The sequence below is a fragment of the Pedobacter sp. B4419 genome (assembly GCF_059693725.1).
Genome location: NZ_JCASSL010000001.1, coordinates 1,038,088 through 1,960,833, shown reverse-complemented (window position 1 = coordinate 1,960,833; position 922,746 = coordinate 1,038,088). Strand labels below are relative to the sequence as shown.

The window sequence follows — 922,746 nt, the reverse complement described above, 5'->3', positions numbered from 1 at the left end:
TTCGAAGGTTTCATCGCCATACCAAGCCACTTTGCGTTTGGTTAAAATGTGTTTGCCATAAATGACCGCCTCATCGTTTTTCCATTCGATGCTTTGCAGCAAAGTTTGGAAATACTCATTCGCTTTTTGTGGAGATAAAATCCGGCCGTAGTAGTTTACGGTACCATCTTTCGGCAGCAGGTTTTTGATTGTATCGGTTGCTGTGCTAAACAAGTCCATTTTTCCAGTTTTTATAGGCCAGAGAGAGGCAGTGCCCACAAGGGCGATAACCCAAATTTACGGCTTCTTCTGTAGATTTAAAGAAAATACGGTTTTGGTTTTCTTGAAAAGAACGTCATCCCAGACTTGATCCGGGATCTATTGAGCAGGTTTCTATATTCCTCCCCCTGCCCCTTTAAAGGGGGACAAATTTTAACATTGACTAACTCAAGGCATCATGAAAAATAATACCCAAAGTATGTCTTTCTCCATCATGCACTTCGCTTACGCCATGGCGCATTGCAGTGCGGTAATAGCCTTTTGTGCCTTTGGTTGGTCTGAAATTGGTAGTGAAAGCTAAAATATCACCTTTTTTTGGTTTGAGTACAATGGCTTTAGACTGCGCTCTTAAATTTTGCTGGGTCAATACAAATTCTCCACCAGTATAATCTTGTTCAGGTTCGTTTAGAAACAGTAGGATCTGGATAGGAAAAAACGTATCTCCGTAAAGGTCTTGATGTAAAGTATTGAAGCCGCCTTTTACATATTTTAAAATCAGTACTGTAGCTTTATCCTGCTCGTTTTCATGACAGAGCTTTAGGAAATCCTCATGTTGAGCCGGATAATTAACGGCAATATTCAGGGCTCGCATCCAATTATTGGCGGTAGGGGCTAGCAACTGATAGAAATGTGTCCTGAGGATTTGGATAGGTTCTGGCAAGGGATAGTCAAAGTATTTGTATTCGCCCAAGCCAAAACGGTAACGCTCCATAACCACGGTTTTTCGGTAGTGCTCTTTTTTGGGGTATAAAGCAATTAAATCTTCACACATTTTAGCCGATAAAAGCGCTGGCATCAGGGCATAGCCCCGTTCGTTCATATCTTCGTTCAGCTTTGCGGTGTTGATATGAGCCAGTTTTTCTTGTAAATCTCGCATGTTAAATTGCCGGATCGATTTGAGCAGCTTCCCAGCCCAACATGGCTGTTTTTCTAACCTGTCCCCAGTGATATTGTCCGAAATTGCCCGATGACTGGATCACCCTGTGGCAAGGGATGAGGAAGGCAATCGGGTTGTCGCCAACTGCAGAGCCAACAGCCCTTGAGGCATTCGGATTGCCCAATGCTTTTGCAATGTTGCCATAAGTAGTAAACTGGCCCATTGGTACCTTGAGTAAGGTTTCCCATACTTTTAGCTGAAAGGGCGTTCCCTTTAAATGGAGCTTAATAGTGGCGGGCTCGTTCCAGTTTTGATCGAAAATGGCCAAAGCTTCTTCTTGGAGCTGATCTTTTTTCAGCTGGTAACTGGCCAGTGGAAATTGTTTTTTCAATTCGTTAAAAGCTACGTCCTCCTCATCGGCAAATGCCATATAACAAACGCCTTTTGCTGTAGAGGCAATAAGCAACTGGCCAAAAGGGGTTTGAGAAAAGCTGTAATTGATCGTCAGGTTTTCGCCGCCGTTTTTAAATTCGCCCGGTGTCATACCTTCAACATTTACAAATAGGTCATGAAGCCTTCCTGTACCCGATAAGCCAGTTTGAAAGGCAGCATCGAATAAAGTAGATTGCTGGTCTTTCAGCATATTTTTGGCATAATTAAGGCTGAGGTATTGCAAGAATTTTTTCGGACTTACACCAGCCCACTCGCTAAACAAACGCTGAAAGTGGAAAGGACTGAGGTTTACCTTCTCAGCCACTTCATCTAAGTCTGGTTGCGATTTAAAATTTTCTTTCAGGTAGCTGATCGCTTCGGCAATGCGGTAATAATTGATGTTGTTTTGCGTATTCATCTCTCTCATTTTTTTGATAATCAAAGATACCTCGACCGCCCCTGCGATAAAACCCGAAACTTGCGGACTTGCTCAAAGCGTACCGTAAAAATACCCAGAAAAATTGTGTTTTATACGTTTGCCCTGCCACAATTTATGGCATACCTTTATCATTAAACCTATTAATTATTTTTTTAAATAGTTTTATCTTAGCTATTACTATTAATGCTCAGTTATGGAAACCTTGTTCCAATCTAATTTCATCACCATTGATTACAGCCAACAATTAAACGCACTGGTTTCTACTTGGTACCATACCGCAAATGCCGAAGATTATGTTGCCGGAATAAAGGCGTTTAAAAATGAGTTCGACAAGTTGATAGACGTAAACACTTTATGGAATAACATTGATTTTAAGTATGATATTCCCGACGAACTGAAATTATGGACAGATCGTTTTATCAATGCGGCGGCGGTTGACCAAGGCTTTAACAAAAAAATGGCCCTGATTGTTGGCAATGACGTGCTCCCTGCACTAAGTGTGATAGATATCATTCAAAACAGCGAAGTTGTATTTCAGAACAGGTTTTTTTCCAATGAGAACCAAGCCATAGATTGGATCAGTAAAAAGGAAGAAAGGGTTCAGGTTGCTGCAACCGAACCTGAGTGGAAAGTAAATTTGCTCGATAATCAAAAAGCATTGATCAGTTTGGAAGTAGATTCGAATGATTTGGCCATCTACCTGAAACAGATCAACCAACTGATTAAGGATAGAAGATTTATCGTTGAACAACGAAACCGGTTTCAGCGGCTAACCGCAAGAGAACGGCATATACTTTCGCTGATTTTAAAGGGAAACAGTAACGAAGAGATTGCCGAAATGCTCTATCTATCATGCTATACGGTGAAAACCCATCGTAAAAATATCAATCAAAAGCTACAGTGCAAGGCCATGGCCGATCTTTTACTGTACCGGCTTTTCTTATAAAATACAAACTAGTTTGTATTTTATTTTGCGCTCATGCAGCATAGTTTTGATTAAGTATTTATAATGCTTAGCACCCATGAAAAAGATAATTTTTCTAGTATTGGCTTTATTGGCCACAGCTTTTGCCTATGCCCAAAACTGCCCTCAAGGAACAGTTCAATTTGCGTTTACACCAGCACAAAATGTGCAGGTAGTGGCTTGTAAGCAAAACGAAGTTAGCCTAGGCAAGCAAAGCGTGTTTTGGGGTGTAAAAAACCTGACTAACGATAAGCTTTATGTAAAGTTTGTTAAAGTGGTAACCACTACCTGTGGCAAAGTGATGCGTTCTAATGGCGATACTTATCTCAAACCGGGCGAATTTGTTGGCGGAACTACCTTTTCAGGCGAAATTACCTTCGAAACGCAGGTGTGGAAAGAAGATTGCAACGAAGCTAAAAACCGTATCCAATCTATTGCTTATGAAGGTTTAACGGTCCGAAATATTACCGAAGAAGAGCGCAAGAAAGAACAGCAACGCGTGGCTGCTAGTCCTAAGGTTAGTCAGCCTACTACAACTACGGTTCCGAAAACAACCAGCAATCAGCCTGTGCCTACAAGCAATGCACCTAGGCCACAAGAACCTCTACGCCAACAACAACCGTCGCCACAGCAAATTCAGCAGCAGCAACAACGCCAACAATTGGTACAGCAGCAGTTGAATTTATTGAACCAAAAAAGTCAGGCACAAGCAAATGTGGCAAATGCCTTGCTGGGTGGTCTTGCTTCAATCTTAAATGGCAGTCAGATTAGAAATGCCAAAAGAAATATAGCAGATGACAATGACAAGCGAGATCAACAATTTGAGCGGCTCAAAAGTCAATTGGAAGAAGGAAACGGGCATTTGATTGCCTGTAGCAGCTGTGATGGCGAAGGCTACACCGAATGTGGCAGCTGTGGAGGCGAGGGAGAAAAAAAATGTTCAAGCTGTTATGGCAAAGGAGGAGAAACCTGTACGGTTTGCAAGGGTTCTGGGAAAGGCGCATTTAACATGGCTTGTACCTATTGTTTTGGCAAAGGAACCAAAGACTGCCTGATCTGTAGCAATAGCGGCAAAGAATTATGTACTGCCTGCAACGGACTGGGCAAAAGGTTTTGCACTTCCTGCAGGGGAACTGGACAGGTATTTGAACGCGAATATGGCCAGCCTAGCGAACCTGCGCCAGCTTATCAACCTTCGCCTGCTGCACCCACAGTTAATTACAGTGCCCCTGTTGCAAGAGTAGTGCCTTTTGAAACACAGACTTTTAGCCTAGACTATAAACAAGATTGGCTCAAAAAGAAATGGAACGAAGAAAACCATTACATCACCAACATCATCGTGAAAGATGGAAATTATTCTTTGGTGATGTCTACCAATACCACTTACAATGGACAGATCTATAGAACCAAGAAACCTTTTCCGGCAGATACCCTTAAAAAATATTGGGCCCAAGGTTATCAGGTCACGGATATTGCCGGCGATTTAACCAATGGCTGGCGGATAGTGATGTCTAAAGGTGCTGTTTACACCGCACAGTCGTATAAATTGGCAACCGAGATACCAGAAGCTTATATCAAAGCCGAGTGGGACAAAAACTATAGGATTACTACGGTCTCGTCGAATAAAAACGGTACTTGGGCTGTTATCATGTCTGCAGGATCGACTTTAACCGCACAATCCTACAAATATGAGCCTTCCTTGCCAACCGCTTACATCAAGGAGTATTGGGACAAGAACTATTACATTACCGGCACTGCCGTAAATAAAGGGATATGGTTAATGGTGATGTCGCAAACCCCGCTATACAAAAGCCAGACTTATCATATTAGTGATGCTTTCCCGACGGCTTGGGTTAAGGAATATTGGGACAAAGGTTACCGGATTACCACGTTGTCTGAATCGGGGAAATGGTTTGTGGTGATGTCGTTATTTAATTAAGCTAAATTTTAAGATGATGAATAGGAAAAAGATTTTATTGTTGTTATTGGTAATCATTGCCATTTCCTGCAAAAAAGATGGCAACACGGAAGAAGAGCAGGCTGAAGCCACGGATCCGATGATCTCATTTTATAATACCGATGCCGCGGTGGCCTTGCCGGTTAAGGTATATATAGACAACGAATACGTCGGCAACAGCAATTCGGTTTACATGCCGCAACATATTCCGGAATGTGGCAAAATGGACATCAATTTTAAAACCGCTGCAGGCAACCATACTTTTGCCTTGGTAGCCAACGATGGCTATTTTACCACGGGCACTTTTAAGGCTGCAGCGAATAACTGCTTAAAGATCGAATATCGTGGCAGCAATTTTACCAGCATCAATTATGGAACGAAAAATGGGACACTGACCATTATGAGCGGTATTTTGAATGCCAATCCGATTGATGTGTGGATCGATAATAGCTTGGTGGGGAGGCTGCAGACTGCCACAATTACCTATCGCTGTGGGGAAAACAGATCGGGATCGCTGATCAGCATTCAATTGGCGCCGGGTACGCATACCTATAAAGCAGTAGAGAGTGGTACAAATAGAACATGGTCTGGTAGCCGCAACATTATAGCCAACGCCTGCCAGCCCTTGTCTTTTGGTTTATAAATCCAATAGGCTGGTCGCAGCTTTGTCTACAAACCAGTCTAAATTTCCACTTAGGGGATTAATCAACTGCGAAGGGTAAAGCTCATAGTTTTTTTCGCCATTCCCTAATACATGGCTCAAAGCGTTAGCCTTATTCTCTCCAAAGGTGAGGAAGGCTACATGTTTAGCCTGGTTAATTAACGGAGCGGTTAAGCTTACACGATAGGTATCTAATTTTTCAACAAAGACAGCAGCTACGGTTTGCTCTTGGTTATTTACCAAATCGGTATGCGGAAAGATGGATGCGGTATGTGCATCATCGCCCATGCCCAACAAAATCAGGTCGAAAACAATTTCCTGACCTCCAAAATGCTCCTCTAAAGCTTTTTTATAAGCTTGAGCGGCTTCGGCTGGTGCTAGGGTAGTATCTACATAAAAAATATGCGATGCAGGCGTTTGCAGGTTGTCGAACAGATTTTCTTTGGCCATTAAACCATTGTAATCTTTGTGAGTGGGCAATACCGTTCTTTCGTCGCCGAAAAAGAAATAAACCTTGGTCCAGTCAATCTGCGCTTTGTAAGTGGTAGAAAGTGCCTGATATAAGGCTTTAGGCGAATTGCCACCGGTAAGCACAAAATCAAACCTGCCTTTTGCTGCAATGGCTTCATTGGCAATTTTGATGATATAGCTGGCCAGCTTTTCGGTGATCTCGGCAGTGGTATCGTAAATGTGTAGGTTCATTTTATGCGAGTTTAACGTCATGCTGAACTAGGTTCAGCAACTCATTCTAAATGAGATCCCGGATCAAGTCCGGGATGACGCGTAAATTTTATGGCAATGACTTTATGTTTTTATTCTTTTTCTTTGATCGGTAGGGTAAACCAATGGAAGCCATCTCTGGCGATTAGCGCTTCTGCTTCTTCCGGACCCCAGCTGTCGGCAGCGTAGTTAGGGAAGTTTAACGAAGTTTTGTTTTCCCACGTATGGATAATTGGCATTACCAATTCCCAAGCGGCTTCTACCTGGTCGCCACGCATGAACAAAGTCTGATCGCCTTCCATGGCATCTAACAATAAGGTTTCGTAGGCTTCTGGGGTATCGGTATCATAAGTTCCTTTGTAATCGAACACCATATCAACCGGGTTCAATACCATATCAACTCCTGGTCTCTTGGCCTGTACCTGTAAACGGATGCTCATTTCTGGCTGCAAGCTGATGATCAAGCGGTTTTGTTGCCAAATTTCGGCTACGTTTGATGAAAAGATATGGTGAGGCACATCTTTAAACTGAATGGTAATGAGCGAAGAAGTTTGGTTAAGGCGTTTTCCGGTTCTTAAGTAGAAAGGAACACCTTGCCAGCGCCAATTGTCGATGTGGAATTTTATAGCGGCAAAAGTTTCGGTATTCGAATGTGGATCAACTCCATTTTCGTGACGATAGCTAGGTACTTCTTTACCAGCTACCCAGCCCTTGCCATATTGGCCGCGAACCGAGTTATAGCTCACTTCTTCAGGCTTAAATGGACGCATTGCCCTTAGCACTTCAACCTTTCTATCCCTAATCTCGTCTGCATCGAAAGAAATAGGCGCTTCCATGCCCACCAAGCACAATAATTGCAACAAGTGGTTTTGGATCATATCCCTCAACGCACCAGAGCCTTCATAATAGCCACCGCGATCGCCCACACCCAATTGCTCGGTTACCGAGATCTGCACATGATCGATGTAGTTTCTGTTCCACAAAGGCTCGAAAAGTGAATTGGCAAAACGGAAAGCCATCATGTTCTGTACGGTTTCCTTGCCCAGGTAATGGTCAATCCTGTAGATCTGTTTTTCGGTAAAGATGCCGTCTAACAATAAATTAAGCTCTTTCGCAGTTTCTAAATCGTGTCCAAAAGGCTTCTCAATTACGATACGGCTGTTGTTTTCGTCGCCGGTTAATTTGTATTTCTTTAAACATTCGGCAATTAGCGGGAAGAAATTTGGCGCTACAGCCAAGTAATAAATCACCTGGGTATCTTCACCAAATTCTGCTTTGTATTTTTCGATGTTTTCTTTCAGGTCTTCAAAAGTTTTTTGCGAAGTGATATCAATTGGGCAATAATGGATATTTACACCAAATTTCTCCCATTTATCGGCTTTTACCTTGCCGTTTCTCGAAAACTCGTTGATGCTCTCGAGCAATTCCTGCTGATATTTCTCATCAGTAAATTCCGTTCTTCCAGTTCCAATGATGGAGAACTTTTCTGGCATATAACCCTCTGTATACAAGTTGTATAGGGCAGGAGCCAGTTTGCGTTTGTTTAAGTCGCCAGTACCACCAAATATGATAAAAATGGTTGGTCTGAGATTACTTGCTTTTTTCATCGCTTTAAATATGTCTTCAGTGGTGATGAATCTGCCATGATTTTACGTATTTCGTTGTTTATGGTAAATCTTGGCGATTTCATCGTATTATTGTTGTATGAAGCCTGAGGGATGTATCTTCAATGCTCCATTGGCTGTTCTGTTATGCGTTTTTTTGGTTCCAGTCTGCGTGAAAAATACCATCGCTGTCAATTCTTTCGAAAGTATGTGCACCAAAGAAATCACGTTGCGCCTGCGTTAGATTTGAAGGCATCCTTCCGGTTTTCAAGGTGTCGAAATAAGTCAATGCCGAAGCAAATGCCGGAATAGCCACGCCAGCCTCAATAGCCGAACTTACTACCGTTCTGGTTCCTTTCAGGCTTTGTTTCAGTTTCTGTTGGATGGCCAAATCGGCATACAAATGAGAAAGTTCAGGATTTTTGCTGTAGGCTTGATAGATGTCTTCCAAAAACTCGGCCCTAATGATACAGCCACCGCGCCATATTTTGGCAATCTCGGCTAGGTTCAGCTCATATTTGTATTCTACAGAAGCCTGGGTCAGCAAATGCATGCCTTGTGCATAAGCCGCTACCATGGCAAAATAAAAAGCTTCTTCCAAATCGGCAATAAAATCTTTGGCTGCTTTCATTGGCGTAGATGTACCAAAAGCCTCGCCTAATTCTACACGCAGTTTTTTCAATTTAGAAAGGTTCCTGGTCGAAACAGCTGCATCAATGGTAGGGATGGGTACTTCCACATCCATGGCCACTTGCGAAGTCCATTTGCCGGTTCCTTTAGATTTGGCTTCGTCTTTGATTTCATCAACCAATAAATTGCCTGTTTTTACGTCTTTAAACAAGAACACATCTTTGGTAATCTCCATCAAAAACGATTGCAGACGGCCCTTGTTCCAATCATCAAATACCTTTTGGATTTGTTGATTGTCATAGTTCAAGCCGTTTTTCAATATTTCATAAGTCTCAGCCAATAGCTCCATAATGGCATATTCGATACCATTATGTGTCATTTTAACGAAGTGGCCCGATGCACCTGGGCCAATGTAGGTTACGCAAGGATCACCGTTTACTTTTGCCGAAACGGCTTCCAGCATTTTCTTCACAACGGCATAGGCTTGCTTATCGCCACCTGGCATTAAGCTAGGTCCGAATCTCGCACCTTCTTCGCCACCAGAAATTCCCATTCCAAAAAAGTGGATGCCTTTATCCTTTAACTCCAACGATCTTCTGCTAGTATCCGTAAAGTGTGAGTTACCGCTGTCTATAATGATATCGCCTTTATCCAAAAGGGGCTCTAACTCTAAAATCACACTGTCTACAATGGCGCCAGCTGGTACCAAAAGAATTACTGTACGTGGACTTTGCAGGCTTTGTACGAATTCCTTAATGTCTGAAAAGCCTTTAAGCTGGTGGTCTTTGCCTTCTTCCTCAAAGATCTGAAGCATTTTTTCGCTTTTGTCATATCCGGTTACTGCAAAGCCGTTATCGGCCATATTCAAGAGCAAATTACGTCCCATGGTGCCTAAGCCAACCATACCGAAAGCGTAGGGTGCTTTATTGTCGTTATTCATGTGTGGATTGATTTATACTTTCTAAAATTGTTTTACTTTGTTCGAAGCCTTCGTGTACAAAGGCGTTGATGCCCATTTGCTTGGCAATGGCTACGTGAATGGCCCTGTCGTCGAAATAAAGGCAGTGTTCTGGTGCCACATGGGCGATGCCCAAGGCCAGTCTAAATATGCATGGATCAGGTTTAGAAACACCTACTTCGCAGGAGGAAATAAAGGCATCAAAACATTGGTCTAATCCAAATTGGTCAATGCGGTAGTCGTTAAATTCCTTGCCTTCGTTGTTCACGGCAAAGATCCTGATCTGTGTTTTTTTCTTCCATTCAATTAACCAAGGGAGGAAATGGGGCAGTTGGGTAGATTTAGAGAACATAAACTCCCTAAAATCAGCCTTTTCAAAAGAACGGGGCTTGTTAAAAATAACCGATTCTAAATATTGGTCCAGGCTTAGCTTTCCGTTTTCGAACAGCGGGAAAGCTACGGCATGGTCTTTTTCAAATTGGATGGGTTCTAAACCGAAACGATCAGCCGCTTCCATTCTGGCTTTATGGTTCCAGCCATCGCTCAACAGCACGCCTCCGATATCCAAGAAGAGCAGCTTAATATCCTTCATTATTTTTCTTCTGGGTAAGTAGTATACACATGGTATTTTTCTTTGGCCTGCCATAATTTGGCGCCACCTTTGATACCATCTTTGTTAGAAACGAGTTTAATGTTATTGTCTAAATCGAAATTAATCTCATTAGAATTGCCACCGCCAATGTAGAGCATGTCGTAATTGAATACGGTTTTATAGGTTTCGATGATGTATTGCAGGCGCTTGTTCCATTTCTTTTTGCCTACTTTTTCAAATCCACGGTCGCCGATGTAATCATCATAATCCTCTTTTTTGTTAATTGGCAGATGCGAAAGCTCCAAATGGGGCAAAAGTTCTCCATCAAACAGCAATGAGGTGCCAAAACCAGTGCCCAAAGTAAATACGATTTCAAATCCTTTGCCACTTACAATACCCAATCCCTGCTGGTCGGCATCGTTGATCAGGCGTACGGGCTTGTTGAACTGGTTGCTTACTCTTTGGGCCAAATCTACATTGGTCCATTGGTTGGGAGCCAAATTTGGTGCTGTTTGTACAACGCCACATTTTACATAGCCCGGAAAACCAATAGATATTTTTGCGAAATCCGACAGGTCTTTGGTTAAAGCTGCAATCGCTTCCAAAACCGCATCTGGCGTAGATTTTTTGGGAGTGGGTTTTTTTTTAAAATCGGTGAGCAATTTTCCCTGTGGACTAAGGATACAAGCCTTAATGTTGGTACCACCTATATCAATAGATAAAATATTGCCTTGAGGTACTTTGTTTTGTAGAGGCATAAGCGCTGCTGATTGATGCGTTTTGATAAAAATTAATTCTTTTATCAGACAAACAAAAATACAACCATTAAGTTAGCTATACCATAATATTTGTGTAATAAGTTGTGGTTAATTATTAACAAAAACTCACAATTGTGGATTAAAGGTAACTTAGCCACCACTGCTTATGGCTCGCCTTGTATTTTCTGAACCAAATGCAGGGTCGATAGAGCGAAGCCACTACCACCAGCCAAATGAGATAGACGATAGGCAGGCTATAGCCAAAATCGAACGGCCTGAACAAAAATGGTATTTGGGGCGTCACGATATCTTTGGTGCCGTAGCCGTTTGCAAAAAAGAAAATGACCAATAAGCCATGGATCACGTAAAAATGCAGTACATAATAGAAAAACGGCACATTGCCGTAAACCATCGTAACGCGGGCAAACCAGTTTTTAAGGTTTTCAATGCCAGACAAGAGCATCAATGCCGGACCTAAAGTCATTCCATAATATTGAAGCGATGGCGGATACTTGCTTACGTTAAGGAATGAAAATACGGTTTGCAACAGGTTGTCGTATTCTTTTCTTGGCGTGGGATTGCCATACCAATTGAAATAGCGAAGCACCAAGAAGGATGCGAAAAGCCCAAGTCCGGTATAAAATAGCAGTCGTTTTCTTCTCTGTGCATCAAATTGCGCATTGTACCATTGGCCAATCGAAAAACCCAAAAACATGGCGCCTGTCCAAGGCAATACAGCATACAATACACCCAAAGTATAGTTTGCACTGATCGGTAAAAACATGCCGTTTGTAGTAAAGAAAGCGGCAAATATGCCTCCGCCCAATGTATTGGTGTTTGGGGTAGCGATATAGTTGAAGATGTTGAGGCCAAAGAAGAGCAATAAGCCAATAACCAGCACTAAGCGATGGGAAATTCGGCTCACAATGCCCAATAAAATCATGCTCCAACCAATGGCCCAAATCACCTGTAAAATAATGACGTTGTACAGCGGGTTAAAGGTCAATCCCAATGTAATGATCACCACCTCTACGATAAGGAGCCAAATGCCTCTTTTGATTAAAAAACTACTGGCTTGTTTAGGATCTTTGTTTTTTGCTGACAGGTAAGCCGATACGCCCGACAGAAAAACAAAGGTAGGGGCGCAGAAATGCGTAATCCAACGGGTGAAAAAAAGAAACAGGTTGGTGGTATCTGGATTCATCGGATCAGTGGTAATACCGCCGATATGAAAAAAATCACGGGTGTGGTCTAATGCCATGATGATCATGACCAAGCCTCTTAAAATATCAATAGATAGGATGCGTTTGGCTGAGTTATCCATTTGATGCAGGGTTAATTTAAATAAAGATAAATTAACCCTGCAATTATCGGATAAATTATCGCGAAAAATTATAAGAACTTACGTCCTTCCCGCTCGAGTTTACATCTTCGTAAGAAATATGCAATTCGTTTTTGTTAATGCTTTTGATTTCAAACTCAATTTCGTTGGGGATCGATAAAATGGTTTTATCGTTGCTTTTGTAAACAGTGTATTGGTAAGTATCCTCGTTGTCTCCCTGTTTTGTAATGAGTTGTGTATCGGTAAAAGTCCAGGTAGCGTCATAAGTATCTTTGTCGCTGCTCAAGAGCTTGCCCTTATCGTCATAACTTTCATTAACGATCTCTTTGATGGTCCATGTTCCTACGATCAGTTTTTCGGGTTTGTTGTTTGATTCTTTCTTGCAGGCAGTAAACAGCACCAGCAATGCCAACAAGGCAAAGTAAAATTTTTTCATTGCTACAGATTTTGAGTTAATTCTGTGTTTGCCTTACCAATATCGATGCCAAAAAGTTGAATTAACTAAAAATTAATATTTAACCTGTAGGAAAGTCGAGCAGTACTTTAGGCGATTTTTTAATCATATTGCCGATCAGCTCGCGGGTTTCTATGTTTTTGAAATAAAGCGGGTTTCCATCTTTGATTTTCTTTTTGATGCAGCAATAGAGGTAAAGGCATTTGATCCAGTTGAGCGCGCTGGCTTTGTCTTTCCAGATTTGTGGGTAGAGCAATACTTCGTTGTTTTCGATACGAACTAGGTTTTTGCCTTCCAGCTCCTTCACATTGGCGATAATTTGAGCAGTTTGCTGGGCAACATTGGTTTTTAAGGCTACTTTTTTATTGGCGTAGAACATGAGGCAATTTAACTAATCGTTAACGGGATTAAAAAGGCAGGCCGCTACGGTTAAGGCAAAGCTGGCTACTACACCTACGGTACGCACACTATTCCACATGTTCCATTTGGCCTCGAACAAGGCTCTTTGGGAGGCCAATTCTTCGGCATTGGCGCTGGCGAGGTTAAATTTGTCCAAGGCATCGTTCAAGGGTACATTGCCAAACATGGTTACGCCAAAAACAGCAACGATATAAAGTAGGCTTGCACTCAGCAGCAACCAAAAGCGGGCAGATAGGGCAGGCGTATAGCTGAAATAGGTACTCAAAGGCAACAAGATAAGCGTGCCCATAAAACTGAAAAAGAAGACGGGGTTGAGGATAGCCCTATTGATGGACTGCATAGCCGATAAATAGCCAAAATCATTTAAAGCGTGTAGGCCTGGATTTACAGAACAAGCGTAGCTGTAAAAAAGTCCGGAAATTAAGCCACAGGCTAGGGTGGTTAATGCCAAAATAAAAATGCTCATGGTCTTTCTCCTCATGTCTGGATCAAACTTATGGAATTTGGAGTAATATTAAAAGTTATCCCTGGCACTGTTGCCTTGTCAATAAGTTTTCCTGCATGGACTCGAACCACAATCTTCTGAACCAAAATCAGACGTGCTGCCATTGCACCACAGGAAAATAAAGTGGAAATAAAAGGACTCGAACCTTTAACCGGTACCGTATAAGAGTACTGCTCTAACCATTGAGCTATATTTCCATGGTTAGCTAAGGAGAGTTCGGGATAGTCCCAAAACAAAAAATCCCCTTAGCGTTATCTAAGAGGATTCTATTGTTTAAATATTTTTATTCAATGCATAGCTATCCCCTCCGATCAATCGGTTGTGGTATCAAGCTTTGTATTGATGTCATTTTCATGGTGCAATGATACGAAAATTCTTTTTGAATAGGAAATATTTTTTGCTGATACGGTTTCATCTTGGGCAAATTCTCTTTGTACCGCAAGAAGCAGTATCGCCCAGGGCGGATTAGGAGCGTGCTGGATGTTCATAATTTTTACATTTGATTTGGAGAGCCTAATTAGAAATATATTTGCGAAACAGCACAGGAAACCAAAATTAAATAGAGTTTTATGAAAGATGGCGTTAAATATACAGTTAGCCTAAGTTTTGGGGAGATTAAGCTACCCCCGTTTCAGGATATTTTGATTTTGGGCAGGGATGGTGCACAAGGACGAATTGGCCTCTCTAGGTCTTTTGAACTGCTCATTCCCAATGGCTTTGAAACCATCACCATAGACGAGGAAAACATAGAAGCCATTTTCGTGAATAGAAAAATCCTGAAGAAATTGCCTGCCGATCGTTTGATCGCCATATTAAAAGAAAAGGTATTTCCATTCGTATCAAAAGAAGAATTGGTAAGGGTCGACTGTAAAATCAACATTTCCCTGAGTAATATTGAGCTAGAATATCGGTCATGACCAGTCAGCTGTTCAGGAAAGAATACAAGACGATCGATGCATATGACGCAACTACAAAGGCGAGGAAGATCGTACAGGAAAGCGGAGCTGTCATTGTAATGGAAGATGGTGAGCCGATAGGTTTACTCTCGGCCGAAGACCTGGCTGCAAAGCGCTACAACCTGGTTATTGATTGTTTATCCGAGAAACCAAAGGTTGAAGTGGAGCAACTGCTTGATGAGGTAATTGACCTCATGAAAAAATCAAAGGTCGATGTATTGCCTGTTTATGATTCCGGAAAATTGATAGGGATCATTCATAAGCACGATATCCTTGAGCATTTTATGGAATCTATTCAAGTCCAAAAAGCTGCTGTGCAGCAAATCGTCCACGATCTGAAAAATCCTATTTCCAATATCAACGGTTTGCACGAATTGCTGGGGCAAAATATTATCAAAGAAGAAAACAAGGCTTTGTTGGCATATTCTCAACAGGCTTGTGATCAAGCTACCGAAATCTTAAATCATATCCTGCTTGCCGAGCGGAACGAGAATAGCAAAAGCAAAATTGAACTCAGCAGTTTTTTGCGCAATTGTTTGGCAGAGATCAAAGGCAATGCTGCATTGAAAAGATTACCTTGGAAGATCATATCCCTCCAGAGCCTTATTTGCTGCTTACCGATCGAAGAAAGCTGGCGCGGGTCATCCATAATCTGTTGTCGAATGCCTTGAAATTTACCGAACAGGGAGGGAATATCCTTTTGTCTTTAGGTATTGCCGACAACCAGTATCAAATTACCATCCAGGATTCGGGCATGGGCATTCCCTTAGCCATTCAGCCCCTAATTTTTAATAAGTTTACCGATGCCAACAGGTTGGGCACCAATGGAGAAAACTCTACGGGCTTGGGTTTGTCCATCACCAAAGAACTCGTTGCCCAATTGGGCGGAAGCATTGCATTTGAGAGTACGGAAAATGTAGGAACTGCTTTTTATTTGAGGTTTGATTTGTAGTTAAAAATAGCTTAAAGAATGGATTGATTTTAACTGCAAGGTTAAGATTATCAACCTTAATAGGATTAAAATTTTGCATTAAAATAGTTTTAAATCATTGTTTTTAACGATTTAAATATTATCTTAGGTTTAGCTCTTGGTTAGATCCCCCTAACAGCAGATTTTGTTAAATCCCCTTAACAAATAGATTGTTCCTTTTCGTTTTCTCAGTATTAACAGCTAAATAATAGTCGCATGAAAAATGTAAAAAGATGCCTGTTTTTTTTATTTTTTGCATTGGCGGTAACAAGAGTTGCTTCCCAAGGCAGAGATAGTCTCAAAGCTTATGACCAATGGAGAAATATGCGGTTAGGCTTGTTCATACACTGGGCCACTTCCAGTGGAAAAGGGTTGAACCCCTCACATTCACATGCGCGTAAAAGCGCGCTAAATGCTCATGGAACAGTACCGGCAGACGAGTATGATGCCTATTATAAAACCTTTAATCCGGTTAAGTACAATCCTGATGAATGGCTGAAACTGGCTTATGCCGCTGGCATGCGTTATACCGTATTTGTAGCTAAACACCATGATGGATTTTGTATGTTTAATACTACAGCCACCGATTACAACATTATGGCCACCCCTTATGCTAAAGATGTATCAAAGCAATTTGCAGAAGCTTGTAGACGCCAGGGCTTGGCCTTGGGCTGGCAGTTTTCAGCCAAGGACTGGAAAAATCCGGATTTCAATACCCGACAGGACAAATACAATCAATACTATATCCACCTCATTGATGAGCTGACCAAAAACTACGGACCAGTGTCTGTGCTTTGGTTTGATGGCATTGAACCCGTACCCTCAGAAAAATGGAAAGAAGCCACCCAAACCATTCCTGGTCTTGTTTATGCCCGAAATCCCAATACCATGTTAGGTATTCATGGTGCTGTAAAAGAAGATTTTTTAAGTTTTGAGTACATGGTTGGCGGATTTGATAGGGTAAAACCTTGGGAAACCTGTGAGGCCATTAATCCCAGTGGATGGGTTTATAACAAACCGATGGAGCCTTTTCCATTCCAAAACATGTTGCGAACCTTGGTATATACCATATCAAGAGACGGAAATTATTTGTTAGATGTCGGCCCCATGGAAACAGGAGAACTTTATCCTCCGGATGCAAAAAGATTGCAAGAATTTGCCGATTGGATGAAAATTAATGGAGAAGCCGTACATGGTACAAGGGGAGGGCCTTATCGCGATGGAGAATGGGGTGGTGCTACCTGTAAAGACAATAATGTTTACCTGTTTGTTTCCGATAAAGTGCAGGGAGAATATTCGTTGCCCTTGCTAAATGCAAAGATCAAGGAAGTAAAACGATTGGACAATGGCAGTATAAAGTGGAAAATAAAGAACAATAAGTTGGTAATTCAGCTCCCTGATTATACTAAAAAAGAACCGACTAATTTTACAGTGGTGAAGTTGATACTCGATAGAGCTGCCTATCCTTTGGCCATTGTTGATGGTCAGCCAAATTTGGCTGAAGAAGCAAAAATTACGCCTTCAAGTATTAGGGATAATGATCTTAAAAAGTATGGAACCCAGCTGTTTTTTGATAACAATGGTCAATCTGCTTGGCAAGACCGCAAAGAAGATATTTTATCTACCTTGTCTTTTGAATGGACTAAACCAGTAACGCTTGGTAGCCTTTCTCTTTCAGAAGCACTTTCTCCTTCAGAAACAACGGGGCTGGTTGAGAGTTGGTGCGATTGGTATGGACTAAAATTAGAGGTTTCGGAAAACAAAAATGGACCTTGGAAAACAATATTAACCCATAACGGCATGCTAGGGTCGCCACCGATAATGACTTTTCCTAAAACAACGACCAGCTACGCACGGATCGAAATTCGCAAAAATCCGGGTAGGCAGTTGAAGATTTCAGAATTAAGGTTTTTTGCACCACTCAAATAGATTTATAGCGTTTTATCTTTCCGAAAGAAAAAGACAGTATAGGCAAATTATAGCATCACAAACATATAAAACTCATATAATTTGCTAAGCGATCCTCCATTCATCGCTATCTGGGCAATTACGGCATCAGTAGTCGAATTAAAATCCTCTGAATGCGAAGCAATTGTAAACTTAAATCCTTTGTCGATGTAAATATGATACAATAAGGCATTGAGCCTCTCTATTTGAGTTGCAGGATTTGCACTAGGCATAGGCAATTGATTTAAATAAGACAACGCTCTTTTCTTCCAATAACTATGCTTGTGCTTTACGCCAGCTATGTAATAAGCCAAGGAAAGAAGGGTATGATGAAAAATAGCTTCATCGGTATTCGGCACTTGCCTGGCTAAATAATGGTCTGTGAAATCTATTGCCGCATACAATATTTTTTCGGCAGCATCCTGGTTTACCCGTTCTTCATAAAAATCGGCAAAGAAATACAGACAATGTGCTATCGCTATCAAATCCTCCTTTGTGGGTTGCTCTTTTTTCAGCAGGCCGTTTTCGCCGTTTAATTGGCGCTCAATCTCATCAATAACAAAAGAAAAACATTCCTCATTAATGATGGCCCGGTAATGATGCAGGCTTCCATTGGCATGTTTCCTCGCCAAGAAGTATAAAAAAATGCCTAACATTCCATCCTTTACAGAAAGGTTGCTTGTTTTTTCGGCAAAAACATATTGGTAAATCTGGTCGTCGAGTTCTTCTAACACCTCATTGGTATCAATCTCCATGAGCTTGTGTTGGGCAATCATTTCAATGCCCCAGCCAATGCCGGCAATGCCCGTGTAAAAGCGCATATCTCGTAAGGTGATCACCTCGTCGCTCATTCGGTCTAACAGAAAATCGATGGTGTTTAAATAATCCTTGTAGCCTGTAACCTCTTGGAGTGCAAATAATTTCAGCACCTCATTAAGGCAGCCATCTAAACCTAATCCTTTAGATTTGAAATTGCTGAGTATCACATCGTTGAGGTGTTGATTATGTATGGTGATTTTCAATGCCTATCGATTAATTGGTGAGGTGAAAACAATTGCCTTCAACTTCTGCATGCGAGTTCGCAAAAGACTCGAGCTGATAAATATGCGTACGGCAAAAAATATCATCCTTTAGCTGTTTGGCCTCATTTGTTGATTTGATCAATTCCTGCTTGTGTAAAAAGAAGGGAAGGGAGTTCATGTTTGGAGCCAACTGGCCTTTTCCTTTGTTCATTTCTAGAAAGTCCGAGTCCAATATCCTTGTAAAACATTCCCTTAATAGCATATCGATTTTTGTCACTTCGCTAAAAGGGCTGATAAAAGCATAGCCCTGCCTGAGGAGCTGGATAGAATCGATGATTTGGTTAAGGGGCACCACGAGATTCAAATCATAAAATGCAACGAACCTGGTTTTTATTTTCAGCATCAGGTAATCTTGCACAATTTTTCGTTCCTGGTCATTATAGCCATCTTCTATAAAAATATAATCACAGTTATTATCTTTTAAGGTAACATAATTCAACGTCTCTTTTGTGCCTGTTTCAACAATCAGTAGGTTGGTATTTAGGTTTTTAAATAGATACCTCACCGCCACCATCAAATTATGCGGCAGCTCTTGTTTTTCGGCATTGTATTCTAAAATAAACGTGACATCATCACAGTTGAATTTTGGTTTGAGGGCCACAATTTGATCAATGGCATCTTTAACCGGATAGCCACAATAGTCTTTGGATAGCAGCTTTAACGATGGATCGTAAAATGGACTGGCTTTAGTGTACCTGTTTTTCTGAAAGTTGCTGAGGTCGTCTTTGGCAACGCCACCCGTATAATGCAATATCTTTTTGTCGAACCATCGGTGTATATTGTTTACGGCCCAGGCAAAATCCAGTTCTTCAGCTATCTCAACCTGATGGCCATCAAGCCAGGCATTCCACAACACAGCCCACATGTCTGCACACCAAGCCTGTATCTTTGGTTTTTTAGACCGCATTTGCTTCGTATCGATATAGTCTTTTTCAGCCATGCTGTAATTGTAGTCCCGCAATACTTGGTACAGGTCTTCCGAATCGTTTTCTATCTTTTCCCAAAACGCTTCTGTAGTATTTTTTAACAGGTATTGTGCGCCTCCAACCTGCTTGTCGTTTGCAATTACTGTCTTGCTATCGATGCCAACCACTTGGCACATTTTAGTTAAAAGCCTTTTAGATGCATTTCTGAGGATGTATTTGCTGTCGAGGTAATTTCTGGTATCAGAAACATACCAGGTGTCAGTTGCGCAAAGCGCATCGAAATTAGGAAGCTCCCTAAAAATGATATCCGAATCGTGATAAAATATAGGCTCTTGACCTAGTTCAGGATATTTCCTTAAATGCTGCCTGATGATATTTGGGCGAAGAGAGGGAATATAGCCCTTTCTGGCCCTCTCGTCGGGGTAAACAAAAAACGAGGCTTCGCTATGTTTTTCGTTAATAAAGTCGACAAAATGCTTGGCAAGGCCATTCTGGCTCTTGTAACCGATAAGAATATGGATCTCACTCGGCTTGATGCCTAAATTTTTAAAATTATGGATTTGCAATTCCAGTTGCCATAAAAAATAAAAATCGTCTGGCTGGGCAGATAAAAAAATCATGAGCTCAAATTTAGATTAATGATGATCAAAGACTATGTAAGCAATTACATAGTCTTTGTTGGGTTTATATACAGCCAACGTCTATTCCGCCTATACACCAAGGGGCACAGGTCTGTATATAAGCTCCAGCGCCCCAGTCAGGCAAGCCCTGACATTGGCAGCCATTGCTGGTGTCTGCACAGTAGCCGGTTTGGAATTCCATGGAGGTGCTGTCTGGGAAGCCGGTGTGACGCGATATCCCACAGGTAGTCCAACAGCCCCAGGCGTCGTTAGTGGTTGTATCGCCACAGCCACCTAAAACATTTCTCAATTGCGCCCTGGTCAAGACTTGCTTCTTGGCAAAATCTTGTGTGGCTAATTTTAGTTTTTTCATACATTAAGGTTTTTTGGTTATTTTTTGCTTGGGCTAAACGCCCAGGTACCTGCATTTTGCAAGTACGAATGTGCTATCGATGATATCTTTTTTTGGCCTCCTTTCCTTAAATAAATAGTTTAGCATTAAATGTTTGATGGGTTTATCTTAAGTTAATAAAGAATAGCCGATAAGAGGCCTGTTCTGCTGGCTAAAGCAAGCGCAAACGTTTGATGGTTCTGTTCTTGTTTAGCTTTAAAAGGATAGGAAATAATCCTATTGCGGGTATAATGAATAAGGATGATAATCAAGCGTTTAAGAAACGAAACGCAAACGATTGCGTGCGTTATTTTAACGTGAAGGCCATTAATTGTAACTAATTGTTAAAACATTTTCGGCTAAACTTTGGTATAGAAAGTCTACAACATTTTTATCGGGTCCGCTTCTTTTCAAATTGCCATGGAAAACATCATCATCCTCAATGCCAGACAAAATAACCTAAAGAATATTTCCTTAAATATTCCTAAAAATAAAATCACCGTATTTACCGGGGTATCGGGTTCCGGAAAATCATCATTGGTATTCGAGACCATAGGCGCAGAAGCACAGCGCCAAATCAACGAAACCCAAAATAGCTTTGTCAGAAATCGTTTGCAACATTATGGCGTACCCGATGTTGATCAGATCAAAAACCTCAACGTACCCATTATCATCAACCAGAAAAGACTGGGCGGCAATGCCCGATCGACGGTTGGAACGGCAACTGATATCTATGCCTCCCTGCGTTTGCTCTACTCTCGGCTAGGCAAACCATTTGTGGGTTATTCCAATGTGTTTTCGTTCAATCATCCACAGGGGATGTGCCCCGAATGCGAGGGGCTGGGTTTTATACAAACCGTAAACCTCGATTTTTTAATAGACAAGGATAAATCGCTGCTGGAAGGCGCCATCAGGTTTCCCACTTTTCAGCCGGGAGGTTGGCGGTTAACGCGATATACCGAATCCGGCTATTTCGACAACGATAAAAAACTCAGGGATTATAGCCAAAAGGATTTGGAAATGCTCTTAAATGCAGAAGAACACAAACCAAAGCATCCCAATAAAGGCTGGGGCAAGACCGTAAAATATGAAGGTATCATCCCAAGAATAGAAAAAGCCTTTCTGAAAAAGGATTCACAAGAAAACCTGAACCGAAAAGATGCTTTAAAAAAAGTAATTACCACCAAAATCTGCCCTTCGTGTCACGGAAAACGATTAAACGATCACATATTGTCATGTAAAATCGAAGGCAAAAACATCGCCGATTGCACCGCGCTGTCTATCGACGAGTTGCTCGAATTTATCCGGTCGATTTCCTCAAACACCTATGAAGTCATCTTAAATGAGCTGACCAAGAAACTGCACAATGTAATTGGCATCGGCCTGCAATACCTAACGCTCGACAGAAGAACAGATACGCTTTCTGGAGGCGAATCGCAACGGATAAAAATGGTAAAGAACTTGGGGAATAGTTTAGTCGACCTGCTTTATATCTTCGACGAACCCAGCATTGGCCTTCACCCAAAGGACTTAGAAAACATTGCATCCATCATTAAACAGATCAGAGACAAGGGAAATACTGTACTGATTGTGGAACATGATCCTGATCTCATCAAAATTGCCGATTGGATAGTAGATATGGGACCGGGTTCAGGAAGAAATGGCGGCGAAATCATTTACGAGGGAAATTGGCAGGGCCTCAAAAAATCGAAGGGAAAGACAGGCCTGTATTTTGCCGAACAACCGAAAATAAAACCAACGCCAAGAAAGGCGGAGGGCTATTTGGAGATCAAGAATGCAACGCTGTTCAACCTGAAGGATATCGATGTTAAAGTGCCGAAAGAGGTCATGACGGTGGTTACCGGTGTTGCCGGATCGGGCAAAAGTACGCTCATCAATAAGGTGCTGCCCAAAATCTATCCAGGTGTGACGGTAATAGACCAATCGTTGTTTGCAGCAAGCGTGCGTTCTAATTTGCTGACTTACCTGCATTTGTCAGATCCGTTAAGAAAGCTCTTTGCCAACAGCAACCGTGTTTCAGAAAAGCTGTTCAGCAGCAATAGCGAAGGAGCCTGCAAAAATTGCAAGGGCCTGGGAGTTCAAAAAATAGACCTGGCTTTTATGGACGACATTGAACAGCCTTGTGAAGTATGCGGCGGGACAGGTTTTGACCCTAAGGTGCTCCGATACACCTACAAGGATAAAAACATTGTAGAAGTGCTGCACATGACCATTGTAGAGGCCGTTGACTTTCTTCCAAAGGAGGTATTTTTCAAAGGTTTTGATCTATTGCTCAAATTGGGCTTGGATTACCTGACTTTAGGGCAACGCTTAGACAGTTTTTCGGGAGGGGAGCGGCAACGCTTAAAACTAACCAAGGAATTAAAAGAAAGCGATCAAATCATCATCCTCGATGAACCCAGTACAGGTTTGCATCCCAGCGATACACAAAAACTGCTCTCTTTCTTAGAAGGTTTGGTAGAGAGAAAAAACACCTTGATTGTGATTGAACATAACTTGGATATCATTGCACAAGCCGATTGGATCATCGATATAGGTCCGGGTGCAGGCAAGTTCGGTGGAAGCGTGATGTTTGAAGGAACCGTACAGGAATTGCTTAAAAGTAAAAAATCATATACTGCGTCATTTCTGAATAAACACCTGGCGCATTAGCCTTGTAGCGAAAAGAGCAAGGCCATTTTGTATTGTACATATTTGTAGCTATTTTAATAAAAAAATACCTATCTAAAATATGCACGAATTATTACCATTTATGCTAGCGCTCGTGGTGGCTATTGTATTGATCGAAATGCTGGCCGATAAATTGCGAGTTGCCTATCCCGTACTCTTAGTCATAGCTGGCCTGCTGATCAGCTTCATTCCCGGACTACCCAGCATTCAGGTCGATCCGGATATGATTTTTTTCATTTTCTTGCCACCATTGCTGTTTGAGGCCTCATGGAGCATTTCTTTTAAGGAAATGAAAAAATGGTGGCGCATCATCGGCAGTTTTGCATTTTTGGTTGTGTTTTTTTCTGCACTTACCGTTGCGCTTTTCGCCAGTTACTATATTCCGGGTATTACCCTAGCCTTGGGTTTTTTGTTGGGTGGCATTGTATCTCCTCCCGATGCGGTGAGCACTGGGGCTATCATGAAATTCGTGAAAATTCCTAAGTCTACATCAGCCGTTTTAGAAGGAGAAAGCCTGCTTAATGATGCCTCTTCGCTGATCATTGTGAGGTTTGCCCTGGTGGCTGTAGGTACGGGACAATTTGTTTTTCAAACGGCCATCATCGATTTTTCTTGGATGATCATTGGGGGTATTGCCATTGGACTTTTGGGTGGCTGGCTATTCGTACAGGCACACAAAAGATTGCCTACCGATGCACCTTCGGATATTGTGTTTACGCTGGTGGAGCCTTACCTGCTTTACTGGATAGCAGAACAAGTGCACAGTTCGGGTGTATTGGCGGTGGTAGCTGGTGGACTGTTTTTATCAACCAGAAGGTTTTCTTTTTTAAGCAGTGCCAGTCGGATAAAGGGTTTCAGTTTTTGGGAAGCATTGATCTTTATTCTCAATGGTATTGTGTTTATGATCATTGGTTTGGCGCTTCCCGAAATTGTAAAGGGATTGCGTGCAGACGGTATACCTTTAAGAAACGCCATTATTTATGGTGGTTTGGTTACGGCTATCCTCATCGCCACCAGGATGATTTCTTCTTATGGAGCATTAATAGCAACATTGATCTTCAGGCCTAGCGTTGCTCCGGGGCAGGGACTTTCCAGACGCAGAAGGTTAGGCATGCCCTTATTGCTGGGTTGGACGGGGATGAGGGGCGTAGTATCGCTCGCTGCTGCACTTTCTATTCCAGTTAGCCTGCCTCATCGTAACCTGATCTTATTTATTACATTTATGGTTATTTTGCTTACGCTTTTAATCCAAGGCCTCACGCTTCCATATTTGATTAAGCGCACCAATCTTTTTAATTACGCCAGGGAATTACCTGAGGAAGAAGCGAAGATAAAGGTGAAAAACCACCTCGTTGTAGAAACCGTACGCCTGTTAAGAGAGAAGCATCAAGAAGGATTGTATCAAGATCCCCATTTGCAGAAAATGATCACGCTTTGGGAAGATAAGATCAACCAACCAGAAAAAATGAAGATGACAGCGGCTGCCAAGCAAAATTATTTGGAACTGTTGGAAAACCAGCGCCAGTTTTTAGCAGGCTTAAAAGTAGACCCAGAATTACATGAGGAATATATCCACTGGCAGATTTACCAGATCGATTTAGAGGAAGAAAGGATCAAGCTTTTATAGAGACTAGCTTGCCAAGTTGATGCTGGCCGTGCTGTTTTTAATATAATTTTTTATCGGAAAATTTGAAATCCTGTATTTTCGGTAAAGGTTTGATCGAAATTTTCTTTTTTCTTTTCTTTAGCGCTTTCTTTGAACCTGATATTCCATCAGTTTCGGTTTTGATTCCCGTAATTAAGTTATATTTAGTTTCCGTAAATATGGTATTCTCATCAATATATCCTTTGGTTGCATTATTCGTTAGCTTAGTTACGTGAATTAATTCAAAATTCCCATTGCGATATTTGAAATCGTAGGTAATATTTCCTCCTTTAATTTCACTCCACATTCTTAATATCCCTTTTTCAATAAAAAAACTTGGAATTTGGTATCCATTAAATTTTCCTTGGTTTTCAATAGGGTACTGCGGCTCGATTATTTTGGTTGAAGATACAGCTAAAGTTAATTTCCCATTTGGTTGGGATAGGAAAATTTGTAATTTGAATGGCCTTGTTTCGTTCACTGTATCCATTTTTACAGTTATTCTATCCATTTTGCCATCATTATTGAGGTCGCCCTTTTCTTCCCTCACCTGATAACTGTAATTGTCTTTATTCTTAATATTTTGAGCGAATAAATTCAGTTGGATCGAAATCAAAATAAAGCATAGGTAGCTAATTCTCATGGTTTTAAATTTTTATTGCTGTTCGTTATAAAATGATCGGTTGATACGCAAGGGCTTTGTCTACAATTTCTTCGGCACTTAAGTGCTCATATTCCAATTCGAATATATAATCGGATGCATTGGGATCGGGAACGTTGGCTAAAAATATGTCCAGCATCTCATCGTTCGCTGCTTCAGTGCTACCTTCGGCATTCATGATCTTTTTTACCAATTCAACCAGCTGTGTCTTATCGAGGTTTGTTTTCATCTTCCTGATCCATTATCAATCAAATATAAGGAAACAGATAAGCATTTGGCTACATCGAATCAGAAAGCAGCTGATTTGCAGGTTATAAAATTGAGCAGCTCCACCAGGTTTTTTGGCTTATTTCAATCATTGCCCTGTACGAATATTAGATTGTTTTTATATCTTCGGTTGCGTACACGTTAACGAATAGACCCCTATATGGAAAGCGAATCAGAACAAGAATTAGTTGGTGTAAAAGAAATTGCCAGAAGGGCTAAAGTTTCAATTGGCACCGTTGATCGGGTAATTCACAATAGGAAAGGTGTTTCCCTGAAGACGAAGGCAAGAATCTTAGCAATCATCGAAGAACTGAACTATCAGCCCAATATCCTTGCCCGAAGACTAGCCTCCAAAAAGATCCTCCACATCGCTGTACTTATTCCAGCCATTTCGCCAGAAACAGGCTACTGGAAAGCACCCTTAAATGGTATTGAAGATGCCGAAGCAGAAATAAGGGCCTATGGTATTGTTATTGACAAGTATTTCTTTGATCAGGATGATAAGCAGACATTTTTAGCCCAGGCAAAGCTGGTGCTAAAAAACAAGATTGATGGAATTTTGATTGCTCCCATGTTTATTGAAGAATCAAAGATTTTGATCGACAAGTGTATCGAGCAACAGATTCCCTATGTTTTTATCAATTCAGACCTTCCGGGTTATAAGAGTTTGTGCTACATTGGACCTGAACTGTTCCATAGTGGAAAATTGGGGGCGCATTTGGTAAACTACCTCTTAAAAGAAGAAGAAAAAGTTTTGATCGTAAACATTGCCAAAGAGGTAGACGGCCTACACCATTTGCTCAGAAAAGAGGAGGGATTTCGCGCTTATTTTAAAGAAAACAGCAAAAGCAATGAGATCATTAAGCTTGATATTAGAGACATCGCCTACGACGCCTTAAAAACGGAGATTGCTGCTGTTTTAAAACAGCATGAAGTAAAAGTTATCTTTGTAACCAATTCAAGGGTATCTTACATTGCCAAATACATTCAGGAATCAAAGATGACTAACATTAAATTGGTAGGTTACGATTTCCTCGAAGAGAACATCAGTTATTTAGAACACAACATCATCGAATTCCTGATCGGCCAAAAGCCAAAGGAGCAAGGCTATAGGGGAGTAATGACTCTGTACAATTACCTGGTGCACGAACAGCTAATAGCTAGTGCATATTATATGCCCATTGATATCATTACCAAAGAAAATTATAGCTTTTACAAGAATTAGAAGGGTTTATTTATTGGAAAATGAAAAAAAATGAAAAAAAACGTGTACGTTAACAATTTATTATTTACATTAGCTTTCAGTAAGTTACAACAACCAAATTATCAACCAACCAAAACCAAACCTGTTATGTCAAAAATCAATTTCTACATCAAGGCCTTAGCGCTGTCGATTGCTTCAAAAAGGTCGATGCTTTTTTTTAGACCAAATTACGTGTACGTAAACGTTTAGCTGTATTCTTTAGCAATACATTTTTATTTGACTTATTCTTCCTCCATTTTAATTTGCGCCACAGGGTGCAGAGGGTAGATTGGTATGGCAATTAAGTCTGGTTTAATTAATAATCGATAACTCATCAAATATGAATAAGAGCACCACAAATTATAAATGGCTGTCCAAATTTATAATCCTCATGTTTACGGTTGTGGCTAATGTTTCGTTCGCTTTGGCGCAAGAAAAAACGGTAACGGGAAAGGTATACGACGAGCAAACCAACGAACCACTGGCGGGCGTAAACGTGAAAATAAAGAATAGCAATGTTGCCGCCATCACAAATACGGAAGGTGTTTACAGCATTAAATGCAAAGAAACAGACGTGCTGACATTTAGCTATGTGGGCTATCAGCCTTTTGAAATTGCGGTAGCCAATAGAACAAGCCTAAACGCCGCATTAAAAAATGATTCGAAAACCTTGAACGATGTGGTGGTGGTAGGCTATGGCCAGGTTAAAAAGGGTGATTTAACGGGTGCTGTTGGCGTTGTAAATGTTGCAGAAACGATAGAAAAAGCACCAGTGATGTCATTAGATCAGGCCTTAGCCGGCCGCATAGCAGGCGTGCAGGTGTCAACAAGCCAAGGACAGCCAGGTAAAGAAGGAATTAACATTGTAATAAGGGGAGCAGGTTCGCTAACACAAAACAACGCTCCCTTATATGTAGTAGACGGTTTTCCCAACGAGTATTTTGATCCTGGAACATTAAACATCAATGACATCGAATCCATTAACGTTTTAAAAGATGCCTCGGCAATAGCTATTTACGGGGCGAGGGGTGCAAATGGCGTCATCATTGTAGAAACCAAAAAAGGCAAGGCCGAAGCTCCGGTAATTACCTACAACGGATCGCAAGGCTACCAGCAGCTGTGGCAACGCATGGAAATGATGAATGCCTACGAATTTGTAAAGTATGAAATTGAACGAGGCTACGGAGCCAATTACCTCACCAACGGCCGTACCTTAGAAAGCTACCGCGATATTCAGGGTGTTGACTGGCAAGATCAGTTGTTTAGAACTGGTAAAGTTGGCATTCACAACATTGCCGTTAGGGGCGGTACCCCACAAACAAAATATTCCATCTCGGCATCCTTATTCAACAACGATGCGGTAATTATCAATACCGGTAGCAAAAGGTATCAGGGCAGGCTTTCCATAGATCAGACCCTAGGTAAAAAATTCAAAACGGGCGTAAGTTTAAACTACAGTTCCAACAGTTTTTACGGTACTGATGCCTCTGTTACCAATAGAGATCAGGCTTCGGTAACGAGTTATTTGCTGTACAATGCCCTAGGCTATAGGCCGGTTACCGGAAGAACCGATTTTACAGAAGATGATTTGTTGAATAACCTTATTGATAGCGATATCAATACCAATAACGATTATCGGGTTAATCCGATTTTATCTACCAATAACGAATACAATAAAACCTGGAACAATACGCTGTTTGGCAATACTTACCTCACTTTCGATGTGCTTAAAGGTTTGACTTTTAAATCAACCGGGAGCATAAGTGTTAACGACGCCAACCGGGAATATTTTTATAACTCAAATACGGCACAGGGAAATCCAGCAAATCCGGGCAATACAAGGGGGCAATGGGGTGGCAAGCAGGCTACCGACAGGTATATCTGGTCTAATGAGAATACGTTAACTTACAGGAAAAGGATCAATGCCGATCACAATTTCGATGCAATGGTGGGTTTTTCGGCCCAAAAAACAAGGATGAAAACCAATGGATTTGCGGCCATAAACGTTGGCAATGAGCTGTTGGGCATTGATGGCTTAGCTTCAGGTACTCCATTTTCACTGGTTAATGTTGCTGCAGAAAACACCTTGCTTTCTTATTTGGGACGTATTAACTACGATTATAAATCGAGGTATCTACTCACTTTTTCTGCAAGGGCAGACGGATCCTCTAAGTTTTCGGCCAATAATAAATGGGGCTATTTTCCTTCTGGAGCATTTGCCTGGAAGCTGGGCAACGAACCTTTTATGAAGAATGTAAAGGTGATCAGCGATGCAAAATTAAGGGTAAGCTATGGCTTGGTTGGCAATAACAGGGTTGATGATTATCCTTATCAAGACCAGCTTACGCAAGCAGTAGAAGCATCTTATTCGTGGAACAATGCCTCGCCAACCTTAGGTACCTATGTGTCTAGGCTAGGGAATGAAGACCTCACCTGGGAAACATCCAAACAGTTAGACCTAGGCTTAGATGTATCCCTATTCAAAAGAAGGGTAGACCTGACTGTTGATGTATACAGAAAAGATACCCGCGATTTATTGCTGAATGCAGCCTTGCCAAAATTCACTGGCTTTTCAACTGCCTTCAAAAATATAGGCGCCATCCGCAACCAGGGTTTGGAGCTGACCATCAATACGGTGAACATCAAAAAAACCGACTTTTCGTGGGAAAGCAATTTCAACATCGCCTTTAATCAAAACAAGGTATTGGCTTTAAGTGGCGAAACCAATCGATTAGAAACCATTCAATGGAACCAGGCTTATGTCAATTCACCACTGTATATCACCGAGGTAGGACAGCCAGCAGGGCAGTTCCTGGGTTACATATGGGAAGGAAACTATCAGTACGCTGATTTTGACCAAACCGCTCCCGGTGTTTATTTGCTTAAATCGGCTGTGCCAACCAATGGCAATACAAGGGCTTCGATACAGCCTGGCGATATCAAATACAAGGATTTGAATGGTGATGGTACTGTAGATGACAAGGATAAAACCATTATTGGCAGGGGCACGCCCATTCATACAGGTGGTTTCTCTAATATCTTTAAATACAAAGGCTTTGATTTGAACGTGTTTTTGCAATGGAGCTATGGCAATGATTTAATCAATGCCAATAGGCTGATGTTTGAGGGAACCAGTTTGAATCTTTTAAACCAATTTGCCACCTATAATAACCGCTGGAGCCCAGAGAACCAGAATAACGAGCAATACAGAACCAATGGCTATGGGCCAACTGGGCGCTACTCGACAAAAGTGATTGAGGATGGATCTTACCTGAGGCTAAAGACGGTAAGCTTAGGCTATAGAATCCCTGCAAAGTACCTTTCAAAATATAAAATAAAAGGCATTGGCTTAACGGTGGCTGCACAAAATCTACTCACTTGGACAAATTACACGGGTTTTGATCCAGAGGTTTCTACCCGAAATGCTGTACTTAGTCCGGGTTTTGATTATTCGGCCTATCCAAATGCAAGGACAGTTGTTTTCGGTATTAATGTAACGCTATAATTTTTTGAAGATGAAATATAAATTAATAGGCTTGTTGATTACCGTAACGGTGTTTGCAAGCTCTTGTAAGAAATTTTTAGAAACTACGCCACTTTCCAATAATACACCAGCAACTTTTTATGGTACGGAAAAGCAGATCATGTCGGCATTGGCGGGAGTTTACGATCGGTTGTCGCGTTCTCAAACCTACGGCGATCAGATGCTCGGAAGGATGGGTTTAGATGCAGACGAGGCCTTTTTTAACAATGGAGCGGTAGAAGGTGTAGCGGTTTATAACGTATCGGCCAGTGATGTAAATATTGCCAACAATTTTACCTTTTGGTATGATGGGATTAACCGTGCCAACGCACTTTTAGAAAACCTGGACAGGGCAACCATGAGCGCAGAGAACAAAAAAGCCGTAAGGGGCGAGGCGCTTTTCTTAAGGGCCTATTACCATTTTATGCTGGTGCTGTATTGGGGCGATGTGCCTTTAATGACCAAAACTGTGAAATCGGCAAATGAAACCTTTGCAGCCAGAACCCCCGCTAAACAAGTTTACGAACAGATTATCGCAGACATGACAGAGGCCGAAACTTTAGTAAAAACCGCTAAAGAAGTAGGTTTTGGTGGTCGGATCAATAAATCGGCAGTGAGAGGCATCTTGGCCAGGGTATGTCTGCAAATGGCAGGCGCCCCGATAAACGATGTAAGCAAGTATAAAGCCGCCCGCGACTGGGCACTTAAAGTAATGATGCCCGATCCTAAAGATGGTTTTCAGCATACCTTAAATCCCTCTTACCAAAACGTTTTCATCAACTATTGCCAAGATAGGTATGACATTGGCGAATCGATCTGGGAAGCCGAATTTCAGGGAAATGCCACCGATGGTTTTCAGGAAACTGGCCGCGTGGGCAGCAACAACGGCATTCTTTATTCTGGTACTGATCCAAATTACGGCTTTAGCTATGGCTATTTAAATGCGACTGCACGCTTATGGTATCTTTTTGAAAATCCTACGTCGCTACTCTCCACTGATGAGCGTAGAGACTGGTCTATAGCACCCTACACTACCACTGGTACACCAGTTATTGAAACCCCGTTTACCGTAGACCAGCTTTACCAACGCACAAGTGGCAAATGGCGCAGGGAATTGGAAGTGGTGAGCCCTAAAGTAAACAACTGGGGGCCAATCAACTTTCCTTTGCTCAGGTTTTCTGATGTATTGCTCATGTTTGCCGAAGCCGATAATAAAGTTAATGGAAGTCCAACAGCGGCTGCCATCGATGCAGTAAACAAGGTAAGGCGGAGGGCTTACGGAAAAGACCTGACCCCAGAAGCCGTGCGAATGGTACAGGTAACCAATGGCGGTACAACAAATTATACTTCGGCACCTGCCGTTGTCATTACCGGCGTAGGTACTGGTGCAACAGCCAAGGCCTTTATTTCGGCCGGAAAAGTAATCAGGGTTAAAATGTTAACCGAAGGCACAGGTTACACTACGGCGCCTACCATCACATTTACGGGTGGCGGTGGCGCAGGTGCATTGGCAACAGCACTGATCAGTAAGCGTGCCAGCAGCAATTACGAACTCACTGCCTCGCAAACAGGCTCGCCCGAAGCATTTCAACAGGCTATTGAAGATGAGCGCTCGAGAGAGTTGAGTTTTGAATGCTTACGAAAAGCAGATTTGATTCGCTGGGGCAAATTTTTAACCAACATGAAACGCATCGAAACCGATATCACTATAGGCAATGCGCCAATTCCTGCTGCGCCATCAAATTTACAGGTTCGTGCGCTTGCTTTTAGAAATGCATCCCAAAGAGACCTGCTCTGGCCTTTTTCACCTACCGAAATGTCGTTGAATTTAGGCTTGAGGCCACAAAACCCTGGTTTTTAATACTAAACAAGATGAAAAAGATATTATGTATAGCAATAATTGCCCTGGTGGCCAGTTCTTGTAAGAAGTTTGCAGATGCTCCCGAACTGAAATTTGATGTAACCCTGCCCAAAACAACGTATAAGGTTGGCGAAAAGTTGGATTTTCAGTTTACTGGAGGCGATGCCTTTCAGATTTCCTTTTACTCGGGGAAAGTAGGAAACGCTTATGATTTTAGAGAGACCAAGCGTGTTGATGCCTTGAAGGAGTTGTATTTTTCTTTTGAAACCCATAATGCGCCAACTGCTAATGCGGCCATTCCGAAGGTGCTCATCTCTACCGATTTCAATGGAGTTTATGATTATGAAAACCTATCAAAAGCCACTTGGAAAGACATGACAAGTAAATTCGTTTTTGGGGCTCCAGCGGTGTTTGATACCGGTTGGACCAATTCAACTACCCAAGAGATTTTTTCGCTTACAGAAAAAGGAAAGCCCTTTTATATCGCTTATCAGTACATTGCCCCGGCAGTATCAACTGGCACGGTGCCAAGCGCCAATTGGCGAACACGCGCACATGTATTGAGAGGCGTTACTACTTATGGCACAAGCATGTCGCTGGCAAACTATACCACTATGGCTTGGAAACAGGTTAAAAAGAACCCTTTGGCCACAACTGGCAGTGTAGTGTCTTCATCCATCATGCTCTTTGGTGCGCCAACATCAGCTTCGCCTTATTTTAGGCAAGAATATGAAGAATGGGGTATCTCTAAAAAATTTCAGGTAGATGATATTAACTTAGGCGTAGATTACGGTACGGCAATTAAACAATATGTTGATTTGCCACTGTCAAGCTATTCGTTTACTTACGATGCCCCGGGCACTTATAAGGTAACTTTTGTGGCCTCTAATACCACGGCCAAAAGCGAGCGCAAAGTGGTGAAGGAACTAGTAGTTACGGTAACTCCATAGTTTTTGAGGATATGATAACGAATCAAAAAATAAGAAAGCATTTCAAAAGAGCTATTGCCCTTGTTCTTTTTCTAATCCCGATTGTGGCAAATGCACAGTTTAAGGTGGTGGGTTACCTGAGGTCGAAATCTAATATGGTGAGCGATCTTAAAATGATCGATTTGAAAAAGCTTACCCATCTGAATATCGCTTTTATCAATCCAGATACGGCTGGCAATTTCAAAGAAATGCCCGAATTGGATAGCGTGGTTTTGTTGGCACATCGCGCAAATGTAAAAGTATTAATGTCATGCGGTGGCGGAAGCAGGCAAGCTTATTATGCCAAGTTACTTACAGATGAAAGAAGAGACCGGGTGGTGAAAAATTTTATCGCCCTTGTTAAAAAATACAAGCTAGATGGCATTGATGTAGACCTAGAGGGCGATGACATTGATGAGAACTATGAAAAATTTATCGTAGCGCTTAAACAGCCTTTAGTAGAACGTAAAAAATTGCTCACAGCGGCATTGGCTTATTACACCAGGAAAAAAATCACAGATGTGGCTTTGTCGCAGTTTGATTTTATCAACGTCATGGCCTATGATAAAACAGGGCCTTGGCGACCAAAAGACCCGGGACAGCATTCGCCGCTTTCTTATGCAACCGATCATTTGAATTATTGGACCAAAGAACGCCTAAATGCCAACGTACCAAAGGATAAATTGGTTATTGGACTGCCGTTTTACGGTTATGGCTTTGGTATTGTTCCAGATGCCGATCGCAAGTACAGGGAAATGTCGTGGAAAAGCATTGTGCAGCAATTTCCCGAATCAAAAGATACCGATGAAATTGTATTGCCCAATAGCGGAGGCACTGTTTACTACAACGGAAAAGCAACCATCAAGGCAAAAACAGAATTGGCTTTGAAAGAAGCCGGTGGCGTAATGATTTGGCAGCTGATGCACGATAGTTTTGATGACAATTCATTACTGAAACTCATTGATGATACCATAAAAGGAACAAAATAGCATGATGAAAAAGAAATTATATCTGGTACTGGCTTTTTTTCTGGGCCTTTGTTTAAGTGTAAATGCACAGTTTAAGGTGGTCGTTTACCTCACCAACAATGTTTCCCTAGAACAGCACGTCAACGCTTTCGATTTTACAAAGGTTACGCACATCAATATCGCTTTTTTTAACCCCGATACCTTGGGTAATTTTCCACTGTCAAAAGGCAAAGGCTTGGACCAGATTGTAAAGAAAGCACATCAAAACAAGGTAAAGGTATTGCTTTCCTTGGCCGGAGGTTCAGATCAGGCACAATACCATAAATTGCTAAAACCTGAAAACATCAAGGGCTTTATCGATAAGGTAGTTGCGCTGGTAGACCAATATCAGGTTGATGGCATTGATGTGGATTTGGAAGGAAAAAACATTGATGAAAATTACGAGCCTTTTGTATTGGGTTTGGCAGCTAAATTAAAACCAAAGGGTAAGTTGCTCACGGGCGCTGTGGGTTGGTGGACCAGAGGCAAAATATCTGATGCCAGTTTAAAAGCCTACGATTTTGTAAACATTATGGCCTATGGAGCTTCGGCAAAGCTTCATGCCTCTTTCGAATACGCCAAAGGACGCCTCAATTACTGGAAAGTAGATAGGGGGCTGCCTAAAGAGAAATTGGTTTTGGGTACCGCATTTTATGCCCGATACGATACCGCCAAAACCTTTGTAACCATCAAATACAAAGATTTATTGGTAAAATACCCGGGTGCAGAGCTAAAAGATTCGATAATACGGAGCGAGGATGGTTTAGTGATCAGCTATAATGGTATCAGAAAAACCAGGGAAAGAACTGCCTATGCACTTGAGGAAGCAGGAGGGATCATGGTTTGGCAAATCTTACAGGATACAACCGATCCAGCCTCTTTATTAAAAGCCATTGACGACGAAATCAAGGCAACCAAACCCAAAAAGAACAAGAAACCTTAAGCCTGAAACATGAGGATAGATAAATTTAAAAAGACAAGAATGGATTGGACTGCTGCTATGAGCTTGATACTGCTACTTGCTTTAGGTGGCGTCAAGGCCAAGGCCCAATCTGCTGCTGATTCTTTTAAAATCAAAGGATTTCATTTGGATCTCCGGATCCAGGTGATGAAAATGCCTGAACTCAAAAACTTTGCCCTCAAACTGAGTAAAAACGGCATCAATACCCTCATTATGGAATGGGAAGCTACCTATCCCTATGAAAAGCATCGGACAATTTCGAACAGGTACGCCTATACCCGCGATGAAGTGAAGTCTTTTGTGGCCTACTGTAATTCGTTAAATATTGATGTCATTCCTTTGCAGCAGAGCTTTGGCCATGTGGAGTACATCCTTAAAAACTATCGCTATAAAAACCTGCGCGAGGATGCCAAAGAACATTCTCAGGTAAACCCCTTAATGGAGGATTCCTGCAAAGCACTTTTTCGAGATCTATATAAAGACATGATCTCTACCCATACATCGCAGTATATCCACATTGGAGGCGATGAAACTTATCTTTTGGGCAGTTCAGAAGCCTCCAAGAAAAAAGTCGCACTGGTGGGCAAAGGCAAGCTTTACGGCGATTATGTAAAGATGCTCTGCGAACTGGTGATCAGTTTGGGGAAACGACCGATTGTTTGGGCAGATATTGCACTGAAATATCCAGATGCGCTGAAAGAGCTTCCCAAAGAAACCATTTTCATAGATTGGAATTATGGCTGGGACCTAAATAGGTTTGGCGACCATAAAAAACTGATGGAAACCGGATTTGAAATCTGGGGTGCACCGGCCCTAAGAAGCTCGCCCGATAACTATAACTTAACCCTATGGAATAAGCATTTTGAGAACATTAAAACCTTTATTCCACAGGCAAGGGCATTGGGCTATAAAGGCATCGTGATGACGTCTTGGTCAACCTCAGGGATTTATTCGCCAGTGTATGAATCCTCAACTGATATCGTTGATTTGCCTCCAATAAGAAGGGTATATCCCTTAACGGGTTTTAACATGTTGGTTGATGCTTTTTTTCAGGGAATTAAAACCAAAGAGCCTTTAGCGATTGAGGCATTCGTGAAAGACTATAGCCAAAAAACCTATGGATTTAATGATCAACAAGCCGGTTTGTTTTGGCAGGCCTTGAAAATAGCTCCATATGAGGTAAGCCAGGGGCTGGTTAAAAAGCCAGGCCTTTCTGTTAAGCAATTGCTGGACAGCGCAGTTATGGCATCGAAGATTTTGCAGGAGCTGAAGCCTAAAACAAACAGTGCTGAGTTTGCACACTATGTTTTAATGGCCAATATCAGGGATTTTTACCTCACCTGTATGTGGGTTGAAGGCGAAGTCAATAGCGAAAACTACAATGAAGCCAGTGCCAATGAGCTTTTACGGGTATTAAAGCAACTTAAGCCTGCAGACCTCGACAAAAGGTTTATCGATTTAAATAAACATGCCTTTTACCTGTCTGAATTGCAGGAAGAAAACAATCTCCGAAATGCTAGGCTCAAAACCCTGTTAGCTAAACTAGAAAATAAGCACTGACCTAATGAAAACGAATACACCTGTGGAAGTTGGCGCGATCAGCAAATCGGATGCAAGAAAATCAATTGTCATCATTGCCGTGCTGTTCTTTGTTTTTGGTTTTGTAACCTGGATCAATGCCATCCTCATTCCGTACTTTAAATTTGCCTGCGAGCTCAATAATTTTGAGTCGTACCTGGTTGCCTTTGCCTTTTACATTTCTTACCTGGTGATGTCGCTCCCCGCATCGTATCTGTTAAAAAGGGGCGGATTTAAAAAGGGCATGATGATCGGTTTCTTCATTATGGCAGTAGGGGCATTTGTATTTGTACCCGCTGCATATTTCAGGTCGTACACTGCCTTTTTATTGGGTCTGTTTACCCTCGGAACCGGTCTGGCCATTTTGCAAACTGCCGCAAATCCTTACGTAACCATATTGGGGCCTAAAGAATTGGCCGCCAAGCGCTTCAGTATTATGGGGATCTGCAACAAACTGGCAGGGATTATAGCCCCAACCTTGTTGGCTGCGGTTATTTTAAAGAAAACAGATAAGGCGCTCTTTACACAGATCATGGCGATGGATGTTGTTAGTAAGGAACGGGCTTTGGATCAATTGATTTTGAGGGTAGTAGAGCCTTATATTGTAGTGGGCATCGTATTGGTACTGCTCGGATTTTTGGTCAAGCTTTCTCCATTGCCCGAAATCGATACCGATACCGAACCTGAAGAGGTGGCACTTTCTAACGCTGGCAAGAACCACATTTTGCACTTTCCGCATTTGATATTGGGTGCTTTTGCCATATTTTTTCATGTCGGTTCGCAGGTGATTGCCGTAGATACGATCATCAATTATGCAAGTTCGATGAACATTGCCATGGTAGATGCCAAATTATTTCCTTCGTACACCTTAACGGCAACCATCGTTGGCTATTTATTGGGTATTTCTTTAATTCCCAAATACATCAGTCAGCTTAAGGCATTGAGGATCTGTACCTTTTTGGGAGTTGTTTTAACCTTTTTAATTGTGTATAGCGATGCTCAGGTTAGCTTTTTTGGCCATCAGGCCAATTTAAGCATTTGGTTTGTAGTGTTGCTTGGTTTTGCCAATTCAATGATTTGGGCAGGGATTTGGCCACTGGCACTCGATGGCTTGGGCAGGTTTATCAAAGTTGGTGCTTCCTTGCTCATCATGGGTTTATGCGGCAATGCCATCCTGCCTCTTTTTTATGGTCATTTTGCCGATTTGTACAGCATGCGAACGGCTTATTGGGTATTGTTGCCTTGTTATGTGTACCTCTCGTTTTATGCTTGGTATGGTTTTAAAATGAAGAAGTGGTTTGTTAAGAAATAGGTTTGGTTATGAATATTAACAATAGAATAAAAATTTTTAATGGTACGGCTATCAAACCAAATGCTTTGCTAAAAAATGCCAGCATACTGATAGAGGATGGAAAAATCGTTGAAGTAACCGATAAAAATATCGAGTTTGAAGGTGCCGAACTGATCGATGCCAAGAATAACTACATTGCTCCAGGTTTTATAGATATCCATGTTCATGGCGGTGGTGGCCACGATTTTATGGACAATACGCTAACCGCTTTTTTAGAAATTGCAAATACCCATGCCAAATTTGGAACCACTGCCTTGATGCCCACCACGCTCAGCTGTGAAAAAGACGACCTGTTAAAAACACTGGACTTGTACGCCTTGGCGAAAAAGGAAAATTCTTCGGGCGCCAGTTTTGTTGGCTTACATATCGAAGGTCCTTATTTTTCGATGGAGCAACGTGGTGCCCAAGATCCTCGATATATCCGAAACCCGATAGTAGCCGAATACCAAGAAGTATTGGCCTACTCGAAAGACATTAAGAGATGGAGCGCGGCGCCAGAATTAGAAGGAGCCTTGGCTTTTGGCAAATACATGCAACAAAACGGGGTGATGCCCGCAATTGCGCATACCAATGCGATTTATGAAGATGTGCTAAAGGCATTAGATTGTGGCTTTACGCATGCTACGCATTTTTATTCGTGTATGACTGGGGTTACCCGCAGAAATGCTTTCCGCTATGCTGGCGTAGTGGAGGCCGCTTATTTGATTGATCAAATGACTGTCGAAATTATTGCAGACGGTGTGCATTTGCCGGCCCCCTTGCTGCAACTTGTCTATAAAATTAAAGGTCCCGAAAAAACAGCCTTGATTACCGATGCGATGCGGGCTGCAGGTATGCCTCCTGGAGAAAGCATTTTAGGGAGCCTGAGCGACGGGATCAGGGTGATTGTGGAAGACAATGTAGCCAAATTGCCCGATCGCAGCTCATTTGCCGGGAGTGTGGCCACGGCCGATCTGTTGGTCAAGAATATGATCGAACTGGCCAATGTGCCACTTGTAGAAGCCATTAGGATGGCCTCTTTAACACCCGCAGAAATTATCGGGATCGATCAGTCTAAAGGATCTATTGCGGTTGGGAAAGATGCAGACATCCTCATTTTTGATCAGCAAATAAAAATCAGTTCAACCTTTGTAAATGGCAAGCTTGTTTATTCAAATAGGCCTTAGCTCTTATATTTTAATCATTAATCTACCATTATTTCATATGTCAACAAAACTGAATACACCTGTTCCCGAAACAAAAATATTTGAAACACGAGCGCTAATGGGAGCGCAGGCTGCGGCAGCAGTTGCAAACCAAATCCTTTTGCTGTTAGCCAATAAGGCAGAAATTAACATGGTTTTTGCCGCTGCGCCTTCGCAAAACGAATTTTTAAAGGCCTTGAACCAATACGATTTGCCATGGGAAAGAATCAATGCTTTTCACATGGACGAATATGTGGGATTGGATGCCAACGCCCCGCAAACTTTTGGAAATTTTTTAAAGGATAGGATTTTTGGCCTGCATCAATTTAAATCCGTCAATTACCTCAGTGGAAATGAAGTCAACCCTTCGATAGCTACCGAGAGCTACGCCAAACTGCTTAAAAAGCACCCTATTGATATCGTTTGCCTGGGCATTGGAGAAAATGGGCACTTGGCATTTAATGATCCGCCAGTTGCCGATTTTGAAGATCCGGAATTGGTTAAATTGGTTGAATTAGACGAGGCCTGCAGGATGCAACAGGTGAATGATGGGTGTTTTGACCAGATCGATCAGGTACCCACACATGCCTTAACGTTAACCATTCCGGCATTGTTAAGCGCTCCTTATCTTTTTTGCATCGTACCAGGCCAGCGAAAGGCAAATGCAGTTTACGATACCTTAAATCAACCAATCAGCCACGCTTATCCATCAACGGCCTTGAGAACCCATGCTGGAACTGTTATTTTTTTAGATCGCGAAAGTAGCAGTCTGCTGTAAAAGGGGAGAAGGATATGTTTTTGCCATCAGTTGCGCAACAAATTGCGAAGGTTAAGTATTTGCAGGTAGAAAATCAAAAAGAGCATACAGCTTTTGCCGAATTGGACAGGCTGCCACGTTATGAAATTTCCAATAAACCTTGGCCACAATTTGATACGGCCTGTTCTGCCAGCTTTGCTATCGCACATACGGGCTCATCCATCTTGTTGAAATATTTCATTAAAGATGATTTTTTTATATCGAAGGAGCGCGCCATTAATTCAGCTGTTAATAAAGACAATTGTGTAGAATTTTTCATCGGTTTTACCCCTGAAGCGTATTACAATATCGAATTTAATTGTTTAGGCGTAGGCAAAATAGGCTATGGCCGATCGAGATCCGACAGAAAATTACTGCCTGTAAAAGTGGTTAAGGAAGTTTTGGTCAATAAAAAATTAACTCCTAAAGCGCATGGTTTCGATTGGGAAATTGAGTTGACCATTCCAAAGCAGGTTTTTTTATACCATCAGCTCAATTCTTTTTCGAAATTGAAAGGCAGGGCAAACTTTTATAAATGTGGCGACAATTTACCAGAAAAAGACTTTCTGGTCTGGAACCCCATTGTAAGTGATAAGCCTGATTTTCATCAGCCGGAATTTTTTGGTGAGATTATATTTGAATAAACAAGGTTTGTTTTCATCTCCATCATCCAGTATCAACTTAAAGAATTAATTAAAATTTAGCCCTCGTAATTTGGGTCAAATTCTACAATCCATTCAATGCCATATTTATCTCTGAACATGCCGGCGTAAGTACCCCATGGGCTGTCGCCGATAGGTCCTTCCACTTCACCACCTGCTGATAGACCATTGAATATGCTATCGGCTTCTTCACGACTTTCCGCACTGATTGATATTTTAGACCTGTTTTCATTTTCGTTTACGCGCCCCATAAATTCGGGAACGTCATTGGCAATTAACACGTTATGCTTACCAATTGGCAAGGCAATGTGCATGATTTTGTTCGCCTCACTGGCTGCTATCGGTAATTCTTCGCTCGCGATGTCGCTGAAACGAACAATTTTTGTAAACTCGCCACCAAAAACCGATTTGTAAAAAGTAAATGCTTCCTCAGCGTTGCCGTTAAAGTTGATCCATGGGTTAATTGTTCTCATGATGTTTAGGGTTAAATGTGCTAGTCATTTTCTTTATAATCTTCGCGATAATTGCTCAACAGCTCTTCCATGTTTTAATTCATGCTAAAGCCGATCCTGAAGCCCTCCAATTTATCCATTCGCTCAAACGACTCATTAAAAATGATGACTTTAAGTTCCGTAAATATATTTGCATTTTTTTTGTCGAGGCATAATAATAGGAAATTTCATGGCATTCGTTACAATACTAACCAAACCCTGTCTTATGTAAGAATAAGGAGATCGAAAGATTGACAGCGAAATTCATTGTCAGGACGTATAGATTAGCATGGACTTTAGACAGCGTTAAAACGGACTTGATTCGGGCTTGTGACAAATAAAACCGAATAAACCCCCTTTTAAGCCCGTGTTAAATTTGATAAAATGATAAATTTATTATCTTCCTTTCTTATCTTAGGGTTGATCATCCCATAATCTTGAAAATTATGGCAACGTTTAAACAAGGAATCAATGGTGGTTTCACAGGGAAAGTAGGTGGGGTAATTGGCTATCAGCTCAACGGACAATGGGTAATGAGAAGCTTACCCAAACCCAGTTTAAAAAACAAAAAAGGAACGGCCCAACAAAAGGCTTGCAGGTCTGGTTTTACCAAGATGCAGCATTTTCTTAAACCCCTAATTCCCTTCATCAGAGTAGGGTACAACCTCGAATCTAAACTGCGGCTGATGACTGCACACAATGCAGCCAAATCATACAACATGCTTAATGCATTGGATGCCAATGGCGATATCGATTGCGCTAAGGTTTGCCTAACATTTGGAAGCTTGATGGGTGCAGAAAATGCAAGTGTGGCTAAAGATGATGTGGGCCTTCATTTCAGTTGGGTTAACCATCCTGGCAACAGCTGGGTTAGGGAAACAGATCAGGTAATGGTGATCGCTTACAACGTAAAAGCACAGCAGACTTATTTTAAATTGAGTGGCGCAAGGAGAAGCGAGGGCATGGAGACGATTGAAATACCAGCAGCTGAAAAGGGCAATGAACTGCATACCTGGATTTCATTTATTTCAGATGACAGGCAACATATTGCAATGAGTACCTATACAGGAACTGTTGTGATTTAGCGCATAAAAATTGACCAAAACTTCAGACGCCGATACGATGGAAGATAGCGCGTCATTTTGCAGCGGAATAGTAGTTCATCCTTTTGCGGAATCGGTGAACATTTCTCCCGAGGTATCCAATGCAGACCTAAAAACTATTCACCTTTAATGAAAAGAGTTTAGGTATTAAAAAAAGTACATAAATATGAAAACGTATCGTTTGCCTCAAGCAAATGCATTGAACATTCTTCTTACGTGCTGATTACTAGCTGTTAAGCAAACGAAAGTAATTTTTTTAAAGCGTATCATTTGTTGTGTAACTTGTTAATAATCAGTTTTTTGTGATTGTTAAAATTTGTTTTTATGCTTCTGGCCGCAATATATTTGGAGATTATAAACCAAATGTAAACTGCATGAAAAAATGTATTGCCTTCTTTTTGCTGACCGTATTTTCTATCCCCACCGTTTTTTGCCAGCAAAAGGTAGTTCGCCCAAACGTGATCATTATCTATTTTGATGACATGGGTTATGGAGACATCGAGCCTTATGGAATGACGGGAATTCCGACACCGAACTTTAACAAACTTGCTAAAGAAAGCACCAGGTTTACGCACTTTAATGCCGGACAGCCGATATGTACGGCTTCGCGTGCCGCATTGCTAACCGGGTGCTACCCTAACAGGATAGGCATATCGGGAGCTATTTTGCCTGGATCGGATATGGCGCTTAATCCTAACGAAGAAACCATTGCTTCCCTGTTAAAGAAAGTTGGTTATAAAACAGCCATGTTCGGCAAATGGCACTTGGGCAACCAGGCTCCTTTTTTTCCGATACACTATGGCTTCGACAGCTTTTTGGGTTTGCCTTATTCGCATGATATCTGGCCTAGAGACCATGATGGCAAAAAGGTTACCAATCCTAAAGACACCCGATTTACGTGGCCGGAACTTGTTTTGTTAAAAGGCGATGTGGCTGTAGATACGATAAAGACGCATGAGCAACAGACTAAATTTACCGAACTTTTTACCAGCAATGCGATATCTTTCATCAAGCAGAACAAAAACAATCCATTTTTTCTCTATCTGGCGCAGCCTATGCCACATGTGCCACTGGCGCCGTCGGCAAGGTTTAAAGGCAAGAGCGAAATGGGACCGTTCGGCGATGTCATCATGGAAATCGACTGGTCTGTAGGCGAAATCATGAAAGCATTGTCTGATTTGAAGCTTGATAAAAATACCTTGCTGATCGTGGCGAGCGATAACGGACCGTGGCTCAATTTTGGCGACCATGCCGGTTCTGCGGCCGGTTTCAAAGAAGGCAAATCGACTACAGGCGAAGGTGGTACCCGCGTGCCACTGTTTATGAGGTGGCCTGGGAAGATCGAAGCCGGAGGTATTTATAGCCAGCTAATGGTGAATATGGACCTTTTGCCCACTATTGCGGCTGCTACGGGAGCTCCTTTGCCAAAAAACAGAATAGATGGCCTTAACTTCCTTCCTTCGCTTACCTCGCCAACTACGTTAAAGGGACCAAGAGACGTTTTTTACTACTATTTTGGCAAGAATAACCTGGAGGGTGTCAGGTACAAAAACTGGAAACTGGTATTGCCGCACCAAGGCGGAACCTATACCGCTTTGCACGGAAAGAACGGCAATGGCGGAAAAATTCCAAGGGCAGAGGTACCTTTGGGCTTGTACGACCTTGCACATGATCCGGGAGAACGCTATGACGTACAGACGCTTTATCCGGAGATCATGCAAAAAATAATGGGAATTGCGGAAGAGGCGCGCAAAGATCTTGGCGACGACCTTACCGGACGTACCGGAGAAAATAGGCGCAAGGCTGCAGTTGTTCCAAAAAAATGAAGTTAGGGCTAAACATATCAAAAACAGGTTGTTTCATACCAGCTATCAGCTTGGTATTGATGCTTGCGCTATGCCTCGGTTCTCTTGGTGCCTGGGCGCAAAAGGCCATCAAAATTACCGATACTGCCAAGGAGCACCTGTTTATCAATGATGAGATCTATTATTTGAAAGATCCCTCGGGCAAACTGGGCATTGGCGATATGAAAAAGCCTGAAACAGCAGATAGGTTTGTTCCCGGCAAGATTTTTCCACTCAAGTACCGCGACCTTAACCAGCCCGTATGGTACAGGATACGAATTTCCCCGAACGAAAACATCAACAGCAACTGGGTCATCGAATTTTATGACCAGACCATCGACGAGCTGTCAGTCTACAGTCCATTGCCATCTGGTAAATATGCCGAATATCGCATGGGTGATAAAATTGCTTTTGGCAAACGCAACTATAGCCATAAAAATTTTAGCATAGACATTAATCATGAATTAACAACGCCTCAATATTATTACCTCAAGGTAAAATCATCCCAGCCTGCCAATGTATTGGTCATCCTCAAATCGGTACATTGGTATATGGCTTATGCCTTAGACGAATATCTTGTTTTTGGAATTTTCTATGGGATGATCATTTTCTTTAGCATGTACAACCTGCTGATGTTCGCTTCGCTGAGGCAGATGCGCTATATCTATTATGTGGTTTTCAATTGCAGCATCGGCCTGTACGAAATGTGTACAGACGGCATCGCTTTCCAGTATTTTTGGCAAAACTATCCTGACTGGAACCAATATGCCTATGGGGTGTTCCTGTTCTTTGCCAGTGCGTTTTCCATGTATTTTGCCAAAAGCTTTCTGCAGCTGCGTAAAGAAGCACCAAAGCTCGACAGGCTGTTTAACGTTGTTATCGGTTTGCGCGCCTTGTTTTTTCTGTGTTGCCTGATGATTGACAAAAGCTGGTTTATCTACAAATTCATAGAAATTGTGCCGTTGCTGCTCATTTTGGGAACCGGCATCTATCGTTTGTACAGTGGTTACAAGCCTGCCCGTTTCTTTGTAATTGGCTATGGTTTTTTGATGTTGGGCTATTTGGTTAAGGCCAGTATTGCCATGAATATTTCCATTATCCCATTGGGCTGGGCTACCCACTACAGCTTGGGTTTTTGTTTCATTATGGAAATGCTTTTTGTTTCCTTTTCAATCAGCGATAACGTGAGGATCATGAAAAGGGAGCGCGACGAGGCGCAAAACAAGCTGATCGAACAGCTGAGGTACGACGAGAAACTGAAGGACGAACTGAACCAGGAGCTCGAGGTACAGGTTAAGAACCGTACCCGCGAACTGATGGACCGATCGGCAACCATTGTAGAACAGATGGGGCAGCTCACCGAAGCCAACGAAATGCTCAAGCAACAAGCCGAAGAAATATCGCGGATGAATACCTTGCTGGAAAAAGACAAACAGGAACTGGAAACCAATATCAAAGCGGTGACCAAGGCGCATGCGCTTGATGAAGAAGTGGGCTATGAAGAATTTAGCAAGCTTTATCCAGATGACGAAAGCTGTTACCAATACCTGGGCAACCTGAAATGGGGCGGCGGCTTTACCTGTATCAAATGCGGAAGCGATGCCTACCTAAACGGCAATGCGCCCTACAGCCGCCGGTGCCAACGTTGCAATTACCAGGAATCGCTCACGGTAAACACCATTTTTCATAAATCGCATGTGCCCATTCACAAGGCTTTTTACCTGCTGTTTCTGATCTATGCCAGCAAAGGGAAAATTTCGTCGCACAAGCTTGCGCGCCTGCTCGAAATTAGGCAGAGCACCTGCTGGTCGTACAGCAACAGGATCAGAAAGATTATGGAAGAACGCAAAAAAGAATTCCGTTTTTCTGGCGAGCATGGCTGGAACAAGCTCATCCTAGGCAAATACACCAAAACTGAGCGTGGCAAGGCAATGGCCGTAACAGACGAAGACTAACAGCAAAACAAATAAATTAACCAACCAAACGTAATATGAACAAAAATTTACCCAACATCCAAACGTGAGCCATCGGCCACAATGCCACGGCAAGTCTTTGCAGGTGGTCTTAAAATAAACAGGCAATTGAGCTGATCACCTTTTTAGGTGTTGCCGAACTGCGGTTTTAACCGTGGTATAGACTTTCTATTGCCTTTTTGAACCAATTTTTTAACAATGAAAAAATGAGAAGAAGATTAATTTACAGCTGTTGCCTTGTTGCCTTTCTGCTTGGCGGTTCGCTCATGGCAAGGGCAGCGAATGCATTGCTTTTTCAGGTGCAGCAGCAGGAAAACATCAAAATTACCGGCACGGTGAAAGACGAAACCGGCGAAACGATGGTCAGTGCTTCGGTAAGGGAAAAAGGAACAGCCAATGTGGTGCTTACCGATATCAAGGGGCAGTTTAGCTTATCGGTAAAAAAGGGAGCAGTATTGGTATTTAGCACCGTTGGCTATACCGCGCAGGAAATTACCGTTACAGAAGCCCGTAACCTAACGGTAAGCCTCAAGCCCGAATCAAAGGGGTTAACCGAAGTGGTGATTGTAGGATACGGCGTACAGAAAAAAGAAAGCGTGGTGGGCGCCATCAGTATGGTGAACGGAAGTGACTTGTTGAAAGCAGGAGGCGTTAACTCGATCTCCGAGTCGCTGCAAGGCGTTATGCCAGGCATAACGGCCATCAATTCTAACGGCAAGCCGGGTTCTGATGCGGCAGATATTTTTATCCGGGGCAGGTCGTCATGGAACGGTTCTGCGCCACTGACTCTGGTAGACGGGGTAGAACGCGATATCAATCAGGTAGACCCCAACGAGGTTGAAAATGTTTCGATCTTGAAAGATGCATCGGCAACTGCGGTATACGGTGTGAGGGGTGCCAATGGGGTTATCCTCATTACCACCAAAAGGGGCAAGATTGGAAAGCCAGTCTTCAACTTCACCAGCAATTTTGGCATGAAAACACCTACGGCTAAACCGGAGTTTGCAGATTATGCCACTGCCCAGCAAATGTACAACGAGGCGGCCGTTAACAGCTTACTTTGGGATAACGTTATTCCGCAGTCTGTAATTTCGGCCTGGCAGAAGAACATGGGCAATGCGGGTCCCTACAACCAATACTTTCCAGATGTAAACTGGTGGGATGAGCTGGTGGGAACGGGCATACAAAAAGAGTACAACATCAACGCCAGCGGGGGCATCAATGCCATGAAATATTTCGTGTCTTTGGGGTATCTGGATGATGGCGATATCTATAAAACGAAAGAAAATGCACAGTTCGACCCCGAATTCAGATTCCAGCGCTACAACTGGCGATCGAATTTTGACTTCAACATCACCAAATCAACTGTTTTTACCGTTAATTTTTCGGGCAATTTCCGTTACCGGAACCAGCCTGGTTATCGGATAGACGGCGCTGGCGAAAGTGGCTTTGGACAAGACGAATTTTTTAACCGGATTTTTCAGGCTCCTCGAAATGTTTTTCCGATCAGGTATCCCGATGGCACTTATGGCGATTCGGCCTCTGGCGAGCACAACATGCTGATGAACCTGAACGAAGGCGGGCAACGGATCTATAAATACTATCAGGGATTTTATGATGCCATCCTCGACCAAAAGCTCGATTTCATTACCCAGGGACTGGCTTTCAAGGGCAGGGTTTCTTATACTTCGTACTCCAATTACCAATCGTCTATTCTGCGCTCGGGTATTGGCGGCGGTTTTTCCGGTATCAACGTACTCCGGTATTACAGAGCCTATGATTTGTCAAATCCGACCCAAAATGGAGATGGAAGCATCAGCTATCCGGTAACTTTCGAAAAACGCTTTCCCAGCGACGATGCGCAGTTTGGGCCGGTGCAGGCTTCTTACGATAATATTTATGGTTATGGCCGTAGGCTATACTACGAATTTTCGGGCAGGTACCAGCGGAAATTCGGCAACCACGACGTGAGCGGCCTGGTATTGTTGAACCGCCAGATAGAAGTCAATGCCGATGCAGGTTCGATTATTCCCTATGACTTCCGCAGGCAGGATCTGGTGGGTCGCGCTACTTATTCGTACGCAGGCAGGTACCTTGCCGAATTTAATGCCGCCTACAGTGGAACCGAAAAATTCGCTCCCGGAAAACGCTATGGCATTTTTCCATCCTATTCGTTGGGATGGGTTATTTCGGAAGAGCCTTACCTAAAAAAACTCTTGGGCAACAGCAAATGGCTTAACCTGTTAAAAGTAAGGTATTCGAGAGGTGAGGTGGGTAGCGATGCCTCTGCAGCCCGTTTCAATTACGTGGCACTTTATGGCTCGGGCGGCAACATTAACCTGGGTACTACAAGCACTACTTCTTATGGCCCGCTTTACCAGGAAGGCGCCATTGCCAATCCCGAAGCGACTTGGGAAACCAGTATCAAGCAAAACCTTGGATTTGATTTCAGCATGTTTTCGTCGAGGCTAAAAGGAAATGTCGACCTTTTTAAGGAAGACCGTTCTGGCATTTTGATGCAATTGGTAACTCCGGTAGTATGGCTGGGCAATGGGGTCTATCCAACCAATATAGGCCGTACCAAAAACCATGGTTTGGAAGCGGAGCTGGCTTACGATGGCAAGATTGGTAGTACGACCAAATACTTTATCAAAGCAGGTTTTTCTACCTCAGAAAACAGGGTGGTTTTTAGAGACGATCCTAGCGGAAGGGCCGAATACCAGCGCGAAGCAGGCAAGCCCATCGGCTGGCAGGCAAGGCTGGTTGACAATGGCTACTACGGTTCTTTGGATGATATCTATAACTACGCAGGCGCTAATTTGGGTGTGCCGCAAGGTCAGCTTATTCCAGGAGATTTGATGTTTGCAGATTTCAATGCCGATGGCAGGGTAGACGGACAGGACGTGGTAGCCATGGAAAATACCACCATCCCTATGAAGACTTATAGCCTGTCGCTTGGGTTGACGTTAAAAAACTGGAGCTTCAATGCACTGATTTATGGGGCAACCGACGTCAGCCGTGAAATGCCTTCGTTGTTGCTTTGGGATTTTACCAATGGTTTTGTGAATGCACAACAGGATGTAAGCGGCCGTTGGACACCAGAGACTGCCTCCACGGCTACCAAGCCGGCTTTAAAGCTATTGGGTACGGCGCACAGCAATTCGCAAAGCACCTATACCTATGTAAATGCGGCTTATGTACGCTTAAAAAGTGCAGAAGTAGCTTATCGCTTCAATCCAGATTTTACCAAACGCTTTGGTATCAACAGCCTTCAGGTTTATGCAAACGGAAACAACTTGTTAACGTTTACCAACCTCGACAAAAGGATAGACCCTGAGTCGGCAGGCACCAACGTATACCCAATTGTGAGAAGATATAACCTTGGATGCAGGGTTTCATTTTAATGGATGTGTTATGAAAAAAATAACTTTACTGATGATCATTGTACTTTTTGGAGCAAGCAGCTGCAAAAAGTTCCTGGATAAATCTCCAGATATTGGCTTGGACGAAAACGATGTTTTTACCAATTACCAGGCTACAAGGGGCTATTTAGACAATTGCTACAGGGCTTTGTTGGATATTCACGATTGGCAGTCGCAAGGCTATCAGCGTTCCAACCCCAATGCCATGTCTGACGAGGCTGGTACCTTGTTTACCAACAACTTTACCATTTACCTCAATACCGGCGATTGGCTCAACAAGCCTACTATGGGCGAAATTGGCTGGGCAGGAGGGCCCGGGGGCAACGGTGGCGTGAATACGCCCGTTATACAAAACGCCTTCTATTGCCTGCGTATCGCGAACATGATTCTTCAAAAAGCACCGAATGTACCCGGAATTACTGAAGCCCAAAAGAACGAGCTGCTTGGACAGGCCTATTTTTTCAGGGCATGGTATTATTTTCAGATCATTATTCGCTGGGGCGGCATGCCTATCTTCGATAGGGTGTACGATCCAAACGATAACCTGGATTTTCCTAGGCTCACCTACCACGAATCGTCAAAGTGGCTGATTACGGATCTCAACAAGGCGATTGGTCTCCTGCCGGATAAATGGCAGGATGCCGAGCGTGGCCGCGCGACCAAAATGGCGGCCATGGCGCTCAAATCGATGGCACAATTGTATGATGCCAGCCCATTGATGCAGAATGATCTGAGTTCTATCCAAAAGAAAGACTACGGTATTGAGAGCTGCAAATTGGCAGCCGAGTATGCCAACGACGTCATCAAATATGCCAATGCAGGCACGGGTGGAACCACTTTCCGTTTGTTGGGCACCAGCGAGTACAAGAACATTTTCTACCATGAAAACTATGCCAGCGACGAGGAGCTTTGGTACAGGATGGATGCCGGAACCAGAGACCAGTACAGGAGCCTGCGGGTATGTTACATCCCTCAACACTTTTCTGTAGGTACCGGGGAAGATGCGGCCAGTTTTACCGCACCTACCCAAAACCTGGTAGACATGTTTGAGGTGATCAAAGACGGCAATGCCTATCCCATTAGCGATCCGCGCTCTGGCTACGATGCCCAGAAGCCTTTTGTTAACCGCGACCCGCGGCTTTACAACGACGTTATCATTCCTGGAGAGCCTTGGGGCGTAGACGGGAGCAACAAACAGCTGTACATGGAAATGTATGTTGGTGGCCGGGATTTCGGATTGACGCAAAGCAGTAACTATACCCGCAATCGTATGGCTACCGGCTATGTATGTAAAAAGTTTATCTGGCCGGAAGCCAACGGTTTTACCAGCCAATGGACCAAGTATAAGGTCAATAGCACTTTTATCCGCCTGGCGCAGGTATACCTTGACTATGCCGAGGCAATGAACGAAGCCTATGGTCCAAATGCCGATCCTTCGGGCTACGGAATGACAGCCGCTCAGGCCATCAATGTGATTAGGAACAGGGCTGGCATGCCAAACGTGCTTGTGGATTTTACTTTAGACAAAACTGTTTTCAGGGAGCGGATAAGAAACGAACGGGCGGTAGAACTCATGTTCGAAAACCAGCGCTGGCACGACCTGCGCCGATGGATGATTGCAGAAGACGTTTTCAAGCTTCCGATCAGGGGCATCAGGGCCACGCCGCCGGCAAACCATGCCAGTGTAGCCAACAAGAGCACGCTTGCCTTCAGCTATCAACAGGTTAACCTTACCACAGAGCAGAGGGGCTTCGGCTTGCGCAATTATTGGTATCCAGTAGCCTTGAACCACGTACAGAGCTTGTACAATTTTAAACAGAATCCGGGATGGTAAATGGTCAAACTTTTAAAGAACTGATAATGAAAAAATATAACTATGTATGGCTGTTGGCCGGACTTTCCTGTTTGCCGTTTTATGGTGTCTATGCTCAGGAGCCAATCACACTGAAAAAGCCAGATACCATAGCCAAAAACGATGTACTGGTTTTACCGATGGGCCTAACCGTTACGCAAAGGGCAGCGGTAGGGGCGATCAGCAAAATATCAGGCAGGGAACTGGAAAGCTATCCAGACCTTTCCTTTTCCAATACGCTGCAGGGCCGATTGATGGGCCTTACGGTTAGGCAGACCTCCAACGGCCTGGGCAATAACGATGCCTCGCTTTATGTAAGAGGGCTGGCCCGCGGCAGTGCAGATAATCCGCTGGTAGTAGTTGACGGGATTGAAAGAAACCTCGATTTTTTAAATGCGGAGGAAATAGAAAGTGTAGAGGTGCTGAAAGACGCGAGTTCAAAGATCTTGTATGGTCCAAGGGCGGCCAATGGCATTATCCTCATCACCACCAAAAGGGGCAAGCCTAATTCTCGCTTGCTGAACGTAAGTACAAGCTACGGCGTAAGCATGACCCAGCGCATGCCCACTTATTTAAACAGCTACGATTATGCTACGCTTTACAATGAAGCAAGGCAGAACGATGGCTTGCCGGCTTTTTATTCGGCCAAAGACCTGAACGGTTATCGCAACAGCAGCGGCGCAAATGATCAGCGTTACCCCAATGTCGATTTTAACGAGACCTTTTTAAACAATGCGGCGCCTTTTCGTAAGGCGAACATCGAATATGCCGGAGGTGGCGATGGCAGCAGGTATGCTTTTATGTTAGGTTACACTGGTGCCGACGGTTTCGAGAAAGTGGGCAAGACACCTTCGCAGGATCGGATCAATTTGCGTGGCAACCTCGATTTCAACGTAAGCGAAAGCCTTAAGGCCTTTATTGATGCCAGTGCCATCGTAGAAACCAGGAATTGGAGCAAACTGGGGCAGAGCAATGTTTTTTCGGCGCTGAGCACGCACAGGCCAAACGAATATCCCCTGCTCATTACCGATCCGACGCTACAAGGCATAGGCAACGTGTTGGGCCAATCGTATGTTCCGGCAATGGGCGGCAGCCTGCTCCATCCGAACAATCTTTACGGAGACCTGGTTTATGGCGGCTATAGCAAGCACAACTATTTTTACGGACAGACGAATTTCGGCCTGGACTGGAGCTTGGATAAATTGGTTAAGGGCCTTTCGCTTAAATCGGTCTTTACCTTCGACAATTACCAGTTCTTTCAATCGGGCAAAAGCGAAACGCCGAGAACCTATGCGCGCATTTATACCCCAGACCTTTCGGGTGGCGAAAGCGTAAGCTATATGCTGGTGCAGCGCCAGGTAGTACAATCGACCTTAACGGGAGAGGAAACCAGACAGGGAGAGAGCATCGTCAGAAATACAGGCTGGATCACCAACCTGAACTACGACACCCAATTTGGAAAGAGTGAATTTGCGGCCAATCTTTCTTACTTCTACTACAAAAACGAAGACAGGTCGAGTACGCAGGATATCGAAAATTCGAATACCGTGTTGCGCCTTAACTACAACTTCGGCAAAAAGATCTATGCCGAAGGAAGCATGGCCTTAATGGGAACCAACAAATTTGCCAAAGGCAACCGATTTGGCCTTTTTCCTGCCATTGGTGCTTCGTGGATCTTAAGCGAAGAGCACTTTTTGAAGAACAGCAAGACGATCAATTTTCTGAAGCTGAAATCGAGCTTCGGCATTTTGGGCTACGACCGCGCAACAGATTTTTACCTCTTCCAAAACCGTTGGTACGACAATGGAAGTGCAGGTTTCGGACAGCCAAATGCAGTAAGCAATGTATTGCGTACCACGCTCGATATTTTGGGCAACAAAGACCTGGGCTGGGAAAAATCAAGAGAACTTAACATTGGCCTGGAAGCAATAGCTTTCGCCAATAAGGTAGAGGCCGAATTCAATTATTTCAACACCTATCGTTACGATATGATCATTAGTCCGGATAACCTTTACTCTTCTTTTACCGCAGGTTTGTATCCCCGTTTAAATTTGGGCGAAACCAGCAATAGCGGTGTAGAAGGAGGCGTGAAATGGCATACCAGATTGGGCCAGGTAAAAACAGACCTCGGATTTAATTTTGTGTACGCCAAAAACAAGGTAGTGGTAACCAACGAAATCAAGTATCCAGACCACAACCTGAGTATCACCGGCCAGTCATCCGACTCGATGTTCGGCTTGGTCTCAAACGGATTATTTACCAGTCCGGCTGCCGTAGCAAGCGCTCCGGCCCAATATTTTGGCCCTTATGGCCAAGGCGATTTGGCCTACAGCGACATCAATGGCGATGGTATTGTTGATGGAAGGGATGTAATGCCTATCGGGAACAGCTATCCGCGGGTTACCTTGGGTATCGATTTTAACTTCAGCTACAAAGGTTTTGGCCTGTACTTGTTGGGCACCTCCGAATTGGGCGTTAATGCCATGGCCAACAGCAGCTACTATCGCAACAACGGCGAAGGAAAATATTCTGTAGTGGCGCTAGACCGCTATCATCCGATCAACAACCCAAGTGGCACCTATCCAAAGCTCAGCACTACTGCGGATGTGAACAATACGCAAGGCTCTACGTTTTGGCTCAAAAACACCGATTTCCTGCGCCTTAAAAATGTAGAACTGAGCTATGCGGCTTCGGCGTCGACCAATTGGCTTAAGGGCTACAGGTTCTTTTTGAGGGGTACCAACCTCTTGGTGCTTTCATCGGTAAAAGCGCTCGATCCTGAGGTGCTGACGGCAGGTGTAACCAATTATCCAATCTACAGGACCGTAACATTGGGTGTTTCGGCCAAGTTCTAACCTAAACGATGATAAAGATGAAGAACAAACTTATCAAATATACCTTGTTGCTTTCGATGACGGCAACATTGGGTTGCGAGAAGGCACTCGATCCCAAAATAGACAATACCTACGGCGACGAATATACCTGGACTTTGCCAGATAAGGCCCAAGGAGTGCTGATGAATGCCTACGCCAATATTCCGAATACCTTTTTGAGTTATGGTGGAAGCAATTTTTTGGATGTAGCCACAGACAATGCCGTAACCAACGATTATCCTTCGGCCATGTACGCCTTGGGTGGTGGCGCTTTGAGCCCACAAAACAATCCGGTAGGCAACTGGACAACTGCTTACAACCAGTTTAGAAATATCCACCTCTTTTTGGAAAACGGCCTCACCGACAAAGTAAAATACAGCCTGACCAGTGCTGCGACAGACCTGGCCATCAAAAACCGGCTAAAAGGCGAGGCCCTTTACCTGCGGGCCTGGTGGGGTTTTCAGCTGCTGCAACAGTATGGAGGCAAAACGGCAACCGGCGAAGCGCTTGGCTATCCGATTACTTTAAAGACGGTAACAGATGGGGCCAATTTAGACATCAAAAGAAACAGTTACGAGGAATGCGTGCTACAGATTTTGGCCGATTGCGACGCTGCGATTGCCTTGTTGCCACAGGTTTATACCGGCAATGATGCCATTGTAGGTGCACCAGGTGTAGGCAGGGCCGATAAACAAGTGGCCATGGCGCTTAAATCAAGGGTGAGCTTGTATGCAGCCAGTCCGGCTTATCAGCCAGATCATATCGTAAAGCTAAACGGTATGGCCCAATTTAACGTGGTTGATGCAGGAGCGTATCTGGAAAAATGGAAACGGGCAGCAAGCATGGCACAGGCAGCTATAACCATGGTGGGCAACTTCAGCACCTTGACGCAAACCAACTTCACGGCGGCTACTACGCCTGCAGAATTTATCTGGCGCAAGTTTACCAACAGCAACCAAATGGAGCAGTTCAATTTCGTGCCCAGGTTTTATGGCATGGGCTTTACCGGGCCGTCGCAGAACCTGGTGGATGCCTTTCCGATGAAAAACGGTTATCCGATCAAGGATAGTCGGTCTACCTATAGTGCCTCTAACCCTTATGCCAACCGCGACCCCCGCTTAGACCTGAATGTTTATTACAACGGCGCGGCCTTTCAATCTTCGCAAATCGAGGTATTTACCGGAGGCATGGATTCGAGAGAAGCCTATCCACAGGCCTCTAGAACGGGTTATTACCTTAAGAAATGGCTGGCACCATCGGCAGGAACGCTGGAAAATCCGGTAAGTTCTTTTCACTACAATGTGTTGTTCAGAAAAACAGAACTGTTTTTGAACCTCGCCGAAGCTGCTAACGAGGCTTATGGACCAACGGCTATTGCGCCGGGTGCTAGTCTTTCGCCCGTACAAATTATGAAGAACATCAGAACAGCTGCGGGTTTAACGGCCGCTACTGCCAACGCCTATGTTGATGAGCAGGCCGCTTTGGGCAAGGATGCCTTTAGGGCGCTGATCCAAAACGAAAGACGCCTCGAATTGGCTTTTGAGAACCAGCGCTTTTTTGACATGAGAAGGTGCCTGTTGCCACTCAACGAAACCGTTACTGGCGTAGAAGTGCAAAAAAACGGAACCAACCAATATACCTATACCGTGGTTGATGTAGAAAAACGAAAGTTCGATGCCGTTAAATTCTACTACTTGCCGCTTCCATATAATGAAATAGTGAAGAGCCCTGGCATTAAACAAAACTTGGGTTGGTAATTAAAATAAACAGAACATTATGAAAGCAAAATATAATTATCTGATGATGCTCTTGTTGGGCAGCCTGTTGTTATCTTGCAAAAAGTACGACGACTATATCACAGACAACAGTTTTAGCGCGGTGTATTTCGCGTCGCAAAGACCCTTGAGAACCATTGTGGCCTATGATAACATGAGCTTTAAGATGGGGGTGGTGCTGGCTGGAAAAAGAGAAAACAAGGAACTGGAAACAGCTAATTTTGTGATAGATCCAAGCTTGCTCACTACGGTTGATGGCGCTGCTAACCTTAAGCTGTTGCCTGCTAATTATTATACATTAAGCAACAGCAACACCTTTGAAATCCCGGCGGGAAAGCTTCTGGGCGAAATTATCGTAACGTTGAATAAAGCGGCGTTTACCGCCGATCCACTGTCGCTTACCAATACCTATGCCATTCCGTTGCGCCTGACCAAAACCACGGCCGATTCGATTTTGAACGGCAAGATAGAAGGAGGTGTACAAACCGTAGCAGCCAAAAACTATACCATATTAGTGGTGAAATACATCAGCCCTTATCATGGCACCTATTACCATAAGGGGGTAGAAAATACCTTGGGCCCAGGAGGTGTAGTTACCGGCACAACAACCTATAGCATGGCCGATCTTTCTAAAAATGCTGTTTGGACCTTGGGTACTACGGCTTTAAATGCCGTAAAAACCAGCGGTATAGGCACCAAAATCAATGCAGGCCTGCAACTGACCGTAGCGCCAGACAACAGCGTGGCCTTGTCGCCGTTAAATGGCATCACGCTTGGTGCATCGCAAGGCACATACAACCTTGCAAAGCGTGAATTTTACCTGAAATACAACTATACGCAAGGCACGTCAAATTATGCCGTAACCGATACGCTGATTTTAAGGCAGGCGCCAGAGCTTGACCTGAGGTATGAAGAATGGTAGCTACATCCAGCCAGCAGATTGATGGTCTGCAGGTTCCGTTGCCGGCGTTTGCCGAGGTCCAATGTCTAAAGGATAATGAATTTTAGGCAATGGCAAAAGGGCGATATATTCATATCGCCCTTTCCATGACTACGGTTTTTTATGATATAGGAATTAAACCTGTACTGCGCACGTTTTATTTTTGCAGAGGCAATCTTCATCTCGCCGATGTGTTTTGGAACATGTAGCCAATTCAGTGTTTGTTTTGGCACAAATGCCCCATCAAATGTCCCTTCTGCACCGTAAATATCTTTCCGCTAAGCAATAACTTTGGTCAATCACTTTAAATAATATAGCCATGAATATGAAACAAAAAATCTGGGCCAATTTCAGCGTAAAGGATGCGCAGCTTACCAACCGGTTTTACACAGAACTTGGATTTACCCCGAACGGATCGTTTAAGGATTACCCTAAGCTGGCCAGCTTTCTTTTTGGCGCCGACGGCTTTGTGATCCATTTTTTTGAAGAAGGCTCCAAAATCGACCAGTTCCTGCAGCCGGGCCCTACGGATAAAAGCGAAATTATATTTACGCTCTCTGCCGAGACGGAACAGGAGGTGAATGAATTTGCGGTCAAGGTGAAGAATGCAGGAGGCCATATCTTCCAGAAGGTAGAAAGGGATGAGGCCAACTATTATGGTTTTGCCTTTGCCGATCCCGACGGCCATAAATTCAATGTGCTGTTGATGGACAATATGTGATGCAGCCCTGAGGGTGGGTGAAAGGAGGATGGAGTGACGGGATTGTTGTTGCAGGTCTTATATAGGGCTTACAAGGCAAATACTGAGCTATCAGCCGACCTGCCACAGCTGCTCTTTGATTACCTTGCCGATGAGATTGGCCGAATTTGGATCCAGGTGTTCGGAATTCCAGGAAACCCCGCTTTCGGTGAGAATGGGAGTAAGGGTAGCGATTTGCCAAGGGCATCAATTGGCACAAAAAATCAATGGGCAATGGGAGCGGTGTATTCAGCAGCTGTAACTGCCTCTAGCCAAACCGTTTCACCTTTTTCCCTTCCGGTAATAGCTACTTGCACAAAAGCGGTATCGGCACTTGCCCCATGCCAGTGGGGGATATTAGGCGGACATTTTATGGCATCGCCCTTGCGAAGTATCTTTTTGGCTTGTCCCTTTTCCTGGTAGTAGCCAACGCCATCAATCACCAACAAGATCTGCCCCGCAGGATGGCTATGCCACTTGCTTCTGGCTCCCGGTTCAAAAGTTACGTTGCCAACAGCTATAGCATTAAGGCTATCGGCATCCATCAGCATCTGTAGATAGGCTGTTCCCGTAAAGTTATCATTTGTTATTTTTTTGCCTTGCGGAAATACAAACGCATTTTTTTGTTGAATATGCTTTGGTTTTTGTTCGTTGCTGCACGCGGCAAAAAGGAGGATTAACAAGGGCAACATATAATTGCGGCTGGTTTTCATAATGCTATTTTAAAGGTTTGAATGATAAAAATCCACCAGCTTGTTTACGGCCTGCGATACGTATTCCGGCTTCCAATAAGTCTGGATATGCGTAGCACCGTCAATGAGATACAGCGCTTTGTTTTTTGCATTGATGGCCTTCGGAAAAGCTTCGTCTGTCATGTATTTTGTATCTGCCTTGCTGCCGGCCATCATCAAAAGAGGCTGGTTGATTAGGTCCATATCCGTAGTGGCATCCCAGGTCATGAGATCGAGCAGGCTGCTCATGGTGTAAAGAAAGGTTGAATTTGGGTGCGCATAAGTTCTATAGTAATAAACAAACCCTTCACGGTAAAGGTCTGTCGGTATTTTGGCTATTTCTTCGTCTTTTATACTGGCTAGGCCCGCATAGACTATTTTGCCTCCGGCAGTTTCCTGCGCACGGGCATCTGAAGCCTGTTTCAGGCGATCCTGAATGGTGTTTAATTGGGAGTGCTGAAAGCCGTTACGCCTTACCTCGCCAGAGTTGAACATGCTCAGGGTAGCAACTGCCCTGAACCTTTTGTCTGATTGGGCTGCTTTTAAGGTATAACCTCCGCCTCCGCAGATACCCAGCACACCCAAACGGTTGGCATCAACACCAGCATAACGGCTAATAAAATCGGCCATGCCATGGATATCTTCAACGCGGTTTGCAGGCTTATCAGTATGGCGGGGCTCACCACCGCTTGCACCTTGATAGGCCGCATCTGCTACAATGGTTATATAACCCGCTTCTGCAAGGTGCTGCGCATACAATCCGGCAGTTTGCTCTTTAACCCCACCGTTGGGGTGGGCAACCACTATTGCCGGGTATTTCTTTGCAGGATCATAGTTTGCAGGCGTATAAATATTGGCCGCAATGGCAATCCCATTGAGCTTATAAGTTACCGGGTGGATATTTACTTTTCCCTTTTCGTTGCTGGTTATCGCTCCATCATACACCAGCGTAAATGGATTTTGCTGCTCATGTGTTTGTTGCCTGTTTTGTGCATCTGCCAGATCTGCAGCTGCTATTGAGCTTGCAATGGCAATAATTGATGTCAGTTTCTTCATCTTTCTTAACTCACTTGTTTTTTAATACTTCATTTAGTACGGCCTGTGTTGCCCTTGCTTCCTTCTTGCCGATGGTTTGCCTGATAGTCCCAACAAATTGTTGCAGCTGGCTTGGAGACAATCCAACATTCAGGCATATATTTAAATGCGACCTCAACATGGGCTCCACGCCGCCAATGCCCGCAAGTACCGATACGGTTACCAATTCTCTTTCTGCATGGGTCAAAACATCGCGTTCAAAAAGATCAGCGAAAAGATGCTCTTTGAGGAATACTTCGATTTCGGGGGCAAAAGCCGCATAACCGGTTTTGGTATCGGCTTCGCGAAGACCTGTCAGTTTCTCCAAGATCGCTTTGCCGCGCTGATACCTGCTGCCGCTGTTGTTGATTGGCGAGGCTCCTGCACCCAATTGATCGGTAATGCCTTTGGCTTTGCGTTCGTCCAAAACAGCCATAAAAGTCTGTAATCCACGGAGGCTTCGGGGAAATCCTGCATAGGCATAAAGATGAACCATGGCTTCCTTGATCTGGTTGATGGTTAGGCCCGCTTCAAGCCCGGCGCTTATTTCGTTCTTCAGTTTGGGCAGATCGCCTTTTGCCGTAAGTGCTGCAATTCCAACAATGCATTGTTCTTTGGTACTTAGCGCCATATTTTTATTGTCTTGGGCATTTAGCACAAACGAAAGGGTGCTAAATGCCACTATCATGCAAATGATTGTCCTGATCTTTTCAGTCTTTGTCATCTGCCAGAAGGTGTTGTCAGTTTTGTGAACGAAAGGGAGCCGAGTTTCCATGCGCCATTCTGTTTGATGTAAACTTCTGTTACCATAAACGGATTGGTTACTTCGTTGCCGCCAACAACTGCCAGCAGATCGATCCTGTTAAGAAGAATCGCGGTCTTGTCGATGATTTTTACGGATACATCATGTACGTCTGCCTTCTTGTACCAGATGCCGCCACTTTTGATTACATTCAGCTCCTGTTGTTTTCCCCACGAACCGCCCATGTGTACAAACACGGATTTTTCTTGAAAGAGGCTATCTAGCAAGGCAACATTCTTATCAGCCATCCATTGCCATTTATCGGCAGAAAGTTTGACGACCTCTTTTTCTGCAACAGTATTTTGCGCATGCGACAATTTGAAGCACATTATGGCGAAGAACAGTAAAAAACTTAATTTTTTCATTTCGATAATCGTTTATAGGTTTATGGTCGGGTTATGCTATACTTATTTCTACAATGCAAAATTGCAGAGAAGGGAAAGGCTTTTTGGTAGACGGATTACTGGAATTGCAACCAATATTACTTGTCCAGTCCTTTTTCCTTCAGCCATTTAGACAAAATGCCGGCTATTTCCTTGTTGTTCAGGTCTGACATAATGAAATGGGTATTGCCTTTTATTCCTGTTTCGGGCAGGTGCACAACGGTTGCATCGCCGCCATGGGCGTTTACCACCTTGGCCCATTGCCTAGCCGTGGCCAGTACATTACGCCAAAAATTGAGCGAGGCGGCATTGGTTTCTTCTTTGGGGATGTAGTCGCCATAATAAATCACGATTGGAATCTTGGTCAGTTTCATGAAGTCGCTAAGGGGAATGCCTCTTCCTCCACGGTTGCCCTGTGGTGCTTCGCCTTCAGGAAAGGCAAATCCGCCTGGTTCAATGGCTACAACAGCTTTTACGTGATGGTTTCTGATGGCTGTTTTCCAGCCTGGAGCACCTCCTGCAGAATGGGTGAAGAGAATACCGTCGCCAGATTTATCAAACACGGCCGACATGGCGCTTACAAGGGTTTCTTCATCGATATTACCGGTGTTGGGCGTCATCATGCGGAAGAAGTTATCAAGCGATTTTTCGTCATTGGGAAACTGTACTCCTTCGTTAAATTTTGGATAAAGTCCGATTCGGAACTGGGTGTACCAGGTTTGGTCATCTGGAACTGCCGAAATCTGCACAGGCTTTGTGGTCTGCCCCGCATCGCCACGACCAGGCTGGTCGACGAGATAAATGCCATAGCCAGATCTTAAGAACAGATCGGCAAAGCCCTCGCGGCCATCGGCAGTGGTCTGCCAGCTGCGGCGAGATTGGCCATACCCATGTAAAAACACCATCGAGTTTTGTTTTTTGTTCGCAGGGATCTGGTAAAACACATCGGCATGGTCGCCATGGCGCGTCTGTCCACCCTGTTGCTCGTTCCATGGCTTTAAAGGATCAAATGTACCTTCGCTTTTGATCACTTTGCCACCTGCCGAGAATGCTCCCTGTTCTTTGAGGATTATATTTCCGCTCTGGTTTGTCTTTGTTGCAGCGCAGGATGAAATGGCGAGGGCTGCGACACATAACATGGCATTCAGCCCGAGTTGTGCTCTGATTTTTTGCATGATAGTTTTCTGTTTTCCGATTATTTGGTTGCTTATATATCCAGTTTTCTTTCGCTTAGCCATTTGACCATGGCTGGATCGCGGTGGTCGAAGAAAAGGCTTTCCTTAGTGTCGAGCTTTGCGATGGCCTGCATATCGGCTTTCGAAAGCTCAAAATCGAATATGTCGAAGTTCTCCGCCATCCTTTCCCTGCGTACAGATTTGGGAATAGCTATGATGTTTCGTTGCGCAAGCCAGCGAAGGATGACCTGAGCTACGGTTTTGCCGTACCTGTTTCCAATGCCTGCGAGCACTTCGTTCTTAAAAATATTGTTTTTGCCTTCGGCAAACGGCCCCCAAGATTGAGTCTGAACCTTATTTTGCTCTAAAAACTCTTGGGTTGTTAGCTGCTGATGGAAAGGGTGGGTTTCTATCTGGTTTATGGCGGGGGCAAGACCGCTGTTGATGGAAAGATCCATTATCCTATCCGGCTGGAAGTTGGCCACGCCTATGGCCCTGATCTTTCCCTGTTTGTACAGCTCTTGCATTGCTTTCCACGATCCGAAAACATCGCCATAGGGCTGATGGATCAAGTAGAGGTCGAGGTAATCTAGTTGCAGGCGTTCCAGCGATCTTTGAAAGGCCGATTTTGTATTTTCATAGCCTGCATCCTGTACCCAAAGCTTAGTGGTAACGAAAAGCTCTTCCCTGGCGATGCCGCTTTTTTTGATGCCATTGCCCACGGCACCTTCGTTAAGATAGGAGGCAGCGGTATCGATCAGCCTGTATCCGGTTTCTATGGCCTCTATAACTGCTTTTTCGCATTCGGCTGCATCGGCAATCTGAAAAACTCCAAAGCCCAGTATGGGCATTTCAACGCCGTTGTTCAATCTGACTTTTTGCATATGCTTGAATTTTTGTTCTTTCTCGTTCTACAACAAGTAAGGCGATGTAAAGTTCAGCACTATACCTGAGGCAAACGGTATACGGATTACGGGTTGTGCTACCATTATTACTGATTGGTGCTTTTGTCTTGCTGCAACTGTACCTGAATGTTTAGATTTGTAGAGGAAACAAGAACGAAAGCCATGGAAGAGACGATCAATTTTAACACCATCAGTGAATACAATACCTTTAACAATCACGAAACGCTCCATCCGCTGGTTAGCGTGATCGACTTCTCAAAGGCGAAGATGAGAAAAGGCTCGCGCATGAACTTTGGGCTCTATTGCATCTTTCTGAAAGATGTTGTTTGTGGCGACCTTAAGTATGGGCGTAACACCTACGACTATCAGGAAGGAACACTTGTTTTCGTTTCACCAGGTCAGGTATTGGACGTTGCGAACAAAATCGACTACTATCAGCCGGTAGGGCATGGCCTGGTCTTTCATCCCGATCTGGTACATGGCACTTCTCTAGGAAAAAGTATTGGAGATTACAGTTTCTTCAGCTATAAAACGAATGAGGCGCTACATCTATCCGCGCGGGAAAGGCAGCTGGTGTTCGACTGCTTTGCCAAAATACAGGCAGAGCTGAACCAATCGATAGATAAGCACAGCAAGAGGCTGATCGCTTCGAATATTGAACTTTTTCTCAACTATTGCGAACGTTTCTACGATCGTCAGTTTATCACCAGGGAAAACGCCAACAGAGGAATTTTGGAACGTTTTGAGGAACTGCTGAACGGCTATTTTTCTTCGGATAGGCCAGTTGAAATAGGATTGCCTTCTGTTGCCTATTGCGCCGAAGAGCTGCACCTTTCTCCTAACTATTTCGGCGACCTGATCAAGAAAGAAACCGGAAAATCGGCACAGGAATATATCCAAAACAAGATTATCGATGTTGCCAAGGATAGAATTTTCGATGCCAACAAAACCATCAACGAGATCGCCTACGAACTGGGGTTCAAATATCCTCAGCATTTCAGCAGGCTGTTCAAACAACGGGTAGGACATACCCCAAATCAATATAGAAGTACAAATTTGAATTAAGGTTCCGTATTTCTATATGCTGATGGAGGAAAGATAAAAGCTGCTTTTTGCAACTTTTCAATACCTTCCTGTCTGTTGCCCCGATTTACACGAAATCTTGATACAATACAACCCAGGTAAAACGGATTGTTCGTTAGCGAACGGTAAATGTTCAGTTTCGAACATTGTTGGATGAATTTTGGCCCCTGCTTCTTGTTTTGCGCCAAATTAGGGCATTATATTATTTTGGTACGCACTTGGTGTAGAGGGGATCAAGGATTATTTTTGAACGACCAAACAATTTAAATTTTAATGAAAACACTTGTTACCTGGGCACTTTCTTTTCTGATTTTTTTAAGTTCCTGTAATCGGAACTTTACTTTTGAACAAAAGCTTGACCGGTTAAAAGACAGTGTAAATGTTGGCAAAATCACTATTTATGCCCTTTACAAAAGTCAGCTACTTGCGCACCGTAGCGGTGACTATGATACCAACATGATTGTTAACAAGGTATTTGGCCTGCACAGGGAAATCTGGGAGGGATGTTATGCAGAATCAATGGGTGCTGCCAATGCCAAAATGTTCAATACAACGGCCGGAATGATCGCCTGGAACAAAAGCCTGTATGCTAAAGAAAAAGAACTTTGGGAGAAAAAAGCCGCAGAACTTATTGCCCTTCAACCGGAAAAAACATTCCGGAATACGTTGCACCGGTTTAATAGGTTGGTACCCGTGCAGCCAAGCGCGAGGATCAGCTTGCTTTTTACCCCATTGCAGGGCTTGGGCTTTGGTGGATGTTCCAATACCCAGTTCTGCTTCGAACTGAACAATAGTGAATACGATATACCGTTCACTGTTCAAAAAGGATTGCCCCACGAAATGTACCATTTGGTTTATAACCAGCTACATAAAGATGATCCCATGGCTGCGGGCACACTGTCAAGGGTGATCAGGGAAGGGGCTGCCTGTTATTTCACCTATGTGTTTTTTGAGGGCAAAGTGCCAAAACGGGAGCTTGTTGAGCAGATGACCGAAAAAGAGTGGCAGTGGTACATGGATCACGAACAGGAGCTGTTCCGGAAGACAGAACAGTACCTGAAAGATAAAGGAACGGATAATGCCTTACTGCGTAACGGACGTTACGGCCTGTTTAAGGATGCCCCAAAGTCTTTATATTATTGGCTGGGGTTCCGTATTGTTGAAAGTTACGTAGAAAAGAACGGGAGGGACTCATGGAAAGATCTTTACACGATGCCTGTTCAGCAAGTATTGGATAAAAGCGGATATGCAGCTAAATGGAAGCCTCAATAAAATTACAATAATTTTGTCTTTCAAACCCGATTTTGGGCAAGCTTACTGCTGATCATTTCCGAATAACCACTTGGGAATATCGGCAGTTAACAGGTAAGGCACCATAATATTATTGTGGCTGAGATTTTTATACGAGGTAAATTTCAACTGTTTATTGCCGGCCAACTTGTTGTAAAGCTGTTCGCTTCCAATATAGGGATTCTCGGTGTCCTGCTTTCCATGGATCAACCAGATTCTTTTTTTCTTAAGCGCGGCAAGATTGGAAAAGTCGGGAACACCGGCAATCGACACTAATGCCGCAAACTTTTCAGGCTTCATGCTAAATAAATTTTGGGCGGTCGAAGCACCCATGGAATAACCTACAAGATAAATCCTGTGCCTATCAACCGGGTAGTTTTTTTCGGTCTCTTCCACCAGCTTAAGAATCTGCCTTACATCAGGCGAAGGTACCGAGCTCAGTGTACTGTCCTTATCCAGGATATAATCTGCTGACCGCCTGCTAAATTGTGGTGCCATCACAAAACAGTTGAAATCCCTGTAGATATCGTCCCTGATCCATATTCTGGCCAGCGGCTCCAACTGGCCTTGATTATCGTTGCCGATCCGTGAGGAATTATGGAAAGTAATCACTAAAGGGTATTTTTTCCCTGGAGCAACTTCTTTTGGCGCCAAAAGTCTGTAAGGGATTTCGCTTACAGCCCCTTGGTATGATTTTCTTTCAAATTTATCGGAGTTCAGGTCGTTCAGCACTTTCTTGATCCGTAAAACCTCTAGCGAATCGATGGTCCTGTTATCCTGTTTGTGTACCTGAGCATTTGAACTCAACGGGATCAAAAGAATAAGGATTAATGCCAGTTGTATTATCGTGTTTTTTTTCATTGCTTAAATCATATTGTTATGGCCACAGGTAAGGGAGTATTTAATGTTAACTGCAACACTTATATCCAATGTTAATCATGTGGCCGTGTATAAGCCCGTGATTTCTACACAAGTTCCTTAAATCAACTGTTGCCAACGGCTACCTAAATGGAAGTTTATTTTTATGGAATGAGATTAGTCTTCTAGTTTCTTGATCTCACTGTCCAGCCTTTGGGAAAGATTGGTCATATACGCTGTCCAGCCGGGAGTCTCCTTATACAGATCAGCATATTCTCTTTCTCCATCATCATCTGGTTCTTCATTAATGATATCATCCAGGTATTTTTGTAAGAATTGTAGCTCCTTTTTTCCAGCCGTAAATGATAGGATATTTAGCGGTTCGCCATCAGCTATAAACTGGCCATTGTCTTTATATTCAAAATATATTTCCGTTAATCCAACCGCTGCAGTGTCGTATAGGTAATCTATCTCGGTTTGATCAGTTGGCAAAAAGCCTTTTGCTTTATAAAGAGCAATCAACTTTTTTAAATCTACATTTGGATGTTTTTCTACAAATATTGCAAACAGGTCAATAACATCAAGACCCTCATCGCTTTCCAGAGCTTTTATTCCCCAGCTACCCATAATATTGTATCGCTATTAAAATTATTGAGCTAATTATTTCTTTTTACCCCTGTGATGATCCATGTAATTGCATACTTTCACCCATGGCATTTTTCTTTGTTGATCCGCGTTGCAAAGAAATGAAAATATCGGAAAATAAATATTCATCAAATAAAATTTTACAGACCAGGTCTGTGCATTTCAATATAAATAACACAACTCCCTAGTCTACTCCCAATAAGTGAGCTTCCAACCTCCTCAATTTTGCCCAATCAAAATTATTGAGCCGTGAATTCAATGGAAACATTATCCAATGTTTAGCATGTTATTGACTAGCTTTGTTAGGGTTAGATGATGGTAATTACACATTAAGAACTGCAGGCAATTATGGAAAATAAAATTATTGAAGCAAGTATCGAAATAAACGCTCCGGTACACAGTGTCTGGAGCGTGTTCACAAATCCAGAGGTGACCAAACAAATGGGAGGATATTACGACACAGATTGGAAACCCGGTAGTCCGTTTGGTTTTAGGAACGTGGACGGGAAAAGACTGACAAACGGCACTTTGCTTGAAATCAAACCGGAACGGCTCATCAGACATAACCTGTTCGAGCCAGAAAGCGAAACCCTAATCTCTGAAATCAGCTATGATTTTCAGGAAAAGCACGGAGTTACAGTGCTGAAGGGCAGGGAAGTACTTTTCCGTCCTTTAAACAAAGCTTCATTTGATGAGGCCTTAGCTGGTTGGATATCGGCATTAGACCTGGTAAAACAGATTGCTGAAGTAGGAATCAGGTGAAATTAATTGTGTGATGGGTTTTGGTGGTACGTTTTTTAAAATCATTTTTCATTTTTAAAAACAACAACAGACAGTGCAGCACCTAGGGCAGCCACCAGTCCAAATAGCTTAAAGCTTTCATTTAGCCCAATATTTACAATTAGGCTGAATACGAGGCTGCCAAAACCATATCCCATAAACATTACAAAGGCAAACAACCCGATTGCGACACCTTTTTGTTGCGAAAGAGTGGTAATAATTGCCGCAAAAAGCGGATGCGTCATATCAAAACCGAGCGATAAAATAGCTATCAAGATGCAGGAGAAAAACAGCGTGTAGTTCATGCCCAGCAAAAAAGCCGAAAGCGCACCTATACAAATACCGATCGGGATAATCCTGTTACGGCCATATTTATCGGCAAGCTTACCTAAAAATGGTCCCAAAAGCAATCCCGGGATGCCATAGCCCAGCAATGCCAATCCAACCCCTTTTTCGCTCAAATGGTAGTTCTTGAAAAAGAAATAACCCGTCCAGGCAAATACCCCGCTGTGGAACATGGAATTAAAAAATACAAACATATAAGTTCGCCATCCCCTTGGTAAAACAAGGATATCCCTATAGGCACTAATCGTGTTTTTAAGGCCGGATGGTTTTTCTGTTTGCTCCTGCACAAAGTTTTTGTGGTTGATCAATAGAACCATCAAAATCAACAACGCTATTAATGCGACAATCCAAAACAACATTTGCCATCCCACAAAAGCCGTCAACAATGCGCCCGAGCTGGAACCAAAAGCGGTGCCAGCGGCCATTAATCCAAAAAACACGCCCAAGGCATGCCCACGTTTTTCGTAGGGAAACCGGTCGCCGATCCAGCCTATCGTTGTAGGTGCCACGCCCCCCGCTATCAGCCCTGTCAACAATCTAAGCACAATCATCTGATTAATTGTGCCTGCAAAACCGGTACAGGCCGTCATCAATATAAAGCCGCTTATGGAAAATATGATGATGGGAAACCGTCCATATTTATCTGATAAAGGAGCGTATATCAAAGTAGAAAAGCCATAGCTTAACAAATAGGCCGGCTCAATGAAACTCACCTGCTGGACAGATACCCGGAAAAGCGAAGAAAGCTGGGGTAAAATGGGGGCAACCATAAATCCCTGAAAGAAAACTATAAAAGTACCCAGCGATAAAATCACCACCAAAGACAATGAAGGGGTCGGATTTATCAATGGAGAAACCGTATTTTCAATTATTTTATCTGCATTCATTTGATTATGTAATTTAACCCGGCAAAGAAAGCAAGGAATTTTATGGCTCTGCCAGTACAGAACCTGACTATTTAACTGATACAGTTATGGGTATAGCTCATTACCATTTATGGATATCATGAATTAATTCCATTTCATTAATTTTGTAGTACAGGTGTGGTTTTAATAAAAACAACCAATACAGATGAAAGCATATAAATTCGAGGTATTCACTACTGTTATTGAAAAGAACATCAGGGAGGGGCTTTTCAAGCCGGGACATAAATTGCCTTCGGTTCGAGAAATCAAAGAACAGTACCATATCAGTAGCAGCACTGTACAGGATGGCTATGAACATCTAATGATAAGCAGGTTGGTAGAGAGTGTGCCAAAATCGGGCTATTATGTTAGCAACATGCCGGAAACAGAACCTGGACTTGTGAAAACCAGACATCGTCCGATAGTTAGGGATGCCATTTTTAAAAATCATCTTGCCCTCACTACCTCGCTGAGGATAGGAAGAAAAATATCCGAGTTTAATGTGGCGGCTCCTGGCGATTTGTTGATCCCGCAAAAATTATTGTTGCGTACAATGCAACAGGTAATCAGAGAAAAGGGGCTTGGATTGCTACACTATTATCCTTCGAACGGGTTACCTGCACTGAAAGACAATATCGTTATGCGCGCTGCCGCTTATCAAACCATCATCAATCCAGACGAGCTGATGGTTACGGATGGTGCGCTGCAGGCTTTGTATATTGCATTGGCGGCGGTTTGCAATACTGGAGATGTAATAGCAGTAGAAAGCCCTTGCGTGTTTTCGGTATTGGAGGTAATAAGGGTTTTAAAACTAAAAGTAATCGAGATTCCTACCGATGCCAAGAATGGATTTGACACAGACTTCTTTAGAAAAGCCTGTCAAAAAAATACAATTAAGGCAGTTATTGTAACGCCCAATTTCCATAACCCTACAGGAATAATACTCACCGACGATCAAAAGATAATGTTGTTGGCCATTGCTCGACAATACAACGTAGCAATCATTGAAAATGATATTTATGGCGATCTGCATTTTCATGGGCACAGGCCAAGTACGATTAAAAGATTCGATGACAGCGGACTGGTATTGACCTATTCATCGTATGCAAAAACATTGGCACCAGGCATAAGGCTTGGCTGGCTTAGCGCCGGCAAATTTATGGAGCGTGCAGAACAAATAAAGTTTGCTTTGGGAAGTACGGTATCGCCGCTGTACCAGGAAACGGTCAACCGCCTGCTAAGTAGTAGTACGTATGATCGGCATGTGAGGGCATTTAGAATACAGTTGGCAAAAAACGCTTATTTCGCCGTTAACTTAATTGCAACACATTTCCCTGAAAGCACCTGTATTGCAACACCCTCTGGAGGGTATAATGTATGGGTAAAAATGCCGGATGAAACCAATATGGATTATTTTTATGATCAGTGTGAAAAAATCGGAATACGGTTTACCCCCGGATACACTTTTTCTTTTTCAGATGCTTTTGACAAATATTTCAGGATAGTTATTGCCGATACCTTTTCTCCAAAGCGGATTGAGGCCATTAGGCGCTTAGGGCAACTGGTACGATAAGAGCTTCGACTGTTGTTGCACTTTATTTCAGAATTATCTGTACTGGTTCTAATTGTATGATCTGTACCCTGTATTCTTTTTAAAGCTCTTTATTTTTGCCTGCAAATAGGATAACAGGTATGAATATAATTACAAAGTTTACAATAGCGACAGATGAAGGAACGGCTATGATTTGGTCATTAACAAGAGAACTGGCCAAAGAAAAATTCGCTGCAGTTCTTGATCAAAAGACATTAGAAGAATATATCGATAAAAATTTCAACAGAAGGCAAATTATAGCTGAAATGAACGACTTATCAAATCAATGGTTAGTGGTGTATGTTGATAATTATCCTGCCGGATATGCAAAAATTACCTCCAACGGAAAAAGACCTCCATCATTGGAAAATAAGCGTGCGCTCAGAATAGCTGATTTGGCAATACTTTCAAAGTATCCTGATTTGGAAGTTAAAAATTCACTTTTTGAAAAGTGTCTGTCTGTTTGCAAGCACCTTGATGGCGTATGGATCAATGAATATCTATCTAATCCATTTATTGATTTTTTTGAAAGTAAGGGATTTGTAAGGCAACCTGACATTTGCCAACTTGATGAACTGGCTTTAGCATCGGTTGGTCTGGTGTATTTGAATGATGCAGGAAAAAAATAACCCTCAAGTGATTCCAGTTACTTAGCCATAATATGAAAAGACTTGCCTTAATATCGACAATATGGTTTTTCTGATTGTGTGCTATTTTGAACCAGGTGTTCAAACAAGACCTCACCTTTAAAGATGGTGCTTTTAGAATACCTTCAATCAATCCTGAATTTGAACAAAGCATTGATACCTTAAAGTTCAGCGTAAAAGAAAATTCAAAAAATGGAGAGACATTCCTACCAAAATTGCAATCGCATTAACCAATTATAACAAGCAAGGTATTTGGCATTGGGTTCTTTTTGTAAGAGATATGATGGATGTTTTATCTATGATCCAGGTAAAAGAAAATTAGGGATTTAAGGGGTAAAATGAGTGGTTGGTTTCTAGAAATACTAATTTAAAAGATGGTTATGAACTTTAGGATAAAAAAGTAGGTCTTTGGAGATTTCTAATCCTTGCTTGACCTTGCCTATGTAAATTTTTAAAGCAGTTAGATCATTTAAATAAAAAGAGCTCCTATTACTTCTCAGGCAAAAAGAAATATCAACATCAGCTTCATTATTTACACTTCTATCTGGCTTGAAAAAATTAATACTGTCTGTTGAAGTTATTCGGAGATAATTCGTTAGAATAAATCTTGAATGCAAACCCTCAAAATTCCTAGGGTAAATACCTTTGTCATGAATTATTATATTTAACTCTATATTGTTTACCCTCTCCTTTTTTAGTAAATTATCTAATAAATCATACTTTTTTACCAAATCTTTAACAGCGATTTCTGTAACTACAGTTAGGGTTATTATACCTTTATATTTATTGTTGATCAACAAATTCTTTAAAAGTGGTAGCAAGTTATCAGAAATTTTTTGCTGTGTAGAATCCTTTAAGGCGAACCTGTCAAAAATAATGATACTATTAAATGAATGACTAAACTTATTCAATTTACTCCAACAATCTAATCTTTGAGAGTCTGGCATAATTTTACTTTTTGTGACCTTCAACTTTTGTTCATTATTACATTCTTTAAAAATAGGCCAGTATGTAGTAATATTCTCTGAACAGAGAAATATAAACCCTCTTTTATTTATTAATTTATCACAATCATTTTTTTTTGCATTCAATAAAAATAGCCCATGCCATCCTAAATTTTTGTAGAAATCATCTTCTTCTAAAGATTTAGATATAGTTTGATTGAATGCTACATTATCGATTTTATCAACCATCATTTCCCATAATGGGTTATCTTCCGAGGCTTTCTGATATTCCTCCACACTCTTAAAGTCGCATATTAAATTATAACCTCTGAAGTCTTTTGATAGAAAATTGAATAGGTCTTTAGTAATTTTGCATGTATTATCTTCGGAAACGAATAAATCTGTAATAAATTCATTTTGAGCAACAAGTGTTTTCATGAATTAAGAAGTCTTTAATTTTAGTAATTCAAATTTCATTCTAGTTGCTTCGTCAAAAAAGCCTTCTCCAAAATCATCAGATAATGACCCATTATCCTTTATTGATATTTTGGTTATTTGTTTCTCACTCCCTGTGGCTTTGTCAGGATTTATGAAATAGTATATCGCTAGTTCTTTACTATTTATGAATTTTTCCGCAACAAGTATTTGCATTCTACGAATAATATATTCACTATGTGTTTCGATTATGAATCTGATTTCAAAAGTTTCTATTGCATCCACTAATAAGTCTGCGAGCATTGACTGCAGTTTAGGATGCAAATTTGTTTCAGGTTCCTCTAACAATATCAATTTTTTAACTATTCGAGTTGAGACATTACCTTGTTTAATCGGTTGCTCCATAGCTATCTTGAGTAGGATGGGGATAATTTGGGTAACCCCGTAACCCAAATCTGCAAGAGCTATCCGTTCTTTACCATTTAAAAGATATATTGAAGTTGCAACTCCCTCTACACTCTCGAAAACAATCTTATCAGCAATTTCAAGTTTTTTTAGCCATTTATTAAGGAAGATATTTGCTTGAGGATTGATATCACGTGAGGTAAAATCCAGAATTAAATCGTTAAAGGATGTTCCTTGCGAATCATTAGTGTAGAGCCTTTTCGTGTTTGCACGAACTGCCTCAAGATATTCTGTATTATCCAACAAATCAGAAAAATCTTTTAATATGCGTTGTAATGGGGATTTAAACAAGAACTCGTGGCGATTAATTCTTAATTCACTGAATGTTTTTCCTCCCATTAATTCCTTGATAAATAATTCAAACAATTTTCCGAAAATTAATATAGGTTCATCATAAAATTGTGCGCCTGCGCTGTCTAATATTTTAAATTTAGAAGGGATTGTGTATGTTTTTACTCTCTCAAGTTTATTGATTTTAAAATCGTCGGGTAGTATTCTCCGAAGGAAAATACTGTGTATCAGTTTGTTTTTTCTAATTTTTTCATAATTGAATCTCATTGAATGTGATGAGTTTTCATCTTTAGCAATGTTTAACTGTAAAAATGCATCTGGATCGTCGTATTGATAAATATTTATAGATGATATCTTACCACTAGTATCAACCTTCCGGTAACCCAATCTAACCTTTATTTTTTCATATTCTTTTGAATCAAATTCGTGAAGGATATGAAAAACGCTCCGTCTAGTGGTAATGGGTTCCTTCATAAATGTTGAAGACATAAAACTTGTGTTACCTGAAACGTTTGCTTCCAAAGTAAAATGAATTTCATTTCTTTCATCTTGTACTTTGTTTTTTGTGGCATCAAAATTACCTAAGTTGTGATCTCTTCCAGAAAAGTCTAATACTTGCAGATTGCTATTATGATTACTTTTCAGTAATAGAAGAGATTTAAAGACTGAGCTTTTGCCGGAGGAGTTTGGCCCTGTTAAAAATGTTAGGGGATGTATGTCTAGGGAAAAGGCCTCATTAAACACCCTAAATTTTTCTAAACTTATACTTTCTAAATGAGCCATTGAGAGTTATTATTTCTGCAATTTAAATATTTTTGTCGTAGTTTTTTAAAATTAATTATTCAAGGTGCGATAGTACTAATTACAGGAAATTGAAGTTAAATAAAAGTATGTCTATCCAACCTCTTTGAATTAGATATTTATTTTCAAATACTACACAATCTGTAAACTGTATTTGTTACCTTTTTTTGATAGAATGATAACTGATGATTTGTTTTTGTTAACAAAGTGCCTTTGTTGATTTGTGCTAATAGATCCTTTAAATAAATATCCTTTACTCAGCGCACTTAATATATTATCATATACAGTCGCTGATAAACCATCTATTCGCAGTGCTGAGATATTTTATAACGTTCATAAGTTCCTTCTGAATAATCTTTGTTAAGCAAAGGTTTAATATGTTTTTCATTGTAATAACTATGAATACCAATAAGGGTGAATTCTGTTCCATTCTTTCCCAAATGCGTATTAATTACTATTGTTGGCATTATTAATTTGGCCTGCTCTTGTAAGGTTGCTCTTATATTGAATAGACTTGTTTTAATGATATCTAGAGTATAGTTGGCAGATTTTGATGCTTCATTATTGCCAATTACTCTCGAAGCGTCTACGTTCCATTTTTTATCTTCAATCCATAGTTGGGTTGAAAACTCTTTAGATTTTCCTTGAATAGTTAATCGGCAATAAATAGGATGTTGCTCATGTTTATTTTTCTTACCTCTATGAATAAAGATTAAGATCGAGAAAGTGTTTTGTTTATTATTTGTCTAATTTTCAATTAGTTATGTACTTAACATAGTGAATGACTAATTAAAAAGCAAATTTTAGCCGTAAATCGTTGGACAAATTTTTAAATAAAAAGAGACAATGATTTAGACAAATGAAGTCGCAGAAATATGGTGAATTTGACTTACTGTTAAAAACAAAAACCCATTTAAAAATTAATTTAAATAGGTTTACTTGTTTTTGCTCGTTAAAGATGCGGAGAGTGAGGGATTCGAACCCCCGGACCTGTAACAGTCAACAGTTTTCAAGACTGCCGCAATCGACCACTCTGCCAACTCTCCGGCGCAAAAGTACAAACTCTAATTAAATCTGCAAACTCCGATGTCATCTTTTTTGCATTATAGGGCTAAGCGCCTAGAAATGAAGCAGAAAATTTTAAACTAATTTTAACCTCGGCTTAACAAAGGAGGTTTTTCATGGAAAATGGCTTTTATAGATAATTTTCTGAATGTGGGTTTTCTTAGAACAAAGGATAAAAATAGGAGGCATGCTGATCGAAATATTAATAGCAACTCGAGCGTACGATTTTGAACATCAAATGTCCGATATTGTACAACAGCTATTAAATTAATGTTCTCCCATTGGCATTGTAACGCATTTAAAGAATTTGGCATGTGCTTCGCCTTGAATTTGTTATGGAAGAACTGAGTTTAAAAATTGCATGGAGACACCTTTGGAAAGCCAAAAGCTTTTCGCTGATTAACTTGGGCGGATTGGCCATTGGCCTTTGTGCGGCCATCTTGCTTTTGCTTTATGTGGCTAGCGAATGGCAATTCAATAAACAGTTTACCAATGCGGCAAACATTTACGAAGTAAAGGTAAACGTGCTGGAGAACGGAAACCGCGTGGTAAGCACTGGAGAGCAGACGCCACATCCTTTAGCCGATGCAATGAAAGCAAAGCTGCCGGAAGTTAAACATATTGCGGCGATCACCTGGCCAGCTCAGGCTTTATTGGTAAATGGCCAACAAAGCATAAAAGTACAGAATAGGCTGGCCGATCCATCCATTTTAAAGGTATTAAGCTATAATTTTATTGAGGGAGACGCAGGTTCGGCCTTTGCAAAACCCAACTCCATTATTCTTACCCAAAGTACGGCCAATCGTTTGTTTGGCGAGAAGAAGCCTCTAGGCAAAAGCCTAAAATTTATGAATTTCGCAAACCTAACGGTAACAGGCGTTATCGAAGACCTGCCAGAGAATATGAGTTATCGTTTTGAAAGCTTGGTATCGCTGAACGAGAATCAGGGAATTTTCGATAAAAATCCACAATGGGGCAACTATTCTTTTTACACCGTGTTGCAATTGAATCAAGGTGTAAATGTGGATGAATTTAATTCCAAGTTTCAAAATTTCTTAAAACAGCACGATCCACAAGCCCTTGCCTCCCCCTTTATTTATCCCTTGCTTAAAACCCACCTATATGGGGAATTCGAAAACGGAAAACCATCAGGGGGGCGTATCCAGCAGGTATGGATTTTCATTGGTCTCGCCATTGGCATTTTGCTAATTGCCTGTATTAATTTTATGAATTTGGCTACCGCGAGGGCTGCCAAAAGAGCAAAGGAGGTGGGGGTACGCAAAACAATAGGCGCGTCTAGAACTTCATTGATTTTACAGTTTTTGTTGGAAGCAGTGCTGATGGTGGTGCTGAGTCTTTTCCTGGCTGTGATATTAGCCGAAGTAAGCCTGCCCTTATTTAATAAATTGTTGCATACCAAGCTAACCATGGCCATGTTGGGGTTTTGGCACTGGGCGGCAATCTTAACGCTTATATTGGCAACTGGTATCCTATCGGGCAGCTACCCTGCATTTTACCTGTCGTCTTTTGCACCTGCCAGCACACTTAAAGGGGCTACAAAAGTCCATCCCGCATCGGTTAACCTCAGAAAGGTATTGGTTGTGGTACAGTTTAGCTGTGCCGTATTTTTAATTACAGGCACCCTGGTTATTTACAGACAATTGCAGTTTATTAAGGATAGGCCCATAGGCTATAACAGCAATCAATTGGTCGAAATGCCAATAGAAGGCCAGCTCTTTCAAAAATACGAACTCTTAAAAAGCCGTTTGCTAAACTCGGGAGCAGTAAACGCGATGTGTAAAACTTCGGGCAGTATTTCTACCCAAAACTCGAGTACCAATGGGCTCGAGTGGCAAGGCATGTCTGAAACCGACAAAAGCATCAATTTTAACCAGTTGATTACCACCAGCGATTTTACTAAAACTACTGGCGTAAAAATGGTATTGGGTCGAGATTTTAGTCGAGAAATTGCATCAGACAGCGCCGCTTTGCTGCTCAATTCAACCGCAGTAAAGGCCATGAACCTTCAAGATCCTATCGGCAAGCAGGTACTGTTCGGTGGCATGCAGCGAACCATAATTGGGGTGTTTGAAGACATTATTTGGGCAGATCCGAGCAAAAAGGAAATGCCTATGGTTATTGCCTGGGTTTCCTTCATCCCGGATGTAATTACCATGCGACTTAATCCGGAAAAGAAAACAAGCGAAGCACTTGCCACGATCAGCAAGATCACTAAAGAGCTGAACCCGGTTTATCCCGTAGATGTTAAGTTTGTAGACAGTTTGTATCAGCAGAAATTTGAAAAGGAACGGACACTTTCTATTCTTTCCAACGTGTTTGGGGGCCTGTCTATCTTTATTTCTTGCTTAGGCTTATTGGGTCTATCAGCCTATAGCGCCGAATTACGTACCAAAGAAATTGGAATCCGCAAAGTATTAGGTGCAAGCAATTTCAATATTGTGGGTTTGCTGAGCTGGAGTTTTGTAAAAATGGTACTGATTGCCATAGCGATTGCAATTCCGGTTACATGGTATGCCATGGATAGCTGGCTGATGAAGTTTGACTTTCATATCGAGCTCAGTTGGTGGATGATGGGCCTATCTTCGCTGGCGATTATTTTGATTGCATTTCTTACGGTGAGCTATCAAGCCATTTCGGCAGCCCAATCAGATCCCATCAAAGCGATCAGATACGAGTAGCTTTTTGTTTAAACATCCAAAACAAAAGTCCGTAGCCTATTGAAGTGAGGAGAAAAAAGAGGAGGATCTGTTGATCTAGAAAAATCTCTTCGTAGCTAATCGATTGGATATCGCGATCGCTAGACACAGTGAGGATAGCAAAAATAACGAATGAGATAGCAAGAAAAGTAAGCAGGGCATAGGAAACCATATTATCCAACCACTTGCGTTTTTGGGCAAGCCATTGCAGAAGGAGGCCCCATAACCAAAAAGCAACCCACACGATGGGGCTGATCATCAGAAAGAACAAGCCACCATAGCCACTGTCTGCACCAGGACCGGCAACCAAGGCGATGGTCAGTATAAGTGCAGCAACAAGGGAAAGGAGAACATGTTTTTTGAGTTTCATCTGCCCGGCATTTTAAGACTTTTCTAATTTGTCTTCAACCGGCATGGTCTTTTTAAACAGATTGAAGTTAGGCCTGATGATTTTAACGCTGCGCTTAGAAAGATCAACGCTGGCATTGAGTTCAAAGCCAATGAGCAATATCAACGAATTGAGGTAAAGCCAGATCATCACCACGATTAAGGTACCTATAGAGCCATATACCTTGTTGTAGGTGCCGAAATTGTTAATGTAGAAGGAAAAGCCCCAGATGGTTAAAAAGGCTAAAATGGTGGCCAGCCAAGAGCCCGCACTAAAAAACTTCCATTTCTTGGCATGGGCAGGTCCATAGCGATATAAGATAGAAACGGTAAGGAAATAAAGCGTGCCCAACAAGGTCCACTGCGTTAACTGTATGGCATAAGTGGTAAGGTTGCCTTTGTAATGGATCTCGTCCTTTAAATACGTCAAAAGAATTTCTCCAAGTGCCATGGCTATAATGCATACAATAACCGAAAAGGCGATGATCAATGTGAGGAGTACGGCTACCAATCTTCTTTTCAGCCAGCTTCGGGTCTCTACAATGAGCGATGATTTGTTAAAAGCCTTCATCAGGTTGTGCACGCCGTTGGTGGCAAAAAAGAGCGATAAGATCACACCAATCGATAACAAACGTCCGTTTTGGATATTTACGATCTCATTGAGCGTGGTCTCGAAAGCCAAAAAGGCATTATTAGGCAAAACCAGCGCGATGAGCGACATTAATTGTTCCTGGAAGCCAATTCGCTTCGGAATGTAGGGAATGAGCGTAAAAAGGAAAATAATGGCCGGAAAAATAGCCAACAAAAAGTTATAGGCTAAGGATGAGGCTTTGTTAACCAAGGTGTCTTTGCCAATCTCCCTAAAAAAGAAAGTGGCTACGGTATAAATAGGCAAAGGACTAAAACCAGGCAATACACAGACTTTTGTCCATTCTATGAATACAGAATAGAGCTTAAGCCTTAACAATTGTCTGTGTATCCAGTTCATGGCTAACTAAAATATTGCCTCACATTTTTCATGAAGTTTTCAGGTGGCGGGCATGGTCTTCGCGTTTGCTTGTTCACAAAAACCAATAAAGAGCTGCCTGTATTGATCAATTCGTTGGCCTCATTGTAAATCTCATATTCAACTTCCAGCCTTACCGTAGGCAGTTTTTTTACGATAGATTTGATGGTGAGCACTTGGTTGTAAAGTGCAGGCTTGATGAATTTTGAATGCAGCTCTAAAATTGGCAACATCACTCCATCGGCTTCCATCGATTCGTAGCTCATGCCCGAACAAGCCTCAAAACATTCGGTTCTGGCCAACTCGTAATATTGGGCATAGTTTCCATGGTGTACTACACCCATTTGATCGGTTTCTGCGTAGCGAACCCTTACTTTACTTTCGTATACAAACATTATTTGAAGATGTTGCGTTTGTTTAATGCTTCTCTGTATTTTTTGGCGTTGATGTCATGCTGGGCCTGTGTTTCGGCAAAGTTATGGTAGCCTGAAAAATCCTCTTTGGCGCACATGTAGATGTAATTGTTCTTTTCTGGACTCAACACGGCGTCGATGGCCTTAATGCTCGGCATTGTAATTGGCCCCGGAGGCAAACCGGCATATTTGTAGGTATTGTATTTAGAATTTACGGCTAACAAGGCGTTGGTTACCCTTTTTACCGTAAAATCGTCGTTCGCAAAGATTACGGTTGGATCTGCCTGCAATAAAATGCCCCTGTTTAAGCGGTTCAGGTATAAGCCTGCAATGGTAGGCATTTCTTTGTCGTAAAGCGCTTCCGAATCGACGATAGATGCCAAAATAGTAACCTGGATAGGGTTGAGGTTCAAGGATGCCGCTTTGCGCTTGCGATCGTCGTTCCAGAATTTAACATATTCTTTCTGCATCTTTTCAAAGAAATCCATCGGACTGATGTTCCAATACAATTCGTAGGTATTGGGAATGAACATGGTATAGATATTATCCGAATTGAAGCCATATTTCTCAATCAGGGCTGCCGAATCGATTACATTGATAAAGGCCAAAGAATCCGACTCCATGTTTTTGGCCAAATAAGCCGCAAAGTTTTCTTTTTTTCTGATGTTCTGGAATTTCAATTTAACCGCATCTTGATTGCCCGCTTTGATTTTGTTGATCAAAGTACGGTTGTTCATGCCTTCTTTTACGGCATAACGGCCCGGTTTAAGGTTGTTGGGCAAGTTCATTTTTCCGGCGGCGGCCTTAAAAGAACCGATATTGCTCAATACCTCTTTTTCTTCCAGCTCTTTGATAAAGTCATCATAAGAAGCTTCGGTTTTAATAAATACATAACTGGCTTTGCCACTTATGTTTGGCGCAAAATAAGTGGAGTAAAGTTTAATGCCATAAAATCCGGCAATGAGCAATACAACTATGGTAATGCCTAGTACAATTTTGGTGCTCTTTTTCAATGGTTTTTTATTTTCGGTGCTCATTTAGCTTATTGTTTCGGTTTGTTAGAGAGGATGATGTTAATTGGCGTACCAATCTTTACTTTGGTCAAAGTATCGGCAACTGCTGGATATTGGCTTACGATTACTGCATTTGCCGAATCGGTAATGGCGCCCTCGTAAGTAATCGTTCCTAGGCTCAACATCAGGCCTTTAAGTGAGAATCGGGCTTCGTCTACTGTAAATCCGGTGAGGTTAGGCAATTCGATGTCTTCGTTGCCACGGCCATCGCCCAATACCAGGCTTACCCTCGATCCGGTAGGCAATATTTCTCCTGCTTTGATGGGTTGTCCGCCAAATAGGGCTTCCAATACTACGTCTTTGGCCACATCTGGCTTATAGGTGGTATCGCCCAGTTTTAAGCGGTAGCTTTCGAGAATGGCTTGTGCCTCTCTTAAAGATTTAGCTTCGATATCTGGGAATTTTACATTTGGTGCCTGTGCCGTATTGATGGTGAGGTAAATGGTTCGGTTCGCCTTTACAAAAGTATTGGCATCTGGATCTTGGTCTGTTACAATGCCCGGAGGCTTGTCCATCATGTAAACCGAATCCAGTTCATAGCGAAGGCCAAGCTCTTCCAATTTGCTTACTGCCTGTGCAACGGTAAGTCCCTTAACCTCAGGCACGTCTAAACCTTCTCCATGTTTGGTGTAATAACGCAAACTGAAAAAAGCGATGAACAAGAGGCCTATAACCGTACCTATTGCCGCCAATAAATTATTTCTGAAAGATCTTGTTTTAAGGTACGCAGTAAAATTGCCCATTTATTTGTTGAGTGATGGATGTATAATGCCCAAATTTAGTTTAAAAAAATATTTTATCTCAATTAAAATCAAATCAGCCTTAACTGAACGGACAAACCCTAAAATTAATTGTTCCTTTACTAAACTCTTTTATATTTTTGGAACAAATTCTAAGCCTATTTTTAAATATAACAATGAACCCATCATGGTTTAATGATAAATAAAAATCATGATGGGTTCATTACCATTGAAATACAAATCATAAACTAATGAAAAAAATTATTGCATTATTAGCAGGAGGCACCACTGGCGAGTGGGTTGTTTCTGTAAAAAGCGCTATTACAATTGCGCAAAACCTTGATCCCCAAAAATTTGAGGTCTACAAAATAATGCTCTCCGAAAATGGGTGGTTTTATGAACCTGCCGACTCGGTAAAAATCGAAATCGACAAAAACGATTTTTCATTGACCTTAAATGGCAGAAAAATAAAATTTGATGGCGTTTTTATCGCCATCCATGGTTCGCCGGGCGAAGATGGAAAATTGCAGGGCTATTTTGATATGATTGGTTTGCCTTATACCACCTGTAATGCGCTTACTTCGGCCATTACCATGAATAAAGGCTATACCAAGGCGGTGGTTAAGGGTATTAAGCACCTGAATGTAGCCAAATCTGTACAGATTTTTAAAGATGGCGATTACAGCATCGACGATATCAAGAAACAATTGAAACTCCCTTATTTCGTGAAGCCCAATAACGGGGGCAGCAGCATTGGCATGAGCAAGGTAAAACATGCCGATGATTTGGAAGAAGCGCTAAACAAAGCTTTTAAGGAAGATACGCAGCTCTTGATCGAGGAGTTTGTAGAAGGCAGGGAATTTTCGGTAGGCGTTTTCCGCTCAAAAGGAAAGATAACCGTATTGCCGGCAACAGAAGTTATTCCGGCCAATGAGTTTTTCGATTTTGAAGCCAAATACACCCCAGGCGCTACCGAAGAAATTACCCCGGGCAGAATGACGGATGAAGAGAAAAATAGGGTAGAAGAAGTAGTTGCATCGGTTTACCAGCTATTGAATTGCAATGGGGTGGTGCGTGTAGACTATTTTCTAGAACACCAAACCGGTAATTTCTATTTTATCGAAATCAATACCATTCCTGGGCAAACAGCAACCAGTTTTATTCCGCAACAGGTAGCCGCCATGGGCATGCCACTTAAGGATTTCTACACCCAGATTATCGAGGAGACTATTTAAGAGTAGGTTGAAAATCTACAGTTAAGCCGGTCGGGAATTCAATTCCCGACTGGCTAGTATAGCGTACTGCGTCTTGAGTATAGCGTATTGAGTATTGCGTCTTGAGTATTGCGAATTGCGTACTGCGTATAGCGTATTGCGTTGATTGATCAAACAAACGCCTTACGCCAAACCCTGAACGCTTAGCCAAACTTTTAACTTTCAACTTTCAACTTTTAACTTTCAACTTTTCAACCCTCAACCTTCAACCCTCAACCTTCAACTTTTCAACCCTCAACCTTCTAAACCATCGTTTTCTTCCATTTGCCCCGCTTAAACAGAATATAAGCAGCAATGGTAATGCCTACTTCGGCAACAGGTATGGCAATAAATACGCCCGTTGGCCCCATTTCCAAGTATTTGGCCAAGAAAAAGGCAAAAGGAATTTGAAACAGCCAAAATGCGATCACGTTGATTTTTGTTGGGGTCCAGGTATCGCCGGCACCGTTAAATGCACTGGTTAATACCATCCCCACACCATAGAGTACAAAACCATAGCTTAAAATCCTTAAGGCTTCGGTTGTAACGGCTTTAACCTGTTCATCTATGGTAAAGAATGAGGCGAATATGGGGCCGCAGGTTAAGAAAAGTACCATGACTACGGCCATAAAAACCACTATGTATTTCATGGTGACGAATACCGATTTTTCGGCCCTATCTAGGTGTCCGGCACCCATGTTTTGGCCCACCAATGTGGCTGCTGCATTGCTCAGTCCCCATGCGGGCAACATAAAGAACATCATGAGCCTCAATGCGGTTTGATAGCCTGCAGAGCCATGATCGCCACCTGTAGTGGCCACCAATTCGGCCAAGAAAATCCAGCTGCAAGAAGCAATTACAAATTGCAATATCCCCGGTGCTGCAATTTTTACAATGGCGCGGATCTGTTCCCAATCTGGTGCAAAATAGGCCAATTTGATTTTTAGGGCGCTATTGCCTCTTACCAGATGGAAAATCTGATAGCCCACGCCCAAGCCACGTCCAATGGCCGTAGCCATGGCAGCTCCGGTTAATCCGAAGGCAGGGATAGGGCCCCAGCCTCTAATTAAAAGCGGACATAAAATGATGTTGGCTATATTGGCAATCATCAAGCTTTGCATAGCGATTGAAGCATTGCCGGCACCCCTAAAAATACCATTGATCAAAAACAACAGCATAATTACGGTACTGCTGCCCATCATAATGCGTACGAAAGTTATACCTTGTTCGGCAGTAGCATCGCTAGCACCCATAATGAGCAAAATTTCTTTGGCAAAAATGAAGCCCACCACACTGATGATCACGTTCACAAACATGGCGATAATGATGGTCTGCATCCCTGCTTTGGCAGCAGCGGCCGGGTTTTTCTCGCCAATACGCCTGGCTACTACGGCCGTAGCGGCCATGCTCATTCCAATGGCTAACGAATAGATAATGGTCAATACCGATTCGGTTAAGCCTACCGTTTGAATGGCGTTGCTGCTGTTTGGCAAGTGGCCTACAAAATAAAGGTCGACCAAGGCAAACACCGATTCCATCATCATTTCGAGCATCATTGGGATGGCCAACAATATAATGGCCTTGCGTATGCTGATCGAAGTATAATCGGTTTCCTTGCCGATAATGGCCTGCCATAAGACAGTAAAGAAATTAGAAAAACCACTAGTCTTAGTAGATTCTGACATAAAATATAAATAAAAATGTAAGTAGTAAACCAAAGGGCACAAAAGATGCGCCTGTTAATAATAGATTGCCGGAATTGGAGTCCTGGTTGTTGGAAAACTAACGTAAACGGACTACTGAAACTATCATGGTTCTGTAGATTTGTTAAACAAAAATAGAAAAAAAACAGAACTTGCAAATAAATTTAGCAAAATCAAATCATAAAGTTTTTGTAAGCTGCTCCAAAAACGGGAAGTTTAGGTTTTTAAGCGTGAAATAGTAACAACTTTTATTTTTTAGCATCAAAATCGAAAAAAAACTTGACTCAGCTCATACTTCAGCATATTCATAAACAATATGGGAGCCATGTAGTGCTCCAATTTAACCATTGGGAAATTAGCAAAGGCATTTATTGGCTCAAAGGAGGAAATGGAACCGGCAAAACGACTTTGTTCAGGATCATTACCGGTCAGACGCCTTTTAACGGAGAGGTAAAGCTGAACAACAAGAGTTTAAGAAAGGATCCAATTGCTTTTCGCTCGCAACTCAGCTATGCCGAAGCAGAACCTCAATATCCTTTGTTTATTACTGGAAAAGAATTGCTCGATTTTTATCGCGAAACCAGAAAAGGAACCCAAGCCGAAGTAGACGAACTGGCCAAGCTGTTTGAAATCTATGCTTTCTTGACTCAGAAAATAGGGGGCTATTCGAGTGGCATGCTCAAAAAGCTTTCCTTGATTTGCGCATTTATCGGCGATGTTGATTTTTATATCCTAGACGAGCCGCTCATTACCATAGATGTGGCATCGGCCACTAAGCTTTACGAGCTGATTTCGGCTAAAGCTGCTCAGGGAAAAAGCTTTTTGCTTTCTTCGCATCAAGAAATTGATCCAGAAAAACTGAGTATCAACGGTGTTTTCGAAATTCGAAACCAAGAGATTACGTCATGCTAAGACTACTGTATCGAACTATGGGTCTTACTTTTTACCAGCAGCATGCAGGTTTGTTTTTGGTGATCTTTTACCTGTTGTTTGGTGCGGTTGAAGGATCACAACTTATTAGCTATCATACGGCCTTGCTTCTGGCAATTTGTTCTTCGCCTTTGGTGTTGTTGCTGTTGTTTGGCATCTGGACTTTGTACGCGGTCAAATGCGCCTTTTTTGTAAGGCAACAGCTCAAACATGATAATTATGGTTTTACAAGGAACCTAACTGTGCTCCCTCAAAACAATCAGCTATTGGCTTGGACAAAAATTTATGCCTTGCTGTTATTGCCAATTTTAGTTTATGCTGGCTTTTTGCTAATGGTTGCCCTCAAGCATGGCTTCTATTTAACATTTGTAGCCGTGCTATTGCAATTGTTGTGCATGCTTTTCTTACTGTCGTTTTATACCTTTCGAATTCATAATTATACGTTTAACGTAGCCAAGGCATGGATCAAATTGCCAGCGGTAAAAATTAAAAGGCCTTTTTGGACATGGCCTTTGTTTTACCTGTTAAATGAGCAATGGGTGATGCTGCTATTGTGCAAAGTGGTTTCATTTGTGTTTTTAAAAGGCATGTTGTGGATGTTTGCCGATGTAGGTCCTGATATTCGCGTTTACCTTACGGCCGCGATGACCGTAGTATTGAGCCATGCGGTATTGCTGCTTAACCTGGTTAAGTTTGAAGCCAATTACTTGGAATTTGCCAAAGGTCTGCCGATCGGAGTTTTGAAAAAACTGGTGCAATGGTTAGGAGTGTTAATCTTACTGCTGTTGCCAGAAATGGCGATGTTTGTACAATTGCTCCACTTTGATTTGTTAAAATCCATTGCTGTTTTTCTTTACCTGACGAGTGGAATGCTTTGCCTGCTAATATTGGTGTATTGGCTCAAAGCCAACATGGACAACTACCTGAAATACCTGTTGTTTTTCTTTTTTGTAAACATGTGGGCCATATTGGCCGGGCAATACTTGTTGTTGAGCCTGTTGATGTTCGCTTTTGCCTTCGGGGGATTTTTGTGGAAATATCAGCGGATCGATTTGCGGGAAATGGCCTAGATACTGTAAGCCGCAATCATTTCTGCATTTACCTTGCAAGAACGCTGGGTAGCCAAATCAATCATCACATATTCAAATACACCATCTGAAGCTACTTTTCCGGTTTTTTGGTTCACGATTTCAAACTGCACGCTGCAACCTTTTTCATTGATTTCTAAAATTCCTGTTCTGATCAGCATTTTATCGCCCATTACCAGTGCGCGCTTAAAGGCGATGTTCACTTTGCTCACTACCCAGCCAAAGCCTTGTTCGGCAAATTTTTCCCAGCTCATGCCATAAAAACGGTCCATTTGCTCATAGCGGGCCGCTAGTACATAATCGAGGTATTTGCTGTTATGTACGTGGTTAAACATGTCTATGTCGTCTGGACGAACATTGAGCTCGCTTTCGAATATGCTGTACTGATTTTTCTCCATCGCTACAAAAATAAGTAAAGGTTTAGCTTTAAAGCTAATGTTCATCAAATTCTTGTCATCTAATCAGGTTAAATAGGAATATCGGGAAAACCCGATATATATTTGCCCACATGGATCAGGTAGAGATATTCAAGGCACTTTCCAACAAAGCACGATTGCAGATACTGAATTGGCTAAAGGAACCCGAAAAGCATTTTCCAGACTACCAAGCTTCTTGTGGCGATAACAGTGTTGGAGTTTGTGTGGGCCATATCCAGCGCAAAAGCGGCTTAACGCAATCTACCGTTTCAGAGTATTTAGCGGTACTGCAAAGGGCAGGGCTGGTCAATGCCACCCGAATTGGGCAGTGGACTTATTATCAAAGAAACGAAACAGCCATTAAGGCTTTGGGCGAATTGATTGCGACAACGCTTTAGCAACCTTTTCGATACCGTAAATAAACAAATATGAGTACAAGAGAATTAGCAACGCTTCCTTATTCGGTTTTAGATTTAGCTACCGTAGTGGAAGGCAAATCGATAGCCGACACCTTTAAAAATAGTGCTACACTGGCACAGCATACCGAAAAACTGGGTTATTTACGCTATTGGCTTGCCGAACACCATAACATGATCAGTGTGGCCAGCTCGGCAACTTCAGTACTGATTGGACATATTGCCGGCCAGACCAATACCATTAGGGTAGGTTCGGGAGGCATCATGTTGCCCAACCATTCACCTTTAATTGTAGCCGAGCAGTTTGGTACTTTGGCTACGCTTTATCCCGATAGGATAGACTTAGGCCTCGGCCGGGCACCTGGTACCGATCAGTTGACATCGATGGAGATTAGGGGAGAGCGTTTTGCCTCGCCACATAATTTTCCGCAGGATGTGCTGAAGCTGCAGCGGTATTTGTCAAATGCCAACAACAGCAGCAGCAAAGTACGCGCAATACCTGGAGAAGGAACAGAGGTGCCGATTTGGATTTTAGGCTCAAGTACGGAAAGTGCGCATTTGGCGGCATCCTATGGTTTGCCTTATGCTTTTGCCAGTCATTTTGCGCCCACTTATTTTTTAGAGGCATTAAAGATTTATAAGCAGAATTTCCGCCCATCAGCTGTGCTCAAAGAACCTTATGTCATTTCTTGTGTTAATGTAATTGCCGCGCCTACCGATGAGGAGGCCGAATATTTGGCCACTTCCTTAAAGCAATTGTTTATGGGCATTGTAACCGGAAAACGCAAATTGTTGCAGCCACCGGTGGATAACATGGACGAGATTTGGGATGTGATGGAAGAGGAGGCCGTAAACCAGATGCTGGCTGTTGCCTTTATTGGCGGACCAGAAACATTGGCTACTCAGATGCGTTCTTTCTTGGCACAAACCCAGGTAGATGAGGTAATGGTTACTTCGCATATTTACGATCATGAAGCGCGTTTGCTTTCTTATCAAATATTTGCTGAGGTTTTGAAGAAGGGGTAAAGGTGGAAGGTAAGATGGGAAATGGAAGATGGAAGAGGTGAGATGGAAAATGTAGCCTATCGCGGAGAATAAAAGATATCGTCATTGCGAGGAACGAAGCAATCTCTTTCGATAAAGCTTGCTCAGTTGCCAATTATCAGTTTACAGTTGACCAATCAAACAGTTCTAACAATATAACAATACATAACAATTTAACGCTTCACATTCAATAACTCATTCATTCAAAATTAAATATGGAATATAGAAAATTAGGTGCATCGGGTTTAACGGTGCCTGTTTTAAGTTTTGGTACGGCTACTTTCGGTGGCGGAAACGAATTTTTCAAAGCTTGGGGCAATACCCAAATTGATGAGGCCAAAAGGCTGATCGATCTCTGCTTGGCTGCTGGTGTCAATTTCTTTGATACGGCCAATGTGTACTCAAGAGGTGCTTCAGAAGAGATTTTGGGCAAAGCCTTGAGCGGTATCCGTAACCAGGTATTGATTTCTACCAAGGCCACTTTCCCGATGGGCGATGGTCCGAATGATTTTGGCTCTGGCCGTTTACACCTGACCCAACAAGTAGAGCAAAGCCTGAAACGGTTGCAAACCGATTATATCGATATCTACCACATGCATGGCTTTGATGCCACTACACCAGTTGAAGAAACTTTAAAAGCCTTAGACGGCCTCATCCAAAGTGGCAAGATCAGGTACATTGCCTGTTCTAATTTTTCTGGTTGGCACTTGATGAAGTCGCTATCTGTATCAGAACGATATGGCTGGGCCAAGTACATTGCGCATCAGGCTTATTATTCTTTGTACGATAGGGAATTTGAGTGGGAGTTAATGCCTTTGGGCCTTGATCAAAACGTTGGCACCATTGTTTGGAGTCCATTATCATCTGGACGTTTATCGGGCAAATTCCAAAGAGGGAAAGCCTTGCCTGCAGATAACCGCACCCAGCAGGGTGGTGAGCATGGCCCTGCCTTAAACGAAGAGCGCTTGTACAACATTGTTGATGTATTGAAGGTTATTGCCGAAGAAACCGAAAAAAGCATTCCTCAGGTAGCTTTAAACTGGTTGTTGCAAAGACCTACTGTGGCCAACATTGTAATTGGTGCCAGAAACGAAGAACAATTGCAGCAAAACCTATTGGCTGTGGGATGGAACTTAAGTACCGATCAGGTAAAGAGGTTAGACGAAGCCAGTCAAATCGAACCGATCTATCCTTATTGGCATCAGCAACAGAATCAAAAACTGGTTCCTTTGCCTAAATTTTATTAGGCCTAAATGATGAATAGCGCTTGTTGATGATCTTTTTAACGGGATGATTTACAAGCGCTGTTCTTTTATAAGATGGGGATAAGCAAATCTACAATGGCCTTCTTTTCGGGATGTTCGTTAAAGTTGTTGTGGAAGATCTCAAATGGGTTTCGGTCTGCTTTTTGGTAGCCGTTTTCGTTCATCCAAATAAACAGGGAGCTCCATGATTTTTCGAAATCTTTTGGCTCGATTTCAAAACGGCCGACAATAAATTTGCCTTGATCGATGCTGGTCAATCCAACTTCGCCACTTGTTGCAATAGGTTCTTTTAAAATGATGCAGGCACTCATCCTTACTTTATCAGGCTCGGTAATCTTAAAACTGTCGTGATAGATTCTAACGGCCTTAAAACCGGGATCATCAAGCAAACCTTTCGGCCTTGCCCATTTCATGAGGCGGCTAAAGGCATCGTCTAAGCCATCTGGTCCAATTTGCGTAATAAAAGCCAAATCCAGTTTTGGCATTTCCTTAATTTCAATTTTTGCATTCATAGTCATCCAATTTTTGAGGTGATTAATGTTGCAAATGTATGCCTCGAAAACCTGGGGCATTTGTCCATTCTTGCTTTCCGTTTTGCGAATCTTGCTATAATGGCTCGGGCTCGATTTTCGAAACTCGGAAGGACTGAGGCCATAAAATTTTTTAAAGGTCCTGGTAAAGGAAGAATTGCTGTTGAAACCATATCGCAAAGCGATTTCGCTAACCGTTATCGCTTTGTGGTGCAAGAGCAGGGCCGCTGTTTTTTCTATTCGTTTTCTGGTAATGTAGCCGTTAAGGGTTTCGTTGGTGATGGCCTTAAAGAGCCTGTGCAAATGAAAAGGAGAGTAGAAGCCCACGGCCGAGACGGTTTCTAGCGACAGCTCTTCATCTAAATTCTCCTCGATATAGATTAAAATCCTATTGATTCTTTCTATATAATCCGCATTGGTATGCTGCATGTGGATTACCCGATTTTAATTGGTTAAGATACGGATCGGATTGCTCAACAATTTATGGATTGGACATTTGTCTGCAATCTGCAGGAGGCGTTCTCTTTGTTCTTGGCTCAGCTCGCCAACAAATTCAATTTTACGGCTAATGGTTGTTTCTTTGCTCATCTCGTCTTCTTTGCAAATGGCCAAGTCGATTTTAATGGATTCGAGGGGCAGTTCTTTCCGGTCGGCATACATCCTGATGGTAATCGCCGTACAGCTTCCCAAGCTAGCCAAGAGCAAGGCTCCTGGCGACATTCCCTCATCGGTACCGCCCAATTCGGCAGGTTCATCTGCATAAATCAAATGTCCGTTAGAAAATACCTTGGTTTTATAGGTTGATCGGTCTAATTCTGTAATGGCTGTGATTTGGTTATTGCTCATATTTCTGGTTTAATGCCTAAATTTACCGTAAACATAGCATAAAATGGAAAAACAAAGCGAAGCACAACAGCGATTATTGATATTTCAATCGTTTACCGGAAAAGAAATCAGCCAATCTCCTTCCCATTTTATGAACTGGCTCAGGCCAACCCTGATCAATGCCGAAAGAGGCAGCCTGCATTGCAGCTATGTGGTACGTAAAAAGATGACCAATCCCTATGGCATTTTGCATGGAGGCATTACTGCAGGCATTATCGACGATTTAATTGGGGCAACGGTATACATTTTGGGACTGAACGATCGTTATACTACAGTAAACAACAATATCGATTATTTTGCCCCAGCCAGCGAAGGCGATACCATCAGCGCCAAAACAGCAATCGTAAAACAGGGCAGGGCCATTATCAATCTGCAGTGCGAAATATTTTTGCCTGCTAAGAACCGCCTCATTGCCAAAGGTTATTCCAATATGCTGAATATCGGATAATCGAATGTAAATCAGTTTTTTAGCATAGATTTAACTTTGGCTAAACATTTGGATATTAAGTTTGTTATGTAGTTATCCCTAAACTAAATATAGCCATGTTGAACGATTATTTAAACCTCCAGTTTGATGTTAAAGGCAAGACCTTTAAAGGTTTTTGCATGAGGATCCACGATGATTTTCATTTAACCTACGCCGTTATTCTAGAAGACTGCCATTCGTTCTGCGTATGGCTAGATAATAAAACTTCCAAGTGGTACTCTTCCAAGTTTACAAACCTCGACCAAAGCGTGCTCGACCAAATCATTGATAAAATAGATGTGCGGGAAGAAGCAGGTTTGTTGCGTATGGGTTAATTGTTGCTTTTTAATTTATATTTAATTTTATTCTTAATAGTCTGATTTATTAAGGTTTAATCGTTGGAATTTCTTAAATTTCAAAACAACTTAAACTTTAATTCACAGATTATGAACGGAAAATCTATTCTCTTTTTATGCGGGTTTTTGCTGTTTTCCATGGTTACCTATGCTCAAAAAAGCATCAAGGGTAAAGTAACCGATGGCGCAAACGGCACTCCGATTCCCGGTGTAAGCGTACTTGTAAAAGGGACAAGTACGGGTGTAACCACACAGCCTGACGGGAGTTACCTGATTAATGTGCCAGCCAATGGCACTACCCTAGTTTTTAAATACCTCGGTTTCGAAACTCAGGAAATGGCTATCGGCGAACGTTCGGAAATTAATGTAGCATTAAATTCGAGTGCCGAAACATTGGAAGGTGTTGTGATAACCGCATTAGGTATCAAACGCAGCGAAAAATCTGTTGGTTATGCTACACAGCAAGTAAAAGGCGATAACCTGACGATGACTAAGGAACAAAATGTGATTGGCTCGTTGGCAGGTAAGGTGGCCGGTGTTCAAGTTACAGGTTCTTCTGGAGCAAGTTTGGGTGGTACACAAAAAATTAAGATCAGAAGTGTAAATTCGGTTACTGGTGGTGGTTCTCCATTAATGGTAGTAGATGGTACACCCATTTCACAGAACAATTTTGGGGGTAGCGAAAACGGTGTCGATTATGGCAATACTTCTCAAGATATTAATCCAGACGACATCGAATCCATCAATATTTTAAAAGGTCCGGCCGCATCTGCTCTTTATGGCATCCGCGGTCAATATGGTGTACTTCTCATTACTACAAAAAAGGGAAGTAAGGGAGCAAAAAAGATAGATATCGCAATTAATTCAGCCTACTCATTTGATAAAATAGGAAACTTCTTGCCTTTGCAAAATATCTATGGTGTTGGCAATAGCCAAGTTTTTTCTAAATTAACCAATGGCCAAAACTATGTAAATGGCAATGATGAGAGCTGGGGTCCAAAAATGGATGGTACACCCATTAGAAAAATCAATAGTTTTTACCCACAAGATCCAGAATTTGGCCAGTTAAGCCCATTTCTTCCACAGCCAAATAACATAAAGGATTATTTTGAAACCGGACAAAATATCAATAATGGCATAGTGGTAACGGGTGGCTCAGAAAATTCTAATTACAAGATGAGTTATACTAATGCCTACACTAAGGGAACTTATCCAAATACCTGGTTAAAACGCAATAACCTCAGTTTGAGCTCGTCGTTAGATATCACTAGCAAACTTACCATTGGTGCAAACGTAAATTTTGCGAATAATTCGGGCCAGCGTCCTACGCAAGGTTACCAAGGTTCATTTACAGGTGCAGTACAGTGGTTTCAGCGCAACTTAGATGTGAATACGCTCAGAAATTATCGTTATGCCGATGGTACGATTTTAAATTGGAACGTAAATCCAAATACTGCTGGAGTAATTACAAGTAACAAACCAAGCGATTGGAACAATCCATTTTTTGATGCTTACGAAGTGTTGAACAATGATGATCGTAATCGTTTGTTCGGTGATGTAAACGCAAGTTATCAGGTTTTGCCAGAACTGAAATTAAGTGGTTTTGTACGTTCTGATATGTTTACACAAAATGTAACTCACAAAGAACCCTTAGGTGGAAGAAATTTAGATAATTACAATATAACTAAAGCACAGGGCATAGACAATAACTATGAGTTTTTGGCGCAGTACACAAAAAATATAAAAGATTTTTCAATTTATATCAATGCTGGAGCTAATCTTTTTACCACAAAATATACCCAAACTTATCAGGCAACTTCTGGAGGCTTATCTAGTCCTAGTGCATTTACCATAGCGGCCTCGGTTGACAGGCCAATCAGTACTTCGTATTTGCGCAGAAAACAGGTTCGAAGTGTATATGCCATGGGTTCTTTTGGCTATAAAGACACTTATTTCTTTGATGCATCAATTCGTAATGATATTTCATCGGCATTGCCAGCAAAAAACAATTCATATTGGTACCCATCTTTTTCTGGAAGTTTCTTGTTTAGCAACCTGCTCAAATCAAAAGTCTTGAATTATGGCAAACTAAGGGCAAGTTATGCTGTTGCAGGCTCTGATTTGGATCCTTTCCAAACGGTAAATACTTACGGCTTTGGCACTCCATACCCTGGAGCTGGCGGAACCATAAGTTCTATGGTTGTTCCTGATGTATTAAAAAATCCAGATCTTAAGCCTTCTTTCGCAAATTCTTATGAGGCTGGTATCGACCTTAGGTTTTTGAATAACCGCGTAGGGGCTGAATTTACCTTGTACAAACAGAAAAATGAAGACCAGGTAATTAACTTATCGGTTTCGGGAGCAAGTGGCTACGACAGTTATGTGGTAAATGCAGGCTTGATAGAAAACAAGGGTATGGAACTGACATTATATGGCCAGCCCATTAAATCGAACTTTTTTACTTGGGATATTAGCGTTAACTATGCCAGGAATAAGAACTCGGTTAAAGCATTATACCCCGGCATAGGCGATGTTTATCAGCTTGACCAGAATGTTTATTCAAATCAGACTATTTTTCTTAATTCAACTATTAACCAATCGTTTGGTAACCTTGTTGGACCAGGCTATAAACGCGATCCGGCTACAGGTTTAATTCTGTTGGGAGCTGATAATATGCCTATTTCGGTAAATGGTGTGAATTTTGGAAGCGTTGTACCTAGGTATACTGGTGGTATCACTAACAACTTTAAAATATGGAAGTTTGATTTGGCAGCAGCTTTAAGCTTTCAAAGTGGAGGTAAGTTCTTCAGCTGGAGCCAGATGCTAGCGGCCAAATCAGGTCAATCGGCGATCACTGCCGCTTTAAACGATAAAGGTATTAATGTTCGCGAACCAATTGCAAATGGTGGCGGTGTAAAAGTATCTGGCATATCTGCTGTTACTGGCCAACCAGTTACTGCCTATGTAGATGCTCGTACCTATTATAGAACAAATTTGGGTACTAAATTTTATGATGAATGGGTTTATGATGCCTCGTACATTAAAATAAGAGAGCTAAGCCTGGGCTATAATTTTGATGCTTCAATTTTAAGCAAAACGCCATTTAAGGCTGCAAAAATCTCAGTCATTGCCCGTAACCCATTAATGATTTGGCAGAAAGCTCCGAAAGGTGTGGATCCTTCAGAGCTGTCATCGGGAAGTTCGGCTATTAGCTGGATTGAAAAAGGAGAGTTGCAAACTGTTCGTTCTTATGGTTTAACGCTAAATCTTAAATTTTAAATCTCTTAATGATGAAAAATATATATCAATCAATAGGGTGCTTTTTAACGGTCATAGCCTTATTAGGCAGCTGCAAGAAATTCGACGCCTCGATCAATACTGATCCAAATAATCCAACAAAAGCTTCAGGAACACAGTTGATAGCTAATGCCGAACAATTTTTGCCTGGCTTGAGTTCTTCGCCGTACGGTGTTCATTATCCGCAATACCTGTCTAATACGTCATTCCCAGATAATTCGAGGTATGTAACAACAAATTTTAACTTTTATGGCTTGTACCAAGGGCCGATGATGAACCTGCAAAATGTAATAGACAATACAGCTTTAGATGCAAGCGAAGGTCCAATTGCTAATCAGATTGCCGTAGCAAAAGTTTTAAAGGCCTATTTTATGTGGCATGCAACAGATAGGTGGGGCCCCTTGCCTTACACAGAAGCTTTAAAAGGAAAGGACAACTTTACACCCAAGTACGATACGCAACAAAGTATCTATAACAGTCTTTTTGCTTTGTTGGATGATGCAAATGCATCTTTTGTAAGCGGTGCATTAAAGAATGATATTGTTTATGGAGGCGATGTTGGCAAATGGAAAAGATTAGGCAATACCATCCATATGCTCATGGCTCTACGCTTATCTAAAGTTGATGCCACAAAAGGAAGTACAGAATTCAATAAAGCCTTAACCAATGGCATAATGGCAGCTAACACCGATAATTTGGCTTACCCGCATTTAGCAGTTGCTGCCCAAGAAAACTATTGGTATAATTCATTTACAACGCTAAGCAGAAACTGGTTTGCGGTAAGTAAGCCAATAGTCGATTTTATGCAGGCTCTAAACGATCCACGTTTGCCAATTTTCGCTAACAAAAATAGTGCTGGCAACTATGTTGGTTTAGATTATGGTTTAGCGAGTACGGTAACTCCTGGCAATTATTCTTTATTGGGTAATGCCATCCGCCAGCAAAACTCGCCTGTTTATTTGGTAACCTATGCTCAGGCCTTGTTTGCCAAAGCTGAAGCGGCCAAGTTGGGATGGATCACTGGTAGCGATGCCGTTGCAAAAACAAACTATGATTTAGCTATTGAACAATCTATCCGCCAATGGAACAACAACGATATTGCCGGATTAAGTACTTATATGTTAAATAGCTCAGTAATCTATAATCCTACAACTGCATTGCAACAAATTGGAAATCAGCGCTGGGTGCATTTATTTATGCATGGATATGAAGGCTGGGCCGAATGGCGCAGAACGGGTTTTCCTAATTTATCACCTCCTCCCAATAATAATGGTATTCAGATTCCTCGCAGAGAGGGGTATCCTACGCAAGAACAAGCAAATAATACAGCCAATTACAAGGCAGCTATAGCAGCTTTTCCTTATGGCGGAGCCGATGACCTTAATGCAAGGGTATGGTGGGATAAGCCTTAGGTGAGTCCAAAGTCTGAAGTCCTTAGTCTTTGGGCTAATTAAAAAATAAAAAATCCTGTTCTATTTAATGGAACGGGATTTTTTTATAAGATGGGTTTTATTAATTAACGTTTCCAAAGAAAAGGTAGGCTAGCCCAATTGCAGTACAAACCCCAATTAAATCGGCCAATAACATGGCGCCTACGGCATAGCGGGTATTTTTGATGCTTACCGATCCAAAGTATACAGCAATTACATAGAAGGTCGTATCTGAAGCGCCCTGAAAAACACCAGAGAGCTTGCTGGCAAACGAATCAGCACCGTAAGCAGTCATCGTATCAACCATCATGCCTCTGGCCGCGCCACCGCTCAATGGTCTGATTAGCGCAGTTGGCAAAGCATTTACAAACCTGGTATCGGCGCCTACCCAAACAAAGAACTGCTTAATGCCGTTCATTACCACATCAAAAGTTCCACTGGTTCTGAGCATGCTCACGGCCACCAAAATACCAACCAAATAAGGTACAATTTTGATGGCGGTATCGAATCCGTTTTTTGCACCTTCGATAAAGGCATCGAAGATGTCTATTTTCTTATAAACACCACCCAAAACAATAAGCAGGAAGATCAACAAGATCATTCCATTGCTCAATATGCCCGAAAATGATTTAATGCCATTCGAATCTAAGGAGGCTACATAAAGTACCAATGCTGCAATGATTACCGATAGCCCCAATACCCAAGCAATAATGGCGGGTTGCAATAGGTTGATTTTTTGCTTGAAGGAAACGATCAGCATGGCTGCCATGGTGCCAATAAAAGTCACAATGAGGCAGGGAATAAAGATATCGGTTGGATCGCTGGCATTTTGAGATGCCCGTATGGCAATTACGCTTACCGGAATAAGGTTTAAGCCAGCGGCATGCAAACACAAAAACATAATCTGCGGATTGCTGGCCACGTCTTTATTTGGATTAAGTTCCTGCAGGCTTGCCATCGCCTTTAGGCCAAAAGGAGTTGCTGCATTATCCAAGCCTAATAAATTGGCCGAAAAATTCATGATCATATGCCCCATAGAAGGGTGATCTTTTGGAATTTCTGGAAAAAGCTTCGAAAAGAAGGGAGCTACAATTCTCGACAGCAATCTAATACCGCCTGCTTTTTCGGCAATGCTCATAAAGCCAATAAATAAGGCCAACACACCAATGAGCTTCAAACAAAGTTCTACTGCAGTCCAACAGGTTGGAATAATGCCGTCAACCTTGGTCAAATTGGCCGGATCATCGGCCTTACCGGTTACCATCCAGCTAAAAATTTCGGTTTGCCCAAAAAAGAAACACTTGATGCAAGCTACCACGATGGCAACAATGATAAATCCCGACCAAATTCTGCTTAATGCCATTGATTTGTTTGTTTAGTTTGTTGAAGGTTTGGCTGTTTTGATAAACGGCGTTGTTAAATTTAGATACTTTGCGGAAATATCTGAAATAAATAAGCAAATAGCACAAAAGCGGTACATAAAACCAAGTAAGCCACCTTAAAATTGTAAAGGATTTTATGCTTGTTCTTTTTTAATGTGGCCAAGCTGTATACAAACAATGCAATCAGCAATAAAACGATTGGCCAGAGAAAGATCATCAGCAATGGCCAGTCTTTAAAGTTGGCCAAGTCATATTTAAAATCGTACCAACGCGTCCATAGCCAAGGATTGAGATTGTTATCGAGAAGATATTCTTCAAACTCGTGCTTACTTTTGAATTTAATAATTGCAGGCTTGGCTTCATTTACTACAAAAAATACAGTATCGGCTTTACCGATTACATGGCCTTTATAAAAATAGAATTCCTTAAAATAGGCATTACCCAGTTTTTGCTGCAAGGTATCATTTGGATATCCGTCTTTGCCTACAAATTCGAAATATACCAAATAGGTGCCAGAACCATCGTAAGAGAGGTTATTTTGATGAGGTGTTTTTTCTTCAAATGCAGAAAGTCCGCCCGCTTTTGCCATCGGGTTTGCCAGGCACCATACAATGATGATCAATAAGATCCTGTTAAAGCATTTTTCCATCTGCAAAAGCTAAAAGCAAAGTTGAACCATCAAATAATTGAAAAGAGGCATTTCCATACAAGCGAATATCGCCTTTTACCTGCAGTTTGTTTTGGTAAAATACGGTATAGCCATCGCAAAAACTTAAATCGCCGATGTCTTGGATGCTATAGGTTTTAATTGTGCTAGTGCCATCGTTGGTAGGACATTCCTCGTAATTAAGGCCAATACTCACTTCAACGCCATCTAAAACTAATCCATGGATCAGGATATGAAAGAGCTGCTTGTTGTTTTGGGGGATGGCGAAATAGTTCTTTAGTTCCTGCATTTTGTAGCTCTCACTGGCTATCGCAAGCAAACCCGATAGGATGGCCCCAAAATAGAATTTCCTGATCTCCTGTTTCTCAAAGTCTTGCGCATAGCCTCCAGCTTCGATCAATATGGTGGAAGTTCCCAGTTTTTGAAAATTATCGCCAAAGGCACGTGGTTCGAATTCATCATCAAACAAGCCGATGTGCTGGGGAACGATTTCGCTTAGGTCTTTAAACATTTCGGCAATCACCAACATTGCATTTTTACGAGTTTCGTCGATGCTTAATTCGGCATCAAACGCTGGTGCCAAAAAAGAGAGGGTTGCCGGTTTTAAGCTGCCGCTCACGCTCCATAAGGTCAGTTGATCGTGTAGGTTAAAACCAAAATGAGGCTGGATATTGGCCCTAGTAGCTTTAAGTAATTGTGCTTCTGAAGTTGCTTCTTTTAAAAAATCGCGGTTAATATCTATCTGTTGTGCATTTCTCCTGGTAAAAGCTTCGGCACCATCTGGATTAACCATGGGGATGATGCTGAGTTGGCAGTTTTCAGTTAGCAGTTTGACGAGTGGATCATCGCTTTGCAAGAAATTAAATAAATCAAAAAGCGCCATAGTGCCGGTTGCTTCATCGCCATGCATTTGGCTCCATAACATGACCTTGATCGGTCCATTGCCCCAAACAACCTGATGAATGCTTTTTCCCTTCGCCGATTGGCCTATTTCGCTTGTTGCAAATTGTGCAGGTAGTTGAGCAAGCAGCTTCACAATGGCTTCATGTTTGAAAAAGCGGTTATGGAGCTGTGTTTCCTTAAACTGTTCGAAACTTTGGAGGATAGTTGAAATCATGGTCATTTAAACCAAAAATAAGATTAAGGATTAAAAAAAGAGGCAATCTTTGTTTAAAAAGATTGCCTCTGCTTATGAGTTTATTGGTTCATTAGTTCATTAGCTCATTAGTTTATTGGAACTGCTAACTGCTTAAGGTTTCTCGTCGGTTAATTCAAAACCCCATGTTTTTCCTTTTTCTGTTGCAGGAACGCCGCTCACCATCCAAACCGGTGCTTTGGCACCTTTTAAATAGTAATCGAAGAATTGCTGCTCACGAATTTGGATGTCTTTTCTGTTTTGGCGCTGTACCAGGTTGTGTGCCTCGTTATTGTAGTTCAGCAACCAAACCGGCTTGCCTAAACGCTTAAGGCCCGTAAACATCTCGATACCTTGGTACCATGGCACTGCTCCATCTGCATCGTTTGACATGATCACTACCGGAGTAGTAACTTTTGGCAAGTTGAATAATGGAGAGTTCTCAATGTATAGCTCTGGCTTTTCCCAAAGTGTAGCACCGATACGGCTTTGTGTTTTTTCGTATTGGAACTGTCTGTTCATGCCGCTTTCCCAACGGATACCACCATAGGCAGAAGTCATGTTTACTACCGGCGCACCTGCCCAGGCCGCTGCATACATGTTGGTAGCCGTAATGAGGTGGGCTACTTGGTAACCGCCCCAACTTTGGCCTTGGATACCAATTTTAGTACCATCAACCCATGCGTTTTTCTTAAGGCTCTCTACGCCTGAGTTGATAAACTCTTCGGCAGATTTGCCTGGGTGACCAGTTTCATAGCTGATATCTGGTGCAAATACCAAATAGCCATTGCTCACAAAGAAAGGAATGTTTAAGCGCGATGGGGTAGGCGAAGGCGCATTGTAAGTGTATAAGCCGTCAGATAGTTTTTCGTAGAAATAAACAATCATCGGGTATTTTTTATTCGGATCGAAGTTCTCTGGTTTGTACAGGATACCTTCAGATTTATAACCTTTTGGTGTAGTCCATTTCACCAACTCGGCAGTTCCCCAGTTGTAGTTGCCTTGCTGCGGATTGGTACTGCTTAATTTAGTGGCTGTTTTAAGGTCTTTCGAAATGTACACATCAGGAGAGTTTACGTAGCTTCCCTTATCGTAGATGTAGATATCGGCATCTTTGGCTTTTACCAGGTTAGAGTATTTGGCAGGAGCCATAATTACCAGTTCTGGGGCTTTATCATTACTGATTGCCTTGCGGTAAAAACCGTTTTCTTTGGTGGCATTGTTCAAGGCGTCTAACCAAAGCACATCTTTTTTGGTGAAGAACCTGGCATCTGGATCCACTCTTTCGGCACGGAAGGTCAGGTTGTTTTGGCGACCAAAACCAGCTGTAATGTTTTTAGGTGCGCTTTTTCCATCTGGAGAAAATGCCCAAATGTCATAACGGTCATATAGGTATACCAATTTGTCTTCTTCCAACCATCCGGCTGAGCCGTAGCTGTTTGGCAGATCTGGAACGTCGTTATCTTCGTCATAAAATTTAACCGCCATTCCAGTATTTAGTGGCGTTACTTTGCCTGTAGCAATCTGGTAGGTATTCCAAATGCCTGTTTTCTTATCGAAATAAAGCACATAGTTGCCACCGGGCGAAGGAGCAGCAATCCCATTCAAACCTTCGATTATTTTCTTGCGTGCACCTGTTTTTACATCTACCAGGTAATAATCGCGTTGTGAACCACCAGTCCATTGCGAGGCAATGCGATTGCCATAATCGGTAGAGGCCAATACAAAGTTCGCATCGCCTTCGTTGATCATGCTGGCATCAGGTAGTTTTACGTCGGTTAGGGGAACGATTTTAGCATCAGGGCTATAGATGTCGATTACAGTTAGAAAGCTTCTCTTAAGGTCTCTATCTAAGTTTTTCAGCTGCATTGGCTGCAGGTAGTCATCTTTATAGCCCCAAATATCGAGCTTCGCATTTTCGAAGTCAACCAAAGTGGTATCTTTTGCCTTTTTGATTGGCGCAATTCCGAAGAACAACTTGTTGCCGTCTTTGCTAAAGTTCAATCGGCCATCGCCACTTACTGCATATTTAGCAGGCATGCCTGGCATATCGCCATCAACCAAAATCTGTGCAGTATCTAAAGTAGGTGAGTTGTAGTAAACATTGAAATCCTTAATTTCTGCCTTTTCTGGACTGGTTTCTCCTAAAAATGCCAAATGTTCGCTTTCATCGTCGAAGGTAAAGCCTTTGAAATTTCCCTTGCCTTTAACCAAGGTTTTTAAAGTGCCTTTTTCAGTATTCAACAAGAATACACCTTGTTGCGCATCTTTGTCTTTTTTTGAACCTGTGCAGGCGAAAACCAATGATTTACCGTCTTTGCTAAAGCTAAAATCGCTTACAAACTTGAACACACGTTCCTGTCCGGTAGTTAGGTTTTTAAGAATGAGGTCTGTACCTTCTTTTGCTGCGCCACCTGCTGGTTCGTCATCGGCGAAATATAAATCTTCGCCGTCGTTTTTAGGTTCGCTGCCCTGAGCGGCAGGTTTTGCTTTTTTGCTGGTATCAGGTGCTTTTTCTAGGTTATAAGCTAATAAGGCAGCTCCATTTTCAGGAAACTTGAACGATTTAACGCGAGGAATTTTGGTAACTGCCAAAGTGGTTAGGTTGGCAATGCCCAATGTATCCTTGGTCATGTCGTCTGGTTTCTTTTTTTTGATTTTTGCCAATCGGGTATCCTTAAAAAAAGGCTTGATAGAAAAGGCCGCAAACTTAGAGTCGGCGCTAAACTGCGCAAAACTGGCTCTTGGCACTTTTATTTTTTGTGCGGTTACGGTTTCTTGCAGGTAAAGACTGGCATCGCCTTCTTGCTGGTTAATGCTATAGGCAGCCCATAGGCCGTTTTTGGTCAGCTGCTTGGCGCCTACATTTTCCCAAGTGTCGTAAACCGAATGGTCTAGTGGTCTTTTTTGAGCGTAAGCAACACTGGCAAACAATAAAAAAAGTAAGGTTAGTTTTTTTTGCATAATTTAAATTAGTTATAGGGTGTTTGGCCTTATCGAAACTTAAAAATTGTAAATTTTATGCACATTATTGAATCTGTACGTCAAATTTTACAAATTAATTAAGGCCCTACCCACTAATTTTAATTAGCTTTTAACCATTTGATGGCAGTTTGATTGTCTGTCTTATCTGTTTTTAAAGGTGCAATAGGGGTTAAATCAAATTTCTTATTGTCTAAATTATAAGCTACAATGCCGTTTTTGCTTACGTAGATCAAGTTTTGACCGCTAGCGGCAATGATATTGGAAATGGGTTTTTCGGTCGGATTTACCTTTAGGATTTCTTTTCCAGTTTTGCTTTCCAAGATAAAGAGCTGGTCTTTAAGATAGCCAATAATTTTTCCATCGATGAGGTTCAGGGTTTCTATTTCCTCTACCGGTAGATCTGCTTTCCAGATTACTTTTCCTTCAGCAGCATCGAGGGCATATACAGAAGAAGCCTTAGAGCCCGGATTTCCTTTTCCGGCCAAATAAATGATGCCATTATCTAACATAATGTTTTCATCAACGCCATATTGGTTATCTAGCAGATTAAACTCCCAGTTGATGGTCGATTTGTCTCGTGGATCTATGGCAAATAATGTACGGCTCTCATTCGTTGCATACACGCGTTGTCCATCGGTGATCATTTTGGCATACATGGCCTTCCCGAAATTTCTTTGCCAAATGGCTTTGCCGGTTTGTGCATCAAACTTGTAAATATATGGGGCATTGTTGATGAATACTTCATTATTGGCCACAACTGGCGGATAAATATTGTACTCGTACTGCAACCTGTAGTTCCACTTTAGTTCGCCATTTATCTTGTTTATTGCATAGAAATTTGTGTTTCTAGATGCTATATAAAGCAGATTGCCACTTGTTAAGGCCGTTTGTCGCCTCAGCAACATTCTTTCGTCGCCTTTTAAGCCAATTTTGGATTTCCAATAGGTTTTACCGGTATTGAGGTTTAAAGCGGTAATGGTACCGTCAACAAAAGGTACATAAGCCACCGCATTTTCTATGGTGAACTTGTTGGCACTGCTGTTATCGATATTGGGTTCCTTATAAGTCCAGTTTGTTTTTTTCGTTGCCAAATTGTAAGAAAGCACCGTGCCGTTGCTGCCATAAATGAGCAAGGCATCCTGTTGAAGCTTATCGGCTGTATTTACATTGCCCGAAACCTTTGTAAACACCATATCGCCCTCAGTAAGGATTTTATTGTTGGAATTGGGGTTGTCGAGGTTGTCTCTAACCACGGGAACAGCCATTGGCGGGGCAGGCGAAGGGGCGGCTACCGTTGGCTCCGAATCAACCCTTTTTTCTATTGGAGGAGCAGGAACGATGAGTTTTGGTGGTGGAAGTGGCGGAGCAGGCCTTTTCGGCTTTTTAATGACTGGTTTCTTAGGGTTGGCGCTCGATTTTTGTTGCGCCTGTGTATAAAGGCCCACTAAAAGGATAATGCTCAAGATAAGGGATAGTTTTTTCATGCATGCTCAAATTGTAATTTGATGAAGCACAAATTTGAAGCCATTGTTTTTTGAAAGCGCCAGAAATAAAAAATGTAACAGTTATTTTGTGAACTCAAACCGTCAATTCAAACTGCAGGCTGAAAATCATAAGCTGAAAAAGCCTATTTGTTTTTGATTTGAAAATGAGAGTTGGTACGGCTATGTCAGAACAGCCCTGCTTTTTGCTTTACTCCGCCTCCTGCTTCGGCTCCGTGTTCGCGCCAATCAGGTTTATGTTGTTTATCCAGTGCACTGCCCCATTTGAATAGCCCCGATTGAAGCGGCATCCTTTTTTGCAGCCAAGGCAAAAAAAATACAGCGGAAAGCGGGACTGCCTTTAACAATGGCAAAAGTATTGCGCTCCAAAACAGTCGAATGGTTCTCAATGAGCTGTTAAGGGTTCATGTTTCTCGCTAAAATTGAACACAACAAAAAAAAGCATCCCGAAGGATGCCTTTCAAATGCTATTTAGCGCTTATTTTTTCTTTTTTTGTTGAGTTTGTGCTTGTTGTTGCGCTCTCATGTAATCGTCTAAGCGGGTTTGGAACTTAGATTTTTTCTTCTCTGTTTGAGGCTTTGTTTTGTTTTCTTGCAAAATTGCATGGATTTTATCGTCGTTAACCATTTTCCTGATCAAGAACTGTTGCAAGAAGGTGAGCATGTTAGCCAAGAAATAGTAATAGTTCAAACCTGATGGATAACTGTTCAATACACCCAAGAAGATGATTGGCATAATGTAGCCGATGTATTTCATTTGACCGGTTGCTCCAGAAATCTGGTTGTTGAAATAGGTATAGATCAACGTAGAGATGGTCATCAAAATACACATTAAGCTCAAGTGGTCGCCAATAAATGGTATGTTAAAGCCAAATTTGATGAAATCATCATAAGTAGACAGATCGCGCATCCATAAAAAGCTTTCGCCCCTCAGCTCGAACAAGTTCGGAAAGAAGAAGAAGAAAGCCATTACAAAAGGCAATTGCAATAACATCGGCAAACAGCCACCCAATGGATTTACGCCTACTTTTTTATACAGCTTGAGGTATTCTTGTTGCAAAAGGGTAGCATTGTCTTCGCCTACTTTAGCTTTGATCTCATCCATTTCTGGTTTCAAAATTCGCATTTTGGCCATCGAGATGTACGATTTGTAGGTTAGTGGCGACATGGCTAATTTAAGCAAAATGGTTAATACCAAAATGATCAGGCCATAACCCCAGCCAAAGCTCTCTAGCAAGTTAAATACTGGCAATACCACAAACCTGTTGATGTATTTCAAAGGCCAGTAACCCATATCTACTTGTTTCTCCAATTCGTGTCCCTGTTCTTTTAGGGTAGAGAACTTGTTGGTTCCGAAATAGAAAGTCATTGGATAGCTTTGGGTGGCCAATTGGCTGAACGGCAACTGCATATTGGCACCATACCATTTGATTTTTCCAGGTTCAGTAAGCACCTTAACTTCCAGGTCTCCTTTTTCAAAAGGGGCTTGAGGAATTAATACCGCCGAGAAGAAGTGCTCTTTGAAAGAAAACCATTCGATTTTGCCTTCTTTCAGTTCTACTTTTTCGTCTTTGTGCAAGCTCACGTGGTCTGGTGTTTTCTCTATATATTTATAGTAAGGGCCAGAGTGTTCTTGCTCTTTTTTGGCAGATTTCTCTTGCTCTAGCAAAGTGGCTTCCCAGTTTAAGCTTACATTGTTGCCTTGTATCACTTGGTTTAAGCCGTTTAAGCTGATGTTGAAATCTACATTGTTGCTTTTTGGCTTTAAACCGTAGCTAAACTCGATATACTTATCGCCACTATAATTGGCACGCATGGTAATGTTGCCTGCATTTTGTGTAGCGGTAAAATATAAGGTGTTGGTATTGACAATTTTGCCGCCGATATTCAGGTTAAGGCCAAATTTATTGTCGTTCCCTTCAAATAGAATCAATGGTTTGCCACCATAAGTATGTTCTCCTTTAACTTCGGCCGAGAGGATTTTACCACCCAGATTGGTTAAAGTCAGTTTCAGGTTTTCGTTTTCTAAAACCGAAGTCTGAACCGTACCGTTAATGTTGCCACCAAATGGGCCTTTTAATGCAGCCGAATCTGGCTGAGCAGGAGTTACAACTTTATTTTGGGTTGCTGCAGCTTTCGCCCCAACTTTTTTGAGCGAATCTGCTGTTATTTTTTCTCTTTCCTTTTTGATTTCGGCCTCGCTAGGCTTCATGAAAAAAACAGCTGCTCCTAAAATTACCATGATCAGGAACAGACCTGTAAATGTATTTCTATCCATTATGTTGTTTTAAACGTATTAATTTGCTTTTTTCTTAGCATGCTCCATTGCAGCGGCGACAAATTTAACAAAAAGTGGGTGAGGATTTGCAACTGTTGACTTTAATTCTGGGTGAAACTGTCCGCCAACAAAGAAAGGATGGTTTTTAAGCTCGATAATTTCTACCAAATTACTGGCTGGATTGATGCCTGAAGCAATCATTCCCGCTTCTTCATATTGCTCAAGGTACGCGTTGTTAAATTCGTAGCGATGCCTGTGTCTTTCGGTAATATGTTGTTTACCATAGGCATGGAAAGCTTTGGTGCCTTTTTTAATATCGCAAGGATAAGCGCCCAAACGCATGGTGCCTCCCTTGGTTGTGATATTTTTTTGATCTTCCATCATGTTGATTACCGGATTTTCAGTATGCTCGTCTATCTCGGTGGTGTTGGCATTTTTTAAGCCCAATACATGACGGCCATATTCAATAACCGCACATTGCATACCCAAGCAGATGCCAAAGAAAGGAATTTCGTGTTCGCGTACATATTTAATGGCTTCTATTTTGCCTTCAATGCCGCGGCTGCCAAAACCTGGTGCCACTAAAACACCTTGCAAATGACCCAATTTCTCTTTTACGTTTTCTGGGTAAATGCTTTCTGAAGGAATAAACTCAACACGAACCTTGCATTCGTTTTTCGCACCTGCGTGAATAAAAGCTTCGCTAATTGATTTATAGGCATCAGGTAGTTCTACATACTTGCCTACTAGTCCGATTCTTACTTCGGCGGTAGGGTTTTTCAAGCGGCCCAAGAAATCTTTCCAGCTTTCCATGTCTGGCTCGTGTTTTTGAGGCAGCTTTAGTTTGGTCAGCACCGTTTTGTCCAGTTGTTCTTTCATCATCAACAGAGGCACGCTGTAAATAGAGGATGCATCTATTGATTCGATTACTGCATTGATGTTAACGTTACAGAAAAGTGCAATTTTTTTTCTGATATCGGCACTGATGTGGTGTTCGGTACGGCAAACCAAGATATCTGGCTGGATACCATATTCTAAAAGTGCCTTAACCGAGTGCTGTGTAGGTTTGGTTTTCAACTCGCCTGCAGCCGCCAAGAACGGAATTAAGGTCAAATGAATTACGATTGCATTTGAAGAACCTTCTTCCCATTTAAATTGACGTACGGCTTCAATAAACGGCAGTGATTCGATATCGCCTACGGTACCACCTAATTCGGTAATTACGATGTCGTAGTTGCCGCTTTCGCCCAAGATGCGCATGTTACGCTTGATCTCGTCGGTGATGTGAGGCACCACCTGCACGGTTTTGCCCAAATAATCGCCCTGGCGTTCTTTGTTGATTACATTTTGATAGATGCGGCCAGTTGTAATGTTGTTGGCCTGTGAGGTTGGCGTATTTAAAAAACGCTCATAGTGACCTAAGTCTAAGTCTGTTTCTGCACCATCTTCGGTCACATAACATTCGCCATGCTCATAAGGGTTCAATGTACCCGGATCAATGTTGATGTAAGGGTCGAATTTTTGGATGGTTACGTTGTAACCTCTTGCTTGTAAAAGTTTGGCTAATGAAGCGGAAATGATGCCCTTGCCTAATGAGGAAGTAACACCGCCCGTAACAAAAATATACTTAGTCATGTTTGAGAATTTGTGAAATTAATCGGGCTTTATAGCCTTTTTAATTGTTTTTGTACGGGATACAAAGGTACATAAAATTCTGATTTTGGAATGCTTTTTTGTTAAATAAATTATTTGCTTGTCTGAAAAGGTCTATGGTCAATGGTCCATAGTTGATGGTTGAGATTTGATACAGGACATTGATTTAGTAGTTAAATATTGTGCGTTAACAGAAAATATGATATCGTAAGATTTAGTGCTTATTAGCTGGTAGTTAATTGTTTAAAAATCTTCGAAAAAAAGTTTTTTTGACGCTATTTTTAATGAAAACCAGATGATATGCCTTTCAAATTCGAGACTTTAAAAGTGTGGGAAATTTCTTTAGACTTGAGTAATGAGATTGATTTGTTAGCCAAACAATTTCCAAAAATTGAATGGTTTAGTTTAAGCAATCAAATTAAAAAAGCTGCAGATTCTGTCAATCTGAATATTGCAGAAGGATGTATCGGTCAGTCGAGTGCCGAATTTAAACGATTTCTTACTTATTCGCTTCGCTCGGCGCTTGAGGTAGTCAGCTGTTTGTTCATGGCTTTGAAGAGGAATTATATTTCTGATCTTGAATTCAAAAGACTTTATAAAGAGTATGATGAACTCTGCAAAATGATTTCTAAACTAAGGTCATCATTAATTTAATTGCTGGAAAAGAAACCTAAGCAACCAAACCATCAACTATTGGCCATGAACTATTGACTATCACATCTCATCACACTTACCGAAGTTAGCTTGTTGTCCTTATCATAAGAATAGGTTTTGATAGCCCCATCTTTTTCGGTATAGGTAATTGACTTAAATGTCTGTTTCTGATCGCCATCCCTGCCTATAAAAGTCTGCTTGCTCGGCGTTCTGATCATTTCATTGTTGATCATGAGTTTCCTCGGATTTAAACTGTAGGAACTAAAAGACGAAAAGAGCTCATCCTTATCGCTGTTATAGTTGTAAATCATTTCGCTGTCTGATTGGCTTTCTCTTACAATACGCCCTAAATGGTCGTAAATGTAATAGATGTCCCATACGATGCTTTGATCTGCTCTTTTCGAAAACCTGCGTACGCATTGCTTGTAATCGTTAAGAAAAAAGGTTTCAAAGCTGTAGGGAACGCCATTTGTACTGCTGATGGTGTGGTATTTGTCGGCCTCGTAAATAAATTGGGTGGTGTCTGTCGAAGTAGAAAAGTCCGTAATCAAGAATTCGATCAGCCCATATTTGTTGCGAACATATTTTGACGAGCCACTTGGTTTGCCATTGGTCAGGTTTTCCATTTTAACCAGCTCGTTTTTATCGTTGTACAGATAGGATGCACCGTAAGGCGATTTGACGGTCATTGAACTATCGGTGAACATTTCATATATCCTGGTATTGCATTTCAACTGGGGACCATTGTTTTTAAATGGCTTCATGTAGTGAACGGTATTTGCATTGCCGAGCAGCTTTTGGGCATAAGCCTGATCGGGAACAAAAGTGCTTTTCCTGATTTGGGCAATCTCTTCCTGCATGCTGCGTTCGTTTTTGGCATTTAAGGTTTTGGGAACCAAATAATCGGCATTTGCAATGTTGAGGTAGGTTTTGATTGTTTTGAGGTACTGATCTGGGTTGTACACTACAATCGGCTGGTCTTTGCCGTTCGAAAGCACCATGCCAAAGGCTTTTTTGGTATTGGGCCTGTAAAAATAGAAGCGGCCTGCACTGTTTTGGTATTCGATCAGTTTGGAATCGCCTATATTAAATATCGGGAAATTATCATAAACAGCTCCAAAGTAGGCATTGATCTCTTTGCCTTTTAGCTGATGCTTTTTAAAGGCAGGGCTAAGGTCATCCTTTCCAAAAAAAGCGACACTTATGGTCGGCTCGGTAAAACTGACGGCCGCTTTTTCATTAGCTGGCTTCTTTTTAAGGAAAACCTGTGCCGCTGCAGCTTGAGAAATGATAAGGAAGGCGAAAAGGAGTAGTTTTTTCATGGCAAAGCTTTCTTGTGCGATCAAAACTAAGCAATTATGAGTCCATAGTTTTAGTCTATGGCCTATAGTTAATGGTCAATAGTTATGATCTTTATCGGTCTTAGCTATGGCCATCGGCTACAGAAACAAGCTATAGATATTCTTTTTGATGTCTTCTATTTTACGCGGGTTCTTTTTATCGTCGTATCTGGTATAGAGTTCTATCATTTTCTTGAAATCCTTCTCGTTGTCTGCTCTTTTGCCCTTGCTCGGTTCTGTAATGCTCACTACAGGTACGTTAACGGCTTCAACCTTGGTCGCAAACCAAGTGGTGTTGTATCTTGGGATGGCCATGCCCAAAATCATGCCTGGCAAGCCTGTAAATCCCTCTGGACCTCCTTTAAACAAAATGTCATCGGTATAAAAGGCGACTACATAAACCGTGTCGTTAATTACGCCAATCGCCTTGCGACAATCATAACCTGCAATTTTGCGTACGTCGTGGATAATTTTCCAGTCTACGTGAGGCACGGTATCGGTAAGGATATAATCTTCGCCCATCACCGGTTTTTTGATGATCCTCGAGCCTTTGCTCAGATCGGTATACATCTGGGCCGTGCTTTCGCCAGAAGAGAACATAAACATATTGTTGTCGCTTACCTGGCTTTCTTTCTTTTGGGCCTTGTAAAGCGAAGTGGTTTCGTTAAAACTGTATTCCCAAAAGGTGCTTACATATTTTTTCATTTTATCCTTGGCATCGTCTGATAGCCAAGTGTTATCGGCCATCTGTCTTTGCAGGTTTACTTTTTTCTCGAAGGTAATTTTCGCACTGCTTACAAAAACCTGTTGCGCCTTTGCAACGAATAAACCAAATGTAAGTAGGGTAGTTATGATTGCTGTCTTCATGTGATTCTTATTTGCTTGCTTTAACAAAGTTGCCGCTTAGGTTATAGGTTAGGCCTATCAACACATATCTTGGGATATAGCTGAAGGTGGTTTCGTTGATGTAGTTGCCACCTACATAACGGTTGTAGCCAATTTTTTGGTTCAGAATATCAGAAACCGATAGTTTCATTTCGAGCGCATCTGTTGGCAGCATCTTCTTAGAAATGTAGCAGTTCCACAAAGCTACGTTCAATGGTGTATTAAACGACTGGTTGGCAGGACGGTAAGATAATGAAATGCTGGTATTGAACTCTGTTTTGTATGGCAATTCGATGGTGCCGCTAATTTCGTGGTTGTGGGTATAACTTTTACCGTTATTAATTGATCCTAACGACGAATTGCTGTTTAAAAAAGTAATAGAAGGATTGTAATTGAACTGAACCTTATCCGTATAATAGCTAATGCCAGGCCTTAAATTCCACTGACCATTAAAGTTTTTGTTAAGCTTGCTGTTGAGGATGGAAACATAGTTTGAGCTGTTATAGCTTACGCTGAAACTGGTTCTTAGGTGCAGTTTGCTGAAGCCTTTTTGATAAGAGGCACTTGCATAAATGCTGTTGTTGCCATTGAGGTTGGTATAACTGCTTATCGTTTTGTTAAACTCGTCAATTGTTTGTGTGTTAACGATGGCATTTTTGGTAAAATTATAACTGATATAACCATACATAAACTGCTCTGATTTAAATTGATAGCTATTGAAATTGATGCTGATACTGTTGTTGAACGATGGCCTTAAATTGGCATTACCCACCACTTGGTACAAAGGGTTGTTGATTTGTCTGATCGGTTGCAACTGGTCAAGGCTTGGCTGACTGGTATTGCCACTATAGTTGACAGAAAAGCTGGTGCTTTTATTTATTTTGTAATTGAAATTGCCTCTTGGTGCCCAGTTTAAATAGTTTCTGTTGAACTTGTTGTTTCTGTCGATGTCATCCAATTCGAAGCTGGTTTGAGTAGCTTCTACACCACCAGAAATAGAGAACTTTTGTGCGCGGTATTGCAATACCACCTTGCCGATATTGGAGAAGTTATTAAAATCGAAATTGTTGCTCAGCGAATCGACGCGTTTTCTGTTTTGCAGGTTGTCGAAAACCATTCTGTTGCTGCTCGAAACCACGGTTTTAAAGCTATAGGCTGTTTGCAGCTGCCAATTTTTGCCCAATGGCTCGGTATATGAAATACGGGTGCCCAAAGAAGTTTGCTTGCTGGCATTGTCTTTAAACAAATCGAGATTTTCGGTGCGGTTAACCACGCCTTGGTCATCATAATAATTGGTTAAGTTTTTACTGTTTTCAAAGCCGTCGCTGTTTTGTGTTTCAGGTTGCAAATCAATTGATAATGTCCTGCCTTTTTTCTTCGATTTTCTGGTGTAGTTGATGTTGCCATTAAACAACTCGCTGTCGGTATCGGTACTGTTGAGCTGGTTGTTCTTGCTTACAAATAAGCCTTGGTCATTGAGGGATTGATTGTTGTTGGTCGCATTGTTTTTGTTGTAGCTGGTCTTTCCCGAAAAGGAGATTTTCATGGTAGAAAGCGAATCCAAGGTGATGTCTACATTTCCTTTAAGCGATTGGCCACCTTTGTTGCTGTTCTCTGTCGAATTGCCCGAACTAAAGAAGTTGGTGCCGTTGGGCAGCAAACGCTGTCCGTTAGAAGTTCTGTTGTCTAAAACTTCGGTATCATTGTTTTTATAATTGAGCTTTAAAGCCAGTTTATTTTCATTCCATTTATCCGAGAAATGTGCGCCATAAGCCCTGTAATCAGGCAGGCCATTGGTGGGAGAGAAGTAATCGTCGTTATCGCCACCATAAGAGATCATCATGGTGCTGCCGTCATCGCCCACTTCAATTACATCATAATCGTTGCCTTTGAGCTTTGACATGGCCGATGTGACTTTCGAATCCTGGTTGAGATTGGTGGTATTGCCGAAAACAGCGGCTTTGAGCTTGCCCTTATAAACTCCAAACATGCCTCCCAGGTTTTTATAATGGTCGAGGTCGCTGTTGGCATCGAGGGTAGAGAGATAGCCGTTTTTGGCGTTTTCTTTTAGCTTGATGTTAATGATTTTGTCTTTTTTGCCGTCTTCTATACCCGTAAGCTCAGCTTCCTTGCTTTTCTTGTCGTAAACCTGTACTTCAGATACCGAACTCGCCTTAAGGTATTTGGTGGCTAACAAAGGATCGTCGCCAAAAAACTCTTCGCCTTCTACCAAAACGGTATTCACGTCTTCACCAGCAGCCTTAATGGCTCCATTTTTATCTACTTCGATACCTGGTAGCCTTCGCAACAGGTCCTGCACATTGGCATTCGGCTTTACGGCAAAGCTGTCTGCCTGGTAAACAATGGTATCGCCTTTCATCCTGATGGCTTCTTTTTGTGCCCTTACAATTACTTCGTTCAGCAAAAATGTTTTGGTTTCCATGTGGATAGGACCAAGGTTAAATTTGGAACTGTCGGTTAAACGGATGTCACGTACAAAATCAGCCATTTTAGGATAGGAAATCAATAAGCTGTAATCTCCTTTTTTGAGATTGCCCAATTCGAATTCGCCTTCGGCATTTGCCCTAACCGATTTCACAAGGATGGAGTCTTTGCTTCTGATGAGGAGGATGGAGCTGTTTTTGAGCTTCTTTTTTTCGATGGTATCTACCACTAAGCCTTTGATACTTGCCTTTTGGGCAAAAACAGCATGGGCAGAAAGGAACAGCAAAACTAACAGGAGTAGTTTTTTAAGCATAGGAAAGCGTTTTAATAGGTAATAGTTGGTTCGGTTAAGCGAAAATAACTTAATTAAGAGACGTTTAAGTGTTAAATTCTGTTAATAAATGTTAATTCTTAAATTTTTAGTTTTAATGAGGCCTAATATATAACTATTTATTTAGTTTTACCAAATGACAATTCAATAATTGGCAGTTTTCAGTTTTCGATGGCGCTTAGAATAGATGCTTTGCGTTGCGCTGTACGACAGTTTTGCAAAAAAAAAATGCCCAGACAAAGCTGGGCATTAGATAGGGGATGATTTAAATGAATTTATTTCTCTATCATTTTGTAATAGCGCACATAATCTACTTCCATTTTTTGAGGAAAGATGGTATCGTCGATGCCTTGTGCACCGCCCCAATCGCCACCAATGGCCAGGTTCATGAGCAAATGGAAACGTTTATCGAAAGGCCAAACCTTATAACCAGTACCTTCATTTACAAATTCAAACACCAAGGCGTTGTCATAATAGCCCCTAACTGCATAAGGCGTCCAATCTACACGGTAAATGTGGAATGCCGTACTGGCGTCAGGTATCATTTTGGTACTTGTTTTTTGGGTATTGATTTTAAAGTAATAAGCCTCGGTATGCGTTGTAAAATGAACATTGTTTTGGTCGTAGCCTACATGCTCCATAATATCTATTTCGCCCGATTTTGGCCAATCGCCATAAGCACGGTCTGTGGGCAGCATCCAAATGGCAGGCCAGGTTCCTCTGCCGGTTGGCAATTTGGCTTTTACTTCAATACGGCCATAAAGCACATCGAGTTTGTTTCGGCTTACCAATCGGGTAGAAGTATAGGACATGCCGCCCATGTTTTCTTTTTTGGCCGTAATGCTGAGCAGGCCATTGTCTACGCTCACATTTGATAACGAATTGGTATAATACTGCTTTTCATTGTTTCCCCAGCCGCTGCCACCAAGGTCGTAATCCCATTTGGTAGAAGTTGGCAAACCCGAATAATCGAACTCATCGGCCCAGGTTGGACTGCTTTCGAAAACCCAATTCTTGTCTTCAACCGTTACAGGTTTTGGCGGAATGATAATGGCGCCTTCAACATCCTTTCCTGATGAACAGGATTGGCAGGACATGATCGAACCTACGGAGAGCGCGATTAAGAAATATCCTTTTTTTATTCTTTTGATTATCATATGGGTTAGATTTTTATGGTCTGGCTTAAATGTTCAAGCCAGACCATGGTGTATTATTTAAATTCGAAATCGTCGATGTAGAATTGACCTGGATTTGGATGGCCTTCGCCACCTAGCTGCACCACAATCTTATCGTACAGGGTTTGACTTGCTCCGCTTGAGAAATCAAATTCTAGCTGCACCCAATTGTTGTATTGTGCAGGTGTAATGGTTTTAACTACTTCTAACTGTGTTTGCCAAGCATTGCCGCCCAATAAGGAGTTTTGCAATTTGATAGAAACCGTTGGAGCAACTTTAGTAAAATCGTTGCCGCCAGGGAAGAATACTTTTAACCTAATCTTGTTTTTAGAACTGAGGTCAAAACGATAAGGTAAGGTTACATTCAAGTTGCCATATTGGCCAGCAGTGCCAGTCCTCTTTTCATAATAACCCACTTTTGTAGAAGTGTTCACTGGGAATTTGGCTGGATTATCATAAGACCTGGTATAGTCCATTTCTTCAGCTATCCAAGTAATACCACCACTTGCGCTTTGAAAATCGTCTGTTAGATTAGCAGGTTGCATTGGTTTTTGTACTGGCGGAACTACTGGTCTCACAAAACCTTTTCTGATGAGTTTTAAGTACCAGGCATTTCCTGCATTGGCTTTATCCAAGCACCTTAACCACATTTCATCATTGTTGATAGAAAGGATCTGGTATTGCGATACCCCTAGGTAATAAGAAATAAAGCCATTGTTGCTGATGTTGATGAATTTGGTAGTTCCAGTTGTGCTTAATGCCCAGCCAAGATTAGTTGGAGGGGTATAGTTTACCATTGGATCATTAGGGCCTGTAGGCCCCCCAATGCCAGGCGCATTTGAGGCATTGGCAAAAGTAGCTCCCTTGTTGTCGTAAACGTAGCTTAAGCCAGTTGCGCTCATTTTAAAAGTCATCTCGTCATCGTAGAAGCCAAGACCAACTTTTTCGTTTGGTCCGGCCTGATACCAATCTGGTGTTTGTGTAGTGATGGGGCCAACACCTAAATGACCAGCCTCGGTCTGATCAATTACCCAAGTTTTACCTGCTGGGTTTGTTAAACCGCCTGATAAAAAGGTATATTCAGGATCGCTCAACATCGAGGTGTTGGTATTGGCTATGGTTATTGTTTTGGTGGTCGATACCGAATAACCACCCGCTGCTGTAACGGTTAATTTTACAGTATAGGTATTGGCCAGTGGAAAGGAGCCTTGAGCTTCTTTGCCGGTTGCCGTAGTGCCATTGCCAAAATCCCAATAGGCATTTATGCCATTATAGGAACTTTTAAAACTAACAATGTTTGGATTGGCAGCTGTTGGCGTTGCCGTAAACTGGATTTCACTAGCACTTGGCATGTTGCCAAGTTCACCGCTTACTTCGCTCTTTTTACAAGAAGCGATTACGGTTAGCATCAAGGCTAAACCTAGGTATAGTGATGCTTTTATGTTTTTTAATAATTTCATTTTCATTGATATTATTTGTTTTTAAAGGCTATGAAGCTATCATGAGCATATTTATTACTGTTTAGAGTGGTATGCTCATGATGTTTTCGTAGCGATTAATTAATAGCCTGGATTTTGTTTGATCACTCCTTTGGTTACATCAATTTCTGTTTGAGGAATTGGCAAATATTCGCTTTTTCCTGGTTTAAAGCCCAATGGACCTAATACAGTAACTGCTTTCCCTGTACGTACCAAATCAAAGAAACGATGGCCTTCTGTGGCCAACTCTAGCCTGCGCTCGTTGTAAATGTTATCTAAGGTAACTGCTACAGAGCCTAGGCCAACTCTTGCCCTAACTGCGTCTAACAGTTCTTTTGCGCGGGTAGGGTTGCTGCCTGCTTTGGTCAGGGCTTCGGCTTCCATCAAATAAGTATCGGCCAAACGAATTTCGATTTCGTTGATTGGCCAGTTCTGCTCGGCTACACCGGTAGTTGAACGATAGGCTTTTAATGGCGCATATTTTTTGATGAAATAACCGGTGTTTTGGTAACGCTCGTTGTATTTTGCCCCTGTTGCTTTTAGTGCGGCACCGTCAATAATGGTGGCATCAAAACGAGGATCGGTTTTCAAGGCATTTACCAAATCTAAGGTAACCGGACAAAAGCCCCAGCCACTTGAATAGATATCGCCAACATAACTGTCCATGCCGATAAACTGAGTGGCTACATTGCCTTCGCCACCATTGATCCAACCCCAATCTGTCCATGCCGCATTGTTTGAATGCGGAATTTCTAAAATAGATTCTACATTAAATTTGTTGGCCGGATTGAAAATGTCGGCATAATTAGGCATCAATGAATAGCCGTATGGGTTTCCAACTCTATTAATGTCTTCGAAAAGCGTAATGGCTTCGGCCAATTTGCCGTTGTCGTTTTGGTATAGTAATACTTTTCCCAGTTGGGCTTTGGCCGCACCTTGCGAAATACGTCCTTTGTCTGCAGCCGAAATGGTAGGAGGAAGGCCTGGTATAGCTTCTCTAAGGTCTTTTTCTATCTGCGCATATATTTGGGCAGGAGTAGATTGAACCTGTGAATAGAGTTCGCTGGTTTCTAACACTTTTGTAATTAAAGGCACTTTTCCAAACCACCTTACCAGATCGAAGTAAAAATAAGCTCTTAAAAACTTGGCTTCAGCAATTGCCCTGGTCTTGAAGGCTGCGCTCAAAGTAGTCGATTTGTCGATTTTGCTCAAGATCAAGTTGGCACGGTTGATGCCTGTAAAGTTCTTATTCCATAGTCCTCCTTGAGGCCCTACAAAAGAAGTAAGCGTAAAGTTGTCATAGGCAACCCAGCCCGGCTGGTCTGATGCACTACTGCCACCTGCCCAGGTATCGTCTGAAGCGGCGCTTAGCAAAGGCATTTTCATGGTGTAGCCTCCGGTGGTGCCCCATTGCATTACATCGTAAGTGGCCAGTACGCCCTGCATCATTTCTGTTTCGTTTTTATAGAAATTGTCTTCGAGTGTTGTTCCTCTTGGCGTGAGTTCTAAAAAGTCTTTTTTACATGATACTAGAATCTGCATCAGGGCAACTATTGCCAGCGTGCATTTGATATATTTATTTCTCATTATCATTTAATTAAAATCCAATATTGATACCTGCAAAATATGTTCTTGCTTGTGGGTAAAAACCACGATCGATGCCTAAGCTGCCACCTCCGATTTCAGGATCGAAGCCGGTGTATTTGGTCAGCGTAAGCAAGTTGTTGGCCATTACATAAAACCTAACTTTGTTTAAACCTGCCTTTAAAGTCAGCTTTTGAGGCAGCGTATAGCCAACCTGTACGGTTTTGATCCTGAAATAAGAACCATCTTCCAAGAAAAGGCTAGAAACGGTGCTGTAGTTTTTGTTGGGATCTTCAATGGTTGCCCTCGGAACGCTGTTGCTGGTTCCTTCTCCAGTCCATCTGGCTAAAATAGAGCGCTGGAAATTGGAAGTTGGCAAATCAAAACGTCTGGTTGCATTAAAAATCTGATTGCCACTTACACCTGTACCCAAGAGCACAAAATCAAAGCTTTTATAAGCGGCATTAATGGTAATGCCATAGGTGAAGTCTGGTGTTGGGTCGCCGATAACTTCTCTATCGTTTGCATCTATCGAACCATTGCCATTTAAATCGATGAACTTGATGTCGCCAGGTTTGGCAGCTGGCTGTATTTTATTGCCTGCACTGTTTTTATAATTGTCTATTTCTGCTTGCGTTTGGAACAAACCATCGCTTCTATAGCCATAAAAAGAGCCGATAGGGTAGCCAATTTTAGTACGGGTAATCTCTAAGCCTTGAGGCGTAACTTTTTGGCCTTCTAAAAACTCTTTCTCATCACCTAAGTAAACAATCTTGTTTTTAATGAAGGAAGCATTACCTGCAACCCTGAAAGAAAAATCGCCGAAGCTTTTATTATAGCCCAATTCCAGCTCGAAGCCCTTGTTGGTTAAATCGGCAATGTTTCCAATCGGACCATTGTTGCCCACATAACCCGGTACCGCAATTTGCAATAGCATACCAGAGGTTTTTTTATTAAACCAGTTGGCAGTTAACGAGATGTTTCCGAATAAGGTGGCATCTAAGCCTATATCCGTTGAAGTGGTTTCTTCCCATCTCAAATCAGGATTGGATAAAGCATCAGGACTTACACCAATGTTTAAGCCGGCAGAAGTACCCAAAGTATAGTTACGGCCACCACTCACGGTTGATAAATACCTGAAATCGCCGATGTTGTCATTACCAGTAACCCCATAAGAACCTCTTAGCTTTAAGAAAGTAACTACATTGTTTTTAGGGAAGAAATCTTCTTTGGTAGCTACCCAACCAGCAGAGGCTGATGGAAAGTAACCGTATTTGTTATTCGGACCGAAGCGTGAAGAACCGTCTCTACGAATAATACCAGTAAAGAGGTATTTCTCGTCGAAGTCATAAGTTAACCTCGCAAAAGCCGAATTCAAGGTGTTGAGGTACTCGCCACCACCAAAGTTCCTGTTCTCTCTCGGAACAGCGAATTGAAGCGAAGCGTCTTTGAGGTTGTCAACCGGTAAGCCTTGAAGGGTTCCATTTTGCGATTCGCCTCTGTTTTTTTGTGCCGAATAGCCCAATAACACAGTGAAATTATGTTTGTCGATAGCTTTGTTATAGCTGATGGTGTTTTCTAACGACCAAAATAAACCCCTGTTAGAATTTCTGTTGTAAGAATTAACTGATGCACTAAAGGTTGGATTTAAGTAATGTACAGGAGTAAAGCTCTCGCCACCCCAGAAGGCCAAGTCAACACCGCCTTGCGATCTTACTTTTAAACCTTTGATAATTTCTGCCTCTACAAAAACATTGGCTACCACCTTATCAGACCAATTTTTGCCTTGGGCAACTGCCAACGCAGCAATTGGGTTTAATATTTCTGATTGGGCGATGCTCGAAATGCCATAAGGAAGGCCATTGGCCGCTCTAACCACCGGCTGGTTGCTATAAGGCGGCGCATTGTATTTTGCCGGATCGGTTTCGATGATAGGAGTCAATGGGTCGATGTTAATCGCTCTGCCTAGTGGTGATCCATATTCTGTATTGGTGCCTACGCCTACAGAGTTGATGCGTGTGTAGCCTATAGTTTGCCCAAATTTAATGGCTTTGGTAATTTGGTGCTCCGAATTAAACCTGGCCGTAAACCTTTTGAAATTAGAATTGCTGGTAGCCACGATACCATCTTGATCGAAATAGCCAAAAGAGCTATAATAAGTTGATTTTTCGGTACCACCAGAAATGCTTAACTCGTGGTTTTGGATCTTGGCGCTATTGTTAAATACGGCAGCCTGCCAATCGGTGCCTACGCCATATTGGCTTGGATTAGGGAAACGTACGGTAGCCAATGGATTATCTGACAATTGGCCTTCGTTGTAAAAAGCCGCAAACTCGGTAGCGTTTAAAAGCTCTAATTTTCTGGCTGGCTCTTGCGTGCCTAGGTAAGTGTTGTAGTTTACACTCATTTTTCCGTTTCTCGTTCCTTTTTTGGTGGTAACGATAATTACACCATTTGCAGCCCTCGCTCCATAAATGGCCGCAGAAGCTGCATCTTTCAGCACTTCAATAGATTCGATGTCTGCCTGGTTTAAAAACTCGATACCTCCGCCGATTTGTACACCGTCTACAATATACAAGGCTTCACTATTGTTGATAGAAGTAGTACCCCTCACACGTAGGGTAGCGCCTTCACCTGGCTGGCCAGAGCTTGATACAATGGTTAAACCCGATGTTCTACCTTGTAGCGACTGTTCGATACGCGTTACAGGCATGTTTTCGAGGTCTTTGCCTTTTACCTGGGAAATAGCTCCCGTAATCACACTTTTCTTTTGTGTGCCGTAACCTACAACAACTACCTGTTCGAGGTCGCTTTGCGATTCAGACAAAGCAACAGCAATAGGTTCGCTGCTGTTCACAGCAATGGTTTGGGTAGTCATGCCGATTTGGGAAAACTCGAGAATGGTACCGGCCTTAGGCACCTTGATTCTGAAATTTCCGTTTTGATCTGTGGCAACGCCAGTGTTTGTACCTTGGATTTTTACAGATACACCTGGAATAGGAGTTCCGTCACTTTTGGAAGTTACTTTTCCCGATACGTCAATTTCTTGCGCACGAACGCTCAAAGAAAAGAGCAGGGAAAACAGCAAAAGAATGAACGTAGATTTTCCTTTCATAACAAATAAATTAAGTTTACATTTTGGTTAGTTGATGACCGTCTTTTTCTAGGGATGGTTGAGGCCTATAAATGCGACGAGCATTGTAACAAATATATAGTACGCCCTAAGCTTTGCTGAAAAAAACGCCCACTACAATACCCATACAAGAGCAACTTTTTTCTTGAAAAGAAGCAAGAATGAGCAATATGTAACCACAACAACAAGATTTTTCTTATCTTGAATAACATAGTTAACCAAATATTTTGCTTCAGCCGATTTTGAAAGAAATGAGAAAGTCCTTTTTTGTCTTTTTATTTATTTTGTCATCAACTTTTTGTTTAAAAGCACAAGATCGGATAGGTTTGCCACAGGTAGTAAGCTACAGTAACCTGACCTATAAAGGCGGTACGCAAAACTGGGATATCGCCCAAGACAAACAGGGCATTTTATATTTTGCAAACAACGAGGGTCTCATCTCTTTTAATGGGGCTTATTGGAAACATTATCCTTTGCCTAACCAAACCATTGTACGTTCGGTAAAAATTAGCGGTGATGGAAAAATTTATGTTGGCGGACAAGATGAGATTGGCTATTTCTTTCCCAATGCCAATGGCGCATTGGTCTATCATTCGCTCAAAAAGCTGATCCCAATCGGTGAAAAGCAATTTGCCGATGTTTGGAACATCGTCATTTCCAACCAGGAAGTGTATTTCCGTACAGTGAATAAGATTTTTCGCTTAAAGGACAATAAAATCGATGTTTTTACCAGTTATACCACTTGGGTATATATGGGTTTAGCCAATAATGAGGTAATGGCGCACGATGTAAAAATCGGTTTGAAGGTATTAAAAAACGGGCAATGGATTATCAAGTGCAAAGACAAACGGATTTTGAATGCCAGCATTACCTCCATACTTCCTTACCAAGGCGATACGCTTTTGCTCACCACGCTAAAAGACGGTCTTTTCCTGTTGAAGGATTCCATCTTGATGCCCAAAAAGACGCCACTTGACAAGACCTTTTACAATGACAGGATCAATGGGGCCATTCAGATCAATAAGGATCTGTATGCTTTGGGAACTACCTCATCGGCGCTGATGATCATCAATAAAAAAGGCGAACTGAATCAGCAGTTTTCTTATGCCGAGGGCCTCAACAATAATAACATCAGGAGTATTCTCTTAGACCAGCACCAGAATTTGTGGCTCGGATTGGATGATGGCATTGCATTTATCGCATTTAACAGTGCCATCAAACATATTTATCCTGATAAAAACAAACAGGTGGCCAGTTATGCCAGTAGGATTTTTGACCGTAAGCTCTACATTGGTACTTCCAACGGATTATTTGCGGCACCAATAGATGCCAAACAGGAAGATTTAAGCGAATCGCATGCACAATTTAAAGAAGTAAACAATACCAAAGGACAGACCTGGGGCTTAAGCGAGGTTTATAACCACTTGCTGTTGGCCAATGAAGACGGAGCTTCGGTAATTGAAGGCTATAATGCGAAATCGCTTTACCGTGAAATGGGTACATGGCTATATGCACCCTTAACAAATGGTACTGATCAATCGTTGGCGGTTGCGGGTACTTATACAGGTTTGCAGCTGTTGGGCTATCAAAACAAGGAATTTAGCTTTCTGAGTACCTTATCGGCCATTAACGAGCCACTGAGGTTTATCAGCGTAGATCAAAAACTCAACTGTGTATGGGCATCGCATCCTTACAGAGGTATTTTTAAGCTGGATCTATCACCAGATAAACGCAAAATCATTAAAACGACCTTGTTTACCCAGCAGGAGGGTTTGCCGCTTACCCTCTACAATTATATCTTTTGGTTCAGGGGGCGACCGATTGCCACGACCATAGATGGAGTTTACGAGTTTGATGCCAAAAAGAACAGGTTTTACCCAAGCCAGTTTTTTAGGCCAATTTTTAAACATGTGTCCATCCAGTATTTAAATGAAGATCGCGATGGCAATCTCTGGTATGTGACCTTAAAAAAGGTAGGCGTGGTTGATTTTAAAAAGAAAACTGGCAAAAACAACTTTAGCATTGTCGAATTTCCAGAGCTGACTACCAAAATCGTTGCAGGTTTTGAGAACATCTATCCTTATAACGAACGAAATATATTTATGGGTGGCAATAAAGGGCTTATCCATCTCGATTATAAGAAATATGCGGCCAATATTTATCGTCCCAATGCATTGCTTGGCCAAATCAGCTTCCCGGGCAAAGCCGATAGCATTCTATTTGGCGGTTATTTTGCCAACAGTACCCGAAGTAAAAAGGAAAGAAAGCGATTGGATTACGATTATAACTCGCTGCATTTTGAATATGCTTCCACTTTGTACGAGCAAAAGGAAAACATAGAATTTAGCTACCAGTTAAAAGGCTATGATGAGCAATGGTCGGCCTGGAGCAGCAAAAGCGAGAAGGATTATACCAATTTAAGCCATGGAAACTATGTTTTTATGGTGAAGGCCAGAAATAATTTGGGCAACGAATCTGAAGTGGTGAGCTATAATTTTACCATTGCGCCAGCATGGTACAGGAGCAATGTAGCCTATTTGTTTTATTTTATCCTGTTTGTATTCCTCATTTATCGTTTGGTCAAATACCAGGAAAAAGAGCATCAGAAGCAACAAGATAAACTGAGGCAGAAGCATCAGTTGGAAATCGAACGCAACGAACAGCAGATTACCAAGCTGCAGAAAAAACAGTTAGAGGCAGAGGTAGAATTTAAGAACAAGGAATTGGCATCGGCTACCATGCATTTGGTACAGCGTGGTAAATTATTGTCTAAAATAGGAGATGAGCTGTTGCCTTTGGTACAGCAAACCGGCAATAAAGATAGTGCAGACGATATTAAAAAAGTAATCAGGCTGTTAAACGAAGCCAAGAAACTCGACCACGACTGGGAACAGTTTGCCATTCACTTTGACCATGTACACGCCAATTTCTTGAGCAACCTGAAAGATAAATATCCAAACTTAAGTCCAAGCGATTTGAAGCTTTGTGCCTATCTCAAATTGAATTTGTCTTCTAAGGAAATAGCTCAGTTGCTCAACATTACGCCGAGGGCGGTAGAGGTGAGTCGCTATCGTTTGCGTAAAAAACTAGGACTTACGCCAGATGTGAACCTGTTCGACTTTTTATTTAAGTAGATAATCTTAACTAGCTTATTGTTATTTCTTTATTTGGCAACAGTTATAGTAAACTTTTACCTTTTTATCTTTGGGCGACCAGGCAATGTAAACCTTGTCGTCTTTGCCTGTGCTGTAATCGAAGCCATTTAAGCCACTTTGTTTAAGTTCTTCGTAAAAGGCTTTGTCAGGCACATTCTCATCTGGTTTTTCATCGGGCATTACGGCCGGTACGAGGAAATGTTCTTCCTCAAAGAAATCGTTCACCTCATCTTGCAGGAACTTCACCTTATCATCTTCTTTTTTAAGTTCGGCACTGGCCAAGAAATTTTTAAGCAACGATTCGGCTTTGATTTCTTTTTCGTAGATCTTCTCGCCATTAAAATTCACAATGCTAAAAAAGAGGCTCATGTCTTTAGAGGTTTTGCCTTTTAGCGCAATTTTGAAGGTATCTTGTTTTAAGGTATCTGTGAAAGGCTGGAGCGAAGTTTTTTCGAGATTGCCGGCTACGCGTTTAGAAGAATTTGAAGTGCAGCTGGCAAAAGCCACTACAAGCACCAAGAGAGAAAGCGATGCAAATTTCATAGTCAAAAGGTTTTAAGTCGAAGATAAAAAAATAGCTTTAAAAAACTATTTTTTGGAGGTCTTCTGGCGTATCGATGGCAATAGTTTCCAAATGGGTTACCTTGGTTTGGATCTGATAGCCATTTTCAACCCAGCGCAACTGTTCCAGGCTTTCGGCAAGCTCTAAGCTCGAGGCTGGCAATTTGGTAATTGCCAAAAGCGTAGGCCTGCGGTAGCCATATATACCAATATGCTTGTAAAACTGATGTGCTTTGATCCAGTTTTCCTTTTCCGAATTACGGATGTATGGAATGGGATTGCGGCTGAAATAAATGGCCTTGCCTTCGGCATTAAGCACCACCTTTGGTAAATTGGCGTTAAAAAGCTCTTCCTGGGTATGTATCTCTTTAATTAGCGTGGCCAGTTCTACCTGTTCATCGTCAAAGCAAGCCGCTACCAAGGCAATCTGGGCAGGATCTATAAAAGGTTCATCGCCTTGGATATTGATCACCACATCGAATTCTGGCAGTTGCTGGGCAACTTCTGCACAACGGTCTGTACCGCTTTGGTGGTTTTCGCTGGTAAAAATATATTCGCCACCGAAACCTGTTACGGCTTGAGCAATTCGCTCATCATCAGTTGCTACTACTACTTTTGCTAAATTGGCTTTCGACGCTTGTTCATAAACCCTTTGAATCATCGTTTTACCACCAATATCAACCAATGGCTTTCCAGGAAAGCGGGTAGAGGCGTAGCGTGCAGGGATGATGCCTAAGATTTTCATGGAAAATTAGAATAAGCCGTTGATTTCTGCTTCGATAGATTGGATCACCGTGCCTAAATCTTCAGGGTTATTGGTGAAATCGAGTTTGTCTTTGTCTAAAATCAACAATTTACCCAAATTATAGCCTTTGATCCAGGCTTCATATTTTTCGTTCAGCTTAGATAAATAATCGATACGGATACTGGCTTCATATTCGCGCCCACGGCGTTGGATATTGTTAACCAAGGTGGGTACCGAAGCTCTCAAATACACCAAAAGATCGGGTGGCTTGATAAAAGAAGTGATATTTTCGAAAATAGCCCTATAGTTTTCGTGATCCCTGGTGGTCATCAGGCCCATTTCGTGTAGGTTTTCGGCAAAAATATGCGCATCCTCGTAAATGGTACGGTCTTGGATTACGTTTCTTTTATTGCTTTCTATCTCTACAATTTGTTGAAAACGGCTGTTCAGGAAATAGATCTGCAGGTTGAAGCTCCAACGCTTCATGTCGCTATAAAAATCTTCTAGGTACGGATTGTTATCTACTGCTTCGTACAGTGCCTCCCATCCATAATTCTTGGCCAAAAGACCCGTTAACGTAGTTTTTCCGGCACCGATATTTCCAACTATTGCTATATGCATATATTATTTTGATTTGAGCGTAGCGTTTTGCGTTGAGCGTTTTTGTCGCCAACCACTATTGCATTACACAATACTACTATTAAAAACTTTTAAAGCCAATTATTTCTCTTACTTCGCGAATGGTTTTTTGTGCACTTTCTCTCGCCTTTAAAGCACCATGTTTAGCCACTTGACGTAGATAAGAAGTATCGGCAGCAATTTCGTTGATGCGTTCGCGCATTGGAGCCGTAGTAATGATCATGTCTTCGGCCAATTGCTTCTTGAAATCGCCGTAACGGATGGCCATTTTGTTGTACTGCTCTTCAAAGTGGGTCAGCGTATCTGCCGATGAAACGATTTTCATCAAATCGAACAAGTTTTGAATAGCTTCTGGTTTTTCCTGATTTTCGGCAGTAGGACCGCTATCGGTAACTGCTCTTGAAACCTTTTTGCGGATAATTTCAGGGCTGTCTGACAAATAAACTGCATTGCCTTCGCCCTCAGATTTGCCCATTTTGCCTTTGCCGTCTAATCCGGGTACTTTAACCAAGCCTTTAGAGTAGCTGAATGCATAAGGCTCGGGAAAATATTCATTATCGTAGAGCCTGTTAAACCTATTCCCGAAGGTACGGGCCATTTCCAAGTGCTGTTCTTGGTCTTTGCCAACCGGAACCTTGGTGGCGCGATGGATCAGGATATCGGCTGCCATTAAAACAGGATAGGTCAATAAACCGGCGTTTACATTATCTGGATTGGCACGAACCTTATCTTTAAATGATGTAGCACGCTCTAATTCGCCCAAATAGGCATTCATATTCAGGTACAAATAAAGTTCCGAAACTTCAGGCACATCAGATTGAATATATATAGTAGTTGTTTCCGGATCGATTCCGCAAGCCAAATATTCTACCAAAACCTGCTTGATATTGCCATGCAGGTCTTGTGGCGTAGGGTGCGTGGTTAAAGAGTGCAAATCGGCAATAAAGAAAAAACAATTGTACTCGTGTTGCATTTGTACAAAGTTTTTTACCGCGCCGTAATAATTTCCTATATGTAATTTTCCTGTAGAGCGGATACCGCTTACAACCGTTTCTTTGATCATGGGCCGAAATTAAGAAAAAACCTAGAAAATTCATTGGTTCATTTGTGTAATTGGTTCCCTTATAGAATCGTTGTGCCGGAGCCCGATCCCGGTATCTATCTCATGACGCGTCGAAGAAAAACTAATTTTCACAACTATAAGGCAAAATTGTATTTTTGGTTTCCATGATTAAATTGCTCAAAAGGATACATCAGCTTTATTTCGTTTGTACGTTACTCTTTTTCTTTTTTATTTTTTGGCCGGTTTACTATTTCGCCAGTCGAAAACCCAAGTATTATGGTATCCTTAATAAATTTAGAACTGCCCACGGTTTTTTATGTGCGGCCTTGGCGGGTGTTTTCTTCAGCTTTGAGCTGGAAAAAAAGCTGGATAAGAAACAGACTTATATTTTCTGTGCAAACCATAGCTCTAATCTAGATATTATTGTTTTTTGTATCCTGGCCAAAGGCCGATACCATTTTATGGGCAAGGAAGAACTGTTGAAGAACCCGATCCTAGGTATCTTTTTTCGGACCATAGATATTGCGGTAAATAGAGAAAGCAAGATTTCTTCGTTCCGGGCTTTTAAAAGGGCAGGAGATAACCTCGAAAACGGTATGAGCCTCATCATTTTTCCAGAGGGAAGGATTGACGACAGCTATCCGCCACGCCTACAGGAATTTAAAAATGGCCCATTCAGATTGGCTATCGAGAAAAATATTCCCATTGTTCCCGTAAGCATTACCAATGTATGGAAAATCCTATGGGACGACGGCATGAAGTATGGAACTAGGCCGGGCATTGCAAATATTTATGTGCACGAACCTATATTAACCAGTATCTTAGCTGCCGATGGGGCCGATGCGCTGAAAGAAGAAGTCTATCAAAAAATAGAGAGCAAGCTTGTCAACAGATGAAACCATCATGGCGATGTACCTGTTGAAAATTAAATAAACAAAGAGATGAAAATAGATCAGCAGACCGTTTATAAAGTAGCCGATTTAGCTAGGATCGAAATTGCGGCTAACGAAGTTGATACATTAACGGTAGAGATGAATAAGATCCTTACTTTTATGGAAAAGCTCAATGAATTGGATACAACAGGTGTAAAGCCTTTGGTTTACATGAATGAGCAGGCCAATGTTTGGAGAGAAGATGTGGCGAAGCATGAAATCAGCACCGCCGATGGATTGAAAAACGCGGCAAAGCACAATGAAAACTACTTCTTTGTGCCTAAAATCATAGAAAAATAAACAGGGCTGTAACATTGCCTAGGCAAAACTGGTCTAAAAAGAAAAAACGATGCAGAAACCACTCATTATCATTGAAGATATAGGCCGTAAATACGTTATCGGTACAGAAGTTATTCACGCGTTAAAATCAGTAAGCCTTAACATAGAAAAAGGAGAATTTGTTGCTTTGATGGGCCCTTCGGGTTCTGGCAAATCTACGCTGATGAATATTCTGGGCTGCTTAGATACGCCGAGTAAAGGCAATTATATCCTCAATGGCATTAATGTGAGCCACATGACCGATAATGAATTGGCAGAAGTGCGCAACAAAGAGATCGGTTTCGTTTTCCAGACTTTTAATCTTTTGCCGCGTTCTACCTCTTTAGATAATGTGGCCTTGCCGCTCATCTATGCAGGTGCCAGCAAAAAAGAACGTGATGCACGTGCTACCAAAGCCTTAGAAAATGTAGGCTTGGGCAATCGTGTTACCCACAAGCCAAACGAGCTTTCAGGCGGACAGCGCCAACGTGTGGCCGTAGCCAGGGCGCTGATCAATAATCCTTCTATTATCCTGGCCGATGAGCCTACGGGTAACTTGGATACCAAAACTTCTATCGAAATTATGGGTCTTTTAGAGGAAATCCATAGCAAGGGCAATACTATTATTTTGGTAACGCACGAAGAAGACATTGCACAACACGCCCATAGAATTGTACGTATGCGCGATGGCTTGATCGAAAAAGACTACATCAACGACGATATCAAAACAGTATCGCCGCGCTTGAGCAATTTAAAAGCCAAGGGCGATGATTTCGAAAGCATCCAGTAGTTTTGCCAGCTGTTTTTTTTGTCTTCAATTATTAAAGCATACTATTTCATAAAATAGAAATGGCGAGCAGGGTTGCGCTATAGGCAATTGTGTCTATTGCTTTCAGTTACGTAATACCGTTTTTAGCTTAAATTCAATAGTTTTTGATCCAAAAGATAATTATTAGGTTTAATATTTACTTTTGCGGTACATCTATTTAATTTATTTATGAAAAACTATATTAAGCCTACTTTCCTAGCGTTTGTGCTTTTTTTTGCGACTTGTAAAAAGAAAGACAAGATAAGCGACTTACCACCATTAACAACACCCACTGTTTATTCGTTTGATTCCGATACCAACTCTGAGCTGATGTTTCAGGATGGCGAAGCTTTGTCAGCTTTTACATCAGAAGCAAGACGATTTGAAATTGGAAAAGTTTTGCGGGTGCGCGCAGTTGACGAAACCACTATCGAAGTTGCTAATTTTACACCTATAGTCATTGAAGATGCCACTATTCTACTTACTGTACAGGGCATGGCCAAGCCAATTAAACTGTTTAAAATCAAAAAAATACGGGCACATGGTGTACAGACCATTAAGTATCCTTTTGTAAAGGGTACAAACAAGTTTTTGGATGCCGATAACGCCGAGGTAGACCTGTCGAAATATCAAACAGGCATACCGGTTAATCAAGTAAGCTTTGATTTTACCGGAGAAACAGAATTGATCAAGAAACTTAAAAAACTGGCCAAGCTCAAATGGAAGATCAAGTACCATGATTTTGATTCAAATGACAATCCATCAGATAATTGGAAAGAAAATATAGATCCAAAAGATGTACGCAGATTTAGTGGCTTTATCATTAACCTGGCTTATTTGTTTCAGGATGATAGAACCAAAGAGGCGTTGGTAAACGAGCCAATTACCAAAAATGATGGAACAACCTTTTTAAGTTTGGCAGAAAAGCAAACCGTCTATCAACAGTTGCTTGATATCCCTCAATTTAATTGTGGAGTGGTGGTAAATGTATCAGGTCTTGGGGGCGGTGCTACATTTGGAGTGGCAGATCATATACTTAAAGACTATTTAACCAAAGATATTTGTTATGTTTCGGTGCATGAGCTTGGCCATATGATCGGTTACGGCCATTCATCTAGCATGACCTATCCACAAGATAACCGGGGCGCTGTTGTAGCAACTGGTCGCATCTATACTGCAATGCTAACCAATAAGGAGCTGCCCATCAGCACAACAAACTATTATAAACAAACAGATTTATAGTAGCCCCGACCTTTGAAATTACGTTCGTCATTCCCTTTGAGGGGCTTAGTCATAGACCGAGATGTTAAATAGTAGAAATAGTGATCAACTCTAGATTATTATAAATTGGATTTATGCATTTAATTTATATTTGTTAAAATTTGACGAAAGATGAAGCCAACATTAGCTCTTCATCGCTATAGAAAACAAGCTGTAAACAAATGAAAATCTATACCAAGACTGGAGATAAAGGCCAAACCTCATTAATTGGCGGTACCCGTGTGCCAAAATACCATGTCCGTATCGAAAGTTACGGAACGGTTGATGAACTGAATTCTTATATCGGTTTGATCATGTGCCAGGCCATTGATGCACACCATCAGCAAATTTTAAAAGAGATTCAGGATAGGTTATTCACAATTGGTTCTTCGCTGGCCTCCGACCCAGAACGTTCAAAAATGAAAATCCCCGATCTTTTAGAAAGCGACATTACACTTTTGGAGAAAGAAATGGATGCCATGAACGAAGTGTTGCCAGAATTGAAACATTTCATTCTTCCTGGAGGAAATACAGTTGTATCTTATTGTCATTTAGCTCGTTGCGTATGCAGGAGAGCAGAGAGGCTGGCCGTTCAGTTGGCGGCCGACAGTTTTGTTGACAGCAATATTACAATTTATTTGAACAGATTGAGCGATTATTTATTTGTTTTGGCCAGAAAACTGAATGCCGATGCTAAAACAGAAGAAAACATCTGGATACCACGGATTTAAATTGGTGGAAAAAAATATTTGTTTTGCTCATTTTTTTTAGCATACTTTTGCCACTCAGAATATGAATTATAAATATTAAGTAATATGTATTGGACATTAGAACTCGCATCGCACTTGGAAGACGCTCCTTGGCCTGCAACAAAAGACGAATTAATTGATTATGCTATTCGTTCAGGTGCACCTGTTGAGGTGATTGAAAATTTACAAGCCTTAGAAGATGATGGTGAGCCTTACGAAACGATTGAAGAGATTTGGCCAGACTATCCCACAAAAGACGACTTCTTTTTTAACGAAGACGAATATTAAAGAGCTTATCAAACAGATGAAAAAGCCCTCAGAATTTCTGGGGGCTTTTTATTTTTCAGAACAATTTTAGTTTAGTCTTTGTTAATGCTATAAATCAAGAGAAATTAACTATCACTTAAAAACTAAAACAATGGGAAATCTACTTTATGTTATAGCAGTTATTTTGGTCATCATTTGGGCCATTAGCTTTTTGGGCGGTTATTACACCGGCGGCATCATCCATGCCTTATTGGTAATCGCCATTATCGCCATTATCTTAAGAGTTATTAAAGGCGCAGCCTAATAATCAACTACTGCTTTGGCAATGCTCAGGGGTATTGTCAAAGCATTTTATTACTTGAGCAGGTAATGCGCCAATTCCAGGTCTTCTGGAAAGGTAATTTTTAGATTGTTCCGTTCTCCTTCAATCAGGTTGATCTTAAATCCAGCCTTCTCTACAACAGAAGCATCATCGGTAAATTTAGCCCGGTAATGTTGCTGATAAGCTTTTCTCAACTGGCTTATTTCAAATGTCTGCGGTGTTTGTACCAGCACCAGTTCATCACGGTTAATCACCTTGCTTTGGTCTGATTTTAGCCTCCTTACCGAATCGCTAGGCTTGATGCAGCAAACGGCATTTCCTTCTTCTCCAGCTTTTTCATAGGCACTGGCAATCAGCTTTTGGCTTACCAAGGGCCTTACGGCATCGTGTATGGCTATAATTCCGTCGCCTTTAATGGCCATTAAGCCATTGCGTACCGAGTGGAAGCGTTGTTCGCCACCTCTAATCAATAAATGGGGGATATCGAAATTGTATTTGCTGCAGAGCTCTTCCCATTGCTGGTGCAAGTCTTGATGAAGTACGAGGATGAGTTCGGGCTTGAAATTTGAATTGTGGAAAGCCGATAGGGTGTGCATGAGCACAGGCTTGTTTCCTAGCAATAAGAACTGCTTAGCAATGGGGTTCTGCATTCTTTTGCCAGAACCGCCTCCAACAATTATTGCATAATATTTCATGATAAGAGTAGAGCATATTGAGCAATACATTAACGCATCACTCAATACGCTTTACGCAATACTAAATAATCAACATGGCATCACCGTAGCTGTAGAAACGATATTTCTCTTTTACGGCAACGTTATAGGCATTCATTACATTTTCATAGCCACCAAATGCACTTACCATCATCAACAAAGTAGATTCTGGTGTGTGGAAGTTGGTGATCATACAATTGGCAATGCTAAAATCATATGGAGGGAAAATGAACTTGCTGGTCCAGTCGTTGGCTTCTTTTAATCTTTTGTTAGCCGAAACCGCCGATTCGATGGCACGCATCGAAGTGGTACCTACTGCACAAACTCTTCTTTTCTCGTCGAGCGCTTTGTTTACGGTGTTTACAGCCGAAGATTCGATAATGAACTGCTCAGAGTCCATTTTGTGTTTAGTCAAATCTTCTACCTCAACTGGCCTGAAAGTTCCCAAACCTACGTGCAAGGTTACTTCTGCAAAGTTTACGCCTTTTAATTCCAAACGTTTCATTAACTCCCTGCTAAAGTGTAAACCTGCAGTAGGCGCTGCCACCGCACCTTCGTGTTTAGCGAAAATGGTTTGGTAACGCTCTTTGTCTTGAGCCGTTGCTTTACGTTTGATATATTTTGGAAGTGGGGTTTCGCCCAAAATTTCCACGTTCTTTCTGAACTCTTCATCGGTACCATCAAAAAGGAAACGAATGGTACGGCCACGAGAAGTGGTATTGTCAACTACCTCGGCTACCAAAAGGTCGTCATCGCCAAAGTAAAGTTTGTTGCCTACACGGATTTTACGGGCAGGATCAACCAATACATCCCAAAGGCGCAGCTCTTTGTTCAGTTCACGCAATAGAAAAACCTCGATGGTTGCACCTGTTTTCTCCTTGTTGCCATATAAACGAGCAGGAAATACTTTGGTGTTGTTCAAGATCATTACGTCCTTGTCATCAAAATAGCCTAAAATATCTTTGAAAATTTTGTGCTCAATCTTGCCAGTATCCTTGTGTAAAACCATTAATCTGGCTTCGTCTCTTTGTTCAGCAGGGGTGTTAGCTAAAAGTGAATCTGGTAAATTGAACTTAAATTGAGATAACTTCATATTTTATTGGATGTAAATTAGGGCGCAAATTTACGAAATATAATTTGGCTTTTACAATATAATAATTATAGGTTAATTCAACGACTCTTATCGCGGATTAAATAAATGTGAAGCGATAGGTGTTTGGCGTTTAGTGTCCGATGTGCCTGTTCAATTTATAGCGTGATATTGGCCTGTCTCGAGATAAGATGCCGGATCGGTGTCCGGCATGACGATAAGAAGGAGGGATGTCAAATGCCCACTCTAATTTCTGAATGTATTTTTTATATTATAGTAGATGAACTGTAACCTTTTTGGGTATTTTTGGTCTAAACTGCATGATGATGATTTTTAGACTAATAGGCGAGAGCTTCAGGTTTGCTTGGGACGCACTCCGCCAGAATAAACTGAGAACCGCACTTTCCCTTTTGGGAATCACTATTGGTATATTTCTCATTATTGCCGTACTCACCGGAGTAGATACCATGCGCAACAAAATACAGGCCAGCGTAGACAAGCTGGGTTCGAATACCTTGTTTGTGCAGAAATGGCCTTGGGTTTTCAGCGATAGCTTCCCTTGGTGGAAATATGTAAATCGTCCGGAACCTTCTCTTAGGGATTATAATGCACTAAAAGATCGCATGGAAATGGCTAAAGGTGTTTGTTTCGAAACATCGGCCAGCAACCGTACCATTAAATATCGCAGCAGTTCTGTAGAAGGCGTTAACCTCAATGCGGCAAGTCAGGAATATGATCAAACCTGGAATTTGGAATTCCAAGATGGCCGTTATTTTACCGACAATGAAGGCAAAACGGGTGCACCGGTTTGTGTTTTGGGCGCAGATATTGCCGATGGTTTGTTTAATGGCGAAGAGCCTCTTGGCAAACAGATCAAAGTAATGGGCAGGCGTATTACCGTGGTAGGCGTATTTAAAAAAGAAGGTGAAGACATGCTGGGCATGTCGCAAGATAAAAACGTGCTTATTCCGCTTAACCTGGCTAAGGGCATGTTCGATGTACAAGATGATCGCTACAATCCACAGGTGACTGTAAGGGGCAAGGAAAATATTAGTTTAGATGAAGTAGAGGCCGAATTAAAAGGTCAAATGCGCTCCATCCACCGCTTAAAACCGGGCGAAGAAGATGATTTTTCTTTAAACAAAACCACCATGCTTTCTAATCAGTTAGACATTATGTTTGGCGTGGTAAAAGTTGCAGGCTGGGTAATTGGGGGCTTTTCTATTTTGGTAGGCGGTTTTGGTATTGCCAATATCATGTTTGTTTCGGTAAAAGAACGTACCAATATCATCGGCATCCAAAAATCATTAGGCGCCAAGAATTATTTTATTCTCTTACAATTTATCTTCGAATCCGTTGTGCTGTGCCTTTTGGGCGGAGCCTTTGGTCTCGGGCTCGTTTACCTGCTCACGCTGGTGTTTACTTATGGGGCAGGAGTAGAAGTGATCCTATATGTAAGCAATATTGTACTGGGAATTGGGGTTTCGGTCATTATTGGATTGATTTCAGGATTTTGGCCAGCCTATTCGGCATCTAGGTTAGATCCGGTAGAGGCCATCAGGTCATAAACAACAATTTGTAAAGACATAAAAAAATAGGATTGCAATTTGCAATCCTATTTTTGTTTTATAGAAATCTCTGGCTTAAACTAATTGAGCCAAAGCTTCGGCAATTCTTTTTACCGCTAATCTCAATTGATCTTCAGATGCGGCATAAGAAATACGGATACAATCTTCATTTCCAAAAGCCTCTCCAGTTACCAATGAAACGTGCGCCTCGTTTAACAGATAAAGGCATAATTCTTCTGCATTGTTAATAGGAGTTCCATTAAAGCTCTTGCCAAAATAGCTTTTCACTTCTGGAAAGAAATAAAAAGCACCATCAGGAAGGTTTACCTTAACGTTTGGAATGGCTTTTAGCAAATCGTAAACGATATCCCTGCGTTTCCTGAATTCTTCTCTCATGCTCAACACGGTTTCTAAACCGCCTTCGTAAGCGGCAAGGGCAGCGCGTTGACTGATAGATGAAGTTCCAGAGGTGATTTGTCCCTGCATTTTGTCGCAAGCCGCTGCAATTTCCTTATTGGCAGCCATGTAGCCAACTCTCCATCCGGTCATGGCGTAAGATTTAGAAAAGCCGTTGATCACTACCACGCGGTCTTTAATCGAATCAAAAGCCGCTATAGAAGCGTGCTCATTTACAAAATTGATATGCTCATAAATCTCATCAGAAATGATGTAGATATTCGGATGTTTTTCAAAAACGGCAACCAAAGCTGCTAATTCTTCTTTACTGTAAACAGAACCTGTAGGGTTGCAGGGCGAAGAAAACATGAACAATTTGGTTTTTGGCGTAATGGCTTCTTCCAATTGTTGTGCGGTGATTTTGAAGTTTTGTTCTACTGTAGCGTTGATGAAAACCGTTTTGCCTTCGGCCAGTTTGATCATCTCAGAATAAGATACCCAATAAGGCGTAGGAACGATTACCTCGTCATCCGGATCGATCAGGCACATTACCGCATTGGCCAAACTTTGCTTGGCGCCGGTTGAAACTACGATTTGATCGATGCCATAAGTTAAGCCATTTTCTCTTTGAAGCTTTTCTGTAATTGCCTTTCGCAAATCTGGATAGCCAGAAACTGGAGTGTAATAAGAATAATTTTCGTCGATTGCTTTTTTAGCGGCAGCTTTTACATTGTCCGGGGTAAAAAAATCAGGTTCTCCAAAGCTTAGATTGATTACATCGATCCCTTTGGCCGCTAATTCTCTACCTAACTTTGCCATTTTAATGGTCTGAGATTCGGATAGGTTACGGATTCTTCTAGATAAAAATGTCATAATGATTTGAGTGAAAGCGCAAATATAAAAACCTGTGGGAATTTTGGGTCAAAAAATCACAATTTTCATAAAAACTCCTGTTTAAACTGTAATTTTGATCTAAAATTCTATCCATTGCAACCAAAAAAGAAAGCCATTCTCATTTCGTTATGCGTAAGCATTGTTTTGATGCTGGCCAAATTCGTAGCCTATTTTCTAACCGGCTCCAATGCCATTTTAACTGATGCCGCAGAGAGTATCGTAAATGTACTGGCCAGTGCCTTTGCTTTTTATAGCATTTACCTGGCTACTTTGCCAAAAGACGAAAACCATCCTTATGGGCATGGAAAGGTAGAGTTTTTCTCTGCTTTTGTGGAGGGGATTTTGATCGGCATCGCAGGTGTTGTGATCATATTTAAATCGGCTTACGACCTGATTTACCCCACCGAGATTACGCAATTGTACGATGGTGCCATTATCATCGGAATAACGGGCGTAATCAATACCATTGTTGGCTATTACCTCATCAATACCGGTAAAAAGCATAATTCCATTACTTTGGAGGCCGATGGCAAGCATTTGTTGACTGATTCGGTGAGCAGTGGCGGATTGGTGGTAGGCATTATCCTGATCCAGCTAACGGGGTTCTTTTGGCTCGATGGGGTGATTTCGATCGGTTTGGGTTTGTACATCATTTTTAATGGCTACAAGCTAACCCGAAGATCTGTAGGTGGCTTAATGGACGAAAGCAATATAGAATTGGTGAAAGATATCGTGGTGATTTTGCAGAACAACAGGGCAGATAGCTGGATAGACGTCCATAATTTGAGGGCCCAGCAATATGGAGCCGATCTGCATATCGATTGCCACGTTACTTTACCTTATTATTTTGATTTAACCGCTGTGCATCAAGAAATTTCAAATATTGATAAGCTGATCAATGTAGCTGGCTCTCACCAAACCGAACTGTTTATCCATGCCGATCCTTGTTTGCCAGAATGCTGCAATTATTGCAAAATGCAGAACTGTGGAGTTAGACAAGAGGCTTTTAGGGCAGAAATTGCCTGGAATATGGAAAATGTGACTAAAAACAAAAAGCACTTTAATCAATGAGTTATTTTAACGTAAGGGTATATGGTTTGCTCATTAATGATCAAAATCAGGTTCTGCTAAGCGATGAATTCGAATACGGACAGTATTTTACCAAGTTTCCGGGTGGTGGCGTTGAGTTGGGCGAAGGTTTGATCGAAGCGCTAAAAAGAGAGTTTGTAGAAGAATGCAATGCTGAAATAGAAGTAATCAGCCATTTTTATACCACCGATTTTTACGAAAAATCATCCTTTAACGAGAGCCAATTGATTAGTGTATATTACCTCGTAAAAGCAATAAATCCCTTAGCATTAGACATCAAAACAAGTATTTTCGATTTCTCGGCTGACAGTACACAATCCTTTAGGTGGGCAAATATCAATGAACTGAGCGTAGATGAAATCACCTTTAAAACAGATAAAACGGTAGCTTCTTTATTGAAGAATTCGCAGGCAAAGTATGAATAGAACTGGCTTTTATTACCTTGTGCCAATCTTAAAGATAGCCCTCTTTATCTTCCTCATCATCATGTGGATGGTACCTGTTCTTATGGTGTTGCATTTTGATTTTATTCCTTTAAAGGAAGATTCTTTCGAGTTTGAGTTTTTTGCAGAATCTGGGACAGTAATAGCAGCATCAGGTGCATTGCTCATGGTTTTTGCAATCTTTCCTAGAATTGATTTTTGGACTGTTTTTTTGAGAAAAGCAGGTATGTTGTCAGGCTTTTTTAAAGGAAGTTTAATCGGATTTTTACTAATCGCAATTTGCGGAGGCATTTTATGGGCTAATGGCAATGTAAAGTTTAGTATGGGCAACATCAGTTTGGTTTTATTGCTTATTTACTTGCTTTATTTTATTCTGGTGGCCGTTTTTGAAGAACTGATGTTTCGTACTTATCCCTTGTTTGTGATGGCCGAAAGGTATCCGTTGCTTATCGCGGTGCTGATCAATAGTATCGGTTTTGGATTGGTTCACTTGGGTAATCCGGGTTATACGCCTTTGGCATTCTTGAATATCGTGTTGGCGGGAGCCTTATTTTCTGTTTTCACCTTAACAAAGCGAAACGTAAGTTGGGCCATTGGTATCCATTTTGGATGGAATTTCGCCCAAGGCGTACTTTTGGGCTATAAAGTAAGTGGTTTAGAAACAGAACGGGCTTTAATAGCACAACCTGTTGGGGAGGCCTATCTCTCTGGAGGTTCTTTTGGCATAGAAGGTTCCGTCTTTTGTACCGTAATATTGTCGATTTTAATTGGCTGGATGCTTTATCGTTACCGAATTGCACCAGTAACCTTAGCTTTATCCGAAGCTATTGAAGAAAAAGAATTAATAGAATGAATTTAGTAGAAAGAGATCAAAAAGTAATATGGCACCCTTATACCCAAATGAAGAATGCCTTAACCCCGATATCCATTACACATGGCGAGGGCGTTTATTTGTACGCCGAAGACGGTAAAAAATATATCGATGCCGTTTCTTCCTGGTGGGTAAACATTCATGGACACGCCCATCCGCATATTGCGCAAAAGGTTTCTACGCAGCTGCAAACTTTAGAGCACGTCATTTTTGCTGGCTTTACACACGAGCCTGCGGTTCAATTGGCCGAACGCTTATTGCCTTTGTTGCCTGGTGCCCAAGAAAAGGCTTTTTATAGCGACAATGGTTCTACAGCCGTTGAAGTAGCCCTAAAAATGTGTCTCCAGTATTGGAACAACAAAGGAAATACCACAAAGAAAAAGGTGTTGGCTTTTAAAGAAGCTTACCACGGCGATACTTTCGGCGCCATGTCTGTAAGTGGCAGAAGTATTTTTACCCATCCCTTTGCCGAACTGCTTTTTGATGTAGAATTTATCGATTTACCTACAGCTGATAATATTTCAACGCTGCAATCTACAATCGAGAACCTCAAATCAGAATTGGCCTGCTTTATCTTTGAGCCCTTGATTTTAGGCGCTGGCGGCATGTTGATGTACGAAGCCCAATATTTAGATCAATTGCTTGCTATCTGCATTGAAAATGAGGTATTGACCATTGCCGATGAAGTAATGACCGGCTTTGGCAGAACAGGGACCTTTTTTGCCACCGAACAATTGAGCAACAGACCTGATATTTTCTGTTTGAGCAAGGGTTTAACTGGGGGGACAATGCCTTTGGGCCTAACTACCTGTAATGCCAAGATCTTTGAAGCCTTTTTAAGTGAGGATAAACTGAAAACGCTTTATCACGGGCATTCGTTTACGGCCAACCCGGTGGCTTGCGCTGCTTCTTTGGCTAGTTTAGATATTTTATTGGATCCTGTAACCTTGGCCAATATCAAAAGGGTAGAAGCTCAGCACAGCCAGTTTTTAGCACAGGTAAAAGATCATCCCAAATTGCGCAACGTTCGCCAAACCGGAACGATCATCGCATTAGAGTGGGAAACCGGAAACAACACTTCTTATTTAAGCGGTTTAAGAGACCAACTGTACAACTACTTTTTAGGCAAGGGAATTATCCTGAGACCTTTGGGTAATATTATTTATATCTTACCTCCGTATGTCATTTCTAATGACGATTTGATGTACATTTACCGTACTATTCAACAAGCTTTAGACGAAATATAACATGCAACTTTCTTCAATTTTAGAAAATATAGTTAACGATAATCAATTGCATTCCAAATGGTTAAATACCTTGTCTTATATGGAAAATGCAGGTGCGAAAAAGATTTCGGCCTCTGAACATAAGGAAGAGGTAACACTGTTGATTTTAAAGCATGCGGCTGAAGAACATCGCCATGCCTATTACCTGAAAAAGCAATTGGCTAAGCTAGACGAAAACTTATGCAAAACCTACACCAATACAGAATTATTGGTGCCAGACCATACGCGTTTTTACCTGAATACACTTGATGTACAGGTGTGCAGGTATCTGAAAAAACATTTCAGCCTAAGCGGTTTTGAATTGAAGTTTGCCGCCTATCTTTTCGTAACGTATGCCATTGAGGTGAGGGCGGATGAGCTTTACCCAATCTACCAGCAGATTTTAACCGAAAAGGAAAGCAAGGTAACCGTAAAATCTATTATTTTAGAAGAAGAGGGGCATTTGGAAGAAATGCTGAACCAGTTGCGCGAGTTTTCGCCAGATTGGGAAAAACATGCCGAAGCCATTATTCAAATTGAGCAAAAAATGTTTGCCGATTGGATGCAGAGCCTAGAAAAGGTTGTTAAAAACTAGCAATTCATCCTTCACCTTGGATATCGATCCAGGATTTCTCTTAAACAGATATGCCGGATCGGGGTCCAGCATGATGATATGCTATTGATGATCAATCAAATCCCTTAATCCTTTGTTGAGGTCTTTGAGGTCAAGCTTAAATTCTTTTTCATAGACATCGTTCATATTGGTATAGCTCATTAATCGCTTTAGGCCTTTTATGCCCTCTTTTTCATAAGTTAGGCTACACAATAAGCCCAAAATTGTACTTGCAGGATTGGTATAGTTATCCATAAAATAAAACTCTTCTGGCTTGTTCAGGTTAATTTCTGGATGATTCTTCAGGTAGATCTTAACCCGTTTTACATGCCATGAAAGATTTTGTCCCATGGAGCCTCCGTAAAATACAGCCAAGCCTTCATTTAGCGGTGATTTTGTATGTATCGGGTTAAGGTAGATGTGAACAATTTCATGGAAGTAATTTTCGCCATTGCCAGCACAATACACAATATTGTCCGTTTGATTGGAGATGCCTGAAGGCTTGTCTCTGTTTCCCAAACCCAAACTAAAGTCGTAACCTCTTAGCTGCTGGATTTCATCATAGGTAGGTGCAAAGAAATATTCGATTTCGATTGGTTTCAGGTTCCATTCTTTTTCTAGACTTTCAATCTGCGAAATCAGGCTATCTGCTTTTTTCTTGTTAAAAACATGTTTTTTGGGGAAAATATAATGAATGTTTCTTAAGCTTTTGTTTTGCCAATTTTGCTCATCGAAGGTAACAGGCTTCACAAAATGAAATTGCTGGTTTTTGTCCTTTTGGATTACATGATTTGATAGGTACATTACGTTGAAGATTTTCAGGGTATCTATCCAACCACCTACTGACTTTAGGATAATCATGTCGTTGGCTAAAGGCTTAACGTAGGTGATGGTCTTAATTGGAGCCATGGAATAGGTTGGATAATCACCACCTATGCCGTAAACCGAAGGATCGGGAATTTTATATCTTTTGCAATCTTCTGCACTCCAGAATTTGTTAAAATCAGGTAGCTGCTTGCCTTTAAATCCACTCATGTAATCGGTGTAGAATTTAATGGCTGATTTGATGGTAACGTCTGTTGTATCTACTCCAGGATTGATATTGATTTGTGCGCTTGCTTTCGAAACAATGATAGTTGAAAGGAACAGGATGGTTAAGAATTTGGTCATTAGTCCAAATATACAAAAAACTATACTTTTACCACTTTTAAAGGGGTAATGGCAAACACTTGATCGTTTGCTTTGAGTCTGAGCATACTTAAGCCCGTAAAGGCACTAAAGGCCGGTAATACCGCATAATCGCTTCCGAAATAAAAGCAGGGAAAGCGTAAGCTTTGCTTGGCCTTGCCCAAGAGTGTTATGCCCGGGTGGATGTGCCCGCTAATTGGATAGAGTTCTTCTTCCTTGCAGTGCACAGAATCGTGGATAAAGCAGAATTTGCTGGTGCAGTAGCTTGGATCATAGATTTTAATGCCTAATTGTCGGTAGTTTTTTTCGTCGAGCTTATCGTGGTTTCCCTTTACCAATACGAATTCAAGTTCAGTGTATTGCTGTTTCCATCGTTCAAAATCATCTACATCTGTATTGTGCTCATGATGGAACATATCACCGTTAATCAGTAAAGTTTTTGGCTGGAATTTTTCGAGCAAGCTACTCAATCTTTGCAAATCGCTTTGCGCAAGTGTTGATGGAACCTGTATGCCTGCCTTTCTAAAATGTGCCGATTTGCCCAAATGAAGGTCGCTAATGGCCAATAGTTTTTCTTTGGGCAGGAAAATAGCTCGTTCTTTTGCTAAAATCAATTCTTCGTCTCTAAGGTTAATGGTCATGCTTTTATTTGAAAACTTCACCCTTCATTCGCGCTATCCGCTGTTCCAATTCTTCCGAACTCATATTGGCTCTTAAACTATCTACCTTGATAGGAAAAGACAGTGGAGTAAACCTTTTGGGATAGGTAATTACAATTAAGCTCTGCTGAATGCGATGCAGGGCGGCTGCCAGCCGGGGTTCTTCCAGCTGTTGGTAGAAAACTTCGTCGTAGGCTTGGCGCAAAAGTAGGTTATGTTTATCAAAATCGCTAAAAACGTTGAAAAAGAGTCCGGCTGATGATTGCAGGTGCTTGTTGGCAATGTACTTGCCAGGATAACCCTGAAAAACGAGTCCGGCAATACAGGCAATATCCCTAAACTTTCTGCGTGCCATTTCTGTGGAGTTAATGCTTAATGCAATGTCTTCAGTTAGGTTGTTTGGCGAGAATACTTCGTAGGCAATGGCATCATCCATTGGGATTTCAATATCGCTCAACAGCTCAAAACCATAATCGTTCATGGCAATGGAGAAAGTGATAGGCACCAATTTGCTCAAACGGTAAGCCACTAAAGCCGCCAATACCTCATGTACCAATCGGCCTTCGAAGGGATAGGCAAAAAGATGAAAGCCTTCTTTGTTGTTGATCATTTCGATGAGCAGTTCGTTGTTTTGTGGTACATGCGAACGTTCTTGCTGTACCAAAAACAAGGGATACACTACATCCAATTCTTCTTCTTGATGGGTTTGATTGAGTACTTCATTGTATTTTTTACGCAATACCATGCCCAAGTTTGAAGAAAGGGGCAAGCGGCCACCCAACCAGCTCGGAGAGATGGCTTTGTTTTTCTTGCTTTTGCGTACCATTACCGTCATGTCTTTCAATTGGATGAACTCCAAAATCCTGCCGGCCAATGTAAAGCTGTCTCCAGCTTTCAGCTTCGACACGAAATATTCTTCCACCATGCCGATGTAGCCTCCGCTTAGGAACTTGACTTTGAGCATGGCTTCGCTTACAATGGTGCCGATGTGCAACCTGTGCCTCATGGCAACCTGACGGCTCTTCACTTTCCAAAGTCCGTCAGTTTCGTCTTTGACTACCTTTTTAAACTCCTGATAGGCGCTCAGGCTATCGCCACCCGAAGTGATAAATTGCATCATCCAAGCCCATTCTTCGGGCAAAAGGAGCTTGAAGGCATTGGTCTGCTTAATTTCTTCGTAAACAATTTTATCGTCAAAGCCATCGCCTATAGCCAAGGTAACCAGGTATTGGATCAAGGTATCAAAAACCATGATTACGGGTTCGCGACTTTCGATATTGTTGTATTTGGCTGCTTCTTTAATAGCGGCAGCTTCTACCAGCTCTAAGGCATGGGTAGGCATAAAATAGATTTTTGAGGTTTCTCCAGGCGAATGGCCCGATCGGCCAGCTCTTTGCAAGAACCGAGCAACGCCTTTAGGCGATCCTACCTGAACTACAGTGTCTACAGGCTTAAAATCGACCCCTAAATCTAAGGATGAAGTGGCGATAACGGCTTTAAGCAAGCCTGTGTGCAAGGAATCCTCAATCCAGTTGCGCAGTTCGAAATCTATCGAGCCATGATGTATGGCTATTCTTCCGGCCAATTCAGGTTCGATGTTGAGCAAGTGCTGGTACCACATTTCTGCCTGCCCGCGCGTATTAATGAAAATGAGTGTGGTTTTGCTTTTCGCTATAATGGGCAAGAGCTTATAGGCCAGTTTAAGTCCCAAATGCCCGGCCCATGGCAAGGTTTCAATATCATCAGGCAAAATAGATTTGATGGTAATCTTTTTCTCCAACTTGGCCCTTACAATAATTTTCTTGGTATTCGGATCAGGTGCGATTACCTCTAATGCTTCTTCAATATTGCCAATGGTTGCAGATATGCCCCAAACCCGCAATTTTTCGTCGTTATTGGCTTTTTGCAGGCCTTTAATCCTTGATATAGCCAATTCTACCAAAACGCCTCTCTTGCTGCCTAAGAGCTCGTGCCATTCGTCGGCCACAATACATTTGAGGTTCTTGAATAGGGACGTAGCACCTTTTTGGGCGAGCAGGAGGTGTAGGCTCTCTGGCGTAATCAATAAAATTTCTGGAAGGTTTTTCTTCTGCTGGAGTTTTTCTGCCTGTGTGGTATCTCCATTTCTTACGCCAACCTGCCAGTCGAGTTCTATTGCTTCCAATACTTCTCGCATGGCCCTGGCAATATCTTTGGCCAGTGAGCGCAAAGGTGTAATCCAGATCAGCTGTAAACCATTGTGCTGTTTTTTGTGTTGAGGTTTTGCCTGTTCGTTGATCCCTTCGATTACTACAGCTAAGAACAGGGAAAAGGTTTTGCCGAAACCCGTAGGGGCATTCACCAAACCGCTATAGCCCTGCAGGTAATAATCCCAAGCCTCTTTTTGAAAATCGAAAGGTTTTTTCTTGCTGGCTTTGAGCCAAGCGGTGATTTTTTTGTAACCTGCGGATTTTTGCATCGCACTACTCATATGGCTAAGGCTTTAGGGACTCGGCTGCAGCCAGTAATTGCTTCAGGTCATCTAAGGTATTGATTTCTGAGGCTTTTTTGTCTTTCCGCCAACGGGCTATACGAGGAAAACGCAGGGCCAAACCGGCTTTATGTCGTTTGCTTTCGGCAATGCCTTCAAAAGCGATCTCAAAAACAAGCTCAGGTTTAACGGTACGTACCGGACCAAACTTTTCGATTGCGTTTTTATTCACAAAACTGTTTACCTCTTTAATTTCGTTATCTGTAAGTCCAGAGTAGGCCTTGGCTACAGTTATCAGCTGTTCGCCATCTCGAACGGCAAAAGTATAGTCGGTATAGAAATTGGCTCGGCGTCCGCTCCCTTTTTGCGCATAGATCATTACTGTATCTACCGTATAGGGATTGATTTTCCATTTCCACCAATCGCCACGTTTGCGACCTGTATGAAAAACGGAATCGAGTTTTTTAAGCATGATGCCTTCGCTATTGATGGCTCTCGAGCCTGATCTCAGCTCCGCCAGTTCCTCCCAGTTCTTAAATTCAACGATGGGAGACAGCAATACCACTTGCGCTGTTTTTAGTTTGTCGATTACTTTCACTAATAAAGCGCGTCTTTCGGCCAAGGGATATTGCCTAATGTCTTTTCCTTTATGTTCGAGGATATCGTAAGTAAAAAAACCGATTGGCGCATCCTGCAATTGGGCTTTATTAATGGTTTTACGATTTAATCGCTGTTGCAAGGTGCTAAAAGACTGTATTTTGCCTTCTTTTACCGAAAGTATTTCTCCATCTAACACGGTGCCATCTTCCAGCTCGTCTTTTAAGAAATGAAGTTCTGGAAATTGATCGGTAACCAATTCTTCGCCTCTCGACCAAATGAACAGTTCCCCATTGCGTTTGACGATTTGCCCTCGAATGCCATCCCATTTCCACTCGGCCTGCCAAGCGCTGGGTTCGCCAAGGTTTTCGGGTTCTGTATCTAGGGCATAGGCCAAGCAAAAAGGATAGGGCCAAGAATTGTCGGTATTTACATGGCTACCAGAAGTCAGTTCCTGATAAGTGATCTGATCGGCCTGCCATTTGCCCATAATGCTATGCATGATCTTGCTGCTGTCTTGTTCAGCCTGTTTGGCAATGGCATTGACCAGCATTTTGTTGGAAACACCGATGCGAAAGTTTCCAGAAATCAGTTTGTTGAAGATGAAACGTTCTTGGGTATTGAGGTTATTCCAGGCATTAAGGATATAGGCCTTTTTGGTTTCTTCGTCTTGGCTGCCTAATTCGGCCAGCTCGGCAATCCATTGGTGCAAGGGTTTTTCCAGGTTATGCGTTGCTGGAGGCAGTACAAGGGCTATGGTTTCACTCAGGTCGCCCACGCTATGGTAGCTTTCTGTAAAAAGCCATTCGGGCAATTCGCTCAATTCAATTGCCCATTGCTTAATTAACGAAGTATTTACCGGCCTTTTTGGTTTCTTTCCGGTAAACATAGCAATTACATAGGGCTTCTCCCTGTCATCAGCTTCGTTAAAATAAGCAACCAAGGCTTCTATTTTATCGTTGGTTTTATTGCTGAGCTCGAGTTCTTGTATCAGTTGGGCAAAACGCTTCAATTTTTGTTTTCTATAAGGTTGATTAAGCTTTCATCGTCATCGCTGCCGTATCTGGTGGTTACCTCTTCGGCTTGGATGCCAATTTCGTTTAGGTATTTAGAAAAAACAGCTGTTGATCCATGGGTAACAAATACTTTTTCGGCTTGGGTTGCTTTTATTGCCGTTAATAGGCCTGGCCAATCGGCATGGTCGCTCAGGGCGAAGCCAGCATCGGCACTTCGCCATCTCCTGCCTGCGCGTACCATCATCCAGCCAGAACAGATGCCTATAGCTGGTTGTTGTAGGCTTTTTACCCATTTTCCATCTGCCAGTGCCGGTGGAATAATTACAACACCTTTTTGCAATTCGTCTTTTTTGGTTTCTGGGCTGATGCGAATCGTATCAGGCAGCTGAACACCTGCGCTTTTAAAACCCTCATTTAAATTGGCTATAGATTGATGCACATAGATAGGATAGTTTCCGGCTAGATTTTTTATTAGTCGCTGTGCCTTCCCTAAACTGTAGGCTACCAAAATGCTGGTTTTGTTTTTAAGGTGGTTGATTGCTATCCAATCTCTGATCTGTTCGAAGATCAACTCTTGGGGTTGCCAATGGTAAATAGGCAAACCAAATGTGCTTTCGGAAACAAAAGTGTGGCATTTTACAGGTTCGAAAGCAGTGCTGATTCCATCATATTCTACTTTATAATCGCCAGAAATTACGCAGATTTCACCTTTATAGGCTAACCTGATCTGCGATGAACCAATCACGTGCCCTGCGGGATGTAAACTTAGTTTTACGCCATTAATGTCTATTTCCTCGTAGTAGGGCAATGTTTGCACATTATCGCTTAGGTCATAACGCTGCTGTAGTATGGGTTTGGTCAGTTCATGGCAGAGGTAATTTTTGTTTCCCCATTTTACGTGGTCGGCATGTCCGTGTGTAGTTACGGCAAAATCGACAGGATGCCAAGGATCGATATAGAAATTTCCTTGTGGGCAAAAAATACCTTTGTTTGTGAATTTAATCAATGCCATAGCTATAAAAACATATAATTATGCCATAAAGTTTGTTTTCGTAGGCATTGATATAAAATTTTATTATCGGGTATTTAGCCGATAATCGTTAATATCGGGTGTTTAGCCGATAAATTAAAATATCGGGTAATTAGCCGATAATTGGAAATATCGGGTATTTAGCCGATATTAGTAAAATGATAGCAGTAATTACAGGAGACATAGTGAATTCGAGGGCATTGCCTGAGGAATGGATCGATACCTTAAAATCGGCTTTGAACAAACTATTAGGCAAAAAAGCAAAATGGGAAATTTTTAGGGGCGATAGTTTTCAGGTAGAACTCAGCCCGGAAGATGCCTTGCTCAATGCCATTTACATCAAAGCCTGCATCAAAACCTTGAAGAAGGCAGATGTACGCATTGGTATTGGCATTGGAAAGAAAAGCATTGACTCGGCTAAGGTAACGGAGGCGAACGGAGAAGCTTTCATCAGTTCGGGGATTGCTTTTGATACTCTGAAGCTTAACAAAACAAATATGGCGGTTAAATCGCCATGGCCAGCTTTTGACGAGGACACTAATTTTTCGATCCGATTGGCCTTGATTGCCATGGATAATTGGGGGCAAATAGGGGCCGAAATGGTAAAGCTTGCCCTCGAAAACCAGGAAACCAAGCAAGACCAGATTGCTAAGCTGTCTGGCAGAAGCCAATCATCGGTAAGTGAAGCCTTAAAGAGAGCCTACTATACAGAGATAATGGAGCTCGAAAACAGATATAGAGACCGAGTTGTTCAACTAATTAAAAGATAATGGAAATAGCCTTGCTTAAACTTTTATTGGCGCATATATTGGGCGATTTTTTGCTGCAGCCGGATGCCTGGGTAGCAGAAAAAGAAAGAATCAAGCTCAGATCGCCTAAGCTATACTTGCATGTTGCGATACATGTAGCGCTGATTTTCCTGGTTTTTATGTCGTTTAGCGTTTGGCCCTTGGCTTTGCTGATTGGCTTATTGCACGGAATAATAGATGCCGTTAAATTGCTTTTTCAGCGGGCAAATACCAAAAGAACATGGTTTTTTGTAGACCAAGCCTTGCATATTGCCGCAATTGTGCTTTGTTGGCAGTATTTCTATGAACCCAACATCAGCCTTGCTTTTTTGCAAAACAACCAGTTTTGGCTCTTTTTATTGGGTGCCTTGCTTTTAACCACGCCTGCAGCCATATTTATCAGGGTTATCATTGCCAAATGGATCCCAACTGGAGGAGGAACGGCTTCGCTGCAAAATGCGGGCAAATTTATTGGTATTTTAGAGCGATTGCTCATTTACCTTTTTGTATGCACCAACCATTTTGAGGCAGTTGGCTTTTTGCTGGCGGCTAAATCTATTTTTAGGTTTGGCGATCTGAAAGAAGCCCACGATATCAAACTGACCGAGTACGTGCTGATTGGCACCTTGCTGAGTTTCGGAACCGCATTGCTCGTCGCCATGTCTGTACTTCAAATCAGAATTTGATATAAAAAAAAGGCCTCTCAAATCGAGAGGCCTTTTTTATGATAGAATTATCTTCCTCCCGGAGGACAGTTGTCTTTTAAGAATTTGGTATAGGTTAACGATAAGTGCTCGCTGGTACCTGCACCTTCAGAAATACTGTGGGTACGGTTAGGATAGCTCATCATTTGGAATACTTTTTTGTTCTTGATCAATTCGTTGATCAACATCTCTGCATTTTGATAATGTACGTTATCATCGCCAGTGCCATGGATGTACAATAAATTTCCCTGCAGGTTTTTGGCGTAAGTAATTGGCGAACCTTTTACATAAGCTTCTGTGCTTGGAAATGGAGTACCCATATAGCGCTCTTGATAAATGTTATCGTAAGTTAACTGGTTGCCTACCGCAGCAATGGCAATACCTGTTTTGTAGATATCTGGATATTGGAACATTAGGTTCAACGTAGAAGAACCACCGCCGCTCCAGCCCCAAACAGCTACACGATCTTTATCCATAAACGAATTGGTAGCCAATAGCTTTTTGGCGGCCATTGCCTGATCACGAATATTGATTACCCCAATGTTTTTATAAATGCTTTTGCGCCAATTAGCGCCTTTTGGCACCGGTGCGCCACGGTTATCCATCGAAATGTAGATGTAGCCATCTTTGGCCATATCGCCGGCATAAAGGAAGTTTCTGCCAGCACCGTATACATCGGCTGCGGTTTGAGAAGCAGGCTCGCCATATACATAAAATACAACCGGATATTTTTTGGTAACATCGAAGTTGTCTGGTTTTTTCATCCAGCCATCCATTTCAATTCCATCTTCGGTAGTTACCTTAAAGAATTCTACTTTGTTTTTTGAAGGCTGCTGTTTGGCCAATTGGTTGGTAATGCTGCCTTCCATGGTTAATGGATTGTTGGTTTTAAAGTTCATCCATTCGGTAACAGGTGTTACAATAGCACTGTTATAGCTATGGCGTGCAAATAAACCGTTGGGCGAGATAGAATAGCTATGCGTGCCCGGTAAAACCGATGGCGTAACCATTTCTAATTTGCCATTTCCATCTAATTTGGTTTTGTAAAGGTATTTTTGAGTAGCATTGGTAGGAGAGGCCATAAAATAAACCGTATTGTTTTTTTCGTCGATCAAACTTACACTGGCTACATCATAATTGCCTTTGGTAATCAGCGATTCTTTTTTGCCGTCTTTGCTTACACGGTAAAGATGCGTCCAACCGTCTTTTTCGCTTTGCCAAACAAATTCCTTGTTGCCGTTTAGCCAAACCCAGCCATCGGTAGCATCGATCCATGCCTTGTCGTTTTCTTTATAGATTTGGCTTACTTTACCAGTTCCGGCATCAGCTACAAACAGAATGCTTTCGTTTTGCTGACGGTTCAATTGCTGCAAAATTACTTCATTACTGTTTGGGATCCATTCCATGCGCGGAATGTAATGCTGTACATTGTCGCCAGGAACTGCTAGCCAATTAGTTTTTGCAGTAGCGATATCCACAATTCCTATTTTGCAGGCCGAAGGATCTTGGCCAACTTTTGGATATTCAACAGGAATGGTAAAAGAATAAATAGAATCGGTATTGTTGATCATCAGGAAGTTTTTGATCTTGGTGGCATCTATCTGCCAATAAGCAATAGATTTGCCATCAGGGCTCCACCTGAAACCATCTAGGCAAGCAAATTCTTCTTCATAAACCCAGTCGAACGTACCATTGATCATTCTAGAAGTGCCATCAGTGGTTAAAGCTTTTGCAGTACCGGTAGCCAAATCTTCTACATAAAGGTTGTGGCCACTCACGTAAGCTACTTTGGAGCCATCTGGCGAAAATTTGGCAAACATAAGCGAAGAAGCAGGTTTGCCTTTGCCAATTTGGGTCAGTTTGTTGTTGGCAATATCAGCCACCCAATAATCACCTCTACTATCTTGTCGCCAAACTTTTTTCGTGTTGGTGTAGATTAAGGCCTTGGTGCCATCGTCGCTCAATTGGAAACTGCGTACAGGAAGTGCTCTGCCTTCGCTGGTTGTAAGCAATTCTCTGCTGATTACTGTTTTTCGTTCACTCTTAGGCAAAGTAATCATTACAATTTCTCCGCTAACGTTTTGGTAGTAGCCACTGCCGTCTTTGGTCCAGTTAACACCACCTCTGCCTTGAGCCTTTGCCTGGTAATTGCCTAAAAGAGCAACCACTACAATGGCCATTAGATACTTGGTTATTTTCATATAATTATTGTTGAATGCGCTTTAGAGTTTGATAAATTGTTGATAAACAGCTTGTAAATAGGACTGGCCTAATTTAAGATTTTTATCGGTTTGTACAGTGTTTTTTGGATCGTCATTGTACAAAATGCTTCTGCCAATGTTATCGAAGGTCACACAGTGGCCATCTTTCACAAAGCCAAGCCCATTATCCCAGGTAAAGAATGCGAAATGTGGCGCATATGGGTTAAGCAGGTTTTTGCTCCAAACAAAATCCTTTGCATCGATATTTAACTGAGCCAATAGGGTAGCCGCAATATCCTGCTGACTTCCAGTTTGGTTATAGGCTTTTCCCTTAAATTCATCTTTAATCACATCGCCATAAAAAAGCAATGGGATATGGTAGCGTTGGGGCTGAAAAATCTCGAACTTGTTTTTCGGAAGCAGATGTCCATGATCGGCCACAAAAATAAACAAGGTGTTTTTGTACCAGGCCTGCTTTTTAGCATTCGTTAAATAGGCATTGATGCACGAATCTGTATAGTAGGCAGTGCTTTTGAACTTGAGCACATTATCTGTGTTTCCGAATTTCTGCTTAACTGGCAATTCGAAAGGCTCGTGATTGGTTAAGGATAAAATGGTAGAGAAAAAAGGCTGTTTTTCCTGTCGCATAGCTTGCAATTGCTTATTGAAAACCAGGCCATCATAAGCACCCCATTTGGAATTCATGTCCTTTTTATCAAAGTTCCTTTTGTCGATTAGCTTTTGATAATTATGGCTTAGGATAAAGGCTTTGTAGTTATCGAACTCAGATTCGCCACCATAGAAAAATGAAGTGCTGTAACCATTTTGAAAAAGCTTTTGGCTAATGGCGGGGATCTTCTGCATTTTTTCGGGCCATTTGACGATGCTACCAGTACCGAGGGTAGGAAAGCCAGTTAAATTAGCAATCAGCCCTTTGTCTGTCCGGTTTCCGGCTGCATAAATTTGGCTAAACAAAACCCCATCTTTAATCATGTTGTCAAAATTGGGTGTAATGCCATCTTCATTGCCTAGGGTTTTGGTGAGGTCGGCCGTAAAACTTTCCAATATGAACAGTACGATGTTTGGCTTAGCGGTTTTTAAGATAGAGACCGTCGTATCTTTTTCGGTCTTATACAATTCAGCCACTGTTTGTACGGCTTGTGCATCACTGAAATAACGGTATGGATTTTTGTTTGTTTTGGTAGAAGCCAGTGCGCTTGAAATCAAGTTCCATTCGGTATTCAAAGCGGCATGGTTTAAAATCTCTGTTTTTGAAAAATAAGCCATGCTTTGATTGTTTGGAGCTACATCAACGCCCCCTCTAATCAATAGAAAATTAATGCCGAACAACAGGATCGCCACAATCGCTTTTAGCCAAACCGGCGTTTTTACAAAATCAACTTTTTTTCTAATGATCAACCTATGTAAAGACAGACCCACCAATAGCAGAATGATGAATATAGCCGCGCTCAACAATAATGGGGAAGAGGCGCTTGAGGCCAGTGCTTCGTTGGGTGTATCAATTACAAAAGACAAGACCTTGGCATTAATTTTACTGCCCCATTCGCGATAAACATTAAAATTAATGGTGGCAATTAAGCTGAACAGCGCAATCAGCACAATATGGTACACCCTAACCCATTTAAAGTTAACCTGGCGCTTATTGCTCAGGTACCAGAAAATAAAAACAAGCAGGGGAACTATTGCGATATAGCCTGCCATCGAGATGTCGAGGCGTAGAGCATGGTAAAAGGTGGCCAGCTTTTCGCCAAGTGGAATGGCGCGCAGTTTTTTGTGAAAGATAAACATGAAAATGAATCTATCAAAGGCAAAAAACAAGAGCCAAAAGATATAGAAACGAACAAAAAAAATCAGGCTTTTAAACATTGGCCACTAATTTAGTAAAAAAGCCAATATTAAAAGCCTGATTTAAGGAAATCTGCTTGTTAGCGATTACTCGCCACCGCCATTTTGCATGGCCATAATTTCTTCCATGGTTTTTACTTCGTAGCCACTAGGAACATCTAAAGTAAATGGACCAGCTTTCTCTTCCGAAACGTTTTTAACGGTCAAAGTAGTTTTAACACCGTTTTGGAAACGGGTAAACTTTAACAAAGTACCTTTAACGTCTTTAAACTCCTCGCTAGCCAAACCTTCTGGCAATTGAACGTCTGAAGTAGCCCAAAGCTCATAAGCACCGCCTTTGTCATCCTTGTAGGTATATTTTTCTGCATTATAGGCACCGATCATTTTTTTCTCGCCAGTTGCTTTGAAATCGCTGAATTTTGGAGAACCTGCTTTTGCTTTTTCATATTCTTCTTTGCCTTGTTTAACGGCAAATTGCATTTGGGCAACAGGTACATCAATTAAGATCAATCCAGTATTGGTAGCGCCATTGCGCAATACGGTAATGGTAGCTGGACCTTGTTCCAACTCCATTTTAGAAATGTTGCCATTAAATTTCACTTTTGTCTCGGTAGGCAGTTGGGCAGCCATCGGCTCTTGTTCTGCTGTAAGGCTATACTCTAAAGTATAAGTGATCGCGCCTTCGTTTATTTTTTTCTGAGCGTGGGCAACAATTGTAGCGCCGATTAAGATTGCGGCTAAAACGCCCGTTTTGATAGATTTAAACATAATATTAGTTTTAGAATTTAATTTACCATTTAATTTTTTCTTTGTTCAGGAAAGAAGCAACTCCTTTTTTAAAATCATCGCTTTCTCTCACCTTTGCATTTAGCTGTACCGCTTCATTTAAGCTTTGGTCTAACCAAGGATTTGTGGTTTTATTAATCAGCTCCTTAGTAACCATTAAGGAATTTGCCGAGGCGTTGTTACACAAATCTAATGCAAAATCATTTACCTTTTGAGCAATATCTTCCTTTTTTGTTACAAAAGTTATCAAATTGTAAGCGAGTGCTTCTTCGGCAGTAAACAGCTCTCCGCTAAGTAATATTCTTTTGGTAATGGTTTCGCTTGTTTTCCGCATCAGAAAGCAGGCTACGATTGCAGGTACAAAACCTAGCTTTACTTCGGTATAGCCAAAGCTGGCTTCTGGAACAGAGAAAATAATGTCGCAAACGGTAGCCAAGCCACAGCCACCGGCTATGGCATGGCCCTCAACCTGGGCAATTACAACTTTTGGCAAGTAGTAAATGGTTGTAAACAGCTTTTTCAGGTGATCAGAATCGGCCAAATTTTCTTCATAGCTGTTTTGCTGAAGCTGCTGCAAATAGGCCAAATCAGCCCCTGCGCTAAATACGGCTCCATTGGCTTTCAGTACCACCACTTTTACGCTTTCATCCGCGGCTGCACGAACGAAACAAGAAGTTAATTCGGTTACCAAAGCTGGGTTTAGCGCATTTCGCTTTTCGGTTCGATTTAAGGTGATAGTGGCAATCCTATCGGCTATTTCGTATAAAACAATTGCTTCGCTCATATTCGGTTTATTTATTGCTTTTAGCTATCATGATTTGTGTGTCATTCTTATGTGGGTTTGACCAAATCATCATGTTTACGTTGACTAAAAGTCGATCAAATATGAATTATTTTTCTTTAAAATATGGATGTCGGCTTTAATTTTATTTGCCTCAGCTTCATAGCGCCTCAGCTGGTAATCTTTGAGACTTGCATCCAATACCAAGTGGTCGAATACAACTTCTTGCCTGAGTGCTGTTAAGCTTTTTTGATAACCTCGGTGAATCCAAACCAAATCGAAATTGGGCAATTGCCTGATTTTTTTGAAGTTAAACGACGAATCGAGTAAAAGCATTTTATACCGTCCAAAAACAAGTTGATGTTCTTTTTTAGAGAGATAGTTTGTAGTAGTATCTTTGTTCCATTTTAATAGCTCAATTTTTTTAAGCTGAAGCTGATCAAGCGCAGGCTGTATGAAAAACTTGAAATTTCGATCGTTCTTGGACAGATCTGTGATCACAATTGCGTCTTTACCTTTAATAAAAGCGATCGCATAATTCTTTCGAAGACTAAAACCTATGATTTTTCTTTGTTGCTGTGCTTTTAGGCTACGGTAAACAATACTGCATTGCAAGGCGATAAACAGGGTCAACGCAAGGAATAGCCACTTCTTTTTATAATGAACCAATGCAACAATCAAAACCGTTAGTGCTATACTTAGCCATAGCAATTGCCATTGATTGATCCAAATGCCATTAATACCTGCAAAGGGCAGATTAGCGATCCACTTCAAGCCGTTATTGGTAAAAGTGATGAGCCATTCGAACAGTGGCACCAAAAAATACAAGCGCAACATGAGCAACGCAATACCCAAATACATGAGCAAGGTAATAGGGATAAGGATAAACAAATTGCTAATGATGAAATACAAAGGGAATTGATGGAAATAGTAGATGCTGAGCGGGAAGGTGGCTAGTTGCGCTGCCAAGCTCATCGCTGTAATAGACCAGAGCTTATCCAACCATTTGTTTTTGCAATTCATCCAGCCATAAATTTTGGGCTGTAGATAAACCAATCCAAATACGGCCAAAAAAGAAAGTTCGAAACCCACGTCCCAAAGCAAAAATGGATCATAAACCAGCAGGCAAAATGCCGTAAAGGCCAATATGTTGTAAGCATTGGTGCTTCGGTTGAAAGATTTGGCAATGATATAAATACTTAGCATTACCGCGGATCTTAATACCGATGGCGATAAACCCGTTAACAGCGAATAGTACCAAATCAGCGTACAGATGAGCAGGAGCTTTAAAATTTTCAGCCACCACTTGCCATCTAAAAAGAACAAAGCCCAATTGAGGAAGATATAGATAATGCCAACATGCATGCCAGATACCGACAGGGCATGAATGGTTCCGGTTTTACTGTAGGCATCCAAAGTTTCCTGACTCAAATCGGCACGGTAGCCCAGAATGAGGGTAGAAGCCACCGCATAAGCTTCGTCATTACGGATCAACTTTCTGTAAATAGCTACCTGTCGCTGCCTTAAGGCAATTGCAAACTTGATAATGGGGTTTCCTGCATCACTGTTGAGTTTGATCAGTTGGTTTTGCCTTAGAAATGTTTGATGGTATATGTTTTTGCTGGCTAACCAAGCCTTAAAATCGAATTCTGCAGGATTATAAGGAGGTTCTATCGGCTGATTTTTAGCAAACAACAAAACTTCATCACCATATTTAAGCTGAACAGGGTTTTTGGTATCCAATGCCAAACCCACTGATAACTTTCCGCTTTGCACAAGCCAAGCTCCATTTTGGAATCCGTGGGTAATCTTAACCTGAAAGTTCATGATTTGGTTATTTACTTGAGGCTCGTTGTTGATGTATCCTTTTAAATAGCCATTGGTAGCATTGCCGAAATAATGTTTTCCAAGTGATTGATTGTGTAATAAGCAAATCAATACGCCAAAACAGCAACAAAACAAATAAAACAATAAGCCAGCGATGCCCTTATGGTTGTAGAGCTTCAATTTTTTGTAAAAGGAATTTGCAAGCAATAAGACGAAGAACAAGAACCCAGTGAGCGAAGTAATGAAATAGATGGGAATCTGGCTGGAAAGCGAATAACCCAATATAATTCCAAAAATGAATGGAACTAGAATCCTTACAAAGACGATTTCAGCTTTAAAAGTCAAAATATTTTAGAATTGATAGCGTAATTGAAATTTGAGATCGCTTTTTCTGTTGCCATTAATTTCGTCTAAGCCAGATCCGACGATAGCCGTACCTGGGTAAAAAGAAATCGAATACCTGGCCCACAGCTCTAACTGTTTGAAAGCCTTATATTTTAGGTTGATGTAGTTTCTCAAGCCCTTGCCATTGTATACGCCAAAACTAAAACTGTACAACACATCATCTTCATAGGCATATATCCTGCTATTGAAGGAGGAAGTGTTGAAATAAGCTATCCTCACATTGCCAGAGAGTTTGGAACGAAGGGGTTTATAGTTGACATCTTGGTAAACGAGGTAACCAAACTCCGCTTTTTCGGGTCCTTTTTGGTATTGCGATACTTCAACCCGGTTTTGAAAACCAATTGACCTGTTCAATTGCCAGTTGACATCTGCCCGATAAGATTCCTTTTTAACCTGATCCAGATAATTGATAGGTACATCCAGCGAAGTATTTTGCTGTTTTCGCTCTAGTTTGTAGCGCAATTGAACCTTGAAAACCTTAGTTGGGGTATAGCTCAGCTGTCCTAAAACCTCATAGCCGTCAGATGGCGCATCTATTCTGAATTTGAGCCATGGAAATTTAAAATAGTCTGCATAAATAGCTATTGCCCATGATTTTACGGGATATAGATTCAACCCTAAATAAAAGCCTTTTTCATTGGCGGCAGTGGTGGCTTCGGCGGTTGCCTGATTAAAAAAACTATGGTAATTGCTGTCGTAATTTCGGTAGAGCAATACAGCAGATGCCTTGGCAGATAAACTGATCAAAATACCATTTACATAAGCCAATCCACTATTCAGGCTTTTGGCAAGCTCTCCGAATACATAAATATTACGATAAGAATAATCGTAATGCACGCCAACATTGGTTAAGGTTTTTCCGGTAAAATCATAATAATTGTAAGGGGAGGTGCCCTTTACAAAAGCGTGGTTATATTGTGTACGATAGGCAACTGTACCAATATTTAAGTTGTTTCGATGGTATTGCAGTACGCCACCAAAAACCAGTTGCGACAAGCTATTGTTGTTCTCTACTTCAGTAGCTGTACGGTGGTAACCCGTTTCGTTGATGGTGCTCAGCACCTGTTCTCCGGCAATATTGGTGCTCAAACTGGCATCAAGTTTCCTATAAGAAGCAAACGATGTAAAATCTAAATTTTTAAATAAGGTAGCGGTGCTGGCCAAACCTCTAAAAAAAGCATATTCATTGGTGGAGTTATAGGGCCTTAAGCCAAGGTCTTTTTTGGCCACACTGGTTACGTCAGGTGCTTTGCCAAATGCAAATCCAGACCAAAGCGCCAATCCCTGACCAAATTGCAGGCTATAATCGCCCAAAACAATTTTCTTGAATGGACCGGTATTAAATACGGCGAGGTGTGCAGATTGAAAATCAAGCACGGGCAACTGTTTGCCACTCCACTTTTCCCCGGCATCCTTTTCCAAAATAAGCGAAGCAGAAACCCGTTTTGCAAAATCATATTTATAACGTAGCATTAGGCGTTCAGGACTGCCTAGGTAATGGCTTCCTGTTGAGTTAGAAAAACCCCTTGCTTTTTCAAGTGTGCGACCGGCCCTCATAAACAAGTCGTTTTCTCCAAATTTGAGAAGATTTTTAAAGCTTGGCTTTTCGCTAGGGCTATTGATGGAAAGGCTGACGAATGGCAATAAACGCTGAATTGTAGTTTCATCAAAATTGGGGATGCTTTGCAGTTCTAAAACATCCAGCAATAAACCATTTGTTTGAATATGCGCGAAGAAACTGCTGATTTGCAATGGAGAAAGGAACACCAGGCTCTTCAATTCTTCCGGCGTAGTTTGGTTTAGGTTAATCGGATGTTTGCTGAAATAGATCAATCGCTCTTCCAATTCAGAGAGATCATAGTCTTCCGGTACATTTTCGGCAATGCTTTCCATCAAATCCCTAATAAAGCTATCTGTCGTCTGCGATTTGGCTGCGCTGCCTAGCAACATTAAAGCCAACAAAAGCTTAAAACGCATAAGCAATAGTAACTTGAGGTGAATAACCCAAATAGGGATCGCTTTCTACGGCCATATCCAGCACGAACTTTTTGTAGTTGAGCCCAAATCCGGCATATTGCTTAAAGGGTTTTAACGTTAAGCCACCTCTCAAACTCAGTAGCTGCAAAAGCTGATAATCGAGGCCAAACGATACATCAACAGGCGTTTTTAAGGTTTTGGTTACATTGGTGGCCATTAAAACCTTATCGCTAACAGCATAAGAAAGACCAAGCTGAAAAGCAGTTGGTATCAGCAGATTTACAGCCTTGCTCTTATATTTTTGTTGGGCGGGATTGCTGACGTAAAACCCAAAAGCAAGCTGCTTATTCCAGTTGTAGCTTAGGCCAACATCCAGAGAAAGTGCCGTAGTTGCGCCATAATTGCTGATCTTCAGCTGATGATAGTTTGCCTTAAGTGCTACGGCCAATTGCTTGCCAAATTTCCTGACCAAGGCTCCACTCACCTTGATCTCGCTATAATCGGCAATGCCATAACGATCAAAACCGAAACCAAAATAGTTGTTGCTAAAGGGAATGGCTAGGGCAAAGGCTTGCCTGCTCAGTTCTGATGCAAATAGGTATTTGGTATAATCTAAAGCTGCAGTAATTGTGCCGAGCTCAGAAATGCCTGTTGGATTTCCCTGTACGCTCCAAAGATCTTTAATGGCGTTTCCATTATTGCCCATGGCGGTGAGCCTGGCGCCGAAATGTGCTTGCCCAAAGCAAGTCCCCATGCCACCTTGTAGCACGAGTAGGCAGATCAATACTTTATTCATAGATAGGTGAAATGAATATAAGAATATAATTCTATAATATTTAAAATTATAAGAATATAATTTTATAAAAATTACAAATATGAAATTTAATATCGATTTGTATTTAGATGTGTTATCACTATGATCGTTGATCCTTAATTTGGATGTAATTAAATAAATCGATTTAGTTTGTTATTTAATCATTTCCTATTTACTTTAGTATTTCAACCCCTAACCAATATCATTGCTGCTATGAACATCAAAAATCACCTCCTCGTGGCCTCGCTGGCACTGTTTGTTTTCGCTGCCTGCCAAAGCTCTACCAAACAAAGCACCGAAAAGGAGACCGACGCAAAAACAAGTCTGGTTCCTGATTCATTTAAAACCGTAATCGACAATAAAGCAGTAGAGCTCTACACTTTGACCAATGCCAAACATGCCGAAGCAAAATTTACCAATTACGGAGGTCGCTTGGTGAGCTTGCTTATCCCTGATCAAAAAGGAAAACTCATTGATGTAGTAGTGGGAATGAACAGCGTAAAGGGCTATCAGGATGCAACAGAACCTTATTTCGGGGCAACCATTGGCCGTTATGGAAACCGCATTGCCAAAGGGAAGTTTAAAATTGACGATCAGACTTACACCTTATTTAACAATAATGGACCAAATACCTTACATGGCGGCAAAAAAGGTTTTCAATATGTAGTTTGGGATGCTCAACAGCCCAATAAGAATACCTTGGAGCTAACTTACATTTCGAAAGACATGGAAGAAGGTTTTCCAGGCAATTTGAAAGTTAAGGTAACCTACACCTTAACAGACGATAACGAGTTGAAAATGGATTATGAGGCAACCACAGATAAAAATACGGTAGTAAACCTAACCAATCATGCTTTTTTTAACCTTAACGGAGAGGGTAGCGGCGATATTTTGAAACACAGCTTGCAGGTTTATGGTGACAATTACCTGCCCGTTGATTCGACTTTGATCCCAACAGGAAAAATTGAGCAGGTTGCTGGTACGCCATTCGATTTTACAAAGCCTTATGAAATCGGGGGCAGAATTAACGATAAAAATGAGCAACTGACCTTTGGCAAAGGCTACGACCATAACTTTGTGCTTAATAAAACAAAAGCCTTGGGCATGTACCACGCGGCCCAGATTAAAGGCGATAAAACAGGGATTGTGATGGATATTTATACCCAAGAACCTGGACTTCAGTTTTACAGTGGCAATTTCATGCAAAGCAAAAATACCTTTAAATCTGGTGCCAAAGATGATTTTAGAACCGCATTTTGCCTAGAGACGCAACATTTTCCAGATTCGCCAAACCAGCCTAATTTTCCAAGTACCTTGCTTAAGCCTGGACAGGTTTATAAAACCACTTCGGTTTATAAATTTTCTACTAATTGATTTTTGGCTGACAGTCTAAACGATAGAGAAGCATACATTTGCCGTTTTAAAAGCAAAGATGAACAAACATATTGAGCGGATACAAATCGCCATCGAGCCGTTGAGGCAACAAATCATTAATCACAAGGTTTATGGCGTAATAGAAAGCGTAGAGGATTTGCGTATTTTTATGCAGTACCATGTTTTTGCCGTTTGGGATTTTATGTCGCTCCTCAAAGCCCTACAGAACAATTTAACCTGTACCTCGGTTCCTTGGTTTCCTACCGGTGATGCAACCGCAAGGCATTTGATTAATGAAATTGTGCTGGGCGAGGAATCAGATGTGGATGAACAAGGAGAACGCAAAAGCCATTTCGAACTTTATTTAGAGGCGATGCAACAATGTGGAGCCAATACGAGCAGCATCGATCAATTTATTGCTTCGCTAAGAGAAAACGGAAATTTTGAAACAGCCTATTCGGTATCGGCAACACCAAAAGCGGCACGCCAGTTTGTTGATTTCACTTTTGAGGTCATCAATAGCGGAAAAGCTTATTTACAGGCGGGGATTTTTACTTTTGGTAGGGAAGACCTCATTCCAGCTATGTTTTTGGCCATTATTAAAGATATGGCTTTAGATTTTCCAGAACAGATTAGCATTTTTAAATATTACCTCGAAAGGCATATAGAGGTGGATGGGGACCACCATAGCCATTTGGCATTGGAAATGACCGCTTTGCTTTGTGGCGACGATGAACAGCAATGGGCAACGGTAGAAACTGCCATTAGCAAATCATTGCAGCAACGTATCCAACTTTGGGACGAAGTATACAATGAAGTTTGTAAAACGAAAGCCATTGCGTAAATTGCAACAGAATAGCTTCGCAAGGTTGTATGAAATATATGATTTTTAGGGCGATTGGCTTAATATTTGATACATAAAATTGCTTATTAATTAAAGAATTATGAAAACGTTTATCAATAAAACATCATCAGGTTTGCTAGCTGCGATCTGTATGGTGGCGGTTTTGGCTTCGTCTTGTAAAAAGAGCGACGATCCGGTAGTAGTAACCGGAGATGCAAAAATTAAAGTGGTTAATGCCGTTGCTGGTTCAAATGATCAGGATTTCTTTCAAGGCAGTACCAAATTAACTACAACAGCTGTAGCTTATGGTCAGGCAAGCGATTACATTACGCTTAAAGCAGGATCAAGTACAGTTTCTTTTAAAGATGCGGCTTCGGGTACTTCAAGGGCATCAGCTAATGTGGGGCTGAATACCAATTATTCTTACACGGCATTTTATTTTACCGATGCTTCTGGAGCCGGGCAAATTACAGGTTTTGCAGATGACAATACTGCCCCTGCCGCTGGCAAAGCCAAAGTAAGGTTCATGAATTTGGGTGCAACTTTTACCAATTCATTAAACATCATTTTAACTGGAGGCGCGGCCTTAACCAATGGTTTGCAATATGGTTATGTTTCGGCTTATAGTGTAATCGATGCCAACACAAGTAGTTTAACCGTATCTGTAGTAGGTTCAGCAACTACCACTATTATCCCGGCAGAATCTTTTCAATCAGGCAAGGTATATACTGTTTGGTTCGATGCCGCAAGTACAACTTCTGCCAACTATCACGTAATTGTGCATAACTAACATTTCATAAAAGGAATTAAAAGCATTGCATTTTTTGCAATGCTTTTTTTATGCCTTGGCCATTTAAAATTTGTTATTTTTGGGCTGGATCATTCCATATGGATCAATTACAAACCCTACAATTGAGAACGGTAAACGTTACCCGCTATGTTACGCCATTGCGGGAAGGTGGTTCTATGCCGGCTATTGCCGAAGCAGATGATGGTTTCCTTTATGTGCTCAAATTTAGAGGCGCAGGTCAGGGCCATAAAGCCTTGATTTCTGAGATTATTGGTGGAGAATTAGCCAGAGCACTGGGTTTAAAAGTGCCCGAACTGGTATTTGCCAAACTTGATGAAGCTTTCGGAAGGACCGAACCCGATGAAGAAATACAAGACCTTTTAAAAGCCAGTGTAGGCTTAAATTTGGCTTTGCACTATCTTTCTGGCGCTATTACCTATGATCCTACAGTTGCGATAATAGATCCCTTACTGGCATCGAAAATTGTTTGGCTCGATTGCCTGTTGACCAATATGGATAGAACGGCACGCAATACCAACATGCTTTTTTGGCACAAAGAGCTTTGGTTGATTGATCATGGCGCATCTCTTTATTTTCACCACTCGTGGCAAAATTGGGAAGAGCAGGCCAAACGTCCTTTTGTATTGGTTAAAGACCATGTACTGTTGCCGCAGGCCAGTTTACTAGAAGAAGTGGATGCCGATTTTCGTGCAAAGCTCAAACCAGAACTGATTACCGAAGTTTTGAATTTAATACCTGATGAATGGCTAGACGAAAGGTCTTTTGAAAGCAGCCAGGCACAGAGGGAAGCCTATGCCTTGTTTTTAAATACTCGAATTGAACATTCATCCATCTTTGTAAAAGAAGCACAACATGCAAGAGCAGCACTTATTTGAATATGCCGTCATTCGTGTGGTGCCTAAGGTAGAACGCGAAGAATTCCTCAATGTTGGGGTGATTCTATATTGTGCGAAAGAAAAATTTCTCAAATGCCTTTTTCAGCTTAATGAAAACCGCTTGAAAGCCTTTGCCTGCGAAACAGAACCTGCGTTTATTTGTAGCAACCTGCAGGCCATTCAAAAGATATGCGAGGGAGGGCAAGAAGCTGGACCCATTGGCCAATTGGATATGGCTTCACGGTTCAGGTGGTTAACCGCTACCCGAAGTACCGTAGTTCAGGCTTCGAAAGTGCATCCGGGTTTTTGTAGCAATGCTCAAGAAACATTGGAACGATTGCAGGAGCAACTGGTTTTGTAAAATGGTGATGTCTCCCAAAAAATATACCCAAGTTATTTTATATGGTGTTGCTTTCGCGGCATTGTTGCTATTGGTAAGATGGCTCGAAATTCGCTTTATCATTATGCACCATGCTTTCGAAATCTATGCGGGAGCCATTGCCTTGGTATTTACTTGTCTGGGTATTTGGTTGGCTCTCAAACTGAGCAAGCCTAAAATCCAGACCCAAGTAATAGAGAAGGAAGTATACAAGGTTTCGGATGATTTTATCTTCAATGAACAAGCTTTTGAAGCACACGGCCTGAGCAAACGTGAATTGGAAGTGTTGCAATTAATGGCCAAAGGGGCAAGTAATCAGGAAATTGCCGACCAGCTTTTCGTATCGCTCAATACCGTCAAAACCCATATCAGTCGTTTATTCGAAAAACTGGAAGTGAAGCGCCGCACACAAGCGATAGAAGTGGCGAAAAAGCTTGCTCTAATTCCTTAATCATTTCATACTTTAGAGTGAACAGTTCTACTTTCTGAAAAATCACCCAAAAGTATGAAGGCTATTTCACGTCCATCAACTTACTTTGACATCAAAATTTATTTAACAAAATTAGTGTGATGAAAAAAAACATTCTCATTTTCGGCCTGATCGCAGGAGCAATTGTAAGCTTAAATCTGGCTATTAGTACATTGATTTGCTACAAAAGCAACAATTATGAAGGCAACATGGTGCTGGGCTTTACCGTGATGATTTTGGCCTTTGCTTTTATTTTTGTGGGCATTAAAAACTACAGGGATAAATTTAACGGAGGCCTGATCAGTTTCGGCAAAGCATTTAAAATAGGAGCTTTAATTGCGCTAATCGCTTCTACTTTGTATGTAATTACTTGGCTAGTGGTTTATTATAATTACATACCTGATTTTATGGAGAAATATTCAGCCCATATCATCGACCAAGCTAAAGCAACCAAGGTTTCGAAAGTTGAGCTCGACAAACAGATCGCCGAAATGAATTCCTACAAAGATATTTACAAAAGTCCCCTAGGCGTAATTTTGCTAACCTATATGGAAATCCTGCCCTTAGGATTAATCGTTGCTTTAATCAGCTCCCTTATTCTTAAAAGAAGAGCAATAAAAGTATCACCTTTAGCTTAGCAGATTATAGCTCAAAGACTTCGCCTCGTTCGGGTATGGCCACTTCATAGCCTTCTTGTTGCAAGGCATCGGCAAAGGCCTGCATGCTTTTGGTTTCACCATGCACCAGAAAAACCTTTTGCAATTGGTTGGTTGGTTGTTGCCTAACGGTTTCCATTAAATCGTTATGGTCGCCATGGCCACTTAATAGGTCAGTTTGTTTAATCGTAGCATAAACCATCAGATCGCGGTTGCGCAACCTGACAATAGGATCGCCACGCAATAACCTGTCGCCAAGTGTTCCTTTTGCGCAAAAACCAATAAAAAGGATGGTGCAATAATAGTTCTGGATGTTGTAATACAGGTGGTCTTGAATACGGCCACCTTCCAACATTCCAGCCGAAGAAATGATGATGCAAGGCTCCAAATAATTGCTAATCGCCTTGCTTTCCTTTTGATCGTGGGTATAGCTGAGGTTTTCGAATTCAAACTCGTCACCCTTCAATTGATAAAACTCCTTGGCCTCATCGCTTACCAGTTCATGGTACTTGCGGTAAACATCAGTGGCATAATTGGCCAGCGGACTATCTACAAAGATCTGCACCGGCGGTAATAGGCCTTTGCTAAAAATCTGGTTCAATGTAAACACCAAAGATTGTGTTCGGCCAATGCTAAAAGCTGGAATAATCAATCGTCCAGGGTTTTTGATGCAGGTCTCGGAAATGGTTTCGATCAGTTTTTGCTCGATGGTAGTTCCGGTAGAGTGCAAACGGCCTCCGTAAGTAGATTCGCAAACCAGGAAATCAACAGCCGGCAAAGGCTGTGGATCGGTTAAAACTGGATAGTTTTTTCGCCCGATATCGCCAGTAAAGGCGATTTTTTTCGTAATCCCGTGTTCGGTAATGCCCAATACAACAGAAGCTGCACCCAACAAATGGCCAACAGGAACAAAAGTGAGCTCGATATTGCCATTGATTTTAAATGTTTTGTTAAAGCCGATGGTCACAAAGCGATCGACTGTTTCCATTACATGTTTTTGCAGGTAAAGCGGCTGTGGGCCTGAGCGCTTTTTTCTGCCATGCGATTTTTTCTTTTGCTTGCTTAAAAAGATGTTCACCGAATCAAGCAACAATAGTTCGCTTAGATCGGCGGTAGGCGGGGTGCATAGAATTTGGCCTTCAAAGCCCATCCTGATCAGGGTTGGCAAATTGCCCGAATGGTCTATGTGTGCATGGGTTAAAATAACAACATCAATATCGCTTGGATCAAATGGAAATTGGAGATTTTCCTCTAAATAAGTTCCTTTTTCATAATCTAGTCCACAATCTATCAGTATATTGTAATTCTCGGTTTGCAACAAACTCATGCTGCCCGTTACTTGTTGGGCAGCGCCCCATACGCTTAATTTCATCTAAAATATGTTCTCCGCTAAAGTGGACAAGATATTCATTTTTGCCGTTGAAACAAAACCCATAACAGTCAATCTGTTTAATTATAAGTAAAAAATTTATAGCGAAACAAAATGCTGTTTATACTGTTGTTTAGGCAGAATTATGATGATAATTTAAATGATTTTATGAGTTCTGTTTAATTTTTGGCATCATTTTTTCACTACAGTACACAATACACAAAAAATTAAATCTAATAGTTATGAAAAGGATAATCGCGATAGTTGCTTTGGCAACAATCTTAACTTCATGTGGCAACAGAGCCAAAGAAGAAGCATTAGCAAAACAACAAGCTGTAGCTGCCGTTAAGGATAGCTTAAAATTAGATAGTTTTAAAAGGGCAGAAGTGGCCAATAAACAGCGCGAAATCGAAGCAAAACATCAGGCCGAATTGGCTGCTGCCAGAAGAAGCGCATCAACAAGTTATTCATCAAGTGGTACCACCAGTAGCTCATCGGCAGGTACAACTACCGCAGCTAAGAAAAAAGGCTGGAGCGATGCAGCTAAAGGAACAGCAATTGGCGCTGGTGTAGGTGCATTGGGCGGTATTTTGATTGATAAAAAAGATGGTAGGGGCGCTATTATTGGTGGTTTGGCAGGTGCAGGTGCCGGTTATGCCATTGGTAGGGCACAAGATAGAAAAAGTGGCCGAGTGCAAAAAAACTAATTGGCTTATACCTTATATAGAGCCCAGTTCTGCAAAGAGCTGGGCTTTTTTGTTTAAAAAGACAATAGTATAACAAAAGGAACATTGTGCACTAATGAAATTGTATCTATCATTGTATGTTAATTTGATGTTATGTACCTTTTCATTGCTGCTCTTCTTCTCGTAATATTTACCTATATCGTGCTTCATCTTCCTGTTTTCGGGCAATTACCCAAAGGCGACAGGTTAGAAAAGCTCAAACAGCTGCCGAATTACGGAAATGGAGCTATCGAAAATCTTTCTCCAACACCTACTAAGCCCGATGATGTTTCCTGGTTTCAAATGTTTGCTGCCATCATTAAAGGTAATGTAAAGGGAACACCACCAAAGGCAATTCCGCATGCCATTCCAGATTTCAGCCCTGTTCAGGAGTTGAAAATGACCTGGTTTGGCCATTCTTCATACCTCATACAGGTTGATGGCCTTAACCTGTTGGTTGATCCTGTATTCAGTACCAGAACCTCGCCATTCCAGTTTCTCGGAACGAAAAACTTTGAAGGCACCGATTTCATGAAAGTAGAAGAATTGCCACCGCTGGATATTGTGCTCATTACGCATGATCATTATGACCATTTAGATTATGGAAGCATTTTAAAGCTAAAGGCAAAAACCAAGCATTTTGTAGCTTCTTTGGGAGTAGGCAGCCATTTGGAACGCTGGGGTATTCAAACCAGCCAGCTTACCGAATTGGCTTGGGGCGAAGAGGCCGATGTATTGGGACTTCATTTCAGGGCCGCACCCGCGAGACATTTTACAGGCAGGAAGTTTAAAAGGAACCAAACTTTATGGTCATCGTTTATTTTGCAGACCAAAGCACATCGACTTTACTTGGGGGGCGATTCTGGCTACGATACGCATTTTAAAAACATTGGACAGGCTTACGGACCATTTGATTTGGCTATTCTCGAATGTGGCCAGTACAATGACATGTGGCCATACATCCATATGCTTCCAGAAGAAGTGGTACAAGCCAGTATCGACTTGGGTGCACAGTGTTTATTACCGGTACATTGGGGTAAATTTAAATTAGCGGTACACGATTGGGACGACCCGATTAAAAGAGTAACGCAAAAAGCCAATGAACTAGGTGTCGAGATCATTACGCCACAATTGGGACAGACTTTTGATCTTGTCAACAAACCACAAACGGCCTGGTGGGAACAATTATGAATTGTTTAAATGAACAATTGGTACTAAATTTTGTTGTAAAGAAGCTAACCGATCACAATTTATCGAAAAGCTCATTGATACAATTGATACAGATAAAAATTGATACACTACATCAATAATCATACGCCATGAAAACCGATTTTGTAGAAATATTTCAAACCATAAGGGCTTCGCTACAGCCCTATGCCGCCAAAGGCTTTGCAGTTCGAAACAATACCGACACTGTTTATGAACTTTGGAGCGAGAAAGAAGTAGAAATAGAAGGCAATAAGCGTGATGAAGTATTCTTTGCCAGCGTTTGTATCCTTGAAGACCATGTTGGTTTTTATTTGGAACCTATAGCTGTTGAACCAGAAGCGAAAACGCTTTTTCATCCAGAATTGCTACAGCTGCTAAAAGACAAATCATGCTTTCGCATCACCAAATTGAGCGATGAGCTGTTAGAGCAGATCGTAAAAGCCTTGGCAACAGGTTTTACACTTTATAAGCAAAAAGGGTGGGTCTAAATCCGTTTTGGCAAGAAGATGTTTTTTTAGCGATACAGGCCTTTCATCACGACATACAGTGGCTGAGCACGGCCGAATATTGCATTATTGAATGCAATCCGAAGTTTTTGATCCATTTGGTGCCTCTCGATAACCAATTTACTCCAGAAGTTCTCATCGCCTTGCAGTTGCAACACCAAAATGAAGACAGACAACTGGTTCATTTATGGGAAGATGTATGGCTAGCTAAAAGACCACAGGTGCTCAACAGGATGAGGTCATTTTTAGGATTGAACCAAACTTTTCACGGACGGCAAATGAAGGTAAATACAGTCGACCTGAAAACAGCCCAGCATTTTTTAGATAAACACCATTTACAGGGTTTTATCAATGCTAAATTTCATTTCGGCCTTATTTATAAAGATGAACTATTAGCTGTGGCCAGCTTTAGCAATGCCCTAAAAATGAAGACAAAGGGAGCAGATTACCAATCGGCAGAGTTGGTGCGTTTTGCTTCTGCCGATGGCTTAACCATTGTTGGGGGCTTGAGCAAGCTGATCAAGCATTTTGTCAAACAAATCAGGTTGAACGATCTCATGACTTATGCAGACAGAGACTGGTCGCTAGGCAAGGGTTATGATAAATTGGGCTTTAGCTGTGCTGCCGAAACTGAACCTGCTTATCTATATGTAAATCGAGAAAGCCTAGTCAGGTATTTTCCGCACCGATTGCCCAAAAAAATATATTTGGATTTTGAGGCTCAAAATGAGTTAAATTTGGATGATTTTTTAGCCTCAAACGGCTATGTGAAACTATTCAATACCGGCAACCTCAAATATTACCTATACCTCTAAATGCTTCCCCATCCATTATTGATCGTTCTTGGCCCAACCGCTTCGGGAAAAACGAAATTGGCCGTGGCTTTGGCCGATAAGCTGAATGGCGAAATTATCAGTGCAGATAGTAGGCAGGTCTTTAGGGGCATGGATATAGGTACGGGTAAAGACTTGGACGAGTATCAGGTTAAGGGAAAAAGTATTCCTTATCACTTAATCAACATCAAGGACGCGGGAGAAAAATACCAAGTGAATGCCTTTAAGGAAGATTTTTATCAGGTATTTGAAGAAATTAACCAACGGGGCAAATTGCCCATTTTATGTGGGGGTACGGGAATGTACATCCATAGCCTGTTGCAAAACCATGAGTTAACAGCCATCCCGGTTAATGAGGAACTGCGTATCCAATTACAGGAATATGCTAAAGAAGAGCTGCAGAAAAGAATAAAAGCCTATCCAGAAGCTTTAAGGGCACAGGTAGATTATTCATCGGCCAAAAGATTGATCAGAGCCATTGAAATTGCCGAATATTTAACAGACAATCCATTGCCACAGGTAAGCAGACCAGCAATCAATCCATTGGTAGTCGGTTTAGAAAGCGAAGTAGAAATCCGCAGGAAAAGAATTCTCGATCGTTTACAGCTCAGGTTAGACAATGGACTGATTGAAGAAGTAGAAGCCTTGATGAACAGTGGCGTACCTGCAGAGATGCTCGTTTTTTATGGTCTCGAATATAAGTTTGTGGTTTCTTATTTAAGTGGCGAGCTTAACTTGGCTACACTAAAAGAAAGGCTGGGTACTGCAATTTGCCAGTTTGCCAAAAGGCAAATGACTTTCTTTAGGAAGATGGAAAAAGACGGGGTAGTAATCCATTGGTTTAATGCCGAACAGGGAACCGATTTGCTCCAAGCAGAAGTTGTGGATTTATTTCTGAAGTTTAAATTAAAATAATCGCATATTCGCTCCATGAACAAAAAAATGCGGCCGCTGATCAAATGGACGGGAGGGAAGTACAAGGAATTCGCCTTGTTTGCTCACCATATTCCTACATTTGAACGGTATATAGAACCGTTTTTTGGAGGCGGGGGTGTCTTTTTCGCCCTGCAGCCACAAGTTCAGTCTTTGATTAACGATAAGAGCAAAGACCTCATCAATTTCTATAGGCAGCTGGGACAGGAAGCTTTTCAAACCGAACTGCTCAAATATGCCCAAGCTTGGGAAATGTTAGGTGAACTGAGCAAACAGCTGTGGGCCAAATGTGCGGAAGCGTTTACTGCATTTATCTATTCGGATGCCGACATCAGCATATTTATCGAATTGCTTACGAACAATCTGGCTTTATCACTCAAAAAGCATCCTTTGTTCAACGATGCTGCTTTTTTAAAAGAACCAACAATATTCCATCAAGCACTATTGACAAGCCTAGCCGATAAGGCTAAACGCATCAAACGGATAGCACAAAGAGAGCAACGCCGGTTTAATGAAAAAGAATTATCCATTCATTTTGAAACTGGTTTGAGAAGCGGTACCTATTTGTTTTTTAGAGGAATTTTAAACCAATATTACAAGCAAACTTTAAGTTTATCTGCGCCTAAAGCTGTAGCCAATTGGTATTTTGTACGCGAGTTTTGCTATGGTTCTATGTTCAGGTTCAATGCCAAGGGAGAGTTTAATATTCCTTATGGTGGCATTGCCTATAACAAAAAGAATCTGCAACAAAAGATCCAGCATATGTTTAGCGGTGAAATTAAGCAGTTGTTTGAGCATACTGAATTGGCGAATGAAGATTTTGGGGTCTTTTTGGGCAGGATAGATTTGAAGCCTACTGATTTTATTTTTCTGGATCCTCCATATGACAGCGAATTCTCCGAATACGACCAGAATGCCTTTACGAGACAGGACCAGCAGCGCTTGGCCGATTTGCTGTTGCAATGTCCGGCTAAATGGATGGTGGTAATTAAGGAAACGGATTTCGTTCATGAAATCTATAACCACCCTCAGGTGAAAAAGGCCATTTTTAATAAAAGCTACACCTATAATGTGAGAGGCAGAAACAAAAGAGCCGTAACGCATTTGATCCTTACCAATTACTAGAATTTTCTGTTCACTAAATTAACCACTGATGAAGCAAGACAGTGGTAATATCCATCAGCAATTATACGAAAACAAAGAAAATGTATAATTTACATCAAGTTAACAAAGCGTTTTTTGATGGATATTCCTGTTTTGTTTTGGAAAAATGGATGTGTTGTGGTTTAGCTTATTTTGTTAATTTTCAATTGATTAGGTTGTGATTGCCTTCAATGAAAAGCCTTAATATAGCTCAAATCTCTATCCAAATGCACATTATGGGAACAAAGCGGCTGGTTGAATGTTAATATGTTATTAACTAATCGAAATTTGGTTTTGTCTTGTGGCATGTAATTTGTTTAAATTTGGATAAGTGGTTAATAAAGACCATTTAACAACAACAAAACTTAACCAAAGTACTTATTAACAATGAAAAATTCTACAAAATTTTTAGCTTCTGCAGTAGCTGCACTGGCTTTATTCTTCACTACGACTAGCGTTCAAGCACAAGCGCCTAAATTCGGCATCGGCTTAAACGTTGGTATTCCGACTACAACTGGTTATAGCTTTGCTATTGGTGGCGATTTGCGTTATCAATTTGACATCGACAAACAATTATCAGTTCCAATTACTGCAGGTTACACCAGCTTTTCTTTAAAAGACACTTATGGTGGTGGCAGCTTCGGATTGATCCCAGTTAAAGCTGGTCTTAAATATTTCTTCAACGATACTGGTGCTGGTGCTTATGGCTTAGCTGAGGCAGGTGCTGCTTTTAGCACTGAATCAGGCGGTGGTACTGCATTTGTTTATTCTCCTGCTGTTGGTTATGCCTGGAGCAATGGTTTAGACTTGGCTGCCAAATACGAAGGTTATTCAGACAATGGAAGCATTGGCTACGTAGGTTTACGATTGGCTTATGGCTTCAAATTGTAGTAAGCAGTAATTTAAAAAACTGGCCCTCGACAATTAATTTGTCGAGGGCTTTTTTGTTTAATGGAATTTTGAAGTCGAGGCTTTATCGAAAAATACCGGAAAACCATTATTTGAGGAACAACACCCATTTCATAGCTTTGGCCATCATCTATCTATTATGAAAAACAAGATCACCATTATCGTGGCATTTGTTTTATGTTGGCAAACAAATGTAAGAGCGCAACAGCAACAATTAAGCATAGGCATAAACGCGGGAAGTGGAATAGGTACTGGATACAGTGCTGTTTTATCTCCTGATGTACGTTATCAATTTCAACTCAATAATCGAGTTGCTATACTCGCAACGGTAGGATATATTAAGTTTAAACCAGGTTTCGTGAATCATGAAAGAGGTTTTTCAAGCTATGAACTCATCCCCGTTAAAGCTGGAGCTAAATACTTTTTTAACAACGCTGGTGCTGGTATATATGGATTGGTAGAAGCCGGAGCTGCGTTTAGTACAGGAATAAAACCCACCATCATGTTTGATGATGCGCCTAAAACCAAAGCTGTTGTTTTCGTGTTTGCTCCAGCCGTGGGTTATGCTTGGCGCAATCGCTTAGATTTAGCCCTTAAATACGAAGGTTATGCCAAAGATGTAGAACTTGGGTATTTAGGCGTACGCTTAGCCTATGGGATTAAATTGTAGTTGCAGAATCTGTTTACCAACGGCTTAAGTTGCCATGGGCCTTATTTATTTGTAATTATTGGCAATTCATTCGGACTGCCTAAAACCGCCTGTTGTTTTTCTACGTAAATAGTTAAAATCAACTATTCGATCAACCTTAAAGAAAACGACATGAAAACAATTACAAAACTATTTGTACTCACGGCAATGGCTTTATTTGCATCCGCAACTCAATTAAAAGCCCAAGAAACTACCACAACAAGCAATGGCATGGCCTTTAAAGTAGGTGTTGGCGCATTTGGTGGTCTATTTCCAGACAAATCTGAAATGGATTATGGATTTGGTGGAAATTTGCGCTTACAATATGATTTAAGCAAGAACGTGGCGCTAACGGCTTCAGGTGGCTATACCAAACTCAAATGGAAAAACAGTCCGTTAGATTTTTCTTTTATACCGGTAATGGGTGGCGTTAAGGTATTTGCTATCGAAAGGATGTATTTAAGCACTGCGCTTGGTACAGGCTTGGCCATTAAAGATGGCGCAACAATGAACTTTATTTATAGCGGAGGCCTAGGTTATGAGTTTGGCAAAGGCTTCGATATCGGCCTGAGGTATGAAGGCTATGTAAACGATAGCTCTTCAGAGCTGTACTTTATGAAAACCGGCCAATACACCTTAAATTTAGGCTATAATTTCAAATTGTAACCGCTTTCTAATTCCAATTTAATCATAATCTAATTTAAAAGTCAAGCCTTCAAAATTTTGAAGGCTTTTTTGTTATTTTAAAATTATAAATGCTATTTTGAGCAAAAAACAAAATCTATACGATTACGCTTTCATTTTAGACAAAACAAGCGTAAAAGTTAACCAAATAGAAACACACCAGAATGAAAAATTATTTCGGGATTGCGGCCTTGGTAGTATTGGCGGCCTGTAATACTAATTCCAATCAATCAACCACTACAAAAGATAGTACCGCAAAAACAGCGCCTGCTGCTACTGTGGCTACCATCAGTTTTAAGGAGCCTAAACTCCAAGACATCTACAATGATTACATTGTTTTGAAAGATGCACTGGTTGCTACTAAGATGCCAGAGGCCAAAACTGCGGCACAAAAACTGGCGGGTTCGTTGAAAGCCTTTACTGGTTGCGAAAATACAGCCGTAACCGCTCAAAAAATAGAAAATGCCAAAGATATTGTAAGTCAACGCAAAGAATTTACAGCCTTGAGCTCAGATGTAATTGCCTTGTTTAAGCATGCAGAATTGGCTAAGGGAACTATTTTTGTGCAGCATTGTCCGATGGCCAACAAAGGCGATGGCGGCGATTGGCTTTCTTCAGAAAAGAAAATCCAAAATCCATACTATGGAAGCGAAATGATGGAGTGCGGCGCTGTTACCGAAGAAATCAAAGCGAAATAATTCCATTGTAAAAGCCTTGGGTTTTGGCCTATATTTAACAATAACTTAACAGTTTTGTTAGGTTCAAAACCCTCAATTTAAATTCAGATTAACTATTTTTGTTATTTATAAATTATAAGATATATGTCAGCTATTGCAGAAATTAAGATAGACGGTAAGACCTACGAATTTCCGGTTATTACTGGAACCGAGGGTGAGAAGGCCATCGATATTTCAAAATTAAGAGATCTTACAGGTCACATTACTTTAGATTTAGGTTATAAGAACACAGGTTCTACCAAAAGTGCCATCACTTTTTTAGATGGTGAAGAGGGTATTTTAAAATATCGCGGTTACCCGATTGAGCAATTGGCAGAGAAATCTACTTTTCTTGAAGTAGCTTACCTGTTGATTTATGGTGTCTTGCCTAAACAAGAAGAGCTTGACGATTTCCAAAAACAGATCAGCAGACATACTTTGATCCATGAGGATATGAAGAAATTTTTAGATGGCTATCCGTCTAAATCGCATCCTATGGCTCAGTTGGCATCATTGGTATGTTCATTGTCTACATTCTATCCAGAGTCGCTTAATGCCAACTCTTCAAAAGAGGAAATGAACCTGACCATGATTAAATTGTTGGCTAAATTTCCAACCATTGTATCTTTTATTTATAAAAAATCATTGGGCCATCCACTAATCTACCCTAAAAACAAGTTCGATTATGTAACCAACTTCCTACACATGATTTTTGGTCAGCGCACCGAAGATGTAGAAATCGATCCTGTTGTAGTAAGTGCGATGAACACCTTATTGATTTTGCACGCAGACCACGAACAAAACTGTTCGGCTTCCACGGTAAGAATGGTAGGTTCGTCTGACTGTAACCTTTACGCTTCTATATCAGCTGGTATTTCGGCACTTTGGGGACCATTGCATGGCGGTGCGAACCAGGCGGTAATCGAAATGTTGGAGCTGATTAAAGAAGATGGTGGCGATACCGAAAAATGGATCAACAAAGCAAAAGATAAAAACGACTCTTTCCGTATGATGGGCTTCGGTCACCGCGTTTACAAAAACTTTGACCCAAGAGCTAAAATCATTAAAAAAGCTTGTGATGATATTTTGGAAAAATTGGGCATCGACGATCCTGTATTAGAAATAGCCAAAAAATTGGAAGAAGCAGCCTTGAGCGATCCATATTTCATCGATCGTAAATTATATCCAAACGTAGATTTCTATTCAGGCATTATTTATAGAGCCTTAGGCTTCCCAACCGATATGTTTACCGTATTGTTTGCTTTGGGCCGCTTACCGGGATGGATTGCACAATGGAAAGAAATGCACGAAAACAAAGAGCCAATCGGCCGCCCTCGTCAGGTATATGTGGGCGATGTGAATATGGATTTCGTAGCCATAGACAAGAGATAAGCTAAGCAACTAAATATAGAAAAGTCCCGATAGTTTATATCGGGACTTTTTATTTACAATGGTTTTTCTATAGCTTAAACGGCCATATAGAATATAATATTGATGACAATCATCTCGCTGATCTTGAAGGCAATGCCATAAAGTACAAAGATCCAGATCATGCGCCAAATGGTGGTAGAACGTTTACGTTGATAAAATAATTTCAGAGCCTTGTACATATACCATAATATGGCGATCAACATGCCCAAGTTGATGATGCTGCTGACTATTGAATCTTGGCCGAAGATATGCTTGGTAAACGTTTGGGTCACGATAGAAATCAAAAAGAAAGCAGTCATTCCATGGATGGTAAAGATGAGATGATCCATGTAATAAATGTGGTTCTTCCTGAAGTTGAGCATAATAAAAAAGGCCATCAAAGGCATGAGCAAGAAATACTGCTTTGGTCTGTTGTGCTCTAATTGTTCTGTAATGAGCTCAGAGTTTTCGCCAATTCCTATGCTTCTCTTTTTGATAAACTTTTCAAACCAATTATCGCGCTTGAGCAGGGGCAGTTTTTCTTGCCTCGCCAAATAAGCCTCGTAGGTACTATCGTTCCTCAATTCGTGTATAGCGCTTAGCTTATCGATTACCTTGTTCAGCGAATCGGATGGATGAGCTTTATATTGCGTCTGAAGCGATTTCAATAGGCTATCTTGAGTTTTAAAGCTAGATTCCCTAAAATGTTCCCTATCTACACTTACCTTGATAGCCGTATTGGTTTTATTGAGGATCGTTTCGTTTTTGATCCCTGCTTCTTTCAATACATTGGTAATGCTGTCGGCAGTTGCTTCCTTTGTTTTAATCTCTTGTTCAGTTTGTGCAGTCTTTTCTTCGTCTTTGTCTTTTTGATGCTTTTTGGGTGCAGAAACTACCAAGAAATAAACAATAGACACAAAAATGTACATGTTTACCGGATTGATGTAACGAGCTCTTTTGCCTGCTATATAATCGAGGGTTACTTGCCCTGGCTTTGTAATAAGCGGCTTAAGCGTTTTAAAAAACTTATTGTCGAAATGAAAATAATGCGCTATGCTATGGGTAATAAACTGCCAAATATTTTCCTTAAGCTCTAAGTTCGGCTGTCCGCATCTGCTGCAGTAATGCTCTTCCACATGGGCGCCACAATTTAAACAGTTATGGTCTTTTCTATATTTTCCGGCTGACATTCAGGTAATGTTAATAGTTTGAAAAATTAAGCCATTGCAAAGCTAAAGGCAATAATAATCAAGAAGCAAATGGTAAACACAAAAGTATAACAGAAAGTTAAGAAGCCAATCTTAAGTAGAGTGATCCATCTGGTACTGTTATAAAAAGTTCTTAATGATCGGTAAACGTACCAAATGATATAAACTGTACAGAAGAACTCAAGCCAACCACTGATATCGATCACCAGTCCAAAAAGCCATTTGAAAAACATAGTGATCAAGACGCTTAAGAAAATGGCAGAATGCAAGTGGAAAGAATAGATCAAATGCTCATAATAGAATTTGTTCTTGTTGATGTAAACCAATTTGAGGATCAGCGCAAATAGGGGAAGGAGCAAGAACATCATTTTTGGGATGTTGTGCATCAGATCCTCTGTGAATTTCTTCTGTGGATCTTCATATTGGTTCAGTTCCAAGGTTCTCTTCACAAAATAATGCTTGATAAACCCGTCTCTTTTTTGTTTAGGCAATGCCTCTTGTCGCTTTTCGTATTGGGTTACGGTACTATCTTTGCCTGCCAGTTTGGAAAAGCCCCATTTTACGTTCTTTTTGCCATCGTCGAGATCAATGTCTTCGTTGTCTGTTGTATCGGCTTCAATGTTTCTCTTGGCTTCTTTAATCGCACTATCCCTCAAGCCCCCCTTAAGCGGGATATATTTCATTGCATTTTCAACTTCCTTTAAACTGGCCTTTTTAATGCTGTCTTTTTGGTTGAGGTTATACGCAACAGGCTCTTCTTTTTTGGCATTGGTTTCTTTTTTTTCTGCTTCCTTACCACCTAAAATAAACAGGAAGAAAACAATGCTCACAAAAATATATAAACGGATAGGATGGATGAAAGAAACCCTTTTTCCGGCTACATACTCTTTGGTGAGCTGCCCGGGTTTGAGCAGGAGCGGTTTTAAGGTTTTAAAAAACTTATGCTCGAAATGAAAATAATCGGCTATGGCATGAGATACCATATGAAAGGCATCTTCTTTTACTACAATGTTTTCTTGGCCACAATGCGGACAGAAGTGTTCTTCTACAACATGACCACAATTTAAACAGTCTTTTTCTTTTCTAAGTTTAGCGGATGACATCTGGTTACGGGAGAAATTAATGAGTAATGGCTTCGATTACTTTGGCTTCGGCTTGACTATGTTTATGTTTAAAGAAGATGACAAACAGCACGGTAATAACTAAGGCATAAATGGTAAACGAAAGCCAGATGTTATGCCAGTCTTTTACATCTATCGCCCTGCTAAGGTTGCCATTTTCCAATACATTAATGCCTTGGTCGCTCAAAAATTTAAGCAGGTGCGAATCTTTGACATCAGAGCCTACTAAGTTGGCTAAGGGCTGCACATTGGTAAAGGTATCAGTAAAATATTTTTGGATCATCCAGCCCGAAACCAAACTGCCTAATATGGCACCAAATCCGTTGGTCATCATCATGAACAAACCTTGCGCAGACGAACGCGTTTTGGCCGTGGTAGAGCTTTCAACAAATAAGGAGCCTGAAATATTAAAGAAGTCGAAGGCCATACCATATACAATGCACGACATGATGATCATCCAAAGTCCGCCGGTTGGGTTACCGTAGGCAAACAGGCCAAACCTGAACACCCAAGCCACCATAGAAATAACCATTACCTTTTTTATGCCATAACGTTTTAAAAAGAATGGAATAGCCAAAATAAACAGGGTTTCAGAAATCTGTGATATCGATAAAATGATAGTCGAATACTTAATTACAAAAGATTCGGCATAGGAAGGAAACATCTTAAATTCGTCCAAAAACACATCTCCATACGCATTGGTTAGCTGCAATGCGCCACCCAAGAACATGGAAAAGATAAAGAAAACGGCCATTTTGTAAGTTCCAAACAGCTTAAAGGCTTCGAGCCCCATTTTTTGTACAAAAGACTTTTTCTCGCTGATATTTGATGGAGGACATTTTGGCAAAGAAAAAGAATAAAAACCCAATGCCAATGCACTGATGCCGGCAATGTAAAACTGGTATGCACTGGCCTTGTTTCCTGTTAAATTGGTAATCCACATGGCCACAATAAAGCCAATGGTGCCCCAAACGCGGATAGGAGGAAAGTCTTTTACTACATCGAGGTTGCTCGATTTTAAGGTGGTGTACGAAATAGAATTACTTAATGCGATGGTTGGCATGTAAAAGCACATGGCTAACAACATGATCCAAAAGAAAGTATGTGGATTATCTACCTGTGGCAGGTAGAACATGGCTCCAGCATATAGAATATGTAACAGGGCATAAAGTTTCTCGGCGTTGAGCCATTTATCGGCGATAATGCCTGTTAAGGTTGGCATAAACAACGACGAAATGCCCATGGTAGAAAAGATGATCCCAAAATCGGCACCTGCCCATTGCTTAGTGCCAAACCAATAATTTGCGATAGTCATGAGCCAGGCCGCCCACACAAAAAATTGGAAAAAACTCATTATTGTCAAACGAATTTTAATATTCATAAATGAAGTTTAGTTGCTTAGTTTTAAATTAGCTGTAAGTTATAATTATTTTAAAACATTAACTACAATGCAGCTAAAATTTGTCGAAATAGAGAAGTTGCGCTAGTTAAAATAGATGGATTGATAACTGAATAATATAAAATTTTGTGAACTTGATTTGAATGCTACATTTTAACAGGCTTAACCTCATAGCCCAAGTTGCGTAATTGCTCAATGAGACCGTTTTTTTGTATCAAATGTCTAAAGCCAACGGCAATAAAGCATGGATCTTTGGCTAAAAAATCTGGTATGGCCTTCATCCAGTTGTTATTTCTTCCTGTTACAAAGAAGTCATTCGACTTTGAAGCTTCGTTAAACTGGTAATCGATATCAAACTTTTTATAATCGAACAGTACTTTTGATATATCGGTCTTTGTATTACTTTCGGTTATATAATCCATTAAATTTAAAATCATCTTCAAGCTGTTGCTATCAGCAAAAGCAACATCTGTTTTCGAAGTTCCGTTAATAATACCAATTTGATCCTTCTCTAAACCTATCACCTTCAGCTTGTTTTTTAGGCCGATGTTAATGATCCTGGTATCCATCAATTCAAAAGATTTTCTGTTTAGGGTATCACAAATTCCCTGGATATAGTTTCGCAGCAATATCAGCGTTAATAATTGAGGAGATGATTTATACATTTCTTCGTCGCCATACATGCTTTTTGTGTAGGCTGCAAATTTTTCCTTTTGTGTGGCATTAAGCAAAGAATCCCATTTGGCTTTGGTCCAACTCGACATTTGGGCTTTGGCTTTTTCGGCTTGTATTTTTGAGCTATCCGCGTCTGGCGAATCATAAGCTTCTACCAATAAGATTTTGCTTTGCTTCAAATATTGGTTTGCAACTTTAATCGAATCGAAAAAATCAGGATTAACCTCATGAAAAGTTCCAAATAAGTATGATTTATGGCTGGAACCATTTTTAGAGATTTCCCATAATAAGGTATGTGGCTTATTTTGCGAGAAGGATTGGAATGAAAAAGAAAAAAGAATTAATGCAACGACAACAACAATATTTTTCATCTGATACAGCTTAAGAGCCGGTATTTCTTTTGTTGATCTCGTCTCTAATGCGGGCCGCTTTTTCATAAGCCTCTTCGGCCAATGCCTCTTCCAGCTTTTGCTGCAATTCTTCCAAGCTCAGCGAGTGGTAGCTGCCTGCATTTGGAATTGACGTAGGCACATCTTCAGAGCTGTGCTCTTTGGCAATAGAATCCATGTTTTCGAGGAAAAGAAAATCATTGCCTTCAATTACAATCCCTGCCGAAGACAGAATGAATTCGTAGGTATAAATAACGGCGTTGAACCTTACTGCAAGGGCAATGGCGTCAGAAGTACGCGCATCTATTTCTTGAGTGGTGGTGCCATCTGTACAGATCAGTTTGGCAAAGAAAACACCATCAACCAGGTTGTAAATGATGATTTCTGTAATTTCTACTTGGTAAGCCTGGGCAAAAGACTTGAACAAATCATGCGTCAATGGGCGGGTAGGGGTCATCTTCTCGATTTCGATGGCAATTGCCTGTGCCTCGAATGCACCGATAATAATGGGTAATCGCCTACGTCCATTTACTTCGCCAAGCACTAATGCATAAGCCCCAGATTGGGTTTGGCTATAAGACAAGCCAACAATATCAAGTTTAACTTTTTTCATATGTAAACAAACCTAACAGCCCTTTTGATCAGGCCATTAGGTTCTTTATTTAATATTATCCTTTATGGGCTTTAAGTGCGGCAATAATTTTTGGTACTACTTCAAAGGCATCGCCAACAATACCATAATCGGCTACCTTAAAGAACGGTGCTTCTGGATCTTTATTGATCACAACAATTACCTTTGACGAGCTTACGCCTGCCAAGTGCTGGATAGCCCCAGAAATACCAATGGCAATATATAAATTAGGGCTGATGGCAATACCGGTTTGGCCTACGTGCTCAGAATGTGGTCTCCAATCGGCATCAGAAACTGGTTTAGAACAAGCTGTAGCCGCACCCAATAGGTCAGCCAGCTCTTCGATCATTCCCCAGTTTTCAGGACCTTTTAAGCCCCTGCCGCCAGATACTACCAATTCGGCATCTGGTAACGATACTTTATCTGTAGCTCTTACAATTTCCTTAACAATTGCAGTAAGGTCTGTTGCTTTGATTTCTGGACTAAATGCCTCGATCGCTGCATCAACAGGGTTTTCTTTTACACCAAAGGCATTTGGATTTAAAGCAATCACCTTATTGGCCGAAGTTAAAGTAGTAATAGCAAAAGCCTTTCCTGAGAAAGCTGTTTTTTTAACCGAAAAGCCACCATCAAAATTTGGCAGTTCTACAGCACCATCGATTAATCCAGCTTTCAATTTTACTGCAATTCGAGGAGCTAAGCCTTTGCCAGAAAATGAATTAGACAATACAACAATGTCTGCACCTTCTTTTTTGGCAGCTTCGGCAATTACCGAACCATAGGCCTGGTTTACAAAGTTCTTCAATTGGTCGGCCGCCACATTCAAAACTTTAGCTGCGCCGTATTTGCCAAGCTCTTTAAGCTCGCTTTCAGCTACATTGCCAATGGAGATGGCAGTTAAGCTGGTATTTTGTTGGGCTGCAATGGCCTTTGCATAAGAAACAGCTTCGTAAACTGATTTTTTGAATTTGCCATCGGCCTGTTCTACATATACTAATACTGACATATGATATAGGTGAAATCTCTGGTGAGATTAATTTTAAGTTTTATAATTCGATTAATTGAGCGTGGCTTAGATTACTTTAGCTTCGGTATGCAATAAAGAAATCAACTCTTCGGCACTTTCGGCAGGGATGAGTTTTACGGCGCCGCGAGGGGCAGGCGTTTCAAACTTGCTTACCTTGCCCAGCTCTTCAATTGCAGTAGCTTCAACTACCTGCAATGGTTTGGTCCTGGCCGACATGATACCTCTCATATTAGGGATTTTGGCTTCGGCAGTACCTTCTGCGCAACTGGCTACAAATTTGCCATTTACAGTAAGCACTTCTTTTCCGCCTTCAATCTCGCGCTCGATAGTTGCCGTGCTTCCATCATAATCTAGTTTTTTAATGATAGAAATAGAAGGGATATCTAAAAACTCGCCGATCATGGCCGCTACTTGAGAACCATTGTAATCGATAGACTCTCTTCCGCACAAAATCATATCAAATTCGTTGTTCTTGGCATATTCGGCAATTTGGAAAGCCGTAAAGTAAGCATCTCTTGGGGCTGCATTTACCCTAACGGCATCATCTGCACCAATAGCCAGTGCCTTTCTGATGGTTGGTTCAGTTGTGCTCTCGCCCACATTGATTACCGTTACCGTACCTTTTCCACCTTCACAAAGCTCAATTGCTCTCGAAAGCGCAATCTCATCGTAAGGATTTACGATAAACTGTACGCCTGCAGTATTGAATTGTGTATTATCGTTGGTAAAAGTTATTTTTGTAGTGGTGTCGGGCACGTTACTGATACAAACTAATATTTTCATACGTTTACATTTGTTTTAAAGGTAATGAACCTCTATTTAGCCGAATTTTTACAATTAACTAAGTATAGATTCTTTAAATTGTCTTTTTGCAAATCTAATTAAAAAAGCAGGGATTTAAAATGCAAAACGCGCGTTTGACCAAGTTATTAGAATTTTTAGAGCAGGAACCCAACGACAGCTTTATATTATATGCATTGGCCACGGAGTATAACTCACAAAATGACACAGAAAATGCTTTTTTCTATTATCTGAAGCTGATAAACGAGCACCCAACTTATGTGGGTACCTATTATCACTTGGGCAAGCTATACGAAAAAGAGGGACAAAAGGATAAGGCGATTGAAATCTACCAGCAGGGCATGCAAACGGCAAGAAGCAAACGCGATATGCATGCGCTTTCTGAGTTGCAGGGGGCTTATAACAGTGCCGCAGGCCTCGACTATGAAGACGACTAACTAAACATACATTGGCAAAAAGGCAACTTTTATTCTTAAGAAATGTAGTTATTTTTACACTCACCGCTTTTGGTGGTGCACAGGCGCACATTTCTCTTTTGTTACGCTATTTTGTCAAAAACAACCAATTTGTTACCGAGGAAGAGCTTTTAGAACTCAACGCTTTGGCTCAGGTACTACCAGGGCCGGCTTCTACACAGACTTTGGTAGGGATAGCCTATAAAGTTGGCGGCCTCAAGTTGGCTATTATTACCTTCCTGATCTGGATTTTGCCCTCTGCCGCGATCATGACCCTAGCCGCCATCAGCTATGGTTTTTTAGACCAGAAGCAAAAATTTATAGAGATACTCAAATACATTCATCCCATAGCTTTGGGAATTGTAGCCTATGGCGCTTTCAACTTGGCCAAAAAAGTATTGACCACAGAACTTACCGTCTTCCTGGCCTTTTCTGCCGTAGTGGCCACTTTGGTGCTGAGGAATGCCTATGTATTCCCAATTGCCATTTTGATAGGCGGGATGGTTTCATCGGCCATTGGTACGCCAACCGAAGAAACACAGATTCGGGTTCGATTATTGTCAAACATCAATCCGCGTAAGCTGACCTATTTTATTGGTTTTATGGTGTTTATGGCTTTGTTGGGCGCGATTATTAACCGAACTTCTCCATTCAGTTTACCCATCAGGTTATTTGAGAACTTTTACCGTAACGGTATTTTCGTGTTTGGTGGTGGCCAGGTTTTGGTACCCTTGATGTTTACCGAGTTTGTGCAGGCCAAACATTACCTCTTGCAGTCTGATTTCATCTCAGGCTATGCCCTGCAACAGGTTTTACCGGGGCCAACGTTTTCCTTTACGAGCTATTTAGGTGCCTTGAGCATGAAGCATGGGCATTATGGCGTAGCTGGACAAGCCTTAGGCGGAGTTTTGGCAGTGTTGGGCATCAACTTGCCAGGATTGATCCTAGTCCTCTTTATCGTTCCGTTTTGGGATGATTTAAAGAAGATCGGTCGAATTAAGCATTCGCTTTCAGGGATTAATGCCGTAAGCGTGGGTTTTATTATTGCGGCCTTTATGTTGCTGGTTCAGCCAATCGGTTTTAGCGTATTGCCTATTTCTATTTTGATAGGCACCTTTTTGATCCTTAACTTCACTAAAATCAGTCCGCCAATTATTGTGTTAGTTGGAATTGTGCTGGGGTATTTTATTTAGCATACTTCTCTAAACGACTCGTCATGCTGGACTTGATCCAGCATCCATTTCGAGTGAGATCCCGGATCAAGTCCGGGATGACGTATCAAAGAAAAAATACTTACAAATTACAGAATTAGATTGTTTCGTTCCCCGCTATGTCGAATCAATTAGAAAGGAGGTTCATCATCGTGCATATCGTTCATGCTCGATGGCCTGATAATTACGTTCCCGGCTGGTTTATCAAAGTTTTGAGAAGGGGCCATGCTGTCAGAAGAAAAACTGTTTTGAGGTGCAAAATTATCTTCCAAATCGGCAAACTTAACGTACTTGCCGATAAAGCGAAGCGGTACGATACCGGTTTCACCATTCCTGTGTTTCGCAATGATTACCTCGCCCACACCAGCCTGCGATCTTCCGTTTTCATCCTCGGTAATACCGTAATATTCTGGTCTGTACAAGAAAAGCACCATATCGGCATCCTGCTCAATAGATCCAGATTCACGCAAATCGGATAACATTGGTCGTTTACCGTTTGGTCCGGGCCTGCTCTCAACCGCACGGCTCAACTGCGAAAGTGCCAACACCGGTACATCTAATTCTTTGGCTACCGATTTAAGTGCCCTCGAGATGCTACCAATTTCCTGCTCACGGTTACCGCCGCCACCTTCGCCTTTACCATGCATCAACTGTAAGTAATCGATGATGATCATTTGGATATCGTATTGCGATTTAAGCCTACGACATTTGGCACGGAATTCGAAAATATTTAGTGCTGGGGTATCGTCAATCAGGAGTGGGGCTTCACTTAAGCTGCCGATCTTGCTGTGCAATTGTTGCCATTCCCATTCAGCCAGGTTTCCTTTTCTGATTTTCTCTTGCTCTATTTCGGTTTCACCTGAAATCAGACGATTAACCAACTGTACCGACGACATCTCAAGCGAGAAAACAACTACCGGTCTTTTAAATTCTACGGAAGCATTACGGGCACAGGTTAGTACGAAGGCAGTTTTACCCATCGCTGGCCTCGCCGCAATAATTACCAAATCGGATTTTTGCCAGCCACCGGTAATCCTATCCAAATCGGTAAATCCAGAAGGTACACCAGTTAAGCCATCGGTTTTGGTACGAAGCTCTTCCAAAGTAGCCAAAGACTGCTTGATGATCTCGTCCATTTTTTGTGTATCCCTACGCAAGTTGTTTTGGGCAATATCAAAAAGACCTTTTTCGGCTTGGTCTAGCAAATCGAAGATATCGGTGGTGTCTTCGTAGGCATTGGTGATGATATCGGTAGAAATCCTGATCAGTTCGCGTTGAATGTATTTTTGAGAAATGATACGGGCATGGAACTCGATATTAGCCGAAGAAGCTACACGATTGGTTAAATTGGTGATGTAAAATGCGCCACCAACGATTTCTAAGGTTCCATTTTGGCGCATCTCTGTCGTAACCGTTAAAATATCAACTGGTTTCGATTTTTGGAAAAGCGTTTGAATGGCTTCAAATATCTTTTTATGTGCCTCATGATAAAACACTTCAGGTTTAAGGATGTCAATTACGGTGGAAAGTGCATCTTTTTCGAGCATTAGTGCCCCTAAAACAGCTTCCTCCAAATCGGTTGCCTGTGGCGGTATTTTGCCCATGCTGCTAACTGTACTGGTTAATCTGTTTTTTCTTGCCGAAGTTGAAAATTTCCCCTGACCTTGTGATTCGTTATCGAGACTCATAGCAACAAAAATAGTCAAAACTTTGCCTTTTTGTTTGTACAAGTTTTCAGTTGTTTGTTAACAAGTTGAAGCTAAATATGTTGATTTTTTTGCTTAAATTATTTTTGAACAATTTATTGTGGATAAGCCCGGCACTGATTCATTTATTTAACTTACTTTTGTGGCATATTAATCACTATGGACAATTTTAGAAGACCGCAAAGAGCAAAAGAGAACAACGAATTTGTATTTGGCATAAGAGCCGTTATCGAAGCCATTAAAGCTGGTAGGGATATTGAGACGATTTATGTACAAAGAAGCTTGAGCGGACCTCTATTTTTAGAATTGAAGTCGTTATTGATTAGTTCACTCATTCCCTTAAGCTCAGTTCCGATTGAGAAACTGAATAGGATGACCACTAAAAACCACCAGGGAGTGATTGCAGTGATTTCGCCAATTACCTACCAAAACATAGAAGACCTGATTCCTGCCATTTTTGAAAAAGGGGAAACCCCGTTGATTTTGGTTTTAGATAGCGTTACGGATGTGCGTAACATGGGTGCCATTGCACGTACGGCTGCCTGCGTAGGCGTTCATGCCATCGTGGTACCTTTAAAAAATGCCGCTCAGATTAATGCAGATGCCATTAAAACCTCGGCAGGAGCATTGTTCAGCATCCCGATCTGTAGGCATTCGAACCTTCATAAAACCTGTCTGTTTTTGCAAGAAAGTGGTCTGCAACTGGTAGCCTGCACAGAAAAAACCAGTGATTTGATTTATGTGCCCGATTATACCTTGCCAACCGCAATTATCATGGGTTCTGAAGATGAGGGTATTTCTAACGAGTTATTAAGGGTGGCTAATCATTTGGCTAAAATACCAATGGCGGGTAAAATCGAATCGTTAAATGTATCGGTGGCTGCTGGTGTGATTTTGTACGAAGCGATTAGGCAACGAAGCATTTAAGGGTGTAAGAGGTAAGATGGAAAAGGTAAGATGTGTAATCTATACTTCAGGTTGCTAGCTGTTCATTGGCTCATTAGTCATTAGTCATTGCCGAGTTGTTAACCGAGGATTGCTTTCCATTTTCCGTTTTACATCTTCCATTACTGAAATCCCGTCTTTTCTTTGTGGGTACTTTGTCCTTTTTGTAGTTAAGGTCCCTCTAACATCTTCCATTCCTAAATGTCCATCATCATCTCAATCATATGGTTGTTAAAGCCAAATTTTTTGTAGGCATTAATGGCGTTCTGATTTTCGGCATAAACATCTAGCTTAAGCTTAGAAATGCCTTTGCCTTTAGCCCAGCTTTTTAAATGGTTCAAAATCTGGCTGTTTAAGCCCTGGCCACGATGAGATTGGTCTACATACATAAAACCTAAATAGCCATACTTATCGGGCTGGTGTTGAGGCTTCGATTTTTCAATCCTGATGTAGCCACTGGCTACGGCAATATTGTTGAGGTAGCCGATTACCAAATGGCTGTTTTCACTCTCGATTAAGGTCTTTAGATCGTAATAATTTACTTTCTCAGGCCTGATGTTATTGGTAAATGGTCTTTCGGCAGTGATAACCTGTTGTTCAAACTTTTGTAAAGTTACCATATCTGCCAAGCTAGCAGGTTTAATGATCAAAGCGTTTTCCATTTTATAAAATTAATGTAAAATGTAATAGGGAAATGAAAAGGGAATCGTCATGCTCGACCGAGATCCAGCAGCTCACTCAAGATAGATCCCGGGTCAGGTACGGGATGGTGAACGGGCATATTTCTAAATAAACTTGTTGCCGAATTTAGCTTTCACGTCGGCAACGATATGTTTCACATTTTGTTCTTCAGAACGAGGGCAAATCAATAAGGTATTGTTTGATTCGACCACGATGTAATTGTGCAATCCCTGTAAAATCACCAATTTTTCATCGGGTACGTTTACCATGCAGTTTGACGAATCGAACATCATCACCTGCTTAGAAGGGATTACGGCATTGCCTACATAATCTTTTTCGGCCATTTCGTAAATAGAGGCCCAGGTACCCAAGTCAGACCAGCCAAAATCGGCAGGCAAAACATATACATTATCTGCCTTTTCCATAATGCCAAAATCGATCGAAATATTGGTACATTGCAGATAGGCATTCGCTATAAAAGTAATCTCGTTGGCCGTATTGTAAAAGGGAGTACCTTGTTTAAAGATATCATGCATATCAGGCAAGTGTTTTTCAAAAGCATGGCTAATGGCTTTGGCCGACCAAATGAAGATACCTGCATTCCACAAGAAATCGCCACTTTGGATAAACGATTGAGCGAGTTCTAAATTGGGCTTTTCTGTAAAGGTCTTTACCTTGTGGATGTTGGCATCGCTTGCTAATACCTCATCTACATATTGGATGTAACCATAACCTGTATCAGGCCTATTTGGTTTAATACCCAAGGTAATGAGGCATTTATTTTGGGCTGCAGCCTCCATCGACTCTTCAATCGCTCGTACAAACTCTTTCTGGTTGGCAATGGTATGGTCTGAAGGGGCTACCACGATTACCGCATCAGGATTAAGCTCGGCAATTTTCATCGAACCATAGGCGATACAGGGAGCGGTATTGCGCATGATAGGCTCTGCCAAGATCTGGTTATCGCTTAGGGTAGGAAGTTGTTCCTTGATAAGGTCTACATAAATCTCATTGGTTACAATGAAGATGTTCTCTGGAGGGCATATCTGCAAAAATCTATCGTATGTGCTCTGAATAAGTGTTTTTCCTACACCAAAAAAATCAATGAACTGTTTAGGGAATTCGGTTCTGCTCACCGGCCAAAAGCGACTGCCAACGCCACCAGCCATGATTAATGCGTAGTTATTTTTATTCATGTAGCTAAGATAGATTTTAATTAAATAATTCCTTCTTGCAAAAGGTCATGTAAATGTATCATTCCGTAATAGGTGTCATTTTCAGTCACTAACAATTGCGTAATGTTGTTTTTCTTGATCACTTCCAAGGCAAGCAGGGCTAATTCATTTTTGTCGATCTTTTTCGGATTCACGTTCATGAGGTCGGTTGCAGTGATTTCCGCAATATTTGTATGCTTTTCAAGCATTCTTCTAATATCGCCATCGGTAATCACGCCAAGTATGTTTTCATCGGCAATAACAACGACAGCTCCCAAACGGTTTTTGCTAATTTCAATAATGACATCTTTTACAGATGCAGTAGGGGCTATACTCGGTTTTTCGTTCTTTAGGGCTAAATCTCCAGCTTTTAAATATAATCGTTTGCCTAATGAGCCTCCAGGGTGGTAGCGCGCAAAATCTTCGGTGTTGAATTCCCTGGCTTCCAATAAGCAGATCGCCAAGGCATCGCCCATGGCTAATTGTGCAGTTGTACTGGTAGTTGGCGCCAAATTATGCGGACAAGCCTCTTTTTCTACGCTGGTATTGAGGATAAGGTCTGCCTGTTTGGCCAAATCAGAATCTACCGAACCCAACATACCGATCAGCACATTGCCAGATTGCTTTAAAAGTGGGGCCAATAACTTAATCTCTGGGGTATTGCCACTTTTGGAAAGGCACATCACGATATCGTCTTTTTGGATCATGCCCAGGTCGCCATGTACGGCATCAGCTGCATGCATGAAAATGGCTGGGGTACCTGTAGAATTAAAAGTTGCAACAATCTTTTGCGCAATAATGGCACTTTTGCCTATTCCTGTAACAATAACCCTTCCTTTGCTCTCTAAAATTAGCTCAACGATTTTTATAAAATCATCGTTAATATGTTGTAAAAGGTTTAAAATGGCATCTGATTCTAACTTAAGTGTTGAAACAGCTATTTCGATTATTGATTTTTTACTTTTCAAAGAGAATTTATTAGTATATTAATGCTTTCAATTACTGCAAAATTATGTTATTTTGAACAATAATAGCACAGAATATTTGACACAAAAAATGGACGTGAAAAAGTCGTTGTTTGATAACCTGCAAACTTTTTTCGGTTTCGACAATTTTAAGGGAGATCAGGAACCCATTATTACCAATATCTTAGAAGGGAATAATACATTTGTAATTATGCCTACAGGCGGTGGCAAGTCAATTTGCTATCAATTGCCTGCACTAATGAGCGAGGGCACTGCCATCGTTATTTCGCCCTTGATTGCCTTGATGAAAAACCAGGTTGACCAATTGAGGGCTTTTGGTGGTAGCGATAGTATTGCACATTTCTTAAACTCGTCGCTCAACAAAACAGAAATTACACAGGTAAAAAGCGATTTGTTGAATGGACAGACCAAATTACTATATGTAGCTCCAGAATCATTGGCCAAGCAAGAAAACGTTGAGTTTTTGCGTTTGCTGAAGATTTCTTTTGTGGCAGTAGACGAAGCACACTGTATTTCGGAGTGGGGCCATGATTTTAGGCCTGAATACCGTAAAATTAGGCAGGTGATTACTGGATTGGGAGAAGAAATCCCAATTATTGCCTTAACCGCTACGGCAACGCCGAAAGTACAGCAAGATATTATAAAAAACTTACAGATGACGGATGCGACCTTGTTCAAATCCTCATTTAATAGGCCTAACCTTTTTTACGAAATCCGCCCCAAGCGTGATGTAATCAAGGAAATGATCCGATACATTAAATACAATACCGGAAAATCAGGGATCATCTATTGCTTAAGCCGTAAAAAGGTTGAAGAAGTAGCAGAAAGCCTGAACCTTAACGGGATAAAGGCATTGCCTTACCACGCAGGTTTGGAGCCTAAAGTACGCGCAGAAACACAAGACAAGTTCTTGATGGAAGACGTAGAGGTGATTGTAGCTACCATCGCCTTTGGTATGGGCATCGATAAACCAGATGTACGTTTTGTGATCCACCACGATATTCCGAAAAGCATGGAAGGCTATTACCAAGAAACAGGTAGAGCCGGCCGAGACGGAGGCGAAGGGGTGTGTATTGCTTTTTATGCGCAGAAAGACGTAGATAAACTGGCTAAGTTTATGAAAGACAAGCCGGTATCTGAACGCGAAATCGGTACACAGATTTTAAAGGAAGTAATTGATTATGCCGAATCTGGCGTTTGCCGCAGAAAACAGATCCTGCATTACTTTGGCGAAAACTTTAACGAAACCGGCTGTAACTGCATGTGCGACAATTGCAAAAAGCCAAAACAACAATTCGAAGCCGAAACACATCTGCTTACGTTGCTTAAACTGGTAGAAAGTACAGGCCAAAAGTTTGACGATACACACTTGCTCAACATCTTTATGGGCAATGAAACGGCCCAAACCATAGCTTACGAGCAAGGTAAACTGCCAGAATTCGGACAAGGCAAGGAAGATGGCGAGTTGTTATGGAAATCGCTGATCAGGCAAGCAGTACTCAATAATTTTGTAGCGAAGGATATCGACAACTATGGTTTGCTGCATTTGACCAAGATTGGCAAAGACTTTATAGAAAACCCCTATAGCCTCAAGTTCATTCTGAATGAGCAAATCGATAACGTGAGCGAGGAAGATGAAGAAGAGGTAAAACAGGGAACAGGTGCATTGGATACACAATTATTGCAGCTGTTAAAAGACCTGCGCAAGAAAATTGCCAAGCAGAAAAACGTCCCGCCGTTTGTGGTTTTTCAAGATCCGTCATTGGAAGAAATGTGTACGCATTATCCGATTGCGATGGATGAATTGAAACAGATTTCTGGTGTTGGAAATGGCAAGGCACTTAAATTTGGCAGTCCATTTATCGAACTGATCAAGAAATACGTAGAAGACAACGACATTGAAAGACCGATTGACCTGGTGATCAAAACCCAAGCCAACAAATCGGCCTTAAAAGTTTCGATCATTCAAAACATTGACCGCCAGATCGGTTTAGAGGATATCGCCCGTTCTAAAGGCTTAACTTATTTTGATGTGTTAAAAGAGGTAGAAGCCATTGTGAACTCTGGAACCAAACTAAATCTTTCCTATTTTGTTGATGAAGTAATTGACGAAGACAGGCAAGACGAAGTGTTTGATTACTTCCGCGCTGCCGATAACGATTCGATTGACGATGCCCTGAGCGATTTAGGCGAAAACGATTATACACGTGAAGAGATACAATTGATGCGTATCAAATTCATGTCTGAACTAGGAAACTAAAGAAAATGTAATAGGTGATAGGGAAAATGTAAGATGGATTAACCCATTCTTGCATTCCAGCTTTCATGTTCCATTTTCAATTTAACTAACAGGTGGTAGAAGGTAAACTGGAAGAGGATATATGATTGATCTTACATTTTCCATCTTACATCTTCCATCCCCATTTTACATCATACAAAATGTTGCAAATAGAAAAACTCAAACACCAAGATTCAAATAACTTTTTTTTAATGGCTGGCCCTTGTGCCATAGAAGGCGAGGATATTGCCCTTCGCATTGCAGAGAAGATCGTAAACCTAACCGATAAGCTGAATATTCCTTATATCTTTAAAGGATCGTATCGTAAGGCCAACAGGAGTAAAGGCAGTTCATTTACTGGAATTGGTGATGAAAAAGCACTTAAAATTCTGGAAAAAGTTGGCAAAACCTTCGATGTTCCTACTGTAACCGATATCCACGAAAGTGCTGAGGCCGCTATGGCTGCTGCTTATGTAGATGTATTGCAGATTCCCGCCTTTTTGTGCAGACAAACAGATTTGCTGATCGCTGCTGCTGAAACCGGCAAAGTGGTAAACGTAAAGAAAGGCCAGTTCCTTTCGGCAGGTTCCATGAAGTTTGCAGTAGAGAAAATCAATGATTCGGGCAATAACAGAGTGATTTTAACCGATCGTGGCAACACTTTTGGCTATCAAGACCTGATTGTAGATTATCGTGGCTTGCCAGAAATGCAAGGTTTTGGCGTACCAGTGGTGATGGATTGTACGCACTCCTTGCAACAGCCGAACCAAAGCAGCGGCGTAACCGGAGGAAAACCTGAACTGATTACCACCATTGCCAAAGCAGCTATTGCGGTAGGCGCAGATGGTTTGTTCATCGAAACCCACCCTGATCCGGCCAATGCCAAATCTGATGGCGCCAACATGCTCAACTTGGCTCTTTTAGAAGAATTGTTGGTTAAACTGATCAGAATTAGACAAGCTGTAATTTAAGGTGCTTGGAAACAGGGTCTTTTTAACTGCCGAATGGCGCAAGTTGGTATTGGCCAATTATGCGGTCGACAAAGAAATCCTGCTCCAGTATTTGCCTCCATTTACCGAATTAGACGATTGGCAGGGCAAATATTATGTAAGCTTGGTAGGTTTCATGTTTATCAACACCAAGCTTAGAGGCCTGAGCATTCCATTTCATGAGAATTTTGAAGAGATCAACCTTAGGTTTTATGTGAAATATAAGGATGGCGATTTGATCAAAAGGGGAGTGGTATTCGTCAAGGAGATTGTGCCAAAGCCTGCGCTGACTTTTGTTGCCAATACCATTTACAAAGAAAATTACCAGACCTTGCCCACCAAACACCTGTGGAAAATTGAACAAGATGAGCTTACGGTTGAATATGCATGGAAAAACAAGGTGTGGAATAGCTTTTCTGTACTCGCTTCATCGCAACCGCAAGCCATAGAAGCCGGGAGCAAAGAAGAATTCATTACCGAGCATTATTGGGGCTACACCAAATTGAAGCCTCAGGTGACCTCTGAATATGGCGTTGAACATCCCCGCTGGGAAGTTTACCCGCTCAAAAGTTACCATATTGATGTAGATTTTGCCGTCAATTACGGAGCTGATTTCTCTTTTCTGTCTCACACGCAGCCAGATTCTGTAATGCTGGCCGAAGGTTCCCCAATTAGGGTTCTCAAAGGCAAAAGGTTAACCTATTAACGAAACTTGTCATCCAGAGCGAAGTGAAAGATTTGGGAAGAGATTGTTTAAAATAGATTCCTCGTGCCTCGGAATGACAAGTAATTATTGAAATGACGAATATCAGATTCGATGGTAATCCCCACGCCAATCTTTAATGGCTTTTTTAATCTCGATAGTAGAAAGCTGTTCGTTTACCGCTCTATCAACCAAAGCAACCAATTCTTCATCACTGGCAAACCTTAGCGCCATAATTTGGCCCATCTGCAATGTAGTAGGAAGCATTTTGCCACTAAGGATATAATAACGTAGTCTTTCGTCAGCTCTTGCGGCGCGGTCTTGTGCGCGCAGTGCGAAGAACCTGGCAAAAAGTGTGGCCAAGCCAATCAGCATAAAAGCTAACACGATTAAACCATGGGTTAAATCTGGCGCTTCTACAAAAGCATAAATGGCAAACCCCAATCCGGTAAGGATTAGAGGGACAGTGAAGAAATGGTAGGGAGGAAAGAAGCGTCTGTGGTTGTTGAAGTTTTGTTCCATGGCTTATGCTTTGGTAATGGTAAACTCTGTTCTTCTGTTTTGTTGTCGGCCTTCTTCTGTAGTATTGTCAAATCGGGGTTTGGTTTCTCCATAACCCTTATAGCTTAGGCGTTTGGCCGAAATACCGCTTTTAACCAAGAAATCATACACGGCTTTTGCCCTGTTTTCAGCCAATTTTTGGTTCATTTTTTCATCGCCAACATTATCGGTATGTCCTTGTATTTCGATGGCTACGTTTTCATTGTTTTTGAGCAGCTCAATGAGCAGATTAAGCTCAACCATAGAAGCGGGTAGGAGCTCGTACTTATTGGTGTCGAAAAAGATGTTGTGCATGGTTACTTCGCCACCCACCTTGATCTTGTCCATTAATATTTCTACTTCGTAAGGCTTATTGGCATTGGACGGTTTGAGCTCAAAATGCTGCGAATAAAACAAATAGCCATTTGCTTCTACGTTAAAGGAATAATCGCTTCCGATAGGCATAACGGCTAAAAAATCACCGGTTTCGCTGGAAGTGAAATCGTTAAATACGGCATTGCTGGTTTTAAGATCGATGACCATTACATTGGCCTCGAGCAATTGCTTGGTTTCTTTGTCTTTTACAATTCCCTTAACATAGGTAACGGGCAGGGGTTTAGATTTTTCAGGGATTGAGAAATGATAAATATCCAAATCGCCAAAGCCACCATTCACCATATTTGATGAAAATAGGCCTTCAGTACCATCTGCAGTAACAATTAGGCCAATTTCCTCATTAAAAGTATTGATGGGGTAGCCCAAGTTGCTTGGTTTGGTAAATTCGCCACTGTCATTTAGCCTGCTGTAAAAAATGTCTTTATTGCCGAATCCTGGCCAGCCATCAGATGAAAAGTAGAGCGTTTTGCCATCGGCATGGATAAATGGTGTATTTTCATCATATGGGGTGTTGATGTTAGGTCCCAAATTTACTGGAGGCGTCCACTCGCCTTCGTCGGTTAAGTTGCTTTTCCAAATATCGTAGCTGCCGACGCCACCAGGCCTGTTGCTCACAAAATAAAGCGTGCTTCCGTCTGGACTAATGGAAGGTTGCGATTCCCAATACTCCGAATTAATTGTTTTGCCCAAATTAATGGCTTTGCCCCAGTCGTTTCCTTCTTTTCTCGAAACATAAATATCGCATCGGCCCATGCCATCAGGGCGATTGCAACCCGTAAAAAACAGGTATTTTCCATCTGGCGAAATAGATTGGGCGCCTTCGTTGTAATTGGGGGTGTTGATCTTATTGCTCAACGGCTGTGCTTTTTGCCATTCGTTGGCTTTTTTGTTCGATACGTAAAAATCCTCGTTACCTTCTACTACGCGAGTAAAGATAATCGTCTGTCCATCGGCAGTTAACGCCGGAAAATAGTCTCTGTTTGGACTGTTAATATAAAAACCCATGTTGATGGGCTCATATTTTTCTGGCGATTTAATGGCCACTATGGCAAAATCACAATCTAAAATATATTTCTTTGCTTTGTTGGGCAATTCTTGGTCGGTACCCGAATATTGTTGCCTAAAAAGCTCGAGGTGTTTTTTGGCATTGGCGTAGTCGCCTGTTAAAAGTTCGCTCTCCCCCAACACATAATAAATTCGGGCTTCTACGGTAGGCGCCGCATTTACCGCCTTAACATAGTTTTCTTTAGCTTTGACATGGTTTTTCATGCGCCGATACACATCGCCTAACTGGATATAGGCGAGCTGAAATTTGGGATCGGCTTTTACTGCTTCTTCCAAATACTTGATGCCTTCGTCATAGATATTCTGCCTCAGGTATTGTTGCGCATCTTCGAAACTGTTTTGGGCTTTTTTAACGACAGAATTTTGGGCATTTGTGCTCAAAGCCATTAAAAAGCATAAAAATAAGATCAAATATTTGTTCATTAGCCCATCACCATTTGGTAATAGACTAATGTAAATAAAATCTAGAATTAATTAAGGAATGTTGAGGAATTTGTGCGTTTGCAAGGAAATTTCCCACTTTGGATTGGCCATTACATAGTCAACTATCAATGGAGTCATTTCTTTGGCCTTTGACCATTCTGGTTGCAGGTAAAGTTTGCAACTTGGCGAAACGGTCGCCGCATATTTTTCTGCCCAATCGAAATCGCTTTTGTTAAATACGATTACTTTTAATTCGTTGGCAAAAGGAGTAATATCTGGCCTTGGGGCCTTAAACTTTTTGGGAGAAAGACAGATCCAGTCCCACGAACCCGAAAGCGGATAGGCGCCAGACGTTTCGATAAAGGTTAAGATGCCTTGTTCCTGTAGCTTTTTGGTGAGGTAATCTAAATTATAGATCAAAGGTTCGCCACCGGTAACCACTACGGCTTTGCCCGGATAGATAAGGGCCTTGGCTGCAATTTCATCTGCCGAAGTCAAGGCATGCAGTTCGGCATCCCAGCTTTCTTTCACATCGCACCAATGGCAACCTACGTCGCAACCCCCCAAACGGATAAAATAAGCCGCTTTTCCCGTGTTAAATCCCTCGCCCTGTATGGTATAGAACTCTTCCATTAATGGAAGCAATGTGCCGTCTTCTGGTATTTGATGTGCCATAAATTTCGGCAAATTTACTAAAATTATGTGCGTTATGCGAATATGTGTATCTTGCCAAAGCAATATTTAACGATCATGAAAATTAAACTCCTTTCTGTTTTAGCCGTATTATGTCTATTCTTAAGCTCTTGCTTTGAAATAGAGGAAACCTATAACCTTAATGCCGATGGTTCCTATACCGCGAATTATGGCCTTAACATGGGTCAATTGCTCAAAATGGTATCAGCCATGACACCCGATTCGGTAAAGCAAACAAAGGATTTCAAAACTGCCAAAGATACCTTGGTGAATTTGGGTACGATACCTGATAGCTTAAAGAAAAATTTTACCACAGAAGAATTGGCCTTAATGAAACAAAGCGATGTGCGCATGCAAATGAACATGGCTGAAGGTATTTTTAAGATTGATTTTTCAAACAAAGGGAAATCTACTGCCGAACTCGACTATTTTGTGCGAAACTTTGGCACTTTGTTAGAGAAAGGCAAAATAGGAAACATGATGAATCCCAAAGGAGTTCCTGCAGAAGCTGGCGGACAACCAGATGTGCCGTTTAAAAATAAGGAGTACGAATATGTCATTACGCCGAATACTTTTGGACGAATGATCAAACCTGAGGTTTATGCAGCCATTAGGGATAAGGACAAGCAGACTGTGGAAATGCTGAAAGGGATGAACATGAAAATGACCAGTACGGTTGTTATCAATCTTCCTCGCCCTGCCAAAAGCACAGGAAACCCAAATGCTACCTTATCAGCCGATAAAAAGCAGGTTACCCTAAAGCTGGATATGATAGAGGCAATGGATAAGCCAGAAATGCTAAATTTCAAAATAGAATATTAACATGGAATGGTTTAAGGTAGATTTTCAAATACCTGACCATGATCTGGTAGAGCAGATTAAAGTTAATGGTAAGAAGCTCTGCCTCATTAAACATGAAGAAAAAATCTATGTGATTCAGAACACCTGCCCACATGCGGGTGGGATTTTAAGTGGTGGCTGGTGTAAGGAGGGAAACATCGTTTGCCCCATCCATCGTTACGAATACAGCTTAACAACAGGTAAGGGTGCTCCAGGCCAAGGCGATTACATTGATATCTATCCCACAGAACAACGCGAAGATGGCTTATATGTAGGCTTTAAGGAAAGCTGGTGGAAGCGGTTATTTTAGCTAGAAGAGCGTTAGCCTCTTTCAATAGTTGATGATTAATAGCTCAACTATCGGTTAAAATTGCTTGTTGGTGAAGAACAACAACAAATGCTTAAAAGGAATAGTTATGCCGGACCGCGATCCGGCATTTCAATCAAGATAGATCCTGAATCAAGTTCAGGATGACGTATCTAGGAATAAATTTCTTTCTTTGCCGAAGCTAAGGTATTTTTAAGCAAGCCTACAATGGTCATCAAGCCCACGCCGCCCGGTACAGGAGTAATCCACGAAGCTTTAGGGGCAACATTTTCAAAATCTACATCTCCGTAAAGCTTATAGCCCGATTTGGTAGTTTCAGAAGTTTCGCGGTTAATGCCTACGTCGATGATAATAGCTCCCGGTTTCACCATATCAGCCGTTACAAAATTCTTTTTGCCAATGGCGGCTACAATGATATCGCCCTGCAAAACCATTTCCTTTAGGTTTTGGGTTCTGCTGTGGGTTAAGGTTACGGTACAGTTGCCTGGGTTGGCATTACGGGCCATTAAAATGCTCATCGGACTTCCCACAATATTGCTTCGGCCTACTACAACACAATGTTTGCCGGCTGTATCGATATCATAAGCCTGTAGCATCAATAAAATGCCATAAGGCGTAGCTGGAATGAAACAAGGCAAGTTGCGCATCATCCTGCCCAGGTTAATAGGGTGGAAGCCGTCAACGTCTTTGCGATGGTCAATAGCCGCGGTTACTTTTTCTGGATCGATATGTTTGGGCAAAGGCAATTGAACAATTAGGCCATCCACACCGGCATCCTCGTTTATTTCCTGGACCTTTTGTAAAAGCTCCGCCTCGGTAACGGTGTCTTCATATCTCACCAAAGATGATTGGAAACCAACCTTTTCGCAGTTTTTCATCTTGCTGACTACATAGGTTTCGCTACCACCATCGTGGCCAACCAATATGGCTACCAGGTGAGGCTTACGTCCGCTTTCTGCTAAAAATGAAGCTGCTTCTTCAGCTATTTCGGTTTTGATCTTTTCTGAGGCAAATTTTCCGTCGAGTAATTTCATTCTATATTAAGTATCGGGTAGCAAGTATCGAGTATCAAGAGTGTAGCTGGTTCAATATTTCTCTTGCTACTTGATACTCAAATCTTGATTCTAATTAATCTAATTTTAACACCGCCATAAACGCCGTTTGCGGAATTTCTACGTTACCCACTTGGCGCATGCGTTTTTTACCTTTTTTCTGTTTTTCCAAGAGCTTGCGTTTACGCGAAATATCACCACCATAACATTTCGCCGTTACGTCTTTACGCAAGGCGCTCAACGTTTCGCGGGCAATAACCTTGGCACCAATAGAAGCTTGGATCTTGATCTCAAACTGTTGGCGGGGGATGAGTTCCCTTAATTTTTCGCAGATCTTCTTGCCAAAATCGTAGGCATTGCTACGGTGGATCAATGAAGACAGTGCATCAACAGGTTCGTCGTTCAGCAACATATCCAATCTTACCAAGTCAGACTTACGATAGCCTATTTGATGGTAATCGAACGAGGCATAACCTTTAGAAATGGTTTTTAGCTTATCGTAAAAATCGAATACGATTTCGCCCATTGGCATCTCGAAAATCAGCTCTACGCGATCTGAAGTGAGGTACGATTGGTTAACGATAGTCCCTCTTTTTTGGATACACAATGACATTACCGGACCCACAAACTCGGCTTTGGTAATGATATTGGCTTTAATATAAGGTTCTTCTACAGAATCAAGTTTGCTTGGATCAGGCAAATCAGATGGGTTGTTCACCACAATTTCGGCCCCTTTTGTGGTGTGTGCCACATAAGATACGTTGGGAACGGTGGTAATTACCGTCATATCGAACTCGCGCTCTAAACGTTCCTGGATAATCTCCATGTGCAGCATACCCAAGAAACCGCAACGGAAACCAAAGCCCAATGCCGCAGAGCTTTCTGGCTCGAAAACAATCGAAGCATCGTTTAGCTGCAGTTTGTGCATGGCCTCTCTCAGTTCTTCAAACTCGTCGGTATCAACTGGGTAAATTCCTGCAAATACCATCGGTTTTACCTCTTCAAAACCTTGAATGGCATCAGCAGAGCCGTTTTCTACGGTAGTAATGGTATCACCAACCTTTACTTCTCGTGCTTCTTTAATCCCCGAAATGATATAGCCTACATCTCCGGTCTTCACGCTGTTTCTCGGCGACATGTCCAGTTTCAAAATCCCCACCTCATCGGCCAGGTATTGTTTGCCGGTATTGATGAACTTTACTTTGTCGCCTTTTTTGATTTCGCCGTTTACTACTTTGTAATAGGCAATAATTCCTCTAAAAGAGTTAAACACGCTATCGAAGATCAATGCCTGCAATGGTCCGGTCGGATCGCCAACAGGAGCAGGAACACGGTCAACAATTGCCTGTAAAATATCTGGAATTCCCATTCCGGTTTTGCCAGAAGCTGGGATGATTTCTTCGCGTTTACAACCAATCAGGTCAATAATCTGGTCTTTTACTTCTTCCGGCATGGCGCCAGGCAAGTCCATTTTATTTAAAATTGGAATAATTTCCAAGTCATGTTCCAAAGCCAAATACAAGTTAGAAATGGTTTGGGCCTGTATGCCTTGAGAAGCATCAACAATTAATAAAGCACCTTCGCAGGCCGCAATAGAGCGCGAAACTTCGTAAGAAAAGTCAACGTGGCCGGGCGTGTCGATCAGGTTAAATACATATTCCTCGCCATTCACTTTATAGTTCATTTGGATGGCGTGGCTTTTAATGGTAATACCACGTTCGCGCTCCAAATCCATATTATCGAGCAGTTGGGCTTGTGCCTCGCGCTGGCTAATGGTATTGGTGTATTCTAATAAACGGTCGGCCAAAGTGCTCTTTCCGTGGTCAATATGTGCAATTATGCAGAAATTACGTATGTGCTTCATTTTGTGCAAAGATAGCTTTTTGAAATGGAAGATGAAACAGGGGGAAACACTAAAGGTAAAATGGAAGAGGTGAGATGGAAAATGGAAGCAGAAGGTTAAACATCTTGGGCTATTGACCATTTACTATCGACCATGGACTAAAGAAAAGATTACAATTCCCGACCGGTGGTTTTTTATTTCAAATGCAACTATTGTTTGATATTTTCGTCTTTAATTAAAAGATGCTGATGAAAAATGCTTTGCTGTTTGTATTTGTGCTATTTACTACCCGTTTAGTGGCACAGGATTGTAATTGTGCCATCAATTTCAACTATACCGTAGAAAAAGTGAGCAAGAATTATGCTGGTTATAACGACAAAGTCAATCCTTCAAACCAAAAAGAGTTCGACGGCTTTACCAAGGAATTAGCCGAAAAAGCTAAAAACACCAATAATATAGACACTTGCTACGTTTTGCTACGTAAATGGACCAACTATTTTAAAGACCAGCATTTAAGGGTACAACTCGATTGGCGTTACCGAGAAAAATATCCAGAGAAACTCGGCCAATTAAATAAGCAGTTTGCAAAGTTCAAAGTGCTTCCGCCAGCTGCCACAGATACTTTGGCCAACAAAACCAGTATCAAACAATTGAGTAGTCAAACCTTGCTCATTAGCTTGCCGTCTTTTGAATATGCAGAAAAGAAAAACGTAGATAGCCTAATGAAAAAATACGAAGCCGAATTGCAGGCAACTCCAAATTGGATCATCGATATTAGAGGGAATATGGGAGGAACCGATTTTACTTATAGCCCCTTTTTACCTTACCTTTATACCAATGCTATGGCCACTTTGGCTTCAGAATATTGGGCTACAGCAGATAATATTGCCATTTATGAACAAGAGTTAACCAATAAAAACTTAAATAAAGAAACTGCCAGTTACATAGGTAATATTGTTTCGTTAATGAAAAGCAACATTGGCAAATTTGTAAATCCAGCCGGTAAAGATACTGCTCTAATTACCTTAAGCAAGGTTTACGACTATCCCAAAAAAGTAGCTGTTTTAATCGACCGTAATTCGGCAAGCTCTGCCGAATCCTTTCTGCTGATGGCTAAACAGAGTAAGAAAGTAACCGTTTTTGGCGAAAACTCTTACGGCATGTTAGATTATGCCAATTTTCAATATTTTGATATCCCTTGCGAGGCTTATAACCTAACCATACCCATATCACGTTCTAAACGTCTCCCTAAAAACCCCATAGATAACATCGGTATTGCACCAGATGTAAGAATTGATAATGCCCAAAAAAATAAAATAGGACTGATCAAAGACAGGTTAGAGGCTGCAGATAAATAATTGAGGCGAGAAAATTTAAAGGTAGAAGGTAGAGGGTTTGAAGGTGGAAGGCTAGAGTTTAGTCAGGTCGGACACTGATTAGATAGCTACCTAGAAAAAGCTTTTAAGTTTCCTTGCTAGATTTTTTGAAAAGCAAATTCAGTAGTTCTTCTGTGGCTTCAGTCCCGCTTTTCGCTCTATCTTTTTAGCCTTAGGGCCAAAAAAGGATGTCGCTTCAATCTGGTTTAGTATTGGTGGGCTTGTGGTTTTTTTGCAATTTGAAACCAACTTATTCAAACTTCGTCCGTTTGCAAATTTCTATAAGAAGGGTTTCCTTTATTTTATCGATTTTTTCGTTTTCCTGAATGATATCAACTGCCCAAGCATATTTGGATTCATCGAAGTATGCTTTCCAGTTTGTTTGGTTCAGCAGCTCAGGTAAGGAGTGTAAAGTTTTATCGTCCCACGTGGCATCTCCATGTCCTTTTGTAATGTTTAGCGTAAAGCTTTGGTCTGCATCAAATGGGCGTAATGATAAGCTGTATTTTCTATCTAAACCTTTGAAAGTATTCAGCAAACCTGAAGATTCTTCATACCTGTAACCAATTTCTACTTCAGTATTTAAAAAATCACTAACAGGCTTTTGCTCAGTATGTTCGTAAATGAATTTTTTATTAAGCGAAACGCCATTGTTCCATTTGATTTGAGTTTGATCAAATACAAATGATTTTAATCGATTTGGATAGGCTAAAAAGGGATAACGAGAATAAAGCTTGCTTTTTTCAGGTGAAAATACACGGTATTCGTCATTATCGAACTCAAAAATAAGTTCATAATAAAACGGAACTATCCTTCTAATATTTGGTACTTCCATCTCCTCAATATGCTATGTTGTTAAATTTAATAAATCTTGCGCCTACCTCGCGAAAGTGCTTATTTAACGGTTATTTCATCAAAAAAGGTATGCGCCAAGCCACCGGCACCTTCGTGCCAGCTAGGCAGGGTTCCGTAGTTTTTGGCTACGATTTTAATGTACCTGCAAGCACTGTTTACCTTGGTGCCTAATTCCTTGATTTGGATATTGTAGTCTTTTGCTTCAACAGGCGCTTTTACGGTGCCAATCGATTTAAAGTTCATATCGTCGCCGGCAATAAAGAATTCGGTTTCTGGCGGAAAAATGATCCAAGCCTGCGTATCTTGCAAAGCACCAATGCTTACCGAATTTACCTGCTGGCTTTTGCCCAGGTCTAAAATAGCGTCAAAGTCTTTGCCCCAAACACCCTGCCAGCGGTTGCCAACTCGCCAGTTGATCGCACCTCTAACCCCATCAATCAAGGCATCGTTGCCTCCGCCAGTAAAGCTTTTGTTAATTTCGCTGTTAATTTTAACGCTGTAGCTATTATTGATTTTCTTGTAAACGGCAGTGCTTACATAACTGGTTTTATAGCCTTTTTGGTAGGCAATGGCTTTGATGGTGATGTCGTTGCCGATTTCGAAGGGCGCGGTATATTTTTTCGAATTGGAATTAGGCTCGGTTCCGTCTGTAGTATAATAAATTACAGCGGTAGCCAATGCATCGCTTAATGTTACGGTTGCTTTGTTCTTAAAAGTTTCTTGCGGACCTTCTATAATCGGATTTGGAACAATTAAAGTACCACCGATTTTCATGATTGGTTTTTTCAGGCTGTTCAGATAATTTATATCTGGCTCTGCGCTCATATTGAAATTAAGGCTTGCGCCATTGGCCAGGTTGGCAAAATCCAGGTAAAGCTGGTTGTGGGCCTTGCTATTAATAGAGATGCCTTTGATGTAATAATTGCTTTCATCGCGCTTGGGCGCATTGATAACGATCTTTTTGCCGTTTTCTAAACTGATGCTCATCTTTTTGAACCAAGGCGTACCCACCACATACATGTTGTTGCCAGGCGAAACAGGGTAGAAGCCCATAGCACTCATCACCAGCCAGGCACTCATTTGTCCGCAATCTTCATTGCCCGAAAGGCCATCAGGCTGATCATGGTACTGTTCGTTCATGATTTTGTTGATGTAATATTGTGTTTTCTCAGGATGCGAGGTGAAATTGAACAGGTAAGCCATATGGTGACTAGGTTCATTGCCATGGGCATATTGGCCAATCAATCCGGTAATATCGCTTTGGTCACGGCCAGTAAGGCCTTGTTTGGTGGTAAAAAGCTCATCTAGTTTCTCTTGGTAAGCCTTTTCGCCACCCATCATTTGCATATGGCCGTTTACATCTTGCTGGGTGCTAAAGCTATAATGCCATGAGTTACCTTCGGTATAGTTGTTATTGACTTCTGTTGGATTAAAGGGCTTCCACCAGCCACCATTGTTACGTGCCCTGATATGTCCGGTAGAAGGATCGTATACGTTTTTCCAGTTTTGTGCCCTAGCCATATAAGTTTGGTAATCGGCAATGGCTCCAATCATTTTTGCAAATTGGGCAACACACCAATCGTCATAAGCATATTCTACGGTTTTAGAGGCGCTTTCATGTTCTACATCAGCTAAAACAGCCCCATTTTTGGCATAGACATCAATGCCAAACTGTTTCCGGTTTACGGCATGTTTCATGGCTTCCAAGGCCAATTTAATATCAAAACCACGAATTCCTTTGGCATAGGCATCAGTAATGACTGGGATAGCGTGATTGCCAATCATACAATAAGTCTCGTAATTAGCCAATGGCCAAACAGGCAACAAACCGCTTTGCTGGTGCATGGCCAAAAAGGTTTTGATGAAATCCAATGTACGTTTGCGATCAATTAAGGTCAACAGCGGATTTTCGGTACGGTAAGTATCCCATGAAGAGAAAACTGTGTAATATTCAAAGCCCTTAGCCGTATGGATTTTATTGTCTAAACCACGGTAGCGGTTATCTACATCCATGTATAAATTCGGATTAAGCAGGCTGTGGTAAAGCGCAGTATAAAAAGTAGTTAAGTTTTTGGTATTGGTGCTTTCCACTTCAATCTTGGCTAATTCTTTATTCCAGCTTTGCTGTGCTTTTTCCAGTGTTTTGTCGAAATTAAAACTATCTGTTGATGCATTGAGGTTTTTTAAGGCCCCGGCTTCATCTACCGCAGAAATGGCAATTTGTGCCAGAACGGCTTCTTGGCTATCGGTTTCAAACTGGATGTACAATTTAAGGTTGGTGCCTCTGGCTTTTTTCAGGTTGGGCTGCAGTTCGTCGTTAACGGCAATGCCATAGGTTTTAAAGGGCTTGTTGTAGCGCACATGGAAATAGAGCTCCTGTGCCTTGGCCCATGCGCTTGATTTGCGGTAGCCTCTAATTTCTCGGTCGTTGATGATTTCTACCCAGCTATCCAGCACCTTGTCGCGATGTTTTAAATCAATGATAATGTTCGATTCTTTGGACTTTGGATAAGTAAATTTATACAATCCGGTTCTGCGTGTTGCGGTTACTTCTGCCTTCACCTGGTATTTGTCTAAGAAAGTAGCATAATAACCAGGACTGGCTTTCTCGTTTTTCTTTTGGAAAGGAGATGCGTATTGCTTGTTGATGAATTGAGGCTTTCCGACGGTTGGCATCAGCAGGAAATCGCAATAATCTTCCACGCCTGTACCGCTTAAATGCGTTTGAGAAAAGCCATAAATCAACGAATCGGAATAGTGATAGCCCGAACAGCCGTCCCAACCTTCTAAGCGGGTATCGGGCCCAGGTTGGATCATTCCAAAAGGCAAGGCCGGACCAGGATAGGTATGCCCATGACCACCTGTACCAATAAAAGGGTTGACGTATTGGTTATAGTTCTTTTTGCTTTGGGCCAATGCCACTGTACTGGTGAGTAAAAAGGCAACCAGGAGTTTGGAGAATTTCATCAAGCTATTTTTCAGGTTTAGGTTCTGTCTTTTTCATGCGCGAAAAGGGATAGCCGTTACATCCTTTTTTAGGATTTTGGCGATCTACATAAGCGATTTGTTCTGCCTGCTGATCGGTTTCGGCATCATAAACGGTTAAGCAAAACCCCCAATGCCAAGGTTCCATTCCGCTAAAAGTCATGTAATCTATCCGTGTATATTTGTTGCCATCGGTTTTATTTTTTGCATCGTTTTTGGCAATCAGGTACTGTTTTTCTGGATTCCACTTAACAATATGGTATTTGAGGTTCGGATTTTGAACCCACAAAGTATCGTTAATGGTATAGCTGATGCCATAATCGTCGGTAAAAGTGCCTAGCGCAAAAGCTGGAGCTTTGCTTTCCTTGTTTTGGCTAAACGCCAATAGGGGCCATAACAGGATAAAAGCTAAGGTATATTTCATTTGTTTAATTTGCTGCGAGTTAGTTTATGGATACTGAATAAGATGATTGCTACAAACAAGAATAGAAATGAAGCCAATCTTAACAGCAAGGCGTGATCAAAAATAAAATAGGTATCATGAAAATTGATGTCAAGTGTATCTAGCCTTAAAACAAAAGACAAAACCAGCAATACCGTTGCGAGCAAGAGAAATAAATAGATGGCAAATTTCATTAGGTTGCGTTTAAGGCATTTACAAGGGCTTTTACCTTGGCAAGATCAGTTTGTTCAAATTGATATTCATCTTCCATATCGCCCATTTTGGTTATAGGGTTCCGGTACTCCATCTTACTTTTGACAATTGCCCTTGCCGAAGAATGAAAAGTAGTTGCGCCGGTTTCTTCCTTAATTTGAAGGATATTACTGGCATTTATGCCAGCGCCTGGCATAATTTCAATCCTTCCATTTGCCTGTTTAACCAATTGGGCAATCTGTGGAGCACCTTCTTGTGCACTTGCCGTTCCGCCAGAAGTGAGTACACGAACAATGCCCAGTTCGATCAGGTCTTCTAGTGCCTGCTCCAAATCGTTGCACATGTCAAATGCGCGATGAAAAGCAATGGGCAGGGGAGCGGCAAGCGTGATGAGTTCGGCACAACGTTCCTTGTCTATCGCGCCGTCGGCAGTTAAAATGCCAATAACCACACCAGCACAATCCAGTTCCTTGCAAAGCTGGATGTCTGTCTTCATCAGTTCAAATTCATCGTCGCTGTAAAGGAAATCGCCACCTCGTGGACGGATAATTGGCCAAACTTGAATGTCGAGCTGTTCTTTAGAAAGCTTGATCTGTGCATAGCTTGGCGTAGTGCCACCTTCGGCCATATTTTCGCAGAGCTCTACCCGTTTGGCACCACCAATAGCAGCGGCTTTGGCCGAGGCAAAAGAATTGGCGCAGATCTCTAGCGTAAGTTCAGGCGAATTGTTATTCGTCATCGCTAACCGGATTTAACACTTTCCAACCATTCGCAGTGTTGGCTACGTTGATTTGTTGAACAGATTTTCCGCCATCCGAATACCAGCAAACTTCGGTAATGATCCAATGTTCATCCGTAATTTTCTCCCTGCTTGGAAAAGCACTCGTAATCCCATTAAAGTTCGGAAAACCATATTCGTTGGTGCTTTTGATGAAAGATAATTCCAATACTTCGGCTAGACCTTTTACGGTTTCGTCATCTGGTTCTATGTTCATTTTGGCCATAGTGGTTTTCGCTTCAGCCGTAAAATCCTTGCAGGCCAATACGGCGTCGAGGTCTTCTTTTCTATAAGCGTCTTCTATGGCTAGAATAGCACCTTCGGGGGTGTCGAAATTCGGTTTGAAGTAGTCTACGCCTTCATCTATATACAAGCCAATGCTTTGGTCAAAGTTCTGGCGTTCACTCTCTGGCACGTTGTCTCGAATGGCCCGAATGGTATAGCCTCCAATCAGGCGACCGTGTTCTATGATCATCCAATCTGATACATGATCCCGATCAACGCCTATTTTTTGGTCGATTTTTACCGTTTTTACGTCAACAGGTTCATTGCCAACTGTTCCAAAAAGATTGCCATCTTCATCAAAATGAGGCTCTGTAAGCCAAATATGCTCTCCAAGGTCGCCATCTATAATTTTAACCTTTACCGAAAAGTAAGATTGAAAAGGCTGTGGATTTTGGAGGCTCTCTTCAAAATACCAAAGCGTAAGATTAGCTTTTTCTATGGCCCACTTCATGCCTTCGTCTTCATTGGGCACATAAACCATATCTGGTTCGCCTTTTCGCTCGGCAACGTTCTTTTTTCCGAAAATTTTTGATAGCAATCCCATTGTGTTTTCGTTTAATAATTAATAATAGCTTTTTCCTTTGATGACGAGGTCTTGTTTTTTGGCATCGCAAACCGAATAAGTAAAGCCCTGCTGGATGGCATAAGCTCCATATTCGCCTTTTTTGTTCATGGCCAAAAAGCCTACCTGAATATTTTTAGCCGTTTCTGGCTTCTTTTTAATGATGCGCATCACAGCTTCTTTGCAGGCATCTTCTGGCGAATAGCCTTGACGCATCAGCTCTACCACCAAAAACGAACCAACGTTTCTTACCACTTCTTCGCCAACGCCGGTTGAGGTAGCACCGCCAATTTCGTTGTCAATGTACAATCCGGCGCCGATAATCGGGCTATCGCCTACCCGGCCATGTAGCTTATAGGCCATGCCGCTTGTAGTACAGGCTCCAGAAAGATTGCCGTTTGCATCCAGTGCGATCATGCCGATGGTATCGTGGTTGTATTTGTTTCCAGGCAGTTTTTGAGGAGCAACTTTATCATAGAGTTTGTTCTCGATATTCATTACCGGTTCATATTTGGCTGTTTTGAGCCATTCTTTCCAGTCTTTTTCGCTTTTTGCCGTAAGGAGGTTTTCTTTCTTGAAGCCTTGTTCTAAGGCGAATTGCAAGGCACCGTCGCCAGCCAACATCACGTGTGGGGTTTTTTCCATCACCTTGCGGGCCACCGAAATAGGGTGCATGATATGCTCTAGTGCCAATACTGCGCCACAATTGCCGGCTTCGTCCATGATACAGGCATCCAAGGTTACTTTGCCATCGCGATCGGGTAAGCCACCATAGCCTATAGATTGATTGCTCTCATCCGCTTCTGGTACCCAAACGCCTTGTTCAACCGCATCCAAAGCCCTTCCGTTACCGCTTAATACTTTCCACGCCGCGGCATTGGCTGCTACGCCAAAATCCCAGGTAGAAATTACGATGGGTTTGGTAGCACTTGTATGGCTAGTAGGAATAACATTGGCCATGCTTTTTTTATCGATGGCCAAAAGTGCAGTAGAAAAGGCACCTGCCTTAATAAATTTTCTTCGGTTAAACATATTTGGTTTAGTATAGTAGTTTGGTTTGTTTAGGGATTAAGAGTGAAATTATCGGCATCTTTTAAGAAAGGGAACTGCCTGCGTATTTTTTCCAAATCGGGATAGTTGATGCTGAACGTATAAAGATCTTCGTCTTCCGGCTTGTAATAAACAGTATTGCCATAAGGATCTATGCACATCGAGTGGCCGCTATGGTAAACCTGGTTTCCATCATGACCTACACGGTTAACTGCAATTACATAGCTTTGGTTCTCTACGGCGCGGGCATGGATCAATGTGCGCCAATGCGATGATCTTTTATCTGGCCAGCTGGCTACCAGCAAGAGGATGTCGTATTCGGCATTTTTGTTGCGCAGCCATACCGGAAAACGAAGGTCGTAGCAAACCGCCAGACGTATTTTCCATCCTTTTAGCTCTACAATCAATTGTTTTTCACCTGCAGTATAATTTTCGTCTTCATCGCCCATGCCAAAAAGATGGTGCTTATCGTAATACTGAAAATCGCCATTGGGCAACATCCAGATCATTCGGTTATAGTATTTGCCGTTTTCTTTGATGATCAAGCTTCCAGTTACTGCGCAATCGTAATTGGCAGCGGTTTTGGTAAGCCATTGCATGGTTTTGCCACCCATCTCTTCGGCCATTTCTTCGGCTTTCATGGTAAAACCTGTATTGAACATCTCAGGAAGTACGATGAGGTCGGTTTTTTCGCGAACACCACCGGATAGCCTCAGCGAGATATTCTGAAGGTTCTTGTCAATATTCTCCCAGAACAAATAGGCCTGAAAGACCGTGACTTTAAGGTTTGGGATGTTTAAATATTGTGGACTTTCCATTTTTATAATTTTTTAGGGATGAAAATTATAGTTTTACTAGTCTTTCAACGGCTTTTTCTAATGTATCTTGTTCTTTGGCGAAGCAAAATCTCAATATCTTGTTATCTGTTCCCTTGGTGTAAAATGCCGAAACGGGAATACTGGCCACTCCAAAATCCTTAGTGAGCCTAATGGCCATTTCGGTATCTTTTTCTTCGCTGATTTGATCAAAGCTTACGCACTGAAAATAAGAGCCTTTACAAGGTAATAATTTAAATTTTGTCTCCTTTAACAGGTCGCGGAAGAAATCTCTTTTTTGCTGAAAAAATAAGGACAGTTCTTCGTAAACGTTTTCGCTTTTGAGGTAATTGGTAATGGCTACCTGCATAGGCAGGTTTACACTAAATACGTTAAATTGATGGACCTTTCTAAATTCATTCATTAATTTAGCAGGAGACATACAATAGCCTAATTTCCAGCCTGTAGTGTGTAATAACTTACCAAAAGATGCAACTACAAAACTACGTTCCCTCAGTTCTGGATAGAGTGCTACGCTCTGATGTTGCTCTCCATCAAAAATAAGATGTTCGTACACCTCATCGCTCAAGATCATTACATCTGTGTTTTTCGTGAGCTTAATCAGCGCTTCGATATCAGCCTTGTCCAATATGCTTCCAGTTGGATTTTGAGGACTGTTGAGGATAATCATTTTGGTATTTGCGGTGAAGAGCTTTTTCACCATTTCCCAATCTATTTTATAGTCGGGCGCATGCAGTTCGAATGGCTTAACTAGGCCGCCAAACAGTTTTACGGTGGGCGAATAGCAATCGTAGGCAGGTTCGAAAATAATCACCTCGTCGCCAGGATTGATCACGGCCGCCAAAGCGGTAAAAATGGCCTGTGTGCCACCAGCGGTGATGGTAATTTCTGTATCTGGGTTATAATCTGCCTGATAAAATCTGGCTGCTTTGGCCGCAATTGCTTCCCGCAGGGCCATTAAGCCGGGCATAGGAGCATATTGGTTATGGCCATCCTTCATGGCATCGGCCACGAATTTGATCAGTTTTGGGTCTGCAGGATAGTCTGGAAAACCTTGCGAAAGGTTTATGGCATTGTGTTCTTGGGCTAATTTAGACATCACCGAAAAAATAGTGGTGCCCACAGTAGGTAGTTTAGAATTTATAAGCATCATGTATGACGAAAATAGCAATAATCTCTTTCAATATTGCCAATAACGTTAAAATGATGGTCAAATTATTGGTTAGTAGCCGTATTGGGTTTGATTTTATTATTTCCGATCAACAAACAAAACAAACCGATAACCGCTGCCATAGTCATTACGGCAGGCATAGGCCAAACGGCATCAGCAGCAAATACACTGATCATAGCCGATGCCAAAGCACCCAGACCCATTTGCAGGGCACCCATTAAGGCCGAAGCACTTCCGGCATTTTTGCTAAATGGCGCCAAGGCCAGAGCAGAAGCATTTGGATTGATGAAACCTAAGCAAGATAAAAACAGTGCAATAAAAGCAATCGTAGTATACAAATTGAGTAGGTTATTGACAGCAGCCAGCAAAAACAACAGGCTAAATACACATTGCGCAATCAAAGCCCAGTTCACGATCTGCCTACTGGTAAACCATTTTAAGATATAACTATTTACTTGACTAAATCCGATAAAAAATACTGATAATAAGGCAAATATCCATCCATATCCAGTTTCGCTTACTTTGTAGATGCTCATAAATACGATGGGCGAAGAAGAGACATAAGCGAACAAGCCACTGAAAGTAATGGCGCTGACCAAAGCATAGGTATAGAAAGAAGGCTCTTTAAGCACAATCGCAAAGTTGGTGAGGATGGGTTTAGGCTTAAGTGAATAATTGGGGTTGGGAATAAAGCTTTCGGGCAGTTTCCAGATAGAAAGCAAAAGCATCAGCACAGCCATGCCACTTAAAAATACAAAGATGGAAGGCCAGCCCATAGAAGCGATAAAATAGCTGCCCACAGTAGGAGCCAGCATAGGTGAGGCTGCAATAACCAACATGAGCGAGGCAAATACCTTAGGGCTTTCTTTTACCGTAAACAAATCTCTTACCATGGCTACCGAAGCTACCGCCGTGGCACAGCTCCCAATGGCTTGTACAAACCTTAAAATGATCAGCTGATCTATCGTAGTCACAAATAAACAGCCTAAAGAAGAAGCAATGTATAAGGCTAAACCGAAATAAAGTGGTTTCTTCCTTCCAAACTTATCTAAAAGCGGGCCGTAGAGCAGCTGCCCGGCAGAAATACCGATAAAAAAACTCGACAGCGACAAGGAAACATTAGGTACATCGGTATGCAGGTCTTTGGCAATAGCCGTAAAGCCAGGCAGGTACATATCGATAGAAAAAGGACCGAGTGCAGCCAACAGACCTAATATAAAAATAAGAAGGGTTTTCGATTTCGCCATGAGGTAATTTTAAGAGCAGGCAAAGATGGGCATTTGAAAAATGGGCGCCGTCTAAATCTTGTCAAAATTAGGTTAATATTTTTAGCCGGTTTGTCATCCAGAACGCAATGAAGAATCTATCTCGAGTTGAGATGCCAGATCGTTGTAAGGTATGACGCGTTTGATAGGAACTTGAGTTAAATTGTGACAAAGCGCAAGGGCTTAAAATTTCGTTTATCTTAAAATAGTTGTATTTTAGCTTTTATGACTTTTAAAACCAAGGAAAGCCGTTTGCTACTCGTTCTGGGTGCATTTTTTGTGGCCAATGCCATCTTATCAGAGTTTATTGGAGTAAAGATTTTTTCGGTAGAGGGTACTTTGGGCATCAAGAAATTCGACATCAATTTATTTGGTGTGCCCAACCTCTCTTTCAACATGTCGGCAGGGGTGTTAACCTGGCCAATCATCTTTATCATGACGGATATCATCAATGAGTATTTTGGGGTGAAGCAGGTTCGCTTTCTTTCTATTCTCACTTGTATTCTCATTGCCTTTGCCTTTTTTGTGGCCTGGGGTTCGATGCAGCTTAGTCCTTCGGATTTTTGGGTCAACCAAGATGTAAATGGACATAACCTGAACATGGTTGATGCCTTCGACAATATCTTTGGTCAGGGAATGTGGATCATTGTAGGTTCGCTTATTGCTTTTTTGATTGGACAAATGGCCGATGTAATTATTTTTCACCGCATTAAAAAAGTAACCGGTGAAAGGGCTTTATGGTTGCGCGCTACCGGATCTACTGTAATTTCACAACTGATAGACAGTTTCGTCGTAATCTTTATCGCTTTTTACCTTAATCCGAAATACCACTGGAGCTGGCAAATGGTGGCAGCCATTGGCTTGGTTGGCTACATCTATAAATTTGTGGTGGCACTGCTCATGACTCCGATCTTATACCTCGTACATGGAATTATAGATCGTTATTTAGGCAAGGATTTGGCCCATAGAATGATTAAGATGGCCGGAAGGGGATAATATGCAAGACAATACATTGCTGGCATTAACGTTTATTAGGAATACCGTAATGGGTTTCCCCGGCGTTACCGAACAGCTTTGTTTTGAAACCCCAGCCTTCTATGTAAACAAGCATATTTTTGCCCGGTTAAAAGAAGATGGCGAAAATTTAGTGGTGCATACCTTAGCGCGGGAACAATGGATGCAGAAAGATCCATCAACCTTCTTTATTACAGCCCACTATGTGAAATACAAATACATGTTGGTGAATTTGGATAGGGTTGATCCGGCAGATCTCGAAGCCTTGCTGCTACAGGCTTGAAAAAACAGGGCACCCAAAAAATTGTTGAACGTTTATAATTAAGCATGTATTTCTACCTATTATACTTTGGCGTAGCCAGAAAAGAATTTACCGAACGGGATTTTGAAGAACTATTGGCGCAAGCCAGGTCAAGAAATGCCTCTTTAGATATTACCGGAAAGCTTTTGCATTGCGAGGATACTTTTATACAATTGCTGGAAGGCACAGCAGCGGCTGTAATGGAAGTTTATCAGTCTATTGAAAAAGACAATCGCCTGGTAGCCATCAAAACCATTACTACTGGACATGCCGAGGAGCGATATTATAAAGATTGGAGCATGGATTTTAAGGAAGTAAGCCTAGCAGAAATCAACAAAATAGAAAACTGTGCGCACGAAGATGTCGCGGCCTACATCAAAACCGCCTCAGCCGTAAAACTGCTCAAGCTGTTGGCCAAAGCCTAAATTTCCTGATGTACATTTTCTTGCCAGAATTTGCTTGTTCAAAGTAAATGAGGTATATTTTGTCTTAAAATGGAGCAATCATGAAAGTTGACTATATCGCTTTATCTGTACCTGTCTTTTTCCTGCTGATTGGTATAGAATTGGCCTATTCTTTCTATAAAAAGCTAGGCTATTATCGCCTTAACGATTCTATTGCCAACCTTAGCCAGGGCATTGGCCAACAAGTAACCGGACTTTTCATGAAAACCGCCCTGTTTTTTGGCTACAAATACATTTTCGACCATTGGCGACTGTTTGATTTGCCCAATACCATTTGGGTTTGGATCATTCTTTTTGTTGGGGTCGATTTCTTTTATTACTGGTTTCATCGCATGAGCCATCAGGTTAATGCTTTGTGGGCGGCACATATTGTTCATCACCAATCTGAAGAGTACAACCTTACCGTGGCTTTGCGCCAATCGTGGTTTCAGGGCTGGTTTTCTTGGGTATTTTACTTGCCTTTGGCCTTTATAGGTTTTGATCCGCTCATGTTTTTAACCCTCAGCGCATTCAATACCTTGTATCAGTTTTGGATCCATACCCGAGCCATTAAAAGCATGGGCTTTTTAGAATACATCCTGAATACACCCTCGCATCATCGGGTACACCATGGCTCCAATCCGAAGTACATCGATAAAAACCATGCAGGCTCGCTTATTATCTGGGACAAGATGTTTGGTACTTTTCAAAAGGAGGAAGAGGAGGTGTATTATGGCATTACCAAGCCATTGGCCAGTTGGAATCCGGTTTGGGCTAATGTGCATTATTGGGCCGAATTGGTGAGTACCGCTCGCCAAACGGATGGTTTTGCAGATAAAATAAGGGTTTTTATCAAGCCACCGGGATGGTTTCCTGCTTCTTTGGGTGGATTTAAGCCAGCACCCGAAATAGATGTGCTGAATTACAGAAAGTTCGATTCAAGCTATAGCAAAGGCTTGGTAGGCTATGTGCTGTTTCAGTTTGTGGTGGCCTTGGCCGTAGGTTCGGCTTTGTTGTTTCTCTATCCAAAAATGACTGGCGAAGCCGTGATTGGCTCCGCTGTTTTTACCATTTTGACCTTGCTGAGCTGTGGCGCACTGTTAGAAAACAAAACATGGCTCAGGTATTTCGAATTTATTCGTCTGATTGCCAGTTTGCTTGCACTCTACTTATTTAAGGATATCGCGATTTTTAATACTTTAGCCATCGTTTTTACCATCATTCAGGTCGGCTCGCTCATCTGGTTCTATTTTTTACAACATACAATCATCCATGTTAAAGAAACATCTACAGTTTAACTTTGCATTCGCACTTATTTTTATTGTTCAGCTTTTGGTCGAATCAGACCCTGATACTTCTAAACTAGTGCTATTGGATTTTCACTATGTTGTTAAACCTTTAATTACGATATCACTGATGCTGTTTTTGGGTTATCAAACCCAGCTGAAGGGCCGTTTTGCCAAGCGTATATTTGGAGGCCTGCTGTTTGGCCTTTTTGGCGATTGTTTCTTGATGTTTCAAGCCGTTAACCCTTCATTTTTTCTTTTTGGCCTGGCTTCTTTCCTAATCGGACATCTGTTTTACGTTACTGCTTTTTATCTTGATTACATTTGGAATCCAAGGATAGAAAAGAGCTATACGCGTTGGGCACTGGTTATTTTTGGACTGTTCTGCTTCGGCTTTTATATCTATTTGCGTCCTTATCTGGCCGATATGAAAATACCGGTTATGGTTTATGCCTTTGTCATCTCGCTAATGGGCATTATGGCAGCCAACAGAAAGGGCAGGGTAAACACTCTGAGCTTTAAATTAGCAATGTGGGGCGCCGTGTTGTTTATCGTTTCTGATTCGGCATTAGCCTATAACCGTTTTGTATTTGCTTTTGATTATGCCGGCTTGGTAGTGATGGCTACTTATATGTTGGCCCAATACCTGATTACCATGGGCGCGGTAGAGCGCAAGATGAAGAAGAAATCCGCTATGGAAGCGTAATTGATTAGCGTTTTTCCCGATCCAGGACCGTAAATGTCTGTATCAGGCGTTCTCCTTTTTCATCAACTAAGGTAAGCGTATGTTTGCCTGGCGCAGGGTTTACAGCCATTTGATGGAATGATTGGGTAGTGCCAATATAATTTTGGTCAATATGCCAATAGATTTTCAGCCTTGGGTTGCGGTGTGCCACGTTGAATATCACTTTGCCTCTGGTTCCATCTAATTCAACCGGAATATAAACCACTGCATTGTTTTTTGGGTAGATCATATCCATGGCCAGTTGGCCGGTTACATCTTCGCAACCAGGTTTGTAAGGGGGCAGGGGCTTATAATCGCTGTTTTTGATTTTGTAATAATATTCCATTGCCGGAGGCAGGATAAACCATTTGGCATGTTGCATTTGTGCCGGGCTTTCGCATTTATCCGTTACGCGATATTGCCCACTTGCATCCAAATGAACCAATTGATGATAGGGGCACACCCTGGTTTTTTCTCCTGCAAAAGGTACCATTTCGCTTATTTTTTCTGGACAGTTTTCTCCTGCCTTAAAACCGCTTTGCTTGCAAACCAGTATTTTCTTGAGTTTTGTTTTTGGAGTTTGAAACCATTTGGAATTAGGCAATAACCTAAAAATATCAAAAAGGACAGGAGCGGCCGCTTCTATGCCCATTAATCCTGGCCGGCCTTCGCCATCGGCATTGCCCACCCATACGCAGATCACATAATCTGGACTTAAGCCAATGGCCCAGGCATCCCTAAAGCCAAAACTGGTTCCTGTTTTCCAGGCTACGCGCTGCGAGGAAGAAAACTGTTCCCACAAACCCTCATCACCGGGACGCATTACCTCTTCCATGGCATTAAATGTTGCCCAAATGGAGCCATGATCGAGTACAGAATTGGGTTCAATGTCGCTTTTATTTAGGCTTGAAGGCTTGATATTCTTGACATAAGATGGCACATCATAATCATGTGGATTATATTTGCCTTGGTAATCGTTAAAATGGTTCAAGGTTCGGGCCATGCCCATATAGCCTTTAGCCAAATCCCACATGGTAACTTCGCTGCCACCCAAAATAAGCGATAACCCATAATGATCTGCAGGCTGATTAAGCGTACCAAAGTGCAGTTTTTTCAGCTGATCATAAAAACGCTCGTACTTGTATTGCTGCAGCATTTTAACCGCTGGTATATTCAGCGACCTGCTCAAGGCTTTATCGGCAGCAATAGCACCATCGTAACCCAAGTCATAATTCTGTGGCGTATAACCGGCAATCTGTGTAGGTACATCGGCAACTAGGCTATGTGGCAACAGCATGCCATCGCTTAGCATACTGGCGTAGAGCAGGGGTTTTAGCGTACTCCCTGGACTGCGGGGTGCCTTGATCATATCGACATGGCTTTCGAGCTCTTTGTTGGCTGGCTGATAATTATTGCCCACGTAGCTCACCACGGTTGCTGTTTTTACATCGAGCACCAAAGCGGCTATGTTATTGATCCCGTTAGCTTTGTATCGGTTATTGTATCTTTTAAGTAGTTCGTTTACTTTTAGTTGTAAATCGTAATCTAAAGTTGAACTTAATTTAGTGGAAGGAAGTTTTAAGGCCTTTCTTTCTTCTTTAAAACGGTTAAGCAGGTGCGGTGCGTTTTGTGGCAAAGGCAAAGGCTGGGCAGGTATAGGTTCAGATTTGGAAAGATCGGCTGTAGTTTGGTCTATGTATTGAAGCTTGGCCAGCTTATCCAACAGATCATTGCGCTTTTTGATGAGCTTATGAGAGTTTTTACCCGGATGAACCAAAGAGGGACTGTTGGGCAATACTGCTAAAGTAGCCATTTCTCCCCAGGATAAATCTTTCGCCTTGCGGCCATAATATCGCCAGCTGGCGGCTTCCAGGCCCACAACATTGCTTCCAAAAGGTGCATTTGCTGCATACAGCCCCATGATTTCATCTTTTGAATAGCTGAGCTCCAATCGCATGGCCAAATACATTTCAATCAGTTTTTGCCAAACACTCCGGTTTTGCTTGCGCGAAAGGCGGATAACCTGCATGCTGATGGTACTGCCGCCACTCACTACGCTGCCCGATTTTAGGTTCTGTTTCATTGCCCGGCTCATGGCTACCGGATCTACTCCAAAATGCAGGAAGAACCGTTGGTCTTCAAAGCTGATAAGGCATTTTACAAATTTATCAGGAACGGAATCGGCTACCGGAAAACGCCACTGCCCATCAGATGCAATGGCTGCACTGAGGAGTTCGCCATTGCCGGCTTCTACCACATAGGAGGTTGGGGTTTTAAACAGTTGCTTGGGCAAAGAAAACAAGAAAAACAAAACCAATAGCAAGCAAATACTATCGCTAATTAAGATTGCTTTTGGTAGTTTGTTCATTTTTAGGCGCAAAGGGGTAACATTTTACGTCCCTACTTGATTTATATAAAAAATCAATGTTATGGAAAAGATTGTTACTTTTTTGAGATTTACAGCAGGGTTTATTCGTTTTTTGATGATTAATATTTGGCCGAGACTTTAGGTGCTAGTCCGCAGTCCTAAGTCGATAGTCCATAGTCAGGGATAAGTTGACTACGGACTACAGACTCAGGACTAAAAGACTATTTAATCACCTGCACCCATTTTCCTGCTACTGTTGCGCTAATGTTGTTGTTGTACATCGCTTCGCATTGTACGGCAGACAGGTAATATTTGCCCAGGTATGATGCATTGAGCAATACTTTATAGGTCAGTGATTCATTCTCTCGGATATTGAAATAGGTGAACACACGGTCATCCCTGATATCCCTATAAGTGTAAGGAGATGAGGCCAGCATGCTTTCGTTGTCGTTTAGGCGGGTATTGATAATCTCCCAGCCCGATGGGAAAATCTGCGTCAAGGCCATCTGCTCATAATAACCCATTTTCCCTGGGTTTTTAACGGTTACTTCGGCATAAAAATCGGTTCCCTGTTTCAATGTACTTGGATCCAATATTTGGCCTCTTAGCGTTTTGTAAGTTACCGAAAGGTCTAACGCATCAGGATTGTTTGGCAAGAAGTTGTTCTGGCCTGCCATTGGCTGTCCCTGTAGCACCAAACGAACAAACAGCACATTGTTGCCTGTATTGGTAATGCTTACCGTATTGTTTTTAAAGCTTAGCGCACTGCTGTTCAAGTATTGTTCGCTGTTTACATCTCCTTTTTGACCATCTATCACATAATTGTACTGCAGCTTATTCGAACTGCTGTTTTGTCCGCAGAACTTGGCAATAGCCAATAAGCTGTAGGCTGTAGTTTGTGTACTGTACCAAGTATCCTTGCCTAATCGTGAGGCCACACTTTGGAGCAATTGCGCCGCTTTTGCTTTTTGGCCCATTAAGGTCAAGGTTTCCATGATCATGGCTTCATCTCTGAGTTCTGAACCATAAGTACCGCCTAATTGGTTATAAGGCTCTACTGTTAAGGCTAATCCCCTAATCAATCCATTAGCTGCCGCGGCTTGTCCGGCCAGTTGATAGGCGGCTGCCAATCGCCATTTGGCACTTACCGATAAGTATTCAAAAGCCCTCAACCTATTCATGGCAGCCATTTCTGGTTTTTTGGCCAAGGCCAATACGTATAAGCGATAAGCTTGACTTAAATCGCCTCCATAGAAGTTGTTGCTGTTTGGCGCCCAGTTGTTGGCCTTGCTTTTTTGGTAACGGATCAGTTCATCTAACATGCCTACAGGTAGGGTATAGCCTGCATTTTGTGCTTCTACCAAGAAATGTCCGGCATAATTGCTTCCCCATTCGTCTGCTGATCCTTCACCCGGCCAATAGCTTAAGCCGCCTTCTGTAGTTTGGAAGCCTTTTAATCGGTTAATGCCCGACTTGATATTCCGCTCCACCTCGGTTTTCTTTTGATTGCTCAATGGTGTTAATTTATCCAGCATCAATTGTGGGAAAATACTCGAAGTAGTTTGTTCAACACAGCCGTGAGGATATTGGATCAAATAACTTAGGCGTTTATTGAGGTTCATAGGCGGAATGGACGACACCTCTACAGTTCCAGAGTTGGTTCCTGCCATCCCGATAGGGCTATAGGCTGTTTTCCAAGTCTGCTTAGGCTGCAGGGTCGCAGCGATTACGTTGGTTACATACGGATTTGGATTGCGTACATCCATTTCCACGTCATATACCGTTTTCTCGGCACCGCTTTGCGCTACTATTCTCACTTTGGCCACGCCAATAGCATTTGGTGCGGTTACTTGGAAATAGGTCATTTGCTCGCCAGCCTGCTTAAAGCTCAACTGTTGTGTTTTAGCCCCACTAACTGCCAATTGGCCGCTTTGCAATTGTACACTTACGTTTTTAAGGCTGTTGTTGGTTGCAAAAATGTTCACTGGTAGGGTAAAGCTCTCGCCAGGACCGATTACCCTTGGGAGGGTAGCCAATACCATTAAAGGCTTTTTAACCTCTACGCTCTTCTCTGTATAGCCGTAAGCGCCATCTTGTGCGGCTACTACCATCGCCCTCACCGCGCCAATGTACTGTGGCAAAGTAAACTTATGGGTTTTGCTTTCGCCTTTGCCCAGCTGATATGGTCCCATGAATTTAACCACAGGTTTGAAGCGGTTGGCTTTTGCCGGATTGAGGTTTTTGTTCACGCTTCCGTCACCACCAATACTCAGGATGCGTTCCAGGTTACCGCCCCATGCACCCAGTACCTGGTCAAATAGATCCCAGGTTTTAACACCTAAACCTTCTCTGGCATAGAAAATACTGTGCGGGTCTGGTGTTTTAAAGCGGGTAAGGTCTAATAATCCTTCATCCACCAAAGCAATGGTATAAGTCATTGCCTTTCCTTTTTCTTCGGCAACCGTAATGCTGCTTTCTATTTCAGGTTTCAAGACTGATGGCATTTTGATCAGCGGCTTCAATATTGTTTCCGGATCTTCGATGCTCAACGGAATGGCACCATACATCCTGATCGGCAAATCGTTTAAGGTTTGTGCATGTGGCTGCAAGAGGGTGACATTGGCAAATATATTTGGCGCCATGTTTTTCTCGGCCTTGAACTTAAATTGGGTTTGGCCTTTTTCGGTGTCTATCCAATAGGTTTTAAGCACACGGCTACCGTTTTCAATAGAAATCAAGGCACGGCCATTTTCTCCTGTCGGAATGGTTAACACCACATCTTCGCCTACATTAAATTTTTCTTTGTTAGCGGTAAACGAAAGCATCGATGCTTCTGTCGGGTTATTAGCCTGTTCGCGTTGTGCCCATCCTGGCCAATCTACATAAACCGATTTTCCAGTGGTATGGCCACCGAAACCATCGCGTACCAAGATCAAATAACGGCCCCATTCAGGTTCGTTGAGGCGTAAGGTCCAAGAGCCTTTGCCATTGTACAGCGTTACCGATTGCTTCTGTACCAATTTGTTGTATTGGTTCTGCGTAAAATTGGCATAGCTTTCCTGACCATCTTGTTCCCACCACCAGCGCCATTGTACTTTATAAAGTTCTACTTCAACAGTTTTGCTGCCAGCCAATAAACGTCCGTTCCTGTCAACATTTACCAATTCTACCTTATGGTCTTGTCCGGTAACCAACATGCCACTTAAACGGTCGCCTTTTGGTGTTTTTACGCCCAGGTAATTGTCATAAACATGGTAAGGAATGCTAAAATTATCAATGCTGAAATTGCCGCCTGGTTCGAATACCTTGGTGGTGAAGTTGGCTTTTAACATGCCTGGAGCGGTATTGCTTTCGCTTAAATTGGTATTCACCGTAGCCGTTCCGCTGGCATTAAGCGTGCCTTCGAAAATGGTTTTTACCTGCGATTCGAAATTAACGGTCGGATTGTCAAAGCTATATTCGTCAAAGCCCTTGAACTTGGTTTGCATGGTATTCAAGTTCACATCTACCTTGGCTTTCAGGTTTTGTGCCGGCGTACCGAACAACCATTTTGCCGAAAGGGTAGTGGCCGATGAAGCACCATTGCCCAAATAGGTTTTGCCACCCAAATCAAAATTGATTTTTAGGCGGTTAGGCATAATGGTTTCGATTTTGATGGTTTTAGAGAAAGAAGCACCACCAACTTTCACTTTTGCCAGCCAGTTGCCGGTAGGAGCAGTACTTTCAGTAGCGGTTTTAAAAGTGTAGAAACCATTTAAGGCTTGCGCACTCACCATCTTTTTCGCCAATTGGCCCTTCGGATTATAGAATTCGAAAGTAACCGGATAATTTACTGGCAGTTTCTTTAGTTTGTCTTCCAAGATAAACGATAGGTAAACGCTATCGCCCGGACGCCAAACGCCACGCTCACCGTAAATAAAGCCCTTGATTCCTTCCTGCACTACATCGCCACCTACATCAAAACGGCTCAATGGCAAAGAATTGCCGTCATCGAGTTTCAAATAGCCTCTTTCTTTGCCGTTCTTGGCAATCAAAAGAAAAGGTTTGCGCTTGAGGTCGAAAGCTGCCCAGCCATTGCCGTCGGTTTTTACGGTAGTTAATACCTGTCTTTGGTAGTCGAGCAATTCCACATCAACACCACTCAATGGTTTTGCGGTAAGCAGGTCGGTTGCCACCACTAACATGCTATTGTCATTGCCTCGCTTGGCAATTAAGCCAATGTTTGAGGCCAACAAGTTTCTGCTAGCCCAGCGTTCGTTGGTATAATAGGATGAAGTACAAGGATTATCGCGGTCGTCCCAACGGTAATGTTCCGGATAGTAGCTGTTGTAGCGCTCCCAAAATTCATCGTCCTCATCAATTTTTTCTCCATAGCTGTTGTAGCCTCCTTCATCGTATTCGTCGCCACCATCATTTCCATCCGTATTGGCTTCTTCAGCTTTGCAGTCGTAAACGTTATATGCTTGTCTAAAGCCTATGGTTACGCGGTACATGGCCCCAGGTTCGGTTCTGATCAGTTTATCCAGGTCGAGGGTAAAACGTGTTTTCTTGTGCAGGTTAATCGCTTTGTCTTCATCTAATCGGATGGTTTTCTGCACTACAGGTTTTGCTACGCGACGCAATTCATTTCCTTCTTTGTAATTGTTGACCTGAAAAAACTGCGGAATGTTGTCTTCATAGATTTTGATGATGGTTACATCTACCGCTTTCAGGTTTACCGCCTCAAAAGGCAAAACCAACTTGCCCGAATTTGGCAATATCGTTCCTGTTCCGGCTATGGTAACCGATGGCTGTTTGTTTTCGAAAATGATATTGGCAGTTTGGGCACCTTGCAAGGTTTTGCCTTCAATATTGGCAATGCCTGCATTTACCGTTACATTGTAGTTGCCCTGCAATTCGTTGGGTGCATAAACTTTTATCTGGCTGCCATCAATGGTATAACGGAGGTCCTGCAGGTCGCCCAAAGTGATTAAGCCGTTTAAATCTTGGCCTACGTTGACAGGCTCTGAACATTGGATCAAAGCAAAATCTTCAGCTCCTTGCATGGCTTTGATATCCAGTACTTTGAAGATAGCCTTGGCAGGAACCAATACCTTCTCTTCGCCTTTGTTATCTGAAGCACCAATGGCATCGCCATTCCACTTAAGGAGGAGGGACTGTTCACCGCCTGCTTTTTTGATGCTGTCTATCGTAAAGGTCGATTTGTGCTTTTCCGGATCGTGCTGCCATTTGATTTTCAGTTTTTGTCCAAAATCTACATGCAGCGATTTTTCAATGCTCTGTTGCTCCTCAACATCTGCAGTATTCACTTCCCCACTTAATTTCATGTAGGTTAAAGAAGTATTGTTTTGCGAAATCAATCCATTCTGAGCCAAACTAAGCCCCGGTTTGATGACTTTAAAATCGAAATCAAATTCCTCTAAACCCTTTTCTGTGGTGGTAATCTTGTCGAGATACAAGGTTGCCTCATATTTTTGATCGGGTTTAAGCGCTTCTTCTGGCCTAAATTCGATGGTTTGTGCATCAATCCAAAATGTTTTGCCTTTAATGCTTGGCGAGAAATCAACCAGTTCCCTCTCATCGGGTTTGCCCAAATCAGTCAGGTTTTTTACGGCGCTAGCCAGGTGGATGCGAATGAAGCTCTTTTTAGAAATCGTGCCCGAAGTGTAGGATTCGATATACTTGGCATATGCCTGGTTATCTTGATGCTTTTTCTTCTTGAAAATAAAGAAAGCCGCGCCAGCAATGATTATGGCTAAAACGCCAATAAGAATGTATTTTTTGCTATTTGAAGGGGTTTTTCCGGTGTTTTCCATACAATGAATTGGTGATGTATGAAAATTAAGGAAAAAGATTGCTGAGAAAGAATTTATTTATCAACGATTCTATTCCCCTCCGTTGGAGGGGTGCCCAAAGGGTGGGGTGGTCGAAATGACAAATAAGATTTAAGAGCGCTTAATTGTTGTTGCTATGAAAGCCAGTCCTGCTATTCGCTATAGCCCTCGTTCCTCAGGGCTGTCGCTGCTATCAGGGCTATGCGGATTGGGCAGTTCGCAGGCTCAATGACTAATCAGCCAATGAACTAATGAACCAATAAGCTAATCAGCTATTTAATCATCACCCCAGGTTTGTTCAGTATCGGAATACGAATAAGGTTGTTATCGATGATACTTTCTGGGAGGAAGATGAATTTTTTGTCGTAAATGTCTTTTCCGATGTAATAGCTCAACCAATATTCGTTGGTCAAACCAAATACGGCAGGGTCGATGGCTTCCACGGCTGCGTAGGATTGAGCAGCAAGATCGCCTACAAAATGCCTGAGCAAAGATGTTTTAACCTGTTTGCCATCCTTTTCGCCATAACCCTTTGAGGTAATGAGCACATTGGTAATGGCTTCGTTTTTGAAGTTTACCAGATATACATTCCAGTTTTTTGCTTCTGGTGTTTCGCCCACTAACGCTACGGCAATGGCTATATCTTCAACAATATTTTCTGGCAGGTCCTTTTTCAAAGTTGTAATGTTTTAAAGTTGAAATGTTGTAAGGCCAACTGTGCAAACCAAAAACTGTCAATTGCTTACTGATTACTTCTTCTTCGCTACAGCCTTCTTTTTAGGCGCAGCTTTTTTCTTAGGCTCAAAAGCATCTGGAACTTGGGCTACAATCAGCTTTTTAACATCTTCCAATGGAAGAACGGCCAATTCCTCGGCAGTATATTTTTGTTTGGTAGCCGGATTGTTCCCTAATTTCAGCATTTCTTTGCCAAAACGGATGAACGGTCCCCAACGGCCATTTTCAATGGCAATTTTCTCTGCTGCCCATTGCTGGATAAAGCGATTGTTCTCTTTTTCTATCTTCTTGGTAATTAGTTCTTCGATGTCTTTTTGAGAAAGTTGTTCAAAATTATAGGCGCGAGGAACATTGATAAACAGGTCGTTCCATTTAATGAATGGTCCAAAACGCCCTGCACCTTTAGTAACCGGCATGTTTTGGTATTGGGCAACAGGTGCATCGGCACTCACTTTCTCCTGGATAATTTCAATAGCCCTCTCTATGTTAACCGTTAATGGATCTTCGTTTTTAGGGATTGAAATAAAGGCATCGCCCCACTTTACATAAGGTCCGAATCTGCCCACACCAACCGAAACTTCCTTACCTTGGTAATCCTCCAACTGGAAAGGCAATTTGAATTGGTCTAACGCTTCCTCCAAACTTACTGTTCCTACAGATTGCGATTTTAATAAACTGGCATAACGCGGTTTATCATTCTCATCGTCCGTTAAGTCGCCAATCTGTACCAATGGTCCATAACGGCCAACTTTGGCGTATACGTTTTTGCCCGTAACCGGATCAACACCCAACAAACGCTCGCCATTTGCACGATCGGCAGTTTCTAAGGTTGTTTCTACCTCACTGTGGAAAGGCCCATAAAAAGAATGCAACATTTTGGTCCATTCCTGCAGGCCTTGTGCAATCTCGTCAAACTGCTTTTCTACCTTGGCGGTAAAGTTAAAGTCGACAATTCCTTTAAAATGCTCTACCAAAAAGTCGTTCACCACCTCGCCGATATCGGTAGGGAAAAGTTTTGACTTTTCAGCTCCCGTTACTTCGGTTTTGGTTTGTTTGCTGATGTTTCCATCGGCAAGCACCATGCTCACAAAATTACGTTTCTTGCCATCGCGGTCTTCCTTCACCACATAGCCACGGTTTTGGATGGTGGAGATGGTAGGAGCATAGGTAGAAGGTCGGCCAATGCCTAACTCTTCCAATTTTTTTACTAAACTGGCCTCAGTGTATCTTGCTGGAGGCCTTGAAAAGCGTTCAACAGCTGCCATTTCCTTGAGCAAGAGCGCTTGGCCCTTAGTTAACGGTGGCAACAAGTTGCTGTCTTCGTTTTCCTCTTCTTCCTCATCGGTCGATTCGAGGTATACTTTTAAAAAGCCATCAAATTTCAATACTTCGCCTTCGGCAATCAGTTCTTCTTTTCGGGTATTAATATGGATATTGGCTGTTGTTTTTTCGAATATGGCTTCGCTCATTTGCGAGGCAATTGCACGTTTCCAAATCAGTTCGTACAAACGTTTTTCGGCATTGTCGCCACCAACGGTATGCTGGTTGAAATAAGTAGGGCGAATGGCCTCGTGTGCTTCTTGGGCACCAGCGGTTTTGGTTTTATAAACCCTTGGCTGGTGATATTGCTTTCCATAAGCTGCATTGATTTCGGCGGCTGCTGCTGCAATTGCGGTTTCAGAAAGATTAACTGAATCTGTACGCATATAGGTAATCTTACCGCTTTCGTACAGTTTCTGCGCAATTTGCATGGTTCTGGCAACCGAATAGCCTAGTTTTCTAGAAGCTTCCTGTTGTAGTGTAGAGGTGGTAAAAGGCGCTGCCGGATTTCTCTTGGCTGGCCTTACTTCCAAATTGCTCACCGAAAAGTTGGCGTTTACGCAATCTTGAAGGAATTTCTCGGCATCTGCTGCTTTCTCAAAACGTTGCGGCAATTCAGCTTTTACAATTTCCCGACCTTTACCCGTACTAAACTGGGCTGTAATTTTAAAGGCAGCTGTTGCATTAAATTGGTTAACCTCGCGTTCACGGTCGACAATTAAGCGTACCGCTACTGATTGTACACGACCGGCGGACAAAGAAGGCTTTACTTTTTTCCATAATACGGGAGAAAGTTCGAAGCCCACCAAGCGATCTAATACCCTGCGCGCCTGTTGGGCATGTACAAGGTTATAATCGATGGTACGAGGTGTTTCTATGGCCTTTAAAATAGCTGGCTTGGTAATCTCATGAAATACAATACGTCTGGTATTGGCTTCCTTCAGGCCCAAGGTTTCGAACAAGTGCCAGGAAATGGCTTCTCCTTCGCGGTCCTCATCGGATGCGAGCCATACCATTTCGGCCTCCTTCGCTAGTTTTTTAAGTTCGGTAACTACCTGCCTCTTGTCGGCAGGAACCTCGTAGGTCTGAGAAAAATCATTGCTGATGTCTATTCCCATATCACCTTTTACTAGATCACGGATATGACCATAACTAGACTTCACTAAAAAATCTTTTCCTAAATACCCCTCTATGGTTTTAGCTTTTGCAGGTGACTCGACGATCAGTAAATTTTTTGCCATTCAGAACGTTTTGCTGCAAATAAAACTATAAATTAGGCTAAATTCAAAATTGGTATAGTAAATATTTTAAAACCTCCCTCGCTGAACAGCTGCTTAACTGCCTCTTTTTGATAAGGTATAGCCAATTTAAACGGGTTATTTCACCACTAAAAAATAATTTTATTTACTTAATAATTATGATTTATTAAGTTCCTAAAGAACAACAACGCCTGAAAAAGTGTTTTGATTTGTCCTTAATTTTTAGTATATTAAGAATAGACCTGCAAATAAGCGCAGGATATTTATTAATTATTAACCCAAAATAGTGTTTAGTGTGCGGGAGATTGGACATTATGATTAAGACACAAAAAAATGAAAACAACAGATCAAATTCTGATCATTGATTTAGAAGCTACCTGCTGGGAAGCAGATGGCAATTACCAAAAACAGCACAGCGAAATTATAGAAATCGGTGCCTGTATTTTAAACCGGGAAACTGGTAAAATAACTCAAAACAAAGGCATTTTAGTTAAGCCTAAATATTCGGAGGTGAGCGATTTCTGTACGCAACTGACCTCCATTACTCCTCAAATGCTCGATAAAGATGGGATTTCGTTAGCCGAAGCCTGTGAGCAATTAATGGATTATTTTAATTCGGAAGATTATACTTGGGCCAGTTATGGTGCCTATGATAAAAATATGCTTCAAGAACAGTGTAGACGCTTTGGCATTTTATATCCCATGTCTCAGCATCACATCAACGTGAAAGTGCTTTTCTCTGAACTGAAAGGACTTAGAAAAGGAATTGGAATGGCCGGTGCCTTAAAAATGCTGAACAAACCATTGTTGGGCACGCACCACAGGGGAGTAGATGATGCCAAAAACATCGCCATTATCCTTAATGAGTTGCTGAAATAATGAAGCGTAGATCGTTTCGTTCTAACGATAATTGGAAACTGAAAACCAATAACTGTCAACTGAAATATAGGTTTCGTCATACCGGACCCCGATCCGGTATCTTGTTCAAAAAGATTGCTTTGTCGCTATGCTCCTCGCAATGACGAATACTTTTATTCTTTGTTAGATTTACGCTTGGATACTGAAAACTGCCTACTGAAAACTAACATTCAATTTCTTGACGTTTTGATTATTTAATAGCAACCAATTTGTTGTTATCTTCGTACATACTCAAAAAACCAAAAGCATGATCAACACCTTATTACTCCTAATCAGTTTGTGGACAGCACCAAAGCCGCCTCAAACCATTTACGATTTTTCTTTCAAAACACTTGATGGAAAGACCGTTAACCTATCTAAATTTAAAGGCAAAAAGATTTTAATCGTAAATACGGCTTCAAAATGTGGTTATACCCCACAATATGAAGACCTGGAAAAACTACACAAGCAATATGGAAAAGACGTAGTGCTGATTGGTTTTCCGGCAGGTAATTTTGGCGGACAAGAACTGGACAACAATGCAGCCATTAAGGAATTTTGTACAGGAACCTACAAAACTACTTTCTTGTTAGCCGAAAAGAGCAGTGTAAAGGGCGATGACATTACGCCATTGTTCAAGTATTTGACCACACAGGAAAACCCAGATTTTACAGGCGATATTAAATGGAATTTCGAAAAATTCCTGATCAACGAAAAGGGACAATTGGTACATCGCTACCGTTCGGCTGTGAAGCCATTAGATGCAAGCATTACCAAAAACCTTTAAAAAGGTAAAAGGTAAGATGGAAAAAGGAAGATGGACTTAACCATCTTCCTTTTTTTTATGTTAATTTTTTTCGAGTATAAACCTCCAGAAGGCCGCACTTAAAATCGCGCCTAAAATAGGAGCGGCAATGAACAGCCACAGCTGGTTAATGGCTTGCCCGCCTATTAATAAGCCAGGACCAATACTCCTTGCCGGGTTTACAGAAACGCCGGTTACCGGAATACCTACAATGTGGATGAGCACCAGACTTAAGCCGATAGCCAGGCCTGCAAAGCCTCCATTAATGTTTTTGGTTGAAGTTGCCCCGAATATCACCAATAGAAAAATAAAGGTGAACACGGTTTCGGCAATAAAGCCAGACACTACGTCGTAATGCTGTGGAGATAATTCAGCATAGCCATTTTGCCCTAGTCCTGCGGCTAGCGTGTATTCCGCTTTGCCAGAAGCGATGAAAAATAGGATGCCTGCGCCAGCTATTGCGCCCAGTACTTGTGCAATGATGTAGTAGACTGCTTCAGAGGCTTTCATGCGTCCTGCAACTACCATTCCGATAGAAATTGCCGGATTGATGTGGCAGCCTGAAATGTGTCCGATGGCATAGGCCATAGCTACCACCGATAGGCCAAAAGCAAAGGAAATGCCCAGCAAGCCTACGCCTGTTGTTCCATTAGCCCCCGCAATAACCGCGCTTCCACACCCCATTAGCACTAAAACCAAGGTGCCCACGAATTCGGCACCAAATTTTGAGAATTTACTTGTTTCCATATAATTGAGTTTAATTTTGTGCTTAAAAAAAAATTATATAGGGACGACAGGATATTAATTTAAATATAAACAAATAATTAATATTCAAATATTGATTTGCCTAAAAGAAAATCTGCCCTAAATCAATTAGTTCTGGTTATGAATTTATATCCTGTGCTCTTTATTGCCCTTGTGGTATTAATTGCCTTTTATTTGATCTTCCGTAAAAAGAATCTCGACAGCGTAAAGTTGGCAGATTCTGATCTTCAGCTTTTAGAAGAACATGTGCTGTACTACCAGCAGCTCGATCAGGGGAAGAAAAAACTATTTGCCCAAAAAATAACCGATTTTTTGGCTGCCATTAAAATAGAGGGGATTGGTGTTGAAATTGAACCTCTTGATAAGCTTTTAGTGGCCAGTAGTGCCGTTATTCCTATTTTCGGCTTCGATAACTGGAGGTACACTAATTTGGGTAGCGTTGTGCTTTATCCCGATACCTTTAACGAAAACTTTCAGTTCGAAGGTGGCGAACGCAATATCCTGGGTATGGTGGGCACGGGTTACATGAACGGACAAATGATTCTTTCAAAGAGTGCCTTGAGGCATGGATTTTCTACCAATGCGGGCAAATCTAACACAGGCATCCACGAATTTGTGCACCTGCTCGATAAATCTGATGGCGCCACAGATGGCGTTCCTCAAAACCTGATAGCTCATGAATATGCAGTTCCATGGCTTAAAATGATGCATGAAGAAATCAATCGCATCGACAAAGATCAATCAGACATCAATCCTTATGCCATGACCAATGAAGCTGAGTTCTTAGCCGTAGCCTCTGAATATTTCTTTGAACAACCTGCCCAGTTTAAGGAAAAGCATCCTCAATTATATGAACAACTGAGCAGGATGTTTGCGCAGCAATTAGCCTGATTATAACAGGTTGATAGGTCCAAAAGTGAGCATATGATTTCCCGTACTATCCGAGTACCTGATTTTTAAGCCTTCTACTGTGTATACGCCTACTGTAGGAGTGTCGGGAGTTAAAGTTCTATATAAGAATGCGGTAACATAGATGCTAGGATCGCTAGAGGTAATGTCGACTATTTCGTTGGTTACGTTATCAATATGGAAAACGAAGTCGCCATAATACCTCAATTCGATCGATTTTTTTTGGATAGGGGCGCTAGCTGCTGTAGCAAAACTGTTGTTGGCTGTTACGAAAGCGGCTGTGCATAACAGCAAGATCAAAACTAATTTTTTCATGGAATTTTAGGTTAGTTAAGTAAATAATTTAAGTTTTAATTAAACTTACCTTAAAAACTAGTTAAAAGCTGAAATGTAAAAAAATAGAGCATAAATGTCCATGGTCCTGAGTAGTTGGCTTCAAGACAAATAATAACTAGCTAAGTTGATTTGAAATCTATAAAGCTACGCTGCCAAAAACCTTGGCATATGTTGTAGCGCCAACTTGATACCTTACTTTGAAGAATACAATTTCATAGGCATCTGCTGTGGCGTTGTAAGTGATGCTGTCATTATAAAAACTCAGTACCGTAGCTCCATCGATGGTTACATTGTCTAGTTTATTGCTGGCCGAATCGAAATAAAAGGTAAAAAGATAGCCATCGAGATAAGCGTTTCTGATCACCTGTGTTTTCTTTTGGATAGAGATGGCAGGCTCTGCATAAGCAAAATTAAGGTTGGTTATCGTAAGCGAAAAAAGAACGCAGGCTAAGAATAATTTTTTACTGTTTTTCATGGTGTCAGGTTTTAGGTTAAATAATTAAATAAACTTAATCAATAAGATCCTAATAACATTAAAAGACAAAAAATTGATCTTCGGTCCATAGTTATCCAACAAAAAAGCCACAGATCAATAAATCTATGGCTTTCCTTATTTTCGATTGGTTAGTTAGATCAAAAATCCACCGCCCAATAAATCATTTCCTTCGTAGAATACAGCTGATTGTCCAGGTGCAATTGCAGATACGGCGTGGTCAAACACTACGCGCATGTTGTCTTTTTCCTGAACAATGGTACTCAACATACCTGCATCTTTATAACGGATCTTAGTCACTACATTTTCCAAAGGCTCATGGATGCTCTCGTATTTAATCAAGTTTACATTTCTCACTAAAGCTTCTCTGCGTTCCAATTCTTCTGCACGACCTAATACTACGGTATTGCTTTCTGGCAGGATTTGGGTCACAAACATCGGCTCGCCGAAGGCAACACCCAAGCCTTTTCTCTGGCCAATGGTATAAAAGGGATAGCCTTTGTGCTGGCCAATCACCATGCCTTGACTATTAATGAAGTTGCCACCGGCTACGCGATCTTCCAGGTCTTCCACTTTGTGTTTTAAGAAAGCCCTATAATCGTTATCAGGTACAAAACAGATTTCGTAACTCTCGCTTTTTTTAGCCAGTTCTTCTTGGCCCATATCCATTGCCATTTGGCGAATGTCGGCCTTAGAGAAACTGCCCAAAGGGAATTTGGTACGTGCCAAGTTTGCTTGAGAAACGCCCCAAAGTACGTAAGACTGGTCTTTGTTCTCGTCTTTGCCCTTAGAAATTACATACCTGCCACTGTCTTGCTGGCGGATGTTGGCATAATGTCCGGTTGCAATGAATTCGCAATCCAATTTATTGGCACGTTTCAATAGTGCTTCCCACTTGATGTGCGTATTGCACAACACGCAAGGATTTGGCGTACGGCCAGCCAGGTATTCGTCAACAAAGTTGTCGATTACGAAATCGCCAAACTCATCACGGATATCTAATATGTAATGGGGAAAACCATAATTTACAGCTAGGGTACGGGCGTCGTTGATGCTGTCTAAGCTGCAACAGCCAGTTTCCTTACTCGAACCGCCAGAAGTAGCATAATCCCAGGTCTTCATGGTTAGGCCGATTACCTCATAACCCTGCTCGTGCAACATAACAGCTGCTACCGAACTATCAACCCCGCCACTCATGGCTACCAAAATTCTACCGTGTTTGCTCATTACTTAAAATAAAGATGCAAAAATACAGGTTTTTAGTTAATTATAGGAGAGGAGCAGTCTGAACAATGTAAAAAGGCTAAGGTTTTGCCTGGCTCGACTCCCTAACTTGCAGTTGGGTAGGCAACAAAATGGTTTCGAAAGGCGCTGTTTCTCTATCAGAAATAAGTGAAAGCAGCTGCTGGGCCGCTACGCTTCCAATCTCAAAAGAAGGCTGGCGAATGGTGCTTAGCGAAGGATTAAGTACTTCGGCCAGATCGGTATTGCTAAAGCCAACCAAGGCAATGTCTTGAGGAATGCGGTGGCCAGATTTATGTAAGAGCGCCAAACATTTGGTGCTCAGCAGATCGGTGGCGGTAAATATAGCCTGTGGTGCCTGTTTAAGTACCATTAATTCTTGTACGGCTGTTTCCAGTTCCTGGTCTAGGGTTGCTGCATTGGTGGTGTCGCAAAACTTTACCCAATCTTTGTTAAATGTAATTCCGGCATCTTCCAAGGCTTTTTTATACCCTTCGAAACGCTCTGTAGCTACGCTCAATTGGGTATTCCAGTTCAAATGGGCAATGGCGCGGTAGCCATTGTTGATCAGGTGCTGCGTAGCCTCATAGGCGCCTTTAAAATTATCAACCGCTACTTTGTGTGTGTCGATGTGATCGCTTAAGCGGTCGAACAGCACCACTGGTACGCCTACTTCCTGCAAATGGGTAAGGTGGCTAAAGTCGGTAGTCTGATAAGAAGGGGAGATGAGCAAGCCATCGATGCCACCTGCATAGAGCAGGTTCACATTGGCCTTTTCTTGCTCGTACAGCTCCTTGCTTTGCATAATGATGATCTGGTAATCCTGCTCTGAGCAGTAATGATCGATTCCATCCAGCATTTGGGCCATGAAATTATTATCGATAGAACAAACCACTACGCCAATCGACCTGCTTTTGCCTTCTTTGAGGCCACGGGCCATGCGGTTGGGTATGTACTGGTGTTCTTTGGCATAGGCCAACACCTTTTGCTTGGTTTCATCGCCAATTTGATAGCTGTCTGTTAATGCCCTCGAAACGGTAGAAACAGATAGGTTCAAAGCTTTGGCAATATCGCGTAAGGTAATATTATTGTTCATTTTCAATGGACTTCATATAAGGCTTGCAGGGCTAAAGATACAGATTTTTGCTGTTTTTACAGCGATTGGGCAATTTGGCCACTAAGTTTTTACTAAAACCATTTAGTTGTGTGTTAAGATAGTTTTTGAGGTTAATTAAAAATTAATACCTTAGGCTTTATATTCGTTAACACACTAAAATAAACTGAACGAAAAAACAAAATTAAACAAATGAAAAAAACACTGCTCTGCTGCCTTTTCCTTTCTGCGATGGTAGCGCATGCGCAACAAAACCTGGTTAAATATGTAAAGCCGCTCATTGGAACCGAAAAAATGGGACATACCTATCCGGGTGCTACCGTTCCTTTCGGAGCTGTACAGTTAAGTCCAGAAACAGATACCATTCCCTATGAAATGAATGGCAAATACAATGGCGATGTCTATAAGTATTGTGCAGGCTATAAATATGAAGATAAAACCATAGTAGGCTTTAGTCACACGCATTTTAGCGGAACAGGCCATTCAGATTTAGGCGATTTTCTGATCATGCCTACACAAGGCAAGCTGCAAATGAACCCAGGAACAGCCAGCAATACCAAAAGTGGCTATCGTTCGGCCTTTTCTCATGCCAACGAGGTTGCCGAAGCTGGTTATTACAAGGTAAAGCTTGATGATGATAACATATTGGCCGAAATGACTGCTACCAGTCGCGTGGGCATGCATCAATATACTTTTCCAAAATCAGACCAGAGCCATATCATTTTGGACCTGATGGCCGGAATTTATAACTATGACGAAAAAACAGTATGGACCTATGTAAGGGTAGTAAATGATACCTTGATTACAGGTTACCGTCAAACTTATGGCTGGGCACGTACCCGTACGGTTTATTTTGCGATGAGCTTTTCTAAGCCTTTTAAAAACTATGGCCAAAAGAACTACGATGCACGCCAAGCCTACAGAGGCTTTTGGGGCAAATTCGACCAAAGCAAAAACTTCCCAGAAATTGCCGGCAAAAAAGTAAGGATGTTCTTCGATTTCGATACCCAAGAAGGAGAAAAGATCAAGATCAAGTTTGCCTTATCGCCGGTAAGTCAGGAAAATGCCCTGCAAAACATGCGTGCAGAGATTACCGGTTGGGATTTTGAAAAGGTAAAGGCACAGGCACAGGCCACCTGGAACAAAGAATTGTCTAAGATCAATATCGCGGCTTCTGAAGATGATAAAACCAATTTCTATACGGCCATGTACCATGCTTTTATCAATCCAACAACCTATGCAGACGTAAATGGACAATATAAAGGCCTAGACCAAGGCGTACATACAGCAAATGGTTTTACCAATTACACCACTTTCTCTTTATGGGATACCTACAGGGCATTACATCCGTTTTTTAACATTGTGCAGCCTACCCGCAACAACGATATGGTGAAATCCATGCTGGCCCATTATGAGCAAAGCAGCTTGCAGATGTTGCCGATTTGGTCGCATTATGCCAACGACAATTGGTGCATGAGCGGTTACCACAGCGTTTCGGTAATTGCCGATGCAGTGATTAAAGGCGTATTTAATGGCGATGCCAACAAAGCTTTGGATGCCTGTGTAACCACGGCAAAACATCGTAATTACGAAGGAATTGGCTATTACATGGATTTGGGCTTTATTCCGGCAGAACGTAGCGGAGTATCGGTTTCCAATACCTTAGAGTATGCCTATGATGACTGGGCAATTGCACAGATGGCCAAAAAGCTAAACCGCATGGATGTTTATGAGGAGTTTATCAAGCGTTCGGCCAATTGGAAGAACAATTTCGATAAAAGCACAGGCTTTATGCGTCCGAAGTTGGCAGATGGAACCTTCAAAAAAGATTTTGACGTTTTAAGTACCCATGGACAAGGTTTTATTGAAGGCAATAGCTGGAACTACAGTTTCTTTGTACCACAAGATCCGGCTGGCTTGATGGAAATGATGGGTGGCAAAAAGAAATTCGCTGCCAGACTGGATACTTTGTTTACCATGCACCTGCCTGACGAGTTTTTTGCAGATACCGAAGACATTACCCGCGAAGGAATTATTGGTGGCTACGTACATGGCAATGAACCGGCGCACCACGTAGCTTATTTTTACAACTGGGCCGATCAGGCTTACAAAACACAGGCCCAAGTTCGCCACATCCTGAAAATGCAATACAAGCCTACGCCAGATGGCTTGGGTGGCAACGATGACTGTGGGCAAATGAGTGCCTGGTATATGTTTTCGTCATTAGGTTTCTATCCGGTTTCGCCGGGTGGCGATGAATACGCCTTAGGTTCGCCTGCGGTAAACAACGCCACCTTAACCCTAGAAAATGGCAAGACATTTACGGTAGAAGCCATTAACCAAAGCGATAAAAACGTGTACGTTCAAAAAGTGTTGTTAAATGGCAAGGAATTGAGCAAGCCTTTTATCAAACATGGCGATATTACCAATGGTGGCAAACTCACTTTTTATATGAGCGCCAAGCCAAAGAAATCATAATCATGCTGGTTATCTCTTGTTAGTTACCAATTGCTGGTACCTTATCAGGAGTAGGTCAGCATAAAACTAAAAGCCATTAGGATTAAATTTCTAGTGGCTTTTTTGTTGGATGTCCATGGTGCTCTTGTTGGTGTTCTTCACCAACAAGCTTGTTTCTTAGCCCATATTTACATTTTTCGCAGCACAATAGCTCTATCTTTTTGTCGCTACAGTAAATTTAAATTCCCCCCCTTTGGAGGGGTGCCCAAAGGGCGGGGTGGTTAATGCAATCAAATTGGTCGAATAACTGCTGCCCCATAAACCTGATGGAAGCGAGCACGAAGTAAAGTGTACAGCAGGGCTGTATTTGCCTAAGAACTGCAGGCTCTGCTTTTCTAAAACTGAACCTCAATTTTATGCAAAGAAATGATGATCTTATATTGCTTGCGCCCAACGAGATATGTTAAATACAGACCAATGAGGAAAACTTTTCGCTAGCCAGTTCTAATATTTTTTAGATATTTAAGCTCCGAAAACTGAATATTGAAAGATGAAGATTGTAATTGCCGAAAAGCCTTCCGTTGGTCGTGAGTTAGCAAAAGTGTTTGGTGCAACCACCAGAAAAGACGGCTATATTGAAGGCAAGGGCTATTCTTTTACATGGGCATTCGGACACCTGTTGCAGTTGGCACCGCCACAGGACTATGGTTTTATCGGTTGGCGCAAACAGCACCTGCCCATGTTGCCGGCCAAGTTTAAATTGGCCATTCGCAAAATCAAAACCAAAGACGGTTTTGTGGAAGATCCCGGGGTAAGGAAACAATTGGATATCATTAAAAAGCTGTTCGACGAAGCTACAGAGATCATCGTGGCAACGGATGCCGGGCGCGAAGGAGAACTGATCTTTCGCTACATCTACTACTTCCTCAAATGCAAGAAGCCTTTTAAGCGTTTATGGATTTCTTCGCAAACCGATGAAGCCATCAAAGACGGTTTCAGGAATTTAAAACCAGGCACGGAGTACGATACCTTGTTCAACTCGGCGCATTGCCGCTCGGAATCAGATTGGCTGGTGGGCATGAATGCTACGCAGGCCTTGAGTATTTCGGCCGGAAACAAAAGTGTGCTTTCTTTGGGCAGGGTACAAACGCCAACTTTGGCCATGGTTTGTGCCCGTTATTTGGAAAACAAAAATTTTGTGCCTCAAACCTATTTCCAGATCGGCATCCAATTGGATAAAGACGGACAGCTTTTTAAGGCCATATCGATAGCCAATTATAAAGCCCAGGAAGAAGCCCAAGAAATATTCGATAAGGTGGAGGATGTGGAATCGGGTATTGCGCAGGGCGGTAACATTACTTCGGTAGAAGCCAAACCCAGGAAAGAACCGCCACCGCTTTTGCACGATTTGAGCAGCTTGCAACAAGAAGCCAATAAGAAGAACGGCTTTACGGCAGACCAAACCCTAAACCTCTTGCAGAACTTGTACGAGAGCAAACTGGTTTCTTATCCGCGTACGGGCAGCCGTTACATTGGTGATGATGTATTTGCCACTATCCCAAGTCTGATTACCAACCTTACGGTACACCCAGAATTTGCAAAAGCAGCGGTGTTTTTGCAAACAGCTACTCTAAATAAGCGCAGCGTTAATGCCAAAAAAGTAACGGATCACCATGCCATATTGCCAACAGGCATCCAGCCTCAACATTTAAGCAAAGACCATCAGGCCATATACGATTTGGTGGTAGGGCGCATGCTGGAAGCTTTTCATCAGGAATGCGTAAAGGAGGTGACCAAAATCACCATCGAATCGGGCACTACCTTTCAGGCCAATGGTACAGTTATCCGCTCTGCGGGCTGGCGTTCGGTTTTTAACGAGGTAGAAGACGATAAAAAAGACGAAGACAATCCGGCTTTGCCAAAGGTGAAAAAAGGAGAGTTGCTGCCGATTGTGAACAAAGCCCTGCTTGAGAAACAAACCAAGCCTAAGCCTTTGTACAATGAGGCGTCCTTGTTAAAGGCGCTGGAAACATCGGGCAAGGAAATTGAAGACGAAGAGCTGCGTTATGCCATGAAAGACAGTGGTTTGGGTACGCCGGCAACCCGTGCGGCAATTATCGAAACCCTGCTGACCAGGGAATACATTATTCGCGAGAAGCGAAACCTGGTACCCACCAACAAAGGATTGGCCGTTTATGAAATTGTTAAAGACAAAAAGATAGCACAGGCAGAACTGACGGGGCAATGGGAAAAGCGACTCGAGGAAATCAGGGCGGGAGCTTCGGTTACAGAATTCAAGTCTGAGATAGCAGAATACACTAAAAACATTACGCAAGAACTTTTGGTGGCTGGCGCCAGCCTTTCAGAGAAATTGGTAGAAACACCGGCAACGGTTTAGTTACGGTTCTGATTTGGGCTAATTCACAGAGTTTGCTACCTTGCTTTTCAAATGAACCGCAAATATTTTCTATCGTCCATTATTCCTGCATCCCTGCTTTTGCATTCGCTAAAAAGCGGCGCAACTGTATTCCCTGCTGAAGAATCTCCAAAAAGGTTAAAAATCCCACCATACTTAAAGCCGGGAGATACCATTGGCATTACTTGTCCGGCAGGTTACATTACGCAGGCAGAAATTGAACCATCTGTTATACAAATGAAGAGCTGGGGTTTTAATGTACAAATTGGCAAAACGGTAGGTGCACGCGATTTTACTTTTGGGGGCACAGACCAGGAGCGGTTAGACGACCTCCAGCAAATGCTAAACGATCCGCAAATCAAGGCTATCATGTGCGCACGTGGCGGTTATGGTGCAGTGCGGATTATAGATCAGCTTGATTTCAGTGCTTATCGCTCTTCGCCCAAATGGCTGATCGGATTTAGCGACATCACCATTTTGCATTGCCACATCAACAGCAATTACAGGGTGGCGACTATCCATTCGAAAATGTGCAATAGTTTTCCATCAGATTGGGCAAAGGCCGAACCTATTCAGGTAGATACCATCAACTCGATAGCGCAGGCACTTAAAGGCGAAAAGATGAAATATACCTCGCCCTATAACAATAACAATAGGATGGGAAGCGCACAAGGCGAATTGGTTGGTGGCAACCTGCGTTGCATTGAAAACCTAGCAGGTAGCGATTCTGAAATCGAAACCGATGGAAAAATACTATTTGTAGAAGATACAGGCGAATATTTATACAGTATAGACCGCATGTTCTTTAACCTGAAACGGAGTGGCAAATTGGCCAAATTGAGGGGGCTGATTATCGGAGGCTTTAAAGTAAAACCTGATGATGAAGGGGAGGGCTTTGGCAAAACACTAACTGATATCGTGCTCGAAAAGGTAAAGGGCTATGATTACCCGGTAAGCTTTGATTTCCCGGTAGGACACCAGCGGGCTAATTTTGCCCTCAAATGCGGCGTACAGCACTGGCTTGATGTAAGGGCTAGTGGAACAAGATTGGAAGAGGTTTAATTAAATAAAATAAAGTTTAAATAACCACATAGAAACATAGGGCAGATAGCATTTAAAGAATGTTTGATCGTTCTTTGCAAACTAGTCAGGTAATAGGTCAAAGAGTTCGTTTACATAAGTTTTTTGTCCTTCTTTAAAAAGATTAATACAATTAAAATTAATTATTATGCCTTTTGGAACATCGAGTAGTTTCATGTAGGTAAGTAGCTGCGCAGTGAAAATTGGGGTTATAACATCAACGGCTTTCAATTCGATTACTATTTTGTTTTCTACCAATAAATCACACCTTAAAAAAGCTTCCAATTCTATGTTTTTATAATAGACAGGAACTACTGGCTGAGCCAAATAATAAATATTTCTTAAGTTAAATTCATATTCTAGACAATGTTGATAAACACTTTCTAATAATCCTGGCCCCAGTTCTTTATGTACTGCTATGGCTGCGCCTATAATTTCATAGGTCAAATCATTCAAATCCTTCTTTGTCATCTCTAATCGAATACTCTTGTAAAAGGGATGACTACAATAAATTTACCTAAATAAATTAAATCTCTATGTGCCTATGTGGTTTATTTTATTCTGAAGCTATTGCATGAAAATATGATTTGTTTTTACAAAATATTAAGCTGAGATACAATAAACCGGGGTTTCCTGCAGCCTAGAAGCTACTACGATTTCGGTTCCGTTAGCATGTTGCTGGAATAGTTCCTGCACCAATTGAGGGCAATTGTTGTCTTGGCTCAAATGCGAAAGAAACAAATGGCTCATGTAGGCTGGTCGGTGATTGAGGAAAAGATCGAGGGCCTTTTTGTTAGACAAGTGTCCGTAGCCACTTCTGATGCGATTTTTCAAAAAATAAGGATACCTGCCTTTATCCAGCAATTCATCATCATAGTTCGCCTCTAAAAAGGCAGCATGGCATTGCTTAAAATGATGGATCACATGTTCGCAATGATCCCCAATATCGGTAAACACCCCAACCGTTATCCCTTGGCAAGCCACTATAAAGCTATGTGGTTCTGCAGCATCATGTTTTTTGGGAAAAGCCGTAACTTCTAAACTTCCAAATGAAATAGGTGCATAGGTACCAAAAGGCCTGATTAATTCTAAAGGCAATTGCTGTCTCCCACCAATTAGGGTTCGTTGGGTGATGTAAACCGGCAACTGGTACTTCTTGGCTAAAACGGGCAGTCCACGGATATGATCGCTATGCTCATGCGAAATAAATATGGCCTTAACCTTATCCATGCTCAAGGCTAGGCGTTGCATCCTTGTTTCGGTTTCCTTGCAGCTTAAGCCAGCATCAACCAGTATAGCTTCGCTATCATTGCCAATATAAAAGCAGTTACCGTTGCTACCCGTATTTAAGGAACTAATAAACAAAGCCATTTTACAAAAATACAGGAAATATTGAGTTTAGATCTGCAATTTTATAAACATTCCCACTTTCAAAACAACTGGCGCCGAATGCTGTTTTTAGTTAAACCGAATTCAAATGGAAGAGAAACACAACAATGCCACGCCGCAGAGGCCAGCTGGTGCACGCATGCTCGATGCAGGTATTATTCCCATTAATCTCCCAAAATATATAGCACTCGTCAAAACAGAAGAGGCCTATCAAAAAAACAGGAAGAATGCCATTACCGTATTCAAGTCTGATCAGGTTACCATTACTTTAATCGCTTTGCAAGAAGGAGAACTGATTAGGCCGGGCAGCGAAGAGGGCGAAGCAATCATGAGCTTGCAGCTTATTGATGGAAATTTAGCCTTCGAAAGTCTGGGTACTGATGTGGAGCTCAACACCGGCGAACTGCTCACTTTGCACCAACAATTATCGTTCAAGGCAAAGGCTTTGACCGACTGTATATGCCTCTTAACCATGATTAAATAGGCATTTAGACACTTTTTTAATTTTTTTTTAATTTTTGTCGAATAAGCTAACCGATTGCCACTCAGTAGTTTTGTAAATAAAAGTGCCCTCTAGCTACTCTGAACGCCATATTTTTAAATTGAAGGATGCTTGTTTCTTTGGTTTAAATGATATATTTGAAATCAAATTAAAAATATTACAATGGAAAAATTCTCAAAAGTAAAAGAAGTAATTGCTGCTATCGAAGCAGACGCAGAAAAATTTTATAACGCAGGTAATGCAGCAGCTGGTACAAGAGTACGTAAAGCTATGCAAGACCTAAAAGTATTGGCTCAAGAGATCCGTACTGAAGTAACTGAGAAAAAAAACGCGAAATAAGCCTCAGTGCTCTAATCTTATAAAGACCTTGCTTTGGCAAGGTCTTTTTTTTGACATCACCTTAAATTAAAGTTAAATAGATTTGCTTATTTCAACAATTTTGTATTTTAGTTGTAACCAATACACACTACAATGATTTCCGTAGAAGTAAGCTATACTGTAAAACCAGATTTCGTAGCGCAAAACAAACGAAATATTAGTTTGTTCTTGGCCGATTTTAGACAATTGATCCACCTCAATTTTCTTTATCAGGTTTATCTCAAGGAGGATGGGGTTACTTTTATGCATCTTTCCATGTATGAGAATGAGGAAGTGCAGCAACAGATCCTACAGGTACCCTCATTTTTGCAATTCCAGAAAGAACGCGACGAAAGCAGCCTCGATCAAACTCCCCAATTCAATACGCTTTCGCTAATCGGATCGTCCTTAAGGCTGATTTGATCAAACAAACCTGACAATTTTGAGTTAGACTAATGCTCAGTTTTTAGTGTAGTCCGACTTAATTATACCGAAATAAGCTTTAAAAATACTAGGTTTCGAAGGCGGGCCAGCCCTAAATTTGTGGCAGTTAATCATTATAAAATAGAAAAAATGAAAGCAATCATATTAACCCAGCCAGGAGGTGTAGAAAACCTGCAATTGACTGATATCGAAAAGCCTGCACCCGCAAAAGGCGAGGTACTGATCAAAGTAAAAGCCATTAGTATTAATCCGGTTGATTGGAAAACACGCAAGGGTACCGGCGTTTATGGCCGTTTAAAAGAACAAAACCCATTAATTATTGGTTGGGATGTAAGTGGCGTGGTTGAAAGTGTTGGCGATGACATTGTGGAGTTTAAAGCTGGTGATGAAGTATTCGGCATGGTCAATTTTCCAGGTCATGGCAAGGCTTATGCCGAATATGTAGCTGCTCCGGCTACGCATATCGCCCTAAAACCAGCTAACATTAGTCACGAAGAGGCTGCCGCGGCAACATTGGCTGCCTTAACCGCCTGGCAGGTATTGGTTACCTATGCCAATGTACAGCCTGGCCAAAAAGTATTGGTACATGCGGCTGCAGGTGGTGTTGGTCATTATGGCGTACAAATAGCCAAACACCTCGGCGCTTATGTTATTGGTACATCTTCGGCTGCCAAAAAAGAAATCGTAATGGATCTGGGTGCCGATGAACATATCGATTATACCTCACAACGATTTGAAGAGGTGGTTAAAGATGCCGATTTGGTGTTTGATACCATTGGTGGAGAAAACTTTGTACGTTCATTGGATGCGGTTAAAAAGAACGGTTGGGTAATTTCTATCCCATCAGGAATGTCTGGCGATGTAGAATCGCAGGCCAAGGCCAAAGGTGTAAATGCCAGGGCCATGTTGGTAGAAAGCAATGCCAAAGATATGCGCGAATTGGCAGCACTGCTCAGCAATGGAAAGCTGAAATCCCTGATCGATTCTGTTTATCCTTTTGAACAAATGGGTGAAGCACATACCGAACTGGAAAAGGGCAAGGCAACCGGCAAAATTATCGTCACGATATAACTATAATGGGGAGATGTAAGAGGTGAAATGGAAGATGGGAAGGTTATGATATCCTCCAATATTTTATTTGACAAAAGAATTTGATAATACTTAAATAAAAAGGGCTTTAGTTTAAACTAAAGCCCTTTTGTATGTCTGCTAATTAGGATCAATTCCTGGGTAATGGTAAGTATAGCCATCATAATAGTGGAAGGCATCATTATAGTAATAGCTCATGTTATAGATCACGGTAAAGCCATAATAATCGTAAGACCACATGCCAGAAATACCTGTTCCGTTACCGGCAGCGGCTATTTGCACATCATCCTGTAAAAACATATTTACTGTCCATACCTCAGTAATGGTGCCGAGGCCTAAATCTCCATAAACATGGTACTCTTGTGCGCCAACCTTATAATAGCCTACGCTTATCCGCGAATAGTTCTTTTTGGATTTAACGCTGGTTGATTTTTCTTGGAGCCTTTCTGGCGTAAAAGAAGCGCATAAAATCAGCATGCACAAGCTTAAACTCATGAGAAATAATTTTTTCATTGTCTTAGATTTAAGTTAATTAATTAAACGGTTACTATCTAAGATAAAAAATTTAGGGCATAAAGAATTTTATTCGCTTTATTCAATTGCGATAGCAACTTTTTACATATCTGCTTTGCTTGTCTAAAAGCATTGGCAAAGCTATATGTAGATTATCTGAAAGAATTAGAAATTTGACTGCAAAGTATAAAACACTTGAAAATTCACCTATATTTAATTGCAATGACAGTGATAAGACCTATATATCCAGATTTTCTTTACCAATTGGGTTTTAAAGAGCAAGCGCTTATCGAACTCTTTAACGATTTACGGCAGTTTATACTCGATTGCTATCCAGCTGGAAACGAATTGTTGTACCATACGCATGCTTTAACGGCTGTTTTTTCGATCTCTGATAAATTGGGAGATGCCTATTGTATGATCCCAATCTATACCAATCACCTTAATTTGGGCTTTAACAAGGGAACTCTGATCAACGATCCAGATCAGCTGTTAGAAGGAACAGGCAATTTGATCAGACATATTCCGGTGCGGAAACCAAGCGATTACCGAAATGAACAAGTTGAGCTATTGGTTAAATCAGCTATTGATTTTGCCTTAAAAGACCTAGAAAAACCCAGCAAGGCAACCGGCCAAACCATCTCCAAAATAAAGACCAAATAGAATTAATAGCGTTTTCTATATGCTGCTGGCGAACAGCCTGCATAACGCCTAAAATACTTTCCAAATAGGGAAGCGTCGGCAAAATTTAAAGATTCTGCAATGGTAGCCACGCTTAACGAGGTTTGCTTCAACCTCACTTTTGCCTCTAAGATCAGGATATCCTGTATCCACTCGCGCGCAGTTTTGCCTGTAGCCTCCTTTATGGTTTCGCTCAGGTGTTTAGCTGTTACATTCAACAAATCTGCGTAGCCATTTACGGTACGCAGCTGCAGGTGTTTTTCGATGAGCAGTTTTTTAAACTCGCTTACCATTTTAATCTGCGAATTGGTGTTCATCAAATCGGGCGGAGCATATTTGTCGTACAAATCGGCCACATGGTTGAGCATAATGTTGATATAACTTCTTAGCAGCTCATCCTTGCGCTGGCTTGTTGTATGAATTGTCTTTTTAAGGGTTTGCAAAAGCTCAAGGATCAACTCTTCATCTGATTTATCGAGCATGATGACTTGAGTTGCATTGCCCTGAAGGAAATTAAAAGCCTCAAGTGGATTGATCCGATCACCATGAGAAAAGAGAGCTTCGGTAAAAAACAGCGTTTCTTCGGCATAGTCGGCAGATTGATCTTTCCATGAACGGATGGTGCTTGGGCCCATCACTATTAAAGAACCTGGCAAAAGGGTATAGGTTTCTAAATCAGCCATTAGCTTCGCACTTCCTTTAGTACAAACCGCGATTCCAAAATAAGAGGCACGATGAGGGAAAATGCTCAGTTGCATTGGCGAAGCAAAGGAAGCTACAAAATAATCTATTGTGTTTGCTTGATCTTCAAGTATGGGTTTTACTATCTCTAGCAGACTTAGCGCCGGAATGGATGCTTTCATTGCTATAAAACTTATAAAAAAGGCTATTTATTGCATTTAAATATATTTAATTTATTAATAATTCCGTGATTTCGACCATAATTGCCGAGGTATCACTCTTTTATGGCTTTAAAGATTTAACGAATTTTGTGGCAAAGATTGGGGACAACAAATGATGGCAAAGCAAGAAATCAAATGTCCACATTGTGGGCAATGGACAATATGGAATGGGGCAATGGAAGACCGTTGCTACCAATGCAATGGCTTATTGGAAGAAGAAAAAATCAATAAAATAAAAGCGGCTGAAAAGAAGAAGCAGGTGGCTGAAGAATTGGAGCGTGCTGGCTTGGCCAGGCAAAATCCATTTTTCAGGAAGATTTTTAACTATGCTTCTACACTTTTTATCGGTTTTATCCTGGTGATTATTGCAGTGATTGTACTCATGGCGGGTTAACAGCATGAAAATAAGAACTGCTATCTGGTTTTGGCCCTTTTTGATAACGTATTTATTCCTCTATAGCTCGAATAAATTAGGATATCGGTTTTCCGATCCAATTCAGTTTTACTTGAGCGATTTGTTGGCAGTTCCAATTGTGGCTACGCTGGGCTTATGGCTGATGAAGTTTGTAAGTCAACAAAAAGACTATGTTTTGCTGAAATGGCATATTGCTTATGTGGTTATCATATTTTCTATTGTATTTGAACTTTTGTTGCCCTTGTTAATGAAAAGGTATACAGGAGATGTTTTAGACATACTGATGTACCTGCTGGGCGGTCTGTTTTTTTGGAAGCTAATGAACAAATGAAAAAGCCTCAGTTTTCGCTGAGGCTTGATAGAAGAATATCGTGTGGTTTCAAAATCAACCGTTGTAAAAGAAGGTCTGGAGCTCTCTCGCAAATACATTAGGCACTTCTAGGGCTGCGAAATGTCCGCCTTCTTCCATTTTCTTAAAGCTGGTTACGTTTACAAAACGTTCGGCCCATTCTTTAGGAAACTGTGCTTCTCTTGGAAATAGGGCTATGCCCGCTGGCACATCGCTTTTTTGCAATGGGGCTGCACCGCTCCACTGTGCCATCGCATCTGCTTTGTACATCCTCGCCGAGGTAGCTATGGTTCCGCTTAGCCAATAGATCATGATGTTAGTGAGCAATTCATCCCTTCCGCCAAAAGCACTTTCTAAAATTTCGGCTGGCGCTCCCGCGTTAATGAAACTCAGTATCCATGCGGCAAGGCCTGTAGGCGAATCGTTTAAACCATAAGCTAGCGATTGTGGCTTGGTGGCCTGTATCATGGCATAGGCACCTTCGCTGTACCACCACTGTTGTACAAATTGTCCAAATTGCTGTTCTGCTTCTGTCATGGTGTTGGGATCTTCTTGGCCCATCGGGTAACCAATATCTGTAAAATGTACACCCGCAACTACACCTGGATATTTAGAGGCAAGCGCTTTGGTAACGCTCATGCCAATATCGCCACCGGCTGCATAAAACTTGTCATAACCTAAATTATCGGTCATTAATATTTTCCATAAATCAGCCACGCCTTCACTGCTAATCGCCGTTTTTTCAGAAAACCCAAATCCTGGAAGAGATGGAATAACCAGGTCGAAACTTTCATCGCCTTCGGTTAACAGGGGGATGATTTTATGAAAGCGGTAATAGCTATCGGGCCAGCCATGGGTAAGCAACAATGGTTTAGGGTTTTTGCCTTTGCCCTTAATGTATTGAAAATGGATTTTTACGCCGTTTACATCAGCTATATATTGTGGGTATTTGTTAAGCTCGGCTTCCTGTTTGCGCCAATCGTACTTGTCGGTCCAGTAAGCAACCAATTCCTTGAGATAGGTTTCGCTGGTGCCAAAGTGCCAGCCCGAACCTTCGGCTTCTCCTGGCCAACGGGTGTTTTTCAAACGGTTTTTGAGGTCATCCAGCTGTTGCTGAGGAATTGATAAATTAAATGCTGTTGCGTTTTTCATTGCTTTGTTTTTTAGTTTTGCGATTGACTAATTGATAAAACAAATATAGGCGTGCAGGAGGCTTTTGAATTAGGCAGGATGTCGGGAAAAATGGTAAAAAATTCCGTTGAGCTTATATTTTTCGATATTCGGTAGGCGTTAGGTTGGTTGCCTTTTTAAACGATTTTGTAAAATGCGACGCATCTTCAAAGCCCAGCCAGTAACAGATCTCTTGGATGCTGAGCGTGGTTTGCTTCAACAAGCTTTTGGCTTCCATCATTACATATTCATCTATAAAGGCTTTCGCCGATTTGCCCAACTCGGTCTGCAAGATCTCGCTGAGGTATTTTGGAGTAATATTTAGCTGAGCGGCATAATAAGCTACTTCTTTATGCCCGGGGAAATGTTCTGCCACCAGCTTTCTGAATGCATAAGCTATTTTTTCCTTATTGGAGGCATTGGTGTTTTTTGATTTTCCAGTTGGAGAGGAATGGAAAGAATCCGCAAGCATCAATAGCGAATGTACAATGCCGGGAATGGCATCTTTTTCAGTTTTGAGTTCCTTAAGCAAATCAAACAGCGAGGTCATTTTTTTGAGCTGTTCATCCGTTAGCTTCATCACATGATTGCCTCCATGGAAGAAAAACGAAAGCGATTGCAGAAAAGAATTGCTCTGCATATCCTTAAATAGCTCTTCTGTAAAATAAACCGTGTCGTGTGCTGCAGTATAGTTACCCATCCACTGGCAAACCATCCCTGGCCCAATAGTGGTGAGGCAGCCGGCACCTACTTGATAATCTGTACTGCCGATCTTGAAAGTATCGCCTTCTCCAGAATAGGTAATGCCCAAACCATAGGCAAATGTCCTGAAGGGAAAATTGACATGGGCATTTTTATAGGTCTGGCTGTTCGCCAAAAAATAAGGAAAGTTGAAGCTATGGGCATTTTGATGCTTTAAGAAGTCATAAAGGTTAAAAGAGTTGAGGTTGGATTTTTTCAATATGCTCATAAACCGATGCTGTATTTTTTGTCTTTTCTGCTTATCGCAAAATACATTTTAATGTTTAGAATTTACTGGAATTAGTAGTGGCAAAATTCAAGTTTGGCGCCTTGTGGCTGAGTGCTATTCGTAGGTATGCTCAGTTATGCTGATGAGGATCTGGGGTCCTTCCCGCCATTTTGTCCAGCCATTATAGTTTTTTACGCTATCAAAGCTCGACTCCCTGCCGGTACCCATTTTGAGCTTTATCCATTCGCCCTTTACCGCTGCTACTCCAAATGGCAAAAAATCATTGCTTTTGTTTTCAAAGATTATCTTCCCCTCAGGCGTATCGTAAATGGTTATGTTTTCTTTGGTGATAAATTCTACCCTTTTTAAATAGCGCTCCCAAGTTTCGTAGATATACCAGCGTGGATTATAGTTTGAACCGGGACAATTGCTGCAACTATTGTCGTAAAGTTGCTTTTCAGCACTATAGTAAGCGCTTTTGCTGTCTCTTTTAACGACATAGGTTTCCTGGGTTTCTTCATTGGTAATGATCCTAAAGAACAAAACAGTGGTATCAACAACCCGGAACTTTAATTCAGCGGGGAACCTTACCAAGCCCATATTGATGTGTTCTTCGCCCTCTTTATAGCTATCTCCCTTGTTTAAAAGGTAGGGCGTCAGCCTTAATTTGGTTACAAACTTTGTATGGCCTGATTTTGTCGTTTCAAATTTTAAGATGTCATAAGGTTCCTTGTCTGTTTCGTTTTTATACAAGGGAATTGGATACTGTGTATTTACGGTAAGCAGGCCTATACCGATGGTTTTTGGAATAGCTTTTTTTCTTCCTTGACAATTACAGAGGCAAAGGAAAACGGGCGCTAATATCGCAATGTATCTATAACTCTTCTTGAGCAGGTTTTTTGCTTGTCTCTGCATTTTACTTTTCATAATAGATGCAAGTATTTTGATTCTGGAGGTTTAGCAAATGTATTTTGTTGTCTGCAAAAAGGCGGTACTCTCTTTTTATGATCTTTGCCATCGGGATGTTTGCCCTAAAAACAGTGTCGTTTCTAAGCGTGGTGCCATTTGCCTGATCAAAACTCAGCACATCTGTTAAACCGCAAGGCGAGCCACATTTCCAAAACTTGCTTTCAATATGCGAGTTGGAGAGGGTACAGCCTTGCAGTAAGATTGTTCCCAATAATAACTTGATCCAGTGGTTTTTCATGGCAAATAATGGTCAGCAATTGATTTAATCTCGTTTAAAATAAAGTATTGTAGCTCCTGATTTAAAGGTTTTTGTCCTTAAAAGTTTAATAGTCGTCCTGTCGTCTATTTTTTCAAATAATGGCAAGCCCTTTCCAGCTATAACCGGATGGATACAGAGTTGGTATTCGTCAATTAAATTAAGGTTCAACAGGCTTAAAATTAAGCTTCTGCTTCCAATTAAAATGTCCCTGCCTGTTTGTTGCTTCAGTTCTAAAACCACATCCTCCAAAGGCTGATCTGATAATTTTGCGCTGTCCCATCCTGTATTTTTCAGCGTATGCGAAAAAACGATTTTCGGAATTCTGTCTATAGCCATAGCAAAGCTGTCCATTGATTCTTCGCCCGAAGAATTGGTCACAAAATCTTGCCAGTATTGCATCAGTCCGTAGGTGATGCGCCCATAAAGAATCGCATCTGCATCATTTAACAGGTCCTTATAATGGTCATGTATTTCTTCATCTGGCGATAATCCGGTATGATCGCAAAAGCCGTCGAGTGTCATGTTAATTGCAGCAACTATCTTTCTCATGTATCGTTTTTTAATTGGTATTCGGTTGGAATATTGTATTAAAGCCAGGGTTCATAGGTATAGTGAAGTTAACTGACAAGTGTTAGATTTCCAATAAATTTCCTCGTTTTGCTTGTCAGGCGATGTTCATCGACCTTAAAATAAGGATAAGATCAAACTATAATCTATTTAAGGCAGAAAAATATTTCAGAACAAATTCGAGAGGAGAATTGTCTTTTTAAAGGAGAAATTTAAATGGTATGTCAAGGCAAATCTATAACAGGACCCTCAAAATTGATGGAATTGATCTTTTTTACAGAGAAGCTGGAGATGAAAAGAACCCATCTCTGCTGCTTTTACATGGATTTCCGACCTCATCGATAGCTTTCAAGAATTTGATGATTGCAATGTCTGATCAGTATCACCTCATTGCTCCAGATTATCCGGGTTTTGGTTTTAGTCAATTTCCCGTGCCCGATAACTTTAATTATACGTTTGGAAACATCGCTGCTTTGATCAACAAATTCACCGAAGCCATCAATTTAGATCAGTTCTTTATTTATCTACATGATTATGGTGCACCGATTGGGCTTCAGTTATGCATCAATCATCCTGAAAAAATTTCTGGTCTCATTGTTCAGAGTGGAAACGCACATCGCGAGGGGATGGGGTCGGAATGGGATGAGTATATCGAATACTGGTACAATCCTACAAGCGAAAAAAAGAAAAAGCTGATTAAGTTCTTAAGCGCCGAGGGCATCAAAAATCAATACTTTGGTGGACTTCCAGAAGAAATATTGTTAAGGGTGAGTCCAGAATTGTGGATGCTTGATTGGGAATTTTTGAAAAGGCCAGGCAATATCGAAAAGCAGTTTGAATTAAATTGTGACTTCAAAACACACCTGGAAATGTTTCCTGTTTACCAGCAGTATTTTCGTGATCACCAGCCACCAGCCCTTGTGATATGGGGAAAATATGAAATCTTTTTTTCAGTGAAAGAAGTTGCTTGTTACCAACGCGACTTGCCCGATGCCCAAATCCATATTCTGGATGGGGGACACGATGTGCTGGACACTCATTTTGATGAGGTATTGACTTTGATAAGGAATTTTGTAGGTAAATAAAAAGCGCGTCTAAATGCGTTTTTCAATTTTAGGCCAAATCCCTGAAAAGGATGTAGAATGAGCAATAAAGAATCTACGATTTAAGTATAATAGAAAGAAATGAAGATAGCAAGCTATAACATCAATGGCATAAACGGCCGTTTACCGGTACTGCTGAAATGGCTCAAAGAAGCTAAGCCTGATGTAGTATGTTTGCAGGAGCTGAAGGCTCCCGAAGACCGCTTTCCTGAAGCTGCGCTAAAGAACGCCGGCTACAATGCTATTTGGCATGGTCAAAAAGCCTGGAACGGTGTTGCCATCCTTTCAAAAGATGAAATTAAAGAAGTTAGGCGAGGGCTACCCGGCGATCCGGAAGACCTGCACAGTCGGTATATCGAAGCGATTACCTTTCAAAAAGTAATCGGTTGTATTTACCTTCCCAATGGAAATCCTTACCCAGGACCGAAATTCGAGTACAAAATAAAGTGGTTTAAAAGACTGGCCGCACACGCGAAAAAGCTAATGGCGATGGAACTACCCATACTCCTGATCGGTGACTATAACGTAATGCCAACCGAACTGGATGTTTATAAACCGGAAAAGTATCTGGAAAATGCCTTGTTCCGCAAAGAAATACGGACGGCTTACCAAAACCTTTTAAAACAGGGGTGGACCGATGCAATAAGGACGCTATATCCCAATGAAACCGTTTACACCTTTTGGGATTACCTGCGAAAGGCCTATGAGCGCAATGCCGGGCTAAGGCTTGACCATTTCCTGCTCAGCCCTATGGTGGCAGAAACACTGCAAAAAGGCGACGTAGACAAACACGTAAGAGGCTGGGAAAAGTCAAGCGATCATGCGCCGGTATGGATTGAGATTGTTTAGCTTTAGCTCTTCATCAGATATCCAGCCGAGTCAGCAGATGTAGATCGGATTGTTTGAAACGCCTGTAACTTTTTGCTTCTGAAAAAATACTGAAAATCAGTCATATAAACAGAAAAAGCGCACTATTGTGCGCTTTTTGAATTATTCTGTGATCCCGCTGGGATTCGAACCCAGGACCACTACATTAAAAGTGTAATGCTCTACCAGCTGAGCTACGGAATCATTCCTTTTGTTTAAGGAGGGGCAAATATAGAAATTAAAATAAAACCTTCCAACTATTTCTGTTAAAAATATGAAAGACATTGATTATTAATTAAATAAACTGCGGATGATCGGTACTTGTCTTTTAAGAAGCGGTAAACGTAACAACCAATGTGCTAAAAGAAACTATCAAAATCTACCCGTAAATAGTCAACAAAATGACGAACGGTTTGCTTTTTTATCAAATATGCTGTTCTTTAGGTCGTAATTTTTAAAAAATCAAAAACTCCCTAAAACCTATAAAAATGAACTTTAAACACAATTATCCAATCCACCTTTTAAAAAGCTTTGTGGCAATTTTGCTAGGGCTTAGCATTGTTTCTTGCCAATCAAAAAACAAAGACGGTGAAACAGCCGATTTGACTAAACAAACTGCAGATACCGCCCAAGCAGTAAAGGCTAGCGGAGCAAAAACCTTTGACATCAATGCCATTCCGATCTCCGACAAGCCACTTGGTGCATTTCCTTACTTTACTTTGCCAACGGGTTACAAGAACTTCTCTGAACATGCCGTAGTAGATTTCGATCGGGCTTATTATTGGGTTGGCGATCATTTTGAAAAACCAGAAGGAAAGATTTTCTACAATAGAATTAAGGCCAACGAAGGCAAATCGTATAGCGATCTAGAGCTTTCCAAAAACCTGGAAGAATTGATAAGCAGCGTAGGCGGCGTAAAAGTTTTTGAAGGCAAAGTACCTGCAGATTCTGTGAAGGCTATTCCGGATAATAACCAATTAAAATACATGGATGGTTATGGTTTTATATCGAATGCCCCAGGTACGGTCTATCTTATTCGCAGAGCAGATAAAAACATTTGGGTCCAGTTAACGCCAACCGACGATGGAGCTTCTGCCTGCTGGATGATTTTAGAGACCAAACCCTTAAAAATCACTGCTGCTCTGATCAAGGCAGATGAAATTAAAAAAGAATTAGATGCCAATGGCCATATTGCCTTGTACATTAATTTTGATACGGATAAATCGGTTATTCAATCTGCATCGTTGCCTATTATCGACGAATTGAACAAGTTGCTGAGCCAAAATGCCAGTTTAAAGGTTAAAATAGAAGGCCATACCGACAATGCAGGTACTGCCGACCACAACTTAAAGCTTTCGAACGAAAGGGCTTTGGCGGTAAAAGACGCATTAGTTAAAGCGGGTATCAAGGCAGATCGCTTGCAGGCCAATGGTCTTGGCCAAACCAAACCTATTGCCGATAACGGTACCGAAGAAGGAAAAGCCAAAAACAGAAGAGTAGAAATCGTAAAGATTTAAAAGAAAAGCCCCGTTTTAGACGGGGCTTTTTGGTTATTTTTGGAGTGTTTCGAATAAGGCTTTGTAAAAAGGCCCTTCCTGCTCAAACATGGCAAAGTGGCCGGCCCTCGCTATCCAATGTAACTTGGCAGTGGGTTTGAGCAATTGATATTCATAGGCCATAAAAGCCAAAGGATCTTGTTTGCCACAAATAATGGTAATTGGCTTTTTAAACTTTTTTATAGCGTCGGTCAAATCTAGTTTGCTAAAGGAAGTGCTCATCAGAACCATGGTTTTGGTATTGATTTTCCCTGTAGCCACTCGGGCAAAAACGGGGTCGAATTTCATTTTATCGTACAAAATGGTGCTGTTGTTCAGCTTCCTAAAAAGAACTGAATCTTCTTTGGTCAGAATGCCTTTTCCGGCTTTTTCATCAAGTTCATTCAAGGCTTTCATGTCCATCAGGCCAAACCTGGCTTCTTTATTGTCGCCATAGGTTGCCATTTGATCGCTAAGGTAATTAAAAGGAGCAGGGCCGGTTAAAATCAACTGGCTAACGCGATGGGGATATTTAGTGCCATAATACATGGCCAAGAAACTGCCGTAACTATGTCCGTAAATGGCAGCTTCTTTCAGGTGAAGATGGTCTAGGATGAGATTAAGGTCATTGGCAGCCTGTTCCATGTTGATGCTTTCCTTATCCAGCGTTTTGGGCATCGATCGGCCGGTACCGCGTTGCTCTACCAAAATGGCCTGGTATGATTGTCCAACATGTACAGCCACTTCTTCCTGTTGCTGATAGGAGATGCCAGGTCCGCCAGTTAAAATGATCACCGGTTTTCCTTTTCCATAAAGATGATAAAATAAATAGCCACCATTAAAAGCAACAGAGTCCAATTGTTGCGCTTGACTGGCCAGCATAAAAAATAAACTGCAAATGATTAGAAAATAACGTTTCATGAGGAAGGTTTGGTTTTAATTCTGAACAAAGTACTGGCTTATTAAAACTCCAAGCAATAGGCTATCGATGTAATCATGGCTGTTTTCGACGTAATTTAAGCATAGTAAATTTCGTCGATCAAAAAGCGAATTCGTCGATGAGTCTAACAGAAACTAGTATTTATTTAGATAAACTTGTAACATGAAAAATCGCTTTGCCCTTGTTTACGAGCTACTCCTTTGGTTGTTGTACGTTTGCCTCTATAAGTACAGCTATTTTCTTGACCAAACTGTTGTGAGCCATCATTCGGCCAATCCTTTTCCGCACCTGCAACTAATGTTTTTTGCCTTGCTGATGACTGTTTACATTGTGCCGTTTTACCGGTGGATAGCTCCAGCCTTATTAAAGAAGAAGAGATATGCCTGGTTTTTGTTGGCTTTGATTGCCTATTTTGCCCTAGTAGGCAAGTTCAGCAATTTCGTGGTTACGTTTATTAGCTATCAGCTTAATCTGGATGCTGCTTTAAATCCATTTTATCAAAAAATGTACGAAATTGCTTCGGCGCGCATGCATAGCATAGGTGGCTGGGATCCAAACACCTTATTTACCGATATTTTGGCTTGTCTTTCTTTGTTTTTTACACGTTTTGCCTTTGATAGCATCGCCAACCAATACCAAATAGAAAATCATAACCTTAAATTGCAAATGGAAGCACTTAAGGTACAGTTGCAACCACATTTCTTGTTCAATACCCTCAATAGCATTTATGGCATGAGCATGATGAAAAGAAAGGAAGCGCCAGATATGATTTTGCGTTTGTCTGATATGATGCGTTATGTACTTTACGATTGCAAACACGATAAGGTAGAGTTGCAAAAGGATGTAGAATTCCTTCAAAACTATTTGGAAATGGAGAAAATGAGGTACCCGAATGCGAGTATCGATTTTGAATTTAGGGATTTGGATAGCAACCTTAAAATTGCCCCCATGCTTTTTATCCAGTTTTTAGAAAATAGCTTTAAACATGGCGCTGCCAGGGTACAGGATAAGGGGTTTATCAAAGGCTATCTTCGTGCCAATGGCAACGAACTTGTGTTTAACCTTAGCAACGATGTAATGAAACAGTTTACTAGCGAAGACAAATATGGTGGTGTAGGCTTGTCTAATGCCAAACAGCGATTAGAACTCTATTATCCGAATAAGCACCTGCTTGAAATTGCCCACAACAGTAATATATTTACGGTAAATCTTACCCTAAAAACCAATTGAAATGATCCGATGCCTTATTGTTGACGATGAACTGATTGCCCAACAGATTTTAGAAGAATACATCACCTCAACGCCTGGGCTGATGCTGGTAGCCACTTGTCGCAACGCATTAGAGGCTTTTGCCAAGCTGGAACAACAGGCAATCGATCTTATCTTCTTAGACATAGAAATGCCGTTGGTTAATGGGCTTACTTTTTTAAAAACCTTGTCGAAGCCACCAAAGGTGATTTTTACCACGGCTTATAGCGAACATGCCTTAGAAGGGTTTGAATTGGGAGTGATGGATTATCTGTTAAAGCCATTCTCGTTGGCTAGGTTCAGGCAGGCTATTCAAAAAGTACAGGAAGTGCTCAATCCTGCTCGTCCAGAATCTAATCATGCAATAAATCAACAGCTCATAATTAGGGAAAAGAACAAGGGTAATTGCAAAATAGAGCTTTCTGCCATTATTTACATCAAAGCCAGTAAGGATTATATGAAAATAGTGACCAAAGACGAACAATTTACCGCATTGATCACCTTGGCTAAATTAGAGGCGCTTTTGCCAGAGGGACAATTTGTGCGAACCCATAAATCGTATATCGTAGCGGTATCGCAGATTAAGTTTTTAAGAAACGATAACCTTTTGCTGCCCGATCAGTCTTACATCCCCATCAGTTCGAGCTATAAGGAAAGGGTAGACGCCATATTTCATAAGAACATTTTATAGCTAGCTCTATTTTTTGAATTCGGTTTGATTGTGTAAATTTGATTTTTACAAAAAGCAAAATGGATTCGCTAGCAGATTTTTATCAACAGATAGGCCGTGGAAGCAATAAAGACCTGATGGCCCTATTGCCGGAAGGGATCAATAAGGAAATTGGCCATTTCAATGTGTTTAACACCAACGAACTCTTTAAAAAGCGACAGGAAAAAGCATTTATGCCTTATAACAGGCGGGCATATTATAAAATCAGCTTAATTAACGGACGCAACAGGGCTGAGTACGCCGATAAGGTGATTGATGTGGAACAGAATGCTTTGTTGTTTGCTACGCCTAAAATTCCTTACCATTGGTTGCCACAGGATGATAACCAAGCGGGCCATTTCTGCATTTTTACTTCCGAATTTTTGGCGCCTAGTAAAAGTGGTGTTCAATTGGATGAACTTCCTATTTTTAAAGTGGGCGGTTATCCGGTATTTGAAGTGAGTGATGAAAGTGCGCTGGAGATCAAAGCTATATTTGAAAAGATGCATAAGGAGTTGTCGTCAGATTATGCCTTTAAATACGACCTGTTGCGCAACTACGTCATCGAATTGATCCACTACGGACAAAAATTGCAACCTGCTACCGCACTTTATCCGGCACACAGCGCTTCGGCAAGGGTTTCGTCGTTGTTTGTTGAATTGTTGGAGCGTCAATTTCCCATCGAATCTCCCCAGCAAATGCTCAAGTTGCGTACACCAAAAGATTATGCCGATCGCCTGGCTATCCATGTAAACCACCTCAATAAAGTACTCAAAGAGCATACAGGTCAAACCACTTCCGAACTGATCGGCAGGCGCTTGGTGCAGGAAGCCAAAATACTGCTCAAACAAACAGAATGGAACGTTTCTGAGATTTCCTATAGCTTGGGATTTGAAGAAGTAGCCCATTTTTCCAACTTCTTTAAAAAACAAACAGACATGTCTCCGTTAAAGTTCAGGTCTTAAGTAGATTTGATTTTTGCAAACAATGGATTGATGTTCGCAAACAAGGGCAGCTAATTTGGTCCTAATTTTGGATCATTAAATAATTAAAAAGAAATGGAACAAAACAAAATTGCACTAGTAACTGGCGGTAGCCGCGGACTAGGAAAAAATATGGTGCTTAACCTAGCCAAAAAAGGAATAAATGTAATTCTTACCTACAATAGCAAGCAAGAAGAAGCACAAGAAGTAGTAAAAGAAATTGAAGGATTAGGCCAAAAGGCAGTAGCGCTAAAGCTGAACGTAGGAGATTCGAAGAGCTTTAACGAATTTTATGCACAGGTTAAAGTGGCACTGAAAGAAAAATTCAACACTGACAAATTTGATTTTTTAGTAAACAATGCCGGTATCGGCGCAGACCAGTCTTTCGAAACTACTACAGAAGAAGTTTTTGATGAATTGATGAACATTCACTTTAAAGGCGTTTTCTTTTTGAGCCAAAAAGCCCTGCCTTTGTTAAACGACGGTGGGCGGATCATTAATATTTCTAGCGGATTGGCTCGTTTCAGCTTCCCTGGCAAAGCCGCCTATGGTTCAATGAAAGGCGCTATCGAAACTTTGAGCAGGTATATGGCGAAAGAATTGGGTAGTCGTGGTATTGCTGTAAACGTAGTGGCTCCGGGTGCCATCGCAACTGATTTTGGTGGCGGTGCAGTGAGAGATAACGCAGTGGTAAATAAAGGCGTGGCCAGTGTAACTGCATTGGGCAGGGTAGGCCAACCTGAGGATATCGGTGGCGTGGTTGCTTTCCTTTGTACTGAAGAAGGCAGGTGGATCAATGGACAGCGTATTGAAGTATCTGGAGGAATGATGCTCTAGGGGGGAGTTGTCAATTACTAGTTATCAGTTGTTAGTTGCTAGTTGTCAGTTAATAATGGTAATCCCGCCGGCTAGGAGGCGAACAAAGGATGGATTGCAAATCAAAAGCTACTAAGATCAGGATAGCATATAAGCCTTCAATTAATTTTGAAGGCTTTTTTTATTCGTTATACGGCCTCCAAAGCTTTGAAGGCAAAGGCAAACCAAAGCGTAGCACCTCCTTACATTTGCTAAAACCAAGCAAGGGCGCAGAAGTGCTGTAGCATCACTAAATAAGCATTACCGATCACACGGCTTGGCCTTGCGCTGTAAATGCGGAGGTTTAGGATTTGCGACAAAGCTTTGAAGCCTTGATTCTTTGGTCACTTTCTCATCAAGGAGAAAGGACTAGCCCCGCCGGCTAGGAGGCGAACAAAGAATGGATTGCAAATCAAAAACTACTAAGATCAGATAACACATAAGCCTTCAATTAATTTTGAAGGCTTTTCTTTTTTAGGTAAATTGATTGCTTTAACAAGCACTTATGAAAGTAATGCATCTCCTTTTTCTCCTGGCACTGGGCTTAACCTCTTGCAAGCAAAAAAGCCAGTCTCAAACCTCGTCGGCCAAGCCTGCAGCAGAAAGTGCTTGCATCAACAAAGTCACCGCCGAAAAAATAATAGGGCAAAGTGCTAAGCTTACGCAAACCAGTGCCGAGAAAAAGCCAGCGCTGATGAGTTACAAATGTACTTATACAGCCTTGCAGCCTGATGCAAAAACCAACAGGCAAATCGGTCTCTACTATCAATTTGATGCTTATGATAACGAAGCCGATGCCACCAAAATCTATCGGGGCATATTGGAAAGCAACCGACAAATGGCCGGATTAAAAATACTGGATGATTTTGGCGATGAAGCCTACTTTCACAGCGATAATGAAAACTTCTGTATGGTGATTGCCAGAAAAGGCAACAAACTATTACGGATCAAACTGAACAAACTCACCGAAAAATCATCGGTAGCCGAACTAGAGCGGACGGCTAAGCTCATTATTAACAATTCTTAAACCAGCGCTGTAACAGATTCGAGGTATGTGTACCCAATAATTATAAAATGATGAATAGCATGCGTAGAAATTATATTTTTTTGTTTCTTTGCTATCCAGATAAATCAAATTTTAACCTTAAAATGCGCTAAGCGCTCCTATGGATTTTTTACACACCATCTTAGGCGACGATATTCAAGCCGGCCTCCTTATCATCCTCAACCTTATTGTAATCGAAAGTTTGTTGTCTGTTGACAATGCCGCCGTATTGGCCACCATGGTAATGGACCTTCCGAAGAACCAAAGAGAAAAAGCCTTAAAATATGGTATCATAGGCGCTTATGTGTTTAGGGGCATCTGTTTGTTTCTGGCCGCTTGGCTGGTTACCATCTGGTGGTTAAAACCTTTGGGCGGACTTTACCTTTTGTGGTTGGCTATTGATTATTTCAGAAAGAAAAGTGCCAAGAACAAAGAAGACGAAGAAGAGCAAGTAGACAAAAACAAAAGCTGGATTTACCGATCTACAGTAGGTTTAATGGGTAATTTCTGGGCTACCGTGGCTTTGGTAGAAGTAATGGATTTGGCCTTTTCTATCGATAATGTATTCGCTGCTGTAGCTTTTACAGACCATATTTGGCTCATTTATATTGGTGTATTTATCGGCATATTGGCCATGCGCTTTGTAGCGCAGGCTTTTGTAAAGCTGATGGAGAAGTTTACCTTTTTAGAGTCGATCGCCTTTATTGTTATCGCTGTATTAGGCATTAAACTTACTTCGTCTATTTTTACGCATTTCGTGCCCGATTCGCCGATCTCCCATATAATAGAAGGAGAAAAGACCGATCTTTTTGTGTCGATCTTTACTGTAGCCATATTTATATTGCCCGTACTTTCTTCGCTCTTGTTCAACTACCCGAAAAAGAGAAAAGCCGATATCCAGGTAGCTGATAAGGCAGAAGACGTGCTCGACAAATCCTAAGGACAGGCGCTTATTGTAAATTATCCCTTGCACTATTGCAATTTTTACGGCTAAAATTGTAATATTAGGGGATCGTTTGCATCAAATACTGGAAAAACATATCTACGATGGCTTTTTACAAACATTATTCGTTCGACTTGTGGTTAACGTTGATTAAATCCAATCCAATGTTTAAGCAAGAAAGGACCCGGTATTTTTATGAGAAATACAATCCTTTGAACAAGAGCATCGAAGAAGTGGGCATTGTTTTTAGGCAGGTTGATCTAATGGTCAACGCCATTAACGAGAAGGCCGGCAAAAATGTAGATGCCGATGAGATGTACCTCATGGCCATCAGCATGCTCAACAACTATAGCTTTAATTTCAATGAAATAGACCTCGAACAGCTTTACACAGAGATGGAAGAACTGGTGTTTACGCATATGCCCATCATCTATTGCGAAGACTGTTTGGACGTATTATCCACATTGAAAAATAAACAGCAAAGTTCTGCAAACATCCTGAGCAATACGGGGTTTATTAAAGGAAAAACATTAAGAAAAGTATTGAACCAATTGGGCATAGACGAGTTTATGGATTTTCAGTTGTATTCAGACGAAGTACGGATGTCTAAACCAAACAGCGGTTTTTTTGAACTTATGCTCAATCAAATAGATCGAAACAAACATCCAGAATTTGCATTGGCCGATGTGATCCATGTTGGCGATAATCCATTGGCAGATGCACATGGTGCCCAAAAAGTAGGTATCCATAGCCTGATCATCAATTCAAATCACCTATCTATTTCACATTTACTTTCATGATCCCTTACAATTTTTCGCTACATCAAATAGACAATGCCAAGCATTTTGGCTTTGACCCGGATGATTACAGCCGCTTTAAGTTTGGCGATGACCTGGTGGCACAGGCTTTTGGCCGGGATTTGGCCCATGGCTTTATCAAGTATTACCTAACGGATAACCTGATCGCCGATCAGATTGTGGTGATATCGAGCCCTTATAGCTTTATCCCTACGGCAACCTATGCCATGAAAAACCATTTTGTAAGCCACCTTAACCGTTGGCTGGTTGATAATGGTGGCATGCCTGTACAAGAGACAAAGGTGCACAGGACCATTACCTATAAGGAAGATTATGGCGAACTGAGTGCCGAAGAACGGCTCAACTTGATCGGCAATGATTCCTTTCATATCGATAAGGCATTTTTGGCTGGCAAAACCTTGTTGTTTTTGGACGACATCAGGATTACGGGCAGCCACGAAAGAATGATTTTAAAAATGGCGAAGGAATATGGTTTGGATAACGAAATCCACATGTTGTATTTTGCCGAGCTCATCAACAAGAATATTCACCCCAGTATCGAAAATTTCTTAAACTATCACAAGGTAAAATCTATCTTTGATTTGGGCGAAATTATAGAGAATGGCAACTTTTGCTTCAATACCAGGATTGTAAAGTATATCCTTAATGCCGATCACGACAGCTTTTCTATCTTTTTAGAGCAGCGATCGCATGATTTTATCCATAAACTTTACGATCTTTCGCTCGGCAACGGCTACCATACCATCGAAGCCTATGCCCAAAACTTGGATTTGATAAAGAATTACATTAAAAACAACAATTATAAATTGATTTAACATATGGCTATTAATTTGCAAAAAGGGCAAAGAGAAAATATCGACGCCCCTAAATTTACCGTAGGCTTAGGCTGGGATACCAACAACTCATCTACTGGTTCTGCTTTTGACTTGGATGCTTCTATATTTATAATGAACGATCAGAAAAAGCTGATCTCAGACGAAAACTTCGTTTTTTACAACAACCTGGTTTCTCCAGATGGGGCAGTAGAACATACCGGCGATAACCTGACTGGCGATGGTGCCGGCGACGATGAGCAGGTTAAGGTTGATTTAACAAAAATCGATTCCAAAGTGAACGAAATCTGTATCGTAGTAACCATTCATGATGCCGAAAACAGAAGACAGAACTTTGGTCAGGTGAGAAATTCTTTTGTGCGTATTTTTGATACGGTAACCAACGAAGTATTGCTAAAATATGAATTGGAAGAAGATTTTTCAATCGAAACTGCAGTAGAGTTTGGCCGCATCTACAAACGCGAAGGCAAATGGAAATTTGAAGCCGTTGGCGTAGGTATGAAAGGTGGCTTACAAGATTATTTAAACAAATATCAATAAGCCAGAGGTAGGCGAAAGCACGAATTCAATTTAAAAACAAAAAAACGAGTAATTATGGCAATAAATCTTCAAAAAGGCCAACGTATCAGTCTTGAAAAAAGCAACGGAAGCAAACTACAGAATATTTGTGTAGGCATTAACTGGGGCGCAATTGAGAAAAAAGGCATGTTTGGCTTTGGCAAAACCAAAGAAGCAGTAGATTTGGATGGCAGCTGTGCCCTTTACAATGAAGGCAAACAATTAACCGAAGTGGTTTATTTTGGAAACCTCAGGTCTAAAGATGGTTCTATCAAACACAGCGGCGATGATTTAACTGGAGATATGGGTGGCGATGACGGCTTGGATAATGAGGTAATCACTTTGGATTTCTCGCAGCTTGATCCAAAAGTTGATTATGTAGCTTTTGTATTGAACAGTTTTAGGGGCCACGATTTTGGTACCATTCCTTTTGCTTCTATCCGCATTTACGAAGGAACCCCAAAAAGAGTAAACGAGGTGTTTGCAAAATACGATATTGCCAATGATGCCAGCTTTGCAGGCCATGTTTCTATGGTGATGGGCGTTTTCTACAAAAAGAACGGCGAATGGAAATTTAATGCCATCGGCGAGCCTACAAAAGACAGGAAACTGGAAGATACCGTTAAAACCGTTACCCAAAATTATTTATAGACCTTTGTCTTAATCAACCCAACCATGGAAACCAACCCAAGCGTTACCGTTACCGAAACCCTTCCCGCAGTTAAGCTGGATAAAGAGGGCAATGTTAACCTAGAAAATATCTCGACCGAAGACGCCGCCAAGTACAAGGAGATAGGCAAGGCTATTGAGCCTTCTGATGTCAACTCCATCCTGAACTATGGCAGCGAGGCTCAAAACTCGATGGAGAAATACAGTAATGAATTTCTAACCTCGGTAAGAACCTATAACAGTGGCGAAGTTGGCGGCTTGATCAACGAGCTGTTAACCGAATTGAACTACATCGATGTTTCTGAATTGGAACAAGGCGGTTTCAAAAGCTTCTTGTCTAAAATACCTTTCCTGAAAAAACTGGTAGTTGATGTGAAGAAGATGTTCCAGAAATACGATGTAGTGGTGAACAATATCGATAAAATCACCAATAAGATCAAAGCGGGAAGATTGAACTCCATTAAGGACAATACGGCGCTACAAACCATGTTCGACAGCAATGTGGGTTACATCCACCAAATGGAAGAGCTCATTATTTCAGGGCAACTGAAATACAACGAACTGAGCGTGAAACTGGCCGAAATGGAAGGTCGTCCGGCAGATTACCAAGATTATGAGATTGCCGATTTACGCGATTTCATCAGCAGATTGGATAAACGCTTGGCCGATATGAAAATCGTGCGTTTCATTATGCTACAGTCTCTGGCACAAATCCGCGTAGTGCAAAACAACAATACTTCTATTGCCGAAAAAGCACAGTCGATCATTTCTACGACCATTCCGGTTTGGAAAAACCAGCTGACCATTGCCGTTGCCCTACAAAGGCAGAAAGCAAACGTAGAAATGCAGAAAAAGATTTCTGATACCACCAATACCATTTTGCAGAAAAACGCAGAAATGCTAAAACAGAACAGTATCGATGTGGCCAAAGAAAACGAAAAAACCGTTGTTTCTTTGGAAACGCTAAAGGCAACTACCTCATCATTGATTGATACCTTAAACGAAGTAAAACAGATCCACGAAGCTGGTGCAGCCAGCAGAAGGGTATTGGATACTGAATTGAAAACCTTGGAAGAAGAGCTGAAAAAGAACGTGACGAGGGTGAGTTAATTGAACCATGGATGAATACCGCTTAAATATTTTAAAGCAATCAAATGCAGAGATCAGCCGTTTACAGTTGCTCTCTGCATTTTTTGATGAAGAAATTATCTATAAAATATATTTAAGGACCCAGGTTATCCATCAGTTGTTTGCTGGAAACGAAGACCTGGAGCTAGAAAAACTCGATCTTTTCCATTTACAGTTTACGGCGAGCGTGATCGAACTGCTCAAAAAAATCAAAAAGAGCAACGAAAAAAACGTTTCGCTTATTTATGATGAGATCCACCTCAACGAAGAACTCATCAGCCGGATGGCCAATGCTGCGATCAACAAAGCCAATTTTAATATTGATAAGCAAAGACAGGCTCTGAAGGTAAACAATGCTTTAAGGAAGCTTTACGAGGTGCTTTCGGGTTTAACAAGCGATTTCCCCTTTCCTAAAAACATCAATGCCTTTAGCTCAAAATATGCCAACGATTTCTATTTCGATCTGAGCACCGAACAATTGGCCAAACTGATCGATTACCAGAACAAGCAAGTATATACCAATATGAGCGCAACCATTGAGAAAAAACTCATGGGCAGCTTGTGCAAATATGAATTTAGGAGCGAGTTCTTTATGGGGCTAAAATCTGGCGAAATGGTAATCGAGATCTATAAAATATCAGCCATTGACAAACATTTTATCTTTTTCCCAAGCAGGAACCTCTTCCTTTTCTGCGATTTGAGCATTTTAGATGGCCTAGATCAATCTAATAACCTTTCTGAGAAGGAACGTATTGTGCAAGAACTGGAATATAGGAACGATAAGCTAGCCAGCAACGCGGCCATTCTCAAACAAGCCATTCCGGCCGAAGTGATTCACTTGCTGGAAGACAGCTATCTTAAAATATCCGACATCAATTTTCTCAACCACCTCAATAATTTTGATGTGCAATCGAATATTTTAAAAACGATGCTTAAAACCGATCTTTTTTAATCGCAAATCAACTTCGTTTTTCTATTTTTGATTCATTACAGCTTAATCAAAAATATATGTCGTATTGTACTGCCATCGAAACCATGGTTGCCGATAGAAAGGCGCTCCACAAGAATTACCACGATAACCATTATGGCTTTCCCATACATGACGACAATGAATTGTTTGCCCGTTTGGTACTCGAAATCAATCAGGCAGGCTTAAGTTGGGAAACCATTCTCAAAAAAGAAGCAAGCTTTAAAAAAGCCTACAGCAATTTCGATATCAAAAAAGTGGCAGCCTATACCGAAGCCGATAGGGAAAGGCTGTTGGCCGATCCTGGCATTATCCGTAACCGCTTAAAGGTAAATGCCGCGATAGAGAATGCCAAAACTATCCTGTCTTTACAAAAAGAGTATGGTTCATTTGAAAAATGGCTCGAACACCATCATCCCAAAACCAAGGAAGAATGGGTAAAGCTCTTTAAAAAGACCTTCAAATTTACCGGTGGCGAAATTGTAAACGAATTTTTGATGAGTATTGGCTACCTGGCTGGCGCCCACGATCAAAACTGCAAAATACAACAGGAAATATTGAAGAGCAAGCCCAAATGGCTGCAGGGAAGCTAAATTGATCAATGGCATTACATATCAAAACCAAAAGCCCGATGGAGAATTGGCACATTGGGTGGAAAGTTTTTGGCTGTTGTGCAATGATACCAACGAAGAACAGACAATCACCATTGTGCCCGATGGCAGGGTTGATCTTTTCTTTTCCAAATCTGAACCAGAACCCTTTCATGTGGTGTTGTTGGGCTTAGAAACCGAACCTTCAAATACCACCATTCTGCCACGGACAAAGCTATTTTCGGTAAGTTTTAAATTGCTTGCCGTCGAATACTTGTTGCAATATTCGGTAGCACCCTTTTTGAATAGCGGCAGCTTGTTGCCTAATGATTTCTTGGGTATAATTCCCGACGAGATCAGGGATTTTGACGATTTTTGCCATCGGGTTTCAGTAAGGCTTAAAGAGTTGGTTCCGAAAGAACTCGATCAGCGGAAACTACAATTGTTCGATTTGATTTATAGCCACAACGGAGCGCTGAGCGTGAATGAAATGGCCGATAGGGTACATTGGACCAGCAGGCAGATTAACCGCTATTTTAACCAATGGTTTGGAATTTCCTTAAAAAGTTATTGCAATATTTTGAGGTTTCGTGCCTCGTTTCCACAGATTAAGGAGGGAAAGTTTTTCCCGGAGCAGAATTTTTCCGATCAGGCGCATTTCATTAGAGAGGTGAAAAAATATGCCGGTGTAGCACCCAAAGCACTCAACAAAAACAAAAACGACCGATTTATTCAATTTTCGACCTTGCCAAAGAAATAATTTTGTCTAACAAATTTCAAAAGCAATGTTAGATACTCAAAAAAATATAGCCATTGTTGGGGGCGGTCCGGCAGGACTAACCTTAGCTAGGCTGCTGCAACTACAGGGCGCAAATGTAAAAGTGTATGAAAGAGACATCAATAAAGATGTCCGCGTACAAGGCGCTACGCTCGACCTGCACGAAGATTCGGGCTTAAAGGCACTGGAAAAGGCAGGGCTGATGGAGGCCTTTAAAGCCAACTACAGACCTGGCGCAGGTAAAATGCGTATTGTAGACCATACTGCAAAAATTCTGCACGACGAAGGTGATGATGATAGCGAAGAAACCAGACCTGAGATTGATCGTGGACCTCTAAGAAAAATCCTATTGGAATCCTTAAAACCTGATACCGTGGTATGGGATAGCCAATTTAAAGCTTTAACCCCTCATGGCAATTCATGGATCATCGAATTTGCGAACGGTACTTCGGCAACTGCAGCTATCGTGGTTGCGGCAGATGGTGCCAATTCTAAAATCAGGCCGTTCATTACACCAATCAAGGCTTTTTATTCTGGCATTACCATGCTGGAAGGAGTGGTGTACAATTCGGTGGTAAATGCACCCAATATGCATCAATTGCTTAATGGGGGAAAGATTTTTGCGCTTGAAGGCGGCAAAACGTTAATCGTAAGCTCAAAAGGCGATGGCAGCTTGGTTTTTTATACCGGGAGCAAAACTGATGAAAGTTGGTCTGCCGGCGGAATTGATTTTTCAGACAAGGCACAACTAATCCAATGGTTTAAAAGTACTTTTTCTGGCTGGGACGAAGCATGGCTGGAGCTTTTCGAAAATGCGAGCCTGCCTTTTATGGCCCGACCACAGTACTGTATGCCTTTAGATCAAACTTGGGAAGCCTTGCCTAATTTGACCATGATGGGTGATGCGGCACATGTGATGCCTCCCTTTGCTGGTGAAGGCGTAAATATGGCCATGCTCGATGCACTCGAGCTCAGCGAATGCTTTGCCAAATACGCCACAATTGAAGAGGCAATCGCCAATTACGAAAAAGAAATGCGCCAAAGAGCAAGCATTACCGCTAAAGATACTTTAGAGCAAACCGAATCAATGCACTCTGTTGATGGACTAAAAAATATGATGGAAATGTTTGCAGGGCATTAACGATGATGCAATTCGTCATCCTAGATTTGATCCGTGATGACGAATTTTATTTATGAATAAATTTTTTCCCCTTTTGAAGGGGGCAGGGGGAGGAAACGAGGAACAACTGCTTATACTGCTATGTTAATTTGCACCGCCTCAACTTAAATAGCCCGGATTGAAGCGACATCTTTTTTTGCTTCTGCCTGCAAAAAAGATATGGCGGAAAGCCGGACAGTCTTTAATTGCAGCACCAGCACTACGCTTCATAACAAGCTAACGTGTTTTAAGTATCTAAGTTTAAATTAAGACCGTGATGACGAATTTTTTTTATGAATAAATTTGTCCCCCTTTGGAGGGGGCAGGGGGAGGAAATTTTAAGGCTTGGTGCTTCCCATATTTTTACTTCGTGTTACTTTTCCATTGGGACCAAACCATTGCCAGATGCCGCAAGCAATGGGGCTGGCCTCATAATACGATTTGTAATAGCCAATGCTTTGTATTTTTCCATTTGGATAATAGCTCACGTGCTTGGCTAGCGTAAAAGTGCCATGGCAGCCTTTTGGCTCAGTTTGTTGGTGCTGGTAACTGATGGTTTTTGTGATTTGCCCAGTTTGGACGTACAAAGTATCAATGCCTACAGCTATGCCACAGCCATTAAAATTTCCAAAATGCTCTACAGCTTTGATCTTTTTGTGCTGTTCGAAAAAAGAAACTACACGCGTAACTTCCTGATGCTTGGATACAATACTTTTTAAGCTCCCATTTTTGAAATAAAGGCTATCGCTTTGCGCACTGGCAAATAAGGTATACAGGCAAAACACAAAAAGCAGGCTCGTCTTTAGGCTCATCTTATTTCTCATTTGGTACATAAAACCTGCCGATAGCTATAATTTCCTTTTGGGCGTTGAGCTTCAACTCAAAATAAACAGCGTCCTTGTTTTTAATACTGTTGTAAAATAATTCTTTAGGCTCCTTTTTAGGCTGATCTAAGGCAATATTGCTATTGTAAACCGCTTTTTTACTTAGTTTGTAAGGTCGGGTAGCTTTAGAAATACAGTCGAGCTTTGTGCTTTCGTCTTCGTTTTTACCTTCAGTATCGCTCACAGACATGATGGCAAAAGAAGCACATTGCACCAGCACTACCGTATCAGTTGCACTTGCCTTAATAGCGCTTATTTTGCCAATAAAGCTGTCTTGATCATAAGATTGCTCTTCAAAGCAATTGCAGTCGCTCTGTTTATGATCTTCTTTATTACGTTGCTTTTGCCATTGGGCTAGCGGTATCAGGCCTAATAAAGGATCATCAACCTGAATGTTGCAGTCTTTTTTATTGACGCGAAAGGTGAAGTAATTCTCGAACCTTATCTCTGAAGAATAGCCTACATGTATTTCATAATAGGAAAGGCCTGGCGTTTTGCCTTGGTCGTAATCAATAAAGCTTACACCGTGTTGGTGGCGGGTTAGCGAATCAAGGAAACGATCTTGCTTCTTCACTTCAGGCAATTCCATTAGTCGATCTAAGGCATGCTCATACTTGCTGCAATCCTCAACCTTAGCCTGTTTTGCTACAGTATCGATCTTTGAACGATCTTTCTGTGCCGATTGGCAAGCTACTAAGGTCAAGATAACAAAATAAACAAAAAAGGGTTTCTTCATTTGATGTTAAGGCCTGTCTTTTCTAAAGGCAACAATTCCGCCAATAACCAAACCGATGGCCAAAACTAGAATTGCGGTACCAATCTGGCCTATATATTCTACAATCCAAGCAATACCAATGGCTACGATATTGATTTTTCCGTTGGCATCTGGTTCAAATAATTTGCCCGAATAAATGTAATAGGCCAAAACTCCAAAAAGAGCTACCCAGATAATGCCATAAATGATGTTTAATGTTTTCTTTTCCATTGTTTGTTGAGTTTATAGTTTACTAAGATCCATGTAATCTCTATCGCTTATCTGTGCCAATGGACGTGTTGATTTGCTTTTAATGGTGCTCCAGGTAGTTTTAGGCTTATCTGCCTCTGGCTTAAACATATTGCCTCCGCTGGTATCGCTGCGCTTGCCTGTAGAGAAATTGATACTGGTATCAAACATCTCGCCGGTAGATCGGCTAAAAGTTGAATGGTCAAGGCCTATCAGTTCAAACTGGCCATTTTGATAACGGAAAGTATAATTGTGATCGTTTACTTCATAGCTGCCACAGCTGAGCCAATAATGGAAGGACAATTTTAATAAACCCTTTTCAATCAGCCGTTTTTCTGTTTCCTCCAGCGGATCGGCCAAACAGGTAGATACAGAATCTCCTTCGCTCGGCACCAGCGTTTTATTGAGCCCAGCCAGTTGGTAGCCATTTGCGTTTTTAAAAAGGACTAACAGCCAACGCGGATTGGTGTTGAGCTTTTGCGTACCAAAGCTGTCGTTTTTAATGAAATTTTTTGGGTCTGTGTTTTCGATGATGAGCGCTACATCGGTTAGGCCGTCTTTATTGAGATCGCCTTTGTCTTGCACAATTATTTTCCAGTTTTTAGGACAAAAACTGGCCACATTTAAGGCAGTTGAGGGAATGGTTTGTCCTATACAATTCAATGCAAACAAAAGCAAAACTGCCAAGAGCGTGGTTCTCATTATCCTAGTTTAATCTGGTTACAATAGGACTAACTAAAACTATTCCAAAATGTTTCGTTAAGAGAAATAATTTACTTTCTGCGAAGCGGAAATATCTTTTAAAAATTTGTCATTTATGCACATCCTAAACAAATTCAAAAGTTCACATTGTATACATGAAATATCTTGTATTCTTTTTATTACTATGCCCAGGATTTTTAAAAGCCCAAAAACCTAAAGAATTCCTCATGCAATCACTCGTTGCAAATGGCAATTGGTCGGCAATAAATACCTTCCATTACCGTGCAAATAGACATAATTACAACCCTTGGCAAAGCTATTCTTTTGACCATCCAAAAGAAGAAAAAGAAAGCATTGAATTCTATTTTGATAGGAGTAAGGGCCGTTTTCATGACCATGGCATTCGGAATTACCCTGGGGGCTATGTCTTCGATTTTATTGGAATAGGTATTGATTCCAATTATTATGAATACGATGTAAATAGGGCAAGAACAGGCAAAATACTTTTTGATTTTGGAAAGGATCAGTACCAACCAAATGAGCAGGCCTTACTTTCTTATTTTCCATATTACCTCATCAAAGAGATGCTGGAACATGAAGATAAGCTAAGAATAAAGTTTGTTAAGCAAAACGTTGTTGTTTACGCCAAGCTAAAATCCGGCTATCAAGAACTGTGGCTAAATGCAAAAACAAAGTTGCTTAGCAAGTATGTTGATGCGGAAGGAAGCAATATCAACACCTTGTATTTTGATCAATATGAAAATATGGAGGGTTGTTTTATTCCTAAAAGAGTAAAGCAGGTTTTAAGTAATGGCCAGGTTATTTCTGATGAATTAGCTGGTTTTTCGGTAAATATACTACTGGCGGACTCCATTTTTGCCTTGCCCAAAACCTACAAACCACAAGCGTTAGCCAAGAAAAAAATTGAAGTAAAAGAGATTGCAAAAGATGTGTTCTTAATCGAAAAAGTAGATGATGATAGAAACATCCTTTTCATCAACATGGAAGACTATATTGTACTTACAGAAGCGCCCGTTTCAGAAGAAATTGCCGATTCCATTTTAGCCGTGGTTCATCAAATGCTGCCAGGAAAGCCAATTAAATACCTGCATGTTTCTCATTTCCATAAAGATCATATTGCAGGGATCAAGAAAATGGTAGAAGCAGGGGCAACTATTGTCTGTACAAAACCCATGGAAAAACCCATTAATGCATTTTTAAATGGTGTTAAGGCCCAATTTCTATTTTTTAATGGACAAAAAACAATTAGTGACCAACATCATAAGATTGAGTTATTCGAAGTAAAAAACAGTCATGTAGCAGGTTTGTCTTTTTTATTCCTGCCACAGCATTCGATTATTTATGAATCGGATCTTTTGGCCATACCAGAAGATGCAACACTAACACCTGCAATACAGGTATCGCGAGAGTTTAACGATTTTCTGACTAAAAAGAAGCTAAGCTACAAAAGGATAATCGGACATCATGGTTTATCGAACATTACCAAAGATTTGTTTGATCAAATGCTGCATTAAAACCCGTTCTCGGTCAACCAGCTTTTGCATAGGTCGAACCACTTTTCTTTGCTATTAAGGTCGCTTAATCCAAAACCGTGACCACCAGATTGCAGCACGTGCATTTCGGCTTTTACTTTGGCGCTGAGCAAAGCGTTAAAGAAAGCTAAACTGTTCTTCACAGGGATCACATCATCATCAACCGCATGCACCAAAAACGTAGGGGGTGTATTTGCGGTTACAGATTGATCGGTACTGTAAAGCTTGAGCAGTTCTTGACTAGGCGTTTTGCCAATCAGGTTTTCGCGTGTCCTTGGGATGTTCGGATCAAAAATAATTACCGGATAAAGCAAAACCATAAAATCTGGACGAAGGCTGGTTTGTTCCTTGTTTTCGATCACCACTCGATCCAGCTGCGTTCCCTCGGTTGACATTAAATGGCCACCAGCCGAAAGTCCTACCAAGCCAATTTTGCTCGGATTGATGTTCCATTTCTTTGCCCGTTCCCTTAGCAATTTAACGGCAGACTGCGCATCTTGTAAAGGACCAATCGATCTGTTCACCATAATTTCATCGCTTGGCAAACGATATTTAAGAACGAAGGCCGTAATGCCAATGGCGTTAAATGCCTTAGCTACTTCTACTGCAGTTTCGGGAGCCAAAACAAAATAGCCACCACCAGGTGCAATAATTACTGCAGTTCCTGTGGCTTTTCCTTTTGGAAAATAGGCTGTTAAGGTAGGGATGCTCACCTTTCTGATCAAACCAGAGGTATCGGTTTCTTCTACATAGTTCGCAGGCGTCTTTTTCGAATTGGGTATTGCTTTTTCATAAAGCGGTATGATCTTGTCCTGCGCCATTGCACAAGTAAAAGAATAGAATAAGACACAACAGAAAATAAGCTTTTTCAAGGGCAAGGAGTTTAATGAACAAATAGAATTCGCCCAAAAGTAGCAGATGGCAAAACAATAAAATGTGCAAAAATGCCTAATTTTTCAGGTTCCTGAAGTAGAGTGGCTGGATGCCGTATCTGGTTTTAAAAGCCCTGCAAAAAGCACTGGTGTTTTCGAAACCGCAGCTCCAGGTAATTTCGTTAACGCTCAATTGGCTATGACGAAGCAGTTCTGTTGCTTTTTCGAGTTTGATTTGGATCAGGTATTGATGGGGAGTGAGCTGAAAAACAGTTTTAAACTGTCGTACTAATTGAGAAACAGACAAGCAAGAAGCCGTACTAATCGTGTTGAGATCAGGATTGTCCATATACAAAGAATGGAGCAGGTCTTTTGCTGTACACAGGCGTTTGTAAAGCTCAGCCTTTGTACTTGCTTTTACAGCATCGATTTTTTTGGATCGTCTTACTTCTGTTTGATGATTTTTGATGAGATTTAACAATATAAAAACAAGCCTTTCATCAACCATTGTGGCTTGATAGCCCGTTTGATCTAATGCTTGTATCAGGCCCGACAATTGGAGCTGTAGCTTTGGATTGATGTTATTTAAGGTCTGAAAGAATTCTAATGACTTTTCTTCAAATGGGTTATCCAATAAATTATCTTCTTTGTTCAATGCATCGTAAAAGACTGTTGCGGCAAACTCCTTTTTAAAAAAGATAGATTGGCATTTTACTTTTTCAGGATGATCGATCCTGCACGAATAGTTCTGATCGTTGTTTAAAAGCAGGAATTGACCTGGCCTAACAGCTATTTGATTACGGTTAATTCCATACCATTCTTCACCGTTGAGTACGGTTTTAAGCGAAAGGCAACCCACATGATCATCGCAGGCGCTATTGCTGCTCAAGGCATTGAAAATGATGTTGCGCTTTTTAAACTGGCTAAAATGCAGCTCTTCATCAAATCCAGGTTGACTATGATCGGGCAGGCTGGTAAAATACATGCCTGCAATTTAAGGCAAAAGCCTCATAAATTAATAAGGCTTTCAACGGTTGACCATAAATTCTAAATGAAATGCTTATGCAGCAGGTATTCTTGTTTGCCTAACGATGGCTGTTGCCCGGTCTTCAAAAACATTTTGCGCTACAGGAGAAACAATAGCTTCGAACAAGGTCATCAATTCAGGTGAGTGTCTAGCCATTTTCTTTTCTTGGGCGTTAAAATGAATGAATTTGATCCAAAGTATAGCCTTTAGCTCGGTCTCGGCTTCGTTCCACATCGTAAGTTCTACCAAGAGGATTTTATCTGTATACTGGATCAATTGAGATGCAATTACTACGGTTTCCATGGTATATGCTGGTCTGATGTAATTGATTTGGTTGGACAATACCACCCAGCTGAGCCCAGTAGTTTTTAGGTGTTCGAATACATCCAAACCATAATTTTCGGCAATTTGATCTTCACGGGCATTGATGAAGTATTCCAGGTACTTCGAATTGTTCAAGTGGTTAAAGGGATCGCAGTCTTGAAACCTCACCTTTGTTTTCGTTTTTAATAGCTTTTTCATGTTTGAAATTTGAGTACATACCGATCGGTATGTGAGGGTTAAAAAAAATTTAATTCTTTATTCTGGCGATTATTTCTGAGTCTATAAAGTCCATGGCATGTGTAATGTAAGTTTCGTCATTATGCGTAAAGGAGAGGAGCGAACTGCCTTCTATTAAGGAGAAGGTGGTTTTGGCATAGGCCAAGGCGTCAATATCCGATTTGATCTCTTGTGCTGATTGTCCGTCTGAAAAGATTTTGATCAAGCCATCCAACATTTGTTTAGACAAGGCCTGAGCCGTATTAAAAAGCAAAGGATTGATATACTTGGTATCAACGCCCACCCTTAGCATGGGGCAACCACCTATGGGTTTTACCAAACTGTAATAATTACGCTGGTAAGACGTGATTGCATAAAGCTTATTGATATTGCCCGTTGTTTTGGCAATCAGCCTAAAAAGCGGAACAATTGCTGTTTTGATATTGAGTTCAAATGCCTTTAAGGCCAGGTCCTCTTTATTTTCAAAATTACAATAAATGGCACCTTTAGTAAGTCCTGTAGCTTTGGTAATAGCCGCCAAACTGGTGCCGATGTAACCTTGCTTATTAAAAACAGGGGCAACTTTGTCCAGTATAAAATCGGCTGTATTCATCTTTAGCTATGGATTAACGAAACAAATATAACTCAAATACCAATCGGTATCTGCTCATCAGTAAAATATTTTACGTTTTCTTGAAGATTGACGTTTTAAACAAAGTGATTTGACGTTTTAAACAAAACGTGTTCCTTCATTTGCCCGCTACATTTGTCTAGATCAAAATTTAAGGAAATGAAAACAACAGATAATTACAATGGTGCTTTACAACAGCCCATCAATTCAGGTTTCAATGCCACATCTACAGTTAACGACGTGATGAAAGGAATTGACCTTAGCGGTAAAACGGCTATCGTTACCGGTGGCTATGCGGGTATCGGCCTAGCAACAGTTAAAGCTTTTGTAAGTGCAGGAGCGAAGGTGATTGTTCCCGCTCGTGATATTCAGAAAGCCTCAAACAACCTGCAAGACTTAAGCAACGTGAGCATCGAAAAAATGGATTTGATGGATACCGAATCGATCAATGCCTTTGCCGAAAAGTTTTTGGCCAATCATGACGAGCTACACTTATTGATCAACAATGCCGGCATTATGTGGGTGCCATTGCAACGCGATGCGAGAGGCTACGAATCGCAATTGGCCACCAACCATTTGGGACATTTTCAATTAACCGCAAAGCTTTGGCCTGCCTTAAAAAAAGCGAATGGTGCACGCGTGGTTAACGTATCTTCTTACGGGCATCAAATGGCGCCTTTTAACTTTGATGATCCTAATTTCATCAACCGTGAATATGAGACCTTGCAGGGATACGGCCAGTCGAAAACAGCTAATAACCTCTTTGCAGTCGAATTGGACCATCGAGCGAAAGCATTTGGCGTAAGGGCTTTTTCACTTCATCCAGGTTCTGTAAACGGGACCGATTTGGGCAGGGTAGCACCGATGGAACTATTTCAGCAAATGGGCACGCACGATGAAAACGGAAACCTGAAACCAGAAGTAGAGGCTACGCTCAAAAATGTATCACAAGGTGCCGCAACATCGGTTTGGTGTGCTACCAGTACACAGCTGAATGGGCTGGGCGGCGTGTACTGTGAAAATGCAGACATAGCTGAGTTGGACGAGGGAAATATTGACCATAACTATGGCGATCCTTCCTCTTTGAGAGGAGTGAAGCCCTATGCCGTTGACGCCACAAATGCCCAAAAACTATGGACATCGAGCGAGGAAATGACGGGAATCTCCTTTCCGGTTAACTAAACTATTCACAATTGCTCCAATAGTTACAGGCCGAAGGAAGAATTCGGCTTGTTTTATTTTTGTAGCTTTAGACATTGATCAATGGAATTCGAAACCAAATACATAACGCCCCATATCAAGCTAGCCGAATTTAATGGCAAGCTTTTTAAAACAGAGGTGATGTTTGAGCACCATATCCTGGTATGGCTGATTACAGGCGAGACGAAAATTATTCAGGCCAACACTACTGATATTTTCAGTGCCGGTACCATCTTTTTAATTCCGCGCAACCTACTGGCCACCGTAATCAATTATCCAAAAGATGGCAAGCCTCATCAATCGGTAGCCATGCACCTTACGAAAGAAAGTTTAAAGGATTTCTATGCCAAAAACAAAGCGATTAAACATTTTCAGGCTTCGCAAAAGGTGTATAGGTTTAAAAAACATCCCTTGTTGGCAAGCTGTATGGCTTCATTGATCCCGTATTTCGATTTAACGGATGGTTTACCTGCAAACATTGCAGCGATTAAAATAGAAGAAGCCATTAGCATTTTGCGTTCTATAGATAAAGATATTGATGCTTTGCTGGCCGATTTTGATGAACCAGGCAAAATTAACCTCAGTGATTTTATGGAACGGAATTACATGTTCAACCTGACGTTAGATCGCTTTGGCCAGCTCACCGGACGAAGTTTGGCTACATTTAGGAGGGATTTTCAGAAGACCTATCAAACCACGCCACAAAAATGGCTCACGGAAAAAAGACTTCAGTTGGCTCATTATCAAATTGCCGAGAAACACCGTAAACCCAATGATGTTTATTTGGAAGTAGGCTTTGAGAATTTTTCTCATTTCTCTTATGCCTTTAAAAAACAGTTTGGTTATCCGCCTACCTTTGTTAATTAGTTACTAGTTAATGGTTAATAGTCAATAGTTAATAGTCCATGGTTTATAGGCCATAGTAGGTGATTAACTGTAAACCATAAACTGTTAATTGCCCTTGAGTCTAGCTTGCTGAAAGCGTTCGATTTCGGCAGCGGTCGCAGCATAGATTTCGGCAATTTCTTGAGGATTGTCTTTAAACACCTTTGCACGTACCGGAATAGTTAATTTGTTGGCTTTTTTGATCACTTCGATGTTTTGGGCACTTTGCTTTAGGCCAAGATCAATAAAATAATACTGGGCACTGGGGCCTAGCGTAATGCTCACCGTATCATTTCGAGTTTGGCCAATATCGGGCAATACTGCTCCAATTTCGATAGTTGGGCCGTCTTTAGTTCTCTTCTCTTTCTGATCGGTTATTTTGTTTGTACAGTTAGCTAATAACATAACTAAGCCAATAGCCAACAGGCAAATGGGCATGGTTCTTTTCATAATGATTGGTTTCCTTATTCTGATGTGTTGCTTAAATATAAGAAAAAATCAATTCAATTATTCTTTCCGATACTGGACTTAAATGCGGGCAAAATATACTTGCCTAAAATTTCGAAAGCCTGTTTGGCTCTGAAAGATCCATAATTGCCTTGGGTGAAAACTACTGTTAGGTTCAAGCTTTCTACCACAAAAATATATTGTCCGCCATTGCCTGAGGCGAAGAGCAGTTTTTCATTTATATTTTTTGTTTTGATCGTTTCCTTGTACCAATAATAGCCATAATAAGCTGGTTGTGGCTGGGCTATGTTGCTTCTGCTCGATTCCATAAACGAAAAATCAGGAATGGGAATGTCACATGCTGTAGATTGGGTTATCCAATTTTTTGAAATTAGCTGCTTGCCTTGCCAAAGGCCTTTGTCTTTGACCAGCTGCCCCAGTTTGAGCATGTCTAAAGGCCTGAAATAGAACGAACCTGCCGTCATGCCATTGCCACTTGGATCTACTGTCCATTTGTATTTAGAAATGCCAAGTGGCCCAAACAGGTTTTTGCGTGCGAAATCCATTACAGACATTCCTGTCGCTTTGCGGATTATGCCACTTAAAATCATTGGATCTATAGAGGTATATGCCCATACTTCTCCAGGTTTGTCTTTCATGGGTAGGGCTAAGGCATATTTCACCCAGTTTTTGCTTAGGCTCATCCCGTCTTCGCAATCTTTGGTATCATTAAATTCTTCACAGTCGAAGCCTGCTTTCATCTCGAGCAGGTTTTTAATCGTAATGAGTTTTTTGAGCGGATCCGTTTTCAGGAAGGGGTATCCTGGGAAAAACTCATAGATTTTTTGATTTACACTTTTGATGAAGCCCTTGTCTATGGCTATTCCAACCAACAAACTCGTAACCGACTTGAACGAAGAACGGGAATCATGCAAGGAATCTGGTTTAAAGCCATTAAAGTACTGTTCATATACCAATTGCTTGTCTTTGGCAATCAGTATGCTGTGGATATTGGGATAAGTTTTTTTTGAAATGGCATCTTTAAGCTGGACCAATAAAGAATCTTGCTGTCTTGCATAGCTATTTAAGCAACAGAACAGGCATAAAACACAAGAAAAGAGATTTTTTTTCATAACTTGAGTTAAAGATAAAGTATTTTCCAAAAGCTAAAAAGACAATAAGGTTGCTAGTATGGTAAGCAGGAACGAAGAACAAATGATGCGATTAATTATGGATGTGGCGATGGGAGATACCCGTATTCGTGCAGTACTTCAAGATGGCTCGCGGTCTAACCCAAATGTAGCGAAAGACATTTTTCAGGATTATGACATCATTTATGTAGTGAACAGCCTTTCGCCTTTCCTCAGTGATGCTAGTTGGATAGATGTTTTTGGAGAACGGATGATCCTGCAGTTGCCTGAAGATATGGAGCTTTATCCGCCTTCGCCAGAATTGAATGGTGCATTTTCTTACCTGATGCAGTTTAAGGATGGCAATAGGATTGATTTGTTATTGGTTCCCATTGAAAAACTAGCTTATTTCCTTGATGACAGTCTTTGCAAATTGCTGCTTGATAAGGATGGGGTGGCTAGCCTTGCAAATTTGCCACCAGCCAGCGATCAATCTTATTGGGTAAGCCAACCTTCAAATAGGGCCTTTAACGATTGTTGCAATGAATTTTTGTATACCAATGCAGGCTTGGCCAAAAGCATTTGGCGCGAACAGATTTCACACGCCAAACAGTTGTTCTATACGGTTATTCAACCGGCATTAATGCAATTGCTCGATTGGCATATCGGTTGCCGATTCAATTTTGCTGTAAATCCTGGTAAGCATGGAAAGTTTTATCAGCAGTATTTGGAGCCTGAAATTTATGATGAGTTTCTTTCAACTTACCGATCAGCCAATATTGATGAAACCTGGGAAGCAATCTTCATCAGTCTCAATCTTTTTCGTAAAACCGGAGAAGCAATTGCCAAGCAGCTCCAATTTAGCTATCCCTTAGCCGAACATCAACGGGTGGAAGCCTATTTGCAACATGTTCAACAGCTGCCTAAGGACGCTAAACGGATTTATTAGGTAACTCATCAATTGGTCTTTTCAGGGAGCTCTGCGCTGATCAAAATCCCTCTTTTTCCCTTATCGAATTGTGAGTGATGAAGGGCCACAATATCGCCCAGCTCAATTGGGCAATTGACTTTTACATAGCTCAATTCAAACCTTTCTTGTCCTAAATAAATAAAGGTTCCATCTCCTGGCGGTTCTTTTTTAGTGATTTCACCTGTCAGTATAATTTTAGGATGATTTAAGGAACGTTCGTTCTTTTGAATGCTGGAGAAGGCAGAGATATTATACAAAATCATCAGGACTAAGGCAACTACAAAATACCATATTCCAAAAAAGAAGATCAAAACCAAAAGTGGGAGGAGCAAGGCATTGATCTGGTAAAGATTCTTTGAATCCTTTTTGATCACCTCTTTGTCTGCTGCCGTTAACGGCTGAATAAAGGTGGTATAAGAACTGTTTATATTTTCGTCAGGCTGATGAGGCATAATGCAATTTACAAATTGTATTTCTGATTAATAGCTTCTTTATTGCCTTGTAAATTTATGTGCTGCAAATTGTTGCTTTATTTTATATTTAGCGCTTAATTAGTCCATTGCTTATGCTGCATATCATAGGGATCATCATTGCCTTGTTTCTTTCCATATTGCTTTTTACAAAAAAAGGCAAATCAAAGGCAGATTTGATATTGGCACTTTGGCTGTTCTTGATTTCCTTCCACCTGTTCAGTTATTATTTATTGGCTTCGGCAAAATTTCTCGAATTTCCTTATTTATTGGGTTTAGAGATTGCCATGCCCTTTATTCATGGTCCTTTTCTGCTTTTATATACCGCTTTGCTCACCGGGAAGCGATTAAAATTATGGTTTTTGCATTTTATGCCTGTAATTGTCATATATGCAGTCTTATCAAAGTTCTTTTTATTGCCAATAGCTGAAAAAGTATGGGTTTATACGCATCATGGCGCTGGCTATACCACTATGCTAAAAATTATTCATTCAGCAGTTTTGCCTTGGGGTGTTGCCTATATTATTGCATCGCTTTTGCTGTTGAAGCAGCACCGAAACAACATTGCTAACCAGGTTTCGTCTTTAGAAAAGATCAACCTGAACTGGCTGAGGAATCTCATTATCGGCATGTGCCTGATCTGGCTGTCTATACTCTTTGGCAATGACATTACAACGTTTGCAGCTGTTGATTTATTTATCTTGTTTATCGGTTATTTTGGGATCAAACAGGTAGGCATTTTTACCAATTTCCAACCGCAGGTAGAGCTAGGGGATCGTTCTGCCGAAGGAAAGAACATTTTACCTGAACCAGAAAGGTTAAAATACGAAAAATCTACCCTAACAGTCGGTGTGGCCAAGAAAATACATGCAGACCTTGTGGCGCTGATGCACAGCGAAAAACTGTTTAAAGATGCCGAGCTTAGCATAGGGATACTTGCCAAATCACTTGCTGTTCACCCCAGTGTATTATCTGAGGTGATTAATACCCTTGAGCAAAAGAATTTCTACGATTACATCAATGCGCTTCGGATAGCAGAGTTTAAACTTGTTGTAGCCTTGCCAGAAAACCGGAAATTTACCTTGCTTTCTTTGGCTTATGATGTTGGCTTTAATTCGAAAACTTCCTTTAACAGGAATTTTAAAAAGATAACCGGACTGTCGCCTACGGCCTATTTAAAACTGCAGGAAATACAGCTGCAAGCAGAGCCCAGCTCATAAAATAAATAAGTGCCATCTTATAAAGTGGAACTGTTTTTTGCTCAATAACGCACATTTTTGTTGAAATCTGTTTGGTCATGGCATAGACCATCGATTTAATAACTTAATGAAATGAACCCACATGCTAATCATTAAAAACAACAAAATAAATAGATGAAAAAGAAAATCTTTTGGCTGTTATTTGCCGTGTTGTCTATCGCTATTGGACTTTATCCGTTAAAGTATTTCCTAATGGATGGAAAAGTTGGCATATTAAATGGCAAGCCGGCTTTGCTTTTGAGCAGTACGCTTTGGAATGTTGCATTTTACACCCACATTGTGATGGGAGGTCTTTCCTTGCTGATTGGCTGGGTTCAGTTTAGTGCAAAGCTAAGGGCCAGAAATGTGATGATCCATCGGCAAATTGGAAAGGTTTACGTTCTTGCAGCGCTATTAAGTTCTTTTGCGGGCTTCTACATTGCATTATTTGCTGATGGTGGCATTTGGGCCTCGCTTGGCTTTAGCAGCCTGGGCGTCATTTGGTTTTGTACAACTTTATGTGCTTACCTTACCATCAGAAATAAACAGCTCATCAATCATCAAGTGCTCATGGTTTATAGTTATGCAGCTTGCTTTGCTGCTGTAACCTTAAGAATTTGGCTCCCTGTTTTAATTATGGCCATTGGCGATTTTAGAATAGCTTATATTATTGTAGCCTGGTGGTCGTGGATACCTAATTTGTTTGTTGCCTATTTAATCACGAGAAGGTTGCTGCGAAAAAACAATCAGGAACCTCCACAGCTTTCAATGGGCTAATTATTTGAACGATAAACGCTAAAATAATACATCCAATAACTATGTTTGCTATCGATCAAAATGCTTATGAAATTTAATTTAGAAGTTACAGGTAACTTGAAACAGCATAAGGTTGAGTTAGATGACCTGCATGCTTATACATTTAAAAACGGAAATACATTTCCTAAATCCTATATCAAGTTTGTTGAACAATATGGTTATGGACTTTCCTTGGGTTTATTCATTATTTATGTGCCAATGGGAACTTACGGAGATTCGTTTAGGATAAGAAGCGCCGAAATTAGGGCTACCTATCAGGATGTACTTGATGATAAAGAGGAACTGTGGTTTGAACTTGGGCCTGATGCTTCCTATGAAATGCTTGAACACCTGATTCCTTTTGCCTCAAGCGAAAACGGCCATTATTTATTCTGGGATACCAGCAAAAAGAATGGTGATGAGTACAGTATTTACATCACCGATTTTAGAGGATTGGGATTTACTAAAATAGCCGATAACCTTTATGAGTTTTTTGAGGTGATGACCGATCAAAAGGAGGGACGTGAAAAAATAATTGATTATGTTTTATCTGCTACTTTTAAGTCGCTATTTATTTTATAAATATGAATCCTATTGAAAAAAACAGGCCGCGGGCCAAGATTTATTTATTGTTTTTTCCGCCAAAAAGTGTCTCTCGATAATCAATTCCCCATTGTGCTACGGCATCAATAATTGGTTCCAAGGTTTTTCCAAAATCTGTCAATTTGTATTCAACAGTAATGGGTTTAGTATTTAAAACCGTTCTGATAACCAAATGGTTCATTTCTAGATCCTGCAATTCCTTAGATAACATCTTTGCCCCAATACCCTCAATCTCACGCTGTAAATCCATAAAACGCATTTTATTGCCATATAATAATGTGCCTAGAATATGGATTTTCCACTTTCCGGTTAAAATTTCCATACTATCCTTTACAGCGTTTATTCTATATCTACAAAATCCTACAGCCTGTACTTGCTCTTCCATTATTTAAGTTTTATATAGCTAATATACCTAAGTTATTTCATGATACTTACTTCCTTATATGAAACTACTTTCCTTAAGGAAATCAATAGTTTTTGTAAAGTTGCTTGTCCGTAGGTTTGTGTAAGATTTCAAAGAAATTGAAATTATAACTAGAATTTATAAGCATAATGGCAACAGCAGCAAGACAAATAGTCGACAAAATGTTTGAAGCATTTGGATCTCAAAATGTAGACGCAGTAGTAGAAACTTTTACAGATGATGCAGTTTTAATCTATCATGGCACACAAGTAATGCCAGCCGCAAAATTTAAAGGAAAAGATGGTGCAAAAATGTTTTTCGAATTTAATATTAACGCATTGGAAGTCGTTTTCTTTCATACAAATCAATTTGTAGAAGAAGAGAATACAGTTATAGTATTAGGGAACGAACATTTCATTTCCAAACAAGATGGTAAACACTTAAAAAACTCTTGGGTGCAAGTATATACAGTTACAAATGGATTAATTTCTAAAATGGAAGAATTTGCCACTTCAGCTTCGCCAGACCAATATGGTGGCAATGGCAATGCATAAAAACACAAATCAATGACACGCTGTCTAATCAACCGCATTATGAGCGGCGTGTCGTTTGAAAAAATAATTTAAAAATATAAAAATGATTTTAGTGACGGGGGCTACAGGGAACTTAGGATCTAGTGTAATCAATCAATTGCAGCAACATATTTCAAAGAAAGAGTTTGTTGTTACATCAAGTTCATCTGAAGGAATTGAAAAATTAATCGGTCATGGATTTAATGCACGATATGTCAATTTTAATGACTTATCCTCGTTAAATAATGCTTTTCAAGGTATAAATAAACTATTGTTGATTTCAACAATGGATCAAACTCGTTTCGAGCAACATAAAAATGTAATTGATGCAGCTAAAGTTCAAGGCGTAAAACACATTGTTTACACAAGCTTATCTATCAAAGACATTCATACCTCTGCTGTAAAAGATTTAATGATTAGCCATTTTCAGACAGAAAATCATTTAATAGCAAGCGGTTTAACATATACCATTTTGCGGAATACAATGTATGCAGACGCACTAATTCAAATTCTAGGCACTAAGGCTTTGGCTCAAGATATTAATTTGCCTGGAGGGATGGGGAGAGTTCCATATTTGTTACGAAGAGAAATTGGAGAAGCTACAGCAAATCTTTTGGTTCAAAAAGGGCATGAAAATATCATGTACGATCTGGTAGGCTCTAATGCTTACTCGTTCGCAACTATAGCAAAGGAATTACAAAGAATAGGTGGTATTCGTATAAAATATAATGATATTTCAGAAAAGGAATATATCAAATGCCTGACAGAATTTGGATTACCTGAATTTGCTGTGTATCTATATGCCGGTACCATTAAAGACATCAAGGATACGCAATACGAGGTAAAAAGCAATATTTTAGAAAGCTTGTTAGGTCGACCTGAAGCCTCCTTAGCAAATTTTATAAAAGAATTATTTACTTAAAGTCCCCCATATCCAAGTTCCAAAAAATCGTTTGTTCAACATATACCCATATTTAAGGCTTAATAATAGGAGAGTTTACGAGTAATCGTGCTTTTTAAGTGTCTTGGCAACTTAGCTGTAGTTTCATACCTCTCTTTTTTGATCCAAACATTGTCCTCATACTGATAACTATAATCAATTAACAGCCAATCATCTTCTGATGCCTTATTTATGATTTTCTCCTCTTCAGTATCATGATGACTATTGTATTTAAAGCTGCGCTTTTGTCCTTTGGTATCGATTTCGACCAATCGCATGCTTTTATCATAAACATAAGTATCCTCGTAGGAGTTTTTGATAACTAAAGTATCTTGCCCCTTAATCGAAATGCTTTCGCGCATCATTAGGCTTTTACTCCCATACATGCCACTGTAGGTGTAGTTTAGCTTTTGCTGAGGCAACCACTGGCCATTTCCTTTGTCTAGATAGGCAGCTATGCACAGCAACCTGTTCTTTTCTCCATAGGTGAAAATCTTTTTCAGTCTCAGCTCTTTTTGATCTTGTGGGCTTTTAATTTCTGTAATGGAATGGCTTTGCGTATCTACCTGTACGCTGACATTAAAGGTTGCCTTGGTCAAATGGTCGGTTATAACAGACTCAATTGTTCTGGTATTTACAGGTGCATCAAAAAACTCTAGGAGCACAGGCTCGAAGACGAGTTTGGCGGGAAGACGTTTTCCGTTTTCTTTTGGTGGCAAAACCTGTTGTGCAGAAGATGCAATGTGCATGCAGCTCAAAGCGATCAGTAAACAAATTGCAAGAAGGAGGGAAGCATGGCAATTTCTGTCTTTCATAGGTAAATGCTTCATAGTTTACTTCAGGGGATCTATTCTGAGCTGTTCATATTTCCAAACGTATTCTCCGGTTCGTGGGTCTTGTTCTGGCCTTACTTCTGTTACCCTTTTCATTGTAAAAGAGAGCTGAACAAATTCGTTATAGGCGTGTTCTTTACCGGCATTGTCATATAATACCAAGTCTTGAGGCGTGAAACTTGCTGGTAGGTAAAACTCATTTTTCCCTTTTCCATGGTTAATATCAAAGAAATCGATCAGTTTTTCATCTTCACCGTCAACTGTCATACTCGTCGGACTTCCGATTTTTAGGCTTAGGTTCGAGTTGGCCACTGTTACTTTTCCAATAACAGCAACACGCTTTCCATCGCTTGAGGTTTGCTTTTTCAGTTCCTTAAATTGGGCTGTTGTAATTACATTTCCCTTTTCGCCGGGAGTTGAAGAGGAACTGCATCCTGTTTGCCAACAAATTAAAATTGTAATGCCTATTAAAGAGAGCCTATGCCTTAATTTCGTTTTCATTGTTTCTTAAAATTTATGTAGTGATTTTGCGAATTAAAATAAGGCATTCGTTTTAAAACGATTCGATTGATTTAATATCCGTATTGACCTAATCAATATTCGTAATAAAGAGGCCCTGGTCATTTATAAATTTATCAATCGGTTAACCTCGCCTGAAATAGTATAAAATTGAAAATGTACTTTTGCAACTAGGCAATTGGGCAACGGCTTATCCATCCAATTATGATCAGGAAGATTTACGGCACTTTAATTCTTTTGTTATTATTTACTGCATTGTTTTCTTGCAATAAGAAAAACAATAAGGTTGATAACAGGCCGCTCAGGGATAAACTGCCAAAAGAACTTGACTTGCTTTTTGATAAGCTCAGCAAAGAAAAAATAACGATTTCTACCTGCAAAAAAGCAATCCAATTGTTAGATAGCGCCGAAAAAAGATATGAAAAAGAACCACTTCCCATTGCGTTTATTAATTATTACAAGCGTAACAACTATCTATGGCTTGAACAGTTAGACAAAGCTCTTTTATGCAGTAATATTGCCTACGCTTTCTTTAAAGAAAACAAGAAACTTGCTAGAGATGAATACATTACAGTACTCACAGACCTTTCTTACCTCTATGTTACCTTGGCCGACAACCAGAAAGCAATCAATTATATCAAGGAGGCCGAATATGAAGCCATGAGCATCCCGCCCAGCCAAAGATCCGATGATGCCCTGATTCACCTGACCAATAAAATATATGACAATTACGCTTATATCTTAACACTAGATAAAGAATATAAAAAGGCAAGATTTTTTTTGCTTAAAATACTGCAACTGCCCATTCCGGCCAAAGAAAACAGGAACACCTCTTTTAAAACTACTTGCTATAAGATTGCAGATCTCTATGAAAAAACAGACCAGATAGATAGCGCCCTGTTTTATATTGCCAAGTCTAAACAGTATAGTTTGGCAGGAGAGCGCATAGACGATGGCATAAAGAAAATGATGAACGCTAACTTTGATATGGCGTACCTCAGGTTGCAAAGCAAAATTTTTAGGAGAAAAGATCAATTAGATCGTGCCATATTCTCAGCCGAGAAGAGTTTTGCAATGCTCAAACACGAAGGCTGGTTGATAGAAAACAATGACATTGCCACTCAATTGGCTTTGGATTATGAGCAATTAGGCAATGCAGAAAAAGCCGATAAATACTATCGACATGCCAAGCATTACTTTTTGATAGAAACCGTTACCAACTATCAAAATAAAGAAAAGGTAATCGCAGATTTGCTCAGCTTTGCCGTCAAAACGAAAAAATACAAAGACATCGATCTATTAACCAATGCTTATCAAAAGTTTCTTAAAGAAAACTATGACAGTCAAAAAGCAGTGGCCATCAAAAATGCCGAAGTTAAGTATAAGGTAAAAGAGCAGAATGATAAGATCGAAAAACTGGCTTTGGCAAATGAGTTAAAATCGACAGTAATTAAACAAAGAACACTATTCCTTTCCGCACTGTTTCTTTTGACGATAGCTGGAATCTATTTTTATTATTACCAATTAAGGCTTAAGGAAAAATATGCCGCAGTAGATTTAGAAGAGCGTTTACGGCTTGCCCAAATGAGCCCTCATTTTGTATCGAACGCATTGAGCGCCATCCAAAGACAGATTTATGAGGGAGAGACCAAATTGGCTGTTTCTTATCTCAATAAATACGCTGTGCTGAATAGATTGATCCTTGAAAATTCAAGTAATAAGTTTATTTATTTGAATGATGAACTGAACATTCTACAAATGTATATGGATTTGCAGCAGATAAGGGTTCCAGATAAATTCGAATATAGATTTGAGCTTGCTGAAGCTGTTACAGCAATGGCCGAAGAAGCGAAAATACCGAATATGCTGTTGCAGCCTTTAATTGAAAACGCCATTGAGCATGCCTTTAAGAATATTTCCTACAAGGGCATGTTAGAGATTAAAATGGCTTTAGCTCAAGGCTACCTGGTTTGCGAAATTATAGACAATGGCATTGGTAAACAGGATAACATTCAGCATAAATTTAAAAAATCCTTTTCCATTGAGATCATCAAAGAACGTCTGGCTTTTCTGAACAAACAAAAGTATTATGCCAGATCTTCATTCGAAATGAACCCTCGTAGCGATGGACAGTCAGGTTTGGTAGTAAAGTTGATAATTCCGTTGATAACAGCTTATGATTAAGATTATATTGGTTGATGACGAACGCCATGTATGCGCGGTCTGTCGCATTTTGCTCGAAAAAAACAAGGATATAGCAATAGTTGCCGAGTGCCATAGCATTAGCACTGCCTATGATGCCATCATCAAGCATAAGCCAGATGTGATTTTGCTCGATATAGAATTAACGGATGGTACGGGATTTGATTTGCTGGAGAAATTTGAGAATCCTGATTTCTCTGTAATTATTATTACCAGCTTTAACGAATACGCCATAAGGGCATTAAAGGCAGGGGCAATCGATTACCTGCTAAAGCCTATTATTGACGATGAATTTTACTTGGCCATAGAAAAAGCAATGAAAAGGAAGGCGCTCAATGCCTTGCAAATAAAAGGGGCTGTAAATAATTTTACAGGCGATTTTAGCAAGATAACCCTGAGTACATTAAATAACATTCACTTGGTAGATTATAAAGATTTAATCTATTGCAAGTCTGATGGGGGCTACACCACCTTTTACCTGGCAGATGGCCAAGAAATCATCGTGTCAAAAATACTGAAACATTATGAGGCCATATTACCCGATTCGCTGTTTATCCGATGTCATCAATCTTATATTGTTAACCTCCGACACATCCAAAGCCTAACTAAGGGCAATACCATTATTTTAGCCAATGGAACAAAAATTCCGGTATCCTTCAGGAAAATGAAAGATATCCGCGAACAGCTTAAGAGCTACTCAAAACCTTTGTGATGAGATTCTATGTTAATTTCTACTACCTAGAAATGCTTGCCTAACGCATATTAGTCCAAATTATACGAATATTAATTCATCCGTTTATTTTAAAAGTAAGTGCCTTACTTTTATGGCTTAACAAGCTATAAAACATTGTATGAAAAAGACTTTTTTAACCCTCCTTGCCTTTTTGCTCTTATTTAAAATAAGCGCACAGCAGGTTGCCCCAATTGATAATTCTAAAAAAGCGGCTTTGGATAAAGAGTTTATAGCGGGTTCTACGGTAAATATAGGTGCATTAACCCAAATGCAAACAAGCAACTTGGCTTTGCTAGGTAAAATCTGGGGATTTTTAAAGTACCATCATCCGGCAATTGTCAAAGGCAATTACAATTGGGATTTCGAACTATTTAGAATTACGCCTAAAATACTGACAGTTAAAACAGATGCCGAAAGAAATGAAATATTAAATAAATGGATAGCGGATCTAGGTCCAGTTAAAACTGTAGTACCAAAAGCGATAGATGCAAAACAAATTAAATACAAACCTAATTTCGATTGGTTTAACGCTTTGGGCCTGAGTAAGGCCATCATCAGTCAGCTAAACTCAATTAAGGTTGCCGAGAGGCCAGAAGATGGTTATTATGCAAAGCTCTACGATGCCGAAACCCCAGTTGCAATCTTTAAAAATGAGGCACCTTATGCTAATTTTAAGTATCCAGATGCTGGTTACAGGTTGTTGGCTTTGTTTAAGTTTTGGAATATATTTGAATATTTCGCGCCCTACAAAAACCTGACGGAGAAGCCCTGGGGCAACGTGTTAAAAGAATATGTTCCTAAGTTTGTAGGCGCAAAAGACGAACTGAGCTACAAGCTGGCCATAGTTGAGTTTGTTGCCGAGATTAAAGATACCCATGCTGAAGTATCTCCCTATGATAATACCCTTAAAGGCTTTTATGGTGCGCTAAAACCTAATGTCGAAATTGTTTTTATTGACAACAACCCTGTGGTGAATTACAGTAACGATGAGGTGGCTGGCATTAATTCATTAAAAAGGGGAGATGTGATTAAAAGCATCAACAATGTGCCTGTTGAACAGCTTATTAAAGAAAAAATGCCTTATGTTATCGCTTCAAACTACCCAACTCAATTGAGAAAACTAACAACTCAGTTTTTAAGGACGAATGACACCATCATGCAGGTAACTTATCTTCGCGATAACAAAACCGAAAAAACAACCTTAAAGTGTTTTCCTTATTATAAAACCAATTACAAAAAGCCGTTGCCTGCAGATACAGGCTTTAAAATTATCAACAACAACATTGCTTATTTCCATCCTGGTCGGTTGGACTTGAAGCACTTGGCCGGAGTAATGCCTTTGGCTATGAAAACCCAGGCAATGATTATCGATTTGCGTACCTATCCGAAGCAAACATCATTTGTATGGGAAATTGGAAAATACCTTTTCGCCAAGCCAATGGACATTGCCAGGTATACAGCTGGAAGTACAGAAAAACCAGGCCTATTTACCTATATGTCTGACGATTATATGAAAAACCTTAGAATCGGAGAGACCAAAACAGATCATTACAAAGGCAAATTAATTGTATTGGTTAACGAAGAAACCCAGAGTTTGGCCGAATTATCTGCCATGGCTTTAAGTACAAGACCGAATACCGTTGTAATCGGTAGCCAAACCGCAGGTGCCGACGGAAGTGTAGGCATGCCGATTACATTTCCAGGCGGGTTGACTACAAATTTCACTCAAATCGGTGTTTATTATCCCAATGGGAAAGAAACACAAAGGATTGGTATTGTTCCTAACCTCGTTATCAAACCAAGCGTAGATGGTGTAAAGAAGGGAAAAGACGAAGTATTGGAAAAAGCAATTTCAATGCTTCCATAATCCATTGTTAGGCGAGATTAAAAAATAATGAATAAAGATGTACTTAATGTAGCTGAATATCCTTTGTTGATTTATCAATTAAGTTGTTCGCTCAAGCCTACGATAATACCCTCAGGACCTCTTAAATAGGCCAGTTTATAGGTTTCTCCATATTGCATCACTTCGCCAACCAGTTTGGCGCCATGTACCAGCATACGTGCAACCATTTCATCGAGATCATCTACGGCGAGCATAATGCGCCTGTAGCCCAATTCGTTCACTGCAGGTTGTGCCGACCCGGTCCTAACCGCATCCGGCGTATGGTACTTATCCAACTCTAGCTGACTATGTCCATCTGGTGTGCGCAGAAACACAAGCGTGGCCCGAACATTTTCCAAATCAATGAGTCGATCTACGGTAGGGCCTTCTACAACCGTTTCGCCAACAAACTCAAATCCGAGTTCTAAAAAGAAGGCTTTCACCGCTTCAAGGTCGTTCACAACGATGAGGATGTTATCCATCCGGAGTAATTTGCTTTTTGCCATAGCTTATATTTTATTTGTCCGCAATAAATTGGAATTGCTTTAAAACAGATTTAGGTGATCAAAAGTTTCGGTTGCTAGCCGAAAGATAACTCAAAGATTCAAAAATAGTTGTAAGAAAAAATGAAAAGCCCTGACATAGGGTTGTCATTGCTGGCAGATACCTTCGCTCCATAATCAAATTAATAAGCAATGAATTTAATATCTATTCGAATCATTACCTCAGAGGTAGAAGAACTCATCAATTTTTATGAACGCGTAGTGGGAGTAAGTGCCATTAGGTACACTCCAGATTTTGCCGAGCTAAAAACCAAGACAGCAACCCTGGCCATTGGAAGTACAAAAACATTACAGTTTTTTGGTGGCGATAATATAGCGCAAGCTGCTTGCAACCGCAGTGTTATTATCGAATTTCTGGTTGATGACGTACAGCAGCGTTTTGAAGAATTAACCCCTTTTTTAAAAGACAGCATTGTACAGGAACCAACAATTATGCCTTGGGGAAATCAGTCCTTGTTGTTAAGAGATCCCGATGGTAACCTGGTGAACCTTTTCACACCGGTTACTCCTGAAGCAATTGCGAAGTTTAAGAATAGTTAAGCACAAATCAAGGCAATCTTATTTAGAGACTGCCTTGATTTAAAAACCAATTGATAATCGATAACTGGGCGATGGCTTATTTTTTCAAGGAGCCGAGGTGTTTATAAGTGTTGATCAATAAACCAGTAGGCGTAGCCTTCGAATCTACAAAAACCAGTTCCCGAGCATCAATACTATCTGCCAATAAGCGTTTACCTTTACCGAGCAAAACGGGGTAGGTGATGAGCACAACTTCGTCGGCCAGCCCCTTGTCAAGCAATAGGGAAGTGAGTGTAGAACTTCCTACTACGATCAGGTCGGGACCATCTGTCGATTTGAGTTCTTGAATTGTACTGATCACATCATCACCCAAATCTTTTACCGGGCCCCATTCCAAGCTCTCTGGTCTGTGGGTTGCGATGTATTTCGTTGCGGCATTTATGGCATTAGCCATTGGGAAATCTCCGGCATTAGGCCAGAAGCCACTAAATATATCATAGGTTTTGCGGGCAAGTAGCAGGTCAAAGTTTGGCCCGTATGCTTCAAAAAGCATAGTTGCACCTGCAGGGCTTCTATAAGGTGTAGTCCATGCGCCATAGGTATAGTCTCCGTCATGCTCTATCACGCCATCTAGCGAAATATGTTCGAAAATTCTGATCTTTCTCATGTTGCTTTCAATTAATTAGTTATACAAATCTAAAGGAGATAAGGTATATGGGTGACGTGCAATCACGACAATATGAGGGTGTTTTAGACCAAGGCAAAAGATAGGCAACGATTTTATAGCGCGTTTGGAGTTCCTTAATAATCCTCCTCATTTAGTCACGGATTTGTTAATTTTAAAAAGACTACTAATTCTATAGACTTTATAAAATATTAATTGTATGTTTGCAGTGTTTTACAAAACGTACTGATTTATACTTATCCAGAAAGACGGAGGGAAGGACCCAATGAAGTCTTAGCAACCTCTACCAAAGGTGAAAGGTGCTAATTCCAGCTTCTTATGAAGAAGAACGATAAGATGGCATTTGCTGCTTGTTGCCTTCCTGGCTTAACCCATGTCTGTTTGAATAAGCGTTTTCAGTTTTTTTACCGAAAAATTAATTCTAATAAGTGATGAAACTCAACAGATCCAAATTGTTTTTTAGCGCAATCCTGATGGCAGGCTTGAGCGCTAGCCTAACTGCCGCTGCACAAACTAAAGATTCGAACCAAATAACTGCTGTCGACAATGATAGAGGCTACCTGGTTAAGGTTGGCGATCAGGCGCCAACAGATTTTGAATTGCTACTCGACAACGGAAAAAAAACTTCTTTAACCCAGCTCAAGGGCAAAGTAGTGGTCCTGCAATTTACCGCCAGCTGGTGTAGCGTATGCCGCAAAGAGATGCCACATTTAGAACAAGATGTTTGGAAAGCTTACAAGGATAAAAACCTGGTACTAATTGGCGTAGATCGTGACGAACCTTTGGAAACCGTAAAGAAGTTCCGCCAAGATATACAGGTGAGCTATCCTTTGGCATTAGATCCAGGTGCAGAGATATTCGGTCACTTTGCGCAGAAAAAAGCAGGTGTTACCCGTAATGTAGTGATTGACCAGAACGGTAAAATAGTTTTCCTTACCCGCTTATACGATGCAAATGAATTTAAGGAGATGGTAAAAGTAATCGACTCATTGACTGCTAAACCTGCTTTAAAAGCATCACTTTAACTAAAATAACCTAATCGATCAGGCAATTGCCGGAAGTTGTCTGATCGATAATTAATCATAAATTAAATCAGGTTTACCTATCGAAAATTCTTACTCCATCATCAGCTCGTTAAGAGACGCTGTTAGCTAAATTCCAAGGTTACATTTTAATTCAAAAACACACAATCTTTATGAAAAAAATAGGGATACTGGCCGCGCTATGCCTTGCCGGTTATCAATTTACTTATGCACAAACTCCAACGCTAAAAGGGTTTACTGCTCATGCGACTAATCAGCAGCTACAGACAGAAAAGGATTTTGATCAGCGGTTGAGCAATGTCAGAATTGGCCAAAACATCAAAGAACTGGCTGCGCGTCCGCATCACTTGGGTTCGGCTGGAGGCAAAGCCGTAGCACAGGCGGTGCTTCAAAAATTTAAGGATTATGGCTGGGATGCCCGCATCGAAACATATCAGGTATTATTTCCAACGCCCAAAACACGCCTGCTAGAATTAACCTATCCAAATAAATACACTGCTCAACTTCAAGAACCTGCTTTTGCCGAAGATTCTACCTCAGAACAGGAAGGGCAGTTGCCAACCTACAATGCCTGGGGTGCTGATGGCGATGTAACAGGCGAGTTGGTATTTGTAAACTATGGACTTCCAGATGATTATGCGCAACTGGCTAAGCTAGGCATCGATGTAAAAGGAAAAATCGTAATTGCCAAATACGGCCGTTCTTGGCGTGGCATTAAGCCAAAGGTTGCCTATGAGCACGGTGCCATTGGCTGTATCATTTATTCTGATCCTAAGGATGATGGTTTTTATCAGGGCGAAGTTTATCCAAAGGGTCCTTTTAAAAACGACCAGACGGTTCAACGTGGATCGGTAATGGATATGGTGATCTATCCTGGCGATCCATTGACACCAGATGTAGGTGCCACCGCAAAAGCCAAGCGCTTAGCAAGAGCAGAGGCAACAACCATTTTAAAAATTCCCGTATTGCCTATCAGTTATGGTGATGCACAGCCACTTTTAGCGGCGTTGGAGGGTCCAGTTGCACCAGCCGAATGGAGGGGAGCATTGCCCATTACGTATCATATTGGTCCCGGAAAGGCTAAAGTCCATCTTAAAATTGAGCATAACTGGGATATGGTTCCAGCTTATAATGTCATCGCCAAGATCAAAGGCAGTCAATACCCAGATCAGTGGGTGATCAGGGGCAACCACCACGATGCCTGGGTAAACGGGGCAGATGATCCGATCAGTGGACTAGCAGCCGAACTGGAAGAGGCCCGTGCCATAGGCGAATTGGTAAAAGCAGGCTATCGGCCTAAACGTACCTTGGTTTATTGTGCCTGGGATGGAGAAGAACCTTCGCTTTTGGGCTCGACTGAATGGGTAGAAGACCATGCCAAAGAACTCCAGCAAAAAGCAATTGCCTATATCAATTCTGATGGAAACAGTCGTGGATTTTTAGGTGCAGGCGGTTCTCATGCCTTGGAAGTATTGGTCAGTGAAATTGCCAAATCGGTGATCGATCCACAGAAAGGGGTAAGTGTTTTTGAACGTAAAAGAGCAAACGACGCTGTAAAAGCGACAAGTGCCAAGGCCCAGCAAACGGTTTTAAAACAAGATACCTTATCAATTTCAGCATTGGGCACAGGCTCAGATTATTCTGCTTTTCTGCAGCATTTAGGCATACCTACACTCAATTTAGGCTATGGTGGCGAAGATGAAGGTGGAGACTACCACTCGATTTATGATTCTTACGATGACTATGTGCGCTTTAAGGACAGCAGTTTTGTTTACGGAGTAGCCCTGGCTAAAACAGCGGGAAGAGCAGTATTGCGTTTGGCCGATGCTAATGTGCTGCCTTTTGATTTTGTGAGCTTAGGTAAGGCCGTGGCACAGTATGGTACGGAAGTAAAGCAATTGGCCACACAGCTTCGCGAGAAATACAGCACAGAAAACCTGCTGATCAATAGCAATAGTTATCAACTGGCGGCAGATCCAAAGGAGAAATTTATTGCGCCAACACAAAAGCCATTGGTACCAGAATTTGATTTCGCTGCATTTGATCAAGCTATACTGCATTTGAAACAATCGGCATTGGTACTGAGCCAATTCAGCAGTAAAGCAACTGATGATAATCAATTGGCAAAAAAACTAAATGAAGCGCTTTATCAGGCCGAAAAAGAACTGCTTATTGATCAAGGCTTGCCTAAACGCCCATGGTATCGCCACAGTATTTATGCGCCAGGGTTTTATACCGGCTATGGCGTGAAAACACTGCCGGGAATCAGAGAGGCGATAGAACAAAATAACTGGGACGAAGCCAAAGAACAAATCTCGGTAGCAACGCTAGCCATCGAAAAACTCAGTACAACATTAGAGAAAATAACACAGGAAAAATAGACTTAGCAATTATTATGAAACTTAGAATTTTACTATTCCTGCTTTTGACGGGCTGGCTAGCTGTTGGCTATGCCCAGGAACGCAGGGTAAACGGAACGGTAACACAAGAAGGCAGTTCGCAGCCATTACCGGGTGTAAATGTGAACATTAAAGGACAGAAAAAAAGCACACAGACCGATCAAGATGGTCGATTCAGCATCGTTTTACAAGCTGGAGAAAATGATTTGATATTCTCTTATATTGGATTCGAAACCAAAGAAGTGGCGGCAAGTTCTACACCGCTTTCGGTGCAGCTTAAAACTGCAGATAATCACCTCAATGAAGTATTGGTGGTGGCTTACGGAAGTGCAAATCGCGCAACTTATACAGGTTCGGTATCGGTTGTCAATGCAGCAGATTTAGAAAAACGCCAAGTATCTAACATCAGTCGCACGCTACAGGGAGCAGTTCCAGGTGTGCAGGCAGTTGCCTCAGCCGGACAGCCAGGTAGCGAAGCGACCATCCGCTTGAGGGGCGTGGGTTCGGTAAATGCATCTAGTGATCCGCTTTATGTGGTAGATGGCGTGCCTTTTTCTGGAAATATCAATGCGATCAATACTGCGGATGTAGAATCGATTTCAGTACTTAAAGATGCCTCGGCGAGTGCACTTTATGGATCGCGTGGAGCCAATGGCGTCATCATCATTACCACCAAGCGCGGCAAATACAATTCAAAGCCGGTGGTAACGCTCAACGTCAATACAGGAATCTCCTCACGTGCCGTTAAAGATTACGAATTTGTAAATACCGACGAGTACTTTCAGTTGCAATGGGAAGCCTTGCGCAATAATCAGCTTGATCAGGGAAAAACTGCCCAACAAGCGGCACAGTATGCCAGTACAGAATTGGTGAGCAACCTGAAGGTTAATCCTTATGGCCCATCTTTTCCCAACCCTGTAGGTTTAGATGGCAAATTGCTGGCAGGTGCCGTACCACTTTGGAATGATAGCTGGAGCAACTCTTTGAGTCGTACCGGCGTTCGCCAGCAAATAGATTTGGGCATAAGCGGGGGCAGTGCCGAATCGCGTTATTTTGTGTCTGGAGGATATTTGGATGATAAAGGATTTATTGTTGGTTCTGGCTTTAAGCGGATCAATACCCGGGTTAACTACAATACCAAGGTTAATAAGTGGTTTGAAGCAGGATTAAATGTGGCTGCATCGAGTACTACACAAGATGCGCCTCCTCAATCGGATAGTGATCAAGGAAATTTTGCCAATTTTGGACGCCTTGTTGCCGATATCTATCCCGTATACGAACGCAATCCCGATGGAAGCTATAAATATGATATGGCTGGAAAGAGAATCTACGACTTTGGAAACTATAGGCCAAGTGCGGCTGCTACAGGAAATAACTTGTTGGGTATTGCCGATCTGAATACTTACAAGAGCAAGACCGATGCCCTAACTGTTCGTGGAAACGTACAATTCAATATTCTTGAAGGGCTTAAGCTCAAAAGCAGCGTAAATACCGATTACAACAATCGGAGTGGCCTTTCTTACACTAACCCAATTTATGGCTCGGGTGTAACAGGTGGTGGTTCTGTAAGCAAAAACAGCACCCGCACTGTAGGTTATACCATTAATAACCTGTTAGATTATACATTCAATGTGGCCGATGCACACCACTTTAATGTGTTGGCGGGGCAGGAGGTTTATGTACTCGATATTTCTGGCCTTTCGGGAAGCAGGAGTAATTTTGGCTTTGCCGATAAAGAAGAACCGGTTGCCGCTTCGCTGTTAAACAGCTTTACCGGAAGTTCCGATCGTTATAAATTGTCCAGTTTCTTAGGGAAAATCGATTACAACTTCAATCAGCGTTATTACTTCTCGGCCAGTTTTAGGCGCGACGGTTCTTCTCGCTTCAGTCCCGAATCAAGGTGGGGTAATTTTTGGTCTTTAGGTGCTTCGTGGAATGCCAAGTCTGAGAAATTCCTTAGCAATGTAGCTTGGTTAAATACCTTGACCGTGCGTACCAGCTATGGTGCCCAGGGAAACGACAATCTTGGCAGTTATTATGCTTATCAGGATCTGTATTCTATTTACAACAGTTTAGGGCAGGCCGGATTGGTTACGTCTAGGTTGCCTACGCCAGGTTTGAAATGGGAAACCAATCTCAACTTTAATGCAGGTATAGATTTTGGCCTATTGGATAACCGCATCAGTGGTACTTTTGAGGTTTACCAACGCCGTTCTAAAGACCTGTTGTTTAGTAGGCCGTTGGCGCCTTCGCTGGGTTATACGGCCATTGATGATAACATCGGATCGTTGCGCAACAATGGCTTTGAGGGACAGATCAATGTGGTTCCGGTAGTTACCAAAGATGTGAAATGGACTCTCGGCTTCAATTTCGGGCACTACAATAACGTAATTACCAAGCTGCCACAAAAAGAAATCATTGCTGGAAACATTGGCCAACTAGGGTCAACTAAAAAACTCACGGTAGGAAGTTCGGTCTATGATTTTTACATCCGTGAATGGGCAGGAGTAGACCCCGCCAATGGTAAACCGCTTTGGTACAAAAACACTTACAGCACAGATGCAGCGGGTAACCGCACTATTACAGGTCGCGCTACCACCAGTGTGTATGCAGAAGCCGATCAGTATTTCTCTGGCAGTGCCTTGCCTAAGCTGTATGGCGGTATCAATACCACTTTGCGCTACAAACAATTTGAATTGTATGCTTTGGTATCATACAATATCGGAGGAAAAATACTTGATTTAGACGAAGTAATGATCCTGCATACTGGAGAAAATACCGGCCGTACCTGGAGTAAGGAAATCCTTAACAGATGGACCCCTCAAAATACAGTTACCGATGTACCAAGACTAACCACAACCGCAACCAATTGGAACAGTATATCTACCCGCTTCCTGCATGATGCCAGCTACGCGCGCTTAAAAAATGTGAGCCTGAGCTACAGTGTACCTACAAAATGGTCTTCGCGGATCGGGCTGGCCAGTGTAAGGCTATATGCCAGGGGCGAGAATTTGTTAACGGTTTATAAACACAAGGGATTGGATCCAGAACAGGCAGTAGATGGCGTTACTTTTTACCGCTATCCAGCTCAAAAAACCTACACGTTTGGATTAGACCTATCATTTTAATCAGCAAGTCATGAAATTACAACACAATACCATAAAAGCCTTTTTCCTTGTAGCCGTTTTATTGTTATCGTCATGCAAAGATGATTTTTTCGAAACTTCGCCAGCTGGCAATTTAACGGGAAGCGAAACTTATGCTTCCACCAAAAATATCGATGCGCTCCTAAACGGTACGTTGCGGTATATCATGGAAACCAGTACTTCACAAGACAATCCTGGTCTGTCGGCCATTACCCTTACGCAAGAAGTGATGGGAGAGGATGCCATTGCCCGCGATGGAGTTTACGGTTTCCGTGATTCTTACCCTTACCGCGATCCATTTGACAATACCACACGCAGGGCGCTATTTTTCTGGAGCTTTCAGTACAAAGTGATTGATAATTGCAATAATATTTTGGCAAACGTAGACAATGCAAGTGGCACCGATGCCGAGCGCCGTTACCTCAAAGGCCAGGCATTGGCCTTGCGCGGCTTTGTTTACCTCAACCTGGTAAGGCAATATCAGTTTACTTATGCAAAAGACAAGAATGCCAAAGCCGTGCCTATTTATACTACACCAACCAATCCGGCTACAACGCCTCAGCCAAGAGCTACGGTAGAGCAGGTGTACAATCAGGTCATTGGGGATTTGACACAGGCTGAACAATTGCTAACGGGTTTTGTGCGCAAGGTAAAAAATCGTCCAGATGCCAATGTAGTGAAGGGATTGTTAGCCAGAGCTTACCTTACCCAAGAAAACTGGGCTTTGGCAGCTACAAAAGCAAAGGAAGCACGTACTGGATACAACATTATGGAAGCCTCACAATACACGCAAGGTTTCAATGATGTAAGCAATGTAGAATGGATTTGGGGGCATCCGCAACAGGCTGACCAAAACCTTGGCGGAGCATCGTATTTTGCCTACATTGACGTAACACCCGCTGCTGGTTACCGTAGTATCATGCCCGATCCTTATTTCAGGCAATTGTTTGCCGATGGCGATATACGTAAAACCTTGTTCGAAACGGTAACTGTAGCTTCAGATCCGATGTACCGCTGGATCAAATACAAGAAGTTTGTAGATAAGCCAGATCGTTCAGGACATATCGTGCTGATGCGCTCTTCGGAAATGGTTTTGATTGAAGCAGAAAGCAAAGCCCGTTTGAATGATTTGTCGGGTGCGGCAACTGCTCTTAACGAACTAAGGGTAAAACGTAACTTAACCGGAATTGACCCCGCAAACTTTAGCCAAGACCAGCTGATCGAAGAGATTTTGACCGAAAGGCGTCGCGAATTGTGGGGAGAGGGCTTTAGGTTGTACGATCTGTTGCGTTTACAACGCGCTCCGTTAAGAAAAGAATCGACAGAGACGGTACGCATAGGAACTACAGACGTGTTGATCAAAGGACATTATGTGCTGAAGTTTCCAAATAACACCAACCTGGTTCCAAACAGCCCATATTATCTGTTCGCTATCCCAATCAACGAACTCAATACAAATCCTAATCTTTAGTATTTTAAAAAGTTTTTATATCAATCCCTGTTGGCTTTAGGCTGGCAGGGATTTTTTATACGCCTAACCTGCACTAATGTTTTTAAAATTGAGTGGGAACATCTAGGTATAGATGTGTTTATTTATTCAGCTTATCTACTTGTATAGCTATTAATTTGGGCAAATAATTAGGTGTACAATTTTTGGCAACAATTTCATCTTTGTACAACCCTGTATGTTCTCCAAGCGCAATGCATCTCGAGCGGTATTTCTCTTCAAAAATTCCGATTTGAGCCGTAGTATAATTCATTGCCCATTGCACTTCCTGCACTTCTTTTTCAATGCGTGTTTCAATTTTGGAAAGTAATTCTTCAGTATTTGGTGGTGGCGCTTGCCCAACCCAGCGTAAACGCGCTTGATAATACCAGAAAACTCGTCTTAGTAATGCTGATTGGCTGTTTTCCCAAGTTTCCATTAATGAAATAGTCTTTTTGTCTTTAGAAAGCTGGTTTGCCATTAACCAATCTATTAATTGAAGTTTTTCATCTTCATGATGTTGCTTAATGTCGTTATCTAAACTGTCAATGAGTTCTTGCGAAAGTTGTTTCTTGTCCATAATCAAAATTGCCAACTGTCGAGGTAAAAATTGTCCAGTTGACCAAAGTTCCAAAGCCAGTTCATGGTCTTTTTTGATCTCATTCGCAATCTTTCGTAGGTCTCCTAACTTAGTTTCATCATTGATTTGAGCCAAGATGTTTGCTGCTTTTGAAGAGAGTTTCATATCAATCTTTTGTTTTTCTAGATAAGTAAATTCTGAAATTAAACAATCGTCCGCTTACTTTGTTGTTGTCGGTTCAGGAAAATAGGTGTTAAAGCGAAAAAGCTAAGATACCAATTGTAGTTTTTAAGTATCTTAACTAAAAAATCATTGATTTCGGGGATAGATAATAAGTTGCGATCTTATATTTTTGGATTTAATTACGCCAATATTTCAAAAGATGCATTTTTAATTACTACAGACGCGAGTACAGGCGTTTCAATACACCACTTATAATGATTAGTAGTACTAAAGAATTTTATGGATTTTCATTTTTCTCCTTTTGGAACCCATTTGATAGTGGTTGCATTGTGTTGGCCCCTCACATTACCACTGACGTTATTGTTGGCCTGGCTCAGCCGTCGCAAGCAGATCAAGTATGGTTTCAGATGGCTTTGGGGCATTTGCGCCTTAATATTACTGTTTCCATTGGTAGTGGGCGGATGGGAATTTTTGAGCGGAATGATTGAAAACAGGTTTGGCAAAAGCGAATATCAAAAGGAACTCAAAGCGCATACAGTTATCCTGGCTCAACCCGAAACAGTAGCGGGCATCGCCCTTTCGGCAGGCGATACGGTTTATTACGATACCCATTTTGATATGGAAAGCAGAAAACAGGCGCAACTAAGTGATATTGATTCGGCTCATCTATCCAAACCTGCCCGCTTTTATAACCTACAGGTGAAATCGATAGGGGTTGGCTTCAACCTATATGATAAATGGGAGCTTTTATTGGCACAGGACCAAATAGTGTTTGGCTGGCCCTGCACCGGTAAAGTGCGAATCACGACAGATAGTACGTTTGCTTCCGGAAAATTATCCCAAGATTATGTAGTATTGGGTTATCGCTTGCCCAAAGGATCGGAGGTAGACAATGACATAGAGGGGTACGGTCAACTACATATCACCTTACCTCATTCGAAATCTATCTATATTGATATAAAAACGAAACAACCGCTATATGACGATGAGCATCTGGCAAAAAAGCTCCGCGTAAAAGATACGATTGATAGGAGATTAAAATAGAAGTATATAGGCTTTGCGCACCACTGAGCCTTTTGCAAATCGAACCAGGGTTCGAACCCTGGCGTTAAATACAAATAAAAAAACCTTTCATTTCTGAAAGGCTTAAAGGTGACCGACATGGTACACATGACGAGTGCCTTTATTGATGATGTAAAGAAAATAATCAAGCTTAGAGATTCAAACGAGAAGGATTTTTAGAAATTTGGAAGAGTTCGGCAAAATAGGGCTGAAGTTTTAACACTGTGTTATTTGGGAAGAATTTACCCTGTATTAAAGGCGTACCTTTCCTGTGCAATCAATAGTGATTTCAATAATTATATAAGTTGCTTTTTTCATAGTCAGCTTTATAAGTCTATCTTTGTAATCATCTAGTAATTAACCTCATCAAATATGACAACGAAAGAAAAATGGACACTTCTGCTAACGGAAAAGAGATTTAGAACTAAGTCACAATCTAACGATTCTGATGGAAGAAATACTTTTGAAAACGATTATGGCCGACTCATTTCCAGTTCACCAATTCGTAGGCTACAAGATAAGACACAAGTCTTTCCTCTTGAACAAAGCGATTTCATTAGAACAAGGTTAACACATTCTCTTGAGGTTTCTTATATAGGGAGCTCAATTGGTCAGAGTATTGAAAATTATCTGATAAAAAAACATGAGCTTGATAGTGAACTAAAAGGAAATTTAAGTTCACTTTTACGAGTGGCTGGATTGGTGCACGATTTAGGGAATCCCCCTTTTGGTCACTTTGGAGAAGAAGCTATCAAGAAATTTTTCAAAGATTATTTTCTTAAGAACGAAACTACACTTTCTGAGCTTGAGCAGGAAGATTTTAAAAATTTCGACGGTAATGTTCAGACATTAAGGATTTTATCTAAACTATATTATTTCGGTGATCAATATGGCTACAATTTAAACTACTCTAGTTTAGCCACTGTTGTAAAATATCCTTCAAACTCGTTAGAGGGCAATAAAAAACCCACCTTAGAAATTGCGAAGAAAAAATTTGGCTATTTCGTAACAGAGACGGAGACATATAAGGTAATAAACGACTACTTAAAACTAGAAGGGCGACGCCATCCAGTTGTTTATTTATTGGAAGCTGCCGATGACATCGCATACAGCGCTGCCGACATTGAAGATGGTGTAAAGTTGGGCATCGTAGGTATTGATGATATAAGAAAAATTTTTGAGGGTAATTTGGAAGAAAATAAAAAGGTTGTTTTAGATTATTTGGATGATCTTATAAAAAAATATCCTGGACCTTTTCATAAAACGCTGATCATTCAAAAGTTTAGAATTTTTACTCAAAAACTTATGATAGAAAGCATTGTTGGTGGCTTTGACGATCATTATGACGAGATCATGCAAGGTAAATTGCAAAATGAAATTATAGAGATTTCCACCGCAAAGGATATACGAAAGGCATACAAAAAGCTTCAATCTTATGTTTTTGATGCCAAATCTATATTAAAAAAAGAAATTGCTGGTTGGGAAGCACTATATGGTCTATTGGAAATATTCACTTCTGCTGCAAAAAGTGATAATTTTGCGGGAAGTGGTAACAACCATGAGGCAAGACTGTACAAGATTATATCTTCCAGTCATAAAAAAGTATATGAGGATATTGAAAAATACCCAAACAAAGAGTATCGAAAAATCCAACTAATCGTTGATTTCATTAGTGGAATGACCGATACCTACGCCATATCTCTATTTCAAGAGTTAAAGGGCATAAAGATTTAATGGAACTAGACTACAATAAAATAAAAAGAGATTTTAGAGTAAGCTTTAGCAAAATTTTAGATGAAAATATTTTGCTAAAGCATTTACTCTATGAAATATTTGTTATTGGTTCAGCATATATTGTGGGCGGTTTCTTACGTGACTTAATTAACAAAAAGCAATCTCGTGATATAGATATTATCGTCGACATCAGTCATCAACATTTGGTAGATTTTGTCAGTTCTTCAGGTATAGTCCATGATATAAATAGGCACAAGGGCATTAAATTACAGTTCGAGAGTTTGCAGGTCGATATTTGGAGCATGGAAAATAACTGGGCTTTTAAGAATGAACTGGTCAGGCCAAATGATGATAATCTATTAGAAAGTATAGCAAAAGGTTGCTTTTATAACTATGATGCTTTGGTCATAAATTTGCATACTAATAATTTGAATATCAAGTACTACAACGATTTCATAGAAAAAAAGCAACTTGATATCCTTCAACAAAATCCTAAATATAAGATACTCAACCCAACGGTTGAAGCAAACATTTTACGGGCATTCTTTTTAAGGAAGTTTTTTAATATCAGTTACTCGTCGAATACTAAAATGTATTTGAACAAGAAAATTGGTCAAATTCGTGATGCAAAAGGAGCTCCCCTTGATATATTGAAAGAAACGAGGATAAAATATCCGAAATACCAGATACTTTCTGATCAGGAAATTTCAGATTACATTGACGAAATAATTCTAGACTCTCAAATTGATAATCAAATGCTTTTTAATTTTTAGTCTAGGTAATTAATCTGGCATCAATTACATGTAAAAGAAATACTTGTTAGGTGGACTAGTAATATCATCATCAAAATATTGAATTATTTCTCCAACCTTTTGCGCAAACCTTATTGTAATCGGAAGACCGTCATAATAATTACAGTTATTGAAATTTAGCTTAGTAAGCGCCAATATCTCCTGAGAAAGTTTTGTGATACTCGTATCGCCTTCAAATTTAATCACGTCTAATGGTCTTGGTATATGCATACCTGGAAATGTTTCGTAATATGGTATATAACCCGTTGTGTACAAAACACCATAGTTACGTTCAATTTCTAAAAATGTTCCCCTAATCACTGGGTATTCACCTTCTGATCTTAACAATTTTATTTTGGAACTTTTGATGGTAACGAGATCTAATGCAATATCACTTCCTAAGGTATCCTTAATTCCTTTTTTTAAACCCTCTGTTTCTGCGAATTTCTCGTTTATGGCACCAGTCCAAAAATCTGTTGTTTTATGAATTACAACCCTAGTAGGTCTAACTCCATTAAATCTCTCATATTCCTTTAAAATCATTGAAATAAGATCACTAGCGTATTCATAAGTTAAATGAGGTGAAGGTGTATTAAATTGATTCGGGTCCCATTCAAATTGCTTCCCGATAAACACTAATCCCTTTCCCTCATAATTAAATGCCTGAGCAATGCTTGCTCTTACATTATTGTCCTCAGCATTAATAACTTTGTTAAAACTGATTCCAATAAAACAGGTGTTTTTATCTTGAATATCAAGCGTCCATGGAGTACCTTCATTTTTGTAATAACAAGCATTCACAAAATTCCATGCAATCATAGATTTATCTTGTAGACTTCTTCTACCTTCTCGTGTAAGAGTATTTTCTAGTATTAATTGAACAGGAATTGAATTTGGTTGTGCGACCAGTTGTGCTTTAATATACCTCCGCAGGTTGAAATATTTTTTCCCTAAAGCTAAGCTTCCGAAGTTCTTGAAAATTTTATCGGGTACAACAATAAAACAGATGCTTGGTTTTGTACTGATATAGTTAGTAAGAATGTCATTAAAATTCTGAATTAACACTTCACAATACTTAACGACCTTATCTAAATTTGCATTTTCCAAATCCTTTTTACTCTCATCCTGATCTGTCTTTTTTACTTTTTTCCCAAGTTCGTCAACTAAGCTGTTTTTAATAATCCTATTGTTTGACTTATCGTTAGAAAATTGACACTTAAAAACTGATTCTTCATTAAAACCGGGAAAGTCGGGATTTACCCTTTTGTTTATTTCATAAGTTTCTTCATTTAACTCACTGTCTTCATCTTCACTAAAAAGTGAAGAATTTTCATCCTCCTCTTCGTCGTCCAGATCCATAACCACCCCATCTTCAATCGAGTAATCATTGGTAAATTTTTTAGAAACCTTAGGCATCGCCTTAATTCCATTGGAAAGTTCATCAATCCAATTCAACAAATCTTCCTGATTTTCCTCAGTGCTGATAACAGCATAATGTATTTGCGAACGATGTGTGTTGGACGTTGACGAATAGAATCCCCCAATGCTAAGTCCCATTTTGGGATCATCACAAATAAATTGATCTCCAAATTCAACAAACGGCTCATCAAGTAATTTTATCTTCATATTTAAAATAATGAGGTCTGTTTATCTTCAGTTGTTTGTGGTTTTTTCACTTTGGCAGGTTCAATATTTTTGCTCTTATATATGCCAAAATCTGTTTTTAAAGTTTCAGCAGCTTTAATTCTAATTTTAAAATTATCATTACTTTCTACATCAATTAAGTAAGCCCCATCACTTAAATATTCAAACCAAAAATAATGGTGGTTAAGTACATGATTATTAAACTCACGTAGAGTTAGTTTATTAGTGAATGAAGTGGTCTTTAAGGGGGGCAGACTCTTTTGTCCATCACTTGTGAAGTGATATTTATAATTAAGCAGTAAGATAGGTATTCCTCCAATGAAATCGATATAGTATATAAAACCTAAATGTCTATAAAACGCATCTTTGCCATACTCATAGTAATTTACAACCAACCTTTCTCCCTGTACTTCTCGCTTTCTGGTTTTGTATTTAATTTTAAGCTCATTGGCATCAACTGGTTTAGCAAAAAAATAGTTGTTCTTTTGATCCCTATTTAACCATAATTTCCTACTGCGAGTAAAATAATCTCTCAAATATAGATTTATCAACTCTACATAATGATTTAATGTTGCCTTATCCTCATAAAAATCACTATAAAATATTTCATCAGGTTTTTCATTTTCATCAGACATGATTTGTTCTCTAAAAACTCGATGATTAAAAGCAATATTCACAAAGCTGTAAATCTTCTTATTATAGACAACAAACTTTGCCAAGCTCATGCCATGATCAAGTTTACTATAAATATCTTTCTTTGTTTTTAGATCAGTATTGAAAATGTATATCTTTTTTGGAAAAGCAGAAAAACTATAGATGTTAGAAATTATGTTTTCTTCAATTGTATTATCTACACGGGGCTTAAAAAACTCAACATTTATCTTGTCAAAGAAATTTCCCTCGCCAACAAATAGTTCATTTTCTGAAAATAGAAATTGAATTGGATAAGTATTATTCTTGCTAAACTTCTTATTAAAGGCATACTCTTCCTTTGAAATCTTTTTCGCAAAAATCCGATCTTCCGATGCATTGTAAATTACCAGAATTACCCCTAAATTATGTTCAGTCCAATATTCAAAATCATCTTTAGAAGCATAATATGAAAATCCTGTGTCACTAACGGATTTGATATAGGAATTTATTGAAGCTGTACTTTTTAACTGAACTTTTATAACTTTCCCACTAACCGTCAACTTATTATCTACAAATTTTACCAGTTCTATTTCTCCATCAACTCCGTAGTCATGTTCTTTAATTTCTCTAAAAATGATAAATGGGTTATGTTTATTACAATATTCTTTAAACTTTATAACACCACTTTCGCCAGTTATATGAGATTGTTGAACGTATTTAGCCATATATTTTTAATATATAAGATATAAAGATAGATGATAACAGGGAAATATCATTTCTATAGTTGTTAACATCTGGTTTGCTACAACAAAGTGAACCAATGTTTTACAATATTAATTTCCAACTCCGACCTACTCGGGTACCTTTCTTTCCATATCCCACCATATTTGCTGCATCAAATTTTACAGTTATGACAGCAATAAAAGAAACACCATTACGGCCAGCGGTGCAACGTGACCAACTGTTGACCATCGGTGACCTGATTGAGTTCAAGGCACACTTGTTACAGGATATTGACATCTCGCCATGCACGGCAACTAGATGAAAAAAACAACTATATTCGAGTATGATAGTATCTTCAATGTCTTTAAGTGAAATTCATAATGAATTGAAAAGTGATTACCGTAACGTAGTTACAAAAAAGGATTTGTTTTTTAAGGAATTTCGGAGATTGGTTTTAAAAGCCAGTAAATTCCCTTTTACAAGAACTTACGAATGCACCACTCCAATTAAAAAGAATACATTTATAATAATGTTTTCTGCATCAAGTAGAAGGGATGAAAATAAACCAGACTTTTCTGTGTATGTTGTTTATAACACACCAAAAGGTAAATATCTAACGTCATTAATTTTTCAACAGGAAATAGTAACTATTTATGCACCACATTTTTTTAAACGATACAGGGAAAGAATACTTAAAGATAACTCTATCAGCAATGATGAAATCATTAGAAGTTACATTAAAAAAGATAGAGGATTTACAGGAGGATTTGTTACTAGACAAGTAGAAGCTTGTTTTAAAAGTTTTGAAGAACAGCATCAGGATGAACCTGTTAATTTCGCAGCTGCAACTTTAGATGGTTATTGTTTTGGATTTAAAGAAGGTAATAATATTATGATCAAAACAATAATTTCTCCAGAAATGGTAAAAGATGATCAAAGAGATTTATTTACCATTATGAAAAAACAATTTGAAGAAGAAAACTTGTGAGAAAAAACAATTTCAAACCAAACTGTATATTTCTGTAAAAATGGGGAAGAACCAAATAGTAGCCCATTCTTTCCGTTCCAAACTGTGCAACCCAATTAAACAGGATTTCCTTTTCCAGAACTAGGACCTTCCTTCCAGATCCTCGATCATATTCCTCCCAAGATCTTTTCCTGCCTCTCCCTTCATTGCCCCAAATAGTTCTTTTGCTCCGCAAAAGTTTTTTAGAGAGCCAATCATCTCCATATACTATTATATATACATGGCTACTGCAGACCTGTTGAAAATCATAATCGCTTTTGTATCAGACTGCTTTCTTCTAACGTTTTGTTAGGTAAAAGCATAAGATTATGAAATCAGCTTATTTATACGTTCGTGTCAGTACTGACGAACAGAAAAGAAAGGGATATTCGCTTCCAGAGCAGGAAGAGCGCCTGTCCAAGTACTGTGAATCCAATGATATCTTAATCAGAGGTGTCTACAGAGAAGATTTTTCGGCAAAAAACTTTAACAGGCCAGAATGGAAGAAACTAATTTCGGTCATCAAAAAGGATCCTACCAAAGATGAAAAAAATATCCTCTTTCTAAAATAGGACAGGTTCAACAGAAAATGGTATTATCAAAGGCGAGAAGACTTTTCGTGGAAGGCATATTAAAAATTGATGATTTGGAGGGGTCAAGGAAGAATATGTACTCAATTTAGAGAATCTTGGAAATGAGCTTAATGATAATGAAAGTAAGCTCGGTCACATTGAGGTGCAGCGCAAACGAAACTACAGATCATCAGTAGATATATTCGGGGTTTATTCGGATCTGGATGCGATCGATAAAAAACATCTGGTTTGTCTTCTTTCTCCCGAAAAGGTAAACTTTCAAACAGGAGAAATATCTCTAAGGCTAAATAATCCCTAGCAAAAATATTGATATCCAACAGCCCAAAATTTTCAAATAATGAATTTTATAGATAAAAAGGTTTCTCCAGCAAAAGCAGTTCAGCTTCTTGTTAAAAAAGGAATGGGTGTAAAGGAATCTGAAGCGGCTGAGATACTCGATTTTCTTTACCAGCCAAGAATTATCATCGTACTGATGAAGAAATGATAAACATGAATAACCCAAAAGGGATATCGAACACCAAGAAATAACATTTTATGTGGCCATAACCCCATTTTTTAGACCAAATTAAAAACTGTCTTCCAAATAGAATGTCAATTGCCAAGCTTCAATGGTGTGGAATACAGATTTTTATGGTCGTAAAAAAAGGAACAACTCTAATTTGTTGTTCCCTCTTGTGATCCCGCTGGGATTGGCTCAGACTCACAAAAGCTCCCGCGCTTTGCCCTAAGCCTTTTGCAAATCGAACCAAGGTTCGAACCCTAGCGTTAAATACAAATAAAAAAACCTTTCATTTCTGAAAGGTTTAAAGGTGATCCCGCTGGGATTCGAACCCAGGACCACTACATTAAAAGTGTAATGCTCTACCAGCTGAGCTACGGAATCTACTTTGAAAATGAAGCGAGTTGCTTTGTTTTAAAGTGCTGCAAATATAGGTTTATGATTGTTTTTCTGCAAGATTTTTTTTCTTTAAAGGCGTACTTTGTTGATTTATAAGCAAATTAATTGTAAAGTGGCCATTAACTTAAGATGAAATCGCTTGCTGAACATCGCCATCAACAAAGCTTTTCTGGTATTGCAAAGGACTTTTTCCGGTAATAGACTTAAAATATTGGTGAAAACTGACGAAGTTGTTAAAGCCGCTTTCAAAACAGATTTCCTTGATGTTGAGCTTTCCATCCATCAGGAGCTTACAGGCATGGCTCACCCTAATTTCGTTAATGAACCGCGAATAGGGTTTCTTGCTTCTCGACTTAAAGTACTTGCAAAAAGAGTTAGGGCTTATTTTGGCAATGCCTGCTATGGTTTCGAGGCTTATTTTTTCCTTAAAGTTGGAAATCGTATACTCATAAATGGCATGCATCCGGTCTTTTTCCGATTCCTGGAAATGATATTTAAAGCCCACAGAAACCAAGGTTTTCAATTGCTTGCAGTCTGAAATGGCCAACAGGGATTCCATCAGGTTAATTACCTTTCTACCTCCTTTGGCCTCAACAGTCTGCATAATCAACGAGGCAATTTGTTTTTTTTCCTTGCCCACTACCTGTATGCCCAGCTGAGCTTGCTGTAATAGCTTTTTAATGTCGTTAAGCTCGGGCAACTCTAAAAATGCCGTTCCCCAAAAATCTTCGTTAAAATGGATTACGCTCACATCAACACTATCTTGTCCATCAGCCGCATCATATCGCCAGTAATGGGGTACGTTGCTGCCCACCAGCAAAACATCTCCGGCAGAAAAGGATTGGATGCTATCGCCAATAAACTGCATGCCCTTGCCCTTGGCAAAATAAATCAATTCGATTTCCGGGTGATAGTGCCAATGGCTGTTCACATCGGCAACAGTGTCCTTTCTTGCGCTAAAAGAATGGATCAGATCGGTTGTAACTTTTAATAACTGAGGCTTCATTTATTAAATAAATTGGCAATTTTAATCTAAATTTAATATTTATATGCCAAAATCATTTAATATTTAGACAATATTTTTAAATGAACTGCACTGCGCATTGTCTTTATTTGTAAATGCAGTATGGCTATTTGCCATTAATGCTTGATCTAACCAAATAAATTAAACCTATGAACAAAACATCCGGCAATAAATATCTATTTGCCCTCATCCTTGTTACGAGCCTATTTTTCTTCTGGGGCTTTGTACATAACCTCGATCCGGTACTTATTCCACATTTGCGAAAGGCATTCCTTTTGAACGATCTCGAATCTTCATTGGTAGATTCATCGGTATTCATTGCTTATTTTTTAATGGCATTGCCAGCGGGCTATATTATGCGCAAGTATGGCTACAAATCAGGGATCTTGATCGGACTGCTTTTGTTCGGCATTGGTTCTATACTATTTGTACCCGCGGCGAATACCTTGCTCTATGGTTTCTTTTTGGGCGCTTTGTTTATCATCGCTTGTGGATTGACCTTTTTGGAAACGGCAGCCAATCCTTATGTTACGGTTTTAGGCCCGCCAGAAACGGCAACCCAGCGAATCAACTTCTCACAGTCTTTTAATGGTTTAGCAGCTTTTGTAGCCCCAACTTATATCGGGAAAATGATCTTATCGGGCAAAGAATTAACCAAAGCCCAGCAAGACGCCATGTCGCCAGAACAGCTGCACGCTTATTTAAGCAATGAGGCGGCCAGCGTAAAGGCACCTTATCTAATTTTGGGAATTATCATTTTATTGGTTGCGGTTGTTTTTTATTTTACCAAACTGCCAGACATCAAACACGAAGAAGAAGGAGACAAAGGCGTATCGAGCTTTTCGAGTGCCTTAAAATCAATTAAGTTAAAATGGGGCATTTTAGCACAGTTTTTTTATGTGGGCGCGCAGGTTTGTGTAGGCAGTTTCTTTATTAAAATGAGTGCCCATGCTGCAGGACTGAATGAAGACTCGGCCACCACTTACCTGGGTTATTATGGATTGGCATTTATGCTGGGCCGTTTCTTTGGTACTTTCCTGATGAAATTTGTCAATCCGCGAAAACTATTGATCCTCTATGCAATTATCTGTATGGCGCTATCGGCCTTCGCTATTTTTGGCAGTGGCATGGCTGTGGTTTATGCATTGATCGGAATCCCTTTCTTTATGAGCATTATGTTTCCTACCATATTTTCTATCGGAATTGAAGGCTTGGGCCATGATACCAAAATCGGTTCCTCATTGATTGTAATGTCTATAGTTGGCGGTGCCATATTGCCTCCGGTTTTAGGTGTCATTTCCGATAAAACCTCGAACATTCAAAATGGCTACATCGTGCCTTTGGTGTGTTTCCTGGTCATATTGATTTTTGCACTGGCTAATCGCGTATCGCAAACAAAAGTTGAAACCGTTAAGCTTACCATCGACTAAAAATGAAGCACAAGGTTTTAAGAATAAATAAGAAAGATAACGTTTTAGTAGCCTTAAGCGATCTTTCTGAGGGAGAATTGATTGAGTTTGAAGACCAATATTATACATTGCAAGAGCCTATTCCTGCTAAGCATAAGTTTTTTATGCAGCACATGAAACAAGGCGATGAGGTGATCATGTACGGTGTTTTGGTAGGCAAAACACAATATGATGTGCCTCAGGGAAGCAGAATGACCATTGACAATACCAAGCATGCCACTGAACCCTACATCTACCGAAAAACAAACTATCAGTGGCAGAAGCCTAATATTGACAAATATGCAGGCCGTACCTTTAAAGGTTATCATCGCAGCGATGGAACAGTAGGTACGGCCAATTATTGGCTTTTTATCCCAACGGTTTTCTGTGAGAACAGGAATCTGGATATGATCCGTGAAGCCTTGCACAATGAGTTGGGTTATGCAGTTGGTGGCAAATACAAAAACTATGCACACGATTTGATCGCTGCTTACCAAAATGGTAGCGATTTGGATACAGTGCTTTCTGCTCCAAATCCACAACGGCATCGGGTTTTTAAAAATGTTGATGGCATTAAGTTTCTCAACCATCAGGGCGGCTGTGGTGGCACAAGACAAGATAGCCATACATTGGGCAAGCTTTTGGCTGCCTATGCAACTCACCCCAACGTGGCTGGGATTACCGTGCTGAGCTTAGGCTGCCAGCACCTGCAGGTAGCCGATTTCAAAGCAGAAGTATTACAAAGAAATCCGTCATTTGATAAGCCCTTGCTTGTTTTCGAACAGCAAAAGGCACAAAGCGAAGAAGAACTGATCAAAGATGCCATTAAACAAACCATTAAAGGCTTGGTGCAGATTAACCAGATTGAGCGGGAGGAAGCCCCATTAAATCAGCTTTGCGTGGGTGTTAAATGTGGTGGGAGCGATGGCTTCAGTGGCATTTCTGCCAATCCAGCTGTAGGGCATTGCGCCGATATATTGGTTACCCTGGGTGCCAAAGTGCTCTTGGCCGAATTTCCGGAGCTCTGCGGAGCAGAACAGGAGATGATAGACCGTTGCGAAACCGAAGCATCAGCGCGCAAGTTTATGCGCCTGATGCAAGAATATGACGATCTGGCCCATCAGGTAGGCTCTGGCTTTTACATGAACCCTTCGCCAGGCAATATCAAGGATGGCTTGATTACCGATGCCATCAAATCGATGGGCGCAGCCCGTAAAGCCGGCAGTGCCAGTATTGTTGATGTATTGGATTATACAGAACCAGCCACTAAGCCCGGACTGAGCTTGGTTTGTACGCCAGGCAACGATGTAGAAGCCACTACTGGAAAAGCCGCTGCAGGAGCCACTTTAATCCTTTTTACTACAGGTTTAGGTACCCCAACCGGCAATCCGGTTTGTCCAACCATTAAAGTAGCTACCAATTCCAGTTTGGTTAAGCGCATGGGCGATATCATCGACATCGATGCAGGACCAGTGATTACTGGTGAAAAAACGATAGCAGAAATGGGCGAGGATATCTTAGAATATTGCATTAAAGTAGCCAGTGGCGAAGAAATTCCAAAGGCTGTACAATTAAACCAAGATGATTTTATCCCTTGGAAAAGAGGGGTAAGTTTATAACTTTATCAAAAGAATATGTTTTCATTTCAAGATCAAAAAGCAATAGTTACAGGTGGTGGAAGCGGCATAGGCAAGGCGATAGCCTTTGCATTGGCCAAAAACGGGGCTAGCGTACACATCCTCGAAATGGATGTGGCTGGTGCAACGCAAACCGTAAACGAAATTGTTGCACAAGGCTTTAAGGCAACCGTTCACCAGTGCAATGTAGCCGAGCAGGCAGCTGTAGATGCGGTGTTCGAACAAATTGGTCCAATCCATATTTTGGTTAATAATGCAGGAATTGCACACATTGGCAAAGCTGATAGTACTGCCGAAGAGGATTTTGACCGCGTGATGAACGTGAACGTAAAAGGCGTTTACAACTGCATCAGGGCAGCTATTCCGCAACTACGCAAGAGCGGTGGCGGTGTAATTCTAAATATGGCTTCCATTGCGGCACTGGTTGGGCTGGCAGATCGTTTTGCCTACAGCACGGCCAAAGGAGCCGTAAAAGCCATGACCATGAGCGTAGCCAAAGATTACCTGAACGAAAACATCCGTTGTGTATCTATATCTCCGGCACGTGTGCATACGCCATTTGTGGATGGCTTTTTGGAGAAAAATTATGCCGATAACAAAGCGGAAATGTTCGATAAGCTTTCTAAATCGCAACCTATAGGTCGTATGGCCAAACCTGAAGAAATTGGAAATTTGGCCCTTTATTTATGCAGCAGCGAAGCTTCGTTTATCACAGGGGTAGATTATCCAATTGATGGCGGATTTACCACCTTAAATACCTAACTAAATCACCTAGCTATGAAAAAAATCACAGCCATTTGCCTATTGCTTTTTGCGACTTTCGGTCTAAAAGCGCAATACACGCCAAGCAAAGAAAACCTTGAAGCCAGAAAGGCTTTCGAAGCCATGCGTTTTGGATTATTCATCCATTGGGGACCGTTTAGCATTCCAGGCAGCGGAGAGTGGGTAATGAACAACCGAAATATCAAGGTAAAAGATTATACCCGCTTAAAAGATTTTTTCAATCCGACCGAGTTTGATGCGAAGGCCTATGTAAGCTTGGCCAAAAGGGCAGGCATGAAATACATTACGCTCATTACGCGTCACCACGATGGGTTTAGCCTATGGGATACCAAATATTCGGATTTTAACATCATGAATACGCCCTACAAAAAAGATATCGTAAAGCTGTTGGCAGATGAGTGCCATAAACAAGATGTAAAGCTGTTTTTGTATTATTCGTTGCTGGATTGGCGTAGGGAAGATTACCCGCACGAAACAGGTAAAACCGGACAAAAAACTGGTCGCGTAGGCAAAAAAGGCGATTACGCTTCTTACCTGAAGTTTATGAAAAACCAATTGACCGAATTGTTGACCAACTACGGGAAAATTTCAGGGATTTGGTTCGATGGCCATTGGGATCAAACTGCACCAGAGGGAGAAAAAGACAGGTCATCGAGAATAGATTGGAAGTACGACGAGATTTACGGTCTCATCCATAAACTGCAGCCATGGGCATTGATTGGCAATAACCACCACCTGAGTCCTTTTGCTGGCGAAGATTTTCAGATGTTTGAAAAAGACCTTCCGGGAGAAAACAAAGCTGGATTGAGTTTTCAGGAAGCATCAGACCAATTGCCGGTAGAAACCTGCGAAACCATGAACGATTCTTGGGGCTTCAACCTTACCGACAATAAATACAAATCAGAGAAGCAAGTAGTTCAATATTTAGTGGGGGCTGCAGGCAGAAATGCCAATTTGTTGCTGAATGTTGGTCCAATGCCAAATGGTAAGATTCAGGAAGAATTTGTAGATACCTTAGAAGCTACGGGCAAATGGATGGCCAAATACGGAGAAACCATTTATGGCACTACAGGTAACGTAATCAAGCCTCAAAAATGGGGATTGGCTACTCGTAAAGGCAAAACCATCTATATCCATATTTTAAATGATAGCGAAAGCGATCAAGTGATCGTTCCTAACTTTGATCAAAAACTGAAAAGTGCATCGCTTTTTGATGGAGGAAAAAAAGTAGAGTATAAATTAGAAGCCGATGGCCTGCATCTTTGGGCCAAAAAAGACCCAGCAACAATAGACACGATTATCAAACTAGAACTACAATAAATAAAGCATGAAACTGATCAGATTTGGAGCCATTGGCGAAGAAAAACCAGGGGTAATTATCAATGGAGAATATTTTGACGTATCGACCATCGTGGCCGATTATGACGAAACTTTCTTTGCCAAAAACGGCCTTGAGAAATTAGAAACCGCCATCAAGGAAACAGAACTTAAAAAAATAGATTCTGATGTGCGTTTAGGATCGCCTGTGGCCAGACCCTCAAAATTGGTTTGCGTTGGCTTAAATTACTTAGACCATGCCCGAGAAACCAATGCGCCAATTCCGAAAGAACCTATTTTGTTCTTTAAATCTACTACGGCAATTGTAGGTCCTTATGACGATTTGACCATTCCTAAAAACAGTGTAAAAACTGATTGGGAAGTAGAATTAGCCATTGTAATTGGCAAAAAAGCCACTTATGTGGAAGAAGAAGAAGCAGAAGATTACATTGCCGGCTATTGCCTGCACAACGATTACAGCGAAAGAGAATTCCAGTTAGAACGCAATGGGCAATGGGCAAAAGGCAAGGGTTGCGATACTTTTGCGCCACTAGGTCCGTTTATGGCAACTAAAGATGAAATTGCCGATGTACATCAGCTTCGCTTATGGCTAACGGTAAATGGCAAAACTTTGCAAGATGGCAATACTTCAAACCTGATTTTTAACGTACCATTTTTAGTGTCTTACATTAGTCAATTCATGACTTTATTGCCTGGCGATGTAATTACCACCGGAACCCCGGCAGGAGTAGGCCTAGGTCAAAAGCCAGAGCCTTGGTACCTTAAACCTGGAGATGTGGTCGAGCTGGGTATCGATGGTTTAGGTTCGAGCAAGCAAACCGCAAAAGCTTATAATAAATAAATGAGAGAATGATTGAGTGATTGAATGAACGAAAGCCATTTTCTCATTCAAAATTCAATCATTCAAAATTAAAAAACATGAAGAGATATTGTTTAGCCTTAGACCTCATCAATGATCAGGATTTGATCGCAGCTTACGAACGTTACCATCAAGAAGTTTGGCCGGAAATACTAGCCAGCATCAAAGAAGCTGGTATTACTGATATGGAAATTTATCGCATTGAAAATAGGTTGTTTATGATCATGGAGGTAAATGAAAACTTTAGTTTTGAAGCCAAAGGAAAAGCCGATGCCGAGAATACAAAAGTCCAGGAGTGGGAAACCTTGATGTGGAACTATCAACAGGCTTTGCCTTTTGCCAAACCTGGAGAGAAATGGTTATTAATGGATAAAATTTTCAGTTTGTAATGATTGATTCGCACGTTCACTTTTGGCAATACAATCCCATCAAAGATGCATGGATCAATAAAGAAATGGCTGTTTTGCAACGCGATTTTTTCCCTGTTGACTACTGTAAACTGCAAACCGACAACTATATAACTGGCTGTGTAGCAGTACAGGCAGATCAAAGTGAGCAGGAAACGGCTTTCTTGGTCAATCTGGCAAAAAAACATCCCATCATTAAAGGAGTTGTAGGTTGGATTGATCTGCAATCGAAAGTAATAGAAGAGAAGTTGTCGTTTTACGCACAAGAGCCCATCATTAAAGGCTGGCGCCATATTGTGCAAGCAGAGGCTGAAGGTTTTTTGCTGAAACCTGAATTCATAAACGGTGTTCGCGCATTAAAAAGTTTCGATTATACTTATGATATTTTGGTGAAGCATCAGCAATTGCCTGAGGTGATCCAATTTATAAATCAGCTTGGCGAACAAGCATTAATCATCGACCATTGTGCCAAACCCGACCTTAACAGCAAAGAAATTGGGGCCTGGACCGAGCATATGAAGACTATTGCCCAACAACCCCACGTGTACTGCAAACTTTCTGGTCTATTAACAGAGGGCGATTGGAAAAATATAGATAAACAATTAATATTTAAATATTTAGATGTTGTTTTTGAAAGTTTTGGTGCAGATAGGTTAGTGTTTGGTAGCGATTGGCCTGTACTATTGCTGAGCGAAAATTACAGCTATTGGTTGCAGCTGCTTAAAGAATACATGCAGCAATTTACTGCAAAAGAACAACAGTTGGTGTTTAACGATAATGCCATCAAATTTTACAAATTAAACTGAACAAATGGATTTAAATCTTCACAATAAAATATTCGTCGTTTCTGGTGGTGCCAAGGGAATTGGAGCAGCCATTTCTGTTGCTTTGGCCGAAGAAGGTGCCATTGCGGTATTGATTGGCAGAAACGAGGCCGATAATGTTAAGTTGGTTAAGGAAATAGAGGCTAAAGGCCATAAAGCAAGTCATATCATAGCAGAATTAACCCAGCCCCACGAATGCCAACGTGCAATTGAGTTGGTATTGCAACAGTATGGCCGAATAGATGGTTTGGTTAATAATGCGGGTGTGAACGATGGTGTAGGCCTCGAAAACGGCAATTACGATGCGTTTATGGCTTCTTTGCATAAAAACTTGGTCCATTATTACCTTTTGGCTCATCATGCCTTACCAGCTTTAAAACAAAGCAAGGGAGCCATTGTAAACATTGGCAGCAAAACTGCAGAAACAGGGCAGGGCGGTACTTCTGCTTATGCGGCGTCTAACGGTGGCAGAAATGCCTTAACCCGCGAGTGGGCAGTAGAGCTGTTGCCTTATGGCATTCGTGTGAATGCGGTTATTGTAGCAGAAGCTTGGACGCCTTTGTACGAAACTTGGATCAATACTTTCGAAAACAAAGAAGAAAAACTACAATCCATTACCCAAAAAATCCCTTTAGAGCAACGCATGACCAAAACGGATGAAATTGCGAATATGGTAGCTTTTCTGCTTTCCGATAAATCGAGCCACACTACCGGACAACTGATCCATGTGGATGGGGGCTACGTTCACTTGGATAGGGCTTTGTAGTTTAAAATTGTTTTCAAAAAAACACGTCACTCAAGACTTGATCTAGGATCTCAGTTCGAAATAGATTCCTCGTACCTCGGAATGACAATTCTGTTTGGTTATATTCTAAACAAGTTTGTCATCCAGAGCGTAGCGAAGGATCTATAAAAAGAGCAGCTCCAAATAGATTCCTCCTGTTGTCGGAATAACAAAAACATTATAATATTGTTTTCAATCATCCCGTTATAAGTTTAACCAACCTTTAAAATTATATGGAAAACATCAACGGCGTATCATTTGAAGAATATGCTTCGGCCAGTGGCAATATGGCACAAGGAATGTCTGAAGAACAAGTAATGAATATTTTGGGCCTCGAAACCCATGTTTGGAAAGAAACCCTCGACCAATGGAATGTCAAATTGGGCGAGCTGATGACAAGCAACATGGATTATGCAATGAAGTTCGGAGATATTTTTGCCAATCCAAAAGCTGGGCGTTTTGCTGCTGCTGACAGTCCCGCATTAAGTTTAGAAGAAATTTTGCCATTGGCACCGGATTATGATAGCTATCAAAAAATATTCTGGCATCAGGCTGTAGCCGCAGAACATGGCGAAGATCCTGTAGCAATCCTGAAAAGTTATCAATTGGATTTGGGCAAATGGGGCACTTTAAACATGCATTACCTCAATCATCAGAACGATCTGCTTGACCACACAGCACCTGATTATGCGGAAAAGTTCGAATATTTTAGGCAACTGCAAGACAAGTGGCGCTCGCATTTTGAAGAGCAGTACGGTTAACATACAAAAGGCCCCGATTTAACATCAGGGCCTTTTATTTTAAATCATCACCTTGAACTTGATTCAGGGTCTCTCATTCGAGATAGATCCTTCGCTTCGCTCTGGATGACAAATTATAGGAATTAGTCAATCTTATCTTGTTTCTTGATTCCGATATTGTAAAGCACAAATCCCATAAACAAGAAAAACAATACGCCTAAAATCTCATAGCCACCTTGTCCGAACCAGTTCACAAAAATTGGCTCTATATTTACCTTACTTAAATTATCCCGTACTGCCGGAATAACCATTAAAATAGCCACGATTACACCTGCAATAGCCCCTCCGGCCACTAAACCGGTGGCAAACAGATTGCCTGGTGCAATTTCTTCTTCTTCGGCAGTTTTTATTTTTTGTTTTTCACGCCAATTTACGATGCCTTTAATCGCACCACCAGCAAAAATCGGAAGAGTCGTAGAGAGAGGCAAATAAGCTCCAACTGCGAAAGAAAGTGCATTAATGCCACACAGTTCGATAGTGATAGCGATAAATGCACCAATCATTATGAATTGCCAATCTGGTTGGTTGCCGAGTATGCCTTTAATCAAAGTTGCCATTAAAGTAGCCTGTGGTGCTGCATAGGTTTCGGTACCAATCGCATGATGAATGCCTTGTTTTAGCATTTCAGCCGTGGGCGTGTCTAAGATACGAACAGTTATACCAATCATAATAGAAGAAACGATAGCACCAATAAACAAGGCAATCTGCTGGTATTTTGGTGTTGCGCCAATCAAGTAGCCTGTTTTTAAATCCTGAGAAGTGGCCCCAGCATTGGCCGCCGCAATACAAATCATACCACCAACCACCAAAGCCATCGGCTCGTAAACCTTGCCTGTCCAGCCCACCGCAATAAATACCAAGCAGGTACCCATAATGGTGGCAATCGTCATCCCTGAAATAGGATTGTTGCTTGATCCAATCAAACCTACAATCCGGCTCGATACGGTTACAAAGAATGCTCCAAATACAATTACCAATACCCCAATTAATAGCTTGTTAACAATGCTATCACCTGGGATTTGAGGCAAAATGGCCATCAGTAAAATCAATACCAAACTGCCTATGCCCACCAATTTAATTGATAAATCTTGATCAGTACGTTTGACTTCGCCACCGGCATTTCCCGCTTTGATTGCGCCTACACTTTCTCTAAAAGAAGATATGATCGTCGGGATAGTTTTTATCAATGTAATAAAACCACCTGCAGCAACTGCCCCGGCACCAATCTGTTTCACAAAAGCTTGGTAAATTGCCCTTGGGTAATCGGCAAAAGTATGGGTAACAGGATCCCAGCCACCCATGCCTCCCGCCTTATTCAAATCGGCCATCAGCCCAAGCTTCACCAATTGTTTGGCTGCAACCAAAGGATCTATTAAAGTAGACAGTAAAGGAATTAAAGCCAACCAGGCCAGTACACCACCAGCAACCAAAATACCAGAAATCTTTGGCCCGATAATGTAGCCTACACCCATATACTCGGGTGTAATTTCGCCACTTATTTGTGCCGATGGCAGAAATTTATTAGCTTGTCTAGAAGCCCAAGTAGGTGCTTCGGCCACGACGTGAAATATTTTTTGCAATAAGGCATAAGCCAAAGAAAAACCTAATCCCCAGAAAGCGGTGCGGGCAAAACTGCCGCCTTTTTCTCCGGCCTGTAGCACAGAGGCGCAGGCAGTACCTTCTGGATAAGGCAAATTATCATGTTCTTTTACAATGAGCGACCTACGTAGGGGAATCATCATCAATGTCCCTAAAATACCGCCCAAAATGGCCAAGATCAAAATGGTCATGTAATTGAAAAAGGCCTCCCCAGAGCTTTGGCCACCGATACCGGTACTTAAGAACAAAAAACCCGGCAAGGTAAAAACCACACCTGCTGCGATCGATTCGCCGGCAGAGCCTGTAGTTTGGATAATGTTGTTTTCTAAAATGGTAGTCTTGAAGAATCTTTTGCCTAAAGTAATGGCTAAAACAGCAATGGGAATGGAGGCTGAAACGGTCAGGCCTGCTTTTAAGGCCAGATAAACGGTAGCCGCTCCAAAAATGATCCCCGCAATGCAACCCAGTAAAATGGATTTAATGGTAAACTCTGCCACATTACTTTCTGCAGGCACAAAAGGCTTAAATTCTTCTTTACTCATTTGATTAAGGTTTAAGGATTAAAGTTAATTTTTTTTGATGAGTTGACAAGTCTGAAAAGAACCCAATATTTTTAGATATTTGCGCCATGAAGAACAAAGCGATTTTTTTGGACCGTGATGGCGTGCTTAACCACGAAATGAACGATTATATCTGTAGGGTAGCCGATTTTGAAGTATTAACTTATCAAATTCCGCCACTGAAGCGTTTTTATGAAGAAGGTTATTTGCTTATCGTCATCACCAACCAAGGTGGTATTGCCCTTAATCGTTACACAGAAGAAACTTTAGCCGAAATGCACCAGCTGTTATTTGAAGCTTTCGAAGCTCAAGGCGCAAAAATCACCAAGGCTTACCATTGTCCGCACCACCCAACAGTTTCAGGACCATGCGCTTGCAGAAAACCATTATCAGGTATGCTGCTGGAAGCGATTGCTGCTTTTGATATCGACCCGGCTCTATCGGTAATGATTGGCGACAAGCCCCGCGACGTAGAAGCGGCGAATGGAGCAGGAGTGAAGGGAATTTTAATCGAACCCGATGAGCAGATTGATTACGATAAAGTGAAAGCCGTTTTAGCTGACCAGCACAACTAGTTTGCAAAAGGATCTGGAGCTTTTTTAGCTGTGCATAGTTTTTTCAAATGCAGAAAGGCTTTCCTCATCCGTTCTTGATTTAGCGGATCAACATTTAAGTAAGGTATTTTCATATACCAGTCTGTAGTCTCTTTAAAACTGCCGTTGTTGCGTTTTTTAACAATAATGGTATTACCCTCCGTCTGTACGGCAATATAATTGACAGGATCTTCCTTTAAACCAAGGTAATGGGCAAAACCTTTGATGTGGGTCGGATTAAAAATGTATTGAATTTCTTCTATCGATCCACTATCATAGGTTAACGTTAAGTTTGCTACTATTTTGTTTTTATCTTCTGCAAGATATCCAAATTCTAAATTGCTAAATTTTAACCTCGATGGATTGTAATAGGTGAATTTGAGCTGGTCGCATTCTTTCATCTTCTCACTGATATAATTGAGCGTTTGGTCTATATTGAGACTGCTTTGAGCCAAAGATGCAGTAGATAATAGTGCTAAAAATACAAGAAGTCTAAATTTCATAGTTTCTGTGTTGACAAATTTAATTTACAAAAGGGTCTGGGCCTTTTTTAGCTTTATATAGATCTTTTAATAGTAAAAATGCTTTGATTAACCTTTCGGCATTCAATTTATCCGTTTTTAAGTAGGGAAATGTGAAACTATTTGTCGTTGTTTCGGTGAGTTTGCTCGCTTTTTGCCTATCAATTACAGTTTGTCCAATGAATTTTAAAACAAGCATGCCTACAGCATCTGTATTTGCGTCGCTTTTTATAGTAATTTCCGAAATATGGGTGGGATCAAAAATATACTGAAGTTCATCTTTGGTATTGTCGCTAAAAGCCCTGCTAAAGCTTAATGACACCTTGTTTTATTTGCGGCATAAGTGCTAAATTTCAAACCGCTTAAAATATAAGTGTACTGTGCATTGTAGGTCCGTTTTAAATCAGAGGTTTCCTTTAGCTTATTATCTATATAGTTTATGGTTTCGCTTAGGTTAAGCTGTCCAAAACTTTTAAAAGCAAAAAACGGTAAAATTAAAAAGGTGAGGAGTGTTATTTTCATCTTCCGATATTAATCATCTAAAGTATAAAATCTAATGCAGCGTAAAATACCTAACCCTAGGTATTTTTGCAAAAAAAGCCCCGAGAAATCGGGGCCTATATTTTGAGTAGAGCTGTCAAATCAATCTTCGAAAAGCTCAGCATGACAATAAATGAATTATTTTCCACTCGCCTTGGCATGATCTGCCAAGAAAGTAGCCAAACCTGAATCGGTTAATGGGTGTTTCAATAAAGCGGTAATCGCAGCCAAAGGAGCAGTAATTACATCGGCACCTAATTTGGCACAAGCTACAATGTGCAATGGTCCGCGGATAGAAGCAGCCAAGATCTGAGTAGGGTAGCCATAGTTGTCGAAAATCAACCTGATATCTTCGATCAATTGCAAACCATCGGTAGAAATATCATCCAAACGGCCCAAAAACGGAGAAACATAAGTTGCACCAGCTTTAGCGGCCAATAAGGCCTGGCCTGGAGAGAAAATCAAGGTACAGTTGGTTCTGATGCCTTTGCCAGAGAAATATTTAATGGCTTTGATCCCGTCTTTGATCATCGGTACCTTCACCACAATTTTAGGATTAAGCTTAGCCAAAGCTTCGCCTTCTTTAACAATGCCATCAAAATCGGTAGCAATTACCTCAGCGCTCACATTGTCGTCAACAATATCACAAATGGTTTTATAGTGTGCAATTACATTGGCATCACCAGAAATGCCTTCTTTGGCCATTAAACTCGGATTGGTGGTTACGCCGTCTAAAATGCCTAAATCTTGTGCTTCTTTAATTTGATCTAAATTGGCGGTATCGATAAAAAATTTCATAGTACCTAAAATCCTGAAAAGGAAAGTTTATTGTGAGAAGAACCCTGATTTGTGTCGCCCCTTCAGGGGGTTAGGGGTAAAAAAACGGGCAAGCAACTTTTATCGCACCGCTACAACCTTCTACCCTTGCTTTGTTCCCAACCTGGGGGAGTTCAAAGGGAGCTGATCGTAAAAGACTTGCCCGGCACAAAGGTAGCAAATAGAGTGGTTTTTCAAAAAGGAAATGTGTTTATTTTTAAGAAAGCAGTTATCTGATTGATTAGTAGTAATTTGAATTTTACGAATATTTTTTAGCAGCCATAAATTGCCCAGCAATAGCCTATTCCAATTTTATTATGCATAAATATTAAATTATATATTATGAATTTTGCAAATGGAAACGATTTCAGTAATCAATTTGATAATTAAAACCCTATAAATTGAATAATATATATATAATTTCTAAAAATATTGCTGATAATTTAATTTGACATTTGTTTTTAGTATCTTAGTGTTTCATATACACTAACCCAAACCAGATGAAAAACTTGAATGAACAACAAGGATTGTATCGAAAAAGCTTTGAGCACGACGCCTGCGGTATAGGCTTTGTTGCTCATGTGAAGGGGCGTAAATCTCATCAGATTATTTCAGATGCGATTACCATTCTTGAGAACCTAGACCACAGGGGTGCTTGCGGTGCCGAACCTAACACAGGAGACGGTGCTGGAATCATGATTCAAGTTCCGCACGAATTCCTATTTGACGAATGTTTGAAAACCGGCTTCAGCTTGCCGGCCTACGGCGATTATGGCGTAGGGATGCTCTTCTTGCCTAAAGAAATTAGGGCCCGCGAAGAATGCAGAGAAATTATCTATCGTACTGCCGAAAAACTGGGCCTAGAAATATTAGGCTTTAGAAAAGTACAGGTAGACACTACCGGTATTGGCAATATGGCCCTTTCGGTTGAACCTGAAATCGAACAGGTATTTGTAGCCCGTCCGTATGAAATTGCTGAAGGCGCCGCTTTCGAACGTAAGCTTTTCGTACTCAAAACCTATTTAACCAAGACTATTTACAGTACCGTAGCAGGCAGCAAGCAGGATTTTTATATTGCTTCGTTTTCTTCGCGTACCATTATATATAAAGGTCAGCTGACTTCTTTGCAGGTAAGGACCTATTTTACCGAACTGAGCGACAAACGCATGGTATCGGCCTTTGGCTTGGTGCACTCGCGCTTTGCTACCAATACCTTTCCGTCGTGGAGATTGGCGCAGCCGTTCAGGTTTATTGCCCACAATGGTGAAATCAATACATTACAAGGCAACTTGAACTGGTTCAGGTCGAGCGTAAAATCTTTTACTTCGCCTTATTTTACGACAGAAGAACTGAACATGATTTTGCCGGTAATCGACGAAACCCAATCAGATTCAGGCTGTTTAGACAACGTGGTTGAGCTTTTATTGCATGCAGGTCGTTCACTGCCACACGTATTAATGATGCTGATACCAGAAGCCTGGGACGGAAACGAAGATATGGATCCGATTAAAAAGGCCTTCTACCAATTCCATGCTTCGTTAATGGAGCCATGGGATGGTCCGGCAGCCATTGCCTTTACCGACGGCAATTTAATTGGGGCTACTTTAGACCGCAATGGTTTGCGTCCATCGCGTTATGCGCTAACCAGCGATGACCGTGTAATTATGGCTTCAGAATCTGGCGCATTGGCTATCGATCAAAGTACCATCATCGAAAAAGGCCGTTTAACACCGGGCAAAATGTTCGTGGTAGATATGGAACAGGGGCGCATCATCAGCGACGAAGAGATCAAACAACAGGTGTGTGGCCGTAGGCCTTATGCCGATTGGATCAACCAATACCAGATCAAATTAGAGGAATTGCCAGAGCCAAGATTGATGTTCACCAATTTAGCTGAGGATTCTATTTTCAAATACCAGCAGGTTTTTGGCTATACCAGAGAAGATATCGATCTTTTGCTTAAGCCAATGGCCATCGAAGGCAAAGAAGCGATAGGCTCGATGGGTACAGATACGCCTTTGGCCATCTTGTCTAAACAGCCACAGCACCTTTCTTCTTATTTCAAACAGCTGTTTGCACAGGTAACCAATCCGCCAATTGATCCGATCCGCGAAAAAGTGGTGATGAGCTTGGCAGGATTTATGGGCAACAACGGCAACTTGCTGGAAGAAAACCAGATGCAGTGCCACTGTGTAGGCATCAAACATCCCATATTAACCAATTTAGAACTCGAAAAACTAAGAAGTATCGATACCGGATTGTTCCAGTCGAAAACGCTTCAAACCTATTTTAGGGCTAACGATAAACCTGGATCGATGGCCAAGGCCTTGGATCGTTTGTGCCGTTATGCGGTTGATGCCGTAGAAGATGGATTCCAGGTAATCGTGCTTTCAGATAGGGCAATCGACTCAGAGCATGCGGCTATTCCTTCTTTATTAGCAGTTTCTGCAGTTCATCACCATTTGATCAGAAAAGGTTATCGTGGCGCCGTAGGCATTGTGGTGGAGGCTGGCGATGTTTGGGAAGTACACCATTTCGCTACCTTGATCGGTTTTGGCGCTACTGCAGTCAATCCGTACTTGGCCTTAGAAACCGTTAGCCATTTTGATAAAGAAAGCGGTTTGAAACCTGAAAAACTGATTTCAAACTATATTTATGCGGTAAATAACGGTTTATTGAAGATTTTCTCTAAAATGGGAATTTCTACTTTGCAATCGTATCACGGGGCACAGATTTTCGAAATCTTGGGAATCAACGAGCAAGTGGTAAATACGCATTTTACAGGCGCTGTATCGCGTATTGGCGGTTTAGGCTTGGATGAAATTGCTTACGAGACCTTGATCAAACACCGCCGCAGCTTTGGGCCTCAAACCCAATCAGAACATTTGCTTTCTGCGGGTGGTACCTATAAATGGAGAAGAAGAGGCGAAAAACACTTGTTTAATCCGGAAACCATCCATTTGCTGCAGAATTCAACGCGCAGAAAAGATTACGAGACTTTTAAAAAATATTCTAAACTCATCAACGATCAAATGGCACAGGCTTACACCATCCGTGGTTTGTTAGAGTTCAACTATAACCGTTCGCCGGTTCCATTGGAAGAAGTAGAGCCGATCGAATCTATTTTGAAGCGTTTTGCTACTGGGGCGATGTCATTCGGGTCTATTTCGCACGAAGCGCACTCTACCTTGGCCATCGCTATGAACCGCATCGGCGGGAAGAGCAATACAGGCGAGGGTGGCGAAGACGAAATCCGCTACCAAAAGCTAGAAAATGGCGATTCGATGCGATCAGCTATTAAACAAATCGCTTCTGCACGTTTCGGCGTTACCAGTTATTATTTAACCAATGCCGATGAATTGCAGATTAAAATGGCCCAAGGTGCTAAACCTGGAGAAGGTGGACAATTGCCTGGCCATAAAGTAGATGACTGGATTGCAAAAGTTCGCCACGCTACACCTGGTGTAGGTCTGATTTCGCCACCACCACACCATGACATCTATTCGATTGAAGATTTGGCCCAGCTGATCTTCGACCTGAAAAATGCGAACAGAGCTGCGAGAATTAACGTAAAATTGGTATCAAAAGCTGGTGTGGGCACCATTGCCGCTGGTGTGGCTAAGGCACATGCCGATGTAATTTTGGTATCTGGCTATGATGGCGGTACAGGAGCTTCTCCTTTAACTTCCATCCAGCATGCGGGTTTGCCGTGGGAGCTTGGCCTGGCCGAAGCGCATCAAACCTTGGTTAAAAACCGCTTGAGAAGCAGGGTAGTGGTACAAACTGATGGCCAGCTAAAAACTGGTCGCGATATCGCCATTGCCGCTTTACTAGGTGCTGAAGAATGGGGTGTGGCTACGGCTGCCTTGGTTACTTCGGGCTGTATCATGATGCGTAAATGCCATTTAAATACTTGTCCGGTGGGTGTTGCTACGCAAGATCCAGACTTGAGAAAATTGTTTACCGGCGATCCAGACCATGTGGTAAATCTATTTTACTTTTTGGCTGAAGAGCTTCGTGAAATCATGGCTGAATTAGGCTTCAGAACCGTAAACGAGATGATTGGCCAATCTGATATGCTCCGCATGAGGAATATTGATGGCGCAGATTGGAAGTTGAAATATGTAAATCTGGCTCCAATTCTTTACAAAGAGCCAAACGATGGTGTTTCTTTGTTCCAAACAGAGTTTCAAGATCACGGCTTAGCTCATGTGCTTGATCACCAATTGATCGAAAAAGCACAGCCAGCAATTTTGAACAATGAACCTGTGTTCGCCAATTTCGAAGTAAAAAATACGGATCGTGCCATCGGTACTATGCTTTCGAACGAGATTTCTAAAGTGCATAAAAGCGCTGGACTGGCTCCAGATACCATTAACTTTAAGTGCGTAGGTTCTGCCGGACAAAGTTTCGGTGCTTTTGCTACTAAAGGTTTAACCTTATCATTAGAAGGAGAAGGCAATGACTACGTGGGCAAAGGTTTATCAGGCGCTAAATTGGTGATCTATCCATTTGGCAATATCAACTATGTTCCAGAACAGAACATCATTATTGGTAACGTAGCATTATACGGTGCAACCTCAGGCGAATTGTATATCCGTGGTAAAGCGGGCGAGCGCTTCGCCGTACGTAACTCAGGTGCTACTGCTGTTGTTGAGGGCATCGGCGATCACGGTTGCGAATACATGACCGGTGGAGAAGTGCTTGTAATCGGCGATACTGGAAGCAATTTTGCGGCAGGTATGAGCGGTGGCATCGCATGGATTTATGATACCAGCGGAACTTTTGCTAAGAAATGTAATCCGGAAATGGTCGATTTAGATCCTTTGCAAGAAGAAGATGAAGCCCGAATAATCACTTTACTTAAAAATCATATTCGATTAACCAACAGTAGGGTTGCAGAATTTATATTAAGCGATTGGGAAGCACAATCGGCACACTTTGTTAAAGTATTCCCTAAAGAGTACAAAGCAGTTTTATTACAACGTCAACAAGTTAAAATCAACTAAGATGGGAAAAGTGACAGGATTTCTTGAATTCGAAAGAGTTTCGCCTTCAAGACAGGAACCAGCAGAACGTTTAAAGCATTATGATGAATTCTTACACGCTTTGCCTAGCGACCAGTTGAATAAACAAGCCGCCCGTTGTATGGATTGTGGCGTGCCTTTTTGCCAATCGGGTTGTCCTTTGGGCAATGTGATACCAGAATTTAACGATGCCGTTTACCGTGGCGATTGGTTAAATGCAACCGAAATTTTGCTCAGTACCAATAATTTCCCTGAATTTACAGGAAGGATTTGTCCCGCACCATGCGAAAGTGCCTGTGTATTGGGCATTAATAAACCTCCAGTAGCTATCGAGGAAATCGAAAAACATATTATCGAAATTGCTTTCGAAAAGGGTTACATCAAAGCCAATACGCCGTTAATCAGAACCGGAAAGAAAATAGCGGTAATTGGTTCAGGTCCGGCTGGCTTAGCCGCTGCTGCCCAACTAAATAAGGTTGGACATGAAGTAGTGGTTTTTGAACGCGATGACGTTCCGGGAGGACTGCTTCGTTATGGTATTCCTGATTTCAAACTGCAAAAAGATGTAGTAGAAAGAAGGATCAAATTAATGGAAGAAGAAGGCATCGTTTTTAAATGCAATGCCAATGTTGGCGAAAATGTAGAGCTGAGCACTTTGTTAAGAGATTACCAGGCTATTGTATTGGCTGGTGGCTCTACCATTCCACGCGATTTGAATTTGCCTGGCCGAGAATTAGACGGAATCCATTTCGCTATGGACTTCTTAAAACAACAAAATAAACGTGTAGGTGGTCGTGAATTTACCGAAACGCCATTGACGGCTACTGGTAAAAATGTAATTGTAATTGGTGGTGGCGATACCGGATCAGATTGTATCGGGACTTCTAACCGTCACGGTGCTAAATCTGTTACCCAGTTCGAAATCATGCCAATGCCTCCACAAAGCAGAACAGAGCATATGCCTTGGCCACAGTATCCGGTGTTGTTAAAAGTTACTTCTTCGCACGAGGAAGGCGCCAGCAGGAATTGGGCGGTAAACACCAAAGAATTCATCGCCGACGAGCAAGGCAAGCTAAAGGCATTAAAAGTGGTAGAAGTGGAGTGGGAGATTGATGCATTCGGCCGTGCCTTAGGCTTTAAAGAAATACCTGGAACAGAAAAAGAGTATCCTTGCGAACTGGTTTTATTGGCCATGGGTTTCTTACATCCCCAAAAACAGGGCTTGTTAGAAAAACTCGGTGTAGAATTAGATGCACGTGGCAATGTAAAAGCAATTGAAGGACAATACCAAACCAATATTCCAAAGGTTTTTGCCGCAGGCGATATGCGCAGGGGGCAATCTTTAGTGGTTTGGGCCATTTCTGAAGGCAGGGAAACCGCCCGTAAGGTTGACGAATACCTGATGGGCTATAGCAAACTGCCATCAAAAGATGCCATTGCCTACGCATAAATAGTATAGTTTTTCCCAAATTATAATGATACCACAGCCAAGCAAGTACTGCTAGCTGTGGTTTTTTGTTTTCCAACAGTCCGTCATCCCGGACTTGATCCGGGATCGCTCTCGAGTTAGATGCTGGATCAGGTCCAGCATGACGATTGATTATTAGCCACAGATGAACAGATTTAAGCCATTTAATTTTAACCTTTTTGTCATTCCGAACGCGTGAGGAATCTATAGCATAGATCCTTTGCTTCGCTCTGGATGACAAAAAACACGTCATTGCGAGGAACGAAGCAATCTCTTTTGTATAATTGCAAGTAGCGGAATAGATCAACTAATGAAAAACTATAAGAAAGAGCTCGTTTGGATTTTGGGTACAATAATTTTAGGCTTGATTATTTATTTTTTGCTCAGACAATTAAGCGCTAACGACGATATTCATATATACACTACCTTTATTGCGATAGAATCTCAATATGTCCTAGTGGCAATATTGGTAGCTCTTTTTTTCCTTATTTACTTAGGAAGAATAATTGCAGGTAGGTTTAATAATCTCTTCACTAACAGTATTTTCCTAGGTGCAAATCTCATCTTGATTATTTGTTTGTACTATTTAGCCTTGCTTTTCAAAGAATTATCTGGAAACACTTTATATCCGCCACTTTCGGCAATGGCAAAAAAAGTTGATGAAGCTAATTCGCCACTTTATTATGATACAATAATCATCATTGTATTATTAGTAGTAATTGAAATTTTTGTATGCTTTAAAACTTGGAGAAAATTTAAGTGAAACCAGTAATCTGTAGTCTCTTATTTTCATAAATGGGATATTTATTCGCAAATTTCTTATGGAATTAAGTATTTCAATTCATCATGCCTTAAACATTGTAAAATGCATCTAAGAAAACTAATCACACTCTTTCTCTTCATCAGTTCAGGGCCATTATTGGCTCAAACCAATTGGAAAGCGATTGAAGCATCTCTTTATAAACAAGTGGAAGAACGTAAGATATCCAGTGAAGAATGGTATTCAAAATTAAAAAGCGAAGCCGGATATCTTGATGATTTGAAATTATGGGTAAAATCAGAAGAGGCAATAACAGATAAAAAAGAATCCAAAAATCTAAGTTTAAAGTTTCCCAAGGAATTTCAAACTACAATAGCCAATGGAAATAAGTATGCCATCGTTTACTTAAAAAATAATGCTGCCGATTCCATTAATATATCTAGGATAGACGCTACCATTGATCATGTTGGAGAATATTTTTTCATCAATAACAAATGGGTGAGGTTTAGAACAAACGGGAAATCGACTTGTGGAAATAGTTATTTCAACAATAAATTGGCACCGAAACACCAACTTTCCTTAGAATTAGAAAATGGGAGTATTACAGAGGGAAAGAATAAAATCAAGTATAAAATTCAAATTAAGCTTGACAGTCAAATTGTTGAATCAAATGTTATTAATGTTTACTTATATGATAGTCAACTTAAACGCATTAAAGATAGCTTATTAAAAACTGAGTAGATCATCTATAATCGTTATCCGGAATAATGTATTGGAGGGAAACAAACGACAAAGCCACCAAGCACTCCAAGAATTGAAAATCTGTTGACCTGTGGCTTGCTCATGTGGTTAAAAACCAAAGTAGACTCCTTCTAAATTAGGTCCACCCATTTTAAACCAACTTTCTTATTCCGATATTAGGTAATTATCCCTTAAACGCTGTTATCTTATGTCTGAAGTAGATCAAAATCAAGCAGGCGATACCCGTCGCGATTTCTTGAAGAAGACTTCCCTGGCTGCCGCTTTATCGTTAACGCCAATTACCATTTTAAAGGCGGCCGACCAAAAAGTCGATGAACGTTTTGCCGAGCTTTTCGAAAAAATCCCATTGAACCTAAAGATCAACAATAAAGCCTACAACCTCAAAGTTGAGCCCAGGGTTACTTTGCTAGACCTGCTGAGAGAACAACTGCACCTAACAGGCACTAAAAAAGGCTGTGATCATGGCCAATGTGGGGCTTGTACGGTACATGTGGATGAGCAAAGGGTAAATTCATGCCTAAGTTTAGCGGTAATGAACGAAGGCAAAAGCATAACCACCATCGAAGGCTTAGCCGTTGGCGATGAATTGCATCCTATGCAGGCCGCTTTTATCAAACATGATGGCTTTCAATGTGGCTATTGCACACCCGGACAGATCATGAGTGCAGTAGCCTGCATACGGGAGGATCATGCAAATTCGCGAGAGGAGATCAGGGAATACATGAGCGGTAATATCTGCCGTTGTGGTGCCTATCCGAATATTGTAGATGCCATACAGGAAGTTAAAGAGAAAGGAGCCAAGGTATGATCAATTTCCAATACCTCAGAACTTCGGTGGTTAAAACGGCTTTAACGCTAATCGGAAAAGATCCAAAAGCTGCCTTCATCGCGGGAGGCACCAATCTGGTCGATTTGATGAAAAGGGGAGTAAGCGCTCCAGAAAAACTGATAGACATCAACCATTTGCCTTTAAAGGAAATCAGTTTTGCCAATAATACATTACAAGTTGGTGCATTAACCAGCAATACGGCATTGGCTGAAGCCCCAATTGTAAAAGAGAAATTTCCTTTGTTAAGTTTGGCTATCCAAGCTGGAGCCTCGGCACAGCTGCGCAATGTGGCTACTGTTGGTGGCAATATGATGCAACGTACCCGTTGTGGCTATTTTTACGACACTACTATGCCTTGCAACAAACGTCAGCCTGGTAGTGGTTGCGGAGCCATAGGCGGCTATAACAGGATGCATGCGATATTCGGCACCTCCGAGAGCTGTATTGCCGTACATCCAAGCGATATGTGCATAGGCTTGGTTGCTTTAGATGCCCAAGTGATCATTGCTAGTGCCAAAGGAGAACGTAAGATCCGTTTTGCCGAATTCCATAAATTGGCAGGCAGCACACCTGAAAAAGACAATAACCTGCAAAAAGGAGAACTGATTAAAGGCATAGAAATCCCGGCTAATAATTTCAATAAGAATTTCCATTACCTCAAAGTGCGCGATCGTTCGTCCTATGCTTTTGCATTGGTATCTGTAGCTGCCGCGTTGGATATTAAAAACGGCGTTGTTAACGATGTGCGCTTGGCCATGGGCGGTGTGGCTCATAAACCTTGGCGATTGATAGAGGCAGAACTTTTCCTTAAGGGTGAAGCGCCTTCAAAAGCCAATTTTGAGCAGGCCGCTAAAATAGCGATGAATGGGGCCAAAAGTTTTGGAGAAAATGATTTCAAGCTTACCCTAGCCCCCAATACAATTGTTGAAGCATTAACCATAGCCCTAGCCAAAAAAGCCTAACATGGAAGATTTATATTTTTTCGACGAAAACGATCGCGTTGATGGCGTAGAAAAGGTAACTGGAAAAGCAAAATATTTTGCCGAATTCCAATTGCCAGGCCTTGTTTATGGGGTTTTGGTAACAAGTACCATTACCAAAGGAAAAATTACGGGCATTGATGTAAAACCAGCCAATGCTGCACCTGGCGTTTTAGCGGTTTTATCGCATTTGAATAAACCATCTGTGCTTGCGTACGAACAGGAAGGTGGTTCGCCAATGAAGATATTTTATACTGATCAGGTATTTTTTAACGGACAACCCATTGCTTTAGTCGTGGCCGATACCTTTGAAAGGGCTACTTACGCTGCTTCATTGGTTAAGGTAACTTACGAAAAAGCAAGTTTCAATACCGATTTTGAAGGAAGCATTAAAGATACCAAAGCTAAAAAGCTGCAAGGTCAGGCTCCTTACAAACGAGGAGTTGAAGATGCCTACAAAACTGCGGAAGTACAGGTAGAAGCCACGTATACCTTACCAGTAGAAACCCATAATCCAATGGAACTACACGGCATCATTGCCGATTGGGGCGTAAATGATAAAGTAACTGTATATGCCAAAACACAAGGTGTGAAATCTACCCAAAGCACCATTGCAAATACTTTTAAGATCCCAGCGGAAAATATACAGGTCAATTCTCAATTTGTTGGCGGTGGTTTTGGCATGGCCCTAAGAACATGGCCATTGGAAATCGCAGCTGTGATGGCTTCCAAACAATTGAAAAAGCCCGTAAAATTGGTGATTACCCGCGATCAAATGTTTACCATGGTGGGTAATAGACCTGCGGCTCACCAAAAAATTGGATTAGGCGCCAGTAAAGACGGAAAAATTACAGGAATCACCCATACCGCCTTTGGTCAAGGCGCTACGTATGAAAATTTTACCGAAGGTGTAGTCAACATGACCAAGTTCATGTATGCCTCAGAAAATGTGAATACCAATTATTATGTGGTGCCATTAGATATGGGTGTACCTATCTGGATGCGTGGCCCAGGCGAGGCTACGGGTGCTTTTGCACTCGAAAGTGCCATAGACGAAATGGCGCATGCCTTAGATATGGATCCTTTGGATTTCAGGACCAAGAACGATCCAGAAACAGATCCAGCGCAAAATAGACCTTTCTCTAGCAAATATGTAAAAGAGGCTTACAGGTTAGGTGCCGCTAAAATTGGCTGGGGTAACAGAAAGAACAAACCTGGAAGCCTAATTGACGGCCCTTGGCAAATAGGCTATGGCGTTAGTGTGGGGGTGTTTAATGCTTCGAGGGGGCGTGCAAGTGTAAAAGGCATCCTCAAAGCCGATGGAACTTTGGTATTGCAAAGTGCAACCAGTGATATTGGTCCGGGTACCGGAACAGGGATGACCTTAATTGCCAGCAGACTGATGAACCTTCCGGTAGATAAAATTACTTTTGAACTGGGCGATTCGTCCTTGCCACCTGCGCCAAGCCAAGGTGGTTCGGCTACGCTTTCTACCGTGGGTTCTGCTGTAAACGATGTTTGCGTCTCCCTAAAATCGACCATTGCCGAATTAGCGGCAAACTCGAACATGGATGCCACTTCAAATTTTGTGGATGTCCTAAAAAAGAACAACCTACCGATGATTGAGGTGACCAAACAATCGCAGGGAAGTCCGGAGGCGAAAAATTATTCGATGTATTCTTTCTCTATTCACTTTGTACAGGTCAAAGTACATCAAGCTACAGGCGTGGTTAAAGTAAGTAAAATTGTTTCGGTAGGAGATTCTGGAAAAATCGTGAGTCCTAAAACCGCGAGAAGCCAAATGGTAGGAGGCGCAGTAGGAGGTATTGGCATGGCCTTAACCGAGGAAGCCATCCTAGATAACCGTTATGGACGCTATGTAAATAACAACTTTGCCGATTACCATGTACCTGTGCATGCCGATGTACCAGATATCGACGTGATTTTTATCGATAAGCCAGATCCAATCATCAACCCGATGGGCGCAAAAGGTATGGGCGAAATCGCCTTGATCGGTTTTTCTGCCGCTGTAGCCAACGCAGTATTTAATGCAACCGGTAAAAGGATCAGAAGTTTGCCAATTACACCTGATAAAGTTCTCGCAACTTAATTTGTATCCCTTTGGAAAGGGAAGAAAAATATATGCATAAAAAAATCCCGCTAGCATTAACTAGCAGGATTTTCTTTTTTCTAATCGTCATCCTGAATTTAGTTCAGGGTCTAATCTCGAGATGAGATCCCGGATCATGTCCAGCATGACGTACTCTACTAGTACAACGTAAACTCTACACGACGGTTAGCTTGACGACCAGATGCAGTTTTGTTGGTTGCAATTGGTTGGTCAGGACCGTAACCTGTAGCTTCGATACGTGAAGCATTGGCACCTTGACCTACTAAGTAAGCTTTTACCGATTCTGCTCTGTCTTTAGACAAACGCAAGTTTAATGCTCTTGAACCCGTGTTATCTGTGTGACCAGCTAATTTCAAGCTGAAATCTTTAGTCATTAACAATGAAGCTACATTGTTTAAACTTGCATATGATTTTTGACGGATAGTTGATTTACCCAAATCAAATTCTAAGTTTTTAATCGCATCAGCAACTACTTTACGATCGGCTTCAGTTACCACAACTTTGGTTTCTTTAATGATCTGTGGTTTTGGAGTTGTTAATGGACAACCTGAACCATCAACTACAGTACCTGCAGGAGTTCCAGCACATTTGTCAAATTTGTTAGCTACACCATCACCATCATCATCGCCCATATCTTTGGCATATTGCTCTCTGTCTCTTTGTGCATTTTGCTCAGCAGTAGATAATGCTCTTCTCAACTCTTCGCTTTCTGCTGCACTTTTCTTGCGCAAATCAGCTATAGCACTGTAATTTTGCAATTGAGATTTTTCTTTGCTTCCCAAGGCAAACTCAATACCTGCGTGACCATAAGCAAATCTGCTTTCATTGTATGCAGATTTAACAGTTGCAGATGATTTAACAAAATTCACATCATAACCAAAATCTAAGTTAATGCCTTTGGCAACACCTAATTTAAAACCAACACCTACTGGTATGAACCAGCCTTCTCTGTCTTTATAAACATTGGTAGTTGTAGATCCAGCAGTTACGTCTGAGCTTGATGACATGTAACCAGCACCAGATTTTACATAAGGAATTAAAAATGCATTTTGATCGTTGAAGCTAAAGTTAGCCACATTTAAAGTAGCTGTTAAAGCACCCGACCATTGGATTTCGTTTTCTTGGTAAGCACCCCCAACACCATAAGTTTTAGTTTTGCCACGCAAAAAATCGGCTTGTAAACCTAAGGCAGGTAAAATCTGTTTTTTGATGAAAGCACCATATCCAATGCTTTTAAATTCATCTGCTTTTACGCTATTGCCACCAAAAATTGTATTTTGGCTTAAAATACCACCGTGTGCACCAACGCTCCAAGTACGGAACGATTGCTTTTCAAAGCGGCTTGTAGCTGTAGGTGTTTCTTGGGCAAACACCGAAGCTGATAGACCTAATAAGGCCGTTAACATTGTCGATTTAATAATTTTTGTGTTCATGTTTTTCTTTTTTGAAAGTGTTTTTAAAGTAACTCAACAAGTTTGTTACATACACCACAAAGAAAAAACCCTGCCAAAAAGAAGAGATACACGTTCAACCTGCATGATTTCAACAGGTTAGGATAGGTATTGTGAAAGTTAAGCTAAACTAAATTTAACGTTAAAAGTGCTAATATTTGTATACAATACTATACAAATTAAGCTTTGGCACTTGGATTCTTTAAGCCAGTTTCTAATTTTTCAACTGCCTTTTCAATACGTTCGATTCTTGTTTTTTCCTGCTTGGCCGTTAAGATCCAAAGCACATATTCTTTTCGGTTTGAATAGGAGAGTTGTTCATAAAATCCCAAAGCTTTGCCGTTTTTTTCTAATGCCATTTTAAGATCTTCGGGTAGCTTAACTGTTTTATTGGCTACATCTACATATTCGCCAAAGGCATTGCTTGCAATCTCCTGATTGCCAACCCCAGATTTCTTTTGCGCATCGGCAGGTTTGAGTCGCAAGGCAGTCCAGGTTTCGTTGATCGCCGCAGACGCACAGGGAACTAAGTTAAAGGTCTTCAAATCATCCCACGATTGCATTAAATTCAAATCGGTAGTTAATGCCGATTTGGCTTTTGGGTACAAAATCCAGCAAATGGTTTTGGCATCGATAGATTTTGCGTTTTCATGTAGCGCATCCATCATTGCCGACTTGGTTTGTGCAAAAATCAGGATTGCATCAAAAGTGGCTAATGGCGCAAAGGAAACGGCAATGTTGGTAGGGATGGGATCAAAAATCACACTTACATTTTCAGGTGCATTGATGATGCTCAAGTTAAATCCTGGTTTTACCTGTAGTTTTTTAAAAAGCGGATTTTCCATTGTCTATAATTTAAGTTTGGCAAAGAAGTCCCAAAGCACTATTCCTGCAGAAATTACAATGTTAAAAGAATGTTTGGTCCCAAATTGTGGAATTTCTATGCAGCCATCTATCTTTTGCATGGCCTCATCGCTTACGCCATTTACTTCGTTACCAAAAATCAGGGCATATTTTTTAGTTGGATCTGGTACAAAAACATTGAGCATGGTACTGTTTTCGGCTTGCTCTATAGCAATGATCTCATAGCCATGCCGCCTTAAACTGTCAATAGCGGTTAAAGTATCTGCAAAATGAATCCAATCAACAGATTCGGTGGCACCTAATGCAGTTTTTTCAATTTCGCGATGCGGAGGCTGTGCCGTAATGCCACAAAGCACTACTTTTTCTATAGCAAAACCATCTGCAGTCCTGAATACCGAACCTACATTGTGCATGCTGCGCACATTATCCAACACCACTACTACAGGCAATTTCTCTTGTTCTTTAAATTCGGCTAGCCCTACACGGTTCAATTCGTCAAGTTTAAGTTTTCGCATGTTGCAAACTTAGAAAAAGCTGTTCATTTGAACGGCGCCAAAAAGAAATTAATTCACCGGAACTTCCAAGCCTTTTACACCATCGCCAATGGCATGTACATAAATTGCAGCAGGGTAGCCAATTTTATCTACGTAACTAGTGGTCAAATGTTTGGCAAAATCTTCTTCAAAGCCTTTTCTAAGTAGGGCTATGGCACAGCCGCCAAAACCCGCACCCGTCATCCGTGCACCAATTACATGCTCGTAGTCCTTGCAAAAATCGACCACGGCATCCAGTTCCTTGCCTGTAACCTCGTAAAGCTCTTTTAATGATTGGTGCGAAGCATACATTAATCGGCCAAATTCTTCCAGCTCGCCGGCATTTAATGCCTTGGCGGCCAAATGAACCCGATCATTCTCTTTCACTACATGCGTAGCTCGTTTTAAAACGGTTTCATCGGTAATCAAATGGCTATGCAAAGCGAATTTCTCTGCATTGAGCTCACACAGATGATTGATGTTGATCTCTTGCTGCAAAGCCTGCAGAGCCTGCTGGCACTCGGCTACACGCTCGTTATATTTTGATTCAGAAAGTTCGCGGGTTTTGTTGGTGTTGATAATGGCCAGGATATAATCGCCCAATTGGCAATCAACCACTTTATATTTTAAGGTGTCACAGTTCAATACCAAAGCTTTGTCGGCTTCGCCAAAGGCAATGGCAAACTGGTCCATAATGCCCGAATTTACGCCAATAAACTCATTTTCTACTTTTTTAGAAAGCTTTACCAGTTCGAGTTTATCATGGCCCAACTGAAAATAATCGTTTAGGGCAAAGGCGGTGAGCACTTCAATAGAAGCTGATGAAGAAAGCCCTGAACCAATCGGGATATTTCCATCATACAACAAGTCGAGGCCAGTACTTAGGTTCCATTCATCGCTTTGCAGTTCGTTAAAAACGCCCAAAGGGTAATTGTACCATTCGCCACCGGTTTTTTGATAGCTCTTTTGCAAAGCAAAACTGCCTTCATGCTCAAAATTTGTACTCTTGAAACGGATAACACCATCGTTGTTAGGGGCCATGAGCAACCTGGTGCCTGCAGTAATGGCGCAAGGCATAACCAAACCGCCATTATAATCTATATGTTCGCCTATTAAATTCACCCTGCCAGGGGCAAAATAAGTAGCGGTGGGATGTTGCTGATATTGTTGAAAAAATACTTCGGTTAATTGGTTATTCATGGTTAGGTTTCTTTGGTAGAGTTATATTTTAAATTGTATTTTAGCTGAGCATCTAAGATACAACTTATGAAAATAAAGCAAATACACACAGGCAAATTTATTAATGAAAAAGAGGTTATTGCAGTCGAACTTATCAATGATAAAGGCACATTAGTCAATATTTTTAACTACGGCACCATTATCAGCAAGTTTATAGTGAAAAATGCAAAGGGCGAACTACAGGATATTGTGCTCGGCTTCGACAATTTCGAGCAATACCTAAGCGAAGAATACCTAGCTAATTATCCTTATTTAGGCGCGATCATCGGGCGTTATGCCAACAGGATCAAAAATGGAGAATTTAGTATTGATGGCACCGCCTATCAATTGGCCAAAACCAATGGCGAAGATTGCCTGCATGGAGGCAAGGAAGGATTTGATAAAAAGATATGGGATATTGTGGCTGTGAGCGAAGAACCAAACGCCAGCGTAACCTTTCAATATTTTAGTTTAGATGGCGAAGAGAATTTTCCTGGAGATTTGGCCGTGCAGCTCACTTTTGAACTCACCAATAACGATGAGCTTATTTTGACCTATCAGGCCGATACCGACGAAGCTACACCGATTAACCTGACGCATCATAGTTATTTTAACCTTTCTCCAAGTCTGGAACCCATTATGAAGCACAAACACCAGATGAATGCTTCGCACTACCTGGAACAAGACAGCAATTATGTGGTTACCGGGAAATTGATCCCGGTTGAAGGTACTTATCACGATTTTAGAAAAGGGAAAATAATAGGAGAGAACTGGAACACGGAAGAAGGTTATGACCAAACCTACGTACTTGATAAGAACTATGGCGAATTGACTTTGGCCAGCATCACCAGCGAAGCCAATAGCGGCCTTACCTTAAGTATTTATACCACCGAACCGGTAGCGCACCTGTATACGGCTAAATACCTGAATGTTAAAAACGGGAAGGGAAGCCGTAATTATAATGAATTTGACGCCTTTTGCGTGGAAACACAACACCATCCGAACGGCATTAACATTCCTCAATTTCCAACAACGGTATTAAGGCCAGATGAGGTTTATAGCCAGGTTACCATATATAAAGTGAGCACCTGATAGCTCTTTTATAAAACTATTCATTCATTATAACGTTTGCATACTAACGAACAGCTGAAATCTTTTGATGTTGGCTGTTTATTAATCAGTTAAACCAAACCTAAAAACCATGTTTACAATAGAAGCTATCGAAAAAGCGGGAGAAAAGATCCAAACGGGTGCCGATTTCCCCCAATTTGCAAGATACTTAAAAGAATTGGGTGTAGTAAGAAGCGATACCTATGTGATGAATGGCATGGCCATCTATTTTGGCAAGGAAGATCATACCGTTGAAAGTGGCCCGGTTTATGAAAACCTGTTGATTGAGGAAGAATCTGATCCAACAGCACTCAAAGAAGCTTTAAAGGAGCATCAGCAAGGCAAAACCGATTACCAAACCTTTTGCAGACAGGCTGCAGGTGCGGGTGTAGAAAAATGGATCATCGACTTTAAAGCGATGACCGTTACCTATTTGGATATAGCTGGAACAGAATTGGTGGTCGAAGAGATTCCTTGAGAACCTAAACCAACCGCTCTAATACGGTTTTGATGGCTTTTTCTACGATTTTTTCTGGATTGTTGCTAAACTCAAATTTTACACGACTGGCCAAAATAGCATTCACGGATAAAGCTTTATGCCCCAGAGTTTTGGCTAGAGCATAAATTCCGGCAGTTTCCATCTCTAGATTGGTGATGCGATGTTTTCCCTGCGTAAAGCTGTTTAGCTGGCTGATAAAATCTGGTACCGCGTTCTTGGCTCGCACTTGTCGGCCCTGGGGTGCATAAAAGCCCGGAGCGGTAATGGTAATGCCCTGAGCCATATCTTTACCAATGGTGTTTAACAACTTGTCGTCGGCTGCAGTTAGATAGGGGTGAATGCCTCTGATATGCGAAAAATGCGACTTGATACTTTCTAGCAAACTGTGTTCTTCGCCAGAAACCTGATGGATGTAATAATTCATCAAGGCATCGAAGCCCAAGCCATAAGAGGATGCCAGAATAGTTCCCATCGGAATATCGGGTTGTATCGCGCCAGAAGTACCAATACGAATAATATCCAATGATTTAAGCTCGCTTTTGATGCTTCTGCTTTCAAAATCTATATTCACCAAGGCATCCAATTCATTAAAAACGATATCGATGTTATCGGTACCAATGCCTGTAGAAATTACCGTGATGCGCTTTTTGCCCAAGTAACCGGTATGCGTTACAAATTCGCGTTTGCCTTTTTTAACCTCAATCGAATCAAAATGCTTGCTGATTTCGGGCACACGATCCAAATCGCCCACCGTAATTACCGTGTCGGCGATATCTTCAGGCAATAAATTTAAATGATAGATGCTCCCATCAGGATTAATGATCAAATCCGCTTCTGATAATTTTTGCATGTTCAATAAGTCTTCTATTTGTTTGATTGCTAATGATTGTCGATTAATCAGACAATTGTTGGTATTGCTGGACTTTCTTTAACAATAATAGCAATATAACAATTTAGCAATAATGAGGTATTAAATCGTATAAAGATATTTTAACGAGAGGCCATTTATCTTTTCCAGTTTGCCCAGCACTACATTTAAATTGGTTTTTCTTACTTCAAAACGCAGTACACATTTGGTATCAAAGTCTTGGGCTAAAATTTGGAGCTCTTCGTCTTTCATGATCCGCATCACTTGGTTCATTTCCAAATAATCAAATTCGGCTTCATACACATCATTTACAGTTTTGCTGATTATTTCACTGGACTGAAGTGCTTCAACGGTTGCTGTTTTGTAGGCATTGATGAGCCCGGGTACGCCTAGCAAGGTACCACCAAAATAACGGACCACCACCACCAAAATATTAGTTAAGTCGGCAGAGAGCAAAGCGTTTAAAATTGGTCTTCCGGCAGTGCCCGAAGGTTCGCCATCATCGTTCAGCTTAAAAACACTGCGGTCTTGCCCCAATCGAAAGGCCCAGCAAAAATGTCTGGCCTTGCCATGTGCTGCTCTTAATTTGCCGAGTATGGACTTAAGTTCGGTTTCGTTGGTAAAAGGGTAGGCATAGGCAATAAATTTGCTGCCCTTGTCTCTAAAAATCCCCTCAGCAGTATCCTTTATGGTTTGATAGGTATCATCGAACAGCATGCAATTTTGATAAAGTGATCAAAATAATGGCAGCTAGCGCTAAAACCAATCCCAAGTAATTCAGTTTGCTTAGTCTTTCCTTAAACAATACGATGCCAATAAAGCTTCCCAATATAACTACGCCCATATTCATGGTAGCAAACACGGTTGATGGGTTTGTTGACATAGCCTGATGTGCTTTAAGGTAAAACAGGATATTGCCAAAATTAAAAAAGCCGAGTACGCAGCCACATACAAAATTGATCAGCTGCAGTTTGGTCTTTTTAATAGAAGCCAAATAAAGGATATAGGCGAGCGACAGCACGAAGCAAATGCAAAAAATGACAAAAAGAGAAGTGGTAAAAGGCATCACCGTGATTTGGCTTACCAATTTCAGCAACACGTCTATCACTCCAAAACCTACGAAAACAAGCAACAAATACAGCCACGACTGTTTAGAAGAAGCGCCCTCAGATTTACGGTACATGGTGAAAATGATCGCTGCAAAGCCGAAAATCAGTCCAACATATTTTAAGCGGTCAAAGCTATCGTTAAATAAGAAATAGGCTGCGCAAAGCGAAATGAACAATGATAAGCGTTGCGCAATGTCTGTGCGGGCCAATCCGGCTTGCCTCACCGCAATACCCTGAAACAAAAATATAGCAGGCAATAAGATACCCAAAGCTGGAAACACCCACGATAGATTGGCAAAGCTCAAGGCGCTTACATCAGGTTTAAAAAATATGGCACTTAACACAATGGCAAACAGATAGTTCCAGGTTACGGCCTGCATCACATTAATTTCGTAACGTTTGGCCATTTTGAGCAATACGCCCACGGTAACACTGCATATAATGCTTAGCGCTAAATAGATCATTTTTTAAGGTAAGGTGTATAAATTTTTATTACGTCGGTTCCCAATTCCATTTCTGAACTCAGTTGTCCATCAATAGAAGGCGCTAATATACCATTTGGCCACGTAGTTTGTGCAGTAATAATTCGGGCTTCGTCCCAGAGACCCGCTTCGATAAACTGTTTCAGGATCTGTGCGCCCCCTTCGATAATAACCGATTGGATATCCATCAGGTATAACTGGAAAGCTATTTTCTGGGCCAGGTAAAACGACATGTCTTCCATTTGCACAAAGTGGATATTCGTTGCTACATCGGTTTTTACCTCGTTGAAGATGATGGTCTTGGCTTCGTCGTTATAGAGATTTGCAGTGGATGGAACGGCTAATTTGCGATCAATTAAAATGCGTATGGGATTTTTTCCGGCTACGTTTCTGGCTGTTAATCGCGGATTGTCGTTCAATGCGGTTTGCTTGCCCACTAAGATGGCATCTTCTTCAGTGCGCCATACATGGTTCAGCTGATTGGCCAATGGACCAGAGATCCAGGCTTGCCTACCATCGCCAGGCGCGAAATAACCATTAGCGGTTTGGGCCCATTTCAGGATAATAAATGGCCGCTGTTCTTTTATTCTTGTAAAAAACCTACGGTTAAGCTGATTACATTCTGTTTCTAAAACGCCGACTTCAACCTCTACGCCGCCAGCTTTCAGTTTCTCAATTCCTTTACCATTTACACCTGCAAATGGATCTGTACTACCGATAACCACTTTTTTCAATTGGTGTTTGACCAGTAAATCGGCACAAGGAGGTGTTTTGCCAAAATGCGCACAAGGTTCCAAACTCACATAAGCAATTGCATTTTTGAGCAGGAGCGGAGCTTGATCGCCATAACGGTCGAACACTGCATTTACGGCATTCACTTCTGCATGGGCTTCGCCAAATTTTTGGTGGTAGCCTTCGCCAATGATTTCATTTTCATGAACGATGACACAGCCAACCATGGGATTTGGACTTACTTTGCCCATGCCCATAATGGCCAGCTCTAAACAACGCTGCATGTAAAACTCATGGTTCATTAGGCAAAAGTAGTCGATTGGATGATAATTTGCTCATCTATCTATAATTTCTTGACATTGCGATTTTATAATTGCCATTGGCTATTTTTGTGGCCATGAAGTTAAAAGAGCTGGCCGCCAAATTCAATTCGGAATTAAATGCATTGTATGGAGAAGAGGAGAGTCAGGCGCTGTTCTTTATGGCCCTGCAACAATTGCTTGCCCTGAAATATAGCGGTTACCTGCTCAAAAAAGAAGAAACATTGGGCACAGCCGATTTAGCCAAATTTGAAGCCCTGCTCATCGAACTCGCTACAGGAAAACCCATCCAGTATATTTTTGGAGAAGCGCACTTTTATGGATTGCTGTTTAAGGTAAACGAAGAAGTACTTATTCCGAGGCCAGAAACCGAAGAATTGGTAGATTGGATCATTGAGCGCGTTAACGGTTTGCAGTTGCCTGTTAGCAGCAAAAGCTTACTTGATATTGGCACTGGTAGTGGATGCATTGCCATTGCTTTAAAAAAACATTTGCCTCAGTTTGAGGTTGTCGCTTTAGATATCGCCGAGGCCAGCTTGACTATCGCCCAAGAAAATGCTGTGCTTAATCAGGTTGATGTTGAATTTGTAGAGCAAGACATTCTTCAAACACAACATACAAAGCTCGAAACCCCTTATTCGATTATCGTTAGCAACCCGCCCTATATTACGCAAACTGAAAAGGAGCAGATGCATCAAAATGTGCTAGACAATGAACCCCATCGGGCTTTGTTTGTAAGCAATGAACAGCCTTTGGTTTTTTATGAAGCCATTGCCAATTTCGCTCAGCAAAATTTAGAAAAAGGCGGCTTGTTGTTTTTCGAAATCAACGAACATTTAGGTAAAGAAACAGTTAACTTATTAAATAGTAAAGGATTTAATAAGATCGAGTTAAGAAAAGATATGCAAGGTAAGGATCGAATGATTTGTTGCAAGAAAAGCTAACTATGGCAAGTATAATTGATAAAATGTTGTCTAACTACGGGCTAAAAGAATCAAACAGTATCTTGCCTCTGTTAGCTGATTTCGCTAGCGAAAATGAAATCAGGGAGTATTGCTACGATGTGTTAAGGAGTTATCCTGACCTTAAAAAAGAAGATTGGTTGGTTGGATTGGAAGGAGGAGACTACATTTACAGTTTTGCTGGGAACTATGTTTTTATTACTGATGATATCTGGAGTTTTAATGTAGTTGCCAGGCAAGCAGTTTTAGAACTTCTCGCCAATCAAATGAGGGTGCTTAAAATGTCCAAAATCTAGATTTTTTAGATAAAGTCAAACCAATTCTGCCATCAGGGTTCTATCAAACTAGATTCCTCCTGTAGTCAGAATGACAAGATAAACTATGATCTCGGATGGAACTGCGTAATCACTGTTTTAAGGTAATCGCGGTCTAAATGGGTATAGATTTCGGTTGTGGTAATGCTGGCATGGCCCAACATCTCTTGTACGGCTCTTAAATCGGCCCCGCCTTCAATTAAATGTGTTGCAAAAGAGTGTCTTAATGTATGTGGACTGATGCTTTTATTGATATTGGCGGCAATCGCCAATGTTTTGAGTAATTTAAAGACAGAAATTCGAGACAATCGGCTACCTAAGCGGTTCAGGAAAACAAAGTCATCGTTTCCTTTTTTGATATCCAAATGCACCCTTACCTCGTTGATGTAAATTTCCAAAAGCTTCAAGGCCGTTGCTCCAATAGGAACCAAACGTTCTTTATTTCCTTTTCCTATTACCTTTATAAACTCTGTTTGTGGATAGATATTAGAAATTCTTAATTCAGTTAACTCACTTACCCTTAATCCACAACCATATAACATTTCAATAATCGCTTTATTTCGCATGCCTTCGGGCTTGGAAGCGTCAACACAATCGATCAACTTATTAATTTCATGAATATTCAGGGTATCTGGCAATTTTCTGCTCAGCTTTGGGGCTTCGATTAGCACCGATGGATCTTCGGTAATGATTTCTTCCTGCATCAGGTAAGAGAAGAAGGCCTTAATGCCCGAAATTACCCTTGCTTGGGTACTGGCCTGCATGCCCACTTCGTTTATCCAGGTGATAAAACCCCTCAAATCATCCAGCTCTACTTTATTGGGGATCAACTCTTGACCTGTGGCTTCATAATACTGCAACAGTTTTTGTACATCATCTAAATAGGCTTCGATGGAATTGGCAGCCAAGGCGCGTTCTAACCTTAAGTAATCTTTAAAACCTTTGAGATAGGGCTGAATGCTCATTTAGATTATGGAGTTTTTTTTATAACATTGCAATGTTACATAATATAGGCATGAAGATACAAATTATAAATGGCCCCAACCTTAACCTGCTTGGCCTGCGCGAACCTGGAATTTACGGCAGCCAAAGCTTTGAAGATTACCTTTTGCAATTGCGCGAGCAATACAGTATTATCGAAATAGACTATTACCAAAGCAATGTTGAAGGAGAACTGATCAATAAACTGCACGAAGTTGGGTTTTCTTATGATGGGATTATCATTAACGGCGGTGCCTATACGCATACTTCTGTGGCCATTGCCGATGCCATTGCAGGCATCAAAACACCTGTTGTAGAGGTTCATATTTCGAATATTTACGCCCGCGAAGAGTTTCGCCATGTTTCGTTAACTGGAAAAAACTGCAAAGGCGTGTTAACAGGTTTTGGCTTAGATGGTTATCGTTTGGCCTTAGAAAGCTTTTTAAAGTAACTATTATGAAAAGATATTTATTGATTTTGCTTTTATGCCTGACAGTAAAGAGCTATGGACAAGCCGTAACTAGCAGAACCATTACCAAACTCGACGAGAAAACAGTAGTTAAAGATGGAACTGGTGCAGTAATCCCTTATGTGATCTGGAAGAAACTATAGCAAAGTGGCGAATACTCGATAAAACCTGTTGAACCTGGCAGTCCGGAATTTGTGATCTACCAGATGACTGAGGAAGAAAAAGCCCGTGATGCAGCACGCAAGAAAACGATGGCGGCTACTATGGGTAAACCTAGGGTGGCCGATGCTCTTAAAGAAGGTGAGAAATTTAGGGGCGAAAAAATAACCGATATCAACGGCAATAAATTTGACCTGAAAACAATTGGCGATAAGATTTATGTAATCAATTTTTGGTTCGTCAACTGTCCGCCATGCAAGCAGGAAATTCCCGAATTAAATGAAGTTGTAAAACAGTATAAGGATAATAAAGAGGTTGTTTTCTTGGCGATTGCCTTAGATGACAAGTACAGCCTTAAGCAATTTCTTAAAACATCGCCCTTTAATTATAACGTGGTTCAAGATGGCCGTTACTATGCAGAAAAATATGGCGTAACTGCTTATCCAACGCATGTAATTATCGGCAAAGATGGATTGATTAAATTCAGTACCGTTGGCTTGGCCGGCAATACGGTTTATTGGATCGAAAAAACCATCAAAGAACAACTCAGCCTTTAATTCAGCTCACTAAATTTTTTGATCTTTTTGGCGAAATAAGCCCAAACGATACTGCCCTTGTAAACACCATTATGCTGTTTCAGGGGCTTTTGTTTTTGGCCACGTTTGCGGGCAGTCTTCATTACTTGTTTAAAAAAATGAAAATGGGCCTTGCTAATAGCCAAAGTAAATTTAGGCTTGCCCTTGAGCAAGAACTGAAACCAAGCCATCAGGTCTAGCCAAAGCCTGATAAAGATGCGAAAGTAAGCTTCGCCTTTTGGCAAATTCTTTTGCATTATGATCAGGTTATTCCTAAAGTTAAGGTAGGTTTTAAAAGGATTGTTGGCATTGAGCGTGCCACCGCCTAAATGATACACCTCCGCATCGGTACAGCAAACGACTCGATAGCCCAGGTTCTTCAGTCGCCAGCAAAGGTCTATCTCTTCCATGTGCGCAAACAGGTCGCCATCTAAGCCTCCAACTTCTTCCCAAACGCTACGTTTGATAAAAAGTGCAGCACCACTGGCCCAAAAAATATCTGCATTTTGATCGTATTGACCATGATCGGTTTCCACTTCGTCGAAAATCCGGCCACGGCAAAAAGGGAAGACGTTTAAATCTACAAAGCCACCCGCGGCACCGGCATATTCAAACTGCTCCTTTTGCGAAGCCCATTTCAATTTGGGTTGGGCAGCACCTATGGTTTCGTCGCTTTGCATCAGTTCGATAACAGGCCTGATCCAATTTTGAGGCACTTCGACATCAGAATTCAAAAGAACAAAATAATCGGCATCTACACGGGAAAGGATTTGATTGTAGCCTTCGGCAAAGCCATAATTCTGGCTGTTGGTTAAAATATCGAGTTGTGGATACTGGTTCCGTACAAATTGGAGCGAATCATCTGTAGAAGCGTTATCGCCAATAACGAGTTGCAGGTTCGGATAATCGCTTTGAACTACACTCGGTAAAAAACGCTCTAAAAGTGCCTTGCCATTCCAGTTTAGAATGACTACAGCTACGCTAGGTTCCATATGGCTATCTCTGTTGTTTTGTCCCAAAAAGTTTTACCGGTATACAAAAAGCCTTTTATAATTGTAAATTTGGGGATTCTAGAATGCAAACATAAATTATCAGATGCAAAGTTCAGCTATATTTCCGCTATTTTATCTTCCGCCAATCAGTTATTTTACTGCCTTAAAAGCACATGATTTTAATTTTCTGGTCGAAAAACAGGAACATTTCCCCAAGCAGACCTACCGCAACAGAACAAGCATTGCCTCGCCAAACGGCACTTTAGACCTTATTGTGCCTGTTGTTAAAGGCGCAAAGGTACATACGGCAATCAAAGAGGTAAAAATCAGCTACGATACCCGTTGGCAACGCCTACATTGGCTTAGTTTGCAAAACTGTTACCGCAGCTCTGCCTATTTCGAATTTTACGAAGATGGCCTGCGTGAGTTTTACGAGAAAAAATTTGATTTCTTATACGACTATAATTTAGAGCTGCTCCAATGGGCATTTAAGCAACTGAAGGTAACAGCCATCGTTAATGAAACCGAAAGCTATGAAAAGGAATGGCCTTCGTTGGTAGATTATAGGGACCAGATGACTAAAAAAGAGGTGCCCACCCAGGAAACAAAAAGTTATTTTCAGGTGTTTAGCGACAGGAATGAATTTATTCCTAACTTAAGTATTGTCGATTTGCTGTTTAGCCAAGGGCCACAAAGCAAAACCTATTTTTAACCGATGCGAAAAAATACGAAGCACAAACACAAAAAACGGAACTATGCCTTGCCATTGCCAGGTTCTAGTCCGGGTTTGATTTACATTGACGAACACTCGCTAAAGCCCAAGATCAAGCTTTATACCTACAATGAACAAGAATATAAGGTAGAAGAGCTGCAAAACCTCAATGGCATAAAGTCGCGGACAAGCAATGAAAAATTCAACTTCTGGATAGAGGTAAAGGGCTTTAACTCAGTTGAGATGTTTGAGACTTTGGCAAAGGAACTGAATATCAACAAACTGATCCTCGAAGACATTACCCGAACCTACCAAAGGCCTAAATTCGAAGAATACAACGATTATGTTTTTTCGATCAGCAGAATGTTGCGTATTGACGAGGAAGGTGCATTAGAAAACGAACAGGTTTCCTTCATCTTGGCCAAAAATATGCTCTTTACTTTCCAGGATCGTTATGAAGATTGTTTAGATCCTGTACGTAAGCGTTTAGATTTGGGCAAAGGCAATATCAGGATTGGAGGCAGCAGCTATTTGATGTATGCCCTGATGGATATGATCGTAGATAATTATTTCTCGGTACTTGGAGCCTGGAGCGAAGAACTGGACAATATTGAAGACCGCTTGTTCGAGAAGCCCGATAAAACCATCATGTACGATACGCAGGTGATCAAACGTAACCTGATTACCTTAAGAAGGGTGGCTTGGCCAGAGCGCGACAAGATGAACGATATTTTACGCACAGACAGCCGATTTATAGACGAGCAGACCAAATTGTATTTCCGCGATGCCTATGATCACTGTATCCAGATTATAGATATGGTTGAATCATTAAAAGAGATTGCGGCCAGCAACATAGACATGTACCTCTCTATCATCAGCAACAGGATGAATGAGATCATGAAGGTGCTGACTATCATTTCTTCTATTTTTATTCCGCTGACCTTTATTGCGGGTATTTATGGGATGAATTTCTCTCGTGAGGATCCGGTAACCGGAAAGGTGATGCCTTTGAACATGCCTGAACTCTACGCCGAGCATGGCTACGTGGCTGCACTTGTCGTGATGGCTGTAATTGCTATACTGCAGGTCATCTACTTCTGGCGAAAAGGATGGTTTAAATAGCTAGAGGTTAGTCTTTAGTCCATAGTCCATAGTCCAAATACTGTTATTGCGAACGCAGCGAAGCCATCTCTTTCGATAAATTTAAAGTTTTGTAATTAGCCCTTTTCTATGAACCTTTCCCTAAACAACCTCGATTTCTGCATCACCTTGTTGTTAGACTTTCCCTTTGCGTCAGACGAGGAAACAGAAACAATGCTGGATGAGTTCTTGGCAGCTCATTACGAAATGCCAACAAATGCTTGGCATAAAGAATTGAGCGGAGATGAAGACGATTTAGACCCAAGTGCTTGGAATGGTACTGTGCTAGAAGTCGGCGTTAATGAAACGGTTACTTTATTTGTCGAGTTTCACCCAAACGAAACCATCTATTTTTTCAATGAAACCTTTTTAGGGAATAGTGGCGGGCATTTCCACCTATCATTGTTAAGCTGGGAAGAATTTACGGCCATAGTTGAAAATAGGGAAAATTCGGATTTATTATTTTTCCTCTTATTGCCTTTGGTAGTAGGATCGATGGCAAAGAAAAAAGAAATATTGACTACCATAGAAAATCGATTAGCAGCATTGCCTTTTGAGAAAGCGCATTCCCCAATTCTTGCAAGATATTTGTTTAACCATACCACTTTTTCAACAGATGAAGCCGAAATGTTTATTGATGATCCTCAACTAGGGATCAGCTGCAAGCGTAACCATTCCGAAAGAAATATCAAAAACGACGAAGAGGATAGGACCAGGGTTAATCAAGTCATTAAGCAGGCAATGCAATTGTAGAAGTACGTACATTGTCTTCGCTACCTAAATGACAAGACAAACCTTTCAATCTTACAAATTCCAACGTTTAACAATCATCAGCCAGATGTTAAAAATCTCTCTATACCCATTCTAAATGCGTTAAGTTAATTTTGTAGCCGTAAATTATTTCTATCTTTAGCCAACGTATGCAATCATTTGAGCTGGACAAAACCGACGTTTCCAAACTAAAGCAGGCGATAAGTGGTGATAACGAACTACTTAAAGCTACGCTAGGGGAATATCATGCGTCTGAAATCGCCATTTTATTTGAGAGCATCGGCAAGGAAGACCGTCAACGGATCATCAATTTGCTCGACGTCGAAACCGCTTCTGAGGTTATTGCAGAGATGCATGAGGAGTCGCACCCGGAAGAGCTTTTATTACAGCTGCATCCCGAAAAAAGGACCGAAATTGTTGAAGAGCTCGACTATGACGATGCGACCGATATCATTTCGCAGTTAGAGGAACATGAGCAAAAGGAGATCCTCGGAGACCTCAGCGAACACGATGCTTCCAGCATCAGAACCTTATTAAGCTACGACGAGGAAACTGCGGGTGGTTTGATGAACACCCAGGTGATCCGCATCAACCTCAATCTGACCAAGAAAGACGCCATTGACGAGATTATTCGCCAGAGCGAAGAAATGGAAGAATTCTACACCGTAAACGTAGTCGACGACGATAATACCTTTAAAGGCATCGTTTCTTTAAAAGACATCATTAAGGCTAAGGGCAATGCCAAAGTTACCGAAATGATCAATGTCAACGCCGTTTACGTAAAGGCAGAAACCGATCAGGAAGAAGTAGCCAGGCTCATTTCGCAGTATAACCTAACGAGTGTTCCAGTGGTCGACGACAACATGAAGCTTCTGGGCCGCGTAACCTTCGATGACGTGATCGATGTTTTGGAAGATGAAAATACAGAAGACATCTTAAAGATTTCTGGTGTATCTGAAGACGAGGAACTGAGCGGTAACTGGATCGAAGCGGTAAAATCGCGTTTGCCATGGCTCATTATCAATTTGGGTACGGCATTTTTGGCTTCTGCGGTGGTTCGCAATTATGAAAATGTAACCGCCCATTTAACCATATTAGCAGCCTACATGACCATTATTGCAGGGATGGGCGGCAACGCGGCTACGCAAGCACTTGCGGTAACGGTTCGTCGTATTTCACTGTACGACCTTACAGATAATCAGGCTTACAGAACTGTTCTAAAAGAATTTACCGTTGGTTTGATCAATGGTGCCGTCAATGGATTGATTGTATTGGCTTTTGCCTATTTCTTTGATTCCAATTTGATGTTGGGTCTCGTTATTTTCTTGGCCATGACGGGTAACCTGGTCATTGCAGGCATTACAGGCTCAAGTATTCCCTTAATTTTAAAGCGCGTTGGCATCGACCCGGCCATTGCCTCTTCAATAATTATTACCACTTTTACCGATGTTTTCGGATTTTTACTTTTATTAGGATTAGCAAGCAAATTATTACTCTAAATATTACCAATATATGCAAGGATTAAGACACGACTGGACGAAAGAAGAAATAGCTGAAATTTATAACAAACCTTTTTTAGACTTGGTTTTCGAAGCGGCAAGCGTTCATCGTCAGAATAAAGACTATTCAGAAGTGCAGATCAGTTCGCTCATTTCTATCAAAACCGGAGGCTGTGCAGAAGATTGTTCCTATTGTCCCCAGGCAGCCAGATACAATACCGGCGTAGATGTACACGCCTTGATGAAATTAACCGATGTGGTTACAGCGGCAGTAAAGGCAAAAGAAGGAGGGGCCTCGCGCTTATGTATGGGTGCAGCTTGGCGCGAAGTAAGAGACAACCGCGATTTCGACCGCGTAATTGAAATGGTGAAAGCCGTAAACGACATGGATATGGAGGTTTGCTGTACCTTGGGTATGCTCACCGAAAACCAGGCACAGCGCTTGGCTGATGCTGGTCTTTATGCCTATAACCATAACCTCGATACCTCTGAAGAAGATTATAAACGCATTATCTCTACCAGAACATATGATGATCGTTTAAATACGATTAAAAACGTTCGTAAAGCCAAATTAACCGTGTGTAGCGGTGGTATTATTGGTTTAGGTGAAACTACTGGCGATCGCATTGCCATGTTGCAAACTTTGGCCAATATGGAGAAGCACCCAGAATCGGTGCCGGTTAATGCCTTGGTTCCGGTAAAAGGAACACCATTGGAAGATCAGCCACGTGTTCCGATTTGGGATATGGTGAGGATGATTGCCACTGCGCGTATCGTGATGCCTAAGTCTGTAGTACGCCTATCTGCCGGAAGAAATGAAATGAGCACATTGGAGCAGGCTTTCTGCTTTATGGCTGGTGCAAACTCGATTTTCGCTGGAGATAAATTATTAACTACGCCGAACCCTGCCTTTGTTGACGACATGGCCATGTTCGAGTTGTTGGGACTAAAAACGCGCGAAGCCTTTAAAAACGGCCGACCAGACAATACCCAAAAGCAAGAAGTATTTGCTTAAACCTATAAGAAGTTCAATAACTTTACAAATCAAGTTAAAAAGGGCCAGTTTCGTACTGGCTTTTTTTGTATAATATTGATTTTGAGCCAATTCGAGATCGCCTATTTTTCTTGTAATATTCTTGTTGATTTTAGTTAATATTGCGTTAACTAACCAAACTCGATGGATAACAAATTAGCGCATCATCTTTTATGGGAACGGCTACGTTCTGGTGATAGAGATGCCTTTTTCGATTTATACAAAGAACTTTATTATCCTTTGGTTAATTTCGGAATTCGGGTATGTGCCGATGCAGATATGTCTGGCGAGGCCACCGATTTGGTTTTTACGACCATTTGGGAAAAACATGAGACCCTTAACCGTGTAGATAACGTAGAAGCTTACCTGCGTACTTTCTTGAAACGAAAATTGTTGCGCATTATGGAGCGCAAACGCAAAATCAATGATGCGCTTTTCAATGCCGGCGAAGATGGAGATTGGATGGAAATGAGTTATGAGGAATTTATTGTAAAGGTGCAGGCCGACGAACTCGTTCGATATCAGCTTAAAAATGCACTGGCCAAATTAACCTTTAAGCAAAAACAGCTCATCCATCTCAAATTTTTTGATGGTTTAAGCTATGAAGACATCGCGCAACAAAGCAACCAAACCGTTAAAACCGCCTACAATACCATTTACGACGCCCTTAAAATCTTAAGGAAAGAGCTCAAAGCTTAGAAAAAATCGCGTTTTTCCCTCAATTTTTTCCAATGTTAAAAAAAAGTTAATTTTTTCTTAGGAAAAAAAGCAACTTCTTGGCACTGTTAGGTAAAGACGATAACGATGATTGATAGAAGTCAATTCGATGCAGAAGATTTTTTGGTAGACAGTACATTCCAGCAATATTGTGCCGGAACCGACCAGCTTTGCATCGAATATTGGGAGAAGTATATCGACGCCCATCCAGCGCAAGCCCAAACTATTGCAGAAGCCAAAAGGCTTTATGTAATTCTGAGCGGCAACAAGCGCCCATTAAACCTGCAGGCCGAGGCATTGGCAACAAGCATTGCTTCTGAAATAAAAACAGTTAAGCTTAAAAACCTGCTTTGGTTAAAGGTAGCTGCTGCCATTATATTGATTGTAGGAGCCACGTATTTCTATGTCAAGCCCACTGCGAGTTCTTTCAAAAAGGAAGCTGCAACAGCCAAGGTTTTTACCACATGCAGTGGCGAACGAAAAAAAATAACCCTGCCAGATGGTACTACGGTATTGCTCAATGCCAAAAGCTCATTGGCTATAAAAGCTGATTTTAATGACAAAAACCGCGAAGTTGTATTAAAGGGTGAAGCCTATTTTGATGTGGTGCACAATAAAAACAAGCCCTTTAAGGTATATACCACAGATTTTAACATCAATGTACTAGGTACCGCATTCAATGTAAAAGCCTATCCTGATGAGATCAGTTCTGAAGCTACCTTAATTCGTGGTTTGATTAATATGGAAGCGCTCAATGGTCAAGGTGGCATCATTACTTTAAAGCCTAGCCAAAAGGTAACCGTGTACAAAACGCTTCCTGCGCAAGACAAAGCCAAACCTTTAAAACCTGTAGCACCAAGGCCAGAAATCACCATTAACCACTACACCTTAATTAAAGACAGTACCATAGTAGAAACGGCCTGGACCCAAAATCGGATCGAAATTTATGATCAGGATTTTGATGAAATCAAGGCGGTACTTGAAAAATGGTACAATATAGAGATCAAATTTAAAAGTCCTGAGGTAGAAAAATACCGCTTTACGGCAACGTTTAGTCAAGAAACGCTAGATCAGGCTTTAGAGGCTTTACAAAAAGTAGAATATTTTAAATATGAAATAAAAGGACACCAGGTAATCATCTCTAAATAAGAATAGAAAAAGGACGGTGTTGGAGCACCGCCCTTTAATATTCTTTTTGATCAAATCGATGGCAGTTTATGCGGAAACAGATCGCTGCCAAAAACTTATGCAACCAAAAAAAACAAAAATATGATTATTTATTACTTACCGCAAGAGCGTTCTCGTTACAAAACGCTCCTAAAATTCATTATGCTAATGAAATTAACCTGTATATTGGTTTTCATTACTTGCCTTAATGTTTCTGCATCGGTGTTCTCGCAAGAGAAAATAACACTCGATGTAAAGAAAACAAAATTGGCCAAGGTCTTACAGATCATCGAGCAGCAAAGCAATTATCACTTTGTGTACAGCTCGTCTTATGTTCCCGTGAACAGGATGATCAGTATTACGGTAACCAACACTCCGGTAACGGATGTATTGGCTACGGTATTAGGCAAAACGAATTTGAAGTATTCTATTTCTGCCGGAGGCTTGATTATCATCAGCAGAAGTAAAGACCAGCCCATCACCGGGACGGTAAAAGATGCCAATGGCGGGGCCTTGCCCGGGGCTTCGGTAAGAGTAAAGGGCACATCAACAGGTGTTTCTACAGACGTGAATGGAAAATTCACTTTAAACGTACCTGAAAATGCAACGCTGGTTATTTCCTATGCCGGATTTCAAACCAAGGAAGTTGCCGTGGGTACACAAACCGTGGTTGATGTAGTTTTGGCTGAAGACACCAAACAGTTGGCCGAGGTGGTAGTTACCGCATTGGGTATTAAAAAAGAACGTAGGGCATTGGGTTATTCGGTAACTCAAATAGGGGGAGAAACCTTAACACAAGCCAGAGAAAACAATGTGGTTAACTCATTGGTTGGCAAAGTAGCCGGTCTCAATGTCAGCTCTACCTCTGGCGGTGCCGGATCGGCCTCAAGTGTAATTATCAGAGGTGTTTCGAGTATAGGCCAGGCTACGCAGCCATTGTACGTGATTAATGGCGTACCCATGGAAAGTGCCCCAGTTGGCTTGAACAACTTGAATTCAGTGGGTAATTCTGGCGGACAATACGATAATGCTCCAGATTTAGGTGATGCAATCAGCAATTTAAATCCTGACGATATTGAAAGTATTTCGGTACTGAAGGGTGCGGCCGCATCGGCATTGTACGGATCTCGTGCAAAAGCAGGTGTTATTTTGATTACCACCAAAACCGGTAAAGGAAATAATATCGAATTCAGCAGCAACTATGTAGCCGAGCAGGTAATGGATCGTACCGACTGGCAGTATGTATACGGTCAGGGAGCCAACGGCGTTAAACCTGGTACGCAATTAGATGCTGGAACTACTGGCGGATCGAGCTGGGGTGCCAAATTAGACGGTTCTAGTGTAATCCAGTTTGATGGTGTAAGCAGACCTTATTCTGCGCAGAAAAACAATGTAGAGAATTTTTACAGAACCGGAGGAAGCTGGACAAACAACATTGCTTTCAACAAATCTTTTGAAGGTGGCGTAATGCGTGTATCGGCCAGTAGTCTCGACAATAATTCTGTGGTACCAAACTCGGGTTTAAACAGACAGAACTTTACGCTTGCAGGTACGGTAGATGCCATTAAAAACCTAACCATTGATGCGCGTTTCAACTATATTTTAGAACAGGCCAAAAATAGGCCCATGGTGTCAGACGGTGCCGGTAATGCCAACTATAATGCCACGTTTTTACCAACCAGTGTTGATATTAGAAGCTTGAAACCAGGCACTAAGGCCGATGGGAGAGAGCTGTCTTACAACACCAGCAATACCTATGCAACCAATCCTTGGTTCGCAGCCTACAACTTTGTACACAATACCAAAAGAGAAAGACTGATCAGCTCTTTCAATGCCCGCTATACTTTTGAAAATGGCTTGTTTTTACAGGCTAGGGCAGGAAGAGATGCTTATAACGACGTCTATACTTCGGTAACTCCATCTGGAACAGCTTATAACGATGCCGGAGGGATTACTGAGCAAAACACCAAATTTACCGACTTGAATATAGACGGTTTGGTGGGCAAGAGCTTTAAAATTGATGAAATATCGATTACACCAAATATAGGTGCCAGCTTAAGACGTACCAAAGCTACCCAAATTACCAACCAAGGCGGCGAGTTTGCCGTTTTTGGAGTACATACATTAACCAACACCAAAACAAAAGCCTTAGGCCTTACCGCATCAGACCAAGAAGTGCAATCTATTTATGGCACCTTGGAACTTGCCTATAAAGATGTATTATACTTAACAGGAAGTGGCCGTACCGATTGGTTCTCTACGTTGGCTGCTCCAGGCAAAGACAATAAACTGAGCGTATTTTACCCTTCGGTAAGTGGATCTTTTGTATTTTCTGAATTGTGGAAACCATCATTCTTAAGCTTTGGTAAATTAAGAGCTGGTTATGCCGTTGTGGGTCAGGCTACCAATCCGTTCCAAACCCAGCTTTACTATAATTTACGTAGCGAAACCATCAATGGCAAACCTATAGGTAATATTGTTAATCCATCTATTCCGAATTCAGCCTTAAAGGGATCAAAAGCAAGAGAATTGGAAATTGGTACGGAGATGCGCTTTTTGGGCGACCGTATTAGCCTCGACTTGACTTGGTACAATAAAAAATCGAAAGATGAGATTTTACCGGTACCAACCTCTACCACAACCGGATATAGTGGCGCAGTACTAAATATTGGCGAATTGCAAAACAAAGGTGTTGAGGTATTGTTGAGTGGCGTAGTGCTCAAAAGCAAGGACTTCAACTGGACATCTACTGTAAACGCTTCTTATAACGACAATAAAGTGTTGAAATTGGCACCTGGCGTAGCCTCTTATCTTATTGCCACTTCAAGGAGCAATGTGGGCTTTGTACAACATTTAGAAGGCAAGGCGATGAACCAGATTATGGCCTACGATTTTAAATATGATGCCAGTGGCAACATTGTTAAAGATGCCAATGGTGTTCCAGAAAGGGGAGATTTAAAAGATTATGGCTCGGCCATCAGCAAATATACAGCGGGTTGGAACAACGAGTTCAATTACAAATCGTTTAACCTGTCTTTCTTAATCGATGGCAAATGGGGCGGAAAGATCTTCGCAGCCACCGATTACTATGGATACGTTTTTGGTTTGCACAAAGCTACCTTGGAGAATCGTGATGCCTTGGGTGTAGGCGCAGCCAATTATTACAGCACCTATGCCAACAACGTTTCTAAACAGTTTGTACAAGATGCCAGTTTCATCAAATTCAGACAGTTAACCTTGGGCTATAATTTCCCTGCCAAAATGTTCAATAATAAAATTAAAGGCTTAAACCTGAGTTTTGTGGGTCGTAACCTGTTTATCTTGATGAAGAAAACAGACAATATCGATCCCGAATCAAGTTACAATGCCACTTTCCCAGGCTTAGAGCTGGGTGGTGTACCGCCGGTACGTACCTATGGCCTAAATTTAAGTGTTAAGTTATAATCCTTTAAAAAAATTGAAAATGAAAACGATCAGAAAATCATATATAGTACTTTCAGTATTTGGATTAGCCTTAGCATCAAGCTGTACCAAAGACTTCCAAGAGATCAATACCGACCCAGTTTCGGTTGGACAAGATAAATACGACCCTAATTACCTATTATCAACCGCACAATTAAATTATACCGGCAGCGTAGATTTTGCCTACGAAACATGGAGGGGCAACCTAATCTATGCTTCTACCATGATGCAAGGCTTTTCATCGGTGATCAGCTATTGGGCTGGCGATAAATACATGCTCAACGAAGGCTATACTGCTGCTTATTGGGAAAAAGCCTATCCGGATCAGGTGAAATACATCGCAGATTTGGTAGAATCGACCAAAGGAAAACCTGAACGCAACAACGTTCACCAAGTGGGCAGGATCTGGAAAGCCTTAATTTTTGAGCGCTTGACAGATTTGTATGGTGATGTGCCTTATTTTGAAGCAGGCCTTGGTTTCTACACCAGCAATCTGTATCCAAAATACGATAGCCAAAAAGCCATCTACACCGATATTTTAAAAGAGCTTGATGAAGCCACTGCCGCATTAACTACTAGTGGCGGTTTGGGAGGCGATTTGATTTATGGTGGCGACATCAACAAATGGAAACGCTTTGGCTACAGCCTGATGTTGCGTGCAGCCATGCGCTTAAGCAAAGCTGATGCTACTTTGGCCCAAAGCTATATCAATAAGGCGATTGGCAAAACCATGACTAGTAATGATGACAATGCGATCATTCGTCATGATGCCTCAGGTGCCCGCGTAACAAAAAACAGAAACAGCCAAGTATTATTGGGAGATGGTGGACAGGAGAACTTTTACGTAAGATGGAGCAATACTTTCATCAATTACCTTAAAGCCAATGCAGACCCTCGCTTGGGCAAAATAGCCGTAACGAAATTGTACTTAACCGATGCCGATAAAAGCATTAAAGGGCAAAATCCGAATTTCGATGCTACACCTGCTAACCAAAAAGGAATGCCAAATGGAAAGGATCTGAGTGGCATTGCCGGTAGAGATGTTCGTCAAGACCCTACGTTTACCGCTTTTATTGATTACTCGTCGCCACATCCTGGTATGCTTAAGGAAGAAGGAAATACCTTTATCCTTACTTATGCAGAAACAGAGTTAATGTGGGCAGAAGCAGCACAACGCTATGGCATTAATGGCCCTGCGGCTACACACTACAATGCTGGCGTAACAGCGGCCATGACTTTCTTGTCGCAGTATGATGCTGCACTGACTATAAGCGCAGGCGATGCGGCCAATTATTTAACAGCACATCCTTATGTAGCGGCCAATGGATTAGAAATGATTTCTACCCAATATTGGGCGCATACCATTACCATGCTCGATTTTTATGAAACCTGGTCGAACTGGAGAAGAACCGGTTTTCCGGCATTGGTGCCAATCGTTTATCCAAATACCAATACTGGCGGCTCAATTCCACGTCGTTTCCCTTATCCTCTGTTCGAGGGGGTATCTAATGCTGCCAACTACAAAGTGGCATCAGCTGCCGTGCCGGGAGGCGATAAATTAGTAGGAAAAGTTTGGTGGGATCAATAGACCAATAAGCTCAAATATTATCAAAGCCGGTTGCAAATGCACCGGCTTTTTTATGCTAATTAACTTGTTTTCAAGCCGTTTTTGGGCATACCTACTTTTAAGTATTTTGCACATTCGATTTCGCTGCAGCTGTTGCATTTCCTAATTTGGTTCATCATAATTAATTGACGCTCCATCATGAAAACAGCAAATCACTTTCTTAAAGCCACTTTTTCGCTATTTATACTTGTGTTTTTCTTTCTTCTTTGTTTGGTAGGACAACCCATTTACGCCCAACAAAGTAACAAAAAGAAGCCGGCCAAAACTACGGGCTCGAAAACCAAATCGACCAAGAAAAAAACGACAACTGTTAAGCCGGCAGTTAAATCTGTGGAGCCAGAAGAGGAAGATGAACCAATTCCAGAACCCGAACCAGTTGTGGTAAACAGGCCTCCCAGCTATTTAGATTACGAGCAAAAAGAGCGCTTTACTTCTGTAGCTAAAGCTTTGCCCATGGCCGAACGCGTTGAATACCTCGATTTGAGCAAACAGTTGCTGAAAGTACTTCCAGCTGAGATCAAGAAGTTTCAAAATGTAGTATTGATCAACCTCAAAAACAATCCATTAAAGAAGTTTCCAACAGAATTGCTCGAGCTTCCGGCACTCAAATACCTGTTGTTAGACAGTACCGGATTGTCAAGCATCAAATTCAGCGACGAAGAACTCGCCAAAGCCAAGCAATCGGGCATAACCTTTATTTCGCTTAACGGAAATAGGTTTGGCAGATTTCCTGTTCAGCTGTTGCAACTAAGTAAATTAACCGAACTGAATTTGGCCAATAACCAAATCTCTAGCTGCGCATTTGAAAAAGGCTATGATCCGAGCACAAGCGCTATTGAAACGATCTGGCTTCAAAACAATAGGCTAGACCAAATTCCGGCTACGTTAGGGCAATTACCGGCACTCACCAAGCTAAATCTGGGTGAGAACGATATCAGGTCCCTAGAAAAGCTAAGCGGTTATAAAAGCCTGAAAAACCTCAAGCTCAACAATAACCCAATAAAAGAGATTCCAACTTCCTTTTACAATCTTTCCCAATTGGAAGAACTGAACCTCGACCTAACCAAAATCACCACCTTGCCCGATTCTATCGGTCGTTTGAACAAGCTTCGGGTTTTAACCATTCCAGCAACATTTTTAAAATTCCCGAAAGATTTTGGCGAACTTAAATTATTGTACGAGCTGTACCTTAGCTATGTGAGGCCTGCCGTTATTACCAATGCCGAAGTCAATACCAAAAGGCTGACTGAATTTCCTTTAGCCATCTTGCAATGCCAAAGATTAAAGGTGCTGACTATTGCTGGATTAAAACTCAATCAAATTCCTGTAGAGATAGGACAGTTGAAACGATTGGAAACCATTGATTTTAGCAATAGCAATTTAACCGCAGTCCCAGCCGAGCTTTTTACCCTGCCCAGCCTCAGGACCTTGAATTTAAGCGCCAACAACATCAAGGATATTCGCATTACCGCAGGACAGCTCACTTCGCTAAACTACCTTAATCTTCAAAACTCGCCCGTTAATGGGCAGTCTTTAATTAACCTGCGCAGGCATCTGCCACAGGCGAAGATCAATTATTTTGATGTAGATTTTGGCCTCAATTTTACCAGTTTTCCATTGCCTTATAAATCGAGGCCACAGTTTAGAACGTTGTATGCGGCTTGCGATAAAAACGATCCCAATGCCTTTTTCGAACTCGGCAGGTTCTTCGAGGTGAACCAGGATTATGGACTGGCCGAAAAATCCTATCGTGCAGTTACCGATAACCCAGAGTTTACCGGTACCGGAAAATCATTGACCTGTTTGCTCAAAATAGCCGAGATCTACGATGATATCAAAAATGAGAAAACCTATGTTTCGCCGTATAAACGCAAACAGTATGCCGATTATACCGATTATTCTACTACCTCAACGCAAAATAAGGCTTATACCATTTATGTACAGATCAGTGATACGGAAGCAAAAGATGCCATCGCTAAACAGGCCCAAAAGAAAGCCAGAGCACGCTTAAACATGATCGCCAATGAAATGGCCGATAACCTGCAGAAAATATACGAATACAACAATAGTGAAATCGAACGGTTGATAGGAGGCTCTGGCAATATGCAGAATGTTTCTGCGCTAGGAAGCAAATTAATGAACGACAGCGCGGTACAGGGCAGCCAAACAGGGGCCTTATTGGGGGCAGCTACCAATCTTTTCGGTAAAGTATCCGCCAGTGTAAAAGACGACAAGGCCGAAAAGCTCAAAGGCGATAACCAGCGCCTCAAAAACGAAATTGCCAACCTAAGAACAACCGCTACCAAATACATGTCGTTATGAGAAAGCTGTTTTTTATAGGTTTGTTGTTGCCCGCACTCGTTTCGGCACAAGAAGTAGACAGGGCAAGCTACCAGAAAAGGTTCGACGATTGCAATGCGGAAAAAGCAGCATTAACACAGAAAATGTTGGCGCTGAGGCAGGATAAAAAAACTTCGTTGGAAGAATATAGGCAGGGCTTGTTCTGTAGCGATTGCAAACGCAGCAAAACAGAGGTAGAAAAACAGGATCGCATCGACTTTCAGAGCCATATTGCTGCTGGTGCAAAAAGCGGTCGGAAGGTCATCGCGGCCACGCCAGAACAGATCGCCAAAAAAGAACAGGAATATAATACCAAAATAAGTCAGGCCGAAAACAATGTAGATGGGAAAAGGTTAGACTGCGAACGCATCAATGCCGAATACCTGAACGCCAACAAGCAGGCCCAACAAAAGCAGCAACAATTGGCCGTTGCCGATGCCAAGGCTATTGAAAACGATAAGCAAAAGCAACAGGCCCAGGCTGCACAGCAAGCTTTGGCAGAATTGGAACGCCAGCGACTGCTTCAACAACAAAAAGATAATTTATTGGCTAACAATCAAGCTAATATGAATAATGAAGTAGCAGACAATAATGCAAATACCCAATCAAAACTAGACCAACATCGAGCCAATAGCACCTTGGATGATGTTCCGGTAGATGCCTATAAATACGATGCGAAAGATGTAGTAAAAAATACCAATAGCCGAACTTTGGCCGAAGCAGCTTTCGAAAAAGTAAAATCATCGCCTCATGTGCAAAGCTTTGGCAAATACTTACAAGGGAAAGGAGAGAAACTAATCAAGAATTGGACAGATTTCGAGGTCGAAAATGTGGGCCGCATCTTTGGTATTAAGCCATCAATTGAAGAAGAAGAGGAGGCCAGAGAAAAAGCACTAAAAGAGCAAAAAGACAGAATTGATGGAAAAAAGGAAGAAAAACAAAAAACCTATAAAGATCAGATCAAAAAATTTGTCAAAGATGAAATGATACAAATGGCTAAAAACTATTTCGAAGATTTTGCAAGTAAAGATCCGATACTTAAAAAATATTACGATGTGTTTGATCAAGCGAGAAGCGAAATAAAGAAATACGATGCCATAACCTTAACCGAATACCATAAAGAGACAATAGGGCACATTAGTAAATTGGCAGATGCAGTTGGGAGCGATAACATTGCCGAAACCGAAGCCATGGATAAGGAGTTTTGGCAAAGCCTACCTAAAAAAACAATAGGATTGGTGCGTCAATACGCATTCAAAAAGAAAAGTATGCTCGAAGATTTTAAAATCATGTTATGGCAATAATTAAACTCAAGAGCCTATTTGTTTTATTGGCTTTAACCCTTGGTTTAAAGGCCTTTGGCCAAGATATAGAAGTAAAGGAACTGATCAATGTGAATAAACCTTTTGACCAAAATCTGTTTCCTAAAGTTGGCCATGCCATCCATAACTTTACGGTGATTGATCCAGGTATATCAATTTTGCCATTAGCTGGTGGCCTCTACATCGCTGGTTGGAACAAATGGTTCCTAAGCCCTTCGACTAAAAGTATCATTCACGCCATCGATTACTTGCCTAAAGATACCGCCATCTATCTCATCGCCGAAAAAGAAAACAGGAAATCATTGTTGATGCTCAAAGAATCGGCAGGAAAAAGTGCTATTGTTAGCTTAATTAATTTACCCACAGGAAGCTACAACATTAAATGCGTCAACAAAAACTTGATCTATATCCTTGGTAGGCAGGATAAGTTTTGGAAAGTTTGGAAATACGATGGCAAGGAACTACAGCTCTTTTTTGAAAGCGAAATAGCGATTAATGATATGGCCACCACAGCAACAGATTTGGTGATGGCCGTTGGCAATACCATCGTTTATTATGGGCCAAAAATTTCAAGAGAAGTCATTAAAATAGACCTCAAAATAGACGGCATAGCCATAGACAGCGATGGAACCTTATTTGTATCTACAGAAAAGGGCATACTCCATTACCTATCGCCAGATTACATTAGCGATGCCGATATCATTACCAATTATATCCACGGCAAATTAAGGATCTATAAAAAGACCCTGTATGTCTTATGGCGAGAAAAAAATCAGGTATTGGAACTTGAGCTTTAACTAAACTGCCGTTACCCTGGTTTCGATATTGCCTTTTGTTGCCTTTGAATAAGGGCAGGCGCGATGCGCTTTTTCGGCCAATGCCTGTGCTTCTTCGTGACTGATGCCTGGGACGTGTACATCCAAATCAGCTGAAAGCACAAAGGCATTTCCATCTTTGTTAAAGGATACATGCACATTGATATGCGCTTCGCTCACATCAACACCTTCACGCTCGGCAACACTACCTAAGGCACCTAAATAGCAAGCGCCCCAAGCAGCCGCAAAAAGCTGTTCTGGATTACTGGCACCACCTTGTCCGCCTAATTCTTTTGGCTTTCTGAGGTCAAAATCCAAAATGCCGTCGCTTGATTTGATATGTCCATCTCTACCACCAATAGCCGTAACAGATGCTGTATATAATTTTTCCATAATATTGCTAACTAATAGACCTAATTAACAAAATCGACTGGAACTTGTTTGAAATGAATGTTTCTAGTTGATGCTAACGTCAACAATTACAATATTATTTAGATCTTCAGCTTTTCGCTCAGTTTAAAAATATCGTAGGCTACCTTTTGGATCAAGTCGAATTGCTCCTCAATAATCATGGTTTGGCTTTCATGTGGCAATTCTTCTTCATGTTTACGCCTAATTAAAGGCACATTGCTAGGTTCGTCTTTATGTGTTTTGAGGTTAGTGGCCGAATGATTGAGCAAATAAACCGTATTATCAACCATTGGCCTTAACTCTTCGTAATTAAGATATACAAAATCATGCTCCTTGTTGTATAGGGATAAGGTAGCAATGTAGGAGGACAGCAAATGGTTCAGCACTGTAAACTGATGCAGTTCCTTGATGTATAATTGCTTGCTTTTAGGTTCAGAGAACATCCGCTGAAACAAAGACGACAAGTTGGAAGTACTTACATAAACGCCTTTTCTGGCTACCTTATAATTGGTGAGGTTAGGGTTTTCTTCAAAATAAAGCAAGGTAACCTGTTCAAAATATTTGGTATTCGCCTCTATAATTTCAATCATGGCTTCCTTTAGCTTTTCGTGCTCCCAATTGGGGAATAAAGAGTAGCTAGCCAAAAGGGCAATGCCCGAGCCTATTAAAGTATCGTAAATCCGTTCTCTGGCGATAGATAAACTTCCCATGCCTAGGAAATCAAACAGGATGAGGATGTAGGGAGTCATGAACAATACGCTCACTACATAGTTTTTGCGCTGGAAACTATAACAACCGATCATGCAGATCAACAAGATGACAAAAAGCGTATTCTTGTCGTGGATGTACACCAAAACGCCCATCCCGATGAAAGCACCTACCACGGTACCTATTAAACGTTGGTAATTACGCTCTTTTGTTAAGCTAAAGCCTGGTTTTGAAATGACCAAGATGGTAAGCAAAATCCAGTAACTATGCGCAAAATCGAGGCTTTTGGCCACGACGAAACCAATGAGCATTACGATGGCCACGCGCAACGAATGCCGAAAGGTAGAAGAGCTAAAAGTGAGGTTGTCTAACAGCAGCTTGGCATCAAAACTCTGGCGGGTTACAAATTTTTCTATGTCTATTTCTCGCTTGGCGAGTTTTTTCTTTTCGCTCTTGTTAAAATAGCTGTTAATCGTTTTTACCCGGCCTACTATATTTTCAATATTCACCTCAATGTTTTTTAAGGCAATGAGGCCAAGCGTATTGTATTTTTGTTCGCTGTTGCTTTCGAGTTCGGTGATTTCTGCCTTGAGCTTGGCCACATCCTCTACCAAATGATAGGCTAGGGAAGGCGTACCGCCACTTTTTAAGGCAAAGGCGATTTCATCTAAAGAAGTGGCAATTTTATTGATTACGCTTTCATACTGTGGCAGGATTCCAGCCGAATCAAATTGCTCATGCAATTGTTTGTAATTGTAATAAGTAGACATTACCTGCTCAAAAAGATCAACCATATCTACAAAAACCAATAGCAGAAACCTTCCTTCTGGCGTTGATTCCCTTACAAATTCACGTGTTTTAAAAAGCACTTCCCGTACTTCTTCCTGCTTCTCGTGCACATCTACCTGTAGCTGAAGCAATGAAGCATAGTTCTTCTCATAATCGGTATTTTCATGATAGAACTTGGCTTTTGCCCTTAAAAACTCGCCCACCTCCAATATCGAATCGCTTAGGGTCTGCTGTACCAAGCGATAGGGGCGGATGCGGTACATGAAATAGCTCAGCAAAGTGTACCAAATGCTTCCGGCAAAAACGAGCATAGCATAAAAAATCACTTCCTGCCAAGGCCTAATATCGTCAATGCTCAATACCATGATTAAAAGTACCGAGGTGCCAATAGAAGCTGCCCGGGTACCATATAAAAAGAACATGGAGAAAACAAAGCTGCAGATCACCAATAAAGTGCCCGTAAAATAAACGCTCTTATTGGTTAGCCCCACAACGATAGAAATCACAAATAAGAGCACGGTAGTAATGAGCATGGCATTTCTGCGGTGCACAATGGGGCCAGGCGAATCAACTACGCTGATACAAAGGGCACCCAGGGATAAGGTCATGCCATATTGCAGCATGCCGAATTGCGCCAGGATCAACGAGGGGCAAAGCACGCCGAAAGTAATCCGCAAACCGTCTGCAAAATAGGTACTGAGCAAAAAATCTTGGATATTTCTAACGGGTTGCTGGAGCATGTAACAAATTTATGGATTTAGCGATAAAGACTAGGTATGTTGAACCATAAAATTCCAATACTTTTCTGAGATTTCTTAAAAATAGGCAGAATCCAGTTTGGAAAAAATGTCAGGTTTCAAGCCATTTGTTTAAAAGCAGGCAAATTATAAATGTTAATAAAACTCTCTGATTTTCAGCAATAAAGCGAATACTGCATAGAAACCTGCTTTTCTGTCAAAAGCACATGTTAAGAAACTCATTTTTAAAGGTTTATAACTTGTTAAGAAAATAAATCGTTTTTTCTTGACAAGCATTGCTTCCAACACTAACTTAGATCATATCAAACACGGAGTACTTTGACAGTTTAATAAGGATGATCCAAAACAAAAACGAAGTTAACACTGAGATTTTGGGAACATTCAAAAAGCGAATTCAAATCTGAAGAACGTTGCAAGACAGGAATCAGTTTATAACAAATAAAGTCTTACGACGGCATTTTTATAAAGAATAAAGCAAATTACAAACCAGATCATTTGAAAGAACAGATGGGTTTAACAAGGCGCTTAGGTCGCATGACCCATATTTATTTGAGCAGCTCGTATTAAACATGATTGCAGGTTGTGGCATTTTACGGAGTAAAGCAACATTGCAAGAATTTGGAGACGAACGGATGGTTTCGCAAGAAAGCAGACGGTAACGAACAAGGTCAAGTACATCAGTTGATGCCTTACAGGTAACTACGGTTAGCTTTAAGGTTAAAACGGAGATCTAAATCGAAAGAGGCAGGTCTCCGTTTTGCTTTTAGAAGGATTTTTTCTTTACAATAACTTTCATGGAAGATAGGCGCAGAGGCCATTGTTCCCTAAACCCGATAGGATGGATGCCGACGTAAATCGGCAGGAAGGATAGCGGGACTACCGTTAAAATGAAATGCTGGCTGTGCTTTCCTAATAAAGACCGTTAAATGCTAGACTTATTCATCAACGATTTAATGTAATTTATAGCTTTCTTACTTAGAAATTAACTTGATAAAGCTTAAATTTACTGTATGTCCACGAAGAGTAAATCAGATTCCAGTCCGTCTAAAAAGATATTTGTGCTAGACACTTCGGTTATTTTATATGACCATGATGCCGTTAACAATTTTCAGGAACACGATGTGGCCGTTCCGGTGCTGGTTTTAGAAGAGCTCGACAACTTTAAAAGCGGTAATGATACCCGCAATTTTGAAGCCCGCAATTTTATCAGGTTAATTGACCTGGCTTCCAAAAAACACCTCATTAACGAATGGTTCTCCTTGCGCAAGAACAGTTTGGGCAAGTTTAAGGTAGTGCTGAACGAAAGTCCAAAAAGCATTGATGCCGAAAAGCTGTTTGGCGAAGGGAAATTCGACCATAGGATCTTAAATACGGCTCTGGCACTACAGGAAGAATATCCGAAGAACAAGGTTATTTTGGTTTCTAAAGACATCTGCCTTCGCTTAAAGGCAAAATCATTGAATCTCCATGCCGAAGATTACGAAACGGGGAAAATCAAAAATGCAGATGAGCTTTACAGTGGTAAAACAGAACTCAAGGATATACCTGTTGAATTATTGGATGAGCTCAAGAAGAACGGCGTTGTTGAGGCCACCGAACTGGAACTTCCCTACAAGGATTCTAATCATTTTTACAGCTTAAAAAACAAGAAGAGAAATGTAATCGCTTTTTATAGCGCAGCAGATAAAACATTGCGTTTGGTTAACCAAGAGCCAATTTTTAATATTTCTCCCCGCAATGCAGAACAGTCCTTCGCCATTGATGCGCTCTTAAATCCAGCCATTAAATTAGTCACTATACAAGGGAATGCGGGAACAGGCAAAACTTTGCTGGCTTTGGCAAGTGCCCTAGAGCAACGCAAGGATTTTAGGCAGATTTACATTACAAGGCCTATTGTACCACTCAGCAATAAGGACATTGGCTTTTTGCCAGGCGATGTAAAGGCAAAAGTAGATCCCTACATGGCGCCGATATGGGACAACCTGAAATTTATCAAGGAACAGTTTAACGGCGATGACAAGATGCTGGCCAAGATAGATGAACTGATCCGCACCGAAAAGATCGAAATTGCGCCATTGGCCTTTATTCGTGGCCGAACCATTACCAAAATCTTCTTTATTATAGACGAAGCACAGAACTTAACTCCTCACGAAATCAAAACCATTATTTCGCGAGCGGGAGAGCATACCAAGATCGTTTTTACAGGTGACATCTATCAAATTGATACACCTTACCTTGATTCGGAGAGCAACGGCTTATCTTACCTCATCGAGAATGCCAAAAAACATCCGCTCTATGCGCACATTACCCTGCAAAAAGGGGAGCGGAGCGAATTAGCGAATTTGGCAAACGAACTGCTTTAAATATCGAATGGATAGTTGTTTAACAATTTATCGCTGATCACTTTCAATTTGGCTTTATAATCGGTTTTTATTTCATCGCTTAATTCAGGTTCGGCATCATAAACCTCATCCAACTGTTTATTGAGCATCGCATATTGAAGCCATTGCTCGAAGCTGATACCGAGATCTATAAAATTGCTTGGGCACATTTCTTGTAGGTTGTGATCGTAGAAGTAAACGTTGTTAGCTCTATTAAACAGCCAAAGATCACCTTGGCCGTTCTGTGCAAAAATCCAAAATTTAGCAATCGTTGCCTCATCACTATCGCTAGTCCAGTATGATGGTATTGAATATTCCCTGGTTTCGTTATAGGCCTGCACACTATCAAACAACATACATTCAGAAGACAGCTCAGTGGTTTGGATCCGAACGACCAGCTCTTCGTAAAATTCCGGAAAAGAAAAACCGAGTGTTTTCGGAAAATTCCTGGCTTCTCGTTGACTAGACAAGATTTCAGCTTTGATTGCTTCTATTTTTTTAATGGCAAACATACTAAGCCGTTAATGATGTTTTCTAAGCGCGGCTATGGCGATGAACAATCCGATTAAGGTGATGAAAGCACTAAAAATAAATGGTGCACCTGGAAAATAGGCTGGCGTACCATCTGCAATAAAATAAGCAAAAATATGAGTAACTATCCAAGGACCAATAATAGCCGCTAAACTCTGCATTGCCGTAATTATTCCTTGTACTTCGCCTTGCGCATTGTCGGCAACCTGATTAGAAATAATGGTCTGCATAGCAGGTCCGCCAATGCCTGCCAGGCAATAAGGCAAAATAAACAGCATCATCATTAATCCGTTTGAGGCAAATGCGAAACAAGCAAAACCAATGATATAAAGAATTAAGCTATAAATAATAGCGTTTTTATTGCCGATTTTTGGAATAATAATCCTGATCAATCCTCCCTGTACCACTGCAATGGCCACGCCAACAACACCTAAAGAAATACCGATCATTTTCGAATCCCATTTGAATTTTTCTATGACATAATAGCCCCAATTGGTTTGAACAGAGTGACTGGCAATATAAAGCAACAACAATGAACCCACTAATCCAATAATGGTGGGATACTTTGAAATATTAAGCAGGGAACCTAGCGGATTTGACCTCAACCACGAAAAAGCCCTTCTTTTGTTTTTCGAAAGAGATTCGGGCAGAATAAAATAGCCATATAAACAGTTGATTAAGGCTAAACCCGCTGATACCATAAAAGGAACCCGCAATCCAAAAGTACTTACAAGGCCGCCAATTACTGGACCAATAATAAAGCCAATGCCAAAAGCTACGCCAACCATTCCGAAATTCTGCGCTTTCTTCTCTGGAGTTGAAATATCAGCAATATAAGCCATAGCTGTAGTAAAACTAGCACCAGTAATTCCTGCAATTATTCTTCCTATAAACAACCAAAAAATAGTTGGCGCGAAAGAAAGAAAGAGGTAATCTACCCCCAATCCGAACAATGACATTAATAAAATAGGCCTACGTCCATACCTATCGCTCAAACCTCCAATGATGGGAGAAAATATAAATTGTGCCAAAGAATAGGCCAACAATAAATAGCCACCATACTCTGCCGCCACGCTTAATCCCTTGCCGGTTAATCCTTCAATCAAGCCAGGCAAAACAGGAATAATAATGCCAAATCCGATGAAATCTATTAATAAAGTAATGAAAATAAAGGTAAGTGCAGACGATTTGACTGGGAGGGGTGATTTTTCTTCTAGCATGTCGTAAAAATAGTTTATTTGTTGTATTCAGTTCAAAATAGTTCAGGAATTTGTTCCACAAACTTAAAACCTGCCTTTAGCTTGCCGATTCTAAACTCGTTCACAATCTCGTGGGCTATTCTGGTAGGTTCTGGAATTCGGTATTTGCCAATGCATTTCTTCATGATCAATAGGCTTTTAGGTAAGCTTAGGCCATAGCCCGGAGAAATGTAGACGGGTTTATTATTATCCTTTGTACGCAAGGCGTAGCCTAACAATGTAGATTCTTCGTGCATTTCGCTAAAAGAAAATTTCAAGCCACTTGGTTCTTTGTATTTGCCGTAAAGTGAGTTCTTGGCGCAACCGATGGTGGGGTGATGCGTCATTACACCAAAATGAGAAGCAATCCCCATTCTTCGCGGATGCAATATGCCTTGTCCATCTAAAACCACTACATCTGGCTTCATTTGCAATTGTTCCCATGCCTTAAGCAGGGTAGGCACTTCTCTAAGGCCTAAAAAACCTGGGATGTAAGGAAAATTACTGATGCCCGTTGCCAAAGAATAAGCCTTCAAAGTCATTTGAGGATAGCTTAATATCACAATAGCTGCATAAAACAGGTTGCTGTCTTTATTGTAGGAAATGTCGGCTCCAGCAATGGTATGGATAGGCTGGTCGTCTGGAATTTCAAATCGCAGGTCTTTTCTCATTTCCTTTTGCAAGGCAATTGCTTCGGGAATGCTCAGGTTATTGTAATCAATCATCAGAATAAAGCTAATTGGGTTGATACTGGAGGTTTTGCTTTGCCAAATACCGTCCTGCCGCCATATTTCCACGAATCGGCACGTTCTTTAGCAATGAGCTCTTCAAAATTGCCATTGGGCACAAAATCTTCTTCCACTTTTGCAGCTATTTTAGATAAGGATTGGATGGCGTTTAGCTTATCTGAATTTCCAAGCTTTGATTTATGGATAGCCGTTTGCAAAGTGGCAATGGTTTCATCATAAACTTTGGTGGGAACAGGGAAGGGGTGGCCATCTTTTCCGCCGTGCGCAAACGAGAATCTTGCCGGGTCTTTAAACCTGGATGGACTGCCATAAATTACCTCGCTTACCAGCGCCAAAGACTGTAAGGTTCTTGGACCCAAACCTTCGAGCAACAACAGTTCTTCAAAATTAGTGACGTTTTTTTCTTGCGCCAGCCACAATACCGCACCTAAACGTTTCATATCAATGTTTTCGGCTCGCACTTCGTGATGATTAGGCATCACCAGTTTTTTAATCTGGTTAATTTCTGCGAGCATCTTAACCGGCGATTCTGTAGCTACGTTCAGCATAGCTTGTTTTAAGGGCTGTGCTTTTTTATCCGTCAGGTTTAAGATTTGGCCGCAGTTCTGTCCATAGATAAAAGTGTGCGGTTCTTCAGTAAATGATTGTATTGATGGAGAATGCCAGTGGTAACGGCGGGCAGTGGCGCTCGCATTGCTCATGCCTTGCTGAATAACCGTCCAATTGCCTTCGTTGCTGATTACAAAATGATGCTGATAGAGCTGAAAACCGTCTTGAACAGCTGTATTGTCTACTTTTGCACTCAACTTGCTTGATTGCACCAACTGATTGCCGTCTAAGCCATTCAGTTCGGCATACTTCAAGAGCTGAACAGGAGCTTGCTTAGATTGCTTGCCTTTGCCACCACAAATGTAAAGCCCAAATTCTTTAGCATTGGGATTGATACTCCTTTTAAGTGCGCCCATTACCGAGGTAGTAATGCCCGATGAATGCCAGTCCATACCCATTACTGCACCTAAACTCTGAAACCAAAAAGGATCGCTCAAACGGCTCAAAAGCTCGTTTTTTCCTCTACTGGCAAGAATTTCTTCGACAATGGCACGGCCCAATTTTGCCATACGTTCTGCCAGCCATAAGGGGACAAAACCATGATGCAAAGGTAAATCTGCTGTGCCGGCTCTTTTCATGATACTAACAAATTTAGTAAACAAGAAAATAAAAATCAACTAAATTTGCTAAAAAAATTAGCTGAAAGATTATAATGTTAGAAAAATGAAATTATTTGCCTTACAATTGTTTTTTGAGCTACTGACTTATCAATTTATCAATGGCTTTTCCTAGCGTTTCTTTTTCTGTTTTAGATTTGCTGAGCCTAATAGCTTTTTGGTAATAAGCTATCGCTTTGCTTACTTGGAACTCTTCATATAAATAGCCTAAAAGTGCATTATAATGGCCAATTTCGTCAAGGTTCAATTTTTCTGCCTCCTGCAATGCCAGTTCCTTGCCATGAACTTTTGCAAAGGCAAACGTTCTGTTGAGTGCGGTAGCGGGTGTATATGCTAACAAAATCAGCTCATTGTAGAGCGATAAAATATGTTGCCATTTGTTAGGATCTGCAACAGTATGCCAGTAAGCAATGGCAGCTTGAAGATGATAGCCATAAAGCTCGCTGCCCGAGCAGGCATTTACCAAATAGTAATTGCCTTTATCCATCAGGTTTTGATCCCATAGGCCTTTATCTTGCTCTTCAAACAAAACAATTTCTCCAAATTGGTTTAATCGGGCATCAAACCTTGAACTCTGAAAACACATTAGGGCCAACAAGGCGTTTGCTTTGGTTGTGTTCGTCGATGGGTTTTCTAATAAAACCAATACCAACCGTATCGCTTCTGCACATAACTCTTTACGGATCAACTGATTATTTGATTTCGAAAAATAGCCTTCGTTAAATAGAAGATAGAGTGTACTGAGCACTACGTCGAGCTTAGCTTGTATCGTTTTTTCGGACAACAGCTCAATTTGAAAATTGTTGACCCTCAATTTTTGCTTCGCCCTGAACAAGCGTTTTTTTATGGTTTCGGTATTGGTCAAAAAAGCATCGGCAATTTCTTGCAGGCTAAAGCCACAAAGTACTTGAAGGGCCAAACAAATCTGTAAATCAGTGGAATTAGCTGTATTGCAAACTGCAAAAATCATGGCTAATTGCCCATCGGCGATGCTTTGTGCCGTAAACTCAAACTGTTCATCAATCCATGTCGCTGTGGGCTCGATGCTGTTTTTAACTTTTGTTTCGAACAAAGCCAAGCGCTTCAAGTGGTCTTTCGTTTTGTTTTTGGCTACTGTATAAAGCCAAGCAGTAGGATTTGCAGGAATACCGCTCGAAGGCCACGCTTCTGCCGCTTTTAGAAAGGTCTCGCTTACAATGTCTTCGGCGATTTCCATATGTTCCAAGCCAAAATGACGGCACAATACTGCCGTCATTTTGGAATATTCAGACCTGAATAAGCGAGGTAAAAGCTCGGTTGCCTGCATGAACTAGCTGTTGTTAACTGGCGGAATCAATACTTCCCTTACTTCGATGCTACCACCAATCTTAAAAATGGGATTGGCCTTTGCAATCGCAATCGCATCGTCAATATCTGTTGTTTTCACAATGATAAAGCCACTGATAAACTCCTTGATTTCTGTAAATGGGCCATCAGTTACTTTCAAATCGGCGTTTACGGTTTTCGCTTCGCTTACAGATAAGCTTTTACCTTTATCGGCTAGTTTGTTTTGCGCGGCAATGCTGGCCAGCCAATTCATTCTTTCTTGCATTTGAGCAGGTGTAGGTTTAAAATCGACATCATTAAGCCTAAAGATTAATAAGAATTCTTTCATTGTTCAAAATTTATGTTTCGCGCTTTTAACGATCGAAGTTCGAAAAAGGGGACAGCTACATCAAAGATAATGATTTGGCTTAAGGCTATACCAAACTGTATAGCGCTTCTTTATTAAAGCCCAACAATTCGTTTACTCTATTTGACTTGATCTTTTGTACCCAGTACGGATCAGTTAAAAGCGCTCGGCCAACTGCCACCAGGTCAAATTCATTGTTGTCCATTCTGCGTGCCAACTCATCTAGCGAAGAGGGGATGGAGTTTTCGCCTACATATAATGAGGTTACATCTTTATCCAAACCTACAGAACCTACAGTGATCGTAGTTTTTCCGGTCAGCTTTTTTGCCCAACCTGCCAAATTAAGATCAGAACCGGCAAATTCTGCCTCCCAAAACCTTCTGGTCGAGCAATGAAAAACATCCACGCCAGCATCAACCAAAGGGCCCAGCCAAGCTTCCAGTTCCTGAGGTGTTTTGGCCATTTTATGATTGTAATCTGTAAATTTCCATTGCGATAAACGAAGGATCAAGGCGAAATCTTCGCCCACCCGGCGCCTGATTTCCCTGATCACTTCAACTGCAAAGCGACTGCGCTCGACTAAAGTTTGTCCACCAAAAAAATCAGCTCGTTTATTGCTCGTTTCGTCAAAAAACTGGTCGATCAGGTAGCCGTGTCCAGCTTGGATCTCCACACAGTTGAAGCCCATGTTTTTAGCTTGGAGCGCAGCTGATCCATAGGCGGAAATGGTTTCAGCAATAGTGGCATCGCTCATGGCCTTTCCATTTCCAATACCTGATGGACCTTCAAATGGAGTATCGGGAAGCCATCCTGAAGCATGATTTTCCTGAATTCCTGCATGCCAAAGTTGGGGAGCCATTTGGCCACCCGCATGATGCACATCATCAAGTACTTTTTGCCAGCCCTCTAAAGCACTATCGCCGTAGAATTTCGGCACGTTTGGATCATTGCTTGCTGCAGGCCGATTGATGATGGTTCCCTCTGAAATGATCAATCCAACATCGCCAAGCGCACGTTTACTGTAATAATGAGCAACATCAGCTGTAGGAATTCCGTTTGGCGAACAAGACCTGGTCATGGGCGACATTACAAAACGGTTCTTGGTTTGTAATGATTTTAAGCTAAAAGGCTGGAATAAACTTTCTAAATACATATTACGGTTTTTACACCATAACGATCAGCAAACGAAGAAGGGGACACTATACCCCAAATTGCCGCAGGTGATGATCAAAGTGCTTGTACACAAAGATGCCAATCTGTTCTTTAGACATTTTGCCAAAAAAGTCGTGTACAAAGCGATTATTCGAAAAATGCGCATAAGCATCGATGTATTGCCTCCAAATTTCTTTTTGTATTTCTACATCGCCATCTTTCTCCTTGGCCAGGAAAACATTGCCAGCCGGCATGTTCTTGCCTATAGGTTTTTCATTCTTTGTATTGCTTTTTAAGGCCCATTTGCCAAAAATCTTTCCCAAAAGATCTTGTTTATAGGTATGGTCGCTAAAATTTCCTTTTCCTAAAACCCATTCATTCCAAATATTACAATGCCTGGTCATCTGAAATAAATTCATTTTGCCCCAAGCAGCCTTTTTATCCTCATCGAGCAATTGGATCCGATCCAGCAATTCGTTCCTTATTTGTTGATCAAACATTGTTTTCATCGCCGAAATTATTTAGGGGTTGCAAGGAAAAATAATTGCCCGAATCGTCTTTGAACAAAGCTTCGGTGCCATAAAACTCTTTGGTTGGAGGTTTGATAAATTCCACGCCTTTAGATTTCAGCTCTTCGTAGGTGGCAAAAATATCATTGCAGGTGAGTACGCCACAGCCAAAAATGCCTTTGCGAATGAGGTCTATCAAGGTTTCGGCAATCTCTTTTGGAAACATCTTGCTTACTTTTACAGGAAACAAAACCAATTGCAGATCGGGCTGTTCTGGAGGTGAAACGGTGAGCCATCTACTTTCGGGCCCCATGGGGATATCATCTACCAGGTTAAAGCCCAATTTGTTGACATAGAAATCATAAGCGCTATCTTGATCAATAACGTGGATGTTGGTAATGGTCATTTTGGTAATCATAATCTTTCTTTGTTAAGGTGAATATGAAGGTAAAGTTAGCCATCTCGTTAGGACCTCATTTCTTCAAAATTGCTATTTTATTGAATAAATATTTGGGTGTTCTCTATATTTAGGTTTTAATCTACAGATGAATCGCAGTGTTTCTTCAGATATGATCGAAAAGTGGCTTAGTGGCTGGTGCCTGTCGAGGGAGTTGCCTTTGCCGGTTAAATATAAATCTGGTTTTAAAGTTGATGTTGGCTATGAAAGACAGAAATCCCGCTACGTATTTCCTGAACTAGAAGACGATTTTTTTGAACTTGCCGATACTACTCATGAGCCTTGGGTTTTTCTAAAGGTTTGTGCCAGCGCTGCAGCAATAGCAGATCGGATACCAAAAAGATGGACACTTCAGCCACAGGGATACCTGATGTATTGTTTTGAACCAATGGTAATTGCAAAGGTTAATTTGCCTGGGGGCTATCGATTTGAATTTGAGCAATACAATTCCACATTTGTAACTAAAATTGTCACTTCTCATTGTGAATTGGCCTCCATAGGTCGTGTAGTTTTGATTGACGATATTGCAATTTACGATCGAATTTCAACTGCAGAAAAGCATAGAAGGAAAGGGCTTGCAAGACTATTAATGAAAGAACTTGAAAAAATTGCATTGTCTAAAGCTATCAGTAAGAATATTCTGGTAGCTACCGAAGAGGGGAGATTGCTTTATGAATCGCTTGGCTGGAAGCTTTATAGCCCTTATTCGTCTTTTGTGATCACTGGTTAGCTGTTTAGGCCCAGCCATGTTGGTAGGCATAACAACTGGGGATAAAAGCAAGTGGTGTTTTGGCTATTTGCGCTTTATTTTGCAAGTGATTTTCGGCAAAACTGGAAGCAGACTGGCCTACCATCCGCTTAAACAGGCCACTAAAAGAACTCAGGCTATCAAAACCTACAAAGAAACAAGTATCTGAAACAGATTTGCCTTCCTTTAACAGCAGTTTTGCTTTTTCTATCCGCGTAGCTTTGAGGTACTGGTGCGGTGTTTTGCCATACACGGTTTTAAACAAACGGATGAAATGAAATTTTGAAAAATAGGCTTCGTCAGCAATATTATCCAAATCGATAGGGTTGCCATAATGGGTATCGATAAAGAGTTTGGCCTGTACAATTCTTCTGTACAGGTAAACCTTTGGATGGTTATATTCTTTTGTTATGCTCATGTTTTGTCGCTTAAGGCAATGTTGATCAGTTCTTCCAATACGTTAAGATCTACATCGGCCAGTTTGTTGATATAAAGGCAGCCTGCGCCGGTTTTATGCTTGCCTAGTTTTTCGAGAATTTCTGCCTGCGCCTTGATATTGATGGTTAGCGATAAAGAAAGGTTGGCCTTTCGGGGCGAAAATCCGATTTTGAACCAATCTACTTCTCTACCGCTTCTCGAACTTTTATACCTCAAATTTCCAAAGCCAATTAAGGAAGCGCCCCACATTTTAGGTTCTTCTCCACTTGCTTTTTTCATCATTTCCAAGATGACAAAGCTGTCTTTGCGTTTTTGCTCGTCGTCAACGGTGTTGATAAAATCATTCACGCTGGCAACAGTTGGTTTGGTTTTAATTTCTGCTACTTTAGCCATAGGAAGCTCTTTTTAAATTGAATACTTGATCTATATATTCAAGGTAAAAAATATTCTTTACAAAGCTAGGCGTTGAAATGGCATTTTTGAAGTACAAAACAGACATTTAAGCGGGCTGTTCGAGCCATTAAAATTTATTCAGATCAGCTGATTTTCTATTTCTGTCTCATAGAATTTATTGTTCGTCACATTTTGAAGAAATTTGTTTTCTGTGCATGTATCCTTGTATCCAACACAAAAGCTATTATTTAAAATGAAGCTACCACTTACATTCGTATTCCTATTAATTGCGCTTATAGGCTATCAAAAGGATGAAAAAGCCTTAACCAATGACTTGATTAAAGCAGAGACCGATAAAATTTACGATAAGCTGGTCAAAATAAGAAGGGACTTTCATGCCAACCCAGAATTGGCGGGCAATGAAAAACACACCCAAGAATTCATCAGGCAATACCTGTCGAATTTAAGAATAGAGGTTGAATCAGACCTTTATGGACATAGCGTAATAGGCATCCTAAAAGGGAAGAAAGGAGGGAAGAAGATCGCTTGGCGTGCCGATATGGATGCTTTGCCTAATGATTTTCCTGATATGGCCGAGTTCAAGTCCAAAATAAAAGGAGTACAGCATGGTTGTGGCCACGATGTGCATTTGGCAATTGGCTTAGGTATAGCCGAAATCTTAGCCAAGCACAAAGAAACGCTCAATGGAACAGTATATTTTATATTTCAACCCGAAGAAGAAACCTTTGTCGGTGCAAAAAAAATGATTGAGCAGGGTTTGTTTTCCAAAATAACTCCTGATGAAATTTATGGCTTACACGTAACTGCGCTACCAGTTGGGCAAATCATGGTGAAGCCCAATGAAATGTTCGCTTACCAAAAACGGTTAAGGATTAAATTGAAGAATGAGCTTTTTAAAGAAGAAGTTAAAGAGCTGGCCAAGAAAATACGTAATTCGCTGGTTCGGGTACAGACCAATAGTAAGCCTTGGGAAATCCAGCAGATGATAGATCCGCAAACTGGTTTAACAAATTCAGCTACCATTTTTAAAGATTACCTGATTGCTGACGAATTTAATAGCTATACAAAAAATGGCGAACTGTTTCTAGAAACTTATTTATATGAAACCAAGCAGTCGAATCTCCAAAAAATCATCCCTCAAATCGAACAGGTAATCGAGGCAAATCACTACAGGGAAAAACTGATTGCTGTTTCGTTTATACAGGAAAACCCAACAGTGCTTAATGATGAAAAGCTAACCAAAAGCGCCATGAAGACGCTAAGCAAAATATACGGAAATGATTTAATGGTACCAGATTATGGTCAGGTTCCATATTTTAACGACGACTTTGCCTATTACCAACAAAAAGTACCAGGTGTTTATTTCTTTTTGGGTGGCTCTAATCTTAAAAAAGGAATTGTGGCCATGAACCATGCCTCCAATTTTAACGTTGATGAAGAATGTATAAAAATAGGCGTTAGAACTTTTTCGTCCTTAATTTTTGAAAGGCTAAAAGGGAAATAGACTTCTCATTGCGTGAGGGATAGAAACGGTTACCCCACAGAGAGGAACGAGCGAGGAGTAAGAGTGGATAGCCCGACACCTGAAGTGCACAAACTTGCATTTTGTACGGAAATTAAAAGGGCAGGTGGCACGCCCATATATCTTAGGCCAATCTTTCAATATTTACACCAAAAACTTATAGTAATCTGATTGAAATTCTCCATTTAAGGCATTTATATAATATGCTTTAAAAGCTGAAAAAGAATTGGCTATCAATGTAGTTTCTTCGTACTCCGGTTCGCAACCGTAATAGATTTTACCTGCATTCTCTTTACCAATTCCAATGGCAACATATTGGTAACCTGTTTTTACAGACATTAAGAAGGGGAGGTGCGATTGCCAAAATTTCTTTATAGCTGCAATGCTATCAATTTCTGCATCGTTCAAACTTTGCAACTCAAACTCATTCCATGGGAACGCAGAATCTGTTTCATTGTGATAGTCCTTGTAAGATAGAAACCAGATATTATCTTCTTTATTTGCACAAGTCTCAAAGCAATTTATGAAATCTCTAAATGCTTCAGGTGCATTTTTTGACCTTTCATTTATCAAATTATTACGATTTCCCGTACCATTATTTATTTGAATATTCCAGCCTTGCCGACTTAATGATTCAATAAAGGCTGAGTTTTCCATTGGAGTAGCAGTTATCGTTTCTTTTATTTCCTTAAAATTTTCTCCATGGCTTTGCCTTTGGCCAGTTCATCGATCAGTTTATCCAGGTAGCGAACCTGCTGCATAAATTTATCTTCAATATCTTCTACACGATAGCCACAGATCATTCCGGTAATTTTAGATGCATTGGGATGAATTTGTGGAGCTTGTGCAAAGAATGTTTCAAAGTTGGTTTTGTTATCAAGTGTTTTTTGAAGGTCGTTGGCATTGTAACTGGTAAGCCAAAAAATAATCTCGTCGACTTCGGCTTTGGTGCGACCTTTTTTCTCTGCCTTTGTAAGGTAATGCGGATACACGCCGGCAAAAGACATCTTGCGAACTCTTTCGTTATTTTTATCGTTCATATTTGAGAATTTTAATAAAGTTACTATATGTTTGGTTAGCTGTCAATCCTAACGTTAGGTCAAAGATAAACATTTCATTTTAATTGTCCTATAATTTACATTATGTTAACTAATATTAACAAAAACATATACTTCTCCTATTTTGACAATAATGATCATCTTAAAATTCGTTAAGTTTTCTCTTGAGTTCCTGTACCTTATCCAACCTGTCTTTCCTGGTATAGATTTCGATCAGCAATTGAATGGTATTCCTGTCGTTCGGATTGATCTCGTGTGCACGCAATAAAGTAAACTCGGCACGATTGATATAGGAATTGAATTTAGGTTTGCTTTTTTCCTTCAGGCCGGCATTTGCATTATTGATGTAAACCAGCGCCAATTGATACAACGCATCAAAATAATTCTGGTCAACTTCTAAGGCTTTTTTATACGCCGCTTCTGCATTGCTATTATTGTTTAGCTGAGATTGTTGCAGGTATCCATATAAAAACAGCAACAATTTGCTTCTTTTTTCTGTAGCAATAGATCCTTCGATTATTTTGGCTGCCTGTGCATATCTTTCATTGTCAAGCAACAAATTGATGTAATCGTTGGTTAAAAACGGATGGTACGGATTGAGTTTTAGGCCATCTTCCAAAATTTTGATAGCCGTCTCGCTTTCAAATTTGGAAGCATAAATATTGGCCATTTGCTGAAAAACGATCGGATTTCTTACGCCATTTTCTTTAGCTCTCTTGAAATAAACCAATGCATCATCGTAAGATTGGATATTCTGTGCGCACAATGCCACATTAATGGCTATGGCAGTATCTGTAGGCAAATAATCGCTTACCTGTTTCAACAGGTTAAAAGCCGTGATAAAGTCGTTCTGCTGATAAGCTTTGGCACCTTCTGTCTGTTTTTTGATGTTGATGTTATAGCCAGAAGCCTTAATCAGGCCCGAATTGTCTTGAAACTTATCCAGGCTTTGTGCTTTTTCCAAAGCTTCGGTAGCCATGTCGTAATATTTGTCGGCATTGGCTTCGTTATCGTCTATCAAAGCCACATATGAGCATAAATAAGCTTTAATCGCCCATGTTTCTGGCCAATTCTTTGTCTTTTTATCGTTCTGAGCCGCTTCTACCGCCTTAATCCCCTCTCCTATAATGGCCAGTTGCTTTTTAGGCTCTTCTTTGCCGGCAATGCTGGCCTGCAGTTTACCCACGCTATTCTGCGCCAATTGGATCTGCGATTTTTGGGCAAAGCCTTGATAGGAGGCTAAAAGGACGAAAAAAAGGGCAAATACAAATCTATAATTCATGCTTCTCGGTAGTATGGACAAACAAAAATAACAAAAAAGAGGGATAATTTTGTTATCCCTCTTTCTTAATGCGTATTAGGCTATCCTAGTTTTTTGCAGGAATAGCATCTAATCTTTTCTTAATCTGGTCGTAATTGGCTGTATCATTCTTGAAAGCATAAATCGTTTTCAATGATTCTAGCGCAGGTACGTAATTAGGATTGATTTCTGCCGCTTTTTTATAGAACGGAAGCGACTGATCGATCAAGGCTACTACTTTTGCCGTTAAGGCATCGTATTCCTTGGTCTTTTTGGCATCCAGCTTATTTCTGGTTTCCTGTACGGCCAAGGCTTGTTTATAATAGGTATCGCCCATTAGATATTGGTAAACTTCTTTTTTAGGATCTTTGGCAATCAGTTTGGTCAATGATTCTTGAGATTTAGCGATATCGCCTTTGGCAATGTACAAATCAGTTTCGGCGCCAATAAAATTGCCATCATCTGGAAATTTAGCCAAAGCTTCTTTAATAGTAGCCAAAGCAGCGGTGGTATCTTTTAATTTGTCAGTCTGCAAATTGATGATCTGTGCATATAGGTCCTTAGATTCTGGTACGTTGAAACTGATTACTTTTTTAAAGCTTTCAATCGCCTCTGGATAATTGCCCACTAAGTTAGCGGTAACACCCACGTTGATATACATCGAGGTATCTTTTGGATTGGCCGCCAACAATTCTTTGAAAAGCGTTAAGGCAGCAGCATAATCTTTAGCATTGTAAGCCCTAACACCTCTTCCTCTTTTGGCATTAACCAAGTTGAGCTGTGCAGTAGCGATGTTGTCTTTTTCGCTGTTTTTGGCATCAAGCGTTTTGGCTTTTTCAATAGCTTCTTCTGCTATCTTTTGCTTAGCCAAGGCGTTATTTGCATCTACAGTATCAATTCTTGATATTTCTGAAGAAAGCAAAGCCCTGTATGACCAAGCCTCAGGCATTACTTTAGATTTTTCATTTGCAATGGCTAAATCTGTATGTGCCAAGCCTTTGTTAAGTGCTTCTATAGATTTGGCATAACCTTGAGAATTTAATACAGTAACGTATAGGTTCCAAGATTTTTGCGACTCGTTCACTTCACTCTTTTGCGCATTTGCAAGTGCAGCCACACCTACAAGCAATGTACTTAAAAGCAATTTTTTCATTGTTCTTCTATTTTTTTCGAAATTATATTAATTATCTTCTGTTTGACCTTCGGCAGCAGGATTGTTATCATTCTCCGGCTTTTCAGCTGTACCTTCTGCAGAATCTGTCAAGTTTTCTCCGTTTTCTCCAGTCTCTTCTTCCTCGTCTTCGTGTTGGATTTTGGCTACCGAAGCAATTTCGTCATTACCTTTCAAAGTAATCAAACGAACACCTTGCGTGGCTCTACCCATTACCCTCAACTCGCTCACTACAATCCTGATTACGATACCAGATTTGTTGATGATCATCAAATCATCCGCATCGGTTACGTTTTTAATGGCTACCAATTTACCAGTTTTATCGGTAACGTTAATGGTTTTAACACCTTTACCGCCCCTATTGGTTACACGATAATCATCAATATCAGTACGTTTTCCGTAGCCTTTTTCCGATACCACTAAAACTGTAGCTTCTTTGCTGTCTACAGCAATCATGCCAACTACTTCATCTTGATCATGTGCCAAGGTTACTCCCCTTACGCCGGTAGCTGTTCTACCCATCGGCCTAACCGTACTTTCGTTAAAGCGGATCGCCCTGCCCGAACGCAATGCCATTACAATTTCGCTGGTTCCAGTGGTCAAGCTCGCTTCTAGCAACTGATCGCCCTCGTTAATGTTAATGGCGTTGATACCATTAACCCTTGGACGTGAATAAGCTTCTAGAGAAGTTTTCTTGATGGTACCTTTTTTGGTACACATAATGATAAAGTTGTTCTCTAAATATTCCTGGTCTTTCAGGTTAACTACCTTAATATAGGCTTTAACTTTTTCTTCTTTCGGAATGTTGATGATGTTCTGCAATGCCCTGCCTTTGCTGGTTCTGCTTCCTTCTGGAATTTCGTATACCCTTAGCCAGAAACAACGTCCAGCTTCGGTAAAGAACAACATATAGTTATGGTTAGAAGCGATCAACAAGTGCTCGATAAAGTCTTCGTTTCTCGAGTCGCTGCCTTTTGATCCCTTGCCACCCCTGCTTTGGGTACGGTATTCTGTAGCAGGCGTACGTTTGATGTAACCTTCGTGAGAGATGGTAATTACCACTTCTTCATCTTCGATGAAGTCTTCCATGCTCATATCTTCGGCAGAGTGAACGATACTGGTACGGCGTTCGTCGCCATATTTATCCAACATTTCGCCCAACTCGTCTTTGATGATCTGCATACGCAAGGACTCGTCAGCCAAGATAGATTTCAAATATTCGATGGTTTTCATCAATTCGGCATATTCTTCTTTGATCTTGTCGCGCTCCAGTCCGGTTAACCTACGCAAGGTCATGTCTAGGATGGCACGTGCCTGGATATCGCTCAGGCCAAATTTCTCCATCAAGCCTGTTCTGGCTTCTTCTGGCGTACTCGAAGCACGGATCAGCTTGATTACTTCATCGATATGATCAAGGGCAATCAGCAAGCCTTCTAAAATGTGTGCACGTTTTTCGGCCTCTGCCAACTCAAACTTCGTTCTACGCACAATCACATCATGGCGGTGGTCTACGAAGTGACGGATGAGGTCTTTAAGGTTTAGCATTTGCGGACGACCGTTTACCAATGCAATGTTATTTACACTGAAGGAGGTCTGCAAAGACGTTTGCTTAAACAAGTTATTCAACACGATACTCGCATTGGCATCGCGCTTGATTTCGTAAACTATACGGATACCGTCTTTGTTCGATTCGTCTTTGATGTTAGAGATGCCCTCGATTTTCTTCTCGCCAATCAGCTCGGCGGTACGCTCAATCATTTGGGCCTTGTTTACCTGGTAAGGGATTTCGGTAACAATGATGCTTTCGCGGTCTTTATTGCTTTCGATTTCGGCCTTGGCACGCATTACAATACGACCTCTACCCGTTTCAAAAGCTTCTTGAACTCCTGCATAGCCATAAATAATGGCGCCTGTAGGGAAATCTGGGCCTTTGATGTGCTTCATGAGCTCGGCAATGGTAATCTCATTGTTTTCAATGTAGGCTACCGTTGCATTGATGGCTTCTGAAAGGTTGTGTGGCGCCATATTGGTAGCCATACCAACGGCAATACCAGATGAACCATTAATTAACAGGTTAGGTACTTTTGACGGAAGAACCGTTGGCTCTTCTTCGGTATCGTCAAAGTTTAGCTGAAAATCAACTGTATCCTTATTGATATCTGCAACCATTTCTTCGGCAAGCCTACTAAATCTTGCCTCCGTGTAACGCATGGCTGCCGGCGAATCGCCGTCAATTGAACCGTAGTTACCTTGTCCGTCTACCATGAGGTAACGCAAGCTCCACTCTTGGGCCATACGCACCATGGTCATATAAACCGATGAATCGCCATGTGGGTGATACTTACCCAATACCTCTCCTACAATACGTGCAGATTTTTTATAAGGTTTTCCGGCACCCAAACCCAGACCTAACATCCCATATAAAACACGACGATGTACGGGCTTTAAGCCGTCGCGCACATCAGGCAAGGCCCTACTTACGATAACGGACATCGAATAGTCGATGTAGGCAGATCTCATCTGCTCATCTATGTTAATTGAGACTATCTTGTCGTTCTCTTGATTTTCTAAATCTTCTGCCATAAATAATAATGTTCGTTAAAAACGAAATTTAAATTAGGTATTGTTATAACCTTGCGAATTTAACAAAATAAGCACCAACCTGCGCATTGATGTGGAAAAGTTTTGCACATGGGGAAAATGACCTGAATAGGCAATTTTGGTAAATTGGCGCTTAAAAACCCAAGCTAAAATATCCGTTGTTAACAGCTAGGCAAAACCTTGAAACATAAAGCTGCTGCGATCGTTGTTGTTCTTTGCCAATGGGATTACTGCCTATTTTGTATATGGCTTATGAAGATGTGTTTTTGAAGGCAAATGTAGTGCTATTCTAGAAAGCCAAGTATTTATAATGGTATAGCTTCCATCTTCCCTTTTACCTCTTCCCTATCTTTATTCTAAGTCTGCAGCACCGGATTATCTACAATCGGCAACTTGGCAAACTGCATCACTTCGATACTGGGAACGCCAAAATCCATCAGTACCCTGCCCAAAATAAGGTAGCATCCTTTGCCTCTAAACGGATAAACCGGCGTACGGTTAGTGAAATGTGCCGTGTCAAAAAATTCGCCCTCGCTGTCTATAAATGTACCAAACCACATTTTTGAATTTTGCGAGGTATGCACCGTTTTTTCGCAGACGTAGTTGCCCAGCATTTTTACGATTTTGCCTTCATGCTGGTCCAGGTCCTTGGCCAGTACATCGCCACGGTAAGCGGTTTTGAGCAAATCGAACATGCTGATGCTGAGCGGAAAGCCCAACAGCTCCAATTCTTGGTAGGCATCTTCAATTAGATGGGTATCTAATGCAGGCAAGGTATAAGACTTAACGGGCATATGGAACAGTTCCCTGCCTGGACTAGGCCTTGTCGAATTGCCCAAGTGGTTGTGCACCTCCCAAAGCAGTTCTTTTTTGCTTTTTCCAGTAAAGCGCAAAGCCCCTATCCGAATCAAGATAAGCGACTGTTCTAAAGAAAGATACGTACGCTTAATTAAATCTTCCAAATCGATATAATTGCCGTTGGCCTTACGTTCTGCAGGAATGAGTTCCATCAACCTTCCCTCCAGTCCCTGTACGCCAATAAAGCCTAAATAAGCCTGATCCTGTTCAATGTTTACTTCGGCATCGCTATGGTTTACACACGGCAGGTGAACTGTCGCTCCGGTCTGCTGCAAGGCATGCACATACACCCAGCGTTGGTAAAATCCGCCATAGTTGTTCAGCACGGCCACCATAAACTCCATGGGATAATAGGTTTTCAAAAACAGGCTTTGGTAGCTTTCTACAGCAAAACTGGCCGAATGCGCCTTAGAAAAGCTAAATCCGGCAAAGCTAGAAATCTGCCGCCATACTTCTACGGTAGTGGCCTCTTCCCTGCCCAAAGCCTTGGCATTGTTAAAAAAACGCTGGGCCAACTTATCAAATTCTACCTTGGCCCGGTATTTACCGCTCATGCCTCGCCGCAAAATATCCGCATCGGCCATATCCAAGCCCGCATAGCAGCAACAAACCTTAATTACGTCTTCCTGGTACACCATGATGCCAAAAGTTTCGCCTAACTGCTCTTCCATTACCGGATGGAGATATTTAACTTGTTCTGGGTGATGGTGGCTGTGGATGTACATTTTCATCATGCCCGAACTGGCCACTCCCGGCCTGATGATCGAACTGGCTGCTACCAGCGTCTGGTAGTTGTCGCAAGCCAATTTTTTGAGCAGTTGGCGCATGGCCGGCGATTCTACATAAAAACAGCCGATCGGCGTACCCGCCCTGAGCTGCGCATTCAGGTTGGGATCTTCCCTAAACGACTTAAAATCATGTATATCGATCTTTTGCTGCTTGTTTTTGGCAATGAGCCTCACTGCTTCACGGATATGCCCAATGCCCCGCTGGCTCAAAATATCATATTTATCCAACCCTATTTCTTCTGCTTCGTACATATCCCATTGCACGGTAGGCATGCCTTTGGGGGGCAAATCCAAAGCCGTATAATAGGTCAAGGGTTCTTCGCTGATCAAAATACCGCCGGCATGTATAGAACGCTGGTTGGGCATGCCATTCATGAAAGCGCTAATGGCCATTATTTTTTTAAATGCCGGATTGTGCCGATTGGCTATTTCCTTGGTAGGATCTGTAAAATCGTCTATTTCGCTTTTGGGTAGCCCCATTACCTTGCCCACTTCCCTGATAACTGCCCTGGTTTTAAAACTGCTCATGGTACCCAGCAAAGCAGTATGGTTACGGCCATATTTTTCGAAAAGGTAGTTTTGGATGTCTTCGCGTTCGTCCCAACTAAAATCGATATCGAAATCTGGCGGAGAACTTCGCTTGTAATTCAGAAAGCGCTCAAAGTACAGTCCCAAGGCAATGGGATCGACATCGGTAATCTTTAGGCAATAAGCCACAATGCTGTTGGCGCCAGAACCGCGCCCTACATGGTAATAGCCCTTTCTCATGCCATAGCAAACTACATCCCAGGTAATGAGAAAATAGGCACAGAAATTCAGGTCGGCAATTACTTTTAACTCTGATTTGATCCGTGTCAAGGCTTCTTCATGATCAACTCCATAACGGTATTCAAGGCCTTTCATGGCCAGTTGGGTCAACAGTTCAAGGTCTTCTTCGGCACTGCTGGTGAAATATTTTTTGTTCTTTTTGCCAAAGGTGTATTCATCGGTACTGCAGCTATCCAACAGCTTTTGGGTATTGGCAATTATGAAATCATAACACTCAAATTTGGCACGGAGCTCTTCTTCGTCCACAAAAACCTCGTCGGACATACAGGTATCGTTTTCTGTGAGCTTGCCCAATACCGTATTCAGTCCGATTGCCCTTAAGTATTGGTGCAGGCGATATTCTATTTTATCTTTTACGGTAACCGGATGAAAAACCACCAGCTTATCTTTTAAAGCGCCCAAGGGCTTGCCCACAATGCTGTTCAATTCGTTGGCACGGATACCCAAAAATTCGTTTTCGGCCAGTTTTGTACGCTTGCCATAGGGAAAAATAAGGTATGCGTTTTCGAATTTTGGAGGTTGGAAGGGCAATGGAATTTCGTTGAGGTTATGAAAGGTCAGGAAGTCATTCAGTTCTTTCATGCCCTCCCGGTTGCGGGCAATGCCGATGTAAAGCAATTGTTCATCCCGCCTAAACTCGATGCCTACGATGGGTTTAATGGCATAGGCCGACTTTTCTAAGTTCCCATCGTCGCCTAGCTGGTCTTGCCCTTCTTTTCTGCAAAGCCTGATCAGTTCCATACAGCCTGTAGAATTATTGATGTCGGTAAGTGCCAGCTGATGAATTCCCTTGGCTCTGGCTGTTGCAATCAGGTCTTTGATCTCCATGGTACCGTAGCGGAGACTGTACTGCGAATGGACATTGATAAACATTATTTGCCTATTTTATCTGGAAATACCGTAGCCAAACGAACGGCATCCGTACCATACAGGTTGCGGATTTTATCCATTCGCTGGTATAAATTGTATATTTTTTCTGATGGACCATACAGCGAAATCTGTTCGTGGCCGCCTACCAAATGTGATAATTTGACCCCAACCAATCGCAACAACATCCGTTTTTGGTAAACCTTGTCAAACAATTCCTTGGCTTTGGCTATCAATACCGAATCGATCGAAGTATAGGGAATTTTGGCTTGTTGGGTAACCGTTTCAAAATTGGCATAGCGGATGGTTACCGTAACGCAGGCCGTTAGTTTCTTTTGCTGGCGCAGCTCAAAGGCCAGTTTGGTAATCATATCCGTTAACAGTATTTTCATGCCGGCTACATCCATGCTATCGCTATCGAAAGTACTCTGCTTACCAATGGATTTTTGCTCGCGGTAAGGCACTACGGGCGAATTATCGATTCCATTTGCCTTTTGCCATAGACTAAGGCCGTTTTGGCCCAAGATCTTAAACATCAAATCTGGTGGGATTTGGGTAAGGGTATGGATTTTTCGAACCCCCATTTCGCTCAGCTTGATAAAAGTAGAATCGCCCAGACCAGGAATTTTCTTAATGGAAAGCGGATTGAGAAAGTGCTGTACTTCGGGTTTGGCCACCTCCATTTCGCCATTGGGCTTGCACTCGTTGGTAACGATTTTAGAAACTGTTTTATTGATGGAAAGTCCAAAAGAAATGGGCAGACCGATTTGCTTGAGCACAGCCTTGCGCAGTTCTTGGGCAAACTTCATGCAACCGAAAAAACGGTCCATACCCGTCATATCGATATAATGCTCATCAATACTGGCTTTTTCTAAGATCGGTACTTTTTCTTGAAGCAGTTCTGTAATCTGGTGCGAGTAATCGCTATAATCGTCCATGCTGCCCTTTACAAAAATGGCATGCGGGCAAAGCTGACGCGCCATACGCATGGGCATGGCCGAGTGTACGCCGAATTTTCGGGCTTCGTAGCTACAGGACGATACCACTCCCCTGTCTGAAAGCCCGCCAATGATTACGGCCTGGCCTTTAAGCCTACTGTCTTTTTTAATCTCTACCGAGACAAAAAAGGCATCTTGGTCCATATGGATGATATGTTTATCGGCGAACTGCATAAATCAAGACAAATATAATACTAATATAATTAGTATTATTAATCTTAATTTAATTTTTGCTAAATTATTTAGTTAATCTAATTTGATCTCTTTCCTCCCCCTGCCCCCCTCCAAAGGGGGACAAATTAGCTCTAAGTAGGAGATGCTTGAAATGGATATCTAGCCGTCTTTTTTGTAGAAAAGAACAGCAGCATTCCATTTGATTGTCAGTCCCGCTTTCTCTTCAAGCTGCGATGCAGGCTTTTCGTTCAATCAGGTTTAGGAAACAAAGGTCTTTACTACTATTTCTTGTACAAGCCCAGGTTATTGATATGCTTGTCTTCCTCCCCCTGCCCCCTCCAAAGGGGGACAAATTAGCTCTAAGTAGACACGCCAAAAAGATCTACATATTTTTGTACAGCCCCTAGTGAATAGCCCGAATTGAAGCGACATCCTTTTTGACCTAAGGCAAAAAGATACAGCGGAAAGTCGGAAGGCCCTTTAAGCTGCCCAGTGACACTGCGCTCCAATAAAACGTGTAATTTTCTCTATGCAGGAAAATGAATAATAGGTCATGGCCGTCTTCCTCCTCCTGCCCCCTCCAAGGGGCACAGAGTTATCGCTAGCTACACCCAGTCGATGCCTTTTTTAAGCAGGTTTTTGGTCTGTTCTTCTTCGCTGCCTGCCAAAACCTGTGGATTATAGCTCCATTTGGCCGTAGGCGGCAGGCTCATCAGGATGCTTTCGATACGGCCATTGGTTTCGAGGCCGAACTTGGTACCTGCATCATAAACGAGGTTAAATTCTGCATAACGGCTTCTGCGCAGGTATTGCCACTCTTTTTGCTGTTCTGTGTATTCTTTATCGCGGTTACGATCAATCAGTTCGCTGTATACGGGGATAAAAGTATTGCCCACGGCCAAAGAAAAATCAAGCAATTGCTTAAAGTCCAACTGGGTATTTTCCGGTTTTAATCGATCATAAAAAATACCGCCCACACCCCGGGTCTCTTCGCGGTGTTTGATGAAAAAATAATCGTCGGCCTGTGCCTTAAATTTTGGATAGAAATCGGTATCGAACTCATCGCAGGTCTGTTTGAGACGGTGATGGAAAAAACGTGCGTCGGTTGGGATAATGTAATGCGGGGTAAGATCGATGCCCCCACCAAACCAACGGGTCTGTTCATCCATCTCAAAATACCTGATGTTCATGTGTATGATAGGCACGAAAGGATTTTCGGGATGCATAACGATAGAAACACCAGTGGCAAAGAAATCGTCATTCTCTACTTTAAAAGCCTTTTTTACGGCTTCCGGCAATTTTCCATGTACGGCAGAGAAGTTTACGCCACCCTTTTCTATCACGTTGCCGCCCTGCATTACGCGGGTTCTGCCACCGCCTCCGCCCTCACGCTCCCAAAGCTCTTCTTCGAACTTTGCCTTTCCATCGACCTGAACCAAACCCTCACAAATACTGTCTTGAATTTGCTGATATGTTGCTGCTACTTCGTCCCTGAACATCCTAATTAATTTATCCATCAAAGTTAAGGCTAATTCGAGCTAATCGGCTACAAATGTACAGATAGTACATTTTTTTGACAGATGCATTTTCTTGTTCCATTATGGTTATCTTGGATTAAGTTTAACCCTCAAACAAAAAACAGATGAAAAAATCAAATTTACTAAGCAAAGCCCAAATGAGAAAAGTAAGGGGTGGCGATGATCCGGATTCGATGTGCGTACCTACAGTGCACTGCATTAATCTCATTACCAACGCACCAGAAAAAGTTGAAGTGGGTGATTGTCTGGCCCAAGATCCAATGGTTGTTTGCTACAGTAATGGCTATGGCTTCTACTCAGACGGCTGTACTTCTTGTTAAAATCACTACCCAAAAGAAAAACGCTAGCCTTACCAACTAGCGTTTTTTATTTAAAAGGCCACAAGATTACAGATTTCTTAGAAATGGCGCTTGCCGCTTAAAATCTGTGGCTATAAAATCTAAGCTCATCTCTAAACTTCTACATAGTCTAAATCCTTGTGGAAAGTTTCTTTGAGCTGGCTCAACGCGATCAATGCAATCACCAGACAAACCGCACCCACAATCAAGGCACTTTCTAAAATACCCAGGTGGGTTTTCAAAAACAAGAACGACGAGGTAACCAATACCACCGAACCCCTTACAAAATTGGGCACCGTAGTAGTAACGGTAGCTCTTAGGTTGGTACCGAACTGCTCTGAGGCAATGGTTACAAAAGTGGCCCAATAGCCAGAGGCAAAGCCCAAAAAAAGGCTGAGCCAAATAAATGTTTTTGGACTAAGGCCTTCGGCTTTTAAGTAAATCGCGACAGCAATTGCTGTTAAGGCGAGAAAAATAAACATTACTTTTTTCCTCGATTTAAGCATTTGGCATAAGAAACCCGCAACAATATCGCCCACGGCTATACCTATATAACAATACATTACGCCTTCGCCTGCATTTAAAACTCCGCTTGCATTGAGGGCCTTGCCAAACTCTGGCGAGAAAGTAATGAGCACGCCCACCACAAACCATAAAGGCAAGCCAATTAATATGCAACAGAGGTATTTTTTAAATCGTCCGGCATTATTAAATAGCATCCACATGTTGCCACGCTGTACATTGGAGTCTTTCGTTTCTTTGAACATGCCGGATTCTGCCAAGCCTACACGTAACAGCAACAGGGCCAAACCCATGCCGCCACCAATATAATAGCTGTGTTGCCAGGTAAACATATCACTGATCAGCTTGGCGGCTACCGCACCAAACAAACCTACTCCAGCAACAATCATCGTTCCGTAACCCCTATTCTTCTTGCTCATGCTTTCGGTAACCAGGGTAATACCTGCCCCCAACTCGCCAGCAAGCCCCACGCCTGCTATAAAACGGATAATGGTATAAGCCGTAACCGAAGTCACCATTCCATTGGCGATATTGGCCAAAGAGTAAAGGATGATTGAACCAAACAATACGCTTAAACGGCCCTTTTTATCGCCCAAAATACCCCATAAGATGCCGCCGAGCAACATACCAAACATCTGTGCATTGATAATCGTAGTACCTACATCCAGCATGTCTGCACTGGCTACACCCAAACTGGTTAGGCTTTTTACCCTTACTACCGAAAAGAGGATCAGGTCATAAATATCTACAAAGTAGCCCAGTGCGGCTACGACGATCAGCAATACTAAATTCTTGTTTTTGGCAACTTCGTTCATATGGTTTAGTTTGAGCCGATTAAACTACAAAAAAAACCAATAAAACGCTATAAGACTTGCGAAGTTTAACTTTTAATTATCCTTGTTTTCAATGGTAAACTTGAAGGCTACGCTGTTTGAAAACTTCGCAAGTCTTTTATAGCTTGTTATTTTTCGAGAACAAGGAAATCAACTTCCCGATTTGTTTTTTCCAAAGCTAAACCCATGTCCTTTAAAATATTGTTGAGCGTTTCTGGTTTTTCTGGCTGAAAAGAGAACTTGATGTCCAGCTTTTCGGTATTGCCTGTTTCGTCTATAACCAACGATTTGTAAACGCCATAGCTCTCCAAATAATCTGCAAAATCTGTCATGGTGATACTTTGCTGGTCTATTTTGCCATGCATAGAGAAATAGGTTCTTTTGCCCGAAGTGTTTCTGCCAATGCCTGCAAACTTCTTCTCATCTACAATTTTGAGCACGTACACTTCTTTGTTTTGCTTCACGATATTAGCCTTTAAACCAAACCTTTTGGCCAATTCAGTTTTTAATGCAGGCAAAAGTTCCTCTTTGGTTGATGTAATGATATCTAAACAGTACCGATCTTCTTCTTTTGCGCCTGTTTTATCTATGGTTCTGCCATAATTAAAATCGCCAAAAGCCATTCTGTACAAATTACCAAGACCTACATTAATAAAAGTCAGCCTTCTGCCTGCAAATGCAGGATGATCGGCAAAAGTCATCATCATGCCTGGTCCGCCTTTAATTTCAGGCTGGATCACTATCCTGGTTTTTACGCTATCATCAGCAAAAAAGTAGGTTTTGATATAATCGGCAGTCAAGTTGTCTTTTTTCTCTGGCAAATGTACCTGCTGATTGGCCAATAAGCTATCAATCACTTTCCCGGTAATGCTTTCGGGATTGGTGGCTGCAATCAGTTTGCCATCAGGCGAAATGAGTACGCTATGAGGAATGAGGCGATGCGGAAACAACTCGCTTAATTTTCCGGCCGTATCAATGGCATACCACAATTTAGAAGGCCTTGCTTTCATAAACTGCTTGGTACGTGTTGCTGTTTCCTGCGTTACGTTAATTATCTGCAATTTGTCTTTGTATTGCGCCTGCAACTGTTGCAAATGTGGCATCGTTTCTATGCAGGCGCCACACCAGGTGGCCCAAAACTCTATCCACACCAATTTGCCTTTCAATTGTTGCAGATTGGCAGTTTTAATGGGCGCGTTTAAAATGGTTTCCAATTTAAAATTGGGTACCTGTTCCTGATTTTTAATTTGGCCATAGGCGCTATTGATCAACAGCAACACTATTAAAATTATCTTTTTCATCATTTTACCTGGTTATTTGTATAAGCTGAGCATATCTATTTTTCGTTCTCCTTTTTCAAGTTTCAGGCCCAGTTCGGCCAAAGCTTTGGTCAATGTTGCTGGATTTTCTGGCTGATAAACCAATTGGATATTGAACTTGGCATCAACACCTGTTTCATCGACCACTGGTAGCGCTACCACTCCAAAATCTTCCAGGTAACCCGCAATGTCGGCGAAGACCACTCCTTCTCCAGAAAATGTGCCCGATCCACCACCGTAAGCTCCTTTTTTGGTCATTGGGTTCTTTTGAATTTGGTTCACCCTGTTTTGGTCTTCAATTTTGAGGATATACACCGGCTTTTGTACCTTCTCTAGCTTTGCCTGCAGTTCAAAGCGTTTCAATAATTCATTTTTGAGGGTCGGAAGCAGTTCTTCAGGCGTTTTTGTAATGAGATCCAAACAGAATACTTCATCGTTTTGCTGTATATCCTTTCTTGTTTCGGCCATTACCCTACCATAAGCCAAACCGCCATAGGCAATGCGGTACATGCTTTCCAATGGCAGATTAATCATAGTGAGCCTTCGTCCTGCAAATGCCGAATCACCATTAAACCGGCGTTGCATGCTCGGGCCGCCTTTGATTTGTGGCTGGATGAGCAATCGAGATTGTACGGTATCGCTCGCGTAAAAATATTCCTTTACAAAATCCTTGGTCATGTTATCCGACTTCTCTTTGAGGCTTACGGTTTCTTTTCTAAGTAATTTTTCGATAAGGGCCTCCGTTACCTCATCAGCGCTGGTATTGGCAATCAGCTTGCCAGCTGCATCTATTAAAACTACGTGTGGAATGGTCCGGTGCGGAAATAAAGCGTTCAACGTTTCGCCGGTATCAATGGCAAACCATAAGTTAGAGGGCCTAACCTTTAAGAAAAGATTGATTCTTTTTGCTGTTTCGCTGCTTACCGATACCACTTGTAGCTTGCCCTTAAACTTTTTTTGAAGCGCTTGTAAATGTGGCATGGCCGCTACGCAGGGCGAACACCAGGTTGCCCAAAAATCAATCAGTACTATCTTTCCTTTCAGTTGGCTCAGCTTAACGCTTTTTAATGGGGCATTTAAGAGCGGACCAAATTCGATTGCCGGTACCTGTTCGCCATTTTTGACTTGCGCAAAGGCATAATTGCAGAATAGCAGTGCAGTTAAAATTATCTTCTTCATTGTTTATGGATTTATCTTTCACAAACATGAGGCTAAAAAACACAGAGGCAGGTTAAGCGCAGTTAAGTAAAGTTAATTAGTGTTAACTGAAGGCCGATTTAATAAAATGAGTATTATGTTTGTAGCATGCAGAAAAAAATAGTTTGGGCTTTGGTTTTAATGAGCTGCTGTGTGTTGGGAATTACCAGCCTGCAGTTCTATTGGAACTATCAGAACTATCAAACAACCGTGCATAATTTTAAAAGAGATGCCAACAGTGCATTAGAAATAGCCATCAAAAAGGAAATAGTATTTAGGCAAGACCAAATTGTTTTGAAGATGAAGAAGTGGCTGGCAGATACTTCTTTTGTCCGCATTGAATGCAACACCAACAATAGAGATAGCAATACCGTTTTTACTGTTCAAGATGTACATCCACGTTTTTTGGAAGATACCTCCAGAAAAGCAAAGTTTTTCCATATCGGTATAACCATGTTTAAGGAAAAGCTCAAAAAAATAACGCCAAAAGCCAAAACCCTATTTATCAATCACTTTGCCGAAAACCAGTTTAGGGATGACCTGAAAGACGGCGTTATTTATTTCTACACCCAAGGTCTGGGCGATAGCACAACCAAAGAATTTGAAAGAAACAAACTGGACGTTAATCATTTAGCTGCCCTGTACCAAAAGGAACTTCGCAAAAAAGAAATCTTTTCGCCTTTTACGCTCAACCCAAAATATGCAACCAAAGGCTATTTTCTGACACAAAAAAATAATGCGTCGTTAAGAGGGCCTCATCAAAAAGAAATAGTTTGGGCGAGTTTAGAAAATCCGAATACTTACTACCTCAGGGAAATGAAATGGCTGATCATCAGTTCTCTTCTGTTGATTGGCATTACCATTTTCTGCTTCTACTATACCATTAAAACGCTATTTAACCAAAGCAAGCTGGTAGCCATGAAAAATCAGTTCATCAGCAACATGACGCACGAAATACATACACCGCTTTCGTCTATACAGATTACCGCAGAAGCCATGCAGCAGTTTGACCAAGACCCGGCAACACGAAACAAATACCTTGATATTATCCTTTACCAAACCAAGAAACTTACCCGTTTAACCAAAGAGATATTGGGCAGTGCCAAATTGGAGCAAATTGCCTTCCCAACAGACGAAACAATCAAACTAAGGGAGCTGCTGACTGAGGTGATCGATTCGACAGCTTTACCTACAAACGCCCACATCCTATTGGAGACTAGTGCGGAATTGGCAATTAAGGGCAATCAGTTGCATTTGTTCAGGGCATTGAGCAACGTAGTTGAAAACGCCATCAAGTATAATACTTCCTCAAACCCTTTAATTACAATTAGTTATCTTATTAAGGATAAATGTATTAATATTTTCATTGGAGATAACGGCCCTGGTATTGCCGAGGAATTTAAGGCCAAAATATTCGGTCAATTTTTTCGCATTCCAACAGGTAATGTACATGATATTAAAGGCTACGGATTGGGCTTAAGCTATGTACAGAAGGTAATTGCACAACACAAGGGCAACATTAAGGTACTGGATAACCAACCCCATGGCAGTATCTTTGTCATTCAACTCCCTAGCTAATGGCAAACAAAAGACTATTGTTGGTAGAAGACGAACCTTTCTTGGCCAAGGTAATTACTGATAGCCTCGAACAGAAGGGTTATGTGGTGAGCCATGCAGCAGACGGAAAAAAAGGCTATAGTCTCTTTCAGAATGGCATATTCGACTTGTTGATCTTAGATGTGATGTTGCCCCATACCGATGGCTTTACCTTGGCCAAGCAAATAAGGCAAAGCAATGAATTGGTGCCAATCTTGTTTTTAACCGCCAAGACCGCTACTGCCGATGTGATAGAAGGCTACCAAAGCGGCGGCAACGATTACCTGAAAAAGCCTTTTAGTTTGGAAGAACTCTTTCTGCGCATAGACGAATTGCTGAAAAGAACATCAAGGGCAGATAAAGCCATTGCCGAATCGATTGTAATCGGCGATTATGTGTTCAACCATCCCAAACAGGAGCTTTCTTTTAAAGGCAACACTGTACAGCTTTCGCATCGGGAGGCCGAATTGCTTTGGTTGCTCTACAAAAACAAAAACAGGTTAACCGAACGAAAAATGGCCCTGCTTTCTTTATGGGGTGACGATAGTTTTTTCAATACACGCACCATGGATGTATTCATCACGCGTTTGCGCAAGCACCTGCAGGATGATGAAAAAGTACAGATTATAAATGTACGCGGAATGGGTTACAAGTTGATTTGTTAGGCTTGTTAATTGTTGAATTGCTAAATTGGTTAATCAGTATCAACATCAAAAATTTACTAATTTAATGATTTGCCAAATTTAAAGTTGGAGCAATACTTGCAAATTTCTTTTTCCAATCATCAATACTTATAGCTCTCTCTCCGGTTTCTTCATCAAAATAAATCCACGAATTACAGTCTTCAGACATTGATTTTAATTGAGTTATCTTTTGCAGGGAAATTTTTGCGTGACCATATTTTCGTTCCCCATCAATCATGGCACGCCACAAAACATATTCTAGATCTTTCATCCATCCAGCAGAATAGCATTCTTCTGAAATGTCGCTCATGAAATTTGCAAGTTGCTGTTGCTTTGGTGTTAAATTATCAATCATAATATTTTAGCAATTCTATTTGTCTCGGTGTCTTCTCGAGAGAGACCCTGAATCGAGTTCAGGGTGACGATTAGATAGACCAACAATTTAACAATAGAACCATTTAATTCTAATCGTGATGCACTTTAAGCTTATTCAACAATTCTGGAGAAATGCTATCAGAATAGGCACCATAGGCATCGATCAATACGCCTTTTAGGTTGCCAACAGGCGAAGAAATGGCATAGATGACCGAACTGTCTGCTGGATCGTTCATTCCTTCAAAGCGATAAACCTCATCGATTTCAAATTCTTCGGGCATCAGGCGCAGGTCTAATGATTTACATTCAATGCCGTCGTCGGCCAGGTTAAAATCGTACTCGTAGCCGCGTTGGTCAAGATCTGCCAAGGCTGCACTCATGGTGTCGTAAATATGCATGACCTAATTTACAAAAAGTTTACCGATTAGCTAATTTTTCAATTTGCTAATTAGCTAATTTGTTAGCATATTTAACCATCATGATAGTTTCAGAGCGAACCCTTAAATGGGCCTTGTGTTTGTATCCGCCACTATTTTTTCAGCGAATTTGGGTCAAAAGGTTCCATCCGGGCTTTAGGGGCGTTGATGTAAAGATCAGCAACAGCTTCTTGAACAGAAACTACAATGGCTCTATTTTTGGTGGCTCTATATATGCAGCCACCGATCCTTTTTATGCCATCCTTTTCGACCAGCTGATGCAGCGCAGCGGATTTAAGGTACGTGTTTGGCTCAAAAGCGCTTCTATCCAATACCTCAAACCCGGTTTAACCAGCCTCTATTTCACATTGGTGGTTAGCGATGAGATGATTGAAGAAGCAAAAACAGCACTCAATACCACTGGAAAGTTTGTCAAATCCTATCCAATGGAACTTTACAATAAGCAGGGCGAGCTTTGTGCCACGGTACAGAATGAAGTATACTTGCGCACCAAATTTCCAGGCGAAAAACAAAAAGTGGCCATTTAATATTTAAAAGCTTAGGTTATGAATATCAAAAGACTAATTCTAGAGGGCGAAAACGTAAGCTTGGATTTTAAAAAAACCATCAGCAATGCCGAAAAGATTGCCAAAACCCTGGTGGCCTTTGCCAACAACAGAGGTGGCAAATTGTTGATCGGCGTTACCGACGATGGCGCCATTAAAGGCGTAAAAGCCGAAGAAGAAGAAAAATACATGATCAACAAGGCAGCACACCAGTTTTGCAAACCTGCCATCGAACCTAAATTTGAAGAAGTATATATCGATGATAAGGTGGTGCTGGTGGTAGACATACCCGAAAGCGATTCAAAACCCCATTACGCCATGGATGAAAACAAAAAGTGGTGGGTCTATTTTAGGGTGAAAGACAAGAGCATTCTGGCCAGCAAGATTATTGTAGATGTTTTAAAGCAAGACAACAAGGAAACAGGACAACTGATCTCCTACTCGGACCACGAGAAAAAACTGCTCGAATACCTGGAAGAACATGGACGCATTACCTTAAAAGAATACAGCAAACTTACGCGCAGCGCCTACAAAAAAGCGCAACGGATCATCGTAAGTCTTATTTTAACGGGAGTGATCTTACCCCATACTTCAGAAAAAGAAGAATACTTTACCGCAACCGAACTGAAATAATTTGACAATAACAGGGCTGAGTTGTGGGATAAAAACCCGACTTTTGTAACCCCATGTTACAAGCCCTCTACACCAAATATAAGCCGTATTACAAAGACAACCTGATCTTGGCCTTACCTATTGTGGTATCGCAGATTGGGCATATGCTGGTACATATGGCCGATAGCATTATTGTGGGCCAGTTTGCCGGAACGGTTCAGCTGGCAGCTGTTTCTTTGGTCAATAGCCTGTTTACGTTGATCCTGGTTTTGGGCTTGGGCATATCATATGGCTTAACGCCTTTGATTGCCAAAGAAAACGGCGCACAAAACCACGAAGAGTGTGGAAGATTGCTATCTAATAGCCTGCTGATTAATATCTTATCGGGGATAATTCTCTATAGCTTGTTGCACTTTGGCACGCTTGCAGCCATCGATCATTTGGGTCAATCGCCTGAGGTGGTTAAATATGCCAAACCCTATTTGGGCCTCTTGTCTATCTCTATTATTCCGTTGATGATATTCCAAACCTTTAAGCAGTTTGCCGAGGGCTTGGGCTTTACCAAACAGGCGATGTTCATTTCGATATTTGGCAACCTTTTGAATATTGTTTTGGGTATTATACTAGTTAGAGGCATGTTTGGTATCGAAGCCATGGGTGTAAAGGGTGTTGGTGTGAGCACGCTGGTTGATCGTAGCCTAATGGCTATAGTGATGTCTTACTATGTATTGAACTCTAAGCACTTTAAAAAGTACCTCCAAAAATTCAAATGGTCGTTTATTGATAAGGTAAGAAGCAAGAAAATCATTAAAATTGGCGCTCCGGTTTCTATGCAGTACGTATTTGAGATAAGTGCCTTTAGTGGCGCAGCTATTTTGATTGGCACATTCGGCGCAGCGCCACAGGCCGCACATCAGATTGCCATTAACCTCGCCGCTTTCACCTATATGATTGCTAGCGGAACGGCATCGGCAGCTACCATTAAAACAGGCAATTATCTTGGCAAAAAAGATCTTTTTAACTTGCGTGCTTCAGCTATAGCCAGTTACCATGTGGTATTGGCCTTCATGGGCTGTACTGCCCTACTTTTTGTTTTAGCCAGCTCTATTTTGCCTTATATCTATACCAAAGATATTGCCGTGGTTGAAATTGCTGCACAGCTTTTGATCATTGCCGGTTTCTTCCAATTGTTCGATGGTACGCAGGTGGTAGGCTTGGGTGTGCTGCGTGGCGTTGGCGATGTAAATATCCCAACCTTCATCACCTTTCTCTCTTATTGGATCATCGGGATTCCGGTAGGCTATTTCTTGGGCATTTACCTTGGCATTGGCGTTAAGGGAATCTGGTACGGTTTAACGATCGGTTTGTTAACAGCTTCTATCCTCTTGTTTTTTAGGTTTCAGCACCGCACGAAGCTGTTGGTTAACTCATAAAGCAGCTGAGCTACATTTCTGTAACAAATCAAACATCAATTAAGAATTATTCTAAATAGCTTGTCTGGCGTTCAGATTTTTTACATCTTTGCGCCGAAATTAGAATTAGTCTAAATTGAAGAAGGTTTATATTTTAATATTTTCTGCTTGCCTACTATTTAATAGTTTATTGTTATGTGCACAACACAAAAATTATGTGCTTAATGGGACAGTAAGAGATAGCAAAAACCAATATTTGGCATTTGCCAGTATTTTCTGCGAAGAAACGCAACTGTATTCGATAACCGACGACAAGGGAAAGTTTAGCATTTCAGTTCCATCCAATCTTAACCAAATCAGTATCAAGGTGACTTCTGTTGGCAAGAAATCGGTTGAAAAAATCATTGAAAAAAAAGATTTTGCCAATATCATCGAAATCATTTTAGTTGAAAGCAGCCTTACACTCAAAGAAGTACAGGTAAGTTCTACCTACAAAGGTCAAAACTCCATTTCGTCTATCACATTTGACGAAGAAGCTATAGAAAGGGTTCAGGCATTCAGTTTAATCGATGTACTAAACACCTTGCCAGGAAAACAGATGACGGCTCCGAATATCAATTCGCCAAAAACGCTTACGTTAAGAAATACACTCGGTGGCAGCTACGACCTTAACAATTCATTAGGTATTCCGATTATAATAGATGGCGTAAGGCTCTCTAATGATGCGAACATGCAATCGAGGCCTGTTACGCAACGTGGCATGGGAGGTTCGGTATTGCCTGCTACAAACGGAGGCTTTGCTGGGGATGTTCCCTTTCAAGGTATCGATTTAAGGGCAATTCCTGTAGAAACAATCGAAAAAATTGAAGTAATACAGGGAGTTGCATCAGCAGAATATGGAGAGTTAACCGATGGCGCTATTATCATTGACCGAAAGGTCGGTAAATCACCACTTCAATTTACTACCAATCTTAATGCCGGAGCCACCAATTATTCGTTAGATAAAGGTTTTAAACTCCCCTATAACCTTGGTGGCCTAACAACGGATTTTAATTACGCTGTTTCAAACAGCAACCCAACAGACGACTTTCAAGAGTATAGGCGCTACTCGGCTTCGATGCGTTGGCAATATAATGTCAGCAAATCAATTAGAAACAAATTCAGTATTGATTATGACCGCAAAGTAGACGAAGTTAAACTTGACCCTGACGACGGCAGAAAGCAGCAGTACTTCTCTAAACAAGCTGGCGTAAGGCTTTCCAATACCACAGATATCAAAGTGGGTACTAAATATCTGAACAATATAAGCCTAGTATTATCCTATTCCCAAACAGACCAGGAAAGCTATTCGGAAGAAGTGCTTAATCAGTCACCTAAGCCTTATACCGCAAAGGACACTACTGGAATTTATGAAGGAATAGTTCTAGGTGGGCAATACCTGGCCATGGAACAAATTGTTGGAAAGCCTATTACTGCGAGTGGAAATTTAAGATTAACCACTTTGTTGAGCATAGGCAATACGAACCATACCTTAACTTATGGTTTTAACACCAGCTATAGCAACAATGGAGGCAAAGGCATTGTTTATGACCCTGAGCGACCAAGATTTGTAAATGTGAGCGGCACCAATATTCGTCCTTACTCGTTTGAATTGATACCTTCAACGCTCAATTCGGGTATTTACTTTACTGACAATATCCGACACAAGATTTTTGGAAAGAAAGCCAGCTCTAACTTGGGTATTCGTTTCGATTCGCAAAATGGTTCCTTATCTATACAACCTAGGCTAAGTACACAGGTAATGTTAAACGACCATTGGAATATTGGTTTAGCTTATGGCATTTCTTCAAAATCGCCAACATTGGCACAACGATACCCTCCTCCAGCATGGTTAGATATTCCGCTTATTTTTGCACAATCAAATGGAACGGCACTATATCTGGTTTATACCGAAAAAATCCAGAGCGCCAATCCAGATCTAAAACCAAGCAAATCTTCGCAAGCAGAGTTTACGGTAAATTATAGCAACAAGACATTCAGTTCACGGTTAAATGCTTTTTATAAAGGCAATACAAATGGATTTAGTTCTGTAAAACAATATCAGCCAATTAGGTTGCCTAACTATGACTATAACTATGACGTTGCCTTGCAGAAAATCGTCTATCATGAAAATGGAACTTTTACCAATTTTTATGACCGCTCATATTATAAAATAGGCAACCTGAAAGGTTCTGATAGCTATGGTGCCGACTGGAGCGTATCCTTCAACAAGATACCTGCCATTAACACCAGTATATCGACCAGTACATCGTTTATCATTTCTAAAGAAACGGATCCTACCTTAGAAATCGATCCTTTAGCCACACCGGTTTCAATAAACGGACAAAGCATCAACTATGCTTTGTACCAGCCTACTACAAGGGATACAAAATATGTAATTACCAGTAAACTGAACACGACAACGCATATTCCAAAAATAGGCTTTGTGGTGATGACCAACACCGACATTTATTGGGCCAATAGGGCAAGTTCTCAATACACCGACAAATTGCAGCCTGCAGTTGGCTATTTGGATCAGCTCATGCAACCGGTATCCCTCGTTGAGGGACAACCTAATCCAATACCGGTTAGAAACCTGAGCTTGACCAATACTGACCAGAAACTGATTTACGCAGTATTTTCCGTATCTGTTGCAAAAGAAATCAGTAAGCGAATCAGAATCGCGATAACCACTTACAATACATTTAATTCCCGTCCAGAATACAGTTATACCAATCCAGATACCGGTGTGTCATCAACAATAGTTTATGGTTCGCCGTTAAGCGTAACTGGAGGGATTTCTATTAAACTTTAATTATATCATTATGAAACGAAGATTACCGTTATTACTCATTCTCTTTGCGGCTGTCATTGCAAGCAGCTGTAAAAAAAATAAAGACGAGGCACAACCTGTCAATATCAATGTCCAACTCAGTGTAGATCCTACCAAGGTATGGTTTGAAGTGCCTTATGAGAAAGCAGAAATCACTTTGATCAACAAAGCGAATAACAGCAAGTACTCATTAAAATCGAACCACCAAGGACAGGTAGCGATAGAAAGCATTGCACCAGGTAGCTATAGCATCAATGTTTCATTAAAAATTACCCCTGCAGAATTTACTGCCTTGACAGGTACAGCACGAGAAGATGATTATTATCTCAATTATTCGTTGGATAACCAATCTTATTTTAGTGATGCCAATGTAAAGATTACCTTAGTTAATAGTACAGTAATTGGCGGTTTTGTAATCAAGCAAGTATATTATGCTGGCTCCAATGTAAATACAGGAGCTGTTACCAGAGATCAATTTATTGAAATCTACAATAATACTTCAGAAACCTTATATGCAGATAGCCTACTAGTAGCCGTAGTTTATGGAAAGACAAGCAAGGCAACAGATAATTATTCTCTGCCAAATAATCAGTACGATTGGAGCAAATCTGTAGGAATTAAATATACTGGCAATGCAAACGATGACTATATCTATGCAAAAGCAATATTTATGATCCCGAGTGATGGCACTGGCAAAAAATATCCAGTGCTGCCTGGAAAAAGTATTGTAATTGCACAAACAGCACTTGACCATACTAAACCTTATGCAAGCAATACACCAGGCACTACTGTAGGTGGCACTGTTAATCCTGATTTGACAGTCAATTTAGCAAATGCTGATTTCGAAGTTTGGCTGTATCCTTATGAACAAAAAATACAACCAGGCAGATCTATGTTTGGAACTGATATACGTAACCCTAATGTACCTAATATGGAAACATTTTTTGCAACAGGCATGAGGGATATGGTACTTAATCCGCAAGGCAATAATTCATTCGCCATATTAAAGGTTGATAAAACAATAGACTTAAACAACCTTCCCGCCTACGCTATTCCAACGGTTACTACAGTAACTTCATCTACAACCTTATATCCGCAATTACCTGCAAAATTTATCATTGATGCTGTTGAAATAGAAGCAATTATTTCTGCCGATCAAACACCAAGAAGGTTACCAATAGCCTACGATTCGGGCGCTATAGGTATTACAGCCGGACCTTATTCAGGTCAGTCTGTTGTTCGTAAAACAGCAAAAACGGTAGCTGGCCGACGCATTTTACAGGACACTAACAATTCAAGAGCAGATTTTGGAGTGTCAACAAAGGCTAATCCTTATAAAGACGAAGCTTCGTTTTTTGCCCAATAAGAAATCATGTTAAAGAAATTTTTAGCCATAGCTTTTATTTTATTTTTCTCTTTCGTTCTAGTTTATGCACAGAACGGAAGAGATTCTGTTTATATCTTTCACCAGGATAAAAAACTGATCGAAAACAGGTTGTTGTCTCCTACTTTTGCAAATAGAGATAAGGTAACGAGTTATGGCTTTTTACAATTGGATTTCAAACACGAAAGCGGAGGGCTGAGAAGGGCGCAAGAGGCTTACAACGTAAATCTGCCTAAGTTTTTTGCCCAAGGCTTTAATATATTGGGCAAGTTTAGAATTGCCGGCAGCTTCGAGTTTAACAAATCATTTGAAGACAGCTTGGCCAACGGACAAAAAAACAATCTCGAAGATTTCACTACCTTTTATCCTTATGCCAATAAAAGCGGCGATTATAAGCGTCAAAACTATATTATCAAAACGTCTATAAGCTATGCTGCTTTTAATGATCATTTGTCGCCTTTTATAAACCTAGATTATCATAAACACGAAAGTTATGGCACTATAGATCCCAGATTAAGTTCTAATAGATTTATATTCAAGGTAAAACCAGGCATAACCTATAAAACTCAAAAACATGCTTTTGGATTTTATGGCATAGTTGGAAAAGCAGATGAGCAAGTTTCTTTGTCTTATAAAAACAGCAATTTTAAAGAAAGTCTGCTTTATCCAGACCGTATCCATTATATGCAATACGGATATGGCAGTTCAAAAATCAAAGACACCAGCAATGTTTACAAATATGATAACTATAAAGGAGCTGGCATTCAATATGCCTTCAAATCAAATGATTGGGATATTCAATTTTCAGCTGAATATGAGCTTTTTGAAAACAAAAACTATGATAGAAGTCGAACAGTTTCTGGATTTAGAACAATCGGAATTTTTGACCTGAATACCTTCTCCGGATCACTCCTGCTAAGTAGAAAAAAGGAGGAAAAAAGCGATCAGTTAATCGCTTTGGATTTTGCGTACAATGATGGTTTCGATGGAAATCTAAAAACATCGGGAAGTTTAAACCGAGTAAACTATCGGGTAAACGCATTCAACTTGAACGGTTCTTACGGATATCTCTGGGACAAGCACAAAAAAACTATAAAAGAACTCGGATTTTCCTTTGCTTACAACCAGAACGACAAACAAGACTTGGGTCAGGCAGACGGCTTATCTTATGAGCAGCTCAAAATTGGCTTGAACGGCAAAATCTATTACAAAATAGATGCACAGAGCAGTTTTAAGCTCTCTCTTTCGCCATATTATCTTTTGCCATTAAATACAACGTTAAAATATAACAACAACTCTTTAACAGAATTTATAAGAAACGTAGTGTTTACCGATTATTACTATTTTAACAGCAAAAGCATCGGTTCTGAGTTTAGTGCTGAATATATTTCATCTAAGTTGATAAAAAATCAGCAATTTGGCTTATACTTTCAATTAGATTACCGAAACCAATTGAAACAAGAACTAAGAACAGATCTAAATCCAACATTTGTTCCCAACGGCAACAGATCTGTATTTCACTTAGGTATAAACATGTACCTCTAACCTATTAAAAGCATTACAATTTTATAAAACCATTCTGTTTTAATCTGTATTTTTGATGCCATGAAGAAGACTCTGTTCGGCTTAAGTGCTACCCTTGCTTTTTTGTTGTTTTTGTCGTTCAGGTCTACCGAATTTAAAATAGGTGATGACATTTCTCCTGATTCTCTAAGAAAAATCTATTCCAAATCGCCAGACCAATGGCCAAAGCCAACGGTTGATTCAGGCGTAAAATATACTGAACTGGGTATTTTACCTCCTTCTCCCATCGATTTAAAAAATGATTCGATCAAGAAAATTGTTGATTTGGGCCGTTTGTTATTCTTCGATCCACGACTTTCTGAATCCAACCAAATTTCTTGTTCAAGTTGCCATGCACCCGATCTCAATTGGGCCGATGGCCGTGAGGTTTCTATTGGTCATGATCATGCCAGCAATACCCGTAATGCACCTTCACTAGAAAATGTTTGGTTCTATAAGCGCCTATTTTGGGATGGGCGAGCCAACAGCCTAGAAGATCAGGCCCAAAGTCCGCTTACTTCTAATATCGAAATGCACCAAGACATGAAGGTGTTGCCTAAAAAGCTGAAGAAAATTAAGGGCTACAGAACGCTGTTCACGGTTGCATTTGGCGACGACAACATCAACACTGAGCGTATTTTTAAAAGCCTGGCCGATTTTCAGCGTACCATCGTCAGCAGAAAAACTGATTTTGACAGGTTTCTGGAAGGCAACAAAAACAGCTTGACCGATCAGCAGTTAGTAGGTTTGCACCTGTTCAGAACCAAAGCCCGTTGTATAAACTGCCACAATGGCCCCTTATTTACCGATAACGATTTCCATAACGTGGGCCTCACCTATTATGGCCGCAAATACGAAGATCTGGGCTTATACAATGTAACCAAAAAAGCAGAAGATGTAGGCAAGTTCAAAACGCCAAGCCTACGCAACGTCATGCGTACCGGACCCTGGTTCCACAACGGCCTGTTTGGCGATATGGATGGCATTATGAACATGTACAATGTGGGCATGCCGGTACAAAGGGTAAAACCAGAACAGGAAAAAGATCCTTTATTGCCTAAAAACGACAAGCTTTTACGAGGCTTAAGGCTGAGCAAAGGCGAAAGAGATGCCGTCATCGCATTTTTGCAGTCTATTACTACCCTACCATGGAAAGACAGGCAGCCAGAACTGCCAAAATAAACCTTATTTAATTTGTTTTGCTAAGATTAGAATTGCTTATCTTTAGACGCAAAATTTATCACCTAAATGAAAAAGCGCATATTGGTTGTAGAAAACAATAAGGACATTCTTGAGATGATCTCATTGATACTGGAGGAAGAAGGATATGAGGCAAGCCTGTATGCCAATGAAAAAAACATATTTGAGCATATCACCATTTTCCAGCCAGATGCCATCCTATTGGATATTGTAAAGCCAACCATCGAAGGTACTGAGCTTTGCAGACAGATTAAGGCAGCCGAACAAACCAGCCATATTCCTGTGATTGTGCTTTCTACACACCCGCAAATACAAAAAGTTAAAGAAGTTTGTGCAGACGAGGTGGTACCAAAGCCATTCGATATCGATGCTTTGCTCGAAGTATTGGCAGAACAGCTCAAAAGCGCAAGCTAGGTTAAACCTGCTCTTCGCCGTGTTTTTCGGGTTTTGTTTCGCGCTCGTTCAGTTCCTGTTCTAGATTTTTCTGGTCTTTTCTATTGCGTTTTACAATAAAATAAACAAAAGCTAAAACGGCTACAATAACAATCGCAATAACTACAACATTGATCTTCATGATACCTTACCCAGGTTATAAATTCCCTGTATTTAATTAATAAATAAAAATAAGGGCATTTTATTTACTTAAAGTTAAGCTTATATTATCGTTAGCGCTTGCTAATCGAACAGAGAAGTCTGATAGCCTACTATCGATGCCTTAGTTTTGGTGTCGCCAAAGTTAGAAAAACCAACGCCGATGAGTCTTACCTTTTTACCTTCAAAATCAGCTTGTTCCAATAGGCTTTGCGCAATTTCAAGCACTTGCTCCAGCTCTAAGATTGGCGTAGCAAAAGAGGTGCTTCGGGTAATCTGTTTAAAATCGCCAAACTTGATCTTTAAGGTAAGTGTACGTCCATACACCTGATAATGTTGCAGCCGCTTAAAAGCAGATTTGGCAATCTTGTCCAGCCAATCATTGAGCTCCTCCCCTTTATCCAAATCATAAGAAAAGGTATCTTCGGCACTAATCGATTTGATATCGTGATGAGGTTGTACCGGCCTATCATCAATGCCTCGAACAATTTGATAAAAGAACTTGCCCGTTTTGCCAAACAGCTGCACCATTCGCTGTTCGCTTAATTTCTTCAGGTCTAGTCCTGTATGCAGGCCTTGGCGCTTCATCTTTTCGGCCGTTACTTTGCCTACGCCAAAAAACTTCTCTACCGGAAGGTTTTCTATAAATTTTTCAATTTTAGATGGACCAATAAAAGTCAATCCGTCAGGCTTGTTCATGTCCGAAGCGATTTTCGCCGTAAACTTATTGATGGATACTCCGGCCGATGCCGTTAAATGCAGCTCTTCTTTAATGGCCTGTTTAATCTCTTGTGCAATGGTAATGGCCGAGCCGATGTGCTTTTTGTCCTCAGTTACATCTAAATAGGCTTCATCAAGCGAAAGTGGTTCGATCAGATCGGTGTATCGGCTAAATATTTCCCGTATTTTTTGCGAAGCTTCTTTGTAGGCTGCAAAGCGCGGATAAACAAAAATAGCATGCGGACAAAGCTGCTGTGCCTTTCTACTCGTCATGGCAGATCTAACTCCGTATTTTCTCGCCTCATAGCTGGCCGTAGCCACCACGCCCCTTCCTTCTGGCGGTCCGCCAACCACCAGTGCCTTTCCCCTATATTCAGGAAAATCACGTTGCTCCACCGATGCATAAAATGCGTCCATATCGATATGGATGATTTTTCGCAGCAGTTTATGGTCTTCGGCTTTCATCTTTAAGGCAAAATATAGGAAGAATAGGCTCGGTCTTTCCAAAAAACGTATCCTTTATTTTCGAATTTTGTACCTGCAAAAACCAATTGGATAAAGCCGTTCTTTTCTACCAAAACAGTATGGAATATTTTGGCTTCTGGATTTTTGATCAGGGTAAAAGCAATTTTGTTATTCTCGTTCTTGAAACTGATCCGATCCTCGAGTTCCTGCTTTTTAAGATTGTGCGATACCAAAAGATCTTTGGCCATGAGCTGGCTTCGGTACCAGGTTCCGCCAGTTGGCGATACCAATGGCTTGCCATTGTACATCACCACACTATCGTTATAGGCAATAACCTGGAGGGATTTTTTGCCCAGCTTTAACCAATTGGAAAGTTTTGTCTGGTGCTTTTCTGTTTCATAGCCATAAGTGGCATCTAAAAAACCAATCCTTTCGAGGTTTGTTGGTATTTGTTGCTGGGCATTAATGTAGCCAAAAATAAAGCTTCCGCCCCCACTGTGACCAGTTAGTAAAAGTTGTGGATGATATTTTTTGTAGCGCTCTTCTATCTGCTCGACCAAATCGCCAATACGTTCATCGCTGTTGGCAAACTTCCTTCGCCATGCCGGCCAGGCTTTCAGCGCGTTTTCCGCATAAACCACAATGTAATTGGTATGTGGGTCAGTTTTTCGGATAAATGCTGTTTGCGCGCCAATGTGTTGGATATCAAAATGCCAGTCATCACCTGTTTCCAGCTTTTTGCCAAAGCTTTGCGCCGTTGTATTGCCGTTGGGCAAAGCAAAAATAATCAATTTGGTGGGTTGCTTGGCTTTAAGTTCGGGCTCGTCGAAGGTAAGGGTTATACCGCTATCAACATTCAGCTTTTTAAACGAGTCGAATCGTTCTTTAAAGCTCTGCTGCGCCTTTAGCATCACATTAAAAAACAACAGGAAAATGATAAGCAGGTACCGCATACCTACAAATCTACAATAATCTCTTGCTATTTTTTCTTGGTCCTGCCTAAATTTACCACTGCCCCAACACTGAATACCGAATTGCCCGCATTTAAGAATTTACGGCTTTTCAATCCAAAATTGCTCCCGCTGGTATATTGCAGCTGTACCTCGTCGCTCAAGATCATGCGCGTAAAAAACACCGGTTCTAAAAAGATATTGTCTTCATTGGCCTGTTTAATGCCGTTATGGAAAAAATCATTGGTTTTTACAAAGCTCATCCGTAGTGCAGTGCCATAATTCAAGGCAAAGTTAACGCCAAACAAACGGAGCTTGTCTTTTTTCTTGGAGCTGTAATTCACCTGGATAAATTTCTTGTCGTATTTCGAATCGTAGAGATCTTTACTCAGCACCACATCGTTCTGGTCAAGTTCCCTAAACAGCCTACTGCTTTTTCCGCTGCCCAGGCCTGCATAAATTTCTAATATTCGGTTGTTGTCTGGTCCGAAGGTATTGAAATACCCTGCGCCGAACTCTATCATTTTATGTTTGATGTCTTTTTTGGTGCCCTCATTGTTCATGTAGGCGCCGTTGGCCAGCACCGCAAAATGGTTGCTTACGGCATAGGCCGAATTAAAATTGGCATTGCCTTTTAGAGAGATGTGAGCGCCAGCTGCAATTTCGCCCTTCGTGGTCAACATTGGCGTATTTGGTACGCTTGGCATATAAATAGATGAACAACTGCTCAGTGCAACTAGGGCTACAGCTAGGATAAGGTAGAAATATTTCGTCATATTAGTTTTTTAACAGCAAACGCCAAACAAATATTGTGCTAGATAACGCGAATTGCGAATAAAAACACTTTTTGATTAGAAAGATTGGCAAAAAGCTTAGTTACTCGTTAGAAAAGCAAAGCCAGCATTTCATTTGATTGTTTGTCCCGCTTTTTGCTTTACTGCACCTCATGCTTCGGCTCCGTGTTCGCGCCAATCGGGTTTAGGAAACAAACAGGGCTACAACTATGCTCCTTGCACGATATCTGGTTAAATAGCCCGGATTGGAGTGATATCCTTTTTTGCCCAAATAGCAAAAAAGATATAGTGAAAAGCAGGACTATCGTTAATTTGCAGCACAGGCTTTGCGCTTCAACCATTCAATCTTACGTGCTTTAGCAAAACTGGATCAGGTTTTTACGAAGAGATGGCTAAACAGCTACAAATTTCATCAATTCCATCATTCTTTTAAATTCTTCATGTACAGTAGCCCTTAGCTGAACTTGCTGACCAGTTACCGGATGCACAAAAGCCAACTCGCTCGCATGCAACAACATGGTGGTCATTTCGAACTGCTCTAAAAAAAATCGGTTTTGTTTGTTGCAACCATGTTTTCTATCACCAATTATTGGATGAAAAATATGGGCAAAATGCTTGCGTAACTGATGCATGCGACCAGTTTTTGGAGTGGCTTCTACCAAAGAGTACCTCGAAGTGGCGTGTTTGCCAAAGGCGACGTCGATTTCTGCCCGCTGCAGCGTAACGAACGAAGTAAAGGCATCCTGCATGGTGCCGTTCTCCTTGGCTAAGGGATAATCAATATCAAGCTGATCGGGTGCATAGCCACGTAAAATGGCCAGGTATTTTTTTGCCACCTCGCCTTCCATAAACTGTTTGTGCATGGCAATTTCTACCTCTTTCTCAAAGGCAAAAAGCAATAAGCCACTGGTTTTACGGTCTAATCGGTGTACCGGACTTACCTGACGGCCAATTTGGTCTCTTAAAATTTGCAAGGCAAATTCGGTAGCGTCATTGGCTATTTTAGAACGATGCACCAATAAGCCATGGGGTTTATTAATGGCAATGAGGTGTTCATCCTGATACACGATTTCTAACATCTGGCGAAGATAAGGTTTTTGTCATTCTGATCCAGATTTGATTGGGAGAGGAATATGATAACTTGTCTTTTTAGATCCTTCACTTCGTTCTGGATGACAAATTATAGAAACAAATCTACCGCCAGCCTAAATGTATTGCAATGGGCATCTACAATTGTTTTGATATCTTCAGAATAGCCACCACCCATACTTACCTGAACGGGTACCTGATGTTTGATGCAAGCTTCAAAAACCAGTTGATCACGTTCCTTGCAGGCTTTTTTGCTCAAAGCCAATTTGCCCAGTTTATCGCTGGCCAACACATCTACGCCTGCTAAATAGAAAACAAAATCGGGTTGGTGCTTTTTAAACACTTCATTCAGCGCCGTGCTTAGTTTGGCTAAGAATTCTTCATCGGCAGTGCCATCGGCTAAAGGGATATCTAAATCTGACTGCTCTTTTCTAAAGGGAAAATTCTTATCGCCATGCATGGAGAAAGTAAATACCCTTGGTTCTTTTGCAAATATTTGGGCAGTTCCATTGCCTTGATGCACATCTAAATCGATTATTAAGATGCGCTTAGCCAATCCTTTATTCAGCAGTTCGTTAGCTGCTATCGCCTGATCGTTTAACAAGCAGAAACCCTCGCCCCAATTGCTGCCTGCATGATGTGTACCGCCAGCCACATTAAAGGCTATGCCATATTGCTGGGCAAAACGAGTACCATCAATTGTTCCCTGAGCAATTCTGATTTCACGTTCTACCAATTGGGCAGTGAGCGGAAAGCCAATCCTGCGTTGTTCTTTTAAAGGCAGGGTTAAATCGCGTAGCTGCTTCCAATAATCGGCATCATGGGTAGCTAAAATAACCTCTTCCTGCAAAGGCTCGGGTGCAAAAAGGTTGATCTCTTTTATTGTTCCCTCATGCAGCAGTTGCGCTGGTATCAATTCGTATTTAAGCATCGGAAAGCGATGTCCAGCCGGCAACGGATGCGCGTATAAATGATGATAGGCTATTTTTAACATTTTTATCGAATAAGGAACAAGGAATAAAGAGCAAGGATTAGTCTTTTTATCTTTGTTCCTTGTTCTTTTGTCTTAGCTAACCTAAAATCTCCCCCACATGCTTTTCAATGTTATCGCAGATCTGGTCAACCGGAAGATCGTTCGCATCGAAACCAAAAGGATTTTCGATTTCTTCGGCAATCAGTTCCAAACTGGCCAATACATATAAAATAAAAGGTACAATAGGAATTACAAAATAGCCCAAGCTAAACACCCATCCAAAAGGCAGGGTAATGACATATATGAAAATGAATTTCTTGATAAAGGCACTATAGGAAAACGGAATTGGCGTATTCCGAATGCGTTCGCAACCTCCGCAGATGTCGGTAAATTGGCTCGAATCTGTATTTAAGGTAATCAATTGCTCCTGAGAGATCTTATTCGCCGCCTGTAAAGCATACAGCCTGCTCACTATACTGGTAGCCACCTGGTTGGGAATATGCTTGCCTCCATCAATTTCGATCAGGAAACTGTCTTTGCCAAAGTATTGCTTCTCGCGCAAATGTTCTTTTAAGGCAAAGGCATATTTGGGAATGGCGTATTTAAAGAAATCGTTTTCTTCCTGATCTAAATTTAAAGCCTTGATCTTAATGGCAAAATTACGACTCACATTGGTTAAAGCCCCTAACAGCTTTCTCCCGTCCCACCACCTGTCATAAGAAGTATTGGTACGGAACACCAGCAACATCGAAATCACAAAGCCCAGCAGGTTGTGCATCATGCCCAGGTTTTTAATGTAAGTGGTTTCGGCCAGTTTAAGGTAACGCAACTCTAAAAAGGCTATAATGCCCGAAAATATGGCTACGCCAAGCATCAACGGCCACAGCTTCCTAAAGGTGTCTGCCTTATGGATGTGAAAAATAAAGTGGCTCCACTCTTTGGGGTTGTAATTAATCATTTAACTGTTGGCTAATGGTTAATAATAGTTCTCCTGTTCTATAAACGTCTTCAAAGCTGTTGTACATCGGTACCGGACTAAGGCGGATCACATTAGGTTCGCGCCAATCGCCCAACACATGATGGGTAACCAATTGGTCGAAGACCTGCTTGCCATTGGCTCTGGCAATGATAGAAACCTGTGCGCCTCGTTCAGCTTCATTTTGTGGGGTAATGATTTTATATTGCTCTACTCCTAACTTCATATTTACTTCATTTATAATGTAAAATAGATAAGAAGTTAAAGTTTTACTTTTATTTCTTAAAGGTTCAATGAAGCCTGCTTTTTCAAACAATTGCAAGGATGCATGGTAAAGCGACATGGGCATTACCTGCGTACAGCTTATCTGCCAGCCATCGGCACCGGCTTCGGGTACAAAGCCTTTTTCCATTTTAAAGCGTTGCGATTCCTGGTAGCCCCACCAGCCTGCAAAGCGATGCAGGGAAGTGTCCGAAAAATGCTTCTCGTGTACAAAAATTCCACTGATACCACCCGGACCTGAGTTTTGGTATTTATATGAACACCAACAGGCAAAATCGATGCCCCAGTTATGCAACTCCAAAGGCACATTACCAGCTGCATGGGCCAAATCGAAGCCAACGATAGCACCTACGGCATGGCCAGCTTGGGTAATGGCAGGCATATCATACCATTGTCCGGTAAAATAATTAACCCCTCCAAACAATACCAATGCAATTTCATCACCATTAGCCTCAATTTCTTCCAGAATAGTTGCCGTTTCTAAAGTATAAGCACCATCTTTTGGCTTCACTTCTATAATGGCTTCTTTAGGATCATATCCATGAAAACGAACCTGGCTCTCTATCGCGTATTGGTCAGACGGAAAAGCGCCAGCCTCCATAATGATCTTGAACCTTTTGCCTTTGGGACGATAAAAGCTCACCATCAGCAAGTGCAAGTTAACCGTTAAGGTATTCATTGGGCAAACTTCGCTTTCCTTTGCGCCTACAATGGGCGCCATGAGTTTTTTGAGTTCCTTGTGGTAAAACATCCAAGGGGTTTCGCCTTCGAACCAACCCTCTACAGCAAGGTTTTTCCAGTTGTTTAATTGTACCTGCATTACTTCTTGTGCAACTTTAGGTTGCAATCCTAAAGAATTACCACACAGGTAGATAAATTCTTTTCCGTTGTGTTGCGGAAAAAGAAATTCGTTTCGCATTCCGCGCAAGGGATCTGCTTGATCCAACTGTTGGGCAAAAGACAAATTGTTCTCAAAATTCATGCACCAATATTAATAAAAAAAAGCCTAACCTGTGGGCTAGACTTTCCATTTTAGGATTTCATTGCTGTGTTAAAAGCTAATTTTTTCGTGTTTGCCTTCTTCATAGGTGGTACCCTTAACTATGGCTTTCAGCATATTGAAAAGCAATACCATTTTACTCGAGCTGTTGTCCCAATACTCGGCCACAGATGGCGCAACCTTAATCAGGGTTAAAGTAGGGTCTTTGATTCCATCAGGAAACCAAGCCTTTACCGCTGGAGAAAAATAAGCTTCTTTTCGGGCAATATCGTCAACCAGTTCGGCCTTGCCGTTTACATAGAGGTAAGTATTGCTTGAAGGATCACCAAAACCAAGGTTTACTTCATTTTCTTTCGAAATCTCTTTAGACTTGGGCGAATATTCATTGGTAAAGAACCAAAGGCTTCCATCCTCTTCTATTTTGGCTACCGACATTGGCCTGCTATGAAAACTGCCGTTTGGGGTTAAGGTATTGAACATGCAAAAACCCACTTTCTCTGCCATTTCTTTTAATATGGCTATATTTTTTTCGTTTTTCATATTGCTGTTGCTTTTAAGAAATAACAGCAAGGCCATAGAAAGGTTTAAAGAAGCACACACCCGTTTGGAGTACGGCTATTAAGAATTGGGCTTGCTTACATACTTGTTGCCCTTTACGTAAAAGCGCCAAGGCAATAAGGCATGTTCTGCCGCATAATCTACTCCAACGCGTGGAGAGGCTATAATTTCTTCTGATTTAAAGCGAATTTCATTATCCTCAATCCAGATTTCATCGCCCAATAGATCTTTGGCATTAAGCGTTTTGTTGATGCCTAATGCCTGGGCCAATGCTCCAGGGCCTGCAGTTATCCGAGGGGCCAAAGCTGTCATTTTCCTGCGTTCGAGCATGGTTTCAATCCCCACAACTGGTTCAACGCCACGAATTAAAACCGCATGAGGTGTGCCTTTAGGTGCGGTAACTACGTTAAACAGGTAGTGGATTCCATAACAGAGGTATACATAAGAAACGCCACCCGCTTCATACATGGTTGAGGTCCGGGGCGTAAATCGGCCACCATAAGCATGTGAGGCCTTGTCGCCTACGCCATTATAAGCCTCTGTTTCTACAATTGTTCCTGCGGTGAGCTTTCCATCAACCAGGGTAAAAAGCTGTTTGCCCAATAGCGCTATGGCTAAGGCGGTTACATTATCTTGCTGATAAAAGGAATAAGGAAGTTTAGACATCTAATAATTTCACGATCTGCTGTAGGTATTGGGCATCAACTTCATCGAAATGAGCCAAATATTCACTATCAACATCTAATACGCCTATAATGTTTCCATTATGGTAAAGCGGCAGCACGATTTCTGATTTAGAGGCAGAAGCACAGGCAATATGGCCAGGAAATTCATCAACATTGGGAACGACGATGGTTTCGGCCTTGGCCCAAGAAGTGCCACATACCCCTTTGCCTTTTTTAATGCGCGTACAGGCAACTGGTCCCTGAAAAGGCCCTAGAACCAATTCATCGTTCTTAACCAGGTAAAAGCCTACCCAAAACCAGCCGAACTGTTCCTTTAGGGCCGCGCAAACATTGGCTAAGTTGGCTATTTGGTCGGTTTCGCCAAAAAGCAAAGCTTCTATTTGAGGAATTAACGTTTGGTATTGTTCTTCTTTTGTTCCGGTACGGGTAATGTTCAAGTCTTCTGCCATGGTATTTGATTGAACTGCAAAATTAACAAATCACCAGGCGATTTTCGGTGATTGACAAAGAAATAACGCTTTAGTGACAGACTAGGCGTTAGTGGCAATCAGGTCTTTTTTGCCGATAGAAAAGTAGAGTAGTCCGCCAACAATAGGCAACAGCATCACGATATTGGTCCATGCCCATTTCCTTCTGCGCTTATCCAACGGAAATTTTGAAATGCTGAGGATAGCGAACAAATCTATTGCAGCAATAAGCAACAACACGATAAAGAAGAACAAATAACCGATGAAATTTTCCATAAAGAGAGATTTAAAGCTAAGCTATTCAATTGGTAGCATTAATTCAAGTTAATAGTAATCAGGCATCTATCTCAAGTGAGATCCCGAATCAGGTTCGGGATGACGAATAGACTTTAGGTTTAGCAACAACCGCCGTCCCCTAAACCCGATTGGCGCGAACACAGAGCCGAAGCATGAGGTCAGTAAAGCAAAAAGCGGGGCTAACGATCAAATGGAATACTGTACTTGCTTTTCAAACAGAAGCTAATAAAATAAATTCTAGTCTCCTTAATTGGCTTGTCAACATCGTTGCGACTATTCCACATTGCATTTCTACATTAAACAAATTGATTAGCTTTGAAGCTACCATAATAATAAGAAAGATGAACAAGAAAACCTTACTCATTACTTTACTTCTTTGTGCCGGTATTGGACAAATGGCCTACCGTACGCCAGAAGAAGGCATGTTTCCTTTAAGCGAAATACATAAAGTAGACCTTAAAAAAGCCGGATTAAAGATAGACCAGAACGAAGTATATAATCCGAATGGAATAAGCCTGGTTGATGCCTTGGTTAACGTAGGTGGCTGTACGGGTTCTTTTGTGTCTAACGAAGGCTTGATCATTACCAACCATCACTGTGCCTTTAGTGCAGTGCAGCTCGCCAGTACGCCAGAGCACGATTACCTGAACGATGGCTTTGTAGCCAAATCACATGAACAAGAAATTGAAGCAAAAGGATTAACCTGCCGTATTACTGATAGTTATGAAGATGTTTCTGATCAAGTTTTAGGTACTGTTGCCAATACCACAGACCCTGCTACCCGCCTCCAGCTCGTTAACAACGCCATGAAGAATATTGCCTTGGATGCAGAGAAAAAAGATCCAAGCATCAAGGCCGAAGTGTCTGAAATGTTTATTGGCAAAAGCTATGTACTCTTCAAATATAAAACCATCCAGGATGTTCGCCTCGTTTATGTACCCGACCGCAGGGTTGGCGAGTTCGGTGGCGAAACCGATAACTGGGTTTGGCCAAGACATACCGGCGACTACTCGTTTATGAGGGCTTATGTGGCCAAAGATGGCTCTCCAGCCAAATACTCGAAAGACAATGTACCCTATACACCTAAAAAGTTCTTGAAAGTAAATCCAAAAGGAACCAATGAAGAAGATTTCGTATTTATTTTAGGTTATCCGGGCAAGACATTCCGTCACCGCCCCGCACAGTTCATCAACTACCAGCAACAATACCTATTGCCTTACGTATCAACACTCTATGATTTTCAGAACAGCATGATGGAAAGCGTAGGCAAAAAAGATAAAACAACCGAGCTGAAACTGGCTACCCGCATTAAAAGAAATGCCAATGTAATGAAGAATTACAGAGGCAAGCTCAAAGGTTTAAAAGACATCGACTTGGTAGCGCAGAAAAAACAGGAAGACGCGGCATTGGCATCCTTTATCAATTCTAACGTAGAAGTAAAGGCCCAATATGGTAACTTGATGAACGACATAGACTTATTGTACAAACAAATCAATGGCGATGCAAACAGAGACTTGTGGTTGGCGCAAATCTATACTTCAACCAGCTTGCTCAACGTAGCCAAGCAGCTCAACGCATTTAAAAGCGATTTGCAGGCACAACCCAATGCCCAGAAGGAAAGTTACTTCAACGCCAATGCACCTAAGCTTAAACAGGCGCTAAATACCGTTTACGAAGCTTACGATATCGATGTAGACAGAAGGATCTTAAAAAAAATGATGATGGATGCCGTTGCCCTGACTACGAACCAAAGGGTAAGCGCAGTAGACAAGATCACGAGCAGAGGCGCCAACAACGAGGCCATGATCAACGATTTTATTAACGACGCTTTCGGCCTGAGCAGATTGAAAGACCAGAATTACGTGTTTAATAATATCCTTAAATCTATTAAATCTGTAAGCGATTACAATGACGGCATATTGCTGTTCGAAAAGGATATTGCGAAGCAGGTTGCCGAGCTGAAACCAGAAAAAGACCGAAGAGAAGGTGTGCTTAACAAGCTAATGGGCGATTATGTGAATGTAAAGGAAAAATTCTTGAAAAAGGATTTCATCCCCGATGCCAATAGCACGCTCAGGTTAACCTATGGGCATGTGCGTGGCTATTCGCCTGTCGATGCCAGTTATATGGCGCCATACACCACGATAAAAGGCATTTTAGAGAAAGGTGCTACCGGCAATCCTGAATTTGCTTACCCGCAGCAGATCAAGGCGCTTTGGGAGGCAAAGGATTTTGGGTCATTTGCCAAGAAAGATCTAAACGACGTGCCTGTTGCTTTCCTTTACAACATGGATACCACTGGCGGCAACTCGGGCTCTCCTATTATGAATGCCCATGGCGAATTGATTGGTGTTAATTTTGACCGTGCCTATGGTGCCACCATTAACGATTATGCCTGGAACGAAAGCTACAGCCGTTCTATCGGCGTAGACATTAGGTATGTTTTATGGGTTGCCGCTAAAATCGATCACGCCGATTTCTTGCTAAAAGAAATGGGCATTAAACTTTAATTAAATTCTTCAAAAGCATGGCGAGGCAACAATTGATTGCCTCGCTATTTGCTGATAAAAAATATAGACCACATGAGAATAGTTGCCGAATTGCCGCATCCAAATTTCAAGATCACCTTGTTTAGCATGAACCAAAAATACATCGTCAAATTTGAGCAGGGCCAGCTGGAACAAAGCTACAAATTAGCAGAGCTCGACCTGATGGGAGGAGGAGCAAATGAAGTATTCCAAATGCTCGACGAAGAGTTTTTAAATACCGTAACCGAGCGTTTCAAAAGCATGAGAAGCGATTTTTCCGCCGCCTACCAAAGACAACAGTAAAAGTTTAGGTAATAATCATAACTAACTGTAAAATAGGTTATTTAATTTTGAATCAGAATATAATTCTGCAAATTAAGCTGTTTTAAATGTTATTACATGCGCAACAAAAGAACATATAATTGATATAAAAATACATAACTAATTGATATTTAAATAAATAAATAATTAAACAAAACTATATTTTGTTCGCTATTATAGCCAAATAAATGCAAAGTAAGCCTGAAAAAATCATTTTTCTGGCTTTTTTATGTCATTACCTATTTGGGGTGCCAAAATAGATTTTCAAACAATAAACGATTAAGGGTGTTATAGCTGAACATAAAACTATCTCATGAAAAAATACTTAAGCGCCTTATTCTGTAGCGCATTGACCTTAATGGCTTTCACTACAAAAGCACAGGAACCTGCCACCCGACCAGACAAATTATATAGCATGAGCGGTATAGGTTTTTCTTTTCCGGTTGGTGAAACAGCAGATTACCTAACACCAAAATTTTCTACCTCTCTTGGGGCTAACTTAGGGCTTGGCAGTAAAGGATTATTTCTATACCCGAAAGTAAGTTTGCATGCTTACGGTTACGAGGAATTGGCTCCAGATGCCGGCTATGTTTACTCGCTAAAAAAATCAAGGGCTACCACCTATTTGCTTAATGTGGCTTTGGGCTATAGACATATCAGCGGGAAATTCGCCTGGTACGGTTTTGCAGGTGGCGGTGGCGGAATTATTCTTACTCCAAGAATTACCGTTGACCAAAGCAATTTGCAGGCCACGCTAGACAACAAGAGCAATAGTATGGGAATGGTGGAAGCCGGACTAGGTACCGAATACAATATTGGAGGGGCCAACCTATTTGTCGAAGCCAGTTACATGCAAGGTTTCAGCAAAATCCAAAACAGAAATTTCAGTGCGGTTCCAATTTCGGTAGGTATTAAACCCAACCTGAGCAAGCTATTCTATAAAATCACTAAAAAGAACAAATAGCAGTTATGAGTTATGCCCCAACAGGAACCAGGTCAACATACCAATAGCCTGTTGGCAGGTCTTCTTTGTTGAATTTTGGGAAAGCCTTAAAAACCTTTTCTCCCAGGGTAAAATTAACCGGGTGCTTGAACATCGGTCCGTCAAATACAAAAGTATGAAACTCGCCATTTTCGCCACAGGGGTCAACATAGTTAGGCAGCTCTTCTAAAAACTGATGATCGATTACCCGACCGCAAAAATCCTGAAGTCCATCTTCGGCACCCACAACAATTGTTTTATAGCCCAAATCAATAAAATGTCTAACCAGTTCCAAGCTGTCGCCTTTCCACAAGGGAAAAACGGTTAACATTCCGATTTGTCCCAATTGGTTTTCGCGATAGACTTTAAGGTCTTCTAAAAAGATATCTCCAAAAATGGCGTGCGTAATCCCTTCTTCTTTTAACTTGCACAAATGCCCGCCCATTATTTCTTCATATACCTCCATGGTTGGCATTTCAGGCAACCTCACCTGCAGCGATTTGAAGCCCAAACTTTCAATCTGGTCAATCAGAAGGGCTTCCCGTACGCCATGCATGGCAATTCGGTTAAAGGAGTCGTTTAATGTGGTAAGCAGGTAGCAGACTTCAAGTTCTTTTTGTTGGAGCACATAGTGAAGGGCAAGCGTGCTGTCTTTTCCTCCACTCCAATTAAATACGGCTTTTTTAAGATGAGACATATTGTTTTAATAAATCGGCAGCCATTTTGAGGCCCGTAGTTGCGGATTCTTCAATTTTTATCAAATTGTGATAGCGGTCTACCGATGGAATTTTAGGGTCGATAATATATTTAGGTACATGTTTAGGAATATAGTCTATTAAGCCCGCAGCAGGATAAACTGCCAGGGAAGAACCAATGAGCATGAACAGATCGGCGCTTGCACAGATTTTGGCCGCGGTTTCGATCATCGGCACAGCTTCGCCAAACCAAACCACATGGGGCCTGAGCTGTGAGCCCAGTTCGCACAGCTCGCCCATTTTCAGTTCATCTCCAGTTATGGGATAAACCAGGTTTGGATTTTGGTCTGACTGCGACATATTGATGATGCCATGCAAATGGGTAATTTGGCTTGAACCTGCCCTTTCGTGCAGATCGTCGATATTTTGGGTAATGACATGTACATCGAAATGGGCCTCTAATCGGGCCAATTCCAAATGGGCCTCGTTGGGTAGTGCCAAGCGCACCTGCCTGCGGCGTTCATTATAAAATTGTTGCACCAATTTTGGATTCCAATCCCACGCTTCAGGGGTAGCTACCTCCATTACATTATAGCCTTCCCACAATCCGTCAGCATCCCTAAATGTTTGAAGACCGCTTTCTGCACTTATACCGGCGCCCGTTAACACGACTAATCGCTTTTTCATCGGGATGTATTTATTTTTAAAGATGTTAAAATCCTGTCTACCATGAGGTAATACGAGCCAATTATTAGTTTGGATGGAGCAACCTGCCCACCATCATTTCATTAATTAATATTCCGTTAAAACCACAAACCTTGTGCTATCTCTCAAAAACACAAGGCTTTGAATCTGCTAATTTAAACAAAAAGCCCTTTTGCGCTATAGCACAAAAGGGCTTTCTTTTATATTTTAATGTTTAGGCCTGTGCAATATCTCTTTTTAGGCTCAAAACAGGGTATTTTGCTTTTAAACTTTCGAATACACCGAACATTAAAGCGCTGTAGGCTAATGTGCCATACAAGAAGTTAAGCTCATAAGGAATAGCTGCCACTAAACAGGCCCAAAAGCCTGCCAAAGTTTGCGGATAAAAGCTAGAACCAAACCAAACGCCGAAATCTGAAACTATCCAATGGATAAAAACAACAGCAAGACCAGCAACCAATACATTTTGTACGTTTACTTTCTTTACCAAAAGCCTTCCTACCAATACCATTAATATAAAGGCAATGTAAGTATAGTACCAGCCCTGATAAAAGCCATAGTCTTTGCCCATTACTAGTGCAAGACCAATATCGCTCAGCAAAAGCACCAAAATTGGCATGGCAAAAGCTGACCAGGTATTTTTAAAGTAGGCACCGCCGAACAAAGCCACCGCACCTATTGCCGAAAAATTAGCAATGACCTTGAAATCTGGAGAAAGAGGTGCAATTACCCGCAGCCCAATGATTACAGCCATAAACAATAGCAATACTAATGTTCTCGAATTAAACTTGTTTTCCATTTTTTGTTTGTTTTTTCAGTAGCATTTATTGCTTCAACTACCTTCATGCTATATTTGGCCTTTGAGCGGTGAAGCATCTTACTGCTCGTCTTATCATTTATCCCACAAAACTAGTTTATTTATCGATAATATAAAAGAATTTAGTTTGAATGCGCTATTGGTGAAATACGGTGAGCGATGGAAAATAATAGCCATCATAAGGAATAGTTTTTTTCAGGTTTCCGTTCGCATCGTAGAAAAACAGGTTGTTAATGGCAAAATTAGCCCCAAATCCCGATTGTACGGTCTGAATGACAACCTGATTTTGCTTGGAATCGTAGCCAATTCCCTTTCCATAAAATATTTGCTGCGTAGGATTAGTCATCAATGGTGCATCAATGGATGATTTATTGCCATATACATAACGATAAACCTCACTTCCGCCGCTAAAACTTGCGTTCTTCAATAAATAAACCGCATTTTCCTTGGTCGATGCGACTATAGAACTCGGATGCCATGCGCCCCAAGCTGAATAGGTAGTAAACTTGAGGTCAACGCTGTCTTTGGCCAAAGTCTGCGGATCGATTTCGTACAGGTACTTGCCTCCGGTATACCAAACTTTTCCGTTCGGAGTTTGTGCAAAGCCCATGGTTACGCCCTTCACTTTTTGGTTCAGGCTATAGTCATCAGCATTATAAATCAGCATGCCGCTGCTGGCGCTGTGCATAAAAATATATTTTCCTGCTTTTAGCATATCACCTATTTGGCCATCAGCCCCTATCAGTTTGCTGTAAGCACTCATGGTTTTAAGGTTTACCATGTATACGCCAGAATAGCTGCTCAACAGTCCCGTGTTTTGATCTATTCCCAAAAATGCACGCCAATCGTTGCCACCTTTGGCTGCAATACGTCCCTTTTCTTTAAAAGTAAAGGCATCTACCACTACCATTGGGCCGCCAACCTTACTCACCAAATACATATTGTTGTTAAAAATAGTTCCGAACTGAAGTGTTGAACTCGCCGGATTAAGGTTGTTGCTTGGGTTTTCTCGTTTAAAAATGCTGTCGACAAGTTTTCCGGAATTGTAGTCATAAAAATTAACTTCTCCGGTGCCGTGGCCAAACCAGCCTTCGTTTACAATAAAGAAGCCGTTTTCATATTTGCCCTTTACTGTTGCTGGCTCTTCTACCGTTACCTTGTCTTTTTGACAAGAAAACAGAAAAAGTGTAATTAAGGCAATCAATAAGGGAAGTTTTTGTGATGTAAGTTGTTTCATGTGGTGTGTGATTGTTTTGCGTATTGCGTATTGCGTAAAGCGTATTGAGTAGAGCGTATTCAGTAGAGCGAAAAGAGTTAAGCGATAGGCCATTCTCCATTCTTTCATTGAAATATTCAATAACTATTTAATGTTCAAATCGCTTGCGCCTTTAATTTCTGTTGAGATTTCGCCCATCAATGTATTTCCTTTTTCGTTTTGGGCAGTGTATACTTTCACAAAATCGATGGTTTTAAGGTCAACTTTTTTACCGGTTTTATCTACCGCCCAAGAAATATCGAAGCCATTGTATTTATTGGTTTGGTAATCATCGCCAATAGACCAGCTATCGGTATAGCCCCAAGAAAAAGCAGCATTGATAAAGATGCTTCCGTTTTTGCCCCAAGTAGACCTTAACAAGGTTCCTTTAAGCGTCAATGTTTCTTGGTTTGGCGCAAATTCTGGATAGTAATTGTGCTTGTGGAAATTATTGATGTCTACCGAACCGCTTTTGCCTTGGTTATCTGTCCAGGTTACATTGGCATAGCCTTTTGGATTTGTATAGGTGATTTCGTAGTTCTTAATGGTCGAAAGATCATTGTATTCGCTTCCTGCCAATTCATACCATTCGTCATCAGGCAAACCATTTCCGTTTTTATCTTGGCTTACCATTACAATTCCGGGTTCGGCCCAAGGTGTGGTACCTCCTATCGGATTGCCATAAATAGCCAAATCATTACCTGTTTGGTTGTTTACAGAGTGGTCGAAGCCAAAAATAATATAACCGCCAAAAGCGCCAAGGGTTAAAAGGTTATTGGTATTGCCGATTAGCTTTTGTGCCTGGGCCAAAGAGCCAACTGAAGCTTCGTTGATGAATTGGCCTGGTGCCGGCAAGTACTCGAATACCGTACTAATGAATTTGCTGCTGTTTGCCGTTGGCGCCACTACTGGCACAGGTACCGTGATTTTATAGGTATATGAAAAACTGCCAGTGGCGTTGCTTGCCTTATAGACCAAGGTATAAGTGCCAGCTATAGTTGGGGTAAAGGTGTAATTGTAGTTGTTGCCTACCACTTTGCCGTCAAGGGTCCATTCGTTGCTAAATGTTTCGCCATTGAGCGTAGTTACCTTGAAATCATATTTTTCCTTGAGCTTAACAGAAACTTCGGGAATTGTGTTTCCCAAAATAGGCACAGGTGGCTTTGCAGCCTCGTCTTTTTGACAAGCAGCTAATATTGAAACAAATAAAGTAGCGAGTAAGAGGTATTTTGTAATTCTCATTTTAAAGGGTTAATTAGTTTGATTTTATAATTTGTTGTTTATTTTTTCTGTTGCTGATACAGGCGGATATCTATGGCGCCGGCAATTTCTGTGGATATCTCTCCCAAGTAGCGAGAATGTGGATTATCGGTTACAGGATGAAAAGGATTTCCGTTAGCATTCTGTCCGGTATATACCTTCACAAAATCTATATCGGCCAGCGACACCCTTTTCCCGCTTTGATCAACAGCCCAATCGATATCAAAGGCATTGTAGCCCCTGCCCAACTGGTCTTGCAGCGCCAAATAGGTTGCAGAGCCGTTATCGGCATAGCCAAAAGCAAAAGGGAAATTGGTAACGATGCCATTATCAGCTAAAGTATTTTTGAGCAGGGTGCCTTCAAATGAAATCTCTGTTCCGCTAACCCAATTGGGATAATATTGCTGGTTATGGAACATGTTTCTTAGCACGTAGCCTTCGCGGCCTAAGTTGTCGGTCCACTTGATATCATCGGCAAGCGCATTCGGCATATAGTAAGTGATTTTGTAGTTTTTCTTGGTTTCTGGTGCATTGTATTCGCTACCAGCCAATTCGTACCATTCGCCATCATCAGGTAGTCCGTTTTTGTTTTTGTCTTGCATAACGCAAACAATACCTGGCTCAGACCATTCCATCCCTACGCCAACCAGTGGATTGCCAAAAATACCGAGATCAAAGCCAGTTTCGTTTTTGATGGCATGATCAAAGCCGAATACCACAAAGCCCCCATAAGCTCCTAAAGACAACAAACCATTATCGGCCGTGCCAATCAATGCATTGGCCTTTGCCAAGGTGCCGTAACTCGCATCGTTAATAAACTGTCCCGGTGCTGGCTTATAATCAAATATCTTGCTGATAAAGGGACTATTAGCCTTTGGCAAAGGTTTATCATCTTCCTTGCTTTTTTTACAGGAAACCACTAAAAGTACCAGCACCAATCCTAGGTATCTGATGTTGGTCTTGAAAGAATAATTCTTCATTTTTATTTATAGCTATAATTAAATACGGCGTGCTGAGGTGTAGCGCCAGTTGCAAAATCATACTTGAACTTGCCGTTTTTATCAAAGACGATAGCCTTGCCCACATCGCTTCCAAAACTGATCGCATCTGCAATTACAAAAGTGTCATCGAAAGGATTTACGGTTACCCCATACATTAAACCTGTTGCGGTTCCATCGGTAATCAGACTTCCTCCGGCAATTCCAGTACTTACCTCAAGCGATGCAGAATTCATATTCCAGTCGGTAATCAGGTAGGCCTTGTTTTTATTGATGGCAATTGGACCTACATTATAATCGTAATTTCCAGTTACAGCATCGGTTACACTGTTGATGCGTTGCAACGTTGGCAATATCGTGCCGTAGTCTCCCCACGAAACCACCAACAGATCGCCATTTTGCGCAGCGGCAATCTTTACCGGATTGTAGCTTACGGTAATGTCTTTGATTTTGGTAAAAGTGGCCAAATCGATTACCGTAACTTTATCTTTTAGTCCGGTTGGATAATAAGGATGATTGGAATTGGTTACATATAATTTTCCGTTTGCTACGGCCAGTCCTTCCAGTCCGGTAGCTGGCGAGGCGCCATTCATCAGCTGCAGCTCCAAATCAACTGTTAAAGAAGCGGTATCAATGCGGCTGATTTTGCCATCATAACGAGATACATAAGCCTTATTTTTATAGAAAGCAACGTATCTGGGCATCAAACCATCGCCATTGGCATTAAAGGGAATGCTTTTTAATGAGCGTCCTGTTGCAATGTCAATCACCTCTACAAAAGACTGTGTCTTTCCCTGGATGCCTGCTACTACACAGTACATTTTGCTGCCATAGGCTTTTAGATCATTGGCTGTTTCTCCCAGCGATCTCCCATTAATCTTTTTGAAATAATCCGTTTCTACTTTTTTGCTTGCAACATCGTAGTAGGTAAGCGAACTGTTGTTATAGCCCATTGAACCTTCGCAAAGCACATAGATGCCTTTTGTACCCGTTATTTCCGGAACTTTTGGCTCGGGCGCAGGTGTACGGTCCTTTTTGCAGGAACTGATCAATAACGTGCCTAATAAAAAGGCAAACGCTATTGTTTTGAAATGTTTGTTGTAAAGGGTTTTCATATCTGATTTTTAGTAAACAAAAGCAATGTGTGCCGGAATATCACCGGTAGTTAACGACCATTTTAATTTCCCAAAAGCATTATAGCAGTGCAGCTTGCCGGGTGTTACATAATCTTTGGCATCGGTTACGTAAACATCTTTGTTGACCCGGTTTACGGCAATGCCATAAGGAATCTTGATGTTCTTTTCCGTACCGTCGGTTATAAATTTTTGGGCAAGCAGGGTTTCGTTCCTGATATCGATCATGTGGTAGCTGATGGTATTCTTGCCTTGGATGTAGCTCCACTCCGTACTGTACACGTAAGCCAGGTCATCGTCTATAGCCAGGTTGCTGGCCGCGATATCAAAAACCTTTTTAACCTGATCGGTATGGGTATCGATTACATAAAGCCGTGAAGGAATGGTATAATAATCGCCTCTCGAGGTCACATAGAGATCGCCATAGCGATCGGCCTTTAAGCGGTGCAGGTTTAGCGCTACCTGAATGCGTTTTTCTTCCCTGAAATTGGCGAGGTCAATTACCGAAACCGTGCTTTCGTAGTTTGGCGGACTATAGCCACCCGAGTTGGCGATATAGAGTTTGTTGCCTACAACAGCCATTTCTTCTGGCTGCCGGCCTACCTCTACCGTGCGGTTGATGATCAGCTTAGCGGTATCGATTTCTGCTACAATTCCATTGGGTGCTGTCGGATCGCCTACGCGGCCCAAATAAGCACTCACATAGGCTTTGCCATTGTTAAATGTAATGTAGCGACAATTTGTGATGTTGATCTGGCCGATGCGCCTGCCGGTTTTGACATTCAACACTTCTACCTTGTTAGAGATATTAACTACTACATATAGCTTGCTGCCGTATATGGCAATATCATTGCCTACATCACCCAAACCCTTGGTTACTTCTGGATTAACCTGATTGTAGAGGTTACGGGTATAAATGCCATTAACCAGGTCGAGATAGTCAAGAGAAGCCTTGTTCATGTTCATGTTGCCCTCGTTAACCAGGTAAAAACCTTTAATGGCTGAGGTGGGGTCTGGCTCAATGCGACTAATTTCTGCAGGCAAAGGCTTAGGGTCTTTTCTGCAGCCCCAAAAGATCAGCGAAAAAGCAATCAAGAGGCAATATGATTTATTGGTCAGGCTCATAGCTTAAAATTCAAGGTGATCCGGTAATTCCTTCCGGGCATCGGGAAGTTTGGAATAACATCATAGTATTGGTTAAGTAGGTTGTTTACTTCGCCATTAAGGTTAAAATTGGCCTGACGAAGCTTAAACTGATAGCTCAAGGCAAAATCGTGCGTGTACCAAGGCTCCATGTAATTGTAAATGATATTGGCTTTTTGGTTATAGCGATAACCGGTATAGATAAAACTGTAGTTGGCGTGCCATTTGCGATAATCTATTTTGGCCAAGAAAGAACCGCTGTGTTTAGGGATATAAGGGATTTGTTGCCTATAATTATCCTCCGCAGGGTCGGTTACATCAACAGCCTGTTGAAACGTGTAATTGATGGCTGCGCCAATTGCCACGTCTTTTCCAAACCTCCAACCGCTTTTCAGGTTCAGTTCTGCTCCTTTGATGGCTACCTTGCCCAAATTGTACATGATCCAACGGATCAGGTTCGCACCCGGCTGCGCAATGATCTTATCTTTTATCTGGTTGTAATACACATCGCCCTGAACTTCGATATAGGCAAGGCGCTGCTCCTTAAATGAACTGAGGTAGGTAAAACCCAAATCGTATTGTTTGGCAAACTCGGGTTTGAGCAAAGTATTGCCAATAAAAGTATAATAGAGGTCGTTAAAAGTAGGCATCCTGAAAATATCCTTATAAAAACCCCTTAGCCTCAGGTTTGACCGCTCCATCGGTTTCCAAGAAAACATCAGTGTCGGACTAAACACTTGCTTATTTCCTGCCGAAGAATATTCTTTAACCTCGTCATTGATGGTAGTGCTCAGGATATTTGCCTGAACTTCGAGCCTTTCTAGCTTTAGTGAAGTACTAAGCACATTTAAAAAGGTATTTCTGCGGGGATAAGCAAAGCGATAAAGATTGGCTTTGAGGTCTTGATATTGATAATCTGATGCGAAAGACACATTCCATATGCTGGCCAGTTTATAATTGGCGGCCAAAGAAACGTAGGCTTCCCTTTCGTGAAAACGATTATCAAGAAAACCGTTAATGGTTACATATTCCGGATCGAGAAAACGGGTATAATCATAAGCCAGTTTGGTGTTGAGCAAAATGGATAACCGTTCGCCAAAGTTTTGCGTTACATTGCCTTGTACAAATACGTTTCTGTCCCAGATGCGCTGGTTGTAATCGAATTTATTAGAAACGATGGCACCTGGCAATCCCCTGTCTGATAAAAAAGAGTAAAGCTGCGCATGCCATTTCCCTTGTTTGTTAAGTTTGCCAAATAAAGACGTTTCTAGCCTGAATCTATTTACATCGCCGTTATTTCTTACCGCTGCAGTATCATAAATACCGTTGGTATACCTAAATTTGTATTTTCCATTGGCCCTGATGTATTCGCTGCTTACACTGGCCGAAATGTTGTTGCTGATTTCGCGCTGATAAACAAATGCAGGATTGATCAAACCGAAATCTCCGGTTTTAAAATTGGCGCTAATGCTGTATTTTCTATCCTCAAAAATCGGAGCCCTTGTTTTAAGGTAGATGGCACTTGCCGAAGCATAGCCCTTGGCTGGTTGCAGCTGCTCGTTGCTTTGTCCACTGATGAGTGAAACCTCCTCTAAGTTGTCCAGTGAATATTTTCCCAGGTCTACCTGGCCATTCTGCGCATTGCCCAATTGGATGCCATCATAAAAAATAGCGGTGTGGTTAGTACCCATACTCCTGACATTGACCGTTTTTAAACCACCAATGCCTCCGTAGTCTTTGAGCTGTACGCCAGAAAAATACCTAATGGCATCGGCAACAGATAGGCTATTGATCCGCTTCAGGTCTTCGGCCGTTAAAACCTGCAGGGCAGCTGGCGACAAGCTTTGCCTGCTTACGCGATATTCGTTTATCTTGACCTCTTTAAGTTGGTTAACCTTGGTCAGCGTATCGGTATTTTGGGCAAGGGCAATGCCTGGAAATGCGCACAGCATTCCCCCTACAGCGAAACCAATAAAAGCAACATAGCCTTTAAAAAAGGCCAGATTCTTTTTTGTCATTTTTGTTGTGAGTTAAACCCACAGCAAACAGAAATTAAGGAGCATGTATCAACAAGCATCTACTCCTAGCTTCAATCCCCGAAAGCTATGAAAATATAATGCTAAGGCAGGTCTTCTGACTTACTCCCGATTTCCTGCCTTCCCCTTTCTTGCGAAAAAGTGGCCAAGATTTGAAAATCGTTACAGAGCTTACAGCTGCGGGACAGTTACGGATTTACACCGTATTCCCTTTTAATCCCAATCCTAAAATCGGGAACCAAAAGCGATGCAAATATAGCCAAATTAAGCACAGAAGCAAATATGGCAAGGAGATGTTACAATTACACGGTTTTGCAAACGCTTATAAAACCCTATATTTAGGTTCAAAATAGAGCTTATGCGTACCTTATTATCCCTTTGTTCATTATTTATCATCAGCATCCAGGCGATGGCACAACAAACAGACACCGTTTTCCTGCAAAAACTAATGCAAGACAAGCCTGAACTCTTTTCGGGAATTTTAAATCACCCCAACAAAAACGAAGTTCAGGTAATCTATACACAGGTGAACCGCGATAAAAACAATAAACCGAGTTTTAAAACCTTTAGCTACAATTTTAATCCGCAACGGTATTTTTACCCCGCCAGTACTGTTAAGCTGGCTGCCGTAGTCTTTGCCTTAGAAAAGGTAAATGCGTTAAAAAGCAAAGGCATGAGTGCCGATCTGGTTATGCTAACCGATAGCAGCTTTAAAGGCCAGACCAAGGTTTTGAAAGACGAAAGCGCCGCAAACGGAAAGCCTTCCATTGAACATTACGTTAAAAAGATACTCTTAACCAGCGATAATGATGCCTTTAATCGATTATTTGAGTTTATTGGCCGGGCAGAAATCAATGCAAAGCTGAAAAAATACGGCATGAACGATAGTCGAATACTGAATAGGCTAGCCATTGGCGATGGTGGCGAATCGGCCAGAAACACCAACCCTATCGATTTTTACAAAGACGACAAATTGGTCTACCATCAAGATGCCCAATTTGACAATAAGGATTATCCGTTAACCTTAACCAATTTATTGGTGGGCAAGGGTTATTTAGACGGCAAAGAACAATTGGTAAACGAACCTTACAGCTTTGCCAACAAGAATGTTTTTACCGTTGGCGATCAGCAATTGTTAATGAAACGTTTGATCATGCCTGAAGCATTTCCGGCAAAGGAAAGGTTTAACCTCACTCCCACCGATTACAAACTCATTTATACCTACATGAGCAAATTGCCTACAGAAAGCGATTATCCAAAATATGACCCGAAAGACTTTTGGCCAACCTACGCCAAGATGCTGTATTATGGACGAGAGAAAAATGCAACGCTAGATCCGAATATCAGGATCTTTAATAAATATGGTGACAGTTATGGTTACATTATCGATAATTCGTATTTCGTAGACTTTAAGAACAAAGTAGAATATTTTCTAACCGCAGTAGTTCAATCTAACGAAGATGGAATTTACAATGATGGCAAATACGAATACGAAACCGTATGCTATCCTTTTATGAAGAATTTGGGGAGGACCATTTACGAATACGAGCTGAACCGAAGCAAAAAGAACCTGCCCAATTTGGACAAGTACAAAATGGATTACAGCAACAAATAACAACAAAGCCCGAAAAACTCGGGCTTTGTTATACTTAATGCATCGTATTAAAACGAAGCTTGTGATCGAAGGATCTGCAACATCAAACTGCGCTCATCAGATTTCTCCTTCCGTCTGAATGACAGGTATGTTATTTAAAATTAAAGCTTACACCGGCATTCATGTTAAAGCCAAAGGTATTGTAGCCAATAATTTCAGTGTATTTCTCGTCGGTTAGGTTTTTTAAATCGGCAAAAATCTTGATGCGTTTTTTGGCCAAGGCATATTCCGCATAAAAATCCAATAAATTATAGGAACCCAAAAGCTTATTTACGGCTGGATAAGTACTAAAATCGCTGTCAAAGCGCTCGCCAGTAAATTTAAAGTTGGCGCTTACAAATAAATTGTCTGTAGCTTGTACACCCGCATTAATGCCATAAGTATTTTTAGGCCTGCGCAACAAGAAATCGATCACCTTGGTACCCGAAGTCTGCTTGCCTTCTACATAGGCATAATAGCCTCCAATCGTAAACTTGTTTAATTTAACACTAGGTTCGATCTCTAAACCTCTATCATCTTGCTTGTCTTGGTTTACATAACCCGTTGTGCCATAAATAATGGCATCTTTAATTTTACGCTTAAAAGCTGTTGCACGCAGGTTCAATTTTTCGTTTAAAAAGCTGAAACTCGCGCCTGCTTCATAGTTCGTCGCTTTTTCAGGCTTTAAGTTCAAATTGGCGCCGTATTGACCAAAAAGCATATCGAGCATTGGCGCCCTAAATGCAGATGAAACCGTACCGAATAGTTTTACTTCTTTAATAATGTTGATACTTGGTGTTACGGCATAGGTATAGTTTTCGCCATATTTATTGTGCTTATTGTAACGGCCACCTACTTCAAGATTAAACACACTCAAATCATGCAAAAATACAGAGGCATAAGTGCTGAACAAATTGGTAGACGGCTTTGTTAAGGTTGCACCATAGTAAGTTACTGCGGTTGCACGGTTATCCAAACCCACCAATAGGTTTACTTTTTCGCCAAGGTTTTGATTATAGAACAGATCCAACCAATCCATGCGGCCATCATAACGACCACCATACATGCTTACGTATTCTCTAGATGTATTTTCGTGGCTATAATTGAGGGTGATTTTGCCTTTGTTTAATTGGTACTGCGCATTTAAGCCGCCATTAAAGTGCTTCGATTCTGATTTGTTATTGGCATCGACAAATGCATCGTCGTCATAATCGAATTTTCCGGCAAAATAACGCAAGAATGGATTAATGCTCAAACGCTTGTCCAATTGGATAGTGAAATTGGCATTTACCGCATCCTGCCTGGTGCCATCTTTATCAAAAGCTTGCGTATTCCCTGCCGGATTGGCGGCTTCAGAAATACCATCCGTCCTGAAATGGCTGTAGCTTACATTATAGGTAACCGCATCAACTTGGCTGCTCAAACCAATGGTTCCTTTATAAGAATTATAGCTGCCCGCACTGGCTACGCCATATACATTATTGCCTTTGTTGCCACTCTTTTTTGTAATGATGTTGATTACACCTGCAACGGCATCAGAACCATAAAGCGTAGATTGGCCTCCACGAAGAATTTCGATCCGCTCTATCTGATCAATGGCAATCATGCGAAGATCGAAAGCGCCTAACACCGAAGAAGGATCTGAAGCCAAAACCCCGTCAATCAAAATTACAGTGTAGGTACTTGCCGCGCCTCGAAAAAATATGCTTTTGTCTTTGCCATAATTGCTGCCTGCCCCTACTACATTAATGCCGGCCTGCTGATTTAGCAATTCGGCCAGGTTTCTTCCCGCGCTGCGATCTAGTTCTTCCCTAGTAATAATGCTGACTACCTTGCCTGTTTGCGATTGTTTTTGTTCGTTCTTAGTAGCAGAAATCACTACTTCGTTTAATGATTGTACTTCTTGGGCTTTTGTTTTGCCTACAAGTACCAATTGTGCAAGTCCTAGACCTGTTACAATCCATTTGGTTGTTTTCTTCAATGTTTGTGAGTTTTTTTACACACAGCAATAGAATCAATGACAGAAATGAGGTATAATAAATTAGTCCCACTCCTAGCTTCAATCCCCGAAAGCTATGAAATTATAATGCTAAGGCAGGTCTTCTGACTTACTCCCGATTCTCTGCCTTCCCCTTTCTTGCGAAAAAGTGGCCAAGATTTGAAAACCGTTACAGAGCTTACAGCTGCGGGACAGTTACGGATTTACACCGTATTCCCTTTTAATCCCGATCCTAAAACCGGGAACCAAAAGCGGGGCAAAGGTATTGAGAAGTATTTAATTTTTAAATAAGATTTACAGAGATTAGCTCTTGTATCTAAGAAGTCACAAATTCGGATGTGAACGATTTGCTTAGGTCAATCTGCAAACACCTGATCATGAAGAACTTATTTCTCATCCAGCAGTTGTTGCTTCAATGCCAACAATTGATCTGACTCTTCTTTTGGCAATACCGGAAATTTGAGGTTCATTTTTTCAAATGCGGCCTCAACCACCTGACTGATGACCAATCTGGCATACCATTTTTTATCGGCTGGTATCACAAACCAAGGCGCATTGCTGGTTGATGTCTCCTGAATAGCTTCTTCGTAGGCATCCATGTATTTTTTCCATAAAGCCCTTTCTTTCAAATCGCCAGAAGCAAATTTCCAGTTCTTGGCAGGATCTTCTATGCGGTCTAAAAAACGTTGCTTCTGCTCATCCTTCGAAACATGTAAAAAAAACTTTAATATCACAGTACCATTGTCGGTTAGCTGTTTTTCGAAGTTGCGGATGCTGTCATACCTGCTCTTCCAAAATTTGGCATCTATTTGCTTTACCTCAGTATAATTGGGAATATTTTCGCTCAATATATATTCAGGATGCACCTTGCACACCAATACGTTTTCATAATGAGATCGGTTATGTATGCCTACCTTTCCTTTTTCGGGCAAAGCCTTGTAATGCCGCCACAAAAAATCATGGCGATATTCCTCGCTGCTTGGGGTTTTGAAACTGTATACTTGGCAACCCTGCGGATTAAGTCCCGACATGACATGTTCTATCGCACTGTCTTTACCGGCTGCATCCATGGCCTGAAAAATAATCAAAACGGCTTGCTCACCAGAAGCATATAACTTTTCCTGGTGCTGACTCAATTGCAATTTGGCCTTTTCCAGTTCGAGTTTCCCCTTTTCCTTATCCAAATCACCATTGTAGGTGGTACTAAAATCCTTTAGCTTGAATTTCTTTTGGGTAGGCGCCTGGTATTTTTTGATGTCGATTTTCATAAGTATGATATAGGTTTTCCAGAGTTAACTGCAAAGACAATGTTTCAAAGCATTCCTTTGGCTAAATATAAATTAAATTCTATTTAATAAATAAACTAGCTGATGTTATTCTTCTTCAGCGTCATGAAAATCTTTTGATGAGCTTCCCGTACCGCTTTCATTATCGTTAGGATGTTCGGCCGGTTTTTTAGAAGTACCTGTGTAGGCATCATCGCTAAGCGAATCATAGCCTTGTGTACCTGTATTGTCCAATCCATCTCTTGGTGCAACCTGATCTGGGGATATTTCTTTCTTTTTCGACATGGCTCTAGTTATTTGACTATCCTAAACAACAAAACTGCCACCTGATAGTTTTACTGGTTCCCGCCTAGTTTTTTGATCAGGTGTTCAATTTATATCACACCAATTAGGGCTCCTACCTAGCTTGGAAGGCCTAAAAAATTAATTATTCGAATAATTTTCAGAAAAAAAGCAGACTTTAATTAATTGGCATGGGTTTTGTTAAAAAATGTCCGAGAGCGTTAATTTAGAAATGGGGCCAAAGTCATTCTTGACTAAGGCCTCTTTCTTTTTAGGCCAAATATGCCACTATCTTGAAAGCTTTCTATCTGAAATATAAGGGACTATCGGATAAATATAATCCATTTGATTTACACCCAATTTTTCGGGCGACGAACCAACAAATACTGTTTTTTTGCCTTTAATGGTAATGTTGCCCTTATTATCTATTTCAACCATCGCCCACAGCGGATCTTTATAAGGTACTGTATATTTTAACCAGGGCTTAGCCTTGTCAACTGCTTCCGAATAACGGATTTCTTTATACTTATCGCCCAACCATTGGTAGGAAGCGCTATTGATCTGCACATAGTGGATGCCATTGATATAATTGCAATAATCTTGATGATGATGGCCGCTGAACACCAATATCACTTTTTGTTCCTGTTTTAAATTGGCTTGTTCGAGCGTATACCTGAGCAGCGTACCATTTTCCAGACCTCCAGCATCATTATCCAAACCTTGATGACAAAATACGATCGTTGGCAATTTAGACTCCTCCAAGTCTTTCTTTAACCATTCCAATTGTGTGGGTGAGATAAAGCGGGCATATCCTGTAGGGCGATCTGGCGAGGAATTATGCTCATTTCCGTCTAAAACAACAAAGTGGAAGCCATTGGCATCAAATGAATAATATTTCGCCTTGGCTTTCCAAAATTCGACTACTTGTTCGCGTGTAAAGCCGCCATCGGTATCGTGGTTGCCAATTACATGGTATTTTGGTTTTTTAAATTTATCCCATACCTCCATTAAAGGCAGGTTTTCCTTTTTGGGGAAACAGAAATCACCCATTTGGATAATAAAATCAGGGGCTTCCCTATTCATTTCATCTATAAATGCAACCAGCCGATCAAGACCATCAGGAATCAAATCATGGTGCAGATCGGTAATGATACCAAACCTGATCAATGTTTTTGCATTGGCAAGTTGTGGTTTTATAGGCTTTGTACTTGCCATCATTTTTTGAAATGATGTTGCCAGCAAACCGCTCAAAGCCAATTTTTTAATAAAATCTCTTCTGTATTGATTTTTCATTCTTTGTATTTAATAGGTTACGGCAGGTTTTTGCTCTATCTGCTTGCCATGCTAACAAATATATACACTAGATCAAATGTTTACAAATACTATACATTTTAAACACATTAAATTATCGTTAACTAAAAAATTAACGGAACCTGAACTAAGCTATTTCTTTTTGGTAGATTAAATTAAGTGAAGATATTGCGTATCGATCTCATTCCATTTTTCAAAATAATTAACCGGATTGGTCCCTACAATCTTATTAAACTCTTTGCTGAAGTGCGAATGGTCTGTGTAACCCAATTCTGGATGAATGCCCGAAAAACTACCTTCGCCTTTTTGATAGGCTTTGCAAAACTCCTTTACCCTCACAATCCCAGCATATTGTTTAGGAGCCATGCCCACGTATTCGGTAAACCTGCGACGAAAGTTCCGTTCGCTCATTAAACAGCTTTCCTGAAGAAGAGACATCTCAACATTCCCTTTGCTGGCATGAATCACATCAACTGCATGCAATATACGTTTGAGGTTATATTGCTCAGCTTTTGCATTCAACAAGTTTTCTAAATAATGCTCTAACAGACCATGCCTGGCAAGCTCATCAGATTCGCGAAGCATTTTCTCATACAATCCATAAATACCATGTCCAAATACCAAACCCGCATCTAAGGTGGAAGCCTGAAAATCAAGCAAATGATTATCCAAAAACAAGTGGGCAGCCCCAGGTTGAAATACAACTCCAACGAGATGTACAGTACCACTATATTTGATAAAGTTCCTATCTGGATACAATCCAGTTAATGTGGCTAATGGCATTGATGTAAAATCGATACCGTTTCTCGACAGTTCTATTAAAGGTCCGAGATTAAAGATTAGGTCAAGTGTACCATCAGGAAGCCTACGCTGGATACCAAAGCCGTTAGCGCTATCCACATTAAGAAATCCATCGGACTTTAATGTGTAAAAAAATCTTACATAATGGTGTAAGTATCGCGGAAACGTCTTGGCAAGTTGCATGTTTAAAATGGCCGTTTTTTACATATCCGACCTAGATGTTTTGTCGTATCATTGTTGCAAATATAATCCAAATATGATGCTAAACTTCTTATCTATTAATAAATCGACCATCATCTGCATGTTCACATTTCTTCCGTTTATTTCTGTAGCTCAAATTGGGGCGCCCGAAAAAAAACAGGTTGTAGACGCTGTGGCTTCCAAACTTAATCAAAGTTATATCTTCCCAGATGTGGCTAAAAAAATGGCTGATGCGATTATCCTAAATACTAAAAACGGCAGCTATAACAGCATAAGTGATCCTAGTCAATTTGCCAGTCGGCTTACCGCAGACCTAGTCAAGATTTCTAATGACGGACACCTGAATATTACATTTGATCCTGATTGGGTAGTGGCCAGTAAGAAAATAATGAGCAAGGAAGACAGCCTTAGCCTCATCAATAGAGATTTCCCCAATGCTGTTCGAGATAATTTTGGTTTTAAGGAGGTACGCATTCTCGATGGAAATATAGGTTACCTTAACTTAATCAAATTCCATGATTTAGCCCTTGGAGCAGAAACTGCTAGCTCGGCAATGAACTTTTTGGCGAATACAGAGGCATTGATAATTGACTTAAGACAAAACAGCGGGGGCTATAGTACTATGGTTCAGTTCTTAGCCAGCTATCTCTTTGATACGGATCCCATTCTTCTTGTCGAGATCTATTCACGCAATGAAAGTGAACGCAAACAAGATTGGACATTGTCCTATGTACCGGGTAAACGCATGCCCAAAAAGCCAGTGTACATATTAACTAGTAGCAATACATTTTCGGCAGCTGAAAGCTTTGCTTATTTTTTGAAAAACCAAAAAAGGGCTACTATTATAGGTGAGGCTACTGGTGGCGGCGCACACCCCGTTAGCCATAAGGCATTAACAGATCGTTACACCATATTCTTGCCCGACTCGCGCCCGATAGATCCGATTACTAAAACCGATTGGGATAAAGTTGGCATAAAACCCGATATTACAGTTGCAGCTAAAGATGCACTTTTAACTACTCAGTTTATTGCATTGGAAAAAATTCTGTCCTCAAACCCTAATCAGCTCAGTGCTAATTGGGCGCTCGATTACCTAAAAGCACAACAAAAACCAATCAAACTTACCTTGGCAGAACTCCAAAAATACGAGGGAAGTTATACAGGTGGTGCTGGGAGACTGTTGATCGAAAATGGCGAATTATATTACCATCGCAGCGGACAACGCAAACATAAGCTGACACCATTAAAAACTGATCTATTTTATGTTGAGGAAACTCCTTATTTAAGACTCAAAATCAATACAGAAAACGGAAAAGTAACCAGCTTTGTTAGAATGTATGATGATGGAAGAACTAACATAGAAATTAAAGACAAATAAGCTTGAAATTCTAAGTCGGTAGTCTTAAAGTCTACCCACAATAAGCCTTAGGTAACAGATTTGGTTGAAAACAACATCCTTTAATCTGTCTATCTATGGCATTTTTATTTATAGGCATAAGATAGAATAATTCAAATCGTAAGTTTACTATCCATTTCACCTCTTACATCTTCCATTTTACCTTTTACCTCTTCTCTATCCTATCATGTTATTTATTGTAAATCAAGGCACTAATTAAACCCAGGTTTGCCACCTTTAGTCAAAAAACTTTATTTAAATTTAATTGAGTAACTTTAAGCAGTTAAATACGTTATTTGTACCAGTACTTTTAACACAATTTAACAGATAATATTTTACGTTTTTTCCATCTTTACCCCATGTTTAAAGAAATAAAAAATAAATACATTCGCTATATCACGATTTTTATCTTCTTTGTCATTATTTTCTTTTGCGCGCTGCAGCTCAACTTCTTATGGCTGTTCGGCTATTCGCCAACTTATACCGATATCAAAAAACCTGCACAACGCGTAGGCTCAGAATTATATACTGCTGATGGGGTGCTCATAGGCCGCTACTTTAAAGAAAACAGAACACCTGTAAAATACAACCAGATCTCGCCCAGCGTAATCAATGCATTGGTGGCTACCGAAGACGTGCGTTTTTATAAGCACATGGGAATCGATATCCAAGCCCTAGGTCGCGCCGTGGTAGGCATGGGCAAAGACGGAGGGGCCAGTACCATCACCCAGCAATTAGCTAAAAACCTTTACCGCATCCGTTACAATAAATCGCAAGGCTTATTGGGCCGCCTTCCTTTGGCAAGAACATTAATTCCTAAGCTAAAAGAATGGATGACCGCCCTCAAACTCGAATCCAATTACAGCAAAAACGATATCATCACCATGTACTTGAATACGGTATCGTTTGGTAATAATACTTATGGCATTAAAACCGCTTCACGAATTTATTTCAACAAGCAGGCTAATGAGCTCGATGTTCCGGAAGCCGCTGTTTTGGTGGGCATGCTAAAGGCTACTACTTCTTACAACCCGATCAAAAATCCAGAGAAGTCTTTGGAGCGAAGAAACGTAGTGCTTTCGCAAATGAACAAATACAACTATTTGAACAAAGCCGATTTAGAAAAGTACAAAGCAGTTCCGTTAAAGATAGAACAAGGCAGTGTTGACGATGGTAGCGATGGTGATTCGTACTTAAGGGCAGCCGTTGATAAATACCTGGAGAAATGGTGCAATGACAACAACTACGATTTGTATGAAGACGGCCTAAAAATATATACAACCATCGACTCTAAACTGCAAGGTTATGCCGAAGAGTCAGTGAAGGAAGAAATGCGCGTTTTACAGCGTAGATTTTACAGCGTATGGGGAAATGAAGATCCATGGGAAGATTCTGAACGCAAAAAAGTAGACTATCCAGAGCGGGCCAAGCGAAACCTGCCTATTTATGCCCTGTTGCAAAAGAAATACAACAACAACCAGGATTCGATAGATGCCTATTTCAATAAAAAGAAAAAGATGAAGATCTTTTCTTATAAAGGCGATCGCGATACCTTGTTCTCTACCATGGATTCTATCCGTTATTACGGCAAGATCATGAACACAGGGATGATGACCATGGAGCCTAAAACTGGTAAAATTAAGGTTTGGATTGGTGGCATTGATCATAAATTCTTCAAATACGACCACGTTAATCAGGCCAAAAGACAGGCTGGTTCTACCTTTAAGCCTTTCGCCTACTTGGCCGCACTCGAAAGCGGCATGAGTCCTTGCGATAAATTCACTGATAAACCGGTTAAAATTTCTTATCAGGATAAGGGCAAAACCGAATATTGGGAACCCAAAAACGCCGATTGGAATAACACTTATCAAGAAATGTCACTCCGCTGGGCCATGGCAAAATCTGTAAACACCGTAACTGCTCAAGTTACCGAGAAAGTAGGTTGGGACAATGTGGTTAAATGGGCACATGAGTGTGGTATTGAAAGTCATTTAGAATCGGTACCCTCTGTAAGCTTGGGTCCAAATGATGTGTCGGTTTTCGAAATGGTAAAGGCATACAGCACTTTCCTAAACGAGGGCGTAAAAACAGACCCGATTTTGGTAGAACGAATTACCGATCAAGAAAACAATATCATTGAAGAATTTACCGCAAAAACCAAACGCGTATTAAGTGAAGAAATAGCTTGGCTGATGCTCTATATGTTTAGAGGCGGTATGGACGAACCAGGTGGTACCTCTAGGGCCTTATGGGAATGGGATTTGTGGAAAAAGAACAACCAGATTGGTGGTAAAACAGGTACCTCTTCAGATTATGTAGATGCTTGGTACATGGGTATTACCAAAGATTTGGTGACTGGTGTTTGGGTAGGTTGCGATGAGCGTACAGCCCACTTTAAAAACGGCGAACAAGGCGAAGGATCGCGCACGGCATTGCCTATTTTTGGCAAATTCATGGAAAAGGTATACCACGACCCTAACAGTGGCTATACCTACGGACCATTCCCTAAAGCAAAGGTATCCATTACCAGAAACATCGATTGCCCTACGCCTGTACAACAGGTAGACACTACCGTAACAGATAGCACGCTAGTAGATTCTTTAGAAGTTCCCGTACCTATTATCGAAGAACAGCAACCAGTAGTACAACCCAAAGTAGAGGAACAAAAAACAGAGGAGAAAAAAGCTGCAGACCCACAGCCTAAACAGCAAGCCCCTGCCCCTGTAGTTCCCCTAACCAGAAAAGAAGAGCGGGAATTGAAAAGAAAACAACGCCAAGAAGAAAAAGAGAGAAAGAAAAACGGAGGTGGCAACTAACCCAGCAAACCACTTCCCTTTTATTTTCGTAATTGAATATAAGCCTATTGTCCTAAAAACTATAATATATGAATAGAAACGCTACTTTTCGAAGAAAATCATGGCTGATTTTATTGCTTATACTCGTATCTGCCGTTTCGGTGCAAGCCCAATATTTTGGCCAAAACCGGGTAAGGTATAAAAATGCCGATTTTAAGGTGCTCCAAACGCCACACTTTGAGATTTACTATTACATCAAAAATGAAAAACTGCTGAAGAAGTTTGCCCAGGATGCAGAAACCTGGTATAAAATGCACCAGGAGGTTTTTCGCGATACTTTCTTGAAGAAAAACCCTATCATCCTTTACAATAACCACCCTGATTTTCAACAGACTACCGCATTGAATGGAGAAATCAGTGTAGGTACCGGCGGGGTAACCGAAGCCTTGAAAAACCGTGTGGTAATGCCCGTATTGGAACTGAATAGTCAAACCAGGCACGTTTTAGGACACGAGCTGGTGCATGCCTTTCAATATCACATCCTTTTGGAGAAAGATTCGATCAGTTTAGAAAATATAGGCAATACACCTTTATGGATGGTTGAGGGTATGGCCGAGTATTTATCGGTAGGCAAAAAAGATGCATTTACTTCGATGTGGATGCGGGATGCTTTGCTAAACCGTGATATCCCCTCTTTAAAAGACCTCACTAATTCTAACAAATATTTTCCTTACCGCTATGGTCAGGCTTTTTGGACGTTTGTAGGCTCTCTTTATGGCGATACCACTATTGTTCCGCTATTTAAAAACACGGCCAGATTTGGTTATGAAAATGGCATCAAGTATACTTTTGGCTACGACGATAGAACTTTGTCTGGATTATGGAAAAATGCCATTGAACAACATTACAGACCATTATTAAAAGCAGACAGCTCGCAGATCAAAATCTCGGGTACCAAAATCATCGATAACAAAAATGCCGGCAACATGAACGTGGCGCCCGCAATAAGTCCCGATGGCAAGTATCTGGCTTTTCTATCTGAAAAAGACCTGTTTGGCATCGATCTATTTTTGGCCGATGCGAAAACCGGCCAGATTATCCGAAAGCTGAGCAGCCAGATCTCCAACTCGCATATAGATGATTTCAACTTCATCGAATCGGCAGGTGCCTGGTCGCCAGATGGCAAACAGTTCGCCTTTAGTATTTTCAGCAAGGGCCGAAATCAACTGCTTATTGTAAATGTAGACAATGGCAACACCGTGTTGCAAACGGGAATGGGTGCTGTAGAACAGTTTGGCAACTTAACTTGGTCGCCAGATGGCAAGGAAATCGCATTCTCCGGCATGGTTGAAGGCCAAAGCGATATTTTCTCGTATAACTTAGGTACCAAGGCGGTAACCCAAATTACCAACGACGAATATTCTGATTACGCACCGAGCTTCTCTCCTGATGGCAAGAAACTCATCTTCTCATCAGATCGTGCTGCGATAATTGGTGGCAATATCAACGCAGTAAACCCGATTAACATGACCATTTATGATATTGCGAGCAAAACGCTGAGCAATATCCCTGTTTTTCCGGGTGCAAATAACCTGAATGCACAATTCTCTGGCGACAGTAAACGTGTTTTCTTTTTATCAAACCGCGATGGCTTTAGAAACCTTTATGAGTATACCTTAGACAACGGTTCGGTAAAACAGTTGACAGATTATTTTACAGGTATCAGCGGTATTACCGAATTCTCTCCTGCCATTACCGTGGCCAGAAATGATGATATCATTTATAGCTATTACCGTTACCAGCGTTATACCTTATACAATTCTCCACTGAGCAACTTCAAGGCTAAAACCGTAGATGCGCAAGAAGTTAATTTCGATGCGGCTATTCTGCCTCCAATGGAAAATGCCGGTGTAAATATTGTGAACTCCAATTTGGGCAATTTCGAACGCTTTGAAAAACCCGAAAAAGATTCGCTCTATACTATTCCTTACAAACCTAAATTTAGGTTAGATTACTTGGCCAATAGCGGCGTAGGTGTTTCTACAAGCAGGTTTGGCACAGGCGTACAAGGTGGTATCATCGGTATGTTTAGCGATATTTTAGGTAGAAACCAGATTATTGCCAACATTTCGGTAAATGGAGAAATCTATGATTTTGGGGGCTTGGTAGGCTATATCAACCAAAAAAACAGGATCAACTGGGGCGTAGGCTTGTCTCACATTCCTTATATCACAGGTTTCAGAACTTACAACCCTTACAATCCGGCCAATGGCGGAGAAAAGCTAGATACCCTGAGCACCAATATCCTCCGTACATTTGAAGACAAGCTAGAAGTATTCGCCTCCTACCCTTTTAATAAAGTGCACAGGTTTGAAGCTGGTACTGCCGTTTCGCGCTACAGTTATCGTTTAGATCGCTTTAACAACTATTACGATAATACTTATGGCTATTATGTGGGTGCCGACAGACAAAAGGTATCTACAAGCCAAGCCCAAAATGCTTTGGGTATTCCTTTAAAAGGCTTTAGCATCTTCCAGCTTAATGCTTCTTTTGTTGGCGACAACTCTATATTTGGGGTAACAGCTCCGCTAGATGGCTTTAGGTACCGGATCGGTGCAGAACAATATTTTGGCGATTACAACTTCAGTGCGGTAACCGTTGATGCCAGAAAATACTGGAGAGCTAAACCTGTAACTTTTGCAGTCAGGTCATACAACTACCTCCGTTTAGGCAAAGACGGCGAAAATTTATATCCGCTTTATGCAGGCTACAACTACCTGATCAGGGGTTATGATGCCAGCTCATTTTACAGAAACCAAAACCAAACTGCGGGCAGCTACGATATCGATCAGCTGTCAGGAAGCAAATTGGCGGTATTTAATTTTGAAGTTCGACTGCCTTTTACCGGACCTAAGAAATTAGCCCAAATCCCTTCAAAATTCTTATTTACCGATTTGAACCTTTTCTTTGATGCAGGCTTGGCCTGGAACGAAGGCAGCAAGGTATCGTTCAAAAGCGAACCAAGCTACAAAGATGTTCCAGTGGTTGACCAGCAGGGTAATCCTATATATGATAGCGAAAACAAGCAAGTATTTACTAGCGTTGCAACAGAACGAGTGCCTGCATTGAGTGTGGGTATATCGGTAAGGGTGAACGTATTTGGCTATTTTGTATTGGAGCCTTATTATGCCTTCCCTTTCCAACGTAAAGATGTGAAGAACGGCGTATTTGGCGTAACCTTTGCGCCAGGCTGGTAAAACAATCCGTTTTCAGTTCGCAGTTTTCAATAAAAACATAAAAAGCGCCCGATATTCGAGGCGCTTTTTTTATTGAAACTATTAACTAATTATTGGCAATTGATAATTACGACATCAAAGGCAAGGCCACTTGGGTATTGATTTTTGGATGGGAAAGGATATGCTCGAAGTCCAAGCCGATGGTTAAATCAATCCAATCTGGATTACAAGAGCGTACCATGCGTTCTTTTTGCATCCTTGTAAAACGGCTTACCGCTTTAAAACGGTTCAAGGCCTGGGCTTCTGTTCTGAATTCTTCAAAATAAACCAAACGGGTTAGCTGCTGGCCGCTATCAAAAAACAAATTTGGCATCTGCTTATAGAAATCAAGTGTTTTGATCAGGTCTGCACTCATTCCTACATGTAAACTTGTACGATTTCTGTCGGTTACGATATAAACAAACTTTTGCATGATTAACGGCTTTAAAGGTTAAAAACTAATTTAATTAGATAATTACTTGTTCTTTCAAGAAATATTACTAACTTTATTGGCACAATAATACTAACAATTTTAGTAAAAACAAATTTATTTTAAAATTATTTTTTATGTCAAACATTTCATCAAACCTCAAATACCTTAGAAAGAAAAAAGGCCATACACAGCAACAATTTGCTGATTTAATGGAAATTAAGCGATCATTGATTGGCGCTTACGAAGAAGACAGGGCTGAACCGAAATACGACTTACTAAAAAAAATAGCAGAATATTTTGACCTTACCATTGACGAGTTTATCAACGAAACCATCAACGACAATTGGAAACCAAAGCCTAAAAGCCAAGGTTCTAATTTGAGGATTTTGAGTATTTCTGTCGACCAAAACGACAACGAGAACATAGAATTGGTTCCGGTTAAGGCAAGCGCCGGTTACCTGAACGGATTTTCTGACCCACAATACATCCAAGATCTTCCCAAGTTCCAGCTTCCCCTTCCAGCTTTAAGACAAGGCACTTTTAGGGCTTTTGAAATTATGGGCGATTCGATGTTGCCTATCCAACCGGGAAGCATCATTATTGGCGAGTACATGGACAACTGGAATGACGTAAAAACAGGAGACACTTATATTGTGATCAGCAAGAACGAAGGCGTGGTTTACAAAAGAGCTGGAAACAGGTTTAAGGAAAACAAAGAGCTGAAACTAATTTCAGACAATAAAGTATATGATGCGTATTCATTGCCTGCCGAAGACATCTTAGAAATATGGAAAGCAAAAGCCTTTATTTCTACGGCTTTGCCAGAGCCTACGCCAGAACCAACCATCGAAACATTATCAAGCATGATGGCACAAATGCAGAAATCAATTTCTCAATTGAATAAGAATTAACATATTTTAACAAGCTGGTAGTTAAACCCTCTCCCTCTTTTTTCATCTATCCTATAACAATAAGAAATTAATTAAAAGCAGATGAAAAGGATAATTTACACAGTAGCCTTAGTGGTAATGGGAGTTACCGCCAGCTACGCACAGCAAACTGAAAAACCAAGATTAAGTGCAGAGCAACGTGCCGAGAAAGCAGCTAACGCGATGCAGCAAAAATTATCGTTAACCGACGACCAGAAGCAAAAAATTCAGCAAATTGAATTGGATCGCATCAAAAAGAACGACGAATGGCGCGGGCAGGACAAAAGCGTAATGAAAGACAAGATAGAAGAACGCAAAGCTTTTGCAAAAGCCAGCAAAGATAAAATCGATGCGATTTTAACTGCCGATCAAAAGAAAATCTTGGACAACTCTCGCGATGAAATGAGAGACAAAATGAAAGACAGAAAAGGTAAAGGAAAAAGAGGTGGCCGTCAGGGCGATAAAACTCCTCCACCACCACCAGTTTCTAATAACTAAAGAAAGTTGTCACGTTGAGCTTGTCGAAACGCTGTTATAGCTAAATGCTAACAGATCCTTCGGCAAGCTCAGGATGACAAACCAAACTATTTCGATTTCACTAATAAATCTGGGTAGTCTGAAATAATACCATCTACACCCAAAGCTCTCAATTTCTTCATGTCGTCAATGGTGTTTGCCGTCCACGGAATTACCTTCACACCTGCATCATGCGCTTGTTTGATCATATCTTCGGTTACAGTATGCCACTCAGGGCTTAAAATAAAAGGCTTGAAACCCAAATCGGCAATATTTTCTTCAAAAGTCTTTTTATTGGCAATCAAAAACGAGGTTTTAACTTCAGGGTATTTCTCGTGGATCAACTGGATTGTTCTTTTGTCGAAGGATTGAATGACTACATAAGGTGTAATCTTTTTCTTTTCGATCACATCCATTAGCAATTTCACAAAAACCGCGGGCTCGGGATTGGTTACGCCATCACCTGCAGGACCGCACTTGGTCTCGATATTATAGAAAAACTGCTTGCTTTTGTTTTTCTTGATGTCTGCCTGAACGGCATCAATCAGATCGCTTAGCAAAGGCAAGTAACTTTTAATCTTTTCTTGTTGCGGAAAGCCAGGTAAAGGTTTGGTGCCTAAATCAAATGCCTTTAAGGTTTGGTAGTCTAGCTGAAAAACAGGATATTTTTTGGCATCGCTAGCTGGAATTTCTTTACCATCGGGTGTCAACATAAAACTTAGACTCAGGTAATCGTCGTGCGTAACCACCACCTGACCATCTTTTGTAATATGCGTATCCATTTCTAAAGTGGTAATGCCATCAATTTTCATGGCGTTGAGCATGGCTACAATGGTATTTTCTGGCCATAAGCCTCGGCCACCGCGATGTGCTTCGGCGCTAAATGCTGGAAATTTGGCTGTTTGTGCGCTCATTTGAGAAGAATAGCCTAAAAAGGCGATTAAACCTAAAGATAGTGTTTTTGCAATGTTCATCTGATCGATTATAATTAAATAGACAATGAGCCATTAAAATTAACGGCTCATCATCATGTTTTAAATTTCAGTAAATGTTATTAGCAAAGGATTAACAAACCGTAAACTTCTTAATTGGTTTAATCGGCAGTGCATGCTTTGCCAAGGGCATACCGCAAAATTACGGGATGATAATATAGTCTGGGCTCGACAGCAAACGCAAGTTATAGGTTCTTGAATAGTTGTTGCCCTCGTTGTTTCCATACGATCCAGAAAAAAGAACATCGCTTGCCAATAGGTCATAACCTGGCTGGATAACATATACACCGTCTGAGTGAACACCTGGAGGCAAAAATGGAGAAGTTGCACCCGGAATCAAACCAACCAATACGGTAATGGCATAAGTAGGTTCTAAACGCTCGGTCATATTTGCATCTTTATAGAAACGGACCATATAGGTTCCACGAATTTCGGTGCTCCAATTGTCGCCATTATTTTCTTCTACCGTATAATCATCTTCAATTTCAAGATGGGCATAAACTTGTGCGCGACCTACCAGGCTGCATAGAACGATACTGAATAATAAAATAATCTTTTTCATGTTTTTTTTTAATTAAAGTGTTTAAGTTTTACTAAATATAAAACATCATTATTATCTAAATATTAAGTGATTATAAATTATAAAAACTAATTAATTTCAGCAACATACTGCTCGCCGAAACGATCGGTAGCCACCACTTTTACCTTTTTAACCGACGGTGCAAAATGCGCTAAAAACAAGTGGTCGGTATTGCTTGGTTCTGCAAATGGTCTGCCTGCCGGTAATTTATCACCTTGATAAAGCTGCATCGCCATTGGGTCTACTCCTTTTTGCTGTTCCATTTTACCCATGGCTTTGCCATCTAGGAAATATTCTACTTTCCACTCGGTATCCCAGTTCCAAACGTTGGCAATCAGTCTTTTTTGATTGGTCAATTCATCTACGTAAATACGAACCTGCTCTTTTTTATCAAGCCCTGTACCTTGGTAATGCCATTTCAATTTTGTGCCTTCTACTTCATAAACGCCATAGCCTCTTGGTGCGCCATCGCCACAGATTGGGCCAGTCCACCAGGCGCCGCAAACTGTACCATGGTTATGTTCAAAAATGCCATCGGTAATTACATTGCGGTTGTAATGAGTATGGCCAGACATGATGTGTACATTGGTATATCCTTTTAGTAAGGCATAGAAATCGGTATTGTTTTTCACCGCATTGTGTACTGGAATATGCAATGAGATAATCAATAAAGCATCTTTTGGCACATATTTAAGGTCTTTCGCCATCCAATCTAATTGAGCTTCGGTAATAAAACCATCGTATTCTCTTTCTTTACCCAAGTAGCGTACATCATCTAATACGATATAATGTGCCTTCCCCCTATTAAACGAGTAATAAGTTGGACCGTAATGTTCGCTAAAGGTTTTGTCTGAAGTCTCATCTCCACCCTGGCGATAATCCATATCATGGTTGCCCAAGGCCTGGAAAAAAGGAATGCCCATTGCAGCAACTGCAGCATCATAATCTGGGAACAGCTCCAAGTTATCCCACACTAAATCGCCTACTCCAATACCATGCACCAAAGGTGTATTCATGGCTTTGATGGTTTTGATGGTATCAGGCACTGATGTGCTCATCATTTGGGCAACATCTTTTTTGTTTTTCACCTGAGAATCGGCCCAGATGATAAAATTGTGCTTGCTATCGTCTTGTTTTAGTTTCTCAAGTTCGAAATTGTATTCTGTTTTGCTGCTGAGTACATGGTAGTGCCTCGAAATATGTTTTTCGGTAATAAACTCATAGCCAGCCGGAACACTTAGCCAAACAAACTTGGCTTTTTCGTTAGGCTCTAAGGTATAGCTTCCGGTTTTATCGGTTACCGTTACGCTAAAGCCATCCGATACGATTACGCCGGCAATGCTTCTTTTGTTTTTGTCGGTAATACGACCTGTAATTTTGCTTGCTTTTTTAGCAGTGCTGAAGGAATAGCCCTTTAAACTGATTAAAAAAGCACTGGTAAATAAACCTGCTTTTTGTAAAAATGATCTTCTATTCATGTGGGGATGCTTGCAATAATTGGTTGGATTTAATAAAGGCACCTCAACTGTAAGCTGAGATGCCTTTTAGGTTTTTATTTTAACTCTGTAGCATTAGTCGTTTCAATCTCGCTGATGGTAGAGGTACTGCTTAACTTGATGTGAACATGCGACCTGGCCTTAACCCATTTGCCCAAAGTAGTATCGAAAATACCGCCCAAGGCAAACCAATAACCTTGACCCGAACCATTTTCTGCACCTGCATTAGGCTGGTAGGTAAACTTCTGCGTATTTGATCCCGATAGGAAAAAAGGCTGTGGTTTATTGGTGTTATGGTCAACTACATCATATACGTCGGTATTGCCAATGCGATAACCGATTTGGTTAGCAGGATCATACAAACTACCACCATTGTGTACAAATACCACATCAATTGGCACGGTAGTTTTATCGATAGAAATGCCACGGAATACAGCCATACCAAAAGCATTACCACTATTGGCCAATAAATTGGTGGTAGAACTTCCTCTAGTAGTATTTGATGCATTAAAATACGGACTATTTGTATTGTAAGCGGCTGATCTGATCCATTTTGAAGAAGCGATTGAAGTAGATCCAGAACCGTTGATCAGCTTGTTCGATGCGCCCACATAGAAGAAATCTCCTTTTTTAACCGTACCCGAAGTCAATTCTAATTTATAGGTTTTGCCGCTTCCTGTTGCCCAACCCTCTACCGGAACGCCTTGTGGAACGGTTGCACCAGCATTATTTGTTGTTGCGATGGTAAATTTGGTTACTGCAAAATCAATATCTTTTGTAGCCCTGCACTGGATATACTCGGCATTGGTATCTCCACCTTGAGGGTCATTGATAAATCCAGTGATAATGATTTCTGGAACATCAGCAGTAGAACTTAGCGTAAATACATCATTAATAGTACGGATATGAAAGCGTGGCACTATTTTTCCATTCTGGATGCTGTTAAAAACAATTCCTTTGTAATCGGCAGAATACGGTGGTGTTAAATTTGCAAAAACAGCATTGGCTTGTGTATAAAGCGATAAGTCTGCTGTACCATCATTCAATGGTTTACTGCCTGCAAAAACATCTGTTGGATTTAGGCTTGGATTATAGGTTCCTTTCCAAATATTCAAAAATGTACACTCATACTTATCTGGCTGGCTCGCAATCAAATTGGCAAAACCCCTATTCAGAATCAATGTTCTGCCAGATGAAATTTTGGTTACGTTTGCCCCTGATACACCTGTAACCTCCAAGATACCTTCAACTCTTTTCAATACACCGCCTTCAATTTTAACGTGTACAGAATCTCCAGGAACATATTTAGCTGCATCGGCACCAATATTAATGGCAATTCCGCGTAGCGAATCAATACCATTTCCTGTCTCCCTAATATTTTGGACAACCAATAAGCCGGCTGGAATATTATTGCCCGAATGGTCTGAAATAACCTGTCCTTTTAGAGAAATTGCCCCTCTCATATTTTCTGTAGTCAAGGTTACGTCGCTGCCTCTATACAATTTGCGCAGATCGAAATTGGCGATAAAGCTGCTTGGTGTACTCAGGATATAATCACTATCTCGTTTGCATCCCATCCAAATGGCTACACAGGATGCCAAGATGAAACAATTTATCAATATCTTTTTCATAAAATATAATTCTCTTTTTAAAAATTAAGGTTTTTGCCACCAAACGCGTGTACTGATCTCATCAGGACCTTGAGCTGCGACTGCATTTTTATAGTTTGTCGGGTTAGCAGATTGACTGATGATCGGGTAGCTCATTCTTGCTGGCATTACCCCTCCGTTAGCTAAACCGCTTCCTTTTGGTAAAATCGGATGACCAGTACGACGGTACTCATACCATTGCTGGAAATCGACCAAAAACATGGCGTAGTATTTTTGCCTATGGATCATTTCAAGTTTGCTATTGCCATTGATATCAGTATTATCTAAAGGCAAAAAGTCTTGCCATTCGATATCAGCCGCATTGATAAAGTTCAAAAAGGTGGCATCGGTTGTTTTTGACATATAAGTAGGCAACCAATAGTTAATGGCATCAACAATACCTTTGTTGTAGTAGGCCTCTCCTGTTCCATTGATCCAACCCCTGGCTGCTGCTTCGGCCAGAATAAAATCAACCTCGGCACAGTTCATAATGATACCAGTATAGGGGTCGGTCTGCAAAGTGATGGCTGCATTTTGTGCATCCGAATAAAAATAAGCCTGTTTGGCAACACCTGTACCCGGCGAATAACCGCTTGGCACACCTACATAACCATTAGGGCCTTGTGCCACGCCAAAACGAGGTACACCACCTTTACCTAAAGATGCAACCATTCGTGGATCTCCCCAGCCGATCAGCTTATCGATAAAGAAACTGGTAATAGCCGTCCCTCTAAAATCTACAGCCCTAACGCCTATCATAAATGGCGAAGAATATACTGCTGTACTGCTATTGGTACCATTCCACAAAATTTTGGCGGTATGATCGTTGTTTTCCATAATCGGGTATTTGGCAGGATTGGTATCGATCATTTCCTTGATTTTTGCAGTCACTTGACCAGCAACTTCCGATTTGCGCGAAATACGCATCAATAACCTCAAGTACAATGAATTTCCAAATCTTCTCCATTTGGCAACATCGCCTTTAAATACAGGATCGCCTGTTGGGATAATAGCAGTACCTGCTTCTAACAATGTATTTGCCTCTTCCAGCTTTTTGAACAAATCAAGGTAAATGTCTTTTTGCTTATCGAATGCTGGTTCGTATACGCCATCTTTTCCTTTGTTGGCTTCAAAATAAGGCACATCGCCATAGGTATCGGTAAGCAACTGATAAACCCATGCTTGGGTAATCAACGAAATACCTTGATAAGATTTGTTCAAGGTGGCAGGTTCGCTGGCTATCGTATAGATATCCCTCAAGTTTGTTAACTCAGGATACCAAACATTCCAGGTATAATCAGACCATGAGCGTCTGTAATCGTACCTGAAAACCTGGGCTTCGGCATCGCTAAGTGCTACGGTAACCTGCATCAATTCGTTATTAAACGAGCGGTTACGCGACATGTTTGCGTATAAAACATTCACCAATGCAGGCGCCAACAATTGGTTTGGCGTAGTCGTGCCTTTTCCAATCGGATCGGTATTGATTTCTTCAAAGTTCTTGTCGCAAGAAGAAAGGCTAATGCCAAACGCCAACAATAAGATATAACTGATTTTAATTTTAATATTTTTCATTTCATTTATCATTAAAGACCAACTACTAAACGTGCTCCAAAGCTTCTGGTAGAAGGCAATTGGCCTGTTTCGAAACCTTGTGTAATATCAGATCCGGAAAGGGTACCAAACTCTGGATCGAATGCCGGCCATGGCGACCAAATAAACAGGTTACGGCCATAAGCGCCAATGGTTATCTTTTTCAAGCCCAAAGAATTTACAAACCTTCTGCTCAATTCATAAGTGATATTGGCTTCCCTAAATTTGAGGTAATCTGTTCTGAAAATACTTCCTTCTGCCTGGTCTGATCCATAGATAGAGGTATAGTAATTTTCGAAGTTAGTTGCAATTACATCGTTCGGACGATAAGTTCCATCAGGGTTTTGAACCACACCAGGACCAATTATACCATTATACCTACCTGGCAAGGTTACTTTAAGCTTACCTAAAGCCGCCATCCTCGAGAAGGTCAACGAGTGGCCAACTGCACCCAACTGTGCATCGAACAATACCGTAGTGGTCACTTTGCCAATAGTGACTCCTGTACCAAAGCTAAACCTGAACTTAGGGATGGTATTGCCCAGATATATCAAATCTGTCGTATTGATTTTTGCATTTCCGGTAACTGCATCGTAGACGATCTGGCCATCAGGCGAACGCATAAAGCCCCTTCCATATAAATCGCCCATGCTGCCACCTACGTTGGCTACAACCTGTCCACCGCCAAGGGCACCTGTACGCAATACAACAGAACTATCGGCCAGTTCCTTGATTTTGTTACGGTTAGCCGAGAAGGTTCCGTTTACTGTCCATTTAAAATTCTTGTTTTGGAGCAAGGTACCATTTACCGAAAGCTCGATACCTTTGTTATCAACTCTACCTGCATTAAAAATTGCAATGCTGTAACCAGTGGCACGATCTACCTGACGGCTCAAAATCTGGTTTTTGGTATTGCCCATGTAAGCGGCAAAATCGAAGTTAAGTCGGTTGTTGAATAATCTTAACTCGGCGCCTACTTCAACAGTAGTTGTTTTTAGGGGTTTTAAATTCGGGTTTGGCAATATGCTAGGGTTCGACATCGCACTGTCTGGATAAATTCCGTTAGATGCCAAAGAATAGTTATAGGCTGTACGATAAGGTGTAGTACCACCACTACCTACAATAGAAATCGAAGCTCTTAATTTTGCAAAGCTGATTGCGCTCGGCATTTTCCAAAGGTCGGAAGCTACAAAGGCTAAACTTGCTGATGGATAGAAAAATCCAACATTATCTGTTCTGGTTGGAGTGGCCAACACGCTGCTCCAGTCTTTACGGCCGGTTAAATCTAAGTACAAGTAATTTTTATAACTTACCGACATGGTTCCATAAAAACTGTTGATCCTGTATCTGGCCGTATCCGGAACAGAAATTAGAGGATTGGCATTGTTGTCTAGTCTATAGATGCCGGGGATCACTAATCCATCTGCACGTAACTCCCCTTTTTTATATTCGTTTCTCAATTGGCTGCCACCTGCAGTAACCGAAACATTAACCGAAGGCGTTACCTGTTTTTGATATTTAAGCATGAAATCGCCACTCGCTTCGTAAGAGTTGATGTTTTGTTCTCGATAAGATCCCTGGGCGAATTTATTTCCAGCCGCATCAAACGGACGTTTAGTATCGCGTACATCATGAACCATATCTAAAGTGGCCCTTACCATTAAGCTGAGCTCTTTAGTAAAATTATAGGTAGCCTGAACGTTTCCGGTTACGCCATTACGTCTTTGGCCATTGATGTATTGTTCTGATATCGCATAAGGACTTTCAGGGTTAGTCGTAGTGATGTTTACGAATTGCAACAATTCCTTGCCTGGCACCCAATAATTTCTGTACCAATCAATGTTTACATTGGGTTGGGCAAACATAAACCAATACATTAACGATTGGTTGCCATATCCTGTTGCCGGCAAATTATCGCTATGCCTGTTGTTATAGGCTGCCTTTACCGATAAATTAAAGTTTTTGGTAATTTTTGAGTTAGCAGATAAGGATACCGAAGTACGCTCTAAGCCTGTATTAGGCACAATCCAATCGTTATTGCCATGACTGGCCGAAAAGCGAAGTCCTACATTTTTAACGGTTCCATCAATGCTTATAGAGTTTGAGGTTTCGTACCCTGTTTTAAAAAATGCATCGATCGGATTTCCATAAGCAACCCAAGGTGTTCTTGTGGTGCCACGGGTTTTGGTAACAGGATCATATTGGTAGTACATAGCTCCAGGCGTAAAAGGCGCACCCCAAGTGGCACTGGTGGCATTTGTACTGGCACCATCTTCGGTAGCGCCATAAGAAAAGTAAGGCACACCAAACTGGCCTTGACCAAACTGATTTTGGATATCTGGGCCACGGTTTACCTGTTCCCAAGAAGTATTGGAGGTAAAAGTAATGCCGATGTTTTTTCTTTTAGAGTTAGCCGATTTAGTGGTAATGATTACCGCGCCATTGGCACCACGCTGACCGTAAAGCGCCGCCGCGCCAGGTCCTTTTAATATGGTTACACTTTCAATATCATCTGGATTTAAATCGTTTAAGCCACTTCCAAAATCGGCTGGCATGATGTCTCCCGATGTTCCGTATACGCCACCAGAAGAAGCTGCCGTACGCCTAGAACTGCTGCTGGCCACTACTCCATCAATTACGATTAAGGCTTCGTTATCACCGGTTAAGTTATTCTCGCCCCTTAAAATGATTTTATTAGAACCGGCAGGTCCGCTGTTGCGCACCAAATTTAAACCTGCTACTTTACCAGATAAGGCATCGGTCCAGTTGCTCGAAATCGCATCGGTTAATTGGTTGCTGTCAATTTTCGTAACCGCATAACCCAATGAGCGCTCTTCGCGTTTGATACCCAAAGCGGTAACCACTACCTCATCTAAAGAGGTACTCGATGTTTTAAGCGCCACATTAAGCGTAGTACTTTGATTAGCGGCAACTTTAACTTGCTGAAATCTTCCTGTTTCGAAAGAAATATACCTTACCTCTACAGTATAGGTGTTGGGCTCTAAGTTAACGCTAAAAGTACCATCGTTGGCGCTTTGGATCGTTCTGTTGGCCTCTACAATATGAATAACAGCAGCCGGAATCGGGCTTCCGCTATCGTCTGTTACTTTACCTACCAATTTACCCGAGGTAGCGTCTTTTTTAACAATGAGGATATTTTTATCTCCAGCCACCTTAAAGGTTACAGGCAGGTCTTTCAAGATAAGTGTCAAGGCTTCTGCAACCGTACGTTCTTTTTGTACAATCTGCACCTTTCTTTGGTCATTTAGCTGACTGTTATTATAGCTGATGCTCATTCCGCTCAGCTTTTCCAATTGCTCAAATGCCTGTTTGATTGTGATGTCGTTGGCACTGAACCTGATTTTTTTATCGGTTTGTGCATGCGCTTGGCCTGGCAGCATCAGAAGCTGTACCAAGAGCAATACCATGCAAATTAATGTCTTTAGTGCATGTTGATGGACATTTTTTATCCATCGGAAATTAATTTTCATATATTTATTCAATTTTTTAATATAAATGCGTTAACAGCGTGTTTGAGGAGCCAGAGACGTTACCAGCGAACTCTGGTTTTTTTGTGGGTGAAATCGTAGTCTTTTATGCCATAGTTTCTTTTTTAATAAATAGTTATTTTGTTTTCCTTTATCCGGTAAGTTGTGCCGCTGAGTTTAGAAAGCACATCCATTACCTGTTTAATACCACATTTGTCAAACTTTGCAGTAAGCTTTAAATCAGCCGTTTTCGCCTCCTTAAAATTTACTTTTACATTATAGGCCCTTTCTATGGTTGCCGAAATTTCTTTCATTGGGGTATTGTAAAACACCAGCCGATAGTGCTTCCAGCCGCTCACATCAATCGCATTCACAGCCCTTTTTACAATTTTGTCATTGCTGGGATCAATCAGCAATTGTTCGTTGGGCAACAAGAAATTCACGGCATCCTTTTGGTTTGCCCTTTTAAGTACCACACCCACTTTTCCGGTTTCTACTGTTACCTCTACCTGTTTTAACGGAAATGCCTTGATGTTAAAAGAAGTACCCAAAACCGTTGTAGAAACTTTGCCGGTTTGTACAATAAAAGGGCGGTGTGTTTCGTGCGCTACATCAAAAAAAGCCTCGCCTTCTAGCTTCACTACTCTTTTGTCCCTGCTAAAATGTTCGTTATAGCTAATCCGGCTCCCGGCGTTCAAATAAATCACAGAACCATCAGGCATGGTAATGGAGCGTTGTTCGCCATAAGCATTGCTGATCTGCTTAACAACGGATTGTTGGTTTGCCACTGGCTGATTAGCTTCAAACAACAATAAGCCAACAGCAGAAACCACAAGCGTTAAGGCCGCAATGGCATACCATTGCCATTTGGCAATTTTAGAGCGCTTAGGTTCGAGGTTGCTTTGTTGTGTATTTTGCTGGATATGATTGGAAATGGTGGCCCAGGTTTTAGATTGGGCAACAGGTTGCTGCAGGTAGATTGCTGTAGCTTCTAAAATCCTGAGTACTTCGCGAAATTTATGCTGGTTGGCCTCGCTGCTTTCTACCCACAACCTGAGCTTGAGCAGTTCTTCGGTACTGATCGATTTTTTATAGTAATTTTCAATAAGCTGATAGTAGTATTCTTCCATTAAATTCGTCTTCTACTATGAAGACAGGAATTTGAAGGCCCAATACGTAGCGAAGTATGTTAAGTTTGTGTTAAGAAAACTTTGGCAACTAACAAATCTTTCTTAAAGCTTATTTGGAGAGGTTTTTACGATGTGCTGCAAAGATTTGATCGCCTGATACAAGGTCGTTTCAACCGTACGCACTGTAATGCCCAGTATGGCCGAAATGGTATTCTTGTCTAAATCATCTATACGGCTCATGAGCAAAACTTCTCGTTGGCGTTCCGGAAGCAGGTGGATAAGCTGAATGATTTTATGATAAGCTTCCTTGCTCGAAATGATATCGAAAGGGTTCAGGTCTGCATCAGGCAGTTCAGCGGAAAACCCATAATCTTCGTAATAATCAATTTTGTTTTTCGGCTTTTGGATATGGTTAATGGCCATATTTTTGGCTGCAATAAACAAATAGGCTTTTACCGATTTGATTTCCAGCGTCAAATGACTGTCCCATAATTTGATAAACAAATCGGCGATCAGTTCTTCAGCTTTGCTGTAATCTTTTAAATGGATCGCAATGAATTTGCAAAGAGAGTGATAATACCTGTTGAACAAGGTTTCTAATGCCAAACTATCATTTAGCTTAATTAAACCTATCAATTCCTCGTCCGTTTGAGCCCTGTAATTAAGTTCCATTTCTTGCGCTAAGCTATAGTGCCAGTGTTACCCATTTGTTAACTCTTATTTAAATAAAAATAAAAATATTATGCAACAATAGCTAATGCCTTAATTTACGCACCCAATGCATTAACTTTAAAAACAAGGCTATTGGTTTTTGCTTTAATTGATTACATTTATCCTGATGCGCAAGCCAGACCATTATATTTTTGCAGCACAGGCTGATTGGGATATCATCATTATTGGTGGTGGGGCAACCGGTTTAGGCATTGCAGTAGATGCCGCCAACAGAGGCTTAAAAACCTTATTGGTTGAGCAGGCCGATTTTGCCAAGGGAACCTCTAGCCGAAGTACTAAACTGGTACATGGCGGGGTAAGGTATTTGGCGCAGGGCGATATTGGCCTGGTTAAACACGCCTTAAGAGAACGTGGCTTATTGGCCAAAAATGCGGCTCATTTAGTGCATAAAGAAGAATTTATCATCCCCTGCTATTCTTGGTTTTCGATCCTTAAGTATGGAATAGGCTTAACCCTTTACGATTGGCTGGCTGGAAAACTGAGCTTCGGCAAATCGAGATACAGACCAAAAAGCGAAGTAATCGGCCTCATGCCTGGTATTAAAAGCGATGGCCTAAAAGGTGGGATCAGTTATTTCGATGGTAAATTCGATGATGCGCGTTTAGCTGTTAACCTCATGCAGACCGCACAAGAGCAAGGTGCATTATTGATTAGCTATATGCAGGTTATCGAACTGCTCAAAGACGGCGAACAGGTAAATGGCGTAAAAGTAAAGGATCTATTGGCAAATAGTGAATATAGTTTCAGGGCCAAAAGCATAATTAATGCCACTGGGATTTTTGTAGATGATATTTTACAGCTCAACGATCCCAATGCGCCTAAAATGGTAAGGCCGAGCCAAGGAGTGCATATTGTGCTCAGTAGGGATTTCTTAAACAGCAGTTATGCGCTGATGATCCCAAAAACCAGCGACAAACGTGTACTTTTTGCCGTGCCTTGGCATGAGCATTTGCTGGTTGGCACTACAGACACCCCTATCGATGAACATAGCCTCGAACCTAGGGCCTTGCAACAGGAAATCGATTTTATTTTAAACAATGCTAGCGCCTACTTTAAGCAGGCACCTACAGAAAAGGATATCCTGAGTGTATTTTCTGGTCTCAGGCCTTTGGCGGCACCTGCTAAAGCAGGAAACAACAGTACCAAAGAGATTAGCCGCGATCATAAATTGGTGGTTTCGGCAAAGGGTCTGCTCACCATTACCGGTGGCAAGTGGACTACCTATAGAAAAATGGCTGAGGATACGGTTAGTTTAGCCATTGCCGAAATGGGGCTTGCTCCTCTTCCCTGCTCTACGCAACATTTGCCTATCCACGGGAATGAACAAATGATGGGCAACGATTATTTAAATATTTACGGTACAGACCGCAAACATATTGAAGATTTGGGTCGGCAAAACCCAGAGCTATTGGAATTGCTACATCCTGATTTTCCTTTTATGGGCTCAGAAGTAATTTGGGCAGTAAGAAGCGAAATGGCCCTTACGGTTGAAGATGTATTGAGCAGAAGGCTACGTATCTTGTTTATCGACGCGAAAGCGGCTATAGCTATGAGTCCGAGAGTTGCTACACTGATGGCCAAAGAACTTGGCTTAGATAAAAATTGGGAAGCAGATCAAATCGAAATATTTAATAAATTAGCTAATGGCTATGTTTATCAAGGCAAATAACAGCTTGATAGGCTAAAAACCTTAACCAAATATCATATGAGCAACTATGTTTTAGCGCTCGACCAAGGAACAACGAGTTCGAGAGCCATTGTTTTTAACCGTGGTGGCGAAATCGTATCCATTGCGCAAAAAGAATTTAAGCAATTCTATCCAGAAGCTGGCTGGGTAGAGCATGATCCCCTCGAAATCTGGTCGACCCAATTGGCCGTAGCTGCCGAAGCCATTGTCAAAGCCGGATTAACAGCCAAGGATATCAATTCCATCGGCATTACCAACCAAAGAGAAACTACCGTAGTTTGGGACAGGGCTACTGGAAAACCAATATACAATGCCATTGTTTGGCAAGATAGGCGTACTTCTGCCTATTGTGATGAAATCAGAGCCAAAGGCTTAGCCAAGCAGATCCAAGATAAAACAGGATTGATTATCGATTCTTATTTTTCGGCCACCAAAGCGAGATGGATTTTGGCAAACGTACCTGGTGCAAAAGAAAAAGCATTAAATGGCGAATTGGCCTTTGGTACCATAGATACTTGGCTCATTTGGAAACTCACCAATGGCCAAACCCACGTCACCGACGTGAGTAATGCTTCGCGTACCATGCTCTACAATATCCATACGTTAACATGGGATGAGGAGTTATTGGAACTTTTTGATATTCCCAGCTCAATGCTGCCAGAAGTTAAATCATCAAGCGAGGTATATGGTGAAACCGCCGGACAGATACTCGCCGCCAAAATACCGATTGCAGGTATCGCCGGAGACCAACAAGCTGCCTTGTTCGGACAAATGTGCATCGAACCCGGCATGGTAAAAAACACCTACGGCACGGGCTGTTTCATGCTCATGAATATTGGAAAAACACCAAAAATATCAACCAATAACCTATTAACCACCATTGCGTGGAAACTGAACGGCGAAGTTTATTACGCCTTAGAAGGAAGTATTTTCATAGCCGGGGCCATTGTGCAATGGTTAAGGGATGAATTGGGCTTTATCTCCAAATCGGCCGATGTAGAAAAACTGGCTGCCAAAGTAAAAGATACACAAGGCGTGTACATTGTGCCCGCCTTTGCAGGCTTGGGTGCGCCACATTGGGATCAGCATGCACGTGGCACCATTACCGGCCTGACCCGAGGCACCAACAAATCGCACATTGCCCGGGCAGCTTTAGAAAGCATTGCTTACCAAACCATGGATGTACTCAAAGCCATGGAAGGCGATGCAGGTGTTGGCATTGCCGAACTGAGGGTTGATGGCGGTGCTACAGCCAATAACCTTTTAATGCAGTTTCAGGCAGATATTCTAGATTGCAAGGTAATCAGACCGAAAATAACCGAAGTGACGGCCATTGGGGCCGCTTATCTGGCTGGATTGGCAACGGGTTTCTGGGAAAGTGTTGATCAGATCAAATCGCAATGGAAAGTTGACCAGACTTTTACCGCTACCGAAGGTCTCGACAATACCGAACAGATCAAAGGTTGGAACCGTGCCATTAAGGCTGCCAAAACAAATGCAGCAGAAAGCTGAAAGTAGCATTGAGTTAGCAATTTACAGTTTTCAGTTCAGCGTGCAAACAGTTAAACAATTAACCAAACAAACAACTAACCAAATATGAATGCTTACTTAGCAGAATTTATAGGAACCGCCATTATGATCCTTTTGGGAAATGGCGTAGTGGCCAATGTAGTGCTTAAGGGCACTAAAGGAAACAATGGTGGGTGGATTGTAATTACCACCGCTTGGGCATTGGCCGTTTTTGTGGCCGTTGTGGTTGCTGCACCCTACAGCGGGGCACACCTTAACCCTATTGTAACGTTGGGCGCAGCCATTGCCCACAAATTCGCATGGAACCTGGTTCCTTATTACATTTTGTCGCAGGTGAGTGGAGCCATGCTAGGTTCACTTTTGGTTTGGCTGATGTACAAAGATCATTTTGATGCTACCGATGATCAAGGCCTAAAAGCGGCTCCTTTTGCTACCGCTCCGGCCATCAGGAATAAATTGTCAAATCTGCTTTCTGAGATAATCGGAACTTTTGTATTGATTTTCGTGATCTTCTATTTTACAGATCCTACCTTTGGCAAACCAGAATTGACTACCATCGGCATGGGTTCTATGGGCGCCATTCCTGTTGCTTTTTTAGTTTGGGTAATCGGCCTATCACTTGGAGGAACAACGGGTTATGCCATTAATCCGGCACGTGATTTAGGTCCAAGGATTATTCACAGCCTCATCCCGATGAAAGGCAAAGGCAGCAGTGATTGGGGTTATGCCTGGGTGCCTATTATTGGTCCGGTTATTGGATCTACTTTGGCAGCCTTACTTTATTTAGCATTAAAGGCTTAATATTTTGTTGTTTTAAACTACTTAGGTTTAACTTTAAAATATCCATAACAACAGCCTATTACATGAGAATTAACTTGCTTTTCCTATTCATAATCAGTTTTTCGGCCTGTGCACAAAAGCCCACCGATGATAAGATCGATGGCTACTACATGTCGCGAAAAACTGGAAATATGGTCTTTGTTAATGCAAAAAAGCAAGATATTGTTGAATATCCCTTTACTAACGTTACTTTAAACGAAAACAATTACAATGTTTTTGTTGCTGGCACAACGACAAAAAGGGCGCTGATCAGCGATAGAGGGAAAATTATTATCGATACCATCTATGATTTTTTGGGTATAGTAGATAAAAATCTGATTTGGGCAGAAAAAAACAACAAATATGGTTTTATTGACTTTTCGGGAAAGGTAATTGTACCTCTAATTTATGATATGCTTGACAATACCCTATCAACAAGCAGCTTATTTCCTGCAAGCAAAAACGGCAAATATGGTTTCATCAACTTAAAAAACGAGACCGTAATTCCATTTCAGTTCCAAGATGCAAAAGGCTTTTTTGATAACCTTGCTTTAATAAAACTGAATAATAAGTATGGCTACATCAACATTACAGGCAAACAAGTAATCCCTTGCATTTATGAAGAAGCCAATGAGAAATTTACAGAAGGGCTAGCACCTGCAAAGTTTCAAAAAAAGTGGGGATATATTGATAAACAAGGTCGAGCAATTGTACCGTTTTTATACGATAGTGCAATTTCATTTAGCAATCATCTGGGCGAAGCGTACAAGAAATCAGATCGCAAATCTTATTTTTTCGATCAAACAGGGAAATTGATCAAAACAAGTAGCCCAACTGATCAATAAAAAACCAATCTCCTCCAATAATTTTATGTAGTGTAAGCAATCATCGCTAATTTTAGCAAAAAATGAAAACAGGCGAAGAATCATTACGTGAAAAATTAAATGAACGCGAAAAAAATGGGTTGCTAAGAAGACTAAGCCATCCAAGCCATTTAATAGACTTATGTTCCAACGATTATTTAGGTTTTGCGCGTTCCGAAGCCCTGCATCAGTATATTAATGAAGAAACCTTAGGTATTGCCCCAGGTTTAAATGGCTCAGGCGGTTCTCGTTTGCTGAGCGGAAACTATGCCTTTACCGAAGAAACCGAAGGCTTTATCGCTTCTTTTCATCAAGCAGCAGCTGGATTGATCTTCAATTCGGGTTATGATGCAAATGTAGGTTTGTTAGCTTCCATCCCACAACGTGGAGACACCATTATTACAGATGAGCTCATCCATGCCAGTTTAATTGATGGATCGAGGCTAAGCCACGCCACTCGCTATAAGTTTAAACATAACGATGTAAACGATCTCGAGCAAAAGTTAAAATTGGCTACAGGAAAGGTTTATGTAGTGGTAGAAAGCATTTATTCAATGGATGGCGATAGTGCTCCACTGCAGGCCATCAGCGAGTGCTGCCAAAAATACGAAGCCAACCTCATTGTAGATGAAGCTCATGCTACTGGCGTATTTGGTCAAAATGGAGAAGGTTTAGTTGTACAATTAGGTTTAGCTGATGTTGTTTTCGCGCGTGTAGTTACTTTCGGCAAGGCGATTGGCATGCATGGCGCCATTGTTTTGGGTTCCAATCAACTTCGAAATTACTTGATTAATTTTGCACGTTCTTTCATTTATACTACTGCAATGCCTTTGCATCAAATCATTGCTATCCGCTGTGCTTATGAATGGTTAGCGAAAGAAAACTATCCTCAACAAATACAGCAGAAAATAGACTTATACAACCTATTAATCAAGGAATTAAACAGTAATCGTATACAAAGCACAAGTGCCATTCAAACAATTATATTTAATGGCAATGCTGAAGCCAGAAACGCAGCTTCGCAACTGCAGGAACATGGTTTTGATGTTCGCCCAATCTTAAGTCCAACTGTGCCGGTAGGCCAAGAAAGACTACGGATTTGTCTACATACCTATAATACCGAAGCAGAAATCACCGCTTTGGTTCAACAACTTAAAGAACTGACATAAAATGCCGAATAAATATTTTGTAACTGGAATTGGAACCGGAATTGGCAAAACCGTCACCAGTGCGGTGCTTACCGAGCAGCTAAAAGCAGATTACTGGAAACCCATCCAATCTGGCGACCTGGAGCAAAGCGATAGCTTGGCTATAGAAAGCTTGATCAGCAACAGCCAAACCATCATCCATCCAGAAACTTATCGACTTACCCAGCCTCTTTCGCCACATTTATCGGCAAAATTAGATGGTATTAACATCGAGCTCGATCAATTTAAAATCCCGACTACGCAAAACGATTTGATTGTAGAAGGCGCAGGCGGATTGATGGTACCTTTAAACGATCAATACCTTATTGTAGATTTGATCAAATACCTTGACTTGGAAGTGATTTTGGTTTCGCAAAACTACCTGGGCAGTATCAACCATACCCTACTCAGCATCAACCTCTTAAAGCAATATCAAATTCCGATTAAAGGCATCATATTTAATGGAAACACCAACGAAGAAAGCGAAACTTACATTTTAAACTATAGCCAAATTCCTTGCCTGGGGCGTATTCCGCAAATGGCAACGATAAATAAGGTTTCTATTGTAGAAGCTGGTAAAGGCTTATATTTTTAAGGAGAAATAAGCTGAGCCGCTTTTCTGAACTTCGAAGGACTCAAGCCATTTTTGGTTTTAAAGAACTTGTTGAGATGACTTTCGTCGGCAAAGCCAAATTCTTCGGCTATTTCATTGATGCGCTTATCGCTAAATTTTAGTCGGTGCTTGATCAACCGATCACGATATTGAGCTATAAAATGCTGGATGTTTTCGCCACACTGGTTTTTGAAATAACTGCCCAAATAGGTTTCAGAAATCCCAAATTGATCTGCTATGGTTGCAACTTTTAATGTTTGCGGATCGAAAATATTCGCCTGAATGTAATTGATAATCTCCAGTACCCGATTGTCGGCATTTGTCTTTAAGCCCTCCGGCTTTATGGTAGAAATATTCCGAACGGCAATTACGATTAGTGCATTTACATAATGCATGATCAGGTCTTCGTTATACATACTCTCCTGCTGTATCGTGTACAACAAAGAATCCGCAATCGATTTTACCAAAAATTCATCAGTTTGGCGCCTCAATATGCAACCCGATAAATGAGAAGCATAATATAGGAGGCATTCCATACAATTGATATTTTTAAACTTGTATTCCTTTACGTAATCGCTATTGATCTTAACCAATAAAAACTCCGTAGGCTCGGCAATATCAAAATAATGGTAATCGCTCGGTGTCATCAGCATCAAATTTCCGGTTTGATAACCTATGCTGTTCCCGTTTACGTTTAATAAGCCCTTTCCAGAAATCACATACACCATCTGAAAAAAATTAAACTGCAAGGTTTTGTTCAGGTGGCAGGTTAGCTTACTGTAAGTTACCTCAACAGATTGGTGTATGGTCTCTTTTTTCATCTTTCAAAAGTACTTTATTATACTTAAAATATACAAGTTTATAGCGAATTATCGGTTTAATTTTACCAAAAATTGAATGATAAAATGAAACAAAAACTTTCAGACCGCAAAAAGACCAATGCCTTAATTGCCATTTGCTTGGCTACATTGATGTTTTCTTTAGAAATTTCGAGTGTTCCAGTTATCCTGCCCACACTCGAAACCGTATTAAATGCCAATTTAAAAGACATGCAATGGATCATGAATATTTACACCATTGGTTGTACCACCGTGCTCATGGCCGCAGGTACTTTGGCCGATAGGTATGGTCGTAAACGCATCCTGCTGCTTACCTTGGTGCTATTTGGAATCTCTTCTTTAGCCTGTGGCTTGGCTCCAAATACGACTGTATTGATCATCAGTCGTTTTTTTCAGGGGATAAGCGGTGGCGCGATGCTCATCTGTCAGATCGCAGCACTTTCCCATCAGTTTAGTGAAGGCAAAGAGCGAAGCCGGGCCTTTAGCATTTGGGGAATTATTTTGGGTGCAGCTCTAGGCTTTGGTCCTATCATAGGCAGTTCCATTATTGCTGTGTTATCTTGGAAATGGGTGTTTCTAATCCATGTACCCATCGCTTTAATCGCTACCATTTTGGTTCGGCTTAATGTTGAAGAAAGTAAAGACAGTGAAGCCAAAAGATTAGACGTATGGGGCATGCTTACTTTATCTTTATCCGTTTTGGGCCTTACCTATTTTATTACGCAAGGTGCCGATTTGGGTTTTGCCAGTTTCGAGGCGATAAGCATCATTATTGCCACAATTGTGAGCTTCCTTATTTTTATTTGGATAGAAAAAACAATCGCCTACCCCATGTTTGATTTTTCTGTATTCAGGATCCGCAATTTCTCGGGCGCCATATTTGGTTCCATCGGCATGAATTTTAGCTTTTGGCCATTTATTATTTACTTACCGATTTATTTTCAGAGTGCATTGGGTTACGATGTGGTAACGGTAGGTTTATCATTATTGGCTTATACGCTTCCAACCCTGCTTATCCCGCCCTTGGCAGAACGTCTTTCAGTTCGATACCATGTTGGGCTTGTTATTCCTTTAGGTTTGTTTACCATTGGACTTGGCTTTTTCATGATGAAATATGGCAGTGGCCTAAACAATGCGAGCTGGCTTACCTTGATGCCTGGTTCTTTGTTGGCAGGAATTGGTCTTGGCCTCACGAATACTCCGGTAACCAATACCACTACGGGTTCAGTATCGAGTGCCAAAGCTGGTATGGCATCGGGTATTGACATGAGTGCTCGCTTGATCACTTTAGCCATTAACATTGCTTTGATGGGCTTTATTTTGGTAAGTGGCGTAGCAGCTGAACTAAAAGACAGTATTCATGCCTCCTATACCCCTTCTCAATTGCATAACTTGGCCGAGCAAATCACTGCCGGCAATAACGCTTCGCTACATCAAAACTTCCCGGCATTGTCTGTTATTGATCCGAAAGGAAAAACGATTCATAATGCACTGGTCAACGGTTTTGGCTTGGTAATGCTTTACGCAGGGATAGGCGTATGGGTTTTGGCCGGTTTAAGCTGGCTTACTTTTGGCGTCAAACGAGTCGTCACTCTGGACGCCGATCCAGGGCCTCACTTGAGATAGATCCCGGATCAAGTCCGGGATGACGAATATTTGTAAATACCTATAAAACAAAAAAGCTCCCGAAATTATTCGGGAGCTTTTCCATTTCGATATCGAATATCTTATTTTACTGCATCAATGATTGCTTTGAAAGCATCTTTGTGGTTCATGGCTAAGTCAGCTAATACTTTACGGTTTAAACCGATGTTTTTAGCGGCCAATTTACCAATCAATTGAGAGTAAGATACACCGTGCTCACGTGCTCCAGCGTTGATACGTTGGATCCATAGGCTACGGAATTCTCTTTTCTTAACTTTACGGTCGCGGTAAGCATATTGCAAACCTTTTTCTACCGTGTTTTTGGCAATGGTGAATACCTTGCTTCTTGATCCCCAATAGCCTTTGGCCATATTAAGGACTTTTTTTCTTCTGCGTCTAGACGCTACTGCGTTTACCGAACGTGGCATAATGTGTAGTTTTTGATAAGCGGTGTTGCGTTTTACCTAGTGGTTCAGCAATCTTACAACCGAGTATCTGGTTAAAAATTTAATTATTTACCGATGCAAAGCATACGTTTAACGTTGCCCATATCAGCGTCATTTACCATACTCGTATGGCCTAAGTTACGCTTACGTTTAGTGCTCATTTTTGTTAAAATGTGGCTTTTGTAGGCGTTCTTTCTTGCGATTTTACCGGTTCCAGTAAGCGAGAAACGCTTTTTGGCACTGGAATTGGTCTTCATTTTTGGCATAACCCTGTTTTAATTTATATAATTTATTACTTCTTTGCTACTTTAGGCGCTAATGTTAAAAACATACGCTTACCTTCTAACTTAGGCAACAACTCTACCTTGCCCACTTCTTCCAAAGCTTGAGCAAACTTTAACAATAAGATTTCGCCTTGCTCTTTGTAAACAATGGCCCTACCTTTAAAGTGTACGTATGCTCTTACCTTTTCGCCGTTTTCTAAAAAGCCAACAGCGTGTTTCAGCTTAAATTGAAAATCGTGATCGTTGGTATTCGGTCCGAAACGAATTTCTTTGATAACAGTTTGTTTAGCATTGGCTTTAATTTCCTTCTGCTTTTTCTTTTGTTCGTAAATGAATTTACTATAATCGATAATACGACAAACAGGAGGCACCGCATTAGGAGAAATCTCTACCAAATCAAGCTCTAGCTCATCTGCTAATGCTAATGCTTTCGACAGGGGATAAATCCCTGGCTCCACATTATCTCCAGCCAGCCTAACTTCTTGAGCCCTAATGTGCTCATTGATATTGTGTTCTGCTTCTTTTTTCTTAAAAGGAGGACGTGGTCCCCTATTAAATCCTGGTCTACCTAATGCCAAATGTCTGTTCTTTTAAACTGTTATTTCTTTAATTATTAATGCGCTAAATTCTGCCAAAGTCATTTCACCTAAATCTCCTTCGCCATGCTTACGTACTGAAACCTTTCCTTCCAACATCTCTTTTTCACCGATTATCAGCATATAAGGCAACTTTTTAACCTCAGCGTCTCTGATTTTCCTTCCAATTTTCTCATCTCGAAAGTCTATCAGCCCGCGAATATCGGAATTATTTAATTCATCTGAAACTTTTTTTGCATATTCTTCATACTTTTCTGAGATCGGAAGAATAATATATTGTTCTGGAGAAAGCCATAACGGGAAGTTGCCAGCGCAGTGCTCGATGAGTACGGCAACGAAGCGTTCTAACGAGCCAAAAGGCGCACGGTGGATCATTACCGGACGGTGCTTCATGTTATCGCTACCAGTGTACTCCAATTCGAAACGCTCTGGCAAATTGTAATCTACCTGGATTGTTCCCAACTGCCATTTACGGCCTAAAGCATCTTTCACCATGAAATCGAGCTTCGGACCATAGAAAGCCGCTTCGCCCAACTCCACTACAGTAGGCAAGCCTTTTTCTGCTGCCGCTTCGATAATCGCAGCTTCTGCTAATTTCCAGTTCTCGTCAGAGCCGATGTATTTGGCTTTATTTTCCGGATCGCGTAATGAAATCTGTGCAATGTAATCGCTAAAGCCCAATGATTTAAACACATGCAATACCAAGTCGATCACTTTCATGAACTCTTCCTTTACCTGGTCTGGCCTGCAGAACAAGTGTGCATCATCTTGAGTAAAGCCACGCACACGGGTTAAACCGTGCAACTCGCCACTTTGCTCATAGCGATATACGGTACCAAATTCGGCAAAGCGAACCGGCAGGTCTTTGTATGAACGAGGCTTAAATTTATAGAGTTCGCAATGGTGCGGACAGTTCATCGGTTTTAAGAAGAACTCCTCTCCTTCCTGCGGTGTCTTGATCGGCTGGAAACTATCTTTTCCATATTTATCATAATGGCCAGAAGTTACATAAAGGTTTTTATGACCGATATGAGGTGTTACCACTTGCTCGTAACCATGTTTAGCTTGCGCCTTAGCCAAGAAATTAACCAGTCTTTCGCGCAAAGCAGTCCCTTTTGGCAACCACATTGGCAAGCCCATGCCTACTTTTTCTGAGAAAGTAAACAACTCTAGCTCCTTGCCTAATTTACGGTGATCCCTTTTCTTCGCCTCTTCAATCATGAGCAAATACTCAGTGAGTTCGCTTGCTTTTGGAAAAGTTACGCCATAGATACGGGTCAACTGTTTTTTGGTTTCATCGCCACGCCAATAGGCACCAGCAACATTCATTAATTTTACTGCTTTGATAAAGCCAGTATTCGGAATGTGCGGTCCGCGACACAAATCGGTAAAGTTACCCTGGGTATAGAAAGTGATCTTTCCATCTTCCAGGCCATCGATCAAATCGAGTTTATATTCATCGCCTTTTTCTGTGAAATATTTCACCGCATCGGCTTTGCTTACGCTTTCTCTGGCAAAAACCTCTTTTTGTTTAGCCAATTCGATCATTTTCGCTTCAATTTCCTTGAAATCATCCGAAGAAAAATCGCGATCGCCAAAATCTACATCATAATAAAAGCCGGTTTCGATTGCCGGACCGATCCCAAACTTGGTTCCCGGGTAAAGCGCTTCCAAAGCTTCGGCCATTAAGTGGGCTGATGAATGCCAAAAAGTTGATTTGCCGGCAGTGTCGTTCCAGGTCAAGAGCTTTACGTTCGAATCGGCTTCGATGGGTCTCGACGAGTCCCAAACTTCTCCGTTCACTTCTGCTGCTAAAACGTTTCTGGCAAGGCCTTCTGAAATAGATAAGGCAATTTGATAAGCAGTTGTACCCTGCTCATACTGACGTACTGAACCGTCAGGTAAAGTAATGTTAATCATCTACAACTATGATTTAAAAGTTAAAAAAATTATGCTACAATCACTTACTACGTGATTTTCATTTGAGTTGCAAAAATACGAAAATTAATCGCCATTTGAAAATTATTTCGGCTGTAGGCCAACTTTGCCGAGGTAGGCTTTTTGGATGTTTAAAACCTCATCTGGCTGTGTATTTAAGGCCTCATATTTCGAAAGGAGCTGCTGGTGCAAAGCTTTCTTTTCTTCAACGGCTTTTGTTTCGACAAGCTTTTTGGCGGTTGCTCCATAATCGTTGATTGCCTGCAGGTATTTCACCACGCCGTTGTGAAAGGCCGCTGCTTCTTCGCTTGGTTTCAAGTCTTTCAGGTTATCTAAATCCAATTGAGAGTTTGTAACCAAGTTTTCGGCTGTAGATTTATAAGTCAAAGAATCGCCCATTGAAGGCGCATAAAGTTTTACCGTATCCCTAAATACACTATCGGCTTCATCAATCTTTTTCATCTGGTCTAAAAAAATAGATGAGGTTTTTTCATTGTATGCATATTCTTGGTTAGACGAGCAACCGATGTATACGGCGCCGATGCATAACAGGACGATAAATTTGAGGGTATTGAAAATCTTCATAAAAACTGAGGTTAAATTTTATCAAAAAACAAAAATCGTGTACAAATGTTTAGCCGGCCCACCTTAATCATTGCTTTTGAGCATCTTTTTCTTCAAGTAATTGCGCAATGGCGAATCGATATAGGCCATTACCACATAAGCAAAAACAATCAAGAGAATTACCGATACCGGAATAACGATCCATAGCAGCGACAAAGCAGGTTTCACTACTGCTACATAGGTTAAGAAGATCCAAACAAAAGGATAATGGGTCATGTAAAGCGGATAGGATATATCGCCCGAAAACTTACATATCTTTTTAAACGGCGTGGCCAAGGTAGCTCCCGCCCCTAATGAGACCAACAGAGGGTAATACAAGAGGATGATGATAGGTTCTACAAGCCAGTTATAGGCATCGGCATAAGGGAATAGAAAGCTGAGCAATAGCAATAAACCCATGCTGATGAAGCCCAATTTGCTTTTGATGATCCAATTGCACCTGTAAACGAGCATTCCCATTAAAAAAGAAAAGAAAACCCTTACACCGCCATCTGCAAAGTTTGGACCACCCCAGCCTCCAGCTAAATTGCCCGACTTGCTGGCTACATAGCAAATTAACAAAGCCGCAATCACGGCGAGTGCCATCAGCACCTTGTTACTGAGCTTGCACAGTACAAAAACGTACAAGATATTGGCAATGTATTCCCAAAACAGCGACCAGCTTGGTGCATTTAGGCAAAAGAGATTGAGGTAACGCTCCGGCATAGATGGATATGGAACCAGAAAAACCGAAGCCAAAAAGATAAGTGCTGTTTTGCCAAAACCATAAACCGAGAAAAAATCGCTAAAAGGATCAAAAAGAAAGGTAAGCAATCCTAATACTGAGCCGATAATGACCAAGGGATGCAAACGGATCAGCCTTAATTTAAAAAACTGTTTAAAGCCTATTTTTTCGACGCGTTCATTATCATAGGCATAGGCAATGACAAATCCCGAAAGACAAAAGAAAAAATCGACAGCCAGGTAGCCATGGCCTATAAAGTTTTTGCTGTAATCGGTAATGGCGATTTCCATAAAGTGAAAAACGACAACTGCTATGGCTGCTATCCCTCTTAAACCATCTAAGATTTCGAAATGCTGTTTAGTTTTTAATAGGTCGGTGTTGTTTGATGTGATATTCATTAAGGTTTCATGGTAAATGTGTTTCAATAATAACGATTTACAGCCTGCACACCAAAAAATCTCTCAATCACATCGGTTTTTCCACGTAAAAAATTTGCTAACATCCGATGGAGAAAGCGCATAAAAAAGCCCTCGACAAATGCCGAAGGCTTTAAAAACTTATGGAGTAAAATTAGTTAATTACGATGTTTCTAACCTGACCGCCTGAAGCACCTCCACCTTGACGGCCTTGACCACCCTGAAATCTCTTCATCATGGCTTCCATCTTGGCTTTGTATTGCTCAGCAGTAATTGGCACTGCTTTTTTAGGGGCGGTTACGTCTTTTGTACTTACACCTCTGTATTCGATGCTTTTAGCCAATGTGCTGTTACCTTTATTTTCGATCGCTAAAACTGTGCCCTCTGTCCATAGATTAGGATTTGGAGAGAAGTTGAAACCCAAGTCATTGGTATACCATAAAGCAGTTTCGTCAACGATATCTCTTTCTACATCTAATACTTTTGCCTTACGGATTGTTTTTACGATCACTTTATTACAGTTGAAACCTAAAATCTTTTTGGTCTCGTCGCTTTTAACGATTTCCTGTGTTGGTGGAACCGGTAAAAACTGTACAGCACTAGTACTGGCCTGTGCATTGGCATTATTGTTTTGTCTAGCACCCATGTTAAAACCTGGCGCATTTAAGGCCACAGTAAGCTTGCTTGGCATGGCATAAGTAGTATCCATTAAATCGAATACTTCAGTCAATTTTTGATCGGCAAAAACATAATAGTACTCTCTAGCGCCACCTGCACCACCAAAACGCATCATCATACGGCCCATACCGCCTCCGCCACCACCATTGCTGTCTTCGGTATCTTCTACGGGCATGTAACTTGCATTGGTTGCGCTAAACAACAATTCAAAATTGGTTTTCACCGATTTCGGCATACGTGCTTTCATCTCATCTGTTAACTGGATACCATTGGCCGATGCCATAGCCGCCGGATCTAAAGTGGTTTCAAATTGTATTGCTCCAGATTTCTTTTGTGCCTCAGCTGTTAGGGCAAGTGCAAACAAGCCAACAAAGGCAATCATTATCTTTTTCATTTAGTATTTATTTTTTAATGGTAATGAAGCAATCACTGGGCATTTTCCTGGTTTTCTCCTTGGTATGCCAATGACGGTTTCATTGATATTTCTATTGTTTTTGATACTACAAATTTATCGTTGTTTGAAGACAATTAATGTTAAAAAAAGTTAATTTCTCCAGAACATATCTATTCTTTTACATAATTGTGAAATTGAGAGTTTAATATTGGGTCGATGGCGTATAGTCTATAGTTAATAGCTTATAGTGCCGAATTATTGACCAAAATTCATCATTGCGAGCCAGCGAAGCAATCTCTCTCAAGATAGCTTGTTGGTGAGAACACTAACAAGGGAGCTTAATAGTCAAGCCAACCATTCGCAATCACATCGGCGATGTGCATGGTTTTTAGTGGAATGTTATTTTTTTGGATATAGCCATCCAAGTGCATCAGGCAAGACAAATCGGTAGAGATGATGTAATCTGCCTCCATTTCGAGCGCATTATTTACTTTTTGCTCGGCCATGGCCGACGAGATGGCATCGAACTTAACGGCAAAAGTACCACCAAAGCCACAGCACATATCGGTATCTTTCATTTCGAGCATTTCCAATCCGTGTACCTTAGCCAGCAATTGCCTTGGTTCTTCCTTGATTTTACATTCGCGTAAACCGCTGCATGAATCATGGTACACCGCCCTTCCTTCTAGTTCGGCACCGAAGTAATCGCGTTTGAGTACATTGATCAAGAAATCGGACAGTTCGAAAATATTCGACTGCATGCTACGGCATTTGTTGTGGACAATCGTATTGGTAAACAGATCGTTGAAACCATTTTTAACCATCCCCACACAGGAAGCAGATGGTGCTACGATATAATTGGTTTCTGAAAAATCGTTCAAGAATTTATTGCCAATGTCTTTGGCCTCTTCCCAGTAGCCTGCATTATAGGCTGGCTGCCCACAGCAGGTCTGTTTGGCATTGTAAGCAACCTCACAGCCGGCTTTTTCTAATATTTTTATGGTATTAAAGGCAGTTTCTGGATATAACTGATCAACAAAACACGGTACAAATAACTCTATCTTCATTCTAGGTAGTTGATGTTAAAAACCTCAATCAACTGCGTCAACAGATTTTGGCGCCACTCGCTTAAGGGACAGCAAAAATAGCAATCCTAAAATAAAAAATGCAGTTAATGCGATAACAGAATTTCGCATGCTGCCACTTACTTCTTCAATATAGCCAAAGCTGAACATCCCAAATACGAGTGCTACTTTCTCTGTTACATCGTAAAAACTAAAGAAAGAAGTATGATCTGGGCTTTCTTGAGGCAAAAATTTAGAATAGGTAGAACGCGATAAAGACTGGATACCACCCATAATTAATCCAATAACCGCGGCAAGCACGTAAAACTGCATTTCGGTACGGATAAAATAAGCAGCTACGCAAGAGCCAATCCATATCACCACTACGCCAATCAGCACATTAACGTTACCGTATTTCTTAGTCGACAGGTATGACATGAGCATAGAACCTGGGATCGCTACCAACTGTAAAATCAAGATGGTGGCAATCAGTTTAGAGGTTTCCAAGTGCAGTTCTTTCTCTCCAAAAATAGTAGCCACCAGCATTACGGTTTGTACACCCATCGAGTAAAAGAAGAAAGAGAAAAGAAAACGCTTTAGATAAGCCATTTGCTTTACCTGCCCCCAAACCTTTTTCAGTTCTTTAAAGCCACCCGTCATTACATTCTGTTTCTCCGTTTTAAAATTCGGACTTCCCTTTGGCAGTTTTCTAAAAGGAATCTGCGCAAAAAGCATCCACCAGATCCCTACCATTAAAAACGACAATCTTGCAGGTGTAGAAGCATTTACAATACCAAACCAATCTGGCTTAAACACAAATACAAAACAGATAATCTGCAAAATAATACTGCCAATGTAACCATAGGTATAACCTTTAGCACTTACGCTGTCTTGCTGGTCAACTGTAGCAATTTCGGGCAAATATGAATTATAAAACACTAAACTGCCCCAAAAACCAATGGCGGCCAACACGAACATGATCATGCTAAAATCAAGTGTTCCAACACCTGTATCTTTATTGAATTCGAAAAAGAACAAACCACAACAAGCCAAGCCTCCCAGATAAGTAAATATCTGCATAAAAACTTTTTTGTTGCCTCGTGTATCGGCTATCGATGAAAGGATCGGCGAGAGAATAGCGATTACCAAAAAGGCAAAGGCCATGGCATAGCTGTACAGTGCCGAATTGACAAATTTTCGTCCAAAAAACGTCACATAATCAATAGTAGCATCGTCTTTATCGCCAGTAATGGCCGCATAATAGGCCGGAAAAATAGTGGAAGTAATCACCAAGTTATAAGCAGAGTTGGCCCAATCGAAAAAGGCCCAAGAGCGGATAACTTTCTTATCGTTTTTTGCTTGCATAATTGGCACTAAAAGTAGTAAAAAATATTATTGCTTCATTAACCATTTCTATGTTTTAAAAAAGCAAATCGGCAATGGCTTTAATGCCCATATAGGCCATGGCCAGTACCACTACCCAACCTGCTACAGACAATATAATCGGGTGTCTATATACGCCCATTAGCTTCTTTTTATAGGCTGCCATTAAAATTATAGCTAAAGCAAAAGGCAAAATTAGTCCGTTAATTGCACCTGCAGCTACCAAAACCTTTACGGGTTGCCCCACCATTAAAAAAACCAAAGTAGAAAACAGGATAAAAACAATGATGATGTGTTTAAACTTCCGAACAATGAAAGGATGTAATACTTTGGCAAAAGTAACAGATGTAAATGCCGAGCCCACTACGGAGGTAATGGCAGCGCTCCATAGCACCAATCCGAATATTTTATAGCCTATTTGTCCAGCCGCACTTTGAAAAACCGTTGCTGCCGGATTATTGGTACTTAACGTTATTCCCTGCCAAACAATACCCAACGCTGCAATAAACAAGAGCATGCGCATGAGCGACGCGATTAATATGGCCGAAACGGCACTTTTGGAAACCTGTTTAAGGTGCGCGCTTCCAGTAATTCCTGCTTCTAGCAAGCGATGGGCACCCGCAAAGCTAATATACCCACCAACAGTGCCACCAACAATGGTAAGAATAATAGTTTCATTGATTTTATCGGGCATAAATGTCTTAATCAGAGCTTCGCCCATTGGCGGATGAGATTGAAAAGCAACGTATAAAGTAAGGCCGATCATAATCAAACCTAAAGCCTTTGCAAAAACATCTATTGCTTTTCCCGCTTCCTTAAAGAGAAATACCGCTATCGCGATGCCACAACTGATCAACGCGCCAGTTGCTACGCTACAACCCGTTAAAACCTGCAGGCCAAGGCCTGCACCAGCAATATTCCCGATATTAAAGGCGATCCCTCCTAAAATAATCAACACAGACAATACGTAACCAGAACTTGGCAAAATCCGATTGGCCAAATCTTGTGCATAGAGCTTGCTGATGCTAATGATGCGCCAAATATTCAATTGTGCACCGATATCGATCAATATAGAAATTAGGATTACAAAGCCAAAACTGGCCTTAAGCTCACCCGTAAATTTGGTAGTTTGGGTGATAAAACCAGGGCCAATTGCAGAAGTAGCCATTAAAAAGGCCGCCCCAACGAGCGGTCCAGACAAAAACGACTTATTTTTCATATATTTTTTTATTTATCGCCTTTGCCAATTTAACAGCATGCGCACCATCACCGTGCAGACAAACGGTATCAGCTTCGATTAAAATCTCTTCTCCAGTTACTGCTTTTACTTTTTTCTCGGTCAAAAACCTCAACACTTGAGCAATAACTTCCTCTTCATTGTGCAATAGTGCATTAGCATGGCTTCTTGGAGTTAATGTCCCATCTGGCTGATAACTTCGATCTGCAAAAACTTCATTTGCAGTTGCCAATCCAAGCTTTCTTGCCTCTGTTATCATTATAGAACCAGAGAGGCCATAATAGATTAATGATGGATCAAAATCTTTTACGGCCTGCGCTATTGCTTTGGCAATTACGGCATCTTTCGCCGCCATATTATACAGCGCACCATGAGGTTTTACATGATGGAGTTTTGCACCATATAAATGTGTAATTGCTTGGATGATATTTAATTGCTCAGTAATTAAGTTATATATTTCTAAAGCCGACAACTGCATTGCCGTTCTCCCAAAATTTTCCCGGTCTAAAAAAGATGGATGTGCCCCGATATGTACCCGATGCTGCAAACACAGTTGAACAACCTGTTTCATCGTGTCTTCATCTCCGGCATGATAGCCACAGGCAATATTGGCCGAATTAATAAAAGGCATGAGCTCGGCTTCGTTGCCTACCCCCTCGCCCATATCGCAATTGATGTCAATCAGCATAATTTAGCTTTCTTAAAGTTTATGGTACAGGCCCATTTAATTTCGTTCAGTAGCTTTTGCCTTCTGATGAGCAAATCTTCAGCCTCTAGCAGCGAAATAATGGTAAATTTAAACGATTGTCCTGGTTTAAGCTGCGCCAATTTCGGCAAATCAACCTTGGCAACCGAAGCGATGCGCGGATAGCCTCCCGTTGTTTGATGATCAGCCATTAACACAATGCAATTACCCGATGGTAAAAGCTGGACAATTCCAGTATCTACAGGCGATGAAATGAGGTCTATCGACTTTTGCAGAGACAGCAACTGCCCTTCAAGTTGATAGCCCATGCGGTCGCTTTGCCTGCTCAGCATAAAAAACTGACGGCTAAAGTCGTTTTTTGAAGTCTCTGTCAATAACTCATATTCCTTTCCTGCAATGCATCGAATCTCGTTAACAGGACTATAAATCTTATCTAATTCTTGTTGGGCAATTTGCCAAGGCATTATTTTGTTTGCTGCGAATGGGATATGACCCGACAAAAACCCGATTACATCATCCTTTCCAATTGTTTTGCCCCAAAAACCACCTTTTGCTAATTTGAGATGGGTACTATAACTGCCCAACCATTTTTCTGCTTGCCATCCCCCTTTTACCGCCAGATATGCTTTCGAACCATTAATGGGTTGATTAAATTTTAAAATCGATCCTTTTTTCACTGCCATTGTCCTCCATAAGGGAACAGATGTTTCATTGATCATGGCAACAAAATCTGCACCGGTTAATGCAATAATGGCGTCTTCTTCAAACCTCAATGCAGGCGCAGGAAAATTAAGCTCCAATACCGCTTCACCACCATCGTTATTGCATAAATAATTCGCTGCCAATATTGCAAAAGGGTCCATGGCACCGCCACTTCCAACCCCGATGTATCGAAATCCGAATCTGCCACTAGCTTGCATCGTAGCCATTATGCCGGGTTTAATGCTACGAATACTCATTTAACGTATTAAAGGTTGTTTCATCAATCGCGGTAAATTGAATATGGTCTCCAGGCTTTAGCAAGCAAGGAACAGTTTTTTCGGCATCAAATATTTTGATTGGCGTTTGCCCGATCAATTGCCAGCCACCAGGGGAGTGTAAGGGGTAAATGCCCGTTTGAAAGCCAGCAATGCCTACACTTCCAGGATTTACCAAGGTACGGGGTACCTCATGCCTTGAAGTGGCGATACGTTCATCCACCTTACCCATGTAAGCGAATCCCGGCAAAAAGCCGATCATAAATACCCTGTATATTTTCTGTATGTGGATTTCTATTACTTCGCTTATAGAAAGTTGATGCTTTTCGGCTAGGCGAGGTAAATCTTCACCATTATAATAAACTGGAATAACAATTGGCTTATTATTTATTTGGTTGGTTCTTTGTGCTAAATCGGCAATTAATTTTGTTGTAAAATCCTTTACCAGTTCAAAGGCACTTAAATGATTAGGGTAAGAAATTCTAACCGTAGTTGGGTCATAAAAAACCACCAGGGAGCAGTAAGCCGGAACCGATTCTACAAATCCTTGAAAAGCACTTTCGGCAAAAGCCTGATGGAGTGCCATTACCCTATCGTTTATCTCTTCGTCAATTTTATTTTCGAAAGATACCAGCAAAGCTGTTTCGTTAAGTGCTGCTATAGAATATTCCAAAAAACAGATTTTAAATAGGTAAAAATGAATTCGGGCAAATCTTCTCGACAAAGAAACACCCCTATCCAAACATAACAAAAATCTATTTCAGATAATATTTTTTGCCGTCTGTTTTAATCTTGCCGGCATCGAGCAGTTCTCTGATCCTATGGATGCGTTCTGTTTCTGTCCCTATTTTAAGTTCTTTTACCAGTTCATCCAGGGTGTAGGCATCGCTTTGCAGGAGTATAATCAATTCAAAGTCGATCTTGTCATTAAGTTCCATGGCTTCTTCCACTTTCCTTTCGGCCAGGCAGATATCGCAAAAACCACATTTCTCGGCATTGGTTTCGCCAAAATACTGCAGCAATTGTTTGCTTCTGCAGGTTGCCGTGCTTGCGTAGGCTTGTACTGCATTAATCTGATCTTGTTGCAATTGCTGCCGTTGTTTGATGTATTTGACATCAACGTCCAAATGGTACTGATCGGCCCTTGGCAAAATAAACTGCAATTGTGGCTGGTCTGTTTGTGGCAAATAAGAAAGGATTTGCATTTGTTGCAGGCGTTCCAGGTGTTTCACCACATCGTTAAACGAAATTTTTAAACGGTTAGACAAATCTGATTCCTTAATCTTCACATAATTATCAAAAGCACCGCCATACGAACGTTGGATGGTTTTGATCATCGCATCGTAACCCGAATTTTCGATCTGGAAACGATAAACATCTTCATGGCTTGCCGTAAACATCAAACGCGATTGGAGGTAAACATTTTCTGAAACCGAAATGTAGCCGTCGTGTTCCAAAAATTTTAATGCCGACAATGTCTTGAGTACGCTCAGGTCGAATTTTCTGCAAAAATCGGCTACATCAAAGCCAAAACTCAATCCCTCTCCTGCCCCAAAAGCCAACTGGTAATAGCTGCCCAAATAATGGTAAACTTTTTTAATTTCTTCTACAGTTGGATAGGATTCTGCGTATTTGGCGTTTAAAATCAATTGATCAGATTTATTGGCCAGCAATACGCCATAGGCCCGTTGTTCATCGCGCCCTGCCCTGCCCGCTTCCTGGTAATAGGCTTCCAAGCTATCTGGCAAATCCATGTGCACCACAAAACGTACGTTAGGTTTATCAACCCCCATTCCAAAGGCATTAGTAGCCACCATAATCCTGATGACGTCTCTTTTCCAATCCTCTTGTTTTTGAAAACGGACATCGCGCTCTAAGCCCGCATGGTAAAAATCAGCCTTTATGCCGTTTCTCTGCAAAAAATGGGCAATGGCAGCGGTTTCCCTACGGTTCCGCACATATACCAAGCCAGAGCCCTTTACGTTTTTCGTAATCTCGAGCAGCTTTTTATGTTTATCGTCCATATCAAAAACCACGTAGCTGAGGTTTCTGCGTGCAAAGCTTTTTACAAATACCTGTGCATTTTTAAGCTCCAGTTTTTGGACAATATCTTCTCGTACAAAGGGAGTTGCAGTAGCCGTAAGCGCTAATACCGGCTTATCAGGATGGATTTCGCGCAGTTTGGCCAATTGCATGTAAGGAGGCCTAAAATCATAGCCCCATTGCGAAATACAATGCGCCTCGTCAATGGCGATGAGGTTTACGTTCATGTAGGCAATGCGGTCGCGAACAATTTGCGAAAGCAGTCGTTCTGGTGAGAGGTACAGGAATTTGATGGGGCCATAGATGCAGTTATCCAACAAAATATCGATCTCCCGCTTGCCCATGCCCGCATAAATGGCTACAGCCTGTATACCTTTGGCCTTGAGGCTCTCCACCTGATCTTTAATTAAAGCCACCAAAGGAGAAACCACGATACAAATGCCATCCATTACCATAGCCGGCACCTGAAAGCATATAGATTTTCCCCCACCCGTAGGTAACAGGGCCAGGGTATCTTGCTGGTTCAATACTGATTGGATGATTTCGTATTGGAGTGGCCGAAAGGCATCAAATCCCCAATATTTCTTTAATATCTCCGCTTCTATCATAAAAAGGTCTCATCAAAACTATAAAAACGGACTGATATTATTAAATTGCGGGCTCAATTAATAGCAATCTGATACGATGAGAAAATCCTTACTCTTTTTAAGCTTCCTTTTTGCCACCACATCTTTAACGGCACAAGATAAAAAAGAAACCGCTAAGTGGGACGTAGAAAAATACAAGGGACAAACAAAAAACTTCAGCATCAGCACAGATGAAGGCACTTGGATGAACCTTGATGTAAGCCCAGATGGAAAAGAAATTGTTTTTGACTTATTGGGCGACATCTATACCATTCCTATTGCCGGAGGGCCAGCTAAATTGCTCAGTGGCGGGATAGCATGGGACGTACAGCCAAGATTTAGTCCGAACGGCAAGTATATTTCGTACACCAGCGACAAGAGCGGCGGCGATAACATTTGGCTCATGGACCGTGATGGAAGCAATAAAAAACAGTTGACCAAGGAAACTTTCAGGTTGCTAAACAATGCAACGTGGATGCCGAACAGTGAATACCTCATTGCCCGTAAACACTTTACCGGAACCCGTTCTTTAGGAGCCGGAGAAATGTGGATGTACAGCATTTATGGTGGCGATGGCATTCAGTTAACCAAAAGAAAAAATGACCAACAGGATGCCGGAGAGCCAAATGTTTCGCCAGATGGCAGGTACCTTTATTTTAGCGAAGACGTATCTCCAGGTCCTAATTTCGAATACAGCAAAGATCCAAACGGCTTGATCTATGCCATTAGGCAATTAGATATGAGCAATGGTAAACTGAGTAACCTGATTGCAGAGCAAGGTGGTTCGGCACGTCCACAAATATCGCCAGATGGCAAATTGATGGCCTATGTAAAAAGAGTACGCCTAAAATCAGCGTTGTACATTCAAAACATCAAAACTGGTGAAGAATGGCCGTTATATGAAGACCTCACCCACGATCAGCAGGAAACCTGGGCCATTTTTGGGGTTTATCCCAATTTTGCATGGACACCCGATTCAAAACGGATTATATTTTATGCCAAAGGGAAAATCAAGCAGATCGACCTCAGCAATTTATATGTAAGCGATATCCCTTTCGAAGTAAACAGCAGCCAAACCGTACAGCAGTCCCTCCATTTCGAAAATGAGGTGTTTGCACCCGAATTTACGGCCAAAATGATCAGGCAACTCGCTACTTCGCCCGATGGCAAAATGGTAGTTTTTAATGCTGCTGGTTATCTCTACAAAAAAGAATTGCCAAACGGTGTACCAGAGCGTATAACCAACGGAATTGATTTCGAATTCGAACCTGAGTTTAGCATGGATGGCAAATTTGTAATCTACACTACTTGGAGCGACGAATTTAAGGGAGCGATTAAAAGAACCGACCTTAAAACTGGTAAAACCATTTCGTTAACTGATGAAAAAGGCTATTACTACTCTCCTTCTTATTCAAACAAAGGCGACAAAATCGTTTACAGAAAAGGAGTTGGCAACGAAACCTTAGGCCTTACCTACGGCAAAAACACTGGGATTTTCATCATGTCGGCCAATGGCGGACCAAAGACCTTGATCAGCGAAAATGGCATTAAGCCTCAGTTCAATAGCGACGATACCCGTATTTATTTCCAGGGCTACGAAGCTGGCAAAAAAGCCTTTAAAAGCATGGACCTGAATGGTGGCAACGAAAGAACACATTATACTTCGCAATATGCCACGCAGTTTGCACCAAGTCCAGATGGCAAGTGGATGGCTTTTACCGAACTGTTTAACGCCTACATTACCCCAATGGTAACTACAGGAACGGCCCTTGACCTATCAGCAGGCAATAAAACCATTCCTTTAACCCGCGTTACCAAAGATGCTGGAACTTACCTACACTGGGCTGCCGATAACAAAAAACTCTTCTGGACCTTGGGCGAACAATATTATAGCCGTGAAATTAAAAATGCTTTCACTTTTGTAGAAGGCGCGCCACAAACTCTTCCTGAACCAGATACTGCAGGAATTGCAATTGGCTTAAAGCTAAAAGCAGACCTTCCAACCGGAAGCTTGGCCTTAAAAGGGGCAAGAATCATAACCATGAAAGGTGATGAAGTAATTGAAGAAGGAACCATCTTATTAGAAAACAACAAAATTGTAGCAGTGGGTAAAGTGGCCGATGTAAATGTGCCTGCCAATGCCAAAGTGGTAGATGTAACCGGCAAAACCATTATGCCTGGAATTATCGATGTGCATGCGCACCTGCGTACCAGTCCAGATGGGATTAGCCCACAACAAGATTGGTCTTACTTGGCCAACCTAGCATTTGGGGTGACCACCTCTCACGATCCATCGAGCAATACAGAAATGGTATTTAGCCAAAGCGAAATGCTAAAAGCGGGCAGAATGATTGGTCCACGTTTGTATTCAACAGGCTCTATCCTTTATGGTGCCGAAGGCGATTTCAAAGTGGTAATTAACAGCTTGGATGATGCATTGGCACATTTAAGAAGATTAAAAGCGGTAGGTGCCTTCTCTGTAAAATCGTACAACCAGCCAAGAAGAGACCAACGCCAACAGATATTAGAAGCGGCTCGCCAATTGAAAATGGAAGTGGTACCAGAAGGTGGCTCGACCTTTTTCACCAACATGAATATGGTGGCCGATGGACATACAGGTATCGAACACAGCATTCCGGTAGCTCCGGTTTACAAAGATGTAGTTACTTTTTGGAACAATACCAACGTAGCTTACACGCCTACGCTAATTGTTGCTTACGGTGGCCAGTGGGGTGAAAATTACTGGTATGACAGAACCAATGTTTGGGAAAATGAAAGATTGTTGAACTTCACGCCAAGGGCGATTATCGATGCGCGTTCGAGAAGAAGAACCACTTCAGAATATGGCGATTATGGCCACATCGAAGTTGCTAAAGCCGTAAAACAAATTGCCGATGGTGGAACGAAGGTAAACCTGGGCGCACATGGACAAATCCAAGGCTTAGGCGCACATTGGGAGCTCTGGATGTTGGTGCAAGGTGGCATGAGCCCTTTACAGGCCATTCGTTGTGCTACGTTGAACGGCGCTTCTTATTTGGGCATGAACCAAGAAATCGGTTCATTGGAAGCCGGCAAATTAGGCGATTTAATTATTATGGATTCTAATCCTTTGGATGACATTAGAAACTCTGAAAAAATCAAGTATGTAATGGTGAATGGTCGTTTATACGATAGCATGACCATGAACGAAACCGGAAGCAGAGAAAAAGTGCGTTCTAAGTTATGGTTCGAATTGGATAAGGGCGTTGCATTTTCTATTCCTTACAAAATATCTGATACCTGGACTTTTACGGTTCCGCATTGCGATTAGTTGAAATGAGTATCAAGTATTGAGTATCAGGTATCAAGAAATGAAAAATTCTACAGAAATCATTCTTCATACCTCAATTAACGCTCCCATACAAGTAGTATTCGATTGCGCCAGAAGTATTGATATTCATGAATTATCAACGGCTAAAACCAACGAAAAGGCTATTGCAGGTCGAACCAGTGGTTTATGCGAACTAGGCGACGAAGTGACTTGGCGCGCCAAGCATTTTGGGATTTATCAAACCTTAAGTTCAAAAATAACCAAACTAAAAGCACCCTTTTATTTCCAAGACTGCATGGTAAATGGTGCTTTTGCTTTTATAAAACATGACCATTTTTTCGAAGAAAAAAATGGCATTACCTTAATGAAAGATGTTTTTTGTTATGGCGTGCCTTATGGCTTAGCTGGCCGATTATTCAACAAACTGGTACTTAAAAAATACATGACCGATTTATTGGCGACTAGAAATCGGGTGATCAAGGAGGTAGCTGAAAATCATCATCAATCCCTCTAAAAGATTCCATTTCATGCAATCATAAAACTACCCTTGTTAGGCCTGCTATTCTTTAAAGGAGAGCGAAACCATTTGCATTAGCTGATTAATTACCCTAGATTCATTAGTCAAAAAATTTCTATCGTCTCATTTAAACCCTATAATCATGAAAAATAAAGACGTGAAAGTACCTTCTAAAGCTCATTCTGGCCAACTGCTATCTAGAAATGAACTTAAAAACATTAAAGGCGGATTTCCAAACAGGTGTTGGAATAATGGCAGAGGCTATATTGTTTGCTATGACAATGGCGATATTTCTTATTTCGACAGGTGTTGCGACAGTATGGAAGATGCACAGGTTTTTTGTGGCGGATTGGCCTATACCTGTAGATATAACGACGTAGCCTAAAGAAGCTTTCATCTTACTGGTTGGTATCCCTGCCAACCAGTAAATCTCTAAATGTTTTGCGCGATGACGAATCCGCTAGCCCAAGCCCACTGAAAGTTATAGCCCCCAAGCCAACCCGTTACATCTACACATTCGCCTCCAAAATATAATCCTGGTATCTTCTTGCATTCCAAGGTTTTTGAAGAAAGTTCTTGCGTATCGATCCCACCACGCATCACCTCTGCTTTGTCATAGCCTTTATCTCCTGCCGGCTTAACCTTAAATTGATGGATGATCTGTTGGATGCTTTCCATTTCTACTTTGCTTAAATCGGCTACGGTTTTGCCCAAAGGCAAGAATTTGCCTAAAGCATCGGTAAACTTCTTGGCATAAAAGCGGTTCAGCAAAGTAGAAAGCAAGGTTTTTCCATTATTCTTACGCTCTTCTTCAATAAGTTCGAGTATGTTTTGGCGAGGCAACAAGTTGATGTTAATGCTTTCTCCCCTACGCCAGTAACTAGAAATCTGTAAAATAGCCGGTCCGCTCAATCCCCAATGCGTAAACAGGATATTCTCTTCAAAAGACATCTGGTCGTTGCTTACCTCGCAAAACACCGAATTGCCCGAAAGCTGCGCATACCACTCTTCATCTTTGCCTGTAATAGTTAGTGGCACCAATGCTGGCGCAGTTTCTACAATGGCCAATCCATTGCTTCTGGCAAAGCGCAGGGCAAAATCGGTCGCCCCCATTTTCGGAATGGGCAAGCCTCCGCTGGCCATTATTACCTTTGGGGCTGTACAGGTCTTGAGTTTGTCGCCTTTGATATAGCTCACCTTAAAACCATCAACGGTTTGATCGATTGATTTCACCTCGGCATTGCACCTGATTTCCTGTTCCATTTCTTCGCAAAGCGACGTAAAGACTTCTACCACATCCTTTGCTTTTTTCCCATCGGGAAACAATTGGCCCAAGGTTTTTTCCTGACCAACAATCCCGTAGGTTTCGAAAAAACTGATGGTATCTTCAACTGTCCATTGCTTAAAGGCTGATTTTAAAAAATGCGGATTGGCTGTAATGAACTGCTCATCGGTAGCCCACTGATTGGTAAAGTTGCATCTTCCGCCTCCCGAAATCAGAATTTTGGCGCCAGGCTGGTCATTTTTTTCGAGCACCAGCACTTTTTTGCCTAAGAAACCGGCCTGTACCGCACACATCAATCCACAAGCTCCGGCACCAATAATTATCGCATCTGCATCCATTTTCACAAAGTTATAAGATTTAAGTATTACGTTGTAAGTTTAAAGACGATGACAGCAATATGTTTTTAAATAGCCCCGACAGCAGTGTGCACGGAGCGAAACGGAAGTAAAACGGATGGCGGGACACCTTTCTGTTAATAGCACAGGCCTTGCGCTTCTTAAAATTTATAATTTATCTTAAGACATTTAAGGCTCGGATAAAGCTATTTTGAAACTTACATTTCTTCTATTACTTATCTGGTTAGAAATGCCTATCAACAAATTTATATTTGCTATTTTTGTGCAAAATTTATATCCAATAATGGCAAAACAGATAAGCGAGCTGAAATTAGGAATACTAGGCGGTGGACAATTAGGTAGAATGCTGATACAAGAAGCGATCAATTACAATTTAACCACGCTGGTGCTCGATCCAGATGCCGAAGCCCCCTGCAAAAATATCGCAAACAAGTTCGAATGTGGCTCCATTACCGATTTTGATACGGTTTATAATTTTGGAAAGAAAGCTGATATCATAACGATCGAAATCGAAAAAGTAAATATCGATGCCCTTGAACAGCTAGAAAAGGAAGGAAAGCTGGTTTTCCCACAATCGAGGGTAATCCGTTTGATACAAGACAAGGGCGTACAAAAACAGTTTTTCAAGGAAAACGATATTCCAACAGCTCCTTTTCAATTGGTTAATTCAAGGGAGGAAATGAGCAATAGCAACTTCAGCTTTCCTTATATCCTTAAACAGCGAAAAGATGGTTATGACGGCAAGGGCGTGATGAAAATCAACAGTCAGGCCGATTTGGAAAATGCTTTTGAAAGTCCGTCGCTAATTGAGGAGTTGATAGATTTTGATAAGGAAATTGCAGTAATTGTGGCCAGAAATGCCAATGGGGATATGAAAACCTTTCCTTTGGTAGAGATGGAGTTCAATGCCGAAGCCAATTTGGTGGAGTTTCTGATCTCACCCTCAACTTATCCGGAAAGTGTTCAAGACAGGGCAGAAAAAATTGCCATCAACATTGCATCGGCTCTAAACATTACGGGCCTTTTGGCTGTGGAAATGTTTGTAACCAAAGATGGTGAAATCTTAGTAAACGAATTGGCCCCAAGGCCACACAACAGCGGCCATCAAACCATAGAAGGCAATTATGTATCGCAGTTTGAGCAGCATTTAAGGGCTATTTTTAATCTGCCTTTGGGTGATACGCGTTCCATCAGCAACGCGGTAATGATTAACCTGTTGGGCGAGAAAGGCCACGAAGGCGTTGCCAAATACGATGGCTTGGAGAAAATAATGGCTATTGATGGTGTATACGTGCACTTATATGGCAAAAAATACACCAAACCCTTCCGTAAAATGGGCCATGTAACCGTAGTGGATCAAAACCGCGAACATGCCATTGAAAAAGCCAGGTATGTGCAACAGACGCTGAAGGTGGTATCGTAAAGCGTCAGGCGATTAGGGTTAAGCGTTTGAAGTAATTTGGGTTAATATAACGCTATACGCAATACGCCTTACGCAAGACAATGAAAAGAATTAAAGGATTAAAGAAAAATATAAACAACCATGAGTACAGTAAAAGTTGGAATAATAATGGGCAGCAAATCTGATTTGCCCGTAATGCAAGACGCCGCAGACATTTGCAAACAGTTTGGGGTTGATTTCGAAATTACTGTGGTTTCTGCACACCGCACGCCAGAGCGCATGTTTACCTACGCTAAAGAGGCTGCACAAAGAGGTTTAAAAGTGATTATTGCCGGCGCTGGTGGCGCTGCTCATTTACCAGGCATGGTGGCTTCAATTACTACCCTTCCGGTTATTGGCGTACCAGTTAAATCATCAAACTCTATTGATGGCTGGGATTCGATCCTTTCTATTTTACAAATGCCAAATGGCATACCTGTCGCCACAGTTGCTTTAAATGCCGCAAAAAACGCAGGCCTATTGGCTGTACAAATTCTATCTACTGCAGATTCTTCTTTAGCAGATCAAATGCAGGCCTATAAAGACGAGCTACGCAAGAAAGTGGAAGAGAGCGCGTTGGATATGTAGGTTTAGTCCGAAGTCCTTAGTCTAGAGTCCGAAGTTTGAATATATGCTTTCGCTTTGCTTTCAACTAATGACCAATGCATTAATGAACCAATAAACTAGTTCAAACTTGGATCACTTGGGAAATTACTTACATGAGCATACTTTGGACCTAAATTAATAATTACTTCGCGCCAGAGTTCTTCTTCGTTGTGGGAAAATACTACATCTTGGTGGTATTGGTCTGAAACAATCCAGGTATTTTCTGCTATTTCTTCATCTAGCTGCGATGGCGACCAGCCCGAGTAGCCCAAAAAGAATTTAACCTCGTGAGCCTGGATACTGTTGTTATTCACTAAGATCTTTAATGTTTCAAAATTCCCTCCCCAATAAATGCCCCTGGCTATTTCTTCGCCACTGGCCATTTTTTCATAGCAGCGGTGGATAAAATGAATCGTATCTACCTCAACTGGACCGCCAATAAATACTGGATAATCCGCTTGCCACAAATCTGGAACCAAGTCTTTTAAGATGAGATTGCTTGGCTGGTTGAGGATAAAACCCAAGGTTCCCTCCTCTCCGTGATCGGCCAACAATACAACCGAGCGTTTAAAGTTGGGATCACTCAAAAAAGGCTCAGAAATCAGTAATTTTCCTGCTGATGGTGCTGTTTTGCTTAACATTTGATCAATTTAAGAAACCGTGGCGATTTTACCAAAATGATATCAAATCTTGACAGTAGCAACAAATTATATTCCGATGAAGAAAAACTCGAACTAAAGGCTATTTTTGTGCTATGGAGATATCAGAAGAAATGCTACAAAATCTGCGTCAGGACTATCGTGCAGCCTCACTAAGCGAAAAAGACGTGAACAGCAACCCGATCAAGCAATTTGAAAAATGGTTTAAAGATGTTTTAAACAGCAAAGTTGCCGAACCTAGCGCCATGACTCTGGCCACAGTGGATAAGAGCAACAGACCTAATGCCCGCATTGTGCTGCTCAAAGGATTTGACGGCAACGGATTTGGCTTTTACACCAACTACTTGAGCCAAAAGGGCAAAGATCTCAAAAAAAATCCAGCGGCATGCCTGGTTTTCTTTTGGCCAGAATTGGAGCGCCAAGTTAGGATTGAAGGCAAAGTTGAAAAACTGAGCAAAGAAACTTCAGAAAAGTATTTTCACAGTAGGCCATTTGGCAGTCAGATCAGTGCCATTGTATCTCCACAAAGCCAAATCATTGCCGACAGAAAGATTTTAGAAGAGAAAACCGAAGAACTGACCCAGCAATACGAAGGCAAAACCGTACCTAAACCTGCACATTGGGGCGGTTATATTGTTAAGCCTACTTCAATAGAATTTTGGCAAGGACGCCCGAGCCGTTTGCACGATCGTTTGAAATATGAACTTGTTGAAGGCAAGTGGCTGATTAACCGATTGGCGCCGTAAAACCTTAAAACAAAAAGCCCGTGGATTAATCCACGGGCTTTTTGTTAGCTTTTAGTTTTGCTGATTTCAAAATAGTATTCAAACAACTTGAGAATGTCTTTATCCTCTTTTAAATTAAGCTTGTTGGTTTTTATATACTCGCTTAATTCGGCGTTTTTATCACCTATTGCTCCTAAAATAGCCTTTTCGTTCTTGTTAACTTGTATAGGCTTGTTGTCTGCCTTAACTACGTAATAGACATCTCTCCCTGTTATTTTCTTGACAGTTGTGGCCGAATTAAATTCTTTGTTTTCGAGTATACTCTTTATGGTCTTTTTAATAAATTTTACATCGCCATCAGACAATATTTCATAAAAGGACTGTTCCGTATTTTTTCCTACTGGCTTAAATCCGGTTCTAAATAGTTTTTCATTTTTCTCAACTCCAGGGAAAGCTATCTTAAACTCAAGAACAGGCTCGGTAAGTTCCCATGTTTCTCCTTTTGAATTTAAGTAGAGCAATTTGTCGGTAACCTGATCGTATTTTAAGTCAACTCCATTTACGATTTTATTGTCTGCAAACCGGATGATTCCTTTTGCCCAGGCATCCATTAAAAATGGCGATCCCGAAACATCTGTATAGCTCATTGCCATAATCGGCTGTCCTCTTTGATCTTGAAGGTTTACCTGTTGTGCACTTGCAGTTGTTGCCCACGTCAAGCCAAAGGCAAAAAGAGCTGTTAAAAATTTACGGTTCATTAGATTTTTCATAGTTGATGTTTTAAAATATAAAACTACTAAAAAACCCTTAGCACGAGGCCAAGGGTTTTAATTAACTATTTATTATTCAATTAACTATTGAGTAATTGTTAAAGTATAAGTTTTGTAATTCTGGCTTACACCAATTTGGCCATTGCCACCTAAGGTTAGAATTACCGTTCTTGTACCAGCTGGTATATTGGCAGGAATTGCAGTTACAACAATATTAGCTGAGCTAGAATTTGCAGGAATTGTTACTTTTCCAGCTGTACCGCTAAGGGTGTAATCTGTTCCTTGTACTCCTGTTCCAGCAATCGTATAGCTAATTTCTGTTGCTGAACTTTGCTGGTGACCCACTAACTGAACAGCTACAGTGGCAGTACCTGGAGTAGCTACCGTGCCTTTTTTTACAGAGGCCGTAATAGCAGTGAATTCTACCACATCAGGACCTTCATATAGGTTATCTCTGTCTTTCATACAAGACATAGAAGATACGCTGATCAGTGCGATAAGGAATATATATATTTTATTTTTCATAATCTTAATATTAGTATCCAAAGTTTTGTTTGATTTTAGGATTGTTTTGAACTTCTGTAAGTGGAATCCTTGCCAACAATCTGAAATCTGTAGCCGCAATTGTTGAACTTGGTGTTGCGTTTGCAGGAAGTGTTGCATTTGATTTATTTACCGGAGAACCAGTTCTCAACAAATCAAACCATCTTTGTCCTTCATAAGCCAATTCAACGCGTCTTTCTTTCAAAATAGCATCAAGTGTTACCGGAATGCTCGCTAAACCTGCTCTCAACCTAATTTTATCCAAATCAGCTTGAGGAGTGGCTCCAATAGCTGTTCCATTTCTAAAATTGGCTTCTGCACGAGTTAGGTAAAGTTCACTTACACGTAGTAACTTGATGTTATCAATCTGAGGACCCTTGGCTGCAGGGTATTTCTGGTTCCACAAAATAGTTTCAGAACCTTTAACCAACTGTACCAATATATCTTTTCTTACATCACCTGTTGCATAATCAGCTACCAGGTTAGCCTGAGGTGCGGCATCGCCATAACCAGCTCCAGAAGTACCTACCGGATTAGACCTGGTGTAGATAGAGCTCAATCCATCAGAACCTAAGCTTTCTGTGAGTTCGAAGTTTAGCTCGAACAACGATTCAGGAGAATAAGGAGAAGAAGTTGTCCAGATGCTTTTGTAGGCATCAGATTTTTGAGTTGGTGTAGCAGCAACACCTGCATCAACAAAAGTACCTACACCTGCGCCTAAGGCAGAAGTAGCAAAAGTTGCTGCATCTTGCCAATCGCCATTATATAAAGATACACGAGCTCTTAAAGCATGGGCAGCTGCCAAATTAGCTCTTTTTGGAGCAAATGCATTATCCAATAATGTAATAGCAACGTCTAAATCTTTTTTGATTTGGGTATAAACTTCGTCTACCGTGCTTCTGCTTGGGTAAGTAATATCTTCAGGATATTTTTCTACGTACGACAAAACAATTGGTACGCCTAAATTTCTTCCCGAAACAATATTTTTTGGATTGTAACCATAGGTTTTAACCAAATCGAAGTATACAAGTGCCCTGATAAAATAAGCCTCGCCTGTTAACTGTTTCTTTCTCAAAGGAGTTAATCCAGTCACAATATCAGCATATTTAATCGCACCATTTGCACGGTTGATCAGGTTATAGCCCAAAGCCCATATATCCAGGCCTGAACCAATGGTATTATTAGATTCGTTTACAAAACGGTTAGAATTTGTATTCACAATACGCATATTGTCAGACAATACTTCTGGAATTACAAAATAATTTCTTCCATAGTAATTCACGCTTTGCAATGACTCGTAGCAACTGTTCACCAATCCTTCAACACCAGCTGCCTCTTTTAGCGCAACCTCCGCAGAGATTGAATTCTTTGGCTGAGTTTCTAAGGTTTTTTCACATGAGCTTACAGCAAAAGTTGCCACAAGCGCCATTGATATAATTTTTATTTTTTTCATTTTAATAAGATTAGAAGCCAACATTAATTCCAAACGTATAGTTTTTAAATTGTGGATACTGACCAAAGTCACCACTGGCATTTACGAACTCTGGGTCAACACCACGGTATTTTGTGATCGTCCATAAGTTAAGTCCTTGAGCATATATTTTAACCGAACGCAACTTAACTGCCGATAGCCAAGATTTTGGCAAATCATAGCCCAAGCTAATCGATTTTAACCTGATGTAAGAACCATCCTCGTAGAAACGGTCAGATATTGCATAAGACGAACTGTGGTTAATGCCACCTGAACTTGCAACTGTTCCACCAAAATAAGGTTTAGGAATGCCTGTAAACTGACCAGGAGTTGTCCAACGGTCTAAGTTGGAAGCATATTGGTTCCTGTCAACCGTAGAACCACCTCTTTCAAAGAAAGTTGCATCTTGATTCAACACCAAGTTTCCGTAGCTGAATTGGAAGAATGTACTAAATGAAATTCCTTTATAGTTGAATGTGTTAGTTAAACCACCAGTATATTTCGGATTCAAATCGCCAATATAAGTTCTGTCTGTAGATGCGTTCTGGGCATAAGTAATGTTGCCATTACCATCGTACCACATTGCACGGCCATCGGCAGGGTTAACACCTGCAGACCTATAAGTATATACAGAGTTAATCGGACGACCAACTGCAATACCAAAGTTACCACCCAATAAAGTTTGTCCACCAACTAGGCTTACAATTTTATTTCTGTTCAAGGCAATATTTGCATCAGTTCTCCAAGAGAAATCCTTGGTTTTGATGTTTAGTGTAGAAAGTTCAAACTCAAAACCTCTGTTTCTCATTTTACCAACGTTTTGGTTGATTGAGGTAAAACCAGAAGTTAGCGGAAGTGGCTGGGCCAATAACAAATCAGAGTTTACTCTGTTGTAATAACCAATTGTTCCACTGATACGATCCCTGAATAAATTAAATTCCAAAGCCACGTCTAAAGTGGTTGCTTTCTCCCATACCAAATCATCATATCCAAGGTTTGATGGGCCAACGCCTGCTACCAGCTGAGAGCCAGTACCACTTGTTACATAATCGCCAATCCTTGCATAAAGTGCTCTTGAATCAAAGTTTCCAATAGCTTGGTTACCTGTTCTACCATAACTGGCTCTCAATTTCAAGTCTGTTACAAAACTTACGTTTTTCATGAAATCTTCTTGAGAGATCCTATACGATACCGCACCTGCAGGGAACCATCCGAAACGATTGTTAGCTCCAAACCTCGATGAACCATCATACCTTACTGTACCAGAAAGATAGTATTTGCTGTCATAATTATAATCTGCCTTTGCGAAATAACCTGCGGTACGGAAAGTGGTATAGCCACTTCCTGCAGTGATCAAAGAAGTACCCGAAGAAACTTGGGTAAATAAATATGACGGTAGATTTTGAGATTGAGCAGTAGTGGTGGTATTTACCTCGCTGCGATAGTTGAAACCAATAATAGCATTAAGGTTGTGTTTGCCACCAAATGTACCATTGTAGTTTAAAGTCTGATCTGTTTGAAAGTTCACGTTACGTGTATTTGCAGCTAATGCATCGCCATTAGTTGATCTTCCATCACCAAATCTTGGATCCCAGAAACGGTTTTCGGCAATGTCAATATAATCTACACCCCAGCTGCTTCTAAATACCAAAGCATCCGTAAAGTGATACCTAGCTGCACCGTTACCTGTAAATTGGTTACTGGTAGCTTTTTGCTGATTGATTTTTGCAATTTGAAGAACGTTAAATTGATCATATGCGCCTGGCAGGTTATTGTTGTAAGTACCATCTGCATTGTAAATCGGGTTATTTGGCGACTGTAATTGAGCCGTTCTGCTAATGTTACCAAAAGCACCTGCACTTGATGTTGTATTTTGGCTAATCGTGCTTAAGCCCAAACTGGTTTGGAAATCTAGTTTTTTAGACGCCTCATGGTCTAAGTTAACCCTTACGTTTCCACGCGCGAAATCTGTACCGATTACTTGTCCTTTTTGACTATTGTAACCACCAGCAATGTAAAATCTGGTTTTCTCATTACCACCTCTTGCCGAAAGTTCATAATTCTGGGTTAAACCTTTTTGAGAAACCGCATCTAGCCAATCATAGGTTGGCACCTTATCGATAGACCCAAAAGGAGTAACATACGTATTATAAAAACTATTGTATTGTGTAGAAGTAGCGCCATAACGGTTAGCATAAGCTTCTAAAGATAACTGGATCCATTGCGGACTGGTTAACAATTTAGGTTGGCTAATGAAATCATTGTAACCCACATAAGAATTAAAGCCAAACTGGGTTTGTCCACTCTTACCTCTCTTAGTAGTAATGATTACAACACCACTGGCGCCAGAAGCACCATAAATAGCTGCAGAAGAAGCATCCTTTAATACGGTTAATGATTCGATATCATCAGGGTTTAATGCACTCAAGGCATTTGCACTAGTTGTTGCCCTAGTTAAATCGCCCGAACTTACCTGAACACCATCAATTACGTACAAAGGACTGTTACCCGCATTGATTGAACCAATACCCCTGATTCTTACGTTAATTGCAGCACCAGGAATACCACTTGAAGAGCTCACCTGAACACCTGCAAGTCTACCCTGCATTGCCCTGTCAACACTTTGTACCGGCAGGTTTTCAATATCCTTGCCCGAAATTGTACTGGTTGAACCAGTGATGTCTTTCTTGGCTTGTCTTAAACCAAATCCGGTTACCACTACTTCTTCTAAATTGGTGTTCGATTCCAATTTAGCATTAATTACAGTCCTTGTTCCAATAGTTTCTGTAACTGTTCCCATACCTACAAACGAGAATTCGATTGTTTTGGCCGTCGATGGAGCCACAATTGAGTACGTACCATCTGAATTGGTTTGAGTTGCTGCAGAAGTACCTGTGATTCGTACAGAAACCGATGGGATTGGCAGACCATCATCTGCTCCGGTAACTTTACCGGTAATTGTTTTGTTTTGGCCATACGAATAGCCAAAAAAGAGCATCAAAACAATTAAACTTAGTAGATTTTTTTTCATGTAAGTTAATTTGAGATTAATAATAGATTAATTAATGTGCAATTTAGTAAAATGTAACATTTTTGCAACATTTTAAACCTTTTTAAATCATCAATTTTGTATGCAGAAATCACCTATTTTAATTAAACTTGTTGTGAATATGAGTATTTAAGCCTCATTTTAAGCTTTAATTAGAAACAAACATGAAAAATATTGCAGTAATTGGCTCAGGAACAATGGGTAACGGCATTGCCCACACATTTGCACAGTTTGGATACCAGGTAAATCTGATCGACATTAATATTGACGCTTTAGGAAAGGCTGTTGCCACGATTACTAAAAATTTAGAACGTCAAGTTGCAAAAGGAAGCATTTCTGAAGCCATAAAAGAACAAACCCTTTCAAATATTACTACACATACCAATTTACAGGCCGGCGTAGAAGAAGTTGATTTAATTGTTGAAGCGGCAACAGAAAACATCGAACTCAAGCTTAAAATATTTAGGGACCTTGATCAATTTGCTAAGCCTGAAGCTATTTTGGCCAGCAACACCTCTTCTATTTCTATTACACAAATTGCAGCCGTAACTAACCGTGGCGACAAAGTAATCGGCATGCACTTCATGAATCCTGTGCCGCTTATGAAACTGGTTGAAGTGATCAGAGGCTATGCCACAAGCAATGAAACCACCCAAGCAGTTATGGAGCTTTCACAAAAGCTGGAGAAAACACCTGTAGAAGTTAATGACTATCCTGGTTTTGTGGCAAACAGAATCCTGATGCCAATGATCAACGAAGCTATCTATACCTTGTTTGAAGGCGTTGCCGGAGTACAAGAAATAGATACCGTAATGAAACTGGGAATGGCTCATCCCATGGGACCATTGCAATTAGCCGATTTTATTGGTTTAGACGTATGTTTGGCTATTTTGAATGTACTCCATCAAGGCTTCGGAAACCCTAAATATGCTCCTTGCCCATTATTGGTTAATATGGTTGCCGCTGGCAAAAAAGGAATCAAATCTGGAGAAGGATTTTACGATTACAGCAATGGCCCTAAGGACGCTAAAGTAGCAGCCAAATTTTCTTAGAAGACGTTTTTATTTCTCTATAGTTAATTAATTACACCATAAAATGATTAATTGCTAAAATTGTTAGTCTTAATTATTAACTGTATTTTTGGCTAGCATTTGCTATACGATAAGTATTAATTGCCTAATGAACGAAAATCTAGATCCATCTGCCGATAACTTAAGTCCTACTGAACGCGATATTGAAAAGGTATTGCGTCCGCAGGAATTCCATGATTTTACCGGACAGGAAAAGATATTAGAGAATCTCAGGATTTTTGTAAAAGCAGCCAAACTTAGAGGCGAAGCGCTAGATCACGTATTGCTTCATGGCCCCCCAGGATTAGGCAAAACTACCCTCTCCTACATTATAGCTAATGAAATGGGGGTTAATATCAAGGTTACTTCTGGACCAGTTTTAGATAAACCTGGCGATTTAGCGGGTTTGCTAACTAACTTAGAAACCGGGGATATCCTTTTCATCGATGAAATCCATCGTTTAAGTCCATTGGTTGAAGAATACCTTTATTCGGCCATGGAAGATTTTAAGATCGACATCATGCTCGAAAGCGGGCCGAACGCCCGTTCTGTTCAGATAGGCCTCAATCCTTTTACCTTGGTTGGGGCAACCACACGCTCAGGTTTGCTTACCGCACCTTTGAGGGCTAGGTTTGGCATCAACTCCCGCCTCACCTACTATGACGCCAAAGTACTCACCACCATTGTACTTCGTTCATCTGAAATACTTAAAACACCAATTACGGATGAAGGTGCCTATGAAATTGCGCGCAGAAGCAGAGGTACCCCACGTATTGCCAACGCTTTGTTGCGTCGTACAAGAGATTTTGCCCAGATCAAAGGCGATGGCAACATCGATACCGAAATTGCACGCTATGCCCTTACTGCATTAAATGTAGATGAACACGGTTTGGACGAAATGGACAATAAAATTTTATTGGCCATCATCGATAAATTTAAAGGAGGTCCGGTGGGATTAAAAACCATTGCTACAGCAGTTGGCGAAGACGATGGCACCATTGAGGAGGTTTACGAACCGTTTTTAATCCAAGAAGGCTACCTGATGCGCACCGCACGCGGACGCGAAGTAACCGAAGCCGCCTACAAGCATTTAAATCGAATAAAACTAGGGCAAACCGGAAAGCTTTTTTAGTACATCTTATGTGTAATCTATAAGCTAACAGGTTAATTGTATAGTGCCTAGCGCAAACCGTTGTCCAAGCAATTCTGTTAGCTTGTGGCTGAAAAATATTTCCCTTACGATAGTAATTCTGTTGGTGAAAAACACCAAGAATGACAAATAATCAGATAATACTAGGCCAGATTAAAAAATTGTTTTAACTTCAACTAAATAAATAGTTGTTAATTTAAATGATTGGCCATGAAAAGATTACTTTGTCTAGCTTATTTTGCTTTATTCTCCTTTTACGGATTTTCACAATCCAACTCTTATCAGATCAAAGGGAAAATTAAAAACTTTCCCGCTAAGTACATCTACCTAAACGTGACTAAAATTAACACCAAAAGTGGTAAACTCTATTCGGCTTATATCGATTCGATCAAAGTAAGCAATGGAACCTTTGTATTGCAGAGAGATACCTCTATTGCAGAACCATGTTGGGCATCAACTCTTATTTATATAGATACAGTTAGCAAGAAAAGAAATAACCTATCCTTTAAAAGTAGTTTTACTGGGCAAAGACATGGAGATTTTATTCTTGAAAATGTAAACTTTACCATCGAAGGTGACTATAATGATAAAAAAGGCCTTTCTATCACCGGATCGAAAGAAACTGATTTTTTATTCAAATACGGCTTAATATATCCTCCAAATACCACAAAAATTGATAAAAAAATCGATTCTCTAAAGAAATCCAAAAACACAAATGCATTGGCCGCTGCAAAGGAAGAGCGTAAGCAAATCATTCAGTTATTCAAAAGCGATTTCAAAAAAATGCTGATCGAAAATTCTCATACCTATTTGGCCTTGCTCATGCTTCAACAACGATCAAAATCGTTCAGCGTGACCGAATTAGAAGAACTATTGCCTCTGCTTAGCAAAGACTATCTACAAACTTATATTGGTATAATGCTCACAGATTTTATCAAACAAAACAAATTCTTGCAGATTGGCCAATCCCTACCGGCATTTACCTATGTAGACCAGTTCAATAAGAAATTTAGCCTCAACCAAGTCAAAGGCTCAAAAGGAACTTTAGTGGTATTTTGGGCAAGCTGGTGTGGCCCTTGTCGAGAAGAAATTCCGGAGCTTAAAAAACTCTATGCCCAATATAAGAGCAAAGGGATCAATATTGTAAGCATTTCAACTGATCAGGATATAACAAAATGGAAAAAAGCACTTTCCCAAGAAAAAATGGTGTGGCCAAACCTTTCAAATCTTCCGGGAGACGGTAAGGAAATTAATAGAGCTTATAACCTCAATGCAATACCATCCATGTATCTTTTAGATAAAGACAACAAAATAGTAATCGCGGATGAGTTTGAAATTAGCAAAGTTAAAAAGCAATTAGCGCAGTTGGCTAAATAAACATCAAAGCCATAGATTAACATGCCTAATCTGTCAATCTTTGGCTCTGATCTATTTTCTTTCTTAGGTTTCGTCAATAACAGAATATCAATTACACCTACGAATAAAGTTTATGGTATTACCGTTCTGTTTAATAGAACTTACTTTTCCGACACTGTTTTTGATAAAAGTATAACTATCCTCTCTATATGATTTGACCATATTCTTAGGGTTCGCACCAAAATAGCCGTACTCCAATAAATAACGATCACTAAATGTACCAAGAGGATATACGCTCAGATAAAACGGATGCATAAAGCCGTAAGTATCAAAATAGTTTTCAGCACCATAAACAAAGGCTTGCTCGGCAATAGGCGTACCTGGATTTGCATCAGTGGTTACTTTATTGGTTATTTTGGTTACATTTCCATTGGTGTATTCAATAGAAATAAAGGTTTTGAAGGGTCCATCTTCATTGTTAACCGTAATGAGCTGGTTTTGGCTGTTGTAAAAATATTCGGAAAAACTATTGGTAAGACGAGGGTCGGAATTAATCTTTTTAGAGGAAATGATTTTAGATCCAGATAAAATGTATTCTTTGGTTAAAATGTTACCACTACCTGTTTTGTTGACTTCTGTCTTGGTTATTTTATCATTTGTATAGGTATAGGTTATTTTACTATCATCATATTCTTCAGAAACAACCTTGCCATTATTGTAGGTAAGTTTAACATTTGCATTAAGCTGTAGGTAATTAATTTCTGCAACCGGACAATTAGCTGTCGGGTCGTCGATGATGGGCTTTTTCTTTTTACAAGAAACCAGTAGCAAGACCAGGCCCACTATTAAAAAACATTTTTGCATATTGATTTTTCAGCTATTCTACTTCGTACTTACATTATTCCTGAAAAATACAAACCAAATTACCAATAAAATGATTACCACTATGGGAATGATCCATTTCATGGCTTGCCCTGCTCCTTTATTATCCGGTTCGTTTACCGTTGGTGCCGGGCCCGGATTTTGTTTATGGGCTTCATAATTGGTTTCAATTGGTGGTGCTGGTTTGTTTGGATCTTCGATATGGTTGGGAGTGCTATTTTCCATGATGCTGAGAATTTAAATTGATTTACCCTATTAAATTACTCTACTAACAACCGAAAGCTTTAAAAGGTTTTTAGCTCAAAAGCCTATCTTTGTAGCTTAATGTTCAATAATGCCGCAAAATATAGCCAATTGATTAAAGCCGAAGCCCTAAGGCTAGGATTTATGGCCTGTGGCATTGCTAAAGCCGAATTTTTAGAAGAAGAAGCACCCCGACTAGAAACCTGGCTCAACAATAACCATCATGGCGAAATGGGCTATATGGAAAATCATTTCGACAAACGATTGGATCCACGTTTATTGGTTGAAGGCGCGAAATCAGTGGTCTCGTTAACATTGAATTATTTTACGCCAGAAAAGCAATTGGATAGCGAGGCGCCAAAAATATCAAAATATGCCTACGGTACTGATTACCACAGCGTGATAAAAGAAAAACTGAAAGAACTCTTAGCTTTTATTAACGAGGAGATTGGAGAAGTTGGGGGCAGGTGTTTTGTAGATTCGGCGCCGGTAATGGACAAGGCTTGGGCGCAAAAAGCTGGTTTGGGCTGGCGAGGCAAAAACTCGAATCTCATTAGCAAACAAGCAGGTTCTTTTTTCTTTCTGGCCGAATTGATTATCGATTTAGACTTGGAATACGACAACCCATTTGTAACTGATCATTGTGGCTCCTGCACGCGTTGCATCGATGCCTGTCCTACCGACGCCATTATTGCGCCTTACACGGTTGATGGAAGCAAATGTATTTCTTACCTCACCATTGAACTTAAAAACGAAATCCCCAATGAGTTTAAGGGCAAAATGCAGAATTGGATGTTCGGTTGCGACATTTGCCAAGATGTATGTCCATGGAACCGCTTTGCTACGCCACACCAAGAACCGGCATTTGCCCCTGCACACGAACTGTTGCAATTGAAAAAGGCCGAACTGATTGACATGACCGATGAAGTTTTTAAGCAGGTTTTTAAAGGCTCGGCCGTTAAAAGAACAAAATTCAATGGTCTGAAGAGAAATATCGACTTTTTAAAACCCCTCTAATGAAAAAAATCGCTTGTCTTTTATTAACCATTTTGGCCTTATCTACAATTGTTAAGGCGCAGGAATTGAGATTAAAAGCCAGAAAGGCAAACGCTCTAAAAGGGAGTGCTTTTTCACAAAACATTGCCGATAGCACCTTGAGTCTAATGGCCAGAGAAGAAATTGTTTTCAAAGAAATCAAAAGTGGCAATGTACCTGATTTTTTGAGAAAGTTCCAAAAGGTAGTTTCTACAGCTACCATTAATAACAAAACCTATGAGCTTGCCTTTTTTGTAATGCCTGATTATATCGCTATTGGTAGCAATGAAGATTATTTCTATATGCCAATGACACCAATTTTGGCTCAAAAAGTAGCCATGTTGTTTCATGGCAGCTTGCCCACAAGAAAAATGGCTGATCTGATTTACCAAAATGCAAGCATCAAATTAGCGCCTCAACCTATTCCACCCAGCAAGGCGATGACCACAGTTCCCGTATTCATCACGCATAACAACCAAGTTGCTCAACAAATGCAAACTTACTTAGCCTCTCACCAAAATGGGGCGCTTACTGCTGGAAACAAAAAAGACGTGATCATTAGCAATAAAATTTATGGCGAAACAACGCCACGTGTGGTTATTTATGGATGGCATAAATCAGATGGCAAAGCTATCCAGCCACTTTACAACAAACACACCAATACTTGGGCTGATTATAGTCACGGAATCCGCATCATCCAAAATACAGTATGGCTTAATGGCAAAAAAACAAGCCTAGCCAAAATTCTCGCCGACCCTTTGCTCAACCAGCTTTTAAGCGATGAAGGCCCTATTAAGAAGCCTTATTATCCAATTTTTGACAACTATTAGCACATTTTATTGCTTCAACAAGGCCAGGGCTACTTCATTTTTCGGATCGTCTTTTAATACCAGCTGCGCGTATTGTTTACTGTTCTTTTTATCCTTTAGCAAAGAATAGGCTTTGGCAATGAGCAAATTGATCCTGCGGAAAGGCACGTTAATGATATCCACCATATTCTTTCTGTCTTCGGCAAAACTGAGCAGGTAATTTAATCCTTGGGCAACGTTAATATTGTTTTCTACAGCAAATTTCCCCAAGTCATATTTAAAGTCTGCATTTCGGATATAAGGATCTTTCAATGCTTTTTCCAACAGCTCCCAACCTTGGCTAGGCTTATCTTTGTTGAAATTAATTGCCAGCTCCCGATAACAGGTTGTTAGCGCCTGATGCCCGCTCTTGGTATCCATTTCTGTCGATTCAATTTTCTTGATCGCCTTTTGGTAATACGCATAGGATAGATCAGAAAGCCCATTTAAATTAAGAAAATAGGCAAAATTGCGGAGGTCTATTCCTTTGGATTTTTCATTTTCAAAATACTTTATAATAGCAATGACACTGCTGGTGTCTTTTTTATTGATAGTTGCCATTAGGAGGCCATTATAATTTTTAAAGCTCCGCTCTAGATTGATGCCATAATAGTCATTTAAGCGATTTTCCGTTTTGAGCAGCTGCTGATAAGCCGATAATTTATCATCCTGGTTCCAGATTTCTGAATAAGGTTCATATAAAAACTCCAGGGCATTGGGCAAGGCATAAGCAAATAAGGTATTATGATCTGCATCATTAAAATGGCGGTATTTAAACCTAAAATTTGTAGTATCCAAGCTTTTAGTTTTCGATGCTATTTCTTTGGCATAAGCTATCCGTCTTTCTATGTCGTTCTCTCCTGTGGCTACGTAATAGCTTCGTATATTTTCTTTATAAAAGCGTTTGTTGGCTTCGCTCAAATCAAACCCAGGCTGGCCTTCGCCTATTTTTTCGGGCGCGATTAAAATATAGGCATTAAACAACGTTGGTTCATTCAAAAATAGATAATTGGCATAACTGGCCGCATAAGATTGTCCGATGTAAGTGGTAAAAGCCGATGCATTATATTTTTTTCTAAATGCCGGAAAAACCTCATCCTTTAAACATAGAATAAGATTATGCCCTGTATTGGTTAGCTTTCCAGTTTCGTAGTTATAACCCATCTCATCCATATTCACCAAGATGTTTACCACAATGGTATTGGGGATCTTTTGTAAGTGATTGGCGTAATAGTTTACGGTAGAGGTCAGTACGTTTTCGTTCACTGCCCCATAATTATACATGACTATTACAGGGTATTTTTGTTGGGCATTCCAGTTATCGGGTAACCACACATGGTAAGCAATGCTATCTTTAAGATGAGCCGAGTATTGAACTTCCTTATTTAGCTTTTGGGCATAAGCCTCACCCAAAAGGCTAACAAACAAGCATAGGATTGCTAATTTTCTACAGTTTTTCATACAATTGAATATACTCAAAAGTAGAGGTTTGCTTAACTCAAAAATTGTACAATTGGGACATTTAAACTAGCCCGTAAACTTCCAAAACGTATCTTCGGAGCCTACAATCTTGCCGTCTCTAAAAAACTGGGAGGGTGTAAGTCCGGTTAGCTGCTTGCAAGCCTTAATGAAATGAGACTGGTCTGTATAATGTACCTGGTGCGAGAGCGAAGTATAATTTTGCTGGTCTTCTTTTCGGAGCTTATAAGCCATCAGCTGCCTGAAACGCACAATAGATCGGTACTTTTGTGGACTGGTACCAATGTATTGCTTAAATAAACGATTAAGTTGTTTTCTGCTGATTCCTAACTTTTTTTCAGCTATTTCATCTATAAGCAAGTTGTTCTCCGCCTCGTGAAAATACATCATTGCCTTACTCACGTAGTCATTGTTAACCGGCTTAAAATGCGCCAGCAATAATTTATCTAATAAACATGTGACCTGTTCATGAGTTTGCTGTTCAAATAACGTTTGGATCTCTTCTGGAGAGAACAATTGAAGAGTCAGAGAAATTTGGTCGTGCCCTAAATTAACTTCTCTTACAAATTGATTGAGGCCCAAGGGTTCAAATACGATGGCAATTTTATAAATAGGTCCTTTTTGACTTACTTTTAAAGGCTCTTCCCTTAATGGTGTGAATATCTGAATAGGAAGTGCATCTTTTTGATAGGCTACACTAACATGTTGTTTATAGATAGCTATTGTATGGCTTTTATAAAAAGAAACGGTGTTGTTGTAGTGAGGATAACAGATATACTCATTAAAATACGTCGGACTATCTGCGCTATCAATGTAATAATAGCTCACATAGTCCTGTAAAAGTGTATTTTTTGATTTAAATGTTTCAAAAACCCTCATGAATCATAAGACGTATGGATTTTAAAAATATTGCACAAAAAAATAAGGAATAAAGAGGAAGCAAAAAGCCACCCCTCTATTCCCTATTCTCTTTTCCCTATTCCCGTGGAATTCAGAAATCAATTATTTTACCTCAAAAGTATTGTCGTTTTTGTTTTTATCTGGCACATGGCTACTGCCCATCACTACTTTGCTTACCTGTTTGCCGGTTTTGAGCATACTTGTAAAAGTCTGATTGCCTTTTTCCCAAACACCAATGTTATGATGTACTTTCTCCGTACTGCCATCGGCATAAGTAATGGTTAAATCAATTGGCAATGGCTTCATGCTTTTATTCTCGATTTCAATCTGGTAGCCATCGGCTGTTTTGTTAACTGCTTTAATGGCCATATCGGTTACACCCTCTTCAAAAAACCAACGTTTCCAAAACCAATCCAGGTTTTTGCCAGAGCCGGCATTCATGCTGTAAAAGAAATCATATGGCATTGGGTGCTTGCCATTCCATTGGCTGATGTAATGGTGCAAAGCCTTGGTAAACAGTTCATCACCCAAATAATCTTTGATAAACAGGTAACCCAAACCTGGTTTAGGGTATGAATTGGTAAATGAACCTGAACCTTTCAACTCTGTGGTTAAGGTTACTATTGGACTATCATCTTTGGTACCTGATGTACTTCCGGTTGGTCCAATCCCATATTCATCAACAATTTTACTATCTATCATTGGTGAAATCAGCCACTCGCCTATTGTTGCCCAGCCTTCGTCCATCCAGCCATATTTGGTTTCGTTAATGCCCATGTAAAAAGGAAACATGGTATGGAAAATTTCATGATCCGTTAAAGTAATGGCATCTTCCCTATTGTCTACCGGATTATCGTTCACCATCATCGGGTATTCCATTTGGTCTAAACCATCAAATACCGTTTCATGGCTATATGGAAAAGGCCATTTCGGAAAAACATAGCTCATGGCATGTACCGTTTTGCGGGCAAAATCAATCACCTCATAATAATCCTTATGCTTCTGATTAAACACGGCGTCAACTCTTGTACGGCGATTGGTTTTTGGGTCTACCACTAAACTCGACGATTTCCACAAGTAATGGTTGCTGGTAGCAAAAGCAAAATCTACTACATTTTTGGCTTCGAACTTAAAAGTATTGAAAGCGTTTGGTGCAGTTACCTTATTATTAGCCAGGGTTACACTGTCAATCACATCAATAACCTCATCGCTTTTATTTGCCAATTGGTATTTTTGATAAACATCTTTAGTAAATACATCGCTTCCATTCAATAAATCGCCAGTAGCCCAAACACTATAGTTTTGCGGAACGGTTATCGCGACTTTGAAATTGCAGAAATCATTATAAAACTCTTCTGAGCCGCTGTAAGGAATTTTATTCCAGCCATCCACGTCATCATATACGGCAATGCGAGGAAAAGAATAGGCAATAAAATGAGCGCCATCGTCAACCTGGCCGGTACGCATATGCGATCCTTTATTTAGGATGTAATGGTAATCGATTATGAATTTAATGGTTTTTCCAGGAGCTAAGGCCGGCACGCTGGTGTGCATATTGGTTCCCTCGATCACCAAGCTTGCCATATCCTTGGGCTGGTTGTTCAGCAATACCTTGCTGATCTGCACGCCATCGCCCAGATCGCGCTCGTTGATTTTTGCTTTTCTTGGCACGCCTTTTTGGTAAAGGTTGGGATACAGCTTGAACCAGATTTCATTTAAAACATCAGGGCTATTGTTGATGTAAGTAATTTCTACTTTGCCTTTTATCTCTCTAGTAGTTGGATTAAAATCAATCTTCAGGTTATAATCGGCAGTATTTTGCCAGTATTTTTTGCCTGGTGCTCCGCTTTTATCCCGGGTTCCTTTTTGATAGGCTTGCTCAAATTCTTGTGCAATTGGCAATTGGGCTTGGGCAACTATACAGCCAAAAACCAAAAGAAAAGTAAGTTTAATCGATTTCATTTTGAATATCTAAAGAGGTAGAAAAGGTTTATTTGCCAAATTTCATTTTCAGCTGTTCCAGCATGTCGTTGGTTACCGGGGCGGCAGGCTTGTTTTCCTTTTGTGGCTTTGGCGCCTGATGCTGGGGTTTTGGAGCCTGTGCCTGTTGCCTTGCCTGTTTCTGCTCTTCTTTTTTCTTGCTCCATCTGCTCCAAATCTCGTCCAGTTTCTTTTTGGTGTACAGAGGAAAATCGCCCTGTTTCATCCAAGCATAATAGCTCGGCTCCACATCAAATACCTGTTCAACGGTTTTGCCCTTGTGTTTGCCAAAGTTGATGGTTTCTTCGCCGTTTTCATTGTATACCATCCTGCCTGCAAAATCTACAGGCTTATTGATATTGGTAAAAGTATGCAAGGCCTCAACATCGTTTTGTACCGGTTTCGATTTATTGCCTTGCTTATCTTCAAACTCCTGGTCTTTATACTTGTCTAGCTGCGCCAATAGCACCTCATAAGTAGCTTTGATATCCGCTTCGGCCGAGTGGGCATTGATGATCTCTTTTTCGCAGTAAAACTTATAGGCTGCTTTGAGTGTACGTTGTTCCATTTGATGAAAAATATTCTGTACGTCTACAAATTTCCTATTGCTCATATCAAAATCAACTCCTACCCTTAAAAACTCCTCCACCAGCATCGGAATATCAAACTTGTTCGAGTTATAACCTGCCAAATCAGATTCACCTATAAATTCAGCTATTTCTGTAGCCACTTTATCAAAAGTTGGCTCATTTTTAATGTCATCATCATAAATGCCATGAATAAGCGATGAAGCCAAAGGAATAGGCATGCCTGGATGAATACGTCTGGTCAGGATTTGCTCTGTTCCGTCTGGCATGGCCTTTAGTATGGCAATTTCTACAATTCTATCGGCGCCAACATTAACTCCTGTAGCTTCGAGATCGAAAAAGGCTAAAGGACGTTTTAAGTTTAATTTCATTTAATAAGTGGTATGAGTTTCGAAATGTGGGAAGCAGGATTAGTGTTTCTCTTTCCAAAAATGCTAAAAAGGTTTGTTAGTTCTGTTAATTATGCAAAATTTTAGTTGTTAAAATATTTCCTAATGTAACGCGCTAGATTTAAATTGCCCCCAAATACAACAACGCTTTTATGAAGAATATCTTTATTGCATTTATCCTTTGTTTTTCATCCCTTTGCTCCTTTGCCCAGAACCCTGATTTTGGTGCTGTTACCCATGCCGACTTCGATTTTGACAGGAATACCATCGACAGCAATGCCAACGCCGTAGTACTGAAAGAATATGGCACTACTTCGTTTCTGTTAGACGACGCAACCGGCAGGCTGGTGCTCATTTCAGAATACCATACAAAAATCAAAATCTTTAACAAAGAAGGCTTTAAACAGGCCAATATTATCATTCCGATACATAAAAACGGCTCCGACGAAGAACTCATCCTCGACCTTAAAGCCTCTACTTTTAACCGTAGCGGTGGTAATTTTATGGAAAGTCCGATGGATAAAAAGGCTTTGTTTACCGAAAACAGAAGCAAGTACATCTCTTTGGTCAAATTTACCTTGCCTAACATTAAAGAGGGTTCTATTGTGGAATACAGCTATCGCCTGCAGTCGCCTTTCCTGTTTAATTTCAGAACCTGGGAGTTTCAATCGGATATTCCAAAAGCACATAGCGAATTTGTGGCGCTTATCCCCGCAAACTATAATTACAACGTTTCATTAAGGGGTTTTTACAAGCTGAGCGATCAAAAATCGGAACTAGCCAGAGAATGCCTGCGCCTGAGCGGTACGCCAATTGACTGTTCGAAAATGACTTACATCATGAAGCAGATACCGGCATTTGTAGAAGAGGATTACATGACCGCTGCGAGCAACTTTAGATCGGCCATTTATTTTGAGCTTTCGGATGTGATTGCCCTTAGTGGCGCCAGACAAAGCTATACCAAAACATGGAAAGACGTTGACTACGAATTAACCAGCGACAAAAGCTTTGGCTCGCAAATGAAGCGAAAAGATGTCTTTAAAGGCTTGATACCTGGTCTCATCAAAGATGCACCAGACGATTTGGCCAAGGCAACGGCAATCTATAACTACATTAAAAAACAGCTCAAGTGGAACAATTACTATGGCAAGTACAGCGAAGGCAATATCAAAACCGTATTGGATAACCGATCTGGAAACGTGGCAGATATTAACTTCAGTTTAATTGCAGCACTTTCTGCCGCCAATTTAGATGCAGAAGCCGTAATCCTCTCTACCCGGGAAAACGGAACGGTTAACAAGCTCTTTCCGGTAGTAAGCGATTTCAATTATGTAGTGGCCAAGGTAAATATTGCCGGAACCAGTTACCTGCTCGATGCTACAGAACCCCTATTGCCTTTTGGCCTTTTGCCCCTGCGTTGCATTAACGACCAGGGCAGGGTAATCAACCTGAAAAAACCTTCTTATTGGATCGATTTGAAAGCTTCGCAAAGAAGCGTAACCAACTATGTTTTAATAGGCAAGCTTGAGGCCGATGGCAAAATTAAGGGTACCATTACTACAACTACTTTCGGCTACGATGCCTTTAACAAGCGTAAAGAGATTAAACGCCATAATTCTACAGACGAATATGTAGAGAAACTTGATGAATCAATGCCTAAGTTGAGCATAAGCAAACAACAGATCTTGGCTGTGGATAGTGTAGACAAGCCTTTGGTTGAAATTTATGAGGTAGAATTTGCGGCACATGACGGGGCTAACAGCAATCAGCTATATATTAACCCGTTTTTCATCAATAAAATTGCCAAAAATCCGTTTAACTTAAACGAAAGAACCTACCCGGTTGACCTTGGCTCGGCTTCTGATCAGAAAATAAACATCATCATTAGTTTGCCTGGCAAATACGAAATGCTCGAAAAGCCCAAAGAACTGGCCATTGCCTTGCCAAATGGTGGCGGACGTTACATTATACAAAGCGAACTTGTTGACGATAAACTCACCGTAAACCAAATTCTTCAATTTAACAAAGCTATTTACAGTCCTGAGGAGTACCTTTACCTCAAAGAATTTTATAGCAAGATTATCCAAAACCAAAAAACCGACGTACTTTTAAAAAAGGCCGATTAAAATGAAGTTTTTGCCACTTACTTTTTTCCTTTCTCTTTTTGCCTTAACTGTTTTTGCACAAGACAATTACGATGCGGACTTGATTCCTGCCAATTTAAAAAACAGGGCTAATGCCATTGTACGTAATTCTTTAACAGTGGTAGATATGCGCTCGCCAGACAATGTAAGCTATGTAGTGAGCAAAGCGATAACCGTAATGAACAAAAACGGAGAAAATAGCGCCAGACTGGTTTTATTTTATGATAAAAACACTTCAATCAAAGGCATTAAAGGCGAGGTTTACAATGAAGTGGGCAAACTGACCGCTAAGTTTTCGCAAAGTGATTTTAGGGACGAAAGCGCCATTAACGACTTCTCGCTTTTCGAGGATAGCCGTGTGAAGCATTATTTGCCAGCAGTGAACACCTACCCTTACACCATTATATACAATTACGAAATCCGTTACAGGCAAAACCTGATTATTCCCGACTGGATACCACAAGCCAGCAATGATGTGGCAGTCGAAAAAAGCAAATATGTTTTTGTGAGCAAGCCCACAGACGAGTTTAGGGTAAAAAGCCAAAACATCAGCACACAACCAGAAGAACAGGTGACCAAAGACCAGAAAACCACCACTTGGCAAGTCAACAACCTGCTGGCCTCAAGGCCCGAACCCTATAGTCCTTTTAGGGAGACCTTTCAAACCGAAGTTAAAATTGCACCAAAAGCTTTTAGCTATTACAACATTAAAGGAAGCTATACCAACTGGCAGGAATTGGGCAAATGGCAATATGACAACTTGCTAAAAGGAAGAACGGTTTTGCCGGAAACAACTGTTCAAATGATCAAAGACCTGGTTAAAAACGAAGCAACAGACAAAGAAAAAGCAAAAAAGATATACCAATATCTACAAAACAAAACCCGTTACATCAGCGTACAGATTGGCATTGGTGGCTTTCAGCCTACCAAGGCGATGGATGTGGACCGCTTAGGCTATGGCGATTGCAAGGCCTTGGTTAATTACATGCAAAGCCTGCTCAATGTGGTTGGCATCGAATCTTACTATTGCGTGGTGGAAGCCGGAAGCGAAAAAAAGAGCCTCAACCCAAGCTATGCCAGCATGAACCAGGGCAACCATGTAATTTTATGCATGCCTTTAAAAGGCGATACGACTTGGCTGGAATGTACTTCCCAAAAAATTCCTTTCGGTTACTTGGGCGATTTTACAGATGACCGATATGTATTGGCCTGCACTGTCGAAGGAGGCAAATTGTTGCGCACGCCGAAATTAGCTGTGAGCCAAAACCTACAAATCCGCCAGGCAAAATTAATATTAAGCAAAGAGGGAAACATTACCGGCCATGTAAAAACTGTTTTCTCTGGGGCACAATATGATAACCATGAGGTTATGGTTGGCAAACCATTAACCGAGCAACAGAAGCTGTTGAAAGAGGCCTACGACATCGACAATATCAATTTCAACAAGATCAATTACCTTCAAAACAAGGATATTAGGCCCGAAACAACAGAAGACATCGAGATCAGCATCAGAAATTATGGCACGCTCAACAACGACAAGCTTTTTCTGCAGCTGAATGCCTTTAATATCAAAGGAAACGTAAGCGAATCCAGAAACAGGACCTTGCCTTTATACATCAATCGTGGTTATACCGATATTGATACCATCAGTTATCAATTGCCAGAAAACGTAATTCCTTTAATCATTCCAGATCAAAAGGAGATTAAATCTGAATTTGGCTCCTATCTTTCTAAAACCGTAATCGAAGGAAAACAATTGATCTATACCAGAAAATTTGTGTTTAACGAAGGTACCTTTCCTGCAGAAAGCTATACTTCTTTTGCCAAATTTATTGCCGAGGTAAATACCAGCGACCACCTTAAACTCTATTTCAACTTAAAAAAATAATACCTAGCGCAATGCCAATAATCATGATGAGGTACATCAGTATTTCTGTGGTGGCAAAGCGCTTGTATTTGGTCCAGAAAGATGGCTCTTGTTGAGGTGTAGACATAAACAAAAGTACCCTTTTACTACCAGATTCTGAAAACCATAAAGCCCAACTCATTAACTTGAAATCAAAAAGATTGTAGCCAAAGTTTCCTAAAGACTATCAACTACTGACTTACGACTGAATTTATTTCGAGGTGCCTTCTTTTTTCCATTTAATGCTGCAGCCAATTGCTTTGGTGGTAGTAACAGCAGGTTTTTTGCCTTCCAACAATGCGTTCACCGCATTCTGCACATAATTGTCTCGCTGGGCATTGGCTTCTTCCTGGTCATTGTCTATTGCACCAATGTAAGCCACTTCATTGCCTTTACCGGTTTTCTGCAACACAAAAACATGTGGTGTTTTGCTGGCGCCAAACTTTTTGGTGTAAACATGGCTCGGATCTTCCAAATAAGCATAACTGAAGCCTTTTTCTTTGGCACGTTCCTGCATTTTTTCATAACTATCGCCAGGCGAAGTGCCAGGATCGTTGGTATTGATGGCAACTACAGGATAGCCTTTCGGTGCGTACATTTTGTGGAGTGCCTCTACCCTGTCTTGATAAGCCTTCGCTACCGGACAAGTATTGCAGGTAAATACCAAGATATAGCCTTTTGCATCCTTGTAATTGGTTAGGGACACATTTTTTCCATCTACATTCTTTAAATTAAAATCTGCAGCTACGCTGCCAATCTGATAACCGCTTTGCGCATTTGCCGTAATACCTAGCATTACGAAACAAACAAATAGAATTCTTTTCATCTTTTTAGTTTTTTAAGTTTTCTACAATTTTGGTCAGCTCTTGATAGGTAAATTCTTTTTCATAAAACGATCTGATCTGTTTTCGGGTATTGATCAGTAAGGTTGCAGGTATCGCACCCGACCACTTTTGATCAACCCGCTCTATAAACTGTTGCTGATCGGGCTCGTTAATGACGTATACTTCTGATTTGATTTTATTCTTTTGTACAAATGGTACCACTTCTTTTTGCAATTTCGATTTGAAATCCAAACTTACCAGCAATACCTTTAATGGCTTGCCTTGGCTTTGGGCATTCAATTTTTCAAAATTTGGCAGCTCTTCTACACATGGGCCACACCAGGTTGCCCAAAAGTTGACCACATAAGTTGTATCTTTTCCTTGAGCCACCCTTTGCTCTAACTCACTTAAAGTTAACAATTTAACCTGAGCCTTGGTAACAGAAATTGTAAAAAATAAAATCAGGGCCAATAAGTATCTCATCAATTTACGATTAGGGTGTATCGTTGATTATCCTAAATGATAAACAACAAAATACTGAAACAAGTTTTAACAATCAAAGGCTAAACCTCTTAATGGTGATATTCGCTTCTTTTATCCAAAGCTTTGTAGATGAATAGATTAGATACCAAAGACATGAAGAACACGTCCTCCCGGACCTGATCCGGGATCTATCTTGAGAAAGATGCTGGATCGGTGTCCAGCATGACGATTAAAAACTGCTAACTTATCGATTAAAGATTGCTTCGTACCTCGCAATGACGTACTTTTTGAAGAAAAAGCGCCTTCGCTTACAACAGCTTATTCAGCTCTTGTTCTACAAATTTGTTTTTTGGAGTTGCTTTTGGATCCTCGTTATCGTCTATACGGCCAATGTACTTGATCAAAAAGCCATTAGCTTTCTTTTGCAATACTACCGCAGTTGGTGTTTGCCTAATGCCCAGCAAGAAGGTATATTTAAACTTGTCGTCTGATAAATAAGGAAAAGTAAAGCCTTTTTTATCAGACATTTTCTTCATCTCAGGCATGGCATCCAATGGATATTTGATCGGATCATCGCCATATGGGCCAATGGCTACAATCGGATAGCCTTTGCTTTTATATTTTTTATCAAGTGCCATTACCCTATCCTCATACATGATGCAATGGTCACAAGTGGGAGTCATAAATACAAGGACAAAACCTTTGGGCTGTTTCTGCGATTTGAGATCGTACATCGTGCCTTTTGTACTCAATAAAGTCAGGTTTGGCAGTATATCACCAACTTTTAGTGTTTTTTGCGCTTTTGAATGAAGGCTAAATACCAGGAGTAAGCAGAGAGAGAAAATAGTTTTACGCATATATATTTATTTTAAGGTTCCTGTTTTTACAATTGCATTCTGATAAACAGGCAAATTCAAATCGTCAACCACTACCCCTCTTGTGGTAGAAGCGTGGACAAAAAAATCGTTATTTAAGTAAACGCCTACATGATCTACTTCATTGCCTCCAAAAGAGAAAAAGACCAAATCACCTTCCTCTAAATTGCCAAGGCTTTTTTTCTTTACAGAATCGGCCTGATCACGGGAACGTCTGGGCAAAGTTAAGCCATAAATATTTCTTTCGAGCAACAAAGCGAAACCAGAACAGTCAATGCCACTTTTATCTAAGCCGCCGAGGCGATATTTTACTCCTGTCCAGTCTGTAATAAACCGGTACAGCTCCTTGCTCCTGAGATTAGCCATTGCATCGGCCACTTTCGAAGCTTTTAAATCTGGTCTGGCCGTATATTTTCGACTCCCACAAGAAGCCAAAGTTAATGCAAGCAAAATACCCAAAGCAATTTGAACAAATGTACGCGAATTAAGAAGCTGCCTGCGTTGCAAATTGATGTTTATGGCTTTGATCATAAGTTACGATTTGATGAACGCTGCCAAGATAAATTAATTAAAAATTAAATCTGTCAGCAGTTTTCCACTTTTCAACCATGTTTGGCTGTTCGTTGTTAGTTGTTCGTTGAGTCGTTGTTGGTTGGTTAGTTATTAGCTGGTCCGCACTCACAACTCAGCACTCATAACTCAGAACTCAATACTCCCAACTCCAAACTAATTCTTAATCAATCGCTGTATTTCATCTAATTTCAACAGGGCTTCAACTGGTGTGAGCGTATTTACATCAAGGTTATTGAGCGAATCACGGATTTTGATCAATACAGGGTCGTCAACCGCAAACATCTGCAATTGATAGGCTTGATTTTGCACTTTCTTGATGCTGTCTTTAATGCTCTGCCCTTCGGTGCGATCAATTTCCAAGCGTTTTAAGATTTCGTTGGCACGACTGATCAACTTAGATGGCATGCCCGCCAGCTTGGCCACATGGATACCAAAACTATGTTCGCTACCCCCAGGCACTAGCTTGCGCAGGAAAATAATCTTACTGCCAACTTCCTTGATCGCTACATTAAAATTCTTGATGCGCGACATGGTATTTTCCAGCTCGTTCAGCTCATGGTAGTGCGTAGCAAACAGCGTTTTAGGCCTTGCCGTTGGATGTTCGTGTAAAAATTCGGCAATTGCCCAAGCTATAGAAATACCATCGTAAGTGCTGGTACCACGGCCAATTTCGTCTAATAAAATCAAGCTCCTATCTGAAATGTTATTCAAAATACTTGCCGTTTCGTTCATTTCTACCATGAACGTACTCTCGCCCGACGAAAGATTATCTGAAGCTCCCACACGGGTGAATATTTTATCCGTCAGCCCCAAATTGGCCGATTTGGCCGGAACAAAGCAACCCATCTGCGCCATGAGCACGATGAGAGCGGTTTGCCGTAAAATGGCCGATTTACCCGACATATTGGGACCGGTAATGATAATGATCTGTTGACCTTCATTATCCAGAAACACATCATTGGTAATGTATTCTTCGCCGGTTGGCAACTGTTTTTCTATTACCGGATGACGTCCGCCTTTAATGTCTAAATCTTTTTTATTGTTTAGCTCCGGCTTTACATAATGGTTTTTGATAGCCAATTGGGCAAAACAAAGCAACACATCAAGCTGTGCCGTTAAATAGGCATTGAGTTGGATCGGCTTGATGTAATGTGCCACTTGAAACATCAGCTCATTGTATAGCCTTACTTCAATGGCCTGTATTTTTTCTTCGGCACCTAAAATCTGTTCTTCATATTCCTTTAGCTCTGGTGTAATGTAACGCTCTGCATTCACCAAAGTTTGTTTGCGGATCCAGCTTTCTGGAACTTTATCTTTATGGGTATGCGTTACCTCCAGATAATACCCAAACACGTTATTAAAGGATATTTTCAGGGATGGAATGCCCGTACTGGCTGCTTCCCTTTTTTGGATTTCGACCAAATACTCCTTGCCACCATAGGCAATTTTACGGAGTCGGTCCAATTCGTCGTCTATGCCATCGGCGATCACATTCCCTTTGATCAATAAAGCTGGTGGATCTGCCTGCAGTTCGCGCTCCAACCTTTCTTTGATACTTAAACAAGGATCCAGTTGCGAAGCCAAGGCGGTTAAAAAGGCATTTCCCGTCTTTTCTGCCAACTGTTTTACTTCATTGATATGCTCTAGTGCCCTTTTCAGCTGCATGAGTTCGCGTGGTCCGGCTTTTTGCAAACCCACTTTGGAAATCAGTCGCTCTAAATCGCCAATAGGCTTGATATGTCCTAAAAATTCATCGAGCAATTGTTCATGGTTCACTAAATAATCAACCATGCCCAAACGTTCTTGGATTGGCTTTAGTTCTTTTAATGGCATCACAATCCACTTGTGCAACAAGCGCGCACCCATAGGCGTACTGGTTTGATCGAGCACGCTGAACAAGGTTACGCCATTATCGTTAGCAGAGCTCACCAATTCGAGGTTGCGAATGGTAAAACGGTCGAGCCACATGAAACGATCTTCTTCAATTCTCGAAATAGCCGTTATGTGCTGCAGGTTTCTATGCTCGGTTTCGCCCAGGTAATATAGCACTACCCCTGCTGCGATTACCCCCGACTGCAATTTATCTACACCAAAACCCTTAAGCGAGTTGACCTCGAAATGCTTGGTGAGGGTTTCGTTGGCATAATCTGGCGTAAAAGCCCAATCGTCTAAGCCGTAGGTATAAAATTTATCCCCAAAGAGGCTAAAGAAATCTTGGCGCTTGTGTTTCTGGAACACCACTTCCGTAGGCCTAAAGCTCTGCAAGAGCTTGTCTATATATTCTGAACTGCCTTGGGCAATCAGGAATTCTCCGGTAGAGATATCGCAAAAGGCAACGCCCATGGTCTGCTTATCAAAGAAAACAGCGGCGAGGTAATTATTCGATTTTTGGCTTAAAATATTATCGTTGTAGGCAACTCCTGGTGTAACCAATTCGGTAACCCCGCGCTTAACGATGGTTTTGGTCATTTTTGGATCTTCCAGCTGATCGCAAATAGCCACCCTTTGTCCGGCCCTTACCAATTTAGACAGGTAATTTTCTAACGAGTGGTGCGGAAAGCCTGCCAACTCTAATGCCCCATTTGGGCCGGTTCCTCTTTTGGTCAGCACAATGCCCAAAATCTGGGCAGTTTTAACGGCGTCTTCGCCAAATGTTTCGTAAAAATCTCCGACTCTGAATAACAATAACGCACCAGGATATTTAGCCTTGATGGTATTGTATTGTTGCATTAATGGGGTTTCTTTCGCTGTTGCCTTCGCCAAAATTGATATGGATTTAAGAACCGTAAATATACTATCTTGTGGCTTAGCGATAAAACGTTTGTGGAGAAATTATGCGAAATGTTAACAGGTATCCGTTTGTTAAAACTCCAAGCCATTGCCATTGTTTATAATTAAGAACCAATAATTAAAGACATGGAAAGTAAAGCAATTGTACAGGGCTTTTTAGATGCACTTAACGCCGAAGATTTTGCCAAAGCCAGAACGTTTTTGAACAATGACATGAAATTCATAGGCGTAATGGGCACTCGGGATGATGCCGACACTTATATCGAAGACATGAAAAAGATGCGCTTCAAATACAGTATACAAAGGCTGTTTGCCGACGAAAAGGGCGTAGCTGTTTTTTATGATATCAATATGGGCAAAGAGACGATTTTAGCTGCAGGCTGGTACGAACTGGAAAACAACAAGATAAAAATCTTCAAAGTATTGTTTGATCGTCGTTCACTTTTAACTCATTAATAAGCCTTTACGCATATTTCTGTTAACCAAAGCTTAAATTAGCTTTATATAGGCTATCTTTGAGCAAATTAAAGCTAATGGCAATATTACATAACAAAGAACAAAAAATTCAGGTAGTACTAGGCAGGCTACCCAAAAAATATACACACGAGGAATTTGTAGCCCTATTTATCAAACTCTATTCTAAAGATTGGGGGAAGATCAAAGCAGCTTATATCAAGCAATCGCAAGACAAGGAACCTGGTACCATTGTGAGAATGCCCAAGCCAGATCTTTACCTGAAACAACTATTAGAAATTTACCTGCAAGCCCCTGCTGTAAAAGCCGCTCCTGTAAAGGAAGAAACAGCTGTAGCTGAAGAACCTAAAAAAACAAGCGAAGCTCCAAAGAAAGCCAAAGGAACAACTAAGGCTAAAGAAGAAACTTTAGCAACCGAGCCGGTAAAAAAGGCAAAAGCTACAGTTAAAAAAGAGGAAACAGCAACTGAACCTGCTAAAAAAACAGCGACAAAGACCAAAAAAGAAACTGTTGTTGCCGATGAACCTGTAAGCAAGCCTAAAAAAGCAAAAACTGCTGTCAAGCAAGAGGACGCTATAGCCGGGCCTGTTAAAAAGACCAGCACGAAAACCAAAAAAGAAGCTGTTGCAGCCGAAGAACCTGTAAAAAAAGCAAGTACGGCAACTAAAAAGAAGGCCGCTGAAACTGAAGAGCCTGCTAAAAAGGCAACGACTAAAAAGAAAGCTGTTCTTACCGAAGAGCCGGCCGAAGCTAAAGTCGCTACGCCTAAAAAAACTGTTTCAAAAGCTAAAAAATAGATTTCCCTGCCCTTGTTGGTGTTCTTCACCAACAAGAAATCTATTCATACCAAAAGATAAATAATGTTGGTTTTTGAAGTCAGTATAACCTGATAGAACAGCAGAAACCTTTGTTACTTAAACCTGATTGGCAGCGATAGTTTTGAGCGAAGAGAAAAACTTTAGCAGAAAGCAGAGCTTACGTTCAAATGAAAAACTGCACCTGTTTTCCCAAAAATTCATGAAACCTAAAATGTGCTAATTGTATCTGAAGCGCAATACCAGTGCAACAATTAGAGGCTGTCCAGCTTTTCGCTATATCTTTTTTGCTTAAAGGCAAAAAAGTATGCCGCTGCAATCTGGGCTACTTAACTTTAACCAGTGCAACCTAACCTAATAGCAGAGACTGTAGCTCCCTAAACCTGATTGGCAGCGATAGTTTTGAGCAAAGCGAAAAACTTTAGCAGAAAGCAGTACTAACATTCAAATGAAAAACTGTCCTTGCTTTTCTTAAATCACAAATTAACTGCCCTTGGAGCGCAATGCTTTGTAGCTGTGCAAATAAAGCAAATTACAGTTGCTGGATGTAGCCCAAAAACAGCTCCATGGCCTGTCTTTTGGCTGGGGTCAGTTCAAAATCCAATTTATGGAACAGGTAATCGTCCAGATCAAAATTTGGGATTGATGGCAATTCCTGCAGCAATTCTTTTCGGTGCGCCAAGCCCAGCTTTAAGGCCTCGTCAAATTCAGCAACAAACTCCTGTGGAATGGCTTTATTGGCTACCCAAGCCGCATAAAGGAAAGGCAAACCGGTAAACTTCATCCACTCCTCTCCCATATCGTAGGCATAGGCAAAATCTGCTACGCGGCCAAAGGTGCGATCGCCGATCAAAACCAGGGCATCTGCCTCAGCTGCCGGATCGGTTACAAACTGAACTTCTACCTTAAAATGGAATTTCAATAAAACCTTGGCCAGATTATTTGAGGTACGCGATTGCGGATCTAGACGCAGCGTTTTGATTTCCTGCGCCGGAACGTTCGAAAAAATAAAGACAGAATTTACTGCACCCACTGAGCCAATGCAATAGGAACCAATGATATTGGCATTAGGAACCAACGGAAAGGCCGCTACAGGAATCAATCCTATATCTACTTGATTGTTAATTAGTTTTTGCGCACAATCTGAAGGGATATCTAAACTCAAATCGATCTGGTTCTTCACTTCAGATCTTTCAATTCCGTAAATAAATGGCTTGGTATTGGTATAGGAAACTGCTGAAATCTTAATCTTATTCAAAGTTTTTCTTTATTTTATCTTGTCATGCTGAGCCGTCGAAGGATAGCTCTACAAAATTGCAATCGACAAGCTCTCTGTGACAATTTTTTATGACAATTCTTTTAAATGATCTGTATTATTGAAATCAATAACCCTAAAGGCATTGTTCTCGTAGTTCACTTTATAGAGCGTGGTGTTTTGGTGCGGGAAATCGGCCATTTCAGACAAAGGCTTATTGCTCAGGTAGCACAACAGCAAACGCATGGCCCTGCCGTGCATACAAACCAGTACCGTTTTTTCGTCTTCTTGACTTACGATAACCTGCATAGCCTCTTTTAGGCGATCCAACACCTCGTTGGGACTTTCTCCTCCCTCAAATTTAGCATCGTAATCGCTGCTTTGCCAGGCTTCTACCAATTGCAAAAAGGCATGCCGCGCTTCTTCGGTATTGGGCTGTCCCTCCCAAAGGCCCCAGGCCAACTCGTCTAAGCCGTCTAACTCTTGCCAAGGCAAGCCCAAATCTATAAATCCTTTTACTGTTTGATGGGTACGTTTTAAACTCGAGGTATAGATTTTATCAAAGGGAATCGACTGGTAATGGTCGAAAAATGCCTGTGCCTGTGCCCTTCCTGTATCATTCAGATCGCTGTCTACCCCACGCCCCTGCACAATGCCCAGGCGGTTCAATTCGGTTTCACCATGTCTGATGATATAAAGTTCTTTCATTTAAGGTTTTAAATGGTTGGAAGGTTTTAAGGTTGAAAAGCTATGTTAGTTTACAACTGGCAATTTATAGTATTGTGGCTTAACGTCTTCTTCAAACACCACATCGGTAAAATCGGTGACCACGTTATACAAAGTATCTCTTTCTATCGGCTTACGACCTACATGCCTAATCAAGTCTACCAGTTCTTTGGTACTCATGGCCGGGTTTTGTTCTTCGGCACCTGCCATCGAATAGATTTTAGTGGTATCATCCAAAGTACCATCGATATCATCCACCCCAAAATTAAGCGAAAGCTGAGCCGTTTCCCTGCTAATCATTGCCCAATAAGCCTTGATATGATCGAAATTGTCCATATAGATACGTGCAATAGCATAGTTTCTCAAATCTTCTACTACAGAAACCTCCGCTACGTTGCTCATCTGATTATGTTGGTTTCTGAACTTTAACGGAATAAAGGTTTGGAAGCCTCCGGTTCGGTCCTGCAATTGGCGCAGGCGTTCCATATGATCAACACGGTGTTCAAATTTTTCGATATGGCCATAAAGCATGGTGGCATTAGAGCGCATGCCCAGCTTGTGCCATTCTTCGTGTATAGCCAACCATTGATCGCCTGTACACTTGTCTTTTGCAATCTGTTCGCGTATTTCGGGATGAAAAATCTCTGCACCGCCACCAGGTATCGACTCCAGGCCTGCTTCTTTCATCAGCTTCATGCCCGTAGCGTAGTCTATTTTGGCTTTTTTAAAGATATAGTGGTATTCTACAGGCGTCAAAGCCTTTACATGCAAATCTGGACGGTGTTTCTTAATCGCCGTAAACAACGCCGAATAAAAAGCTACATCGTACTGTGGCAAAACGCCACCTACAATATGCACTTCGGTTACCGGCTCGTTATCGTATTTCCTCACTACATCCATCATCTCTTCCATGGTAAGTGCCCAACCCTCTTCCTTTTGCTTAATCAGCCTCGAATAAGAGCAGAATTTGCAATCGTACACACATAAATTGGTGGGCTCCAAGTGAAAATTGCGATTGAAATAGGTCAGATCGCCATGTTTCTTTTCGCGAATGTAATTAGCCAAAACACCCAAATACCCAAGCTCGGCATGCTCATACAGGTACACGCCTTCATCAAAAGTAACGCGTTGACCGTCTTTTACCTTTTGGGCAATTGCGAGTAGAGGCGCTGAAATAGTTGGATTATGGAGAAGAATATCTAAAGCTTGCACTGCCATCCTTTATTAATGTTTAGGCAAAAGTACAATAATGACCTAATTGAACATCATTTTCTTGTAAAAATGGCTTATTTAGAAACGATATCCAGTTTGCGGCTGGAAATTGGCGGTTTTCAGTTTCGATGAATTGTCATTGCGATCACGTTAACACTAGGTATTTGAAGCGCTTAATTGTTGCTGTTGTCAGCGCCAGTCCCGCTATCCGCTATAGCCTTCGTGCCTCGGGGCTGCCGCTTTTATCGGGGCTATGGAGTGAGGCCATTCGCTACAACGAGCTACTCCACGTTTAACCATACTTATTGATAAGCTACTTTCTGTTTTGCAAGCAGAAGCAAAGCAATTACGGCAAGTAAGCTTTCGATCCCTAACCACGTTAATATAAACGTACTTGGCTCTCCCTCTGCAACGATGCTGTACAAACGGCCAAGTGCAAAACCACCGCAATAAAGCAATACTAAAACGAGGGCTTCTCTTTGCATTTTAAATGATCCATAAATCAGATAAAATGCAAACATCATATTTACACCTCCGTAATAGGCTCTGATTGAATTTCGGGCACTAATGTTATCGAGCTTTACCGAAACCAAATCCATGATACTTTGCGGATTAAGAATTGCCTGTACAGCAATATTTAGAAATGCCAGACCTACCAGTATCAGAAAGAATTTCGTAATAATGACTGTGTGTTTTTTCATTTGTTTATTTTTTTCAAATGTATACAGTCGTTAAATTGAACTTCTTGATTGAAATCAAGATTTTGAACTGGCGGTTCAGTAAGCTAATCAGTAAAAAAGTTAATGAACAAAAAAAGCCATAGCTATACGTCCGTACAACTATGGCTCTTATTATCTTGTTAAGCGCGCTTATTTAGCTGCTTTAGAAAAATTCATTACGATATAAGCAGTTTTGTTGCCGTACTCAATCGGCGATTTGATGGTCATGTTTACATCATCGGCTGCTGCCAGCATTAAACGATAGCCTTCGGTTACGTTTTTAGCTTTATCGCCTTCGTATAGTTTTTTGAACTGGAAAGTCTCATCTGCAGGACTCACCGACCAGAAAATAGTCTGTACTTTCGCGGCACAAGTTGCACTCGATGGCAAACTGTAGCTGCCATTTCCGCTGTTGGTCAGGTTCCAAGTACTACCAATAAAACATTTATAAGAGCTTTCGCCTAAGAACGATTTTACCGCAATATCAGGAATACCATCAAAGGTGATGTTATTTAATACCCAATTGCCGGTTACGCCACCTCTTTTTACTGCAGGTGCGCCTGATGTTGTTTTCGGAGAACAGCTTTGTAACACTATTAATGAACTACAAATTAAAGCTGCTATTAAAAATATTCTTTTCATATACTTGTTTTTTGAATATGCTAATTACACAAATCTTGCCAAAACTTACAACTTTTAAGATTAAAATTTAGCTTTGCGATAAAACATTGTTAATTAAGAAGAAAAAATGAAACCCGAAACTACTGCCATCCATGCCCTCAATTTAACAAAAAGTGCTACCGGCGATGTAACCATGCCAATTAGTCTCTCTACTACTTTTTTAAGGGGCGATGATGGTGGTTATCCTGGCGGACACATGTACAGTAGAGTGAGCAATCCCAACAGGTCGGCATTAGAGAACGTAATCACAGCGCTTGAATTTGGTGAAGACACCTGCGCTTTTTCTTCGGGCAATACCGCTGGCATGGCTGTTTTTCAGGCATTAGAACCCGGAAGCCACATTATCGCGCCAGACGATATGTACTGGGGCTTTAAAAAACAGTTGCAGACCATCTTTGCTTCAACCTTAACCTTCGATTTCATCGATCTCACCAATATTTCAGTTATCGAAAGCTACATCAGGCCCGAAACGGCTTTAATTTGGGCCGAAACACCTTCCAACCCGCTTTTAAAGATAACCGATATCGAAGCCCTTGCCGCAATTTGTAAAAAGCACCAGCTGATTTTTGCCTGCGACAGTACTTTTGCCTCTCCTATTTTGCAAAACCCGATTAAGTTGGGCGCTGCCATCGTGATGCACTCTACTACTAAATACATTGGCGGGCATAGCGATGTTTTGGGTGGATGTTTAACTACTGCACATAAAAACGAGTTTTGGGAGAAAATTAGAAATGTACAGCAAACCGGTGGTGCAGTTCCTTCTCCTTTCGATTGCTTCTTGTTGTTACGTAGCTTAAAAACATTGGCTTATCGCATTAAAGGCCATTGCGAAAACGCAACAAAACTGGCCGAATACTTAGAAAAACACCCTAAAATTGAAGCCGTTTACTATCCTGGTTTAACTTCTCACCCACAACATGAAATCGCCAAAAAACAGATGCGAGATTTTGGAGGGATGCTTTCCATTTTGGTAAAGGGTGATGCGGCAAAAGCCAGAACCGTAGTCAACAATGTGCATTTGTTTGCACAGGCTACTAGTTTGGGAGGCGTAGAAAGCTTAATCGAGCATCGTGCCTCTGTTGAAGGTCCGGATACCAAAACCCCACAAAATTTAATTCGGGTGTCGGTTGGCCTAGAACATATCGACGATTTGATTGCCGATTTGGATCAGGCACTGGATAAGATTTAGCAATTGAAACTAAACTATCGATCCTTAAACTAAGGACCATACACCAACAAAGTATACACATTAAACCTTAGCTATCAGCAATTTAAAAATAAATCGAAATTTTATTTTGCAGTTTCTTAAATTTTCTCATACCTTTGAAACATTATTCGGCGAAAGCTGAATTTCCAAGTCAATATCTTTTTAAGATTTGATTTATAAAGAAGTGGCGAGAGACAGGCTCTTTGACCCACTGGCAACCCTCCCTAACGGAGAAGGTGCCAATTCCTGGCCGGGCAACATGGTGTTGTTTGGAAATATAAATTGAAGAAAATGAAAAAGTTCAATTCACCATCGCTCCTTAGCGAAAACCCAAGTTCAAAACCCAACAGGTCGGTTTCATTTTTAAATGTAAATCAGTTTTGCTGTAACCCTCAGTTGATGTGTTGTATGTGCTGTCGCATATACTAAGCACAAAATTCTTCCCCTTTGTTTTTCAATCTGGAAGGCCTCGAAAAATCGAGGTACGCTGATCGCTAATGCTGGATTTAAGCCAAAAAGCTTCGCCACATTCGAAATTACAACATTTCAATTTTACAATTAAAACTTAGAAACCATGTCAACTTCATATAAATTCGAAACCCTGCAGCTACACGCTGGACAAGAAATAGACCCTACAACCGGCTCGAGAGCCGTACCTATCTATCAAACCACTTCCTATGGCTTTAAAAATTCTGAACACGGCGCCAACCTGTTCGCGCTAAAGGAATTTGGTAACATCTATACCCGTTTAACCAATCCTACTACAGATGTATTCGAAAAGAGAATTGCGGCTTTAGAAGGAGGCGTTGCTGCCTTAGCGGTTGGATCTGGACAAGCGGCCCAATTTATTGCCCTAAACAATATTTTACAGGCCGGAGATAACTTTGTATCTTCAAATCACCTTTATGGTGGTAGCTACAATCAGTTTAAAGTAGCATTTAAACGTTTAGGCATCGAAACCCGTTTTGCCAACGGCGATGATCCTGTAGACTTTGAAGCCAAAATTGATGGCAATACCAAAGCCATTTATGTAGAAACCATTGGCAATCCCTCTTTCAGCATTCCTGATTTTGAAAAGATCGCTGCTATCGCTAAAAAACATGATTTGCCTTTAGTGGTTGACAATACTTTTGGCGCAGCAGGTTACTTGTTCAAGCCATTAGAACATGGCGCTAACGTAGTGGTGCAATCTGCTACCAAATGGATTGGCGGTCATGGCACGAGCATTGGCGGCGTAATTGTAGATGGTGGCAACTACAACTGGGGCAACGGCAAGTTTTTTCAATTCATAGAACCATCAGAAGGCTACCATGGCTTGATTTTCGATGATGTTTTCGGACAAGATGGCCCTTTTGGCAATATCCAGTTTATTATCCGTGCCCGTGTAGAAGGCCTTCGCGATTTTGGTCCGGCATTGGCTCCTTTCAATTCTTTCTTATTGATCCAAGGTTTGGAAACGCTCTCGCTACGCGTACAACGCCATGTAGAAAATGCATTGGCTTTGGCTACCTGGCTAGAAAACCATCCGGCTGTTGCCAAGGTTAACTATCCGGGCCTAGAAAGCAGTCCATATCATGCCAATGCCAAAAAATACCTGCGTAATGGATTTGGCGCCGTACTTTCATTCGAGCTGAATGGCGAGAAGGAACATGCAACAGCTTTGGTTGACAGCTTAAAATTGGTTAGCCATTTGGCCAATGTAGGCGATGCCAAAACACTGATCATCCAGCCATCAGCCACTACGCACCAGCAATTGAGCATCGACGAGCAGCTTACAGCCGGTGTTACGCCGAACCTGCTGCGTGTTTCTGTCGGCATCGAACATATCGATGACATCATCGCCGATTTTGAGCAAGCTTTTTCAGTTGTCAATGAACAGTTAGCCGTTTACAATTAACCTTATAATATCCAAACTTAAACCTTCCAACCTTAGCACATCCAACTTTATATATACTACCAACAAAAAATGAGTACTACATCCACATATAAACACCCTAAGATCTATAAGCTGGAAAACGGCAAAAAGCTGCGTAATGTAGAAATTGCCTATCAAACTTATGGAAAACTGAATGCCAATAAAGACAATGTGATTTGGGCTTGCCATGCCCTAACCGCTAATGCCGATGTATTAGACTGGTGGGATGGTTTGTTTGGCAACAGCGCCTTGTTTAACCCGAATGAGCATTTCATCATTTGTGCAAACATTTTGGGCTCGCATTACGGCACTACCAATCCGTTAAGCGTTAATCCGGTAACTGGCCAGCCTTACTATCTTTCTTTTCCAGAATTTACCATTAGGGATTTGACCGGTTTGCACCAATTACTGGCCAATCATTTGGGGATTAACAGCATAAAAGTATTGATCGGTGGTTCTTTGGGTGGCCAACAGGCTTTAGAGTGGGCTATTGCCAAAACCATCACGGTAGAAAACCTGATTTTAGTAGCCACCAATGCGGTTCATTCGCCTTGGGGAATTGCTTTTAACGAAAGTCAGCGTTTGGCCATCAGTACCGACAGAACATTTTATGCCAACCAGCCAGACGGTGGCTTAAAAGGTTTGAAAGCTGCACGCAGCATCGCCTTGCTTTCTTATCGTACCTACGAAGCCTATACGGCTACCCAATTGGAAAGTGTGAACGATAAAACCGGAAATTACAGGGCTTCGTCTTACCAAAACTACCAAGGCGAAAAATTGTGCAAGCGCTTTAATGCCTACAGCTATTGGTATTTGAGCAAAGCGATGGACAGCCATAATGTGGGTCGCGGCAAGAAAAGCATTGTAGCGGCATTGGCCGAAGTGGAAGCAAACACCTTGGTGATCGGAATAGATAACGATATCCTCTTCCCTATCAGCGAGCAGAAATTCTTGGCCGAGCACATTACAGATGCCCGGTTCAGCAGCATCAATTGTGCTTATGGCCATGATGGCTTTTTGATTGAAACAGATAAGCTGACCAATATTATCGGAAACTTTTTAAAAGAAAGCAGCGACAAGAAAATTATCAAGTTACATCAGACAGCCTAGTGCTTAGTCGGAAGTCAGAAGTCGGTAGTCCATAGTCTAAATCACCAATGAACTAATGACTAATGAACAATTAAAATTTACTAATTGAATTAACAAAAAATATAAAATGAGCAAGAAACTTAAAATCGGATTATTTGGATTTGGCGTGGTTGGACAGGGCCTGCATGATATCATCCGTGGACAGAACTTGAATTTAGAGGTGGTAAAAATCGCCATCAAAAACCCAGAAAAGAAGCGTAGTCTTGATGCACATCTTTTCACTACCTCACATGATGAAATCCTGGACAATCCAGAAATCAATACCATTGTGGAACTGATTGACGATGCAGATGCCGCCTTTCAGATTGCAAAAAAAGCGTTGAGCAACGGAAAACACGTGGTATCGGCCAACAAAAAAATGATTGCTACGCACCTAGAAGAACTGGTGAAACTGCAAGCCGAACATGGCACTTCTTTACTGTATGAAGGTGCAGTATGCGGCAGTATTCCGATTATCCGTAACCTGGAAGAATATTACGATAACGAACTGCTCCATGGAATTAGTGGAATCTTTAATGGTTCTTCAAACTATATTCTTTCTAAAATATTTAACGAAGGCCTAAGCTACGGTACCGCTTTGCAACAAGCCCAAGATTTAGGCTTTGCCGAAACCGATCCAATTTTAGACGTGGGTGGCTATGATCCTAAATTTAAACTAACCATTGCCACGGCACATGCTTATGGCTTGTTCATTAATCCAGATCATATCTTAAATGTAGGCATCCAGAATATTTCTGATGCCGATATCCAATATGCAAGGGAGAAAAACTTCAAAATCAAATTGGTACCGACTGCCCGTAAGATCAGCACCAAACAGATCGTAACCTTTGTATTGCCAAAATTTGTAAAGGCTGATGATTTCTTGTACAACGTAGAAAACGAATACAATGGCGTAACCGTACAGGCTGCTTTCGCCGATAAACAGTTTTTCTTCGGAAAAGGTGCCGGTGGCCACCCTACTGGCGCAGCAGTACTTTCTGATATCGCAGCTTTGCGTTACGATTACAGGTACGAGTATAAAAAGTATCACCAGCAAAATGGCTTGATCCATACCGATAAAGTAAGCATCGAGGTTTACCTGCGCTATGTACACGAATATACCGTAGAAAAACTGCAGGTAGAAAATATCTCTGAGCGTTTTGCCCGTAACGACTATAAATATGTAATTGGCAGCATCAGCCTAAAAAACCTGATCGAAAATCGTGAGTTGCTGTTAAACAAAGATGTATTTATTGCCCAAACAGGCAAATTGACTTATAGCCAACAAGACATTAAGGCCATCGCTGAAGAAGGCTTGCTTGTAAACTAGCTATCAAAATATTTTTTGTTTTGTTTCTATGCAAAAAGCCCTCGAAATATTCGAGGGCTTTTGCTTTATTAAGAAATTTCTCTATTCAGATCCCAATTTTCTAGGTAATCGGCTACGCGACGAACAAATGATCCGCCTAAAGCACCATCTACTACCCTATGGTCGTAAGATAACGACAGGAACATCATGTGCCTGATGGCAATTACATCGCCAAATTCTGTTTCTAACACAGCTGGTTTCTTTTTAATGGCACCAACGGCTAAAATGGCTACCTGAGGCTGGTTAATGATCGGCGTACCCATTACATTGCCAAAAGAACCCACATTGGTCAAGGTAAATGTACCGTTTTGGGTTTCGTCTGGTTTCAGTTTAGAACCGCGCGCTCTCGAAGCCAAATCGTTAACGGCTTTCGTAAGACCAAGCAGGTTCAATTGATCGGCATTTTTAATTACCGGTACAATCAGATTTCCGCTAGGCAAAGCAGCAGCCATACCAATATTGATATCGCGTTTTTTGATAATCTGGGTTCCGTTTACCGAAACATTGATCATCGGAAAATCTTTGATGGCTTTGGCAACCGCCTCTACAAAAATTGGCGTAAAGGTAATTTTTTCGTTTTCACGTTGTTCAAAAGTCTTTTTCACCTTATCGCGCCACATCACCAAATTGGTTACATCGGCTTCAACAAACGAGGTTACGTGTGGCGAATTGTGCTTGCTCATTACCATATGTTCGGCAATCAGCTTGCGCATCCTGTCCATTTCGATAATTTCATCGCCACCGTTTAAGCTTGGCGCAGCTGCCACTGGCTGCTGTACTTTAGCAGGCTCTGCAACAGGTTTGGCTACCGGAGCGGGTTGGGCAGCCACAACTGGAGCTCCTCCGTTCTTTTGCTGTACATAATTCAACAAATCGTCTTTGGTTACACGGCCATCGGCCCCGCTCCCTTTAAGCTGATCTAATTCTGCGATAGAAATGTTTTCTTGTGTGGCTATATTTTTAACCAATGGCGAATAAAAACGATCAGATTCTTTAAAATCCTGAGGTTTGTTCGGCTCAGTTGGTGTATTTGGCAATTGGCTAATTCCAGGAATGTTCTCTGCAACTACGGCTGGAGTTTCTTGAGGAGCTTTAGTTTCTTCAACAGGAGCACTTTCTTGGCCACCTTCAGTTTCAATGATGGCAATTACTGCACCAACCTGAACAACATCGTCGGCCACAAACAACTGTTTAACCAGTTTTCCGGCAACTGGCGACGGCACTTCAGAGTCTACCTTATCGGTAGCAATTTCCAAGATGGTATCATCCAGTTGAATTACATCTCCCGGTTGTTTGGTCCATTTGATAATTGTTGCCTCGGCAACACTCTCTCCCATTTTTGGTAACAATAATTCGTATTGTGCCATAGTAAATCAATATGTTTATAATTGGTATATGGGCGCAAAAGTACGCTTTTTTAAGGATTTAATTCAAATCTTGTTTCAAGAGATTTAAGAGCATGGTTAAGGCAGCCATGGCCGATCGCTCAATATTTTGAATTCTTTTGCTGCCAAAAGTGAACAATTTGGCCTCTACTTTATCCTTGCTGGCTAGGGCAATCCACACCGTGCCAACCGGCTTGCCTGGCAAGCCTCCGCCTGGTCCGGCAATACCGCTTACTGCAATGGCATAATCCGTTTTAAAATGCGTAATGGCTCCTTGTGCCATTTCCTTAACGGTTTGTTCGCTCACCGCTCCAAAAGCAGTAAGTGTTTCGTGCTTCACTCCTAAAATCGATTCTTTTAAATCATAAGAATAAGCCACAGCACCACCGGCAAATACGGCAGATGAACCTGCATGTTGCGTAATGAGGTGGGCAATATAGCCACCGGTACAGCTCTCGGCAACAGAAAGCGTAAGTCCATGCGCTTCCATCTGGTCTAAAATTGCTTTTTCCAAGGCAATATCCTGATCAATTACTACATGCTTGGCAATCCTGTCTATGATTTGTTGGGCAAAGTAGTTGATTTCGTTGCTTAGTACTACCTCGTCCGTTCCCTTGCCACTCAACCTCAATCTCACTTGACCCAATTTTGGCAAATAAGCCAGTTTAATATGTTCAGGCAGTTTGTCTTCAATGTCTTCTATCTGCTGCGCTAAAAACGACTCGCCCAAACCCGCGGTTAAGATGGTTTTATGAACTATAGACGGGAGATTAAAAGCTTCTTTTAGCCTGGGCAGGATTTCCTCTTCCATGAGGTACATCATCTCAAACGGCACGCCTGGCATAGATACAAAGATCTTTCCATTCACTTCAAACCACATACAAGGAGCGGTACCATTCTTATTTTGGATAACAGTACAACCATCTGGCACATCAGCCTGTTTGATATTGGCTTCGATCATCGGCCTGTTTAACCGGGCAAAAATCTCGGTTACATGCGCCAAGGTAGCCTCGTCCCTACGCAAAGGCATGCCAAAATAGTCAGACAAAGTCAATTTGGTGATATCGTCTTTGGTTGGGCCTAAACCACCGGTCATTAAAATGATGTCGGCTCGTTGCTGCGCCTCATCCAATGCCTTTTTAATATGTGTAGCCTCATCCGAAACCGAAGTGATCTGCTTAACGCTCAAGCCAATTTTGTTCAGTTCCTGGCCCATCCATGCAGAGTTGGTATCCACAACCTGACCAATCAGGATTTCGTCGCCAATGGTAATGATTTCTGCTAGCATCTTTCTGTGTTATTAGTATCTGGTATAATAGCCTTTACGCTTGCTCAATTTCAAATCTTGCAATATCGAAGCTTTTACTTTAATGTCTATCGAATAGCTCTGGTAGCTGCCAAAAGGGATCCAGCTGGCGCTCAAGTCCCAACAGTGCAAATCACGATAAATGGCAAAGGAGGTATAAGACAGGTTTTTTGCCTTAAAGTCATATCCCGAGTTAAACTGGATCTTCCACTTTGGGGTCAGGTTAAAATCTCCATTAAAGTTGAGCGTATTGCTAATGTTTCGGGTGGTTTTTTGGCCGAAGGGATTGCTGTAATTAAAACTGTAGGAGAAGGCAATGTTCCAAGGAATATTGAAATCGACAAAGGCATTCGGATCTCGGCTGATGGCTTCTAACTCTTCTATCTGTTCTGGCGTACGGGCTGCTTGTTGGGTCTGGTCCTTGAGCGCATCCATGTTTTTGTTTCTGCTTTTCAAGGCATCTGGATTCAAGCTGTAGTCGAAAGAAAAAGTAAAATTGGTTAAACGGGGCAATTTTCCGTCTTTCCATACAAATTTGTCTATCTCCCTATAAGAAACCGTTTCCACCCGATTTGCCCCTGTTCCAGAAACAGTGGTCACTTTATCTACCACATACGGACTAAATACCCCACTAAAGTTAAAACCCAACTTATCGGTAAATTGCGAACGTCCACTAAAATTGATGGGTGCCAATTTCATACTGTCTTGCACAAAATTGTAGGAACTCGAAAAGGTTAAACCTTGGATAATGGGTATCTTTTTCTCTCCGGTGCCCGTGGTGTCTTTGGTCGATGCCACTTTCAACTCTACGTTATTATCAACTGAAAAACCCAAACTGGCCTGCCTCCCAGCAGATGGCCCGCCAAAAATACCCTGTTCAAAAACCGAATACTTTAAGGGTTTACCTTTGCTATCTAGTTTATATTGTCCGGTTGGCTGGCTTTGGCCTGGTCTGATATCATTGGTATAAATTTCCTGGAGCTTATAATAATTGCTGTTTGCCGAAAAATCTGGCTTGTAAGAGAAACTGATATTCGGCGTAACCACGTGCCTAATGGCTTTAATCTTGCCCAGGTTCTTGAAATCTTTTCGTCCATAAAACTTGGTCGACATCCCCATGCTCAATGAATATTCCCCAGCACGCCTGAAGCCGTTCACCGTATCTACCGCTATACTGTCAACTCCCGGCGATTGGATGTAACGATTTCTGATGGTCTGAAAATACCAGCGCTCATTATAATTCGCACTTGCATTAAAATTGAGGTATTTCAATACGTTAAAAGGCAAGCTGATGGGTATGCTGTGCTGCATCCCATTCTTGAAACGCTTTAATCCATCTTTATCAAAAAGCAGGTCTTCTTTTGTATTTACGGTATTACTTGCCTGCAAACTATAGCCCACGCTTAGCTTTTCGTACCATTTTGGAGTACCAGTACTTAATTTTGACTGGAAGGGGTTAATGGTCGACATGTTCAAACTGATCTGTGGCAGTGTTAAGCTAATGGTTTTGTTCTGTGTTTCCTGAGAGTGGGTTAAGGCCGCTGTTAAGTTGAACAAACCATCGCCAAACACTTTACCATAAGAAATACTCGAACTCATTGTATTCTGGGCAATCTGACTGATGTCATAACTACCATTGGCGGCAGTAGTTCTAAAGTAATTTCCTGTACCTGCATTTACCGAAGCACTAAACGTAGTACCTGGTCTGGCATTGGCATTTTGCGAATGCGTCCAGCCAATGTGAAAGTTCTTTTGTGGCGTATACTCTGGCGTTCCTTCCAAACCATTTCGGGTGCTGGAATAGGCCAAGTTAAAATTGCCATTGTATTTGTATCGCTTGATGTAATTGGTAGCCAAATTAAGATCGTAAGAACCATTGGTGAAAATATTTCCCGTAAGCTTGGCATCCCAATAATCGTTTAAGGCCAAATAGTATCCCCCATTGGTTAAAGAAAACCCTTTGGTGGCATCCTCTCCTGGCGTGGGCAAGATAATACCCGAAGATTTTTTATTGGGCTTGGGGAAAAAGCCAAAGGGAATGGCTATAGGCAAGGGTATCCCCTCAAACTCCATGTAAACGGGTCCCGTAATGATCTGCGTTTCGGTGGCTATACCTTTAGTAATATGTATACCGTAATGCGGATGGGGTAAATTACAGGTACTATAAATGGTACCCTTTACGTGAAATTCGTTGTCAGGCTGCACCTTGGTTTTGCCGCCAGAAAAAAAACCACCCTGCTGTTCAGTATATACCCCATGTACCACCCCTTGGTGTGCTTGGGTATTATAGGTTAACGAATCGGCTATTGACGAACCTTCCTGGCCCATCTTAAAAATTGGGCGGCCAACGTATTTGCCTTTGTCTGTCTTAACTCCTCTGGCAAAAATGGTATTGTCTTTGGAGTTGAACCTGATGTAGTCGGCATCGAGTTCAAAATCTTCGTAAATCACGCGCGCCCTGCCATACAAATGGATGATGCCGTTTTTGCGGTCGGTACGGATAGAATCTTGAGAATAATATTCCAGTTTGTCGTCGAGGCTGCTTTTGGTCATCTTTTTTTTGACCTTAGCTGTATCGGTTTTGGAAGTGTCGGTTTGTTTAGTGGTTTGTTTAACTACTTGTTGGAACTTGAAATTAGACAAAGCCATAGCTTTATTCCCCGCAACTGAAAATAAAAGAGTAGCCGTTATGAAAATGATATTCCGTAAAAGTTTCAAATTTGTGCGTGAATGTTATTTTTGCAATAATGTTTATCCCAAAACGTTCAAAATTAATGAAAAATATACCAATGGTTAGGTCAAATAAAATTTTGATGGTTATTATTTCTGCCTTGTTGCTATTAGGCATTGATAATCAATCATTTGCACAGGAATATAAAATAAAAACAATTGTCATAGACGCAGGGCATGGTGGCCGAGACGGCAGTACGCATGGACTTTACTCTACAGAAAAAGATGTGGCGCTCAAAACGGCATTGCGCCTGGGTAAGCTGATTGAGGAAAACCTAAAAGACGTAAAAGTAGTTTATACACGTACAACAGATGTATTTATACCGCTTTACGAACGTATTGGACTAGCCAACACCGTAAAAGCAGATCTTTTTATTTCTATCCACTGCAATGATATGCCAGTATATTCTACGCGCTATGTCAGTGGCTATACACGCAAAAGAGGCAAAAAAGTGCCCATCTATAAATACAGAAGCGCCAAAAGCACCTCAACCCGCGGAACAGAAACATTTGTATCGGGTACCGGAAGGATAAACGAGCAAGACGATGCCATTAAAAGGGAAAATGCATCTATCTTTTTAGAGGACAACTATAAGGAAAACTACGAAGGCTTTAACCCCGATGATCCCGAAAGCGCCATTATCCTGTCGCTGATGAAGAATACTTTCAGGACCCAGAGCTTAAAACTGGCTAAATTCGTACAGGATGAATATGTTAAGGTGGGCCGGATCAACCGTGGCGTACAGGAAAAGAGCCTAGCCGTATTGGCACGCGCCGGAATGCCAGCCATTTTAACCGAAATCGGCTTTATCAGTAATCCTCCCGAAGAAGACTACATGAACTCGGAGGCCGGACAAATAGAAATTACTGAATGTCTGCTCAAAGCCATACAAGCTTATAAAGCAAGTATAGAAATCTAATTCACATTATTTATTGTAAATTTGCACCAAATAAAGTTAAATGAACCTGAAGAATTACCTGTCTATTTTCATTATATGTAGCTGTTTTACCTTGCAAGCCTTTGCCCAAGGGTATAAAATGAAGACGATAGTAGTTGATGCCGGCCATGGCGGCTTTAGGGGCGGTGCATCGGGTTCTTACTCCTCAGAAAAAAATGTGGCCTTACAGGTAGCCCTCAAGCTGGGCAAAAGATTGGAAGAAGTTTTTCCGAGCATCAAAGTGGTGCAAACCCGTAAAACCGATGTAGATGTAGATTGGTATAGAAGGGCAGAAATTGCCAATGACTTAAAAGCCGATCTTTTTATTTCCATCCACTGCAACTCTATGCCAGACAACAGGGTAAAGACGGGTACTGACAAAAAAGGCAGGCCTATTTATAGCTATGTTAAAAACAAAACCACTCGGGGTACCGAGACTTTTGTAGGCGCTTATAGGCGTATCAATGAAATGGATGCAGGCCTAAGAGAAAACGAAGAGATTATCAAAGACAAGGACTACAAGAAAAAAGGCACTTATGATCCGACAGATCCTGAGGAATTAATTATGCTATCTTTGTACAGGTCTTTATACAGGTCAAAGAGCTTAAATTTGGCCCAAAAGATACAGAAAAACTATGCTGAAGTAAACAAAAGGGTAAACAGAGGTGTTAAAGAGCAGGGCTTATTGATCTTGCAAAGAGCAGCAATGCCTTCTGTATTAACCGAAATTGGTTTCATTTCCAACCCTGACGAAGAAGATTACATCAACTCTGCCAGCGGACAAGAAGAAATAGTAAATGCAATTGTAGATGCAATTAAACAATACAAAAAAGAAGTTGAGAACTAAATAAACCCAAACTACGTGAAAATCAAAAACGAAACTAAAGTAGGCGTTCTGGCGGCATTTGCCATAGCCTTATTGATCATCGGCTACAACTTTTTAAAAGGAAATTCTATTTTTTCGAGCGAAACCGTACTCTATGCCAAATATTCTCATGTAGATGGCCTTACTGTATCTAAGCCGGTACTGATTAACGGTTTTCAGATTGGTCGTGTAGATGCGCTTGAACTGAAACAAGACGGAAGCGTTGTAGCTACCTTTAAGATCAAATCACAATACGAAATTCCAAAAAATACGGTAGCTCGCCTAGAAAGTACCGATTTATTGGGTGGCAAAGCCATTGTAATGGTTTTGGGCGATAGCAAGGAATATGCTGAAGACGGCTATACCTTAAATGCCAACGTGGAAAAAGGCTTGATGGAAGCGGTACAGCCTGTACAAAAGAAAGCAGAGCTGATCATTGCCAAAATGGATTCTATCTTAACCAGCGTAAATTCTATCCTAAATCCTAATTTCCAGAAAAATGTAGACCGCAGTTTCAACAGCATTGCTTCTACCCTAACCTCTTTAGAAAATACATCTAAAAAAGTAGATGCATTGGTAGGCTCTGAGAGTTCTAAACTTTCGAACATCCTTTCTAATGTAGAAGCCATTACTGTTAACTTTAAAAACAACGGCGCCAAGATCGATGCGATTTTGGCTAACCTGAATACGGTGACAGACAAAGCGGCTGCGCTTAACTTTAAGCAGACAATTGACAATGCCAACAAGGCCGTAGCCGATTTGCAAGGTATGGTAAGCGAGTTGAAAGGCGGAAAAGGTACTTTAGGCCAATTGCTTAATGATACCAAGATGTACGATAACCTGTCCAATGCTGCTAAAAACCTCGATAACTTAATGATCGATTTAAAAGCCAATCCGAAACGCTATGTACATTTCTCTGTATTTGGCGGTGGCAACAAAAAAGACAAATAACCGTATCTGATAATATAAAATATGCAAAAGGGCCAGGATTTCTTCTGGCCCTTTTTCTTTGCTTTTCATTCCCCAACTATTGTGTATTAATTTCCACAAATGGGTAATTATGGGAATATTTTTCTACACCACAAAAAGATACATCCAAGCAAGAAAGTGATTTAGCTTAGTCATATAGATGTTCAAACATGTATTTAGCATTTTATAGCAAAATCAGCACTACAGGCATATTTATTGGATAATGGGATGCATAACGTATCATCCCCATGTCTGTTAGAATTCTATTGGCCACTATATGCTTATCCATAATTGGCCTTATTGCAAAAGCCGAAGAAGGTTGCCTAGTAGGCGATGGCTATCTATATTACAATTACAAAACAGAATGGCAGGGATATGCTGCCTACAGGAAATCTAATACTGATAGGGTCTACTTTAATAACACTTTTTGCCAAGAAATACAAGATCTGTGCAAAGTGGAAAAAAATTCAAATACTAATTCTTATGACTGGGGCCTTCTGTACACCTTTTCTTTTGTCAATTGCCCATTAGATGACCATACCGATACGCTATTGGTTATAGCTGCCGGTTTCGGACTTTTCTTTTTGAAAAGGAAAAAACAATAAGCACTATTTTTTAACAAACAAATCCTTAATATAAATCCCTCTTGTATGCTCAACAAGGGGGATTGCTCTTTTTTAGGGTAAAACGTTGAAGGTGAAAGGTTGAAGGTGAAAGGTTGAAGGCGAAAGGAGTTTATACTTGCTGTTTTTTTGCTTTAAAATTAATTTAGTACATTTACTATCAACCGGTTAACCCTAATTATCATTATTTTATGAAAAAACTATTGCCTAAAACACAGTTGCTAATTTTAGCCTGTATAGCTGGTCTAATGGTTTCTTGTAAAAAAGAAAAGCCAGCCCCGCCTCCCCCTGTTGCTAATCGCAGTTGGATAGAAAGTTCGAGCAGAAAAGATACTATTGTTTTTATTGGCGATCAAAATATTTTCCTGCTCAATAGAGGAAAAGAAATGCGCAATGGCTACCTGCTTCCCAAAATTTGGAGTGGCCATTACATGTATAATTTTAAAAAAGACAGCATTGGCCTTAATTATGCACTTTCTAGCCTATATGCCACTAAATTCTACTCCTACAAGATAGAAAACGATAAATTATATATTGGCGATTTTTACCAAAAAGGCACCGTACAAGGTCAGATTCTAACTTTTGAACGATTAAAATAGCTTAAATTTCGTAAGTAAGGCCTTCTATGGCTAATTGTGTTGCAGGGAAAACGCTCTTCGCCTCGTCTAAAAGCTCTGCCAACGTTTTGTAGCGCGATGAAAAGTGCCCGATGAGCAATCTCTTGGCATTTACGATTTGCGCCACCTGCGCAGCCTGTAAAGCCGTAGTATGGTGGGTTTCTTTTGCCCTGTCTAACATATCGTGCAAAAACGTGGCTTCATGATACAAGGTATCACAATCTTTGATGCTATCGAAGTAGCGTTCATCAAAGAGCGTGTCAGAGCAATAGGCATAAGATTTAGGCACAGCCGAATCCGTAGTATAATCTATATTCAGTAGTGTATCCCCGCCAGGCAAATCTATATCTACCCCTCTTTTTAACAAAGGATAATATTCAATAGGTACATTTTTAGCCTCCAGTTTGTCGACCAATAACTTCCGTAACCGCTTTTTCTCGGTGAACTTAAATCCTGTGCAGGGAATACGATGGTTCAAAACAATCGTCTCTACAACTACATCCCTATTTTCGAAAATAACGGCAGGGGTTTCTGGATCAATGCCAAAATACACAAGTTCATACCTTAGCTTGGTATCCGAATGCTTAAACTGGAGCTCTAAAATCTCCTGAATTGCCTTTGGCGCAAAAATATGCAAAGGCTTGATCCGGCCGTTGAGGTGCATGCTCGACAGCAAGCCAATCAAGCCAAAATAATGGTCGCCATGCAAATGGCTGATAAAAACAAAATCTATTTTGGAAGCTTTTAAACCAAATTTGATCAGCTGCTGTTGCGTTCCTTCGCCACAGTCGATCAAATAAAACTTTTCGTTGCAGTTTAGTAATTGGGCAGTTGGATTTCTGTTAAATACTGGAGTAGCGGAACTGCTGCCCAAAATGGTTACCTCAAATTTCATTCAAGCTCATCCTTTATCTACACTGCCGCGAAGCTCTTTTTCAATTTCTTCCATAAAGATGAGATCAGTAGCCTCATCTAGCTTGTTTACAAAAGTAACCGATTGGTGGAGGTTAGACATTTTTACAATATTGGCAATGTTTTCATTTACGCAACACACTACAAAAACACCACCGGCGCTCTTGCAAAGCCTATCTCCTACTAGTAAACTGCTCAGGTCTTGCGAATCGATACACTCTTTCACTTTAGACAAATCAAGTACAATATTGCGGTAGCCTTCGGTATTTAACAAAATGAATTCAGACTTTAAGGCCGGGGTATTGTCATTGGTGAACCTAGGCTCATCCAATTTTAATACCACATATTTTTCGTGCTTATCAGTTGAGAATTTCATGTTTTTATATTTTTTATTGAAAACGAAATTAACGATTATTTTGACAATAGCTCGTTAATTGCGCTTGTGGTATTTTTTTCTATTCTGTTTAAAATGTCTGCAGATGGATTTTTGACGAATTTCTCGCCGGTAATCTGCTCGTACAGCTCAATGTAGCGGTCAGAGATCGAATCTACGATTTCTGGTGTCATTACTGGCACTACCTGCCCGTCTTTTCCTTGGAAATTGTTCTCGATTAACCATTTACGGACAAACTCTTTCGACAATTGTTTTTGGGCTTCTTTGTTTTTTTGCCTTTCCTCATAGCCTTCTGCGTAAAAATAACGAGAAGAATCCGGGGTGTGGATTTCGTCGATCAGGTAAATCGTATCTCCAACTTTTCCAAATTCGTATTTGGTATCAACCAATATCAGGCCTCTTTCTGCGGCCATTTCGGTACCACGTGCATAAAGTGCATGCGTATAAGCCTCTAGTTTTTCGTAATCCAATAAGGAAACGATGCCTTTTGACAAAATATCCGCTTTAGAAATATCCTCATCGTGACCAACAGATGCTTTTGTAGTTGGCGTAATGATTGGCTGTGGCAATTTATCGTTTTCGCTCAGTCCTTCTGGCAGGGATACGCCACAGATGGTTCTTCTCCCCATACTGTATTCGCGCCATGCATGGCCAGCCAAATAGCCCCTGATTACCATTTCAACTTTAAATGGCTCGCAAATGCGACCAATCGTCACCATTTCGTCTGGCGTAGCCAATACCCAATTTGGAACGATGTCTTGCGTAGCTGCCAAAAACTTGGCCGCAATCTGGTTCAGCACCTGTCCTTTAAAAGGAATAGCTTCGGGCAGCACCACATCGAATGCCGAAATCCTATCGCTAACAACCATCGCCATTAACTGATCGTTGATGGTATAAACGTCGCGCACCTTGCCTTTATAATAATTGCTTTGTTGCGGAAAATTAAAATGGGTTTCTTTTATTGCTCTCATTAGCCTATAAAAATACGATTTTAAAATAAAACCCTACAGTTTTGATTGCTGCAGGGCTCAAATTTATTGCAGTTTAGCTAGAACCTGTTCAAAATCAGACTGAAAAAGGTTGATGCTGTAGAAGGTTAAAAGTTGAAAGTTGAAGGTTAAAAGTTGAAAGTTGAAGGTGAAAAGTTGAAAGTGAAAAGTTGAAAGTGAAAAGTTTAAGGTTGAAAGTATAAAGTTGAAAGTAGAGTAAAGACTCCGACTTAAGACTATAGACTAAATTACTGAATATCCCCGTAGGCTTTCAAAATAGCTTTCACCAATTTATGCCTCACCACGTCTTCTCCGCTTAGGTAAATAATATCTATGCCTTTAATTTCGGTTAAGATCCGCAATGCATTATGCAAGCCCGATTGCGATTTCTTTGGCAAATCGACCTGGGTAATGTCACCTGTAACGATGAATTTAGCCGTTGGCCCCATACGGGTCAGGAACATTTTCAGTTGCAGATCGGTTGCATTTTGCGCCTCATCCAATATCACAAAGCAGTTATCGAGCGTACGGCCACGCATAAAAGCCAAAGGCGCTACTTCGATGGTTCTGTTTTCTAAATAGAGTTTTAGTTTTTCCGGCGGAATCATATCATCCAAGGCATCGTAAAGCGGACGTAAATAAGGATCTACCTTTTCTTTCAGATCGCCAGGCAAAAAGCCCAAGCTCTCTCCCGCCTCTACGGCCGGCCTAGTTAAGATGATTCTTTTGATTTCCTTATTCTTCAATGCCCTTACAGCCAAAGCCACCGCGGTATAGGTTTTACCTGTACCTGCCGGACCGATGGCAAAAAGCACATCGTTTTTGCCGATACTGTCAACCATTTTGCGCTGATTGGCCGTACGGGCCTTTATCATCAGTCCATGATTGCCATAAACAATTACTTCGCCACTATTAACTGCAGTAATTGCAGGTGCTTCATCTGTTTTAACAGTTGTTTTTTTGGCACCTAAAATAGATTCGACATCGTTATGCGACAATGTCCTGTATTGATCAAGGTGGGCTACGAGTTGTTCGAACTTCTGCTCAAAAGCCTTTAATTCAGCCTCATCTCCCAACGCCTTAACGTCGTTTCCTCTTGCCACGATCTTTAATTTCGGGAAAGCAGCCTTCATCAGCTCGTAGTGCTCGTTGTTGGCGCCCCAAAATTGTACCTGATCGGTTGTTTCTAGTGTAAGCTTCAGTTCGTTCAAAATATTGTGTTTTATTATTTAGATTGTCTATTTTGATTTTAATTTTTGAATATTTGTAGGCGATTTGCCCCTACGCAAGAATAAGAATAAATATTGAATTTTTAATGGCGATTATCACATTAACAACAGACTTAGGCTCCAAGGATTTCTACCAGGCCGCTCTCAAAGGGGGCATCCTGAGTATCTTGCCTACAGCCAATATTGTTGATATCACCCATGAAGTTCCTTCTTTCAACATTTCTTATGCCGCATTTGTACTTAAAAACTCCTACCCCTACTTTCCCAAGCATACGGTACACCTCATCGGCATCGATTCTGTATATAACGAAAAAACAAAATATGTTGCCCTACGCTATAAAGACCACTTTTTTGTAGGTGCCGACAATGGGATTTTCTCTTTGCTGTTTGATGAGAAACCCGATGAGATTGTAGAGCTGAATATTATGCAGGACCTTAAATACCTGCATTTTCCCCTGGTAGATATTTTTGTAAAGGCCGCCATCCATTTGGCCAAAGGGGGCAAACTTAAAGACATCGGCATTGCGGCCAACGATATTGAGCAAAGGATGTTACTGCACCCTGTAATTGAGCGCGATATCATTAGGGGAAGCGTAATTTACATCGATACTTTTTGCAATGTGATTACCAATATCACCAAAGATCTCTTTACCAAAATACAGCGCAACCGCGATTTTACGCTTTACTTTAGAAAAAGCGAAACCATTACGCAGCTCAGCTGGCACTATAACGAGGTGCCGGAGGGAGAAAAACTCTGTTTGTTTGGCATTAGCAACCATTTAGAAATTGCCATCAACAAAGGCAAAGCCAGTGGCTTGTTGGGCTTGCACCTGAGCGATATTGTTCGGGTAGAATTTCATCCATAAAATTGATCTGATGCTAGTTCGAGTAGTAAAAATGCATTTTGAAGCCGATTTTATTGCCGATTTCAAAAAACTGTTCTCAGGTGTAAAGGCTAAGATTAAAGCTGCTGAAGGCTGTGAAAGCGTACAGTTGTTGCAGCATGAAACCGAGCCAGCTATATTTTTCACCATCAGCCATTGGCAAAGCCCGGCACATTTGGAGCTGTACCGCAGTTCGACCTTGTTTAAAGAAACTTGGGCCATCGTAAAGCCTCATTTTGCACATAAGGCAGAGGCTTGGAGCCTAAACGAATTCTAATTGCTAATCTACCACAACAATTTGTTGCTAAACAATGGCAAAATTATATTGTTGTATTGGTATTGAATTATTCTCTATTAAACATGATGATCAAAAAAACAACATTGCTATCGCTGTTGGCTATTTTATTCGGCTTTTATTCTTTTGCACAAGACACTACGGCTTATCAAATCCAACGCTTAAAGATTAATGGTTTATTGGCCGAAAGAAGTGCCAAATTTGGCCAATATGAAGAAAGCTTAAATGCCCGCACGGGTATCTTTGGCTTTCAGACCAAGAACGACATCAGGAATTCGAATGAAATTTTGAGGCAGATTGCCATTAACGACAATAACATTTTTCAGGAACTCAAAATATTGCTCGATTACAAGGATGTACAAATGCAGCAAGTGCAAACTACGGCTACTACAACATCCGAGAGCATATTGAATTACAGAAAAAGCATCAAAAGCCTGCAAGACCAAAATGAAGAGCTGGGCAGTCAGCTGAAAAAGACGGAAAGTGCCAAAGGCATGGCCTATTTATTCATGGGTATTGCATTGTTAGGCTGTGCAGCTTTTGCTTTGTTATGGAACAAAAAACAGAAAGAACTGAAAGAATTAAGAAATTATGAAAAGGCAAATATTTAAGCTTTTGGTAAAATTCAACAAATTGGTATTGCCCAGTTATTATCAGAAAGACCCGATGAAGCTGAGCACTTTCCAGAAAGCCATATTGGGCTTCAGGTATTGGGCTTTGACGAATTCGTTGGAGTAAGTGAGGAGTGCGTATGGCGTAGTGAGTATTGCGTATAGCGTAAAGCGTAGTGAGTATAGCGTAGTGCGTATTGAGTATGGCGTATGGCGATAGTATTCTTTACTTAAAAAAGCCACAGATAAACAGCTTACTGGCTTGTTTAGCGCCAAAAACCTGTAAACCTGTGGCCATCAAATTTTAAAATAGCCTTAGTAATTAAAGGTTATTGCCATGAGCGGCAAACATGAACGAAGTCGCTGCCGTTAAACTCTGGGGCACAAAAGTTATCACAGCAACATGGAATTTCTAGACAGGAAATCGTTGCACCTGCCAACAAGCAAGGCTGGGTACCATCATCTGGCACACAGAAACCTGATCCACCTGTTACTTTTTTCATTTCGGCACGTGTTAATGCCTTAACAGCAAATTGTGTTTTCATATCATTTATTTTAGGTTAGGAATGATTAAAGAGGTGTTAACGCATTAGATTGCCCTGCAAACATTAACTACATTTTCGCCGTCAAATTCAGAGTTACAATAAAAATCGCAACAACAAGGCACATCCAAGCAAGAAGTGGTTGCTCCGCCCAACAAGCAATACCTGGTTGGATCGTTTTGAGGGATGCAATAACCATCGTCAATCCCTCCTCCTCCAGTTACTTTTTTCATCTCGGCACGCGTTAATGCCTGAGCAGTTAATTGTGTTTTCATACAAATCCAGTTTTGATCTCTACCCTTAAGGTAAGCGTAAACAAACTGACCTGCAATTAATTACCGTTAAATTTTAGTTCTATTTTTTTACAAAAATTATCCCTTAAAGTAGTGGGATAAAAGTCCGACCAAGAATTTGGGTTCTACCCAAGTAGATTTGGGAGGCATTACCTTATTGGCATCGGCTACATTAATGAGCTGTTCTATGGCCGTTGGCACCAACACAAAGGCTACTGCATTGGTACCGTTATCCACTTGTTTTTCGAGTGCTTTGAGCGAAGTTTTTCCACCCTCAAAAGTAATTCGGGCATCTGTTCTTGGGTCGGTAATGCGCAACAAGGGAACCAAAATATGATCTTGCAAAATACTCACATCCAAACAGCCTACCGGATCATCATTATAAAGATGGGCTTTGGCTTCCAATTTATACCATCCCGACTTCAGGCACATGCCAAACTGATGTAAATCAACAGGCTTGAACTGTTCAGGCATTTTTTCTAACTCAAAAGAACTGCTAATGGCTTTTAAAAATTCTTCCTCCGTTAAACCAGCCAAATCCCTTACTAAACGATTATACTCCAGCACTTTTACTTCCTGGGTATCCATGTATACCGTAGAAAAGTAATTGAATTCGGCTGTTTCGTCGTTCGCATACAGTGCTCTTTTGTGCAGGCCCATTTTGGCCATCGAAGCTGCCCTATGGTGTCCATCAGCAATGTAAACTGCGGGAATCTGCGCAAAAGTACCAACCAAAAGCTCCAGGTCTTGCGGTTCGTCTACAATCCAAACCCGATGTTCGGTAGCATCGGCAAAAGAAAAATCTATCGCTGGTTTTAATGCCGTGTATTTTTCAATGAGCGTTTTGATAAGCGCATTCGGATGGTAGGTAATCAATACCGGATTGGCATCTAAATCAGTTTGTTGCAGGTACTCCGCCAATAACCTTTCCCTTCTCTCTACCGTGTGCTCGTGTTTTTTAATATGGCCTTCTAAATAATCGTTGATGTGGGTAAGCGTCCATATGCCTGTTTGTACCAGTCCATCATGCTTCACCTGATAAATGTAAATGGCAGGCCGTTCTTCTGTAACCAGGATTTGCTTTTCGATGAAATCGTCGAGGTTTTCACCAATCTTTTTAAATACCAATTCTTGTCGCGAACCACGCAAATAAGGATTGTCCAATTCCGGATTAATCAGGTGCAAAAAACTCACAGGATTTTCAGAGGCAATCAGCCTGGCCTGTCCGATACTGTAATTTTCCAGCGGTCGCGTAACAACGCGATCGAGCAATGCTAAAGAAGGTTTTAAGGCACAGAAAGGCTTGATCCTCGCCATAAGGATTTATAAATGGTTTAGGGCGAAGATAGGTTTGCTCATTGTCTTTTTCAAGATAAATGCATTAATTTTCTCTAAATACGTCTTATAAGGTCAAAAAAAAAATCTCCAGCCAAACGACCGGAGATTTTTATCTATCGATTAATCGAATACTTATTTGTTGAAGTGCTCGATAATCAAATTGGCTAATTCTGTACCGATACGCTCTTGCGCCTCGTTGGTAGAAGCACCGATATGTGGCGTTAACGATACTTTTGGATGGCTTAAGATCGTCTGTAGAGGCGTTGGCTCGTTATCAAACACATCTAAACCTGCAAAAGCTACCTTACCCGAATCCAATGCCTCTATTAAGGCCTGCTCATCAATGGTACCGCCACGCGAACAGTTCACTACGCCCACGCCTGGTTTCATCGCAGCAAACTCAGCTGCGCCTAAGATAGGCTTGTCCGCAAAAGGCGTGTGCAAAGAAATAAAATCGCTATTGGCAATTACTTCTTCCAAGCTCACGGTTTTAACTAGAATATCAACTTTAACACCGCCTTGGAAACTCAAAGAGATGCTGCCATTGTAAGGATAAAGATCATAGGCCAATACATTCATGCCTAAGCCCAAAGCCAAGGTAGCAGTTTCCCTGCCTATGCGGCCAAAGCCGATAATCCCTAAGGTCTTGCCTCTTAATTCGGTTCCTTTGGCATAGGCTTTTTTAAGGTCGTTAAATTTGGTATTGCCTTCTACCGGCATTTTCCGGTTCGAATCATGTAAGAAACGGATCCCTGTAAACAAATGTGAGAAAACCAGTTCTGCTACCGATAAAGAGGAAGCTGCCGGCGTATTCACCACAGCAACGCCTTTGCTACGGGCATATTCTACATCAATGTTATCCATGCCTACACCGCCCCTACCAATCAATTTGATGTTTGGGCAGGCATCGATCAGTTCTTTTCTTACTTTGGTTGCACTGCGTACGGTAATGCCATCGTAGTTTAACAAGGCTTGCGCCAACTGATCTTGAGGAATGGTTTGGGTATCAACAGTGATCCCGGCATCTTCCAGTAATTTTTTTCCAATTGGATCTATGCCATCATTGGCGAGTATCTTGATCATAATTTATTTAGCGTATTTTTCTTCAAAGGTTTGCATTAAATCGATTAGCGCGTGTACGCTGGTAATTGGCAGTGCGTTGTACATAGAAGCCCTGAAGCCGCCTACACTTCTGTGCCCTTTTAAGCCTTCGAAGCCATTTTCGTCGGCCAATTTCAGGAATGCTTTTTCCAGTTCTGGATTTTCCATCACAAAGCAAACGTTCATTCTCGAGCGGTCTTCAACGGCACAAGTTCCTTTGAACAATGAATTCCTATCAATTTCGGCGTATAGCGCTTGTGCCTTGGCTTTGTTTTCTTTTTCGATTTCGGCAACGCCACCTTTAGATTTTAACCAGTTCAGGTTCAACATCGCTACATAAATCGAAAATACCGGTGGCGTATTGTACATTGAGCCGTTGTCCAGGTGCTGTTGATAATCCAACATAGAAGGAATGGCTCTTCCGGTTTTGCCTAAAATCTCGTCTTTTACAATCACGATGGTTAAACCAGCAGGGCCGATATTCTTTTGTGCACCCGCATAGATCAAATCGTATTTAGAAACGTCGATTACACGGCTCATGATATCTGAAGACATATCGCAAACAACGGGTACTTTGGTTGCTGGCAAATCGAACATTTCTGTTCCGTATATGGTATTGTTAGAAGTGCAGTGGAAATAAACACTGTCTTCTGGAATGCTATAATCTTTAGGGATAAAAGTGAAATTGGCATCTTTAGACGAGGCCACTACATTTGCCTGTCCAAAATACTTCACTTCCTTAATTGCCTTATTGGCCCAAACACCGGTTTCTAGGTAAGCCGCTGTTTTGCCTTCTGGCAACAAGTTCATCGGCACCATTGCAAACTGCATGCTGGCTCCTCCCTGCAAAAACAAAACGGAGTAGCCCGAGGGTACATTCAAAAGCTCTTTTACCAATTTGTTGGCTTCCTCGATCACCGCTTCAAACTCGGGGCTACGATGAGAAATTTCCAAAATTGATAGTCCGTCTTTAAAATCTACAACTGCTCTAGAAGCCTGTTTAAATACTTCTTGAGGTAAAATGCAGGGACCTGCTCCAAAATTGTGTCTCATTTTTATTTGATTTTTTTGTTAGTGTAAATTTAACACTTTCCCTCCTAATTATTGACGGTTTTTGAACTTTAAGATCAATTTAAAATTGAACTGTCGGCCGGTTAAATAATTAGGTACGGCATAGTGTACATTGTCAACATCTTTCAACCACAAATAAGATACGGTGTTATTGACGTTGAGCAAATTAAAAACTTCTATATAAGCAATAAACGAACTAAAATATTTATCCAATAATTTAGGTTTTCGCAGTGCGGCATCGTCTAAAAAATCCTTAGAAAAACCAATGTCAACCCGTTTATAGGCAGGGATTTGGAAGTCGTCTGAGTAGTGGTCGCTCTGTGGCGAGCCAATTGGCAAACGCGATCCGTACAACAGGTTCAAATGTACTTTATAGGTCGGACTTTTCAGCAATCTATCCTGAAAAAATATCGAAAAATTAACACGTTGATCGGTTGGCCGTTTCAAGTAGCCTGGATAGATAGTGGTCAATTGGCCGGATGCATCTTTTTTGGTGAACGAATCGCCAATAATATCCTGATCTGCCCGCATAAACGAAAGCCTGAAATAGGATACCAAATCCTTCACAAACTCCCCTCCTATGCTAAAATCAGCTCCATAAGTATGGCCTTTGGCAGTTTGATCAGACAGGTATTTGATCCTTACGTTATCAATCACATAGGGCACCAAACGATCTGCAAACTTGAAGTAGGCTTCGGCACTGAATTTTAAGCGTGTACCCAAGCCATCGAAGGCATAATCGAAACTGGCCGAGGTATTATAAGAACGTTGCGCCTTTTGGTTGAGGAATAAAGAACCGTCATAAGCCCTGATACTGCGGTAGGTTGGCGCCTGCTGGTAAACGCCTGCCGTAAAGCGGATGATCTTGTTATTGCCCGATGGCCGATAAGCGAGCAATAACCTCGGGCTCAGCAAAAACTGCGTATTTAAGCTATTGTAATTGCCGCGTACGCCAATTTGTAAATCGGTATTCTTGGTCAGGCTGTAACTGTCTTGGATAAAGGCGGTGTAGTTAAAAATATCGACTTTGTTTTTGGCATTGATGGATTGCTCCAAATAGAATTTTTTCGAATCATAAGGCAGAATATAACCTGCTGAATCCGTTAAATGGTATTCGCTAAGCTCGTCTCTAAACCTATTGTATTCGAACCTCACTCCCCAAGAGAAAAGGTGGTTGTTAAAATTCTGGTCTAATTTAACTTCAGAACTATAAGCTTGCGAATTAAGGCTGTTACGGGCATAGTTAAGGTAAGTACCCACTCCTCTATTTGCCCTAACCGGCGTAAATCCACCTCCGTTAAAGCCAGGTTCCAATTCATCAAAAACATAACGCCCTTCAATGTCAAAACGTTCGCGCTCCTTGGTATTAAAATAACTGTTGATCCATTTGATAACGATGCTGGGGTGTGGACTAAAAATAGCCGTCACAGCGGCACCAGAAGTCCTGTAGGTATCTATTTCTTGGCCATTGTAGGCAATGTTTAGGCGCAATTGGGTATCTAAGGTACCGAACTGGGTTTCGCGGTCTTCGGGCACCAATTTAAACTGCCCCACGTTAAAATTGCCCATTGCACTCAGGCTAAACTTATCCGAGAAATTGTATTGGTACAGCACCTGTGCATCACCAAAATTGGGATTATAGCTGCCTTTGTTATCCTGTTTGTTCAGCACATTGCTGTTGTTTTTATAGCGCAGGCCAGCCAACAAAAAACCTTTGGGCTTTACATATTTAGCGGTGAGCGAAGTGCCCAAAAACCCGGTAGTCAGCAACAATTGGCTGCTATCTGGCCGATCATACCTTACATCCAACACCGACGACAGCTTGTCGCCGTAACGCGCCTCAAAGCCTCCTGCAGAAAATTTTGCCCGGGTTACCAAATCGCCATTGATAAAACTGAGCCCTTCCTGCTGGCCATTCCTGATCAATATGGGCCGGTTAATCTCTACATCATTTACATAAAGCAAGTTTTCGTCGAAACTGCCACCCCTTACGCTGTATTGAGAGCTTAATTCGTTATTGGTTGAAACGCCGGGCAGGGTTTTCAAAATAGCCTCAAAATTGCCCGATACCGATGGCAAAGAAGGCAAATCGGCAATATTAATGGTACTGGTATTGGTGAGTTGGTTTTGCCGATTGGTTACTGTAACCTGCTCCAATTCGTTGATATTGGGAATAAGCGTAATATTCCTAACCAACCTCCCGGCTATCTTTTCGTTAATTTTAAGCAATACTGGTTTGTAACCCAGCAAATTATATTTAATGGTAAACGAAGTTGTCTTTGAATAAATGGTGTAGCTGCCATCAACAGCCGTTAAAGTAGATTCTTGCTGGCCGAGCACCGAAACGGTAACCTGTTGCAAAGGATCGTTTTTAAAGTCTGTGACCACTCCTGTAACCCTAACCATTGGCTGTGCATTTGCCAAAGCAAAGCTCAGTAACAAGGCCAGAACAGACAGGTAGGTTTTGAGCATAAAAGCGAGGTTAGATTTGTTGTGTGCCCACTTCAACGCCTTTCAATTCGGCAATCATTTGAACGGGATCAGGTGCGGCGAAAATGGCATTGCCCGCAACAAAAGCATTGGCACCAGCGGCAATTAAACTGCCAATATTCGAAATGCCAACTCCCCCATCAACTTCTATAATCAACCCGGGATTGATTTGGTTGGCCAGCTGTCTTAGCTCTTTTACTTTAGTTAGGGTTTGAGGAATAAATTGCTGTCCGCCGAAACCTGGATTTACCGACATCACCAAAACCAGGTCGAGCTCGGTTAAAATATCCTTAAGCAGGCTTACCGGCGTATGCGGATTAATAGCCACGCCAGCCTTGCAACCCATACTTTTAATCAGTTGCACCACCCGATGCAAGTGTACACAGGCTTCGTAATGAACCGTAATCACATTGGCGCCGGCATTGGCAAATTCCTGTACATACCTGTCAGGATCAACAATCATCAGATGCACATCAAAAGGTTTCTTCGCGTATTTTTTGGCTGCCGTAATTACCGGAAAACCAAAAGAGATATTCGGTACAAACACACCATCCATTACATCTACATGGAACCAATCGGCTTCGCTGTTGTTGATCATTTCAATATCGCGTTGCAGGTTGGCAAAATCAGCCGAAAGTAAGGATGGGGCTATGATGTGTTTCATTTTATATTTACGTCATTGCGAGGAAGTATGACGAAGCAATCTTTCTTTGATTTATCAAATGAGATTGCTTCTCCCGATATAAAATCGGGATCGCAAAGACGATTTCTTTTTTAGTTTATTCCAATACCTGCAAGTTACAAAATCATTTGAAACAAAGTAAATTCCAACAAAAAACCCTTCCAGTAAACTGAAAGGGTTTAAATTATTTATGCGTCGACTCGAAGAGTTCGTCACCCCAGACTTGATCCGGGGTCTCTCTCGAGGTAGATCCTGAAACAAGTTCAGGATGACGCCTCTAAATCTATGCTTGTGGCGCAGCTTCCGGTTTTGGAGGCCTTGGCAACAACACTTTACGAGAAAGTTTCATTTTGCCTTGTTTATCCACATCCAATAGCTTCACTTCAATGATATCACCTTCTTTGAATACACCGTCCATTGTTTCTAAACGGGTCCAGTCGATTTCAGAGATGTGCAATAAACCATCTTTTCCTGGCATAATTTCAACGAAAGCACCAAAAGGCATAATCGATTTTACTTTACCGGTATAAACCTCACCAATTTCTGGTTTGGCCGCAATAGCGCGGATACGGGCAACAGCTGCATCAATAGCCGCTTTGTTATCGGCAAATACCTCTACGATACCTTTGTTATCAACCTCTTCGATTGAAATACTGGCACCGGTTTCGCGTTGCATTTCTTGGATAATTTTACCGCCTGGTCCGATAACCGCACCAATAAATTCTTTATCGATGGTTAACGAAACAATACGAGGTGCATGTGGTTTGTAGTCTGATGCAGGCTCGCTGATGGTTTTCTTCATCTCGCCCAAAATATGCAAACGACCTTCTTTAGCCTGGTTCAAAGCTTTGGTTAAAACTTCGTATGACAAGCCATGGATTTTCAAGTCCATTTGACAAGCAACAATACCGTTTTCGGTACCCGTTACTTTAAAGTCCATATCGCCCAAGTGATCTTCATCACCCAAGATATCAGAAAGAATGGCATATTTACCAGATTTGCTATCGGTAATCAAACCCATGGCGATACCAGAAACTGGCGCCTTGATTTTAATACCTGCATCCATCAAAGCCAAGGTACCCGCACAAACGGTAGCCATTGATGATGAACCGTTAGATTCTAAAATATCAGAAACGATACGGATGGTGTATGGATTAGCTTCGCCAGTTGGCAATACTTTTTTCAACGAACGCATCGCCAAGTTACCATGGCCAACCTCACGACGGCCTACGCCTCTGTTCGGTCTAACCTCACCAGTTGAGAAACCAGGGAAGTTATAGTGCAATAAGAACTTGTTATAGCCATTGAAGAAGGCACCATCAATCATTTGCTCATCGTCTTTGCTACCTAAAGTAACCGAAGTTAATGATTGGGTTTCGCCACGGGTAAATACGGCTGAACCGTGAGCGGCCGGCAAATAGCCAACTTCGCTCCAGATTGGACGGATTTGTGTAGTTGAACGGCCATCCAAACGGATGCCTTCATCTAGCAACAAATTACGTACGGCATCATACTGTACATCGTGGTAATATTTTTTGATCAAGGCTTTGGTCAAATCAGGAGTATCTTCAGCCTGATTGTCTAGCATATCGTTAATGATTGCTGTAAAAGCCTCTGAACGAGCTTCTTTGGTACTTGCAGATTTAGCTACTTCGTATACTTGTGCATAAGATTCTGCATATACTTTTTCGCGCAATTCGGCATCGTGGTCTTCGTGGCTGTACAAACGTTTCATCGTTTTGCCAGCTTCTTCTTGCAATTCTAATTGAACCTTGCATTGAACACGGATCGCTTCGTGTGCAAATTTGATGGCTTCAACCATTTCTTCTTCTTGGATTTCGTCGGCTTCACCCTCTACCATCACAATATCGTGGTGAGAACCCGCCACTACGAATTCTAAAGTAGCACGCTCTAAATCGCTTACATAAGGATTGATGATCAGTTTGCCGTCGATTTTAGCTACACGTACTTCTGAAATTGGTCCGTTAAACGGAATATCAGAAACTGCTAGCGCTGCCGAAGCTGCCAAACCTGCCAAACAATCAGGCATAATGTTTTTATCAGCAGAGATCAAAGAGATCATTACTTGTGTATCAGCATGATAATCTTCTGGGAACATCGGACGCAAAGCCCTGTCTACCAAACGAGAAATCAAAACCTCATAATCAGATAATTTTGCTTCACGGCGTAAGAAACCGCCTGGGATACGGCCAGTTGCCGCGTATTTTTCTTGGTAATCAACCGATAGTGGTAAAAAGTCGGTACCTGGTTTGGCACCTACCGTAGATACTACTGTTGCTAGCAACATGGTATCGCCCATTTTTACAACCACAGAACCATCGGCCTGCTTGGCCAATTTGCCTGTTTCAATTTCTACAATTCTTCCATCGCCCAAGTCGAACGATTTTTTTATTACATTCATTTACAAATTGTTGTGATGCATTTTTCCTCTTTGAAACACATCTTGTTTATATATTTATTTTTCTTGTGTTAAACTAAAAAAGCCACTCTTAACGAATGGCTTTTAATGATAAAAGCTTATTTAATGATATCCCTAAGCTCAAGAGCTTTGATGATAGCACGATAACGCGCAATATCTTTTTTGTATAGGTAAGCTAAAATTCCGCGACGTTTACCTACCAATTTTTGAAGCGATAACTGAGTAGAGAAATCTTTACGATTTTTCTTCAAGTGCTCTGTTAAATGCGCAATGCGGTAAGTAAACAATGCTACCTGACCTTCTGCAGAACCTGTGTTGGTTTCTGTTTCGCCGTGTTTTTTGAAAATTTCGGCTTTTACCTCTTTACTTAAATACATTTCTTGAATGATACTAAAGTGTTTATAAATTAATTAATTGTGGCGCAAAGATAAAGTATTTTTATCGATTCGCAAAGCAAAAACGTTTTGTCAAAATTTAAAATACCGAACTGAATATTAACGAGTTAGAATGGATCAACATCCCCAACGATCAATTGCTACAGCGCACTTAGGATTTCTTGGCTTTTTGTGCCATCATTTTCTTCTTGCCCGCCATAAACAAATCGAAGCATTTTGACTGGTAGTCCTCAAACACCCCCTCGTTAAAGTTGCTCAAATAGGTTTTAGGCAAAACCATTTTACGTTTGATTGTCGGAATTTTATTGAGCATGTTCTCGTGGAGATCAAAATAGTTCCAGTCACCGATGTAATCGTTGGTGAGCAGGTTTACACTCGATTCGCCGCTCCCATCATTGGCTGCATTGCCAAACTCGTAGCGCTTCATGCCGATCAAACGTATTTGTGCTGTTTTGGGTTCATAGCGAAACTGGCAGCTAAAGCCGGCGCGCATCCAGTTGGTTGCAAACTTAAAGCCCGATGAAGTAGCTTCTACACGCGAATTTTCACCCGAAAGCTCGATGGGCTTACTGTTAACCGGCTTGAATTTTTGGAGTGATAACTTACAAACGATAAGCGAACGGCTTACATCAATGTAAACCGTGTCTTTTATGTTGTCGTTATCCAAGTCTTTCACTAATTTCTCCTGTGCCCCAACCAGATGAGTGGCCAATAGCATTAGTAAGATTAAGAAACCAAATTTCATGGTCATACTTTCAAATTTATCAATGCAAAATACGATAAAAATTAAATTAGCAATACGATCCTCCCCCTGCCCCCTCCAAAGGGGGACAAACATGACGATCAAAGAATTAACTAATCTTCATATCCCAAATTGCCGAGCTTTTCTTCGCCCTTGGCGCGTTCTTCGCTAAATGGGCCATCGCTGGGCAAGGATTTAGGTTTGTTGTCTCCTCCCTTAATGGCTTTCTTGTTACTCGTTAAATCGGTTTCTATTTCTTCGTTGCTGGGTCTGGATACCGGATCTGGACTGTTTTTTGGATCTGTAGCTTTCATAAAACAAGAATTGATACTCAACTAACCCTTGGGCAAGCGAAAAGTTTTGTCTAAAAGCGGTCAGTAAAAAAAGATGTTAAAACATATTTACCGCTCTTAAGGTTTATGGTCTCAAAAGCTGAGCTTATGGAAACCATATTCATTTTAGCCCTTCCCATCGCCTGTATTGCCTGGACCTTTACCAAAGAAGAGGTATTTAGAGAAATAAGGGAGTTTTGCGTCAACAAATCAAAGGGATGCAAGCACCTTTACCAACGCAAGTTTTTCTATCTTTTTACCTGCGAGTATTGCTTTAGCCATTATGTAACGGTTTTCATGTTGTTCATTACGCAATACAAGCTGCTTTATCCCGATTGGCGCGGCTATGTGATTTCTGGTTTTGCACTGGTATGGATAGCCAATGTGTACATGAGCATTTACAACCTGATCAGGATAGACCTGAAGAAACAGAAAATCATCGCCCAGAAAGAAGAAAGCGACCTGCCACCAAAAGACGAAACTTAAATTTGATTTTTGTAGCTTTGCCCAATGCCAGAATTTGTTGAACTCGACGACTTTTACAAGAACGCATTGCGCCAAACAAAAGAACCCATCAGAAATGAAGTGGGCCACTTTAATATCTTTAAAGTAGAAGATTTGCGCTTAGCAGCCAATAAGCCCGTGAGCTACAGCCGGCGCGACTTTTTCAAGGTCAGTTTGGTTACAGGACACAGCAAAATCCATTATGCCGACCAGTCTTTCGAAGTAACCGAAAGTGTAATGGTTTTCACCAATCCAATGGTTCCCTACTTCTGGGAAATTATAGACGAAGACCAAAAAGGCTATGTCTGCATTTTTACAGAATCATTTTTCAGCAAGTTTGGCAACATAGTTGATTATCCCGTTTTTCAGCAGGCCAGCACAGCAGTAATACCTTTATCAAAACTTGAAGCAGAAAAATACAAGACCTTATTTGAAAGAATGTTAAGCGAATTGCAGAGCGACTACTTATATAAATACGACTTGTTGCGTAACCTCTTAATGGAAGTGGTGCACGAAGCGCAAAAACTCAGGCCTTTGGCTGGCCATAAACATGCCGAATCGAATGCATCGGAACGCATTGCAGGCCTATTCACCGAATTGCTCGAACGCCAGTTTCCCATAGAATACAGTAACCAAACACTCAAATTGGCTTCACCATCGTCCTTTGCTACGCAGCTCAATGTGCATGTGAACCACCTCAACAAAGCCTTAAAGGAAACCACCGGACAGACTACCTCTCAGCTCATTAATGCAAGAATTGCCCAGGAAGCCAAAATTTTGCTCAGGAGCACCAATTGGACCATCGCCGAAATTGCCTGGACCTTGGGCTTTGAGGAACCCAATCATTTTTCGAGCTTCTTTAAAAAATGGACAAAAGCAACTCCTAAAAAATTCAGGCTAGATAAAATTGATTGATTTTTATACTTTTTGGTTTCAATTCTGTAGCACCTGAACAAGGTTTTCTCCGGAAATTTGTCCTATAAAAATTCAATCGAATATGTGGACAAAAAACAATATCCCAGACTTATCTGGAAAAACAGCCATGGTAACCGGTGCCAATACGGGCCTAGGCTTTGAAACTGCATTGGCATTATACGAAGCCGGTGCACATGTGATTTTGGCTTGCCGCAATCAGGCCAGTGCCGAAGAAGCCATGGACCTCCTTTGGCAAAAAGGTGGCAAAGGCACATTAGAATTAGGCATTTTAAACCTAGCCAGTTTACAGGCAATTGAAGAATTTGCAATCGGCATTAGGCAAAGACACAGAAAATTGCACATCCTCATCAACAATGCAGGTGTAATGATCCCGCCAGCCAGCAAAACCGCCGATGGCTTTGAACTGCAGTTTGGCGTTAATTTTTTAGGTCATTTTGCATTGACAGGCCATTTGTATCCCCTGTTAAAAAGCACTGATGGGGCTAAAGTAGTAACCGTAAGTAGTTTGGCCTATTTAAGGGGCGAAATCAACTTCGACAACCTGAGATCAGAAATAGATTACGATCCGATGCGCGAGTATAGCCAGAGCAAACTTGGCAATATCTTGTTCTCGCTCGAACTGCAACGTAGGATTGAGCAAGCTGGCGACAAAATAATTTCTATTGCTTCGCAGCCGGGTGCCAATAAAACCGACCTGATCAGGCACATGAGCGACGACGAATACCAGGAAGCCTTGAAACGCTTTGGCGTATTGATGGAGGCCTGGCAAGGTGCGTTGCCAGCTTTATACGCGGCCACTGAGCCCAAAGCATTGGCAGGCAGATTGTACGGACCCGACCAAGATGGCGGCGTAAGAGGCTATCCGGCCGAGGCCGAAATCATACCAAAAGCCTTGGACGAAGAACTGGCCAAAAAGCTTTGGAACTGGGCCACTATAGCCAGTGGCATTGATTTTCCGGTTTAAAATACTTGAGAAAACATTTCTAGCCTACAAAAAGGTCCACCGATTGCTATTGGTGGATTTTTTTATTTAGCCGTCTTCACACAAAATATCATCATCAGAAAAGCAAAGACGGTACTATTCCGGTCAATGCAGTCCTGCTATCCGCTTTACTTCGTGTCCGCTCCTATCAGGTTTAGCCAACTTGGGCTGGTAGTGCTATCAAAAACGCCTATCTTAGCTAAAAATCGAAGCAATACATGGCAACTTTAAAAAACGGCGACAACTGCAAAGTAACCGGAGGAACACACAAAGGCAAATCTGGAACGGTAAGTAATATCAATACCAGCAAAACGGGGCACATAACCCTAACAGTTACCCAAGCAAACGGTGTAAGGTTTAAAACGCTAGCAAAGAATGTAGAAGTGCTTGAAAGCCTATAATAGTTACCAACATCAAGAAGCTCAGATGGGCGGTGAGGACACCGCCCATTAGCACCCGATAGAGAAGTGCTTGAAAACCTATAATAGTTGCCAAACACTAAGGAAATTGTCAAGAAGCTCAGATGGGCGGTGGGGACACCGCCCATTAACATCCGCCCGCTAGAGGTGGGTGTCCCCACCCACCTTATAGATAACGGTTTCTAAAGCAGGTTGAATAAACCTCTCTTGCTGAGATATTTAAAACAGAAGCCTCTGTTTTGATGAGGCTCCTTGCCAGGTCCTCACTAGAGAAGTTCTTGAAAACCTATAATAGATGCCCAACCACTAAGAAAATACCAAGTGGGCGGTGGAGACACCGCCCACTAAAACCCGCTAGAGGTGGGTGTCCCCACCCACCTCACAGAATAGTCGCTAAAGCAGGTCGAGCAAGTCTTTCTTGCTGAGGGATTTAAAAACAGATATCTATGTTTAATGAAACCGCTTGCTAACCCTCGCTAGAATGGGCGGTGGAGACACCGCCCACTAACACCCGCTAGAGGTTGGTGTCCTCACCCACCTTATAGATAATGTTCGCTAAAGCAGATCGAGCAAACCTTTCTTGCTGAGGGATAAAAAAACAGAAGCCTCTGTTTTAATGAAACCGCTTGCCAACCCTCGCTAGAGAAGTGCTTGAAAACCTATAATAGATGCCCAACCACTAAGAAACTACCAAGTGGGCGGTGGTGACACCGCCCACTAACATCGCTAAAGGTGGGTGTCCCCACCCACCTTATAGATAATGTTCGCTAAAGCAGATCGAGCAAGTCTTTCTTGCTCAGAGATTTTAAAACAGAGCTGTTTTGATGAGACTGCCTGCCAACCCTCGTTAGAGAAGTGTTTGAAAACCTATAATAGCTACCCAAACACTAAGAAACTGTCAAGTGGGCGGTGTCCCACCGCCCACTAACACCCGCTAGAGGTGGGTGTCCCCACCCACCTCACAGAATAGCCACTAAAGCAGGTCGAGCAAATCTTTCTTGCTGAGGGATTTAAAAACAGAAGTCTCTGTTTTGATGAGGCTGCTTGCCAAGTCTTTTTTATGTGCCTGCATAAGCATGATTTTCTCTTCAATGGTATCTGGACAGATCAGCCGGACTGCCATTACATTCTGGTGCTGCCCAATGCGATACGCCCTGTCTATCGCCTGGTTTTCAACTGCGGGGTTCCACCAAGGATCGATCAGGTAGATATAAGCAGCCTGAGTGAGGTTTAAGCCCACACCACCAGCCTTAAGACTAATCAGAAATACCCTAACCTCCTCATTTTGCTGAAAGGATTCGACAACAGCCTCACGGTTCTTGGTTTGGCCGGTTAAATAGGCGAATGAAATATGACGTGCCTCTAGTTCGGCCTTTACCAGGTCTAGCATGCTCACAAACTGTGAGAACACCAAAATCTTATGGTAGGGCGATTTGCTCTCAATCTGTTCGAGGAGCACATCCATCTTGGCCGAGGCATTGCCATAATATTTTTCCTCGCCCAAAATGCTCGGCGAATTACAGATCTGTCTCAATTTGGTAATGCCCTGTAATACATGCATGCTGCTTTTGGTCAGTTCATCCTCGGCCGTACCCAAAATGTAATCCCTAATTTCGGTTCGGCATCCTTCGTAAATTTCGCGCTGGTGCTTGCCCATTTCGCAGTAAATTACCATCTCCGTTTTATCTGGAAGCTCTTTTGCCACTTGGGCCTTGGTGCGCCGCAACACAAAGGGATTGATACGGGCCTGCAGTTCCATTGCCCGTTTTTTGTCTTTGAACTGGTCAATAGGCACCGAATACAGCCTTTTAAACTGCTCCCTGCTTCCCAGCAATCTCGGACAGGCAAATGAAAGCTGCCCATAAATATCAAAAGTGTTGTTCTCTATCGGCGTTCCCGTCATGATGATCTTATTGCGCGATTTGAGCAGTCGAGCCGCCTTATAGCGCTGTGAATCTGGATTTTTGATGGCCTGCGACTCGTCTAGAACGATATAATTAAAAGAATAATCCTTTAGCCAACGTACATCAGACAAGAGTGTGCCATAAGAAGTAAGGATGATTTCGTATTGATCAAAGTCATCGATCAGTTTGGACCTTTCGGCACCGTAAATGGTCAATACTTTTAGAGAAGGTGCAAACTTTTTGATTTCCTGCAACCAGTTGAATACCAGCGAGGCAGGCACCACCACCAGGTTGGTGTTTTTGACAGCCTTTTCCCGCTGAGAGAGGATAAAAGCCAATACCTGAACCGTTTTGCCCAAGCCCATGTCATCTGCCAAACAGGCTCCAAAATTAAACTCATCCAAAAAATTAAGCCAGTTTAAGCCCTCCTGTTGGTAGCTGCGCAGGGCAACCTTGAGTCCTTTTGGTGGGGAGATGCTTTCGATGGTGTTAAAAGCCTCCAGTTTTGAACGGTACAATACCAGTCGTTCTATGGCCTCCCGATCTAATTGCGTAGCCTCATACAGGGCTTCAACTGTAGCAAAATTGATGTGTGGCGTACGGAGCACGTCTCCCAACACTTCGCCTGCACTAAAATACCCCTCTAGTTTCTGTAACCATTCGTCGGGAATGATGCCCATGGTTCCATCGTCTAACAAAACAAACCTATTCTTGTTCCTGATTGATTTATGCAGGTGTTTAAGCGAAAGCAGCTGTTTGTTGAACTGTACTTTGACTGCGGTTTCAAACCAATCGATACCGCTGATGACGTGAATGGCTACCTCTGCTTTATAAGGGCTCAATTGATTGTCGCGAAGCGCGTTAAAGCCCAAAATGGCAATCCCATTGCTTCGCCAAGCGTCAAACGCGTCGAGAAACCAAGAAGGTTCCATAAAGTGCTTGCGGTGGATATAAAAGCAGTCGGCATGGCGCTGTTCCGCAAATTCAGCCACTTGTTCCATCAAATAGGGATGCGATTTGGCAATGACCGTGATCAGTTGCAATTCTTTCTCTGCATCTCTCTCAATGGTAAACAACTTGCCTCTTTTGTCTTTGGCCTGGATCTGCTTCTGGGAGATCACCGGAATTTCCAAATTGCCATATTTCATTACTGGCGTGATCAGCACAAAATCCTCTGAATCGGATAAATAGACCAGCTGTTCGTTATCCAGGTCAAAGCCCTGTTCTATACGCTGCTTTTCGGTGGCCGGTTTGAGGTAGGCATAATTGATTTTAATCTTTTCTTCCAGCTTGGAAAGGATTTTTTCGCGAAACTCCTCATAGGCTTCCCTTTCTATTACCAAATTATTTTGATGTTGCTTAAAAAAATCGATGAGGCTTAAAAAATAAGAATCGCCAATCAGGTAAAATTGCTTGTCTAGTTGAACAAAATAGCGGTAATGAAGCGTAATGTTTGCTAAGGCATAGCTTTTCCCATCTAAATGGAGCAGACCCGAAATGGCAAAGGTATCCCCTCTTTCATCTACATCAAGCGTTAGACTGGGTTTTAATAGGGAAAATTTTGCGGGAATCAACGTACCGGCATTGACTGTTGCCGATTTTTTTTCGTCGAGTATATAAAAATCCAGCTTTAGCGGATTGGCGATGACGGCCTTCAATGCTTCAAAATCGGCTGCTGTTCTGCCATCGTCATAATTATTCCTGAAACGCGAAAGACCAGCCAAAAACTTGATTTCTTCTTGCTGTTCGGCCTTCCATATCCTGTCCATAGGGTCAAGAAACTGGAAAGGGTTTTTGAGTTTGCCATTCTTCCCCTTTTCCGCAGTGATCAGATCGATAACCAAATGCCTATAAAAACGATGCCTGCTAAACACCAATGCCATTTCATGATGATCAGACAAAGGCAAGCGGCTGTTATCCGTTTTAAGGATCGGCACAAATTTCTCGTAATCTATTTTATGGCTAGAGTCCTGTTCTTCCTTCATTATTGCTCAACCTGAACTGTTTAAACAGCTACACAAATAACGGTTAAAAAATCCGGACATCAGCAAAAACCTACTAAATAAATTAGCAAAAATTTAGCCTGTTTATTTCTCCTGCCTATTTCCCCCTCTTCCCTTTTCCATCTCCCCTCTTCCATCTCCCATTTTCCCTCTTCCTACCGTCTCTCTCCCACCTGTTGCCTCCACATTGAATAGTACAAGCCTTTTTGCACCAGCAGCTCGTTATGCGTACCTACTTCCGAGATCTTGCCTTTTTCCAGCACAAAAATGCGGTCGGCATGCATAATGGTCGATAAGCGGTGTGCGATGAGAATGGTCATGCGTTTTCTACTGGCCGAAATATCCCGAATGGTGGCATTGATGTCTTCTTCGGTCAGCGAATCGAGTGCAGATGTAGCTTCGTCAAAAATAAGCAGGTTTGGTTGCCTCAACAATGCCCTGGCAATGGAGATCCGCTGCTTTTCGCCACCCGAAAGTTTCATTCCATTTTCGCCCAATATCGTATCCAAGCCACCAGAGGCCTTTGCAATCAGGCTTTCGGCCGAGGCCTGCCTAATGGCGTCATTGATCTCCAAATCTGTAACTCCTGGCCTTACAAACAACAGGTTATCTCTAATGGAACCCGCATACAGCTGTGTTTCTTGCGTTACAAAACCAATTTGCCGACGCAAAGGATTGTACCTCACCGTAGCAGAATCGATATCGTTGAAATAGATATGTCCTTCTAAAGGCAGGTAAAGGCCAACCAGCAATTTAACCAAGGTCGATTTTCCAGAGCCTGAAGGCCCCACAAAGGCAATGGTTTCGCCAACATCAACTGCAAACGAAAGGTGATCGATGGCATTATAGGAAGCCGTTCGATGCCTAAACACCACATCCTCAAACCGCAGCCTTTCCAATGGTCCCACTTCAACAGAATCTACCGGTCTTTCTTCTATCGGTTTCTTCATCATGGCATCAAAAGTATGCATGGATGCATCGGCTTCCCTGTACAGGATGATCATGTTTCCCAGGTCTTGCAACGGCGTAAAAATGGCTACCGAAATAAACTGCATGGCGATCAGTTCGCCGGTACTGAGCACATTCCTAAAAATAAGCCAGAGCAGGATAAAAAGGATCGACTGTTTCAAAAGCGCCAGCATATTTCCCTGCAAAAAAGAAAGGAAGCTGACTTTGCGCGCCTTCACCATTTCTAGTTTATAGATATTCAAGGTCAGCTCGTTGAGCCTTCTGATTTCGGCAAAGGTGAGGCCCAGGCTTTTCACCAGTTCAATGTTCCGAAGGCTTTCGGTAATTACGCCCGCTTGTTTGTCTGATTGCCTGTTGATGGAACGTTGGATAAATTTAATCTTTTTCGAGACCAGTCCGGTTAGTGAACCCAAAAGTAGCACGCCTACAAAAAATACGGGCACCAATAACCAGTTTCTGCTGATGCTGTACCAAATCAGGAAGGCAACACCCACCAGCGAGGAAAACAATACATTGATAAAGGCATTGATAAAGCGCTCTGAATCTGTTTTCACTTTCTGCAGTACCGATAAGGTGGTACCGCTTCTGCCCTCTTCAAATTCATGATAGGAAAGCCGGAGCGTTTGCTTCAATCCATCGTTAAAAATGTTCATTCCAAATCCGGCTACGGCTTTACGCATAAAATAATCCTGCAGGGCCTTAAACAGTTTGGATAATATGGCGATACCCAGCGCCAGTGCCAGCCAACCCGTTATTTCGCCTACCAAACGACGCTCGGTATAGCCGCCCATGTTGCCGGTAAAGCGATCGATGATCTCTCCAAAAATAATGGGATCTACCAAGCTGAGCGCCTGGGCAGCGCCAGCCAGCAAAAGCGAAAATAAAACCAGTGGCCGATGTTGCCTCAGGTATTTCCAAAGTAATTTCATAAATTTTCTGGCAACAATTAACCGGCCAAATCAAGAACCAAAAAAGGATAGGCTTTGTTTGAAATCAGTTCAACACAATGCAAACATATTTGGGAGGGAAATTGTTGTAGTTCAATAACCTGCAAAAACCAAAATCATGCAAAAGATAAGACCTTGCTTATGGCTTAACCACAATGTAGAGGAAGTCATTGAATTTTACAGTTCAGTATTCAAAAATGCTAAAGTGCTCCACAAAAGCTATTATCCCGACGATGCTCCGCATTTTGCAGGAGAGCTTTTGGTAGCCGACCTTGAAATAGAAAACCAACAATTTATGTTGCTCAATGGTGGTCCGAACTTTACATTTAACGAATCTGTATCTTTCTCCATTGAAGCCAATACCCAAGAAGAAATAGATTATTACTGGACCAACCTGGTTGCCGGAGGCGGCGAAACTTCGCAATGCGGCTGGCTAAAAGACAAATTCGGCCTGTCTTGGCAGGTTTCTCCAGCCATGTTGCCCGAGTTGCTAAACGACAAAGATGCAGCCAAAGCCAAACGCGTAATGGAAGCCATGATGAAAATGCAAAAAATCATCATCAAAGACATTGAAGAAGCGGCTAAGGGGTAGGTTGGTTGTTCGTTGCTCGTTGCTCGTTGTTCGTTGTTCGTTGATAGTTGTTAGTTGCTCGTTGTTAGTTGTTGGTTTTTTCGAACCTTATTAGGCGTATTACGGTATAGCGGTATTATCTAATATCTATTTACTATTACCTAACTCCTATTTCCCCCTAGCAATACTTCATTTTGGCTACTCTAAACTTCAAAATGGATACTTGTACCAGCTAGCTATTGCTGATTTTTGTGGAACAACATGCAAACCAACAAAGCAACAATGGATATCAAATCATTTATAGCCTCATGGATCGAGCTGGGCAATACCTTTAATGTCGATGCCTATTTGGAAAAATTTACAACAGATGCCATCCTCGACGATCCTTCTGTTGGACGAAAATTCATCGGCCACGAAGGCATTCGGTCTTATTTTATCAGTTATTTTATCGGGTATCAAACCCAGACCCGGCTTCTACAGTTAGAGATTAAAAGCGAAAGCCAGGCCTATTTGGAAGTAGAATTTACAGGAACCTTCCCTGAAGGAAAAATCAACGGCAGTTTTGAGCTTGATTTTAAAAACGGAAAGATCGCCGCAGCAATAGCAAATTTAATTTAAGCAAGCAACAATGGAAAACAACAATTTTGACGAAATTATAGCCCGCTCTTTGGCGCTAAGAGCACAATACCATGAACTTGAGCTTGTACACCATGGCAGCAAATGGTCGGTTGAAGAAGATGCTTTGGCCTTTTTAACGGATGCAGGCCTAGTGGGTCGCCATACCATGTCGCAACAGCAACGTTGGCCAAAAGCCGATACCGCTACCGAACTGGAGCATAAACTGGGCGAAAGCATTTGGTGGCTGATTGTGTTGGCTGACCGAATGGATATCGATATTAAACAAGCTGTTGGAAATTTCCTAAAAAACACCGAACAGCTCTTCAAATAATAGACGATAAAAATCCATCCAACAGGAACCTTAATCAGGAAATCAATATACCGGCAGGGTAAAATAAAAGGTACTGCCCGTTCCGAGCTGGCTCTCTGCCCAGATTGAACCTCCGTGCCTTTTCACAATTTCTGCACAAAGGTAGAGCCCAATGCCAAAACCGGCAATCCTCCTGATTTCTATGTCTTTTACCCGGTAAAAGCGCTCAAAAAGTCGAGAAAGGTCTTCTTCGCCAATGCCGATCCCTGCATCTCTTACGCTCAATTGTATATTTCCCTCCACTCTTTTGCAGTCCACATGGATTGCAGAACTGTCTGGCGAATATTTAACTGCATTGCTGATGAAATTCTGGATCACCTGTCCAATCTTATCGTAATCTGCAAACACCCAGGTTTCTTCAATCGGTGCAAAAACCACATGATGGCTGGATACCGTGGCCAAGGTTTCTTCTTCAATCTCCCGCATCAATGCCTTCATGTCAAATCTTTGCAGGTCGATATCTATCTTGCCAGATTCAAGGCGCGACACGTTTAAAAAGCCATTGATCATGGTAGTCATCTTACCAATCTGCTTTTCCATACGTTCCAACATGCCTTTGGCAAACTGGTCTTGGTGTTCCGTTGCTTTTTTCTTGAGGATCTGGATATATCCCTGGGCCGAGGTAAGTGGCGTTTTGAGTTCGTGGCTCACCATGCTGATGAAATCATTTTTGCGCAATTCGTCTTCTTTCATCTCTGTAATGTCAACCGCAGCGGCCACATGCCCGGCAAAAGAGCCATCGCTGTAGCGCCTTACCGAACCATCAACCAGCATCCACCTGTAGTTGCCGTCTTTATTCAGGAGCCGAAAACTATCGTGAACAGGTGCCTGCATCTCCATTGCTTCCTGGTAAACGGCAAGGTGCCTTTCCCTATCGTCGGGATGAAGCAGTTCTGCCCAGCCAAAGTTGATCAGCGCTTCCATGCTTTTGCCCGTCAGCTTGCTCCACGATTGGTTAAAGTAAATCGCTCCTCCTGTTTCATTTGACATGGCGATAAAAATATTGGTTCCTTCGGCCATATTCCTAAAACGGGCCTCGCTTTCGGCCAGGCTGATCTCAGACATCCTGATTTCGGTAATGTCTCTTGTTGTTCCGGCCACGGCTTCTACTTCGCCTCTATCGTTAATAACCGGTGTAAAAATATAATCGTAAATGCGGCTGCCCAAAATCGAGTGCGGAAAGGATACTTCGCCACGTATCGATTTCCTGGTAGCCACAACCTCGTCTATTTCGCGTTCGTGCATTTCGGCATGCCAAGGTTCATAGCCATTATCCAACAAGCGCTTACCGATGGCATCCTCCCATTTCTTGCCCCACATCTTGAGCAGGGCTTCGTTTGCATAGGTAAAGCGATAATCCAGGCTAAATACATAAATCAGGTCTGGCGTGCCTGAGGTAATGGCCTCATACAGCCTTTTTTGCTGTTCAGCTTCGTCTTTGGCTTCACTTAATGCCTGTTCGGTCTGTTTTCTTGGGGTAACATCATTGGCAGCTCCAAACCATTCGCTAATGTTTCCTTCCTCATCAAAAATAGGTACGGCCCTTGATAGTGTCCAACCCGTGGTACCGTCTGCCCTTTGCACTTTGTGTTCCAGCTGGAACATGGTTTTGGTGTCGATCGCATGGGCAATGGCCTCTTCTACCATTTTCAGGTCTTCGGCATAAATGTACTTTTGTTTCCAATCGCTGATGGGTTCGCCGGTATCCAACAAAAATCCACTGCTATTTAATTGTCTCATCACACTCCAGTCTGGACTCATGCGATAGATAACATCTGAAGTGGCCGTTACCAATGAACGGAAACGTTCTTCGCTCTCGGTAAGCCGAGGATCATGATGAGCTGCTTTTGATGTGGTGTCCATATTTAGGAATTGGAATACAAATTAACAAAATAGCATGAAAACATAAAAAAGTGCAGCGATGATTTGTACCTTTGGCGCTTAAATAACTACAAAATGACCGAATATCCTCCATGCCCACAATGTAAATCAAGCTATACTTACGAATTGGGAGACCTGCTCGCCTGCCCAGAATGCGGAAACGAGTGGAGCCTGGCAGCTAGTGAGACAGCAGAAGATTCATTAATCGTGAAAGACAGCAATGGAAACATCCTTCAGAATGGCGATTCGGTGGTTACCATCAAAAATCTTCCCGTAAAGGGCACTTCACAGAGCATTAAGGCCGGAACCAAAGTAAGGAATATCCGTTTGACGGATGGCGACCATAACATCGACTGCAAAATAGATGGATTTGGAGCCATGGCGTTAAAGTCCGAATTCGTAAAAAAGGCCTAGTCCTTCAGCCTTGCTTTTAGCTAAGGGCTGACAAAATCCTTCCACTTATCCGCTGTAAATAGGCATAAGCTTCCTTATGCCGTTGCCTTTGTTGGAGCTGACCAAGGCCTGACCCCAATTAGTCCCAATTTTATACAGGCCTACTTCGGAGTTTATTCGGATAAACCTGTACTTATTCCGACCAATGTCCGAACAAGCTCCGAACAAACCCCGAAGAAAGAGTGTTAACCAATAAAAGAATTGATGAGCTTTTATGCTTTGCTGCAACTAGCTTTGTCCATCAAATAAATAGCCACTATAGGCCAAGCCCTTGGCAACGCTTTTAAAGTTGTCGCCTGAGTTCATGGCAATATGCGGGAACCTGTTTTTAAACAATTTTTGAATGCTGCCCACCATTGAAGTACCGCCAGTTAGAAAAAGACTATCGATGTTTTTGGCTTCAATTTGATGTTGTAGCATAAACTCATCCAGGTAAGCCGAGATCCGGTCTACATCCTTTTTGATGATTTGCTCGTAATCTGAAAGCGGAATCTCCTCTTCAATCTCAATACCCCTATTGTGATAGCTAAATTTTGAACTGAGGTTATCGGAAAGCGTAATTTTGGTCTTTTCAATGGCCTGAAACACCGAATAGCCCAGGTTATTGTCGACAAGCGTAATCAGATTTTTAAATTTCCGGTCGTTACGCGAAAAATAATAATAGTCTTCGATTTCTTTTTTGATGCGCTGGCCATTAAAAAAGTTCATCTTTTCCCAAGAGCAAATATTTACAAAAAGCGATTTGGGAACGGTAAGCACCTTGCCTGGCGTGGCTTCGTATTGGGTATGCTTGCCAAAATAAGGCGTGCCTTTTTCCCACATAAACGACGAATCGAAGCTATCGCCACCTATATAGATCCCGCCTGTAGCCATCATGTCGTTTTTTCTGTCTTTGCTGCCTACCTTTTCCGGATCGAGTACCAAATAGGTAAAATCTGTTGTTCCCCCACCAAGATCGGCCACCAATACATTTTCTCTTTTGGCCAGTGTTTTTTCGTAGGCAAAGGCGGCGCCAATGGGTTCGAACTGGAAACGAACTTCCGTAAAGCCAGCAATTTCGGCAGCTTTGCTCAACCTGCTTTGCGCCAAGGTATCCTTTTGTACATTATCGTCGTCAAAAAATACCGGCCGGCCAATCACCGCTTTTTTGCAATCCTGTCCTATCAGTTCATCGGCACGCTCTTTTAGCTCCTTTAAAATAATAGCGACCAAATCTGAAGCATTGTACCTTTTATTGTGGATGCGGGTTTCTGTAAAACTGCTTCTGGAAAGGATTTGCTTGATCGATTTGATGAAACGGCCCCGCATGCCGTCGTTGAGATAGGCCGCAATAGCCTCTTCACCAACCACATAATTTTTGGCATTTCCGGCACTCAGCTGATGATAAAAGTAGATGAGCGAAGGAATAATAATGGTACTGTGGATTTCCTTTGAATCTTCGTCATAAATAGCCAATGCCGAATTGGTTGTTCCAAAGTCAATTCCGTATAAAAAATTCTTCATAAGGTGTGGGCTGAAAACAATAAAAATTACTGCGGGCCGCGAAATTATCAAAAAATAGCTTAGAAAAAAAATTGAACGGCAACGCATTTTTAAAGCCTCCTTTATTCCATTTTATTCACTTTGGTTGTAAAAAAACAAACTAAATTGGCTGCCTTTTGTTATTTGATTGAAAAAAATTGAATAGCTTGTTCATTCTTTCAATAAGTTGAAAATTCAATTGAATTTGCGAACCTGATAGAGGTAAGCAGACTTGACGCTAACTTGATTAAAAATTTATGCCAAAAAATAAGGCCTCAGCAAAAAAAGAAGATAACTTAACGTTTCAAAAAACGCCAACCGGAATAAATGGCCTAGATGAAATTACATTGGGCGGTTTCCCCAAAGGAAGGCCTACCCTTATTTGTGGCGGAGCCGGCTGTGGAAAAACGCTTTTTTCGATAGAATTTCTCGTAAGGGGAATTCAGGAATACGACGAGCCTGGCGTATTTATCGCTTTTGAAGAAAAAGCAGATGAACTGGCCACCAACGTAGCTTCTTTAGGTTTTGACCTTAAAAAACTTCAAAAGGACAAAAAACTACGCATCGATTATATCCATGTTGACAAAAGCGAAATTGAGGAAACAGGCGAATACGACCTTGAAGGACTATTCATCCGTCTTAATTATGCCATTGATAGCATTGGTGCGAAAAGAGTGGTGCTCGATACCATGGAAAATCTTTTCTCCGGCCTTTCTAATGAAGGCATCTTGAGGGCAGAACTGAGAAGGTTGTTCCAGTTTTTAAAAGACAAGGGCGTTACCGCCATCATCACGGGAGAAAGAGGAGAAAAAACATTGACCAGACAGGGATTGGAAGAATATGTTTCAGACTGTGTCATTCTGCTCGACCATCGGGTAGTGAACCAAATCTCTACGCGCAGGCTGCGCATTGTAAAATACAGGGGTTCTATCCATGGTACAAACGAGTATCCTTTTTTGATTGACGACGAGGGCATTTCAGTGCTTCCCGTAACGTCCATGAAACTTAACAAAAAAGTGTCGAATGAAATTGTGGGCACGGGGATCGAATCACTCAACAATATGCTTGGCTTCGGCGGCTTTTATAGAGGCAACAGCATTCTCACATCGGGAACTGCCGGCACAGGAAAAACCAGCATAGCGGCCACCTTTGCAAATGCGACCTGTGAAAAAGGCGAAAGGTGTCTTTATTTTGCATTTGAAGAATCGCCCGCACAGATCATCCGAAACATGAAATCTATCGGGCTCGACCTGCAGCAATATGTAGACAAAAAACTGTTGCAGTTTTATGCTTCGAGGCCAACCATGTATGGTTTGGAAATGCATTTGGTGGCCATCCATAAAGCGATCCAAAAATTCAAGCCCAATGTGGTCGTTCTAGACCCGATTACCAACCTGATTACGGTTGGAAGCTTCAGCGATGTAAAATCGATGCTGGTAAGGCTCATCGATTTTCTGCAGGAAAACCAAATCACGGTGATGTTTACTGCCCTTACCTTAAATACGGTGATCAATGAGCAAACAGATGATGGGGTTTCTTCACTGGTAGATGCCTGGCTCTGTATCAAAGACATTGAAAACAATGGCGAACGAAACAGGGGGCTATATGTAATGAAGGCACGCGGGATGCAACATTCCAACCAGGTAAGAGAATTCATCATCACTGATCATGGACTCGACCTTGTTGATGTGTATATCGGTCCTGAAGGCGTATTAACCGGCTCGGCACGACAGACCCAGATGCTGATGGAACAAACCGGCCAAATGCTTCACAACAATGCCATTAGCAGAAAAGACCGTGAGTTGCTGCGCAAGCGCAAGCTATTGGAAGCGAAGATCGAAAGTTTAAAAACCGAATTCGAATCTGCCGAAGAGGAACTGAACAAAATTTACATCGAAGAAGACATCAAACGCGATGTGATGGACAAAACGCGTCAAGAGATGACGTCGATGCGCTTGGGCCAAAGAGACAAAAAATAACGAAAACGATAACGAAAAATAGATAGACAGTTGAGCAAGAAATATGAACTCAGGTTATATGTTGCGGGAAAAACCCTTAAATCCGTTACTGCATTAAATAACCTCAAGCAATATTGCGAAGAACATTTAAAGGGAGAATATGTTATAGAGGTGATCGACCTCTTGGAACAACCTCAGTTGGCTGAGGGTGACCAGATATTGGCCATTCCTACGCTTGTTAAAAAAGTGCCTGAACCGGTAAGAAAAATTATTGGAGACCTTTCCAACCAGGAAAAAGTATTGGTTGGCTTAGATATTAAACCTAAATTATAAAAGAGAAATCATGAATATAGAAGGCACTTCACTGCAAGATTGGAGCTTCCTGGCAAGTGAAAAATTAAGCCTTCGTTTATTCGTAGCAGGAGCTTCGGCCATATCTGTCCGAGCAATCGAAAACTTGAAGGATGTTTTAGAAAAGTACTCTAAAAACAAATTTGAACTGGAAATCATCGATATTCATCAGCAACCCTTGTTAGTGAAACAAGAGAATATTTTTGCTGTGCCTTTATTGATTAAATTACAGCCTGCCCCCATAAAGCGATTAGTTGGCGATATGTCGGATACCGAAAAGGTATTGAAAGGACTTGGCTTGAAATAGAAATGACATGACAGCAAATCAGAGATCATATCCGGACCTATTGGCTGAACTTGAAAAATTCAAGTCCATGGAGCAAGCGCACAACGAACAGTTCTTGGCCTTGCAAAACCAGCTCGAAGAGGCAAACGATACGTTGGAAGCCATTCGTAATGGAGAGATTGATGCCCTGGTGATCAATAGTGAGGAAGGAAGTCAGGTATATACCTTAAAAAGTGCCGATTTTACTTATAGGATCTTTATTGAACAGATGATCCAAGGCGCAGTCACCATCAACAAATCGGGCATTATTCTTTATAGCAATTCACAATTTGCGTCGCTTTTGGGCCAAAATCTTGAAAAAGTAATTGGCCAATCCTTTTTAAGCTATATCGCTCCCCAAAATGTTGAAATGTATCGCCAGATGTTAGTCGATGCCTGGGGAGACCTAGATACCAAAGGCGAATTGATGCTGCAGGGCAAAAAAGCGGAGATCCCGGTTTTACTTTCCTTAAAAACCTTGAGATTGGAAGGCGAAATATCGCTGAGCATCATCGTTACAGACCTTACCGATCAAAAAAACAGCGAAGCCCTCTTGCTGAAAACGAACGAAGAACTGCGAGTGGCAGAACAGCATGCATCAGAGCTTAATGCCAACCTTGAAATTGCGGTTAAGATCCGTACCGAAGAGCTGTTTAAGAGCGAACAGCAAATGAGCAGGATTTTAGAGACGATGGCTGAGGGCGTTATTATCTTCGACATTAACCATAAGGTAACCTATGCGAATAAAATGGCACAGGAATTCCTTTCTATCCAGGCACAGGAATACAGCGAAGGAGAAATCTACAATTTAAAATGGCCAATCTTCAAACTAGATGGACAGCCGCTTACGGATGCAGAAAATCCCATCCATCTGGCCATGCAAACCCGTAAAGCCATTTATGATTTTGAAATTGCGATACAGGTTCCCGAAAAGGAATTGTTATACCTTTCGGTTAACGCAGTTCCTATTTTCGACGAAGCCGACCACATTTACGGCGGGATTGCTACTTTCTTTGATGTAACGCACCGCCGAAAAGTAATCCAGCAAAAGGATGATTTTATCAGTGTGGCCAGCCATGAGCTAAAGACACCGGTTACGAGTTTAAAGGGTTCGCTGCAATTGCTGATGAGAATTAAAGACAATCCTGGAAATAGTTTACCAAAACTGATAGAACAAGCCCATAAAAGCATGGGCAAGATCAACAACCTGATCGAAGAACTGTTGAACGCCAGTCACCTTACCTCGGGCCAGATGCACCTGCACCCACAAGAGTTTGGCATGAGGACACTGATTAGCGAGAGCATCTCCAACCTTTCGGAAGCACAGCAGGCAAAAATCAACATTATTGGAGAAAACCTAAGCGTGGTGGCCGACCTCAATAGGATTGAACAGGTACTGGTTAATTTCATCAACAATGCACTTAAATATGCCCCCAAATCCGAAAAAATAACCATCGTTATTTCGAAGACCAAAGATGCGGTAAAGGTGAGCGTAAATGATACGGGCCCAGGAATCCGATCAGACAAGCTCCCCTACCTTTTCGAACGCTATTACCGCGTAGATGAAGGAGGTTTGCAATATTCAGGTCTCGGCTTAGGCTTGTATATCTCGTCTGAAATCATCAAGAAACACAATGGAGAAATTGGTGTAGAAAGCACGCCAGGCACTGGAAGTACCTTTTGGTTTACCCTACCAGTTTGATCAATGGCTTGGCAATTGCCAGCACTAACGGCTCGTTAAAAGGGTACCTTACATTAAATAAAGACAATTACAATGGAAAATCTTACGGCACAATTGATCAATGCGGCCCGCTTAGGCGATATAGCAACATTAAAGGCACTGCTTGCGGTAGATGCCGACATCAATGGCCAGGACGAAAAAGGATATACCCCGTTGATCATCGCCTGCTATAACAATAGACCTGAAGCAGCTCAATTGCTCATCGAGCTCGGCGCCAACTTGGACCTCCCCGATTTCGGTGGCAATACCGCCTTGATGGGTGCCAGTTTCAAGGGACATCTGGAGATGGTGAGGTTATTAGCTGAAAGTGGTGCCAATCTCGACCTCCAGCATGGCAATGGTGGCACCGCACTGATGTTTGCCGCCATGTTTGGACGCAACGAAGTACTGAAGCTTTTGCTCCATTATGGCGCAAGCAAAGACATTTTGGATGTTAGGGGTTTGTCTGTATATGACTTAGCAGCCCAACAGGGCAATGAAGAAGCCCTTTCTCTTTTATAAAACAGCTATTTACAACCCATTAAAAAAGGTCCATTTTTTCAATGGACCTTTATCATTTATTTTGCTAGCTTAAGCAGGTATTTTCCTTGGTTTTTCTCTTTCCCAAAAACGATGCTGTGCAATGGCCTTGATAAACTTTTTAGCCAAACCAGCGGGATCCCCTCCTATTACGATTCCTTCCCTCAAAACAGTTTCTTCCTTATCGTCGGCAGGAAGTTTTTTGCTGAAATACGTTGCCCCAAGTACCTGAAGGGCCGCCTCATCGGCTGCAATGGCCTTGCAGTGTTTAAAGGCCTCGTTGAGGAAATGTACCGCATCGGGATCTGCTTCCAACGTAGCCACACTATTGGTGCCACCAGGAACATATACGGCATCAAAAAGCACAGAAGCCGCTCCCAGCAAACTCTGGTCGACCGGAATTTTCTCGTCGCTCTCTGCGATGATATAGTTTAGGCGTGGCGCAATGATTTCGACTACAGCCCCCTCTTTTTCCAATGCCTTCTTCACTAAATTCAACGATTGGGCATCAACGCCATCGGCTGCCAAAATAGCTACCTTGCGACTCTTGACGGTATCTTTTACCGTGCCGGCCATGCTCAATGCCTCTGATTTGGCTAATGTAGCTTCAACCTGTATCGATTGGTAAGCCTTTGGATCTCCGTCGGAAGGGATACTCTGATTGGTGGGAATAGCTGTTCCCTTTGGCAGGTGCAAACCCAGTCCAAACGCAACTTCAGAAGCCATGCCTTTATCAATCTGTGCCAATACGCCTAACATCCGTTCGCGGATGGCAACGGTCTTCACCTTGCCCAGCTCAAAGGTCAATGCATCAACCAGGTGGTTCCTTTCGGGATCCGATTGGCTATTCAAAAACAGCCTCGCCTGACTGAAATGGTCGAAAAAGCTCTTGCTCCTCGCCCTTATCTTTTTGGCTTCTATTCTTTCGCCATAGCTGACAAAACCACCATCGGCCTCTTTTACTTGAGCCGGGTCGTTGTTGCCGAGCGAATTTGGGCTGTAGCTGGTTTTGCCCCTGTTGATGGTTTGGCGCATCAGCCCGTCGCGCTGGTTGTTGTGTACAGGTACTACTGGTCTGTTGATCGGAATTTCGTGAAAATTGGGACCACCAAGCCTTAACAGCTGCGTATCCGTATAAGAAAAAAGTCGTCCCTGCATCAAGGGATCGTTGCTAAAATCTATTCCAGGAACGATGTTTCCAACGTGGAAGGCCACTTGTTCTGTTTCCGCAAAGAAATTATCAGGATTTCGGTTCAGGGTCATTTTACCAATCCGCTGCACCGGTACCAGTTCTTCTGGAATGAGCTTGGTTGGATCGAGCAGGTCAAAATCGAATTTGAACTCGTCTTCTTCCGCCACTACCTGTATGCCCAGCTCCCATTCTGGAAAAGCCCCACTTTCAATGGCATCCCAGAGGTCTCTGCGGTGAAAATCGGGATCTTTGCCTGAAATGTTCTGCGCTTCGTCCCAAGCTACCGCGTGCACGCCCAGTAAAGGTTTCCAGTGGAATTTCACAAAGCTCGACTTGCCTTGGGCATCTATGAGCCTGAAGGTATGGACCCCAAAACCTTCCATCATCCGGTAGCTTCTCGGCAGGGCCCTGTCGCTCATTGCCCACATGATCATGTGTGCTGATTCTGGCACTAGGGATATAAAGTCCCAAAAGGTATCGTGAGCCGAAGCTGCCTGTGGAATTTCGTTGTCTGGTTCAGGTTTTACCGCATGGATGAGATCGGGAAACTTCATGGCATCCTGGATAAAGAATACCGGCATGTTGTTACCTACAAGATCGAAATTTCCCTCTTGTGTATAAAATCTTACGGCAAATCCCCTCACATCCCTGGCCAAGTCGGTCGAGCCTTTGGAACCTGCTACGGTTGAAAAACGCACAAAAACCGGAGTTTCAACAGCTGGATCTAAAAGAAATTTGGCCTTGGTAAGCGAATCGAGCGATTCGTAGACCTTGAACACCCCATGTGCCCCAGAGCCTCTCGCATGAACCACGCGTTCGGGGATACGCTCATGATCGAAGTGCGTAATTTTTTCACGGAGTATAAAATCCTCCAGCAACGTGGCGCCTCGGTCGCCGGCCTTTAGCGAATTTTGGTCATCGTTGATCTTTAGACCCGTATTGCTAGTCATTGCCTCTTCTGAGGCATCCGCAGTATGTTCGGCAAGCTTGGCCGTCTTTTCATTTTCTGGCTGCTTGGCCAAACGTTTATCTATCGCGGCCTCGGTGCCTTTTTTGGGTGCTGTACTTTTTTTGTTCATTGCATCACCGTTTTCTTTCTTGTTAGTCATCTTAGGTAAATTAAGTTATATCAAACCAGTAAACCACTACTTGCCTATTGCGATTGCTTGGCCATTCGGAGCTGCCTCTTCAATGAGCCTTTACAAGCGTTATAAGAATCTGGCGATTAGCCTGATTAGCTCCTTTAAGGAACATGGATAACAAAGCGTTTTGTCAAATGTTCGTTGGCCAGCCGCTTATTCGCACAACCTGTGGGGTTGCCCAGATTCGGCTGGATTATAAAGGGCTTAAAAAAGATTTAAATCTGGGGGGGGTAACATTTTTCAAGACCGGTTGATCTCCTAGTGAAAACAATCATTATTAACCTTAAAAAAAACAGTTATGAAAAAGTTTATTCAAATCGCCAGTATTTTAACCCTTGCAGTGGTTACCCTTTTTGCCTGCAAAAAAGAAAAGGTAGCACAAAAAGAAGAAGGCCAGTTTTCGGTAGCGCTGAAAGTTGCTACTGAAAAATCTACCGAAAATGCCATCATCATTGGCAATAAAGACGAGCTGAAGGCCGCACTCACCGGAAAAGAAGGTCCTGTATACCTCAAAAAAGTGGCAAAGGCCAATAACGTATTCATTCCCATCGTTGGCGAAGGTACTGGTCCTGTAGGCCCTTTAAATCCAATGCAACCATGCTGGGATGAAATAGATGCTTATGTGAGCGCACATATCGCCCAATGGCAGCAACAAGCAAACCAAACCTGCAGCAATGTAATGGTGTGTGTAACCTGTCCGAATGCGGGTGGCGGCTTGTATGTAATGTACATCATTAAACCAACCTCGCCAAGATGTGCCATTGCCTTGCCTTTTGAGGAGCAGTTTAAATTGGCTGCCTTTGACTTTGGCAACAATGAATGGGAAAGTGAGGCGGTAGCTTCTTATATCAAAAATAAATAAGATCGATTTTAAGCGTAACACAAAGGCACGGGCAAAGCTTGTGCCTTTGGCTTGATGTAAGTTTCTTTATGAATAAGAAGTCCAAGGACTTCAAAGCAGCTCCAGCTACTTGTTTTTGGCTACGATTTTCATATTCAATTCAATGAAATCAGAGATGGTTTTATCCGCTAAAAGATCATAGAACTTTCCTGATTGGTAACGGATGCCCCATTTTGTTCGATCAATGACCAGCTTGCCACTCGCGTTGACAATTCCATCCTTAACTTCTATTTTGGCAGGGAAAGTAACTGGGTTCGTCATGCCTTTAATGGTCAGGTTGCCTGTTATTTGCATGTCCTCGGCATTTATTGGGACAACCTTGGTAAGGGCAATTGTAGCAAAGGGGAAAGTTTTAACCTCAAAAAAATCAGGGTTTTTCAAGTGATTAATCAGTCCGTTGGCTTTGCCATGGTTTTCGTCTTCAATGGTATTCATGTCTACTTCAACTGTGCCCCCCTTCAATTGACCGGTTTCCATCATCAATTCTCCCTTTGATAGATAGACGTAGCCGGTATGCGCACCAAAGGAGTTGGCCCCTTTCCATGTGACCACACTTTGCTTAGTATCTATGACAAGGTATTTTTCATCCCCCTCATGTAAGGCTATGGAACTTGTGGATGCATTATTTTTCTCTTTTACAGGTCCGCGACAAGCAAAGAAGAAAGGAACAATGATTAAAATTAAGTAAGTAATGGATAGTTTATTTTTCATGCTACAGAAATTATATGGGTTAATCCTAATTGACAAATGGGTTCAAATCATTCACCGAAATTACTTTGATGCCTTTCAAACCGCGCCATCAGGATTGTAAATAAAAATGTAAACTTTGTAAATAAATTTCCTTCGCCTGTGGGATGGCTGAAATCCCCTCTTGGAAAGGCAAGTATCAGCTTAGTGCAAGATTGGGACTTGCGTGAATGTGCAGCTGTATTGTGCCAAGCAAATAAAACTACAAAAGCGAAGCTACTTTATATTTACGTAATTTTATCTGACTTTCAGACATAAGACCAATGAAACTTTATTTGATATGATACGAAAACGCTTATGCTTTATTTTTTTATTGCTATTGAGTATTGACATCGCGCAAGCGCAACAACAAGCCTTAGCCCAGTATTTTAGTTCTTTAGCAAAGAGTAACCAATTTAATGGAAATGTTTTGATTGAGGAGAATGGGAAGATCATTTACCAAGAATCCTTTGGCTATGCCAATTTAGAGAAAAAGACCCCAAACAAGAGAAATACTTCCTTTCCAATTGCATCTATTTCAAAAACGCTTACGGCAACTGCTATTCTGCAGCTGGAACAAGCGGGTAAGTTAAATGTTGCCGATCCCATCATAAATTACTTGAAATGGTTTCCTTATCCAGCGATCACCATTCAACATTTCTTATCTCATTCTTCTGGTTTTCCAACTTACAATACTTTTTTTGAAAATACACGAAACCAAGAACCCAAAAGAATATTTACAAATACAGATTTTGAAACTGGTGTACTCAAGCATCCAAAACTACTTCGTTTCGAACCAGGAGAAAAAAATGTTTATGACAATGTAAATTTTGTCGTCCTAGCATTGCTAATTGAAAAATTGTCTGGCAGTTCGTATCCCGATTATGTCAGCAAGCATATTCTGGAGCCCGCAAAAATGACGCATACAAGATTTCAAAGACTTGGCTCACAATACCAAATGACAAGTTCTAGCAATATTGCAAGACCCTATCTCTTCCCCCATCCCTATGCCGATAGCGTTATCGCTGCCGCTTCAGTGCCCTATGTTCGCAACTATTGGACAGCTTATCAATTTTCAGGTTTTGGTGATTATATCAGCACAGTAGATGATCTTCTGAAATATAATGAGGCATACCGGAATGGCACATTGCTAAATAATAGCAAACAAAAAGAAATGTTTACACCAGTTAAATTAAACAATGGAACAAATGGAAAATTCGGACTGGGTTGGCAGCTATCTTCGGACAGTACCTTTGGGAAAGTAGTTTACCACAATGGAAATGCTACTGGCTTGAGTTGTATTTTGATCCATAATCTTTCTAAAAAACAAACGATTATTATCTTCGATAACATCCATGGAAATAACTCGGAATCATTAGGCTTTTCTGCTTTGAAAATTTTGAATGGAAAAGCCGTTAATCTACCTAAACAAAGCTTGGCATCAATCTTCGCCAAAACACTTTTTAAGGAGGGTGCAACTATAGCGTTGAAGAAATTTTCTTCCTTAAGTACAGACACCGTGCATTATTACCTCAATGAAGATGAAATGAATACAATGGGATACGCTTTCCTAGGCGGAAGCAATAATCCTAATCCATTTAAATTTCCTGAAGTCCAAAAGCTCACAGAGGCCCTTGCAACATTCAAATTAAATGCACAGCTTTTCCCGAATAGCTGGAATGCCTATGATAGTTACGGAGAAGCATTGCTTGCTGAGGGCAATAAAAATGAAGCAATTAAGATGTACAAAAAATCTGTCGAGCTCAACCCAAAAAATGAAGAAGGTAAAAAGATCTTAGCAAAATTGATCAATTGATACTGGTTTTTAATACAATAACCACTCCTATCTAAATGCTTGTTTTTCTTTACTTGACAATCCTTTTGATCAGCCCTAGCCGTATTTGCATTTGTTTTAAAATTGAAATGACAGCAATGATCAACAGATCAACAGCAATCTGTATTCACCATTGTTTTCCATGGGTGCCCGATGAATGCAAGGTAAGGCCTGTTGCTCAGGATGATCTACTGCCAATTTCCACAAATGGCCTCTGCCTAAATTTAAAGGATTGGCATTGGGTTTAGGCTGATAATGCAGATCGAAAAAATGCGCTTTCAAGAAGGCTTCAAACTCCGGTTCCGGACCATCATATAAGTCTTGAAGCTTTTGCCGGATTTCAGGAATTAAAATTTGCTGTTCAGCCTGCTCATTAGGTAAGATATCACTGGCAGCGCCATTGTAGGTGCATAAAAAAGTGTCGGCAGCAATAGGCGAACGATCTACGTGATAAGAATAGACATCAGTTGAGATGAAATCCAATTCTTCATCTCGTTCGTAATTTTTGAGTAAATTGAGAACCGGCGATGCTCCCAAATCGGCCAATAGCTTTAAATCATTTAAGATGATCGCTCTAGCCATCGCACCTTCTTGCGACAATGACAGGGCTAAAAGCTCTTCAACCGAAATATCTGTAACATTGTCTCTTAAATGAAGCTTAGCCACAATTTCCTTGAAATCTCCAGCAAGGTTTCGGTGCCAGCAAATGGCATTCATTGCTCCCTTAAATTCCGTATTGATGAGTTCATCAAATGTTGAAACCAATCTAATTTGATGATTATCGGAGAATTTGCTATTCATACTTTCAGTGAAACAATATAGTCAATCGATTTAAAAAAGACAATTGCAAGTCTTAATCGAAGTGTGACTTGTGCATTATTCAAAGTGGGGATCTTATCCTTAAACGACAAAACGCCAATCTTAAGTTTGATTTTTGGGGATACTACTACTTTCTATAATAGAAATCGGTTTTTTATCTATACGTTAAATAGGAATACCACCATTTCTAAGGTATGATCAAATTCTTTTTCTGGATGATTCTCAGGCTGCGCTACACTTGATTGCATAAGCCGGTTTGCCTGTCCTTTCGGCATCGTACACCTAATGCTAGGTTTGCCTAAAGATGTAATGAATTCTGAAAAATTTCCTAATCGTAAGCAGTTCTTTAAGCGTGTCCTTTGCTGGGCATGGCCTACTGGCTATGTTGGACATTTTTTTTATGATAATCGAAGATTTTATCTATTGATATATAGGTCGTAACTGAACAATTGTGCCCGAAAAGGCCTGTCGTTTACCGTTTGAAAACGTGTTTGGATCTTAGCGAAACTTTTAGCTAAAGTTGAGTATAACATAATATAAATACTTGTGGTACTGGGGAAAAATAATTGAAGAATAAAAGGTAAAAAAAGTTTTTACATACTATTTATCAATACAAGAGAATACAAATAAAGATGTCTAAGTTTTCAATCAGAAGGATAAAAGAGTTGCTGGAGAAATCCGATGTAGCCAAGCTTCCAGACCAAAAGGGCGCAGCTCTTGAGGAGCTGGGTTGCTATCTTTTTGGTAAAATGAAAGGCTTGGAACTCTATGCGAAAAATAAATTCAACACAAGCGGTTCTAGGGAACTTGATATCATCTACACAAATGACAGGCGTAACTCTGAACTACATTTCCTCGACAGCATTATCCCCATTGAATGTAAGAATACCGCTAATAAGACCACTAGCGAACAGGTCAATTGGTTTGCTAATAAGATCAGCGATATTACAGGCAGGTATGGGATAATGCTTACACTTTCCGGTGTAACGGGTAAAGATGATTCGCAGGCCGCTAAATCAGAAATCAAGAGGGCTGTGAGTAAATTTGGAATAGGGATCGTAATACTCACTAGAACTGAAATTCTGAAGTTGGTTTCGACCGACGATCTTGCAAATCTGTTACAGCAAAAGTTACTTGCACTATGCCTTGAGGAAAAAGTGGAATTCGAATTTGATTGATTGTTTGCTTCCCTCTTTATAATTTTGCGTTAAAAAAATTTAACGCTTCATGGGTAAATAGAAAAACAAAGGTTATCCCAGTAATACTACCTAGTGACCTTTAGACTAATTGAAGAGAAAATCATAGTCCCAATCGTCAAAAATATCTATGCTTGTCGGATTAACGGCATCACTTAATTTTGACTTCGCCTTACCTGTCTCAAGGTTAAGGTCAATTGTCACGTAAAAATCTATAGCTTTCTCAGCCTGAATAACGTAGGGTGAATATTCGATCCCAATATATCCAAAATCGTTTTTGTTAAAATGGGGCGTATGATTTTCATCTTTTAATATCAAAGTAACCCTATAGGGAACTATAGCTCCGCATTGTAGTTGCGCGCCAAACTCATTGGTCTGAACAATATTATAGCGCTCAAACTTAAAATCGGCCACATCAAATGATTCTAAATGATCAATTGCCATTCCTCTAATTTCAGTCTTTGCATTTACTTCCTCCTCTAGGTATTCGGAAAAACAAATTTTTGCATCATGCTCCAATTGGGATTTTGATGAAGCATATGTATCCTCGATCAGCTTCAGTATTCCAAATCTCAATTCTCTAGCCCTGTTGATGATGTCAAGTTTTTCGCCGATTTCCTTTACAGATATAACATATTTAGAAAGCGCATCGTCAAAGTCAGTATCAAACGTTACAAAATAGCACTCCTTCTTGCCCATTTTAAAATATTGGTCAAGCGCATAAAAACTGAAAGCGTCCGGGAATTCGGATTTCTTTTTTGCAGAGTGAAAAGGGGGATTGCCTTCAAAATAATCATTCATCACTTTTTCTATCGTATGTCCTTTGGTAGGCAAAATTTTTACGTCCGCATAACTGATCCACTCGTCAAAATCTTTCTTGAACTGATCGATCAATTTAGCTGTATCCAATTCTGGAAGGGTAAAATAGGCTGCATAATCCTCAAAATTCTTTAATACCCGAATTTGGGATTCAATCGTTTTTTTGACCGAGATAATTTTGTTTTCTTCCTCCAGAAGACGTTTTGCAAACCTTGATAGAACTTCCCGATAGACTATATCAGTGATGTAAATCTTTACATAGTTCTTTCTGCCCATGTCCCCGAGGTTTCTCAGCAGTCTTCCCGCGAGGAAATTCTGTGATTCAATAAACGAGGTATCCAAGGCAAACAACCTAATCAGTTCCGTAGATTTCATAATTATTTGAATATCGTTGATTTCATATCCAAATCTAACTTAAATCGTCACATTATTCAATTTACATACTTCTATTGCGTTGAGCAGAATTTGGGTTCTAATGAAACCGCGTCTAAAAGTTAAAATCGTGGTCTTGTATGGTTTTCGGACATACTCTAGGGGTTATTCCAAAAGTGCAACATCTTCGCTCCAAAATAAGCACTGAGTTTAGACTTAAAGCATACAGTCGCCTGATTTTAAGATATTTATAGACTTTTTAGCTAACTTCTAGCCTCATCGTTCATTACCCATACCGAAAATAAATCCTGGCTTATCTAAGCCCTAAAAACGATAGGTCTTTTCTGCTGTTAGTTCGCTTATATATAATTACTGCATTCCGAAGTTTTGTCGCTGTTGATTATGGGATCAGTAGGCTCGGCGTTCCTCCAGATGGAAAGATCCTAAAAAGAAAAAGTTCTGATCGGGTTGCACAGTTTGGAACGAAACAGGATCGATACTTTTACTGAAATACACAACAAATGTCGGGAGTTAAGAAAATATTAATACAATGATAAATTTTATATATTTGAATTATATGTACTTATGGCTCTCTCAAACAAAACAACTAGCTCTAGTTTAGCATTTAGATTTTTACAAGCTAAAAACCCCTACAATTACCTTTCTACAGTGAGAAACACTGTTTCAGCAGATATGTATGGATCATTCGTGGAGGAAATATTAAAAAGGCGTGTCCTAACAGAAAAGATTGCAATTTTCAAGAGTCAGCCCACCTACACGGATCTGGAAATATTTAATACATTGACCTCCGTTGACACATTTAAAGAATTGAGTTGGATAAAAGCCTTTCTTACAAGGTCTGTCGACACTTTATCCAAGTATTTAGACTTGTCAAGAAATTATTCTAGAGCACTAATTCTTGGTGACTATGAAAATGCGCATAAACTCTTGGATTCCATTGAAGAAGCTTATGGCTGTTCTGTTTGGCTTATCAAGACCAAGATGGCACTTCTCCAAGCAAGTAAAGGATTACATGCTCAAAAATCCTATGCAGAAGCTATAAAAAAACAAGTCGGCCTCTCTAGTAGAATTGCTTACATGACTTATTGGATAAGTCTGAGAAATGAAGATTCGATTACTTCAAGGAGATACGAACAGCAGTTTGAGCAAAATTTTAGAACATGGGGATCCAGGGCAAAGACCGAACTGAGTATTTACATGCGATTTCATTTGCTAAATGATGAAAATATCCATCCTGAAGACGCTATTGATATAGTAAGAGCAGATTTCTCAAGATCTTTAATCGATTTCTATGAATCATTTCTCACCTATTGCAGAATTGTTGCGATTTCAGATTCCGATAAAAAATCCTCACTGTTGTTTATCCTAAAGGCAATTATGGAGAAACTTAATGACGATAGATTAAAACTCCTTTTCAATCTAATTTCCGAAGAAAGTGAATGTCCTGAAATGAACAAACCGAGCTTTAAAGTTTATGATTCTTTCATTGAAGGAAATATTATGGCTGCAAATGAGCAAGCTATCAAGGAGATGAACAAATATCCTGACGATCCATATTTGCTTTTTTTAAAATCATTTACAAGTTCACTTCTAGGGAACTTGGATAGAAATAATAATGATGAAGTGCCTGAAGTTTGTCAAAAGCTTCATATTGAGGGCACACAATTTCTTTTTAACATCAGCGAAGACGAAGTTTCCCATAAGCCGCTAATAGACACTATTGACAAATCCCTTACCGAACTTTTTTTAAAAGGCGTTGGCAGCCTAGGATCCCTCAATAAGATAGAGAAGCTGTCGCAAAATTTCGCTACTCTACAGTGGTCCAGTGTATTTACCCTAGCTTTATTATTTATAGAATCAAAATCCGGCTCATCCAATTTGACATTAAGCCAGCTTCTCAAAGTGGAGTATATACATCCAATATTGCTAAGAGCCGATGGCGGAAACTTATTTTTTGAAAGCTTTATTGGAAATTGCCTAAAACATTCAAACACCGCTGGTTTTAGATACGCTAAGGCGATTACTGAAAATTCTATACTTGAAATCAAAGATGGAGACCTAATGCCAGAAGAGATTGCCGTTCACAATGGAAAAAAACTTTTTCAAGAGCAAAATCCAGAAAAAGCGATCGAATTTGCAGAAATTTTGACAAAATCAACTTATACTTTTTACCAACGTCAAGGATACCAACTGTTAACTTACGCCCTTCTAGGTTCGGGAAAAATCCGGGAAGTCTGCGCTTATATCTCTGAAAAATTCGTGAATGATGAGAATCTAGCATCACTATTCCCATTAGACGAGCTTGCTCTAATGTTAATACCCACTAATGATGTTTGGTTCAATGTAAATGATTCCATCTCATTATCGATAGTACTCGATGCAATTTTAAAATACAGTGGGGGTACTGAAGAGTCCTATAGAGCATTCGCTTGCGAAGACTATCTGTTAGAACAACAAGTCGAGCGTCCTTCTCAGCTTAATGTCGAACTAAGCCTTGAGACGTGCTATTTCTTGAGGTATCTGTGTATTGAATCAATAATGGATGTTTCAACCGAATATGAAAGTCCAGAAGATGTTGAGAAAGAAAGGATTTTGGTGCTTAAAAAATTAATTTCCCTTGATCCGAAGAACGAAGAAGAATATGAAGGTGAAATAAAGAAGATTGTTAGAAAGCAAGTTATAAGGCAAAAAATGCTTGAGCTCGAACAGAACAAAATTTACATAGATCTTGATAAATTCAAAATATGGGCAAGAATAGAGATAAAGGAAAACTATCTGAGATATAATGCATATTTAAAGAACGGACTGGACTTAAATCTGCAAACATATATCAGTGAAGCAGTATACAAAAATTACGAAAATGACACACATGGGCTTCTACATATGATTGTCCCTCTCAATGAACCATTTTCGTTATTTAGTTCGATATTGAACGAAATGTTTGAGGCATATAGTACATCCTCGGAATTCGGGCTAGATAGGTATTTGAGCACAAGGCTTAGACATGGAGCAATTGAAAACCAGCTACGAAAATTCATGTCTCAAAACCATCTTATCACCAAGAAAGAAAGTAAAAATGGAGAGTACAAAACGAACTATCACTGGCTAGAAAAAATAGGTGCAAAAGCTTATGAAGAAAGAGATCTAGATACAATATTTAAAAAATTCTCAGAAAAATACGATAGCCTGATCGAGAAAATAACTTATGAATGGGTTATTATAAACCGAGGAAATAATGACCAGGCAGTCTTCCTTCCACCGTTGATGGACGGTGAAATTGCGTTAATACAATCTAAAATAAACCAAAATACAACCTTCGAGCAATTTCTAGACATTGCTATAAGGCATTTCGAAGAGAGGTTGGCTGGAAGTCTAGAATTGATGCGAGCAAGATTGAATGACAACGCAAAACCAGAAGTGATTAAAATGCTTAACAGTCTACAAGAACAACTTGGTCGAGGTGAAAGCATAAGTGAACTCGAAAATGCAGTCCATATTTGCAGAACGCAAGTACAGAATGTATTTGAAAGGATTGGAGAATGGTTTAAATCAGCTACTTCCTTAGAAAACACAGAATTTCCACTTGAAGACACTATAGGCGTCTCTGAAGCAATTGTTCAGGATACCACTCCTAATTTTAAGGTATTTTCAAACTTAAGGCAAAATAACGAACCAATAAAAATCAACAAGCTGCCCATCTTCTTCGATATTTTAATAAATGCATTTGAAAACGCAGTAAAAAGATCTGGATTAGACATACCTATAGTAAATATCGAAGCTTGGATTGAGCAAAATGACGATGAAGAAACCTTAATAATGTCGCTAAAAAATGATTTAGGCCCAGATGTCGACATTGATGGACTGAATGACAGCCTAAAGCGAGCCAGATTAAAAATAGACCAGAACACATATCAATCGCATGTCACAAAAGAACGCGGATCAGGTCTTTTTAAAATTATGCAAAGCCTTAACGACTTAAATACTTCGCCGCAACACACACATAAAATCGAGTTTGGCATAATAAACCGCACATACTTTTTGACATTAACTTTTCCGACAGTGAAAAAGGAAAAAGTCGGTGAGACAATGGGGGATAAGATATGAGAGTATTGATTGTAGAAGATGACGATGACAAGAGAGTTCAGATTGCAAAATTTGTCTCAGATGAATTAACAGACAATTATGTAGAAGCTAGGTCTCTACAGAGTAGCTTGAGGATAATTATGAAAGAAAGTTTCGACCTGATATTACTCGATATGACGATGACGAATTTCGATACTGCACCCATCCATCAAGGCGGAAGGCCTCAATCCTACGCAGGCAAAGAACTACTTATGCAAATGGTGAGACGGAAAATCTACTACCCGGTTATAGTTGTAACTCAGTTTGACATTTTTGAATCTAACGGCAAAAAATTAACCCTTGATCAGCTTGATCTCGAATTAGAACACCAGTTTCCAAAAATCTATTGGGGGGCAGTTCATTTTAACGTAAAATATGATGACTGGCGAGAGAAAATAAAAACTTTATTAAATAAACAAAGGGCAAACAATGTTTAAGGTTTTATTAGTCGAAGACGAGTCGTACAAAGTAAAATTTGTCTATCAGATATTAGAGAAGGTTATCGATTTCAATATGGATAATATTACTACGGTCATGGATGCTAATGAGGCAAAGAAATTAATGAAGAAACATCATTTTGACCTATTGATACTTGATATTGCTATTCCTTTAAAAAAAAGTCAAGACCTTGACCCTAAAGGTGGTTTAATATTATTAGAAGAAGTTCTTAGTCGGAAAATCTACAAAATCCCAACACATATAATAGGACTGTCAGCTAAGGATGAATTTTTTCAAGAAGCTGCCGAAAAGTTCGGAAAGGATACTTTAACCATAATTAAGTTTGAGGAAAGTTCGGATGAATGGCAGACTATACTTTTAAGTGGAATTCAGCATAAGCTTTCTTCGAAGCAAAGCCAACTTTTCACCGAACAAGATTATAACTATGATATAGCTATTATTTGCGCACTGAATGAAGAACTCAATGCTAATCTAGAAAATGGTTGGGAATGGAAACGTCTAGAAGTACTGAGTCACGATGACACAATTTATCACGAAGCAAAAATTGAACACAAGCCAAATCTAAAGATTATAGCCGCACATGCCTTTAGGATGGGGATTCCAGCTACAGCAACATTAGCGACGAAAATGATTTCCAACTTTCGCCCTAGATTTATCGTGATGACTGGCATCATGGCTGGAGTTTCCGAAAAAACAAATCTAGGAGACGTCATATTGGGTAATCCGATTTGGGATTGGGGAAGTGGAAAATGGACAACCGATGAAAAGTCGACACCAGAAGAAACAACTAGCGTATTTCAAATTGAGCCTTTTCAGTATAAGCCAGACACAAGTATTGTTAAATTTGTAAAGCTCCTGGGTAACGACAGTACATATTTTTTTAATCTTCGAGATAAGTTTAGGGGCAACAAACCAACATATGACATCAAATTACTCGATGGGCCTATAGCTTCAGGAGCCTCGGTCTTGGCAAACAAGCAAAAGTTTAATGAAATATTAGGCCAAAACAGAAAGCTCCTTGGCATAGAAATGGAAGGATATGGATTAATGTGCGCGGCTGACTCCGTGTCAAGGCCCAAGCCAACCGCCTTTTGTTTAAAGACAGTCGTAGACTATGGCGATAAGGCAAAGACCGACGATTTTCACGAATTTGGATGTTATGCATCTGCAAAGATTACACAAAAACTTGTTGAAGAATTCCTATTCGAGGAACAATAAAGAATTTATAAACCCTCTTTATTCGTTGTCATTTCTATGGAACCCATTATACCTTATCCCTAGAAAACTTGCAATGTCTTATGCTTTGCCACATTAAAAAACCTTTATGTTCAGCAAAGCATTTAAGATAACGTTCCCAAGCCTTCCAGTTCACCCGGTCTCCATTTTCCACTCGCATCTTTCAAAATTAGCCAAGATCTTTCAACAAAATTTTATAACATTTAGAAAATAGTTGCGTTGAAGTATCTTTAATAAATGAAAAAACAAAAACAACGTTTTCAACAAAAACTCAGCCATCAGGAGCCAAAGCATCAATTATCAGAGTATGCTTTAGAACATCTTAGCACTCCTACCACTGGTCCCCTGGTTACAAACGATATGTTTGCAGAGTTAGATTCACTAGAGTTTTTCACTGAAAAAAAACTCGAAAAGTTTCGCCATCGCCTAAAAAAATCAATGATAAAATATCCAGATGACCTCAACAAAATAGAAGCTGGACTATCATCATATGTAAAAAGTGCAAGTCACTACACCAAAGAACTTGCCGTATTGGCCAAATCTCTAATGGAAACTTTTGGAAATATCCTACTGGACAACTATGAAAATACTGACGAAGTAGCCAAGCAATTCCTAAGCCCAAATTATTTTCAGAGTACAGCGTGGATAGAGGATTTCCAATTAGAAGAAAAGGATTTAATCCAACCCGATGCCCTTGATTTATATATAAAACGTGCAAACGAAATTACAATCACCGCAATGAAAGAATGGTTTGTGTTTACGAAAAAAAAAGATGGTGATATCGCTTTAGCTAGTTGTTACGAAGAAATGGCTGTTTTTAAAGGTATAAACCATCCCGGGTACTATAAAGAACTACAACATAAACCAGATGTACTTAGTGCCTATACAGGCATGAACGATGCGCCATTTTTTGAGAGTGACCTATTATCCTCCTATACACTGTCAGGAGATGTAGCAAATAAATTCGTTTCTGGAACCATTAACAAAAAAGGACAAAGAAGGCTGAAAGTCGAAGGTTATCCAAACATAATTGAAGGCAGAATTCTATCCTCATGGATTGTTTCTAAAACATTTTTGAACGGTCAGTATGAAATACTTTGTCTTCCAAACCCTTATACACTTACAACCAAATGGGATTATTTTAACGATATTGTAGCAGGATTTAGATTGGAGAAAAAATAAGACACTGTAATAAAATGATAAATGGGACGCTATTAGGAAATGTACGAAGATGAGCAAATCCTACGTAATCATAAGGATATGATGATGGATTCACCACAGGAGATTCCTCACTACATTCGGAATTACAAATAAAAGCCCTAGCTTTCGCTAAGGCTTTTGTACCCCCAACAGGATTCGAACCTGTGACCTACGGTTTAGAAAACCGGTGCTCTATCCAGCTGAGCTATGGAGGCCTTTCAACTTTGTGGGTTGACGCTGCAAAGATATGATTTCAAAGCAAAAAGAGCAATATAAATTTTCATTTCCTATGCAAACTTGCGCTGAGCCTGCTAAACTTTTAAAAATCAGCCTGCTAGCTTTGCGCCAAATCGTTAACTATTGCTAAAGCAGGAAAGTTAAAAGCCGATCGGATTGCCTACTCCTATTTTTCTTCTATCTTGGCCAGGTACTCGGTTGGCATGCAGCCATAATACTGCTTAAAGGCCGTAGAGAAGTAAGAAGGCGAATTGAAACCGCACATGTATGCCGTTTGGGCCATGGTATACCTCCGCGACTGCATCAGCTCTACTGCCTTTTTAAACTTAATCCGCTTGATAAAATCGGTAGCCGATTCGCCGGTAATGGCTTTGAGTTTCAGGTACAGGTTAGACCTGCTCATGCCGATTTCGCGGCTAAACTTGTCTACCGAAAAATCAGAATCAGACAAATGCAGTTCGATAATGGAAATCGCTTCCTTTAAAAACTCTTCGTCTAAGGTATTGAAAGCAATATGCTCGGGTACAATTTCTTTATTGGCAGAATAATACTCTTTTAGTCGCTTGCGCGAGCGCAAAAGGTTATTGATCTTGGCCAAGAGCAAACTGGTAGAAAAAGGCTTGGTTACATAATCATCAGCGCCCATTTCCAAGCCTTTGATCTGTTGGCTGGTTTCGGTTTTAGCCGTTAAAAGAATGAGCGGAATGTGTGAGGTATTGATGTTTTGTTTAACGCGCTTACAAAAATGCAAGCCATCCAGTTCGGGCATCATTACATCGCTAATGATCATGTCTATCTGTTGGTTTTCCAGCATTGCCAAGGCAACTTTGCCATTATGGGCGGTAAATACCTGATAACTTTCGTTCAGGTAACTATATAGGTAGGTTAAAATCTCTTCATTGTCGTCAACCAGCAAGAGTTTGATCGCTTTGCTTTCGAATGTGCTGTCTTCAGCGCTAGCCACATCGTTGGCGATGGGCACTGCTTCAGTTTCTGGCAAGATAGAAAGTTCATAGAGCGGGCTGTCAAGGTGCGAGTCGTTGGCGTAAAACAAATCGGCCGTTGGAATAGTGACCACGAAAGTAGTGCCTTTGCTTGGCTCGCTCTCCACCGTTATATGGCCATGATGCAGTTCTACCAAACTCTTGGTAAAAGCCAGGCCTACCCCCGATCCAAGGTTCATTTCCTTGCTGTTGACCTGATAAAAGCGGTCAAACACCTTAGCCAAATCGGCTTGGCTGATTCCGATGCCTGTATCTGAAACCTTGATCATTGCGTAATCGTTATGCTTGAGCAACTCAATGCCTACTTTATGGCCTTCTCCGATGTATTTAAAGGCATTGGACAATAAGTTGAACAGGATCTTCTCCATTGCATCCTTATCAAAACAAAAGGATAAGCGCGCTTCTGAAGAATGATAGATGTATTGGATATTGCTCTTTTCGGCAAGCGGCATGAAGGATTCATAGATTTCATGGATAAAGCTTACCAAATCGCCTTTGTTTACCTTGAGCTTACGCGTGCCCATTTCGGTTTTCCTGAACTCAAACAACTGATCGACCAAGCTGTAAAGCCTTTTGGCATTGGTTAACATCAGTTCGTGCTTTTTGCCCACTGCTGGATCGGCCATTGGCTTTTTGATCAGTTCTTCTAAGGGGGCCAAAATCAGCGTTAAAGGTGTCCGAAGCTCATGCGATACATTGGTAAAAAAATCCATTTTTACTTCGTTGATATGACGAACCTTTTCCTTATCCAGGCGCTCCAATTTCAATTGATTTAAGGTTGCTATTCTTTCGGCAATCACCTTATAGGCAAAATAACCGGCGGCGCCCAGCACCAGCACTACGATCAAATAAAACCATGCGGTATTGTACCAGGGTGGTGCGATCATAATGATGAGCTGTCTGGTAGCGCTTACTTCGCCATTGGGCCCTTCTGCCTTTACCAGCAAGGTGTATTTGCCAACGGGAAGATTGCTATAGCTTACCTTCAGGTCGTTGGTTCTTTGCCAGTCATTATCAAAGCCTTCCAGCTTGTAATTGTAATGGGTGCGATTGGCAGAAATGTAATTGAAGGTATTGAAGAACACGCTAAACTGCTTGTAGTCTGGCGCAAAGGTCAAGACTTTGGTCTGATCGATATGATTGTCGAGGATACCCGTGGCATCGGCGGCAACCACCTTTTTATTGAAGACTTCTAAAGCCGTAAAACTCAATTTCAATTGAAGCGGCTGTTGCTTAACGGCAGCCGGATAGAAATAGGAAATTCCCTTGATGCCTCCAAAAAGCATCATGCCGTCTTTGGCCTTACAAAAAGAATATTCGTTAAACTGGTTGTTCTGCAAGCCGTCTGTCTCGTCGAAAGACTGGATGGCATGCGTATCGGGATTAAACTTCACCAATCCGCTGTTGGTAGAAATCCATAAATTCCCATCGTCATCGGGCAGGATGCCATAAATGGTCCCCTTTAACAGGTCTCTTTTGTTTTTGAAAGTTACAAAGGCACGTTGATCTTCATCATACAGATTCAGTCCGCCCCTAGTGCCTACCCAGATCCTCTTTTTATTGTCTTCGGCAATACAATTGACCACATCTTTGCTCAGCTTGCTGTCATCAACACTTCCAAACAGCAGGTTATCTGCATAGAACTGCGAAACCCCGTTGGTGGTACCTATCCAAATCCTGTGCTGGCTGTCTTCAAAAAGATAAGTGATGTCATCAGACACCAAGCGCTTGCCGGCCTTGTCTAAATGGATATGGGCAAATGTTTGGTCGCTGGGCTGAAACAAATCCAATCCAGACCTTGTGCCTACCCAGATGCGTCCTTTGTAATCTTTTAAAATGCTGTACACCAAATCACCGGCAATGCTGTTGGGGTTATTGGCCTGGTGCTGAAAGCGTTTTACGGTTCCGGTTTTTCGATTGAATAGGTTTAAGCCGCCATTATGTGTGCCCACCAATAAATTGTTGTCATTATCAAAGGCAATAGACTTGATGTTGTTTGCACTCAGGCTGTTGGGCTCATTTTCCCGAAAAGAATAATAGCTCACGGTATTGTTAGCCGTATTCCAGTAATTGATTCCCTTGTCATTTGTGCCTATCCAAAAATTGCCTTGCGGATCTTGTTTAATCACGCTGATGACTTCGTCGTTGAGCGAAGGCTTGCCGGTATGTTGGCTGAGCAGGTTAAACTTGATATCGTTTTTATGGTAGTAGTTGACGCCACCGTAAAAAGTGCCCAGCCACATGCCATTCTGCTTATCGCGAAAAATGCTGCGTACGGAATTTTGGGCGATGGTAAAGGGTTGGGATATTTGGTGGTAGTAATTATCGAAAACAAGGCTTGCAGGATTTAAAATAGACAGCCCCTTAAAAGTACCCAACCAAATATTGCCCTCTGCATCCCTGCCAATGCACCTGATGTTGTTATCGGCTACGCTGTTTTTCAAGGTCGTGTGCAAAAAATTGCTTGTCTCCCCTGTTTTTTGATTGTAGCGAAACAAGCCATTGCCCTCGGTTGCAATCCAAAAATCGGCATCATCTATATAAACATCGCTCACATATAGTTTTTCTTCGCCAAGATTTACCTTAAAGAGACCTTTCTTTTGTGCATCCATTTTAAAAAGGCCAACATCGGTACCCATTAGCAGGCTGTTTTTCCAAAAACCGATATAGGATATCTTTTTGATCCCGTTGGCTAAGGCATTGAGGTTTACCGCCGTAAACTGCTTGCCATTGGCCATTAAACGAAAAATATCTCCCGCCAAAGAAACCGCCCAAATGTTGTGCTGCGCATCTTCGGCAATAGAAGAAATATACCACTCGCCTATGCCACGTGGCAATTTATAATTCACAAAGCTATCGCTCTTATAGTCGTAGCGACTAATGCCTTGGTTGCCGCCTACCCATAATGAGCCCTGATGATCGATAAAAAGGCTTCTGATGTAATAAGACTGTAAGCTGCCGGTGTCTCCTTTTAGGGGGCGATAGACCTTGAAATCCTTACTGTTGTACCTGTTCAATCCGTCTTGGGTGGCCAGCCAAATAAATCCAAGCGTATCTTGCTTCACCGCGAAAACGGTACTTTGCGATAAGCCCTTGTCAACAGAAATGTTTCTGAACTGCTTTTTGCCGATTTGTGCCGAAACAGTATTTGCCAGACACCACAATACCACTACAATGATGCAACGCCTGTAAAACCTTGCCTTCTGTTGACTACTGTCTTTCATATTTGCATGACATAAATAGAAGCTTGGCTAAAAGCCCAATTAGCGATGGATTGACAATCTTAAACAGCAATATACTGGCGGGGATACCAATTGCTTAGCTCACAAAAATCGCGCTATTAAACTATTTTTCCAAATCAAATTTAGCTACATCCGGCAATTCATCCACCGCCTCTTTCCGGTTCAGTTTGGCACCGTTCATTTCCAACAGGATCGAACTGCCCGAAATCTGGTTTTTAATGGCTTTTCCTTCGAAGCTGGTCGGCAAGCTGCCATAGTTAAACAAAGATTGCAAATTGGAATTGCTCACCTGTAAAGCGGCCGGCTTAGTGCCGTCAAGCTGGGCTTGGATATGCCATTGCCCTATTTGCAAATGGTACAATCCGTTGCTTGCTGTTATGGTTTTGATCGTTTCGGCCTTGCCGTCTTTGATTTGGATGATGGTCAGGTACCTGAATTTAGCCGATGGTTGCGAAGTAATTCCGGCATGCCATTGTTCTTTAAAGTCCTTAATGTTGCCATTATCGTCAGTTACCTTGTTCCAGTTTACGGCAGGCTCACCAAATTGATGGTGTACCTTCATGTTTAAATTGCCATTGGCAAATACACTCGCGCTTATGTTGCCTAAATCGCTTATTACCGAAAAGTGCTGCTGTTTGGCATTATCGCTTGGCGCTGCCTTTATTTCATAATAGGGTGCATGAAACTGGGTCGTCCATTTTACGGCTTTGTTGGCTTCCAGCTCATCATACAAAACAACATAGCCACCGGCCAACTGTAACAGGTGCCTGCGGTAAAGGGTTACGCCACTTTCGCCATAGCCATTGGCTTTGCTCGGTGTTAGGTTAAGCTGCTTAAACCTATCGAGCCAAAATTCGCTTTTGATCGCTCCATAGGCGTTGCTGGCATCGCCTAAGGCATATTGAATGTGATTGCCCGAAATTGCCCTCGGGATCCAACCGTAGCCTTCTTCGCCAATTTTTTGGTTCAGGCTATCGGCCAAAATGGTGTTATATGCTTTAGATGTCCGGTAATACAATAGGTTATGCTGATCGCTAAAATTGCTGTAGTAGCCCGTTCCGCCAAAAACAACCTTGCCTTTGTAATTGATGGTAAATGCATTTTGCGAAGCATGGCCATGGCCCGATGAACCAAATGGACTGCTGAACAGGTAACTGCTGAGGCTTTTATTGGCATGTGCCAAATCCTCGTGCATGGCTACCACGCCAACATCGGCAAATTTTCGGGTTTTGGGTAAATCGGCTGGAGAAGTTTCCGGCAAACTCTTGCCAGGTTTGTAATTCAACAGCCTAAACAAGAGGTAATCATCTGTACCGTGAAAGTAATCGGGATTATCGGTTTTGATTTGATCAACATACCAGTTGAGGTAAGTATCCTTCATCCTAAACGTCAAGGCATCGGCAAACCAGGCCTCACCTTTCACCACCGTTGGAATATTTTCCCACATATCGCCTATGGCCGTACTTGCCGAACCTGGAGGATGCGTGTACAACATATAATAAGGCAGGTTTTGCATCCATGGGAGTTTAAAATAATCGACCCCACTAAAATCGCCAAACATTTGCGAGAGGTAAATAACCGATTTGAAATTTACCCTGAAATAGCCGTTGCCTTCGTGCCAGCCACCATCGGTAGTTCCCAAAACCGGGAATCTGGCCGACCAGACTTCGTACAGGTAGGTTAGCCACTCTTTGGCCTCAGGCACTTCGTTGATCACCGAAACAGTAGCTATGGCCAAGTTGCGCATCGTGATCTGCCATACATGGTTATCGCTGACATGCAATTCGAAGCGGTTGGGCAAATGGTCGTACACCCGTTTTGCCCTGAGCACAATCATGTTTTTAAGCAATTCTTTTTCTTGCGGATTTAAAAAGTCAAAGCCTGCATCGTAAAACCAGCCCAAAGCTTCTAAAACTGCTCCGCCAGTAAAATCATCGCCAGTGGCCAAGCCATTGGGATCCATTTTGGCGATATTGAGTGCCCTGCGTTTGGCATCCAGTATAAAGCGTTTGTCTTTGGTTAATTGATAGGCAATGCACAAATTGCGTACAGGTGTGCCTACCGCGTCGCCAAAACCATGGTACATCCTGGTTTTTATCACTTTTTTCTCTACGTCTGTTTTACCGGTGGTATCAATTATGCGCATCGGTTTTTCGGTAAGCAATGGCGCATCCATCAACTTTGTGGCAAAGGCAATAAACTTCTTAGCTTCTGGATTTTGGAGGTTATTGCGGTAAAAATCTTCGCCGATGCGGTGCATATCCCATAGCAAAGGATGCTGGCCCTCGTTTCTTTTCAATACCGCGCTTACTGGAGGCGATACCTTTTCGTTGGCATATTTGGCATCTACCACAAAATTGTATACGGGCGACCAGCTCCATTTATTCTCGCCTTTTAAGGCGTAGCCATATTTCCAAAACCATTTGCCCGGTTTTAAGGCCTGGTGCAAGGGATAAACCGCCCAACTTTGTTCGGCACTGGCAATTACATTTTGTTTAAAACCTGCATCACTGGCCAAAACCACCTTGTAACGCACATTGCCAATGTTCGGATCTTCGGGCACTTCGCTCCCGCTTTCCATCGGCTTCACCATGTTTTTACCGTTGGTACCGGGCCACAACAATGCCGGCGCATTGGTAGGCACCGTAATTCCGTTAGCCGGATAGGGCCATTCGCGCACCCGGGCATGTAGTTTTTCGGCTGTTAGCTTGATCATGGCAGGCTTTTGCTGCGCCAAGACATTTAAGGCCAGTATAGAAAGCGATAAGGCGAGTATTTTTTTCATTGTTGTTGCAGACGATTATTTGATGGAATGCTTAAGGTTGTTTTCATAATGGTACTATAAGGCAATTATGCGGAGGTTTTTAATTTCCTGTCGGGATTGTAAACTTCTAAAACCAAAATACCCTGATGTTAATGGCTTGGGATCAGTATAATTGAAATAGCACGCTCCATTTACCCAGAAACTTGAAGTTCCATTTTTCACTATTATTTTAATATGATATACCTTTTCGCTCTCCAGCAGATGTTTTTGATCTGTATATTCTTTGATGACAGGTTTTGAGGTGGGGCTTACATATTTTCTAAAACGCGTGGTGCTATTGAAATTTCCACCCATGCCCACATAGTAGAGGTTCAGGTCATCGTACTCCTCAAATTTTCCACGTCGGGTAAACAGGTTGGTATTCTTGCGGTCGGCCGCCATCCAAAACTGATTCAAGTCGCCAATGCGGTCGTTGCAGCCTTTGCCCATCCGTATTACCCTGTCGTATGTTATTTGCAGGTTGCCACTTAGTTTTTTGTTTAACCAAACGGTTACCCCGCCCCAGGTATCCAATACCAAGGTCTTATTGAAAGTATAAACCGTAGAAGTATGCCCGGGCAGGTTATCTATTTCGACTACCCAGTCTTTGCAGTTTAAGGGTGCCGAAAAATCTGATTTAAAAATGAGCGTTCCCGTTTTTTGTGCCAAGGCCGATGCGTCCAGCATCAATACAAAGATGAGATTTATCGATAAGCCTATTTTGAAAACCACGGTCATTTGCTATTGTACTTAAGGTTACAAATCTGTGCTGAACTTATCGCCATTCGTTTTGCACCATTGCTTTAAATAGGCGCGCATCTGTACCAGCTGTTTTTTAAAAGAGGCATTGACAGCCAGGTTGTTCATTTCGCCAGGGTCTTTCGTTAAATCGAACAACTGCTCTTTAATTTCACCTTTATTGTAAACGATGTACTTAAAGTTTTTGGTCATCACCGCACGGCCACTAATGCCCAGCAACGTTTCGTTGTCGGCAAAGTCGGTTTCTATCACCAAAGTATCGCGTAGGTTTTTAGCGGGATTGGCTATTTTTTTGCTGATATCGACTCCCTTTAGGTAAGCGGGTTGGGGTATGCCAGCAAAACTGCAGATGGTGGGAATGATGTCTGTACCATTGCACACCAGCATGTCGTCTGTTCGGGCTTTCCACTCGCCTATTTTGGCAATGATGAAAGGAACTTTTGAGGCTTCTTCATATAAAACCTGCTTCTGGTTCCAGCTATGGCCTGCATAGCCATCCCCATGGTCGGCCGTAAAAATGATGATGGTATTTTTCTCTACTCCATATTTTTTTAAGGAAGCCAAGACCATTTCAATGTATCCATCTACTTTTTCGACCAAGCGGTTATAGGCCCAGCGATATTGGCGCCATTGATCGCCCGTCCAGTTCACTGTAGGATAGGTCCGAAAACTTACTTGTTGCTGTTCTCGGAGAATTTTTGGCTCATTGGCAGGGATTTTCCAATTGGCAGGCAAAGCTGGGCATTGCGCAGCTGGTGGCGCATTTTCCAATACATCCATTTTCAGGGCCTCGCCCCTTGCCCATTCGCAGATATCATGTGGATTTAAAAAGGAAGCCACCAGCAAAAACGGCTGGTCTTTGTTTTCTTTGATAAATTTGGCGCAGTAGGATGGCGTTGCGGCATCGTTGTAATCCAAAAAATTTGTGTTTTGGATAAATTCAAATCCATGCTGCGCAATTTTTGTAGTAGGTATAGGCAAATGCCACTTACCTACATAGCCTGTTTTATAACCGCCATGCTGAAAAATTTTGCCCATGGTGAGCAGGCTGTCGGGCCACTGGCCATCTTTTTCTGTTGCATTGCCCACAAAGCCGGTTTCGAAAGGCATTTTGCCACTAAAAATTGCGGTACGCGATGGCGTACACAAGGGTTGCGCACAATAAGCCTTTGTAAATCTCACTCCGTTTTTTGCCAGTTTATCCATGGCTGGCGTATGCAGGTCCTTGTTTCCGGCAATGCTCATCGCTTCGGCAGTTTGCTGGTCGGTCATGATTACCAAAATATTGGGCCTTGTGGTTTGGGCAGCGCAAAACTGCACACCAAAGAACAGCATGGCTCCCGAAAAAAAGACTATTGATTTTATTTTTTCAAACCGAATTTTGCAACAACACATGTCCATATATTTTTTACAGGATTAACTTGGCTAACAAATATAGGCCTCGCCTGATTGAAACTATTTAGAATTTGGTTAATATGATTTTAGATTTGATTAAAATCTGTTCATTCAATGGGTTTTGGGTTAAGGTTCAAACTTTCTCTTTACCTTCTGGTATTGCAGCAATGCTTCCAAAAAATAATAATCTGCATAGACCAAGCCAGCATCTAATTCTGATTTTTGTACAAAATTACCCGTGGCATGTTTGAGCAAAAAATCACCTTTGCCAGAACTGTTCAAGTAAGTTGGCGAAGCGAGACTAACAAGAATTTTTTCGGCAGCCTTGAAATACTTTGTACCGTTTGGTTCAGACAGCGTACTTAATTTCAAGAGTGCCGAAGCCAGCAGAGCCGCTGCAGAGGCATCTCTCATTGTTGGCACCTCGGGTGCATTGTAATCCCAGTACGGCACTCCATCCTTAGGCATATTGGGATGATTGAGGATGTACGAAGCAATATTTTCTGCCTGTGCCAAATATTCTTTTTTTCTGGTAAGCGCATACATGAACCCAAAGCCATACAAGCCCCAGCTTTGGCCACGGCTCCAGGCAGCAGTAGCAGGATCACTGTTGCCATTGTTCCAATCGCGTTTACGCATGTTGCCTGTTTGCGGATCGTAATCTACCACATGCGAGCAACTGTAATCGGCTCTATATTGGTTTTTCATGGTGGTGTTGGCATGGTTAACCGCTACCCGATAAAAGCTGCTGTCGCCGGTAAAGCGGGTGGCATTGAGCAACATTTCCAGGTTCATCATGTTATCTATGATCACAGGAAATTGCCAGTCGCGACTTGGGTTGGCATTCCACGACATGATGGATTTTACCATTGGATTATACCTTTTGAGGGCAGTTTTCGATGCTTCTATAATTACGGCCTTATATTTTGGGTTTTTGGTCAAGCGATAGCCATTGCCATAACTGCAGTAAATTATGAACCCAATATCATGGTCGGTGGTAAAATACTTGTTGTTCTCCACCAAAGCGGTGGCATATTGTGCTTTTTGCAATACGGCTTTATCACTGGTAAACTCATACAGCAACCATAAAATGCCCGGATAAAAACCACTGGTCCAGTCGTCAATTGGGCGAAAGCCTTTTGCGGTTGAACGGGGCATTTTTCCATCAGCTTTTACAGTAGCATAGGCCTTGTTTGCATATTTTTTTTCGAGTGCAAAAATAGAGGCGATCCTTTTGTCGCTAAGCGATTGGGCATGAGCCTTTTGCATTACACCCATGATAAACATTGATAGACCTAAGCAAATGCATAAACCTGTATTTCTTACTCTCTTTGTTTCTTCACTCATTTGATCGGCAGTATTACTGTTTCGGGATTTCGATGCTTATTGGAGTAGCATTGTAGAGTTCGGCCTGGTAATTGTAAAAAGCATCATCTCTTTTATCTGCCAATTCTGCTACTATTTTGCTGCCCTTGCCTTCGGCGGTAATGGTTACATACTCGCCTGCTCGCGGATAAATGCCACCCAGTTGATAAGCATATTTTCCAGGTTTGAGCGACTGAGATACATGAAAAACCAGTTGTTGCGTATTGATATCTGGTGCCGGATTGCTCACCGTGAGTTTCCAGCTGCTGCCTTGATCTTTTAGGATGAACAAGGCCGGTGCCGCTGCCTTTACCGTTAAGTCCGCTATCGTGAAAGTAGCAGCTTTAAAAAAGGCAAATTCCCAGGTTTTGGCACTTGCTACGTATACGCCGTGTGCATCGGCCTCTTTTTTTAATTGAACATCTTTTGCATAACGGGCCATTACCTCAGGCATTTCGGCAGCCGAAACATTTGGCACTAAAAAATAACTGTAGCTGTTGCCTGTTGCGGGTTGCAGGCCATGATTGATGGCGATGACATAGCCTGGTGTTTTATTGGCATTTTGAGGGTCTGTCACGTTGATTTCGGCCCCGGTTTTTACCATTATTTTTTGTTTCCCATCGGGATAAATGAGATAGCCCTTTTCGCCGGTATGCAACCAAAGCGGCTGATCGGCTTCAAAAGAAAGGTTCAGCGATTGCGAAGGCTGGATCACCTCGGTTTTACCGTTTTGCCAAATGGTTAAAGCTTGTAAAAAAGAGGACTGATCTATGGTGGTTACAATATCTTTCTGCTGGCCGGGGCGCAAACGCCTGATGTTGTTGCCTAAGGAAATGATTTTATCTTCAACAAAAAAATAGCTTTTTTGGGCAGTAGCCGAGCTGTAGGTTTCGCTTGGCAAATGATGGTAAATGCCTAGGCCAGATTTTCCATCAGCAGTTACGCCAGCCACCTCATTATCGCCTGGCAATGAGCCTTGTGCATGGCCTACCGGGATCGCATCGCTGCGCCATTCTTCGGTAAGGCCAGGCAATGCATGCCAATCTAAATTGGCCAATACTTTGTCAGCATATTCATCGCCGGTTATTTTTAATGGAAGAATACCATAACCTGCATACCAGGATTTGCGTACTTCTCCAAAATCTTCGGCACCTACGGTACGTTTCGATTTTAATTTTAGCGATACGTAAAAGGGTTTTTCGTTTTCACCTCGGCGGTGCACCAAGAATTCGTTTACCCAAAAGGCATCCGTACCCGAGTATTCAAAGTTATTTTTCTTGATTTTATCATACACCTGATCCAATTGCGCCTGATTAGCCAATTTGGTGCTGGCACTACGGGATGATTTTAAATCTTCAAAGGCTTTTAAGTAAGTGTTGTTTACAAACTTCTGCAAATCATCTCCATAAGACCTACCCGATACCAAAAAATCCAAGCGGTTTTTATAAATCAGTTTTGGATAGGTGCCTACCAAACGATCAGCCGGGAACTGGTAATATTGATCGCCTAGCTTAAAGCCCGTATTCTTAAATTGGTTAAAACCGACAAAGGCTTCTGCCAGCCAGCCAAAGCCATAAGCCTGCATGGCCGCATCTGTGCCTTTTGCAATGTGATGTGAAATGGTGCCATCGGGCTGAAAGCCAGATTGTTTGTAGCCATGGGCAGGAACATTAAACTTGGTAAACCATCTGGCTACATCAGCTGTTACGCCATGTGGGCTCCATCCGTAAGAAAAGCTGAAGTTTTTAAAGGGCTGATCTTTGTAAAAATCGGCGTACCAATATTGCACATAGGTTAGCGGCCGGTTGTAGTCGGCCCAAACAATAGGCATGGCCAACATCCAACGGCCACGGTGGCCCAAATTGGCATCGGCCCAGGCACCCGAAGAACGGAGCGTATCTTGCAATATGCCCCAACGTCCGTCTTCTTCCTTGTCATCCGATTTGTCTATCGTCCTTCTGCCGGGCATCTCGGCCATAGCCGTTTGATAAAAGCGCACAAAATCATAATATACACGCTCGGCCTGTTTGTTTCCGTTTTTTATATCGGCCAGCATATCGGGCATTAAATGTACCGATGGTGCAATCAGCGCATCAGAAATCACCCACTGGTGGGTTACTACCTGGGTGCCTACCAAGTTGTAAGCTCTTAAATTGCTGAAACCATCACCTGTATAAGGACCTATCGGTTTGCCTTTGACCATTACATCGCTGCCCTCAACCGGTACACTTTCTGTATAGGCAATTATGGCCGAATACAGGGCATTTTTTAACGCCTGATGAGCTTTGGGATCGCCTTCGGGACCGTATTTTTTAGATTTGGCATAGGCATAGCCCAAACCGCCGATCTGATTTGCCACTTGCTCCCACTCAAATTCTATGGTTTTTCCGCCTGGGCTTTTATAATCCATTACATTTTTGCCGTAAAAGCCAAATGCCGCAAATCTGCCATTATTGTTTTCCAGTTCGGCAATCAAATCGGCCACCTGGCTATCTTTAAACACCTTTCTGCCATACATTCGGCTTCCCTCCTGAGATACGGTATAGTCTTTATAACGGTTGTACAGGGTTTGCCAAAGTGTTTGTTTAACCACTTTTACTGTTACAGAAAATGTATGCAGTGTTTTTGTACCGTCTTTTAATGCAACAGCGATTTGATGATCGCCCAGCATATGGTCGGTTATTTTTTGCTTGGCCGTCAATACCCCCATGATCCTGCCTAAGGGATCGAAACGGGTTGCCAGGGCAAATAAATTGTCATTTTGTTGCGTAATGGCGAATTGATAGCTTTTAGGGATGGGCCTGGTAAGTACATCTTTGTTTCGCTCTAAATGCATGCGCCCCATTACTTCTGTGTTTTGGGGACTATTTACTTCGATATCAAAATAATTGGCAAAGATCTTTTCCTGGGCAAGAATAGGTCTTGCACTGCATAGGAATGCCATGAAAAGAAAGAGTAGGGATGATTTTTTCATTGGATGATCTGTATGTTGTTTATAGGTAAAATGAAGAGGTGGCCTCAGCCACTCTCCTTTTTATCTTTTGCTCATACACAAGGTATACGGCATATCTAATTTAATATTTGGTTAGTACCCAGGATTTTGTCTGGTTATTTTTTTGTTTACATCAACTTCATTTTGCGGGAAAGGATACAGTTCATGTTTGCCGGCCACAAAATTATCGGCAGCTGTATAGGCATAATTTGAACGAATGGCTTTCAGCGCAGCTTGGGTGCTCACTATTTTTGGGGCAAGCATGTTCCACCTGATCAAATCAGCCTTGCGCATGCCTTCAAAGCAAAGTTCCCATGCCCTTTCGTCTTGAACGGCCTTGAAAAAAGCATCTTTGTTTAATCCTGCGGCCAAATCTATTTGGTTTACCGGCAGATTAGGCACCAGGCTTGCTGTAATTGCAGCGCCGCTTCCGGCACCGGTAATGGTAACGGTAGGTATACTGGTATAGCCAGTGCCTTCATTAAGTACCGTAATTGCGGTAATTCTGCCACTGGCAACGGTAGCCACTGCCGAAGCATCAGAACCACCACCTCCCGTGATTTTAATAAAGGTAGCAGTGGTGTAGCCCGTGCCCCCTGCGGTAAGCCTCAGCGCAATACGGCTACCTGCCAAGGTATTGCCAAAAGCTCTTCTTCTTACTTCGTTAATGGCATCGTAAGCCATGGTATTAGGTGCACCGTTTAGCTCATTTTCTACTTCTGCGCGCATGAGCAATACATCGGCATAGCGCATTACCACATAATTGATATTGGTAAAAGTTTTTTCCGTAGCCGAATTCACCTGGTATTCCCTGCTCCATTTGCCTGGTGTCCAGGTTTCGTCTTGCCTGCCTGTTAAAAGCGCCAAACGGTTGCCGTCTTTGTCGAGGGAGTACCGAGCAATCGAAAAATCCCTTCTGGTGTCGCCTGCTTTAAAGGTATCATAAAAGGTTTTGGCCACAAAACAGCGGTTTAAGGTACTTGGATAGATTCCTGATGTTGTTAGCGGCGCATTAAAAGTGCCTATGCTCGAATCATTTGTAGTAGTAAGTGCTGTGGTATAAAAAGAAACTTCGAAAATGCTTTCAGTAGGCTCAAAAACCTGAAACGACTGATTTTTGAAGACCTGGGCATAGCTAGGATTAAGTTTGTATGGATTAGCCGTCATGATATCGTTCAGCTGCGTTTGGGCTAAACGGTAATAATCCAAATAATCGGCCGGACGTTTCATGGTACCATCTGCGCGCAAGGAATACCCTCCGGCAAACAAGGCAATCCTGGCCAGCATTGCTTTGGCTGCCCATTTATTCACTCTTTCGTTGATCGGCTTTTCTGCGGGCAACACTTCTGCCGCTTCTTTCATATCTTTGATCACCTGTGCATAAATCACATACCTATCGGTAAGGGGCAAACTCAGGTCGTCACCAGTTTGGGAACTTTTGGTTTTAAAGGGCACATCGCCCCAAAGTCTTACCAATTCGGCATAATAAAAGGCCCTTAAAAACTTAGCTTCGCCCAGCATGCGGTTGAGATCTGCTTTTTCGCCAGTACTTCCATTGGTATACAAATCCATTTGTTGGATTTTTTCAATAACTACGTTTGCCCTATCTATGCCACTATAAAAGGCACTCCAAGTATCGTATAATGTAGCTGTTTGGGCAATGGAAAGGTAATGCGGAATGGCTCTCCAATCGGGCGTTACTCCAATGTTGATGTACTGGATATCCGAATCGTTATCATATACCATTGGGATGTACCATCCGTAGGTAGCGGGTTTTCGCATCACTTCATAAATCCCTAAAGTGGCCATATAGGCTTCGTTTACATTAGAGAAAAAATTGCTGCTGGTAAACAGCGAATACGGTTTTACTTCTACGGCTTTTTTGCAAGAAACCATAGCGCACAGGAAAATTCCCAAAACAACAACCGTTTTTTTTGTATTTGATAGTATAGTTTTCATTTGAATAGATTCCTTTCTTAAAGTGATAGATTAAGTCCTGCGACAATTGATTTGCCTCGTGGATAAGCACTAAAGTCGACACCAGGCGTTAAAGCATTGTTAATGCTGCTTACTTCTGGATCGTAACCAGAATAATTGGTAAATACATGCAGGTTATAGGCCGTAACATATATCCTGGCATTTGCGATTTTGATGGCGCTTAACCATTTTTTCGGTAGCGTATAGCCCAAGCTGATGTTATTGATCCTTAAGAAAGAACCACTTTCGATAATGCTGTCGTACAAACGACCGGTTGCATTTCCATTAATGGATGCCACCTTGTTTTTTCCCTGGTTCAAAGCCGCCAATTCAATAGGATCCGTAACAATTTGGCCCGAGGCATTTATCGTTTTCCACCTGTCTACCTGAAAGGCCAAGCTGTTGTTAAAATCTCCAGACCTCATCAGGTTGTTCATTACGTTTGCATTGTAAATGTCGTTACCCACCGTAAAGTTCAAAAACACGCTCAGGTCGATGCCTTTATAGCTAAATGTATTGTTGATGCCCCCGGTATATTTAGGATTGGCATTGCCGATGGCTACACGGTCATCAGCCGTGATCAAACCATCGGGTACGCCGTTGGGACCACTGATGTCCTTAAATTTGATGAAACCGGGCTGTGCCGCAACCACATCGCGGGCTACACCGGGTTTTAAGGTATAGGTATTGGTAGTTGAATTATAATCAAAATCGCTCACTTGGTACAGGCCGTCTTGTTTGTAGCCATACATGATCCCTACCGGCTCACCTACTTTCAGGATAAAATCCTGTGGCGTTGAATAACTGCTTGCCAATAATGAATTCTCGCCATCGCTAAGCTTCAGCACCTTTGTTTTGTTAAATGCGATATTGAAATTGGTATTCCAAGAAAAGTCTTTGTTTCTGATGTTTACGGTATTCAGTGTCAATTCTACCCCTCTGCTTGAGGTAGTGCCAATGTTTTGGATCTGCGTGGTAAAGCCAGCACTCGCGGGGATACGGGTTTGGTACAACAAATCTTTCGATCTGTTATCATACAATTCTGCCGTTAAAGTTATGCGCTGCTTGAGCAAGCCAACATCGAGGCCGATATTGCCCGACTTCACGCTCTCCCATTTTAAATATGGATTTGGCAAATTGGCTTGGAAAGCAACTGGAATCAGCGTGTTATTTAATGGATAATACCCAGTGGTGAATGTTCCGAGCGCTGCATAATTGGCAATACGGTTGTTGCCAGCCGTACCATAGCTCAAGCGCAGTTTCAGGTCGGAGAAAATAGGCAGTTCCTTCATGAAATCTTCCTGAACCACTCGCCAGGCAAAAGCAGCCGATGGAAAGTAGCCCCACCTATTTTCGTTGCCAAATTTAGAAGAACCATCAGCCCTTAAGCTTGCGGTAAGGATATACTTGTCTTTGTAGCTATAATTGGCTCGGGTAAAGAAAGAAAGCAATTTGTCATCTTGGGCAATTGATGACGGAAAGCCTGCAACGGTACCTAGACCTAAATTATCCCAACCATTGTTAACTGCTGGAAAATTGGTAGCCGAAGCGCCAAAGGCTTCGCTATAATTATAAATGTATTCCTGTCCTACCGACAAATCTAACTTGTGGATTTTGTTAAATACGCGGTTGTAGCTGATGGTGTTGTTAAAGCTTAAGCGGGAAGCGGCAAGTTCTGTAATGCTCCCAGATGGTCCTCCCAATCGAATAGCTGTAATAGATTTGGCCTCATTAAACGCCTTAATTTTATTATTTTGTGAATTATAGCCAACCAAACCATTGTAGGTAAAGTTTTCCAAGAAATTATACTTAAGGGCCACGCTGGCATTTAATGTCTTAATTTTTTGATCCCTGAGCCTGGTATTTACAGTAACCAAAGGACTTTGAAATGCCGGACTGCCTTGGTTATCCAATGGATCAAGGCTTTCGTTTAGCAAATCGGAATCGTTGGCCAAGCCATTGATGGGTCTATACTGTAACAAAGTCTGCAACATGCTTAAACGGGCATTGCCTCCTTCTTCGGTACCGCCAGAGCCATAAATGTTCTGATTAGAGTAATTGACAATACCATTGATCGTAAATTTATTGCTGATGGTATTGGTTAAGGCGAGTTTGGCAATATCTTTATTCGAACCGCTGTTCATCATTAAACCATCGTTTTGGTTTCTCGAATAAAACACATTATACTTTAGCTCTCTATTGCCGCCATTGATGCTCACCTTATGGTATTGGCTTACTGCGCTCTCGCCAAAAATCTCTTTTTGCCAATTGATGCCCCTATCGGCATAATTGTTCTGCAGCGATTCGAAGGGACCAAATACACTGGTAAACTTAGACAGTAGCGTTGGGTTGGCTGCAGCATTTTCATAGGTATATAAGGCGTATTGATAGCCATCCATTACCGGAATAAAGCTGTTGATTTTCTTTACGCCTACATAGCCATCATAGTTAATGGTTGTTTTTCCTTCTTTGATCTGTTTGGTGGTAATCAACACTACGCCATTGGCACCCCTTGCCCCATAAATTGCGGTTGATGATGCATCTTTTAGGATATCGACAGACTCAATATCCATTGGATCGATGAAATTGAGGCCTTCGGTTTGTGGTACGCCATCTACAACATATAAAGGTTCGTTGCTTTGCGTAATTGAGGTACCGCCCCTAATTTTTATAGATGGTTCTTCGCCCGGATCGCCACTGGGCATGGTTACCTGCATACCTGCAATACGGCCCTGCAAAGCCTGGGCAATATTTTGAACGGGCACTTTGGCCAGTTCGGCACCACTTACCGATGAGATGGCCCCGGTAAGGTCCTTGCGTTTTACGCCTTGGCCATAACCAATCACAATCACTTCGTTCAGGTTATTTTGATCATCTATTAATTTGGCGTCTACTACTACTCGACCATTTACCGCGTGCTCAATTGTTTTGAAACCGAGAAAAGTGAATACCAATACCGCATTAGGCTTTACTTTGATCTGATATGTTCCATCGCCGGCTGACGACACTCTATTGGCAGTACCCTTTTCGGTAACTGTTGCGCCAGGAATGGGCTGATTGGAACTATCAAGCACCACGCCTTTCACGGTAATCGCATCTTGTGCATAGCTTGATGCCGCAATTGCGAAAAATAAAAAAAACAATACAATTCTTCTCATCGGGTTTATTATTTGGTTTTGTTTATGATATCTCCTAAATCACACGATAGCAAATGCCTTGAACAAACCGCTTATTGATTGCGCTTATCCATCAGAAAGAAAGTTATAGGAAAAGGGGAATACCTATCACTATCAGATTTACTATTTGGTTCAATTAGTCAACGAATTTAATAGTATGCAACAAATTAGACTTTTAATTTTGCTTAAAATGCTATCAAATTTGGTTAAACCTAAAAAAACATGGATTAAAGCCAATGGCTTATCTCTTTCATAATCAACAGTTTTTACACCAAGTAATGTACCCAACTATTTGATTAGGCTATTGATTGTAATTAATTGCCTGAAATGCCCTCAATAGCCATAGGATTGGTTTTGGCTCCTTCGTTCATTAAAAAGAGCGTGGCTTATCCACCTGCCTTTTTAAAGCGATTAGACAATTTTGAAATGTTTTTGGCAAATTTTGAAAGCCTTTCTTTTTAAACGCGCCTACCTTCACTTCAACGAATAACCAAATTTTATCCTGAAGTATGATCACGAAGAAAGCGTTCAATATATTATTGATCTCCACCTGTTTTAGCCTAAAAGCTTTTGCGGCCTCTAAACAAACAGACCCTGCACCTACCTGGTTCAAAAAAACAACTGAAATTATAGGGCTTCAACTGAACAAGGCTGTTCAAACCTACCAGCCGGGACATCATCCGCGTTCTGTAAATCCTGATGGAACGGTAAGATTAGCCGGGATTACCGACTGGACCACGGGCTTTTTTCCGGGAAGCCTGTGGTATGGTTACGAACTTACAAAAGATCAGAAATTGGCTGAGCAGGCCAAAAAGTTTACACTGGCGCTCGATTCGATCAGGTATATCAAAAATACACACGACCTTGGCTTTATGCTGTATTGCTCGTATGGCAATGCCTATCGCATTACGGGAGACAAAGCTTACCTGCCGGTTCTGGCCGATGGCGCAAAAAACCTGATGGCCCGTTTTGATCCAAAGGTTGGGGTAATCCGTTCATGGGATTTTGGCGAATGGCGCTATCCTGTTATTATCGACAACATGATGAACCTGGAATACCTCTATTGGGCGGCCAAACAATTTAACCAGCCAAATTATGCCAAAGCCGCCAGTACGCATGCGGTTACTACCATTAAAAACCATTTCAGAAAAGATTACAGCTCTTTCCATGTGGTTGATTATGATCCACAGACGGGAAAAGTATTTCGCAAGGCGACACATCAGGGACTTACAGACGAATCGGCCTGGGCACGTGGGCAGGCTTGGGGCTTATATGGCTACAGCATGTGTTATGCCAATACCCAAAATCCGCAATTTTTAGCACAGGCCGAGCATATTGCCAAATTTATAATGAACCATCCGCGCATGCCTAAAGATAAAGTTCCGGTTTGGGATTTCGACGTACACAATGCCATGGATGCAGAGGAACGCGCACCAAAAGATGCCTCTGCAGCTGCAGTTATTGCCTCAGCTTTGCTAGATTTGAGCACACAGGCAAAAGACGGCAAGAAATACTTCGATTATGCTGAGGACATCCTAAAATCCCTCTCATCTGATCATTACCTTGCCAAGCCTGGTGAAAACCAGTTTTTTATATTGAAACACAGTGTGGGCGCAATGCTCTATAACTCAGAGATTGATACGCCAATTGATTATGCAGACTATTATTATCTTGAAGCGTTAAAGAAGTATGCAAGCATCAAAAAAATAGACCTTAAAAAGTAAACTAAGCAGGGATGAGAACAATTTTCGCGATAAGTGCTTTTATTTTTTGCTTCCTAAATGCAAAAACACAGGAAAAACCAATCACTAAGGAGAGTTTTGCCGTGTTGAACCTCAATTACAAAGGTTTAGAAAAGGTGAACCAGGCGGTAGCAGCCGCAAAGTATGACGAAGCGGCCAAAGAACTGCTCCAATATTTTCGCAAGCAGGCAGGCGACCAGTCGCGCTTTCGCGGAAAAGACATCGGCAAAGAACATCAAGAAAAAGCCGACAATGCTTTGCTGCATTTATTTAAGCCACAAAAGGGCTACGGCTTTTTTGATTATGGCAAAGACATCAATTGGCAATATTGGCCAGTAAAAGACAATGAGGTTCGCTGGCAGCTGCATCGGGTAACCTGGTGGGAATCGATGAGCCTGGCCTACCGCAGCAGCGGAGATGAAAAATATGCCAAGGAATGGATTTTCCAGTTTCGCGACTGGTGCAAAAAAAATGCAATTGGCCTTGACCAGGAAAACGATAAAATAGCCTGGCGCCCCTTAGAGGTATCTGCCCGTGTGCAGCTATTTCCCATCACCTTTAATGCATTTGTCAACTCGCCCAATTTCAGTCCGGCATTTTTAATGGAGTTTTTACAGGAAGTGAACAACCATGTAAATTATATTGCTGCTCATTATACCAATGAAGGCAACCACCTTTTATTTGAAGCCCAACGCGTACTAGATGCAGGTGCTAGCTTCCCCCAGTTTAAAATGGCCGAAAGCTGGCGCAAAAGCGGCATAACTATTTTAAACCGCGAAATTAAAAAACAGGTATTTGCCGATGGCATGCAATGGGAACTTTCTCCAGTATACCATGTGGCTTCTATTACTATATTTTTAGATGCCTACAATGCCGCGAAGCTTGCAGGACTGGCCAACGAATTTCCAGAGAGCTATAGCAAAACACTCGAAAACATGATGGTGGCTACGGCAAAAATCTCCTTCCCCGATTACAACAATCCCATGTTTGGCGATTCATGGACGAACGATAAAGCTGGCAGGCTTAAATTGTTCCAAAGCTGGTCTAAACTATTTCCTACCAATGAAACATTGAAATACTTTGCGAGTGATGGCAAGGAAGGCATTCCAAGCTATTTATCAACTGCGCTTCCCGATGCCGGTTTTTACACTTTTAGGAACGGTTGGGATAAAAAATCGACCATTATGATTTTAAAGGCCAGCCAACCCGGAGAATTTCATGCCCAGCCAGACAATGGCACCTTTGAGCTATGGGCAAACGGACGCAATTTTATGCCAGATGCCGGTTCTTATGTGTACAGTGGCGATGCCGAAGTAATGAAAAAAAGGGATTGGTACCGCCAAAGTCGCCTGCACAATACCCTTACCCTCGACGATAAAAATATGGTGATCACCAAAGCGGTCCAAAATAAATGGGAAAGCGGCAAAAACCTGGATGTACTTACCTACACCAACCCAAGTTATGCGGCGCTGAACCACCAACGCAGCGTTTTGTTCATCGACCAAAAATATTTTCTAATCATCGACAGGGCAATTGGTACTGCAACTGGCAAATTGGGCGTACACTTTCACTTAAAGGAAGACAGCAAGCCAGTTGTCGACAAGCAGGCCTATAAAGTAAGCACCACTTATGCTGATGGAAATAACCTGTTGATCCAATCCTTAAACACCGACAAACTCGTGCTTACTGAAGAAGAAAGCAAAGTTTCTTATGCTTATCAGAAAGAACTGTCAAGGCCTGCATTTGTATTCGAAAAAACCAAGACTGACGATAAACCTCAACAGTTTATCAGTATAGTTTACCCTTTCGAAGGCGCAAAAGCACCAGAAATTACTTTAAAAGAAAACACAGGCAATGATTTTCAAAAAGGCATTATCAACCTCAGCTTAACTATAGATGGCAAGAAAAGCGCTATAAAAACCAATTTGTATCGATAAGTCAGCTTTCCATTAGCAATCGCTCCGAAGGCTTGTCATTTAATGTATCACTGAGGATTAGTTACCCGTGAAACTGCTAAACATTTAACCAAAACCAAATATGAAAAAGCAAATGACAAATTTACCGCAATTGATAGTCCTTACGGCGCTATTGCTTGCCATGGCCTGCAGCAAAAAGGCCACAAGTTTAACCGATCAGGCTATAGGCGCCGATGGATTGCCCCAAAAGGCGCTAAATAGTTCGAATTTAGTGAATAATGGCGATACGATACTGAATGTAACTTACGAAAACGGCACTACCACTTCGGGCATTGCGGGGGTTGAAGATACTCATGCCACAGCACCTGATGCGGCCTATATGATGTCGCCTGGTGCTACCGGAAACTGGGCGATAGCCCATAAAATTGTGTATGGCGATCCTGCCTATGAATCAGACGGCTCCTATAGAAGCGAGAGCGATGCCATTGCAATGCAGGCGGCCCGGTTCTTTCCCGGGGACGAACGCCGGTACGAATTTAGCGTGTCGCTGAAAGATTGGACACCCTGGGTTTCTGGCCCGACTTACGAAACCAATGTTTTTCAGTTAAAAGTTTCTGGAAATTCAACAACCGGCTCAGGTGTTCCGCTCCAATTCCGCACAGCAAGAAATGCCATGCGTTTACGTTACGAAGGCTCTTCCTCTATAAAAGATATCATAAGCGATTTACGTCCCTATGTAAACCAATGGCTGAGTTTTAGGGTAGATGTTTTATGGGCCGATACAAATACCGGTTACATAAGGACGTATATGAAACTACCTGGACAAAGCAGCTACACCTTGGTAGATGAAAAAACAAACTATCGCACTTTTGCCGGAAATGTAAGTATTGGAAACATTGGATACATTAAATGGGGGCTTTACGGAATTCAGCAAGGCCTTACCCGTGTGGCTTATCACGATAACATCCGGATTATTAAACTCCCCTTACAGTAACAGCATTTTAACATATTGGCAACTAAAGCGTTGCCAATATGTTCTTTCCAAATAGCTCTATGGGCAAAAATTCAATACGCTCATTACTCCCCACCTATACAGGCAAGAGCAACAACCTAAAAACAGCAGGTAAAATTGGGCAAATCCAAACCCATTAATTCCCAAAACCAGTTTCAAAATACCCAACAACAATAAGCATTATTTATTGGCAAGACAAGCAAAAGTGCCTTTTCAAGCTGTATTGATCCCGCCTTCAACAATAATACGTTCTGGCTTTATTTGTGCCATTGATTTTGTCGAATGTCTGTATTCCTAAAATAGACATCTCAAAATCTGAGTTGAATAATGAAGTTGCTTAATAAGTATACTGGGTGGATTTTTATAGGTTTCGCAGGGCTAATCAGCACTGCCAAGGCTAACCAGGTTACCGGTTGCGAGTCTCCGGTAAGTCCAAATTATATCTATATTAGGCTTAATGGAACTTTTAATGGAGTTCCTAATTATGATTTCAGTTCTGAAGCCGACAAGGCCAGTGGTCCGATGTATTGCTAAACCTATGGCGCGGCAAATTCCTGTTGGATCAATGCGATCAATGCGCCCAGCACAAGCAAATACGGCACTTTGGTTACCTTCTACGATGTAAACAACTGCCCCGTAGATGATTATATTTGGCTCTTGATGCTTGCAACAGGCACTTACGCCTATTTGAAGATGCATCGTCATCGTCAATCGGCTCATTCCTAAGCTTAGCTTTAATTTACGTTTATTCGGCTAAGGCAATCCCTATTTAGGTTGCTTAACAATTCCTTAATCTTAAATTCAGTATTTATAAACTTGTGTTTAGTATTTATGCACTTTAAATATTAAACATGACCGAAGGAAATCTTATTGTTTTTGACGATGCATCTAAACCCCTGCGCCAGGAAAGCTTTACCTTGCCCGCACTAAAATCGGGCGAAATTCTTGTCAAAAACCTATACACCACCATTTGTGGCAGCGATCTGCATACCTTTTGTGGCTTGCGCAAAGAAAAAACACCTACTGTTTTGGGGCACGAAATTGTGGGACGTATTGTTCAAATTGACCAAGCCCATCCCCAAAAAGACCATGCAGGAAATCAATTGTCGCCAGGCGATTTAGTAACCTGGGCAGTATTTTGTTCAACGCCACAAGCAAGCTGGTTAGCCAAGGGCATGCCACAAAAATCAGCTAATTTATTTAAGTACGGCCATGCCCAAATTATAGGAGACGACGCTTTTCATGGCGGATTGGCTGACTATTGTATCTTAAAGGAACACAGCTGTGTTTTAAAAATTCCCGCCCATCTCCCACTGCCCATTGCAGCCACCATTAATTGTGCAATCGCTACAGTTGCCGGGGCCATAAGATTGGCTGATAAGGTAGATGGAAAAAATGTATTGATTACCGGCTTGGGCCTATTGGGCAATGTAACCGCAGCCATGTGCAAAACTGCTGGAGCAAAAAACATCATCGCCGTTGATGTTGACCCTAATCGTTTGGCACAAGCGGAAGCTTTTGGCGCGAACGTTCTATATCCTGCCAACGAACCCGATTTGCAGTCTAAATTGACCAAGCAACAAGTGGATGTGGTATTTGATATGAGCGGAAATCCAGATGCCATGGAGCTCGGCATTAATTCTTTGGCTGTTGGCGGTACCGCAATTTGGACGGGTGCAGTTTTCAAAACTAGGGAAATAGCCATCAATGCCGAGGATATCATCAGGAAGCTAATTACTATAAAGGGCCTTCACAATTACAATTTCGAGGATTTACAGTATGCCTTAAATTTTATGGTGAAGCATTACGAGCACTTTCCTTTTGCAACTGTGGTTGCCAAGGAATTTGCCTTAAGCGAAGCCCAACAAGCTTTTGAGTATGCCTTGGTGCACAAGCCATTAAGAGTAGGAATCAAAATAGATTAAATCTTAACCCTTATCACCATGACTTTTAGAAAGCAACAGTGGAAAATGCTGCTCATTACCATGCTGTGTTATTTATTCTTTTACACAGGACGCCACAATTTTGGCTGGGCAGTAAAGAATATGGCCACCGAACTCCATATTTCCTACACGAGCATAGGCTGGATCAGCTTTTCTATGCTCATTGGATATTCCATCGGCCAATTGGTTAACGGCAATTTGGCCGATAAACTCAGCGCCAGAATAATGGTTCCTCTGGGCGCTTTCTTATCTATAGCCGCCAACGTGGCTATTAGTTTCAGCAATTCGGCCAACATGATCATGCTATGTTGGGCACTGAATGGCTATTTCCAGTCGATGGCATGGGCACCTGGCGCTAAGATCATTGCCAATTGGTGGCCTAAAGAAGAACATGGCAAGGCATTTGGACTGTATACCATGGCGGCCGGGTTTTCATCGGTAGTTACCTATTTGTTCTCTATTATTTTGTTGCAGCTCCATTTAGATTGGCGCATGCTGTTTCGTTTGCCGCTCATCCCCTTGGCATTTGTTGCATTGATCTTTTTTATCATGATTAGGGATAAGCCTGTTGGTTTCAAAACCCAAAAAGATCCAAACTCTATACCTGAAGAAGAAGAAACCAGTTGGATCAAGCGATATCAAACGGTGCTGAGCAATCGCAATTTTGTTATTGCATCATTGTCGTTTGGCTTTGAAAGCATGGCCAGGTATGGGCTCATCTTTTGGGTGCCTGTACATTACTTGGGCAAAGACTGGAAAGACAATCCCCAATACTTATGGGTGACGTTACTGTTGCCTATTGGCATGGCAGCCGGAGCCATTTCCTTTGGTACACTTTCGGATTCTATTTTTAAGGGCAACCGTATCGCCGCCATCAGGCTTGGCATGCTGGTTAGTGCGGTGCTGGTGTTGCTGGTTTATATTTCACCCTCTTCAAATCTGATCCTTGCCAGTGTATTTATTTTCCTTTCTGGTTTCTTTGTATATGGTCCACAAGCCAATTATTGGCCTTTAAGTCCACAAATGTTGCCCAAAACCAGTACGGCTACCGGCATTGGCTTTATGAATATGATCGGTTATTTATTTGCGGCATTGGGTGAACCCCTATTTGGCTTTATGATAGATTATACAGGCAATACCGCCACTATTTTTATTGCGATTTCGCTGATATGTCTGCTTGCTGCCTTGCTGATTTCTACCATCAAAACCAAAAAGCTGGCTAAGCATACAGAAGTTTTGGCCAAAACCTAGTTAAAGGACTGGCTTAATTTTTCTTACCAATTTTGATCGCAGTGTAAACCCAAAAAGAGCTAAAGATGATTGCTCAAATGAAAAAAGACATGGACAAACACCACGGCATCAAATTAAAAACGGCCAAGCCAAACATTGCTGCTTAAATTCAGGTCAATATGGCAATTCTACAAAAAATGTACTGCCTTTGCCTACTTCGCTCTCTAGCCATATCTTGCCGCCGTGGGCTTCTACAATCTGTTTGGAGATGGCCAATCCAAGACCAAAGGAATGCTCGCCAGCAGTGCCTTGTCTTTTGGCATCGGTATAGATATCAAAAATCTTTTCTCTTGCTTCTGATGGCACGCCAATCCCATTGTCTTTGATATACATCAGCACGGTATCGATTTCTTTAGACAGGCCAATTTCAATTTTGGCATTTTGACCGCTAAATTTAATTGCGTTTACAATCAGGTTGCTGATTACACGCCATATCTTTTCTGTATCTGCCTGTATCGTTGCTTCTTGTACCTGCAACACCAATTCTTGCTGTTTTTCTTCGGCCTTGAACCTGAGCAGGCTTACGCATTGACGTAACAGGAGGTGTAGTTCTACAGCCTCTTTAACCAGTCCTATAGCTGTAGTATTCATATTTAAGAGGTCGCTGATCATATCTAACGAATGTTGGCTCGATGTTTCCAAGAGTTCGACCATTTCTTGGTCTTTGGGATGCAAACCTGCCGTTTTAAGCAACCCAGTAACCGTAATGGTAGCCGCTATGGGGCTTTTCAAGTCGTGGGCAACGATTTTCATCATGCGCGTATTTTCCTCCTGACTTTTTTCTAGGGCTTTTAACACCTTGTGCAGGTCGGTATTGTGTGCCGTAATCTGAGTGTTAAGCACCTGAAGCTTTCTTCGGTTTTGCCAAACCAAGAGGAGGACAAAGACGACCATCGCCGAAAAAACAATAAAAGCGATCAGGTAAGCTTGCTTCATTGCATTTTCCTTATCGAGCAGTGCCAATTTGTATTCTTGCTGCTGTGTTTTAAAAGCCATATCGATATCTGCAGTTTTCAGGCTTTGCTCCAGGCTATCCATCGAATCGCGGAAATGGTAATATTTTTGCAAATACTGGTAAGACAGCGCCTGCTCATTCTTCTGGTCAAAATATCTCCATTGCAGTGCAAGCAGCTTTAACTGAGTACTCTTGGGCATCTCTCTTTCAGGCACCTTTTGATCTAATGTCTGTTGCAATTGATTGAGCAAGACAGCCGCAGCATCGAGGTGTTTGTAGCGGATGTAAAGGTCGGCCAATTTCAGTTTGGCTGTTTGGGCATCTACGGGCTCATAACCTGGCCGATCGTTAATGGCGATACTCTGTTTCAGGTATTGCTCAGCCAGCGGGTAATTATTTTGCTTGGCATAAACCCCACCCAAATTGCCGTACACTACCCCACGGGCCCGATCCATATAGTCTTTTTTGATGGGATGCAAGGAAACGATCTGACGAATAAGCGCGAGTGCTTTTTGATAATAAAAAACGGCACTGTCTGGCTTATTGATCCTTTCAAAGCAAAGGGCTATGGTGTTTATATAATCTTGTCTAGCGCCGTATAGGCCATCTATGGTTTTCGTATCGTTGCAGTTATCGCTTTCAACAAGGGCTTGTTTAACATAGGGAATGGCATCTACGTACCGTTCCTGCCTGTACCTTACCAAACCTAACCTATAAGTAAAGCTATAATATTTACATCTATCCAGGTTATTGAGGGCAAACTCGCGGGCATCATAATAATATTTAAACGCAAGGTTATAGTTCTTCCCGGTAAATTGGGCATCGCCTTTGGCAAAAAGGCCACTGGCATATTCAAATGGATAGGTCTTTTCTTTGTCTTTTAACACAAAAAGCATGCTGTCTGCATAGCGGTTGGCCATTGTTACATTGATATCAACCAGCAGGTAATAATTGATTTTATTACTGTACTTTTCGAACATGTCTTTGGTACTAGGCTTAAAAGTGAGATAGCCCGAATCGAGATAGGCTAAACCTCTTTTGGCATTGCCATTACTGGATATGGTATCTGCTTTGGCCAATATTTGTTGGGCCTTTGGAGAAAGCTGGGTGGCACCATTGTCTGTATCGTTTTTACATGACGAAGCTAACAATGCCAAAAGCAACCCTAAACAGACAAGGCAATTCTTATATTGAAGCGCAATTCCACACATTTTTAATTGCATTAGCTCTTTAGGCGTAAAAGTTAGCTATTTTAATCAAAAAAAAATGATTTGAGGTGTAAAAGTTGGGCTAAAGAAATTTCATCCTTTTGTTCAAATCTGCCCGATAGGCATCAGAAACAGGAATTAAATTATGATTAATGATCAATGTTTTGCCTTCTGCGGTATCAATTCTGCTCAGGTTCACAATAAAAGACCGGTGCACGCGCAAGAAGATATCCTGAGGCAATTTTTGTTCGATGGTTTTGAGCGATGAATGGATAGAATAGTCTTTCCCTTCTAAGCTGATTTTTACATAGTCGCCCGTGGCTTCAAAAAAATTGATATCATTAATTCTTAGGCGCCGCACCACATTAGAATCGCGGATAAAAACAAATTCGGTAGCCTGATCGCTCATGGTCAGGCTTTTTGTTTTCACAATTTCCTTGGCTTTTTCAACGGCCTTGAGAAACCTTGGAGGAGAGATTGGCTTCAACAGAAAATCAACCACGTTCAATTCAAAGGCTTCGGCGGCATATTCGCTTTTAGAGGTGGTGAAAATAATCAAAGGCCGTTTGTTTTCAAGGATTTTGGCCAATTCAATTCCACTCATTCCGGGCATCTGTATATCTAGAAATATAAGATCTACCTCGTTGGCCATAATGAGTTGATGTGCCTCGATGGCATCGGCACACTCTCCTACCAAAGTTAGCGCAGAATCGAGATCGAGCATTCTTTTTAATACAGTCCTAAAAATTTTTTGATCATCGACAATTAAGCACTTCATATTGCTGGATTTACTTAGCAAAATAAACAATATCTGTTTAAAGAACGAAGCTAAGTGTAGAAAGTGTTCAATTTTTTATCAAAACACAACATCGAACATGCTTTAACGAGCACTTAAAAAACAACACTAAAACGTCAATACAAACTTAGAAGTGTATTTTAATTTCTTTTTGAAAAGGATCGCCCAGGTTTTCAAATCCAGGCTATATCCATTCATGGAGTTTCTTCATCCATTCATGGAGCAGCTATGCCTGTTTACCTATTCTCCGTTTTATTGGATTTGGGCTTGCTTTAGATTTGTGATCAAATAAACGGTCTTAAAGATGCTATTAGCCTAAAGGCTGTTCAAAAGTATTGCAGGCTTTAAAGAAGGCCTTTTAACTATGGGGATTGCAGAGGGGAAATACATAGGGGATGATGACAAAAGAGTACCCTCTCTCCATAGTTATTCGACCAGCTTTGAGCACCGCTAACTAAGATAAACCAACACCATGAGCGATGACCAGACTCCGGTAAAAAGGATTGTAAAAGCCATTGAGGAGTACTATAATGGCAAACAGCCCGAGCATATTTGCGAAGAGCATGAAATTGAAAAGGAAGTATTCCATAAATGGCTGGCAGCGTATAAACACATCGCCATAGAAATTATGGAGCTCAAGCTAGAGAATGAAAAACTGAGAAAGATGTTTGTTGATTTAAGCCTCAGGCAAAAATCTACGGCTAAAAACCAAGATCCCTCTAGCTAAAAACAACTATCCCAAGCTATAAAACAATCGACGAGCCCTTAGCTCAACTTTCTCTCTCCCTATACCTACCCTCGCTATTGTTATTTCTTAAAAAGCAAAGAAAATTTAACTGATTTAAGTAAAAACTAGCTACCTTTGCATCATCTGATGATATGACGAACACACAAGCATTAATCAATAGAAAATCACTTGCCGACGAGGTAGCCGATGGACTGCGCAAGCAATTATCGCTGGGGATTTTCAAAGTAAACGAAAAACTTCCAATAGAACCAGAACTAATGAAAATGTTCGGCGTTGGAAGATCTACGATAAGGGAAGCCATCAAATTATTGGTTAATTCGGGCCTCTTAAGGGTACAGCAAGGTTTAGGGACTTTTGTAGAACGTACAGCCAGTCAAGAACCGATGGACCTAAGGCTTAAACGTGCCGACAAGGTAGAGCTTGACGAAGTGAGGCAGCTCATCGAGATTAAAATAGCCGAAAAGGCAGCGCTTAATCGCTCTGAAGAAGATGTCGAAAAAATAAAAGCCTATCTTGAAGTACGCAAAAGGGCAGCAGATGAAGGTCAGTTGGAAGAATGCATAGATGCAGATATCCAATTTCACTTGGCCATAGCCAATGCTTCTAAAAACGAAGTCCTGGCCGATATTTATAAAACAGCTTCGGCGCATCTCAAAAACTGGTTCCAGGAAATTTATCAAGACACCAAAACTTTTCAAGAAAGCTATCACCTGCATCAGCAGCTCTTAGCCAATATCATAGCAAAAGATCCGAAAGCGGCATGGAATACTGCTACTCGAATAATCAATCATATTTTTTAATTTCGCCCTGCATTTACGAAGTTTTAAAAATGGTAATGCAGCACACATAAATACAATTCATGAATAATCAGAATAAAAAGCAAGACGCCCTCGACTATCACTCGCAAGGCCGTCCGGGCAAAATCGAAGTCGTTCCAACCAAACCCCACTCCTCTCAAAGAGATTTGACCTTGGCTTACTCACCGGGTGTGGCCGAGCCTTGTTTGGAAATTGCTGCCGATGCCGACAAAGCTTATAAATATACAGCCAAAGGCAATTTGGTAGCCGTAATTAGCAATGGTTCTGCAGTTTTGGGCTTGGGCAATATCGGTCCATTGGCCAGCAAGCCCGTAATGGAAGGCAAAGGCCTGCTTTTTAAGATCTTTGCAGATATTGATGTATTCGACTTGGAACTCAATGCCGATTCGGTAGAAGATTTCATTAAAATGGTTAAAGGCGTTGAGCCTACTTTCGGGGGCATCAACCTCGAAGACATCAAAGCACCAGAGTGTTTCGAAATTGAGCGCAGGCTTAAGGCCGAACTGAACATTCCGGTAATGCACGATGACCAGCATGGAACCGCAATTATTTCGGGTGCGGCCCTGCTCAATGCCTGCGAACTGCAAAAGAAAAAACTAAAAGACATTAAGGTGGTGGTAAGTGGTGCCGGTGCAGCAGCGGTATCATGTGCCAAAATGTACCTTTCTTTGGGAGTTACGCCAAAAAACCTGGTCATGTTCGATATCAACGGACTGATTACCACATCAAGAACCGATTTGGATGAGATCAGGATGGAATTTGCTACCACCCGCAAAGATATCAGCAGCATTACAGATGCCCTTAAAGGCGCCGATGTACTAATTGGCCTTTCAGCTGGCGATGTCATCAAGCCAGAAATGCTGATGGGCATGGCTAAAAACCCTATCGTATTCGCCATGGCCAATCCTAACCCAGAAATTGCCTATGATTTGGCAGTTAAAACGCGTAAAGACATTATCATGGCTACGGGTAGATCTGACTATCCAAATCAGGTAAACAACGTACTAGGGTTCCCTTATATTTTTAGAGGTGCCTTGGATGTACGCGCAACCAGCATTAACGAAGAAATGAAGATTGCCGCCGTACGCGCCATTGCCAGCTTGGCCAAAAAATCTGTTCCAGATGCGGTAAGTCAAGCCTATAACGCCCGTAACTTTAAATTTGGCAAGGAATATATCATTCCAAAACCGGTAGATTCGAGGCTGATTACCGAAGTATCCATGGCGGTGGCAAAAGCAGCCATAGAAAGTGGCGTAGCCAGAAAGGCAATTGCCGATTGGACCAAATACGAAGAAGAGCTTAAAAAGAGATTGGGCATTGACGATACCATCATGCGTTTGGTAACGACCAATGCAAAGGCCAATCCGAAAAAAGTGGTATTTGCCGAAGCCGATAATTATAAAATCTTAAAGGCCGCGCAAATTGTTAAGGAAGAGAAAATTGCCATCCCTATCCTATTGGGAAACAAAGAAGCCATTCAACGCATCATTTACGAGAATGCACTCGATTTAGATGGTGTTGAAATCATAGAACCGGCTTTGGAACAGGAAAGAATAAACAGATATGCCCAGGCGCTGTATAACAAAAGACAGCGTAGAGGCGTAACCTTGTTCGAAGCCAACAAATTGATGCGAGACAGGAACTACTTTGGCGCTTCGATGGTAGAGTTTGGCGAAGCCGATGCCATGATTTCTGGATTAACCAAGAACTATGCAACCACCGTTAAACCCGCTCTCCAAGTAATTGGTGTAGAACCAGGCGTTAAACGTGTAGCGGGCATGTACATGATGATTACGAAAAAAGGCCCGATCTTTTTTGGCGATACCACCGTAAATGTTGATCCTACCGCAGAAGAACTGGTAGACATCACCTTGCTGGTCAACAAATCGGTTAGACAGTTTAACGTAACACCACGGATTGCCTTACTGTCTTATTCAAATTTTGGCTCTAATACAGGTGCAATTCCCGATAAGGTAAGAACAGCGGTACAATTGCTTCATAAAAACTATCCCGATGTAATTGCAGATGGCGAAATGCAAGCCAACTTTGCCATTAACAACGATATGCTCAAAGAGAATTTCCCTTTTAGTGCATTGAGCGATGCGCCAGCCAATACCTTGATCTTCCCTACTTTAGAATCAGGAAACGTAGCCTATAAGCTCTTGCAAGAATTAGGCGAGGCTGAAGCGGTTGGACCTATTTTATTGGGGCTAAACAAGCCAGTGCACATTGTACAGCTGGGCAGTTCGGTACGTGAAATTGTAAACATGGTAACTATTGCGGTAGTTGATGCACAGGCAAAAACAAAACCACTAACTACAAAAAGATAAATCACATGGTGGCCTTTTCTTGAGAGAAGGCTACCTATATTCAAATAAAATATTTGCAATCAAATTCATCAGATGATATGATGTATAAACATTCAAATTAGTAATATCTCAAATCATATGGAAAATAAATTATCCCAATCCCCTTCGTCAGTCGACGCCAAAGTTCTTGCTCAGCAAACCATTTTTTCTATCCTTTTCACCGTTAGCTTAACCCACTTGATCAATGATATGCTTCAGGCAGTTGTACCTGCTGTTTATCCAATCCTTAAAAGCGAGTTTCATTTAACCTTTGCCCAAGTTGGCCTCATTACCCTCACCTATCAACTTACAGCATCCCTGTTACAGCCTTTTGTCGGTTTGTATACTGATAAAAATCCGCGTCCTTATTCCTTGGTGATTGGAATGGGCTTTACCCTGGTTGGTTTAGTGGCTGTAGCTTTTGCCGATAGCTTTATACATGTGCTAGGTGCAGTTAGTTTGATTGGTATTGGCTCCTCTATCTTCCATCCAGAATCGTCAAGAGTAGCACATTTGGCTTCTGGAGGCAAAAAAGGCTTGGCCCAATCCATCTTCCAGTTGGGTGGCAATGCAGGCAGTGCGCTCGGTCCATTGTTAGCTGCCATTATTGTGGTTCCCTATGGCCAATTCAACATCATCTGGTTCTCCCTGGTGGCTATCATAGGCATGTTGGTGCTTTCTGTGGTTTCGAAATGGTATAAAGCACAGCTGATTAGCCGAGCCTCAAAAAAAGCCAGTTTCTCTGATGAAGTGGTCAGCAAATTCTCGAAGAAAAAGGTCATTTTTTCTTTGTTCATTTTATTGGTGCTGGTATTTTCTAAATACTTCTACATGGCCAGTATGACCAGCTATTATACTTTTTACCTCATGGACAAGTTCCATTTAAGCATACAGCAATCGCAGGTTTACCTTTTTGCGTTCTTGGCCGCCGTAGCAGCCGGAACGTTGTTTGGTGGACCACTTGGAGATCGTTTTGGCAGAAAATACATCATTTGGATTTCCATCTTAGGGGTTGCTCCATTCACTTTGCTATTGCCGTATGTTGGTCTTTTCTGGACAGGCATTCTTTCTGTCATCATCGGCCTTATCCTTTCTTCGGCGTTTTCGGCCATATTGGTTTACGCTACCGAACTTGTTCCCGGCAAAGTAGGCATGATTGCCGGTCTTTTCTTCGGACTTGCATTTGGCATGGGTGGTTTGGGTTCAGCTTTGCTAGGCAAATTGGCCGATCAGACCAGTATCGAATACGTGTATAAAGTATGTGCATTTCTGCCTTTGATAGGCATCATTACAGGTTTCTTGCCTAATATAGAGCGAAAAAAACAAGCGTAGCTACATTAAAGTTTAGCTCAGCGAACATGACAACAGCCAAACCTTGGATCAATAATTCGTTTCAGGTTTGGCTGTCTGCTTTTCTGCAACAAAATTGTTGATTTAAGGACTATCAGCTTATAAAATTTCATCCGTTTCTGTTTTTTTTTACTTTTGCCACCAATGAACAGGCTTTACTCATATTTGCTGCTGCTGATTGTAACTTTTAACGTTACACCTGCACACCAGTTGCTTAAAACGCCTGCGCTTTTTCATCATTTCCATTACCACTGCCAGCAAAAACCCGAGATTTCCTTCGTCGATTTTCTTTCCATGCACTATTGGGGTACCGACGATATCGATTCTGATGACGAAGAAGACATGAAGCTTCCATTCAAAAAAATGGCCAATCCGATTGTGCTTTCTTTTTACATCCCTACAAAGCCTGCCCTTGTAGCTGCAGATTTCTTGTTCAAGTATACGCAAGATCACCCCTTGCCAAATGACAGTCTAATTCCCGACAACACCAATTCGTCATTGTTTAGGCCTCCACGCCCATTTGCATGCTAGGCTTTCGGTCTTTTTAGGCCGATTAAAATTCGTATTGCAAACGGTGCTTTCCGCGCCAAAACAACTTTTTTATGATGATGAACAAAATCATCGGCTTTTCTGTAAAGAACAAGCTGATTGTAGGGCTATTCGTATTTGCCCTATTGCTATGGGGCGTATTCGAATTACGAAAACTCCCAATTGATGCTGTACCCGATATTACCGACAACCAGGTACAAGTACTTACCGTTTCCCCTTCTTTGGGTGCTCCAGACATTGAAAGACTGCTTACCTTTCCTATAGAACAATCGTGCAGCAACATCCCTGGCCTTAAGCAAATCAGGAGCTTTTCTAGGTTTGGTCTTTCGCTAGTAACCATTGTTTTTACCGATGAAACCGATCTTTATTGGGCAAGACAGCAGGTTACCGAACGTTTGCAACAGGTGCAAAGAGACTTGCCTGAAGGCATCGGATCGCCAGAACTCGCACCGGTAAGTACCGGTCTCGGCGAAATTTACCAATACGTAGTCAGGCCAAAAGCTGGTTACGAGCATAAATATGATGCCATGCAGCTCCGTACCATTCAAGATTGGATTGTGCGCAGACAGTTAATGGGCACCAAAGGCGTTGCCGAGGTTTCGAGCTTTGGAGGCAAATTGAAACAGTATGAAATTGCCGTCAATCCGAGCTACCTCAAGGCCAACAACATTACCATTGCCGATATTTTCGCAGCGCTCGAAAAAAATAACCAAAATACGGGCGGCGCCTATATTGAAAAGGGACCAACCGTGCTCTACATCAGAAGTGAAGGATTGACTTCCAGCCTGGACGATATTGGCAAGATAGTGGTAAAAACATTGGACAATGGCCTGCCGGTATTGGTGAGAGATGTGGCCAAGGTTCAATTTGGCGCTGCCATTCGCTACGGAGCCATGACCTATAACGACAAGGGTGAAGTATCTGGTGCCGTAGTGATGATGCTGAAAGGCGAAAACAGCTCTGTGGTAGTAGAAAGAGTGAAGAAAAAAGTAGCCGAAATACAAAAAGATCTTCCAGAAGGTGTAGTCATCGAACCATTTCTCGATCGAACAAAAATGGTAAATAGCGCCATCGAAACCGTGGAAACCAACTTATTGGAAGGTGCATTGATCGTGGTTTTTGTGTTGGTGTTCTTCTTGGGCAATTTGCGCGCAGGATTAATCGTGTCGTCTGTTATTCCGCTGGCCATGCTATTTGCCATTATTTTAATGAACATGTTTGGCGTTGGCGGCAACCTGATGAGCTTGGGTGCTATTGACTTTGGACTCATTGTAGATGGATCTGTCATAGTAGTGGAAGCGGTTCTCCATCGCTTTTCGCATTCGCACCACTTTAAAAAGCGCAGTTCAATTTCGCAACAGGAAATGGACGATGAAGTATCAAAATCGACAGGAAGCATTATTAATTCGGCAGTATTCAGCCAAATCATTATCCTTATCGTTTACCTGCCTATTCTTTCGCTGGAGGGCATAGAAGGCAAAATGTTTAAACCAATGGCACTAACCATTGCCTTTGCCATATTGGGTGCATTTATTTTGTCTATTACCTACGTACCCATGATGAATGCACTGTTCTTGAAGAAAAAACTCAACCATAAACCTACAGTTGCAGATAAGGTAACCATTTGGCTTGAAAGGAAATACATGCCTTTATTAAAGCGTTTATTAAAATTTCCTAAAACCATTATCGGCGTTACGGTAGCCTTATTTGCCATAGCTGTATTCATACTGGGCCGTTTAGGCGGAGAGTTTATTCCTCAAATAGAAGAAGGCGATTTTGCCGTAGAAACCAGGTTGCTTACGGGCAGCAACTTAAACAATACCATTAAATATACCCAGCAAGCTTCTGGCATCTTGCTTAGGAAATTTCCCGAAGTAGAAAAAGTAGTGACCAAGATCGGCAGTGCCGAAATCCCAACAGATCCCATGCCTTTTGAGGCCGGCGACATGATGGTGATCCTTAAAAACAAAAAAGAATGGAACTCGGCTTCCTCTTTTTCTGAGCTTTCCGAAAAGATGACCAAAGAATTGGAAGCCGTTCCCGGAATTACAGTTGGCTTTCAGTTCCCAGTTCAGATGCGTTTTAACGAATTAATGACGGGAGCCAGACAAGATGTAGTGTGCAAAATATTCGGGGAAGACTTAGACAGTTTATCGGCCTATGCCCACCGTTTAAACGAGATCATCAAAACCGTGCCCGGAGCAATTAATATTTACGAAGAAACAGTAACTGGCATGCCCCAAATTGTAATCAAGTTTAACAGAGATGCCTTGGCCAAATACGGCCTCAATGTAGAAGACATCAATACGACCGTAAATACTGCATTCGCCGGTAAAAGTGCCGGACAGGTTTATGAAGGCGAAAAACGTTTTGATTTAGTGGTGAGGCTAAACGAGGATGCCAAGAAGAACATAGATGACATCAGAAACCTCCTCATTTCGACCAAGAATGGCTATCAGATTCCGGTGGCCGAAGTAGCTGAAATTACCGAAGTAGAGGGCGTGAACCAAATTCAGCGTGAAGACACCAAAAGACGGATCGTAATTGGCTTTAACGTAAGTGGCCGAGATGTGCAGACCATTGTTGCCGAGCTGCAACAAAAAGTTGAAAAACAGTTGCGCTTGCCTGCAGGCTATAATTTAGCTTATGGTGGGTCTTTCGAGAACATGAATGCAGCCAAAGACCGCCTTTCTATTGTGGTACCTGTAGCGCTATTGATGATTTTCTTATTGCTTTATTTTGCTTTCAGCTCTGTAAAGCAGGGATTGCTCATCTATACTGCCATTCCTTTATCGGCTATGGGAGGCATTTTTGCACTATGGATTCGCGACATGCCTTTCAGTATTTCTGCTGGGGTTGGTTTTATCGCTCTTTTTGGGGTAGCCGTACTTAATGGCATTCTTCTGGTTTCAGAATTTAATCGATTGAGAAAAGAAGGTTGGACAGACTTGGGCAGGATTGTCATACATGCTACAAAAACCAAACTAAGGGCTGTATTGATGACTGCCTTGGTTCCATCGCTTGGCTTTATTCCTATGGCCATTAGTACCGGAGCAGGTGGTGCCGTACAGAAGCCGCTGGCCACTGTTGTAATTGGTGGCTTGATCATTTCTACCCTGCTTACGCTTTTCGTACTTCCGGTATTGTATATCCTTTTCGAAAAAGGCTTTAAGTACTTTAAGCCGAAGAAAATAGCCCTTGCCGCAATAGGTTTGTTGTTTTGTTGCTTTAACGCAAGTGCACAGCAGCCGATTAGCCTCAAGGAAGCATTGGGCAAAGCAGCTTCGAACTACCCAGCCATGAATGCTGCTCGATTAAATGAAAGCTACCTCAATGCCTTGATTGCCACAGCTGTTGATCTTCCTAAGACCGATTTAACCTATGAAACCGGTCACCTCAATGGCAGCTTTAACGACAACAGGTTCCAAGTTTCGCAAACCTTTCAATTTCCGACCGTTTACAGTAGACAAAAACAGGTCAACCGTTCCATGCTCAATGCGGGCAAAACCCAAACCGAAATCAGGTTGCTCGAGCTGCAAACAGAGATCAAAAACCTTTATTTCAACCTGTTGGTGCTGGATAAGAAAAAGACGGTGCTTTTAAAGGCGGATAGCATTTATGCCCGTTTTGCCGAAAAGGCCGAAAACAGGTACCGCTTGGGAGAAACAGACATTATCGAAAAAACCACGGCAGCCAATCAGAGGTTGCAGATTGCCGCGCAACTGAGCATTTTATCGGCTGATCAGGCCAGCCATCAAAAGCGGATGCAAATTTTAATGCAAAGCGAAGAGACATTGGCTTTAGATGCTTCTACAATCATCTATCCTATCGCCTCTAATTTGTTGTCTGCCTCATCGCTTGCACAAAACCCTTCTATCTTATGGCAACAGGAAATGGTGAAGCAAGGCGAGCTGAACCAAAAGCTGGAGAAAAGCAAATTGCTTCCTTCTATCAGCCTAGGCTATGCAAATGCATCGTTTATGGGCTGGCAAACCACGCCAAACGGACAGGAGCTATTTTATGACAAATCGCATCGTTTTCAATCTTTTAGTGCCGGCCTAGCCATTCCGATATTTTTTGGTGCCCAAAATGCCAAGGCAAAGGCCATGGGCTTTTATGTGCAGCAACAGCAAAAAGAACTGGAAACCCTACGTCAAAATTATGGCACCGAACTTGAAAAAGCCTTGGCCAAGGCAAAAGCCTATCAGGAAACCTTGGCGAGCTACCACGATCTCCTGTTGCCAAATGCCGGCAAAATAGAAAAATCGGCCAGTGCCAAATTAGATGCAGGAGAGATCAATTACCTCGATTGGACCATCTTGATCAATCAAACCATTGATATTAAAAGCCAATATTATCAATTGATCAGCAATTTAAACGAAACGCTTATAGAAATTGAACGCCTTAATGGCATCATCATCAAATAGAATATGAAAAATACGATCACCTTAGTTTTCGCAGGTTTGTTCTTGGCTTCTTGTGGCACCGAACCCGCTCCTGCCGAAGTTAAAAAGACAGCTGCAACCGTAAATCTGGAAGAAACGATTTCGCTTACGGCCGAACAAAGAAAAAATGCCGAATTATCCATTGGCCAGGTAGAAACCCGCCAGGTAGAATCGACCATCAACGTAAATGGAAACATAGAACTGCCACCAGAAAACATTTATACCATTAGCTTTCCTTTGGGCGGTTTTATCAAGAACAGCAAACTGGTAAATGGCATGGAAGTAAGAAAAGGCACTGTTCTGGCTACCATAGAAGATGCTTCTTTTATCCAGCTGCAGCAAGATTACTTAACGGCAAAATCGAAGTTGGAGTTTGCCATGGCTGATTTTAACCGTCAAAAAGAGCTCAATACCACTCAATCTAACAGTCAAAAGGTGTTGCAACAAGCCAAATCAGATTATGATACACAAAGAATATTGGTTAATTCTTTAGCCGAAAAGCTTAAGCTGATTGGCATTGCACCGAGTAAATTAAACGAAAATAACATCTCAAGAACGGTGAATATCTATTCGCCCATCAATGGTTTTGTGTCTAAAATCAATATCAATCCAGGCAAATATGTTGGTCCTACAGATGTTTTGTTCGAACTGATTAATCCCATAGAAACCCATCTTTCGCTTAATATTTTTGAAAATGATGCCAAGAACCTGTCAAAGGGACAAAAAGTAACTTTCAGCACGGTAGGCAATCCCGATCAGAAGATGGAAGCCGAAGTAACATTGATGACTAAAAACCTTGATGAAAACAGAACCGTAGAGGTGCACTGCCATTTGCATGGAAATCGCCAGAAATTAATTCCAGGCACTTTCGTCAATGCACAGATCAAGCTCAAAAGCCACTCTTCGGCAACTTTGCCTGATGGCGCCATTGTAGATTGGCAAGGGAAAAAATATGTTTTTATAGAAACTGCAGCAAATAAATTTACCGCCAAGCAAGTAGAAACCGGCTATGCTGCTGCTGGCTATACCGAAATCAAATCGCCACTCGAAGGAAAACTGGTAACCGCTAATGCCTACACATTGCTTACCGCATTGAAAAACAAGGCAGAAGAAGAATAAAAGCAACAAAGGTCTGATCCAATGTGTCAGACCTTTGCTTTGTAATTTAGCGTTTAAAACAATCGTTATAAGCCTTTTGCATGGCCGATTGTGCAATTTCCAGGTCTTTTTCGCTGGTGCGCCAATTTACAAAGGCCGCACGGATACAGCGCTGACCGGCATATAATGTTGGCGTGAGGTAAACCATGCCTAACTTGTTAAGGGTATCCAAATATAGGCCTATTTGATCTTTTTCCTGTTTCAGCGTAAAGCAAACCGTATTCAGTTTTACAGGTGCCAATAGCTCGAAGGCATCGCTTTGTGTAATAAAATTGCCAAACTGCTGAGCCAGTTCGATCGAATTTTCGGCTATATCTTTAAATCCTTCCCGGCCATAGGCAATAAGGCTGAACCAAGCTGGCAAAGCCCGCAAACGTCTTGAATTTTCGGGAACATTACTGGCAAAAGAAAAATTGGTTGCCGGATCTCCCAAATAAGGAGCATTCGAATTTTGAAAAGTCTGGATCTGCAGGTTTTGATGTGTTGCCCGTACAAAAGCCACTGCACTATCATAAGGTACGTTCATCCATTTGTGTCCATCAATGGTAATGCTATCAGCCACTTCCCAACCTTTGAGCAATGATGCATATTTTGGACTGCAGGCCGCAAAGCCACCAAAGGCAGCATCAATGTGCAACCAAAACCGATAGCGTTTTTTAAGTTCGGCAATGGCTTGTAGGTCATCAAAATCTGAGGTATTTACCGTGCCGGCACTCGCACTCAAGATGATTGGAGAATCCTGATGTTCGGCCAGCAAGCGTTCCAAATCTTCCAAATCAATTGATTCAGTATTCGGCTTGCTTTTTACAGTGATCAACTGATTGCGGCCAAAGCCCAGCATGGCCAATGATTTGAGCACCGAAGAATGCGGATTGGCGCTCAGCACCTTGATCCCTGGCAACATGCCATCAGCAGCTATATTATGCTTCAACTGCTCTCCTGCCCACTGCCTAGCCACGGCCAAACCTGTAAAATTTGATAAGGTTGCACCGCTTACAAAACTTCCGTTAAACTCCTCAGACAGGTTAAACAAACGGCGCATCAGTCCAATGGTTTCGTGCTCAATATGTGCGGAGATATCGCCATTTAGGCTTACACTTTGTGGATTTTGGTCAAAAACACTGCACAACCAATCGCCGATTAATGCAGCCGGCGTAGTACCACCCGTTACAAACCCCCAATACCGTGGACCGGTTGAAGCCGCAATCAAATGCTGATAATGCGACTTAAACAACTGCAGGGCATCCAGGGCACCACCGCCCTCGGGCAATTCCTTGCTTGGCTTTACGTTGCCAGCAAGCGGACTAGTTGATAACTGTTCCAATTGGGCCATGAAATCAATTCCGGTTAATTTAGCCTGTTCTAGTATCTCTTCTAGGTAACCGAGGTCTTCTTTTAGTCTGTTCATTGCTGTTGTTTTAAGTTCAATTGCATCATCCGGTCAATCCGAACAAATTCTAGTTTATCTACAGGAATTTGCTCAAAGCCTAGTTTTTGATAAATATGAATGGCATCCTGCAATTTGGAATTGGTATATAAAATTACTTTTGAGGCGCCCAATTGTAAAGCTTTTTCAATCGCAGCTTCGCATAAGATGCGCCCCAGTCCAAAACCCCTGGCTGATTTGGCTACGGTCATCTTGGCCAGTTCGTAAACGCCGGGTTCTACAAATTTTAAGGCTACGGTACCCGCTATCTCCTCGCCCCTTTTCGCAAATAAGATGGCACCTCCCTGTTTCAAAATCGCTTCTTCCGGATTTTCCAGCATCCATTGGTCTGTTGCTTCTATTACGAAAAATTCTTGGAGCCAAGCTTTGTTCAATTGCTCAAAATAAAGTTTTAAGCGAGTTTGATATTCGATGATTTCAATATCCATTTTCATGATTGATTTAATAATTCAAAATTCGGCAAACAAAACACACGAAAACAGATGCAGATTTTATATTTTTGAGCATAACAGATTTAATATGAACACAGCGATTGCTACAGCGAGCGATTTCCTTTATCAACAGCTGGCGGGTAAAATAGCGCAGAATATATTCGACGGTGTACTTAAAATCGGTGATAAATTGCCATCAGTAAGAACCTTGTGCAAAGACCATGGCATTAGTTTGAGTACTGCATTTAAAACATACGTAGAACTTGAAAACAAGGGATTGATAGAAGCCAGACCCAAATCTGGTTATTATGTTCGCTTTACCGATCGCAAGGGCAGGTTTATGAGCACTGTAGCCAAGGGCGACAAAGAGCCTTTTGATGTGAATGTAGACGAAATGTTGGCGATGGTGTACAGCAGCATCAATAAAACAGGCGTTTCGCAACTTTCAATGGCCGCACCTGCCCTTTCTTTGTTGCCAGAAAGCAAGTTGAATAAAACAATGGCAGAGGCCATTCGCGAAAATGCCCATAGCTGCATCAATTATGAAGACATTCAAGGCAATTTGCGCTTACGGCAACAGGTGGCCAAAAATGCGTTGACTTGGGGCGGCACATTAAAGGCGGATGAAATCATCAGCACCCAAGGCTGTATGGAGGCCCTCGTTTTTTGCCTCAAGGCTGTAGCCGAACCCGGTGATACCATTGCCATTGAAAGCCCTACGTATTTTGGCATATTCAATGTGATGAGAAGCCAAGGACTCAAGGTACTGGAAATACCAACCGATCCGCAAACGGGAATCAGCATTGAGTATTTAGCGCAAGCCTTGGAAAAGATAAACATTAAAGCTTGTTTGTTTACACCAAACTTTACCAATCCGCTGGGCTGTGTAATGCCCGATGAGCGGAAAAAACAATTGGTTTCCCTATTGGCTAGTAAAGAAATCCCGCTAATTGAAGACGATATTTATGGCGATCTGTTCTTTGGAAAGTCTAGGCCAAGAACCTGTAAAAGCTATGATGAAAAAGGCCTGGTATTGCTTTGTTCGTCTGTCTCTAAATCGCTGGCACCGGGTTACCGGGTGGGCTGGTGCATTCCAGGAAAGTTCAAAGACAAGGTATTGAACATTAAACTGATGCATACCATTTCATCGGCTACGCCTACACAGGCTGCTATAGGCTTGTTTTTTGAAACCGGCAGGTTCGACCTCCACATGCGTAATTTGAGAAAAGCCTTACATACGCAATGCCTGCGCTACCTACAGGCCATATTCGACTATTTTCCAGAAGATGTAAAGGTAAACCAACCCGCTGGCGGCTATGTGCTTTGGGTTGAATTGAATCAAAAAGTTAACGCCTTCGACATTTTTAGGGCCGCCTTGAAACAGCAGATCGGCATTTATCCCGGTCAGGTTTTTAGTACCGATGCCCGCTTTACCAATTACATCCGCATCAGCTTTGGCCATCCTTTTAACACGCAGATTGAGCAATCTATTCAGGTTTTAGGTAAACTGATCCGATCCGCTATGGCATAATAAGGGCCTGCTCAACTGAGCAGGCCAATGATTTTGTCGACTAGTGTTTTAAGGTGTCAACAGGTTTTGTAGTGTTTGTATCCATTGTGGCGCTACTATCAGGCATGGTGGTATCTGGCGTAGCCGACATATTTGTATCCAGTGTTGAAGAATCCGTGTTCTCGTCTTTACGGTCCGAAGATCCACAAGCGGCAACTGTTATACCAACAATTGCCAGCAATGTTAAAAATTTAAGTTTCATCTTTTGTTTAATTAGAATTAAAAGTTTTTTAGTTTTTGTATAAATGATGTTTAAACACAAATTGTTTTAAAAAGCTAACAACTTATAGCTCAGTGATTTTTAACAATTGCTCGAAACACAAACCAATGGAAAGCTGTTTATCTGAAAAATCCAGTTTATGAAAAACCCCATTCCATACTTCATTGCCCTGCTTGCTGTTTGCAGCTTTGCCTGTACTAATTCCCAAGAAAAAGATAAGCAGTCGACTACTGGGCCAAGTGCAGACACTGCTATTACTTCTAACACTGGCCTAGCCTTAGATACCAATAAAATAGATACCACAGTGGTTTCGTTTTTTGAAAATGCAGCCTTAGGTGGTATGGTTGAAGTAGAAAGCAGTTCTAAAATCGAGAAGCTGACGAAAAACCAAGAAGTAATTGTATTTGCTGCTATGATGGTGAAAGACCATGGCATGGCCAATCAAAAGCTGAAAACATTAGCGGCCCAAAAAGGATATGACTTGCCAAAAGTTTTGCCTGCAAGCAAACTGGCCATCGTTAATAAGCTGGATGAGTTTAAAGACGAAGGCAGAAACGAGTATTACGTAAGGCTCATGATTAACGAGCATAAAAATGCGATTAACCTATTCTCGATGGGCGAACGTTCGAAAGACCAGGACGTTGCCAAATTTTCAGCCGAAACCTTGCCCATTATCAGGCAACATTACCAGCACATTTTAAAAATCGATACTTTATTGCAAAAACCTAGGGCCAACCAAGGCGATGATCCGCTGAAAATAAGCGATCGAAAAAAGCAATAACCGAGCATAAAAAACTCAATAAAATCCTCTTTTCAAATACATTGAAGCACTTTTCTCTGTGAATTTGTTATGCTTAAAAATACCTAGTATTGGGTATTTTTTGGGCTTTAGGCTATCTGTAATTTTAGCTTAAACATTTAAAGATAACAAACGATGAAAACAAAGAATTTAATTGTATGCGCAATGATCGCATTTATGGCTGTGGCATTTTCTTCTACCAATGCTTTTGCCCAAAAGAAAAGTACTGTAGTTGAGGTTAAATCTACAGCCGCTGTAAAAACCAGAGGTGCCAATCCAAAAATCAAGGTAGATGTGCCTACGAGCGATGCGAAGCCGGTAGCTAAGACCCGTGGTGCCGACTGCAAGGTGAAATTTGACAACTATACAGGTCTTTACATCAAAGTTTATGTAGATGGCTATTACAAAGGCACTTTAGATGCTTGGGGTGATGGAACTGTGACCGTAGGCAGCGGCTTTACCACTATCTATTGCGTAAGCGTTGGCGGTACCAGAGAATGGAATGCCAGTGGCAATTGTGAAGGAAATTATACCTACACCTTGAAATAAAACATTTATAACGCTCAATGGAAGGCTACCTCAAAAGGGTAGCTTTTTTTATGCAGGAAAGCAAGAACAGCATTCCACCTGACTGTTAGCCCCGCTATCCTTCCAAGTCCTCGCCTCGTGCCTCAGCTCCGGGCTTTCCATCCTATCGGGTTTAGGTAACAACGGCCGTTGCTGCTATGTTCATTGCACCAGCCCAAGTTCCATCATCTGTAACAAATTAAAGTGATTGGTGAAGAACACCAACGATGGCATAATGAATTTAATTTTTCTTTCCCTACATACGTCATGCCAGACTTGATCCGACATCTAAATTCGGAAGATATCTTAAATGACAAAATATTGAATAGAGACCCTGAATCAAGTTCAGGGTGACGATAATGTAGAAGAACAACTCGCACTTGTTAGTGTTCTTCTACAACAAGATTTATCAGAAGTATTTAAGTTAGATCATTGGTGAAGAACAGAAATGGTAGCATCTAAAATGAAAACAAAATGGATTGCAAATCCATAATTAGCTTGGTCGAGATGGCACATCCCGACCAACTCGGAAACAATAAAGGCCACACCATAAATGATGCAGCCTCTCCTTCCACCTAAAACTATCTTTTACCTTTTAAAGGCCCACTTTAAACTTTAAACTTTGAACTTTCCACTTTTAACTTTAAACTTTAAACTCCAAACTCCCACCTCATTTCTCCTTAATCCTAAACAAAAGATTGTAAACACTGCCCTCTGCTTCCTTAACCGATACTACTTTTGGTCCACGGGTAGCCGTACCGCTCGATTGATCTACCAAGCCTTCCAACATGCTCAAATTGCCTTTTCTTTCTTCGCCACGGGCAGCTTTCGGTGTAGCCAAGCCTTCGAGGTTGATTTCTTTGGTAGTGACAAAAATCTTGAGCAGTTCCATACCAAATGGTTCGGCCATTACAATTACATAATTTGGAAAGGTACGGGTCTCTCCTGGTGCTATTTTTAAGTCGGCCGGATAGATTTCTTGTTCCTTATTGGGCAGAAAAGTATTGATCTTGCCATCAGGCTGCATATCGAGTATGTTTACGTAAATCGCTTTCTTACCTGGGTTTCTGATCCACAGCATCACACTGTCGCCATCGGCAAATTCATAAGCACGTTCCGCAAAACGAGCATTTAATATATTTGGATCTGGTTTTCCATTAACAATAGGCACCAACTTTACTTGTGCCATGATGGTCGAATCTTTTACCAGCAATTTTTGCAAAAACTGATACTGTGCATAGCGACTAATGGTGGTTTTCAGCTCAACTGTATCTGTAGCATTTAAGCTCGAAAACACATACCCATTGCTGGCTATTTTAACCTGATCGTGATTCTCTCCTTTTTCGATCAGCAAATCTGGTGTGCCCGCTAAACTTACCAAAGGCAGTTTTTTAAGTGAAGCTGTAATTTTATCGCTTTCTGTTTGCGTATAGCTGTTGCCCCTGCTAGGCGGAGCCATGGCTACCACAATTGGCTTTACGCTAAATACAGGTTCGGCAATAAAGGCATACAAAAGAGCAGCCTGTGTAGTTTTGGTGCTCTTATCCAATTTAACCGTAGCCTTGTAATTACCGGCTTTGCTTACTACGCCTTTGGCAAGGGGAACGGTCTTGCTCGGATCTGTTGTGCCGGCAGGATAGATATTCAACTTGGCACCAATACTCAAACCAGCAAAGGTTCCGGCTTTGACTTCTATTTCTAAAGGACTATTGATTTTCTCGACAGAGATAAAAGGTTCCTGCTTCACAAATTTGCCTCCAAACAAACCTCTTTCCAGTCCGTTGCCTTCCAATACAGGATGCTGGCCCGGCACCTTCTCGTTCATAATGGCTTGTATTTTGGCAAACAGTGTGCGATAGGTAGTTCCTGCCTGCAGATTTTCGAACACCTTGCTAATGGCATACGTTAACGAGCCCATGCCTACGTTGTCGTCGCTAGTGGTTTCGTAATTAAGTTCTGAAGCCAATGCCGCCGAAATCACTACATAAGTTGCCAAATCGTTTTCGTTGCCCCGCGAAGCTGTTCCTTCTTTAAACACCTCATCTCCCGCCTGTTTTTTGAGTTCCGGATTATAGCCATCGGGCTTAAGGGCACCTTTGCCACCCCTTACCTTTGCCGATCCACGCGTACCTGTGCCTGAATGGCAATTGTCCATAAATACCACCACATCGCCTTCCTTGCCTAATTTGGCACGTAACTGCTGGATATAGCTTCCAAATTCATCGTCTCTAAAATAATTGGCCTGCAGTTTTTCGTATTCGCTTTTGCTTACGCTTCCCCTGGCAATGGCATCTTTGTTGGTAGAGAGCTTAGCATCATAGGCAACGATGGTTTCATCATAGCCGTCTGCTTCATCGCCATTATTATCGGCCACTTGCTCGCCATGTGATGAAAAATGGATCACCACCACATCATTTGGGTCAACTGAGGCAATGAGGTTTTTCAATGCATTTTCGATGCCTTGTTTGGTGGCTACAGAATCTGCCACAATCTTGATATTTGCATCGGGGAAGCCCTGCTTGAGCAAGGTATTTTTGATATAGCCCACATCTTGTGCACTCGAAATCTTGCTCCAGCCTCCATCTTCGGGATAATCGCCAATGGCAAACACCAAGGCATGCTTTTTCTGGGCATAAGAACAGCTTGTTGCCAAAAGCAACAGACATAGGCTAAAAAATAACTTAGCTTTCATGATGAGGTTGATTATAAGACCTTTTAAAATTAGGCTTTAGCACAACCTGATGAAATACCTAGAAGTGGGTATTTTAGGCGTTAAGGGTATGGAGTTTGGCGTTTTTGCCAACATGCAAAAAGTCCCAAGTCTAAATCAAAATTGACTCTAGACTCAGGACTTCAGACTAACGACTAATAATTACCGGTAATGCCCATTTCGAGGCCACGCAGTTCGGCCAAGCCACGCAAACGGCCAATAGCCGAATAACCAGGGTTGGTTACTTTATTCAAATCATCGAGCATTTGGTGACCATGATCTGGCCTAAATGGCATTGGCTGCTCTCTTTTGGCATTTTCTATCGTAATGGCTTTCATTACTTCGTACATATTTACATCGCCACCCAAGTGATCGGCCTCATAAAAATTGCCTTCTTCATCTTTGCTTACATTGCGCAAATGCAGGAAGTACACACGTTCTTTTACGGCTTCGAAAATATCGACCAATTGGTTGTCAACTCCTGCCCCCAAAGAACCTGTACAATAGCAAATACCGTTAAAAGGCTGGTCTACGCTTCTTAAAATGTTAACCAAATCTTCTTTAGTGCTGGCAATACGTGGCAATCCTAAAATCTGGTATGGTGGATCGTCGGGGTGGATTGTCATTTTAATGCCGGTTTCCGTACAAGTAGCGGCAATGCCTTCTAAAAACCATGCTAAATTAGCCTTTAAGCCTTCTCTGCCAATGTTTTGGTATTCGTCTATACTGGCTCGCAAGGTATCGAGTTCGATTTCTTTTTCGTTCGGAATGCCCATTAATACGTTGATGCGCAATTCTGTCAATTCAAGTTCGTTCAGGCTTTCGAACCTGGCTTTGGCTTTTGTTAAAATATTGGCTGGATAATCCGCTTCGGCATTCGGGCGTTTTAAAATGAAGATGTCAAACACTGCCAAATCTGTCCAGTTGAAATACAGGGCTTTAGAACCATCGGTCATTTCAAGATCCAATTGTGTACGGGTCCAGTCCAATACCGGCATAAAATTGTAGCATACGGTTTTGATGCCGCAGGCTGCCAAATTTCTCAACGAAGTATTGTAGTTTTCTAAATATTTTTCGGCACCTGGTCTACGGGTTTTAATGGCTTCGTGAACAGGAACGCTTTCTACCACCGCCCAATGTAAGCCCGAGGCTTCGATAATGGCTTTTCTTTCTTTGATGTCTTCCAATGGCCAAATTTCGCCATGCGGAATGTGGTGTAAGGCAGTAACGATACCTGTTGCTCCGGCTTGTTTTACATCTTGTAGGCTTACAGGATCGTTAGGACCATACCAGCGCCAAGCTTGTAGTAATTTATGCTTGTTTGTATTCATGATTTAAATCTATACCCAATAATACTGAATTAAAAAATCGCTAGATAGGGATTTGCCGAAAATAGTTACGGAAACGTTAGCGTAACCTTCGGTTATTGGTTCATTGGCCGATTAGTGAATTGACGAACGTCATGCCACATATAATTTGTCTTCCGAGTGCTACGAGGAATCTATCTCGAGAAAAGACCCCGGATCAAGTCCGGGGTGACGTATTTATTTTATTTCAACTCGAAGTTGTTCTCTAATTTAATGCCGTCTGACGAACCGCCAATCATCACTTTAAAATCACCAGCTTCGGTAGTCCAGCCTAGTTTTTCTTTGTAAAAAGCCAGTTTCTCTGGGGTCAAGGTAAAAGTCAGCTGTTTGCTCTCGCCAGGGTTGAGTTTCACTTTGATGAAATCCTTCAGCTCTTTAACCGGGCGTGCCAAGGAGGCAAATTTATCCTGTATGTACAATTGAGCTACTTCTTCGCCAGCTGTTTTTCCGATATTGGTTAACGTAAAGGTTAATTTCAGGGTCTCTCCTTTTTGGATTGCCGGTTTAGACAATTTCAGATCGCTGTAAGCAAAAGTGGTATAACTCAAACCGTAACCGAAAGCAAAGCGAGGATCGTTTGGCGAATCGATATAGGCAGATTTGTAGCGGATATCTGTTGGTTTGGTAACCGGACGACCTGTGTTTAAGTGGTTATAGAAAATCGGGATTTGACCTACATTTCTCGGGAAGCTGATCGGCAGTTTACCAGAAGGATTGAAATCGCCTACCAACACATCAGCAATGGCATTTCCACCTTGATCGCCCAAGAACCAGGCATAAACCACAGCATCGGCTTTATCGGCGATACTGTTAAAAATCAAAGGTCGACCAGCCATTAACACCACTACTACTGGTTTGCCTGTAGCTTTAACGGCATTGAACAACTCTTCTTGGCGACCTGGCAAGCTGATATCCGTTCTTGATTTAGATTCACCACTCATGTCTCCAGCCTCGCCCAATACCATTACCACTACATCGGCATTTTTAGCAGCGTCAACTGCGGCATCAAAGCCTGAAGTACTGGTTTTGTCAATCGAAGTCCCTTCAGCATAGCTGAATTTAGCATTGCCTAATTTGCTTTTCAATCCTTCGTAAACACTAACAATATTAGCGGTATCGGCATAAACCGTCCAACTGCCAGCCTGATCTTTCTTGGCATTTACCAAAGGGCCGATCAAGGCAATATTTTTTAAGTTTTTCTGTAAAGGCAAAGTATTGGCTTCATTTTTCAACAAAACGATTGATTTTTGGGCAGCCACTCTCGCCACTTCCTTGTACTTCGGATCGTGCATTACTTTGCTTTCGCGCTGCTCGTCTGAGAATTTGTATGGGTTATCGAACAAGCCCAACTCAAACTTTTTGTAAAGGATTCTTCTTACGGCATCATCAACCAGCTTGATGCTTACCTTGCCGCTTTTCACCAATTTTTCCAATTCTTTTTTATAAGCTTCGCTTTCCATGTCCATATCGCTACCGGCGGTGATGGCTTTCTCGGCGGCTTCGCTGGTGTTTTTGGCAAATCCCCAAGGCAACATCTCTCTAATCGAACCCCAATCGCTCACTACAAAACCTTTATAGCCCCATTGGCCTTTTAAAATATCGCGTTGCAAATACGAATTTCCAGTTGCAGGAATGCCGTTCAAGGTATTAAACGAATTCATGAAGGTAGCCACTTTTGCATCGGCAGCTGCCTTAAATGGAGGCAAATAGATCTCATGCAACATTTGCTCGCTCATGTCAACGGGATTATAATCTCTACCGGCCATTCCGGCGCCGTAGGCTGCAAAATGTTTGGCACAGGCCATAATCGCATCCACACCGCCGAGTTTTTCGCCCTGAAAGCCTAAAACACGTGCCCTTGCAATGGCTGAGCCTAGATAGGTATCTTCTCCGGCACCTTCCATTACACGGCCCCAACGTGGATCGCGGGCAATGTCAACCATGGGCGCAAAGGTCCAATGTATACCTGATGCGGCTGCTTCCTCGGCTGCCACATGGGCCGTAGCCCTGATCGCCTCCATATCCCAAGAAGCCGATTCGGCCAAAGGAATTGGAAATACGGTTTTATAGCCATGGATCACATCCAAACTAAATAACAAAGGGATTTTCAAGCGCGATTGTAGGGCAATCGCCTGGATTTCGCGGGTATCTTTTACTCCTTTTACATTCAGCATAGAGCCTACCATGCCACTTTTGATATCGTTGAGCAGGTAGGTTTTTCGATCGCTTGATGGGCCGGTTACTTCCCTGCCCGAATATTGGTTCAACTGACCTACTTTTTCGGTCAGAGTCATTAATTTCATTAAGGAATCAACTCTTTGGTCGATTGTTTTGCGTTGCTGTGCATGGGAAAACGGCAAAAGCCCGAAAATAAACAGTAGGGAAAGGCTAGAAAATTTATTCATTTGTTTGGTGGTTAAGCAAACCTCAGTGGGTTTGTTGTTTAAAATTATGGTTAAGTTTTTATTATACTTTTTAGTAACGCAGGAGCAAAATGCTCGCTGGAAATTTAGCACTAAAAGTAGTGGTAAATCTGTTGCAATTCAAAATAAACCGCCCCATCAATACCACTACAAGTATAATTATTTTTGTCAAGGTGTTAATCCATCCCTAAAATTCCAAAATGTCTGTTTCTTGGCATAAGAGGTATCGAACAAGGTGGCAGCTGCATTTACGCCCCAAGCCGAATCCGCATCGCCAATATTCCATAGGGTAATGCCCCAGCGCTGGCTTGTTGGAACAATTTCCTGGTAAGCCTTCGCAATATTGTAATACAAGGATTTTTGCAAATTCTGACGATTGGTTAAATCGCCTGCCGGCACAGTGGTTTCGCTTGGTCCCAATAAAGAAATATCCAGCTCGGCAATGTGCACCAATAACCCAGTTTCTTTCATTTTCTGAATAGCGGCCTTGATGTTTACCAGCGAAGTATTGTACCTGACGTGCATTTGCAGGCCTACTCCATTGATAATCGGATCTCCGCCTTCTGTCATTGCTTTCAGCTGCATTACCTTGTTGTAAATTGCGTTCAATTTTGCAGTGCTGTATTCGTGTCCATAATCATTGTAAAACAGTTTCAACTTCCAATTTTGGTTCGCTCTGGCTGCCAATCGCGCATACCTGAAGGCTTTTTCAATATAGATTTCGCCCATATAGCGTTTCCAAATGCTCCCGATATCATTGCCCGATCCATCCAGGTTCAGGTTTCCCCTTAGCGTGCCGTCATCATAAAAGGCTTCGTTTACCACATCCCAAGAGGTGAGCAAGGGCAACAGCGGACTGCCCGCTTTGTAATTGTTGCTGTAAAAAGCCACCGTTTTATCAATATGCCTTTTCATAATGGCGTTTAAGGTATCGGCCCTAGCTGCAACCGGTGTATTGGTTTCTACATCCTTTACCCAATTGGGCAAGGCCCGATGCCAAACCAAGGCATGACCATGGATCCTTTTTGCGCCAAAATCTTTGGCCAGATTAGGAATCTTCTCGTTTTTTTCTTCCAGCCCGTTACCTAAAATACCGAAATCCCAAGTGTACTTAGCAGGATTTAAGCTATTCATTTTCATGTCGTTTTCTGCCGTGATACTGTTGTAATGCAGCTTTGCCAAATCTTTATAAGTTGTATTGCTAAACTTATTCGAATTAATGGCAGCTCCAACCATCACAGCAGGATTAACTTCTTGCAAAACATCGCTCACCACTAAAGCGGCATTGCCATCCATCAAAGTGTTTGGTTTTGCAAATCCAGGTTCGGTTATCGACGTCTTTTCTTTTGTACACGCACCGAGCGATATGCCCAATAGCATGGTGTAAATAGTTACTTTGTTCATTTTATATTTGGTTTAGGTGATTAAGTAACGTTGTAGCAAGCTTGCTAGCAGGGTGTTATGTTCATTGGCAGATTAATCATCGCTTGATTGTTATATTACTAGAATTATCAACTGAAAACTGAGAACTGTCAACTGAGAACTGTTCATCGGTTCATTAGCTTATTGCCAATCGGACGAAGCAATCTCACTTGAGATAGATTGCTTCGTTCCTCGCTGACGATTTACCAAAGGACCACCCCGCCCTCCAAAGGAGGGGAATTGATTATTTGGTCACTTAGGCTATGGACCAACTAACGACTGTGGACCAAGCGGCTATTTCACCCCATCCAAAATACCTTGGTAAGCTGCTTTTCTTTGGTAGTTGCGGTCGAAAGGCAAAGGCCAATCTGGTCTGTTGTACTCTGTTGGGATCCAGCTGTCGGCATCGGTTACATTCCAAATGGTAATGCCGAACTGTTGGGCTTTGGGAATGGCATAATAGGCTTTTACGATAGATTTATACTTCGCGGCTTGCTGGTCTGCCAAGCTGGCAGTGTAAGTTAGCGACTGGTTATTATCTGGATTTAGCGCAACATCCAGCTCCGAAATATGTACCTTTAAACCTGTGGCAGCAGCTGAAGTAATGGCTAAAGTAATATTTGCATCAGTCTGATTATAACGTGTGTGCATTTGCAGACCTAAACCATTAATTGGGATACCCCGGTTCTTTAAGTCGTTCACCAAATTTAATATGGCAGTGCGTTTGGCTGCGCTATATTCATGCCCGTAATCATTGTAAAACAGCTGAGCATCTGGATCGGCTTGGCGTGCATATTGAAAGGCCCTGGCAATGTAATCGGTTCCAAGTTTTTGTACCCAAATGCTATTGCGATAGGTGCCATCATCCTCAAAGGCTTCATTCACTACGTCCCATGAGGCTACCTTGCCTTTAAAATGGCCAACCACAGTTTGGATATGTGTCTTCAATAGGTTTTCCCATGCCTGGGTATCGCCCTGAAAATTGGTTACCCATGTTGGGAGCGATTTATACCAGTTGAGCGTATGTCCGTGGATCCGTTTGCCATTGGCTTGTGCCAGGGCCACAATCTCATCGGCATCAGTCCAGTTATAGGTGTTTTCTGCTGGATGTACCGTACCAAATTTCATGGCATTTTCTGCAGTGAGGCTGCTAAATTCTTTCACTACCAAAGCTTTATAGGAGGCATTGCTTCTTAAGATCCCCGCATTTACAGCTGCGCCAAAAGGAAAAGGCATATCTTTTAAAGTGCCCGTATTGGTGGGTGGTGTGGTTACTGGATCTGGCATCAGCGTGGTGTGGTCCATATTGGCACAGCCAAAAAAACTGGCTAGTGTTAATGCGATAATTAGTTTTGTTTTCATGTTTGGTCATTTATGTTGGTCCTATTTCTTCTGGTCGAAGAAATCGCTCAACTGGTACATTTGAAAATTCAGTGCTTTCATTTGATCAACTAAAGGCTGGTATAGCTGATAGTTATTGTCTACGATACCTTTATTGGCATTGGTATTGGATGGTTCCGCCCCTTTCTGCGTGGGATCGTTATCCATGTATTTAAACCAGTGCCAGCCTACGCAGTTTTTCGATTCAATTAAACCTAAAGTGAAGTTCTGGTAAAAGAAGCCTCTATCCTGTTGGGTTTTAACCACCCAACCTGCACCCGCAGTATTGCCCAAACCCGAATCATCGGCTTTAACATACCACTCGGTAATGATAAAAGGCTTACCCGACCAATCGGCCCACTCTTTCATCTGTGGCTGTTCTGGTGTCCAGGCATTATAGTAGTTCATCGAAATGGCATCTACATATTTGCCTGCGGCTTTCCAAAGTTCGGCGAGCTTACCTTGATTGCCATGAAACCTGCATCCCAAATACATATGGTTGGGGTCATATTTCTTGATGGCTTTAGCTACAATGGCGAAATACCTGTCGGCTACAACCTGCAGAAACTCCAATCGATTGGCATCGGTCAATTGGTCGGCTTTAATTCCTTTTTCATCGATCCATTTTTTGGCAGCCAAATAGCCCGGATCTTCCTGATTCTTTAATGTAAGATAGCCATCTAAGTTTTTGATTGCCAATGGCATTTCATTGTCTGAGAAATAGCCAAACAGATTGGGGTCGTTTTTATTTTCGGCCAGTTTTTTGGCGTGCTGATCACAGAACTCTTCAAAAGCAGGATCAAATACAAAAATCACATTGTTGGGATAGGCTTTATGCCCGGGAACCTGATAGGTCCCTCCTCTTTTATCGCCGTAGGCGCTCATGAAATCGAGGTTAACGGTATAGGCCAAAGGCTTCGTTTTTTGCAAGGGCGATTTGGCGATGAGCTTGGCGTTAGACCATGCTCCGGCTCCATTGAAGCCGTTTTCGTGCAATAGGCTTTGGGTTTTATCCATCCATTGGCTTTCATTGCCAAACACCTTGGCCAATGCAGCCTTATTCCTATCCGATGTACCCATGCTCACTGCATTTACGGCATTGTGGATAAAATAGTGTCCGGCAGGATCAATTGCCCACCATCGTCCATCTATTTTTTGCACATAATAGAAACCAGTAGCCTTTGCTTTTCGGTCTAATCGCCCTCCGTAGACATCGGTTTTGATAGCTTTAGTTTTAAATCCGCTCAAGCTAGACAAGGTTCTAGTAGCAAATGGTTTATAAGGTGTAAATGAAGCATTGTCTTTTGAGTTGTTGAGCACCTTTCTGGTTTCTACCTGCAGCTTGAAATCAACGCTATCCTTATCCTGCGCCAATGCCTTGACAGATACAGCCAGCAGGGCAATGATAATTACCACGTATGGCGTGAAGCGATCGGCGTTTAATGTTTGGCGTAGTACGAATAGCGTATAGCGCAGTGCGTTTGGCGTTTGGCGATTGGCGATTGGCGTTCGGCGATTGGCGTTTGGCGTAGTGCGTTTGATAGATTGTGTTGTCTTTTCCATCTTATTTGTATTTTAACTGCATTTGATCATAAAAAGACTTCAGGATGTAAAATGCCTTTTTCTTCTTTCCGGTTTCGGAGATGAGGCCTTTGCGGTTCCAGAAATTCTGATAGATGGGGTGTTGCCTTCTTGGCGACCTGAAATCGGTCAGGATCCATGGGGTCATCCCTCTTAGGCCATCAATCTTACCCAATAAAATCATCTGGTTGCGATACAAGGCTTCTTGGTATTCTTCGCTCCAGCGGGTATCTTCGTCGGCATGAAAACCAGCCAAGGCATCGCCACCAAATTCTGTAATCACCACGGGTTTGTTGTATTTGATGTTAAAGTTGTAGCGCAGGATTTCTTTCGGCGTACCGCCCCAATACCAGCCTGCATATTCGTTAAAGCTTACCAAGTCAATCTTCTCTCCTAATGGATCATTCAAAATGATGGTGTTCCCCTCACGGTGCACTTCTAAAGCGGCAGCCACTAAACGGGTATCATCCAAGGCACGAGCCGTAGTAGCCAAATTGCCCATAAACTGATAGCGAGGTTCACTTAAAGGGGTCTCGTTGCCTATAGACCAAACAATTACGCTGGCGCGGTTCTTATCTCTTAAAATTAAATCGGTGAGCTGTTGCTTGGCATTGGCATAGGTAGCTGGGTTAGTCCACGAAATGGTCCAGTACACCGGCACTTCTGCCCAAACCAACAATCCCATTTCATCGGCTAATCGGATCATTTCTTCGTTATGCGGGTAATGCGCCAAGCGTACATAATTGCAATTCAATTCTTTGGCCCATTGTAGCATCATGCGCATATCACCTTCGCCACGCAACCTGCCTGCCAACAAGGGGTTTTCATCATGCAGGGAAATGCCTCTCAAGAAAATAGATTTTCCATTCAGCAAAATATTGTTGCCATTGGCTTCAATGCGTCGGAAACCGATTTTATCGTTTATTTTCTCGGTTGCCGTGCTCAACTCTACCTGATAAAGCTTAGGGTTTTCTGGCGACCATAAGGTTAAATTCTTATAAGGAATTTTCACTTCGGCCCTGCCCTGTGCATCTGTAACGACAAGGGTATTGATCTTAAGTTCTGGAATATTAATTGTCACTTTTTGACCAGCAGTACTATCAGATAGCTGTACATAACCTGCAATCAGATTCTCTTTCGCTTTGGGCAACTGGATTTTATAATCGGCCACATAGGTTTTAGGCAATTCGGCTAAAAACACGTCGCGGGTAATGCCTCCGTAATTCCACCAATCGGTGTTGATGGTTGGGATTTCGTCTTGTTTACGGGTGTTATCCACTTTAAGCACGATTGAATTGGCACCTTCTTTCAATTTACCGGTTACCTCAAACTGAAAAGGCGTAAATCCACCTTTGTGGATGCCCAATTTCTTGCCGTTTAAGTAAACATGGGCTTCGTAGTTTACCGCAGCAAAATACACGAAATAGCGTTTGTCGCCCGCCGGCTTGACATCGAATTTTCTCCTTAGCCAAACCGAGCCTTCATAAAGTTCCAGTTTTTCCACTTGCGAGTTCCAATCGCCTGGAATGTTTAGTGCCGGCGAATGATCAAAATCGTACTCCAACAATTCTGATTTGTCTTTTGGCAAACGGTCGTCGTAAAAGCCTCCGGTACCAGAAGCCGATTGATCAAATGGTTCATGTCGGTAATCATAAAACCCATTTTCATAGGGATCCACGATGTAGTTCCATTTTCCATTGAGGCTTTGGATGCTCCTGGCCTGGATGTTCTGAATCAAATTTTGAGCATAGCTGTGGCTTGAACAAAAAAGGATCGCGATAAATAATGCCCAGTAATTTACTTTTAACATGTTTTTGATTTTAGTTGCTTATTAATATCCTTGATTTTGCCCCAAGGCAGGCGCTCTGTTTAAGTTGCTTTGCGAAATTGGATAGAGGTAGTTCTTCGCGGTAAATACCCTGTTTTCTACTGTAAAACGTTCGTAAGTGAATGTTCCATTTGTTGCGTTTCTGGTAATCCTCATGCCACTTACCGGCTTGTTAAAGAACTCTTCGCCTTTGTTCCATCTTCTCACATCGAAAAAGCGATGTCCTTCAAAACAAAGCTCTACCCTACGCTCGTTTTGGATACGCAGGCGCATGGCTTCTTTGGTGGCTGGCACATAACCATTCCCTGCCGGATTAGTGCTTTGTAGGGCAGGTAAGGCCACACCAGTGCGTTGCCTGATCAGGTTGATGTAGGTGTACACTGCCGGAACCGGTCCTTGCGCTTCGTTCAAAGCTTCGGCATAGTTGAGCAATACCTCGGCATAACGGAAAATAACCCAAGGCCTCCTTGATAAGGTGTTCGACGCTTGGTTCCAGGTAACGGCATCGTTAAAGAACTTGCGCATGTAATAACCTGTTTTTGTAGCGTTTACATTAGCACCAATTCCGTCTTTGCCACCAATATAGGTATCAACTGTTTTCGGACTTTTATACACTACGCCATTGCAAAAAATAGTAAAGGCCAAGCGGTTATCGCGATTGGTATAAGGAGCAGCAGCATTATAGCCTGAGGTTGCGTCTGTAATCGGTTTCCCAGTGCTGCGCATTTCAAAGGCATCAACCAGTTCTTGCGTTGGATTGGTTCTGCCCAAGGCTCCATCATAACTAATTGGGGCATTGTTCTGCTCAATATCGTTGCGGTTTGGGGTTTGGGTTTCGAAAATCACTTCGTTGTTATAAGGATTGCCCCCAAACAAAAAAGGGTTTCTGTAATCGGTCAGCAAGGAATGTACATTTTTATCAATCAATGCTTTGGCCGCATCTGCCGCTTTTTGCCATTTGGTTAAATCGTTGCTTGGGTTATACTGCGGACTTGCTGCATAGAGGAACAACCTTGCTTTTAAAGCCATTGCTGCAGTTTGCGTAGCCCTGCCTCTTTGCGCCGATGACCAGGTTTGCGTCCACAAAGGGAGACGTGCAATGGCCGAATCGCAATCGAGTGCAATTTGGTCTACACATTCTTGGAAGGTATTCCTCGGCAGGTTAAGGTTTTCATCGCGATCAAATACTTTTGTGGCCAATACAATACGGCCGTAACGCTCTAACAATTCGAAATGAAAATAGGCTCTCAAGAAAAAGGCCTGACCTTTTAACCGATTGATTTGGGCTTGCTGTGTTTGATCTGCAGCCGTAGGCGAAGTCAGTTCTGATGGCTGAGATGTGATGCCACTGGTTTGTACATTGGCCATAAAAAGATTAACAATCCTTAAGCCTTCGTACATGCTGCCATAAATGTCATCGATGGTTCTTACCGGACCCCAAGTACCATTGTTAAAGGTATTGATGCTCGAATTGAGGTTAGAATTAACCGCTTCGTCGCTTCCCGATGCCTGCATGGCGCCGTTGCCATCTAGGTTAAAACGATCGGGAACCGAGAAATAGGCATTGTTTAACACACCTCTTGCATAATTATCGTTTGCCCAGGTTTCTTGAGAAGTGATGGGCCCTTCGGCAAGTGAGCCATCCTGTAAAAAATCTTTACAGCCCGCGAAGATGGCGGCGCCTAAAAGAAAGACTGCTGTAATTTTTAATGTCTTCATACTTTATGTTTTTTAAAGTCGATTAAAATTTAACGTTTAGGCCCAATGAATAAGAGCGCAAATAAGGATAGGAATTGATGTAGCCCGATTCTGGAATTTCAGGATCGATCGGCAAATCGCCCAGCTTGTCGAAAGTGAGCAGGTTGAAGCCGCTTACATAAAACCTGATCGACTGTAGCTTGATCTTCTTCACGAACGAAGAATTTAAGGTATAACCAATTTCAGCGTGTTTGAGCCTCAAATAATCGCCAGATCTGATCCAATAATCAGAAACCTGGGTATTGTTGCCCCTATCGGCCAAAGCCAGTCTCGGGTATTTCGCCGTGGCAGCTGTAGCAGGCGTCCAGCGGTCTACGCTAAACTGGTTGATGTAACCCGTGTTTGACGATCCTTGATTAACCAATGAACTGATTTGGATGCTCCTGCCCTGCGTACCTTGAAACAACACCGACAAATCAAAGCCTTTGTAGTTTACCGAAGCGCCAAAGCCATAGTATGAGGTAGGCACATTGCTGTAGTCTTTTTGCACAAAGTCGAAGTTATCGATCACGTTATCGCCATTGATATCTTTGTAGCGGATATCGCCTGGCTTCACCGTACCTGAAAAGCGCTGCACTGGTGCGGCATCTATTTCGGCCTGTGTTTGAAACAAGCCTTGCGAGATCAAAAACCTTCTGTTAAAATCGGTTCCGTTAACCACGCCACTAATCGGAAAGCCAATTTCCCTCTGGTAAGCAGGCAGGCCCGGTTCTTGGTTTAAACGGATGATATTGCTTTTTACATAGGTATAATTGCCATAAACGTTCAGGTTAAAATCACCCAGTTTTTTGTTAAAGTTTAACGAGGTTTCGAAACCTTTGTACTCGGCTTCGCCATCGTTAACCTGACCGCTGGTTTGACCAATAATGGCCGGCAACAAAGAATTAGTCAGCAATTTGGTTCTGTTTTCATGAAAATAATCAGCCGAAAGGGAAATCATCTGCTTGAATAGTTTTACATCGATGCCTACATCGGCTTTTTTGGCTCGCTCCCAAGTGAGGTCTGGATTAGCCAATTCGGCTTCTGTGGTATTTACGCCGGCCGTATAGCCTGTTCCGAACAAATAACCAGTTCCGCCACGATTGTAATAGGTATTAAACATGAACCTTCTGCTGGTGCTAATCGCATCATTGCCAACTACACCGTAAGAGGCTCTCACTTTTAAATAATCTAAGAACTTGGCGCCTTTAAGGAAAGACTCGTCCGAAGCAATCCATCCGGCAGAAACCGCTGGAAAGAAACCGCTTCTCTTACCTGGCATAAAAGTTTCTGAGGCGCCCAAGGTTCCGATCAAGTCAACAAAATAGCGTTGTTTAAAGCCATAAGAAATACGGTTTGACCATTGCTCTCTCCTATCTAACAAAGCTCCCGGAGTAGCCACAACGCCTCTCATTACTCTCGATGATATACTGAAGGCATGATCGCCGAACGTACGGTCATAATCCAATCCACCCCAAAACTCGTTTCTCCTTACGTTTCCGTTAAAATCTGATGCGGCATAATCCAAGATGGCTTTTGTACCAAAACGAGCATAATTGGCCGTGGTTGGGTTGTATTCGTAAACCTCATAATTCTGGGTAAAACCCGAAGTGTATAAACTCGTTACGTCATATGAATAAAAGGCATTTAGGGACAGGCCTTCGGTAATGAAGTTCAGCTTTTGCTTTACATTTACATTGGCCAGCAAGGTTCTGGTTAGATCTGTAATGTTCCCCCTCGACTCTAGCATTGCCTTTGGATTACTCCTAAACAAAGAGGTACCGCCATAGCTGCCATCGGCATTTAGTATAGGGAATGCATTTGACGGCGTACCGAAAATTGTAGCCAAAAAGTTTCCATTGCCATCTCTTGGGTAACGGATATTTGCCGAACGTCCGCCAACATCTAGGCTTACATCCAAACTTTTGTTCACATGGATATCTAAATTGGTACGGAAATTTATACGCTGGAAATTGGTATTGGCATCGTAACTCGGATTGCTTCCACCCTTATACAAACCAGATTGGTCATAAAAACTAAACATGGTGAAATACCTTGCAAAGGCATTACCGCCGCTAACCGTACCCACATAACGTTGTACCGGAGAAGCCTCTTTCATGAAATCTTTCACTAGGTTATTGTTTGGATATAACTGTGGATTGGAGTTATCGCGATAGGCCTGTAAAACCGATGCGCTATACAAAGGCGCAATGCCACTGTTCGCCTGAGCTTCGTTATAAAGCGTAGCATAGCTGTAAGAATCCAATGGCCTGGTGATGTTTACCGGTGTTTGTAGGCCTCCTTGTGCATCGAAAGTTACTTTGGTGCTCGTAGCACTGCCTCTTTTGGTGCGCACATAAATAACGCCATTGCTGCCGCTCATGCCATACCAAGCCAAAGAAGCTGCATCTTTCAAAACGCTAATGCTTTCGATCTCGGCTAAATCCATGTCCACAAAATCGCGTTCTACGCCATCCACCAAAATTAAAGGCGATTGGCCGTTGTTATACGAGGAACGTCCACGTACCAAAAATGTAGCATCATCGGTACCGGGCCTTGTACCCGTTTGCTGGATGTACAGACCGGCTAATCGTCCCGACAGGGTATTGTTAAGCGTAGACAATGGCAACTGAGGCAATTCGCTTACGTTTACCGTACTGATGGTAGCACTTACCTGACGTTTTTTTCTTACGCCAAAAGGGATAAAAACATCGTCTTGGTTATCGGCCTCGATTAAGGCTGGTGTTAAAGTGATGGTAATTTTGTTCACCTCACTGGCAGATTTGCTCACGATGAGGTAGCCTGGCATTTGAAAAATAATCTGATCGTTGGTACTGGCTTCAAAAGAAAAGGTACCATCGGCAGCGGTGAGGTTACCACTCTTTTTTTCTTGGATGAGGATGCTCACCCCAGCTATAGGCGTGTTTTTATCGTCAACCACTTTACCAGACACGGTGATGGTCTGATTAGGGGTTTGCGCCCATATTTGCCCCATGCCGAGCGTTAAGATCAGCAGGAGGCAACTTATATATTTGAATTTTATCAAGTTCATATCGGTTAATTTTGATCGTTAATATTTTGATTTACCATCCCGGATTTTGGATAAGAATGTTATTGCTCTTATTGATCTCTGTGCGAGGGATTGGATAACGATGCATATGGTCTAAGAAAACCTTCTGAAATGTATTTGGCAGCAATACTTTGTTGTAAGTGAAAGTTCCATTGGCATTTTTAAGGATATTCATGCCGTAAACGGGCTGGGCAACGATTTCGGGTCCGGCTTTCCAGCGCATGATATCATACCAGCGGTGATCTTCGAAGGCCAACTCTACAGCCCTTTCATTGCGGATACGCGCACGCATCTGCTCTTGGGTTAGGCCTGCAGGCAAATCGGGCATATCAACTCTTTCGGCAACCGGCACCGAAGCCACACCTCTACCTCTGCTTCTGATTTGGTTGATGGCGGCATAAACACTCGCATCAGGTCCTACAGCCTCATTTTGTGCTTCGGCGTAGTTCAATAATACTTCGGCATACCTGAAATAAATAAAGTTGAGCAAGGCTGTACCCGCCACGTTTCTGATATAAGGCTCTGGCCAGTACTTGCGGCAATAATACCTCGTAGCCGTATAAATCGGGTTGGTTGCATTCCAGTCTCTGCTGTAGGTAATTACTTTTTGTCCGCTGGCATTGGTGGTTTCGGTATACCACATCTCCAGTTTTCGGCCTTGCCAAGTTTGGTCGTTGTACAACACGTTAAAACCTAATCGCGGATCACGGTTGGCATAAGGTGCCTGTGGATTATAGCCAGAAGTTGGATCGCTAATGGCCTTGCCGTTTTTCATTTCGTACAAATCAACATGGTTTTGGGTTGGGTTCATCGAACCTGAAATAGAGCCAGAGCCCGGCGATTGCGAAAAATCAACGATCTTGTTTTCAGAATTGGCTCTAGGACCTCTGATTTTCATCATGATATATTCTGGAGATTCAGCCACGTTCAAAATATCGCTGTAGGTGTTTTGCAAGGAATATTTGTTCATATCCATTACGGCCTTTGCGGCTGCAGCGGCTGCAGCCCACTTGCTCAAATCGTTGCTTTCGTTGTTCAGTTTGCTGGCGGCATACAATAAAGCCCTTGCCCTTAATGCCTTGGCGGCGCCCAAAGTAGCGCGACCGTAGTTGGCATTGTCATAATCTTCTGGCAATTGTTGCTCGGCCTTGTCTAAATCGGCCAAAACAAAATTGAGGCATTGCTGATAGGTGTTTCTGGGAATGTCCAAATTCTCGTTCACATCATAAGCCCGTTCAATTAAAGGCACGCCACCAAACCTCTTCATCAACTCGAAGTACAGGAAGGCCCTAATAAAATGCATTTCACCTTCTATCCTGATTGGCGATTGTACGCTTGTCCATGGCACATTAGGCAATTTGGTGAGCATTACATTGGTTACCCTGATGCCGGCATAAGCCCTCGACCAGATATCACGGATATCGTTAATGGCGGCAACGCGATCTGAATGGTCATGGAACAAACCTTGGTTAAGGTACCTGATCGAGCTGTTAGACGTACCTGAAACGGCCTCGTCTGATGCTTGCGAGCTTGCGCCCCTGTGCGTATCGAAGCGCACATAATCATCTACCAAATAAGTGTAGGCTTTGTCTGCAAATTGTGCCGAAAGAACAGGATCGGCAAATACCGCTTCTTCTGATAAAGCCACACCCGGCGTACGCTCTAAAAAGTCTTTTTTACAGGCCGAAAGGAATGAAGCTGCAATCAAGACCAATACGGTTAATGTATATTTTAATGGTTTCATATCTGTATAGCTTATAGTGTAAGGTTTAAACCGAAATTGTAAACCTTGGATGATGGGTAAAGCGACTGCTTGCTGAAATTGGTTACCGATGTATTGACATTCTCTGGATCGTAATACATTTTAAACTTGGTCCAGGTGTAAAGGTTCTGGCCATTTACGAAGAACCTCAACGCATTTAGCCTGAGTGCTTTTACCCAACGATCTGGCACCGTCCATGAGAGTTCCGCATTACGGATTTTAAGGTAGGCCGCGTTTTGCAAGGTAAAGTCATTTAAGCTGTAGTTTGGAGAAGTTACGCCCCTAGAGTGCAAAGCGGGCCAAGTTGCGGTAGCTGCAGTAGCTGGCGTCCATCTATCCAACATGAACTCGTACATCTGCGAACCGTTGTTGTTTTCGGCCAAGATCAAATCTGAGCTCACATTGGCTACGCCTTGGAACAATACCGAAAGCGCAAAGCCTTTCCAAGCTATGCGAGGAGAAAAACTATAGGTATATTCTGGATTTCTCGAATAGCCGATGGCTGTTCTGTCGTCGTTGTTGATCACGCCATCGCCATTGATGTCTACAAACTTCAAATCGCCGGGTACAACGGCACCTAATTGGTTAACCGGCCAGGCATTGATATCGGCCTGCGAGCTATAAAAGCCTGCGGTTTTGAAACCAAAAAACTGCCCTACTCTATTGCCTTGCTGTTTTTGATAGGCCGGCGCATACAAAGGCTCGTCTCTGTTCACGATTTTGTTTCTGGTAAAGCTCAATTGGGCATTCATTCCGAAAACTACTTCGCCCATCTTTTTCTCGTAGTCTAATTCAATTTCATAGCCCTTGTTGTAAACCTCGCCAATATTTAAGCGCGGATAGGTTAATCCGAAAGTGGCAAAACCCGATCCCCTTTGCGTTAAGATGTCTTTTCTGGTTTCGTCAAAAATGTCGACATTAAACTTCAAGGCGCTGTTAAAAAGCCTACTTTCAAAACCAATGTTTCTCTTGATGCCTGTTTCCCAGGTTACAAATGGATTTCCAGGCAAACCGTTCAACACATCAACCGTGCTATAGTTAACCAAAGAGGTTGGCAAGCCAAACTGGATGCCTCCGCTGGTTACCGCATAATCGGTCAGGTAAAGGAAACGTGAATCAAGCTGATCGTTACCTACTTTACCGTAACTACCTCTTAATTTTAAGTAATTGATAATTTTGCTGTCTTTCAAGAAGTTTTCGCGGTGGATGTTCCATCCGGCAGAAACCGCAGGAAAGAAACCATAGCGCAGGCCTGGTGCAAAGTTTTCAGACCCGTTGTAGGCAGAGGTAAACTCGGCGTAATATTTTTCATCGTAATTATAGCCAAACCTGTTAACCAAACCTTGTGCAGCTCTTGGTGGCGATGTCCTGGCTGTTCCTCCTTCTACATTCACCAAACGCCTGGTAAACAAGGCCAAAGCAGTAAGGTTATGCTTATTAAAGCTGCGCTGATAGTTGAAACCAGATTGCAGTTCCGACACGATATTACCGCCGCTAAACGAGCTTAAAGCACCCAAGGGTTCATCGCGTGGCTTATCGGCTTCTAAGGTAACTACGCCGGTTCTCCTGTCGTATTTGTAGGCTGCCCAATTGGCATTACGTTCGGTATTGCTGGTAAAATAAGAATCGTAGGCAAAAGTTGTTTTAAACGAAAGGCCTTTGGTGAGCCAATCCATTTTGTAGTTGAGGGTAAACGTACTTTCTATGGTGTTGTTATCGTCGTTACGGGTACCATAGCGCGAAATTACGGCCAATGGATTCCAAACGTTGGTACCTACCGAAGAGTTCTGTGCTATCCGGCCATCAGGCAAAGTTACCGGAAAGGCAAAATTGGGTGTTTGTAATGCCCTCGAGATCATCCCCTCAAAGTTATTGTAAGGAAAACCGTCAGACCTTAAACCCGATGGCGTATAGATCCTTTCAAGCCTTCCTCCTAATCTTACCCCTACGGTGAGGTCTTTGCTCAGGTTAATGTCTAAATTCGACCTGAAATTGTAACGGTTAAAATTAGGCGTGGTGTTAATGCCAAATGGCGAGTAGAATTCTTTAAAGATCCCATCCTGATATAAATAACCTGCCGAAACATAGTATTTAATCACTTTGGTACCACCACTCACATTGATGTTATGCTGGGTTTGGCCGTAAGAGTCCTTGGTCAAGTAATCCAACCAGTTTACATCAGGGTAACCCAAAGGATCGGAACCGTCTTTAAACTTCTGCAGTTCGTCTGCCGCCCAAGTCTCGGCCAAGCCATCGTTTCGGTTGGCTTCGTTAATCAGAAAGGCATTATCGTACGAATGGAGCGTTTTTGGCAAGCCCGTAAAGCTCTGCAGGCTGTAATTGCCACTGTAACTTACTCTTGGCTTTCCTTCTTTTCCACTTTTGGTCGTCACTACAATTACACCATTTGCTCCCCTGATCCCATATACGGCGGTAGAAGCGGCATCTTTTAAAATACTGATGTTTTCGATTTCGTTTGGATCGATGTTACCGAACTCGGGACGCTCTACTCCATCAACAATAATAATAGCACCACTGCTGTTATAGGTAGAAATACCACGAATATTGATGTTGGCAGCATCGCGACCAGGCTGTCCGCCTTGTTGTACGGCGGTTAAACCCGTTACCTTACCCACCAAGCTATTGGTTACGTTTGAAGTAGGCGATTTTAAAATTTCCTTGCTGTCTAACGTAACTACGGCACTGGTAATATCCGAGCGCTTTTGGGTACCATACCCTACTACTACCACCTCTTCCAAGTCTGTTTTGGCCTCTGATAAAATTACGTTTTGGGTATTTCCGACTACCGTAATTTCTTGCTGGGTAAAACCGATATAGGCGAAAACCAATGTTACAGGTCCGGCTGGCACATTTATGCTGTACTTGCCATCGCCATTGGTTACCACTACCGTTTGGCTTTCTTTTATTTTCACAGATACACCTGGGATAGGCAGCCCTTGGCTCTTATCAACAACGGTACCTGTAATGGTTCTGTTTTGGGCGTAGGTGCTCAATGCAAAAAAACAACAGGCTAAGGTTAACAAAACCGTATGGCCCATATGCCTTGCCTTGTGCGGGGCAATTTGCAGACACCTACTCTTCAATTTGTAAAATAGTTTCATTCAATTTGGATTAAATATTTGGTTACAGTTTATTCTAAGACAAAGCCAAACACCTTACAATAGCTTATGGCTATCATTTACAATTAAAGCAAATGGTGTTGGAGTTGTTGGAAACAATATTTCCAGATGGGTTGCGCTAAGCGTTGGACAAATGGCTTCGGATAGCCAATAGAGATTCTTCCCTTTTTCATGACGTTTAATATTTGGTTTGAACAAATATGTGCAGCGCGTTTTGAAAATGGGGGGCAAATTCTTCCTTAAATAGGGGTAAAATTGTACTAAACTGCGTTAAAACCTGAATGAAGCTTGTAATATTTTAAGGTTGCAAGTTGAAATGTTCCATTAGTATTGGCTTTTTTAGCAAAGCAAAGATGGTATTCTATTTGAACATTAGCTCCCGCTTTCTGCTTTACTCCGCCTCATGCTTCGGCTCCGTGTTCGCACCAATCGGGTTTAAAATACCTAGGTCAGTGCATTATTAAAGCCAGCAACTGGCGGAGCAGAACCGCTTCGGGCTCGGCTGTGCAAAACACAGCGCTATTATTATTTAACACCCCGGTCTGCGACCACCCTTCTAAAAGAGGGGAATTATATTTGTCGCTAGCACCACGAGCCGGGTTTTTACGATTAAGGCTTAGCGCTTGCATGCGCAGCAATATATTCCGACGGCGAACAATTGTAGAGCTTTTTAAACTCTTTGCTAAAATATTTCCGGTCGCTAAAACCTACAGAAAAGGCAATTTCGGCAATGCTCAGTTGATTGCTTTCTAAGAGCATCGCTGCCTTTTTGAGGCGGATGGATTTGATGAGGTCGGCAACCGAAAGACTGGTTAAGGCTTGTACCTTTTTGTACAAAACTGTTTTGCTCATCCCTACTTCCTGCACAATTTTGGAAACATCAAATTCAGGATCGTCAAGGTGGTTTTCTATAATGCCCATCAACCTGCTGATGAACTTTTCATCTGGCGATACGATTTCCAATGGTTGCGGGTTGAGCAATACATCGCGCATCATTTTCTGGCGGCCAGCTTCTTTGGTGGCCAAAATGTTCTTGATGTTAAGCGCCAGCACCTGAATGCTAAATGGCTTGGTGATATAGGCATCGGCGCCTTTTTCTAAACCGTTAATCTGATGGATGTAAGCCGCCCTGGCCGTAAGCAACACTACCGGAATATGGTTGATCCTTTCGTCGCTCTTTACACGCCTGCATAGCTCTAAGCCATCCATTTCGGGCATCATCACATCACTAATGATCAGATCGGGCATATTTTCAAGCGTTGAAGCCAAACCATCTGCCCCATTCGCCGCCTGCAGGATTTTATATTGGTCGTGAAACGATTCCTTGATAAAACTGCGCAGTTCTTGATTGTCTTCAATTACCAAAATGGTATATTTCACCTCTTGAACAACTGGTGTTTCGGCAGTCAAAATGGTATTGGCCTGCGACTGCAAATAATAATGTACCGGATTGTCGCTGTTCATGTATTCGGGCAGCAATAGGCTTTCGTCTAAATGAGCCGAACCCAATGGCAATGAAACGGTAAAGGTGGTTAGGCTATTTTTAGGGCCATCGGTATGGCTTACTACTTCAATTGTGCCTTTATGCAACTCTACAATACCTTTTGAAAGCGCCAAGCCTATGCCATAACCATTATTGGATGCTTCGGCATTGTACACCTGAAAAAACTTATTGAACAGCTTATCGATGTTTTTAGGAGAAATGCCCTTGCCGTTATCGGTAATTTCGATACTTACCGAATTCGCTTGGGCTTTAATCACGAAGCTGATCTTCCCTCCTTCTGGCGTAAATTTAAAGGCATTTGACAAGAGGTTGAACAACACTTTTTCAAAATGGTCTTTGTCAAAATAGACCATGATTTCGCTTTCTGCACATACGAATTCGTAAGTAATGCGTTTGTCTTCGGCCAGGTTTTGGAATGACAGGTAAATCTCTTCGGCAAACTTAACCAGGTTGCAACAAGAAAAGGCCAGTTTCATGTGTCCACTTTCGGCTTTTCTAAAATCCATCAGCTCTGTAACCAGGCGCATCAGCCTATTGGCATTGTGCTGTACCTGGAGCAATTGTTTATAGAATGCGGTATGTGCGCCAGAATTGAGCACCATTTTCTCCAGCGGACCTAAGATCAGCGTTAATGGCGTACGGATCTCGTGCGAAATATTGGTAAAGAAATCGATTTTCATTTGGTGCAATTCTTCCTGACGCTCGTTTTGCACCTGTTCCAAGTAAAGCTCGCGTTTTAAATTGGACCTGTTTTTCAGGAAACTGTAAATGATCCGGCCGATTACAAATAAGATGGCCGCATAAATTAAAATCGCCCACCAGGTTTGCCACCAAGGCGGTAAAACTTCAATCTTGATCGTTCTTTCGAAACTGCTCCAAAGGCCATCGTTATTGGCTGCCTTCACCTTAAACACATAATTGCCCGGTGCCAGGTTGGCAAAGTTAACCACGCGTTGCTTGCCAATCTGCTGCCACTCATCGCCTGCCGGCAAGCCCTCGAGCTTATAGGCATATTGGTTATTCTCGGAATTGATAAAATTAAGCGCCGAAAATTCGATGCTCAGGTTGCTTTGGTCATTAGGCACCGTAATTGACGAAGCTTGGGTAATGGATTGGTTCAAAGGCGAATCTTTTGGACTAACAGCTACTTCTTTATTGTTGACTAAGAGATTGGTTAAAGCAACATTTGGCAAATAGTTGTTCTTGATAATTCTTTCTGGGTAAAAAATAGAAACGCCGTTAATACCTCCGAATACAATTTCGCCTGTTTTTAATTTAAGACCGGCCTGCGTAGAGAACTGGCTGCTGATTAATCCATCGTTTGAGGTATAACTCGTAATCACCACGTTCTCTTTGGTAAAAGGAAGGGATTGTTTTTTGAAGACAAGTTTATAGAGCCCTAAATCGGTACTGATCCAAATGTTTTTCAAGTCATCTTCCAAAATGGCATGGATCACATCGTCTCCCAGCCCCAAGTCTTTACTAATGGCATAAAAACGATTGCTCTTTTGGTCGAAATAGTTCAGCCCCCCTCCTTCTGTACCAATCCACAGCTGTTTTTTCGAATCGATAAAGAGTGTGGTGATGTTGCTGTTGCTGATCTGGTATTTTTTGCTGTTTTTGATTTTCCGGTAGAGCTTGGTCATCTTGCCCAGCTTCGTGTCATAGTAATTGAGGCCATTCTGTGTGCCCACCCAAACATTGTGCTGTTCATCTTCCAATAAAGCGGTTACGAAATTATCACTAATGGCTTGCCCACCATGTGTGCCTACGCTGGTATCTTTTCTGAGCAGTATGGGCGATTGGCCATCTTGCAGCACATACCTCAAGCCACCGCCATTGGTACCGATCCATGCGCCATTGTTGTAAGGCAGGATGGATAAAATCAGGTTTTCGCTCAGCTTGCCATCCCTAACCGGAAACTCGTAATACTTAAATTGCTTGCTGGTTTTATTAAAAAGGCTGAGCCCATCCAAAGAGCCGATCCATAAATTGCCCTTTTTATCATCGGCCATAGATTTGACGCCATTGCTGGGCCGGGCATTGTTTTTTGCCCCGATGGGATAATACAAACTGGTTTTGGCTTTGCGGTCGATATGGTTTAATCCACCGCCCGAGGTACCCACCCAAAGTGAACCGTCGTTATCTTCTACCACTCCATTAACGAGGATATGGTTCAAACCGAGTTTATCGCCAATTCGTTCTCCAATATTCTGAAAATTTGAATTGCCGGCATAATAGAAATTGATTACGCCTGAAAAAGTGCCGATCCAAACGCAATTCGTCTTGTCTTTCATCAGCGACCAAATGGCATCATCGTTCAAGCTGTTTTCGTTGAGCGGATCGTGCCTGTAATTGGTAAATTTATTCGTTTGCAGATTGAGAGTGCTTAAACCGTTTCTGGTGGCAAACCAAATGCTGTTTTGGTCGTAAACCAAAATATCCTTGATCCAATCTGATGAAATACTATTCGGATTGCCAGATGAAAGGTAGCTTTGAACGGTATTTTCCTTCGGGTTGTATTTAAACACGCCCGAAACCTCTGTTCCAAACCAAAGGTTGCCATCAAAGTCTTGCTTAATGGCTAAAATCCTCGATTTAGGCATTTCATTCAGCACTCCAAATACCGTTGGCAAAGGAACTGTCCTGCCGGTTTTGGGATCAAATTTCTTCAGCCCTGCCTTGGTACCTACCCAAATTTGGTTGGCACGATCAACAAAGAGCGAAAAGATGGCACTGTTCCTGAAATCGGGATCATTTTGATCAACAGCCAAGTCTTCGAGCTTTAAGGTCTTGCGGTTGAGCTTCTTCAGTCCGCCAAAAGTGCCTATCCATAGGTTCTTTTGCTGGTCTTGCACGATCGACGAGATGTAGTTTCGGCCTCCCTTGATCTCGCGGACATCTATTGCCGTAAAATTATCATCGTCGCTGTTGTATAGGTTTACGCCATTGGCCGTACCTATCCATAGATTCTTGTCAATATCCTTAAACAGGATATTTACCCTATTGTTGCTGAGGCTTTTGGGCTGTTTTTGGTCGAAAATATAAGTTTTAAACTTATAGCCATCATATCGAGTCAGACCCTTCAGGTTGCCAAACCAAATAAAACCATTGTCATCTTGCAAAAAGCTGGAAATTGGGCTCTGCACCAGGCCTTCCTTATAAGAGAAATGCTTGAATTTGATAGGCACTGATTGGGCATTCGCCATAACAAATGCCATAGCCCATAAAAGAGCCAAAGAAAATATGTGCCTGAAAGCCCTCAAAAATTTAGTGTTGAAACACTAAATATATCTATTCTTTTCAATAATCAAAAAAACAGGCCCTTTCAAACGATGCTGAAAGGGCCTGTAAAAGGTAAAGTTGTATTTTCTGAGCTAGGTTAGCATTTATCTAATTTAACACCCCGGTCTGCGACCACCCCTCCAAGGGAGGGGAATGGCGAATTCAATTCCCCTCCCTTGGAGGGGTGCCTAAAAGGCGGGGTGGTAAAATCTAAATATTATTTGTATTGATAACCTTTGCTTCTCAACAAAGCTTCTAAATAATAGTAATCTGCATAGTTGATGGGCACATCGATCTCGCTTTTTGCCGGCAAGTGGCCAGTGCTGTGCTCCAAAATAAATCCGTAGTTTTTGCCAATTGGCGAACGATAGCTATTGGTAAGGCTTGCCAAGATTTTATCTGCCAAGTCTTTATAATGAGCAGCTTTGCTGTAATTAGCCAATTCGTAAAAAGCCGAAGCGGTAATGGCAGCGGCCGATGCATCTCTTGGTGCATTTGGAATATTTGGCGCATTGTAGTCCCAGTAAGGAACCAAGTCTTTATTTTGGGTCGGATTGTTTAGGATAAACTTGGCAATGGCCTCAGCCTGTTTCAAATAAACTGGGTTTTTGGTATAGCGATAGCACAAAGTATAGCCATACAAGCCCCAAGCCTGGCCCCTTGCCCATGCCGATTCGTTGCTGTAACCTTGTGCAGTAAGCTTGTTGCGCACGTTACCAGTTAAAGTATCGTAATCAATCACATGCCAAGAGCTAAAATCAGGTCTGTAATGGTTCTTTAAGGTAGTGTTGGCATGTGAAACAGCAATTTTATAGAATGACGAATCACCAGTAAACTTCGTAGCCTCGAATAACAGCTCTAAATTCATCATGTTGTCGATAATTACAGGATACTTCCATTTGTCACCATTATGGTCCCACGATTTGATGACACCAGCTTTGGCATTGAATCGAGTGGAAAGCGATTTGGCAGCTTGTATAATGACATCGCGGTAAGCCGGATCGCCAGTTAAGCGGTAACCATTGCCAAACGGACAGTACACCATAAAGCCCAAGTCGTGCGTGCCTTTGTTAAATTGTTCTTTTTTAATGTCTTCTGTATATTTTTTAGCCAGTTCAAGCCATTTTTTGTCTTTGGTATATTGATAGAAATACCACAGTTCAGCTGGAAAAAAGCCACTGGTCCAATCTCTCGATCCTACCATTTTGAATTGTCCGTTTTCTACCGTTCTTGGAGAAACCTGGGCTGGTTTTATTTTTCTGGCCGAATCTACGTTCTTGATCAGTACATCTGTTTGCTTGGCTGCGTCTGCAAAAGCTTTAGACACGTTAACTTTCTGTGCCTGTACTACTCCACAAACCGGGATCAACAGGGCGAATAGACTAGTTTTTAACTTCATAATTTATCGTTTTTTATTTTCCTCTACTTGTTTTAAATATAATGATGCAGGCTGCAAGCCTTTTCTTGTTTGTCCATCCCAAACGCTTGCCGGCCTGCCTTTCAGCCTGCCCTCATAAGGTTTAGCCTCCATGCCTATCACATAGTTTTTACCGCTCACATAAGGATCTTGAATAGCAGCTTTGGAGGCCTTGCAGTTCCAAAACACTTGATTTACACCAGACCAGCCATGCCCAGTGCCCCAATTGCCACGATCTTGGCTATTGATTTCGCCATCGCTTACCACGTTATCGTATAAAGTACCCATGGCCCAACGGTGGTGTGGCCCGATGTCGGCTTTTGCCTGTTCAGAAACGCAATTGTAAAATACATTTGGTCCGCAGACTTTGGCTCCGGTTACATAATCGTGCCTGCCTTCTGAAGCGAAGCAATTCATAAAGAGGTTCAGTTGGCCATCGTTATTGAATGAATACCTTCTGCCACCTTCTATTTTTGATTTCGGCGTAAAACATTTGCTGTCTTTTACCGTAACCTGTTTACTATCGCCACCTAAGTTTACGCATGAATAGCCAAAATAATGACTGGATACCCCACTGACCCAGCTATTTTCTATTTTATTGAAAGAAATAGCATCCCAACCATGGTCTTCATCGGTATCATTGGCAAATTCTGATGATAGCAACAGATTCTCTATCCCCACTTCGGCAATCCGCCCGGTAAAAGTGTATTTGTAGATTTCGCCCCCGCCATATTGCTCTTCCATAGCCATTACAATTGGATTATCGATAAAAATGGTATTGCCTTTAATAGCGGTAATCTTACGTTCAAAATTGAGGTTGTAGTCGCTTGGTTTCCATTGGATGGTATTCGCTTGGGCCTCAATCTGGTCCATTTTCAAATCTGTGATCCATTTCTGGGTACCTGGCCTGTAGACCATAATCGCATCGCCTACTTTAAAGCCTGTGGCATTGCTTACTTGAAAGCTTTTAGCACCCAAAGGCACGTATTTATCGGTAATTTTAGTTCTCGTGTTTGGAACTTCGCTTGCTTTGCCGGTACCGGAGGCGATGATGGTTTTTCGCTGGCCTTTGCCAGTAGCAACAAGCTTGGTTGCTTCTCCTTCGCCACGTAAAACAATACCACCAACTGAAATACGCAAACTTCCAGGGATTTTATACTCACCTGCCTGCAATAAAATAGCTCCTCTAATCCCAGATGCATCTGCTGGCTTCTTGGCCAGTTCGTCAATGGCGTTTTGAATGCGCTGCTGGTCATTGTCGCCAGTTGGAGAAAGCGTAGTAACGACTTTTACATTTGGAATGGCTTTTTGATTTTGATGGTAGCCTACCCTGCTAAAATCAGGGATGATATTTCCTTGCTCATCTGGAATGTATTGGAGCTTTCCACCTTGAACTTTAACGTATTTGGATTGCCAAGTTTGCTGGGCAGAAGCGGTTAAAGCTATGGATAATAGACATAAGCATAGAAGCCAAACTTTTCTAGCATGGATTGCAAATCCATAGTTAGATACGGTCGAGATGGCACATCCCGACCAACGTAAAAAAGAATCGTCATGCAGGGCCTGACCTGGTATCTCACTCGAGATAGATCCTGAAGCAAGTTCAGGATGACAAGTCTTGTTAGCATCACGAATTGTGTTTAACAGCTTCATCCTACAACCAAATTAAAGGATGCCTAATCGGCAAGTTCCTGATTACTTCTTCTACCTCTGGCTTTAAATCGAGGCTTTTCCAGGTATTGAACCAAGCTTGATTTTGGTACTGATTGGCACCAAACAATAAAAATGGTTGCGCTACAGGCCAGTTCTCCCAAAACATAATGTCGGGTTTTAAGTTCCACTTGCTTTTATCGGCTACAAAAGGATATAAAAATTCAATCCCTTTCTTGATCGATTTGCCATCGGCAGTTTGAAACTCCCATAGGTTATCTTTTGGCGTTGACAGGATTTGGCAAACCATTACCATCGCATCTAAATTAAAGATCGAATAACCGTAAGCTTTAGTACGTTCCAATTCTAAAGGAAAACTGCCATTAACAGCCATTTGATTTGGCAACAGCACCGTTTTATAACTGGTACGCAACGAATCGAGCATATTTTGGTCATTACATAATTTGGCAAAGGAAGCTACCTGCATAGCCCAACAAGTGCTGTGGTTATTTTTAGAATTTTTCTCTGCTCTTCCGTTTTTGCTGGTATTGAGCCAAAGGATATAATCGGCAAACCATTTTTTGATGGCCGTGGTTGTCGATGCATCAAAGGCTTTAGCTTTTTCCAATACCATCATGCCTTGCGCTACTTCCATGAAATGGATGGTATCGATAATGCCCCAACTGCGTCCAGTAGAAGAACCTTTTACCGCCTGCGCAAACGACAAGTTGGGATTCATTAGTGTTTCCTGATCTACAAACCAAGCTTTTAAGTGCTTTAAAGCCTGTTGGGCATATTTTTCGTCGCCCGTAATTTTATAGGCCGATGCCAAAGCACCAATAATGGTACTGAAACGGATCATCGCCTTACGGTGGGCTACAAAATTATTCGGATTGGTTTCTCCATCACGGTTAATGTAAGGTCCATCCGGATTTTGCGGATTTGGCCAAAAATAATCGGCCTCCGAAAAGAAATCGTGCTTGCCACCAGCGCTTCTTGGCGAGCTTTCGGCGGTTACCGTTATGGGTTGTTGCTGCATGGCCCAAGCAGCTTCTTCCAATACTTGCTTCTTTAAAACAGCAGTTGCCTGTTGAGCAATCGGCTGTTTTTGGGCAAATGCAATTGCAGTTATCGCCATAATTACAAAAAACAATAGGGATGTTTTTCTCATTCGCTTATAAGTTTAAAAATGTGGTTGGAATGCCTTTCGACTGAACACTCGTCACGCTTTTTCCTTTGTTCAATTTCACTTTAATAATTGCCCTGCCGTTATAGAGTTGCACTTTAGATGATCCCGTAGAAGTGCCCTGATCTTTAATGAGTTCTCCATCTCCAACTAAATCAAAGGCTACCAGGTTTATGGCATCAAGACAAAGCACTTTCTGGGCATCGAAAAGTTTCACTTCCAAAGTTGCTATACCGTCTTTTTCATCGATTTTTTCTAGGCTCATTTGAGCAGGCTTGCCCCATTGAGCGGTTTGGTATTCTTGCACAATTTCATCGGTTACCGTAACTTTTCCTTTTTTGGCCACTACTTTAAAAGTGTATTTGCCTTTGCCCATTGGCACTTGCCAACGCAAGCCAGCAGCAGGAAAATCCTGACTGTTTCTTTTCTTCACCCCAAAGCTTTTGCCATTTACAAAAAGCTCAGCTTCATCACAGTTGGAATAAACTTTTACCATTTTCTCTTCACCTTCGGCACCCCAACGGATTGGCCAACTATGGCCGTACAAGTGCACCATTGGCGTGGTTGTCCAGTAAGATTGGAAAATATAAAAAGCCTCTTTTTTAGTGAAATCACGTTCGATTACGCCTTTTTGGTTCACATAAGGCACTGGATTTTCTGGCCTGATTGGCGTAGAGAAATCCTTAAATGGCCAATAAGCCGTACCACTTAACCAAGGCATAGTTTCTTGTTCCTTCAAATGCCAATCGATAAGGTTGGCAATATAGCTTTCGCTCCAATCGCCATCCTTGCTTACCCGGGCTGCGCCACCATACAACGAAGCATCGCCGGCACGTTCATCGGCACCGCCCCCTCTTTTAATCTTGCTCAAAGCATTGTCTGGATTTTCGGAATGCCTGCGCGCATGGCTATCTCCGCCCCACTCTACGTGTAAAAAGCGCTCTGATTTATTAAATTCGTCTAGGGAAACCTGTTTATATTCGGTATAGTCGCCACGGTACCAGCCAGCCCAAATAGACGGCGAATATACATCGACGATATCGCGGCAGAAATCGCAACGGCGGATGGCGGTATTTCGAGAAGGATCCAGCTTATGCGAAAGATCATTCAGTTCTTTCATAAAAGTCCTGATCTTCTGCTGATCGAATTCGGTAAAATCGCCCGGCCAATCGTTTTCATTCCCCATCCCCCAAATGATGATCGATGGATGGTTATAATGCTGTTCAATCATATTGGTGAGCATCCTTTTAGCCTGTGCCTGATAAATCGGACCACCCAAGCCACCTCGGCACCAAGGAATTTCTTCCCATACCAAAATCCCTAAGCTATCACACAGATCGAGTACAATGCGAGATTGCTGGTAATGGCCCAAACGGATGAAGTTCACACCCATCTCTTTCATCATCTTGATTTCGGTGGTGATCATTTCTTCGGTCATGGCAGCCGCTACGCCTGCATGGTCTTCGTGACGATGCGTACCTCGCAGCAGTAAACGTTTGCCATTGAGCATAAAAGGCCCTTTTTTCACAAATTCGAAATTCCTGAAACCTACTTTTTCAGTACTTACCGAAGTTTCGCCATTGGCTACGATACTTAATTTTACTTCGTATTGCTGTGGTGCATCTGGCGACCATAATTTTGGCGATTTAATCGAGGTTTCCCACAACAGCTCATCGCCTTGAAAAGTTGGAACGGCTTTGCTCCAATCGGCCACTATTTTACCATTGGGATCGGTTATGCTTATTTTAAACGCAGCATTTTTTACTGCATCTGGATTAACTAACCTGGCTTTTATGCTCAGTTTTCCCAAAGCTCCTTTTGCATCAACCGTAGCATGTGCAAACAGTTTGTCGGCGCTTAGTTGTGGGGCATAAACCAAATTTAAGTAGCGATAAAGGCCACCGTAAACGTTAAAATCTGAAAGGTTGGAAGGAATCATTTCCAAATCGCGAGAATTGTCGCAACGGATAATTACCGGAACTTTGCCTTTGAACTGGCTTTTAAACAAAGGCGATTTCTTAAATTCTTCTACGGCATCGGTAATGTCTGCGGTCCATTCGTCATAACCGCCCACATGTTCAGCCACTTTGGTGGTGTAAATGTAAACCTGGGTCTTTTGTCCGGCACCTTCAAAATGCAATAAAGTCCGCCCTTTGGCATAAGGATTAGCCACCTCGATATTGGTGCGGTACCAACCCGGCCCTTGGTAATAATTCACATCGGGATCTACGGCATCGGTAGCATTGAAGCAATGGGGCAAATTTACTTTTTGCCAATAAGGCATTTCTTCCGGATTGCCTACTTTAACAGGTCTTACGGCTTCCCATACCCCTCCTAAATCTTCTTTTACAAATTCCCAATTATTGATTAGGCGTTTGGAAGTTTGGGCTTGGAGCACCAAACAGGCACCTAACAGGTTGAGCAACAATAGGGCAACTAACTTTTTGGACATAACTTATTTGAAACTTTTAGTAATCTGATCTAATAGGTAATTTTTACGGTCTGAATTGTATTCCCAAAACATTACGCCACCCAACTTGTTCTTGAGCACATAATCGCATTTATTGGCTACCGACCATTCATTATCGTAGGTGATGTATTGTTTGGTCTCAGCATTAAATAGGTATGGAGCTTTGGCATCTTCGTCTTTATACTCAACAAAGCCTTTTTTATTGATCAAGCTGTCTTTCATAAAGGTATAGCCCCTGCCATAGGTATTTCCGGCACCTACAACGGTATCGCCCAATCCTTTTTGTGAAGTTGGACTCAATTTAAAATTACGGCCATAAAACGCAATACCCATTACCAGTTTCGAAGCTGGGACGCCGGCCGCCATGTAGGCCTTAATGGCTTTATCTGCCGAGTTTTCTAAGGGATAGGTTTTTGAATCGTACAGGTTGGTATGGTGCCCTGCTTGTTTCCACGAATAATAATCGTAAGTCATCAGGTTGATGTAATCTAAGTAAGCAGCCGCTTTTCCCATTTCGGTGTTGTTCAAAAAGGAAGGAAAACCGCCAGTAGCCGTAGTCAATAACTTCTTTTTGCCGGTTTCTTTCTCTAGCACATCCAATTCCTTTCTAATGGCTTCGAACATCAAGGTAAAGTTCTGTTTATCTTCTGGACGGTAAACGTTCCCTTGCTCACCTGGCATACCCGGATATTCCCAATCGATATCTACTCCATCTAACTTATACTTGCGAATAATGTCGACCGCGCTCGCGGCAAGGCCTTTTCTCAACGAATCGGTTAATACTGCATTAGAGAAGTTTTCGCTCCATGACCAGCCTCCAATAGAAATCAAGATTTTAAGGTCAGGGTTTTTCTGTTTCAGCGTATTTAAACGGCTAAAGTTGGTGGTATCGTTTTTTAGGTTCTGCAAAAAAGCCTTGTTGTCTTTTACGTTAACAAAGGCATAATTGATGTGCGTTAGCTTTTCGGCCGCAATTTGGCTCGGATCTACCAAACCGCTATAACCGGTTACATAGCCAATTACCACCGGCTTTTGCTTTTTATCAGGGTTTTTCATGGCTGCAAACAATGCAACGCATATTAAAACGAAAAAGACCTGGTTAATTCTGTTATTGATCATTGCTATCATGAATTAAATTTTTAAACGGATACCTTTCTTTTCCAAGAGGGCTACTATACGGATGACTAAAAATGCAATAAAAAAAGACCTGATGATACCACCAATGCTGTAATTGAAATAGCTTGGATAATTAAAATCGATCAGGCTAAACAAAGAATAAAGCAAGTATGGAATCAGGTAACAGGTTAAGGTACTGGTACCTGCCGGCTTAATGAAGTTGAACCAGTTTTTCTTATCCTTCACATCAACTACAAAAATGAGTAATTCGAACGTTAACAGGGTAATTCCCATGCAGATGAACACCCAAGCTGGAGTAGAATAAATTTTGGAAATACCGCCAGCGTAGGGCCTAATTAGTAATCCAAATGCAATGCAGGCTACTCCCGACAAGGCAAAAACCCACCATAGCGTATTGTCTTTCTCTCTGCTGATGAACCAAGAATAAGTAACGGAAGCCAATGCACCACCCAGCATCAGGGTAATGGAAGAAGCGTCGCCAATCATCCATAAATCTGCATGAAGCAAATCCATATGGCTGGCGATATTGATCAATGCAAACGCGATGAATACGGGCAACAGTACCAAAAGCTTGCCTCGGGTACATACATAGGCAATCGCTGCAAACAAATAAGCCCAGCCAATAATACCCAATATGCCCCACCATGACGGCTCTAAACCTTTGGGATGTTCGTTGTTGCCACCTTTGTATAAATAAGCCATTACAGCTATGATGATAACGCCCAACACCATTAGCCCATACTTCCAGCCTTTGGCCAGTTTAACTGGATAATCGAGCCAAATCAGGAAAAACCCAACTGTTAGGATGATCATATAAACCGGATAGCTCAGCAAGGCCGCACTGCCATTGTAATTTTCCATGTTTACATGAAAAAATCCCATCACAATTAATGCAACGGCTCTCACCACGATATGGAAGATTATGGCCATATATGAATCGCCCTTTTTTAAACGGGCTTTTACCGCAAAAGGCAAAGAAAGGCCGACGATGAACAGAAAAGCAGGAAAAATCAAATCAGAAAAGCCCATGCCATCGTAATCGGCGGCAGTATGCTCAATCCATTTCGGAATTTGGTCCACTCCTGCAACATCGTTCACAAAAATCATCAGGAACATGGTGATGGCCCTTAAAACATCGATAGATAGAATACGCTGAGGCAGTTGTTTCATGTTCGGTTATTTTTGCGTTGCCCAGAAGATGGCGTTTTTAAAGATTAACTTATAAGCTTCGTTATCAAAAAGGTCTGGACCATGCCCCATAAAAATATAAACATTTTTAGCCAAAATTTTAGGGTTCGACCAAATTACCGGATGATCACCCATCTTAGTCTTCGTATCGGGTTCGTAGCTCGATTCGTCTACATTGGCAATTACTTCTACGTTTGGCCTCGGACTTTGATCGTAAGTATACCATTCTTCTTTTTTGATCACAAAAGGATTGGGTACGCCTTTCATAATCGGATGTTGTGGCTTTTCGATGCGAACGGAACCTGATGCAAACCCTGGAATGTAGTTTTTAAAGGTAATGCCACCCATAAAATTAGAGAACCATTTCCATAACGGGTAGCCGTCGAACTCACCCAGCAAAGTCGCATGGTGAAAACCGATCCACCCCGCCCCGTTCTTTTGCATTACATATTTTTCGAATGCAGCGGCAGCAGTTGGTGTCCAGGCATAAGGCGGATAATCCAATTGGATAAACAAACGGTACTGTTGGAGAAAATCGGTATTGATTTTTTCGGTGTTTTGAATGTAATCTACTGTAAAATTGCTGTCCACAGCCAATTGATTGAGCCAAACTTTAGCCCGTTCAGAGTACTTGACATGGTTGCCTCCGTTTTCTGACAATACCAATACCTTAAACCTGCTTTTTTGCTGCGCAGCAGCAAGTATCGGCATCAGTGCCAACAGCCAGATCAAAATGCGTATGGAATGTTTCATCAGTTTTAAATTTTATTTATGAGCTGCTGAATCAGGTTCAGCATGATATCTTAAAAAATCAATCAATTTTTCTTACCTGTAATGCATTGAGCACAGCCTTTCCCTTCACGCTTTTAAATGTCAAGCGGATACCTTTATCATCGGCTACTATGCAATCGAATTTCTTTTGAACGCTATTGGCTACTCCATAGGCAGAGGCCAGGTTCAAATTCTTGATGATTTGCTTATCGTTTAAATATACATCAAAAATGCGTTGTTCAGGCACTTCTTTATTGGCCGATTTGCTTACTTCGATCAAGCTATCCAAGTTATAAGGCAGTACCGATTGGATGCCGTTGCCCATCAGCTCCGCAAAATGCAACACCACCTCATATTTTCCTTTTGGCACATCTAACTGATAGCCGTCTAAGCCCATGAGCTGTGTTTGATAAACCGGATCGTTAAAAGTACCACGGATATTTTTGTCGGTGCCATAAGCTTGGCGACCGCTGTTTTTTATTTTAAAAGGCTCACCACCGATACTGCCCCAAGAACCTGCTTTGTAGGCCTGGCTTGGCAACCAAATTTCTTTTTTCTGCAGATCGATAAACTGCCTTTGGCTGCCCAAGCAGATATTGATGGCTTTAAAGGCTAAATTCTTTTGCGCAAATACATCAGGTTGCAAGGTAAAATTGATCGAAGTTTTGTCTTCCAATTTTTTGCCTTGATGTACTGCAACAGCCCTGATTTCGTTTGTGCCATTTTTAAAAGGCACCTCCCAATTGCTTAATCTTTCTTTTACTGTCTTGGTACCTAGGTTTTTGCCATTTACAAAAAGCGTTACGCTATCTGTATTGCTAATTACCTGTAAGGGCTGTACCAAGGTAGTGCTATTGGCCGACGAAGCTACTCCACCCCTGATGGTCCATGAGCCATCGCCAATTTTAAGGAACGGCTGTTCGTTAAAGTGAGCCTTATACAAGAAATAAGTGTTTTTGGGCTGCCTATCCAACGTTAATAAGCCTTTGTTATTGATGTGAGGCATGGTTTCATCGCGGGTTTCGGAGTTAAAATCCGATAAGTTCCAAGCGGCCGCACCAGCTACAAAAGGCTTGTCCACAATAGCTTTGATGTAAATCTGATGATACAGCATGCCATATTCCAAGCTTTTATCAAACCTGATGGGTGTAAAGGCATGGATCCGTGGATCCACATCGGCGCCATATTCGGTAATGATCATCGGCTTATCAGGGATCTGTTGATGGATTTTATCCAAATTCGGACCGAAATCTTCTGATTTGCCTCCGTACCAGCCCTGATACAAATTCCAACCAATAATCATCGGTATTTTTACCAAACCTGCTCTCATATATCCATTTACATCACCGTGGTTAGACATCATGGTATAGCGAGTTGGATCTGTAGCACGAGTCAGGTCTTCCAACTGCTGGGCCAAAACAGCAATATTTTCGAGGTATTTCTGCTTTCTTGGCTGGTCATTGTTAAATTTCATCTTTAGCAAAACCTCGTTCATATAAGCCCAAATGATTATACTCGGGTGGTTATAGTTTTGCTTGATCATTTCTACTTGCATGCTTTTACAATTGCGCGTAAAGGCATCAGTTTCTGTAATTTCGTTTACAATTGGTATCTCTACCGAAGTTAGGATTCCCAAACGATCACAGGCATCGAGTACGGCTTGGTCTTGGGGATAGTGGGCTACACGCAGAAAATTGCCACCCATTCCTTTCAGCAATTCGACATCCTTTACCTGTAAACTCGAGGGTACAGCATTACCCATCCCTGCAAAATCTTGGTGGCGACTAGCGCCTATTAATTTGAGCGGTTTCCCGTTTAGCGAGAAGCCCGTGTTAGAATCAAAGCTAAAAAACCTAAGGCCTACATTGGTCTGTACTTCATCTATCGTTTGCCCTGTTTTGGCATCGATGATACTGGTGGTAGTGCGATAGAGATATGGATTTTCTGGCGACCATAAATTAGGGTTCTTCACCGAAATAGTGGGCAGCACAAAGGAAATCGATTGTTTTGCATAGGCCTCAACCATAGTTTTGGTTTCGGCTATTTTCTTTCCATTGGCATCAAAAAGCGTGGAGACCAAGTTTAATTTCTTTTGAACAGCTGTGGCATTACTGAGGTTTCCATTAACGATTACTTCCGCACTGCTGGCTGATACATTGTTGGCGTGTACATAAACACCTTTTGAAGCATACTGATCATCTTGAAAATGTACGGGATCAGCAACTAAGAGGGATACATTGCGGTAAAGTCCACCGAAAAATGTAAAATCGGCGGTTAAAGGTGCGATGCTTTCGTTGTAGGCATTATCTACCTTTACGGCAATTTCATCAGTACCGTTAAACTTCAGGTTTTCTAAAGGAACGGTAAAGGCAGTATAACCACCTATGTGGTTGCCAATTTTCTTGGCGTTGAGGTAAATGGTAGTTTCTTGATTGGCCCCTTCAAAATATAGGGCTAGTTTTTTGTTTTTCCATTCGGGTTTGAGATTCAGTTTTTTCCTGTACCAGCCAATGCCACGGTAATAGCCGGGCTCATCGTCCATTACATCGAATGCATTCCAGGTATGGGGCACTTGTACAGTTGCCCATTTGAGGTTGGCAAAAGTGGCAGCTATAATTTGCCTGCCCGGATCTTTGGCAAAAGACCAATTGGCATTCAAGTTAATGTATTGTCTAACTTCTTTATTGCCCTGTTTGGTTTGGGCAAAAGCAGTAAAGCAACTGGCTAGTAAGAGTACTGAAAAATATATTTTCAAACGGGTAGATTGACTCATTATCACAAATAAATAAAATAGCGTTTCGGTTTACCGAGGCAAACCGAAACACTTATGGGGTATTAATAACCTGGGTTTTGTATCAGAGCCGGAACCCTGTTTAATTCAGTTTGATCTAAAGGGAAGAAATAGTTCGCTTCTTTAAAAATGCGAACTGGGTTGTTGGTAATTGGCACTTTCGCATACGTGTAGGTAGATCCGGTTTTTGTGATCTGCATACCCATCATGGTAAAGTTGAATTTATCCATGGCCAGTTTCCAACGGCGCACATCGAAGAAACGGAAACCTTCGTAAGCTAGCTCTACTTGGCGCTCGTTTTGGATCACTTCGCGCATCTCGGCTTGGGTCATGCTGGCTTTTAAGCCATATAAACCATCTGTACCAGCTAAAATGCCAGCTCTTTTTCTCAATAGTTTCAATTGATCGTAAGCTGGGGTAATGTTACCCGATTCGTTACTGGCTTCTGCATAGTTCAGCATCACTTCGGCATAACGGATCAGGCCCCATACACGTTGCAAAGTTGGACCGCCGTTATTTGCGGTACCATCGTCCATCATTTTACGCCAGTAATAGCCTGTTGCGTAGTTTAAGCCTGCTTCGCCTGCTTTGGTCGACCAGCCGTCTTGTGTATTGATAAAAGTGCTCACTGGCTGTTTGTTACCCGTAGCATTGTTAAACCATAACATTTGGTTCCAAATTACGGTGTAGCCCAAACGCGGATCACGGTTTACATATGGGTTGGCCGCATCATAACCGGTTGGATTGGTTGGCGATTTGATATCGCTAGTTATTGGTTTACCATTGATGGTACCAAAGGCATCAACCAAGTTTTGCGATGGCATGGCTTGTGGTGTAGTTACTCCTCTCGAAACCGGCAACAAAGCACCCTCTAGGGTTTTTGAACCAGCTGCCATCCCATTTAACAAGAATTCTGGATTTTTACGCATGGTGAATACTTTACCAAAGCCTAAACCTGGTGTTGTATTGTCTTCATAAAGGCCATAACCATCGGCAGTCGCTGCATCTAGTGCTTCTTTGGCAGCTGTTTCCGCTTTGGTCCAGCGTGATGCATCAAAAGATTCATAACCTACTACTTTTTTCTGCGCTTCGTTCTTGCCAATATTGCCTCCATTAAATAAAGGACTGGCCGCAAACAATAACACCCTCGATTTTAAAGCCTTGCAAGCCACACTGGTAATCCTGCCATAATTTTGGGCGTTATAATTGCCAGGAAGATCGTTGGTAATGGCATCTAGCTCTGAAACAATATAGTTTACACATTCTTCATAAGAGTTGCGTGGGTTGTCGATGATGTCATTTGGTCCAAACAACTTATCGCCGATTAAGGCCACCCCACCAAAATGCTTGATCAAAATCGAATAATACCAAGCTCTTAAAAAGCGGGCTTCGGCCTTGGTCTGTTTTTTCATGGCTGCAGAAAAAGGCGATTTATCTACGTTTGACAAGAATATATTTACCCTGCGAATATTTACGTAAGGTTTATTATAAGCCACTATATATGGGTTTTGATTGGTTCCGCTTGAAACCACCGAAGCTAAACTGCCCGTATAAATCACCACAAAGGGCTGGGTAACCCCGAACAAACGGTGATTGCCTTCGTCGCAGGCTTCTGCAGTACCTGCGGTAATGCCACTTCCGTTTGGCGAATTGTAATACCTCGAACTGAAATCAAAGAAAATATCCGAGTAAATGCCAAACAAGAAATTGCTTGTCTTGGCACTATCTGCAAACGTAGTTTCCTCATTCAAGTCTGAATTGCTTTGTGGATCGAGAATATCAACCTTCTTGCATGAATAGATCATGAGCCCAGCCACAACCATTAATAATCCTATAACTATCTTTTTCATATCCATTAAAATGAAACTTGTAATCCTAAATTGTAAACTTTGGTTTGTGGGTAAAAACCAGCTCCATCAGTTCCAGAAGTATTCTCTGGGTCTGTGTTGTAGATGTTTTTCTCCTTAAGCGACCAGGTAAACAGGTTATAGCCGTTTACATAAACCCTTGCGCCTTGCAAACCGATTTTATTGATAAAGTTTTTGGGGAACGAATAGCCAAATTCTGCTGTTTTGATCCTCAAATAATCGCTGGCCTTGAACCAGTAATCAGATGGGTTAGCTGCCGGGTCGTTCAGGTTGGTACCTGCCAAACTCAAGCGCGGGAAACTTGGGTTTACGCTGTTTTCTGGCGTCCAGGCATCTTCGTGGATTGCCCTAAAGTTGTTCAATCCTGGTCTGATAGCCTCAGCTGCCGATCTTCTGGCAAAGTTTAATGCGCTTTGTGCGGTTACTGTAAAACTGAAGTTTTTGTAATTAAAGCCCATGGTTAAGCCCATAATGGTATTAGGCAAGTTTGGATATTTTAACACCACCCTATCGTCTACGTTTACAATGCCATCACCATTGGTGTCTTGGTATCTCAAATCGCCAGCTCTTGTTGTTCCTACAGTTGGTTTAGGTACGGTTGGGTCATCAATTTCCGCTTGTGTGTAATAACCCAAGAAGTGATAGCCCAAAATACTGCCCATCGGTTTGCCAGTCAACGATTGATAATCATAAGCTGGTTTTGGCTCATCCATAAACAAGATCTTGTTTTTGGCAATAGAAATATTTCCGCTGATGTTGAACTCCAGTTTATTGATACGGCCCAAATAAGTAACCTGAGCCTCTAAACCTCTGTTGCTTACCCTATTGATGTTTGATGGCACCACGGCCGAAATACCAGAGATGTTAGATAGCGTTCTTGAAGTGAGGATATCATAACGGTAGCGGTCAAACCAATCTGCCACAATCTTTAATTTACCTTGAAACATATTGATGTCTACCCCGATATTGGCCTGCTCTTCCTTTTCCCAGGTTGGTGTTTGAGCCAAAGCCCCCTCTCTAATGCCACCTATAGCGGTATGGTTCTCGCCAATAGAATAGCTGCCTTCGTTTATATAGTTAGGGATGTAAGTATAAGCATAGCCGCCAATATCATCACTTCCGGTTCTACCAAACGAACCTCTGATTTTAAACAAATCGATAAACTTGATATTGTTTTTGAAGAAAGGTTCTTCGGCCAAGTTCCAGCCCAACGATACGGCAGGGAAAAGTGCATATTGCCTGTCTGAGATGAAAGAACTTGAACCATTGTAACCTGCGTTAAACTCGATCAGGTAACGCATTTTGTAATCGTAACCAGCCCTGAAGGTAAAACCTTTAAATCCTCTTGGCTCATCGGCATTGTTAATGTTGTTTTGCTGATTGTACAAAGCCAATGCATAGGCATGGTGGCTGCCAAAAGTACGGTCGTAATTAACCGATCCCTGCCAGTTTAAGCGTTTGTAACTCGCATTGTTCGAATAGCTCAAATTTGGCAATGCAATTCGGTAAAAGTTGGTATTGTAAATGGTATAGGTTCCGTTTGCAGGATTGTAATTATAAGAAGGGAAATCGTTTCCTGTACCCCTATTCATGTTTCTGTTGAAACCATAGGTTCCATTAAAGCCCACCACGCCTTTTGCCGATAAGCCCTTGGTAATAAAATCCAACTTTTGATTTGCCCTAAAGTTTGCAGTAATATCATTGGTGTATGACCTGTTGTAACCGTAATAGGTTAAACGGCCCACCACGTTGTTATTGGTATAACTGCTGTTTACGCCATAAGAACCATCTGGATTATAGATTGCATAAGCATAAGGAGGCAACTGATTGGCATCGCTCAACTCAAAAAAGATATTGTTACGTGTATTTCGGCCTCCGTTTGTTGGATTGTTTCTTTCGTTAAAAGTACCTGAAAGATCCAAGCTCAAAGTAGTAGTTTTGGTTGGTTGCAAATCCAAGTTAGACCTAAAGTTGTAGCGTTTGTAATAGTAGTTGCTGTTCATCCCCGATGGACCAGAAAAGTCCTTGATCAAACCATTTTGATACAAATAACCAGCTGACAAATAATACTTCGCTTTTTCTATACCGCCTTGAATATTGATGTTGTTTCTCGATTGGATACTGTATTTTCTCAACAGTTCATCTGTCCAGTTTACATTCGGGTGGCCATAAGGATCCTGTCCGTTCTGAAACAAATCCAAATCATTTTGGGTGTACCTTGCCGGCTGTCCATCGTTGGTTAATGCCTGATTTACCAATAAGGCCGAACGATATGAATCCAAATACTCTGGCATGTAAGTCGGCGTTTGAATACTGTTTTCGGTTCTTATCGTAATTTGAGCCTTGCCGTCTTTACCACGTTTGGTGGTAATTACCACTACGCCGTTTGCCCCTTTGATACCATATACCGCTGTAGTTGCGGCATCTTTTAAAATGGTAAAGGTTTCGATCTGGTCTGGATCTATTTCGGAAATGCTTCCATAATACTCCAAATCATCAACAATAATCAATGGTGCACCATTACCATTGGTGGTACTCAAACCACGGATCAACAAAGCAGCACCATCACTTCCTGGCTGACCAGAACGTTGTTGCGTGGTGATACCTGGTACACGGCCAATTAGGGTATTCTGCAAACTTGCAGAAGGCGTTTGCCTGATGTCATCGCCAGAAATTGAACTGGTAGAACCAGTATTGGTAATTTTCTTTTGTGTACCATAAGCTACAACCACCACCTCTTCTAAACCTTTTGCATCGGTTGCCAAGGTTACCGTTAGATTGCTTTGAGTTCCTACCGCTATTTCCCTGGTTAAATAGCCTACGTATTTGAAAACCAAGATTTTGCTTGCAGTCTTTAAATTAATCTTAAAATTTCCGTTTTCGTCTGTCTGCGTGCCGTTAGATGGCAGGTCTTTCTCGTAAACGGATACCCCGATCAGGGTCTCTACATTATCCTTTACCGTACCGGTAACGGTTTGCTGCTGCGCCCAAGTAAAGCCACAGAGCAGTAGTAAGTATATCGTTAATAAATATCTTTTCATTTTAAATGGAATTAATTACCAACCCGTATTTTGAATTAGGTTTGTGTTTTTGGATATCTCGTTATAAGGAATTGGATAGAAATACATCTTCGGATTAGCAAAATTGATCCTACCTACCACTGCTTTTTGATAAGTTAAAGCTGAAGTGGCCGGATCTCTCGTGATGATCATTCCATTTAAATTGGTATTCAATGCCGTTTCGGCAGTTTTCCATCTTCTTAAGTCCCAAAAACGCTGCTCCTCAAAAGCCATTTCAATACGGCGCTCGTTGCGGATGGCATCGCGCATTTCGGCTTGGGTCATGCCCGAGCTTTTTAAGCCATACAAAAAGCCAGGTGTAGTGCCTGCAGTAATTCCAGCTCTTTTTCTGATGTCTTGCAGTACTTTGTACACACTTGCATCTGGCGAAGCCAAATATTCGTTTTGCGCTTCGGCATAGTTTAACATCACTTCTGCATAGCGGAATATCGGGAAGTTATGCGGCTGTGCACTGTAAAGTGTAGCTGTTGCAAAGTTGCCCAAGTGCTTGCGCAAATAATAACCTGTTTTGGTTTGGGTTGTGTTTTTGTTCGGTTTATCTAAACCACCTTCGTAGGTTTGCAAAGGCCTGCTTAACCAAGCCACCCCATTGTACAATACGGTACTGGCCATGCGTGGATCGCGATTGGCATAAGGATTAGCGGCATCATAGCCTGTAGTGTTTGTTGGCGATTTGATATCGGTTGTAATTGGCAAGCCTTTAATGGTACCAAAAGCATCAACCAAATCTTGTGTAGGACTTGTACGGCCATTGGCACTGGCTAAGGCATAGCCTACTGGACCATTGCTGGTTTCTAGATCGGTACCGTTGTTTCTTAGGTAGCCTAAAATTACCTCATCATTTTTTCTTACGATGAACACATTGTTATAGGCAACTCCATCGATTTTGAATTTGCCGGTAGCCATTAGATCTGCAGCTGCCTGTGCGGCTTTGTTCCAACGTTCTTTATCAAACGAAGCATAGCCCTGATATGATTTTTGCTCGGCACTGCCACCTATGTTGCCACCGTTGTACAATGGACTAGCTGCATACAACAAGGTTCTGGCTTTAAGTGCCAATACTACGCCATTAGAAATACGGCCATAATCGCCAGCGGCTAATGGGTCAGGCCTTACGGCACCTTTAATGGCATCGCATTCTGCTACAATGTAATTGATGCAGTCTTCGAACGAGTTGCGTTTAAAGTTTTCTGGCGTTTCGGCATCCAATACTACATCGCCCACCAAAGGAACACCGCCATAACGTTTCACCAGTTCGAAATAGAACATGGCGCGTAAAAAGCGGGCTTCGGCTTTCCAAAAAGGGATTTTTGCCGGAACTGGCACGATATCGATATTAGCCAAGAAAATGTTTACTTTTCTGATACCGGCATAGTTTTTTCCCCACTGATCGTCTGGATTAGTCAATGCACTTAGGGATGAGGTGGTGAAACGCTCGATACTGCCACCGATTTGCGATGGCATTGCATCGTCTGTTGCGGCATCTAACAAATCACCACCAACACGGTTGTAACCGTTAGGGAGGATTGAATAAATATTGTTTAAGAACTGCTCTGCATAAAAACCGTTTTTATCGGTTGGATCGAAAACATAGTTTTCTGTAATCCTTTCTAGCGGTCCATCTTCTATCTTGCTGCAGCCTACCAATGAAATAGCGGTTAGGGCTGCGATAAATAATTTCTTCATGTTCATAAGTTTAGAATTTAACACTGATACCTGCCACCAACATCTTCTGGATCGGATAGCTGTTGAAATAATCTTCTGGGTCGAGGTTTTTTAAACCAGTGATGGTAAACAAATTGGTTCCGTTTACAAATAACCTTGCACCAGACATCTTCACCCTTTTTACCAGTGAAACCGGGAAGTTGTAACCAATTTCTACACTTTTTAGGCGCAAGAAATCGCCATTGCGTAACCAGTATGAAGAGTTAAGCTCGTTATTAGGGTTGGTACCCACGCTCAGCCTCGGATAGGTGGCAGTTGCAGCTGTAGCTGGTGTCCAACGGTCTAAATTGTGCTCGTAAGCTTGACCTCTTGTACCTTGAAATGCCCAATATGAATTTCCTCTTAAGAAAATATCGTTGTTGGCTACGCCTTGCAATAAAGCTGAGAAATCGAAACCTTTCCAGCTTGCACCCAAGTTCAAGCCAAAATTCAAGGCCGCTTTGCCCCTACCAATGGCTACTTGGTCGTTTTCGTCGATTACATTATCACCATTTTGATCTACATATTTGATGTCGCCAGGTACGATAGCCAAATTAGCCGGCTTCGCGCTGCTGTTGATTTCTGCTGTTGACTGGAACAAGCCGCTGGCTACATAGCCAAAAGATTGGCCAACTGGCAATCCGGTACGGATTTGATAAGCGAACTGACGGTTAGGCTCGTCTTGAAAAACGACTTTGCTTTTTACCGTAGAGAACATTGGCGAAACAAAATAATTGAAATCACCAATTTTATCTTTGTAAGTTAGTTGCAACTCTACACCCGAATAACGTTGTTTACCAATGTTACGCTGGCCATAAGGTGCACCTGTAATGGCTGTATTGTGGCCAATTACCTGCAACAAATCATAAAATTCGTTATTGTAATAATCGGCGGCTAAAGCCAAACGATCGCCGAACATCGAAGCATCCAAGCCCACATTTAGTTTATTGGCTTTCTCAAAAGTTAAATTGAGGTTGGCCAATGTGCCCTGCTCGATACCTGAAACTGTTCCGCCCGTGGCTTGTCCGAAGTTGTAGCCAGTACCGCCATTGTAAAACTGTCTGTAGCTATAATAGTCGTTTGCGTTGAAGTTACCGGTACGTCCAAAACTTGCCCTCCATTTTAAACTGGTCAGCCATTTTTGATCTTTCATGAAATCTTCTTTGCTCATTACCCAGCCTAAGCCTATTGCTGGAAAAAGGCCATAGCCATTGCCAGCAGCATATCTTTCTTTTACACCATTATAGGCAAAAGCAATTTCAGCCAAATATTTCTCATCGTAGTTATAGGCTACTCTTCCAGAAACACCGTTTACGTTATAACCCAAATCGGCACCCGCCATGCGATAGTCGTTGCTACCCAATAACAAGGCATTTAAATTGTGTTTGCCAAAGCTTTTGGTATAGCCAAATTCGCCTTGGAGATAAAATACACGGTTTTGTGTATTGGTGGTCAAGGCATTAGATTGCTGACCAGGTGTACCGTATTGGGTATAAATTACATTGCCTGAAACATCGGTACCCTGTTGAAAAGTTACCAAAGGCTTGCTCCTTATCGTAGTTTGATCTAAATACGTGTTAATAGCTCCTGTTGCCTTGAAATAAAGACCTGGAGTTATTTTTTGCAAATCGGCCTTAACACCTAAATCTACCCTGAAATCTCTGGTATAACCAACTTGGTAGCCTGACCTCAAGCTTTGTCCATAAACGTTGTTCTGCTGAAAATCCTGGCTGGCCCCTAATGTACCGTTAGCGTTAAAAACGGGATAGGCATTGGCAGGTGTTTGGATAATACTGTTCCACAAAGTACCTGTAGAAACACCAGGTTCATTGCCGGTTTGCAAACGACCAAACAAGTTGAGGTTAGTAGTAATGTATTTGCTAAGGTCTAACTGTACATTAGAACGGAATATATAACGCTTATAATCTGAATTGGTACCGTTGATGTTTTCATTAGACTGTTTGAATAGACCTTGCTGATCCAAATAATCTAAACTCACAAAGTATTTGGCAGCCTGTTTGCCACCCGAAATGTCGACGTTATACCTGCTGTAAGGTGTTTCTTTTCTCAAAATTTGGTCTTGCCAGTTCACGTTTGGATGGTAAAATGGATCTGTCCCATCACGATAGGCATTCAGGTCGGCTTGTGTATAAGCCAATGGTTTGCCGTCATTGGCCAAGGCCTCGTTGAATAGAGTTGCATAGTTAAAGGCATCTAATGTTCTCGGCAATTCGGTAGGTCTCGAAAAACCATACATTGCTTTAAAACCGATACGTTGAGGACCTTCCGAACCTTTTTTAGTCGTAATCAATACCACGCCGTTCGATCCCCTGATTCCCATCATCGCAGTAGCCAAAGCGTCTTTTAGCACCGTAACCGATTCGATTTGCTCTGGATTGATCGAAGTAAAAGACTGAGGGATACCATCCAGAATAACCAGTGGCGTTTGACCTCTTAAGCTTAAAGAAATTGCATCATTGCCTGGCTCGCCAGATGACTGATAGGTGCTTAATCCAGCCAACCTGCCTGTGAAAGTGCCATTAATTGGTGATGAGATGGTTTTGGTCAAATCATCTGTACGCAATTCGGCTACGGATTCTAAATTGGTTGCTTTCTTTTGCTTGGTATACAATACGTTAAAGCTATCCGAAGGCGAGTTGTCTACCAGCATTTTAACGTTCAACTGTTTTTGGTTGGTAAAGACAATTTCTTGACTTTCAAAACTAGCTACGCTAAAAACCAGGATGTCGCCTTTATCGGCGTTGATCAGGTATCTACCATCAACATCGGTAAATACGGTAGTATTTGGCTTGCCTTTCAGACGAACCGCAACATCAACCAAGGGCTTATCGGCTAAGTCAGTAACGCGACCGGTTACTTCTTCAGCTCGTTTGCCTGCAGCTAAATGTTTGTTTGTAGTGATGCCATGCAAAACATTTGCAAAGGCATTGGTTTGCAACAAAAAACACCAAAGGAGTGTTATTGAAATTTGTTGCAAAATTCTTTTGAGTAGAATTTTCCTCATACAGTTTATAATTTGGTTGGTTTGTTTGATGTACCAAAAAATATTGGTGCCGTAAATATAGATGAATAGACTTCAAAGTTCCAAGCAAATAAATATCATAAATAATTGATATTTAAGTAGTTATAAAAAATTTGATACGCTTCATACGCAAACTCATTAATCGATAACAAATTGATTATCTGACACTTGAAATAAATGTAAAAAAAGAGAACAATACGCTTAATCCGCATAATTGATTCTTGAATTTTTCTAATTTGTTACATCAAAAAACTACCCTATTACAATTGAAAAGGAGATTTTTGATTATTGACGGAACTTGGTGTGCAGTTTTGGGTGATTGGACTTTGTTCATATAGTTGTGGGTTTGGTTTCTGAAATATTTAGCTTAATAAATTAGGAAAAGAAACAGAGGAAGAGGGCTGATTTAGGGTTCGAAAACCAACAATACAAGCTGAAAATGCATTTCAAACGTTTGAAATTCTTTCAGATTTTGCTTATATATGTACAGAAGATTGGAAATGAAGATGAGCAACACACCTATAACACTAAAATTACTTGCAGAGAAATTAAAAATGTCTGTATCTACGGTGTCGAAGGCGCTCAACAACTACCCCACTATTAACGAGCATACCAAGAAACATGTTCAGGAAATGGCAAGGGAACTGCATTATACGCCCAACAAATCGGCCATCAATCTCAAAGAAAGAAAATCGAGGATTATCGGAGTGATACTGCCCAATCTGCTCGACCACTTTTTTACCCGGAGCTTTTATGGAATAGAGCAGTTTGCCACACAAAATGGCTATCATATCATCATTAAGCAAACAAAAGACGAGCTGGAAGAAGAAATCATCTCGGCCAATATGTTGCTAAGAAGCCGGGTTGATGGATTGATTGTGGCTATTTCAAAAAACACGCAGGATTTCTCGCACTTTAATCAATTTGAAAGCCTTGGCATTCCGATTGTTTATTATACCCGCAACCCAAGCTTTAACCTGAACTGCCACAAAGTACTTGGCAATACTTTTAAGGGCTGCTACGAAGCCACAGAATTGCTGATTAAAAGGGGGCATAAAAAAATCGCCTATCTGGGAGGTCCTAAAATGATCAGTTTTACCCACGATCGTTTCAATGGTTATATCAACGCGCTAAAAGACAACAACATTGCCTTTGATGCCAACTTGGTCGCCTATACTGATTTTGACAATGAAAACACCGTGACAGCTATCCAAAAGCTGTTTGTCTATCACCCTGAGGCCCCTACCGCCTTGGTGGCTTTTAAGGAACTTATCCTTTTCGATGCCATTAAATACCTGAGAAGCATCAACTATCCGCTAGTGAGCCAGATAGAATGCATCGGCTTTGGCAACAATTCCTTTATCAGTTACCTAGACCTGCCTCCTATTGCCTCTGTAGAGGAAAATCCAGAATCCGTTGGCAAGAACGCCATCAGCCTGCTCCTTAAGCTTATCGATAAAGAAATCGACATGGAAAACTATCAAAAAGTAATGGTTGATTGCAAGCTGGTTGTCCACTAAGAAAGCCATAAAAAAAGAGCAGTCTTTCGACTGCCCTTTAGTTTACTAATTAAAATGTACGGAAGGAACGGCTAAAATATTTTAAGTTTCGTCAAGCTATTCGATTTTGTCCTTAGCAGGAACATTCTTCTCGTAGCCACTGTAACCTTTGTTTTGGTTAATGCGGCCTTGGGTATTGAAGTTCTGTGCCGAAATAGGAACTGGCCATAATACGTGGTAAGGCGCTATACTAAATTTCACACCTTGCAATGTTGGTACATGGTTTTTATAGAAATCGTTTTTCTCCATGATGCGATCGTAAAAGAAGTTATCATCTGAGAAATTGTTCATGGTATAGGTTTTGCCATTGTAGGCCGGTTTTCCGGTTTGCGCAAAAATATAGGCAATACGGGTCAGCTCAGTTTTACGAGGCTCTTCCCAGTATAATTCTCTTGCACGCTCGTCTAAAATGGTACCAATAGTCACTTTGCTTGGATCGGTTAGCAATGTAGCGTTTGCGCGTCCTCTAACTGCATTGATATCTTGCATAGCCAAATTCAAGTCGCCTTTCCAATAGTAGGCTTCAGCACGCAATAAATAGGTCTCTGCCAAACGGAATACATACCAATCGGTGTTAGTACCACGAGGTGGGCTCCAATAAGGATCAACCGCCAGGTTGTTGGTAGAGTTGATGAACACTTTGTAATGTGGCCAACCAAACCAATGACGGATCGTATCTAAGGCACCATTTTGAAAACGTTGTGCAACATTTGCCGAGGTATAAGGCTGTAATGGCTGACCATATAAGGCCCTATCTGCAGGGTTTGTTGATGTTTTTAAAGCAGGGTTGTTATAAACCAAATCGGTCATATCCATCCACATGCCTTTGGCGTGGCGGTAATCGGTAGTGTTATCGCTCCAAATGTATTGTGTACTATAAGGCGTTCCTCTGTACCTGCCAATACCACGGCCATACATTCTGGTTAATGGAAATTCTGCAGTCACCAAATCGACCATTGCCGTAGCACCTGAAGGTGTTTTTACATTGGCGAAGTGCCAAGCTGGTACGGTATTACGCATCAGTTGTGAACCTAATCCGGTTGCACCCAAACCATTTTGGAAAGCATCTCTATCTAACACCAAGAATAAGGCCTCTTTATTCGCAGTAAGTGCTTTATTATCCATTCTGTGTAAATCCCACACTACGTTTTTGGCAGGATCTGTTGCCGTACTGCCAAAACGGGTTTTCATTAAACTGTAGGTAGTACCGTTAAGTACGTTGCTGGCAGAAGCAATGGCATCGTCAAATTTGCCTAAAGACAGGTTTACCTTGGTTAACAAGTGACTTACTGCACCTTTGGTTACTTCGCCCTTGTTTACGTTATCGGTTACCCAAGTTTGTGCAAACTCCAAATCAGATTTCATTTTGGTTAAAATCACTTCACGTTTGGTCGAATAAAAATCAACCCGCGGTGCATCCAAGTCTTTCAACAACAATGGCACATCGCCAAACTGGTGTACTAAGCGATAATAGAAATAAGCCCTATAAAAGTAGGCTGCTCCCAAAATGGCATTCTTTTCGGCATCTGAAGCATATTTTGGCACATCGATATTGGTGATGATGGTATTCGCCTGTCTAACGCCTTGGAAATAGTTGGTCCAATACCAGCCAATTTTATTGAAGTCGTCACTGTTCAAATTCGCATCTGGGGTGATACGGCTCACCAAATCTTGAGCTGGCGTACTTTTATCGGTCGTACCTTCTACTGCAACTTCAGAGAAAATAGATTCTGTTAACATTGGTGCAGAGTCTCCGAAATACTCTCTTCTCACCACTAGAGCTACCCCATTTAGCGCTGCTTTCATCGCGTCAGCTGTGTTTAAGCTGGTTGGCGCGAAAGCAGAAAGCATGTCTGAATCGAGGTATGATTTTTTACAGCCTACACCTGCCAGCAATAATGATGCTAAACAAACTGCAGTTATTTTTTTATGTATTCTTTTCATTTCTTCAATTATTATAAGGAAACATTTAAACCTAAAGTATAATAACGTGGGGTTGGACCATTGTTTTCTGGATCCCAGAAATCCCAATCTTTAGACCATACGGCCGCGTTGTTTACGTTAGCATAAATTTTGGCATTTTTTACCTTGATCTTGCCCAATAAATCTTTTGGCAAGGTATAAGCTACCGCAACAGAGTTTAACCTGATAAACGAGTTGTCTCTGTAAACGTTAAAGCTGGTGCCACTTGTTCCCGAGTTTAACCTTGCATAATCGTTAAGCGGGTTGCTTGGTGTCCAGTAAGGAACTACATAAGAGTTCTGACGGGCAAAACCTACGCTACCTGGTTGATTTTTAGCGGTATTATATTGTTTGTACTGGCCCCAGTTAGATAGCAATTGGAATGACACATCAAAATTCTTGAAAATGTTAAACTCATTCCTCATGGCAAAAATGTAACGTGGCGTAGAGAAACCGAAAAACTGTTTATCATTATTGTCATAAACATAATTTCCGTCTACGTCCTGTAATTTGAAATCACCTGGCTTAATTGCCGCCTTGGTATATTTGGCAGCTTCAGCCATTTCGTTTTCTTGCCATACGCCCAAGATTTTGTAATCCCAAACTACATTGATATCCTTTCCGATAAACCAACCATTACCCAAATCATCAGCTGGGAAGGCCAATTTCACAATTTTGTTTCTTGAGAAAGACATTGTAAAACTGGTATTCCATTTAAAGTTTTCGGTATTCATGTTTCTGCTGTTCAAGCTGATATCCATACCTTTATTTTTGATCTCAGCCAAGTTCGAATACACAAAACCATAACCAGTTACATCCGGCACGGTTTGTCTTACCAATAGGTTACTGGTTGTTTTATCATAAAAATCAACCGAACCGCTCAACCTGTCTTTCAAAACAGAGAAATCCAAACCTACGTTGAAAGCTTTGGTTTCTTCCCATTTCAAATTAGAATTGGCCATACGTGAACTGTTGGCGGCTGTGTTGATAGAAGAAGCTACACCACTGCCATTTACCGCTATATATTTATCGGTGGTTAAAACAGCCAAAGCTGCATATGGATCTACCGTATTGTTATCTGGGTTACGCAAATCGCGGTTACCATTGATACCATAAGATACACGGAGTTTACCATAATTTAGCCAGCTAATGTTTTTCATGAAAGATTCTTCAGTGAAAGTCCAAGCTGCTGCTGCTGCTGGGAAAGTCGCTCTTTTGAAGTTCACACCAAATACCGAATAACCATCTCTCCTTAATGATAGCGTTAAGCTATAGCGACTCATTAAGCTATAGTTAATCCTTGCCATCAAGGCGTCGCCAGTATATACTTTATCTTCGCTACTCACGGTTGGCGTAGTACCTGCACCTATGTTATGGTAACCCAAAATATCGCTAGGGCTAAAACCTTGGTTACCTGCTTGTGTCCACCAAGTTTGATATTTCTCCGCATTAGCCAATAAGGTTACATCGATATTGTGGATTTTGGCAAAGGTTTTATTCCATTTCAACAAATTATCCACTTGCCAGTTGTAGCGGGTTTCTTGCGCACGAGTTGCCGAACCACCCGGAGTTAATACGTTTGGATTTTCTGTTGAAGCATGGTTAAACGTACGGTACATATCTATACCAGGGCTAAAGTTCAATTGATAAGTAATACCGAATGGAAGGTTTACTTTACCAAACAAACTTGCAAACAAGGTATTTTGTCTGTTCATACGTTCGTTGTAGGTCATATCCAAAAACGGGTTTCTTGCATTTAAACCGGTATCATCTGTAGGAATTCTACGCAATTTTCCAGCATTATCATACATGTCACCATAAGGAGAAAGATTGATCAATTGATTCCAATCGGCCTCAATTGCCCCCTCATCTCTATCAGCATACTGAATGTTGGCACCTACTGTTAAGAATTTGGCCACTTTGCTTTCTAAATTCAAGCGTGTTCTTACCGTACTGAACTCACCACCTTCAATTAAATTTTGGTTTTTTTGGTAACCTAAAGACATATAATAATTAACGTCTTCTTTATTGCCACTGATGCTAATGGTATGGTCTTGACGGAAACCTTTTCTAAAGATTTCATCATACCAGTCAACGGTTTTGCCAGCCAAATAGTTGGCTTTCTCATTACCAACCAAACCTAACCTGTTTAACCAAAGATCTACCGGATCTCCAGTTTGTCCGTTCAACCATTGGGTCATGGTTACACCAGCAGGCAAGTTTCTTGGATCATTGTACAAATAAGCAGGCGTTGTTGCACCACTTCTCATCGCATCGCCACGCCAATCTAAAAAGGCTTGGCCAGTATAAGGCCTCATGTTCTGCGCCAATTCTGCAAAGCCTACATTGGTGTTGAAATTAATAGTAGGTTTTCCACCCTTACCTTTTTTAGTAGTAATGGCTACTACACCTGTTGCCGCCTTGGCACCATAAACAGCCAGTGAACTTGCATCTTTCAACACATCGACAGTTTCGATATCGTTAGGGTTAATGTCTGACAGCTGACCGTTGTAAATGATACCATCCAATACAATTAAAGGAGAGCTACTTGCTGTTAGGGTAGATTTACCACGAACCAACAAATCGCCACCACCTTTTGCACTGGTGTTTAAGCTTACGCTCATACCTGCAATGTTGCCTTTTAAAATGTCGGCAACGCTTTGAGGGTTTTCATTTTCTAATTGAGTAGCTTTTACACTTGAAATGGCACCGGTTACATCTTTTCTGCTCGCTGTACCATAACCAATTACTACTACCTCAGAAAGGCCTTTGGCATCGTCTTCATCTAAAGAAACGCTAATGTTAGTTTTACCAGCCAACTCTACCTCTTTAGTTTTGTAGCCAATACTGGTAAATACAAGTACCGCATTTGGATTGTCTGTTTTAAGAGCGAACCTGCCTTCTGCATCGGTAACTACCGAAAGCTGCGTTCCCTTAACTTTTACACCAACACCCGGCATGGCTACACCACTGGCATCCTTTACTGTTCCCGTTACGTCTACAAAACGGGCATTAGTTTTAAGAGCCGAGAGCTTGCCTGATCCAATCGTGCCAGAACTGGCAGACGCATTCATTTGCAGAAATAAACACCAGAGCAGTGTTATTGAGATTTTCTGCAAAATTCTTTTTAATAGAATTTTACTCATACAGTTAAAATTTGGTTTTTAAAAAACATTGAAACAAATAAGTTACAAAAAGCGTAAAGAATAGGGATTGACTTTAGTTGTAAAAGAATAGGAATACAAGCTAGCGGCATGTTTCAAACGTTTGAAATTCTTAGCCGTTTTGCTCCTGCTCTCCTTACACTTAAAATGAAACTGTTTAGTCTTTTCTGCCAATTGTACCATAACTAATTACTTAAACTTCAAAGAAACCTCTTGAGCTTCACCTTCTTTTAAAATTGTAGCAAAACCGGCCTTTGTCCCTTTTACATTTAAATGGACATTGGTTTGAAGAGCCGAGAGTTTACTTGATCCAATCGTGCCAGAACTGGCAGACGCATTCATTTGCAGAAATAGACACCAGAGCAGTGTCATCGAGATTTTCCGCAAAATCCTTTTTAATAGAATTTTACTCATACAGTTAAAATTTGGTTTAGTTGATTAGTACCAAAACATTTGGTTGAGTAAATATAGAGCAATCATTGTAACAAATGCAAGGGCTAAATAGTCATAAATATCTGATATTTAGTAAGTTACAAAAATTTTGATACGCTTTAAGCGCAATAGAGCAAAAAGCTAAACAACTGATTAACTGAACAATAGACAGCACAAGCAAAACAAGAGCAATACGCTTTGTCCGCACTAAAAAAAAGTAAAAAAAATTAACTTAAAGTTATCAACAGCGAGCAGACTTGGTGTAAAAGTAACAATAAGCTAGGCTTGCTTGTCGAGCACGAGCTTGCTCCAGCCTGCTTTTCCAACACCTTTGAGGTCTTTTTTGCGTTCTTCCATCACCTTTTTAACTTTAGCGGCATAGGTCCAGCAGGTACTTTGCCTAATACCCAGCTTTTCTGAAAGCTTATGCGAAGAGATGGCACCTTTATGATTGTACATGAGGTACACCAGGTAAAAGGCTTTATTGATAGGAATACGATTGTTTTCGAATATAGTTTGATGCAATACCGATTCTTCATACGCACATTTGGTACAGCGCCTGTTAAAAGGCACCTTGCCATTGCAATAGCTGGTATTGTTGCATTTGATGCATTTATAGCCATGCTCCCATTTCATATCGGCCAGGAACTTATAGCAAGAATCTCGATCCGGATATTTTTGACTAAACTCGTCAAAATCTAGTTCTGTTGCATTTACGCGTGCATCCGTTACTTTTTCTATATTGGTTTTTAACGTAATGTTATCCTTTTCTAAAAGGATGTTCATCCTCGATATTTCTTCAGCCTGATGCTCTAGCAAAGTATTTTTAGACAACAATTCTTCGTTCTGATGCTCAATGGTAATATTTTTCTGCAAAAGCTCTTCTGATTGCTGTTGTACTTCCCTGGTACGTTCGGCCACCTTGATTTCCAGATCCCTGTTGATGCTATCTTTCAGATCGGCATTGACCTGCATCTGTTTGATGATCTGCTTACGGGCATTTTCCTTCTTCTTTTTCAATAGCCGCACCTGATCGCCAATGGCAAACGAAAGCAATACCATCTCCAGCAAGAAGCCAAAAGTTAAACTGTAGTAGCCTAGTGCGCCCGGAATGTGGCGCGCCCATCCCAAAATGTGTATTACCTTGATAATAAAACCTAAAAACAAGAAAAAATAGCCCAATACAAAGAAACGGGCAGGTCTGTATTGTTTTTTCCACCAAATGTAAATACCGGTATAAAAGCCAACCGAAAGCGGTATAAACTCTAAAAATTTGTACTTGAACCAATCGTTGTTATGGAAAAGGCAAACAAGAAAAAACACCAAACGGGCAATCAGCAACAGGTTGATGAGCTGGTTTAAACGTGGCGCCTTTACTTTTACGTGCAACAGCTCCTTGGTAAAGATAAGGCCAAAGGAACTGATGAAATATAAAGCTACACCATAGGCATATTCGTTCCATACCGGATGATTTGGCCATAAATACTGAAAGGCAATGCCATCAGTAGACATCTCATACAAGCCCACGCTCAAGATATACAAGATGTAAAACAGGTATTGTCGTCGTTTTACGGCTATGAACATCAACAAGTTATGGAAGCTGAAAATAACGATCATTCCATAGAAAAAGCCATACGTAAAATACTCCGTTAAGCCATATTGGATGAAACGTTCTACCGTTCTAAAAACAATAATTACGTTAACCTGATCTTTGGATTTTACCTTGAAATAATAATAGTACTCTCCTTTTTTGGTCGTATTAACCAAAAATTCGAAGTTTTTATGTTTGTATAGCCTATCTGTAAAGTGTAAATCGGCCCCTGCCTTGCTGTGCGTATAAGTTCCATCGTCGTTGGGCATGTAAGCCTCAATATGATCGGTAATCTGGTCAAAGAATTCGATTACCGTAGCACGGTTAAGGTCTTTGGTGAAATTTACCTTTACCCGATACCAATAGCTCGAGGAACGATTATAGTTTTTAGGGTAGTAATTGATGTTATTTTTAAACTGGCTCCGAAAAGCAGGACTACTAATTTCGTTAAACGTAAGTTTATTGCTGGCGTCTTCCAAACATACTACCTCATCTGATTTAAAAATGTGCTCGGGTACGGTATCGTTAATTACAATTGTTCTTTGTGCATACAATTGCTCAAAACAACATATGAACACAAATAAAATGGAGAGTCGAAATAATCTTTTTAACATGCCAGCTAATTCACTGTTTGCGCTAACTAAAATCTTTATTAATTACTAAAAGTTTGCAGTTTGATTTCTATTTTAGGAGCTTAAATATATTAACAAATAATTAATATTCAGCAGTCGTTTAGTCAAATCAATCCTTTCTTTTTAAATAAGCCGTTCCCCATGAAAAAATTCCCTATTTACCTGTTGCTCCTGTTAAGCCAAATTGCAATGGCCAAAACCTACAAAGTAAGTTCTGAACAGGAATTTAAAAGTACTTTGCCCAAATTACTGCCTGGAGACGAATTAATCATTGCCAATGGTGCTTATAGCAATTGGGCAGTAGATATAACAACACAAGGTACAGCGCAAAAGCCCATCCTCATTAAAGCCGAGACCAATGGCAAAGTTGCTTTTTCTGGAGACGTAAAACAAACCCTATTTAAGTTGAGCGGCGCCTACACCATTTTGAGTGGATTAAGCTTTAAAAACTGCCAGCTGCTAAAAGGCGAAGGAAACAATGGTGTTCTCATCGAACTTAAAAGCACCGATAACTGTGCAGTTACTGCCTGTTCTTTCGAAAACAACCTCGTAAAGGCACAATTTACGCCGTTGGTAATCATCTCAGGCAATGGCAACGCCAATGGTGTTAACAATTGCAACTTTATTTCTAATATCGACAACCAAGATGTACAGGTAAAAATTACAAATGAGAGCTGTCCGCTTTTCTCTAAAATTGAAAACAATGTATTTAGGGATAAAGCAAAAGTGAGCTGGAAAAACGGCAATGGTGGCGAATGTGTGCAAATTGGACAAGATCCTGTATTGCTAGGCAACAAGGAGGCCAAATCGATTGTCAGCAACAACCGTTTTATCCACTGTAACGGGGAGAATGAAGTCATCAGCAATAAAAGCAGCGGCAATAGCTACCTAAAGAACTATTTTGAAGACAACGATGGCGAGCTGGTGATGCGTGGCGGTCACGATTGTATCATTGCCGACAATGTTTTTAATGGTGGCACGGGAGGCATCAGGATTAACGGTACGGGCCATATCATTAGCAACAACAAAATCAAAGGCATTAAAACGGCCATTAGATTGATGTATGGCATGGCCAAAGGAAAAAATGAAGTCGGCTTTTACATTGCGGCCAGCAATTGTACCTTAAAAGGCAACCAGATTAGCGATGCAACTGTGGGTATTTTAATCGGCGACAGCAAAAATGCAGATTGGACAGGAAAATTTGACACCAAGAGGTATCCTTCGCCAGTAATGCAAAACATTGCTCCTTTTGACAATAAGATTTCAGACAATAGCTTTGTACGCACGAAAACTGAAGTGCTAGAGAATAAATAGTCTGTAGTCAATAGTCGATAGTCAATAGTCGATAGTCAATAGTCAATAGTCAATAGTCAATAGTTGATGGTTGATAATCAATAGTCAAAATTCGTTGTTGCGAAGAACGAAGCAAATCTTTTTAAAAAAAAGATGCCGGATCAAGATCCGGCATGATGTATTGGTTAATAAGCTAATGACTAATGAGCCAATAAGCTGCCGTTTAGGCTATAAAGTGATACAAGAACAACACATCGCCAGTAAAAGCTGGTTTAGCCTGGTCTTTGATTTCTAAGGTGATTTCAATGCTTACCTTGGTAATTCCCCTCAGGTTGGCGATCGATTTCAATTTTGCCCTTAAACGCACTTCGCTATCTACTATTACTGCCTGACCAAATTTTAGGCTTTCGATGCCATAGTTGATCTCCATTTTAAGGTTATGGATTTCTGCAATCTGTTTCCATAAGAAAGGAACCAAGGAAAGGGTTAAATAACCATGAGCGATGGTGGCTTTAAAAGGGCTTTCTGTAGCCGCTTTTTCAGCATCGGTATGGATCCATTGGTGGTCTAATGTAGCATCTGCAAATTTGTTGATCTGCTCCTGATTAATGGTATGCCAACCCGAAACTCCCAATTCTTGCCCCAGATAGGCTTCAAATTCGTTGTAATTACTAATTTTTATCATAAGACAGCTTATTTAAGCAGGCCTTTTAAATCGGCCGGAGAATAATTGATAGATTTTAAGGTTTTGTGGTCGCCATCGCGATAAACCAAGAATTTAGAATCGATTTCTTTGTAATAAGCATCTACATTGTTGTTGTTTTTGTAGTGCGCTATGGTTTGGTTGGCTTCTTCTACTGTTTTGCAGGCCTTGCTCATGTTAGAGCGGTGCACTTCATCAAAAAGTGTTTTAAACTGCGTGCCTAAGCCAAACTCCAGTACGGCACCGGCCAAAACGTATTGCAAATCGCAAAGTGCATCTGCAACTTCAACCATATTGCCATCATTAACTGCATCTTGAAGCTCTTTTAATTCTTCTGCGATGAGGTCTATCCTTAACTGGCATCTTTCTTTGGCAGGAATCGTAGCCTGCTCCAGAATGGGATGCTTAAAGGTTTTATGAAATTCGGCAACTTGGCTTAATGCATTTAAATCTTCCATACTATTTTTGATTTGAGCAGCTAAAGTTGCATTATTTATAGTGCTACGCAAATTTTCTTATCAACAAACCTGGCCTGTTGTTGATACTTCCTGCTATTTTTTTGGGGCTGGAGCATCGCTAACACACCTAAAGCCCAAATTGTTAGAGCCACTGTTGATTTCGCCCTTGCCACGGCTTCCCGCTCGGTAACGAATGCAATACTGATCGCTGCACAAGAAAGATCCACCCCGCTGCACTCTTTTCACCATACCGGGCTCATCGGGATCATAGCTGTCTGTCGGACCTTTTGGGTTATCGGCAGGGCTCTGCGCATAGTAATCTGGTCTGTAAAAATCGCTGCACCATTCCCATACATTGCCATCCATATCATATAGGCCAAAAGCATTTGCCGGAAAGGATTTTACCGGAGCAATGTCTTTGAATCCATCTTCTAAGCTATTTTTTTGAGGAAATTCGCCTTGAAAAATATTGGCAACCCATTTGCCACCCGGCTTTAGCTCATTGCCCCAATAGTATTTTTGTCCAGCTTGCCCGGCTCTGGCTGCATACTCCCACTCGGCTTCTGTAGGCAAACGTTTACCGGCCCATTTGGCGTAGGCTTCGGCATCGGTATAACTAATATGAACTACGGGTTCGTTAGCATTGGTATGGCTTTCGGGACCAAAGGGATGTTGCCAGCTGGCTCCTTTGACATAGCTCCACCAAGCCAAGGGCTGATCCAAGGGCACTGCATGGTCTGGTGGCGTAAATACGGCCGAACCCGGCACCAAAGCTTCGGGCGCCACCCCAGGAAAATCTTTGGGATCTAGCTTTCTTTCTGCAACAGTTTGGTAACCTGTTGTTTTTACGAAACGTTCAAATTCGGCATTGGTTACCTCATGCTCATCCATCCAAAAGCCATTTACTTTTACCTGATGGATGGGCTGGGCATCTGCAAAACTGGGATCATCAGTACCCATGGCAAATTCGCCACCTTTGATCCAAACCATTTGATTGAGCGGTTGGCTCTCCTTGGCATTTTCAGTTGGCTTCTTGTTCGTTGTACAGCTGATCAAAAGAGAAAGACAGATGAAGCTGTATAGATTTGATTTTGTTTTCATGGAAGCTCTAATATACGTACTCTCTTCCTATTCGATGTTTTATCGCATCAAATTTACGTACCCTACTTTTACTTGTACAATAAATCCAGACTTTGAAGCAAAGCAGAATAAAAACAAGATTAGATCGATTGCTAAGAATAAAGATAATTCTTAAATCGCTTTGCCAAGAGTCCGGTTGCCTGAACTGGATCTATATCAGCCACGAGTACTCCCTCTTTGCCATAAGCAGCATGTGCTAAACAGGTGCCGTCAGGGCCAATAAGCGAACTAGCCGCTTCTGGATATTTAGAAGCATAATTTACGCTGGCGAAATAAATTGTGTTTTCCATAGCCCTCATCGTCATTGCTTTTTCATAATAAGGATTGTTTTTGCTTCCCCATTCTGTAAGGACCACACCCTGGTCATTACTGCCTACAAAATGTGGATGAAACACAATTGCGGCACCTTGTTGGGCTGCCCATCTTACGGATTCGGGATACCTAAATCCTTCATGGCATATCGTAATTCCAAACTTTATTCCTTCCAATTCAAATAGCTTTCTTTCTGTACCCGGAATCCAAATATGGTCTTCGCTTGGATCTAACTGATTCTTTGTTTGATACCCTAATACCTTGCCGTCTTTAGCCACAACATAAGCCAAATTCAATAGTCCTAAAGGCGTATGCCAATCCATGGGTACTATAATCGCTATTGAGTTTTCGGATGCAATCGTACAAACTTTATCCAATGCCAGCTGCAAATTTTCGGATGTTCGCTCTTCGGCTGTATAGCCCATACCTGGATATCCTGGAAGATATGATTCTGGAAAACAAATAATGTCGGCCTGTAATTCAGCCGCTTCTCTGGTTAAACTTTCGAGCCAAAAAAGCCCCATCTGCAACGATGTAGGAATAGGTGGAGAAGCCAGCGCAACTTTCATATCTATATAAATTAAGATTGTGTTCCTAAAGATAGGAAATTTAGCTATCTGCATCGAGGAGCCAGTCTTTGATGCACTGCAAAAACAGCGTTTGCTGATCGGCAAAAAGATAGTGCGAAGCATTGTCTAGAAACCTGAAATTGTTTACGCCTAGAATCCCTTTTAAATCGCTGATTTGTTGGGCAGAAAAAATACCATCCTGCTTTCCATAAATGGCATAGATCTTCATTTTGCTTCTCTTTAGCTGCTTCAAAATCGGACTCACATCGATGTTCTTTTTTGGTTCGTTTTGATAGAAAAGCTGAGGTGCGTTGTCATTTCTTACGTCGTTTTTTGAAAAGCCGGCTTCATAGGCTCGATAAATTTGTTGAGCCTCGGCTGAAGGATGCGGAACTTTAAAAAACCCTAGCAAGGAGGCCAAATCAAAGCATCCTTTCCTGTACTCGGCTGTTTGACGGTTCAATTGTTCAACTGCCTTCAATTTGGCCAGTTGTTCGGGATTTGGGTTTTTCTTCGCTTCGCTTAAAATATGGTCGTATGTTTTTTGCTGGGCAACCAAGGCACTGGCGAGCACCAACGATTGCACCATTGCAGGATATTTTTCCGCAAACTGCGTGGCAACCAATCCTCCAAAGCTAAAGCCCAATATGTTAGCCTTTTTCAAGTTATATTTTTTGTAGATGCCTTTTAAATCATCAAAAGCTTCTTGATAAGTAATTTTGGCATTGGCATCCACTGATCTGCCTTCTCCTCTTCTATCGTACACAATTACATAAAATCCTTTATCGGCTAATTGTTGGGCTGTGGTGCCTTCAAACTGAACCGAATTGCCCCGTGGTCCCCCATGGATAAATATGATGGCTTGATTGGCCTTGTTGCCATAGGCCTTAACATAAAGTTGCTGGGTATAAGCTTGGAGGCTAGCCAATAAGAAAATGGCCAGCAAAAGGAGTTGGTTTGGCTTAAACATTTGTGTGTGGGATTACGACTGTAAATTTAAAACAAAAGCCTCCAAAATTATGGAGGCTTTGTATTTTTATAGGCAATAAAATTTTAATACGAATGCGGGACATACTCGTTGGTTACACTCCCATCTTCATACAGTTTCAAGATGGCATAACCGGGAGGCGTTTCTAAATAATAACCCTTTCCAGCTGATTCGGCATCGCCTTTGCCCCACCAAAAGCCACTCATGGCGCCATTGCAACAATACAGCACTTCATTATAACTGGTATGGTCAGACAAATGGTTGTGTCCGCTTAAGCAAATGCGCACTTTATCCTTGTGCTTATAAAAGAGATCCTTTAGTTTTTTGCAATCCGAGTGGCCGCCACCAACCAATACTTGCGTGGTTCCCAAAATCGGATAATGGCACATCAATACTACCGGTGTGTTGGCTGGCAAGCTTTCCAATTCGTTCTGCAACCATTTGAACTGTTCTTCATCCAAAGAAATCTTGCTGTTATTACCATCTAATATAATAAAATGCCAGTTTTTCTTTTTAAAACTGTAATAGCGATTCGGGATTTTCAATCGTTTTACGGCATAATTTTTTCCGTACATTTCATCTGTTTGCGAAGGTGCCTTCCACCACATATCGTGGTTGCCCAAGCAACTGAATATTTCATACTTGGCTATGGTTTGGATGCATTTATCCCACAAAGCCCATTGCTCGGTTACCTGTTCTCTTACTACGTTATCGTAAGAGGCATCGTTAATAGAATCGCCGCCATTTAAAAAGAAATCGGGCTGATGTTCCTTAACAATATGTGCCAAGCACTTGGTAAACCTTTCGGGGGCGTCATCACCAGACCTGATGTGTACATCGGTAATGTGGGCAACTGTGAGCACTACTTTCTTGTCTTTGGTTTTGTCTGTAGCGCCGAATACCTCTAATCCGCCTGTTAATGTAGCGCCTGTAGCCAGACCTGCGGCTTTGAGTAATGATCTTCTTGATATTTTCATTGGTTTTTTATTTAGGGATTTCGTTTTTTACCAACCGAAAATTTGTTTAAGACTTGGATTAAGCACTACGTCTTGGTTAGGAATCGGGCGGTAATAGTATTTGGGCTCTACGAAATTACGCGTGGTCGATTCGGTAACAATGGCACCGCCGTTAACTCCATTTTTAAGGAACACGGTTGCATCTGTACCAATGGCTCCCGTGCGGTAATAAATTAATTTCACGCCTAAAGAGTTAACTTCCTTTTGGGCTTCTCCCGGAATGGTAAGCGACCTGTCGATCAGGATAATATCTTCCACCCCATCTCCCGTTAAGTCATATTTGCCCAATCCCGGAAAATACATCCCCTCAGGGCTCTTGGTTAGCAACTGACCTGATTTCCACCTCATCAAATCATCAAAACGCGTGTTTTCGAAGGCAAATTCTACCCTGCGCTCGCGCCTGATTTCTAAAATAACGCCTTTGTTTGCCGTAATGTTAGGGTATTGCGGACTCATCACAGGATCTGGCGAAGCATTCGCTTGCGCCAGGTTCAAATTGGGCAATCCGGCCCTTTTTCTCAGCAGGTTAAGCGATTTATCTAATTGGGCCTGGGTCAAGGTTCCCAATTCGGCCAGTGCCTCTGCATAGCTTAGCAAAATTTCGGCATAACGGTATACCGGAAAATCGACACTGTTTAGGGTGGTATTATCGGTGCTGTTGACGTAGCCTTTTAATTGGTGATAGCCGGTAAAGTTCTTGTTTAAACGTTGGATATAAGGCAATGGGTTGCCAGCATTGATCCAGCCTGGATAAGCCAAAGTTTGCGCCAAGCGCGGATCCCTGTTTTCAAACTCCTTTACAAAACCAAATTTATCGTAATTGGGCACATCGGTAAACCTGCTGCCGTCTTTCATTAAATAGCTTTGTACCAAATCTCTTGCGGCAGCCTGTTCATAATCGCCAAAAACCGTGCTGTTTACGTTCTGACCTTTGTTTTTGCTCAAATCGAACACATTCGTCAATATCACTTCTGGATTGGTGGTTAAATCTTGGCTGGAGAAAAGCGCATCATAATCCGATGTTGGTTTTCCAGTATTATAGATAGAAAACTTGCCTGAAGCAATTACCTCATCGGCAATTTTAGCCGCTGTTTGCAAAAATGTGCCCGCCGTTGCTTGTAGGTTAAGCTCGTCATGGTATTTGCGATAAGTGCCTTCATACAATGCCGTACGCACATACAAGGTTGCTACGGCCCATTTTCCTGGTGTGCCCACGGGAACTTTTTCCCTTACGTTTTTATAGGCATAGTCTAAATCGGCCATTACGCTGTCCATTACCAACGCTCTGGGATCACGGGCCTTGTACAGGTCTTTATCATCTGGATTTAGCGTTTTCGAATACCAAGGCACATCAGAAAAGCGCTTCACCTTGGCTAGATAAAACTCTGCACGGTAATAGCGGGCCAAGCCTACATAATGTCTTTTGATTTCTGCAGACACTCCTGCCTTGTTATAGTTCTCTAGAAAGTAATTGATGTTACGAAGCCTTGTCCAGCTCCAGCCACCGGTTATATTTTGCGAATTGGCATTGCCCAACATTACGTTTTTCACTTCTACCGAAGCTGTTGTAGCTACGTTATCACTGCTTTGGTCATTCAAATAGCTATTTCTATCTGGCATCGACAAAAGGCCATTCACATAAAGAGACAAATCTTCTTCAGTATTAAAGAAAAGGTTTGGCGAGATCGCATCTTGCGGAAACCTGTCTAAATCGCCCTTTTTACAAGCAGCCATAAAAATGGCAAATGCTGCGAAAAGGATGTATATCGTATTTTTTTTCATGACTAAATTTTTAAAATGATCAGGTGATTAGAAATCTAAGTTTAAGCCAAAAGCATATTTTCTTTGGTACGGATAGGCCCAAGCGCTGGTGCTTTGGTTAATCGACTCTGGATCAACGTATTTTTTGATAGACGAGAACTCGTAAACATTGTCCATCGAAGCAAAAACCCTTAAACGGCTTGCCCTTAAACGCGTACTTAACTTAACAGGCAAGGTATAACCCAGGGTAATGTTCTTGATGCGTAAATAGGCCCCATTTAACAAATATTTGGTCTGTGGGATATCCAATCCAGCTCCATAATTGGCATCGGCCATCCACGATTGCAATACTGGGTAATAAGAATTCGGATTGGCATCGGCCAGACCAGCTGCAAGGTAGGCGGCTGAATGTTTGCCTCTTTGCTCAGGAGAATCGGCTGTTGGTCTATAAAAATCGAGATTCCATGGATATACGTTGGCATAAGGCTGCTGATAAGGACCCCAGAATAAATAGTGGTGCGGATAAAAATCTCTTTTCAATACGCCTTGCAAAAACACCGACAAGTCAAAGCCGTTCCAATCCATGTTCAAGTTGGCGCCTACACTGTAACGATCGGAACTGTTGCCGATAATTTTAAGGTCTTTCGAATCTTTTTCGCTTAAGCCACGTTCTATCTTGCCATTGCCGTCTAAATCTTTATATTTTGGCCAGCCTGGTACTACAGATAAAGCTCCCCATGGCACAATGGCACTTTGATCAAGGGCTTTGATTTCGGCTTCATTCTGAAAAAGGCCATCGTTTTCCAATCCCCATATTTCGCCAATGTCTTGGCCTATGCGATAAGAAGAGAACAGTCCTTGGTCATTTTTAAATTTGGTGATCTTAGAACGCGAATCAGCTACAAATACCTTTGCAGAGAAATTGAAAGGCTTACTGGCCAAATCAAACTTGTCTCTATAGGTAACCGAAAGCTCCCAGCCTTTTGTCCTCAAATCTGCTGCATTTTGCCTAGGAACAGTAGTTCCCAGTACCGCGGGCAGTTCTTGTCCGTTGGTAAGCATCCCTTTGGTATCTCGGATATAATAATCAAAAGTGAGCAAGAACTTGTTATTGAACAAACCGATGTCTGTACCCATGTTTAAGGTAGAAACACGCTCCCAAGTGTAGCTATTTGGATCGATGCTCAAATTAGGAGAACCTGTAATGACCTGGCGCTGGGTTCCGTCTATGAGATAAGAAGAGCTACCCGTTGGCAAAGTTTGGATATAAGAAAAATTACCTACGTTTTGATTACCCAAATCGCCATAAGACGTACGCAACTTAAAAGTAGAAAGTACGGGTTCCAATGGCTTGAAAAAATCTTCGTTACTAGCTATCCAGGCAAAAGATCCTGAAGGGAAAAAGCCCCAACGACTTTGGGTAGGAAAGCGCGAAGAACCATCATAACGCCCGGTTCCTTCAATAATATACCTGTCCATTAGGGTGTAATTGATCCTGCTGAACACACTTTGGGTAGCATAGGCGCTATAAGCTGCACCTATCTTTGCCTCGCCAGAAGTTAAGCCCAAATAAGGCAAAGAAGAAGAAAGCAAAAGATCTCGCTGTGCACTTACGGTAGAATAGTTATAATTTTCGCTGTTATAACCTATCATGGCACTAAATGAATGTATTCCCAGGGTTTTTCTATAGGTTGCATATAAGTTGTAGGCATTGTTATACAAATAGCCGTTGCTCTCACTTACATAACCAGTTCCGCCTTCTTCCCTGATATCGTTTGGACCAAAGCCTATTTTGTATTTTTTTGAATCGTTATGGTATTTCCACAATTCCCTTTTAAAGGAAGCATCGCCATTTACAACTAAATCGCCTTTAAGGAAAGTACCAACGGCACTGGTAATATTCTGAAAGCCAAACATGTTCTGGAGGTTGTTTCCACCATCTACCAATCTGGCCGCTAGTCTGCCTGCATCTGTATTGGCCCAAGTTCCATCGGGATTTACAGCCACATCGGTAGGCCTCAGGTAATACAAATCGGTAATATTGGTATTGGGCAAGGCACGTTTGGTTTCGTAAATGCTCAAGTTATTATCTAGCTTCAGCCAACTCAAAGGCGTAAAGCCTAACCTGGCTCTCATGGTATAACGGTCCCAGAAATCTGGAGCCAATTTGTTCAAGCCGTTGTCTCTTCCATAATCTGCCGACAGGTAATAGGTTAATGGCTTGTCGTTCAGGTTTGCACCGCCCGAAAAAGACAAGGTATGGTTTTGGGAGATGCTCGAATTGTTAAAGAAATAGCCGTACCAATCATTGCTGCCCATATAGGCCCACTTGGTTGGATCGGCCGGATCGAGTCTGGTATCAGGCAATGAAGGATTATCAGAGCGTTCCCTTGCCCATTTATAGTATTCGTCAGAATAGTTTACATAATCCCAAGGTGTATTGTCTGTTGAGGTTTCCAATACCCTCGAAAAGATATAAGGATCGGTTACCGGCTTTGGCAATACCGTAGGCTTTCCCCAGGAGACAAAAGCGTTATAGCTGATGCTCTGTTTGCCCGTAGCGCCCTGCTTGGTGGTAACGAGGATTACTCCAAACGCTGCTCTGGCACCATAAATTGCCGCAGAAGCCGCATCACGAAGTACGGTAAACGACGAAATGTCTGATGGATTTAAGCGCAACAGGTCATCATAGCTTGTAGCTGGAATACCATCGATAACCACCAAGGGCGAGCCTCCGTTAATCGAAGTATAACCCCTAATGTTGATGTTTGGAACAGCACCTGGCGAACCGCCACCGTACTGGATGTTAAGGCCCGGACTTAGGCCCTGCAAACCTTGCAACACGTTTACTGCCGGTCTTGATTCGAGGTCTTTGCCCGAAATCTGATCAATGGCGCCAGCAATGTTGATTTTTTTCTTGGTACCAAAACCAACCACCACCACTTCATCAAGCTTGCCGTGATCGGGTTCTAGGCTTACATCAAGCTGCGTTTTTCCATTTAAACTGATTTCGAGCTGTTTGTAGCCTACATACGAAAAAATCAGCGTGGCATTGGCTGGCACATCATTGAGCTGGTACCTGCCATCTCCATCGGTAGCTGTGCGCTGGTTGCTGCCCTTTACGCTGATGTTGGCCGTCGGGATGGGCCCCTTTTCTTCAGCGTCGAGCACTCGTCCCTTCAAGACGATACGCTGTGCGAAGCCATTTAATGCAAAGAGCATTAGGCAAATCAAAAGTAATTTGTTCTTCATGGTTATTTAGTTTGTTAAGTTTTTAAGATCTCTTAGCTAAGGCGAATTAAGACGGGGCAAATTTCTCTTCCGGATGTTACTTTGAAGTTAAATCTAAATAAATAAATTGAACATTCATTCAATTTATATTTAATTAAATATTAACATTCAACACACAGGTTTTCATATCTTTACCCCAGATAAATAACCAGAAAAAATTGTTTAAAAATCAAGATTTAGCCTTTTTAATCGGGATTTCAGAAGGAATTTCTGACCAAAAAATTGTCAAAAAAATGATGCTTTTGGCCTGCAAAAAAATTGATACATTTAACAAATGTGAAATTCGCAACACCAGATTTTAAACTAAATTGCGCTAACAACTAAAACAACATGGGAAGAAAAAGCCTAAAGGAAACCAGGCAGCTAGAAATTATAAAAATGTTTTATAAGGTTGCCAAAAAGGAAGGCTATGAAAATACATCGATTGCCAAAATAGCAAAGGTAATGGACATCAATCCAAGCTTGATCATCCATTATTTCGAAACCAAGGAAGACCTTACTTATGCACTTATTGATTACATTTTAGACCGTTACCTCTTAATCTACCCTATTAAAAGCAAGGGCAGTATCACTAAAACAGATTTGCAGCAAACCGTTGAATCGCTTTTCTCCAAGAAATGGAACCTACTATTCGATGATGGCTTGTTTTATACGTTTTATGCCTTGGCATTTAGGGAAAAGAAGATCAAAGCCAAATACAAAACCATTTTGGATTCGCTTCGCCAAGCTTTGGCCAATATGATAGAGCAATGCAATGCACAACAAGAAACGCAGGTAGCAGATCCAAAAAGTGTGGCTGATTATATTTTTGTATTGGTAGACGGCGCCTATTTTTACCTTTCGATGGAACAGGACAAAAATGCCTATACTGCACGGCTGAATGCTTATAAAGACCAGGCTTTGGCCATTTTGGGAATTACAGCTTAGCTTTTTTTTCGGCATGCTGGTTTTTGATCCAACGCCTCAAGGCATACAAACCAATAAACATCCATAACAGATTGGCCACTGCATTGGGCAAGTCGCTGGTATCTAAAGCAGTAGCTACCAAACACAAAGATCCTACTACGTTGAATAACTGAAAAGTAACCGATTCTGCCTTTATTTTCCCTAAGGTTAATAGCAGATAGCCTGTAGTGCACAGCACCACTCCTAGCCAGCCAATACTTGTGAATAAAATTTCGTGCATATGCAACAAACCTGTTTGGCCAAAAATAAGATAAATCTGGAAATAGGCCTCAACAATTGGCCACAATGGGAAAATAATTAACGATGCTTTCTGCTCAGCCAAACATCGAAAGCTATCAAAAACATCAAAAAGCTGCTACGATTCCAGTAATTGTACAAGTGTTTCATTGCCCATCTCAAGGGCGAGATCTATAGCTCTTAAGCCACTATTGTTGCAGGGTTCTACACTTGCGCCCTGGAGCAAAAGCAATTTAACCAACTCTACATGTTCTGCCTTAACGGCCAAAACTAAGGCGGTTTCTCCGGCCTCATTCTGTAAATCAAGTGTCGCTCCCTGTTCTATCAGCCATTCTACAAAAGCCAAATGCCCTTTAGCCGTTGCCAGCATCAATGCTGTATTGCCCTTTTCATTTTTAACGTCTAGGTTCGCATTGCCTTTCGTCAACTCATCTAACAGCTGTAGGTTGCCCACGCTGGCGGCATGCAAAAGTAGTTCTCTTTCTAATTCCATAACTCCATGATAGTGAATAAATAACAAGAAAGGCAGACAAGAGTTTCATATTTAGAAAAATTGTCCAAAAACAAACAAAGCCTCCAAAATATTGGAGGCTTTGCACGTTATTTATAAAAGCTAAAACTTGATTGTATTCAGCTTCTTGTCTACTAGGATTCCTTCTGTCGCTTTCAGTTCAAATTTCACTTTTCGCTTGGCTTTGAGCTTCAGCACAAACAAATCTGCGCTTCCATCTAAGCTTTCTTTATTGCCTATGTTTACAAAAGTTGGATACAGAACCTTTTCGCCATTGGTGTGCAAGCGATCGTTGGTTAGGTTATCCATTTGCTTCACGTTTAATGCTTGTACGCCCACAAATTCGTAATCTTGCGAATTGTACGGCAAGGCAAAGCTCAAGGCATTAACCGATTTAAGATCTTCCCCTTTTACCTTAACTTCAACAATTTCGTCTTTGTTATAGCTTGGTTTAGCGGTGCTAATGCTGAGTTTTCCAGCTACTTTCTCTTGTTTGCTGTCGGTTACGCCACCTTCCAGTTGCGTAGCTACTACGGCAATGTCATAGGCATCAATCAGGTTGTTTTTATTGATATCGCCATTGCTGATGTAACCTTCAAAATCGGCATCTCCCTTTTTCAAACCCGTGTAGTTGATGTAAGAAGTCAAATCATTCTTGTCTATCAAATGGTCGTTGTTGATATCTCCCGGGAGGTAACTTTCAGTACCAGGAACCTTGAACACGTACAATTCGCGACCAGAACCAAAGCCACCCACCGCATCGGCAACTGCAATTTTAATGTAGCGCGCCGTTGGGTGATTGCCAAAGCTGAAAATCTTCACATCACCGGTATTCGTCCATTCGAAAGCCCCTGCTTCTGTCCAGTTTTCTTTGTTATTACTGTAATACACTTTTCCTTTGAGCAAGATCCCGTTACCTCTTCCTGTACGTGGCAAATAATGGAACTTATCAAGCTGATTAATCGATTTCAAGTCGATGATCATGTCAAAAGGAACAGCTTTTGTGCTCCACTTGGTGTGCCACATGTTGCCTTCGTCAAAGTCAAAAAGATTTCCCACGTTTTCGCCACCTTGATTTTCGGCTGTTGTTTCGGCTACGATACCTTGAATGGCAAATTCGAGTGGATTAGTTTTGGTTTTTGCCTTAATTTCCGTCCAATCAGAGTAACCGTCTTTGTTTACTGCACGCAACTTAAACGAATAAGGCGTTTCTGCCAATAAACCATCAAATACCAAGGCAGTATCCCTAATGGTGGTATAGTGCATGTCATTAAAGTCGATTTCATAAAAATCAGCGTTGCTGACCTTGTTCCATGTTGGTTTAAGGCTATAGGCTTCTGTATTTTTATCGGTAATGCGGGCATTAGTTGGGGCTGCCAACTTTCCTACCGATATGCGTTGCTTATCTGCCGGTTCAAATTTAAATCCTTCTATCGTTAACGCAACCGCATTCAGGCTTACGTCGGTACTCGCCAATTTTACCAATACCTGCGGATTTTTGATGATGGCTACCTTTTCAAAATCGCTGCCTTTGGTGGCAAATTTATTCAAATTTGGAGTTGCATCGTAGAAATACACATTCTCTTGTTTCAAGAAGTCTTCCATCGAGCCAGCTTCGGTTAATTTAACTTTAGAATTGCCGATTTTTGCGTTCAGTCTTTTTGGCTTCTGGCTGACGTTGATGGTAAAAGCAGTGGTTTTCTGCTTTACAAAACCCTCAAAATCTCCTTTTGCTGGATTAACTACAACGGTTACCTTGCCATTCTGATCCGATTCGCTTTCGATTAAGGTAGATGCACCTTGGTTTAGCTTGTAGGCTTCTGTTTTGCCATCATCGTCATATTCGGTAAACGAAGTTTTGCCAAAAGGATAAAGCTCATAACTGCGGCTGGCTTTATTAATTTCCGTTACATTGTTATTTGGATTGGTCATTGGAATGATCGCGCCATTCTTTACAAAAACCGGGAGCTTCCACAATGGAGACGCGAAACTGTTTAAAATGCTGTTACCAGTATATTTTTCTCCGGTAAAGTAATCGAACCAAATTCCTTCCGGCAGGTAAATTCCGTTGCGTACATCGTTGCCCTTGTCATCAGATTGGGTTGCCTGATAAACTGGTGCTACCAAGAAACTTGGTCCATACATGTACTGATATTGGGTAGCTATGCCTTGGGTATAGGCATTTGGATAGCTCAAAAACATGGCCCTCATGATAGGCAAACCAGTTAGCGCCTCTTTTGCAATGCTGTAAGTGTAAGGAATCAGCTCTGATTTGAGTTTTAAATAAGTACGATTGATAGAAGCAACCGGTTCGCCCAAGGCATGCGGATATTTCTCATTTGCGCCCCAGCCGTCCATATTCAATTGCATTGGGGTAAAGGTTTTCCATTGGAAATCCCTGGTATTGATGGTGGTATTTTTGCCACCAAAAATGCCGTCCATATCCGAAGTGATATTCGGCTGGCCAGATAAGCCCGAACCTAAATAAGTAGGAATATGGAATCGGATGTACTCCCAAACGCCACCGGTCTGGTCGCCTGACCAAATGCCTGCATAACGTTGCGTACCGGCCCAACCATCCAATGAAATGATAAAAGGTCGGTCGTTATGGCCATAATAAGGCATAATCTGGCCTACATCGGCTACACCATTTAAACCGAAAGAGTAACCGGCCCCTACCCAAGCCACATCGGTTTTGAGTACACGCACACCTGCATCTCTTACTTCTTTAATGATATCACGTTGCAACAAGGCACTTACCGATGCTTTAGGATGGAGATCAGATTGCGTCCACAAACCGATTTCTACTCCGTTTTTACGCGCGTAATCGCCTAGGCTTTTCAGGTTTTGGATATTGCCATCCAAAGTTTCGGTTTGTCCATAACCTGCACCATAACCATCGTTAGGCAAAATCCAGCCAAAAGGCATATCGTTCTTTTTATAACGGTCTATTACCGCGCGAGCAGAAAACTGGTAGTTGTTTTTTTCGCCATTCAGCGATTCTTTGATGCCTCCATTGTCTTTTTGGCTCTCTTTGTAGCGTTTGCCGTCTTCGAATAAAATCCCTTTTTCATCTTCTTTCCAAAAATCGCGGTTGTAGGCATTTAAATGTCCCTGATAAAAACCGAACTTTGGCAAAAGCACCGGATTTCCAGTTAACTGATAAAAATCGTTCAGCAAAGCTACTGCACCATCGCTTACCATAAAAAAAGCATCCAAGTAATCGGTTTCATGCATTAATTTAACCAATCCTTTTTCCTTGGCACCGAAATTATATCGCCCTTTGGCAAAAGTATGCCACATTACAGCATAACCATTGGTAGACCAGTAATAGGGAGTTGGCGATGCCACGCCACCATCGGTCCAGCTGTTTTGGTTTTCTATGGCAATTGATTTTCCTTTATGTGAAAAACGGCCATTCTGCACGCCGCCACCATAAAAATATTCTTGCGGATTTTCTTTTAGGCTGATGGCAACTTCGTTCTTGTTAAATTGGATGGGTGCCGTTTCTTCTAACACCACTGCTTTGCTGGCTTGATTAATTACCTTAAACAAGGTCGTATTTTTATCAATGATTACTGTAATTTGGGCCGTGGCGATGGTAATTTGATTGTTTTCGTCTTTAACCGTAAGCTGGGCGACTGGCCTTCTCGGATTGTCGACCAAAATCTTGGCTTCGGGCTTGGCCTCTGGATCTCTGATAAACCCACCGGCATTATCCTGAAAAAGCCTAAAAATGTGTTCTCCGTAAAAATCGAAGGTGAGACGTTGATTGCTGGTGAGCAAAAGTTCTACAGTGGTAGGGTTGATCTGCTTTGCGCTTACAATTTTCTCGGTTGGAGCGCTGGCTTTAGCTGCAGCAGCTTGCTGGGCCTTGGCCTGATTGGGCGAAGCAGTAATTAATAGGGGAAACACAAATGCAAGCATAGCTGCATTTTGGGATAGGTTTAGCCCAAAGATTTTCTTCATGGTCAATACAATTTATCGTAGATAGGTTTCAATGTTGAACTGGCTAATCTAGCCAATAAAGCAAGAAATTTAGCTCCTACTTTGTAAAGAACGTGATATTAGGACTGAAGAATCATGGAAAGCAAAACGCAAACGTTTGTTTAAAAAACTTGTCCTACATTGCTCTATCACAGGCTTTGGATACAGGTTTTTATACGTTGGCAAAAACCATTGGATTAAAGTCAAAAAACAGTCAATCCAAGCATATAAATCGACACACAAACGTTTGCTCGCGATTTCAAACCAAAAACATAAGCAATAAACCCAAATCTTTTGTCTTGATGTTATTGTCCAGCTGCCTGAAGCGCAAACAATTTAGCATAGTTAACGGTCAAGGAACTAAATTTTATTGGTGTGGTGCCTTCAATTTCAGTTCCATTTAAATCTATAAGTCGCACGTAATCATCAGGGCTTATTACAGTAATGCAGGTTTTGCCAAATACCTTTTTATCCTTAATTATGGAATTCGAAGCATAGGCAAATATCCATGGGTATTCGTATTGGGTAAATACCTGATTGTTATTTTCATCTATAATAACCAAATAAGGCGCGGCAGTTTCGCTCGCTGGCAAGGCAAGGCATAAGAGCTTCTTGTCTAGATATTTGGGATATCTTGTCGAAGATTTACCAATTGTAGCGGGCGATTGCCCTGCGATATGAAAGAAATCCCCATAACAATTGCCCTTGGTGTCAATGAGTACATTGCCCACCTTGTAATCACTGGTATAGAAGCTGGATAATGGACTAAAAACTTTATCCAATATTTTATAGGTAATGCCTAAGCCCCTTCTTTCAGGTTCAAACCAGGTATTTTCTCCGTGTGGCCCAATTGTAGTTTCAAAATCGACCAAGCGTTCTCCATTGTGATTAAACAGCTGGAATAGCTTATGCGGATGGTCTTCTATTTCATCTTTTACTTCTGCTGTAAATACGGAAAACAAATATTCCATTCCATAAATTTTATGAACCATGAAGGGTTCTTCTTTATACTTTACCCGCAACACTTCTTTACATTCGTTGCTTTCTGTATCATAAATGCATATTTTAACTGAGGAAAAGGGAACGTTTTTATCAATAGCCACCTGGAGCAACAGCTTTACAGGACTTAATGGAATGGCGTTGAGTATCAATTCGTGGTCTAACAAATGAAACAACTGCTCATTTTTGTAGCTGCAGATCTTACAAATAGCTGCCCCACCCGAATGTTTAATTGTTATCCAGTAATTTAGTTTACGATAAAACTCTAAATCTTGTTTGCTATTGTTGCTCGAGTAAAAATTGGTCCACCAAGCTTCTCTGTCATTGCTTTGAGGCAATTCATAAACAACAGTTCCATTTTTATCGATCACATATTCTTTTTCCCTGCCTTGAAATGCATAATACAATCCTAAATGTTCAAGATCAAAAAAATAAAAACCAGGGTATTTTGCTGCTACTGTTTGATTGGGCGACATATTCAATATACTTTTAAGCTGCTTCTTGAGCGGACATGAAGTTATTCAATACAAATTAAAAAAAGGATAACGGTTGAAAATAAGTTGAGCTCCGATGAGCGTGACAAAACCTCTCTTGCCAAACAAAAGAGGTTTTGTTATTTGTGTTGAGGTTAATTAACAGCTGCCGCAGGCTGATAAGTTACGGGATAAAGATTTCTGAACATCAAATAGGTTATGCTTACCATTACAAAGGCCACTACAGCATCAGTAGCTGCTGAAAGCCCAATTACACTTACTTTAGAAGCGAATGCAAAGATGATATCGAAAAATACGCCTGCAAAAACCCATTCTTTTAACCTGAGGAATTTATTGGGCGTAAGCAATACAGCTACTCCCAGCGCCTTGGCCACGCCAAGTACGTAGATAAAGTAAGCTGGATAGCCGAGTTGCAAGGTAATATCCCATACTATAGGGTTGGTAGTCAATTCTAAGAAGCTGCTTGCTCCGAACCATAAACAAGTTAATAGTGTACCTGTCCAATAAATTGCTTTTACTGTTTTTGTGTTCATGATCTGTTTGTTTGAATGATGAATAAAAGGATTGATTAGCTTATAAATTATTATTAGTGGCTTCGGTAAGCACGGCTTTTGTTGCAGCACTGATGGCCTTTGTTTGCTTGTGTTGCAATAGGCCGATTACTTCCCAGCCTTGGGCCTTAAATGATTTGGGAAGCATAAGCGTTACTTCGCCTTTTTTGCCTTTTTCGAGACTGAAAGAGTTCAGTTGCTGTACAATTTGGATATGAGCTAAGGTAAGCCCTGCATTTTCGCCATTTTTGATGTGGTTAACACCTTTTTTCTGTACTACTGCAATCACCAGTTCATTACCCTCGCTATTTCCGGCTACCTGATAAGCAATAACCATTTTACCGGCTTGTACATTACCTTGGAGTGATAAGGTGCTTGTTGCAACACCATCTAAAGCACTTTTAAGGGCATAGTTTGTTGCGGCTTCATTAGAACCTACGAATTCTGTTTTGCCGTTGATGATCAGCTGAGGCGTATAAACCTGTGCCTTTAATTGGTTTGCATAAGCGTATTGGCGTTGGGTATAGTCTGCATTGCTAAAAACATCTTTCCAGCCCAAACGGTCCCAATAATCGACGTGATAAGCCAAAATATACACGGGCTTATTGCCAATTTGCTTTTGCACTTTCGCCAAGAGTTCATCAGCTGGCGGACAGCTTGAGCAACCTTCGGAGGTAAACAGTTCGAGTACGGCGAAGCCATCTCCTTTAATGGTTCTGTCTGTTGATGATTTGGAAGCTGCACTGCTGCCAGCTAACACAACACTGAATAACATGAGTACAACAAGTACGCTTAAGATTGAAATGTGGATCGGTTTCATAATTTGAATATTTAATTTGATCCAAAACTATCTCCGAAAACACCCTAAGCTAAATGAAAAAAGGCCCAAATGGACCTTTAGCACCGCGAAACGGACAGAACAACAGCCGAACCTTAAGCGGCTTTCTGTCCAAAAAGAAAACAATTGAATCGATTTGTTGATGAGCTTGTTTATTCAAAATAAAACTGCCCAAAAACTTGACTGCAAAAAACATATTTGGTAAAATTACTTTTAGTAGTCCCCTCCTATTAACCTCATCACCGAAAATGTAAAAGTAAAACCAAATTCAAGCCCTTTTAACGCAACATGAACGAGCACATCAAAAAAGTACATCAGGTTGCCTTCAAACTTTCACAAGCGATTATAGGGCTATTGGCTATATGCATCGAGGCTACATATTTCACGGTCAACACCTATAAGGATTGCTTTAAAATCCAGTTGAAAAATGCTTTGCTCAATAACAGAGATCCTTAGCAATAAGGCTCAACGGAAAAGGTCTGTCTACTCCTCTTCGTGAAAGGAACAACTTTAATACAGAAACAATAACCTAACAACATAACCAACCTTATCAATGAAAAAAATCTTACAAAGATCCAGAAATGGTGTGCTTATCTTATTTGTCCTCATTCTAAGCGCACAGCTAGCTAGGGCACAAGGCACCAAAGTTACCATCAAAGGCAACGTTAAAGATGCTAGAGATAAAATAACCATACCAGGGGCAGCTGTAAACCTAGTGGGCACTACTACCACGGTTGCTACAGATGCAGAAGGCAATTACAGTTTTACCGCAACTGTTAATAGCGAATTTACCTTAAAAATCAGTTACACAGGCTATAAACCCTACATTAAAACGATAACAGACATCCGGTCTAATATTGTGGTGAATGTAGAGCTCGTTGAAGATGCCATGAATTTGAACGAGGTGGTAGTTACTGGAGCAGGTGTAGAAACCAATAAAAGGCAATTGGGAAATGCAATATCCACGCTTTCCTCAAAAGATCTCCAGAATAGCACGGCTACTTCTATTGACCAAGCAATGGCTGGCAAGATCTCCGGTGCCCAAATCTCCCAAAACTCTGGAAATCCGGCAGGAGGTATCAGTGTAAGGCTCAGGGGAAATTCCACCATATCGGGTTCGAGCGATCCGCTGTATATCGTTGACGGCGTAATCATCAACAATAATTCCAGTCAATTAATCGACTTGGGTGGCTATACCCAAAATCGTTTGGTAGACATCAATCCTGCAGATATTGAACGCATAGAGATTATCAAAGGCGCAGCGGGTGCCGCCATCTATGGTTCTAGGGCAAGCAACGGGGTTGTCCAGATCTTTACCAAAAAAGGCAAATCAGGTAAACCCGTAATTACACTTTCGACCCAATTCCGTCAAAACTCGTTAAGAAAAAAACTGGCCTATAACCAATATCCCTTCCGCTTTGCCAATACCACCCCAAGCGACTTGACCCAAGTTCCGGTAGAACGATACGACCTTCAGGACTTAATTTTTCAAAATGGGTATGGTACTGAAAACAATGCCTCTGTTTCTGGCGGAAGCGAAAACACCCAATATTATGTAAGTGCCGGTTATCTAGGCAATCAGGGGATCATCGAGAGTTCCAACTTCCAACGCTATTCAAGCCGTTTTAGGTTAGATCAACGCTTGGCTAGCTGGTTAAAATTAAGTACAGGGATAAGCTATAGTTTAAGCAGAAGTCATGAGGTACCCAATGGAGGTATCAACGAAGCCTATGGCGCCTTAACAGGTTTTATTTTTGCCAATAACTTTATCAATCCTTATCCAAACCCTAGCTCGGGAATTTATCCATCACTGGCTCCAACAGGACTGCTAAGAACCAATCCTTTGGAAGCCGTAAACAGATTCGATTTCAATCAAAAGACCAGTCGTTTTATCGGCGATCTAAAATTAACGGCAACCCCGGCAAAAGATCTCTCTATCAGCTATATCCTGGGCTATGACAATACTTCGCAACTGGCAACAGGATTTATTCCGGTAGGCAATACCTCACCCAGTTACAATACCGGATTTGCCAGAAGAGCCGATCAGCTTTCTTTGATGCTGAATAATGATTTGAACATTTCCTATAAGTTTAAGCTTGGCCAAAAAATAGAAGGCACTACCGCTGCAGGTGCTACCGCGCAAACCGAGGTCATCAACAGTAATTCGGTAACAGGAACCCAATTGAGCCCCGTGAGCCAAGTTTCATCAGGCGCATCGGCCATTACCGCTTTAGAAAATAGGTCTGAGCTGAACATTTTCGGTTTCTACGTACAACAAACCTTTGGCTACGACAATAAACTTTATGTAACGGGGGCCATCAGAAACGATGTATCTTCTTCTTTTGGCGAAGCCAATAGATGGCAGTATTATCCGAAATTCAGTGGAACCTATATTTTATCGGAAGAAAGTTTCTGGAAAAATTCTAAACTCGCCACTTGGGTAAGCACCTTCAAACTGCGTGGTTCTTACGGGCAATCGGGCAATTTAACTGCCATTGGCGCCTATGATCGTTTCAGTAATTACACACCAGTTTCACTACCGGGTCTGCCTGGTGTTACAGGACCTTCATTATTGGGCAATGCCGATGTGAAACCAGAGCGCCAAACCGAAAAGGAAATTGGTTTAGACATGGGTTTTCTCAATGACCGCATAGGGCTTGAAGTTTCTTATTACAACAAAAGCGTGAAAGACCTGTTATTGCCCGTTACACTTCGTCCATCTACCGGATACCTCACCCAGTATCAAAATATTGGAAACATGACCAATAAAGGGATTGAGATTTTACTGAGAGGAAATCCTGTTGAGCATAAAAACTTCAAATGGAGCTCCATTCTCATTTTTTCTGCGAATAAAAATAAGGTATCAGATGTACCAGGTGGTTTTGTGACTTTCCCTGGAGGTTTTGGCCAAGTTGCAGCAGTGAACGGCTATGCATTGGGTGCCTTCTACTCTACCTATTTTGCACGCAAACCCGATGGTTCGTTGTTGCTCAATGCAGCCGGGTTTCCACAAACAGAAAAAGCAGGCCGCGATGTCAACGGACAACCTGTAGGCTCGAACCTGTTAAAGGTAATAGGAGATCCTAATCCAAAATGGACCGGTTCATTTACCAATGAATTTACTTTTGGGCAAAACCTAACTCTGCGCATGCAATGGGATGTTTCTTATGGCAACAAAGTTTTCAACTTCACTCGTCGTGTGGGCGAACGCGACATTTATGGCGGATTGGCCGGTTATGAAGCCGAATTAAAAGGAGAAGTTGCGAAAGGATATTCTGCAGCGACCTATGCCATCTTCGAAAATTTTATTGAGAATGGATCGTATGCAAAACTGCGCGAAGTTTCGGCAAGCTATAACTTGCGCCTAAAAATGCTGAACAATAACCCGCTTCGCATTACTGTCTCAGGGCGTAACTTGCTATCAATTGACAATTACAGTGGCTGGGATCCGGAAACAAACTCTGCCGGTCAGAGTACTGCTGTGCGTGGTTTCGACTTCACCGAAGTTCCCATTCCAAGAACCATTGCACTTAGCCTAAACTATACCTTTTAATTCAAAACAGATGATCATGAAACATAAATTTAATATAGCAACTATCGTTTGTGTACTTCTAGCTTCCATTTCGTCGTGCAAGCTCGATGTAATTAATCCAAACAATGCAACAGATCAGCAGGTACTGACCACCAGAGAAGGAATAATTGCCTTGAGCGTAGGTTTGCGACAATATTATTCTACATCGGGCTTAAGTACCACGATGCTAACACCCTGCGTAACTGCCAGGGAAGTAAAAGGCGTGGCTACTTTTACCAATACGCTCGAATTGGAAGCCGGCGGAACTACCTTGCCAACGGCAAACGGCAACATTTTATCCTTATGGTCTACCATGCAACGCGAAATGGCCATGTGCGAAAGCATCATCGAAAGCGCGCCCAAAGTTGGGGGTGTGGAACCAGAAATGCTAAGTGGCGTTATGGCTCATGCCTATTTATTTAAGGCTATGGCACTCAGTGAATTGGCAATGGCATTTGAACAAGCCAATATTGCAACCAGCACCAGTACGCCGGTACAATTTGTAAGCCGCGCACAGGTATTTGCAGAAGCCATCCGTCTATTGGATTTGGCAATAACTGCCGTAAACACTACCCCGCCTTCTTCAGCTTTCAATGTAGCGGTTGCAGGTCCTGATTTCGATTTAAAAAACACCATATTAGCCTATCAGGCCAGGATTTGCCTCATGGCAGGCAGTTACCAAAAAGCGCTCGACAATGCTAATCTGGTAGATTTGTCCAAAACTTCAAAATTTACCTATACTACGCTCAGTCCCAATCCATTGTATCAGTTGTACAACGTAACCATTTCTTATCGTCCAAGGGAAAACTTTGGCTTACCGACTGGATTATTCGAGGCCAATGATAAACGCTACAACTTTTACTTTAGGGAGCCAAAAGCTACCATAAATGGTGATGTTGTAGTGAGCATGGCAGGCTTTGCAGCTGCACAGACTACCGCCATTCCGGTATACCTCACAGATGAGATCAAGCTAATTAAAGCAGAGGCCATTTTAAGGTTAAATGGCTCTACCGATGATGCCCTCACCCAAATCAACGCGGTTAGGACACAGGCAGCTGGCGATTTATTTGGTGTAAACGCCGGACTACCGGCGTATTCGGGAGCTACAACGCCCGATGCTTTACTGTTAGAGGTTTATAAGCAAAGATGCGCGGAGCTTTACCTGAGCGGATTGAAATGGGAAGACACCCGTCGATTCAATCGCCCTACTCCTCCCAGCAACAATACGGAGCGCAACCGCATTTTCTATCCTTATCCAGATCAGGAACGAATTAACAATGCCAACACGCCAAGCGATCCGGCCATCTAAAAGCAAATCTGCGATTTAGCTAATCACTTCTGGTTAGCATTTTAACAGCCTCAAGAGCAAATTCTTGAGGCTGTTATGTTATCAAATAGATTTTAATGACAGTTCATTCTTCTGCCTAACCTTTTGAACAATTATTTCCCTATATCTTCGTGATTTAGATTCTCGTTCACAAAGTTTTGGATATACTTTTTAATCATTTCCCTTACCTCCCTAAACTGTTCCATAACTTCCTCTTCGGTACCAACTGCTTTTGCAGGATCGGGAAAATTATAATGAAATTTAACCGCATCACTGGGAAAATATGGACAGCTTTCTTTTGCATGATCACAAACTGTAATCAGATAATCGAAATCAATGTGCATATATTCATTGATAGAATTTGAAGTGTTTCTAGAAATGTCTATGCCATCTTTTTTCATGATTTCGATGGCCTTTGGATTCACTCCATGCGTTTCAATCCCAGCACTATAGATTTGTGCCATATCTCTTGCGAAATAGTTTAGGTAGCCTGCTGCAATCTGACTCCTGCAACTATTACCTGTACAGAGTACCAGTATTTTTTTCATCTATACTATTTGTCGTTCAGCCCTAAAATCCATTTTCTTTTCCCTATCCTTTGGATTGCCAATTAGCAACAACCGCCACCAGGCGTACAACTATTTGCAGCAGTTGCCAGATTAACCATCCCTTTTTTCGGATCATCTTCAATTCCACAAGCTTCTTTTGCAAGACAGGTGGTTTGTTTGGCAAGCAATAAGAAATTCGTTCCATCAAAACCAAGGTCATATTTACCAATGGTTTCAGATTGATATTCTACCTCTATTTCTAAATCTTCCATGCCTAATACTTTTTCCGATAAAGAAATGATACTCAATAGCTTTGCTGCCTTTAAACGATGTTCATAATCATCAGCATCCCATAGTTGAAAGTTGGCCACTTTTTCATGACGTACCTTACCTCCACAGTCGATAAAATTCTTGGTTATGATTCCTACTTCGGTAACATGGAAGTGTTCAGGCACTGTTTCCCCATTTTCAACTTGAAAATTAACCGCCTCTGCTGTGGCCAAAATTGTTTTGATCTCTGATAATTTCATAATAATTATAATATTGCAATTTAACGATTGATTTGCCTAAAAAAGCTAGCAACAGCTTTCTGGATTCTTATAAGAACTAAGAAAATCACCAAGCAACGATTCGAGAAGTGCCCAGGCTTTAGGTTCAATACAATAGCAGACTTTTACGCCATCTATAGTTCCCTGAATAATACCTGCATTCTTTAGTTCTTTCAAGTGCTGTGAAATGGTAGCTTGCGCCAATCCAAGTTCTTCTACAAGTTCACCACAGATACAAGAATTGGCAGCTATGATTTGCTGTAAAATTGCAATCCTTGCAGGATGGGCAATGGCTTTCAAAAGTGTTGAAAGTTGATTTTGCTCTTTTGTAAATATCTCTGTCTTTGTAAGTCCCATAATATATATCGCAATATTACGATATTAAACAAGTCGATCAAAACAATCCATCGTAAAATTACGATACAACTACTTAAACAACTGATATTCAGTACATAAATATTATATTCTACTTCTTAAAATACAAGCCAAACCATTAACGGTTTTCCATCCAAGCTAAAAAAGCAGCTGATTTCTCCTTGTTGATCAATAGTTTTTCTGGAGTTTCAACCACCAGCTTCACATAGAGTTTGCGCAGAAAATAATGTTCCACCTCTTTAATCGCTTTAAAATTGACCAGGTACTGCCGATTTACCCTAAAGAACTGTTTAGCCGAAACGACACTGGCTACCTGCTCTAGCGATTGACTGAGCGCAAACTCCTGTCCATCGAAACCCATAATGGAAGTAGAATCGTTGCGGATATAAAAGAAGGCGATCTGTTCAGTTTGTACAGTGGTGTATTTTTGATGTTTAAATACCAGAAAGCTCGTCTTTTCTGCTGGTTGCACCATTTTGAGCAAGAGCTCGCCCAAATCGGGAACGGCTTTTTGCTGAAAGAAATTTTTCAGTTCATCTACTTTTTTAAAAGAGCCGGCAATGTCTTCCTTAGAAAATGGCTTGAGTACATAATCAACGCCGTTGCTTTTAAAGGCTTCGAGCGAATACTCGTCGAAAGCGGTACAAAAAACCACCGGACAGGTAATATTTACCGATTTGAAGATTTCAAAGCTCAGGCCATCGGCAAGCTGGATATCCATAAAAATCAGGTCGGGTTGCAGGGAACCTGAAAGTGCTTCTACAGTACTTTCTATGCTTTGGTATTGCCCGATGATTTTGGCACCAGGCCTGATTTCGAGAATGATATTTTCAAGTGATTTTGCTGTTCTAAGCTCATCTTCAATGATGACGATATTCATAAATTAAAGGGAGTTTGATTTGAAATGTTTGTTGATCGTTGATGGTTTCTACCTGTTGGTCTACAAAATGGCTATACCTCAACTCGATATTTTTTAGGCCAACGCCAAGCGAACCTTCTTCGCCACTTTTTGGCTGAATCTGATTTTCTACCACTATATTATCGTCTTCTTGATAAATCCTGATGTGTAAGGGCCTTTGCAATGAAACGATGTTATGTTTAAGGCAATTCTCCACCAGCAACTGGAGCGTAAATGGTGGAATTAGCGTGCCTAGAACTTCATCGTCAAGCGAACTTTCAAAGGTAAAGCCCCCATCGAATCTTGCTTTCTGCAAAAACAGATAGGCATTCAAGATTTCCATCTCCTCTTTTACCTGAATGAGATCGAGCTTACGGCTTTCGAGCGTAAAACGATAGAAATTGGAGAGTTTGAGGATAAAAGCCACCGACTCTTCATCTTTGTCTTCTACCATTGCTTTTAAGGTATTGAGGCTGTTGAACAGGAAATGCGGATTGACCTGCTGCTTGAGCAATTCGTATTGTGCCCCCAGGTTATCGTTCTTGATACGCTCTAATTCCATGTTTACATGTTGGTTCTCATAATTTTGCTGCAGCAAATTCAAGAACATGTAAAACACGAGGTTGATGAGTATGCCTCGCACCTCTACCATCAGCATGACCGGACCAAAATCAATTTGCGACAGAATAAGCTGCTGGATATAAGCCAAGCCCAGCATAATGACCAAGCCAAACAACAGCGAACTCAAGAGTTTGGCATAAGAAATACTTTGCTTACGGCTTTTGTTGCCGGGGCGCGATAACATGTAGATATTGAAGTACCACATCATTACTGCAAAGGCTGCCGTAATGCCGGCATTTACCACTGCCTCCAGCACATTAAACTGATGCGAAGCCAATTGCGGTACCGACGACAGCAGGCCCAGCACAATCGAGCTGGTCCAGATAACGGCATGGGAAATCTTAAAACCTGTTTTCTTCATCAATAAGGATATTCTTTCAGTGCTTATTAAAAACGATGTTCGCAAATGTATTGATAAAATAAGGCAAAACAGAAAGGCGCATAAGCTGCTTACGAGCTTTGCGCCTTTAGCAATCATCACCTATTGGTCATGATGGTGATTAAACCGTAATGCTAATTTCTACATTGATATTGCCCTTGGTAGCTTTTGAATAGGGACAGATTTGATGAGCCGCTTCTACCACTGCTTTTGCCTGTTCCATCGTTAAGCCCGGTAAATTTACCTGTAGCCTGGCCTGTAAAGCAAAGCCTTCATCGCCAGTGGCTAAATCTACTTCGGCATTAACCGAGGTTTCGGCCGGAAGCGGTTGTTGTTGCTTGGACGCATTTAATTGCATGGCGCCAATAAAGCAGGCCGACCAACCAGCAGCAAACAATTGCTCTGGATTTGTGCCTCCACCTGAAGTTCCTGGAGTAGAAAGCTTGATGTCCAAACGATCATCCGAACTTTTTGCCGCTCCTTCCCTGCCTCCGGTTACGTTTACTTTTCCGGTGTATAAAACTTTGCTGACCGCAGCACCTGCTGCATTGATAACTGTGTAATTTTCCATTTTATATAAGATTAATGATTAACAAACGAGTTTATTTTGTCCACTTGGCCACATCGATGATGGCATCAGCAAAGGCCTGTGGTGCTTCTTGTGGCAGGTTATGTCCGATACCTCCGCTCAAATTACGATGAACATAGCTGCTTTTAAATTTAGATGCGTAGTTGGCCGGATCTGGATGTGGGGCGCCATTGGCATCTCCTTCGAGTGTAATGGTAGGCACGGTAATGGCTGGAGCAGTAGCCAGCTGTTTTTCTAACGCATCGTATTTTGCTTCACCTTCGGCCAATCCCAAGCGCCAGCGGTAATTGTGGATCACAATGGCCACATGATCGGGATTATTTAATGAACTGGCCGATTGTTCAAATACAGCATCTTCGAATTGCCATTGTGGCGAAGCCGTTTGCCAGATCAACTTTGCAAAATCATGTCGGTTGGCCTCATAGCCCATTCGGCCACGTTCGGTAGCGAAATAAAACTGGTACCACCATGACAGTTCTGCTTTGGGCGACAATGGTGCCTGATTGGCTTGTTGGCTACCGATCAGGTAACCACTTACCGAAACCAAGGCTTCGCATCTTTCTGGCCATAAAGCCGCTACGATGCCAGCCGTACGCGCTCCCCAATCAAAACCACCGATTAAGGCCTTTTTGATATGCAATGCATCCATTAAAGCAATCACGTCAGTAGCTAAAGCGGCTTGTTGTCCGTTACGTGGCATTTCGGAAGCAAGGAATCTGGTAGTTCCATGGCCACGGAGATGTGGTACGATTACCCTAAAACCTTTTTTAGCCAATATAGCAGCCGATTCGGCAAAGCTATGGATATCATATGGCCAGCCATGCAAGAGGATTACCGTGCGGCCATTTGCTGGTCCCACCTCGGCATAACCAATATCTAATACGCCAGCTTTGATCTGTTTGATTTGGCTAAAGCCTATTGGGTTCGACTTTTTGGATATGCCTGTTGATGATGATGTATCTGCTTTTGCAGCACCGATATTGCCAAGGCCAGTGGCAGCTAATGCGATGGTGGCCATGCCTAAAAAACTGCGTCGATTTAAGTTTGAATTGGTATTCATAGCGGTTAGGATTTAGTATTGTTTTTCAGATTTATAATCATTTGACAACACAAAACTACCGCTCCAATTGCACCCTACGAACCATTTTAAGGCCCAAGCAGACAACTATCGCCTTCAACTAGACAGATCGTTGCCTGAAAAATCAAAGGCCCCTGATCCGCTCCCGATGTGCCTTGCCCCATTTGATCATTTCGAGGATGATATCGCCAAAAGAACGGCAATAATCGCTAGGTGTATATTCTACCATCACCGGAATATCGGGAGTTACTGTTCTTTTGATCAATTGGTTGGCTTCCATTTCTTTGAGCTCTCGCGAAAGCATTCTGGTGGTAATGCCCGGAATACTCCGTTCAATTTCCCTAAACCGTTTGTTGCCGTTGCAAAGCGAATTAATGATCGGCAATTTCCATTTACCACCAATTACATAGATGGTATCTTGCAATGCCTGTACTTCCTCCTTTTGATTGCGGGGATCAGAAAGCACCTTCTTGATCAATTCAAGCCGTTTTTCATCTTTCATACTGGTATCATCCGTTATACTGGTTACAAAATTATACCATTTTCACCATAGCTTTGCCATCAAATACAAAATTTTACAATGGAAACTTTAAAAAACAAGGTAGCCGTAGTTACAGGAGGTAACAGCGGTATAGGTTATGCAACGGCAAAAGTGCTAAGAGAGCAAGGTGCAACGGTAATTATTACAGGAAGACGCAAAGACGCTATTGAAGTAGCGGCCCAAGAAATCGGTGCAGTTGGCTTAGTGGCCGATCAGGGAAATGTAACTGCCATCGAAGAACTTGCTACAAAAGTAAAAGCACAATTTGGAAAGGTAGATATCCTTTTTATTAATGCCGGAATATTGGGTGGTGCGGGTATTGAGCAGGCTACAGAAGATGTTTTTGACCAGGTAATGGCCGTAAATTTCAAAGGCGCCTATTTTACGCTCAGCCGTTTCATCCCGATTTTAAATGATGGCGCATCGGTTGTATTCCTGTCATCAAACACGGCCAGCATGAACAAAGCCAATTCGTCTATTTACTCCTCAAGCAAAGCTGCATTAAACTCGGTGATGAAAATTGCTGCTGTTGAACTGGCACCACGCCACATTAGGGTGAACGCAGTAAGTCCTGGCCCAACAGAAACAGAAATCCTAAAAAAACAGGGTTTGAGTGATGAGCAACTTGACGGTTTAAAAAGCTGGATTATTGAACGTGTTCCCCTGCAACATATGGGCAAAGCCAGCGATGTGGCAAAAATGGTGGTTCATTTGTCAAGCGATGCCTCCTCTTTTGTTACAGGCTCAGAATTGATAATGGATGGAGGAATGAGCCTATAACAAGGCTCTCTTCCAATTAACGCTCCTTCTTTTTCTTATCATAAGTAACCAACATGCCACAGCTCTGCGCATCGCGCTCGAACCTAGCTATTGCAATAGAAAGTGCCGACATGAAGGCAAATAAAACAGTGAGCAATTGTTTTCTGATATTAAGCTGCAAATTTTTCATCACCTTGATTTTAACATTGACGCTACCACAGCGTCTATAGCCAAAATTAACCGCAGCAACAGCTTCATTCAATGCTTGCGCTGTTGAAGTGGACAAACTGATCCGCGAAATGGACATCGACTAGGCCCTGAGGATGAGCGGTTAATGAGCTATAAGCCTTCGGAAATTTGTATATTGTTAAATGACAAAGGCAAGCACATTACTATTCGTTTTATTGATCGCTTCTGGAACAGCATTTCAAGCCTGCAAGAAGAAAAATGGCTCCAATACTCCAAAAAACGAGTTAAAGGTTCCCAAAATTGAACAGGTATTGAATGGTACCGACCAAGGTTTGATCAGCCTCTTGCATCAAATAAGAGGAAGCGTTGGGCGACGAGGTCCAGCCTCTAAAACAATTTGGAGTAGAAAAGGTGATTACGGCCTAGGCCTCTATATCAGTGCCAATCACGTATATGGCCTATCGGGATGGAGTTCTCGAAATGCTCAACTCTTCGATCTCACTGCCCAAAATCTAGGAATTTTTGAAACCTCGCAAATGCCGCCAATTAATGGAAACATCAGCATAGGAAATACGCAGATTGCAGATTTTCCCTTAATGCATTTCGACATCTCCCCTGGCGCAACCAACACCACCCTATTGCCCGCGGAAGATTTTTACCTCGGCATTGTCGATAATCAACGAAATGAACCGGGACCCTTGCCAAAATATCCCGAGCTTGTGCAAACCCATACGCCTTTGCAACTCTACGACCCTCAGAACCGCACCAAAGCAAGCCAAACCTGGAACACACCTGTTGCCGGAGAAAAAGCTTTGGCTTTTGGCTATCCACAAGACAGAGACAATTACCCCAATGGCGCGGTGGCCTATGGAAAAATATTAACCGATGCAGAAGCGTTAATCGTCATCAATCAGTTAAAGGCTGCTGGAGATACCGAAGGCGACATCACCTACAATTCGAACGTCGAGTTCTTTGTAGAAGCCCAGGCCATAGCTGGCATGAGCGGAGGCGGTGTATTTAATGCTGATGGGCAACTATTGGGCATTATGGTGAGAGCTAGCGACAAAGATAAAGCGCCAAAAATCATCAGAGTGATTAAGGTGTCCTATATCAAATCGAAGATGGTTGAATTTTATAATAGTTTGACTGAGGCCAACAAGGGCAAAGTTAGGCCATTTATCAATGGGGAGCTGTAAGGGTTAGTTGTTGCCCTGGTTCAGCTTTTCTATAGGAACCATGCTTAAACCTTTTCAAAGGTTCATTATTATCCTACTGGATTTACGGCAAGGGCTTAAAATATTTTTTCACTTGTTCACACCTAAGCCCCTTAATTTTTGACGTAATAACCCCCTAACGTAGTCTAATTTGCACATCACTTGGCGCTATATGAGTTCCGATCTTTGTATATAGATCGCTCAACCTAGCTGAGCGAATCTTGGAATAAAGAAATCAATCAAGAAGTATAAACAAACATTATCAATTTATTTCCAATGAAAAACAACATCAATCCGGCATTACAAGAGCTAAAGCAATTTATTGGGACATGGGAAATGGAAATATCAAATGCGTCTTTCTTACCTGATGCCGATGCAGTTATTAAGGCAGGAGCATCTTTCGAATGGTTTGAAGAAGGTGAATTTCTAATTTTGCGACAGGGCACAAAAAACAAGGAAACGCCCTGGGCAATATGGTTTATTGGCCATGATAAAGATGCACAGCACTACACCGTATTATACATTGACGACAAACAATCTTCCCGTGTATATGAAATGAGTTTTGAAAACAGGATATGGAAGATGTGGCGCAATGGGCCTCAATTTGAACAACGCTTTACAGGCGAAATCAATAAAGATAAAAATACCATCTCGGGATATTGGGAGAAGTCAGTAGATGGCAAAAACTGGGAGCACGACTTTAACCTCACCTATAAAAAAGCCTGATAGAGCAAAAAAACTTGTTCCAGCTATAACTGCCTGCAGTTTTCGAAACGCCCTCAAATTGGACAAACTCAATAGCCAGCTTACCAAGCTATATATATGGAGAAGATCGATATTGAAGAACTGCTGGAGACAGGTATCGATAATTTCGTGACGGCAGGATTACTTCCGCTACGCTCCAGTGATCTTGGAGAGGCTTTCGTTTGTCGACTTGACTGAACATTTTTCGAACCATTTTTTACAAGATTTAAAAACATTGTTTTTTTTTAAAAGAAAAGAATGATAATACGCTAAAAGCGTATGAAATAGATGACAAAACAATTTATCCGTAAAGCGAAAGGATAAATGGAAAAATCAAATCGTACATGGGCCTAGATACTATGTATCAATCTTTTTTGCTTTTTTTAAAAACGCAGAAATGATTTCCTTACAAACCAGTTCGATTGCCTTCCCGAACCTGATAATATCTCTATCAGTAACATTAACCGTTTTTCCTATTACGTACCTTTTATCATTGATTTCCTTGGCCAGCTCCACACCCACTTTCTTGCTATTGTGGATAAGGACATTTCTAAGAAGAAACATTTCTTTTAAATCTTCATTCTGTTTGACTGAAAGCCCTCTTTCATTGATAAATTTGATCCATCCCGTAATTGAGTCGTACATGATTTCTCGCACCCTATAATCTATTAATTTTTCTAAAGTATTACCTTCAATTATCGAGTCAATTAATTGTTCGTCTTTTAATGTCGACTTATTGGATTTCAAACTATGTGGAAATTTCGCAAGAAAACCCCTAATTACATCATTTACAAATCCCTCCACCAGTGTGGCATAAGTTATAACTAATTGCTCTCGTGCAAGGGCTGGCACAGCTTTTACTATTTTGAGCTGTTTCTTCATGACCCCTCTAATCAGCTTAAGTTCGGAATTGGAAACACTTATCGAAATCGTCCTTTGATTTACCGCAACAGTGTTCAAAGCCTCAATAACCTCTTTATATTTTTCTTGTTCCAAAATCTGGCTAACACTTTCAAGGCCGGTTTTATTCAAGAGCTGTAAAGTCCGCGTTTCAATATTCAAAGCACCATAGGTTGCAGCTTTGTAAACTTCATCGGCAGTCCTTAAATTTGTTAAAAGTTGCGAGTATGGGCTTTCGGGTATTAATTTCATAGTTTTAGGTGTTTAAATATTTTCGAAACTTCTTTAGCAGTTACTTATCAATGTCAATTGCGATACTCACCCATTGCAAAAGTCTCAGCGAATGACAACAATGTTTAAGAATTTTGTGTTGTTTTATTTATCCGTTTGAATTCATTGATCACTGGCTTCATGAATGCCAAGTCATTGTATTCATTATCATTTTTGACAAACACAGAGGCGATATATTTTATATCATCTACTTTGGCTGAATCAAAAGAATAGGATCTAGTCATCAAATCATAGCCTGCCTTGAAAAACACTAAAGATTCAGAATTCATAAATTCTATCCTTTCCCTGCTCTCTAAATTGATGATCTGATCGGTGTTAGGATAACTATACATCTCCCCAACATAAAATACCCCAATAATTCCTTCGGCTTCGATACGATTTGCTATTTCATATAGTTTCCTATATATCGTTGTTTTTATCGAGCTGTCAAATGAAATGAATTGCATTTTTTGATCATTGTAAACAACCAAACATGTTGGCATAAGCTTTTTTTGCATTTGAAATACACTCAAATGCATCATTACAAAATTGTCAAATAGATCTTTTGACCCCGGAAACATTTTTTCGAAATTAGCAACGGGAACTTTTTGATCCTTCGCACCAAAGCTAAATTCAGCCCTTGCAGCTTTTTCAAACCGGTTTTTTCTCGTATAAAAAACGTAATCGTCGGTAAGCAACATATTTTTTGGCATACGATAGAACTTCAGCTCATCTATTCTTTTTTCAAGCTGATCGGATAGAGAGCTATTTTCGTTTAGAGCTTCCTTCATCGCTTTCATAAATAACTTCATGCTATTTATGCCTGATATAAAGTTGTCATAAAGTTCTTCCGTATTCCCCCCGTTCATAAAATGAAAATTCTGCTGAGAACATCACTTCAATCAGATTTAGTTTTGTAAGGAACTCACGCATCGAGTCTATTAAAGTAGAATATTCTACATCATTTTCTATCGTAAATGACAATTCTGGTAAAACTAGGTTATCACTAGTGGTGTAAATTACAACACGTATTTTCTTCTCCAGATCAAAGGGCTGTTGTTTCAACACTTCGTTTCGTTTTTCTATAAACCATTTACAGACATCATTCAATAAATATTTCTGCCGGTTCTCTTCATAAATTTTCAGGTATTCCGTATGTGCTAACGATTTCTGAAGCATAAATGTCACATTTCGATACTCTGTAAAGAAACTGTCCAAGTAAGAGATGTTATCGAAAAAGTTCGTTCCTTTTTCAAATTTATCCAAGTTGCTCAACGCGCTGTATAATTTGTGATAGGCGGGATACAGTAATCCCTTATCGTTTTCTTTTGGAACGGTGTTTTCCATGAGCGATAATTTAGGTTTCAAAAATATTCTTGAGGAAAGCAATATAACTATTCATAAAGTTATAATCGAAAAATATAACCAAGCAAAACCTCTAACACTTACGATTGCTTTTACATAACAGCTTCCCAAATTATCCGTTTTTAAATTTGGTAGTTGCGTTAGACTATTTGATCTTTCTAATCTTTCCTATAAATGCGTCATCGCAACCTATAGCGTATTTATGGAACAATTCCAATTGACACTGATTGATACTGTGAACGATATTGTCAACTACCTGCTCGGCAACGATAACCTTTTTATTTCTTTTCTTCAAAAACCTTGTATCAGTCTTGTCGCCGAACATTAGGCAGTATTTTGGCGAAAGCGGAAAATAGAACTGGTATTCTCCGGTAAACTTGGTGTTATAGGTTTTGTCACCGGACAGACTAAATCCAGGGTTATCCGTAACAATGAAGTTCTCTTTTCCAGACGCTATCAGCAATACCCATTCATTTCGCAATATGGCATCCCGTATCTTTTTATTTCTGCCTGAGGTATCTGATGCCCTGGCAATCAGGCTGAACAACTGGTACCTTTTAGCATAGTCTTGCTCACTTAGGTTTTCTTCCCCAAGCTTTTCAACAAAAAACTGCTTTACAGGATCTGGAATATGCGAAAATAAGGTGTTTTGTCTTAAATCATTTTTAATGTCGGTTAAAGCTTCCTGAAGCCAACCGATCTTGTTCTTTTCGATGATATTGTCCCGCCAAAACGGGTTTCGAAGTTTGAGGTTTATGATAAAATCCGCAAACATGGTTGCATCCTGAACGTCGAGCAGCCTTGTTTTTGTAAGTTTCTGAAAAAGAACCTGGTATTCATTTTCAAGTCTATGAAACAACACAGTCTCTACAAATAGGGCATCCAGGATAGCTAAGTCTTGATATTTGCTTTTTAATTCCTCGGTAATTGTATAATAATCCTCTACATAACATACTTGTGAAGGCGTAACCGACTTAACTTTTGTAACATAGCCCTTTGCTACGTTCTGGAGATTAAGAGTTGACAACTTCCCGTTTTCGCCCAAGAAATTTTTCAAAAAGCAAACCGGTACGTAGTGGTGGTCTTTAGGTTTGTTCTGCTTACTGTTCATAAATGGTAAGGTCTTTAGAGACCTGATGAGGCATTAATTCTGCAATCTGTTGTAGAATTTCATTGTCGGTTACAGGAAACAGGGTTTTAACCCTAAGAATGGCTATATTCCCCTTGTGCCCTCTTCTCTGTATAAATGTCTTGTCTAAATAAAGTTGATAATAGCAATCCTTAAATTTAAAGGATATGGCCTTATTCAAATGTTGACCAATCTTAATGTCAAGTTTTGTTATCCAGCCTAGGACCAAAGCAATGATCCTATGAATCGAGTTAAAGTGGATGTCGGTTGTAAAAAATGATTGGCTGGGAGAGTACTGTTTTTCTCCCGCGGCGTAATGCCTTGAGTAGATATGGGAAAGCGACACATCATTAAATATGACATCGCCGAATTTTGATGGGACTAGAATTTCTGGCCGTACATATCCCAAAAAGTAATCATAGCTTATTTTGAAATGGATAAATCTGGACATCCACATAATTTTCTTCAATTTTTCCTGATACAATCTATTGTGCACCAAAAAACCGTTGTGTGAAAACTCTTTCGACATCTGTTTTACTTCCAGTCTTGCTTCTTTTGCTATGTGCTGTAATGTTTGAGATGAGTGATTTGTCACAGATACCACTTTGTCAAACCACTCTTCTGCAAAACGGTCAAGTTCCCCCAGCTCTCCATTGGTCATTTTATAATGCTCTGGCAAGGGTCGGTAAGTGAAAGTCCTAAAATAGTAGTCTCTGAAACGATACTCATCACACATGGAAAAGTTGATACGCAAATCTCTTCTTAGACTATTGCAAAAATACTCAGCCTCAAAAGGGTTTAATCTTTCTCCCAAGTCGACCCGTCTGTGCAGATCTTCGTTTATTGCATTATGTTCTTCTCCAGATGTTGGTTTTATTCTCATGTTGGGGCAATAAAAAAGAGCGCCTGCAATTCGCCTTTTGCAGTTAGCGCGCTCAATTAAATGACACTATAAATTTCTCTTTTCCACCGAATTAGCAAGTTTTGGCGCACTCGGAAGAAACTTACCCTCCCAATATTTGAAGTCCTGAGTGTATTTATTACCGGCTATATCTGCGAAATTTGCCCTGACGATAAAGTAGGATGGTTCTCCTTTGTTGTGCGAAAATGTTTTAATGTAGTGGTCTCCTTCCACAACGCTCGACGCCCCATTCAAATCAAAAACCATATCTTTCCTATCTACTGGTTCGAACCATAGCCCATAGGCCACATTTTTTTTGACGGTTATTTCCAACTGTCCCGCACCTTTGGTTTCAGGGTCGAAAAATGGTTCAGTCGATTTGTATTCCAAATTTATTACGGGAAGGGTAGCAAATCTTAACTGAGTTGCCTGCATTTTATTCAAACGAAACTGCAGAAAAAACGTACCTGCTATTGCTACGCCGGCGATAGATTGGATAATTTCGTAAGTACTGATATGGATTTGGCACATAAGTGTTTTCTATTTCGTAGTGTTTTGGTGTCTTTTCTCAATCTGATCACTATAATCAAACTATAAAGATAATTATTTATGTCATCATCCCGACTGCACCCCTCAAAACATTAACAATTAGCACTTTCAAAAGATTTTATCTCGTTGATTTCATCTTTTCGGGCGACTAGTAAATCAAACAAAGTTGAGAATTATACCATAACAGATTTCAAATACAAGTCGGCCTTAAAATAACAACTTCCCGAAGTACTCCCCTTTTAAACAAACATCTCTTTTTCATCTTGTGTCCAAATCACAACCATAAGATATTCCATTCAAGAAAAAAGAACGCTTACCGACGAAAAACTGGCCGAAATGCTTGAAAAAAAAAGTAGAAAAACCACCATAAAAGAAGCCGAAAAAGCCTTGGAAATGCTGTATTTTGAACACAGGTTAAAACCATGAAAATAGCAGATTTATACATCAGGGTAAGTACCGACGAATAGGCGGACAAGGGCCATTCCCAGCGCAACCAGGAGGGGATGCTCAAGCTGAATGCACAGTTGGCAAGGCTGAATATGGAGAAGATCGATATCGATGAACTGCTGGAGGCTGGTATTGATAATTTGTTGAAACTGGACTATGCTTACGAAATCTCCGATATGGATAAAAAACGCGAGATAATTGCTGCGATTTGTCCCGATAAATTGCGCATCGAAAATGGCGGACTTCGAACACTTAGAACAAATGAAGTTGTTGAACTTATATAACAAACAGAAATACAATGAGTTAATAGAAAATAAAAAAGGATAAATTAAAACTAAATTTGATTTGTCCTCTGAAGTCGGGCTGGCAGGATTACTTCCACTACGTTCCAGTGATCTTGGAGAGGGGTTGATATATCCTCAAGCTTTTGCTCCTGCTTCGTTGAAGCTGACTTTGTTGTTTTACCCTGCGCCTTTCAAGCAAGCTTGAGGCTGGATCAAAACAACAAAGCCTCTTTTGCAAAAGCAAAAGAGGCTTTCGTTTGTCGTCCTGCCTGTACAAATTTCGAACCTTTTTTTTCATGATCAGTCGGATTTTGGCCTAGATAAAGCTCAAGGCCCTTCCAATCCTGCCCAAACTGCTTTCTGTTATCACTCAACTCACATATGGTTACTTTCATTTTTCGATTTTATTGTTCTTGGAACTATCTCAATGCTGGAGAACAAATTTATTTCTTTTTAGGCCTTAGCTTTATTCCTCGCTTTATACCGGAGATAAGACACCACTGCCAGCACAGCCACCACCGAAATGGTGATGTACACCCATGAAGGGATCGGCACCGGGTCGCCCTGCGCATAAGAGTGCAAGCCAGTGAGGTAGTAGTTTACACCGAAATACGTCATGATGATGGTTGAAAAGCCTACAAGAGCAAGCAGGTTAAATAAATATTTGCTCCTCAACCCCGGTATCAGGCGCACATGCAATATAAATGCATATACAATCACCGAGATGAATGCCCAGGTCTCTTTAGGGTCCCAGCTCCAATAACGGCCCCAGCTTTCGTTAGCCCAGATACCGCCCAGGAACGTCCCTACAGTGAGCAAAAACAACCCTACAGTCAAAGACATCTCGTTTACGATAGCCAGTTCGGTGACCGAGGCCTTTACCTTAGTGGAGATTTTGTCGTTATCGATGATGAACAGCAGCAATACCACTGTACCTAGCAGTGCGCTCAGACCAAAAAAACCATAGCTTGATGTGATAATGGCCACATGGATCATCAGCCAGTAAGACTTCAATACCGGAACCAGCATGGTGATCTGCGGGTTCATTTGCGAACCGCCATGTGCAAAACCCATCAGGATCACCGCAATCAGACAGCCCGCAGCCGGGATAAAAGCATTGCTGTTTCTGTACATCAGCAAGCCGGCGAGCACACCAATCCAGCTGATAAACAGAACTGCTTCATAGCCATTGCTCCAGGGTTCATGGCCGGATATATACCAGCGGACACCCAGACCAGCCGCCTGCAACAAAGCAGCCGTACCGATAAGGATGAGCACAAAGCCGACCAGCCTATTCAGTATTTTAGAAGTTTTAAATAATTTGAGGAAGGCCAGCGCAAGTATGACCGTGCCCAGGATCGCATAGCAGATCATCACCTTGAGGAACAAATTCCAGGAGTTGTAACTCACCTCAAAAGCAATCTTGGTTGCCGATGGCACTACCTCTTTACCGTATTGCTGCTGGGCATTGCTGATTTGCTGAAGTTCCTTATCGGCAGCTTGCCAGTTACCCGTTGTACGGCCCTGGTTTACCGCATGGATATAGCGGCCCAGAGCTGTAGGTGCAGCCGTGGTGTCCATATTGATTGGAGCCATGGCCTCCCAGGTATGGTTTTTATCGCCAACAACCGGGAAGATACGAAGGTAAGCCCCCGAAATGAGCTGCCCCATCGCTTCCAGCTTATCATTCATTTCGATCAGGTCCTTATCATAGCTGGTCTGTTCAGAAGGTTTTTTGGCAAATGCCTTCATGTACTCATCCTTCAGTACAAATTCGGCACTGCCATCGTTGTGCATGCGGATCAGGTTGACCATAGAAGTATAGCCTTCAGCATTGGCGTTTACTAATTTCAGGATTTCCTTGCCACCTTTGGTATTCACTTTAAAGATTGGTACGTTGATCCAGGCAAAAGAACTGGTAGAGATAGACAAGAAGAACTGATTGGCACTCAGGCCATAATAACGATCCTTGCCGTACAGTTTTCTCAGTATTTCCAGCGCCATGGTATTCACAGGTTCAATACGGCCGTCGATATTCTGTACCAGCAGGTGCCCGAATTTTTCTGCGTGCTCATTATCTATTTTAAGTGCAGCCGCAAACTCAGCCCCATTTGCATTGGCTACAGGTTTAAAAGGCTGTGCGGGAGAGGCAGAAGCCATCGGCATTTGTTCAGGTTTATGTTCATGCACTTCACCCGGCTGATGCACATGATCTGTTCCATCCTTGCCATGCATGTCGATCTTCTCCTGGCCTAAAGCAACGCCCACGGGCAAAAAGAAAAGCAGTAGGAACAGGGCCTTCGATCTGGCCAGGGTTTTCAATTGCTCGTTAAGTTTAGAGAAATGCGTTCCCTTCCAGAACAAGGTGGCAAACAGGCCAATAAACAGCATCAAATAACCGATATAAGTGACATTTGTACCCCATTCGTCGTGGTTTACCGACAGGATGGTTCCCTTTTCATCTCCATCAAAACTGGACTGGAAGAAACGAAAACCCGAATGGTCAAGCACATGGTTCATAAAAATCTTATACGGTGTTTCGCTATTTCCGTCCAAGATCACCACATCCGAAGAATAAGCAGCCGGACTGTTACTGCCCGGGTATTTCTCCATTGTAAACTTGGCCAGCTTTAGCGCAAAAGGAGTTTTATAAACTTTAGAGCCATAGGCCAATGCGATTTTCAAACCACCCACTTCACTTTGATGCTGGAAACTGGTCATTCCCCTGCCCCCATAAAAAGAGACCGTATCAATAGCAGTCGGAGTTGTTACCTCTACCTTTACCAAGTCAAGATCGTTCTCGTGTGTACGTTTGTCGCCTTCATAATACATAATGTGCCCGTTTATCGCAGGTTCCGGGATTACAAATGCAAGTTCGCCATACGTGTATAAGCTCCTTAGGTTTAGGGGCTGGGCCACGTCACCCCCATTCGCCACTTTCCTTTCTTGGGTAGCCATGATCATGTAATTGCCCTCGAAGGGCGATGAAATCTGATAGGCACCAGCAGTATTGTCAATATTGATTGCACCAGTTGTTGGCTTATTGAAGCTCAGCAGCATATTGTTAACCAACTGGACATTGCCCGAAGGGATGTATTTGTTTACCCGCTTGCCATTTTCCAGGACCACGACATGCAAGACCGATGGGCCTGATGCTTCCCGGACCAGTGAATCCTGTGCCCTGGCATAGAAATTAACTACCTTCACTTTTACCCTTTCTCCCCGAAAGTCGTATTCAGATTTAAAGTTTTTTTTAAACATCTTTAGGTAACCCGGAACCCTGTTTGAGATCAGGATAGCAGGCACATCGTCATAGGCCAGAATATCTTCGCCTCTTCCTATCTGCACCTTGAAAAATGTGGCATCAGAAATCACGGCATCACTCGATTCGCCTTCACGGATATGCATAGAGCCTTCAAAACTGATATACCTGGTAATGAAACCACCCGCAAAAATCACGACAAAGGCCAGGTGAAACAGAAGCAGAGGCCATTTCTTACGCTGTGTCAGCTGGTATCTTTTGATATTTCCTATAAAATTCAGGATCAGAATAATCATCACCAGTTCAAACCACCAGCAGTTATAGATCAGCGCTTTGGCTACAGGTGTGCTGTAGTCGTTCTCTACAAAAGTGGCCATGGCCATAGAAAAAGCATAGATTAAGAGCATCGCACCCATGGTTCGGGTAGAGAAAATGATATTGGATAGAGTTTTAACCATTGGTAATAACAGAAAACAGTTTAATTCAGTGGCCGACAAGATACTTCAGGAAACAGAAAAAACGAAAGACAGGCAGGATTATGGCAATAATCAGACTTTATTAGCTGCTGATTTTCCAGTGTGTACTTTTTAGAATGGTACGCTTTCTCTAACCGCCAGCGCTTAGCCATCAACCTGGCAAACAAATAGTTATTCACATAAAAATGAGATGATCAAAATTGATCATCTCTTTCAGTGGGGGTGGCCAGATTAGCTTCGCGGATCCCGAAAAGGGTTTTAGAAGCATCCTCAAACCCTTGATTCTCTGCATCTAAGCGCGTTTCATTGTTTTTCCCGGCGACTTCCAAGTTGACTCAATTTCAGGATTACTTCCGCTACGCTTCAGTGATCTTGGAGAGGGGTTGATACATCCTCAAGCTTTTGCTCCTCCCTCGTCGAAGTTGGCTTTGTTGTTTTTCCCGACGCCTTTCAAGCAAGCTTGAGGCTGGACCAAAACAACAAAGCCTCTTTTGCTTTCGCAAAAGAGGCTTTCGTTTGTCGGGGTGGCAGGATTCGAACCTACGACCTCCACATCCCAAATGTGGCGCGATACCGGGCTACGCTACACCCCGATTGGTATCACCTTTCTAAAGAATAAATTCTTAAGGCTGCAAAGATATAAAAATACCCAGAAAAGATTGCAACATTTTTAAAAAAATTAGCGCTTAACATTTAACCCATTGCTAATGAACCTTTTTCAAAAAATCTTAGCTTAAAATTTATAACTATAACCCAATCTAAACACTTGAGTTTCTAAATAATCAATGCTGTTATATGTAAAACCATTTCCAATAATGCTTCTTTTTGTTTTTAAGGTATTGAAAAGATCGGTTCCATTTAAAAACAGTTCGCCCTTTCCTTTTTGGATCTGTTTTTTGATTCCCATATCAACGGAGAACCTTGATCCAATTGTGCCTTGTGGAATAATATCTTTAGCCAGATAAACCCCAGAGAGCTGGATTTGGGTCTGGCCCTTCAGCTTAAACAGGTTATTCAGCTTTACGTTTCCCGATGTGATGCTTTCTTCGGCCATGTTATAAACCGTTGGCACAGGATATTTATTGGTGATGCTAAAAGCATTGATCTTATTTCTGTAAATGGCCGCACTGCTGTTAAAAGAAAACCAATTGCTCAGCTCCTGTTGCAAAACCACCTCGCCTCCGGTTTGGTAGCTTCGCCCTGCGTTTTGAAAGATATTGTAAAGAATGGTGCTGCCAGGAACCTGAGTTGCAATCCTCGTAATGGTGGCATTGATCATTTTGTGGTACAAGGAAGCATATATATTTCCCTTTTTCCAGTTCAATCGGTAGCCAAGCTCTAGGCTATTGGTAAATTGAGGGCGCAAGGTCGGGTTACCGACTTTGAGCAATTCTGGTTCATCATATTTAGGAAAAATGCGAATATCAACTTCATTTGGCCGATCTACCCTACGGTTGAAGAAAACAGATATTTTGTTGTTGTCGTTTATTTTGTAAGCCAAACGCAGGTTCGGAAACGGACGCGCGTAATCGTAGCCGTCGCTTTGGTAAGTGTTATGGTTTGGATTTACATCATACTGCACCTTTACATATTCGAACCTCAAACCTGCCTCTACTTCGAAATGATTGGTCTCCAATATATAATTGGCATAAGCAGCTGGAATAGTTTCCTTGTAATCGGCCCAACCGCCCGCATTCACATCGATGGGCGAGTTAAGTCCCGGAAAAAACTGCATATTGGTTGGAATGGTACGCCTTCTAAATTTCAATCCCATCTCTATCCTGCCTTGCCTTAAAGGCCTGATGTAATCGAGGTTAAAGTCTGCCACATGCTCATCAGAGAGCAACTTGAAGGAATCCTCTCCAGTAAAGGTAGGCATGATGTTGGTAAAGAAATACTTTTCATCTTCCCGATGCCAGGTATAATTAAAACCCGCATTCAGCAGATGACCTGGCTGCTTAAACTTATGCTGGTAACTGGCTGAGCCTGTTGCGGTATACTTGACCTCATCTTCCAAAAACTGCCAAAGTCTCGAACGTTCCGACAAATCGGCATTGAAGTAAGGAATATCGCCCCTATCCAAGATTTTCTCTCGATTAAAATAACCTGATATGGTTAGCGAATTCTGCTCATCGGGATTCCAATCTATACCGGTTTTTGCCGTGGTATAGGTGGTGGTACGGTTGCGTTTGACCTGTTGATTGATGATTGTACCATCAGCATAGGTTCTGGTGGCAAATTCGTTTCGGTTTAAGGTTTGGGTATACAACCAATCGCCCTGTACAAAAGTATTCAGCTTATTTTTGCGGTAGTTGAGCGATACAGAAGGATTGATTTTTGGGGTAGCCGTATACTGTGGCCTGATCGCCGGCAGGTTTTCTTTACGCACCCACAAAGCACCAAGACCTGTGGTTAGTCCAACTTTGCCATTGAAGCCTTCTTGCTTGTTTTTCTTGTAAATGATATTGATGATGCCGGCATTGCCGTTGGCATCGTATTTGGCTGAGGGATTATTGATAATCTCGATCCTTTCTATGGCCGAGGCCGGAATATTATCAAGGCTTGTTTGCGTGCCAAAACCCGTCATCGCATTCTGCTTGCCATCTACCAGTACCGCCACCTTATCATTGCCCCGCAGTTGGATTTTGCCGTCTTGAACCGTAACGCCTGGCAAATTCTGCATGGCCTGTAATACCGAACCTCCAGACTGTGCAATGTTATTGCTTAAGGTAAAGGTCTTTTTATCCATTTTATCTGACAACCCCTCTGCATTGCCTTGACCAACAATGGTTACCGTATTGAGGCTCTTCGTATCCTCGTCCAAAAAGATTTCGCCGAGATCTAGAAAAGCATTTAAGGTTCCTACGGTAACTTCATGTGTCTTTTTGATGTGACCAACGCTGCCAAGTTCCAAAACATAATTGCCTGCTGCCAAATCGGCCAGCTTAAAGCGTCCTTCTTCATCGCTAATGGTCCCGGTAACAAAACGCTGATCGCTTTTCGCTTTCACCACAATATTGGCGTAAGGAATAGCATTTTTTGATTTACCGTCTTTTAATAAGCCAGACAGTGTCGTCTTTATGGTTTGGGCTTGGACAATATTAACTGACAAGAAAAACAGGAAAAACAGCTTGGCACCTTTAAAATTCATCATAGTTAAGTTGGTTTGCATTTTTTGCATAGTTAAAGCACAAATCTGTTTGAAATTTGTAGTCGCCAACATTTTGTGTAAATTGATATTCGATCAGCAGCATTGAACTTATGTGGAAAATATATGCCGTCCTTTCTGCATTTTTTGCAGCGGCAACCGCCATCCTGGCCAAAATTGGAATCAAGGGCATTAATGCCAATCTGGCTACCGCCATACGCACGGTAGTTATTGTGTTTATGGCTTGGGGAATTATTTTGGCAACCGGAGAAATCAAGGGACTTAAAACCTTAACCAAGCAGAATCTGCTATTCTTGGCGCTTTCGGGAGTTGCCACTGGCCTATCGTGGATTTTCTATTTCAAGGCCTTGGCAAAAGGCGATGTAGCCAAAGTAGCTCCCGTAGACAAATTAAGTGTAGCTATTGCCCTTGGATTAGCCTTTTTGATATTGAAAGAGCCCATAGAAGCAAAAACCTTAATTGGCGCCCTACTTATTGTTTCGGGCAGTATTGTGATCCTGCTTTAAGGATTAAAAATGGTAAACAGCTGCCAATCCCTTGGCATTATCCTGGCCGTAAGGTATTACCGTAAAGTTTTGTACCGATCTACCTGTAAACAATCTTCTGATATAGGGATAAACCAGGTAAGCAATTTTGGTTGAGGCTATCCCAAAGCCTGCTCCTGCCACCACATCGCTGAACCAATGCTTGTTGTTGTACATGCGCAAGGTACCGGTTGCAGTAGCCACAAAATAGCCCGCATAGCCATACCAAGGCGAAACGTCTTTATATTCCTGATGCAGAAATTCTGCTGCTGCAAATGCGGATGCCGTATGTCCAGAGGGAAAAGAATTGAAGCCAGAATTGTCAGGCCGTTCGCGCTGCACGCCATTCTTCACAAAATGTGTAGAAAGTCCCATAATCGCCGCTGAGGTAACATAAAGCATAGAAGCATCTAACAGGTTGTGCTGTCCTTTTATTCCCGCTAGGTTCAATCCATAAACAGCCAGCGCCGGTGCAAATTGAATGTAATCATCTACATGGGCAGCGAATAGCGGATGATCTTCCTGCAATTCGTATCTGGTACTCTGGTCAAGCTCTTTTAAGGCGCCATGGTTATAAACCGCAGCAAAGCCATAACCCATTAAAACTACCGGTGCTATAAATTGTGCAGGCTTAAATTTTACGGGCTTAAGCTCTTGGCTGATGTTTTTCAAAGCAGCTTCCTGCGCCTGCATGTTGGCAAGCGAATCCTGCTGTTGGGCAAAGCAGGTGCTTGCCATGCCTAACCAGAGCAGGCCACCTGCAAAAATGTTCTTCATCATGAAAATCGACTAAGGTTTAATTGGATTGCCTTGGGCATCGAAAAGCAAGTCTTTTCCTTTAACTTCAGCCTCATAAACCACCCTACCATCTGCTTTGGTAATTTTAGCTGCTTCAGCAACTTTTTGGCCTTTCAGTTTCGCTTTTACGGCTTCAGGCAGTTCGGCAACCTCAATCTCCACTTCGGTTTCCAGCAATGTACCTGTTGCCGTGTACACCTCTGAAGTTTCTTTTCCGTTTAAGGTAAATCCGGCCTCATAATTAACTTTTTCCATTTCCCAGCTCACTTTGTTCAGGCCGGCGTGGTTTTTGGCGAATGCCATTTTTACGGCAGCAGGAATTTTAACAGCACTTACTTTTTGTGCATGACTTGCCAAAACTGCAAAGCCAAGGACTACAGATAACACAATTGCTTTTTTCATTTTCTTGATTTTCTATTAAAACTAGAACCTAATTATGTAGCAATTCTGTAGCTAAAATGAAGGAAAACTGAAGTTAGGTTTTAGGTTGAAAATCGATAGAAAAACAGTGTAGGTTTTGCTGATAGGCATACGTTATCGTGAAGCCATACAAGGTACAGAGCTGTTTGGTGATTGCCAAGCCAAGTCCCAAGCCTTCGGAAGAAGCTCCTTTGGTAAAGCGTTCGAAAAGATGTGGATCAAGTGCAATGTCTTTACCTGTATTACACACCTGCAATACATTTTGGTGCAGGGTTACCGTTACCGTACCTTGATGGTGATTGTGTCTTATGGCATTGCTAAACAGGTTGTTTATTAAAATATCAGCCAAGTATTTGCTCATTTTAACTGTACAGGAAGCAAGATCGTATTCCAATTTCAATTCGTCTTTCTCGAGCAATTCTTGAAACTGCCTGATTTTACTTTCAATCAATTCCTGCATATCAAATTCCTGCAAGTCGGGAATAAGGTTATTCTCTATTTTAGCCAGCAACAACAGCGACTGGTTGAGCCTGAACAGGCGACCAACGCCATGATAGATGTCTTCTAAAATTTCGCCTTGCTCTGCCGTAAAAGAGCCCGTTTGCAATAGGGAATCCAATTTAGAATTGATCACGGCCAGCGGAGTCATCATCTCATGCGAAGCATTATCTGCAAAGCTCTTCAGTTCGTTGTAATCGCGGCGAACACGGGCGGCCATTGCATTGGCCGATTCGTTGAGTTCCCTAAATTCGTCTATTGTAGTATCTTGACGGTTAATATGATCCATTTTGGCCAAATCATAAGTTTTCATCTGTTGCAAGATCTTATAAAATGGCTTCCACAACCTATTGAGCATTAAACGATTAACCAATACCATCACACTCAGCAACAAAACAATCACGCCGAGCGTAATCAGCACGATGATCCTTACCAGGTCTTCAGATTCTACCCTCGATTTGATGATGATGATTTCGTAGGTTTTGTTGGCAAGCTTTACCCAAGTAATCAAACTCCTGCCTGGTTCGTTTTCATGCTCGTTGGCGTTATAATAACTGGTATACTGAAAACTCCGTACCAATTGAAGCACAGGATCTATTTCTTTGAAGCGGATCTGTTGGTCGAGGTAACTGGTGGCTAAAGGCAGCTTATGGTAGGTGGCTACATACTGCCTGATTTCATCTTCTTCTACCGCCAAATCCCTGTCTAGCTTTTCTGTTAGGATAAAATGGATTACCGTATAGTAGATTACTCCGGTTATGATGAGTACCACCAACGAAGTAAACAGGTTAACACGATTGTACCTAGCCGCTAATTTCATGAAACGCCAAATTTATAGCCAATTCCGTAAATGGAGCGCAGGTAATCGGGAGAACCATTTTCCAATAGCTTTTTGCGCAGGTTTTTAACATGGGTATAAATAAAATCAAAATCATCGGCAATATCCATTTCATCGCCCCATAAATGTTCGGCCATGGCATTTTTGGTTACCACCTTGCCCTTGTTTGCCAAGAAATAGACTAACAACTCGAATTCTTTCTTGGTGAGCGTTACCAATTTGTCTGCTACCTTTACCGTCATTGCCGTAACATCTACACTGATTTCATGATAGGTAATGAGGTTATCGCCATCAAAGTTTTTGCGTCTTACAATGGCGCTCACCCTTGCTTTGAGCTCCGACAGGTGAAAAGGCTTCACCAAATAATCATCGGCACCGAGATCCAATCCTGCCAGTTTCGAATCGAGGGAATGCCTTGCCGAAATAATGAGTACGCCGTCTTTCTTTTTCAGCCTTTTGAGCTTGCCCAAAATCTCCATGCCTTCGCCATCGGGCAAGCCGAGATCTAGCAGGATGCAATCATAGCTGTAAAGGGCTATTTTTTCGGAAGCCATTTGGTAATTAGCGGCCCACTCACAGATATTGCCTTCTTCGGTAAAATAGCTGAGCATGCTATCTCGCAATGCCTTTTCATCTTCTATTACCAAAATTTTCATCTGTTTAAATATTTTTTACGGTATTCAAGAGCTCGCCAAGGCTCGGTTTAGTGTTGGTGAAGCTACCATGATTTTGAACATAAACCAGTAGTTTCATAGCTCAAATTAATCAAATTAAAAGACAATATTATAATCCTATCAATTGTTGCAGCAACTCGATGTTTCTTTCTTTTTGTGTTTGCAGCTGTTGCTGGCCAAAGCTGGTGAAATATTGGTGATTTTGGAGCATTTTTAAATTAATCGAGTTCCATTGTGCCGGCAGGTGTTTTAAGCCGATCACTTCTTCCCATTCTTGCTTGAGGGCTTGGGCATAGCCAAGGTAGTCTTTCATCGAAAAGTGATAAAAATCGGCATCACAGATTACCATTTCCATCAAATTGGATGGCTGTTGCGGAAAACGAGTGGCCAGGATACAGGCAGTAATGGCTTCCAATTGTTCGTTAGCTATGCCTTGTTTGCTTAAAAAGCCAACTGCGATCTCTGCGCTGTGCAATTCGTGATTTTGATAGTTTTCTGTATAACCGGTATCATGAAACCATGCCGCCAACAGTACCGTTTCTAATTCCTTTGCCTCCAATCCAACATGAGTACCAATTTCCATGGCGGCATTAACCACATTTTGGGTATGGGTTAAATTATGAAAATAGAGTTTTGCGCTTAGCTTTTCCTTTAGGGTTTGAGCTACAAAACTACTGACCAAGAATAGGAGCTGGTTAAAATTCATCTTCTAATAACGCACAAGATCGCAGTTAATTCTGTAGAGATTTTGAAGTATCTTAAAAATCAGGCGAACTCATTTATTTTGATGGCGATGTTAAAATCATAATTTTGACTATTCTAATATCGACCTATGAAATCAAGATTATTTATGCCAATTGCGTTGAGCTTATTGTGCAGTACTGTTTTTGCACAACAAAAAAGACCTAATATCCTCTATATCAACATAGATGACATGGGTTGGCGCGATGTAGGTTTTATGGGCTCGCGGTTTTATGAAACTCCTGTAATTGATAGCCTGGCCAAGCAAGGAATGTTTTTTACCAATGCCTATGCCTCAGCCTCTAACTGTGCCCCAAGCAGGGCCTCTCTTTTATCGGGACAATGGATGCCTAGGCATGGAGTTTATACCGTAGGCACATCGGCAAGAGGGAAAAGCAGCGACCGTAAATTGGTGCCCATTACAAATAACGAAACATTGGCACCTCGTTTTAAAACGCTTGCACAAGCCCTCAAAGAAAATGGTTACCGTACCTGTATTGCAGGCAAATGGCATTTAAGTGAAGATCCCATTCCTTATGGTTTTGAGGTAAACATAGGTGGTTCGCATGCTGGCAGTCCGAATAGCTATTATCCGCCCTATGGCAATGTAAAATTAGATGGTCCAAACAACAAATACCTAACCGATCTGATTATGGACAAGGCCATTGAATTTGTGAATGAGAGCCAAACAGATCAACCTTTTTTCCTGTATTATGCCAGCTATGCCGTACACACTCCCATTCAAAAAGTGGATAGCCTGATGTACAAATTTCAAAACAAGGCGCCATGGCAAAGTCAATCCAACCAAGCCTATGCAACCATGATCAATAATGAGGATCGAAATATCGGCAGATTGCTCCATGCCTTGAAACAAAAAGGCGTACTTGATCATACGCTCATCATTTTCACTTCTGACAACGGCGGCCTAAACCCCATTACCTATCAACAACCATTAAGGGCCGGGAAAGGAAGCTATTTTGAAGGCGGGATCAGGGTGCCCATGCTGTTCGTTTGGAAAGGAAAAATAGCTGCAGGGAAGCAGTCTGATTTGCCAATCACTAATTTAGACATGTACCCTACGTTAATAGAAATCGCGCAGGGCAAACCTAGCGTAAAGCTAGATGGGATGAACCTAAAAAATTACCTGTTGACACAAAAAACCACTCAAAAATTGATTGATCGTCCGCTGTATTGGTATTTCCCTATTTACTTGGAAGGCGGAAACAAAGAAACCAACGACCCTATTTTTCGTACAAGGCCCGGAGAAGCGGTTAGAAAAGGAGATTGGAAATTGCACCATTACTTTGAAGACAACTCGGTTCAATTGTATAACCTGAAAGACGATATAGGCGAAAAAAACAATCTCGCAAAGCAAAATCCTCAAAAAACAGCCGAACTGCTCGAACTCTTAAAAAGGCTTGACAAAGAAACAAATGCTCCCGCTGTTACTACCTTGAATAAAGCCTACAACAAAAACAATTAAGTTTTAACAATATCTTCGTCTCAATCTTGTTGAAGTATCTACATTAAATAATTGATAATTAGTCATTTATAAAAAAAAGATAAATCAACATCCATTGCCCTGTCTCCATCAAAATGGCACCACCCCTGCATTTAACTGTAACTTGATGCTGCCTATTGTATCTAATTACCGTCTATCGAGTATGCAACCCAATTAAGCATATCAACCTCTAAACCAAACAAATATGTCATCAAATCAACCTTCAACTAACCAGCTTGAAAACTTTAAGATAAACGTTAAAATCAAGCTCGCTGCCTTATGGACTGCAGTGATGTTCTGTTATGTGTATGGCGATTTTTTCTCGCTGTTTGTTCCCGGACGTATCAAGAATTTAATGGAAGGCCATTCTGGTGTGGGTACAACTACTCCCTACTCTTTATTGGCCTTTGCTGTTTTAATGACCATTCCAAGCTTGATGATTTTTCTTTCTGTAACCTTAAAACCAAAGGCAAACCGCATACTCAATCTAATTATAGGCTCCTTATTCACCCTGATCATGCTCTTGATCTTGGCTACTGCCGTAAACAAATGGATGCTTTTTTATGGCTATTTGGCCGTAGTAGAAGTGATATTGACCTTACTGGTGATTAAGCATGCCTGGGCCTGGCCTAAACAAAGCAGTTCCTCTCTTCATCCATCTACTTAAATCCTGAATGATGAACTCCATTAAAAAAACTGCTCGAATAGCCGGATTCCTATACTTGGTTGTAGTCATTACCGGTACTTTCAGCCTTGGCTATGTGCCTGCTCAATTGATTTTTTGGAATGATTCGGCAAAAACATTGCAAAGCATCTCCAATTCTACGCAATTATTTAGGCTGGGTATTGCCAGTAGCATGATCTGTTACTTGGCTTTTTTGGCCTTACCATTGGTTTTATACCAATTATTAAGATCGGTAAATGAAAAATACGCGAAGCTGATGGTTATTCTGGCCATCGTCAGTGTTCCTATCTCCCTGCTTAACCTACAACATAAATTAGACGTGCTTACTTTAACCAGTGGCGCCGACTATCTTAAAGGCCTCAGCCTACAACAGTTGCAAGAACGCGTAATGTTCTCGCTCGACAGCTATAACAACGGCCTTCAGATGGCACAGCTTTTCTGGGGACTTTGGCTATTCCCATTTGGCTATTTGGTTTACCGCTCTCAACTCTTGCCAAAGTTTTTCGGCATGCTGCTCATGCTGGGCTGCTTTGGTTATTTGATTAATGTTTTTGGCAGCACTATTTTTTCCAACTACGATAGTTTAGGCATAAAACGCTACGTTTCCATGCCAGCTAGCATTGGCGAAATAGGCACTTGTCTGTGGCTGTTGATCATGGGCGCAAGAGAAAGAAAAACATTGGCTCATTAGCTCATTGGTTGATTTGTTTATTAGAAACTGCAAATTGCCAACTGTAAACCGCCTGCCGTTAGCTTCAATTCTTTTATCTTTAGCGGTTAAACTGTGAACTAAAATATCCTGCGGATGATGGCTTCGTAGGCATCGGCATATTTTTTCATGCCCAAATCATTGGGGTGTGTCCCGTCGACTGTGTTTTCGTAATTAAAGCCGATTTCTTTAGCAGTGAGCAGGTAGATGTTCTTCACGCCTTCTTTTTGCAATTGCTTAAATGTGCTAGCCACTACCTCGCTAATGATCGCATATTTATTCACCATTGCCGTATCCAGGTTGGTACCAGGCAAACCGCAGCAATGTTCGGCCAATAGTATGGGCGTTTTGGGGTGCTTGGCCTGCAATGTACTTACTGATGTTCTGATCCGCTTTTGCACCTCTTCCCTGCTAAACCGGGCACCGAGCACCAAATTAGGCATACAATCGAGTATAAACAACTGTGCATCTATTTCATTCAGCAAGCTAATGAGTGGTTCTTCCAATTCGCCATTCCCAGAGAATCCCAAATTGATAACCGGTCTATTCAATTGTCGGTTTAACAAATTGGTCCAGGCGAGGCCTGGTCTGCTTGCGCAAGCGCCTTGCATAATCGAAGTTCCGTAAGCTACAATAGGCTTTTGCATATCGGGTGGCAAAAAAGTAAAAGCTGATCGTGCATTGGCTCCAATCTGCATCCAGCTTACGCTATTGTACAAAGGCAGATAAAGTCTAAAGGTCTTTTCTTGTACACCAGTTAGGTTCGTATAACGATATTCTATGGTATCGCCAAATTTGTATTTGGCACTCGACCATTGCCATTGGCCTTTTTCGTCTTGGGCATACAAATCTACCCCGCTAACACCTGTAGCTGGCATATGAGGCATGGCTTGGTTGCCTTTTACCTTATACCGCACTACAATGGTGCTTGCACTCGTTTTAAAATCGAGATAAAGACCGGCACTGTTTTGTGCCAATTTCCATACGGCAGGGCGAACCATTTGCTCGGCTTTTTGGGGCAAGCGATCATAAGGATTGGCCATGTTGCTTTGCCAGCCCCTACCACCTACGCCTTGAGCAGTTGCCGGATCATACCATTGAAGTGTCTGCGCTTTTACAGAGATCAGCACCAGCATCAAGAGCAAAGTGCAATAGAGGTTTTTGAGTTTATTCATAGGAATTGATTCTTGTTGGTATAGAATCAAAAATAGGAATAGGTACGATATAATGTGTAAAAATCCATAAGTGTATCGATCATTTTATAAGGCACAAGAAATGGGAATTAGTTAATCTATCTCTTCCCAGCCTCCATTTTGCGGATCGTATTTTACAAACTCGCCAGTATCGGTAAATTCTGAAGCCGTCATCCCTATTTCAAAAATAGCATCTTGGTTCCAAGCAGTTTGCCAATATAGCCCTCTATCGGTAAGCATCGCACTAACGGAATCATTGTCTTCAAAGCGATATTGAGTGTTGTCAGATTCTGTTCGAACAACCACGTAGTTATATGACAATAGGCGCTCGTGCAGTTCTTGCTTTTGTTCGGCTGTAAAAGGTTCCAGGTTAGATTCATCATCAAAGAAATCCTCGTTCTCCGATTGTTTTTCTTTGTCCATGGTTTCTTTGCGGTAAAGTTGTACGTCGTAGCTCATGATGTTAAGATTTGAGGTGATTCATTTCATTAATGAGGCTAAGCAAGGATGGAGCCAAAAACCAATGTTATCCAAATATAAGATTTGCAAGGACTAATCGAAAGCCTCAAGTACCCGGCAATTAAATCTAAAGCAAATGGAGACCGGCTATTTTTGATATTCACACAAGACAGCCTATCTTCGTAACGATACAAGACAAGCATCTATTAATGCCGAAATATACAAAAGAAGAATTGGAAGTTGCCTTACTGGTTGTGGATCAAACCATCAGCAAATGCGAGGGTATGCTGCCGAAATTTGCAATAAACACCGCTCAACATACCCTCCTTAAAAACAGGATCAACGCCATGTATATTTCTAAATCGCTGCTAGAGAATGAAAATGTTTTAGGCTCCTATACCAAACTGGCGTTGACAGCCGCCTTAAAACCTATTGCTTCGATTATCATCAAATGCGAAAAGGCGATAGTTAAATATGAAGAAGGCACTTATCACCACGCACGCCTGAAAAATATCATCAAAGCCATGGCTATTTCAAAATCATTAGTGGAAGCTTCCAATCCTTAATATCGACTACTTTAAACGCATAGCGATTGCTGTCTGCTACAGCAGCTTACTTTAAAAAACCATCTAGGTAACCTAATATTGTTTTGGTCTGCATCATCAAGCTTACATGTCCCTGCGATGGGACGATAGCTAGTTGAGATTTTGGCATTGCCCCGAAATCAGCACATACAGCACCCCCCAATAGCTGATAGGTTTTGATTAATTCAATTTTATCGAGGCCATCATTATCACCCGATATAATTAATACTGGCGCAGCAATTTTTGAAATATTCGAGTAGCCGAAGTCAAATGGCGTACCAGCGAAAGCAATCATTTGTTCAAGGAACTTTGTCCATTTGGTTTTGTCAGGCGCCACTGCTTCGTACCCTGCTTGCATTGGGCTATTCGCAAACAATTCAGGCTTCATCCCTTTAAATGCATTGTTTATTTCGGGCATCCAGCCAGTACTTTTATAAGTAGAAGAAATGATAACTAGTTTTTTTATTCGTTTAGGACTCTGTATGGCAAACTGGTAAGCCACAGCACCACCAAAACTATACCCCACTACATCTGCGCTGTCAATTTTCAGGTAGTCCATTACCCCTTCTACATCGCTTGCTAAAGTAGCATGCGCTAATTTCCTGTCCGAAAACGGCGTATGTCCATGCCCCTGCAATTCAATGGCAATTACCTTTCTTGTTTTTGACAGTTCAGGGATCAATTGCCCCCAGTTCATTTCAATTGTCATAAAAGCACCGTGCAGCAAAATGAGAGGCCTACCCTCACCATATACCTCGTAATAAACTTTAGTGTCTTTCACAGGTACGTAGCCACTGTTAGAAGGCTTAAGTTGTTGTCCGTTTGACTGAGCTACTGTAGACATAATAATTGCAATGAGTAGTATTAATTTAATAAACTTATTTGTTTTGAATAAATTTTTCATATTGTTATTTAATTTGAGTTTGAATTTGGTTAACCATACAAAGATGCAAGCCATTTCAGGTTTCGGTATGGTGCAACAACGACAACTTAGGGGATGGATTCTGCCAAAATATGTTTAACAACTAAAATCTGCCCGCGCTAATTTTTTGGACAATGGCTACATTTCTTAAGAGAAAAAATAATTAAATTGCCTTTTATAAAAATTAACTACTTGTTGTTCAGCACACATATTTGCCACCACAAAAAAATAAGGTTATTCTATTTTAATTTATTGTACTGTTTTCTTATGTTTGCAATCCCTTTACAAGAAAGGGTATAAAGATACCGATCGGGGTGTAGCGTAGCCCGGTATCGCGCCACATTTGGGATGTGGAGGTCGTAGGTTCGAATCCTGCCACCCCGACAAACGAAAGCCTCTTTTGCGAAAGCAGAAGGGGCTTATTTGTTTTAAGCCAATTCCAAGCTTCGCTTGAAGGGCCAAATAAGTATTTTCGACCACAGGGAGAAAATAGGCTTGAGCTTGAATCCATCCCCATCAAGGATCACCGAGCGCAGTGAAGGCAATCCTGCCACCCCGACAAACAAAAGCCTCTTTTGCAATGCAAAGAGGCTTTCGTCTTTTAAATCACTTCTTAGGAGCCTGATCCGTATATCTACTATCGCTAATCCTTAATTTAATATCTTTCGGAAACCAGGTTTCGTGCAAAGGATATACATTGTTTCGGAGTGCCGTTTGCTCAAACAGTACCTTCAGTTCTGCTAATTTTGCCGGGTATTTCTTAGCCAGGTTTTCTTGCTCGTTAAAATCTGTATTCATATTGTACAGTTCCCAAACATCGTTCTGAACTGGTGTACCCAAACTGTGCAATGCCGTAGCTTTCCAGCCATCTTTATACACGGCTCTTGAAGCCCCTGTTTCATAATACTGCACGGTATGGCGGTCTTTCGCATCCGCATTATTCAGGCTATAGGCAAAACTGATCCCATCAATAGGCGATTGAGCATAACCGTTAATGCTTTTCGGCACTACAGCTTTGCTGAGTTCCACTATGGTAGGCCAAATATCGATCAGGTGTACATACTGTTTGCGAATGCCTGAATGTTGCACATATTTAGGCGCGAAAAAGATCATGGGATTATGTGTTCCGCCTTCTGCATTGGCATCGGCCTTCCAAAGCCTGAATGGTGTATTGCTAGCTTGAGTCCAACCCAAAGGGATATCGCCTTTAAAATCTTTACGCCCAATTTTATCGATATTGTTTAAAGCTGCCTTTGCACGCTCTTCCCTACTAGCTTTTTCCATCCCTTCAGGTTCGCCGGGGATGTCTTCCGTGTATTTCGTAGCACCATTATCGCCAATAATAACCAATACAATTGTATTATCGAGTTGACCAATACTGCCAATAAATTCGATGATACGGCCAATTTCATGATCGGTTTGCGACAAAAAGCCCGCATGGGCTTCCATCGCCCTTGCCGCTACCTTCTTTTCGGCCACAGAAAGCGTTTCCCAAGCCATGATGCGTTCATGCCGAGGCGGTAATTTAGTAGTTGCAGGCACCAATCCCATTGCTTGTTGCTTGGCCAAAACCACTTCCCGATATTTATCCCAACCTATATCAAATTTGCCTTTATAGCGGTCTATCCATTGTTTGTCAACCTGCATAGGCGAATGCAAGGCACCCGGCGTGAGGTATAGAAAAAATGGTTTGTTTGGGGCAGCCTGTTTTTGGTTTTTGATATAGGCGATCGACTTATCGGCCAAATAAGTATTCAAGTGCTTGCCCAAAGCGGTATCTATAGGCGCACTAGTTATGCCTTCCCACAAAACGGGATAATATTGATCGGTAGCCGATTCATGAAAGCCATAGAAGCGATCAAATCCTCGGCCGGTTGGCCAGCGGTTAAAAGGACCGGCAGCCGCACGCTCAAGCACGGGTGTTAAATGCCACTTGCCTACCGCGAAAGTATTGTAGCCGTTTTCACGCAAGATTTCGGCCAAGGTTGCTTTTTCAAAAGGCATATAGGCATCATAGCCCGGGGCATCAAAAGCTGTTTCGGTAAAATGCCCCATATGCACGTTATGATGGTTACGCCCAGTTAACAAGGCCGCACGTGAAGGCGCACAAAGACCAGTAGTGTGAAAGTTGGTGTATTTAAGACCATTTTTGGCCAATTGATCAAACACTGGAGTTTCGGCCAAGCCGCCAAATGTAGCTGCTGTGCTAAAACCCACATCATCAAGCATAATCAGCACAACGTTTGGTGCCCCCTGAGGCACTTTTGGCGCATAGGTTGTGCGGTATAGCTTAGAAACGGTATCCATTTTTAATGGATCCTGGTTATACTTTTTCTCTGGACTATGTTGAGCCCAACAGGCGGTAGACTGCAAACCGATAGCCAAAAAGCACATCCACAAAATTGCATTGAAGTTTCCTTGTTTCATCACCTTAAGTTAAGAAACAATTTTGAGGAAAAGATTACTTCATGCGCCTAAATTCCATCAACAGCGCCCTTATTGCTACATCACTTTCATATAGCAGATCAAAAACCGTGTATCCGTTGCGGTTCGGAATAGTTTGATCTGCACCAGCTTCAAGGAGGAGCCTCACACATTCCAAGGTATCGTCTACATTTTCGGTTCCTCCATTCTTCAAGCCATGTATCGCCCAAAAAAGTGGTGTAGACTCAAAATCTGCACAAATCTTGTTGATGGCTGCACCTTCCTGAATTAATCTTTCGACAACTTTTGGCCTGCCACACCAGGCCGCCCAATGCAGAGCCGTACCGCCGCTACATCCCGCATGATGAATATTTGCTCCATGATCTATATACAGCAGTGCAAGCTGATCTGCATGTAAACTTGCCGCCGCAATAAGGGGCGTATCTTGTTTTTCGATCAGCTCGTTGCCATCAACATTTGCACCATGTGCCAAAAACAGCTTGGCCATTTCAACCGCTTCTTCTTCTGTAAATTTCCCTATAAACACGCCATCGCATATCCTGTGCAAAGGATGAGCTTTGGTGGTATTCACCTCATCGTATGGAATTCCTTCGTTGGCTAAATTTGGCTGGGCAGAAAGTTCCGCTTCAATTCCTTTGTAGTCTTTATCGTCGATAAGCTTTTTCATTTTTTGATCTTCTAATTTCGCGTCTAAATTCAGACAAATAATGCGGATTAAAAATTGATTGCAATCAAGAAATCATGTGAGCCTTGCCCTTACCCTACTCAATGTTTCGGGTGTCATTCCTAAATAAGAGGCCAGTTGATTTTGTGGAAAACGCAAGAGCCAGTCAGGATGTTTTGTCAAAAGCTCTTCGTAGCGCTCATCAGGGTTTTTGGTCTTTATGGCAAGCAGGTGTGCGGTCGAGATGGTCAAATCGGCCAACAATGTATGCAGCATTCGGAAACGGGGATGGTTCTCCATCAGCCAATGCATATTTCTGAGAGAAATCCTTGCCATCCGGGTGTCTTCAATGGCTTCGATAAAGTTTGTTGCAGGCTGTTGTTTCAGGAGGCTTTCGGAATCTGCAACCCAACTATTTTCGGTAAAAAAACTCAGCGTTAATTCCTTATCTTCCGATTTGGCATACATCCTTAAGCTACCGGTCATCACAAATGCGATCCCGTCAGAAATTTGGCCAGGCTTTAACAAGAGGCTCTTTTTGTCCAACTCTTTAAAAGTAAGCCGAGCTGTAAACTGGTTTAATTCATCTGCTGTAAAAGAATGGATCTTTAACAGCGCGCTCTTTATATTTGAAAGGTCTGTCATGCCGATTTAAATATAAAGGTATCAGAATCCCTGTTATTTACAATGCCTACGCCTCAAAGGGGTGCCGGACTAGTAATAGCGATCAAATTCTTCGTAGGTATGCCTGATTCTATCCAGCTTGCCGTTTTTGAAGTAGAGCCTTACTGTGGAGCGTCCCGATTTGGAAGGAGACTTCGTATCGGTAAAGAATGAGAAACCCCATTCATTATAATTGACCATGTTAGGATCAAAGGCTTTATCCAATGGCTTATCAGAAAGGGCAATTTTCCGGTCTTTGTATTGCGGATATTTATAAATAGCCACTAGCTTGTTATATATTGTATTTATTGGGTCGTTGTCATGAATGGCTATTTCATTGGGCACATCTTGTGGCCATTGGGCAGTTGCGTTAGGCAATGCACCTCCAACCTGAACCGACATTACCTTATCCTTGCCCAATTCAATAACCGTACGTTCGAGCACCCCCACTGTAGTTTCGATGCTGATGGCACGATAATAAACTAAACGATTGCCTAACTCTTCAGGCTTAGCAATGGTCTGCTGACCCACTATAGCTATATCAGAAAAGCTTTTTTCGGCGCCCAATTGTTGAAGATTGGCATAAACCTCAGCAAAGGAGCTGCCGATACGCAAATTCCATTTGCTGCCATAAGTTATGGTTTCCATCCTGGGCACCTCATTATCTTTTTTGCAAGAAAACAGAAATAGGCAAATAAAGGCGAGTATGAATAGTCTTTTCATTTTTGAGTTAATGGAGGATTACTATTCACTCTTACGATGGGCAGCAGCAAAACGCTACAAGAAATGATAAAATATTGCTGACAGGATTTTATTAACTGTTGACTGGACATCAACAGGAGAAGCTAAGCTAATCCCTACTGGAGCCATTGGTTAGGGCATACACTTCCTGCATAAAAATGGATTCGGTAATTGCTGTCTTAAACCATTCGAGTTCCTCTTCGGCAAAAGAAAAGCTGATATCGCTATTTGGCGTATGAAGTATGATTTTCTGGCTTCCGTCGGGAAATGGAACACAGCCCTCATTAAAGGAAAGATCTTCTACCTCTGCCTTAAAAACTTCGAACTCTTCGTGTTTAAAGCTCAACATCAGGTTATTGTGAAAAACATAAAATGCATTGCATTCTATGCATCCCATGATAATTGTTTGTCCCTTTTTACTTAATTCTCGAGTTAAGCACATATAATAAACCTGTTTAATGTTGTGAACTGTATTGATGTATTTTTATTAGACCAAACCTCTACTTTAATAAAGCATAGACGCTGGCCATGTGCAAAGCCTCTTCAATGGCTTCCTTAAACAGCGCTAATTCTTCCTCGTAAAAAGTAAAACAGATGGCCGTATCGGGCGTCCGGATAATGATTCTATCCTCACCATCGGGAAAAGTAATACAGCAATCCTCAAAAGAATGGCTGTTGATGACTTGCTGAAAATCCATAAAATCAGCTACACTAAAGTTCAACAACAGGTTGTTATGCCATAAATTGATCTCCTTGCAGTCAACACACTGGCTAACTATTGTACAGTCTTTGCAACTGAGTATTCTTGTTTTGCACATTTATTTACAGCAATCTTTTGGCTTTTCCTAGGTGAAATGATGACCTCCTTGCATCAAATCGATTGGGGCAAATCTATACTATTTAGAATAATTCTAAACAACAATCCAATTCTATGACATTTTCATTACAAATTGACAGTTCTAAAATTAAATCTATTAAATCTATAGATTATATATAATTTATTTATACATTTGTGATGTTGTTTATCCAAATCCCTTATTGACATGAAAAAACTACTTTTACTTTCGTTGCTTCCATTTACCGCTCTTGCACAGCAGCCTTTTAAAATTAATGGCACTGGCCTAAAATCGGGCGAAACCGTATACCTCTCCTACACCCAGGATCGCAAAGCAATCACAGATTCGGTGAAGGCAACTGCAGGTTCGTTTTCTTTTACGGGAAATATTGTTGAGCCTTTAAAGGCCACTATTTATACCAAGTCTGCAAGCAAAGGTGCTAAAAGAGATGTATTGCAGTTTTATATTGAACCTGCTACAATTAATTTGGCTGTGGCCGATTCGCTGAAATACACCAAGATTTCTGGTTCTCCAGTAAATGCAGATGATGCTACGCTAAAAGCATTGGGTAAAGAGGTACAGCAAGAAATTGCCAAGGTGGCCGCCGAATACAGCACTTTTACCGATGAACAAAAGAAAGACGAGAAGGTTTTGGACGCTTTCTATGAGCGCTATGCTCAGGCTTCAGAAAAATTATATCCAATTCAGTTGGCCTTTGCCAAAAGTCATCCCGATTCTTATTTGAGCATTGGTGCCCTAACCCCATTGGCGGCCAAAGAACAGTACTTAGATGATGCAGAGCAAACGTTTAATTCCCTTTCTCCAAAAATCAAGAATACCAAAGCAGGCCAAACGGCCAAAGGTATTTTTATTGCCGGACAAAAAACCAGAATCGGACTTCCAGCTATTGCCTTTACCCAAAATGATGTGAATGGCAAACCGGTAAGCCTCGACAGCTTTAAGGGCAAATATGTACTGATTGACTTTTGGGCTTCGTGGTGTGGCCCTTGCAGAAAAGAAAATCCTAATGTAGTAGCCGCCTTCCAGCAGTTTAAAGACAAGGGCTTTACCGTGCTGGGTGTATCTCTCGACAAGCCTGATGCATATGGTGCCTGGGTGAAAGCCATTGCTGATGATAAACTCGACTGGACACAGGTTTCTGACCTCAAATACTGGGATAACGAAGTGGCCAAAGCCTATGGCGTAAGGTCTATCCCTGCCAACTTTTTGATTGATCCGAATGGCAAAATTGTGGCCAAAGGACTAAGAGGAATTGCCTTGACTGCAAAACTTGCCCAATTGCTCAATACATCGGCTAAAGCCAAATAACGGAAAACTCTTAACTAACCTAAAACGAGCCAGGGATTTTCGATCCGATGCCCTGGCTTCATAAAAAACAAACATAGTCATGTGGCCGAGTGGCGAGGTGCAGGTCTGCAAAACCTTATACGGCGGTTCGAATCCGCCCATGACGTCAAAAATCGCTGTCAATATGTCTATTTACCTAGAATTTCCAACCATTGAGGACTATCCAGATTTTCCGGATCCAAAGGCAATAGCATTTATGCAACCAAGTGAAGAAGATCTGCTTTTGCAGGCTCGTCAGGAACAACAATTGCTACAGGATTTCTTGATCCTGCGGATGGTTTAGCACTAGTTCTTATAAGAAACATAGCCTTGCCACTTCCAGGGGATGCAGGTATCGCCTAGCAAGGTTTCTAAGAGTTCCCGAAATATTTTTTCGCCGTTTTCACTATTTGTCATGATAATGATTGAGGTGCCTTTGTCGGCAAAATTGATATTGTAATTTCTCCACGAACCTCCGTTCCCCTCTTTAAAAAATGCTTTTCCATATGGGCAATCCAGTAAGCCCCAGCCAAGTCCATACGATAAGTGGATAGCGTCGTTTTCGGTTGTGGTTTCGGTAGTAATGGGCGGAAATTGGGTTTTAGAATGAATGGCAATTTGTGGCGAGAGCATCTCCTCGTACCTTTTTTTACTCAACCCCTTGAGCTGCATCACATTTTCAATAAACTTGGTATAATCTGCAATGGTGGTCACCAATGAGCCTCCAGCAACAGGCTTCGTACGCTTTGCCTTGAGGTCTATCTCGCCATTGTTGAGGTGGCCAACAGCCACATTGCCGTCGCCAAAGGAATCGTGCCAAGTAAAACCCGTTCTTGTCATCCCCAAGGGCTTGAATATTTTTTCCTGCGCCAATTCCTCTATATTTTTATTGGTGATTTCTTCTACCACCAGCTGTAAAAGCTTAAACCCCTCACCCGAATAGGCATATTTGCTTCCCGGGGTAAAATAGATCTTGATTACTCCAAGCGAATCAAATACTGGCGCCTGCTCCGTAGGATTAAACCATCTTACATTGGGCAGTCCGGTGGTGTGGCTTAGGCACATTCTCGCCGTCATCAATTTCCAACGGTCATCGTTCTTCAGGTCTGCAAAATACTCGTAATCAGGGATTGGCTTTTTGAGGTACTGGCAAAGTGGCTTGTCTAAATCGATTACTTTTTCTTCCACCAATTTCATCATCAGGTAACCAAAAACAGCTTTGCTGAAAGAGGCCCCATACACAATTGTCGAAGTATCTAACAAGGTGTTTTGAGGTTTGTTTTTAAAACCATACGACTTCACGAATACAGCTTTGTTGTTATTCAGGACAGCCAGGTTTAAGCCTTGGACATTGGCAACATCCATCAGCTTTTTTATCTTGTTGTCAATTTCGTTAACAGGTATTTTGCTGCCATCCAACTTTTGGATGGTGATTACTTGCGCTACAGCAGCAGATGCAAAAAGAAGAAACCACACCAGAAAAATGGTTTGATAAAGAAGAATACGCTTCAAGTTTTTCATATTAGGTAATTTTTTGTTACCCAAATATCCATACAATCAATCACTTATACCACGACTCTTACCCGACTGTTACCTGACACTTTCATCGATATTATAAACTAACGCAGGTTTTCAATGTATTTTTTGACCAACTCCAAGCCTTCCCTATCAATTACGGTTGTACCTAGCTTGGGCATATGGTATTGGCCCATTTCGCTCATCCTTGCCAAAATATTTGTTTTGTTGAAATTAATGCCTGTGTGCTCCAGCTTGGTCTGGTACTCCAAATTAATGGTGGTATGACTTGCCATTCCTTCGGCACGGTGACAATGTGCGCAGTTGATATCCATATAGGCTCTTGCCCGCTGTTCAAGAGAAAAACGTTTATCCTGATCATTAGGCAGTTGTCCAAGCGTATGTATGTCAGTCGGTTTTACCAATCCAATATCCATCAGGTAAACCAATTGGTTTAACTTTTCCCCATTTCTTTCTACCGTTTTGTTCAGGTTTATTGCTTTTGGACCTATCGGAATGAGCTCATCGCCAGAACGGTGACAGCTCCCGCACTCGGTGTTGCTGGGGATATGGTAGGCCAGCTGTTCTGGCTTGTCTTCTGTATTCGTAAATTCAACCGGAACAGTAGCACCTTCGGTAATCAAAAAAGCTTCTTTCTGTTCGATATTCCATTTGTAAGTGGCCACATTCCATTTATTGTTACTCAAAAGCAACAGCCTGGTCTCGATAATTCTTCGTCCTTTGGTTTTGGCATCAGGGTAAAAAAAGGTCTTCGCCAATAATGTACCTTCTGGAAAAACAGGCAGGCCATTTCCATTTAGGACAAGCTTTTTGCCCTTTGGCAATTTTAGTAACCGTTGCTTTGCAGCGTAATCTGTAAACAATGTGGAAGAAAGTTCATAAAGCGCTATTCCTTTTGCCGGCTCTAGTGCATTGAGCTTCCTCTGAAAAAGTTGATAGGAAGAAAGACGCTTTTGAAAAATAACCTGATTTTTAATATCGGCGTTATTCCGGTTGTTGCAAGAAAGTACATACACCACAGGCGTGACAAGAACCGAAAGAATAAGCATGTATTTTTTTAATTTCATGCCCAACCGTTAATCCAATGGTTCATTTTGGCCTTTAAACTGCATAGCTATTGGAAGAAGAATCCGCTTATCGATATAAAAAGTACCAAAGGGAATGATACAAGCCAGCAGTACTTTCCAAGTAATCTTTGAAAACCCCCAACGATAAGAAATGGCTACGCTTAGCGTGATGAAAACAAAAAGGCAGAAAAGGAGGCCATGGATCGGGCCCATCAGCTTCACCAAATTGGGATCTTTAAAAAAATATTTGAGCGGAACCGCAATAAATACGAGCACCAAGAGTGAAATTCCTTCGAGAAAACCGATGATGCGCAACCTTCCGATTGGCGTTTTGAAAAGAGCTAACATAAAATTGAATGGGTTAAAATGTTCTTAAAAATGGACGACTGGACAAGGGCGAAAAAGGCCATGGAATAGCAATCAAAATCACAAAAAGTGCAATTGAAAACCAAAGCAGCATCGTAGCGAATTTTTGTTTATCGGCAACCACGCGTTTTGCCCTTGCGGAACCGATGGTAAGGAGTACTACGGAGATGGCCATGAGCGAAATATGGATATACCTGAAAAACAGCTGTTCATCCACCAGCAAGTGAGGATCGGTAAAAGCAGCTTTGAATTTCACTACCGGACTGATCATGTATAAGCTGAGGCCCAATAGCAACTGGATATGCGAAATGGTAGCTGTGAGATGTCTGATCAGGTTATCATGTGGCGTAAAGGCCTTGGATTGCAGGTAACCTCTTGCAGAGCGATAGATTGCATAGACTAGGAAGAACAACACAAGCCATCGGTTAATTGAATGTAGGGTTAGTAGAATTTGATGCATGGTTTAAAATATAAAACATACTAATTAGTATGTTATTGGTCAAAAAAAATCAGAGTGTCAACAAATAGCTTTTAAGTCCTTTTAGATACGTTTTATAACTGCTTCGGCCAAGTACTTTCCCCATATTCCTTACCCCTGCATATCCAGCCTGGATCACAATGGCCACCTCTTGGGCAACAACTGAGGTGCTGATTTTACCGGCCGATTTGCCCTTCTCTATCGAAAGTACAATAGCCTGTTGCCATTGGAGCACCAAGGTTGAAAGTGCCTTTTTGAAAGTATCGTTAAGTGGCGACATTTCCTCTATCAAATTGATGGCAGGACATCCGTAGGCTACATTAAAAAATTGCTCATCCATAAGGAGCATTTCCATCATTTGATAAAGGTCTTGAACAGGATCTGAACCTTTTTCCAATGGGCCAATCAACGTATTATGCATTCCAGGGTACAAAACATCCTTGATCAAACTTATTCCCATCTCCTCCTTATTCTTGAAATGATAGAAAAAAGCCCCCTTGGTTACTTGTGTAGTGGCGATGATTTCGTCGATACTGGTAGACTGATAACCTTTTTTGTAGATCAGCTCGAATGACTTGTTCAAAATCATCGTACGGGTTTCTTGTGCCTTTGTCATTTACATACTAACTAGTATGCTGGCAAACATAAGACTAATCGCCAGCAGAAATTTAATGGTTATGTCATTTTTAAATTTCCTCAATTTTGTTAAAACAGCCTTGTTGAAAAGTAAAACACCATAACAAGCCGGCCAAACTGTAAATTTGTATTCCTCAACATACCAAAATTTTTAGCTGCCGAACTTATAATGAACCTGGATCCCCTGCATGAACTGATTATCGATTTTATCGAAAAAACCAATAGACCAATCTTCATGACGGGAAAAGCTGGAACTGGAAAAACTACGTTTTTGCGCTACATCAGGTCGAACACCAAAAAGAACCTCGCCGTTGTAGCTCCTACCGCTGTGGCAGCCATCAACGCAGGTGGCGTAACTATCCACTCTTTTTTTCAGGTTCCTTTCGGCCCGATTGTACCAGTACCTCATGCCCAAGCCTTTTCCGAATTCTCAGGCAAAAGCCTTGGACCTGAAAAGGCAAAACTTATTAAATGCCTCGATCTGCTCATCATTGATGAGATCAGTATGGTGCGGGCAGATACGATGGATTATATCGATAGGGTGTTGAGGTTTGTTAAAGGAAGCGATCGCCCTTTTGGTGGCGTACAACTGTTGATGATCGGCGATCTTTATCAGCTTCCTCCCGTTTTTCAGAACGATTGGCACCTGCTTGGGAGGTTTTACAAAGGTCCTTATTTCTTCGACAGCCTGATTTTCAGGGAATATCCCCTACTGACTTTTGAGCTGGAAAAAGTGCATAGGCAAAGCGACCCCACCTTTATTGAAATACTGAACGAAATCAGGAATGGATCCATTAGCGAAACCCTCCTCGAAACGCTCAATAAACATTATCAGGCCAACCCTGAAAATGGAATATTAGCCGATCATGTTACCCTCACAACCCATAACCACTTGGTTAAAAAGATCAACGAGGAAATGCTCGGCCAACTTCCTGGCGAAAGCCATCGCTTTATGGCAAAGGTAACTGGAGAATTTCCAAAGGAGGCTTTTCCTGCCGAAGAAGAACTGATACTCAAAACCGGTGCGATGGTAATGTTTATCAAAAACGACAGTTCAGGGAAGAAACAGTTTTATAACGGCAGGACTGCGAAGGTAGACAGCATTAATGGAGAAATGATCAGATTGACCTTTCTTGACGATGGTTCAGCCTTTGAAGCCACTCAAGAAATATGGGAAAACACAAAATATGCTTTGTCAGAAACCGAACAAAAGGTAACGCAGACCAATGCGGGTTCTTTTATGCAATTTCCACTTCGACTGGCCTGGGCAATCACAATCCACAAAAGCCAGGGCCTTACTTTTGACAAAGCAGTAATTGATGTTGGCGGCGCTTTTGCCCACGGCCAGGCCTATGTAGCGCTCAGCCGTTGCCGCAATTTAGATGGATTGGTGCTCAAGGAAAAAGTAGACAGCAAGAATATCATTACCGATCCATCGGTAGCCACATTTATGAAAAAGGCACAAGAACAGTTTCCAAACCGGGATACACTGGAAGATTCGACACTGGCTATTGAAATGGAAACCTTGATAGAGGGTTTTGATTTTTCTCCAATCGCCAATGCCTGGACACATCTACAAGCTGTATTATTAGAATTGTTTCCAGCCGAAACATTAATCAAGGAGAAGGTCGCCATAACACAACAGTTGGTAGAAAAAAAGATTGGTCCCATTGGCGAGCGCTTTATTCGCCAAGAACTTAAAACAGTTCAAGGAACGCAAATTTTAGCAAACCTAAAAGAGCGTTTGGCAAAGGCTGCCCACTATTTCCTCCCAAATCTCACAGCACTACACCAACATGTAATCGACCTGCACCAATTGGCTACAGGCGCTCCTTATCACACCGACTATTTTCCTACCCTCAACCTGCTCTTGGAACTGTTGGAGGGCAAAATCGAAGTATTCAATATGTTGCCTAACCTCACAAATGCAGCTGAAATTGCGAAGGCGATGAAAAATGCGGCGATCAATTACAAAGCACTCGACGGCTGGAAGCAAAAACAAACAGCGAACGAAATAAAAATCGAAAATCCGGCACTACATGCCGAACTATTGGAATGGCGAAAAAAGACAGCCGAAACCAAGAAATCATTAGGCTACCATATCATTTCTGATCAGGCGATGGCCGATATTTCGGCAAAACTGCCAAGAACGCTCACACAATTGGCAAAGATCAAAAATGTTGGCGAGGGAAAAACGGCTGAATATGGCGAACAGATTTTGAGGCTGATCCGTCAACATTTGGGCGAGGGCGAGCTTTTATTTTAGGTTTTCATCAATAAATGCATACTTAAAGCGTAGATTTCCCCAGCTCATGTTCGGTGATCAACTCACCAATCTGTGTTGCAAATCCCTGCTCCAATCCATCTTTTGCTTTCCACTCAATACCAAGCGTCCCTGGATCTGGATATATTGTTCCTATCTTTTGATTTCCTTCCAAAACAAGGAAAGTCCTATTGCTCTGCGGTACTATGGTATAAGCTATACCTAGCAACTGTACTTCAAACTGTTCCATGATACCCTTTTCTTTGCAATAGAACACTCGCCAATTCGATTTGTTTTAGTAGAGGGCCATGCTCAGCTTACATAGAAATCTTTTTAAGGCTTTTGCTGTAAAATGTCAAGTTTGATCCTTTGATACATGCTCTGCTGGTCTAAAGCCTGTTCCAATTCCGTTAAAACAGATAGGATGTTCGCACTGGCACTTTCAATCCACTTTTTGTTTTCCGCTTTAATGCTGGCGAGGATAGGCTCAATCTGTACCAAGGTCTTTTTGCCCATAGCAGTTAGGGAGACCATTCTTTTCCGGCCGTCTTTTTTATCGGTAACCGTTTTGATAAGGTTTTTCTGCGTCAGTTCCTGTACAAACTGGATAATTGCCGGATGGCTGAGTTGCAAAGAATCGGCAATCTCAGTAATGGCCATTACCTTCTCCTTTCGCAAAAGCGACAAGATCAGGAACCATTTGGCCTCGAAATCAACATCCGATTCTTTGTATATTTTACTGACGTCGGCCGAAAGGCGCTCGCTTAATCTTTTTAAGCGAGTTGCCAATGCCAGTTCTCCCAATTCGTGTATCAGATCCATAGGTCTAAGTTAGAAAAATTAGGCCAAAATTAACCCGCTCTCCTCTTCTCTTCATCGGCTGCGCCTACTCTTCTCGAACTTGAAACCTGTGCGCCACCAAAACGATAGCTAAAGCTCAACGTGCCTACCCTGGTATCCCTGCTTTGGTAAAATTGCTCGCTATAGCCTGTAAGCTTGGTATACGCATCGGTTTTTGTGGTATAGAACACATCGCTCACGCTTAGTTTCAGCGATGCCCTTTTGTCTAACAGTTGTTGCTGCAAGCCTAAGGCCAAGCCCCAGTTACCTTTTATATCCAAAAAGCCATAATAAGACCTGCTCTGGTAATTAAAAATAGCTTCGGCGCTTGTAGCAGGACCGATCTTGATGTTATTACTGGAAGTGAAATTATAGCTCACCCTGCTCACGTCCAGGTCTGTATTCACCAAGTTCCCCCTGTACAATCCATAATAAGCCAAAGCGTTATTGGTGCTGTTCAGCCATTTGCCCACCTTAATCGGGAAGCTAAAGCTCAGGCTGTAATAATCGAACTTAGCCAGGTTCCTATTGGTTTGGATCACCGAATTCGCATCTACGTTATCCGGAGATAATACGCTCAAAATATTGTCTGTTGTTCTGCTATAACCTAATTTAGTCATGTATTTTTGACGATAGGTATGCGTGAGTTCGAATGAATTGGTGAGCTCAGGCTTAAGGTAAGGATTGCCTGTAGAATAGGTAAGCGGATCTAGGAAGTTTTTAAAGGGGTTCAGCTGTCGATAAGACGGCCTGTTGATTCGCCTGCTCAACGAAACACCCAAATCGCTGTTTTCTGTAAATTTATACCCTACGTAGCCACTTGGAAACAGTTGCGTATAGTTTCGTTCAAACGTTGTATTGTCGGTGAGCTGCTGTCCACTGGCATTCGTATTCTCTAGCCTTAGCCCCAATTGCAAACTGAACTTTTTCCATGACCTAGACGCATTCAGATAGGCCGCATTGATATTTTCATCATAAATAAAATGGTTGCTTTTGCCGGTTTCCAATACCGAAGTACCGTTGCTTTCGTCAAAAAACTTGATGTCGTTATCCGTTTTCACCCAGCTGCTCTTCAGGCCCATCTCTACTTTTGTTTTTAGCGGTTTAATCTGTTGCTGGTAATCGACCTTAAAGGATTTGATATCCAATTTGCCACCCAAATCGCCTTTTAACAAATAAGGATTTCTGTTTGGGCTGCCATCGGCATTAAAATAACTGGTGGTGTAGCGCTGGATTTCATCCGAACCAAAACTGGCATAGTCGAAATCGGCAGAGAGCTCCCTGCCCGAAGTATCCAGCGTATGCCTGTAATTAAGGTTGATGCTGTTGTTGTTCCTCACCGGCGTATTGGCCGCCACCGTATTAAAAGAACCGGTTTGCTGCGAAGCACCATTGTACGATTTGGCCCTGCTATCAGAACTGACATCGCCCCTGCTGTAAATGCCGTTTGCTGCAAAGCCGATGACAATGTTTTTATTAATGTAAAAATCGCTTCCGATCCTTGCGTTGTGGTTGTTGAAGAGGAATTTGAAATAATTGTTGTAATTGTTGCTGCCCGTGAGCTGGTCGCTGGCCGAATAAAAATTCCTGAAAATGTCTAATCCGTTAAAGTTCTGGTTGTGGCCATAATTGTACGAACCGAAAACATTCATAATTTTTGTTCTATGGTTAAAGTTCAGCGAAGGATTGAGCTTGCTATACTTGCCCTGTCCGAAACTGAGCGTTGCGTTCGCATTCGTCCCATTATTGTTTCCTTTTTTCAGCCTGATATCGATGATTCCCGCATTACCGGCCGCATCGTATTTGGCTGATGGATTGGTGACCAGGTCTATTTTTTCGATCTGCGCTGCCGACATGCTCTTCAGCATGTTGGCAAGGTCCTGTCCAGACATGGGTACGAATTTGCCATCGATCATCACTAATACGCCCTGTTTGCCCCGCATGGCGATATTGTCATTTTGGTCGAGCGTAATGCCAGGAGCTTTTGCCAATACTTCCAATGCATTGCTGCCCACTGCAGAAATCGAGCTTGACACGTTCAATACGGTTTTATCGTATTGTTGCTGGATAAAGGGCTTTGTTGTGCTTACCACCACTTCCTTTAGGTTTGTAGCTGTAGCCTTAAGGTCAATTTTGCCCAGATCGATATTTTGGATCAATGCAATTGGCGCGGATTGGTATTTTTCAAAGCTCATGCTTTGGGTAATCAGCAAATAATTGCCTTGCGGAATCTTGTCAAAGGCAAAACTGCCATCTGTTGCTGCAATTTCAAGTTTCACCAACGCCTTGCTGTCGGCATTTAAAAGGTGGATGCTCAATCCTTCTATCTTTGCCTGCCCATTGGCAACAAAATTTCCTTTGAGGTTAAAGAATTGCCTTTCTTGTGCACTGGATAAATTTACGTAAGTACTTACATAAATAAATAACACAAAGTAAATCGATAGTATTTTCTTGGTCTTCATCAAACGAGATTAATGGTTTATCAAACATTAGACGCAAAAAGTTAATTAATGTTTCATTGACGCATTATAAAATTATCCAAAACAATTAGGGAAAATTGTTAAAAAATGTTAAATATGTAATTACTTACATAATATATTTCATAAAGAGTAGTATTGCTCTGGATTGAAGGAAGCTTTGGAAACCATTCCCTTTTTAGCTGCTTCAATCACTAATTCGTTGCCATGAGTAATGTTTTTATTTGTGGGCATCCCCTTTAGCCCTGATCTCGACTTTCCATCGTTATAGTGAAATGCTGACCTGTTGCCTGAATGTTAAGGCTGATGCGAAGTTTGTTCCCATGGATTTCGAGCAAGCCATACCAACTTCCGGTAAGATCTTGGGCATATCAAAAAATGGTGAGACGTAGCGCCATCGCAACTAGTAGAATTTTCTTCCTAACGATTTTGACAAGCCCAAATATAGCCCATCCGAAAAGCAAACACCATGGTAATTATGTCGAATGCCCATATAAGTGAGCAATGGCAACTTTCTAAATGTGTCCCTTCATTCAAATAGGCAGAAGGATTTCAATCGAAAATTTATGCCTTTCTGCTTGATGGCATAAGCCCCATAAAATCGGCCATTACTTTTATCGACTCGTCTTCAATAAAGTCAAAGGCATCATCCTTTGTTGATTTTTCGCCTTTTTTGAGTACCGGCAGTCCTCTATAAGCCCTCAATTCGTTTCTCTTCGCAAAATTTTCTGCCTCTTGCTGCTCACGCTCTTTTTTGATTTTCGCTTCGTTTAAAGTAACCGAGCGTTCATTCTCTTCCTTTTTAGTTGCAGCCAGGTTTTGCTCAAATAATTTAAAATAAAGAGATTGAGCCATACGTTTTTCGCTTCTTTTGGCCAGTTCGGCCTTTACGGTATTAAGATTGGCAAAGGGTTGAAATCTAGCACCGTTGATGACATCCCATGACAAAGCCGAAGGTTCGCTGCTTTCGCCTACCTTATCTAGCTGGTAACGTGAAGGAAAGACGATATCTGGACTTACCCCTTTATGCTGTGTACTGCTTCCGGTAATGCGATAGTATTTATCCATGGTGAGGTTGAGCTGCCCTAAATTCACTTCTACAGGATTGGTGGCTTTATCTCTGGTCGTATCGTTTTCATTAATCAAGGCGGCCATTTTTCTCAATACTTCCGGATTGACTAACCTGTTTAAGTCAATTACCGATTGAACGGTTCCCTTACCATAAGTTTGGCTTCCCATCAGAATGCCACGTCCATAATCTTGGATCACTCCAGCAAAAATTTCTGAAGACGAAGCACTTGAACGATCTACGATCAGTCCCAACGGCCCAGTCCATGCCAGTTCGCCTCCGCTTAGGGAATCGATCCTGGTTTTTTCGTTTAAGTTTTTTACCTGCACTATTGGGCCTTTGTCTATGAACAACCCTGCCAAAGAAACGGCCTCCAACAATGCTCCTCCACCGTTTCCGCGCAAATCCATGATGATGCCATCTACTTTATCCAGGTTTTTCAGCGTATCTATAAGCAGTTTCACATCGCGGGTGGTACTTTTAAAGTTCTTATCGCCAGCTTGTGCCGCTTCAAAATCAAGGTAAAATGCAGGTACATAAATGACACCAACTTTATAATCCTTGCCATTGCTGCTTATGGTTTTGACACTTTTCTGTGCAGATTGCGCCTCCTGAACTATTTTATCGCGAACCAATTCAATTACTTCGGGCTCAGAAGACAGTTCTTTGCCATCTGGAATCACTTTTAAACGAACTTTTGTTCCTTTGGCACCCTTGATTTTCGAAATGCTGATATCCGATCGCCAACCCACAATGCTCACAAATGGGGCATCTCCCTGTGCTACGGCTACTATCCGATCGCCGGGATTCAGTTGTTTGCCTTTAGCTGCCGGACCTCCCGGAACAATGCTTACAATTTTAAGCACTTCATTTTCGGTTGTTAAAATAGCACCTATCCCCACAATGGAGCGCGACATTTCTTCATTGAAACTGGCTGCATTTAAGGCATTAAAGTAATTCGTATGCGGATCTAGCGAAGCGGTGAAGGCATCCATTATCATTTGGAAAACATCTTGGCTATTGATCTCCCCTACCTGTTTTTTGAGATCCTGGTAATTTTTGCTAACGGTTTCGATCGTTTTGGCAGGTGCCAAACCCGAAAGCTTAAGGTTAATGAGTTCATAGGCAATTCTTCTCTTCCAAGTATCGTTGAGTGCTGTAGTAGAGGCTGGCCATGGCAGTTTCGACCTGTCATAAACGTACTTGTCATTTGCTCCGAATTTCATCTCGGCTTTAGACTGAACAATCGCATAATCCAGACGTTCATTAAGTCTTTTCGCATAAACATTGTAAATGTAGAATGGAGCGCTTAAATCGCCGTTCTTAAAGTCGTCATCCAGTTCGTACCTGTATTTTTCAAAAGCCTTGACATCTGAAGCCAGAAAATAGTTTTTTCCTTGGTCCAAATAATCAATGTATCGGTTAAGGATAATAGAAGAAATGGAATCGTTGATCTTGATTTTCTTGTAGTTGTAGCTTTCGATCAGTCCAACTACTTCTTTCATTGCAAATTGTTGTTGCAAATCGGGTTTGATGTTCTTTATTCCTTCAACTATGGGTTGTACTTTTGGGGTCGCTTTACAGGCGAATACCGCTCCAATAAAAAATACAAACGACAACCTTCCTAACATATGCTTAAATAATTTAAATTTCATTTCTAATTTGATCATATCCTGCTCAATTCTGGGGCTGTTCTTTCATTTCGAAACAGGAAACATTCCTTCCAAAACAAAAAAATCCCTCAATTGATGTAAGGGACTAATTTAATCAAAAATTCTGCATTTGTATTTGATGGAGGCTTCTAATTATCTTTTTAGTTTCAGGGCTTTAGGGCTGTGTAACGTGCAACAAAGTCTTTTCTGGGGATCATGTGCAAGTAGGCATAATCTCCATTAAGCTGTGGGCGCTGTTTGAGCTGATAAAGGAAGTAGCCACCCATATCAATTATAATCGGGCATTTGGCTTCGTACCAAACCCGGTGCGGGTGTGTCCAGCGAAAAGAATAATAGTGCGAAGTGATCGGAATGTGGCGCAATTCTGGATGATGAAAAGTCATTGGCCTAGGCTTAAAAAGACCCATCAGTACCTCACTCCTCCTCACCATGGTCAAATTTGAAGTATGGGTAAATTCAAAATCAGCAAGCCTGCTATCGTCTACATCTGGCAAATGCTTTAAAATGCTAAACCCCTTGAACTTTGCCCCATTCACCACCCAAATCAGGTTCGGATAAAAGGCTTCCCTGCTTCTCAGTTCCTCTATAGTAATCGGCGAGTTTTGAAATTCGATTGCAGTACCGCAATGCGTAAAAACATCTGCTCTGTGGTAATAGCCTGCTGTACGATTGAGAAAGGTTTTTTCTCGACAATCAAGCGGAAAAGCTTTTTTCCAGTTGCTATGCCAAGGCGTTTCACCGGGATAGCTGCGCAACAGCTTCCCTGCATCGTTTGCCTCAATAATTATGGGTTCGTACTGCTCCATCTATTTATCAAAAATAGGATTTAGGCTCCAAATCACCGAGTGGCACAACTTTTTGTTGAGTTATTTTTAGCAGGCCAAAAAGCTAGGCTGTAATCATTGCGCATAAAAAAGGCAGCAATTTCTGATTGCTGCCTTTCTATTCTAAATGCTGATGGCTACCTGTTGTTTCCGAATTTCACCCTCAGGTACACCTCAAAGCTTCCGTTGGTATAGCTGTTCAGTTCGGAGGTGCTCGAGGTATAGAGCCCGCTGATCAGGTACTTCTTCTTGTAGTCCATGCCAAAGCCTAAGGTGGCGTTCTTGGTGCTGTGGTACATTGCCGACATCAGCACCTGCTGGTCGAACAGGGAGAACTGCCCGCCTGCATCCCAAATATTGTCGTAGCCAGACACCACCCTGTAGGCCACCAATGGCTCTACCAGACCGCTGTTCGATGCAGTTCCCAATGGGATTTTGTAGCTCACTGCCGAATAGAACCTTGCCACGTCGGCGTATTTGGTATCGTCGCGCTTAAAAAGCTTGTTCAGGTTTGGCAATGCCGCGTTAACGGTTAGCCCATTGCTGGTATAGGCAGCGCCGAAATCGCCGTCGATATAGGTTTCTCGGTCGTTGTACTGGCCTACCAGCACATCGTTCGGGTTTCCCTTGATATCCGAATTACTTAAGCGCTGATTGGCAAAACCCAATGAAACCCCAAAACTCAACTTATTGGTTTCGCTTAAAGGCAGGTGGTAGGCAAAACTGCCCAGTACCCTGGTTTGGCGCTGCAGACCCGCTTTATCATTCACCACGTTTAAGCCAATGCCCACCTTGTTAAAGCCATGGTCTGCGGTAATGGCCTGTGTAACCGGCGCGCCGGGAATGTTGTTATAAAGGCTACGGTAGCCCAGGTTGAGGCTGGTTCCGTGTTCAATTCCGGCAAAGGCCGGATTGAGCTGGTAACGGTTATTGAAATACTGCGACGACAACGGGTCGAGCTGCGCCTTGGCCGCCAGCGACGAGGCGACGATGCCTGCCAGGGCCAAAATCTTGTATATCTTCATTTGATGCAATTTGTTTTTCATTGTTATTTGCTTTGGCGTATAACGGTGATGAATCCTTTTTTCTTCAGTTTTCCTGATCCAAAATCGATGATGTAGAAATAGGTGCCTTCGTCCAGCGGCGCTCCGTTCAGCGTGGCATCCCAGCTGTTGTCGTAGCCTTTTTTGCTGTACAGTACACGGCCTGCTCTATCGAAGATCTTCACTTCGCTGTTCGGATACTGGTCGATGTTCTCTACGATCCATTTGTCGTTCACCCCGTCGCCGTTTGGCGTGAGGATGTTGGTGGCTTCGATGGCTTGGAAATCGTCTCTAACTTCCAATACAAAAGACTGTGTACTCGTTCTGCCATATTGATTGGCGCCAGTTACGGTATAAGTGGTGGTTACCGACGGTCTTACGGTCAATACCGCTCCATTCTGTCCGGAAATAATTCCGTTGGCAGTACTCCATTGATAAGTAACAGCACCGGTTGCAGTTAACTTAGCGGTTTGGCCTTTGCTGATACTTGACCCCATATCACTTGCAATTACAATGACAGGTGCAGGATTATTGATAATCCTTAGCGACTGAACAACTGGAACAGCAGCTGTGTAGTTCGCATTGCCTGCTTGGCTAGCTGTAATGTTCACTGTACCCGCTTTTAAGATTTCTACCTGGTTGCCATTGATAATTCTGGCAATCGTAGCATCGCTACTGGCATAGGCTACTATAAGACCAGATGAAGAGGTTGCTCCCAGTGTAAATGGCGCATCTGTTGAAAGTTTATCTGCAAGTGTGGCAAAAGTAATCACCTGCGAATTACTGGTAATGGTGAGTACACCGTTTACATAGGCAAAATCATAATTGCTAGCCACCGCAGCACTTGGCGTAATTGGATAAGTTCCCACCGGCGAGGTAATAATTGCATTAGTGGTGACAGTTGGCAATGTGGTTAGTGCATTGGTATTTTCCGTACCTACAAAACCACTATAGCTTACTGTTAATGCCGGGTTTGCCATATTATAAAGCCTGGTTTTATTGTCAGCTGTGATGGTTAACAGTTTTTTATTGATGGTCAAATCTGCACCTATATAATTGATGCTATAGTTGTTGCCTGCCGAAAGCGAGCCAAGGGTAATGGCATAGGTACCTGCCCCATCGCCAGTATTTCGGTTCAAGCTGCCGCTAATGGCATCAGTTCCAACAAGCGAACCTGCCGGCAAAGTGTAGGTTAAGGCTGGATCTGCATCGCCATAAGTTTTGCTTTTAGCATCAGCTGTAAGCGTAATTGTTTTGGAACTGATAGTTGCTGTTGTTCCAGCTACCGAGGTCAAGCTATAATTGCCTGATCTAGCACCAGCTAAAACCATTCCTGTTGCCGCAACTGGTTTTCCAGTACCAACATTCGCATCAGCAAATGATGCGGCACCACCTGTTAAGCTTACGTCGGCCAAATCGGCTGTGAGCACTCCAACAAGTGATCTTGCACTAATGCTGGCCGTTGTATTTCCATCGTAAGTTTTATTTGATGCAACAAAAGCACCTGTTATTGCTTTAGGCGCTACGGTCAATCCCTGAGAAACAGCAACGGCGGCCGAGTAATTGGTATTGCCTAACTGGTTGGCGGTAATAGTGGTTGTACCGGCACCTACGATAGTCAATGTATTCCCACTAATTGTGGCTACAGCCGTATTCGAACTGCTGTAGGTTACCGCATTGCCAGAAGCACCACCTGTTGCAGTTAATGCTACAGCGGCATCGCCATAAGTTTTGTCAGTTAAAGGATTAAAAGTAATGACTTGGCTATTTGACACTACGGTTAGTGTTCTTGCCACAGCGCTTGCTGCACTATAATTAACATTTCCAGCTTGGTTTGCAGTAATGGTAGTTGTGCCTGCACCTACAATGGTCACGATGTTACCATTCACCGTTGCAACAGCGGTATTCGAACTGCTATAGGTTATTGCATTGCCACTCGCACCACCAGTAGCTGTAAGCGCAAAAGGTGCATCTCCAAAGGTTTGATCTGCCAAGGTTGCAAACGTAATAACTTGTGAGGCCTTACCAACTGTTAAGGTTTGGGCTACACCTAAGGCTGCATTATAGTTTCCATTTCCAGCTTGACTAGCCGTAATTGTTGTAGTGCCAGCGCCCACAATAGTTACGGTGTTGCCACTTATTGTAGCTACCGCTGTATTTGAGCTGGCGTAGGTGATTGCGTTTCCGCTTGCACCACCAGTTGCCGTAAGTGTGAAAGGCACATTACCAAAGGTTTGATCTGCCAAGGCTGTAAATGTGATCACTTGTGCGGCTTTGTCAACTGTTAACGTTTGCGTGGCATCTGTGGCTGCATTGTAGTCTGCATTGCCAGCTTGACTAGCGGTGATGGTTGTAGTACCAGCGCCAACGATAGTCACTGTGTTGCCGCTCACTGTTGCCACTGCCGTATTCGAACTGGTATAGGTGATTGCGTTTCCGCTTGCGCCACCAGTAGCTGTAAGTGCAAAAGGAGCATCGCCAAAGGTTTTATTAGCCAAGCTAGCAAATGTGATGGCTTGCGTTGCCTTACCGATAATCAAACTTCCGGTAGCATTAACGGCAGTATAATTCGCATTTGTTAAGCTAGCTACAACTGCGTAGGTTCCCGCAGCAACAGGCAAGGTTGCACTACCATCGTAGGTAAGGGCTACACCACTTAATCCTGCAGGTACGGTTGTTGCGCTTGCCGCTTTGGTGGTACCATCAAAAGTCTGCGTCAAATTACTTAGGGTGAGCGTTGCAAGGGCTTTATTAACTGTTAGGGCTTGTATCACATCTGTCGCCGCATTGTAGCTTAGACCGCCAGCTTGGCTGGCTGTAATATTGGTTGTACCTGCGCCAACAATGGTTACCGTATTTCCTAAAACCGTTGCCACTGCTGTATTCGAACTGGTATAAGTTACGGCATTGCCCGAGGCACCACCTGTAGCTACTAAGGTAAAAGGTGCATCGCCATAGATTTTGGCAGTTAATGGAGCAAAGCTAATGGTTTGATTTTCTTTACTGATCACCAAACTACCTGTAGCAGCTGTAGCAGTATAGTTTGCATTAGATAAACTCGCTACAACGGCATAGGTTCCTACTGCTGTAGGAGCTGTGCCCACACCATCATAAGTAATGCTAACACCACTTAATCCCGCAGGAACAGTGGTAGCTGTCGCTGTTTTTGGAGTAGCATCATAAGTTTGAGCTAAATTACTCAATGTAATCGTGGCTGTTGCCTTGTCCACTGTTAAGGTTTGGGGAACATCGGCTGCTGCGTTATAGTTGACATTGCCCAATTGGCTTGCCGTGATCGTAGTTGTACCGGCACCAACAATGGTTACCGTGTTTCCGGTTACCGTAGCTACCGATAAATCTGAACTGTTATAGGTAATCGCGTTTCCGGAAGCCCCACCTGTAGCCGAAAGTGCGAAAGCTGCATCACCAAAGGTTTTGGCTGGAAGCGCTGTAAAAGTAATAGCTTGGGATGCCTTGCCCACCGTTAAGGTTTGGGGAACATCAGCCGCCGCATTATAGTTGGCATTGCCTGCTTGGCTTGCCGTGATCGTAGTTGTACCGACACCAACAATGGTTACCGTATTACCGCTTACCGTAGCTACCGATAAATCTGAACTGCTATAGGTAATCGCGTTTCCGGAAGCGCCACCTGTAGCCGAAAGTGCAAAAGGCACATCGCCAAAGGTTTTGGCTGGAAGCGCTGTAAAAGTAATAGCTTGGGATGCCTTAGCTACCACAATATTTCCTTTGACATAGCCAATGCTATAATTAGCTGGATTAAAGGTACCGCCAATTGCGTTGCTTGGACTTACCTGCTGGGTATAAGTTCCGGCGTTATCGGTTGCTCCAGCTCCAGTACCATAAGCAATGCTTACGCTTCCGATCGTTTCTCCACTAAAAAGGCCGGTTGACGTGAAAGCTGTTGAGCCCGTACCTCCTAGCAAAATCTGACCATAGGTTTTATTGGCATTATTAGCTGTAATAGTTAATGGTGCCGGCGATACAATAGCCAATGGGATGCTGATGGTTTCGGTTGTGGCACCACTGGTCAACTGAACATTGCCTGTAATATAAGTCGCCGGTACAGTACCCGCTTTTACACGAGCATATACTGTACCCGATACATTGCCCGAACCAGTTAGGATAACCGACGGACCATAGCTAACATTATCTTTACTTACTTCAAATCCGGTGCTGGCTGTAGCTGTAATGCCACCACCACTTATATTCGTTCCCGAAACACTAATGTTGCCAGAGTTTGAAGGCAAACCATAAGTAGTTACCAGAGGCGAAAAGGCTCCGGTTACACCAATTGTTGGTATTGGCGCATAAACCAATACAAATGGCGTTATTGTCGCATTGTTATTTCCAGCTAAGTCTTGAAGAACATTGGCTGATATACTTATGCCAAAGTTACCCGTAGTAGCTGGATCCATTTTAAGTGTATAGGTGTCTCCGCTACCAGAAAACGAATAAATGGTGCCATTGCTCGGCGACATATCTATCAAGGTAAACCCGGTTACAGGTTCAGAGAATTTCACCGTAAGATTAACTGTCGTAAGCTGAGTAGCTGAACCAGAAACACCTGCATCCGATGTGATGGTTACTGTTGGTGCCGTCTTGTCGAAAGTTACAGTAGAACTGTTCGTGGTGGCCGTAGCTGCGATACCCGCATTTCCTGCCACATCGCTAAAAGCAATGTTAAAAGGGATAGTGCCTTCAGCATCGCCACTCACCATGGTATAGGCTGCAACCCAGTTATTGCCACTTGTATTGGTGACCGTTACCGAATGCCCTGCAATGCTTACCAGAGGCGTTGCAATTGTTTCTGACGAGGTAAAAGCAAGCGTAACTAGGCTACCTGTCCTTGCCTTAGTAATATTGGTGTGGTTAGAAGCAATAGCTATCGAACTTAATGTAGGCAATACGCCATCAACTATTACACCCGTTGTTGACGCCACATTGTTAAGTGTGAGCACTGCATCAGTTGTACCAGTTTTTACGGTACCTCCGTTTAAGCTCAATGCACCAACCGCTAGGCCATTGACATCTAAATCGCCGTTGGCGACTGGATAGCTGAAGGTCAAAGCAGAACTGCCAGAACCTCCTGTATAAGTAGCTGCTTTTGGAGTCGCACCTACAGTTAATCCCAATTGTGGCGTTCCGGTAACGTTTACATTGGCCGAGAAATTAACTGTAAAATTCAGTACTTCGCCAATTTTGTAGGTTTTATTTAAAGGCACTGCAACGCTGTTTACGGTCGTTGCGGCAGAAACACCACTCCATCTGAAAGCATCGATTGCTATATATTCAAATTGACCACCAGTACTAATGGTAAGTTTATCTATGTTTTTAGAGGCATTGTTTGCACCTCCATAGCTAGAAAAATCAATGAATGTATATCCATTTGCAACAGTTGGGTTGATATTAAAACCTGTACTCGAAGTTGCCGTAAACTGTGTAACGCCATTAAGGCTTCCGGTAAAGGTTACCGATCCGCCTGCGCCAAGAATCGCGTCCGATTTACTCGCATAAATCCACAAGCTCTTCATCTGGAAAGGCGCCGCACCTTGGGTAGCTATACTGAAATTAACGTTTACCCCAGCCTTTACATTCGGTTGTGTAAAGGTACCTCCAGAATTATCGATAAATCTGTCATCTATACCCGTTCCGTTCCAACCAAGTCCTAAATGGCTAGGATTAGGAGGAACAGGGGGAGTAGGATCGTAATAAATATCAAAAACTGCCCAAGGCATACTGGGAATGCTCGTAGTAATATTGAAAACCTGCCCATTACTGGTAAAGCTAGTACTTCCAGCTGCAGTAGTCTCAAACGTTTCAGTCGTCTGTGCCAGCAAACGTTGTGTGCTCACAAAAAACAGCGCAACCAGTAAAAAAAAGAAGCTTTGAAAGAATCTTTTAAGGTAAAAATTTCGCATAAATATGGGGTTAGTTAATAGGAATGAGAATAGATTCAAGAATATTCAGCTCAATTAAAAGCCAAGCACACAACAGGCGCTGCCAAAGCGCAAAACGCTATATAGTTGGGCTACTTGCGACTAGATAATTTGAATAGGAAGAATTGATAATTTCAAGATTACATGTTGAAACATATAATCGCATGCTGGCGTAGGGCCTTATGAGATTGAGAGCGTTCATTAATTTAAGGATGATTTGCGGTCAAATATATATAGCACCCCAATCATTTCCAAACGATTAACACTACACTTATGTTTAAACATTTAATTATCCGCTTCATTTTGCAAATAGAGAAACGCACACAACTTATAGCTCTCATTTAAAAGGTAACAAAGCAGTTAGGTTAGAAAAACTAAATAGAAGTTAGAAGGATTTGTCCAAAAACACTTGAAACAATTGCCGTTACAATGGGTTATTTAAACTCAGCGCTCTTTAGCCAGGCTTAGCTATGACAAGCCACTAATAAACAGCAAGATAAACAGTCATGAAAACAGAAAATTTAATCGCAAAAGCAACCGTACTGATCAAAGCTGGCACAGCTCAAGTTTGGAAGTCGTTAGTCGATCCCGTAGCAATCAAAAAGTACATGTTCGGCTCTATTGTAAAATCAGATTGGAAAAAAGGAAGCCAGATTGTTTGGCAGGGCGAATGGAAAGGCAAAAAATATGAAGACAAGGGAGAGATTTTGGCAATCGAGCCCAATAGCAAATTGCAATACAGCCACTTCAGCCCCCTTTCTGGCTTAACCGACAGCCCCGAAAACTACCATACGGTAACTATTGAACTCGACGGAGATCAGCATGAAACCAAAGTAACCCTGACCCAAGATCAAAACCGCACAGAAAAAGGTCGCCTCGAGTCTCAGAAAAACTGGGAGAATATGCTCCAGTCACTCAAAAAGGTGGTAGAAGAAAACGCCTCTTAAAACTCTCTAGTCTTTTTTTCTTCTGTTAAGTCTCTTATTTTTATTAAAGCCTCTTTTAAAACTCCAAACAATTTAGAAGTAAACTGCGTTATATAAAAATCTATCCTAAATCAGCGCACGTGGCTACAACAGAAAAACAAACTCCGATCAAGGGATCTCTTATATCCAAAATCACATTGATCCTTGGTTTAGTGCTTTTACTTGCCTGCGAAGGCTATTTCGGCTATCGCCTGCACGAACTATCAGAAAAGCAAGAGCACCTGAAAAAAGACTACGCCGACATGAATAACATCAATCTCGGCCTTTTCTCCATCGACCAATGGCACGACAAGGTAGAAGATATTGTTGATCATCAGGTCAAAAACCTAGACATTACCCCAAAACAGAAAAAAGAACTCCAAAAAGAAATAGAAGGAGTAATTTTAGCACTGATCAACAAGGCCGAGGCACTGGTAACCAAACCAGAGAAAAAATCGATAAGAGGCAAGCTGGCCAAATTTGCCGTGAAGAACTTTGTTGATATCGATACCATTAAAAAACAGGTTCCGGGAATTGCCAGAACCATTATCAAAAAGCTCGACGATCCGAAGAAAAAAAAGCAACTCGGCGTAATGGCCATCAAGGAGCTGGACAAATTTGAGCAGACCAAAGCTATTGACAGCATCTTGACCGCAAATGCCAAAGCGATCAACCTAGCCTACAAAAAATACAACGTCACCTCTAACGATGAATTGAATAACAAGATCAAAAAAGAGCTTAAAATCATAGAGACAGCTACTTATACTTATTGTGTGGCCATGCTCATCTGTATTGCCATTGTACTTACCTTATGGTGGATCTTTAGGAGACGAAAAACACTTCACGCAACGCTTTTTGTGATGTCGTTGCTCTTCGCCTTTATGTTATTGGGTGTTGGCCTCACCGCTTCGATGATCGAAGTTGATGCACGGATCAGTTCACTTGATTTTGTGTTGCTCGGTCAGCATGTAACCTTCAATGACCAAGTGCTGTTCTTTCAAAGCAAGAGTATTTTAGACGTGGTAATCGTGCTCATCAGCGGGTCTGCCATTGATTCGATCCTGGTAGGCATCCTGATCCTCATCTTCAGTATCCTCTTTCCTATAATGAAGCTCAGCTCTACAGGTATCCATCTTTTGGGTAAAAAGAAACTGGCCGAAAACAAAGTTATCAAGTACTTCGCCTTCCAATCAGGTAAGTGGAGCATGGCCGATGTGATCGTAATTGCTATACTAATGGCCTACATCGGGCTTAATGGCTTGCTAGAAAACCAGCTTGGCAAACTTAATGTTCCTGCCAACTCGCTCACGCTGATCTCTACCCATAATACTGCCTTGCAGCCTGGCTACATCATATTCATTGCCTTTGTGCTCTTTGGCCTGGCGCTCTCCACGATCTTGAAGTTCATTACCCCAAATGATGCTTCTTAAGCCAAAGAAAAAACAGCATACCAAAACAAACCGAAGAAGAAACTTAATCAGCATATACCTTGACAACACAACAGCATAGCGAAAAAACAAAAAAAAGCACCGTCGCCAATATCCTGCTCATTTTAGGGCTTGGTATTTTCTTGGTTATCGAATGCTATTGTGGCTACCAGCTCCACACGCTTTCTCGTGAGCAAGAGCAAATCAAAGAAGATTATAGCACGGTCAACAGCATTACTTTCGGCGTATTTTCTGTCGATTTATGGAGCGAGAAGCTATCGGATATCGTTACCCAAAAGATCAAGGGCTTCAAGATTACTGAAGAGCAGAAAAAAGAAATGCGCGTCCAGATCGAAAAGGAACTGCACGGCATGGTCAATCAGGTTACAAAAGAATTTAACAAACCTCAAAAAAGCCTGGGTGGCAAGCTCAAAAAATTCGCTTTTAAGCAATTTGTCGATCCGAAGGAACTGCACGCGCAAGTACCCTCGTTTGCCAAAACCATTATCGATAGGATCACCAGTCCAAGAGCTACCAAAAAACTCAAAAAAATTGCTACTACTAAATTCGAAGAACTTGCCGGCCAAACCTACGACAGCACCAAGGTTGCCATTAACTCGGTAACCAAACAATTATTTGCCAAATACCATGTTAAAGATGCCGAAACCTTTAATAACCAGATCCAAACCAATCTAGAAAGAAGTCGTAAGGTTACCTATGACTATGCCTATGCGATGTTGGGCTGCGTGGCTGCCGCTGCACTTTTATGGATGGTTTTAAGGAAAAAGGTACACCTGCACACTACTTTGTTTGTAATGTCGCTGCTCATTGCCCTTGCCTTGCTTATTACAGGTGTAACTGTTTCCATTATCGAAGTAGATGCAAGGCTCAGCTCGCTGGAGTTTCTGATGATGGGCGAAAAAGTCGTCTTTGAAAACCAGGTTCTTTTCTTTCAAAGCAAGAGCATCTTGGGCATAGCCGAAGTCCTCATTGCCCAGCCAAAACCTGATTCAATAACCGTGGGGATCATCATCATTCTTTTCGTGATCATTCTACCCTTATTGCGCATGACGGCAAGGGGAATCCATATGCTGTGCAAACCACCGATCGCAGAGAACAAGGTTACCCGCTACCTCGCTTTTGAATCGGGTAAATGGGACATGGCAGATGTAATGGTAGTCGGAATATTGATGACCTATATCGGTTTGAATGGGATCCTGAAAAGCCAGCTCAGCGGATTGAATATGAATGATGAATTCCTTACCACCACAACGGTTAATTACACTTCGCTACAACCAGGCTATATCATCTTTGTTGGTTATGTTGCTTTTGCCTTTTTGCTTTCTTACATCCTCAAAAAAGTGACCTGTAGCTATTGACAATTAATTAATAACCGCTATCTAAAATATCGAAACGGCCCTTTGTACAGGTAACCATATCAGATGTACGCTCTAAATTTTGGGCTACGAATTCAAAGGTTCCCGACAAAATATTACTGTCAGCTCGCGTAATGGTTATTCGACCTTGCCCAGTGAGCTCAGTTGTATAATTTTTAGTAATCGGGTTAGCGGTACTGAAGGTTATAAAGGCTTTGTTGGCTTTATTGTTGGAATGATCCTGATCAAGCATATAGGTGCCAACGCCTTTAAATATGTCGTTAACAGTGATCTGTATATGTGATTTGGTATCCGCATTAAATGCACCAATAACAAAGGATTTGCCATTCCTATTTAAACTAGCCGACAGCGCCTTTCCAGAAAAAAGAGATGCCTTTGGTGTAAATAGTTGCTTGTCTACAAGACAAGAAAATGTATTGGCTCCTATTTGTGTTTCTGGCTTATCATCTTTTTTGCAAGAAGCCATTACAATGATGACAAAAAGCATTAGATAGCAATTTTTCACTTTCATATCGATTTAAGTTTATTTATCGACAAGTTTATTCAATTTCAGAAACAAGAAATAACCTTATTCACGAACAGCTAGCTACTTTTTAATCCCATAAGTTAAAAATCGGTTATAATTCACACATTACAACTTTTTAGATTATCCATATTCAAAATCTACCCTCAAAGGCAAAAAGAAATCTGGATGAAAACTTTAAAGGATATTTTTAATGCTTTGACAGGATATTCGCAATAAGCCTATTCAATAGCATCTTTTAGTGGACCTGAAACCTCATTTTACATAAATGAATCGCTTACCTGGGCCATCTACTTTGATCAAACTGGATCAATAAAGAGGTCCAGCAAGCAGTTACTTTTGTGGCAAAGAAAGAAATTATGGAAAATAGATTCAACATTCCCCAACTCCTTTTAAGGTATGCGCTAGGCATTACTTTTTTAACTCCCGTAGCTGATAGGCTTGGCCTACTCGGACCAGCAGGCACCGGAAACATCGAATGGGGCAACTGGAGCAACTTTATTGATTACACTTCTACATTAATGCCAATCTTCGAAAGACCAATGGTCAACATTATGGGTGGCGTGGCTACAGTGGGCGAACTTTTGATAGGCCTATCGCTGATCATTGGTTTCAAGACACGCTATGCGGCTATCGGAGCTTCGCTTATTACGTTCACTTTTATCGTATTCATGACCTTATCTGTAGGAATTCAGAAACCTATCAATTACGGTGTATTTACGGCTGCTGCAGCTGGCTTGCTGCTCTCCTATATGCCGAACTACAAATGGAGCATAGATAATCTCTTTAAAAACAAGGAAAGCTAAATCCTTTTCTCCATAAATACAGGGCATGCAAGCTACATTTTAAAACTATAGCCAAGCATAGCCCTGTATACTTTTTGCTCATGGTCATATGCAGGCATCAGCCATATTGTCGACTGGAGCTCTGGAATTGTGTACCTGAAGTTAGGACCAAGTCCATGATAACGCCAATCCATCACTCCGATGTTGACCTTGCTCGAAAATTCGCGGAATGCATTGATTTTATATAGGTAATTCTCTTTGCCACTACCCCATTCACCAAGCAAAAGAAAAGATGTCTTACCATTTTTCCATGAGGCGCTAGCCGAATACCTTGGCGAACTTTGTCCATGTTCGATACCGGCATAGGCTGCAAAACTCAATGAATGAATAGGCGAATACGACAAACCAATCAAAGCCTGGCTCCACTTTTGGCGAATAAGTCCAAAGAAAACAACCGCCAATTTATCATTGAGCTTTTTGTTTCCCGCATAATTAATAATGGGTTCAACAGACCCATCTTTATTAAACTTACCATAGAGTTCGAGCTGAGCCTGTGCAAACATTGGAAAAGCCAATAGGAGGAATACAATAAGCACTTTTGTTCGGATGCTCCATTTCTTAACGGATAATAGGTTCATAAATATTGATTTATGAACCAAAATTAGTCAGTCTACTTCCCAAAGAACTGATCCAGATTGGAGAAAGCCACTGATCCAGTACTTAAAAAGCCTTTTTCAATCAAAACGGATACCTGCGCATCCCGCCGTCAACCACAGCAACGGTACCTGTAACATAGGCTGCACGTGGAGACACCAGAAAAGCAGCCATATTGGCCATATCTTCCGGCTGTCCAAAATCGCCCAAAGGTATTTCGCGTTCAGCATATTTTCTGCGTTCGTCGCCGGGAAAATACGACCGGATATTGTTGGTATCAATCAGACCAGGTTGCAAGCAATTTACGGTAATGCCATACTGTCCTACCTGCCCTGCAAGCTGTTTAGACCAAGCAATAACAGCTGATTTTGCCACCGCAGATACATTAATCGAGCGCAACTCATAGGTACTCGCGAGATTAAGTATGGTTCCCTTCCGTCGCTTGATAAAATGTGGCAAAAGTTCTTGCGCCAATTGCCGAGGCCTGTTAAAATCTAAATCCATGGTTTCAAGCCAAGGCTCTTCTGCTCCTGTAATTTCTACTGGTTGGCTCTGACCAGCATTGTTAATCAAAATATCCACAGGCCCCAAGGCAGACAAGGCTGCAGCTGCGATGGTTTTCGGGCTCTCGGTTGCAGTAAAATCCTGAACGAAGGTAATGGGTGCTACGGCCCCCGCAGCAATGAGTTCCTCTTTTAAACTGTTAAGCCTGTCTTGGTTTCTTGCAACCGCAAAAACCGTCACGCCTTCTATCGAAAGTTGTTTGGCTATTGCCCTGCCAATTCCTTGGCTTGCACCGGTTACTATTGCTGTTTTACCTTTCAAATACAAATCCATAGTGTTGTTATTTTGTAATTAAGAAAATGATTAAGTAATTATTTTGCTAAAGTACTGGGGAGCCCTTAATTTTATGGACTATACAGGTAATTGTACGGTACGAACAAATATGTAAGTGATGGCAAGCAGAAAGGATAACTCTACCTACTCTCTCAACGAAAAATTCATCACAGAATGTGATCTTACCTATGCGGTGAAAAAGATTGATGGGAGATGGAAAATACTAATATTGGATAAACTGGGCATCCAAAAAATGAGATTCGGAGAACTTAAGCAGGTATTTCCCCATATTTCTGAACGTATGCTGACCTTGCAACTTCGCGCATTGGAGAAAGATGGACTGGTAAAGCGTACCGTTTATGCCGAAGTTCCTGTTAGAGTTGAATATGAACTGACCGAAATTGCATTTGCATTCATCCCCATTTTCAAACAGTTGAGCGAATGGGGAGGCAAGCACCGGAATGCACCTCAGAAAGTGCAATAATAAAGAAGATAATGGATATTAAACGATTATTTAGCTACGCGCTGTAACTAATGTAATCAGCTAGGCCTGTCAAAGATCCGAATCTGGAATGGCTTGACATTCTATATCCCAATTCTTCGTTGGCATCTTGTACTATGATTTCAATTTCGTAACCTATTCTATCTATTACAAAATCCGTCAGATCAAGATTGACGCCAGAAGTTGCTATCGGGGCTACCGACATTTCCCAACCAAATACTCCCAAACACATCGTCCCTAGTTCAAGGTTGTTATAATAAACGATGTATTGACCATTTTCTTTATTCATTATCGACAATGGCAAACGTATCGCGCCATAACGGATGTTAACATCAAACTTCTCCATATTATCAAGATTTCAAAAAGAACAATTGTTCAGGTCGAAAAGTTTGGCTTTACTCCAATGATGTTTTAAGAAATCCCATTAAAGCAAGAGCTTATTTGAGTACCCCTATTTTGTTTCCTTTTTTTAGCTAAGGAGTCCTCTCCAAACAAAACATAAACAACCTTAACCTGTTAGTCAATAATCACTTAAACTATTTAAAAATGGCAACAACAAAACAAAATCAACAAATGCCTAATGAGCATCTGCACGAACTTTTCATCGACGAGATGAGAGACATACTGGGCGCAGAAAAACAATTGTTAAAAGGGCTTAAAAAAATGGCCGATACTGCCGTAAGCACCGAACTTCAAGCTGCCTTCAAAACGCATCACAGCCAAACCGAAGGACAGATTGAACGGCTTAAACAAGCTTTTCAATCGTTAGGCCTTGCTGCCCGTGGCAAAAAATGCAAAGCGATGGAAGGTTTATTGGAAGAAGCTGACGAAATCATCGAAAATTTTGAAGGTAACCCAGCCTTGGATGCGGCACTGATTACCGCCGCGCAAAAGGTAGAGCATTATGAAATAGCCACTTATGGATGTCTGGTAACCTTTGCCAAGCTAATGCAACATAGCGAAGCGGAAAAATTATTGCAAGCCACATTAGACGAAGAAAAAGAAACTGATGTATTGCTCACCGAAATAGCCATGGCAGGCATTAATGAGACTGCCGCCTAAACAATAGAATCCGGCCAAAGTGCCGGATTTTTTATCATGAAACCAACAACTCCCTATCCATGGCAAACATTAAGCGTTTGCCGCATTCTGTTCTATTTCAGCCCCAATTAGTTTTACCAAATGATCGCTCCATTCGATCTCAATCCTTTCGTCAGGTTGGCCAGGTTCGTACAAAGGCAAATGGCCTGGAACAATATCTTCATCCGCTAGCCGTTTCCATTCTCCACCATTTTTGTATACCGCACCGAAAATTCCACCGTAATAAATTACCAGGTAATAATGGTTTTCCTTAAGCACGGTCAATACAACTTCGCCCTTTCCGTATGTTATTTTGATATTAAATGTGTTCATAGTCTTTATTGTTTATTTAACGATTAATCCAAATTCACATCTTGTACGTTGATCAATGCTTAGAAAGGACATAAAAAACTTAACAAGGTGCATATCTGTCCCCTTTAACAGGTAGTTCTTTTATTTGTTTTGTCAACGCTATACCTAAGGGATAAATTTTTAAGAAAAGGCTTCCAAAAACAGATCGAAAGAACCTATCGGTAAAACATTTGGAACATTATTGTTAAATTTAGAAGCCATTTGAACAGGTGGCACCAATACCCAATAGTAGAATGATCATGGAGCATGCACAAATTACACTTAGGCGAACCCAACAGGCCGATCTGGTTTTTTTCTTTGAATTTCAGCTTGACGAAGAGGCCAACTATCTAGCCGCCTTTACTTCAAAAGACCCGACCGACAAAGAAGCTTATTTAGAAAAGTACACCAAACACATGAACGATCCAAGCATCAACATGCAGACCATTTTGCTGGACGAAATTATAGTGGGAAGCATTGCAAAATTCATCATGCATGGAGATACCGAAATTACCTATTGGATAGACAAAAAGTATTGGGGAAAAGGAATTGGAGGCAAAGCACTGCAAAATTTCCTGGCCACTGAAAGTGCAAGGCCTATTTTTGGGCGAACTGCATTCGACAATTTTGGCTCGCAAAGGGTTTTAGAAAAATGCGGCTTTGTAAAAATAGGCGAAGACAAGGGTTTTGCAAATGCCCGACAAGCAGAAATAGAAGAATTTATTTACAAACTTACCTAAGCACAAACAAAATAAGACCGTGCCCTAGCAATAGTTCAGATCTTATTTTAAGTCAATTTATTATTGGAACTGAAAAGCCTTCCGCCTAAGCATGCAACTATACTCCACTATTTACAAAGAATCCGCCATCTACATTAATTACGGTTCCGGTGACGAAAGCCGAGGCATCGCTCAATAGCCATTGCAGGGCACCAATCAGTTCGTCTGTATCGCCAAAGCGTTTAAACGGTGTTTGCTTGATTACCAGATTGCCACGCTCGGTATAGCCACCATCGGGATTGGTTAACAAATTTCTGTTTTGTTCTGTTAAAAAGAAGCCTGGCGCAATGGCATTCATCCTCAGCTTATCGCCATAACGGTTGGCCAGCTCAACAGCGAACCATTGGGTATAACAATCTATCGCCGCTTTGCCCATGCTGTAGCCCAAAACCCTGGTAATAGCTCTTTTCGAGCTCATCGACGAAATGTTGACAATGCTGCCACTGCCACTTGCTGCAATGGCTTTGCCAAATACTTGTGTTGGGATAAGCGAGCCCATCAGGTTCAAATCTAGCGCCCGACGCATGGCATCCATGTTCATGGCAAAAATATCATCGTCTTTTTGTACCACTGCTTCGGCAATATTTCCGCCGGCTGCATTTACCAATCCATCAATGCGACCGTAAGTGGCCAACACTTTGTCGCGCGCTTCTTCCAAAGCTTTTTCGTTCAATACATCGGCTATCAAGGCCAAAGCTTGGCCCCCATTGGCAATTACTTCATTTGCCCTTTGCTGAGCCACCTCTTCGTTTCGGCCCAAAATACAAACGATGCCACCCGCTTCGGCAATCCCTTTTATAAACGACTTTCCTATTATTCCTGTTCCGCCTGTGAGAACGATTACTTTATCCTTTAAAGAAAATTTATCCATGAGTTATCTGTTGCTGTTGTTAAAATTATTAAAATCTGGGGAAGTACCTATTTTTCATAAGGCAGTTTCCAATCATCGGTTCTGAAAGAAGAGGCTGGCAAACCGTCGTTGTTGTACAGTTCTGCCTTTACCCATTCTTTATAGGCATACCTTACGGCTACCGGTTTCGGCACTTTATCGCTTTGCACCGTTACCTGATTGGTTTTGATTTCGGCTTTTGCCGGATAAAAAACCTTGTCTTCGCCAGCAATTTCGAACAAGGTTAGCGGCTTGCGATACGAAGTTAGGTAAGGTGCATTATCAAAGGTAAGTACGGCCTTGCCACTATCTATTTTCATGCTTTTCAATTCTGGCGATAGGTAATTGATACCTTTTACGCCGTAGGTCTTGCCAATGGCCCAGTACGAGGCCCTTTGCGCCAAAGTAGTTTTGTCCATAAAATGGATGTCGTTTTCCATGCCCACATCCAATGAAACGATCATGCCACTGTTTGGGATCAGTTTCATGTCTTTCAGCTGTGCCTCGCGCAAGCGCGGACCGCTTCGGGTTTTGTCTTTGCCATCGTAAGGCGCAATCTGTACATAGTAGAAAGGGACTTCGCCAATGCCCCATCTTTTGCGCCAATCGGCTACCATGGCTGGCAAATAGTGCTCGTAACGTTCAGGGTTATGCCGATTGGTTTCGCCCTGAAACCACAAAAAGCCCTTGATGCCATAGCCGATAATTGGCGAAATCATGCCATTAAACAAAGTGGTAGGTTCCTTATGCACAGCCTGTGCCGGATCTAAAGCTTTTGGGATTTCTACTTCCGGAAAAGCTTGCAGGGATTCCTTGCTCATCCATGCTTCTATCAAGGTACCTCCTGTTGAAGATAGGATAAGTCCCACAGGTACTTTGAGTTTCTTTTGCAGGATCTGTCCGTATTGAAAAGCCAAGGCGCTAAAGTTGCGCGCGGTTTCTGAGGTCGATTCCTGCCAATCGCCTTTTAGTTCGTTTACTGGAGCGATGGTGGCTGCTCTGCCTACCTTAAATAAACGCAGGTTCGGATTATCGGCATTCATGATGATTTCGCTCGCGTTTAAAATAGGCGATGAATTTCCTTTCAAGGTCATCTCCATGTTCGATTGCCCCGAACAAACCCAAACTTCTCCAATCAGGACATCCTGCAAAACGAGCTGAGATCCATCGCTGATACTGATTTCGTAAGGTCCGCCAGCTTTAGGTGTAGCCACCTTGATGCGCCATTGTCCGTTTGCATCGGCCTTGGTGCTGTATGTTTTTTTATCCCAAGAGGCAATCAGGCTCACTGTTGCCTGGCTATTGGCCTTGCCCCAAATGGCTACTTGGCTCTGTTGCTGCAATACCATGTGGCTCCCAAAAATAGTTGGCAGACTGATCTTGGCCAAGCATGGAACGGAGGTGAGCAAAGCGATAGCCAAAAGGCTCGCATTGCGAAAATGTTTGAGAAGAAGTGTATTGTTCATCTTTTGGTTATTATTTGATGGAGCCTTCACACAAAGGTGATATTGGGTTAACTTAAAGTCCCAATGCTAAAGGTAATTTTAAGCCCGCTGCATTGGCCATGTTATTTCTATCATTAATACGGGATAAATGCTTCAAATGCCTTTGTAACAACAAGGAAACATGCTTTACTGGCCAATTAAGGCCAAAGTTTAGTATATTTATGATCCAAATTTAAAACCGTTTTGACATTGCATCCCCAAGCCCATAAGTTTTTCCTGTCCCTTTTTGGGGCTGTATTTCTCTGTTTCATAACCCTATCGCCCTGCCCTGCCCAAAGCCAGCTTAATTTTAAGCGTTTAACCATTAACGAGGGCCTTTCCCAAAATACTGTTTTTTGTATTATGCAAGATAAAACAGGGTTTATTTGGATAGGCACGGAAGATGGGCTGAACAAGTATGACGGTTACGAGTTTACCACCTACAAACATGAATACAACAACCCCAAAAGCCTAAGCCATAGCCAGGTCAATGCCATGCTCGAAGATCCTAAAGGTAATTTCTGGATTGGCACTTCTGATGGGCTCAATCTTTTCGACAGGCATAGCGAAGGCTTTGTAAAAATCAATATCGGTTCCAACAATGAAACGGGTGCCAACGATTTTATTACCTCTATTTTTTACGACAGCAAAGGCAATTTGTGGATCGGCACTTTTGGTGGCCTGAAACGATATGATTACACCAACAAAAAAATAGTGAACTACAGCATTGCTTCTGGCGCTGCCAACACGGCGAGCAACAGGGTGCAAACTATTTTCGAAGACAATAGCCACATGCTTTGGGTAAGCATAGGCAACGACCTGAAGCGTATTGATCCAACGAGCAAAAAAGTAATAGACCTGCCACCTGCCTTGGCAAAAAACACAGGCCTAAAAAGAGGCAACGTACGCGCAATTAAGCAAAATAAAAATGGCGAGCTCTGGTTCGGTACCGAGAGCACGGGGCTGTACAAATACAATCCGGCCACACAGCAAACCATTCATTACGAGCACGATTTAAACAATCCTAACAGCTTGCCCGTAAACATTATTCGTACCTTGTTTCCGTACAGCGATCACGAAATGTGGATTGGCACGCGCGATGGACTCAGCGTTTTGAATACCAACACCAATACTTTTACCAATTACCGGTATAACCCTTACGATGCCAAAACCATTAGCCACAACTCGATTAGAACTATTACCAAAGACCGAGCTGGCAACATTTGGCTAGGCACCTACGCCGGCGGAATCAACTTTTTGGCTACCGGTGGCAGCAACTTCTCTTACATCGGGCAGCAATCGGGCAACAGGCTGGGACTAAGCCACCGTGTGGTAAGCTCCATTTTAAATGACAACGGCAATTTGTGGATCGGCACCGAAGGCGGAGGCTTAAACTTCGTGAACCGCACACAAGGCCTGACCAAAAACTTTACCATCAACAGTATTCAGCAGAATATTGTAAAATCACTGGCCAAAGACCAAAAAGGCAATCTGTGGATTGGCACCTACGATGGTTTAAGTTACCTGGATGCAAGTACAGGGCGCATCAGCAATTACGAAATTACCGAGAACGACACCAAACCCGAAAACAAACAGGTTTATGCCTTGCTGGTAGCGAACAACGGGTTATGGTTTGGTACAGATGGACGTGGCTTAAAGTTTCGTGATAGCCAAGGAAAAATCACTTCATACTACCATAATGCCAAAGACAAAAACAGCATCAGTGGCGATATCATCTTGTCGCTTTTAAAAGCCACCGGCGATAATTTGTGGGTGGGTACAGAAAGGGGGCTCAACTATTACGATGCCAGCACACATCGGTTTACCCAATTTATCCATCAAAACAATGATCCTTACAGCATCCCCCACAATACCATTTTATCACTTTTTGCCGATTCAAAAAACAGGTTGTGGGTTGGCACAGAGGGTGGTGGCTTAAACTATTACGACCAAGCCAGTAAGCGTTTCTATAACATCTCTACCAACCAAGGACTGGCCAATTCGGTTATCCACGCCATTAGAGAAGACCGCAAAGGCAATTTGTGGGTAAGCACCAACAAGGGGCTTTCAAAAATCGGCTTCAAAAACTTTAGGTTGCCTTTTACCAAAGAGGGATTGGGCATTATGAACTATACGGTGGCCGATGGCTTGCAAAGCAACCAGTTTACTTCTGGCGCAGCCGAAACCGGAGAAAACGGTGAACTGTTTTTCGGTGGCATCAACGGGCTTACTTCATTCTTTCCTGATAAAATCATCTACAATAACTTTAAGCCGAAAGTGGTGATTACCGATTTCCTGATCAAGAATAATCCGGTAGCCATTAACAAAGACAATTCGCCTTTGACTAAACCTATTGGCGAGACCGATACGCTTACACTCACTTATGATCAGGCTTACATTACCTTTAAGTTTGCTGCGCTTAACTATATCAATCCGGAGAAAAACCAATACGTGTACAAGCTCAAAGGCTTTGCCGACGATGATTGGCATTATGTGGGCAACCAGCGTACAGCTACCTACACCAATTTGGATGCGGGTACTTACACTTTTCAGGTAAAGGCCGCCAATAACGACGGCTTGTGGACAGACGAAATCAAGAGCATCCGCGTTGTGGTGCTGCCTCCTTGGTGGAAAACCTGGTGGGCCTATACTTTATATGTGGTGGCTCTGGGTGGCCTGCTCTACCTCTTTTACTATCACTCGCTCAAAACGAGCAAGCTCACCCAAGAACTCGATTTCCAAAACCGCATCCACGAGAAAGACCAGGAACTGGCGCAAAGAAAACTGAGCTTTTTCACCAATATTTCGCATGAGATCAAAACACCACTCACCTTGATCTTAGCACCTATCGATAAGCTCATCAGCCTGAATGAGGGCAACAATAAAACGCAGAACCAGCTGAGGCTCATCCAAAGAAACGGCGAGCGTTTGGTACGCCTGATTAACCAATTGCTCGACTTTAGAAAATTCGATTCGGGCAATATGACTTTGCAGGCCGCCGAAGGCAATATTGTACGCTTTGTGAAAGAGATTTTGATGGCTTTCGAATCTTATGCCCTGCACAGACGCATCAAACTGAAGTTAGTGGTGGATCAGCAACGGATCAGGCTTTGGTTTGATCGCGACAAACTGGAAAAAGTGATGTACAATTTGTTATCCAATGCCCTAAAATTCACCAACGAAGGCGGACAGGTGACCGTTTATATTGCACCAGATCCACAACAACCAGAAGAGGCTTTGCAAATTCGCATTGAAGACAATGGCATCGGTATTCCGCCACATCAGATTGATAAGATTTTCGACCAATTTAACCATTTTGACGAGAAGGGAATCAACACCACAGGAACGGGTATTGGCCTTGCTTTTTCTAAGGGACTGATTGAACTGCACAAAGGAAAAATTACCGTGGAAAGTACCGTAGCCACGCCGCAACAACAGGGCCATACGGTTTTTACCATCAGCATGCCAATGGGTCGCAATCATTTAAGCGATACCGAAGTAATTGCCAATTATAGAGACAGCGAAAACATTGAGGGCTATCGTGAAACCGAAATTTCGGTGACTTCTAAATTGGCCATGGAAAAAAGAAAACAACATGTACTGGCCACTGCAGGGAAAGAAAAGCTGATTTTGTTGGTGGTTGAAGACAATGCCGAAGTACAGCAGTTTGTATCGTCGCACTTCGAAAACGAGTTCGAAATCCATACCGCGGCCAATGGTGCCATTGGTTGGGAGAAAGCTACAGCCGTTATTCCAGATGTAATTATCAGTGATGTGATGATGCCCGAAATGGATGGCATTACCTTGTGTAGCAAACTCAAGAGCGATGCACGGACCAGCCACATTCCGGTAATTCTGCTTACGGCTCGTACACCGCTTATCTTTAATATCGAAGGTTTAGAAACTGGTGCCGACGACTACATTACTAAACCATTTAACCTGAATATTTTAGAAGCCAGGGTGTGGAATTTATTGGATTCGAGGCAGAAGCTGCGCGACCGTTACCGCAAGGAAATAACTTTGCAACCCAAAAATGTAGCCATTACTTCGCCCGATGAAAAGTTCTTGGAAAGGGTAATGAATTTCATCGAGAAAAACATGGCCGAGCCAAGCCTCAGCGTTGAAGAACTGGGCAAGGAAGCTGGCATGAGCCGCGTTACCCTATACCGCAAAATCAAAGCCTTAACCAATCAAACTGCGGTAGAGTTTATCCGTAGTGTACGTTTGAAACGTGCGGCGCAACTGCTTGAACAAAACAAACTCAACGTAAACGAAGTAGCTTACATGGTTGGCTTTTTGGATATTGATTATTTTAGGCGTTGCTTTAAGGAAGAATTTGGCCATACACCGAAGGAATTTGCCAGCAACGCGAAGGGAGAAAACCCTTGACAGCCTTAGCGATAAACACACAATAAACTGTCAAAGGTTTGTTGGCGAGGACAGTAAGCCATCTCAATTGGAGGCAGATTGCTTCGTGCCTCGCAATGATGCTATTTTATAGCGAGCGTTTAATCCCCAGCTCCAAGCCTCTCAATTCGGCCAAGCCCTTTAGGCGACCAATAATCGAATAACCTGGGTAGGTATTGCGCTTATAATCATCTAAAATTTTATGTCCGTGGTCTGGCCGTATCGGAATGGCCACATCAGTTCTACCAGCTATCACCCTTTTGTGCTGTTCGATGATTACATTTTTCATTACTGCATACATATCGGTACTGCCGCTCAAATGTTCGGCTTCGTGGAAACTGCCATTGTCTTCACGCTGCACATTGCGCAAGTGCAGGAAATGGATATGCTCGCCCAAACGCGCTACAATGCCCGGCAAGTCGTTCGCTGGATTTGCGCCTAGAGAACCTGTACAAAATGTAATGCCATTGCTTGGCGAGGGCACAAAGTTCACCACATCCCACAAATCTGCTTCGGTAGATACTACCCTTGGCAAACCTAAAATCGGGAATGGCGGATCATCGGGATGGATACACATTTTGATGCCCACCTCTTCGGCAGTTGGGATAATTCCTCGTAAAAAATAGGCCAGATTTTCTTTCAATTTTCTGGCATCTACCTCGGCATAGCGATCTAAATGATCGTTAAATTCTTCTACCGTAAACACTTCATCCGTTCCGGGCAAGCCAGCCATGATGGTGTTGGTAAGCAAATCGATCTCGCTTTGGGTTAAGCTGGCTAAATATTTTTTAGCTAGTTCTTGTAGTTCGGGAGTATGCTCCGCTACAGCCTCTTTTCTTTTTAAAATAAAGAGATCAAAAGCCGCCAAGGCAATTGCATCGTAGCGCAAAGCGCTGGCGTTATTTGGCAGGCGATAATCTAAATGGGTACGCGTCCAATCGAGCACCGGCATAAAATTATAGCAAACGGTTTTTAGTCCCTGCGATGCCAGGTTGCGGAGCGATTGGTTATAAATGGCGATGTATTGGTCTCTTTCTGGCGCTCCGGTTTTGATGCTTTCGTGAATGTTTACGCTCTCTACCACCGACCAGGTTAAGCCTGCTGCTTCAATGAGTTGTTTACGCTGGCTGATTTCGGCCGAAGTCCATTCTTCGCCACAGGGAATATGGTGCAAGGCGGTTACAATTCCAGTTGCTCCGGTTTGGGCAATGTCGGCTAAGGTAACCTCGTCTTGCGGTCCAAACCAACGGAAGGTTTGTTCTAGGTTTTGCATGTATTTTAGGTTGTTTTTCAATCGGCAATTTATTCAAACCCGCCTACATTAAGCCCTGTTAAATAATTCATAAATACAGGTCAAATTAACAACATTAGGTTCAAGATAAGTATAAGTCTGCTTTTGGCGATACAATCAGCCTGCACAATTGCACGATATACCTCAATCAATTTTTAGGCTGAGCCATTAACTTTAGTATAAACCAAATGGCCTTATGATCTCTGTTAAACACATACTAATACTGGGATGTTTTTTCTTCTGTGGCACACTGGCAAATGCCAACTGCTATTACATCAACAGCAAGGTTGGAAACGACGAAAATAGTGGCACCAAAGAGCTGCCTTGGAAAGGTTTAAGCAACTTGGAAAAGCACGCTTTCCTGCCTGGCGACAGTATCCTTTTTGCCAAGGGATCGAGTTATACCGGTGGCTTTATTTTTAAAGCATCGGGCACGGCCGAAAAACCGATCGTCTTCTCCACTTACAGCGTAGGTGCCGATGTAATCTTGAAAACGCCCCGCACCGAACTTACACCCATTTTCGAAAAATATGGTGCCGGTCCTGCTCCCGCATTTAGCAATCCAGATTGGAATGTGCTGAATGGAAATATCTTCAGGATAGAAGGCAGTTACATTGTGATCGACGGTTTCTATTTTCACGACAATACCAATCCGCCGAGCTCTGACAAAAACAATAAAAACGTACAGAAAATGGGCGCGGTTTATTTAGCGCTAAATACCCATCACAATACGGTTAAAAACTGCGAATTTTTCAAAACACCTGTTGGGATCAAAATCAAGGGGTCTTATAATTTAATCAGCCACAACTATCTGCATGATGCCAGCAACATGATGGCTTATTCATGGGGGCCGATAGCCATTATGGTGGTAGCCGGCAATAACGAAATTGCCTATAACAGGGTAGAAAATTACGGTGCTTACGGCGGTCCTTATGGTTCTGATGGTGGCGTAATCGAACTCGATGGCGTTGACGATAATTTCAAAGCCAATAATGTAAATATCCATCACAACACCTCCCGCAACAACCATGGCTTTTTAGAGATTGCTGCTCGTGGGGTCGACAGTATAACGGTCGCCTATAATTTAAGCGACGACAAGAACCAATTTATCGGTGGCGGAGGCTTTAAGGTAAACGTTTACAACAACACGGTGGTGCGCACGCGCGAGCCAAATGTAGACCGCTATATTTTCTGGACTTTTAATCCTGAACTCACCTTTGCAAACGTGCACAACAATATTTTTTACATTGCTTCTGATTTAGGCGTATTTGGTCCGGTGAAAAAAGTAACCGGCCATGTGCGGGTTGCCATTGGCGAACAAAAGCACAGCCATAACCTTTATTATTCGCCTGGCAATATCGATCCCATTGGCATTAAAGCTGGCGAAGGGGACCAGGTAACCAATCCCCTATTTATTGATGCCATTAACCGAAACTTTAGGCTGAGCGAAAAAACACCAGCCAAAGGAAAAGGCATGAATTTAGGCTATAATAACGATCTCGATGGCTATCCATTGGGCAAAAAACCGAGTATAGGCGCTTACGAATCCCCAATCAATTAACATGGACGAAAAATATCAGCTATCGAGAAAAAACTTCATCAGAAACTGTTCGGCAGCCTTGGGTCTAGTGGCCGTAGGTGCACCAGATTTATTGATGGCCAAAACAGCAAACGATAATTTTTATCAGGCAAGTCATGAACCCAATCCACAAGTTGCTGCCAAAATAAGGGGCTCATGGGTTAGGCATGGGGCTATACAAGCAGGAGATATTGCGCTGGAAAACTGCCAGATTGTTATGGCCAAGGACGAACATAGCGCAGTGCAACAAGCGGCTGAATTTTTGGCTATCGACCTGTTCAAACTAACTGGCCAACGTCCAACAATTACCGATAGTCCAAAAACCAACATTAGCCAGATCAGGCTGAGCACTTTAGGCAGGACAGATTTCCCGACTGGTGTTAAACAACAGCAGTTGCAAGGCAAAAAAGAAGCCTTTCATATTTATACAGAAAAAGATACAGTTTGGTTGGTGGGTGCCGATTTTAGAGGCACGGCTTATGCTGTCTATACCCTAAGCGAACGCTTAGGGGTAGACCCACTTTATTTATGGACAGGATATTCACCCGTAAAAACACCAAAGTTGCATCTCAAAAAAACCGATTACTTTGCCGATGAACCCACCGTTAAATACCGTGGCTTTTTCCACGACGACGAAGATGTTTTGCCAAGGCCCTTTGACAGGTATGGGTATCCCCTACGCATAGGCGATGTACCTTTAGAATGGTACCAGCGTTTTTTCGAAACTGCCTTGCGCCTACGCATGAATATGGTAGCGCCCTACGTACGCGTACACCGCAGGTACGAAGTGCAAAAATGCGCCAGCGATTGGGGCCTCTATTATACTTCCCATCATTACGATATCCTATTGTCAAATCCCTTTGGCATTGAGCGGTTTTTTCTGGCAGATAAAAGAGGCGTGAGTACTGAATGGGATTGGTTGAAGAATAAAAACAACATGATCAAATATTGGCGTGGTGGCGTTGAAGAGAATAAAGACATCAGTGCCATTTGGCCGGTGGGCTTGCGTGGTACAGACGACCATGCCTATGAGTTTCCGAAAGATACGCCAGAGAAAGAACAAGCCAAAGTGTTCAGGGAGGCGATTGATGCGCAAGTGAAAACGGTAAAGGAAATCAGCAAATCGGCCGAAGCTCCGATTTTCCATTTTACCTTGTACACTGAAATGCTAGAGAAATATAAAAAGCATCCAGAGGATTTTAACGTACCCGATGATGTAATTTTAGTTTGGACTGACAACAACGATGGCCTTATGCGCGACCTGCCCACAGGCACCAGCAAATGGAAGCACGGCGTATACTACCACTTGGCCTATTTTGGCGGGGCTCCTACTAAACAAGGCACACATGTAATTACTCCAGCGCGAATAGTCGAACAGTTTAAAAAAATTGTGGATGCCGGTGCTACCGAATTTATGTTGGTGAATGTTTCTGAACTTCGCGAACATGTAATGGAAGCGAGAATGATTGCCGATATTTGTTGGGATGCCAAAGCTGTGCTGGAAAAACCAAATGCAGCTAGTGCTTATTTGGCTTGGTGGGCGAATGAATATTTTGACAGTGCAGCAAATCAGGCATTGCTGATCAAAGCTTATGAACATTATTACAAACTCATCAACAGTTCCGAAAAAACCTATGTGGGTGCAGTTCAGTTCGAGCTGATTTTAGAAGCACTGCATAAGCGGTTTACCCAAAAACCAGCTCCTTTGCCAACCCAAGTAAAACCTGCCGAACTGAAGGCGAGAGCCATCGATTACGAGCTGGCTTTTAAGGATATGATGCAACTATTGCCTACACTGAACCGAGAACAGAAGCAATTCTTTTTTGAACATGTAGCATTTGGCTTACGTGTAGACCAAAGACCCGTAGAAGCTTGCTTGCTTTTGTTAAAAGCATTGGCAGAACCCAACGATGAAAAAGCCTGGAACTGGATCGCTGACGCCATGCTTCCTTTAGAAAAACTAGAAGTGGATATTTTAAGGGCCGAAAGGCCTCCTTTTGATAAATGGTATCAGCCTACCTGGATCAAGACCACGATTGCGCCTTTTAACATCCATCGCTCTTTTACGCAGCTGCGTGAGTTTATCAATAACAAAGGCCAGGAATCACCAATTAAAAACCGCGTTGCCCTTGGCCATAATATTGAAGGGGCCCGTTTGTGGACTACCTATTTGGAAGAATCTACAAAAATTAAAGCAACATATTAATAATGCCTCTTTAATTCCTCGTCAGCGGAGAAATTAAAGAGGCAAAATTTGACGAGTCTGTTTTTCTCTCCCTGCCACCAAAAAGGGGAACATAGTTTGCTAAAATAGATTGCTTTTTCACGTTCCTCGCGATGACGTCCTTTTAGGGATTCAACACAATCAGCGCTACGGAATTGCCTTCCAGCTTTAGCGGAACGGATAAGCTTGCCGAATAATTATAAGCTTCGTCAATAGTAGCAGTCAGCGCGTTTTGGCTCGGGTTGCTGTAGATGTTGTTGTTCTTCGAATCGATCATGTACACCTTCGCATTCATCTTCCCTGTAAATAAGCCTTGCGGAATGTTGTTCACCTGCACTTTGATTTCCTGATCAGGGGTAAAATTGGTATAGTTAAAGTTCCACACCAAAATAGCCAGTCCCTTACCGTTGCCCATGGCTGCCAAGGCATTGATGCCTAGGCCTTGCGCCGATAATTTGGTTGAAGTAGCCTTAACCCTTGTCCCTCTATCTGACACTTCCTTGGCAAATTTCAAGGCATAGCCATAAGGATTGGGATAGGCATTATTCAAGTCGGCGAGCTCGCTTTTGTGCAATATTTCACCATGGCTAATGGCCCAGTTGAATACGCGATCGGCCCCACCTTCATACAAATAAAAGGCTTTGGCCAATTGTGCGGGTGCCCAAGCGGTCATGACTTGTGCCTGTACCCAAGCTGCCGGAATAAAACTACCGCCAGACAAACCATACTCGGTTACAAAAACCGGGCGTGGCGTTAACCCTTTTGCATTTAAAGCAGCAGTAACCTGTGGCTTGGCCGTTTCAAAAAGCTTTGGATTGGCTTGATCGGTATAGCAGTTCATGCTAAAAAAATCGAGCCTTTTGCCTGGATCTGTATCTGCTGCATAAAGCGCCAAAAACTGATTGGTATAAGTCAAAATTCCAGCAAAATTGGTGGTACTGGTAAAAGCACCATTGCTCAGCATGATTCTATCGTTTCCTGCCAAACCCAGTTCGGCATTGGCTGCATTAATGGCTTTGTAATAATCTTTGTAAACTTCGTAGTAATCTGCTGCAGTTTCATTATTGTAATCGGGCTCGTTACCAGCTTGGATATACTTGATTTTTGGAAATTTATTTTTGTAATAAATCAGCGTTTGCTTGATGAAATTTTGGAACAACACCCCCTTTCCATTCCCTGGCAAAGGCTCGCTGGCTGTTGGCGTGTAGGCTGTTAAAGCCACCAATAACGAATCGGCACAGGTAGAATAATAAGCCAAAGAGGTTTCGGCAGGTACGTTGCTGCTGTACTTGTAATTGGTTCCTTCCTTATTCAGTGTACGCAGGGCCAACCAGGTTCTAATGGTTTTATGGCCAAGCGATTGCAACCAGGTTCTGGTTTTTTCGCCAGGCAATAAAGAGGTGGTCGAATGCACATTGGCTTGTTCTATGCGCATTACGTTTCCCTGTGCCTGCGAACAATCGATCGTAATTACCGATGAGGCATTGCCGCCGTTTGCCGGAGGCAAGGTAGGCATTTCTGGAATACTAGGCTGTGGGCTATTTTTTGCACAGGCCAATGCGAGACTGGCTATAGCCAAAAGACCAAAAAAATTCTTCTTAAGCGTTATCATATCAAAATTTTTAAAAGGGTATCCTTTACAAGAATACCCTTGTTGTTCTATTCTTTAATTACAAGCCCACCGCTTCTTTCCATGAGGTGGCTACACGAATACCATCTAAAGCACTGGTTAAGGCTGTTGTATTTTGCCTGATGATGAGGTTGGTTACCGAACTTGGTCCGCTACCAGTTGTGGTTACCGCATCTGCAGTTGGTGGTTCAATTAAAGGAACCGAGCCCGTTAATATATAAAGCGATGAAGTGCCTGTTGCAAAATCGTACTTGCTGACCATCAAATAAGTGGTACCATAGCTGTAGGTTGCCGATGAATAAGCTACTGTAGCTGATGATTTGGCAATACCGATTGCTGGAGTACCGCCATTGTCTTTAACGTAAATCCTGTTAAAGTAAGCCGCAGCCGGATCGCGCAATGACATGAAGAAATCGCCTGCCGCAGCAGCCGTAGAAATATTGATGGTTTGCGCAATATAAATGGTGCCTGAATTTTGAGAGGTAAAATTTCTGGCCAAATCTTCTCTAGAGCCGCTTCCGTTTTCAGAAATCACGCTTCCGCCCTTACCGTTGCCCACATAACCAGGGAAACTTAAACTTGTGGCAAGGTATTTAACCGGATTTACCGTGCCCGAGAAAACCGTCCAATTGCCCCCGCTTACAGCGGTTAGATTGCCTGCTGTTCCACCATATTCAAAATCGTCTTTCATGATCAGCACACCTGGAGCTGCATTGCCATATTCAACGCCGCTTACGCTCAAACTGGCATCAGGTACGGTGCCCGAAGAATGGGTAATGGTACCTGAAATAGTTTGGTTAATTCCTGTATTTGCCATAAAGCGGGCATAAACAGTAACCGGCGCAGCATTGGCTGTAGCAAAAGGAATGCTTACCGAGTTGCTAAAGGCGGCATTATCAAGCGATACCTGAAAATTGTTGGTCGCGGTGATGGTAACATCGGAAGTTAATTTCACGCCCGAAACCACATAAGATTTTGAGGCCGAATTGGTGCCTGCTACGGTATTGCCGAAGGCTAAACCCGTTTCTGATAATTTGATTTCTGGCAAGATAATCGGATTGCCTTTAATGGTAATGGTGGTTGTGGCATTGGTATTCGACACCGTTAAGCCCCCGGTGGCCGAAGAAAGTTTGAGTACCAAGGTTTTCTCTCCTTCGAAGTTATTCGAAGAGCTTACCTTAAACGAGGCTTCTGTGGCACCTTTCGACAGTTTAAGCAAAAGTCCTGTTGCTGGAATTGCCGGAGTAATGGTATATTCTGTGGGAGCTAGCGTGCTTTGGTTATCAACCGAAACCGTTACCGTTGCTTCTTTTTCTAAAGGCAGCGACAAAGGCAAGGTTACCGTCAGCGGATCGATCGTATTATTTTCGATGGTATAGGCATTGGCGGCGAACCTCACCGTGCCCACATTGGTTGGTATGCTCAGTTCATCCTCTTTGCAAGAATGGAACAATAGCCCTAAGGCCATAATGGCTATCACCAGGCGCGCTTTTAGGGTTGAGAAATGAGACGTCATTAAATTCATAATCTAAATTTTTTCTGTTAAGCAATTACCAGCCCGGATTTTGAACCAGGTCTACCGATTTATTCACTTCGCTTTGCGGAATTGGCCACAAATACCATTTAGGCGCCACAAATACCGGCGTGCGGATATCCACTTGTTCGTAAGTATAAGTTGTTCCTGTTTTGGTAATCTTCATGCCATGCAAGGTTTTGTTCGATACGTTTTCGGCAATTTTCCAGCGGCGAACATCCCAATAACGGTGCTCTTCTATGGCCAATTCTACTCTTCTTTCGTTTTGGATCACCGTGCGCATGGCTTCTTTGCTCATTCCAACTGGCATGCCATAATTGCCGTCGCTGCCTGGCAAAATGCCTGCGCGCTTGCGGATGATTTTCAACTGATCGTAAGCCTCGTCAATATCGCCTGCTTCGTTGCTGGCCTCGGCATAGTTCAATAAAATCTCTGCATATCTGATCAACGGAAAACAACGTTCGGTGGTTGACGAAGTGGCACTGGCAATGGTATTGTCGTCCAGCATTTTCCTTAAGTAGTAGCCTGTTTTAGTAAGCGGAAAGCCATCTTGTGCGGCGCCTACGTAAGTGTTAACCGCCGAAACGGTTTTATTTACATTCAGGCGTTGGCCATCGTTGTACAAAATGGTCCAGTTTAAACGCGGATCTCTATTGGCATAAGGATTAGCGGCATCGTATCCGTTCGGGTTGCTTACAGATTTGATATCGCTGGTAATCGGCTTGCCATTAATGGTTCCAAAAGCATCTACCAGCTCCTGGTAAGGCGTGGCACTTCCAGTTCCGGTACGTGTAGGTGAATCCCACATGGCTTCTAAGGTACGGTTGTTGCCCGCCATGGCTGCCAAGATGTATTCGCTGTTTTTGCGCATGGTAAATACTTTCTGAAAGCCATAACCTGGTTGGGTAGTCAACTCCACCAAGCTATATTGGTTCAAGTTGATTACATCTAAAGCTGCCTGGGCGGCCTTGTTCCAACGGTTGGCATCAAAAGAGGCATAACCTAAAATTCCGCCCAAATCGCCTCTGGCATTAAATAATGGAGACGCAGCATACAGCAATAACCTTGATTTTAAGGCCAATGCTGCGCCTTTGGTGATACGCCCATAATCTAAAGTGGATTGTTGCAGAGGCAATAAATTAGCAGCTGCATTACATTCTGATTCGATGTAGTTGACGCACTCTTCGAAAGTATTGCGTTTGCCTGGAATAGCATCTGTTGCTCCAAACACCTTGTCGCCAATTAAAGGTACACCTCCATAATGCTTCAGCAGAATGAAATAGTACCATGCCCTTAAAAAACGTGCTTCGCCCATGGTACGGCTACGCAAGGCGCCCGAAAGTGGCGTGGTTGGCAGGTGGCTCAGGTAAACATTCACCCTCCTGATGTTGGCATAGGTAGTAACCCAGGCATCGTCGGGAATGTTAATGGCACTTACTGCACCAGTTTGGAAAATAATGTTATATGCGGTAGCACTCTGCGCCGAATTTTCTGTTTCGTCGCCAATGCTATACACACCAACGCTGTTTCCGAATCTTTTCGGGTCGGCACTGAAACCCACATCGGTATAGATACGGGTTAAGAACTGCATGGTTCGGGCACTATCGGCAAAGGTACTTTCTTCGGTCAGGTCGGTGGTTTTTACCTGATCGAGTACGCCACCCTTTTTACAGGAGGCCATCATGGCGATGGCTAAAATTGCTCCTAAAAATATTTTCTTGTTCATCATCCTATTACATTAAAATCCAACCTGAATACCTAAGTTATATACCTTTTGCACTGGGTAAGTACCCGCGCTGCCCAAGCTGGCAATCTCTGGATCTTGCGAATAGAGATCGAAATTGGCCCAGGTAAACAAATCATAGCCGCTGAGGTAGATCCTCGCAGTGCTGATCTTTAAGCCAGACAGCCATTTTTTAGGCAAGGTATAACCCAAATCAACTGATTTAAGGCGTATATAATTGGCATCAACCAACCAGAAAGAGGAGAAGTTGGATGGACTGCTTGGTCCGGCCAAATTGCTGCTTAAACGTGGATAGGTTGCGGTAGCAGCTGTTTCTGGCGTCCATCTGCCCAATGTCGACTCTTGCAAATTTCCTTGGAAAGGAATAACACCTGCGGTTGCTACGCGATAGCTGTAATCGAAACTGCCTTGGAAAAGCACATTTAAGCTGAAGCCTTCATAGCTGAAGCCAAAAGTGGCACCCAATACGGTTTGTGGCAAATTGGGTTTGCCAATGGCCCTAAAATCCTGCTGATCGATTACACCATCGTTGTTCATGTCTTCGTACTTGATGTCGCCTGGTTTGGTATCGGCCAAGTGGGCATAGCCATCAATTTCGGCTTGGTTTTGGAAAAAGCCCAAGGCATTGTAACCGAAGCCCTGTCCGATAGGCATCCCTGTTTTAGCCAAGTAGGCATATCGTGGTGGAGCCTCACCTTGGTAAACCACCTTGTTTTTGGCAAAAGAGAAGGTAAATCCTGTAGAATAATTGAATTTACCAACAGCGTTGCGGTAGCTGACCTGTCCATCCCAGCCCCTATTTTCGGTAATGGCCGAGTTGGTGAAAGGAACCCCTACGCCAATGATCTTAAGCACATCTTCTTTTTGGTAAAGCTGGTCGTAGCGGTAATCATAAAAATAATCAACGGTTAGGTTCAATTTGCCATCAAACAATTGAGCATCTAAACCAATATCCGTTTTACGCGACTTTTCCCAGGTAATGTCGTAGTTACCCAAAGTACCTTCCTGGATACTGGTAAAGGTATTAGTGGTTTCACCAAAGCTATAACTTGGTCCAGCGCCATACAATTGCTCGGTTTTGTAGTTGTTGCCACGGGTAATGTCAGATCCGGTTAAACCATAAGATCCCCTCAGTTTCAAAAGGTCAATGAATTTAAATTTGTCTTTCACAAAAGGCTCTTCGGCAATGTTCCAACCCACCGATACTGCAGGGAAAAATCCTTTGGTTTTTTTGCCCACAAATTGGCTGGTTCCGTTATAGGCACCGCTAAAATCGATCAAGTAACGTTGTTTGTAATCGTAACCTGCCTTAAAAGTAAGACCATCTGAAGATACTGGCGGATACTCCGTAGAAGTATTGCCAATAGTAGCCTTGTTCAGGTTATATAACAAGAAGCCATAAGTGTGGTGGCTGCCAAATGTCCTGTCGTAATTGATTTTGGCCAAAGAGTTGATGGTTTTATTAGAGATCGCCGCATCAGCCGTGCTCGTTAAGGTTAAAGGCTCTAACCGATACAGGCCATTGCTATGGATGGTATAGGTATTGTTACTCGGATCATAATAAAACGCCGGAATATTGTTGCGCGATAAGCTTCTGTTATAGCTCACATCGCCAGCATAGGCCACACGGCCCATTACCGAAAGGCCCGGCGTAATGAAATCGAGCTTGTGGTCGGCACTAAACAAAATGTTGAACTCGTTTCTGTAGGTTTTATCGTAACCCTGCAAGGCCAGGCGACCAATCAAGCTCGTTTCATAAAATGTATTTCTCGAACGTTTGGCCCAAGGATAGCTGCCGTCAGGATTCAAAATCGGTTCTGCATAAGGTGGCAAACGCTGAAAGCTGTATATTGTACTTAATGGTGAGGTTTCGATGTGAGGCTCGGTAGTGTTGCCGATACGTCCTGTTACATCTAAACGCAGAGTCAGGTCTTTTGTAGCCTGCATATCCAAGTTAGAACGGAAGGTATAGCGTTGATAAGCGTAATTGTTCTCTGGCGCTTCGTAGCTTCCTGTACTAAAATCGCGCAGCATTCCGTTTTGAAAAACCTGTCCGGCCGATACAAAATATTTGATTTTTTCGCTACCGCCAGAAATGTCTACATTATTGCGGATCTGATAGGCATTGTCTTTGAAAATGGTATTGTACCAATCTACGTCTGGATGGCCATAAGGATCATCGCCCAAACGCCAGTGCTCCAGATCGGCATCGGTAAATTCGGGGGCCAAGCCATCGTTTTTCAAGGCTTCGTTTCTCAGTTGCGCCGTTTGGTAGGCGTTGAGGAAATTAGGTTTGTGTACCGCCGATTGCAAGCCCGATTCGGTATTGAAATTAACCATCGGCTTACCCACCTTACCCCTGCGGGTGGTGATTACCAAAACGCCATTGGCTCCTTTGATACCATAAACAGCAGTGGTAGAAGCATCTTTTAAGATCGTAAACGATTCGATTTCGTTGGCATCCAATTGGGCTACCTGATCGTAAGTGTACTCTACATCGTCGACAACAATCAATGGCTTTTGCGATTCGGACGCCAGCGAATTTACTCCCCTGATGTAAAAATCGGCACCGCTTTTACCTGGCTGACCAGAGCGTTGCTGCGAGATGAAACCTGGTGCACGACCTGCCAATGTATTTTGGATATTTGGGGTCGGAGTACTACGAATGTCTTTTGCAGAAATGGTACTTACCGCACCGGTATTGGTTATTTTCTTGGTGGTACCAAACCCCACTACAACTACCTCTTCCAATCCTTTCGAATCTTCTTTTAAAGTAACCGTAATCGAGGGTTTTCCTGCCACATTCACTTCTTGCTTCACAAAGCCAATGGCCGAAATCTGCAATATGTTCGAAGTACCTCTCAGGGTAAGTTGAAATTCTCCCTTTTCGTTGGTGGTGGTTCCATTGCCCCTACCATCTTTCTCTTGCACGCTCACACCCGGCAATCCGCCCATGTTATCTTTTACCGTACCACGTATCACGGTCTGCGCAAACACGAGGCTTGGCAACAAACCGCAGGTGATGAGGATAATCTGTATTATTTTCTTCATATCTATAATCATTTAATGATTTGTTGATCTTATTGATAGCCTTCGTTTTGAACCAGGTTTGGATTTTTAATGACTTCGCTATAAGGGATGGCGTACCTGTACATGCGTGGCGCAAAAAACTGGAATGGCGTATTCAAAGCTTCTACCTGATAGCTTAAACTTGTTCCTATTTTGGTAATGCGCATGCCATGCAAAGGCTTATTGTAAACCGTTTCGGCAATTTTCCAACGGCGCAGGTCCCAAAAACGCTGTTCTTCAAAGGCCATTTCCAAGCGTCTTTCGTTGCGGATGGCATCGCGCATCTGGGCTACGCTTAAGCCATCGGCCAAGCCATAGGTATTTGGAGCGGTGCCTACGCTAATGCCGGCCCTGCTTCTGATGGCCCTCAAATAGGTATACACAGAATCTGCTGCGCCACCTGGACCATCAACCTCGTTTTTGGCTTCTGCAAACATTAGCAGCACATCGGCATACCTAAAAATTGGGAAGTTATGGGTTTGGTTGGCATAGGCCGTACCTGTAGTAAAATTGCCCATAAACTTGCGCATGTAATAACCGGTTTTGGTTTGGACTACGGTACCTCCCGGACGGTCTTTGCCGCCATTAAAGGTTTCAACACCACGGCCAAGCCAAGTTGTACCATTGTAAAATACGGTGAGCGCCAAGCGTGGATCTCTGTTGGCATAAGGATTATTGGCATCGTAGCCAGTGGGATTGCCACTTGTTTTCAAATCGACAGTAATGGGCAAACCTTTGCTGGTTCCAAATGCATCAACCAGTTCTTGCGTGGGGCTGGTTCTGCCTCTGCTGGCTGTACTGCCGCTGAGGTATCCAATTGGTGCATTGTTCAATTCTACATCGGTGGTTACCGCACGTTGATAGGCTAATATTACCTCGTTGTTTTTACGGGTGAGGAAAACATCGCCAAAGGCTGGCTCTAATGAAAAGGCATTGAGCCTGATGACATCTGCAGCCGCGTTTCTAGCTTTTCTCCATTTGACAACATCGTTGCCTGCATTGTTTAACGGACTGGCCGCCAACAACAGCACCTTGGCTTTTAAAGTGAGGGCTACGGCTTTGGTAATGCGGCCGTAATCGCCATTTGGTATCGGATCTGGCCTTAGCAAATCTTTTACGGCATCGCACTCGCTTACAATGTAGTTTACACACTCATCGAAAGTATTGCGGGGCAGCTTCAAATCGTCTTGCAAGGTTAAAACCCTATCGCCCAACAAAGGCACGCCACCATATCTTTTAATCAATTCGTAATAGAACATGGCACGTAAAAAGCGGTTTTCGGCTTTCCAGTACTGCCCTTGGATAAGCAGGTCTTTTTTAAGGTTCACTTTCGGAAAATTCTGCACAAAAAGATTGCACTTTCTGATGCTGGCATAATTGGCTTCCCAAGAGTTATCGGCATTCGACAACTGGCTGTATCCCCCATTTGTGAATGTAGCAATGGTGGCATTGTCTTCAGAAGCCACGGCATCGTCGGTAGCGGCATCTAACAGATTGCCCCCGATACGGTTGTAGCCATTGGGCAGGTCTGCATAAATATCGTTCAGGAAATAGCTGGCATTGGTACCTAAAGAATCCTTCGAATCCCAAAGGTATTCTTCGGTAATCTGTTCTAAAGGCCTGTCTTCCATCTTTTGGCAGGCCACAAAAAACATGCTTGCCAACAGGAGAACGGGTAATGAATATCTATAATTTATCATGTGCTTAGAATTTAGAGTTTAATATTCACGCCAACATTGAATGTTCTGCGAAGCGGATAAATGGAATTATTATTTTCGGCATCGTTATACTCGAGATCGGTAAACGAATACAGGTTAAAGCCATTGGCAAAAACACGTACGCCTTCGAGCTTGATCTTTTGCGTTAGCGAACGAGGCAGCGTATAGCCGATATCTACGTTTTGGATGCGCAGGTAAGCTGCCGAACGAACCCAGAAAGTAGAATTGCGCTGGTTATTGGTATTGGTACCGATAGACAGACGCGGGTAAGTAGCATTGGCGGCGTTAGATGGCGTCCAACGGTTCAATTGTTGTACATAAGCCTGTCCATTGCCACTGTCTTGGAACTCGTATTCTTGGGCACCCGATAAAATGATATCGCGGTTGGCCACCCCTTGGATAGATACGCTCAAATCGAAGCCCTTAAAGTTAAAGCCAGTGGTTAAGCCATAAAAAATCAATGGTTTCTGGGTACCGATGGCGGTTTCATCGAACTGGTTGATCACATTATCGCCGTTGAGGTCTTTGTATTTAAGATCTCCGGGTTTTGGCGTGTAGCCGTCTACCTTGGCACTGGCATTGATATCGGCCTGCGATTGGAAAAAACCATCGGCAATGTAGCCAAAAGCCTGCCCTACCGGTAAGCCTGTACGTCTTTGGTAATCGTATTGGCGCAATACCTCATCTTGGTAAATCACCTTTGATTGAAGGGTAGAGAAATTGCCGTTCACAAAATAACCTACCTCACCCGATTTGCCATTCCAAGAAAGATTAGTCTCGAAACCTGAATAACGGTTTTTACCTACATTTTCAAGTGGATAGGCTTGTCCGATAATCTGGGTCGAAGTGCCACGGGTTTGCATAAGGTCCGAATAGCTATCGCTAAAATACTCGGCAGTTAACTTTAAGCGGTTGCGAAAAAATTCGGCATCCAAACCTACATTCAGCTTATCGGCTTTTTCCCAAGTGGCATTCGGATTGGCTAGGGCCAACTCTGCGTACGACCTGGCTGAAGTTGGGGTAGCACCGAAATAATAAACTGGCGTAGTACCACCATAGCTATAATACTGATCGTATACATAATAACCTACATTGGCATTACCCGTACTGCCAAAACTTACACGTGGCTTTAAGGTGTTGATCCATTTGGTATCGGCCATAAAATTTTCTTTAGCCAAATTCCAGCCCAAGCCAGCCGCGTAGAATACACCAAAACGGTCGCCTGGCCTGAAGCGGTTAAAGCCACCGTAGCTCAATGCACCTTCGGCAAAATATTTTTCCTTATAGTTGTAGCTTACATTGCCCGCAAAGTTGGTGTAAACCGCAGGGAGCGAAAGATTCAAAGTAGTTGCCTGACGGTCGGCCAACAAAACAGCGTTCAATTTGCTGTCGCCAAAAGAGTGATCGTAGCCCAAGCTTAATTTACCATACGTATAGGTTCTTTTGGTCTCGATGCTTAAGGTGTTTGGCTGATTGGTGTTGGTTCCGATTTGCGAATAAACCGGCGAACCGCTACTGATATTCAAGCCATAAACCGCAAAAGATTTAGAACGGTCTACGGTTTGGTCAGCGGTATTATTGTAAGAAATATCTCCTTTTAGCCACAATCCCTCTACCCATTTATCCAATTTCTGCGTAACGGCCAGATCGGCAGCCAAATCCCTGGCAGTCGATTTGATATAGCCCGCATTGTTCAGCATGCCATAAATATTGTTAGAGAAAGTAGCGTTGCCACCCAAAGAACCATTTGGATTAAAAATGCTATAGGCATTGTTTGGCGTATTTAAAATGGCGGTGTAAATATCGGACAAGCCGCCACCAGGCTGATTAGAATCTTGGATGCGGCCAAAAATATTCAAGCCTACGTTTAAAGTCTTGTTCAGATCGATACTCACGTTAGACCTTACAATGTAACGATCAACACTCGAATTGGTACTGTAGGTATTGAGGTCGGCGGTGTTGAAAAATCCACCCTCGTTTTGGTAATCCAGTGCAACGTAGAACTTGGCAATATCGTTGCCGCTTTGGATGTTCACATTGTACCTATCAAGCGTGGCGTTTTTGTTCAAAAATAGTTTGCGGTAATCGTTGTTGGGATGGAACAGGGGATCGCTGCCTTTTTGATAAGCCAAAATATCAGCTGCCGAATAAACCGGGGCTAGGCCATCGTTATTGCGCGCTTCATTGTACAAAATGGCATAATCCGCTGCAGAAACCACTTTAGAATTATTGAGCAATTCCTGCAAACCATGCTGTGCCGTGAACGATAATTTAAAAGGTGTTGCTATTGGCCGTTTGGTGATCACCTGAATAATGTTGTTGGATGAACGCTGGCCAAAAGTTACGGTCGACAGCGCATCTTTAAGGACGGTGATCGATTCGATAGACTCGGGCTCGATTGAAGTAAAATCTCTCGGCACGCCATCAATCAAAATCAATGGTGCCTGGCCACGAATCCTGAAATCGATAACCGAAGTAGGATCGTCGGTGTCTTGAACACCGCTGCGTTGCCGGGTGTATAAACCCGATAGTCTACCCGGCAGGGCCTGCAAGAATGAAGGAGCCGGGGTGGTGATCAGCTGATCGGTATAAACAGTAGCGGTAGCCTGCAACAGGCTGCCTTTGGGCTGTACCTTGTTAAGCAGGGTGATGCTGTTGGAGCGCTGCAGGCTATCTGCCTTTCTCTTGGCGACCAAGGTATCTACCGTCTGCGAAAAAGCAGTACCTCCTCCACCTATTAAAAGCACTACAAAAAGCAGTCGTACTATTTCTCTTTTTAAGTAGTAATTACACATAGAAATGTTTTAAAAATTAGCATAGAATTGATATCGCTTTGGATGGTTGGTTAGGCCACAGACCAAGCGATTAAAACCTATAATTAAATTGTTTTTAGCTGGGCTAATTGAAAGCAGGGAACGCTAACAGCGACGTACATTTTTATTCATACATTGTTTGGTTTTGGGTGGTTTGGTTTTGTTCTTTACTTGGTTTGTTCTTTCTTGCTTTGCTTTAAAATTAAACAAATAGCTTAATGTTCATTTTTTTAACTTTTAGAAAACAATACTCAATATTAGGCTTTAAACGCATGATTTACACAGGACTAATCGTTCATAAGTACATGTTACCCGATAAATAATACGTTCATAAGCGGTTTTTTTGTTTAATCTCAATCGAGCTTGACAAGCTTGACGAAAACGATATCATTTTCACGTAAGGGAATCTCTTTTTCGAACCTGCCATTGGCAACGCTGATCGTACTTTGGCTCAAGGCTTTTCCAACCGATTCCTGCATGAATTTGGCCACCTGTGCCTTGCTGATCTGCGAAGGTTTGCCCAACTCCAAGTACATCGAATAGGGATCGTTTTCCTGATAGCCTACCTTATAAATTTCGAGTTTGTATTTCCCGTTTTTGAGATTGGCCAATTGCAGCTTGGCTGGTGCTTTGGCCAGGGCGGGCTGCAGCTTGTTAAAATAATCCTGATCGAAAGAATAGTTTCTGCTTGGGGCGGTATAATCCCAGATCAAAGCTTGTACGCCATTGGCTGATTTACACACGTAAGAACTTTCATCAGCATTTTTAAGCTCGGTTTTGCCCAGCTCCTCCAAAAATTTGTACGAATAATAGCTCGGCTTTTTAATGTCTTGCAGGTTAATCAAGCCAAAACCTCCATGAAAAGGTGTTAAGCCTGGCCCAGCTTCCTCAAATACATCGGTAAAAGTCCAGTAAGACATGGAGTTGCTATATAGCGATGCCTTCTTCAGCACATGCAGGATATAAGCTGCATTTTGATAGGTATCATGAATAGGGTCTCTTGACGATGGCGAGGTATTCCACTCGGTAAAATGCAACTCGGCTTTTTTATAAACCGAAGCATCGATTTGGCCACGCACCCTTTTCACATCGATGGCAATGGTATCGCGGATGCTTTTGAGCTGCTGTTTTTTGGTACCCAGTTCATCCAATACCGAAGTAGTGCCATAATCATGCGTGCTCACAAAATCGACAGGCAATTTGTTGTTCTCGCAATAGCCTAGGAAATCACCGATCCATTTGGTGGCCGAGGTAGCTGGTCCGCCTACTCGATAGGCCTGCGAAACGCCTTTTACCGCCTTAACGGTATGCGCATACAGCTCAAAATAATCGGCTTGCGTAGCATCGAAAAAGCCTTTCAGATCGGGTTCGTTCCATACTTCGAAATACCATTTGCGTACTTCTTCTTCGCCGTAGCGTTCTTGCCAATGTTTCACCAGGTTGGTAATCAGGGCATCCCATTTTTCGTACGATTTAGGTTTGCTTACATTGGCTTTCCACCAGAAAATGGTTTTGGTTCCCGAAGCCAAATCAGGTGGCATAAAACCAAATTCTACAAAAGGCCTGATGTTGATGCTGAGCAAAAAATCGTACAAGCGATCTACATACTGCCAATTGTATACAGGATTTCCGGCTTTGTCTTCGGTATAAATCCGCATATCGTCGTGCAAAAGTCCGTGAAAGCGGATGTACCTAAAATGCGCGTCTTTTTGGATCATGGCCAACTGCTGCTGCCAATCGGCCCTCAAGCCTTCGGCTGCCCTACCCGCACCTATGCACTCGTTGTATACCTGGTTTTTTGGACCGGATACTGCATTTATATCGGCCTTAATGAGCCTGGTTTGCGCATAGGTTTGTTGTAAACATAAAAGCAGGAATGAAACCACGCCTGCCTTTACTTTTAAAATCGTTCTCATTTTTTACCAAGGTTTTTATAACGCAACATGGCTTCTACAAAATAGTAGTCGGCATAGGTTAAAGGCACATCGATCATCGCTCCTTTTGGCAAATGGCCAACACAGTGTTTAAGAATAAAACCACCGTTTTCGCCTGGCGCAGCCTTAAATTTGTCGCTCGATAGCGTGCGGATAATCGTTTCAGCTACATCCATATATTGTTTAGATAAACCAGCATCAACATAACCTGCCAATTCGATCAAAGCTGAAGCATAAATGGCACCGGCCGAAGCATCACGATAAGCATTTGGTATATCTGGCGCATTAAAATCCCAGTAAGGCACCTTATCAGCAGGCAAATTCGGATTGCTCAATATAAATTTGGCAATGTGCTTGGCCTGCTCCAGGTATTTAGGGTCTTTGGTTTCGCGATACATCATCGTATAGCCGTAAAGCCCCCAACCCTGTCCACGGGCCCAAGCTGATTCATCGGCATAGCCTTGTACAGTTTGTTTTTTAATGATTTCTCCAGTCTCGGGATTATAGTTGATCAAATGATAAGAGCTGTAATCTGGCCTAAAATGGTTTTTCATGGTGGTATTGGCATGCGAAATGGCCACTTTGGCATAGGTAGAATCGCCACTTACTTTGGTGGCCCACATCAACAGTTCCAAGTTCATCATGTTATCGATAATTACACGAAACTCGCCCGGTTTAGAGCTCCAAGACATGGTACAACCAACTTTTGGATTAAAACGTTTGGTTAAGCTTTTGGCGCTGGTTAATAACACATCTTTATATTCGTCACTTGGCTTAATGTTGTTGGCATTGCCAAAGCTACAGTACATCATAAAGCCGATATCGTGCGAATCAATAAACTTGATGGGCTCCATGAGTGGCAATTTGGCCAAACCTGCATTGTACAAGGTTTGGTCTTTGGTGCCTTCGTACAGGTAAAACATAGTACCTGGATAAAAACCGCTCACCCAGTTTTTAGGGGTTGTGCTTTTAGATTTATTGTTCTGGAAAGTTTCGGGCAAGCTATCGGCAGGTACGTTTTTCATCAGCACTTTATATTGTGCAGAAGCATCTTTCAGGTTTTTATCGATCAATTTAACAAGATCGGCCTTGGGCTTTAAGTTCGCCTTTTGCGCTTGAGCAAACAAAGTGCTCGAGCCTATTGCAGTGGCCAGGAATAATAATTTAAGTTTCATTGCTAAGTTCAATTAGGTTTTTGGTTAGTTTTCTTTATCTGGTAAAGCGTGGTCTATTTCAATGGTTTCGCCTTTCCAGGCTTTCTTCGCTGTCCAATCGGCATAAGGCGCCTGCCAAAACGGATCGCTCGTGGGCAAACCCAGTACAAGGAAAGCTTCAGAGCACAGGTACAGGCTTCCGGTTGAGATATAGTTCTCGCCTACTTCAGGCTGATGTCCGGCAAAGCCGATCGTTAACCAGCCGTTGGCATCGAAAGTGTTGGGCATTTCTACCTGTCTTTTGATTACGGCATACAAAGCCGAGCGTACCTGTTGCGGACTCACATGCTCTGGAAGTTCGTGCATCAAGGCAATTTTAGACAGCAACTGAAAGGCACCAAAACGATAGGCCAACGAGCGACCAATTGGCGGATAAGTGCCTTCTGGAGAAATCAGGCGCTCCTGAACAGCTGCATAGCGCTTGGCGCGCTCGAGCATGAGTTCGTAATATTTTTTGGTATCGATCTTGGCATCCTGCATCACCTTGGTTACCTCGAGCAGCATCGGCTGAATTACAAAGCTGTTGTAGTAATCCCAATGGAAGTTTGGTCCATCACCATAGGCACCGTCGCCTTTGTACCACAGCAGGTGCTGCTTAATGGCATAGTCGATGCGCATCCTGTCGCCCGAATTATCAAATTGCTGCAAAGCCGCTTCTACGGTTGCGCTAAACATGAGCCAATTGCTGTAAGAAGGCAAAATTTCGCGACTCGAGCGAATGGCATTGATTACATTTTTTTGTGTGGCTGGATCGAGGTTTCCCCATAACTGTTTGGGTGCGCGAAGAAGGGCCTGCGAGAAAAATGCCGCATCTACCAAGGGTTGTCTGCCTTGGTTAAAGTTCATGAAATCCGCCGCTTTCGGATCAGTCGCATTTTTGATGCATTGTACCGCCAAATCGATGTATTTCTTACGCAGTTTACCTTCTGGCGTTTCATCAGGACCGAGTTCCAGCCATGGCGCCATGCCACTCAACAATCGGCCAAATGCCTCTAAATAGGTACTGTAAACCCTATCTTTGGCTACCTTGGCTTCTATAGGCATGGTTTTCTTCAGTTCGTTTTTGCTCAGGGCATTCAACACCGGATCGGCAATGCGCGTAAGGGTCTTTACATAAAACTCCCGCTCGCCCAAGCCATTTGCCGGGTTGATCTTTTGTGCCCAAATCAGCGTTGGTGCCAATAAAAACACAAGGATAAATAGTTTTTTCATGTTGTTTAGGTTGCTATATTTTCCCAGTTGCCGACCACTGTAAATCGGCAATAACTATTATTTTTTATTGAAAGCCGTTTCCAGTACCACCAATCTCCTGTCGCCAGTGTAGGTTACATTAACGTCTGTACGGTCAACCGGGCAATCGATGGCCAGTTTTTCGCCAGCTTTCAGTACTTGGCTTACTTCTTTTAACCCATTGATTTTGATCTTGATTTCGAGCGGGTCCTTAGCAGGGTTCCAAACAATAGAAGTTACGTTGTTCTGTCCCTCAGGTATGCGGCACCAGAATTTGCCTACGCCTTCTTTCGAGTTTTTGTCGCTTACGGTTGGCTGCCCACCGAAGCTTTGGAAATAAGGTCCGAATGGCCTTCTACCATTGGCTACATATTGGATGCCTGGTCTTGAGTTAAAGCCAGAGCGCGTTCCGCCAGCCAACTGATAGCCTTCTGGCATTACAGCAATGCCTTTGGTAAACGAATCTGGCAAACGTGGTGTTGAGTTCACCAAAAAGCCGCTGTAAATATCGGTTACTACACCTTTTTCGGTTTCGTATTCGCCCCAAACAATCGGGCTGTTGATCAATTGATACATCTCGTGGCCTGTTGGCGAACTGGTATAACTCACCAAATTCAATAACATTCTGCTGGCCACAGGGTCAATGCCTGCACGGTTGGCCAAATCCAATCCGCATACCAACACGCTGCCGCTGCCACTGAACTGTTCGGCAATCACAATGCCCCTTAAGCCTGAGCTGTAGTTGGCCAAAATTGCCGTGTTCAGCACGTCGTCGTTGTTTTGAAAGGTATAGCCATCGGTTACTGGCCTGTTGGCAGGGAAGCCCGGTTTGGTTGCATCCCAATTGGTATAATCAGACCATACTTTAAGGTTTTCGCGGGTAACACCGGCAAAAACAGGATGGTTAGGACGTTCTGGATTTACATAATAGCCATTACGGGGCGAGTTGCTTGATACTGGATAAATTGGATTATCGATATCGGTATTGGTGTTGCCCAAAGGATTGGACAGGATGGCATTTTGTAAATTCATGTGTACGCTATCCTGGCGGAAGCTTAAAATACGACCTCCATTTTGTACATATTTCTTCAAGCCTGCGGCATTGGTGGCCAGATCCTGGTCTGCAGAATTCTCGCCAATAATCAAGGTATTGTTTTGTGGCAGCTCCTTTAACGAATTCACTTCCGTAAATTTGATGTTCAAGGTAGTGAAGGCTTTTTTGGTTGCGCCCACTTTATCGTAAAGCAATACGGCTGTACTTGGCGCCGTGGCCGAAGCGGTAAATAATTTATCTGCTACAAAAAACCTGAAACTGTTTTTAGATACCGTTTTGCTGCCACTTTTCAAGGTGCCCACCAACTCATAAGTATCAGAGCTGAGGTTATCGGGAAATTTGATGCTGATCTGGTTTTTTATGGCTTTGTAATAAGGTACATCGCCCACTCTGAGGCTGTCTTTTAAAATTACGGCATGGGTTTTATCGCGCAGTTCGTATACTAAATTCGCATCCTTCAGGTCGGCAAAATTATTGTCGTCGTTAATTACGTGGGCATACAACTTGATGCTCGATCCCGCATACACATTTGGCGTGTATGATTCCCAACTTAACAGAATAGGCTGATAAGAGGTTTTAACCTGCTCGGTAGCTGGCTTTGGTTTCATATCATCGAATTTTTCAATCGAATCCCAGTTGTAGAAAAGGATGGTGAAAGGAAATACACCGCTTAAATCAGGATTGATGTTTCTGAACTGCCTAAAGCTTTCTGTAGCTTGGCGAATGGTGAATTTTTGGTGCTCATCAGCTAAACGCGATTGCAAATCTTGGCGTTCATGACCTGTCCAGGCCAATTGCGAAGAAGGATTTTTATGCCAAGGCGTTAAGTTGTATCGGCCATCTGGACCAGTGTAATTACCCACGCATTCGGTGAAGGTTATTGGCTGACCAGTTTTTGGAAAAGGAATAAGGGATGCGTTGTTACGGATATTCAAGAAAGTGAAAGGCGAACTGTAATACCAGCCCCAATACCTATGGATATCGCAAATATCTCCTGCCTTGCCATAGCCATAACCTGCATTGGCAATGTACACACGGGTTTCGTCCCATCCTTTTAGCTTATCGTAGGCATACGAAAGAAATTTTTCCCATTGCTCGGCTCTTTTGCCAGCAAAGGGAGTTTCGTTGGTCATGGCGTATACCATTAAACTCGGGTGATGGGCAATTAAGCCCAGTTTTTTATGTTCATACCACGATACACCCTGATCGTAATCTTTCGGAAAGCCACCATCGGTTTCATCGCCTACGGCTTCTTGTGCTTCTACTTTCTCGCCCGAACCTACCTTGCCACTGTAGTTGCCACCAAATACCATCATACCCAGTTCGTCGCATACATCAAACCACTCTTCGGCATCAGGAATACGGATGATATTGACGTTAATGCTTTTCATGAACTTCACGTAATCCATGGCAAACTCACGGCTTTTTTCCAGCTTTTCAGGAATCCCCCTGTTTGGTGGATTGATGGCAATGCCACGCAGAAAAATCGGCTTGCCGTTTAGGTATAAATTGCCTCCCCTACGCTCAAAAAAGCGAAAACCGGCTCTTTCCTGCAATTGATCCTTCACTTTTCCGCCAGCCAGTTGTTGCAAAACGATACTGTACAAATAGGGATTTCCTGGTGTCCAAAGCACGGGTTTGAGATTTTTGATGTTAAAAGCCAATTGCTTTTTGCCGGCATTGGTTACTTCAACCGGGTTCACCGCACCTTGCCAAAGTGTTTTGCCATCGGCGATAGATTTGATCATCACCTTAAACGTGTTGCTTTTTGCCGTTTGGTACTCGGCATCAACCATTACACGAACATAATCTGTTCCGGTAAAAGGTATAATTTTTAAAGGCGCTTTATTCTTTTGTGCCCATACCTGAGCCATAAAGAATAACATTAATAGGCTAAGTGCTAATTTTTTCATTTCGCTTTATTTGGTTTATTCGTGGTTGTCAAATTAGTTCGGCTTTTTCCAAACCTGCAGCTTCGGCTCGTTTCCGGTTTCGCGGGTCGATATCATTACTTTTCTCCCTTTGTCTTCGTCATCGCCCAGCTGCCTGGTTTCTCTTACCAATACGAAGGTAATCTCATCATCGGCATGGTTTTTTATCAAATCAGTTACATCCAGGTAATGGTATTTCTCTTTTTGCGTAAACGCGATTTCTCCAGCGACGAAAGCCTCAGTTCCTACTTTTCCGATTAAAGCTTCCTTGCTGTCGAGCAATGGGGCATTGTTCCAGTTCAATTTCTTTTGGTCCCAGCCCTTTTTAAGCGGAATGCCGTACACATGCAGACGATAAGGCTGACCATTGTCATCAACTTTTCCGCTAATGGCCAACACGCTTCTATTGATTTCTGCGGGCTTGTTATCCTGCAAATCGAAGTGAACATAGGCTACCTGGTTTTTCGATGGTTCAGCAGCATCCAACTGCACAAAAAGCTGTTTCTCGCCAGCAAAGTTGAGGTTGGCATTTTTGCCGCCTTTAACGCTTGCATCGGCTTTAGCTACCAGCGAATTCATCACCCCAGCTTTTGAAGGAATAGTGAGCAATACCACGCTTTGTGGTGCCAAATCGAAATTGAATTTCCCTGTACTGGGCAGGCTGATCAAATCGCTTACCTCGCCATAAGAAACACCATTTACGGTTTCGGCTGTAATTGGCGTACCATTGGCCAATCTTAGGCTAGATAAATCAATGCTCAGCTGATAGGTAGAAAGACCACGCTGCACCAGCCACATGTAGTAGTTGCCCGAGGTGGCATCGAAAGAGGTATAGGTATCTAGATCACTGTCTTCTGTCGAGTTTTTGGTTTCCAACAGCGGACGTTCTTCCTTAAATCCTTTGGCAAACAAACGCACCACTTCACCGGTACGCTGGATGCCCGAAATATCGAAATCGGCCTTTGTAGAGGGACCATCGCCTTTGGCAAACAACTTGATTTCGCGTACCTTTAAATTGCCTTTATCGGTACTTACAAAACGTACTTTATTGGTTTTAACCGGCGATTTAAAGACCGCAAAAACCTGTGAATATTTGTTCTCCTTTTCGGCCATGCCAGGAATATCTGCCCAAGCATTGCCTTTGAGGTATTGAAGTTTAAAATTCTTGATGCGATCGGGACTGGTGTATACGCCGTCGGCCGATCCGGTATAAACTACGGCGCTGCCTAATTCTTGCGTGGCTCCCAAATCAATTTCGATCCATTTTTCGGCGCTGGCCTCCTCGCCCGACTGCCATGCCGAAGCATCGCTCTTGTTGCCATCGGTTACCATTTTGGCCATGCTGTTGCCCGTACTTGCTTTTACGGGCTTGTTTAATGCCAGGTTTTTATAGGCATCTTCTACAATGCGCCTGCCCTGCCAAATGTAATGGTGGCCCGATTTAATGCCCCGCGTATAAGGCCCGCTCGAAGTATTGGCAAACTTGAAAGCCCACATGCCATAACCTCCGTTTTTCATGTTGTTGGCATAAATTCCCGCCCATTCTGTAAACAGCGATGGCGAATCCATGGTTTCTTCCTTGTCGATGAGATAGGCGTTCATCCAACGGCCGATTTCAGTATACATAATCGGCAACGATTTGCCTTCGGGATGGTTCTCTTCCAATATTTTACGGATGTTGCTAATGCGCGATTCGTAGCCCGCAGCAGGCGAATTGTAAGAGTGTGTAGAGAAAAGGTTTACCTGATCGGTTGGCACGGTTTTGCCATGGTAATCGGTACGGATATTTTTGGCTACCGCTGCCCACCAGTCGGTATTTTGACCTGCGGTAACGGGCCCCACAAACTTCGCTTCTAGCTGTTTGTCGTATTTTTTGTTCACATCGGCTATCGCACAATGGATAGCATCTGATACAATTTGCTCGCCCGAAATCCATTGATCCAGTTTCATCGGGCCCGAGTTTTTGTGATTGGGTTCGTTCTGCATGGCGAACATGGCCACATCACCTTTTTTGGCCGTGTAATAGGCCAAGGCATAGTAACGCTGCCACTGCTTCCATTTGTTTTCCCAATCGTTAGAGAAATCGGTACTGCCCAGTTGCAAAATTACTTGGATCTTTAAACGCTTCAGCTCGCTCAAGGCATAGTTAAACACCATGGCATTGGTAGATGATGAATCAGGCAGGTCATACAATGGCGTCAGCTCGTCCCATTTGATGAATTGGTTTTTTTCTGGCGAAGCGCGCAATTCGTTTTTGCGCTTATCAAACTCTTCTACACTGCTTACGTTTTTATCAACCTGAACAGATTTTTCGGGCACAAAGGCATTTAAGCTGGCCCAAACCCTGAGGCTGTTTACGTTAGAATATTCGAGCCAACCCGAAATATTGCTTCCAGGAAAATAATAGCCTTGGTTGTAGCCTACAAATTTGAGGGTTTTGCCCACGGTTTTATCGCTTACGGTAACAGTAGCTTTTTGCGGTCCGCTGTTGGTATTGTTTTTTTTAATGCTCGAAGCTACGCTTGGCGGTGCAGGCATATTCGGGGCCACATCGCCAAAGGCTTCAATTTCCATCACATTGATGGCTTCGCCGTCGTCGCAGATGAGGCGGATTTTGAAGGTGGTTACTGCAGGCTTAAACTTAAAGCTGGCGGCTACCAAACGGTTTTCGTGTACTTCGGCTTTCGGAAAGTCCGTCCAGTTGGCATCGTCCCAATATTGCATCTTAAAATTCTTTACCGACCAAAATCCGGCAGCCTGTGTCATTTCATCAGGCCTTTTTTCATGGTCTGCAATACCACTGTGCACCACCAATTCGGTAATGTTGTAGTATTTTTGCAGGTCGATTTCGAGGATATGCGGTGCTTTATTGGTACCGGCCTGCCACTTCGAATTACGTGAAATCACACCATCGGTTACATTTTTGGCGGGAAAAGCCTTGTCTTCAGACGATACGGCCACCGGCTTGTGCAAGGCAATGTTAACCTGTTGCGCACCGGCTTGAAGCGCGAATAAAGAAAATGCAAATAGAGCTAAGTTAAACCTGTTCATGATTTTATTTTTTGATCACCGTTGGAATGGTTTCGCCAATGGCATTTGGACTTTTAAATTCTACACCCAAAAGCGCGGCCATGGTTTTGGCATATTGGTTCTGGTAAACCTGTACATTTTTGGTTTCACCCAATGGCTTAATGTCGGGGCCCATTACGGCAAACCAAATCTGGTCTGACCCAGGTTCCTTGCTGTTATGGTGTGTCCAATTGTCTTTCTGGTCGTCTCCACGCCCATGGTCGTTAGCAATAAACAAAGTAGTTTGGTCTTTATAAAACGGATCACTTTGAATATAGTTCCAAATATCCTCAAGCATTTTATCGTTGTTATAGGCCGATGACAAGTAGTCGGTATACAAGTTGCGATGGGCATAAGCATCAGTTTCTATCAAACTGATCTGCAATACCTTAGGATGATTTTGTTTCATGTATTCCTTAGCTAGAAAATAAGTAATGGCATCGGGTCTTTCGTTGGGGCCAAATGTTTTAGGCAACAAAAACTGGGCTTCGTTCAGCGCCTTTTGACGCTCGGTTAAGGTCTTTGCCGTATAGGCTTCATAACCTGCGTTTACCGGAAAGCCACACCTTTCTTCGTTCATGATGCGGTTAAAGGCTGCCCAAGAGGCAAAGGCTGCTACACTGTTCTGATAGCCTGGTTGCTTATTGAGATATTCTTGCAAAGTTACGTTAGGATTGGGGCCATAGTCGTTAGAGTTTACCCTTTTATCGGCATAACCCGTAAATATTTCGTTATAACCAGGATAAGAGAACCAATAAGGATTGGTTACGTTTACATTGCTGCCAACGTTGCGGTTGCCATACAGCTGGCCTTTGGTACCGATGGTTTTCCATAAGAACGGCATCATTTGCACCCTTCTCTCTTGTGCACCTTTGCTCCAGAACTTGGCAATGCGTTGTGCAGAATCCTTGGCTTTTTTTGATTCGCCAAACAGCTTTGCAGAATCGGCACCGGTAAAAACTTCTTTCCAGCGCAAGCCGTCGAAAGTAATGATGACGATTTTTCTTTCGCCCGGTTTTTGGGCAAACAGCATAAGGCTGCAACAAAGGGACAGGGCTAATAGGCTTAATTTTTTCATGTTTCTTTATGATTAATTTACGGTTTTAAGTCTGATGCCACTCAGGGTTGTTTTTCCCTTTTTGGCTTCGAAAGCAACGTGAAGCCCCTTCCCAGCTGTGGCACTCACCACGAACTTTTTGCGCAAGGCTACACCAAAGCCATAATCGGCGGCGAGATCTACATCGTTCAACAGGTTTTCGCCATTTACGGCCACATCAAATATCCTTTCACCCTTGGCCAGCTTATCGCTCTCCATAAAGCAGAGTTCCAATTCATAGGTTCCATCGGGCACATCAAACTGATAGCCTTTAATGTTATCCAAATAAGTATAAAACAGCGGATTGTCTTCTGTATTTTTCTTTACGGTTTTAATGTTGAGCATGGCCGGTGTGCCTTCTATATGGCCAAAGCTTCCCGTTTTGTAAGGTCGGTCTTCTATCCAGATATGATCGGCGCCATCTATATATTGTACATCCGCACCGGCATTAATGGCCAGCTCTCTGAAAGGCGAAGTTTTTAAATCTTCGTGATACGGGCTATAAGTAATTGTTAAATAATCGTTAATGCTTTGCGAGCCGCTTTTGGCCGCTGCCACAACTTGGTTGGCACCATCGGATAGTTGAACAGTCCATGTACATTTATGTATGCCATCGGGCTTTTTGGCACCGTAGCTTTTGCCATTTACGGTTAAAGTAACTTCGGCCAAATTCGAATACACTTCGATGGTAGAATTGGCACCTTTGACGCCGGCTCTTTTTTTCCAATCGCGCGAAGCGATATAAACCATGGGCGCTGGGTTCCAGTTGGCTTTGTACAGATAGTAAACGTCTTTCGGCTTCCTGTCCCAAGTAACCATGCCTTTTTGGTTCATGTTGTTGCTTACCCCACCCACGTTCGGTTGCGAAAAGTCGAACTGGTTCCAAATAGCGGTTCCCGCCAAATAAGGCATTTGCTTGATTTGGCTTAAATAAGATTCGTGAAAAATGCGCGAATACTGGCCGGTAAAATCGAAGCGCACCGGACGTTCGGTGTTGACGCGGTTATCGCTCTCGGCACCATACTCGCTGATGAACAATACCTGCTTAGGGTTAGCCGTATGCTTGGCATCGATGGTAGGCTTAAATTCTTCGGCCTTGCCACTGTACCAGCCGTTGTAAATATTGTAGCTGGCCAAGCCAGGGATATCCGACAATTTAAAGCGGTCATAATCGTCGCTCATGTGCATGGCCATGGTGCTTTTGCGCGAAGGATCCTCGGCCCTCACCGTACTATCTAATTTAACGGCATAGGCTCTTACCTTGTTGATATAGTCCATGTTTTCCTGCACCTGGATACGTTCGGCCTTTTCGCTCCATAGCAAAACTTCGTTCATCGAGCCCCAGATAATTACCGATGGATGGTTATAGTTTTGGCGGATCATTTCGCGGATCATCTGCTGCGAGTTATCCAGAAACTCTGGCACCGGATTCATATAGTTGACCAAGGGAATTTCTTCCCAAATGAGGATACCCATTTTATCGGCCAAGGCCAACATTTCTGGCGCCTGCGGATAGTGCGCCAAGCGCAAAAAATTGCAGCCCATCTCCTTGATCAGTTTCATATCGCGGTAATGGTCTTCACTACTCAAAGCATCGCCCCTATCCTTAAAATCCTGATGGCGGTTGGTGCCTTTAAGTACCAGCTTTTTGCCGTTTAAACTAAAGCCCGTATTCGGATCGAAAGAGAACCAGCGAAAGCCCAGCGGGTTGCTCAATTCATCGATTACTTTGCCATCGGCTACAATTTTGCTTTTTACTTGGTAGAGGTAGGGTTCATCTGGCGACCACAGCTTAGGCTTTTGAATGGAGGCAAAGCTCACATCAACATTAAGCGAAGCACCGGGCAAAACGTTTAGGCTTTTGCTTTGTTCGGCAACTACCTGATGCTGTGCATCGTAAATGGTATGGATGATTTCGAATTTCTTGGGACTTGTTCCGTCGTTTACAATCGTGCTTTTTACCTGCACCGAAGCAGTAGCTGCACTTACTGTAGGGGTTGAAATGAATACGCTTTTGGCACCGTGGTCTAATAAGTTAAAGTGCAACTGATCAACCGCCACCAGCCAAGCATCTCGATAGATGCCACCATAAGAGGCATAGCCTATAGACAGTGGTGGCAGAAAATCGTTTTGTGCATTATTTACCTGTACGGCAATGAGGTTTTCTGTGGGTTTATCGCCCAGCTTAACCAAACTTGTTATATCAAAAGTAAAAGCTGTGTACCCTCCTTTGTGCTGACCGGCAAATACGCCATTGACGTAGACATCAGCTACTTGGCCAACCCCTTCAAAATTGAGGTAGAGTTTTTTGTTTTTGAAACGCTGGTCGAGCATGATCTTTTTGCGGTACCAGCTGATGCCCCGTACAGAAGTTTCGTCATCATCGAAGGGATCTTTGGCATTCCAGGTATGAGGCAGGTTAACGGTCTGCCATTTCGTATCGTCGGCTTTGGGACGTTGTGCAAAATCGGCTCCCTGTGGCAGGTATTTCCAGTTGTCGTTTATAGACCATATTAATCTTGTTTGGGCCTGCGCAAAAAACGGGGCAACCATAGCGAGCAAAAAGAAAGAAAGGATGAACTTACGAATCATGTACAACGATGGGTATTTGGTTTATTTTGATAAGGGCAAGATAGGATGCACACCAATTTTAAACACAGGATAAATGAAACATAAGTACACCACGAAAAGAACAAAATGGATTTAAAAATGTGCCTTTCTGCAAAATAGGCGTATGCTATTGCCTATTCGGCCACTTGTATCAATTTATTCTAGACGCAATGGAAACCATAAATCTGCAGCCTATTTTTGCCAGCCTGGTTGCAGATAGAACTTCACACTCCAAAAGATGAAAGGAACATTATTAATACATGAAAACAGTATGGAAATTAGTCGGAATGTATATTCAACTTTTCCGGAAAGTGCCAGCGCACTTTTAGATCTGCTTTACCTTTTTGGATCGAACCTTAACGGGCTTGCGATTGCATAAAATTCATCACATCACTGAAAATCCGAAAGGACATAAAAAAACCGCCATCTGGGGCGGTCTTTTGTCTTTTGCGGAGAGGGCGGGATTACTCCATGATCCCGTTAAGGGGGAGGCTTCAGTCTTTGAAGCCACTCGCTACGCTTACTCATTTTTTGTTGTCCACTTATGCCGAAGCTTCGCTTCACAATATTAGCCAACAAAAAAAGCCCGACTTAAAAGTCAGGCTTCAAATTACTGGCGGAGAGGGCGGGATTCGAACCCGCGGTACCGTTGCCAGTACGACAGTTTAGCAAACTGTTCCTTTCGGCCTCTCAGGCACCTCTCCGTTTCTCAAAATCGTTGTTTTGAGGTTGCAAATATAGCAATTCATTGATGTTTGCAAAAAAAAATTACACAGTTTGCAAATAATCTATGCGCACATGATAGATGCTCATTAGCATCGTCTTGAATATCAGCTTTATAGTTTCTAAATCTTTTAGCGTCAAATCGCAGTCGTCTAACTGATTTTGTTCCAATTTGTAGTTAATGATGCGTTCAACCAGGTCGTTTATGTTCTGCGCGTCCGGATTTTTAAGACTTCTCGAGGCTGCTTCTACCGAATCGGCCAGCATGAGCACACCGGTTTCTTTCGAAAATGGAATAGGTCCTGGATAGCGGAAAATATTTTCGTCTACAAACTTCTCTGGCGAATTTTTTAAAAACGACTGGTAAAAATAATCGACTCTGGTGTTGCCATGGTGTGTCCTGATAAAATCGATCACGCTTTCCGGCAAACGATGTTTACGCGTAATTTCGATGCCCTTGTGCACATGCTTGATAATAATCTGGGCGCTTTGTTCATAAGGCAATTTATCATGCGGACTGGTAGTTGTGTTTTGGTTCTCGATAAAATACTGCGGGTTTTCCATCTTGCCAATGTCGTGATACAAAGCCCCTGCCCTTACCAATAACGAGTTGCCACCGATCTTAAAAATAGCAGCTTCGGCCAGGTTGGCTACCTGTAAAGAATGCTGAAAGGTACCAGGCGCCTTAAAGGCCAACTCGCGCAGCAACTTATTGTTAGTGTTGGTGAGCTCGATCAAAGCCACATCAGAGGTGATGCCAAACACACGTTCAAAAGCATAAATTAAAGGATAAGCCAAAAGCGACAAAAGCACGCTGAATACGAAAGGCAAGAAATTGGCCCATTCTATTTGTGCCAGCGAACCTTCCCTTAGCAAGGCGATGCCCACAAAGGACACAAAATAAGCACCCAAGATAAACGAAGCCGAAATGAGCAACTGTTCGCGCTTAACCAAGTTTTTGATGCTGTAAATAGCCACCATGCCTGCCGTAGTTTGATAAAACACAAACTCAAAGCTGTTGGGCACAAAAAAACCGGCAATCAAGATCACCAACAAATGCAGGTTGAGCGCCAAACGCGTATCGAACAAAATCCGGATGATGATGGGTACGATACAGAATGGGATATAATAAAGACTGGTAATGTTAAGCTTAATGGCCCAGGTAAGCGCCAGCAACATCGAAGTGATCACCAGCAAGAGCAATGAGAGTTGTCGGTTATCAGCAAAAATATCTTTCCTGAACAGGTATAGGAAAACCATCAGCAAAGAAATGATAAAGCCTACCAAAAGCACCTGCCCCAAATAAACCAATCGATTATCTCCTATGGTCTTGGTCTGCGCTTCGTAAGCCTCCTTATAAGATAAAAGCTTTTGATAGATTTCTTCATCGATGATACTCCCCTTGGCTACAATCAGTTCTCCTTTTTGCACCATTCCTTTGGTGGTAGAAAGGCTGTTCACCGTATTTTTCTCTACCGTAAGCGTTAATGCTTCGTCAAAAATAAGATTGGGTTTGAGATGGCTTTCGATCAAATCTAAAATTGCTTCCTTAATTTGAAGGTTGGTAGACCTAAAATTATTCTTAAAGTAATCTAGTGCACTTTCTGTCGTATATACATCCTGCGAATTCGCCCTTTGCGAAATATGGTCGCGCAACATAGAAAAATCATAATGCCTGCCGTCTTTTTGGTGCTTGGCCGACAAGCCAATGATTCCTTTTTTGTAAACGGCCTCCAGCATTTTATAAGCTGATTTTTTATCGGTTTCCTTTTCGCCGTCTGCAAAGGCATTTGTTTTCCATTTGACATCAAACTCGTTTAAGAAGGCCTCTGCTTGTGCTTTAAATACCTCATCATCGTATTTATAGATGGGCAATACATGATTTAGGGCATCTTTTTTATCGCTGGCTACTTGTGGATTGGTTTTAAGGATCGCAAAACTGAAGGGCGAAATCAGGTCTTTGTTAAGCCAGGCCTTGTTTTTTTCGAACTCGTACCTGAAACGGGGTTGCTTTGGCAGGTAAAGCGTAATAATGAATACGCACACCACCATCATGATATACTTGATGTTGGATGAATATTTTCGATAAAGTACTTTCCGCGAATTCTTTCTGATTTTGGCCAAAATTGTACAGCTTGATTAGATCAAAATTAAGATTATTTTTTTCAATCCCTATGACTAAGGCCCGAAAGTTAAAGTTCCTTGTCATTCCGAGGCACGAGGAATCTGTTTAGTCCCCCTTAATTAGATCCTTCACTTCGTTCTGGATGACAAAACTTGTAGTGGATCCTCTCCAAAAGCAACACGTTAATCGCTATGCGCCAAACATTCTTTCCATTTTATTTGGAAATCTCAGATTTTATATTTCAATTTGTGATATCAAATTAATATCATTATGTATACAGAAAAAATTATCAAACCACCTTCGGGCTATTTAACCCTGGTCTTGTTTTTAGTATTACTTGCTGGTGGCGTCTTCGCCCTCATCCAAGAAAGTTTCTTTGCCGGCAGTGCCATCCTGATTTTTAATTTCATACTGGTTTTGCCTGGACTCATTATTGTAAACCCTAACGAATCGCGCGTATTGACCCTTTTTGGTAAATATGTTGGTACGGTAAAATCCGACGGCTTTTTCTGGGTTAATCCGCTAACAGCCAAAAAGAAGCTTTCGTTAAGGGCACGCAACCTTAACGGCCAGCAATTAAAGGTAAACGATAAAATGGGTAATCCGATCGAGATTGCCGCCGTAATTGTTTGGCAGGTAAACGAAACCGCCAAAGCCACCTTTGCCGTAGAAAACTACCTGCAATACGTAAATATCCAAAGTGAAGCTGCCGTTCGCCACCTGGCCAACAGCTTTGCTTACGACAACATGGAAGATGAAAGTGCCGAAATCACCTTAAAAGACGGTGCCGAAAAGGTAAGCGTTCTTTTAGAAGAAGAATTGAATGAGCGTTTATCAAGAGCCGGTATTGAGGTAATCGAAGCCCGTATTTCTCACTTGGCCTATGCGCAAGAAATTGCGAGCGCCATGTTGCAACGCCAGCAAGCATCTGCAGTAATCGCCGCCCGTCGCTTAATTGTTGAAGGCGCCGTTGGAATGGTAGAAATGGCTTTAGAAAAACTGTCGCAAAAAGGCATTGTAGAATTAGACGAAGAACGCAAAGCAGCCATGGTGAGCAACCTGCTTGTGGTACTTTGTGGCGATAGACACGTACAACCCGTTGTAAACACCGGTACTTTATACAACTAATGGAATTTGAAGAAAAACAACAGCTTAGGTTTTGGTGGCTCTATGTCTTATTGGGCATAGAGACCATCATTATTTCCAGTGCATTGCTGTTCGACAAAAAAGGCATGAGTTTCCATGAATTAAAAAACATGTACTTCTTGCCCATTTTTGCCATTCTTCTTCCCTATCTGATTATCTATTTGCTCAACAAAAGTACGTTGAGCCTTAAGATTGATCAATGTGGCATAGCCTACCGTTTCTCGCCTTTTGCACGCCAGGTAAAATTTATTTCGTGGACGCAGGTTGACAAGCTGTATATCAGAAAATACGATGCCTTGAGCGAGTATGGTGGCTGGGGGCTCCGGCGCAAACTTTGGTTCAAGCGAAATGACAAAGCCTATATCTTTAACGATAAGAGCATAGGCCTGCAATTGGAATTGGGCCATCGCAAACGCATTCTTTTCAGCACTGCCAAAGCAGATGAACTCTCTCTTTTCCTCATTAATTTTAAACGTCAATACAACATAGGAGCTATCGAAACCGATGTCAGAGAAAGATAAAAAAGCATTTGTGTTAAGAATAAACCCCGTTGTGCTCAAAGAAATAGAGCAATGGGCTGCTGATGAGTTCCGCAGCACCAACGGCCAGATCGAGTACCTGCTTAACGAAGCCATCAAGGCCAAGAAAAAAGGCCGTTCTAAGAAATCGACCGATCAAGACTAGCCAAGCCAGATCCAATCTTTCATTTGCCCATCTCAAGGTCAAAAATTGGCTGCTGTTGCCATAATTTGGGGCCAAATTGCTAACTTGCGCCAACCAAATATCAAAAATATCATTAGATGAAACCCCTATGATTTTACAATTCAGCTAGTAATACTTAAAATCATAGGAGCTTCATAAGCACTGAAAAAAAACATAAACAGTATGAAAGAAGTAGTAATTGTAGCTGCCGTAAGAACGCCCGTGGGCAGTTTTGGTGGCTCTTTAGCTGGGTTTTCGGCCACTCAACTAGGCGGAATTACCATTAAGGCAGCCGTAGCGAAAGCCGGATTAGCACCAGAAAACATCCAGGAAGTATATATGGGCAATGTGCTCTCAGCCAACCTGGGTCAGGCACCCGCTACCCAAGCCGCAAAATTTGCAGGCTTGCCAGATTTGCCAGCAACCACCATTAATAAAGTATGCGCATCGGGCACTAAGGCCGTGATGCTCGCCGCCCAAAGTATTGCCTTAGGCAATGCCGACATCATTGTAGCAGGTGGCATGGAAAGCATGAGCAACGTACCTTATTATTTAGACAAAGCCCGAAACGGCTATCGTTTGGGCCATGGTCAATTAACTGATGGCTTGGTTAAAGACGGTCTTTGGGATGTTTATAACGACTGCCACATGGGATCGGCTGCAGAGCTTTGTGCCGAAACCTGCAACATCAGTCGCGAGGCACAAGATAATTTTGCCATCGAATCGTACAAAAGAGCGCAAGCCGCTCAAAGCGCTGGCAATTTTACCGACGAAATTGTTCCTGTAGAAATCAAAGACCGCAAGGGCGATATCACTTTGTTTAGCAATGACGAAGAACCTGCAGCAGTAAAATTCGATAAAATCCCTAGCCTTAAACCTGTATTCAAAAAAGACGGAACGGTTACGGCAGCCAATGCTTCTACCCTAAATGATGGCGCAGCAGCTTTGGTATTGATGAGTGCCGAACGTGCCAAAGAAATGGGCATTAAACCTTTGGCAAAAGTATTGGCTTATGCCGATGCGCAACAAGCCCCAGAGTGGTTTACTACAGCTCCATCAAAAGCTATTCCTTTGGCATTGAGCAAAGCGAACCTTACTACTGCCGATGTAGATTTCTTTGAAATCAACGAGGCTTTCTCTGTGGTATCATTGGCCAACAACCAGGCATTGGGACTAAAAGAGGAACAGGTAAATGTAAATGGTGGTGCGGTAGCCATTGGTCACCCATTGGGGGCATCTGGCGCTAGGATTATCGTAACCCTGCTTTCGGTATTGGCCCAAAACAATGGCAAAATCGGTGTGGCCGGTATTTGCAATGGTGGCGGTGGCGCAAGTGCAATAGTTATCGAAAATCTGCGTTAATCAACCATAATTGAGTGTAATGCTTAACGCCATTAAGACCTATATTTTAATCATTATGTTATGTTGTGCATTTACAAAGCTAAGTGCACAACATAGCTATAACCTTAACAACGATCCCAAATTAAATGCTTACCAAGATTCGTTGCGCATTTTGAGCGATGAGACTTTCACAGCCAAAGACAACGAAACCCGCTTGGAGAAAAATGCACAATTTGTGAAGAAATTCGTAAATGCGCTTAAGATCAATGGTTCTTTTAATTATGGTTTCGATTCGCTCAAACGCATTTCCATCCTTAAATCGCCCGACAATTCATTTCGTATCATTACTTGGTTTGTGCCCACAGAAGATGGTGGCTACCGTTATTATGGCACCATTCAGCTGCCTCACGTAAACGGGATGCTCAAATTATATCCCTTAACAGACAATACTGCAAATTTTACCGATGCCAATGCCATTACCAACAACAAAAATTGGTTTGGCGCACGTTATTATGAAATGGTGCCTGTTATTGTAAATGGCAAGCAGCCTTATTTTATCCTGCTGGGATGGAAAGGCAACACGTCAAAAACAACGAAAAAGGTGATCGAGGTTTTATCATTTGAAAAGAACGAACCTATTTTTGGCAAGAATATTTTTGAAGTGGCAAAAAATGCACCTACCAAGAACCGTGTTGTTTTCGAGTACAACAAACTGAATTCGATGACCCTCACCGTAGATGCCAAGGTAAATATGATCGTATTTGACCATTTGGCTCCCTACGACCCTAAAATGGTGGGCAATTTTGAATATTACGGCGCCGATTTGAGCTTCGATGGCTACAAATTAACCTGGGGCAAACTTTCGCTGGTTGAGGATGTAGAACTTAAAAATGACCCTTCCCCTAACGACGACTTTTACGGCCGACCTGTAAAAGCATCTACTATCGTTACCAAATCTGGCCACTAACAGGCCCCAAGCCAAACTTAAAAATTTGCTACTATGCCTACATGTACTTATATTGCGGGTTATACACACATTGGAACAAGAATTATTTAACCATTTATGCCTTCTACCCCTAAAGTAAAACACCCCAAGGGACTGCCCTTTCTATTTCTTTCTGAAATGTGGGAACGCTTCGGCTACTATTTAATGATCGGTATTTTCACTTTGTATTTGAAGGATGTAAAAGCCGGTTTTGCCATGACAGAGGCTGAATCTGCCGATTTATATGGTACTTTTATCGCATTGGTTTTTTTAACGCCTTTTTTGGGTGGCTTAATCGCCGATAGGTATTTGGGCTATACCAAATCTATTATTATTGGTGGCCTGATGATGGGCGTGGGTTATTGCCTGATGGGTGTACACAACCTCACCATGCTTTATACAGCCATGACCCTGGTGATTATCGGAAACGGATTTTTCAAACCAAATATCTCAACCCTCCTGGGCAATATCTACTCTACTCCCGAATACCAGGACAAGAAAGATGATGGCTACAATATCTTTTACATGGGCATTAACGTAGGTGCCTTTATCTGTAACTTTTTTGGCGCAGCCATGTATATCATGCTCGGTTGGGAATATGCTTTCCTGGCGGCGGGTATTGGTATGTTTATCGGCGTAATCGTGTTCTTAGTTGGCCTGAAGCATTACCGGGCATTCGATATCAAAAAAGGCGTACAAGAAGGCGATATGTCTTTCTTTAAGATAACCGCCCTGATTATTTTTCCTTCGTTAATTGCTGGCGTAATCGGGTGGATCGTACCCACCAAACTCTTAGGCCACGCCCTAGTAGGCTCCAACTCTACCGATGCCTTTATTTTTGCCTGTATACCCGTTATCTATTTTTATGGTTCCCTATACTTTAAGGCAAGCAAAGCCGAAAAGAGACCGATAGCCGCACTATTGACCATTTTTGTGGTGGTAATTTTGTTTTGGGCAGTATTTAAGCAGAACGGCACGGCATTGACCACTTGGGCCGACCGGTATACCGATAGAGAGCTGAGCAATCCTACCGCTAAGCAGGCCTTCTCCAGCTTAAGTCTCTCGCAAAACGTAACCTACCAAAAAGACAGCATTGCCTTATATGACGAAGCTTTCCGACTACAAAAGAAGGATGGCATTGTTCAAAAAGAATTCAACTACCCTACCTATTTTAAAAACGTAGCTCCAGCCCAACTGCCAAAAGAAGGCGACAAAATCGAACTCTGGGCCACCAATTTGAGCTTATCTATTAACCCAGCTTGGGTTATTATCCTCACCCCTCTTATCGTAGCCTTTTTCACCTGGCTCAGGAGAAAAGACAAAGAACCAAGTACTGCTACCAAAATCATATTTGGCGTGTTTATTTCAGCCCTTTCGGTATTGGTAATGGTGGCTGCCGTTTATGCAGGTGGCAATGGTGCCGAAAAAGTATCGGTACTCTGGCTCATGGGCAGTTATGGCGTAATTACCATAGGCGAACTGTTTTTAAGTCCGATGGGATTATCATTGGTTTCCAAGCTGAGTCCGGTAAGGATTACCTCGCTCATGATGGGCGGCTGGTTTGTATCCACTTCAATCGGCAACAAGCTTTCGGGCGTATTGGCCACGATGTGGGATACTTACGGCGATAAATCCAATTTCTTTTGGGTCAACTTTGTATTATTGCTGTTTTCGGCCATTATAGGTTTCGTATTGCTCAAATGGCTCAATGGAATTATGAAAGAAGTAGGCGTAAAATAGCCATCAAAATATTAAATAAACTAATTTATAAGACTAAAAACTAAATCAATCATGAATTCAGAAGAAATTCAAGCTCCGGCCACCAAGGGGCATCCAAAGGGCCTTTATGTATTGTTCGCCACCGAAATGTGGGAACGTTTCAACTATTACGGTATGCGGGCCATACTCGTTTTGTTTATGACCAAGGCCTTATTGTTTGATAAAGCATTTGCCTCTAACCTTTACGGGAGCTATACAGGTCTGGTTTATTTAACGCCGCTTATCGGTGGCTTTATTGCCGACAAATACTGGGGCAACAGACGAAGTATCATTACTGGTGGTTTACTGATGGCGCTTGGAGAGTTGCTGCTCTTTGGCTGTGGCTCTTTATACAGCAGTTCGCCAGATGCCTCTACCTTTCTGTTCTTCTCTGGTTTAGGTTTTATGATCGCAGGAAATGGCTTTTTCAAACCGAATATTTCTTCGATGGTGGGCCAACTCTACCCGGCAAAAGACCGCAGAATAGATGCAGCCTATACCATATTCTACATGGGAATTAACGTTGGTGGTGCTTTAGGGCCATTTTTCTGTGGCTTATTTGGGGATACCGGCAATCCGGCCGATTTCAAATGGGCTTTCCTTTGCGGAGCAGTAGCAATGGTTCTTGGGGTAATTGTTTTTTCTATCTACAAAGACAAATATGTACGCGATCCTCAAGGCAACCCGCTTGGATTGGAACCTGTAACAGAATCAGCAAAAAAAACGCCTCCATTCTTGGTTTATTTAGGTTTATTGCTCTTTGCAGCCGTTTGTATCGGATTGCTTTATATCGAGGCTCAAGTATTTAGCTACCTCAGTTACCTACTGCTCCTAGCGCTCGTTGGTATTGCTTTAATGATATTTTTAGATCCAAAGCTGACCAAGGTCGAAAAGAAAAAAGTAGCGGTTATCTTCATCGTATCCTTCTTTGTGGTCTTTTTCTGGAGTGCTTTTGAACAAGCTGGTGCTTCATTAACTTTCTTTGCCGAAGAACAGACCCAACGCGACTTGGGCTTTTTCACTTTTCCGGCCAGCTGGTTCCAATCGCTTAACTCTCTTTTTGTAGTGGTATTTGCGCCTGTATTCGCCTGGTTGTGGATCAAATTAGGCAAAAAAGAACCTTCTGCCCCAACTAAAATGGCCTTGGGTCTATTGTTATTGGCTATTGGCTATTTTTGGATTGCTACTGGTGTAAAAGATGTAGGTGCAGGCATTAAAGTAAGTATGATCTGGTTGATTGGCATGTATGCCTTACATACCTGGGGCGAGCTTTGTCTTTCGCCTATTGGCCTATCGTTGGTAAACAAATTAGCGCCACTTAAATTTGCTTCTTTATTGATGGCGGTTTGGTTTTTGGCCAATGCAGGTGCGAATGTTTTGGCTGGAAAATTAAGTTCGAAATATCCTGAAGAAGAAAGCAAAACCAATGAATTAGCTGCAGGACAGCTTGACTATTATAAAGCTATCAATTGGGATACCGTAAGCAACAAAAGAACAAATATTGCTTATTTGGATATCAAAACCGACAAGAAAAGCAAAGTATCTAGCAAGGCAGATACGCTGTTGTCAGTTGTAGCTGCTACAGTTGCCACTCCGATTAAACTAGACAGCAATAAAGTGAAAAGGGTAATTCCTAAAGCGCCTGATGCCAAAGAACTCAAAAAACTACAAGCTGCAGGAGAAAAGCCTTCTAAGTATTTATTGGGGATCAATGAAAAACAAAATGAACTTTATATCGCGAAAAACAATGGTAAAAGTACAGTTCTTGAGATCTACAATCTTTACCCGGAAAAACCAACTTTTGTGGGCTATAAAATCAATAACCTCTACGATTTCTTTATGATTTTTGTGGTGATGGCTGGTATTGCCTCTGGAATTTTGTTCCTGCTCACCAAGTGGCTGCAGCGGATGATGAACACTGAAGAGAAAACTCCTCAATTTTAACATCATTTAACCAAAAGCCCGCAAAGAAATTTCGGGCTTTTGGTTTTTAATACCTAATTTTGCCAACAATCTAAAATCATCAATCCGAAATCTCCAATCCAAAAGTGTCTGATAGCTTAGTCATTATTCCTACTTATAACGAGAAAGAAAACATTGAGAAAATTATTCGCAAGGTATTTTCGCTCAACCATCCTTTCGAAATCCTGATTATTGACGACGGCTCTCCCGACGGTACTGCTGGCATTGTAAAGCACCTGCAACAGGATTTTCCGGGCCAATTGCATATCGAAGAACGCAAGGGCAAATTAGGCTTAGGTACAGCTTACATCCACGGTTTTAAATGGGCTTTAAATCACAAATACGAGTATATTTTTGAAATGGATGCCGATTTTTCACACAATCCTGATGACCTGGTAAGGTTAAGGGCTGCCTGCTTGCCGGTTTCGGAATTCGTAAATGGCGGTGCCGATGTAGCTATAGGCTCGAGGTATGTAAAAGGAGTTAACGTAGTAAACTGGCCAATGGGCAGGGTATTGATGTCGTATTTTGCCTCGATGTACGTACGCTTCATTACCCGCATCAGCATTCAGGATGCTACCGCAGGTTTTAAATGCTACCGCAGGGAAGTATTGGAAACCATTCCGATGAACAAGATTAAGTTTGTGGGTTATGCTTTTCAGATCGAAATGAAATTTACCGCCATCAAGTATGGCTTTAAGGTGGTAGAAGTTCCGATCATCTTTACCGACAGAACAGAAGGCACTTCAAAAATGAGTACTCGAATATTTAGGGAGGCGTTTTTAGGAGTGCTCCAAATGAAAATCAATAGCTGGTTCCGTAAGTACAGTCGTTAGTCTTTAGTCGTAAGTCCTGAGTCGATTTATTCCAGATTAAAAGGCTACAGACTTAAGATTGAGCTCTAGAATTTCGAATCATCTGCCCGTAATCATATTTCTTGGCCATGGCATCAACAATCATGATGATCCTTTTGGTACGCGTAGCTTCTGTTTTGGCCGAATTTAGCCAATTGATAAAGTAGTTTTGGTGAGATTTGGGCATCGACAAAAACTGTTGTATCAGCTGTTCTTCGTCAGCCAGGCAGATTTCGAGGTCATCAGGCATTTCAATCTTAAAATCGGCATCAAATACCAGGCTCAGTTCTACTGTAGCTCCCTCCTCTTTTTTCAATGCCTTACGCAATTCGTTTTTTAATGGAATGATAAAATCACCTTCGCCCATAGGCAGTAGCGCGACACCACCAACTTCTACCTGATCTATCTTACCTTTTACCCTAAAGCTTTTCTTTTCGCCTGGCTTAAGCTGATGCGCAATGGCTTGAGGAATAAAAACATAGCTCCAGCCTGTTTTTTCGCCCATGGCATCGAATTTTTCTATTTCGGCTTTGTGGTTGATCATGGCTTAAAGATAAAAGAACGAGGATAAAAGAACAAGGATTTAAGAAGATGGAAGAGGTAAAATGGAAGATGGAATTTAACAGCAAAGGGTGCGGAGTTTTCGCAGGGAAGCGAAGTTAAAAGTTTAGGGTCAGAAGTATCCGTCATTGCGAGGAACGAAGCAATCTGATTCGGTAAATCCTCAATAATTCGTCACCCTGAGCCCCTTTAAGGATCTCATCCCGAGTTAGACATCGGATCAAGTCCGGGATGACGAGTTAATTAATGAACTAAAACTGCTCCTCTATCCCCAAGCCAAATAAGGCAAAATCGTATTTTACGGGATCTTTAGGATCTAATTCCTTTAGTTTTGAGGTGAGTTCTATGGCAGTGAGCCAATCGGTTTGTTTGCGTTCAATCATACCCAGCTTTCTGGCCACACGGTCAACATGCACGTCGCAGGGGCATACCAACTCACTTGCAGGAATGGTGTTCCATATGCCAAAATCTACACCACAATCGTCCTTGCGTACCATCCACCTTAAAAACATGTTGAGGCGTTTACAGGTAGATTTTTGCAAAGGCGATGAAATATGCTTGATGGTCCTTCTTGGGAAATCCGGTAGGCTAAAAAAGTATGATCTAAAATGATTCAGCGCCAATTCTGCCGTGAACTTAAGCGGTTCTATCTCATTGAGCAAGCAAGCCGAAGAAGCCAATTCTACCTCGCTCCTTTCTAAGGCTGGCAAATAGTCAGCATTGATGATATTACGGGGCAAAAAAGCGGTTTCTAAACTATCCGACTGCTCATAATGTTGCTTAAAAAAGGCCACAAAATACAGCAGATCGGTATCGTTAAAGGTACGATGTTTAAAACCCAGCAGGCCTTTCAGGTCTTCGTCGCCATGATGGCGCATAAAATCGTAGGGCGCATTATCCATCCGCTCAAAAAGCTCCTTGCACTTGTTGATGATGGTTTTACGCTGGCCCCAAGCTAAAATTGCCGCAAAGAATGCGGCAATTTCTATGTCTTGCTTCTTTTGGTATTGATGTGGAATACAGATCGGATCGTTGGTAATGAAATTGGGGCGGTTATACTGCGCCACTTTCACATCTAAAAAATCCTTCAGTTCTAAAAATTCCATCTATTAAGCCAGCGCTTGTTCCAAATCGGCTAACAAATCGTCTATATCCTCAACCCCAACGCTCAAGCGTAACAAGTTTTCGGTTACACCAACTTTTTCGCGCTCTGCTTTCGGAATTGAGCCATGGGTCATGGTAGTTGGATGGTTCACCAAAGATTCCACTCCACCCAAGGACTCAGCCAAAGAAAACACTTTAAAACGTGAGGCGATCCTGAAAGTTTCTTGCAAATCGGCATCTTTTAAAGTAATGGAAACCATTCCGCCAAAACCACGCATTTGCTTTTTAGCTATTTCATGATTAGGATGGTCTTCAAATCCCGGCCAGTAAATCTTATCGATTTTTGGATGATTTTTAAGGTAACGAGCTACTTTCTCGCCGTTTTCGCAATGCGCCTTCATGCGCAGGTGCAAGGTTTTGATCCCTCTTAACACCAAAAACGAATCTTGCGGACCTGGTGTTGCACCACAGGCATTGTACACAAAGAACAAATCTTTATACAATTGCTCATTATTGGTTAGCAATGCACCCATTACTACGTCTGAGTGGCCGCCAATGTATTTGGTTACCGAATGCATCACGATGTCAGCTCCCAGATCGGCAGGGTTTTGCAGATATGGAGAAGCAAAAGTATTGTCAACCGTCAACAGCACATCGTGCTTTTTGGTAATTTTAGCAACACCTTCAATATCAATAATCCGCATGGTAGGATTGGTTGGAGTTTCTATCCAAACCAATTTGGTGCGTTCGTTGATGTAGGGCACAATATTTTCTGGACTCGACAAGTCTAGAAAATGGAATTTGATTCCGTATTTTTCGTATACCTTGGTAAAGATGCGATAGGAACCACCGTACAAATCATCGCCAGTAATCACCTCATCACCAGGCTTCAGCAATCTTAAAACAGCATCAGTTGCACCCATACCGCTGCTAAAAGCCAATCCGAACTTACAATTCTCTAAAGCGGCCAAACAATCTTCCAAAGCTTTGCGCGTAGGGTTTGTTCCCCTAGAATACTCATAGCCTTTGTGCTCTCCTGGCGATTTTTGCCAATAGGTAGAGGTTTGATAAATTGGGGTCATTACCGCTCCAGTTGTTGGATCTGGCTCTTGACCTGCATGGATAGCTTTTGTTGCAAATTTCATCTTGATATTAATATTGACATGAAGATAAGAATGTGGTTAATTAACTTAACGCCAAACTCTTATCCGTTATTCTGCTGTATTTCTGAACTAAATAAATAACCCAGGCGCTTGCCAGTTGGATAACCGCTGCCAGCCACCATGGTTTGTTTCTGATGAAGCGTTACATCTTTGATCTGTGCAAAAGGAGGCAGTACCAAATCAGTATTCAAACACAAGAGAATTGATCTCTCTAAAATATCTGTCAACTTTTCTTCGGTAACGGTATTGGCCTCGAAATCTTCGTACAAAAACCCAAGTGCGCCCTCGCCTTCAACCATAAAGTGTTTTTCTTTGTTGATCAAAATGCGGGCAATTAAAGAACCTTCATCAGCCAGGCGATTGTATTTAATCGAATCAGCTAAAAAATTGTGTACATAAATCACGCCACAATAGCTGAGGCTTTTATCGGTTTTTACGTAACTGGTCTGGAAGATGGAATGTGCTTCGTCAAAATTAAAAACATTACTATGCATTGACAACATCAGCATATCTCCCGAAAACTTGAGTTGCGCCTCAAACTGATTGTTCTCTTTATAGTTCACCTCAACAGAGGGATCTACCGCTGTATAATCAGTATGCAGCCTAGCTGCTATTTTAGAAAGAATGCTCTTGGTGAGTCCAAATACTTCTGCCGTACTGCGATAAATGGCCTGTTTTAATGAGGCTTTGCTCTCTAAATTTCCTAATATTTCTTTATAGTTTTCTTCGCTCATGCTTTGTGTCTAGCGTTAAGTGTAGGGCGTTTGGCGTTTTACATTTCACCTCTCAGATCTAAAATCTAAAACTAGTACGCCCTTGCAAACAATACCCTTTGGCTTGATGGCTTGCCGGTCAAAATACAAACGCCTTCTTCCTGCTTGTTATCCAAAGGGATACACCTGATGGTTGCCTTGGTTTCTTCTTTGATTTGTTTTTCTGTTTCTGCGGTACCATCCCAATGGGCTGATAGGAAACCGCCCTTAGTATCCAATAAAGCCTTGAATTCTTCGTACGAATTAACTTCTGTAATATGCTCAGCCCTAAATTGTGAAGCTTTGTTATAAATATTTTGTTGTATCTCTTCTAAAAGCTGTGCAATGTAGATGTCCAATCCATCTTGAGGAACCGTAAATTTAGCTTTGGTGTCTCTTCTCGCTACTTCCACAGTGCCATTTTCCATGTCTCTGGCGCCAATGGCCAAACGTACAGGAACACCTTTCAATTCATATTCTGCAAACTTAAAACCTGGTCTTTGGCTATCTCTGTCATCGTATTTCACCGAGATGCCTAATCCTTTTAGTTTTGGAAGCAATTCATCTACAAAAGTTGAAATTTTAGCCAGTTCTTCATCACCTTTATGGATTGGAACGATCACCACTTGGATAGGTGCCAATTTTGGAGGCAATACCAATCCAGAATCATCGCTATGCGCCATGATCAAGGCTCCAATTAAACGGGTTGATACCCCCCATGAAGTTGCCCACACATGATCAAGCTTGCCTTCTTTGTTGGTAAATTTCACATCGAATGCCTTGGCAAAGTTTTGGCCTAAAAAGTGCGAAGTACCAGCCTGCAAAGCTTTTCCATCTTGCATCAATGCTTCAATGCAATACGTATCTAAAGCGCCTGCAAAACGTTCTGTTGGTGTTTTTCTGCCTTTTACTACCGGAACTGCCATCCAGTTTTCTGCAAAATCGGCATATACATCCAGCATTTTTTCTGTTTCTGCAATCGCTTCTTCCGAAGTGGCATGCGCGGTATGACCTTCTTGCCACAAAAACTCTGTAGTACGTAAGAACAGGCGTGTTCTCATTTCCCAACGCACCACGTTTGCCCATTGGTTAATCAACAAAGGCAGATCGCGGTAAGACTGGATCCATCCCCTGTAGGTATTCCAAATAATGGTTTCTGAGGTTGGACGAACAATTAATTCCTCTTCTAATTTGGCATCTTCATCAACAATAATGTTACCGTTTCCGTCGTTTTTTAAACGATAGTGGGTAACCACAGCACACTCGGTAGCAAAGCCTTCCACGTGCGCAGCTTCTTTAGAAAAATATGATTTTGGGATGAACAAGGGGAAATAAGCATTGCTGTGACCTGTTTCTTTGAATTTGTGATCTAAAACCGCCTGCATTTTCTCCCATAAAGAGTAACCATATGGCTTAATTACCATACAGCCTTTTACCGAAGAATGTTCTGCCAAATCGGCTTTTATAACAATATCGTTATACCACTGCGAATAATCGTCATTTTTGCTTGTAATGCCTTTGCTCATAACTGTTTGGAACGTTTTTTGTGTTAAATTTCTTGTAAAGTTGTTTACAAAGCTATAAATTTATAGCTACAATTTAATTGAGCACACAAACAAAACACACATATCATGAAACCTAACCATTTATTCACCAGTTTGCTCGGAGTAACTGCACTGCTAGTTGCTTCCTGCTCAACTCCGAAATTGGCACAAAACGCTGCCATTGACGATGATGTGTATGGTACCACTGCCCAAGCTAAAGAATACAAGCAGGCGGCTCCGGTTCAACCTACACAGCAAACGGACAACTCGGACAATTCTACTTACACCAACAGTGACCCCTATTATGACATGGACTATGCTTCGCGTATAGACAGGTTCTATTATGGCAGTCCTTACAGAAATTACTATGATCCGTATTACAATTATTATGGATACAATTCTTGGTATGGATACGGATATGGCCTAGGTTTAGGTGGCTATTTTAATGCCTATTACAATTGGTACAGTCCTTATTCGTATTACGGCTGGGGAAATCCATACTATGGTGGCTGGTGGGGTCCTTACTCTTACTACGGCGGCTATTATGGTGGCGGTTACTGGGGCGGTGGCTATTATGGAGGCGGAGGTTATTATGCCGGCAGAAACAGCTACAACCCTAATTACGGCGCAAGGCCATCAAGAGGAAGCGAAAACGGCGTAGGCCGTCCGAATAGAGGAAGCTACTATGGTGGCGGTACGTCTGGTGTTCCATCAAGAGGCAATGCCAATCCTAACGGTACACCAGTAACCAGAAGCAGAGCGGAGATGTATAATCCAGCAACCAATGGTTCTCGTCCAGGTGGCGCTACCAGCTATGATGGTGGCAGACCAAGCAGAGGCGGTTCAACAACTGATGCAAGACCAACAAGAAGCGAAGCTCCACCAAGGGCTCAGCCTACTTATAATCCTCCTCCACAACAAAGTGCACCTCCTCCATCAAGTGGCGGCGGTAGTCGTGGTGGTTCAAGTGGAAGTTCTGGCGGCGGCGGAGGTGGCGGCGGCAGACCAACCAGAGGTGGCAGGTAATATCGATCTAAATTAGCTTTAAACACAAATGAAAAAAATTCTAACTCTGTTAGTAGTAGCTATAGTAGCTACTACCAGCAATACTTACGCGCAATATGCTAGCGATGCGCTTCGCTTCTCTCAAACAAATTACGGCAGCACCGCACGCTTTAAAGCCATGGGAAATGCACAAATTGCCAACGGTGGCGATTTGAGTTCTCTTGGTGGCAACCCTGCCGGTTTGGGTCTTTTTACCAAATCTGAATTTGGGTTTACGCCAGAATTTAACCAAAGTGGCATGAATGCAAATTTCTTGGGACAAAACACCAATACCAATAAAAGTCAGTTAAATATTAACCAGATTGGCGCCGTATTTTTTGCGCCTACTTATAAGCAAAAAGGCGAAAACACTTCAAAAGGCTTGATTAGCGGTGTTTTTGGTATCGGTTACAACAGAACCAACGATTATGGCTCAGAAGTAAATTATTCTGGCGTAAACGGTAGCACTTCAATTACCGATTATTTTGCCGAATTGGGAGGTTCTACCACCCCAAATAACTTGGAAGTGGGAAGTTTGCAAAGAATGGCCTACGACAATTACTTGATCAGTTTTGACCCTGCCGCTGGCAATTATTTTTCTGAGACTTATGTAGACAGAACCCAAAATCAATTCAACAACCAACGCAAAAATGAAGTGCGTTCAGGTTCGGTGTCTGAATTTAATTTTTCTGCAGCGGCCAATATCTCTAACCAGTTTTATATTGGTGCAAGCATTGGCTTGATTGATTTAAAATACAATAGCGATGCACAATTTGAAGAAAGCGGCAGTGCCAGGGAATTGACCACAGCAGGCGTCCCAACTGGCAATAACATCAACTACAAATTGTTATTCAATCAAAGCCAGGTAACCAAAGGTTCTGGTGTGAATGGCCGTTTAGGTGTAATTTTTAAACCTGTAGATGGTTTACGCCTAGGTGCCACCATCCAAACTCCTACTTGGTTTGCAATTGACGACAGCTATACAGAAGGCTTGGACAACAGGGGTACAATTAAAGGCACTACCGACAAACAGACCTATGATTTCAGTTACAACTTGCGTACACCATTAAAAGGTTCATTTGGTGCAAGCTATGTAATTGCTGGCCAAGCTTTAATTTCTGCCGATGTTGATTACGTAGACTACTCTAGCATTAGGTTTTCTACCAATAACGACGGCAGCTATGGCGACAACGATATCATGATCGACAACAACGCCGAAGTAAGGAACAATTATAAAGGTGCGGTTAACTATAGAATTGGCGGCGAGTATAAGCTTGACAACTTGAGTTTAAGAGCAGGTTATGGTGTAAATGGCAGTCCTTATAAAAATAAAGACCTTGATTTTGACACCAAAATGTACAGTGGTGGTTTAGGTTATCGCGTGAACAACTACTATGTCGACTTAACTTATCAAAGAGTAGAAACCAACAGCGAATTCAGCCCATATAATTTAAGCAATGGAAAAGAACCTATTGCTGAGATTAAAGATACCAAAAACAATGTTTTCTTGACTTTAGGTTTAAGATTCTAAGTAGCATACTGTTTAAATAAAAAATCCCGGTTGCCAGTTCGCAATCGGGATTTTTTTATGCTTATCCGAGTTTGCACACTAAATTATGCCATAAAGCGAAGCGCCCTTCTCTCCCAGCCTATTCACTCTTTGCTCAACCTCAGGATCTTTAATCAGTTCGGGTGCATGGTGAGGCTTTTTACGTGCATCAATAATCAATGATCCGGCGCAACCCCAATGCTTATGCTGTATAAAATCATCAACCCCATCTATATCTGCTGCCGGATTGCTTCTCGTAAAAGTTACCCAAACCAAATTATTTATGTTTTCGGCCGTAAATTGGGCATCATCGCAAATTACGATCAATGGCAGGCCTTGCAAATCTTTTGATTTTAAGCTTTCTTTTAGCGCATTGATCTCTTGTTTAGCATGTTGAGTATCCGTGTAAGGCTTAGCTTCAACAACCAAAACTCCTGGCATAGCCATTTGAGCTGCATTAAATGGCATTGGCAAATTCAAATCGGCAGGTACTATCTTGGAAAGCTCTCTTTTTTTGGCACCAGCAACAGCAAATACCACTTTTGAGCCTGCATTAAGGCCATCGCCTGAATAATCGAGCGTATCAATTGTGGTATTGGTATAGAAGTGTAAATCCCGAGTAAGATCTATTCGCTCTAGAACATGTTGCAAAAAGCCGGAAATATCATTGGTGCTCAGGTTTTCATCATCTTCTCTGGCCGTTATCAATAGGTATTTGGCTAAGCTCAGTTGATTTTTCCCTAGAATATGGTTAGCAATAGTTAAAATTTCCTGAGGTTTGCGTTCGTTAAGGTACGGCGTATAGCGTTCGCTTCCAATGGCAAACAATAAGGGGTGCACGCCGGCTGCATCAACTGCATTTACCTCTTTTAAACCATGGATTTCCTGAGGAATGGCCGAACCTGTAATTTCGTGTATCAATGCACCAAAACTGGTATCTTCTTGAGGCGGTCTGCCCACTACCGTAAACGACCAAACTGCATCTTTTTTATGGTACACATTGTGTACCTTCATTAAAGGAAAGGTATGTGTAAGGCTGTAATAACCCAAATGATCGCCAAATGGACCTTCAGGCTTGTTTTCATGGGGATAAACCGTTCCAGTAATTACAAAATCAGCATCAGCCGAAATACAAAAACCCTCTTCATCATAAAAGTACCTAAAGCGCCTATTGCCTAAAGCACCGGCAAAAGTGAGTTCAGAAAGTCCTTCAGGCAAGGGCATTACTGCGGCAAGTGGATGTGATGGCGGACCACCAACAAAAATACTCACCTTTAAAGGCTGTCCTTTGGCATTGGCCTTGGTCTGGTGCACGCCAATTCCCCTGTGAATTTGATAATGCAAGCCGATTTCTTTGTCTTGTACGTAATCATTGCCCGCCAGTTGGATACGGTACATGCCTACATTGGCATTCATCACGCCAGGCTTGTCAATATCTTCGGTAAAAACCTGTGGCATGGTTACAAACGGACCACCATCCATAGGCCAGTTTACAATTTGAGGCAAATTGCTGATGCTCGTTTTCTGAAATGTATTTTTAAAAAGCGACTGTTTCAAAGGCAAAGCCGATAGGGCAGCTAAGCCCGAACCTGCATATTTAAATGGATTTTTAAGGGCTTTAATAGGATCCGAACGCAGAGCGACTAATTGCTCTACCTTAGGCAGGCTATCGCGAAACATAAACTTAGATCGCTCTAAAGTACCAAACAGATTAGAAACGGCTTTAAATGGGCTTCCCTTTACCTTTTCGAATAGCAAAGCCGGCCCTTGTTTTTCGTAAACCCTTAAATGGATAGCCGCCATCTCCAAATACGGATCAACTTCTTCCTTTATTCTTACCAGATGGCCATGTTTCTCCAGATCGGCTATGCATTCGGCTAAATTTCGATATCCCATTGGTACAAAAGTAAGAAATAGAGTCCATAGTCGATAGTTAATAGTCTGCAGTCTAATTTAACACCTCATTCCAGACTTGATTTAAGATCTGTCTCGAGTGAGATACCGGATCGGTGTCCGGCATAACGTTTCTCTAGGTAAACAAAAAATCCCCGCTCTTTTGAAACGGGGATTTTTTATGAAACGGAATATTTTATTTCTTGCCGGCGAATGAACGCAGCATCCAAGTATTTTTTTCCTTAAACTGCATAAAGCGGTTCACCATATCATTAGAGCCATCATCTCCAGCTTTATCTGTCGCCTCTAACAAATCTCTTTCTAATTCAATCAGTTTGGCCATATCGTCCAATACTGCCTCAACCATGTCCATGTCCTTCATGCCAATGGTGTCGATTTCCTTAATTTGTGATTCTTTGATGTAATCGGCAAAACGGCTGTGTGGCGGTTTACCTAGGGTCAATACACGTTCTGCAATTTCATCGATCGTTAACTGTGCATTGGTATATAATTCTTCAAACTTAATATGCAAGGTAAAGAAGTTCTGTCCTTTGATGTTCCAATGACAACCTCTTAATTTTTGATAGTGGATATGGTAGTTGGCCAAGTAATCATTCAGCATATCAACTACAGGTTTTACTTGTTTTTCGTTTAGGCTTATTTCTTTTGCATCCATGGTATTTTCTATTTTTGAAGGTTAATTTTTGTACCCTTAAAACAAAGCATTGTTGAAATGGTTTTCAAAAATACTTTTTAGAGGCAATAGAAATGTCATCGTACCGTTTTTATAACATTCATTCACCTATGAGCTATTATTCGTATAATTGTGTTTCAAATTTGCTAAGACTTAATGTATAAAATATATAAATTATTCATCGCTGCTCTTCTACTTCACGTCTCTGTTGCCCATGCCAATACTGCTGTTGATTCTATCGGTGTGGAGAATTACAAAGGAAAAAAACTGATCCTGCATAAAGTAGAACCTAAAGAAACCTACTATTCTATTGCCAAACATTATAACGTTAACTATAAGGACGTTATGACTTTTAACGACAGCAAGCTTTTGCAGATTGGCGTCGTTTTAAAAGTACCTACCGAAACTCCTTTTGCGGCAGTTGCTGCATCCGCCTCTGCGAACACTGGCGAGGCCAACTTAATTACCTACACGATTAAGGCCAAAGACAACCTAAACATGCTGGCGGAGAAATACGGCACTACCGTAAACGAAATCAAAAGGATAAACAACTTAAATTCCATCAACCTGCAAATTGGTCAGCAACTGAAAATACCGACCAATGGCAATACAGCTGCAGAAGAAACTCCAGCAGCTGTAACTCCTCCTGCAAAAACGCCAACCAATACTGCAAATACGGATAATACAGCCAGTATCTCGCATACCATTAAGGCCAAAGAAAACCTTAACCTGCTGGCCGAAAAATACGGGACAACGGTTGATGAAATCAAACGCCTAAACGGATTGAGTTCCAACAACCTTCAAATTGGACAGGTTCTCAAAATTCCTTCGGCAAATAGCACCGTTACTCCAGTCGAACCCCCTGTAGAATCGCCAAAAGTGGTTGAAGCGCCTCCTGTAAAAAGCAAAACGAAAAAAGTGGAGGAAGCAGTTGTTCCACCAAGCAATACCGCTAATGTTGAAGGTGGTTTTGAGCATACCGTCATTGCCGGAGAAACCATTTATACCATCGCCAAAAAATACAACTTAACTACTTACCAGCTTAAAACCTGGAATAACTTGACCTCAAATGATTTGGCTACAGGGCAAAAGATCATCATTAGGGGTGCTAAACCTGTTACAGCAACTGCCGCCGATGAAGAACAAGGTACCGAAGCCAATCCAAATACCATCAAAGATCCTGCTTTTAAAGGTTCGCCAAGTAAATTTGGCATTACCCAATTTGAAGAAAAAGGTACGGCACTTTGGATAACCGATACCGACTTAGATCCTAGCAAAATGTTAGTTTTGCACCGTACCGCACCTGTGGGCACCATTATTAAAGTGACAAACCCTATGAGCAACCGTTCGGCCTTTGCAAAGGTTGTTGGTAAATTTACAGAGAATGAATCCACAAAAGATGTTATTATTGTAATGACAAAAGCAGTAGCAGATGCTGTTGGTGCTTTGGATAAAAGATTTTTTTGTAATATAAACTACGGCGCTCAAGAGAATGAACAATAAAAGCCCTTTAATTATCGGCATTGCGGGAGGAAGCGGCTCCGGCAAAACATTTTTCCTTAACAGTTTCCTTCATCATTTTAAAAACGATGAGGTAACGCTCCTATCTCAAGATGATTACTATATTCCTGCCGGCGAAATGACGCAGGAAGAAAACAAACTTTATAATTTCGACCTTCCTTCTACCATTGACGATGAACAGTTTCTGATCGATATCAAAAAGTTGATCAAAGGCGATGTGGTTTATAAAAAAGAATACAATTTTAACAATCCATTAGCAGTAGTTAAAATCCTGGAAATTAATCCAGCTCCTATCATTATTGTCGAAGGACTTTTCATTTTGCATTTTAAGGCCATTGCCGATTTGCTTAACCTACGGATTTTTATCGAAGCTGATGAAAAAGTGGCCTTAAAACGCCGCATCAAGCGCGATGGCATGGAAAGAGGCTATCCTGAAGATGACGTGCTCTACAAATGGAACAACCACGTAATGCCTGCCTACAAGGAGTTTTTGTTGCCCTACAGGGAAACCTGCAACAAGATCGTATCAAACAACCTCGATACTCCTGAGGATATCATTAGAATTACCGAAGAAATTTCTGAAGAGCTGAAAGCGAAGTTTTGCTAGTAAGATTTATAATTAGTTGATTGTCATTCAGAGCGAAGCGAAGAGTCTAGGATAGATTTTCCTATCGTTCGTAATAGCAAAGAAAGATTGCTCCGTCTCTGCGTTCTTCGCAATGACGAGCAATCATGAACTAGTCTATCACCATTTCTGGCACATCATCACTGGCGAATAATTTACCAGCAGTAGCATTTTTAATAAAATCAATACTTACGCCAGGTGCACGTTCTAGCAACTTAAATCCGCCTTCTGGCAGTACATCTAAAACAGCCAGCTCCGTTACTATCTTTTTGATACATTTTACGCCAGTTAAAGGCAAGGTGCACGAAGGCAATAGCTTGCTTTCTCCAGCCTTATTTACATGTTGCATGGCTACAATAATATTCTTTGCCGAAGCCACCAAATCCATCGCGCCGCCCATTCCCTTCACCATTTTGCCTGGGATTTTCCAATTGGCGATATCGCCATTCTCCGAAACTTCCATTGCGCCTAAAATCGTTAGGTCTATTTTTTGTGCCCTGATCATTCCAAAACTCATGGCCGAATCAAAAATCGATGATCCTGGCAAAGTGGTAATCGTTTGCTTTCCCGCATTGATCAAATCTGGATCTTCTTCCCCTTCAAAAGGAAATGGACCCATGCCCAGCAAGCCATTTTCAGATTGCAGTACTACGTTAATGCCTTTCGGTATATAATTGGCCACCAAGGTTGGAATACCAATGCCCAGGTTTACGTAATAGCCATCTTTTATTTCTTTAGCGATTCTTTTCGCTATTCCGTTTTTATCTAACATTTTTTATTCATCAATTAAGATTGCTTCGTTCCTCGCAATGACGTATGTTGTTGATTGAATTATCGCTTATTTTACTGCCGACTTAGGACTACCGACTTAGGACTTATTTCTCACTGTTAACTGCTCAATTCTCTTTTCATAAGCTTTGCCCTGAAAAATACGGTGCACATATACACCAGGGGTATGGATGTGATCAGGATCGAGTGTACCTACTTCTACCAGTTCCTCCACCTCGGCAATGGTTACTTTGCCAGCCATGGCCATTACGGGGTTAAAATTTCTGCTGGTCGAACGGAAAATCAAGTTGCCCGCAGTATCGCCTTTCCAAGCTTTTACCAAAGCAAAATCAGCATCAAATGCATATTCCATCAGGTAATCTTTGCCGTTAAAGTTTCGTGTTTCCTTGCCTTCGGCTACCTCTGTACCCACACCGGCAGGCGTAAAAATTGCAGGCATGCCATAACCAGCAGCCATGCAGCGTGTAGCCAAGGTTCCTTGCGGAATCAGTTCTACTTCTAATTCGCCACTGAGCAACTGTCTTTCAAACTCGGCGTTTTCCCCAACATAAGAAGATATCATTTTTTTTACCTGTCTGGTTTGCAACATCAGGCCAATGCCGAAATCGTCGACACCTGCATTGTTAGAAATACAGGTCAGGTTCTTTACTCCTTTCTTAACCAGTGCAGCAATGCAGTTTTCTGGAATTCCACAGAGGCCAAAACCGCCTAACATGAGGGTCTGTCCGTCGTTAATATCTCTGATCGCTTCATCCGGTCCGGATACAACTTTATTAATCATATATCGTGTGTTTTGGGCTAAATTAGCAAGATATTGGCCTTCATCCAAATCATTTAAACGATTACAAGTATGTAAGTTTTACACTAAGTATGGCTATAAAAATGCATCAAAAAGCAGATGAAGGCAGTTTTAAATAGTTTTACCCGGCTAGGAATTAATTTTTCTCTTGAAAACTGATAACTGCCAACTGAAAATTCAAAGAGATTGCTTCGTCGCTTCTCTCCTCGCAATGAAGAATTTTGTCATTGACTATTAACTATGAGCCATAAGCTATGAACCAGCGACTAATCTCAAGGTTATTTGTAGATTTCAATAATCTTATCGTTGCCGCCATTGCTGGTGCAGATGTAGATCTTTCCATCAGGTGCCGGACAAACTGCCCTTAACCTGCCAAATTCATTGATGTAGAAGCTCTTTGTGCCCACAATCTTGGTCTGAGCCTCGTCAAGCTTTAGCTGCATCAATTTGGAATCTTTAAGCAAGGCCAACAACAGCGAGTTTTTAAACTGCGGAATATAGTCGTTATTGTAAAAAGACAAACCGCTTGGCGCAATGGTAGGCGTCCAATTGATGAGCGGTTCTACCACATTATTCTGCGTACAAAATGCTTTTTCTCCAGTTCCATCGCACATGCCTTCTACAGTAGGCCAGCCATAGTTTCGGCCCTTTTCGATAATATTGATTTCGTCATCAGTTGTATTGCCATGCTCGGAAGAAAATAATTTGTTCCCAACTAAAACCAGCCCTTGTGGATTGCGGTGTCCCAACGACCAAACCGGATTATTTGGATAGGGATTATCAGCCGGAATTGATCCATCTAAATTGATGCGCAATACTTTTCCAGAAAGCGAATTTACATTTTGTGGCATCGAAGTATTGGAAGCATCACCCGCGGTAATGAAAAGCTTTCCGCCAGTTATGAGCAAACGAGAACCATTGTGTATCGAAGCTGCCGGAATTTGATCTAACAACACCAGTGGACTGCTTAATGTACCATTTCCGTAAGTGTAGCGTACTACTTTGCCTTTGTAGGTGGTACCATAATCGTACACCACATATACATAAGGATTAGCTGTAAAATCGGGATGCAAAACCATGCCTAACAAGCCACCCTCGCCGTTTACCCGAACATCTGGAATGGTAAAAACTGGCGTAACCTGTCCGTTTTGCGGATTTAACTTGCTGATTTTTCCAGACTTCTCAGTAAACCAGATCAAATTATCAGGTCCATAAACGAGCTCCCATGGAAGCGTTAATCCAGATACTACTACCCTTGTTTTCAAATCAACATCAGGTAAATTTCCAGTATCATCAACATTAGATTTCTTTTTGCAACTGCCCAACAGCAGCAAAAATACTAAGCTGTATAAAATTGGTTTCATGGCCGTAACTTTTTAGAAATAACAACGTTACGGACTTTTGGTTTAACTTAAATACACATAGGTAATCCCATCTCCACCTCTATCGGCATGCTCATCTTCCAATCGGGTTACTTCGGTATATTTTTTCAGGTAGTCGCGAATGAGTTTTCTTAAGATGCCATCGCCTTTGCCATGGATCAATTTAATAGATGGAAAACCCAGCATTATTGCCTTGTCGAGGTAATTTTCTACTTCCTGCAAAGCGTTTTCGCCGCGCATCCCTCTCAAATCGAGCTCCGGTTTAAAATTGGTGATGGCTTCGCTCATCCGTCCTGCATAAGAATTACTCTGTACAGCCTTTTTGGCCTGGCGGTTGCTGATTTTTTGCACTTTGTTCCTTTTGACCACCGAACGCAGATCGCCCAATGCCAAAACCAGGTTATCACGATTGATTTCCAATACCTGTCCGTTGGTTTCAGTATTGATCAATTGCACCCAATCGCCTACTTCGATAGCAGAATCGTCAAAGCTTACCACCGGTTTACGTTCTTCCTTCACCTCGTTTTTGGCCAAGTTCTTTTTAAGGTTCTGTCTCAATTCTTGGGTTACTACCTTATCGGCTTTTTTCTCCTTGATTTCGGCAATGGTATTTTCTACCAGTTTATTGGCTTCGCGAATAATATTTTGGGCTTCGAGCTTGGCTTCTTTAATGAGTACCTTTTTGTTCTCTTCTAAAAACTGTTTCAGTTTCTCGTTTTCGGCCACCAGATTCTTGGCTTTATTTTGCTGATTGGCCAATGCAATCTTGGCCTCGTGCACTTGGCGCTTTTCTTTTTCGAGGTTTACCAACAAACTATCAATGCTATTTTGGCTAGCTCCTGTTTTTTCTTTCGCCAACTGTAGCACTTCTTGTTGCAGGCCTATGTTTTGGGCAATTTCGAAGGCATAAGAACTGCCAGGTTTACCAATATCAAGCACATAAAGCGGTTTCATTTTGCTATTGTCGAACAGCATAGATGCATTTTCCAAGCCTTCGGTATCACCTGCAAAAAGCTTAAGGTTAGAATAGTGGGTGGTAATTACGCCTCTCACCTTCTTTTTATTGAGCACTTCTAAAACCGCCTCGGCCATTGGTCCGCCAAACTGCGGATCTGTTCCTGTTCCAAACTCATCAATCAGCACTAAGGTTTTTGGCGAAGCATGGGCCACGAAATAACGCATCTTGGTTAAGTGGGCGCTGTAGGTACTCAAATCCGATTCGATAGACTGGTCATCGCCGATATCGGCAAAAACCTGATCAAAAATTCCCATTTCGCTGCCTTCATCAACCGGCACCAATAAACCTGTTTGCAACATCAGCTGCAAAAGACCTACTGTTTTCATGCACACCGACTTGCCACCGGCATTTGGTCCAGAAACCAATACAATCCTCAAATTCTCATTAATATGGATATTGAGGGGCACAACCGTTTTCTTTTCTGCTGCAAAAGACAGCAAAAGCAAGGGATGACGTGCATTGACCAACTTTGTTTTGGGCTCCTTTAACAAAATCGGCATCGTGGCCTGTATATCAATAGCAAACAAGGCTTTGGCGCGTACAAAATCAAGCTTGGTTAAAAAGCCATGGTACGACAATAATAAAGGCGTATAAGGCCTTAATTCAGTAGTTAGCGCGATAAGGATCCTAATGATCTCGCGGCGCTTGTCGAATTCGAGGTCACGCAACTTGTTATTGAGCGTAAAAACCTCTTCGGGTTCTAAATAAACCGTTTGTCCGCTGGCCGACTCGTCATGGATAAAGCCTTTAAGTTTTCGCTTGTTTTCGGCTAATACTGGAATACACATCCTGCCATCGCGCACGGTCAGGCTGCCATCGGCTACCCAATTATGGGCAATGGCATTTTTATAGATGGCATCCATCTTTTTGCGCACTTCCTGTTCGCCTTTAGCAATGGCCGAAGTAATATCTTGCAAGGCTGGCGAAGCATTTGGCTTCATTTTGCCTTTGGCATCTAAAACGGTTTCTATTTTTTTGAGGATGTTCTTTTCAATAGGCAGATGCTCAAAAAGCGCTTCCAGGTTTGGATAAACCCCAACGCGTTCTTCAAAAAACCGCAAAACAGAAAATACGGTCTGCAGGGAAGCATAAACCTGAAAAAGCTCTTCCTCTACTAAATAAGTTCCTTCTACTTTTATTTTATCGGCCAGTACCTTAATGTCAAAAAAAGTACTGATCTGTAAGGGTTCCTGGTTTTCTAAGATGCTCTTAAATTCGTGTGTTTGGCGCAAGAACCTGTTAATTTGGTCATGCTTGGTCATTACCTGCATCTTGTTCACCAAAGCCTGGCCCATGGTACTCAAGCAGTGCTGGTGCACCATTTGCCTCACTTCATTAAAACCTAACCTCTCTTGGCAATTATCTGGATATAGCATTTTCTTTTTTCGGTATTGGTGCATTTGAAGGCGTTGGTACCGGCACTTTGGCTGGCTTTCGCTTTTTGAAGAGTCCAACGGAATCTTTAGCTGGCCCTACAGAATCCTTTTTAGGTTTCAGTTCAAGTTTTGCCGGTTTTGTCGGCTTTACAGTATCGGGCACCTTTTGCAAGGCCTTCATTTGCTTCTCTTTTGTTTTGTTAAGTTGCGTGGTAACGTTTTCGTATATCTTTTTGAGGATGTCTGCATGCTGATAGTAATAGTTCAAGCTCCTGTTATAAACTACAGAATCGATCTGAAATTTCTTATAAACACCTCTGTAATACGCAGAAGCTATCTTTTTGGTACTATCTGCTGTTGTAGACATGGTGCTGATGTAGCCATCTACCACATGGATGTCGAACAGCACCTTCTCCATTTTATCAGGCTGGATAATATCTTTGGGGATACCTGGCTTGCAGGCATATAGCCCCAAGCAGGCCAATAAAACGGCAATAAATCTTTTCATTATTAATAAAACCTTTCTAATTTCTTAGCCAAATTGCGCTAAGGTTGTTAATTTTACCAAAAATACTGATAAATGAGCATTGCTGATAAAATATTAAAATATAAAAGTGAGATAGAAAGCGACGGGGTGAAGCTGGTGGCTGTTTCTAAAAACCACCCTGCCGAAGCGGTACAAGAAGCCTACGCTGCCGGACAACGCGTTTTCGGCGAAAATCTGGTGCAGGAGATGGTTGATAAACAGACACAATTGCCACAGGATATCGAGTGGCATTTGATTGGCCATCTGCAAAGCAACAAGGTAAAATATATTGCTCCTTTTGTAAAGCTCATCGAATCGGTTGATAGTTTGAAATTGCTCAAGGAAATAGATAAACAGGCCGCCAAAAACGAGCGCGTAATCGATTGCCTTTTACAGATTTACATTGCAGATGAAGAAACCAAGTTTGGCTTACAGTTTGACGAAGCGATCGAACTGTTGCGTTCTGATGAATTTGCCGAACTCAAACATGTAAGGATTGTGGGCTTAATGGGCATTGCCACCAACAACGCTTCAGAAAAGCAGACCCAATTTGAGTTTAACGAATTGAAAGTCTTTTTTGATGGCATCAAATTGAGCTATTTTAGAAAAGACGATTATTTTAAGGAAATTTCGATGGGCATGTCGGCCGATTACAAACTAGCCATTGAAGAAGGAAGTACCATGGTGAGGATTGGAAGCAATATATTTGGCAAAAGAATCATCAAGCACTGGAAAGCTGAATAATTAAGTTATCATTCAGAGCGTAGCGAAAAATCTGCTTTTGCTAAAAGTAGTTTTTCCTTGCAAGGATAACAAACATCACCAAAACACAAAACAATGAATATCAATATTAGAACTGCCGTAAAAGAAGACTGTCCACGTTTGCTCGAACTGATCAATGAATTGGCGGTTTATGAAAAAGCGCCCGAAGAAGTAACTGTTACACTTGCCGAATTTATTGATGCAGGTTTCGGCCAGCAGCCCGTTTGGAAAGCTTTTGTAGCCGAAGACGATGGAACAACAATCGGCTTTGCCTTATTTTATACCAGATACTCAACTTGGAAAGGCTGTCGTTTATACTTGGAAGATTTTATTGTAACCGAGAATTATAGAGGCAAGGGTGTTGGCAAGATTTTGTTCGAAAAAGTAATAGAAGAAGCCAAAAACAACAATTATAACGGCATGACCTGGCAGGTTTTAGATTGGAACGAGCCAGCCATTAAGTTTTACAATAAATATGAGGCCCGTTTGGAAGACGAATGGCTTAATGCTTCATTTTCTAAAGAACAAATACATCAATTATAAACAGATGAAGAAACTAGGATTATTACTCATTGCCACATTGGCCATCGCTTCATGCCAAAACAAACAGCAAAAAACCGAGGAAAAAGTAACTGCTACTCCGGTAGATACTTTAACCTATGCTTATGATTCGGTAAAAGTGCTGAGCAAAAACATTGTGAAGTCGCCTGAAAACGGACAGGTCGACACAGCAAAAGCAGTGATCAAATATCCTGTTTTTAAAAAAGACAGCTTGAATAACTATATCAAAAGACAGGTATTCGATTACATTGCAAAAGAAGAAAAGGCAAGCTCCTATCAAGACATGGCCTCAAGTTTTGTGAGAGGCTACGACGAATCCTATAAAAAAGATCCTAAAATGCTTGGCTGGTGGACTTTATTGATCGACATTAAGGTGTTGCGCCAAACTGCCGATTACATCGCACTGGAACATATACATTATGACTATTCAGGCGGCGCCCATGGCAATACCATGGTTTCGTACATCAACTACAACCCGAAAACAAATTTGCCGATTACGCTGGATATGCTGATCGAGCCTCAAAAAAAGGCCGAACTGCTTAAAGTAGCCGAAGCCATTTTCAGAAAAGACAAAAAACTAACGGCAACTGAAACACTTGAAGGTAAATTCTACTTCGAAAAAGGCATCTTTAACTTGCCAGAAAATTTCTATGTAAGCGATAAAGGACTGGTATTTTTGTACAATGCCTACGAAATTGATGCCTATGCGGCCGGAAGAACGACACTAACCATTCCCTTTGCCGAGCTACAGGCTATTGCCAAACCAAATTCGCTTCTAACATCTACTCCAACTCATTAATGCAGGTATTCAAATTCGGTGGCGCTTCTGTTAAAGATGCAGCAGGCGTTAAAAATCTAGCCCACATTGTTCAAAATCATGCCAATGGCAATCATTTGCTGATCGTGATTTCGGCTATGGGCAAAATAACCAACAAATTAGAAGAGCTCACTTGGGCTTTTGTCAAAGGTGATGAAAATACGCATCAGCTTTTCGAAGACATCAAAACCTTCCACTTCAACATCATCGATGAGTTATTTGAAGACCATAAAAATCCAATTTACAACGACGTAGCAAATACTTTTGTAGAGATTGAATGGCTTTTGGAAGAAGAGGCAAGCGATTCGCCCGATTATTTATATGATCAGATTGTTTCGATCGGTGAATTGGTATCGACTAAAATTGTAGCGGCCTACCTTAACCAAATCGGTTGTTTTAGTATCTGGACTGACGCCCGTGGCTACATCAAAACAGATAACACCTATCGCGAGGCCAATGTATTGTGGGACAAAACCGAACAGGAAATCCAAAAACACCTGCCCAGCTTTTTAGCCCAGGGCATTGTGGTTACGCAAGGTTTCATTGGCGGGACCAGCGAGAACTTTACCAGCACTTTGGGCAGAGAGGGTTCTGATTATTCGGCCGCCATTTTCTGTGCCTGTTTAAACGCCGAATCGATGACCATTTGGAAAGATGTACCCGGTGTATTGAATGCCGATCCAAAATGGTTCGACGAAACGGAAAAAATAGCCCAGCTTTCTTATCACGATGCCATCGAGCTTACCTATTACGGAGCAACGGTGATCCATCCAAAAACGATAAAACCTATTCAAAACAAAGGCATTCCGCTTTATGTACGGTCTTTTATCCAACCAGAAGCCGAGGGGACTGCCATTACCACTACACAAACACCTTTACCCATTCCTTCTTTTATCTTTAAGGTAAACCAAGTGCTGATTTCGATTTTCCCGAAAGACTTTTCTTTCATTATCGAAGAAAACCTCAGCCATATTTTTGATGTACTGCATCGAAACAGGGTAAAAGTGAATACCATGCTCAACTCGGCCATCAGTTTTTCGGTAAGCGTTGACAATGATGAACAAAAAATCAAACAGCTCATTGCCGATTTGTCAGAGAGTTTTAAAGTAAAATACAACAGCGGTTTAGAATTGGTGACCATCCGTTACTATAACCAACAGACCATTGACAGGGTTACGGTTAATAAAGATGTACTGCTAGAAGTAAAGAGCCGCCATACTTGCCAAATGGTGATGAAGGATAAGGCTTAGAGTCCGAAAGTCGGGAGATAGAAGTCGGAAAGTTAAACACAAATCGCAATACGCAATACGCTATATTCAAGACGCAATACGCAATAAGATGAACGAACAGCTATTGAATAACGAGGTTCAGGATTACATCAACCAAAACTTGCATGCAGATGCGGGCAAAGTGGCGTTACTGAAATCTCCTTTTAATGGAATTAGTTCGGCAGAGCTGGCGGGACAAATTGCAGCAAAGAAAAAAGCCACGCATAAACTGCCTACTTGGTTTGCGCAGACGGGCATCTATTATCCGCCGTTGCTGTCAATTGAGCAATGTTCTTCTGAAAACACGGCAAAATATAAGGCAAACTTGGCAAAAGGCAATATCTTGCTAGACCTTACTGCAGGTTTTGGAGTAGACAGTTTCTATTTTGCAAAGCAGATGGCCAAGGTTTACAGTTGCGAAATCAACCCAGAACTCTCTGCTATCACCGCGCATAATGCGCAAGCCTTAGGCATAAACAATATTGAATTTCTAGCTGTTGATGGAATTGAATTCCTTAAAAACACAGCGCAACAATTTGATACCATATACCTAGATCCGGCTAGGCGCAGCCAAAGCAATAAGGTATTCAGGTTAAAGGATTGCACGCCAGATGTAACCGAACATCTTGATTTATTGTTGTCAAAGGCCAATCGTGTTGTCATAAAAACGGCTCCCCTGCTCGATATCAGTGCAGGACTTTCTGAATTGAAAAATGTAAGCGAAATCCATATCGTAAGCGTAAAAAACGAGTGCAAGGAACTGCTTTGGGTGATAGACAAAGACTTTGATGGCGAGCCCCAGGTGATTTGCAGCACCTTGAACGATGAGCAAAAAACCTTTTCTTTTCAATTAGGGGAAATCAATAACCCAGTAGCAATTGCCAGCCGTAGACCACCAGTTTATTTATATGAGCCTGATGTAGCTTTGCTTAAAAGTGGCGCCTTTAACTTAATTGGCGCTCGATTTGGCTTGCATAAACTGCATCAACATAGCCAGTTGTACAGTAACGATTTGTTTCTGTCAGAATTCCCTGGTAGAATATTTAAGATCGAAACTTGGCTCACTTTAAACGAGCTTAAAAAAGAAAAAAGCCTAACAGGGAATGTCATCGTAAGAAATTTCCCAGAAAAGGCCGAAAACCTGGTCAAAAAATACAAAATCAAACCTAGCCACGACGATTTTATCATTTTTACGCAGAACGGTGATGGGAATTGGGCCATTCAGGCGAAGATTTTGCAACATTACTAAAGTTCATTTGTTCATTAGCCCATTAATCATTCGTTCGTTGGCGCAATTTGTCATTCCGAGGCTACGAGGAATCTAACTCGATGCATATCCTTAGTTCGTTCTGGATAACAATTTTTTGGATGACGTGTAGGTAGACGCATCCTCCCTATTCCATCTCACCTATTCCATCTTCCATCTAACCTCTTCCATCCTACCCTCCACCTTATTTTAACACTTTTTAACATTCCTTTAACAAGCTGGCTCTTATTGATAGGGTATTTTTGATTAAACCTTAAACTCAACTCATGAAGAAATTCGAACGAATCAATAACATTGCAGGTTTTGTGATCTTAACAATTGCTGTTATTGCCTATTGGCTTTGCATGGAGCCTACCGTAAGCTTTTGGGATTGTGGCGAATTTATCGCTGCTTCTTTCAAGCTTCAAGTTGGCCATCAGCCTGGCGCACCTCTATTTTTAATGATCGGCAGGTTGTTTTCTCTATTTGCCACTGGCGATTTGGGTAAAATAGCTTACTGGGTAAATTTTGTTTCCGTGTTATCAAGTGCCGCGACTGTGATGTTTTTGTTTTGGAGTATCAATGCCATTGCCTTAAAAATCGTGAGAAAAGGCACTGAAGAGCTTAAAGCTACCCAAAGATGGAGCATTATTGCAGCAGGTGCCATTGGCGCATTAGCTTATGCATTTTCTGATACGTTTTGGTTTTCGGCAGTAGAAGCCGAAGTTTATGCCATTTCAACACTCTGCACAGCCATCGTTTTTTGGGCCATATTGAAATGGGAACAGCAAATGAACGACAGATGGATCCTATTTATCGCTTATATGATCGGTCTTTCCATCGGTATTCACTTGTTAAGCTTGCTGGCCATTCCAGCAATCAGTTTGGTTTATTACTTCAGGAAACAAGAAAATCCAACTTTTTGGGGTGTTACTAAAGCTTTTCTTATTGGTTGCGTTATTTTAGGGATAGTTCAGTTTGGAGTTATCCAATATTTTGTATTGTTCGCCTCTAAATTCGACCTCTTATTCGTGAACAGTTTTGGCATGAGCTTTGGTTCAGGTGCCCTCTTTTTTCTGGCCCTATTTGCCTTTGTTTTGGGCTATGGCATTTATTACAGTATTAAAAAAGGCTTCTACAAACTTAACCTGAGCTTGTTGAGCCTGGCTTTTGTGGTATTCGGATTTTGCTCTTACTTTATGATCATCATTCGCGCCAATGCCAAAACAGATATTAATCTTTCCAATCCCGATACCCCGGTTTCGTTGTTCAGCTATTTAAGCAGGCAACAATATGAAGATAAACCGCTCCTCTATGGCCAATTTTTTAATTCAAAACCTGTTGACACCAAGGAAACCGGTGTTACCTACAGAAAGGGCGATAGAACATACGAGGAAAGCGGAAAAACCTATAAAAGGGTTTATGACAAAAATACGCTCTTGCCCCGTACCTATAGCGATAAGCCAAGCCATGTGAGCTTTTACCAAAGTTGGATGGGCCTTCCCGATGGACAAACACCAACGTTTTGGCAGAACCTCAGCTTTATGAACAGTTACCAAATGGGTTTCATGTACTGGCGCTATTTTTCTTGGAACTTTGTTGGCCGCCAAAACGATGAACAGGGACAAGGCGCTATCCACCAAGGAAATTGGCTCAGTGGCATTAAACCTATTGATGCCCTGCATTTAGGGAATCAGGACAAACTGCCCGCCAGTATTACCGCAAATGCTGGTTACAACTTATTTTATGGCCTGCCTTTAATATTGGGTTTGTTGGGCATTGTTTATCTCTACAGAAAAAACAAGAAGGATGGTTTAGTAGTAGCTTTGCTGTTTTTCTGTACAGGATTGGCCATTATCCTTTACATCAACCAAGATCCTTTGCAGGTGCGCGAACGTGATTATGCCTATGTGGGTTCGTTTTATGCCTTCGCCATTTTAATTGGCATTGGTGTATTGGCCGTCAAAGATATGCTGGCCCGCTTAGCTTCCAGCAAGGTAAGTCTGGCCTTGGCGAGTACGATTTGTATGATTGCCGTACCTGTATTAATGGCCGCCAGAGGCTGGGACGATCATAACCGAAGCGGAAAAACTACGGCTTTGGATATGGCTAAAAACTATTTGAACAGTTGCGAGCCCAACGCCATTTTGTTTACCAATGCCGATAATGATACCTATCCGCTTTGGTATGCGCAAGAAGTAGAAGGCATTCGCACAGATGTAAGGGTGATTTGTCTACAGTTTTTAGGATCTGATGCCTTTTTAGACCAAATGAAAAAACAACAGAATCTCTCTGCCCCGCTGCCCATTAGCATGGTGCACAGCCAATACAAAGAAGGCGTAAGAGATTACCTGCCTTATGTGGATTACGGTCTTAAAGACAGTGTTGAACTGAGCGATTTGGTAGCGATACTTACTTCGGATAGCCAAGAAGACAAAATTCAGATGAACGATGGCAGCTATGAAAATTTTCTGCCTACGCAAAAGCTAAAACTGAAAATAGATCCTGCCCAAATTTTAGCAACCAAAACCGTGGCATTGGCCGATAAAGATAAAATTGCGCCACAAATGGAATGGGAATTCAAGAAAAACTATGTTTTGAAAAGCGATTTGGCCATGTTCGATATCATCGTGCATAACCAATGGAAAAGACCCATCTATTTTGCTACATCAGTTTCTGACGATACCTACATCGGTTTAGACAAATACATGTACATGGAAGGCTATGCCTATCGCCTATTGCCCTTAAAGCCTAATACCGACCCTAATGCCGACAAAACAGAGCAAACCAATAATGCATTAGCCTATAAGCATTATAAAAACTTCGAGCTAAGCGGCTTTAAAAAGGCAAAATATATCGATCCAGAAAGCAGACGTGTTTTGCAAGGCACTTGGTCTTATGCCAATACCTTAAGCGCAAATTTAATACGCGAAAATAGTATTGCCCAAGCCAAAGAGGTGATCAATAAAAGTGTAAAAGAGCTGCCTCTTCAAAACTTTACCATCATGGATACCCTGAACAAGGTTTCTTTGGTGCAAAATCTTTATATGGTTAACAATAGCGAACAGGCTAACAAAATAGCAAAAGAAACCACCAGTTTCTTGGCACAGGAATTTGAATACATCCTTTCGCTAAAACCAGAAGAACAACAGGCCTTTATCAATGATATTAGACGAGGCATGTATGTATTGCAAAGCTTAGACAAGCTCACAGAAGACCACAAGCAAATCAACCTGAATAAAACGCTCAAACAGCAACTTAAAGATTACGAAACCCGATTTACAAGCAGCTTGAGCTAAAAGCAAAAGCCTCCGGACGTGAAGTCGGGAGGCTTTTCTATGTAAAAAATTTTTAGACCAGACTAGGCTTTTTTAACGTTTACAGCTTGTAAACCTTTTTTGCCTTCAGCGGTTTCAAATTCTACCTCATCATTCTCTTTAATCGCATCTATTCCCCCCACAACATCTTTAAAGTGAACAAAAATTTCTTTGTTGCCGTCATAGATGATAAATCCATAACCTTTTTGGGTATTAAACCACTTTACTTTTCCGGTACTCATAAAAATTGTGTAATTGTATAAGATGATTATTAAATAGTTACAGAATTAAAGTTAATTACAAAAAATTCAAAAAGAAATATTATTTGAAAATTACTTATTAGGTTGTGGCGTAGTACGCAAATAAGGCTTAATTACCTGATGGCCCTTCGGAAATTTCGCTGGAATATCCTCGGTTTTGATGCTGTTCATTACAATTACGTCCTCCCCGTCTTTCCAATCAGCAGGTGTAGCAACACTATATTGGGCGGTTAGCTGCAATGAATCGATAACCCTGAGCACCTCTGTAAAATTCCTTCCGGTAGAGGCCGGATAGGTAATCATCAGTTTCACTTTTTTATCGGGTGAGATCACAAACAGTGATCGTACCGTCATTGTTTCAGAGGCATTAGGGTGGATCATATCATAGGCATCGGCAATTTTCTTGTCCTGATCGGCAATGATTGGAAAATCTACCGTTGTATTTTGGGTTTCGTTAATGTCTTTGATCCAGCCCTGGTGCGATTCGGCCGAATCAACGCTCAATGCCAAAACTTTTACGTTTCTTTTATCAAATTCAGATTTGAGGGAAGCGGTTCGGCCCAGTTCCGTAGTACAAACCGGCGTGTAATCTGCCGGATGCGAAAACAGCACGCCCCAACTATCGCCCAAATAATCATAAAAGTCTATCTCGCCGATAGAAGTTATAGCTTTAAAGTTCGGCGCCGTATCTCCAATTCTTAAACTCATGGTTCTGGTTTTTAGGTTAAAAAATTAATTGTATGCAGTGAAGTTACTAAACTGAATTAAAACAATCCTCCTTGTTGTGTAATAAATTTTATGCGGGGCAGGCTGCTTTTTAAGTGTTTGTTAAATTCCTGAATGGTGTAATCTGCTATCAAAGGGGTATCGGCTTCATCATGCTGGTGCAAAAAGAAATAGATATTTTCTAAGCCCTGGTCTAGCCAGCTCTTTAGTCTCTTTACCCATTCATCTACCCTAGCCTTATCCGAATCGAGATATTTGCCACCATTGCCTACAAATCGGACAAAAGCATTTGGCGTAGGCAATTCCATGTGCAAACAGTCTCTTCGGCCACTGGCATCGGTAATGGCTGCCCCTTTGTTTAATTTGGCCAACAGACTAAATAGTTCTTTTCTAGCTCCGCCTTTAAACCAATCGGGATGCCTTACCTCAATGAATACTTTTAAATCTTTAGGCAGCTTTTCTAGGTAGTTGGCCAAAACCTCAATGTTATTTGGTCCGAAATTATCGCTGACCTGTAAAAAGCAAGGGCCTAAATATTGGCCAAAGGCACTAATGGCCTTGATGTACTCGTCGGTGAGATAATCGGTATCTTTTAAGCGCTTGATATGGGTAATGGTACGAGAAAATTTGGGGCAGAACATAAAATCGGCATCCGTATTGGCTTTTACCTGTTCCGTCCATTTTAAGATCTGTTCTTCTTTGGGGATGCTATAAAAAACAGCATTCAACTCTATGGAATTGAAATGCTTGACATATTCGCCTAGAAAATCGGCTTCTTTCGTTTTTTTAGGATAGATGAGTTCTTTCCATTCCTTTCGGCCCCATTTGGCACAGCCTACATAAAACTGAGGATCGGCAACTGGTTTGAGCTTTGCAAAGGTTAAACGAGTTTGTTCGCCATCGGGTGGCAAGGTAAAATCTATCGTATTGATTGCCTCTTCGGCAACTCTTCCAAATTCCATAATTACTAATATTAATCGGCCTAAACGCTCATTTAAAACGTCATGTTGGACCTGATCCAGTACCTCATCTCGAAAGAGACCCTGAATCGGGGTTTAGAATGACGCAGTGAGAATAAAAACAAAACCCCGAAAACTACTTAAAGTTTCGGGGTTTTCAAATTTTAATATTTTGGGATTGTTAATATCCTTTAATCATGAAAACATAATCTTGGACTTTCGCTACTTGTCTATCACGTTCCAACCCTTGCAATGAGCTCTTTTTGCCATAAGCTACTCTTTTGCTCAAAGAATCCTGAGGAATTGAGTTTAAGGCTTCCATAATGTATTTAGATTTTACTGCGAATGCCGCGCCTTCTATTTTGTCTTCTCTGCCGTTGATTACCCCAACAATATTTCCCTTATTGTCTAATAAAGGCCCCCCGCTGTTGCCCGGGTTTACCGAAATGGCTACTTGATAAGCCAAACTATCGCCGTCAATTCCTGTTTTAGAACTTACATATCCATTGCCCAATACAATATCGTCTTTAGGATAGCCCAAGGTATACACCATTTCTCCAACGGCTGTACTAGTCTTTTTTATACTATATGGTAAAGCACCTAGGTTTCTGAAAGAATTATCGCTTATTTTTAAAATAGCAATGTCATTGATAGGATCTGTATAATATGCTTTGGCTTTAAATGAAATACCTTTGCTGTTTTGGATATAAATCGAATCAGCGCCTTTAATTACATGGTAATTGGTTAAAATGTAACCATTACTAGAGATAGCAAAGCCGGTACCTCCAGATTTGGCGGGTGTTACATTTTGCTTACGGCCTTTAACATTAGCAATATCTTTTATAAGATTGCTTTGTGAAGCTTTGATTTGAGACACATCTCTGCTCATTGCTTCAAAACTGCCGTCTTGTTTTCTTTGTCCAAGAATTACAATACTAGCCAAAATCAGGAATGATGCGGCAACCGCAATAGCTGATCTGTTGTTGCGCCACATCCTTACAATTCTTGAAGGATGAGGTTTCACTTTCTCGCTAATGGCTGCTACATCAATTTGCGCGTGTGCGGCATCCATTTGTTCTTTCAATAACAAAACATTCGCGTACTGCTTCATCGAATCCAAAAATACCTTATGGGCAACAACTTTATGGTCAACAATGGGGTCATTGCTTCTCAGTTGCTCAAAGGCATTACGCTCTTCGGCGGTTAATTTGCCGTTAAGGTAATCTTCAATAATCGATTCTAATTCTATCTCGTTTCTCATTGTGTATTATGGTTGAAAAAACAACTTTTTTAATCGTTGCAAACATTTATACTTCTGTGTTTTGGCATTATCTGTATTGGTGTAGCCAAATTTTTCACAGATATCCTGCATGGACAGATTATGGATATAAAAATCCTGGATAATCGTTTTGCAGGGTTCTCCCAAACTCTCTAAGGCCACTTTCATCTTGTCGAACTGCAAGTCTTTTTGCTCATGCTGCTCTACGTCGTCCTCTATGGCCAGTACATCTTCAAAATCGGCGATGTTATTAGTCTTTTTGCTTTGCTGCGTCAGTTTTTTTAACCAGATGCGTCGGCTTACCGAATACAAATAGGTCTTTAACTTGCTGCTCAGCTCAAAGTTGCCGGTTTTTATTTTATTATATAATACAATGATGGCCTCCTGATACACGTCTTTCGCATCGTCTTCGTCACCATTGTTATTCAAAATAAATTGCAGCACCATCGGAAAATAGGCTACATACAACTTATTTAAGGCTTCTTCTGAGTTATTGAGTATACCTAATACTACTTCTCTATCTGTTGGAACTGAACTGCTTAACTTAATACTCACCAATTAATACATTTAAACGTGAATGGTAACCCAATGATAGCCAAAAAAAATATTTTTTGTCCCTAGCGGCTATTTAAAATTCATTTAATAATTTTCAAATAGGCTTTTCATGACGGTTTTCTTATCAATTTCGCTTGGCCTACAACAGAACAACGTCAAGCTTTAATACCAAATTGTGGCAATGGTAACCTATAAAAAAAATAAAAAAAAATTCGGGGTCACCTTTTAAAATTTCGTGCATTAATGACAAAAACCTATTCATCATTTAAACGAAAACAACATGAAAAATTTATTTAAATTCGGCTTTTTAGCCTTGGCTATCACTGTATCGTTAACCGCCTGCTGGGAAAAAACCAAACCTGTAGATGGAGAAAAATCTCCTGTCGACAGTACAAAGATCGACTCGCCAAAAGTAGATTCTGCCAAAATAGATTCATTAAAAACCCCTGTTGATTCAGCGAAAAGCGCAGAAAAAAAATAATTTTAACTTTTTTTTACATTTGCCGGGTTACCTTTTTACCTTTGCGGTATTAACATGTAAAATTAATTAATTATTTAAACAGAAAATTAAAATGAAAAACTTATTCAAATTTGGCTTTTTAGCTCTAGCATTATCTTTATCAGTTGTAGCTTGTAACTCTGAGAAAAAAGCAGACGCAGCAGATTCAGCTAAAATCGATTCAGCTAACATGGCAGTAGATTCAGCTAAAGCAGCAGTTGATACAGCTAAAGCAGCAGTAGATTCAGCTAAAGCAGCAGTTGATACAGCTAAAGCAGAAGCTAAACACTAGTCAATAGCGAAAATTATAAAAAAGCCTTGGAAAATTTCCAGGGCTTTTTTGATTCTAGGCATTTTTTAGCGCATCAGCCTATCATAAATGCCTGATAAATGCTACCTTTGCGGCTGTATCAATTTTCCAAATCAGTATGAATTTATCTCCGCTCCAGGCCATCTCTCCAATTGATGGGCGTTATAGAAAAACAACCGACAAGCTAGCCGCTTATTTTTCTGAATCTGCCCTGATCAAATATCGAATTTTTGTTGAGATCGAATATTTTATAGCCTTATGCGAAGCCAAAATTCCAGGCTTAGAGCAATTTGATGCTTCACTTTTTTCAAAATTGCGCAGCATTCACGAGCAATTTACCGATGTAGATGCCCAAGTGGTTAAAGACACCGAAAGCATTACCAACCATGATGTAAAAGCAGTAGAGTATTTCATTAAAACCAAATTTGATGAACTTGGCCTGCAAGCCTATAAAGAATTTATCCATTTCGGCTTAACTTCTCAGGATGTAAACAATACCGCTATTCCTTATAGTTTTAAAGTAGCCTTGGATGAAGCTTATTTCCCTGCATTAACCGAACTGATCCAAAAAATAAGCGACTTGGCCAAAGAATGGGCCGATGTGCCGTTATTGGCGCATACCCACGGACAGCCAGCCTCGCCTACCAAATTGGGCAAAGAATTTATGGTTTTTGCAGAGCGGTTAAATGTACAGCTCAATAGCCTGAAAGCCATTCCGCACAGCGCGAAGTTTGGTGGCGCAACGGGAAACTTTAATGCACACCATATTGCCTACCCTCAAACCAATTGGGTTGATTTTTCAAACAACTTCGTTAATCAGATCTTAGGTTTGAACCGTGCACAGTACACCACACAGATCGAGCATTACGATCAGTTTGCCGCACAATGCGATGCCTTAAAGCGCATCAACAACATCATCATCGATTTAGACCGCGATATTTGGGCTTATATTTCTAAAAACTACTTCAAGCAAAAGATCAAAGCTGGCGAAGTAGGCTCATCAGCTATGCCACACAAGGTAAATCCGATAGATTTTGAAAATGCCGAAGGAAATGCCGGTGTTGCCAATGCCTTGTTCGAATTTTTCGCTGCCAAACTGCCTATTTCTCGCTTGCAAAGAGACTTGACAGATTCGACTGTATTGAGAAATATGGGTGTACCAATGGCACATACCATCATTGCGATCAGTTCTACCCTAAAAGGATTGAACAAAATCATATTGAACAACGAAGCCATTGCTGCCGATCTGGAAAACAATTGGGCGGTTGTTGCCGAAGCCATTCAAACCGTTTTAAGAAGAGAGGCTTATCCAAATCCATACGAAGCGCTGAAAGCATTGACCAGGACCAACCAGAAAATTACTGCCGAAACCATGGCCGTTTTTATTGATGAGTTGGATGTAAACGATGCTATTAAAGCCGAGTTGAAACAGATTACGCCATTCAATTATACTGGAATATTTTAAGGTAAAAGGCAGAAGGTTGAAGGCGAAGGATAGACGATTTCTTTGTTAATCAATTCAATTTGCTTAAATTGACCTAAATCAGACAACAGTCTAACTGGATTTGATTTATTTTTGTAATCTAAATTCACAGACAATGACGATCAACGTATATACAGAACAGACGCCTAACCCGGCTACCATGAAGTTTATGGTGAATAAGCTTTTGATTAATGGCAGCGAGGATTTTGCGACAAAAGAAAGCGCCGAACACTCTCCTTTTGCAAAAGAACTGTTCAAGTTTAATTTTGTAAACGGCGTGTTTTTTGCAAGCAACTTTGTGACCATTACCAAAACCGAAGATGCGGATTGGAGTGATATCGAAGCCATTTTGAAGGAATTTGTAAAAGGTGCGGTTGAGGCAGAACTGAAGATCAAAGAAAATACCGCAGAAGAAGCGCCAAATTTTGAAGGCAGCGACATCGAGGTGAAGATCCAACAAATCCTGCACGATTATGTTCGTCCGGCAGTAGAGCAAGACGGCGGTGCAATTAGCTATAAATCTTTTGACGAGGGCGTAGTAACTGTAGAATTGAGAGGTTCTTGCAGCGGTTGCCCGTCATCAACCATTACTTTGAAATCGGGTATCCAAAATTTATTGCAACGCATGGTCCCTGAAGTTAAAGAAGTAGTTTCTGAAGCACTTTAAAAATAATTGTTAAAACAATTTAAAAAAATACAAGGCCCATTTAGGGCCTTTTTTATTGCTTCTGTTTCAGGGTTTTCTTGATTTTTGCATCTAAGTCCAGGTCTTCTGTATCTTCAAAAGACTTCCCTATTTGGTATACTTTATTGGCTTTATTGATACGATAAAGGCTATAATAATTCTCTCCTGCCAAACCATAGCCCACAATTATCTTATACTTTTGGTTATAAGTAGGATTAGGAATTTCTTCTTCGAAGCCTTTCACTTTGGTGAGCGTATGTTTTTTGGGGTCGATCAGATAGAGCAACTGGTAAGAATTGCCACCACGCACACCGCTTCTTACAAAAAAAGTCAGGTCTTTTATGCCATCATTGTTATAATCGACATATTTAAAGTCTCTTTTGGATTTGGTAGAGTTTTGGGTTTCTTTCCAATAAACAACTTCGGTTTTTCCTTCTTTCCTGCCAAAGTAAATGTTGATGTTTTGTTCGTTCCCATCATCATAATGCTCAACAGCTAACACATAGCTTTTATCTCCAAATGGGTAGGTATATTGCCAATTATCTTCAGAATGGTTAAATATCTTTTGCTGGCTATGGGCAAAAAAAACAAAGCCAATCAAGAGCGGAATTAAAATGCTAATCGGCTTTTTCATATTGATTGGATTGGATTAAAATCAGAAGTACTTCTTGATTGTGCTCAGTATTTCTTCGGTAACCTGGCCGTTGGTAGCCAATACTTCCCGGGTTTCGAAAATTTCCTCTCCGCCCGAAAAATTCAGGATTGTTCCTCCGGCTTGCTGCACGATAAAAGCGCCGGCAGCTACATCATAAGAGTTAAGGTTATACTCAAAATAGGCATCAAAACGACCACACGCTACGTAAGCCAAATCGACCGCGGCAGAACCAATCCTTCTCAGGCCATGGCATTTCTGCATCATTTCAGTAAATAACTGGATGTATTGAGGCTGTTTGTCAAATTGGTAATAGGGAAATCCGGTAGCCAACAGACATTTAGAAAGATTGTTGTTCTGAGAAACGTGGATAGGTTTATTGTTCAAATAAGCTCCACCACCTTTATAAGCCGAAAACATCTCTCCCCTATTGATTTCGTAAACTACACCAATTACCGGCTTGTCATCTTCATAAAGTGCAATACTGATCGAATAGGTTGGTATGCCATGAATAAAATTGGTAGTTCCATCTAAAGGATCGATAATCCAGGTATAGGTTTGGCCCTTGCTGTTTTCAGTTTCTTCTTCGGTAATAAATCCAGCTTCGGGCAAGATCTTGGTCAGGTTTTTAACAATCTGTTTCTCCGCATTTTTGTCTACATAAGAAACCAGGTCATTCAAGCCTTTATATTCGATAGACTTGGCGTCGAAAGACATCGCTTCCTTACGAATAAAATTACCCGTTAAGCGGGTAACCGCTATTACCTTCGAGCATAATAATTCGTAATTCATGTTAGTAGTTTTTTAGTTTCTCTTTGTTTTTATTCGAATAAACAACGAGCGCCAATCCACCAATAAACAATAGTGAAGAAATCAATTCAGCCTGGGTAAATGGGACTCCGGCTACCACATATTTAGAGTTTACACGGATCAATTCGATAAAGAAACGCTCTACACCAGTTAACATCAAATAAATTCCGAACATCATTCCCGGCGATTTGATCTGTTTTCTGATCCTCCAAAGGAACAAGAAGATAAGGAAGGCCAATATTACTTCGTAAATAGGCGTAGGATAAACCGGATTGGCCAATTCATTGCAATACCTGCCCACGCAACCGGCAATAGGTTCGCCTTCTCTGGCCACGTTATTTGGATAAGTATAGGCCCATAACCAATCTGGCAGCCAAGTAAAAGGTTTTGGATTTAGATTTACAATGCCCCAATCGCCATCGCCAGCTAAATGGCAACCAATACGGCCAACACTATAGGCCAGCATCATGCCGGGTCCGCCAACATCAAGCATATGCAAAGGCTTGATTCCGTTTTTGCGGGCAATATACAATACAGCTGCACCACCGCAGATTAAGCCTCCATAAAAGGTTAAGCCAGTAAAGGCGAACAATCCACCCAATGGATCTTGGATAAAAGTATCCCAATGCTCCAGGTTATCAAAAATCTTAGCCCCTAAGAAACCCCATACGGCAGCCCAAACCACCATATTGCTCATGAGCTCGTGCGGGTGTACGGTTACATCAACTTCTTTTGGCTGTGGCAATTTCGCGGCTTCCTTTTCTCGATATGCCCAGTATACGAATACGGCGGCCAAGATGAGGCCACCCCATAAATTGCCTTTGGTAGAAATGAGCACACCTTGCTGGTCGTCTACGAATAGTTTATAATTAAGGATGGCGTAAAGTACTTTATAGCCAATGATAAACCCAAAAATACCGTTTGTAATCAATTCTGCAGCCGATGCAGGCTTGCCGATGGTCACCCTTTTTTTAACAGGGTGGATAAGTCCCAACGCTTCTTTTCTTTTCAGTTCTTTGGTAAAAGCCCAATAGGCGGCCACAAAAGCCAGTGCTACAAAAACGCCAAAAGTATTAAATGGAAGAGGCACATTGATGCCAAAAAGATCAGATAAAAAATGCGAAACGGTTGGAAACATATATCAAATGTAGTTTAGGCGAAGATAGGAAAAAGTTGCTAGTTTTTAGTCGGGAAGTCGGAAAGACAGAAGTCGGGAATCAAAGATCCGAACCATAAAATCGACATTGCGATAAGCAAAGCGAAGAAGTAATCTCTTTTGATAGGTTTTGGCAGAAAGTGAGAAGTCGGTGGTTTGGTTTGATTGCTAGTGGCTGTGCACCAACGTTTCGATTTCGGCTACTTCTACTTCGCCATCGGCAGAGATGTTGAGCAGTTTTACGTTTTTCAATTCGTTTACCATAATCGGATCGTATTTAGCCCTTACTTTCACATAGTTTTTGGTAAAACCATGCATGTAGCCATTTTTCTGATCATCTTCGAAAAGAACCTGTCCAATTTCACCAATTTGGGATTCGTAAAATGCTCTTCTTTTTTTGTCTGAAAGGATATGCAACATTTTATTGCGTTCGAAACGGGTACTGCCGGCTACTTTGCCTTTCATCGTGGCAGCTTCGGTTTGTTCGCGTTCCGAATAAGTGAATACGTGCAGGTAAGAGATATCCAATTCGTTTAAGAACTGATAAGTATCCAGAAAATCTTCTTGTGTTTCGCCAGGAAAGCCTACAATCACATCTACACCGATACAGCAATTGGGCATCACCTCTTTAATTTTTGCTACCCTTTCGGTATAGAGCTCACGTTGGTAACGCCTTTTCATCAGTCCCAAAATTTTGTTGGAACCAGATTGCAGCGGAATATGGAAATGTGGCACAAAACGTTTAGAGGTAGCCACAAACTCAATAATTTCGTTGCTGAGCAGGTTAGGCTCGATAGAAGAAATACGAATACGCTCGATGCCTTCTACTTCATCTAAAGCTTTTACCAAATCGAAAAACTTGTCTTGTCTTTTGCCTTCCCTAATGCCAAAATCGCCCAAATTAACACCGGTAAGCACAATTTCTTTTACGCCACTTTGTGCGATTTGCTGTGCACGGTTTACTACGTTTTCGATGGTATCGCTCCTGCTGCCTCCGCGTGCCAAAGGAATGGTGCAATAAGTACAAGGGTAATCGCAGCCATCCTGAACTTTTAGGAAGGTACGTGTCCGATCACCAATAGAATAAGCCGCAATGAAATTATGATTTACCTTTTCGATATGCTGTTGATGAACAACCGCTTTTGGGTTTTTGGTAAGATCGGTAATGAATTCTACGATCCTAAATTTCTCTGCAGCACCCAAAACCATATCCACGCCTTCAATTTCCGCAATTTCCTGTGGTTTTAACTGGGCATAACAACCTACAATAGTGATATAGGCGTTGGGCGCATATTTGAGGGCTTCTTTTACCACTTTCCGACATTTTTTGTCGGCGTGATCGGTAACAGAGCAGGTATTGATCACATATACATCGGCAGCGTCGGTAAATTCTACCACACTGTAGCCCGCATCGGTAAATAACCGACCGATACTTGATGTTTCGGAGAAATTCAGCTTACAGCCAAGCGTATAAAATGCGACCTTTTTCATTGAATTTGCAAAGATAGCAATTTTAGCTAAGAAGTTGGGCGTTTGGGCTTAGGCGTTGCGTGGTTTGACAGCTAGATAACAATTCTAATACTGTTCATTGGCTGATTAGTTTATTAATAGAGTTGTCATTCCAAGGCACGAGGAATCTCTTTTGGGATACTTTCTTAATTAGATCCTTCGCTTCGCTCTGGATGACAATTTTTATCGAGAGATTTGACAGCCTACCTTACACAGGCTAATAAGGCTATCAAGTTAACTCTTCAAATGTTTAAAATAGTAATTGTATTTTTTGATGTAGGCTCGCAGCATATCAAAACTGAAGCTTTTTTCTTTTTTAAAATCTTCCAGCAACTCTGGATAACTCTCGATCAGGCTATCGAAGTTTTTTTCTCTTTCCTCTCTTGAGCCACTTAACAATGCGCTTGTTTTTATTTCCAATAATTCCCCATTGTCTTTGCTGGCGTACCAAGTAACAGTACTTCCACCCCCACTCATTACGCCTCCCGGACGCATTGTTCCTGGGTAGGTAACGATGTACTTAAAAAGTTTGATTTTTCCATTTTCTAACAGTTCGAGAAATTCGGGGCGAGTTTGTTTTGCTATGGTTAGCGAAACATAATAAGTACTATCTTTTGAATTGAAATACTCTTTTAAGCTTTTGGCATCTAAATCCGAATTTTCAGATTTTCCATCTGCCTTAAATTTTAATCCTCCGAAAAGCGATTTTTTAATTTTTCCCTTTACGGTATCACCGGTAAGCGTAATGATATAGTCTTTTTGGGCCAACGTTTTGTTTGTAATCAATAAACTACAGAAAAAAAGAATAAAGGAAAGTAATGTTGTTTTCATTGAGGGTTAAAAGATTTTTATATTGTTTAATGAGAATTGGGACTTATTAGAAGAGATTGATTATTCCCACAAAAAACGGGATCGCAATGACGATTTATCATTCCATTTCCCCTCTTACATTTTTCATCCTTAGTCGTTCCACCTATAGCTTTGCTGCTCCAATCCGGCGAGGTCGATTACGCGGTCGATTACGGTTTGGGCCAGTTCTTCGATGGTTTTAGGCAGGCTGTAAAATGAGGGATTTGCCGGACAAATGATGCCCCCAGCCTCAGTTACAGCTTTGAGGTTATTGATATGAATGAGGCTAAAAGGCGTATCGCGCACTACCGCAATCAGTTTTCTTCTTTCCTTTAAAATCACATCGGCTGCACGAGAAATCAAATCGTTGGAAATGCCATGGGCGATACGGCCCAAAGTACCCATAGAACAAGGAGCAATGATCATGGTATCGAATTTGGCAGAACCCGAAGCAAAAGGTGCATTGAAATCCATTTTGGGATAGAAGGTAAAAGGATAATTGTCGTAGCTCGAATTGCCCAGCTCAAAACGCCATACTTCTTTGGCATTATCAGACATCACCACTCCTACTTTTTCGATCTGATCGGAAAGCTTAACTAAATTATCTAATAAGAGTTTGGCATAAATGGCACCACTGGCTCCGGTAACGGCAACGACAATTTTTTTATTTTGACTCATACGTAGCCAAAGATACGAAGCTTAAAAACAAAAAAGGGCCAGAAATAAATTTCTGACCCTACATCTACCTATGAAAAACATACCCCCGAAAGGGTAAGCCCAAATATAACGACATTTACTTAAAAAAGAAAGTTTAAACATACTTTTTTTAATTATAGTGTAAATGTGACACAAATGATACTTAATCTATAACTAAAATGCCCTTTCAAGCCTTAGAACAGGTATTTTGTGCTTAAAAAATTTGAGCTATTGCTGTCAATTATTTCGTTTAAAAGGTGTTTATTGTTCTCGTTTAGCTTAGTGGCTACCAAAGAGCGGATAGAAAAAGAGCGCAAAGCGTCAACAACCGACAAAGTTCCCTCTGCACTGTCCTTTCTTCCGGTAAAAGGAAACACGTCTGGACCACGTTGACACTGGCAATTGATGTTCACTCTGCTCACCTGATTTACCAAAGGATCGATCAAAGCGGCCACTTCATGATCATCATTACTAAAGATGCTTACCTGCTGTCCGTGTGTAGATTCAATCAGGTATTCGATCGTTTCTTCCAGGTCATCAAATGGCACTACGGGCACTACCGGACCAAACTGTTCTTCGGTGTACAATTTCATTTGGGCATTAACCGGATAAACGATTGCCGGATACACAAACGATTCGTTGGTCGCACCACCGTTTTCGTTAATGATTTTTGCGCCTTTCGAAATCGCATCATCCAAACATTCCTTCAAATAAGCTGGCTTATGTGGTTCAGGAAGTGGCGTAAGCGATACGCCTTCCTGCCAAGGCATACCAAATTTGAGCTTGGCTACTGCAGCAGTTAATTCTTCTAAAAATTGATCGGCCAAACTGCGGTGCACAAAAATGATCTTCAAGGCTGTACATCTTTGGCCGTTAAAAGAAAGCGAACCTAAAACAGTTTCCTGTACGGCCAGTTTTAAATCGGCCTTTGCCGTAATAATTGCCGCATTTTTTGCATCCAAACCTAAAATTGCACGCAAACGATTTACTTTGGGGTGCATTTTCTTTAACTCATTGGCTACCTTGCTAGAACCGATCAAGGTAAGCACATTGATTTTGCCCGATTCCATTAGTCCGGGAATAATTTTATTGCCACGGCCATAAATGGTATTCACTACACCTTTTGGGAAACAATTTTTAAATGCCTCTAACAATGGATAAAACAATAAAGTTCCATGTTTAGGTGGTTTGAATAAAATGGTATTGCCCATGATCAGGGCAGGAATTAGGGTGGTAAAAGTTTCGTTTAATGGATAGTTGAAAGGGCCCATGCACAACACCACGCCCAATGGCGAGCGACGGATCTGCGCTACAATGCCCTGCTCCATGGTAAAGCCAGAAGACTGGCGATCCAAATCTTTCAAAGCATCGATGGTGGCGTGGATATACTCGATGGTACGGTCGAATTCTTTTACCGAATCGGCATAGGTTTTTCCGATTTCCCACATGAGCAGTTTCACTACTTCCTGCTTTTTCTCGATAATCTGGTGCGTAAATTTCTCCACGTGCTCAATGCGATGTGCAACGCCCATTGTTGGCCATTCGCCACGGCCATTGTCATAGGCTTTAACAGCTGCTTCAAGCGCGGCCGAAGCTTCTGCCGCCTCGCATAGCGGATAGGTACCAATTACCTTTCGCTCTAAACCATTAGCCGTTTTTACGCATACTGGCGACAAAACTGTGTGTACTTCGCCATTCCAGGGCAACATTTGGCCATTGGAAAGGTACTCCCGCTGATTAACCTCTGCTTCTAACTTGAAAGCACTAGGTATCTCCTCTTCCGTGAGGAAAAGGTTGTCTAGTTGTTCTTTAAAACTCATGGTTTATAAATCGTTGATTACTTTATATTTCGGAACTAGTGATTTCATGATAGACCAGGCCAATAAATAGGCCACGGCACAAAAAGCAAACATAATGGTATAACCAATAGTCATATTCGACTGTACCAAAGGCTTTTGTATGGCCAATAGCTGATCGAACAATGCTGGATTGATTGCCTTTACCTTGTCTGCCACTTCTGCCGGTAATTTACTGAGCTCCATTGTAGCTAAATTTACCTTATCGCCATATTTGCTCAACAAACTCATAGAGCTGATTTGGTTTACAAAATCGCCGTTGCCCAATGCCTTAAACTTGGCAAAAGATTCGTCAATTCCTTTATGTGCATAGTTATCGAAAATCCAGCCACCAATTTTGGTAACCAATACGCCACCCATGCCACCAGCCATACCGCCAATACCAACTACAGAACCAATGGCTTTTTTAGGAAACATATCTGAAACGGTGGTGAATATATTGGCCGACCATGCCTGATGTGCCGAAGCGCCAACACCAATTAGCACGACTGGAATCCAATACGAATAATGGCCCAAAGGCTGCGCCAATAAAACCACTAGAGGAAAAATAGCAATCATAAGCATGGCTTTCATCCTGCCTTCGTAAACGCTATAGCCCTTATTGACAAAATATTTAGGAAACCAGCCGCCACCGATACTGCCTACCATAGTCATGCTGTATAATACAGCCAAAGGGATGGTAATATCTGGTCCTTTCATGCCATATTGATCTTTCAAATAGCCTGGCAACCAAAACAGGAAAAACCACCAAACGCCATCGGTCATAAATTTGCCAATGGTAAAAGACCAAGTTTGTTTATAGCCCAACAATTTGAACCAAGACACTTTTTCTTGTTTACTCGTATCAACCACTTGGTCTTCATCACTGTTGATGTAAGCCAGCTCTCCCGCACTTAAACGTTTTTGCTTTTCTGGGCTTTCATAAAAAATCAGCCAAAAGAACAACCACAAGAAGCCAATCGCCCCGATAATTTCAAAGGCAGTTTCCCAGCCCCAGTGCGATGCGATCCATGGCACGGAAATCGGGGCCAAAATAGCACCCACATTTGCACCAGAGTTAAAAATACCAGTAGCTAAAGAGCGTTCTTTTTTGGGATGGTACTCGGCTGTGGCTTTAATGGCAGCTGGAAAATTACCAGCTTCGCCAATGGCCAAAACAGCCCTTGAAAACATAAAACCTAGAATAGAAACCGGAACCGCAGTTAAACCCAATGTGGTAAGCAAAGAAGCCAAACTGCCACCAATGGTAATGGCATAGGCATGGATAATGGCACCGATAGACCATACAATAATGGCAATACCATAGCCCCACTTGGTTCCTAATTTATCTACAAATCGGCCTGCAAACAGCATGGCGATGGCATAAGTAAACTGAAATACAGCAGCTATATCAGCATAGTCGCTGTTAGACCAGCCAAATTGTTCTTCTAAGGTTGGCTTTAATAAACTTAATACCTGTCGGTCTAAGTAGTTTACGGTTGTAGCAAAAAACAGGAGGGCGCAAATGGTCCATCTGTAATTGCCGATTTTAACTTGGTTCATTTGATTTGGTTTATGTTGGTTGATTTGTGTTTTTAAGTTTTTTAGTTGCTTAATCGTTGGTGAAGAACCCCAATGATGGCTATTGTTTTTTCAAGCACTTGCTGGTGTTCTTCACCAGCAAGCCAATTGTGGTATTTATCTATCCGTTGGTGAAGAACACCAACGGTTGCTGTTGTTACACGTTTAAGGTTTTACTTTATTCACGATTTCCAGTGTTTTTGTAGTTAGCGAGAAAAGTGTTTCGTAATCTTTATTTTCAAGAATTTGCTTGCTGACCAGTTTGCTGCCCATGCCTACGGCACAAACCCCTGCTTTAAACCAGCTATCGATGTTGTTTTCTTCAATCTCTACCCCACCTGTGGGTACAAATAATTGTCCTTGGAATAATTCTTTGATGGATGAAAGATAGCTAGGCCCTAAAATATTGGCTGGAAACAACTTGATGATCCCTGCCTGATTTTGGTGGGCCAAATTAATTTCGGTAGGACTCATGCAACCTGGAATCCATAGCTTGCCAGCTTCATGAACGAGTTTGCCTACTTCCAAATCGACTACCGGACAAACTACAAAATCAGCATCAACTGCTAAAAATGCATTGAGTTCGGCAGTGTTTTTAATCGTTCCAATGCCCAGGAATAAATCCTGCATCTCGGTTTGCAATGCTTTTTTAATGAACTTGAAGTTCGCTAGCGCAGCCTCGCCCCTATTTGTATATTCGAAAACTCTTACACCAGCACGGTACAGGGTACGGATAATCTCTAAGCTTATCTCAGCATCTTCATAATAAAAGAGGGGCAATAATCCCTGGGTTTTGATGGCCTGTATAGCAGCTTCTTTATTTTTCATGATGTTATAGTGCTTGATGTTGTGCTTGGGTTTCTTTAATTTTTTCTACAGTTGCCGTGGTGCAATCGCTCAAAATGAACAATTTGTTAAAAGCGGCGGCTGTTGCAAAATCGACAATAGCTTGGGCTTGGTGATGATGATAAAAACCATAGATCAAACCGGCCATGTAGCAATCGCCACTGCCTACCTTATCTCGTATCTCTTCTGCTTTATATTCATTAGAAACGAACAGCTCTTCATTGGTGTATAAGGTAGTGTAATATTGGATGCCTTTTAAGTAATCAAAACGAAAGGTATTGGCTACCGATTGGCATTTTGGATAGTTCAATGTAATTTCTAGCGAAGTTCTTTCGGCCTGCGCCAACAAAGTTTCCTTATCGGCATTTTCTATCCCAGCCGGCAGACTGATGTTGAGCATTTTGTTGGCTGCCCAGATATTGCCCATGATCAGATCGGCATATTGAGCCAATTCAGGTACAATTTCTGCAGGTTGTTTACCATACTGCCATAATTTGGCACGAAAATTCAGATCGATAGAAATTTTGATGTTCCGTTCGCTAACTGCTTTAACGGCTTCTAAGCAAACATCGGCTGCTGCCTGGCTCAAGGCCGGACAAATGGTACTGAAATGAAACCAGCTGACGCCATCCAGAACTTTGTCCCAATCGATGGTTCCAGTTTGAAGCATGGCAAAGGCCGAATTGGCCCGATCGTAAATCACACCAGCATTTTTAAGGTCTTTCCCCTTTGGCAGGTAATAAAGGCCTATCCTATCGCCACCATGGTAAATGGCTGAGGTGTCTATGTTGCAGTTCTGCATATAGCCAATCAGCTGCTCCGACATGAAATTTTCTGGCAAAGCCGTAAAATAAGCAGACGGCACTTGCCACAAAGCGAGTGCAGTGGCCACATTCAGCTCGGCCCCACCTACATAAAAAGGCAGCTTATTTTCCTTTAGCCATTCGCCGTCACCATCAGGACAAATACGCAGCAACAACTCTCCAAAGCTCAGTACCTTTCCCATATTAAAAGTTAAAATAGGTTTTAGCGTTAGTATAACAGATGGCTTGGATTACTTCTCCCAACCACGCTTTATCATTTGGCAATTCACCGTTTTCTACGTCTGTACCAAACAAGTCGCATAAAATACGTCTGAAATATTCGTGGCGTGGATAGGACAGAAAACTTCTCGAATCGGTAAGCATGCCTACAAAACGGCTCAGCAGGCCCATGTTAGAAAGCGTATTCAGCTGCTTGGTCATTCCATCTTTTTGATCTAAAAACCACCATGCCGAACCCCATTGCACTTTTCCTGCCACAGTACCATCATTATAGTTCCCAATCATGGTTGCCATTAATTCGTTATCTGCCGGATTTAAATTGTACAAAATGGTTTTGGCCAAGGTATTGCCCGAATCCAATTTATTGAGGAATTTAGACAATTGTTTGCCTTGAACAAAATCGCCGATCGAATCGAAGCCTGTATCTGGACCCAATGCGGTAAGCAAACGGTTATTGTTATTGCGCAAAGCACCCAAATGATATTGCTGCACCCAGCCTTTTTCATGATCCCATAAAGCAAAGCTGAACAACAAGGCCGACTTGAATTTTAGGTTTTCTTCGGCAGTTAAATTTTCGTTTTTCCTAATTTTAAGAAAAATTGCCCTTACTTCTTCTTCCGTATAATCTTCAGCGTAAATCTGCTCCAAACCGTGGTCTGAAACAGAGGCACCGTTACTGGCAAAATAATCATGACGAGCTTTTAAAGCGGCCAAGTAGCTGTCGTAATCAGCAATTTCCTTCCCGCTGATGTTGGCCAACTTATCAATGTAATTGTTCAGTCCGGCTACATCATCTGCATTCATGGCTTTATCTGGCCTAAATGCAGGCAACACCTGGATATCGCAATTGCTGTTTTTGATCTGTTGGTGATACTCCAAAGTATCTAGAGGATCATCGGTAGTGCAAAGGGTCTTTACGTTCATCATGCGCAATAAGCCTTGCACGCTATATTCCTTGGTTTGCAGCTTTGCATTGCACTCGTCGTATATTTTTTTGGCATTGGCCGATGACAGCGTTTCTTTAATGCCAAAATAGCGCTGCAGCTCCAAGTGTGTCCAATGGTACAAAGGATTTCTTAGGGTATAAGGAACTGTTTCTGCCCATTTTTCGAATTTCTCAAAATCTGAAGCTCCACCTGTAATGTAATGCTCGTTTATGCCATTGGCACGCATGGCACGCCATTTATAATGATCGCCATAAAGCCAAACCTGGGTGATGTTCTCAAAGTTTTTGTCTTCGGCAATTTGATCGGGCATTAAGTGGTTGTGATAATCGATTATAGGCATCTGCTTGGCAAACTCGTGGTAAAGGGTTTGTGCCGTTTGGGTCTGCAATAAAAAATTATCGTCTAAAAAGTTTTTCACGCTGTGGTTATAATTTTTCTAAGTTAGGTTCCTTAATTTGGTTCGCAACACCATATAAGTTTCATATTAGTGGGTTGTTTGTTAATTTTTTGGCCGATAATCCATGTTTCATGGTTAATGGCTGGAATTTATCTTGAGATGGCCTGTCTACCATGGGTAAACTTTTGTGTAGCGCGCATCGCAATGACGTTTAATTAAACCCCACTGAAAATCGAAAAGCCTCCATCTACGCAGATCATGGCTCCGGTTACAAATTGCGAAGCATCGCTCAATAGCCAAACCAATGCGCCTTTTAATTCGTCTGGATCTCCAAAACGTTTGAACGGGGTTTGTCTAATTACCGACTCGCCACGTGAAGTATAGCCGTCTGGCGTTGTTAACAGGTTACGGTTTTGTTCAGTTAGGAAAAAACCTGGCGCCAGGGCATTCATTCTGATTTTATCGCCATAACGGTTAGCCAATTCAACGGCAAACCATTGGGTATAGCAATCAACCGCAGCCTTGCCCATGTTATAGCCCAACACTTTGGTTACGGCCTTTTTAGAGTTCATGGAAGAAATGTTAACGATACTGCCTTTTCCAGTTTCGGCAATGGCTTGACCAAATACTTGTGTTGGAATTAATGTACCCCAAAGGTTCAGGTCGAGCACTTTTTTCATACCGTCCATTTTCATTTCAAAAATGTTTTCATCTGGCTGGAGCACGCCATCAGGCATATTGCCACCTGCCGCATTCACTAAGCCGTCAATCTTGCCAAAAGCTGCCAATACTTTTTCCCTGGCGGCGATCAATTGGGCTTCGTCCATGGCATCGGCCACCAAAGCAATGGCTTTACCCCCGTTTTTGTTAATGGCATCGGCTCTTTCATTGGCAACGGCTTCGTTTCTGCCTAAAATACCAACAATACCACCTGCTTCAACAATGGCGTTTACGAATGAATTACCTAAAATACCGGTACCGCCGGTTACTATAATTACTTTATCTTTTAAAGAAAATGATTGTTCCATTATTTAATATCTTTTACTGCTATTGTGTCCATATCTGCATAGTCGAGGTTCTCTCCGGCCATGCCCCAAATAAAACTGTAGTTCTTTGTGCCGCTGCCTGCATGGATGCTCCAAGTTGGCGATAACACGGCTTCGTGGTTGGCCACGATGATGTGGCGGGTTTCTTGTGGCTCGCCCATGTAATGAAAAACGCGGTGATCGTCATCAACATCAAAATAGAAATAGACCTCCATCCTGCGATCGTGCGTATGTGGCGGAATGGTGTTCCAAATACTTCCCGTAGAAAGAATGGTCAATCCCATTACCAATTGACAGCTTTGGATGCCATCTTTATGGATGTAACGCATAATTGTACGCTCGTTTGCCGTTTCTACAGCACCTAATTTTGCCGAGAAAACTTCTTTGTTCTGTACATAAGTGGTGGGATGACTAGCATGTGCCGGAGCCGACAAAATGTAGTACACTGCCGGATTGCTGGCATCTTTGCTGGCGAAACTTACTTCTTTTACGCCTTTGCCCAAATACAAACCGTCCAATTTAGACATGCTGTAGGTATGGCCATCAGCAGTGATTGTACCTTCGCCACCTACGTTAATGATGCCCATTTCTCTTCTTTCTAAAAAGAATTCGGCACGCAAAATTTCGTAATTGCCCAAGGCTACGGTTTGCTTTTCTGGCGTGATTAAGCCAGTTACCATTCTGTCGTAGTGCGAATACACAAAATTCGCTTTGTCTCTTTCCTTTAATCCATCCAATAAAAACCGTTCTCTGATTTTTTCGGTCTGATAGGTTTTAAAATCGTCTGAATGTACTGCTTGTATAATTTTCATTTTTTGTTGTATTGTTTTTCGGTAGTAATAAAGCCGTCATGAAATTTGCAAGTCTATGATGGGTTTATTACGCTATTTTCTTTCTTTTAATGTTTAATCAATCTCAATTCTACATAAATATTGTTAGTAAAAACGGGTTTGCAGTGCAATTATTTGCGCAATCGTTTCCGCTAAGTTCATCAATTGACGAGTTTATTTTTTGATCGCGTTTACCTGTTTAGCCAACCAATTTACCAATTCGGCGCCAGCCTTTAAATTATCATAACTGGCTGGCAATTTTCTGCCATCTACGTATTCGTTGTACAGCCAAGGATCTCCAATTACATAAACGATGCCTTTGCCATATTTGGTTACCGACATGACGTTGTCGCCATCTTTATCCTTTAAGACAGCTTGCGCAGGTGCCGTGAGTTTCAGGCTGCTGTATTCTTTGATAAATAGGTTGCTGGCTGTTTTAAAGATTTCATTTCCGGCAGGCACTACCACTTTTGCGGTTTCGAAATTTGTAGCTACAGGAACGGTTCCTTTGGTATCGCCATTGAAATGAACGCCAAACTTATTGGCCAACTCGTTAAAATGAGTCAACTCTACATTTGGTGCATCATTGCCCATCAATACCAATACGCCACCAGCTTTTACCCATTCGGTAATATTGCTAATCGATGTAGCATCGATAAAATTAGGTTTTGGGTTTTCTTTCTCAAAATCAGGGTCTACAATGATGTAAACGGAAGCTTCTCTTAAATTGGCCAAGGTTGGCGCCTGGTAAAGGGTTTGGGTTTTAAAACCGGCCAAATTGAATTGGGTTCCCCAAAACGAAAAACCTCCATTGGCCTGTTCATCCCATTTGTAATGCCAAGAGATGACATTGTTGCTTTGATCGGTTTTGGTTTCGCTGTTAAAGTAAGAATCGAGCAATACCGTTTTGCCCGGAACCAATTTAGGCGCATTCGCCATTTCTATTTCGTTACTTGCCAATAAGAAAGTACCTACGTCTTTTGGATCGTTGGTGATTGCTTTTCCTTTCAAGTTGATTTTCCCATTTCCACCTTGGCTTACAAATTCTTTTTGGACACCGGCATATGCTTTTTCTGCTGCCGTGAAATAAGTAGAAGACAGATAGCCATTGCGTACCGCTTTGGCCAGCGTATATACAAGCGTATTCGCTGCTGTAGCTTCCTCGTAATTGCCCTTGGCCTGTGGCTGATTTAAAACAGTTTTAGGATAGCGTGCCAAAATAGCCAACAAATCCTGACGCTTAGGATTGTCTAGCGGGAAATAATCGAGTACATCTACCAGCGCAGCGCCATACCAGCCCAATGTAATGCTCGATTTGCCTGCCGCTTTTTCTGTCTGAATAAATTGGTTGGCAATGTCATCGAATGCTTTTTGGTTGCCCACTAAGGCCGCATATTCTGCATAAAATGGTCCAGCCATATATAAAGCATCTGGTGAAGGGTTTACTTTGCTCGAAAAAACACCTTCTTTAGTTCTTGGTTGCTGCTGCAACTGATCCCATAACAAGGTAGCCGCCTTAAAATATTTGGCCTGTCCGGTTACTTTATACAAAGTGAGCAGCGAATGGCCGTTTTTAATGTTATCGATGTTGTAATCTGCCTGCTTGTAGCGGTTGATGGCCCCATCTTTAGTGACAAAGAAATCCATGCTTTTTTGCAGGTATTTATAATAGTCGTTGTTAGCCGTTTTTTTCCAAATTCCTTCAATGCCATCTAAAACCACGCCTTGCTGATAAGCCCATTCTACGGGTTTCGGCTTGGCTGGATCGAGGTTTAACGAATCTTTCCAAATTTCCATAGCCGTTGTTGCCATTTGTTGCGACAAAGGTTTGGTTTGGGCATTTGCCTGAAAAGCTAGACCTGCAAAGGCAGCTATTGCGATGTTTTTTAAAAGTGGATGTTTTTTCATCTGTTTATATTTTTTCAACATACTGTTCTGGTATTACAATGATCCTTATGCGATTAAAGCATTGGAAATTGCATGTATGTTTAGGTTGATGTTTCCGTTAGGGATAGCAAAAGTTTAATTTGGTTATTGTAATAACAAGTCTACAGAGTTTTGCAACCAAATAAAATAAAATCGAGGGAAATAACTACGCAAACGTTGCCATTCTTGAGAAATGTTCGTTGGTTCATTGGCTGATTAGAGGATTGGCTTATTCGTTCATTAGCGTTCGCCAAAGAATCGTCATACCGGCACCGATCTGGGATCTGTGTCGAGAATAGATCCTTCACTGCGTCATGAATGACTAGTTGGTTTTGTAGATTGCTTCTTCGCCAGCGCTCATCGCAATGACGAGGCTATCGACTCAAGACTATGGACTAAAGACTAACTAGGGCAACTTATAAGCCTGGCGGCCCAAGAGTTTCCATTCTTTGCCTTGTTTTTGCCAAACCAACAGAATGCCTAAGTGTACTTCGCCAGGTTTGCCGCCATCGTTGGTTTTGGCATCCAGCTGGTGACGAACCAATGCGGTTGTACCGGTTACTTTTACGGTTTGGTTACTTAGCGTAATTTCTACAAAATCTGATTTGCCACTAGCAATGGTTTCTACAAAAGTAGCCTTGTCTTCTAACTTGCCACTTGAATGGCCGTAGCTCAAATCCTTTGCCGCAATTTGCTCCAGTGCCTTGCGCTCGCCACTGATCATGGCCAATCTCATTTTTTCTACGGCAGCCAATACGCCCTTTTCGTCGGCAGTTTGGGCTTTTACAGCAAGGTGAACACTTAACACAAGGATAAATACGGCTACTTTTTTCATCTGATTATTGTTTATTTCAATAGTGATAGGGCTATTATGGAATGGGTTTAAGCATTAGATGAAGGCTAAAATAGGAAGCTGTATCAACTAAAACAAATGCTTGCACCAATTAAATGTAACAAAACAAAGGCATAAAACTAAAAAAGCCCCTTATTTGCATAAGAGGCTCCGGGGATAAAATATGAGCATTTAACTTATAAAGTTCAGATTACGGGCATCAAGGCATTTTTGTCTAATGGCTTGGTAATTAGCCTTGATACGTTCGGGTCAGCTTCCATCTGTTCGATGTCGTTGGGCACTTCAGAGGCAGTAAGCACTACTATTCTGCAGGCCTCTTTTACCGCATTGGAGTAGTTGTTATAATGGCTGAGGAAATCAAAGCCGTTGAGTTCTGGCATATCCAGGTCTAAAAGTATAAGCGATGGAATTGCAGCCAAGTTTTCCTGGTTAGAATTCAAGTATTCAATCGCGAGCTGTACGCTTTCCATAACCATGATGTCCACATCATCATAGCTGGTCCGCAGCACCTGGGCTGTTATCATTTGGTCGATGGGATTATCGTCCACTATCATTATTTTGTTCATTAACTGCATTTGCTTATATTTTTACTCCTGTTTATTGCTTATTGTTTTGTAATTGTGAATTCTGTTCTTCTGTTTAATTGGTGTTGCTCTTCTGTACACTCAACGCCATTGGCGCATTTGTTAAGCAACCTTGTTTCGCCATAGCCTTTGGCCTTGATCCTTACCTTGTCTATGCCACGGCTAATGATGTAGCGAACGGCGGCATCGGCCCTGGCCTGCGACAATTGAAGGTTATACTTGTCATTGCCCCTGCTATCGGTATGCGAGCCTAAATCGATCCAAATGGTTGGATTTTCTTTCATGATCTTCACCAGCTTATCTAATTCGATGGCCGCATCTTTTCTGATATCGCTCTTATCGAAATCGTAATAGATGTTTTCTAACTTGATTTCTTTGAAGAGCTCGATCGGATCGAGGTAGATGTTCTTTTTGAACACTTTCGATTTTTCGATTCCTACATTGCTGATGGTCTCGGTTTCTGCATTGCGGAAATCAGTTTTGGTTCCCTTGATGAAATATTCGGTATCTTCTTCGAGGTTAAACTTGTAACGGCCCAAGCTATCCGTTTGTACGCTGATTAAGGTTCCATCGGCTTTGCTCAAACTCACTACCACACCAGCCAAAGGCAAGCCTGTTTTTTTGTCTAAGGCTATTCCTTCTAGCTTGAAGTTGAGATTTGGATTGAGCACGAAGCTGTACACGTCGTCGCTTCCTTTGCCTCCTAAGCGATCAGAAGAAAGCATGCCTTCTTTTTTGCTGCTTAAGAAAAATGCAAAATCATCTTGTGGCGAATTGAGCGGATAACCCATGTTTTTAGGCTGATCCAGTCCGTTGCCACGTTTGCTTGCTTTAAACACATCTAAGCCACCCATACCAATACGGCCATCGGTAGAAAAATAGAAATTGCTCTCATCATCAAAGAAAGGACTACGCTCGGAGCCTTCTGTGTTGATTTCTTCAAGGTTGATTGCCTTGCCCCAGCCATCGCCTTCGGTTCTAAAGCATACGTAAATATCGGTTAGGCCTTTTCCGCCCTTCATATCTGAAACGAAGTACAAAGCGCTTCCATCCTTGCTGATGAAAGGATCACCAACGGAGTATTCGTTTACGTTATTGTATTTGAATGGCTTTACTGGTCCCCAGTTGCCATTGCTGTCTTTTTTGCTCGAATAAATTTCGACCTTAACAGTTTTAGGCACACCTTTTTCGCGTTCGATCAATTCTGGAATTCGGGTCAGCGTGAAATACATTTCGCTGCCATCGGCTGTAAAGGTGGCTGCACCTACATGGTACTCAGATCCGGCATTAAAGGGAAACAGCACCGCGCTGTCTGCACCTTTCTTCACATACAGTCTCAGGTAATTGTTGCCTGTCCAGCCATAAGTAACCTTATCAGGCGCAATGTTTGATTCATCGAATTTTAGAAATGGCCTATTCTTCTTCACCTCTTCCTGCACTGTTGCATTTCTTCTGTCGGATGTAAAAACAATGCCGCCCTGATAAGTTACTGCCCCCCAATCCTCACTCACGCTATTGATGTTCTTCTCGTTATTGAGCACCACTGTTTTTGGGCTCTTCATCCAGCTCAATGCCGAATCGCAAGACAAAATGAGCATGCTTCGCTGTCCTGGTGGCAAGGCTTTATTCAGCTCGCCATATTTTTGGTATTGTACTTTAGCTTCTGCGTATTTAGAATTGTTGCGCAGGGCATCGCCATAGTACAAATAAGCTTCTGGCTTTGCTCCTTTTTCTTTAACCAGCATCGCATACCAGCTTTCGGCCTGTGGATAATCCTTAGTTAGCCTATAGCAAGCCGCTAAACGCTCAATGGCATGGGTACTGGCTTTTTTCTGGTAGGCTTCGGTATAAAGGCCGATGGCATTGCTGTAGTGGAAAAGCTTAAATTCTTCATCGGCCTTTACCAGTACATATTGTGATTTTGCCTGCAGGCCAAGCGCCAGCAAAGCACACAACAGCCATTTTGCCTTCTGCATTATTCGGTATTTTGTAGTATGGTCTTTCTTTTGTTGCATCTGCTTAAAAATATCTTGGAGTAAGCATTCTGATAATTTCTTTTGGCCTGATGGTAATACCTACCGAAATTTCGTGCGAACCGCCACTGTAACCTGCCAATTTGCTGATCGACTGGTCATAGGCATAACCTACACGGATGGTTTCGGTTACGTAGAAATCAACCATGCCTACCACAGAGTTCGTTTTTTGCAGGTCGTTTTGCAGATAGCTTTTGTTATAAAGTTTTACGGCTGTACGGTAGCTTCCGCCAATCCAGAACCTGTTGCCAAAAAGCACAAATGCATTTAAATCCAAACTGGTTGGTCCACCACGATCGTCTTTCAGCAAAAACGACGGTTTAAGTTGTACTTCTTCGTTTATCGGCAACAACATCCCAGCGGTAAGGTAATAGTGCGTTTTTGGCGTTTGGAAGTAAATACTCAGGTTTTTCTTGTTAATTATATACTGTGCAATCAGGTTGTCGGCAGAGAAACCGGCATAAAACCTATCGTCTGAATAAAACACACCAACACGGGCATCAGGCACAATTACGTTCTGGTTGTTTACAGGAATGTAATTATCGCCTTCGTCTCTGGCATTTAATTTCTCTCCGTTTAAGCCCTGTTGCATTACGCCAACACCTAAACCAAATGCCAAACGAGAATCTTCAGACTGTCCTACCCTTAAGCGATAGGCATAGCTGCCATAGGCCGACACGTTGCTTTCGGCGCCAAGCTTATCGCTTGATACCTGAAAGGCCAAGCCCACGTTGCCTTGATTGGCAATGGCATCAACCGCAAGCGACATGCTTTTAGGCGAACCTGTAATACCGGTCCATTGGTTTCTGTAAAAACTATGGATATTCAGTTGCTCTTTATATCCCGCATAGGCAGGATTGATGTAAATGCCATTGAACATGTATTGGCTATACTGTGCATCCTGCTGTGCCTTGCCCACCAAAGCAGCCAACAACAATGCAAATAAGATTAGACCTTTTTTCATCATCTTAGTTATTTCTTAATAATGTGATGTAACCTTTTGATACTGACCAGTTACCTTTTGGATCTTTTATTTTTAGCAGATAGTAATAAGTACCTTCTTTTAGTCCGTTGCCGTTCCAATCGTTTTTATAAGCACCATCGCTATGGAAAACCTCGTTGCCCCAACGGTTAAAGATGCTGATGTTGTTGATTGGATAAAGCTCCAAACCATCAATCACGAAGGTGTCGTTCTTACCATCACCATTTGGCGTAATTACGTTTGGCTTGGTATTGAGCGCGAAGATTTCCCTTAAATCTGTCGCGGTATTATTCACCGTATTCGGATCTGTTTCTAAGCCTTTTACGGTAACCGTATTGCTAATGGCACCTGCTACGGTTGCTTTCACTTTTAGGGTAAGTACAGCTGTGCTGCCTGCAGCCAAAGTGCTGATGTTCCAGGTTAAGGTATTGCTTGCATTGCTGTAGTTTGCCGTACCTGTAGTAGTTTGGTTGGCCACATAGCTTAGGCCTATTGGCAATACATCGGTAACTACTATGCTGTTGGCGGTAAAGAAGCTGTTGTTTTTAACCGTAATGGTATAATCAAACGGCGTATCTGTACCAATTGGGGTATTGTGATCTGAAGTTTTGGTAATCGACAGGTCGTTCAATATCATGGCTGGAATAGCCGGAGTAGTTGGCACGTCGCCTACCCTGGTTAAATCTGGTGTAGCACTGGTTACTTGTACGGTATTTGACAATGGCTGTGTGGCCAATGTTGGATTAGTAGCCCCAGTTGGGGTTTTAACAGTTACTTCATACACAACCTCTGCATTGTTTGGCATCAGTGCGATGGTTTGATCCAAGTTGCCTGTTCCATAAGCAGTTACCAAGCTGAAGCCCGTAGCCGTAGCTTTCCATTTGCTGATGGTTGTACCTGCAGGTGCGTTATCAACCACTCTTACATTGCTGGCTGCGCTTGGACCATTATTGGTTACCGTAATGAGGTACAATACTTCGCTGCCCGGAATGTATGAGGTTTGTGCTGTATTTTTTAACGTTTTTACGGTTACGATGTTCGCATTAGGTGTCAAGACCACAATGGTTGGATCATCTACCGCAGGTGTGTTCGGATCATCTGATTTCGGATCGGCAACAGTATTGTTTTTAGGATCTTTTCCGGCAACACTTGCTTGGTTGCTGAAAGTACCCGCATTAATTTCGGTCTGCGTTAACGTATGTTTTGCAGTTACCGTAACCGAAGCGCCTGGTAAAATCGAAGCAATGCTTGCTGGCAAAATACTGCCTGCGTCGGCACCAGCATCGGTAACTACCACATTATTTAGGGTTACGTTGCCTGTATTTTTCACCACCAAGGTATAATTGATTACATCACCTGCTTTGATGCCTGTGTTATTGGCTACTTTGGTTAAAGTCATGGCGCCGATTGGGCCAATGTTTACCACGGTAGGGTCGTCACTTGCAGGTGTATTCGGATCGTCGGATACCTTGGTTACGTTATTTCCTTTTGGATCTTTTGCCGTAACATTGGCCTGGTTGCTAAAGCTGCCACTGTTTACTTCGGCAAGCGTAACCGTGTGTTTCGCAGTTACCGTAGCTGTTGCGCCTGGCAAGATCGATGCAATGCTTGCTGGAGCAATACTTCCGGCATCGGCACCAGCATCAGTTACCACTACATTGCTTAAAGTAACGTTACCAGTATTTTTCACCACCAAGGTATAGTTGATCACATCGCCAGCGTTGGCTACAGTGTTATTGGCCACTTTGGTAAAGCTGATTGCAGATGTGGCTACAATTGGTGTTATGGTCGGATCGTTATTGGCTGCATCTGTTCCAGAAATATCTGAAATGGTATTGCCAGCCGGCGATTTGGTACTGATTGTAGCCGTATTGGTTACCATACCCAAATCTTTATCTGCCTGGGTTAAGGTATAAGTTTCGGTTTGCACGATGCTTGCACCAACAGCCAAGGTACCAAGAATGGTTTTATTCAGACCTAGTTTGGCATCGCTAAGCACGATATTGCTTAAAGCTACATTACCGGTGTTGGTAATGGTGAAAGTGTAAGTTACCTGATTTTTATCGGCAGTGATTACCCCTGATTTTACCAAGTTAACAGCACCTTTTAGAATTGGCGTGCTTGAAGTTGCGGTATTATTGCTTGGATCTGGATCTGTAGCATCCGAACTTGAACTCACACTCGCTGAGTTCACTATCGCATTTTGTGCAAAATTAGGCGCAATTGTACCGGTTACGGTAACGGTTGCTGTTTGGTTGGCCAATAAGTCTGTACCCACGGTAAAGGTATGGCCAGCTGCGTCGTATGAGCCACCTGTTGCACTGTAAGTGATGTTTTCTAGACCTGCAGGCAAGTTTTCTGTTAAGCCAATTACTTTGCCGGCCAATAATGTTGCAGGGCCGATGTTTTTGATGGTTAACAAATAACTGATGCTTTCATTTGGCTCTACGCCTGCTTTGTTGGCCACTTTAACAATAGACAGGTCAGTTACCCAATTCGGTACATTTACCTCTACCGTAGTGGTGGCTTTCTTAGTAGCATCGAGCTTATCGGTAATTTGATAGCTTAAGGCATAAGTGCCTGGCAAGGTACCCGCAGCTACATTTACCTTACCTGTTGCAGGATCGATGGTTACTTTTGGATTGCTGGTTGATAACTGTACAATTTCAACCGTATTGGTTGTCGCAACAACACCTCCATTGTAAGTATCGTTGGTCAAGATGTCTGTTACGGCAACACCGCCTGTAAACCCATTGGCTATACCACTGTCTGGCAAGGCTGCAATAGCGCCAGTGGTTACGGTGATGGTAACGGTAGCTTGTTTGGTTTGACCAGGATTTAATTTATCCTCGATTTGATAAACTACTGTGTAGGTACCTACAGGAGTATTCGGTGCTACATTTACCTTACCAGTTGTTGGATCTAAAGTTACGTTTGGATCAGTAGTTGACACTTGGGTCAATTTCACATCAGCCAAGGTAACTGGATTGCCATTGTAAGTATCATTGGCCAATACGTTGTTTACCGCCGTACCGCCTATTGAACCATTAGCCGTTCCGTTATCGTTAGTCGCTACCATTGCTGGTGCATCTACGGTAATGGTCACTGTAGCTTGTTTGGTTTGGCCAGGATTTAACTTGTCTTCAATTTGATAAACTAAGGTATAAGTTCCAGCAGGCGTATTTGGCGCTACGTTTACTTTTCCAGTAGCTGGATCTAGAGTTACTTGCGGATTACTGGTCGATACTTGAGTTAAAGTAACATTGGCCAAAGTTGCAGAGTTGCCATTATAGGTGTCATTTACCAATACGTTTGCAACCGCAGTGCCTCCTGTTAAGCCGTTTGCAGTACCCGAATCATCATTTGCTGCCATTATTGGCGCATCAACCGTAACGGTGATGGTAGCCTGTTTAGTTTGGCCTGGATTTAACTTGTCTTCGATCTGATAAACCACGGTATAAGTACCTGCTGGCGTATTTGGAGCCACATTTACTTTGCCTGTAGTTGGATCTAAAGTTACTTTTGGATCAGTGGTTGACACTTGGGTCAATTTTACATCAGCCAAAGTTGCCGGATTGCCATTGTAGGTATCATTTGCCAATACATCGGCTACTGCCGTGCCACCAGTTAAGCCATTTACCACACCACCATCGTTTACAGCAAGCATTGCTGGTGCATTAACCGTAATGGTTACGGTAGCTTGTTTGGTTTGGCCAGGATTTAACTTGTCTTCTATTTCGTAAACTACGGTATAAGTTCCGGCTGGCGTATTTGGAGCCACGTTTACCTTTCCTGTAGTTGGATCTAAAGTTACTTTTGGATCGGTGGTTGACACTTGAGTCAATTTTACATCAGCCAAAGTTGCCGGATTGCCATTGTAGGTATCGTTCCACAATACATCGCTGATGGCTGTTCCGCCAGTTAAGCCATTTATCGAACCGCTATCGCCAGTAGCTAACATTGCTGGTGCTGTAACTGTAACAGTGGCTGTAGCTTGTTTAACTTGGCCTGGGTTTAATTTATCTTCAATTTGATAAACCAAGGTATAAGTACCTGCAGGTGTATTTGGTGCTACCTCTATTTTGCCAGTCGCAGGGTCTAAAGTAACATTTGCACTGGTTGATGAAACCTGGCTGATGGTTACATCCGAAGGAGTAGCCGCATTTCCGTTGTAGGCATCGTTCCATAGCACGGTGCTGATTGCAGTACCACCGGTTAGACCATTTACGGAACCACTATCATTGGTAGCCAATAACGATGGCGCAGTTACGGTTACAATAACCGAAGCCTGTTTGGTTAAACCTGGATTTAATTTATCTTCAATTTCATAAACTACGGTGTATGTTCCAGCGGCCGTATTTGGTGCTACGTTTACTTTGCCTGTAGTTTCATCTAAAGTTACATTTGAATTGGTGGTCGAAATCTGTTTCAGGTTAACCGCTGCCAATGTAGCTATTGCCCCATTGTAGGTATCGTTGTTCAATACGTCAGGCACAGCTGTTCCGCCAGTTAATCCGTTTACCGAACCACTGTTGTTTAAGGCAAGCATTGGTGGTGCCGTAACCGTAACCATTACCTGAGCCTGTTTGGTTTGACCTGGATTTAATTTATCCTCAATCTGATAAACCAAGGTATAAATACCTGCAGGCGTATTTGGCGCTACATTAACTTTACCTGTGGTGATATCTAAACTCACATTAGGGTTATTGGTTGATACCTGTTTAAGACCCACATTAGCCAAGGTTGCCGGAGCACCGTTGTACGAGTCGTTGTTCAATACATTTGCTACTGCCGTACCACCTGTTAAACCGTTTACCGAACCGCTGTTATTTAGGGCATTCAATGCCGGAGCAGTTACCGTAACTGTTACCGCCGCTTGTTTGGTCAATCCTGGGTTCAGTTTATCTTCTATTTGATAAACCAAGGTATAAAGACCTGCAGGCGTATTTGGCGCTACATTTACCGCCGCAGTTGCCGGATCGATGGTTACTTTAGGATCGGTCGACGAAACCTGGTTGATGGTTACATTAGCCAATGTTGCAGGTGCGCCATTGTAGCTATCGTTAACCAATACGTTGGCTACTGCTGTACCACCAGGCAAGCCATTTGCCGCGCCACTATCGTTAGAAGCTGCCAAAGCAGGTGCATCAACCGTAATGGTTACTGTTGCCTGTTTGGTTAAGCCTGGATTTAACTTGTCTTCTATTTGATAAACCAAAGTATAAGTACCTGCTGGCGTATTTGGCGCTACATTTACTTTGCCTGTGGCTGGATCTAATTTTACTTTAGGACTGGTGGTTGAAACTTCTGTTAAAATTACATCGGCCAAAGTTGCAGTACTACCGTTATAGGTATCGTTAGCCAATACATTGTTGATTGGGGTACCTCCTACCAAGCCATTCACCGAACCTGCATCGTCTGAAGCAATAATTGGTGCAGCGCTTACATTAATTGTAACGGTAGCTTGCTTGGTTAAAGTCGGATTTAATTTATCGGTAATTTGGTAAACCAAAGTGTAAATCGCTTCTGGAGTTCCTGCAGCCACATTTACTTTTCCTGTAGCTGGATCAAGCGTTACATTAGGGCTAGTTGATGAAATTTGTGAGATGGTTACATTGGCCAAAGTAGCTTGGTTGCCATCGTATTTATCATTCCATAATACATCAGAAATCGCTGTTCCGCCAGTTACTCCATTAATGGCACCTGCATCGTTTAATGCCACCATTACAGGAGCCGTTACCGTAACGGTTACCGTAGCTTGTTTAACTTGCGAAGGATCTAATTTATCCTGGATCTCGTACACCAACATGTAAGTACCTGCCGGCGTATTTGGTGCTACGTTTACTTTGCCTGTAGCTGGATCGAGGCTAACATTGCTATTGGTTGAAGAAACCTGAGCGAGGTTAACATTAGCCAAAGTAGCTTGTGTACCGCCATTGTAAGTGTCGTTAGCCAATACATTATTCAATACGGTACCACCATTTAAACCGTTAATGCTGCCTGCATCGTTAGTTGCGGCAATACTAGCCGAAGCTACGGTTACCGTGATGCGCGCTGTTGAAGTTTTGCTGTTGTCGAGCTTATCGGTAATGGTATAATCAATAAAATAAGTTCCTGCTGGTGTGTTTGGCGCTACAGTTACTACGCCGGTAGTTGTATTTAAGGTAACACGGCCACCGCTTGTATTGCTGGCAGGAACCTCGCTAATGCTTACATCTGTTAAAGTTGCACTGGCACCACCGTTATAGGTATCGTTGCTTAGGATATTGGCAATAGCCGTACCGCCACTTACTGTATTTGCAGCGCCTGCATCATTAGCAGCAAAAACAGCTCCCGAAGCCACAGTTACTGTAACTGTTGCAGTAGAAGTTTTGCTGTTGTCTAATTTATCAGTAATGGTATAATTTAAGGTATAAGTACCTGCAGGCGTATTTTGGGCCACGCTTACCGCACCGGTAGCTGTATTTAAGGTTACTTTACCACCACTGGTATTGCTGGCTGGAACTTCGGCAATAGTTACTTTAGTTACGTCTGCCGCTATGCCTCCATTGTAAGTATCGTTATTCAAGATATCGGCAATGGCTGTACCACCGTTTACCGAGTTTGAAGTACCCGAATCGTTCGAAGCCAAAATAGCACCCGAAGCTACGGTAACGGTCACCGTTGCTGTTGAGGTTTTGCTGTTGTCTAATTTATCGGTGATTTTATAATCAAGCGTATATATACCTGCTGGGGTGTTTGGCGCCACAGTTACGGCTCCTGTTGAAGTGTTTAAAGTAACTTTACCACCACTGGTATTACTGGCTGGAACTTCGGTGATGGTTACATCGGTTAAAGCTGGTGCTGTTGATGTACCATTATAGCTATCGTTGGCCAAAATATTGCCAATCGCCGTACCACCATTCAAACTGTTGGCGCTGCCCGAATCGTTAGAGGCCAATAGCGCTCCAGAAGAAACTACCACGGTAACCGTAGCTGTTGAGGTTTTGCTGTTGTCTAATTTATCAGTGATCTTGTAATCCAAGGTATAAGTACCTGCTGGCGTATTTGGTGCTACGGTTAGTGCACCGGTTGAGGTGTTTAAAGTAACTTTACCACCACTGGTATTACTTGCTGGAACTTCAGCTATCGTTACGTCGGTTAAAGCTGGCGCGGTTGAAGTACCATTGTATTTATCATTGGCCAATACGCTGGCTACAGCAACTCCGCCTGTTACGGTATTGGCCGTGCCATTATCGTTGGTAGCCACCAAAGCGCCCGATGCTACAGTCACCGTAACGGTGGCTGTTGAGGTTTTGCTGTTGTCTAATTTATCAGTGATCTTGTAATCAAGCGTATAAACACCTGCTGGGGTGTTTGGCGCTACGTTTACCGAACCATCTGTTGTGTTTAAGGTGATTTTGCCACCGCTGGTATTGCTGGCTGGAACTTCGCTAATGGTTACATCGGTTAAATCCGGTGCGGTTGAAGTACCATTGTATTTATCATTGGCCAATACGTTGGCTACAGCAACACCGCCTGTTACGGTATTTGAAGTACCTGCATCATCGGTTGCGGTTAAAGCACCTGATGCTATAGTCACGGTAACCGTTGCTATTGAGGTTTTGCTGTTGTCTAATTTATCAGTGATTTTGTAATCAAGCGTATATACACCTGCAGGCGTATTTGATGCCACGTTTACTGAGCCATCAGTTGTATTTAAGGTGATTTTGCCACCGCTGGTATTGCTGGCCGGAACTTCGGCTAAAGTTACATTGGCCAATGTTGGAACAACTGAAGTACCGTTGTATTTATCGTTGGTTAAAACATTAGCAACAGCCACGCCACCTGTTACGGTATTTGAAGTACCCGAATCATTGGTAGCGGCTAAAGCGCCCGATGCTACAGTTACCGTAACCGATGCGGTTGAGGTTTTGCTGTTGTCGAGCTTATCAGTAATGGTATATTGTAAAGTGTAAATGCCTGCTGGTGTATTTGGTGCCACATTTACCGAACCATCTGTTGTATTTAAGGTTACTTTGCCACCGCTGGTATTGCTGGCCGGAACTTCGGCTATGCTTACATTACCTAGGCCTGCCGCAACGCCACCATTGTAAGTATCGTTACCTAATACATTTGAAATAGCCTGACCACCTGTTACCGTGTTTGCAGTACCCGAATCATTGGTGGCTACAATAGCTCCTGCAGCTACCACTACAGTTACTGTAGCTGTAGAAGTTTTGCTGTTATCTAATTTATCGGTAATGGTATAGTTTAAAGTATAGGTGCCTGCTGGCGTATTCGGCGCTACGGTTACTGCACCCGTTGAAGTATTCAAGACAACTTTGCCTCCGCTAGTATTGCTGGCCGGAACCTCGGTTAAGGTTACATTGGCCAAAGTTGGAGCACTTGATGTACCATTGTATTTATCGTTGGCCAAAACATTGCCAATTGCTGTGCCACCGCTTACCGTATTTGAAGTACCCGAATCATTAGTAGCGATCAATGGATCAGAAGCCACGGTTACCGTAACGGTTGCTGTAGCTGTCTTGCTGTTATCCAATTTGTCAGTGATCCTGTAATCCAAGGTATAAGTACCCGCTGGCGTATTTGCAGCTACGTTTACTGCCCCTGTTGCTGCATTTAAGGTTACTTTGCCGCCACTGGTGTTGCTAGCCGGAACTTCGGCTATGGTTACATTGGCCAAAGTTGGAGCGCTTGATGTACCGTTGTATTTATCGTTGGCCAAAACGTTGCCAATTGCTGTGCCGCCACTTACCGTATTCGATGTTCCGGCATCATTTGTGGCTGCGATAGCTCCCGCTCCTACAGTTACCGTAATGGTTGCTGTTGAAGTTTTGGTATTGTCTAATTTATCAGTGATTTTATAATCGATGGTATAAACACCTGCCGGAGTATTTGGCGCTACTGCTACGCTGCCATCAGCCGTGTTCAAGGTTACTTTGCCACCACTGTTATTGCTGGCTGGAACTTCGCTAATCGTTACATCGCTCAAAGTTGGCGCCGTTGAAGTACCATTGTATTTATCGTTAGCCAAGATGTTCGCAATCGCTACTCCGCCGCTTACCGTATTTGAAGTACCTGCATCGGCAGTTGCCACAATTGCACCAGAACCTACGGTTACGCTAATGGTAGCTGTTGAGGTTTTGCTGTTATCTAATTTATCGGTAATGGTATAATCAATTTTATAAACACCTGCGGGAGTATTTGCTGCAACACTTACTACGCCGGTTGCTGTATTTAAAGTTACTTTGCCACCGCTGGTATTGCTGGCCGGAACTTCGGCAATCGTTACATTGGCCAAAGTTGGGGCTGTTGAAGTGCCATTGTATTTGTCGTTGGCCAAAATATTGGCAATCGCCACACCGCCGCTTACCGTATTTGAAGTACCAGCATCATCAGTCGCCACCAAGGCACCGGTGCTAACCACCACCTCGATTTTAGCGGTAGTCATTTTGGTGTTATCCAATTTATCGGTAATGGTATAATCGATGTAATAAGTACCTGCTGGTGTATTTGCAGCTACAGATACGCTGCCATCGCCTGTGTTTAGCGTAACCTTGCCAGCACTGGTATTGCTTCCAGGAACTTCAGCAATGGTAACATTTGAGGTTGTAGCCGTTTGCGAAGTATTGTAAAGGTCGTTAGCTAAAATATTTGCAACGGCAATACCGCCAGCCACCGAGTTCGAAGTACCATTGTCGTTCGAAGCAATCAAATCGCCATTGCCCACGTTCACGGTTACGGTTGCTTGTTTCTTGTTTCCAGGGTTCGCCAAGTCTTCGATTTCATAAACCAAAGTATAAGTGCCAACTGGCGTGCTAGGCGCTACATTCACTTTTCCGGTAGCTACATCTAAAGTAACATTAGGATCACTGGTTGAAATCTGTTTCAGGCTAACATTGCTTAAAGTAGCCTGGGCACCGTTTAGTTTATCGTTAATTAATACATTGTTTATGGCAACACCGCCCGAAACCGCGTTTACAGAACCTGAATCGTCTGCTGCATAAACACCTGTTGAAGTAACGGTTGGGGTATTGTTATTGGTAGCTGTACCCGAGATATCGGTTACATTGTTATTTTGAGGATCTTTACCAGTAACCGTAGCGCTATTGCTTACACTGCCACTTATCTTTTCTGCATTTGAAATGCTATAAGTTGCACTTGCGGTAGCCGTTGCACCAGGAGCCAAAGTACTAGGCGTAACCGTAATCGGACCGGTAACTTTAGTATCTGTAAGGCTGATGTTGTTTAAAGTAACGTTACCTGCATTTCTAATCGTGAAGTTATAGGTAATGGTATTGCCATTAAGCTGAAGCGCTCCCGTTTTTACCAAGGTAATAGCAGGATTTAAAGTCAAAGTGGCATCTGCTGTTGCGGTTTGTCCGGCAGGAAGCTCTGTGGTTTTAACCGTTGCCGTATTGGTAATTTTTCCGCTGTTGCTGGTTGGATTACCATTATTGTTTAAATTGGCTTGACTTACGGTATAGCTCCCGGTATAAGTCCAGGTTTCTCCCCTTTCTAAAACCGCATCTTGGTTACCGCCAGTTTTGGTAGGCGAACTTAAAGCGCCACCTAACAAAGGATCGCTCACCACCACCGAAGTTTGGTTGGCGTTACCTGTATTAGCTACAGTAATGGTATAGTTGATGACATTGCCCGCAGCAGTAACCGAACTTACATTAGCTATTTTATTGATAGTAATCGAAGAACAAACAGGTACGGTTACCGTAACCGTAAAAGTACTGCCAGCGCAAGTACCACTGCCCGATGCAGTTGGTGTTACCGTATAAGTTACGGTTTGCGCTGTCGTACTTGTATTATATAAAGTTTGGTTTATTGAATTTCCAGATCCGCCATTCTCTCCTATTACATTGGCATTTGAACCCACTGTCCAAGTGAATGAAGAAGGTACCGAATTGCCACCATTGGCCGTATTGTTTACGTTACCTTGAAGATTATAAGCCAAGGTTCCAGTACAATTTAAGGTAAGGGCATCATTAAAACCTTTTGGCGTTGCATTAACCGTAATGGTCGCCGTACCGCTTTGTGCATTGCTACAAGTGGTAGTACTGGCATCTTTTACGCTTACCAAAGTGTAAATAAATGTTCCGGTAGCAGCTGTTGGCTGTGCAACGGTTATGCTATTGCCACTGGTGGTTACAGCTGTCAAATCGCTACCGTTATTAATTTTGTAGGTAAAAGTATATGGAGCAATTCCATTGGCACCAGTAAAGGTGATTCCTGGCGCAGTTCCATTCTGGCAAACAGCTGTCGTACCAGAAATACTTGCTGTTGGCAAGGCATTAACTGTGATGGTAGCTGTGCCACTTTGCGCATTGGTACAAGTAGTAGAACTTGCATCTTTCACGCTTACCAGAGTGTAAACAAAAGGACCTGCAGTACCTGTTGGCTGTGCAACAGTTATGCTATTTCCACTGGTGGTTACGGCTGTCAAATCGCTGCCGTTATTAATTTTGTAGGTGAAAGTATAAGGAGCGGTTCCATTGGCGCCTGTGAAGGTGATTACTGGAGCAGTTCCATTTTGGCAAACAGCTGCTGTACCCGAGATACTTGCTGTTGGCAAAGCATTAACCGTTATAGTAGCCGTACCGCTTTGTGCATTGGTACAAGTAGTCGAGCTGGCGTCTTTTACGCTTACCAAAGTATAAATAAATGGACCTACTACACCTGTTGGCTGTGCAACAGTTGTGCTATTGCCACTGCTTGTAGTAACCGTAAGATTGCTACCGTTATTAATTTTGTAGGTGAAAGTGTAAGGAGCGGTTCCATTGGCACCAGTAAAAGTAATGACTGGAGCAGTTGCATTTTGACAAACGGCTGCAGTACCCGAGATGCTCGCTGTTGGCAATGGATTAACCGTAATGGTTCCGTTTAATGAAACCGGGTTACATGGAGCAGTTTGGCCAGTGGTCGCAATGCTATAGTTTGTTGTCGAAGCAAAGGCACCGTTAATGGTTACCGTTTTATTGGTGGTATTAATACTGTAGTTTGCTGCGTTTAATCCAGTTACAGTTACACCAGTGGCCGATCCACCATAAGTATAAACGATATTGGTGATATTGCCATTAGCACAAATGGTTTGATTGGCCGATCCGCTGGTTAAGCTTAAAGTTGCAATTGGATTTGTGGTAATCGTTCCACTTAAAGTAGCCGGATTACATGGCGCAGCCTGACCTGTAGTGGCAATACTGTAAGTTGAAGTTGAGGCTATCGCACCTTTAATGGTTACGGTTTTACTAGTGGTGTTAATGGTATAGTTGGTCGCAGCTAATCCTGTTACCGTCGCACCAGTTGCTGATCCGCCATAAGTATAAACGATATCACTGATCGTGCTTCCACCACAAATGAGCTGATCTGCCGTACCGCTGGTCAGTACCAAAGTAGGTGCAGCATTAACAGTTACCGTAACAGCAGCGCTGGTATTCGAAGCACAAGGACCAGCACTCACCACCCTGCGGAATTGCGTAGTTTGGGTTAATCCGGCCGTTGTATAATTCTGGTCATTGCTTGTTCCAACAGCTGTAGTCCAAGTTGTGCCATTGGTACTTTGTTCCCATAAATAAGTATAGGTACCATTGCCTCCAGTTGGAGTTGTACCTGTTAAACTGACTGTACTTCCAGTACAAATGGTTTGTGCGCCTGAAACCGTGTTATTTCCAATAGCGGCATTAACAGTTACATCAAAAGTAAAAGCATTGCCGCTGCAACCATTGTAAATTGGGGTTACGGTATACCTTACTACTGCATTTACAGCGGTAGTGTTGGTTAAAGTCTGACTAATTGGCGAACTTACCGGAGTAGACTGATTGCTAAAACCAGTTGCCGTACCACTTTGCAAAGCGGCTGTCCAAGTATAAGTAGTACCCGAAATATTGCTAGTCGGACTAACACTAAATGAAGAACCTGTACAAATAGCAGCTGGATTGCTCGCAGTAACTGTTAAAGTAGGAACAACTGTAACTGTAATGGTAAAAGAGTTGCCAGCACAAGAAGCATAAGTTGGCGTAACGGTATAAGTTACAGTAGCTACGCTTGTACCTGTATTGGTTAAGGTTTGGCTCACCGAACTTTGGTTGGTTCCAGCACTTGTACCACTTACCGTACCTCCAGTAACTGTTGGTGCAGACCAAGTGTAAGTTGTACCATTTGGCACATCTACAGGCGCAAAAGTAAAGTTGCCAGTTTTGCAAATGGTGTATGTTTGATTGCCGATTACTGGTCTTGGGGTAACAGTAATGGTTGCTGTAGTTGAATAAGCATTTGTACAACCACCCCCGCTTACTACCGCCCTAAAAATAGTAGTAGCCTGAATATTGGTATAGTTATAAGTAGTAGTAGTATTTGCAATGTTAGACCAAGTAGCGCCATTGTCTGTTGAAGCTTCCCAACGTACCACGGTTACGCCAGCTCCGGTGCTGCCCAAGGTAAGGGTTCCGTTTGAACCTGAACAAACTGGAGACGACCCAGTAATAACACCTGTTGCCGTTACTGTTACCACATGATCAGCCGTTGCCATACCGCAAACGCCTGTTGCTTTTGCCGTAATGGTAGCTGAACCTGTAAATGTAGAAGACCAGGTTACTACACCAGTAGAAGTATTGATCACACCAGCTGTCGCAGGACTAATCGAATAGCTGATGCTTGTGCTATTAGCTGCCGTAGCTGTATAGGTAGTTGTACCAGGCGCCTGACAACGCGATGTTGTTGCTCCTGCTGTAAATGTCGGAGTACCTACTGCATTATTTACTGTAATGGTTCCGGTAGTTGATACCGTAGTAGAGCCATTGATTGAATTTACGGTATAAGTATACGTTTGCGTTCCGCTTGCAGGTACAGTTGGCGTACCCGCAATGGTGTATGTTTTTGCAGTAGCATCATAAGTTCCTGTTACACCAGCAGGCAAACCCGAAGAGCTTGCGCTAGTGCTGCCTGTTAACGTATATACAATATTGCCAATCGCACTGCCTTTACAAATAGATTGGGCATCGCTGCCACTAGTTAAAACGATAGAAACAGGGGTTGGCGTAACCGATGATGTATTATTTGAAGTAACTGGATCTGCCTGCGGACCGCTAATGGTAGCCGTATTTGTATAAGTCCCGCTACTTTTAACAGTTGCAGTAATGGTGAGGGTCAGCTCTTGACCTGGGTTCATCGCGCCGATAGACCATAAGCCAGTAGTTGCATTATAAGATGTACCTGGCGCTGGATTGCTCGAAACATAAGTATAACCAGAAGGCAAAAGATCGGTTACCGAAACACCTATGGCATTTCCAGTTCCGGTTACTGTTCCGGCAGGCACATTAGAGTTGGTAGCTTTGATGGTAAATACTACTGTTGAGTTTGTAGCTGGTGTAGCATTGCTCACCGTTTTATTCACATACAAATCAACGTTACAAAGCGCCAAAACAACAGGAATAGATTGTGCGCTATAGCCACAATCTAGTTTAGAAGTTACGGTATAAGAACCAGAAACTGCTGCTATGTAAGTATTGCTGGTTGCGCCACTGATCGGACTGCCATTTAAATACCATTGAAAAGGAGGCAAACTGGAAGGATCGGCCTTCAACGTAGCCGAAGCACAATCTGATTGGGTATAAGTAGGTTTTAAAGCCTGTTCTGGCAAAGGCGATAAGAAATTAGACATGGAGAAACCACCGCCCGATTGCACCATGGCAACGGTTAGCCTCGAATCACTATTTAAAATGAAAGAGTTTGGTTTTCCGATATTTTCGTCTGTAAAATCAATTACATAGGCGCCAGAACTACCCAGCTGACGGCGGATACCTGATACAGTCTCGAGATCGACATTGTTATAAGCAGGAGAACCGCCAGTAGTGGTTAAATAAACCTTTTCTGTTGGGCTTTTGGTGATGACATAGGCAAAATAAGGAAGATCGCTTGAATTATAGGCTCTAAACTTGTAAGTTTCTGCTCTTAACGAACCACCACAAGACGAAATTGGTGCCAAGGTGGCCACATCAACCTCACAATTATTGGCTGTGCCCGAGTAAGCCACGATGTTTTTATCAGCTACGATCCGTGAGCCTGAACCTATATCGCCCGATTGGCTAGCATCGGTTCCGGTTCCAGCAACACCATTGGCAAAGGTTACAAAGCTACCTGCTGCTATCAAGTTGTGGGTAACCGACGATTGCAACACCCCTGCCGAGGTAAAATTATAAATCGTAACGTTGGTATTCGGTTCTGTAGCTATAATGGTGGTTTGTTCTGCAACATTGTTACCTTTTCCACGTACCACAATATATTCGCTCCCTAAAGAAGTAACAGGTGGTACTGGATTAAAAGTACCATCACCACAACCTGCTGGCGCATCTACGTTTACCCCGGTATTCATTACCGCAGGACCAGAAGTTTCTACCAGGTCTCCTAAAGTGCCTGTAAAAAGATAACTCTGGCCAGCATTTAAAGTTGTAGTAGCCGTTCCATTTACCTTAACGGTTGTTCCGTTGTTTACGGCCATTACCGAGTAAACCGGTGTATTGGTAGAAACAGTTGAAGCTACGCCATTCAAACTGCCATCCCTGTAATAGCCCACCCTAAATGATGTGCCTATCGCCGGATCTCCAAAACTGAACAATGATGCATTTCCCTTGATATACTGATCTGAGCTACTCCCACCACTCAGGTTATCTGATGCTACGTTTCTGATGTTAACCGAAATTGGGTTGTTCGCCGAAACGATAATACCTGCATCGTTCAAAACGGTATTTAGTGCATGTCTGGTTAATCCAACCGGGCTACCTGAAAAACGATAAACTGCCGGATTTCCTGGACTTGGCGTTAAAGTGGTTACCGCTGTTCCATTGCTTTTGGTTACCGTAACCGTTGTTCCCGCTGTATTGGTAGAAACAATTAATTCATTCGCATCACTCCAATATTGCCAAGGAGCTGGAGCGATATAGTGCGTTTTGTATGTTTGGGCCTGAACCGGATTAGATAAGAGGATGCAAAAGGCTATAATTGCCATCAAAATCAAAAAACCTAAAGAAAGTTGTCTTTTGAGATGGTTGGTAAAAGCAAGAGGTAAATTTTTGATCATATTGCGTAGGGGAATGTCAAGTAACCGTACGCACTAAGTCAAAAGAAAAGCCATATTACCTACTCAGCTCGCAACACCTAGAGCATAAAGTGGTGGCTGAAAAGGAATCAATGTTTAGACATCTAAAAATCCATGTTTTAAGCTATTTTTAAGTCAATGAAAATCTTTCAACATCCACATCCACAAACCAGTGCAAAATGCTTTAGTTGATTATTTTCCCCAATCAAAAATGAGAGATTCCTCAAAGTGTAGAAATTTATACCCAGTTTAGCTCAAGCCCAAATCTAGCCAGCTATAAAAGAGCCATTTACATTAAAAATCCCCACTCAGCACACAAATTTCCATTAGGGATTCCCCAAACCTCAACAATAGTAGTTCTACCCTATCGGTCCACAATGTTCAAAATTTATTGATAGCTGAATAAAACGGTGGTTTTACAAGCTTTATTTGCTTTAGCGCGGGTCCAATGGGCACTAAAACCAGCTGGAAAAACATAGTTTAAGGTTTCTCCGGCCTTTACATGAAAAGTTTTATAATCATGCCAACCCGTTGTCAGGTCAAAATCGATCGCTAACGTTATATCAACATCCTTATCGGCACTCAGGCTTACTTTTTTATGGTCATAGCCTGTCATCAAATAAGGCAAGGAAACTTCATTGGCCTGCACTTCGGTATTTTTCCAAACCCCTCCCTCGCCTATGGGCTTGCCCATTTTCCAAATATCATCAATTGCCCCGTACCAAAGTCCCTTTGTAGCATTGCCAAAATAATGGCCATCAGCTTTTGCATTTTTTGAAGTTCCGCTGAGCACCAACAAGCCTCTCCACGTACAAAAATCAACGATCTTTTTAAGGTGCGTAGCAATTGGACGGATGGCTTTATAACCGGATTCCCGCCCTATTTCATAGAAAGTACCATGCGCATTGAGCATAATCCGCTCAGATTCTAGCTCTCTTAAGGCACGAGGCCAACCCATTGCAAAAGGCTGGTCGTAAATTGCCGATGTTTTAGGCAATCTGAAAGTTCCGGTTTTGTCTTTTACGATTACCGAGAGCTCGTCTATTTCAAAATCTTTTTTCAGAACAAATTTTGAAATTTCGGCAGTACGATCCGTATCAGGCTTCACAAAATCAAGCTTTTCATTAACCTCCGCATAAGCTGCATTTGAGCCACCTAATGGCAGAACCTGGAGGTTTTTATTGGCCGAAGCCGGCCTAATTAAAGAAGCATTGATCGCATCCGGAGCTGTTGCATCTACAAGAGCACGAAACAAGGATTCTTCTTTTTGCCTTGTTTGACCAAAAACATGCACAAAAGCGGTTGCAATGCAATTATCACTTGCTTTTAAGCGCATCCAATTTGGCGAAAATCCTTTTGGAAAAACAAAATTCACATAACCGTCGGCAGGTACCGAAATTGTTCGATAAAGCTTCCATTTGTTGTTTCCCAGTTCATCTATCTCTAAAGCAACTTTTACTGTTTTGCTCGATTTTTGAGCCAAATGAATGATTTTATTGCCATCGCTGTGCATCAAAAAAGGATCTGATGCCACATTCGCCTTTACCGTATCGGCCAGCCATAAACCACCCCAGCCTGTGGCACCACCCCATGTTTTGAGGTCTTCGGCCTGTCCAAACCAAAGATTAGATTGGGCTCTTCCGGCCAAGGGATTTTCCAGTATCGTAGTTTCGTCTGTGGCCAACACCAATTGCCCGTTCCAATAGGTAAAATCTGGAATATAACGCAAATGGCTTGCTATTGGAGTGATCCCGCCACTATTTGCACGGCTAAAAGTTTTTGGAAAATCGTAGAACATGCCATGCATATCCATCAGCATTTTGCCGTTTCCTATTTCGCGAATTCGCGGCCATTCGGTATACCATCCACCCCAATGATCGTAGGTATGGGTAGCTTTTGGCAACCGGTAAGTATACCATCTGCCTCCATCAAGCAATTTTAAAATAACCGAACGTTTATCCCAGCCTATGCTCCACAATGGGCTTTGGTTAGTGGGCGAACCATAAATCCCTCCGGGACCAGTAACATCGGTAAACTGCCTGCGTTCGATAATTTTCCAGGCTTTCCCATCCCAGCTGGCCAATACACCCTTATCTTCAGCTGTTTTGGGCAGATCGCCAGCCTCAAGTTTGTCTTTGCTCAGCTTAAAAACAGCATCTTCGCCATTATTGGCCACTATTAGTTGATTTTGAGCGGTGTAGGCTCCTTTGCCATGCCAACCCGGCACGGGCTTATGGAACAGCTTATTTACGGCCAAGCTATGTACATCAACTTCATAAAGCATGCCTTCCATATCGTAGAAATAGACTTTGTTTGCCGGATCGCTCAAGTGCCTGGCAGTAGCCGTCATCCGTCCAGGCATAACTTTAGGTTCAATTACCCGAACCTTGCCATTCACATCGATAAAATAAGGCCCCGTAATTAGCTGGTTGCTTTCTTTATGGATCATTCGGTTAGCTGGCGTACCACCCACACTTTCTGGATGGATGTTCAACTTTAAATCAGAACTGATGCTATAGAGCTTATCTGAGCTACCCAAGGTACAGTGTGGCGAATAGGTAACCATCCATAGCTGACCAGTCCATGGCGTAATGGCACCTATGCCTCCTTCTGCGCCATTTCCCTTGCAAGGCAGACCATTGCCTTCGTTAAACACAGCCAAATGCGGATAAACACCACTTATTTTTAATGGGGACTGCGAAAACGAGACCGCAGGCTTTAAGAGCAACCCTGTTATTAGCAGGGGGAGATAGGCTAGAATTTTAGTTTTTTTCATAAGTTGATGCAGGATGGATGAATGATCAAAGCCTTTACGGGTTCAAACGGTTTCTCCATAGGGCTATTGGAAAATTTATTAGTTTTAGTAAAATTAGGCGCTGAAAAGGAATAGGCCTTTGATTTGGGCTGTACAAAACATGCATCAATATTTTTGACAAGCTAAGCAACTACAAAACAACTACTTACAAGCAATGAAAACTAATTATGGACAAGCCATCAAACTCAACTTTTTTCGGCAACTGGATATTTGTTGCCAAAAGATTGCGGAAAAGATGGGCGATAAGTCTATTAATGAGTGGACAAATGCTGATTATGTAAGGCTAAGTGGCGCTTTATTGAGAAAAACAAAAATTAATTTAAGCGAAAATACACTCAAAAGGATCTTCGGAAAATTAAAAACTTCTGATCGGTACCAGCCACAAAAAGCTACCCGTGATGCGCTTGCCCAATTTATAGGGTATAGGGATTGGTACGAGTTTGAATTGCTGCATCCCATAAATGATACACAAAAAACAAACCAAGGCCTAAACCCTGATACGGCTTTTCACTCTAAGCTTAAGTCATTCCTGCCTTATTTGGCACTGTTCATCATTGTTGTGTTGGGTGGCCTGTTTTTTATTTTGCGCGTGAAGAAAGAAGAACCAAATATCAAGTTAAACTGTTTAAACCCAGTGGGACAGACACCGCATTCGGCACTTTTCAAACTGAATGCCAAGGGTAATCTGCCTGGTCCGCTCTCGCTTTTCACAATTGATTTCGAAGATGCGAGAACCAAGCCCGCTCATTTTACCGATACGGTATTGGCACACTACTATGAAATACCAGGCCGCTACTATCCTATGCTTTACTACAAGGATAAAGTTTTAGATACGGCCTGCGTATACTTGCAAACCAAGGGCTGGACGGCCACCGCCTCTCTCCCTTTGGATACCACAAGAGTTTATCCCATTGCGCAAAGCGGCTTTAACAACGGACAATTACTTTACATCAATGCCAAGGCAATTGGCAATGCCGGTGCCGATACCACAAAAACCTTTTTTGTAACCTTCGCCAATATCAGGCCTACCGCCATAGATGGAGATAATTTTGAACTGAATGCCAAGCTAACAGGATCAGCCGTACGGCCTGGCATAAGATGTTCAGAAGCTGATTTGACCATTTACGGAGAAAAAGACAAACATTATTTAGGCATTATTAAGCCCGAATGCGTAGCTTGGACTTCGTATAAGTTTTCAGAACGCCAACAAGAAGGTAGAAAAAATGATTTGAGGGCATTAGGTTATGATTTGAGCACGGGCGCACAGGTAAAGCTCCGGATAGAAAAACGAAATGTAGGTTTCTACATTAATTCAAAAAAAATATTCCAAACCACTTATGGCAAAACAATTGGTAAAATAATGGGCATTAAAATCGTATTTTCGGGCGTTGGAAAAGCCGAAAACCTAAGCATAAAGGACCTTCGTACGGGCGAGACCTTATAATAGAAACATTTAAAATTGAACTATGAGCAATAAACCAGCTACAATTAAAGAGATTGCAAAAATTTTAAATCTATCTGCCTCATCGGTATCGAGGGCATTGCACGATCACTCGAGCATTGGCCTAACCACTCGTATGCGCGTAAAGCAATTGGCCAAAGAACTGAATTATGTGCCAAACCAAAAGGCTATTTTTTTCCAAAAAGGCAAAACCTTTACTTTAGGTGTAATCGTTCCAGAATTATCCGAATCTTTTTTCTCTGAAGCCGTAAGCGGAATCGAAGATTATGCCCTTAAAAAAAACTACAGTGTGCTGATTGCCCAATCGCACGATGACCTTGAAAAAGAAATCATACTGGCCGAGAAATTCAAAAGCCACCGTGTAGACGGCTTATTGGTGTCATTGGCTAAAACCACGTTCAACATCGACCATTTTAAGCAGTTCGAAGATCTCAATATCCCAATCGTATTTTTCGACCGTATTCCTCCGGTTAAAAACATCCACTATGTGGCCTGTAACATGGAAAACGGCACTTATGATGCGGTTAACTTCCTACTGAAGAAAAAACACCGTTCCATCGGCATGATCAATGGCCCGGAAACATTAAATGCTTCTACCCAACGTAGGGATGGCTATATCCAAGCCATGGTTAAAAACCGACTGAAGTTTGATCCAAGCCTGATCGTGAACTGTGATTTGACAGAAAAATCGACACAGGAAGCCATGGACAAACTGCTGAACAACAAGAGAAAGCCGACCGCCATTGTAACCTTTAACGATTATGTGGCGCTATACGCGATTAAATATGCCAGGTTATTGGGGATCAAAATCAACGATGAAATTGATTTCGTCAGCTATGCCAACCTGCCGATTATTCATTACATGGATTATTATCCAATTGCATCTGTAGAACAAAACCCTTACCAACAGGGTTACCGGGCATCAGAAATCTTATTAGACCTGCTAACCAAAAAGAAATCAGAAAACGAGGAAAAAGAGGCCTATTACCACATTACGATAGACCCTGAGCTAATTTTGCATTAACATTTAAATAGCAGGAATACAGGCTATCAGGGGCATAAAAATCAAGCAAACGTTTGCGTTCAAACTTCATCTAACGTTTAGTTATGTTTGAAGAATAAGAACCACTTATTCAATGCTTGAAACTGTACTGCTCAAATTTGGACTAGATATCTCAGATTGCCTTGTGCTACCCGTTGGCAATGGATTAATTAACCAAACTTGGAAAATTAGCCATAACAATAGGGAGTACATCTTACAAAAGGTAAATACTGATGTTTTCAAGGATCCAAAGATCATAGATGAGAACCTCAACAAACTCAAATCTTTTCTCGAACAACATTTCCCAGATTATATTTTTATTGCGCCGTTAAAGGCCCCAAGCGGAAGCACATTGGTTGAAACCAGTGAAGGTGCGTTTAGGATTTTTGATTTCGTTAAAAACTCCATTACCCTTAATACGGCCGAAAATGCGCAACAGGCTTACGAAGCTGCCAAACAGTTTGGCAAGTTCAGCAGGTTGCTGTCTGGATTTGACGCGAGTACCCTACATCCTACCATACCAGATTTCCATAACTTACAGTTAAGGTATAATCAATTTAAAACCGCACTTGAAAGTGCAAATGCCGAGAGGTTAAAAACTGCTGCAACTGCGATTGATGCCGTTGAGCAACGCAATGAGATCCTTCAGAAGTATTTGGAC

The 922,746-nt window shown here is 41.7% G+C and carries 765 protein-coding genes, 9 tRNA genes, 1 other RNA gene, 1 pseudogene and 4 riboswitches (2 of these 780 cut by a window edge); of the genes and pseudogenes, 333 read left to right on the top strand and 443 right to left on the bottom strand.

The features are described from left to right. The 4 genes and pseudogenes from AC570H_RS08130 to AC570H_RS08115 form a co-directional block, all read right to left on the bottom strand. Nucleotides 1-219, bottom strand: partial view of an alpha-ketoglutarate-dependent dioxygenase AlkB family protein gene (locus AC570H_RS08130; protein WP_497353534.1) — the 5' portion only. Its footprint begins 396 nt before the window's first position; 219 of the gene's 615 nt are visible here — the first part of the coding sequence; its start codon is at nt 217-219; its stop codon lies off the left edge, out of view. After that, a pseudogene (locus AC570H_RS08125) lies at nt 206-310 on the bottom strand (Ada metal-binding domain-containing protein); the annotation flags it as partial. The gene AC570H_RS08130 and the pseudogene AC570H_RS08125, both read right to left, overlap by 14 nt. A gap of 111 nt (nt 311-421) precedes the next feature. Further along, on the bottom strand, nt 422-1,135 hold the full coding sequence (locus AC570H_RS08120) for a 2OG-Fe(II) oxygenase (RefSeq protein ID WP_497353532.1): 714 nt from the start codon (nt 1,133-1,135) through the stop codon (nt 422-424). A 1-nt stretch (nt 1,136) separates the two neighbouring features. After that, nucleotides 1,137-1,985 carry a bifunctional helix-turn-helix domain-containing protein/methylated-DNA--[protein]-cysteine S-methyltransferase gene (locus AC570H_RS08115; protein WP_497353530.1) on the bottom strand — a complete coding sequence of 283 codons (849 nt, stop codon included), beginning with the start codon at nt 1,983-1,985 and terminating at the stop codon, nt 1,137-1,139. 214 nt (nt 1,986-2,199) lie between these two features. Here AC570H_RS08115 and AC570H_RS08110 point away from each other — a divergent pair, with 214 nt between their 5' ends. The 3 genes from AC570H_RS08110 to AC570H_RS08100 all read left to right on the top strand — a co-directional run bounded on the left by AC570H_RS08110 (nt 2,200) and on the right by AC570H_RS08100 (nt 5,570). Further along, nucleotides 2,200-2,952: a LuxR C-terminal-related transcriptional regulator gene (locus tag AC570H_RS08110; protein WP_497353528.1), complete on the top strand. Its 753-nt coding sequence runs from the start codon at nt 2,200-2,202 to the stop codon at nt 2,950-2,952. A gap of 76 nt (nt 2,953-3,028) precedes the next feature. Beyond that, the gene (locus AC570H_RS08105; protein WP_497353526.1) at nt 3,029-4,909 is read left to right on the top strand and encodes a DUF7477 domain-containing protein; all 1,881 of its coding nucleotides are present in this window, start codon (nt 3,029-3,031) and stop codon (nt 4,907-4,909) included. Between the two features lie 13 nt (nt 4,910-4,922). After that, nucleotides 4,923-5,570, top strand: a complete 648-nt coding sequence (locus tag AC570H_RS08100) for a hypothetical protein (RefSeq protein WP_497353524.1) — start codon at nt 4,923-4,925, stop codon at nt 5,568-5,570. Here AC570H_RS08100 and pgl read toward each other — a convergent pair. The 11 genes from pgl to AC570H_RS08045 form a co-directional block, all read right to left on the bottom strand. Next, nucleotides 5,565-6,290 carry a 6-phosphogluconolactonase gene (pgl, locus tag AC570H_RS08095; RefSeq protein ID WP_497353522.1) on the bottom strand — a complete coding sequence of 242 codons (726 nt, stop codon included), beginning with the start codon at nt 6,288-6,290 and terminating at the stop codon, nt 5,565-5,567. The two genes, AC570H_RS08100 and pgl, sit on opposite strands and share 6 nt — an antisense overlap. A 110-nt stretch (nt 6,291-6,400) precedes the next feature. Then, a complete protein-coding gene (gene zwf / locus AC570H_RS08090; RefSeq protein WP_497353520.1) occupies nt 6,401-7,915 on the bottom strand; it encodes a glucose-6-phosphate dehydrogenase in 1,515 nt (504 codons plus the stop codon). Nucleotides 7,916-8,057: 142 nt separating this feature from the next. Beyond that, nucleotides 8,058-9,482, bottom strand: coding sequence for an NADP-dependent phosphogluconate dehydrogenase (gnd, locus tag AC570H_RS08085; RefSeq protein WP_497353518.1), 1,425 nt, complete (start codon nt 9,480-9,482; stop codon nt 8,058-8,060). After that, nucleotides 9,475-10,092, bottom strand: coding sequence for an HAD family hydrolase (locus AC570H_RS08080; protein ID WP_497353516.1), 618 nt, complete (start codon nt 10,090-10,092; stop codon nt 9,475-9,477). The genes gnd and AC570H_RS08080 overlap by 8 nt, the downstream gene beginning before the upstream one ends. Further along, nucleotides 10,092-10,850 carry an ROK family protein gene (locus AC570H_RS08075; protein ID WP_497353514.1) on the bottom strand — a complete coding sequence of 253 codons (759 nt, stop codon included), beginning with the start codon at nt 10,848-10,850 and terminating at the stop codon, nt 10,092-10,094. Before AC570H_RS08075 ends, AC570H_RS08080 begins: the two co-directional genes overlap by 1 nt. Before the next feature lie 139 nt (nt 10,851-10,989). After that, nucleotides 10,990-12,174 (bottom strand): acetyltransferase domain-containing protein, encoded by a 1,185-nt coding sequence (locus AC570H_RS08070; protein WP_497353512.1) that lies wholly within the window; start codon nt 12,172-12,174, stop codon nt 10,990-10,992. A 55-nt stretch (nt 12,175-12,229) separates the two neighbouring features. After that, nucleotides 12,230-12,628, bottom strand: a complete 399-nt coding sequence (locus AC570H_RS08065; RefSeq protein ID WP_497353510.1) for a hypothetical protein — start codon at nt 12,626-12,628, stop codon at nt 12,230-12,232. Nucleotides 12,629-12,707: 79 nt separating this feature from the next. Next, on the bottom strand, nt 12,708-13,025 hold the full coding sequence (locus tag AC570H_RS08060) for a hypothetical protein (protein WP_497353508.1): 318 nt from the start codon (nt 13,023-13,025) through the stop codon (nt 12,708-12,710). A 12-nt stretch (nt 13,026-13,037) separates the two neighbouring features. Continuing rightward, a complete protein-coding gene (locus tag AC570H_RS08055) occupies nt 13,038-13,547 on the bottom strand; it encodes an anthrone oxygenase family protein (protein ID WP_497353506.1) in 510 nt (169 codons plus the stop codon). A 148-nt stretch (nt 13,548-13,695) separates the two neighbouring features. Then, nucleotides 13,696-13,768: transfer RNA gene (locus tag AC570H_RS08050), tRNA-Ile, on the bottom strand. A 114-nt stretch (nt 13,769-13,882) separates the two neighbouring features. After that, a complete protein-coding gene (locus AC570H_RS08045) occupies nt 13,883-14,059 on the bottom strand; it encodes a hypothetical protein (protein ID WP_497353504.1) in 177 nt (58 codons plus the stop codon). An 81-nt stretch (nt 14,060-14,140) separates the two neighbouring features. Here AC570H_RS08045 and AC570H_RS08040 point away from each other — a divergent pair, with 81 nt between their 5' ends. The 4 genes from AC570H_RS08040 to AC570H_RS08025 all read left to right on the top strand — a co-directional run bounded on the left by AC570H_RS08040 (nt 14,141) and on the right by AC570H_RS08025 (nt 17,426). Continuing rightward, entirely contained in the window at nt 14,141-14,488 is a 348-nt protein-coding gene (locus AC570H_RS08040; protein WP_497353502.1) for a hypothetical protein, read from the top strand. Continuing rightward, nucleotides 14,485-15,198: a CBS domain-containing protein gene (locus AC570H_RS08035; RefSeq protein WP_497353500.1), complete on the top strand. Its 714-nt coding sequence runs from the start codon at nt 14,485-14,487 to the stop codon at nt 15,196-15,198. Before AC570H_RS08040 ends, AC570H_RS08035 begins: the two co-directional genes overlap by 4 nt. Beyond that, entirely contained in the window at nt 15,195-15,479 is a 285-nt protein-coding gene (locus AC570H_RS08030; protein WP_497353498.1) for a sensor histidine kinase, read from the top strand. Before AC570H_RS08035 ends, AC570H_RS08030 begins: the two co-directional genes overlap by 4 nt. Before the next feature lie 234 nt (nt 15,480-15,713). Continuing rightward, nucleotides 15,714-17,426, top strand: a complete 1,713-nt coding sequence (locus AC570H_RS08025; RefSeq protein ID WP_497353496.1) for an alpha-L-fucosidase — start codon at nt 15,714-15,716, stop codon at nt 17,424-17,426. Nucleotides 17,427-17,473: 47 nt separating this feature from the next. On the opposite strand, the gene AC570H_RS08020 is transcribed toward AC570H_RS08025, so the two are convergent. The 3 genes from AC570H_RS08020 to AC570H_RS08010 form a co-directional block, all read right to left on the bottom strand. Further along, the gene (locus AC570H_RS08020) at nt 17,474-18,466 is read right to left on the bottom strand and encodes a lanthionine synthetase LanC family protein (protein WP_497353494.1); all 993 of its coding nucleotides are present in this window, start codon (nt 18,464-18,466) and stop codon (nt 17,474-17,476) included. A 10-nt stretch (nt 18,467-18,476) separates the two neighbouring features. Then, complete coding sequence (locus tag AC570H_RS08015; RefSeq protein ID WP_497353493.1) at nt 18,477-20,072, bottom strand: hypothetical protein; 1,596 nt, start codon at nt 20,070-20,072, stop codon at nt 18,477-18,479. Between the two features lie 64 nt (nt 20,073-20,136). Continuing rightward, on the bottom strand, nt 20,137-20,445 hold the full coding sequence (locus AC570H_RS08010; protein ID WP_497353491.1) for a hypothetical protein: 309 nt from the start codon (nt 20,443-20,445) through the stop codon (nt 20,137-20,139). 438 nt (nt 20,446-20,883) lie between these two features. Between AC570H_RS08010 and AC570H_RS08005 the strand changes: the two genes are divergently transcribed. Both AC570H_RS08005 and AC570H_RS08000 read left to right on the top strand, forming a co-directional pair. Further along, nucleotides 20,884-23,136 (top strand): excinuclease ABC subunit UvrA, encoded by a 2,253-nt coding sequence (locus tag AC570H_RS08005; protein ID WP_497353489.1) that lies wholly within the window; start codon nt 20,884-20,886, stop codon nt 23,134-23,136. A 79-nt stretch (nt 23,137-23,215) separates the two neighbouring features. Next, nucleotides 23,216-24,781 (top strand): Na+/H+ antiporter, encoded by a 1,566-nt coding sequence (locus AC570H_RS08000; protein WP_497353487.1) that lies wholly within the window; start codon nt 23,216-23,218, stop codon nt 24,779-24,781. A 37-nt stretch (nt 24,782-24,818) separates the two neighbouring features. Here AC570H_RS08000 and AC570H_RS07995 read toward each other — a convergent pair whose 3' ends face one another. Further along, on the bottom strand, nt 24,819-25,442 hold the full coding sequence (locus AC570H_RS07995) for a hypothetical protein (RefSeq protein WP_497353485.1): 624 nt from the start codon (nt 25,440-25,442) through the stop codon (nt 24,819-24,821). A gap of 25 nt (nt 25,443-25,467) precedes the next feature. Continuing rightward, nucleotides 25,468-25,689 (bottom strand): bacteriocin immunity protein, encoded by a 222-nt coding sequence (locus tag AC570H_RS07990; protein ID WP_497353483.1) that lies wholly within the window; start codon nt 25,687-25,689, stop codon nt 25,468-25,470. A gap of 198 nt (nt 25,690-25,887) precedes the next feature. Here AC570H_RS07990 and AC570H_RS07985 point away from each other — a divergent pair, with 198 nt between their 5' ends. The 11 genes from AC570H_RS07985 to AC570H_RS07935 all read left to right on the top strand — a co-directional run bounded on the left by AC570H_RS07985 (nt 25,888) and on the right by AC570H_RS07935 (nt 40,843). Then, nucleotides 25,888-26,952, top strand: a complete 1,065-nt coding sequence (locus AC570H_RS07985) for a LacI family DNA-binding transcriptional regulator (protein WP_497353481.1) — start codon at nt 25,888-25,890, stop codon at nt 26,950-26,952. A gap of 358 nt (nt 26,953-27,310) precedes the next feature. Next, nucleotides 27,311-30,475, top strand: coding sequence for a SusC/RagA family TonB-linked outer membrane protein (locus AC570H_RS07980; RefSeq protein WP_497353479.1), 3,165 nt, complete (start codon nt 27,311-27,313; stop codon nt 30,473-30,475). A 10-nt stretch (nt 30,476-30,485) separates the two neighbouring features. Next, nucleotides 30,486-32,354 (top strand): RagB/SusD family nutrient uptake outer membrane protein, encoded by a 1,869-nt coding sequence (locus AC570H_RS07975; protein WP_497353477.1) that lies wholly within the window; start codon nt 30,486-30,488, stop codon nt 32,352-32,354. An 11-nt stretch (nt 32,355-32,365) separates the two neighbouring features. Continuing rightward, nucleotides 32,366-33,304: a DUF5017 domain-containing protein gene (locus AC570H_RS07970; RefSeq protein ID WP_497353475.1), complete on the top strand. Its 939-nt coding sequence runs from the start codon at nt 32,366-32,368 to the stop codon at nt 33,302-33,304. Between the two features lie 11 nt (nt 33,305-33,315). Further along, nucleotides 33,316-34,311: a glycosyl hydrolase family 18 protein gene (locus AC570H_RS07965; RefSeq protein WP_497353473.1), complete on the top strand. Its 996-nt coding sequence runs from the start codon at nt 33,316-33,318 to the stop codon at nt 34,309-34,311. Nucleotide 34,312: 1 nt separating this feature from the next. After that, nucleotides 34,313-35,272 (top strand): glycosyl hydrolase family 18 protein, encoded by a 960-nt coding sequence (locus tag AC570H_RS07960; RefSeq protein WP_497353471.1) that lies wholly within the window; start codon nt 34,313-34,315, stop codon nt 35,270-35,272. Nucleotides 35,273-35,311: 39 nt separating this feature from the next. Continuing rightward, nucleotides 35,312-36,850: a beta-N-acetylhexosaminidase gene (locus AC570H_RS07955; RefSeq protein WP_497353469.1), complete on the top strand. Its 1,539-nt coding sequence runs from the start codon at nt 35,312-35,314 to the stop codon at nt 36,848-36,850. Between the two features lie 4 nt (nt 36,851-36,854). Then, a complete protein-coding gene (locus tag AC570H_RS07950) occupies nt 36,855-38,180 on the top strand; it encodes a sugar MFS transporter (RefSeq protein WP_497353467.1) in 1,326 nt (441 codons plus the stop codon). 8 nt (nt 38,181-38,188) lie between these two features. Further along, nucleotides 38,189-39,385, top strand: a complete 1,197-nt coding sequence (gene nagA / locus AC570H_RS07945; protein ID WP_497353465.1) for an N-acetylglucosamine-6-phosphate deacetylase — start codon at nt 38,189-38,191, stop codon at nt 39,383-39,385. Nucleotides 39,386-39,422: 37 nt separating this feature from the next. Then, the gene (locus tag AC570H_RS07940) at nt 39,423-40,181 is read left to right on the top strand and encodes a glucosamine-6-phosphate deaminase (protein WP_497353463.1); all 759 of its coding nucleotides are present in this window, start codon (nt 39,423-39,425) and stop codon (nt 40,179-40,181) included. A 14-nt stretch (nt 40,182-40,195) separates the two neighbouring features. After that, nucleotides 40,196-40,843, top strand: a complete 648-nt coding sequence (locus tag AC570H_RS07935; RefSeq protein ID WP_497353461.1) for a carbohydrate-binding family 9-like protein — start codon at nt 40,196-40,198, stop codon at nt 40,841-40,843. Nucleotides 40,844-40,899: 56 nt separating this feature from the next. Here the strand turns inward: AC570H_RS07935 and AC570H_RS07930 are convergent, their stop codons facing one another. Beyond that, a complete protein-coding gene (locus AC570H_RS07930; protein ID WP_497353459.1) occupies nt 40,900-41,334 on the bottom strand; it encodes a VOC family protein in 435 nt (144 codons plus the stop codon). 464 nt (nt 41,335-41,798) lie between these two features. Between AC570H_RS07930 and AC570H_RS07925 the strand changes: the two genes are divergently transcribed. The 9 genes from AC570H_RS07925 (at nt 41,799) to AC570H_RS07885 (ending at nt 57,855) form a co-directional block, all read left to right on the top strand. Next, entirely contained in the window at nt 41,799-42,437 is a 639-nt protein-coding gene (locus AC570H_RS07925; protein ID WP_497353457.1) for a DUF6266 family protein, read from the top strand. Between the two features lie 392 nt (nt 42,438-42,829). Next, nucleotides 42,830-44,281: a sulfatase family protein gene (locus tag AC570H_RS07920; RefSeq protein WP_497353455.1), complete on the top strand. Its 1,452-nt coding sequence runs from the start codon at nt 42,830-42,832 to the stop codon at nt 44,279-44,281. Beyond that, the gene (locus tag AC570H_RS07915) at nt 44,278-46,254 is read left to right on the top strand and encodes a 7TM diverse intracellular signaling domain-containing protein (protein WP_497353453.1); all 1,977 of its coding nucleotides are present in this window, start codon (nt 44,278-44,280) and stop codon (nt 46,252-46,254) included. The genes AC570H_RS07920 and AC570H_RS07915 overlap by 4 nt, the downstream gene beginning before the upstream one ends. A 224-nt stretch (nt 46,255-46,478) precedes the next feature. Continuing rightward, on the top strand, nt 46,479-49,676 hold the full coding sequence (locus AC570H_RS07910; RefSeq protein WP_497353451.1) for a SusC/RagA family TonB-linked outer membrane protein: 3,198 nt from the start codon (nt 46,479-46,481) through the stop codon (nt 49,674-49,676). Nucleotides 49,677-49,686: 10 nt separating this feature from the next. After that, complete coding sequence (locus tag AC570H_RS07905; RefSeq protein ID WP_497353449.1) at nt 49,687-51,528, top strand: RagB/SusD family nutrient uptake outer membrane protein; 1,842 nt, start codon at nt 49,687-49,689, stop codon at nt 51,526-51,528. A gap of 26 nt (nt 51,529-51,554) precedes the next feature. Next, entirely contained in the window at nt 51,555-54,401 is a 2,847-nt protein-coding gene (locus AC570H_RS07900) for a SusC/RagA family TonB-linked outer membrane protein (protein ID WP_497353447.1), read from the top strand. A 17-nt stretch (nt 54,402-54,418) separates the two neighbouring features. After that, on the top strand, nt 54,419-56,176 hold the full coding sequence (locus AC570H_RS07895; RefSeq protein ID WP_497353445.1) for a RagB/SusD family nutrient uptake outer membrane protein: 1,758 nt from the start codon (nt 54,419-54,421) through the stop codon (nt 56,174-56,176). 19 nt (nt 56,177-56,195) lie between these two features. Then, nucleotides 56,196-57,116 (top strand): BT_3987 domain-containing protein, encoded by a 921-nt coding sequence (locus AC570H_RS07890; protein WP_497353443.1) that lies wholly within the window; start codon nt 56,196-56,198, stop codon nt 57,114-57,116. A gap of 337 nt (nt 57,117-57,453) precedes the next feature. Further along, nucleotides 57,454-57,855 (top strand): VOC family protein, encoded by a 402-nt coding sequence (locus AC570H_RS07885; protein WP_497353441.1) that lies wholly within the window; start codon nt 57,454-57,456, stop codon nt 57,853-57,855. Between the two features lie 242 nt (nt 57,856-58,097). Here the strand turns inward: AC570H_RS07885 and AC570H_RS07880 are convergent, their stop codons facing one another. The 6 genes from AC570H_RS07880 to AC570H_RS07855 form a co-directional block, all read right to left on the bottom strand. Next, entirely contained in the window at nt 58,098-58,586 is a 489-nt protein-coding gene (locus AC570H_RS07880) for a cupin domain-containing protein (protein WP_497353439.1), read from the bottom strand. A 9-nt stretch (nt 58,587-58,595) separates the two neighbouring features. Next, nucleotides 58,596-59,660, bottom strand: a complete 1,065-nt coding sequence (locus AC570H_RS07875) for an alpha/beta hydrolase (protein WP_497353437.1) — start codon at nt 59,658-59,660, stop codon at nt 58,596-58,598. Nucleotides 59,661-59,670: 10 nt separating this feature from the next. Continuing rightward, nucleotides 59,671-60,402 carry a carboxymuconolactone decarboxylase family protein gene (locus AC570H_RS07870; protein ID WP_497353435.1) on the bottom strand — a complete coding sequence of 244 codons (732 nt, stop codon included), beginning with the start codon at nt 60,400-60,402 and terminating at the stop codon, nt 59,671-59,673. Beyond that, the gene (locus tag AC570H_RS07865; RefSeq protein ID WP_497353433.1) at nt 60,399-60,845 is read right to left on the bottom strand and encodes a nuclear transport factor 2 family protein; all 447 of its coding nucleotides are present in this window, start codon (nt 60,843-60,845) and stop codon (nt 60,399-60,401) included. Before AC570H_RS07865 ends, AC570H_RS07870 begins: the two co-directional genes overlap by 4 nt. Nucleotides 60,846-60,961: 116 nt before the next feature. Then, on the bottom strand, nt 60,962-62,038 hold the full coding sequence (locus tag AC570H_RS07860; RefSeq protein WP_497353431.1) for an alpha/beta hydrolase: 1,077 nt from the start codon (nt 62,036-62,038) through the stop codon (nt 60,962-60,964). Nucleotides 62,039-62,070: 32 nt separating this feature from the next. Next, a complete protein-coding gene (locus AC570H_RS07855) occupies nt 62,071-62,922 on the bottom strand; it encodes an aldo/keto reductase (protein WP_497353429.1) in 852 nt (283 codons plus the stop codon). A 147-nt stretch (nt 62,923-63,069) separates the two neighbouring features. On the opposite strand from AC570H_RS07855, the gene AC570H_RS07850 reads away from it, so the two are divergent. Both AC570H_RS07850 and AC570H_RS07845 read left to right on the top strand, forming a co-directional pair. Continuing rightward, nucleotides 63,070-64,008, top strand: a complete 939-nt coding sequence (locus tag AC570H_RS07850) for a helix-turn-helix domain-containing protein (RefSeq protein WP_497353427.1) — start codon at nt 63,070-63,072, stop codon at nt 64,006-64,008. A 291-nt stretch (nt 64,009-64,299) separates the two neighbouring features. After that, a complete protein-coding gene (locus AC570H_RS07845) occupies nt 64,300-65,298 on the top strand; it encodes a gliding motility protein GldB-related protein (protein ID WP_497353425.1) in 999 nt (332 codons plus the stop codon). Between the two features lie 42 nt (nt 65,299-65,340). On the opposite strand, the gene AC570H_RS07840 is transcribed toward AC570H_RS07845, so the two are convergent. Further along, a complete protein-coding gene (locus tag AC570H_RS07840; RefSeq protein ID WP_497353423.1) occupies nt 65,341-66,177 on the bottom strand; it encodes a carboxylesterase family protein in 837 nt (278 codons plus the stop codon). A gap of 174 nt (nt 66,178-66,351) precedes the next feature. Next, nucleotides 66,352-66,801, bottom strand: coding sequence for a hypothetical protein (locus AC570H_RS07835; RefSeq protein ID WP_497353421.1), 450 nt, complete (start codon nt 66,799-66,801; stop codon nt 66,352-66,354). 366 nt (nt 66,802-67,167) lie between these two features. Here AC570H_RS07835 and AC570H_RS07830 point away from each other — a divergent pair, with 366 nt between their 5' ends. After that, nucleotides 67,168-67,581 (top strand): SRPBCC family protein, encoded by a 414-nt coding sequence (locus AC570H_RS07830; RefSeq protein WP_497353419.1) that lies wholly within the window; start codon nt 67,168-67,170, stop codon nt 67,579-67,581. A gap of 41 nt (nt 67,582-67,622) precedes the next feature. Here the strand turns inward: AC570H_RS07830 and AC570H_RS07825 are convergent, their stop codons facing one another. Next, on the bottom strand, nt 67,623-68,831 hold the full coding sequence (locus tag AC570H_RS07825; protein ID WP_497353417.1) for an MFS transporter: 1,209 nt from the start codon (nt 68,829-68,831) through the stop codon (nt 67,623-67,625). A 184-nt stretch (nt 68,832-69,015) separates the two neighbouring features. On the opposite strand from AC570H_RS07825, the gene AC570H_RS07820 reads away from it, so the two are divergent. After that, nucleotides 69,016-70,422: an aminotransferase-like domain-containing protein gene (locus AC570H_RS07820; RefSeq protein ID WP_497353415.1), complete on the top strand. Its 1,407-nt coding sequence runs from the start codon at nt 69,016-69,018 to the stop codon at nt 70,420-70,422. A 119-nt stretch (nt 70,423-70,541) separates the two neighbouring features. Next, entirely contained in the window at nt 70,542-71,069 is a 528-nt protein-coding gene (locus AC570H_RS07815; RefSeq protein ID WP_497353413.1) for a GNAT family N-acetyltransferase, read from the top strand. 380 nt (nt 71,070-71,449) lie between these two features. Here AC570H_RS07815 and AC570H_RS07810 read toward each other — a convergent pair whose 3' ends face one another. The 4 genes from AC570H_RS07810 to AC570H_RS07795 form a co-directional block, all read right to left on the bottom strand. Beyond that, entirely contained in the window at nt 71,450-72,469 is a 1,020-nt protein-coding gene (locus tag AC570H_RS07810; RefSeq protein WP_497353411.1) for a hypothetical protein, read from the bottom strand. A 3-nt stretch (nt 72,470-72,472) separates the two neighbouring features. Beyond that, nucleotides 72,473-74,005 carry a DUF3696 domain-containing protein gene (locus AC570H_RS07805; protein ID WP_497353409.1) on the bottom strand — a complete coding sequence of 511 codons (1,533 nt, stop codon included), beginning with the start codon at nt 74,003-74,005 and terminating at the stop codon, nt 72,473-72,475. A 320-nt stretch (nt 74,006-74,325) separates the two neighbouring features. Next, nucleotides 74,326-74,730: an Arm DNA-binding domain-containing protein gene (locus AC570H_RS07800; protein WP_497354906.1), complete on the bottom strand. Its 405-nt coding sequence runs from the start codon at nt 74,728-74,730 to the stop codon at nt 74,326-74,328. Nucleotides 74,731-74,984: 254 nt separating this feature from the next. Beyond that, nucleotides 74,985-75,069, bottom strand: a tRNA-Ser gene (locus AC570H_RS07795). 354 nt (nt 75,070-75,423) lie between these two features. Here AC570H_RS07795 and AC570H_RS07790 point away from each other — a divergent pair. Then, nucleotides 75,424-77,787 carry an ABC transporter permease gene (locus AC570H_RS07790; protein WP_497353407.1) on the top strand — a complete coding sequence of 788 codons (2,364 nt, stop codon included), beginning with the start codon at nt 75,424-75,426 and terminating at the stop codon, nt 77,785-77,787. On the opposite strand, the gene AC570H_RS07785 is transcribed toward AC570H_RS07790, so the two are convergent. From AC570H_RS07785 to AC570H_RS07765, 5 genes are read right to left on the bottom strand one after another with little or no spacing between them, the layout of a single operon-like run. After that, nucleotides 77,774-78,175 (bottom strand): hypothetical protein, encoded by a 402-nt coding sequence (locus AC570H_RS07785; RefSeq protein ID WP_497353405.1) that lies wholly within the window; start codon nt 78,173-78,175, stop codon nt 77,774-77,776. The two genes, AC570H_RS07790 and AC570H_RS07785, sit on opposite strands and share 14 nt — an antisense overlap. A 12-nt stretch (nt 78,176-78,187) precedes the next feature. Next, nucleotides 78,188-79,180, bottom strand: a complete 993-nt coding sequence (locus AC570H_RS07780; protein WP_497353403.1) for a YihY/virulence factor BrkB family protein — start codon at nt 79,178-79,180, stop codon at nt 78,188-78,190. A 2-nt stretch (nt 79,181-79,182) separates the two neighbouring features. Then, nucleotides 79,183-79,593 carry an acyl-CoA thioesterase gene (locus tag AC570H_RS07775; RefSeq protein WP_497353401.1) on the bottom strand — a complete coding sequence of 137 codons (411 nt, stop codon included), beginning with the start codon at nt 79,591-79,593 and terminating at the stop codon, nt 79,183-79,185. Continuing rightward, a complete protein-coding gene (gene mltG / locus AC570H_RS07770; RefSeq protein ID WP_497353399.1) occupies nt 79,593-80,648 on the bottom strand; it encodes an endolytic transglycosylase MltG in 1,056 nt (351 codons plus the stop codon). The genes AC570H_RS07775 and mltG overlap by 1 nt, the downstream gene beginning before the upstream one ends. Before the next feature lie 5 nt (nt 80,649-80,653). Continuing rightward, nucleotides 80,654-81,427 (bottom strand): PASTA domain-containing protein, encoded by a 774-nt coding sequence (locus tag AC570H_RS07765; protein WP_497353398.1) that lies wholly within the window; start codon nt 81,425-81,427, stop codon nt 80,654-80,656. Nucleotides 81,428-81,675: 248 nt separating this feature from the next. On the opposite strand from AC570H_RS07765, the gene AC570H_RS07760 reads away from it, so the two are divergent. Further along, nucleotides 81,676-82,659 (top strand): D-alanine--D-alanine ligase, encoded by a 984-nt coding sequence (locus AC570H_RS07760; protein ID WP_497353396.1) that lies wholly within the window; start codon nt 81,676-81,678, stop codon nt 82,657-82,659. Nucleotides 82,660-82,940: 281 nt separating this feature from the next. Here the strand turns inward: AC570H_RS07760 and AC570H_RS07755 are convergent, their stop codons facing one another. Next, nucleotides 82,941-84,362 carry an MATE family efflux transporter gene (locus AC570H_RS07755; protein ID WP_497353394.1) on the bottom strand — a complete coding sequence of 474 codons (1,422 nt, stop codon included), beginning with the start codon at nt 84,360-84,362 and terminating at the stop codon, nt 82,941-82,943. Between the two features lie 297 nt (nt 84,363-84,659). Between AC570H_RS07755 and AC570H_RS07750 the strand changes: the two genes are divergently transcribed. Both AC570H_RS07750 and AC570H_RS07745 read left to right on the top strand, forming a co-directional pair. Then, nucleotides 84,660-85,292 (top strand): ABC transporter ATP-binding protein, encoded by a 633-nt coding sequence (locus tag AC570H_RS07750; protein WP_497353392.1) that lies wholly within the window; start codon nt 84,660-84,662, stop codon nt 85,290-85,292. Then, nucleotides 85,286-86,380 carry a hypothetical protein gene (locus AC570H_RS07745; RefSeq protein WP_497353390.1) on the top strand — a complete coding sequence of 365 codons (1,095 nt, stop codon included), beginning with the start codon at nt 85,286-85,288 and terminating at the stop codon, nt 86,378-86,380. Before AC570H_RS07750 ends, AC570H_RS07745 begins: the two co-directional genes overlap by 7 nt. Here the strand turns inward: AC570H_RS07745 and AC570H_RS07740 are convergent. Next, on the bottom strand, nt 86,377-86,796 hold the full coding sequence (locus AC570H_RS07740) for an acyl-CoA thioesterase (RefSeq protein WP_497353388.1): 420 nt from the start codon (nt 86,794-86,796) through the stop codon (nt 86,377-86,379). The two genes, AC570H_RS07745 and AC570H_RS07740, sit on opposite strands and share 4 nt — an antisense overlap. A gap of 110 nt (nt 86,797-86,906) precedes the next feature. On the opposite strand from AC570H_RS07740, the gene AC570H_RS07735 reads away from it, so the two are divergent. The 3 genes from AC570H_RS07735 to AC570H_RS07725 all read left to right on the top strand — a co-directional run bounded on the left by AC570H_RS07735 (nt 86,907) and on the right by AC570H_RS07725 (nt 89,521). Then, nucleotides 86,907-87,212, top strand: coding sequence for an ArsR/SmtB family transcription factor (locus tag AC570H_RS07735; RefSeq protein ID WP_497353386.1), 306 nt, complete (start codon nt 86,907-86,909; stop codon nt 87,210-87,212). 30 nt (nt 87,213-87,242) lie between these two features. Further along, nucleotides 87,243-88,256 (top strand): LLM class flavin-dependent oxidoreductase, encoded by a 1,014-nt coding sequence (locus tag AC570H_RS07730; protein ID WP_497353384.1) that lies wholly within the window; start codon nt 87,243-87,245, stop codon nt 88,254-88,256. A 233-nt stretch (nt 88,257-88,489) separates the two neighbouring features. Further along, nucleotides 88,490-89,521, top strand: coding sequence for an aldo/keto reductase (locus AC570H_RS07725; RefSeq protein ID WP_497353382.1), 1,032 nt, complete (start codon nt 88,490-88,492; stop codon nt 89,519-89,521). 65 nt (nt 89,522-89,586) lie between these two features. Here AC570H_RS07725 and AC570H_RS07720 read toward each other — a convergent pair whose 3' ends face one another. Together AC570H_RS07720 and AC570H_RS07715 are read right to left on the bottom strand one after the other, a co-directional pair. Continuing rightward, nucleotides 89,587-90,498: an AraC family transcriptional regulator gene (locus tag AC570H_RS07720; RefSeq protein WP_497353380.1), complete on the bottom strand. Its 912-nt coding sequence runs from the start codon at nt 90,496-90,498 to the stop codon at nt 89,587-89,589. A 15-nt stretch (nt 90,499-90,513) separates the two neighbouring features. After that, complete coding sequence (locus AC570H_RS07715; RefSeq protein ID WP_497353378.1) at nt 90,514-90,915, bottom strand: OsmC family protein; 402 nt, start codon at nt 90,913-90,915, stop codon at nt 90,514-90,516. 43 nt (nt 90,916-90,958) lie between these two features. On the opposite strand from AC570H_RS07715, the gene AC570H_RS07710 reads away from it, so the two are divergent. The 4 genes from AC570H_RS07710 to AC570H_RS07695 all read left to right on the top strand — a co-directional run bounded on the left by AC570H_RS07710 (nt 90,959) and on the right by AC570H_RS07695 (nt 96,485). Beyond that, on the top strand, nt 90,959-91,402 hold the full coding sequence (locus AC570H_RS07710; protein WP_497353376.1) for a PaaI family thioesterase: 444 nt from the start codon (nt 90,959-90,961) through the stop codon (nt 91,400-91,402). A gap of 95 nt (nt 91,403-91,497) precedes the next feature. Further along, entirely contained in the window at nt 91,498-91,755 is a 258-nt protein-coding gene (locus AC570H_RS07705) for a hypothetical protein (protein WP_497353374.1), read from the top strand. A 111-nt stretch (nt 91,756-91,866) separates the two neighbouring features. Then, on the top strand, nt 91,867-95,055 hold the full coding sequence (locus tag AC570H_RS07700; protein WP_497353372.1) for a SusC/RagA family TonB-linked outer membrane protein: 3,189 nt from the start codon (nt 91,867-91,869) through the stop codon (nt 95,053-95,055). Between the two features lie 8 nt (nt 95,056-95,063). Continuing rightward, nucleotides 95,064-96,485 carry a SusD/RagB family nutrient-binding outer membrane lipoprotein gene (locus AC570H_RS07695; RefSeq protein ID WP_497353370.1) on the top strand — a complete coding sequence of 474 codons (1,422 nt, stop codon included), beginning with the start codon at nt 95,064-95,066 and terminating at the stop codon, nt 96,483-96,485. 100 nt (nt 96,486-96,585) lie between these two features. On the opposite strand, the gene AC570H_RS07690 is transcribed toward AC570H_RS07695, so the two are convergent. The 7 genes from AC570H_RS07690 to pyrG all read right to left on the bottom strand — a co-directional run bounded on the left by AC570H_RS07690 (nt 96,586) and on the right by pyrG (nt 108,087). Beyond that, nucleotides 96,586-97,866, bottom strand: a complete 1,281-nt coding sequence (locus AC570H_RS07690; RefSeq protein ID WP_497353368.1) for a nucleoside recognition domain-containing protein — start codon at nt 97,864-97,866, stop codon at nt 96,586-96,588. 59 nt (nt 97,867-97,925) lie between these two features. Next, nucleotides 97,926-98,534 carry a hypothetical protein gene (locus AC570H_RS07685; RefSeq protein ID WP_497353366.1) on the bottom strand — a complete coding sequence of 203 codons (609 nt, stop codon included), beginning with the start codon at nt 98,532-98,534 and terminating at the stop codon, nt 97,926-97,928. Continuing rightward, entirely contained in the window at nt 98,518-99,669 is a 1,152-nt protein-coding gene (locus AC570H_RS07680) for a M14 family zinc carboxypeptidase (protein ID WP_497353364.1), read from the bottom strand. Before AC570H_RS07680 ends, AC570H_RS07685 begins: the two co-directional genes overlap by 17 nt. 132 nt (nt 99,670-99,801) lie before the next feature. Then, nucleotides 99,802-102,651: a S9 family peptidase gene (locus AC570H_RS07675; protein WP_497353362.1), complete on the bottom strand. Its 2,850-nt coding sequence runs from the start codon at nt 102,649-102,651 to the stop codon at nt 99,802-99,804. A 119-nt stretch (nt 102,652-102,770) separates the two neighbouring features. Then, entirely contained in the window at nt 102,771-104,156 is a 1,386-nt protein-coding gene (locus tag AC570H_RS07670; protein ID WP_497353360.1) for a PQQ-binding-like beta-propeller repeat protein, read from the bottom strand. Between the two features lie 496 nt (nt 104,157-104,652). Continuing rightward, nucleotides 104,653-106,452, bottom strand: coding sequence for a membrane protein insertase YidC (yidC, locus tag AC570H_RS07665; RefSeq protein ID WP_497353358.1), 1,800 nt, complete (start codon nt 106,450-106,452; stop codon nt 104,653-104,655). 18 nt (nt 106,453-106,470) lie between these two features. After that, nucleotides 106,471-108,087, bottom strand: a complete 1,617-nt coding sequence (gene pyrG, locus AC570H_RS07660) for a CTP synthase (protein WP_497353356.1) — start codon at nt 108,085-108,087, stop codon at nt 106,471-106,473. Between the two features lie 318 nt (nt 108,088-108,405). On the opposite strand from pyrG, the gene AC570H_RS07655 reads away from it, so the two are divergent. Beyond that, a complete protein-coding gene (locus tag AC570H_RS07655; protein WP_497353354.1) occupies nt 108,406-108,759 on the top strand; it encodes a four helix bundle protein in 354 nt (117 codons plus the stop codon). A 50-nt stretch (nt 108,760-108,809) separates the two neighbouring features. Here AC570H_RS07655 and AC570H_RS07650 read toward each other — a convergent pair whose 3' ends face one another. The 7 genes from AC570H_RS07650 to AC570H_RS07620 all read right to left on the bottom strand — a co-directional run bounded on the left by AC570H_RS07650 (nt 108,810) and on the right by AC570H_RS07620 (nt 121,112). Beyond that, entirely contained in the window at nt 108,810-110,081 is a 1,272-nt protein-coding gene (locus AC570H_RS07650; RefSeq protein ID WP_497353352.1) for a hypothetical protein, read from the bottom strand. A gap of 117 nt (nt 110,082-110,198) precedes the next feature. After that, nucleotides 110,199-110,966: a GLPGLI family protein gene (locus AC570H_RS07645; RefSeq protein WP_497353350.1), complete on the bottom strand. Its 768-nt coding sequence runs from the start codon at nt 110,964-110,966 to the stop codon at nt 110,199-110,201. 7 nt (nt 110,967-110,973) lie between these two features. Continuing rightward, a complete protein-coding gene (locus AC570H_RS07640; protein ID WP_497353348.1) occupies nt 110,974-113,742 on the bottom strand; it encodes an outer membrane beta-barrel protein in 2,769 nt (922 codons plus the stop codon). A 293-nt stretch (nt 113,743-114,035) separates the two neighbouring features. Then, on the bottom strand, nt 114,036-114,917 hold the full coding sequence (locus AC570H_RS07635; RefSeq protein WP_497353346.1) for a glycoside hydrolase family 16 protein: 882 nt from the start codon (nt 114,915-114,917) through the stop codon (nt 114,036-114,038). 53 nt (nt 114,918-114,970) lie between these two features. Continuing rightward, entirely contained in the window at nt 114,971-116,395 is a 1,425-nt protein-coding gene (locus AC570H_RS07630) for a PKD domain-containing protein (RefSeq protein ID WP_497353344.1), read from the bottom strand. A gap of 99 nt (nt 116,396-116,494) precedes the next feature. Next, a complete protein-coding gene (locus AC570H_RS07625) occupies nt 116,495-118,000 on the bottom strand; it encodes a RagB/SusD family nutrient uptake outer membrane protein (protein WP_497353342.1) in 1,506 nt (501 codons plus the stop codon). Nucleotides 118,001-118,010: 10 nt separating this feature from the next. Then, a complete protein-coding gene (locus tag AC570H_RS07620; protein ID WP_497353340.1) occupies nt 118,011-121,112 on the bottom strand; it encodes a SusC/RagA family TonB-linked outer membrane protein in 3,102 nt (1,033 codons plus the stop codon). Between the two features lie 269 nt (nt 121,113-121,381). Here AC570H_RS07620 and AC570H_RS07615 point away from each other — a divergent pair, with 269 nt between their 5' ends. Beyond that, complete coding sequence (locus AC570H_RS07615; RefSeq protein ID WP_497353338.1) at nt 121,382-124,264, top strand: triple tyrosine motif-containing protein; 2,883 nt, start codon at nt 121,382-121,384, stop codon at nt 124,262-124,264. Between the two features lie 21 nt (nt 124,265-124,285). Here the strand turns inward: AC570H_RS07615 and AC570H_RS07610 are convergent, their stop codons facing one another. The 4 genes from AC570H_RS07610 to trpS all read right to left on the bottom strand — a co-directional run bounded on the left by AC570H_RS07610 (nt 124,286) and on the right by trpS (nt 127,293). Further along, nucleotides 124,286-124,828, bottom strand: a complete 543-nt coding sequence (locus AC570H_RS07610) for a hypothetical protein (RefSeq protein ID WP_497353337.1) — start codon at nt 124,826-124,828, stop codon at nt 124,286-124,288. Nucleotides 124,829-124,865: 37 nt separating this feature from the next. Then, nucleotides 124,866-125,591, bottom strand: a complete 726-nt coding sequence (gene kdsB, locus AC570H_RS07605; protein ID WP_497353335.1) for a 3-deoxy-manno-octulosonate cytidylyltransferase — start codon at nt 125,589-125,591, stop codon at nt 124,866-124,868. Between the two features lie 6 nt (nt 125,592-125,597). Continuing rightward, the gene (locus tag AC570H_RS07600; protein WP_497353333.1) at nt 125,598-126,212 is read right to left on the bottom strand and encodes a deoxynucleoside kinase; all 615 of its coding nucleotides are present in this window, start codon (nt 126,210-126,212) and stop codon (nt 125,598-125,600) included. 79 nt (nt 126,213-126,291) lie between these two features. Further along, complete coding sequence (gene trpS / locus AC570H_RS07595) at nt 126,292-127,293, bottom strand: tryptophan--tRNA ligase (RefSeq protein WP_497353331.1); 1,002 nt, start codon at nt 127,291-127,293, stop codon at nt 126,292-126,294. Between the two features lie 164 nt (nt 127,294-127,457). Here trpS and AC570H_RS07590 point away from each other — a divergent pair, with 164 nt between their 5' ends. The 7 genes from AC570H_RS07590 to AC570H_RS07560 all read left to right on the top strand — a co-directional run bounded on the left by AC570H_RS07590 (nt 127,458) and on the right by AC570H_RS07560 (nt 131,931). Then, complete coding sequence (locus tag AC570H_RS07590) at nt 127,458-128,189, top strand: lysophospholipid acyltransferase family protein (protein WP_497353329.1); 732 nt, start codon at nt 127,458-127,460, stop codon at nt 128,187-128,189. A gap of 45 nt (nt 128,190-128,234) precedes the next feature. Beyond that, on the top strand, nt 128,235-128,525 hold the full coding sequence (gene gatC, locus AC570H_RS07585; protein ID WP_497353327.1) for an Asp-tRNA(Asn)/Glu-tRNA(Gln) amidotransferase subunit GatC: 291 nt from the start codon (nt 128,235-128,237) through the stop codon (nt 128,523-128,525). Between the two features lie 49 nt (nt 128,526-128,574). Continuing rightward, on the top strand, nt 128,575-129,333 hold the full coding sequence (locus AC570H_RS07580; protein ID WP_497353325.1) for an ABC transporter ATP-binding protein: 759 nt from the start codon (nt 128,575-128,577) through the stop codon (nt 129,331-129,333). Between the two features lie 207 nt (nt 129,334-129,540). Next, nucleotides 129,541-130,593, top strand: a complete 1,053-nt coding sequence (locus AC570H_RS07575) for a hypothetical protein (protein ID WP_497353323.1) — start codon at nt 129,541-129,543, stop codon at nt 130,591-130,593. 200 nt (nt 130,594-130,793) lie between these two features. Then, entirely contained in the window at nt 130,794-131,342 is a 549-nt protein-coding gene (locus AC570H_RS07570) for a cob(I)yrinic acid a,c-diamide adenosyltransferase (RefSeq protein WP_497353321.1), read from the top strand. Between the two features lie 84 nt (nt 131,343-131,426). Then, nucleotides 131,427-131,648 (top strand): DUF2795 domain-containing protein, encoded by a 222-nt coding sequence (locus AC570H_RS07565; protein WP_097129232.1) that lies wholly within the window; start codon nt 131,427-131,429, stop codon nt 131,646-131,648. A gap of 130 nt (nt 131,649-131,778) precedes the next feature. After that, on the top strand, nt 131,779-131,931 hold the full coding sequence (locus tag AC570H_RS07560) for a lmo0937 family membrane protein (RefSeq protein WP_199140722.1): 153 nt from the start codon (nt 131,779-131,781) through the stop codon (nt 131,929-131,931). A gap of 50 nt (nt 131,932-131,981) precedes the next feature. On the opposite strand, the gene AC570H_RS07555 is transcribed toward AC570H_RS07560, so the two are convergent. Then, nucleotides 131,982-132,644, bottom strand: coding sequence for a 2-C-methyl-D-erythritol 4-phosphate cytidylyltransferase (locus AC570H_RS07555; RefSeq protein ID WP_497353318.1), 663 nt, complete (start codon nt 132,642-132,644; stop codon nt 131,982-131,984). Nucleotides 132,645-132,705: 61 nt separating this feature from the next. Continuing rightward, a complete protein-coding gene (gene queA / locus AC570H_RS07550; RefSeq protein ID WP_497353316.1) occupies nt 132,706-133,755 on the bottom strand; it encodes a tRNA preQ1(34) S-adenosylmethionine ribosyltransferase-isomerase QueA in 1,050 nt (349 codons plus the stop codon). Between the two features lie 320 nt (nt 133,756-134,075). Between queA and AC570H_RS07545 the strand changes: the two genes are divergently transcribed. Next, nucleotides 134,076-135,320, top strand: a complete 1,245-nt coding sequence (locus AC570H_RS07545) for an ABC transporter permease (RefSeq protein WP_497354904.1) — start codon at nt 134,076-134,078, stop codon at nt 135,318-135,320. 75 nt (nt 135,321-135,395) lie between these two features. Here AC570H_RS07545 and AC570H_RS07540 read toward each other — a convergent pair whose 3' ends face one another. Then, nucleotides 135,396-136,589 carry a pyridoxal phosphate-dependent aminotransferase gene (locus tag AC570H_RS07540; RefSeq protein WP_497353314.1) on the bottom strand — a complete coding sequence of 398 codons (1,194 nt, stop codon included), beginning with the start codon at nt 136,587-136,589 and terminating at the stop codon, nt 135,396-135,398. 114 nt (nt 136,590-136,703) lie between these two features. Here AC570H_RS07540 and AC570H_RS07535 point away from each other — a divergent pair, with 114 nt between their 5' ends. Genes AC570H_RS07535 through AC570H_RS07515 form a run of 5 tightly spaced genes read left to right on the top strand, consistent with a single transcriptional unit; the run spans nt 136,704 to nt 140,873 of the window. Continuing rightward, complete coding sequence (locus tag AC570H_RS07535) at nt 136,704-137,681, top strand: cation diffusion facilitator family transporter (RefSeq protein WP_497353312.1); 978 nt, start codon at nt 136,704-136,706, stop codon at nt 137,679-137,681. Then, complete coding sequence (locus AC570H_RS07530; RefSeq protein WP_497353310.1) at nt 137,678-138,124, top strand: NUDIX domain-containing protein; 447 nt, start codon at nt 137,678-137,680, stop codon at nt 138,122-138,124. Before AC570H_RS07535 ends, AC570H_RS07530 begins: the two co-directional genes overlap by 4 nt. Further along, nucleotides 138,117-138,995: a CPBP family intramembrane glutamic endopeptidase gene (locus AC570H_RS07525; protein WP_497353308.1), complete on the top strand. Its 879-nt coding sequence runs from the start codon at nt 138,117-138,119 to the stop codon at nt 138,993-138,995. The genes AC570H_RS07530 and AC570H_RS07525 overlap by 8 nt, the downstream gene beginning before the upstream one ends. Further along, the gene (bioA, locus tag AC570H_RS07520; protein WP_497353306.1) at nt 138,992-140,260 is read left to right on the top strand and encodes an adenosylmethionine--8-amino-7-oxononanoate transaminase; all 1,269 of its coding nucleotides are present in this window, start codon (nt 138,992-138,994) and stop codon (nt 140,258-140,260) included. The genes AC570H_RS07525 and bioA overlap by 4 nt, the downstream gene beginning before the upstream one ends. Before the next feature lies 1 nt (nt 140,261). Then, the gene (locus AC570H_RS07515) at nt 140,262-140,873 is read left to right on the top strand and encodes a hypothetical protein (RefSeq protein WP_497353304.1); all 612 of its coding nucleotides are present in this window, start codon (nt 140,262-140,264) and stop codon (nt 140,871-140,873) included. 81 nt (nt 140,874-140,954) lie between these two features. On the opposite strand, the gene AC570H_RS07510 is transcribed toward AC570H_RS07515, so the two are convergent. From AC570H_RS07510 to AC570H_RS07490, 5 genes are read right to left on the bottom strand one after another with little or no spacing between them, the layout of a single operon-like run. Then, on the bottom strand, nt 140,955-142,061 hold the full coding sequence (locus AC570H_RS07510; protein ID WP_497353302.1) for a hypothetical protein: 1,107 nt from the start codon (nt 142,059-142,061) through the stop codon (nt 140,955-140,957). A gap of 20 nt (nt 142,062-142,081) precedes the next feature. Continuing rightward, complete coding sequence (pdeM, locus tag AC570H_RS07505; protein ID WP_497353300.1) at nt 142,082-142,720, bottom strand: ligase-associated DNA damage response endonuclease PdeM; 639 nt, start codon at nt 142,718-142,720, stop codon at nt 142,082-142,084. A 4-nt stretch (nt 142,721-142,724) separates the two neighbouring features. Further along, a complete protein-coding gene (locus AC570H_RS07500; protein ID WP_497353298.1) occupies nt 142,725-145,196 on the bottom strand; it encodes a ligase-associated DNA damage response DEXH box helicase in 2,472 nt (823 codons plus the stop codon). 16 nt (nt 145,197-145,212) lie between these two features. Next, a complete protein-coding gene (locus AC570H_RS07495) occupies nt 145,213-146,817 on the bottom strand; it encodes an ATP-dependent DNA ligase (RefSeq protein ID WP_497353296.1) in 1,605 nt (534 codons plus the stop codon). Continuing rightward, nucleotides 146,814-147,833 (bottom strand): ligase-associated DNA damage response exonuclease, encoded by a 1,020-nt coding sequence (locus AC570H_RS07490; RefSeq protein WP_497353294.1) that lies wholly within the window; start codon nt 147,831-147,833, stop codon nt 146,814-146,816. The genes AC570H_RS07495 and AC570H_RS07490 overlap by 4 nt, the downstream gene beginning before the upstream one ends. A gap of 176 nt (nt 147,834-148,009) precedes the next feature. On the opposite strand from AC570H_RS07490, the gene AC570H_RS07485 reads away from it, so the two are divergent. Both AC570H_RS07485 and AC570H_RS07480 read left to right on the top strand, forming a co-directional pair. Continuing rightward, nucleotides 148,010-148,621, top strand: coding sequence for a SatD family protein (locus AC570H_RS07485; protein WP_497353292.1), 612 nt, complete (start codon nt 148,010-148,012; stop codon nt 148,619-148,621). Beyond that, nucleotides 148,621-149,325: a DUF3307 domain-containing protein gene (locus AC570H_RS07480; protein WP_497353290.1), complete on the top strand. Its 705-nt coding sequence runs from the start codon at nt 148,621-148,623 to the stop codon at nt 149,323-149,325. The genes AC570H_RS07485 and AC570H_RS07480 overlap by 1 nt, the downstream gene beginning before the upstream one ends. A gap of 47 nt (nt 149,326-149,372) precedes the next feature. On the opposite strand, the gene AC570H_RS07475 is transcribed toward AC570H_RS07480, so the two are convergent. The 7 genes from AC570H_RS07475 to AC570H_RS07445 all read right to left on the bottom strand — a co-directional run bounded on the left by AC570H_RS07475 (nt 149,373) and on the right by AC570H_RS07445 (nt 159,982). Then, nucleotides 149,373-151,544 carry a S9 family peptidase gene (locus tag AC570H_RS07475; RefSeq protein ID WP_497353288.1) on the bottom strand — a complete coding sequence of 724 codons (2,172 nt, stop codon included), beginning with the start codon at nt 151,542-151,544 and terminating at the stop codon, nt 149,373-149,375. A gap of 21 nt (nt 151,545-151,565) precedes the next feature. After that, nucleotides 151,566-153,353 (bottom strand): LTA synthase family protein, encoded by a 1,788-nt coding sequence (locus AC570H_RS07470; RefSeq protein ID WP_497353286.1) that lies wholly within the window; start codon nt 153,351-153,353, stop codon nt 151,566-151,568. A gap of 144 nt (nt 153,354-153,497) precedes the next feature. Beyond that, nucleotides 153,498-154,178: a hypothetical protein gene (locus tag AC570H_RS07465; protein ID WP_497353284.1), complete on the bottom strand. Its 681-nt coding sequence runs from the start codon at nt 154,176-154,178 to the stop codon at nt 153,498-153,500. Between the two features lie 22 nt (nt 154,179-154,200). Further along, complete coding sequence (locus AC570H_RS07460) at nt 154,201-154,980, bottom strand: enoyl-CoA hydratase/isomerase family protein (RefSeq protein ID WP_497353283.1); 780 nt, start codon at nt 154,978-154,980, stop codon at nt 154,201-154,203. An 84-nt stretch (nt 154,981-155,064) separates the two neighbouring features. Further along, on the bottom strand, nt 155,065-157,086 hold the full coding sequence (locus tag AC570H_RS07455) for a ComEC/Rec2 family competence protein (protein WP_497354902.1): 2,022 nt from the start codon (nt 157,084-157,086) through the stop codon (nt 155,065-155,067). Nucleotides 157,087-157,155: 69 nt separating this feature from the next. Further along, a complete protein-coding gene (locus AC570H_RS07450) occupies nt 157,156-159,186 on the bottom strand; it encodes a helix-hairpin-helix domain-containing protein (protein ID WP_497353281.1) in 2,031 nt (676 codons plus the stop codon). Further along, a complete protein-coding gene (locus AC570H_RS07445; RefSeq protein WP_497353279.1) occupies nt 159,176-159,982 on the bottom strand; it encodes a PorV/PorQ family protein in 807 nt (268 codons plus the stop codon). The genes AC570H_RS07450 and AC570H_RS07445 overlap by 11 nt, the downstream gene beginning before the upstream one ends. A gap of 231 nt (nt 159,983-160,213) precedes the next feature. Between AC570H_RS07445 and AC570H_RS07440 the strand changes: the two genes are divergently transcribed. From AC570H_RS07440 to AC570H_RS07410, 7 genes are all read left to right on the top strand, one after another. Further along, a complete protein-coding gene (locus tag AC570H_RS07440; RefSeq protein ID WP_497353277.1) occupies nt 160,214-161,374 on the top strand; it encodes an aldose epimerase family protein in 1,161 nt (386 codons plus the stop codon). A 58-nt stretch (nt 161,375-161,432) separates the two neighbouring features. After that, entirely contained in the window at nt 161,433-162,218 is a 786-nt protein-coding gene (locus tag AC570H_RS07435; protein WP_497353275.1) for a DUF3050 domain-containing protein, read from the top strand. Nucleotides 162,219-162,318: 100 nt separating this feature from the next. Further along, on the top strand, nt 162,319-163,008 hold the full coding sequence (locus AC570H_RS07430) for a DUF4397 domain-containing protein (protein ID WP_497353273.1): 690 nt from the start codon (nt 162,319-162,321) through the stop codon (nt 163,006-163,008). 98 nt (nt 163,009-163,106) lie between these two features. After that, complete coding sequence (locus AC570H_RS07425) at nt 163,107-163,904, top strand: HipA family kinase (RefSeq protein WP_497353272.1); 798 nt, start codon at nt 163,107-163,109, stop codon at nt 163,902-163,904. After that, a complete protein-coding gene (locus AC570H_RS07420; protein WP_497353270.1) occupies nt 163,882-164,265 on the top strand; it encodes a DUF3037 domain-containing protein in 384 nt (127 codons plus the stop codon). The genes AC570H_RS07425 and AC570H_RS07420 overlap by 23 nt, the downstream gene beginning before the upstream one ends. A gap of 7 nt (nt 164,266-164,272) precedes the next feature. Then, nucleotides 164,273-164,734: a helix-turn-helix transcriptional regulator gene (locus tag AC570H_RS07415; RefSeq protein WP_497353268.1), complete on the top strand. Its 462-nt coding sequence runs from the start codon at nt 164,273-164,275 to the stop codon at nt 164,732-164,734. Nucleotides 164,735-164,853: 119 nt separating this feature from the next. Further along, nucleotides 164,854-165,390, top strand: a complete 537-nt coding sequence (locus AC570H_RS07410) for a DUF4199 domain-containing protein (RefSeq protein ID WP_497353266.1) — start codon at nt 164,854-164,856, stop codon at nt 165,388-165,390. A 4-nt stretch (nt 165,391-165,394) separates the two neighbouring features. Here AC570H_RS07410 and AC570H_RS07405 read toward each other — a convergent pair whose 3' ends face one another. Next, a complete protein-coding gene (locus AC570H_RS07405; RefSeq protein ID WP_497353264.1) occupies nt 165,395-166,780 on the bottom strand; it encodes an MBL fold metallo-hydrolase in 1,386 nt (461 codons plus the stop codon). 239 nt (nt 166,781-167,019) lie between these two features. Between AC570H_RS07405 and AC570H_RS07400 the strand changes: the two genes are divergently transcribed. The 11 genes from AC570H_RS07400 to AC570H_RS07350 all read left to right on the top strand — a co-directional run bounded on the left by AC570H_RS07400 (nt 167,020) and on the right by AC570H_RS07350 (nt 176,515). Then, the gene (locus AC570H_RS07400; protein WP_497353262.1) at nt 167,020-167,484 is read left to right on the top strand and encodes a YMGG-like glycine zipper-containing protein; all 465 of its coding nucleotides are present in this window, start codon (nt 167,020-167,022) and stop codon (nt 167,482-167,484) included. A gap of 132 nt (nt 167,485-167,616) precedes the next feature. Beyond that, the gene (locus AC570H_RS07395) at nt 167,617-168,693 is read left to right on the top strand and encodes an MBL fold metallo-hydrolase (protein WP_497353260.1); all 1,077 of its coding nucleotides are present in this window, start codon (nt 167,617-167,619) and stop codon (nt 168,691-168,693) included. Between the two features lie 128 nt (nt 168,694-168,821). Continuing rightward, a complete protein-coding gene (locus tag AC570H_RS07390) occupies nt 168,822-169,199 on the top strand; it encodes a hypothetical protein (RefSeq protein WP_497353258.1) in 378 nt (125 codons plus the stop codon). Beyond that, complete coding sequence (locus AC570H_RS07385; protein WP_497353256.1) at nt 169,190-170,032, top strand: hypothetical protein; 843 nt, start codon at nt 169,190-169,192, stop codon at nt 170,030-170,032. Before AC570H_RS07390 ends, AC570H_RS07385 begins: the two co-directional genes overlap by 10 nt. Next, nucleotides 170,033-170,965: a tRNA (adenosine(37)-N6)-dimethylallyltransferase MiaA gene (gene miaA / locus AC570H_RS07380; protein ID WP_497353254.1), complete on the top strand. Its 933-nt coding sequence runs from the start codon at nt 170,033-170,035 to the stop codon at nt 170,963-170,965. It begins immediately after the preceding gene. A 15-nt stretch (nt 170,966-170,980) separates the two neighbouring features. After that, a complete protein-coding gene (locus AC570H_RS07375) occupies nt 170,981-172,108 on the top strand; it encodes a DNA adenine methylase (protein WP_497353252.1) in 1,128 nt (375 codons plus the stop codon). Between the two features lie 405 nt (nt 172,109-172,513). Continuing rightward, a complete protein-coding gene (locus tag AC570H_RS07370) occupies nt 172,514-173,017 on the top strand; it encodes an outer membrane beta-barrel protein (RefSeq protein WP_497353250.1) in 504 nt (167 codons plus the stop codon). Nucleotides 173,018-173,174: 157 nt separating this feature from the next. Next, entirely contained in the window at nt 173,175-173,705 is a 531-nt protein-coding gene (locus AC570H_RS07365; protein WP_497353248.1) for a hypothetical protein, read from the top strand. A 150-nt stretch (nt 173,706-173,855) separates the two neighbouring features. Next, complete coding sequence (locus tag AC570H_RS07360) at nt 173,856-174,389, top strand: putative outer membrane beta-barrel protein (RefSeq protein WP_497353246.1); 534 nt, start codon at nt 173,856-173,858, stop codon at nt 174,387-174,389. Between the two features lie 182 nt (nt 174,390-174,571). Continuing rightward, nucleotides 174,572-175,105, top strand: coding sequence for a DUF3347 domain-containing protein (locus AC570H_RS07355; RefSeq protein WP_497353244.1), 534 nt, complete (start codon nt 174,572-174,574; stop codon nt 175,103-175,105). 123 nt (nt 175,106-175,228) lie between these two features. Further along, nucleotides 175,229-176,515 (top strand): citrate synthase, encoded by a 1,287-nt coding sequence (locus tag AC570H_RS07350; RefSeq protein ID WP_497353242.1) that lies wholly within the window; start codon nt 175,229-175,231, stop codon nt 176,513-176,515. A gap of 74 nt (nt 176,516-176,589) precedes the next feature. Here AC570H_RS07350 and AC570H_RS07345 read toward each other — a convergent pair whose 3' ends face one another. The 7 genes from AC570H_RS07345 to AC570H_RS07315 all read right to left on the bottom strand — a co-directional run bounded on the left by AC570H_RS07345 (nt 176,590) and on the right by AC570H_RS07315 (nt 183,766). Next, nucleotides 176,590-177,723, bottom strand: coding sequence for a DUF3667 domain-containing protein (locus AC570H_RS07345; RefSeq protein WP_497353240.1), 1,134 nt, complete (start codon nt 177,721-177,723; stop codon nt 176,590-176,592). Between the two features lie 26 nt (nt 177,724-177,749). Next, nucleotides 177,750-178,844, bottom strand: coding sequence for a DUF3667 domain-containing protein (locus tag AC570H_RS07340; protein WP_497353238.1), 1,095 nt, complete (start codon nt 178,842-178,844; stop codon nt 177,750-177,752). Between the two features lie 16 nt (nt 178,845-178,860). Next, on the bottom strand, nt 178,861-180,243 hold the full coding sequence (locus tag AC570H_RS07335) for a nucleoside permease (protein ID WP_497353236.1): 1,383 nt from the start codon (nt 180,241-180,243) through the stop codon (nt 178,861-178,863). Between the two features lie 164 nt (nt 180,244-180,407). After that, nucleotides 180,408-181,307 (bottom strand): TraB/GumN family protein, encoded by a 900-nt coding sequence (locus tag AC570H_RS07330; RefSeq protein WP_497353234.1) that lies wholly within the window; start codon nt 181,305-181,307, stop codon nt 180,408-180,410. Between the two features lie 10 nt (nt 181,308-181,317). Next, a complete protein-coding gene (locus tag AC570H_RS07325) occupies nt 181,318-181,938 on the bottom strand; it encodes a bifunctional nuclease family protein (protein ID WP_497353232.1) in 621 nt (206 codons plus the stop codon). A 55-nt stretch (nt 181,939-181,993) separates the two neighbouring features. Next, on the bottom strand, nt 181,994-182,962 hold the full coding sequence (locus AC570H_RS07320) for an electron transfer flavoprotein subunit alpha/FixB family protein (RefSeq protein ID WP_497353230.1): 969 nt from the start codon (nt 182,960-182,962) through the stop codon (nt 181,994-181,996). Nucleotides 182,963-183,028: 66 nt separating this feature from the next. Beyond that, nucleotides 183,029-183,766 carry an electron transfer flavoprotein subunit beta/FixA family protein gene (locus tag AC570H_RS07315; RefSeq protein WP_497353228.1) on the bottom strand — a complete coding sequence of 246 codons (738 nt, stop codon included), beginning with the start codon at nt 183,764-183,766 and terminating at the stop codon, nt 183,029-183,031. Between the two features lie 119 nt (nt 183,767-183,885). On the opposite strand from AC570H_RS07315, the gene AC570H_RS07310 reads away from it, so the two are divergent. Then, nucleotides 183,886-184,221 (top strand): tetratricopeptide repeat protein, encoded by a 336-nt coding sequence (locus AC570H_RS07310; protein WP_497353226.1) that lies wholly within the window; start codon nt 183,886-183,888, stop codon nt 184,219-184,221. 11 nt (nt 184,222-184,232) lie between these two features. Next, complete coding sequence (chrA, locus tag AC570H_RS07305; RefSeq protein ID WP_497353224.1) at nt 184,233-185,432, top strand: chromate efflux transporter; 1,200 nt, start codon at nt 184,233-184,235, stop codon at nt 185,430-185,432. A gap of 149 nt (nt 185,433-185,581) precedes the next feature. Here the strand turns inward: chrA and dnaB are convergent, their stop codons facing one another. Next, nucleotides 185,582-187,138, bottom strand: a complete 1,557-nt coding sequence (gene dnaB / locus AC570H_RS07300) for a replicative DNA helicase (protein WP_497353222.1) — start codon at nt 187,136-187,138, stop codon at nt 185,582-185,584. Nucleotides 187,139-187,315: 177 nt separating this feature from the next. Between dnaB and rlmB the strand changes: the two genes are divergently transcribed. Continuing rightward, the gene (gene rlmB, locus AC570H_RS07295) at nt 187,316-188,083 is read left to right on the top strand and encodes a 23S rRNA (guanosine(2251)-2'-O)-methyltransferase RlmB (protein ID WP_497353220.1); all 768 of its coding nucleotides are present in this window, start codon (nt 187,316-187,318) and stop codon (nt 188,081-188,083) included. Nucleotides 188,084-188,298: 215 nt separating this feature from the next. Here rlmB and AC570H_RS07290 read toward each other — a convergent pair whose 3' ends face one another. From AC570H_RS07290 to AC570H_RS07280, 3 genes are all read right to left on the bottom strand, one after another. Further along, nucleotides 188,299-188,763 (bottom strand): GNAT family N-acetyltransferase, encoded by a 465-nt coding sequence (locus tag AC570H_RS07290; RefSeq protein WP_497353218.1) that lies wholly within the window; start codon nt 188,761-188,763, stop codon nt 188,299-188,301. 123 nt (nt 188,764-188,886) lie between these two features. Then, nucleotides 188,887-189,978, bottom strand: coding sequence for a mannose-1-phosphate guanylyltransferase (locus tag AC570H_RS07285; protein ID WP_497353216.1), 1,092 nt, complete (start codon nt 189,976-189,978; stop codon nt 188,887-188,889). 20 nt (nt 189,979-189,998) lie between these two features. Beyond that, complete coding sequence (locus AC570H_RS07280; protein WP_497353214.1) at nt 189,999-190,964, bottom strand: KpsF/GutQ family sugar-phosphate isomerase; 966 nt, start codon at nt 190,962-190,964, stop codon at nt 189,999-190,001. A gap of 88 nt (nt 190,965-191,052) precedes the next feature. Here AC570H_RS07280 and recQ point away from each other — a divergent pair, with 88 nt between their 5' ends. From recQ to AC570H_RS07265, 3 genes are all read left to right on the top strand, one after another. Continuing rightward, nucleotides 191,053-193,242 (top strand): DNA helicase RecQ, encoded by a 2,190-nt coding sequence (recQ, locus tag AC570H_RS07275; RefSeq protein ID WP_497353212.1) that lies wholly within the window; start codon nt 191,053-191,055, stop codon nt 193,240-193,242. Nucleotides 193,243-193,421: 179 nt separating this feature from the next. Beyond that, nucleotides 193,422-194,231, top strand: a complete 810-nt coding sequence (kdsA, locus tag AC570H_RS07270) for a 3-deoxy-8-phosphooctulonate synthase (protein WP_497353210.1) — start codon at nt 193,422-193,424, stop codon at nt 194,229-194,231. A 1-nt stretch (nt 194,232) separates the two neighbouring features. Beyond that, nucleotides 194,233-194,955, top strand: coding sequence for a YqjF family protein (locus AC570H_RS07265; RefSeq protein WP_497353208.1), 723 nt, complete (start codon nt 194,233-194,235; stop codon nt 194,953-194,955). A 102-nt stretch (nt 194,956-195,057) separates the two neighbouring features. On the opposite strand, the gene AC570H_RS07260 is transcribed toward AC570H_RS07265, so the two are convergent. Genes AC570H_RS07260 through AC570H_RS07250 form a run of 3 tightly spaced genes read right to left on the bottom strand, consistent with a single transcriptional unit; the run spans nt 195,058 to nt 198,051 of the window. After that, nucleotides 195,058-195,474: a DUF6526 family protein gene (locus AC570H_RS07260; protein WP_497353206.1), complete on the bottom strand. Its 417-nt coding sequence runs from the start codon at nt 195,472-195,474 to the stop codon at nt 195,058-195,060. 3 nt (nt 195,475-195,477) lie between these two features. Then, a complete protein-coding gene (locus AC570H_RS07255) occupies nt 195,478-197,376 on the bottom strand; it encodes an OmpA family protein (protein WP_497353204.1) in 1,899 nt (632 codons plus the stop codon). 51 nt (nt 197,377-197,427) lie between these two features. Further along, entirely contained in the window at nt 197,428-198,051 is a 624-nt protein-coding gene (locus AC570H_RS07250; protein ID WP_497353202.1) for a 7-carboxy-7-deazaguanine synthase QueE, read from the bottom strand. A 75-nt stretch (nt 198,052-198,126) separates the two neighbouring features. Between AC570H_RS07250 and AC570H_RS07245 the strand changes: the two genes are divergently transcribed. Beyond that, on the top strand, nt 198,127-198,891 hold the full coding sequence (locus AC570H_RS07245; RefSeq protein WP_497353200.1) for a hypothetical protein: 765 nt from the start codon (nt 198,127-198,129) through the stop codon (nt 198,889-198,891). A 1-nt stretch (nt 198,892) separates the two neighbouring features. Beyond that, nucleotides 198,893-199,219 (top strand): Rieske (2Fe-2S) protein, encoded by a 327-nt coding sequence (locus AC570H_RS07240; RefSeq protein WP_497353199.1) that lies wholly within the window; start codon nt 198,893-198,895, stop codon nt 199,217-199,219. Between the two features lie 170 nt (nt 199,220-199,389). On the opposite strand, the gene AC570H_RS07235 is transcribed toward AC570H_RS07240, so the two are convergent. Both AC570H_RS07235 and lepA read right to left on the bottom strand, forming a co-directional pair. Beyond that, complete coding sequence (locus AC570H_RS07235; RefSeq protein WP_497353197.1) at nt 199,390-200,271, bottom strand: bifunctional 5,10-methylenetetrahydrofolate dehydrogenase/5,10-methenyltetrahydrofolate cyclohydrolase; 882 nt, start codon at nt 200,269-200,271, stop codon at nt 199,390-199,392. 94 nt (nt 200,272-200,365) lie between these two features. Continuing rightward, complete coding sequence (lepA, locus tag AC570H_RS07230; protein ID WP_497353195.1) at nt 200,366-202,153, bottom strand: translation elongation factor 4; 1,788 nt, start codon at nt 202,151-202,153, stop codon at nt 200,366-200,368. 227 nt (nt 202,154-202,380) lie between these two features. Between lepA and AC570H_RS07225 the strand changes: the two genes are divergently transcribed. Further along, on the top strand, nt 202,381-203,490 hold the full coding sequence (locus tag AC570H_RS07225) for a S41 family peptidase (protein ID WP_497353193.1): 1,110 nt from the start codon (nt 202,381-202,383) through the stop codon (nt 203,488-203,490). 268 nt (nt 203,491-203,758) lie between these two features. On the opposite strand, the gene AC570H_RS07220 is transcribed toward AC570H_RS07225, so the two are convergent. The 9 genes from AC570H_RS07220 to AC570H_RS07180 form a co-directional block, all read right to left on the bottom strand. Continuing rightward, nucleotides 203,759-204,343, bottom strand: a complete 585-nt coding sequence (locus AC570H_RS07220) for a hypothetical protein (protein WP_497353191.1) — start codon at nt 204,341-204,343, stop codon at nt 203,759-203,761. A 59-nt stretch (nt 204,344-204,402) separates the two neighbouring features. Beyond that, complete coding sequence (locus AC570H_RS07215; protein ID WP_497353189.1) at nt 204,403-207,330, bottom strand: GH92 family glycosyl hydrolase; 2,928 nt, start codon at nt 207,328-207,330, stop codon at nt 204,403-204,405. A 4-nt stretch (nt 207,331-207,334) separates the two neighbouring features. After that, the gene (locus AC570H_RS07210) at nt 207,335-207,772 is read right to left on the bottom strand and encodes a hypothetical protein (RefSeq protein ID WP_497353187.1); all 438 of its coding nucleotides are present in this window, start codon (nt 207,770-207,772) and stop codon (nt 207,335-207,337) included. Between the two features lie 211 nt (nt 207,773-207,983). Beyond that, complete coding sequence (locus AC570H_RS07205; RefSeq protein ID WP_497353185.1) at nt 207,984-208,742, bottom strand: copper homeostasis protein CutC; 759 nt, start codon at nt 208,740-208,742, stop codon at nt 207,984-207,986. Next, the gene (locus AC570H_RS07200) at nt 208,732-209,610 is read right to left on the bottom strand and encodes a YegJ family protein (protein WP_497353183.1); all 879 of its coding nucleotides are present in this window, start codon (nt 209,608-209,610) and stop codon (nt 208,732-208,734) included. The genes AC570H_RS07205 and AC570H_RS07200 overlap by 11 nt, the downstream gene beginning before the upstream one ends. An 18-nt stretch (nt 209,611-209,628) precedes the next feature. Beyond that, on the bottom strand, nt 209,629-210,660 hold the full coding sequence (locus AC570H_RS07195; protein ID WP_497353181.1) for a glycosylasparaginase: 1,032 nt from the start codon (nt 210,658-210,660) through the stop codon (nt 209,629-209,631). A 29-nt stretch (nt 210,661-210,689) separates the two neighbouring features. Continuing rightward, the gene (locus AC570H_RS07190) at nt 210,690-211,496 is read right to left on the bottom strand and encodes a nitrilase family protein (protein WP_497353179.1); all 807 of its coding nucleotides are present in this window, start codon (nt 211,494-211,496) and stop codon (nt 210,690-210,692) included. A 25-nt stretch (nt 211,497-211,521) separates the two neighbouring features. Then, nucleotides 211,522-212,667 carry a methionine aminotransferase gene (locus AC570H_RS07185; RefSeq protein ID WP_497353177.1) on the bottom strand — a complete coding sequence of 382 codons (1,146 nt, stop codon included), beginning with the start codon at nt 212,665-212,667 and terminating at the stop codon, nt 211,522-211,524. 62 nt (nt 212,668-212,729) lie between these two features. Then, nucleotides 212,730-213,932 (bottom strand): multidrug effflux MFS transporter, encoded by a 1,203-nt coding sequence (locus AC570H_RS07180; RefSeq protein WP_497353175.1) that lies wholly within the window; start codon nt 213,930-213,932, stop codon nt 212,730-212,732. Nucleotides 213,933-214,175: 243 nt separating this feature from the next. Between AC570H_RS07180 and AC570H_RS07175 the strand changes: the two genes are divergently transcribed. From AC570H_RS07175 to AC570H_RS07155, 5 genes are all read left to right on the top strand, one after another. Further along, nucleotides 214,176-214,946 carry a queuosine precursor transporter gene (locus AC570H_RS07175; RefSeq protein WP_497353173.1) on the top strand — a complete coding sequence of 257 codons (771 nt, stop codon included), beginning with the start codon at nt 214,176-214,178 and terminating at the stop codon, nt 214,944-214,946. 1 nt (nt 214,947) lies between these two features. Beyond that, nucleotides 214,948-215,247, top strand: a complete 300-nt coding sequence (locus tag AC570H_RS07170) for an MmcQ/YjbR family DNA-binding protein (RefSeq protein ID WP_497353171.1) — start codon at nt 214,948-214,950, stop codon at nt 215,245-215,247. Between the two features lie 44 nt (nt 215,248-215,291). Beyond that, entirely contained in the window at nt 215,292-215,690 is a 399-nt protein-coding gene (locus tag AC570H_RS07165) for a BLUF domain-containing protein (protein ID WP_497353169.1), read from the top strand. An 80-nt stretch (nt 215,691-215,770) separates the two neighbouring features. Beyond that, entirely contained in the window at nt 215,771-217,006 is a 1,236-nt protein-coding gene (locus AC570H_RS07160) for a sterol desaturase family protein (protein ID WP_497353167.1), read from the top strand. Continuing rightward, nucleotides 216,981-217,700: a lysoplasmalogenase gene (locus tag AC570H_RS07155; protein ID WP_497353165.1), complete on the top strand. Its 720-nt coding sequence runs from the start codon at nt 216,981-216,983 to the stop codon at nt 217,698-217,700. Before AC570H_RS07160 ends, AC570H_RS07155 begins: the two co-directional genes overlap by 26 nt. Nucleotides 217,701-217,704: 4 nt before the next feature. Here AC570H_RS07155 and pbpC read toward each other — a convergent pair whose 3' ends face one another. The 4 genes from pbpC to topA form a co-directional block, all read right to left on the bottom strand. After that, nucleotides 217,705-220,086, bottom strand: coding sequence for a penicillin-binding protein 1C (gene pbpC / locus AC570H_RS07150; RefSeq protein WP_497353163.1), 2,382 nt, complete (start codon nt 220,084-220,086; stop codon nt 217,705-217,707). Nucleotides 220,087-220,307: 221 nt separating this feature from the next. Continuing rightward, nucleotides 220,308-225,902, bottom strand: a complete 5,595-nt coding sequence (locus tag AC570H_RS07145) for an alpha-2-macroglobulin family protein (protein WP_497353161.1) — start codon at nt 225,900-225,902, stop codon at nt 220,308-220,310. 290 nt (nt 225,903-226,192) lie between these two features. Further along, on the bottom strand, nt 226,193-226,597 hold the full coding sequence (locus tag AC570H_RS07140) for a hypothetical protein (protein WP_497353159.1): 405 nt from the start codon (nt 226,595-226,597) through the stop codon (nt 226,193-226,195). A 72-nt stretch (nt 226,598-226,669) separates the two neighbouring features. After that, nucleotides 226,670-229,216 (bottom strand): type I DNA topoisomerase, encoded by a 2,547-nt coding sequence (gene topA, locus AC570H_RS07135; protein WP_497353157.1) that lies wholly within the window; start codon nt 229,214-229,216, stop codon nt 226,670-226,672. Nucleotides 229,217-229,567: 351 nt separating this feature from the next. Between topA and AC570H_RS07130 the strand changes: the two genes are divergently transcribed. Both AC570H_RS07130 and AC570H_RS07125 read left to right on the top strand, forming a co-directional pair. After that, complete coding sequence (locus AC570H_RS07130) at nt 229,568-230,113, top strand: 3'-5' exonuclease (RefSeq protein WP_497353155.1); 546 nt, start codon at nt 229,568-229,570, stop codon at nt 230,111-230,113. Nucleotides 230,114-230,399: 286 nt separating this feature from the next. Then, complete coding sequence (locus AC570H_RS07125) at nt 230,400-230,918, top strand: glutathione peroxidase (RefSeq protein ID WP_497353153.1); 519 nt, start codon at nt 230,400-230,402, stop codon at nt 230,916-230,918. Nucleotides 230,919-230,978: 60 nt separating this feature from the next. On the opposite strand, the gene aqpZ is transcribed toward AC570H_RS07125, so the two are convergent. Further along, nucleotides 230,979-231,683: an aquaporin Z gene (aqpZ, locus tag AC570H_RS07120; RefSeq protein ID WP_497353151.1), complete on the bottom strand. Its 705-nt coding sequence runs from the start codon at nt 231,681-231,683 to the stop codon at nt 230,979-230,981. A gap of 138 nt (nt 231,684-231,821) precedes the next feature. Between aqpZ and AC570H_RS07115 the strand changes: the two genes are divergently transcribed. Beyond that, complete coding sequence (locus AC570H_RS07115; RefSeq protein WP_497353149.1) at nt 231,822-232,592, top strand: M90 family metallopeptidase; 771 nt, start codon at nt 231,822-231,824, stop codon at nt 232,590-232,592. On the opposite strand, the gene AC570H_RS07110 is transcribed toward AC570H_RS07115, so the two are convergent. The 4 genes from AC570H_RS07110 to AC570H_RS07095 all read right to left on the bottom strand — a co-directional run bounded on the left by AC570H_RS07110 (nt 232,593) and on the right by AC570H_RS07095 (nt 235,777). After that, nucleotides 232,593-232,925: a hypothetical protein gene (locus AC570H_RS07110; RefSeq protein WP_497353147.1), complete on the bottom strand. Its 333-nt coding sequence runs from the start codon at nt 232,923-232,925 to the stop codon at nt 232,593-232,595. A gap of 157 nt (nt 232,926-233,082) precedes the next feature. Beyond that, the gene (locus AC570H_RS07105) at nt 233,083-233,421 is read right to left on the bottom strand and encodes a hypothetical protein (RefSeq protein WP_497353145.1); all 339 of its coding nucleotides are present in this window, start codon (nt 233,419-233,421) and stop codon (nt 233,083-233,085) included. Nucleotides 233,422-233,574: 153 nt separating this feature from the next. Next, on the bottom strand, nt 233,575-234,666 hold the full coding sequence (mnmA, locus tag AC570H_RS07100) for a tRNA 2-thiouridine(34) synthase MnmA (protein WP_497353143.1): 1,092 nt from the start codon (nt 234,664-234,666) through the stop codon (nt 233,575-233,577). A gap of 76 nt (nt 234,667-234,742) precedes the next feature. After that, a complete protein-coding gene (locus AC570H_RS07095) occupies nt 234,743-235,777 on the bottom strand; it encodes a LacI family DNA-binding transcriptional regulator (RefSeq protein WP_497353141.1) in 1,035 nt (344 codons plus the stop codon). Nucleotides 235,778-235,987: 210 nt separating this feature from the next. Between AC570H_RS07095 and AC570H_RS07090 the strand changes: the two genes are divergently transcribed. The 3 genes from AC570H_RS07090 (at nt 235,988) to AC570H_RS07080 (ending at nt 241,730) form a co-directional block, all read left to right on the top strand. Beyond that, nucleotides 235,988-238,273, top strand: a complete 2,286-nt coding sequence (locus AC570H_RS07090; RefSeq protein WP_497353139.1) for a GH92 family glycosyl hydrolase — start codon at nt 235,988-235,990, stop codon at nt 238,271-238,273. A gap of 529 nt (nt 238,274-238,802) precedes the next feature. Further along, a complete protein-coding gene (locus AC570H_RS07085; RefSeq protein ID WP_497353137.1) occupies nt 238,803-240,650 on the top strand; it encodes a DNA topoisomerase 3 in 1,848 nt (615 codons plus the stop codon). 51 nt (nt 240,651-240,701) lie between these two features. Beyond that, nucleotides 240,702-241,730, top strand: a complete 1,029-nt coding sequence (locus tag AC570H_RS07080) for a S66 peptidase family protein (RefSeq protein ID WP_497353136.1) — start codon at nt 240,702-240,704, stop codon at nt 241,728-241,730. Between the two features lie 81 nt (nt 241,731-241,811). On the opposite strand, the gene AC570H_RS07075 is transcribed toward AC570H_RS07080, so the two are convergent. Further along, nucleotides 241,812-242,219 (bottom strand): GxxExxY protein, encoded by a 408-nt coding sequence (locus AC570H_RS07075; RefSeq protein ID WP_497353134.1) that lies wholly within the window; start codon nt 242,217-242,219, stop codon nt 241,812-241,814. 132 nt (nt 242,220-242,351) lie between these two features. Continuing rightward, nucleotides 242,352-243,119 carry an MBL fold metallo-hydrolase gene (locus AC570H_RS07070; protein WP_497353132.1) on the bottom strand — a complete coding sequence of 256 codons (768 nt, stop codon included), beginning with the start codon at nt 243,117-243,119 and terminating at the stop codon, nt 242,352-242,354. Between the two features lie 106 nt (nt 243,120-243,225). Here AC570H_RS07070 and AC570H_RS07065 point away from each other — a divergent pair, with 106 nt between their 5' ends. The 4 genes from AC570H_RS07065 (at nt 243,226) to AC570H_RS07050 (ending at nt 245,511) form a co-directional block, all read left to right on the top strand. Next, nucleotides 243,226-243,621 (top strand): cupin domain-containing protein, encoded by a 396-nt coding sequence (locus AC570H_RS07065; protein ID WP_497353130.1) that lies wholly within the window; start codon nt 243,226-243,228, stop codon nt 243,619-243,621. A 180-nt stretch (nt 243,622-243,801) separates the two neighbouring features. After that, nucleotides 243,802-243,978 carry a BF3379 family histone-like protein gene (locus tag AC570H_RS07060; RefSeq protein ID WP_497353128.1) on the top strand — a complete coding sequence of 59 codons (177 nt, stop codon included), beginning with the start codon at nt 243,802-243,804 and terminating at the stop codon, nt 243,976-243,978. Between the two features lie 132 nt (nt 243,979-244,110). Beyond that, nucleotides 244,111-244,419, top strand: a complete 309-nt coding sequence (locus tag AC570H_RS07055) for a hypothetical protein (RefSeq protein WP_497353126.1) — start codon at nt 244,111-244,113, stop codon at nt 244,417-244,419. Between the two features lie 150 nt (nt 244,420-244,569). Beyond that, the gene (locus AC570H_RS07050; RefSeq protein WP_497353124.1) at nt 244,570-245,511 is read left to right on the top strand and encodes an NADP-dependent oxidoreductase; all 942 of its coding nucleotides are present in this window, start codon (nt 244,570-244,572) and stop codon (nt 245,509-245,511) included. 138 nt (nt 245,512-245,649) lie between these two features. On the opposite strand, the gene AC570H_RS07045 is transcribed toward AC570H_RS07050, so the two are convergent. After that, nucleotides 245,650-246,042: a hypothetical protein gene (locus tag AC570H_RS07045; RefSeq protein WP_497353122.1), complete on the bottom strand. Its 393-nt coding sequence runs from the start codon at nt 246,040-246,042 to the stop codon at nt 245,650-245,652. A 222-nt stretch (nt 246,043-246,264) separates the two neighbouring features. On the opposite strand from AC570H_RS07045, the gene AC570H_RS07040 reads away from it, so the two are divergent. Next, complete coding sequence (locus AC570H_RS07040; protein ID WP_497353120.1) at nt 246,265-246,705, top strand: hypothetical protein; 441 nt, start codon at nt 246,265-246,267, stop codon at nt 246,703-246,705. Between the two features lie 2 nt (nt 246,706-246,707). On the opposite strand, the gene AC570H_RS07035 is transcribed toward AC570H_RS07040, so the two are convergent. Next, a complete protein-coding gene (locus AC570H_RS07035; RefSeq protein WP_497353118.1) occupies nt 246,708-247,586 on the bottom strand; it encodes an AraC family transcriptional regulator in 879 nt (292 codons plus the stop codon). Between the two features lie 151 nt (nt 247,587-247,737). Here AC570H_RS07035 and AC570H_RS07030 point away from each other — a divergent pair, with 151 nt between their 5' ends. After that, on the top strand, nt 247,738-248,019 hold the full coding sequence (locus AC570H_RS07030) for a hypothetical protein (protein WP_497353116.1): 282 nt from the start codon (nt 247,738-247,740) through the stop codon (nt 248,017-248,019). A 112-nt stretch (nt 248,020-248,131) separates the two neighbouring features. Beyond that, nucleotides 248,132-248,371 (top strand): hypothetical protein, encoded by a 240-nt coding sequence (locus tag AC570H_RS07025; RefSeq protein WP_497353114.1) that lies wholly within the window; start codon nt 248,132-248,134, stop codon nt 248,369-248,371. Nucleotides 248,372-248,425: 54 nt separating this feature from the next. Here AC570H_RS07025 and AC570H_RS07020 read toward each other — a convergent pair whose 3' ends face one another. The 5 genes from AC570H_RS07020 to AC570H_RS07000 form a co-directional block, all read right to left on the bottom strand. Beyond that, the gene (locus AC570H_RS07020; protein ID WP_497353112.1) at nt 248,426-249,541 is read right to left on the bottom strand and encodes an epoxide hydrolase family protein; all 1,116 of its coding nucleotides are present in this window, start codon (nt 249,539-249,541) and stop codon (nt 248,426-248,428) included. 112 nt (nt 249,542-249,653) lie between these two features. After that, nucleotides 249,654-250,529, bottom strand: a complete 876-nt coding sequence (locus AC570H_RS07015) for a helix-turn-helix domain-containing protein (RefSeq protein ID WP_497353110.1) — start codon at nt 250,527-250,529, stop codon at nt 249,654-249,656. A 114-nt stretch (nt 250,530-250,643) separates the two neighbouring features. Beyond that, on the bottom strand, nt 250,644-251,444 hold the full coding sequence (locus AC570H_RS07010) for a hypothetical protein (RefSeq protein WP_497353108.1): 801 nt from the start codon (nt 251,442-251,444) through the stop codon (nt 250,644-250,646). A gap of 1 nt (nt 251,445) precedes the next feature. Then, nucleotides 251,446-251,736, bottom strand: coding sequence for a hypothetical protein (locus tag AC570H_RS07005; RefSeq protein ID WP_497353106.1), 291 nt, complete (start codon nt 251,734-251,736; stop codon nt 251,446-251,448). A 24-nt stretch (nt 251,737-251,760) separates the two neighbouring features. Further along, nucleotides 251,761-252,306 carry a dihydrofolate reductase family protein gene (locus AC570H_RS07000; RefSeq protein WP_497353104.1) on the bottom strand — a complete coding sequence of 182 codons (546 nt, stop codon included), beginning with the start codon at nt 252,304-252,306 and terminating at the stop codon, nt 251,761-251,763. A 239-nt stretch (nt 252,307-252,545) separates the two neighbouring features. Between AC570H_RS07000 and AC570H_RS06995 the strand changes: the two genes are divergently transcribed. Further along, entirely contained in the window at nt 252,546-253,409 is an 864-nt protein-coding gene (locus tag AC570H_RS06995; RefSeq protein WP_497353102.1) for an alpha/beta fold hydrolase, read from the top strand. A 99-nt stretch (nt 253,410-253,508) separates the two neighbouring features. Beyond that, on the top strand, nt 253,509-254,276 hold the full coding sequence (gene xth / locus AC570H_RS06990; protein ID WP_497353100.1) for an exodeoxyribonuclease III: 768 nt from the start codon (nt 253,509-253,511) through the stop codon (nt 254,274-254,276). A 149-nt stretch (nt 254,277-254,425) separates the two neighbouring features. Here the strand turns inward: xth and AC570H_RS06985 are convergent. Beyond that, nucleotides 254,426-254,498 (bottom strand) — tRNA-Lys (locus tag AC570H_RS06985). Between the two features lie 284 nt (nt 254,499-254,782). Here AC570H_RS06985 and AC570H_RS06980 point away from each other — a divergent pair. Further along, nucleotides 254,783-255,811 (top strand): OmpA family protein, encoded by a 1,029-nt coding sequence (locus AC570H_RS06980; protein ID WP_497353098.1) that lies wholly within the window; start codon nt 254,783-254,785, stop codon nt 255,809-255,811. Between the two features lie 33 nt (nt 255,812-255,844). On the opposite strand, the gene AC570H_RS06975 is transcribed toward AC570H_RS06980, so the two are convergent. Continuing rightward, nucleotides 255,845-256,750, bottom strand: coding sequence for an alpha/beta fold hydrolase (locus AC570H_RS06975; protein ID WP_497353096.1), 906 nt, complete (start codon nt 256,748-256,750; stop codon nt 255,845-255,847). A gap of 181 nt (nt 256,751-256,931) precedes the next feature. Here AC570H_RS06975 and AC570H_RS06970 point away from each other — a divergent pair, with 181 nt between their 5' ends. The 15 genes from AC570H_RS06970 (at nt 256,932) to AC570H_RS06900 (ending at nt 270,034) form a co-directional block, all read left to right on the top strand. Continuing rightward, on the top strand, nt 256,932-257,999 hold the full coding sequence (locus tag AC570H_RS06970; RefSeq protein WP_497353094.1) for a sensor histidine kinase: 1,068 nt from the start codon (nt 256,932-256,934) through the stop codon (nt 257,997-257,999). 1 nt (nt 258,000) lies between these two features. Then, nucleotides 258,001-258,708, top strand: coding sequence for a LytR/AlgR family response regulator transcription factor (locus AC570H_RS06965; protein ID WP_497353092.1), 708 nt, complete (start codon nt 258,001-258,003; stop codon nt 258,706-258,708). A 59-nt stretch (nt 258,709-258,767) separates the two neighbouring features. Then, entirely contained in the window at nt 258,768-259,691 is a 924-nt protein-coding gene (locus AC570H_RS06960; protein WP_497353090.1) for a helix-turn-helix domain-containing protein, read from the top strand. A 93-nt stretch (nt 259,692-259,784) separates the two neighbouring features. Continuing rightward, entirely contained in the window at nt 259,785-260,546 is a 762-nt protein-coding gene (locus AC570H_RS06955) for an SDR family NAD(P)-dependent oxidoreductase (RefSeq protein WP_497353088.1), read from the top strand. Between the two features lie 523 nt (nt 260,547-261,069). Beyond that, nucleotides 261,070-261,591 carry a hypothetical protein gene (locus tag AC570H_RS06950; RefSeq protein ID WP_497353086.1) on the top strand — a complete coding sequence of 174 codons (522 nt, stop codon included), beginning with the start codon at nt 261,070-261,072 and terminating at the stop codon, nt 261,589-261,591. 139 nt (nt 261,592-261,730) lie between these two features. Next, nucleotides 261,731-262,549, top strand: a complete 819-nt coding sequence (locus tag AC570H_RS06945; RefSeq protein ID WP_497353084.1) for a TerC family protein — start codon at nt 261,731-261,733, stop codon at nt 262,547-262,549. A gap of 107 nt (nt 262,550-262,656) precedes the next feature. Continuing rightward, a complete protein-coding gene (locus tag AC570H_RS06940; RefSeq protein ID WP_497353082.1) occupies nt 262,657-263,352 on the top strand; it encodes an HAD family hydrolase in 696 nt (231 codons plus the stop codon). Further along, nucleotides 263,349-264,185, top strand: a complete 837-nt coding sequence (locus AC570H_RS06935) for a phosphoribosyltransferase family protein (protein WP_497353080.1) — start codon at nt 263,349-263,351, stop codon at nt 264,183-264,185. The genes AC570H_RS06940 and AC570H_RS06935 overlap by 4 nt, the downstream gene beginning before the upstream one ends. A gap of 3 nt (nt 264,186-264,188) precedes the next feature. Beyond that, on the top strand, nt 264,189-264,743 hold the full coding sequence (locus AC570H_RS06930) for a TerD family protein (RefSeq protein ID WP_497353078.1): 555 nt from the start codon (nt 264,189-264,191) through the stop codon (nt 264,741-264,743). Between the two features lie 54 nt (nt 264,744-264,797). Next, nucleotides 264,798-265,412 (top strand): TerD family protein, encoded by a 615-nt coding sequence (locus AC570H_RS06925; protein WP_497353076.1) that lies wholly within the window; start codon nt 264,798-264,800, stop codon nt 265,410-265,412. Nucleotides 265,413-265,436: 24 nt separating this feature from the next. Next, nucleotides 265,437-266,540 (top strand): toxic anion resistance protein, encoded by a 1,104-nt coding sequence (locus AC570H_RS06920; RefSeq protein WP_497353074.1) that lies wholly within the window; start codon nt 265,437-265,439, stop codon nt 266,538-266,540. Between the two features lie 7 nt (nt 266,541-266,547). Continuing rightward, nucleotides 266,548-267,510 (top strand): hypothetical protein, encoded by a 963-nt coding sequence (locus AC570H_RS06915; protein ID WP_497353072.1) that lies wholly within the window; start codon nt 266,548-266,550, stop codon nt 267,508-267,510. 56 nt (nt 267,511-267,566) lie between these two features. Continuing rightward, nucleotides 267,567-268,118: a DNA-3-methyladenine glycosylase I gene (locus AC570H_RS06910; protein WP_497353071.1), complete on the top strand. Its 552-nt coding sequence runs from the start codon at nt 267,567-267,569 to the stop codon at nt 268,116-268,118. Between the two features lies 1 nt (nt 268,119). Continuing rightward, on the top strand, nt 268,120-268,875 hold the full coding sequence (locus AC570H_RS06905) for a helix-turn-helix domain-containing protein (protein ID WP_497353069.1): 756 nt from the start codon (nt 268,120-268,122) through the stop codon (nt 268,873-268,875). Between the two features lie 25 nt (nt 268,876-268,900). Beyond that, nucleotides 268,901-270,034 carry an FAD-dependent oxidoreductase gene (locus AC570H_RS06900; RefSeq protein WP_497353067.1) on the top strand — a complete coding sequence of 378 codons (1,134 nt, stop codon included), beginning with the start codon at nt 268,901-268,903 and terminating at the stop codon, nt 270,032-270,034. Between the two features lie 356 nt (nt 270,035-270,390). Here AC570H_RS06900 and AC570H_RS06895 read toward each other — a convergent pair whose 3' ends face one another. From AC570H_RS06895 to AC570H_RS06880, 4 genes are read right to left on the bottom strand one after another with little or no spacing between them, the layout of a single operon-like run. Further along, nucleotides 270,391-270,864: a toxin-antitoxin system YwqK family antitoxin gene (locus AC570H_RS06895; RefSeq protein WP_497353065.1), complete on the bottom strand. Its 474-nt coding sequence runs from the start codon at nt 270,862-270,864 to the stop codon at nt 270,391-270,393. 1 nt (nt 270,865) lies between these two features. After that, complete coding sequence (locus AC570H_RS06890; protein ID WP_497353063.1) at nt 270,866-271,672, bottom strand: hypothetical protein; 807 nt, start codon at nt 271,670-271,672, stop codon at nt 270,866-270,868. A 6-nt stretch (nt 271,673-271,678) separates the two neighbouring features. Beyond that, nucleotides 271,679-271,921, bottom strand: a complete 243-nt coding sequence (locus tag AC570H_RS06885) for a hypothetical protein (RefSeq protein WP_497353061.1) — start codon at nt 271,919-271,921, stop codon at nt 271,679-271,681. Nucleotides 271,922-271,933: 12 nt separating this feature from the next. Beyond that, the gene (locus AC570H_RS06880) at nt 271,934-272,641 is read right to left on the bottom strand and encodes a hypothetical protein (RefSeq protein WP_497353059.1); all 708 of its coding nucleotides are present in this window, start codon (nt 272,639-272,641) and stop codon (nt 271,934-271,936) included. A gap of 227 nt (nt 272,642-272,868) precedes the next feature. On the opposite strand from AC570H_RS06880, the gene AC570H_RS06875 reads away from it, so the two are divergent. Continuing rightward, complete coding sequence (locus tag AC570H_RS06875; RefSeq protein ID WP_497353057.1) at nt 272,869-274,176, top strand: MBL fold metallo-hydrolase; 1,308 nt, start codon at nt 272,869-272,871, stop codon at nt 274,174-274,176. Here AC570H_RS06875 and AC570H_RS06870 read toward each other — a convergent pair. The 4 genes from AC570H_RS06870 to AC570H_RS06855 form a co-directional block, all read right to left on the bottom strand. Then, nucleotides 274,173-275,066, bottom strand: coding sequence for an alpha/beta hydrolase (locus AC570H_RS06870; RefSeq protein ID WP_497353055.1), 894 nt, complete (start codon nt 275,064-275,066; stop codon nt 274,173-274,175). The genes AC570H_RS06875 and AC570H_RS06870 overlap by 4 nt on opposite strands. Nucleotides 275,067-275,142: 76 nt before the next feature. Further along, complete coding sequence (locus AC570H_RS06865; RefSeq protein WP_497353053.1) at nt 275,143-276,051, bottom strand: helix-turn-helix transcriptional regulator; 909 nt, start codon at nt 276,049-276,051, stop codon at nt 275,143-275,145. A 75-nt stretch (nt 276,052-276,126) separates the two neighbouring features. Further along, nucleotides 276,127-276,615, bottom strand: coding sequence for an acyl-CoA thioesterase (locus AC570H_RS06860; protein ID WP_497353051.1), 489 nt, complete (start codon nt 276,613-276,615; stop codon nt 276,127-276,129). 49 nt (nt 276,616-276,664) lie between these two features. Next, the gene (locus tag AC570H_RS06855) at nt 276,665-277,246 is read right to left on the bottom strand and encodes a TetR/AcrR family transcriptional regulator (protein ID WP_497353049.1); all 582 of its coding nucleotides are present in this window, start codon (nt 277,244-277,246) and stop codon (nt 276,665-276,667) included. A 177-nt stretch (nt 277,247-277,423) separates the two neighbouring features. Here AC570H_RS06855 and AC570H_RS06850 point away from each other — a divergent pair, with 177 nt between their 5' ends. Both AC570H_RS06850 and AC570H_RS06845 read left to right on the top strand, forming a co-directional pair. Continuing rightward, the gene (locus AC570H_RS06850; protein WP_497353047.1) at nt 277,424-278,446 is read left to right on the top strand and encodes an SDR family NAD(P)-dependent oxidoreductase; all 1,023 of its coding nucleotides are present in this window, start codon (nt 277,424-277,426) and stop codon (nt 278,444-278,446) included. 81 nt (nt 278,447-278,527) lie between these two features. Further along, nucleotides 278,528-279,331: a helix-turn-helix domain-containing protein gene (locus tag AC570H_RS06845; RefSeq protein WP_497353045.1), complete on the top strand. Its 804-nt coding sequence runs from the start codon at nt 278,528-278,530 to the stop codon at nt 279,329-279,331. 84 nt (nt 279,332-279,415) lie between these two features. Here AC570H_RS06845 and AC570H_RS06840 read toward each other — a convergent pair whose 3' ends face one another. After that, on the bottom strand, nt 279,416-279,799 hold the full coding sequence (locus AC570H_RS06840; protein ID WP_497353043.1) for a hypothetical protein: 384 nt from the start codon (nt 279,797-279,799) through the stop codon (nt 279,416-279,418). A gap of 53 nt (nt 279,800-279,852) precedes the next feature. Continuing rightward, nucleotides 279,853-280,929: a serine hydrolase domain-containing protein gene (locus AC570H_RS06835; protein WP_497353041.1), complete on the bottom strand. Its 1,077-nt coding sequence runs from the start codon at nt 280,927-280,929 to the stop codon at nt 279,853-279,855. Between the two features lie 58 nt (nt 280,930-280,987). On the opposite strand from AC570H_RS06835, the gene AC570H_RS06830 reads away from it, so the two are divergent. After that, complete coding sequence (locus AC570H_RS06830) at nt 280,988-281,875, top strand: aminoglycoside 6-adenylyltransferase (protein ID WP_497353039.1); 888 nt, start codon at nt 280,988-280,990, stop codon at nt 281,873-281,875. Nucleotides 281,876-281,883: 8 nt separating this feature from the next. On the opposite strand, the gene AC570H_RS06825 is transcribed toward AC570H_RS06830, so the two are convergent. Then, a complete protein-coding gene (locus AC570H_RS06825; protein WP_497353037.1) occupies nt 281,884-282,348 on the bottom strand; it encodes a hypothetical protein in 465 nt (154 codons plus the stop codon). Nucleotides 282,349-282,461: 113 nt separating this feature from the next. Here AC570H_RS06825 and AC570H_RS06820 point away from each other — a divergent pair, with 113 nt between their 5' ends. From AC570H_RS06820 to AC570H_RS06810, 3 genes are all read left to right on the top strand, one after another. Continuing rightward, nucleotides 282,462-283,586, top strand: a complete 1,125-nt coding sequence (locus AC570H_RS06820) for an AraC family transcriptional regulator (RefSeq protein WP_497353035.1) — start codon at nt 282,462-282,464, stop codon at nt 283,584-283,586. Nucleotides 283,587-283,739: 153 nt separating this feature from the next. Beyond that, nucleotides 283,740-284,381: a DUF2306 domain-containing protein gene (locus tag AC570H_RS06815; protein ID WP_497353033.1), complete on the top strand. Its 642-nt coding sequence runs from the start codon at nt 283,740-283,742 to the stop codon at nt 284,379-284,381. A 66-nt stretch (nt 284,382-284,447) separates the two neighbouring features. After that, nucleotides 284,448-284,981, top strand: a complete 534-nt coding sequence (locus AC570H_RS06810) for an SMI1/KNR4 family protein (RefSeq protein ID WP_497353031.1) — start codon at nt 284,448-284,450, stop codon at nt 284,979-284,981. A 40-nt stretch (nt 284,982-285,021) separates the two neighbouring features. Here AC570H_RS06810 and AC570H_RS06805 read toward each other — a convergent pair whose 3' ends face one another. Continuing rightward, nucleotides 285,022-285,387: a winged helix-turn-helix transcriptional regulator gene (locus tag AC570H_RS06805; protein ID WP_497353029.1), complete on the bottom strand. Its 366-nt coding sequence runs from the start codon at nt 285,385-285,387 to the stop codon at nt 285,022-285,024. Nucleotides 285,388-285,554: 167 nt separating this feature from the next. On the opposite strand from AC570H_RS06805, the gene AC570H_RS06800 reads away from it, so the two are divergent. Together AC570H_RS06800 and AC570H_RS06795 are read left to right on the top strand one after the other, a co-directional pair. After that, a complete protein-coding gene (locus tag AC570H_RS06800; protein ID WP_497353027.1) occupies nt 285,555-285,959 on the top strand; it encodes a nuclear transport factor 2 family protein in 405 nt (134 codons plus the stop codon). 82 nt (nt 285,960-286,041) lie between these two features. Further along, nucleotides 286,042-286,899, top strand: a complete 858-nt coding sequence (locus AC570H_RS06795; RefSeq protein WP_497353025.1) for an NmrA family NAD(P)-binding protein — start codon at nt 286,042-286,044, stop codon at nt 286,897-286,899. 59 nt (nt 286,900-286,958) lie between these two features. Here AC570H_RS06795 and AC570H_RS06790 read toward each other — a convergent pair whose 3' ends face one another. Beyond that, nucleotides 286,959-287,747 (bottom strand): hypothetical protein, encoded by a 789-nt coding sequence (locus AC570H_RS06790; RefSeq protein ID WP_497353023.1) that lies wholly within the window; start codon nt 287,745-287,747, stop codon nt 286,959-286,961. A 3-nt stretch (nt 287,748-287,750) separates the two neighbouring features. Continuing rightward, nucleotides 287,751-288,251: a hypothetical protein gene (locus tag AC570H_RS06785; RefSeq protein ID WP_497353021.1), complete on the bottom strand. Its 501-nt coding sequence runs from the start codon at nt 288,249-288,251 to the stop codon at nt 287,751-287,753. Nucleotides 288,252-288,473: 222 nt separating this feature from the next. Here AC570H_RS06785 and AC570H_RS06780 point away from each other — a divergent pair, with 222 nt between their 5' ends. The 3 genes from AC570H_RS06780 (at nt 288,474) to AC570H_RS06770 (ending at nt 293,071) form a co-directional block, all read left to right on the top strand. Then, nucleotides 288,474-290,453, top strand: a complete 1,980-nt coding sequence (locus AC570H_RS06780) for a sensor histidine kinase (RefSeq protein WP_497353019.1) — start codon at nt 288,474-288,476, stop codon at nt 290,451-290,453. Beyond that, nucleotides 290,446-291,183: a LytR/AlgR family response regulator transcription factor gene (locus tag AC570H_RS06775; protein ID WP_497353017.1), complete on the top strand. Its 738-nt coding sequence runs from the start codon at nt 290,446-290,448 to the stop codon at nt 291,181-291,183. The genes AC570H_RS06780 and AC570H_RS06775 overlap by 8 nt, the downstream gene beginning before the upstream one ends. 139 nt (nt 291,184-291,322) lie before the next feature. After that, a complete protein-coding gene (locus AC570H_RS06770) occupies nt 291,323-293,071 on the top strand; it encodes a S41 family peptidase (protein ID WP_497353015.1) in 1,749 nt (582 codons plus the stop codon). A gap of 74 nt (nt 293,072-293,145) precedes the next feature. Here the strand turns inward: AC570H_RS06770 and AC570H_RS06765 are convergent, their stop codons facing one another. Beyond that, entirely contained in the window at nt 293,146-293,595 is a 450-nt protein-coding gene (locus AC570H_RS06765) for a VOC family protein (RefSeq protein WP_497353013.1), read from the bottom strand. Between the two features lie 189 nt (nt 293,596-293,784). Here AC570H_RS06765 and AC570H_RS06760 point away from each other — a divergent pair, with 189 nt between their 5' ends. After that, nucleotides 293,785-294,192 (top strand): VOC family protein, encoded by a 408-nt coding sequence (locus AC570H_RS06760; RefSeq protein ID WP_497353011.1) that lies wholly within the window; start codon nt 293,785-293,787, stop codon nt 294,190-294,192. A 76-nt stretch (nt 294,193-294,268) separates the two neighbouring features. On the opposite strand, the gene AC570H_RS06755 is transcribed toward AC570H_RS06760, so the two are convergent. Continuing rightward, a complete protein-coding gene (locus tag AC570H_RS06755) occupies nt 294,269-294,838 on the bottom strand; it encodes a dihydrofolate reductase family protein (RefSeq protein WP_497353009.1) in 570 nt (189 codons plus the stop codon). 251 nt (nt 294,839-295,089) lie between these two features. Then, a riboswitch (SAM riboswitch) is annotated at nt 295,090-295,194 on the top strand. Nucleotides 295,195-295,287: 93 nt separating this feature from the next. On the opposite strand from AC570H_RS06755, the gene AC570H_RS06750 reads away from it, so the two are divergent. The 4 genes from AC570H_RS06750 (at nt 295,288) to AC570H_RS06735 (ending at nt 302,915) form a co-directional block, all read left to right on the top strand. Beyond that, nucleotides 295,288-295,881, top strand: a complete 594-nt coding sequence (locus tag AC570H_RS06750; protein WP_497353007.1) for a peroxiredoxin family protein — start codon at nt 295,288-295,290, stop codon at nt 295,879-295,881. A 170-nt stretch (nt 295,882-296,051) separates the two neighbouring features. Next, the gene (locus AC570H_RS06745) at nt 296,052-298,280 is read left to right on the top strand and encodes a transferrin receptor-like dimerization domain-containing protein (RefSeq protein ID WP_497353005.1); all 2,229 of its coding nucleotides are present in this window, start codon (nt 296,052-296,054) and stop codon (nt 298,278-298,280) included. Between the two features lie 14 nt (nt 298,281-298,294). Then, nucleotides 298,295-301,426: a SusC/RagA family TonB-linked outer membrane protein gene (locus AC570H_RS06740; RefSeq protein WP_497353003.1), complete on the top strand. Its 3,132-nt coding sequence runs from the start codon at nt 298,295-298,297 to the stop codon at nt 301,424-301,426. 10 nt (nt 301,427-301,436) lie between these two features. Further along, nucleotides 301,437-302,915, top strand: coding sequence for a RagB/SusD family nutrient uptake outer membrane protein (locus tag AC570H_RS06735; protein ID WP_497353001.1), 1,479 nt, complete (start codon nt 301,437-301,439; stop codon nt 302,913-302,915). Between the two features lie 118 nt (nt 302,916-303,033). Here AC570H_RS06735 and AC570H_RS06730 read toward each other — a convergent pair whose 3' ends face one another. Next, the gene (locus AC570H_RS06730) at nt 303,034-303,675 is read right to left on the bottom strand and encodes a DNA alkylation repair protein (RefSeq protein WP_497352999.1); all 642 of its coding nucleotides are present in this window, start codon (nt 303,673-303,675) and stop codon (nt 303,034-303,036) included. A gap of 297 nt (nt 303,676-303,972) precedes the next feature. On the opposite strand from AC570H_RS06730, the gene AC570H_RS06725 reads away from it, so the two are divergent. The 3 genes from AC570H_RS06725 (at nt 303,973) to AC570H_RS06715 (ending at nt 307,262) form a co-directional block, all read left to right on the top strand. Continuing rightward, nucleotides 303,973-304,737 (top strand): hypothetical protein, encoded by a 765-nt coding sequence (locus AC570H_RS06725; protein WP_497352997.1) that lies wholly within the window; start codon nt 303,973-303,975, stop codon nt 304,735-304,737. A 390-nt stretch (nt 304,738-305,127) separates the two neighbouring features. Then, nucleotides 305,128-306,489 carry a dGTP triphosphohydrolase gene (gene dgt / locus AC570H_RS06720; protein ID WP_497352995.1) on the top strand — a complete coding sequence of 454 codons (1,362 nt, stop codon included), beginning with the start codon at nt 305,128-305,130 and terminating at the stop codon, nt 306,487-306,489. Beyond that, the gene (locus AC570H_RS06715; RefSeq protein ID WP_497352993.1) at nt 306,489-307,262 is read left to right on the top strand and encodes a nucleotidyltransferase family protein; all 774 of its coding nucleotides are present in this window, start codon (nt 306,489-306,491) and stop codon (nt 307,260-307,262) included. Before dgt ends, AC570H_RS06715 begins: the two co-directional genes overlap by 1 nt. 24 nt (nt 307,263-307,286) lie before the next feature. Here the strand turns inward: AC570H_RS06715 and AC570H_RS06710 are convergent, their stop codons facing one another. Both AC570H_RS06710 and AC570H_RS06705 read right to left on the bottom strand, forming a co-directional pair. Next, a complete protein-coding gene (locus tag AC570H_RS06710) occupies nt 307,287-308,906 on the bottom strand; it encodes an argonaute/piwi family protein (RefSeq protein WP_497352991.1) in 1,620 nt (539 codons plus the stop codon). Between the two features lie 2 nt (nt 308,907-308,908). After that, on the bottom strand, nt 308,909-310,282 hold the full coding sequence (locus AC570H_RS06705) for a DUF4365 domain-containing protein (RefSeq protein ID WP_497352989.1): 1,374 nt from the start codon (nt 310,280-310,282) through the stop codon (nt 308,909-308,911). Nucleotides 310,283-310,623: 341 nt separating this feature from the next. Here AC570H_RS06705 and AC570H_RS06700 point away from each other — a divergent pair, with 341 nt between their 5' ends. From AC570H_RS06700 to AC570H_RS06690, 3 genes are all read left to right on the top strand, one after another. After that, nucleotides 310,624-311,268 carry a hypothetical protein gene (locus AC570H_RS06700; RefSeq protein WP_497352987.1) on the top strand — a complete coding sequence of 215 codons (645 nt, stop codon included), beginning with the start codon at nt 310,624-310,626 and terminating at the stop codon, nt 311,266-311,268. Between the two features lie 347 nt (nt 311,269-311,615). Then, a complete protein-coding gene (locus tag AC570H_RS06695; RefSeq protein WP_497352985.1) occupies nt 311,616-311,858 on the top strand; it encodes a recombinase family protein in 243 nt (80 codons plus the stop codon). 358 nt (nt 311,859-312,216) lie between these two features. Next, complete coding sequence (locus tag AC570H_RS06690; RefSeq protein ID WP_497352983.1) at nt 312,217-312,363, top strand: hypothetical protein; 147 nt, start codon at nt 312,217-312,219, stop codon at nt 312,361-312,363. 326 nt (nt 312,364-312,689) lie between these two features. Here AC570H_RS06690 and AC570H_RS06685 read toward each other — a convergent pair. Together AC570H_RS06685 and AC570H_RS06680 are read right to left on the bottom strand one after the other, a co-directional pair. Then, nucleotides 312,690-312,762: transfer RNA gene (locus tag AC570H_RS06685), tRNA-Lys, on the bottom strand. Nucleotides 312,763-312,901: 139 nt separating this feature from the next. Beyond that, nucleotides 312,902-313,783, bottom strand: coding sequence for an AraC family transcriptional regulator (locus AC570H_RS06680; protein WP_497352981.1), 882 nt, complete (start codon nt 313,781-313,783; stop codon nt 312,902-312,904). A 167-nt stretch (nt 313,784-313,950) separates the two neighbouring features. Here AC570H_RS06680 and fucP point away from each other — a divergent pair, with 167 nt between their 5' ends. The 9 genes from fucP (at nt 313,951) to AC570H_RS06635 (ending at nt 322,642) form a co-directional block, all read left to right on the top strand. Continuing rightward, a complete protein-coding gene (gene fucP / locus AC570H_RS06675) occupies nt 313,951-315,231 on the top strand; it encodes an L-fucose:H+ symporter permease (RefSeq protein WP_497352979.1) in 1,281 nt (426 codons plus the stop codon). A gap of 2 nt (nt 315,232-315,233) precedes the next feature. Beyond that, nucleotides 315,234-316,868, top strand: coding sequence for a UxaA family hydrolase (locus tag AC570H_RS06670; RefSeq protein WP_497352977.1), 1,635 nt, complete (start codon nt 315,234-315,236; stop codon nt 316,866-316,868). A 15-nt stretch (nt 316,869-316,883) separates the two neighbouring features. Continuing rightward, nucleotides 316,884-317,648, top strand: coding sequence for an SDR family NAD(P)-dependent oxidoreductase (locus tag AC570H_RS06665; RefSeq protein ID WP_497352975.1), 765 nt, complete (start codon nt 316,884-316,886; stop codon nt 317,646-317,648). Nucleotides 317,649-317,663: 15 nt separating this feature from the next. Continuing rightward, a complete protein-coding gene (locus tag AC570H_RS06660) occupies nt 317,664-318,989 on the top strand; it encodes an alpha-L-fucosidase (RefSeq protein WP_497352973.1) in 1,326 nt (441 codons plus the stop codon). 7 nt (nt 318,990-318,996) lie between these two features. Beyond that, on the top strand, nt 318,997-319,848 hold the full coding sequence (locus AC570H_RS06655) for a fumarylacetoacetate hydrolase family protein (protein WP_497352971.1): 852 nt from the start codon (nt 318,997-318,999) through the stop codon (nt 319,846-319,848). A 77-nt stretch (nt 319,849-319,925) separates the two neighbouring features. Next, nucleotides 319,926-320,255, top strand: a complete 330-nt coding sequence (locus tag AC570H_RS06650; RefSeq protein ID WP_497352969.1) for an L-rhamnose mutarotase — start codon at nt 319,926-319,928, stop codon at nt 320,253-320,255. After that, a complete protein-coding gene (locus AC570H_RS06645) occupies nt 320,255-321,079 on the top strand; it encodes an amidohydrolase family protein (RefSeq protein ID WP_497352967.1) in 825 nt (274 codons plus the stop codon). The genes AC570H_RS06650 and AC570H_RS06645 overlap by 1 nt, the downstream gene beginning before the upstream one ends. Nucleotides 321,080-321,083: 4 nt before the next feature. After that, nucleotides 321,084-321,863, top strand: coding sequence for an L-fucose dehydrogenase (locus tag AC570H_RS06640; RefSeq protein ID WP_497352965.1), 780 nt, complete (start codon nt 321,084-321,086; stop codon nt 321,861-321,863). A 251-nt stretch (nt 321,864-322,114) separates the two neighbouring features. After that, a complete protein-coding gene (locus AC570H_RS06635; RefSeq protein ID WP_497352963.1) occupies nt 322,115-322,642 on the top strand; it encodes a DUF6620 family protein in 528 nt (175 codons plus the stop codon). A gap of 122 nt (nt 322,643-322,764) precedes the next feature. On the opposite strand, the gene AC570H_RS06630 is transcribed toward AC570H_RS06635, so the two are convergent. Beyond that, on the bottom strand, nt 322,765-324,822 hold the full coding sequence (locus tag AC570H_RS06630; protein WP_497352961.1) for an OPT family oligopeptide transporter: 2,058 nt from the start codon (nt 324,820-324,822) through the stop codon (nt 322,765-322,767). 86 nt (nt 324,823-324,908) lie between these two features. On the opposite strand from AC570H_RS06630, the gene AC570H_RS06625 reads away from it, so the two are divergent. Further along, nucleotides 324,909-325,415, top strand: a complete 507-nt coding sequence (locus tag AC570H_RS06625) for a D-glycero-alpha-D-manno-heptose-1,7-bisphosphate 7-phosphatase (RefSeq protein WP_497352959.1) — start codon at nt 324,909-324,911, stop codon at nt 325,413-325,415. Here AC570H_RS06625 and AC570H_RS06620 read toward each other — a convergent pair. The 4 genes from AC570H_RS06620 to ffs form a co-directional block, all read right to left on the bottom strand. Then, entirely contained in the window at nt 325,412-325,936 is a 525-nt protein-coding gene (locus AC570H_RS06620; protein WP_497352957.1) for a hypothetical protein, read from the bottom strand. The genes AC570H_RS06625 and AC570H_RS06620 overlap by 4 nt on opposite strands. 19 nt (nt 325,937-325,955) lie before the next feature. After that, entirely contained in the window at nt 325,956-326,276 is a 321-nt protein-coding gene (locus tag AC570H_RS06615) for a hypothetical protein (RefSeq protein WP_497352955.1), read from the bottom strand. Between the two features lie 356 nt (nt 326,277-326,632). Further along, complete coding sequence (gene fsa / locus AC570H_RS06610; RefSeq protein ID WP_497352953.1) at nt 326,633-327,292, bottom strand: fructose-6-phosphate aldolase; 660 nt, start codon at nt 327,290-327,292, stop codon at nt 326,633-326,635. Between the two features lie 83 nt (nt 327,293-327,375). Further along, nucleotides 327,376-327,475: signal recognition particle sRNA small type (gene ffs, locus AC570H_RS06605), an RNA gene on the bottom strand. A 335-nt stretch (nt 327,476-327,810) separates the two neighbouring features. On the opposite strand from ffs, the gene gltB reads away from it, so the two are divergent. The 7 genes from gltB to AC570H_RS06570 all read left to right on the top strand — a co-directional run bounded on the left by gltB (nt 327,811) and on the right by AC570H_RS06570 (nt 339,246). Then, nucleotides 327,811-332,319 (top strand): glutamate synthase large subunit, encoded by a 4,509-nt coding sequence (gltB, locus tag AC570H_RS06600; RefSeq protein WP_497352951.1) that lies wholly within the window; start codon nt 327,811-327,813, stop codon nt 332,317-332,319. A 1-nt stretch (nt 332,320) separates the two neighbouring features. Continuing rightward, entirely contained in the window at nt 332,321-333,787 is a 1,467-nt protein-coding gene (locus tag AC570H_RS06595; protein WP_497352949.1) for a glutamate synthase subunit beta, read from the top strand. Between the two features lie 328 nt (nt 333,788-334,115). Then, nucleotides 334,116-334,568 (top strand): hypothetical protein, encoded by a 453-nt coding sequence (locus AC570H_RS06590; RefSeq protein ID WP_497352947.1) that lies wholly within the window; start codon nt 334,116-334,118, stop codon nt 334,566-334,568. Between the two features lie 102 nt (nt 334,569-334,670). Continuing rightward, on the top strand, nt 334,671-335,306 hold the full coding sequence (locus AC570H_RS06585; protein WP_497352945.1) for a hypothetical protein: 636 nt from the start codon (nt 334,671-334,673) through the stop codon (nt 335,304-335,306). A 208-nt stretch (nt 335,307-335,514) separates the two neighbouring features. Continuing rightward, nucleotides 335,515-336,135, top strand: a complete 621-nt coding sequence (locus AC570H_RS06580) for a (2Fe-2S)-binding protein (protein ID WP_497352943.1) — start codon at nt 335,515-335,517, stop codon at nt 336,133-336,135. Further along, nucleotides 336,132-337,118: an FAD binding domain-containing protein gene (locus tag AC570H_RS06575; protein ID WP_497352941.1), complete on the top strand. Its 987-nt coding sequence runs from the start codon at nt 336,132-336,134 to the stop codon at nt 337,116-337,118. The genes AC570H_RS06580 and AC570H_RS06575 overlap by 4 nt, the downstream gene beginning before the upstream one ends. A gap of 1 nt (nt 337,119) precedes the next feature. Further along, a complete protein-coding gene (locus tag AC570H_RS06570; RefSeq protein ID WP_497352939.1) occupies nt 337,120-339,246 on the top strand; it encodes a xanthine dehydrogenase family protein molybdopterin-binding subunit in 2,127 nt (708 codons plus the stop codon). A gap of 158 nt (nt 339,247-339,404) precedes the next feature. On the opposite strand, the gene AC570H_RS06565 is transcribed toward AC570H_RS06570, so the two are convergent. The 4 genes from AC570H_RS06565 to AC570H_RS06550 form a co-directional block, all read right to left on the bottom strand. After that, entirely contained in the window at nt 339,405-340,700 is a 1,296-nt protein-coding gene (locus AC570H_RS06565; protein WP_497352937.1) for an OmpA family protein, read from the bottom strand. A 197-nt stretch (nt 340,701-340,897) separates the two neighbouring features. After that, nucleotides 340,898-341,563 (bottom strand): YdeI/OmpD-associated family protein, encoded by a 666-nt coding sequence (locus AC570H_RS06560; RefSeq protein ID WP_497352935.1) that lies wholly within the window; start codon nt 341,561-341,563, stop codon nt 340,898-340,900. Between the two features lie 3 nt (nt 341,564-341,566). After that, on the bottom strand, nt 341,567-342,097 hold the full coding sequence (locus AC570H_RS06555; protein WP_497352933.1) for an RNA methyltransferase: 531 nt from the start codon (nt 342,095-342,097) through the stop codon (nt 341,567-341,569). 48 nt (nt 342,098-342,145) lie between these two features. Further along, entirely contained in the window at nt 342,146-343,315 is a 1,170-nt protein-coding gene (locus AC570H_RS06550) for a galactokinase (protein WP_497352931.1), read from the bottom strand. Nucleotides 343,316-343,381: 66 nt separating this feature from the next. Here AC570H_RS06550 and AC570H_RS06545 point away from each other — a divergent pair, with 66 nt between their 5' ends. Next, nucleotides 343,382-344,425, top strand: a complete 1,044-nt coding sequence (locus AC570H_RS06545; protein ID WP_497352929.1) for an aldose epimerase family protein — start codon at nt 343,382-343,384, stop codon at nt 344,423-344,425. A gap of 109 nt (nt 344,426-344,534) precedes the next feature. Beyond that, on the top strand, nt 344,535-344,921 hold the full coding sequence (locus AC570H_RS06540) for a DUF1398 domain-containing protein (RefSeq protein ID WP_497352927.1): 387 nt from the start codon (nt 344,535-344,537) through the stop codon (nt 344,919-344,921). A 4-nt stretch (nt 344,922-344,925) separates the two neighbouring features. Here AC570H_RS06540 and AC570H_RS06535 read toward each other — a convergent pair whose 3' ends face one another. From AC570H_RS06535 to ribD, 4 genes are all read right to left on the bottom strand, one after another. Beyond that, nucleotides 344,926-345,792, bottom strand: coding sequence for a nucleoside phosphorylase (locus AC570H_RS06535; protein ID WP_497352925.1), 867 nt, complete (start codon nt 345,790-345,792; stop codon nt 344,926-344,928). A gap of 120 nt (nt 345,793-345,912) precedes the next feature. Continuing rightward, complete coding sequence (locus tag AC570H_RS06530; RefSeq protein ID WP_497352923.1) at nt 345,913-346,527, bottom strand: IMPACT family protein; 615 nt, start codon at nt 346,525-346,527, stop codon at nt 345,913-345,915. After that, entirely contained in the window at nt 346,514-347,383 is an 870-nt protein-coding gene (locus AC570H_RS06525; protein WP_497352921.1) for an EamA family transporter, read from the bottom strand. Before AC570H_RS06525 ends, AC570H_RS06530 begins: the two co-directional genes overlap by 14 nt. Then, a complete protein-coding gene (ribD, locus tag AC570H_RS06520) occupies nt 347,380-348,435 on the bottom strand; it encodes a bifunctional diaminohydroxyphosphoribosylaminopyrimidine deaminase/5-amino-6-(5-phosphoribosylamino)uracil reductase RibD (protein ID WP_497352919.1) in 1,056 nt (351 codons plus the stop codon). The genes AC570H_RS06525 and ribD overlap by 4 nt, the downstream gene beginning before the upstream one ends. 95 nt (nt 348,436-348,530) lie before the next feature. Between ribD and prmC the strand changes: the two genes are divergently transcribed. Next, nucleotides 348,531-349,397 carry a peptide chain release factor N(5)-glutamine methyltransferase gene (gene prmC, locus AC570H_RS06515; protein ID WP_497352917.1) on the top strand — a complete coding sequence of 289 codons (867 nt, stop codon included), beginning with the start codon at nt 348,531-348,533 and terminating at the stop codon, nt 349,395-349,397. 2 nt (nt 349,398-349,399) lie between these two features. Continuing rightward, complete coding sequence (locus AC570H_RS06510; RefSeq protein WP_497352915.1) at nt 349,400-349,711, top strand: hypothetical protein; 312 nt, start codon at nt 349,400-349,402, stop codon at nt 349,709-349,711. An 83-nt stretch (nt 349,712-349,794) separates the two neighbouring features. Here the strand turns inward: AC570H_RS06510 and xerD are convergent, their stop codons facing one another. Next, a complete protein-coding gene (gene xerD, locus AC570H_RS06505; RefSeq protein ID WP_497352913.1) occupies nt 349,795-350,694 on the bottom strand; it encodes a site-specific tyrosine recombinase XerD in 900 nt (299 codons plus the stop codon). A gap of 50 nt (nt 350,695-350,744) precedes the next feature. On the opposite strand from xerD, the gene aroQ reads away from it, so the two are divergent. From aroQ to AC570H_RS06490, 3 genes are all read left to right on the top strand, one after another. Then, the gene (gene aroQ / locus AC570H_RS06500; protein WP_497352911.1) at nt 350,745-351,161 is read left to right on the top strand and encodes a type II 3-dehydroquinate dehydratase; all 417 of its coding nucleotides are present in this window, start codon (nt 350,745-350,747) and stop codon (nt 351,159-351,161) included. 5 nt (nt 351,162-351,166) lie between these two features. Next, on the top strand, nt 351,167-351,322 hold the full coding sequence (locus AC570H_RS06495; protein WP_497352909.1) for a hypothetical protein: 156 nt from the start codon (nt 351,167-351,169) through the stop codon (nt 351,320-351,322). Nucleotides 351,323-351,385: 63 nt separating this feature from the next. Continuing rightward, complete coding sequence (locus tag AC570H_RS06490; protein WP_497352907.1) at nt 351,386-351,895, top strand: TlpA family protein disulfide reductase; 510 nt, start codon at nt 351,386-351,388, stop codon at nt 351,893-351,895. On the opposite strand, the gene AC570H_RS06485 is transcribed toward AC570H_RS06490, so the two are convergent. Then, the gene (locus tag AC570H_RS06485) at nt 351,892-352,905 is read right to left on the bottom strand and encodes a glycosyltransferase family 2 protein (RefSeq protein ID WP_497352905.1); all 1,014 of its coding nucleotides are present in this window, start codon (nt 352,903-352,905) and stop codon (nt 351,892-351,894) included. The two genes, AC570H_RS06490 and AC570H_RS06485, sit on opposite strands and share 4 nt — an antisense overlap. Nucleotides 352,906-353,008: 103 nt before the next feature. Here AC570H_RS06485 and AC570H_RS06480 point away from each other — a divergent pair, with 103 nt between their 5' ends. The 12 genes from AC570H_RS06480 to AC570H_RS06425 all read left to right on the top strand — a co-directional run bounded on the left by AC570H_RS06480 (nt 353,009) and on the right by AC570H_RS06425 (nt 369,492). Beyond that, nucleotides 353,009-353,617 (top strand): WbqC family protein, encoded by a 609-nt coding sequence (locus tag AC570H_RS06480; RefSeq protein ID WP_497352903.1) that lies wholly within the window; start codon nt 353,009-353,011, stop codon nt 353,615-353,617. A gap of 3 nt (nt 353,618-353,620) precedes the next feature. Beyond that, nucleotides 353,621-354,739: a magnesium/cobalt transporter CorA gene (gene corA, locus AC570H_RS06475; protein ID WP_497352901.1), complete on the top strand. Its 1,119-nt coding sequence runs from the start codon at nt 353,621-353,623 to the stop codon at nt 354,737-354,739. A 108-nt stretch (nt 354,740-354,847) separates the two neighbouring features. Then, entirely contained in the window at nt 354,848-355,510 is a 663-nt protein-coding gene (locus AC570H_RS06470; RefSeq protein ID WP_497352899.1) for an Imm19 family immunity protein, read from the top strand. Between the two features lie 167 nt (nt 355,511-355,677). Beyond that, on the top strand, nt 355,678-357,027 hold the full coding sequence (gene mgtE, locus AC570H_RS06465) for a magnesium transporter (RefSeq protein WP_497352897.1): 1,350 nt from the start codon (nt 355,678-355,680) through the stop codon (nt 357,025-357,027). A gap of 13 nt (nt 357,028-357,040) precedes the next feature. After that, nucleotides 357,041-358,042: a biotin synthase BioB gene (gene bioB / locus AC570H_RS06460; RefSeq protein ID WP_497352895.1), complete on the top strand. Its 1,002-nt coding sequence runs from the start codon at nt 357,041-357,043 to the stop codon at nt 358,040-358,042. Nucleotides 358,043-358,204: 162 nt separating this feature from the next. Further along, on the top strand, nt 358,205-358,759 hold the full coding sequence (locus tag AC570H_RS06455; RefSeq protein ID WP_497352893.1) for an RNA polymerase sigma factor: 555 nt from the start codon (nt 358,205-358,207) through the stop codon (nt 358,757-358,759). Nucleotides 358,760-358,864: 105 nt separating this feature from the next. After that, the gene (locus AC570H_RS06450) at nt 358,865-359,926 is read left to right on the top strand and encodes a FecR family protein (protein WP_497352891.1); all 1,062 of its coding nucleotides are present in this window, start codon (nt 358,865-358,867) and stop codon (nt 359,924-359,926) included. Nucleotides 359,927-360,112: 186 nt separating this feature from the next. Continuing rightward, on the top strand, nt 360,113-363,388 hold the full coding sequence (locus AC570H_RS06445) for a SusC/RagA family TonB-linked outer membrane protein (protein WP_497352889.1): 3,276 nt from the start codon (nt 360,113-360,115) through the stop codon (nt 363,386-363,388). 19 nt (nt 363,389-363,407) lie between these two features. Then, on the top strand, nt 363,408-364,994 hold the full coding sequence (locus tag AC570H_RS06440) for a SusD/RagB family nutrient-binding outer membrane lipoprotein (protein WP_497352887.1): 1,587 nt from the start codon (nt 363,408-363,410) through the stop codon (nt 364,992-364,994). Between the two features lie 177 nt (nt 364,995-365,171). Further along, complete coding sequence (locus AC570H_RS06435; protein WP_497352885.1) at nt 365,172-367,355, top strand: leucine-rich repeat domain-containing protein; 2,184 nt, start codon at nt 365,172-365,174, stop codon at nt 367,353-367,355. Continuing rightward, nucleotides 367,352-368,677 carry a hypothetical protein gene (locus AC570H_RS06430; RefSeq protein ID WP_497352883.1) on the top strand — a complete coding sequence of 442 codons (1,326 nt, stop codon included), beginning with the start codon at nt 367,352-367,354 and terminating at the stop codon, nt 368,675-368,677. The genes AC570H_RS06435 and AC570H_RS06430 overlap by 4 nt, the downstream gene beginning before the upstream one ends. Continuing rightward, nucleotides 368,668-369,492: a hypothetical protein gene (locus AC570H_RS06425; RefSeq protein WP_497352881.1), complete on the top strand. Its 825-nt coding sequence runs from the start codon at nt 368,668-368,670 to the stop codon at nt 369,490-369,492. The genes AC570H_RS06430 and AC570H_RS06425 overlap by 10 nt, the downstream gene beginning before the upstream one ends. Here the strand turns inward: AC570H_RS06425 and AC570H_RS06420 are convergent, their stop codons facing one another. Then, nucleotides 369,493-369,903, bottom strand: coding sequence for an organic hydroperoxide resistance protein (locus tag AC570H_RS06420; protein WP_497352880.1), 411 nt, complete (start codon nt 369,901-369,903; stop codon nt 369,493-369,495). Nucleotides 369,904-370,001: 98 nt separating this feature from the next. Next, entirely contained in the window at nt 370,002-372,158 is a 2,157-nt protein-coding gene (locus AC570H_RS06415) for an FUSC family protein (protein WP_497352878.1), read from the bottom strand. A gap of 1,028 nt (nt 372,159-373,186) precedes the next feature. Here AC570H_RS06415 and AC570H_RS06410 point away from each other — a divergent pair. Then, the gene (locus tag AC570H_RS06410; RefSeq protein WP_497352876.1) at nt 373,187-374,539 is read left to right on the top strand and encodes a PhoH family protein; all 1,353 of its coding nucleotides are present in this window, start codon (nt 373,187-373,189) and stop codon (nt 374,537-374,539) included. Here the strand turns inward: AC570H_RS06410 and AC570H_RS06405 are convergent. The 9 genes from AC570H_RS06405 to AC570H_RS06365 all read right to left on the bottom strand — a co-directional run bounded on the left by AC570H_RS06405 (nt 374,536) and on the right by AC570H_RS06365 (nt 382,052). Next, nucleotides 374,536-375,069: a hypothetical protein gene (locus AC570H_RS06405; protein ID WP_497352874.1), complete on the bottom strand. Its 534-nt coding sequence runs from the start codon at nt 375,067-375,069 to the stop codon at nt 374,536-374,538. The two genes, AC570H_RS06410 and AC570H_RS06405, sit on opposite strands and share 4 nt — an antisense overlap. A 9-nt stretch (nt 375,070-375,078) precedes the next feature. Next, complete coding sequence (locus AC570H_RS06400; protein WP_497352872.1) at nt 375,079-376,308, bottom strand: TCR/Tet family MFS transporter; 1,230 nt, start codon at nt 376,306-376,308, stop codon at nt 375,079-375,081. 32 nt (nt 376,309-376,340) lie between these two features. After that, complete coding sequence (locus AC570H_RS06395) at nt 376,341-377,051, bottom strand: endonuclease V (RefSeq protein WP_497352870.1); 711 nt, start codon at nt 377,049-377,051, stop codon at nt 376,341-376,343. After that, the gene (locus tag AC570H_RS06390) at nt 377,051-378,262 is read right to left on the bottom strand and encodes a DUF763 domain-containing protein (protein WP_497352868.1); all 1,212 of its coding nucleotides are present in this window, start codon (nt 378,260-378,262) and stop codon (nt 377,051-377,053) included. The genes AC570H_RS06395 and AC570H_RS06390 overlap by 1 nt, the downstream gene beginning before the upstream one ends. Nucleotides 378,263-378,380: 118 nt before the next feature. Then, nucleotides 378,381-379,607, bottom strand: a complete 1,227-nt coding sequence (locus AC570H_RS06385) for an RNA polymerase sigma factor (protein ID WP_497352866.1) — start codon at nt 379,605-379,607, stop codon at nt 378,381-378,383. Nucleotides 379,608-379,610: 3 nt separating this feature from the next. Next, nucleotides 379,611-379,955, bottom strand: coding sequence for a YciI family protein (locus AC570H_RS06380; protein ID WP_497352864.1), 345 nt, complete (start codon nt 379,953-379,955; stop codon nt 379,611-379,613). 85 nt (nt 379,956-380,040) lie between these two features. Then, nucleotides 380,041-381,126 carry an NADH:flavin oxidoreductase gene (locus tag AC570H_RS06375; protein WP_497352862.1) on the bottom strand — a complete coding sequence of 362 codons (1,086 nt, stop codon included), beginning with the start codon at nt 381,124-381,126 and terminating at the stop codon, nt 380,041-380,043. A 46-nt stretch (nt 381,127-381,172) separates the two neighbouring features. Continuing rightward, the gene (locus AC570H_RS06370) at nt 381,173-381,634 is read right to left on the bottom strand and encodes a DUF1569 domain-containing protein (RefSeq protein WP_497352860.1); all 462 of its coding nucleotides are present in this window, start codon (nt 381,632-381,634) and stop codon (nt 381,173-381,175) included. Continuing rightward, a complete protein-coding gene (locus tag AC570H_RS06365) occupies nt 381,618-382,052 on the bottom strand; it encodes a VOC family protein (RefSeq protein WP_497352858.1) in 435 nt (144 codons plus the stop codon). The genes AC570H_RS06370 and AC570H_RS06365 overlap by 17 nt, the downstream gene beginning before the upstream one ends. 127 nt (nt 382,053-382,179) lie before the next feature. Between AC570H_RS06365 and AC570H_RS06360 the strand changes: the two genes are divergently transcribed. Next, nucleotides 382,180-382,821, top strand: coding sequence for a GNAT family N-acetyltransferase (locus tag AC570H_RS06360; protein ID WP_497352856.1), 642 nt, complete (start codon nt 382,180-382,182; stop codon nt 382,819-382,821). A gap of 4 nt (nt 382,822-382,825) precedes the next feature. Here AC570H_RS06360 and AC570H_RS06355 read toward each other — a convergent pair whose 3' ends face one another. Further along, nucleotides 382,826-383,257: a helix-turn-helix domain-containing protein gene (locus AC570H_RS06355; protein ID WP_497352854.1), complete on the bottom strand. Its 432-nt coding sequence runs from the start codon at nt 383,255-383,257 to the stop codon at nt 382,826-382,828. Continuing rightward, nucleotides 383,254-383,670, bottom strand: a complete 417-nt coding sequence (locus AC570H_RS06350; protein ID WP_497352852.1) for a DUF1801 domain-containing protein — start codon at nt 383,668-383,670, stop codon at nt 383,254-383,256. The genes AC570H_RS06355 and AC570H_RS06350 overlap by 4 nt, the downstream gene beginning before the upstream one ends. Before the next feature lie 253 nt (nt 383,671-383,923). Between AC570H_RS06350 and AC570H_RS06345 the strand changes: the two genes are divergently transcribed. Beyond that, nucleotides 383,924-385,195 carry a M20 metallopeptidase family protein gene (locus AC570H_RS06345; RefSeq protein ID WP_497352850.1) on the top strand — a complete coding sequence of 424 codons (1,272 nt, stop codon included), beginning with the start codon at nt 383,924-383,926 and terminating at the stop codon, nt 385,193-385,195. Nucleotides 385,196-385,357: 162 nt separating this feature from the next. On the opposite strand, the gene AC570H_RS06340 is transcribed toward AC570H_RS06345, so the two are convergent. The 8 genes from AC570H_RS06340 to hemF form a co-directional block, all read right to left on the bottom strand. Continuing rightward, complete coding sequence (locus AC570H_RS06340) at nt 385,358-385,870, bottom strand: hypothetical protein (RefSeq protein ID WP_497352848.1); 513 nt, start codon at nt 385,868-385,870, stop codon at nt 385,358-385,360. 23 nt (nt 385,871-385,893) lie between these two features. After that, nucleotides 385,894-386,253, bottom strand: coding sequence for a DUF2200 domain-containing protein (locus AC570H_RS06335; protein WP_497352846.1), 360 nt, complete (start codon nt 386,251-386,253; stop codon nt 385,894-385,896). A 160-nt stretch (nt 386,254-386,413) separates the two neighbouring features. Continuing rightward, nucleotides 386,414-387,553, bottom strand: coding sequence for a tetratricopeptide repeat protein (locus AC570H_RS06330; RefSeq protein WP_497352844.1), 1,140 nt, complete (start codon nt 387,551-387,553; stop codon nt 386,414-386,416). A gap of 85 nt (nt 387,554-387,638) precedes the next feature. Beyond that, the gene (locus tag AC570H_RS06325) at nt 387,639-388,724 is read right to left on the bottom strand and encodes a tetratricopeptide repeat protein (RefSeq protein WP_497352842.1); all 1,086 of its coding nucleotides are present in this window, start codon (nt 388,722-388,724) and stop codon (nt 387,639-387,641) included. A 27-nt stretch (nt 388,725-388,751) separates the two neighbouring features. Next, entirely contained in the window at nt 388,752-391,325 is a 2,574-nt protein-coding gene (gyrA, locus tag AC570H_RS06320; protein WP_497352840.1) for a DNA gyrase subunit A, read from the bottom strand. A gap of 374 nt (nt 391,326-391,699) precedes the next feature. Further along, the gene (gene dnaE, locus AC570H_RS06315) at nt 391,700-394,690 is read right to left on the bottom strand and encodes a DNA polymerase III subunit alpha (RefSeq protein ID WP_497352838.1); all 2,991 of its coding nucleotides are present in this window, start codon (nt 394,688-394,690) and stop codon (nt 391,700-391,702) included. After that, nucleotides 394,690-395,856: a DNA polymerase IV gene (gene dinB / locus AC570H_RS06310; RefSeq protein WP_497352836.1), complete on the bottom strand. Its 1,167-nt coding sequence runs from the start codon at nt 395,854-395,856 to the stop codon at nt 394,690-394,692. Before dinB (AC570H_RS06310) ends, dnaE begins: the two co-directional genes overlap by 1 nt. A gap of 605 nt (nt 395,857-396,461) precedes the next feature. After that, the gene (gene hemF / locus AC570H_RS06305; protein WP_497352834.1) at nt 396,462-397,373 is read right to left on the bottom strand and encodes an oxygen-dependent coproporphyrinogen oxidase; all 912 of its coding nucleotides are present in this window, start codon (nt 397,371-397,373) and stop codon (nt 396,462-396,464) included. A gap of 125 nt (nt 397,374-397,498) precedes the next feature. Here hemF and AC570H_RS06300 point away from each other — a divergent pair, with 125 nt between their 5' ends. Continuing rightward, entirely contained in the window at nt 397,499-397,714 is a 216-nt protein-coding gene (locus AC570H_RS06300; protein WP_497352832.1) for a hypothetical protein, read from the top strand. Nucleotides 397,715-397,845: 131 nt separating this feature from the next. On the opposite strand, the gene AC570H_RS06295 is transcribed toward AC570H_RS06300, so the two are convergent. From AC570H_RS06295 to AC570H_RS06285, 3 genes are all read right to left on the bottom strand, one after another. Next, complete coding sequence (locus AC570H_RS06295) at nt 397,846-399,069, bottom strand: MFS transporter (RefSeq protein WP_497352830.1); 1,224 nt, start codon at nt 399,067-399,069, stop codon at nt 397,846-397,848. 146 nt (nt 399,070-399,215) lie between these two features. Then, nucleotides 399,216-400,391: a redoxin family protein gene (locus AC570H_RS06290; RefSeq protein WP_497352828.1), complete on the bottom strand. Its 1,176-nt coding sequence runs from the start codon at nt 400,389-400,391 to the stop codon at nt 399,216-399,218. Between the two features lie 9 nt (nt 400,392-400,400). Continuing rightward, a complete protein-coding gene (locus AC570H_RS06285; protein ID WP_497352826.1) occupies nt 400,401-401,585 on the bottom strand; it encodes a TIGR03435 family protein in 1,185 nt (394 codons plus the stop codon). A 126-nt stretch (nt 401,586-401,711) separates the two neighbouring features. On the opposite strand from AC570H_RS06285, the gene AC570H_RS06280 reads away from it, so the two are divergent. Then, nucleotides 401,712-403,181 carry a sensor histidine kinase gene (locus AC570H_RS06280; protein ID WP_497352824.1) on the top strand — a complete coding sequence of 490 codons (1,470 nt, stop codon included), beginning with the start codon at nt 401,712-401,714 and terminating at the stop codon, nt 403,179-403,181. Beyond that, nucleotides 403,181-403,864: a response regulator transcription factor gene (locus tag AC570H_RS06275; protein WP_497352822.1), complete on the top strand. Its 684-nt coding sequence runs from the start codon at nt 403,181-403,183 to the stop codon at nt 403,862-403,864. The genes AC570H_RS06280 and AC570H_RS06275 overlap by 1 nt, the downstream gene beginning before the upstream one ends. Nucleotides 403,865-403,925: 61 nt before the next feature. Here AC570H_RS06275 and AC570H_RS06270 read toward each other — a convergent pair whose 3' ends face one another. Together AC570H_RS06270 and AC570H_RS06265 are read right to left on the bottom strand one after the other, a co-directional pair. Beyond that, the gene (locus AC570H_RS06270; protein ID WP_497352820.1) at nt 403,926-404,237 is read right to left on the bottom strand and encodes a hypothetical protein; all 312 of its coding nucleotides are present in this window, start codon (nt 404,235-404,237) and stop codon (nt 403,926-403,928) included. 109 nt (nt 404,238-404,346) lie between these two features. After that, complete coding sequence (locus AC570H_RS06265) at nt 404,347-404,655, bottom strand: phosphoribosylpyrophosphate synthetase (protein ID WP_497352818.1); 309 nt, start codon at nt 404,653-404,655, stop codon at nt 404,347-404,349. Nucleotides 404,656-404,735: 80 nt separating this feature from the next. Here AC570H_RS06265 and AC570H_RS06260 point away from each other — a divergent pair, with 80 nt between their 5' ends. The 8 genes from AC570H_RS06260 (at nt 404,736) to AC570H_RS06225 (ending at nt 414,696) form a co-directional block, all read left to right on the top strand. Further along, nucleotides 404,736-405,221, top strand: a complete 486-nt coding sequence (locus tag AC570H_RS06260) for a DUF4442 domain-containing protein (protein ID WP_497352816.1) — start codon at nt 404,736-404,738, stop codon at nt 405,219-405,221. An 18-nt stretch (nt 405,222-405,239) separates the two neighbouring features. After that, nucleotides 405,240-405,872, top strand: a complete 633-nt coding sequence (locus AC570H_RS06255) for an AlbA family DNA-binding domain-containing protein (RefSeq protein ID WP_497352814.1) — start codon at nt 405,240-405,242, stop codon at nt 405,870-405,872. 53 nt (nt 405,873-405,925) lie between these two features. Continuing rightward, nucleotides 405,926-407,284 carry an MATE family efflux transporter gene (locus tag AC570H_RS06250; protein WP_497352812.1) on the top strand — a complete coding sequence of 453 codons (1,359 nt, stop codon included), beginning with the start codon at nt 405,926-405,928 and terminating at the stop codon, nt 407,282-407,284. Nucleotides 407,285-407,480: 196 nt separating this feature from the next. Continuing rightward, the gene (locus AC570H_RS06245) at nt 407,481-410,117 is read left to right on the top strand and encodes a TonB-dependent receptor (RefSeq protein WP_497352810.1); all 2,637 of its coding nucleotides are present in this window, start codon (nt 407,481-407,483) and stop codon (nt 410,115-410,117) included. A gap of 10 nt (nt 410,118-410,127) precedes the next feature. Further along, nucleotides 410,128-411,501, top strand: a complete 1,374-nt coding sequence (locus AC570H_RS06240) for a DUF4876 domain-containing protein (protein ID WP_497352808.1) — start codon at nt 410,128-410,130, stop codon at nt 411,499-411,501. A 6-nt stretch (nt 411,502-411,507) separates the two neighbouring features. After that, nucleotides 411,508-413,064, top strand: a complete 1,557-nt coding sequence (locus tag AC570H_RS06235) for a DUF6850 family outer membrane beta-barrel protein (RefSeq protein ID WP_497352806.1) — start codon at nt 411,508-411,510, stop codon at nt 413,062-413,064. A gap of 60 nt (nt 413,065-413,124) precedes the next feature. Next, nucleotides 413,125-414,264, top strand: coding sequence for a cytochrome-c peroxidase (locus AC570H_RS06230; RefSeq protein WP_497352804.1), 1,140 nt, complete (start codon nt 413,125-413,127; stop codon nt 414,262-414,264). 66 nt (nt 414,265-414,330) lie between these two features. Further along, the gene (locus tag AC570H_RS06225) at nt 414,331-414,696 is read left to right on the top strand and encodes a response regulator (RefSeq protein ID WP_497352802.1); all 366 of its coding nucleotides are present in this window, start codon (nt 414,331-414,333) and stop codon (nt 414,694-414,696) included. Between the two features lies 1 nt (nt 414,697). Here the strand turns inward: AC570H_RS06225 and AC570H_RS06220 are convergent, their stop codons facing one another. The 12 genes from AC570H_RS06220 to AC570H_RS06165 all read right to left on the bottom strand — a co-directional run bounded on the left by AC570H_RS06220 (nt 414,698) and on the right by AC570H_RS06165 (nt 424,109). Further along, a complete protein-coding gene (locus AC570H_RS06220) occupies nt 414,698-414,856 on the bottom strand; it encodes a hypothetical protein (protein WP_497352800.1) in 159 nt (52 codons plus the stop codon). Nucleotides 414,857-414,957: 101 nt separating this feature from the next. Then, nucleotides 414,958-416,058, bottom strand: coding sequence for a DNA polymerase IV (dinB, locus tag AC570H_RS06215; protein ID WP_497352798.1), 1,101 nt, complete (start codon nt 416,056-416,058; stop codon nt 414,958-414,960). Nucleotides 416,059-416,060: 2 nt separating this feature from the next. Continuing rightward, nucleotides 416,061-417,011, bottom strand: a complete 951-nt coding sequence (locus AC570H_RS06210; protein ID WP_497352796.1) for a hypothetical protein — start codon at nt 417,009-417,011, stop codon at nt 416,061-416,063. 26 nt (nt 417,012-417,037) lie between these two features. Next, a complete protein-coding gene (locus AC570H_RS06205) occupies nt 417,038-417,784 on the bottom strand; it encodes a hypothetical protein (protein WP_497352794.1) in 747 nt (248 codons plus the stop codon). A 410-nt stretch (nt 417,785-418,194) separates the two neighbouring features. After that, on the bottom strand, nt 418,195-418,881 hold the full coding sequence (locus AC570H_RS06200; RefSeq protein WP_497352792.1) for a pseudouridine synthase: 687 nt from the start codon (nt 418,879-418,881) through the stop codon (nt 418,195-418,197). A gap of 101 nt (nt 418,882-418,982) precedes the next feature. Continuing rightward, nucleotides 418,983-419,885 carry a histone deacetylase family protein gene (locus tag AC570H_RS06195; RefSeq protein ID WP_497352790.1) on the bottom strand — a complete coding sequence of 301 codons (903 nt, stop codon included), beginning with the start codon at nt 419,883-419,885 and terminating at the stop codon, nt 418,983-418,985. A 76-nt stretch (nt 419,886-419,961) separates the two neighbouring features. Then, entirely contained in the window at nt 419,962-420,822 is an 861-nt protein-coding gene (locus AC570H_RS06190; protein ID WP_497352788.1) for a bestrophin family protein, read from the bottom strand. Beyond that, the gene (gene kynU / locus AC570H_RS06185; protein WP_497352787.1) at nt 420,815-422,104 is read right to left on the bottom strand and encodes a kynureninase; all 1,290 of its coding nucleotides are present in this window, start codon (nt 422,102-422,104) and stop codon (nt 420,815-420,817) included. Before kynU ends, AC570H_RS06190 begins: the two co-directional genes overlap by 8 nt. A gap of 69 nt (nt 422,105-422,173) precedes the next feature. Further along, on the bottom strand, nt 422,174-422,662 hold the full coding sequence (locus tag AC570H_RS06180; RefSeq protein WP_497352784.1) for a pyridoxamine 5'-phosphate oxidase family protein: 489 nt from the start codon (nt 422,660-422,662) through the stop codon (nt 422,174-422,176). Between the two features lie 78 nt (nt 422,663-422,740). Next, nucleotides 422,741-423,346: a DNA-3-methyladenine glycosylase gene (locus AC570H_RS06175; protein ID WP_497352782.1), complete on the bottom strand. Its 606-nt coding sequence runs from the start codon at nt 423,344-423,346 to the stop codon at nt 422,741-422,743. After that, nucleotides 423,339-423,815, bottom strand: a complete 477-nt coding sequence (locus tag AC570H_RS06170) for a GAF domain-containing protein (RefSeq protein WP_497352780.1) — start codon at nt 423,813-423,815, stop codon at nt 423,339-423,341. Before AC570H_RS06170 ends, AC570H_RS06175 begins: the two co-directional genes overlap by 8 nt. 81 nt (nt 423,816-423,896) lie before the next feature. After that, nucleotides 423,897-424,109, bottom strand: coding sequence for a PLDc N-terminal domain-containing protein (locus AC570H_RS06165; protein WP_497352778.1), 213 nt, complete (start codon nt 424,107-424,109; stop codon nt 423,897-423,899). A gap of 362 nt (nt 424,110-424,471) precedes the next feature. Between AC570H_RS06165 and AC570H_RS06160 the strand changes: the two genes are divergently transcribed. From AC570H_RS06160 to AC570H_RS06150, 3 genes are all read left to right on the top strand, one after another. Then, a complete protein-coding gene (locus AC570H_RS06160; RefSeq protein ID WP_497352776.1) occupies nt 424,472-426,640 on the top strand; it encodes a S46 family peptidase in 2,169 nt (722 codons plus the stop codon). A 72-nt stretch (nt 426,641-426,712) separates the two neighbouring features. Beyond that, entirely contained in the window at nt 426,713-426,961 is a 249-nt protein-coding gene (locus AC570H_RS06155) for a hypothetical protein (RefSeq protein ID WP_497352774.1), read from the top strand. Between the two features lie 331 nt (nt 426,962-427,292). Then, the gene (locus tag AC570H_RS06150; RefSeq protein ID WP_497352772.1) at nt 427,293-427,943 is read left to right on the top strand and encodes a hypothetical protein; all 651 of its coding nucleotides are present in this window, start codon (nt 427,293-427,295) and stop codon (nt 427,941-427,943) included. A gap of 10 nt (nt 427,944-427,953) precedes the next feature. Here the strand turns inward: AC570H_RS06150 and AC570H_RS06145 are convergent, their stop codons facing one another. From AC570H_RS06145 to AC570H_RS06105, 9 genes are all read right to left on the bottom strand, one after another. Beyond that, nucleotides 427,954-428,658: a Dph6-related ATP pyrophosphatase gene (locus AC570H_RS06145; RefSeq protein ID WP_497352770.1), complete on the bottom strand. Its 705-nt coding sequence runs from the start codon at nt 428,656-428,658 to the stop codon at nt 427,954-427,956. After that, complete coding sequence (locus AC570H_RS06140; protein ID WP_497352768.1) at nt 428,645-429,343, bottom strand: SIR2 family NAD-dependent protein deacylase; 699 nt, start codon at nt 429,341-429,343, stop codon at nt 428,645-428,647. Before AC570H_RS06140 ends, AC570H_RS06145 begins: the two co-directional genes overlap by 14 nt. Nucleotides 429,344-429,575: 232 nt before the next feature. After that, the gene (locus AC570H_RS06135; protein ID WP_497352766.1) at nt 429,576-430,160 is read right to left on the bottom strand and encodes a DUF6580 family putative transport protein; all 585 of its coding nucleotides are present in this window, start codon (nt 430,158-430,160) and stop codon (nt 429,576-429,578) included. Nucleotides 430,161-430,314: 154 nt separating this feature from the next. Next, nucleotides 430,315-431,415, bottom strand: coding sequence for a DUF5074 domain-containing protein (locus AC570H_RS06130; protein ID WP_497352764.1), 1,101 nt, complete (start codon nt 431,413-431,415; stop codon nt 430,315-430,317). Between the two features lie 123 nt (nt 431,416-431,538). Then, a complete protein-coding gene (locus AC570H_RS06125; RefSeq protein WP_497352762.1) occupies nt 431,539-432,675 on the bottom strand; it encodes a PKD domain-containing protein in 1,137 nt (378 codons plus the stop codon). A 38-nt stretch (nt 432,676-432,713) separates the two neighbouring features. Then, entirely contained in the window at nt 432,714-433,673 is a 960-nt protein-coding gene (locus tag AC570H_RS06120; RefSeq protein ID WP_497352760.1) for a PKD domain-containing protein, read from the bottom strand. A gap of 2 nt (nt 433,674-433,675) precedes the next feature. Continuing rightward, nucleotides 433,676-434,806: a YncE family protein gene (locus tag AC570H_RS06115; protein WP_497352758.1), complete on the bottom strand. Its 1,131-nt coding sequence runs from the start codon at nt 434,804-434,806 to the stop codon at nt 433,676-433,678. A 9-nt stretch (nt 434,807-434,815) separates the two neighbouring features. Beyond that, a complete protein-coding gene (locus AC570H_RS06110) occupies nt 434,816-435,949 on the bottom strand; it encodes a YncE family protein (protein WP_497352756.1) in 1,134 nt (377 codons plus the stop codon). After that, on the bottom strand, nt 435,946-437,985 hold the full coding sequence (locus AC570H_RS06105) for a TonB-dependent receptor plug domain-containing protein (RefSeq protein WP_497352754.1): 2,040 nt from the start codon (nt 437,983-437,985) through the stop codon (nt 435,946-435,948). Before AC570H_RS06105 ends, AC570H_RS06110 begins: the two co-directional genes overlap by 4 nt. Nucleotides 437,986-438,073: 88 nt before the next feature. Then, a riboswitch (cobalamin riboswitch) is annotated at nt 438,074-438,262 on the bottom strand. A 99-nt stretch (nt 438,263-438,361) separates the two neighbouring features. On the opposite strand from AC570H_RS06105, the gene AC570H_RS06100 reads away from it, so the two are divergent. Next, nucleotides 438,362-439,618, top strand: coding sequence for a serine hydrolase (locus AC570H_RS06100; protein ID WP_497352752.1), 1,257 nt, complete (start codon nt 438,362-438,364; stop codon nt 439,616-439,618). 130 nt (nt 439,619-439,748) lie between these two features. On the opposite strand, the gene AC570H_RS06095 is transcribed toward AC570H_RS06100, so the two are convergent. The 5 genes from AC570H_RS06095 to AC570H_RS06075 all read right to left on the bottom strand — a co-directional run bounded on the left by AC570H_RS06095 (nt 439,749) and on the right by AC570H_RS06075 (nt 445,498). Continuing rightward, nucleotides 439,749-441,617: a TonB-dependent receptor plug domain-containing protein gene (locus AC570H_RS06095; RefSeq protein WP_497352750.1), complete on the bottom strand. Its 1,869-nt coding sequence runs from the start codon at nt 441,615-441,617 to the stop codon at nt 439,749-439,751. A 95-nt stretch (nt 441,618-441,712) separates the two neighbouring features. Beyond that, nucleotides 441,713-441,900, bottom strand: a riboswitch (cobalamin riboswitch). A gap of 121 nt (nt 441,901-442,021) precedes the next feature. Next, the gene (locus AC570H_RS06090; RefSeq protein ID WP_497352748.1) at nt 442,022-442,903 is read right to left on the bottom strand and encodes a polyphosphate kinase 2 family protein; all 882 of its coding nucleotides are present in this window, start codon (nt 442,901-442,903) and stop codon (nt 442,022-442,024) included. 105 nt (nt 442,904-443,008) lie between these two features. Beyond that, entirely contained in the window at nt 443,009-443,206 is a 198-nt protein-coding gene (locus tag AC570H_RS06085; protein ID WP_497352746.1) for a hypothetical protein, read from the bottom strand. A gap of 285 nt (nt 443,207-443,491) precedes the next feature. After that, nucleotides 443,492-444,496, bottom strand: a complete 1,005-nt coding sequence (locus AC570H_RS06080) for a metallophosphoesterase family protein (protein ID WP_497352744.1) — start codon at nt 444,494-444,496, stop codon at nt 443,492-443,494. 168 nt (nt 444,497-444,664) lie between these two features. Further along, entirely contained in the window at nt 444,665-445,498 is an 834-nt protein-coding gene (locus tag AC570H_RS06075; RefSeq protein ID WP_497352742.1) for a helix-turn-helix domain-containing protein, read from the bottom strand. Nucleotides 445,499-445,571: 73 nt separating this feature from the next. Between AC570H_RS06075 and AC570H_RS06070 the strand changes: the two genes are divergently transcribed. The 3 genes from AC570H_RS06070 to AC570H_RS06060 all read left to right on the top strand — a co-directional run bounded on the left by AC570H_RS06070 (nt 445,572) and on the right by AC570H_RS06060 (nt 452,964). Beyond that, complete coding sequence (locus tag AC570H_RS06070; protein WP_497352740.1) at nt 445,572-446,894, top strand: S41 family peptidase; 1,323 nt, start codon at nt 445,572-445,574, stop codon at nt 446,892-446,894. Nucleotides 446,895-447,271: 377 nt separating this feature from the next. Further along, nucleotides 447,272-449,728: a transglycosylase domain-containing protein gene (locus AC570H_RS06065; RefSeq protein WP_497352738.1), complete on the top strand. Its 2,457-nt coding sequence runs from the start codon at nt 447,272-447,274 to the stop codon at nt 449,726-449,728. A 68-nt stretch (nt 449,729-449,796) separates the two neighbouring features. After that, on the top strand, nt 449,797-452,964 hold the full coding sequence (locus tag AC570H_RS06060; RefSeq protein WP_497352736.1) for a tolB protein precursor: 3,168 nt from the start codon (nt 449,797-449,799) through the stop codon (nt 452,962-452,964). A gap of 106 nt (nt 452,965-453,070) precedes the next feature. Here AC570H_RS06060 and AC570H_RS06055 read toward each other — a convergent pair whose 3' ends face one another. Further along, nucleotides 453,071-453,415 (bottom strand): GIY-YIG nuclease family protein, encoded by a 345-nt coding sequence (locus AC570H_RS06055; protein WP_497352734.1) that lies wholly within the window; start codon nt 453,413-453,415, stop codon nt 453,071-453,073. Between the two features lie 134 nt (nt 453,416-453,549). Between AC570H_RS06055 and AC570H_RS06050 the strand changes: the two genes are divergently transcribed. Together AC570H_RS06050 and AC570H_RS06045 are read left to right on the top strand one after the other, a co-directional pair. Next, entirely contained in the window at nt 453,550-454,326 is a 777-nt protein-coding gene (locus AC570H_RS06050) for an XRE family transcriptional regulator (protein WP_497352732.1), read from the top strand. An 81-nt stretch (nt 454,327-454,407) separates the two neighbouring features. After that, a complete protein-coding gene (locus AC570H_RS06045; RefSeq protein ID WP_497352730.1) occupies nt 454,408-454,842 on the top strand; it encodes a DUF4890 domain-containing protein in 435 nt (144 codons plus the stop codon). A gap of 86 nt (nt 454,843-454,928) precedes the next feature. Here the strand turns inward: AC570H_RS06045 and AC570H_RS06040 are convergent, their stop codons facing one another. From AC570H_RS06040 to AC570H_RS06005, 8 genes are all read right to left on the bottom strand, one after another. Then, complete coding sequence (locus AC570H_RS06040; protein WP_497352728.1) at nt 454,929-455,834, bottom strand: glycerophosphodiester phosphodiesterase family protein; 906 nt, start codon at nt 455,832-455,834, stop codon at nt 454,929-454,931. Nucleotides 455,835-455,994: 160 nt separating this feature from the next. Next, nucleotides 455,995-456,414 carry a hypothetical protein gene (locus tag AC570H_RS06035; protein ID WP_497352726.1) on the bottom strand — a complete coding sequence of 140 codons (420 nt, stop codon included), beginning with the start codon at nt 456,412-456,414 and terminating at the stop codon, nt 455,995-455,997. An 86-nt stretch (nt 456,415-456,500) separates the two neighbouring features. Next, nucleotides 456,501-457,910, bottom strand: coding sequence for a calcineurin-like phosphoesterase C-terminal domain-containing protein (locus AC570H_RS06030; protein WP_497352724.1), 1,410 nt, complete (start codon nt 457,908-457,910; stop codon nt 456,501-456,503). A gap of 74 nt (nt 457,911-457,984) precedes the next feature. Further along, complete coding sequence (locus AC570H_RS06025) at nt 457,985-459,559, bottom strand: DUF5689 domain-containing protein (RefSeq protein WP_497352722.1); 1,575 nt, start codon at nt 459,557-459,559, stop codon at nt 457,985-457,987. Nucleotides 459,560-459,583: 24 nt separating this feature from the next. Continuing rightward, nucleotides 459,584-461,152 carry a SusD/RagB family nutrient-binding outer membrane lipoprotein gene (locus AC570H_RS06020; protein ID WP_497352720.1) on the bottom strand — a complete coding sequence of 523 codons (1,569 nt, stop codon included), beginning with the start codon at nt 461,150-461,152 and terminating at the stop codon, nt 459,584-459,586. Between the two features lie 11 nt (nt 461,153-461,163). Continuing rightward, nucleotides 461,164-464,661, bottom strand: a complete 3,498-nt coding sequence (locus tag AC570H_RS06015; protein WP_497352718.1) for a SusC/RagA family TonB-linked outer membrane protein — start codon at nt 464,659-464,661, stop codon at nt 461,164-461,166. 122 nt (nt 464,662-464,783) lie between these two features. After that, nucleotides 464,784-465,788 (bottom strand): FecR family protein, encoded by a 1,005-nt coding sequence (locus AC570H_RS06010; RefSeq protein WP_497352716.1) that lies wholly within the window; start codon nt 465,786-465,788, stop codon nt 464,784-464,786. Between the two features lie 102 nt (nt 465,789-465,890). Then, the gene (locus tag AC570H_RS06005; protein WP_497352714.1) at nt 465,891-466,460 is read right to left on the bottom strand and encodes an RNA polymerase sigma factor; all 570 of its coding nucleotides are present in this window, start codon (nt 466,458-466,460) and stop codon (nt 465,891-465,893) included. 166 nt (nt 466,461-466,626) lie between these two features. On the opposite strand from AC570H_RS06005, the gene AC570H_RS06000 reads away from it, so the two are divergent. The 6 genes from AC570H_RS06000 (at nt 466,627) to bioD (ending at nt 473,201) form a co-directional block, all read left to right on the top strand. Then, nucleotides 466,627-468,189, top strand: a complete 1,563-nt coding sequence (locus tag AC570H_RS06000) for a glycerol-3-phosphate dehydrogenase/oxidase (RefSeq protein WP_497354900.1) — start codon at nt 466,627-466,629, stop codon at nt 468,187-468,189. Between the two features lie 36 nt (nt 468,190-468,225). Further along, a complete protein-coding gene (glpK, locus tag AC570H_RS05995) occupies nt 468,226-469,719 on the top strand; it encodes a glycerol kinase GlpK (protein ID WP_497352712.1) in 1,494 nt (497 codons plus the stop codon). A gap of 84 nt (nt 469,720-469,803) precedes the next feature. Continuing rightward, a complete protein-coding gene (locus AC570H_RS05990) occupies nt 469,804-470,538 on the top strand; it encodes an MIP/aquaporin family protein (protein WP_497352710.1) in 735 nt (244 codons plus the stop codon). 62 nt (nt 470,539-470,600) lie between these two features. Then, nucleotides 470,601-471,401, top strand: coding sequence for a WG repeat-containing protein (locus AC570H_RS05985; protein ID WP_497352708.1), 801 nt, complete (start codon nt 470,601-470,603; stop codon nt 471,399-471,401). 62 nt (nt 471,402-471,463) lie between these two features. Next, nucleotides 471,464-472,588, top strand: coding sequence for an aminotransferase class I/II-fold pyridoxal phosphate-dependent enzyme (locus AC570H_RS05980; RefSeq protein ID WP_497352706.1), 1,125 nt, complete (start codon nt 471,464-471,466; stop codon nt 472,586-472,588). Nucleotide 472,589: 1 nt separating this feature from the next. Beyond that, on the top strand, nt 472,590-473,201 hold the full coding sequence (gene bioD / locus AC570H_RS05975) for a dethiobiotin synthase (RefSeq protein WP_497352704.1): 612 nt from the start codon (nt 472,590-472,592) through the stop codon (nt 473,199-473,201). Here bioD and AC570H_RS05970 read toward each other — a convergent pair. Then, nucleotides 473,198-474,040 carry an AraC family transcriptional regulator gene (locus tag AC570H_RS05970; RefSeq protein WP_497352702.1) on the bottom strand — a complete coding sequence of 281 codons (843 nt, stop codon included), beginning with the start codon at nt 474,038-474,040 and terminating at the stop codon, nt 473,198-473,200. The two genes, bioD and AC570H_RS05970, sit on opposite strands and share 4 nt — an antisense overlap. Before the next feature lie 84 nt (nt 474,041-474,124). Between AC570H_RS05970 and AC570H_RS05965 the strand changes: the two genes are divergently transcribed. Then, nucleotides 474,125-475,684 carry an MFS transporter gene (locus AC570H_RS05965; RefSeq protein ID WP_497352700.1) on the top strand — a complete coding sequence of 520 codons (1,560 nt, stop codon included), beginning with the start codon at nt 474,125-474,127 and terminating at the stop codon, nt 475,682-475,684. Between the two features lie 101 nt (nt 475,685-475,785). Here the strand turns inward: AC570H_RS05965 and rplT are convergent, their stop codons facing one another. The 14 genes from rplT to AC570H_RS05895 all read right to left on the bottom strand — a co-directional run bounded on the left by rplT (nt 475,786) and on the right by AC570H_RS05895 (nt 489,820). Then, nucleotides 475,786-476,130, bottom strand: a complete 345-nt coding sequence (rplT, locus tag AC570H_RS05960) for a 50S ribosomal protein L20 (RefSeq protein ID WP_330106755.1) — start codon at nt 476,128-476,130, stop codon at nt 475,786-475,788. Nucleotides 476,131-476,213: 83 nt separating this feature from the next. Beyond that, complete coding sequence (gene rpmI, locus AC570H_RS05955) at nt 476,214-476,414, bottom strand: 50S ribosomal protein L35 (protein ID WP_330106756.1); 201 nt, start codon at nt 476,412-476,414, stop codon at nt 476,214-476,216. 26 nt (nt 476,415-476,440) lie between these two features. After that, complete coding sequence (infC, locus tag AC570H_RS05950) at nt 476,441-477,010, bottom strand: translation initiation factor IF-3 (RefSeq protein WP_330106757.1); 570 nt, start codon at nt 477,008-477,010, stop codon at nt 476,441-476,443. Nucleotides 477,011-477,022: 12 nt separating this feature from the next. After that, a complete protein-coding gene (thrS, locus tag AC570H_RS05945; RefSeq protein WP_497352697.1) occupies nt 477,023-478,948 on the bottom strand; it encodes a threonine--tRNA ligase in 1,926 nt (641 codons plus the stop codon). Nucleotides 478,949-479,050: 102 nt separating this feature from the next. Further along, nucleotides 479,051-479,551 carry a hypothetical protein gene (locus AC570H_RS05940; RefSeq protein WP_497352695.1) on the bottom strand — a complete coding sequence of 167 codons (501 nt, stop codon included), beginning with the start codon at nt 479,549-479,551 and terminating at the stop codon, nt 479,051-479,053. A 63-nt stretch (nt 479,552-479,614) separates the two neighbouring features. Further along, nucleotides 479,615-480,712 (bottom strand): acyltransferase family protein, encoded by a 1,098-nt coding sequence (locus AC570H_RS05935; RefSeq protein WP_497352693.1) that lies wholly within the window; start codon nt 480,710-480,712, stop codon nt 479,615-479,617. 172 nt (nt 480,713-480,884) lie between these two features. Next, entirely contained in the window at nt 480,885-481,802 is a 918-nt protein-coding gene (locus tag AC570H_RS05930) for a hypothetical protein (RefSeq protein WP_497352691.1), read from the bottom strand. A 338-nt stretch (nt 481,803-482,140) separates the two neighbouring features. Then, nucleotides 482,141-482,869, bottom strand: a complete 729-nt coding sequence (locus AC570H_RS05925) for a (Fe-S)-binding protein (protein WP_497352689.1) — start codon at nt 482,867-482,869, stop codon at nt 482,141-482,143. 24 nt (nt 482,870-482,893) lie between these two features. Next, nucleotides 482,894-484,231 (bottom strand): MFS transporter, encoded by a 1,338-nt coding sequence (locus tag AC570H_RS05920; protein WP_497352687.1) that lies wholly within the window; start codon nt 484,229-484,231, stop codon nt 482,894-482,896. A gap of 55 nt (nt 484,232-484,286) precedes the next feature. Continuing rightward, on the bottom strand, nt 484,287-485,468 hold the full coding sequence (locus AC570H_RS05915) for an NRAMP family divalent metal transporter (protein WP_497352685.1): 1,182 nt from the start codon (nt 485,466-485,468) through the stop codon (nt 484,287-484,289). Continuing rightward, nucleotides 485,458-486,117, bottom strand: coding sequence for a 5-oxoprolinase subunit PxpA (locus AC570H_RS05910; RefSeq protein ID WP_497352683.1), 660 nt, complete (start codon nt 486,115-486,117; stop codon nt 485,458-485,460). Before AC570H_RS05910 ends, AC570H_RS05915 begins: the two co-directional genes overlap by 11 nt. Before the next feature lie 50 nt (nt 486,118-486,167). Continuing rightward, nucleotides 486,168-487,121 (bottom strand): 5-oxoprolinase subunit C family protein, encoded by a 954-nt coding sequence (locus AC570H_RS05905; protein ID WP_497352681.1) that lies wholly within the window; start codon nt 487,119-487,121, stop codon nt 486,168-486,170. Between the two features lie 16 nt (nt 487,122-487,137). Further along, entirely contained in the window at nt 487,138-487,842 is a 705-nt protein-coding gene (pxpB, locus tag AC570H_RS05900; protein ID WP_497352679.1) for a 5-oxoprolinase subunit PxpB, read from the bottom strand. 82 nt (nt 487,843-487,924) lie between these two features. Further along, the gene (locus AC570H_RS05895; RefSeq protein ID WP_497352677.1) at nt 487,925-489,820 is read right to left on the bottom strand and encodes a RecQ family ATP-dependent DNA helicase; all 1,896 of its coding nucleotides are present in this window, start codon (nt 489,818-489,820) and stop codon (nt 487,925-487,927) included. Nucleotides 489,821-489,896: 76 nt separating this feature from the next. Between AC570H_RS05895 and AC570H_RS05890 the strand changes: the two genes are divergently transcribed. From AC570H_RS05890 to AC570H_RS05880, 3 genes are all read left to right on the top strand, one after another. Then, on the top strand, nt 489,897-493,148 hold the full coding sequence (locus AC570H_RS05890; protein WP_497352675.1) for an amidohydrolase family protein: 3,252 nt from the start codon (nt 489,897-489,899) through the stop codon (nt 493,146-493,148). 40 nt (nt 493,149-493,188) lie between these two features. Beyond that, nucleotides 493,189-493,662, top strand: coding sequence for an SRPBCC family protein (locus AC570H_RS05885; protein ID WP_497352673.1), 474 nt, complete (start codon nt 493,189-493,191; stop codon nt 493,660-493,662). 145 nt (nt 493,663-493,807) lie between these two features. Further along, the gene (locus AC570H_RS05880; protein ID WP_497352671.1) at nt 493,808-494,050 is read left to right on the top strand and encodes a hypothetical protein; all 243 of its coding nucleotides are present in this window, start codon (nt 493,808-493,810) and stop codon (nt 494,048-494,050) included. 47 nt (nt 494,051-494,097) lie between these two features. Here the strand turns inward: AC570H_RS05880 and AC570H_RS05875 are convergent, their stop codons facing one another. Next, complete coding sequence (locus tag AC570H_RS05875) at nt 494,098-495,288, bottom strand: BaiN/RdsA family NAD(P)/FAD-dependent oxidoreductase (protein ID WP_497352669.1); 1,191 nt, start codon at nt 495,286-495,288, stop codon at nt 494,098-494,100. A gap of 301 nt (nt 495,289-495,589) precedes the next feature. Between AC570H_RS05875 and AC570H_RS05870 the strand changes: the two genes are divergently transcribed. Then, a complete protein-coding gene (locus AC570H_RS05870; RefSeq protein ID WP_497352667.1) occupies nt 495,590-496,729 on the top strand; it encodes a 5-(carboxyamino)imidazole ribonucleotide synthase in 1,140 nt (379 codons plus the stop codon). Nucleotides 496,730-496,849: 120 nt separating this feature from the next. Continuing rightward, a complete protein-coding gene (gene purE, locus AC570H_RS05865; protein ID WP_497352665.1) occupies nt 496,850-497,335 on the top strand; it encodes a 5-(carboxyamino)imidazole ribonucleotide mutase in 486 nt (161 codons plus the stop codon). A 95-nt stretch (nt 497,336-497,430) separates the two neighbouring features. On the opposite strand, the gene AC570H_RS05860 is transcribed toward purE, so the two are convergent. Next, nucleotides 497,431-497,994, bottom strand: a complete 564-nt coding sequence (locus AC570H_RS05860) for a YqgE/AlgH family protein (protein ID WP_497352663.1) — start codon at nt 497,992-497,994, stop codon at nt 497,431-497,433. Between the two features lie 113 nt (nt 497,995-498,107). Here AC570H_RS05860 and pdxH point away from each other — a divergent pair, with 113 nt between their 5' ends. Further along, nucleotides 498,108-498,758 carry a pyridoxamine 5'-phosphate oxidase gene (pdxH, locus tag AC570H_RS05855; protein WP_497352661.1) on the top strand — a complete coding sequence of 217 codons (651 nt, stop codon included), beginning with the start codon at nt 498,108-498,110 and terminating at the stop codon, nt 498,756-498,758. Nucleotides 498,759-498,802: 44 nt separating this feature from the next. Here the strand turns inward: pdxH and AC570H_RS05850 are convergent, their stop codons facing one another. From AC570H_RS05850 to AC570H_RS05835, 4 genes are all read right to left on the bottom strand, one after another. Further along, entirely contained in the window at nt 498,803-499,384 is a 582-nt protein-coding gene (locus tag AC570H_RS05850) for a hypothetical protein (protein WP_497352659.1), read from the bottom strand. Nucleotides 499,385-499,591: 207 nt separating this feature from the next. Then, nucleotides 499,592-500,032 (bottom strand): hypothetical protein, encoded by a 441-nt coding sequence (locus AC570H_RS05845; protein ID WP_497352657.1) that lies wholly within the window; start codon nt 500,030-500,032, stop codon nt 499,592-499,594. 10 nt (nt 500,033-500,042) lie between these two features. Beyond that, on the bottom strand, nt 500,043-501,503 hold the full coding sequence (locus tag AC570H_RS05840; RefSeq protein WP_497352655.1) for a RagB/SusD family nutrient uptake outer membrane protein: 1,461 nt from the start codon (nt 501,501-501,503) through the stop codon (nt 500,043-500,045). Between the two features lie 10 nt (nt 501,504-501,513). Next, nucleotides 501,514-504,552 (bottom strand): SusC/RagA family TonB-linked outer membrane protein, encoded by a 3,039-nt coding sequence (locus AC570H_RS05835; protein WP_497352653.1) that lies wholly within the window; start codon nt 504,550-504,552, stop codon nt 501,514-501,516. A 182-nt stretch (nt 504,553-504,734) separates the two neighbouring features. Between AC570H_RS05835 and AC570H_RS05830 the strand changes: the two genes are divergently transcribed. The 3 genes from AC570H_RS05830 (at nt 504,735) to AC570H_RS05820 (ending at nt 508,167) form a co-directional block, all read left to right on the top strand. Beyond that, the gene (locus AC570H_RS05830; protein ID WP_497352651.1) at nt 504,735-505,622 is read left to right on the top strand and encodes a 3-hydroxybutyryl-CoA dehydrogenase; all 888 of its coding nucleotides are present in this window, start codon (nt 504,735-504,737) and stop codon (nt 505,620-505,622) included. Nucleotides 505,623-505,749: 127 nt separating this feature from the next. Beyond that, the gene (ruvB, locus tag AC570H_RS05825; protein WP_497352649.1) at nt 505,750-506,772 is read left to right on the top strand and encodes a Holliday junction branch migration DNA helicase RuvB; all 1,023 of its coding nucleotides are present in this window, start codon (nt 505,750-505,752) and stop codon (nt 506,770-506,772) included. Nucleotides 506,773-507,000: 228 nt separating this feature from the next. Further along, a complete protein-coding gene (locus AC570H_RS05820; protein WP_497352647.1) occupies nt 507,001-508,167 on the top strand; it encodes a redoxin family protein in 1,167 nt (388 codons plus the stop codon). 87 nt (nt 508,168-508,254) lie between these two features. Here AC570H_RS05820 and AC570H_RS05815 read toward each other — a convergent pair whose 3' ends face one another. Together AC570H_RS05815 and AC570H_RS05810 are read right to left on the bottom strand one after the other, a co-directional pair. Beyond that, a complete protein-coding gene (locus tag AC570H_RS05815) occupies nt 508,255-509,010 on the bottom strand; it encodes a hypothetical protein (protein WP_497352645.1) in 756 nt (251 codons plus the stop codon). Nucleotides 509,011-509,028: 18 nt separating this feature from the next. Continuing rightward, complete coding sequence (locus tag AC570H_RS05810; RefSeq protein WP_497352643.1) at nt 509,029-509,253, bottom strand: hypothetical protein; 225 nt, start codon at nt 509,251-509,253, stop codon at nt 509,029-509,031. 99 nt (nt 509,254-509,352) lie between these two features. On the opposite strand from AC570H_RS05810, the gene queG reads away from it, so the two are divergent. Together queG and AC570H_RS05800 are read left to right on the top strand one after the other, a co-directional pair. After that, nucleotides 509,353-510,288, top strand: coding sequence for a tRNA epoxyqueuosine(34) reductase QueG (queG, locus tag AC570H_RS05805; protein ID WP_497352641.1), 936 nt, complete (start codon nt 509,353-509,355; stop codon nt 510,286-510,288). Then, nucleotides 510,288-511,136 (top strand): hypothetical protein, encoded by an 849-nt coding sequence (locus tag AC570H_RS05800; protein ID WP_497352639.1) that lies wholly within the window; start codon nt 510,288-510,290, stop codon nt 511,134-511,136. The genes queG and AC570H_RS05800 overlap by 1 nt, the downstream gene beginning before the upstream one ends. A gap of 6 nt (nt 511,137-511,142) precedes the next feature. Here the strand turns inward: AC570H_RS05800 and AC570H_RS05795 are convergent, their stop codons facing one another. From AC570H_RS05795 to AC570H_RS05780, 4 genes are all read right to left on the bottom strand, one after another. Next, entirely contained in the window at nt 511,143-512,615 is a 1,473-nt protein-coding gene (locus AC570H_RS05795; RefSeq protein ID WP_497352637.1) for an alpha/beta hydrolase-fold protein, read from the bottom strand. A gap of 66 nt (nt 512,616-512,681) precedes the next feature. Beyond that, nucleotides 512,682-513,461, bottom strand: a complete 780-nt coding sequence (locus AC570H_RS05790) for a helix-turn-helix domain-containing protein (RefSeq protein WP_497352635.1) — start codon at nt 513,459-513,461, stop codon at nt 512,682-512,684. Between the two features lie 174 nt (nt 513,462-513,635). Beyond that, a complete protein-coding gene (locus tag AC570H_RS05785) occupies nt 513,636-515,495 on the bottom strand; it encodes a M1 family metallopeptidase (protein WP_497352633.1) in 1,860 nt (619 codons plus the stop codon). Nucleotides 515,496-515,523: 28 nt separating this feature from the next. Continuing rightward, nucleotides 515,524-516,471 (bottom strand): exonuclease domain-containing protein, encoded by a 948-nt coding sequence (locus tag AC570H_RS05780; protein WP_497352631.1) that lies wholly within the window; start codon nt 516,469-516,471, stop codon nt 515,524-515,526. A gap of 170 nt (nt 516,472-516,641) precedes the next feature. On the opposite strand from AC570H_RS05780, the gene AC570H_RS05775 reads away from it, so the two are divergent. Beyond that, nucleotides 516,642-518,615, top strand: a complete 1,974-nt coding sequence (locus AC570H_RS05775; RefSeq protein ID WP_497352629.1) for a DUF3858 domain-containing protein — start codon at nt 516,642-516,644, stop codon at nt 518,613-518,615. A 1-nt stretch (nt 518,616) separates the two neighbouring features. Then, entirely contained in the window at nt 518,617-520,521 is a 1,905-nt protein-coding gene (locus AC570H_RS05770; protein ID WP_497352627.1) for a DUF3858 domain-containing protein, read from the top strand. Here AC570H_RS05770 and AC570H_RS05765 read toward each other — a convergent pair. From AC570H_RS05765 to mutS, 6 genes are all read right to left on the bottom strand, one after another. Beyond that, entirely contained in the window at nt 520,505-520,627 is a 123-nt protein-coding gene (locus AC570H_RS05765; RefSeq protein WP_497352625.1) for a hypothetical protein, read from the bottom strand. The genes AC570H_RS05770 and AC570H_RS05765 overlap by 17 nt on opposite strands. 123 nt (nt 520,628-520,750) lie before the next feature. Beyond that, nucleotides 520,751-521,365 (bottom strand): thioredoxin family protein, encoded by a 615-nt coding sequence (locus AC570H_RS05760; protein WP_497352623.1) that lies wholly within the window; start codon nt 521,363-521,365, stop codon nt 520,751-520,753. Between the two features lie 4 nt (nt 521,366-521,369). Continuing rightward, nucleotides 521,370-521,846 carry a TlpA disulfide reductase family protein gene (locus AC570H_RS05755; RefSeq protein WP_497352621.1) on the bottom strand — a complete coding sequence of 159 codons (477 nt, stop codon included), beginning with the start codon at nt 521,844-521,846 and terminating at the stop codon, nt 521,370-521,372. A 308-nt stretch (nt 521,847-522,154) separates the two neighbouring features. Further along, nucleotides 522,155-522,703, bottom strand: a complete 549-nt coding sequence (locus AC570H_RS05750) for a redoxin domain-containing protein (protein ID WP_497352619.1) — start codon at nt 522,701-522,703, stop codon at nt 522,155-522,157. Nucleotides 522,704-522,709: 6 nt separating this feature from the next. Further along, nucleotides 522,710-523,252, bottom strand: coding sequence for a C40 family peptidase (locus tag AC570H_RS05745; RefSeq protein ID WP_497352617.1), 543 nt, complete (start codon nt 523,250-523,252; stop codon nt 522,710-522,712). A gap of 195 nt (nt 523,253-523,447) precedes the next feature. Then, nucleotides 523,448-526,057 carry a DNA mismatch repair protein MutS gene (gene mutS / locus AC570H_RS05740; protein ID WP_497352615.1) on the bottom strand — a complete coding sequence of 870 codons (2,610 nt, stop codon included), beginning with the start codon at nt 526,055-526,057 and terminating at the stop codon, nt 523,448-523,450. Between the two features lie 153 nt (nt 526,058-526,210). Between mutS and AC570H_RS05735 the strand changes: the two genes are divergently transcribed. After that, nucleotides 526,211-526,540, top strand: coding sequence for a nuclear transport factor 2 family protein (locus tag AC570H_RS05735; protein ID WP_497352613.1), 330 nt, complete (start codon nt 526,211-526,213; stop codon nt 526,538-526,540). 77 nt (nt 526,541-526,617) lie between these two features. Continuing rightward, the gene (locus AC570H_RS05730) at nt 526,618-527,355 is read left to right on the top strand and encodes a hypothetical protein (protein ID WP_497352611.1); all 738 of its coding nucleotides are present in this window, start codon (nt 526,618-526,620) and stop codon (nt 527,353-527,355) included. Between the two features lie 550 nt (nt 527,356-527,905). Here the strand turns inward: AC570H_RS05730 and AC570H_RS05725 are convergent. From AC570H_RS05725 to AC570H_RS05705, 5 genes are all read right to left on the bottom strand, one after another. Next, nucleotides 527,906-528,631: a menaquinone biosynthetic enzyme MqnA/MqnD family protein gene (locus AC570H_RS05725; RefSeq protein WP_497352609.1), complete on the bottom strand. Its 726-nt coding sequence runs from the start codon at nt 528,629-528,631 to the stop codon at nt 527,906-527,908. A gap of 87 nt (nt 528,632-528,718) precedes the next feature. After that, nucleotides 528,719-529,336: a histidine phosphatase family protein gene (locus AC570H_RS05720; protein ID WP_497352607.1), complete on the bottom strand. Its 618-nt coding sequence runs from the start codon at nt 529,334-529,336 to the stop codon at nt 528,719-528,721. 45 nt (nt 529,337-529,381) lie between these two features. After that, on the bottom strand, nt 529,382-530,572 hold the full coding sequence (gene mqnE / locus AC570H_RS05715; protein WP_497352605.1) for an aminofutalosine synthase MqnE: 1,191 nt from the start codon (nt 530,570-530,572) through the stop codon (nt 529,382-529,384). 296 nt (nt 530,573-530,868) lie between these two features. Further along, nucleotides 530,869-531,267 (bottom strand): DUF4345 domain-containing protein, encoded by a 399-nt coding sequence (locus AC570H_RS05710; protein ID WP_497352603.1) that lies wholly within the window; start codon nt 531,265-531,267, stop codon nt 530,869-530,871. Between the two features lie 168 nt (nt 531,268-531,435). After that, nucleotides 531,436-531,927 carry a hypothetical protein gene (locus AC570H_RS05705; protein WP_497352601.1) on the bottom strand — a complete coding sequence of 164 codons (492 nt, stop codon included), beginning with the start codon at nt 531,925-531,927 and terminating at the stop codon, nt 531,436-531,438. Nucleotides 531,928-532,033: 106 nt separating this feature from the next. Between AC570H_RS05705 and AC570H_RS05700 the strand changes: the two genes are divergently transcribed. The 4 genes from AC570H_RS05700 to AC570H_RS05685 all read left to right on the top strand — a co-directional run bounded on the left by AC570H_RS05700 (nt 532,034) and on the right by AC570H_RS05685 (nt 537,546). Continuing rightward, nucleotides 532,034-533,155 (top strand): trans-sulfuration enzyme family protein, encoded by a 1,122-nt coding sequence (locus AC570H_RS05700; protein WP_497352599.1) that lies wholly within the window; start codon nt 532,034-532,036, stop codon nt 533,153-533,155. A 189-nt stretch (nt 533,156-533,344) separates the two neighbouring features. Further along, nucleotides 533,345-533,457, top strand: a riboswitch (SAM riboswitch). A gap of 290 nt (nt 533,458-533,747) precedes the next feature. After that, nucleotides 533,748-535,070, top strand: coding sequence for an O-acetylhomoserine aminocarboxypropyltransferase/cysteine synthase family protein (locus AC570H_RS05695; protein WP_497352597.1), 1,323 nt, complete (start codon nt 533,748-533,750; stop codon nt 535,068-535,070). 69 nt (nt 535,071-535,139) lie between these two features. Next, the gene (locus AC570H_RS05690; RefSeq protein ID WP_497352595.1) at nt 535,140-536,198 is read left to right on the top strand and encodes a homoserine O-acetyltransferase family protein; all 1,059 of its coding nucleotides are present in this window, start codon (nt 535,140-535,142) and stop codon (nt 536,196-536,198) included. A 106-nt stretch (nt 536,199-536,304) separates the two neighbouring features. After that, entirely contained in the window at nt 536,305-537,546 is a 1,242-nt protein-coding gene (locus tag AC570H_RS05685) for a homoserine dehydrogenase (RefSeq protein ID WP_497352593.1), read from the top strand. Between the two features lie 68 nt (nt 537,547-537,614). Here the strand turns inward: AC570H_RS05685 and AC570H_RS05680 are convergent, their stop codons facing one another. Genes AC570H_RS05680 through AC570H_RS05670 form a run of 3 tightly spaced genes read right to left on the bottom strand, consistent with a single transcriptional unit; the run spans nt 537,615 to nt 542,925 of the window. Continuing rightward, nucleotides 537,615-538,952 (bottom strand): dihydrolipoamide acetyltransferase family protein, encoded by a 1,338-nt coding sequence (locus AC570H_RS05680; RefSeq protein WP_497352591.1) that lies wholly within the window; start codon nt 538,950-538,952, stop codon nt 537,615-537,617. A 58-nt stretch (nt 538,953-539,010) separates the two neighbouring features. Then, the gene (locus tag AC570H_RS05675) at nt 539,011-540,258 is read right to left on the bottom strand and encodes a competence/damage-inducible protein A (RefSeq protein WP_497352590.1); all 1,248 of its coding nucleotides are present in this window, start codon (nt 540,256-540,258) and stop codon (nt 539,011-539,013) included. A gap of 12 nt (nt 540,259-540,270) precedes the next feature. Then, nucleotides 540,271-542,925: a putative LPS assembly protein LptD gene (locus AC570H_RS05670; protein ID WP_497352588.1), complete on the bottom strand. Its 2,655-nt coding sequence runs from the start codon at nt 542,923-542,925 to the stop codon at nt 540,271-540,273. A gap of 125 nt (nt 542,926-543,050) precedes the next feature. On the opposite strand from AC570H_RS05670, the gene AC570H_RS05665 reads away from it, so the two are divergent. The 5 genes from AC570H_RS05665 (at nt 543,051) to AC570H_RS05645 (ending at nt 547,000) form a co-directional block, all read left to right on the top strand. Then, nucleotides 543,051-543,926 (top strand): N-acetylmuramoyl-L-alanine amidase family protein, encoded by an 876-nt coding sequence (locus AC570H_RS05665; RefSeq protein ID WP_497352586.1) that lies wholly within the window; start codon nt 543,051-543,053, stop codon nt 543,924-543,926. A gap of 40 nt (nt 543,927-543,966) precedes the next feature. Continuing rightward, nucleotides 543,967-544,791 carry an N-acetylmuramoyl-L-alanine amidase family protein gene (locus AC570H_RS05660; protein ID WP_497352584.1) on the top strand — a complete coding sequence of 275 codons (825 nt, stop codon included), beginning with the start codon at nt 543,967-543,969 and terminating at the stop codon, nt 544,789-544,791. A 15-nt stretch (nt 544,792-544,806) separates the two neighbouring features. Further along, nucleotides 544,807-545,760 (top strand): MlaD family protein, encoded by a 954-nt coding sequence (locus AC570H_RS05655; RefSeq protein ID WP_497352582.1) that lies wholly within the window; start codon nt 544,807-544,809, stop codon nt 545,758-545,760. A 266-nt stretch (nt 545,761-546,026) separates the two neighbouring features. Next, a complete protein-coding gene (locus AC570H_RS05650) occupies nt 546,027-546,383 on the top strand; it encodes a hypothetical protein (protein WP_497352580.1) in 357 nt (118 codons plus the stop codon). Between the two features lie 209 nt (nt 546,384-546,592). Then, entirely contained in the window at nt 546,593-547,000 is a 408-nt protein-coding gene (locus AC570H_RS05645) for a hypothetical protein (protein ID WP_497352579.1), read from the top strand. Nucleotide 547,001: 1 nt separating this feature from the next. On the opposite strand, the gene AC570H_RS05640 is transcribed toward AC570H_RS05645, so the two are convergent. The 4 genes from AC570H_RS05640 to AC570H_RS05625 all read right to left on the bottom strand — a co-directional run bounded on the left by AC570H_RS05640 (nt 547,002) and on the right by AC570H_RS05625 (nt 550,524). After that, nucleotides 547,002-547,913: a ribonuclease Z gene (locus tag AC570H_RS05640; RefSeq protein ID WP_497352577.1), complete on the bottom strand. Its 912-nt coding sequence runs from the start codon at nt 547,911-547,913 to the stop codon at nt 547,002-547,004. Nucleotides 547,914-547,919: 6 nt separating this feature from the next. Then, nucleotides 547,920-548,306 (bottom strand): STAS domain-containing protein, encoded by a 387-nt coding sequence (locus AC570H_RS05635; RefSeq protein ID WP_497352575.1) that lies wholly within the window; start codon nt 548,304-548,306, stop codon nt 547,920-547,922. Between the two features lie 35 nt (nt 548,307-548,341). After that, nucleotides 548,342-549,295, bottom strand: coding sequence for a phosphoribosylaminoimidazolesuccinocarboxamide synthase (locus AC570H_RS05630; protein WP_497352573.1), 954 nt, complete (start codon nt 549,293-549,295; stop codon nt 548,342-548,344). A 266-nt stretch (nt 549,296-549,561) separates the two neighbouring features. Then, entirely contained in the window at nt 549,562-550,524 is a 963-nt protein-coding gene (locus AC570H_RS05625) for a PhoH family protein (RefSeq protein ID WP_497352571.1), read from the bottom strand. Between the two features lie 104 nt (nt 550,525-550,628). Here AC570H_RS05625 and AC570H_RS05620 point away from each other — a divergent pair, with 104 nt between their 5' ends. The 4 genes from AC570H_RS05620 to AC570H_RS05605 all read left to right on the top strand — a co-directional run bounded on the left by AC570H_RS05620 (nt 550,629) and on the right by AC570H_RS05605 (nt 552,459). Beyond that, nucleotides 550,629-551,408 carry an SAM hydrolase/SAM-dependent halogenase family protein gene (locus AC570H_RS05620; protein WP_497352569.1) on the top strand — a complete coding sequence of 260 codons (780 nt, stop codon included), beginning with the start codon at nt 550,629-550,631 and terminating at the stop codon, nt 551,406-551,408. A 10-nt stretch (nt 551,409-551,418) separates the two neighbouring features. Beyond that, a complete protein-coding gene (locus tag AC570H_RS05615) occupies nt 551,419-551,703 on the top strand; it encodes a putative quinol monooxygenase (protein ID WP_497352567.1) in 285 nt (94 codons plus the stop codon). 83 nt (nt 551,704-551,786) lie between these two features. Then, complete coding sequence (locus AC570H_RS05610) at nt 551,787-552,332, top strand: hypothetical protein (RefSeq protein ID WP_497352565.1); 546 nt, start codon at nt 551,787-551,789, stop codon at nt 552,330-552,332. Next, the gene (locus tag AC570H_RS05605) at nt 552,313-552,459 is read left to right on the top strand and encodes a hypothetical protein (RefSeq protein WP_497352563.1); all 147 of its coding nucleotides are present in this window, start codon (nt 552,313-552,315) and stop codon (nt 552,457-552,459) included. The genes AC570H_RS05610 and AC570H_RS05605 overlap by 20 nt, the downstream gene beginning before the upstream one ends. A 202-nt stretch (nt 552,460-552,661) precedes the next feature. On the opposite strand, the gene AC570H_RS05600 is transcribed toward AC570H_RS05605, so the two are convergent. The 11 genes from AC570H_RS05600 to AC570H_RS05550 all read right to left on the bottom strand — a co-directional run bounded on the left by AC570H_RS05600 (nt 552,662) and on the right by AC570H_RS05550 (nt 563,740). Then, entirely contained in the window at nt 552,662-552,877 is a 216-nt protein-coding gene (locus tag AC570H_RS05600) for a hypothetical protein (protein ID WP_497352562.1), read from the bottom strand. 44 nt (nt 552,878-552,921) lie between these two features. Further along, a complete protein-coding gene (locus AC570H_RS05595; protein ID WP_497352560.1) occupies nt 552,922-553,149 on the bottom strand; it encodes a hypothetical protein in 228 nt (75 codons plus the stop codon). 96 nt (nt 553,150-553,245) lie between these two features. Further along, nucleotides 553,246-554,484 carry a DUF1015 domain-containing protein gene (locus tag AC570H_RS05590; protein ID WP_497352558.1) on the bottom strand — a complete coding sequence of 413 codons (1,239 nt, stop codon included), beginning with the start codon at nt 554,482-554,484 and terminating at the stop codon, nt 553,246-553,248. Nucleotides 554,485-554,637: 153 nt separating this feature from the next. Then, nucleotides 554,638-555,588, bottom strand: coding sequence for a D-2-hydroxyacid dehydrogenase (locus AC570H_RS05585; protein WP_497352556.1), 951 nt, complete (start codon nt 555,586-555,588; stop codon nt 554,638-554,640). Between the two features lie 3 nt (nt 555,589-555,591). After that, nucleotides 555,592-556,659: a 3-phosphoserine/phosphohydroxythreonine transaminase gene (serC, locus tag AC570H_RS05580; protein ID WP_497352554.1), complete on the bottom strand. Its 1,068-nt coding sequence runs from the start codon at nt 556,657-556,659 to the stop codon at nt 555,592-555,594. A gap of 48 nt (nt 556,660-556,707) precedes the next feature. Next, on the bottom strand, nt 556,708-559,149 hold the full coding sequence (locus AC570H_RS05575; protein WP_497352552.1) for a TonB-dependent receptor: 2,442 nt from the start codon (nt 559,147-559,149) through the stop codon (nt 556,708-556,710). Nucleotides 559,150-559,159: 10 nt separating this feature from the next. After that, nucleotides 559,160-559,831, bottom strand: a complete 672-nt coding sequence (rpe, locus tag AC570H_RS05570) for a ribulose-phosphate 3-epimerase (RefSeq protein ID WP_497352550.1) — start codon at nt 559,829-559,831, stop codon at nt 559,160-559,162. Between the two features lie 301 nt (nt 559,832-560,132). Next, nucleotides 560,133-562,271 (bottom strand): polyribonucleotide nucleotidyltransferase, encoded by a 2,139-nt coding sequence (pnp, locus tag AC570H_RS05565; protein ID WP_497352548.1) that lies wholly within the window; start codon nt 562,269-562,271, stop codon nt 560,133-560,135. Between the two features lie 116 nt (nt 562,272-562,387). Next, nucleotides 562,388-562,666, bottom strand: coding sequence for a 30S ribosomal protein S15 (rpsO, locus tag AC570H_RS05560; RefSeq protein WP_497352546.1), 279 nt, complete (start codon nt 562,664-562,666; stop codon nt 562,388-562,390). A gap of 169 nt (nt 562,667-562,835) precedes the next feature. Next, nucleotides 562,836-563,435, bottom strand: a complete 600-nt coding sequence (locus AC570H_RS05555; RefSeq protein WP_497352544.1) for a hypothetical protein — start codon at nt 563,433-563,435, stop codon at nt 562,836-562,838. A gap of 104 nt (nt 563,436-563,539) precedes the next feature. Next, nucleotides 563,540-563,740: a hypothetical protein gene (locus tag AC570H_RS05550; protein WP_497352542.1), complete on the bottom strand. Its 201-nt coding sequence runs from the start codon at nt 563,738-563,740 to the stop codon at nt 563,540-563,542. A 126-nt stretch (nt 563,741-563,866) separates the two neighbouring features. On the opposite strand from AC570H_RS05550, the gene AC570H_RS05545 reads away from it, so the two are divergent. The 4 genes from AC570H_RS05545 (at nt 563,867) to AC570H_RS05530 (ending at nt 566,581) form a co-directional block, all read left to right on the top strand. Further along, on the top strand, nt 563,867-564,244 hold the full coding sequence (locus AC570H_RS05545) for a hypothetical protein (protein ID WP_497352540.1): 378 nt from the start codon (nt 563,867-563,869) through the stop codon (nt 564,242-564,244). Nucleotides 564,245-564,268: 24 nt separating this feature from the next. Next, on the top strand, nt 564,269-565,177 hold the full coding sequence (locus AC570H_RS05540) for a helix-turn-helix domain-containing protein (RefSeq protein WP_497352538.1): 909 nt from the start codon (nt 564,269-564,271) through the stop codon (nt 565,175-565,177). Nucleotides 565,178-565,259: 82 nt separating this feature from the next. After that, the gene (locus AC570H_RS05535) at nt 565,260-566,162 is read left to right on the top strand and encodes an oxidoreductase (RefSeq protein ID WP_497352536.1); all 903 of its coding nucleotides are present in this window, start codon (nt 565,260-565,262) and stop codon (nt 566,160-566,162) included. A 236-nt stretch (nt 566,163-566,398) separates the two neighbouring features. After that, complete coding sequence (locus AC570H_RS05530; protein WP_497352534.1) at nt 566,399-566,581, top strand: KOW motif-containing protein; 183 nt, start codon at nt 566,399-566,401, stop codon at nt 566,579-566,581. Nucleotides 566,582-567,572: 991 nt separating this feature from the next. On the opposite strand, the gene AC570H_RS05525 is transcribed toward AC570H_RS05530, so the two are convergent. After that, nucleotides 567,573-570,488 carry a DEAD/DEAH box helicase gene (locus tag AC570H_RS05525; protein WP_497352532.1) on the bottom strand — a complete coding sequence of 972 codons (2,916 nt, stop codon included), beginning with the start codon at nt 570,486-570,488 and terminating at the stop codon, nt 567,573-567,575. Nucleotides 570,489-570,661: 173 nt separating this feature from the next. Next, a complete protein-coding gene (locus tag AC570H_RS05520; RefSeq protein ID WP_497352530.1) occupies nt 570,662-572,404 on the bottom strand; it encodes an ABC transporter ATP-binding protein in 1,743 nt (580 codons plus the stop codon). Nucleotides 572,405-572,540: 136 nt separating this feature from the next. Here AC570H_RS05520 and AC570H_RS05515 point away from each other — a divergent pair, with 136 nt between their 5' ends. The 3 genes from AC570H_RS05515 (at nt 572,541) to AC570H_RS05505 (ending at nt 573,942) form a co-directional block, all read left to right on the top strand. Then, nucleotides 572,541-573,014, top strand: a complete 474-nt coding sequence (locus AC570H_RS05515; RefSeq protein WP_497352528.1) for a VOC family protein — start codon at nt 572,541-572,543, stop codon at nt 573,012-573,014. Between the two features lie 261 nt (nt 573,015-573,275). After that, nucleotides 573,276-573,611 carry a nuclear transport factor 2 family protein gene (locus AC570H_RS05510; protein WP_497352526.1) on the top strand — a complete coding sequence of 112 codons (336 nt, stop codon included), beginning with the start codon at nt 573,276-573,278 and terminating at the stop codon, nt 573,609-573,611. 10 nt (nt 573,612-573,621) lie between these two features. Continuing rightward, nucleotides 573,622-573,942, top strand: coding sequence for a MazG-like protein (locus AC570H_RS05505; RefSeq protein ID WP_497352524.1), 321 nt, complete (start codon nt 573,622-573,624; stop codon nt 573,940-573,942). Nucleotides 573,943-573,984: 42 nt separating this feature from the next. On the opposite strand, the gene AC570H_RS05500 is transcribed toward AC570H_RS05505, so the two are convergent. After that, nucleotides 573,985-575,844 carry a PAS domain-containing sensor histidine kinase gene (locus tag AC570H_RS05500; RefSeq protein WP_497352522.1) on the bottom strand — a complete coding sequence of 620 codons (1,860 nt, stop codon included), beginning with the start codon at nt 575,842-575,844 and terminating at the stop codon, nt 573,985-573,987. Nucleotides 575,845-575,937: 93 nt separating this feature from the next. Here AC570H_RS05500 and AC570H_RS05495 point away from each other — a divergent pair, with 93 nt between their 5' ends. Next, nucleotides 575,938-576,276, top strand: coding sequence for a zinc ribbon domain-containing protein YjdM (locus tag AC570H_RS05495; RefSeq protein WP_497352520.1), 339 nt, complete (start codon nt 575,938-575,940; stop codon nt 576,274-576,276). Nucleotides 576,277-576,543: 267 nt separating this feature from the next. Here the strand turns inward: AC570H_RS05495 and AC570H_RS05490 are convergent, their stop codons facing one another. Beyond that, nucleotides 576,544-577,818 (bottom strand): Hsp70 family protein, encoded by a 1,275-nt coding sequence (locus tag AC570H_RS05490; RefSeq protein WP_497352518.1) that lies wholly within the window; start codon nt 577,816-577,818, stop codon nt 576,544-576,546. A 275-nt stretch (nt 577,819-578,093) separates the two neighbouring features. Between AC570H_RS05490 and kaiC the strand changes: the two genes are divergently transcribed. From kaiC to AC570H_RS05465, 5 genes are all read left to right on the top strand, one after another. Continuing rightward, nucleotides 578,094-579,815 (top strand): circadian clock protein KaiC, encoded by a 1,722-nt coding sequence (gene kaiC, locus AC570H_RS05485; RefSeq protein WP_497352516.1) that lies wholly within the window; start codon nt 578,094-578,096, stop codon nt 579,813-579,815. Between the two features lie 30 nt (nt 579,816-579,845). After that, nucleotides 579,846-580,127: a circadian clock protein KaiB gene (gene kaiB / locus AC570H_RS05480; protein WP_497352514.1), complete on the top strand. Its 282-nt coding sequence runs from the start codon at nt 579,846-579,848 to the stop codon at nt 580,125-580,127. A gap of 10 nt (nt 580,128-580,137) precedes the next feature. Next, nucleotides 580,138-580,452 carry a circadian clock KaiB family protein gene (locus tag AC570H_RS05475; protein WP_497352512.1) on the top strand — a complete coding sequence of 105 codons (315 nt, stop codon included), beginning with the start codon at nt 580,138-580,140 and terminating at the stop codon, nt 580,450-580,452. Between the two features lie 67 nt (nt 580,453-580,519). After that, nucleotides 580,520-582,172, top strand: a complete 1,653-nt coding sequence (locus AC570H_RS05470; RefSeq protein WP_497352510.1) for a PAS domain-containing sensor histidine kinase — start codon at nt 580,520-580,522, stop codon at nt 582,170-582,172. A 72-nt stretch (nt 582,173-582,244) separates the two neighbouring features. Beyond that, complete coding sequence (locus AC570H_RS05465; RefSeq protein ID WP_497352508.1) at nt 582,245-582,712, top strand: ankyrin repeat domain-containing protein; 468 nt, start codon at nt 582,245-582,247, stop codon at nt 582,710-582,712. A gap of 69 nt (nt 582,713-582,781) precedes the next feature. Here the strand turns inward: AC570H_RS05465 and AC570H_RS05460 are convergent, their stop codons facing one another. Then, nucleotides 582,782-585,001 (bottom strand): catalase, encoded by a 2,220-nt coding sequence (locus AC570H_RS05460; RefSeq protein ID WP_497354898.1) that lies wholly within the window; start codon nt 584,999-585,001, stop codon nt 582,782-582,784. A gap of 361 nt (nt 585,002-585,362) precedes the next feature. Here AC570H_RS05460 and AC570H_RS05455 point away from each other — a divergent pair, with 361 nt between their 5' ends. Then, entirely contained in the window at nt 585,363-585,926 is a 564-nt protein-coding gene (locus AC570H_RS05455) for a hypothetical protein (RefSeq protein ID WP_497352506.1), read from the top strand. 105 nt (nt 585,927-586,031) lie between these two features. Here AC570H_RS05455 and AC570H_RS05450 read toward each other — a convergent pair whose 3' ends face one another. Beyond that, nucleotides 586,032-586,676: a YceI family protein gene (locus AC570H_RS05450; RefSeq protein WP_497352505.1), complete on the bottom strand. Its 645-nt coding sequence runs from the start codon at nt 586,674-586,676 to the stop codon at nt 586,032-586,034. A 316-nt stretch (nt 586,677-586,992) separates the two neighbouring features. Between AC570H_RS05450 and AC570H_RS05445 the strand changes: the two genes are divergently transcribed. After that, nucleotides 586,993-588,507, top strand: coding sequence for a serine hydrolase (locus AC570H_RS05445; RefSeq protein ID WP_497352503.1), 1,515 nt, complete (start codon nt 586,993-586,995; stop codon nt 588,505-588,507). A 120-nt stretch (nt 588,508-588,627) separates the two neighbouring features. On the opposite strand, the gene AC570H_RS05440 is transcribed toward AC570H_RS05445, so the two are convergent. After that, nucleotides 588,628-589,326: a DUF1826 domain-containing protein gene (locus tag AC570H_RS05440; protein WP_497352501.1), complete on the bottom strand. Its 699-nt coding sequence runs from the start codon at nt 589,324-589,326 to the stop codon at nt 588,628-588,630. Between the two features lie 650 nt (nt 589,327-589,976). On the opposite strand from AC570H_RS05440, the gene AC570H_RS05435 reads away from it, so the two are divergent. Next, nucleotides 589,977-590,522 (top strand): restriction endonuclease, encoded by a 546-nt coding sequence (locus AC570H_RS05435; RefSeq protein WP_497352499.1) that lies wholly within the window; start codon nt 589,977-589,979, stop codon nt 590,520-590,522. 105 nt (nt 590,523-590,627) lie between these two features. Here AC570H_RS05435 and AC570H_RS05430 read toward each other — a convergent pair whose 3' ends face one another. Then, the gene (locus tag AC570H_RS05430; protein ID WP_497352497.1) at nt 590,628-591,734 is read right to left on the bottom strand and encodes a PIN domain-containing protein; all 1,107 of its coding nucleotides are present in this window, start codon (nt 591,732-591,734) and stop codon (nt 590,628-590,630) included. 582 nt (nt 591,735-592,316) lie between these two features. Between AC570H_RS05430 and AC570H_RS05425 the strand changes: the two genes are divergently transcribed. The 4 genes from AC570H_RS05425 (at nt 592,317) to AC570H_RS05410 (ending at nt 598,751) form a co-directional block, all read left to right on the top strand. Then, nucleotides 592,317-595,856: a hypothetical protein gene (locus AC570H_RS05425; RefSeq protein ID WP_497352495.1), complete on the top strand. Its 3,540-nt coding sequence runs from the start codon at nt 592,317-592,319 to the stop codon at nt 595,854-595,856. Further along, nucleotides 595,853-596,311, top strand: coding sequence for a response regulator transcription factor (locus tag AC570H_RS05420; protein ID WP_497352493.1), 459 nt, complete (start codon nt 595,853-595,855; stop codon nt 596,309-596,311). Before AC570H_RS05425 ends, AC570H_RS05420 begins: the two co-directional genes overlap by 4 nt. Continuing rightward, nucleotides 596,304-597,551, top strand: coding sequence for a phosphorylase family protein (locus AC570H_RS05415; protein ID WP_497352491.1), 1,248 nt, complete (start codon nt 596,304-596,306; stop codon nt 597,549-597,551). Before AC570H_RS05420 ends, AC570H_RS05415 begins: the two co-directional genes overlap by 8 nt. Nucleotides 597,552-597,806: 255 nt before the next feature. Continuing rightward, nucleotides 597,807-598,751, top strand: coding sequence for a hypothetical protein (locus AC570H_RS05410; RefSeq protein WP_497352489.1), 945 nt, complete (start codon nt 597,807-597,809; stop codon nt 598,749-598,751). A 159-nt stretch (nt 598,752-598,910) separates the two neighbouring features. On the opposite strand, the gene AC570H_RS05405 is transcribed toward AC570H_RS05410, so the two are convergent. The 9 genes from AC570H_RS05405 to AC570H_RS05365 all read right to left on the bottom strand — a co-directional run bounded on the left by AC570H_RS05405 (nt 598,911) and on the right by AC570H_RS05365 (nt 617,701). After that, a tRNA-Arg gene (locus AC570H_RS05405) sits at nt 598,911-598,984 on the bottom strand. A gap of 188 nt (nt 598,985-599,172) precedes the next feature. Then, nucleotides 599,173-603,234: a hybrid sensor histidine kinase/response regulator transcription factor gene (locus AC570H_RS05400; RefSeq protein WP_497352487.1), complete on the bottom strand. Its 4,062-nt coding sequence runs from the start codon at nt 603,232-603,234 to the stop codon at nt 599,173-599,175. Between the two features lie 121 nt (nt 603,235-603,355). Then, on the bottom strand, nt 603,356-606,037 hold the full coding sequence (locus tag AC570H_RS05395; RefSeq protein ID WP_497352485.1) for a DUF4962 domain-containing protein: 2,682 nt from the start codon (nt 606,035-606,037) through the stop codon (nt 603,356-603,358). Between the two features lie 54 nt (nt 606,038-606,091). Continuing rightward, complete coding sequence (locus tag AC570H_RS05390) at nt 606,092-606,793, bottom strand: DUF6250 domain-containing protein (protein ID WP_497352483.1); 702 nt, start codon at nt 606,791-606,793, stop codon at nt 606,092-606,094. 18 nt (nt 606,794-606,811) lie between these two features. Then, complete coding sequence (locus tag AC570H_RS05385) at nt 606,812-608,149, bottom strand: sulfatase family protein (RefSeq protein ID WP_497352481.1); 1,338 nt, start codon at nt 608,147-608,149, stop codon at nt 606,812-606,814. A gap of 186 nt (nt 608,150-608,335) precedes the next feature. Beyond that, entirely contained in the window at nt 608,336-609,556 is a 1,221-nt protein-coding gene (locus AC570H_RS05380; protein WP_497352479.1) for a glycoside hydrolase family 88 protein, read from the bottom strand. 13 nt (nt 609,557-609,569) lie between these two features. Next, complete coding sequence (locus tag AC570H_RS05375) at nt 609,570-612,548, bottom strand: polysaccharide lyase family 8 super-sandwich domain-containing protein (RefSeq protein ID WP_497352477.1); 2,979 nt, start codon at nt 612,546-612,548, stop codon at nt 609,570-609,572. Between the two features lie 111 nt (nt 612,549-612,659). Next, nucleotides 612,660-614,525, bottom strand: coding sequence for a RagB/SusD family nutrient uptake outer membrane protein (locus AC570H_RS05370; RefSeq protein WP_497352475.1), 1,866 nt, complete (start codon nt 614,523-614,525; stop codon nt 612,660-612,662). A gap of 17 nt (nt 614,526-614,542) precedes the next feature. Next, on the bottom strand, nt 614,543-617,701 hold the full coding sequence (locus AC570H_RS05365; RefSeq protein ID WP_497352473.1) for a SusC/RagA family TonB-linked outer membrane protein: 3,159 nt from the start codon (nt 617,699-617,701) through the stop codon (nt 614,543-614,545). A gap of 527 nt (nt 617,702-618,228) precedes the next feature. Between AC570H_RS05365 and AC570H_RS05360 the strand changes: the two genes are divergently transcribed. The 6 genes from AC570H_RS05360 (at nt 618,229) to AC570H_RS05335 (ending at nt 625,583) form a co-directional block, all read left to right on the top strand. After that, entirely contained in the window at nt 618,229-619,443 is a 1,215-nt protein-coding gene (locus AC570H_RS05360) for a glycoside hydrolase family 88 protein (protein WP_497352471.1), read from the top strand. Between the two features lie 11 nt (nt 619,444-619,454). Next, nucleotides 619,455-621,398: a heparin-sulfate lyase HepC gene (gene hepC / locus AC570H_RS05355; RefSeq protein ID WP_497352469.1), complete on the top strand. Its 1,944-nt coding sequence runs from the start codon at nt 619,455-619,457 to the stop codon at nt 621,396-621,398. Nucleotides 621,399-621,510: 112 nt separating this feature from the next. Further along, entirely contained in the window at nt 621,511-622,371 is an 861-nt protein-coding gene (locus AC570H_RS05350) for a heparin lyase I family protein (protein WP_497352467.1), read from the top strand. Nucleotides 622,372-622,716: 345 nt separating this feature from the next. Next, complete coding sequence (locus tag AC570H_RS05345; RefSeq protein WP_497352465.1) at nt 622,717-622,923, top strand: hypothetical protein; 207 nt, start codon at nt 622,717-622,719, stop codon at nt 622,921-622,923. A gap of 317 nt (nt 622,924-623,240) precedes the next feature. Next, complete coding sequence (locus AC570H_RS05340) at nt 623,241-624,314, top strand: zinc-binding dehydrogenase (RefSeq protein ID WP_497352463.1); 1,074 nt, start codon at nt 623,241-623,243, stop codon at nt 624,312-624,314. An 18-nt stretch (nt 624,315-624,332) separates the two neighbouring features. Further along, entirely contained in the window at nt 624,333-625,583 is a 1,251-nt protein-coding gene (locus AC570H_RS05335) for an MFS transporter (RefSeq protein ID WP_497352461.1), read from the top strand. A 153-nt stretch (nt 625,584-625,736) separates the two neighbouring features. Here the strand turns inward: AC570H_RS05335 and AC570H_RS05330 are convergent, their stop codons facing one another. Beyond that, a complete protein-coding gene (locus AC570H_RS05330) occupies nt 625,737-627,788 on the bottom strand; it encodes a tetratricopeptide repeat-containing sensor histidine kinase (protein WP_497352459.1) in 2,052 nt (683 codons plus the stop codon). 79 nt (nt 627,789-627,867) lie between these two features. Next, a complete protein-coding gene (locus AC570H_RS05325) occupies nt 627,868-628,563 on the bottom strand; it encodes a LytR/AlgR family response regulator transcription factor (protein ID WP_497352457.1) in 696 nt (231 codons plus the stop codon). A 490-nt stretch (nt 628,564-629,053) separates the two neighbouring features. Between AC570H_RS05325 and AC570H_RS05320 the strand changes: the two genes are divergently transcribed. From AC570H_RS05320 to AC570H_RS05290, 7 genes are all read left to right on the top strand, one after another. Next, nucleotides 629,054-629,308, top strand: coding sequence for a hypothetical protein (locus AC570H_RS05320; protein WP_497352455.1), 255 nt, complete (start codon nt 629,054-629,056; stop codon nt 629,306-629,308). A 152-nt stretch (nt 629,309-629,460) separates the two neighbouring features. After that, nucleotides 629,461-630,129, top strand: coding sequence for a FadR/GntR family transcriptional regulator (locus AC570H_RS05315; RefSeq protein ID WP_497352453.1), 669 nt, complete (start codon nt 629,461-629,463; stop codon nt 630,127-630,129). 59 nt (nt 630,130-630,188) lie between these two features. Beyond that, complete coding sequence (locus AC570H_RS05310) at nt 630,189-632,477, top strand: NADP-dependent malic enzyme (protein WP_497352451.1); 2,289 nt, start codon at nt 630,189-630,191, stop codon at nt 632,475-632,477. 117 nt (nt 632,478-632,594) lie between these two features. Then, nucleotides 632,595-633,827, top strand: a complete 1,233-nt coding sequence (locus tag AC570H_RS05305; protein WP_497352449.1) for an MFS transporter — start codon at nt 632,595-632,597, stop codon at nt 633,825-633,827. Nucleotides 633,828-633,989: 162 nt separating this feature from the next. Beyond that, a complete protein-coding gene (locus AC570H_RS05300) occupies nt 633,990-634,376 on the top strand; it encodes a hypothetical protein (RefSeq protein ID WP_497352447.1) in 387 nt (128 codons plus the stop codon). A gap of 71 nt (nt 634,377-634,447) precedes the next feature. Continuing rightward, nucleotides 634,448-638,821, top strand: a complete 4,374-nt coding sequence (locus AC570H_RS05295) for a CusA/CzcA family heavy metal efflux RND transporter (protein ID WP_497352445.1) — start codon at nt 634,448-634,450, stop codon at nt 638,819-638,821. Nucleotides 638,822-638,824: 3 nt separating this feature from the next. Next, a complete protein-coding gene (locus AC570H_RS05290) occupies nt 638,825-639,958 on the top strand; it encodes an efflux RND transporter periplasmic adaptor subunit (protein ID WP_497352443.1) in 1,134 nt (377 codons plus the stop codon). Between the two features lie 46 nt (nt 639,959-640,004). Here AC570H_RS05290 and AC570H_RS05285 read toward each other — a convergent pair whose 3' ends face one another. Both AC570H_RS05285 and AC570H_RS05280 read right to left on the bottom strand, forming a co-directional pair. Continuing rightward, nucleotides 640,005-641,405 carry a pyridoxal phosphate-dependent decarboxylase family protein gene (locus AC570H_RS05285; protein ID WP_497352441.1) on the bottom strand — a complete coding sequence of 467 codons (1,401 nt, stop codon included), beginning with the start codon at nt 641,403-641,405 and terminating at the stop codon, nt 640,005-640,007. Beyond that, nucleotides 641,402-641,878 (bottom strand): GNAT family N-acetyltransferase, encoded by a 477-nt coding sequence (locus tag AC570H_RS05280; RefSeq protein WP_497352439.1) that lies wholly within the window; start codon nt 641,876-641,878, stop codon nt 641,402-641,404. Before AC570H_RS05280 ends, AC570H_RS05285 begins: the two co-directional genes overlap by 4 nt. An 85-nt stretch (nt 641,879-641,963) precedes the next feature. Here AC570H_RS05280 and AC570H_RS05275 point away from each other — a divergent pair, with 85 nt between their 5' ends. Then, entirely contained in the window at nt 641,964-643,406 is a 1,443-nt protein-coding gene (locus AC570H_RS05275; protein ID WP_497352437.1) for an aminotransferase-like domain-containing protein, read from the top strand. 40 nt (nt 643,407-643,446) lie between these two features. Here the strand turns inward: AC570H_RS05275 and AC570H_RS05270 are convergent, their stop codons facing one another. Further along, nucleotides 643,447-643,647 carry a hypothetical protein gene (locus AC570H_RS05270; protein WP_497352435.1) on the bottom strand — a complete coding sequence of 67 codons (201 nt, stop codon included), beginning with the start codon at nt 643,645-643,647 and terminating at the stop codon, nt 643,447-643,449. A 157-nt stretch (nt 643,648-643,804) separates the two neighbouring features. Here AC570H_RS05270 and AC570H_RS05265 point away from each other — a divergent pair, with 157 nt between their 5' ends. Further along, a complete protein-coding gene (locus AC570H_RS05265) occupies nt 643,805-644,446 on the top strand; it encodes a DUF4142 domain-containing protein (protein ID WP_497352433.1) in 642 nt (213 codons plus the stop codon). Between the two features lie 153 nt (nt 644,447-644,599). Beyond that, entirely contained in the window at nt 644,600-645,013 is a 414-nt protein-coding gene (locus AC570H_RS05260; RefSeq protein WP_497352431.1) for a hypothetical protein, read from the top strand. Nucleotides 645,014-645,701: 688 nt separating this feature from the next. On the opposite strand, the gene AC570H_RS05255 is transcribed toward AC570H_RS05260, so the two are convergent. The 24 genes from AC570H_RS05255 to AC570H_RS05140 all read right to left on the bottom strand — a co-directional run bounded on the left by AC570H_RS05255 (nt 645,702) and on the right by AC570H_RS05140 (nt 694,527). Then, entirely contained in the window at nt 645,702-647,723 is a 2,022-nt protein-coding gene (locus AC570H_RS05255) for a caspase family protein (RefSeq protein ID WP_497352429.1), read from the bottom strand. Nucleotides 647,724-647,896: 173 nt separating this feature from the next. Further along, nucleotides 647,897-649,072: a mannonate dehydratase gene (gene uxuA / locus AC570H_RS05250; protein WP_497352427.1), complete on the bottom strand. Its 1,176-nt coding sequence runs from the start codon at nt 649,070-649,072 to the stop codon at nt 647,897-647,899. A gap of 218 nt (nt 649,073-649,290) precedes the next feature. Then, a complete protein-coding gene (bglX, locus tag AC570H_RS05245; RefSeq protein ID WP_497352425.1) occupies nt 649,291-651,513 on the bottom strand; it encodes a beta-glucosidase BglX in 2,223 nt (740 codons plus the stop codon). 186 nt (nt 651,514-651,699) lie between these two features. After that, nucleotides 651,700-652,935: an endo-1,4-beta-xylanase gene (locus tag AC570H_RS05240; protein WP_497352423.1), complete on the bottom strand. Its 1,236-nt coding sequence runs from the start codon at nt 652,933-652,935 to the stop codon at nt 651,700-651,702. Nucleotides 652,936-653,247: 312 nt separating this feature from the next. Beyond that, on the bottom strand, nt 653,248-654,315 hold the full coding sequence (locus AC570H_RS05235; protein WP_497352421.1) for an endo-1,4-beta-xylanase: 1,068 nt from the start codon (nt 654,313-654,315) through the stop codon (nt 653,248-653,250). A 21-nt stretch (nt 654,316-654,336) separates the two neighbouring features. Then, complete coding sequence (locus AC570H_RS05230; RefSeq protein WP_497352419.1) at nt 654,337-655,896, bottom strand: hypothetical protein; 1,560 nt, start codon at nt 655,894-655,896, stop codon at nt 654,337-654,339. A 1-nt stretch (nt 655,897) separates the two neighbouring features. After that, a complete protein-coding gene (locus AC570H_RS05225) occupies nt 655,898-657,652 on the bottom strand; it encodes a glycoside hydrolase family 2 protein (protein WP_497352417.1) in 1,755 nt (584 codons plus the stop codon). 93 nt (nt 657,653-657,745) lie between these two features. Continuing rightward, complete coding sequence (locus tag AC570H_RS05220) at nt 657,746-659,461, bottom strand: RagB/SusD family nutrient uptake outer membrane protein (RefSeq protein WP_497352415.1); 1,716 nt, start codon at nt 659,459-659,461, stop codon at nt 657,746-657,748. A 22-nt stretch (nt 659,462-659,483) separates the two neighbouring features. Next, nucleotides 659,484-662,531: a SusC/RagA family TonB-linked outer membrane protein gene (locus AC570H_RS05215; protein ID WP_497352413.1), complete on the bottom strand. Its 3,048-nt coding sequence runs from the start codon at nt 662,529-662,531 to the stop codon at nt 659,484-659,486. A gap of 31 nt (nt 662,532-662,562) precedes the next feature. After that, nucleotides 662,563-664,293, bottom strand: a complete 1,731-nt coding sequence (locus AC570H_RS05210; RefSeq protein ID WP_497352411.1) for a RagB/SusD family nutrient uptake outer membrane protein — start codon at nt 664,291-664,293, stop codon at nt 662,563-662,565. A gap of 11 nt (nt 664,294-664,304) precedes the next feature. Beyond that, nucleotides 664,305-667,433 carry a SusC/RagA family TonB-linked outer membrane protein gene (locus tag AC570H_RS05205; protein WP_497352409.1) on the bottom strand — a complete coding sequence of 1,043 codons (3,129 nt, stop codon included), beginning with the start codon at nt 667,431-667,433 and terminating at the stop codon, nt 664,305-664,307. 627 nt (nt 667,434-668,060) lie between these two features. Next, complete coding sequence (locus tag AC570H_RS05200; RefSeq protein WP_497352407.1) at nt 668,061-672,176, bottom strand: hybrid sensor histidine kinase/response regulator transcription factor; 4,116 nt, start codon at nt 672,174-672,176, stop codon at nt 668,061-668,063. Nucleotides 672,177-672,457: 281 nt separating this feature from the next. After that, nucleotides 672,458-673,639, bottom strand: a complete 1,182-nt coding sequence (locus AC570H_RS05195; RefSeq protein WP_497352405.1) for a glycoside hydrolase family 88 protein — start codon at nt 673,637-673,639, stop codon at nt 672,458-672,460. Nucleotides 673,640-673,642: 3 nt separating this feature from the next. Beyond that, nucleotides 673,643-675,310, bottom strand: coding sequence for a hypothetical protein (locus AC570H_RS05190; RefSeq protein WP_497352403.1), 1,668 nt, complete (start codon nt 675,308-675,310; stop codon nt 673,643-673,645). A 1-nt stretch (nt 675,311) separates the two neighbouring features. Continuing rightward, nucleotides 675,312-676,478, bottom strand: coding sequence for an alginate lyase family protein (locus AC570H_RS05185; RefSeq protein ID WP_497352401.1), 1,167 nt, complete (start codon nt 676,476-676,478; stop codon nt 675,312-675,314). Nucleotides 676,479-676,482: 4 nt separating this feature from the next. Beyond that, on the bottom strand, nt 676,483-678,945 hold the full coding sequence (locus AC570H_RS05180) for a glycoside hydrolase family 2 TIM barrel-domain containing protein (RefSeq protein WP_497352399.1): 2,463 nt from the start codon (nt 678,943-678,945) through the stop codon (nt 676,483-676,485). Nucleotides 678,946-678,948: 3 nt separating this feature from the next. Next, nucleotides 678,949-680,082: a glycoside hydrolase family 18 protein gene (locus AC570H_RS05175; RefSeq protein WP_497352397.1), complete on the bottom strand. Its 1,134-nt coding sequence runs from the start codon at nt 680,080-680,082 to the stop codon at nt 678,949-678,951. A 12-nt stretch (nt 680,083-680,094) separates the two neighbouring features. Beyond that, nucleotides 680,095-681,270: a DUF5009 domain-containing protein gene (locus tag AC570H_RS05170; RefSeq protein ID WP_497352395.1), complete on the bottom strand. Its 1,176-nt coding sequence runs from the start codon at nt 681,268-681,270 to the stop codon at nt 680,095-680,097. Nucleotides 681,271-681,276: 6 nt separating this feature from the next. After that, entirely contained in the window at nt 681,277-682,041 is a 765-nt protein-coding gene (locus tag AC570H_RS05165) for a ThuA domain-containing protein (RefSeq protein ID WP_497352393.1), read from the bottom strand. 58 nt (nt 682,042-682,099) lie between these two features. Continuing rightward, the gene (locus AC570H_RS05160; RefSeq protein ID WP_497352391.1) at nt 682,100-684,832 is read right to left on the bottom strand and encodes a glycoside hydrolase family 2 TIM barrel-domain containing protein; all 2,733 of its coding nucleotides are present in this window, start codon (nt 684,830-684,832) and stop codon (nt 682,100-682,102) included. Nucleotides 684,833-684,894: 62 nt separating this feature from the next. Next, nucleotides 684,895-686,700, bottom strand: a complete 1,806-nt coding sequence (locus AC570H_RS05155) for a RagB/SusD family nutrient uptake outer membrane protein (RefSeq protein ID WP_497352389.1) — start codon at nt 686,698-686,700, stop codon at nt 684,895-684,897. Between the two features lie 5 nt (nt 686,701-686,705). Further along, nucleotides 686,706-689,759 (bottom strand): SusC/RagA family TonB-linked outer membrane protein, encoded by a 3,054-nt coding sequence (locus tag AC570H_RS05150; RefSeq protein WP_497352387.1) that lies wholly within the window; start codon nt 689,757-689,759, stop codon nt 686,706-686,708. A 15-nt stretch (nt 689,760-689,774) separates the two neighbouring features. Continuing rightward, a complete protein-coding gene (locus AC570H_RS05145) occupies nt 689,775-691,484 on the bottom strand; it encodes a RagB/SusD family nutrient uptake outer membrane protein (protein WP_497352385.1) in 1,710 nt (569 codons plus the stop codon). Between the two features lie 10 nt (nt 691,485-691,494). Then, nucleotides 691,495-694,527, bottom strand: coding sequence for a SusC/RagA family TonB-linked outer membrane protein (locus AC570H_RS05140; RefSeq protein ID WP_497352383.1), 3,033 nt, complete (start codon nt 694,525-694,527; stop codon nt 691,495-691,497). 500 nt (nt 694,528-695,027) lie between these two features. Here AC570H_RS05140 and AC570H_RS05135 point away from each other — a divergent pair, with 500 nt between their 5' ends. Next, a complete protein-coding gene (locus AC570H_RS05135; RefSeq protein ID WP_497352381.1) occupies nt 695,028-696,065 on the top strand; it encodes a LacI family DNA-binding transcriptional regulator in 1,038 nt (345 codons plus the stop codon). Nucleotides 696,066-696,161: 96 nt separating this feature from the next. On the opposite strand, the gene AC570H_RS05130 is transcribed toward AC570H_RS05135, so the two are convergent. From AC570H_RS05130 to AC570H_RS05115, 4 genes are all read right to left on the bottom strand, one after another. After that, nucleotides 696,162-698,048, bottom strand: a complete 1,887-nt coding sequence (locus tag AC570H_RS05130; RefSeq protein WP_497352379.1) for a RagB/SusD family nutrient uptake outer membrane protein — start codon at nt 698,046-698,048, stop codon at nt 696,162-696,164. A gap of 11 nt (nt 698,049-698,059) precedes the next feature. After that, the gene (locus AC570H_RS05125) at nt 698,060-701,140 is read right to left on the bottom strand and encodes a SusC/RagA family TonB-linked outer membrane protein (protein ID WP_497352377.1); all 3,081 of its coding nucleotides are present in this window, start codon (nt 701,138-701,140) and stop codon (nt 698,060-698,062) included. Nucleotides 701,141-701,419: 279 nt separating this feature from the next. Beyond that, nucleotides 701,420-701,644: a hypothetical protein gene (locus AC570H_RS05120; RefSeq protein WP_497352375.1), complete on the bottom strand. Its 225-nt coding sequence runs from the start codon at nt 701,642-701,644 to the stop codon at nt 701,420-701,422. Between the two features lie 297 nt (nt 701,645-701,941). Beyond that, complete coding sequence (locus AC570H_RS05115; protein WP_497352373.1) at nt 701,942-703,867, bottom strand: 7TM diverse intracellular signaling domain-containing protein; 1,926 nt, start codon at nt 703,865-703,867, stop codon at nt 701,942-701,944. A 159-nt stretch (nt 703,868-704,026) separates the two neighbouring features. Here AC570H_RS05115 and AC570H_RS05110 point away from each other — a divergent pair, with 159 nt between their 5' ends. Further along, the gene (locus AC570H_RS05110) at nt 704,027-705,199 is read left to right on the top strand and encodes a chondroitinase-B domain-containing protein (RefSeq protein WP_497352371.1); all 1,173 of its coding nucleotides are present in this window, start codon (nt 704,027-704,029) and stop codon (nt 705,197-705,199) included. A 202-nt stretch (nt 705,200-705,401) separates the two neighbouring features. On the opposite strand, the gene AC570H_RS05105 is transcribed toward AC570H_RS05110, so the two are convergent. The 8 genes from AC570H_RS05105 to AC570H_RS05070 all read right to left on the bottom strand — a co-directional run bounded on the left by AC570H_RS05105 (nt 705,402) and on the right by AC570H_RS05070 (nt 715,377). Further along, on the bottom strand, nt 705,402-705,863 hold the full coding sequence (locus tag AC570H_RS05105) for a MaoC family dehydratase (RefSeq protein WP_497352369.1): 462 nt from the start codon (nt 705,861-705,863) through the stop codon (nt 705,402-705,404). An 8-nt stretch (nt 705,864-705,871) separates the two neighbouring features. Then, a complete protein-coding gene (locus AC570H_RS05100; protein WP_497352367.1) occupies nt 705,872-706,339 on the bottom strand; it encodes a pyrophosphohydrolase domain-containing protein in 468 nt (155 codons plus the stop codon). Between the two features lie 93 nt (nt 706,340-706,432). Then, entirely contained in the window at nt 706,433-707,440 is a 1,008-nt protein-coding gene (locus AC570H_RS05095; RefSeq protein ID WP_497352365.1) for a formylglycine-generating enzyme family protein, read from the bottom strand. A 131-nt stretch (nt 707,441-707,571) separates the two neighbouring features. Beyond that, entirely contained in the window at nt 707,572-708,414 is an 843-nt protein-coding gene (locus tag AC570H_RS05090; RefSeq protein ID WP_497352363.1) for a carbon-nitrogen hydrolase family protein, read from the bottom strand. Then, entirely contained in the window at nt 708,401-709,330 is a 930-nt protein-coding gene (locus tag AC570H_RS05085; RefSeq protein ID WP_497352361.1) for an alpha/beta fold hydrolase, read from the bottom strand. Before AC570H_RS05085 ends, AC570H_RS05090 begins: the two co-directional genes overlap by 14 nt. Nucleotides 709,331-709,413: 83 nt before the next feature. Then, a complete protein-coding gene (locus AC570H_RS05080; RefSeq protein ID WP_497352359.1) occupies nt 709,414-710,325 on the bottom strand; it encodes a metallophosphoesterase in 912 nt (303 codons plus the stop codon). Nucleotides 710,326-710,352: 27 nt separating this feature from the next. Then, entirely contained in the window at nt 710,353-712,146 is a 1,794-nt protein-coding gene (locus tag AC570H_RS05075) for a RagB/SusD family nutrient uptake outer membrane protein (protein WP_497352357.1), read from the bottom strand. A gap of 27 nt (nt 712,147-712,173) precedes the next feature. Continuing rightward, entirely contained in the window at nt 712,174-715,377 is a 3,204-nt protein-coding gene (locus tag AC570H_RS05070) for a SusC/RagA family TonB-linked outer membrane protein (protein ID WP_497352355.1), read from the bottom strand. Nucleotides 715,378-715,746: 369 nt separating this feature from the next. Here AC570H_RS05070 and AC570H_RS05065 point away from each other — a divergent pair, with 369 nt between their 5' ends. Further along, complete coding sequence (locus tag AC570H_RS05065; protein WP_497352353.1) at nt 715,747-716,343, top strand: TetR family transcriptional regulator; 597 nt, start codon at nt 715,747-715,749, stop codon at nt 716,341-716,343. On the opposite strand, the gene AC570H_RS05060 is transcribed toward AC570H_RS05065, so the two are convergent. From AC570H_RS05060 to AC570H_RS05035, 6 genes are all read right to left on the bottom strand, one after another. After that, nucleotides 716,333-716,602, bottom strand: coding sequence for a CBU_0592 family membrane protein (locus tag AC570H_RS05060; protein WP_497352351.1), 270 nt, complete (start codon nt 716,600-716,602; stop codon nt 716,333-716,335). The two genes, AC570H_RS05065 and AC570H_RS05060, sit on opposite strands and share 11 nt — an antisense overlap. Before the next feature lie 135 nt (nt 716,603-716,737). Beyond that, complete coding sequence (locus tag AC570H_RS05055; RefSeq protein WP_497352349.1) at nt 716,738-717,112, bottom strand: ankyrin repeat domain-containing protein; 375 nt, start codon at nt 717,110-717,112, stop codon at nt 716,738-716,740. A gap of 120 nt (nt 717,113-717,232) precedes the next feature. After that, the gene (locus AC570H_RS05050) at nt 717,233-721,099 is read right to left on the bottom strand and encodes a TIM-barrel domain-containing protein (RefSeq protein ID WP_497352347.1); all 3,867 of its coding nucleotides are present in this window, start codon (nt 721,097-721,099) and stop codon (nt 717,233-717,235) included. A 323-nt stretch (nt 721,100-721,422) separates the two neighbouring features. Then, on the bottom strand, nt 721,423-722,592 hold the full coding sequence (locus tag AC570H_RS05045; RefSeq protein WP_497352346.1) for a hypothetical protein: 1,170 nt from the start codon (nt 722,590-722,592) through the stop codon (nt 721,423-721,425). A gap of 152 nt (nt 722,593-722,744) precedes the next feature. Then, nucleotides 722,745-723,143, bottom strand: coding sequence for a DoxX family protein (locus AC570H_RS05040; RefSeq protein WP_497352344.1), 399 nt, complete (start codon nt 723,141-723,143; stop codon nt 722,745-722,747). Nucleotides 723,144-723,183: 40 nt separating this feature from the next. After that, nucleotides 723,184-723,981 carry a DUF1223 domain-containing protein gene (locus AC570H_RS05035; RefSeq protein ID WP_497352342.1) on the bottom strand — a complete coding sequence of 266 codons (798 nt, stop codon included), beginning with the start codon at nt 723,979-723,981 and terminating at the stop codon, nt 723,184-723,186. A gap of 306 nt (nt 723,982-724,287) precedes the next feature. Here AC570H_RS05035 and AC570H_RS05030 point away from each other — a divergent pair, with 306 nt between their 5' ends. The 3 genes from AC570H_RS05030 to AC570H_RS05020 all read left to right on the top strand — a co-directional run bounded on the left by AC570H_RS05030 (nt 724,288) and on the right by AC570H_RS05020 (nt 728,879). After that, on the top strand, nt 724,288-724,455 hold the full coding sequence (locus tag AC570H_RS05030) for a hypothetical protein (RefSeq protein WP_497352340.1): 168 nt from the start codon (nt 724,288-724,290) through the stop codon (nt 724,453-724,455). A gap of 97 nt (nt 724,456-724,552) precedes the next feature. Further along, nucleotides 724,553-727,552, top strand: a complete 3,000-nt coding sequence (locus tag AC570H_RS05025; RefSeq protein ID WP_497352338.1) for a SusC/RagA family TonB-linked outer membrane protein — start codon at nt 724,553-724,555, stop codon at nt 727,550-727,552. A 16-nt stretch (nt 727,553-727,568) separates the two neighbouring features. Beyond that, nucleotides 727,569-728,879 (top strand): RagB/SusD family nutrient uptake outer membrane protein, encoded by a 1,311-nt coding sequence (locus AC570H_RS05020; RefSeq protein ID WP_497352336.1) that lies wholly within the window; start codon nt 727,569-727,571, stop codon nt 728,877-728,879. Nucleotides 728,880-729,010: 131 nt separating this feature from the next. On the opposite strand, the gene AC570H_RS05015 is transcribed toward AC570H_RS05020, so the two are convergent. The 8 genes from AC570H_RS05015 to AC570H_RS04980 all read right to left on the bottom strand — a co-directional run bounded on the left by AC570H_RS05015 (nt 729,011) and on the right by AC570H_RS04980 (nt 734,435). Next, a complete protein-coding gene (locus AC570H_RS05015; protein ID WP_497352334.1) occupies nt 729,011-729,445 on the bottom strand; it encodes an arsenate reductase ArsC in 435 nt (144 codons plus the stop codon). A gap of 62 nt (nt 729,446-729,507) precedes the next feature. Continuing rightward, nucleotides 729,508-729,975 carry a DUF6428 family protein gene (locus tag AC570H_RS05010; protein WP_497352333.1) on the bottom strand — a complete coding sequence of 156 codons (468 nt, stop codon included), beginning with the start codon at nt 729,973-729,975 and terminating at the stop codon, nt 729,508-729,510. 45 nt (nt 729,976-730,020) lie between these two features. Next, on the bottom strand, nt 730,021-730,350 hold the full coding sequence (locus tag AC570H_RS05005) for an ArsR/SmtB family transcription factor (protein WP_497352331.1): 330 nt from the start codon (nt 730,348-730,350) through the stop codon (nt 730,021-730,023). A 136-nt stretch (nt 730,351-730,486) separates the two neighbouring features. Further along, nucleotides 730,487-731,248, bottom strand: a complete 762-nt coding sequence (locus AC570H_RS05000) for a LytR/AlgR family response regulator transcription factor (protein ID WP_497352330.1) — start codon at nt 731,246-731,248, stop codon at nt 730,487-730,489. Continuing rightward, complete coding sequence (locus tag AC570H_RS04995; protein WP_497352328.1) at nt 731,229-732,248, bottom strand: sensor histidine kinase; 1,020 nt, start codon at nt 732,246-732,248, stop codon at nt 731,229-731,231. The genes AC570H_RS05000 and AC570H_RS04995 overlap by 20 nt, the downstream gene beginning before the upstream one ends. Before the next feature lie 139 nt (nt 732,249-732,387). Then, complete coding sequence (locus AC570H_RS04990) at nt 732,388-732,837, bottom strand: organic hydroperoxide resistance protein (protein WP_497352326.1); 450 nt, start codon at nt 732,835-732,837, stop codon at nt 732,388-732,390. Between the two features lie 31 nt (nt 732,838-732,868). Then, entirely contained in the window at nt 732,869-733,915 is a 1,047-nt protein-coding gene (locus AC570H_RS04985) for an alpha/beta fold hydrolase (protein ID WP_497352324.1), read from the bottom strand. 142 nt (nt 733,916-734,057) lie between these two features. Continuing rightward, nucleotides 734,058-734,435 carry a winged helix-turn-helix transcriptional regulator gene (locus tag AC570H_RS04980; protein ID WP_497352322.1) on the bottom strand — a complete coding sequence of 126 codons (378 nt, stop codon included), beginning with the start codon at nt 734,433-734,435 and terminating at the stop codon, nt 734,058-734,060. A gap of 78 nt (nt 734,436-734,513) precedes the next feature. On the opposite strand from AC570H_RS04980, the gene AC570H_RS04975 reads away from it, so the two are divergent. Further along, nucleotides 734,514-735,254 carry an SDR family oxidoreductase gene (locus tag AC570H_RS04975; RefSeq protein WP_497352320.1) on the top strand — a complete coding sequence of 247 codons (741 nt, stop codon included), beginning with the start codon at nt 734,514-734,516 and terminating at the stop codon, nt 735,252-735,254. A 16-nt stretch (nt 735,255-735,270) separates the two neighbouring features. On the opposite strand, the gene AC570H_RS04970 is transcribed toward AC570H_RS04975, so the two are convergent. Beyond that, nucleotides 735,271-735,423 (bottom strand): hypothetical protein, encoded by a 153-nt coding sequence (locus AC570H_RS04970; RefSeq protein ID WP_497352318.1) that lies wholly within the window; start codon nt 735,421-735,423, stop codon nt 735,271-735,273. 181 nt (nt 735,424-735,604) lie between these two features. Between AC570H_RS04970 and AC570H_RS04965 the strand changes: the two genes are divergently transcribed. Beyond that, entirely contained in the window at nt 735,605-736,618 is a 1,014-nt protein-coding gene (locus tag AC570H_RS04965; protein ID WP_497352316.1) for a trypsin-like peptidase domain-containing protein, read from the top strand. A 294-nt stretch (nt 736,619-736,912) separates the two neighbouring features. Further along, entirely contained in the window at nt 736,913-737,362 is a 450-nt protein-coding gene (locus AC570H_RS04960; protein WP_497352314.1) for a hypothetical protein, read from the top strand. Between the two features lie 375 nt (nt 737,363-737,737). On the opposite strand, the gene AC570H_RS04955 is transcribed toward AC570H_RS04960, so the two are convergent. The 6 genes from AC570H_RS04955 to AC570H_RS04930 form a co-directional block, all read right to left on the bottom strand. Continuing rightward, on the bottom strand, nt 737,738-738,532 hold the full coding sequence (locus AC570H_RS04955) for a hypothetical protein (protein WP_497352312.1): 795 nt from the start codon (nt 738,530-738,532) through the stop codon (nt 737,738-737,740). A gap of 104 nt (nt 738,533-738,636) precedes the next feature. Then, nucleotides 738,637-739,419 (bottom strand): hypothetical protein, encoded by a 783-nt coding sequence (locus AC570H_RS04950; RefSeq protein ID WP_497352310.1) that lies wholly within the window; start codon nt 739,417-739,419, stop codon nt 738,637-738,639. Further along, nucleotides 739,388-739,897, bottom strand: coding sequence for a hypothetical protein (locus tag AC570H_RS04945; RefSeq protein ID WP_497352308.1), 510 nt, complete (start codon nt 739,895-739,897; stop codon nt 739,388-739,390). Before AC570H_RS04945 ends, AC570H_RS04950 begins: the two co-directional genes overlap by 32 nt. Before the next feature lie 163 nt (nt 739,898-740,060). Next, complete coding sequence (locus tag AC570H_RS04940; RefSeq protein ID WP_497352306.1) at nt 740,061-741,026, bottom strand: DUF4238 domain-containing protein; 966 nt, start codon at nt 741,024-741,026, stop codon at nt 740,061-740,063. Continuing rightward, nucleotides 741,016-741,927 carry a hypothetical protein gene (locus AC570H_RS04935; RefSeq protein ID WP_497352304.1) on the bottom strand — a complete coding sequence of 304 codons (912 nt, stop codon included), beginning with the start codon at nt 741,925-741,927 and terminating at the stop codon, nt 741,016-741,018. The genes AC570H_RS04940 and AC570H_RS04935 overlap by 11 nt, the downstream gene beginning before the upstream one ends. Nucleotides 741,928-741,993: 66 nt before the next feature. Further along, nucleotides 741,994-742,476: a hypothetical protein gene (locus AC570H_RS04930; RefSeq protein ID WP_497352302.1), complete on the bottom strand. Its 483-nt coding sequence runs from the start codon at nt 742,474-742,476 to the stop codon at nt 741,994-741,996. Between the two features lie 521 nt (nt 742,477-742,997). On the opposite strand from AC570H_RS04930, the gene AC570H_RS04925 reads away from it, so the two are divergent. After that, complete coding sequence (locus AC570H_RS04925) at nt 742,998-743,225, top strand: hypothetical protein (RefSeq protein WP_497352300.1); 228 nt, start codon at nt 742,998-743,000, stop codon at nt 743,223-743,225. Nucleotides 743,226-743,678: 453 nt separating this feature from the next. Here AC570H_RS04925 and ccsB read toward each other — a convergent pair whose 3' ends face one another. The 3 genes from ccsB to AC570H_RS04910 all read right to left on the bottom strand — a co-directional run bounded on the left by ccsB (nt 743,679) and on the right by AC570H_RS04910 (nt 750,117). Then, complete coding sequence (gene ccsB / locus AC570H_RS04920; RefSeq protein WP_497352298.1) at nt 743,679-746,945, bottom strand: c-type cytochrome biogenesis protein CcsB; 3,267 nt, start codon at nt 746,943-746,945, stop codon at nt 743,679-743,681. 537 nt (nt 746,946-747,482) lie between these two features. Further along, nucleotides 747,483-747,556 (bottom strand) — tRNA-Pro (locus AC570H_RS04915). Between the two features lie 140 nt (nt 747,557-747,696). Next, nucleotides 747,697-750,117: a TonB-dependent receptor gene (locus AC570H_RS04910; RefSeq protein ID WP_497352296.1), complete on the bottom strand. Its 2,421-nt coding sequence runs from the start codon at nt 750,115-750,117 to the stop codon at nt 747,697-747,699. Nucleotides 750,118-750,224: 107 nt separating this feature from the next. Between AC570H_RS04910 and AC570H_RS04905 the strand changes: the two genes are divergently transcribed. Then, nucleotides 750,225-750,638, top strand: a complete 414-nt coding sequence (locus AC570H_RS04905) for an EamA family transporter (RefSeq protein WP_497352294.1) — start codon at nt 750,225-750,227, stop codon at nt 750,636-750,638. 3 nt (nt 750,639-750,641) lie between these two features. On the opposite strand, the gene AC570H_RS04900 is transcribed toward AC570H_RS04905, so the two are convergent. The 5 genes from AC570H_RS04900 to AC570H_RS04880 form a co-directional block, all read right to left on the bottom strand. After that, nucleotides 750,642-751,436, bottom strand: a complete 795-nt coding sequence (locus AC570H_RS04900) for a phosphatase PAP2 family protein (protein WP_497352292.1) — start codon at nt 751,434-751,436, stop codon at nt 750,642-750,644. Between the two features lie 9 nt (nt 751,437-751,445). Continuing rightward, on the bottom strand, nt 751,446-751,856 hold the full coding sequence (locus AC570H_RS04895) for a hypothetical protein (protein ID WP_497352290.1): 411 nt from the start codon (nt 751,854-751,856) through the stop codon (nt 751,446-751,448). 73 nt (nt 751,857-751,929) lie between these two features. Beyond that, nucleotides 751,930-753,192, bottom strand: a complete 1,263-nt coding sequence (locus AC570H_RS04890; RefSeq protein WP_497352288.1) for a sensor histidine kinase — start codon at nt 753,190-753,192, stop codon at nt 751,930-751,932. Next, nucleotides 753,189-753,866 (bottom strand): response regulator transcription factor, encoded by a 678-nt coding sequence (locus tag AC570H_RS04885; protein WP_497352286.1) that lies wholly within the window; start codon nt 753,864-753,866, stop codon nt 753,189-753,191. Before AC570H_RS04885 ends, AC570H_RS04890 begins: the two co-directional genes overlap by 4 nt. Nucleotides 753,867-753,993: 127 nt before the next feature. Then, nucleotides 753,994-754,590 (bottom strand): HD domain-containing protein, encoded by a 597-nt coding sequence (locus AC570H_RS04880; RefSeq protein WP_497352284.1) that lies wholly within the window; start codon nt 754,588-754,590, stop codon nt 753,994-753,996. Between the two features lie 126 nt (nt 754,591-754,716). On the opposite strand from AC570H_RS04880, the gene AC570H_RS04875 reads away from it, so the two are divergent. From AC570H_RS04875 to AC570H_RS04865, 3 genes are all read left to right on the top strand, one after another. Continuing rightward, a complete protein-coding gene (locus AC570H_RS04875) occupies nt 754,717-756,108 on the top strand; it encodes a sulfatase (RefSeq protein WP_497352282.1) in 1,392 nt (463 codons plus the stop codon). Between the two features lie 223 nt (nt 756,109-756,331). Next, on the top strand, nt 756,332-756,793 hold the full coding sequence (locus AC570H_RS04870; protein ID WP_497352280.1) for a DUF6326 family protein: 462 nt from the start codon (nt 756,332-756,334) through the stop codon (nt 756,791-756,793). 7 nt (nt 756,794-756,800) lie between these two features. Then, the gene (locus AC570H_RS04865; protein ID WP_497352278.1) at nt 756,801-757,502 is read left to right on the top strand and encodes a DUF4386 domain-containing protein; all 702 of its coding nucleotides are present in this window, start codon (nt 756,801-756,803) and stop codon (nt 757,500-757,502) included. Nucleotides 757,503-757,600: 98 nt separating this feature from the next. Here AC570H_RS04865 and AC570H_RS04860 read toward each other — a convergent pair whose 3' ends face one another. Together AC570H_RS04860 and AC570H_RS04855 are read right to left on the bottom strand one after the other, a co-directional pair. Then, nucleotides 757,601-758,695 (bottom strand): SGNH/GDSL hydrolase family protein, encoded by a 1,095-nt coding sequence (locus AC570H_RS04860; protein WP_497352276.1) that lies wholly within the window; start codon nt 758,693-758,695, stop codon nt 757,601-757,603. A 111-nt stretch (nt 758,696-758,806) separates the two neighbouring features. Continuing rightward, nucleotides 758,807-759,172, bottom strand: a complete 366-nt coding sequence (locus AC570H_RS04855) for a hypothetical protein (protein ID WP_497352274.1) — start codon at nt 759,170-759,172, stop codon at nt 758,807-758,809. 209 nt (nt 759,173-759,381) lie between these two features. Between AC570H_RS04855 and AC570H_RS04850 the strand changes: the two genes are divergently transcribed. Further along, nucleotides 759,382-759,738 (top strand): hypothetical protein, encoded by a 357-nt coding sequence (locus tag AC570H_RS04850; protein ID WP_497352272.1) that lies wholly within the window; start codon nt 759,382-759,384, stop codon nt 759,736-759,738. 46 nt (nt 759,739-759,784) lie between these two features. On the opposite strand, the gene AC570H_RS04845 is transcribed toward AC570H_RS04850, so the two are convergent. Beyond that, nucleotides 759,785-760,660 (bottom strand): alpha/beta fold hydrolase, encoded by an 876-nt coding sequence (locus tag AC570H_RS04845; RefSeq protein ID WP_497352270.1) that lies wholly within the window; start codon nt 760,658-760,660, stop codon nt 759,785-759,787. A 328-nt stretch (nt 760,661-760,988) separates the two neighbouring features. Between AC570H_RS04845 and AC570H_RS04840 the strand changes: the two genes are divergently transcribed. After that, nucleotides 760,989-761,062 (top strand) — tRNA-Pro (locus AC570H_RS04840). 222 nt (nt 761,063-761,284) lie between these two features. On the opposite strand, the gene AC570H_RS04835 is transcribed toward AC570H_RS04840, so the two are convergent. From AC570H_RS04835 to AC570H_RS04810, 6 genes are all read right to left on the bottom strand, one after another. Next, nucleotides 761,285-763,105, bottom strand: a complete 1,821-nt coding sequence (locus AC570H_RS04835) for an arylsulfatase (RefSeq protein WP_497352268.1) — start codon at nt 763,103-763,105, stop codon at nt 761,285-761,287. Between the two features lie 34 nt (nt 763,106-763,139). After that, nucleotides 763,140-763,790, bottom strand: coding sequence for an ankyrin repeat domain-containing protein (locus AC570H_RS04830; protein WP_497352266.1), 651 nt, complete (start codon nt 763,788-763,790; stop codon nt 763,140-763,142). Nucleotides 763,791-763,862: 72 nt separating this feature from the next. Beyond that, a complete protein-coding gene (locus AC570H_RS04825) occupies nt 763,863-764,432 on the bottom strand; it encodes a Crp/Fnr family transcriptional regulator (RefSeq protein ID WP_497352264.1) in 570 nt (189 codons plus the stop codon). Nucleotides 764,433-764,501: 69 nt separating this feature from the next. Continuing rightward, nucleotides 764,502-765,173, bottom strand: coding sequence for a hypothetical protein (locus AC570H_RS04820; RefSeq protein ID WP_497352262.1), 672 nt, complete (start codon nt 765,171-765,173; stop codon nt 764,502-764,504). Nucleotides 765,174-765,300: 127 nt separating this feature from the next. Beyond that, nucleotides 765,301-765,633: a DUF6686 family protein gene (locus AC570H_RS04815; RefSeq protein ID WP_497352260.1), complete on the bottom strand. Its 333-nt coding sequence runs from the start codon at nt 765,631-765,633 to the stop codon at nt 765,301-765,303. Between the two features lie 58 nt (nt 765,634-765,691). Next, nucleotides 765,692-766,009, bottom strand: coding sequence for a DUF6686 family protein (locus AC570H_RS04810; protein WP_497352258.1), 318 nt, complete (start codon nt 766,007-766,009; stop codon nt 765,692-765,694). Nucleotides 766,010-766,234: 225 nt separating this feature from the next. Here AC570H_RS04810 and AC570H_RS04805 point away from each other — a divergent pair, with 225 nt between their 5' ends. From AC570H_RS04805 to AC570H_RS04795, 3 genes are all read left to right on the top strand, one after another. Then, nucleotides 766,235-767,356: a redoxin domain-containing protein gene (locus tag AC570H_RS04805; protein ID WP_497352256.1), complete on the top strand. Its 1,122-nt coding sequence runs from the start codon at nt 766,235-766,237 to the stop codon at nt 767,354-767,356. A gap of 75 nt (nt 767,357-767,431) precedes the next feature. Further along, a tRNA-Cys gene (locus AC570H_RS04800) sits at nt 767,432-767,502 on the top strand. A 17-nt stretch (nt 767,503-767,519) separates the two neighbouring features. Further along, nucleotides 767,520-767,678 (top strand): hypothetical protein, encoded by a 159-nt coding sequence (locus tag AC570H_RS04795; protein WP_497352254.1) that lies wholly within the window; start codon nt 767,520-767,522, stop codon nt 767,676-767,678. A gap of 2 nt (nt 767,679-767,680) precedes the next feature. On the opposite strand, the gene AC570H_RS04790 is transcribed toward AC570H_RS04795, so the two are convergent. From AC570H_RS04790 to AC570H_RS04770, 5 genes are all read right to left on the bottom strand, one after another. Beyond that, nucleotides 767,681-768,895: a serine hydrolase domain-containing protein gene (locus AC570H_RS04790; protein ID WP_497352252.1), complete on the bottom strand. Its 1,215-nt coding sequence runs from the start codon at nt 768,893-768,895 to the stop codon at nt 767,681-767,683. A gap of 98 nt (nt 768,896-768,993) precedes the next feature. Further along, a complete protein-coding gene (locus AC570H_RS04785) occupies nt 768,994-769,977 on the bottom strand; it encodes a hypothetical protein (RefSeq protein ID WP_497352250.1) in 984 nt (327 codons plus the stop codon). A 9-nt stretch (nt 769,978-769,986) separates the two neighbouring features. After that, nucleotides 769,987-770,325, bottom strand: coding sequence for a DUF3817 domain-containing protein (locus AC570H_RS04780; RefSeq protein ID WP_497352248.1), 339 nt, complete (start codon nt 770,323-770,325; stop codon nt 769,987-769,989). 13 nt (nt 770,326-770,338) lie between these two features. Next, nucleotides 770,339-770,758, bottom strand: a complete 420-nt coding sequence (locus AC570H_RS04775) for a hypothetical protein (protein ID WP_497352246.1) — start codon at nt 770,756-770,758, stop codon at nt 770,339-770,341. 94 nt (nt 770,759-770,852) lie between these two features. After that, entirely contained in the window at nt 770,853-771,437 is a 585-nt protein-coding gene (locus tag AC570H_RS04770; RefSeq protein ID WP_497352244.1) for a TetR/AcrR family transcriptional regulator, read from the bottom strand. A gap of 189 nt (nt 771,438-771,626) precedes the next feature. Here AC570H_RS04770 and AC570H_RS04765 point away from each other — a divergent pair, with 189 nt between their 5' ends. Continuing rightward, nucleotides 771,627-773,723, top strand: a complete 2,097-nt coding sequence (locus AC570H_RS04765; RefSeq protein ID WP_497352242.1) for an HRDC domain-containing protein — start codon at nt 771,627-771,629, stop codon at nt 773,721-773,723. 22 nt (nt 773,724-773,745) lie between these two features. On the opposite strand, the gene AC570H_RS04760 is transcribed toward AC570H_RS04765, so the two are convergent. From AC570H_RS04760 to AC570H_RS04730, 7 genes are all read right to left on the bottom strand, one after another. Further along, nucleotides 773,746-773,970: a hypothetical protein gene (locus tag AC570H_RS04760; RefSeq protein WP_497352240.1), complete on the bottom strand. Its 225-nt coding sequence runs from the start codon at nt 773,968-773,970 to the stop codon at nt 773,746-773,748. Nucleotides 773,971-774,053: 83 nt separating this feature from the next. Beyond that, a complete protein-coding gene (locus AC570H_RS04755; RefSeq protein WP_497352238.1) occupies nt 774,054-774,542 on the bottom strand; it encodes a MarR family winged helix-turn-helix transcriptional regulator in 489 nt (162 codons plus the stop codon). A 29-nt stretch (nt 774,543-774,571) separates the two neighbouring features. Then, entirely contained in the window at nt 774,572-777,022 is a 2,451-nt protein-coding gene (locus AC570H_RS04750) for a TonB-dependent receptor domain-containing protein (RefSeq protein ID WP_497352236.1), read from the bottom strand. Nucleotides 777,023-777,601: 579 nt separating this feature from the next. Next, nucleotides 777,602-779,761 carry a carboxy terminal-processing peptidase gene (locus AC570H_RS04745; protein ID WP_497352234.1) on the bottom strand — a complete coding sequence of 720 codons (2,160 nt, stop codon included), beginning with the start codon at nt 779,759-779,761 and terminating at the stop codon, nt 777,602-777,604. A gap of 164 nt (nt 779,762-779,925) precedes the next feature. Further along, entirely contained in the window at nt 779,926-780,585 is a 660-nt protein-coding gene (locus AC570H_RS04740; protein WP_497352232.1) for a competence protein CoiA family protein, read from the bottom strand. 155 nt (nt 780,586-780,740) lie between these two features. Further along, entirely contained in the window at nt 780,741-781,628 is an 888-nt protein-coding gene (locus tag AC570H_RS04735) for a PorP/SprF family type IX secretion system membrane protein (RefSeq protein WP_497352230.1), read from the bottom strand. A gap of 23 nt (nt 781,629-781,651) precedes the next feature. Beyond that, nucleotides 781,652-787,585, bottom strand: coding sequence for an MBG domain-containing protein (locus AC570H_RS04730; RefSeq protein ID WP_497352228.1), 5,934 nt, complete (start codon nt 787,583-787,585; stop codon nt 781,652-781,654). 524 nt (nt 787,586-788,109) lie between these two features. Between AC570H_RS04730 and AC570H_RS04725 the strand changes: the two genes are divergently transcribed. From AC570H_RS04725 to AC570H_RS04715, 3 genes are all read left to right on the top strand, one after another. Then, entirely contained in the window at nt 788,110-788,550 is a 441-nt protein-coding gene (locus AC570H_RS04725; RefSeq protein WP_497352226.1) for an SRPBCC domain-containing protein, read from the top strand. A gap of 191 nt (nt 788,551-788,741) precedes the next feature. Further along, a complete protein-coding gene (locus AC570H_RS04720; protein WP_497352224.1) occupies nt 788,742-789,998 on the top strand; it encodes a paraquat-inducible protein A in 1,257 nt (418 codons plus the stop codon). Nucleotides 789,999-790,057: 59 nt separating this feature from the next. Beyond that, a complete protein-coding gene (locus AC570H_RS04715) occupies nt 790,058-791,374 on the top strand; it encodes a paraquat-inducible protein A (protein WP_497352222.1) in 1,317 nt (438 codons plus the stop codon). Nucleotides 791,375-791,381: 7 nt separating this feature from the next. Here AC570H_RS04715 and AC570H_RS04710 read toward each other — a convergent pair whose 3' ends face one another. After that, entirely contained in the window at nt 791,382-791,903 is a 522-nt protein-coding gene (locus AC570H_RS04710) for a Riean_0653 family protein (protein WP_497352220.1), read from the bottom strand. A 371-nt stretch (nt 791,904-792,274) separates the two neighbouring features. On the opposite strand from AC570H_RS04710, the gene AC570H_RS04705 reads away from it, so the two are divergent. Continuing rightward, nucleotides 792,275-792,721 (top strand): DoxX family protein, encoded by a 447-nt coding sequence (locus AC570H_RS04705; RefSeq protein ID WP_497352218.1) that lies wholly within the window; start codon nt 792,275-792,277, stop codon nt 792,719-792,721. A 32-nt stretch (nt 792,722-792,753) separates the two neighbouring features. On the opposite strand, the gene AC570H_RS04700 is transcribed toward AC570H_RS04705, so the two are convergent. Both AC570H_RS04700 and AC570H_RS04695 read right to left on the bottom strand, forming a co-directional pair. Next, nucleotides 792,754-793,338, bottom strand: a complete 585-nt coding sequence (locus AC570H_RS04700; RefSeq protein WP_497352216.1) for a hypothetical protein — start codon at nt 793,336-793,338, stop codon at nt 792,754-792,756. A 100-nt stretch (nt 793,339-793,438) separates the two neighbouring features. Further along, nucleotides 793,439-794,191 (bottom strand): SDR family NAD(P)-dependent oxidoreductase, encoded by a 753-nt coding sequence (locus AC570H_RS04695; RefSeq protein WP_497352214.1) that lies wholly within the window; start codon nt 794,189-794,191, stop codon nt 793,439-793,441. 118 nt (nt 794,192-794,309) lie between these two features. Between AC570H_RS04695 and AC570H_RS04690 the strand changes: the two genes are divergently transcribed. Continuing rightward, nucleotides 794,310-794,675, top strand: coding sequence for a winged helix-turn-helix transcriptional regulator (locus AC570H_RS04690; RefSeq protein ID WP_497352212.1), 366 nt, complete (start codon nt 794,310-794,312; stop codon nt 794,673-794,675). 34 nt (nt 794,676-794,709) lie between these two features. Here the strand turns inward: AC570H_RS04690 and AC570H_RS04685 are convergent, their stop codons facing one another. Further along, nucleotides 794,710-795,039, bottom strand: a complete 330-nt coding sequence (locus AC570H_RS04685; protein ID WP_497352210.1) for a hypothetical protein — start codon at nt 795,037-795,039, stop codon at nt 794,710-794,712. Nucleotides 795,040-795,239: 200 nt separating this feature from the next. Here AC570H_RS04685 and AC570H_RS04680 point away from each other — a divergent pair, with 200 nt between their 5' ends. After that, the gene (locus AC570H_RS04680; RefSeq protein ID WP_497352208.1) at nt 795,240-795,755 is read left to right on the top strand and encodes a YciE/YciF ferroxidase family protein; all 516 of its coding nucleotides are present in this window, start codon (nt 795,240-795,242) and stop codon (nt 795,753-795,755) included. 69 nt (nt 795,756-795,824) lie between these two features. Here AC570H_RS04680 and AC570H_RS04675 read toward each other — a convergent pair whose 3' ends face one another. Then, the gene (locus AC570H_RS04675) at nt 795,825-796,106 is read right to left on the bottom strand and encodes a hypothetical protein (RefSeq protein ID WP_497352206.1); all 282 of its coding nucleotides are present in this window, start codon (nt 796,104-796,106) and stop codon (nt 795,825-795,827) included. A 278-nt stretch (nt 796,107-796,384) separates the two neighbouring features. Here AC570H_RS04675 and AC570H_RS04670 point away from each other — a divergent pair, with 278 nt between their 5' ends. Continuing rightward, nucleotides 796,385-796,864 carry a GNAT family N-acetyltransferase gene (locus AC570H_RS04670; RefSeq protein WP_497352204.1) on the top strand — a complete coding sequence of 160 codons (480 nt, stop codon included), beginning with the start codon at nt 796,385-796,387 and terminating at the stop codon, nt 796,862-796,864. Nucleotides 796,865-796,961: 97 nt separating this feature from the next. On the opposite strand, the gene AC570H_RS04665 is transcribed toward AC570H_RS04670, so the two are convergent. Continuing rightward, on the bottom strand, nt 796,962-797,774 hold the full coding sequence (locus tag AC570H_RS04665) for an SDR family oxidoreductase (RefSeq protein WP_497352202.1): 813 nt from the start codon (nt 797,772-797,774) through the stop codon (nt 796,962-796,964). A gap of 47 nt (nt 797,775-797,821) precedes the next feature. Then, nucleotides 797,822-799,258 carry a sialate O-acetylesterase gene (locus AC570H_RS04660; RefSeq protein ID WP_497352200.1) on the bottom strand — a complete coding sequence of 479 codons (1,437 nt, stop codon included), beginning with the start codon at nt 799,256-799,258 and terminating at the stop codon, nt 797,822-797,824. A gap of 222 nt (nt 799,259-799,480) precedes the next feature. On the opposite strand from AC570H_RS04660, the gene AC570H_RS04655 reads away from it, so the two are divergent. Continuing rightward, nucleotides 799,481-803,665: a hybrid sensor histidine kinase/response regulator transcription factor gene (locus AC570H_RS04655; RefSeq protein ID WP_497352198.1), complete on the top strand. Its 4,185-nt coding sequence runs from the start codon at nt 799,481-799,483 to the stop codon at nt 803,663-803,665. 106 nt (nt 803,666-803,771) lie between these two features. On the opposite strand, the gene uxuA (AC570H_RS04650) is transcribed toward AC570H_RS04655, so the two are convergent. After that, nucleotides 803,772-804,956 (bottom strand): mannonate dehydratase, encoded by a 1,185-nt coding sequence (gene uxuA, locus AC570H_RS04650; protein WP_497352196.1) that lies wholly within the window; start codon nt 804,954-804,956, stop codon nt 803,772-803,774. A 214-nt stretch (nt 804,957-805,170) separates the two neighbouring features. On the opposite strand from uxuA (AC570H_RS04650), the gene AC570H_RS04645 reads away from it, so the two are divergent. Both AC570H_RS04645 and AC570H_RS04640 read left to right on the top strand, forming a co-directional pair. Next, nucleotides 805,171-806,535, top strand: coding sequence for a polysaccharide lyase domain-containing protein (locus AC570H_RS04645; protein WP_497352194.1), 1,365 nt, complete (start codon nt 805,171-805,173; stop codon nt 806,533-806,535). Between the two features lies 1 nt (nt 806,536). Beyond that, nucleotides 806,537-808,759, top strand: coding sequence for a glycosyl hydrolase 115 family protein (locus AC570H_RS04640; protein ID WP_497352193.1), 2,223 nt, complete (start codon nt 806,537-806,539; stop codon nt 808,757-808,759). A 142-nt stretch (nt 808,760-808,901) separates the two neighbouring features. Here AC570H_RS04640 and AC570H_RS04635 read toward each other — a convergent pair whose 3' ends face one another. The 15 genes from AC570H_RS04635 to AC570H_RS04565 form a co-directional block, all read right to left on the bottom strand. Continuing rightward, nucleotides 808,902-810,389, bottom strand: a complete 1,488-nt coding sequence (locus AC570H_RS04635; protein WP_497352191.1) for a hypothetical protein — start codon at nt 810,387-810,389, stop codon at nt 808,902-808,904. Nucleotides 810,390-810,447: 58 nt separating this feature from the next. Further along, nucleotides 810,448-811,932, bottom strand: coding sequence for a hypothetical protein (locus tag AC570H_RS04630; protein ID WP_497352189.1), 1,485 nt, complete (start codon nt 811,930-811,932; stop codon nt 810,448-810,450). A gap of 25 nt (nt 811,933-811,957) precedes the next feature. Further along, on the bottom strand, nt 811,958-813,670 hold the full coding sequence (locus AC570H_RS04625) for a RagB/SusD family nutrient uptake outer membrane protein (protein ID WP_497352187.1): 1,713 nt from the start codon (nt 813,668-813,670) through the stop codon (nt 811,958-811,960). Nucleotides 813,671-813,679: 9 nt separating this feature from the next. Then, complete coding sequence (locus AC570H_RS04620) at nt 813,680-816,736, bottom strand: SusC/RagA family TonB-linked outer membrane protein (RefSeq protein WP_497352185.1); 3,057 nt, start codon at nt 816,734-816,736, stop codon at nt 813,680-813,682. Nucleotides 816,737-816,765: 29 nt separating this feature from the next. Next, on the bottom strand, nt 816,766-818,454 hold the full coding sequence (locus AC570H_RS04615; RefSeq protein WP_497352183.1) for a RagB/SusD family nutrient uptake outer membrane protein: 1,689 nt from the start codon (nt 818,452-818,454) through the stop codon (nt 816,766-816,768). Between the two features lie 11 nt (nt 818,455-818,465). Next, entirely contained in the window at nt 818,466-821,267 is a 2,802-nt protein-coding gene (locus AC570H_RS04610) for a SusC/RagA family TonB-linked outer membrane protein (protein WP_497352181.1), read from the bottom strand. A gap of 371 nt (nt 821,268-821,638) precedes the next feature. Beyond that, a complete protein-coding gene (locus tag AC570H_RS04605) occupies nt 821,639-823,201 on the bottom strand; it encodes a GH39 family glycosyl hydrolase (protein ID WP_497352179.1) in 1,563 nt (520 codons plus the stop codon). After that, nucleotides 823,198-824,394, bottom strand: coding sequence for a glycoside hydrolase family 88 protein (locus AC570H_RS04600; RefSeq protein ID WP_497352177.1), 1,197 nt, complete (start codon nt 824,392-824,394; stop codon nt 823,198-823,200). The genes AC570H_RS04605 and AC570H_RS04600 overlap by 4 nt, the downstream gene beginning before the upstream one ends. Before the next feature lie 24 nt (nt 824,395-824,418). Further along, nucleotides 824,419-825,645, bottom strand: a complete 1,227-nt coding sequence (locus tag AC570H_RS04595; protein WP_497352175.1) for a DUF2264 domain-containing protein — start codon at nt 825,643-825,645, stop codon at nt 824,419-824,421. A gap of 57 nt (nt 825,646-825,702) precedes the next feature. Then, nucleotides 825,703-828,630: a glycoside hydrolase family 2 TIM barrel-domain containing protein gene (locus AC570H_RS04590; protein ID WP_497352173.1), complete on the bottom strand. Its 2,928-nt coding sequence runs from the start codon at nt 828,628-828,630 to the stop codon at nt 825,703-825,705. A 33-nt stretch (nt 828,631-828,663) separates the two neighbouring features. Then, nucleotides 828,664-831,699: a discoidin domain-containing protein gene (locus AC570H_RS04585; RefSeq protein ID WP_497352171.1), complete on the bottom strand. Its 3,036-nt coding sequence runs from the start codon at nt 831,697-831,699 to the stop codon at nt 828,664-828,666. Nucleotides 831,700-831,703: 4 nt separating this feature from the next. Next, nucleotides 831,704-832,795: a phosphoglyceromutase gene (locus tag AC570H_RS04580; RefSeq protein ID WP_497352169.1), complete on the bottom strand. Its 1,092-nt coding sequence runs from the start codon at nt 832,793-832,795 to the stop codon at nt 831,704-831,706. A gap of 12 nt (nt 832,796-832,807) precedes the next feature. Further along, on the bottom strand, nt 832,808-835,405 hold the full coding sequence (locus AC570H_RS04575) for a glycoside hydrolase family 2 TIM barrel-domain containing protein (RefSeq protein ID WP_497352167.1): 2,598 nt from the start codon (nt 835,403-835,405) through the stop codon (nt 832,808-832,810). 632 nt (nt 835,406-836,037) lie between these two features. Further along, nucleotides 836,038-836,127: transfer RNA gene (locus AC570H_RS04570), tRNA-Ser, on the bottom strand. A gap of 64 nt (nt 836,128-836,191) precedes the next feature. Next, a complete protein-coding gene (locus tag AC570H_RS04565; protein ID WP_497352165.1) occupies nt 836,192-838,270 on the bottom strand; it encodes an HD family phosphohydrolase in 2,079 nt (692 codons plus the stop codon). A gap of 271 nt (nt 838,271-838,541) precedes the next feature. On the opposite strand from AC570H_RS04565, the gene AC570H_RS04560 reads away from it, so the two are divergent. From AC570H_RS04560 to AC570H_RS04525, 8 genes are all read left to right on the top strand, one after another. Continuing rightward, on the top strand, nt 838,542-839,399 hold the full coding sequence (locus AC570H_RS04560) for an SPFH domain-containing protein (RefSeq protein WP_497352163.1): 858 nt from the start codon (nt 838,542-838,544) through the stop codon (nt 839,397-839,399). After that, the gene (locus AC570H_RS04555) at nt 839,399-839,938 is read left to right on the top strand and encodes a hypothetical protein (protein ID WP_497352161.1); all 540 of its coding nucleotides are present in this window, start codon (nt 839,399-839,401) and stop codon (nt 839,936-839,938) included. The genes AC570H_RS04560 and AC570H_RS04555 overlap by 1 nt, the downstream gene beginning before the upstream one ends. Nucleotides 839,939-839,948: 10 nt before the next feature. Continuing rightward, complete coding sequence (locus tag AC570H_RS04550) at nt 839,949-840,101, top strand: type II toxin-antitoxin system antitoxin (RefSeq protein ID WP_497352159.1); 153 nt, start codon at nt 839,949-839,951, stop codon at nt 840,099-840,101. A 201-nt stretch (nt 840,102-840,302) separates the two neighbouring features. Further along, a complete protein-coding gene (locus tag AC570H_RS04545) occupies nt 840,303-841,481 on the top strand; it encodes an acetyl-CoA C-acyltransferase (RefSeq protein ID WP_497352158.1) in 1,179 nt (392 codons plus the stop codon). A gap of 19 nt (nt 841,482-841,500) precedes the next feature. Further along, the gene (locus AC570H_RS04540; protein WP_497352156.1) at nt 841,501-842,427 is read left to right on the top strand and encodes a hypothetical protein; all 927 of its coding nucleotides are present in this window, start codon (nt 841,501-841,503) and stop codon (nt 842,425-842,427) included. Nucleotides 842,428-842,523: 96 nt separating this feature from the next. Next, nucleotides 842,524-844,185 (top strand): peptide MFS transporter, encoded by a 1,662-nt coding sequence (locus AC570H_RS04535; RefSeq protein ID WP_497352154.1) that lies wholly within the window; start codon nt 842,524-842,526, stop codon nt 844,183-844,185. A gap of 51 nt (nt 844,186-844,236) precedes the next feature. Continuing rightward, complete coding sequence (locus tag AC570H_RS04530; RefSeq protein WP_497352152.1) at nt 844,237-846,147, top strand: peptide MFS transporter; 1,911 nt, start codon at nt 844,237-844,239, stop codon at nt 846,145-846,147. Between the two features lie 104 nt (nt 846,148-846,251). Then, complete coding sequence (locus AC570H_RS04525; RefSeq protein ID WP_497352150.1) at nt 846,252-847,001, top strand: polyprenol monophosphomannose synthase; 750 nt, start codon at nt 846,252-846,254, stop codon at nt 846,999-847,001. 52 nt (nt 847,002-847,053) lie between these two features. Here the strand turns inward: AC570H_RS04525 and AC570H_RS04520 are convergent, their stop codons facing one another. The 5 genes from AC570H_RS04520 to proS form a co-directional block, all read right to left on the bottom strand. Further along, nucleotides 847,054-847,563, bottom strand: coding sequence for a YdeI/OmpD-associated family protein (locus AC570H_RS04520; protein ID WP_497352148.1), 510 nt, complete (start codon nt 847,561-847,563; stop codon nt 847,054-847,056). 268 nt (nt 847,564-847,831) lie between these two features. Beyond that, the gene (locus AC570H_RS04515) at nt 847,832-848,686 is read right to left on the bottom strand and encodes a TIGR02757 family protein (protein ID WP_497352146.1); all 855 of its coding nucleotides are present in this window, start codon (nt 848,684-848,686) and stop codon (nt 847,832-847,834) included. 3 nt (nt 848,687-848,689) lie between these two features. After that, a complete protein-coding gene (locus tag AC570H_RS04510) occupies nt 848,690-849,829 on the bottom strand; it encodes a cystathionine gamma-synthase (protein ID WP_497352144.1) in 1,140 nt (379 codons plus the stop codon). Between the two features lie 59 nt (nt 849,830-849,888). After that, nucleotides 849,889-850,581, bottom strand: a complete 693-nt coding sequence (locus AC570H_RS04505; RefSeq protein ID WP_497352142.1) for a hypothetical protein — start codon at nt 850,579-850,581, stop codon at nt 849,889-849,891. 71 nt (nt 850,582-850,652) lie between these two features. Beyond that, a complete protein-coding gene (gene proS / locus AC570H_RS04500; protein WP_497352140.1) occupies nt 850,653-852,125 on the bottom strand; it encodes a proline--tRNA ligase in 1,473 nt (490 codons plus the stop codon). Nucleotides 852,126-852,230: 105 nt separating this feature from the next. Here proS and AC570H_RS04495 point away from each other — a divergent pair, with 105 nt between their 5' ends. Next, complete coding sequence (locus AC570H_RS04495; RefSeq protein WP_497352138.1) at nt 852,231-853,169, top strand: hypothetical protein; 939 nt, start codon at nt 852,231-852,233, stop codon at nt 853,167-853,169. Between the two features lie 28 nt (nt 853,170-853,197). Continuing rightward, entirely contained in the window at nt 853,198-854,718 is a 1,521-nt protein-coding gene (locus tag AC570H_RS04490) for an OmpP1/FadL family transporter (RefSeq protein WP_497352136.1), read from the top strand. 78 nt (nt 854,719-854,796) lie between these two features. Here the strand turns inward: AC570H_RS04490 and AC570H_RS04485 are convergent, their stop codons facing one another. Both AC570H_RS04485 and AC570H_RS04480 read right to left on the bottom strand, forming a co-directional pair. Further along, nucleotides 854,797-856,632: a UbiD family decarboxylase gene (locus AC570H_RS04485; protein ID WP_497352134.1), complete on the bottom strand. Its 1,836-nt coding sequence runs from the start codon at nt 856,630-856,632 to the stop codon at nt 854,797-854,799. A 193-nt stretch (nt 856,633-856,825) separates the two neighbouring features. Continuing rightward, the gene (locus AC570H_RS04480) at nt 856,826-857,305 is read right to left on the bottom strand and encodes a Dps family protein (RefSeq protein ID WP_497352132.1); all 480 of its coding nucleotides are present in this window, start codon (nt 857,303-857,305) and stop codon (nt 856,826-856,828) included. A gap of 174 nt (nt 857,306-857,479) precedes the next feature. Between AC570H_RS04480 and AC570H_RS04475 the strand changes: the two genes are divergently transcribed. Beyond that, nucleotides 857,480-858,826, top strand: coding sequence for a LysM peptidoglycan-binding domain-containing protein (locus AC570H_RS04475; RefSeq protein ID WP_497352130.1), 1,347 nt, complete (start codon nt 857,480-857,482; stop codon nt 858,824-858,826). Then, entirely contained in the window at nt 858,816-859,451 is a 636-nt protein-coding gene (locus tag AC570H_RS04470; protein ID WP_497352128.1) for a uridine kinase family protein, read from the top strand. The genes AC570H_RS04475 and AC570H_RS04470 overlap by 11 nt, the downstream gene beginning before the upstream one ends. A 130-nt stretch (nt 859,452-859,581) precedes the next feature. Here AC570H_RS04470 and AC570H_RS04465 read toward each other — a convergent pair whose 3' ends face one another. From AC570H_RS04465 to AC570H_RS04445, 5 genes are all read right to left on the bottom strand, one after another. Beyond that, nucleotides 859,582-860,241 carry a 3-oxoacid CoA-transferase subunit B gene (locus tag AC570H_RS04465; protein WP_497352126.1) on the bottom strand — a complete coding sequence of 220 codons (660 nt, stop codon included), beginning with the start codon at nt 860,239-860,241 and terminating at the stop codon, nt 859,582-859,584. Between the two features lie 96 nt (nt 860,242-860,337). Further along, nucleotides 860,338-861,039, bottom strand: coding sequence for a CoA transferase subunit A (locus tag AC570H_RS04460; RefSeq protein WP_497352124.1), 702 nt, complete (start codon nt 861,037-861,039; stop codon nt 860,338-860,340). 296 nt (nt 861,040-861,335) lie between these two features. Then, a complete protein-coding gene (locus AC570H_RS04455; protein ID WP_497352122.1) occupies nt 861,336-862,421 on the bottom strand; it encodes a PQQ-dependent sugar dehydrogenase in 1,086 nt (361 codons plus the stop codon). A 42-nt stretch (nt 862,422-862,463) separates the two neighbouring features. Next, a complete protein-coding gene (locus AC570H_RS04450) occupies nt 862,464-864,833 on the bottom strand; it encodes an endonuclease MutS2 (protein ID WP_497352120.1) in 2,370 nt (789 codons plus the stop codon). Continuing rightward, nucleotides 864,817-865,341, bottom strand: coding sequence for a DUF4296 domain-containing protein (locus AC570H_RS04445; RefSeq protein ID WP_497352118.1), 525 nt, complete (start codon nt 865,339-865,341; stop codon nt 864,817-864,819). Before AC570H_RS04445 ends, AC570H_RS04450 begins: the two co-directional genes overlap by 17 nt. A gap of 72 nt (nt 865,342-865,413) precedes the next feature. Between AC570H_RS04445 and AC570H_RS04440 the strand changes: the two genes are divergently transcribed. The 6 genes from AC570H_RS04440 to AC570H_RS04415 all read left to right on the top strand — a co-directional run bounded on the left by AC570H_RS04440 (nt 865,414) and on the right by AC570H_RS04415 (nt 873,312). Then, entirely contained in the window at nt 865,414-866,103 is a 690-nt protein-coding gene (locus AC570H_RS04440; RefSeq protein ID WP_497352116.1) for a YggS family pyridoxal phosphate-dependent enzyme, read from the top strand. A 93-nt stretch (nt 866,104-866,196) separates the two neighbouring features. Continuing rightward, nucleotides 866,197-866,664, top strand: coding sequence for a GNAT family N-acetyltransferase (locus AC570H_RS04435; protein ID WP_497352114.1), 468 nt, complete (start codon nt 866,197-866,199; stop codon nt 866,662-866,664). A 4-nt stretch (nt 866,665-866,668) separates the two neighbouring features. Continuing rightward, entirely contained in the window at nt 866,669-867,481 is an 813-nt protein-coding gene (locus AC570H_RS04430; RefSeq protein ID WP_497352112.1) for a DUF3298 and DUF4163 domain-containing protein, read from the top strand. After that, a complete protein-coding gene (locus AC570H_RS04425) occupies nt 867,481-868,749 on the top strand; it encodes an aspartate kinase (RefSeq protein WP_497352110.1) in 1,269 nt (422 codons plus the stop codon). The genes AC570H_RS04430 and AC570H_RS04425 overlap by 1 nt, the downstream gene beginning before the upstream one ends. A gap of 88 nt (nt 868,750-868,837) precedes the next feature. Next, on the top strand, nt 868,838-870,016 hold the full coding sequence (locus AC570H_RS04420; protein ID WP_497352108.1) for a THUMP-like domain-containing protein: 1,179 nt from the start codon (nt 868,838-868,840) through the stop codon (nt 870,014-870,016). Between the two features lie 284 nt (nt 870,017-870,300). After that, nucleotides 870,301-873,312: a glycosyltransferase family 117 protein gene (locus AC570H_RS04415; protein WP_497352106.1), complete on the top strand. Its 3,012-nt coding sequence runs from the start codon at nt 870,301-870,303 to the stop codon at nt 873,310-873,312. 62 nt (nt 873,313-873,374) lie between these two features. Here AC570H_RS04415 and AC570H_RS04410 read toward each other — a convergent pair whose 3' ends face one another. From AC570H_RS04410 to AC570H_RS04390, 5 genes are all read right to left on the bottom strand, one after another. After that, nucleotides 873,375-873,572, bottom strand: coding sequence for a cold-shock protein (locus AC570H_RS04410; protein ID WP_497352104.1), 198 nt, complete (start codon nt 873,570-873,572; stop codon nt 873,375-873,377). A 90-nt stretch (nt 873,573-873,662) separates the two neighbouring features. Beyond that, a complete protein-coding gene (locus tag AC570H_RS04405; RefSeq protein ID WP_497352102.1) occupies nt 873,663-874,298 on the bottom strand; it encodes a peroxiredoxin in 636 nt (211 codons plus the stop codon). Nucleotides 874,299-874,354: 56 nt separating this feature from the next. Continuing rightward, nucleotides 874,355-875,278, bottom strand: coding sequence for a DUF72 domain-containing protein (locus tag AC570H_RS04400; protein ID WP_497352100.1), 924 nt, complete (start codon nt 875,276-875,278; stop codon nt 874,355-874,357). A 178-nt stretch (nt 875,279-875,456) separates the two neighbouring features. Beyond that, the gene (locus AC570H_RS04395; RefSeq protein WP_497352098.1) at nt 875,457-876,536 is read right to left on the bottom strand and encodes a S1C family serine protease; all 1,080 of its coding nucleotides are present in this window, start codon (nt 876,534-876,536) and stop codon (nt 875,457-875,459) included. 6 nt (nt 876,537-876,542) lie between these two features. Beyond that, nucleotides 876,543-877,109: an RNA polymerase sigma factor gene (locus AC570H_RS04390; protein WP_497352096.1), complete on the bottom strand. Its 567-nt coding sequence runs from the start codon at nt 877,107-877,109 to the stop codon at nt 876,543-876,545. A gap of 280 nt (nt 877,110-877,389) precedes the next feature. Here AC570H_RS04390 and AC570H_RS04385 point away from each other — a divergent pair, with 280 nt between their 5' ends. From AC570H_RS04385 to AC570H_RS04370, 4 genes are all read left to right on the top strand, one after another. Further along, complete coding sequence (locus tag AC570H_RS04385) at nt 877,390-877,590, top strand: hypothetical protein (RefSeq protein WP_497352094.1); 201 nt, start codon at nt 877,390-877,392, stop codon at nt 877,588-877,590. A 91-nt stretch (nt 877,591-877,681) separates the two neighbouring features. Beyond that, entirely contained in the window at nt 877,682-877,900 is a 219-nt protein-coding gene (locus tag AC570H_RS04380; protein ID WP_497352092.1) for a hypothetical protein, read from the top strand. A gap of 136 nt (nt 877,901-878,036) precedes the next feature. Next, nucleotides 878,037-879,383, top strand: coding sequence for an adenylosuccinate lyase (purB, locus tag AC570H_RS04375; RefSeq protein ID WP_497352090.1), 1,347 nt, complete (start codon nt 878,037-878,039; stop codon nt 879,381-879,383). Nucleotides 879,384-879,516: 133 nt separating this feature from the next. Continuing rightward, complete coding sequence (locus AC570H_RS04370; protein ID WP_497352088.1) at nt 879,517-880,068, top strand: NifU family protein; 552 nt, start codon at nt 879,517-879,519, stop codon at nt 880,066-880,068. A 52-nt stretch (nt 880,069-880,120) separates the two neighbouring features. Here AC570H_RS04370 and AC570H_RS04365 read toward each other — a convergent pair whose 3' ends face one another. From AC570H_RS04365 to AC570H_RS04270, 20 genes are all read right to left on the bottom strand, one after another. Beyond that, nucleotides 880,121-880,720, bottom strand: coding sequence for an XAC2610-related protein (locus AC570H_RS04365; protein WP_497352086.1), 600 nt, complete (start codon nt 880,718-880,720; stop codon nt 880,121-880,123). 21 nt (nt 880,721-880,741) lie between these two features. Then, a complete protein-coding gene (locus AC570H_RS04360; protein WP_497352084.1) occupies nt 880,742-881,530 on the bottom strand; it encodes an inositol monophosphatase family protein in 789 nt (262 codons plus the stop codon). 1 nt (nt 881,531) lies between these two features. Then, entirely contained in the window at nt 881,532-882,686 is a 1,155-nt protein-coding gene (locus AC570H_RS04355) for a prolipoprotein diacylglyceryl transferase (RefSeq protein ID WP_497352082.1), read from the bottom strand. A 186-nt stretch (nt 882,687-882,872) separates the two neighbouring features. Beyond that, nucleotides 882,873-884,195 (bottom strand): tRNA (N(6)-L-threonylcarbamoyladenosine(37)-C(2))-methylthiotransferase MtaB, encoded by a 1,323-nt coding sequence (mtaB, locus tag AC570H_RS04350; RefSeq protein ID WP_497352080.1) that lies wholly within the window; start codon nt 884,193-884,195, stop codon nt 882,873-882,875. A gap of 252 nt (nt 884,196-884,447) precedes the next feature. Beyond that, entirely contained in the window at nt 884,448-885,044 is a 597-nt protein-coding gene (locus AC570H_RS04345; protein ID WP_497352078.1) for a hypothetical protein, read from the bottom strand. A gap of 129 nt (nt 885,045-885,173) precedes the next feature. Next, nucleotides 885,174-885,740 (bottom strand): UbiX family flavin prenyltransferase, encoded by a 567-nt coding sequence (locus AC570H_RS04340; protein WP_497352076.1) that lies wholly within the window; start codon nt 885,738-885,740, stop codon nt 885,174-885,176. 212 nt (nt 885,741-885,952) lie between these two features. Continuing rightward, nucleotides 885,953-887,578, bottom strand: a complete 1,626-nt coding sequence (locus AC570H_RS04335; RefSeq protein WP_497352074.1) for an NADP-dependent glyceraldehyde-3-phosphate dehydrogenase — start codon at nt 887,576-887,578, stop codon at nt 885,953-885,955. Nucleotides 887,579-887,581: 3 nt separating this feature from the next. Continuing rightward, nucleotides 887,582-889,156: an MFS transporter gene (locus tag AC570H_RS04330; protein ID WP_497352072.1), complete on the bottom strand. Its 1,575-nt coding sequence runs from the start codon at nt 889,154-889,156 to the stop codon at nt 887,582-887,584. Nucleotides 889,157-889,339: 183 nt separating this feature from the next. Next, a complete protein-coding gene (locus AC570H_RS04325; protein WP_497352070.1) occupies nt 889,340-890,002 on the bottom strand; it encodes a beta/alpha barrel domain-containing protein in 663 nt (220 codons plus the stop codon). A 4-nt stretch (nt 890,003-890,006) separates the two neighbouring features. Then, on the bottom strand, nt 890,007-891,026 hold the full coding sequence (locus tag AC570H_RS04320; RefSeq protein WP_497352068.1) for a PfkB family carbohydrate kinase: 1,020 nt from the start codon (nt 891,024-891,026) through the stop codon (nt 890,007-890,009). Nucleotide 891,027: 1 nt separating this feature from the next. Beyond that, entirely contained in the window at nt 891,028-892,428 is a 1,401-nt protein-coding gene (gene uxaC / locus AC570H_RS04315; RefSeq protein ID WP_497352066.1) for a glucuronate isomerase, read from the bottom strand. Nucleotides 892,429-892,622: 194 nt separating this feature from the next. Next, nucleotides 892,623-893,435, bottom strand: coding sequence for an SDR family oxidoreductase (locus AC570H_RS04310; protein WP_497352064.1), 813 nt, complete (start codon nt 893,433-893,435; stop codon nt 892,623-892,625). Then, nucleotides 893,435-894,265, bottom strand: coding sequence for a 5-dehydro-4-deoxy-D-glucuronate isomerase (gene kduI / locus AC570H_RS04305; RefSeq protein WP_497352062.1), 831 nt, complete (start codon nt 894,263-894,265; stop codon nt 893,435-893,437). The genes AC570H_RS04310 and kduI overlap by 1 nt, the downstream gene beginning before the upstream one ends. A 192-nt stretch (nt 894,266-894,457) precedes the next feature. Then, nucleotides 894,458-896,191, bottom strand: a complete 1,734-nt coding sequence (locus AC570H_RS04300; RefSeq protein ID WP_497352060.1) for a glycoside hydrolase family 88 protein — start codon at nt 896,189-896,191, stop codon at nt 894,458-894,460. A 424-nt stretch (nt 896,192-896,615) separates the two neighbouring features. Further along, nucleotides 896,616-897,044, bottom strand: a complete 429-nt coding sequence (locus AC570H_RS04295; RefSeq protein WP_497352058.1) for a nuclear transport factor 2 family protein — start codon at nt 897,042-897,044, stop codon at nt 896,616-896,618. A 203-nt stretch (nt 897,045-897,247) separates the two neighbouring features. Continuing rightward, entirely contained in the window at nt 897,248-897,628 is a 381-nt protein-coding gene (locus AC570H_RS04290; protein ID WP_497352056.1) for a response regulator, read from the bottom strand. 38 nt (nt 897,629-897,666) lie between these two features. Then, nucleotides 897,667-899,622 carry an OmpA family protein gene (locus AC570H_RS04285; protein WP_497352054.1) on the bottom strand — a complete coding sequence of 652 codons (1,956 nt, stop codon included), beginning with the start codon at nt 899,620-899,622 and terminating at the stop codon, nt 897,667-897,669. Between the two features lie 43 nt (nt 899,623-899,665). Further along, nucleotides 899,666-900,646 carry a PorP/SprF family type IX secretion system membrane protein gene (locus AC570H_RS04280; protein ID WP_497352052.1) on the bottom strand — a complete coding sequence of 327 codons (981 nt, stop codon included), beginning with the start codon at nt 900,644-900,646 and terminating at the stop codon, nt 899,666-899,668. Between the two features lies 1 nt (nt 900,647). Then, on the bottom strand, nt 900,648-916,676 hold the full coding sequence (locus tag AC570H_RS04275; protein WP_497352050.1) for a CLIPPER-2 domain-containing protein: 16,029 nt from the start codon (nt 916,674-916,676) through the stop codon (nt 900,648-900,650). A gap of 478 nt (nt 916,677-917,154) precedes the next feature. Then, nucleotides 917,155-919,542, bottom strand: coding sequence for a hypothetical protein (locus AC570H_RS04270; RefSeq protein ID WP_497352048.1), 2,388 nt, complete (start codon nt 919,540-919,542; stop codon nt 917,155-917,157). A gap of 193 nt (nt 919,543-919,735) precedes the next feature. Between AC570H_RS04270 and AC570H_RS04265 the strand changes: the two genes are divergently transcribed. The 3 genes from AC570H_RS04265 to AC570H_RS04255 all read left to right on the top strand — a co-directional run. Beyond that, the gene (locus tag AC570H_RS04265) at nt 919,736-921,025 is read left to right on the top strand and encodes a hypothetical protein (protein WP_497352046.1); all 1,290 of its coding nucleotides are present in this window, start codon (nt 919,736-919,738) and stop codon (nt 921,023-921,025) included. Between the two features lie 22 nt (nt 921,026-921,047). Further along, the gene (locus tag AC570H_RS04260; protein ID WP_497352044.1) at nt 921,048-922,067 is read left to right on the top strand and encodes a LacI family DNA-binding transcriptional regulator; all 1,020 of its coding nucleotides are present in this window, start codon (nt 921,048-921,050) and stop codon (nt 922,065-922,067) included. Between the two features lie 112 nt (nt 922,068-922,179). Further along, on the top strand, nt 922,180-922,746 hold the 5' portion of the coding sequence (locus AC570H_RS04255) for a phosphotransferase enzyme family protein (protein ID WP_497352042.1). 507 nt of this gene lie beyond the right edge of the window; 567 of the gene's 1,074 nt are visible here — the first part of the coding sequence; the start codon lies at nt 922,180-922,182; its stop codon lies beyond the right edge, outside the window.

Bases quoted from the DNA above. Each gene is read 5' to 3' on its own strand.
- AC570H_RS08120 (WP_497353532.1), bottom strand. From the start codon at position 1,135: ATGCGAGATTTACAAGAAAAACTGGCTCATATCAACACCGCAAAGCTG.
- AC570H_RS08115 (WP_497353530.1), bottom strand. From the start codon at position 1,985: ATGAATACGCAAAACAACATCAATTATTACCGCATTGCCGAAGCGATC.
- AC570H_RS08110 (WP_497353528.1), top strand. From the start codon at position 2,200: ATGGAAACCTTGTTCCAATCTAATTTCATCACCATTGATTACAGCCAA.
- AC570H_RS08105 (WP_497353526.1), top strand. From the start codon at position 3,029: ATGAAAAAGATAATTTTTCTAGTATTGGCTTTATTGGCCACAGCTTTT.
- AC570H_RS08100 (WP_497353524.1), top strand. From the start codon at position 4,923: ATGATGAATAGGAAAAAGATTTTATTGTTGTTATTGGTAATCATTGCC.
- pgl (WP_497353522.1), bottom strand. From the start codon at position 6,290: ATGAACCTACACATTTACGATACCACTGCCGAGATCACCGAAAAGCTG.
- zwf (WP_497353520.1), bottom strand. From the start codon at position 7,915: ATGAAAAAAGCAAGTAATCTCAGACCAACCATTTTTATCATATTTGGT.
- gnd (WP_497353518.1), bottom strand. From the start codon at position 9,482: ATGAATAACGACAATAAAGCACCCTACGCTTTCGGTATGGTTGGCTTA.
- AC570H_RS08080 (WP_497353516.1), bottom strand. From the start codon at position 10,092: ATGAAGGATATTAAGCTGCTCTTCTTGGATATCGGAGGCGTGCTGTTG.
- AC570H_RS08075 (WP_497353514.1), bottom strand. From the start codon at position 10,850: ATGCCTCTACAAAACAAAGTACCTCAAGGCAATATTTTATCTATTGAT.
- AC570H_RS08070 (WP_497353512.1), bottom strand. From the start codon at position 12,174: ATGGATAACTCAGCCAAACGCATCCTATCTATTGATATTTTAAGAGGC.
- AC570H_RS08065 (WP_497353510.1), bottom strand. From the start codon at position 12,628: ATGAAAAAATTTTACTTTGCCTTGTTGGCATTGCTGGTGCTGTTTACT.
- AC570H_RS08060 (WP_497353508.1), bottom strand. From the start codon at position 13,025: ATGTTCTACGCCAATAAAAAAGTAGCCTTAAAAACCAATGTTGCCCAG.
- AC570H_RS08055 (WP_497353506.1), bottom strand. From the start codon at position 13,547: ATGAGGAGAAAGACCATGAGCATTTTTATTTTGGCATTAACCACCCTA.
- AC570H_RS08045 (WP_497353504.1), bottom strand. From the start codon at position 14,059: ATGAACATCCAGCACGCTCCTAATCCGCCCTGGGCGATACTGCTTCTT.
- AC570H_RS08040 (WP_497353502.1), top strand. From the start codon at position 14,141: ATGAAAGATGGCGTTAAATATACAGTTAGCCTAAGTTTTGGGGAGATT.
- AC570H_RS08035 (WP_497353500.1), top strand. From the start codon at position 14,485: ATGACCAGTCAGCTGTTCAGGAAAGAATACAAGACGATCGATGCATAT.
- AC570H_RS08025 (WP_497353496.1), top strand. From the start codon at position 15,714: ATGAAAAATGTAAAAAGATGCCTGTTTTTTTTATTTTTTGCATTGGCG.
- AC570H_RS08015 (WP_497353493.1), bottom strand. From the start codon at position 20,072: ATGATTTTTTTATCTGCCCAGCCAGACGATTTTTATTTTTTATGGCAA.
- AC570H_RS08010 (WP_497353491.1), bottom strand. From the start codon at position 20,445: ATGAAAAAACTAAAATTAGCCACACAAGATTTTGCCAAGAAGCAAGTC.
- AC570H_RS08005 (WP_497353489.1), top strand. From the start codon at position 20,884: ATGGAAAACATCATCATCCTCAATGCCAGACAAAATAACCTAAAGAAT.
- AC570H_RS08000 (WP_497353487.1), top strand. From the start codon at position 23,216: ATGCACGAATTATTACCATTTATGCTAGCGCTCGTGGTGGCTATTGTA.
- AC570H_RS07995 (WP_497353485.1), bottom strand. From the start codon at position 25,442: ATGAGAATTAGCTACCTATGCTTTATTTTGATTTCGATCCAACTGAAT.
- AC570H_RS07990 (WP_497353483.1), bottom strand. From the start codon at position 25,689: ATGAAAACAAACCTCGATAAGACACAGCTGGTTGAATTGGTAAAAAAG.
- AC570H_RS07985 (WP_497353481.1), top strand. From the start codon at position 25,888: ATGGAAAGCGAATCAGAACAAGAATTAGTTGGTGTAAAAGAAATTGCC.
- AC570H_RS07980 (WP_497353479.1), top strand. From the start codon at position 27,311: ATGAATAAGAGCACCACAAATTATAAATGGCTGTCCAAATTTATAATC.
- AC570H_RS07975 (WP_497353477.1), top strand. From the start codon at position 30,486: ATGAAATATAAATTAATAGGCTTGTTGATTACCGTAACGGTGTTTGCA.
- AC570H_RS07970 (WP_497353475.1), top strand. From the start codon at position 32,366: ATGAAAAAGATATTATGTATAGCAATAATTGCCCTGGTGGCCAGTTCT.
- AC570H_RS07965 (WP_497353473.1), top strand. From the start codon at position 33,316: ATGATAACGAATCAAAAAATAAGAAAGCATTTCAAAAGAGCTATTGCC.
- AC570H_RS07960 (WP_497353471.1), top strand. From the start codon at position 34,313: ATGATGAAAAAGAAATTATATCTGGTACTGGCTTTTTTTCTGGGCCTT.
- AC570H_RS07955 (WP_497353469.1), top strand. From the start codon at position 35,312: ATGGATTGGACTGCTGCTATGAGCTTGATACTGCTACTTGCTTTAGGT.
- AC570H_RS07950 (WP_497353467.1), top strand. From the start codon at position 36,855: ATGAAAACGAATACACCTGTGGAAGTTGGCGCGATCAGCAAATCGGAT.
- nagA (WP_497353465.1), top strand. From the start codon at position 38,189: ATGAATATTAACAATAGAATAAAAATTTTTAATGGTACGGCTATCAAA.
- AC570H_RS07940 (WP_497353463.1), top strand. From the start codon at position 39,423: ATGTCAACAAAACTGAATACACCTGTTCCCGAAACAAAAATATTTGAA.
- AC570H_RS07935 (WP_497353461.1), top strand. From the start codon at position 40,196: ATGTTTTTGCCATCAGTTGCGCAACAAATTGCGAAGGTTAAGTATTTG.
- AC570H_RS07930 (WP_497353459.1), bottom strand. From the start codon at position 41,334: ATGAGAACAATTAACCCATGGATCAACTTTAACGGCAACGCTGAGGAA.
- AC570H_RS07925 (WP_497353457.1), top strand. From the start codon at position 41,799: ATGGCAACGTTTAAACAAGGAATCAATGGTGGTTTCACAGGGAAAGTA.
- AC570H_RS07920 (WP_497353455.1), top strand. From the start codon at position 42,830: ATGAAAAAATGTATTGCCTTCTTTTTGCTGACCGTATTTTCTATCCCC.
- AC570H_RS07915 (WP_497353453.1), top strand. From the start codon at position 44,278: ATGAAGTTAGGGCTAAACATATCAAAAACAGGTTGTTTCATACCAGCT.
- AC570H_RS07910 (WP_497353451.1), top strand. From the start codon at position 46,479: ATGAGAAGAAGATTAATTTACAGCTGTTGCCTTGTTGCCTTTCTGCTT.
- AC570H_RS07905 (WP_497353449.1), top strand. From the start codon at position 49,687: ATGAAAAAAATAACTTTACTGATGATCATTGTACTTTTTGGAGCAAGC.
- AC570H_RS07900 (WP_497353447.1), top strand. From the start codon at position 51,555: ATGAAAAAATATAACTATGTATGGCTGTTGGCCGGACTTTCCTGTTTG.
- AC570H_RS07895 (WP_497353445.1), top strand. From the start codon at position 54,419: ATGAAGAACAAACTTATCAAATATACCTTGTTGCTTTCGATGACGGCA.
- AC570H_RS07890 (WP_497353443.1), top strand. From the start codon at position 56,196: ATGAAAGCAAAATATAATTATCTGATGATGCTCTTGTTGGGCAGCCTG.
- AC570H_RS07885 (WP_497353441.1), top strand. From the start codon at position 57,454: ATGAATATGAAACAAAAAATCTGGGCCAATTTCAGCGTAAAGGATGCG.
- AC570H_RS07880 (WP_497353439.1), bottom strand. From the start codon at position 58,586: ATGAAAACCAGCCGCAATTATATGTTGCCCTTGTTAATCCTCCTTTTT.
- AC570H_RS07875 (WP_497353437.1), bottom strand. From the start codon at position 59,660: ATGAAGAAACTGACATCAATTATTGCCATTGCAAGCTCAATAGCAGCT.
- AC570H_RS07870 (WP_497353435.1), bottom strand. From the start codon at position 60,402: ATGACAAAGACTGAAAAGATCAGGACAATCATTTGCATGATAGTGGCA.
- AC570H_RS07865 (WP_497353433.1), bottom strand. From the start codon at position 60,845: ATGAAAAAATTAAGTTTTTTACTGTTCTTCGCCATAATGTGCTTCAAA.
- AC570H_RS07860 (WP_497353431.1), bottom strand. From the start codon at position 62,038: ATGCAAAAAATCAGAGCACAACTCGGGCTGAATGCCATGTTATGTGTC.
- AC570H_RS07855 (WP_497353429.1), bottom strand. From the start codon at position 62,922: ATGCAAAAAGTCAGATTGAACAACGGCGTTGAAATGCCCATACTGGGC.
- AC570H_RS07850 (WP_497353427.1), top strand. From the start codon at position 63,070: ATGTTTAGATTTGTAGAGGAAACAAGAACGAAAGCCATGGAAGAGACG.
- AC570H_RS07845 (WP_497353425.1), top strand. From the start codon at position 64,300: ATGAAAACACTTGTTACCTGGGCACTTTCTTTTCTGATTTTTTTAAGT.
- AC570H_RS07840 (WP_497353423.1), bottom strand. From the start codon at position 66,177: ATGAAAAAAAACACGATAATACAACTGGCATTAATCCTTATTCTTTTG.
- AC570H_RS07835 (WP_497353421.1), bottom strand. From the start codon at position 66,801: ATGGGTAGCTGGGGAATAAAAGCTCTGGAAAGCGATGAGGGTCTTGAT.
- AC570H_RS07830 (WP_497353419.1), top strand. From the start codon at position 67,168: ATGGAAAATAAAATTATTGAAGCAAGTATCGAAATAAACGCTCCGGTA.
- AC570H_RS07825 (WP_497353417.1), bottom strand. From the start codon at position 68,831: ATGAATGCAGATAAAATAATTGAAAATACGGTTTCTCCATTGATAAAT.
- AC570H_RS07820 (WP_497353415.1), top strand. From the start codon at position 69,016: ATGAAAGCATATAAATTCGAGGTATTCACTACTGTTATTGAAAAGAAC.
- AC570H_RS07815 (WP_497353413.1), top strand. From the start codon at position 70,542: ATGAATATAATTACAAAGTTTACAATAGCGACAGATGAAGGAACGGCT.
- AC570H_RS07810 (WP_497353411.1), bottom strand. From the start codon at position 72,469: ATGAAAACACTTGTTGCTCAAAATGAATTTATTACAGATTTATTCGTT.
- AC570H_RS07805 (WP_497353409.1), bottom strand. From the start codon at position 74,005: ATGGCTCATTTAGAAAGTATAAGTTTAGAAAAATTTAGGGTGTTTAAT.
- AC570H_RS07790 (WP_497353407.1), top strand. From the start codon at position 75,424: ATGGAAGAACTGAGTTTAAAAATTGCATGGAGACACCTTTGGAAAGCC.
- AC570H_RS07785 (WP_497353405.1), bottom strand. From the start codon at position 78,175: ATGAAACTCAAAAAACATGTTCTCCTTTCCCTTGTTGCTGCACTTATA.
- AC570H_RS07780 (WP_497353403.1), bottom strand. From the start codon at position 79,180: ATGAACTGGATACACAGACAATTGTTAAGGCTTAAGCTCTATTCTGTA.
- AC570H_RS07775 (WP_497353401.1), bottom strand. From the start codon at position 79,593: ATGTTTGTATACGAAAGTAAAGTAAGGGTTCGCTACGCAGAAACCGAT.
- mltG (WP_497353399.1), bottom strand. From the start codon at position 80,648: ATGAGCACCGAAAATAAAAAACCATTGAAAAAGAGCACCAAAATTGTA.
- AC570H_RS07765 (WP_497353398.1), bottom strand. From the start codon at position 81,427: ATGGGCAATTTTACTGCGTACCTTAAAACAAGATCTTTCAGAAATAAT.
- AC570H_RS07760 (WP_497353396.1), top strand. From the start codon at position 81,676: ATGAAAAAAATTATTGCATTATTAGCAGGAGGCACCACTGGCGAGTGG.
- AC570H_RS07755 (WP_497353394.1), bottom strand. From the start codon at position 84,362: ATGTCAGAATCTACTAAGACTAGTGGTTTTTCTAATTTCTTTACTGTC.
- AC570H_RS07745 (WP_497353390.1), top strand. From the start codon at position 85,286: ATGCTAAGACTACTGTATCGAACTATGGGTCTTACTTTTTACCAGCAG.
- AC570H_RS07740 (WP_497353388.1), bottom strand. From the start codon at position 86,796: ATGGAGAAAAATCAGTACAGCATATTCGAAAGCGAGCTCAATGTTCGT.
- AC570H_RS07735 (WP_497353386.1), top strand. From the start codon at position 86,907: ATGGATCAGGTAGAGATATTCAAGGCACTTTCCAACAAAGCACGATTG.
- AC570H_RS07730 (WP_497353384.1), top strand. From the start codon at position 87,243: ATGAGTACAAGAGAATTAGCAACGCTTCCTTATTCGGTTTTAGATTTA.
- AC570H_RS07725 (WP_497353382.1), top strand. From the start codon at position 88,490: ATGGAATATAGAAAATTAGGTGCATCGGGTTTAACGGTGCCTGTTTTA.
- AC570H_RS07720 (WP_497353380.1), bottom strand. From the start codon at position 90,498: ATGCAGCATACCAATGCGGATTATATAGAAAGAATCAATAGGATTTTA.
- AC570H_RS07715 (WP_497353378.1), bottom strand. From the start codon at position 90,915: ATGAGCAATAACCAAATCACAGCCATTACAGAATTAGACCGATCAACC.
- AC570H_RS07710 (WP_497353376.1), top strand. From the start codon at position 90,959: ATGGAAAAACAAAGCGAAGCACAACAGCGATTATTGATATTTCAATCG.
- AC570H_RS07705 (WP_497353374.1), top strand. From the start codon at position 91,498: ATGTTGAACGATTATTTAAACCTCCAGTTTGATGTTAAAGGCAAGACC.
- AC570H_RS07700 (WP_497353372.1), top strand. From the start codon at position 91,867: ATGAACGGAAAATCTATTCTCTTTTTATGCGGGTTTTTGCTGTTTTCC.
- AC570H_RS07695 (WP_497353370.1), top strand. From the start codon at position 95,064: ATGATGAAAAATATATATCAATCAATAGGGTGCTTTTTAACGGTCATA.
- AC570H_RS07690 (WP_497353368.1), bottom strand. From the start codon at position 97,866: ATGGCATTAAGCAGAATTTGGTCGGGATTTATCATTGTTGCCATCGTG.
- AC570H_RS07685 (WP_497353366.1), bottom strand. From the start codon at position 98,534: ATGGAAAAATGCTTTAACAGGATCTTATTGATCATCATTGTATGGTGC.
- AC570H_RS07680 (WP_497353364.1), bottom strand. From the start codon at position 99,669: ATGATTTCAACTATCCTCCAAAGTTTCGAACAGTTTAAGGAAACACAG.
- AC570H_RS07675 (WP_497353362.1), bottom strand. From the start codon at position 102,651: ATGCAAAAAAAACTAACCTTACTTTTTTTATTGTTTGCCAGTGTTGCT.
- AC570H_RS07670 (WP_497353360.1), bottom strand. From the start codon at position 104,156: ATGAAAAAACTATCCCTTATCTTGAGCATTATCCTTTTAGTGGGCCTT.
- yidC (WP_497353358.1), bottom strand. From the start codon at position 106,452: ATGGATAGAAATACATTTACAGGTCTGTTCCTGATCATGGTAATTTTA.
- pyrG (WP_497353356.1), bottom strand. From the start codon at position 108,087: ATGACTAAGTATATTTTTGTTACGGGCGGTGTTACTTCCTCATTAGGC.
- AC570H_RS07655 (WP_497353354.1), top strand. From the start codon at position 108,406: ATGCCTTTCAAATTCGAGACTTTAAAAGTGTGGGAAATTTCTTTAGAC.
- AC570H_RS07650 (WP_497353352.1), bottom strand. From the start codon at position 110,081: ATGAAAAAACTACTCCTTTTCGCCTTCCTTATCATTTCTCAAGCTGCA.
- AC570H_RS07645 (WP_497353350.1), bottom strand. From the start codon at position 110,966: ATGAAGACAGCAATCATAACTACCCTACTTACATTTGGTTTATTCGTT.
- AC570H_RS07640 (WP_497353348.1), bottom strand. From the start codon at position 113,742: ATGCTTAAAAAACTACTCCTGTTAGTTTTGCTGTTCCTTTCTGCCCAT.
- AC570H_RS07635 (WP_497353346.1), bottom strand. From the start codon at position 114,917: ATGATAATCAAAAGAATAAAAAAAGGATATTTCTTAATCGCGCTCTCC.
- AC570H_RS07630 (WP_497353344.1), bottom strand. From the start codon at position 116,395: ATGAAATTATTAAAAAACATAAAAGCATCACTATACCTAGGTTTAGCC.
- AC570H_RS07625 (WP_497353342.1), bottom strand. From the start codon at position 118,000: ATGAGAAATAAATATATCAAATGCACGCTGGCAATAGTTGCCCTGATG.
- AC570H_RS07620 (WP_497353340.1), bottom strand. From the start codon at position 121,112: ATGAAAGGAAAATCTACGTTCATTCTTTTGCTGTTTTCCCTGCTCTTT.
- AC570H_RS07615 (WP_497353338.1), top strand. From the start codon at position 121,382: ATGAGAAAGTCCTTTTTTGTCTTTTTATTTATTTTGTCATCAACTTTT.
- AC570H_RS07610 (WP_497353337.1), bottom strand. From the start codon at position 124,828: ATGAAATTTGCATCGCTTTCTCTCTTGGTGCTTGTAGTGGCTTTTGCC.
- kdsB (WP_497353335.1), bottom strand. From the start codon at position 125,591: ATGAAAATCTTAGGCATCATCCCTGCACGCTACGCCTCTACCCGCTTT.
- AC570H_RS07600 (WP_497353333.1), bottom strand. From the start codon at position 126,212: ATGCATATAGCAATAGTTGGAAATATCGGTGCCGGAAAAACTACGTTA.
- trpS (WP_497353331.1), bottom strand. From the start codon at position 127,293: ATGATCAAAGAAACGGTTGTAAGCGGTATCCGCTCTACAGGAAAATTA.
- AC570H_RS07590 (WP_497353329.1), top strand. From the start codon at position 127,458: ATGATTAAATTGCTCAAAAGGATACATCAGCTTTATTTCGTTTGTACG.
- gatC (WP_497353327.1), top strand. From the start codon at position 128,235: ATGAAAATAGATCAGCAGACCGTTTATAAAGTAGCCGATTTAGCTAGG.
- AC570H_RS07580 (WP_497353325.1), top strand. From the start codon at position 128,575: ATGCAGAAACCACTCATTATCATTGAAGATATAGGCCGTAAATACGTT.
- AC570H_RS07575 (WP_497353323.1), top strand. From the start codon at position 129,541: ATGAAAAACTATATTAAGCCTACTTTCCTAGCGTTTGTGCTTTTTTTT.
- AC570H_RS07570 (WP_497353321.1), top strand. From the start codon at position 130,794: ATGAAAATCTATACCAAGACTGGAGATAAAGGCCAAACCTCATTAATT.
- AC570H_RS07565 (WP_097129232.1), top strand. From the start codon at position 131,427: ATGTATTGGACATTAGAACTCGCATCGCACTTGGAAGACGCTCCTTGG.
- AC570H_RS07560 (WP_199140722.1), top strand. From the start codon at position 131,779: ATGGGAAATCTACTTTATGTTATAGCAGTTATTTTGGTCATCATTTGG.
- AC570H_RS07555 (WP_497353318.1), bottom strand. From the start codon at position 132,644: ATGAAATATTATGCAATAATTGTTGGAGGCGGTTCTGGCAAAAGAATG.
- queA (WP_497353316.1), bottom strand. From the start codon at position 133,755: ATGAAGTTATCTCAATTTAAGTTCAATTTACCAGATTCACTTTTAGCT.
- AC570H_RS07545 (WP_497354904.1), top strand. From the start codon at position 134,076: ATGATGATTTTTAGACTAATAGGCGAGAGCTTCAGGTTTGCTTGGGAC.
- AC570H_RS07540 (WP_497353314.1), bottom strand. From the start codon at position 136,589: ATGACATTTTTATCTAGAAGAATCCGTAACCTATCCGAATCTCAGACC.
- AC570H_RS07530 (WP_497353310.1), top strand. From the start codon at position 137,678: ATGAGTTATTTTAACGTAAGGGTATATGGTTTGCTCATTAATGATCAA.
- AC570H_RS07525 (WP_497353308.1), top strand. From the start codon at position 138,117: ATGAATAGAACTGGCTTTTATTACCTTGTGCCAATCTTAAAGATAGCC.
- bioA (WP_497353306.1), top strand. From the start codon at position 138,992: ATGAATTTAGTAGAAAGAGATCAAAAAGTAATATGGCACCCTTATACC.
- AC570H_RS07515 (WP_497353304.1), top strand. From the start codon at position 140,262: ATGCAACTTTCTTCAATTTTAGAAAATATAGTTAACGATAATCAATTG.
- AC570H_RS07510 (WP_497353302.1), bottom strand. From the start codon at position 142,061: ATGACCAAATTCTTAACCATCCTGTTCCTTTCAACTATCATTGTTTCG.
- pdeM (WP_497353300.1), bottom strand. From the start codon at position 142,720: ATGACCATTAACCTTAGAGACGAAGAATTGATTTTAGCAAAAGAACGA.
- AC570H_RS07500 (WP_497353298.1), bottom strand. From the start codon at position 145,196: ATGCAAAAATCCGCAGGTTACAAAAAAATCACCGCTTGGCTCAAAGCC.
- AC570H_RS07490 (WP_497353294.1), bottom strand. From the start codon at position 147,833: ATGGCATTGATTAAATTCACAAACAAAGGTATTTTTTGCCCACAAGGA.
- AC570H_RS07485 (WP_497353292.1), top strand. From the start codon at position 148,010: ATGATAGCAGTAATTACAGGAGACATAGTGAATTCGAGGGCATTGCCT.
- AC570H_RS07480 (WP_497353290.1), top strand. From the start codon at position 148,621: ATGGAAATAGCCTTGCTTAAACTTTTATTGGCGCATATATTGGGCGAT.
- AC570H_RS07475 (WP_497353288.1), bottom strand. From the start codon at position 151,544: ATGAAAATAACCAAGTATCTAATGGCCATTGTAGTGGTTGCTCTTTTA.
- AC570H_RS07470 (WP_497353286.1), bottom strand. From the start codon at position 153,353: ATGTTTATCTTTCACAAAAAACTGCGCGCCATTCCACTTGGCGAAAAG.
- AC570H_RS07465 (WP_497353284.1), bottom strand. From the start codon at position 154,178: ATGTTTAAATCTATCAAAACGGGCGTTTTAGCCGCAATCTTAATCGGC.
- AC570H_RS07460 (WP_497353283.1), bottom strand. From the start codon at position 154,980: ATGAGCGAAGCAATTGTTTTATACGAAATAGCCGATAGGATTGCCACT.
- AC570H_RS07450 (WP_497353281.1), bottom strand. From the start codon at position 159,186: ATGCGTTTTAAGCTTTTGTTGGCTTTAATGTTGCTAGGCAGCGCAGCC.
- AC570H_RS07445 (WP_497353279.1), bottom strand. From the start codon at position 159,982: ATGAATAAAGTATTGATCTGCCTACTCGTGCTACAAGGTGGCATGGGG.
- AC570H_RS07440 (WP_497353277.1), top strand. From the start codon at position 160,214: ATGAACATCAAAAATCACCTCCTCGTGGCCTCGCTGGCACTGTTTGTT.
- AC570H_RS07435 (WP_497353275.1), top strand. From the start codon at position 161,433: ATGAACAAACATATTGAGCGGATACAAATCGCCATCGAGCCGTTGAGG.
- AC570H_RS07430 (WP_497353273.1), top strand. From the start codon at position 162,319: ATGAAAACGTTTATCAATAAAACATCATCAGGTTTGCTAGCTGCGATC.
- AC570H_RS07425 (WP_497353272.1), top strand. From the start codon at position 163,107: ATGGATCAATTACAAACCCTACAATTGAGAACGGTAAACGTTACCCGC.
- AC570H_RS07420 (WP_497353270.1), top strand. From the start codon at position 163,882: ATGCAAGAGCAGCACTTATTTGAATATGCCGTCATTCGTGTGGTGCCT.
- AC570H_RS07415 (WP_497353268.1), top strand. From the start codon at position 164,273: ATGTCTCCCAAAAAATATACCCAAGTTATTTTATATGGTGTTGCTTTC.
- AC570H_RS07410 (WP_497353266.1), top strand. From the start codon at position 164,854: ATGAAAAAAAACATTCTCATTTTCGGCCTGATCGCAGGAGCAATTGTA.
- AC570H_RS07405 (WP_497353264.1), bottom strand. From the start codon at position 166,780: ATGAAATTAAGCGTATGGGGCGCTGCCCAACAAGTAACGGGCAGCATG.
- AC570H_RS07400 (WP_497353262.1), top strand. From the start codon at position 167,020: ATGAAAAGGATAATCGCGATAGTTGCTTTGGCAACAATCTTAACTTCA.
- AC570H_RS07395 (WP_497353260.1), top strand. From the start codon at position 167,617: ATGTACCTTTTCATTGCTGCTCTTCTTCTCGTAATATTTACCTATATC.
- AC570H_RS07390 (WP_497353258.1), top strand. From the start codon at position 168,822: ATGAAAACCGATTTTGTAGAAATATTTCAAACCATAAGGGCTTCGCTA.
- miaA (WP_497353254.1), top strand. From the start codon at position 170,033: ATGCTTCCCCATCCATTATTGATCGTTCTTGGCCCAACCGCTTCGGGA.
- AC570H_RS07375 (WP_497353252.1), top strand. From the start codon at position 170,981: ATGAACAAAAAAATGCGGCCGCTGATCAAATGGACGGGAGGGAAGTAC.
- AC570H_RS07370 (WP_497353250.1), top strand. From the start codon at position 172,514: ATGAAAAATTCTACAAAATTTTTAGCTTCTGCAGTAGCTGCACTGGCT.
- AC570H_RS07365 (WP_497353248.1), top strand. From the start codon at position 173,175: ATGAAAAACAAGATCACCATTATCGTGGCATTTGTTTTATGTTGGCAA.
- AC570H_RS07360 (WP_497353246.1), top strand. From the start codon at position 173,856: ATGAAAACAATTACAAAACTATTTGTACTCACGGCAATGGCTTTATTT.
- AC570H_RS07355 (WP_497353244.1), top strand. From the start codon at position 174,572: ATGAAAAATTATTTCGGGATTGCGGCCTTGGTAGTATTGGCGGCCTGT.
- AC570H_RS07350 (WP_497353242.1), top strand. From the start codon at position 175,229: ATGTCAGCTATTGCAGAAATTAAGATAGACGGTAAGACCTACGAATTT.
- AC570H_RS07345 (WP_497353240.1), bottom strand. From the start codon at position 177,723: ATGTCAGCCGGAAAATATAGAAAAGACCATAACTGTTTAAATTGTGGC.
- AC570H_RS07340 (WP_497353238.1), bottom strand. From the start codon at position 178,844: ATGTCATCCGCTAAACTTAGAAAAGAAAAAGACTGTTTAAATTGTGGT.
- AC570H_RS07335 (WP_497353236.1), bottom strand. From the start codon at position 180,243: ATGAATATTAAAATTCGTTTGACAATAATGAGTTTTTTCCAATTTTTT.
- AC570H_RS07330 (WP_497353234.1), bottom strand. From the start codon at position 181,307: ATGAAAAATATTGTTGTTGTCGTTGCATTAATTCTTTTTTCTTTTTCA.
- AC570H_RS07325 (WP_497353232.1), bottom strand. From the start codon at position 181,938: ATGAAAAAAGTTAAACTTGATATTGTTGGCTTGTCTTATAGCCAAACC.
- AC570H_RS07320 (WP_497353230.1), bottom strand. From the start codon at position 182,962: ATGTCAGTATTAGTATATGTAGAACAGGCCGATGGCAAATTCAAAAAA.
- AC570H_RS07315 (WP_497353228.1), bottom strand. From the start codon at position 183,766: ATGAAAATATTAGTTTGTATCAGTAACGTGCCCGACACCACTACAAAA.
- AC570H_RS07310 (WP_497353226.1), top strand. From the start codon at position 183,886: ATGCAAAACGCGCGTTTGACCAAGTTATTAGAATTTTTAGAGCAGGAA.
- dnaB (WP_497353222.1), bottom strand. From the start codon at position 187,138: ATGAGTCTCGATAACGAATCACAAGGTCAGGGGAAATTTTCAACTTCG.
- rlmB (WP_497353220.1), top strand. From the start codon at position 187,316: ATGGACAATTTTAGAAGACCGCAAAGAGCAAAAGAGAACAACGAATTT.
- AC570H_RS07290 (WP_497353218.1), bottom strand. From the start codon at position 188,763: ATGGAAAACGCTTTGATCATTAAACCTGCTAGCTTGGCAGATATGGTA.
- AC570H_RS07285 (WP_497353216.1), bottom strand. From the start codon at position 189,978: ATGAATAAAAATAACTACGCATTAATCATGGCTGGTGGCGTTGGCAGT.
- recQ (WP_497353212.1), top strand. From the start codon at position 191,053: ATGGACGTGAAAAAGTCGTTGTTTGATAACCTGCAAACTTTTTTCGGT.
- kdsA (WP_497353210.1), top strand. From the start codon at position 193,422: ATGTTGCAAATAGAAAAACTCAAACACCAAGATTCAAATAACTTTTTT.
- AC570H_RS07260 (WP_497353206.1), bottom strand. From the start codon at position 195,474: ATGGAACAAAACTTCAACAACCACAGACGCTTCTTTCCTCCCTACCAT.
- AC570H_RS07255 (WP_497353204.1), bottom strand. From the start codon at position 197,376: ATGAACAAATATTTGATCTTATTTTTATGCTTTTTAATGGCTTTGAGC.
- AC570H_RS07250 (WP_497353202.1), bottom strand. From the start codon at position 198,051: ATGGCACATCAAATACCAGAAGACGGCACATTGCTTCCATTAATGGAA.
- AC570H_RS07245 (WP_497353200.1), top strand. From the start codon at position 198,127: ATGAAAATTAAACTCCTTTCTGTTTTAGCCGTATTATGTCTATTCTTA.
- AC570H_RS07240 (WP_497353199.1), top strand. From the start codon at position 198,893: ATGGAATGGTTTAAGGTAGATTTTCAAATACCTGACCATGATCTGGTA.
- AC570H_RS07235 (WP_497353197.1), bottom strand. From the start codon at position 200,271: ATGAAATTACTCGACGGAAAATTTGCCTCAGAAAAGATCAAAACCGAA.
- lepA (WP_497353195.1), bottom strand. From the start codon at position 202,153: ATGAAGCACATACGTAATTTCTGCATAATTGCACATATTGACCACGGA.
- AC570H_RS07225 (WP_497353193.1), top strand. From the start codon at position 202,381: ATGAAAAATGCTTTGCTGTTTGTATTTGTGCTATTTACTACCCGTTTA.
- AC570H_RS07220 (WP_497353191.1), bottom strand. From the start codon at position 204,343: ATGGAAGTACCAAATATTAGAAGGATAGTTCCGTTTTATTATGAACTT.
- AC570H_RS07215 (WP_497353189.1), bottom strand. From the start codon at position 207,330: ATGAAATTCTCCAAACTCCTGGTTGCCTTTTTACTCACCAGTACAGTG.
- AC570H_RS07210 (WP_497353187.1), bottom strand. From the start codon at position 207,772: ATGAAATATACCTTAGCTTTTATCCTGTTATGGCCCCTATTGGCGTTT.
- AC570H_RS07205 (WP_497353185.1), bottom strand. From the start codon at position 208,742: ATGACGAATAACAATTCGCCTGAACTTACGCTAGAGATCTGCGCCAAT.
- AC570H_RS07200 (WP_497353183.1), bottom strand. From the start codon at position 209,610: ATGGGATTGCTATCAAAAATTTTCGGAAAAAAGAACGTTGCCGAGCGA.
- AC570H_RS07195 (WP_497353181.1), bottom strand. From the start codon at position 210,660: ATGTTTAACCGAAGAAAATTTATTAAGGCAGGTGCCTTTTCTACTGCA.
- AC570H_RS07190 (WP_497353179.1), bottom strand. From the start codon at position 211,496: ATGGAAAGTCCACAATATTTAAACATCCCAAACCTTAAAGTCACGGTC.
- AC570H_RS07185 (WP_497353177.1), bottom strand. From the start codon at position 212,667: ATGATGCTTATAAATTCTAAACTACCTACTGTGGGCACCACTATTTTT.
- AC570H_RS07180 (WP_497353175.1), bottom strand. From the start codon at position 213,932: ATGGCGAAATCGAAAACCCTTCTTATTTTTATATTAGGTCTGTTGGCT.
- AC570H_RS07175 (WP_497353173.1), top strand. From the start codon at position 214,176: ATGACTTTTAAAACCAAGGAAAGCCGTTTGCTACTCGTTCTGGGTGCA.
- AC570H_RS07170 (WP_497353171.1), top strand. From the start codon at position 214,948: ATGCAAGACAATACATTGCTGGCATTAACGTTTATTAGGAATACCGTA.
- AC570H_RS07165 (WP_497353169.1), top strand. From the start codon at position 215,292: ATGTATTTCTACCTATTATACTTTGGCGTAGCCAGAAAAGAATTTACC.
- AC570H_RS07160 (WP_497353167.1), top strand. From the start codon at position 215,771: ATGAAAGTTGACTATATCGCTTTATCTGTACCTGTCTTTTTCCTGCTG.
- AC570H_RS07155 (WP_497353165.1), top strand. From the start codon at position 216,981: ATGTTAAAGAAACATCTACAGTTTAACTTTGCATTCGCACTTATTTTT.
- pbpC (WP_497353163.1), bottom strand. From the start codon at position 220,086: ATGAACAAACTACCAAAAGCAATCTTAATTAGCGATAGTATTTGCTTG.
- AC570H_RS07145 (WP_497353161.1), bottom strand. From the start codon at position 225,902: ATGGAAAACACCGGAAAAACCCCTTCAAATAGCAAAAAATACATTCTT.
- topA (WP_497353157.1), bottom strand. From the start codon at position 229,216: ATGGCAAAAAATTTACTGATCGTCGAGTCACCTGCAAAAGCTAAAACC.
- AC570H_RS07130 (WP_497353155.1), top strand. From the start codon at position 229,568: ATGAAAACAACAGATCAAATTCTGATCATTGATTTAGAAGCTACCTGC.
- AC570H_RS07125 (WP_497353153.1), top strand. From the start codon at position 230,400: ATGATCAACACCTTATTACTCCTAATCAGTTTGTGGACAGCACCAAAG.
- aqpZ (WP_497353151.1), bottom strand. From the start codon at position 231,683: ATGGAAACAAGTAAATTCTCAAAATTTGGTGCCGAATTCGTGGGCACC.
- AC570H_RS07115 (WP_497353149.1), top strand. From the start codon at position 231,822: ATGAATTTATATCCTGTGCTCTTTATTGCCCTTGTGGTATTAATTGCC.
- AC570H_RS07110 (WP_497353147.1), bottom strand. From the start codon at position 232,925: ATGAAAAAATTAGTTTTGATCTTGCTGTTATGCACAGCCGCTTTCGTA.
- AC570H_RS07105 (WP_497353145.1), bottom strand. From the start codon at position 233,421: ATGAAAAACAGTAAAAAATTATTCTTAGCCTGCGTTCTTTTTTCGCTT.
- mnmA (WP_497353143.1), bottom strand. From the start codon at position 234,666: ATGAGCAAACACGGTAGAATTTTGGTAGCCATGAGTGGCGGGGTTGAT.
- AC570H_RS07095 (WP_497353141.1), bottom strand. From the start codon at position 235,777: ATGAACAATAATATTACCTTACGCGATATTGCCAAAGCTTTGAACCTA.
- AC570H_RS07090 (WP_497353139.1), top strand. From the start codon at position 235,988: ATGAAAAAAACACTGCTCTGCTGCCTTTTCCTTTCTGCGATGGTAGCG.
- AC570H_RS07085 (WP_497353137.1), top strand. From the start codon at position 238,803: ATGAAGATTGTAATTGCCGAAAAGCCTTCCGTTGGTCGTGAGTTAGCA.
- AC570H_RS07080 (WP_497353136.1), top strand. From the start codon at position 240,702: ATGAACCGCAAATATTTTCTATCGTCCATTATTCCTGCATCCCTGCTT.
- AC570H_RS07075 (WP_497353134.1), bottom strand. From the start codon at position 242,219: ATGACAAAGAAGGATTTGAATGATTTGACCTATGAAATTATAGGCGCA.
- AC570H_RS07070 (WP_497353132.1), bottom strand. From the start codon at position 243,119: ATGGCTTTGTTTATTAGTTCCTTAAATACGGGTAGCAACGGTAACTGC.
- AC570H_RS07065 (WP_497353130.1), top strand. From the start codon at position 243,226: ATGGAAGAGAAACACAACAATGCCACGCCGCAGAGGCCAGCTGGTGCA.
- AC570H_RS07060 (WP_497353128.1), top strand. From the start codon at position 243,802: ATGGAAAAATTCTCAAAAGTAAAAGAAGTAATTGCTGCTATCGAAGCA.
- AC570H_RS07055 (WP_497353126.1), top strand. From the start codon at position 244,111: ATGATTTCCGTAGAAGTAAGCTATACTGTAAAACCAGATTTCGTAGCG.
- AC570H_RS07050 (WP_497353124.1), top strand. From the start codon at position 244,570: ATGAAAGCAATCATATTAACCCAGCCAGGAGGTGTAGAAAACCTGCAA.
- AC570H_RS07045 (WP_497353122.1), bottom strand. From the start codon at position 246,042: ATGAAAAAATTATTTCTCATGAGTTTAAGCTTGTGCATGCTGATTTTA.
- AC570H_RS07040 (WP_497353120.1), top strand. From the start codon at position 246,265: ATGACAGTGATAAGACCTATATATCCAGATTTTCTTTACCAATTGGGT.
- AC570H_RS07035 (WP_497353118.1), bottom strand. From the start codon at position 247,586: ATGAAAGCATCCATTCCGGCGCTAAGTCTGCTAGAGATAGTAAAACCC.
- AC570H_RS07030 (WP_497353116.1), top strand. From the start codon at position 247,738: ATGATGGCAAAGCAAGAAATCAAATGTCCACATTGTGGGCAATGGACA.
- AC570H_RS07020 (WP_497353112.1), bottom strand. From the start codon at position 249,541: ATGAAAAACGCAACAGCATTTAATTTATCAATTCCTCAGCAACAGCTG.
- AC570H_RS07015 (WP_497353110.1), bottom strand. From the start codon at position 250,529: ATGAGCATATTGAAAAAATCCAACCTCAACTCTTTTAACCTTTATGAC.
- AC570H_RS07010 (WP_497353108.1), bottom strand. From the start codon at position 251,444: ATGCAGAGACAAGCAAAAAACCTGCTCAAGAAGAGTTATAGATACATT.
- AC570H_RS07005 (WP_497353106.1), bottom strand. From the start codon at position 251,736: ATGAAAAACCACTGGATCAAGTTATTATTGGGAACAATCTTACTGCAA.
- AC570H_RS07000 (WP_497353104.1), bottom strand. From the start codon at position 252,306: ATGAGAAAGATAGTTGCTGCAATTAACATGACACTCGACGGCTTTTGC.
- AC570H_RS06995 (WP_497353102.1), top strand. From the start codon at position 252,546: ATGTCAAGGCAAATCTATAACAGGACCCTCAAAATTGATGGAATTGAT.
- xth (WP_497353100.1), top strand. From the start codon at position 253,509: ATGAAGATAGCAAGCTATAACATCAATGGCATAAACGGCCGTTTACCG.
- AC570H_RS06980 (WP_497353098.1), top strand. From the start codon at position 254,783: ATGAACTTTAAACACAATTATCCAATCCACCTTTTAAAAAGCTTTGTG.
- AC570H_RS06975 (WP_497353096.1), bottom strand. From the start codon at position 256,750: ATGAAACGTTATTTTCTAATCATTTGCAGTTTATTTTTTATGCTGGCC.
- AC570H_RS06970 (WP_497353094.1), top strand. From the start codon at position 256,932: ATGAAAAATCGCTTTGCCCTTGTTTACGAGCTACTCCTTTGGTTGTTG.
- AC570H_RS06965 (WP_497353092.1), top strand. From the start codon at position 258,001: ATGATCCGATGCCTTATTGTTGACGATGAACTGATTGCCCAACAGATT.
- AC570H_RS06960 (WP_497353090.1), top strand. From the start codon at position 258,768: ATGGATTCGCTAGCAGATTTTTATCAACAGATAGGCCGTGGAAGCAAT.
- AC570H_RS06955 (WP_497353088.1), top strand. From the start codon at position 259,785: ATGGAACAAAACAAAATTGCACTAGTAACTGGCGGTAGCCGCGGACTA.
- AC570H_RS06950 (WP_497353086.1), top strand. From the start codon at position 261,070: ATGAAAGTAATGCATCTCCTTTTTCTCCTGGCACTGGGCTTAACCTCT.
- AC570H_RS06945 (WP_497353084.1), top strand. From the start codon at position 261,731: ATGGATTTTTTACACACCATCTTAGGCGACGATATTCAAGCCGGCCTC.
- AC570H_RS06940 (WP_497353082.1), top strand. From the start codon at position 262,657: ATGGCTTTTTACAAACATTATTCGTTCGACTTGTGGTTAACGTTGATT.
- AC570H_RS06935 (WP_497353080.1), top strand. From the start codon at position 263,349: ATGATCCCTTACAATTTTTCGCTACATCAAATAGACAATGCCAAGCAT.
- AC570H_RS06930 (WP_497353078.1), top strand. From the start codon at position 264,189: ATGGCTATTAATTTGCAAAAAGGGCAAAGAGAAAATATCGACGCCCCT.
- AC570H_RS06925 (WP_497353076.1), top strand. From the start codon at position 264,798: ATGGCAATAAATCTTCAAAAAGGCCAACGTATCAGTCTTGAAAAAAGC.
- AC570H_RS06920 (WP_497353074.1), top strand. From the start codon at position 265,437: ATGGAAACCAACCCAAGCGTTACCGTTACCGAAACCCTTCCCGCAGTT.
- AC570H_RS06915 (WP_497353072.1), top strand. From the start codon at position 266,548: ATGGATGAATACCGCTTAAATATTTTAAAGCAATCAAATGCAGAGATC.
- AC570H_RS06910 (WP_497353071.1), top strand. From the start codon at position 267,567: ATGTCGTATTGTACTGCCATCGAAACCATGGTTGCCGATAGAAAGGCG.
- AC570H_RS06900 (WP_497353067.1), top strand. From the start codon at position 268,901: ATGTTAGATACTCAAAAAAATATAGCCATTGTTGGGGGCGGTCCGGCA.
- AC570H_RS06895 (WP_497353065.1), bottom strand. From the start codon at position 270,864: ATGAGCCTAAAGACGAGCCTGCTTTTTGTGTTTTGCCTGTATACCTTA.
- AC570H_RS06890 (WP_497353063.1), bottom strand. From the start codon at position 271,672: ATGAAGAAACCCTTTTTTGTTTATTTTGTTATCTTGACCTTAGTAGCT.
- AC570H_RS06885 (WP_497353061.1), bottom strand. From the start codon at position 271,921: ATGGAAAAGAAAACATTAAACATCATTTATGGCATTATCTGGGTAGCT.
- AC570H_RS06880 (WP_497353059.1), bottom strand. From the start codon at position 272,641: ATGAGAACCACGCTCTTGGCAGTTTTGCTTTTGTTTGCATTGAATTGT.
- AC570H_RS06875 (WP_497353057.1), top strand. From the start codon at position 272,869: ATGCAATCACTCGTTGCAAATGGCAATTGGTCGGCAATAAATACCTTC.
- AC570H_RS06865 (WP_497353053.1), bottom strand. From the start codon at position 276,051: ATGTATTTTACCAGCCTGCCCGATCATAGTCAACCTGGATTTGATGAA.
- AC570H_RS06860 (WP_497353051.1), bottom strand. From the start codon at position 276,615: ATGAAAAAGCTATTAAAAACGAAAACAAAGGTGAGGTTTCAAGACTGC.
- AC570H_RS06855 (WP_497353049.1), bottom strand. From the start codon at position 277,246: ATGAATACAGCCGATTTTATACTGGACAAAGTTGCCCCTGTTTTTAAT.
- AC570H_RS06850 (WP_497353047.1), top strand. From the start codon at position 277,424: ATGAAAACAACAGATAATTACAATGGTGCTTTACAACAGCCCATCAAT.
- AC570H_RS06845 (WP_497353045.1), top strand. From the start codon at position 278,528: ATGGAATTCGAAACCAAATACATAACGCCCCATATCAAGCTAGCCGAA.
- AC570H_RS06840 (WP_497353043.1), bottom strand. From the start codon at position 279,799: ATGAAAAGAACCATGCCCATTTGCCTGTTGGCTATTGGCTTAGTTATG.
- AC570H_RS06835 (WP_497353041.1), bottom strand. From the start codon at position 280,929: ATGAAAAAAAATCTCTTTTCTTGTGTTTTATGCCTGTTCTGTTGCTTA.
- AC570H_RS06830 (WP_497353039.1), top strand. From the start codon at position 280,988: ATGGTAAGCAGGAACGAAGAACAAATGATGCGATTAATTATGGATGTG.
- AC570H_RS06825 (WP_497353037.1), bottom strand. From the start codon at position 282,348: ATGCCTCATCAGCCTGACGAAAATATAAACAGTTCTTATACCACCTTT.
- AC570H_RS06820 (WP_497353035.1), top strand. From the start codon at position 282,462: ATGCTGCATATCATAGGGATCATCATTGCCTTGTTTCTTTCCATATTG.
- AC570H_RS06815 (WP_497353033.1), top strand. From the start codon at position 283,740: ATGAAAAAGAAAATCTTTTGGCTGTTATTTGCCGTGTTGTCTATCGCT.
- AC570H_RS06810 (WP_497353031.1), top strand. From the start codon at position 284,448: ATGAAATTTAATTTAGAAGTTACAGGTAACTTGAAACAGCATAAGGTT.
- AC570H_RS06805 (WP_497353029.1), bottom strand. From the start codon at position 285,387: ATGGAAGAGCAAGTACAGGCTGTAGGATTTTGTAGATATAGAATAAAC.
- AC570H_RS06800 (WP_497353027.1), top strand. From the start codon at position 285,555: ATGGCAACAGCAGCAAGACAAATAGTCGACAAAATGTTTGAAGCATTT.
- AC570H_RS06795 (WP_497353025.1), top strand. From the start codon at position 286,042: ATGATTTTAGTGACGGGGGCTACAGGGAACTTAGGATCTAGTGTAATC.
- AC570H_RS06790 (WP_497353023.1), bottom strand. From the start codon at position 287,747: ATGAAGCATTTACCTATGAAAGACAGAAATTGCCATGCTTCCCTCCTT.
- AC570H_RS06785 (WP_497353021.1), bottom strand. From the start codon at position 288,251: ATGAAAACGAAATTAAGGCATAGGCTCTCTTTAATAGGCATTACAATT.
- AC570H_RS06780 (WP_497353019.1), top strand. From the start codon at position 288,474: ATGATCAGGAAGATTTACGGCACTTTAATTCTTTTGTTATTATTTACT.
- AC570H_RS06775 (WP_497353017.1), top strand. From the start codon at position 290,446: ATGATTAAGATTATATTGGTTGATGACGAACGCCATGTATGCGCGGTC.
- AC570H_RS06770 (WP_497353015.1), top strand. From the start codon at position 291,323: ATGAAAAAGACTTTTTTAACCCTCCTTGCCTTTTTGCTCTTATTTAAA.
- AC570H_RS06765 (WP_497353013.1), bottom strand. From the start codon at position 293,595: ATGGCAAAAAGCAAATTACTCCGGATGGATAACATCCTCATCGTTGTG.
- AC570H_RS06760 (WP_497353011.1), top strand. From the start codon at position 293,785: ATGAATTTAATATCTATTCGAATCATTACCTCAGAGGTAGAAGAACTC.
- AC570H_RS06755 (WP_497353009.1), bottom strand. From the start codon at position 294,838: ATGAGAAAGATCAGAATTTTCGAACATATTTCGCTAGATGGCGTGATA.
- AC570H_RS06750 (WP_497353007.1), top strand. From the start codon at position 295,288: ATGAAACTCAACAGATCCAAATTGTTTTTTAGCGCAATCCTGATGGCA.
- AC570H_RS06745 (WP_497353005.1), top strand. From the start codon at position 296,052: ATGAAAAAAATAGGGATACTGGCCGCGCTATGCCTTGCCGGTTATCAA.
- AC570H_RS06740 (WP_497353003.1), top strand. From the start codon at position 298,295: ATGAAACTTAGAATTTTACTATTCCTGCTTTTGACGGGCTGGCTAGCT.
- AC570H_RS06735 (WP_497353001.1), top strand. From the start codon at position 301,437: ATGAAATTACAACACAATACCATAAAAGCCTTTTTCCTTGTAGCCGTT.
- AC570H_RS06730 (WP_497352999.1), bottom strand. From the start codon at position 303,675: ATGAAACTCTCTTCAAAAGCAGCAAACATCTTGGCTCAAATCAATGAT.
- AC570H_RS06725 (WP_497352997.1), top strand. From the start codon at position 303,973: ATGGATTTTCATTTTTCTCCTTTTGGAACCCATTTGATAGTGGTTGCA.
- dgt (WP_497352995.1), top strand. From the start codon at position 305,128: ATGACAACGAAAGAAAAATGGACACTTCTGCTAACGGAAAAGAGATTT.
- AC570H_RS06715 (WP_497352993.1), top strand. From the start codon at position 306,489: ATGGAACTAGACTACAATAAAATAAAAAGAGATTTTAGAGTAAGCTTT.
- AC570H_RS06710 (WP_497352991.1), bottom strand. From the start codon at position 308,906: ATGAAGATAAAATTACTTGATGAGCCGTTTGTTGAATTTGGAGATCAA.
- AC570H_RS06705 (WP_497352989.1), bottom strand. From the start codon at position 310,282: ATGGCTAAATACGTTCAACAATCTCATATAACTGGCGAAAGTGGTGTT.
- AC570H_RS06700 (WP_497352987.1), top strand. From the start codon at position 310,624: ATGATAGTATCTTCAATGTCTTTAAGTGAAATTCATAATGAATTGAAA.
- AC570H_RS06695 (WP_497352985.1), top strand. From the start codon at position 311,616: ATGAAATCAGCTTATTTATACGTTCGTGTCAGTACTGACGAACAGAAA.
- AC570H_RS06690 (WP_497352983.1), top strand. From the start codon at position 312,217: ATGAATTTTATAGATAAAAAGGTTTCTCCAGCAAAAGCAGTTCAGCTT.
- AC570H_RS06680 (WP_497352981.1), bottom strand. From the start codon at position 313,783: ATGAAGCCTCAGTTATTAAAAGTTACAACCGATCTGATCCATTCTTTT.
- fucP (WP_497352979.1), top strand. From the start codon at position 313,951: ATGAACAAAACATCCGGCAATAAATATCTATTTGCCCTCATCCTTGTT.
- AC570H_RS06670 (WP_497352977.1), top strand. From the start codon at position 315,234: ATGAAGCACAAGGTTTTAAGAATAAATAAGAAAGATAACGTTTTAGTA.
- AC570H_RS06665 (WP_497352975.1), top strand. From the start codon at position 316,884: ATGTTTTCATTTCAAGATCAAAAAGCAATAGTTACAGGTGGTGGAAGC.
- AC570H_RS06660 (WP_497352973.1), top strand. From the start codon at position 317,664: ATGAAAAAAATCACAGCCATTTGCCTATTGCTTTTTGCGACTTTCGGT.
- AC570H_RS06655 (WP_497352971.1), top strand. From the start codon at position 318,997: ATGAAACTGATCAGATTTGGAGCCATTGGCGAAGAAAAACCAGGGGTA.
- AC570H_RS06650 (WP_497352969.1), top strand. From the start codon at position 319,926: ATGAAGAGATATTGTTTAGCCTTAGACCTCATCAATGATCAGGATTTG.
- AC570H_RS06645 (WP_497352967.1), top strand. From the start codon at position 320,255: ATGATTGATTCGCACGTTCACTTTTGGCAATACAATCCCATCAAAGAT.
- AC570H_RS06640 (WP_497352965.1), top strand. From the start codon at position 321,084: ATGGATTTAAATCTTCACAATAAAATATTCGTCGTTTCTGGTGGTGCC.
- AC570H_RS06635 (WP_497352963.1), top strand. From the start codon at position 322,115: ATGGAAAACATCAACGGCGTATCATTTGAAGAATATGCTTCGGCCAGT.
- AC570H_RS06630 (WP_497352961.1), bottom strand. From the start codon at position 324,822: ATGAGTAAAGAAGAATTTAAGCCTTTTGTGCCTGCAGAAAGTAATGTG.
- AC570H_RS06625 (WP_497352959.1), top strand. From the start codon at position 324,909: ATGAAGAACAAAGCGATTTTTTTGGACCGTGATGGCGTGCTTAACCAC.
- AC570H_RS06620 (WP_497352957.1), bottom strand. From the start codon at position 325,936: ATGAAATTTAGACTTCTTGTATTTTTAGCACTATTATCTACTGCATCT.
- fsa (WP_497352953.1), bottom strand. From the start codon at position 327,292: ATGAAATTTTTTATCGATACCGCCAATTTAGATCAAATTAAAGAAGCA.
- gltB (WP_497352951.1), top strand. From the start codon at position 327,811: ATGAAAAACTTGAATGAACAACAAGGATTGTATCGAAAAAGCTTTGAG.
- AC570H_RS06595 (WP_497352949.1), top strand. From the start codon at position 332,321: ATGGGAAAAGTGACAGGATTTCTTGAATTCGAAAGAGTTTCGCCTTCA.
- AC570H_RS06590 (WP_497352947.1), top strand. From the start codon at position 334,116: ATGAAAAACTATAAGAAAGAGCTCGTTTGGATTTTGGGTACAATAATT.
- AC570H_RS06585 (WP_497352945.1), top strand. From the start codon at position 334,671: ATGCATCTAAGAAAACTAATCACACTCTTTCTCTTCATCAGTTCAGGG.
- AC570H_RS06580 (WP_497352943.1), top strand. From the start codon at position 335,515: ATGTCTGAAGTAGATCAAAATCAAGCAGGCGATACCCGTCGCGATTTC.
- AC570H_RS06575 (WP_497352941.1), top strand. From the start codon at position 336,132: ATGATCAATTTCCAATACCTCAGAACTTCGGTGGTTAAAACGGCTTTA.
- AC570H_RS06570 (WP_497352939.1), top strand. From the start codon at position 337,120: ATGGAAGATTTATATTTTTTCGACGAAAACGATCGCGTTGATGGCGTA.
- AC570H_RS06565 (WP_497352937.1), bottom strand. From the start codon at position 340,700: ATGAACACAAAAATTATTAAATCGACAATGTTAACGGCCTTATTAGGT.
- AC570H_RS06560 (WP_497352935.1), bottom strand. From the start codon at position 341,563: ATGGAAAATCCGCTTTTTAAAAAACTACAGGTAAAACCAGGATTTAAC.
- AC570H_RS06555 (WP_497352933.1), bottom strand. From the start codon at position 342,097: ATGCGAAAACTTAAACTTGACGAATTGAACCGTGTAGGGCTAGCCGAA.
- AC570H_RS06550 (WP_497352931.1), bottom strand. From the start codon at position 343,315: ATGAATAACCAATTAACCGAAGTATTTTTTCAACAATATCAGCAACAT.
- AC570H_RS06545 (WP_497352929.1), top strand. From the start codon at position 343,382: ATGAAAATAAAGCAAATACACACAGGCAAATTTATTAATGAAAAAGAG.
- AC570H_RS06540 (WP_497352927.1), top strand. From the start codon at position 344,535: ATGTTTACAATAGAAGCTATCGAAAAAGCGGGAGAAAAGATCCAAACG.
- AC570H_RS06535 (WP_497352925.1), bottom strand. From the start codon at position 345,792: ATGCAAAAATTATCAGAAGCGGATTTGATCATTAATCCTGATGGGAGC.
- AC570H_RS06530 (WP_497352923.1), bottom strand. From the start codon at position 346,527: ATGCTGTTCGATGATACCTATCAAACCATAAAGGATACTGCTGAGGGG.
- AC570H_RS06525 (WP_497352921.1), bottom strand. From the start codon at position 347,383: ATGATCTATTTAGCGCTAAGCATTATATGCAGTGTTACCGTGGGCGTA.
- ribD (WP_497352919.1), bottom strand. From the start codon at position 348,435: ATGAACCATGAGTTTTACATGCAGCGTTGTTTAGAGCTGGCCATTATG.
- prmC (WP_497352917.1), top strand. From the start codon at position 348,531: ATGAAGTTAAAAGAGCTGGCCGCCAAATTCAATTCGGAATTAAATGCA.
- AC570H_RS06510 (WP_497352915.1), top strand. From the start codon at position 349,400: ATGGCAAGTATAATTGATAAAATGTTGTCTAACTACGGGCTAAAAGAA.
- xerD (WP_497352913.1), bottom strand. From the start codon at position 350,694: ATGAGCATTCAGCCCTATCTCAAAGGTTTTAAAGATTACTTAAGGTTA.
- aroQ (WP_497352911.1), top strand. From the start codon at position 350,745: ATGAAGATACAAATTATAAATGGCCCCAACCTTAACCTGCTTGGCCTG.
- AC570H_RS06495 (WP_497352909.1), top strand. From the start codon at position 351,167: ATGAAAAGATATTTATTGATTTTGCTTTTATGCCTGACAGTAAAGAGC.
- AC570H_RS06490 (WP_497352907.1), top strand. From the start codon at position 351,386: ATGACTGAGGAAGAAAAAGCCCGTGATGCAGCACGCAAGAAAACGATG.
- AC570H_RS06485 (WP_497352905.1), bottom strand. From the start codon at position 352,905: ATGGAACCTAGCGTAGCTGTAGTCATTCTAAACTGGAATGGCAAGGCA.
- AC570H_RS06480 (WP_497352903.1), top strand. From the start codon at position 353,009: ATGCAAAGTTCAGCTATATTTCCGCTATTTTATCTTCCGCCAATCAGT.
- corA (WP_497352901.1), top strand. From the start codon at position 353,621: ATGCGAAAAAATACGAAGCACAAACACAAAAAACGGAACTATGCCTTG.
- AC570H_RS06470 (WP_497352899.1), top strand. From the start codon at position 354,848: ATGAACCTTTCCCTAAACAACCTCGATTTCTGCATCACCTTGTTGTTA.
- mgtE (WP_497352897.1), top strand. From the start codon at position 355,678: ATGCAATCATTTGAGCTGGACAAAACCGACGTTTCCAAACTAAAGCAG.
- bioB (WP_497352895.1), top strand. From the start codon at position 357,041: ATGCAAGGATTAAGACACGACTGGACGAAAGAAGAAATAGCTGAAATT.
- AC570H_RS06455 (WP_497352893.1), top strand. From the start codon at position 358,205: ATGGATAACAAATTAGCGCATCATCTTTTATGGGAACGGCTACGTTCT.
- AC570H_RS06450 (WP_497352891.1), top strand. From the start codon at position 358,865: ATGATTGATAGAAGTCAATTCGATGCAGAAGATTTTTTGGTAGACAGT.
- AC570H_RS06445 (WP_497352889.1), top strand. From the start codon at position 360,113: ATGAAATTAACCTGTATATTGGTTTTCATTACTTGCCTTAATGTTTCT.
- AC570H_RS06440 (WP_497352887.1), top strand. From the start codon at position 363,408: ATGAAAACGATCAGAAAATCATATATAGTACTTTCAGTATTTGGATTA.
- AC570H_RS06435 (WP_497352885.1), top strand. From the start codon at position 365,172: ATGAAAACAGCAAATCACTTTCTTAAAGCCACTTTTTCGCTATTTATA.
- AC570H_RS06430 (WP_497352883.1), top strand. From the start codon at position 367,352: ATGAGAAAGCTGTTTTTTATAGGTTTGTTGTTGCCCGCACTCGTTTCG.
- AC570H_RS06425 (WP_497352881.1), top strand. From the start codon at position 368,668: ATGGCAATAATTAAACTCAAGAGCCTATTTGTTTTATTGGCTTTAACC.
- AC570H_RS06420 (WP_497352880.1), bottom strand. From the start codon at position 369,903: ATGGAAAAATTATATACAGCATCTGTTACGGCTATTGGTGGTAGAGAT.
- AC570H_RS06415 (WP_497352878.1), bottom strand. From the start codon at position 372,158: ATGCTCCAGCAACCCGTTAGAAATATCCAAGATTTTTTGCTCAGTACC.
- AC570H_RS06410 (WP_497352876.1), top strand. From the start codon at position 373,187: ATGTCCACGAAGAGTAAATCAGATTCCAGTCCGTCTAAAAAGATATTT.
- AC570H_RS06405 (WP_497352874.1), bottom strand. From the start codon at position 375,069: ATGTTTGCCATTAAAAAAATAGAAGCAATCAAAGCTGAAATCTTGTCT.
- AC570H_RS06400 (WP_497352872.1), bottom strand. From the start codon at position 376,308: ATGCTAGAAGAAAAATCACCCCTCCCAGTCAAATCGTCTGCACTTACC.
- AC570H_RS06395 (WP_497352870.1), bottom strand. From the start codon at position 377,051: ATGATTGATTACAATAACCTGAGCATTCCCGAAGCAATTGCCTTGCAA.
- AC570H_RS06390 (WP_497352868.1), bottom strand. From the start codon at position 378,262: ATGAAAAGAGCCGGCACAGCAGATTTACCTTTGCATCATGGTTTTGTC.
- AC570H_RS06385 (WP_497352866.1), bottom strand. From the start codon at position 379,607: ATGCAGGCAACCGAGCTTTTACCTCGCTTATTCAGGTCTGAATATTCC.
- AC570H_RS06380 (WP_497352864.1), bottom strand. From the start codon at position 379,955: ATGAAAGAATTCTTATTAATCTTTAGGCTTAATGATGTCGATTTTAAA.
- AC570H_RS06375 (WP_497352862.1), bottom strand. From the start codon at position 381,126: ATGTATTTAGAAAGTTTATTCCAGCCTTTTAGCTTAAAATCATTACAA.
- AC570H_RS06370 (WP_497352860.1), bottom strand. From the start codon at position 381,634: ATGAAAACAATGTTTGATCAACAAATAAGGAACGAATTGCTGGATCGG.
- AC570H_RS06365 (WP_497352858.1), bottom strand. From the start codon at position 382,052: ATGATTACCAAAATGACCATTACCAACATCCACGTTATTGATCAAGAT.
- AC570H_RS06360 (WP_497352856.1), top strand. From the start codon at position 382,180: ATGAATCGCAGTGTTTCTTCAGATATGATCGAAAAGTGGCTTAGTGGC.
- AC570H_RS06355 (WP_497352854.1), bottom strand. From the start codon at position 383,257: ATGAGCATAACAAAAGAATATAACCATCCAAAGGTTTACCTGTACAGA.
- AC570H_RS06350 (WP_497352852.1), bottom strand. From the start codon at position 383,670: ATGGCTAAAGTAGCAGAAATTAAAACCAAACCAACTGTTGCCAGCGTG.
- AC570H_RS06345 (WP_497352850.1), top strand. From the start codon at position 383,924: ATGAAGCTACCACTTACATTCGTATTCCTATTAATTGCGCTTATAGGC.
- AC570H_RS06340 (WP_497352848.1), bottom strand. From the start codon at position 385,870: ATGGAAAACTCAGCCTTTATTGAATCATTAAGTCGGCAAGGCTGGAAT.
- AC570H_RS06335 (WP_497352846.1), bottom strand. From the start codon at position 386,253: ATGAACGATAAAAATAACGAAAGAGTTCGCAAGATGTCTTTTGCCGGC.
- AC570H_RS06330 (WP_497352844.1), bottom strand. From the start codon at position 387,553: ATGAATTATAGATTTGTATTTGCCCTTTTTTTCGTCCTTTTAGCCTCC.
- AC570H_RS06325 (WP_497352842.1), bottom strand. From the start codon at position 388,724: ATGAAAAAATTGCTTTTAAGTACATTGCTTGTAGGTGTGGCTGCACTT.
- gyrA (WP_497352840.1), bottom strand. From the start codon at position 391,325: ATGGCAGAAGATTTAGAAAATCAAGAGAACGACAAGATAGTCTCAATT.
- dnaE (WP_497352838.1), bottom strand. From the start codon at position 394,690: ATGTTTATCAATGTCCATTCGCAGTACAGTCTCCGCTACGGTACCATG.
- dinB (WP_497352836.1), bottom strand. From the start codon at position 395,856: ATGCAGTTCGCCGATAAACATATCATCCATATGGACCAAGATGCCTTT.
- hemF (WP_497352834.1), bottom strand. From the start codon at position 397,373: ATGGATAAATTAATTAGGATGTTCAGGGACGAAGTAGCAGCAACATAT.
- AC570H_RS06300 (WP_497352832.1), top strand. From the start codon at position 397,499: ATGAAAAAATCAAATTTACTAAGCAAAGCCCAAATGAGAAAAGTAAGG.
- AC570H_RS06295 (WP_497352830.1), bottom strand. From the start codon at position 399,069: ATGAACGAAGTTGCCAAAAACAAGAATTTAGTATTGCTGATCGTCGTA.
- AC570H_RS06290 (WP_497352828.1), bottom strand. From the start codon at position 400,391: ATGATGAAAAAGATAATTTTAATAGTGTTGCTGTTGATCAATAGCGCC.
- AC570H_RS06285 (WP_497352826.1), bottom strand. From the start codon at position 401,585: ATGAAGAAGATAATTTTAACTGCACTGCTATTCTGCAATTATGCCTTT.
- AC570H_RS06280 (WP_497352824.1), top strand. From the start codon at position 401,712: ATGCAGAAAAAAATAGTTTGGGCTTTGGTTTTAATGAGCTGCTGTGTG.
- AC570H_RS06275 (WP_497352822.1), top strand. From the start codon at position 403,181: ATGGCAAACAAAAGACTATTGTTGGTAGAAGACGAACCTTTCTTGGCC.
- AC570H_RS06270 (WP_497352820.1), bottom strand. From the start codon at position 404,237: ATGATTGATAATTTAACACCAAAGCAACAGCAACTTGCAAATTTCATG.
- AC570H_RS06265 (WP_497352818.1), bottom strand. From the start codon at position 404,655: ATGCATATTTACGACACCATGAGTGCAGCCTTGGCAGATCTTGACCAA.
- AC570H_RS06260 (WP_497352816.1), top strand. From the start codon at position 404,736: ATGATAGTTTCAGAGCGAACCCTTAAATGGGCCTTGTGTTTGTATCCG.
- AC570H_RS06255 (WP_497352814.1), top strand. From the start codon at position 405,240: ATGAATATCAAAAGACTAATTCTAGAGGGCGAAAACGTAAGCTTGGAT.
- AC570H_RS06250 (WP_497352812.1), top strand. From the start codon at position 405,926: ATGTTACAAGCCCTCTACACCAAATATAAGCCGTATTACAAAGACAAC.
- AC570H_RS06240 (WP_497352808.1), top strand. From the start codon at position 410,128: ATGAAACGAAGATTACCGTTATTACTCATTCTCTTTGCGGCTGTCATT.
- AC570H_RS06235 (WP_497352806.1), top strand. From the start codon at position 411,508: ATGTTAAAGAAATTTTTAGCCATAGCTTTTATTTTATTTTTCTCTTTC.
- AC570H_RS06230 (WP_497352804.1), top strand. From the start codon at position 413,125: ATGAAGAAGACTCTGTTCGGCTTAAGTGCTACCCTTGCTTTTTTGTTG.
- AC570H_RS06225 (WP_497352802.1), top strand. From the start codon at position 414,331: ATGAAAAAGCGCATATTGGTTGTAGAAAACAATAAGGACATTCTTGAG.
- AC570H_RS06220 (WP_497352800.1), bottom strand. From the start codon at position 414,856: ATGAAGATCAATGTTGTAGTTATTGCGATTGTTATTGTAGCCGTTTTA.
- dinB (WP_497352798.1), bottom strand. From the start codon at position 416,058: ATGAAAGCCGAAGACCATAAACTGCTGCGAAAAATCATCCATATCGAT.
- AC570H_RS06210 (WP_497352796.1), bottom strand. From the start codon at position 417,011: ATGCGGTACCTGCTTATCATTTTCCTGTTGTTTTTTAATGTGATGCTA.
- AC570H_RS06205 (WP_497352794.1), bottom strand. From the start codon at position 417,784: ATGACGAAATATTTCTACCTTATCCTAGCTGTAGCCCTAGTTGCACTG.
- AC570H_RS06200 (WP_497352792.1), bottom strand. From the start codon at position 418,881: ATGTTAGAAATCGTGTATCAGGATGAACACCTCATTGCCATTAATAAA.
- AC570H_RS06195 (WP_497352790.1), bottom strand. From the start codon at position 419,885: ATGTTAAAAATAGCCTATCATCATTTATACGCGCATCCGTTGCCGGCT.
- AC570H_RS06190 (WP_497352788.1), bottom strand. From the start codon at position 420,822: ATGATTAATTACAACCCCAAAGAGTGGAGCCACTTTATTTTTCACATC.
- kynU (WP_497352787.1), bottom strand. From the start codon at position 422,104: ATGAATTTTGAGAACAATTTGTCTTTTGCCCAACAGTTGGATCAAGCA.
- AC570H_RS06180 (WP_497352784.1), bottom strand. From the start codon at position 422,662: ATGAAAAACGAAAAAAATATAGCCATATTAAAAGAAATGGCAGAGAAA.
- AC570H_RS06175 (WP_497352782.1), bottom strand. From the start codon at position 423,346: ATGTCTAAACTTCCTTATTCCTTTTATCAGCAAGATAATGTAACCGCC.
- AC570H_RS06170 (WP_497352780.1), bottom strand. From the start codon at position 423,815: ATGGCAGAAGACTTGAACATTACCCGTACCGGAACAAAAGAAGAACAA.
- AC570H_RS06165 (WP_497352778.1), bottom strand. From the start codon at position 424,109: ATGGAAAATTTCATCGGTTATTTGTTCTTCTTTATCGTGTTGTTGCTT.
- AC570H_RS06160 (WP_497352776.1), top strand. From the start codon at position 424,472: ATGAACAAGAAAACCTTACTCATTACTTTACTTCTTTGTGCCGGTATT.
- AC570H_RS06155 (WP_497352774.1), top strand. From the start codon at position 426,713: ATGAGAATAGTTGCCGAATTGCCGCATCCAAATTTCAAGATCACCTTG.
- AC570H_RS06150 (WP_497352772.1), top strand. From the start codon at position 427,293: ATGAAAAAATACTTAAGCGCCTTATTCTGTAGCGCATTGACCTTAATG.
- AC570H_RS06145 (WP_497352770.1), bottom strand. From the start codon at position 428,658: ATGTCTCATCTTAAAAAAGCCGTATTTAATTGGAGTGGAGGAAAAGAC.
- AC570H_RS06140 (WP_497352768.1), bottom strand. From the start codon at position 429,343: ATGAAAAAGCGATTAGTCGTGTTAACGGGCGCCGGTATAAGTGCAGAA.
- AC570H_RS06135 (WP_497352766.1), bottom strand. From the start codon at position 430,160: ATGGAAAACAAGTTTAATTCGAGAACATTAGTATTGCTATTGTTTATG.
- AC570H_RS06130 (WP_497352764.1), bottom strand. From the start codon at position 431,415: ATGAAACAACTTACATCACAAAAACTTCCCTTATTGATTGCCTTAATT.
- AC570H_RS06125 (WP_497352762.1), bottom strand. From the start codon at position 432,675: ATGAGAATTACAAAATACCTCTTACTCGCTACTTTATTTGTTTCAATA.
- AC570H_RS06120 (WP_497352760.1), bottom strand. From the start codon at position 433,673: ATGAAGAATTATTCTTTCAAGACCAACATCAGATACCTAGGATTGGTG.
- AC570H_RS06115 (WP_497352758.1), bottom strand. From the start codon at position 434,806: ATGAAAACCCTTTACAACAAACATTTCAAAACAATAGCGTTTGCCTTT.
- AC570H_RS06110 (WP_497352756.1), bottom strand. From the start codon at position 435,949: ATGAGCCTGACCAATAAATCATATTGCCTCTTGATTGCTTTTTCGCTG.
- AC570H_RS06105 (WP_497352754.1), bottom strand. From the start codon at position 437,985: ATGACAAAAAAGAATCTGGCCTTTTTTAAAGGCTATGTTGCTTTTATT.
- AC570H_RS06100 (WP_497352752.1), top strand. From the start codon at position 438,362: ATGCGTACCTTATTATCCCTTTGTTCATTATTTATCATCAGCATCCAG.
- AC570H_RS06090 (WP_497352748.1), bottom strand. From the start codon at position 442,903: ATGAAAATCGACATCAAAAAATACCAGGCGCCTACCCAAAAGAAATTC.
- AC570H_RS06085 (WP_497352746.1), bottom strand. From the start codon at position 443,206: ATGTCGAAAAAGAAAGAAATATCCCCAGATCAGGTTGCACCAAGAGAT.
- AC570H_RS06080 (WP_497352744.1), bottom strand. From the start codon at position 444,496: ATGAAAAATCAATACAGAAGAGATTTTATTAAAAAATTGGCTTTGAGC.
- AC570H_RS06075 (WP_497352742.1), bottom strand. From the start codon at position 445,498: ATGCAACTTGCCAAGACGTTTCCGCGATACTTACACCATTATGTAAGA.
- AC570H_RS06070 (WP_497352740.1), top strand. From the start codon at position 445,572: ATGATGCTAAACTTCTTATCTATTAATAAATCGACCATCATCTGCATG.
- AC570H_RS06065 (WP_497352738.1), top strand. From the start codon at position 447,272: ATGTTTAAAGAAATAAAAAATAAATACATTCGCTATATCACGATTTTT.
- AC570H_RS06060 (WP_497352736.1), top strand. From the start codon at position 449,797: ATGAATAGAAACGCTACTTTTCGAAGAAAATCATGGCTGATTTTATTG.
- AC570H_RS06055 (WP_497352734.1), bottom strand. From the start codon at position 453,415: ATGCAAAAGTTTGTTTATATCGTAACCGACAGAAATCGTACAAGTTTA.
- AC570H_RS06050 (WP_497352732.1), top strand. From the start codon at position 453,550: ATGTCAAACATTTCATCAAACCTCAAATACCTTAGAAAGAAAAAAGGC.
- AC570H_RS06045 (WP_497352730.1), top strand. From the start codon at position 454,408: ATGAAAAGGATAATTTACACAGTAGCCTTAGTGGTAATGGGAGTTACC.
- AC570H_RS06040 (WP_497352728.1), bottom strand. From the start codon at position 455,834: ATGAACATTGCAAAAACACTATCTTTAGGTTTAATCGCCTTTTTAGGC.
- AC570H_RS06035 (WP_497352726.1), bottom strand. From the start codon at position 456,414: ATGAAAAAGATTATTTTATTATTCAGTATCGTTCTATGCAGCCTGGTA.
- AC570H_RS06030 (WP_497352724.1), bottom strand. From the start codon at position 457,910: ATGAATAGAAGATCATTTTTACAAAAAGCAGGTTTATTTACCAGTGCT.
- AC570H_RS06025 (WP_497352722.1), bottom strand. From the start codon at position 459,559: ATGAAAAAGATATTGATAAATTGTTTCATCTTGGCATCCTGTGTAGCC.
- AC570H_RS06020 (WP_497352720.1), bottom strand. From the start codon at position 461,152: ATGAAAAATATTAAAATTAAAATCAGTTATATCTTATTGTTGGCGTTT.
- AC570H_RS06015 (WP_497352718.1), bottom strand. From the start codon at position 464,661: ATGAAAATTAATTTCCGATGGATAAAAAATGTCCATCAACATGCACTA.
- AC570H_RS06010 (WP_497352716.1), bottom strand. From the start codon at position 465,788: ATGGAAGAATACTACTATCAGCTTATTGAAAATTACTATAAAAAATCG.
- AC570H_RS06005 (WP_497352714.1), bottom strand. From the start codon at position 466,460: ATGGAACTTAATTACAGGGCTCAAACGGACGAGGAATTGATAGGTTTA.
- AC570H_RS06000 (WP_497354900.1), top strand. From the start codon at position 466,627: ATGCGCAAGCCAGACCATTATATTTTTGCAGCACAGGCTGATTGGGAT.
- glpK (WP_497352712.1), top strand. From the start codon at position 468,226: ATGAGCAACTATGTTTTAGCGCTCGACCAAGGAACAACGAGTTCGAGA.
- AC570H_RS05990 (WP_497352710.1), top strand. From the start codon at position 469,804: ATGAATGCTTACTTAGCAGAATTTATAGGAACCGCCATTATGATCCTT.
- AC570H_RS05985 (WP_497352708.1), top strand. From the start codon at position 470,601: ATGAGAATTAACTTGCTTTTCCTATTCATAATCAGTTTTTCGGCCTGT.
- AC570H_RS05980 (WP_497352706.1), top strand. From the start codon at position 471,464: ATGAAAACAGGCGAAGAATCATTACGTGAAAAATTAAATGAACGCGAA.
- bioD (WP_497352704.1), top strand. From the start codon at position 472,590: ATGCCGAATAAATATTTTGTAACTGGAATTGGAACCGGAATTGGCAAA.
- AC570H_RS05970 (WP_497352702.1), bottom strand. From the start codon at position 474,040: ATGAAAAAAGAGACCATACACCAATCTGTTGAGGTAACTTACAGTAAG.
- AC570H_RS05965 (WP_497352700.1), top strand. From the start codon at position 474,125: ATGAAACAAAAACTTTCAGACCGCAAAAAGACCAATGCCTTAATTGCC.
- rplT (WP_330106755.1), bottom strand. From the start codon at position 476,130: ATGCCACGTTCGGTAAACGCAGTAGCGTCTAGACGCAGAAGAAAAAAA.
- rpmI (WP_330106756.1), bottom strand. From the start codon at position 476,414: ATGCCAAAAATGAAGACCAATTCCAGTGCCAAAAAGCGTTTCTCGCTT.
- thrS (WP_497352697.1), bottom strand. From the start codon at position 478,948: ATGATTAACATTACTTTACCTGACGGTTCAGTACGTCAGTATGAGCAG.
- AC570H_RS05940 (WP_497352695.1), bottom strand. From the start codon at position 479,551: ATGAAGATTTTCAATACCCTCAAATTTATCGTCCTGTTATGCATCGGC.
- AC570H_RS05935 (WP_497352693.1), bottom strand. From the start codon at position 480,712: ATGAATATCACATCAAACAACACCGACCTATTAAAAACTAAACAGCAT.
- AC570H_RS05930 (WP_497352691.1), bottom strand. From the start codon at position 481,802: ATGAAAAAGATAATGATTGCCTTTGTTGGCTTGTTTGCACTTGCCCTA.
- AC570H_RS05925 (WP_497352689.1), bottom strand. From the start codon at position 482,869: ATGAAGATAGAGTTATTTGTACCGTGTTTTGTTGATCAGTTATATCCA.
- AC570H_RS05920 (WP_497352687.1), bottom strand. From the start codon at position 484,231: ATGCAAGCAAAAAACGATAAGAAAGTTATCCGCTCTTGGGCCTTTTTC.
- AC570H_RS05915 (WP_497352685.1), bottom strand. From the start codon at position 485,468: ATGAAAAATAAGTCGTTTTTGTCTGGACCGCTCGTTGGGGCGGCCTTT.
- AC570H_RS05910 (WP_497352683.1), bottom strand. From the start codon at position 486,117: ATGCCTTTTATTAATTCGGCCAATATTGCCTGTGGCTATCATGCCGGA.
- AC570H_RS05905 (WP_497352681.1), bottom strand. From the start codon at position 487,121: ATGGCTACGATGCAAGCTAGTGGCAGATTCGGATTTCGATACATCGGG.
- AC570H_RS05895 (WP_497352677.1), bottom strand. From the start codon at position 489,820: ATGATAGAAGCGGAGATATTAAAGAAATATTGGGGATTTGATGCCTTT.
- AC570H_RS05890 (WP_497352675.1), top strand. From the start codon at position 489,897: ATGAGAAAATCCTTACTCTTTTTAAGCTTCCTTTTTGCCACCACATCT.
- AC570H_RS05885 (WP_497352673.1), top strand. From the start codon at position 493,189: ATGAAAAATTCTACAGAAATCATTCTTCATACCTCAATTAACGCTCCC.
- AC570H_RS05880 (WP_497352671.1), top strand. From the start codon at position 493,808: ATGAAAAATAAAGACGTGAAAGTACCTTCTAAAGCTCATTCTGGCCAA.
- AC570H_RS05875 (WP_497352669.1), bottom strand. From the start codon at position 495,288: ATGGATGCAGATGCGATAATTATTGGTGCCGGAGCTTGTGGATTGATG.
- AC570H_RS05870 (WP_497352667.1), top strand. From the start codon at position 495,590: ATGGCAAAACAGATAAGCGAGCTGAAATTAGGAATACTAGGCGGTGGA.
- purE (WP_497352665.1), top strand. From the start codon at position 496,850: ATGAGTACAGTAAAAGTTGGAATAATAATGGGCAGCAAATCTGATTTG.
- AC570H_RS05860 (WP_497352663.1), bottom strand. From the start codon at position 497,994: ATGTTAAGCAAAACAGCACCATCAGCAGGAAAATTACTGATTTCTGAG.
- pdxH (WP_497352661.1), top strand. From the start codon at position 498,108: ATGGAGATATCAGAAGAAATGCTACAAAATCTGCGTCAGGACTATCGT.
- AC570H_RS05850 (WP_497352659.1), bottom strand. From the start codon at position 499,384: ATGAGCTATACAGATGTTTCGGGATCGCCATTTTTAATGGATGCCTGG.
- AC570H_RS05845 (WP_497352657.1), bottom strand. From the start codon at position 500,032: ATGAAAAATAAAATATATATATTCCTTATCGCACTGATCAGCGTATCT.
- AC570H_RS05840 (WP_497352655.1), bottom strand. From the start codon at position 501,503: ATGAAAAAAATAAAAATTATATCAATGGCGCTTGTGGCAACTTTTGCT.
- AC570H_RS05835 (WP_497352653.1), bottom strand. From the start codon at position 504,552: ATGAAAAAAAATCTACTAAGTTTAATTGTTTTGATGCTCTTTTTTGGC.
- AC570H_RS05830 (WP_497352651.1), top strand. From the start codon at position 504,735: ATGAAAAATATTGCAGTAATTGGCTCAGGAACAATGGGTAACGGCATT.
- ruvB (WP_497352649.1), top strand. From the start codon at position 505,750: ATGAACGAAAATCTAGATCCATCTGCCGATAACTTAAGTCCTACTGAA.
- AC570H_RS05820 (WP_497352647.1), top strand. From the start codon at position 507,001: ATGAAAAGATTACTTTGTCTAGCTTATTTTGCTTTATTCTCCTTTTAC.
- AC570H_RS05815 (WP_497352645.1), bottom strand. From the start codon at position 509,010: ATGCAAAAATGTTTTTTAATAGTGGGCCTGGTCTTGCTACTGGTTTCT.
- AC570H_RS05810 (WP_497352643.1), bottom strand. From the start codon at position 509,253: ATGGAAAATAGCACTCCCAACCATATCGAAGATCCAAACAAACCAGCA.
- queG (WP_497352641.1), top strand. From the start codon at position 509,353: ATGTTCAATAATGCCGCAAAATATAGCCAATTGATTAAAGCCGAAGCC.
- AC570H_RS05800 (WP_497352639.1), top strand. From the start codon at position 510,288: ATGAAAAAAATCGCTTGTCTTTTATTAACCATTTTGGCCTTATCTACA.
- AC570H_RS05795 (WP_497352637.1), bottom strand. From the start codon at position 512,615: ATGAAAAACTGTAGAAAATTAGCAATCCTATGCTTGTTTGTTAGCCTT.
- AC570H_RS05785 (WP_497352633.1), bottom strand. From the start codon at position 515,495: ATGAAATCGATTAAACTTACTTTTCTTTTGGTTTTTGGCTGTATAGTT.
- AC570H_RS05780 (WP_497352631.1), bottom strand. From the start codon at position 516,471: ATGAAATTAAACTTAAAACGTCCTTTAGCCTTTTTCGATCTCGAAGCT.
- AC570H_RS05775 (WP_497352629.1), top strand. From the start codon at position 516,642: ATGAAGAATATCTTTATTGCATTTATCCTTTGTTTTTCATCCCTTTGC.
- AC570H_RS05770 (WP_497352627.1), top strand. From the start codon at position 518,617: ATGAAGTTTTTGCCACTTACTTTTTTCCTTTCTCTTTTTGCCTTAACT.
- AC570H_RS05765 (WP_497352625.1), bottom strand. From the start codon at position 520,627: ATGTCTACACCTCAACAAGAGCCATCTTTCTGGACCAAATACAAGCGC.
- AC570H_RS05760 (WP_497352623.1), bottom strand. From the start codon at position 521,365: ATGAAAAGAATTCTATTTGTTTGTTTCGTAATGCTAGGTATTACGGCA.
- AC570H_RS05755 (WP_497352621.1), bottom strand. From the start codon at position 521,846: ATGAGATACTTATTGGCCCTGATTTTATTTTTTACAATTTCTGTTACC.
- AC570H_RS05750 (WP_497352619.1), bottom strand. From the start codon at position 522,703: ATGCGTAAAACTATTTTCTCTCTCTGCTTACTCCTGGTATTTAGCCTT.
- AC570H_RS05745 (WP_497352617.1), bottom strand. From the start codon at position 523,252: ATGATCAAAGCCATAAACATCAATTTGCAACGCAGGCAGCTTCTTAAT.
- AC570H_RS05735 (WP_497352613.1), top strand. From the start codon at position 526,211: ATGGAAAGTAAAGCAATTGTACAGGGCTTTTTAGATGCACTTAACGCC.
- AC570H_RS05730 (WP_497352611.1), top strand. From the start codon at position 526,618: ATGGCAATATTACATAACAAAGAACAAAAAATTCAGGTAGTACTAGGC.
- AC570H_RS05720 (WP_497352607.1), bottom strand. From the start codon at position 529,336: ATGAAAGAACTTTATATCATCAGACATGGTGAAACCGAATTGAACCGC.
- mqnE (WP_497352605.1), bottom strand. From the start codon at position 530,572: ATGGCAGTGCAAGCTTTAGATATTCTTCTCCATAATCCAACTATTTCA.
- AC570H_RS05710 (WP_497352603.1), bottom strand. From the start codon at position 531,267: ATGAAAAAACACACAGTCATTATTACGAAATTCTTTCTGATACTGGTA.
- AC570H_RS05705 (WP_497352601.1), bottom strand. From the start codon at position 531,927: ATGAAAAGAATATTTTTAATAGCAGCTTTAATTTGTAGTTCATTAATA.
- AC570H_RS05700 (WP_497352599.1), top strand. From the start codon at position 532,034: ATGAAACCCGAAACTACTGCCATCCATGCCCTCAATTTAACAAAAAGT.
- AC570H_RS05695 (WP_497352597.1), top strand. From the start codon at position 533,748: ATGTCAACTTCATATAAATTCGAAACCCTGCAGCTACACGCTGGACAA.
- AC570H_RS05690 (WP_497352595.1), top strand. From the start codon at position 535,140: ATGAGTACTACATCCACATATAAACACCCTAAGATCTATAAGCTGGAA.
- AC570H_RS05685 (WP_497352593.1), top strand. From the start codon at position 536,305: ATGAGCAAGAAACTTAAAATCGGATTATTTGGATTTGGCGTGGTTGGA.
- AC570H_RS05680 (WP_497352591.1), bottom strand. From the start codon at position 538,952: ATGGCACAATACGAATTATTGTTACCAAAAATGGGAGAGAGTGTTGCC.
- AC570H_RS05675 (WP_497352590.1), bottom strand. From the start codon at position 540,258: ATGCTAGCAGAAATCATTACCATTGGCGACGAAATCCTGATTGGTCAG.
- AC570H_RS05670 (WP_497352588.1), bottom strand. From the start codon at position 542,925: ATGGCTTTGTCTAATTTCAAGTTCCAACAAGTAGTTAAACAAACCACT.
- AC570H_RS05665 (WP_497352586.1), top strand. From the start codon at position 543,051: ATGAAAAATATACCAATGGTTAGGTCAAATAAAATTTTGATGGTTATT.
- AC570H_RS05660 (WP_497352584.1), top strand. From the start codon at position 543,967: ATGAACCTGAAGAATTACCTGTCTATTTTCATTATATGTAGCTGTTTT.
- AC570H_RS05650 (WP_497352580.1), top strand. From the start codon at position 546,027: ATGTCTGTTAGAATTCTATTGGCCACTATATGCTTATCCATAATTGGC.
- AC570H_RS05645 (WP_497352579.1), top strand. From the start codon at position 546,593: ATGAAAAAACTATTGCCTAAAACACAGTTGCTAATTTTAGCCTGTATA.
- AC570H_RS05640 (WP_497352577.1), bottom strand. From the start codon at position 547,913: ATGAAATTTGAGGTAACCATTTTGGGCAGCAGTTCCGCTACTCCAGTA.
- AC570H_RS05635 (WP_497352575.1), bottom strand. From the start codon at position 548,306: ATGAAATTCTCAACTGATAAGCACGAAAAATATGTGGTATTAAAATTG.
- AC570H_RS05630 (WP_497352573.1), bottom strand. From the start codon at position 549,295: ATGAGAGCAATAAAAGAAACCCATTTTAATTTTCCGCAACAAAGCAAT.
- AC570H_RS05620 (WP_497352569.1), top strand. From the start codon at position 550,629: ATGGCGATTATCACATTAACAACAGACTTAGGCTCCAAGGATTTCTAC.
- AC570H_RS05615 (WP_497352567.1), top strand. From the start codon at position 551,419: ATGCTAGTTCGAGTAGTAAAAATGCATTTTGAAGCCGATTTTATTGCC.
- AC570H_RS05610 (WP_497352565.1), top strand. From the start codon at position 551,787: ATGATGATCAAAAAAACAACATTGCTATCGCTGTTGGCTATTTTATTC.
- AC570H_RS05605 (WP_497352563.1), top strand. From the start codon at position 552,313: ATGAAAAGGCAAATATTTAAGCTTTTGGTAAAATTCAACAAATTGGTA.
- AC570H_RS05600 (WP_497352562.1), bottom strand. From the start codon at position 552,877: ATGAAAACACAATTTGCTGTTAAGGCATTAACACGTGCCGAAATGAAA.
- AC570H_RS05595 (WP_497352560.1), bottom strand. From the start codon at position 553,149: ATGAAAACACAATTAACTGCTCAGGCATTAACGCGTGCCGAGATGAAA.
- AC570H_RS05590 (WP_497352558.1), bottom strand. From the start codon at position 554,484: ATGGCGAGGATCAAGCCTTTCTGTGCCTTAAAACCTTCTTTAGCATTG.
- AC570H_RS05585 (WP_497352556.1), bottom strand. From the start codon at position 555,588: ATGATCAAGATACTCGCCAATGATGGCATAGATCCAATTGGAAAAAAA.
- serC (WP_497352554.1), bottom strand. From the start codon at position 556,659: ATGAGACACAATTTTGGAGCAGGTCCCTGCATTTTACCTCAAGAAGTA.
- AC570H_RS05575 (WP_497352552.1), bottom strand. From the start codon at position 559,149: ATGCTCAAAACCTACCTGTCTGTTCTGGCCTTGTTACTGAGCTTTGCT.
- rpe (WP_497352550.1), bottom strand. From the start codon at position 559,831: ATGAAACACATCATAGCCCCATCCTTACTTTCGGCTGATTTTGCCAAC.
- pnp (WP_497352548.1), bottom strand. From the start codon at position 562,271: ATGAATGTAATAAAAAAATCGTTCGACTTGGGCGATGGAAGAATTGTA.
- rpsO (WP_497352546.1), bottom strand. From the start codon at position 562,666: ATGTATTTAAGTAAAGAGGTAAAAGCCGAAATTTTCAAAAAACACGGC.
- AC570H_RS05555 (WP_497352544.1), bottom strand. From the start codon at position 563,435: ATGACCATGAAATTTGGTTTCTTAATCTTACTAATGCTATTGGCCACT.
- AC570H_RS05550 (WP_497352542.1), bottom strand. From the start codon at position 563,740: ATGAAAGCTACAGATCCAAAAAACAGTCCAGATCCGGTATCCAGACCC.
- AC570H_RS05545 (WP_497352540.1), top strand. From the start codon at position 563,867: ATGGAAACCATATTCATTTTAGCCCTTCCCATCGCCTGTATTGCCTGG.
- AC570H_RS05540 (WP_497352538.1), top strand. From the start codon at position 564,269: ATGCCAGAATTTGTTGAACTCGACGACTTTTACAAGAACGCATTGCGC.
- AC570H_RS05535 (WP_497352536.1), top strand. From the start codon at position 565,260: ATGTGGACAAAAAACAATATCCCAGACTTATCTGGAAAAACAGCCATG.
- AC570H_RS05530 (WP_497352534.1), top strand. From the start codon at position 566,399: ATGGCAACTTTAAAAAACGGCGACAACTGCAAAGTAACCGGAGGAACA.
- AC570H_RS05525 (WP_497352532.1), bottom strand. From the start codon at position 570,488: ATGAAGGAAGAACAGGACTCTAGCCATAAAATAGATTACGAGAAATTT.
- AC570H_RS05520 (WP_497352530.1), bottom strand. From the start codon at position 572,404: ATGAAATTACTTTGGAAATACCTGAGGCAACATCGGCCACTGGTTTTA.
- AC570H_RS05515 (WP_497352528.1), top strand. From the start codon at position 572,541: ATGCAAAAGATAAGACCTTGCTTATGGCTTAACCACAATGTAGAGGAA.
- AC570H_RS05510 (WP_497352526.1), top strand. From the start codon at position 573,276: ATGGATATCAAATCATTTATAGCCTCATGGATCGAGCTGGGCAATACC.
- AC570H_RS05505 (WP_497352524.1), top strand. From the start codon at position 573,622: ATGGAAAACAACAATTTTGACGAAATTATAGCCCGCTCTTTGGCGCTA.
- AC570H_RS05500 (WP_497352522.1), bottom strand. From the start codon at position 575,844: ATGGACACCACATCAAAAGCAGCTCATCATGATCCTCGGCTTACCGAG.
- AC570H_RS05495 (WP_497352520.1), top strand. From the start codon at position 575,938: ATGACCGAATATCCTCCATGCCCACAATGTAAATCAAGCTATACTTAC.
- AC570H_RS05490 (WP_497352518.1), bottom strand. From the start codon at position 577,818: ATGAAGAATTTTTTATACGGAATTGACTTTGGAACAACCAATTCGGCA.
- kaiC (WP_497352516.1), top strand. From the start codon at position 578,094: ATGCCAAAAAATAAGGCCTCAGCAAAAAAAGAAGATAACTTAACGTTT.
- AC570H_RS05475 (WP_497352512.1), top strand. From the start codon at position 580,138: ATGAATATAGAAGGCACTTCACTGCAAGATTGGAGCTTCCTGGCAAGT.
- AC570H_RS05470 (WP_497352510.1), top strand. From the start codon at position 580,520: ATGGAGCAAGCGCACAACGAACAGTTCTTGGCCTTGCAAAACCAGCTC.
- AC570H_RS05465 (WP_497352508.1), top strand. From the start codon at position 582,245: ATGGAAAATCTTACGGCACAATTGATCAATGCGGCCCGCTTAGGCGAT.
- AC570H_RS05460 (WP_497354898.1), bottom strand. From the start codon at position 585,001: ATGAACAAAAAAAGTACAGCACCCAAAAAAGGCACCGAGGCCGCGATA.
- AC570H_RS05455 (WP_497352506.1), top strand. From the start codon at position 585,363: ATGAAAAAGTTTATTCAAATCGCCAGTATTTTAACCCTTGCAGTGGTT.
- AC570H_RS05450 (WP_497352505.1), bottom strand. From the start codon at position 586,676: ATGAAAAATAAACTATCCATTACTTACTTAATTTTAATCATTGTTCCT.
- AC570H_RS05445 (WP_497352503.1), top strand. From the start codon at position 586,993: ATGATACGAAAACGCTTATGCTTTATTTTTTTATTGCTATTGAGTATT.
- AC570H_RS05440 (WP_497352501.1), bottom strand. From the start codon at position 589,326: ATGAATAGCAAATTCTCCGATAATCATCAAATTAGATTGGTTTCAACA.
- AC570H_RS05435 (WP_497352499.1), top strand. From the start codon at position 589,977: ATGTCTAAGTTTTCAATCAGAAGGATAAAAGAGTTGCTGGAGAAATCC.
- AC570H_RS05430 (WP_497352497.1), bottom strand. From the start codon at position 591,734: ATGAAATCTACGGAACTGATTAGGTTGTTTGCCTTGGATACCTCGTTT.
- AC570H_RS05425 (WP_497352495.1), top strand. From the start codon at position 592,317: ATGGCTCTCTCAAACAAAACAACTAGCTCTAGTTTAGCATTTAGATTT.
- AC570H_RS05420 (WP_497352493.1), top strand. From the start codon at position 595,853: ATGAGAGTATTGATTGTAGAAGATGACGATGACAAGAGAGTTCAGATT.
- AC570H_RS05415 (WP_497352491.1), top strand. From the start codon at position 596,304: ATGTTTAAGGTTTTATTAGTCGAAGACGAGTCGTACAAAGTAAAATTT.
- AC570H_RS05410 (WP_497352489.1), top strand. From the start codon at position 597,807: ATGAAAAAACAAAAACAACGTTTTCAACAAAAACTCAGCCATCAGGAG.
- AC570H_RS05400 (WP_497352487.1), bottom strand. From the start codon at position 603,234: ATGAAAGACAGTAGTCAACAGAAGGCAAGGTTTTACAGGCGTTGCATC.
- AC570H_RS05395 (WP_497352485.1), bottom strand. From the start codon at position 606,037: ATGAAAAAAATACTCGCCTTATCGCTTTCTATACTGGCCTTAAATGTC.
- AC570H_RS05390 (WP_497352483.1), bottom strand. From the start codon at position 606,793: ATGACCGTGGTTTTCAAAATAGGCTTATCGATAAATCTCATCTTTGTA.
- AC570H_RS05385 (WP_497352481.1), bottom strand. From the start codon at position 608,149: ATGCTGTTCTTTGGTGTGCAGTTTTGCGCTGCCCAAACCACAAGGCCC.
- AC570H_RS05380 (WP_497352479.1), bottom strand. From the start codon at position 609,556: ATGAGTGAAGAAACAAAGAGAGTAAGAAATACAGGTTTATGCATTTGC.
- AC570H_RS05375 (WP_497352477.1), bottom strand. From the start codon at position 612,548: ATGAAAAAATCATCCCTACTCTTTCTTTTCATGGCATTCCTATGCAGT.
- AC570H_RS05370 (WP_497352475.1), bottom strand. From the start codon at position 614,525: ATGAAAACTATACTATCAAATACAAAAAAAACGGTTGTTGTTTTGGGA.
- AC570H_RS05365 (WP_497352473.1), bottom strand. From the start codon at position 617,701: ATGAGAAGAATTGTATTGTTTTTTTTATTTTTCGCAATTGCGGCATCA.
- AC570H_RS05360 (WP_497352471.1), top strand. From the start codon at position 618,229: ATGATCACGAAGAAAGCGTTCAATATATTATTGATCTCCACCTGTTTT.
- hepC (WP_497352469.1), top strand. From the start codon at position 619,455: ATGAGAACAATTTTCGCGATAAGTGCTTTTATTTTTTGCTTCCTAAAT.
- AC570H_RS05350 (WP_497352467.1), top strand. From the start codon at position 621,511: ATGACAAATTTACCGCAATTGATAGTCCTTACGGCGCTATTGCTTGCC.
- AC570H_RS05345 (WP_497352465.1), top strand. From the start codon at position 622,717: ATGAAGTTGCTTAATAAGTATACTGGGTGGATTTTTATAGGTTTCGCA.
- AC570H_RS05340 (WP_497352463.1), top strand. From the start codon at position 623,241: ATGACCGAAGGAAATCTTATTGTTTTTGACGATGCATCTAAACCCCTG.
- AC570H_RS05335 (WP_497352461.1), top strand. From the start codon at position 624,333: ATGACTTTTAGAAAGCAACAGTGGAAAATGCTGCTCATTACCATGCTG.
- AC570H_RS05330 (WP_497352459.1), bottom strand. From the start codon at position 627,788: ATGTGTGGAATTGCGCTTCAATATAAGAATTGCCTTGTCTGTTTAGGG.
- AC570H_RS05325 (WP_497352457.1), bottom strand. From the start codon at position 628,563: ATGAAGTGCTTAATTGTCGATGATCAAAAAATTTTTAGGACTGTATTA.
- AC570H_RS05320 (WP_497352455.1), top strand. From the start codon at position 629,054: ATGAGCGATGACCAGACTCCGGTAAAAAGGATTGTAAAAGCCATTGAG.
- AC570H_RS05315 (WP_497352453.1), top strand. From the start codon at position 629,461: ATGACGAACACACAAGCATTAATCAATAGAAAATCACTTGCCGACGAG.
- AC570H_RS05310 (WP_497352451.1), top strand. From the start codon at position 630,189: ATGAATAATCAGAATAAAAAGCAAGACGCCCTCGACTATCACTCGCAA.
- AC570H_RS05305 (WP_497352449.1), top strand. From the start codon at position 632,595: ATGGAAAATAAATTATCCCAATCCCCTTCGTCAGTCGACGCCAAAGTT.
- AC570H_RS05300 (WP_497352447.1), top strand. From the start codon at position 633,990: ATGAACAGGCTTTACTCATATTTGCTGCTGCTGATTGTAACTTTTAAC.
- AC570H_RS05295 (WP_497352445.1), top strand. From the start codon at position 634,448: ATGATGATGAACAAAATCATCGGCTTTTCTGTAAAGAACAAGCTGATT.
- AC570H_RS05290 (WP_497352443.1), top strand. From the start codon at position 638,825: ATGAAAAATACGATCACCTTAGTTTTCGCAGGTTTGTTCTTGGCTTCT.
- AC570H_RS05285 (WP_497352441.1), bottom strand. From the start codon at position 641,405: ATGAACAGACTAAAAGAAGACCTCGGTTACCTAGAAGAGATACTAGAA.
- AC570H_RS05280 (WP_497352439.1), bottom strand. From the start codon at position 641,878: ATGAAAATGGATATTGAAATCATCGAATATCAAACTCGCTTAAAACTT.
- AC570H_RS05275 (WP_497352437.1), top strand. From the start codon at position 641,964: ATGAACACAGCGATTGCTACAGCGAGCGATTTCCTTTATCAACAGCTG.
- AC570H_RS05270 (WP_497352435.1), bottom strand. From the start codon at position 643,647: ATGAAACTTAAATTTTTAACATTGCTGGCAATTGTTGGTATAACAGTT.
- AC570H_RS05265 (WP_497352433.1), top strand. From the start codon at position 643,805: ATGAAAAACCCCATTCCATACTTCATTGCCCTGCTTGCTGTTTGCAGC.
- AC570H_RS05260 (WP_497352431.1), top strand. From the start codon at position 644,600: ATGAAAACAAAGAATTTAATTGTATGCGCAATGATCGCATTTATGGCT.
- AC570H_RS05255 (WP_497352429.1), bottom strand. From the start codon at position 647,723: ATGAAAGCTAAGTTATTTTTTAGCCTATGTCTGTTGCTTTTGGCAACA.
- uxuA (WP_497352427.1), bottom strand. From the start codon at position 649,072: ATGAATACAAACAAGCATAAATTACTACAAGCTTGGCGCTGGTATGGT.
- bglX (WP_497352425.1), bottom strand. From the start codon at position 651,513: ATGAATAAATTTTCTAGCCTTTCCCTACTGTTTATTTTCGGGCTTTTG.
- AC570H_RS05240 (WP_497352423.1), bottom strand. From the start codon at position 652,935: ATGAACAAAGTAACTATTTACACCATGCTATTGGGCATATCGCTCGGT.
- AC570H_RS05235 (WP_497352421.1), bottom strand. From the start codon at position 654,315: ATGAAAACAAAACTAATTATCGCATTAACACTAGCCAGTTTTTTTGGC.
- AC570H_RS05230 (WP_497352419.1), bottom strand. From the start codon at position 655,896: ATGGAAAAGACAACACAATCTATCAAACGCACTACGCCAAACGCCAAT.
- AC570H_RS05220 (WP_497352415.1), bottom strand. From the start codon at position 659,461: ATGAAGACATTAAAAATTACAGCAGTCTTTCTTTTAGGCGCCGCCATC.
- AC570H_RS05215 (WP_497352413.1), bottom strand. From the start codon at position 662,531: ATGAACTTGATAAAATTCAAATATATAAGTTGCCTCCTGCTGATCTTA.
- AC570H_RS05210 (WP_497352411.1), bottom strand. From the start codon at position 664,293: ATGAAACCATTAAAATATACATTAACCGTATTGGTCTTGATTGCAGCT.
- AC570H_RS05205 (WP_497352409.1), bottom strand. From the start codon at position 667,433: ATGAAACTATTTTACAAATTGAAGAGTAGGTGTCTGCAAATTGCCCCG.
- AC570H_RS05200 (WP_497352407.1), bottom strand. From the start codon at position 672,176: ATGGCATTTGTTATGGCGAATGCCCAATCAGTGCCTATCAAATTCAAG.
- AC570H_RS05195 (WP_497352405.1), bottom strand. From the start codon at position 673,639: ATGAAGTTAAAAACTAGTCTATTCGCCCTGTTGATCCCGGTTTGTGGA.
- AC570H_RS05190 (WP_497352403.1), bottom strand. From the start codon at position 675,310: ATGAAGCTGTTAAACACAATTCGTGATGCTAACAAGACTTGTCATCCT.
- AC570H_RS05185 (WP_497352401.1), bottom strand. From the start codon at position 676,478: ATGAGAAAAACATCCCTATTGTTTTTTGTAATTATGGCGATAACTGCA.
- AC570H_RS05180 (WP_497352399.1), bottom strand. From the start codon at position 678,945: ATGTCCAAAAAGTTAGTTGCCCTATTGTTGCTCAACCTGTTAGGTGCC.
- AC570H_RS05175 (WP_497352397.1), bottom strand. From the start codon at position 680,082: ATGATCAATAACAGAATTAACCAGGTCTTTTTCGTTTTAATATGCGTT.
- AC570H_RS05170 (WP_497352395.1), bottom strand. From the start codon at position 681,270: ATGAAACAACTGCCTCAGCGTATTCTATCTATCGATGTTTTAAGGGCC.
- AC570H_RS05165 (WP_497352393.1), bottom strand. From the start codon at position 682,041: ATGAAACATTCCATACGCATTTTGATCTGGCTGTTGGCACTGATGCCG.
- AC570H_RS05160 (WP_497352391.1), bottom strand. From the start codon at position 684,832: ATGAGTCAATCTACCCGTTTGAAAATATATTTTTCAGTACTCTTACTA.
- AC570H_RS05155 (WP_497352389.1), bottom strand. From the start codon at position 686,700: ATGAAAAAGATAGTTATAGGATTATTAATGGTTGTGGCTGGGCTCATG.
- AC570H_RS05150 (WP_497352387.1), bottom strand. From the start codon at position 689,759: ATGAAAAGATATTTATTAACGATATACTTACTACTGCTCTGTGGCTTT.
- AC570H_RS05145 (WP_497352385.1), bottom strand. From the start codon at position 691,484: ATGAAGAAATTATTTATCGCAGCCCTAACCGCTATTTCATTGGTAGGC.
- AC570H_RS05140 (WP_497352383.1), bottom strand. From the start codon at position 694,527: ATGAGGAAAATTCTACTCAAAAGAATTTTGCAACAAATTTCAATAACA.
- AC570H_RS05135 (WP_497352381.1), top strand. From the start codon at position 695,028: ATGTACAGAAGATTGGAAATGAAGATGAGCAACACACCTATAACACTA.
- AC570H_RS05130 (WP_497352379.1), bottom strand. From the start codon at position 698,048: ATGAAAAGAATACATAAAAAAATAACTGCAGTTTGTTTAGCATCATTA.
- AC570H_RS05125 (WP_497352377.1), bottom strand. From the start codon at position 701,140: ATGAATGCGTCTGCCAGTTCTGGCACGATTGGATCAGGCAAGCTCTCG.
- AC570H_RS05120 (WP_497352375.1), bottom strand. From the start codon at position 701,644: ATGAGTAAAATTCTATTAAAAAGGATTTTGCGGAAAATCTCGATGACA.
- AC570H_RS05115 (WP_497352373.1), bottom strand. From the start codon at position 703,867: ATGTTAAAAAGATTATTTCGACTCTCCATTTTATTTGTGTTCATATGT.
- AC570H_RS05110 (WP_497352371.1), top strand. From the start codon at position 704,027: ATGAAAAAATTCCCTATTTACCTGTTGCTCCTGTTAAGCCAAATTGCA.
- AC570H_RS05105 (WP_497352369.1), bottom strand. From the start codon at position 705,863: ATGATAAAAATTAGTAATTACAACGAATTTGAAGCCTATCTGGGGCAA.
- AC570H_RS05100 (WP_497352367.1), bottom strand. From the start codon at position 706,339: ATGGAAGATTTAAATGCATTAAGCCAAGTTGCCGAATTTCATAAAACC.
- AC570H_RS05095 (WP_497352365.1), bottom strand. From the start codon at position 707,440: ATGAAAACAAAATCAAATCTATACAGCTTCATCTGTCTTTCTCTTTTG.
- AC570H_RS05090 (WP_497352363.1), bottom strand. From the start codon at position 708,414: ATGCAGATAGCTAAATTTCCTATCTTTAGGAACACAATCTTAATTTAT.
- AC570H_RS05085 (WP_497352361.1), bottom strand. From the start codon at position 709,330: ATGTTTAAGCCAAACCAACTCCTTTTGCTGGCCATTTTCTTATTGGCT.
- AC570H_RS05080 (WP_497352359.1), bottom strand. From the start codon at position 710,325: ATGAAAATATCAAGAAGATCATTACTCAAAGCCGCAGGTCTGGCTACA.
- AC570H_RS05075 (WP_497352357.1), bottom strand. From the start codon at position 712,146: ATGAAAAAAAATACGATATACATCCTTTTCGCAGCATTTGCCATTTTT.
- AC570H_RS05070 (WP_497352355.1), bottom strand. From the start codon at position 715,377: ATGAAGAACAAATTACTTTTGATTTGCCTAATGCTCTTTGCATTAAAT.
- AC570H_RS05065 (WP_497352353.1), top strand. From the start codon at position 715,747: ATGGGAAGAAAAAGCCTAAAGGAAACCAGGCAGCTAGAAATTATAAAA.
- AC570H_RS05060 (WP_497352351.1), bottom strand. From the start codon at position 716,602: ATGCACGAAATTTTATTCACAAGTATTGGCTGGCTAGGAGTGGTGCTG.
- AC570H_RS05055 (WP_497352349.1), bottom strand. From the start codon at position 717,112: ATGGAATTAGAAAGAGAACTACTTTTGCATGCCGCCAGCGTGGGCAAC.
- AC570H_RS05050 (WP_497352347.1), bottom strand. From the start codon at position 721,099: ATGAAGAAAATCTTTGGGCTAAACCTATCCCAAAATGCAGCTATGCTT.
- AC570H_RS05045 (WP_497352346.1), bottom strand. From the start codon at position 722,592: ATGTCGCCCAATCAAACAGTAGCAGCAAAATACCCTGGTTTTTATTTT.
- AC570H_RS05040 (WP_497352344.1), bottom strand. From the start codon at position 723,143: ATGAACACAAAAACAGTAAAAGCAATTTATTGGACAGGTACACTATTA.
- AC570H_RS05035 (WP_497352342.1), bottom strand. From the start codon at position 723,981: ATGAAACCGATCCACATTTCAATCTTAAGCGTACTTGTTGTACTCATG.
- AC570H_RS05030 (WP_497352340.1), top strand. From the start codon at position 724,288: ATGAACGAGCACATCAAAAAAGTACATCAGGTTGCCTTCAAACTTTCA.
- AC570H_RS05025 (WP_497352338.1), top strand. From the start codon at position 724,553: ATGAAAAAAATCTTACAAAGATCCAGAAATGGTGTGCTTATCTTATTT.
- AC570H_RS05020 (WP_497352336.1), top strand. From the start codon at position 727,569: ATGAAACATAAATTTAATATAGCAACTATCGTTTGTGTACTTCTAGCT.
- AC570H_RS05015 (WP_497352334.1), bottom strand. From the start codon at position 729,445: ATGAAAAAAATACTGGTACTCTGTACAGGTAATAGTTGCAGGAGTCAG.
- AC570H_RS05010 (WP_497352333.1), bottom strand. From the start codon at position 729,975: ATGAAATTATCAGAGATCAAAACAATTTTGGCCACAGCAGAGGCGGTT.
- AC570H_RS05005 (WP_497352331.1), bottom strand. From the start codon at position 730,350: ATGGGACTTACAAAGACAGAGATATTTACAAAAGAGCAAAATCAACTT.
- AC570H_RS05000 (WP_497352330.1), bottom strand. From the start codon at position 731,248: ATGAATATCGTCATCATTGAAGATGAGCTTAGAACAGCAAAATCACTT.
- AC570H_RS04995 (WP_497352328.1), bottom strand. From the start codon at position 732,248: ATGAAGAAAACAGGTTTTAAGATTTCCCATGCCGTTATCTGGACCAGC.
- AC570H_RS04990 (WP_497352326.1), bottom strand. From the start codon at position 732,837: ATGGAAAATTACACAGTTATCAATGCAGCAGGTGCTGCGGTCAGCAAA.
- AC570H_RS04985 (WP_497352324.1), bottom strand. From the start codon at position 733,915: ATGAATACCAATTCAAACTTAAATCGACGCAGTTTTTTAGGCATGGCC.
- AC570H_RS04980 (WP_497352322.1), bottom strand. From the start codon at position 734,435: ATGAAAGATGAAAAACGGCTTGAATTGATCAAGAAGGTGCTTTCTGAT.
- AC570H_RS04975 (WP_497352320.1), top strand. From the start codon at position 734,514: ATGGAAACTTTAAAAAACAAGGTAGCCGTAGTTACAGGAGGTAACAGC.
- AC570H_RS04970 (WP_497352318.1), bottom strand. From the start codon at position 735,423: ATGAAAAATTTGCAGCTTAATATCAGAAAACAATTGCTCACTGTTTTA.
- AC570H_RS04965 (WP_497352316.1), top strand. From the start codon at position 735,605: ATGACAAAGGCAAGCACATTACTATTCGTTTTATTGATCGCTTCTGGA.
- AC570H_RS04960 (WP_497352314.1), top strand. From the start codon at position 736,913: ATGAAAAACAACATCAATCCGGCATTACAAGAGCTAAAGCAATTTATT.
- AC570H_RS04955 (WP_497352312.1), bottom strand. From the start codon at position 738,532: ATGAAATTAATACCCGAAAGCCCATACTCGCAACTTTTAACAAATTTA.
- AC570H_RS04950 (WP_497352310.1), bottom strand. From the start codon at position 739,419: ATGAACGGGGGGAATACGGAAGAACTTTATGACAACTTTATATCAGGC.
- AC570H_RS04945 (WP_497352308.1), bottom strand. From the start codon at position 739,897: ATGGAAAACACCGTTCCAAAAGAAAACGATAAGGGATTACTGTATCCC.
- AC570H_RS04940 (WP_497352306.1), bottom strand. From the start codon at position 741,026: ATGAACAGTAAGCAGAACAAACCTAAAGACCACCACTACGTACCGGTT.
- AC570H_RS04935 (WP_497352304.1), bottom strand. From the start codon at position 741,927: ATGAGAATAAAACCAACATCTGGAGAAGAACATAATGCAATAAACGAA.
- AC570H_RS04930 (WP_497352302.1), bottom strand. From the start codon at position 742,476: ATGTGCCAAATCCATATCAGTACTTACGAAATTATCCAATCTATCGCC.
- AC570H_RS04925 (WP_497352300.1), top strand. From the start codon at position 742,998: ATGCTCAAGCTGAATGCACAGTTGGCAAGGCTGAATATGGAGAAGATC.
- ccsB (WP_497352298.1), bottom strand. From the start codon at position 746,945: ATGGTTAAAACTCTATCCAATATCATTTTCTCTACCCGAACCATGGGT.
- AC570H_RS04910 (WP_497352296.1), bottom strand. From the start codon at position 750,117: ATGATGAATTTTAAAGGTGCCAAGCTGTTTTTCCTGTTTTTCTTGTCA.
- AC570H_RS04905 (WP_497352294.1), top strand. From the start codon at position 750,225: ATGTGGAAAATATATGCCGTCCTTTCTGCATTTTTTGCAGCGGCAACC.
- AC570H_RS04900 (WP_497352292.1), bottom strand. From the start codon at position 751,436: ATGATGAAGAACATTTTTGCAGGTGGCCTGCTCTGGTTAGGCATGGCA.
- AC570H_RS04895 (WP_497352290.1), bottom strand. From the start codon at position 751,856: ATGAAAAAAGCAATTGTGTTATCTGTAGTCCTTGGCTTTGCAGTTTTG.
- AC570H_RS04890 (WP_497352288.1), bottom strand. From the start codon at position 753,192: ATGAAATTAGCGGCTAGGTACAATCGTGTTAACCTGTTTACTTCGTTG.
- AC570H_RS04885 (WP_497352286.1), bottom strand. From the start codon at position 753,866: ATGAAAATTTTGGTAATAGAAGATGAAAAGGCATTGCGAGATAGCATG.
- AC570H_RS04880 (WP_497352284.1), bottom strand. From the start codon at position 754,590: ATGAATTTTAACCAGCTCCTATTCTTGGTCAGTAGTTTTGTAGCTCAA.
- AC570H_RS04875 (WP_497352282.1), top strand. From the start codon at position 754,717: ATGAAATCAAGATTATTTATGCCAATTGCGTTGAGCTTATTGTGCAGT.
- AC570H_RS04870 (WP_497352280.1), top strand. From the start codon at position 756,332: ATGTCATCAAATCAACCTTCAACTAACCAGCTTGAAAACTTTAAGATA.
- AC570H_RS04865 (WP_497352278.1), top strand. From the start codon at position 756,801: ATGATGAACTCCATTAAAAAAACTGCTCGAATAGCCGGATTCCTATAC.
- AC570H_RS04860 (WP_497352276.1), bottom strand. From the start codon at position 758,695: ATGAATAAACTCAAAAACCTCTATTGCACTTTGCTCTTGATGCTGGTG.
- AC570H_RS04855 (WP_497352274.1), bottom strand. From the start codon at position 759,172: ATGAGCTACGACGTACAACTTTACCGCAAAGAAACCATGGACAAAGAA.
- AC570H_RS04850 (WP_497352272.1), top strand. From the start codon at position 759,382: ATGCCGAAATATACAAAAGAAGAATTGGAAGTTGCCTTACTGGTTGTG.
- AC570H_RS04845 (WP_497352270.1), bottom strand. From the start codon at position 760,660: ATGAAAAATTTATTCAAAACAAATAAGTTTATTAAATTAATACTACTC.
- AC570H_RS04835 (WP_497352268.1), bottom strand. From the start codon at position 763,105: ATGAAACAAGGAAACTTCAATGCAATTTTGTGGATGTGCTTTTTGGCT.
- AC570H_RS04830 (WP_497352266.1), bottom strand. From the start codon at position 763,790: ATGAAAAAGCTTATCGACGATAAAGACTACAAAGGAATTGAAGCGGAA.
- AC570H_RS04825 (WP_497352264.1), bottom strand. From the start codon at position 764,432: ATGACAGACCTTTCAAATATAAAGAGCGCGCTGTTAAAGATCCATTCT.
- AC570H_RS04820 (WP_497352262.1), bottom strand. From the start codon at position 765,173: ATGAAAAGACTATTCATACTCGCCTTTATTTGCCTATTTCTGTTTTCT.
- AC570H_RS04815 (WP_497352260.1), bottom strand. From the start codon at position 765,633: ATGTGCTTAACTCGAGAATTAAGTAAAAAGGGACAAACAATTATCATG.
- AC570H_RS04810 (WP_497352258.1), bottom strand. From the start codon at position 766,009: ATGTGCAAAACAAGAATACTCAGTTGCAAAGACTGTACAATAGTTAGC.
- AC570H_RS04805 (WP_497352256.1), top strand. From the start codon at position 766,235: ATGAAAAAACTACTTTTACTTTCGTTGCTTCCATTTACCGCTCTTGCA.
- AC570H_RS04795 (WP_497352254.1), top strand. From the start codon at position 767,520: ATGTCTATTTACCTAGAATTTCCAACCATTGAGGACTATCCAGATTTT.
- AC570H_RS04790 (WP_497352252.1), bottom strand. From the start codon at position 768,895: ATGAAAAACTTGAAGCGTATTCTTCTTTATCAAACCATTTTTCTGGTG.
- AC570H_RS04785 (WP_497352250.1), bottom strand. From the start codon at position 769,977: ATGAAATTAAAAAAATACATGCTTATTCTTTCGGTTCTTGTCACGCCT.
- AC570H_RS04780 (WP_497352248.1), bottom strand. From the start codon at position 770,325: ATGTTAGCTCTTTTCAAAACGCCAATCGGAAGGTTGCGCATCATCGGT.
- AC570H_RS04770 (WP_497352244.1), bottom strand. From the start codon at position 771,437: ATGACAAAGGCACAAGAAACCCGTACGATGATTTTGAACAAGTCATTC.
- AC570H_RS04765 (WP_497352242.1), top strand. From the start codon at position 771,627: ATGAACCTGGATCCCCTGCATGAACTGATTATCGATTTTATCGAAAAA.
- AC570H_RS04760 (WP_497352240.1), bottom strand. From the start codon at position 773,970: ATGGAACAGTTTGAAGTACAGTTGCTAGGTATAGCTTATACCATAGTA.
- AC570H_RS04755 (WP_497352238.1), bottom strand. From the start codon at position 774,542: ATGGATCTGATACACGAATTGGGAGAACTGGCATTGGCAACTCGCTTA.
- AC570H_RS04750 (WP_497352236.1), bottom strand. From the start codon at position 777,022: ATGAAGACCAAGAAAATACTATCGATTTACTTTGTGTTATTTATTTAT.
- AC570H_RS04745 (WP_497352234.1), bottom strand. From the start codon at position 779,761: ATGAAATTTAAATTATTTAAGCATATGTTAGGAAGGTTGTCGTTTGTA.
- AC570H_RS04740 (WP_497352232.1), bottom strand. From the start codon at position 780,585: ATGGAGCAGTACGAACCCATAATTATTGAGGCAAACGATGCAGGGAAG.
- AC570H_RS04735 (WP_497352230.1), bottom strand. From the start codon at position 781,628: ATGAAGATATACAAGATTTTGGCCCTGGCAGGCATCGTCGCCTCGTCG.
- AC570H_RS04730 (WP_497352228.1), bottom strand. From the start codon at position 787,585: ATGCGAAATTTTTACCTTAAAAGATTCTTTCAAAGCTTCTTTTTTTTA.
- AC570H_RS04725 (WP_497352226.1), top strand. From the start codon at position 788,110: ATGAAAACAGAAAATTTAATCGCAAAAGCAACCGTACTGATCAAAGCT.
- AC570H_RS04710 (WP_497352220.1), bottom strand. From the start codon at position 791,903: ATGAAAGTGAAAAATTGCTATCTAATGCTTTTTGTCATCATTGTAATG.
- AC570H_RS04705 (WP_497352218.1), top strand. From the start codon at position 792,275: ATGGAAAATAGATTCAACATTCCCCAACTCCTTTTAAGGTATGCGCTA.
- AC570H_RS04700 (WP_497352216.1), bottom strand. From the start codon at position 793,338: ATGAACCTATTATCCGTTAAGAAATGGAGCATCCGAACAAAAGTGCTT.
- AC570H_RS04695 (WP_497352214.1), bottom strand. From the start codon at position 794,191: ATGGATTTGTATTTGAAAGGTAAAACAGCAATAGTAACCGGTGCAAGC.
- AC570H_RS04690 (WP_497352212.1), top strand. From the start codon at position 794,310: ATGGCAAGCAGAAAGGATAACTCTACCTACTCTCTCAACGAAAAATTC.
- AC570H_RS04685 (WP_497352210.1), bottom strand. From the start codon at position 795,039: ATGGAGAAGTTTGATGTTAACATCCGTTATGGCGCGATACGTTTGCCA.
- AC570H_RS04680 (WP_497352208.1), top strand. From the start codon at position 795,240: ATGGCAACAACAAAACAAAATCAACAAATGCCTAATGAGCATCTGCAC.
- AC570H_RS04675 (WP_497352206.1), bottom strand. From the start codon at position 796,106: ATGAACACATTTAATATCAAAATAACATACGGAAAGGGCGAAGTTGTA.
- AC570H_RS04670 (WP_497352204.1), top strand. From the start codon at position 796,385: ATGGAGCATGCACAAATTACACTTAGGCGAACCCAACAGGCCGATCTG.
- AC570H_RS04665 (WP_497352202.1), bottom strand. From the start codon at position 797,774: ATGGATAAATTTTCTTTAAAGGATAAAGTAATCGTTCTCACAGGCGGA.
- AC570H_RS04660 (WP_497352200.1), bottom strand. From the start codon at position 799,258: ATGAACAATACACTTCTTCTCAAACATTTTCGCAATGCGAGCCTTTTG.
- uxuA (WP_497352196.1), bottom strand. From the start codon at position 804,956: ATGCAAAACCTAGAACAAACCTTCCGTTGGTTTGGACCGCAAGACGAG.
- AC570H_RS04645 (WP_497352194.1), top strand. From the start codon at position 805,171: ATGATCTCTGTTAAACACATACTAATACTGGGATGTTTTTTCTTCTGT.
- AC570H_RS04640 (WP_497352193.1), top strand. From the start codon at position 806,537: ATGGACGAAAAATATCAGCTATCGAGAAAAAACTTCATCAGAAACTGT.
- AC570H_RS04635 (WP_497352191.1), bottom strand. From the start codon at position 810,389: ATGATAACGCTTAAGAAGAATTTTTTTGGTCTTTTGGCTATAGCCAGT.
- AC570H_RS04630 (WP_497352189.1), bottom strand. From the start codon at position 811,932: ATGAATTTAATGACGTCTCATTTCTCAACCCTAAAAGCGCGCCTGGTG.
- AC570H_RS04625 (WP_497352187.1), bottom strand. From the start codon at position 813,670: ATGATGAACAAGAAAATATTTTTAGGAGCAATTTTAGCCATCGCCATG.
- AC570H_RS04620 (WP_497352185.1), bottom strand. From the start codon at position 816,736: ATGAAGAAAATAATACAGATTATCCTCATCACCTGCGGTTTGTTGCCA.
- AC570H_RS04615 (WP_497352183.1), bottom strand. From the start codon at position 818,454: ATGATAAATTATAGATATTCATTACCCGTTCTCCTGTTGGCAAGCATG.
- AC570H_RS04610 (WP_497352181.1), bottom strand. From the start codon at position 821,267: ATGTGTAATTACTACTTAAAAAGAGAAATAGTACGACTGCTTTTTGTA.
- AC570H_RS04605 (WP_497352179.1), bottom strand. From the start codon at position 823,201: ATGAGAACGATTTTAAAAGTAAAGGCAGGCGTGGTTTCATTCCTGCTT.
- AC570H_RS04600 (WP_497352177.1), bottom strand. From the start codon at position 824,394: ATGAAACTTAAATTATTATTCCTGGCCACTGCAATAGGCTCGAGCACT.
- AC570H_RS04595 (WP_497352175.1), bottom strand. From the start codon at position 825,645: ATGAAAAAACTATTTATCCTTGTGTTTTTATTGGCACCAACGCTGATT.
- AC570H_RS04590 (WP_497352173.1), bottom strand. From the start codon at position 828,630: ATGAAAAAATTAGCACTTAGCCTATTAATGTTATTCTTTATGGCTCAG.
- AC570H_RS04585 (WP_497352171.1), bottom strand. From the start codon at position 831,699: ATGAACAGGTTTAACTTAGCTCTATTTGCATTTTCTTTATTCGCGCTT.
- AC570H_RS04580 (WP_497352169.1), bottom strand. From the start codon at position 832,795: ATGAAAAAATTAAGCCTATTAGCCCTGTCCCTTTGTTGCAGCCTTATG.
- AC570H_RS04575 (WP_497352167.1), bottom strand. From the start codon at position 835,405: ATGATTCGTAAGTTCATCCTTTCTTTCTTTTTGCTCGCTATGGTTGCC.
- AC570H_RS04560 (WP_497352163.1), top strand. From the start codon at position 838,542: ATGTATACAGAAAAAATTATCAAACCACCTTCGGGCTATTTAACCCTG.
- AC570H_RS04555 (WP_497352161.1), top strand. From the start codon at position 839,399: ATGGAATTTGAAGAAAAACAACAGCTTAGGTTTTGGTGGCTCTATGTC.
- AC570H_RS04545 (WP_497352158.1), top strand. From the start codon at position 840,303: ATGAAAGAAGTAGTAATTGTAGCTGCCGTAAGAACGCCCGTGGGCAGT.
- AC570H_RS04540 (WP_497352156.1), top strand. From the start codon at position 841,501: ATGCTTAACGCCATTAAGACCTATATTTTAATCATTATGTTATGTTGT.
- AC570H_RS04535 (WP_497352154.1), top strand. From the start codon at position 842,524: ATGCCTTCTACCCCTAAAGTAAAACACCCCAAGGGACTGCCCTTTCTA.
- AC570H_RS04530 (WP_497352152.1), top strand. From the start codon at position 844,237: ATGAATTCAGAAGAAATTCAAGCTCCGGCCACCAAGGGGCATCCAAAG.
- AC570H_RS04520 (WP_497352148.1), bottom strand. From the start codon at position 847,563: ATGATCAACCACAAAGCCGAAATAGAAAAATTCGATGCCATGGGCGAA.
- AC570H_RS04515 (WP_497352146.1), bottom strand. From the start codon at position 848,686: ATGGAATTTTTAGAACTGAAGGATTTTTTAGATGTGAAAGTGGCGCAG.
- AC570H_RS04510 (WP_497352144.1), bottom strand. From the start codon at position 849,829: ATGAAATTTGCAACAAAAGCTATCCATGCAGGTCAAGAGCCAGATCCA.
- AC570H_RS04505 (WP_497352142.1), bottom strand. From the start codon at position 850,581: ATGAGCGAAGAAAACTATAAAGAAATATTAGGAAATTTAGAGAGCAAA.
- proS (WP_497352140.1), bottom strand. From the start codon at position 852,125: ATGAGCAAAGGCATTACAAGCAAAAATGACGATTATTCGCAGTGGTAT.
- AC570H_RS04495 (WP_497352138.1), top strand. From the start codon at position 852,231: ATGAAACCTAACCATTTATTCACCAGTTTGCTCGGAGTAACTGCACTG.
- AC570H_RS04490 (WP_497352136.1), top strand. From the start codon at position 853,198: ATGAAAAAAATTCTAACTCTGTTAGTAGTAGCTATAGTAGCTACTACC.
- AC570H_RS04485 (WP_497352134.1), bottom strand. From the start codon at position 856,632: ATGGGATATCGAAATTTAGCCGAATGCATAGCCGATCTGGAGAAACAT.
- AC570H_RS04480 (WP_497352132.1), bottom strand. From the start codon at position 857,305: ATGGATGCAAAAGAAATAAGCCTAAACGAAAAACAAGTAAAACCTGTA.
- AC570H_RS04475 (WP_497352130.1), top strand. From the start codon at position 857,480: ATGTATAAAATATATAAATTATTCATCGCTGCTCTTCTACTTCACGTC.
- AC570H_RS04470 (WP_497352128.1), top strand. From the start codon at position 858,816: ATGAACAATAAAAGCCCTTTAATTATCGGCATTGCGGGAGGAAGCGGC.
- AC570H_RS04465 (WP_497352126.1), bottom strand. From the start codon at position 860,241: ATGTTAGATAAAAACGGAATAGCGAAAAGAATCGCTAAAGAAATAAAA.
- AC570H_RS04460 (WP_497352124.1), bottom strand. From the start codon at position 861,039: ATGATTAATAAAGTTGTATCCGGACCGGATGAAGCGATCAGAGATATT.
- AC570H_RS04455 (WP_497352122.1), bottom strand. From the start codon at position 862,421: ATGAAACCAATTTTATACAGCTTAGTATTTTTGCTGCTGTTGGGCAGT.
- AC570H_RS04450 (WP_497352120.1), bottom strand. From the start codon at position 864,833: ATGCTATATCCAGATAATTGCCAAGAGAGGTTAGGTTTTAATGAAGTG.
- AC570H_RS04445 (WP_497352118.1), bottom strand. From the start codon at position 865,341: ATGAAAAGATTTATTGCCGTTTTATTGGCCTGCTTGGGGCTATATGCC.
- AC570H_RS04440 (WP_497352116.1), top strand. From the start codon at position 865,414: ATGAGCATTGCTGATAAAATATTAAAATATAAAAGTGAGATAGAAAGC.
- AC570H_RS04435 (WP_497352114.1), top strand. From the start codon at position 866,197: ATGAATATCAATATTAGAACTGCCGTAAAAGAAGACTGTCCACGTTTG.
- AC570H_RS04430 (WP_497352112.1), top strand. From the start codon at position 866,669: ATGAAGAAACTAGGATTATTACTCATTGCCACATTGGCCATCGCTTCA.
- AC570H_RS04425 (WP_497352110.1), top strand. From the start codon at position 867,481: ATGCAGGTATTCAAATTCGGTGGCGCTTCTGTTAAAGATGCAGCAGGC.
- AC570H_RS04420 (WP_497352108.1), top strand. From the start codon at position 868,838: ATGAACGAACAGCTATTGAATAACGAGGTTCAGGATTACATCAACCAA.
- AC570H_RS04415 (WP_497352106.1), top strand. From the start codon at position 870,301: ATGAAGAAATTCGAACGAATCAATAACATTGCAGGTTTTGTGATCTTA.
- AC570H_RS04410 (WP_497352104.1), bottom strand. From the start codon at position 873,572: ATGAGTACCGGAAAAGTAAAGTGGTTTAATACCCAAAAAGGTTATGGA.
- AC570H_RS04405 (WP_497352102.1), bottom strand. From the start codon at position 874,298: ATGAGTTTAAGAATTGGAGATACGGCGCCGAACTTTAAAGCTATAACT.
- AC570H_RS04400 (WP_497352100.1), bottom strand. From the start codon at position 875,278: ATGGAATTTGGAAGAGTTGCCGAAGAGGCAATCAATACGATAGATTTT.
- AC570H_RS04395 (WP_497352098.1), bottom strand. From the start codon at position 876,536: ATGAGAAACGAGATAGAATTAGAATCGATTATTGAAGATTACCTTAAC.
- AC570H_RS04385 (WP_497352094.1), top strand. From the start codon at position 877,390: ATGAAAAATTTATTTAAATTCGGCTTTTTAGCCTTGGCTATCACTGTA.
- AC570H_RS04380 (WP_497352092.1), top strand. From the start codon at position 877,682: ATGAAAAACTTATTCAAATTTGGCTTTTTAGCTCTAGCATTATCTTTA.
- purB (WP_497352090.1), top strand. From the start codon at position 878,037: ATGAATTTATCTCCGCTCCAGGCCATCTCTCCAATTGATGGGCGTTAT.
- AC570H_RS04370 (WP_497352088.1), top strand. From the start codon at position 879,517: ATGACGATCAACGTATATACAGAACAGACGCCTAACCCGGCTACCATG.
- AC570H_RS04365 (WP_497352086.1), bottom strand. From the start codon at position 880,720: ATGAAAAAGCCGATTAGCATTTTAATTCCGCTCTTGATTGGCTTTGTT.
- AC570H_RS04360 (WP_497352084.1), bottom strand. From the start codon at position 881,530: ATGAATTACGAATTATTATGCTCGAAGGTAATAGCGGTTACCCGCTTA.
- AC570H_RS04355 (WP_497352082.1), bottom strand. From the start codon at position 882,686: ATGTTTCCAACCGTTTCGCATTTTTTATCTGATCTTTTTGGCATCAAT.
- mtaB (WP_497352080.1), bottom strand. From the start codon at position 884,195: ATGAAAAAGGTCGCATTTTATACGCTTGGCTGTAAGCTGAATTTCTCC.
- AC570H_RS04345 (WP_497352078.1), bottom strand. From the start codon at position 885,044: ATGAAAACAACATTACTTTCCTTTATTCTTTTTTTCTGTAGTTTATTG.
- AC570H_RS04340 (WP_497352076.1), bottom strand. From the start codon at position 885,740: ATGAGTCAAAATAAAAAAATTGTCGTTGCCGTTACCGGAGCCAGTGGT.
- AC570H_RS04335 (WP_497352074.1), bottom strand. From the start codon at position 887,578: ATGAGTTTTAAAGAACAACTAGACAACCTTTTCCTCACGGAAGAGGAG.
- AC570H_RS04330 (WP_497352072.1), bottom strand. From the start codon at position 889,156: ATGAACCAAGTTAAAATCGGCAATTACAGATGGACCATTTGCGCCCTC.
- AC570H_RS04325 (WP_497352070.1), bottom strand. From the start codon at position 890,002: ATGAAAAATAAAGAAGCTGCTATACAGGCCATCAAAACCCAGGGATTA.
- AC570H_RS04320 (WP_497352068.1), bottom strand. From the start codon at position 891,026: ATGGGAAAGGTACTGAGCTTTGGAGAGTTGTTGCTGCGTATTTGTCCT.
- AC570H_RS04310 (WP_497352064.1), bottom strand. From the start codon at position 893,435: ATGGAACAATCATTTTCTTTAAAAGATAAAGTAATTATAGTAACCGGC.
- kduI (WP_497352062.1), bottom strand. From the start codon at position 894,265: ATGAAAATTATACAAGCAGTACATTCAGACGATTTTAAAACCTATCAG.
- AC570H_RS04300 (WP_497352060.1), bottom strand. From the start codon at position 896,191: ATGAAAAAACATCCACTTTTAAAAAACATCGCAATAGCTGCCTTTGCA.
- AC570H_RS04295 (WP_497352058.1), bottom strand. From the start codon at position 897,044: ATGAAAAAAGTAGCCGTATTTATCCTTGTGTTAAGTGTTCACCTTGCT.
- AC570H_RS04290 (WP_497352056.1), bottom strand. From the start codon at position 897,628: ATGAACAAAATAATGATAGTGGACGATAATCCCATCGACCAAATGATA.
- AC570H_RS04285 (WP_497352054.1), bottom strand. From the start codon at position 899,622: ATGCAGAAGGCAAAATGGCTGTTGTGTGCTTTGCTGGCGCTTGGCCTG.
- AC570H_RS04280 (WP_497352052.1), bottom strand. From the start codon at position 900,646: ATGATGAAAAAAGGTCTAATCTTATTTGCATTGTTGTTGGCTGCTTTG.
- AC570H_RS04275 (WP_497352050.1), bottom strand. From the start codon at position 916,676: ATGGCAATTATAGCCTTTTGCATCCTCTTATCTAATCCGGTTCAGGCC.
- AC570H_RS04270 (WP_497352048.1), bottom strand. From the start codon at position 919,542: ATGAAAAAAACTAAAATTCTAGCCTATCTCCCCCTGCTAATAACAGGG.
- AC570H_RS04265 (WP_497352046.1), top strand. From the start codon at position 919,736: ATGAAAACTAATTATGGACAAGCCATCAAACTCAACTTTTTTCGGCAA.
- AC570H_RS04260 (WP_497352044.1), top strand. From the start codon at position 921,048: ATGAGCAATAAACCAGCTACAATTAAAGAGATTGCAAAAATTTTAAAT.